Annotated in this window: 847 protein-coding genes, 15 tRNA genes, 1 other RNA gene, 2 pseudogenes and 3 riboswitches (1 of these 868 cut by a window edge); of the genes and pseudogenes, 443 read left to right on the top strand and 422 right to left on the bottom strand. The window is 72.1% G+C overall.

The genetic code is table 11. The annotated features are described in order from the left end of the window. The first annotated feature begins 97 nt into the window (after positions 1-97). On the top strand, positions 98-1,489 hold the full coding sequence (locus P0Y31_RS05375; protein WP_275867040.1) for an MFS transporter: 1,392 nt from the start codon (positions 98-100) through the stop codon (positions 1,487-1,489). Here P0Y31_RS05375 and P0Y31_RS05370 read toward each other — a convergent pair. Together P0Y31_RS05370 and P0Y31_RS05365 are read right to left on the bottom strand one after the other, a co-directional pair. After that, on the bottom strand, positions 1,457-2,395 hold the full coding sequence (locus tag P0Y31_RS05370; RefSeq protein WP_275867038.1) for an aldose 1-epimerase family protein: 939 nt from the start codon (positions 2,393-2,395) through the stop codon (positions 1,457-1,459). The two genes, P0Y31_RS05375 and P0Y31_RS05370, sit on opposite strands and share 33 nt — an antisense overlap. A 46-nt stretch (positions 2,396-2,441) precedes the next feature. Then, complete coding sequence (locus P0Y31_RS05365; RefSeq protein ID WP_275867036.1) at positions 2,442-3,116, bottom strand: hypothetical protein; 675 nt, start codon at positions 3,114-3,116, stop codon at positions 2,442-2,444. Positions 3,117-3,241: 125 nt separating this feature from the next. Between P0Y31_RS05365 and P0Y31_RS05360 the strand changes: the two genes are divergently transcribed. Next, positions 3,242-5,560: a helicase-associated domain-containing protein gene (locus P0Y31_RS05360; RefSeq protein ID WP_275867035.1), complete on the top strand. Its 2,319-nt coding sequence runs from the start codon at positions 3,242-3,244 to the stop codon at positions 5,558-5,560. A gap of 6 nt (positions 5,561-5,566) precedes the next feature. Here the strand turns inward: P0Y31_RS05360 and P0Y31_RS05355 are convergent, their stop codons facing one another. Continuing rightward, positions 5,567-6,505 carry a hydroxymethylglutaryl-CoA lyase gene (locus P0Y31_RS05355; protein ID WP_275807403.1) on the bottom strand — a complete coding sequence of 313 codons (939 nt, stop codon included), beginning with the start codon at positions 6,503-6,505 and terminating at the stop codon, positions 5,567-5,569. A gap of 141 nt (positions 6,506-6,646) precedes the next feature. On the opposite strand from P0Y31_RS05355, the gene P0Y31_RS05350 reads away from it, so the two are divergent. Together P0Y31_RS05350 and P0Y31_RS05345 are read left to right on the top strand one after the other, a co-directional pair. Then, a complete protein-coding gene (locus tag P0Y31_RS05350; protein WP_275867033.1) occupies positions 6,647-7,450 on the top strand; it encodes a hypothetical protein in 804 nt (267 codons plus the stop codon). A 5-nt stretch (positions 7,451-7,455) separates the two neighbouring features. Next, complete coding sequence (locus P0Y31_RS05345) at positions 7,456-9,093, top strand: DNA repair helicase XPB (protein WP_275867031.1); 1,638 nt, start codon at positions 7,456-7,458, stop codon at positions 9,091-9,093. Between the two features lie 69 nt (positions 9,094-9,162). Here the strand turns inward: P0Y31_RS05345 and P0Y31_RS05340 are convergent, their stop codons facing one another. Further along, complete coding sequence (locus P0Y31_RS05340; RefSeq protein WP_275806977.1) at positions 9,163-9,423, bottom strand: metal-sensitive transcriptional regulator; 261 nt, start codon at positions 9,421-9,423, stop codon at positions 9,163-9,165. Positions 9,424-9,583: 160 nt separating this feature from the next. On the opposite strand from P0Y31_RS05340, the gene P0Y31_RS05335 reads away from it, so the two are divergent. From P0Y31_RS05335 to P0Y31_RS05315, 5 genes are all read left to right on the top strand, one after another. Next, on the top strand, positions 9,584-10,288 hold the full coding sequence (locus P0Y31_RS05335; RefSeq protein ID WP_275867029.1) for a response regulator transcription factor: 705 nt from the start codon (positions 9,584-9,586) through the stop codon (positions 10,286-10,288). Further along, a complete protein-coding gene (locus tag P0Y31_RS05330) occupies positions 10,288-11,802 on the top strand; it encodes a HAMP domain-containing sensor histidine kinase (RefSeq protein WP_275867027.1) in 1,515 nt (504 codons plus the stop codon). Before P0Y31_RS05335 ends, P0Y31_RS05330 begins: the two co-directional genes overlap by 1 nt. Before the next feature lie 47 nt (positions 11,803-11,849). Further along, the gene (locus tag P0Y31_RS05325) at positions 11,850-13,331 is read left to right on the top strand and encodes a trypsin-like peptidase domain-containing protein (protein WP_275867026.1); all 1,482 of its coding nucleotides are present in this window, start codon (positions 11,850-11,852) and stop codon (positions 13,329-13,331) included. A gap of 126 nt (positions 13,332-13,457) precedes the next feature. Beyond that, positions 13,458-15,482 carry an AAA family ATPase gene (locus tag P0Y31_RS05320; protein ID WP_275867024.1) on the top strand — a complete coding sequence of 675 codons (2,025 nt, stop codon included), beginning with the start codon at positions 13,458-13,460 and terminating at the stop codon, positions 15,480-15,482. Positions 15,483-15,494: 12 nt separating this feature from the next. Continuing rightward, positions 15,495-16,148, top strand: a complete 654-nt coding sequence (locus tag P0Y31_RS05315; protein ID WP_275867022.1) for a hypothetical protein — start codon at positions 15,495-15,497, stop codon at positions 16,146-16,148. A gap of 3 nt (positions 16,149-16,151) precedes the next feature. On the opposite strand, the gene P0Y31_RS05310 is transcribed toward P0Y31_RS05315, so the two are convergent. Both P0Y31_RS05310 and P0Y31_RS05305 read right to left on the bottom strand, forming a co-directional pair. Beyond that, on the bottom strand, positions 16,152-16,661 hold the full coding sequence (locus P0Y31_RS05310; protein WP_275867020.1) for an NUDIX hydrolase: 510 nt from the start codon (positions 16,659-16,661) through the stop codon (positions 16,152-16,154). A gap of 5 nt (positions 16,662-16,666) precedes the next feature. Next, positions 16,667-17,431 (bottom strand): DUF4031 domain-containing protein, encoded by a 765-nt coding sequence (locus tag P0Y31_RS05305; protein WP_275867018.1) that lies wholly within the window; start codon positions 17,429-17,431, stop codon positions 16,667-16,669. Between the two features lie 119 nt (positions 17,432-17,550). Here P0Y31_RS05305 and P0Y31_RS05300 point away from each other — a divergent pair, with 119 nt between their 5' ends. Beyond that, on the top strand, positions 17,551-17,841 hold the full coding sequence (locus P0Y31_RS05300; protein ID WP_275806953.1) for a WXG100 family type VII secretion target: 291 nt from the start codon (positions 17,551-17,553) through the stop codon (positions 17,839-17,841). Between the two features lie 79 nt (positions 17,842-17,920). Here P0Y31_RS05300 and P0Y31_RS05295 read toward each other — a convergent pair whose 3' ends face one another. From P0Y31_RS05295 to groL, 4 genes are all read right to left on the bottom strand, one after another. Next, entirely contained in the window at positions 17,921-20,464 is a 2,544-nt protein-coding gene (locus P0Y31_RS05295) for an ABC transporter permease (RefSeq protein ID WP_275867017.1), read from the bottom strand. Between the two features lies 1 nt (position 20,465). After that, positions 20,466-21,332 (bottom strand): ABC transporter ATP-binding protein, encoded by an 867-nt coding sequence (locus tag P0Y31_RS05290; protein ID WP_275867121.1) that lies wholly within the window; start codon positions 21,330-21,332, stop codon positions 20,466-20,468. A 160-nt stretch (positions 21,333-21,492) separates the two neighbouring features. Beyond that, positions 21,493-23,175, bottom strand: a complete 1,683-nt coding sequence (locus P0Y31_RS05285) for an alkaline phosphatase D family protein (protein WP_275867016.1) — start codon at positions 23,173-23,175, stop codon at positions 21,493-21,495. Between the two features lie 122 nt (positions 23,176-23,297). Beyond that, positions 23,298-24,923 carry a chaperonin GroEL gene (groL, locus tag P0Y31_RS05280; protein ID WP_275867014.1) on the bottom strand — a complete coding sequence of 542 codons (1,626 nt, stop codon included), beginning with the start codon at positions 24,921-24,923 and terminating at the stop codon, positions 23,298-23,300. A gap of 383 nt (positions 24,924-25,306) precedes the next feature. On the opposite strand from groL, the gene P0Y31_RS05275 reads away from it, so the two are divergent. Continuing rightward, the gene (locus tag P0Y31_RS05275; RefSeq protein WP_275867012.1) at positions 25,307-26,194 is read left to right on the top strand and encodes a DUF559 domain-containing protein; all 888 of its coding nucleotides are present in this window, start codon (positions 25,307-25,309) and stop codon (positions 26,192-26,194) included. A 75-nt stretch (positions 26,195-26,269) separates the two neighbouring features. On the opposite strand, the gene P0Y31_RS05270 is transcribed toward P0Y31_RS05275, so the two are convergent. The 18 genes from P0Y31_RS05270 to P0Y31_RS05185 form a co-directional block, all read right to left on the bottom strand. Further along, positions 26,270-29,281, bottom strand: coding sequence for a glycoside hydrolase family 38 C-terminal domain-containing protein (locus P0Y31_RS05270; RefSeq protein ID WP_275867009.1), 3,012 nt, complete (start codon positions 29,279-29,281; stop codon positions 26,270-26,272). Between the two features lie 76 nt (positions 29,282-29,357). Further along, positions 29,358-30,560, bottom strand: a complete 1,203-nt coding sequence (locus P0Y31_RS05265; RefSeq protein ID WP_275867007.1) for a CehA/McbA family metallohydrolase — start codon at positions 30,558-30,560, stop codon at positions 29,358-29,360. Further along, the gene (locus tag P0Y31_RS05260; RefSeq protein ID WP_275867005.1) at positions 30,557-31,633 is read right to left on the bottom strand and encodes an ABC transporter ATP-binding protein; all 1,077 of its coding nucleotides are present in this window, start codon (positions 31,631-31,633) and stop codon (positions 30,557-30,559) included. The genes P0Y31_RS05265 and P0Y31_RS05260 overlap by 4 nt, the downstream gene beginning before the upstream one ends. Beyond that, a complete protein-coding gene (locus P0Y31_RS05255; RefSeq protein WP_275867003.1) occupies positions 31,633-32,487 on the bottom strand; it encodes a carbohydrate ABC transporter permease in 855 nt (284 codons plus the stop codon). Before P0Y31_RS05255 ends, P0Y31_RS05260 begins: the two co-directional genes overlap by 1 nt. Continuing rightward, positions 32,484-33,467, bottom strand: a complete 984-nt coding sequence (locus P0Y31_RS05250) for a sugar ABC transporter permease (RefSeq protein WP_275867001.1) — start codon at positions 33,465-33,467, stop codon at positions 32,484-32,486. Before P0Y31_RS05250 ends, P0Y31_RS05255 begins: the two co-directional genes overlap by 4 nt. Further along, positions 33,442-34,869: an extracellular solute-binding protein gene (locus tag P0Y31_RS05245; protein WP_275866998.1), complete on the bottom strand. Its 1,428-nt coding sequence runs from the start codon at positions 34,867-34,869 to the stop codon at positions 33,442-33,444. Before P0Y31_RS05245 ends, P0Y31_RS05250 begins: the two co-directional genes overlap by 26 nt. A 151-nt stretch (positions 34,870-35,020) precedes the next feature. Beyond that, positions 35,021-35,464 (bottom strand): hypothetical protein, encoded by a 444-nt coding sequence (locus tag P0Y31_RS05240; RefSeq protein ID WP_275866996.1) that lies wholly within the window; start codon positions 35,462-35,464, stop codon positions 35,021-35,023. A 68-nt stretch (positions 35,465-35,532) separates the two neighbouring features. Beyond that, on the bottom strand, positions 35,533-36,201 hold the full coding sequence (locus P0Y31_RS05235; protein ID WP_275866994.1) for a hypothetical protein: 669 nt from the start codon (positions 36,199-36,201) through the stop codon (positions 35,533-35,535). Positions 36,202-36,320: 119 nt separating this feature from the next. Next, positions 36,321-36,644: a hypothetical protein gene (locus P0Y31_RS05230; protein ID WP_345803612.1), complete on the bottom strand. Its 324-nt coding sequence runs from the start codon at positions 36,642-36,644 to the stop codon at positions 36,321-36,323. A 1,225-nt stretch (positions 36,645-37,869) separates the two neighbouring features. Further along, positions 37,870-38,910, bottom strand: a complete 1,041-nt coding sequence (locus tag P0Y31_RS05225) for a P1 family peptidase (protein ID WP_275867118.1) — start codon at positions 38,908-38,910, stop codon at positions 37,870-37,872. Between the two features lie 6 nt (positions 38,911-38,916). Continuing rightward, positions 38,917-39,309 (bottom strand): VOC family protein, encoded by a 393-nt coding sequence (locus P0Y31_RS05220; RefSeq protein WP_275866990.1) that lies wholly within the window; start codon positions 39,307-39,309, stop codon positions 38,917-38,919. Further along, positions 39,306-39,794 (bottom strand): GNAT family N-acetyltransferase, encoded by a 489-nt coding sequence (locus P0Y31_RS05215; protein WP_275866988.1) that lies wholly within the window; start codon positions 39,792-39,794, stop codon positions 39,306-39,308. Before P0Y31_RS05215 ends, P0Y31_RS05220 begins: the two co-directional genes overlap by 4 nt. Positions 39,795-39,944: 150 nt before the next feature. Next, positions 39,945-40,235, bottom strand: a complete 291-nt coding sequence (locus P0Y31_RS05210) for a DUF3263 domain-containing protein (protein ID WP_275806909.1) — start codon at positions 40,233-40,235, stop codon at positions 39,945-39,947. 161 nt (positions 40,236-40,396) lie between these two features. After that, positions 40,397-41,767, bottom strand: coding sequence for a pyridoxal-dependent decarboxylase (locus P0Y31_RS05205; protein ID WP_275806906.1), 1,371 nt, complete (start codon positions 41,765-41,767; stop codon positions 40,397-40,399). Between the two features lie 10 nt (positions 41,768-41,777). Next, positions 41,778-42,089 (bottom strand): SHOCT domain-containing protein, encoded by a 312-nt coding sequence (locus P0Y31_RS05200; RefSeq protein WP_275866986.1) that lies wholly within the window; start codon positions 42,087-42,089, stop codon positions 41,778-41,780. Between the two features lie 10 nt (positions 42,090-42,099). Then, complete coding sequence (locus P0Y31_RS05195; protein WP_275866984.1) at positions 42,100-42,570, bottom strand: DUF6325 family protein; 471 nt, start codon at positions 42,568-42,570, stop codon at positions 42,100-42,102. A gap of 37 nt (positions 42,571-42,607) precedes the next feature. Further along, positions 42,608-43,057 (bottom strand): hypothetical protein, encoded by a 450-nt coding sequence (locus tag P0Y31_RS05190; protein WP_275866982.1) that lies wholly within the window; start codon positions 43,055-43,057, stop codon positions 42,608-42,610. A 111-nt stretch (positions 43,058-43,168) separates the two neighbouring features. Next, on the bottom strand, positions 43,169-44,617 hold the full coding sequence (locus P0Y31_RS05185; RefSeq protein WP_275866980.1) for a hypothetical protein: 1,449 nt from the start codon (positions 44,615-44,617) through the stop codon (positions 43,169-43,171). Positions 44,618-44,736: 119 nt separating this feature from the next. On the opposite strand from P0Y31_RS05185, the gene P0Y31_RS05180 reads away from it, so the two are divergent. From P0Y31_RS05180 to P0Y31_RS05155, 6 genes and pseudogenes are all read left to right on the top strand, one after another. Next, entirely contained in the window at positions 44,737-45,147 is a 411-nt protein-coding gene (locus tag P0Y31_RS05180) for a hypothetical protein (RefSeq protein WP_275866978.1), read from the top strand. 134 nt (positions 45,148-45,281) lie between these two features. Next, positions 45,282-45,659 (top strand): SHOCT domain-containing protein, encoded by a 378-nt coding sequence (locus P0Y31_RS05175; RefSeq protein WP_275866976.1) that lies wholly within the window; start codon positions 45,282-45,284, stop codon positions 45,657-45,659. A 304-nt stretch (positions 45,660-45,963) separates the two neighbouring features. Beyond that, positions 45,964-48,711: a LuxR C-terminal-related transcriptional regulator gene (locus P0Y31_RS05170; RefSeq protein WP_275866974.1), complete on the top strand. Its 2,748-nt coding sequence runs from the start codon at positions 45,964-45,966 to the stop codon at positions 48,709-48,711. A gap of 125 nt (positions 48,712-48,836) precedes the next feature. Beyond that, on the top strand, positions 48,837-49,097 hold the full coding sequence (locus P0Y31_RS05165; protein WP_275866972.1) for a hypothetical protein: 261 nt from the start codon (positions 48,837-48,839) through the stop codon (positions 49,095-49,097). Beyond that, positions 49,094-49,447 carry a hypothetical protein gene (locus tag P0Y31_RS05160; protein WP_275866970.1) on the top strand — a complete coding sequence of 118 codons (354 nt, stop codon included), beginning with the start codon at positions 49,094-49,096 and terminating at the stop codon, positions 49,445-49,447. The genes P0Y31_RS05165 and P0Y31_RS05160 overlap by 4 nt, the downstream gene beginning before the upstream one ends. An 86-nt stretch (positions 49,448-49,533) precedes the next feature. Further along, a pseudogene (locus P0Y31_RS05155) lies at positions 49,534-50,214 on the top strand (YhjD/YihY/BrkB family envelope integrity protein); the annotation flags it as partial. Positions 50,215-50,241: 27 nt separating this feature from the next. Here the strand turns inward: P0Y31_RS05155 and P0Y31_RS05150 are convergent. Next, complete coding sequence (locus P0Y31_RS05150) at positions 50,242-51,936, bottom strand: MFS transporter (protein ID WP_275866968.1); 1,695 nt, start codon at positions 51,934-51,936, stop codon at positions 50,242-50,244. A 34-nt stretch (positions 51,937-51,970) separates the two neighbouring features. Beyond that, the gene (locus tag P0Y31_RS05145; protein WP_275866966.1) at positions 51,971-52,645 is read right to left on the bottom strand and encodes an HAD-IA family hydrolase; all 675 of its coding nucleotides are present in this window, start codon (positions 52,643-52,645) and stop codon (positions 51,971-51,973) included. Between the two features lie 56 nt (positions 52,646-52,701). On the opposite strand from P0Y31_RS05145, the gene P0Y31_RS05140 reads away from it, so the two are divergent. The 9 genes from P0Y31_RS05140 to P0Y31_RS05100 all read left to right on the top strand — a co-directional run bounded on the left by P0Y31_RS05140 (position 52,702) and on the right by P0Y31_RS05100 (position 59,824). Continuing rightward, complete coding sequence (locus tag P0Y31_RS05140) at positions 52,702-53,016, top strand: metalloregulator ArsR/SmtB family transcription factor (protein WP_275866964.1); 315 nt, start codon at positions 52,702-52,704, stop codon at positions 53,014-53,016. A gap of 98 nt (positions 53,017-53,114) precedes the next feature. After that, complete coding sequence (locus P0Y31_RS05135) at positions 53,115-53,792, top strand: uracil-DNA glycosylase (RefSeq protein WP_275866963.1); 678 nt, start codon at positions 53,115-53,117, stop codon at positions 53,790-53,792. Positions 53,793-53,860: 68 nt separating this feature from the next. Beyond that, positions 53,861-54,661, top strand: a complete 801-nt coding sequence (locus tag P0Y31_RS05130; RefSeq protein ID WP_275867116.1) for an SGNH/GDSL hydrolase family protein — start codon at positions 53,861-53,863, stop codon at positions 54,659-54,661. 54 nt (positions 54,662-54,715) lie between these two features. Beyond that, complete coding sequence (locus tag P0Y31_RS05125) at positions 54,716-55,111, top strand: TOBE domain-containing protein (RefSeq protein ID WP_275866962.1); 396 nt, start codon at positions 54,716-54,718, stop codon at positions 55,109-55,111. Then, complete coding sequence (modA, locus tag P0Y31_RS05120; protein ID WP_275866961.1) at positions 55,108-55,938, top strand: molybdate ABC transporter substrate-binding protein; 831 nt, start codon at positions 55,108-55,110, stop codon at positions 55,936-55,938. Before P0Y31_RS05125 ends, modA begins: the two co-directional genes overlap by 4 nt. Continuing rightward, on the top strand, positions 55,935-56,783 hold the full coding sequence (locus P0Y31_RS05115) for an ABC transporter permease (protein ID WP_275866960.1): 849 nt from the start codon (positions 55,935-55,937) through the stop codon (positions 56,781-56,783). The genes modA and P0Y31_RS05115 overlap by 4 nt, the downstream gene beginning before the upstream one ends. Then, entirely contained in the window at positions 56,780-57,829 is a 1,050-nt protein-coding gene (locus tag P0Y31_RS05110; RefSeq protein WP_275866959.1) for an ABC transporter ATP-binding protein, read from the top strand. Before P0Y31_RS05115 ends, P0Y31_RS05110 begins: the two co-directional genes overlap by 4 nt. A gap of 54 nt (positions 57,830-57,883) precedes the next feature. Continuing rightward, on the top strand, positions 57,884-59,053 hold the full coding sequence (locus tag P0Y31_RS05105; protein ID WP_275866958.1) for an acyl-CoA dehydrogenase family protein: 1,170 nt from the start codon (positions 57,884-57,886) through the stop codon (positions 59,051-59,053). Between the two features lie 6 nt (positions 59,054-59,059). Then, positions 59,060-59,824, top strand: coding sequence for an SDR family NAD(P)-dependent oxidoreductase (locus tag P0Y31_RS05100; protein WP_275866957.1), 765 nt, complete (start codon positions 59,060-59,062; stop codon positions 59,822-59,824). Between the two features lie 38 nt (positions 59,825-59,862). On the opposite strand, the gene P0Y31_RS05095 is transcribed toward P0Y31_RS05100, so the two are convergent. From P0Y31_RS05095 to P0Y31_RS05085, 3 genes are all read right to left on the bottom strand, one after another. After that, the gene (locus P0Y31_RS05095; protein ID WP_275866956.1) at positions 59,863-60,660 is read right to left on the bottom strand and encodes an SDR family NAD(P)-dependent oxidoreductase; all 798 of its coding nucleotides are present in this window, start codon (positions 60,658-60,660) and stop codon (positions 59,863-59,865) included. Between the two features lie 5 nt (positions 60,661-60,665). Further along, the gene (gene gabT / locus P0Y31_RS05090) at positions 60,666-61,997 is read right to left on the bottom strand and encodes a 4-aminobutyrate--2-oxoglutarate transaminase (protein WP_275866955.1); all 1,332 of its coding nucleotides are present in this window, start codon (positions 61,995-61,997) and stop codon (positions 60,666-60,668) included. A gap of 154 nt (positions 61,998-62,151) precedes the next feature. Further along, positions 62,152-63,039, bottom strand: a complete 888-nt coding sequence (locus P0Y31_RS05085; protein WP_275866954.1) for a glycerophosphodiester phosphodiesterase family protein — start codon at positions 63,037-63,039, stop codon at positions 62,152-62,154. 251 nt (positions 63,040-63,290) lie between these two features. Between P0Y31_RS05085 and ligD the strand changes: the two genes are divergently transcribed. Further along, on the top strand, positions 63,291-64,286 hold the full coding sequence (gene ligD / locus P0Y31_RS05080; protein ID WP_275866953.1) for a non-homologous end-joining DNA ligase: 996 nt from the start codon (positions 63,291-63,293) through the stop codon (positions 64,284-64,286). Between the two features lie 88 nt (positions 64,287-64,374). On the opposite strand, the gene P0Y31_RS05075 is transcribed toward ligD, so the two are convergent. The 3 genes from P0Y31_RS05075 to P0Y31_RS05065 all read right to left on the bottom strand — a co-directional run bounded on the left by P0Y31_RS05075 (position 64,375) and on the right by P0Y31_RS05065 (position 67,667). Beyond that, positions 64,375-65,688, bottom strand: a complete 1,314-nt coding sequence (locus P0Y31_RS05075) for an HNH endonuclease signature motif containing protein (RefSeq protein ID WP_275866952.1) — start codon at positions 65,686-65,688, stop codon at positions 64,375-64,377. 149 nt (positions 65,689-65,837) lie between these two features. Then, complete coding sequence (locus P0Y31_RS05070) at positions 65,838-67,133, bottom strand: RNA polymerase sigma factor (protein WP_275866951.1); 1,296 nt, start codon at positions 67,131-67,133, stop codon at positions 65,838-65,840. Positions 67,134-67,247: 114 nt separating this feature from the next. Further along, entirely contained in the window at positions 67,248-67,667 is a 420-nt protein-coding gene (locus tag P0Y31_RS05065) for a YciI family protein (RefSeq protein WP_275866950.1), read from the bottom strand. Positions 67,668-67,863: 196 nt separating this feature from the next. Here P0Y31_RS05065 and P0Y31_RS05060 point away from each other — a divergent pair, with 196 nt between their 5' ends. Next, the gene (locus tag P0Y31_RS05060) at positions 67,864-68,406 is read left to right on the top strand and encodes a DinB family protein (RefSeq protein WP_275866949.1); all 543 of its coding nucleotides are present in this window, start codon (positions 67,864-67,866) and stop codon (positions 68,404-68,406) included. Between the two features lie 68 nt (positions 68,407-68,474). Here P0Y31_RS05060 and P0Y31_RS05055 read toward each other — a convergent pair whose 3' ends face one another. Both P0Y31_RS05055 and P0Y31_RS05050 read right to left on the bottom strand, forming a co-directional pair. Next, positions 68,475-69,890, bottom strand: a complete 1,416-nt coding sequence (locus tag P0Y31_RS05055) for an FAD-binding oxidoreductase (RefSeq protein ID WP_275866948.1) — start codon at positions 69,888-69,890, stop codon at positions 68,475-68,477. Between the two features lie 38 nt (positions 69,891-69,928). Beyond that, a complete protein-coding gene (locus P0Y31_RS05050; protein WP_275866947.1) occupies positions 69,929-70,348 on the bottom strand; it encodes a Rid family hydrolase in 420 nt (139 codons plus the stop codon). 138 nt (positions 70,349-70,486) lie between these two features. Here P0Y31_RS05050 and P0Y31_RS05045 point away from each other — a divergent pair, with 138 nt between their 5' ends. From P0Y31_RS05045 to P0Y31_RS05035, 3 genes are all read left to right on the top strand, one after another. Continuing rightward, positions 70,487-71,620, top strand: a complete 1,134-nt coding sequence (locus P0Y31_RS05045; protein ID WP_275866946.1) for a helix-turn-helix transcriptional regulator — start codon at positions 70,487-70,489, stop codon at positions 71,618-71,620. Between the two features lie 217 nt (positions 71,621-71,837). After that, entirely contained in the window at positions 71,838-73,292 is a 1,455-nt protein-coding gene (locus tag P0Y31_RS05040; protein WP_275866945.1) for an MATE family efflux transporter, read from the top strand. Between the two features lie 26 nt (positions 73,293-73,318). Next, positions 73,319-73,738, top strand: a complete 420-nt coding sequence (locus P0Y31_RS05035; RefSeq protein ID WP_275866944.1) for a GNAT family N-acetyltransferase — start codon at positions 73,319-73,321, stop codon at positions 73,736-73,738. Between the two features lie 7 nt (positions 73,739-73,745). On the opposite strand, the gene P0Y31_RS05030 is transcribed toward P0Y31_RS05035, so the two are convergent. The 3 genes from P0Y31_RS05030 to P0Y31_RS05020 form a co-directional block, all read right to left on the bottom strand. Further along, positions 73,746-74,762: an FUSC family protein gene (locus tag P0Y31_RS05030; RefSeq protein WP_275866943.1), complete on the bottom strand. Its 1,017-nt coding sequence runs from the start codon at positions 74,760-74,762 to the stop codon at positions 73,746-73,748. A gap of 64 nt (positions 74,763-74,826) precedes the next feature. Then, positions 74,827-75,957, bottom strand: coding sequence for a CapA family protein (locus tag P0Y31_RS05025; RefSeq protein WP_275866942.1), 1,131 nt, complete (start codon positions 75,955-75,957; stop codon positions 74,827-74,829). A gap of 53 nt (positions 75,958-76,010) precedes the next feature. Further along, on the bottom strand, positions 76,011-76,244 hold the full coding sequence (locus tag P0Y31_RS05020) for a hypothetical protein (protein ID WP_275866941.1): 234 nt from the start codon (positions 76,242-76,244) through the stop codon (positions 76,011-76,013). 157 nt (positions 76,245-76,401) lie between these two features. Between P0Y31_RS05020 and P0Y31_RS05015 the strand changes: the two genes are divergently transcribed. From P0Y31_RS05015 to P0Y31_RS05000, 4 genes are all read left to right on the top strand, one after another. After that, positions 76,402-76,665 (top strand): hypothetical protein, encoded by a 264-nt coding sequence (locus P0Y31_RS05015; protein ID WP_275866940.1) that lies wholly within the window; start codon positions 76,402-76,404, stop codon positions 76,663-76,665. Positions 76,666-76,933: 268 nt separating this feature from the next. Continuing rightward, a complete protein-coding gene (locus tag P0Y31_RS05010) occupies positions 76,934-77,335 on the top strand; it encodes a hypothetical protein (RefSeq protein WP_275866939.1) in 402 nt (133 codons plus the stop codon). A gap of 8 nt (positions 77,336-77,343) precedes the next feature. After that, positions 77,344-77,547: a hypothetical protein gene (locus tag P0Y31_RS05005; RefSeq protein ID WP_275866938.1), complete on the top strand. Its 204-nt coding sequence runs from the start codon at positions 77,344-77,346 to the stop codon at positions 77,545-77,547. Positions 77,548-77,642: 95 nt separating this feature from the next. Beyond that, positions 77,643-78,350, top strand: coding sequence for a GAF and ANTAR domain-containing protein (locus tag P0Y31_RS05000; RefSeq protein WP_275866937.1), 708 nt, complete (start codon positions 77,643-77,645; stop codon positions 78,348-78,350). A gap of 119 nt (positions 78,351-78,469) precedes the next feature. Here the strand turns inward: P0Y31_RS05000 and P0Y31_RS04995 are convergent. The 5 genes from P0Y31_RS04995 to P0Y31_RS04975 form a co-directional block, all read right to left on the bottom strand. After that, positions 78,470-78,542 (bottom strand) — tRNA-Thr (locus P0Y31_RS04995). Between the two features lie 161 nt (positions 78,543-78,703). Further along, entirely contained in the window at positions 78,704-79,429 is a 726-nt protein-coding gene (locus tag P0Y31_RS04990) for a transglycosylase family protein (protein WP_275866936.1), read from the bottom strand. A 9-nt stretch (positions 79,430-79,438) separates the two neighbouring features. Further along, positions 79,439-79,618: riboswitch (cyclic di-AMP (ydaO/yuaA leader) on the bottom strand. A gap of 202 nt (positions 79,619-79,820) precedes the next feature. Continuing rightward, complete coding sequence (locus P0Y31_RS04985; protein ID WP_275866935.1) at positions 79,821-81,329, bottom strand: threonine/serine exporter family protein; 1,509 nt, start codon at positions 81,327-81,329, stop codon at positions 79,821-79,823. 10 nt (positions 81,330-81,339) lie between these two features. Further along, positions 81,340-83,028 (bottom strand): serine/threonine-protein kinase, encoded by a 1,689-nt coding sequence (locus P0Y31_RS04980; RefSeq protein WP_275866934.1) that lies wholly within the window; start codon positions 83,026-83,028, stop codon positions 81,340-81,342. 43 nt (positions 83,029-83,071) lie between these two features. Further along, entirely contained in the window at positions 83,072-83,500 is a 429-nt protein-coding gene (locus tag P0Y31_RS04975; protein WP_275866933.1) for a CBS domain-containing protein, read from the bottom strand. A gap of 194 nt (positions 83,501-83,694) precedes the next feature. Here P0Y31_RS04975 and P0Y31_RS04970 point away from each other — a divergent pair, with 194 nt between their 5' ends. After that, on the top strand, positions 83,695-85,218 hold the full coding sequence (locus P0Y31_RS04970) for a trehalose-6-phosphate synthase (protein WP_275866932.1): 1,524 nt from the start codon (positions 83,695-83,697) through the stop codon (positions 85,216-85,218). Beyond that, positions 85,218-85,997: a trehalose-phosphatase gene (gene otsB, locus P0Y31_RS04965; protein ID WP_275866931.1), complete on the top strand. Its 780-nt coding sequence runs from the start codon at positions 85,218-85,220 to the stop codon at positions 85,995-85,997. Before P0Y31_RS04970 ends, otsB begins: the two co-directional genes overlap by 1 nt. 3 nt (positions 85,998-86,000) lie before the next feature. Here otsB and P0Y31_RS04960 read toward each other — a convergent pair whose 3' ends face one another. The 5 genes from P0Y31_RS04960 to P0Y31_RS04940 all read right to left on the bottom strand — a co-directional run bounded on the left by P0Y31_RS04960 (position 86,001) and on the right by P0Y31_RS04940 (position 92,898). Continuing rightward, on the bottom strand, positions 86,001-87,017 hold the full coding sequence (locus tag P0Y31_RS04960; RefSeq protein ID WP_275866930.1) for a LacI family DNA-binding transcriptional regulator: 1,017 nt from the start codon (positions 87,015-87,017) through the stop codon (positions 86,001-86,003). Beyond that, positions 87,014-88,882 carry a glycoside hydrolase family 13 protein gene (locus P0Y31_RS04955; protein WP_275866929.1) on the bottom strand — a complete coding sequence of 623 codons (1,869 nt, stop codon included), beginning with the start codon at positions 88,880-88,882 and terminating at the stop codon, positions 87,014-87,016. Before P0Y31_RS04955 ends, P0Y31_RS04960 begins: the two co-directional genes overlap by 4 nt. Then, entirely contained in the window at positions 88,879-89,811 is a 933-nt protein-coding gene (locus P0Y31_RS04950) for a sugar ABC transporter permease (RefSeq protein WP_275866928.1), read from the bottom strand. Before P0Y31_RS04950 ends, P0Y31_RS04955 begins: the two co-directional genes overlap by 4 nt. Position 89,812: 1 nt before the next feature. Next, complete coding sequence (locus P0Y31_RS04945; RefSeq protein ID WP_275866927.1) at positions 89,813-91,396, bottom strand: ABC transporter permease subunit; 1,584 nt, start codon at positions 91,394-91,396, stop codon at positions 89,813-89,815. 182 nt (positions 91,397-91,578) lie between these two features. Then, positions 91,579-92,898 carry a maltose ABC transporter substrate-binding protein gene (locus P0Y31_RS04940; protein WP_275866925.1) on the bottom strand — a complete coding sequence of 440 codons (1,320 nt, stop codon included), beginning with the start codon at positions 92,896-92,898 and terminating at the stop codon, positions 91,579-91,581. A gap of 303 nt (positions 92,899-93,201) precedes the next feature. Here P0Y31_RS04940 and ugpC point away from each other — a divergent pair, with 303 nt between their 5' ends. Together ugpC and P0Y31_RS04930 are read left to right on the top strand one after the other, a co-directional pair. After that, complete coding sequence (gene ugpC / locus P0Y31_RS04935; RefSeq protein WP_275806763.1) at positions 93,202-94,320, top strand: sn-glycerol-3-phosphate ABC transporter ATP-binding protein UgpC; 1,119 nt, start codon at positions 93,202-93,204, stop codon at positions 94,318-94,320. A 115-nt stretch (positions 94,321-94,435) separates the two neighbouring features. Further along, complete coding sequence (locus P0Y31_RS04930; protein WP_275866924.1) at positions 94,436-95,698, top strand: DUF4032 domain-containing protein; 1,263 nt, start codon at positions 94,436-94,438, stop codon at positions 95,696-95,698. 25 nt (positions 95,699-95,723) lie between these two features. Here the strand turns inward: P0Y31_RS04930 and P0Y31_RS04925 are convergent, their stop codons facing one another. The 6 genes from P0Y31_RS04925 to P0Y31_RS04900 form a co-directional block, all read right to left on the bottom strand. Continuing rightward, the gene (locus P0Y31_RS04925; protein ID WP_275866923.1) at positions 95,724-96,347 is read right to left on the bottom strand and encodes a hypothetical protein; all 624 of its coding nucleotides are present in this window, start codon (positions 96,345-96,347) and stop codon (positions 95,724-95,726) included. A 140-nt stretch (positions 96,348-96,487) separates the two neighbouring features. Then, on the bottom strand, positions 96,488-96,883 hold the full coding sequence (locus P0Y31_RS04920; protein ID WP_275806754.1) for a hypothetical protein: 396 nt from the start codon (positions 96,881-96,883) through the stop codon (positions 96,488-96,490). Between the two features lie 66 nt (positions 96,884-96,949). Continuing rightward, on the bottom strand, positions 96,950-97,930 hold the full coding sequence (gene rlmB / locus P0Y31_RS04915; RefSeq protein ID WP_275866922.1) for a 23S rRNA (guanosine(2251)-2'-O)-methyltransferase RlmB: 981 nt from the start codon (positions 97,928-97,930) through the stop codon (positions 96,950-96,952). A gap of 9 nt (positions 97,931-97,939) precedes the next feature. Next, a complete protein-coding gene (gene cysS, locus P0Y31_RS04910; RefSeq protein WP_275866921.1) occupies positions 97,940-99,382 on the bottom strand; it encodes a cysteine--tRNA ligase in 1,443 nt (480 codons plus the stop codon). A gap of 176 nt (positions 99,383-99,558) precedes the next feature. Further along, a complete protein-coding gene (locus P0Y31_RS04905) occupies positions 99,559-100,212 on the bottom strand; it encodes an MBL fold metallo-hydrolase (RefSeq protein ID WP_275867113.1) in 654 nt (217 codons plus the stop codon). 14 nt (positions 100,213-100,226) lie between these two features. Continuing rightward, positions 100,227-101,312 (bottom strand): S-(hydroxymethyl)mycothiol dehydrogenase, encoded by a 1,086-nt coding sequence (locus P0Y31_RS04900; RefSeq protein ID WP_275866920.1) that lies wholly within the window; start codon positions 101,310-101,312, stop codon positions 100,227-100,229. Between the two features lie 219 nt (positions 101,313-101,531). Here P0Y31_RS04900 and P0Y31_RS04895 point away from each other — a divergent pair, with 219 nt between their 5' ends. Beyond that, complete coding sequence (locus tag P0Y31_RS04895; RefSeq protein ID WP_275866919.1) at positions 101,532-101,909, top strand: hypothetical protein; 378 nt, start codon at positions 101,532-101,534, stop codon at positions 101,907-101,909. A gap of 70 nt (positions 101,910-101,979) precedes the next feature. Here the strand turns inward: P0Y31_RS04895 and ispF are convergent, their stop codons facing one another. After that, complete coding sequence (gene ispF / locus P0Y31_RS04890) at positions 101,980-102,474, bottom strand: 2-C-methyl-D-erythritol 2,4-cyclodiphosphate synthase (protein ID WP_275866918.1); 495 nt, start codon at positions 102,472-102,474, stop codon at positions 101,980-101,982. A 24-nt stretch (positions 102,475-102,498) separates the two neighbouring features. Next, the gene (locus P0Y31_RS04885; protein WP_275866917.1) at positions 102,499-103,119 is read right to left on the bottom strand and encodes a hypothetical protein; all 621 of its coding nucleotides are present in this window, start codon (positions 103,117-103,119) and stop codon (positions 102,499-102,501) included. A gap of 102 nt (positions 103,120-103,221) precedes the next feature. Here P0Y31_RS04885 and P0Y31_RS04880 point away from each other — a divergent pair, with 102 nt between their 5' ends. Next, positions 103,222-103,839 carry a GNAT family N-acetyltransferase gene (locus P0Y31_RS04880; protein ID WP_275866916.1) on the top strand — a complete coding sequence of 206 codons (618 nt, stop codon included), beginning with the start codon at positions 103,222-103,224 and terminating at the stop codon, positions 103,837-103,839. Here P0Y31_RS04880 and ispD read toward each other — a convergent pair. Together ispD and P0Y31_RS04870 are read right to left on the bottom strand one after the other, a co-directional pair. After that, entirely contained in the window at positions 103,836-104,519 is a 684-nt protein-coding gene (gene ispD, locus P0Y31_RS04875) for a 2-C-methyl-D-erythritol 4-phosphate cytidylyltransferase (protein WP_275867111.1), read from the bottom strand. The two genes, P0Y31_RS04880 and ispD, sit on opposite strands and share 4 nt — an antisense overlap. Further along, complete coding sequence (locus P0Y31_RS04870) at positions 104,516-104,998, bottom strand: CarD family transcriptional regulator (RefSeq protein ID WP_091758412.1); 483 nt, start codon at positions 104,996-104,998, stop codon at positions 104,516-104,518. The genes ispD and P0Y31_RS04870 overlap by 4 nt, the downstream gene beginning before the upstream one ends. Positions 104,999-105,194: 196 nt before the next feature. On the opposite strand from P0Y31_RS04870, the gene P0Y31_RS04865 reads away from it, so the two are divergent. Then, positions 105,195-105,671 (top strand): hypothetical protein, encoded by a 477-nt coding sequence (locus tag P0Y31_RS04865; RefSeq protein ID WP_275866915.1) that lies wholly within the window; start codon positions 105,195-105,197, stop codon positions 105,669-105,671. A gap of 31 nt (positions 105,672-105,702) precedes the next feature. Here P0Y31_RS04865 and P0Y31_RS04860 read toward each other — a convergent pair whose 3' ends face one another. Both P0Y31_RS04860 and P0Y31_RS04855 read right to left on the bottom strand, forming a co-directional pair. Then, a complete protein-coding gene (locus P0Y31_RS04860; RefSeq protein WP_275866914.1) occupies positions 105,703-106,386 on the bottom strand; it encodes a response regulator transcription factor in 684 nt (227 codons plus the stop codon). Beyond that, a complete protein-coding gene (locus P0Y31_RS04855; RefSeq protein WP_275866913.1) occupies positions 106,383-107,561 on the bottom strand; it encodes an ATP-binding protein in 1,179 nt (392 codons plus the stop codon). The genes P0Y31_RS04860 and P0Y31_RS04855 overlap by 4 nt, the downstream gene beginning before the upstream one ends. 183 nt (positions 107,562-107,744) lie before the next feature. On the opposite strand from P0Y31_RS04855, the gene phoU reads away from it, so the two are divergent. The 3 genes from phoU (at position 107,745) to P0Y31_RS04840 (ending at position 110,539) form a co-directional block, all read left to right on the top strand. Then, on the top strand, positions 107,745-108,437 hold the full coding sequence (gene phoU / locus P0Y31_RS04850; protein ID WP_275806717.1) for a phosphate signaling complex protein PhoU: 693 nt from the start codon (positions 107,745-107,747) through the stop codon (positions 108,435-108,437). Between the two features lie 168 nt (positions 108,438-108,605). After that, positions 108,606-109,127, top strand: coding sequence for a SigE family RNA polymerase sigma factor (locus tag P0Y31_RS04845; RefSeq protein ID WP_275866912.1), 522 nt, complete (start codon positions 108,606-108,608; stop codon positions 109,125-109,127). Continuing rightward, the gene (locus P0Y31_RS04840) at positions 109,124-110,539 is read left to right on the top strand and encodes a hypothetical protein (protein ID WP_275866911.1); all 1,416 of its coding nucleotides are present in this window, start codon (positions 109,124-109,126) and stop codon (positions 110,537-110,539) included. Before P0Y31_RS04845 ends, P0Y31_RS04840 begins: the two co-directional genes overlap by 4 nt. A 97-nt stretch (positions 110,540-110,636) precedes the next feature. Here the strand turns inward: P0Y31_RS04840 and P0Y31_RS04835 are convergent, their stop codons facing one another. The 4 genes from P0Y31_RS04835 to P0Y31_RS04820 all read right to left on the bottom strand — a co-directional run bounded on the left by P0Y31_RS04835 (position 110,637) and on the right by P0Y31_RS04820 (position 114,065). Then, positions 110,637-111,380, bottom strand: a complete 744-nt coding sequence (locus P0Y31_RS04835) for a phosphoglyceromutase (protein WP_275866910.1) — start codon at positions 111,378-111,380, stop codon at positions 110,637-110,639. 23 nt (positions 111,381-111,403) lie between these two features. After that, positions 111,404-111,898, bottom strand: coding sequence for a YbjN domain-containing protein (locus P0Y31_RS04830; RefSeq protein WP_275866909.1), 495 nt, complete (start codon positions 111,896-111,898; stop codon positions 111,404-111,406). Then, on the bottom strand, positions 111,895-113,202 hold the full coding sequence (gene mshA / locus P0Y31_RS04825) for a D-inositol-3-phosphate glycosyltransferase (RefSeq protein ID WP_275866908.1): 1,308 nt from the start codon (positions 113,200-113,202) through the stop codon (positions 111,895-111,897). Before mshA ends, P0Y31_RS04830 begins: the two co-directional genes overlap by 4 nt. Positions 113,203-113,291: 89 nt before the next feature. Beyond that, positions 113,292-114,065 (bottom strand): hypothetical protein, encoded by a 774-nt coding sequence (locus P0Y31_RS04820; protein ID WP_275866907.1) that lies wholly within the window; start codon positions 114,063-114,065, stop codon positions 113,292-113,294. A 56-nt stretch (positions 114,066-114,121) separates the two neighbouring features. On the opposite strand from P0Y31_RS04820, the gene P0Y31_RS04815 reads away from it, so the two are divergent. Beyond that, positions 114,122-114,928 carry a class I SAM-dependent methyltransferase gene (locus tag P0Y31_RS04815; RefSeq protein ID WP_275866906.1) on the top strand — a complete coding sequence of 269 codons (807 nt, stop codon included), beginning with the start codon at positions 114,122-114,124 and terminating at the stop codon, positions 114,926-114,928. Here the strand turns inward: P0Y31_RS04815 and P0Y31_RS04810 are convergent. From P0Y31_RS04810 to P0Y31_RS04780, 7 genes are all read right to left on the bottom strand, one after another. Continuing rightward, positions 114,916-115,281, bottom strand: a complete 366-nt coding sequence (locus tag P0Y31_RS04810) for a phosphomannose isomerase type II C-terminal cupin domain (protein ID WP_275806692.1) — start codon at positions 115,279-115,281, stop codon at positions 114,916-114,918. The two genes, P0Y31_RS04815 and P0Y31_RS04810, sit on opposite strands and share 13 nt — an antisense overlap. A 62-nt stretch (positions 115,282-115,343) precedes the next feature. Next, a complete protein-coding gene (locus tag P0Y31_RS04805) occupies positions 115,344-115,670 on the bottom strand; it encodes a DUF2516 family protein (RefSeq protein WP_275866905.1) in 327 nt (108 codons plus the stop codon). Between the two features lie 29 nt (positions 115,671-115,699). After that, complete coding sequence (gene dtd / locus P0Y31_RS04800; protein ID WP_275866904.1) at positions 115,700-116,125, bottom strand: D-aminoacyl-tRNA deacylase; 426 nt, start codon at positions 116,123-116,125, stop codon at positions 115,700-115,702. Positions 116,126-116,134: 9 nt separating this feature from the next. After that, positions 116,135-117,133 carry an asparaginase gene (locus tag P0Y31_RS04795; protein WP_275866903.1) on the bottom strand — a complete coding sequence of 333 codons (999 nt, stop codon included), beginning with the start codon at positions 117,131-117,133 and terminating at the stop codon, positions 116,135-116,137. Between the two features lie 160 nt (positions 117,134-117,293). Further along, positions 117,294-117,980 carry a hypothetical protein gene (locus tag P0Y31_RS04790; protein ID WP_275866902.1) on the bottom strand — a complete coding sequence of 229 codons (687 nt, stop codon included), beginning with the start codon at positions 117,978-117,980 and terminating at the stop codon, positions 117,294-117,296. A gap of 10 nt (positions 117,981-117,990) precedes the next feature. After that, positions 117,991-118,542, bottom strand: coding sequence for a helix-turn-helix transcriptional regulator (locus P0Y31_RS04785; RefSeq protein WP_275866901.1), 552 nt, complete (start codon positions 118,540-118,542; stop codon positions 117,991-117,993). Positions 118,543-118,734: 192 nt separating this feature from the next. Next, complete coding sequence (locus P0Y31_RS04780; protein WP_275866900.1) at positions 118,735-119,586, bottom strand: 3-keto-5-aminohexanoate cleavage protein; 852 nt, start codon at positions 119,584-119,586, stop codon at positions 118,735-118,737. 127 nt (positions 119,587-119,713) lie between these two features. On the opposite strand from P0Y31_RS04780, the gene P0Y31_RS04775 reads away from it, so the two are divergent. Next, entirely contained in the window at positions 119,714-121,132 is a 1,419-nt protein-coding gene (locus P0Y31_RS04775; protein WP_275866899.1) for a polysaccharide biosynthesis tyrosine autokinase, read from the top strand. Positions 121,133-121,163: 31 nt separating this feature from the next. Here the strand turns inward: P0Y31_RS04775 and P0Y31_RS04770 are convergent, their stop codons facing one another. From P0Y31_RS04770 to P0Y31_RS04750, 5 genes are read right to left on the bottom strand one after another with little or no spacing between them, the layout of a single operon-like run. Beyond that, positions 121,164-122,225 carry a glycine cleavage T C-terminal barrel domain-containing protein gene (locus P0Y31_RS04770; RefSeq protein WP_275866898.1) on the bottom strand — a complete coding sequence of 354 codons (1,062 nt, stop codon included), beginning with the start codon at positions 122,223-122,225 and terminating at the stop codon, positions 121,164-121,166. Further along, positions 122,207-122,629: a Fur family transcriptional regulator gene (locus P0Y31_RS04765; RefSeq protein WP_275866897.1), complete on the bottom strand. Its 423-nt coding sequence runs from the start codon at positions 122,627-122,629 to the stop codon at positions 122,207-122,209. Before P0Y31_RS04765 ends, P0Y31_RS04770 begins: the two co-directional genes overlap by 19 nt. A 45-nt stretch (positions 122,630-122,674) precedes the next feature. Then, complete coding sequence (locus P0Y31_RS04760) at positions 122,675-123,649, bottom strand: hypothetical protein (protein ID WP_275866896.1); 975 nt, start codon at positions 123,647-123,649, stop codon at positions 122,675-122,677. Continuing rightward, positions 123,649-124,227, bottom strand: coding sequence for a low molecular weight phosphatase family protein (locus P0Y31_RS04755; RefSeq protein ID WP_275866895.1), 579 nt, complete (start codon positions 124,225-124,227; stop codon positions 123,649-123,651). Before P0Y31_RS04755 ends, P0Y31_RS04760 begins: the two co-directional genes overlap by 1 nt. Positions 124,228-124,247: 20 nt before the next feature. Further along, a complete protein-coding gene (locus P0Y31_RS04750; protein ID WP_275806658.1) occupies positions 124,248-124,748 on the bottom strand; it encodes an FABP family protein in 501 nt (166 codons plus the stop codon). Positions 124,749-124,873: 125 nt separating this feature from the next. Between P0Y31_RS04750 and P0Y31_RS04745 the strand changes: the two genes are divergently transcribed. Continuing rightward, positions 124,874-125,245, top strand: coding sequence for a DsrE family protein (locus P0Y31_RS04745; RefSeq protein WP_275866894.1), 372 nt, complete (start codon positions 124,874-124,876; stop codon positions 125,243-125,245). 29 nt (positions 125,246-125,274) lie between these two features. On the opposite strand, the gene P0Y31_RS04740 is transcribed toward P0Y31_RS04745, so the two are convergent. Both P0Y31_RS04740 and P0Y31_RS04735 read right to left on the bottom strand, forming a co-directional pair. Beyond that, a complete protein-coding gene (locus tag P0Y31_RS04740) occupies positions 125,275-126,168 on the bottom strand; it encodes a hypothetical protein (RefSeq protein WP_275866893.1) in 894 nt (297 codons plus the stop codon). Between the two features lie 16 nt (positions 126,169-126,184). Beyond that, positions 126,185-126,445: a MoaD/ThiS family protein gene (locus P0Y31_RS04735; RefSeq protein WP_275866892.1), complete on the bottom strand. Its 261-nt coding sequence runs from the start codon at positions 126,443-126,445 to the stop codon at positions 126,185-126,187. 87 nt (positions 126,446-126,532) lie between these two features. Here P0Y31_RS04735 and P0Y31_RS04730 point away from each other — a divergent pair, with 87 nt between their 5' ends. Beyond that, complete coding sequence (locus P0Y31_RS04730) at positions 126,533-127,237, top strand: response regulator transcription factor (protein ID WP_275866891.1); 705 nt, start codon at positions 126,533-126,535, stop codon at positions 127,235-127,237. Positions 127,238-127,319: 82 nt separating this feature from the next. Here the strand turns inward: P0Y31_RS04730 and P0Y31_RS04725 are convergent, their stop codons facing one another. Next, complete coding sequence (locus P0Y31_RS04725) at positions 127,320-129,134, bottom strand: bifunctional metallophosphatase/5'-nucleotidase (protein WP_275866890.1); 1,815 nt, start codon at positions 129,132-129,134, stop codon at positions 127,320-127,322. A gap of 105 nt (positions 129,135-129,239) precedes the next feature. Here P0Y31_RS04725 and mshD point away from each other — a divergent pair, with 105 nt between their 5' ends. The 8 genes from mshD (at position 129,240) to P0Y31_RS04685 (ending at position 138,736) form a co-directional block, all read left to right on the top strand. Further along, positions 129,240-130,202: a mycothiol synthase gene (mshD, locus tag P0Y31_RS04720; RefSeq protein ID WP_275866889.1), complete on the top strand. Its 963-nt coding sequence runs from the start codon at positions 129,240-129,242 to the stop codon at positions 130,200-130,202. Positions 130,203-130,205: 3 nt separating this feature from the next. Next, positions 130,206-132,479, top strand: a complete 2,274-nt coding sequence (locus P0Y31_RS04715) for an RNA degradosome polyphosphate kinase (protein ID WP_275866888.1) — start codon at positions 130,206-130,208, stop codon at positions 132,477-132,479. A gap of 28 nt (positions 132,480-132,507) precedes the next feature. Further along, on the top strand, positions 132,508-133,458 hold the full coding sequence (locus tag P0Y31_RS04710) for an NUDIX hydrolase (RefSeq protein ID WP_275866887.1): 951 nt from the start codon (positions 132,508-132,510) through the stop codon (positions 133,456-133,458). Between the two features lie 203 nt (positions 133,459-133,661). Further along, positions 133,662-134,783, top strand: coding sequence for a phosphate ABC transporter substrate-binding protein PstS (pstS, locus tag P0Y31_RS04705; protein WP_275866886.1), 1,122 nt, complete (start codon positions 133,662-133,664; stop codon positions 134,781-134,783). Positions 134,784-134,869: 86 nt separating this feature from the next. Next, on the top strand, positions 134,870-135,877 hold the full coding sequence (gene pstC / locus P0Y31_RS04700; protein ID WP_275866885.1) for a phosphate ABC transporter permease subunit PstC: 1,008 nt from the start codon (positions 134,870-134,872) through the stop codon (positions 135,875-135,877). After that, on the top strand, positions 135,874-136,794 hold the full coding sequence (gene pstA / locus P0Y31_RS04695) for a phosphate ABC transporter permease PstA (RefSeq protein ID WP_275866884.1): 921 nt from the start codon (positions 135,874-135,876) through the stop codon (positions 136,792-136,794). The genes pstC and pstA overlap by 4 nt, the downstream gene beginning before the upstream one ends. Before the next feature lie 43 nt (positions 136,795-136,837). After that, positions 136,838-137,614 (top strand): phosphate ABC transporter ATP-binding protein PstB, encoded by a 777-nt coding sequence (pstB, locus tag P0Y31_RS04690; protein ID WP_275866883.1) that lies wholly within the window; start codon positions 136,838-136,840, stop codon positions 137,612-137,614. Positions 137,615-137,779: 165 nt separating this feature from the next. Further along, a complete protein-coding gene (locus P0Y31_RS04685) occupies positions 137,780-138,736 on the top strand; it encodes a type IV toxin-antitoxin system AbiEi family antitoxin domain-containing protein (RefSeq protein ID WP_275866882.1) in 957 nt (318 codons plus the stop codon). Between the two features lie 171 nt (positions 138,737-138,907). Here P0Y31_RS04685 and P0Y31_RS04680 read toward each other — a convergent pair whose 3' ends face one another. The 3 genes from P0Y31_RS04680 to P0Y31_RS04670 all read right to left on the bottom strand — a co-directional run bounded on the left by P0Y31_RS04680 (position 138,908) and on the right by P0Y31_RS04670 (position 140,911). Then, positions 138,908-139,906, bottom strand: coding sequence for an inorganic phosphate transporter (locus P0Y31_RS04680; RefSeq protein ID WP_275866881.1), 999 nt, complete (start codon positions 139,904-139,906; stop codon positions 138,908-138,910). A gap of 4 nt (positions 139,907-139,910) precedes the next feature. Continuing rightward, the gene (locus P0Y31_RS04675; protein WP_275866880.1) at positions 139,911-140,543 is read right to left on the bottom strand and encodes a DUF47 family protein; all 633 of its coding nucleotides are present in this window, start codon (positions 140,541-140,543) and stop codon (positions 139,911-139,913) included. A 155-nt stretch (positions 140,544-140,698) separates the two neighbouring features. Further along, a complete protein-coding gene (locus P0Y31_RS04670; protein WP_275866879.1) occupies positions 140,699-140,911 on the bottom strand; it encodes a hypothetical protein in 213 nt (70 codons plus the stop codon). Between the two features lie 141 nt (positions 140,912-141,052). Here P0Y31_RS04670 and P0Y31_RS04665 point away from each other — a divergent pair, with 141 nt between their 5' ends. Next, positions 141,053-141,241 carry a hypothetical protein gene (locus tag P0Y31_RS04665; RefSeq protein WP_275866878.1) on the top strand — a complete coding sequence of 63 codons (189 nt, stop codon included), beginning with the start codon at positions 141,053-141,055 and terminating at the stop codon, positions 141,239-141,241. A 223-nt stretch (positions 141,242-141,464) separates the two neighbouring features. Here P0Y31_RS04665 and P0Y31_RS04660 read toward each other — a convergent pair whose 3' ends face one another. Both P0Y31_RS04660 and P0Y31_RS04655 read right to left on the bottom strand, forming a co-directional pair. Further along, on the bottom strand, positions 141,465-142,049 hold the full coding sequence (locus P0Y31_RS04660) for a hypothetical protein (protein ID WP_275867108.1): 585 nt from the start codon (positions 142,047-142,049) through the stop codon (positions 141,465-141,467). Between the two features lie 144 nt (positions 142,050-142,193). Further along, the gene (locus P0Y31_RS04655) at positions 142,194-142,490 is read right to left on the bottom strand and encodes a zf-TFIIB domain-containing protein (protein ID WP_275866877.1); all 297 of its coding nucleotides are present in this window, start codon (positions 142,488-142,490) and stop codon (positions 142,194-142,196) included. Positions 142,491-142,560: 70 nt separating this feature from the next. Here P0Y31_RS04655 and P0Y31_RS04650 point away from each other — a divergent pair, with 70 nt between their 5' ends. Further along, the gene (locus P0Y31_RS04650; protein ID WP_275866876.1) at positions 142,561-142,953 is read left to right on the top strand and encodes a hypothetical protein; all 393 of its coding nucleotides are present in this window, start codon (positions 142,561-142,563) and stop codon (positions 142,951-142,953) included. A 104-nt stretch (positions 142,954-143,057) separates the two neighbouring features. On the opposite strand, the gene P0Y31_RS04645 is transcribed toward P0Y31_RS04650, so the two are convergent. The 3 genes from P0Y31_RS04645 to P0Y31_RS04635 form a co-directional block, all read right to left on the bottom strand. Continuing rightward, positions 143,058-144,590, bottom strand: a complete 1,533-nt coding sequence (locus tag P0Y31_RS04645; RefSeq protein ID WP_275866875.1) for a DUF4389 domain-containing protein — start codon at positions 144,588-144,590, stop codon at positions 143,058-143,060. A 14-nt stretch (positions 144,591-144,604) separates the two neighbouring features. Next, positions 144,605-145,156 (bottom strand): flavodoxin domain-containing protein, encoded by a 552-nt coding sequence (locus P0Y31_RS04640; RefSeq protein ID WP_275866874.1) that lies wholly within the window; start codon positions 145,154-145,156, stop codon positions 144,605-144,607. Between the two features lie 80 nt (positions 145,157-145,236). Next, entirely contained in the window at positions 145,237-145,668 is a 432-nt protein-coding gene (locus P0Y31_RS04635; RefSeq protein ID WP_275866873.1) for an SRPBCC family protein, read from the bottom strand. Between the two features lie 131 nt (positions 145,669-145,799). On the opposite strand from P0Y31_RS04635, the gene P0Y31_RS04630 reads away from it, so the two are divergent. Both P0Y31_RS04630 and P0Y31_RS04625 read left to right on the top strand, forming a co-directional pair. Next, complete coding sequence (locus tag P0Y31_RS04630) at positions 145,800-147,290, top strand: wax ester/triacylglycerol synthase family O-acyltransferase (protein ID WP_275866872.1); 1,491 nt, start codon at positions 145,800-145,802, stop codon at positions 147,288-147,290. Next, the gene (locus P0Y31_RS04625; protein ID WP_275866871.1) at positions 147,199-147,633 is read left to right on the top strand and encodes an SRPBCC family protein; all 435 of its coding nucleotides are present in this window, start codon (positions 147,199-147,201) and stop codon (positions 147,631-147,633) included. The genes P0Y31_RS04630 and P0Y31_RS04625 overlap by 92 nt, the downstream gene beginning before the upstream one ends. 25 nt (positions 147,634-147,658) lie before the next feature. On the opposite strand, the gene P0Y31_RS04620 is transcribed toward P0Y31_RS04625, so the two are convergent. Next, positions 147,659-150,322, bottom strand: a complete 2,664-nt coding sequence (locus P0Y31_RS04620; protein ID WP_275866870.1) for a SpoIIE family protein phosphatase — start codon at positions 150,320-150,322, stop codon at positions 147,659-147,661. A 385-nt stretch (positions 150,323-150,707) separates the two neighbouring features. Here P0Y31_RS04620 and P0Y31_RS04615 point away from each other — a divergent pair, with 385 nt between their 5' ends. Continuing rightward, positions 150,708-151,058: a metalloregulator ArsR/SmtB family transcription factor gene (locus P0Y31_RS04615; RefSeq protein WP_275866869.1), complete on the top strand. Its 351-nt coding sequence runs from the start codon at positions 150,708-150,710 to the stop codon at positions 151,056-151,058. Beyond that, on the top strand, positions 151,055-151,561 hold the full coding sequence (locus tag P0Y31_RS04610; protein WP_275866868.1) for an SRPBCC domain-containing protein: 507 nt from the start codon (positions 151,055-151,057) through the stop codon (positions 151,559-151,561). The genes P0Y31_RS04615 and P0Y31_RS04610 overlap by 4 nt, the downstream gene beginning before the upstream one ends. Positions 151,562-151,756: 195 nt before the next feature. Here P0Y31_RS04610 and P0Y31_RS04605 read toward each other — a convergent pair whose 3' ends face one another. The 3 genes from P0Y31_RS04605 to P0Y31_RS04595 all read right to left on the bottom strand — a co-directional run bounded on the left by P0Y31_RS04605 (position 151,757) and on the right by P0Y31_RS04595 (position 154,345). Beyond that, complete coding sequence (locus P0Y31_RS04605; RefSeq protein ID WP_275866867.1) at positions 151,757-152,140, bottom strand: cupin domain-containing protein; 384 nt, start codon at positions 152,138-152,140, stop codon at positions 151,757-151,759. A 297-nt stretch (positions 152,141-152,437) separates the two neighbouring features. Next, on the bottom strand, positions 152,438-153,166 hold the full coding sequence (locus P0Y31_RS04600; protein WP_275866866.1) for a class I SAM-dependent methyltransferase: 729 nt from the start codon (positions 153,164-153,166) through the stop codon (positions 152,438-152,440). A 204-nt stretch (positions 153,167-153,370) separates the two neighbouring features. Further along, positions 153,371-154,345 carry a YafY family protein gene (locus P0Y31_RS04595; RefSeq protein WP_345803610.1) on the bottom strand — a complete coding sequence of 325 codons (975 nt, stop codon included), beginning with the start codon at positions 154,343-154,345 and terminating at the stop codon, positions 153,371-153,373. Between the two features lie 111 nt (positions 154,346-154,456). Between P0Y31_RS04595 and P0Y31_RS04590 the strand changes: the two genes are divergently transcribed. The 4 genes and pseudogenes from P0Y31_RS04590 to P0Y31_RS04575 all read left to right on the top strand — a co-directional run bounded on the left by P0Y31_RS04590 (position 154,457) and on the right by P0Y31_RS04575 (position 157,024). Beyond that, entirely contained in the window at positions 154,457-155,197 is a 741-nt protein-coding gene (locus P0Y31_RS04590) for an alpha/beta hydrolase (protein WP_275866865.1), read from the top strand. Positions 155,198-155,375: 178 nt separating this feature from the next. Then, positions 155,376-155,591, top strand: a pseudogene (locus P0Y31_RS04585) (IS30 family transposase); the annotation flags it as partial. Between the two features lie 345 nt (positions 155,592-155,936). Beyond that, a complete protein-coding gene (locus P0Y31_RS04580) occupies positions 155,937-156,311 on the top strand; it encodes a hypothetical protein (RefSeq protein ID WP_275866864.1) in 375 nt (124 codons plus the stop codon). 335 nt (positions 156,312-156,646) lie between these two features. Continuing rightward, positions 156,647-157,024, top strand: a complete 378-nt coding sequence (locus tag P0Y31_RS04575) for a hypothetical protein (protein ID WP_275866863.1) — start codon at positions 156,647-156,649, stop codon at positions 157,022-157,024. A gap of 100 nt (positions 157,025-157,124) precedes the next feature. On the opposite strand, the gene P0Y31_RS04570 is transcribed toward P0Y31_RS04575, so the two are convergent. Next, entirely contained in the window at positions 157,125-158,879 is a 1,755-nt protein-coding gene (locus P0Y31_RS04570) for a SpoIIE family protein phosphatase (RefSeq protein WP_275866862.1), read from the bottom strand. Between the two features lie 569 nt (positions 158,880-159,448). Between P0Y31_RS04570 and P0Y31_RS04565 the strand changes: the two genes are divergently transcribed. Next, a tRNA-Lys gene (locus P0Y31_RS04565) sits at positions 159,449-159,521 on the top strand. 53 nt (positions 159,522-159,574) lie between these two features. Next, positions 159,575-160,252 (top strand): DUF4304 domain-containing protein, encoded by a 678-nt coding sequence (locus P0Y31_RS04560; RefSeq protein WP_275866861.1) that lies wholly within the window; start codon positions 159,575-159,577, stop codon positions 160,250-160,252. 135 nt (positions 160,253-160,387) lie between these two features. Here P0Y31_RS04560 and P0Y31_RS04555 read toward each other — a convergent pair whose 3' ends face one another. Both P0Y31_RS04555 and P0Y31_RS04550 read right to left on the bottom strand, forming a co-directional pair. Then, a complete protein-coding gene (locus tag P0Y31_RS04555; protein ID WP_275866860.1) occupies positions 160,388-160,708 on the bottom strand; it encodes a GYD domain-containing protein in 321 nt (106 codons plus the stop codon). Positions 160,709-160,907: 199 nt separating this feature from the next. Further along, positions 160,908-161,666 (bottom strand): class I SAM-dependent methyltransferase, encoded by a 759-nt coding sequence (locus P0Y31_RS04550; RefSeq protein WP_275866859.1) that lies wholly within the window; start codon positions 161,664-161,666, stop codon positions 160,908-160,910. Positions 161,667-161,766: 100 nt separating this feature from the next. After that, positions 161,767-161,876: riboswitch (SAM riboswitch) on the top strand. 39 nt (positions 161,877-161,915) lie between these two features. Between P0Y31_RS04550 and P0Y31_RS04545 the strand changes: the two genes are divergently transcribed. Then, entirely contained in the window at positions 161,916-162,335 is a 420-nt protein-coding gene (locus P0Y31_RS04545; protein WP_275866858.1) for a cyclic-phosphate processing receiver domain-containing protein, read from the top strand. Here P0Y31_RS04545 and P0Y31_RS04540 read toward each other — a convergent pair. Beyond that, the gene (locus P0Y31_RS04540) at positions 162,304-163,095 is read right to left on the bottom strand and encodes an alpha/beta fold hydrolase (protein ID WP_275866857.1); all 792 of its coding nucleotides are present in this window, start codon (positions 163,093-163,095) and stop codon (positions 162,304-162,306) included. The two genes, P0Y31_RS04545 and P0Y31_RS04540, sit on opposite strands and share 32 nt — an antisense overlap. Positions 163,096-163,183: 88 nt before the next feature. On the opposite strand from P0Y31_RS04540, the gene P0Y31_RS04535 reads away from it, so the two are divergent. Then, positions 163,184-164,098 (top strand): hypothetical protein, encoded by a 915-nt coding sequence (locus P0Y31_RS04535; RefSeq protein WP_275866856.1) that lies wholly within the window; start codon positions 163,184-163,186, stop codon positions 164,096-164,098. A gap of 13 nt (positions 164,099-164,111) precedes the next feature. Here the strand turns inward: P0Y31_RS04535 and P0Y31_RS04530 are convergent, their stop codons facing one another. Both P0Y31_RS04530 and P0Y31_RS04525 read right to left on the bottom strand, forming a co-directional pair. After that, positions 164,112-164,768 carry a response regulator transcription factor gene (locus P0Y31_RS04530; protein WP_275866855.1) on the bottom strand — a complete coding sequence of 219 codons (657 nt, stop codon included), beginning with the start codon at positions 164,766-164,768 and terminating at the stop codon, positions 164,112-164,114. Further along, positions 164,761-166,923 (bottom strand): sensor histidine kinase, encoded by a 2,163-nt coding sequence (locus P0Y31_RS04525; protein ID WP_275866854.1) that lies wholly within the window; start codon positions 166,921-166,923, stop codon positions 164,761-164,763. Before P0Y31_RS04525 ends, P0Y31_RS04530 begins: the two co-directional genes overlap by 8 nt. Before the next feature lie 177 nt (positions 166,924-167,100). Here P0Y31_RS04525 and P0Y31_RS04520 point away from each other — a divergent pair, with 177 nt between their 5' ends. Beyond that, on the top strand, positions 167,101-167,754 hold the full coding sequence (locus P0Y31_RS04520; RefSeq protein WP_275866853.1) for a hypothetical protein: 654 nt from the start codon (positions 167,101-167,103) through the stop codon (positions 167,752-167,754). A 41-nt stretch (positions 167,755-167,795) separates the two neighbouring features. Here the strand turns inward: P0Y31_RS04520 and P0Y31_RS04515 are convergent, their stop codons facing one another. Then, positions 167,796-168,551 (bottom strand): phosphodiesterase, encoded by a 756-nt coding sequence (locus P0Y31_RS04515; protein WP_275866852.1) that lies wholly within the window; start codon positions 168,549-168,551, stop codon positions 167,796-167,798. An 86-nt stretch (positions 168,552-168,637) separates the two neighbouring features. Between P0Y31_RS04515 and P0Y31_RS04510 the strand changes: the two genes are divergently transcribed. The 9 genes from P0Y31_RS04510 to P0Y31_RS04470 all read left to right on the top strand — a co-directional run bounded on the left by P0Y31_RS04510 (position 168,638) and on the right by P0Y31_RS04470 (position 175,714). Continuing rightward, positions 168,638-169,978 carry a pirin family protein gene (locus tag P0Y31_RS04510; protein ID WP_345803609.1) on the top strand — a complete coding sequence of 447 codons (1,341 nt, stop codon included), beginning with the start codon at positions 168,638-168,640 and terminating at the stop codon, positions 169,976-169,978. Continuing rightward, a complete protein-coding gene (locus P0Y31_RS04505) occupies positions 169,927-170,877 on the top strand; it encodes a hypothetical protein (protein ID WP_275866851.1) in 951 nt (316 codons plus the stop codon). Before P0Y31_RS04510 ends, P0Y31_RS04505 begins: the two co-directional genes overlap by 52 nt. Before the next feature lie 12 nt (positions 170,878-170,889). Further along, entirely contained in the window at positions 170,890-172,098 is a 1,209-nt protein-coding gene (locus P0Y31_RS04500) for a cysteine desulfurase-like protein (RefSeq protein WP_275866850.1), read from the top strand. Between the two features lie 150 nt (positions 172,099-172,248). Next, positions 172,249-173,073 (top strand): SRPBCC family protein, encoded by an 825-nt coding sequence (locus P0Y31_RS04495; protein ID WP_275866849.1) that lies wholly within the window; start codon positions 172,249-172,251, stop codon positions 173,071-173,073. A 72-nt stretch (positions 173,074-173,145) separates the two neighbouring features. Beyond that, on the top strand, positions 173,146-173,991 hold the full coding sequence (locus tag P0Y31_RS04490) for an oxidoreductase (RefSeq protein ID WP_275866848.1): 846 nt from the start codon (positions 173,146-173,148) through the stop codon (positions 173,989-173,991). Between the two features lie 10 nt (positions 173,992-174,001). After that, a complete protein-coding gene (locus P0Y31_RS04485) occupies positions 174,002-175,060 on the top strand; it encodes a PHP domain-containing protein (protein ID WP_275866847.1) in 1,059 nt (352 codons plus the stop codon). Beyond that, the gene (locus P0Y31_RS04480; RefSeq protein ID WP_275866846.1) at positions 175,057-175,440 is read left to right on the top strand and encodes a GntR family transcriptional regulator; all 384 of its coding nucleotides are present in this window, start codon (positions 175,057-175,059) and stop codon (positions 175,438-175,440) included. Before P0Y31_RS04485 ends, P0Y31_RS04480 begins: the two co-directional genes overlap by 4 nt. 105 nt (positions 175,441-175,545) lie before the next feature. Next, positions 175,546-175,618: transfer RNA gene (locus P0Y31_RS04475), tRNA-Glu, on the top strand. Between the two features lie 22 nt (positions 175,619-175,640). Next, positions 175,641-175,714 (top strand) — tRNA-Asp (locus P0Y31_RS04470). A gap of 140 nt (positions 175,715-175,854) precedes the next feature. Here the strand turns inward: P0Y31_RS04470 and P0Y31_RS04465 are convergent. From P0Y31_RS04465 to P0Y31_RS04455, 3 genes are all read right to left on the bottom strand, one after another. Next, positions 175,855-176,778 (bottom strand): NADP-dependent oxidoreductase, encoded by a 924-nt coding sequence (locus tag P0Y31_RS04465; RefSeq protein ID WP_275866845.1) that lies wholly within the window; start codon positions 176,776-176,778, stop codon positions 175,855-175,857. Between the two features lie 191 nt (positions 176,779-176,969). Beyond that, a complete protein-coding gene (locus tag P0Y31_RS04460; protein WP_275866844.1) occupies positions 176,970-177,770 on the bottom strand; it encodes an enoyl-CoA hydratase-related protein in 801 nt (266 codons plus the stop codon). Between the two features lie 50 nt (positions 177,771-177,820). Next, on the bottom strand, positions 177,821-179,002 hold the full coding sequence (locus tag P0Y31_RS04455; protein ID WP_275866843.1) for a thiolase family protein: 1,182 nt from the start codon (positions 179,000-179,002) through the stop codon (positions 177,821-177,823). A gap of 48 nt (positions 179,003-179,050) precedes the next feature. Between P0Y31_RS04455 and P0Y31_RS04450 the strand changes: the two genes are divergently transcribed. The 8 genes from P0Y31_RS04450 to P0Y31_RS04415 all read left to right on the top strand — a co-directional run bounded on the left by P0Y31_RS04450 (position 179,051) and on the right by P0Y31_RS04415 (position 185,771). Beyond that, complete coding sequence (locus tag P0Y31_RS04450; RefSeq protein WP_275866842.1) at positions 179,051-179,818, top strand: SDR family NAD(P)-dependent oxidoreductase; 768 nt, start codon at positions 179,051-179,053, stop codon at positions 179,816-179,818. Positions 179,819-179,921: 103 nt separating this feature from the next. Further along, positions 179,922-180,317 (top strand): RidA family protein, encoded by a 396-nt coding sequence (locus tag P0Y31_RS04445; RefSeq protein ID WP_275866841.1) that lies wholly within the window; start codon positions 179,922-179,924, stop codon positions 180,315-180,317. A 133-nt stretch (positions 180,318-180,450) separates the two neighbouring features. Further along, on the top strand, positions 180,451-181,632 hold the full coding sequence (locus tag P0Y31_RS04440; RefSeq protein WP_275866840.1) for an ABC transporter substrate-binding protein: 1,182 nt from the start codon (positions 180,451-180,453) through the stop codon (positions 181,630-181,632). Positions 181,633-181,700: 68 nt separating this feature from the next. Beyond that, positions 181,701-182,579: a branched-chain amino acid ABC transporter permease gene (locus P0Y31_RS04435; protein WP_275866839.1), complete on the top strand. Its 879-nt coding sequence runs from the start codon at positions 181,701-181,703 to the stop codon at positions 182,577-182,579. Further along, on the top strand, positions 182,576-183,529 hold the full coding sequence (locus P0Y31_RS04430; protein ID WP_275866838.1) for a branched-chain amino acid ABC transporter permease: 954 nt from the start codon (positions 182,576-182,578) through the stop codon (positions 183,527-183,529). Before P0Y31_RS04435 ends, P0Y31_RS04430 begins: the two co-directional genes overlap by 4 nt. Next, the gene (locus P0Y31_RS04425) at positions 183,526-184,308 is read left to right on the top strand and encodes an ABC transporter ATP-binding protein (RefSeq protein WP_275866837.1); all 783 of its coding nucleotides are present in this window, start codon (positions 183,526-183,528) and stop codon (positions 184,306-184,308) included. The genes P0Y31_RS04430 and P0Y31_RS04425 overlap by 4 nt, the downstream gene beginning before the upstream one ends. Beyond that, entirely contained in the window at positions 184,305-185,009 is a 705-nt protein-coding gene (locus P0Y31_RS04420; protein WP_275866836.1) for an ABC transporter ATP-binding protein, read from the top strand. The genes P0Y31_RS04425 and P0Y31_RS04420 overlap by 4 nt, the downstream gene beginning before the upstream one ends. 213 nt (positions 185,010-185,222) lie before the next feature. Continuing rightward, positions 185,223-185,771: a hypothetical protein gene (locus P0Y31_RS04415; protein ID WP_275866835.1), complete on the top strand. Its 549-nt coding sequence runs from the start codon at positions 185,223-185,225 to the stop codon at positions 185,769-185,771. A 139-nt stretch (positions 185,772-185,910) separates the two neighbouring features. Here P0Y31_RS04415 and P0Y31_RS04410 read toward each other — a convergent pair whose 3' ends face one another. Then, on the bottom strand, positions 185,911-186,765 hold the full coding sequence (locus P0Y31_RS04410) for a PaaX family transcriptional regulator C-terminal domain-containing protein (RefSeq protein WP_275866834.1): 855 nt from the start codon (positions 186,763-186,765) through the stop codon (positions 185,911-185,913). Between the two features lie 147 nt (positions 186,766-186,912). On the opposite strand from P0Y31_RS04410, the gene P0Y31_RS04405 reads away from it, so the two are divergent. Both P0Y31_RS04405 and P0Y31_RS04400 read left to right on the top strand, forming a co-directional pair. Beyond that, complete coding sequence (locus P0Y31_RS04405; protein ID WP_275866833.1) at positions 186,913-188,574, top strand: AMP-binding protein; 1,662 nt, start codon at positions 186,913-186,915, stop codon at positions 188,572-188,574. Next, positions 188,571-188,996, top strand: coding sequence for a thioesterase family protein (locus tag P0Y31_RS04400; protein WP_275866832.1), 426 nt, complete (start codon positions 188,571-188,573; stop codon positions 188,994-188,996). Before P0Y31_RS04405 ends, P0Y31_RS04400 begins: the two co-directional genes overlap by 4 nt. Here the strand turns inward: P0Y31_RS04400 and P0Y31_RS04395 are convergent. Beyond that, positions 188,983-189,795: an SDR family NAD(P)-dependent oxidoreductase gene (locus tag P0Y31_RS04395; protein WP_275866831.1), complete on the bottom strand. Its 813-nt coding sequence runs from the start codon at positions 189,793-189,795 to the stop codon at positions 188,983-188,985. The two genes, P0Y31_RS04400 and P0Y31_RS04395, sit on opposite strands and share 14 nt — an antisense overlap. 76 nt (positions 189,796-189,871) lie before the next feature. On the opposite strand from P0Y31_RS04395, the gene P0Y31_RS04390 reads away from it, so the two are divergent. Genes P0Y31_RS04390 through P0Y31_RS04375 form a run of 4 tightly spaced genes read left to right on the top strand, consistent with a single transcriptional unit; the run spans position 189,872 to position 197,457 of the window. Then, positions 189,872-192,232: a bifunctional salicylyl-CoA 5-hydroxylase/oxidoreductase gene (locus P0Y31_RS04390; RefSeq protein WP_275866830.1), complete on the top strand. Its 2,361-nt coding sequence runs from the start codon at positions 189,872-189,874 to the stop codon at positions 192,230-192,232. Beyond that, positions 192,222-194,354, top strand: coding sequence for an acetate--CoA ligase family protein (locus P0Y31_RS04385; protein ID WP_275866829.1), 2,133 nt, complete (start codon positions 192,222-192,224; stop codon positions 194,352-194,354). Before P0Y31_RS04390 ends, P0Y31_RS04385 begins: the two co-directional genes overlap by 11 nt. Before the next feature lie 5 nt (positions 194,355-194,359). Further along, the gene (locus tag P0Y31_RS04380; protein ID WP_275866828.1) at positions 194,360-195,925 is read left to right on the top strand and encodes an AMP-binding protein; all 1,566 of its coding nucleotides are present in this window, start codon (positions 194,360-194,362) and stop codon (positions 195,923-195,925) included. After that, positions 195,922-197,457, top strand: coding sequence for a methylmalonyl-CoA mutase family protein (locus tag P0Y31_RS04375; RefSeq protein WP_275866827.1), 1,536 nt, complete (start codon positions 195,922-195,924; stop codon positions 197,455-197,457). The genes P0Y31_RS04380 and P0Y31_RS04375 overlap by 4 nt, the downstream gene beginning before the upstream one ends. A 44-nt stretch (positions 197,458-197,501) precedes the next feature. Here P0Y31_RS04375 and P0Y31_RS04370 read toward each other — a convergent pair whose 3' ends face one another. Further along, complete coding sequence (locus P0Y31_RS04370) at positions 197,502-198,170, bottom strand: FHA domain-containing protein (protein WP_275866826.1); 669 nt, start codon at positions 198,168-198,170, stop codon at positions 197,502-197,504. A gap of 50 nt (positions 198,171-198,220) precedes the next feature. After that, the gene (locus P0Y31_RS04365) at positions 198,221-199,024 is read right to left on the bottom strand and encodes a glycerophosphodiester phosphodiesterase (protein WP_275866825.1); all 804 of its coding nucleotides are present in this window, start codon (positions 199,022-199,024) and stop codon (positions 198,221-198,223) included. A 274-nt stretch (positions 199,025-199,298) separates the two neighbouring features. Between P0Y31_RS04365 and P0Y31_RS04360 the strand changes: the two genes are divergently transcribed. The 3 genes from P0Y31_RS04360 to P0Y31_RS04350 are packed head-to-tail and all read left to right on the top strand — an operon-like array spanning position 199,299 to position 202,452. Continuing rightward, positions 199,299-200,255 (top strand): hypothetical protein, encoded by a 957-nt coding sequence (locus P0Y31_RS04360; RefSeq protein ID WP_275867103.1) that lies wholly within the window; start codon positions 199,299-199,301, stop codon positions 200,253-200,255. Continuing rightward, complete coding sequence (locus tag P0Y31_RS04355; protein WP_275866824.1) at positions 200,252-201,088, top strand: ATP-grasp domain-containing protein; 837 nt, start codon at positions 200,252-200,254, stop codon at positions 201,086-201,088. The genes P0Y31_RS04360 and P0Y31_RS04355 overlap by 4 nt, the downstream gene beginning before the upstream one ends. Beyond that, on the top strand, positions 201,085-202,452 hold the full coding sequence (locus P0Y31_RS04350; RefSeq protein WP_275866823.1) for a phosphotransferase: 1,368 nt from the start codon (positions 201,085-201,087) through the stop codon (positions 202,450-202,452). Before P0Y31_RS04355 ends, P0Y31_RS04350 begins: the two co-directional genes overlap by 4 nt. Here the strand turns inward: P0Y31_RS04350 and P0Y31_RS04345 are convergent, their stop codons facing one another. The 6 genes from P0Y31_RS04345 to P0Y31_RS04320 all read right to left on the bottom strand — a co-directional run bounded on the left by P0Y31_RS04345 (position 202,453) and on the right by P0Y31_RS04320 (position 214,068). Further along, the gene (locus P0Y31_RS04345; protein ID WP_275866822.1) at positions 202,453-204,456 is read right to left on the bottom strand and encodes a protein kinase; all 2,004 of its coding nucleotides are present in this window, start codon (positions 204,454-204,456) and stop codon (positions 202,453-202,455) included. Between the two features lie 17 nt (positions 204,457-204,473). Continuing rightward, the gene (locus P0Y31_RS04340; RefSeq protein WP_275866821.1) at positions 204,474-206,270 is read right to left on the bottom strand and encodes a trypsin-like peptidase domain-containing protein; all 1,797 of its coding nucleotides are present in this window, start codon (positions 206,268-206,270) and stop codon (positions 204,474-204,476) included. Positions 206,271-206,431: 161 nt separating this feature from the next. Beyond that, a complete protein-coding gene (locus P0Y31_RS04335) occupies positions 206,432-210,049 on the bottom strand; it encodes an ABC transporter transmembrane domain-containing protein (protein WP_275866820.1) in 3,618 nt (1,205 codons plus the stop codon). Continuing rightward, complete coding sequence (locus P0Y31_RS04330) at positions 210,046-210,852, bottom strand: protein kinase (RefSeq protein ID WP_275866819.1); 807 nt, start codon at positions 210,850-210,852, stop codon at positions 210,046-210,048. Before P0Y31_RS04330 ends, P0Y31_RS04335 begins: the two co-directional genes overlap by 4 nt. Beyond that, positions 210,836-212,245: an FHA domain-containing protein gene (locus tag P0Y31_RS04325; protein WP_275866818.1), complete on the bottom strand. Its 1,410-nt coding sequence runs from the start codon at positions 212,243-212,245 to the stop codon at positions 210,836-210,838. The genes P0Y31_RS04330 and P0Y31_RS04325 overlap by 17 nt, the downstream gene beginning before the upstream one ends. After that, a complete protein-coding gene (locus tag P0Y31_RS04320; RefSeq protein ID WP_275866817.1) occupies positions 212,242-214,068 on the bottom strand; it encodes a glycoside hydrolase family 15 protein in 1,827 nt (608 codons plus the stop codon). The genes P0Y31_RS04325 and P0Y31_RS04320 overlap by 4 nt, the downstream gene beginning before the upstream one ends. A gap of 214 nt (positions 214,069-214,282) precedes the next feature. On the opposite strand from P0Y31_RS04320, the gene P0Y31_RS04315 reads away from it, so the two are divergent. Then, positions 214,283-214,359, top strand: a tRNA-Phe gene (locus tag P0Y31_RS04315). Between the two features lie 123 nt (positions 214,360-214,482). After that, a complete protein-coding gene (locus P0Y31_RS04310) occupies positions 214,483-214,821 on the top strand; it encodes a transcription initiation protein (RefSeq protein WP_275866816.1) in 339 nt (112 codons plus the stop codon). 39 nt (positions 214,822-214,860) lie between these two features. Here P0Y31_RS04310 and P0Y31_RS04305 read toward each other — a convergent pair whose 3' ends face one another. Then, positions 214,861-215,874, bottom strand: coding sequence for a serine/threonine-protein kinase (locus P0Y31_RS04305; protein ID WP_275866815.1), 1,014 nt, complete (start codon positions 215,872-215,874; stop codon positions 214,861-214,863). 231 nt (positions 215,875-216,105) lie between these two features. Between P0Y31_RS04305 and P0Y31_RS04300 the strand changes: the two genes are divergently transcribed. From P0Y31_RS04300 to P0Y31_RS04285, 4 genes are all read left to right on the top strand, one after another. After that, positions 216,106-216,762, top strand: a complete 657-nt coding sequence (locus tag P0Y31_RS04300) for an RNA polymerase sigma factor (protein ID WP_275866814.1) — start codon at positions 216,106-216,108, stop codon at positions 216,760-216,762. After that, entirely contained in the window at positions 216,755-217,540 is a 786-nt protein-coding gene (locus P0Y31_RS04295; RefSeq protein WP_275866813.1) for a hypothetical protein, read from the top strand. Before P0Y31_RS04300 ends, P0Y31_RS04295 begins: the two co-directional genes overlap by 8 nt. 156 nt (positions 217,541-217,696) lie before the next feature. After that, on the top strand, positions 217,697-218,125 hold the full coding sequence (locus tag P0Y31_RS04290; protein WP_275866812.1) for an OsmC family protein: 429 nt from the start codon (positions 217,697-217,699) through the stop codon (positions 218,123-218,125). A 91-nt stretch (positions 218,126-218,216) separates the two neighbouring features. Beyond that, complete coding sequence (locus P0Y31_RS04285) at positions 218,217-218,786, top strand: 1-acyl-sn-glycerol-3-phosphate acyltransferase (protein ID WP_275866811.1); 570 nt, start codon at positions 218,217-218,219, stop codon at positions 218,784-218,786. A gap of 4 nt (positions 218,787-218,790) precedes the next feature. Here the strand turns inward: P0Y31_RS04285 and P0Y31_RS04280 are convergent, their stop codons facing one another. Continuing rightward, the gene (locus tag P0Y31_RS04280) at positions 218,791-219,183 is read right to left on the bottom strand and encodes a hypothetical protein (RefSeq protein ID WP_275806455.1); all 393 of its coding nucleotides are present in this window, start codon (positions 219,181-219,183) and stop codon (positions 218,791-218,793) included. A gap of 485 nt (positions 219,184-219,668) precedes the next feature. On the opposite strand from P0Y31_RS04280, the gene P0Y31_RS04275 reads away from it, so the two are divergent. The 3 genes from P0Y31_RS04275 (at position 219,669) to P0Y31_RS04265 (ending at position 222,570) form a co-directional block, all read left to right on the top strand. Continuing rightward, a complete protein-coding gene (locus tag P0Y31_RS04275; RefSeq protein WP_275866810.1) occupies positions 219,669-221,351 on the top strand; it encodes an AarF/UbiB family protein in 1,683 nt (560 codons plus the stop codon). 48 nt (positions 221,352-221,399) lie between these two features. After that, on the top strand, positions 221,400-221,813 hold the full coding sequence (locus P0Y31_RS04270; RefSeq protein WP_275866809.1) for a hypothetical protein: 414 nt from the start codon (positions 221,400-221,402) through the stop codon (positions 221,811-221,813). A gap of 82 nt (positions 221,814-221,895) precedes the next feature. Continuing rightward, entirely contained in the window at positions 221,896-222,570 is a 675-nt protein-coding gene (locus P0Y31_RS04265; RefSeq protein WP_275866808.1) for a DUF6766 family protein, read from the top strand. 114 nt (positions 222,571-222,684) lie between these two features. Here P0Y31_RS04265 and P0Y31_RS04260 read toward each other — a convergent pair whose 3' ends face one another. Next, complete coding sequence (locus P0Y31_RS04260; protein ID WP_091758593.1) at positions 222,685-222,873, bottom strand: BldC family transcriptional regulator; 189 nt, start codon at positions 222,871-222,873, stop codon at positions 222,685-222,687. 192 nt (positions 222,874-223,065) lie between these two features. Between P0Y31_RS04260 and P0Y31_RS04255 the strand changes: the two genes are divergently transcribed. Further along, on the top strand, positions 223,066-224,181 hold the full coding sequence (locus tag P0Y31_RS04255) for a Glu/Leu/Phe/Val dehydrogenase dimerization domain-containing protein (protein ID WP_275866807.1): 1,116 nt from the start codon (positions 223,066-223,068) through the stop codon (positions 224,179-224,181). Between the two features lie 203 nt (positions 224,182-224,384). Continuing rightward, positions 224,385-224,582, top strand: coding sequence for a DUF3073 domain-containing protein (locus tag P0Y31_RS04250; RefSeq protein ID WP_275806442.1), 198 nt, complete (start codon positions 224,385-224,387; stop codon positions 224,580-224,582). A 179-nt stretch (positions 224,583-224,761) separates the two neighbouring features. Here P0Y31_RS04250 and P0Y31_RS04245 read toward each other — a convergent pair whose 3' ends face one another. The 3 genes from P0Y31_RS04245 to purM form a co-directional block, all read right to left on the bottom strand. Further along, positions 224,762-225,127 carry a hypothetical protein gene (locus tag P0Y31_RS04245; protein WP_275866806.1) on the bottom strand — a complete coding sequence of 122 codons (366 nt, stop codon included), beginning with the start codon at positions 225,125-225,127 and terminating at the stop codon, positions 224,762-224,764. A gap of 104 nt (positions 225,128-225,231) precedes the next feature. Continuing rightward, on the bottom strand, positions 225,232-225,633 hold the full coding sequence (locus P0Y31_RS04240) for a hypothetical protein (protein WP_275866805.1): 402 nt from the start codon (positions 225,631-225,633) through the stop codon (positions 225,232-225,234). 13 nt (positions 225,634-225,646) lie between these two features. After that, a complete protein-coding gene (gene purM / locus P0Y31_RS04235; protein WP_275866804.1) occupies positions 225,647-226,762 on the bottom strand; it encodes a phosphoribosylformylglycinamidine cyclo-ligase in 1,116 nt (371 codons plus the stop codon). Positions 226,763-226,898: 136 nt separating this feature from the next. Here purM and P0Y31_RS04230 point away from each other — a divergent pair, with 136 nt between their 5' ends. Further along, a complete protein-coding gene (locus tag P0Y31_RS04230; protein ID WP_275866803.1) occupies positions 226,899-227,822 on the top strand; it encodes a hypothetical protein in 924 nt (307 codons plus the stop codon). Here P0Y31_RS04230 and purF read toward each other — a convergent pair. Continuing rightward, entirely contained in the window at positions 227,809-229,347 is a 1,539-nt protein-coding gene (purF, locus tag P0Y31_RS04225; protein WP_275806432.1) for an amidophosphoribosyltransferase, read from the bottom strand. The genes P0Y31_RS04230 and purF overlap by 14 nt on opposite strands. A 29-nt stretch (positions 229,348-229,376) precedes the next feature. Next, positions 229,377-229,589 carry a hypothetical protein gene (locus P0Y31_RS04220; RefSeq protein WP_275806430.1) on the bottom strand — a complete coding sequence of 71 codons (213 nt, stop codon included), beginning with the start codon at positions 229,587-229,589 and terminating at the stop codon, positions 229,377-229,379. 84 nt (positions 229,590-229,673) lie between these two features. Here P0Y31_RS04220 and P0Y31_RS04215 point away from each other — a divergent pair, with 84 nt between their 5' ends. The 4 genes from P0Y31_RS04215 to P0Y31_RS04200 all read left to right on the top strand — a co-directional run bounded on the left by P0Y31_RS04215 (position 229,674) and on the right by P0Y31_RS04200 (position 233,398). Continuing rightward, entirely contained in the window at positions 229,674-231,269 is a 1,596-nt protein-coding gene (locus P0Y31_RS04215; RefSeq protein WP_275866802.1) for a molybdopterin-dependent oxidoreductase, read from the top strand. Positions 231,270-231,383: 114 nt separating this feature from the next. Then, positions 231,384-232,022: a fasciclin domain-containing protein gene (locus tag P0Y31_RS04210; protein WP_275866801.1), complete on the top strand. Its 639-nt coding sequence runs from the start codon at positions 231,384-231,386 to the stop codon at positions 232,020-232,022. A gap of 27 nt (positions 232,023-232,049) precedes the next feature. After that, on the top strand, positions 232,050-232,649 hold the full coding sequence (gene sigK / locus P0Y31_RS04205; protein ID WP_275866800.1) for an ECF RNA polymerase sigma factor SigK: 600 nt from the start codon (positions 232,050-232,052) through the stop codon (positions 232,647-232,649). Continuing rightward, positions 232,646-233,398: an anti-sigma factor gene (locus P0Y31_RS04200; protein WP_275866799.1), complete on the top strand. Its 753-nt coding sequence runs from the start codon at positions 232,646-232,648 to the stop codon at positions 233,396-233,398. Before sigK ends, P0Y31_RS04200 begins: the two co-directional genes overlap by 4 nt. Here P0Y31_RS04200 and P0Y31_RS04195 read toward each other — a convergent pair. Then, positions 233,395-234,270, bottom strand: coding sequence for an LLM class flavin-dependent oxidoreductase (locus P0Y31_RS04195; RefSeq protein WP_275866798.1), 876 nt, complete (start codon positions 234,268-234,270; stop codon positions 233,395-233,397). The genes P0Y31_RS04200 and P0Y31_RS04195 overlap by 4 nt on opposite strands. Positions 234,271-234,323: 53 nt before the next feature. Between P0Y31_RS04195 and P0Y31_RS04190 the strand changes: the two genes are divergently transcribed. From P0Y31_RS04190 to P0Y31_RS04180, 3 genes are all read left to right on the top strand, one after another. Then, entirely contained in the window at positions 234,324-235,370 is a 1,047-nt protein-coding gene (locus P0Y31_RS04190) for a zinc-dependent alcohol dehydrogenase family protein (protein ID WP_275866797.1), read from the top strand. A 74-nt stretch (positions 235,371-235,444) separates the two neighbouring features. Next, on the top strand, positions 235,445-236,200 hold the full coding sequence (locus P0Y31_RS04185; protein ID WP_275866796.1) for a fused MFS/spermidine synthase: 756 nt from the start codon (positions 235,445-235,447) through the stop codon (positions 236,198-236,200). Positions 236,201-236,247: 47 nt separating this feature from the next. Then, a complete protein-coding gene (locus tag P0Y31_RS04180; protein WP_345803608.1) occupies positions 236,248-237,279 on the top strand; it encodes a Gfo/Idh/MocA family oxidoreductase in 1,032 nt (343 codons plus the stop codon). A 56-nt stretch (positions 237,280-237,335) separates the two neighbouring features. Here the strand turns inward: P0Y31_RS04180 and P0Y31_RS04175 are convergent, their stop codons facing one another. Genes P0Y31_RS04175 through purS form a run of 4 tightly spaced genes read right to left on the bottom strand, consistent with a single transcriptional unit; the run spans position 237,336 to position 240,961 of the window. Then, entirely contained in the window at positions 237,336-237,698 is a 363-nt protein-coding gene (locus P0Y31_RS04175) for a sterol carrier family protein (RefSeq protein WP_275806412.1), read from the bottom strand. A 13-nt stretch (positions 237,699-237,711) separates the two neighbouring features. Beyond that, entirely contained in the window at positions 237,712-240,018 is a 2,307-nt protein-coding gene (gene purL / locus P0Y31_RS04170) for a phosphoribosylformylglycinamidine synthase subunit PurL (protein WP_275866794.1), read from the bottom strand. Continuing rightward, a complete protein-coding gene (gene purQ, locus P0Y31_RS04165; protein WP_275866793.1) occupies positions 240,015-240,698 on the bottom strand; it encodes a phosphoribosylformylglycinamidine synthase subunit PurQ in 684 nt (227 codons plus the stop codon). The genes purL and purQ overlap by 4 nt, the downstream gene beginning before the upstream one ends. Then, the gene (gene purS / locus P0Y31_RS04160; RefSeq protein ID WP_275866792.1) at positions 240,695-240,961 is read right to left on the bottom strand and encodes a phosphoribosylformylglycinamidine synthase subunit PurS; all 267 of its coding nucleotides are present in this window, start codon (positions 240,959-240,961) and stop codon (positions 240,695-240,697) included. The genes purQ and purS overlap by 4 nt, the downstream gene beginning before the upstream one ends. Positions 240,962-241,078: 117 nt before the next feature. On the opposite strand from purS, the gene P0Y31_RS04155 reads away from it, so the two are divergent. The 3 genes from P0Y31_RS04155 (at position 241,079) to P0Y31_RS04145 (ending at position 243,644) form a co-directional block, all read left to right on the top strand. Beyond that, a complete protein-coding gene (locus P0Y31_RS04155; protein WP_275866791.1) occupies positions 241,079-241,849 on the top strand; it encodes a histidine phosphatase family protein in 771 nt (256 codons plus the stop codon). A 28-nt stretch (positions 241,850-241,877) separates the two neighbouring features. Further along, positions 241,878-242,768 carry an NAD(P)H-hydrate dehydratase gene (locus tag P0Y31_RS04150; RefSeq protein ID WP_275866790.1) on the top strand — a complete coding sequence of 297 codons (891 nt, stop codon included), beginning with the start codon at positions 241,878-241,880 and terminating at the stop codon, positions 242,766-242,768. A 123-nt stretch (positions 242,769-242,891) separates the two neighbouring features. After that, entirely contained in the window at positions 242,892-243,644 is a 753-nt protein-coding gene (locus P0Y31_RS04145; RefSeq protein ID WP_275866789.1) for a hypothetical protein, read from the top strand. A 2-nt stretch (positions 243,645-243,646) separates the two neighbouring features. On the opposite strand, the gene P0Y31_RS04140 is transcribed toward P0Y31_RS04145, so the two are convergent. Together P0Y31_RS04140 and P0Y31_RS04135 are read right to left on the bottom strand one after the other, a co-directional pair. Further along, positions 243,647-244,546 (bottom strand): phosphoribosylaminoimidazolesuccinocarboxamide synthase, encoded by a 900-nt coding sequence (locus P0Y31_RS04140; RefSeq protein ID WP_275866788.1) that lies wholly within the window; start codon positions 244,544-244,546, stop codon positions 243,647-243,649. Between the two features lie 67 nt (positions 244,547-244,613). Continuing rightward, positions 244,614-244,964 carry a hypothetical protein gene (locus tag P0Y31_RS04135; protein ID WP_275866787.1) on the bottom strand — a complete coding sequence of 117 codons (351 nt, stop codon included), beginning with the start codon at positions 244,962-244,964 and terminating at the stop codon, positions 244,614-244,616. 276 nt (positions 244,965-245,240) lie between these two features. On the opposite strand from P0Y31_RS04135, the gene P0Y31_RS04130 reads away from it, so the two are divergent. Both P0Y31_RS04130 and P0Y31_RS04125 read left to right on the top strand, forming a co-directional pair. Then, positions 245,241-246,638: an MFS transporter gene (locus P0Y31_RS04130; RefSeq protein WP_275866786.1), complete on the top strand. Its 1,398-nt coding sequence runs from the start codon at positions 245,241-245,243 to the stop codon at positions 246,636-246,638. Between the two features lie 175 nt (positions 246,639-246,813). After that, positions 246,814-248,121, top strand: a complete 1,308-nt coding sequence (locus P0Y31_RS04125; protein WP_275866785.1) for an HNH endonuclease signature motif containing protein — start codon at positions 246,814-246,816, stop codon at positions 248,119-248,121. 57 nt (positions 248,122-248,178) lie between these two features. On the opposite strand, the gene purD is transcribed toward P0Y31_RS04125, so the two are convergent. Beyond that, positions 248,179-249,462: a phosphoribosylamine--glycine ligase gene (gene purD, locus P0Y31_RS04120; protein WP_275866784.1), complete on the bottom strand. Its 1,284-nt coding sequence runs from the start codon at positions 249,460-249,462 to the stop codon at positions 248,179-248,181. Positions 249,463-249,754: 292 nt separating this feature from the next. On the opposite strand from purD, the gene P0Y31_RS04115 reads away from it, so the two are divergent. The 3 genes from P0Y31_RS04115 (at position 249,755) to P0Y31_RS04105 (ending at position 258,107) form a co-directional block, all read left to right on the top strand. Continuing rightward, positions 249,755-250,786 (top strand): LuxR C-terminal-related transcriptional regulator, encoded by a 1,032-nt coding sequence (locus P0Y31_RS04115; protein ID WP_275866783.1) that lies wholly within the window; start codon positions 249,755-249,757, stop codon positions 250,784-250,786. A 163-nt stretch (positions 250,787-250,949) separates the two neighbouring features. After that, positions 250,950-253,157 carry an AAA family ATPase gene (locus P0Y31_RS04110; protein ID WP_275867100.1) on the top strand — a complete coding sequence of 736 codons (2,208 nt, stop codon included), beginning with the start codon at positions 250,950-250,952 and terminating at the stop codon, positions 253,155-253,157. A 282-nt stretch (positions 253,158-253,439) separates the two neighbouring features. Next, entirely contained in the window at positions 253,440-258,107 is a 4,668-nt protein-coding gene (locus tag P0Y31_RS04105) for a SpaA isopeptide-forming pilin-related protein (RefSeq protein WP_275866782.1), read from the top strand. Positions 258,108-258,258: 151 nt separating this feature from the next. Here the strand turns inward: P0Y31_RS04105 and P0Y31_RS04100 are convergent, their stop codons facing one another. The 6 genes from P0Y31_RS04100 to P0Y31_RS04075 form a co-directional block, all read right to left on the bottom strand. Further along, complete coding sequence (locus P0Y31_RS04100) at positions 258,259-258,843, bottom strand: DUF402 domain-containing protein (protein ID WP_275866781.1); 585 nt, start codon at positions 258,841-258,843, stop codon at positions 258,259-258,261. A 9-nt stretch (positions 258,844-258,852) separates the two neighbouring features. After that, a complete protein-coding gene (locus tag P0Y31_RS04095; RefSeq protein ID WP_275866780.1) occupies positions 258,853-260,142 on the bottom strand; it encodes an adenylosuccinate synthase in 1,290 nt (429 codons plus the stop codon). Positions 260,143-260,274: 132 nt separating this feature from the next. Further along, positions 260,275-261,126, bottom strand: a complete 852-nt coding sequence (locus P0Y31_RS04090) for a helix-turn-helix transcriptional regulator (RefSeq protein WP_275866779.1) — start codon at positions 261,124-261,126, stop codon at positions 260,275-260,277. Positions 261,127-261,404: 278 nt separating this feature from the next. Next, positions 261,405-261,815 carry a DUF3151 domain-containing protein gene (locus tag P0Y31_RS04085; protein WP_275866778.1) on the bottom strand — a complete coding sequence of 137 codons (411 nt, stop codon included), beginning with the start codon at positions 261,813-261,815 and terminating at the stop codon, positions 261,405-261,407. Positions 261,816-261,824: 9 nt separating this feature from the next. After that, complete coding sequence (gene fbaA, locus P0Y31_RS04080; protein WP_275866777.1) at positions 261,825-262,856, bottom strand: class II fructose-bisphosphate aldolase; 1,032 nt, start codon at positions 262,854-262,856, stop codon at positions 261,825-261,827. Positions 262,857-262,951: 95 nt separating this feature from the next. Next, on the bottom strand, positions 262,952-263,785 hold the full coding sequence (locus P0Y31_RS04075) for a GNAT family N-acetyltransferase (RefSeq protein ID WP_275866776.1): 834 nt from the start codon (positions 263,783-263,785) through the stop codon (positions 262,952-262,954). Between the two features lie 139 nt (positions 263,786-263,924). Here P0Y31_RS04075 and P0Y31_RS04070 point away from each other — a divergent pair, with 139 nt between their 5' ends. Together P0Y31_RS04070 and P0Y31_RS04065 are read left to right on the top strand one after the other, a co-directional pair. After that, complete coding sequence (locus tag P0Y31_RS04070) at positions 263,925-264,467, top strand: SigE family RNA polymerase sigma factor (protein ID WP_275866775.1); 543 nt, start codon at positions 263,925-263,927, stop codon at positions 264,465-264,467. Further along, positions 264,464-265,897, top strand: a complete 1,434-nt coding sequence (locus tag P0Y31_RS04065) for a hypothetical protein (RefSeq protein WP_275866774.1) — start codon at positions 264,464-264,466, stop codon at positions 265,895-265,897. The genes P0Y31_RS04070 and P0Y31_RS04065 overlap by 4 nt, the downstream gene beginning before the upstream one ends. Here P0Y31_RS04065 and P0Y31_RS04060 read toward each other — a convergent pair. After that, the gene (locus tag P0Y31_RS04060) at positions 265,872-266,519 is read right to left on the bottom strand and encodes a TrmH family RNA methyltransferase (protein ID WP_275866773.1); all 648 of its coding nucleotides are present in this window, start codon (positions 266,517-266,519) and stop codon (positions 265,872-265,874) included. The two genes, P0Y31_RS04065 and P0Y31_RS04060, sit on opposite strands and share 26 nt — an antisense overlap. 19 nt (positions 266,520-266,538) lie before the next feature. Here P0Y31_RS04060 and P0Y31_RS04055 point away from each other — a divergent pair, with 19 nt between their 5' ends. Further along, positions 266,539-267,093: a DinB family protein gene (locus tag P0Y31_RS04055; protein WP_345803607.1), complete on the top strand. Its 555-nt coding sequence runs from the start codon at positions 266,539-266,541 to the stop codon at positions 267,091-267,093. A gap of 3 nt (positions 267,094-267,096) precedes the next feature. On the opposite strand, the gene P0Y31_RS04050 is transcribed toward P0Y31_RS04055, so the two are convergent. Next, positions 267,097-267,513: a VOC family protein gene (locus P0Y31_RS04050; RefSeq protein WP_275866771.1), complete on the bottom strand. Its 417-nt coding sequence runs from the start codon at positions 267,511-267,513 to the stop codon at positions 267,097-267,099. Between the two features lie 67 nt (positions 267,514-267,580). Continuing rightward, positions 267,581-267,931 carry an STAS/SEC14 domain-containing protein gene (locus tag P0Y31_RS04045; protein WP_275866770.1) on the bottom strand — a complete coding sequence of 117 codons (351 nt, stop codon included), beginning with the start codon at positions 267,929-267,931 and terminating at the stop codon, positions 267,581-267,583. Between the two features lie 163 nt (positions 267,932-268,094). Here P0Y31_RS04045 and P0Y31_RS04040 point away from each other — a divergent pair, with 163 nt between their 5' ends. Next, positions 268,095-268,772 carry a VTT domain-containing protein gene (locus tag P0Y31_RS04040; RefSeq protein WP_275867098.1) on the top strand — a complete coding sequence of 226 codons (678 nt, stop codon included), beginning with the start codon at positions 268,095-268,097 and terminating at the stop codon, positions 268,770-268,772. Between the two features lie 179 nt (positions 268,773-268,951). Beyond that, complete coding sequence (locus P0Y31_RS04035) at positions 268,952-270,589, top strand: alpha/beta hydrolase (RefSeq protein ID WP_275866769.1); 1,638 nt, start codon at positions 268,952-268,954, stop codon at positions 270,587-270,589. 34 nt (positions 270,590-270,623) lie between these two features. Here P0Y31_RS04035 and P0Y31_RS04030 read toward each other — a convergent pair whose 3' ends face one another. The 5 genes from P0Y31_RS04030 to P0Y31_RS04010 form a co-directional block, all read right to left on the bottom strand. Next, positions 270,624-271,271, bottom strand: a complete 648-nt coding sequence (locus P0Y31_RS04030) for a response regulator transcription factor (RefSeq protein ID WP_275866768.1) — start codon at positions 271,269-271,271, stop codon at positions 270,624-270,626. Then, positions 271,268-272,464: a sensor histidine kinase gene (locus tag P0Y31_RS04025; RefSeq protein ID WP_275866767.1), complete on the bottom strand. Its 1,197-nt coding sequence runs from the start codon at positions 272,462-272,464 to the stop codon at positions 271,268-271,270. Before P0Y31_RS04025 ends, P0Y31_RS04030 begins: the two co-directional genes overlap by 4 nt. Continuing rightward, entirely contained in the window at positions 272,464-273,264 is an 801-nt protein-coding gene (locus tag P0Y31_RS04020; RefSeq protein WP_275866766.1) for an ABC transporter permease, read from the bottom strand. The genes P0Y31_RS04025 and P0Y31_RS04020 overlap by 1 nt, the downstream gene beginning before the upstream one ends. Continuing rightward, positions 273,261-274,169 carry an ABC transporter ATP-binding protein gene (locus tag P0Y31_RS04015; RefSeq protein WP_275866765.1) on the bottom strand — a complete coding sequence of 303 codons (909 nt, stop codon included), beginning with the start codon at positions 274,167-274,169 and terminating at the stop codon, positions 273,261-273,263. Before P0Y31_RS04015 ends, P0Y31_RS04020 begins: the two co-directional genes overlap by 4 nt. Positions 274,170-274,267: 98 nt before the next feature. Continuing rightward, complete coding sequence (locus P0Y31_RS04010) at positions 274,268-274,942, bottom strand: LemA family protein (RefSeq protein ID WP_275866764.1); 675 nt, start codon at positions 274,940-274,942, stop codon at positions 274,268-274,270. A gap of 107 nt (positions 274,943-275,049) precedes the next feature. On the opposite strand from P0Y31_RS04010, the gene P0Y31_RS04005 reads away from it, so the two are divergent. Then, positions 275,050-275,922 carry an SDR family oxidoreductase gene (locus tag P0Y31_RS04005; protein ID WP_275866763.1) on the top strand — a complete coding sequence of 291 codons (873 nt, stop codon included), beginning with the start codon at positions 275,050-275,052 and terminating at the stop codon, positions 275,920-275,922. Positions 275,923-276,017: 95 nt separating this feature from the next. Here P0Y31_RS04005 and pyrE read toward each other — a convergent pair whose 3' ends face one another. Together pyrE and P0Y31_RS03995 are read right to left on the bottom strand one after the other, a co-directional pair. Further along, positions 276,018-276,578: an orotate phosphoribosyltransferase gene (gene pyrE / locus P0Y31_RS04000; RefSeq protein ID WP_275866762.1), complete on the bottom strand. Its 561-nt coding sequence runs from the start codon at positions 276,576-276,578 to the stop codon at positions 276,018-276,020. Positions 276,579-276,589: 11 nt separating this feature from the next. Next, positions 276,590-277,366 (bottom strand): SDR family oxidoreductase, encoded by a 777-nt coding sequence (locus P0Y31_RS03995; RefSeq protein ID WP_275866761.1) that lies wholly within the window; start codon positions 277,364-277,366, stop codon positions 276,590-276,592. A gap of 36 nt (positions 277,367-277,402) precedes the next feature. On the opposite strand from P0Y31_RS03995, the gene P0Y31_RS03990 reads away from it, so the two are divergent. After that, entirely contained in the window at positions 277,403-278,194 is a 792-nt protein-coding gene (locus tag P0Y31_RS03990; RefSeq protein WP_275866760.1) for an exodeoxyribonuclease III, read from the top strand. 61 nt (positions 278,195-278,255) lie between these two features. Here P0Y31_RS03990 and P0Y31_RS03985 read toward each other — a convergent pair whose 3' ends face one another. The 7 genes from P0Y31_RS03985 to P0Y31_RS03955 all read right to left on the bottom strand — a co-directional run bounded on the left by P0Y31_RS03985 (position 278,256) and on the right by P0Y31_RS03955 (position 288,110). Beyond that, the gene (locus P0Y31_RS03985) at positions 278,256-279,890 is read right to left on the bottom strand and encodes an MFS transporter (protein WP_275866759.1); all 1,635 of its coding nucleotides are present in this window, start codon (positions 279,888-279,890) and stop codon (positions 278,256-278,258) included. Further along, positions 279,871-280,599 carry an LppX_LprAFG lipoprotein gene (locus tag P0Y31_RS03980; protein ID WP_275866758.1) on the bottom strand — a complete coding sequence of 243 codons (729 nt, stop codon included), beginning with the start codon at positions 280,597-280,599 and terminating at the stop codon, positions 279,871-279,873. Before P0Y31_RS03980 ends, P0Y31_RS03985 begins: the two co-directional genes overlap by 20 nt. Positions 280,600-280,687: 88 nt before the next feature. Beyond that, positions 280,688-282,376, bottom strand: coding sequence for an alpha-amylase family protein (locus P0Y31_RS03975; RefSeq protein ID WP_275866757.1), 1,689 nt, complete (start codon positions 282,374-282,376; stop codon positions 280,688-280,690). A gap of 3 nt (positions 282,377-282,379) precedes the next feature. Continuing rightward, a complete protein-coding gene (locus P0Y31_RS03970) occupies positions 282,380-283,342 on the bottom strand; it encodes a TIGR03885 family FMN-dependent LLM class oxidoreductase (protein WP_275866756.1) in 963 nt (320 codons plus the stop codon). Next, entirely contained in the window at positions 283,339-283,788 is a 450-nt protein-coding gene (locus P0Y31_RS03965) for a hypothetical protein (protein WP_275866755.1), read from the bottom strand. Before P0Y31_RS03965 ends, P0Y31_RS03970 begins: the two co-directional genes overlap by 4 nt. Positions 283,789-283,909: 121 nt before the next feature. Continuing rightward, on the bottom strand, positions 283,910-286,495 hold the full coding sequence (clpB, locus tag P0Y31_RS03960; RefSeq protein WP_275866754.1) for an ATP-dependent chaperone ClpB: 2,586 nt from the start codon (positions 286,493-286,495) through the stop codon (positions 283,910-283,912). 121 nt (positions 286,496-286,616) lie between these two features. Next, complete coding sequence (locus P0Y31_RS03955) at positions 286,617-288,110, bottom strand: hypothetical protein (RefSeq protein ID WP_275866753.1); 1,494 nt, start codon at positions 288,108-288,110, stop codon at positions 286,617-286,619. Positions 288,111-288,363: 253 nt separating this feature from the next. Here P0Y31_RS03955 and P0Y31_RS03950 point away from each other — a divergent pair, with 253 nt between their 5' ends. The 3 genes from P0Y31_RS03950 (at position 288,364) to P0Y31_RS03940 (ending at position 291,117) form a co-directional block, all read left to right on the top strand. Then, positions 288,364-289,815: a M20/M25/M40 family metallo-hydrolase gene (locus tag P0Y31_RS03950; RefSeq protein ID WP_275866752.1), complete on the top strand. Its 1,452-nt coding sequence runs from the start codon at positions 288,364-288,366 to the stop codon at positions 289,813-289,815. 71 nt (positions 289,816-289,886) lie between these two features. Then, complete coding sequence (locus tag P0Y31_RS03945; RefSeq protein WP_275866751.1) at positions 289,887-290,294, top strand: nitroreductase family deazaflavin-dependent oxidoreductase; 408 nt, start codon at positions 289,887-289,889, stop codon at positions 290,292-290,294. 10 nt (positions 290,295-290,304) lie between these two features. Further along, complete coding sequence (locus P0Y31_RS03940; RefSeq protein ID WP_275866750.1) at positions 290,305-291,117, top strand: tryptophan-rich sensory protein; 813 nt, start codon at positions 290,305-290,307, stop codon at positions 291,115-291,117. A 5-nt stretch (positions 291,118-291,122) separates the two neighbouring features. On the opposite strand, the gene P0Y31_RS03935 is transcribed toward P0Y31_RS03940, so the two are convergent. The 8 genes from P0Y31_RS03935 to P0Y31_RS03900 form a co-directional block, all read right to left on the bottom strand. Beyond that, positions 291,123-291,725 (bottom strand): gluconokinase, GntK/IdnK-type, encoded by a 603-nt coding sequence (locus P0Y31_RS03935; protein ID WP_275866749.1) that lies wholly within the window; start codon positions 291,723-291,725, stop codon positions 291,123-291,125. Further along, complete coding sequence (gene manD, locus P0Y31_RS03930; RefSeq protein WP_275866748.1) at positions 291,715-292,944, bottom strand: D-mannonate dehydratase ManD; 1,230 nt, start codon at positions 292,942-292,944, stop codon at positions 291,715-291,717. Before manD ends, P0Y31_RS03935 begins: the two co-directional genes overlap by 11 nt. A 47-nt stretch (positions 292,945-292,991) precedes the next feature. Next, the gene (locus P0Y31_RS03925; RefSeq protein WP_275866747.1) at positions 292,992-293,945 is read right to left on the bottom strand and encodes a sugar kinase; all 954 of its coding nucleotides are present in this window, start codon (positions 293,943-293,945) and stop codon (positions 292,992-292,994) included. Further along, positions 293,942-294,601 (bottom strand): bifunctional 4-hydroxy-2-oxoglutarate aldolase/2-dehydro-3-deoxy-phosphogluconate aldolase, encoded by a 660-nt coding sequence (locus P0Y31_RS03920; RefSeq protein WP_275866746.1) that lies wholly within the window; start codon positions 294,599-294,601, stop codon positions 293,942-293,944. Before P0Y31_RS03920 ends, P0Y31_RS03925 begins: the two co-directional genes overlap by 4 nt. Further along, complete coding sequence (gene dgoD, locus P0Y31_RS03915) at positions 294,598-295,749, bottom strand: galactonate dehydratase (RefSeq protein WP_275866745.1); 1,152 nt, start codon at positions 295,747-295,749, stop codon at positions 294,598-294,600. The genes P0Y31_RS03920 and dgoD overlap by 4 nt, the downstream gene beginning before the upstream one ends. Before the next feature lie 14 nt (positions 295,750-295,763). Beyond that, on the bottom strand, positions 295,764-296,579 hold the full coding sequence (locus tag P0Y31_RS03910) for a carbohydrate ABC transporter permease (protein ID WP_275806311.1): 816 nt from the start codon (positions 296,577-296,579) through the stop codon (positions 295,764-295,766). Next, on the bottom strand, positions 296,579-297,529 hold the full coding sequence (locus P0Y31_RS03905; protein WP_275866744.1) for a sugar ABC transporter permease: 951 nt from the start codon (positions 297,527-297,529) through the stop codon (positions 296,579-296,581). The genes P0Y31_RS03910 and P0Y31_RS03905 overlap by 1 nt, the downstream gene beginning before the upstream one ends. 118 nt (positions 297,530-297,647) lie before the next feature. Then, a complete protein-coding gene (locus tag P0Y31_RS03900) occupies positions 297,648-298,901 on the bottom strand; it encodes a sugar ABC transporter substrate-binding protein (RefSeq protein ID WP_275866743.1) in 1,254 nt (417 codons plus the stop codon). Positions 298,902-299,077: 176 nt separating this feature from the next. On the opposite strand from P0Y31_RS03900, the gene P0Y31_RS03895 reads away from it, so the two are divergent. Further along, positions 299,078-299,890, top strand: coding sequence for an FCD domain-containing protein (locus tag P0Y31_RS03895; protein WP_275866742.1), 813 nt, complete (start codon positions 299,078-299,080; stop codon positions 299,888-299,890). Here the strand turns inward: P0Y31_RS03895 and P0Y31_RS03890 are convergent. The 5 genes from P0Y31_RS03890 to dnaK all read right to left on the bottom strand — a co-directional run bounded on the left by P0Y31_RS03890 (position 299,887) and on the right by dnaK (position 305,727). Then, positions 299,887-301,593, bottom strand: a complete 1,707-nt coding sequence (locus P0Y31_RS03890; RefSeq protein ID WP_275866741.1) for a formate--tetrahydrofolate ligase — start codon at positions 301,591-301,593, stop codon at positions 299,887-299,889. The two genes, P0Y31_RS03895 and P0Y31_RS03890, sit on opposite strands and share 4 nt — an antisense overlap. 102 nt (positions 301,594-301,695) lie before the next feature. Continuing rightward, a complete protein-coding gene (locus P0Y31_RS03885) occupies positions 301,696-302,145 on the bottom strand; it encodes a helix-turn-helix transcriptional regulator (protein WP_275866740.1) in 450 nt (149 codons plus the stop codon). A 6-nt stretch (positions 302,146-302,151) separates the two neighbouring features. Further along, the gene (locus P0Y31_RS03880) at positions 302,152-303,156 is read right to left on the bottom strand and encodes a DnaJ C-terminal domain-containing protein (RefSeq protein WP_275866739.1); all 1,005 of its coding nucleotides are present in this window, start codon (positions 303,154-303,156) and stop codon (positions 302,152-302,154) included. 31 nt (positions 303,157-303,187) lie between these two features. Further along, a complete protein-coding gene (grpE, locus tag P0Y31_RS03875) occupies positions 303,188-303,838 on the bottom strand; it encodes a nucleotide exchange factor GrpE (protein WP_275866738.1) in 651 nt (216 codons plus the stop codon). Next, positions 303,835-305,727, bottom strand: coding sequence for a molecular chaperone DnaK (dnaK, locus tag P0Y31_RS03870; RefSeq protein WP_275866737.1), 1,893 nt, complete (start codon positions 305,725-305,727; stop codon positions 303,835-303,837). The genes grpE and dnaK overlap by 4 nt, the downstream gene beginning before the upstream one ends. A gap of 297 nt (positions 305,728-306,024) precedes the next feature. On the opposite strand from dnaK, the gene P0Y31_RS03865 reads away from it, so the two are divergent. Continuing rightward, positions 306,025-306,327, top strand: a complete 303-nt coding sequence (locus tag P0Y31_RS03865) for a 2TM domain-containing protein (protein ID WP_275867095.1) — start codon at positions 306,025-306,027, stop codon at positions 306,325-306,327. Between the two features lie 101 nt (positions 306,328-306,428). Here P0Y31_RS03865 and P0Y31_RS03860 read toward each other — a convergent pair whose 3' ends face one another. Both P0Y31_RS03860 and P0Y31_RS03855 read right to left on the bottom strand, forming a co-directional pair. Then, positions 306,429-308,528 carry an elongation factor G-like protein EF-G2 gene (locus P0Y31_RS03860; protein ID WP_275866736.1) on the bottom strand — a complete coding sequence of 700 codons (2,100 nt, stop codon included), beginning with the start codon at positions 308,526-308,528 and terminating at the stop codon, positions 306,429-306,431. Between the two features lie 49 nt (positions 308,529-308,577). Beyond that, positions 308,578-309,108 carry a 2'-5' RNA ligase family protein gene (locus P0Y31_RS03855; RefSeq protein ID WP_275866735.1) on the bottom strand — a complete coding sequence of 177 codons (531 nt, stop codon included), beginning with the start codon at positions 309,106-309,108 and terminating at the stop codon, positions 308,578-308,580. A gap of 98 nt (positions 309,109-309,206) precedes the next feature. Between P0Y31_RS03855 and P0Y31_RS03850 the strand changes: the two genes are divergently transcribed. Continuing rightward, positions 309,207-309,728: a hypothetical protein gene (locus P0Y31_RS03850; protein WP_275866734.1), complete on the top strand. Its 522-nt coding sequence runs from the start codon at positions 309,207-309,209 to the stop codon at positions 309,726-309,728. Between the two features lie 4 nt (positions 309,729-309,732). Here P0Y31_RS03850 and P0Y31_RS03845 read toward each other — a convergent pair whose 3' ends face one another. Beyond that, positions 309,733-312,024 (bottom strand): ATP-binding cassette domain-containing protein, encoded by a 2,292-nt coding sequence (locus tag P0Y31_RS03845; RefSeq protein ID WP_275866733.1) that lies wholly within the window; start codon positions 312,022-312,024, stop codon positions 309,733-309,735. Positions 312,025-312,031: 7 nt separating this feature from the next. Continuing rightward, entirely contained in the window at positions 312,032-312,679 is a 648-nt protein-coding gene (locus P0Y31_RS03840) for an ECF transporter S component (RefSeq protein ID WP_275866732.1), read from the bottom strand. A gap of 85 nt (positions 312,680-312,764) precedes the next feature. Beyond that, positions 312,765-312,867, bottom strand: a riboswitch (TPP riboswitch). Between the two features lie 65 nt (positions 312,868-312,932). Here P0Y31_RS03840 and P0Y31_RS03835 point away from each other — a divergent pair. After that, the gene (locus P0Y31_RS03835; RefSeq protein ID WP_275866731.1) at positions 312,933-313,211 is read left to right on the top strand and encodes a DUF4235 domain-containing protein; all 279 of its coding nucleotides are present in this window, start codon (positions 312,933-312,935) and stop codon (positions 313,209-313,211) included. Here P0Y31_RS03835 and hutI read toward each other — a convergent pair. The 4 genes from hutI to P0Y31_RS03815 all read right to left on the bottom strand — a co-directional run bounded on the left by hutI (position 313,208) and on the right by P0Y31_RS03815 (position 318,262). Then, positions 313,208-314,410: an imidazolonepropionase gene (gene hutI / locus P0Y31_RS03830; RefSeq protein WP_275866730.1), complete on the bottom strand. Its 1,203-nt coding sequence runs from the start codon at positions 314,408-314,410 to the stop codon at positions 313,208-313,210. The genes P0Y31_RS03835 and hutI overlap by 4 nt on opposite strands. Continuing rightward, positions 314,407-315,732 (bottom strand): formimidoylglutamate deiminase, encoded by a 1,326-nt coding sequence (locus P0Y31_RS03825; protein ID WP_275866729.1) that lies wholly within the window; start codon positions 315,730-315,732, stop codon positions 314,407-314,409. The genes hutI and P0Y31_RS03825 overlap by 4 nt, the downstream gene beginning before the upstream one ends. Then, positions 315,729-317,021, bottom strand: coding sequence for an allantoate amidohydrolase (locus P0Y31_RS03820; protein WP_275866728.1), 1,293 nt, complete (start codon positions 317,019-317,021; stop codon positions 315,729-315,731). The genes P0Y31_RS03825 and P0Y31_RS03820 overlap by 4 nt, the downstream gene beginning before the upstream one ends. A gap of 128 nt (positions 317,022-317,149) precedes the next feature. Then, positions 317,150-318,262 (bottom strand): hypothetical protein, encoded by a 1,113-nt coding sequence (locus P0Y31_RS03815; RefSeq protein WP_275866727.1) that lies wholly within the window; start codon positions 318,260-318,262, stop codon positions 317,150-317,152. 245 nt (positions 318,263-318,507) lie between these two features. Between P0Y31_RS03815 and P0Y31_RS03810 the strand changes: the two genes are divergently transcribed. Further along, positions 318,508-318,996, top strand: coding sequence for a YbaK/EbsC family protein (locus P0Y31_RS03810; RefSeq protein ID WP_275866726.1), 489 nt, complete (start codon positions 318,508-318,510; stop codon positions 318,994-318,996). Here P0Y31_RS03810 and P0Y31_RS03805 read toward each other — a convergent pair. The 8 genes from P0Y31_RS03805 to P0Y31_RS03770 form a co-directional block, all read right to left on the bottom strand. Then, positions 318,993-319,454, bottom strand: a complete 462-nt coding sequence (locus P0Y31_RS03805) for a pyrimidine dimer DNA glycosylase/endonuclease V (protein ID WP_275866725.1) — start codon at positions 319,452-319,454, stop codon at positions 318,993-318,995. The two genes, P0Y31_RS03810 and P0Y31_RS03805, sit on opposite strands and share 4 nt — an antisense overlap. Positions 319,455-319,537: 83 nt before the next feature. After that, positions 319,538-321,193, bottom strand: coding sequence for a urocanate hydratase (gene hutU / locus P0Y31_RS03800; RefSeq protein WP_275866724.1), 1,656 nt, complete (start codon positions 321,191-321,193; stop codon positions 319,538-319,540). Between the two features lie 61 nt (positions 321,194-321,254). Continuing rightward, the gene (hutH, locus tag P0Y31_RS03795) at positions 321,255-322,826 is read right to left on the bottom strand and encodes a histidine ammonia-lyase (RefSeq protein ID WP_275866723.1); all 1,572 of its coding nucleotides are present in this window, start codon (positions 322,824-322,826) and stop codon (positions 321,255-321,257) included. Positions 322,827-322,948: 122 nt separating this feature from the next. Beyond that, entirely contained in the window at positions 322,949-324,397 is a 1,449-nt protein-coding gene (locus P0Y31_RS03790) for a D-alanyl-D-alanine carboxypeptidase (protein ID WP_275866722.1), read from the bottom strand. Positions 324,398-324,488: 91 nt separating this feature from the next. Further along, on the bottom strand, positions 324,489-324,881 hold the full coding sequence (locus P0Y31_RS03785; RefSeq protein WP_275866721.1) for a universal stress protein: 393 nt from the start codon (positions 324,879-324,881) through the stop codon (positions 324,489-324,491). 28 nt (positions 324,882-324,909) lie between these two features. Next, positions 324,910-326,460, bottom strand: a complete 1,551-nt coding sequence (locus P0Y31_RS03780) for a tripartite tricarboxylate transporter permease (RefSeq protein WP_275866720.1) — start codon at positions 326,458-326,460, stop codon at positions 324,910-324,912. Continuing rightward, the gene (locus P0Y31_RS03775; RefSeq protein ID WP_275866719.1) at positions 326,460-326,969 is read right to left on the bottom strand and encodes a tripartite tricarboxylate transporter TctB family protein; all 510 of its coding nucleotides are present in this window, start codon (positions 326,967-326,969) and stop codon (positions 326,460-326,462) included. The genes P0Y31_RS03780 and P0Y31_RS03775 overlap by 1 nt, the downstream gene beginning before the upstream one ends. Next, positions 326,966-327,976, bottom strand: a complete 1,011-nt coding sequence (locus P0Y31_RS03770; RefSeq protein ID WP_275806270.1) for a tripartite tricarboxylate transporter substrate binding protein — start codon at positions 327,974-327,976, stop codon at positions 326,966-326,968. Before P0Y31_RS03770 ends, P0Y31_RS03775 begins: the two co-directional genes overlap by 4 nt. A 107-nt stretch (positions 327,977-328,083) precedes the next feature. Between P0Y31_RS03770 and P0Y31_RS03765 the strand changes: the two genes are divergently transcribed. The 4 genes from P0Y31_RS03765 to P0Y31_RS03750 are packed head-to-tail and all read left to right on the top strand — an operon-like array spanning position 328,084 to position 331,903. Further along, positions 328,084-329,694, top strand: a complete 1,611-nt coding sequence (locus P0Y31_RS03765; protein ID WP_275806268.1) for an ATP-binding protein — start codon at positions 328,084-328,086, stop codon at positions 329,692-329,694. Then, positions 329,691-330,365 (top strand): response regulator, encoded by a 675-nt coding sequence (locus tag P0Y31_RS03760; protein ID WP_275866718.1) that lies wholly within the window; start codon positions 329,691-329,693, stop codon positions 330,363-330,365. The genes P0Y31_RS03765 and P0Y31_RS03760 overlap by 4 nt, the downstream gene beginning before the upstream one ends. A 21-nt stretch (positions 330,366-330,386) precedes the next feature. Continuing rightward, on the top strand, positions 330,387-331,148 hold the full coding sequence (locus P0Y31_RS03755) for an IclR family transcriptional regulator (RefSeq protein ID WP_275866717.1): 762 nt from the start codon (positions 330,387-330,389) through the stop codon (positions 331,146-331,148). Positions 331,149-331,195: 47 nt separating this feature from the next. Next, positions 331,196-331,903, top strand: a complete 708-nt coding sequence (locus tag P0Y31_RS03750) for a D-alanyl-D-alanine carboxypeptidase family protein (RefSeq protein WP_275866716.1) — start codon at positions 331,196-331,198, stop codon at positions 331,901-331,903. A 19-nt stretch (positions 331,904-331,922) separates the two neighbouring features. Here the strand turns inward: P0Y31_RS03750 and P0Y31_RS03745 are convergent, their stop codons facing one another. Beyond that, entirely contained in the window at positions 331,923-333,386 is a 1,464-nt protein-coding gene (locus P0Y31_RS03745) for an alkaline phosphatase PhoX (RefSeq protein ID WP_275866715.1), read from the bottom strand. Positions 333,387-333,498: 112 nt separating this feature from the next. Between P0Y31_RS03745 and P0Y31_RS03740 the strand changes: the two genes are divergently transcribed. The 8 genes from P0Y31_RS03740 (at position 333,499) to P0Y31_RS03705 (ending at position 343,251) form a co-directional block, all read left to right on the top strand. Continuing rightward, positions 333,499-334,080, top strand: coding sequence for a molybdenum cofactor guanylyltransferase (locus P0Y31_RS03740; RefSeq protein WP_275866714.1), 582 nt, complete (start codon positions 333,499-333,501; stop codon positions 334,078-334,080). Beyond that, positions 334,077-335,054: an NAD(P)H-quinone oxidoreductase gene (locus tag P0Y31_RS03735; protein WP_275866713.1), complete on the top strand. Its 978-nt coding sequence runs from the start codon at positions 334,077-334,079 to the stop codon at positions 335,052-335,054. The genes P0Y31_RS03740 and P0Y31_RS03735 overlap by 4 nt, the downstream gene beginning before the upstream one ends. Positions 335,055-335,150: 96 nt before the next feature. Beyond that, positions 335,151-336,464, top strand: a complete 1,314-nt coding sequence (locus P0Y31_RS03730) for an aspartate aminotransferase family protein (RefSeq protein WP_275866712.1) — start codon at positions 335,151-335,153, stop codon at positions 336,462-336,464. Positions 336,465-336,600: 136 nt separating this feature from the next. After that, positions 336,601-337,893 carry an MFS transporter gene (locus tag P0Y31_RS03725; protein WP_275866711.1) on the top strand — a complete coding sequence of 431 codons (1,293 nt, stop codon included), beginning with the start codon at positions 336,601-336,603 and terminating at the stop codon, positions 337,891-337,893. Between the two features lie 84 nt (positions 337,894-337,977). Then, on the top strand, positions 337,978-338,574 hold the full coding sequence (locus P0Y31_RS03720; RefSeq protein ID WP_275866710.1) for a PadR family transcriptional regulator: 597 nt from the start codon (positions 337,978-337,980) through the stop codon (positions 338,572-338,574). 10 nt (positions 338,575-338,584) lie between these two features. Further along, complete coding sequence (locus P0Y31_RS03715; RefSeq protein WP_275866709.1) at positions 338,585-339,310, top strand: ABC transporter ATP-binding protein; 726 nt, start codon at positions 338,585-338,587, stop codon at positions 339,308-339,310. Between the two features lie 9 nt (positions 339,311-339,319). Beyond that, a complete protein-coding gene (locus P0Y31_RS03710) occupies positions 339,320-342,139 on the top strand; it encodes an ABC transporter permease (protein ID WP_275866708.1) in 2,820 nt (939 codons plus the stop codon). Between the two features lie 173 nt (positions 342,140-342,312). Further along, positions 342,313-343,251: an acyl-ACP desaturase gene (locus P0Y31_RS03705; RefSeq protein WP_275866707.1), complete on the top strand. Its 939-nt coding sequence runs from the start codon at positions 342,313-342,315 to the stop codon at positions 343,249-343,251. Between the two features lie 24 nt (positions 343,252-343,275). Here P0Y31_RS03705 and P0Y31_RS03700 read toward each other — a convergent pair whose 3' ends face one another. Together P0Y31_RS03700 and P0Y31_RS03695 are read right to left on the bottom strand one after the other, a co-directional pair. Beyond that, the gene (locus tag P0Y31_RS03700; protein WP_275866706.1) at positions 343,276-344,019 is read right to left on the bottom strand and encodes a cache domain-containing protein; all 744 of its coding nucleotides are present in this window, start codon (positions 344,017-344,019) and stop codon (positions 343,276-343,278) included. After that, entirely contained in the window at positions 344,016-344,789 is a 774-nt protein-coding gene (locus tag P0Y31_RS03695; protein ID WP_275866705.1) for an FCD domain-containing protein, read from the bottom strand. The genes P0Y31_RS03700 and P0Y31_RS03695 overlap by 4 nt, the downstream gene beginning before the upstream one ends. A gap of 118 nt (positions 344,790-344,907) precedes the next feature. On the opposite strand from P0Y31_RS03695, the gene P0Y31_RS03690 reads away from it, so the two are divergent. The 6 genes from P0Y31_RS03690 to P0Y31_RS03665 are packed head-to-tail and all read left to right on the top strand — an operon-like array spanning position 344,908 to position 350,173. Then, on the top strand, positions 344,908-346,011 hold the full coding sequence (locus P0Y31_RS03690; protein ID WP_275866704.1) for an ABC transporter ATP-binding protein: 1,104 nt from the start codon (positions 344,908-344,910) through the stop codon (positions 346,009-346,011). Positions 346,012-346,025: 14 nt separating this feature from the next. Continuing rightward, positions 346,026-347,249, top strand: coding sequence for an ABC transporter substrate-binding protein (locus tag P0Y31_RS03685; protein ID WP_275866703.1), 1,224 nt, complete (start codon positions 346,026-346,028; stop codon positions 347,247-347,249). Between the two features lie 48 nt (positions 347,250-347,297). Continuing rightward, the gene (locus tag P0Y31_RS03680; RefSeq protein WP_275866702.1) at positions 347,298-348,110 is read left to right on the top strand and encodes an ABC transporter permease; all 813 of its coding nucleotides are present in this window, start codon (positions 347,298-347,300) and stop codon (positions 348,108-348,110) included. 52 nt (positions 348,111-348,162) lie between these two features. After that, complete coding sequence (locus P0Y31_RS03675) at positions 348,163-348,981, top strand: ABC transporter permease (RefSeq protein WP_275866701.1); 819 nt, start codon at positions 348,163-348,165, stop codon at positions 348,979-348,981. A gap of 45 nt (positions 348,982-349,026) precedes the next feature. Continuing rightward, complete coding sequence (locus P0Y31_RS03670; protein WP_275866700.1) at positions 349,027-349,548, top strand: nitroreductase family deazaflavin-dependent oxidoreductase; 522 nt, start codon at positions 349,027-349,029, stop codon at positions 349,546-349,548. A 34-nt stretch (positions 349,549-349,582) separates the two neighbouring features. Further along, on the top strand, positions 349,583-350,173 hold the full coding sequence (locus tag P0Y31_RS03665) for a bacterial proteasome activator family protein (protein ID WP_275866699.1): 591 nt from the start codon (positions 349,583-349,585) through the stop codon (positions 350,171-350,173). A gap of 11 nt (positions 350,174-350,184) precedes the next feature. On the opposite strand, the gene P0Y31_RS03660 is transcribed toward P0Y31_RS03665, so the two are convergent. The 3 genes from P0Y31_RS03660 to P0Y31_RS03650 all read right to left on the bottom strand — a co-directional run bounded on the left by P0Y31_RS03660 (position 350,185) and on the right by P0Y31_RS03650 (position 353,311). Next, positions 350,185-350,922, bottom strand: coding sequence for a DUF6498-containing protein (locus tag P0Y31_RS03660; RefSeq protein WP_275866698.1), 738 nt, complete (start codon positions 350,920-350,922; stop codon positions 350,185-350,187). Further along, positions 350,919-351,788 carry a DUF6498-containing protein gene (locus P0Y31_RS03655; protein ID WP_275866697.1) on the bottom strand — a complete coding sequence of 290 codons (870 nt, stop codon included), beginning with the start codon at positions 351,786-351,788 and terminating at the stop codon, positions 350,919-350,921. Before P0Y31_RS03655 ends, P0Y31_RS03660 begins: the two co-directional genes overlap by 4 nt. A gap of 68 nt (positions 351,789-351,856) precedes the next feature. Continuing rightward, positions 351,857-353,311 (bottom strand): hypothetical protein, encoded by a 1,455-nt coding sequence (locus tag P0Y31_RS03650; protein ID WP_275866696.1) that lies wholly within the window; start codon positions 353,309-353,311, stop codon positions 351,857-351,859. 247 nt (positions 353,312-353,558) lie between these two features. Between P0Y31_RS03650 and P0Y31_RS03645 the strand changes: the two genes are divergently transcribed. Next, positions 353,559-355,235 carry a DUF885 domain-containing protein gene (locus P0Y31_RS03645; RefSeq protein ID WP_275866695.1) on the top strand — a complete coding sequence of 559 codons (1,677 nt, stop codon included), beginning with the start codon at positions 353,559-353,561 and terminating at the stop codon, positions 355,233-355,235. A 115-nt stretch (positions 355,236-355,350) separates the two neighbouring features. Here P0Y31_RS03645 and P0Y31_RS03640 read toward each other — a convergent pair whose 3' ends face one another. The 5 genes from P0Y31_RS03640 to P0Y31_RS03620 form a co-directional block, all read right to left on the bottom strand. Then, positions 355,351-357,000, bottom strand: coding sequence for an FAD-binding dehydrogenase (locus tag P0Y31_RS03640; protein ID WP_275866694.1), 1,650 nt, complete (start codon positions 356,998-357,000; stop codon positions 355,351-355,353). A 92-nt stretch (positions 357,001-357,092) separates the two neighbouring features. Further along, the gene (locus tag P0Y31_RS03635; protein ID WP_275866693.1) at positions 357,093-357,899 is read right to left on the bottom strand and encodes an amino acid ABC transporter ATP-binding protein; all 807 of its coding nucleotides are present in this window, start codon (positions 357,897-357,899) and stop codon (positions 357,093-357,095) included. Then, a complete protein-coding gene (locus P0Y31_RS03630) occupies positions 357,896-358,564 on the bottom strand; it encodes an amino acid ABC transporter permease (RefSeq protein ID WP_275866692.1) in 669 nt (222 codons plus the stop codon). The genes P0Y31_RS03635 and P0Y31_RS03630 overlap by 4 nt, the downstream gene beginning before the upstream one ends. A gap of 3 nt (positions 358,565-358,567) precedes the next feature. After that, positions 358,568-359,362 (bottom strand): amino acid ABC transporter substrate-binding protein, encoded by a 795-nt coding sequence (locus P0Y31_RS03625; protein ID WP_275866691.1) that lies wholly within the window; start codon positions 359,360-359,362, stop codon positions 358,568-358,570. 170 nt (positions 359,363-359,532) lie between these two features. Next, positions 359,533-360,201 carry an HAD-IA family hydrolase gene (locus P0Y31_RS03620; protein ID WP_275866690.1) on the bottom strand — a complete coding sequence of 223 codons (669 nt, stop codon included), beginning with the start codon at positions 360,199-360,201 and terminating at the stop codon, positions 359,533-359,535. Between the two features lie 43 nt (positions 360,202-360,244). Between P0Y31_RS03620 and P0Y31_RS03615 the strand changes: the two genes are divergently transcribed. Continuing rightward, positions 360,245-361,879, top strand: a complete 1,635-nt coding sequence (locus tag P0Y31_RS03615) for a metallophosphoesterase (RefSeq protein WP_275866689.1) — start codon at positions 360,245-360,247, stop codon at positions 361,877-361,879. On the opposite strand, the gene P0Y31_RS03610 is transcribed toward P0Y31_RS03615, so the two are convergent. Next, entirely contained in the window at positions 361,876-362,517 is a 642-nt protein-coding gene (locus P0Y31_RS03610) for a PAS and ANTAR domain-containing protein (RefSeq protein WP_275866688.1), read from the bottom strand. The two genes, P0Y31_RS03615 and P0Y31_RS03610, sit on opposite strands and share 4 nt — an antisense overlap. Before the next feature lie 220 nt (positions 362,518-362,737). Between P0Y31_RS03610 and P0Y31_RS03605 the strand changes: the two genes are divergently transcribed. Together P0Y31_RS03605 and P0Y31_RS03600 are read left to right on the top strand one after the other, a co-directional pair. Further along, positions 362,738-363,073: a LuxR family transcriptional regulator gene (locus P0Y31_RS03605; protein ID WP_275866687.1), complete on the top strand. Its 336-nt coding sequence runs from the start codon at positions 362,738-362,740 to the stop codon at positions 363,071-363,073. Positions 363,074-363,089: 16 nt separating this feature from the next. Then, complete coding sequence (locus P0Y31_RS03600; protein ID WP_275866686.1) at positions 363,090-363,527, top strand: DUF2177 family protein; 438 nt, start codon at positions 363,090-363,092, stop codon at positions 363,525-363,527. Here P0Y31_RS03600 and P0Y31_RS03595 read toward each other — a convergent pair. The 3 genes from P0Y31_RS03595 to P0Y31_RS03585 are packed head-to-tail and all read right to left on the bottom strand — an operon-like array spanning position 363,496 to position 365,884. Continuing rightward, positions 363,496-364,389, bottom strand: coding sequence for a sucrase ferredoxin (locus P0Y31_RS03595; RefSeq protein WP_275866685.1), 894 nt, complete (start codon positions 364,387-364,389; stop codon positions 363,496-363,498). The genes P0Y31_RS03600 and P0Y31_RS03595 overlap by 32 nt on opposite strands. Positions 364,390-364,405: 16 nt before the next feature. Next, a complete protein-coding gene (locus tag P0Y31_RS03590; protein ID WP_275866684.1) occupies positions 364,406-365,644 on the bottom strand; it encodes a cupin domain-containing protein in 1,239 nt (412 codons plus the stop codon). Continuing rightward, positions 365,645-365,884: a hypothetical protein gene (locus tag P0Y31_RS03585; RefSeq protein WP_275866683.1), complete on the bottom strand. Its 240-nt coding sequence runs from the start codon at positions 365,882-365,884 to the stop codon at positions 365,645-365,647. A gap of 207 nt (positions 365,885-366,091) precedes the next feature. On the opposite strand from P0Y31_RS03585, the gene P0Y31_RS03580 reads away from it, so the two are divergent. Beyond that, a complete protein-coding gene (locus P0Y31_RS03580; RefSeq protein ID WP_275866682.1) occupies positions 366,092-367,141 on the top strand; it encodes an SGNH/GDSL hydrolase family protein in 1,050 nt (349 codons plus the stop codon). A gap of 14 nt (positions 367,142-367,155) precedes the next feature. Here the strand turns inward: P0Y31_RS03580 and P0Y31_RS03575 are convergent, their stop codons facing one another. Continuing rightward, positions 367,156-368,388, bottom strand: coding sequence for a sugar phosphate nucleotidyltransferase (locus P0Y31_RS03575; protein ID WP_275866681.1), 1,233 nt, complete (start codon positions 368,386-368,388; stop codon positions 367,156-367,158). Between the two features lie 113 nt (positions 368,389-368,501). Between P0Y31_RS03575 and P0Y31_RS03570 the strand changes: the two genes are divergently transcribed. The 4 genes from P0Y31_RS03570 to P0Y31_RS03555 are packed head-to-tail and all read left to right on the top strand — an operon-like array spanning position 368,502 to position 373,575. Next, complete coding sequence (locus tag P0Y31_RS03570) at positions 368,502-370,001, top strand: mannitol dehydrogenase family protein (RefSeq protein WP_275866680.1); 1,500 nt, start codon at positions 368,502-368,504, stop codon at positions 369,999-370,001. A gap of 37 nt (positions 370,002-370,038) precedes the next feature. After that, entirely contained in the window at positions 370,039-371,061 is a 1,023-nt protein-coding gene (locus P0Y31_RS03565) for an NAD(P)-dependent alcohol dehydrogenase (RefSeq protein WP_275866679.1), read from the top strand. Between the two features lie 60 nt (positions 371,062-371,121). Next, the gene (locus tag P0Y31_RS03560; protein WP_275867092.1) at positions 371,122-372,162 is read left to right on the top strand and encodes a zinc-binding dehydrogenase; all 1,041 of its coding nucleotides are present in this window, start codon (positions 371,122-371,124) and stop codon (positions 372,160-372,162) included. A gap of 3 nt (positions 372,163-372,165) precedes the next feature. Beyond that, positions 372,166-373,575: an FGGY family carbohydrate kinase gene (locus tag P0Y31_RS03555; RefSeq protein WP_275866678.1), complete on the top strand. Its 1,410-nt coding sequence runs from the start codon at positions 372,166-372,168 to the stop codon at positions 373,573-373,575. Positions 373,576-373,661: 86 nt separating this feature from the next. Here the strand turns inward: P0Y31_RS03555 and P0Y31_RS03550 are convergent, their stop codons facing one another. The 11 genes from P0Y31_RS03550 to P0Y31_RS03500 form a co-directional block, all read right to left on the bottom strand. Next, on the bottom strand, positions 373,662-374,948 hold the full coding sequence (locus P0Y31_RS03550) for a sugar ABC transporter permease (RefSeq protein WP_275866677.1): 1,287 nt from the start codon (positions 374,946-374,948) through the stop codon (positions 373,662-373,664). Further along, positions 374,945-375,748, bottom strand: a complete 804-nt coding sequence (locus tag P0Y31_RS03545; protein WP_275806204.1) for an ATP-binding cassette domain-containing protein — start codon at positions 375,746-375,748, stop codon at positions 374,945-374,947. Before P0Y31_RS03545 ends, P0Y31_RS03550 begins: the two co-directional genes overlap by 4 nt. An 83-nt stretch (positions 375,749-375,831) precedes the next feature. Beyond that, positions 375,832-376,920: a sugar ABC transporter substrate-binding protein gene (locus P0Y31_RS03540; RefSeq protein WP_275866676.1), complete on the bottom strand. Its 1,089-nt coding sequence runs from the start codon at positions 376,918-376,920 to the stop codon at positions 375,832-375,834. Positions 376,921-377,082: 162 nt separating this feature from the next. After that, complete coding sequence (locus P0Y31_RS03535) at positions 377,083-378,270, bottom strand: ROK family transcriptional regulator (protein ID WP_275866675.1); 1,188 nt, start codon at positions 378,268-378,270, stop codon at positions 377,083-377,085. A 234-nt stretch (positions 378,271-378,504) separates the two neighbouring features. After that, on the bottom strand, positions 378,505-380,349 hold the full coding sequence (locus tag P0Y31_RS03530) for a glycoside hydrolase family 3 N-terminal domain-containing protein (protein WP_275866674.1): 1,845 nt from the start codon (positions 380,347-380,349) through the stop codon (positions 378,505-378,507). Continuing rightward, positions 380,349-381,962 carry a glucoamylase family protein gene (locus P0Y31_RS03525; RefSeq protein ID WP_275866673.1) on the bottom strand — a complete coding sequence of 538 codons (1,614 nt, stop codon included), beginning with the start codon at positions 381,960-381,962 and terminating at the stop codon, positions 380,349-380,351. The genes P0Y31_RS03530 and P0Y31_RS03525 overlap by 1 nt, the downstream gene beginning before the upstream one ends. A 66-nt stretch (positions 381,963-382,028) precedes the next feature. Continuing rightward, on the bottom strand, positions 382,029-382,853 hold the full coding sequence (locus P0Y31_RS03520) for a carbohydrate ABC transporter permease (protein WP_275866672.1): 825 nt from the start codon (positions 382,851-382,853) through the stop codon (positions 382,029-382,031). 9 nt (positions 382,854-382,862) lie between these two features. Continuing rightward, positions 382,863-383,801: a sugar ABC transporter permease gene (locus P0Y31_RS03515; protein ID WP_275866671.1), complete on the bottom strand. Its 939-nt coding sequence runs from the start codon at positions 383,799-383,801 to the stop codon at positions 382,863-382,865. 2 nt (positions 383,802-383,803) lie between these two features. Continuing rightward, positions 383,804-385,084, bottom strand: coding sequence for a sugar ABC transporter substrate-binding protein (locus P0Y31_RS03510; RefSeq protein ID WP_275866670.1), 1,281 nt, complete (start codon positions 385,082-385,084; stop codon positions 383,804-383,806). A gap of 96 nt (positions 385,085-385,180) precedes the next feature. Continuing rightward, positions 385,181-386,197 carry a LacI family DNA-binding transcriptional regulator gene (locus tag P0Y31_RS03505; protein WP_275866669.1) on the bottom strand — a complete coding sequence of 339 codons (1,017 nt, stop codon included), beginning with the start codon at positions 386,195-386,197 and terminating at the stop codon, positions 385,181-385,183. A gap of 144 nt (positions 386,198-386,341) precedes the next feature. Next, entirely contained in the window at positions 386,342-387,892 is a 1,551-nt protein-coding gene (locus P0Y31_RS03500; RefSeq protein WP_275866668.1) for a helix-turn-helix domain-containing protein, read from the bottom strand. Positions 387,893-387,997: 105 nt separating this feature from the next. Between P0Y31_RS03500 and P0Y31_RS03495 the strand changes: the two genes are divergently transcribed. Further along, a complete protein-coding gene (locus P0Y31_RS03495; protein ID WP_275866667.1) occupies positions 387,998-389,272 on the top strand; it encodes an FAD-dependent oxidoreductase in 1,275 nt (424 codons plus the stop codon). Between the two features lie 96 nt (positions 389,273-389,368). Beyond that, complete coding sequence (locus tag P0Y31_RS03490) at positions 389,369-389,737, top strand: hypothetical protein (RefSeq protein ID WP_275866666.1); 369 nt, start codon at positions 389,369-389,371, stop codon at positions 389,735-389,737. A gap of 95 nt (positions 389,738-389,832) precedes the next feature. On the opposite strand, the gene P0Y31_RS03485 is transcribed toward P0Y31_RS03490, so the two are convergent. Continuing rightward, complete coding sequence (locus P0Y31_RS03485; protein WP_275806192.1) at positions 389,833-390,003, bottom strand: hypothetical protein; 171 nt, start codon at positions 390,001-390,003, stop codon at positions 389,833-389,835. 147 nt (positions 390,004-390,150) lie between these two features. Between P0Y31_RS03485 and P0Y31_RS03480 the strand changes: the two genes are divergently transcribed. From P0Y31_RS03480 to P0Y31_RS03460, 5 genes are all read left to right on the top strand, one after another. Continuing rightward, positions 390,151-390,471: a rhodanese-like domain-containing protein gene (locus P0Y31_RS03480; protein WP_275866665.1), complete on the top strand. Its 321-nt coding sequence runs from the start codon at positions 390,151-390,153 to the stop codon at positions 390,469-390,471. Positions 390,472-390,555: 84 nt separating this feature from the next. After that, entirely contained in the window at positions 390,556-391,914 is a 1,359-nt protein-coding gene (locus tag P0Y31_RS03475) for an MBL fold metallo-hydrolase (RefSeq protein WP_275866664.1), read from the top strand. An 88-nt stretch (positions 391,915-392,002) separates the two neighbouring features. Beyond that, positions 392,003-392,581, top strand: coding sequence for a rhodanese-like domain-containing protein (locus P0Y31_RS03470; protein ID WP_275866663.1), 579 nt, complete (start codon positions 392,003-392,005; stop codon positions 392,579-392,581). Positions 392,582-392,685: 104 nt separating this feature from the next. Continuing rightward, complete coding sequence (gene trxA, locus P0Y31_RS03465) at positions 392,686-393,051, top strand: thioredoxin (protein WP_275866662.1); 366 nt, start codon at positions 392,686-392,688, stop codon at positions 393,049-393,051. A gap of 102 nt (positions 393,052-393,153) precedes the next feature. Continuing rightward, positions 393,154-393,420 (top strand): metal-sensitive transcriptional regulator, encoded by a 267-nt coding sequence (locus P0Y31_RS03460; protein ID WP_275866661.1) that lies wholly within the window; start codon positions 393,154-393,156, stop codon positions 393,418-393,420. A 74-nt stretch (positions 393,421-393,494) separates the two neighbouring features. Here the strand turns inward: P0Y31_RS03460 and P0Y31_RS03455 are convergent, their stop codons facing one another. The 5 genes from P0Y31_RS03455 to P0Y31_RS03435 form a co-directional block, all read right to left on the bottom strand. Beyond that, complete coding sequence (locus P0Y31_RS03455; protein WP_275866660.1) at positions 393,495-394,559, bottom strand: lysylphosphatidylglycerol synthase domain-containing protein; 1,065 nt, start codon at positions 394,557-394,559, stop codon at positions 393,495-393,497. 79 nt (positions 394,560-394,638) lie between these two features. Further along, entirely contained in the window at positions 394,639-395,724 is a 1,086-nt protein-coding gene (locus P0Y31_RS03450; protein ID WP_275866659.1) for a lysylphosphatidylglycerol synthase domain-containing protein, read from the bottom strand. A gap of 164 nt (positions 395,725-395,888) precedes the next feature. Then, positions 395,889-396,863 carry a hypothetical protein gene (locus tag P0Y31_RS03445; protein ID WP_275866658.1) on the bottom strand — a complete coding sequence of 325 codons (975 nt, stop codon included), beginning with the start codon at positions 396,861-396,863 and terminating at the stop codon, positions 395,889-395,891. 1 nt (position 396,864) lies between these two features. Then, a complete protein-coding gene (locus tag P0Y31_RS03440) occupies positions 396,865-397,734 on the bottom strand; it encodes an SMP-30/gluconolactonase/LRE family protein (RefSeq protein WP_275866657.1) in 870 nt (289 codons plus the stop codon). After that, positions 397,734-398,780 carry a GNAT family N-acetyltransferase gene (locus tag P0Y31_RS03435; protein ID WP_275866656.1) on the bottom strand — a complete coding sequence of 349 codons (1,047 nt, stop codon included), beginning with the start codon at positions 398,778-398,780 and terminating at the stop codon, positions 397,734-397,736. Before P0Y31_RS03435 ends, P0Y31_RS03440 begins: the two co-directional genes overlap by 1 nt. A 145-nt stretch (positions 398,781-398,925) precedes the next feature. Here P0Y31_RS03435 and P0Y31_RS03430 point away from each other — a divergent pair, with 145 nt between their 5' ends. Beyond that, entirely contained in the window at positions 398,926-399,399 is a 474-nt protein-coding gene (locus P0Y31_RS03430) for a VOC family protein (protein WP_275866655.1), read from the top strand. A 44-nt stretch (positions 399,400-399,443) separates the two neighbouring features. Here P0Y31_RS03430 and P0Y31_RS03425 read toward each other — a convergent pair whose 3' ends face one another. After that, positions 399,444-399,953: a hypothetical protein gene (locus P0Y31_RS03425; RefSeq protein WP_275866654.1), complete on the bottom strand. Its 510-nt coding sequence runs from the start codon at positions 399,951-399,953 to the stop codon at positions 399,444-399,446. Positions 399,954-400,113: 160 nt separating this feature from the next. Between P0Y31_RS03425 and P0Y31_RS03420 the strand changes: the two genes are divergently transcribed. Next, entirely contained in the window at positions 400,114-401,505 is a 1,392-nt protein-coding gene (locus tag P0Y31_RS03420; protein ID WP_275866653.1) for a sigma 54-interacting transcriptional regulator, read from the top strand. A gap of 9 nt (positions 401,506-401,514) precedes the next feature. Continuing rightward, positions 401,515-403,554, top strand: coding sequence for a hypothetical protein (locus P0Y31_RS03415; RefSeq protein WP_275866652.1), 2,040 nt, complete (start codon positions 401,515-401,517; stop codon positions 403,552-403,554). A gap of 63 nt (positions 403,555-403,617) precedes the next feature. On the opposite strand, the gene P0Y31_RS03410 is transcribed toward P0Y31_RS03415, so the two are convergent. Continuing rightward, positions 403,618-404,127, bottom strand: coding sequence for a 2'-5' RNA ligase family protein (locus P0Y31_RS03410; RefSeq protein WP_275866651.1), 510 nt, complete (start codon positions 404,125-404,127; stop codon positions 403,618-403,620). Positions 404,128-404,163: 36 nt separating this feature from the next. Between P0Y31_RS03410 and P0Y31_RS03405 the strand changes: the two genes are divergently transcribed. Continuing rightward, positions 404,164-404,607 carry a hypothetical protein gene (locus tag P0Y31_RS03405; RefSeq protein ID WP_275866650.1) on the top strand — a complete coding sequence of 148 codons (444 nt, stop codon included), beginning with the start codon at positions 404,164-404,166 and terminating at the stop codon, positions 404,605-404,607. A gap of 159 nt (positions 404,608-404,766) precedes the next feature. On the opposite strand, the gene P0Y31_RS03400 is transcribed toward P0Y31_RS03405, so the two are convergent. The 3 genes from P0Y31_RS03400 to P0Y31_RS03390 form a co-directional block, all read right to left on the bottom strand. Then, complete coding sequence (locus P0Y31_RS03400) at positions 404,767-405,153, bottom strand: VOC family protein (protein ID WP_275866649.1); 387 nt, start codon at positions 405,151-405,153, stop codon at positions 404,767-404,769. Positions 405,154-405,257: 104 nt separating this feature from the next. Beyond that, entirely contained in the window at positions 405,258-405,569 is a 312-nt protein-coding gene (locus P0Y31_RS03395) for a DUF1905 domain-containing protein (RefSeq protein ID WP_275866648.1), read from the bottom strand. Beyond that, positions 405,569-405,937, bottom strand: a complete 369-nt coding sequence (locus P0Y31_RS03390; protein ID WP_275866647.1) for a hypothetical protein — start codon at positions 405,935-405,937, stop codon at positions 405,569-405,571. Before P0Y31_RS03390 ends, P0Y31_RS03395 begins: the two co-directional genes overlap by 1 nt. A 316-nt stretch (positions 405,938-406,253) precedes the next feature. On the opposite strand from P0Y31_RS03390, the gene P0Y31_RS03385 reads away from it, so the two are divergent. Further along, positions 406,254-406,976 carry a transporter substrate-binding domain-containing protein gene (locus P0Y31_RS03385; protein ID WP_275866646.1) on the top strand — a complete coding sequence of 241 codons (723 nt, stop codon included), beginning with the start codon at positions 406,254-406,256 and terminating at the stop codon, positions 406,974-406,976. A gap of 55 nt (positions 406,977-407,031) precedes the next feature. Here P0Y31_RS03385 and dnaB read toward each other — a convergent pair whose 3' ends face one another. After that, entirely contained in the window at positions 407,032-408,390 is a 1,359-nt protein-coding gene (gene dnaB / locus P0Y31_RS03380; protein ID WP_275867090.1) for a replicative DNA helicase, read from the bottom strand. Positions 408,391-408,835: 445 nt separating this feature from the next. On the opposite strand from dnaB, the gene P0Y31_RS03375 reads away from it, so the two are divergent. Next, entirely contained in the window at positions 408,836-409,108 is a 273-nt protein-coding gene (locus P0Y31_RS03375; RefSeq protein WP_275866645.1) for a DUF2277 domain-containing protein, read from the top strand. Between the two features lie 34 nt (positions 409,109-409,142). Here P0Y31_RS03375 and P0Y31_RS03370 read toward each other — a convergent pair whose 3' ends face one another. Both P0Y31_RS03370 and P0Y31_RS03365 read right to left on the bottom strand, forming a co-directional pair. Beyond that, positions 409,143-410,480, bottom strand: a complete 1,338-nt coding sequence (locus P0Y31_RS03370; protein WP_275866644.1) for an acyl-CoA desaturase — start codon at positions 410,478-410,480, stop codon at positions 409,143-409,145. Positions 410,481-410,488: 8 nt separating this feature from the next. Further along, complete coding sequence (locus P0Y31_RS03365) at positions 410,489-411,577, bottom strand: ferredoxin reductase (RefSeq protein WP_275866643.1); 1,089 nt, start codon at positions 411,575-411,577, stop codon at positions 410,489-410,491. A gap of 84 nt (positions 411,578-411,661) precedes the next feature. Between P0Y31_RS03365 and P0Y31_RS03360 the strand changes: the two genes are divergently transcribed. Then, positions 411,662-412,879, top strand: coding sequence for a helix-turn-helix domain-containing protein (locus tag P0Y31_RS03360; protein ID WP_275866642.1), 1,218 nt, complete (start codon positions 411,662-411,664; stop codon positions 412,877-412,879). Between the two features lie 6 nt (positions 412,880-412,885). Here P0Y31_RS03360 and P0Y31_RS03355 read toward each other — a convergent pair whose 3' ends face one another. After that, positions 412,886-413,200 (bottom strand): hypothetical protein, encoded by a 315-nt coding sequence (locus tag P0Y31_RS03355; protein ID WP_275866641.1) that lies wholly within the window; start codon positions 413,198-413,200, stop codon positions 412,886-412,888. Positions 413,201-413,285: 85 nt separating this feature from the next. On the opposite strand from P0Y31_RS03355, the gene P0Y31_RS03350 reads away from it, so the two are divergent. Both P0Y31_RS03350 and P0Y31_RS03345 read left to right on the top strand, forming a co-directional pair. Beyond that, entirely contained in the window at positions 413,286-413,978 is a 693-nt protein-coding gene (locus P0Y31_RS03350; RefSeq protein ID WP_275866640.1) for a DNA alkylation repair protein, read from the top strand. Between the two features lie 40 nt (positions 413,979-414,018). Further along, positions 414,019-414,693 carry a B12-binding domain-containing protein gene (locus tag P0Y31_RS03345; RefSeq protein WP_275866639.1) on the top strand — a complete coding sequence of 225 codons (675 nt, stop codon included), beginning with the start codon at positions 414,019-414,021 and terminating at the stop codon, positions 414,691-414,693. On the opposite strand, the gene P0Y31_RS03340 is transcribed toward P0Y31_RS03345, so the two are convergent. After that, positions 414,670-415,467, bottom strand: a complete 798-nt coding sequence (locus P0Y31_RS03340) for a PIG-L family deacetylase (protein WP_275866638.1) — start codon at positions 415,465-415,467, stop codon at positions 414,670-414,672. The two genes, P0Y31_RS03345 and P0Y31_RS03340, sit on opposite strands and share 24 nt — an antisense overlap. 145 nt (positions 415,468-415,612) lie before the next feature. Here P0Y31_RS03340 and P0Y31_RS03335 point away from each other — a divergent pair, with 145 nt between their 5' ends. The 3 genes from P0Y31_RS03335 (at position 415,613) to P0Y31_RS03325 (ending at position 420,269) form a co-directional block, all read left to right on the top strand. Next, complete coding sequence (locus tag P0Y31_RS03335) at positions 415,613-418,093, top strand: glycoside hydrolase family 3 C-terminal domain-containing protein (RefSeq protein ID WP_275866637.1); 2,481 nt, start codon at positions 415,613-415,615, stop codon at positions 418,091-418,093. Positions 418,094-418,149: 56 nt separating this feature from the next. After that, a complete protein-coding gene (locus tag P0Y31_RS03330) occupies positions 418,150-418,827 on the top strand; it encodes a TetR/AcrR family transcriptional regulator (protein WP_275866636.1) in 678 nt (225 codons plus the stop codon). 83 nt (positions 418,828-418,910) lie between these two features. After that, the gene (locus P0Y31_RS03325; RefSeq protein ID WP_275866635.1) at positions 418,911-420,269 is read left to right on the top strand and encodes an MATE family efflux transporter; all 1,359 of its coding nucleotides are present in this window, start codon (positions 418,911-418,913) and stop codon (positions 420,267-420,269) included. On the opposite strand, the gene P0Y31_RS03320 is transcribed toward P0Y31_RS03325, so the two are convergent. From P0Y31_RS03320 to P0Y31_RS03305, 4 genes are all read right to left on the bottom strand, one after another. Beyond that, the gene (locus P0Y31_RS03320; protein ID WP_275866634.1) at positions 420,250-420,636 is read right to left on the bottom strand and encodes a DUF2784 domain-containing protein; all 387 of its coding nucleotides are present in this window, start codon (positions 420,634-420,636) and stop codon (positions 420,250-420,252) included. The genes P0Y31_RS03325 and P0Y31_RS03320 overlap by 20 nt on opposite strands. 18 nt (positions 420,637-420,654) lie before the next feature. Continuing rightward, positions 420,655-422,181, bottom strand: coding sequence for a gamma-glutamyltransferase (locus tag P0Y31_RS03315; protein ID WP_275866633.1), 1,527 nt, complete (start codon positions 422,179-422,181; stop codon positions 420,655-420,657). 57 nt (positions 422,182-422,238) lie between these two features. Further along, positions 422,239-423,705: a DUF3352 domain-containing protein gene (locus P0Y31_RS03310; RefSeq protein ID WP_275866632.1), complete on the bottom strand. Its 1,467-nt coding sequence runs from the start codon at positions 423,703-423,705 to the stop codon at positions 422,239-422,241. Between the two features lie 150 nt (positions 423,706-423,855). Beyond that, positions 423,856-424,488: a MerR family transcriptional regulator gene (locus P0Y31_RS03305; RefSeq protein WP_275866631.1), complete on the bottom strand. Its 633-nt coding sequence runs from the start codon at positions 424,486-424,488 to the stop codon at positions 423,856-423,858. Between the two features lie 81 nt (positions 424,489-424,569). On the opposite strand from P0Y31_RS03305, the gene P0Y31_RS03300 reads away from it, so the two are divergent. The 7 genes from P0Y31_RS03300 to P0Y31_RS03270 all read left to right on the top strand — a co-directional run bounded on the left by P0Y31_RS03300 (position 424,570) and on the right by P0Y31_RS03270 (position 431,699). After that, positions 424,570-424,974, top strand: a complete 405-nt coding sequence (locus P0Y31_RS03300) for a hypothetical protein (RefSeq protein ID WP_275866630.1) — start codon at positions 424,570-424,572, stop codon at positions 424,972-424,974. A 116-nt stretch (positions 424,975-425,090) separates the two neighbouring features. Further along, positions 425,091-425,825 (top strand): sulfite exporter TauE/SafE family protein, encoded by a 735-nt coding sequence (locus P0Y31_RS03295; protein WP_275866629.1) that lies wholly within the window; start codon positions 425,091-425,093, stop codon positions 425,823-425,825. A 154-nt stretch (positions 425,826-425,979) separates the two neighbouring features. After that, positions 425,980-427,263, top strand: coding sequence for an ABC transporter substrate-binding protein (locus tag P0Y31_RS03290; protein WP_275866628.1), 1,284 nt, complete (start codon positions 425,980-425,982; stop codon positions 427,261-427,263). A 92-nt stretch (positions 427,264-427,355) separates the two neighbouring features. Beyond that, positions 427,356-428,312 carry a sugar ABC transporter permease gene (locus P0Y31_RS03285; RefSeq protein WP_275866627.1) on the top strand — a complete coding sequence of 319 codons (957 nt, stop codon included), beginning with the start codon at positions 427,356-427,358 and terminating at the stop codon, positions 428,310-428,312. 107 nt (positions 428,313-428,419) lie between these two features. Further along, a complete protein-coding gene (locus tag P0Y31_RS03280) occupies positions 428,420-429,217 on the top strand; it encodes a carbohydrate ABC transporter permease (RefSeq protein ID WP_345803611.1) in 798 nt (265 codons plus the stop codon). After that, entirely contained in the window at positions 429,214-430,668 is a 1,455-nt protein-coding gene (locus P0Y31_RS03275) for a GH1 family beta-glucosidase (RefSeq protein ID WP_275866625.1), read from the top strand. The genes P0Y31_RS03280 and P0Y31_RS03275 overlap by 4 nt, the downstream gene beginning before the upstream one ends. Beyond that, positions 430,665-431,699, top strand: coding sequence for a LacI family DNA-binding transcriptional regulator (locus tag P0Y31_RS03270; protein WP_275866624.1), 1,035 nt, complete (start codon positions 430,665-430,667; stop codon positions 431,697-431,699). The genes P0Y31_RS03275 and P0Y31_RS03270 overlap by 4 nt, the downstream gene beginning before the upstream one ends. A 103-nt stretch (positions 431,700-431,802) precedes the next feature. On the opposite strand, the gene P0Y31_RS03265 is transcribed toward P0Y31_RS03270, so the two are convergent. The 8 genes from P0Y31_RS03265 to P0Y31_RS03230 form a co-directional block, all read right to left on the bottom strand. Next, positions 431,803-433,302: a CoA-acylating methylmalonate-semialdehyde dehydrogenase gene (locus P0Y31_RS03265; RefSeq protein ID WP_275866623.1), complete on the bottom strand. Its 1,500-nt coding sequence runs from the start codon at positions 433,300-433,302 to the stop codon at positions 431,803-431,805. Between the two features lie 74 nt (positions 433,303-433,376). Next, a complete protein-coding gene (locus tag P0Y31_RS03260) occupies positions 433,377-434,435 on the bottom strand; it encodes a Gfo/Idh/MocA family oxidoreductase (RefSeq protein WP_275866622.1) in 1,059 nt (352 codons plus the stop codon). Next, positions 434,432-436,399, bottom strand: coding sequence for a 3D-(3,5/4)-trihydroxycyclohexane-1,2-dione acylhydrolase (decyclizing) (iolD, locus tag P0Y31_RS03255; protein WP_275866621.1), 1,968 nt, complete (start codon positions 436,397-436,399; stop codon positions 434,432-434,434). The genes P0Y31_RS03260 and iolD overlap by 4 nt, the downstream gene beginning before the upstream one ends. Further along, positions 436,399-437,301, bottom strand: coding sequence for a 5-deoxy-glucuronate isomerase (gene iolB, locus P0Y31_RS03250; RefSeq protein WP_275866620.1), 903 nt, complete (start codon positions 437,299-437,301; stop codon positions 436,399-436,401). Before iolB ends, iolD begins: the two co-directional genes overlap by 1 nt. Further along, positions 437,298-438,194, bottom strand: coding sequence for a deoxyribose-phosphate aldolase (locus P0Y31_RS03245; RefSeq protein ID WP_275806145.1), 897 nt, complete (start codon positions 438,192-438,194; stop codon positions 437,298-437,300). The genes iolB and P0Y31_RS03245 overlap by 4 nt, the downstream gene beginning before the upstream one ends. Further along, entirely contained in the window at positions 438,194-439,189 is a 996-nt protein-coding gene (gene iolC / locus P0Y31_RS03240) for a 5-dehydro-2-deoxygluconokinase (protein WP_275866619.1), read from the bottom strand. The genes P0Y31_RS03245 and iolC overlap by 1 nt, the downstream gene beginning before the upstream one ends. A gap of 2 nt (positions 439,190-439,191) precedes the next feature. Next, positions 439,192-440,100 (bottom strand): TIM barrel protein, encoded by a 909-nt coding sequence (locus P0Y31_RS03235; RefSeq protein ID WP_275866618.1) that lies wholly within the window; start codon positions 440,098-440,100, stop codon positions 439,192-439,194. After that, complete coding sequence (locus tag P0Y31_RS03230; protein ID WP_275866617.1) at positions 440,097-441,101, bottom strand: Gfo/Idh/MocA family oxidoreductase; 1,005 nt, start codon at positions 441,099-441,101, stop codon at positions 440,097-440,099. Before P0Y31_RS03230 ends, P0Y31_RS03235 begins: the two co-directional genes overlap by 4 nt. A 186-nt stretch (positions 441,102-441,287) precedes the next feature. Here P0Y31_RS03230 and P0Y31_RS03225 point away from each other — a divergent pair, with 186 nt between their 5' ends. Next, the gene (locus tag P0Y31_RS03225) at positions 441,288-442,028 is read left to right on the top strand and encodes a GntR family transcriptional regulator (protein WP_275866616.1); all 741 of its coding nucleotides are present in this window, start codon (positions 441,288-441,290) and stop codon (positions 442,026-442,028) included. A 171-nt stretch (positions 442,029-442,199) separates the two neighbouring features. Then, complete coding sequence (locus P0Y31_RS03220) at positions 442,200-443,030, top strand: M57 family metalloprotease (protein WP_275866615.1); 831 nt, start codon at positions 442,200-442,202, stop codon at positions 443,028-443,030. Positions 443,031-443,130: 100 nt separating this feature from the next. Here the strand turns inward: P0Y31_RS03220 and rplI are convergent, their stop codons facing one another. The 6 genes from rplI to P0Y31_RS03190 all read right to left on the bottom strand — a co-directional run bounded on the left by rplI (position 443,131) and on the right by P0Y31_RS03190 (position 448,693). Next, on the bottom strand, positions 443,131-443,577 hold the full coding sequence (gene rplI / locus P0Y31_RS03215; protein ID WP_275866614.1) for a 50S ribosomal protein L9: 447 nt from the start codon (positions 443,575-443,577) through the stop codon (positions 443,131-443,133). A gap of 23 nt (positions 443,578-443,600) precedes the next feature. Next, the gene (gene rpsR, locus P0Y31_RS03210; protein ID WP_056884210.1) at positions 443,601-443,837 is read right to left on the bottom strand and encodes a 30S ribosomal protein S18; all 237 of its coding nucleotides are present in this window, start codon (positions 443,835-443,837) and stop codon (positions 443,601-443,603) included. A 135-nt stretch (positions 443,838-443,972) separates the two neighbouring features. Beyond that, positions 443,973-444,533, bottom strand: coding sequence for a single-stranded DNA-binding protein (locus P0Y31_RS03205; RefSeq protein WP_275866613.1), 561 nt, complete (start codon positions 444,531-444,533; stop codon positions 443,973-443,975). A 49-nt stretch (positions 444,534-444,582) separates the two neighbouring features. Then, positions 444,583-444,870, bottom strand: coding sequence for a 30S ribosomal protein S6 (gene rpsF / locus P0Y31_RS03200; RefSeq protein ID WP_275866612.1), 288 nt, complete (start codon positions 444,868-444,870; stop codon positions 444,583-444,585). A gap of 212 nt (positions 444,871-445,082) precedes the next feature. Further along, positions 445,083-446,465, bottom strand: coding sequence for a glycosyltransferase 87 family protein (locus P0Y31_RS03195; protein ID WP_275866611.1), 1,383 nt, complete (start codon positions 446,463-446,465; stop codon positions 445,083-445,085). Continuing rightward, complete coding sequence (locus P0Y31_RS03190; protein ID WP_275866610.1) at positions 446,462-448,693, bottom strand: transglycosylase domain-containing protein; 2,232 nt, start codon at positions 448,691-448,693, stop codon at positions 446,462-446,464. Before P0Y31_RS03190 ends, P0Y31_RS03195 begins: the two co-directional genes overlap by 4 nt. Positions 448,694-449,048: 355 nt before the next feature. Here P0Y31_RS03190 and P0Y31_RS03185 point away from each other — a divergent pair, with 355 nt between their 5' ends. The 3 genes from P0Y31_RS03185 to P0Y31_RS03175 all read left to right on the top strand — a co-directional run bounded on the left by P0Y31_RS03185 (position 449,049) and on the right by P0Y31_RS03175 (position 451,654). Next, complete coding sequence (locus tag P0Y31_RS03185) at positions 449,049-449,651, top strand: PadR family transcriptional regulator (protein ID WP_275866609.1); 603 nt, start codon at positions 449,049-449,051, stop codon at positions 449,649-449,651. Positions 449,652-449,671: 20 nt separating this feature from the next. Further along, a complete protein-coding gene (locus P0Y31_RS03180; protein ID WP_275866608.1) occupies positions 449,672-450,763 on the top strand; it encodes an inositol-3-phosphate synthase in 1,092 nt (363 codons plus the stop codon). Positions 450,764-450,961: 198 nt separating this feature from the next. Further along, positions 450,962-451,654: a DsbA family oxidoreductase gene (locus tag P0Y31_RS03175; protein ID WP_275866607.1), complete on the top strand. Its 693-nt coding sequence runs from the start codon at positions 450,962-450,964 to the stop codon at positions 451,652-451,654. A 9-nt stretch (positions 451,655-451,663) separates the two neighbouring features. Here P0Y31_RS03175 and P0Y31_RS03170 read toward each other — a convergent pair whose 3' ends face one another. The 15 genes from P0Y31_RS03170 to P0Y31_RS03100 form a co-directional block, all read right to left on the bottom strand. Further along, on the bottom strand, positions 451,664-452,140 hold the full coding sequence (locus P0Y31_RS03170; RefSeq protein ID WP_275866606.1) for a hypothetical protein: 477 nt from the start codon (positions 452,138-452,140) through the stop codon (positions 451,664-451,666). 48 nt (positions 452,141-452,188) lie between these two features. Next, a complete protein-coding gene (locus P0Y31_RS03165; RefSeq protein ID WP_275866605.1) occupies positions 452,189-453,355 on the bottom strand; it encodes a hypothetical protein in 1,167 nt (388 codons plus the stop codon). 100 nt (positions 453,356-453,455) lie between these two features. Then, positions 453,456-453,761, bottom strand: coding sequence for a WXG100 family type VII secretion target (locus P0Y31_RS03160; RefSeq protein ID WP_275806129.1), 306 nt, complete (start codon positions 453,759-453,761; stop codon positions 453,456-453,458). Between the two features lie 72 nt (positions 453,762-453,833). After that, the gene (locus P0Y31_RS03155) at positions 453,834-454,100 is read right to left on the bottom strand and encodes a WXG100 family type VII secretion target (RefSeq protein WP_275806128.1); all 267 of its coding nucleotides are present in this window, start codon (positions 454,098-454,100) and stop codon (positions 453,834-453,836) included. 111 nt (positions 454,101-454,211) lie between these two features. Beyond that, positions 454,212-458,723 carry an FtsK/SpoIIIE domain-containing protein gene (locus P0Y31_RS03150; protein ID WP_275866604.1) on the bottom strand — a complete coding sequence of 1,504 codons (4,512 nt, stop codon included), beginning with the start codon at positions 458,721-458,723 and terminating at the stop codon, positions 454,212-454,214. Continuing rightward, complete coding sequence (locus P0Y31_RS03145; RefSeq protein ID WP_275866603.1) at positions 458,720-461,176, bottom strand: transglutaminase domain-containing protein; 2,457 nt, start codon at positions 461,174-461,176, stop codon at positions 458,720-458,722. The genes P0Y31_RS03150 and P0Y31_RS03145 overlap by 4 nt, the downstream gene beginning before the upstream one ends. Beyond that, entirely contained in the window at positions 461,173-462,651 is a 1,479-nt protein-coding gene (locus P0Y31_RS03140; protein WP_275866602.1) for a DUF58 domain-containing protein, read from the bottom strand. The genes P0Y31_RS03145 and P0Y31_RS03140 overlap by 4 nt, the downstream gene beginning before the upstream one ends. Before the next feature lie 2 nt (positions 462,652-462,653). Further along, positions 462,654-463,622, bottom strand: a complete 969-nt coding sequence (locus tag P0Y31_RS03135) for a MoxR family ATPase (protein WP_275866601.1) — start codon at positions 463,620-463,622, stop codon at positions 462,654-462,656. 50 nt (positions 463,623-463,672) lie between these two features. Beyond that, positions 463,673-470,020, bottom strand: coding sequence for a fibronectin type III domain-containing protein (locus P0Y31_RS03130; RefSeq protein ID WP_275866600.1), 6,348 nt, complete (start codon positions 470,018-470,020; stop codon positions 463,673-463,675). Continuing rightward, positions 470,017-470,757 (bottom strand): hypothetical protein, encoded by a 741-nt coding sequence (locus P0Y31_RS03125; protein ID WP_275866599.1) that lies wholly within the window; start codon positions 470,755-470,757, stop codon positions 470,017-470,019. Before P0Y31_RS03125 ends, P0Y31_RS03130 begins: the two co-directional genes overlap by 4 nt. A gap of 2 nt (positions 470,758-470,759) precedes the next feature. Beyond that, entirely contained in the window at positions 470,760-472,400 is a 1,641-nt protein-coding gene (locus P0Y31_RS03120) for a serine/threonine-protein kinase (RefSeq protein ID WP_275866598.1), read from the bottom strand. After that, positions 472,397-474,067 carry an FHA domain-containing protein gene (locus P0Y31_RS03115; protein WP_275866597.1) on the bottom strand — a complete coding sequence of 557 codons (1,671 nt, stop codon included), beginning with the start codon at positions 474,065-474,067 and terminating at the stop codon, positions 472,397-472,399. Before P0Y31_RS03115 ends, P0Y31_RS03120 begins: the two co-directional genes overlap by 4 nt. Further along, on the bottom strand, positions 474,064-474,855 hold the full coding sequence (locus P0Y31_RS03110; RefSeq protein ID WP_275866596.1) for a PP2C family serine/threonine-protein phosphatase: 792 nt from the start codon (positions 474,853-474,855) through the stop codon (positions 474,064-474,066). The genes P0Y31_RS03115 and P0Y31_RS03110 overlap by 4 nt, the downstream gene beginning before the upstream one ends. Further along, complete coding sequence (locus P0Y31_RS03105; protein WP_275866595.1) at positions 474,855-475,370, bottom strand: hypothetical protein; 516 nt, start codon at positions 475,368-475,370, stop codon at positions 474,855-474,857. The genes P0Y31_RS03110 and P0Y31_RS03105 overlap by 1 nt, the downstream gene beginning before the upstream one ends. Before the next feature lie 218 nt (positions 475,371-475,588). Continuing rightward, the gene (locus P0Y31_RS03100; protein ID WP_275866594.1) at positions 475,589-477,067 is read right to left on the bottom strand and encodes a CCA tRNA nucleotidyltransferase; all 1,479 of its coding nucleotides are present in this window, start codon (positions 477,065-477,067) and stop codon (positions 475,589-475,591) included. A gap of 109 nt (positions 477,068-477,176) precedes the next feature. Between P0Y31_RS03100 and P0Y31_RS03095 the strand changes: the two genes are divergently transcribed. The 9 genes from P0Y31_RS03095 to P0Y31_RS03055 all read left to right on the top strand — a co-directional run bounded on the left by P0Y31_RS03095 (position 477,177) and on the right by P0Y31_RS03055 (position 487,798). Then, positions 477,177-477,662, top strand: coding sequence for an NUDIX hydrolase (locus P0Y31_RS03095; protein WP_275806117.1), 486 nt, complete (start codon positions 477,177-477,179; stop codon positions 477,660-477,662). Further along, positions 477,635-479,782 (top strand): DUF6049 family protein, encoded by a 2,148-nt coding sequence (locus P0Y31_RS03090; RefSeq protein ID WP_275866593.1) that lies wholly within the window; start codon positions 477,635-477,637, stop codon positions 479,780-479,782. Before P0Y31_RS03095 ends, P0Y31_RS03090 begins: the two co-directional genes overlap by 28 nt. After that, entirely contained in the window at positions 479,779-481,428 is a 1,650-nt protein-coding gene (gene murJ / locus P0Y31_RS03085) for a murein biosynthesis integral membrane protein MurJ (protein ID WP_275866592.1), read from the top strand. Before P0Y31_RS03090 ends, murJ begins: the two co-directional genes overlap by 4 nt. 126 nt (positions 481,429-481,554) lie before the next feature. Next, the gene (locus P0Y31_RS03080; protein WP_275866591.1) at positions 481,555-483,465 is read left to right on the top strand and encodes a hypothetical protein; all 1,911 of its coding nucleotides are present in this window, start codon (positions 481,555-481,557) and stop codon (positions 483,463-483,465) included. 21 nt (positions 483,466-483,486) lie between these two features. Beyond that, positions 483,487-484,059: an RNA polymerase sigma factor SigM gene (sigM, locus tag P0Y31_RS03075; protein WP_275866590.1), complete on the top strand. Its 573-nt coding sequence runs from the start codon at positions 483,487-483,489 to the stop codon at positions 484,057-484,059. A gap of 85 nt (positions 484,060-484,144) precedes the next feature. After that, the gene (locus tag P0Y31_RS03070; RefSeq protein ID WP_275866589.1) at positions 484,145-484,888 is read left to right on the top strand and encodes a hypothetical protein; all 744 of its coding nucleotides are present in this window, start codon (positions 484,145-484,147) and stop codon (positions 484,886-484,888) included. A gap of 142 nt (positions 484,889-485,030) precedes the next feature. Further along, a complete protein-coding gene (gene trxB, locus P0Y31_RS03065) occupies positions 485,031-486,050 on the top strand; it encodes a thioredoxin-disulfide reductase (RefSeq protein ID WP_275866588.1) in 1,020 nt (339 codons plus the stop codon). 76 nt (positions 486,051-486,126) lie between these two features. Further along, a complete protein-coding gene (trxA, locus tag P0Y31_RS03060) occupies positions 486,127-486,453 on the top strand; it encodes a thioredoxin (RefSeq protein WP_091759046.1) in 327 nt (108 codons plus the stop codon). A 160-nt stretch (positions 486,454-486,613) separates the two neighbouring features. Next, positions 486,614-487,798, top strand: a complete 1,185-nt coding sequence (locus tag P0Y31_RS03055; RefSeq protein ID WP_275866587.1) for an N-acetylmuramoyl-L-alanine amidase — start codon at positions 486,614-486,616, stop codon at positions 487,796-487,798. 135 nt (positions 487,799-487,933) lie between these two features. Here P0Y31_RS03055 and P0Y31_RS03050 read toward each other — a convergent pair whose 3' ends face one another. The 8 genes from P0Y31_RS03050 to rpmH form a co-directional block, all read right to left on the bottom strand. Further along, positions 487,934-489,136 (bottom strand): ParB/RepB/Spo0J family partition protein, encoded by a 1,203-nt coding sequence (locus tag P0Y31_RS03050; protein WP_275866586.1) that lies wholly within the window; start codon positions 489,134-489,136, stop codon positions 487,934-487,936. A 50-nt stretch (positions 489,137-489,186) separates the two neighbouring features. Next, positions 489,187-490,053, bottom strand: a complete 867-nt coding sequence (locus tag P0Y31_RS03045) for a ParA family protein (RefSeq protein ID WP_275866585.1) — start codon at positions 490,051-490,053, stop codon at positions 489,187-489,189. A 654-nt stretch (positions 490,054-490,707) separates the two neighbouring features. Then, entirely contained in the window at positions 490,708-491,496 is a 789-nt protein-coding gene (gene rsmG, locus P0Y31_RS03040; RefSeq protein ID WP_275866584.1) for a 16S rRNA (guanine(527)-N(7))-methyltransferase RsmG, read from the bottom strand. Between the two features lie 19 nt (positions 491,497-491,515). Further along, entirely contained in the window at positions 491,516-492,187 is a 672-nt protein-coding gene (locus P0Y31_RS03035) for a R3H domain-containing nucleic acid-binding protein (protein WP_275866583.1), read from the bottom strand. 95 nt (positions 492,188-492,282) lie between these two features. After that, entirely contained in the window at positions 492,283-493,317 is a 1,035-nt protein-coding gene (gene yidC, locus P0Y31_RS03030) for a membrane protein insertase YidC (RefSeq protein ID WP_275866582.1), read from the bottom strand. 94 nt (positions 493,318-493,411) lie between these two features. Continuing rightward, a complete protein-coding gene (gene yidD, locus P0Y31_RS03025) occupies positions 493,412-493,669 on the bottom strand; it encodes a membrane protein insertion efficiency factor YidD (protein WP_275866581.1) in 258 nt (85 codons plus the stop codon). Then, a complete protein-coding gene (gene rnpA / locus P0Y31_RS03020; RefSeq protein ID WP_275866580.1) occupies positions 493,666-494,049 on the bottom strand; it encodes a ribonuclease P protein component in 384 nt (127 codons plus the stop codon). Before rnpA ends, yidD begins: the two co-directional genes overlap by 4 nt. A 10-nt stretch (positions 494,050-494,059) precedes the next feature. Continuing rightward, the gene (rpmH, locus tag P0Y31_RS03015) at positions 494,060-494,197 is read right to left on the bottom strand and encodes a 50S ribosomal protein L34 (RefSeq protein WP_013885212.1); all 138 of its coding nucleotides are present in this window, start codon (positions 494,195-494,197) and stop codon (positions 494,060-494,062) included. A 439-nt stretch (positions 494,198-494,636) separates the two neighbouring features. Here rpmH and dnaA point away from each other — a divergent pair, with 439 nt between their 5' ends. Further along, a complete protein-coding gene (gene dnaA, locus P0Y31_RS03010; RefSeq protein ID WP_275866579.1) occupies positions 494,637-496,115 on the top strand; it encodes a chromosomal replication initiator protein DnaA in 1,479 nt (492 codons plus the stop codon). Here the strand turns inward: dnaA and P0Y31_RS03005 are convergent. Then, positions 496,096-497,040 (bottom strand): NAD-dependent epimerase/dehydratase family protein, encoded by a 945-nt coding sequence (locus P0Y31_RS03005; RefSeq protein ID WP_275866578.1) that lies wholly within the window; start codon positions 497,038-497,040, stop codon positions 496,096-496,098. The genes dnaA and P0Y31_RS03005 overlap by 20 nt on opposite strands. Before the next feature lie 111 nt (positions 497,041-497,151). On the opposite strand from P0Y31_RS03005, the gene P0Y31_RS03000 reads away from it, so the two are divergent. The 6 genes from P0Y31_RS03000 (at position 497,152) to P0Y31_RS02975 (ending at position 503,152) form a co-directional block, all read left to right on the top strand. After that, the gene (locus P0Y31_RS03000; RefSeq protein ID WP_275866577.1) at positions 497,152-497,889 is read left to right on the top strand and encodes a TetR/AcrR family transcriptional regulator; all 738 of its coding nucleotides are present in this window, start codon (positions 497,152-497,154) and stop codon (positions 497,887-497,889) included. Positions 497,890-498,528: 639 nt separating this feature from the next. Beyond that, complete coding sequence (gene dnaN / locus P0Y31_RS02995; RefSeq protein ID WP_275866576.1) at positions 498,529-499,662, top strand: DNA polymerase III subunit beta; 1,134 nt, start codon at positions 498,529-498,531, stop codon at positions 499,660-499,662. Between the two features lie 104 nt (positions 499,663-499,766). Further along, entirely contained in the window at positions 499,767-500,813 is a 1,047-nt protein-coding gene (gene gnd, locus P0Y31_RS02990) for a phosphogluconate dehydrogenase (NAD(+)-dependent, decarboxylating) (protein WP_275866575.1), read from the top strand. A gap of 55 nt (positions 500,814-500,868) precedes the next feature. Continuing rightward, on the top strand, positions 500,869-502,065 hold the full coding sequence (gene recF, locus P0Y31_RS02985) for a DNA replication/repair protein RecF (RefSeq protein WP_275866574.1): 1,197 nt from the start codon (positions 500,869-500,871) through the stop codon (positions 502,063-502,065). Positions 502,066-502,069: 4 nt separating this feature from the next. Beyond that, complete coding sequence (locus tag P0Y31_RS02980; protein ID WP_275867087.1) at positions 502,070-502,606, top strand: DciA family protein; 537 nt, start codon at positions 502,070-502,072, stop codon at positions 502,604-502,606. Between the two features lie 9 nt (positions 502,607-502,615). Then, entirely contained in the window at positions 502,616-503,152 is a 537-nt protein-coding gene (locus tag P0Y31_RS02975) for an NUDIX hydrolase (protein ID WP_275866573.1), read from the top strand. Positions 503,153-503,164: 12 nt separating this feature from the next. Here the strand turns inward: P0Y31_RS02975 and P0Y31_RS02970 are convergent, their stop codons facing one another. Further along, positions 503,165-503,911 carry a metallophosphoesterase family protein gene (locus P0Y31_RS02970; protein ID WP_275866572.1) on the bottom strand — a complete coding sequence of 249 codons (747 nt, stop codon included), beginning with the start codon at positions 503,909-503,911 and terminating at the stop codon, positions 503,165-503,167. 87 nt (positions 503,912-503,998) lie between these two features. Between P0Y31_RS02970 and P0Y31_RS02965 the strand changes: the two genes are divergently transcribed. Continuing rightward, positions 503,999-505,432 carry a protealysin inhibitor emfourin gene (locus P0Y31_RS02965; protein ID WP_275866571.1) on the top strand — a complete coding sequence of 478 codons (1,434 nt, stop codon included), beginning with the start codon at positions 503,999-504,001 and terminating at the stop codon, positions 505,430-505,432. A 5-nt stretch (positions 505,433-505,437) separates the two neighbouring features. Here the strand turns inward: P0Y31_RS02965 and P0Y31_RS02960 are convergent, their stop codons facing one another. Next, the gene (locus tag P0Y31_RS02960; RefSeq protein ID WP_275866570.1) at positions 505,438-506,232 is read right to left on the bottom strand and encodes a hypothetical protein; all 795 of its coding nucleotides are present in this window, start codon (positions 506,230-506,232) and stop codon (positions 505,438-505,440) included. Positions 506,233-506,550: 318 nt separating this feature from the next. Between P0Y31_RS02960 and gyrB the strand changes: the two genes are divergently transcribed. From gyrB to P0Y31_RS02920, 8 genes are all read left to right on the top strand, one after another. Beyond that, positions 506,551-508,719, top strand: a complete 2,169-nt coding sequence (gene gyrB, locus P0Y31_RS02955; protein WP_275866569.1) for a DNA topoisomerase (ATP-hydrolyzing) subunit B — start codon at positions 506,551-506,553, stop codon at positions 508,717-508,719. Positions 508,720-508,846: 127 nt separating this feature from the next. Next, the gene (gyrA, locus tag P0Y31_RS02950; protein ID WP_275867084.1) at positions 508,847-511,489 is read left to right on the top strand and encodes a DNA gyrase subunit A; all 2,643 of its coding nucleotides are present in this window, start codon (positions 508,847-508,849) and stop codon (positions 511,487-511,489) included. Continuing rightward, a complete protein-coding gene (locus P0Y31_RS02945; RefSeq protein WP_275866568.1) occupies positions 511,486-511,992 on the top strand; it encodes a DUF3566 domain-containing protein in 507 nt (168 codons plus the stop codon). The genes gyrA and P0Y31_RS02945 overlap by 4 nt, the downstream gene beginning before the upstream one ends. A gap of 149 nt (positions 511,993-512,141) precedes the next feature. Continuing rightward, a tRNA-Ile gene (locus tag P0Y31_RS02940) sits at positions 512,142-512,218 on the top strand. Positions 512,219-512,263: 45 nt separating this feature from the next. After that, positions 512,264-512,389 carry a DLW-39 family protein gene (locus P0Y31_RS02935; protein WP_275866567.1) on the top strand — a complete coding sequence of 42 codons (126 nt, stop codon included), beginning with the start codon at positions 512,264-512,266 and terminating at the stop codon, positions 512,387-512,389. 47 nt (positions 512,390-512,436) lie between these two features. Next, a tRNA-Ala gene (locus P0Y31_RS02930) sits at positions 512,437-512,512 on the top strand. Positions 512,513-512,681: 169 nt separating this feature from the next. Continuing rightward, positions 512,682-513,146, top strand: coding sequence for a DUF4395 domain-containing protein (locus P0Y31_RS02925; RefSeq protein WP_275866566.1), 465 nt, complete (start codon positions 512,682-512,684; stop codon positions 513,144-513,146). Positions 513,147-513,332: 186 nt separating this feature from the next. Further along, the gene (locus tag P0Y31_RS02920; protein WP_275866565.1) at positions 513,333-513,746 is read left to right on the top strand and encodes a hypothetical protein; all 414 of its coding nucleotides are present in this window, start codon (positions 513,333-513,335) and stop codon (positions 513,744-513,746) included. A gap of 22 nt (positions 513,747-513,768) precedes the next feature. On the opposite strand, the gene P0Y31_RS02915 is transcribed toward P0Y31_RS02920, so the two are convergent. The 11 genes from P0Y31_RS02915 to P0Y31_RS02865 form a co-directional block, all read right to left on the bottom strand. Then, entirely contained in the window at positions 513,769-514,173 is a 405-nt protein-coding gene (locus P0Y31_RS02915; RefSeq protein ID WP_275866564.1) for a DUF1622 domain-containing protein, read from the bottom strand. Positions 514,174-514,195: 22 nt separating this feature from the next. Beyond that, positions 514,196-514,705 (bottom strand): hypothetical protein, encoded by a 510-nt coding sequence (locus tag P0Y31_RS02910; RefSeq protein WP_275866563.1) that lies wholly within the window; start codon positions 514,703-514,705, stop codon positions 514,196-514,198. Between the two features lie 83 nt (positions 514,706-514,788). Continuing rightward, positions 514,789-515,076, bottom strand: coding sequence for a hypothetical protein (locus P0Y31_RS02905; protein WP_275866562.1), 288 nt, complete (start codon positions 515,074-515,076; stop codon positions 514,789-514,791). Positions 515,077-515,265: 189 nt separating this feature from the next. Further along, positions 515,266-515,577, bottom strand: coding sequence for a hypothetical protein (locus P0Y31_RS02900; RefSeq protein WP_275866561.1), 312 nt, complete (start codon positions 515,575-515,577; stop codon positions 515,266-515,268). 60 nt (positions 515,578-515,637) lie between these two features. Then, a complete protein-coding gene (locus tag P0Y31_RS02895) occupies positions 515,638-516,057 on the bottom strand; it encodes a four-helix bundle copper-binding protein (protein WP_275866560.1) in 420 nt (139 codons plus the stop codon). Positions 516,058-516,247: 190 nt separating this feature from the next. Beyond that, a complete protein-coding gene (locus tag P0Y31_RS02890) occupies positions 516,248-517,981 on the bottom strand; it encodes a hypothetical protein (RefSeq protein WP_275866559.1) in 1,734 nt (577 codons plus the stop codon). After that, the gene (locus P0Y31_RS02885; RefSeq protein ID WP_275866558.1) at positions 517,978-518,523 is read right to left on the bottom strand and encodes a hypothetical protein; all 546 of its coding nucleotides are present in this window, start codon (positions 518,521-518,523) and stop codon (positions 517,978-517,980) included. Before P0Y31_RS02885 ends, P0Y31_RS02890 begins: the two co-directional genes overlap by 4 nt. After that, positions 518,523-519,122 (bottom strand): sulfite exporter TauE/SafE family protein, encoded by a 600-nt coding sequence (locus tag P0Y31_RS02880; RefSeq protein ID WP_275866557.1) that lies wholly within the window; start codon positions 519,120-519,122, stop codon positions 518,523-518,525. Before P0Y31_RS02880 ends, P0Y31_RS02885 begins: the two co-directional genes overlap by 1 nt. Before the next feature lie 102 nt (positions 519,123-519,224). Then, a complete protein-coding gene (locus P0Y31_RS02875) occupies positions 519,225-520,070 on the bottom strand; it encodes a hypothetical protein (RefSeq protein ID WP_275866556.1) in 846 nt (281 codons plus the stop codon). A gap of 7 nt (positions 520,071-520,077) precedes the next feature. Continuing rightward, positions 520,078-520,632 carry a MauE/DoxX family redox-associated membrane protein gene (locus tag P0Y31_RS02870; RefSeq protein ID WP_275866555.1) on the bottom strand — a complete coding sequence of 185 codons (555 nt, stop codon included), beginning with the start codon at positions 520,630-520,632 and terminating at the stop codon, positions 520,078-520,080. A 93-nt stretch (positions 520,633-520,725) separates the two neighbouring features. Then, positions 520,726-521,604 carry a hypothetical protein gene (locus tag P0Y31_RS02865; protein ID WP_275866554.1) on the bottom strand — a complete coding sequence of 293 codons (879 nt, stop codon included), beginning with the start codon at positions 521,602-521,604 and terminating at the stop codon, positions 520,726-520,728. A gap of 135 nt (positions 521,605-521,739) precedes the next feature. Here P0Y31_RS02865 and P0Y31_RS02860 point away from each other — a divergent pair, with 135 nt between their 5' ends. Then, positions 521,740-522,258 carry a peptidylprolyl isomerase gene (locus tag P0Y31_RS02860; protein WP_275866553.1) on the top strand — a complete coding sequence of 173 codons (519 nt, stop codon included), beginning with the start codon at positions 521,740-521,742 and terminating at the stop codon, positions 522,256-522,258. A 51-nt stretch (positions 522,259-522,309) separates the two neighbouring features. After that, on the top strand, positions 522,310-523,215 hold the full coding sequence (locus tag P0Y31_RS02855) for a rhomboid family intramembrane serine protease (protein ID WP_275866552.1): 906 nt from the start codon (positions 522,310-522,312) through the stop codon (positions 523,213-523,215). Positions 523,216-523,527: 312 nt separating this feature from the next. Here P0Y31_RS02855 and P0Y31_RS02850 read toward each other — a convergent pair whose 3' ends face one another. Beyond that, a complete protein-coding gene (locus tag P0Y31_RS02850) occupies positions 523,528-523,776 on the bottom strand; it encodes a cell division protein CrgA (RefSeq protein ID WP_275806058.1) in 249 nt (82 codons plus the stop codon). Positions 523,777-523,833: 57 nt separating this feature from the next. Between P0Y31_RS02850 and P0Y31_RS02845 the strand changes: the two genes are divergently transcribed. Genes P0Y31_RS02845 through P0Y31_RS02830 form a run of 4 tightly spaced genes read left to right on the top strand, consistent with a single transcriptional unit; the run spans position 523,834 to position 526,158 of the window. Then, positions 523,834-524,586 carry a DUF881 domain-containing protein gene (locus P0Y31_RS02845; RefSeq protein WP_275866551.1) on the top strand — a complete coding sequence of 251 codons (753 nt, stop codon included), beginning with the start codon at positions 523,834-523,836 and terminating at the stop codon, positions 524,584-524,586. Beyond that, positions 524,583-525,284, top strand: coding sequence for a class E sortase (locus tag P0Y31_RS02840; protein WP_275866550.1), 702 nt, complete (start codon positions 524,583-524,585; stop codon positions 525,282-525,284). The genes P0Y31_RS02845 and P0Y31_RS02840 overlap by 4 nt, the downstream gene beginning before the upstream one ends. Beyond that, positions 525,284-525,505, top strand: a complete 222-nt coding sequence (locus tag P0Y31_RS02835; RefSeq protein WP_275866549.1) for a hypothetical protein — start codon at positions 525,284-525,286, stop codon at positions 525,503-525,505. Before P0Y31_RS02840 ends, P0Y31_RS02835 begins: the two co-directional genes overlap by 1 nt. Beyond that, positions 525,502-526,158: an aminodeoxychorismate/anthranilate synthase component II gene (locus P0Y31_RS02830; protein ID WP_275866548.1), complete on the top strand. Its 657-nt coding sequence runs from the start codon at positions 525,502-525,504 to the stop codon at positions 526,156-526,158. The genes P0Y31_RS02835 and P0Y31_RS02830 overlap by 4 nt, the downstream gene beginning before the upstream one ends. Positions 526,159-526,236: 78 nt before the next feature. Here the strand turns inward: P0Y31_RS02830 and pknB are convergent, their stop codons facing one another. Genes pknB through P0Y31_RS02795 form a run of 7 tightly spaced genes read right to left on the bottom strand, consistent with a single transcriptional unit; the run spans position 526,237 to position 534,851 of the window. Continuing rightward, positions 526,237-528,156 (bottom strand): Stk1 family PASTA domain-containing Ser/Thr kinase, encoded by a 1,920-nt coding sequence (gene pknB / locus P0Y31_RS02825; protein WP_275866547.1) that lies wholly within the window; start codon positions 528,154-528,156, stop codon positions 526,237-526,239. Next, positions 528,153-529,355, bottom strand: coding sequence for a serine/threonine-protein kinase (locus P0Y31_RS02820; RefSeq protein WP_275866546.1), 1,203 nt, complete (start codon positions 529,353-529,355; stop codon positions 528,153-528,155). The genes pknB and P0Y31_RS02820 overlap by 4 nt, the downstream gene beginning before the upstream one ends. Then, entirely contained in the window at positions 529,352-530,809 is a 1,458-nt protein-coding gene (locus P0Y31_RS02815) for a penicillin-binding transpeptidase domain-containing protein (RefSeq protein WP_275866545.1), read from the bottom strand. The genes P0Y31_RS02820 and P0Y31_RS02815 overlap by 4 nt, the downstream gene beginning before the upstream one ends. Next, complete coding sequence (locus tag P0Y31_RS02810; protein ID WP_275866544.1) at positions 530,806-532,191, bottom strand: FtsW/RodA/SpoVE family cell cycle protein; 1,386 nt, start codon at positions 532,189-532,191, stop codon at positions 530,806-530,808. Before P0Y31_RS02810 ends, P0Y31_RS02815 begins: the two co-directional genes overlap by 4 nt. After that, entirely contained in the window at positions 532,188-533,519 is a 1,332-nt protein-coding gene (locus P0Y31_RS02805; RefSeq protein WP_275866543.1) for a Stp1/IreP family PP2C-type Ser/Thr phosphatase, read from the bottom strand. Before P0Y31_RS02805 ends, P0Y31_RS02810 begins: the two co-directional genes overlap by 4 nt. Before the next feature lie 12 nt (positions 533,520-533,531). Continuing rightward, a complete protein-coding gene (locus tag P0Y31_RS02800; protein ID WP_275866542.1) occupies positions 533,532-534,029 on the bottom strand; it encodes an FHA domain-containing protein in 498 nt (165 codons plus the stop codon). Between the two features lie 9 nt (positions 534,030-534,038). Continuing rightward, on the bottom strand, positions 534,039-534,851 hold the full coding sequence (locus P0Y31_RS02795) for a DUF3662 and FHA domain-containing protein (RefSeq protein WP_275866541.1): 813 nt from the start codon (positions 534,849-534,851) through the stop codon (positions 534,039-534,041). 164 nt (positions 534,852-535,015) lie between these two features. Between P0Y31_RS02795 and P0Y31_RS02790 the strand changes: the two genes are divergently transcribed. Next, positions 535,016-535,098, top strand: a tRNA-Leu gene (locus tag P0Y31_RS02790). 265 nt (positions 535,099-535,363) lie between these two features. Continuing rightward, positions 535,364-536,356 carry a LacI family DNA-binding transcriptional regulator gene (locus P0Y31_RS02785; RefSeq protein WP_275866540.1) on the top strand — a complete coding sequence of 331 codons (993 nt, stop codon included), beginning with the start codon at positions 535,364-535,366 and terminating at the stop codon, positions 536,354-536,356. 60 nt (positions 536,357-536,416) lie between these two features. On the opposite strand, the gene P0Y31_RS02780 is transcribed toward P0Y31_RS02785, so the two are convergent. Both P0Y31_RS02780 and P0Y31_RS02775 read right to left on the bottom strand, forming a co-directional pair. After that, positions 536,417-538,366, bottom strand: a complete 1,950-nt coding sequence (locus tag P0Y31_RS02780; RefSeq protein ID WP_275866539.1) for an adenylyl cyclase — start codon at positions 538,364-538,366, stop codon at positions 536,417-536,419. 98 nt (positions 538,367-538,464) lie between these two features. After that, positions 538,465-539,271: a DeoR/GlpR family DNA-binding transcription regulator gene (locus P0Y31_RS02775; RefSeq protein ID WP_275866538.1), complete on the bottom strand. Its 807-nt coding sequence runs from the start codon at positions 539,269-539,271 to the stop codon at positions 538,465-538,467. A 153-nt stretch (positions 539,272-539,424) separates the two neighbouring features. Between P0Y31_RS02775 and P0Y31_RS02770 the strand changes: the two genes are divergently transcribed. The 14 genes from P0Y31_RS02770 (at position 539,425) to P0Y31_RS02705 (ending at position 555,178) form a co-directional block, all read left to right on the top strand. Then, the gene (locus P0Y31_RS02770; RefSeq protein WP_275866537.1) at positions 539,425-540,327 is read left to right on the top strand and encodes a PfkB family carbohydrate kinase; all 903 of its coding nucleotides are present in this window, start codon (positions 539,425-539,427) and stop codon (positions 540,325-540,327) included. Positions 540,328-540,355: 28 nt separating this feature from the next. Beyond that, complete coding sequence (locus tag P0Y31_RS02765; protein WP_275866536.1) at positions 540,356-541,246, top strand: aldolase; 891 nt, start codon at positions 540,356-540,358, stop codon at positions 541,244-541,246. After that, positions 541,243-542,658 carry a hypothetical protein gene (locus tag P0Y31_RS02760; RefSeq protein WP_275866535.1) on the top strand — a complete coding sequence of 472 codons (1,416 nt, stop codon included), beginning with the start codon at positions 541,243-541,245 and terminating at the stop codon, positions 542,656-542,658. Before P0Y31_RS02765 ends, P0Y31_RS02760 begins: the two co-directional genes overlap by 4 nt. A 42-nt stretch (positions 542,659-542,700) precedes the next feature. Further along, positions 542,701-544,032, top strand: a complete 1,332-nt coding sequence (locus P0Y31_RS02755; RefSeq protein WP_275866534.1) for an extracellular solute-binding protein — start codon at positions 542,701-542,703, stop codon at positions 544,030-544,032. Then, positions 544,029-545,006 (top strand): sugar ABC transporter permease, encoded by a 978-nt coding sequence (locus tag P0Y31_RS02750; protein WP_275866533.1) that lies wholly within the window; start codon positions 544,029-544,031, stop codon positions 545,004-545,006. The genes P0Y31_RS02755 and P0Y31_RS02750 overlap by 4 nt, the downstream gene beginning before the upstream one ends. A 10-nt stretch (positions 545,007-545,016) precedes the next feature. After that, on the top strand, positions 545,017-545,832 hold the full coding sequence (locus tag P0Y31_RS02745) for a carbohydrate ABC transporter permease (protein WP_275806038.1): 816 nt from the start codon (positions 545,017-545,019) through the stop codon (positions 545,830-545,832). A gap of 5 nt (positions 545,833-545,837) precedes the next feature. Further along, positions 545,838-548,147 (top strand): glycoside hydrolase family 31 protein, encoded by a 2,310-nt coding sequence (locus tag P0Y31_RS02740; protein ID WP_275866532.1) that lies wholly within the window; start codon positions 545,838-545,840, stop codon positions 548,145-548,147. Continuing rightward, positions 548,140-549,249, top strand: a complete 1,110-nt coding sequence (locus P0Y31_RS02735; protein ID WP_275866531.1) for a M24 family metallopeptidase — start codon at positions 548,140-548,142, stop codon at positions 549,247-549,249. Before P0Y31_RS02740 ends, P0Y31_RS02735 begins: the two co-directional genes overlap by 8 nt. A gap of 32 nt (positions 549,250-549,281) precedes the next feature. After that, positions 549,282-550,709, top strand: coding sequence for an NAD-dependent succinate-semialdehyde dehydrogenase (locus tag P0Y31_RS02730; RefSeq protein WP_275866530.1), 1,428 nt, complete (start codon positions 549,282-549,284; stop codon positions 550,707-550,709). A 19-nt stretch (positions 550,710-550,728) separates the two neighbouring features. Next, positions 550,729-551,451 carry a TSUP family transporter gene (locus P0Y31_RS02725; RefSeq protein ID WP_275866529.1) on the top strand — a complete coding sequence of 241 codons (723 nt, stop codon included), beginning with the start codon at positions 550,729-550,731 and terminating at the stop codon, positions 551,449-551,451. Positions 551,452-551,618: 167 nt separating this feature from the next. Then, on the top strand, positions 551,619-553,382 hold the full coding sequence (locus P0Y31_RS02720; RefSeq protein WP_275867082.1) for an Ig-like domain-containing protein: 1,764 nt from the start codon (positions 551,619-551,621) through the stop codon (positions 553,380-553,382). 55 nt (positions 553,383-553,437) lie between these two features. Further along, positions 553,438-553,842 (top strand): secondary thiamine-phosphate synthase enzyme YjbQ, encoded by a 405-nt coding sequence (locus tag P0Y31_RS02715; protein ID WP_275866528.1) that lies wholly within the window; start codon positions 553,438-553,440, stop codon positions 553,840-553,842. Positions 553,843-553,943: 101 nt separating this feature from the next. Continuing rightward, the gene (locus P0Y31_RS02710) at positions 553,944-554,831 is read left to right on the top strand and encodes a phosphatidylinositol-specific phospholipase C/glycerophosphodiester phosphodiesterase family protein (protein ID WP_345803606.1); all 888 of its coding nucleotides are present in this window, start codon (positions 553,944-553,946) and stop codon (positions 554,829-554,831) included. Between the two features lie 101 nt (positions 554,832-554,932). After that, positions 554,933-555,178 (top strand): DUF6458 family protein, encoded by a 246-nt coding sequence (locus tag P0Y31_RS02705; protein ID WP_275806026.1) that lies wholly within the window; start codon positions 554,933-554,935, stop codon positions 555,176-555,178. A gap of 112 nt (positions 555,179-555,290) precedes the next feature. Here P0Y31_RS02705 and P0Y31_RS02700 read toward each other — a convergent pair whose 3' ends face one another. The 4 genes from P0Y31_RS02700 to malQ all read right to left on the bottom strand — a co-directional run bounded on the left by P0Y31_RS02700 (position 555,291) and on the right by malQ (position 560,367). Beyond that, on the bottom strand, positions 555,291-555,812 hold the full coding sequence (locus P0Y31_RS02700; protein ID WP_345803605.1) for a rhodanese-like domain-containing protein: 522 nt from the start codon (positions 555,810-555,812) through the stop codon (positions 555,291-555,293). Further along, positions 555,809-556,294 carry a cysteine dioxygenase family protein gene (locus tag P0Y31_RS02695; protein ID WP_275866527.1) on the bottom strand — a complete coding sequence of 162 codons (486 nt, stop codon included), beginning with the start codon at positions 556,292-556,294 and terminating at the stop codon, positions 555,809-555,811. The genes P0Y31_RS02700 and P0Y31_RS02695 overlap by 4 nt, the downstream gene beginning before the upstream one ends. A gap of 346 nt (positions 556,295-556,640) precedes the next feature. Then, on the bottom strand, positions 556,641-558,074 hold the full coding sequence (locus P0Y31_RS02690; protein ID WP_275866526.1) for an ATP-binding protein: 1,434 nt from the start codon (positions 558,072-558,074) through the stop codon (positions 556,641-556,643). A 139-nt stretch (positions 558,075-558,213) separates the two neighbouring features. After that, complete coding sequence (malQ, locus tag P0Y31_RS02685) at positions 558,214-560,367, bottom strand: 4-alpha-glucanotransferase (protein ID WP_275866525.1); 2,154 nt, start codon at positions 560,365-560,367, stop codon at positions 558,214-558,216. A 107-nt stretch (positions 560,368-560,474) separates the two neighbouring features. Here malQ and P0Y31_RS02680 point away from each other — a divergent pair, with 107 nt between their 5' ends. From P0Y31_RS02680 to P0Y31_RS02665, 4 genes are all read left to right on the top strand, one after another. After that, positions 560,475-561,041, top strand: coding sequence for an NYN domain-containing protein (locus tag P0Y31_RS02680; protein WP_275866524.1), 567 nt, complete (start codon positions 560,475-560,477; stop codon positions 561,039-561,041). A gap of 99 nt (positions 561,042-561,140) precedes the next feature. Beyond that, positions 561,141-561,794: an LON peptidase substrate-binding domain-containing protein gene (locus P0Y31_RS02675; protein WP_275866523.1), complete on the top strand. Its 654-nt coding sequence runs from the start codon at positions 561,141-561,143 to the stop codon at positions 561,792-561,794. 66 nt (positions 561,795-561,860) lie between these two features. After that, positions 561,861-562,928, top strand: a complete 1,068-nt coding sequence (locus tag P0Y31_RS02670; RefSeq protein WP_275866522.1) for an NAD(P)H-binding protein — start codon at positions 561,861-561,863, stop codon at positions 562,926-562,928. 164 nt (positions 562,929-563,092) lie between these two features. Next, entirely contained in the window at positions 563,093-563,812 is a 720-nt protein-coding gene (locus tag P0Y31_RS02665; protein WP_275866521.1) for a hypothetical protein, read from the top strand. A 44-nt stretch (positions 563,813-563,856) separates the two neighbouring features. Here the strand turns inward: P0Y31_RS02665 and P0Y31_RS02660 are convergent, their stop codons facing one another. After that, on the bottom strand, positions 563,857-564,036 hold the full coding sequence (locus tag P0Y31_RS02660; RefSeq protein ID WP_275866520.1) for a hypothetical protein: 180 nt from the start codon (positions 564,034-564,036) through the stop codon (positions 563,857-563,859). A gap of 16 nt (positions 564,037-564,052) precedes the next feature. Between P0Y31_RS02660 and P0Y31_RS02655 the strand changes: the two genes are divergently transcribed. The 3 genes from P0Y31_RS02655 (at position 564,053) to P0Y31_RS02645 (ending at position 565,901) form a co-directional block, all read left to right on the top strand. Then, positions 564,053-564,694, top strand: a complete 642-nt coding sequence (locus tag P0Y31_RS02655; protein WP_275866519.1) for a hypothetical protein — start codon at positions 564,053-564,055, stop codon at positions 564,692-564,694. A 102-nt stretch (positions 564,695-564,796) separates the two neighbouring features. Continuing rightward, positions 564,797-565,204, top strand: a complete 408-nt coding sequence (locus P0Y31_RS02650; RefSeq protein ID WP_275866518.1) for a hypothetical protein — start codon at positions 564,797-564,799, stop codon at positions 565,202-565,204. Positions 565,205-565,247: 43 nt separating this feature from the next. Continuing rightward, positions 565,248-565,901 carry a vWA domain-containing protein gene (locus tag P0Y31_RS02645; protein ID WP_275866517.1) on the top strand — a complete coding sequence of 218 codons (654 nt, stop codon included), beginning with the start codon at positions 565,248-565,250 and terminating at the stop codon, positions 565,899-565,901. Between the two features lie 16 nt (positions 565,902-565,917). Here the strand turns inward: P0Y31_RS02645 and P0Y31_RS02640 are convergent, their stop codons facing one another. Both P0Y31_RS02640 and soxR read right to left on the bottom strand, forming a co-directional pair. After that, the gene (locus tag P0Y31_RS02640) at positions 565,918-567,003 is read right to left on the bottom strand and encodes a serine hydrolase domain-containing protein (RefSeq protein ID WP_275866516.1); all 1,086 of its coding nucleotides are present in this window, start codon (positions 567,001-567,003) and stop codon (positions 565,918-565,920) included. Next, a complete protein-coding gene (soxR, locus tag P0Y31_RS02635; protein ID WP_275866515.1) occupies positions 567,000-567,491 on the bottom strand; it encodes a redox-sensitive transcriptional activator SoxR in 492 nt (163 codons plus the stop codon). The genes P0Y31_RS02640 and soxR overlap by 4 nt, the downstream gene beginning before the upstream one ends. An 89-nt stretch (positions 567,492-567,580) precedes the next feature. On the opposite strand from soxR, the gene P0Y31_RS02630 reads away from it, so the two are divergent. Beyond that, a complete protein-coding gene (locus tag P0Y31_RS02630; RefSeq protein ID WP_275866514.1) occupies positions 567,581-568,105 on the top strand; it encodes a DUF664 domain-containing protein in 525 nt (174 codons plus the stop codon). 28 nt (positions 568,106-568,133) lie between these two features. Here the strand turns inward: P0Y31_RS02630 and P0Y31_RS02625 are convergent, their stop codons facing one another. Both P0Y31_RS02625 and P0Y31_RS02620 read right to left on the bottom strand, forming a co-directional pair. Then, positions 568,134-568,916, bottom strand: coding sequence for a fructosamine kinase family protein (locus P0Y31_RS02625; RefSeq protein ID WP_275866513.1), 783 nt, complete (start codon positions 568,914-568,916; stop codon positions 568,134-568,136). Next, complete coding sequence (locus P0Y31_RS02620) at positions 568,909-569,823, bottom strand: PfkB family carbohydrate kinase (protein ID WP_275866512.1); 915 nt, start codon at positions 569,821-569,823, stop codon at positions 568,909-568,911. Before P0Y31_RS02620 ends, P0Y31_RS02625 begins: the two co-directional genes overlap by 8 nt. Positions 569,824-570,189: 366 nt before the next feature. On the opposite strand from P0Y31_RS02620, the gene P0Y31_RS02615 reads away from it, so the two are divergent. The 9 genes from P0Y31_RS02615 (at position 570,190) to P0Y31_RS02575 (ending at position 577,751) form a co-directional block, all read left to right on the top strand. After that, positions 570,190-570,942, top strand: coding sequence for a GAF and ANTAR domain-containing protein (locus P0Y31_RS02615; protein WP_275866511.1), 753 nt, complete (start codon positions 570,190-570,192; stop codon positions 570,940-570,942). 123 nt (positions 570,943-571,065) lie between these two features. Then, entirely contained in the window at positions 571,066-571,899 is an 834-nt protein-coding gene (locus P0Y31_RS02610; RefSeq protein WP_275866510.1) for a DsbA family protein, read from the top strand. Positions 571,900-571,909: 10 nt separating this feature from the next. After that, positions 571,910-572,968, top strand: a complete 1,059-nt coding sequence (locus P0Y31_RS02605; protein WP_275866509.1) for a phosphatase domain-containing protein — start codon at positions 571,910-571,912, stop codon at positions 572,966-572,968. A gap of 37 nt (positions 572,969-573,005) precedes the next feature. Then, positions 573,006-573,866: a DNA-formamidopyrimidine glycosylase family protein gene (locus tag P0Y31_RS02600; RefSeq protein WP_275866508.1), complete on the top strand. Its 861-nt coding sequence runs from the start codon at positions 573,006-573,008 to the stop codon at positions 573,864-573,866. After that, complete coding sequence (locus P0Y31_RS02595; protein ID WP_275866507.1) at positions 573,863-574,420, top strand: DUF2199 domain-containing protein; 558 nt, start codon at positions 573,863-573,865, stop codon at positions 574,418-574,420. The genes P0Y31_RS02600 and P0Y31_RS02595 overlap by 4 nt, the downstream gene beginning before the upstream one ends. A 36-nt stretch (positions 574,421-574,456) precedes the next feature. Beyond that, positions 574,457-574,786 carry a rhodanese-like domain-containing protein gene (locus P0Y31_RS02590; protein WP_275866506.1) on the top strand — a complete coding sequence of 110 codons (330 nt, stop codon included), beginning with the start codon at positions 574,457-574,459 and terminating at the stop codon, positions 574,784-574,786. 39 nt (positions 574,787-574,825) lie between these two features. Next, the gene (locus tag P0Y31_RS02585; protein ID WP_275866505.1) at positions 574,826-575,341 is read left to right on the top strand and encodes a hypothetical protein; all 516 of its coding nucleotides are present in this window, start codon (positions 574,826-574,828) and stop codon (positions 575,339-575,341) included. 119 nt (positions 575,342-575,460) lie between these two features. After that, positions 575,461-576,675, top strand: a complete 1,215-nt coding sequence (locus P0Y31_RS02580) for an ATP-binding protein (protein WP_275866504.1) — start codon at positions 575,461-575,463, stop codon at positions 576,673-576,675. Between the two features lie 128 nt (positions 576,676-576,803). Further along, on the top strand, positions 576,804-577,751 hold the full coding sequence (locus P0Y31_RS02575; protein ID WP_275866503.1) for a DUF808 domain-containing protein: 948 nt from the start codon (positions 576,804-576,806) through the stop codon (positions 577,749-577,751). Positions 577,752-577,770: 19 nt separating this feature from the next. Here the strand turns inward: P0Y31_RS02575 and P0Y31_RS02570 are convergent, their stop codons facing one another. Further along, complete coding sequence (locus P0Y31_RS02570) at positions 577,771-579,024, bottom strand: acyltransferase (RefSeq protein ID WP_275866502.1); 1,254 nt, start codon at positions 579,022-579,024, stop codon at positions 577,771-577,773. 58 nt (positions 579,025-579,082) lie between these two features. Continuing rightward, the gene (locus P0Y31_RS02565; RefSeq protein WP_275866501.1) at positions 579,083-579,517 is read right to left on the bottom strand and encodes an Lrp/AsnC family transcriptional regulator; all 435 of its coding nucleotides are present in this window, start codon (positions 579,515-579,517) and stop codon (positions 579,083-579,085) included. Positions 579,518-579,638: 121 nt separating this feature from the next. On the opposite strand from P0Y31_RS02565, the gene P0Y31_RS02560 reads away from it, so the two are divergent. Both P0Y31_RS02560 and P0Y31_RS02555 read left to right on the top strand, forming a co-directional pair. After that, positions 579,639-581,024, top strand: a complete 1,386-nt coding sequence (locus tag P0Y31_RS02560) for a tryptophanase (protein ID WP_275866500.1) — start codon at positions 579,639-579,641, stop codon at positions 581,022-581,024. Positions 581,025-581,075: 51 nt separating this feature from the next. Then, positions 581,076-581,789, top strand: coding sequence for a GNAT family N-acetyltransferase (locus P0Y31_RS02555; protein WP_275866499.1), 714 nt, complete (start codon positions 581,076-581,078; stop codon positions 581,787-581,789). Positions 581,790-581,872: 83 nt separating this feature from the next. Here the strand turns inward: P0Y31_RS02555 and P0Y31_RS02550 are convergent, their stop codons facing one another. Both P0Y31_RS02550 and P0Y31_RS02545 read right to left on the bottom strand, forming a co-directional pair. After that, positions 581,873-582,493: a methylated-DNA--[protein]-cysteine S-methyltransferase gene (locus tag P0Y31_RS02550; protein ID WP_275866498.1), complete on the bottom strand. Its 621-nt coding sequence runs from the start codon at positions 582,491-582,493 to the stop codon at positions 581,873-581,875. Beyond that, positions 582,490-582,975, bottom strand: coding sequence for a sigma-70 family RNA polymerase sigma factor (locus P0Y31_RS02545; RefSeq protein ID WP_275866497.1), 486 nt, complete (start codon positions 582,973-582,975; stop codon positions 582,490-582,492). The genes P0Y31_RS02550 and P0Y31_RS02545 overlap by 4 nt, the downstream gene beginning before the upstream one ends. A gap of 251 nt (positions 582,976-583,226) precedes the next feature. On the opposite strand from P0Y31_RS02545, the gene P0Y31_RS02540 reads away from it, so the two are divergent. The 5 genes from P0Y31_RS02540 to P0Y31_RS02520 all read left to right on the top strand — a co-directional run bounded on the left by P0Y31_RS02540 (position 583,227) and on the right by P0Y31_RS02520 (position 587,817). Next, positions 583,227-584,042: a glycerophosphodiester phosphodiesterase family protein gene (locus P0Y31_RS02540; protein WP_275866496.1), complete on the top strand. Its 816-nt coding sequence runs from the start codon at positions 583,227-583,229 to the stop codon at positions 584,040-584,042. A 38-nt stretch (positions 584,043-584,080) separates the two neighbouring features. Further along, entirely contained in the window at positions 584,081-584,569 is a 489-nt protein-coding gene (locus P0Y31_RS02535; RefSeq protein WP_345803604.1) for an ATP-binding protein, read from the top strand. A 36-nt stretch (positions 584,570-584,605) separates the two neighbouring features. Then, the gene (locus tag P0Y31_RS02530; protein ID WP_275866495.1) at positions 584,606-585,505 is read left to right on the top strand and encodes a DUF5926 family protein; all 900 of its coding nucleotides are present in this window, start codon (positions 584,606-584,608) and stop codon (positions 585,503-585,505) included. A gap of 48 nt (positions 585,506-585,553) precedes the next feature. Further along, positions 585,554-586,288 carry a glycosyltransferase gene (locus tag P0Y31_RS02525; protein WP_275866494.1) on the top strand — a complete coding sequence of 245 codons (735 nt, stop codon included), beginning with the start codon at positions 585,554-585,556 and terminating at the stop codon, positions 586,286-586,288. A gap of 122 nt (positions 586,289-586,410) precedes the next feature. Next, the gene (locus tag P0Y31_RS02520) at positions 586,411-587,817 is read left to right on the top strand and encodes a glycosyltransferase 87 family protein (protein ID WP_275866493.1); all 1,407 of its coding nucleotides are present in this window, start codon (positions 586,411-586,413) and stop codon (positions 587,815-587,817) included. On the opposite strand, the gene P0Y31_RS02515 is transcribed toward P0Y31_RS02520, so the two are convergent. Then, positions 587,744-589,936, bottom strand: coding sequence for a hypothetical protein (locus P0Y31_RS02515; protein ID WP_275866492.1), 2,193 nt, complete (start codon positions 589,934-589,936; stop codon positions 587,744-587,746). The genes P0Y31_RS02520 and P0Y31_RS02515 overlap by 74 nt on opposite strands. Positions 589,937-589,978: 42 nt before the next feature. Here P0Y31_RS02515 and P0Y31_RS02510 point away from each other — a divergent pair, with 42 nt between their 5' ends. Then, the gene (locus tag P0Y31_RS02510; protein WP_275866491.1) at positions 589,979-591,304 is read left to right on the top strand and encodes a glycosyltransferase 87 family protein; all 1,326 of its coding nucleotides are present in this window, start codon (positions 589,979-589,981) and stop codon (positions 591,302-591,304) included. Here P0Y31_RS02510 and P0Y31_RS02505 read toward each other — a convergent pair. Beyond that, on the bottom strand, positions 591,291-591,911 hold the full coding sequence (locus tag P0Y31_RS02505; protein ID WP_275866490.1) for a TMEM165/GDT1 family protein: 621 nt from the start codon (positions 591,909-591,911) through the stop codon (positions 591,291-591,293). The two genes, P0Y31_RS02510 and P0Y31_RS02505, sit on opposite strands and share 14 nt — an antisense overlap. Positions 591,912-591,954: 43 nt before the next feature. On the opposite strand from P0Y31_RS02505, the gene P0Y31_RS02500 reads away from it, so the two are divergent. The 5 genes from P0Y31_RS02500 to efeB all read left to right on the top strand — a co-directional run bounded on the left by P0Y31_RS02500 (position 591,955) and on the right by efeB (position 596,732). Further along, a complete protein-coding gene (locus P0Y31_RS02500) occupies positions 591,955-592,383 on the top strand; it encodes a DUF4446 family protein (RefSeq protein WP_275866489.1) in 429 nt (142 codons plus the stop codon). Between the two features lie 6 nt (positions 592,384-592,389). Next, a complete protein-coding gene (pheA, locus tag P0Y31_RS02495; protein WP_275866488.1) occupies positions 592,390-593,328 on the top strand; it encodes a prephenate dehydratase in 939 nt (312 codons plus the stop codon). 74 nt (positions 593,329-593,402) lie between these two features. Beyond that, the gene (efeU, locus tag P0Y31_RS02490) at positions 593,403-594,254 is read left to right on the top strand and encodes an iron uptake transporter permease EfeU (protein WP_275866487.1); all 852 of its coding nucleotides are present in this window, start codon (positions 593,403-593,405) and stop codon (positions 594,252-594,254) included. Positions 594,255-594,312: 58 nt separating this feature from the next. Then, positions 594,313-595,446, top strand: coding sequence for an iron uptake system protein EfeO (gene efeO, locus P0Y31_RS02485; RefSeq protein WP_275866486.1), 1,134 nt, complete (start codon positions 594,313-594,315; stop codon positions 595,444-595,446). After that, complete coding sequence (gene efeB / locus P0Y31_RS02480) at positions 595,443-596,732, top strand: iron uptake transporter deferrochelatase/peroxidase subunit (RefSeq protein WP_275866485.1); 1,290 nt, start codon at positions 595,443-595,445, stop codon at positions 596,730-596,732. The genes efeO and efeB overlap by 4 nt, the downstream gene beginning before the upstream one ends. Here the strand turns inward: efeB and P0Y31_RS02475 are convergent. The 4 genes from P0Y31_RS02475 to P0Y31_RS02460 all read right to left on the bottom strand — a co-directional run bounded on the left by P0Y31_RS02475 (position 596,725) and on the right by P0Y31_RS02460 (position 599,810). Continuing rightward, complete coding sequence (locus tag P0Y31_RS02475; RefSeq protein WP_275866484.1) at positions 596,725-597,426, bottom strand: phosphatase PAP2 family protein; 702 nt, start codon at positions 597,424-597,426, stop codon at positions 596,725-596,727. The two genes, efeB and P0Y31_RS02475, sit on opposite strands and share 8 nt — an antisense overlap. Beyond that, positions 597,363-598,094: a phosphatase PAP2 family protein gene (locus P0Y31_RS02470; protein ID WP_275866483.1), complete on the bottom strand. Its 732-nt coding sequence runs from the start codon at positions 598,092-598,094 to the stop codon at positions 597,363-597,365. Before P0Y31_RS02470 ends, P0Y31_RS02475 begins: the two co-directional genes overlap by 64 nt. Continuing rightward, on the bottom strand, positions 598,091-599,209 hold the full coding sequence (locus tag P0Y31_RS02465; RefSeq protein ID WP_275866482.1) for a diacylglycerol kinase family protein: 1,119 nt from the start codon (positions 599,207-599,209) through the stop codon (positions 598,091-598,093). The genes P0Y31_RS02470 and P0Y31_RS02465 overlap by 4 nt, the downstream gene beginning before the upstream one ends. Positions 599,210-599,303: 94 nt before the next feature. After that, positions 599,304-599,810, bottom strand: coding sequence for a GNAT family N-acetyltransferase (locus P0Y31_RS02460; protein WP_275866481.1), 507 nt, complete (start codon positions 599,808-599,810; stop codon positions 599,304-599,306). 59 nt (positions 599,811-599,869) lie between these two features. Between P0Y31_RS02460 and P0Y31_RS02455 the strand changes: the two genes are divergently transcribed. After that, entirely contained in the window at positions 599,870-601,180 is a 1,311-nt protein-coding gene (locus tag P0Y31_RS02455; RefSeq protein WP_275866480.1) for a cation:proton antiporter, read from the top strand. 10 nt (positions 601,181-601,190) lie between these two features. Continuing rightward, on the top strand, positions 601,191-601,739 hold the full coding sequence (locus P0Y31_RS02450) for a DinB family protein (protein ID WP_275866479.1): 549 nt from the start codon (positions 601,191-601,193) through the stop codon (positions 601,737-601,739). Positions 601,740-601,777: 38 nt separating this feature from the next. Here P0Y31_RS02450 and P0Y31_RS02445 read toward each other — a convergent pair whose 3' ends face one another. Beyond that, a complete protein-coding gene (locus tag P0Y31_RS02445) occupies positions 601,778-602,872 on the bottom strand; it encodes a hypothetical protein (RefSeq protein ID WP_275866478.1) in 1,095 nt (364 codons plus the stop codon). A gap of 27 nt (positions 602,873-602,899) precedes the next feature. Further along, the gene (locus P0Y31_RS02440; RefSeq protein WP_275866477.1) at positions 602,900-603,535 is read right to left on the bottom strand and encodes a LysE family translocator; all 636 of its coding nucleotides are present in this window, start codon (positions 603,533-603,535) and stop codon (positions 602,900-602,902) included. A 102-nt stretch (positions 603,536-603,637) separates the two neighbouring features. Between P0Y31_RS02440 and serS the strand changes: the two genes are divergently transcribed. Beyond that, a complete protein-coding gene (serS, locus tag P0Y31_RS02435) occupies positions 603,638-604,894 on the top strand; it encodes a serine--tRNA ligase (protein WP_275866476.1) in 1,257 nt (418 codons plus the stop codon). Between the two features lie 14 nt (positions 604,895-604,908). Here serS and P0Y31_RS02430 read toward each other — a convergent pair whose 3' ends face one another. After that, positions 604,909-605,433: a pyridoxamine 5'-phosphate oxidase family protein gene (locus P0Y31_RS02430; RefSeq protein ID WP_275805920.1), complete on the bottom strand. Its 525-nt coding sequence runs from the start codon at positions 605,431-605,433 to the stop codon at positions 604,909-604,911. Positions 605,434-605,639: 206 nt separating this feature from the next. Between P0Y31_RS02430 and P0Y31_RS02425 the strand changes: the two genes are divergently transcribed. The 3 genes from P0Y31_RS02425 (at position 605,640) to P0Y31_RS02415 (ending at position 609,184) form a co-directional block, all read left to right on the top strand. Beyond that, the gene (locus tag P0Y31_RS02425) at positions 605,640-606,434 is read left to right on the top strand and encodes an HAD hydrolase family protein (protein WP_275866475.1); all 795 of its coding nucleotides are present in this window, start codon (positions 605,640-605,642) and stop codon (positions 606,432-606,434) included. A gap of 174 nt (positions 606,435-606,608) precedes the next feature. After that, positions 606,609-608,066, top strand: coding sequence for a polysaccharide pyruvyl transferase family protein (locus P0Y31_RS02420; RefSeq protein ID WP_275866474.1), 1,458 nt, complete (start codon positions 606,609-606,611; stop codon positions 608,064-608,066). Further along, positions 608,063-609,184 (top strand): glycosyltransferase, encoded by a 1,122-nt coding sequence (locus P0Y31_RS02415; RefSeq protein ID WP_275866473.1) that lies wholly within the window; start codon positions 608,063-608,065, stop codon positions 609,182-609,184. Before P0Y31_RS02420 ends, P0Y31_RS02415 begins: the two co-directional genes overlap by 4 nt. Here the strand turns inward: P0Y31_RS02415 and P0Y31_RS02410 are convergent. From P0Y31_RS02410 to P0Y31_RS02380, 7 genes are all read right to left on the bottom strand, one after another. Then, positions 609,181-610,536, bottom strand: coding sequence for a glycoside hydrolase family 55 protein (locus P0Y31_RS02410; RefSeq protein WP_275867071.1), 1,356 nt, complete (start codon positions 610,534-610,536; stop codon positions 609,181-609,183). The two genes, P0Y31_RS02415 and P0Y31_RS02410, sit on opposite strands and share 4 nt — an antisense overlap. Positions 610,537-610,582: 46 nt before the next feature. Then, the gene (locus P0Y31_RS02405; protein ID WP_275866472.1) at positions 610,583-611,911 is read right to left on the bottom strand and encodes a Wzz/FepE/Etk N-terminal domain-containing protein; all 1,329 of its coding nucleotides are present in this window, start codon (positions 611,909-611,911) and stop codon (positions 610,583-610,585) included. Positions 611,912-611,914: 3 nt separating this feature from the next. Further along, a complete protein-coding gene (locus P0Y31_RS02400; protein WP_275866471.1) occupies positions 611,915-613,294 on the bottom strand; it encodes a hypothetical protein in 1,380 nt (459 codons plus the stop codon). A 93-nt stretch (positions 613,295-613,387) separates the two neighbouring features. Beyond that, positions 613,388-614,392, bottom strand: a complete 1,005-nt coding sequence (locus tag P0Y31_RS02395) for a glycosyltransferase (RefSeq protein ID WP_275866470.1) — start codon at positions 614,390-614,392, stop codon at positions 613,388-613,390. Beyond that, a complete protein-coding gene (locus tag P0Y31_RS02390) occupies positions 614,389-615,642 on the bottom strand; it encodes an oligosaccharide flippase family protein (RefSeq protein WP_275866469.1) in 1,254 nt (417 codons plus the stop codon). The genes P0Y31_RS02395 and P0Y31_RS02390 overlap by 4 nt, the downstream gene beginning before the upstream one ends. Before the next feature lie 4 nt (positions 615,643-615,646). Then, the gene (locus tag P0Y31_RS02385; RefSeq protein WP_275866468.1) at positions 615,647-616,813 is read right to left on the bottom strand and encodes a glycosyltransferase family 4 protein; all 1,167 of its coding nucleotides are present in this window, start codon (positions 616,811-616,813) and stop codon (positions 615,647-615,649) included. Continuing rightward, positions 616,810-617,931, bottom strand: coding sequence for a glycosyltransferase family 4 protein (locus P0Y31_RS02380; RefSeq protein WP_275866467.1), 1,122 nt, complete (start codon positions 617,929-617,931; stop codon positions 616,810-616,812). The genes P0Y31_RS02385 and P0Y31_RS02380 overlap by 4 nt, the downstream gene beginning before the upstream one ends. Before the next feature lie 348 nt (positions 617,932-618,279). On the opposite strand from P0Y31_RS02380, the gene P0Y31_RS02375 reads away from it, so the two are divergent. Then, the gene (locus P0Y31_RS02375) at positions 618,280-619,161 is read left to right on the top strand and encodes a glycosyltransferase (RefSeq protein ID WP_275866466.1); all 882 of its coding nucleotides are present in this window, start codon (positions 618,280-618,282) and stop codon (positions 619,159-619,161) included. Here P0Y31_RS02375 and P0Y31_RS02370 read toward each other — a convergent pair. After that, a complete protein-coding gene (locus tag P0Y31_RS02370) occupies positions 619,158-619,766 on the bottom strand; it encodes a hypothetical protein (RefSeq protein ID WP_275866465.1) in 609 nt (202 codons plus the stop codon). The genes P0Y31_RS02375 and P0Y31_RS02370 overlap by 4 nt on opposite strands. Positions 619,767-619,809: 43 nt before the next feature. Between P0Y31_RS02370 and P0Y31_RS02365 the strand changes: the two genes are divergently transcribed. The 3 genes from P0Y31_RS02365 to P0Y31_RS02355 all read left to right on the top strand — a co-directional run bounded on the left by P0Y31_RS02365 (position 619,810) and on the right by P0Y31_RS02355 (position 622,324). Then, positions 619,810-620,793, top strand: a complete 984-nt coding sequence (locus tag P0Y31_RS02365; RefSeq protein WP_275866464.1) for a DUF2332 domain-containing protein — start codon at positions 619,810-619,812, stop codon at positions 620,791-620,793. 15 nt (positions 620,794-620,808) lie between these two features. Continuing rightward, entirely contained in the window at positions 620,809-621,618 is an 810-nt protein-coding gene (locus tag P0Y31_RS02360; protein WP_275866463.1) for an RNA methyltransferase, read from the top strand. 73 nt (positions 621,619-621,691) lie between these two features. Beyond that, positions 621,692-622,324, top strand: coding sequence for a VOC family protein (locus P0Y31_RS02355; protein WP_275866462.1), 633 nt, complete (start codon positions 621,692-621,694; stop codon positions 622,322-622,324). Positions 622,325-622,343: 19 nt separating this feature from the next. Here P0Y31_RS02355 and P0Y31_RS02350 read toward each other — a convergent pair whose 3' ends face one another. Further along, entirely contained in the window at positions 622,344-622,754 is a 411-nt protein-coding gene (locus P0Y31_RS02350; RefSeq protein ID WP_275866461.1) for a hypothetical protein, read from the bottom strand. Positions 622,755-622,861: 107 nt separating this feature from the next. Here P0Y31_RS02350 and P0Y31_RS02345 point away from each other — a divergent pair, with 107 nt between their 5' ends. Next, positions 622,862-624,577 (top strand): FAD-dependent oxidoreductase, encoded by a 1,716-nt coding sequence (locus P0Y31_RS02345; protein ID WP_275866460.1) that lies wholly within the window; start codon positions 622,862-622,864, stop codon positions 624,575-624,577. Positions 624,578-624,594: 17 nt separating this feature from the next. Further along, on the top strand, positions 624,595-625,974 hold the full coding sequence (locus tag P0Y31_RS02340) for an adenylate/guanylate cyclase domain-containing protein (protein ID WP_275866459.1): 1,380 nt from the start codon (positions 624,595-624,597) through the stop codon (positions 625,972-625,974). Between the two features lie 106 nt (positions 625,975-626,080). Here the strand turns inward: P0Y31_RS02340 and purB are convergent, their stop codons facing one another. The 12 genes from purB to P0Y31_RS02280 form a co-directional block, all read right to left on the bottom strand. After that, positions 626,081-627,490 carry an adenylosuccinate lyase gene (gene purB, locus P0Y31_RS02335; protein WP_275866458.1) on the bottom strand — a complete coding sequence of 470 codons (1,410 nt, stop codon included), beginning with the start codon at positions 627,488-627,490 and terminating at the stop codon, positions 626,081-626,083. 75 nt (positions 627,491-627,565) lie between these two features. Then, complete coding sequence (locus tag P0Y31_RS02330) at positions 627,566-628,126, bottom strand: low molecular weight protein-tyrosine-phosphatase (protein WP_275866457.1); 561 nt, start codon at positions 628,124-628,126, stop codon at positions 627,566-627,568. Further along, positions 628,123-628,953 (bottom strand): M56 family metallopeptidase, encoded by an 831-nt coding sequence (locus P0Y31_RS02325; RefSeq protein ID WP_275866456.1) that lies wholly within the window; start codon positions 628,951-628,953, stop codon positions 628,123-628,125. Before P0Y31_RS02325 ends, P0Y31_RS02330 begins: the two co-directional genes overlap by 4 nt. A gap of 41 nt (positions 628,954-628,994) precedes the next feature. Continuing rightward, the gene (locus tag P0Y31_RS02320) at positions 628,995-629,417 is read right to left on the bottom strand and encodes a BlaI/MecI/CopY family transcriptional regulator (protein WP_275866455.1); all 423 of its coding nucleotides are present in this window, start codon (positions 629,415-629,417) and stop codon (positions 628,995-628,997) included. 5 nt (positions 629,418-629,422) lie between these two features. Then, entirely contained in the window at positions 629,423-631,060 is a 1,638-nt protein-coding gene (gene cydC, locus P0Y31_RS02315) for a thiol reductant ABC exporter subunit CydC (protein WP_275866454.1), read from the bottom strand. Further along, complete coding sequence (gene cydD / locus P0Y31_RS02310; protein WP_275866453.1) at positions 631,057-632,682, bottom strand: thiol reductant ABC exporter subunit CydD; 1,626 nt, start codon at positions 632,680-632,682, stop codon at positions 631,057-631,059. The genes cydC and cydD overlap by 4 nt, the downstream gene beginning before the upstream one ends. After that, positions 632,682-633,722 carry a cytochrome d ubiquinol oxidase subunit II gene (gene cydB, locus P0Y31_RS02305; RefSeq protein WP_275866452.1) on the bottom strand — a complete coding sequence of 347 codons (1,041 nt, stop codon included), beginning with the start codon at positions 633,720-633,722 and terminating at the stop codon, positions 632,682-632,684. Before cydB ends, cydD begins: the two co-directional genes overlap by 1 nt. A 51-nt stretch (positions 633,723-633,773) precedes the next feature. Next, the gene (locus P0Y31_RS02300) at positions 633,774-635,222 is read right to left on the bottom strand and encodes a cytochrome ubiquinol oxidase subunit I (RefSeq protein WP_275866451.1); all 1,449 of its coding nucleotides are present in this window, start codon (positions 635,220-635,222) and stop codon (positions 633,774-633,776) included. 146 nt (positions 635,223-635,368) lie between these two features. After that, a complete protein-coding gene (gene galE / locus P0Y31_RS02295) occupies positions 635,369-636,385 on the bottom strand; it encodes a UDP-glucose 4-epimerase GalE (RefSeq protein WP_275866450.1) in 1,017 nt (338 codons plus the stop codon). 57 nt (positions 636,386-636,442) lie between these two features. Continuing rightward, a complete protein-coding gene (locus P0Y31_RS02290; RefSeq protein WP_275866449.1) occupies positions 636,443-638,110 on the bottom strand; it encodes a substrate-binding domain-containing protein in 1,668 nt (555 codons plus the stop codon). A gap of 106 nt (positions 638,111-638,216) precedes the next feature. After that, positions 638,217-638,618, bottom strand: a complete 402-nt coding sequence (gene paaI / locus P0Y31_RS02285; protein WP_275866448.1) for a hydroxyphenylacetyl-CoA thioesterase PaaI — start codon at positions 638,616-638,618, stop codon at positions 638,217-638,219. Further along, on the bottom strand, positions 638,615-639,820 hold the full coding sequence (locus tag P0Y31_RS02280) for a 3-hydroxyacyl-CoA dehydrogenase NAD-binding domain-containing protein (RefSeq protein ID WP_275866447.1): 1,206 nt from the start codon (positions 639,818-639,820) through the stop codon (positions 638,615-638,617). The genes paaI and P0Y31_RS02280 overlap by 4 nt, the downstream gene beginning before the upstream one ends. Positions 639,821-639,938: 118 nt before the next feature. Here P0Y31_RS02280 and paaN point away from each other — a divergent pair, with 118 nt between their 5' ends. From paaN to P0Y31_RS02255, 5 genes are all read left to right on the top strand, one after another. Beyond that, a complete protein-coding gene (gene paaN, locus P0Y31_RS02275) occupies positions 639,939-641,663 on the top strand; it encodes a phenylacetic acid degradation protein PaaN (RefSeq protein WP_275866446.1) in 1,725 nt (574 codons plus the stop codon). 27 nt (positions 641,664-641,690) lie between these two features. Further along, on the top strand, positions 641,691-642,071 hold the full coding sequence (locus P0Y31_RS02270; protein WP_275866445.1) for a phage holin family protein: 381 nt from the start codon (positions 641,691-641,693) through the stop codon (positions 642,069-642,071). A gap of 142 nt (positions 642,072-642,213) precedes the next feature. Beyond that, a complete protein-coding gene (locus P0Y31_RS02265) occupies positions 642,214-642,735 on the top strand; it encodes a helix-turn-helix transcriptional regulator (RefSeq protein ID WP_275866444.1) in 522 nt (173 codons plus the stop codon). 17 nt (positions 642,736-642,752) lie between these two features. After that, positions 642,753-643,844, top strand: coding sequence for a histidinol-phosphate transaminase (gene hisC / locus P0Y31_RS02260; RefSeq protein ID WP_275866443.1), 1,092 nt, complete (start codon positions 642,753-642,755; stop codon positions 643,842-643,844). 161 nt (positions 643,845-644,005) lie between these two features. After that, positions 644,006-647,293 (top strand): S8 family serine peptidase, encoded by a 3,288-nt coding sequence (locus P0Y31_RS02255; RefSeq protein ID WP_275866442.1) that lies wholly within the window; start codon positions 644,006-644,008, stop codon positions 647,291-647,293. Between the two features lie 88 nt (positions 647,294-647,381). Here P0Y31_RS02255 and P0Y31_RS02250 read toward each other — a convergent pair whose 3' ends face one another. Beyond that, on the bottom strand, positions 647,382-647,774 hold the full coding sequence (locus P0Y31_RS02250) for a hypothetical protein (protein ID WP_275866441.1): 393 nt from the start codon (positions 647,772-647,774) through the stop codon (positions 647,382-647,384). Between the two features lie 61 nt (positions 647,775-647,835). Between P0Y31_RS02250 and mgrA the strand changes: the two genes are divergently transcribed. The 6 genes from mgrA to P0Y31_RS02220 all read left to right on the top strand — a co-directional run bounded on the left by mgrA (position 647,836) and on the right by P0Y31_RS02220 (position 655,483). After that, complete coding sequence (gene mgrA / locus P0Y31_RS02245) at positions 647,836-648,882, top strand: L-glyceraldehyde 3-phosphate reductase (RefSeq protein ID WP_275866440.1); 1,047 nt, start codon at positions 647,836-647,838, stop codon at positions 648,880-648,882. A 325-nt stretch (positions 648,883-649,207) separates the two neighbouring features. Beyond that, on the top strand, positions 649,208-650,302 hold the full coding sequence (gene pdhA, locus P0Y31_RS02240) for a pyruvate dehydrogenase (acetyl-transferring) E1 component subunit alpha (protein WP_275867070.1): 1,095 nt from the start codon (positions 649,208-649,210) through the stop codon (positions 650,300-650,302). Beyond that, positions 650,302-651,276 carry an alpha-ketoacid dehydrogenase subunit beta gene (locus P0Y31_RS02235; RefSeq protein WP_275866439.1) on the top strand — a complete coding sequence of 325 codons (975 nt, stop codon included), beginning with the start codon at positions 650,302-650,304 and terminating at the stop codon, positions 651,274-651,276. Before pdhA ends, P0Y31_RS02235 begins: the two co-directional genes overlap by 1 nt. A gap of 17 nt (positions 651,277-651,293) precedes the next feature. Then, positions 651,294-652,838, top strand: a complete 1,545-nt coding sequence (locus P0Y31_RS02230; protein WP_275866438.1) for a dihydrolipoamide acetyltransferase family protein — start codon at positions 651,294-651,296, stop codon at positions 652,836-652,838. Between the two features lie 120 nt (positions 652,839-652,958). Then, positions 652,959-654,185 (top strand): acetylornithine deacetylase, encoded by a 1,227-nt coding sequence (gene argE / locus P0Y31_RS02225; protein WP_275866437.1) that lies wholly within the window; start codon positions 652,959-652,961, stop codon positions 654,183-654,185. Next, positions 654,182-655,483 carry an MFS transporter gene (locus P0Y31_RS02220; RefSeq protein ID WP_275866436.1) on the top strand — a complete coding sequence of 434 codons (1,302 nt, stop codon included), beginning with the start codon at positions 654,182-654,184 and terminating at the stop codon, positions 655,481-655,483. Before argE ends, P0Y31_RS02220 begins: the two co-directional genes overlap by 4 nt. A 125-nt stretch (positions 655,484-655,608) precedes the next feature. Here P0Y31_RS02220 and P0Y31_RS02215 read toward each other — a convergent pair whose 3' ends face one another. From P0Y31_RS02215 to P0Y31_RS02205, 3 genes are all read right to left on the bottom strand, one after another. Beyond that, a complete protein-coding gene (locus P0Y31_RS02215; RefSeq protein WP_275866435.1) occupies positions 655,609-657,291 on the bottom strand; it encodes an MDR family MFS transporter in 1,683 nt (560 codons plus the stop codon). Next, positions 657,291-657,791, bottom strand: a complete 501-nt coding sequence (locus P0Y31_RS02210) for a MarR family transcriptional regulator (protein ID WP_275866434.1) — start codon at positions 657,789-657,791, stop codon at positions 657,291-657,293. Before P0Y31_RS02210 ends, P0Y31_RS02215 begins: the two co-directional genes overlap by 1 nt. Positions 657,792-657,896: 105 nt before the next feature. Then, positions 657,897-658,751: a maleylpyruvate isomerase family mycothiol-dependent enzyme gene (locus tag P0Y31_RS02205; protein ID WP_275866433.1), complete on the bottom strand. Its 855-nt coding sequence runs from the start codon at positions 658,749-658,751 to the stop codon at positions 657,897-657,899. A 27-nt stretch (positions 658,752-658,778) separates the two neighbouring features. Here P0Y31_RS02205 and P0Y31_RS02200 point away from each other — a divergent pair, with 27 nt between their 5' ends. The 5 genes from P0Y31_RS02200 (at position 658,779) to P0Y31_RS02180 (ending at position 664,883) form a co-directional block, all read left to right on the top strand. Beyond that, entirely contained in the window at positions 658,779-660,800 is a 2,022-nt protein-coding gene (locus tag P0Y31_RS02200) for a cytochrome c oxidase assembly protein (RefSeq protein ID WP_275866432.1), read from the top strand. After that, positions 660,797-661,597: a carbon-nitrogen family hydrolase gene (locus tag P0Y31_RS02195; protein ID WP_275866431.1), complete on the top strand. Its 801-nt coding sequence runs from the start codon at positions 660,797-660,799 to the stop codon at positions 661,595-661,597. Before P0Y31_RS02200 ends, P0Y31_RS02195 begins: the two co-directional genes overlap by 4 nt. A 91-nt stretch (positions 661,598-661,688) precedes the next feature. Next, positions 661,689-662,696, top strand: coding sequence for a GTP pyrophosphokinase (locus tag P0Y31_RS02190; protein WP_275866430.1), 1,008 nt, complete (start codon positions 661,689-661,691; stop codon positions 662,694-662,696). A gap of 60 nt (positions 662,697-662,756) precedes the next feature. Further along, on the top strand, positions 662,757-664,601 hold the full coding sequence (locus tag P0Y31_RS02185) for an NHL domain-containing thioredoxin family protein (protein ID WP_275866429.1): 1,845 nt from the start codon (positions 662,757-662,759) through the stop codon (positions 664,599-664,601). Between the two features lie 96 nt (positions 664,602-664,697). After that, the gene (locus P0Y31_RS02180; RefSeq protein ID WP_275866428.1) at positions 664,698-664,883 is read left to right on the top strand and encodes a hypothetical protein; all 186 of its coding nucleotides are present in this window, start codon (positions 664,698-664,700) and stop codon (positions 664,881-664,883) included. A gap of 98 nt (positions 664,884-664,981) precedes the next feature. Here the strand turns inward: P0Y31_RS02180 and P0Y31_RS02175 are convergent, their stop codons facing one another. After that, positions 664,982-666,295: an HNH endonuclease signature motif containing protein gene (locus tag P0Y31_RS02175; protein ID WP_275866427.1), complete on the bottom strand. Its 1,314-nt coding sequence runs from the start codon at positions 666,293-666,295 to the stop codon at positions 664,982-664,984. Between the two features lie 212 nt (positions 666,296-666,507). Further along, positions 666,508-666,903, bottom strand: coding sequence for a VOC family protein (locus P0Y31_RS02170; RefSeq protein WP_275805834.1), 396 nt, complete (start codon positions 666,901-666,903; stop codon positions 666,508-666,510). 238 nt (positions 666,904-667,141) lie between these two features. On the opposite strand from P0Y31_RS02170, the gene P0Y31_RS02165 reads away from it, so the two are divergent. Together P0Y31_RS02165 and P0Y31_RS02160 are read left to right on the top strand one after the other, a co-directional pair. Next, positions 667,142-667,393, top strand: a complete 252-nt coding sequence (locus P0Y31_RS02165) for a DUF6458 family protein (protein ID WP_275866426.1) — start codon at positions 667,142-667,144, stop codon at positions 667,391-667,393. 181 nt (positions 667,394-667,574) lie between these two features. Beyond that, entirely contained in the window at positions 667,575-668,360 is a 786-nt protein-coding gene (locus tag P0Y31_RS02160) for a CHAP domain-containing protein (protein ID WP_275866425.1), read from the top strand. A gap of 87 nt (positions 668,361-668,447) precedes the next feature. On the opposite strand, the gene P0Y31_RS02155 is transcribed toward P0Y31_RS02160, so the two are convergent. Together P0Y31_RS02155 and rfbC are read right to left on the bottom strand one after the other, a co-directional pair. Further along, a complete protein-coding gene (locus P0Y31_RS02155; protein WP_275866424.1) occupies positions 668,448-670,322 on the bottom strand; it encodes an acyl-CoA dehydrogenase in 1,875 nt (624 codons plus the stop codon). A gap of 148 nt (positions 670,323-670,470) precedes the next feature. Then, entirely contained in the window at positions 670,471-671,040 is a 570-nt protein-coding gene (gene rfbC / locus P0Y31_RS02150; protein ID WP_275866423.1) for a dTDP-4-dehydrorhamnose 3,5-epimerase, read from the bottom strand. Between the two features lie 394 nt (positions 671,041-671,434). Between rfbC and P0Y31_RS02145 the strand changes: the two genes are divergently transcribed. From P0Y31_RS02145 to P0Y31_RS02125, 5 genes are read left to right on the top strand one after another with little or no spacing between them, the layout of a single operon-like run. Next, the gene (locus tag P0Y31_RS02145; RefSeq protein WP_275866422.1) at positions 671,435-672,472 is read left to right on the top strand and encodes an SDR family oxidoreductase; all 1,038 of its coding nucleotides are present in this window, start codon (positions 671,435-671,437) and stop codon (positions 672,470-672,472) included. Then, positions 672,469-673,698: a class I SAM-dependent methyltransferase gene (locus P0Y31_RS02140; protein ID WP_275866421.1), complete on the top strand. Its 1,230-nt coding sequence runs from the start codon at positions 672,469-672,471 to the stop codon at positions 673,696-673,698. The genes P0Y31_RS02145 and P0Y31_RS02140 overlap by 4 nt, the downstream gene beginning before the upstream one ends. Positions 673,699-673,749: 51 nt before the next feature. After that, entirely contained in the window at positions 673,750-674,598 is an 849-nt protein-coding gene (locus P0Y31_RS02135; RefSeq protein WP_275866420.1) for a glucose-1-phosphate cytidylyltransferase, read from the top strand. After that, a complete protein-coding gene (locus P0Y31_RS02130) occupies positions 674,595-675,923 on the top strand; it encodes a glutamate-1-semialdehyde 2,1-aminomutase (protein ID WP_275866419.1) in 1,329 nt (442 codons plus the stop codon). The genes P0Y31_RS02135 and P0Y31_RS02130 overlap by 4 nt, the downstream gene beginning before the upstream one ends. 23 nt (positions 675,924-675,946) lie before the next feature. Then, positions 675,947-676,573 (top strand): PIG-L deacetylase family protein, encoded by a 627-nt coding sequence (locus P0Y31_RS02125; RefSeq protein ID WP_275866418.1) that lies wholly within the window; start codon positions 675,947-675,949, stop codon positions 676,571-676,573. 65 nt (positions 676,574-676,638) lie between these two features. Here the strand turns inward: P0Y31_RS02125 and P0Y31_RS02120 are convergent, their stop codons facing one another. After that, a complete protein-coding gene (locus P0Y31_RS02120; protein WP_275866417.1) occupies positions 676,639-677,784 on the bottom strand; it encodes a methyltransferase C-terminal domain-containing protein in 1,146 nt (381 codons plus the stop codon). A 100-nt stretch (positions 677,785-677,884) separates the two neighbouring features. Then, positions 677,885-678,424: a DUF1269 domain-containing protein gene (locus P0Y31_RS02115; RefSeq protein ID WP_275866416.1), complete on the bottom strand. Its 540-nt coding sequence runs from the start codon at positions 678,422-678,424 to the stop codon at positions 677,885-677,887. 140 nt (positions 678,425-678,564) lie between these two features. Here P0Y31_RS02115 and P0Y31_RS02110 point away from each other — a divergent pair, with 140 nt between their 5' ends. The 7 genes from P0Y31_RS02110 to P0Y31_RS02080 all read left to right on the top strand — a co-directional run bounded on the left by P0Y31_RS02110 (position 678,565) and on the right by P0Y31_RS02080 (position 682,834). Next, a complete protein-coding gene (locus P0Y31_RS02110; RefSeq protein ID WP_275866415.1) occupies positions 678,565-679,122 on the top strand; it encodes a DUF6584 family protein in 558 nt (185 codons plus the stop codon). Beyond that, positions 679,119-679,349 carry a hypothetical protein gene (locus tag P0Y31_RS02105; RefSeq protein WP_275866414.1) on the top strand — a complete coding sequence of 77 codons (231 nt, stop codon included), beginning with the start codon at positions 679,119-679,121 and terminating at the stop codon, positions 679,347-679,349. Before P0Y31_RS02110 ends, P0Y31_RS02105 begins: the two co-directional genes overlap by 4 nt. A gap of 69 nt (positions 679,350-679,418) precedes the next feature. Then, entirely contained in the window at positions 679,419-679,805 is a 387-nt protein-coding gene (locus P0Y31_RS02100; RefSeq protein WP_275866413.1) for a hypothetical protein, read from the top strand. Further along, the gene (locus tag P0Y31_RS02095) at positions 679,802-680,530 is read left to right on the top strand and encodes a PIG-L family deacetylase (RefSeq protein ID WP_275866412.1); all 729 of its coding nucleotides are present in this window, start codon (positions 679,802-679,804) and stop codon (positions 680,528-680,530) included. The genes P0Y31_RS02100 and P0Y31_RS02095 overlap by 4 nt, the downstream gene beginning before the upstream one ends. Then, complete coding sequence (locus tag P0Y31_RS02090; RefSeq protein WP_275866411.1) at positions 680,530-681,105, top strand: class I SAM-dependent methyltransferase; 576 nt, start codon at positions 680,530-680,532, stop codon at positions 681,103-681,105. Before P0Y31_RS02095 ends, P0Y31_RS02090 begins: the two co-directional genes overlap by 1 nt. Next, positions 681,102-682,094 carry an acyl-CoA dehydrogenase family protein gene (locus P0Y31_RS02085; RefSeq protein ID WP_275866410.1) on the top strand — a complete coding sequence of 331 codons (993 nt, stop codon included), beginning with the start codon at positions 681,102-681,104 and terminating at the stop codon, positions 682,092-682,094. The genes P0Y31_RS02090 and P0Y31_RS02085 overlap by 4 nt, the downstream gene beginning before the upstream one ends. Next, a complete protein-coding gene (locus tag P0Y31_RS02080) occupies positions 682,091-682,834 on the top strand; it encodes a glycosyltransferase family 2 protein (RefSeq protein WP_275866409.1) in 744 nt (247 codons plus the stop codon). Before P0Y31_RS02085 ends, P0Y31_RS02080 begins: the two co-directional genes overlap by 4 nt. A 28-nt stretch (positions 682,835-682,862) precedes the next feature. Here P0Y31_RS02080 and P0Y31_RS02075 read toward each other — a convergent pair whose 3' ends face one another. After that, the gene (locus P0Y31_RS02075; RefSeq protein WP_275866408.1) at positions 682,863-683,120 is read right to left on the bottom strand and encodes a hypothetical protein; all 258 of its coding nucleotides are present in this window, start codon (positions 683,118-683,120) and stop codon (positions 682,863-682,865) included. Continuing rightward, entirely contained in the window at positions 683,113-684,441 is a 1,329-nt protein-coding gene (locus P0Y31_RS02070) for a PP2C family protein-serine/threonine phosphatase (RefSeq protein WP_275866407.1), read from the bottom strand. Before P0Y31_RS02070 ends, P0Y31_RS02075 begins: the two co-directional genes overlap by 8 nt. Positions 684,442-684,586: 145 nt before the next feature. Between P0Y31_RS02070 and P0Y31_RS02065 the strand changes: the two genes are divergently transcribed. Then, the gene (locus P0Y31_RS02065) at positions 684,587-685,363 is read left to right on the top strand and encodes a VOC family protein (RefSeq protein ID WP_345803603.1); all 777 of its coding nucleotides are present in this window, start codon (positions 684,587-684,589) and stop codon (positions 685,361-685,363) included. Between the two features lie 113 nt (positions 685,364-685,476). Here the strand turns inward: P0Y31_RS02065 and P0Y31_RS02060 are convergent, their stop codons facing one another. Next, positions 685,477-685,647, bottom strand: a complete 171-nt coding sequence (locus P0Y31_RS02060) for a hypothetical protein (RefSeq protein ID WP_275805804.1) — start codon at positions 685,645-685,647, stop codon at positions 685,477-685,479. Between the two features lie 167 nt (positions 685,648-685,814). On the opposite strand from P0Y31_RS02060, the gene P0Y31_RS02055 reads away from it, so the two are divergent. From P0Y31_RS02055 to P0Y31_RS02025, 7 genes are read left to right on the top strand one after another with little or no spacing between them, the layout of a single operon-like run. Beyond that, on the top strand, positions 685,815-687,368 hold the full coding sequence (locus tag P0Y31_RS02055; protein ID WP_275866406.1) for an ABC transporter substrate-binding protein: 1,554 nt from the start codon (positions 685,815-685,817) through the stop codon (positions 687,366-687,368). A 20-nt stretch (positions 687,369-687,388) separates the two neighbouring features. Then, on the top strand, positions 687,389-688,366 hold the full coding sequence (locus P0Y31_RS02050; RefSeq protein ID WP_275866405.1) for an ABC transporter permease: 978 nt from the start codon (positions 687,389-687,391) through the stop codon (positions 688,364-688,366). Further along, positions 688,363-689,247 carry an ABC transporter permease gene (locus tag P0Y31_RS02045; RefSeq protein WP_275866404.1) on the top strand — a complete coding sequence of 295 codons (885 nt, stop codon included), beginning with the start codon at positions 688,363-688,365 and terminating at the stop codon, positions 689,245-689,247. The genes P0Y31_RS02050 and P0Y31_RS02045 overlap by 4 nt, the downstream gene beginning before the upstream one ends. Continuing rightward, positions 689,247-690,446 (top strand): anhydro-N-acetylmuramic acid kinase, encoded by a 1,200-nt coding sequence (locus P0Y31_RS02040; protein ID WP_275866403.1) that lies wholly within the window; start codon positions 689,247-689,249, stop codon positions 690,444-690,446. The genes P0Y31_RS02045 and P0Y31_RS02040 overlap by 1 nt, the downstream gene beginning before the upstream one ends. After that, positions 690,443-691,642 (top strand): serine hydrolase domain-containing protein, encoded by a 1,200-nt coding sequence (locus P0Y31_RS02035; RefSeq protein ID WP_275866402.1) that lies wholly within the window; start codon positions 690,443-690,445, stop codon positions 691,640-691,642. The genes P0Y31_RS02040 and P0Y31_RS02035 overlap by 4 nt, the downstream gene beginning before the upstream one ends. Beyond that, the gene (locus P0Y31_RS02030; RefSeq protein ID WP_275866401.1) at positions 691,639-693,291 is read left to right on the top strand and encodes an ABC transporter ATP-binding protein; all 1,653 of its coding nucleotides are present in this window, start codon (positions 691,639-691,641) and stop codon (positions 693,289-693,291) included. The genes P0Y31_RS02035 and P0Y31_RS02030 overlap by 4 nt, the downstream gene beginning before the upstream one ends. Then, a complete protein-coding gene (locus tag P0Y31_RS02025; RefSeq protein WP_275866400.1) occupies positions 693,288-694,073 on the top strand; it encodes a type 1 glutamine amidotransferase in 786 nt (261 codons plus the stop codon). The genes P0Y31_RS02030 and P0Y31_RS02025 overlap by 4 nt, the downstream gene beginning before the upstream one ends. Here the strand turns inward: P0Y31_RS02025 and P0Y31_RS02020 are convergent. Then, positions 694,049-694,489: an SRPBCC family protein gene (locus P0Y31_RS02020; RefSeq protein ID WP_275866399.1), complete on the bottom strand. Its 441-nt coding sequence runs from the start codon at positions 694,487-694,489 to the stop codon at positions 694,049-694,051. The two genes, P0Y31_RS02025 and P0Y31_RS02020, sit on opposite strands and share 25 nt — an antisense overlap. Before the next feature lie 85 nt (positions 694,490-694,574). Beyond that, positions 694,575-695,666 carry a crosslink repair DNA glycosylase YcaQ family protein gene (locus P0Y31_RS02015; protein ID WP_275866398.1) on the bottom strand — a complete coding sequence of 364 codons (1,092 nt, stop codon included), beginning with the start codon at positions 695,664-695,666 and terminating at the stop codon, positions 694,575-694,577. A 237-nt stretch (positions 695,667-695,903) separates the two neighbouring features. Between P0Y31_RS02015 and P0Y31_RS02010 the strand changes: the two genes are divergently transcribed. The 4 genes from P0Y31_RS02010 to P0Y31_RS01995 all read left to right on the top strand — a co-directional run bounded on the left by P0Y31_RS02010 (position 695,904) and on the right by P0Y31_RS01995 (position 699,950). Further along, positions 695,904-697,217: a diacylglycerol kinase family protein gene (locus P0Y31_RS02010; protein ID WP_275866397.1), complete on the top strand. Its 1,314-nt coding sequence runs from the start codon at positions 695,904-695,906 to the stop codon at positions 697,215-697,217. Beyond that, complete coding sequence (locus tag P0Y31_RS02005; protein WP_275866396.1) at positions 697,208-697,426, top strand: amphi-Trp domain-containing protein; 219 nt, start codon at positions 697,208-697,210, stop codon at positions 697,424-697,426. Before P0Y31_RS02010 ends, P0Y31_RS02005 begins: the two co-directional genes overlap by 10 nt. After that, positions 697,398-698,012: a phosphatase PAP2 family protein gene (locus tag P0Y31_RS02000; protein WP_275866395.1), complete on the top strand. Its 615-nt coding sequence runs from the start codon at positions 697,398-697,400 to the stop codon at positions 698,010-698,012. Before P0Y31_RS02005 ends, P0Y31_RS02000 begins: the two co-directional genes overlap by 29 nt. A gap of 255 nt (positions 698,013-698,267) precedes the next feature. Then, positions 698,268-699,950, top strand: coding sequence for an alpha/beta-hydrolase family protein (locus tag P0Y31_RS01995; protein WP_275866394.1), 1,683 nt, complete (start codon positions 698,268-698,270; stop codon positions 699,948-699,950). A 33-nt stretch (positions 699,951-699,983) separates the two neighbouring features. Here P0Y31_RS01995 and P0Y31_RS01990 read toward each other — a convergent pair whose 3' ends face one another. Continuing rightward, the gene (locus tag P0Y31_RS01990) at positions 699,984-700,724 is read right to left on the bottom strand and encodes a CPBP family intramembrane glutamic endopeptidase (protein WP_275866393.1); all 741 of its coding nucleotides are present in this window, start codon (positions 700,722-700,724) and stop codon (positions 699,984-699,986) included. Between the two features lie 150 nt (positions 700,725-700,874). Continuing rightward, on the bottom strand, positions 700,875-701,588 hold the full coding sequence (locus tag P0Y31_RS01985) for a VOC family protein (protein WP_275866392.1): 714 nt from the start codon (positions 701,586-701,588) through the stop codon (positions 700,875-700,877). 212 nt (positions 701,589-701,800) lie between these two features. Here P0Y31_RS01985 and P0Y31_RS01980 point away from each other — a divergent pair, with 212 nt between their 5' ends. From P0Y31_RS01980 to P0Y31_RS01960, 5 genes are all read left to right on the top strand, one after another. Further along, complete coding sequence (locus tag P0Y31_RS01980) at positions 701,801-702,061, top strand: hypothetical protein (protein ID WP_275866391.1); 261 nt, start codon at positions 701,801-701,803, stop codon at positions 702,059-702,061. A gap of 386 nt (positions 702,062-702,447) precedes the next feature. Further along, positions 702,448-702,876: a hypothetical protein gene (locus tag P0Y31_RS01975; RefSeq protein WP_275866390.1), complete on the top strand. Its 429-nt coding sequence runs from the start codon at positions 702,448-702,450 to the stop codon at positions 702,874-702,876. Positions 702,877-702,973: 97 nt separating this feature from the next. Further along, a complete protein-coding gene (locus P0Y31_RS01970; protein ID WP_275866389.1) occupies positions 702,974-703,486 on the top strand; it encodes a SigE family RNA polymerase sigma factor in 513 nt (170 codons plus the stop codon). A 32-nt stretch (positions 703,487-703,518) separates the two neighbouring features. Next, positions 703,519-704,019 (top strand): hypothetical protein, encoded by a 501-nt coding sequence (locus P0Y31_RS01965; RefSeq protein WP_275866388.1) that lies wholly within the window; start codon positions 703,519-703,521, stop codon positions 704,017-704,019. A gap of 1,262 nt (positions 704,020-705,281) precedes the next feature. Beyond that, positions 705,282-706,235 carry a hypothetical protein gene (locus P0Y31_RS01960; protein ID WP_275866387.1) on the top strand — a complete coding sequence of 318 codons (954 nt, stop codon included), beginning with the start codon at positions 705,282-705,284 and terminating at the stop codon, positions 706,233-706,235. A gap of 38 nt (positions 706,236-706,273) precedes the next feature. Here the strand turns inward: P0Y31_RS01960 and P0Y31_RS01955 are convergent, their stop codons facing one another. Beyond that, entirely contained in the window at positions 706,274-706,714 is a 441-nt protein-coding gene (locus tag P0Y31_RS01955; protein ID WP_275866386.1) for an NUDIX domain-containing protein, read from the bottom strand. A gap of 65 nt (positions 706,715-706,779) precedes the next feature. On the opposite strand from P0Y31_RS01955, the gene P0Y31_RS01950 reads away from it, so the two are divergent. The 7 genes from P0Y31_RS01950 to P0Y31_RS01920 all read left to right on the top strand — a co-directional run bounded on the left by P0Y31_RS01950 (position 706,780) and on the right by P0Y31_RS01920 (position 712,867). Then, a complete protein-coding gene (locus tag P0Y31_RS01950) occupies positions 706,780-707,547 on the top strand; it encodes a GntR family transcriptional regulator (protein ID WP_275866385.1) in 768 nt (255 codons plus the stop codon). A gap of 85 nt (positions 707,548-707,632) precedes the next feature. Further along, positions 707,633-708,025: a hypothetical protein gene (locus tag P0Y31_RS01945; protein ID WP_275866384.1), complete on the top strand. Its 393-nt coding sequence runs from the start codon at positions 707,633-707,635 to the stop codon at positions 708,023-708,025. Positions 708,026-708,028: 3 nt separating this feature from the next. Continuing rightward, positions 708,029-708,277: a hypothetical protein gene (locus tag P0Y31_RS01940; protein ID WP_275866383.1), complete on the top strand. Its 249-nt coding sequence runs from the start codon at positions 708,029-708,031 to the stop codon at positions 708,275-708,277. A 3-nt stretch (positions 708,278-708,280) separates the two neighbouring features. Further along, positions 708,281-709,918: an FtsK/SpoIIIE domain-containing protein gene (locus P0Y31_RS01935; RefSeq protein WP_275866382.1), complete on the top strand. Its 1,638-nt coding sequence runs from the start codon at positions 708,281-708,283 to the stop codon at positions 709,916-709,918. After that, entirely contained in the window at positions 709,918-711,498 is a 1,581-nt protein-coding gene (locus P0Y31_RS01930; protein WP_275866381.1) for a replication initiator, read from the top strand. Before P0Y31_RS01935 ends, P0Y31_RS01930 begins: the two co-directional genes overlap by 1 nt. A gap of 11 nt (positions 711,499-711,509) precedes the next feature. Then, positions 711,510-711,716, top strand: coding sequence for a helix-turn-helix domain-containing protein (locus P0Y31_RS01925; RefSeq protein ID WP_275866380.1), 207 nt, complete (start codon positions 711,510-711,512; stop codon positions 711,714-711,716). A 26-nt stretch (positions 711,717-711,742) separates the two neighbouring features. Beyond that, entirely contained in the window at positions 711,743-712,867 is a 1,125-nt protein-coding gene (locus P0Y31_RS01920) for a site-specific integrase (protein ID WP_275866379.1), read from the top strand. Between the two features lie 92 nt (positions 712,868-712,959). On the opposite strand, the gene P0Y31_RS01915 is transcribed toward P0Y31_RS01920, so the two are convergent. Further along, a tRNA-Gly gene (locus P0Y31_RS01915) sits at positions 712,960-713,033 on the bottom strand. Between the two features lie 136 nt (positions 713,034-713,169). On the opposite strand from P0Y31_RS01915, the gene P0Y31_RS01910 reads away from it, so the two are divergent. The 4 genes from P0Y31_RS01910 to P0Y31_RS01895 are packed head-to-tail and all read left to right on the top strand — an operon-like array spanning position 713,170 to position 716,053. After that, the gene (locus tag P0Y31_RS01910; protein WP_275866378.1) at positions 713,170-714,438 is read left to right on the top strand and encodes a low temperature requirement protein A; all 1,269 of its coding nucleotides are present in this window, start codon (positions 713,170-713,172) and stop codon (positions 714,436-714,438) included. A 9-nt stretch (positions 714,439-714,447) separates the two neighbouring features. Next, positions 714,448-715,023, top strand: a complete 576-nt coding sequence (gene dcd, locus P0Y31_RS01905) for a dCTP deaminase (RefSeq protein WP_275866377.1) — start codon at positions 714,448-714,450, stop codon at positions 715,021-715,023. Positions 715,024-715,056: 33 nt separating this feature from the next. Continuing rightward, on the top strand, positions 715,057-715,404 hold the full coding sequence (gene cutA / locus P0Y31_RS01900) for a divalent-cation tolerance protein CutA (RefSeq protein ID WP_275866376.1): 348 nt from the start codon (positions 715,057-715,059) through the stop codon (positions 715,402-715,404). Between the two features lie 16 nt (positions 715,405-715,420). Further along, positions 715,421-716,053 carry an alpha/beta fold hydrolase gene (locus P0Y31_RS01895; RefSeq protein ID WP_275866375.1) on the top strand — a complete coding sequence of 211 codons (633 nt, stop codon included), beginning with the start codon at positions 715,421-715,423 and terminating at the stop codon, positions 716,051-716,053. On the opposite strand, the gene P0Y31_RS01890 is transcribed toward P0Y31_RS01895, so the two are convergent. Continuing rightward, the gene (locus P0Y31_RS01890) at positions 716,050-717,522 is read right to left on the bottom strand and encodes an MFS transporter (RefSeq protein WP_275866374.1); all 1,473 of its coding nucleotides are present in this window, start codon (positions 717,520-717,522) and stop codon (positions 716,050-716,052) included. The two genes, P0Y31_RS01895 and P0Y31_RS01890, sit on opposite strands and share 4 nt — an antisense overlap. Before the next feature lie 76 nt (positions 717,523-717,598). Here P0Y31_RS01890 and P0Y31_RS01885 point away from each other — a divergent pair, with 76 nt between their 5' ends. From P0Y31_RS01885 to P0Y31_RS01865, 5 genes are all read left to right on the top strand, one after another. Further along, the gene (locus tag P0Y31_RS01885; RefSeq protein ID WP_275866373.1) at positions 717,599-718,717 is read left to right on the top strand and encodes an ABC transporter ATP-binding protein; all 1,119 of its coding nucleotides are present in this window, start codon (positions 717,599-717,601) and stop codon (positions 718,715-718,717) included. Positions 718,718-718,727: 10 nt separating this feature from the next. Further along, a complete protein-coding gene (locus P0Y31_RS01880; protein ID WP_275866372.1) occupies positions 718,728-719,372 on the top strand; it encodes an ABC transporter permease subunit in 645 nt (214 codons plus the stop codon). Further along, positions 719,369-720,145 carry an ABC transporter permease gene (locus tag P0Y31_RS01875; RefSeq protein ID WP_275866371.1) on the top strand — a complete coding sequence of 259 codons (777 nt, stop codon included), beginning with the start codon at positions 719,369-719,371 and terminating at the stop codon, positions 720,143-720,145. Before P0Y31_RS01880 ends, P0Y31_RS01875 begins: the two co-directional genes overlap by 4 nt. A gap of 29 nt (positions 720,146-720,174) precedes the next feature. Next, positions 720,175-721,113, top strand: coding sequence for an ABC transporter substrate-binding protein (locus tag P0Y31_RS01870; protein ID WP_275866370.1), 939 nt, complete (start codon positions 720,175-720,177; stop codon positions 721,111-721,113). Positions 721,114-721,354: 241 nt separating this feature from the next. Next, positions 721,355-723,790 (top strand): LuxR C-terminal-related transcriptional regulator, encoded by a 2,436-nt coding sequence (locus P0Y31_RS01865; protein WP_275866369.1) that lies wholly within the window; start codon positions 721,355-721,357, stop codon positions 723,788-723,790. A 71-nt stretch (positions 723,791-723,861) separates the two neighbouring features. Here P0Y31_RS01865 and P0Y31_RS01860 read toward each other — a convergent pair whose 3' ends face one another. Beyond that, positions 723,862-726,195, bottom strand: coding sequence for a (Fe-S)-binding protein (locus P0Y31_RS01860; protein WP_275866368.1), 2,334 nt, complete (start codon positions 726,193-726,195; stop codon positions 723,862-723,864). Positions 726,196-726,428: 233 nt separating this feature from the next. Here P0Y31_RS01860 and cysK point away from each other — a divergent pair, with 233 nt between their 5' ends. Together cysK and cysE are read left to right on the top strand one after the other, a co-directional pair. Then, positions 726,429-727,355, top strand: a complete 927-nt coding sequence (gene cysK, locus P0Y31_RS01855; RefSeq protein WP_275805747.1) for a cysteine synthase A — start codon at positions 726,429-726,431, stop codon at positions 727,353-727,355. 23 nt (positions 727,356-727,378) lie between these two features. Continuing rightward, the gene (gene cysE, locus P0Y31_RS01850) at positions 727,379-727,966 is read left to right on the top strand and encodes a serine O-acetyltransferase (protein WP_275805746.1); all 588 of its coding nucleotides are present in this window, start codon (positions 727,379-727,381) and stop codon (positions 727,964-727,966) included. Positions 727,967-728,033: 67 nt separating this feature from the next. On the opposite strand, the gene P0Y31_RS01845 is transcribed toward cysE, so the two are convergent. From P0Y31_RS01845 to P0Y31_RS01830, 4 genes are all read right to left on the bottom strand, one after another. Continuing rightward, positions 728,034-728,366, bottom strand: a complete 333-nt coding sequence (locus P0Y31_RS01845) for a hypothetical protein (protein ID WP_275866367.1) — start codon at positions 728,364-728,366, stop codon at positions 728,034-728,036. 93 nt (positions 728,367-728,459) lie between these two features. Further along, positions 728,460-728,945, bottom strand: coding sequence for a DUF6328 family protein (locus P0Y31_RS01840; protein ID WP_275866366.1), 486 nt, complete (start codon positions 728,943-728,945; stop codon positions 728,460-728,462). A 59-nt stretch (positions 728,946-729,004) separates the two neighbouring features. Beyond that, a complete protein-coding gene (locus P0Y31_RS01835) occupies positions 729,005-729,667 on the bottom strand; it encodes a hypothetical protein (RefSeq protein WP_275866365.1) in 663 nt (220 codons plus the stop codon). Positions 729,668-729,870: 203 nt separating this feature from the next. After that, a complete protein-coding gene (locus P0Y31_RS01830) occupies positions 729,871-731,472 on the bottom strand; it encodes an MFS transporter (protein WP_275866364.1) in 1,602 nt (533 codons plus the stop codon). A 165-nt stretch (positions 731,473-731,637) separates the two neighbouring features. Here P0Y31_RS01830 and P0Y31_RS01825 point away from each other — a divergent pair. Next, positions 731,638-731,724: transfer RNA gene (locus P0Y31_RS01825), tRNA-Ser, on the top strand. Between the two features lie 199 nt (positions 731,725-731,923). After that, positions 731,924-732,196, top strand: a complete 273-nt coding sequence (locus P0Y31_RS01820) for a hypothetical protein (protein ID WP_275866363.1) — start codon at positions 731,924-731,926, stop codon at positions 732,194-732,196. A gap of 33 nt (positions 732,197-732,229) precedes the next feature. On the opposite strand, the gene P0Y31_RS01815 is transcribed toward P0Y31_RS01820, so the two are convergent. The 3 genes from P0Y31_RS01815 to P0Y31_RS01800 all read right to left on the bottom strand — a co-directional run bounded on the left by P0Y31_RS01815 (position 732,230) and on the right by P0Y31_RS01800 (position 735,773). After that, positions 732,230-733,474 carry an alpha/beta hydrolase gene (locus P0Y31_RS01815; RefSeq protein ID WP_275866362.1) on the bottom strand — a complete coding sequence of 415 codons (1,245 nt, stop codon included), beginning with the start codon at positions 733,472-733,474 and terminating at the stop codon, positions 732,230-732,232. Positions 733,475-733,590: 116 nt separating this feature from the next. Further along, on the bottom strand, positions 733,591-734,091 hold the full coding sequence (locus tag P0Y31_RS18575; RefSeq protein WP_345803602.1) for a DUF1918 domain-containing protein: 501 nt from the start codon (positions 734,089-734,091) through the stop codon (positions 733,591-733,593). Positions 734,092-734,423: 332 nt separating this feature from the next. Next, a complete protein-coding gene (locus P0Y31_RS01800; RefSeq protein WP_275866361.1) occupies positions 734,424-735,773 on the bottom strand; it encodes an aminotransferase class I/II-fold pyridoxal phosphate-dependent enzyme in 1,350 nt (449 codons plus the stop codon). 60 nt (positions 735,774-735,833) lie between these two features. Here P0Y31_RS01800 and P0Y31_RS01795 point away from each other — a divergent pair, with 60 nt between their 5' ends. The 5 genes from P0Y31_RS01795 (at position 735,834) to P0Y31_RS01775 (ending at position 741,771) form a co-directional block, all read left to right on the top strand. Continuing rightward, positions 735,834-737,333 carry a CoA-acylating methylmalonate-semialdehyde dehydrogenase gene (locus P0Y31_RS01795; RefSeq protein ID WP_275866360.1) on the top strand — a complete coding sequence of 500 codons (1,500 nt, stop codon included), beginning with the start codon at positions 735,834-735,836 and terminating at the stop codon, positions 737,331-737,333. A gap of 23 nt (positions 737,334-737,356) precedes the next feature. Next, positions 737,357-738,727 carry an aspartate aminotransferase family protein gene (locus P0Y31_RS01790; RefSeq protein WP_275866359.1) on the top strand — a complete coding sequence of 457 codons (1,371 nt, stop codon included), beginning with the start codon at positions 737,357-737,359 and terminating at the stop codon, positions 738,725-738,727. A 1-nt stretch (position 738,728) separates the two neighbouring features. Next, entirely contained in the window at positions 738,729-740,123 is a 1,395-nt protein-coding gene (locus tag P0Y31_RS01785) for an FAD-dependent oxidoreductase (protein WP_275866358.1), read from the top strand. Between the two features lie 54 nt (positions 740,124-740,177). Then, on the top strand, positions 740,178-741,095 hold the full coding sequence (gene folP, locus P0Y31_RS01780) for a dihydropteroate synthase (RefSeq protein ID WP_275866357.1): 918 nt from the start codon (positions 740,178-740,180) through the stop codon (positions 741,093-741,095). A 472-nt stretch (positions 741,096-741,567) separates the two neighbouring features. After that, positions 741,568-741,771, top strand: coding sequence for a cold-shock protein (locus P0Y31_RS01775; RefSeq protein ID WP_056915917.1), 204 nt, complete (start codon positions 741,568-741,570; stop codon positions 741,769-741,771). 213 nt (positions 741,772-741,984) lie between these two features. Here the strand turns inward: P0Y31_RS01775 and P0Y31_RS01770 are convergent, their stop codons facing one another. Next, a complete protein-coding gene (locus tag P0Y31_RS01770; RefSeq protein WP_275866356.1) occupies positions 741,985-743,901 on the bottom strand; it encodes a penicillin-binding transpeptidase domain-containing protein in 1,917 nt (638 codons plus the stop codon). A gap of 193 nt (positions 743,902-744,094) precedes the next feature. Here P0Y31_RS01770 and P0Y31_RS01765 point away from each other — a divergent pair, with 193 nt between their 5' ends. After that, positions 744,095-745,666 carry an LCP family protein gene (locus tag P0Y31_RS01765; RefSeq protein ID WP_275866355.1) on the top strand — a complete coding sequence of 524 codons (1,572 nt, stop codon included), beginning with the start codon at positions 744,095-744,097 and terminating at the stop codon, positions 745,664-745,666. 134 nt (positions 745,667-745,800) lie between these two features. Beyond that, positions 745,801-745,893, top strand: a tRNA-Ser gene (locus P0Y31_RS01760). Between the two features lie 112 nt (positions 745,894-746,005). Here the strand turns inward: P0Y31_RS01760 and P0Y31_RS01755 are convergent. Continuing rightward, positions 746,006-746,923, bottom strand: a complete 918-nt coding sequence (locus P0Y31_RS01755) for an LLM class flavin-dependent oxidoreductase (protein ID WP_275866354.1) — start codon at positions 746,921-746,923, stop codon at positions 746,006-746,008. Positions 746,924-747,089: 166 nt separating this feature from the next. Here P0Y31_RS01755 and P0Y31_RS01750 point away from each other — a divergent pair, with 166 nt between their 5' ends. Continuing rightward, positions 747,090-748,085: a UDP-glucuronic acid decarboxylase family protein gene (locus tag P0Y31_RS01750; protein ID WP_275866353.1), complete on the top strand. Its 996-nt coding sequence runs from the start codon at positions 747,090-747,092 to the stop codon at positions 748,083-748,085. Here the strand turns inward: P0Y31_RS01750 and P0Y31_RS01745 are convergent. The 4 genes from P0Y31_RS01745 to P0Y31_RS01730 form a co-directional block, all read right to left on the bottom strand. After that, complete coding sequence (locus tag P0Y31_RS01745; protein WP_275866352.1) at positions 748,063-749,208, bottom strand: hypothetical protein; 1,146 nt, start codon at positions 749,206-749,208, stop codon at positions 748,063-748,065. The genes P0Y31_RS01750 and P0Y31_RS01745 overlap by 23 nt on opposite strands. After that, complete coding sequence (locus P0Y31_RS01740; RefSeq protein WP_275866351.1) at positions 749,205-750,269, bottom strand: aminoglycoside phosphotransferase family protein; 1,065 nt, start codon at positions 750,267-750,269, stop codon at positions 749,205-749,207. Before P0Y31_RS01740 ends, P0Y31_RS01745 begins: the two co-directional genes overlap by 4 nt. Then, positions 750,266-751,963 (bottom strand): ABC transporter ATP-binding protein, encoded by a 1,698-nt coding sequence (locus tag P0Y31_RS01735; RefSeq protein ID WP_275866350.1) that lies wholly within the window; start codon positions 751,961-751,963, stop codon positions 750,266-750,268. The genes P0Y31_RS01740 and P0Y31_RS01735 overlap by 4 nt, the downstream gene beginning before the upstream one ends. 95 nt (positions 751,964-752,058) lie before the next feature. Then, a complete protein-coding gene (locus P0Y31_RS01730; protein ID WP_275866349.1) occupies positions 752,059-754,446 on the bottom strand; it encodes a glycosyltransferase family 2 protein in 2,388 nt (795 codons plus the stop codon). Positions 754,447-754,744: 298 nt separating this feature from the next. Between P0Y31_RS01730 and P0Y31_RS01725 the strand changes: the two genes are divergently transcribed. Further along, positions 754,745-755,470, top strand: coding sequence for a hypothetical protein (locus tag P0Y31_RS01725; protein WP_275866348.1), 726 nt, complete (start codon positions 754,745-754,747; stop codon positions 755,468-755,470). Here P0Y31_RS01725 and P0Y31_RS01720 read toward each other — a convergent pair. From P0Y31_RS01720 to P0Y31_RS01710, 3 genes are all read right to left on the bottom strand, one after another. Next, the gene (locus P0Y31_RS01720; RefSeq protein ID WP_345803601.1) at positions 755,420-756,871 is read right to left on the bottom strand and encodes a HAMP domain-containing sensor histidine kinase; all 1,452 of its coding nucleotides are present in this window, start codon (positions 756,869-756,871) and stop codon (positions 755,420-755,422) included. The genes P0Y31_RS01725 and P0Y31_RS01720 overlap by 51 nt on opposite strands. Further along, the gene (locus P0Y31_RS01715) at positions 756,868-757,608 is read right to left on the bottom strand and encodes a response regulator transcription factor (protein WP_275866347.1); all 741 of its coding nucleotides are present in this window, start codon (positions 757,606-757,608) and stop codon (positions 756,868-756,870) included. Before P0Y31_RS01715 ends, P0Y31_RS01720 begins: the two co-directional genes overlap by 4 nt. 135 nt (positions 757,609-757,743) lie before the next feature. After that, positions 757,744-758,787: a LacI family DNA-binding transcriptional regulator gene (locus tag P0Y31_RS01710; RefSeq protein WP_275866346.1), complete on the bottom strand. Its 1,044-nt coding sequence runs from the start codon at positions 758,785-758,787 to the stop codon at positions 757,744-757,746. A gap of 119 nt (positions 758,788-758,906) precedes the next feature. Between P0Y31_RS01710 and P0Y31_RS01705 the strand changes: the two genes are divergently transcribed. The 5 genes from P0Y31_RS01705 to P0Y31_RS01685 all read left to right on the top strand — a co-directional run bounded on the left by P0Y31_RS01705 (position 758,907) and on the right by P0Y31_RS01685 (position 762,944). Then, positions 758,907-760,019 carry a substrate-binding domain-containing protein gene (locus P0Y31_RS01705; RefSeq protein WP_275866345.1) on the top strand — a complete coding sequence of 371 codons (1,113 nt, stop codon included), beginning with the start codon at positions 758,907-758,909 and terminating at the stop codon, positions 760,017-760,019. Positions 760,020-760,024: 5 nt separating this feature from the next. Then, positions 760,025-761,050 (top strand): ABC transporter permease, encoded by a 1,026-nt coding sequence (locus P0Y31_RS01700; protein WP_275866344.1) that lies wholly within the window; start codon positions 760,025-760,027, stop codon positions 761,048-761,050. Continuing rightward, on the top strand, positions 761,047-761,886 hold the full coding sequence (locus tag P0Y31_RS01695; RefSeq protein ID WP_275866343.1) for an ATP-binding cassette domain-containing protein: 840 nt from the start codon (positions 761,047-761,049) through the stop codon (positions 761,884-761,886). The genes P0Y31_RS01700 and P0Y31_RS01695 overlap by 4 nt, the downstream gene beginning before the upstream one ends. Then, positions 761,883-762,290: a universal stress protein gene (locus P0Y31_RS01690; protein ID WP_275866342.1), complete on the top strand. Its 408-nt coding sequence runs from the start codon at positions 761,883-761,885 to the stop codon at positions 762,288-762,290. Before P0Y31_RS01695 ends, P0Y31_RS01690 begins: the two co-directional genes overlap by 4 nt. A gap of 180 nt (positions 762,291-762,470) precedes the next feature. After that, positions 762,471-762,944, top strand: a complete 474-nt coding sequence (locus tag P0Y31_RS01685; RefSeq protein WP_275866341.1) for a DUF4333 domain-containing protein — start codon at positions 762,471-762,473, stop codon at positions 762,942-762,944. Positions 762,945-762,965: 21 nt separating this feature from the next. Here the strand turns inward: P0Y31_RS01685 and P0Y31_RS01680 are convergent, their stop codons facing one another. Further along, positions 762,966-764,432, bottom strand: a complete 1,467-nt coding sequence (locus P0Y31_RS01680; RefSeq protein WP_275866340.1) for a hypothetical protein — start codon at positions 764,430-764,432, stop codon at positions 762,966-762,968. A gap of 146 nt (positions 764,433-764,578) precedes the next feature. Continuing rightward, on the bottom strand, positions 764,579-766,435 hold the full coding sequence (locus P0Y31_RS01675) for a phosphoenolpyruvate carboxykinase (GTP) (RefSeq protein ID WP_275866339.1): 1,857 nt from the start codon (positions 766,433-766,435) through the stop codon (positions 764,579-764,581). Between the two features lie 463 nt (positions 766,436-766,898). Between P0Y31_RS01675 and P0Y31_RS01670 the strand changes: the two genes are divergently transcribed. Then, positions 766,899-766,971 (top strand) — tRNA-Arg (locus tag P0Y31_RS01670). A 107-nt stretch (positions 766,972-767,078) separates the two neighbouring features. Here P0Y31_RS01670 and P0Y31_RS01665 read toward each other — a convergent pair. Then, positions 767,079-768,239, bottom strand: a complete 1,161-nt coding sequence (locus P0Y31_RS01665) for a PQQ-binding-like beta-propeller repeat protein (protein ID WP_275866338.1) — start codon at positions 768,237-768,239, stop codon at positions 767,079-767,081. Between the two features lie 289 nt (positions 768,240-768,528). On the opposite strand from P0Y31_RS01665, the gene P0Y31_RS01660 reads away from it, so the two are divergent. Both P0Y31_RS01660 and P0Y31_RS01655 read left to right on the top strand, forming a co-directional pair. Further along, positions 768,529-768,690 (top strand): hypothetical protein, encoded by a 162-nt coding sequence (locus tag P0Y31_RS01660; RefSeq protein ID WP_275867124.1) that lies wholly within the window; start codon positions 768,529-768,531, stop codon positions 768,688-768,690. A gap of 61 nt (positions 768,691-768,751) precedes the next feature. Next, positions 768,752-769,270, top strand: a complete 519-nt coding sequence (locus tag P0Y31_RS01655; RefSeq protein WP_275866337.1) for a GNAT family N-acetyltransferase — start codon at positions 768,752-768,754, stop codon at positions 769,268-769,270. 29 nt (positions 769,271-769,299) lie between these two features. Here P0Y31_RS01655 and P0Y31_RS01650 read toward each other — a convergent pair whose 3' ends face one another. From P0Y31_RS01650 to P0Y31_RS01620, 7 genes are all read right to left on the bottom strand, one after another. Beyond that, positions 769,300-769,758, bottom strand: coding sequence for a VOC family protein (locus tag P0Y31_RS01650; protein ID WP_275866336.1), 459 nt, complete (start codon positions 769,756-769,758; stop codon positions 769,300-769,302). Positions 769,759-769,803: 45 nt separating this feature from the next. Beyond that, positions 769,804-770,166 carry a CrcB family protein gene (locus P0Y31_RS01645; protein WP_275866335.1) on the bottom strand — a complete coding sequence of 121 codons (363 nt, stop codon included), beginning with the start codon at positions 770,164-770,166 and terminating at the stop codon, positions 769,804-769,806. After that, on the bottom strand, positions 770,163-770,570 hold the full coding sequence (crcB, locus tag P0Y31_RS01640; RefSeq protein WP_275866334.1) for a fluoride efflux transporter CrcB: 408 nt from the start codon (positions 770,568-770,570) through the stop codon (positions 770,163-770,165). Before crcB ends, P0Y31_RS01645 begins: the two co-directional genes overlap by 4 nt. After that, positions 770,570-771,784: a pyridoxal phosphate-dependent aminotransferase gene (locus P0Y31_RS01635; protein ID WP_275866333.1), complete on the bottom strand. Its 1,215-nt coding sequence runs from the start codon at positions 771,782-771,784 to the stop codon at positions 770,570-770,572. The genes crcB and P0Y31_RS01635 overlap by 1 nt, the downstream gene beginning before the upstream one ends. 101 nt (positions 771,785-771,885) lie before the next feature. Then, positions 771,886-772,506 carry a hypothetical protein gene (locus P0Y31_RS01630; RefSeq protein WP_275866332.1) on the bottom strand — a complete coding sequence of 207 codons (621 nt, stop codon included), beginning with the start codon at positions 772,504-772,506 and terminating at the stop codon, positions 771,886-771,888. Between the two features lie 9 nt (positions 772,507-772,515). After that, positions 772,516-773,913 carry a HAMP domain-containing sensor histidine kinase gene (locus tag P0Y31_RS01625; protein ID WP_275866331.1) on the bottom strand — a complete coding sequence of 466 codons (1,398 nt, stop codon included), beginning with the start codon at positions 773,911-773,913 and terminating at the stop codon, positions 772,516-772,518. After that, the gene (locus P0Y31_RS01620) at positions 773,910-774,566 is read right to left on the bottom strand and encodes a response regulator transcription factor (RefSeq protein WP_275866330.1); all 657 of its coding nucleotides are present in this window, start codon (positions 774,564-774,566) and stop codon (positions 773,910-773,912) included. Before P0Y31_RS01620 ends, P0Y31_RS01625 begins: the two co-directional genes overlap by 4 nt. A 71-nt stretch (positions 774,567-774,637) precedes the next feature. Here P0Y31_RS01620 and P0Y31_RS01615 point away from each other — a divergent pair, with 71 nt between their 5' ends. From P0Y31_RS01615 to P0Y31_RS01605, 3 genes are read left to right on the top strand one after another with little or no spacing between them, the layout of a single operon-like run. Continuing rightward, positions 774,638-775,750 carry a hypothetical protein gene (locus P0Y31_RS01615; protein WP_275866329.1) on the top strand — a complete coding sequence of 371 codons (1,113 nt, stop codon included), beginning with the start codon at positions 774,638-774,640 and terminating at the stop codon, positions 775,748-775,750. Positions 775,751-775,786: 36 nt separating this feature from the next. Further along, positions 775,787-776,764 (top strand): ATP-binding cassette domain-containing protein, encoded by a 978-nt coding sequence (locus P0Y31_RS01610; RefSeq protein ID WP_275866328.1) that lies wholly within the window; start codon positions 775,787-775,789, stop codon positions 776,762-776,764. Then, positions 776,751-777,623, top strand: coding sequence for an ABC transporter permease (locus tag P0Y31_RS01605; RefSeq protein ID WP_275866327.1), 873 nt, complete (start codon positions 776,751-776,753; stop codon positions 777,621-777,623). The genes P0Y31_RS01610 and P0Y31_RS01605 overlap by 14 nt, the downstream gene beginning before the upstream one ends. A 9-nt stretch (positions 777,624-777,632) precedes the next feature. Here the strand turns inward: P0Y31_RS01605 and P0Y31_RS01600 are convergent, their stop codons facing one another. Next, positions 777,633-778,103, bottom strand: coding sequence for a hypothetical protein (locus P0Y31_RS01600; protein WP_275866326.1), 471 nt, complete (start codon positions 778,101-778,103; stop codon positions 777,633-777,635). Positions 778,104-778,341: 238 nt separating this feature from the next. Between P0Y31_RS01600 and P0Y31_RS01595 the strand changes: the two genes are divergently transcribed. The 8 genes from P0Y31_RS01595 (at position 778,342) to pntB (ending at position 786,280) form a co-directional block, all read left to right on the top strand. Beyond that, complete coding sequence (locus tag P0Y31_RS01595; RefSeq protein ID WP_275866325.1) at positions 778,342-779,169, top strand: NAD(P)-dependent oxidoreductase; 828 nt, start codon at positions 778,342-778,344, stop codon at positions 779,167-779,169. A gap of 88 nt (positions 779,170-779,257) precedes the next feature. Beyond that, a complete protein-coding gene (locus tag P0Y31_RS01590; protein WP_275866324.1) occupies positions 779,258-780,886 on the top strand; it encodes an AMP-binding protein in 1,629 nt (542 codons plus the stop codon). 130 nt (positions 780,887-781,016) lie between these two features. Beyond that, on the top strand, positions 781,017-781,475 hold the full coding sequence (locus P0Y31_RS01585) for a hypothetical protein (protein WP_275866323.1): 459 nt from the start codon (positions 781,017-781,019) through the stop codon (positions 781,473-781,475). Then, a complete protein-coding gene (locus tag P0Y31_RS01580; RefSeq protein ID WP_275866322.1) occupies positions 781,475-781,681 on the top strand; it encodes a hypothetical protein in 207 nt (68 codons plus the stop codon). Before P0Y31_RS01585 ends, P0Y31_RS01580 begins: the two co-directional genes overlap by 1 nt. A gap of 186 nt (positions 781,682-781,867) precedes the next feature. Continuing rightward, positions 781,868-782,857, top strand: coding sequence for a pirin family protein (locus tag P0Y31_RS01575; protein WP_275866321.1), 990 nt, complete (start codon positions 781,868-781,870; stop codon positions 782,855-782,857). An 81-nt stretch (positions 782,858-782,938) separates the two neighbouring features. Then, positions 782,939-783,136, top strand: coding sequence for a hypothetical protein (locus P0Y31_RS01570; RefSeq protein ID WP_275866320.1), 198 nt, complete (start codon positions 782,939-782,941; stop codon positions 783,134-783,136). 212 nt (positions 783,137-783,348) lie between these two features. Continuing rightward, positions 783,349-784,884, top strand: a complete 1,536-nt coding sequence (locus P0Y31_RS01565) for a Re/Si-specific NAD(P)(+) transhydrogenase subunit alpha (protein ID WP_275866319.1) — start codon at positions 783,349-783,351, stop codon at positions 784,882-784,884. Positions 784,885-784,891: 7 nt separating this feature from the next. After that, entirely contained in the window at positions 784,892-786,280 is a 1,389-nt protein-coding gene (gene pntB / locus P0Y31_RS01560; protein ID WP_275866318.1) for a Re/Si-specific NAD(P)(+) transhydrogenase subunit beta, read from the top strand. 44 nt (positions 786,281-786,324) lie between these two features. Here the strand turns inward: pntB and P0Y31_RS01555 are convergent, their stop codons facing one another. The 6 genes from P0Y31_RS01555 to upp all read right to left on the bottom strand — a co-directional run bounded on the left by P0Y31_RS01555 (position 786,325) and on the right by upp (position 790,700). After that, positions 786,325-786,711 (bottom strand): VOC family protein, encoded by a 387-nt coding sequence (locus tag P0Y31_RS01555; protein ID WP_275866317.1) that lies wholly within the window; start codon positions 786,709-786,711, stop codon positions 786,325-786,327. 118 nt (positions 786,712-786,829) lie between these two features. Continuing rightward, a complete protein-coding gene (locus P0Y31_RS01550; protein ID WP_275866316.1) occupies positions 786,830-787,270 on the bottom strand; it encodes an SRPBCC family protein in 441 nt (146 codons plus the stop codon). Between the two features lie 122 nt (positions 787,271-787,392). Beyond that, a complete protein-coding gene (locus P0Y31_RS01545) occupies positions 787,393-788,880 on the bottom strand; it encodes an amino acid permease (protein WP_275866315.1) in 1,488 nt (495 codons plus the stop codon). Between the two features lie 97 nt (positions 788,881-788,977). Beyond that, the gene (locus P0Y31_RS01540) at positions 788,978-789,757 is read right to left on the bottom strand and encodes a PH domain-containing protein (protein ID WP_275866314.1); all 780 of its coding nucleotides are present in this window, start codon (positions 789,755-789,757) and stop codon (positions 788,978-788,980) included. Positions 789,758-789,767: 10 nt separating this feature from the next. Beyond that, positions 789,768-789,932 (bottom strand): hypothetical protein, encoded by a 165-nt coding sequence (locus P0Y31_RS01535; protein ID WP_275866313.1) that lies wholly within the window; start codon positions 789,930-789,932, stop codon positions 789,768-789,770. Between the two features lie 129 nt (positions 789,933-790,061). Then, positions 790,062-790,700 (bottom strand): uracil phosphoribosyltransferase, encoded by a 639-nt coding sequence (gene upp, locus P0Y31_RS01530; protein WP_275805635.1) that lies wholly within the window; start codon positions 790,698-790,700, stop codon positions 790,062-790,064. A 64-nt stretch (positions 790,701-790,764) separates the two neighbouring features. On the opposite strand from upp, the gene P0Y31_RS01525 reads away from it, so the two are divergent. After that, complete coding sequence (locus P0Y31_RS01525; protein ID WP_275867063.1) at positions 790,765-791,199, top strand: nucleoside deaminase; 435 nt, start codon at positions 790,765-790,767, stop codon at positions 791,197-791,199. Between the two features lie 9 nt (positions 791,200-791,208). On the opposite strand, the gene P0Y31_RS01520 is transcribed toward P0Y31_RS01525, so the two are convergent. Continuing rightward, the gene (locus P0Y31_RS01520; protein WP_275866312.1) at positions 791,209-792,669 is read right to left on the bottom strand and encodes an MFS transporter; all 1,461 of its coding nucleotides are present in this window, start codon (positions 792,667-792,669) and stop codon (positions 791,209-791,211) included. A 208-nt stretch (positions 792,670-792,877) separates the two neighbouring features. Here P0Y31_RS01520 and P0Y31_RS01515 point away from each other — a divergent pair. From P0Y31_RS01515 to P0Y31_RS01495, 5 genes are all read left to right on the top strand, one after another. Beyond that, positions 792,878-792,967 (top strand) — tRNA-Ser (locus tag P0Y31_RS01515). Between the two features lie 394 nt (positions 792,968-793,361). Further along, a complete protein-coding gene (locus P0Y31_RS01510) occupies positions 793,362-793,502 on the top strand; it encodes a hypothetical protein (protein ID WP_275866311.1) in 141 nt (46 codons plus the stop codon). Positions 793,503-793,580: 78 nt separating this feature from the next. Further along, the gene (locus P0Y31_RS01505; RefSeq protein WP_275866310.1) at positions 793,581-794,681 is read left to right on the top strand and encodes an ABC transporter permease; all 1,101 of its coding nucleotides are present in this window, start codon (positions 793,581-793,583) and stop codon (positions 794,679-794,681) included. Continuing rightward, positions 794,681-795,826 carry an ABC transporter permease gene (locus P0Y31_RS01500; RefSeq protein ID WP_275866309.1) on the top strand — a complete coding sequence of 382 codons (1,146 nt, stop codon included), beginning with the start codon at positions 794,681-794,683 and terminating at the stop codon, positions 795,824-795,826. The genes P0Y31_RS01505 and P0Y31_RS01500 overlap by 1 nt, the downstream gene beginning before the upstream one ends. Then, positions 795,823-796,743 carry an ATP-binding cassette domain-containing protein gene (locus P0Y31_RS01495; RefSeq protein ID WP_275866308.1) on the top strand — a complete coding sequence of 307 codons (921 nt, stop codon included), beginning with the start codon at positions 795,823-795,825 and terminating at the stop codon, positions 796,741-796,743. The genes P0Y31_RS01500 and P0Y31_RS01495 overlap by 4 nt, the downstream gene beginning before the upstream one ends. A 452-nt stretch (positions 796,744-797,195) precedes the next feature. Here the strand turns inward: P0Y31_RS01495 and P0Y31_RS01490 are convergent, their stop codons facing one another. From P0Y31_RS01490 to P0Y31_RS01480, 3 genes are read right to left on the bottom strand one after another with little or no spacing between them, the layout of a single operon-like run. After that, complete coding sequence (locus P0Y31_RS01490) at positions 797,196-798,572, bottom strand: glutamate decarboxylase (protein ID WP_275866307.1); 1,377 nt, start codon at positions 798,570-798,572, stop codon at positions 797,196-797,198. 9 nt (positions 798,573-798,581) lie between these two features. Next, positions 798,582-799,292: a hypothetical protein gene (locus P0Y31_RS01485; protein ID WP_275866306.1), complete on the bottom strand. Its 711-nt coding sequence runs from the start codon at positions 799,290-799,292 to the stop codon at positions 798,582-798,584. A 60-nt stretch (positions 799,293-799,352) separates the two neighbouring features. Then, entirely contained in the window at positions 799,353-800,729 is a 1,377-nt protein-coding gene (locus tag P0Y31_RS01480; protein ID WP_275866305.1) for a chloride channel protein, read from the bottom strand. Between the two features lie 138 nt (positions 800,730-800,867). On the opposite strand from P0Y31_RS01480, the gene P0Y31_RS01475 reads away from it, so the two are divergent. Genes P0Y31_RS01475 through P0Y31_RS01465 form a run of 3 tightly spaced genes read left to right on the top strand, consistent with a single transcriptional unit; the run spans position 800,868 to position 803,326 of the window. Next, the gene (locus P0Y31_RS01475) at positions 800,868-801,902 is read left to right on the top strand and encodes a thiamine pyrophosphate-dependent dehydrogenase E1 component subunit alpha (protein WP_275866304.1); all 1,035 of its coding nucleotides are present in this window, start codon (positions 800,868-800,870) and stop codon (positions 801,900-801,902) included. Continuing rightward, positions 801,895-802,926, top strand: coding sequence for a transketolase C-terminal domain-containing protein (locus tag P0Y31_RS01470; RefSeq protein ID WP_275866303.1), 1,032 nt, complete (start codon positions 801,895-801,897; stop codon positions 802,924-802,926). Before P0Y31_RS01475 ends, P0Y31_RS01470 begins: the two co-directional genes overlap by 8 nt. Before the next feature lies 1 nt (position 802,927). Then, a complete protein-coding gene (locus P0Y31_RS01465) occupies positions 802,928-803,326 on the top strand; it encodes a hypothetical protein (protein WP_275866302.1) in 399 nt (132 codons plus the stop codon). Here P0Y31_RS01465 and P0Y31_RS01460 read toward each other — a convergent pair. Continuing rightward, positions 803,302-804,192, bottom strand: a complete 891-nt coding sequence (locus tag P0Y31_RS01460; protein WP_275866301.1) for an SDR family oxidoreductase — start codon at positions 804,190-804,192, stop codon at positions 803,302-803,304. The two genes, P0Y31_RS01465 and P0Y31_RS01460, sit on opposite strands and share 25 nt — an antisense overlap. A 231-nt stretch (positions 804,193-804,423) precedes the next feature. Here P0Y31_RS01460 and P0Y31_RS01455 point away from each other — a divergent pair, with 231 nt between their 5' ends. Further along, entirely contained in the window at positions 804,424-805,563 is a 1,140-nt protein-coding gene (locus P0Y31_RS01455) for a hypothetical protein (RefSeq protein WP_275866300.1), read from the top strand. A gap of 44 nt (positions 805,564-805,607) precedes the next feature. On the opposite strand, the gene P0Y31_RS01450 is transcribed toward P0Y31_RS01455, so the two are convergent. Both P0Y31_RS01450 and P0Y31_RS01445 read right to left on the bottom strand, forming a co-directional pair. Further along, positions 805,608-806,876, bottom strand: coding sequence for an AGE family epimerase/isomerase (locus P0Y31_RS01450; protein WP_275866299.1), 1,269 nt, complete (start codon positions 806,874-806,876; stop codon positions 805,608-805,610). After that, on the bottom strand, positions 806,857-808,026 hold the full coding sequence (locus P0Y31_RS01445) for an ROK family protein (protein ID WP_275866298.1): 1,170 nt from the start codon (positions 808,024-808,026) through the stop codon (positions 806,857-806,859). Before P0Y31_RS01445 ends, P0Y31_RS01450 begins: the two co-directional genes overlap by 20 nt. Positions 808,027-808,153: 127 nt before the next feature. Here P0Y31_RS01445 and P0Y31_RS01440 point away from each other — a divergent pair, with 127 nt between their 5' ends. The 7 genes from P0Y31_RS01440 to P0Y31_RS01410 are packed head-to-tail and all read left to right on the top strand — an operon-like array spanning position 808,154 to position 816,171. After that, positions 808,154-809,479 (top strand): ABC transporter substrate-binding protein, encoded by a 1,326-nt coding sequence (locus P0Y31_RS01440; protein ID WP_275866297.1) that lies wholly within the window; start codon positions 808,154-808,156, stop codon positions 809,477-809,479. Position 809,480: 1 nt separating this feature from the next. After that, on the top strand, positions 809,481-810,353 hold the full coding sequence (locus P0Y31_RS01435; protein WP_275866296.1) for a sugar ABC transporter permease: 873 nt from the start codon (positions 809,481-809,483) through the stop codon (positions 810,351-810,353). Then, positions 810,350-811,231, top strand: coding sequence for a carbohydrate ABC transporter permease (locus P0Y31_RS01430; RefSeq protein ID WP_275866295.1), 882 nt, complete (start codon positions 810,350-810,352; stop codon positions 811,229-811,231). The genes P0Y31_RS01435 and P0Y31_RS01430 overlap by 4 nt, the downstream gene beginning before the upstream one ends. A 39-nt stretch (positions 811,232-811,270) precedes the next feature. Next, positions 811,271-812,350, top strand: a complete 1,080-nt coding sequence (locus tag P0Y31_RS01425) for an ABC transporter ATP-binding protein (RefSeq protein WP_275866294.1) — start codon at positions 811,271-811,273, stop codon at positions 812,348-812,350. Beyond that, positions 812,347-813,687, top strand: a complete 1,341-nt coding sequence (locus P0Y31_RS01420; protein ID WP_275866293.1) for a glycogen debranching protein — start codon at positions 812,347-812,349, stop codon at positions 813,685-813,687. The genes P0Y31_RS01425 and P0Y31_RS01420 overlap by 4 nt, the downstream gene beginning before the upstream one ends. After that, a complete protein-coding gene (locus P0Y31_RS01415; protein WP_275866292.1) occupies positions 813,684-815,000 on the top strand; it encodes a Gfo/Idh/MocA family oxidoreductase in 1,317 nt (438 codons plus the stop codon). The genes P0Y31_RS01420 and P0Y31_RS01415 overlap by 4 nt, the downstream gene beginning before the upstream one ends. 7 nt (positions 815,001-815,007) lie before the next feature. Next, positions 815,008-816,171, top strand: coding sequence for a glycerate kinase (locus P0Y31_RS01410; RefSeq protein WP_275866291.1), 1,164 nt, complete (start codon positions 815,008-815,010; stop codon positions 816,169-816,171). 3 nt (positions 816,172-816,174) lie between these two features. On the opposite strand, the gene P0Y31_RS01405 is transcribed toward P0Y31_RS01410, so the two are convergent. Beyond that, complete coding sequence (locus tag P0Y31_RS01405; RefSeq protein ID WP_275866290.1) at positions 816,175-816,624, bottom strand: pyridoxamine 5'-phosphate oxidase family protein; 450 nt, start codon at positions 816,622-816,624, stop codon at positions 816,175-816,177. Positions 816,625-816,871: 247 nt separating this feature from the next. On the opposite strand from P0Y31_RS01405, the gene P0Y31_RS01400 reads away from it, so the two are divergent. Both P0Y31_RS01400 and P0Y31_RS01395 read left to right on the top strand, forming a co-directional pair. Then, entirely contained in the window at positions 816,872-817,444 is a 573-nt protein-coding gene (locus P0Y31_RS01400) for a hypothetical protein (RefSeq protein WP_275866289.1), read from the top strand. Between the two features lie 76 nt (positions 817,445-817,520). Beyond that, complete coding sequence (locus P0Y31_RS01395; protein WP_275866288.1) at positions 817,521-818,447, top strand: universal stress protein; 927 nt, start codon at positions 817,521-817,523, stop codon at positions 818,445-818,447. Positions 818,448-818,481: 34 nt separating this feature from the next. Here the strand turns inward: P0Y31_RS01395 and P0Y31_RS01390 are convergent, their stop codons facing one another. Then, on the bottom strand, positions 818,482-819,717 hold the full coding sequence (locus tag P0Y31_RS01390) for an acetyl-CoA hydrolase/transferase C-terminal domain-containing protein (RefSeq protein WP_345803600.1): 1,236 nt from the start codon (positions 819,715-819,717) through the stop codon (positions 818,482-818,484). A gap of 254 nt (positions 819,718-819,971) precedes the next feature. On the opposite strand from P0Y31_RS01390, the gene P0Y31_RS01385 reads away from it, so the two are divergent. Next, positions 819,972-820,328 carry an SPW repeat protein gene (locus tag P0Y31_RS01385; RefSeq protein WP_275866287.1) on the top strand — a complete coding sequence of 119 codons (357 nt, stop codon included), beginning with the start codon at positions 819,972-819,974 and terminating at the stop codon, positions 820,326-820,328. A 21-nt stretch (positions 820,329-820,349) separates the two neighbouring features. Here P0Y31_RS01385 and P0Y31_RS01380 read toward each other — a convergent pair whose 3' ends face one another. From P0Y31_RS01380 to P0Y31_RS01365, 4 genes are all read right to left on the bottom strand, one after another. Further along, positions 820,350-820,742: a hypothetical protein gene (locus P0Y31_RS01380; protein WP_275866286.1), complete on the bottom strand. Its 393-nt coding sequence runs from the start codon at positions 820,740-820,742 to the stop codon at positions 820,350-820,352. A 62-nt stretch (positions 820,743-820,804) separates the two neighbouring features. Further along, positions 820,805-821,008 carry a hypothetical protein gene (locus P0Y31_RS01375; protein ID WP_275866285.1) on the bottom strand — a complete coding sequence of 68 codons (204 nt, stop codon included), beginning with the start codon at positions 821,006-821,008 and terminating at the stop codon, positions 820,805-820,807. A 2-nt stretch (positions 821,009-821,010) separates the two neighbouring features. Then, positions 821,011-821,547, bottom strand: coding sequence for a LytR C-terminal domain-containing protein (locus tag P0Y31_RS01370; RefSeq protein ID WP_275866284.1), 537 nt, complete (start codon positions 821,545-821,547; stop codon positions 821,011-821,013). A 42-nt stretch (positions 821,548-821,589) separates the two neighbouring features. Next, the gene (locus P0Y31_RS01365; protein WP_275805584.1) at positions 821,590-821,886 is read right to left on the bottom strand and encodes a type II toxin-antitoxin system VapB family antitoxin; all 297 of its coding nucleotides are present in this window, start codon (positions 821,884-821,886) and stop codon (positions 821,590-821,592) included. A 92-nt stretch (positions 821,887-821,978) separates the two neighbouring features. Between P0Y31_RS01365 and P0Y31_RS01360 the strand changes: the two genes are divergently transcribed. Together P0Y31_RS01360 and P0Y31_RS01355 are read left to right on the top strand one after the other, a co-directional pair. Beyond that, positions 821,979-823,583: a helicase HerA-like domain-containing protein gene (locus tag P0Y31_RS01360; RefSeq protein WP_275866283.1), complete on the top strand. Its 1,605-nt coding sequence runs from the start codon at positions 821,979-821,981 to the stop codon at positions 823,581-823,583. A gap of 101 nt (positions 823,584-823,684) precedes the next feature. Then, entirely contained in the window at positions 823,685-824,698 is a 1,014-nt protein-coding gene (locus P0Y31_RS01355) for an NAD-dependent epimerase/dehydratase family protein (RefSeq protein WP_275867060.1), read from the top strand. Positions 824,699-824,701: 3 nt separating this feature from the next. Here P0Y31_RS01355 and P0Y31_RS01350 read toward each other — a convergent pair whose 3' ends face one another. The 3 genes from P0Y31_RS01350 to P0Y31_RS01340 are packed head-to-tail and all read right to left on the bottom strand — an operon-like array spanning position 824,702 to position 827,228. Next, positions 824,702-825,625: an AEC family transporter gene (locus P0Y31_RS01350; protein ID WP_275866282.1), complete on the bottom strand. Its 924-nt coding sequence runs from the start codon at positions 825,623-825,625 to the stop codon at positions 824,702-824,704. Then, positions 825,622-826,224 carry a TIGR03086 family metal-binding protein gene (locus tag P0Y31_RS01345; protein ID WP_275866281.1) on the bottom strand — a complete coding sequence of 201 codons (603 nt, stop codon included), beginning with the start codon at positions 826,222-826,224 and terminating at the stop codon, positions 825,622-825,624. Before P0Y31_RS01345 ends, P0Y31_RS01350 begins: the two co-directional genes overlap by 4 nt. Then, positions 826,221-827,228, bottom strand: coding sequence for a sigma-70 family RNA polymerase sigma factor (locus P0Y31_RS01340; RefSeq protein WP_275866280.1), 1,008 nt, complete (start codon positions 827,226-827,228; stop codon positions 826,221-826,223). Before P0Y31_RS01340 ends, P0Y31_RS01345 begins: the two co-directional genes overlap by 4 nt. Positions 827,229-827,430: 202 nt before the next feature. Here P0Y31_RS01340 and P0Y31_RS01335 point away from each other — a divergent pair, with 202 nt between their 5' ends. Continuing rightward, positions 827,431-827,826, top strand: a complete 396-nt coding sequence (locus P0Y31_RS01335) for a VOC family protein (protein WP_275867058.1) — start codon at positions 827,431-827,433, stop codon at positions 827,824-827,826. Here the strand turns inward: P0Y31_RS01335 and P0Y31_RS01330 are convergent. Then, positions 827,817-829,724 carry a propionyl-CoA synthetase gene (locus tag P0Y31_RS01330; RefSeq protein WP_275866279.1) on the bottom strand — a complete coding sequence of 636 codons (1,908 nt, stop codon included), beginning with the start codon at positions 829,722-829,724 and terminating at the stop codon, positions 827,817-827,819. The two genes, P0Y31_RS01335 and P0Y31_RS01330, sit on opposite strands and share 10 nt — an antisense overlap. Before the next feature lie 107 nt (positions 829,725-829,831). Here P0Y31_RS01330 and P0Y31_RS01325 point away from each other — a divergent pair, with 107 nt between their 5' ends. The 10 genes from P0Y31_RS01325 to P0Y31_RS01280 all read left to right on the top strand — a co-directional run bounded on the left by P0Y31_RS01325 (position 829,832) and on the right by P0Y31_RS01280 (position 841,300). Then, positions 829,832-830,095, top strand: a complete 264-nt coding sequence (locus P0Y31_RS01325) for a hypothetical protein (protein WP_275866278.1) — start codon at positions 829,832-829,834, stop codon at positions 830,093-830,095. A 130-nt stretch (positions 830,096-830,225) separates the two neighbouring features. Next, positions 830,226-832,025, top strand: coding sequence for a glycoside hydrolase family 3 protein (locus P0Y31_RS01320; protein WP_275866277.1), 1,800 nt, complete (start codon positions 830,226-830,228; stop codon positions 832,023-832,025). 95 nt (positions 832,026-832,120) lie between these two features. Then, positions 832,121-833,449: a DUF1343 domain-containing protein gene (locus tag P0Y31_RS01315; protein WP_275866276.1), complete on the top strand. Its 1,329-nt coding sequence runs from the start codon at positions 832,121-832,123 to the stop codon at positions 833,447-833,449. A gap of 77 nt (positions 833,450-833,526) precedes the next feature. Further along, on the top strand, positions 833,527-835,200 hold the full coding sequence (locus tag P0Y31_RS01310) for a serine hydrolase (protein ID WP_275866275.1): 1,674 nt from the start codon (positions 833,527-833,529) through the stop codon (positions 835,198-835,200). Between the two features lie 4 nt (positions 835,201-835,204). Further along, positions 835,205-836,098: a MurR/RpiR family transcriptional regulator gene (locus tag P0Y31_RS01305; RefSeq protein ID WP_275866274.1), complete on the top strand. Its 894-nt coding sequence runs from the start codon at positions 835,205-835,207 to the stop codon at positions 836,096-836,098. A gap of 100 nt (positions 836,099-836,198) precedes the next feature. After that, on the top strand, positions 836,199-837,194 hold the full coding sequence (locus tag P0Y31_RS01300) for an N-acetylmuramic acid 6-phosphate etherase (protein WP_275866273.1): 996 nt from the start codon (positions 836,199-836,201) through the stop codon (positions 837,192-837,194). Then, complete coding sequence (locus P0Y31_RS01295; RefSeq protein ID WP_275866272.1) at positions 837,191-838,483, top strand: extracellular solute-binding protein; 1,293 nt, start codon at positions 837,191-837,193, stop codon at positions 838,481-838,483. The genes P0Y31_RS01300 and P0Y31_RS01295 overlap by 4 nt, the downstream gene beginning before the upstream one ends. 40 nt (positions 838,484-838,523) lie before the next feature. Continuing rightward, positions 838,524-839,423, top strand: coding sequence for a sugar ABC transporter permease (locus P0Y31_RS01290; RefSeq protein WP_275866271.1), 900 nt, complete (start codon positions 838,524-838,526; stop codon positions 839,421-839,423). Further along, positions 839,420-840,307 carry a carbohydrate ABC transporter permease gene (locus tag P0Y31_RS01285; RefSeq protein ID WP_275866270.1) on the top strand — a complete coding sequence of 296 codons (888 nt, stop codon included), beginning with the start codon at positions 839,420-839,422 and terminating at the stop codon, positions 840,305-840,307. The genes P0Y31_RS01290 and P0Y31_RS01285 overlap by 4 nt, the downstream gene beginning before the upstream one ends. A gap of 69 nt (positions 840,308-840,376) precedes the next feature. Then, positions 840,377-841,300: a BadF/BadG/BcrA/BcrD ATPase family protein gene (locus tag P0Y31_RS01280; protein ID WP_275866269.1), complete on the top strand. Its 924-nt coding sequence runs from the start codon at positions 840,377-840,379 to the stop codon at positions 841,298-841,300. Positions 841,301-841,469: 169 nt separating this feature from the next. Here P0Y31_RS01280 and P0Y31_RS01275 read toward each other — a convergent pair. Next, positions 841,470-841,557, bottom strand: a tRNA-Ser gene (locus tag P0Y31_RS01275). Between the two features lie 100 nt (positions 841,558-841,657). Here P0Y31_RS01275 and ffs point away from each other — a divergent pair. The 3 genes from ffs to P0Y31_RS01260 all read left to right on the top strand — a co-directional run bounded on the left by ffs (position 841,658) and on the right by P0Y31_RS01260 (position 844,992). Further along, an RNA gene (gene ffs, locus P0Y31_RS01270) (signal recognition particle sRNA small type) lies at positions 841,658-841,756 on the top strand. A 198-nt stretch (positions 841,757-841,954) separates the two neighbouring features. Beyond that, positions 841,955-842,635, top strand: a complete 681-nt coding sequence (locus P0Y31_RS01265; RefSeq protein WP_275866268.1) for a hypothetical protein — start codon at positions 841,955-841,957, stop codon at positions 842,633-842,635. A gap of 65 nt (positions 842,636-842,700) precedes the next feature. Beyond that, complete coding sequence (locus P0Y31_RS01260; protein WP_275866267.1) at positions 842,701-844,992, top strand: DNA polymerase III subunit gamma and tau; 2,292 nt, start codon at positions 842,701-842,703, stop codon at positions 844,990-844,992. 47 nt (positions 844,993-845,039) lie between these two features. Here the strand turns inward: P0Y31_RS01260 and P0Y31_RS01255 are convergent, their stop codons facing one another. Next, entirely contained in the window at positions 845,040-845,408 is a 369-nt protein-coding gene (locus P0Y31_RS01255; protein WP_275866266.1) for a hypothetical protein, read from the bottom strand. A 64-nt stretch (positions 845,409-845,472) separates the two neighbouring features. On the opposite strand from P0Y31_RS01255, the gene recR reads away from it, so the two are divergent. Then, positions 845,473-846,072, top strand: a complete 600-nt coding sequence (gene recR, locus P0Y31_RS01250; RefSeq protein WP_275805546.1) for a recombination mediator RecR — start codon at positions 845,473-845,475, stop codon at positions 846,070-846,072. Beyond that, positions 846,065-846,634 carry a DUF5063 domain-containing protein gene (locus P0Y31_RS01245; RefSeq protein ID WP_275866265.1) on the top strand — a complete coding sequence of 190 codons (570 nt, stop codon included), beginning with the start codon at positions 846,065-846,067 and terminating at the stop codon, positions 846,632-846,634. Before recR ends, P0Y31_RS01245 begins: the two co-directional genes overlap by 8 nt. Positions 846,635-846,661: 27 nt before the next feature. On the opposite strand, the gene P0Y31_RS01240 is transcribed toward P0Y31_RS01245, so the two are convergent. Together P0Y31_RS01240 and P0Y31_RS01235 are read right to left on the bottom strand one after the other, a co-directional pair. Next, positions 846,662-847,771 (bottom strand): ABC transporter permease subunit, encoded by a 1,110-nt coding sequence (locus P0Y31_RS01240; RefSeq protein ID WP_275866264.1) that lies wholly within the window; start codon positions 847,769-847,771, stop codon positions 846,662-846,664. Then, the gene (locus P0Y31_RS01235) at positions 847,768-848,706 is read right to left on the bottom strand and encodes an ABC transporter ATP-binding protein (protein ID WP_275866263.1); all 939 of its coding nucleotides are present in this window, start codon (positions 848,704-848,706) and stop codon (positions 847,768-847,770) included. Before P0Y31_RS01235 ends, P0Y31_RS01240 begins: the two co-directional genes overlap by 4 nt. A gap of 228 nt (positions 848,707-848,934) precedes the next feature. Here P0Y31_RS01235 and P0Y31_RS01230 point away from each other — a divergent pair, with 228 nt between their 5' ends. The 8 genes from P0Y31_RS01230 (at position 848,935) to P0Y31_RS01195 (ending at position 857,559) form a co-directional block, all read left to right on the top strand. Further along, a complete protein-coding gene (locus tag P0Y31_RS01230; protein WP_275866262.1) occupies positions 848,935-850,206 on the top strand; it encodes an aspartate kinase in 1,272 nt (423 codons plus the stop codon). Positions 850,207-850,247: 41 nt separating this feature from the next. Continuing rightward, positions 850,248-851,294 (top strand): aspartate-semialdehyde dehydrogenase, encoded by a 1,047-nt coding sequence (locus P0Y31_RS01225; RefSeq protein WP_345803599.1) that lies wholly within the window; start codon positions 850,248-850,250, stop codon positions 851,292-851,294. Position 851,295: 1 nt separating this feature from the next. Then, positions 851,296-851,625 carry a MazG nucleotide pyrophosphohydrolase domain-containing protein gene (locus P0Y31_RS01220; protein ID WP_275866260.1) on the top strand — a complete coding sequence of 110 codons (330 nt, stop codon included), beginning with the start codon at positions 851,296-851,298 and terminating at the stop codon, positions 851,623-851,625. A gap of 245 nt (positions 851,626-851,870) precedes the next feature. Next, positions 851,871-852,746 (top strand): LytR C-terminal domain-containing protein, encoded by an 876-nt coding sequence (locus P0Y31_RS01215; protein ID WP_275866259.1) that lies wholly within the window; start codon positions 851,871-851,873, stop codon positions 852,744-852,746. A 46-nt stretch (positions 852,747-852,792) separates the two neighbouring features. Then, on the top strand, positions 852,793-853,740 hold the full coding sequence (locus P0Y31_RS01210; protein ID WP_275866258.1) for a M15 family metallopeptidase: 948 nt from the start codon (positions 852,793-852,795) through the stop codon (positions 853,738-853,740). Then, complete coding sequence (locus P0Y31_RS01205; RefSeq protein ID WP_275866257.1) at positions 853,737-854,609, top strand: hypothetical protein; 873 nt, start codon at positions 853,737-853,739, stop codon at positions 854,607-854,609. Before P0Y31_RS01210 ends, P0Y31_RS01205 begins: the two co-directional genes overlap by 4 nt. A gap of 41 nt (positions 854,610-854,650) precedes the next feature. Continuing rightward, on the top strand, positions 854,651-855,850 hold the full coding sequence (locus P0Y31_RS01200) for a pyrophosphate--fructose-6-phosphate 1-phosphotransferase (protein ID WP_275866256.1): 1,200 nt from the start codon (positions 854,651-854,653) through the stop codon (positions 855,848-855,850). An 8-nt stretch (positions 855,851-855,858) separates the two neighbouring features. Continuing rightward, complete coding sequence (locus P0Y31_RS01195; protein ID WP_275866255.1) at positions 855,859-857,559, top strand: AMP-binding protein; 1,701 nt, start codon at positions 855,859-855,861, stop codon at positions 857,557-857,559. A 78-nt stretch (positions 857,560-857,637) separates the two neighbouring features. Here P0Y31_RS01195 and P0Y31_RS01190 read toward each other — a convergent pair whose 3' ends face one another. Further along, positions 857,638-858,852: a hypothetical protein gene (locus P0Y31_RS01190; RefSeq protein ID WP_275866254.1), complete on the bottom strand. Its 1,215-nt coding sequence runs from the start codon at positions 858,850-858,852 to the stop codon at positions 857,638-857,640. Between the two features lie 349 nt (positions 858,853-859,201). Between P0Y31_RS01190 and P0Y31_RS01185 the strand changes: the two genes are divergently transcribed. After that, on the top strand, positions 859,202-859,426 hold the full coding sequence (locus tag P0Y31_RS01185) for a hypothetical protein (RefSeq protein WP_275866253.1): 225 nt from the start codon (positions 859,202-859,204) through the stop codon (positions 859,424-859,426). A gap of 516 nt (positions 859,427-859,942) precedes the next feature. On the opposite strand, the gene P0Y31_RS01180 is transcribed toward P0Y31_RS01185, so the two are convergent. The 3 genes from P0Y31_RS01180 to P0Y31_RS01170 form a co-directional block, all read right to left on the bottom strand. Next, a complete protein-coding gene (locus P0Y31_RS01180) occupies positions 859,943-860,620 on the bottom strand; it encodes a hypothetical protein (RefSeq protein ID WP_275866252.1) in 678 nt (225 codons plus the stop codon). Positions 860,621-860,808: 188 nt separating this feature from the next. Next, positions 860,809-860,885: transfer RNA gene (locus tag P0Y31_RS01175), tRNA-Pro, on the bottom strand. A 119-nt stretch (positions 860,886-861,004) separates the two neighbouring features. Continuing rightward, positions 861,005-861,934, bottom strand: a complete 930-nt coding sequence (locus P0Y31_RS01170; protein ID WP_275866251.1) for a metallophosphoesterase — start codon at positions 861,932-861,934, stop codon at positions 861,005-861,007. A 50-nt stretch (positions 861,935-861,984) separates the two neighbouring features. Here P0Y31_RS01170 and P0Y31_RS01165 point away from each other — a divergent pair, with 50 nt between their 5' ends. Then, positions 861,985-862,449: a GatB/YqeY domain-containing protein gene (locus tag P0Y31_RS01165; protein ID WP_275866250.1), complete on the top strand. Its 465-nt coding sequence runs from the start codon at positions 861,985-861,987 to the stop codon at positions 862,447-862,449. 81 nt (positions 862,450-862,530) lie between these two features. Here the strand turns inward: P0Y31_RS01165 and P0Y31_RS01160 are convergent, their stop codons facing one another. After that, on the bottom strand, positions 862,531-864,939 hold the full coding sequence (locus tag P0Y31_RS01160; RefSeq protein WP_275866249.1) for a transglycosylase domain-containing protein: 2,409 nt from the start codon (positions 864,937-864,939) through the stop codon (positions 862,531-862,533). 321 nt (positions 864,940-865,260) lie between these two features. Between P0Y31_RS01160 and P0Y31_RS01155 the strand changes: the two genes are divergently transcribed. Beyond that, positions 865,261-865,605: a WhiB family transcriptional regulator gene (locus P0Y31_RS01155; RefSeq protein WP_275805505.1), complete on the top strand. Its 345-nt coding sequence runs from the start codon at positions 865,261-865,263 to the stop codon at positions 865,603-865,605. 9 nt (positions 865,606-865,614) lie between these two features. Here the strand turns inward: P0Y31_RS01155 and P0Y31_RS01150 are convergent, their stop codons facing one another. Genes P0Y31_RS01150 through P0Y31_RS01140 form a run of 3 tightly spaced genes read right to left on the bottom strand, consistent with a single transcriptional unit; the run spans position 865,615 to position 868,616 of the window. Then, the gene (locus P0Y31_RS01150; RefSeq protein ID WP_275866248.1) at positions 865,615-866,802 is read right to left on the bottom strand and encodes an ArsA family ATPase; all 1,188 of its coding nucleotides are present in this window, start codon (positions 866,800-866,802) and stop codon (positions 865,615-865,617) included. After that, a complete protein-coding gene (locus tag P0Y31_RS01145; RefSeq protein ID WP_275866247.1) occupies positions 866,802-867,809 on the bottom strand; it encodes an ArsA-related P-loop ATPase in 1,008 nt (335 codons plus the stop codon). The genes P0Y31_RS01150 and P0Y31_RS01145 overlap by 1 nt, the downstream gene beginning before the upstream one ends. Before the next feature lie 9 nt (positions 867,810-867,818). After that, entirely contained in the window at positions 867,819-868,616 is a 798-nt protein-coding gene (locus P0Y31_RS01140; RefSeq protein ID WP_275866246.1) for an alpha/beta hydrolase, read from the bottom strand. Between the two features lie 34 nt (positions 868,617-868,650). Here P0Y31_RS01140 and P0Y31_RS01135 point away from each other — a divergent pair, with 34 nt between their 5' ends. From P0Y31_RS01135 to P0Y31_RS01120, 4 genes are read left to right on the top strand one after another with little or no spacing between them, the layout of a single operon-like run. After that, entirely contained in the window at positions 868,651-868,806 is a 156-nt protein-coding gene (locus P0Y31_RS01135) for a DUF4177 domain-containing protein (RefSeq protein ID WP_275805497.1), read from the top strand. Positions 868,807-868,808: 2 nt separating this feature from the next. Then, a complete protein-coding gene (locus P0Y31_RS01130) occupies positions 868,809-869,285 on the top strand; it encodes a RidA family protein (RefSeq protein WP_275866245.1) in 477 nt (158 codons plus the stop codon). A 10-nt stretch (positions 869,286-869,295) separates the two neighbouring features. Continuing rightward, positions 869,296-870,117, top strand: a complete 822-nt coding sequence (locus tag P0Y31_RS01125; protein ID WP_275866244.1) for an NUDIX domain-containing protein — start codon at positions 869,296-869,298, stop codon at positions 870,115-870,117. 11 nt (positions 870,118-870,128) lie between these two features. After that, a complete protein-coding gene (locus P0Y31_RS01120; RefSeq protein ID WP_275866243.1) occupies positions 870,129-870,923 on the top strand; it encodes an MBL fold metallo-hydrolase in 795 nt (264 codons plus the stop codon). On the opposite strand, the gene P0Y31_RS01115 is transcribed toward P0Y31_RS01120, so the two are convergent. Continuing rightward, positions 870,904-871,581 carry a Crp/Fnr family transcriptional regulator gene (locus P0Y31_RS01115; RefSeq protein ID WP_275866242.1) on the bottom strand — a complete coding sequence of 226 codons (678 nt, stop codon included), beginning with the start codon at positions 871,579-871,581 and terminating at the stop codon, positions 870,904-870,906. The two genes, P0Y31_RS01120 and P0Y31_RS01115, sit on opposite strands and share 20 nt — an antisense overlap. A gap of 120 nt (positions 871,582-871,701) precedes the next feature. Here P0Y31_RS01115 and nth point away from each other — a divergent pair, with 120 nt between their 5' ends. From nth to P0Y31_RS01100, 3 genes are read left to right on the top strand one after another with little or no spacing between them, the layout of a single operon-like run. Then, a complete protein-coding gene (gene nth / locus P0Y31_RS01110) occupies positions 871,702-872,403 on the top strand; it encodes an endonuclease III (protein ID WP_275867057.1) in 702 nt (233 codons plus the stop codon). Beyond that, complete coding sequence (locus P0Y31_RS01105) at positions 872,400-873,065, top strand: CoA pyrophosphatase (RefSeq protein ID WP_275866241.1); 666 nt, start codon at positions 872,400-872,402, stop codon at positions 873,063-873,065. Before nth ends, P0Y31_RS01105 begins: the two co-directional genes overlap by 4 nt. Beyond that, complete coding sequence (locus tag P0Y31_RS01100; RefSeq protein WP_275866240.1) at positions 873,065-874,276, top strand: MarP family serine protease; 1,212 nt, start codon at positions 873,065-873,067, stop codon at positions 874,274-874,276. Before P0Y31_RS01105 ends, P0Y31_RS01100 begins: the two co-directional genes overlap by 1 nt. Before the next feature lie 29 nt (positions 874,277-874,305). Here the strand turns inward: P0Y31_RS01100 and P0Y31_RS01095 are convergent, their stop codons facing one another. From P0Y31_RS01095 to P0Y31_RS01075, 5 genes are all read right to left on the bottom strand, one after another. Beyond that, positions 874,306-875,229 carry an alpha/beta hydrolase gene (locus P0Y31_RS01095; protein WP_275866239.1) on the bottom strand — a complete coding sequence of 308 codons (924 nt, stop codon included), beginning with the start codon at positions 875,227-875,229 and terminating at the stop codon, positions 874,306-874,308. Between the two features lie 57 nt (positions 875,230-875,286). Then, complete coding sequence (locus P0Y31_RS01090) at positions 875,287-875,703, bottom strand: phage holin family protein (protein ID WP_275866238.1); 417 nt, start codon at positions 875,701-875,703, stop codon at positions 875,287-875,289. Between the two features lie 49 nt (positions 875,704-875,752). Further along, entirely contained in the window at positions 875,753-877,090 is a 1,338-nt protein-coding gene (nhaA, locus tag P0Y31_RS01085) for a Na+/H+ antiporter NhaA (protein ID WP_275866237.1), read from the bottom strand. A 241-nt stretch (positions 877,091-877,331) separates the two neighbouring features. Further along, positions 877,332-877,844 (bottom strand): hypothetical protein, encoded by a 513-nt coding sequence (locus tag P0Y31_RS01080; RefSeq protein ID WP_275866236.1) that lies wholly within the window; start codon positions 877,842-877,844, stop codon positions 877,332-877,334. Positions 877,845-877,948: 104 nt separating this feature from the next. After that, positions 877,949-878,497, bottom strand: coding sequence for an NAD(P)H-dependent oxidoreductase (locus tag P0Y31_RS01075; protein WP_275866235.1), 549 nt, complete (start codon positions 878,495-878,497; stop codon positions 877,949-877,951). A 104-nt stretch (positions 878,498-878,601) separates the two neighbouring features. On the opposite strand from P0Y31_RS01075, the gene P0Y31_RS01070 reads away from it, so the two are divergent. The 5 genes from P0Y31_RS01070 to uraD all read left to right on the top strand — a co-directional run. Beyond that, a complete protein-coding gene (locus P0Y31_RS01070; RefSeq protein ID WP_275866234.1) occupies positions 878,602-879,882 on the top strand; it encodes an aldolase in 1,281 nt (426 codons plus the stop codon). A 21-nt stretch (positions 879,883-879,903) separates the two neighbouring features. After that, positions 879,904-880,149 carry a thiamine-binding protein gene (locus tag P0Y31_RS01065; RefSeq protein WP_275866233.1) on the top strand — a complete coding sequence of 82 codons (246 nt, stop codon included), beginning with the start codon at positions 879,904-879,906 and terminating at the stop codon, positions 880,147-880,149. Further along, positions 880,139-880,606 carry a helix-turn-helix domain-containing protein gene (locus P0Y31_RS01060; RefSeq protein WP_275866232.1) on the top strand — a complete coding sequence of 156 codons (468 nt, stop codon included), beginning with the start codon at positions 880,139-880,141 and terminating at the stop codon, positions 880,604-880,606. Before P0Y31_RS01065 ends, P0Y31_RS01060 begins: the two co-directional genes overlap by 11 nt. Positions 880,607-880,872: 266 nt before the next feature. Beyond that, positions 880,873-881,778: a factor-independent urate hydroxylase gene (gene pucL, locus P0Y31_RS01055; RefSeq protein WP_275867055.1), complete on the top strand. Its 906-nt coding sequence runs from the start codon at positions 880,873-880,875 to the stop codon at positions 881,776-881,778. A 91-nt stretch (positions 881,779-881,869) separates the two neighbouring features. Then, a protein-coding gene (gene uraD, locus P0Y31_RS01050; RefSeq protein WP_275866231.1) for a 2-oxo-4-hydroxy-4-carboxy-5-ureidoimidazoline decarboxylase crosses the window boundary here: on the top strand, positions 881,870-883,589 show its 5' portion. The gene runs 215 nt beyond the window's last position; the window shows 1,720 of its 1,935 coding nt (coding positions 1-1,720); its start codon is at positions 881,870-881,872; its stop codon lies beyond the right edge, outside the window.

Raw genomic sequence — 883,589 nt, 5'->3', positions numbered from 1 at the left:
CTTCCTAAGACCGCTTGGCCTCCGACTTGTCGCCGCGTGCAGCGTGCCCGGAAATCCGGTTGAGGGGGTGTCGGTGCCGTGCGGGACGATGGTGACCATGAGCGCGCACGGGGGCATCCGGGAGTTCTGGTCGCACCTGCCGACCGAGGGTCGGTGGCTGCTCTCGACGGTCGCCGTCCAGACCCTCGGCCGCGGCCTGACCCTGCCGTTCACGGTGATCTACCTCCACGAGGTCCGCGGCATCGAGCTCGGCCTCTCCGGCCTGCTCATGGCACTGATCGCCGTCTTCGCGCTGGCCGTCACCGCCCCCGGCGGCTCCCTGACCGACCGGCTCGGCGCCCGCGTGATGCTGCTGCTCGCGACGACCGCCCAGCTGGTGGGCTGCGTCATCCTGGCCTTCGCGACCACCCCGCTGACGGTCGCGCTGGCGTTCCTCTTCATCGGGTTCAACTTCGGCATCTCGTGGCCGGCCTTCAACGCGCTGATCGCGGCGGTCGTCGACGGCCCGGCCCGGCAGCAGTACTTCGGCATCAACTTCGCGCTGGTCAACCTCGGCATCGGCCTCGGCGGCGTGGTCGGCGGCATCGTGGTCGACGTCGAGCGCCCGGCCACCTTCACCGCGATCTTCCTCGCCGACGCCGCGTCGATGCTCGTGCCGATCGCGCTGCTGCTCGGCCCGCTGCGGCACGTGCACGGCCGCGCCGAGGCACCCGAGCACGCGTCGGACGAGCCCGGCTCCTACGCCGCCATCCTGCGCCAGCCGTCCGTGCTGTGGCTGACCCTGCTGACCTTCGTGGCCACCTTCGTGGGCTACGGCCAGATCGAGGCCGGTATGCCGGCGTTCGCCCGGGGCGTCGCCGAGGTCTCCACCGAGGTGATCGGCTTCGCGTTCGCCGTGAACACGGCCGTCATCGTGGGCCTGCAGTTCTTCGTACTCGGACGCATCAGCGGCAAGCGCCGCACCCGTGTCTTCATGGTCATGTCGCTGCTGTGGGCCATCTCGTGGCTCGTGCTCGGCCTCGCCGGCCTGGTCCCCGGGTCCATGGCGGCGAGCGCGGCCGTGCTCGCCTTCATGGGGCTCTTCGCCCTCGGCGAGACCATGCTGCAGCCCACCGTCCCCGCCATCACCAACGACCTCGCACCAGACCACCTGCGGGGGCGCTACAACGCGATCAGCGCGGGCGCCTTCCAGGCGGGCACCATCCTGGGCCCCGTCGTGGCCGGCGTGCTCCTCCAGCACCAGCTCGCCGAGGCCTACATCGCCCTGCTGGTGGGCGGCTGCGTCGCCATGGTGTGGCTGGCCCGGCTGCTCGAGCAGCGCATCACGCCCGCGGCCAACGGGCTGCAGGCGGCGGTGGCCGCCGAGGCGCAGCCCGAGGTGGCGGCCGAGGGGCAGCCCCAGCTCGCCGCCGAGGCGCAGCCCGAGGTGGCGGCCGAGGCGCCGGCGGCGCCGCTTTCAGGCGTGAACCGTCACGCCCCACTGACCTGACCACCGCGCGCCCGGGTCGAGCACGACGACGCCCTGCCCCGAGTTGAACGCGTCGGCGGGACAGGTGAGCGGCTCCACCGCGATGCCGCGCACGCCGTCGACCCCCTCGTCCTCGCCCTTGTCGGTGAAGACCTGCACCCAGCCGAAGGCCCCGTCGCCCCAGACGGAGACGTCCGGCCGGTCGGTGAGGCCGGCCAACCGCACCCGCCAGCGGCCGTCGGCGTCGCGGCCGAGACCGGTGAACGCGGTGTCCAGCCGGGTGTCGCCCAGCGGCCGCGGGGTGCGGAAGTCGCGGTCGCCCTGCTCGACAGGCGCGGTGCCGGTGGGCAGCTTGCGCTCGTCGTCGACCAGCACCTGCTCGGCGGCCGGCACCGTGAGCACGACGTCGGACAGGCGGGTGTCACCGAGAGCGACGTACGGGTGGGCGCCGAAGCCGAAGGGCACCCTGGTGTCCCCCACGTTGGTCGCATCGGCCGTCACCGACAGGCCATCACCGGACAGCTCGTAGCGGGCGGTGAGGTCGAGGCAGCCCGGCCACCCGGGCTGGGGGTGCAGGCGGTAGCCGACCGTGAGGGAGGCGGCCGTGCGCTCGAGCAGCGACCACAGCGCCCAGCGCACCAGCCCGTGGCTCGCGTTGCCACGGGCGGGCTCGGTGAGGGCCAGCTGCTGCTCCCGGCCGTCGAAGCGGTAGCGGCCGTCCCGCAGCCGGTTCGGCCACGGCATCAGGAGCTGGCCGCGCCCGGAGGAGGCCATCTCGCCCAACCCGTACCCGGCCAGGACGTCCACCCCGCCGGCCGTGAAGGTCCGCAGCCCGCCGCCGACCTCGACGACCGTGGCCTGCAGGTCACCGTGGCCAATGGTCCACTGCTCGCCGCTGGGGGGCTCGTGCCGCGCTGCCTCGCTCATGGCGGCAACCTACTGGCACGGCACCGCACCGGCAGGCCGACGGCGGTCAGCGGTTCAGGGCCCGGACCTGCACCGCGACCCGGTCGTCCTTGCGGGCCAGCACCAGCACCTGGTCGCCCTTCTCCAGCGCTGCCGCGGAGCCGCCGGTGACCCGGGTGGCCGTGTTCACGGCATACGTCTTGGAGAACCCGTCGGCACTGCGCACCGAGACGGAGGTCGCGCTCGCCGCGGTCACGGCGCCGCGCTGCACCGTCATCACCAAGGCCTTCCCGTCGCTGCCGGTGACGGTGAGCTCGCCGTGCTGCACGTTCCCGAGGCGCCCGAGCAGGCCGCCGCCGATCCCCTGGCCGTCGCGCAGGTCGCTGCCGCCCCCCTGCCCCATCCGCGGCCCCATCCCGCGGCCCCGCTCGCCGAACCCCTCGTCACCGCGCTGCGCCACCCGCTCACGGCGCTCGTCGCCGAAGTCGGCCACCCGCGCGATGGCAAACAGGCCGACGGCCATGACACCGAGGAGCATGAGCCCCGTGAGGCCGAGCGCCACGCCGGTGGCGATCTTGCCGCCTGTGGTCGACGTCGCCTGGCGCCACAGCCCGGGGCGGCGGCCCCCTGGCTCGCCGGGTGGCTGGCCGGGGCCCTGCCACCCACCGGAGGGCGGCGGACCGGGCGGACCGGCGGGTGGGTGTGGTTGGGCCGGCGGCATCGGCGGGGTCTGGTCCGACATGGCGACTCCTCTCGTCGTCGCCAGCGTGACGCCTCAGCCTGTGAGATCGATGAGAGCCCGCTGGGAGTCGGCCACCAAACCACGTGGCGGGTGCCTGCTGCGGGGGCACGACTACCGTGGGTCGGGTGCCGACCCCGTCCGCCCCGCGTGTGCAGCCCCCGCACGGCGCCTCGGCCCCACCGGCGTCCGCAGCCCGGTCGCTGGCCGACGACATCCGCGCCCGCACGGACGAGGAGCTGCGCGGGCTGCTCCAGCGCCGCCCCGACCTCGCCCGGCCCGCCCCCGCCGACCTGACGTCGCTGGCCGCCCGGGCGAGCACCCGCGCCAGCGTGCAGCGCGCGCTCGACTCCCTGGACCGGGCCCACCTGCAGGTGCTGGAGGCGGCCAGCCTCCAGCAGGGACCCCTCGACGAGCACCTGCTGGGCGAGCATCTCCGGGCCGGCGCGGACCTCGGGCCTCTGCTGCACAGCCTGTGGGCCAGCGCCCTGTTGTGGCGTGGCGGCGACGGCCTGCACGTGACCCGGATGGTCGCCGAGGCGCTCGGCCCGCACGTGGCGGGGCTGGGCCCCTGGGCGGCCGAGGTGCGGGGGACCACCCCCGCGGTGCTGGCCGACCCGGCCCGCATCGACGCCCTGGTCGAGGCGGCACCCGAGCCGGCCCGCGCCATCCTCGAGCGGCTGGCCTGGGGTCCGCCGCTGGCGGTGCCACCGGCGCAGGGAGCGCCCGGGCGGGTGGCCGAGGGAGCGCGCTGGCTGCTCGCCGAGGGCCTGGTGCTGGCGACGTCGGCCGACCAGGTCGTGCTGCCGCGCGAGGTGGGGCTGCGGCTGCGGGGCGGCCGCGTGCACCGAGAGCTGCTGCTCGACCCGCCGCGGCTCGGCGGCCGCGAGCACGACCCGTCGGCCGTGGACGCCGCGGCCGGCCAGCAGGTCAGCGACCTGCTGGTGCTGGTGGACGAGCTCGCCGCCGAGTGGGGTCCGCGACCGCCGCGGGTGCTCCGGGCAGGGGGCCTGGCCGTGCGCGACCTGCGACGCCTCGCGCAGGTGCTCGACGTGCCGCAGGGCCGGGCCGCGTTCGTCGCCGAGCTGGCCCTGGCCGCGGGGCTGGTGGGCGACGACGGCTCCCTCGAGCCGGTCTGGGCGCCGACCCCCCAGTACGACGAGTGGCAGCAGCTGCCCGGCGCGGCGCGCTGGGCAGCCCTCGCCCAGGCCTGGCTGGCGTCGACCCGCGCACCCCACCTGGTCGGTGGCACGCACCCCGGCGCCACGGGCACCGTCAACGCCCTCGGGCCTGACGTGTCGTGGCCGCCGGCCCGAGGGCTGCGCCGCGACGTGCTGACCGAGCTCGAGCGGCTGCCCGAGGGGACGGCCCCCGAGCCGTCCGCGATCGTGGAAGCCCTCCGCTGGCGCCGTCCCCGGCGGCTGCCGCAGACCATCGACGCGGTCGTGGCCGCCACCGTGCAGGAGGCCGAGTGGCTCGGCGTGACCGGTCGCGGTGCGCTCTCGCGGGGCGGCCGCGCGCTGCTCGCCGAGACCGACCCCGCGCTGCTGGCCGAGGCGATGCACCCACACCTGCCCACGCCGGTCGAGCACGTGCTGCTCCAGGCCGACCTGACCGCCATCGCCCCCGGCCCCCTCGAAGGCGGCCTGGCCCAGTTCATGCGCCTCGTCGCCGATGTCGAGTCCCGCGGCGGCGCGACGGTCTACCGCTTCACCCCCGACTCGGTGCGACGGTGCCTCGACGCGGGATGGTCGGTCGACCAGGTGCTGTCAGCCCTCACCGACGCCAGCCACACACCGGTCCCCCAGCCGCTGGACTACCTCGTGCGCGACGTCGCCCGCAGGCACGGGCAGACCCGCGTCGGCTCGGTCGGCTCGTACGTGCGCTGCGACGACGAGGCCACGCTCGGAGCCATGCTCGCCGACCGGGCCCTCAGCGCCCTGCAGCTGCGCCGCATCGCGCCGACGGTGCTCGTCTCCCCCGTGGGCGCTCCGATCGTCCTCGACATGCTGCGCGACGCCGGCTACGCGCCGGCGGCGGAGTCGGCCGAGGGCGGCCTGCTGGTCCCCTCGGCGGGCCACCACCGCACACCGCCTCGGCGCAGCACGCCCGGTCCGACGATCCACACCGTCGACGACGACCTCGCCCGCACCCTCATCGGGGCGTTGCGCGCGGGCGAGGAGGCCGCGGCATACCAGCGCGCGGAGCGGGCCTCCCGACCCGGGCCCACGCTGCCGGCCACCGACCCCACCACGACGCTGGCCGTGCTGCGGGAGGCTGCGGCCGACCGCCAGGGCGTCTGGATCGGCTACTCCGACGCGGCCGGCGGCGTGCAGCGACTGCTGTTCTACCCCGACCGCGTCGAGGGCGGCCGCGTGCACGGCACGGCCGACGGCACCGCCCGCACCCTGTCGATCCACCGGGTGACGGGCGCGTCGGCGACCTAGCGGGTCCTACTCGGGTGTGCCCGCGAGCGCACGGACCACGCGCGAGGGAGAGGGACGGCCGAGCTGGCCGGCCATCCAGACGCTGGTCTCCACCAGGGCCTCGAGGTCGACGCCGGTCTCGACACCGGCGCCGTGCAGCGCCCACACGAGGTCCTCGGTGGCGAGGTTGCCGGTGGCGCTCTTGGCGTAGGGGCAGCCGCCGAGACCCCCGGTGGAGGCGTCGACCACGGTGACGCCGTGCCGCAGGGCGGCCAGGGTGTTGGCCAGCGCCTGGCCGTAGGTGTCGTGGAAGTGCACCCCGACCCGGTCGGCGCGGATGCCCCCCGCCTGCAGCGCGTCGAGCAGCCGGTCGACGTGACCCGTGGTGCCGACGCCGATGGTGTCGCCGAGCGAGAGCTGGTCGCACCCGAGGTCCATGAGCCGCCGTGAGACGTCGACGACCTGCTCCACCGGCACCGGCCCCTCCCAGGGGTCGCCGAAGCACATGGAGACGTAGGCCCGCACCCAGAGCCCGGCCTCGCGGGCCCGCGCCACGACGGGGGCGAACATGTCGACCGACTCGGCAACCGTGCGGTTGAGGTTCTTGCGGGCGAAGGTCTCGGTGGCGCTGCCGAAGATCGCGACGGCGCCGACGCCCGCCTCGAGGGCCCGGTCGAGCCCGCGCTCGTTCGGCACCAGCACCGGCCGGCGCGGCCCGAGCCCGTCGGCGCCGAGCAGGCCGAGCACCTCCGAGGCGTCTGCCAGCTGGGGCACCCAGGCCGGGGGCACGAAGGAGGTCGTCTCGATCGTCTCGAGCCCGGCGGCGGCCAGGCGGCGGATGAAGTCGGCCTTCACCGCGGCGGGCACGACCGTCTTCTCGTTCTGCAGCCCGTCGCGCGGGCCCACCTCGTAGATCGTGACGCGGGGCGGCAGGTCCTCGGCCGGCTCACGCTGCGGGGCTCTCATGCTCACGGTGCCGATCCTGCCACCACCGGGCGCGGGTCCCCGGCCACGGGGCGGAGTTATACATTGGCAGCAGGACTGGAGCAGGGCCGGTCCACGCCCCGCCGGGGCGGCGACGACCGCGACCAGGGGAAGGACCACACCATGAGCGACACGCCCAAGGACCCGGGTGCAGGCTCGGGCGAGACCCCCGAGTACCGCGACCCGACCGCTCCGGTCTGGAACCCCGGGGAGGAGCGGCCCGAGGACACCGAGGGCACCGGGGAGGTCACGTGGAGCACCGGTGACGAGACCCGGCCCGTGCCCGCCGAGAGCACCCAGCAGCTGCCTGCCACGGAACCGGCCCCCGCGCAGCCCACCGAGCCGCCGGCCGCGGAGTCCCCAGGTCTCCAGCCCCCGACCGGGCAGGGCGTCCCCACCCCGTACGGCCAGGCGCCCTACCCGTCGCAGGGCCCGTACGGGCAGGCGCCTAACCCCTACGGCCAGGCGCAGAACCCCTATGCCGCAGGAGCACCCGGCGGCTATCCCACCTCCCGCCCGGGTCCGCCGCCGGTGCCCGGTGCGCCCGGCACGGCCGGCGCCGGCTTCCCGCCGGGGCCTCCGCATGCCTACGGGCAGCCCGGCTACAGCCCGCCCGCTCCCTACGGCCAGGGCCCCGGCTACGCACCCTCCCCCTACTCGCGTCCCGGGCACCAGCAGACCAACACCTCCGCCATCGCCCTGACGGTGGTGTCCGGCCTGTCGACCCTCGTCGGCTGCATCTTCGCCATCCCGGCGCTCATCCTCGGCATCATGGCGCTGGTCAAGCAGGGCGCGTCCCCCAGCGACGCTGCCCGGCTCACCCGCTGGGGCTGGATCGCCTACGGCGTCGCGCTGGCCTTCGTGGTGATCGGCGGCATCATCGCCATCACCGTCTTCGCCACCACCAGCACCAGCACGGGGTACTGACCCGCGTGCCCGACGGACCCCTGATCGTCCAGAGCGACAAGACGCTCCTCCTCGAGGTCGACCACCCCCGCGCCGAGGAGGCGCGGCGCGCGATCGCCCCCTTTGCCGAGCTCGAGCGCGCTCCGGAGCACATGCACACCTACCGGGTGACCCCGCTCGGGCTGTGGAACGCGCGCGCCGCCGGCCACGACGCCGAGCAGGTGGTCAACGCCCTCATCACCCACAGCCGATATGCCGTCCCCCACGCGCTGCTCGTCGACGTCGCCGACACGATGGACCGGTACGGCCGGCTCACGCTCGAGAAGGACGACGAGCACGGCCTGGTGCTGCGCACCACCGACCGGCCCGTGCTCGAGGAGGTGCTGCGGCACAAGAAGATCAAGCCGCTGGTGGGCGCGCGCATCGACGACGACCGGGTGGTGGTGCACCCCTCGGAGCGCGGCCACCTCAAGCAGGAGCTGCTCAAGGTCGGGTGGCCGGCCGAGGACGAGGCCGGCTACGTCGACGGCGAGGCGCACCCCATCGACCTCGCCCAGGACGGCTGGTCGCTGCGGCCCTACCAGCAGCAGGCCGTCGACGGCTTCTGGCACGGCGGCTCCGGCGTCGTCGTGCTGCCCTGTGGCGCCGGCAAGACGCTGGTCGGCGCCGGCGCCATGGCCCAGGCCAAGGCGACCACCCTCATCCTCGTCACCAACACCGTCTCGGCCCGGCAGTGGCGCGACGAGCTGGTCCGGCGCACGTCGCTGACCGAGGACGAGATCGGCGAGTACTCCGGCGCCCGCAAGGAGATCCGGCCGGTCACCATCGCGACCTACCAGGTGCTCACGACGAAGCGGAAGGGCGCCTACACCCACCTCGACCTGCTCGACGCCCGCGACTGGGGCCTGGTCGTCTACGACGAGGTGCACCTGCTCCCCGCGCCGATCTTCCGAATGACGGCCGACCTGCAGGCCCGGCGCCGCCTCGGGCTGACCGCCACGCTGGTGCGCGAGGACGGCCGCGAGGCCGACGTCTTCTCGCTCATCGGGCCCAAGCGGTTCGACGCCCCGTGGAAGGACATCGAGGCGCAGGGCTACATCGCCCCGGCCGACTGCGTCGAGGTGCGGGTCACCCTGCCCGACGGCGAGCGGCTGGCCTACGCGACCGCCGAGCCCGAGGACCGCTACCGGCTGGCGTCGTGCACCCCGGCCAAGAACCCGGTGATCGAGCGGATCGTCAAGAGCCACCGGGGCGAGCCGACCTTGGTGATCGGCCAGTACCTCGACCAGCTCGACGAGCTCGCCAGCCGGCTCGGGGCGGAGGTCATCACCGGGCAGACCAGCGTGGCCGAGCGGCAGAAACTGTTCCAGGCGTTCCGCACCGGCGAGATCGACCTGCTGGTCGTCTCCAAGGTCGCGAACTTCTCCATCGACCTGCCCGAGGCGTCGGTCGCGATCCAGGTGTCGGGCACCTTCGGGTCACGGCAGGAGGAGGCCCAGCGCCTCGGCCGGGTGCTGCGGCCCAAGGGCGACGGCCGCACGGCGCACTTCTACACCGTGGTCTCGCGCGACACCGTCGACGCCGAGTTCGCGGCGCACCGGCAGCGCTTCCTCGCCGAGCAGGGCTACGCCTACCGGATCGTCGACGCCGACGACCTCACCTAGCGCGCCCGGGGGCCGCCGCGCGGCATACGCCGCCTGCGACGTGCCCGAGATGGACCCCCGGCGGCGGGCTCAGGCCAGGGAGAGGAAGAGCTTCTCCAGCTTCTCCTTGTCGAGCGCAGCCTCGTCGCCGGCGACGAGGCACTGCTGGAGGTTGGTGGCGATGATCGCGAAGCCGGCCTTGTCCAGCGCCCGCGAGACGGCCGCGAGCTGGGTGACCACGTCGGTGCACTCGCGGCCCTCCTCGATCATCCGGATCACCCCGCCGAGCTGCCCCTGGGCGCGGCGGAGCCGGTTCAGGGCGGCGGTGAGGGTGTCGGGATCGACGTTCATGGGCTCTCCTTCGTGGTGCAGGCGACAACGATTAAACCCCGGCAGGGCGCTCGCGCATTCCACCCGGGCTGCCGCGGCACCGTTTCGCACCGCCCGGGCCGCGCCAGCCCTCCCAGCGTGCTGTCAGGAAACTCCCAGTCTTCGGCGAGACACTGGGCCGGTGAACACCACCCCTGAGGCGCGCCTGCTCGTCGTCGAGGACGAGCCGAACATCCGCGAGCTGCTGGCGACCTCGCTGCGCTTCGCCGGGTTCGACGTCCAGGTCGCGGGGGACGGCGGCACGGCGATCCGCCTGGCCGCGGAGCGAGCCCCCGACCTCGTCGTGCTCGACGTCATGCTGCCCGACATGGACGGTTTCACCGTCACGCGCAGGTTGCGCGAGGCCGGCCGGCAGCTGCCGATCGTCTTCGTCACCGCACGCGACTCCCTCGACGACAAGATCACCGGGCTCACCGTCGGGGGCGACGACTACGTCACCAAGCCGTTCAGCCTCGAGGAGGTCGTCGCCCGCATCCGGGCGGTGCTCCGCCGCACCCGCGGCGAGGCCGAGGAGAGCGCCGCGCTGCGGTTCGAGGACGTCGAGCTCGACGAGGACAGCCACGAGGTCCGCCGCGGCGGCCGGGTGATCGACGTCTCGCCCACCGAGTTCAAGCTGCTGCGCTACCTCATGCTCAACCCCAACCGGGTGCTGTCCAAGGCCCAGATCCTCGACCACGTCTGGGACTACGACTTCCGCGGCGAGTCCGGCATCGTCGAGTCCTACATCTCCTACCTGCGCCGCAAGATCGACGTCGAGGGCGTTCCCCCACTGATCCACACCAAGCGGGGGGTGGGCTACGTGCTGCGCCGGATGCCGGAGGCCTGATGTCGCCGGACGCGGTGGCGGCCCCAGCCCTCCCGATTGCCGAGCAGCGGCCGGCGACGCTGCCCACGCGGGTCACCCGACGCCTGGAGGCACTGCCCCTGCGCGTGCGGCTGGTCGCGATCCTGATGGTGCTCCTCGTGCTGGCGCTGCTGCTGACCGCCTCGGCGACGGCGGTGCTCATGCGCCGCGACCTCATCGGCCGCGTCGACCAGGACCTGCGGCGTGCCAAGATCCCGGTGGCGCAGCAGGCCGTGGAGTCCCTGGTGCGCGAGGGCAGCCGGGGCCTGCCCAACACCTACGCCGTGGTGTTCCTGCCCACGGGAGGGGGCGAGGCGATCGGCCTCTACCCCACCAACGAGCCGCTGCACCCCGCCATTCCGCCGCTCCCGCTGGACGACCGCCGGGTCCGCACGGGTGAGCCGTTCACGGTGGGGTCCACGGACGGCGCGATGTCGTGGCGGGTCGTCGCGGGGCGGGTGCGTGGCGACGCCGCCACCTTCGCGGTGGCCACTCCGCTGCGCTCGGTCGACCGCACCGTGCGCCGGCTGGTGCTCGTCGAGCTGATGATCGGCCTCGCCGTGACCGTCGCCTGCGGCATCCTCGGCTGGTATGCCGTGCGGCGGGCCTTCCGCCCGCTCGCCCAGATCGAGGACACTGCCGCCGCCATCGCCGCCGGCGACCTCGGTCGTCGCATCCCGACTCGCGCCGCCAAGGACGAGGTCACCTCCCTGTCCCGCTCGCTGAACTCGATGCTGTCGCAGATCGAGCAGTCCTTCGCGGTGCGGGAGGCCTCCGAGGAGCGGATGCGCCAGTTCGTCGCCGACGCCTCCCACGAGCTGCGCACCCCGCTCGCGACGGTGCAGGGCTACGCCGAGCTCTACCGCCAGGGCGCCGTGAGCAGGCCGGAGGACGTCGCGAGCGCGATGGGCCGCATCGAGGGCGAGGCCGGCCGGATGAGCGGCCTGGTCGAGGACCTGCTCATGCTCGCGCGGCTCGACGACCACCGCCCGATGGAGTTCACCGACGTCGACCTCACGGTGCTGGCTGGCGACGCCGCCCAGGACGCCCGGGCGCTCGACCCCTCGCGCCGGGTGACGCTGACGGGGCTCGGTGGGCAGCTGCAGCCGACGGTGGTGCCGGGGGACGAGGCGAAGCTGCGCCAGGTGCTGAGCAACCTGCTGGGCAACGCGCTCACCCACACCCCCGCCGGCACCCCGGTCGAGATGGCCGTCGGGGTGCGGCCGGGCACCGATCGTGCTGTCCTTGAGGTGAGGGACCACGGCCCGGGCGTCGACCCGGCCTCGGCACGCAGGGTGTTCGAGCGCTTCTACCGTGCCGACCCCTCGCGGACCCGCGGATCAGGGGGCGGCAATGGCCTGGGGCTGGCGATCGTGGCAGCCATCGTGGGCGCGCACGACGGCAAGGTGGGCGTCGCGCAGACGCCCGGCGGCGGTGCCACCTTCGTCGTGGAGCTGCCCACAGGAAACTCCCAGCAAGCGCCCAGAGCCCTCTGACGTTCCCCGGCTTCACTGGTAGCAGTCGATCAAGGAGTGCAGACCAGATGAGCCAGACCCACCACGACCAGCAGGCCGGCGCCCCCACGGAGCAGCCCGCTGACGCGGACCGCACCGCCGAGATCCGCCGTGACGCCCACGACACCCAGCCCGTCTGGTACGGCCCGCCGGGCGGCGCCGCCGCCCCCCGCCAGGCCCCCGCGCAGGACGCCGGCCGGCAGGGCTGGGCCGCCCCGTCCGGGTCCCCCACCGGATACCCGACCACCCACCCCGGGAGCCCCTCCCCCTACGGCGCCGAGCCGGCACACGCTGCCTTCGGCGCCCCACAGTCCCCGGCTGGACCGCCCCCGCCCGCCTCACCGCGGGAAGGGGCAGAGCACGCCCAGCCGGCCAAGCCCCGCCGTTGGGCGGAACTGACCGCCGTCGCAGCGCTGGCCGCCGTGCTGGCGAGCGGCGGCACCTATGCCGCGACCCAGCTGGACGGAGGCGCGCAGACGTCCTCCACTGCGAGCTCCTCGTCCAGCCTGGGTCGCGGCACGGACCAGGCCCCCGTGCAGCAGGCCGACGCCGCCAACCCGAACTGGACCGCCACCGCTGCGGCGGTGTCCCCGAGCGTCGTGGCCATCGCGGTGCAGGCCCAGGGTGGCAGCGGCCAGGGCTCGGGTGTCGTCATCGACCGCGAGGGCCACGTCCTCACCAACAACCACGTGGTGACCGGCGGGGGCCAGGGCGCGCGGATCACCGTCACCCTGAGCGACGGGCGCACCTACCGGGCCACCAGCGCGGGCACGGACCCGAGCACCGACCTCGCCGTGCTCACCCTGCAGGACCCGCCGGACAACCTCGAGCCCGTCGCGCTCGGCGACTCCGACGCCCTCAAGGTGGGCGACCCGGTCATGGCGGTCGGCAACCCGCTGGGCCTGGCCGGCACCGTCACGACCGGCATCGTGAGCGCGCTGGACCGGCCCGTGACGACCAGCGGGGAGGACAGCATGAGCGGCCAGTCCGAGCCGGTCGTGACCAACGCCATCCAGACCTCCGCGGCCATCAACCCGGGCAACAGCGGCGGCGCGCTGGTCAACGCCGGCGGCCAGCTGGTCGGCATCAACAGCTCCATCGCCACGCTGGGGGCCTCGCAGGGCTCGCAGGGCGGCAGCATCGGCATCGGCTTCGCGATCCCCGTCAACGAGGCGAAGACCATCGCCACCCAGCTGATCGAGAAGGGCTCGGCGCAGCACGCCCTGCTCGGCGTGACCTCGCGCGACGGCTCGGCCTCCGACGGCAGCGCCGAGCGCGCCGGGGCGACCATCGCCGAGGTGCAGCCGGGCACGCCGGCGGCCGAGGCGGGCCTGCGCAGCGGCGACACCGTCGTCGCCGTGAACGGCGAGCGGGTCGACTCCTCGCTCTCGCTCGTGGCCCAGATCCGCGAGCGGACCGTGGGCGACAAGGTCACCCTCAAGGTCCTCCGGGACGGCAAGGAGCTCGAGCTCACCGCGACCCTGACGGCCAAGAGCGACAGCAGCACCTAGCCATCCGACACGCGGTGCGGCCCCGCACCCCTCACCCCCCGGGGCCGCACCGCGCTCGCCTGCACGGGGGCACGCCGCGCGCAGCGGCTCGCGCGACGAGCCCGTGTCGTGGCAGGGTTGATCCTCGTGTCTGTCGCGCCGGAGCTGAGGAGAGAGCAGGAACACCTGGCCACCGCGAGGGAGGCGCTGCGGCGGATGCGCGAGCAGACCCTCTCGCTCCAGGTGCAGGCCCACGACCCGATCTCGGCGGAGCACCTCGCCCGCACCCTGCACCTGCGGGCGGCGTCCCTCGCCGACGACCCGGGCACCACCCTCTTCTTCGGCCGCATCGACACCGACGAGGACGAGCGCTGGTACATCGGCCGGCGCCACGTCTCGGACGCCGCGGGGGACCCGCTGGTCATCGACTGGCGTGCCGAGATGTCGACCGCGTTCTACCGGGCCTCGCGAGCCGAGCCGATGCACGTCACCCTGCGGCGGCGGTTCGGCCTCGACCGGGGCGCCATCACGGCGTACGAGGACGAGCACCTCCAGGACCGCGCCGAGCACGAGGTGCGCAGCCAGATCCTCGCCGAGGAGATCGAACGGCCCCGCGTCGGCCCGATGCGCGACATCGTCGCGACGATCCAGCCCGAGCAGGACGAGATCGTGCGGGCAGGGGCCGAACAGACCATCTGCATCCAGGGGGCGCCCGGCACCGGCAAGACGGCCGTGGGCCTGCACCGCGCCGCCTGGCTGCTCTACGCCTTCCGCGACCGGCTGGTGCGCTCGGGCGTCCTGGTCATCGGTCCGAACCGTGCCTTCCTCGAGCACATCGGTGCCGTGCTGCCGGCCCTCGGCGAGGTCGCGGTCGGCCACACGACCATCGAGGAGCTCGTCGCCAGCGTGCCGGTACGCGGCGCCGACAGCACGGAAACCGCTGTGCTGAAAGGTGACCCGCGCCTGGCAGAGGTGCTGCGGCGCGCCGTGTGGTCGAGGGTCGGCACCGCCACCGAGGCCCTCGTGGTGCCGCGCGGGTCGCGCAAGTGGCGCGTGCCGGCATACGAGGTCAGCGAGATCCTGGCCGAGCTGGCCTCGCGCGGCGTGCGCTACGACGCCGCCCGGCAGATGCTGCCGCAGCGGCTCGCCCACGCGGTGCTGCTGCAGATGGAGCGCGCCGGCGACAGCCCCGACGACCGCGTGCAGGACAGTGTCGCGCGATCGAGCGTCGTCAAGCGCTACGCGCAGTCGCTCTGGCCGGCGCTCGACCCTCGCGCGGTGCTCTTCGAGCTCTTCACCGACGCGGACTCGCTGGCGTCGCACGCGGACGGCCTCCTGAGTCCGCAGGAGCAGTCGCTCCTGTTGTGGGACAAGGCTCCTCGCGGCAAGGGGGCAGCGCGGTGGTCGATGGCGGACGCCGTGCTCCTCGACGAGCTCGGTGACCACCTCGAGCGGACGCCGAGCCTGGGACACGTGGTGCTCGACGAGGCCCAGGACCTCTCGCCCATGCAGCTGCGCGCCGTCGGACGCCGGTGCACGACCGGGGCCGCGACCGTGCTCGGCGACATCGCGCAGGGCACCACGCCGTGGGCGACGGCCTCGTGGAACGAGTCGTTGGAGCACCTGGGCAAGCCGGGCAGCCATGTCGAGATCCTCGACCGCGGCTTCCGAGTGCCGTCCAGCGTCATCGAGTATGCCGCGCGCCTGCTCCCCCACATGGCCGCCGGGCTCGGGGCACCGGTCTCGGTGCGCGAGAACCCCGGACGGCTCGCGGTCGAGGGCACCGCGCCGGGCGCCGTTCTCTCCCGCGTCGTGGAGGTGGTGGCGACCGAGACTGCGGCGCCGGGCTCGGTCGGGGTCATCGCCCCCGACACGATGGTCGACGCGGTGTCGAAGGCCCTGCGGGACAAGGGAGTCGAGCACGGCGTGCTCGGCAGTGACCACGGCGACGTCGAGCACCAGGTGGACGTGGTGCCGGCGAGCGTGGCCAAGGGCCTGGAGTTCGACCGGGTGCTCGTCGTCGAGCCGGCGGCGATCGCGGCGGCCGAGCCCGACGAGCGGACGGGGCTGCGCCGGCTCTACGTCGTGCTGACCCGAGCGGTCTCGGCCCTCACCGTCGTGCACAGCGAACCCCTGCCGGTCGCTCTCGGCCCACAGGCACCGTCGGTCTGAGAGACTCCGGGCGTGCCCGCACTCCTCACGTGGTGGAAGCTCGACCTCGCCCGGCTGGCGCCTGACGCGCACTCCGACGCCGTCGAGGCGATCGGGCTCGACCTGCTGCGCCGGCTCCAGGAGCCGCACCGCAGCTACCACACGGCGCGCCACGTCGTGGAGATGTACACCGCCCTGGAGGAGCTCGAGCGGGAGGGCGTGCTGACCGAGCGCGAGGCCGCGCTGGCAGGGGTGGCGGCCTGCTTCCACGACGCCGTCCACGACCCCGTCGCCCCTGCCGGGGCCAACGAGGCCGACAGCGCCGAGCTCGCCGTGCGCTCCCTGCGGACGCTCGGCGTCGCGGCCGAGGACGTCGAGACCGTGCGGCGGCTGGTGCTCGCGACAGAGGAACACCAGGCCCCGCAGCAGGAGGGGCTCGACGCGGCCTTCCACGACGCCGACCTGTGGATCCTGGGCGCGCCCGAGGACCGCTTCGACGAGTACTGCGCGCAGGTGCGCGAGGAGTATGCCGCGGTGCCGGACGACGCGTATGCCGCCGGCCGGTCAGGCGTGCTGGAGCCGCTCCTGCGGCGTGACACCCTGTACGCGACGCGACACGGCCGCAGGGTGTGGGACCGGCGCGCCCGCCTCAACGTCGCCCGCGAGCTGGCGCGCCTGAACGGCTGAGGCTCACCGACCGAACAGCGCCGCGGCCATCGGCCACCAGAACGCCGTCCCGCACAGCTCCTCGAACTCGGGGAAGGTCACCCAGCGCGCGGCCACCACGTCGTCGGCGGCCCCCTCCAGGGGTGGGGCCACCGCGTCGAGCCGGGCGCGAAAGACCTGCAGGCAGCCGCCGCCGGAGGGCAAGCGGCCCGGTGTGATCGGCGCGAACCGCTCGTAGCCGCACGGCTCCAGGGCGGCCCCGTCGAGGGTCAGGCCCGTCTCCTCGAGCACCTCGCGGACCACGGTCTGGCGGGCCGACTCCCCCGGCTCCCGGCCGCCGCCGGGCGAGGCCCACTCGGCCCGGCGCGGGCTGTACACCACCGCGAAGCGGCCTGCCCCGTCCTGCAGGAAGGCCAGCGCTGCGAACACCTGGTCGTCAGGAACCGGTGTGGCCGACAGCACCAACTCGACCGCGGCGCGGCTGCCGTCCGCGAAGAGCACCTCGGGCACGGCGGCGACGACCTGCTCGCTCATGTCCTTCACCCGTGCCGTCCCGGGTGGCTGAAGTACTCGGGCAGCAACGGCCACCAGTGCCGCTGTGCCAGGTGGTCGGCGGCCTCGTTCAGGCTCAGCCAGTGTCCCCGGCCGAAGGGCACCCCGGAGTCGAGCTCCCGGTGGAAGACGGCGAAGCAGGCGCGCGGGGCGGGCCAGGGGTAGTCGGGCAGCGGCGCCGGCACGGTGTTGCGCACGTAGCCGACCAGCGTCACCTCCCCTGCCTCGCCCACGGCGTCGGCCTGGACCTCGCTGACGGCCGCTCCGACGGCAGCCGAGGTGCCGGCCGCCGGCGCCGCGGCCACCCGACGGCTCGGCAGGTCGAGCCCGCCGTCGGGCCGCGGGACGACCAGGACCGACCCCTGGGCGTGCGCGAGGAGCCGCACCACCACGGTGTCAGCCGGCGGCAGCTGCTGGCGCGAGGCGATCACGTCGGCCCGGCTCCCCGGCGGCAGCCAGGGAGGCTCGCCGTGGCTCAGGAGCACCCGCTCGTGCCGCCGCTTGGGGATCCGCAGCCCGCTGGCGTGCAGGATGCGGACCAGCTCCCGGCCCTCCACCGGACGGGCACCCGCGGCGACGAGCGCGGCATACCGCTCCTCGGGCACGTCGTAGTGGTCGCCCTCGAACCCCCTTCGCGGCAGGCCGGCCGCCGCGGCGAACCGGTGCAGCTCCTCGAACGAGGTGTCGCTGACGAGGTGCGACCACAGGCGCCCGTGGGCGGGCCAGGCGGGCGGGTCGATCCAGATGGTCACGCTGCGACGGTAGCCGCTCGCCCGGTCCCTGTGGAGAACTCCGCGGCGCTCCGGCCCCGTCCGCCTACCGTCGGGAGCAGCCGGCCTGACCCGTGGGCCGCATCAGCAGGAGGGCACTCATGGCGACGCAGTTCCAGGTCGACACCGACCGCATCCAGGCCGCCTCGGCCGACATCAGCCGCATCTCGGCGGAGATCGACGGACAGGTCTCGGCGATGATGGCCCGGCTCGTGGGGCTCCAGGACGCCTGGACCGGCACGGCGTCAGCGCGGTTCCAGGGCGTGGTGGCCGAGTGGCAGGGCACCCAGCGGCAGGTCCGGGCCTCGCTCGACAGCATCGGGTCGGTGCTCTCGGCCGCCGGGGCGCAGTACGCCGAGACCGAGGCCGCAGCGGTGCGCATGTTCACCTAGCCGGCGGCACCCAGACACCCGTGCCCGGCACCGCGATCGCACGCGGTGCCGGGCACTGGAGGTCGGCTCGACCAGTCGGCTACTCGGTCGTGATGGCCTGCAGCACGTCGAGCCGCGCGGCCCGGCGCCCCGGCCAGAGTGCCGCCAGCACGCCGACCAGCCCGGCCGTCACCACGAACACGGCCAGCTGGGTGCCCGGCACGGCCAGGACGTCGATGCCGTCGTCGGCCAGGGCCCGCTGGAGCGCCCAGCCCGCGCCGAGCCCGAGCACCACGCCCAGCACCGCCCCCAGCAGGGCGATCGCCACGGACTCGAGCCGGAGCATCGTCCGCAGCTGCCGCCGGCTCAGGCCGACAGCCCGCAGCAGGCCGATCTCGCGGGTCCGCTCGATCACCGACAGCGCCAGGGTGTTGACGATGCCGAGCACCGCGATCACGACCGCCAGTCCGAGCAGCGCGTAGATCATGTAGAGCAGCTGGTCGACCGGCCGGCGCTGCTCGGCGGCGAAGGCGTCCTGGTCCTTGAGGGTCACCGTGGGCAGGTCGGCGATGACTTGGTCGATGCCGGCCTGCACCGCAGCCGGGTCGGCACCCGGCTCGCGCACCACGAACACCATGCTGTCCTGCGCCGGCAACCCGGCTGCGGTGGCGGCGTCGAGGGAGACCAGCACCGGGAGCGAGAGGGCGTCCATCGACCGGTAGATGCCCGCCACCCGGTAGGTCCCCTCCTGGCCGGCGATGGTGGCCCGGACCGACGAGCCGACCACGAGGTCCTCGGCGGCGGCCTTGTCCTCCTCGAGCAGGACGGTGTTTCGGGTGAGCCCCGAGAGCGAGCCCTCGACGAAGTCCAGCGGCACGGCCGTCCCGAAGGTGGCGGGGTCGACCGCGGCCGAGTACGTGCCGCCGTCACCGATGTCGATGCTGGCGAACCGCATCGGGCTCACCGTCTCCACTCCCGGAACGGCCGCGACGTCACGGGTGACGGCCGTCGAGAACGGCTGGGAGATCGCGTTGGACACGACGTAGTCGGCGACGAAGTTCTCGTCGATCGCCTTGTCGATGCTCGCCTTGGCCGAGGCGCCGAAGACCGACATCATCGACACCAGCGTCAGGCCGATCATGAGCGCGGAGGCGGTAGCGGCCGTCCGGCGAGGGTTGCGCACGGCGTTCTGCTCCGCCATCAGTCCCACGGCCCCGAAGGCCCGCCGGTAGACCAGCCCGGTGGCCGCGATGACCGGACGACCGATCACCGGGCTCGTGAGCGAGAACCCGAGCACGAGGGCGAACACCCCGGCACCGACCCAGACGGCCCGCTGGCCGACCCAGTCCATCGCACCGGCGGTGCAGGCCGCCAGGCCGCCGGCGATGAGCACCGTGCCGACGATGACGCGCCAGTGCAGCGCGGCCTCGGGCATGGCCACGTCGTCGCGCATGGCGGCCACCGGCGCCATCCGTCCCGCCCGGCGGGCCGGCAGGTAGGCGGCGACCGTCGTCACGGCCAGCCCCACGGCATACGCGGCCAGGGCGGTGGAGGACTCGAAGACCAGGGGCGAGCCGCTCAGGTCGAGGCCGAACTGGCCGAACAGCGCCCGGATGCCCACGGCCAGCACGAAGCCGAGCCCGAGTCCCGCGGTCGCACCGACCAGGCCGACCACGAACGCCTCGAAGAGCACGGACCGCGTGACCTGCCTGCGGGTGGCGCCGAGGGCACGGAGCATCGCGAGCTCGCGGCTGCGCTGGGCGACGAGGATGGAGAAGGTGTTGACGATGAGGAACGACCCGACGAACAGGGCGATCCCGGCGAAGACCAGCAGGAAGGTGCTGATGAACGACAGCGCCTCGTTGATGCCGTCTGCGCTCTCCTTGGCCGCGGCGTCACCGGTGACGGCCTCGTACCCGCTGGGCAGCTTCTTCTGGAGCGCAGCGGCCAGCTCCTCCTGGCTGGTGCCCTCCTCGGCCGTCACCCAGACGTCGGTGAACTCGTCGCGGCCGCCGAAGTAGAGAGCCTGCGCAGTCCTGGTGTCGAAGAAGGCGAGGCTGGCGCCGACGGTTCCGCCCGAGCTGAACTCGGCGATGCCGACCAGGGTGGCCTCGACCTTCGGCTGGGCACCGCTGGTGACCAGCGTGACGGTGTCGCCGACCCGGTAGCCCGCCCGCTCGGCGGTGCCCTTGTCGAGCGCCACCTCGCCGGTCCGCAGGGGCCAGCGGCCGGTGGTGATCGACGCGGGCTGCTCGCCCGACGCGGTCGGGGCGTCGTTGTGGCTCAGGCCCAGACCCGGGGCGCCCTGGCCGCCGATGAGCTTGCCCTCCTTGGAGACCACGAAGGTGGTGGGGTCACCGACGTTGCCGTCGGCGCGCGCGGCGCCCGGCGTGGCGGCGAGCTCGCGGACCAGCGAGCCCGGCACGGTCTTGGAGCTCGGGGGCTGCTCGATGTCACCGCTCACGGCCTCGGGCCGCACGACCACGTCGCCGACGGTGTCGACGATGCCGTCGAAGGCCTTGCCCAGGGTGTCGGTGAAGATCAGCGAGCCCGAGACGAACGAGACGCCGAGGACGATCGCGAACGCGCTCATGAACAGTCGCAGCTTGCGACCGAGGAGGCTCTTCCAGCTGGCGTGCAGCACCTCAGGCCCCCGTCTCGCCGTGGCTGTGCCCGGTGGCCGTTGCCACGCGTGCCTCGTGCGCGGCCCGTGCGTCGTGCGCGGCCCGTGCCGCCGCGCTGCCGGGGACGTGGCCCTTCTCGAAGCCCTTCATCCGCTCCAGCACCCGCTCGGCCGTGGGGTCGCGCATCTCGTCGACCACCCGTCCGTCGGCGAGGAAGACCACCCGGTCGGTGTGGCTGGCCGCGCCCGGGTCGTGGGTCACCATGACGATGGTCTGCCCGAACTCGTCGACGCTGCGCCGCAGGAAGCCGAGCACCTCGGCGCCGGACTGCGAGTCGAGGTTGCCGGTGGGCTCGTCGGCGAAGATGATCTCCGGCCGGCTCATGAGGGCGCGGGCGCAGGCGACCCGCTGCTGCTGCCCGCCGGACAGCTCGCTGGGCCGGTGCGACAGGCGGTCGCCGAGCCCGACGGTGTCGATGACGGTGGCGAACCACTCGGGGTCGGGCCTGCGCCCGGCGATGGCCAGCGGCAGGACGATGTTCTCCTGCGCCGTCAGGGTCGGCACGAGGTTGAAGGACTGGAAGACGAAGCCGATCCGGTCACGGCGCAGCGTGGTGAGCGCCTTGTCCTTCAGGGTGCCCAGCGAGATGTCGCCGATGAACACCTCGCCGTCCGAGGGCGCGTCGAGGCCCGCCGCGCAGTGCATCAGGGTCGACTTGCCGGAGCCCGAGGGCCCCATGATCGCGGTGAACTCCCCGCGCGCGATGTCGAGGCTGACGCGGTCGAGGGCCACGACCTCGGTCTCGCCCCGACCGTAGACCTTGGTGAGGCCCACGGTGCGGGCTGCCGGCGCAGTGGTGGTGTGCCGCGTCACGGCGGCAGGGTTCATGGTCGTCATGTGGGAGCTCCCGGCTCAGTGGTCGATGGTCAACAAGGGCAACGGTATGGAGGCCGTCGCTCGCCTGCCTTCAGGTTTGACCCTGAGCGCACCCTGAGTGCACCCCTAGGCGGTGTACGGCCCGTCCACCGGTCGACGGACGGGCGACGCGCTACTGGATGACGACGCGCGACACCCGGCGCAGCTCGGGCGCGTCGAACGCCTCGCCCCTGACCACGCCGGTGTCCCAGCGCAGGACCAGCCCCCGGCCCCGCACCTCGAGGGTGGCCAGGCTGTTGTCGAACCAGGGCCCCTCGGTGATCGTCCAGTTGAACGGCGCGGTGGGCACGCGGTCGGTGCGGGAGACGAGGAACTGCAACGGGCGGTTGAGGCCCCTGGCGAGCAGCGCCTGCGCCAGTCGCACCTTGCGGGGCAGCGGGTTGCGGATCGGGGAGCACACGGCCTGCACCACCCGGCTGGCGCCGGCACCGAGCTCCTCGTGGTCGATCTCGGTGACGTAGGAGTTGTGCACGTCGCCGGAGAGGAAGGTGATGGTGCCGGGCGGACGGCCCCGCTTGCCCCGGGCCACCTCGACCACCATGTCCAGCACCTTGGCGAACCCCTCCTGGAACGCGGCCCAGTGCTCGAGGTCGAGCGCCCGGCGGATGCGCTCCCCGTAGGGCTCGACCCGCTTGCCGAAGGCCCCCTCGGACATGGCCTCGTTGATCGCCTCGAGGTCGTGGATCCCCTGCGCGAGCAGGAACGGCAGCGACGTGCCGATGAAGAGGTGGTCGACATCGCCGTGCAGCTCCTTGTCGAGCCAGGCCATCTCGGCGTCGTCGAGGATCGAGCGGCGGTCGGGGTCGAGCACCCGCGCGGCCCGCGAGTCGACGACCACCAGCCGCGACTCGCCGAGGTTGCGGGAATAGCTCCAGCGGTAGGTGTCGGGGTGCTTGTCCACGCGCTCGGCCAAGGCGTCGAGCGTCTCGGTCAGGTCGAGCTCGTCCCCGCTCCCGGACTCGCGGTGCGCCACGACGAGCTGCCAGACCTCGTCCTCGGCCAGCGCCTCCGGGGAGAGGTTGCCGGCGTGCTGGTAGACCCAGTAGGACGCCAGGCCGCCGACGATGCGCTGGTGCCACCAGGGTTTGGCGTTCATCTCGAAGTGCCACTGCCGCGAGGTGTTCCAGTCGTCGCGGATGTCGTGGTCGTCGAAGATCATCGCGCTCGGCAGCGTCGAGAGCAGCCACCGGTTGAGCGGGTCGCTCCACGCCAGCCGGTAGAGGTGGGCGTACTCGTCGTAGTCCTTGAGCTCCTCGTGGGGTGGCTCCTCGAGGCTGCGCCGGGAGGCGATGAACTCGCGCATCTCCTCGGAGGTCTCGTCCGCGTAGACCTGGTCGCCGAGGAAGCAGACGAGGTGGGGCCACTCCGTCGGGCTGGTCCGGCTCAGGTGGTAGGCGTAGGCGCGCAGGGCGTCGACGCCGTTGCTGGCGTTGCCCTCCGCGTCGTGGGGCACGCTCGTGCGGCACGAACCGAACGCCATCCTCGTCGGGCGCGCCTTCACCAGGCAGTGGATGCGGCTCGGCGGCAGGCCGGGGAAGCGCGGCTCGGGCTCGGGCCAGACGACCTCGCCGTCGATGGCCACCTGGTACTCGCTGGACGAGCCGGGCTCGAGGCCGTCGAGCACCAGCAGCGCGTAGTGGTGCCCGTGCACCCCGAAGGTGGGCGCCGACCACTGGCGGCCGAAGGCCGACAGGGTCACGGTGGCGGCGGCGCGGGTCTGGACCCAGACCGTCGCACTCTCCTCACCGGCATACCGCAGCAGGGGGCCCAGCACGAGGGGTCCGGTGTCGTCCACCCGACAGTTCTACACGCACGGCCTGTGCAGGTGGGGACAAACGCCGAAGGGCGGCTCCCCGAGTGGGGAACCGCCCTCCGAGCGTGGTGCGTATGCCGTGTGGCTGGCTTGCGAGGCTAACCTCAGAAGCCCATGCCGCCCATCTCGTCGCCACCTGGCGCCATCGGAGCAGCCTTCTCGGGCTTGTCCGCGATGACGGCCTCGGTGGTGAGGAAGAGCGCCGCGATGGACGCCGCGTTCTGCAGCGCCGAGCGGGTGACCTTGGCCGGGTCGATGATGCCGGCGGCGATCAGGTCGACGTACTCGCCGGTCGCCGCGTTCAGGCCCCAACCCGCGTCGAGGTGCGTGACCTTCTCCGCCACGACGCCGCCCTCGAGGCCGGCGTTGACGGCGATCTGCTTGAGCGGGGCCTCGGCCGCGACACGAACGATGTTCGCCCCGGTGGCCTCGTCACCCTCGAGCTCGAGCTTCTCGAACGCAGCCTTGGTGGCCTGCAGCAGGGCCACGCCACCACCGGCGACGATGCCCTCCTCGACGGCCGCCTTGGCGTTGCGCACGGCGTCCTCGATGCGGTGCTTGCGCTCCTTGAGCTCGACCTCGGTCGCGGCGCCGGCCTTGATGACCGCAACACCGCCGGCCAGCTTGGCCAGGCGCTCCTGCAGCTTCTCGCGGTCGTAGTCGCTGTCCGACTTCTCGATCTCGGCGCGGATCTGGTTGACCCGGCCCTGGATCTGGTCCTGGTCGCCAGCGCCCTCGACGATCGTGGTCTCGTCCTTGGTGACGACGACCTTGCGGGCGCGGCCGAGCAGGTCGAGCTCGGCGGTGTCGAGCTTGAGGCCGACCTCCTCGGAGATGACCTGGCCACCGGTGAGGATGGCGATGTCGCCCAGCATGGCCTTGCGGCGGTCACCGAAGCCCGGGGCCTTGACGGCGACGGACTTGAAGGTGCCGCGGATCTTGTTGACCACGAGGGTGGACAGGGCCTCGCCCTCGACGTCCTCGGCGATGATCAGCAGCGGCTTGCCGGACTGCATGACCTTCTCGAGCAGCGGGAGCAGGTCCTTGATGCCGGAGATCTTCGAGTTGACCACGAGGACGTAGGGCTCCTCGAGGACAGCCTCCATGCGCTCGGTGTCGGTGACGAAGTAGTGGCTGATGTAGCCCTTGTCGAAGCGCATGCCCTCGGTGAGCTCGAGCTCGAGGCCGAAGGTGTTGGACTCCTCGACGGTGATGACGCCTTCCTTGCCGACCTTGTCCATGGCCTCGGCGATCATCTCGCCGATCTGGGGGTCAGCGGCGGAGATCGAGGCGGTGGAGGCGATCTGCTCCTTGGTCTCGACGTCCTTGGCCATCTCGAGGAGCTGGCTGGAGACGGCCTCGGTGGCCTTCTCGATGCCGCGCTTGAGGGCCATCGGGTTCGCGCCGGCCGCGACGTTGCGCAGGCCCTCGCGGACCAGCGCCTGGGCCAGCACGGTGGCGGTGGTGGTGCCGTCGCCCGCGACGTCATCCGTCTTCTTGGCGACCTCCTTCACCAGCTCGGCACCGATCTTCTCGTACGGCTCCTCGAGCTCGATCTCCTTGGCGATGGAGACACCGTCGTTGGTGATCGTGGGGGCGCCCCACTTCTTCTCCAGGACGACGTTGCGGCCCTTCGGGCCGAGGGTGACCTTGACGGCGTCGGCGAGGGTGTTCATGCCCCGCTCGAGACCGCGGCGAGCCTCTTCATCAAAAGCGATGATCTTGGCCATTCGGGTGGTTCCTCCCACGCGAATCGTGTGTGGCGACCTCGCCGTGCCCGCGACGGACGACCCGGTTCGCGCGGCTCACGTCGCACACGTTCCCCGAGCCTCACTTTGAGGCCATGAATTGTCACTCTCATACCGAGAGTGCTAACGCCCATTATTGGCACTCGCCCCGGGAGAGTGCAAACGCCTCCGCAAGCCTTCCCCGTATGCCGCCCGCACGCCCTTCGCGCGCGGCCCCAGCGCCCCTCCCGGGGCCGCGCCGCGAGATCCCACCTCTCGCACCTTGGGCCCCTCCAACGCGTGAGATCTGGGATCTCACCTGACGGGCCAGGGCTCCCTGTGGATGACGGCTGCAGGGCTCGTCGCCCATCGGACACGCTCAACCCGTGCCCAAGCGTCTCCCACCCCTGCCGCCGGTCCTCCAGAACCGAGCCTTCACCGTCGCCGAGGCCAGGCAGGCAGCGGTCAAGCGGCGCAGGCTCGACGGTCCCGACCTGCTGCGTCCCGCCTGGGGCCTGCGTTGCGCCAGCCTTCCCCACGACATCGACGGGCAGTGCCGGCTGATGTCTCTGGTCATTCCGGGGTCCTTCGCGTTCTCCCACCTGACGGCGGCCCGGCTGTGGCGCCTTCCCCTGCCGACTGACTGGCGGCTCGAGGAGCCGCTGCACGTCATGCGTGACGGCACCCCGGTGCGCCGGGCCGGCGTCATCGGGCACCGCGGACTGACCTCTCGTGACCACGAGGTGCTCAGGGGCCTGGCCGTCACCTCGCCCGTCGACACCTGGGCCGACCTCGCCGCGGTTCCGGGCCTGGGCGTCGACGACCTGGTCATCGCAGGTGACGCCTTCACCACTCGCGACGCCGATCTGCTCGCGCCCATGGTGCAGGTGTCGCAGCGGGTCGGACGGCGCGGCGGCCGCGCGCTCCGCGAGGCCGGAGCCCTGCTGCGCGTGGGAAGCGGCTCCCCCATGGAGACCCGCGCCCGACTGGCCTTCCGCCGGGCAGGTCTTCCCGAGCCCGAGCTCAATGCCGAGGTCTTCGCCGAGGACGGGCACTTCATCGCACGGGTCGACTTCCTCTGGCGCGAGGCGCGGGTCATCGTCGAGTACGAGGGCGACCACCACCGCACGGACCGGCGGCAGTGGCAGAGCGACATCCAGCGGGTGCGGCTCCTCGAGTCCCTGGGCTGGCGGGTCGTCCGCATCACCAGCGCCGACCTCCGCGGCACTGGGCTGACGCGCTTGACCGCCGAGCTCCGGCGCCTCGTGGCGTGACGCGAGATCCCACCTCTCACGCGAAGGCACGGCCCACGACGCGAGAGGTGGGATCTTCGCGGGTGAGGTCGCAGGTCAGGTTCGGGGGAACCGGAGGGTGACGACCTGGAACGGGCGCAGCGCGAGCGCGACGCCGCGCTCGCCCTCGTCCACCACCCCGGGCGTCTCCAGGGCACGCTCGAGCAGGTCCACGGCATACGCGCCGTCGTGCGGGAAGCCGACCCACACCCGCGCGGCGCAGCGCCGGCCCAGCCCCTCGTAGAGCCGCACGACCACGTCGCCGGACGCGTCGTCGGCGAGCTTCACCGCCTCGACGTACACGCCCTCGCCCTCGACGCCCACGAGCGGCTCGACCGGCTCGCCCGACCCGCGGACCGTCCGGACCGGCAGGTTGACCCGGTAGCCCTCACGGACCGCGTCACCGATCGACGCACCCGGCACGAGGCCGTAGCGCAGCCGGTGCACCCCGAGGTCGGCGACCGGGTCGGGGCTCTGCGGGGCGCGCAGCAGCGACAGGCGCACCTGCGTCGTGGTGCCGCCGCCCTCGCGGTCGCGCCGGGTGACGTCGTGGCCGTAGGTCGAGTCGTTGACCACGGCCGCGCCGAACCCTGGCTCGCCGACGTGCACCCAGCGGTGGGCGCAGATCTCGAACTTCGCGGCGTCCCAGCTGGTGTTGGTGTGCGTCGGGCGGTGCACGTGGCCGAACTGCACCTCCGCGGTGGAGCGGTCCGCGGCCACGTCCAGGTCGAAGCCTGCCTTGAGGATCTGCTCCCGCTCGCGCCAGTCGATCTCGGTGTCGACGTCGACCCGGGCCTCGCCCACCGGCAGCGTCACGAGCTGGGTGACCACCGACTGCCCGACCCGGCGCACCACCCGCACGCCGCCCTCGACCGCCTCGACCGTCTCGGCATCGGTGAGGTCGCGCACGACGTTGCGGTAGTAGGCGTCGACGTCCCAGGCGTCGAAGCGCACCGGGGTGTCGGGGTGGAGCTGCAGCAGGTTGCCCACCGACCCGGGGGCGAGCGCCTCACGACCGCTCGCCCGGTCGACGACCGACGTGAGCAGGCCCCGGGCGTCGACCCGTGCGGTCACCAGGCCGTTGTCGAGCACGAACCCGTCGCCCTCGGCCCGCACCTCCACCGGGTCGGCCCGGAGGACCGGCCCGGCGCCGAGCGCGGCCACACCGGCGCGCTCGTGGGGGCTCGCGTTGAAGGCCACGTCCACGTCGCCCGCCCCGGCGAGCGCCCGCTGCGCCTCGCCGATGAGCGCCTCGAGCTCCTCCGCGAGCGCGGCATACATCTGCACCGCCTCGCGGTGCACCCACCCGATCGAGGAGCCGGGGAGGATGTCGTGGAACTGGTTGAGCAGCACGGCCTTCCAGATCCGGTCGAGGTCCGCAGACGGGTATGCCGCGCCCGTCCGGACCGCGGCGGTGCTCGCCCACAGCTCGGCCTCGCGGAGCAGGTGCTCGCTGCGCCGGTTGCCCTGCTTGGTCTTCGCCTGCGAGGTGTAGGTGCCGCGGTGCATCTCTAGGTACAGCTCGCCCACCCAGACCGGGGCGTCGGGGTACTCCGCCTCGGCCTTCTCGAAGAACGCGTCGGGACGCTCGACCTCGACCCGGGCCGACCCGTCGAGGTCGCGCAGGCGAGCGGCCCGGGCCAGCATCTCGCGGGTGGGGCCTCCCCCGCCGTCGCCCCAGCCGAAGGGCAGCAGCGAACGGGTCGCCGCCCCCTTGTCGGAGAAGTTGCGGGACGCGTGCGCGACCTCGGCGCCGGAGACCTCCGAGCCGTAGGTGTCGGCCGGCGGGAAGTGGGTGAAGATGCGGGTGCCGTCGAGGCCCTCCCACCGGAACGAGTGGTGCGGGAAGCGGTTGGTCGTGTTCCACGAGATCTTCTGGGTGAGGAACCACCGCGACCCCGAGAGGGCGACGAGCTGCGGCAGGGCGGCGGTGTAGCCGAACGAGTCGGGCAGCCACACCTCGCGGGTCTCGATGCCCAGCTCGTCGAGGAAGAACCGCTTGCCGTGGTTCAGCTGCCGGGCCAGCGCCTCGCCGCCGGGCATGTTGGTGTCGGACTCGACCCACATGCCGCCGACCGGGACGAAGCGGCCCTGGCGCACGCGGTCGACCACGCCGGCCCAGACCTCGGGTCGGTGCTCCTTGAGCCACGCGAACTGCTGCGCCGACGACATCGCGTAGACGAGCTCGGGGTGGCTGTCCATGAGGGAGACGACGTTGGAGCAGGTGCGCGCCACCTTGCGCACGGTCTCGCGCACCGGCCACAGCCACGCGGAGTCGATGTGGGCGTGGCCGACCGCGGAGATGCGGTGGGCGCTGGCGCGGGCCGGGTCGGCGAGCACCCCCTTGAGCTCCGCGCGCGCCTCGGCCGCGGTGCCGGCGAGGTCGCCGACGTCGAGGCGGTCGAGCGCCCGGTCGAGGCTGCGGAGCACCTGCCACCGGCGCGCGTCCTCCAGCGGCAGCTCGGCCGCCAGCTGGCCCAGCACCTCGAGGTCCTGCTGCAGCTCCCACACCTCGGCCTCGAAGACGGCGAGCTCGGCGCGCTCGACGCGGTAGCGGGGCTCGCGGCCTGCGGTATCGGGGTCGCCGAGGGGCGAGGGGCGGAAGTCGAACCCGCCACCGCCGAGCAGCAGGGGGTTCGACGCCGCCTCGACGTACAGCTCGACCTCCTCGCCGCCGACGGCCTCGTCGGCGACCCGCACCCACTGGTTGCGCGGGTTCAGCCCCTTCACCGGCGAGCCGTCGGCCCGGTAGACCAGGCCCTCGACGTGGAACCCGGTGCGGTCGGGGTCGAAGCCGAGGTCGAGGCGCAGGTCCACCGGCCGCCCGGCGTGCGAGCGGGGCACCTGGGCGCGCACGCGGAACCACGTCGTGCCCCACGGCGCCCCCCAGCGCTGGCCGACGTGCGCCGGTTCGTATGCCGCGGCGAGGCCCTCCGCCACCGGCACCGGTTCGCCGGGGGCCTCCCAGCTGGCGAGGGCGACGTCCACCGGCGCCGACCACACGGCGTCCTCGACGCGCTGGAGCGTGCGGGCCAGACGTCCTTCGATGAGCTGGCGGTCGTCGTGCATGGGGTCTCCTTCGGGTCGGAGCGGGCGGAGTTCGGGGGCCAGGTGGAGGGCGGGTTCGGGTGGAGGGCAGGTGGGGTCAGGCGGCGACGGACACGATGCGGCGGTCGCTGCGCTCGAGCAGGTGCGGGCCGTCGTGGCCGGTGAAGGCGTGGCACTCCCCGCGCACGGGCGACCGTCGCCCGTCCGGGCACACCAGCATGGCGCCGTCGGCCTCGACCGCCACCCACTCGTCACCCACGTGCAGCAGCACCGGTGCGTCCGGGCCGGCCGAGATGGCGGTGCGCCCGGCCGCCATCCCGCCGAGCACGTCGCCGTCGGCACAGGCCACCCAGGTCGTGGGCGAGCCGGGCGCGGCGCCGTGGGCGGGGCGGTGCCAGTCACTGCCCCCCACGGGTGTCGGGCGACCGGCCGCAGCCCACCAGGCCAGCGGACCACCGTCGGCGAGGTCGGTCCAGGGCCAGTGCCAGACCTCGGCGAGCGCGGGCGGCTCCGCCAGGGGGTGGCGCCACGCGCAGTCGCCGGAGACCGGGTGGTTGACCGACAGCAGGCCGTCGCGATCCTGCACCACCGCGACCCACTCGTCCGCCGGCCGGCGGAAGTCGACCCAGCCGATGTCGCCGAACGCGTTGGCGTGCCCGTCAGCGGTGGTGACCTCCTGCCCGGGGAGGAGGGCGACGCCGTGCCGCAGGCCGGCGTCGGCCAGCAGGGGGTGGTGGCTGGTGGTGTTGTGGTCGGTGACCCAGAGGAAGTCCAGCCCCGCACCGGCGGCGAGGCGGGCCAGCGCGTCGACCGAGAGCGAACCGTCGGAGTGGTGGGTGTGCGCGTGGCAGTCCCCGGCCAGCCAGGTGAGGCCGTCGGCCGCCGGGAGCGCCCGGCGCGGCCGGCGGTGAGATGGTGGCACCGGGGCCGGGGCGGTGGCCGCGGGGGTGCCCCCGACGTCGACCTGGTCGACCTCGAGCGACCACTCCAGCCCGGTGTCGGGCAGGCGGTGCAGCCCGAGCACGACCTGCCAGTGGCCCGGCGGCAGGCCCCGGTCGAGGTAGCCGGGGGTCGACCACGACGGACCGACCTCGACCACGCTGCGCGCGCCACCGGACCAGCCGCGCCAGCCCTGCGGGTCGACGAGCCCGAGGTCGAGCACCCCCGACGAGCCGTGGGACCGGTCGTAGTCGAGCGTCAGGCGCAGCCCCCGGCACCGGTGGGGCACCTCGAAGGAGACGTACTGCCACACCGACTCGGCCCGGTGGTCCGGGGTCCACCGGCCGGTGAAGCGAGTCACGACCCGATCAGCTCGCCGTCGCCGTCGGCCCGGTAGAGCAGCACCCGCCCGGGCGAGGGCGCGAGGTGGGCGGAGTCACCGATCTCGGGCTCGTCGGACTCGGGGACGACCGCCCGGATGGACTGCTCGCCCGCCTCGACGGTGACGAGGACGCTGACGCCGAGGTTCTCGACGGCGCTCACCTCGCCGAGCACGGCCCCGTCCTGCGGTCCGCCGACCACCCGCACGTACTCCGGGCGCACCCCGTAGACGACCTTGTCGCCCTCGGCCACTTTCCGGGCGCCGTCGGGCACCGGGAGCCGGAAGCCACCGAAGTCGAGCTCGCCGCCGACGACCTGGGCGTCGAGCAGGTTCATCGGGGTGGCGCCGATGAAGTTCGCGACGAAGGTGTTCGCAGGCCGCTGGAAGACCTCGCGCGGCGTGCCGACCTGACGGATCCGGCCGCCCTCCATGACCGCCATCCGGTCGGCCATGGCGAGCGCCTCAGCCTGGTCGTGGGTGACGAAGACCGTCGTGACGCCGAGGGCCTTCTGCAGCTGCTTGAGGAAGGTGCGCGCCTCCAGGCGGAGGCGGGCGTCGAGGTTCGACAGCGGCTCGTCGAAGAGGAACACCTGCGGGTGGCAGGCGATGGCCCGGGCCAGGGCGACCCGCTGCTGCTGCCCGCCCGACAGCTGCGCCGGTCGGCGCTCCATCAGTGCCGCGAGGCTCAGCCCGTCGGCGGTCTCGAGCGCCCGGGCGCCCCGCTCCTCGCGCCCCATCTTCCGGATCCGCAGCGGGTAGGCGATGTTGTCGGTCACCGTCATGTGCGGGAACAGGGCGTAGTCCTGGAAGACCATGGCCACGTCACGCTCGCCCGGCTCGATGGTGGTCACGTCGCGGTCGCCGATGTGGATGCCGCCCTCCGTGGCGGCCTCGAGGCCCGCGAGGGTGCGCAGCAGCGTCGTCTTCCCACAGCCCGAGGGCCCGAGCAGGGCGAAGAACTCGCCGTCGGCGATCTCGAGGTCGACCCCGTCGACGCCGCGGACGCCGTTGGGGTACTCCTTGACCAGCCCGGTCATCGTCACGGATGCCATCAGCCCTTGATTCCTCCCTGGAAGGCGAAGCCGTACCGGCGGTTGACGAACAGGTAGAGCGCCACCACCGGCACGGAGTAGACGAGCGCGAAGGTGGAGATCAGCGCGAAGTTGGGCTGCCCACCGGCGTCGTAGAACGTGTACATGACCACGGCCGCCGGCTGCTTCGACGGGTTCGACAGCAGCACGTAGGGGACGAGGAAGTTGCCCCACACCTGCACGAGCGCCCACACCCCGACGGTCGCCATGCCGGGCCGGATGACGGGCAGCACGACGTGCCGCAGGATCTGGCTCGGCGAGGCCCCGAAGACGCGGGCCGACTCCTCGTAGGACCGGGGGATCGAGTCGACGAAGTCCTTGAGCATGAAGACCGCTGCCGGCAGCAGGCCGCCGCTCAGCACCAGCACCACCCCGACCTGCCGGTCGATGAGGCCGAGCTGGAAGAGCATGAGGAAGATCGGCACCATCGCCGCCGTGCCGGTGACGATCGAGCTCAGCAGCAGCAGCGCGTAGAGGAGCTGGTCGCGGCCCGGGATCCGGACCCGGCTGAGGGCGTAGGCCGCCAGCGCGGACAGCGCGATGACCAGCACCGCCGAGCCGACTGCGAGCACGAGCGAGTTGCGGATCGAGGGCCAGGTCTGCGGGTTGGCCAGCAGGTCCTCGAAGTTGGCGAGCGTGAAGCCCGACAGGCTCGCCCGGTAGGACGGCGCGGGGGAGAACGGCGTGAGCACCAGCCACAGCAGCGGGAGCGCGAAGAAGACGACGAGCAGGCACAGCGCGGCATACGTCACCGCCTTCCCGGCGACGAGCCACACCGCTGCCCGGGCGGCGCCGGGACTGGTCGCGGCGCTCATGCCGCCTCCTTCTCACGGGTGCGCAGCAGGCGGATGTAGGCCACCGCGATGACGAGGTTGGCCAGGAGCAGCAGCAGCGAGATGGCCGAGCCGTAGCCGAGCTGGCCGCCGATGATGGCCTCCTTGTAGATGTAGACGGGCAGGATCTCCGACTCCCGGTTCGGCCCTCCCCCGGTCAGCAGGTAGGGCGAGAAGTCGTTGAAGGTCCACAGGGTGATCAGCAGCGTGTTCGTGAGCACGTGCCGCTTGACGGTCGGGAGCACCACGTCGCGCAGCTGCTGCCACCGGCTGGCGCCGGCCATCCGGGCCACCTCGAGGTGCGAGCGCGGCACGGTGGCGAGCGCGGCGGTGTAGAGCAGCATCGAGAACGCCGTGCCGCGCCAGATGTTGAAGATGATGATGACCGCCATCGGGTGGTCGAGCGCCCACGCCATGTCGGTGGTGCCGAGCAGCGCGTTGAGGGTGCCGTTGCGGCGGTCGAGCAGCGCCTGCCAGAGGAAGGCCACGACCGAACCGGGCAGGATCCACGCCAGCAGGACGAGCACGGTGACGGTGCCGCGCACCGCTCGGCGGGCACCGCTGAGGAACCACGCCAGGGCGAAGCCGAGGACGTTCTGCCCCAGCACCGCCGAGCCGCCGACGAACAGCAGGGTCAGCCAGAGCGACTTCAGGAACGCCGGGTCGGACAGGGCGCTGGTGTAGTTGCCGAGCCCGACGAAGACGGGGGCCTGCGCACCGGCGCCGGTGAGGCTGTACTCGAGGAGGCCGAGGTAGAGCGTCCAGGCTGCGGGGAAGACCAGGAACACCCCGACCAGAACCAGCGCCGGCGCGACGAACGCCATCGCGCGGCCCCGGCCGAGGCCGACGACGTCGCTGTCCTGCCGGGCGCGGCGCCGGCGGGTCGTCGAGGACCCGCCGGGCGGCCCCGGAGTGGTCTCCGGGGCCGGCCGGAGGTCAGCTGTTTGCGACGCGGTCTGCACCAACGGCCTTCTCCAGGGATGACGCGAAGGTCTTCGCGGCCTCGTCGGGGCTCTTGCCCGAGACCACGTCGGCCGTGGCCTGCTGGATGGCGAGCGAGACCTCGTTGTACTTCTCGTCGGACGGCCGGTAGGTCGTCAGCGGCAGGACCTCGGAGGAGATGAAGCTCAGCAGCGGGTCGTTCTTGAGGGTCTCGGCGTTGACGTCCGCGCGCGCCGAGATGCGGATCTGCGCCTTCGACAGCTCGGTCTGCATCTCCTTCGACGCCATGAACGCCATCAGCTCCCACGCCTGCTGCGGGTACTTCGTCTTCGGGTTGAGCATCCAGCCGGCACCGCCGGAGCCGCTGACGAAGTCCTGGCCGTTCACGCCCGCACCGGGCTGCTTCGCCGGGATCTTGGCCCAGCCGACGACCTCGTTGCGGTCGGGCATCGACGTGGTCGCGCAGTTCTCCTTGTCGGGGCAGATGACCGAGCGCCAGAAGTAGTCGCCCTCGGCGAGGATGCCGATCTTGCCCTTGCTGAACTCGGCGAAGGACTGGTCGCGCCCTGCCTTGTCCTGCTGCATGCGGGGGTCGCCGAGGCCGGTGCCGTAGAGCTTCTCGTAGAAGCCGAGGACGTCCTTGACCCCCTGCGTGCTGCCCTGCCACTTGCCGCTGGAGTCGTCGTAGAGGGGCTTGCCGGTGCCGGCCAGCAGCGGCAGGAAGCCCTGGGCCGTGGTGGCCTCGCCCATGGGGACGCCGGCATTGATCTGGATGGGGGTGACGCCCTTGACCTTCTTGAGGGCCACACCGGCGGCGAAGATCTCGTCCCACGAGGTCGGCTGCCAGTCGGTGGGCAGGCCCGCCTGGGCGAAGAGCTTCTTGTTGAAGTACAGGACGCGACCGTCGGTGCCGTTCGGGATGCCGTAGAGCTGGTCCTTGTAGGTGAGGTTCTGCTGCACGGCCTCGGAGATCTGCGACCAGCCGTCCCAGCTCTTGGCCTTCTCGCCCACGACGTCGTCGAGCGGCTTCACGTAGCCGGCGCTGGCCAGCTCCCCGAGCCAGATGCCGTCTGCGGCAAAGACATCCGAGCCGCTGCCGGTCTTGAGGTTGAGCTCGAGCTTGGTCTTGTACTGCTCGTCCTCGACGCCGGCGCCGTTGAAGGTGACCTTGGCGGTCACGCCCTTGGCCTTCTGGGCCTCGACGAACGCGGGGATGACCTTCTCGGAGATCCAGCTCGCCTCGGCCGAGTTCTTGCCGCCCACGACTCCGTTGGAGCTGATGACGAGCGTGACCTCCTTGGCGTCTGCGTTGGCATTGGGATCGCTGGCGTCCTCGGCGCTCTTGGCGCCGACGCACCCCGAGAGGGCGACGGCGGCGGCCAGGCCGGAGACGACAAGGGTGGAGCGGGACGGTAGACGCATCGAGCAGACCTCCGCAGGCAGGTGTCGCCGGCGCCGGGACGCCGACCGCGGATCCCCCTTGACCCGCGGCCACGACCCTGCCACAGAGTTTTCTCGCGGTCTACGGTGACTTACTGTCAGTTTGTCACCCCGCGGGTGGGCGGAGCGGTGCTCAGAGCAGGGCGCGCAGGGCGGCATCGGCCTCGGAGGTCACGGGGTCGTCGAGGTCGGCGACATAGACCGCGTATGCCGTGCGGGCCGGGTTCGAGCGCAGCTCGGCGAGGACGTGGCGCCAGGCCGCGAGGTTCGGGTGGTCGACCGTCGTGCACGCCTCGGCGGGCTGGAGGGCCTCGGCCGCCACCTCGAGCTGGGCGCCGGTGAGCTCGAGGGTCGCCGTGGAGCCGTCGTGGCCGAGCACCTTCGCCAGCACCACGGCCGGGAGGTTGTGAGCGCCCCCGGGGCGGTTGACGTGAGGGAAGTCCGGCTCGGGCGAGCTCGACGCGGAGCTGATGCCGACGGCATACGCAGTGGGGGCCTGCCAGCCGGGGATCGTGGCGGCGACCTGCTCCTTGATCGCCTTCAGGCCCTCGGGTGTGCTCCAGTCCGGTGCGCTCATGCCCCCATCCTGCCCCGGACCGACCACCGGGGCGCGAGCCGACAAGGCCCGCGCCCCGGCGCGTGAGGTCAGGGGTTGACCGAGGTGGAGGCGGTCTTGAAGGTGCCGAAGTAGCCGTAGGCCCGGTCGTCGGCGTCGTCGTCGAAGCCCATCGCGCCGATGGTGCCCGACAGGGCGCCCTCGCGTGCGGTCTCGGTGCGCCGCGTGGTGAAGCGGTTGCCCTGGTCGTCGGTGTACTTGTCGTAGACGGTGCTGGTGAAGGTGCTGCCGAAGCCGGTCCAGGTGATGTTGGCCATCGGCTGGGCCGTGGTGCCGCCGTCGTGGTTGGCCACCTCGAGCGGGCCGGTGAGCGTGGCCTTGCTGAGCTTGCGGTCGACGGTGAGCGTGGCCGGCCCGGCGCTGTAGAGGTAGCGCTGCGACTCCACGGCGCACTCGCTCTCCGGGGGCTCCTCGCCGTGGCCACCGCCGAACATCGGGGGCAGCACACCCTCGGGGCACGTCCAGTCGGTGATTTCACCGAAGACCATCGGGTTCCTGTCCCCCTCGACCCGCAGCCAGCCCACGTGCGCGTTGCCGCCGACCCCCGGAAGCTCGCCCATCTCGAGCCAGGTGGTCTCGGCGAACGAGCCGCTCGAGCGCTCGGTCCAGCGGGTGCCTGCCTGGGCCGGGGCCGCGGCGAGCGCCAGCGGCACCGCAGCGACAACTGCCGCTGCAGCAATCTTGGTGGTGAGCGACATTCGCGTTCCTTTCATCGTGCCCAGCGATCGTCGGGCAGTGGGCTCCGCCGGGGCGGCGGAGGGTTCTCGGGTGCTGTGGCGCAGGCGTGTCGGGTCACCGGGGCGCCCGCCACGCGCACTCACTTCCGGGTGCGCAGGCGGGCCAGGACGAGGGCGCCGACCTGGTCGCCCTGGGCCTTGCCGTTCTCGATGCCCATCGGGAAGTGGATTCCGCCGTAGAGCCGCGACTGGGCGGCCTCGTTCGCGGCGTGGTGGAAGGAGTCGAACGAGCGGGCGGGCAGGCCCCGGTCACGGTGGCTGTCGTCGATGTAGGCGTTGGTGCCCAACAGCTCGGTCAGGACCGTGGAGGCAGCCCGCGAGGCGACCGAGTGGCCCGAGGTGTACTCCGGGAACTGGGGGCTGTTGACGAAGGTGACCCACTCGGGGTCGATGTGACGCCGCACGTAGGTGCTGGGCCGCAGCAGGTTGAAGCGGTACTTCCAGGTCCAGCAGTTGAGGAAGGCGTCGTGGAGGGTGACGCCGAGACGCGCGTAGGCCTCGAGCGGGGTCGGCCAGCGACAGGCCACGGGCCCGGGCGACCTGGGCGACCGTGAGCATCCAGTGGCCGGACGGCAGGCCCGACAGCAGCGGGTTGTCGGTCCAGAACCGTGCGATGGCGCGCTGCTCGTCGGTGAGCGTCTTCGAGGTCTGGTAGACCGCGTTGGCCTGCTGCCAGAACGCCGACCCCGGCTCGGTGGAGAAGGGGACGTGGGCGACGGGGCGCACCTCGTCGGCGCTGCGCAGCACCATCGGGCGGACCTGTGACCAGTAGGGCTCGACGGCCGGACGGAAGTTGGGGTGCGTCGGCTCCCACAGCGACTCGCCGACCGGCGGGGTGTAGGCGCGGCCCGCGATGGCGGCGCTGCCGTCGTCGGCCAGCCACCGCGCGATGGCCCCGCCGACCGCCTGCCCGTGGCGGAGGGAGTTGGCAACGGTGCCGCGGTGCACCCCGCCCGCCCGGCGCTGGGCCACCTGCGCGGCGTGCAGGGCGTCGAGGGTGTCACGGTTGGCCTGCGCGGCGGTGGCGTAGACGGCCCGGGCGACGGCGAGCGCCGAGGCCGAGAGCGCGACGGGCCAGTCGATGGCTCCACTCGGTCGAGGAAGCGGGCCGAGCGCGGTCAGCTGGCCGCCGAGGGAGCGGTGCCGCGGCATCCCGCCGACACAGGCCTCGTACATCGCCAGGGCGAGGTAGTGGTAGCAGCGCGCCGCCTGGGTGGGCGAGGGACCCTCGCGCCAGGTCAGGTCGTAGCAGGTCTGGACCCACGCGCTCGCCCACTCCGGCGAGAGCCGCTCCACCGCCGCCTGCGGACCAGCCGCGGCGTCGGCCGCCGCCGGAGCGGCGCCCCAGGTCGCGGCGCCGAGTACCGTGGCACCCAGTGCGGCCCCGCCGGCGATGAAGACCCGGCGCGACGGATGCCCCGCACCAGCGCATGACTGACCTGCACGACCCATGTCGCGTTCCCCCTGCTTCCCCCTCGGATGCGGATGGCACCGTTGCCCCCGCCACCCGTTGAGACGCGAGTATGGGGCCGAAGGTTGCCTGCGCGCCGGAGAAATGGCGATTCGTTCACCCGGTGCCGCCGCCCGTCCCGGCCATCCGCGAGCCGAAGCCGGCTCGAAGGACCCGAATCAAGCTGTGGCAGAGGGGAATGCGTCGCGCCAGGAGCGGATCTCACCACCGGGGGTGACGACGGACGTGGCCGCGAGCATGGCGTGCCCGACGGCCCGGGTCACGCAGTCCCCGGCGGCCGCCATGAGGTCGAAGAGCCCGGGAAGGTCGGGAGTGGGGCGCGCCCCCGTCGCCAGCGTGAAGAGGGTGTCGCCGTCGAGCAGCGTGTGCACGGGGTTGACGGCCCGCGCCAGGCCGTCGTGACCGAGACCGCTGACCTTCTGGCACTCGGCCTTGGTCAGCGTGGCATCGGTCGCGATGACGCCGATGGTCGTGGCCATGCCCGGCGCCAGCGGCGCGCGGTGCGCCTCCTCGGCCGCCCGGGCCCTCGCCGCCTCGACCTCCGCGAGCGCCGGCACCCCGATGCCCGCGAATTCACCGGGCAGCCCGTGGCGCACCGCGAGCAGCTCGCCGGTGTCGGGGTGCACCGGCAGGCCCCAGGCGTTGACCGCGACCAGCGCAGCCACGCTGGTCCCGTCGTCGAGCACCGCGCTGGCCGAGCCGATGCCGCCCTTGAGCCCGCCCGCCCGCGCCCCGGTGCCGGCCCCGACGCAGCCCTGCCGCACCGGACCGGCGTCGGCGTCCTGGCAGGCGGCGCGCCCCTCCTCGACCCCGGGGTGGTTGCCGAACTCGCCGCCCCGGCCGAGGTCGAAGAGCACGGCTGCCGGCACGATCGGGACCACCTCCCCCGGCTCGCCCATCGGCCAGCCCGTGCCCGCGGCGTACAGGTGCTGGCAGACGCCGTCGGCGGCGGCGAGGCCGAAGGCGCTGCCGCCGGTGAGCACGATCGCGTGCACGCGGTCGACGAGGTTGCGCGGGTCGAGCAGGTCGGTCTCGCGGGTGCCGGGGCCACCGCCGCGCACGTCGACCCCCGCCACCGCGCCCTCCGGGCCGGGGAGCACCACGGTGGTGCCGGTGAGCCAGCCGTCGCCGGTGCGGGTGGCGTGACCGACCCGTATGCCGCCGACGTCGGTGAGCGTGTTGGTGGGGCCGGGACGCACGGGCACTCAGCCGTCCAGGTCGGGACTCGCGTCGATGACGCAGAAGCGGTTGCCGTCGGGGTCCTCGAGCACGACGTAGTCGTACGGCTCGTCGGGGTAGGGCCAGTCCTCCACGCGGCGGGCCCCCAGCCCGACCAGCCGCTCGACCTCGGCCGCCTGGTCGTCGGCGTAGAGGTCGAGGTGGACGTGCGGCACCTCGGCCGGGCGGGTCTCGCCGAGGTTCAGCGAGAGGTTCGGGCCGCCGTCGTCGCGTGGCTGGAGGATCACCCAGTCGGGCTCGGGCTCGTAGAGGGGCTCGTAGCCCAGGGCCTGCGACCAGAACGCCGTCGCGGCAGGCACGTCGCTGACGTTGACCACCACCGAGCCGATCCGCAGCCCGGCCCTGCGGCCCACCGTCACGGCCGCTCCCCAAGCCGCAGTTCCATCAGGTCGCCGGTGTCGGACAGTCCCACCCGCTCGCACAGTGACCTCGTGTGCCGTCCGGGGCGCATCTGCAGCGCCGCCAGCCCCTCCGCGCGGGCCCAGTCGCGCGCCGCCGTCAGGAGGAGCTCGCCGATCGCCAGGCCGCGGAACTGCGGGCGCACGAAGAACTGCTCGACCATGAGGCTGCCGCCGCTGCCGCGGTCACCCGGCCAGGGCAGCGGCCGGTGGCGGGTGGTCAGGAGGTAGCCGGCGTGCTCCCCGCTGCACTCGGCAACCCAGACGGGGTGGTCGGCCGCGGCCGCGAGCCAGGCGGAGGCGAACCGGTCGAGGAACCCCGGCTCGGCGGGGGCACCGCGGTGCCGGGCGCACTGCAGCGTCAGCGCAGCGACGACGAGGGCGTCGTCCGGCGCGGCCCGGCGCACCGACGGCTGCGGCGCCTGCTCGGCCACCTGCTCGCTCACCCCCGAAGTCAAGCACGCGGGGCGCAGCCGTGCCCGGCATACGGGCTCGGGCCAGCCGCGTCACCGCCGCGGACGGACAGCACGACGCCCGTACAGTCGATCCTGCACGGGCGTGGTGGTCCGGGGGCTGCGCGGCGCCGCAGCGGAGGGCTACAGCTGGATGCCGAGGCGGCGGGCCGAGCGGGCCCGCTGGCGCGAGGCACGCAGCCGGCGCAGGCGCTTGATCAGCATCGGGTCGGCCTCGAGGGCCGCGGGGTTGTCGATGAGGGTGTTGAGCACCTGGTAGTAGCGGGTGGCGCTCATGTCGAACAGCTCGCGGATGGCCTGCTCCTTCGCGCCGGCGTACTTCCACCACTGGCGCTCGAAGGCGATGATCTCGCGGTCGCGCTCGCTCAGCTCCGCGGCGGCGCTGCTGGTGCCCTGCTCGTGTGCGGCGTTCACTCTCGACCCTCGACCCTGTCGTTTTCCCCGGCGTTGCGCGGGCAACTATACGGAGGGAATCACACGCTTGTCATTCCGCTCTCGAAGACTCGCAGGCGGGGTTCCGGGCGGGAAACCTCCCCCGTCACACCAGTCCCAGAGGTGTCTTGCGACCCCTCCGGTCAGGCCATGGTGTCGAGGATGGCGGTGATGTCGTCCTCGGAGGTGTTGGGGTTGACGACGGCGAACCGGGTCAGCGTCTCCCCGTCGTGGGACGTCGGCACCACGAAGGCGAACTCCTCGGCCAGCAATCGGTCGGACCACTCCTGGTACTGCTGCGGCGTCCAGCCCAGCCGGCGGAAGACGACGACGGAGAGGTCGGGCTCGCGCACCACCTCGAGGTAGTCGCGGCGGCGGATCTCCTCGGTGGCGAACCGGGTCACCGCGAGCGTCCGCTCGATGGCCTCGGTGTAGGCGCGCGTGCCGTGAGTGGCCAGGGAGAACCAGAACGGCAGGCCGCGGGCCCGGCGGGTCAGGCCCACGGCGTAGTCGGTGGGGTTCCACTCCGGGGCCTCGGTGAGCACGTCGAGGTAGGACGCCTTCTGGGTGTGTGCGGCCCGGGCCCACGCCGGCTCGCGGTAGATCAGGGCGCAGCAGTCGAACGGCGCGAACAGCCACTTGTGCGGGTCGACGATGAACGAGTCGGCCAGCTCGATGCCGCGGTAGCGCTCGCGCACCGACGGCGCCGCGAGCCCCGCTCCCCCGTAGGCGCCGTCGACGTGGAACCAGATGCCGAACTCGTGGCACACCTCGGCGACCGAGGCGAGGTCGTCGATGATGCCGAAGTTGGTCGTGCCACAGGTGGCCACGACCGCGAAGAACGTCTCGGGCCCGTGGGCGAGGAGCACCTCGCGCAGCCGGTCGCCGGTCAGCCGCCACTGGTCGTCGACGTGGACGCCGACCATCTCGGCGTCCATGACCTGGCACGCCGAGTCGATCGAGGAGTGGGCGGCCAGCGTCGCCGCCACGCGCCACGGCCGGGCGCCCGCGCCGCTGCGCCCCTCGAGCCTGGCGCGCGCCCGGGCCTTCTCCCGCGCGGTGACGAGGGCCGAGAGGTTGCCGATGGTGCCACCGGGGGTGAACACCCCGCCTGCCCCCTCCGGGAACCCCGCGAGGTCGGCGAGCCACCGCAGGGCCTGGTTCTCGGCGTAGACCGCACCGGCGCCCTCGAGCCACGAACCCCCGTAGATGGAGGAGGCGCCGACGACGAGGTCGAACATCGCCGCCGCCTCGGTCGGGGCGCACGGGATGAAGCTGAGGTAGCGCGGGTGGTCGGTGGAGATGCAGGCCGGCGCGAGGTCCTCCTCGAACAGCTTCAGCGCCGCCAGGCCCCCGATGCCGTCAGGGGTGATGGTCTGACCGGCGATGCGGTCGAGCTCCTCCTCGCTGCGCGGGCCGTCGAGCGGCACCGGGTCGAGCTTCAGGCGGTCCTCTGCGTACTTGAGGACCGCCTGGCCGAGGGCGTGGAGTGACTCATCGTGGAACCCGTGCACGCCGTGGAGTCTAGGCCCCCAGGAGCTTCGCCTTCTGGGCGGCGAACTCCTCCTCGGTGAGGATGCCCTGCGTCTTGAGCTCGGCGAGCTCCTTCAGCTGGGCGATGGTGTCGCCGCTGCTCGCCGGCGCCGCGGCAGGCGCTGGAGGTGGCGGGGCGGCCGCGGCCTGCTGGTCGGCGTAGGCCTGCTCCCGCTGGGCGTAGATGTTGGCGTCGCGTGTGGCGTACTTCTCCGCCTGGCGGCGCTGCACGCGTCCGCTGACCGCCGTCGCCGTTCCGGCGACGACCGCCGTGCGGGCGACTCCTCGCAACAGTCCTGGCATCGCGTCCTCCTCAGGCGCTCTCGGCACTCTCGGTGCCCTCGATGGCCTCCAGGGCCTCCATGACGACCGGCGCGGGGATGCGCGCGCTCGCGATGAGCTCGCCGCCGCTGTTGCGCGCAGCGGCGACGAAGGGGATGGCCCAGCTGTTCTCGTAGACGATGAGGGCGGCCACCGTGCCCGGCCGCATGGCCGACGACGCCTCGTCCACGTCGTCGTCGCCGAGGAGCCCGCTGCGGGCGCCGGAGAAGTACGCGAAGCCGTCGACCCCGGAGGGGTCGCCGAGCTCGAGGACCTCCACCGAGCCGTCCTCGTTCTTGCTGATCACCAGCAGGTCGTAGAGGCGGATGGTGCCGCGCTCCACCAGGTCGAGCAACGCCTGGCTCGCCTCCCCCGTGAGCTGGTCACGGGGGAACTCGAGGAGGACGAAGTCGATGGGCCCGTGGACGTCGGACGACGCGGTCGTGGGTGCGGTCGAGGTCACGGTGGACTTCCTTTCCGTCAGATGTGGTGAGGACCCGCTACTTCCCGGCCGGCATCTCGCCCGCCTGGAGGATGTCGCGGCCGTGCATGGTCACGGCCCAGATGACGAACACGTTGAAGGCGATGACCGTCAGGCTCCAGATGGGGTAGTACGGCATCCAGAGGAAGTTGGCGATGATGCTCAGCGACGCCACGATGACGGCGACGGTGCGCGCCCACGTGGCGCCCTGGAACAGGAAGAAGCCCGCGGTGGCGACGACCGCGCCGAGCACCAGGTGCGCCCAGCCCCATCCGGTCATGTCGAAGGTGAAGACATACTCTTTGCCCACGACGAAGAACTCGTCGTTGACCAGGGCGACGATGCCCTGGATGGCGTGGAAGACGCCGCTCATGATCATGAGGATTCCGGCGAAGACGGTCACGCCCACGGCGCCCGCGCTGTATTCGCGGGTGCTGGCCGTGGCCCGACCCGGAGTGGTGGTAGCCATGGTGGCCTCCGTCCGATGCGCGCGCCTTGGGCGCGCTGGGTTTCACTGACACTGCCGTTGTATGCCGCGTGGCCACCGGCCGCCTCACCCCTGTGGGGTGAACTGGGCTCGTCAGGGCTGCGGCTGGGACTTGTCGCTGAGCTGCAGCTGCCGCTCCTGCGCCGACTCCGGCTCGCCGGCACCGGGCTGGACGGCCGCGCCCGCGTCGGCCGACCCGGCCCCGGCGGCAGCACCCTCACCGGTGCCGGCGCCGCCCTCGGGGGCCGGCGGCGTCGCAAGGAACTCGATGAGCGCGAGCGCGACGGCGACCACGACCGCCGTCACCACGACGACCGTCACGGTGGGCCGGGTCCAGAACAGCAGGACCAGGCCGGCGACGATGAAGGTGCCCAGGCGCAGGGCCCTCTTCCGGCTCCAGGCCCAGACCCCGAAGCGGCCGGTGTGCCACCCGGCTGCCTCTGCGCCGGTGCGGGCCGAGCCGATCCCGTGGGTCAGCGTCGAGCGGGTCCGGGAGGCCGCGGTCGACGGGCCCAGGAGGAAGGCCGCCAGGGCGGCGAGGAGCCCGGCCACGGCCAGGGCACGGGCGCCGGTCCGCAGGAAGCGCACCAGGGTGTCGAAGACGTTGCCGGCAGCCTGCTCGTCGAGCACACCGCCCGGCAGGGCGTTCACGTAGGCAGCCCGGGCCAGGGCCAGGCCCACCCCGAAGAGAAGCAGGGCGCCGACGACCCCCAGCGAGCCCCTCAGCACGGCGCGCCGGCGGTCCCGCGCGAGGAACACACCCGCGGCGAACATCGCGAGGGCGATGACGGGCAGCCAGACGCCCAGGGTGTTGAGGAGCCGGTAGGCGCCCTGGGCGTTGGTGACCGTCTCGGACTGGACCAGGACGAACGACCGGTCGACCGTGGGCACCCGCTCGGCGAGGGTGAATCCCTCGCTGACGAGGCGCTGCTTCACCTGGTCGATGATCGGTGCGAGGTTGAGGGTCACGGTGTCGCCCTGGGCGCTCACCGCACCGCCCTCGTTGCCCTCGAGCAGGTTCACCAGCTGCTCGTGGGCCACGGTGTTCACCCGCTCCCACAGCTGCGCGAACTGCGGGCTCTGGACGAGCCGGGTGATCTGCGTCCGCGTGAAGCTCTCGACACCGTTGGTGATGGGCACCGCCAGGCCGGGCAGCACCGCGGCCACGCGAGGTGGCACGTTCTCCTGCTGGGCCAGCGTCTCCAGCGTCTCGCGGGTGAAGGTCTCGATGTCGAGACCCTCGAGCACCGCCCGGGTGACCTCGTCGGCCACTGCAGCCTGCACGGCCGGGTCCTCCGCCAGCGGCGCCACGGTCTGCACGTACTGCTCGGTGTCGGAGACCTGCGTGCTCGCCCAGACCGCCGTCACCGACAGCGGCGCCAGCACGCAGGCGAATACGAGGAGCATCGCGGATCCCACGGCATACCAGGCGGAGCGCTTGTGGTCCCTCGCCAGGTGGGCCGACCCCCTGGCGGTGGTGAGCTCACCCTCGAGCTCGGCGACGCGCGCGCGCAGGCGCTCGACCTCTGTGGTGTCGTCCATGGCACAGCCTTCTTCCAACGCGTCGGTCTGGTGCCACTCCACCGTCACCCCGCGGTCCTGCCCGGACATCACCCTGCCGGGGTGATGCCCGGCACCGACCACCGCCCGACGCTGGGGACATGAGAAGGACCAGAACCTTTGCCGGCGCCGTCGTCTGGCTCGCGCTGGTGCCCGCGGGACTCGCGAGCTGCGGGGGCGCCGAACCGCCCGCCTTCTGCCAGGACCTCGACGCGCTCGCAGCGTCGATGAACGCCCTGCGCGAGACCGACGTCAGCGCCGAGAACGCGGACGAGGTCAAGACCAAGCTCCAGGCCATCGGCGACGACCTCAACCAGCTGTCGGACACGGCCAAGCAGGAGTTCGAGCCGCAGATCAGCGAGGTGAAGAAGCAGGCCGCGGAGCTCCAGACGAGCTTCGGCGCCGCCACGGCGGCCCCGTCCGAGGACTCGGTCGCGGCGGCGCGCAGGGACGTCGGCGAGCTGAAGAACGCCTTCCTCGACCTCGAGGCGGCCCTGCAGGCCAGCTGCTGATCGGTGCGGCACGACGGCGTGCACGCCCTCGAAGTCACCCCTCGCAGATGAGGTGAGACCAGCGGCGCGAGATCAGACTTTGAGGTGAGAGAGCCCTCTCTCCGAGGCCCGCATTTCACAGATAGGAGCCTGGAATGGATTTCTGGGACGTTGTGTGGTTCATCATCATCAGCTTCGCGTTCGTGGCCTACCTGATGGTCATGTTCTCGATCCTCACGGACCTGTTCCGGGACCGCGAGACCGGGGGCTTCGCCAAGGCTGTGTGGGTCATCGCCCTGATCTTCCTGCCGTTCCTCACCGCCCTGATCTACCTCGTGGCCCGTGGCCGCGGAATGGCGGATCGGTCCATGAAGGAGGCCAAGTCGCTGCAGCAGCAGCAGGAGGCCTACATCAAGGACGTGGCCGGCAAGGCCAGCCCGGTCGACCAGGTCGCGCAGGCCCGGCGGATGCTCGACGCAGGGGAGATCTCCCAGGCGGAGTACGAACGCCTCAAGGAGAAGGCCCTGGCCTGATCCGGGTCCTCAGGCTCCCAGCGAGGCTCCCGCGCCCCGGTGCGCGCGGGAGCCTTCGTCTGCGGGCTCGCGGTGACTGCGCACCTCGATACCGGCCCCACCCGTGCCCGCCGCCCACGCGCTCCCACCGATGACGTAGCGGCTCTCCCCCATGAGGACCATGGACATCCATGACCTAGGGCCCGGCGCTCCCCTCCCTAGTGCTCATGGCCCACCCCGCCCGCCGCTGCCTAGCCTGAAGTCGCAGGCGCCGACCAGGCGTCCCATCCACTCGAGCAGGCGGGGGAGAAGGGCCCATGGTGTGATGCCGTCGAGGCCGAAGCAGCCGGGACCGAGCTCGCGGACCGCCACGCTGTCACTGCTCTCGGCAGCCCGGTACGGCATACCCGAGCTGCCCTCACCGCACGTCGCCCGACCGCGCCTGCTGTCCGCCATGGCCGCCTCGGAACACACCCCGCTGACACTCGTCAGCGCACCGGCGGGAACCGGCAAGACCACCCTCGTGGCGGACTGGGCGCGCCAGCGGCTGCTTCGGTCGCCGACGGGCTGGGTGACCTTCGACGACGGTGACGACTCGCTGTGGCCCGACCTCGTGCTGTGCCTGGGACGACTGGGCGTGCCCGTGCCCCCAGTGCACACAGGCAGCACCGGTACGACTCGACTCTCCCGGTCGCAGCTCACCGCCCTCGCAGAGGGCATCGCATCCGCACCCCGGCGCCTGACGGTCGTGCTCGACGGATACGACCTGGTGCGACCCGACGAGGCGCGGGAGCTGCACTACCTCCTCGAGCACGCCACTGGCCGGCTGGGGCTGGTCCTGGTGACGCGGGTCGACCCGGTGCTGCCGCTGTACCGGTACCGGCTGGACGACGCCCTGGTCGAGCTGCGCGTGGCGGACCTGGCGTTCGACGACAGTGAGGCCTCCGCCCTGCTCCGCGGTGCCGGGGTGGCGCTCGATGCGGAAGTGCTCCACGCCGTCAACACGAGGGTCCGCGGCTGGGTGGCGGGCCTGCGGTTCGCGGCGCGCGCCCTGGCCGGCCAGGACGACGTCGACAGGTCGGCGGCCTCGGCCGTCACCTCGGCCGTCGACATCAACGAGTACCTGGTGGGCGAGGTCCTGGACGTGCAGACCCCGGAGGTGCGCGACTTCCTGCTCGAGACCGCGGTGGCCGACGTGCTCTCACCAGCCCTGGTCACCGAGCTGCGCGGACCGGAGGCCGGCCACGTCCTCGCGGGGCTGGGCCACCCCAGCACCTTCGTCGAGCCGGTGCCGGGGCAGCCCGGCTGCTTCCGCTACTACCCCTTCTTCAAGGAGCTGCTCCAGGCCCAGCTCGCCTACGAGCGACCGCAGCGCTGGGCCGAGCTGCACCGCACCACAGCCACCTGGTGCGAGCGGGAGGGCCTGCCGGACCGCGCCCTGTCCCACCTCGCGGCCATCCACGCGTGGCATGAGGTCGCCGCCCTGATCGTCGCCGCCGACCGCGTTGCGGTGCTGCTCTCGGAGGGAGACCTCGCCGGACCCCTGTGGTCTGCGGCGACCCGGCTGCCCCGCGAGCTCGAGGCGCCGGAGGCCTGTGCCGTCCGAGCCGCCGTGGCGCTCGCGCTGGGTGACGCCCACACCTGCGCCAGGGAGCTGGCCACGGCCAGGGCGGTGGTGCGCACCGCGCCGGCCGAGGCGGCCCACTCCGCGGCTCCCTCCGTGGTGATGGCCACCCTCGCCGTCATCGACGTCGCCCGGGCGACCATGGACGGGAGCGCGGACGAGGCGGCGGTGCTGGGTGAGGTGGCGGCGGAGGCGCTCGAGCACGCCCACCTCACGTCTCTGGGTGTCGGCAGCCCCGGACTGGCCGCCCTGCTGGCGCGGTGCCGGGGCGTCACCGCCATGCGGCGCGGCGACGCCCGCCGCGCACGCGCCGTCCTGCACGAGGCGGCGGCCTCGGCCGGTGAGGGCAGCGGTATGCCGTCCGGCATACGCGCGGACGTCCTCGGGCACCTCGCCGTCGTGGACGCCTTCGAAGGCCACCTGGCGCGGGCGGCGCGGACCGCGGAGGAGTCCCTGGCCCTCTCCGACGGCAAGCGGTCGGCAGCGGTCTGCCACGGTGAGGCCGCCGCCCACATAGCGCTGGGCACCGTCGCCCTCGAGCGTTGTCACGCCAAGCAGGCCCGACACCACGTCTCCGTGGCCTTCACCTCCCCCGCCCTCTGCGGGCACCCCCTGTGCCGGGCCCTGGCCGAGATCGTGCTCGCCGGCGTCGAGCGCGCTGCCGGGAGCGCGCAGGCGGCCCTGACCCGGCTCGAGGCCGCCGCCGACGCCGCAGGGAAGACCGACCCGTGGCTGGCCGACCGGCTGCGGGTGGAGGCCGCGCGGCTGTGCCTCGCCGGCGGCCGGACGGAGCTGGCGCTGGACTCCCTCGACGCGGTCGAACACCAGGGCATGCCGCAGGCGGCCACCGTGGCCGCCGCGGCCTTCGCCGAGCTGGGGCGCTTCACGGCCGTCGAGGACAGGCTCGCGCACCTGCGGCGCAACGCCACGAACCCGCAGACCGAGGTCATCTCGCTCCTGGCCGAGGGCGCGCGCGACCTGCACCAGCACGCGCCGGTCCGGGCGCACGCCGCGTTGGACCGCGCGCTGCGCCTCGCAGCACCCGAGGGCATGAGACGGCCCTTCCGCGAGGGCGGAGCCATGGTGCAGCGGCTCCTGGCGTCGGACCCGGTCGCCCTGCGCGAGCACGCCTGGCTCACCCAGGGCACGGTCGGCGACAGCCCGGCAGCGGCGGCCACCCACGCCTCCTCGCACGCCCAGCCCCGGGTGACCGAGCCTCTGGTGGAGGAGCTCACGGCGAAGGAGCTGGAGGTGCTGGCGCACCTCGCCGAGCTGCTCACCACGGAGGAGATCGCCGGGCGCATGTTCATCTCGGTCAACACGGTGCGCACGCACGTGCGGAACATCCTGCGCAAGCTCGCGGTCAACCGCCGCAACGCCGCCATCCGCCGTGCTCGTGAGCTGGGTTTGCTGGGCGACCCGGACTCCACCGCCGCCAGCGCCTCCTGACCGCAGGCAGAGTGTGGGCCCCGGGCACCCGTGACCCGATTCATCCTTCCCGGGTGATGCCGCTCCCTCCCCGCACAGGTGTGCTGGAGCAGTACGCAAAAGACGGGCGGGATGTGACGACGGCGATGACGGAACGGTCGTACGAGGTGCGGGTGGCAGGGCTGGTGCCCACCCAGGACCTGCTCGACGAGCTCGGCGACGTGGAGGTCGCCGAGCACGAGTTCCGCACGGTCCTCACCGGCCACTTCACCGACCAGGCTGCCCTGCACGCCTTCCTGCACCGGCTGCGCGCCTTCGGGCTCGAGGTGGTCGAGGTGCGTCGCCTCCCCGGCACCGAGTCGCCGGCCGAAGGGCCGGCTGCCAACGGGACGGCTGACGCGCCATGACCCTGGGCAGCGACCTCACACGCGAGCTGACGTCCGGCACCTACGAGATCACCGTCGCAGGGACGCTCGGCCCGGTGCTGCGGGCTGCCCTGCAACCGCTCGTCTCCACCGCCTCCGGGCCGTGCACCACCCTGCGCACCGCCCTGCAGCGGAGGGGCGACATCGCCGACCTCGTGGCGCTGCTCGACGCCAAGGGGCTCGAGGTCACCCAGATCTCGGTGAGCGGCCCCTCCGCCGGCCGGGTGGCCGTGCACCGGACCTCGCTGCCGGTCACCACTCACCAAGACCGGGTGACGCGCGCCAGGGGCTCGAGGCGTGCACTGAAGAGGTGGCAGGCCACCGGTCGCTGACCGCAGTGCGCCAGCGGGTGCTTCGAGTGCTTGACCTCTTCCCCCCGCTGCGACGCTTGCTGTCCGAGCTGTCGCGGATCGAGCTGATGGACCGCTCGCTCGCGCTGGGGGCGCAGGCCCTGCTCGCCCTCATCCCCATGCTCATGGTGTTGGGCGCTTTCATGCCCGACGTGTGGGTGCAGGGCGTGATGCAGCAGATCCGTGACTTCGTCGGGCTGCGTGACGACGTCATGGAGCCGCTGCGGCAGGTTGCGCTGACGGAGCAGGAGTACCAGGCCGAGACGGGGATCGCCGGACTCGTCGTCTCGCTCCTCTCGGCGTCCAGCTTCTCCCGGGCGCTGCAGCGGATGTACGCCCGGGCCTGGGAGCTGCCGAGCGACCGCGGGGTGCGGGCGCTCCGCAGCAGCCTGCTGTGGATCCTCGGGTGGCTGGTCATGCTCCAGGTGACTGCGCTGCTGCTGCGGTCGATGACGGGCGTACCCAGCACGGGGCTCCTGCGGGGCGTGGTGCAGCTGGCGGCCAACACCCTGCTGTGGTGGTGGACGTCGCGGCTGCTCCTCGGCGCACGGGTGCCGTGGCGCAACCTGCTGCCCGGTGCGGTGCTCACCGCCGCGTTGATGGTCGCCCTCACCAGCCTGTCGGGGGTCTTCATGCCGGCCTTCACGCGCAGCAACCTCGAGCAGTTCGGCCCGCTCGGCGTCGTGTTCGCGATCGGGTCCTGGCTGGTCGTCTTCGGCGGCGTCCTCGTGGTCGCGACCGTGGTCGGGCGGCTGCTCAGCCAGTGGTGGCTGCCGTCAGCGGACGAGGCCGGCCGAACCGTCGTCGGCAGGCGGGGCGGGCGTGGTGGCCCCGCCGCCGGTGCTGACACCCTCGATGCCCGGCTGCCGGGTCGGGATCCCACCCGTGAGGAAGAGGGCCGACAGGGCGATCAGGGACAGGGCGAACAGCGCGGCCCGAAGGCCGGCTAGTCGAGCCGCCGCGTTGTCCTCCATGACCGCCTGCGACGTCTGCGCGTCGACTCCGGCATCCTCGAGAGCGCTCTCGAGCTGGGCGTCGGAGACGAACGGCACACCGGCCGACAACTCGACCTGCGCTCGGGACGACAGGTCGTCAGGGATCGCGGGGTTGCCCTGGATGTCGTTGAAGAACGAGGTCGTCAGCGCCGAGATGAGCACGGCGCCGGCCAGCGCCGTGCCGATGGAGGCGCCGAGGTTGGTCACGGTGTTCTGCAGGCCACCGATCTCGGCGCTCTGCTCGTCGGGCACCGAGGAGACGGTGACACTGCCGAGCTGGGACGCGAGCGCCCCGATCCCCAGCCCAGCGAGCAGCAGCGGCGCGGTGACGACCTCGGGACCTGCCCCCAGCTCCAGGGCGGCCACGAGCGAGACGATCCCGGCGAAGAGCAGGAGGAAGCCGCTGCGGACCACCCGGCGGGGCGAGGCGTTGGGGAAGAACCTCGGGATGCCCACTGCGGAAGCCAGCAGCGCGACCGAGAGGGGAAGGATCCGCACCCCCGTCGCGACGGCGGACAGGCCCAGGGCCACCGAGAGGAAGAGCGGCACGCAGAAGAACAGCCCTGCCTGCAGCAGGTACTGGAAAAAGAAGGAGGTGAGTCCTCCCCGCAGCAGGCGGTTGCGGAGCATGTCCGGGTCGATCAGCGCGGCCCGCCCGGCCGCCAGCCGCCGCCTCTCCCAGGCCAGGAAGAACCACAGCACCAGCCCGCCGCCCAGGACGAGCCAGACCACCGGGGAGGTGCCCAGCCACACGGGCGCGCCGGGCTTGGGCCTGACCACGCCCCACGACCCCGAGCGAAGGATGCCGTAGACCACGAGGCCGAGACCCGTCGCGGACAGCGCCGTGCCCATGAGGTCGAGCCGCACCTCCGGGGCCGGCGGCACGTCCGCCATGCGGCGGGTGAGCAGGAGAATGACGAGCACGATGAGGACCTCGCCGGCGAAGACCCACCGCCAGGACGCGTAGGTCGTCATGAGCCCGCCGATGAGGGGTCCGGCCGCCACCGCGATGGCACCGGACGCCGCGACCAGGCCGTAGGCCCGCGGGCGCTCGGAACGTCCGAAGTTGGTCGCCACGAGCGCGACGATCGCCGGCATGATGAGCGCTGCACCCATGCCTTCCAGCAGCGACCACCCGATGATCAGCACGGTCAGGCTGGGCGCGAGGGAGGTCGTGAGGGACCCGACGCCGTAGATGACACAGCCGATCGCGAACGCCCTCTTGCGGCCGAGGATCTCGCCGATCTTGCCGCCCGTGACCATCAGTGAGGCCATGACCAGCGTGTACAGGGTGATGGCGGTCTGGATGCCGGTCACTGTCGTGTCCACGTCCTCGGCCACGGTGGAGATGGACACGTTCATGACCGAGCTGTCGAGGGTCATGAGGAACTGCGCCGACGACAGGGTGAGCAGCACCGTTCCCGCGGCGGCGGCCGTCGCGGAGCGAGCCGGTGGAGGCGCACTCGCAGAACTCACCCCACCACGGTGCGGACCTGTCCGGCCCCGGGAATCACCCCCGCGGGATGAGCGCGGAGGCCGGCAGTCCCACCACCTCGCGCAGCTCCTCCACCGTGTCGACCACGGCATCGGCTCCGGCGGCCTCCAGCACCGCCGCGTCGACCGCTCCCCACGAGACCCCGATGGCCGCCGTGCCGGCTGCCCGGGCGGCTGCCACGTCCACGGCGGCGTCGCCGACGTAGACGCACTCCGCCGGCTCGGCCCCGAGCGCACGCATCCCGTGCAGCAGCGGGTCCGGCAGCGGCTTGTGCCGCTCGGTGTCCTCGAGGGTCGCCAGCAGGGGTGCAAGGCCCTCGATACCCACGCCGCGCATCGCCAGCAGGGCCGTCTCGCGGCGCTTCGACGTCACCACACCGGTGCGCGCGCCGGCGTCATCGAGGTCGGTGAGCAGGGCAGTCACCCCGGGGTAGGCCCGCAGGAGCCGCTCGGTGTTGGCGATGTTCCACTCACGGTAGACCCGGTCGAGCTCCTCGGCGTGCTCCGGCGCGACGGCGGCGAAGCTCTCGAGCAGCGGGCGCCCGATCCACGAGCGGATCTCCGCCTCGTCGCGCTCGGTGCCCATCACGGTGCGGAACGCGTGGTTGTAGGACGCGACGATGAGGCCGATGGTGTCGGCGAGGGTGCCGTCGAGGTCGAAGAGGACGACCGGCCAGCGCAGGGAGGTCACGCCGTGCACCCTAGATCGACGCACCCTGCCACCGCTCATCGACTAGCCTCGATGCAATGGCCACCACCTCCGTCGACCACCCCCTCGACCACCCGTTGCAGCGGGCGGAGGCCGAGGCGACGGCTGCCCTGCTCAAGGCCGTCGCCGACCCGGTGCGCCTGCAGCTGCTGAGCATCATCCGCAGCGCCGAGGGCAGCGAGGCGTGCGTCTGTGACCTGACCGCCGCAGTCGGGCTCTCGCAGCCCACGGTCAGCCACCACCTGAGAGTCCTCACCGACGCGGGGCTGCTCCACCGCGAGCGCCGCGGCACCTGGGCCTGGTTCCGCCTGGTGCCCGCGCGCCTCGACGACGTGGCCGCGATCTTCCGCTGACCCGCCCCTGCCCGCCCCCGAACTGGCGGTATGCCGCGTGGCCGGCCACGCGGCATACCGCCCGGTGGCAGCGCACACGGTCGGTCTAACTTGGTGCCATGCCCACCCGCCCCCTGGCCGACACCGTGCACCCGAGCTGGGCAGCCGCCCTGGAGCCGGTGGCCCAGACCATCGCCGGGCTGGGGGCGTTCCTGCGCGAGGAGCTCGCCGCGGGACGCAGCTACCTCCCGGCGGGAGGACATGTGCTGCGCGCGTTCGAGAGGCCGCTCGACGACGTGCGGGTGCTCATCGTGGGCCAGGACCCCTACCCCACCCCGGGGCACGCGGTCGGGCTGTCGTTCTCGGTCGCGCCTGACGTGCGCCCACTCCCCCGCAGCCTTCAGAACATCTACACCGAGCTGTCCACCGACCTCGGCGTCGCCCAGCCGACGACCGGTGACCTCTCGCCCTGGGCGGACCGCGGCGTGCTGCTGCTCAACCGGGTCCTGACCGTGCGCCCCGGCGCGCCCGCCAGCCACCGCGGCAGGGGCTGGGAGTCGGTGACCGCGCGGGCGATCTCGGCCCTGGTGGAGCGGGGCGGCCCCATGGTCGCCATCCTGTGGGGACGCGACGCCCGCAGCCTGGTGCCCCACCTCGGTGGGATCCCGTGCATCGAGAGCCCCCACCCGTCGCCGCTGTCGGCGCGCTCGGGCTTCTTCGGCTCCCGGCCCTTCAGCCGGGCCAACGAGCTGCTGCGACGACAAGGGGCCGACCCGATCGACTGGAGCCTGCCGTGACCGACCTGACCGACGCACGCCGCGACGAGCCGGCCGGCACCGGCACCGAGCTGCCCGAGGCCACCCACCTGCCCGAGGCCGGGCGGACGTGGCGGCGCTACGTCGCGATCGGTGACTCGTTCACCGAGGGGATGTCCGACCCGAACCCTGCTGAGGAGGGTCGCTACATCGGCTGGGCCGACCGGCTCGCCGAGCACCTGGCCCTGCTGGCCCGGGAGGCCGGGCACGACTTCGCCTACGCCAACCTCGCCGTCCGGGGACGGCTGCTCGCCGACGTGACCGGGCCCCAGCTCGACGCCGCCCTCGCGCTCGGCCCGGACCTGGTCTCGATGGTCGGCGGGGGCAACGACATCCTGCGCCCGAGGGCCGACCTCGACGCCATCGCAGCACGGCTCGAGGACGCCGTAGTGCGCCTCCAGGAGGCCGGTGCGGACGTGCTGCTGGCGACGCCGGTCGACCCCGCCGACGCGCCCCTGATCCGGCACCTGCGCGGACGGCACGCCATCCACACGGCCAACATCTTCAGCATCGCCCAGCGGCGCGGGTGCTACGTCGTCAACCAGTGGGGGATGCACGCGCTGCGCGACTGGCGGATGTGGGCCGAGGACCGGATCCACATGACCAGCGAGGGCCACCGCCGGGTCGCCCTGAGCGCGCTGTCGGCACTGGGACACCGCACCGACCGGGCCGACTGGACGACGCCGCTGCCCGACGCGCCGGTGCTGAGCCGCCGAGAGTGGGCCGCCGCGAACGCCGCCTGGGCGCGACAGCACCTCGCACCCTGGGTGCAGCGCCGGCTGAGGGGCGAGTCGTCGGGCGACGCGGTGGTGGCCAAGCGCCCCCGGCTGGAGCCGGTCCAGCCCCGCTGACTGCGATCCGCGGCGACCGCAGTTTGACGCATCTGCGGTGACTATGATCGATCCATGACGCATCTGCGGATCTCCGATGCCGCCGCCCTGCTGGGCGTCTCAGACGACACCGTGCGCCGCATGGTCGACTCCGGCCGCCTCGCCGCGCAGCGCGACCTCTCGGGCCGCCTGGTCGTCGAGGGGGCCGCGCTCGCCGCGGTGGCGCAGGAGGTCGCCACCCCGGCGCCGGTGGGGAGCGTCGCCGACGAGTCGGCCCGCAACCGGATGCGCGGCATCGTCACGCGCGTCGTCAAGGACCGGGTGATGGCGCAGGTGGAGCTGCAGGCCGGGCCGTTCCGGATCGTGTCGCTCATGTCCGCCGAGGCCGTCGACGAGCTCGGCCTCGAGGTGGGCTCCGTCGCGGTGGCCAGCATCAAGTCGACCCATGTCATCGTCGGGGTGCCGGCGTGACGCGTCGCGGCAGCACCCCGGGAGGCGCCGTCACTCCGGCCGCTGCCCGGTCGGTCGTGCTGGCGACCCTGCTGACGACGCTGCTGGCCACCGCCGGGTGCGGCACCGGCGGCAGGTCAGCCGCCGACGGCTCGGGCGTCAGCGCCGCCGGCAACCGTGAGACCGCGACCGTCACGGTGCTCGCGGCGGCCTCGCTGACCGAGCCCCTCACCGCACTGGCGCGGGAGTACGAGCGGCGGCACGACGGCGTGCACGTGGCGTTGAGCTTCGGCTCGAGCACGACGCTCGCCCAGCAGGTGGCCGAGGGCGCCCCGGCCGACGCGGTCGCCTTCGCCGGGACCACCGCCCTGAAGCTGCTACCCCAGGAAATGATCCGGGACGGCGGCACCGCGACGATCGCCCGCAACACGATGGAGGTCGCCACCCCGCCCGACAACCCCGTGAAGGTCCGCAGCCTCGCCGACCTGGGCCGACCGGGACTCGACGTCGTGCTCTGCGCCTCGACGGTCCCGTGCGGCGCGGCCGCCGACGAGGTGCTCGAGCGCGCAGGCATCACGCCCCACGTCGTTTCCCGCGAGGTCGACGTGAAGGCGACCCTGGCCAAGGTGCGGCTCGGTGAGGCCGACGCCGCGGTGGTCTACCACTCCGACGTCGTGTCCGCGAAGGGATCCGTCCACGGCGTCCCGATTCCGGAGGCCCAGAACACCACGCTCGACTACCCGCTGGTGTGGCTCGACGCAGATCCGCACACGACCGGTTTCGTCGAGCTGGCCCGCGGCCCCGCCGGCCGCGAGGCCCTGACCGCGGCCGGCTTCCTCGCGCCATGAGCGGTGCGACGACGGAGACGCCGGGGACGGGAACCGCCGGGGCCGGAACCCATGCCCGTCGGCGAGCGACGTCCGGCACCACGCGCATCGGCCTGCTGGTGCCGGCCGGCATCGGGGTCGCGCTGGTGGCCGTACCGCTCCTCGCCCTGCTGCTGCGGGCCGACTGGGCGAAGGTGCTCCACCACCTCGCTGACCCAGCGGTGCTGCCCGCCATCCGGCTGTCCCTGCTCACCACCACAGCCACGGTGGTGCTGGCCGTGGTGCTCGGCACCCCGCTGGCCTGGCTCCTGGCCCGTGCCCGCGGCCGTGCTGCGGCCTGGTTCCGCGCCGTGCTCACCGTGCCACTGGTGCTGCCGCCCGTGGTCGGCGGTGTCGCGCTGCTCCTGGCCTGGGGCCGACGAGGGGTGGTCGGGGCCCCGCTCTACGAGGCCTTCGGGCTCCGAGTGCCGTTCACGCCGGTCGCCGTCGTGCTGGCCGAGCTCTTCGTCGCCATGCCCTTCTACGTCATCGCCGTCGAAGGTGCGATGCGCAGCGTCGACCCCCGGCTGGAGCACGTGGCCGCGACGCTGGGCGCGTCACCGTGGCGGTCGTTCACGCGGGTCGCCCTGCCCCTGGCCCTGCCGGGCATGGCAGCCGGCGCCGCTCTGGCCTGGGCGCGGGCGCTGGGCGAGTTCGGCGCGACCATCACCTTCGCGGGCAACTTCGCGGGCCGCACCCAGACGGCCCCGCTCGCGGTCTATGTCGCCCTCGAGCGTGACCCGCAGGCCGCCATCTCGCTGAGCCTGGCCATGCTGCTGGTGTCGGTCGTCGTGCTCGCCCTGCTGCGGGGACGGTGGGTCCGGTGACCCTCGACGCCACCCTTCGCGTCGACCGCCCCGGGTTCACGCTCGACGCACCGCTCTCGGCGGCCTCCGGCGAGGTGGTCGCCGTCCTCGGACCAAACGGCGCCGGCAAGACGACGGCGCTGCACGCGCTGGCCGGGCTGGCGCCGCTGACCTCCGGCCACGTGCGCGTCGGCGGACGGCTCTGGGAGGGCGACGGCACACACCTGGCGCCACAGGTGCGCGGCACCGGGCTCGTCGCCGCCGACCACCTGCTCTTCCCCCACCTCAGTGCGCTGGACAACGTCGCCTTCGGCCCTCGCAGCCGCGGCGCGTCGCGGTCGGCCGCCCACGCCCGCGCCCGTGCCGAGCTCGACAGCGTGGGCATCGGCGACCTCGCCGACCGCCGACCGCCCTCCCTATCGCACGGCCAGGCCCAACGGGTCGCCCTCGCCCGAGCCCTCGCGACCGACCCCGAGCTCCTGCTCCTCGACGAGCCGCTGTCGGCGCTCGACCCGGTCAGCCGGCCTGCCGTGCGAGCCACGCTCGCCCACCGGCTCAAGGCCTTCGGAGGGGTCACCGTGCTCGTGACGCACGACCCCCTCGACGCCCTCACGCTGGCCAGCCGGCTCGTCTTCATCGAGGGCGGGCGGGTCGTGCAGGAGGGCACGCCCCACGAGGTGGTGGCCCGCCCGCGCGACCGCTACGTCGCCGACGTCGTCGGCCTCAACCTGTATGCCGGCGAGGCCGCAGACGGCCAGAGCGTCGAGACCGAATTCGGTCCCGTGGTCACCGCCGGTTACGAGCACCGTGGCCCCTCGTGGGCCGCCTTCTCGCCTGCCGCCGTCGCGCTGTACCTGTCCCGGCCGGACGGGTCGCCCCGCAACACCTGGCCCGTGACCGTCTCCGCGGTCGAGCTGGCCGGGCAGACCGCCCGGGTCCTCTGCACGGGGGCCCTCGAGGTGAAGGCGGAGGTGACGGCGGCGTCCGTCGCCTCCCTGCGGCTCCAGCCGGGGCTGCAGGCGTGGGCCACCGTAAAGGCGTCCGAGGTGCGGGCCTACCCAGCCTGAGCCCCCCACCTCAGCGATTGAGGTGCTTGGACGTCCTACTACTACCCTGACGCCATGCCAGCCACACGGATCATGCCCACCGAGGACGGCCAGGACCTCATCGACCTGACCCGGGAGATCTGTGACAAGGAGCTCCGGCCACGGGTCGACGAGGCCGAGCGCGCGGCAGCCACCACGCCCGCGCTGCCGACGGAGGTGTTCCGCACCCTCGGCCGGGCCGGCCTGCTCTCGCTCCCCTACCCCGAGGAGCTCGGCGGCGGCGACCAGCCCTACGAGATCTACCTGCAGGTCGTGGAGGAGATCGCCTCCGCCTGGATGAGCGTGGCCGTCGGCGTCTCGGTGCACAGCCTCACCTGCTACCCGGTCGCCACCTTCGGCACAGACGAGCAGAAGGCGGCCCTGCTGCCGGGCATGCTCTCCGGCGAGCAGCTCGGCGCCTACTGCCTCTCCGAGCGCGCGGCCGGCTCCGACGTCGCGGCGATGACCACCCGGGCGACGCCGGACGATGAGGCCAGTCCCACGGCATACCGGATCAAGGGCACCAAGTCCTGGATCTCGCACGCCGGCCACGCGGACTTCTACACCTCCTTCGTGCGGACGTCGGACGAAGGCGGGCGCGGGCTGTCCTGCTTCGTGGTCCCCGGCGACGCGCAGGGCCTGGCCTTCGGCACGCCGGAACGGAAGATGGGCCTGCACTGCGACACGGTGAGCGAGGTGCACTTCGACGGCGTCACCGTCGGGGCCGACCGGCTCGTCGGACAGCGCGGGCAGGGCATGGCCATCGCCCTCTCCGCGCTCGACTCCGGGCGGCTCGGAATCGCCGCTGCCGCAACGGGTCTCGCACAGTCAGCGCTCGATGCAGCAGCCATCTACGCCAACGAACGCGAGCAGTTCGGCAAGCCCATCGGCCAGCACCAGGGGCTGGCGTTCCTGCTGGCCGACATGGAGGCCGCCGTCACCTCGGCTCGGGCGACCTACCTGCACGCAGCGCGGCTGCGCGACGCCGGACGCGCCTTCTCCAAGGAGGCGGCCGTCGCGAAGCTCATCTGCACCGACGCGGCCATGAAGGTGACCACCGACGCGGTCCAGGTGCTCGGAGGCTACGGCTACACCCAGGACTTCCCCCTCGAGCGATACATGCGCGAGGCGAAGGTCACCCAGATCTTCGAGGGCACCAACCAGATCCAGCGGCTCGTCATCAGTCGCCAGCTCCTGAAAGGCTGAATCTCCTTGCAGATCAACGAAAACACCGTCGCGCTCGTCACCGGCGGAGCCTCCGGCCTGGGCGGCGCGACCACCCGCCGCCTCCACGCCGCGGGCGCCTCGGTCGTCATCCTCGACCTCCCCTCCTCGCCCGGCAAGGACCTTGCCGACGACCTCGGCGACAGGGTGCGGTTCGCGCCCGCCGACGTGCGCGACGAGGCACCGGTGCAGGAGGCCATCGACGCGGCCCGCGAGATGGGCACCCTGCGGATCGCCGTGAACTGCGCGGGCGTCGGCACCCCCGGCCGGGTCGTCGGCAAGCGCGGCCCGCTGCCGCTCGAGGACTTCAAGACCGTCATCGACATCAACCTGGTCGGCACCTTCAACGTGCTGCGCCTCGCGGCCGCCGCCATGCTCGACAACGAGCCGGTCGACGGCGACCGCGGAGTCGTCGTGATGACCGCCTCCATCGCCGCCTACGACGGCCAGATCGGCCAGGCTGCGTATGCCGCGAGCAAGGGTGGCGTCGTCGGCCTCACCCTCAGTGCTGCTCGCGATTTGGCGGACAAGGCGATTCGCGTCATGACCGTGGCGCCGGGCACCTTCGAGACGCCGATGCTCTCGGGCCTGCCGGGCGACGTGAAGGCCATCCTCGAGGCGCAGGTGCCGCACCCGTCGCGCCTCGGCTCGCCCGACGAGTACGCCAGCCTCGTGGCGCACATCGTCGACAACCCCATGCTCAACGGTGAGGTCATCCGCCTCGACGGCGCGCTGCGGATGCCGCCGCGCTGACCGCCCGTCTCTTCCTCGACGACGCGCCCTGTCCCGCCTCAGCGGGGCAGGGCGCGCTCTTCTGCCACCGAGTTGCCGCCGTCGACGACGATCACCTGGCCGTTGACGTAGGCGGCGCCCGGGGTGGCCAGCCACGCGATGGCAGAGGCGACCTCGTCGGCCGTGCCAGAGCGACCGCTGGGTGTCATCAGCCCCTCGGCCACCTCGTGCTCGGTCTGCGAGCCTGTCGAGATCCAGCCCGGCGCAACGGCGTTCGCCGTGATGCCATGCCGCGCCTCGTCCACGGCGAGCGCCCTGGTGAGCCCGGCCAGCGCCGCCTTGGCCGCGGCATACGCCACCTCACCCCGCATGGCCATCACCGCGCCGGTGACGCTGGCGACCGTGATGACGCGGCCCTGGCCGCTCTCGCGCAGGTGGGGCAGGGCCGCACGGGTGACGAGGTAGGCGGTGTCGAGGTTGCGCCGCAGCGACTCCGACCAGCGCTGCGGGGTCGTGGCGAGCAGGTCGCCCTCGAGGTAGTCGGGGTCCGTGGTCGAGACCATGCCCGCGCTGTTGACCATGACGTCGACGCGTCCGTGGGCCTCGTGGGCCTGTCGCACCGACCGCTCGGCGGTCGCGGGGTCGGTCAGGTCACCGACGAAGCCCTGCGCCGCGATGCCCTCGGCCACCAGCTCTGCCGCTCGCTCGTGGGCGCGCTCCGTCGTGGCGCCGATCACAACGGTGGCGCCGAGGAGGCCGAGGTGGCGCGCCGCGGCATGCCCGATGCCGGTGGGGCTGCCCGCGCCGGTGACGATCGCGACGCGGCCGGTGAGGTCGAACGACGCGGGCAGCAACACCTTGGTCAGACGCAGTTCGCGAAGGCGTCCTCGAGGATGTCGAGGCCCTCGGAGAGCAGCTCGTCGGAGGCCGCGAGAGGGGGCAGGAAGCGGAAGACGTTGCCGAAGGTGCCGCAGGTCAGGGTCACCAGGCCCTCACCGTGGCAGTACTTGTTGATCCGCGCGGTGAGGTCGGCGTCCGGCGTCTTCTTCTCCCGGTCGCTGACCAGCTCGACCGCGAGCATCGCGCCACGGCCACGGATGTCGCCGATGACGCCGTACTTCTCGGCGAGGGCCTGCAGGCGTGGCACGAAGAGCGCCTCGACCGCCTTGGCCCGGCCGCACAGGTCGTCGGCCTTCATCGTCTCGATCGCCGCGAGCGCCGAGGCGCAGGCCACCGGGTTGCCGCCGTAGGTGCCGCCCAGGCCGCCGGTGTGGATGGCGTCCATGACGTCCGCGCGCCCCGTGAGCGCCGCGAGCGGCATACCGCCGGCAATGCCCTTGGCGGTGGTGATGAGGTCGGGCACGACGTCCTCGTGCTCGGAGGCGAACCAGTCGCCGGTGCGGCAGAAGCCGGTCTGCACCTCGTCGGCGATGAAGAGGATGCCGTGCTCGCGGCACCAGTCGGCGACCTTCTTGACGAAGCCGGGAGCCGGCACGATGAAGCCGCCCTCACCCTGGATCGGCTCGAGGATCACGGCCGCGGTGTTGTCCTCGCCGACCTGGGCGTGCACGTCGGAGACGAACGTCTCGAACGCCTCGTCGGCGCAGCGCTCCGCGCCGGTGGGCCAGCGGTAGGGGTAGGCCATCTGCACGCGGTAGACCTCGTTGGCGAACGGCCCGAAGCGGTGCTTGTAGGGCATGTTCTTCGCGGTCAGCGCCATGGTGAGGTTGGTGCGCCCGTGGTAGGCGTGGTCGAACGCGACCACAGCCTGGCGGCCGGTGAAGTGACGGGCCACCTTGACGGCGTTCTCGACGGCCTCGGACCCGGAGTTGAACAGCGCCGAGCGCTTGGCGTGGTCGCCGGGGGTCAGCTCGGCGAGCGCCTCCGCCACGAGGACGTACTCCTCGTAGGGCGTGACCATGAAGCAGGTGTGCGTGAAGTCCTGGATCTGGCGCTGCACCGCCTCGACGACCCGCGGGTTGCCGTTGCCCACCGTGGTGACGGCGATGCCCGACCCGAAGTCGATGAGCTGGTTGCCGTCCGCGTCGACGAGGATGCCGCCGGCGGCCTTCTCGATGTACACCGGGAGCCCGGTGCCGACACCCGCGGAGACCGCGGCGAGCTTGCGCTCGTGCAGGGCCTGCGACTTGGGGCCGGGGATGGCGGTGGTGAGGACACGCTTCTGCTCGATCACCGCTCGATCATAGGCGGCAGCAGGACACGCCCGACAGGGCGGCAGGAACGTCACTGCCGCCCGGTCGGGCGTTGCTGGCGAGGCGTGTCCGCGATGTCCGGGAATCGCCTGCCTGCGGGGAAGCGCCGGCGCGGGGTCAGGCGTGGTCGGACGGTCAGGCGGTGCTGGCCAGCCGGTCGCGCAGCACGTCCTCGAGGACGCTCGGACGGTTCGTGATGACGCCGTCCACGCCGCGGTCGACGACTGCCCCCATGTCGGCCTCCCCGTCGACGGTCCAGGTGAGCACGTCCATGCCCAGCTGGTGCACCCGTGCGACGTAGGCGGCGTCGAAGCTGCGGAAGTTGGGGTTGATCTGGTCTGCCCAGAGCGCGAGCTCGGGCAGCTGTGCCGGGCTCGGGGTACCGAGCAGCCCCACGGGCACCTCCGGCTGCTCCTGCTTGTAGCGCCGCATCGACTCCCAGTCGAAGCTCTGCACCACGAGCCGGTCGGCCGCCGTGGCCGAGGCGACGTAGCCGGGGAACCGGTCGAACTCGTCCGCCACCTCGGCCTCGATGCCGGGGTAGAGGTGCGGCGCCTTGATCTCCATGAGGACGCCGGAGCGGCTCGGGCGCACCACCTCGACCATCTCGGCCAGGGTCGGCACCGGCTCACCGGCGAACTGCGGCGACTTCCACGAGCCGGCGTCGAGCTGCTTGATCTCGGCCAGGGTGAAGTCGCTGACCCGCCACGGCGAACGGTCGGGGAAGACCTGCTCGACGTCGGTCGTTCGGGTCAGCGTGGTGTCGTGCATCAGCACGAGGGCGCCGTCCTTGGAGCGCTGGACGTCGCTCTCGATGAGGTCGCTGCCCTGCTCGATGCCGAGACGGAAGGCGGCGAGCGTGTTCTCCGGGGCCTCGGCGCTGGAGCCGCGGTGGGCGACGTTGACGACACGGACCATGTCGGGCTCCTCCGACATCGAAGCCGCCGACGCGGGAGCGGCGGACACGGCGAGGGTGACGACGGCGGCGGTGGTTGCAAGGACGTGCAGGCGCGGATGGCGCACGGTCGGGTCTCCTGAAGGTGAGGGCGATTCGGTTGGTCCTGCACCTCGCACGCTGCCGCGCGCACCTTGCGCCGAGGTGACCACGGGGTGACGCAGCGGCAGGGGGTCGGCGACCAGTCGGGACGAGGGTTCGGGATCCGGTCGATGCGACCGTTCGCCACCGGGCCCGCGCGGTGCTCGCCCGGCTCGATGCACCCGTGCCCAGGAGCGATCGGGTGCCGGCACGGCATCCGCGGTCTAGGTTGGGGCGCATGGCGCCCTCCAAGGCTTCGTCGCCTGCCATCGAGATCGAGGTCGGCCACCGCGACGTGCGCATCTCGAACCCCGACCGCGTCTACTTCCCGGCCCGTGGCGAGACGAAGCTCGACCTCGTCAACTACTACCTGTCGGTCGGCGACGGCATCGTCAACGCGCTGCGCGAGCGGCCGTGCATGCTCCACCGGTTCCCGGAGGGGATCGCCGGCGAGAAGGTGCACCAGAAGCGCGTGCCGCACGGCGCTCCCCCGTGGCTGGAGACGGTGCGGGTGCACTTCCCGCGGTACGACCGCACCGCTGACGAGCTCTGCGTCACCGAGCTGGCGCACGTGATCTGGGCGGTGCAGATGTCGACGGTGGAGTTCCACCCGTGGAACAGCCGGCGTGCCGACACCGAGAAACCCGACGAGTGGCGCATCGACCTCGACCCGATGCCGGAGGCGCCCTTCGACCGCGTGCGCCGGGTCGCCCACGTCGCCCACGAGGTGCTCGACGAGCTCGGTGCCACCGGCTGGCCGAAGACGTCGGGCGGCAACGGCCTGCACGTCTACGTGCGGATCAGGCCCGAGTGGGGCTTCAAGGACGTGCGACGCGCGGCGCTGGCGTTCGCCCGGGAGGTCGAGCGCCGCGCCCCGGACGACGTCACCACCACCTGGTGGCGCAAGGACCGCGACCCGTCGCTGGTGTTCGTCGACTACAACCAGAACGCCCGCGACCACACGATCGCCAGCGCCTACTCCGTGCGCGGCAACCCCGAGGGCACGGTCTCGACGCCCATCCGGTGGGACGAGGTCGACGACGCCGACCCGCGCGACCTCACCATCGCGACGGTGCCCGAGCGGTATGCCGCCCTCGGCGACCTCCACGCCGGGATCGACGAGGCCGTCTTCGACATCAGGCCGCTGCTGGAGTGGGCCGACCGCGACGAGCGGGAGGGCGTCGAGGACCCCGGCGGCCCGAACGAGGCCGGCAACGACTCAGCGAAGCGCTGAGGACCGGCTCGCGCGCACCGGCCCGTCGCCAGCATGCCGTTGGACATGCCTGTGGCCCCGCCGGCGGTTGGCGGGGTGTGGGGCGGGGTCACGCTGGCTCCTGGGCGGCGCGTCTCGCGAGGAGCTCGTCGTAGGAGCCACGGACCAGGTCCCACTCGACCCGCTCCCCGTGCGCGTCGCGGACGACGCGACCGGCGTAGCGGCGGTTGTGCACGATGGTGTGGTGCCGCTCGCACAGCAGGGCCGCGTTCGACAGGTTCGAGAGGCCGAGGTCTGCCCAGTGCACGAGGTGATGAGCGTCCGCCCACTGCGGCGGGGCGTCGCAGCCCGGGTAGGTACAACCCCCGTCGCGCAGCCACAGCCGTTTGGTCTGGGCGTCGGTGAAGTACCGCTTCTCCAGGCCCCAGTCCACGACCTCACCCCGGCCGTTCAGGACGATCGGGATGACGGAGCCGTCGCAGCACAGCCGGCGCACGGTCTCGGGGGCGAGGTGGGTGTCGGCGTCCAACCCACCCAGGGTGGTGGCCGCCCCGAGGCCGGCCTTGAGGTCGTCGTAGCTCATGGTCAGCAGCAGGGTCGTCTTGTTCGTCTTGCCCACCTCGTCCCCGGCGGCCACCGCCCGCCGCACCAGGGTGAGCAGCGCGTCGCCGCGCCTGCGGTCGCTGGAGCGCAGGTCGCGCTCGCCGTCGACCGGCTTCGGCGCCGACAGCGGCCCGAGCGCGGCCTCCAACACCGCCTTGCCCTCGACGTCGAGGGTCAGCCGATACTCGAACGTGCCGGCCCCGGTGTCCCGCGGCTGGGATAGCGAGATGAACGCCTTGCCCAGGTTCTGCTGGTCCTGCAGGACGTCGGTCAGCCCGTAGCGGGCCAGCATCGCCGGGCGCAGCTGCCGGCAGGCCCGCGGGCCCTGTTCGGCGGCCAGACCGATCAGCCCCTGAAGGACGTGGGGTTCGGCGCCCTCGGCCAGCAGCGGCCGCAGCTTGTCCGCCTCCGAGATCACTGCCGCCGCGGACGTCACCGGCAGACGCCCGGCCTCGACCGCCTCCTTGACGGGGGCGTTGACCTGCTTCTGGAAGGCCTGCGCGACGCTGACGATGGTCCCCGCCCCACCGGCCCTCGTCGACGGGGCGTAAGCCCGCACCCACTGGGTCACCGACATCGCCGCCGGACCACCGGAGGTCTCACCTCGCTGCATCGCCTCATGGACCACCGCCACCCGGCCCGCGTCGCAGGCCATCCCGAGCGCGTCGACCTCAGACAGCAGGCCCGCCAGGCCGTCCGGACCACCACCCGACGGCGTCTGCCACAACACCGAGCCCAAGGCGGACACGGAAGAGCGAGCAGCCGAGATCCGTTCGCGGTGCTCAGCCACGCGCAGCACCTGGCCCGGGCGTCCCTCCATGACGACAACAGTAGAAGGGACCACCGACAGCCCAACTGAGCGCGACGTCAACGGAAGCCATTGCCGCGCAACGTATTTCGACGGCATCCGGCATCCGACTTCGATGGGCGCAACCGCAGACCGACGACCTGTGGACGACGGGACGTCCGTCAGCGACCTGTGGACAAGGCCTCCGCCCGCCTCAGGTACACCTGCCGCTCCACCTCGTTCTGTGTCAGCCCGGCCGCCCGCTCGAACTCGAGTCGCGCCTCCCCCGAACGCCCCAGCCGCGCAAGGAGGTCGCCCCGCACCCCGGGCACCAGGTGGTACCCCTCGAGGGACACCTCACCCGACAACCCCTCCAGGACAGCCAAACCCGCTTCCGGACCCGACGCCATCGACACGGCAACAGCCCGGTTCAGCTCCACGACAGGCGACTTCGTCATCTGGGCCAGCAGCCCGTAGAGAGCTGCGATGCGCGCCCAGTCCGTCTCCTCGGCCGTGCGGGCGCGTCCGTGGCAGGCTGCGATGGCGGCCTGGATGCCATACGGCCCGAGGGAGTCCGTGAGCGGCTCCGCCTTCTCCAGAGCCGCCAACCCACGCCCGACAGCTGCCCAGTCCCACCTGCCCCGGTCCTGGTCCATCAGCAGCACCGGTGCGCCGTCCCGACCCAACCGGGCGCGCGACCGCGAGGCCTGGATCTCCATGAGCGCCAGAAGTCCCCACACCTCGGACTCGCGCGGGAGCAGTCCGGTCAGCACCCGACCGAGCCGCAAGGCGTCGTGGCACAGCTCCGGCCGCAGCCAGTCCGACCCAGCCGTCGCCGAGTACCCCTCGTTGAAGATGAGGTAGACCACCTCCAGCACGGACCCCAGGCGCTCGGCGAACTCCGACGGCAGCGGCGCCGAGAACCCCACCCCGGCCGAGCTCAGCTTCTTCTTCGCCCGCACGATCCGTTGTGCCACAGTCGGTTCCGGCACGAGGTAGGCCCGCGCGATCTCCGCCGTGGTGAGCCCGCCGAGCAGCCGCAGCGTCAGCGCCACCCGCGCCTCGGGTGCCAGCACCGGGTGACAGGTCGTGAACACGAGCCGCAGCAGGTCGTCCTCGATGTCCTCCTCGACAGCCTCGAAGTCGGCCAGCCCCGACAGCTCACCCGACGCGATCGACAGCGCGAGCACCCTGCCGAGCTCGACCTCCTTGCGCGCCAAGGTTTCCTGTCGCCGGAACCAGTCCACCGCCCTTCGCCTGCCCACCGACAGCAGCCACGCCCCCGGGTTGTCGGGCACACCCTCCGCAGGCCACTGCTCCATCGCCGCCACGAGTGCGTCCTGCGCGAAGTCCTCGGCGAGCCCGACGTCGCGGGTGACCCGGGCCAGGCCTGCCACCACCCGCGGCGACTCGATGCGCCACACCGCCTCCACCCGGCGGTGGACGTCACGGGGCTCCACGTCGCCGGGCTCTTCCACTCCCCCAACCAACCAGCCCCGAGCCCCCCGCGGCAACCGACCGGCGATGCCAGGGAACAAGGGTGCCGGCGGGCCGCCCACGACAGGCGACCCACCGGCATACCAGAGGTGGTGTCAGGACTGGCGAGCCTCCTGCCGGGCCCGCTCCTGCGCCTCCCACTCCTTGATGTGCTCGGGCAGCGCGTCGCCGAAGTCCTCGGCCTCGAAGACCCGGCGGATCTCGAGCTCACCCTCCTGCATCGGCGCGCGGCGCACCCACTCGACCGCCTCCTCCTTCGACTTCACGTCGAAGATCCAGAAGCCGGCAATGAGCTCCTTGGTCTCGGCGAACGGGCCGTCGACCACGGTGCGGTCCTTGCCGTCGAAGCGCACCCTTGCGCCCTCCGACGAAGGGTGCAGCCCCTCCCCCGCCACCAGCACGCCCGCCTTGGCGAGCTCCTGGTTGTAGGTGTTCATCGCCTCGAAGATCTCCTCCGAGGGCATGCCGCCCGACTCGGACTCGGGAGTCGCCTTCACCAGAACCATGTAGCGCATGTCATCCGTTCCTCTCCTTGGTGGCCGGTGCCCGTCTGGCCCAGCCTCTACCCTCACGTCGAACGGCGCAGCCGCGAATCGACAGCCCGACCCAAAGACTTTCTCAGAACTCTCTCCGGCACCCGGCCGCAGACTGGAGACGAGCCCGGAAGACGAGCCCGGGACACGCGACCGAACACGCCGAGGGAGGTGGCCGATGCAGTCCGTTCCCGCAGTCGACCGGGTCGGCCTGCACGCCGAGATGCAGTGGGCGCGCGACGACTTGGCACGCCTTCTCGCGGCCGCCTCGAGCGCAGACCTGGAGCGAGGCTCGGCCGGCACGAGGTGGACCAACGAGCAGCTGCTCTTCCACATGGTCTTCGGCTACATGGTGGTGCGCGCGCTGCTGCCGCTGGTGCGGGTGGTGACCCGCCTGCCGCGGCCCGTCGGCACCGGCTTCTCCGCGGTCCTCGACGCGGCCGCTCGCCCCTTCCACGTCGTCAACTACCTCGGCACCTGTGCGGCCGCGCTGGTCTTCAACCGGCGGCGCATGCAGGCCCAGCTCGACCGCACGCTCGCCTCGCTCCACCGCTCGATCGACGCCCTGCCGGAGACGACGCTGCACCGCGGGATGCCCTTCCCCCCTCGCTGGGACCCGTTCTTCACGTCGTCGATGACGGTCGCGGACGTCTTCCACTACCCGACCCAGCACTACACGTTCCACCGGGCGCAGCTGTCGTTCGCGACTCCCAGCGCCTGAGACCACGACAGCCGCGACAGCGAGGTGGCCGGGACGCGCCCCCGCGCGCCCCGGCCGTCCCCACCCCGTCAGCGACCCCCGCGGGCGGCCGGGATCTGGTGGTTGGCCACGAACACGCCGTCGGGGTCGACCTTCGCCCGCACGTTGCCGAGGCGCACCCAGACGTCGTGGTCGAAGGCCGTGCTCGTGTCGACCCGCCCCTCGCTGAAGTTGAGGAACGACCGCCCGCGCGACCAGGGCGCCAGGACCCCTTCGAGCCGCTTGGCGTCGAGGAGCCCCTGAGCCGCCATCTCGGGCGTGGCGGCGATGGCCACGAAGAACCCGGCGTATGCCGCGTCGAGTCGCGGCAGCGCGCCCGCACCGTGGTGGGCGCGGCCCAGGGCTCCGCCGAGCTGGCGCAGCTCGGCGGCGAGCAGCGTGGACGTCGAACCCGGGCCGACCTCGGCGAGGAACGCGTCGATGGCCTCGTCGGGGAGCCCGTCGAGCATGATCGACCCCGAGACGGCCGGGGTCGGGCCCTCCGGGTCCATGTGCAGCCGCGACAGGGCCGCGGCCGGCACCCGGGCGAAGGTGTCCATCTCCGGAGCCAGGGCCCGCAGGGGCGCGAGCAGCTCCTCGGCGGCGCCGTCGTCGGAGAGCACCGCACCGTCGATGACGACCAGCTGCCGGCCGCGGATGAACTCCGGGAGCTCCGGCATGGGCGGGAAGCTCATCACCCGCAGCGAGGTGGTCACCTCGTCGGGGGCCGAGGCCGACCAGCGCGCCCACTCGCGGACGACCACGTCGGCGTGCCGGCGGTCCCACAGGAGCATGCCGGCGTAGGCGTCGGCGATGGGGTACAGCCGCAGCTCGAGCGCGGTGACGAGGCCGAAGTTGCCACCGCCCCCGCGGACGGCCCAGAAGAGGTCGTGGTCGCTGTCGTGGTCGACCCGGCGGACCTGCCCGTCAGCCGTGACGATCTCCACGGCCAGGATGCTGTTGGTGGCGAGGCCGAGCTTGCGGGCGTACCAGCCGATGCCGCCGCCGAGCGCGTAGCCGGCCACCGCCACGTCCGGCGAGCTGCCGTGCAGCGCGGCGAGCCCGTGCGGTGCGGCCGCCTCCACGACCTGCTGCCACAGGACACCGCCGCCCACCCGGACCGTCTGTGCCGAGGGGTCGACGGTCACCTCCGTCATCTCGGAGGTGCGCACGATGACGACGTCCTCGAGCGAGCCCTCGGCGAGCGGGCCGGCCGCGTGGCCGGTGCTCTGGGGGGCCACCCGCAGGCCGGCTCGTGCGGCGCAGACCACGAGCTCGGCCGCCTCGGTCGCGCTGCGCGGGAAGGCGACGGCAGCCGGCCGCTGGTCGACGGCGACGTTCCACGGCATACGGGCCATCTCGTAGCCGGGGTCGCCGGGCAGGTGGACCGCCCCGCCGCAGAGGCCGCGCAGGGCCTCGGCTCGCAGGGAGGGTGCAGGGTGATCGAGGGTCGTCTCGATGCTCATCGTGCTTCCTTCTGTGGTGGTGTCGTGTTGCCTGGTGGTCAGCGGATGGCGACGGCCTCGATCGAGACCGTCATGCCGGGCACCGGCAGTGCGCAGACCCCCACGAGGGTGGTGGGCGGGCTCGCCCCCACCTCCGCGAGTCGCTCGGCGAGGGTGTCCCAGACGTCGAGCGTGGCGTCCATGTCGGTGGTGTAGACCCGCAGCAGCGCCAGGTCGCCCGGCGCCATGCCTCCAGCCGCGAGCACGGCCTCGAGGTTGGCCAGGGCCAGGGCCAGCTGCGCGGCAGGGTCGCCGTCGTGGACCAGGCGGCCCACGGAGTCCAACGGCCCCTGCGCTGCCACCGTGAGGACTGCCCGCGGGGCAGCGCGCAGCTGCCCCTGGTCGTAGCCGAGCGCCCGGGACCACGCGGTCCAGGTGCTCGGCGTGACGGGCGTCATCGCGGTGGTCGGGCTGTTCACGCCCACCACGGTCGCGGCTCGGCGTCCCGCCCGGCCATCCCTTTTCCGGGGGGACTTCCCCTCCCCCGGCATCTGGGATCGCGGATCCCCCACTTTTGTGGGATTCCCGCGACGGGGACGATCCGTCAGACTCGCGCCATGCGCCGCGCACTGACCGCTGAGCGCGTGCGGCGCGACGTCGAAGTGGTCGCCCGCGCGGGCCTCGACCTCGACACCTTCCTCTCCGAGGCCGTGGAGTCCCTCCACCGCGCCGTGCCCCACGTGGCTGCGTGCCTCGCGACGGTCGACCCGAGCACCGAGCTGCTCACCGGCACGCGGAAGTTCGGCGACCTGCAGGGCCGCGACAGCCACGACCACGAGTGGGGCCTGATCGAGTACGGCTCCGTCGAGGAGACGACCTTCACCGAGCTCTCGCGCGCCGGCACCCGGGCGGTCGGGGTGCACGCGGCCACTGGTGGCGACGTGAGCCGGTCGCAGCGCATGCGCGAGTTCATGCAGCCGAACTTCGGCTACACCGACGAGCTGCGCGTCGTCTTCCGCGACGGCGGCTCGGTCTGGGGCGGCGCCGCGCTGTTCCGCGACCCCGGCAGCGACCCCTTCAGCCAGGACGAGGTCGACTTCGCCGGTTCGCTCTCGGCGGCCTTCGCCGCCGGTGTGCGCACCGGTCTGCTCGCCCGGCTCGCCACCGCCGGCCCGCCGCCGGCCTCGGCCGGCCCCGCCGTGCTCATCATCGGCGCCGACGACCAGGTGCGGCAGACCAGCCTCGGCGCCGAGGAGCGGCTCGTCGAGCTCGAGAGCCCGACCCACAACGCCAGGTGGACCGGCATCATCACCTCGCTCGTGGCCGCGGCCCGGCGCTACGCCCGCGGCGAGACCAGAGTGCCCCCGCGCAGCCGGGTCCGCTCGCGCAGCGGCATGTGGCTGGTGCTCCACGCGACGCCGCTCATGGGCCCTGACGGCGTGAGCGGCGACGTGGTCGTCACGATCGAGGAGGCCAGGCCGCCGGAGATCGTGCCGCTGGTGGTCTCCGCCTTCGACCTCACCCAGCGCGAGCGCGACGTGACCCAGCTGGTGCTGCAGGGCGTCGACACCAAGGAGATCGCCGCGACGATGCACGTGTCGACCTACACCGTGCAGGACCACCTGAAGTCCGTCTTCGACAAGGCCGACGTGCGCAGCCGCCGCGAGCTCATCGCCCGCATCTACTTCGACCAGTACGTCCCGCGCATGGGCGCCGACCTTGGCCCCTCCGGGTGGTTCTGCGGCGGCTGACCCGCAGGGACGCACACCACCACCCACGACCGGTATGCCGTGTGCGCGCCGTGCCCCCGCGGCATACCGCTGCCGTTGCCCACCGCGGCCCGACCCTGCCCCCAACAGAAAAGCGGTGTCGGGCCGTCGGTGACGGGTCGTAACATCTCTCCTGCCCGCGGCGCCAACGGCGGCGTCCGTCCCGGGCCTCTCCCCCTTCTCGCTGAAAGGCACTGCCATGCCCCGCCCCACCCTGCCCGCGCGCCGCTCCCCGGCCGTGGTCACGCCGCGGCGGGAGATCGCGCAGATTGCGGTGCCGGTGAGCGCGGAGTTCGTGCTGATGCTGGTGCTGAACTTCGTCAACCAGGTCGTGGTCGGCACCCTTGGCGCCACCGCGATCGCGGCGGTCGGCTTCGCGAACAGCCTGTCCTTCATCCTCATCATCACCCTGGGGTGCCTGGGGACGTCGGTGAGCATCCTGGTGGCGCGGGCCTTCGGCGCCGGGCGCCGCACCGAGGTGAACCACACCGTCACCGCCGCCGTGCTCGTCGCCGGCGCCCTCGGCCTGGCCGCCTCCGTGCTGCCGTTCCTGTGGGCCGACCACCTGCTCACGCTGACCGGCGCGTCGCCGACGGTGGCCGCAGCGGGCACCGACTACTTCCGGCTCATCGCCCTCGCGACCCTGCCGACCATGCTGAGCGCCATCCTCAGCGGCGTCCTGCGCTCGGTGGGGCGGCCGGCCAGCCCGATGGTCGCCACGACGGTCACGGTGCTGGCCAACTCGGCTCTCGCCTGGACGCTCGTCACCGGTGCCGGGCCGGCTCCGGCCCTCGGTGCCGCCGGCGCCGGGTGGGCCACGCTGGTGACCGCCACGGCCAAGGCCGGCATCCTCGTGTCGATGGCCTACGGCTCACGCGGGGTCGTGTCGTGGCGCCTGCCGGTCGACCGTGCCGAGTGGCGTCGGGTGGTCGCGCCCCTGTTCGTGCTCGCCCTGCCGCTCGGGGTGACCGAGCTGTTCTGGACCGGCGGCACGTTCCTCTACAACGTGGTGTTCCAGCAGCTCGGTGACGAGGCCCTGGCCGCCGCGCAGATCGTGCACACGCTCGAGGGGGTCTTCATCGTCGGCAGCATCGGGCTGATGAGTGCCACCACGACCCTGGTCGGCCGAGCGGTCGGCCAGGGCGACGCCGCCGGGGCGGCCCGGTGGGTGAACCGGCTGACCCGCGCGGGAATCGGCACCGGAGCCCTCTTCGGCGTGCTCTTCGGTGCCAGCGTGCTCCTGCTCGAGCCGCTGTTCCGCGACGCCGGAGACGACGTGCGCGCGATGGCCATGCTCGGCATCGCCGTCAACGCGGCGTTCCAGGTCGTCAAGGTGCGCAACATGATCCTCGGCGCCGGCGTGCTGCCCAGCGGCAACGACGTGCGCGGGGTGATCATCGGCGACGTGGTCGGCGCCTTCGTGGTCGGCCTGCCCCTCGCGGTGCTGCTCGGGCTGCACACCCCGCTCGGCGTGCTCGGCGTGTTCGTCGCCCGGGTCGTCGAGGAGATCGCCAAGCTGGCCGTCTTCACGTGGCGGGCCCGCCGTCTGCGCTGGGACGTGCTCGCCCGCACCGGTCACGACGAGGACAGCGTGGCCGCACCAGCCGAGGGCGTCGTCCCGACGCCGCCGGCCGAGATGCCCGCGGGCGTCTGAGACCGCCTGACGTCCAAGGAGGAGACATGGGCTACCGCTTCGTCGACGCCGTGCCCACGGTGGAGGAGCACGGCGCGCTCGCGATCGCCGTGGGCTGGCACGACGACTTCCACTGGGAGTCGGTGCCGGCGTCCCTGGCTGGCTCGGTGTGCGGCGTGGTCGCCTACGACCCCGACGGCCGTCCCGTCGCGATGGGCCGGGTCGTCGGCGACGGCGCCTTCTACTTCTACATCCAGGACGTAGCCGTGCACCCCGACCACCAGCGCCGGGGCCTCGGGCGGCAGGTCGTCGCCCGGCTGCGCGACCAGGTGATGCAGATCGCCGGCGCCGACTGCTTCGTCGGCCTCTTCGCCACCCCCGACGGCCAGGGCCTCTACGCCAGCGAAGGGTTCGTCGCGGAGAACACCGTCGGGATGTGGCAGGTGCTGCGCCCGGGCCGGGGCTGAGCCGGCCTCACCTGCCCGCGGTGCCGCGGCGCCGTCGGCGGAGGTGAAGGGCCAGGACGAGGGCCAGGCCCACGGCGCTGCCGATCACGGTCTCAACCCCGCGGTCGAACAGGAGCTGGTCGACGGGCTGCTCCTCGGCTGCCTGCCCCATCAGGAGGGCGAGCGGGGTGATGGCCAGCATCGCCACCCCGTAGTTGCGGCCCACGAGCAGCTCGGCCCCCACCTGGAGCGCCGCGATGACCGCGAGCAGCGCCGTCCCCGACAGGTGCAGGCTCAGCAGGACCGCGCTCGTGACGAGCCCGAGGAGGGTGCCCACCACCCGCTGGATCCCCCTGGCCAGCTGCCCCCGCAGGCCCCGCGCCGACAGCGGAGCCACGGCAGCGACCGTGGCCCAGTAGGGGTGGCCGATCCCCGAGCCGGTGGCGAGGGCACCGGCGACCCCTGCGGCCACGGCGTCCTGCAGCGGCAGCCACGACCGGTGCAGCCGCACGCGCGACGGCAGCGCGCGGTCACCGCGGGCGAGTCCCCCGACCGCCCCGACGGCGAGGGCGAAGAGGGCGGAGAGCCCCGACACCAGCAGGGCGGGCCGCAGGTCGGCCGACGTGTGGGGCACCGAGGCGCATCCCCCGAAGGCGAACACCACGAAGAGCGAGCCCGGCGGGTGCCAGTCCTGGGCCCGAGCGAGCACCGAGGCGAGCGCGGCCACCGCTGCCGCGACCGGCACGGCCACCCACGCCGCGTTGGGCAGGGTTCCCACGGCCACCCCGAGCACCACGGCGCCCACCAGCACCGCTCCGGCCGACGCCTGCATCGCAGCGCGCGACAGGTGGACGTGGTTGCGCCCGTAAAGCGACGTGAAGGCGCCGAACGCGGCGTACATCGACCACTCCGGGCGCCCCAGCAGTGCCACGGTGAGGAGCGGGACGAAGACGCAGATGCCGGCCCGCAGGGCCACCCGGTGCGAGCCGGCGTGCGGGCGGAAGTGGAGCAGGTCGAGGCCCGCGAGCTGACCTGTGCGCGGCACGGCATTCCTCCCTGTGGGGGCAGCTCAAGGTTCGCACAGGTGTCCAGAGGCAGTCGGGCCTCGGTCACCAGCGCAGGTCCAGGACCGGCCCGTCCGCCTCCTCGGTCACGTCGAGGGCAGTCCCCACGGAGCGCCCGGCCCGGCTGAGGGTGTCGCCGAGCCAGCGCGCGTCGTCGAGGGACGCCCGCTCGAGCCGGAACCGCCGCACGACCAGGGGCACCAGCCTCAGCCCGAGCAGCCCTGCGGTGCCCACGTCGAGGCGCGCCAGGTAGAGCGCCCGCAGGTCGTCGCGGTAGGCCTCGTAGCCGCCGATGCCCTCGTAGTCGTTGACCAGGTCACCGCACCCGTAGAGCACCAGCCCTCCCCGGTAGACCTCGATGGGCCGCGGGTGGTGCGAGGAGTGCCCGTGGACGACGTGCACCCCGGCGTCCACCAGGGCGTGGGCGAAACGACGGTGCTCGTGCGGGACCTCGTAGCCCCAGTTGCCTCCCCAGTGGATCGACACGACGCGCAGGTCACCGGGGCGGCCGACCTCGAGCAGCCGCTCGGCCACCCGGTGAGCCGTCCCCCGGCCGAGGTCGGGCAGCAGCGCCACACCCGGCCGTCCCGGCCCGGCGGCCCACTGCGGGGGCACGCCGCTGGAGGTGTCGCCGACCGAGACCACGACCACCCGCCGGCCTCCGCCGCACTCGACGACGGCCGGCCGCCAGGCGTCGTGCTCGTTCTGCCCGGCACCGGCCGTGCGCAGGCCTGCGCCGGCCAGGACGCGCAGCGTCTCGAGCAGGCCGGACCGGCCGTAGTCCAGCACGTGGTTGTTGGCCAGCGCCCACACGTCCGCGCGGGCCACGGCGACGACGTCGAGGTTGGCCGGGCTCATCCGGTAGGTGACGGCCTTGCCGCGGGCCCAGTCCGCGCTCTCGGTGACGCTGGTCTCGAGGTTCAGGACCCGCACCGCCGGGCCGAAACCGTCCATGGCCACCACGGCCTCACCCCAGGGCCAGGTGGGCTCGACGACCCGCGGGATCGCTCCGTTGACCCGCTCGGCCAGCGCGACGTAGGTGCGGGCATCGTGCACGTAGTCCTCGTGCAGCTCGGGCGGCACGGGGTGGGGCAGCACCTGGTCGATCCCCCGGCCCGTCATGACGTCGCCGGCCAGGACGAGTCGGAGCTCCGGCGCCATGCCTCCTGCCGCCATGCCTCCTGACTACGTGCTCCCCGCGGGCCTGCGCAGGGCCAGAGGTCATGCGGCTAGCGGGTGCCCCTGCCCGGTCGGTCCGGGGCAGCCCCGGACCCGCCGAGACGCTCAGGTCGCGCGGGGCTCTCGCTGCCGTGCGCGACCCCGTCGAAGCGGTCGAGGCGCCCCAGCCCCGGGTCGTCCATCAGCGGCGCGTGCCGGCCGAGCCAGTGCGACCACCAACCGGCCAGACGGTCGTGGAGTCGGGAGCGGCGCTGGGGAGCGGCTCCCGCGGCTGCCTCCGCCATGACGACCTCCCCTGTTCTGCGCGCTTCGGCCTAGTACTCCTCGACCGAACGGGCCATGCGCCCGCAGGACCAAGGGTAGACCCGCTCGCCTCGCGGCGACAGTGGCTGCGCATTTTGCTGGATCCGCGCAGGAGGTGGTGCGGAGCAGTCTGCTGTGGTGTCCCCGATGAAGCACACCGACGACGACGGCGAGCTCAGCGTGTTCGTCAGCGGGGACCGCGTGCTCTTCGCCTGCGACAGGGGTCACGCGTGGACCGCGCCGGTCTCCATCGAGCCCGGCGTGGGTCCGACGCGGCACGTGGACACCGACGTGGGTGAGACCGAGGACGAGCTCGAGGAGCTGTCCGTGGAGCACGAGCGCTATGCCGAGCTGGTCCGCCGCTTCGGCCCGGACCTGCCGAGGGCGCTGGGCTTCGACTGACGCACGTCCTGACGCACGGTCCCGGGGCACCCCGCCTTCTCCTCGAGGGGCTGCGTGTATGCCGCGCTGCGCACCTGTGCCGCACCGCGCACCGCGTCTCCGCGCGACCGCGACCACCGGACGGATTCTCGACACAAGAGCCGTCAAAAGGACAGGAAGAAACTCAAACGAAGGCACTGATACCAAAAATTGACCGTCTCTCATTCATTTGCATGAGTTACGGCCTACGGAAGTAGGTGCAGCCTTGGCGTGCAACCAGGGGGGTGCCATGGAAAGAACAGCGATGTACATCAGGGCGATGATCACGGGAATCCTCTTCGTCATCACCGCCTACTGGCTCCTGGCCGTCGCAGGCCAGATCTCGTCGGTCCCCACGTGGGACGGCCAAGGGCACGTGCTCGACACCTACCAGCGGGCCAAGGACGTCCTGCTGGTCGTGCTGCCGCTGCTCACCACCGCGCTCGGCTACTGGTTCGGGGCCGCCGGTCGCGAGCATGCCGAGGCCAAGGCCGCCCAAGCCATGACCGAGGTCAAGCGGACCCAGCAGAAGCTCGAGGGCGTGCTGAGCACCAGCCGCGAGCAGGACCTGCTGAGCAAGGCCCAGGCGTTGTACCCGGACGCGTTCGGGTTGTCGCGCTCCCACGGCGCACACGCCGCGGCCGCGCCATGACCACGCGGATGAAGCACACGGACGACGATGGCGACCTGAGCATCTTCGTCAGCGGCGGAGAGGTGCTGTTCGCCTGCAACCACGGTCACGTGTGGACCGCTCAGGTGTCCATCGAGGCCCATGCCGAGAAGCCGTGCCACGTGCACGACGACAGCGGCCCGACGGACCCCTGCGGAGTAGCCGCGGTCGCGCCCCGGCCAGGGGCTGCCTAGTGCCTGCCCCCTTGGACCCGGGCCGTCCTCGACGGTCCGGGTCCAAGGGAGTGGTTCCGCGCAGTTCGACCGTGCTGGACGGAGATACTGGACGCATGCAGGAGCCCATCCCCCGCGAGTCCACGGAGGCGTTCGCCTCCCTCGCCGAGCTCGTCTACACCGGATCCAGCTCCCAAGAGGTCCTGGACGCGATCTGCCGCGCAGCGCTCGACATCGTGCCGGGAGCCGATCACGCCTGCATCTCCACCCTGGACAAGGGCATGCGGCTGCGCACGCTCGCGGCCAGTGATGACGTGGCGCGCCTCATGGACCGCCTGGAGAGCGAGGCACAGGAGGGGCCGTGCCTCGACAGCATCGTCGAGGAATCCGTCCAGCGCGACGAGGACATCGCCTCGTCAGCGACGTGGCCCGTCCTCGCCGAGCTCACCCTGAGCAGGACGCCGATCCGCGGCATGCTCGGGTTCCGGCTCCAGCAGGGGGCCGGCGGACGCTCAGCCCTGAACATCTTCTCCGACACCCCGGGAGCCCTGACCGAGGAGTCGGTCGGCGTCGGCGCCATGCTGGCGGTCTTCACCTCGGTCGCGCTCGCGGCCGCCGAGCACCTGGCCAGTGTCGATAGCCTGCGCCGGGGTCTGGACAGCAACCGTGAGATCGGGAAGGCGGTCGGGCTGTTGATGGCCGCCCACTCGGTCGATGACGAGGAGGCCTTCGCCATCCTGCGCAGCGCCTCGAGCCGGACCAACACCAAGCTCGCGGCCCTCGCCGAGAGGATCAACGCCGCCCACCGGGACCAGCTCGGCTGAGCCTCGTCGCCGGTCGGTGCTGCACACCAGCAGCCGGGGGGGAGCCCCGTGGTGGGCCGGGTCCCACGCGGGAACGGGGATCACCTCGTCGCTGGCCACAGGGCCGATGTAGGACACAGAGCCGACGAGGGGACTCGAACCCCTAACCACCTGTTTACAAGACAGGTGCGCTGCCAATTGCGCCACGCCGGCGAGCCCGCACCGATGCCGCGGGATCGCCGAAATCGTACCCGGCACACCCGCCGGTGCCCGCAACCCACAGGGTTGGCGCACGGCATACGCACCGGGGCACACGAACGGGGCCCTGCCCACCATCAGGTGGGCAGGGCCCCGTTCGGCCAGCGCGCGAGGTGTCAGCGAGCGTTCAGGTAGCGCTGCAGGGCGCGGACGGTGTCGCGGTCGAGGTAGCGGGCGCCGTTGCGTGGTGCGCCGATCGTGGTCTGCAGGGCGCGCACCGTCTTGGGGCCGATGATGCCGTCGGGAGCCGAGCCGACCCGGCGCTGCAGGCGCTGGATGTCGGTGCGCGAGAGGCTGCCGTTGACCGAGCCGCCGACCCAGCGCTCGATGGCGGCGTTGGTGAGCGGGCCGCGGATGCCGTCGACGGCCAGCGTCCCCGCCGAGCTGGTGGCGCGGGCCGGGACCGCGGTGCGTGCGCTCGACCGCGAGGCAGCCACGGTCGAGCCCGCGTTGACGGCACCGCCGTTGGTGCGGGTGAGGCCCGCGACGACGCTGCAGTGCGGCCAGGCGCCGGGGCCCTGCACCTGGAGGACCTTCTGGGCGACCAGGATCTGCTGGGCCTTGCTCGCGCGGTCGGCGGTGTAGGCGTAGCGCTGGCCGCCGAACGCCTTCCACGTGCTGTACGAGAACTGCAGGCCGCCGTAGTAGCCGTTGCCGGTGTTGATGTTCCACCGGCCGCCGCTCTCGCAGCTGGCGAGGCGGTCCCAGACGGTGCCGGCCTGGGCGCCGGAGGCGGTGGCGAGGCCGGCGCCGACGGTGGCGACTCCGGCAACAGCGACGCCGGCCATGCGCCGGCGGACGGGACTCTGCTTCCGAGCGGAGTGCTTCGGGGCATAGAACATGCGCGGGGATCCTCTCCTGACGTGCGCCGAAGAGGTGAGCTGTCGGGTTCGGGCTGTCAGGCGCCCGGCCGGCGGACCGGCTTCACCCCAAGGCCCGCCGGAGCGGGCCGAGTTGGTTCCCCCACCCTCGTCCTGCCCGGGGATCTCCCGGCGAAACACCCGCCGGACGAGGTTAGGCGCTGCGGGTGTGCGTGCTTGGGTGTGCTGTGTGAAGTTGTGAGACCCGGGAGAAACGCGCTGAACCCGGCGGCAATCGGTGCCAAGCGACGACGGTACCGGGGGTTGTCGAATCGCGACAAGCAGTTCGCCGTAATCCGTTCGTGATCTTTTCGCGGCCCGCCTCGGCGGGTTTTGACCGGGTATGCCGCTGGCGCGGTGTCGCGCCGCGACGTCACCGCCGTCGGGCTCGGCGTTTCTGGACCATCCGGTGGTCGAACGGCGCGCCGAGGAGCTCCCCGAGCGTGGTCCCGGTGGCGATCGCCAGCAGGACCGCAAACGCCCCCAGCAGCGTCGTGATGCCGCCCTGCAGGGAGAGGCTGCCGGCGTCCGCCGACGCGTGCGTCACCATCTCGTAGAGGCCGCGGAAGATGGCAAGACCCGGCAGGAGGCCGTAGGACGCGGGCACGACGAGCACCATGGCCGGTGCCCCCATCCGCAGCGCCACCAGCCGCCCGGCGAACCCGAGGGCGATGCTGGCCAGGCCCGCTGCCGTCAACGCCCCGAGACCGGGCACGAGGCTCACGACCAGCGACAGGCCGACCCCTGCCCCGCAGAGGAGGCCCGTCGGCAGGACCAGCTCGCGCCGCGAGCGCAGCGAGACGGCGCCCGCCAGGCCCACGACGATGGCCCCGAGCACACCGAGCACCACCGGCGCATCGGTCGCCCTCAGCTCGAGGATGCTGGGCGAGGCCAGCGACAGGTCGAGGGCAGCCGTCAGCTTCAGCGTCATCGACAGCGCGGCTGCGACACCCAGGATGATGCCCGCCGTGGTGAGAAGCACGCCGAACATGCGGCCGGCTCCCGTCACCGAGTAGCCCGAGATGACGTCCTCGAACGCCGAGGCGACCGTCCGCCCGGGGAGGAGCACCACGATGCCGCCTGCCACGATGTAGGCGAAGTCGGCCGAGCTCACCGGCAGCGCGCCGGCCGCCCCCACGGAGAACGCGCCCCACGCGATGGCCGTGGCGATGAACCCGCCGATCGCGCACTGGTAGAACTCGGGGAGGCCCCGCGCCCCCAGCCTGCGGGCGGTGCTGTCGACGAAGACGGCCGAGACGCCTGCGACGAGCGAGGCGAACAGCGAGGCACCGAGCATGATCGCGACCGCGGCGGACAGCACCCCCATCGAGCCGTGCACCACCCAGCGCGGCCAGAACCGCGGCATCCGCCGGATCTCCCGCAACCGCGCCGCGGCCGCCTCACGGTCGTAGCTGCCGGCCACGAGGTTCTCGACGAACTCGTGCACGGCGACGAGCCGGGCGAAGTCGCGCGTCGCCGAACGCACGACGCGCAGCATGGTGATCTGGCCGCCCGAGCTGGTCGTGCACTGGACGAGCAGCGACTGCAGGGTGATGTCGACCTCGAGGTTGTCGAGGCCGGCCGCGGCGGCGACCGCGGTGACGCTCGACTCCACCTGCGGCGCGCCCGCCCCACAGCGCAGCATCAGCTCGCCCACCCGCAGCGCCAGGTCGAGCGAGGCCCGGGCCTCCCGCTCCTCCGCGGCGGCGGCGAGCACGCGGGGGTTGCGGTAGGGCGTCAGGCGCAGGGAGTCGGCGATCGGCAGGGTCTCGGTGAGCTCCTCGCCGCGCCACAGGCCACGCGGCACCCGCGGCCGGCGCGGCAGGGCCCGCCGCTCCGGCAGGCTCGACTGACCGGCAGGGCCCTCGGCAAGATCCGTCATCGGCGGCTCGTCATCGGCGTGGGCCCACCCCTGCCCAGATCTCCGAGGGCGCCTGCCACGGCCACCACAAGGGCGCGCCGGCGCGCTGGTAGGACCACAGGGCGAGCCCGGCCGCCACCACCAGGCCCAGCACCACCGCCACCTTTGCGCCCCGGGCGCCGGGGGCGAGGCCGCGCACGACGCTGCGGGTGCCACGACGCAGGGCGGCTCCCCCCGGTCCCCACCACGCCACGAGGGCAGCGAGCAGGCCACCCACGGCGATGGGCACGGCGGTGTTGGGCTCCGGCGAGCCCCCGGTCACGGCGACGGTCGCGAGCGCGGTGCTGAAGACCGCCGAGACCCCGACCAGGAGCGGCAGCAGGAGCCCGCCGAGCGTTCCCAGGGCCCCCACGACCACGTGCCAGGGGCTGGCCGCCACGGCCAGCGGCACGTCGCTGCGGCGCCGGCCCCGGTGGTGGCGCCGCATCACCAGCGACGTCACCGAGCGCTCCGCCGTGCGGGCGGTCCAGCACCAGAGCACGACCAGGACGGCGCCGACGGCGGGCCAGGTGGCCGTGACCGCGACGACGGCGACCAGCAGCGCGAGCAGCGTGCCGCTGCGCTGCGGGCGCCCGATGCGCGGGTCGGGCTCGCTGGGGTCGGCGTCCCACGCCGCCTGCCAGTCGGAGACCTCGTCGGACTGCGCCTGCGGTGGGTCCCAGTGGGCGAGCACGCTGCGGTCGTCCACCGGCGCCTGCCGCTCGTAGGGCTCGTGGTCGACGGGCAGGGACAGCGGGCCCAGTGCGGGCGGCTCCTCCCACGCCCGGGTCGCCCGCTGGTCGATGACCTGGGTGTGCCGCGCGGGCAGCGCCTCCGTGGCCGGCTTGCCGGCGGCGTAGCGCTCCAGCCCCTCGACGACCTCGTCGGCGTCGGGCCGCCGGCGCGGGTCCGGGGACAGCGCGGCATACAGCAGCGGCGAAAGCCGCGGGTCGACGCCGGAGAGGTCGGCCTCCCCGCGGCTCACCCGGCTCAGCACGACGTCCATGGGGCCGCGCCCGAACGGTGGCGTGCCCGAGGCTGCGAAGGCGAGGGTGGCCGCCCAGCCCCACCAGTCCGTGGCCTCGGTGACCTGCGCACCCTCGACCACCTCGGGGCTGAGGTAGCCCGGCGTGCCCATGACCAGGCCGGTCATGGTGAGGCGCACGTCGTCGGCGATGTGGGCGATGCCGAAGTCGATGACGACGGGGTCGCCGTCGAGCAGCAGGACGTTGGCCGGCTTGAGGTCGCGGTGCACGACGCCCGCGGCGTGGATGGCGTCGAGCGCCGCCGCGAGCCCCCGGCCCAGGCGCAGAAGGTCCTGGCCGGCGAGCGGTCCCTGCTCCTTGACCACCTCGTCGAGCGAGGGCCCCGGCACGTAGCGGGTCACGACGTACGGCCGGTCGCCGTCGAGGTCGGCGTCGATGACCGCTGCCACCCGCGGGTCCTGCACGCGGCCCAGCACCTCCACCTCACGCGCCAGCCTGGACCGCGCGTCGGAGTCGTGGGCGATGTGCGGACGCAGCAGCTTCAGCGCGACGGCGCGGCCGCTGCGGTCGAGCGCGAGGTGCACGACGCCCATGCCGCCCTCGCCCAGCTGCTGCACGAGGCGGTAGGGGCCCACGCGCCCGCTCCCGGGCAGGCCGACAGAGCCGTCGCCGCCGCCGATCGCCTCCGTCGTCATGGCGCCTACGTTAGGCCGACTCCCTGTCAGCCGTCAGAGCGGCTCACTGCTGGATGTAGCCGACCAGCTGGTCGCGCTCGGCCTGGAGCTCGTCGATGCGGTTCTTGACGATGTCACCGATGCTGACGATGGCGCGCAGCTTGCCGTCGACCACCACGGGCACGTGCCGGATGCGCATCTCGGTCATGGTGAGGGCGAGGTCCTCGAGGTGGTCTTCGAAGTCGCAGGTCTTGACGTCGGTGGTCATGATGTCGCTGACCGTCGCCTCCAGGATGCTGGCGCCGTCGGACGCCAGCCGCCAGACGACGTCCCGCTCGCTGACGATGCCGGCGACGTGCTCGCCGTCCTCGCTGACCACCAGCGCACCGATGCGATGCTCGCCGAGCAGCGCGAGCAGCTGCTGGACCGTGTCGTCGGGTCGCACCGTGACCACCGTGTCGCCCTTGCGGCGCACCACATCCGAGATCTTCATGGTCCGACGGTAGACCGCCCCGGGGGACGGCGCTAGGGAAACTGTGGCAGGACGGGAGGCAGCACGCGGGGGACGGCTAGGACATCTGTCGTTGGTGCAGGTCAGGAAGGCTCGGCATAGGGTTGAGGAAACCTCCGCACGTGCCTGGGGACCTCAGCGCGTGCCCGCACCCGCAGCACCTTGGAGATGATCCTGTGTCCGGCAGCACCCGCACCTTCGACCTGGTCGTCGCCGCCAACCGCCTGCCCGTCGACCGCGTGGTCCTGCCCGACGGCGGCATCGAGTGGCGCCGCAGCCCGGGGGGTCTCGTGACCGCCATGGAGTCGGTCATGCGCGGCCGCGACGGCGCCTGGGTGGGCTGGGCCGGGGAGTCCGGCGACGCCCCCGAGCCGTTCGACGAGGACGGCATGTACCTGCGGCCGGTGCCCCTGTCCGAGGAGGAGGTGGCCGACTACTACGAGGGCTTCAGCAACGACACCCTGTGGCCGATCTACCACGACGTGATCGTGCCGGCCAGCTTCCACCGCTACTGGTGGCACGCCTACGAGCGGGTCAACCGGCGCTTCGCCGAGGCCGTCTGCGAGGTCGCCGCCGAGAACGCCACCGTGTGGGTCCACGACTATCAGCTGCAGCTCGTCCCCTCGATGGTCCGCGAGATGCGGCCGGACGTGAAGATCGGCTGGTTCAACCACATCCCCTTCCCGCCGGTCGAGCTGTTCGCCCAGCTGCCGTGGCGTCGCCGGCTCGTCGAGGGGCTGCTGGGGGCGGACTTCCTCGGCTTCCAGCGGGTGGCTGACGCGCACAACTTCCTGCGCGCCTGCCGCCAGCTGCTGGGGCTGAACACCAGGGGCGACACCGTCACCGCGACCTTCGACGACGGTGAGACCCGTGTCGTGCGGGCCAGCGCCATCCCCATCTCGGTCGACTTCCGCGGCCTCGAGGAGCTGGCGCGCACCCCCGAGGTCGTCCAGCGGGCCAAGGAGATCCGCGAGTCGCTCGGCAACCCCGAGACGATCTTCCTCGGCGTCGACCGGCTCGACTACACCAAGGGCATCCGGCACCGGCTCAAGGCCTACGCCGAGCTGCTCGAGGACGGCGCCGTCGCGCCCCCCGACCAGGTCTTCGTGCAGGTGGCCACCCCCAGCCGCGAGCGGGTCGACGCCTACCGCGAGTTGCGCGAGGAGGTCGAGAAGGAGGTCGGCCGGGTCAACGGCGAGTTCGGCGACATCGGCTCCGCCGCGGTCCACTACCTGCACCACTCCTATCCCCGCGACGAGATGGCGGCGATGTTCCTCGCCGCCGACGTCCTGCTGGTCACACCCCTGCGCGACGGGATGAACCTCGTGGCCAAGGAGTACGTGGCCTGCCGTCACGACGGGGGCGGCGCGCTGGTGCTCTCGGAGTTCACCGGTGCGTGGCACGAGCTGCACCAGGCCTACGTCTGCAACCCGCACGACATCGCCGGGCTCAAGCAGACGATCATGACCGCCCTGACCGCCCCGGAGTCGGAGCGCCGCCGCCGCATGAAGGCCATGCGTCGCCGCGTCGCCGACCACGACGTGCAGCGCTGGGCTGCCCGGTTCCTCGAGGCCCTCGAGTACGCCCCGGCCAGGCCGGCACGCACGACCCGCGAGCAGCGGGCCGACGACGCGCACGCCGCCGCCGACAGCGTGGCCGAGCAGCGGCACCACGCCGCGCACGCAGGGGTCTCCCGCTGATGTCGGTGCCCGCCGAGCTGAGCGCAGCCCTCCAGGCCTTCGCCCGGCTTCCGGAGGTGCTGGTCGCCACCGACTTCGACGGCGTGCTCGCGCCCTTCGTGCAGAACCCGATGGACGCCCGCCCGCTCCCGGGCACCATCGACGACCTCGTCGCCCTCGCGGGCCTCCCCCACACCCACACCGCCGTGGTGTCCGGGCGCGACCTCGACGCGCTGACCGAGCTGACCGGCCTGGAGGACGGCAGCCCCGTCACGCGCATCGGGAGCCACGGCGCCCAGAGCAGCCACGACGACGACCCGCACGACCTCACGACCGACCAGCGGCAGCTCCTCGAGCGGCTGACCGGCGACCTGCACGGCGTGGTCGAGGAGCACCCCGGGGTGCGGCTCGAGCACAAGCCTGCGGCCACCGTCCTGCACACCCGCGGCGAGGAGGAGGCCGTCGCCGAAGCGGCGGTGCGTTCCGCGTTGGAGGTGGCCGGGCGGCATACCGGAGTGAAGGTGCTCCAGGGGAAGAACGTCGTGGAGATGTCGGTCGTCACGGCCGACAAGGGCACCGCGCTGCTGGCGCTGCAGGAGAAGGTGGGCGCCGAGGCCGTCCTCTACTTCGGGGACGACGTCACCGACGAGCACGCCTTCGAGGTCATGCGCAGGCCCGACGTGAGCGTCAAGGTCGGTGGGGGCGACACGGCGGCGCGCCACCGGGTCGAGACCTCCGAGCAGGTCGCCGAGGCCCTGCGCCTGCTGCTCGCGCTCCGTCGCGAGGCCACGTCGAGCTGAGCGTCAGGAGCGGGGGCGGGCGGCGCCGGTCGAGCCGCGGACCACCAGCTCGGGACGGAAGATGTACTCCGCGCGCGGGGCCGGCTCCCCGGCGATCTCGTCGAGCAGGGCCCGCACCGCGGCCTCGCTCATGGCCTGCACGCTCTGGCGGATCGTCGTCAGCGGCGGGTCGGTGAAGGCGATGAGCGGCGAGTCGTCGTAGCCGACGACCGAGAAGTCGTCGGGCACCTCGAGGCCCATCCGCCGCGCTGCCCTGATGGCGCCGAGCGCCATCAGGTCGGAGCCGCACACCACTGCGGTGCAGCCCTTCTCGATCAGGCGGGTGGCCGCCGTGTCACCGCCCTCGACCGAGAACATCGTCTTCTCGATGAGGGGCTCGACGTCGTCGCGACCGAGCAGTGACTTCATCGAGTTGCGGTAGCCGGTGATCTTGCGGATGACGGGCACGTAGCGGTCGGGGCCGATGGCCAGGCCGATCTCCTTGTGCCCCAACGCCACCAGATGGGTGAGGGCCAGCTCCATCGAGGCCACGTCGTCGTTCGAGATGAACGGCGCGTCGATTCCCTCGTGGTAGCCGTTGACGAGCACGATGGGCAACCCGCGCTCACGGAGCTTCTCGTAGCGCTCGGGATCCGTTGTGGTGTCGGCGTGCTGGCCGCTGACGTAGATGATCCCGGCGACTCCGCGGTCGAGCAGCATCTGCACGTACTCGTCCTCGTGCACCCCGCCCGGTGTCTGCGTGCAGAGCACCGGCGTGAACCGCAGCCGGGCCAGCGCCGTCTCGATGATCTGGGCGAACATCGGGAAGATCGGGTTGGTCAGCTCGGGCACGATGAGCCCGACGAGCCCCGCACTCTTGCGCCGCAGGCGGGAGGGCCGGTCGTAGCCCAGGACGTCGAGCGCGGTCAGCACGGCCTGCCGGGTCGACTCCGCCACGCCGGGCTTGCCGTTGAGCACACGGCTGACGGTCGCCTCGCTGACGTCCGCGTGGGCGGCGATGTCGGCCAACCGTGCCTTCACTCGCTCACCGTCCATGTCCACACCGAGACCTGCGGGCCGTCTGCCTGCAGGCTCATTCTGCCCTCATCGAAAACCGGGGCGTCACCGTATCTGGCAACTCCGGCCTCGATGCCCGGCAGGCGAGACGTGGCGACCTGGACAGCGTCGTGCGCATGACGGGCGCAGTGCACCAGCGCCACCTCGGTGGGCGACTCGCGCAGGAAGACGAGGGCGTCGTCGTCGGCGTGCACCCAGCGGATGCCACCCTCGCGCAGGGCCACCGACCCGTTGCGGGCGGCGATGAGGCCGCGGTAGGCATCCAGCAGCGCGGTGTCCCAACGCTGCTCGTCCCACGGCATGGGGCGACGGCCGTCCTCGCCGAACTCCCCCTCCATGCCGATCTCGTCGCCGTAGGTGAACATCGGGATGCCCGGCAGGGTGAAGAGCAGCCCCGCGGCCACCTCGACGTGGCGGACGTCGTCGACCAGGGTGCGGATGCGGGTGGTGTCGTGCGAGCCGACGAGGTTGAAGCTGTGCCGCACCGTGCTCCACGGCACCATCGCCGTGAACTCGCGCATCGTCTCCATCACCGAGTGGCCGCCGAGCCGCGGCACCATCAGCGGGGAGCCGAGGAACTTCGGCGCGTGGCCGCGCGCGCGGAGCCAGGTCCAGATCGGCCGGGTGAAGCCGGCGTAGTTCATCACGCCGTGCCAGCCGTCGCCCTGGGCGTCCTGCGTGTAGTCGTGGCAGTGCTCGCCGACGAGCAGAGCGTCGGGGGCGGCCTCCTCCATGGCGAGGCGCATCTGCCGGGCGATCTCGGCGTTGCGGTCCTGCCCGCGGTAGCGGCCGGTCATGTTGGCCACGTCGACCCGCCAGCCGTCGAGCGGGCTGTCCCCGGTGAGCCAGCGGCGCACCACCCCTGCCTCGTCCTCGAAGACACGGTGGCGCAGGTCGTCGCTGTCGTAGTTGAGCTTCGGCAGCGACTTCACCCCGAGCCAGGCGACGTAGTCGCCGTCCTCCCAGAAGTAGTACCCGTGCTCCTCGCTCTCGGGGTCCTGCTGGGCGGTGACGAACCACTCGTGCGCGTCGCCGGTGTGGTTGGTCGTGAAGTCACCGAGCACGCGCATGCCGCGCGTGTGGCAGGCGTCGACGAGCCGGGCGAGCGCCTGGTCGCCACCGAGCACCGGGTCGACGTGGTCGAAGCTCGACGCGTCGTAGCGGTGGTTGGAGCGTGCCGGGAAGAACGGCGTCAGATAGACGACGTTGACGCCGAGCCGCTCGAGGTGGTCGAGGTGCTCGACGATGCCGTCGAGGTCGCCCCCGTAGAGCTGGGTCGCGATGACGTCCTGCTCGAGCAGCACCGGCTCGTCCCAGCCGCGCGGCACGGCCCAGTCGGGCACCTCGCGCTCGTCCTGGCCGGCCGAGCGGCCGAACCGGTCGGGGAAGATCTGGTAGACGACGGCTCCGCTCGCCCAGGCGGGCGGGGCGCCGAAGGCGGTGAGGCGGAAGTCCGCGGCGTCCGGCACGTCGCGGTGGTGCACCCCCGTGCCGTTCAACCACTGGTATGCCGTGGGGCCGCCCTCGAGGATGAACCGGTAGTTGGTGACGGGGTTGTGCACGACGATGTCGGCCGCCCACCAGGTGTCGCTCGCGGTCTCGCGCTCGACGACGGCGTCGACGAAGAACGGCTCGGCGTCGGGCGTGAGGCGGACGTGGACGGCCGTGACGTCCGCCGCCTTCGGCACGCGGACACGCACGGTGACGGTCTCCCCCAGCGCCGGGTGGGGGTTGGAGACGTAGAGCGACGAGCCGTCGTGGTGCGGTTGGGCGAGCAGGTCGTGGTGTGGGTCGAAGCGGGGGTCGAGGGCTGCGTCGGAGGGGCTCACTTCACCGAGCCCTGGGTGAGGCCGCCGACGAGGTAGCGCTGCGCCCCGAGGTAGAGCAGCACGACCGGCAGCGAGGCCAGCAGCGCGCCGGTGGCGAACTGGCCGAAGAGACGGTTGCGCTCGTTGCCGACCGTCATGCTGTAGAGGCCCACGCTGAGGGTCTGGCTGTCGACGTCGCGCAGGAAGATGCTCGCGAGGATGAACTCGCTGTAGAGGCCGACGAACCCGAGCATGAAGACGGTGACGAGGATCGGCATGACCAGGCGCAGCGTCATGGTGAAGAAGATGCGCGCGTGGCTGGCACCGTCGACCTTGGCGGCCTCGTCGAGCTCGCGCGGCACGGTGTCGAAGTAGCCCTTGAGGAGCCACACGTTGGCGCCCATGGCTCCACCCATGTAGACGAGCAGCAGACCCCAGACGGTGTTGAGGCCGAGGGCCGGGATGATGTCGCCGATGGCCGCGAAGGTGATGTAGAGCGCCACGAAGGCGAGGAACGCCGGGAACAGCTGGAGCAGCAGCAGGGCCAGCAGGCCGGGGCGGCGGCCGGTGAACCGCATCCGCGAGAAGGCATACGCGGCACAGGCGCCGATGAAGGTCTGGGCGAGCGCCCCGACGAGGCCGATGACCAGCGAGTTGCGGTACCACGTCGCGTAGGGACGCGACGCGTCGTTGAACAGCGTCTCCAGGTTGGTCAGCGAGAACTCCGTCGGGATGAGCGAGCTCGTCGACAGCGTGCCGGCCGGGTTCAGCGCGGCGGAGATGAGGAACATGACGGGGAACAGCGCCCACACCAGGACGACGGCCACGAGCACGTAGCGCCACCACATGCTGCCACCCCCGACGGTGCGGGTACCGGTACCGGACCGCTGCGGACGGCGCCGGGCCTCCGGCGTGACGGTCGGGACGGTGGTCTGCACTCCGGTCGACATGTCAGTTGACCTCTTCCAGGGACTTGGTGCGGCGGAATCCGGCGTAGCTCATGACGCCGACGATCAGGAAGATGAAGATCGAGATCGCCGACGCCAGGCCGTAGTTGGGGTTGACGCCGCTGAAGGCGATGCGGAAGGCGTAGGTGATCAGCAGGTCGGTGGACCCGATGCTGGTGTCGCCGGAGGTGAAGGGGCCACCCTCGGTCATGAGGAAGATCAGCGTGAAGTTGTTGAAGTTGTAGGCGAACGACGCGATCAGCAGCGGGCCGACCGCCACGAGCAGCAGCGGCATGATGATCGACGTGACCGTGCGCACGGGGCCGGCGCCGTCGATGCGGGCCGCCTCGCGGACATCGCCCGGGATCGACTGCAGCGCGCCGGTGCACACGAGGAACATGTAGGGGAAGCCGAGCCAGAGGTTGGCGATGAGGATCGCCGCCTTGGCCGCCCACGGGTTGCCCAGCCAGTCGACGTTGAGCCCGGTGACGTTGTTGATGAGCCCGTAGTCCTGGTTGAACATCGACATCCACAGCAGCGCCGTGACGAAGCCGGGGATCGCGTAGGGCAGGATCAGGATCGAGCGGTAGAGGCTCTTGCCCCGCAGCCGCTCGTCGTTGAACAGCAGCGCGAGCAGCATGCCCATCATGAACGTCGACAGCACCGAGATCAGCGCGAAGGCGACGTTCCAGGCGAAGATCTTCACGAAGCCGGCGCGGATGGTCTCGTTGGTCACGAGGGTCTTGAAGTTCTCCCAGCCGACGTTCTCCTTCCAGCCCTGCGGGAAGGCCTCGCCCTGGCCGTCCTCGGGCACCCAGGAGGCGTCGCGCGGCACGTAGGTCTTGCCGGTCGCGGTGTCGGTGAGCTTGTCGGCGGACTCGTCGTAGGTGACGGTCGCGCGGCCCTCGAAGGCCTCGCTGAGGCCGATGGCCTTGATGCCCCCGTCGCCCTTCGGCACGGCGAACTCGCCGAGGTCCTTGCCGCGTTTGTTGACCTGCTTGGCGTCGAGGATGGTGAACCCGGGGGCGGCGGTGATCTTGCCGGTGGTGGTGGCCTCGACCCCGTCGGCGGGCAGGTCCTCGAGACCTTCCGCGGTCCCCTCCAGGTACTTCCCGTCCGGGTCGGTGAGCAGGAACGTCAGGTCGCCGGTGGCGGGGTCCTGGCCCTCGGGGACCGCGATGCTCAGCCGGTAGCGCGGCGAGCCCGGGACCTCCTGCACCGAGTTCGCGACGATGTTGGCCGTCGCGTCCTCCTTGCTGAGGAGGTGGCCATCGCCGTAGTTGGTGAAAGCGGTGGCCGCGGTGTAGGCGATCGGCCAGATCTGGAACGCGACGAGCAGGAGCATGCCCGGCAGCAGGTACTTCAGGGGCACCGCTCGGCGGGTGGCGTAGACGGCGACGACCGCCATCACCACGAACGCGATGAGCACGACGAAGAGCGCGTGCCCCTGTTCGACGAGCCGCCACGAGACGAGCGTCCCGAACGCGACGACGAGGGCGATGGCCGCCCACTTGACGACGACGACCCACGCCGGCGCCGGGCCGGAGCGGGCGGAGGGGTCTCCGCGGAACGTGGTGTCAGCAGCCATGGGCGCTCTCCTGGGACGGCTGCCGCTGCTCCGGTGGCGGCCAGCGGCGTTGGTGGCGGACGGGCGCGTGGCCCGAGGTGGTGCGGTGGTGCGGTTGGTGCGGTGGTGCAGCGGTATGCCGGGTGGTCACCACGGGCGGTGACCACCCGGCATACGTCACGCGGGAACTGCTCGGGAGAACATCAGCCCTTGGCGATGTTCGCCACGATCTCCTTCTGGGCCGCGTCGAAGCGGGCCTTGGCGTCCTTGCCGGAGATGACGTCGGCAGCAGCCTGGCCGAGCGGGCCCCAGACCGAGTTCATGGCGGGGATGTTCGGCATGGGCTTGCCGTCCTTGCCGGCCTCGAACCACGCCTTGACGTCCGCGTCCTTGGCGGAGACCTCGTCGTAGGCCTCCTTCAGGGCCGGCGGGCGGCCACCCTGCTCGAAGAGCGCGAGCTGGACGTCCTTGCGCGGGACGTAGTTGGTGACGAACTCCTGTGCGAGCACGGCGTTCTTGGCCTTGGCCGAGACGTAGAACATCTGGACACCGAGGAACGGCTGCATCTGGCCACCGCCGGCCAGCGAGGGCAGGCTGGTGATCTCGTACTTGATGCCGGCCTTCTTGGCGTTCGGCACCGACCAGGGGCCGGTGATGAAGAACGGCGCCTTGCCGCTGGTGAACAGGCCCTCGGCGTTGTCGTCGCCGACGTTGGTCGACAGGATCTTCTTCTTGCCGAGGTCGGCGAGGACCTGGGCGCCCTTGACGGAGCCCGCGCTGTTGACGATCACCTTGTTGGCGTCGTAGTCGCCGTTGGCCTTGGTGGCGAAGATGCCACCGTCGAAGGCGCTCAGGTAGGGGTAGCTGTAGTAGGCGTTGCCGGTCTTGCCGACGGCCTGGATGAGCACGTTGGTGACCTTGCCGCCCGACTTGGCCTTGGCGTCGGTGCCCATCTTGACGAGCTCGTCCATCGTCTTCGGAGCGGTGGGGGCCAGCTCGGTGTTGCGCATGAGGCCGATGTTCTCCACGGCGTAGGGCACGCCGTAGGTCTGGCCGTTGAACTTGGTCGCGGCGATGGAGTTCTCGGAGAACTTGCCCGCGACGTCGGCGGAGAGCTGGATCGGGGCGACGGCACCGTTCTGCACGAGCTCGCCGAGCCAGTCGTGGGCGCCGACGATGACGTCCGGGCCCTTGCCGACCTTGGTCGCGTCCTTGAACTGCTCACGGGTGTCGACCGAGATCTGCACGGCGACCTTGACGCCGTTCTCCTTGCCGAACTCCTCGGCGTACTTCGTGAGGATCGGCGCACGGTCGGCGTCGCTCCAGATCACGAGGTCGGCCGCAGCGTCACGGACGGGGGCCTCGGTGCCGGTCGGGGTGGGCGCCGGGGCAGAGGTGGTCGTCTCGGAGGCCGAGCTGGTCGAGGCCGAGGGGGAGGCGGCCTCGCCGCCACCGCCGCAGGCGCTCATGAGCAGCGCAGCGACACCCGTCACGGCCGCTGCGCCGAAGGCACGCTTGTGCATGAATTCTCCTTGGTGTGCGCAGGGCGCGTCCTTGCGGCCCTGACGGTGGCAGGAAGATAGCAAGAACTTTCAGCAAGACTGGCGCTAGCGCTGCAAGTTCTTGCACACGATTCGGTAACTCCTGCGCGCCGCAGCAGCCGCCGACCCGTACCCCGGCTCCGCCGCCCCATGGTGGACCGGTTGTGGCCAAATGTCGCGTCGTAGGACAGACTGACGCCACCGCGGGCACCGACGCCCGCAGGTTTTCACCTTTACAACGGATCGTCCGGCACGTTCCTGCCGGTGAAGGAAGGCAACGACGCCATGGCCACAGTCAAGTTCGACGAAGCGACCCGGATCTACCCGGGCAACGACACCCCCTCGGTCGACAAGCTCAACATCGACATCGAGGACGGGGAGTTCCTCGTCCTGGTCGGCCCCTCCGGGTGCGGCAAGTCGACGTCCCTGCGCATGCTCGCCGGCCTCGAAGAGGTCAACGAAGGCAAGATCTGGATCGGTGACCGCGACGTCACCAACCTCTCCCCCAAGGACCGTGACGTCGCCATGGTCTTCCAGAACTACGCGCTCTACCCGCACATGTCCGTCGCCGACAACATGGGCTTCGCCCTGAAGATCGCCGGCGTCGACAAGAGCGAGATCAACAAGCGCGTGCAGGAGGCGGCGAAGATCCTCGACCTCGAGCCCTACCTCGAGCGCAAGCCGAAGGCCCTCTCCGGTGGCCAGCGCCAGCGCGTCGCCATGGGCCGGGCCATCGTGCGCCAGCCGCAGGTGTTCCTCATGGATGAGCCGCTGTCGAACCTCGACGCCAAGCTCCGCGTGCAGACCCGCACCCAGATCGCCTCGCTGCAGCGCCGCCTCGGCGTCACCACGGTCTACGTCACCCACGACCAGATCGAGGCCATGACCATGGGCGACCGCGTCGCGGTGCTCAAGGACGGCATCCTCCAGCAGTGCGACACCCCGCGCCGCATGTACGACCACCCGAACAACGTCTTCGTGGCCGGCTTCATCGGCTCCCCCGCCATGAACCTGCTCGACGTGCCGGTGGTCGACGGTGGCGTGAAGCTCGGCACGGGCACCTACCCGGTGGCGCGCGAGCACCTCAAGGAGGCCCACGGCCAGAGCGTCACCATGGGTGTGCGGCCCGAGGACCTCAACCTCACCACCGAGGGCCAGGGCATCCCGGTCGTCGTCGACGTGGTGGAGGAGCTCGGCGCTGACGCCTACATCTACGGCACCGCCCACGAGGCCAAGCAGCACCAGGACTACGACGAGTCCGGCGCCGACCTGCCGCAGCGGCCGTTCATCGCCCGCGTCGACGGCCGTCGCCCCCCGCAGAAGGGTGAGACCGTCTACCTCGCCCCCAAGGAGGGCCACGTCCACATGTTCGACGTGGAGAACGGCAACCGCCTCGGCGACTGACACGACGGCTCGGTGCTCGGTCGCCGTCGCAACCGGCGACTGACCACCGACCGCATCGTGGGAGGGCGGCACCCGTGAGGGGTGCCGCCCTCCTCGCATCTGCCACGATGGCTGCGTGGCACTCGAGATCACCGCAGCCCGACCGGACCCGGCCCTGCTCGACCTGCCGTGGCACCTGCCGCTCGAGACCTGGCCGGAGGAGCACCTCGCCGCCCTGCCGCGCGGCATCTCACGGCACGTGGTGCGCTTCGTCCGGCTGTCGCACCGGGTGCTGGCGGTCAAGGAGATCAAGACCGACATCGCCTTCCGCGAGTACCACCTGCTCCGGGCACTGGGCCGCCTCGACCTGCCCTGCGTGGAGCCGTTCGGCATCGTGAGCGGCCGCGAGCAGGAGGACGGCACGGCCCTCGACGGCTGCCTCATCACCCGCCACCTGCAGTTCTCCCTCCCCTACCGCGCGCTGTTCAGCCAGACCCTGCGCCCGGACACCGCCAAGCGCCTCATCGACGCCCTCGCCGTGCTGCTCGTGCGCCTACACCTCGAGGGGTTCTGGTGGGGAGACGTCTCCCTCTCCAACACCCTCTTCCGGCGCGACGCCGGCGCGTTCGCGGCATACCTCGTCGACGCCGAGACGGGCGAGCTGCACCCGAGCCTGACCGCCGGGCAGCGCGCGCACGACCTCGAGATCGCCCGGGTCAACATCGCCGGCGAGCTGATGGACCTCGAGGCCGGCGGGCTGCTCCACGAGGCCGCCGACCCGATCGAGACGTCCAACCGGATCGTGACGCGCTACACCGACCTGTGGGAGGAGCTCACCGGCCTCGAGCGCTTCGAGAAGGGTGACCGCTGGCGCGTCGACGAACGGATCCGCCGGCTCAACGAGCTCGGCTTCGACGTCGACGAGCTGGCGATCTCGACCGACATCGGCGGCACCACGATCCAGATCCAGCCCAAGGTCGTCGACGCCGGCCACCACTCCCGCCGCCTGCTGCGCCTCACCGGCCTCGACGTCGAGGAGAACCAGGCCCGGCGGCTGCTCAACGACCTCGACTCCTTCCGTGCCTCGCAGGACCGCCAGGGTGAGGACGAGGAGATCGTCGCGCACGACTGGCTGGCCAAGATCTACGAGCCGGTCACCCGCACGGTCCCGCGCGAGTACACCGCCAAGCTGGAGCCGGCCGAGATCTTCCACGAGGTGCTCGAGCACCGCTGGTACATGTCGGAGAAGGCCAACCACGACGTGCCCATCGAGGACGCGATCAAGGACTACGTCGCGACGGTGCTGCCGGGCAAGCCCGACGAGAAGTCGGTGCTCGGCGTCGACACCGTCGAGATGCCGGTCGTGGCCATGCTCGGCGACGAGATCGGGGAGAGCTGAGCCGCCTGCGCGCTCCGGCCGCCCCTCAGTAGCGCGGCATCGACTGGGCCTCGAACCAGTCGCTCGAGTCCTTGCGCCACAGGAAGTAGACCGCCAGCGCCCCCACGAGGGTCGTCAGCGCGGACACCGCGAAGGCCAGTGGCATGGCACCCACCTGGGGCAGACTGGCGAGCAGGAAGACCGCGTTGAGGGCGAACAGCACCGTCGCCACGATGCGCGCCCAGCTGCGGCCCGTCCCGTTGGCCCATGCCATGAACAGCCACAGAGCCAGGGCGATGATGCCGAAGACGATGCCCATCGCCACACCGAGCGTGACGAACCCGTCGATCTGTTGGGGCGTGAGGCTTTCCGGCTGCCCGGCCATGGCGTCCTCGATGGACCGCCGCATGACGTCGTCGCTTGCCGGCGTCAGGAGCAGGCTGACGACGCTGAGGCCCGCCCCGGCCCACATCAGCCGCACGGCGTTGGTGGCCGACTGCGGCCGCGCGAGGTTCGCCTGGCCGGCCGGCAGTGGCGGGGTCGGCATGGGCCCGGACGCGGGCGGCATACCGGGGTAGCCCCCGGGCGACGGCGTTCCGGGGTAGCCGCTCGACGGCGGCATGCCGGGGTGGCCCTGGGACTCGGGGGGCGGCGGGTACGGACTGCTCATGACTCTCCTTGGTCGATGTCGGTGGCGAGGACGTCAGGCCCCGGGACACGAGCGCGCCCCGCGTGACCGCCTCGTGAGGCGGGCGCGGGGCGCGATCCGACGCTGCCGCACGGGCAACAGCCATCGGGCTGAGCCGGGCGTCAGGCGTTGGAGTTGGCCGTCATCGCGCCGGTGGCGATGAGGATGACCCACGTGATGAGGCCGAGCACCAGGAAGATGGTGCCGATGATGCCGCAGATCCGGCCCGCGTTGACCGTGCCACGGTTGGAGTAGGCACCGGGGTTGGCGTCGATCTCGCGGATCGCGTTGTTGCCCATGATCCACGCGACCGGGCCGAGCAGCTGGACGCAGACGATCGACAGGATGCCGAGGATGAGGATCAGGGTGCCCTTGGGGTGCTCGCGCGGACCCATCGGGCCGGACCCCTCGACGTAGCCCGGGGCGGGCGGCGGTGCGGAGTAGCCGCCGCCACCGGGAGGCGGCGGGTAACCCCCGCCACCGGGCGGCGGAGGCGGCGTGGAGCCGGAGTCGGACATGCGGTTCCCTTTCGCTGGCGCTCCCCCTTGGGCGCGACTGCAGCGAACGCTAGCGGAATCCTCCCCTTATGAGCGGGTTGCCCCGGCCGCGCGTCGCCGGGCGATCTCGTAGAGGGTCACGCCCGTCGCGATGCCCGCGTTGAGCGACTCCACGGCCGACGACATGGGGATCGAGACGATCTGGTCACACGTCTCGCCGACCAGACGGGACAGACCCTTGCCCTCCGAGCCCACCACGACCACGAGCGGCTCGGTGGCGAGCGCCAGCTCCGGCAGGGCGACGTCGCCGTCCATGTCGAGGCCGAGGATGAAGAAGCCGGCCTTGCGGAAGTCCTCGAGGCTGCGGGTGAGGTTGGAGGCCAGGGCCACCGGCACCCGGGCGGCGGCACCGGCCGAGGTCTTCCAGGCACTGGCGGTCATGCCCACCGACCGCCGCTCGGGGACGACGACCCCGTGACCGCCGAAGGCCGCCACCGACCGGATGATCGCGCCGAGGTTGCGCGGGTCGGTGATGCCGTCGAGGGCCACGACCAGCGGGATGCCCGGCGCCTCGGGGTCGATGAAGTCGGACGGGTGCGCGTACTCGTAGGGCGGCACCTGCAGCGCCAGGCCCTGGTGGACCGCGCCGTCGGTGAGCCGGTCGAGCTCCCCGCGCGGGGTCTCCAGGATCGCGATGCCGCGCTCGGTGGCGATCTTGAGCGCCTCGCGCACGCGGTCGTCGGCGTCGATGCGGCCGGCGACGTACATCGTCGCCACCGGCACGTCGGCACGCAGCGCCTCCACGACGGAGTTGCGGCCGGCCACCATCTCGCTCGAGGCCTTGGATCGCCGTCCTCCCGAACGGCCCTGGCCGGGGCGGGACGCGCCGGTCCGCTTGTCAGCGGCCTTGGCCATCTTGTGTGCCTTGTGGTGCGGCCGTTCGGTGGCCTTGGGCGTCGGGCCCTTGCCCTCGAGTCCGCGGCGACGCTGACCGCCCGACCCGACGGTGGCGCCCTTCTTGGAGGCGCCCTTGCGGATCGCCCCTCGGCGCTGGGAGTTGCCTGCCATGTGTGCCTCTCAGCCTTCGGTGCGCCGGGCGAGCGACCAGGTCGCACCCGAGGCGGTGTCTTCGATGTGGATGCCGACCGCGTTCAGCTGGTCGCGGATGGCGTCGGCCGTCGCGAAGTCGCGGGCCGCCCGGGCGGCAGCGCGCGCCTCGAGCTGCGCCCCGACAAGGGCGTCAAGGGCCAGCTGGGCCTCGTTGCCGCCGTTGGAGGCGCCACCGTCCCAGCGCGGGTCGAGCGGGTTGACGCCGAGCAGGTCGGTCATCGCCACGACCTGGGCGAAGGCCTCCGCCACGCCCTCGTCGTCACCGTCGTCGAGCGCCGTGTTGCCCGCGCGCACCGTCTCGTGCACCACCGCGAGCGCACCCGAGACGTTGAGGTCGTCGTCCATCGCCTCCGCGAAGGCCTCCGGGACGCGGCTGTGGTCGGGGGTGTTGTCGGCGGTGCCGTTCAGCGAGCGCATCGCCCGGCGCAGGAAGCCGTCGATGCGCTCGACGGCGGTGTCGGCCTCCTGGAGGGAGCCCTCGTGGTACTCGATCGTCGAGCGGTAGTGCGCCGCCGTGAGGTAGTAGCGGACCGCCAGCGGGCGGGCGACCTTCGTGACCTCGCTGACGACGAGCGAGTTGCCGAGCGACTTGCTCATCTTCTCGCCGGCGACGGTGACCCAGGCGTTGTGGAGCCAGAAGTTCGCGAAGTCCAGCCCCGCGGCGCGCGACTGGGCCTGCTCGTTCTCGTGGTGGGGGAAGCGCAGGTCGACGCCGCCGCCGTGGATGTCGAAGGCGTCGCCGAGGTACTTGCGGGCCATCGCCGAGCACTCGAGGTGCCAGCCCGGTCGTCCCACACCGAAGGGGGTGGGCCAGGAGGCGCTCACCGGCTCGGTCTCCTTGCGGCCCTTCCACAGCGCGAAGTCGCGGGGGTCGCGCTTGCCACGCGGGTCGGCGTCCTCGGCCGCCGCCATGTCCTCGATCTTCTGGTGGGTCAGCGAGCCGTACTCCGGGAAGCTGCGCACGTCGAAGTAGACGTCACCGCTGCCGTCGGGAGCCGGGTAGGCGTGGCCCTTCTCGATGAGCACCTGCATGAGCTCGACCATCTCGGGCACGTGGCCGGTGGCGCGGGGCTCGTAGGTCGGGGGCAGCACGCCGAGCAGGTCGAGCGCCCTGGCCGTCTCGATCTCGTTGCGGTACGACAGCGCGAACCACGGCTCGCCAGCCTCCGCCGACTTGGCCAGGATCTTGTCGTCGATGTCGGTGACGTTGCGCACCAGGGTGACCTGGTAGCCGTGACGGCCCTCGAGCCACCGACGCAGCACGTCGAAGGCGACGGCGAAGCGGACGTGACCGATGTGCGGGGCGCTCTGGGTCGTGAGCCCACAGATGTAGATCCCCACCTGACCGGGCACCAGGGGGGTGAAGTCGCGCAGCTGGCGCGCGGCGGTGTCGAACAGGCGGAGGCTCACGCGCGCAAGGTTACCCGCGGGTGCGTCCCCCGGACTAAACGAGCAGCAGGCTCACCCGGCCCCAAGCCCATCGCTCGGCGCTGGCTCAGCAGAGGTTGCTGCCGCAGGGGCATGCAGCAACGTGGGTGCCCGGCAGCAACTCGTGCTAGCAGAGGTTGCTGCAGGAAGGCTCGGGCTCAGTGGCCGCGGTCGACCCACTCCTGCAGGTGGGGCGCCTCCGCCGCGATCACCGTCGAGTCGCCGTGACCGGTCAGCACCACCGTCTCGTCGGGCAGGCTCAGCAGCTTGTCGCGGATCGAGTCGATGATCGTGGGGAAGTCGCTGTAGGAACGCCCCGTCGCGCCGGGTCCGCCGTTGAACAGGGTGTCCCCGCTGAAGAGCACGCCCAGCTCCGGGGCGTAGAAGCAGCAGGCGCCCGGCGAGTGCCCCGGGGTGTGGATGACGTGCAGGTCGACGTCGCCGACGGTGATGACGTCGCCGTCCTTCAGCTCACGGTCGGGGGTCACCGGGTAGAGCTGGTCCCACAGCACCCGGTCCTCCGGGTGCAGGTATGCCGGCGCACGGGTCGCGTCGCACACCTCGCCGACCCCGTTGATGTGGTCGTTGTGCGCGTGGGTGCACAGCACGCCCACCACCTTCCGCTCGCGCGGGATCGACTTCACGATCCGGCGGGCGTCGTGCGCCGGGTCGATGACCACGCACTCCTTGTCGTCGCCCACGATCCAGACGTTGTTGTCGACCTCCCACGAGCCGCCGTCGAGCTCGAAGGTGCCCGAGGTGACCAGCCGCTCGACCCGCACGCCGCCCTTGGACGGTGCGAGGTCCGGCATACCGGCGGTGTCGCTCACAGGACCACCACCGAGCGGAGCACCTCGCCGCGCTCCATCTTCTCGAACGCCTTCTCGACGTCGCCGAGGCCGATGCGCTCGGTGACGAAGGCGTCGAGGTCGAAGCGGCCCTGGCGGTAGAGGTCGACCAGCATGGGGAAGTCGCGGCTCGGCAGGCAGTCGCCGTACCAGCTCGACTTCAGCGCACCGCCGCGGCCGAAGATCTCGATCATCGGCAGGGTCACCTGCTTCTCGGGCGTCGGGACGCCGACCAGCACCACGGTGCCGGCGAGGTCGCGGGCGTAGAACGCCTGCTCGTAGGTCTCGGGCCGGCCGACCGCCTCGACCACGACGTCGGCGCCGAACCCGCCGGTCGCCTCCTTGATGGCCTCCACCGGGTCGGTCTTGGTGCTGTTCACGGTGTGGGTGGCGCCGAAACGCCTTGCGGCGTCGAGCTTCTCGTCGTCGATGTCGACGGCCACGATGGTCGTCGCGCCGGCGAGCTGGGCCCCCGCGATGGCCGCGTTGCCCACGCCGCCGCAGCCGATGACGGCGACCGAGTCGCCCATGCCCACGCCGCCGGTGTTGACAGCCGCGCCGAAGCCGGCCATCACGCCGCAGCCGAGCAGGCCGACCGCGGCGGCGTCGGCCTCGGGGTCGACCTTGGTGCACTGGCCCGCGGCGACGAGGGTCTTCTCGATGAACGCCCCGATCCCCAGCGCCGGGCTCAGCTCGGTGCCGTCGGTGAGGGTCATCTTCTGCTTGGCGTTGTGCGTGGCGAAGCAGTACCACGGCTTGCCCTTCTGGCAGGCGCGGCACTGGCCGCAGACCGCTCGCCAGTTGAGGATGACGAAGTCGCCGGGTGCCACGTCGGTCACGCCCTCGCCGACCGCCTCGACGATGCCGGCCGCCTCGTGGCCGAGCAGGAAGGGGAACTCGTCGTTGATACCGCCCTGCTTGTAGTGCAGGTCGGTGTGGCACACCCCGCAGGTGTGCACCTTGACGACGGCCTCACCCGGTCCCGGGTCGGGCACCACGACGTCGACCACCTCGACGTCGGCGTCCTTGCTGCGGGCGATGACTCCCTTGACGGTCTGGGGCATGCGGTCCTCCTCGGGTGGGCCAGGGGTCGGTATGCCGCCACCCTACGGCCCGTGCCGAGCCCCGGCGCGGGCGCAGCTGGGCCGAGGCAGACCGCTTCTCGGGGCTGGGAACACCTGCTCCACCCGCGGAACCACCACACCGCCCGGAGAGGGGCCCTTCGGCTCTCCCCGGCGGCACGGGGTGGGCGCAGCCTGAGGCCGTTGGAAGGAGGTGTACTGATGAAGCTGACATTCCGGGACGCCATCGCCTCCCTGCTCATCGTGGCCATCGCGGTGCCGTACGTCGGCTACCTGGTGTACGACGAGATGCCCTTCATCGAGGACGCGCGCGGCATGTCCGCGGTCGGCCTCGTGCTGGGAGCCATCGCCTTCCTGGTGCTCCAGAGCGGCAACGCCGACGACCGCGTCGGCGCCGGTGAGGGTGTGGCAGCGATCGTGTCGATGAGCCTGGGCCTGGCCGCGCTGCTGCTGGCCGAGACGGCCGCCGCCGAGGTCCTCCTCGCGGTCTTCATGGGCTCGATCCTGCTGGTCTACGCCTTCGAGGTCGCCGACCACGCGGGGCTGGTCCACGCCCACGCCGGGCCCCACGCCCACTGAGGCCCAGGCGACGCGGCCCTGCGCAACGAGGGGCCGGTGCACCGCACCGGCCCCCTCTCCCTGCCGGTCGTCACCCGACCGGGTGGACCAGGGCGGTCGCGATCGCCGCGGCTCCCTCACCACGGCCGGTGAGGCCGAGCCCGTCGGTGGTGGTGCCACTGACCGACACCGGCGCGCCGCACGCCGCCTCGAGGGCGGCCTGGGCCTCCTCGCGGCGCGTGCCGATCTTGGGGCGGTTGCCGACGACCTGAACCGCGACGTTCCCGATCTCGAAGCCGGCCTCACGGACCAGGCGAGCCGCCTCCGCGAGCAGCGCGACACCCGACGCCCCGGCCAGCTCCGGCCGCGAGGTCCCGAAGTGTGCGCCGAGGTCACCGATGCCGGCGGCCGAGAACAGTGCGTCACAGGCGGCGTGCGCGGCCACGTCGGCGTCCGAGTGGCCCTCGAGCCCGCGCTCCCCCGGCCAGAGCAGCCCGGCCAACCACAGCTCGCGCGCGCTGCCCTCTGGTGCGAAGGCGTGCACGTCGACGCCCACGCCCACCCGCGGCATACCGGTCTGCCTCATGGGCGCCATCCAACCACCAGCCGATCAGTCGGCTGCGTAGTCGTACGTGACCGAGGTCAGCAGGGTGTGCCGCCGCAGCTCCGGAGCCGACTCCGAGGGGCCTTCCGAGCGGGCGTACGCCCAGAACAGGTGGCGCTGGCGACCCGGCGCGCCGGGCACGGCGGCATACGCACTGGCGCCCGAGCCAACGATGCGCAGGTCGTTGTCCACGGGTGCCTGCGGCACGCCCTCGAGGCAGGACTGCTCGACCTCGCGGGGCGCGACGGCCAGGCCGAAGCGGGTCTGGGCCTGCTCGGCCCAGGCCCGCACCTCGGCACAGGCCCGAGGGAGCCCCCCAGCCGGCACCGTTCGGCGCCACGCGACCGTCGCCGAGGTGGGGTCCTTCGCCGGGTCGAGGTGCACGACGGCACGACCCAGCCGCAGGACGCTGGGGGGCGGCCCCTCGCCAGAAGACGGGGCCAGCAGTGACTGCGGGGCGCTGGGGTCCTCCACGACCCACGACGCGGAGGGCGCCCCGAGGGCGGCGAGCGCCGCAGCGCCCTTCTCGACGGGCGAAGGCCCGTCGGTGCACCCGGTGAGGGAGGAAAGGGTCGCCAGGGCGAGGGCGAACCACACCCGCCTGGTCAGGCCCCCGGCTGCGCGCACAGAGCACAGCATGGCGGCTGGCGACCGGGCCGGCCACGTTTCCGGCAGACGGCCGGAAACGTGGTCGCACCACCCAGCGCCACGCCGATAGCCTGCAGCCGCATGAGCGAGCCCCTGGCGATCCCCGTCCTCACCGGCCCCACCGTGACCCTGCGCCCGCACGTGGACGCCGACCTCGGGCCGATCGTCGAGCGCTGCGCCGACCCCGACAGCATCCGGTGGACGACCGTGCCCACGCCCTACACCGAGGACATGGGTCGGGAGTACCTCGCCGAGATCATGCAGCAGTCCGAGAAGCAGATCTCCTGGGCCATCGAGCGCGAGGGTGCCTACGCGGGCACCATCGACCTGCGGGCGTGGAGCCGCGAGCCGGGACACAGCAGCGGCAACATCGGGTTCGTCACCCACCCCCGCGTGCGCGGACTCGGCGTGATGTCGGAGGCCGTGGGGCTGGTCCTCGACCACGCCTTCACCGACCTCGGGTGGGAGCTGGTGGCCTGGCAGGCCAACGTGGGCAACTACGCCAGCTACAAGGCCGCCTGGCGCAACGGCTTCCCGGTGCCGCAGCTCGTCCCGGCCCTGCTCGACCACAAGGGCCGCATGCTCGACGGCTGGCACTCGGTGCTCGAGCCCGACCTGCCTCGCGACCCCGTGGCCCCGTGGGACGAGGTGTGCGCCGTGCTGAAGGAGCACGAGCGCACGGCCCGCCGCCCCGGTTAGCCCTGGCGCTCCTCGCGCAGGTAGACCGCCGCGACCGCCAGGTCGTGGGGCGTGGTCACCTTCATGGCGCGGGAGTCGCCGGGCACGACGACGACGGGCTCGCCGAGACGTTCGACCAGCCCGGCGTCGTCGCTGGCCGACGCGCCGCCGGCGTGCGCCCGCTGGAGCAGCGTGCGCGTGAAACCCTGGGGCGTCTGCACCGCCCGGAGATGGTCACGATCGGGCGTTCCCCGCACGCGGCCGTCGCCGTCGACCGTCTTGACGGTGTCGGCGACCGGGAGTCCTGGCACCACGGCCGGGTTGCCCGCCTCGACCGCGGCGATGACCGACTCGAAGAGCTCGGCCGGCGCGAGAGCCCGGGCCGCGTCGTGCACGAGGACGACGTCGTCGTCAGGGCGCAACGCCGCCAGACCCGCGGCGACCGAGGCCGTGCGCTCGGCGCCCCCGGCCACGACGTCGACGACCTCGGGCCGGGCCGTGGCGTCGGCGACCGCCCGGGCCGCGTCGAGGTGGGTCTGCGGCGCGACCACCACCACGTGGCCGACAGCACGAACGGCGAGCGCGCGGCTCAGGGCATGCCCGAGCAGCGGCTCGCCGTTCAGTGTCACAAATGCCTTTGGCTCAGCAGCGCCGAGCCGAGTGCCCTGTCCTCCTGCAACGAGGACGACAGCGACGCTCAGGAGGCGAGGACCTCGTCGAGGATGGCCTCGGCCTTGTCCTCGTTGGTCTTCTCCGCCAGGGCCAGCTCGGAGACGAGGATCTGGCGGGCCTTGGCCAGCATGCGCTTCTCACCGGCGGACAGGCCGCGGTCCTTGTCGCGGCGCCACAGGTCGCGGACGACCTCGGCCACCTTGATGACATCGCCGGAAGCCAGCTTCTCGAGGTTCGCCTTGTAGCGGCGCGACCAGTTGGTGGGCTCCTCGGTGTGCGGAGCCCGGAGAACCTCGAAGACCTTGTCGAGCCCGTCCTGGCCGACGACGTCGCGGACGCCCACGAGATCGCAGTTCTCGGCAGGGACCTCGATGGTCAGATCACCCTGAGCCACCTTGAGCTTCAGGTAGAGCTTGTCCTCGCCCTTGATCGTGCGGGTGTTGATTTCTTCGATCAGTGCAGCCCCGTGGTGCGGGTACACGACCGTTTCGCCGACCTTGAAAACCATGTGCTGTTTTCCCCTTTCGCGACCTCCAGAATAACACGACGCGCCCTCCAGAGGAACTTGAGCCTTCGACGTTTCCGCAGGTCAGAGCCTCTTTTCGCCGGAAATTCCTCCGTGGGACGCTCTTGACAGACGCGGCTGTGTCGTGCAACGCGCACGGGTGCGCGTTGCGAATGCGGTCCCCGGTACGCTGTCACCCGTGATGCGCCGAACCCTTTCTCCTGCCCGTGTCGCCCGCCGTCTCGTGCCCTTGGCAGCTGCCGCGGCCGCGCTCGGGCTGGCCGGGTGCCAGGTGACCAACCCGATCCAGACCGACGAGCCGTACATCCCCGGCGACGGCGTGCCGGTCGACCTCGAGCAGGTGCAGATCCGCAACCTCGTGGTCGTCTCGGAGACCGAGGGCGGCGCGGGCACGCTCTCGGGTCATGTGGTCAACCGTGCCGGCGAGCCGGTGACCGTCACCTTCGCCGGCGAGGGGGGCGCGAACGCGAGCATCCAGGTGCCGGCCTACGCCGACGAGTCCCTGTCCACACAGACCCCGGTCACGCTGACCCCCGTGACGGCCAAGCCGGGTGCGGTGGCCACGCTGCAGGTGAGCACCCAGGCCGCCGGCAGCAACATCGTGGAGGTGCCGGTGGTCACGCCCGAGGGCTACTACGAGACCCTCGCCCCCTGACCGTCCCCTCCCCAGCCCGGTCGGCCTCGGTTCAGTCGGACTCGAACTTGTAGCCCAGACCGCGCACGGTCACGATGTGGCGCGGGTTCCCGGGGTCCGGCTCGATCTTGGCCCGCAGCCGCTTCACGTGGACGTCGAGGGTCTTGGTGTCGCCGACGTAGTCGCTGCCCCAGACCCGGTCGATGAGCTGCATCCGGGTCAGCACCCGGCCGGTGTTGCGCAGCAGCATCTCCAGCAGCTCGAACTCCTTCAGCGGCATGGAGGCCTGCTCGCCGTTGACCGTCACCACGTGGCGCTCGACGTCCATCCGCACCGGCCCGGCCTCCAGCGTCGCCGGCAGCAGCTCCTCGGGCTCGGCACGCCGGCGCAGGACCGCCTTGATCCGGGCCAGCAGCTCGCGGGACGAGTACGGCTTGGTGACGTAGTCGTCGGCGCCGATCTCCAGGCCGACGACCTTGTCGATCTCGCTGTCCTTCGCGGTGAGCATGATGACCGGCACGCTCGAGCGCTGTCGAAGCGCACGGCACACGTCCGTGCCGCTGAGCCCCGGGAGCATCAGGTCGAGCAGCACCAGGTCCGCGCCGGCGCGGTCGAACTCCTCGAGCGCCTCCGTGCCGGTCTCTGCGACCGAGACCTCGTAGCCCTCCTTCTTCAGCAGGTAGGACAGCGGGTCGGAGTACGAGACCTCGTCCTCCACCACCAGGATGCGGGTCATTCGGCGGCCTCTCGTTGCGGGTCGTGGGTCGAGCCGTTCTCCCCGGAGCGGTCGGCTGCCGCGGGGAGGCGGATGGTGAAGGTGGAGCCGCGGCCCTCCCGGCTCCAGACGGTGACGTCACCGCCGTGGTTGGCGCAGATGTGCTTGACGATCGCCAGGCCGAGCCCGGTGCCACCGGTCGTCCGCGACCGTGCCGCGTCCACGCGGTAGAAACGCTCGAAGATCCGGCCCTGCTCGCTCTCGGGGATGCCGTGCCCGCGGTCGGCCACGCTGATCTCGACGGCGTCCCCGGCCCGGCGGACCCCCACCGCCACCCGGGTCCCCTCGTCGGAGTAGGCGATGGCGTTGCCGATCAGGTTGCGCACCGCGGTGACCAGCAGCTCCTCGTCGCCGAAGACCTTCAGGTCGGGCTCGGCGGCCTCGGCCAGCTCGATCTGACGGGCGTCGGCCTCCACCCGCGAGCGCTCGAGCGCCTCGTGCACGGCGGAGCTGATGTCGACCAGGCGGGGCTCGTGCAGCACGTCGGCGACCTGCAGGCGCGAGAGGTCGACGATCTCCTTGACCAGGTGGCTCAGCCGGGCCGCCTCGACCTGCATGCGCCGCGCGAACCGCTCCACCGCCTCGGGGTCGTCCTTGGCATCGGCCACCGCCTCGGCCAGCAGCCCGATCCCGCCCACGGGGGTCTTCAGCTCGTGGCTGACGTTGACCACGAAGTCACGCCTGACCTCCTCGAGGCGGTGCGCCTCGCTGCGGTCGTCGAGCAGCAGGAGCACCTGGCTGCTGCCCAGCGGCGCCACCCGAGCCTGCATGAAGACGCGCCCGCGGCCGAGCGGCCCGCGCGACAGCTCGAGCTCGGCCTCGCGGATCACCCCGTCACGGCGCACCTGCCTGGCCAGCTCCCGCAGCTCGGCGTGCGCGAGCTCCTGCCCGCGGACCAGCCCGTAGGACACCGCGGCCGGCGAGGTGGTGATCACGGCGTCGGAGGAGTCGACGACGATGGCGCTCGAGCGGAGCACCGCGAGCACGTCGCCGACGCCTGCGGGCAGTGCCGGCGGCTGTTCCGGCTCGGGCACCTCGTGCATCTGCCGCTCGGAGTAGCGCACGGCGAGCACGGCGAACACCCCGATGACGAGTCCGGCGAAGCCGGACAGCACGGCGGCGGTTCCCACGTCCACGAGACTCAATGTACGCACAGAAAACGGCATCAATGAGCACGGCGGGCTGTCCCCCGCTCCGGGGTTCCCTTATGTTCATCTCGGGGCCCCCACACGTTCACAGCCCCGTGCCACCCTCGCACCGACGAACCCCGGCTGCCACCACCTGGCGACGACCCTGCGACCCAAGGACGACAAGCACCCATGCGCCACGCGTTCCACGAGGACCTCGACAAGATCTCCGACCAGCTCGTCGAGATGACCAGGCTGGTCGGCTCCGCCATGTCGCGCGCCACCACCGCTCTGCTGGATGCCGACATCCAGCTGGCCCAGACGGTCATCGACGGCGACAAGGCCGTCGACGCGATGCGCGAGGCGATCGACGAGCTCGCCATCGACCTGCTCGCCCGGCAGAACCCCGTCGCCACCGACCTGCGCATCATCGTCACGGGCATGCGGATGAGCTCCGACCTCGAGCGCATGGGCGACCTGGCCCGCCACATCGCCAAGGTGGCGCGCCTGCGCTACCCGGACACGGCCGTGCCCGCGGAGGTGCGCTCCGAGATCGTGCAGATGGGCAACGTCGCCGGCGAGATCGTCGCCAAGGCCGGCTCGGTGATCGCGTCGAAGGACGTCAAGGCCGCTGCGGAGCTCGACCGCGACGACGACGCCATGGACGACCTGCACCGCGAGCTGCTGAACCGGCTCATGGAGGGTCCGTGGAAGTACGGCGTGCAGTCCGCCGTCGACCTCGCCCTGATCAGCCGCTACTACGAGCGCTTCGCCGACTGGGCGGTCACTGTCAGCCACCGCGTCATCTACCTCGTCACCGGCGAGTGGGACGAGGGGATCACGAGCATGGACCACGAGGAGCAGGAGGACGACGCGACCGACTGACCCGGTCGCCCTTCGCCACCTCGCAGAGGTGGACAGGCCCGGTATGCCGTGTGCACGGCATACCGGGCCTGTCGCGTGTTCCGGGAAAGGCGCGGCGCGCTCTCAACCTCCGCCATGCTTGCCGGCGTCTCTCCAGTCACAGGGACCACACCGGCGGGAAGGCAGCGGATGGATGCGGGAGCGGAAGAGGAGTTCCGCCGGTTCGTGCAGGCGCGGTGGCCCGCGCTGGTGCGGACCGCCTACCTCCTCACGGGTGACCGCGGTCGCGCCGAGGACCTGGTGCAGCAGACGCTGGTGAAGGTGCACCGGCGCTGGCCGCACATCGCGAGCGCGGAGTCTCCCTACGCGTACACCCGGGCGGCGCTCGTCAACGAGTCCACCTCGTGGTGGCGGCGGCGCCGGGTCGCGGAGACCCTGGGCGAGATCCCGGCCCACGTCGACCGCGCCCCGTCCGACGGGTTCGGGGCTGTGGACACGCGGGACGAGCTCGCCCGGGCCGTGCTCCAGCTCCCGCCGCGGATGCGGGCCGTGATCGTGCTGCGCTACTTCGACGACCTGTCCGAGGCCGAGACGGCGTCGGCCCTCGGCATGTCGGCCGGCTCCGTGAAGAGCCAGGCCTCGCGTGGCCTGGCCCGGCTGCGCACGGTGCTCACCGAGACCCGCAGCCTGGGCGAGAGGAGCCTGTCATGAGCATCGAGAGCCAGCTGCGCGAGGCCCTCGCGGCCCGCGCCGACGAGGTCGCGGTGGGCGCCGACGACCCCTACGAGCGGGTGGCCGGAGCCATCGCGGCCAGCCGGCGCCGTCGCCGCGGCGTCGCTGCTGGTGCCGTGGCCGTGGTGGCGGCCGTCGCGGTGGCCGTGCCGCTGCTCGGTCAGGGGCAGGACCGCACGGCGCCCCCGGCGAGGGACAACCAGACCGTCGCCGCGGTCCCGACGGACCCGGCACTCTGGAAGTCTATGCGGACGTGGCCGACGCGCGGCGGACTCGCCCGCGACACCGCCTTCGTGGAGGCGGCCTCGAAAGCGGTCGCACCGGAGGGCAACGCGCTCTACGCCGAGGACCTGACGCGCAACCGCGTCGTCGTCTTCTGGGTGCCGACGGCGGACCCGGGCATGCCCGCAGGCATGCTCAGGGTCGCCTCCGGCCCGCGCGGCGCCTCGGCCGACCAGCTCGCGACGCAGCACGAGGCGCCCGCAGCATCGGCGGACGCCGTCGTCTTCCGCGAGGGGGCGGACGGGGGCGGCCGGCTCGTCCTGCTGACCCGGCCCAGCGAGCGCGAGGCGCAGCTGTCCGACGGGGTGGAGATCAGCCCCGACGGCACCGTCTCGCGGACCTGGCAGCCACTGCGCCTGACCGGCGGCCTGGGCACGGCCCAGCCCCGGGCACCCCTGTCGCTCAACCGCGTGCAGGTGGCGGGGTACGACGGCCCGGTCACCCTCGCGGCGGGCACCGTGCCCACGGGGCAGCCGCTGCCCGAGGGGGCGGGGATCTGCATGGACTGCGCTGGCGAGGTGTTCCGGCAGCGCGCTGAGCAGGGGGTGAGCGAGTCGGTGGCCCAGCGCCTCGGGCTGGCCGCCGACCAGGTGGCCACGACCACGCGCTACTCGGGCCCGGTCGACGCCGCGGCGGCGGGGGCGTCGGGAGTCACCGACGCCACGGCGGCCGGCGCGAGCCACACCCTCTACGTCGGCGACACCACCGTTCCCGGCGGCGGCATCCTGCGCTCGGTGATCCTGGTGTCGTCGTTCGCCGGCGGCTCCGGCTCCGCGACCGAGCTCGCCAGCGCCGTGCCGATCGACGCCTCCACGGCAGCGAACCGGCCGGTGGTCGTCGGAGGCCTCCGCGCCCCGGGCTCCGGCGCGGTGCTCGAGATCTTCGCCCCGGGTGCGGGTTCGGTGGCGCTGGTGTCGTCGGCACCCAGCCTGTGGCCGGACGCCGGCGCGGTGCTCAGCGCGGGCCGGGCGCGGGTCGACCTCGCCGACGCGGAGTTCAGGCAGCACTACTCCGTCGAGCCCTTCGACGCGTCGGGCCGGTCGCAGGGCACGTTCCCGATCGAGCTGCCGAACGCCGGCGACCCGTTCGACGTCCAGCCCGGCGGGTAGCCGCCGGACCCCCGGACCCCCGCCGCGGGAAGACGAGCAGGCCCGGTGTGCCGCGTGGGCGGCATACCGGGCCTGTCCCGTTGTGGGGGTGGGCGCCTCAGCGGCGCTGGCCCTGGGCGGCCACCGCGGCGGCGGCCTCGGCGGCGGCCTCAGGGTCGAGGTACTCGCCGGGCTTGGTCGGCATGAAGTCCTCGCCGAGGGTGTAGACCAGCGGCTGGCCGGTCGGGATGTTCAGCGCCGCGATGTCCTCGTCGCTGATGCCGTCGAGGTGCTTGACCAGGCCGCGCAGGCTGTTTCCGTGGGCGACGACGAGCACGGTCTGGCCGGTGCGCAGGTCGTCCTGCAGCGGGCCCTCCCAGTAGGGCATGAACCGGGCGATGACGTCCTTGAGGCACTCGGTGCGCGGCACCTCGATGCCGGCGTAGCGCGGGTCGCCGGACTGGTCGTACTCGGCGCCGACCTCGATGGGCGGCGGCGGGGTGTCGAACGAGCGGCGCCACAGCATGAACTGCTCGTCGCCGTACTTCTCGCGCGTCGCCGCCTTGTCGAGGCCCTGTAGCGCGCCGTAGTGCCGCTCGTTGAGACGCCAGTCGCGGCGCACCGGGATCCAGTGGCGGTCACAGGCGTCGAGGGCGAGGTTGGCCGTGTTGATGGCCCGGCGCAGCACCGACGTGTGCACGATGTCCGGCAGGACGCCCTTCTCCTTGAGCAGCTCGCCGCCGCGGACCGCCTCGGCGCGGCCCTGGTCGTTGAGGTCGACGTCGACCCAGCCGGTGAACAGGTTCTTGGCGTTCCAGTCGGAGTGCCCGTGGCGCAGCAGGACGAGGGTGTATGCCGTCATGGCGCCAAGGCTAGCGGGGCCCCTCAGTCCTCGAGCAGGTGCCGGAAGGCCTCGAGGTTGCGGGTGGACTCGCCGCGCGAGACGCGCCAGGCCCACTCCTTCTTCATGGAGCTGAGGAAGCCGATGGCGAGCAGCTCGTTGAAGTGCGCGTCGGCGGCCTGCAGCAGGGCGCCGAGCAGCTGGTCGAGGTAGTGGGCGTCGACACCGGCGGCCGGGACGCGCCCGGTGACGTAGACGTCGCCGGACGTGTCGATGGCGTAGGCAAGGCCGGGCAGCCGCAGGTTCTTGCGGAGCAGGTAGCGGTAGAACTCCTCGTGGTTCTCGTCCGGGTTGCGGATGACGAACGCCGAGACCGAGAGCGTCGACTCGGTGACGACCAGCGAGGCCACGGTCTTGAGCTTCTTCTCGCCGGGGAGGGTCACCACGAACTCGCCCTCGCGCGCGCCCTGCTCCCACGGGATGTCCGACTCGGCGAGGTGGTCCTCGACGACCTGCGCCAGGGAGGCTGCGGTGGTCACGGGACCACCGCCGCGGGGATGCCGTGCAGGGCGGCGGCGTCACCGATGGGCGACGGCGTCCGTTCCCGGCAGGCCTGGTGGTAGACGTCGAGGAGGCGGTCGGTGGTGCGCTCCCAGCCGAACTGCCCGGCGTGGCGCACGGCCCGCTCGGAGAGCTCGGCGCGCCGACCCGGGTCGAGCAGCAGGGCCTCGAGGTTGTCCGCCCAGCGCCGCGGGTCGTGGCCGTCGACGAGCACCCCCGCGTCGCCGACAGCCGTCGGCAGGCCACCCACGTCGGCCGCGACGACCGGCGTGCCGCACGCCTGCGCCTCGACGGCGACGAGGCCGAACGACTCGCTGTGCGAGGGCACCGCGACGAGGTCGGCGGCGCGGTACCACCGGGCCAGCTCGGCTCGCGGCACGGGCTTGACGAACCGCACGTCGGCGGCGATCCCCAGGTCGCGGGCGAGGTCCTCGAGTGAGTGCGGGTGGGCCAGGCCGGAGCCGCTCGGGCCGCCCAGGACGGCCACGACGAGCTGGCCGCGCCACTGCGGGTGGCGTGCGAGCAGCTCGGCTGCCGCCTTGACGAGCACCTCGGGCGCCTTCAGCGGCTGGATGCGCCCGACGAACAGGAGAACCTTGGCGTCCTGGGGCAGGCCCACCCGGGCCCGTGCCTCGCGCTGGTCGCCGGGGGTGAAGAGCGACAGGTCCACCCCGGGCGGGACGACGACGACCTTGTCGGGGTCGGCGCCGTAGAGGCCGACCAGCTCGTCGGCCTCCTTGTCGGTGTTCGCGATGAGGCGGTCGGCGGCCTCGACCACCTGTGCCTCCCCGATCTCGCGCCCCGGCGGCTCGGGGCTGTCTCCCTCGGCGAGGTGGGCGTTCTTGACCCGCGCCATGGTGTGCATGGTGTGCACGAGCGGCACGTGCCAGCGGTCGTGCGCGAGCCACCCCACCTGGCCGGAGAGCCAGTAGTGGGAGTGCACCAGGTCGTAGTAGCCCTCGGGGGCGTGGGCAGCCGTGCGCATGACACCGGCGGCGAAGGCGCAGAGCTGGCCGGGCAGGTCCTCCTTGCCCAGGCCCTCGTAGGGGCCCGCGGGGACGTGCCGCACCAGCACCCCGGGAGTCAGCTCCACCACGGGGTCGAGCTCTGCGGTGGTGGTGCGGGTGAAGACCTCCACCTCGACGCCGCGGCGGGCGAGCTGGCGGGCGACCTCGACGACGTAGACGTTCAGTCCCCCGGCGTCGCCGGTGCCCGGCTGCTCGAGGGGCGAGGTGTGCACGCTGAGCATGGCGACCCGGCCGAGGGTGTCACACAGGGGCATCTCCCGATTGTCCCACGGGAGCGGGGGCCGGCCTGCCGCCTGCGCCTGCGTCATGGGTCACTGCGGGCATGGGTGGCTGCGGGCATGAGTCACTGTGGGCGCGGGTCGGGACGCGACGACACCGTCAGGACCGCGGCCTGCGACCAGACGTGCACGTCGAGGCGACCGGTCGATCGCTGGTCCACCCCACGGACCACACCCGCCGGCCCGATCGCGACGTCCGTGCCCAGCACCGTGGTGAAGGCGGGGTCGCTGCGGCCGGTGTCCGCCGGGAGCCAGTAGGCGTTGCGGCGCAGGTTGCGGAACGGCAGCACAGGCGGCAGGCCGGTCGTCGCGGGCTTGTGGGCGAGGTGGACCACGACACCACTTGCCTGCGGCACGCTCACGCCGACGCGCACCACCGGCCCGGCGAGCTCGATGCGCAGCTCCATCGGCAGGCTCACCTCCCCGTCGGAGACCTCGCCGAGGTAGGTCGCCCGACCGGGGAGGAAGCGCAGGTCGGTGATGCGCACGTGGTTGTACTCGCGCTCGATCTTCTCCGTCGTGTCGTTGCCGCTGCCCTCGACGGTCCCGACGACGGCGGAGACGAGCGACCCGCGCAGCACCGTCTCGCTGAGGATGTCGTCGCCGTGGCTGAGCCGCAGCCCCGAGTCGTAGAGCGAGGCGGTGACGCCGCCGCCCAGCGTCGCGATGCCGCGGGCCTGCTCGTCGATCTGCAGCATCCCGGGCTCGACATCGGCCATGCCGCTGTCGCGGCCGAGCCAGCCGGGAACCCACGAGCTGAGGCCGAGGGCCGCGAGCGCGCTCAGGGACAGCACGAGCGCGAGCATGCTCTTGCTGACGTCACGCTTGGGCCGGGCCACGGTCCAACCCTAGGACCGGGACCCGCCATCAGCAGGGCGCCCCGTACCCTGCGGGCGTGGCGAGGCAGCGGCCGGTGGGCACCATCACCCGCGGCACCACCAACCCCAACCGCCTGCGCCGGGTCGACCGGTGGCTCGCGGGGCCGCAGGCCTGGCGGCTGCGCCGGCACCGGCACGCCCCGGTGGTCGTCGACCTCGGCTACGGCGCCTCACCGGTGACCGCCGTCGAGCTCCACGACCGGCTGCGCCGGGTGAGACCCGACGTGCAGGTCGTCGGCATCGAGATCGACCCCGAGCGGGTGGCGGCTGCGCGGCCACTCACGCGACCGGGGCTCCGCTTCGGGCTCGGCGGCTTCGAGGTGCCTCTCGAGGCGGGCGCCCGGCCCACGGTGGTGCGCGCCTTCAACGTGCTGCGGCAGTACGACGAGGCTGACGTGCACGCCGCCTGGGCCCAGGTGCAGGCGCGGCTGGCCGACGACGGGCTCCTCGTCGACGGCACCTGTGACGAGCTGGGGCGCCGCAGCACGTGGGTCGCGGTCGACCGCTCAGGCCCGCGCTCGCTGACCCTCTCGTGGCGGCTGCGCGGCCTCGAAGCGCCGTCCGAGATAGCCGAGCGGCTGCCGAAGGCGCTGATCCACCGCAACGTCGAGGGCGAGGGCGTGCACGGCTACCTGGCCGCGCTCGACCGGGCCTGGGCCCACAGCGCTCACCACGGCTCGTTCGGGGTGCGGCAGCGCTTCCTCGCCATGGCGAACGTGCTGCGCGAGGAGGGCTGGCCGCTGCTCGACGGCCCGAGCCGCTGGCGGCTCGGGGAGCTCACCGTCGCCTGGGACGCGGTCGAGCCCGGGGGTCAGCGGGCGTAGTCGTCCTCGAGGCGCACGATGTCCGCCTCGTCGAAGTCGCCGAAGGCGATCTCGAGCAGCCGGCCGGGCTGGTCGCTCTTGTTGGCCATGCGGTGCACGGTGTGCGCCGGGACCCAGACCGTCTCGCCGGGCTCGGCCGCCCAGGTGCGCTCCCCCACGGTGACCTCGATCGGCACGTCGAGGACCTGCCACATCTCGCCGCGGTGCTCGTGCGTCTGCAGCGACAGGCGGTGCCCCGGCTCGACGGTGATGACCTTGACGGTCACCGGCTCGTTCGAGACGAACTGCTGGAACTGCCCCCACGGGCGCTCGACGGTGAAGATCTCCCCGCGCGGGTCCTGACGGTCAGACATGACTCCCCTTGATGGCCGGTGCGGCAACGGCCGCTGATTGTGCCCGATGTCCCCGCCGGGCCTCACCACGGGCCGTAGGGGCCCTGGGACGAGCCACGCCCGCGGCCGCTCACCTGCTGCAGCGCCGGGCGCACGTCGGCGAGGTAGATGCCGGCGCCGACGACTGCGAGGATGCCGAAGAGGTTGAGCGGTGAGAAGAAGGTGACGAAGCCCACCAGCGCGCTGACCCCGGTGACGATCAGCCAGAACTGCTTGGTGCGCTTGCCCGCAGCGACATAGGCGTCCGGGCGGTGGCGCAGGGCGTCGACGAACGCGAACACCTCGAGGGCCAGGGCGGCGAGGCCGAGGAGGAGCGCCACGGTGCTCTGCGCGGAGCCGATGAAGTTCATACGGCAAAGCCTACGGTGTCAGCACGTGCTCAGACGTCCACCACGAGCGTGACCGGCCCGTCGTTGACGAGGCTGACCTCCATCATCGCCCCGAAGCTGCCGGTGGCGACCTCGACGCCCCGCTCGCGCAGGGCCGCGACGACGGCGTCCACCACCGGTTCGGCGACGTCACCCGGCGCCGCGCCGTTCCACGACGGCCGGCGCCCCTTCTTCGTGTCGGCGTAGAGGGTGAACTGGCTGACCACGAGCACCGGGGCGCCCTCGTCGAGCACCGACCGCTCGTCGCGCAGGATGCGCAGCTCGCTGATCTTGCGGGCCATGGCCGCGACCTGCTCGGGCCCGTCGTCGTGGGTCACCCCGACCAGCGCCACCAGCCCGGGCCGCTCGATCGCGCCGACGGTCTCGCCGTCGACGGTCACCGACGCACGGGTGACCCGCTGGAGCACTGCCCTCACCGGACGGCCCTACGGCCCGACCGCGACGACGGCGCCCACCGGCTCGCCGTGCCCGAGCACCGGGGCGTTCTCGAGCGCGTCGAGGGCCGGTGACTCGACACCGAGCCGGCGCAGGGCTGCGGCGAGGATGACCGGGCGGGCGCGCTGCCCGCCGTCGGCGACCTTGAGCGCGATGCCGCGCCCGTCGGCCAGCCCCACGGCATACACGGCCTCGGCCCCGTCCTTGGCGATGAGGCCGGGCGTGCCCGCGACGAGGGCACTGACGTCCCGGCGGGTGCCGCCGAGGTATGCCGGGTGGCTGCGGATCGCGTCGGCGACCGTGCGCTCGTGGGTGCCCGGGTCCGCCGAGGCGAGGCGGCCGAACGCGCGTGCGAGCCCGGCCAGGCTCACCGCCATGACGGGGGCGCCACAGCCGTCGACCGCCATCGCCGCCACCGGCTCACCGCTGAGGTCGGCCAGGGCGTGCTCCATGGCCTGCTGGAGCGGGTGCGCCGGGTCGCGGTAGGTGGCGGTGTCCCAGCCGTTGACGACGCAGGTGGCCAGCATGGCGGCGTGCTTGCCGGAGCAGTTCTGGGCGAGGGAGCTCTTCTCGCGGCCCTCGCGACGCCAGCGGTCCTGCTCCTGCGCGTCGTAGGGCAGGTCCGGGGTGTTCTGCAGGTCGGCCTCGGTGAGGCCCGCGCCGGCGAGGATGCGGCGCACGCCCTCGAGGTGGAAGTCCTCGCCGGAGTGGCTGGAGCACGCGAGCGCGAGCAGCTCGGGGTCGAGCCGCAGCCCGCTGCGCACCATGGCGAGCGCCTGCACCGGCTTGTTGGACGACCGCGGGAAGACCGGGTCGTCGACACCTCCGAGCGCGAGGGTGGTCGAACCGTCCGCGTCGACGGCCGCGAGGCTGGCGCGGTGGGCCGACTCGACGAACCCGCCGCGCACCACGTGGGCCAGGACGGGCGCGTCGGCCAGGGCGGCCGGCGTGGGGAGCTGCGTGGCGGCGAGGGGGGTCTGCGAGGTCACGGCGCCACCCTAACGAGCCGCCGACACGGCGAAGGGCCCGCCCACGGGGTCTGGGTGGGCGGGCCCTTCCGGGGCCGGAGGGGTCCGGCCCGGCCGGCGCCGCCAGGAGGGGGTGGGCGGCGCCGGCCCTGTGACCCGGTCTCCCGGGCGGCTGCTCAGGTCAGTCGCCGACCTTCTTGGCGGCGGCCTCGCCGGCCTTCTTCGCGGCCGAGGCGGTCTTGCGGGCGCTGGTGGTGGTGCGCTTCGCGGAGGACCGGGTGGCCGACGCGCTCTTCTTCGCGGTGGTGGCGGTCCGCTTGGCGGCGGTGCGGGTGCGCTTGGCCGACGCGGTCGCGGCGGTCGAGACCTCGCGGGCCTCCTCGGCGGCGGCGTCGACGGCGACCTCGGCCACGGAGGCAGCCTGGTGGCGGCCGGTGGTCAGCGTGGCCTTGGCCGAGCGCTCGATGTCGCCGGCGGCCTTGCGGACGGTGGTGACGGCGCCCTTGCCGAGCGCGATGGTGGTCTCGGCCTGCGCGACCAGGTCCTTGGTGGCCTTCTGGTTGCGAACGCGCTTGACCAGGCCCTCGCCGCGGGCGGCCAGCGACTCGTAGCCGTCGACGGCCTTGCTGGCGAGCTCGAGGCTGCGGTTCAGGGCGAGCACCGGCACGTGCTGCGCCTGCTCGGTCACCTCGGTGGCGCGCTTGGTGACCCGGGCCGAGATCTTGTCGGCCGTGAGCTCGGCGCGGGCTGCGGCGGCGCGGACGCGGGCGTCGCGCACCTTCTCCACGGCGAGGTCGGTGGCACCGACGGCGGCGTAGACGGGGGTGGACTCGGTGACGGTCCTGGTGATGTCGGCCACGAGTGTCATGGCGATCTCCTCATTCCTTTTCGTTCGAGGTCGGGGTGCGCTTGGTGGTGCTGTCTGTGGTGGTGGACTTGCGGGCGGTGGTGACCGCGGCCTTGCGGGTCGTCCTGGCGGTGCCCGGCTTGGCGGTCGCGGATCTCGCGCCCTTGCCCGTCGCGCCGGAGCGCGAGCCGCGCCGGCGGGTCGTGTCGCCCGCGGCCTTCCCCTGCGCCACCTCGGCACCGACGAACGAGTCGTAGATGTCGAGCAGCGCGGCCTTCTGCCGCTCGGTCAGCCGGGGATCGGCCTGGATGACGCTGCGGGTGTCGGTCGCCGGCGGCTCGGCCTGGGGCCGTTCATCGAGGATGCCGGCGCGCACGTAGAGCGACTCGGCGGAGACCTGGAGGCCCTTGGCGAGCTGCTGGAGGATCTCTGCGCTCGGCTTCTTGAGCCCGCGCTCGATCTGCGACAGGTAGGGGTTGGAGATACCGGCCAGGTCGGCGAGCTGGCGCAGCGACAGCCGGGCCGACTGCCTCTGCTCGCGCAGGTAGTCACCCAGGTGGTTGCCCAGGGGTAGCTGCCTCATGCCCCCATCATGCTTGCTGGAGTTAGCAGAATGCAAACCGAAGACAGCGTGAGCCCCCTCACACCTGCCGCCCGTTCATCGGGTCACCCGGTAAACGTGCGCTCCACCCGAGGTGGCACCCGGGGTGAAGTGTCCCTGTGTCGGGTCACCCGATAAAGGGACAGCGCCGGCGCGGTGTGGCCGGGTGGCCGCCTACCGGGTGCGGCGGTCCTTCACCCCGAGCAGGGTACGGGCGTCGTCGGTGCCCATCGCCGGACGCTGCATCAGCTCGGCCAGGTGTGCCGCGCGCTCCACGAGCTCGCGGTTGTGCTGCACCTGCCGACCCCGCGCGAAGACGACGTTGTCCTCCATCCCGACCCGCAGGTGCCCGCCCGCAGCCAGCGCGGCCGCCATGACGGGCAGGTGCGCCCGCCCGATCCCGGTGGCCGACCAGCTCGTCACCTCCGCGGGCAGCATCTGCACCGCCGCCATCAGCGCGGCCGGGCTGCCCGGCATACCGCCCGGCACGTTGGTCACGAAGTCGACGTGCACCCTGCCCCCGAAGGGCAGCCCGTGGGTGTCGATGAGTCGGCGCAGGGCGTGCACGTGCCCGAGGTCGAACAGCTCGAACTCCGGGACGACCTCGCGCTCCTGGGCCTGGACGTAGAGGTCGGACATGAAGCCCCAGGGGTTGAGGAAGACGTCGTCGCCGAAGTTGGTGGTGCCGCAGGTGAGGCTGCACGAGTCGGGCTCGGCGTCGAGCACGGTGAGGCGCTGCTCGAGCGGGTCGTGCACGCTGCCGCCGGTGGACAGCTGGATCACCAGCGAGGTCTGCTCGCGCAGCGCGTCGACCGCCGCCTTGAGGTGGCCGTGGTCGAGGGTCGGCCGGTGCTCGGCGTCGCGGATGTGCAGGTGGATCATGGCGGCGCCCGCCGCCTCGCACGACCGGGCCGTCTCGACCAGCTCCTCGAGCGTCGTCGGCAGCTGGGGGAAGTCCTGCTTGGCCAGCTCGGCCCCGGTGGGCGCGACGGTGATGAGAGTGCTCGTGGCGGCAGCGGTCGGCATGGGCCCATCATGGCAGTCGGCTGGTGGGCGACTTGTCCCATCTGTGGGACACTGGGCCGAGTTTGTGCGGGGGGATCACGAGGGCTTTCCCGCCACACGCGCGAGACGCACGAAAGAAAGTGGGACTGTGGACCTTCACGACTACCTGCGGGTCGTCCGGAAGCGCTGGCGCACCATCGTGGCCGTCACCCTCGCCCTGGTGGCCGTCGCGGCGCTGGTGACCCTGTGGAGCCCGAAGGTCTACCAGGCCCACACCCAGCTGTTCGTCTCGACCTCCGCCGGCGACGACTCGAGCCAGCTCCTCCAGGGCAGCAGCTTCACCCAGCAGAGGGTGAAGTCCTACTCCGACGTCATCACCACGCCGACCGTGCTCAACCCGGTCATCGACGAGCTCGACCTCGAGACCGACGCCGACCGCCTGGGCCGGCAGATCTCGGCCAGCGTCCCGCTCGACACCGTGCTCATCGACGTCATGGTCAACGACGCCGACCCGCAGCAGGCCGCGCGGATCGCCGACGCCGTGGGCAAGCAGTTCTCCCAGACGGTGGCCGAGCTCGAGCGTGTCTCGGACCGGTCGGCCAGCCCCGTGAAGGTCTCGGTGGTCCGGCCGCCGTCGACCCCCTCCACGCCGGTCAGCCCGAAGCCGGCCCGCAACGTCGCCCTCGGCGTGGTGCTCGGCCTGATGCTCGGCCTCGGCGCCGCCCTGCTGCGCGACCTGCTCGACACCTCGATCCGCACCGAGCGCGACGTCAAGGACGTCACCGAGGAGACGGTCATCGGCGGTGTCCTCTTCGACGCCGACAGCTCCAAGCGTCCGCTCATCGTGCAGGCCGACCCGCACGGCCCGCGCGCCGAGGCGTTCCGCGCGCTGCGCACCAACCTGCAGTTCATCGACGCGGCCACCCACCCCCGCTCGATGACCTTCACCTCCTCGCTGCCCGGCGAGGGCAAGACCACCACCACGGTCAACCTGGCCATCTCGATGGCCGCCGCCGGCTCGCGCGTCTGCCTCGTCGAGGGCGACCTGCGCCGCCCGCGGATGCTGAAGTACATGGGCCTGGAGAACTCGGTCGGCCTCACCAACGTCCTCATCGGTCAGGCCGACCTCGACGACGTGCTCCAGCCGTTCGGCAACTCCCACATCCAGGTGCTGGGCGCCGGGCAGATCCCGCCCAACCCCAGCGAGCTGCTCGGCTCCGAGGCGATGTCACGCACCGTGCGCGAGCTCGAGGCGAAGTTCGACTACGTCATCATCGACGCTCCGCCGCTGCTGCCGGTGACCGACGCCGCCGTGCTGAGCACGATCACCGGCGGCACCGTCGTCATCGTCGGCTGCGACATCGTGCACAAGGAGCAGCTGACCCGCGGGCTCGAGGCCCTGCGGGCCGTGGGCGGCAACGTGCTCGGCATGGTCGTCAACCGCATCCCCACCAAGGGCGCCGACGCCGAGTCCTACTACTACCGCGAGGGCTACGCGCCCCAGCTCCCGGCGCAGTCGCGCAAGGAGCGCTCGAAGGACCGCCGCGGGGAGCACGCCGGGGTCTGAGCGCGCCACCACGTCCCGCACGGCGTTGGGGCTAGGGGGTGACGATGACCTCCTGGCCGGCACTCACTCCCCCGGCCACCAGTTCGGCCGCCGGGTCGGTGCTGCGCTTGACCAGGGCGAGGGCGATCGGGCCGTCCTCGTAGTGGCGCGCGACGGAGGTCAGGTGCCCCACGGCACGCTCGCCCCCGGCATACACCGCCTCACCTCGCTCGGGGAGCGTGTGCCCCGACCCGTCGAGGTGCAGGAACACCACGCGACGCGGCGGCCGGCCGAGGTTGTGCACCCGGGCGATGGTCTCCTGCCCGCGGTAGCAGCCCTTGTGCAGGTGCACGGCCGTGCGTAGCCAGTCGACCTCGTGGGCGATGGTGCGGTGGTCGGTCTCGAAGCCCAGCCGGGGGCGCCAGGCGGCCACGCGCAGCGCCTCCGAGGCCCACGTCCCCGCGAGCGGCCGGTCGCCCACGGCCGCGGACAGCTCGGCGCGAGGCACGAGCACCTCGCGCCAGGCGCGAGCGGTGCCCGGGTGCCCCTCGGTGAGGCCGTATGCCGCGGTGTCACCGACGAGGTCCGGCCACGGGTCACGCCAGGCCACCGGCTCACCGGGGAGCGACTCGGCGCTCGACGGCTCACCCAGCACCGCCCAGTCGGCGGTGGCGTCGGCCACCTCCACCCGCAGCATGAACCGCATGGAGTCCAGCCACGCCGCCAGGGGCGCGGCGGTGCCGGGCTCGGTGGTGATCCAGGTGGTCCCGCCGTCGTCGACGAGGTGCAGGTCGTGCTCGATGTGGCCCTTGGGGCTGAGCACCAGCGACTCGCGGGACCGCCTCGGCTCCAGCCCGGTGAGCATCTGCGTGGTGATGGAGTGCAGCCAGCTCAGCCGGTCGGGCCCGGTCACCGTGACGACGCCGCGGTGCGAGAGGTCGACGACGGCCAGGCCTTCGGCGAGCAGGCGCTGCTCGCGCATCGGGTCGCCGTAGTGGGCTGCCACACCGGCGTCGGGGCCCTCGCCCTCGACGGCGCCGGCGCGTGCGAGCAACGGCGAGCGCACGGCGTCCGAGGTCTGGTCGGGGGCGGTGGTCACCGCTGTCTCGCGCATTCGCTGCACCATCCGTGGATTGCCATGTGGGTCACGTCAGCCACAAAGCCCGTCGAGCGCAGAACATTCCCCACGAAGGCCTCGGCGGTCTCTCGCCTGCACTGGTCGACCTTGCCGCACCCCCGGCACACCAGGTGCACGTGGTCGGCGTGGTCGGCGAGGTGGTAGGTGGGGGCACGGTGGTCGAGGTGGGTGTGGCCCACCGCCCCGAGCGACTCCAGGGCGTCGAGCGCCCGGTAGACCGTCGACGGGGCCAGCCTGGGCCCGCCGGCGGCCGCGACCGCGGCCACCACGTCGTCGGGCGTGGCGTGACCGAGTGAGGCCACAGCGTCGAGCACGCGCTGGCGCTGGGGGGTCATGCGACGCCCCTGCGCCCGCAGCTTCTCACCGATGTCGTGCACCACAGCGCCACTCTACGGCGATCCCGCGGTCGGGCCGTCGGCAGCCGGTCAGCCCTGCTGGTCGCCGCCGGTCCACTCGGCGAGGTCGCCGGACGAGCGCAGCGTCGCCCCTCCGGCTGCCACCCACACGGCGTCGCCCGTGCCGGCGATGGCCACCTGGCCGGCCTCGACCCCGGCGAGGTCCAGCGGTGCGCACCCGAGGTCCGTCTGCGGGTCGGCGACGTCGACCACGGCCAGGCCGTCGCAGCCCTGCCGGGCGAGCAGCGCCAGCGTGCGGTCGCCCGCCAGGGCGACCGCCAGGGCACCCTCCACCGACCCCTCGTCCGACCACTGCTTGCCGGTGCTGCTCGAGCGCAGCTGCCCGTCACCGCACAGGGCCAGCGCCGACGTCTCCCCCACCGCGAGGTCGACCACCGCGGTGGCGTCACACGGCTCCGCGCGGGTTCCGGCCTCCGTGCCGACCACGGCGGCGTCATCGAGGTCGCGGTACCACGCGCCCGGCACCCCGGTCGGCCGGTCCCACGTCTGGGCCGCGTCCCGGCTCTGCCGGAACTGCGCCCGGCAGTCGCCGTCGCCGCCGATGGCGAAGGCGCTGCCGTCGGCACGCACGCGCACCCGCACCGTCGCGTCGAAGGGCGCGACCCGCGGCTGCCAGGTCTGGGCACCGTCGTCACTGGTCGCGAGGGTGGACCCACCGACCTCGCACGAGCCCACGGTGAAGCGCCACGCCTCGTCCTCGCCCACCGCGACCAGGCCGAGGGTGAGGGGAGCCGGCTGCAGGGCATCGGACCCGTCGGTGCCGACCGGAGCGCTGTCGGAGGTGCCGGAGGCCGGGGAGCCCGTTGCCGCACCGCCGGCGGAGACCCCGCTCTCCGCCGCGGGCCTCGCCGTGCTGCTGGTGGGCCCGGCGGGCTCCGGCTCGGCGGCGGTGCTGCGCAGCGCGAGCCCCACCAGCGCGACGTCGACGACGAGGAAGGCGCCGAGCGCCACCAGGCCGAGCGGCCCCGAGAGCCGTTGCGCCATCAGCGGGCCCCGAGCGCTGCGGCGACCTGCGGCAGCGCGGACATCACCTGGGCGGACATGGTGTCGAACACTACGGCCTCGCGGCGGTAGGGATCGACGATATCGGCGTCTTCGTCGGAGAGCGGAGGACGCATGCCACGTCGGGCGGCCGCCGCCTGCACCAGGGCGCGCACGTGGTCTCCCGCGTCCGGCGCGGCATACGCCTCGCGGGGCAGGTCCGACACGAGGTCGGCGAACTCGCGCAGCGTGAAGGTGCACCGCAACGCGCGGGGGTGCAGCTGGGCAACCTGGCCGCGGTGGCGTCGGGTCGCGGTGAGCACCAGGTCCGACGCGGCGACGAGCTGCGGGCTGAGGGCCCGGGCGACGAAGCCGTCGGCCGAGTAGCCAGCCGCCTCGAGCACCCGGAGGGCGGGCGGGTTCATGGCCTCGCCGACCAGCGCGCCGGTGCCGGCGCTGCGCACCTCGACCACACCCGGCCCCCAGGACCGGTCGAGCTCGGCCTGCAGGGCACGCTCCATGAACGGCGACCGGCAGATGTTGCCGGTGCAGACCGTCAGGATTCGCGCGCCCCCCGTCATGCGACCTCGATGCCTCTGGGTCAGCCGACGCGCTTCAGCTCGGCGGAGACGTGGCTCTGCAGGGGTTGGCCCACGGCCGCCATGTCCATGACCCACATCAGGTTGGAGTTGACCAGGCCGTACATGCGCGCCGCCGCGTTGTACTCCTTGGCGTGGGGGCTGCGGATCACGCTGTCGGTGCGCAGCTCGATCTTCGCCGGGGAGGTGGTGCCGTGGTACATCTCCACGATCCCGGTCGGGTGGGTCAGCAGGAGCTCGACCTCGTTGTTCTCCAGCGGCCGCCAGAACCCGAGCTCGCGGGCCAGCGGGCGCACCTTGTTGCCCTCCTCGTCGAGGAGCCAGGTGCGGCTCTGCCACTCCAGGAAGGGCCGGCCGTCGTGGGTCACGCTGATCTCCTGCCCGAAGTGGGCAGACTCGATCGTGGGGTAGCCGACGACACCCGCGCCCTCCCACTCGCCGATCAGCCAGGCGAGCGGGGCGAGGGCAGGAGGAAGGTCCGTGTCGAGGGTGAACGTCCCCATCGTCAGCGCGGCGTCTTCAGCAGTCGGTAGACGACGTAGCCGGCGAACCAGGTGACCACGATGACCGTGAGGACCAGCAGGGAGATGTAGAAGGCTTCCACGAGGGTGATCGTAGCCTGAGCCCCATGCCGACCACTCCCCAGCGTCTTGTCGTGAAGGTCACCTGCGGTGCCGAGGCCCTCGAACGGCTCAACCAGGGCCTGACCGTCGCGGCGACGGCAGCCGCGAGCGGGGTGGAGGTGAGCCTCTGGCTGACCGGCGAGGCGTCGTGGGTGGCGGTGCCCGGACGGGCGGAGCAGCTCTCGCTCCCCCACGCCGCTGCGCTGTCCGACCTGCGCGACGCCGTGCTCGCCGTCGGCAGCCTGACCGTGTGTGGCCAGTGCGCCGCGCGGCGAGACCTCACCGACGCCGACCTGGTGCCCGGGGCGCAGATCCGCGGAGCCGCCGCGTTCGTCGAGGAGGTCATGGCCCCGCAGGCGCGGGCCCTCGTCTACTGATCACGACTTTTTTATGCCGCGGGAGCGGGTCAGGCGACGAGGAGGCGCCCGAGGGTGTAGGCCACCACCCCGCAGAGCAGCACCGACGCGGCGCCCGAGACGAGCTGCGAGCGCGCGGACACCATCGAGGGCAGCACGGCGAGCACCCGACGGGTGGCGTGCGAGGTCCCCGCGACCAGCACGCCGATGAGGGCGCCGGTGGCCGGCTGGGGCCGACCGGCCGGGAGCGTGGCGAGCAGGCCCGCCAGCCCGCCGAGCACCATGGCGAGGGGAAGCGCCCAGGCCCGCAGCCGGGCCGTGGGCACCGCGAGGTCGGCCAGTGCGGCCAGCCCCAGGCCGGCCATGGCGGCCGCCAGGGTCTGGGGCCCGCCGAGCGTGTGGGGCAGGGGGATGTAGGAGGCCCCGCTGGCGATGACGGCCAGCCCGGCTCCCGAGGCGGCCACCGACTCGGTCAGGCGCGGCCGCCCGTCGCGGCGCAGCAGCTGGTGCAGGAACGCGGCGATGAGGCTGACGGCGAGCGCGGCGGGCACCCAGCGCAGGAACGGCTCGTCCGGTGACAGCGCAGCGGCCAGGGTGCAGCTGAGCGCCCCGATGACCAGCACCACCGTCGTGCCGAACCGGCTGGGCAGGCCCAGCAGGGCCGGCCAGCCCCAGGCCATGACGAGACCCGCGAGGGCCACCGCCAGGGCCACGAGGACGGGGTGGGCGTAGCCGGTGAGGGCGATGAGGGCACTGAACGCGATCGTCGACGCCACGGCCAGCGGCCGCCTCGACGTGATGGGCGGCAGCACCAGGGTCTGGGTCGCCCGGGCTGCCTGGGCGGCCTGGGCGCGCCGCTGGGCCCGGGTCATCGGGACCGCGTCCGACGCCCCTGCAGGGCTCACCGTTCCAGCCGCGCGGGAGGTCTCGGGTTCGTCAGGCACGCGGGCCATCCTCCCATCACCCACCGGCGAAGGGAGGCAGCACCTCGACGACGGCGCCCGCCGGGAGCACGGCGTCGCGGCCGGCGGGCACACCCTCGAGCAGCAGAGAGCTGACCGCCGTGACCGGCTCCAGCGCCGGCCGCAGCCGGGTCACCGCGGCCACGGCGTCGCCGACGGTGGCGCAGCCGGAGACGGTGTCGCTGTCGACGCCCGCGGCGGCGCGGGCGCCCGCCCAGTAGCGGACGGTGACGGTCGCGGCGTCGGCCTGAGGCGGCATACCGGCTCCCTCCTTGGGTCTGGGACGAGGTCTCACGATGTGTGTGGCGCCCATTGTGGGCCCTGCCACCACCTATCCTGCCTTGGTATGGCCCACCTGCTGCTGCTGACCAACGCCCTGGCGCCCAGCGCCGAGGTGCTGCCAGCGCTGGGCCTGCTGGCCCACCAGGTGCGCATCCTCCCGGCCGAGCCCACCGCGCTCGTCGACGCCCCGCCGGCTGACGCGGTGCTGGTCGACGCCAGGCGGGAGCTGGCGGTGGCCAAGTCCCTGTGCCGGGTGCTGCGCGCGACCGGCATGTCCGTCCCCCTGATGGCCGTCCTCACCGAGGGCGGCCTCGCTGCTCTCTCGGCCGAGTGGGGCGTCGACGACGTGCTGCTCGACTCGGCCGGGCCGGCCGAGGTCGAGGCCCGGCTCCGGCTCGCGCTCGGCCGCCTGCAGGACGGCGAGGACACCAGCGAGGTGACCATCACCTCCGGCGACCTCAGCATCGACGAGGCCACCTACTCGGCCCGGTGCCGCGGCCGCCTGCTCGACCTCACCTACAAGGAGTTCGAGCTGCTCAAGTACCTCGCGCAGCACCCCGGCCGGGTCTTCACCCGCGCCCAGCTGCTGCAGGAGGTGTGGGGCTACGACTACTACGGCGGCACGCGCACCGTCGACGTCCACGTGCGGCGCCTGCGGGCCAAGCTCGGCCCCGAGCACGAGGTGCTCATCGGCACCGTGCGCAACGTCGGCTACCGGTTCGTGCCCGGCGCGCTCGAGCAGGACACCGACGAGCTCGCGCAGGCCTGACCGCCTACCCCCCCCGGACGACGCAAGGGTCGCCCCCCGCTGGTGCGGGAGGCGACCCTTGTCGTGCGTGCCGGGTGCTCGGCTACTGCTTGGTGATGCGGGTGAGCGCGCCGGGGGTGTACGGGCTGTTGGCCTCGAGGTAGTTCGCGAAGGCATCGATGTCGAGCCCACCGAAGTACTTGTTCTGGCCGGCCTTGAAGGTCGGGAACCCGTCGCCGCCGTCGGAGAGGAAGTTGTTCGTCACGATCCGGTAGGTCGTGCCGTCCGCCACCGCGGCCCCGTCCAGCATCACGTTGCTGATGGTGCCGTCGGCCGACCACGTGTACGAGAAGCCCTCCGAGACCTGCAGGATCTTGCTGGAGGCCGCGTTGGCGCCGGTCACCTGCTCCTTGAGCAGCTGCTTGACCTGCGCCCCCGTGAGGTCCATCGAGACGAGGTAGTTGTTGAACGGCTGGACCGTGAACGCCTCCTCGTAGGTGACCTCCCCCGCGCTGAGGTCGGCGCGGATGCCGCCGGGGTTCATGAAGGCGATCACCGGTTCCTGCCCGCCCGTGACGACCGAGGGGTCGGCCAGCTGGGCGTCGGCGATGAGGTCACCGAGCTGTGACTCGCCCGCCGCGTTCGTGGTGCGGGTCACGTCGGTGGCCACGTTGCCGATCACCCGGTTCGCGATCGGGGCCACCAGCGTCTTGTAGCGGTTGATGATCTCGGTCTGCGCGGCGTCGCGGGCGCGGTCACGGGTCACCATCACGTTCGAGCCCTCGACCGAGCTGCGCACGATGTCCTGGGTGCGGCGGTCGTAGGTCAGCGTGGTCTCGGTGACGAGGCGGCCGAAGGAGGACGCCGACGTCACCATGCGCTGCTGGCCGGCCGGGTCGGGGATGTTGCACACGTACGGGCTGTGCGTGTGGCCCGAGATGACCATGTCGATGGCCGGGCTCAGGTTCTTGGAGATGTCGACGATGGGGCCGCTGACGGAGCCGCCGTTGTCGCAGGTGTAGTCGTACTCGGCGTTGACCGACCAGGTCTTGCCGTTGCGGTCGGTCCAGCTCTGCTTGCTGGTGGGGAACCCTCCCTCGTGGACCAGCACGACGATGGCGTTGACGCCCTGCTCCTTGAGGATCGGCACCAGCGCGTTGGCCGTCTCGACCTCGTCCTTGAACTCGAGGCCCTCGACTCCGGCCTGGGTGACGATGTCGGGGGTGGCCTCCAGCGTCATGCCGATAAAGCCGATCTTGGCCCCCTTGAAGCTCTTCACGTAGTAGGGCGGGAGGATCGTCTCGTCGGTGCCGGCGTAGGTGACGTTGGCCGCGAGGAACGGGAAGTTCGCGCCGGCGAAGCTCTTGCCGCCCGGGCAGGAGTCCTGGTTGGCGGCGCCGTCGCCGTCGTCGAGGCACCCGCCGGCGTCGAGGCGCTGGAGCTCCTTGTAGCCCTCGTCGAACTCGTGGTTGCCCACCGAGGTGACGTCCAGGCCGAGGGCGTTCATGGCCTCGATGGTCGGCTCGTCGTGGAACGCGGCGGACAGCAGCGGGCTCGCGCCCACGATGTCCCCGGCGGCCACGGTGGCGGTGTAGGGACGGCCGGCGCGGAGCTCCTCGAGGTGCGTGGCGAGGTACTCCACACCACCGACGTTCGTGGTGACGTCGATCGGCTCGTTGGTGACACCGTCCCGGTCGACGTCGCCGTCGTCGAGGGCGTGGCCCGTGACGAGGCGACCGCTCGAGCCCGACGGGGGCTCGAGGTTGCCGTGGAAGTCGTTGAACGACAGGAGCTGGATGTCGATCATGGGGCCGTTCTGCACGGCCGAGACGGACGGCGACGCCAATGCGAGACCAGTGGCCGACAATGCGGCCACGGCGAGCACCCCCGTGAGGCGCCGGCTTCGAGCTGAGGTCATGGATCGTTCCCTTGTGAAGAAGTGACGACGACCGGGCGGTTACCGGCCGGAACGCACGGTAACGGCGCCAACCGACAAAGGGAACAGTCGTGGTGAAATGCTTCCGTGTCGTCGTCTGCGCGCCCCGCCCCGTCCACCCTCGCGATGCTCTCGCCGCAGCAGGCCGACGAGGTCCGCGCCCTCGCGGCCCGGGCCGCCGAGGGCGACGGCGTGGCCGCGCTCTCGGAGCAGACCCTGCTGTCGCTGACGGCGCCGGAGGGCACGGTCGAGCACGTGCTCGCGTATGCCGCGGGCCGGCTGACCGGGTACGCCCAGGCCGCGGGCGGCGAGGACGCCTCGGTCGAGCTCGTGGTGGACCCGGCGGCACGCCGGCACGGGGTCGGGTCGGCCCTCTGGGCGGAGGTGGCGAGGCGCCACCCGCGGGCGAGGGTGTGGGCACACGGTGACCTCGGCTCCGCGCGGCGGTTCGCGGCCGCGCTGGGGCTCGAGCCGGTCCGCGAGCTGCACAAGATGTCGCGACCCCTGACCGCCGACGACGCCACGGGCCCCGTCGCCGAGGCGGCGACCGCCCTGCCGCCCGGCTTCACCGCGCGGGCGTTCGTGCCGGGCCGGGACGAGCAGGCGTGGCTCGAGACCAACGCGGCCGCCTTCGCCGACCACCCCGAGCAGGGACGCCTGACCCACGACGACCTGCGCGAGCGGATGGCGCAGCCGTGGTTCGACCCGGCCGGCTTCATCATCGTCGAGGCCGAGGGCGAGCCGGGGCGCGTCGCCGCGTTCCACTGGACCAAGGTCGACCCGGAGCAGCGCTCGGCCCTCGACCCGGCCGCCACGGCCGGTGAGGTGTACGTGGTCGGGGTGCACCCGGCATACCAGGGTCGCGGGCTCGCCCGGCCGCTCACCGCCCTGGGCCTGGCCCACCTCGCCGGCCTGGGCCTGCCGGAGGTGGTGCTCTACGTGGACGGCGACAACGCCGGGGCCCTTCGGACCTACACCAGCATCGGGTTCCGCAGCACCATGGTGGACGTGATGTATTCGCACACCGTCGACGCCCGAGTGTCAGGATGAGGTATGACCGCGAGCACGAGCACCGCAGGCGCCGAGGAGACCGGGGCCGCTGAGCCCGAGGTCTCGATCGCGAGCGCGAGCCCGCTCGACAACACCCGCTTCCAGCCGCGGGCGGCCAACGGGCGGTTCATGCGCGCGGTGCAGGGGGCCGGCACCCTCGAGGAGGGCGAGCTCCCGGCCGACCGCTTCCTGGACCGCGAGATCTCGTGGCTGCAGTTCAACGAGCGCGTCCTGCAGCTCGCCGCCGACGAGTCGGTGCCGCTGCTCGAGCGGGCGCGGTTCCTGGCGATCTTCACCTCGAACCTCGACGAGTTCTTCATGGTGCGCGTCGCCGGGCTCAAGCGCCGCATCGCCACCGGGCTGGCCGTGCGGTCGGCCTCGGGGCTGGAGCCGCGCGAGGTGCTGGAGCAGATCTCCCTCGTCGCGCACGAGCTGCACGCGATGCAGTCGGCGATCTACCGCGACCGCGTGCGGCCCGCCCTGGAGGACGAGGGCATCTCCATCGTCCGCTGGGACGAGCTCACGGAGGAGGAGCGGGAGAACCTGACCTGGATGTTCACCGACCAGGTCTTCCCGGTGCTCACCCCGCTGGCGGTCGACCCGGCGCACCCGTTCCCCTACATCTCCGGGCTGTCGCTCAACCTGGCCATCACCCTGACCAACCCCAAGACGGGCAAGGAGCACTTCGCGCGGGTCAAGGTGCCCCCGCTGCTGCCGCGTCTGCTGCACATCGACCCGCCGGGCGGCGAGTCGGCGCTGGCCGACCACGTGCACACCCGGTTCGTGCCGCTCGAGGAGGTCATCGCGGCCCACCTCGACATGCTGTTCCCCGGCATGGAGGTCCGCGAGCACTTCACCTTCCGGGTCACCCGCAACGAGGACCTCGAGGTCGAGGAGGACGACGCCGAGAACCTCCTGGCCGCACTGGAGAAGGAGCTCACGCGGCGGCGGTTCGGTCCGCCGGTGCGCCTCGAGGTGGTCGACGACATGGACGGCCACGTGCTCGACATGCTCATCCGTGAGCTCGGCGTCGCCCAGCAGGACGTCTACCGGCTGCCCAAGCCGCTCGACCTGCGCGGCCTCAACGTCGTGGCCGACCTCGAGCGCTCGGACCTGAGGTACCCACCGTTCCGGCCGCAGACCCACGCCGACCTCGCGCCGGCTGAGACGGCCAAGGCCAGCGACGTGCTCTCGGTCGTCCGCGACAAGGACGTGCTGCTCCAGCACCCCTACGACTCCTTCTCGACCTCGGTGCAGGCGTTCATCGAGCAGGCCGCCGCCGACCCCAAGGTGCTGGCGATCAAGCAGACGCTCTACCGCACCAGCGGCGACTCCCCCATCGTCGACGCCCTCATCGACGCAGCCGAGGCCGGCAAGCAGGTGCTGGCGGTCGTCGAGATCAAGGCCCGCTTCGACGAGCAGGCCAACATCAAGTGGGCCCGCAAGCTCGAGCACTCCGGCGTGCACGTCGTCTACGGCATCGTCGGGCTCAAGACCCACTGCAAGCTCTCGCTCGTGGTGCGGCAGGAGGCCGACGGGCTGGTGCGCTACTGCCACGTCGGCACCGGCAACTACAACCCCAAGACGGCCCGCCTCTACGAGGACTTCGGCCTGCTGACCTCAGACCCGCAGGTCGGCGAGGACCTCACCCGGCTGTTCAACCAGCTGTCCGGCATCGCCCCGCGCAGCAAGTTCAAGCGGCTCCTGGTGGCCCCCCGGTCGATCCGTTCCGGCCTCATCGAGCGGATCGAGGGCGAGATCGACCACCTGGCGGCGGGCAACGGCGGCCTGGTGCAGATCAAGGTCAACTCGATCGTCGACGAGCAGGTCATCGACGCCCTCTACAGGGCCAGCCAGGCGGGCGTGAAGGTCGACATCTGGGTGCGCGGCATCTGCGCGCTCCGACCCGGCGTGGAGGGGCTCTCGGACAACATCCGGGTGCACTCCTACCTCGGCCGCTTCCTCGAGCACTCCCGCGTCTTCATCTTCGGCGGCGGCGGCGAGCCCGAGGTCTACCTCGGCAGCGCGGACATGATGCACCGCAACCTCGACCGCCGCGTCGAGGCGCTGGTGCGCATCACCGACCCGCGCCACCTCGAGGAGCTCTGCTCGCTGGTCACGCGCGGCATGAGCGGCGAGTACAGCCACTGGGAGCTGACCGGCGACGGGCGCTGGATCCGCCGCACCACCGACGCCGAGGGTGGCCAGCTGCCCGACCTGCACTCGGCCCTGATCGAGATGCACTCCAAGCGCCGTCGCAAGGCCCGCCGGCGTTGACCCGGGCCAGGAGCACCCGGAGGCCGTCATGGGGGTGATCCCTGCTGCCGGCACGGTGCCGTGGCGCCGCCGCCGCGGCCAGCTCCAGGTGGCGCTGGTGCACCGCCCGAAGTACGACGACTGGGCGTGGGCCAAGGGCAAGCTCGACCCCGGCGAGGACTGGGCGGTGGCAGCCGTACGGGAAACGCACGAGGAGACCGCGCTGGAGGTCCGCCTGGGCCGCCCGCTGCCGTGCGCGGCCTACACGGTCCTCGACCGCGACGGCGAGCCGGCGACCAAGGAGGTGCGCTACTGGGCGGCCGAGGTCGTGGGCGGCGACGGCCGGCTGGCCAACGAGGTCGACGAGGTGCGCTGGCTGGAGGTGGCGGCCGCGCACGACCTGCTCGACTACGCCCGCGACCGCGACCAGCTGCGGGCGCTGGTGCGGGCCGACGCCGCTGGCGCGCTGGCCACCTGGCCGTTGGCCCTCGCGCGGCACGCCAAGGCCCTCCCCCGCTCGCAGTGGAAGGACCCGGACGACCAGCTCCGCCCGCTCGACCGCCAGGGGCGCTGGCGCGCTGAGGCGATCGCGCCGCTGCTCGCCGCCTACGGCGTGCGGCGACTGGTCAGCTCGCCGTCGGTGCGGTGCGCCGACACCATCGCACCGTATGCCGCTCGGCTCGGCCGGCCGCTGCGCCTCAGGGAGGGCCTGTCCGAGGAGGGCTACGAGGAGGACCCCTCGCGGGCCGGCCGCCACCTGCGGCGCCTGCTCGAGCGCGGCACCCCGGCGGTGCTGTGCAGCCACGGCCCGGTGCTCCCGGAGCTGCTCGACCGCCTCGGCCACCTCGTCGACGAGGACAGCGACGACGGCCCCGACGCCCTCAAGCAGCTCGAGGAGGCCGCCGAGGCCAAGATGGTCAAGGGCGAGGTGCTCGTGGCCCACCTCGTCGGCAGGGGGCGCGGCGCCCGGGTCGTGGCGGTCGAGCGCCACCTGCCCTGATCGCCCCGAGGGGCCCTTGACCGGATCCTGACGGGCTGTTCAACTGGGGCTCAGGTGGCGTCTGCGCACGCGTGGGGCAAAGTCCCGGGTCTGTTCACCCTCCGTTCACCCGGCACCGCCCAGCGCGTCACTCACCGCTCCTACCTTCACAAGCGTCGGGCACCCGCCCGCCCCTGATTTCTCTTGTGGAGAGGTTTTCATCCGTGAAGATTCAGCGTTTCGGCCAGCTGGCCGGCATCACTCTGGCTGGGTCGCTTGCCCTTGCTGCCTGCGGGTCGGACAACAACGCCACGGGCTCGGGCGCCGAAGGCACCGCCTCCGGCTCGGCCGCCTCCGTCGAGTGCGCGAAGGGCACCCTGAACGCCGAGGGCTCCTCCGCCCAGAAGAACGCCATCGAGGAGGCCATCGCCACGTTCCAGGACGCCTGTGAGGGCGCCACGGTCAACTACAACCCGACCGGCTCGGGTGCGGGCATCAAGCAGTTCCTCGCCGGCCAGGTCGACTTCGCCGGCTCCGACTCCGCCCTGAAGACGGAGGAGAAGGACGGCAAGGTGGAGACCGCCGAGGCCGAGAAGTTCTGCGGCTCGCCCGCCTGGAACCTGCCCATGGTGACCGGCCCCGTGGCCGTCTCCTACAACCTGCCGGGTGTCGACAAGCTCGTCCTCACCCCCGAGGTCATCGCCAACATCTTCAACGGCAAGATCACGACCTGGAACGACCCGGCGATCGCCAAGGTCAACCCGGACGCCAAGCTGCCGAGCACCCCGGTCAAGGTGTTCTTCCGCTCCGACGAGTCGGGCACCACCGAGAACTTCACCAAGTACCTCGCCGCCGCTGCGCCCAAGGCGTGGACCGCCGAGCCCGGCAAGAGCTGGACCGGCAAGGGCGAGGGCAAGGAGAAGTCCTCCGGTGTGGCGAGCGCCGTGCAGTCCACCGAGGGCGGCATCACCTACGCCGAGTGGTCCTACGCCAAGGACAACAAGCTGGGCATCGCCCAGATCGACAACGGCGCAGGCCCGGTCGAGCTGACCGGCGAGACCGTCGGCAAGGCGATCGCCACGGCCAAGCACGAGGGCGAGGGCAACGACCTCCGCCTCAAGCTCGACTACGCGACCAAGGAGCCGGGTGCCTACCCGATCAACCTGGTCACCTACGAGATCGTCTGCTCCAAGAGCAAGGACCCGGCCAAGGCCGAGCTGACCAAGGCGTTCCTGAAGCACTTCTCCTCCGAGGAGACCCAGGCCGCCCTCGAGGAGATCGGCTACGCTCCGCTCCCCGACGAGGTCCGGACGCAGGTCGCCACCGCGATCGACGCCCTGTCCTGACATCCGGTATGCCGCGCGGAGGGCACATCGCCCTTCGCGCGGCATACTGGCGTCGGCACTGAAGTCCCCCCAACGTTAGGCAACACGTGTCCTCTGTCACCGGTGTCTCCGCCGTCGACGAGACCCCCAGGGCCCCCGGCCGCGGACCGCTCGCCGGCGACGCCGCCGGGACCGGCCGCCTCGGCGACCGAGTCTTCGGTGGCCTCGCCAAGGGCGCCGGCGTCCTGGTCGTCGCCCTCGTCACGCTGATCGGCGTGTTCCTGCTGTGGCAGGCCATCCCGTCGCTGGCCAACAACGAGGCCAACTTCCTCACTTCCCGCGAGTGGGTCGTAGCCGGCGAGAACCCCCGGTTCGGCATCGTCGAGCTGTTCTGGACCACGGTGGCCTCCTCGCTCATCGCCATGACCATCGCGGTGCCGGTCGGGGTGGGGGTGGCGCTCTTCATCACGCAGTACGCCCCGCGCTGGCTCAGCCGCCCCGCCGCCAGCCTCGTGGACCTGCTGGCCGCCGTCCCCTCGATCGTCTACGGCCTGTGGGGCGTGCTGACCTTCCGCGGCGCGGTCCAGCCGATCGAGACCTTCCTGCAGGAGAAGCTGGGCTGGTTCCCGCTCTTCGCCAAGACCGGCATCTCCGGCGGGACCATCTTCTTCATCGGCATCGTCCTGGCGATCATGGTGCTGCCGATCGTGACCGCCCTCTCCCGCGAGGTCTTCGCGCAGACGCCGGTGGCCCACAAGGAGGGTGCCCTCGCGCTCGGCGCCACGCGTTGGGAGATGATCCGCACGGCCGTGCTGCCGTTCGGCCGTCCCGGCGTGATCAGCGCGGCGATGCTCGCCCTCGGGCGTGCGCTCGGCGAGACCATTGCCGTGACGTTCATCGTCTCCACGCTCGCGCGCGGCTCCGACTGGACCTGGTCGCTGTTCAACGGCGGCGAGACCTTCGCCTCCCGGATCGCCAACAACGCGGCCGAGTTCGACTCGCCGCAGAAGACCGGCGCCTTCATCGCCGCAGGCCTGGTGCTGTTCGTCCTCACGTTCATCGTGAACGCGATCGCGCGCATCGTGATCGAGCGCAGGAAGGCCTTCACCGAATGACGACCACCGACGCCCGACTCGGCTCGCCGGGGCAGAACAGCATCCGACCGGCCCTGGGCCACCCCTCCCGCTCGCGGACGGTTCGCGACCACCTCGCCCGCGTGGTGATGTGGCTCGCGTTCGTGCTGGCGGTCATCCCGCTCGTGTGGATCCTCTGGACCGTCATCAGCCAGGGCGCCCAGCTGCTGATGGAGTCGCAGTGGTGGACCAACTCCCAGCGCGGGATCACCTCGCGCCGCGCCGGCGGTGGCGCCGTGCACGCCATCCAGGGCACCCTCATCCAGGCCGCCGTGACAGCGCTCATGGCCGTGCCGATCGCCGTGATGACCGCGATCTACCTGGTGGAGTACGGGCGCGGGCGCTTCGCCAAGGCCGTCTCCTTCATGGTCGACATCCTCACCGGCATCCCGTCGATCGTCGCCGCGCTGTTCATCTACGCGGTCTGGGTGACGACCTTCGGCTTCCAGCGCGTCGGCTTCGCCGTCTCGCTGGCCCTGGTGCTGCTCATGATCCCCGTCGTGGTGCGCTCCACCGAGGAGATGCTCAAGCTCGTCCCCAACGAGCTGCGTGAGGCCTCCTACGCCCTCGGCGTCCCGAAGTGGAAGACGATCGCCAAGGTCGTGCTACCCACGGCCTTCTCCGGCATCGTCACCGGCGTGCTCCTCGGCCTGGCCCGCGTCATGGGCGAGACGGCGCCGCTGCTGATCCTCGGCCCCTACACCAAGTCGATCGCGACCAACCTGTTCAGCGGCTACATGCCCACGCTGCCGACGATGATCAACCAGGACCGCACCGAGCTCGGCCAGGCCGCGGCCGTCGAGCGGATGTGGGGAGCGGCCCTGACGCTGATCCTCCTCGTCCTCCTCCTCAACATCGCCGGCCGCCTGGTGGCGCGCTTCGGCTCCGTGAAGAAGTAAGACCGGACACCCCGGCATACCCATCGAAAGACGGAAAGCACAGATGGCAAAGCGCATCGACGTCAGCGACCTGAACGTCTACTACGGCTCCTTCAAGGCCGTGGAGGGCGTCACCATGACGGTCGAGCCCCGCTCCGTGACCGCCTTCATCGGGCCCTCCGGCTGCGGCAAGTCGACCTTCCTGCGGACCCTGAACCGCATGCACGAGGTGATCCCCGGCGGTCGTGTCGAGGGCAAGGTCATGCTCGACGACCAGGACCTCTACGCCCCCGGGGTCGACCCCGTCGCGGTGCGGCGCACCGTCGGCATGGTCTTCCAGCGACCCAACCCCTTCCCCACGATGTCGATCTACGACAACGTGGCGGCCGGCCTGAAGCTCAACGGCGTCAAGGGCAGGAAGAAGCTCGACGAGGTCGTCGAGAAGTCCCTGCGCGGCGCGAACCTGTGGACCGAGGTCAAGGACCGCCTGAACAAGCCCGGCGCCGGCCTCTCCGGCGGCCAGCAGCAGCGCCTGTGCATCGCGCGGGCCATCGCCGTCGAGCCGCAGGTGCTGCTGATGGACGAGCCCTGCTCGGCGCTCGACCCGATCTCCACCCTCGCGATCGAGGACCTCATCAACGAGCTGAAGTCGCAGTACACGATCGTCATCGTCACCCACAACATGCAGCAGGCCGCGCGCGTCTCGGACCGCACCGCGTTCTTCAACCTCGCGGCGACCGGCAAGCCCGGCAAGCTCATCGAGATCGACGACACGCACCGCATCTTCAACAACCCCAGCGTGAAGGCGACCGAGGACTACATCTCCGGCCGCTTCGGCTAACCTCCGACTTTGTATGCAGCAGGAGCGGCCGCGGGCGCCTGAGGGCCCCGCGGCCGCTCCTGCTGCATACGAGGTCGGTTCCACAGGTCGGGGGTTCGAGTCCCATCGTCCACAGGACGGCGCTGACCGACCTCGCCGCAGCGGCTCACCGTGCACGGTGCGCGTATGCCGTGGCCCCAGGACGCGCTCCCCGTCGCCTTCACGACAGGCGAGGCCGAGGCCGCGGGGATCTCACGCCACCGCTTGAACCGGGCACAGCGCTCTGGCCGGCTCTGGCGACCCACCCCCGGGGTCTACGTCGAACGGGCCCGCTTCACGACCCAGTCCTGGCCGGACCGGCACCGGGCCCTCGCGCGGGTCGCACCCCTCCACGTGCAGAACAGCGTCGTCAGCCATGTCAGTGCGGCGCTCCTGAGCGGGCTGCCGCACCCGCCGGCCGCACAGGGCCAGGTACGGCTGACCGTCGAGCGCACACCTCGCGTCAACCGGCCCAGCGACTGGGTCCACCTCCACCGTGCCGGCCTGCCGTCGGACCACGTGACAACGCTGGACGGCATCCCTGTCACCACGGCGGCACGCATGGTGCTCGACTGCTGCCGCGAACTGCGGACGCAAGACGCGGTGGCCATCGCGGACGCGGCGGTGCGGGAGGGCTCCGTGACCGAGGGTGAGCTCATCTCGATGTTCGCCTTCCAGCACCGGTGGCCCGGCGCCTCTGGGAGCAGGCGCGTGCTACCGCTGGTCGACCCTCGACGCGAGAACTGGTTCGAGTCGGCCTCGGCCGCGCTGCTGCACAGTGACGGCGTGCCTCTCGGGACACCGCAGGTCGAGGTCTTCGGGGCTGCCGGCGAATTCCTCGCCCGTGTGGACTTCCTGTGGGCGGAGTCCGGTGTCATCGGGGAGGCCGACGGCGCCGGAAAGCTGCTCGGGGAGTTCGACGAGCAGGAGCAGGCCAGCTCGCCCGAAACGAGTGGCCAGGCGGGTCATCGCGCTGGGCGAGCGCTCCACCCGGCTGCAGGAAGCGGGTTTCGAGGTGTTCCACTGGACCCCCGGAGAACTGTTGCGCGACAGCTGGGCGGTCGCCCGTCGCTACTTCGAGGCGGCCCGGCGGGCGCGACCTGAGCGCGTGAACGCGGTCTGGCGTTGCGCCTGTTGCCAGCGGGATCTCGCCTCATGCCGCTGGGCCACCCGCATCACCCTTCGTCCACCACGGACCTTGTATGCGGCAGGAGCGGAATAGCCGTGACATCGCCCCGAAAGCCGCTCCTGCGGCATACAAAGTCCGGAAGGGGGTTAGAGGAAGAGGTTGCCGACCCAGAAGGCGAGGGCGGCCGCGAGGCCGGCCCCGGGGAAGGTCAGCACCCAGGCGCCGACGATGTTGCCCGCCACACCCCACCGGACGGCCGAGAGGCGCTTGGTCGAGCCGACACCCATGATCGCCGAGGTGATGGTGTGCGTCGTCGAGATCGGGGCCCCGAAGCCCATGCCGGCGACGTAGAGGATGCCGGCGGCGGTCGTCTCCGCGGCGAACCCCTGCGGCGGGTCGAGGTGGATGATGCGACGGCCGAGGGTGCGCATGATCCGCCACCCGCCGGCATACGTGCCGAGGGAGATCACCACGGCGCTCATGACGAGCACCCACAGCGGGATGGACTCGTCGCCCACGGCCTGGTAGCCGCCCACGGTGAGCGCCAGCACGACGACGCCGGCGGTCTTGGAGGCGTCCTGGAGGCCGTGGCCGAACGCCATCGCCGCAGCAGAGGCCGTCTGGGCGTAGCGGAACCCGCGCGAGACACGTCCCGGGTGGGCCCTGCGGAACAGCCACAGGATCGCCGCCATCACGAGGTAGCCGACCATGATACCCACGATCGGCGAGGCGACCATCGGGATGATGATCTTGGTCAGCACGCTGTCCCAGTACACGCTCGCGCTGGCCGCGATCGCCGCCCCGCCCAGGCCGCCGATGAGGGCGTGCGAGGACGACGAGGGCAGGCCGTACCACCAGGTGAGCATGTTCCACCCGATGGCGCCGACGAGGCCGGCGCCGCAGATGAGCAGGCCGACGCTGCCCTGGGGGGCGTCGATGACGCCGGAGCCGATGGTCTTGGCGACCTTGGTGCCGAAGAACGCGCCTACGAGGTTCGCGACGGCGGCCATGGCCAGCGCCACCCGCGGGGTCAGCGCCCGGGTGGAGACCGACGTGGCGATCGCGTTGGCCGCGTCATGGAAGCCGTTGGTGTAGTTGAAGCCCATCGCCAGGGTGACGACGACGGCTACGGGAAGCCATTCCACGAGGTCAGGACTCCTTGACCGCGATGCCCTCGACCTTGTGGGCCACCTGCTCGAACGCGTCCGCGGCGGCCTCGAGCTCGTCGATGACCTCCTTGTGCTTCATGATCGTGATCGCGTCGAGGGGGCCACTGCCGTTGCCATTGAACAGCTCGGCCAGCAGGCGGCGGTAGCACTGGTCGGCCTGGTTCTCGAGGCGGTTGATCTCGATCCAGTACTCCGTCAGGTCCTTCATCGAGCGCAGGCGCGGCATGGCCTCGGCGGTCAGCTCGGACATGCGGGAGAGCACCTCGACCTGCTCGGCGACGCCGGCCGGCAGCTCCCCGATCCGGTAGAGCACGACGAGGTCGACCGCGGCGTCCATCATGTCCATGCAGTCGTCGAGGGCCGCGGCCAGGCCGTGGATGTCCTCGCGGTCGAAGGGCGTGATGAACGAGCTGTTCACCTTGCGGATGATCTCGTGCGTCGCCATGTCGGCGTTGTGCTCGAGCTCGCGCATGCGGGCCGCGATGGCCTCACGCTCGGAGGGGGCGGCACCGAGGATGGTGGTGAGCTCGCGTGCGCCGTCCACCAGGTAGGACGCGGACTTGGCGAACAGGTCGTAGAAGCTGTCTTCCTGCGGGGTGAGGCGAAAGCCCACGATCAGTCTCCGGTCAAGCGGGGAAATGGCCGGGGACGATGCTACGACCTAGTAGACACAGAACTGCAATCCGGAGTTCACCCAGTCGACGGGCTGCGTTCACCTCGTGACGCCCGAGGCGGGGTCGCGCGACCCGGGGCGTGGGCGGGCTGGCCCTAGGCGTGCTGGGGCTTGCGCGCCGCGCCGGCCTTCGAGAGGTCCTCGGCCGCTGACTGGGCGCGGATGACGCCGAGCACCTCGTCGATCTCCGCCTCCGTCAGCGGCCGCTCGCTCGAGGAGGCTGCAACGACCAGGTCACCGACGAGCTCGATCTCGTCCTGGAGGGCGCCGTCCGTGAGGTCGGCGCCGACGATCGGGTCTGCTGCCATAGCGCAACGCTAGCCCAGCCCGCAGAAAACGCCGAGAGTTCTTTGCCATGTCTTGACTGCGTGGCGCAGAGATGACTCGACCGGATCATGCGGCTGCACCCCGCCCTAGTCACGGCGGACCACGGCGTTCATGATGGTCCGGTGCAGGCGCCGGAGGAGGAGTCAGACGTCGCCGCCGACGACCCCGCAGCCGCCGCCCTGCTCGAGGAGCGCGGCTCCTTCACCCATGCGGTGTGCCGCGTGTGCGGCTGGTCGGGGCCGGGGCGCCGCTCGCGCGAACGGGCCCGCAAGGATGTCGTCGGCCATCGCGCCCAGGACTGCCCCCGCTAGCGCCTCACAGCACCCCGGAGGGCACGGGCAGCGGGTCCGCAGACCTCGCGGGATGTGTGCGCCGGGCTGGGAGCGCCTCACGGCGCGTGGCCGCTCGTAGCGGCTTCAGTTGGGACCCGGGGCTACCGCAGCCCGGCGCACGTCTGACTGTAACCGGAGCCCAGCCCCGAATGTTCCAGCGGCGGGCACTTCGGTGGATATCCGCAGGTCAGGGGCAGGGGGCTCAGAGCAGCTCGTCGGCTCGCCACAACCGGGCGCAGGCATCGAGGTCCTCGGCGGTCGACAGCAGCGAGGAGGCCCGGCGGGTCTGCCGCGCCCCCTCCTCGGCGTCGCGCACGTCGGTGGTGTGCGCCCGGTCGGCGCGACCCGAGGAGACCACCCGGCAGAAGGCGCCGGCCCGTTCGAGGGCGACGGCGAGGTCGCCCTCGAAGACCCCCCGCAGGATGGCGTCGGCCAGGCTGCGGATCTCCTGCGGACCCGGGGGCTCCGCGACACCGGCGACCACGTGGTTCACCGCGGCGAAGCGCACACCCGCGGTGTAGTCGGCGCTCGCCTCCTCGGGGTTGCGCTGCACCCACTCGTGCAGGGCGTACAGCCGCCAGAGAGCGCCGGGAAGGCTGCGGGCAGGCCTGTCGGCCCAGAGCTCGGCCAGCGTGGAGAGCCCGAGCTCGTCGACGAGCGCCACGAGGCGCGCGGTGACCTCGGGGTCCTCGGCGGCCCGACCCGCCCCCACGAGCACGGCTGCGGTCGCGTGCGCGACCTCGGTGACCTCCGCGGGGTCGGGCACGGTGCCGCCCTGCGACTCCATCGCGGCCGGGCTGAAGAACGCAGGCCGGCGGGGGGCGCCGCGGCCGCTCGGTTCGTTCCTCACCGCGTCAGTCTCCCACCGGGGGCCTCGCCACGCGCGCGGCTCGCGGGTGTGGGCGGCGGGCCGCCCGCGGCATACGGGTGGTCAGTCGTCGAAGAGGTCGGAGAGGAAGGACCGCCGCTTCTTGTGCGGCTTGCCGTAGCCGTGCCCGTAGGGCTGGCCGTGCTGCTGCGGGTACGGCGAGTACTGCTGCCGCGGCGCCTGCTGGGCCCGCTGCACGGGCGGCTGGTGCCACTCGTTCTCGGCGGCGACCAGCCGCTCGAGCTCACCGCGGTCGAGGAAGAGCCCGCCGCAGCCGGTGCACTGGTCGACGAGGACGCGGTTGCGCTCGTACTGGCGCATGTCCGAGCCGCACTTGGGACAGGTCAGCGTGGTCGTCATGCCTGGGCAACGCGCCCGGCCGGGTGGCGGTTCCCCCGGCAGCCGGGGCTGGGTGGGGCACGATGGACTGGTGGGGCAGGTGGCACAGCAGCGGGCCCGGGCCTTCCGCGTGGCCGGGACGGTGGTCCTCTCGCTGCTCTCGGGGGCCTCCCTCGCCGCCGCGGTGGGCCTGGCCCTGGCGGCCCGGTTCGTCATGTGCGGCATCTCCGGCTGCTCCGGCGGCGGCTTCGGCCGGGTCACCGACCCGCCGCTGACGCTCACGCTCATCGTGGCAGCGGGGGTCGCCCTCGCCCTGCCGGTCGTGCTGTATGCCGTGTGGCGGCGACGCGCCCGCCTCGCCCTGGCCGCCGTGCCGGCGGCCGCGCTGGGCACCATCCTCGTGGGTCTGGTCATCGGCGCCGACTGGAACGGCTGCCCGCGCACCATCTCCACCGCGACGTGCCAGGAGGAGCGGGGCCACTGAGCCGGTGCCCGCCGCACGGCCTCAGGTGGGCGGGAGCAGACGCCGAGCCGCGACGCCGCCGGCTGCCGCTGTTTGCGGCAGCCGGCCGTGCGCCGCCTCAGGCGCTAGACCCGACGCGAGGCCCGCGCCACCGCGAAGGCCACCAGAGTGATGGCGCCACCCAGGAAGAGGAGGCTGACGATGAGCAGCCCGGCGCCGGCCTCGTCCAGCCAGGGCACCTCGGCACCGAACCGCATCGAGGCCGAGACGCCTCGGGAGCCGTCCGCGTTCATCACCACGGCGGACCAGTTCCCGGCCTCCGGCGTCCACACGACCGTCTGGGCGCCGTCACCACTGGCCTGCGCCACCCAGATGTCGAGGTTGGTCGGCGCCGCGACGGGCGACCCGCCCGGCTGTTCCTGCCCGTCGCCGCCGGCTTCGTTGCGGTCCGACCGGGCGACACCGGCGAGGTAGGCCGCGACGTCGCTCTGCCGGCCGATGCCGACGAACACCGGCACGCCGGCTGTGGTCGACGTGGCCTCGATCCGCAGGTCGCCGAAGAACCGTCCGGGCAGGCCCCGGTCGGCTCCCGGCGACTCGAGGAGCATGTCTCCGACCACGGCGTGACCGGCCGAACGCCAGGTCTCCGCCGGTGTCGTCACGAAGCCGTCCTGGCGCCAGACGCGGTCGGCCATGATCATGGCGCCGCCCCCGGCCACCCCACCGAGGGAGAACAGCCCGACCAGGATGCCGACGACCGCGGCAATGGTCCGTCCGGCCGTCCACCCCGAGCGCGCTGGCACCCCCGGTGCACCGGGAGGCGGCGGTGCCGCCCCTCCCCCGCCGGCATACGGCTGCTCGGGGGCACCCTGGTAGGGCTGGGCACCCTGGTAGGGCTGGGCACCCTGGTAGGGCTGGACGTCCGACGGCGACTGGGAGGCGGGTGGCTGGGTCCCCGCCTGGCTGGTCAGCACGAGGGCGTGGTCAGGCTCGTGCGGACCCATGTCGAGGCGGAACGGCGGGTACTGGTCGGTCATGAGGCCGACATACGCGGCCACGCGCAGCACCCAGCGGTTGAGCCCGAGCAACAGGTCGTAGATGGGACGCGGGTACGAGCCCGTGAAGGCGAGCACGACGGCAGCGATGAAGGCGAGCAACCCGACGAGGCCGCCGCTGCTGACGTACTGCCACCGCTGGTCCTCGAAGACCCAGCGACCGCCGCCGATGAGGATGGCCAGCACCAGGTAGTGCGGGATGGCCAGGAGCCACCACTTGACGAGCACGAGGCCGCGCGAGAGGTGTTCGGGGTAGTCGATTTCGAGGTGTGTCGGGTAGTCGGGCACCTCCGCGAGGGAGAACGGCGGGTAACGGTCGGTCGCGAGCGCGCCGTAGGCGTAGTAGGCCACCCGCCAGGACCACCGCAGGACGCCGACGTTGAACTCGAAGATGGCGCGCGGGTAGTGGCCGGTGAACAGGATGGCGAAGAAGGCGACGACGCTGAGGACGACGAAGGCCACCCACAGGAACGCCAGGACGATGTAGTGCGGCACCGCCAGCAGCCACTTGACCAGCCAGAGCCAGCGCGAGGCGGCCGGCTCGGTGGCGGCGTCAAGGTGAACGGGGTAGCTGGGCCGCGGAGGGGCTGTTGCAGTGGTCATTGCTGCGTCATTCCTCAATCGGCCCCACGGTCCGGCTCGCCTGCGTGACGGACCTCGGGGCCGCTGTCGGTGCTGGTCTGCGTGGCGATCTGGCTCGCGAGCTCCGCTGCCCAGCAACGGATCTGGTACCAGTCGCGGTAGTCGCCGTCACCGGCGTGGAGTCGCCGGGCGGCCAGGCGCTCGCCGCGCGAGAGGGCGGCCAGGTCGAGTCGCCCGGCGAAAACGCGGTGGTCGCGGGCATGGGTCGAGCGGGCGGCTCTGTCGGCGTCGGCGACCGCCCCGAGGGGCCGGGCGGGTTCACCCACCGGTCCGCTGGAGAAGAGCCAGACGGGCCGGCCCCCGAGCCGCTGCTCGAGGCGGGCGGCGAGGTTGCGGGCCTCGGGCATCCAGCGGCCGTGGTAGACGGCGCTGCCGAGCACCACGGCGTCGACCCCGTCGAGGGTGTCGACCTCCACGGGGTCGAGCACGCGGGCAATGTGCCCGGCGGACCGCAGCTGACGGGCGACCTCGTGCGAGATCGCCTGGGTGGCGCCGTGACGGCTCGCGGCAGTGACGAGGACTGTCATCAGAACCTCCTGTCCTCGCGGCCAGTCTCCGACCGGGGCAGGGCAGGGCACAGGGCCGGATGGCCCTACGTGGAGGCGGCTCAGGACGCCGGTACGCCCTCCTCGGAGCGGCGCTTCAGACCGACCGCCTCGAGGTTCAGGTAGCGCTCGGTGAGACCGGCCATCCAGCGGCCGACGAGCTCACCGACGAGGCCGCGCTGGTCGATCTCGAGCGTCACCCGTGACCCGGTGCGCCGACGCTCCACGACGTGCCTCGCCGTGCTGCGGAACCCGGGCAGGCCGGTGACCCAGGTGAAGGACTTCCCCGACTCGAGGCCGTCGACGGTCCAGACCGCCACGGGCAGCCGCGGCTGTCGGATCCGCACCCGCGAGCCGACGTCGAAGCGACCGGTGTCGAGGCGCTCGACCTCGGTGACCGACGCCGTCCACTGCGGCCACGCCTCGACGTTGGCCATGACGGCCCAGACACGCTCGGGAGGGGCGTCGATGTCGATGGTGACGCTGGCGTGCACGGCGGCTCCTGGAGGTGTGGGGGACCATCGCCCCTACCTGCCAGCCTAGGCGCGGACCACGCTGTGCGCAGAGGCCCGGGCGGCATCCGGCTGCATCCTGCGGCGGCGCCCCGGAGGGAGGGTACGTGTCCATGACCGGAAGGCGTCGCATCGGGCCCGTGGACGCCCTCTGGCTCAACATGGACCGGCCCAACAACCTCATGGTGATCACGAGCTTGGTGTTCCTCGAGTCGGTGCCCGACTGGGACGAGGTCCGGTGCATCGCCCAGGAGCGCTTCATCGACCGCTACCCGGTCTTCAGCCAGCGGCCGGTCGCCCCCCCGCTGCCGATCGGGCTGCCGTCGTGGGAGTACGACCCCGACTTCGACCTCGAACGCCACCTCGTGCGCGAGACGCTCGCGGAGCCGGGCGACGACGCAGCCCTCCAGGCCCACGTCGAGGACCACCTCCACCGGCCCTTCGACCGCCGGCACCCGCTGTGGGAGGTGCACCTCATCGAGGGCTACGGCACCGGGGCGGTCGTCTTCTTCCGCATCCACCACGCTCTGGCCGACGGCATCGCCCTGACCCGGGTGCTCATGTCGCTGACCGACAACGGGGCTTCGGTCGACACCAAACCGCTACACGGAGATCCGGCCGGCCCCGCGGCCTCGTCGGCGGTGTCGACGCGGGTGTCGACGAGGGCGTCGACGGGAGTGTCCCTCGCCCGCAGCGCGGTGGAGCAGGCGGCTCGGTTGGCCCACCCCTCCGCCCTGGCGAGGTCGGTCGGCACCGGCGCACGGACCGGCCAGGTGGTGCGCGACCTGCTCTTCCTCGGCAACCCGCCCAACGTCGTCGCCGGGACGCCCGGCCTGCACAAGCGGGTCGTGTGGACCCAGCCGGTGCCGCTCGCCCCGCTCAAGCAGGTCGGCCACCTGGCGGGCGCCACGCTCAACGACGTGCTCATGAGCGCGGTCGCCGGCGCCCTGCACCGCTACCAGGTCGAGCACGACGCCACGCCGGTCGACCTCGTCACGATGGTGCCGGTCAACCTCCGCCCGCTCGACAGGCCGCTCCCCCGAGAGCTCGGCAACCAGTTCGCCCTCGTCTTCTTCACCTTCCCGAGCTCGAGCGCCGGGCTGCTGGAGCGCCTGGCCGAGACCAAGCGGCGGATGGACTGGCTCAAGAGCTCCCCCGAGTCCGTGCTGACCTTCGGGCTCATCACCGCCATCGGTTTCAGCACCCCCGCGCTGGAGCGCCCGGTGGTGGACTTCTTCGCCGACAAGGCGATCGGTGTCACCACCAACGTGATGGGCCCGCGCGAGCCGCGCACCTTCGCAGGGGTGCCGGTCACCGGCGTGCTGGGCTGGGTGCCCGGCTCCGGCGCCCAGACGGTGGGGGTGTGCATCTTCACGTATGCCGGGAGCGTCCGGGTCGGGTTCATGGTGGACGCCGGCGTCGTCCCCGAGCCCCAGACCCTGCTCGCGGCGTTCGAGGACGAGGTGGAGGCGCTGGTGCGCCTCGGCCGTGATGGAGAGGAAGGGAGCCGGCATGCCCACCGACACCGCAACCCAGTCCGTCGAGGTACCAGCCACCCAGGCCGACGTGCTGGCGCTGCTGCGCGACGTCGCAAGCCAGCCTGAGTGGATCCCCGAGATCCTGGAGGCCGAGGTGCTGACGTCGGACGGGCACGGACGGCCGCTGACCGCCAGGTTCGCCGCCTCCAGCAGCGTGGGCACCGACCGCTACATCCTCGCCTACGAGCACTCGCCGCACGGCCTGCGCTGGTCGATGGTCAAGGGCCGGCTTCAGACGGGGCAGGAGGGTGTCTACACGCTGGAGTCAGCCGGACGGGGCCGCACGAGGGTGACCTACCAGCTGACGATCCACCACAACCTGCCGCTGCCCGGGTTCCTCCGCTCGCGGGTCATCAAGGGCCTCGTCTCGGACACCCTCACCGGGCTGCAGGGCCGCTTCGGCGGCTGACCGGGCCACCCGGCATACCCGCTGGTCAGCGGTCGAGCTCGAACCAGACCGTCTTGCCGGCGCCGCCGGGCCGCGGCGCCGTGCCCCACCGCGAGCTGAGGGCGCCGACGATCAGCAGGCCGCGGCCGTCCTCGGCGTCGAGGTCGAGGTCGCTGGGCTCCGGGCGGTGGGGGTTCGCGTCACTGACCTCCACCCGCACCACGTCCGGCCCGGGCCACAGTCGCACGCTGACGTCGCCGTGGGCGTGCCGGACGGCGTTGGTGACCAGCTCCGTGGCCAGGAGCACGGTGTCCTCGCGCAGGGCCCGGTCGAGGCCGTGCGAGCCCTGGCGGATCCACCGGCGCACCTCGGCAGCCGTGTGGGGGCTCTGCGGGAACGTCGACTCGTAGGGAGCGAGGCTGTGCGACGGCACCCGGCCGACATGCACCGCTCCGGCGCCGGTGTGAGCGGACTCGGGGGGCGCGAGCGCCACCGCAGGCACGGGCTGGGGCCCCTGCGGCTGGGCCAGCGGCTCACGGCCCGCCACCCCGGAGGCGGCAAGGGCACCGGCCCGGCGCAGGGCCGGCTCGGCGGCACTCTCCTCGCCTCCACCCGTGGGCACGCTCGGCAGCCGGGCGACGAGCAGGGCGATGTCGTCCTGCCGCTGGTTGGCGGAGGTGACCACGAGGAGCTCGGTGGCGAGGGCCTCGACGTCGGGGCCCTTGCGGCGGACCGTCTCGCCGACGAGGTCGACGAAGGCCTCGAGGCCGTCGAGGCCGCTGGCTCGGTCCTCGACGATGCCGTCCGTGTAGAGCGCCAGCACGCTGCCGGGCGGCACCCTCACCTCGGCCTCGACCCGCTGCGGCCCGGGCGTGCCGAGCGGCGGTGACCCACCCTCCTCGAGGAGGGTGGCCCGGCCCTCGCGGTCGACGAGGATCGGCGGGAGGTGGCCCGCCCGGGCCACGCGCGCGACCCCCGACTCCGCGTCGAGGAGCACGTAGGCGACAGTGGCGATCTCGTCGACGTCGAGCATGGAGCGCAGGCGGTCGAGCCCCGAGAGCACGGCGGCCGGCGAGGGGTCGGCGCTGGCGAGTGAGCGGACGGCGGTGCGCATCTGCCCCATCACGGCCGCGGCACGCAGCCCCTTGCCCATGACGTCGCCGACGACGAGGGCGACCTTGTGGCCGTCGACCGGCACACAGTCGTACCAGTCGCCGCCGACTCGCAGGCCGGCCTCACCCGGGACGTAGCGGGCCGCCATGGCCAAGTCGTCACGGGCCGGGAGCGTCGGGGAGAGCAGCGACCGCTGGAGCGTGGAGGCCGCATTGGCCTCGCTCTCGAACGCGAGCGCCCGCCGCAGGGCCTGACCGCCCTGGCTGGCCTGTCCGGTCAGGACCTCCCGCTGGTTCTGCTCGAGGGTCCGGGGCTCGGTGTCCCACACGAGCAGGGTGCCCAGCCGCTGGCCGGCGACGCGGATGGGCAGCACCACCAGCACGGAAGCCTCCTCCAGCGGTGACCCGACAGCCACTGGGACCCTGGCGCGCACGGCCTCGGTCGACTCGAGGAACAGCGGCTCTCTCGCCAGTGGTGCGAAGGTCGAGGCGTACGGGGCGTCCCAGCCGCTCCCCGCGAGCTCGTCACCCGGCCGGGAGCCATAGCCCGCGTGGCCGATGACGGCGGTCGGCTCGCCCTCCCTGCTGACGAGGACGACGGCACGGCGCAGGCCGCTGGCACCCACGGCGTCGCGGCACAGGGCCTCGGCCACCTCGGCCGGGGTGACGGCCTTGGCCAGGTCCTGGGCGCAGCCGAGGAGCTGGCTGGTCAGGCCGAGCGAGGTGCGCAGCTCGCCCTCGCGCCGGTCGAGCTCGCTCTGGGTGTAGGACTCGGTCTCGGAGAGGCGGATCAGGACGCTGGCCACGGCCCCGATGGCGAGCACGGAGTAGGTCGCCACGCGCATGGACAGACTCGCCCACCACACCGCACTGAACCGCTCGGCGGCGAAGGCGTTGAACAGCAGGTCGTAGACCGCGAGCGACAGGGCGACCCCGACCCAGCCCCGGAGGGTGGTGGCGTCACGTCCGGAGCGCCTGATCCACGTCACCGCGACAATCGCAGTGAACACCGCCATGCCGTACTCGACGCTCAGGAGTGGAGGGGTGAACGAAGTGTCCGGCCGCAGCAGGGTGGGAAGCGGGATCGCGTTCACGGCGAGGAGCACCGTGAAGCCGATGCCGAGCGCCGCCGCGGGCAGACGCCAGACCACGGGCACCCTCAGCGCTCCGGCGAGCGCGCCCGCGGGGAGGGCCAGGTGGAACATCAGGTAGAGCGCGGCGCTGCTCTGGTCGTTCGTGCCGAGGGGGCCCCCGCCGGGGTTGACCGTCGGGAACGAGATGAGCTGCAGGACCATCGCCAGCCACCCGACCGCCAGGCCGGCGCTCACCCAGCTCAGGGCCGGGTCGCGCTCGGCCCGCCAGCGCGCCGCCAGCACCACGAGCGCGAAGGCAGCGCTGATCGGCGCCGCCGCGAAGAACACGACCGAGAGGCCGCGGGGCGGCACGGCGTCGAGCATCAGGGCCACCAGGTAGGCCACCGAGGCCAGGGCGGCCACCGCCACGGCGGCGTAGAGGTCGAGCCTGCGCTCCGGCCGCGGGCGGCGCGGGTCGACCTCCCAGGTGGCCGGCCGAATGAGGGCTGCGTCGCGAACGCTCATGCTGGATCGTCCGCCGGGTCGGAAGCGGGGCGAGCGGTCATCGGCACTCCTCTGCGACGTGCGCCCACCGGGACCGGCGCACCCGGGTGTGCGCCTGCGGGGGGCGACCTGACGCTGGGCGGACTCATCACCCCGGTTGGGTGATCGGGGGCATCCGCCCGTCCAGTCGATGTCGCGATCTGCCTCCTCAGTGTGTGGGCGCGGCAGGGGCGTCCGCTAGGCCGTTGGGCCCCCTTTGATACCCCGGGTGGTGTGTGTCATGTCCCATACCGGCCCAGACCGGGAGATAGCGACCTGCGCCCCTCCGGGCGCCCGGTGTCGGGTCCCATCGCCCCCGGTCGGGGCCTTGCGCATCGCGACGAGCCGGAGGAGTATTTACAACCTGATGGTTGTAGATCAGTTCACCGATGACGAGATCGACCGGCTCTTCCACGCGCTGGCCGACCGCACGCGCCGCGACATCGTGAGGCGGGTGCTCGTGGGCGAGCACTCGGTCTCAGCCCTCGCGCGCAACTACCCCGTCAGCGTGACGGCGGTTCAGAAGCATGTGGCCGTCCTGGAGGAGGCGGGGCTCGTGGTCAAGCACCGGCACGGACGGGAGCAGCGGGTCACCGGCCAGCCGGACGCCATCCGACGGGCCCAGGAGCTGCTTGCCGCCTACGAGGAGCTGTGGCGCGGCCGGTTCGAGCGCATGGCCGACCTGTTGGACGAGGACAAGCAAGGAGAGAACGCATGAGCATCACCAGCATCAGCAAGGACACCGACCAGCTCACGATGACCGTGACCTCGGACTACGACGTGTCCGCGGACCGGGCCTGGCAGCTGTGGGCCGACCCCCGCCAGCTCGAGCGCTGGTGGGGACCGCCGACCTACCCCGCCACCGTGGAGCAGCACGACCTCCGCGAGGGCGGGCACGTGGGCTACTACATGACCGGGCCCGAGGGCGACCGGCACCGCGGGTGGTGGAATGTGCGCGAGGTCGAGGCGCCGCGCCTGCTGGTGGTCGAGGACGGCTTCGCCGACGAGTCCGGGGCACCCGACCCGGGCATGCCGACCATGGTCATGCGGGTGGAGATCACCGACCGGCCGGGCGGGGTCACCGTGACCATCTCGTCACGGTTCCCCTCGCTCGAGGCGATGGAGCAGCTGCTCCAGATGGGCATGGAGGAGGGCCTCACGCAGGCCATGGGCCAGATCGACGCGATCCTCGCCGGTGAGCCCGCCCGGGCCCGTTCCTAGCGGCCACCCCAGGTCCGCCCCGGGGGCGCCACAACGCCCCCGGGGGGTGGGGGCCTGCCACGGCGCGGGACGCACCACCGTCGCCCCCCGCTTCAACAGAGTCGGTACGCCGCGATGGGGCGCCCGCGGCTCCCGCACCACGTGACGTGGGCTTGGGGCGGAGACGATCCCTCCGCCTCCGCGCCGTATCCCGCGTCAGGCCTCGTCGGGTCCGTCGACGTTGACCACTACCTCCCCGCCCCCTGCTCTGACGACGATCACCGCGGCCTCTACCGATGCCGGGTTCCCCTCGCGATGCACGGTGTGCGGCGGCACGAAGACAAAGTCACCGGGTTGCGCGTCAATCACGTCCTGTCCGCCAGGTCCGGACTCCATGCGCAACAGCCCCGAGAGGACGTAGATGTGACTCTCGTAGTCTCCGTGGTGGTGCCACCCGGACACCATCCCAGCCTCGGTCGTGACGTGGCCGGCCCAGCTGCGATCCGTGCTGGCGGCCTGCTCCCGGCGCATGCCCGATGTCACCTGGCCCTCTGAGCGATCTGCCGGTCGGATCAGTTTCACTCGCTTGTCGTCGCCCATGGCGCGCTCCCCTTTGCCCGCGACTTGCGCACCTTCGACGCTGCTCTCGAGCGCAACGGAATGTCAAGGCGCCTGTGACCGAGTCGGCCTGATGCACGCACCCCATGCAGGAGACGGGCTGGCGGGAGACCTTCCAGTGCAGCAACACCAGCCGCAGTCTCCGAGCGAGCGAGACGCCGGGCTCTCGGTGGAGACGCGACCGTCCCCCTTTGCCGCGATCCGCGCGGTCTTGCCGACGAGCGCGCGCGACGGTGGTGGTGACACCGCACCCCTGTGCGTCAGGAACACATCCGGTGCCTACTCCTTCGTCGCCACCACCACGTACCCCTCAGCCTCCGGGTCGAACGTGCTCTTCTCGACCCGTAGTCCCACGCTGTGCAACTCAGATTCGAGTTCGCCGTATTGATACGGCCAGCACGACAACAGTTCCGAGCGGACCAAGACCGACCCATTTCCCTCGACTTGCACGACAGCGATCTCAATGCGGTGCTCCTGCTCCCACTGCGGCGCGATTTCCCAGCGATAGATGACGAGGCCATCGCGGCCATTCCGGCGGACCATTCGGTCACTGATGTCCAGCCGGGAGCCCCTGGCCCTCACGAGTTCCCAATTGCGGGAGGTGAGTACCAACCACCCTCCACGGCGCAGAAGTCGTGACATCGACTCCAGCGCAGCAACCCTGCCTCTCGCCCCCTTGGCATGGTGCAGCGAGTTGCCAACGCAGAACACCATGTCGAAGGTGGCGTCCCCGAAATGGTCGGTCAGTTCCTCCCAGTCGGCACGCACCGTCAAGAACGATGCACCGGTTTCGTCAGCCAACATCTCAGTCCGACGAACCATCGCTGCACTGGCGTCGGTCGCAACAACCTGCATGCCGAGACCGGCGAGGCCAACCGCCAGTTGCCCGGTACCGCATGAGCAATCGAGCACTTGAGCCTTCGACGGAAGGAGACAAGTGAAGTCAGCGAACGCCGCGGCGAACTCGGCGGGCGTCAACTTCGCGTCCGAGATAAGCCACTCATACACCTCGGGCAAGCACGTCATAGCCCGTCACGACGACCACCTCCGTCAACTCGGCAGACCCCAGGTGGCGCACCAGTACATCAGTGGGGCAGGTCAGTCACCACAGGTTTCCCGTGGAGTGACCGCCGGCTCATGCCGCGATCCACTCGTGCCGATCTCCGGACGGGGTCGTCGACGAGCTGGGGATGTGCGGCCGGGTGGTGTCGCTCACGGACTCCGCAGACCAGCCGTTGTGCCGGCGACGGCGCCGCGCACCGCGCTGACTCGGAGTCGGTCGGACAGGGCAAGGACCTCGTCGCGCAGGGCGTCGGGGGTGATCACCTCGAAGTCCCAGCCGAGCCCGGCCAGCATGCAGGCCATGCCGTCGAGGTGCTCGACGCGCGTCTCGAGGAGCACGCCGTCAAGGTGCTCGGTCAGCCGTCCCACGCTCGGGGGCAGTCGCTCGCCCGCTTCCGCGAGGGTGGTCCGCAGCACGACGGCGACCTCGTGCGACCACCCAACCGCCGCGATGCCGGACACGACCTGTGTCGTCGCATCGAAGTCAGCGGGCACGACGTAGGAGCCGTCGCCCTGCCTGACTGAGCCGATGCGGTCCAAACGGAATGTCCGCACGTCATCACGGGCGTGATCGTGTCCGGTGGCGTACCACCGGCCGGAGTGGAAGACGAGGCCGTAGACGTCGAGCTCACGCTGCGACTCCTGTCCGTCCCAGGCGGTGTAGGCGATCACGACGGTGCGCCGCGCTTGCGCTGCCCAGGCGAGATCAAGCAGCGTGTCGGCGCCGGCGGGAGCGCTGGCGTGCGCCGGGGTCGTGAAGCGCGCGGTCGACAGCAGGCTGTCGAGCCGCTGGCCCAGGGCCCGCGGCAGCACGCGCGACACCTTGGCGAGCGCGCTCGCCGTCGCCGCGTGGTCGGTGGTGGCGAGACCCGCACGTTCCGCGGCCCGCAGGCCCAGGACGACGGCGACGGCCTCGTCGTCGGTGAGCATCAGCGGCGGCAGTTTGTAGCCCGGTGAGAGCCGGTAGCCGCCGTACCTGCCTCGCTGCGCCTCTACTGGGATCCCGAGGTCGGCAAGATGCTCGGCGTAGCGCCGGACGGTCCGCTCGTCGACCCCGAGCCGCGCCGCGAGATCGCCGACGGTGCGCTGCCCGCCCGCCTGAAGCAGCTCCAGCATCGCCAGCACGCGTGCGGTGGGGCGGGTCACGGCTCTCCCCGGAGCTGCCCAGAAAGAACTGCGATGCGCACTCTGAATACCGGGCGGAAACTGTCCACAAACCACTCTAACGTCGTGGTCATGAACACCACCACCTACGTCCTCGTCCCCGGCTTCTGGCTCGGCGCCTCGGCCTGGCGCCCCGTCGCAGACTCGCTGAGCGAGCGCGGCCACGTCGTACACGCCGTCGACCTCTCCGGCATGGGCGAGCGCGCGCACCTCGCCTCGCCGGAGACCGACCTGACGACCCACATCGACGACGTCGTGCATCTGCTCGAGCCGCACGACCTGCACGACGTCGTGCTCGTCGGCCACAGCTACGGCGCCCTCGTGACGACCGGTGCGGCAGACCGCGCGCCTGAGCGGGTGGCCCGCCTGGTCTACATCGACTCAGGTCCCCTGCCGGACGGCATGGCGCAGGCCGACTTCGAAGGACCCGACGCGCGGGCGGCCAACCAAGAGCTGGTCATGACACACGGCGAGGGCTGGAAGCTCCCGCCGCCGACCTGGGCCGTGCTCGCCGCCGAGGCGCCCGATGTCGACGACGACGCCGTGGCCGCGCTGGTCGAAGGCTCGCAGCCGCAGCCTTGGGGCACCGCCACCCAGCCGGTCGTGCTCACCGGAGCCTGGGAGCGCCTGCCGCGGACGGGCGTGCTGTGCAGCTTCAGCCTTGAGCAACTGCGGCAGATGGCGCCGTACGCACCGACGTTCGCGCACATGGTCGACGGCGACTGGACGTACATCGAGCTGCCGACGTGGCACTGGCCGATGGTGAGCCGACCGGTGGAACTTGCCAAGGTGCTGGAGTCGGTCAGCTGCTAGGCGCTCGGGCCCCGTTGCTTCGCGCGCAAGACGCGCGCTGATGGCGCGGATAGGGAAGTCGCTGATGGGCCGCTGTCCGCGCTTTCGCGGCATAGGGTTCCGGCATGGCACGGGTGCTGCTGACCGGAATGTCAGGCGCAGGCCAGAGCACCGTGCTCGCCGCAGTTGCCCGCCGCGCGTACAGGTCTACTTCTGCGACCCCAAATCGCCCTGGCAGCGCGGCAGCAACGAGAACACCAACGGGCTGCTGCGTCAGTACCTGCCTAGAAGGCTGGACTTCCGCACCCTGACCCAGGCCGACCTCGACGCCATCGCCCAAGAGCTCAACGAACGACCTCGACAGACCCTGAAGTTCAAGACACCATCACAAGCACTGGCAGAGGTGTTGCGATGACCGCCTGAACCGGCACAGATGAGCGGGCGTGGTGTCGCTGGTTGAGATCGGAACTCGTAAACTCTGGGTTGGGTGGTCAGGAAGTTTTTCCGGCTTGGGATGTTTCAGCCTTTTCGGCGCAGTTCCAGCTATGGGACATGGGTCTTGAGAACGTCCGGCTGCCATGGAGCTCGACGGTCCGAGGCCAGGAGGCGGGATGACTCCGTGGCGGGGTTGTTCCGCACCAGTAACGCATCGCTGCTGCGTTTGGCCGACTGCCTGCGTCGCGGTCCTCGACTCAAGGACTTAGGCTGCACGTAAGACTGCTCGGGTTCATGAGTCGAGCGCGATCGAGGCGGGTGATGGATGAGCATCGATCCGAAGACCGCATTCAGCCTCTATTCCCAGGCATGGGATGGCAAACTCGACGCGGCTGCGCGAGCAGAACTTCTCTCCCAAGCGTGGGCCGAGGACGGAGAGCTCTTTGACCCAGACACTCCCGACGGGCTCATCGGGCGCGTCGCGCTCGGTGCGTACATCCAAGAGCAGCACGAGGCTTCACCTGGCATGGTGGTCAGTGCGACCGCCGAGCCGGAGCTGCTCGGGGATCGTCTGCGGGGAAGGTGGGCCCAGTATGAGAGCGGAGTTCTGACGCTTTCGGGAGCCGACTTCGTGGAGTTCGCTGGCGACGGACGCATCAAGCGGCTCACGATGTTCTTCGACTCGGGTCCCGAGTCCTAGGCTCCGGGCGTGACCTTCGTCGCCGTCACCCCCTCGAGCTTCACCTAGAGGGGTGGACGACGGCAGCGAGGAAGCTGTCAGACCCTTGCCCGCGTTGCCCGAGGACCGCGACCCCTGGGATCCGCCGAACCCCCCTTCTGACCCTGTGGGTCCGAGCAAGTAGGACACGCCAAGGACTCATTCCCGTGACAAGCGGCGGCCGTCACACGTAGCCCTGTGCCGTATCCCGTTGGCGCGAAACGCACTCTCATGCCGCTGATTGCACGTACCAACGTGCCGGTGGGCGGATGATCGGTGGCCGGTCCACCCGATTCCCGAACCGCTACGGTCTCGCTGTGAACCGAAGTCAGGCGCGGCGGTACAAGCTGCACGGCACCAACCCCAGGATCATCCGTGGCCCAAGCCGCGATGAGGTGCTCGGGCGCTTGGAGACGTTGCCTCGCGGAGACGGCGTGCTGATCCTGGAGAACCTCGACCATCCGGGTCGCTATGTCCAAGTTCTGCACCAAAGCGACGGTTTGCTGCGGCTTGAGGTGCGCGACGACGACCCCCCGCGACACCTGATGACGCGCACCCTGTCGCGGGACCGAGTGGCCGATGCGTTCGAGGGCTGGACCTCCGAACTCCATGAGTCAGCTCACGACGAGTGGCGCGCTGCCTTCCGCTGGGAGGACATCAGCGAGGAGCTGCTTGATCCGCGTGCTATCGACTGACCCGCGTTGCCAGAGAGTTCATGGACCGTAGTCAGCGGCGCCGTCCGCCGCTGCGGCATCCGGATCTGCCGATGAGCGCGTGGTTGTCCGGGGAGGGCCGTCACCGCAGTCGCGCGGCCATTACGGTCACGTCATCGTGCAGGGAGGTGTCGGCGAGTGCGGCGATTCCTTGGACCAGTTCCTTCACCGGAGCGTCGCGGAGGTCGGCGGCCCGGTCGCAGAGGAGCCTGATCCCGTGGTCGATGTCGTGGCGTCGGGACTCGACGACTCCGTCCGTCACCATGATCAGCAGCGAGTCGGGCTGCAGGTGATGGGTGACCACTGATCGGTGTGAGTCCCCCAGCACGCCCAAGGGCGGGCCCTCCTGGCCGCGCAGCACTTCGATACGGCCGTCGGGGCCGACCACCACCGGAGGGATGTGCCCGGCGTTGCACAAGGACATCTCTCCTGTCACCGGGTCGACCAGGAGTGCCGCGGCGGTCACGAACTGCTCGGGTGCGTCTCGGGCGACCATCTCGTCGGCAGCGGTGAGCACGGCGTCGGGCCCCGGATTCACGGTAAGCAAGCCGCGGATGCCGGCTCGCACCCGGATCATCGTGGTTGCCGCGCTCACCCCTCGGCCCATCACGTCGCCCACCACGAGGGCCAGCCGCCCGTTCGATGTGGCGACGGCGTCGTACCAGTCCCCGCCGACGTGCTCGATCTCGTCGCCTCCGGGGGCGTAGTGCACCGCGAGGTCGAGGTGCTCCACCGTCGGCAAGGGGCTGGCGGCGAGGCTGAACTGGAGCTGCTCGGCGATGTCGACCGTGCGGGCCAGAGCCTGGGCCCGCTGAGCGGTGATGGCGCACTGGGACGCGAGGATGTCGAGCACCTGGTTGTCCTCGACGGGCAGAGGGGTGTCAGCGCTCGTCACGAACGAGGTTCCCTCGGTGATGCTCGTCAGGTCGTCGGGGACCTTGAGCTCGACAGTCGCGGGCAGGATCTCCGCCAGCTGCTCCAAGCTGTGGGCGAGCACCGCCTCCACCTGGTCGAGCGTCGAGGCGCGGACGAAGCCTGCGGTGACTTCCTGCAGAAGGCGGGCACGGGCCGCAGCCGCGGCCTCCCGCTGCTGCGCCTCGATCCGCTCGGTGACGTCGCGTACACAGCCGATGGTCCCGGTGGGGTTGCCGTGCTGGTCGCTGGTGACCTTGCCGTGCGCCTCGATCCAGCGCAGCGTCCCGTCGGGCCACCGGATCCGATTCCGCAGCACGTAGGTCGAGCGGGCCTCCCACGCCGCCTGGACAGCCGCGAGAACCTGGTCACGATCCTCGGGAAGGACCGTTTCCAGCCATGCCTCGTAGCTGCGGCCGAAGGTGCCCGGCGCCATGCCGTAGATCGCCTCGAGCTGCTCGTCCCACACCACCTCGCCCGTGGCCAGGTTCCAGTGCCAGCTCCCCAGCTGCGCCGCCTCGTGGGCAACCCGGAGGCGCGCTTCGCTGGAGGCCGCGGCCGCCTCGGCGGAGCGGATCTCGCTCATGTCCTCCGCGACCACCACGATCCCGGTGATCTGGCCGGTTGGGTCGCGGACCGGTGTGCCGGACACGGCTGCGACGAAGGTGTCACCGCGAGGGCGCCGCAGGGTCAGGTCGCCCCGCCAGGTATCACCCGCGATCACCGCGTCGAGGTCCAGCGGACCGTCGCTGGCGCCGGGCGCGATCAGGTCGTGCACCTGGTGACCGACCAGCTCGGCGTCGACGGTGGCGAAGACCTCGGTCGCGGCCCGGTTGACGAAGGTGATGGTCCCCGCCGCATCGGTGGCAAGCACCGCCAGCCGGATCGCCTGCAGCAGACGTAACTCGTCGATGTAGCGGTGCATTCCGCGCACCTCCTAACCGACACGCTACCCGCCCTGCCCCGATGAGCACGATTAGCTCTGGTCGGTATCGGCCGCCTTGCTCATCGTCGGGCCGCTGCGGCCTCTTGGGCGATCTCCTTCACCGTGGTCCGCTGCAGGGCGGCGGCGCCGTGCCCCTCGTCCCGGGAGGCAGCAAGCGGCCCGTGAGCGCTCCTGCCGTGTCCACCGGCGGCTCCCGTAAGTGCACTCATCTGCCGCGATCCGGTCGTGCCTACGGTGTGGACGCCCCTAGCACGCATGCGCTGCGGAGGTCCGCCACAAGGGCGGCCGGTCCACCGGCGCATGGCAAACGGTGAGCTCGTCACTGGAGGGCAGCGGTGGGCAAGGCCAGCGGCCGGGTCTCCCCGGCACCGCAGTTGATTGCGCGGCAGCAAGGTTTGCGCACCGTCGGCGGCAAGGGGCAGCGGAGGCCACGCAACAGGCGCGCCGGCCGATCACCGCGCCACAACCGGTATGGTCTTCTCGCGGTCAGCGGTGCGAACTACACGGGAGTTATCCCGAGGGTTCTCCCGACTAAACCCTGACCCCCCGGGCCTCTAGCTCAATTGGCAGAGCTGCGGACTTTTAATCCGTAGGTTGTGGGTTCGAGCCCCACGGGGCCCACGAACACGCAGGTCAGAAATCCGCCGGAGAGCTTCCATGCCAGACTGCCTCCCGTGTTGGCCAAGGAGGCGCTGAAGGGGGCACTGAGAACAGAGTTCGGCCCCCTCCTCCGCAGCCTTGGCTTTCGAGGCGCATTTCCGACGTGGCGGCTTCAGCAGGGCGACGACGTGGCGGTAGTCGACATCCAGCCAGGCCGGTACAACGAAGGTGACTTCGGCGACTTCTACGTCAACCTGGCCATCGTTCCGGCCGCCTGGTGGGCATGGACTCATGAGTGCGCTGGTGACACCCCGTGGGGCAGCGACAGCCCGAAGGGCAGGGCTCGCGAGTGGGATGGCTTGTACCGGGCCCGTTCAGCACCCGATGACGGCCAAGGCAGATCCGACGCCGGTTGGCCCCTTGATGGAGTCGAGGAGGCGGCGACGGTTGCGGCTCGGATGACCTCGGCCCTCCCTGGCGCACTCGATCCTCTGCTGGAGCTCCTTCGGCCTGGCCGGCTCCTCGATGCCATGCACTCAGGACTCATTGATGACCAGACGCCCCTCAACGACCGCCCTGGCATGAGAGACATCGTGCGCGCGGTGCTCCTGACGGAGGTCGGCGGAACGGAGCTGCAGGAGGCGTGCCAGCGCTTGGACAGCTGGGCAGGTCATGACTTCGCTGAGCTGCCGTTGGCGACCGCTTCGTGGGCACGCCGCCGGGGCGCTTCGCTCGGCGGTTCTGCACCCTGATCACTCAGCGGGCCCAACCAAGGTCGCACCCCAGCCTCCCCTTCGCGGCAGGTCGCCGCTTCGGACCGTCGAACCGGCCCCTTTTATCGACACTGCAGCCGGCCGCGGCTGCTCCTTGTCGCCCGGGCTCCCAGGTCACTGGCCCGGGGGCGTGTAGTCGACCCTCTGCTCGGTCGCCTCGTCAACCTCCTCAGGAGTCATCAGGACGACGGTCCGGACATGGGCCAGCCCGCTGGAGTTCACGGCCAGGGCGACAGCAGCCGCGGCCTTGTTGTCGGGCAGCTCGCAGAGGGTGAACACGTCGTCCTCCCCGAAGGCGAAGTCGAAGGTCACCATGCGTCCGCCCAGGTCAGAGGCGAGCTTCTGCACGACGGCCGCCCGGGCACTGCCGCCCTTGGCCAGGACTCCCTTGGCTCCAGCACTGTCGTACCGCGCGATGATCATGTAGCGGCTCATGTGGTCCTCCTCCAGGTCGCCACGGATGGGAGCCACGCTTCAGCCAGCACACCTGCGCAACAACCCCCATCGTGGTGAGCGCCGGGTGAACCGGGACCACGCGAAAGCGAGCGTGTCGAGCACGCGGATAGGACGGCCCGATGACAGGAGATGCCGCCGGTCGCCACGACCGCGCCCGGGCATGCAGGCGGCGCACCCGTCAGGAAGACGTAGAAGGACGCCGAAAGAGCGCCACCTGCAGGAAGCCGTGCGAGAAGGTCGGCTCGTCGTGGGTGTGGCCGGGCGGCATGAGCCGGGCGTCCACCAGTTCCAGCCAGGAGAACATCTCCGCCAGCTCATCCAGCGTGTACCCGACCCCGCCCTCGAGGTGCCCCTGGAGCAGCAGGTCCTTGTCCGACGCCGTGCTCCCCATCTCCCCGGCCATGAACGTGCAGATGCCGTACACGCCGTCCGGCGCCAGGGCGGCAGACAGAGCCTCCATGTAGGAGATCCGCCGGTGCGGTGCAAGGTGGTGGAAGCAGCCCGAGTCGTAGACGAAGTCGAAGGGCCCGCCAGCCACCGGCTCGCGCACGAAGTCCACGCGCCGGTAGTCGGGCCCCGACCCCAAAGCCACCGAACCGGCGGCACCCGACCTCTCCATCCGCGACCGAGCCGTCTCCACGGCATACGGGGAGATGTCGATGCCGGTGACGGTGAACCCCTGAGCTGCCAGCCACGTGCTGTTGCGCCCCAAGCCGCACCCGACGTCCAGGGCGGATGCCCCATGTCCACCCGGCAGCAGGGCCTCCGCCTGCCAGGCAGGCAGCGCGGCGTCGGGAAGCTCGGAGGTGAGCGGGTGCCCCTCTCGCTGGAACAGCCCGTCCCAGAACGCCGCAGCCGCGTCGCTGGTCCGCTCGGCGCCGTCGGCATAGAGACTGTCGAGCAGCTCCATCAGCTGGCCGTAGGTGGTCACGCGCACCGGGGTTCCTCCTGCCTCAGACGACTCGCAGAGTCTGACACGCGGTGGCCCGGCCCCGACGAAAAAAGCCCTCTCGGCGCTCTCTCCTACAGTGGAAGCAGCTCAGGAGAGGCAACGAAAGGCACCTGGCTTGTTGCCCGGCAACCTCCACCGCGGAGGTGCCCCAGGGGAAGAGCAGACCGTGCCGAACCCGGCCGGTAACAGGGGATTCCGCCGCGAGCCAAGGGATCCCCGTCACCAGGAGGTCCTGTGCCATCCAGCCACGCATCCGCCCAGCCGTCCGGCGACCACCCCGGCGGCCGCCGACGGCCGCTGACCGTGCTCGTCGACGACACGCGCGACTTCAAGGACGGCCGGCCGGCGCTGAAGGCTCGCACCTCCGAGGAGGCGCTCGCCCTCCTCCGCCGGCTCGCCGACACCCCCATCGACGACCTCTGGATCGACTACGACCTCAGCCTCGGCGACACGGCCCAACCCGTTGTAGACCACCTCGTCGAGCTGGCCGCAGCGGGCAGCCCCCAACCGGTCGCCACCATCCGCGTGCACAGCTCCAACATCCGCCACGGGCACCGGATCTGCGCCGAGCTCGTCGCCGCGGGCTATCCCGCGAGGCGCAGTTACGCCGCGAACATGTGGATCAGGGTGCGGTGGCAGGCGCCGCCGCGCTGACCACGGCGGCGACCTCCTCGGGGTGGGTGAAGAGGTTGTTGTGCGAACCCGGCAGCACCTCCACCCGTGCCGACGGACTCCCCGCGGCCGCAGCGACATCGGCCATCCACTGTTGTGGAGCAAAGGAATCCGCCTCACCGGCGGTCAGCACGAGCGGCACCTCGAGGTCGCGCACCCGCAGCTCCGGGCGGTCGCGCCTCCCCGACTCCACCATGCGGAAGACGTCGGTGCGCACCGTGGCGATGTTCTTCGCCACGACCAGCTCGGCGGGGCTGTCCTTGCGGTATGCCGTGGCCGCGCCTCGCAGCAGCCCCGGCCACGAGCGGTGCTCGGGCCGGAAGGTCAGCCCCGCCAGCACCAGGGACAGGTCGGGGCGGTCGAGCTGGAGGCGCAGGGCTGCACCGAGGGCGACCTGGGCGCCGGTCGAGTGCCCCACCACGACAAGGGGACAGGCGAGATCGGCCTCCCTGATCCAGCGCGCTGCGGCCTCGCCCATCGGCCCGACCACCGGTGGCACCCTCAGCCGGGGACGCCGCCACGCCAGCAGGTCGAGCACGACACAGCGCAGCCCGCGCCGGGCCATCACCTCGACGGTCGGCCGGGTGTAGCGCGGCAGCCCCAGGCCGGGCAGGAGCACCACCGTCGCGCGCGGCGCCGTCACCGGGGCGACCTCGATCGCCTGCACCCAGGCCGCGCCCACCCGGCTCCAGGTCTCCCGCTTCCGGGTCTCGCCCTCGGGGGGCGCGGTCGCTTCACTCATTGCCGGCCAGCGTAGGTGTGACCAGCGCCGTCCACCTCTTCAGCGCGGGTCGACGGAACTCCTGTAGTGCGCCCGACGTCCAACCGGCATGCCGCGCCGGACCACCGTGTTCACCGCCGTCGCCCTCCTCGCGGTGAGCCTCGCCACCGCGTGCGGCTCCAGCAACGGGGATGGCGCTCCGGCAGGCGATGCCTCCGCCCTCTTCGACCGGCGCGCCCGAGAGGTGGCGGCCGTCTGGACGGAGGGTGACCTCCTCGAGCGGTGGCGCACCAGCATCGTCCCCGCACAGGGCCTCACCATCGAGCCCGACTGGACCCCGCGTGAGACCCTCAAGGCCGCGTTCTACGGGGGCTGGGTGCGCACCGCCACCGCCCTGCCCACCACGCCGGGCACCGGGCAGGTGCGCGACCCGGACGGCTCGACCGTCGAGGTCGACACCCTCGACGCGCAGGCAACCTACGACGCGATGCTGAACCCCCGCTCGGGCCCCTGCCCCACCCCGGCATCCGGCACCGGCTGCGACTGGGTCACCATCACCGGCGCGCGAGCCGTCAGGACCACCCTCGCCACGGCCAGGGGCCCGGCGCAGGTGCCGGCGTGGGCATTCACCGTGCAGGGCCTGTCCGATCCGGTGGTGAGGGTCGCAATCGAGGATGTAGCCGAGCCGGGCGACTTCGAGCCGGGCAACCTCTCCGAGACCCCCACCGACGGCAGGCGCCGCCTGCTCTACGGACAGGACGTCGTCTCGCACACCGCCGACTCCCTCACGGTGACGCTCGGCAGCGGCGACTGCGACACCGAGCGAAGAGAACACGTGCTCGAGACCGACGAGGTCGTCGTGGTCGGCGGGACGGCCCTCGCCCCACCGCCGGACCAGGCCTGCAACGCGATGCTGCGCCTCGAGGAGGTCACCGTGCCGCTGAGGACCGAACTGGGCGACCGTCCGGTGCTCGACGCCGCCTCAGGTCGGCCACTCCTTCCCAAGGTCCTGCCGGACCGGTGACGCGGCGGGACCTCTAGAGGCCCAGGCCCGCCTCCCTCGCACGCACGATCGCCTCGGCCCGGTCGGCCACGTGCAGCTTCGCGAAGATGTTGGAGACGTTGTTGCGCACCGTCTTCGGCGACAGGAACAGCGTCGAGGCGATCTGGGCGTTGGGCCTCCCGGCGGCGACCAGCTCGAGGATCTCCCGCTCCCGTGCCGTCAGCTGCGGGAAGGCCTGCTCGGCAGCGGATCCCACCGCCGGCCCCGCGGCGAAGAAGTCGGCGATGCGACGGGCGACGGCCGGGCCGAAGATCGCCTCGCCTCCCGCCACGGCGGTCACGGCGCGCGTGATCTCGGCCTGGTTGGCGCCCTTGAGCAGGTAGCCCCTGGCCCCGGCCTGCATGGCGGAGAACAGGGTGGCGTCCTCCTCGGCCATCGTCAGCATGACCACGCCGATGTGCGGGCTTGCGGCAGTGAGCCGGCGGGTCGCCTCGATGCCGTCGAGCCCGGGCATCTGCACGTCCATGACGACGACGTCGGGCTGGAGCTCGGTGGCCAGCGCCACGGCGGCGGCTCCGTCCTCGGCCGTGGCCACGACCTCGAGGCCGTCGACCGAGGCGAGCAGGGCGGCCAGCCCGTCGCGGTAGACGGGGTGGTCGTCGGCCAGCAGCACCCGGATCGGCTCAGGCATCAGCAGTGGCTCCTGTCGTCTGCGGCGCTCCGGCGCCGGGAATCACGGTGCAGGGCAGGACCGCCCGTACGACGGTCCCGCCAGGTGCCGGGCACTCCACCGAGACGGTCCCGCCCAGCTCGGCGGCCCGCTCCCGGAGGGACAGCATCCCGACCCCCGCGGCGACATCACCAGGTATGCCGTGGCCGTCGTCGCGCACCTCGACCACGAGTGCGTTGCCCAGGTGCCCAGCACCGCCCTCCGGCCCCGCCCCGTGGAGGCCGAGGCGCACCGCGCAGCGCCGGGCGCCCGAGTGGCGCACGGCGTTGTTGACCGCCTCGGAGGCAATCCGGAACGCCGCCACCTCGACAGCCGCCGGCAGGGACGCGCCGTCCACCCCGTCGTCCTCGACGGTGATCGACAGGTCCGGCGGTTCGAGCCGTCGGACCAGCTGCGTGATCGCCCGCACCAGGCCCAGCTCGTCGAGGGCGGGCGGCCGCAGGTCGTGGACCAGCCGGCGCACGTCGGCCAGCACCGCGGCGACGTCCGCCGTCGCCTGCTCGAGGAGGCGGTCGGCCTCGGCGGCGTTGCGGGAGGCGAGGTTTCGCGCCGTCTCGATCCGCAGCGTGACGGCCCCCAGGCTGGGACCGAGGCTGTCGTGCAGGTCGCGCCGCAGCCGGCGGCGCTCCTCCTCACGCGCCGTGACGAGCTGTTCGCGGATGGCCTGCAGGTTCGCGCTCAGCTCGCTGGCCCGCGCCGCCGCGGCGGCCTGGCGAACCACGTCGCCGAGCAGCCGCTGGTCGTGCTCCGACAGCTCGGTGCTGCCGGCAGGGCAGAGCGTCAGCAGGCCGACCCGCTCGCCGCGGTAGACCACCGGCAGCTCCACCGACCGGCCTGCGGGACGTCCGTGCTCGACCACCTGCTTCTCGCCCGACGGGCCGTCGATCTCCACCCTGACGTAGGGCGAGCGGAACGCCTCACCGACCGCGCGGGCGACCGCCACGAGCTGCTGGTCGGGCGACGCCGACACCTCGAGCTGCTCGGCGAGCGCCGACACCACGGCATACGGGTCCTCCCGCGAGCCGCGGCGCAGGCGACGCACGACCGCGGCCAACCGGTCGCGCAGCGGCGCGTACAGACCAGCCACCACGGCGATGGCCACCAGAGCCGAGTCCCGTTGGCCCAGAACGGCCCCCGCAAGGGCGAAGACCAGCACGTCGATGACCACCACGGCCGCAGCGAGCAGCGCGTAGAGGAGCGTCGCGGAGATCAGGCGGTCCACGGCATACAGGCTGTGGCGGGTGACGGCGACGACGATCGCTGCCGACGTGACACCCACGCCGACCCCGAGGAGGATCCCGGACACGGGGTCGGCAGCCAGCATCCCGAGCACGATGACGAGCAGGTTGACGACCGCCGCCCAGACCAGCCACCGCATCTGGGCGCGGCCCACCGCGTCGGCGGCGCGGTGGCGCCGCACCACCACCATCAGCGGCACGACGAGGCTGAGGAAGATGCCGGCGTAGGCGACCGTGAGCAGCACCTGCCAGACCCCGTAGGGCAGCGGGATGCTGAACGGGTCGAGGTTCAAGGCGTCCAGAGCCGGGTCCAGAGACTCGCCTGCGAACCGCTCGGCCGTCTCCGCCGGCACCACCGCGAGCAGCACCGGCAGCAGGGCGGTGAGCCCGATGCTCGCCAGCGACAGGCGCCGCCAGAGCGGCTCCCGGGGCAGCCGGCCGTGCGGGAAGACGAGCAGGATGAGCGGGAGTCCGAGCAGCAGCCCGGCGCCGAGCCGCTGGTAGAAGTAGAAGGACGCCGACGCGCCGGGCAGCCCCGGCTCGGTGTAGACGGCGTAGGCGGTCCAGCTGCTGCAGAACGAGTCGACCACCCAGAAGAGGCCCGAGCCGACGAGCAACCAGGCCACCGGGTGTCGGGGCAGCTGGCGCAGCAGCAGGGCCCCCGGGACCACCTGGGCCAGCCCGGTCAGGCAGCCGACCCATCCGGGCTCGAGCTCAGCCACCTCGGGGATGCCGGTGCGGGCGTTGGCGATGTCGAGCGCCACGGTCGCCAGCGTGAGCAGAACCGCGACGGCGGCCAGCGCCGCTCCGGCCCGGCTGCCGCGGGCCGTGGCAGCCGCCGCCTCGGCGGGGGCGCTGCTGGTGGTCTGCGTGGTCACAGGCGACATGGTCGCAAGCGTGGAGTCCCGCTGTCCCGGGATCGCAGTCCCGGGTCGCCCGGGACAACTCAGGGGACTCGATTGCGGACTCCGGCACCTGTGGGCCCGGGACGCCCGACCCCGACTGTGGTGCGAGGCGGTGCAAGGGGCACCGCGACGAGACGCAAAGGAATGACCATGAGCGACACCCTCACCACCCAGCCGGCCCTCGCCCGCACCGACACCCACCGGCCGCAGTCCTCCGCCGCACCCGCGGTCGACCAGCGGACCATCCGCCGGCTGGGCCTGACCCTGATGACGGGCACTCTGCTGTGGGCCGCCAGCACCTTCGTGTTCGGCCCGAACGGCGAGGGCATCGGCTCCCGGGTCGGCGACATCACCGGCTTCTTCTTCCAGGTCGGCGTCTTCGCGCTGCTGACCGCGATGCTCAGGACGGGCGCCACCGGAGTCACGAGGAAGGCCCGCGCGATGATCCGCGTCGAGTACGTGCTCCTGGGCCTGGCCTCGCTGTGGTCCCTGATCCACGGGCTGACGCCGGCCAGCATCGGCGACAGCACGCCGGTGATGGTCCTCGACGTGTTCTGGCCCCTGTCGATGCTCGGCATGTTCGTCATCGGCATCAAGGTGGCCGTTGCCGGTCGCTGGCAGGGCGCCCTGCGCTTCTGGCCGATGGTGGCCGAGACCTGGGCCGTCGTCACCGTGCCGACGTTCCTCCTCTTCGGTGACGGCGTGGCCCGCTGGGTCGGCGGCGCCCACCTCGTGATCGGGTATGCCGCGCTGGGCCTCCTGCTCACCCGTCGCCCCGAGCTGACCGGCGCCTCCGAGGAGTGAGGCGGTCACCCTCGGGGACCGCTCCCTCGCCGTTCGGGGTGTTATCGAGTGCTGTGGCGCTCGGTGACACCCCGAACCCGTGTCTGCCCACCCTCGACCTGCTGGTGCCGGGCCGCGGCGTAGGCCGGCTCGCGCAGCGCCCGCACCACCGGGTACTGCGACGTCCCGGGCAGCTCGTGCACCACCGGGTCGTGGCGGCGCGGGTCGCCCTCTCCCTCGACCGCCTCGCCCAGCGCCACCTCGCCAACGGCGACCCAGGGACCGGTGCCCACGGCATACGACAGGGACAGCCTCTCGGGCACGCGCAGGCTGGGTCCGACCTCGCGCTCGGGCGCCCCGGGCACCGCCGCCAGGCGGAGCAGCAGCGGCCCCGCCGGCGACCTGACCGGGAGGAGCGTGGTCAGGGGGCCGTCGGTGAGCTGGGAGTGGACCAACAGCGCGAAGCGGCCCAGCCCCGAGTCGCCGGTTGACGCGAAGAGCACGTCTGCCGGACCCCCGTCGCCGCCGGACGGCCGCGGAAGCCGCAGCGCGAGGCCGTAGACGTCAGGCAGCCACGCCGGCAGGCCCGTCGCCCGCGACGCCCGCACAGTGACCTCGCACGCGCCCGCGTCGTCGAGCAGTGGCACACCGCTCCTGCCGGAGCCGTCGCACCGCAGGCCCGCCCGCAGCGTCACCCCCTGGGGGTGCAGGGGACGACCCCGGCGCAGCGCCGCCACCGCGCCGAAGACCGCACCGAGTCCGAGACCCGCCGCCAGGCCCGCGGTGCGTCCGGCCGTGCCCACGAGTGCGTGCACCATCGGCTCCTCCTCCGTGTCGCGCCCCGGCCACCCACCATGCCAAGGATCGGCCGGTCCCGCTTGCGGCCGGTGCGAGACTGGGCGCCATGAGCAACCTCGAGACCCGGCCGGTGGAGACCGAGTGCGAGCACGAACCGGCGCCGGAGGCCGGCGGGCGGCCGGTCGTCGAGGTGCTCGAGGCACGCGAGGTGCCCCTCGGTGGGCCCCGCGCCATGACCGTGCGCCGCACCATCCCGCAGCGGCAGCGCTCGCTCATCGGGGCCTGGTGCTTCGCCGACCACTACGGACCGGACGACGTCAGCAGCTCGGGCGGGATGGACGTCCCGCCGCACCCGCACACCGGCCTGCAGACGGTGAGCTGGCTCTTCTCCGGCGAGATCGAGCACCGCGACAGCGGGGGCCACCACGCCATGGTCCGGCCCGGCGAGGTGAACCTGATGACCGGCGGCCACGGCATCGCGCACTCGGAGGTCTCCACCCCCGGCACGCGCGTCCTGCACGGCGTGCAGCTCTGGGTGGCGCTGCCCGACGACGCCCGCGACGAGCCTCGGATGTTCCAGCACCACGTGCCCCCGGCGGTGCACGTCCGGGGCGCCACCGTGCGGGTCTTCCTGGGCACGCTGCTCGGGCAGTCCTCTCCCGTGCGCACGTTCACGCCACTCCTCGGGGCGGAGGTCGTGCTCGACCCGGGCGCGCACCTCACCGTCGGCGTCGACCCCACCTTCGAGCACGGGGTGCTGGCCGATACCGAGGGAATCGGCCTCGAGGGAGTGCCCGTCCCCCGGGCAGCGCTGGGCTTCATCGGCAGCGGTCTGCGGTCCCTGACGCTGCGCAACGACTCGGCCGAGCCCGGCCGGCTCGTGCTGCTCGGCGGCACACCCTTCGAGGAGGACATCCTCATGTGGTGGAACTTCGTCGGGCGCTCCCACGAGGAGATCGAGCGGTTCCGGCAGGAGTGGCAGGACGGCAGTGACCGGTTCGGCGAGGTGGTCGGCTACGAGGGCCGGACGGCCCGGCTCCCCGCGCCGGAGCTGCCGCCGGTGAGGATCCGTCCGCGCCAGAACCCGCCCCGCCCACCGCATGAGGGGTTCGCGTGCAGCCCTGGCCCCTGCGGCCACCGGATCCGCGTTCGTCGCTGTCGGCGTCCTGCTGCCCGTGTCCGCGGCATACGTCGTGGGCGTGCTGCTCGTCGGCGGCGCCCTCGCCGTGGCACTGCGTGGCCGCGTGCCGGCCTGGGCGGCGGTCACCGCCGGCCTGGGCGGCGGTCACCGCCGCCCTGGTGGCCGCCGGCCTCGCGATCGGCGGGCCCCTGCTCACCCTCCCCCGCACGACCGGACTGGCCGGCGAGTGGGCCGCGCGGGCGATCGACGGTGAGATGCTCGCCGCGCGGGCCCTGGTCAGCCGGGAGAACGCCTCGATCGACCTGACCACCGGGAAGACCGTGCGTCTGGGCTCGGTCACCGGCGGCTCACGGTGGGTCGCCGACGACCGCATGGTCGTCGTGCGCGACGACCGGGTCGACTCGGTGCGGCTCGACGCCTCTGCCCGCTGGACCTGGCGACCGCACGAGGCCGCCACGATCCAGCCCCTGGCGGCCGCCGGAGACGGCACGGTGCTGCGCGTCTGCCCGGCCTCCGGCAACGGCCAGCAGTGCGAGTTGGTCGGTGTGGACGGCCGCGGTCGCCGGGCGTGGACCACCGACGCACCAGGCCAGACAGCCCGAACGACGGCGCTGACCAGCCCCGCCGGGTCGTTGCCACGCATCGCCGTGCTGCACGTGCAGGGCAGCGGCGGGTTCTACCTCGTCGACCCGGCCACCGGTCGACGCGCCCTCGTCGCCGGCGCCGCCGTGCTGCCCGTGGCCGACGGGCCCGTCGTCGTCGCCCACGCCAGCGGCGGCCGCTGCGTGACGACCCTGTATGCCGGCACGTCGCCGGCGTGGACCAGCGTCACCGAGGGCGTCTGCGCCGATGCGGTCCCCTCCCGCTGGTTCACCGCCTCGGAGCACCTCTGGGTGGAACGTGGCGGCGCGTGGGAGCGCTACGCGCTCGACCGCGGTGCGCGCACCTCCGTGCCCCGGTCGGAGGTCCCCGAACCCCACCAGACGAGCCGCCTCAGCGCGGCCGAGGAGCAGGACTCGTTGCGCCTCAACCCGTTTCGTTCCACGGGTCGGGTGAGCGTGCTGGCCCTGCGCGACGACTCGTCCGGCCAGGTCGTCGCGCGACTCGTGACCGAGCACCCCGCCGACCTGCTGCTCGCAGAGGACGGGGCTGTGGTCGTGCGCCAGGACGACCAGGTCACGAGGTACACCGTCGAGGCTTCCTGACAGGATCAGGACATGAGCCTCGACGTCGCCGCGCTCCGTGCCCGTTTCCCGGCCCTCGCCGAGGGCGCCGCCCACTTCGACGGCCCCGGCGGGTCCCAGGTGCCCGACGTCGTCGCCGCCGCGGTGGCCGAGACCCTGACGTCCGCCATCGCCAACCGCGGCACCGTGACGCGCGCCGAGCGCCGCGCCGAGCAGGTCGTGCAGGACGCCCGCGGCGCCATGGGAGACCTGCTGGGAGCCGACCCGCGCGGCATCATCTTCGGGCGCAGCATGACCGCCCTGACCTACGACATGGCCCGCACCCTGTCTCAGACCTGGGCAGAGGGCGACGAGGTGGTCGTGACCCGCCTCGACCACGACGCCAACATCCGGCCCTGGGTGCAGGCGGCCGAGCGGGTCGGCGCGGTCGTGCGCTGTGCCGACTTCGACCCGGCCACCGGGGAGCTCGCGCCTGACGCGGTCGGGGACCTGCTGTCGGAGCGCACCCGTCTCGTGGCGGTCACGGCCGCCTCGAACCTCATCGGCACCCGACCCGACCTGCCGGCCATTGCCGACCTGGTGCACGGCACGCGGGCGCTGCTCTACGTCGACGGTGTGCACTACACGCCGCACGTCGGGGTCGACGTCCGAGCCCTTGGCGCCGACCTGTTCGCGTGCTCGCCCTACAAGTTCATGGGCCCGCACTGCGGCGTGCTGGCGGCGAGCCCCGAGCTGCTCGAGACCCTGCACCCCGACAAGCTGCTGCCGTCGTCGAACGCCGTCCCCGAGCGGTTCGAGCTCGGCACGCTGCCCTACGAGCTGCTCGCCGGCACCACCGCTGCCGTCGACTTCATCGCCGCTCTCTCGCCGCTCGGCCGGGCCGGCGACCGGCGCAACCGGGTGCTCAGCGCGATGCAGGGCCTGGAGGAGCACGAGGACCGCCTGCGTGCGCGGATCGAGCAGGGCATCGCCGCCCTGCCGGGGGCCGTGCTCTACTCGCGCGCGGCCCGTCGCACCCCCACGCTGCTGGTGCGCTTCGAGGGCCACGACTCCCAAGCCGTGCGGGTGGCCCTGGCCGAGCGGAACATCAACGCCCCGGCCGCGTGCTTCTACGCCATCGAGGCCTCCCGCGTGCTCGGGCTCGGCGACAGCGGTGCCCTGCGGATCGGACTGGCTCCCTACAACGACGACAGCGACGCCGACCGGCTGGTCGACGCCCTCACCGAGATCGTCGGAGCCTGACGCCGCCCCTTTGCCGGGTCGGGGTATCTGCGCGTGCCATGCCGCGCGGCAATTCCCCGACCCGACAAAGGGAGTCCGGCTGGGGACCTTCGACCCGACCGCGCCAACCCCTCACGGCTGCAGGCTGGAGGCTGGCCTGAGGAGGAAGCCATGCACGAACAGCGCCCGGCGCAGCCCGACCAGACCCAGCAGGGTGACCAGCCCACCCCCACCCGCCTCGACCTGAGGAAGGGCTTGCGCATCGCCCGCGCGATGGCAGTGACCTCCGGCGGGCCGGTGACCCTGGCCGCCGCGAGCGCCCTCGCGCCCGTGGCAGCCCTGCGCCGCTGGCCGTCCAGGCTCGAGGCGCCACTCGCCCGGCGGACCGCCTGGGCCGCGACCGGCGCCGCGCTGGTGCTGACGCCGCTCTACCTGTCCGTGGTGCGCCCCTGGCTGATGACCTGGGGGTCGACAGCCTCCGAGCGGGCGCGCACCTACCCCGGTGACGACCCGGCAGGGCCCGCGCCCGCGCTGCGCATCACCCGTGCGGTGACGGTCGACGCCCCGCCCGAGAGGGTCTGGCCATGGGTGGCACAGATCGGCCAGGACCGTGGCGGCTTCTACAGCTACGACTGGCTGGAGAACCTCGCCGGCTGCCAGATCCACAGCGCCGACCGCGTCCACCCCGAGTGGCAGGACGTCCAGCCCGGCGACCCCATCGGCATGACGCCGGACTTCGGCACCGAGGTCGAGGCGGTCGACCCCGGGCATGCGCTGGTCGTCAAGGACTGGGGCGCCTACGTCGTCGAGCCCGCCGGCGAGGGGCGCAGCCGTCTCGTCGCGCGGGCCCACGTCGACCGAGGGCTGCCGTCGTTGGTCTACGCCCTGACCATCGAGGTGCCGCACGCGATCATGGAGCGCCGCATGCTGCTGGGCATCAAGCAGCGCGCGGAAGCCGCCACCTCCGCCGGGTCGGGCTACCCGCGCGCCGCGTAGGTCAGCCGCACCGCCCCGAGAACGCCGGCCGCGACGCGCGCGACCGGAGTCGGCATGCGCGAGACTGACGCCATGCCCGAGACCTCGCTCGACCCCGTCCTGATCACCGGCTGCTCCTCCGGCATCGGCCGCGCCGCCGCCGACCTCCTCGTGAAGGCCGGCCACACGGTCTACGCCACGGCTCGCCGCCTCGAGACGCTGGAGGACCTCGAGGCCGCCGGGGCCCGCGTGCTGGCGCTCGACGTCACCTCCGAGGAGTCGATGACGGAGGCCGTGCGCCACGTCGAAGCAGAGCACGGCCGGGTGGGGACCCTCGTCAACAACGCCGGCTACGGCGAGTACGGCACCATCGAGGAGGCCGACCTCGCCAAGGTGCGCACCATGTTCGAGACCAACGTCTTCGGCCTCGCCCGGATGACCCAGCTCGTGCTGCCCGGCATGCGTCGCGCCCGCCGCGGCCGCATCGTCAACATCGGGTCGATGGGCGGCCGGATGACCTTCCCGGTGGGCGGCTACTACCACGCGACGAAGTACGCGGTGGAGGCCATCAGCGACGCCCTGCGCAACGAGGTCCGCCCGTTCGGCATCGACGTGGTGCTCATCGAGCCCGGCATCACCCGCACCGGGTTCGAGGAGAACGTCCACGCCTCCGTCGCCAGCGGCGCTGGCGCCCAAGCGGATTCACCGTATGCCGGCCTGCTGGCGAGTAACGCCGCGAACACCTCCGGGAGCTACTCCAACCCCGTCGTGGGCACCGGACCGGAGAGCGTCGCCCGCACCATCCTCAAGGCGGTCGAGGCGGAGCGGCCACGGAGCCGCTACCTGCTCACCCCCGCGGCCCGCGCGATGGTCGCCGCTCGCCAGCTCGGCGGCGACCGGGTGTGGGACGCCATCGTCAAGCAGCAGTTCAGGCACTGAGGCGCCGCCCGTGGTCACTGGCATCACACCGGTCGGCGCCCCCGTCGAGCCGGTCGACGCCCTGCGGCGCATCGCCTTCCTCCTCGAGCGCGAGCGCGCCGGCACCTACCGCGTCGAGGCGTTCCGGCGGGCCGTCGGCGTGGTGCGGGCCACGGACCCGGACGAGCTCGCGTCCCGCGCGGAGGCTGGGACCCTCCAGGAGCTCAACGGCATCGGGAAGTCCACCGCCGGGGTGATCGAGGAGGCGCTGGGAGGGGACCTCCCGGCATACCTGAAAACGTTGCAGGACAAGGCACCCGACTCGCTGGCCGACGGCGGTGACGGCCTCCGGGAGGCGCTGAGGGGTGACTGCCACCTGCACTCGGACTGGTCCGACGGCGGCAGCCCGATCGACGAGATGGTGCTGACCGGGGTCGAGCTCGGCCACGACTACCTCGTGCTGACCGACCACTCGCCCCGCCTGAAGGTGGCCAACGGCCTCTCGGCCGAGCGGCTCACGCGGCAGCTGGGCGTGGTCGACCAGGTCAACGCGTCGCTGGGCGGGCAGTTCCGGCTGCTCAAGGGCATCGAGGTCGACATCCTCGACGACGGCAGCCTCGACCAGACCGCGCAGATGCTCGACCGGCTCGACCTCGTGGTCGCCAGCGTCCACTCCAAGCTGCGCATGAACGCCGCCCCGATGACCCGCCGCATGGTCGCCGCCGTGCAGAACCCGCGCGTCAACGTGCTCGGCCACGTCACCGGCCGGCTGGTCACCGGATCGCGCGGGCAGCGACCCCAGTCGGAGTTCGACGCCCACGCCGTCTTCGAGGCCTGCGCGGAGCACGACGTCGCGGTCGAGATCAACAGCCGCCCCGAGCGCTGCGACCCGCCCGACGAGCTCATCACGCTGGCCCTCGAGCTCGGCTGCCTCTTCTCGATCGACTCCGACGCCCACGCGCCGGGCCAGCTCGACTTCAAGGCGCTGGGGTGCGCACGGGCCGAGCGGCTCGGCGTGCCGGCGGAGCGGGTCGTCAACACATGGGACGCCGACCGCCTCGTCGAGTGGGCTCGGAGGAGACGGCCATGACCCCACCGCGCCTGCCGCCCGTCACGGTGAAGCCGGACTCCCCCGTGGCACCCTTCGAGCAGATCCGCAGCCAGCTCGCCGGCCTGATCGACTCCGGCGCCCTGGCCGAGGGCGAGCGCCTGCCCACGGTCCGCAGCCTGGCCGCCGACCTCGGGGTCGCCGTCAACACGGTGGCCCGCGCCTACCGCGAGCTCGAGGCGGACGGCCTCGTCGTCACCGCCAGCCGGGCCGGCACCGTGGTGGCCCCCGGCGCACAGCGCGACGAGGTGGCCCTGCGCCGGGCCGCGGCCGCGTTCGCCGAGCGCGCGACGCTCTCGCAGGTGCCCGAGGAAGAGGCCGTCGCCGTGCTGCGCGAGGCCTTCCGGAGGCTCCGCAGATAGCCCCGACGTGCCCGTTTTGGCGTATGGCCATCCGACCCGTATGCTTTCCGAGTCCTCGACGGATCCGAGCCCTGCTGGCTGGGCGCGGGGGTTCGGCGAGAGCCGGTCCCCATCGTCTAGCGGCCTAGGACCCCGCCCTTTCACGGCGGTAGCACGGGTTCGAATCCCGTTGGGGATACGCAAGAAAAGGTCTACACCAAGGCCCCGTAGCGCAGTTGGTTAGCGCGCCGCCCTGTCACGGCGGAGGTCGCGGGTTCGAGTCCCGTCGGGGTCGCTTCACATGAGAGGCGCCGCTCGAGAGAGCGGCGCCTTTCGCGTTTCCCAGGGGCGTCCGTCACCCCCGACTGAGCCCGGGCGGCCGGCGGGCGGGAGCGGTATGCCGGGTGCACCGGTGTGCACCCGGCATACCGGCTCCTAGCGGCTCACCTCGATGGCGATCTTGCCGCGGACGTGCCCGCCCTGGCTGAGCCGGAAGGCCTCGGCTGCTTCCTCGAGCGGGAACACCTGCGCGACCGGCACGGTGAGCAGGCCCCGGTCGGCGAGGTCCGCGAGCTCCTGGAGGTCGGCGGCGTTGGGGCGCACCCAGGCGTAGAGGCCGCCCTTCTCCGCCACCTCGGCCTCGACGATCGACCCGTGCCGACCGTCCTCCTTGAGCACGGCGAGGGTGGCGTCCAGCACACCGCCCACGAAGTCGACGACGACGTCGACACCGTCGGGAGCCAGCTCGCGGACCCGCTCGGCGAGGCCGTCGCCGTAGGCCACCGGCTCGGCGCCGAGGTCGCGGAGCACCTCGTGGTTGGCCTCGGAGGCGGTGCCGAGGACGCGGGCGCCGGTGGCCTTGGCGATCTGGACCGCGAGCGACCCCACCCCGCCGGCGGCCGCGTGGACCAGCACGGTGTCGTCGCGGGACAGGCCGAGGCGGCTGAGCAGCTGGTAGGCGGACAGCCCGGCCAGCGGCAGGCCCGCGGCCTGGTGCCAGTCGAGGGCCTTGGGCTTGCGGGCGACCGCGCGCACCGGCACGGTCACGAGCTCGGCGAAGGTGCCGCCGTGCACCCAGTCCTTGCGGGCGTAGGCGATGACCTCGTCGCCCGGCTTGAACTCCGGGGTGTCGAGGCCGACCCGCTCGACGACGCCGGAGACGTCCCAGCCCGGGATGACGGGAAAGGTGACGTTCATCAGCGCGTCGAGCCCGCCCGCCGCGACCTTCCAGTCGACGGGGTTGACCGCGGCGCTGCGCACGCGGATGAGCACCTCCGCCGGGCCGACCTTCGGCTCGGGGAGGTCGGAGAGGGTCAGGTTGTCGGGGTCGCCGTAGTGGTCGTAGGAGATGGCACGCATGGTGGGGCCAACCCGCGCCGGCGGGCTCACTATTCCGCGCCGCACACCGGCGCGGGTTGGCCCCACCGCCGGCGCACCGCTGGCCGGGCCGCTGGCCGTGCCGCCCCACTCAGCAGAAGTTGCTGCCGCAGGGGCATGGAGCAACCTGGGCCCCCGGCAGCAACCGCTGCTAGCAGAGGTTGCTGCAGTGATCAGCGGTAGGGGGAGAAGTCGGGCTTGCGCTTCTCCGCGAAGGCGGTCGCCCCCTCCATGCCCTCGTCCGACTTCACGAAGAAGTCGAGGCCGTCGAAGGCGACGTTGCCGATGCCGTTGATGTGGTCGGTGTCGGCGTTGAACGAGTGCTTGAGGAAGCGCAGGGCCGTCGGCGAGTACGACGCGATCTTGCGGGCGTACTCGCGGGCCTTGTCGATGAGCTGCTCGGGCGGCACGACGTCGTTGACGAGGTTCCAGCGCTCGGCGGTGTGGGCGTCGTAGAGGTCGAGCAGGAACCAGATCTGGCGGGCCCGCTTCTCCCCCACCACCCGGGCGAGGTAGGTGGAGCCGAAGCCGGCGTCGAACGACCCGACCCGCGGGCCGGCCTGGCCGAACCGGGCGGTCTCCGAGGCGATCGACAGGTCGCAGATGACGTGCAGCACGTGGCCGCCGCCGACCGCGACGCCGTTGACCGCGGCGATGACCGGCTTGGGGATCTCACGCATGATCCGGTGCAGGCCCTGGATGTCGAACATCCCCCACTCGGTCTCGCCGTAGCTGCCCGTCTCGGCCCGCTCCTTGACGTCACCGCCCGCGCAGAACGCCTTCTCACCGGCGCCGGTGAGGATCACCGCCGCCACCCGCTTGTCGGCCCAGGCGTGCTTGAACGCCGAGATGAGCTCGTCGACGGTGCGCCCGCGGAAGGAGTTCATCCGGTCGGGCCGGTTGATCGTGATGACCGCGAACGCGTCCTCCTCCACGGCATACGTGACGTCGGTGTAGTCCTCCGGGCGGATCATGCACGGCTCCTTGGTGGATGGGTGGGGGGTTCGGGCGATCGGGGTGGCTATCAGTCGACGCGAACGACGACGGCCTGGCCGAGGCCGACGCCGATGCACGCAGCCGCCACGCCGACACCGCCGCCGCGACGGCGCAGCTCACGGCACAGGTCGACGAGCACGCGGGGCGCCGAGGCGCCGAGGGGGTGGCCGATGGCTATGGCGCCGCCGTTGACGTTGACGATCTCGCGGTCGACCTGCGGCAGGCGGTGCAGCGTGGAGAGCACCATGGCGGCGAAGGCCTCGTTGATCTCCCAGAGGTCGACGTCCTCGACCGCCAGCCCGGCGCGCTGCAGGGCCTGCTCGATGGCCGGCACGGGGGCGACGCTGAACCGGTCGGGCTCGACCGCCACGGTGCGCGAGGCGACGATGCGGCCGAGCGGCTGCACGCCGAGGCGCTCGGCCACCGCGGCGGTGCCGACGAGCGCCGCGAGGGCGCCGTCGTTGACCGGGCTCGAGTTGGCGGCGGTCACGGTGCCGTCGCGGGTGAAGGCAGGCTTGAGGGCGGCCAGCGACTCCAGGGTCGACTCCGGCCGCAGCGACTCGTCGCGCTCGACCCCCTCGACCTCCATGACGAAGCCGTCGTGCTTGCCGGCGTCGTAGGCCGCGGCGACCCGCTGGTGGGAGCGCACCGCCCAGGCGTCCTGCTCCTCGCGGCCGATGCCGAGCTCGGTGGCGACCCGCTCGGCGCAGGCCCCGAGGGAGTCGGTCCAGTGCGCGGGGAACTTCGGGTTGGTCAGGCGCCAACCCACGGTGGTCTGGTGCAGCTGCATCGAGCGCGGCAGTCCCTCGTCGGGCTTGGGCAGCACGTAGGGCGCCCTGCTCATGCCCTCCACGCCGCCGGCGATGACGAGGTCGGCGTCACCGGTCGCGATCGCGCGGCTGGCCTGGACCACGGCCTCGCCGCCGGAGGCGCAGAGCCGGTTGACGGTGACGCCCGGGACGCTCACCGGCAGTCCGGCGAGCAGGGCGGCCATCCGGGCGACGTTGCGGTTCTCCTCGCCGGCACCGTTGGTGTTGCCGTAGTAGACGTCCTCGACCTCGGCGGGGTCGAGGCCCGGGTGCCGCGCCACCAGCTCGGCGATGGGCAGGGCGGCGAGGTCGTCGGTGCGGATGTGCGACAGCCCGCCGCGGTTGCGACCGAACGGGGTGCGGACGGCATCGATGACGTAGGCCTCGCGTAGCTCGCTCATATGTCGCAATCTTGACGGTCGTAACAGACAAATGGCAAGGTCGCGCCCGTGAGCACCCCTGAGAGCATGCCGGTCGCCCTGGTCACCGGGGCCGGACGCGGCATCGGCCGCGCCGTGGCGGTGGCGCTCAGCGAGGCAGGACACCGGGTGGCGCTCACCTCCCGCAGCCGGGACGAGCTCGAGGCCACGGCCGCGGCCTGCGGGGGCCCCACCCTGGTGCACCCGTGCGACATCACCGACGGCGCCGCCGTCGAGGAGCTGTATGCCGCGGTCGAGGCCGCGTGGGGACCGGTCGAGGTGCTGGTGGCCAACGCCGGCGCCGGCGTCTCGGCACCGGTGGCGAAGACCACCGACGAGCAGTGGCAGCGCATGCTCGACGTCAACCTCACGGCACCGTTCCGCTGCCTGCGCCGGGCGGTCCCCTCGATGGTCGAGCGAGGCAGCGGTCGCGTCGTCGTGCTCGCCTCCGTGGCCTCGAAGATGGGCGAGCCCTACATCTCGGCCTACACCGCGAGCAAGCACGGCGTGCTCGGCCTCGTGCGCTCGGCCGCGGCCGAGCTGGCCCGCACCGGCGTCACCGTCAACGCGGTCTGCCCCGGTTACGTCGACACCCCGATGACGGACGCGACCGTCGAGGGCATCGTCGCCAAGACCGGCCGCAGCACGGAGGAAGCGCGGGCGATCCTCGAGGCCAAGCAGCCGATCGGCCGGCTCATCACGCCCGAGGAGGTCGCGGAGGCGGTGATGGCCTGCGTCCGCAACGGCGGCATCACCGGCCAGGGCATCAACGTCGACGGCGGCGCCCTGCAGTCCTGAGCGGCAGCGCGGGGGTCGCCCGCGACGCCCGCGACGCCCGCGACGCCCGCCACACGGCATACCGTCGGCAACTGTCGGTCACCCACCCACGAGAGGACCCACGATGGCCCTGCAGCGCGTCAACCCCCCGGAGCTCGGCCGCCCGAGCGGCTTCAGCCACGCGGTCGTGGGCGAGGGCCGCACGGTCTTCCTCGCCGGGCAGACCGCCCTCGACGCCTCGGGCGCCATCGTGGGCGAGGGGGTCGTGGCGCAGTTCGAGCAGGCGCTGGGCAACCTCCTGGCGGCGCTTCGAGCCGCGGGGGGCGAACCGGGGCACCTCGCCAGCCTGACCGTCTACATCGTCGACATGGACGACTACCGCACCCACGCAGCCGAGATCGGCCGGGTGTGGAAGCGCCTGGTGGGTCGCGACTACCCCGCGATGGCGGGCATCGGCGTCTCGCGCCTCTGGGACGCCGAGGCGCTCGTCGAGGTGCAGGGCTTCGCGATCCTCCCCTGACCACCCTCCCTGCCGCACGGCACCACGGACCGTTCGCATTTCGTTGTGTCGTTCTCTAGACGAACGACACAAAGACGCCATATGGTCTGGGGCCACTGAGCGGCCGACGGCCGCGCCCAAGGGAGGGATGGCCATGACGCCGCGACGCACCACTCGACTCACGCTCGCACTCGCTCTCGGCTCCACGCTCGGTGTTGCCGCCTGCGGTGGCGGGACGCTCGGAACCTCGTCGTCGGAGGAGGCCACCGGCCCGGTGAAGATCGGCCTGCTGGTGCCGCAGTCCGGCGTCTACAAGTCGCTCGGCGACGACATGAAGGCCGGCTTCGAGGTCTACCTCAAGGAGAAGGGCAACAAGCTCGGCGGCAAGGAGGTGCAGGTCGTCACGGCCGACGAGGGCGAGACCGCCGACACCGGCAAGGCCGCCGCCGACAAGCTCGTCAAGCAGGACAAGGCCACGGTCGTCACCGGCGTCGTCAGCTCGGCGACCATGAACGGCATCGTCGACCTCTTCGAGACCTCCCAGATCCCGCTCGTCGGCTCCAACGCCTCGCCGACCACCCTGACCGGCAAGAAGTTCGTCTGGCGCACCTCCTACGTCAACGACGAGCCCGGCAAGGCGCTCGGCGCCTACGTCGCCAAGCAGGAGAAGGGCCCGGTCTACCTGCTCGCCGCCGACTACCAGGCCGGCAAGGACGAGACCGGTGGCTTCAAGGAGACCTTCGAGCCCGCCGGCGGCAAGGTCGCCGCCGAGGTCTACACGCCGTTCCCCGGCACCAAGAACTTCCAGCCGTTCCTCGCCAACCTCCAGAAGTCCGGCGCCAAGTCGGTCTTCACCTTCTACGCCGGTGGCGCGGCCGTGGACTTCGTGAAGCAGTACGACCAGTTCGGCCTCGCCGGCAAGGTCACGCACTACTCGGCCGGCTTCCTCACCGAGGGCGGCGTCCTGACCGCCCAGGGCAAGGCCGCCCTCGGCACGAAGACGGCGATGAACTACTCGGCCGACCTCGACAACGAGGTCAACAAGAAGTTCGTCGAGGCCTACGTCGCCGCCACCGGCAAGCAGCCGACGACCTACGCGATGGCCTCCTACGACGCCGCCCGCGTCATCGACATGGCCATCGAGAAGGCCGGCAAGACCGACTCGAAGTCGATCAACAACGCGATCGGCCAGCTCGGTGACATCGAGAGCCCGCGCGGCACCTGGTCGTTCAACGACAACGGCACCCCGAAGCAGATGTGGTACCTGCGCGAGGTCAAGGAGCAGGACGGCAAGCTCGCCAACGTCGTCATCGAGGAGCTCGGCGAGCTCGGCTGAGGCCGGTCCCCCGAGCAACAGACAACCGCACCACCAGACATCCGCACCAACAGACAAGGGCTGGACCTGTGCTCGACTGGTTCGACACCAACCTCGTCAGCATGGTCGACGGAGTGGCCTACGGCTTGCTGCTGTTCACGCTCGCCGTGGGCCTCTCCCTCGTCTTCGGGATGATGGACGTCCTCAACCTCGCGCACGGGTCGCTCTACCTCGTCGGGGCGTTCGCGGCCTACGCGCTCTCCGACGGCAGCTGGATGGGCTTCGCGCTCGCCATCGCCGTCGGCGTCACGGCGGGGGTGCTCGGCGGCGCGCTGCTCGCGGCGATGACGGCACCGCTGTCGACCCGCGGGCACCTCGACCAGGCGGCGCTCACCCTCGGCGTCTCGCTCATCGCCGCCGAGGTGATGGTGATGATCTTCGGCGCCGAGGTCGTCCCCACCCAGCCGCCGGACGCCCTCGCCGGCTCGGCCACGATCCTCGGCCACCGCTACCCCGTCTACCGGCTCGTCTTCATCGCCGTCGCCGGGCTGCTGGCCACGGCGGTCTACCTCGCCTTCGAGCGGTCCTCGCTCGGCGCGCTGGTGCGGGCCACGGTCGCCGACCGCGACATGGTGCGGGCGATGGGCATCGACACCCGGCTCGTGCTCTTCGGCGTCTTCGCCTTCGGGGCCGCGCTCGCCGCCCTCGGAGGCACCTTGGGCGCACCGATCCTGGCGCCGGGTCCGGGCGTCGACGAGAACGTGCTCGTCCTGTCCCTGGTCGTGATCGTCATCGGCGGGCTCGGCTCGGTGAAGGGCGCGTTGCTCGGGGCGCTGGTCATCGGGCAGGTGCAGACCCTCGGCGTCGCCCTGCTCCCGACCTACGCGCCGTTCCTGCTCTTCGGCGCCATGCTCGTCGTGCTCGCCTGGCGCCCGCAGGGCCTCGTCTCGCTGGTGGGCCGCTCATGAGGGCGCGGCTCGGTTACGTGGCGGTCCTGCTCGCGCTGCTCGCCGTGCCGTGGGTGATGGGCCCGTATGCCGTGGCGACCGTGTCGAAGATCCTCGTCTTCGCCGTGCTCGCCATGAGCGTCAACCTCCTGACGGGGGTGACCGGCCTGCCGACCCTGGGCCAGTCCGCATACTTCGGCGTGGGCGCGTATGCCGGTGCGTTGACGGCGATCCACCTCACCGACCTCGGGCCGGTCCAGGTCGTCGTGGCCGTGCTGGCGGGTGCGGCCGCAGCGCTGCTGACCGGCCCCGTCGCCGTGCGGGCCCGGGGCGTGCCGTTCCTCATGATCACGCTCGCGATCGGTGAGATCGCCTACAGCGCAGCCGGCCGGCTCGACTCGGTGACGCACGGCACCGACGGCCTGTCCGGCATACCTCCCCTGGTCGCGGCGCCGGGTCTGGCCCCGACCGTGAACGAGGGCCTCGTCTTCTACTACGTGCTCGCGGTGTTCCTGCTGCTCTACGGCGCGATCGCCCTGCTGCTGCGCTCCCCGTTCGGGCTCACGCTGCGGGGTCTGCGCGACAACGAGGCGCGTCTCAAGGCGGTCGGCTACCACTCGACCGGTCACGCGCTGACGGCCTACGTCATCGCGGGCGGCGTCGCCGGCGCAGCCGGATCGCTGTGGGCCTCCGCGCAGCGGTTCGTCGCGCCGGGCGACCTCGGCTTCGAGGTGGCCGCGCTCGCGCTGCTGGCCGTGATCGTCGGCGGGGTCGGCTCGATGTGGGGCGCCTGCCTCGGCGCGGCGGTCGTGATCGTCGCGCGCGACTACATCGGCGGCAACCTCGACGGCCACGGACCGCTGCTGCTCGGCGCGCTCTTCGTCATCGCGGTCTACCTGCTGCCGCGCGGCATCTCCGGCGGGGTGCGCCAGTTCAAGCGGCCGGCGCGGGAGCAGGAGGTGGCGGCATGAGCACGGCGGCGGCCCTCGAGCTCGACGGGATCACGAAGCACTACGGCAGCCTGCGAGCCGTCGAGGGCGTGAGCCTGGCGGTGCAGCGCGGCACCCGCCACGCGGTGATCGGGCCCAACGGCGCGGGCAAGTCGACCCTCTTCGCCCTCATCGCCGGCACCCTGCCCGCCACCGCGGGTCGCGTGGTGCTGCACGGCGAGGACGTGACGTCGATGTCGGAGCACCGGCGAGCCATGGCTGGCCTGGTGCGCACCTTCCAGCACTCCTCCCTCTTCCTCAAGTGCACCGCGCTCGAGAACGTCGCCATGGCGGTGCAGCGGCAGCAGGGCGCGCACTGGTCGATGCTGCGGCCGCTGCGACGACGGTCGGCGGTGCTCGACCGGTCGCACGAGCTGCTCTCCTCCATCGGGCTCGACGACCGCAGCGGCGCCCCGGCCGGTTCGCTGTCGCACGGCGAGCGCCGCCAGCTGGAGGTGGCCGTGGCGCTCGGGGCAGAGCCGTCGGTGCTGCTGCTCGACGAACCCGCCGCAGGCATGTCGGCGGCGGAGACCGCGCGGTTCAAGCAGATGGTGCTCGACCTGCCGCGCGACATCACCGTGATGCTCGTCGAGCACGACCTCGACCTGGTCTTCGGCCTCGCCGAGACCGTCACCGTCATGCACCTCGGGCAGCACCTCCTCACCGGATCGCCTGCCGAGGTGAGGGCGAGCGAGGAGGTCCAGCGGGCCTACCTCGGCGCCGAGGACACCAGCGACCTGTTCCCCCAGGAGGCACGATGACCGCCATGCTGCAGGTCCGCGGCCTGGAGTCCGGCTACGACGGCAGCCGGGTGCTCGCCGGTGTCGACCTCGACGTCGCCCACGGCCAGGTGGTCGCACTGCTCGGCCGCAACGGGGTGGGCAAGTCGACCCTGGTCAACACGGTGATGGGGCTCGTGCGCGCATCCCGCGGGTCGGTCGTCATCGACGGGCACGAGATGGCAGCCAGGCGTCCTGACGCGATCGCCCGGCTCGGCGTGGGGTTCGTGCCGCAGGGCCGCCGGGTGTTCGCCCCGCTCACCGTCGCCGAGCACCTGGCGGTGGCCGAGAAAGCCGGCCGGAAGGGCGACTGGGACCGCGCGCGGGTCCTGGACCTGCTCCCCCGGCTCGGGGAGCGCCTCGGCAACCGCGGCGACCAGCTCTCGGGTGGCGAGCAGCAGATGCTCGCCATCGCCCGGGCCCTGCTCATCAACCCGCGGCTGATGCTCCTCGACGAGCCCTCTGACGGTCTCGCACCGGCAGTCGTGCACCAGGTGGGCGAGGTCGTGCACGAGCTCTGCCGGACCGGCATGTCGGTGCTGCTGGTCGAGCAGGACCTGCGGCTTGCCTTCTCGGTGGCCGACCGGGTCGTCGTGCTCGAGAAGGGCTCGGTGCGGCTCGACACGACCCTCGAGGACTTCCGGTCCGACCCGGCTCGGGCGCGCAGCCTCCTCGGCGTCTAGCCCCCGACCCCTCCCCGGTTCGGGGTATGGCCGCGAGTCATAGCACGCGGCAACACCCCGAACCAGCGATGCACAGGCTGGCTTCACTGGCCCTGCTGTCCACAGCCGTATGCCGCCCGCTCGCGCCGGCGGCCACGTGCGCCTGACGGTCTGGGCATGCCTCGCTATCCGCGACCGCCGAGCCCACCGCGCCGACCGCCCTAGACTCCCGACATGCCCCCTGAGGCGTATGCCGCCCCACAGGTCGTCATCAGCAGAGTTGGCCGTCGGCAGCTGATCCCAAACCTCACATCACTTGTCGTGCATGTCAGCGCCGCCCGGGCAACCGCGGAAGCTCAGATCCTCGGCCGACTGGATGACATGCCGTCGAACCGCGCCGCGATCGAGGCAGAACGGCTTGCAATAGTGCTTCCGCCGCAGGAGGAGATCTTTTCCGGTTGGCTGACGGGGGTCGAGACGCGGGTACTACCCGCCATCGGTCACGCAACTGCCCTGTTCTCCGCTGGCACGGGCCCCCTTGGTTCGTCACGCCCGAGCGTGCCCCTACGGTTTGGGGCGGAGGTCGAGTCCGGTTCCGTGCGCCGCCGAGCACAGGGCCTGACCGCTCAGTGCACTACCAGTGCTCGCGGGTTGCTTTTGGGCAGCCGAATTGACTTGACCACGTTTGACCCGGAGTTCGATGGAACGTTTGAGGTCGTCGACATCTGGTACCGATTCGATGCGACGGACGGCCTCAGGGTCGAGTTCAAAGCGAACGGATGAGCTGGGAGGCGGGTAGCCCGCCAGCGGCCCAGCGCCCGGCCTTCATGGACCAGGTGTGCCGCACCCATCGCGACCGCTCCCGCCGTTCGGGGTACTCGCGCGCGCTATAGCGCGCGGGAATACCCCGAACCGGCGAAGGTCAGGCCGTGCGGACGGCCTCGACGAAGCGGTGCGCGGGCGTCTCGAGACGGCGCTGCAGCGCGAAGAACAGGTCGGCGGCCGTCGCGCCCGACCACTGGCGCGGCAGCAGCTCCGGCGCCAGGCCCGGGTCGAGGTAGGGCAGCCGCCGCCAGGCGGTGAGCACCCGCACGTAGTCGGCGAACGCCTCGCCCTCGTCGTCGCGGTTGCGCCTCGCCTTCCACCCGGCCAGCACCGGCTCGAAGACGTCGAGGAACTCCCGGTAGAGCGCGTCGAGGCTCTCGAGGTCCCACCACTTGGCGACCTCGTCCTCCACACCGCCGAACCCGAGGTAGTCGGCGCGGAACAGGTCGACGTAGTCGGCCAGTCCCTGCCGTTCCAGCACGTCACGCGTCTCGGCCTCGAGGTGACCGGGGGCCACCCACACACCGGGGCCGACGGTGCCGAAGCCCAGCCAGGTCAGCCGCGAGCGCAGCATGTGGCGCTTCTGCCGCTCCGACTCCGGCACGCTGAACACCGCCAGCACCCAGCCGTCACGCAGGCTGGCGCGGGCGCGGTCGAAGATCCGCCGGTCACCTTCGTCGAGGATCTCGCGCGCCCGTGACGACAGCGCGTAACCCGCCCTGCCGTCGACCCGCTCGGCCTCGAGGATGCCCCGGCGCTTGAGCCGCGAGATCGACGAGCGCACCGCCGGCTCGTCGACGCCGAGGCGGTCGAGCAGCCGGATGAGGGCGCTGATGCTCAGCCAGCCGCCCATCTCGCGCGCGTAGAGGCCGTAGATCGTCACGATGAGCGCCCGTGGACGCGTCTCGGCGGGCGCCGTGGTGAGGTCCTCGGCGAGGTCGGAGTCGGGCACGGCAGGACACTACCCGCCCGCACGGAGGCCCGGAGGTCCGCCGGCGATTTATGCAGCACTCTTGACTGTCGTAACTGTTGGAACATACTTGGGCACCGGAGGTAGCGCCGACAAGGACGTCGCGCGCTCGACAGTGAGAGGCCCTGGATGCGACTCAGCCCGTCCGCCCACGTCGACACGTTCTGCCGCGACAACCTGCCGCCGCAGGAGCAGTGGCCGGTGCTGCGCTTCGACGTGCCGGAGGTGCAGTACCCCGAGCGCCTCAACTGCGCCGTCGAGCTGCTCGACGCCATGGTCGAGCGCCTCGGCCCCGACCGCCCCTGCCTCCTCGCCCCGGACGGGACTCGCTGGACCTACGGCGACCTGCTCGAGCGGGCCAACCGCATCGCCCACGTCCTCGCCGAGGACCTCGGCCTGGTGCCGGGCAACCGCGTGCTGCTGCGCGGCCCCAACAACCCGGGCCTGGTCGCCAGCTGGTTCGGGGTGCTCAAGGCCGGCGGGGTGGTCGTTCCCACCATGCCGATGCTGCGAGCCGGCGAGCTCTCCACCATCGGCTCGATCGGGCAGTTCCAGCTCGCCCTCTGCGACAGCCGCTTCACCGAGGACCTCCAGGCAGCCCACATCCCCGACCTGCGCACCGTGACCTACGGCGCCACCGGTGAGGGCGGCGAGCTCGACGCCCTCGCCGCAGACAAGCCGAGCGACTTCACCAACGTCGACACCGCTGCCGACGACGTCTCCATGCTGGCGTTCACCTCGGGCACCACCGGCCGCCCCAAGGCGACCATGCACTTCCACCGCGACGTGCTCGCCAACGCCGACACCTTCTCCCACCACGTGCTCCGCCCTGAGGCCGACGACGTCTTCACCGGAACCCCGCCGATCGCGTTCACCTTCGGCCTCGGCGGGCTGGTCGTCTTCCCGATGCGGGTCGGCGCCGCCACCCTGCTGGTCGAGCGCGCCACCCCCGACCAGCTCGCCGAGCTGATCGAGCAGCACGGCGTGACGGTCTGCTTCACCGCCCCCACGGCATACAAGGCCATGATCGCCAGCGGCAACGCGAGCCGGCTGGCCTCCCTGCGCCGCGCCGTCTCGGCCGGCGAGCACCTCCCCCGCGCCACCTGGGAGGCGTTCCGCGAGGCCACGGGCGTCAGGCTCATCGACGGCATCGGCTCCACCGAGATGCTGCACATCTTCATCTCCGCCGCCGACGACGACATCCGCCCCGGCGCCACCGGCAAGCCGGTGCCCGGCTACGTCGCGAAGGTCGTCGACCTCGACGGCAACGAGGTGCCCGACGGCGAGCCCGGTCGCCTGGCCGTGCAGGGCCCGACGGGCTGCCGCTACCTCGCCGACGACCGCCAGCTCGTCTACGTCCAGGACGGCTGGAACGTCACCGGCGACACCTTCGTCCGCGACGAGGACGGCTACTTCTGGTACCAGGCCCGCAGCGACGACATGATCATCTCCTCCGGCTACAACATCTCGGCGCCCGAGGTCGAGGAGGCGCTGATGTCGCGCGACGACGTCCTGGAGTGCGCGGTGGTCGCCTCACCCGACGAGGCGCGCGGCCACGTCGTCAAGGCCTTCGTCGTGCCTGCAGGAGGGCTGGACACGCTCCCCGACGAGGCCTCGCGGGCCGCCCGCGCCAAGGAGCTGCAGGACCACGTGAAGTCGGTGATCGCGCCCTACAAGTACCCGCGCGTCATCGAGTTCGTCGACACCCTGCCGCGCACCTCCTCGGGCAAGCTGCAGCGGTTCAAGCTGCGCCAGCTCGAGCACCAGAAGGCGGGCGAGCCGGCGCTGTGACGCCACCTGCGACCCAGCCGTCGATCCGCGTCGAGCGGACGGTGGAGTGGCCGGACACCGACGCCGCCGGCCACTACCACCACTCCAGCGTCATCCGCTGGGTCGAGGCCGCCGAGTCCGAGCTGCACCTCGCCCTCGGCCTGCCCGAGCTGTTCGGCCACGTGCCGCGCGTGCACTACGAGGTCGACTACCTCGAGCGCCTGTGGTTCCGCGACCAGGTGGTGGTGGAGCTGCGCATCGCCGAGGTCGGGCGCACCTCGCTCACCTACGACTTCGAGGTATGCCGCGGCGAGACGCCCGCTGCCCGCGGACGCCTCGTGTGCGTGCGGTCCGACCCGGCCGGCGAGGGCGCCCAGCCGTGGCCGGACAAGGTGGCCGCCATCCTGCGCGGCGAGGCGCCAGCCGTCGTCAGAGGGGCATGAACCGCCCGCCGTTGACGTCGAGCACGACGCCGGTGATGTAGGACGCCTCGTCGGAGGCCAGGAAGAGCGTGGGGTCGACGATCTCGCGCAGCTCGGGGAACCGGCTGAGGGGAATGGCGCTGAGCACCTCGTCGCGCTCGGCCGCGGGCATCTCGTCGTACATCTTCTGCAGCCTGCCGGTGAGGAACAGCCCGGGCGCCACGGCGTTGACCCGGATGCCGCGCGGGCCGACCTCGCGGGCCAGCCGGCGGGTGAGGCCGAGCACGGCGGCCTTCGACGCGGCATACGGCACCCCCGTCACCGGCGAGGGCTGGCGGCCACCGATCGAGGAGACGGTGACGACCGCGCCGCGCTCGCCCATCTGCGCGACGGCCGCCTGGGCGCAGTAGAAGGTGCCCTTGACGTTGACGTCGACGACCAGGTCGACGTCCTCGGGGGCGATGTCCTCCACCGCCTTGGGCGTGCCCAGCGACCCGCCGGCCAGGGTCACCAGCACGTCGAGGCCACCGAGGTCGTCGCGGACCTGCGCCATGAGGTCGGCGACGGCGCGCTGGTCGCGCACGTCCACGGCATACCCCTTGGCGCCGGCGCCCCCGGCGCCCCCGGCTCCGGAGGTGCCGGTCGACAGGGCGGCGGCGGTCGCGTCGCAGGCGGCCTGGTCGAGGTCGACCACGGCCACCGCGGCCCCCTGAGCGGCGAAACCCTCGCAGACCGCCCGGCCGATGCCGCCGGAGCCGCCCGTGACGACGGCGACCCGCCCAGCAAAACGGTCCGCGAAGCGGTCCTGGAGCTGGCTCATCTTCATACCGTTCTGTTGACGATCGTTTCCAGCGCAACATACTCTGGCGGTCGACCACTGGACAACAGGAGTGCCTGTGAAGATCGCTGTGATCGGCGGCGGCCCGGGGGGCCTGTACTTCTCCGCCCTCGCCAAGCAGCTCGGCCCGCACCACGAGATCACCGTCTGGGAGCGCAACGCGCCCGACGACACGTTCGGCTTCGGCGTGGTGTTCTCCGACGAGACCCTCGGCGGCATCGAGCACGCCGACCCGGCGGTCTACGCCGCGATGCAGCGCGAGTTCGCCCGCTGGGACGACATCGACGTCCACTTCCGCGGCGAGGTGTTCACCAGCGGCGGGCACGGGTTCGCCGCGATGAGCCGCAAGCGGCTGCTCGAGATCCTCCAGGAGCGCTGCCGCGACCTCGGGGTGACGATGCACTTCCTCACCGAGGCGCCCGACGTCGAGGAGCTCTCGCGCACCCACGACCTGGTGCTCGCCTCCGACGGCCTCAACTCGGCGGTCCGCCGCCGCTACGAGGAGACCTTCCGCCCCACGCTCGACGTGCGGAAGTGCAAGTACATGTGGCTCGGCACCTCGAAGGTGTTCGACGCCTTCACGTTCCACATCCTCGACACCCCGCACGGCGTCATGCAGGTGCACGGCTACCCCTTCGACGACAAGGGCTCGACCTTCATCCTCGAGATGCACGAGGACGTCTGGCGCGCCGCGGGGTTCGACGCCTTCGCCGACCGCGAGTGGCGCCCCGGCGACTCCGACGAGAAGTCGATCGAGAAGGTCAAGGACCTCTGCGGCGACATCCTCGGGGGCCACGACGTGATGGCCAACAACTCGCGCTGGATCTCCTTCACCACCATCCGCAACGAGAGCTGGCGGCACGACAACGTCGTCATCCTCGGCGACGCAGCCCACACCGCGCACTTCTCCATCGGGTCGGGCACCAAGCTCGCCATGGAGGACGCCCTGGCCCTCGCCGCCTGCCTGCACGAGCACGACACCCTCGACGAGGCACTGACCGCCTACGAGGCGGAGCGCAAGCCGGTGGTCCAGTCCACCCAGCGCGCGGCCCAGGCCAGCCTCGAGTGGTTCGAGAACCTCGGGCAGTACACCCACCAGGAGCCGGCCCAGTTCGCGTTCAACATCATGACGCGCAGCCGCCGGGTCACCCACGACAACCTCAAGGTGCGTGACCCCGAGTTCGTCGCGGGCATCGACGACTGGTTCGCCGGGCAGGTCGAGGGCGGACGGGCCGACGCGCCCCCGATGTTCCAGCCTTTCCGGCTCGGTGGCCTCGAGCTCGCCAACCGGGTCGTCGTCTCCCCCATGGACATGTACGTCGCGAAGGGCGACGGCATGCCCACCGACTTCCACTTCGCCCACCTCGGCGGCAAGGCGCTCGGCGGCGCGGGCCTCGTCATGACCGAGATGGTCTGCGTCTCGGAACAGGGACGGATCACCCCTGGCTGCACCGGCATGTGGGACGACGCGCAGGAGCAGGCCTGGGCGCGCATCGTCGACTTCGTGCACCGCGACACCCCCGCCAAGATCGGCCTGCAGCTCGGCCACTCGGGCCGCAAGGGGTCGACCAAGCTCATGTGGGAGGGCATGGACCAGCCCCTCGAGGAGGGCAACTGGGAGGTCATCTCCTGCTCGCCGCTGGCCTACCAGCCGGGCGTCAACCAGGTGCCGCGGGAGATGACCCACGCCGACATGGCCGAGGTCAAGGCGCAGTTCGTCGACGCCGCGCGTCGTGGGGCCGACGCCGGCTTCGACCTGCTCGAGCTGCACTGCGCCCACGGCTACCTGCTGTCGTCGTTCATCTCGCCGCTGACCAACCAGCGCGACGACGAGTACGGCGGCAGCCTCGAGAACCGGCTCCGCTACCCGCTCGAGGTCTTCCGGGCCATACGCGCGGCGTGGCCGGCCGAGCGACCCATGACGGCCCGCATCTCCGCCACCGACTGGGTCGAGGGCGGCATCGACGTCGACGACGCCGTGCAGATCGCCCAGGCGTTCAAGGACGCCGGCGCCGCGGCCATCGACGTCTCCACCGGCCAGGTCACGCCCGACGAGGCGCCCGCGTTCGGCCGGTCGTACCAGACGCCCTTCGCCGACGCGATCCGCAACCGGGTCGGCATTCCCACGATCGCGGTCGGCATCATCTCGTCGTGGGACGACGTCAACTCGATCGTGCTGGCGGGCCGGGCCGACCTGTGTGCCGTGGGCCGGGCCCACCTCTACGACCCGAGCTGGACCCTCCACGCCGCGGTCGAGCAGGACTACGACGGCCCGGGCGCGCAGTGGCCGATGCCCTGGCGCGCCGGCCGCCGCAAGCCGCAGGCCGGCCGCACCGACGGTCCCAAGCCGCGCCTGCAGCTGGTCCGCGAGGGCGCGACCGGCACCCGGCACGCCAGGTGGCGCCCGCATGACGCCTGAGCACGACGCCCCCGCCACGGGCCGTGACCCCCTCGCCGCCCTGTGGTCCGCCCGCAGCGTCGCCGTCATCGGCGCCAGCGACAAGGCCGGCTCCCTGGGACGGCTGCCGGTCGAGTTCCTCCAGCGCTACGGGTATGCCGGTCGCATCCTCCCGGTGCGCCCGGACGGCGCTCCCGTGGCCGGGCTGCGGTCGTACGCCTCGCTGCGCGAGTGCGTCGAGGAGCAGGGCCCGGTCGACCTCGCCATGGTCATGGTGGCCGCGTCGCGGGTGCTCGCGGCCGTGCAGGACTGCGCGGCCGCCGGAGTTCCGGTCGCGGTGATCTGCACGAGCGGCTTCGCCGAGACCGGCGAGCAGGGAGCGGCCCTGCAGGACGAGGTGGTGCGCGCAGCGCGCGACGGCGGGGTGCGCCTGGTGGGGCCCAACTGCATCGGCAGCGTGGGGGTCGCCACGGGTCAGGTCACCTCCTTCTCGCCGCTGTTCTCCGGTGAGCACACCGAGCTCGTGCCCGGCGACATCGGCTTCGTGAGCCAGAGCGGTGCCCTCGGCTACGGAGCCGTCTCGCTGGCCTTCGAGCGCGGGCTTGGCCTCGGCTGGGTGGTCAACACGGGCAACGAGGCCGACGTCTCGGCGGTCGAGGTCATGCGGTCCCTGACTGTCGAGCCGGGCTGCCGGGGGCTGCTCGCCTACCTGGAGACGGTCGCGGACTTCGAGGGCCTGCGGGCCGTCGCGGCCACCGGCACCCCCGTCGCGGTGCTCAAGGCGGGCCGTTCCGACGCGGGCGCCCGCGCGGCAGCCTCGCACACCGGGGCCCTCGCGGCGGGTGACCGGGTCGTCGACGCCGCCCTGCGACAGCTCGGCATCGTGCGTGTGGACGACGTCGACGAGCTGCTCGACGTGGGTGACGCCATGACGGCCCGGCAGCGCCCGAAGGGTCGACGCCTCGCGGTGGTCACGACGTCCGGCGGCTCCGGCATCCTCGCCGCCGACGCCATCGAGGCCCATGGTCTGCAGATGGCCGAGCTGTCACCGCAGACCCTGCGCGTGCTCGACGAGATCGTCCCGGCGTTCGGCTCGACGGCCAACCCGGTCGATGTCACCGCCTCGGTGATGAGCAACGCCAGCCTCTTCGACCGCACCCTCGACGTCATCGCCGACGACCCGGGCGTCGACCTCATCGTCGCGTGCTTCTGCGTGCTCACCGGCAAGGACGTCGACGACGTCGTGGCGAGCCTGGCCCGCGTGGCCGAGCGGTCCGGCATACCGGTGATCGCCGTCCGCACTGGTGCGGACCACCTCGCGCCCCGGGCAGGCGCGCAGATGCGCGCGGCCGGGATTCCCTGCTACCCCACGCCTGCCCGGGCGGTCCGCGCGGCGGCGGCCCTGGTCCAGCTCTCGGCCGAGCGTCCGTCCGCGCCTGCCCCGGCTCGCCTGTCCGGCGGGTCTGCCGGGTCTGCCGCCGAGGCGGTGCCGAGCGCCGGTGCCAGCGAGCAGGAGATGAAGGAGCTGCTGGCAGCCGCCGGCATCCCCGTGCCGGGCGGCCGGGTCGCCACCTCGGCGGAGGATGCCCGCGAAGCCGTCGCAGAGGTCGGCGGCCACGCGGTGCTCAAGGCCGTCGTGCCCGGCCTGCTGCACAAGAGCGACGCCGGAGGCGTCATCGTCGGCGTGACCGCCCAGGACGCGGGCGCCGCTTGGGAGAAGGTGGCGGCGCTCGGCGGAGAGGTGCTCGTCGAGGAGCTCGTGCCCGGCGGCGTCGAGGCCCTCGTCGGTGTCTCGCCCTCACCGCTGGGTCCGGTGCTGGCCGTCGGTGTCGGTGGCGTGCTCACCGAGGTGCTCCACGACGTCGCCCTCCGGGTGCTGCCGGTGGGGCGCGACGGCGTGGAGGCGATGGTCGACGAGACCCGGCTCGGCGCCCTGCTCTCCGGGGTGCGCGGAGCCGCTCCGGCCGACCGTGAGGCCCTGGTCGAGGCCGTGCTGCGGGTCAGCGACCTGGTCGCAGCATGGCCCGCCGGCTTCGAGCTCGACCTCAACCCCGTGACGGTGCTCGCAGCCGGCCGCGGCGTGCGCGTGCTCGATGCGGCCTACATCGCCCCGACCGGCCCCACCGCCCGCCAGGAGGCCTGACAGACATGGACATCGGCACACTCGTCACGCGCGCGGCGCAGCGCTTCGGCGACCGGGTCGCGGTGGAGGGCCCTGACGCCGACCGCACCTTCGCCGAGCTCGGCGACCGGGTCACCCGCATTGCCAACGGCCTTCTCGCGCAGGGCCTCCGCCCCGGCGACCGGGTGCTCGACCTGCAACGCAACTCCACGGCATACCTCGAGACCGACCTCGCCATCCGCGCGGCCGGGCTGGTCCGCGCCGCCCTCAACCACCGCCTGCACCCCAGCGACTGGGAGCGCATCGCCGCCGACTCCGGGGCCCGCGGGCTCATCTACGACCCGGCCTCCGAGGAGCAGACCGCGGCCCTCCGCGACGACATCGACGTCGTCGTGTGCACCGGCGACGGCCCTGGGCTGACGCTCGAGAGGCTCATCGCCGAGGCGTCGTCGGGCCGCATCCCCGCGCGGGAGCCGGACGCCCTGTGCGGCCTGCACTACTCCTCCGGCACGACCGGGCATCCCAAGGGCGCGCAGCGCACCCACCGCAACTGGATGGCCTCGGTGGTCAACATGACCCACGACGTGCTCGGCGGACCGCCCGGCGTCGACGACTGCTACGTGCACGCCGGCCCGATCACCCACACCTCGGGGCTCTTCGTGCTGCCGTTCCTCGTGGCGGGTGCGCGGCAGGTCATCCAGCCGGCCTGGGACCCGGAGGAGTTCGTCGCCGCGGTCCGCGAGCGGGGGGCCACGCACACGGCCGTCGTGCCGACGATGGTGGCGCGGCTGCTCGCCTCCGGCGCGGACCGCGACGCCCTGCGGGGCCTGAAGATGCTCGGGTATGCCGGTGCCCCGATGCCGCCGGAGCAGATGCGGCAGGCGCACGAGCGCCTCACCCCCCACCTGGTGCAGTACTACGGCCTCGTCGAGGCCATTCCGCCGGTCACCGTGCTCGACGCCGCCGACCACGCGCGTGGGCTCGCGGGCGAGACCGAGCTGCTGACCTCCGCCGGCCGCCCCGCGCTCGGTGTCGAGATCGCCGTCGTCGACGAGGACGGCCGCGAGGTGCCACCCGGCGAGACCGGCGAGGTCGTCACCCGCGGTGACCACGTCATGGCCGGCTACTGGAACGCCGAGCAGCGCACCGACCTGTCGAAGTCGGTCGTCGACGGCTGGCTCCACACGGGCGACCTCGGCCGGATGAGCGCTGACGGCCACCTCTGGCTCATCGACCGCAAGGGCGACATGATCATCAGCGGCGGCTACAACATCTACCCCCGCGAGGTCGAGGAGGTCATCGCCGAGGTGCCCGCCGTGGCGGAGGTCGCCGTCGTCGGCGTGGCCGACCAGGACTGGGGCCAGCGCGTCGTCGCCGTGGTGACCGCCCGTCCCGGCTCGTCGGTCGACCCCGATGCCGTGCTGGCGCACTGCCGCGAGCGGATGGCGTCCTACAAGAAGCCCAAGGAGGTGCGGGTGGTGGCCGAGTTCCCGCTCAACTCCACCGGCAAGATCGCCAAGAAGGTGCTGCGCGAGCAGCTCGACGCGGAGCGCGCGGCGGACGGCCACAGCACCGTGGAGGTGGCGCGATGAGGGGCGAGGACCCGCGCCTGCGAGCCGACTACGCCCCTGAGGACGCCGAGCACCCGGGCGAGTTCCCCTACACCCGAGGGGTTTCCGCCGAGCCCAAGCCGTGGATCATGGGGCAGTACGCCGGTTTCGGCACTCCCCGGGAGTCCAACGAGAGGTTCCGCCGTCTGCTGGATGCCGGGGTGACCGGCTTCTCCGTGGCGATGGACCTGCCGACCCAGATGGGCATCGACAGCGACGACCCGCGCGCGGGCGGCGAGGTGGGACGGGTGGGCGTGGCCATCGACAGCCTCGCCGACATCGAGGTCCTCATGGACGGCATCCCCCTCGAGAAGATCAGCCAGGTCCGCACCACCGCCAACTCCATCGGATACGTCTGGGCGGCGCTCTTCATCGCCCTGGCCGAGAAGCGCGACGTCTCCCCCAACGAGTTCGGGCTGTTCATCCAGAACGACGTGCTCAAGGAGTTCATCGCCCGGGGCACGCAGATCTTCCCGCCGGAGCCGTCGCTGCGCCTGGCCGTCGACTGCATCGAGTACTGCGCCGAGCACGTCCCCAACTGGACGCCCCTGGCCATGAGCGGCTACCACATCCGCGAGTCGGGGGCCTCGGCCACGCAGGAGATCGCGTTCACCTTCGCCAACGCCCGCGCCTACCTCGACGAGTGCGTGCGTCGCGGGGTCTCCGTCGACGCCGTGGCGCCGACGCTGTTCACCTTCCTCGCGATCACCACCGACGTGCTGCAGGAGGTCGCCAAGTTCCGCGCGGCCCGGCGCGTGTGGGCCCGGCTGATGCGCGACCACTACGACGCCCAGGACCCCCGCAGCCACCAGCTGCGGATCTTCGCCTTCACCGCCGGCTCGTCGCTCACGGCGCAGCAGCCGCTCAACAACGTCGTGCGTGCCTCGGTGGAGGCGACCGCCGCCGCCCTGGCCGGCGTGCAGACGATGCACGTCTCCGCCTACGACGAGGCGCTCGGCGTGCCCACCGAGTCGGCCGCCACGCTGGCGCTGCGCACCCAGCAGGTGGTCGCCTTCGAGACCGGCCTCACCACGACCGTGGACCCCCTTGCCGGCTCGTATGCCGTGGAGCAGCTCACCGACGAGCTCGAGTCCTCGATCTGGCAGCTCCTCGAGCACATCGAGGAGCGCGGCGGCGCCCTGGCGTGCATCGAGTCCGGCGAGTTCGCCCGCGAGCTGAGCGACGCGGCATACCGGCACACCCTCGCGGTCGAGTCCGGCGAGCGGGTGGTCGTCGGCGTGAACCGCTTCCCGGCCCAGGCCGAGCCCCTCGAGGTGTTCCGCATCGACCCGGCGTCGGAGGCCGAGCAGGTGAAGGCGGTGCAGGAGGTGCGGGCGCGTCGCGACGGCGCCGCGGTGGACGCGGCTCTCGGGCGGCTGCGCGCGGACGTGGCCGAGGGCCGCTCGGTCATGCCCGCCACCGTCGAGGCGGTCAAGGCGTACGCCACCATCGGCGAGATCGTCGACGTGCTGCGCGAGGCCCACGGGCCCTGGGTGCCGAGCTCCGCCTTCTGAGACGGGCACGGACGAGCGCAGGGACGAACCCCGGGACGAGCGGCCTACAGGTCGCGGCGCGACACCAGCCCGAGCGCGAAGGCCCGTTCGACGAGCTTGGCCCGCTTCTGGTTCTGCGGCAGGTCCTCGATGTGGAACTTCTGGAACAGCGTGCGCAGGTGGGTCTTGACGGCGTCGACGCTGAGGAACACCTCGGCGGCGATCTGCAGGTTGGAGGCGGGGGTCGCGTACGGGGTCTCCTGCTTGTAGGGGCGGCAGAGTGCGACCAGGATCTGGCGCTGCGTCGGCGACAGCGACGACACCGTCATCACCTCGTCCTGCACCGTGGTCAGCTGCGAGGTCCTGCCCCGCACGTCCCGGAAGCTGATCGACGTCTCGCCCAGCACCAGGGTGTCACCGTCGTGCAGGCGCCGGCGGCCGCTGACCCGCTCGCCGTTGAGGAAGGTGCCGTTGCGCGACAGCCCGTCGTCGACGACCGTCCAGCTCGTCCCGACCCGGTCGAGCTGGGCGTGCAGGCGGGAGACCCTCTCGTCCCACGGGAGCCGCAGGTCGCACCCTGACCCCCTCCCGATCGTGACCGTCGTCAGGGACTCCAGCGCGACCACGTGCAGCGAGCCCTCGCCGTCGCGGTAGAAGAGCGAGGAGCCCCGCGCCCACGCATCGGCGGGCGCCGCGCCGTCTCCGGGCACGGCGCGTGGTTCCGGACCGGTCATCGCCGACCACGCTCCATCCCCCAACGATACGGCGTGGTCCACGCCCCGGGTCACGATGCGACCACTTCGAGCGGGGCGCTGTCCGCGGCACGCAGAGCGCTCCGGGCCAGGGCGACGTCGTCGGTGATGACGGCGTCGACCCCCCGGGTCGCGGCCCAGTGCAGGTCCTCGCGGCCGTTCACCGTCCAGGCCGTCACCGCGACACCGAGCCGGCGGGCGAGCCGCACGACGTCGGGGGCCATCCGGATCGCGGCCAGGCTCAGGTGCACCTCCTGGTGTCCGGCGTCGAGCGCGTGGCGCAGGGCCGTGAGGGCAGGAGCACGGGAACCCCCCAGCACCGCGGTGCGCATCGCGTCGTCCGAGCCGCGAAGCATGGCGAGCAGACGCCAGTCGAAGGACGAGACGGTGACCCCGACGCCCGCCGGGGCCTCTGCCAGGGCAGCCTGCAGCGCCCGCACCGTCGAGCGTGCCGAGGCGTGGTCGACAGCGGGCTTGGCCTCCACCACCACCTGGCAGGGACCTCGCCGCCCGGCGGCAGCGAGCACCTGCTCGAGGTTGGCCAGCCGGTCACCGGCCCTGGACGCGGCCCGGTGCAGCTCGCCCCAGGTGTGCGCCGCCACCTGCAGGCGCTTCCCGGCACCGGCCTGCAGCACGGAGTCGTGCGCGCACACGAGCACGCCGTCGGCGCTCAACCGCACGTCGACCTCGACACCGTCGGCGCCGCGGGACAGCGAGGTCTCGACGGCCTTCACGGAGTTCTCGGCGCGCTGCGGACCCGCGGACCCGCGGTGGCCGAACACGAGGACCCGCCGTCGGCGCGGCACGGACAGCGTGACCGTGGTGCGTGTGCTCATGGCAGGGACCCCTTCTGTGGCGGGAGGCTGCGGCCTCGTCCCACCGACGTTCCCGGACCGCCCCCGCCACCGGTAGCCACCGCAGGGGTGGGCTGCCCCCCTCGCAGGTGGCACCGACCACCCCCCTTGGTGGTGGTGCCACCAAGGTGTCGAAGCGACACACCCTCGGCGCACCCGGGCCAGCCCTGGGGTGCCTACCTCGGGCCACTGCGCCGGAGCACTCTCGAACCAGTCGGCAGGTCGCCGGCGGCGCAACGAGGAACAGGTGAGTCGGATGTCAGGTCCCGGCAGGCACGGCACGAGGACGCGGAGCTCGATCTCCACGGTGATGCAGACCGTTGCCGGTCCGGCGCTCACGCGCCCGACCCGGCTGTGCTTCATCGTCGAGGAGAAGTACGAGAACGACCGCATGCCGGCGGTGGTGGCCGACGCGCTCAGCGCGTGGGGCCACGAGGTGGACATCCTCCGTCCACACTCGACCCTCACCGACATCTCCGCCCTCGTCGGGAAGTCGTACGACGCGTACGTCCTGAAGACGGTGTCCTCCGGCCCCGGCCTCAGCATCCTCGAGTCTGTGGGCGCTGCAGGACTGGCCACCGTGAACGACTACCGGGCGATCCGCCTGGCACGCGACAAGGCCGTCGCCGCGAGCCGAGCCCAGGCGGCGGGAATCCCGTTCCCCACCACGTTCTTCGCCTCGCGCGCCAGCGTGCTGGCCCAGGTGCCGCGCGAGCAGTACCCGCTGGTCGTCAAGCCCAACAACGGCAGCTCCTGCGAGCAGATCCACCGCGTGGACAGCCCCGAGGAGCTCGAGCGCCTCGACCTCGACGACACCGGCTTCCTGCTGGCGCAGCCGTACCTGCCCAACCCCGGCTACGACGTGAAGCTCTACAGCACCGGTGACGAGGTCTTCGCCGCGGTGAAGCGCTCACCGCTGCACCCGGGCGAGGACGTGCTCGAGCAGCTGATCCCGGTGACGCCGGAGCTGCGCTCCATCGCCACGGCCGTCGGCCGCGTCTTCGGCCTCGACATCTTCGGGGTCGACGTGGTCGAGACCCCTCGGGGCTGGGTCGTGCTCGACGTCAACGACTTCCCCAGCTTCGGCGGGGTCCCCGACGTCGCCCGCCGCCTGGCTCGGACCGTGCTGCGGCTCGCCCACCGCGCGGCTGCCGCCGCCACCGCCTCCCTTCCCACCACCCGCTCCACGTTCGCCCTGGAGGTCTCAGCATGAAGATCTGCCTGCTCGCCGACGCCCGCCCGAACCCGGTGCTGGCGTCGGTCATGGACACCCTTGCCGAGCACCACGACGTGAGCGTGTGGAACCCGGCCGGCACAGCCGCCGACCAGCGCCGGGAGCCCTGGCCCTCGGGCGGCCCCGCCGACGTCTACCTCCTGAAGTCCCGCTCGCCGCAGGCGCGGGCCATCGGCTACAGCGCGCAGTGGTCCGGGGCGGTCGTGCTCAACAGCCCGGGAGCCACCTCCGCCGCCCTCGACCGCTGGGCCATGGCGACGATGCTGGACCTGGCCGAGGTGCCAGCCCCTCGGACCTGGTCGTTCCCCACCCTGTCGCTGATGGCCAGGGACGCCCTGACCCGGCAGTTCCTGCCCTGGCCGCTGGTGGTCAAGAGCCGCACCAGCTCGCGCGGCGACCTGGTGACGCTGGTGCACGACCTGCGCGGCCTGCTCGAGCTCGTGCCCGAGTGGGGCGACGAGCCCGTCATCGCCCAGCAGTTCGTCGAGAACGACGGCTTCGACATCAAAGTCTGGGTCATCGGCGACGACCTCTCGGCCGCGCGGCGCCCGGGCGCCCTCGAGGTGTGCGACAAGACCTCCGACGTCGCCCTGGCCGCCGACGAGATCCCGGACGAGTGGAGGCGGGTCGCCATGGCCGCCGGTGCGGCCCTCGGGCTGAGCCTCTTCGGCGTCGACCTGCTGATCACCGCCACGGGCCCCGTGGTCATCGACGTCAACGCCTTCCCCGGCTTCCGCGGCGCCCACGACCCGGCGCTCTCCCTGCTCCGCCTGCTCGAGACCCACACCACCGAAGGACTGGTGACCCGATGACCACCCTCGACCCGACCACCTGGCCGAGCCCCACGGGCCTGGCCGCCGTGCTCGACGACGCCCTGCGCACCTCCGACGGCCCCGCGGCCCGGCCCCCGCTGACCTACCTGAGGCGCAAGCCGCAGCGAGGGATGGTGGCCGTCTACGGCTCGCCCGGACGGGGGCGGGAGATGTACACCGTGTCGGTCGACGAGACCGCGATGGGCGCCGTGCCGACCGGGACCGTGGACCTCGGCGCGGGTCGCTGGGCGGGCGTTGAGGGCGGGGACGCCGACCTCTACGAGGTGCCGGCACTCGGGGTGACCATCGAGCGGTTCCCGCACGACGGCAAGCTGCACCACCTGGCGCTCGCCATGACCCCGACCGAGGGCGGGGCCCTGTGGCGAGCGCTGCAGGCGGCCTGCACCGGCACCCTGCGCTCGGTCGAGGCGTCCGCGCTGCGCTACAAGCCGGGAGACCGGTGCGTCATCCGCTACGACCTCCACTCCGACGGCACCGGCGCGGGGAGGGCGCAGACGTCAGTGGTCGGCAAGCTCTACGGTGACGCGGAGCAGGCCAGGGAGGCCCACGAGCTGATGGTGCGGCTGTGGGACCTGCAGGGCGAGCAGCCCTGGGCACCACGACCGCTCGGCGTCGCCGAGCCCCTGCCCCTCGTGCTGGCCGAGGACCTCGGCGATGCCCGGGACAGCACCCCCACCCTGGCGGGCACCGAGGTCATCCGGTTCGGCCGGCGCCAGCCCGTGGAGGCCCTCGAGCGCGCCGCCCGCGCGCTCGCCGAGCTGCACACGAGCTCGGCGGCCCTGCCACCTGCCCCCGCCCGCACCGGCGCCCAGGAGGCCGGCAAGGCCGCCAAGCGAGCTGCGACGCTGGGTCGCCACGTGCCCGAGCTCGCCGAACAGGCAGCGCTCGTGGCCCGCGCCCTGGGCGAGGCCCTGGAGCCGGAGCCGTGCGAGCAGCTCGTCCCCTGCCACGGGTCCTACAAGCCGAGCCAGCTGCTGTTCCGCGAGGGCGCCGTCTTCGTCGTGGACTTCGACCAGTTCTGCCACGCCGACGCCGCTTTGGACGTGGGCTACTTCCTTGCCTACCTGAGGCCGCCGAGCCTCTGGTACCACCGGGAGGGCACCCGCCGGTGGTTCGAGGAGGCGGCAGCCACCTTCCTCCGGGCGTACGACGCCCACCTCGCCGAGCGCGGGGTCGAGGCGGGGGTTCGCGCCGGCATCGAGCGCCGCTCCCACCTCTACGAGGCGGCCCTGCTCCTGAAGGTCGCCGCCCGTCGCGCGAACCGTCTGCACAGCCCGCGCCCGGGTGAGGTGCGGGCCCTGCTCGACGAGATGCGCCGGTGCGTCGCCGCCGCCGGACACTGATCAGCCGTCGAAGGTGACGCTGTCGCGGATCGTGGTGAAGAGGTCGCTGCGGGAGTCGAAGTCGTCGGGGGCGGTGAAGAAGGTCAGCAGCACCAGCCCACCGGTCTCGGGCAGGACGACGTCGAACCGCGCGGACAGCCGGGTGCCCGTCGCCTGCGGATCGGAGACGACCCCCTCGAACTCGTGCCCGTCCTGTCCCCCCACGCGCAGCTGGCGGTGCGTGGCCGCGAAGTCGACCTTGACGTCCTGCCCGAGCAGCGCCTGGATGGTGTTCTTCAGCCCGTCGATCGAGGTGTCCGACCCCGAGGCCTGGGTGTAGGCGTACACGCCCGTCGCGTCCCCCGGTGAGGTCGCGAGGAGCTCGCGGGGAGCAGCCCACCGGTCGGTCGTCTCGAGGAAGGCGTCGCCGGCCTCGTCCGGCCGCGGCGACAGCACGACGTCGGCGGCCGCGCCGGCGCGGGGGGTCCAGCTCTCGGGGCGGTTCAGGCTGAACGGAATGATCGCGTCGCGGTTGGCGAAGCGGACGAGGGACTCCTCCCTGCCGAGCCACAGGAACCCTCCCACGGCCAGCAGGGTCACGACCGCCAGTGCCACCCCCACCACGACCAGCTTCCGCCGTCGGCCCCCACCGGCCGGTGCAGCCGCCGGGCCGGCCTCGGCGTCCTCGCCCTCCTGCCGGTCCCCGCCCGGTTCGCCCTCGTAGTCCTCGGCGCCGTACTCCTGGTCCTCGGGCCCGTACTCCTGGCCCTCGTCACCCTGGTCCTCGTACCCCGCGGCTTCGTACTCCTCGGGCGGGTACCCGGCGGCTTCCTCGGCCTGGTCCTCCTCGACCCGCTCGCCGGCCACCCCGTATGCCGCTGCCAGCACGTCCTCGTCCCCCTCACCTTCGGTGGGCGCACCCCCGCCCCACCGGGGCGGCGCGATGGCCCCGGGGGGCAGCGACGGGTGGGACACCCACCGCACCGTCTCGCCGGACTCCTCCGGGGCCTGGGCCGGCTGGGCACCGGGCAGGGCAGGCGGTGCCCCCTCCGGGCCGGCGCCCGTCGGGTCGCCGGCGGCAGGTCGGTCCTCGAGCGGGTAGACCGAGCGGCCGTGCCGGGCGCCCTGTCGGCCCCCGGCGTGGCTCGCCGCAGGCAGGTCCATGCTGGGGCCCAGGGCGTACTCGAGGTCGCGGACGAGGTCCCGACAGGAGTCGTACCGGTCCTCCGGGGCCTTGGCCACCGCCTTCGCGACGACCTCGTCGACCGCCGCGGGAAGCTCCGGGCGCACCGCTGACACCGGTGGCGGCATCTCCACCAGGTGGGCCCACAGCACCGCCGCGTCGTCGTCGCGGCTGAACGGCAGCCGTCCGGTGAGGCACTCGTAGAGCACGCAGCCCAGCGCGTAGATGTCCGTGCTCGGTCCCACAGGCGCCCCCTGGATCTGCTCCGGGGAGACGTAGTCGACCGTGCCGAGGAAGTGCCCGGTGCCGGTCAGCGAGCCCGACAACGAGGTGGTCCGCTTGGTCAGCCCGAAGTCGGTGAGGTAGACGTGGTCGGGGTGGGCGTGTCCGGAGCGCTCGGCGACCGAGGTGATGAGGATGTTCCCCGGCTTGACGTCGCGGTGGACCAGGCCTAGCACGTGGGCGGCGTCGAGCGCGTCACCGATCTGGACGAACAGGCGCAGGATCCGTGCCGGGGGGAGCGCGCCCTCCCGGTTGAGAAGGGCCTTGAGGTCACTGCCCGGCACGTACCGCATGGCGATGAACAGGTGGCCGTCGGACTCGCCCGCCTCGTAGATCGGCACGATGTTGGGGTGGTCCAGCGAGGCCGCCAGACGGGACTCCCGGATGAACCGCTGCTGGAACTGCTCGTTCTCGGCGAGCGCCGGCGTGAGCAGCTTCAGGGCGACCTTGCGACCCAGCCGGGTGTCCTCCGCCCGGTACACGACCGCCATGCCACCGCGGCCGATCACGGACTCGATGCGGTAGCCGGCGATCTCAGTGCCGGGATCGATCTCCGCCACGGTGCCCCCTCTCCTGGTCAGCTGACCGGCTCACCACACCACCCGCAGAACTGGTGCTGGGACGCCAGGCGGCCGCCGCAGGAGGTGCAGAACCGCTGGCCGCTGACGGTGCTCGGGGAGGCGGACGCCTGGCCGGCCGGGGCCGGTGTACCCGCGGCGGCTGCCGAAACCTGGGGCGGCCTGGGTGCCACGGAGGCCTGCGGCCCCCTGTCGACGGGTCGGCTCGGCTGGGCAGGGCCGGAGCGGGCGGCAGCCGCAGGCACACCCTGGTGGTCGGGCTGGGACGCGGCGGCCTCGGCCCGACGCTGACCCGTCGCGGGGCCGGCTCCCGGGTGCACCGACGCCTCGCGTCCGCCACCGGTTCTCGGGCCCGGCGTGGCCGGCCGGGCCGCGGCGGAACCGGGTCTGGCCGGCGCGGCACCCGCGCGCGAAGGCGCCGCGGGGGCGGGCCCGGCCCGCGACGAGGTGGCCGCTGACGGGCCCCGTGAGGACGGGGCGTGCGCGACACCCACTGCCACCGGGTTGCGGGAGGCGGTCGGTGCGGCCGCAGCCGCTTCGTTCCTGCTGGCCCGGGAACGACGACGGCGTGCCAGCAGCAGCGCGACCGCGGCGAGGACGAGGGTGGCGAGCGCGACACCTGCGACCAGCAGCCAGGGGAAGGTGTCCGCCGCCGTGGGGTCGTCCGCCACGGTGCCGGACCCCGAAGCGCCCTGCCCACCGCCGACCTTCAGGTACTGCTCGGAGATCGCGAGGTTGGCACGAGCCCCGTAGTGCCCGGGGAACGCCTCGAGGGTCTCCCTGAAGAAGGGGATGGCCCGCGAGTACTCGCTGTTCTTGAAGAAGTGCATCGCCTTCTCGTACGTGGTGTCCACCGTGCCGGCGGCGTGCGGGGACACCCCTGCCGCCTTCATCACGGGGAGGATCGCGCTGACCCCGACGAGGTCCGGGGCGGCCGCGCCGGCCCGGGGCGGCCCGGTCAGCAGGCCCACCACCTGACCGCTCTCGGCCACCACCGGCCCGCCTGCGAGGCCTTCGCCCAGGGCCTGCTTGAGGGTCGCGGCATCCTTGACGTCGTCAGCCGTCAGCTCCTCGGTCTTCAGCTCCGCCGCCCCGGGCTTGGCCAGGTGCTGGTTGATCTCCCGCAGGGGGTACTTCGCGCTCGGCACCCCGGTGAAGCCGAGCACACCGAGGGCGTTCGCACCTGCTGCGGACTGGGCCACCCGCACGGTCGGCCAGCCGTTGGCCCCGCGCACCCGCAGGACGGCGACGTCCTTGCTCCCGCTCAGCACCTCGGCGCGCAGGTTCCCATACCGCTGCTGCGAGCTCACGTAGGGGTAGACGACCATGTCGAGGGTGGCCTTGACGATGCAGCCGCCCGCGTCGTTGATCCGGTGCGGCGGGTAGCACCCCTGGAGCCGCTGCTGGTTGCGGTCGCTGGCCGGCCCGATGTCGTGGCGCGCGAAGGGGTCGGCTGCCAGCGACTGCTGGCCGTAGTGCTTCGAGAACGCCTGGTTGACCGCGTAGACCTTGGCCCGCTCCAGGTCCGGCTTGACGACCGCCCCGGTCGTGACGATGGCCCCGTTGGGGTCCACCACGAAACCGCTGGCCGTGGCGAGCACCGGGTTCCACGTGGTCTGGGCGACGCCGATGTGGACCCCCGCCGCATCGGGGCTCGTGCGGTGCTCGATCAGGGCCACCTCGACCTTGGCGCGCGCCTCCACGAAGACCACGGCTGGCGCTGCACGCTCGATCGGGGTCGGGTGGGTGTGCGCCACACCGGCCGAGGCGCTGCCCACGAGGACCGCCAACGTCACGGCTGCGGCTAGCGGAAGACTGCGACTTCTCCGGTGAACAGACATTGCTCGCTCCGCACGGCCAAGTGGCGGGGCCTGCTCAGGCGCCACCCCGTCCACCCTCCATGGAAGAACCGTCGAGTCGAGCGTGTCAACGGTTGCAGGGCGTGCACCTTCGACCCCTAGGTGTACGCCCGATGACGGACTCCCTGCGACCTCTCGAGCAGCGACATCGCCACCGCCAGCCGCTCCGGTCTCAGCTGGTGCCAGCTGCGCACGGCGACCTCGAGCAGCGCGAGGACCCGGTAGGCCGCGACTCTGTCCAGCACCGCGTCCGGGTCGAGGTCCGGGCGCAGGCGCAGGTACTCGCTGAGGAACAGGCGCTGCAGGACCGCGCCGCGGGCGGGCTGGGGCTGGGCGGTGCCGGCGGACGCCCTGGCGACCACGAGCGCGAGGTGGGCGGCGAAGTGGCCAAGGTCGAGGGCCGGCTCCGCCGCGGTCGCGCCGTCCAGGTCGAAGACTGCGCTGATGGGCCCGTCGAGGAGGACCTCCTTGGGGGTGAAGTCGCCGTGGGCGACGAGCAGCGGCAGGGGCTCGCGCTCCGCCGCCTGTGCCACGGGGTCCAACCGGTCGCGCAGGGCGGCCGCCAGGTCCGGCGTGTAGCGGCTGAGCGACTCGACCGAGGCGCGCACCCGCTCGGCCTCGGACCCCAGCGTGCGCGCCCGCCCGCCGGAGGGCGCCGACCCCGGGAGCACGAGGGAGTCCTGGACCGGCAGGTGCAGGCTGGCGGCGATCCCGGCACAGGTGCCGAGCGCCCCCTCGGCGGTCACCTGGCCCCGCACGGCGCCTTCCTCGCTCCGGCCCCCGCCGGCCACCCAGGCACGGACCAGGTCCTGCACCTGGGGCGTGCCCGGAAGCGCCTCCGTGACGACCAGCCGGAGCTGGGGCAGGTAGGTCAGGAAACGCGGCAGCAGGAAGGTCGCCGGGGAGGCGGCCCGGCCCCGGAGTCGCTCGAGCAGGAAGGCCAGGGTCGACCCGAGGTGCTCGCCACGGTCGTCGGGGAAGACCTTCCCGTAGACCACCTGGCGCACGGTCCGACGGCTGGGCGAGACCCGCCACAGCAGCTCGTACCGCACGACGGCGTGGTCGCCCACGGCGTACTTCACGACCTCCGGCCGGCAGGCCTCGAGCTCGAGCCCGCGCAGCGCGCTCGGCAGCACCGGCTCGAGCAGGGCACCCATCCGCGCCGGGTCGACCGCCTCGGCCAGTCCCGGCAGGTTCGGGTCCAGCGGGAAGGCGTGCAGCACCAGGTGCAGGCCCTCGACGGTGTGCACCGGTGCGGCGAACACCCGCTCACCCGTTCCGGGGCGGGCGACGGCGGCCAGCCCCGCGGCATACCGCTCTGCCCGGTCGGTGTCCGGGAAGAGGCGGCCGGCGACGAAGTGCTCGGCGACCTCCCCGCTGTGCCGGTCCCGCAGGTGCAGGCGGTACCGGAGCCTGGTGCCCTCCTCGACGGCGATGAGCACCTTGTCGACGTGGCAGGCCTCGAGGTCCCACTCAGGATCGAGCATGCGCTGGAGGTGGTCGGCCACCGCCGTCGGGGCGAGCGCGTCGCCCAGCCCGGGAAGGGCGCGGGCGAGCTCGGGAGACCGGCCGGCATCGAGGTCTGCGCGGGCGGGCCCCGGCCCCTCGCCTGCCGCGACCCAGCCGCGGAGCCGGCGGAACTCCTGCGCTGACGCCGGCAGCGGGAGGGCGTCGTGGAGCACGGTCTCGAACGTCGTCTCCGCCGCGACCTTGCCGTCAGCGGCGTCGTCACCCGCGGGCCAGGCCTCCAGGCCCGTGCCGCGCGGGGCCGACGCCCGCTCCAGGACCAGGTCGGGCTCGAGCGCCTCCTCCGCACGGGGGCCTGCGGGCTGGAGGGCGGAGCGCAGGTACTGGTTCTGGGCGGGCTCGGGCTCCCCGCCGGCCCCGGCCGCCTCCGCCACGGCCTCGCCGAACTGGCTGGCGTACAGCTCGGCGTACAGACCGCCGCGCTCGAGCAGGTCGGCCGGGGTGCCCTCCTCGAGGATCCGCCCGCCCGAGAGGATCAGCACCCGGTCGACGTTGCGGATCAGGTTGAGGTCGTGCGAGACGATCACTGCGGAGCGGCCCTCCAGGAGCGACTGCAGGGCGCCGGCCACCGACGCGGAGGCCACCGCGTCGAGGCCGGTCGTCGGCTCGTCGAGGACGAGGATCGGGGCGTCCCGGATGAAGGCCCTCGCGATCGCCAGCCGCTGCCGCTGCCCGCCGGAGAGGGTGGCTGCCCGTTCGCCGAGCACGGTGTCGTAGCCCTGGGGCAGCCCGGTGATGAAGTCGTGGGCGTGCGCGCGGCGCGCGGCATGCTCCACCTCCTCATATGTGGCGCCCTCCCGTCCGTACGCGATGTTCTCGAACACGGTGCCGCGCAACAGGATCGTCTCCTGCAGCACCATGCTGATCTGGGCGCGCAGCGAGTCGACGGTGAAGGTGCGGATGTCGTGCCCGTCGATGAGCACGGCTCCGGACTGCGGGTCGTACAGCCGGGGCACCAGCTGCGCGATCGTGCTCTTGCCGGCACCGCTGTGCCCCACCAGCGCCACGACCTCGCCGGCCTCGAGGGTGAAGCTGACCGACTGCAGCGTGAGGCGCTGAGGCTCGCCGTCGAGGTCGCCGGCGCCCTGCGGCTGGTAGGCGAAGCTGACGTCGCGGAACTCGATCGCACCTGACAGGGGTGGCGCCTCGCGGGCGTCGGGCGCGTCCTGGACCCCCGGCTCCCGGGCGAGCAGCTCGTCGATCCGCTCGACGCTCGCATAGACCTTGGCAACCCTGTTCCACTGCTTGATGATGCGGCGGGTCGGCTTGAACATGTTCTGGATCAGCATGACGAAGGCGACGAGCACCCCGGCCGGCAGCCGGTCCGACTCGACGAGGCCCCCACCGACGAGCACGAGGAGGGCGATGATCGTCGCCTCCAGCACGCTCACGGTGAGCCCGAACAGCGCCTCGAGCCGGGCCGTCCGCAGGATGGCGCCCATCGCCGAACGGCTCTCCCGGTCGAACTTCTCCTGCTCGTGGCCGGCCCGACCGTAGGTCTGGACCACGCTGATGGTGGTGAGCATCTCCTGGGCCGTCGTGGCCAGGTCGCCCTCACGGGCGCGCATCTCCTTCGACGAGGCCTTGATGCGTCGGGCGAAGAAGGCGGAGACGCTGGAGAGCAGCGGCACGATCACCATGGCCAGCAGGGCGATGCGCGGCGACTTGTAGAAGAGGTAGGCCAGGGTGCCGGCGAGCAGCATCACGCTGCCCACGAGGTCCTTGAACGAGTCGGTGACGAACTCCTCCACCGCCTGCACGTCGCCGGTGATGCGGGTGAGGACGTCACCCGTGCTCCGGCGCAGGTGGAAGGCGAGCGAGAGCTTCTGCAGGTGCGAGAAGAGGGCCCGGCGCAGGTGGTATCCCAGGGTGCGCCCGGCCTCGGCGAGCCTGATCTCGGAGGCGGCGTCCGAGAGGCTGTTCAGCGCCGTGAAGGCGATGAGTGACCCCGCGAAGACGGGGATGGCGATGTCCTTCGGCACCTCCAGGTTCAAGGGCCTCCACAGGGTGCCCTTCTCGAGGTAGGTGAAGAAGGCCCCGATGACGACCGGCACGAGGATCGCCGTGCCCGCCTCGACCGCCATGAGCAGGACGGAGGGCAGGAACCCCGCCCGGCGGCCGCCGGAGTACTGGCGGAACATCGCCAGCGTGCGCCTGGCGTCGCCCCGCCGCTTCGTGCTCGGGCTCATGCGGCCACCCGCTCGATGTCGGCGGCCATCTCCGCCGCCGTCTGGTAGCGGTCCGCGGGCTGGGGCTGCAGCGCCCTGACCACGATGGCGCGCTCACCGTCGGTGAGGTCCGCGTCCGGCTCGGGCTGGCTGCGCAGGTACATCCGCACCGCGACCATGGGGTCGGCCGACATCAGCGCCGGGTACAGGCCGCCCCCCGTGAGCACGACGTGCAGCGTGACCCCCAGGGACCAGACGTCGCTCGCCCGGCCGGGCTCGCCGCCCTGCATCAGCCGCGGGTCGAGGAGCTCGAGGTCGCGCTGGTCCCCCCGGGTCCCGAGCCCGGTCAGCGGCTGGCCACGCGAGAGCAGGTGAGCCAGCGCGGGCTCGGCCAGCACCGCACCCGCTCGGCCCAACAGGATGTTGGCGGGTTTCACGGCCCGGTGGACGATGCCCGCCTCGTGCAGGGCGTGGACGGCACGGGCAGCCTGCGCCACCGCGAGCAGCAGCTCGATGCGCGGCCTGGTGGTCGCCGCGGCGGCGAGCGAGCCCTGCGGTTCGTACCGCATGGCGTAGAAGACGCTCCCGGCGTCCATGGCCAGCTCGTGGACCTCGAGCAGGCCGGGCGAGCCCACGTCGGTGTACGCGCTCAGCTCCTCGGCCACCGCCGTGAACCCGCTGTCGCTCCCCGGGATTGACAGGACCTTGAGCGCCACCTGCCCGTCGTCGAGACCCAGCCTGGTCGGGGGCCGGGCCAGGAAGACCCGACCGTGCACGCCCGAGCCGACCTCCCGCAACAGGACGTAGTCACCGACGCGGTCCACCGGAGCCCCCTCCGGCGCCCCGCCCGAGGCCCTGGCCGGCCTGGCCTGCGGGCTGGCCTGCGGACGGCGCGGGCACCCTGGCCGGCGCGAGCTGGACGCGGTCGAACAGCAGCTGCCGCTTGCCCAGCCGCACCCGGTCCCCCGGGTGCAGCGGCGTCCCCGGCTCCCGGTACACCGACTCCCACGGCCCCGCCGGCCCGCCCCGGCTGACCTGGGTGCCGTTGGCCGAGCCGCTGTCGGCGACGAGGACGTCCCAGCCGGACAGGTGCAGCCGGGCGTGCACCCGCGACGTGCTGTGCTCCGCGTCGCGCAGCACGAGCGGCCTGGCCCGCCCCGCCCTGACGTCGGGGGCCTGCTCCGGCTCCCGTCCGATCACGTAGTCGGTGCCGACGGTGTAGACGGCGCCCTCGTCCGTGACCAGGACGCCCAGCGCAGGCCGTGGCCGCGTCACCCGCGGGCTGCCGGCCTCGATCGCGCCCCCACACTGCCCGCACGACGCGGCCCGCGGCTCGTTGAGGTGGCCGGAGGCGCAGAGCACCCCCTCCACGAGCACGGGGGTCTCGACCGCGACGGTCGGTGTCTCGTCCTCGGCGGCCGCGAGCGGCAGCGGGCCGCGTCGGACCGACGGCCGCACTCGGTCGGGCCCGGAGAGCCGCACCCTCCTGACCTGCACCGTCTGGCGGAGGACGGTGCGGCCCTGCGAGTCCTCCGGCGGTGGCGCCGGGTGGTCCGCCGGGGCTGGGGCGGGCACCTTCGTGCCCGGCGCACGCAGGTATGCCGGCCGCTCCAGCACGCGGGCGGCCTCCTGGGCGTCCCGCCCGGCTTCGCGAGCGACCGCTGCGCTCGCGGTGTCCGCGCCGCTTGCCGACTCCACGCTTCCCGCTGCGCCGCCCCCGCCGGCAGTGCCGGCGGCACCTGCAGTGCGGTGCAGCGTCCCCGCGCCACCGGGAACCGTGCCGGCGAGCAGGTCCAGGGGGAGGCCGGGCGGCAGGTCGCGCGTCGGGCCCCGGGCGCCGTGGACGGCGAGGGAGTCGAAGTCGAGCGGCACCACGCGCTCGACCCAGGCGAGCGACCGCTCGGCCCCGAACGAGAACCCCTGCGGGCCGGTGACCGACACGGTTGCCTCGCCGTGCACGAGCACGGTCAGGTGGTCGCCGGTCTCGAGCAGCAGGGCGAAGCCGGGCAGGTCCTCCGGCTCGGCCTCGGTGAGCAGACGGGCGACCCCGCGGACCCTCTGCCGCCCCGTCGGGTCGGGCACCTGCGCGCACAGGGCGAGGAGCCGGCTGGTGGCCGGCGCGGTCTGCACGGTGACCTCGGGCACCACGAGCAGCACGTCGGGTCCCCGGTGCACCAGGCCGCTGCCCCCGTGCACCTCGAGCCGGCCCCAGCTCATGGCCGCAGCCCCGTGTCGAGCGCCAGGTCGAGGTTGACCGCCGCACTGATCAGCGCGAGGTGGGTGAAGGCCTGCGGGAAGTTCCCGAGGGCCTCGCCGGAGGGGCCGATCTCCTCGGCGTAGAGCCCCACGTGGTTGGCGTAGGTGAGCATCTTCTCGAACGTGTGGCGCGCCTGTTCGACGCGACCGGCCCGGGTGAGCGCCTCGACGTACCAGAAGGAGCAGAGGTTGAAGGTGCCCTCCGACTCGGTGAAGCCGTCGGACCCGTCGGTGCGGTACCGGTGCACCAGGCTGTCGGTCACGAGCTCGCGCTCGATCCGCTCGAGCGTGCTGACGAAGCGGGGGTCCTTCGGCCCCGTGAACTTCACGAGCGGCATCACGAGGGCGGCCGCGTCCAGGGTGGAGCTGCCGGGGTACTGCACGTAGGCCCGGAGCTCGGCGTTCCAGCCACCCTGCTGCACGTGCAGGTAGGCGCGGTCAGCGGTCCTGCGCCACCGGGCGAGCGGGGCCGGCAGGCCCCGCTGCTGGGCGATGCGGGCTCCTCGCTCGAAGGCCACCCACGTCATGACGGTGGAGTACGTGAACCGCTGCATTGGCCCGCGGACCTCCCAGACGCCGTGGTCCGCCTTCTCCCAGTGCTCCTCGAGCCAGTCGAGCTGGCGCCCCAGCGCCTCCCACAGCTGGTAGGAGATCGGTTCGGCGTGGCGGTCGTAGAGGTAGACCGAGTCCATCAGCTCGCCGTAGATGTCGAGCTGGAGCTGGTCGGCCGCGCCGTTGCCGACGCGCACGGGCCGCGAGTCGCGGTACCCGCGCAGGTGGTCGAGGGAGTGCTCGGCCGGCACCGGGCTGCCGTCGAGGCAGTAGAGGATCTGCAGGCCCCGACCCGGCGGCGCCTGCGTGCACCGGGCCTCCAGCCAGTCCATGAAGGCTGCCGCCTCCTCCGAGAAGCCCAGCCGCATGAGGGCGTAGACCGTGAAGGCGGCGTCGCGGACCCACGTGAACCGGTAGTCCCAGTTGCGGGTGCCACCGACCGACTCGGGCAGGGAGGTCGTCGGGGCGGCGACGAGGGCACCCGTCGGCTGGTGCACCAGGAGCTTCAGGGCCAGGGCCGAGCGCTCCACCATCTCCCGGTAGCGGCCGCGGTACCGGGAGCGTCGCAGCCACTGCTGCCAGTAGGCCAGGGTCGTGCTGAGGAGCTGCTCGGCCTCGGCGACGTCGAGCGGCCGGGTCGAGCCCTGGCGCGACAACGAGAGCGCCAGCGCCTCGCCCTCGTCCAGGACCGGTCGCCCCACCGCGGCACCCTCCTCGGCCTCCAGCGGCACCGTGGACCGCAGCACCAGCTGCCCGGCCGACGACGAGAAGAAGGCTCCCGAGCCCTCGACGATGTCGACGTCGGTCGGGGCTCTGCCGTAGTCGAAGGCCGGGGCGCAGCGGATGTCGATCTCCACCCGCCCTCGCACCGCACGCACGATGCGCACCAGCTGCAGGGGACCTCGGCCGCCGCGCTCCCGCGGCACCATGAAGTCGACCACCTCGCCGACCGAGCTCTCGCCGAGGAACCGGGTCAGCAGGATGTTGGAGTCCGGCAGGTACATCTGCTTGGTGCGGCTCGCGCCGGGGCACCGGACGCTGAACCGGCCACCGCGGTCCCCGTCCAGCAGCGCGGCGAACACCGACGGCGAGTCGAAGCGCGGCAGGCACAGCCAGTCGATGTCACCCGTCACCGACACCAGGGCAGCGGTGTGCAGGTCGCCGATGATCCCGTGGTCCTCGATCGGGACGTGGCTGGCCGCCGTCCCAGCGCCTCGCCCACGTGCAGCCATGCCGCGCCGCCTTCGCCTGCGACCCCGAACCCGCTACTGCCGCGATGGTAACGCCGGATGCGAGCGCCGAGAACGGCCATGTTCCGCAGGGCGACCGCCTCCCGGACCGGCGGACCGGCACGGGTGCGGCGGCATCCCACCGATGGGCTATGATCCTTCCGTCGCGACAGACCGACCCGGACCCCCGGCAAGGCCCGTCGCGAGTGCATGTCACGGCCAGGTAGCTCAGTTGGTACGAGCGTCCGACTGAAAATCGGAAGGTCGGCGGTTCGACCCCGCCCCTGGCCACCACACAAACCGCAGGTCGTTCAGGGGACGACCTGCGGTTTCGTGTTTCTGGGCACTTCCCGTACTCACGCGCGGTGCCCGCTTGATCCATTGCCGCGAAGCCCGGCAACTGGGCACGATCCAGACATGACCAAATACCTCATCTCCTTCCCCAGCGACGCGATGGTGCTGACGCGCGAGGAGTTCCCGATCGTCGCCGCCGAAGCCCACGCCGTCATCGAGGAGGCCAAGGCCGCCGGCGTCTACGTGTTCGGCGGCGGAATCGAGGAAGAGGTGAGTCCGGTGCTGGTCGCCGCCGACGGGACGGTCAGCACCGAGACCTACCCAGGCGTCGACATCAAGGGCGGGTTCACCATCCTCGAGCTGCCCTACCGCGCGGCAGCCGAGGAATGGGCTCGGAAGATCGCCGTCGCGTGCCGCTGCGCGCAGGAGCTGAGGGAGTTCCAGTACGACCCGCAGAGCTAGGGACACCCACACAGGCGCGGCGCCCCCGCACCTCTGCGGCTACGGGGCGGGCGCCTCCAGGGCTGCCGCCGCCTCCAGGGCCGACGTCGCCTCCAGGGCCGACGTGACCGCCATGGCTGCAGTGGCCGCCGCGTCAGCCCCGCCCTCCGCAGACGGCACCGGGGAGACCGCCGGCGCCGCCTCGTTGACGTACCACGCCAACCCCAGGCCGAGGCCCATGATCTCGTGGTCGCCGAGGCCTAGGCGGAGCGCCACGGCCCGCGCGTTGGGCGGCCGCTGGCCGGGGTCCTTGGCGAGGCAGTCCTCCACCACGAGGGCGATGTCCTCGGGGACGTCGTCCGGCAGGGCCGGAGGGGTCTCGCGGATGTGGCTCAGGGCCGTGGCGATGGGCGTCCCGCGGTCGAACGGTCGGCGGCCGCAGAGCATCTCGTGCGCCACCACCCCGAGGGCGTACAGGTCGCTGGCGCCGGTGGCCGGCTCACCCATGGCCTGCTCCGGGCTGATGTAGTTCGGCGTCCCGAGCATCTCCCCGGCCCGGGTGTGTCCCGATGCGTCCAGGGCGCGGGCGATGCCGAAGTCGGTCAGCTTCACGACACCGTCCGGGCGGATCAGGATGTTGGGGGGCTTGACGTCGCGGTGCACCACCTTGGCCTCGTGGGCGACGCCCAGTGCCAGGGCCGCCTGTCCCATGATGGAGCGGACCTCCGCGTGCGGCAGGGCACCCCGGTCGCGAAGGACCGCCGACAGGGGACGGCCCTGCACCAGTTCCATGACGAGGAAGGCCAGGTGGCCCTCCTCGCCGTAGTCGAAGATGGTGGCGATGTTCGCGTGGAGCAGGCGGGCCGAGTTGACGGCCTCGTCGCGGAACCGGATCGCGAACAGCTCTTCATGACCGGGGTCCGGGCGCATCACCTTGACGGCGACCTGGCGGCGCAGCACCTCGTCGGTCGCCGCCCACACGTCGGCCATGCCCCCCGACGCCACGCGCTCGGCCAAACGGTACCGGCGGCCGAGCAAGAACCCGGCGTGCAGTCTCTCCACGATGCCCCTCATTTCGGGCGCGGCATCGGGTGACGCCAGAAAGCCCCGAGGGGAGTTTACGGTGTAAAGCAAGCCTCCGCGCGCCATCCGGACGCTGCGTCCGCGGAGCGCCCCTTTCCTGCCGCAGCTGACGGATTCCGGGCCCCAAACGTCAGCAAACAGTCAAGAACGGCCCCGATCACACCCATTCCTGCCACCCTCGGCGTTGCCCCGTCGTGAGGGCCAGGGAGGAGGGTCTTTCGGATGCATGGCGCTGACAGCGCGGCCGGCGACGGGCTCGACGCCCTGGTGCAGGCCGCCGCGCGGGGCGACGGCGAGGCCTTCGGCCGGCTCTGGGCCGCCCTCTCGCCCGCCGTGGCCGCCTACTTCCGGGCCCACGCCGTCCACGACGCCGACGACCTGACCAGCGAGGTGTTCCTCGCCGCCTTCCGCGCGGTGGGCACCGTGAGCGGCGGCGCCGAGCAGTTCCGGGGCCTGCTGTTCCGCATCGCGCACCGCCGCTACGTCGACTGGGTGCGGCGACGGGTGTGCCGTGGACCACACCTGTCGTACGAGCCGGACCTCGACGCCCGCACCAGCGCGTCGGCGGAGGACTGCGCCGAGGACCGGCTGGGCACCAGGCGTGCCCTTGCCCTGCTGGACCTGCTCACGCCCGACCAGCGACAGGTCGTCTCGCTGCGGGTGCTCGGCGACCTCTCGCTCCAGCAGACGGCCGAGGTGCTCGGCAGGGACGTCGGCACCGTGAAGTCGCTCCAGCACCGCGGCCTGGCCCGGCTCCGCCGGGGCGTCGAACAGGAGCGCACCGGTCCTGGGCCGCAGGACCTGCGCCCCGCGGAAGAGGGTGCGAGCCACCCGTATCCCGAGCGGGTGCCCGTGCGATGGAAGCCACGTCATGTCTGAGAACCGCGAAGCGCCCGGAACCGGGTCGAACCTGCAGCCCGAACTGCCGTCCGGGCTGCACCACCACGACCCGGCGGCCGAGGCGCTGCAAGAGCTGGGCAGCCTGCTCCGGGCCGGCCCACCCGCACCCAGCGCCGCCCTGGCGGCCTTCATCGCAGGTCCTGAGACGACCGACTCCTCCCCCCACCACGAGCAGACAAGGAACTCCCTCATGAAGGTGATCCACCTCAAGGCCTCCCGGGTCCGCCGGGCCGCCGCAGCCGCCGGCACCGCCCTGGCCCTGGCCACCGTCGGCGCCGCAGCGATGGCCGCGACCGGCAGCCCGACGGCCCCCGCCGTCGTCCAGGCCGACCCGAGCGAGACCACGAGCACGACCACCGAGGCCACCGAGACCGCGACGGCGGAGCCCACCGAGACCGAGGAGCCCACCGAGACCTCCGAGCCCACGGAGACCGAGGAGCCCACCGAGACCGCCGAGCCCACGGAGACCGAGGACACCGAGGAGTCCGAGGAGTCGGAGGAGTCCGAGGAGTCCGAGGAGTCCACGAAGACGCCGAACCCGCGGGCCTACGCCAACCACCACGACGGACGTGGGGCGGACGACGAGCATGCCGACGTGCGCGGCGGCGGCGAGGTCGACCACCGGGCCGGCGAGAAGGCAGGCGACAACGACGAGGAGGACGCCGAGGAGTCGGACGACGAGTCCGGCGACGAGGCGGGTGACGACGCCGGCTCGCGCAGCGGCGACAAGGGCGGCAAGGGCAAGGGACGCCGCTGACGCCAGGCGGCCACCGGCCGCTGCGGCCCCACCGGGCCCCCGTCCACCTGCGGATGGGGGCCCTGTGGCGTCCCCCGGGTTGCCAACCCGCTGCGGCGGGGCAAGGCTGGGGAGGCCGCCCGCGGCATACGTCTGGTCGAGCTGAAGGAGCACAGGATGGCAACCACCCGCACCGCGTCAGCCCACTGGGAGGGTTCCCTCAGGGAGGGCGCCGGCAAGGTCACGATGGAGTCCTCGGGGGTTGGCGCCTTCGACGTGACGTGGGCCTCGCGGGCCGAGGACCCAAACGGGCGCACCAGCCCCGAGGAGCTCATCGCCGCGGCGCACTCGTCGTGCTTCAACATGGCGCTCTCGGGCGCCCTCGCCAAGGCGGGCAACCCGCCCACCTCGCTCGACACCACCGCCGAGGTGACCTTCCAGCCCGGCACCGGCATCACGGGCGTCGTCCTGAAGGTGACCGGGGCCGTGCCCGGCCTGACGGCCGAGCAGTTCCAGGAGGCCGCCGAGGGCGCCAAGGTCGGCTGCCCCGTCAGCCAGGCCCTGAAGGCCGTGCCGATCACGCTCGAGGCGCAGCTCGCCGAGTAGGCCCGGACCACAGGCACCCTGACCAGGTCGCGGGCGGTCGCTGTCTCCGCGTGGACAGCAGCGACCGCCCCGTAGCCCCAGGAGTCGCTGAATGAGAAGTCGCCTCGCCTCGCTGGTGCTGCGCGCCGCCCGCTGGACGCCCGTCGGTGAGGTGCCACGGACCGGAGTCCTGGTGGGCGCCCCGCACACCTCGAACTGGGACTTCGTCATGATGCTGCTCGTCATGTGGCGCGGCGGGGTGACGCCTCGGGTGCTCATCAAGAAGGAGCTGTTCCGAGGGCCGTTGGGGTGGTTGCTGCACCGGCTCGGCGGCGTGCCCCTCGACCGGGCCAACCCCAGCAGCGTCGTGCGCGAGCTGGTGCGCGAGGCCCGCAGCGGGGAGCCGTTCCTGCTCGTCATCGCCGCCGAGGGAACCCGCCGGAAGGGCGAGTACTGGAAGTCAGGGTTCTGGCGGCTGGCCCGGGCCGCCAAGCTGCCGATCGCCCTCGGCTTCATCGACGGACCGACGCGCACGCTCGGGTTCGGCCCGACCATCACCGCGACGTCCGACGTCGTGGCTGACATGGACAAGATCCGCGAGTTCTACCGCGACAAGCACGGCATCCACCCCGAGCTGCGCACCGAACCGCAGCTCCGGGAGGAGCTGCGGGCCGAGCGCTGAGCGGTCAGCCGACCTCGGTGCGCGGGGCCACGAGCGAGAGCCAGGGGCTCGACGCGGTGGACAGGTAGTTGCCCGCGCTGGCGCCGAGGGCGAGCCGCCGTCGCAGCTCGCGCATCAGCTCCTCGTTGGTGGCGTCCGCCAGACCAGCGCCGGCGGCCTCCTCCTCGACGGACAGGCCGCACGCCTCGGCGGCGCGCAGCACGAGCTCACGCGCGGGCACGTGCAACGCGCGGGCGAGGGCGTCGATGACCTGGGAGCTCGGCCAGTCGGCGAGCCAGTCCTTGCTGAGCACCGGCATGAGGTCGCTCTCGTCGAGGCCGGTGCCCCTGGTGAGGTCGGTCAGCGTCCAGTTCCGCCACGCCATCTCAGCCCGGACGTAGGCCCCGAGTCGGTTCATCGAACTCCCCTGTCTCGTCATTCGCCGCCCTGCGGCGGGAGGTGCTCCAGCCCTGTGCCCCATCCGGGCTCCGGGGGACTGTCGCACGTAGTGGCATTCAACGGAGGCAAACGGACCCTTGAGTGGTTCTTTACCTTCTCTTGACTGCGCAGTGACGGTCCCTTTGCTGCTGCTCAGCCGTACGGGTGAGCGGTCTCCCCGCCGAACGGAGTCGCGCCCCGGCCGTGGGGAGGGCGTCGCGGGGCGGCGTTGGGTGGGGGTGGGCGCCGCCCCGCGACAGCTGTGAATCGCAGGGCCTGGACGAGCGACGCGAGAGAGCGCCTGCTCGTCCAGGCCCACCCCCGCCTCGCCGCCCCAGCGGCTGCACCACCGACGATCCTCGCGCCACCGCCCAAGGGCCAGCCTTTTGGAGGTTTCTTGACGATTCCGTCGACCAGACATGACCGAGTCCCCGGCCCGCGGCCGCGACACGCCATGATGCGTCCATGACTCTGCCGCTCAACCCGGCCCTCGCCGGGCGGTATGCCGCCCTGGCCCGCCTGCTCGTGCGTCACGGCCGCTCCGACGTGGTCTCCGGCGCCGGCTTCGACGAGTTCCTCGTCGAGGAGGAGCGTCCGGCCGGCCGCTCGGACCTCGCCGAGGAGCTCGCCGACGACCTCGAGCGCATGGGGCCCACCTACATCAAGCTCGGCCAGCTGCTCTCAACCAGGGTGGACCTGCTTCCCCCTGCCTACACCGAGGCCCTCACCCGCCTCCAGGACCGGGTCGAGCCCTTCCCCTTCGAGGACGTCCGGGCCATCGTCGAGGAGGAGCTCGGCGTCTCGATCGGCAACGCCTTCGCCGAGTTCGACGAGAAACCCCTGGCCGCGGCGTCGCTGGGCCAGGTGCACCGCGCCACCCTGCGCAGCGGCCGCGAGGTGGTGGTGAAGGTGCAGCGTCCCGGCATCCGCGAGACCGTCCGCGACGACATGCAGGCCCTGGCGAAGCTGGCCGAGTTCGCCGACGCCCACACGGACGTGGGGCGCCGCTACGGCTTCGGCCACCTGCTCGCGCAGTTCCGGCGCTCGATCGCCGGGGAGCTCGACTACCAGCGCGAGGCCGCGAACCTGAGGCGCCTGCGCGCGCTGACCAGCGACTACCAGCACCTCCTGGTGCCCGAGCCTGTCACCGACTACACCAGCAGCCGGGTGCTCACGATGGAGTTCGTACCCGGCCGCAAGGTCACCGACGTGGGCCCGCTCGGCCTGCTCGACGTGGACGGCGAGCCGCTCGTGCGCGACCTGTTCCACGCCTACCTGCACATGATCCTCGTCGACGGGTTCCTCCACGCCGACCCGCACCCGGGCAACGTGCTGCTCACCCCCGACGGCCGGCTGGCGCTCATCGACCTCGGCATGGTGGCCACCGTCCCGCCCCGGGTCCAGGACAGCCTCGTCAAGCTGCTGCTGGCCATCAGCGACGCCGACGGCGAGGAGGCCGCGACCGTCCTGGCGGCCATGGGCTCGCCCCTCGACGGCTACGACGCCGGCCGGTTCCGGGAGGACGTCTCAGCCCTCGTCACGCGGGCGGTGTCCCTGGGCGGCGAGGTGCAGGCCGGCGCGGTCCTGGTCGAGCTGAGCCGCCTGTCGGGCACCCACGGCCTGCGCCCTCCGGCCGAGATGGCGATGGTCGGCAAGGCGCTGCTCAACCTCGACCAGGTCACGCAGCACCTCGACCCCGGCTTCGCCCCCGCCGAGGCCATCCGCGACAGCGTCGCCGACATCATGGGCTCCGGGCTGCGGGTCTCCCCCAGCGGGATCGTGGCCGCGGCCATCGACGCCAAGGAGTTCACCGCGAACTTCCCGCGCCGTGCCAACAAGGTCATGCAGAACCTCGCCGAAGGCACCTTCTCGGTGCGGGTCGACGCCGTCGACGAGGCGCGCCTGCTCCACGTGATGCAGCGCCTGGCCAACCGGCTCACCACCGGCATCGTCCTCGCTGCCCTGGTGGTCGGCGCCGCGCTGATGATGCAGGTCCCCACCGACTCGACGATCCTGGGCTACCCCTCGATCGCCATGGTGTTCTTCCTGCTGGCGGCCATCGGCGGCGCCGCGCTGGTCGTCTCGATCGTCGTGACCGACCGCAAGATCGCCCGCCAGGAGGGACGGGCCCGCGACCCGCGGCTGTGAGGCGGTGGCGACGCGACCGCCGGGTCGGCCGGCGCTAGGGTCACCGCCGTGAGCACGACCAAGAGCCGGTATGCCGCGTGGCCGGCCGCGTGCGCCCTCCTCGCCATGGCGGGGTGCGCCGGTCAGGGGTCCGTGGAGGACGAGCCGGCGGCGCAGACCGCGCAGCGCTTCGCCCGTGCCGTCACCAGCGACCCGGCCGCCGCCTGCGGCCTGCTGGCCCCGCAGACCCGCGTCGAGCTCGAGGGCGAGGGCGGCTCCTGTGCAGGGGCACTTCCCCAGCGCGACCTCCCCGAGGACGCCGGGTCGGTGCGCGAGGTCAAGGTCTACGGCAAGGACGCGGTGGCCTACCTCGAGCGCGACACCGTGTTCCTGGCCCGCTTCGACGACGGCTGGCGCGTTACCGCGGCCGGCTGCACCCCCAACGGCGACCGTCCCTACGACTGCGACGTGGAGGGGAGCTGACGATGCGGACCATGTTCACGGCATACCTGCTCTTCATCTTCGCCGGGCTCGCGTACTGCATCGCCATGGGGATGGCAGGACGGTGAGGCAGCGGCTGCGCGACAACGGTCTCAGCCTCGTCTTCGGCGCGCTCCTGCTGGTCGCGCTCGTGGGGCAGGCCTTCACGGGCCAGGCGTCCTACAACGAGCAGGCCTCCGATGCGGGCCTGCCGACGGTCAGCCTGCTCGAGTACGTCACCTCCTCGCACTTCACCGTCGACGTCGCCGAGAACTGGCAGTCCGAGTACCTGCAGTTCCTGCTGTTCATCCTGCTCACGATCTTCCTCTTCCAGAAGGGCTCGACGGAGTCCAAGCCCTTGGACAGGGGAGGCCGCGAGTCCGACAGGGACCAGAAGGTGGCCGAGTACGCGCAGGCGGAATCACCGGCCTGGGCGAAGGTGCGGGGCTGGCGACTCACCCTCTTCTCGCACTCCCTCGGCCTGACGATGGGCCTGGTCTTCGTGCTCTCCTGGGTGGCGCAGCTCGTCGCCGGCCACGCGGCCCACAACTCCGAGCAGATCCAGCAGCGCAGCGACCCGCTCGGCTGGTGGGACTACCTGCTGGCACCCGACTTCTGGAACCGGACCCTGCAGAACTGGCAGTCCGAGTTCCTCGCGGTCGGCAGCATGGTGGTGCTGAGCATCTACCTGCGCGAGCGCGGGTCGCCGGAGTCCAAGCCCGTCGGCGAGCCGCACGAGTCGACCGGCAGCGAGGGCTGAGACGCCCTCGGCGTGCCCCGGGGCGTGCCCTCCGTCCTTCTGGCGGCACACCCGGCCCGGGGCTGGCGCTGGTCCCCTGCGTTCAGCAGCCAGCCGAGCCCGGGCGGTCGGACGTCAGAGGACGTCGGACAGAAGGGCGCGGACCTCGGCCTCGCGGTAACGGCGGTGTCCACCCAGGGTGCGGATCGAGTTGAGCTTGCCGGCCTTGGCCCAGCGGGTCACCGTCTTCGGGTCGACGCGGAAAAGCGAGGCCACCTCGGCAGGGGTGAGCAGCTTCTCGGCCTCAGTGGGGCGAGCGACCATGATTTCTCCTAAAGGTTGAGCAGGCCTCAATAATCGGACAACCGCCGCACATACGGAACAATCCATACGGGTGGTCGTTAATAGCCCAAAGGGACTAGTCCGACGAAGGCCCCGGAGTCGGGAATACGCTGTGACCAGCGCGCGATCCGCGCCCCGTCCACTGCGCAACACCGAGCCCTAGGAGTCACCACCGTGACCGTGTCCTCGTCGCCGTCCCCCACCTCGCCGTCGCCCGCCAGGTCCGCCCTGTCCCAGCACGAGCAGGTCGTCTTCTGCCACGACAAGACCACCGGCCTGCGAGCCATCATCGGCATCTACAGCACTGCGCTCGGGCCGGCTCTCGGTGGGACACGGTTCTACCCGTACGCGTCGGAGCAGGCCGCCCTCGACGACGTGCTGCGACTGTCGAAGGGCATGGCCTACAAGAACGCGGTGGCCGGGCTCGAGCTCGGCGGCGGCAAGGCCGTCATCATCGGCGACCCCCACACCGACAAGACCCCCGAGCTCCTGCGCGCCTACGGCCGGTTCGTCGAGAGCCTGAACGGCCGCTACGTCACCGCCTGCGACGTGGGCACCTACGTGGCCGACATGGACGTCGTCAGCGAGACCACCCGGTGGGCCACGGGCCGCTCCGAGGCCAACGGGGGCGCCGGCGACAGCTCCGTGCTCACGGCATACGGCGTCTTCCAGGGGCAGCGTGCCTGCGCGCAGCACCTGTGGGGCGAGCCGACCCTGAAGAATCGCACCGTCGGCATCGCCGGCGTCGGCAAGGTCGGCCGGCTGCTCACCGGGCACCTGGTCGAGGACGGCGCCAACGTCGTCGTGACCGACGTCAACGAGCGGGCCCTGGCCGACCTCAAGGCGAAGTACCCGCAGGTCGAGGTCGTGGCCGACACCGCCGCGCTCATCCGCGCCGACATCGACGTCTACGCCCCGTGCGCCCTCGGTGGCGCGCTCGACGACGCCACGGTGGAGGCGCTCACCGCCACCGTGGTCTGCGGCGGCGCCAACAACCAGCTCGTCGAGGAGGGCGAGGGGGGCACGGCAGACCGGCTCCGCGCCCGGGGCATCACCTACGCCCCCGACTTCCTCGTCAACGCCGGCGGGGTCATCCAGGTCAGCGACGAGCTCCACGGCTTCGACTTCGAGCGGGCCAAGAAGGGCGCGACCGCGATCTTCGACCACACCCTCGAGGTGCTGCGGACCGCCGACGAGCGCGGCACCACGCCTGCTGCGGCCGCCGACCACGTCGCCGAGGAGCGGATGGCCGCTGCGGGCCGCGGCGGCATCTGGCTGCCCGCCCGCTGAGACGTGCGTCCTGCCTGGTGGGCGACAGGGCCGAGAAACGCCGGCCCGCCAGGCAGGACCAGCGACGCGAAACTTGCGTCGCTGATGTAGCGTTGTCCCCACGACAAATACACGATTCCCGGGACCGCTCCGTGGAGTCGAAGGGCCCACGGGCCCTCCGACTGAGCGATGCCGTCCCGGCAGACGCATGAGGGGGTCACGCCATGGGGCGCGGCCGGGCCAAAGCCAAGCAGACGAAGGTCGCTCGGGAGCTGAAGTACTTCTCCCCGAACACCGATCTCAGCGCGCTTGAGCGAGAACTACACGGCGGTTCGTACAAGCAGCCGGAGCAGGCCTCCGACGAGTACGACGAGACCGACGACTACGACGACTACGGGAAGTGGGCGTCCAGCCAGGGTTGACCTGGCGTCGCCACTGATCGTCACCTCATGCGCGGGCCCCGTGCCCGTGTCAGCTCTTCGAGCGCTGCGGGGCACCTCGAGTGCGCCGCAGCGCTCGTTGAGGAGGGCCACCGCAGGGCACCGAGCACTGTGTGACGCCCTCGGGCGGTCTGCTCGCGGCACGGTTGTCGCGCGCGGCGTCAGGCGCTGAGCGCGAGCCAGCCCACGCCGATCCCGACGGCCCAGCCAAGCACGCCCGACAGGCTGCCCACCAGCCACGGTGGAGCGTGTGAGCCGGGCGTGGTCGCCAGGACCCACGCGGAGCCGAGTGCGGTCAGCAGGCAGGTGGCCATGGCCGTGAGCGCCACGGTCAGCACCCACCCGGACAGGTCAGCGCCCCTTGCATCCGGGACGAAGACCGACCCGAAGGCCAGGATGAGCTCGAACGCCATGTCGAGCACGAGGGCCGCGGGCACGGCAGCCAGCGCCCCCAGCCAGGCGACACCGGCGGCCCACAGCATCGCGTCCGCACGTCGGCGCCCTTCGGCGGCAGCAGTCGTCTCCACATCGTCAGTGTGGGCGGCAGGTCGGCCGCGCCGCGTGAGCCCGACTACTCAGCTCAGGGCGCCCGCCCCCACCATGGCCCGCAGGGTTGGCGCTGAGGCCCTTCTCAGTCGTCGCCGATGATCCACGGCAGGTCGTCCCAGCCCGGCAGGCGCGAGATGGCGACGCTGCGGAGGTAGTCGACGAAACCGAGTGCCCCCAGACGCGCCTCGGCGGCATGGGCATACACGTTGCCCTCGTACCCCGAGAGCGCCCGCAGCACGCGTACGGGCTCGATGGGCAGGGCGGAAGCCTCGTAGCGGTACCCCGGGTAGGCCTCGCCGTCCGCCGCCCACTCGTAGTTGGCCCGCCACAGGAGGTCACCCACGGCGGTCGCCGTATCCGGCGTGACCACGAGGTTCACGCCTTCGGGGCCGGCGAAGTCGAACGGCCCCCACGGGCGTGGCCAGGCAAGGGCCACTGTGACGAGGTAGTCGATGTGGACCTTGGGCAGGAGCACCTCCTCCACAGGGCTTCCTCCCTCAGGCGAGCGGGTGCTCGCCGACGACCTGCACCGCGCCACCCTCGACGCCCTTCGCGCCGTGCACGACCTCGACGCCTTCGGCGATCCGCGCCCCCTCGAGGGCGGTGACCTCGCCCAGCACCCACGACGGTATGCCGCGGCCCTCCAAGGTGCGGATCGCCAGGTCGGCCTGCGCCTGCGGCAGCAGGGCGACGAAACCGATGCCCATGTTGAGGGTGCGTTCGAGGTCGGCCCGGGGGACCCTGCCGAGCTCCCCGACCGTGGTGAACACAGGTGGCGGCGTCCAGGTGGCGCGGTCGAGCCGGGCGAAGACACCCCGGGGCAGCACCCGGGCGAGGTTGGCCGCCAGGCCGCCGCCGGTGACGTGCGAGAGGGCGTGCAGGTCGACGCCGTCGGTGCGGATGAGGTGGAGCAGGTCGGCGGAGTAGACGCGCGTCGGGGTCAGCAGCTCCTCGCCGAGGGTGCCGCCGAACTCGGGCACCTCCCGGTCGAGCGCCCAGCCGGCGGCCTCGACCACGCGGCGCACCAGCGAGTAGCCGTTGGAGTGCAGGCCCGACGACCCCAGGGCCAGCACCACGTCACCGGGCACGACCCGCTGCGGGCCCAGCACGTCGGCGTACTCGACGACCCCGGTGGCGGCACCGGCCACGTCGTACTCGTCGGGGGCCAGCAACCCCGGGTGCTCGGCCGTCTCGCCGCCGACCAGCGCGACGCCGGCCTGCTCACAGGCGGCCGCGATGCCCGAGACGATCGCGGCGATGCGCTCGGGCACGACCTTGCCTGTGGCGATGTAGTCGGTCATGAAGAGCGGCTCGGCCCCGCAGACCACGATGTCGTCGACGACCATGCCGACGAGGTCGAAGCCGATGGTGTCGTGCCTGTCGAGGGCCTGCGCGATCGCCACCTTGGTGCCCACCCCGTCGGTGGAGGTGGCGAGCACCGGCCGCGTCATGCCGGTGAGGGCGGAGGCGTCGAACATCCCCGCGAAGCCGCCGAGGCCCCCGAGCACCTCGGGCCTGGTGGCGCGGCGCACCGAGGCCTTCATCAGCTCGACGGCCCGGTCACCCGCCTCGACGTCGACTCCGGCGGCGGCATACGTGATCGGCTCGCTCACCCCATCAGCCTAGTGGGCGCCGGCACCCTCCCCCGGTCGAGGTGGAACCGCCGGGGATTGCCGGCGCGTTTACCTCGACCGGCGAAGGCGCTATACCTGCGGTATCAGGCGTTGGCCTGCGTTTGAGGGGGATGGCATGGCGACACGGCACGAAGGCAGCGTCCTCAACACCTACCGGTACCTCCGGGTGGCCATGGTGCTGCTCGTCCTGCTGCTGACCGCATCGGTGGCGCTCCAGGTCTTCGGGTCCGACCCCGAGTGCTGGCAGCGGTCGGTCAGCGCCTACTACTACACGCCGGCCAGGGCGGTCTTCGTCGCGAGCCTGTGCGCGATCGGGGCCTGCCTGGTCGTCTACCGCGGCAACACCGACGCCGAGGACGTCGCCCTCAACGCCTCCGGGTTGCTGGCGTTCGTCGTGGCCTTCGTGCCGACCCAGGTCGACGACGCCTGCCCGGCGAGCAACGTCCCGTCGCCGGCCGAGCTCGATGCGGCCGTCACCAACAACGTCTGGGCGCTGTACGCGGCGGGCGTGGCCCTCACGGCCGTTGCCTGGTTCCTGCGCACCCTGACCGCCCCCGACGAGCGGGGCGGCAGCCTGTCGCTGTGGCCGCTGGTCTTCTCGGGGGTGGCGGTCGTGGTGTTCCCGTTCGTCTTCGTCACCTGGCACGACGCCGTGCGCGACCACGGCCACGACGTCGCCGCGATCGCCCTCTTCGCAGGCATCGTGGTCGTCGTGGGGATGAACGCCCTCGGCCTGGCCGCCCAGTCCGACGGCGGCAGGCCGCTCGCCCGGCGGGCAGCCAACCGCTACACGGTCGTGGGCCTGGCGATGGTGGCCACGTTCGTGGGTGTGCTGGTGGCGCACTGGGCGGTGCCCGGCTTCCTGCAGTGGCTGTTCTGGCTCGAGGCCCTCCTGCTGGCCGAGTTCGCCGTCTACTGGGTGCTGCAGACCGTCGAGCTGTGGAACGTCGTCGAGCGCGCCGAGGCGCCGGAGCCCTCGCCCGGCCTCACGACCCCGGCCCCGCCGCCGGTCCTCCTGGTCGGGCCTAGGGACGCGTGAGCGCGTCGTCGGCGCCGCCCTGCACCCCGGTCGGCACGCCTTCGACGTCGAGCGGCAGCGGCTCGAACAGGTTCTTGCCGAGCTGGCTGTCGTCCGGCAGCGGGATCGGGTAGTCGCCCGTGAAGCAGGCGGTGCACAGTGCCGTGCGGGGCTGCTCGGTCGCGGCGACCATGCCCTCCTCGCTGATGTAGCCGAGGCTGTCGGCGCCGATGCTGTTGCGCACCTCCTCGACCCCGATGCCGGTGGCGATGAGCTCGGCCCGGGTGGCGAAGTCGATCCCGTAGAAGCAGGGCCAGCGCACCGGTGGTGACGAGATGCGCACGTGCACCTCGGCGGCCCCGGCCTCGCGCAGCATCCGCACGAGGGCCCGCTGCGTGTTGCCGCGCACGATCGAGTCGTCGACCACGACCAGGCGCTTGCCGCGGATGACCTCGCGGAGAGGGTTGAGCTTGAGCCGGATGCCGAGCTGGCGGATGGTCTGCGACGGGGCGATGAAGGTGCGACCCACGTAGGAGTTCTTCACCAGGCCCTGCCCGTAGGGGATGCCCGACTCCTGCGCGTAGCCGATGGCGGCAGGCGTCCCCGACTCCGGCGTCGGCATGACCATGTCGGCCTCGACGGGGTGCTCGCGGGCCAGTGTGCGCCCCATCTCGACCCGGGCCTCGTGCACGCCGCGGCCGTTGATGGTGGTGTCGGGACGGGCGAGGTAGACGTACTCGAAGACACAGCCCTTGCGCTGGGTCTCGGCGAAGCGCTGCGAGCGCAGGCCGGCCTCGTCGATGGCGATCAGCTCGCCCGGCTCGACCTCGCGGATCACCGAGGCGCCGACGATGTCGAGGGCGGCGGTCTCGGACGCCACCACCCAGCCGCGCTCGAGCCGACCGAGGACGAGGGGGCGGATCCCCTGGGGGTCGCGCGCGGCATACAGCGTCTGCTCGTCCATGAACACGAAGGAGAAGGCGCCGCGCAGCCGCGGGAGCACGTCGAGCGCCGCGGCCTCGACGGACCGGTCGGGGTCGTCGGCGAGCAGGGCGGTCACGAGGGCGGTGTCGGTGGTGTTGCCGCGCCGCAGCTCACCCTTGGCGACCTCGTAGCCGGACTCGGCGCGAAGGGCCACCAGCTCGCGGAGCTCGGCGGAGTTGATGAGGTTGCCGTTGTGGGCCAGCGCCACCGTGCTCTGCTCGTGGCCGCCGAGCGTGGGCTGGGCGTTCTCCCAGGTGGAGCCGCCGGTGGTCGAGTAGCGGCAGTGGCCGACGGCCAGGTGCCCCCTCAGCGAGTTCAGCGAGCGCTCGTCGAAGACCTGCGAGACCAGGCCCATGTCCTTGTAGACGAGGATGCTGCGCCCGTCGGACGTCGCGATGCCGGCCGACTCCTGCCCACGGTGCTGCAGGGCGTAGAGGCCGTAGTAGGCGAGCTTCGAGACATCCTCGCCGGGCGCCCAGACGCCGAAGACGCCGCAGGCGTCCTGCGGGCCCCTCTCGCCCGGAAGGAGGTCGTGGGTGAGCCGTCCGTCTCCGCGTGCCACGCCGGCCAGTCTCCCACAGGCGGCGGCGGTCAGCCCCGTCGGTCGAGGAGCACGGCCAGCACAGCCGCGAGCATCGCTCCGATCGCTGCCGCGAAGAGTCCGATGTAGGCGACCGCCGCCCCCTCGCCGTAACCGGGGGCCGGGTCGCCGAGCACCGCCAGGCCGCCGCCGACGACGAAGCCCACGACCGCCCCCGCCGCGATGAACCGCGTGAAGTTGGGCGAGGGGCGAGGTGCGTTCACGCGGCCCACCGTACCCGCGCCGCCGCGATGAACCGTGCCGTGGGGGGTGCCCATCCGGGACGAACCGGGCTACGAATGACTGACATGAGCAGCAGCAGCGCGCCGCGCTGGCCGTATGCCGTGTCCGGCGCCCTCGCCGCGGCCGCCGGCGCCGCGGCCGGCCACCTCGTCGCTGCCCTGGTCAACCCCGACGCCTCCCCCGTGGTGGCCGTGGGTGCGGCGGTGGTCGACGCCACCCCCACCCCGGTCAAGGAGTGGGCGGTCGCCACCCTCGGCACCGCCGACAAGCCGGTGCTGCTCGGCTCGGTGGCTGTCGTCGCCCTGCTGGCAGCAGCGGGCATCGGCGTGCTGGCCCGCAGTCGGCGCACCCTCGCCCTCGTGCTGCTCGGGGCGGTGACCGTGCTGCCGGCCCTGGCCGCGCTCACCCGACCCACCAGCACCCCCGTCGACGTGTTCCCCGCCCTCGCGACCGCCCTGGTCGGCGTCGTGGCCCTCCACTGGCTCGCGGGTCGCGCGGACCGGCTGCGGCCCGGCGGCCGGACCGCCGCGACGGCCATCCCAGCCGTGCGCAGCCCCCTGGACGGCACGGCACACGAGGCAGGCGCGCCGCCCACCGCTGCACGGCGCTCGTTCCTCCTCGGCGCGGCGGGCGTTGCCGCCGCGGCGGCTGCCGGAGCGGCCCTCGGGCAGAAGGTCGGCACCAACCCCACCCTGCCGACCGCGGCCGACCTGCCCCGGCCCGGCGCGCCGCTGCCCGCGCTGCCGGCGGGGCTGGAGCAGCGGGTCCGCGGGATCAGCCCCTTCCGCACCCCGGTGCGCTCGTTCTACCGCGTGGACACCTCGCTCATCGTTCCGCGCATCGACCCCGCCGACTGGGCGCTGGAGATCGACGGCGACGTGGCCAACCCCTTCCGCCTCACCTACGCCGAGCTGCTCGACCTGCCCATGATCGAACGCGACATCACCCTGACGTGCGTCAGCAACGAGGTGGGGGGCGGCTACGTCAGCTCGGCCCGCTGGCTCGGCGTCAGGGTGCGCGACCTGCTCGACCGGGCACAGGTGGGCCGCGGCGCCGACCAGGTCCTCAGCACCTCCACGAGCGGGTTCACCATCTCGACCCCGCTGCAGGCGCTCGTGGACGACCGCGACGCCCTGGTGGCGGTTGCCATGAACGGCGATCCGCTGCCCCCGCGGCACGGCTTCCCTGCCCGGCTCGTCACCCCTGGCCTGTACGGGTTCGTCGGGTCCACGAAGTGGCTGGCTCGGCTCACGGCCACGACCTATGCGAGGGACAAGGCCTACTGGACCGAGCGCGGCTGGGCAACCGAAGCCCCGGTGCTCACCCAGTCGCGCATCGACACACCCAAGGGCCTGTCGACCGTTCGCGCCGGGGAGAGCGTGCCGATCGGCGGCGTCGCCTGGGCGCAGGGACGCGGCATACGGTCCGTCGAGGTGCGGGTCGACGACGGGGAGTGGAGGCCCGCGACGCTGGGGCCGGAGGCAGGCATCGACTACTGGCGGCAGTGGTACCTGCCCTGGGAGGTTCCACCCGGTTCGGGACGCCACACGCTGACGGTCCGCGCGACCGACAACGACGGCCAGGTGCAGACCGATGCGAAGGCCGAGCCGTTCCCCAGGGGAGCGACCGGCTGGCACTCCGTCGTGGTGTTCGTCTCATGACCATCGACAGGCCACGGCCCCAGGTCGCGGAATCTGTTGCAGGACAAGGCAATCCAGCAGGCCAGCCGCTCCGAATAACTGGCGTCAGACCACCCAGATGCAAGGAGTCCACCCATGAACCGCACCAGGCGCAGCGCCATCGCCGCCCTCGCTCTCTCCATCCCGCTCGGCCTCGCGGCCTGTGGCGGGGATGCGGAGTCGAGCGGAACCACAGCGATGGACAGCAGCTCGAGCTCGTCGTCGAGCAGCAGCACGACCGAGGCCATGGGCGACATGGCGGGCGAGACCTTCGGTGCCGGCTGCTCCGCCGTGCCGGCCGACGGCAAGGGCTCGTTCGCCGGCATGGCCACCGACCCGGTGGCGACCGCTGCCAGCAACAACCCCCTGTTGTCCACCCTGGTCTCGGCCGTCGGCGAGGCCGGCTTGGCGGAGACGCTCAACACGACGCAGGACATCACCGTCTTCGCCCCGACGAACGACGCCTTCGCGGCCGTGCCCAAGGCGACCCTCGATGCCGCGATGGCCGACCCGAAGGGCCTGCTCACCAAGGTGCTCACCAACCACGTCGTCCAGGGCAAGCTCAGCCCCGAACAGGTGGCCGGCGACCACAAGACGCTCGCGGGCACCACGATCACGGTGGAGGGCTCCGGTGAGGACTTCACGGTGGGCGAGGCGAAGGTCGTCTGCGGCAACGTCCAGACCGCCAACGCCACTGTCTACATCATCGACGGTGTCCTGCTCCCTGCGCAGTGAGGCGCAGGTTCAGCCATCATGGTCCTCATGTCAGCGTTCTCCCCGGGAGGCCCAGCCCCTGGGGGGAGCGCTGCCCCCGGGCAGCCGGACCTCGCCGAGCTGCTCCGGGCCTCGGCCCGTGGTGACGAGCAGGCGTTCGCCGAGCTCTACGACGTCACGTCCCGCCGCCTCTACGGCCTGGTCCTGCGCGTCGTGCGCGACCCTGCCCAGGCCGAAGAGGTGGCTCAGGAGGCCTTCCTCGAGATCTGGCGCACCAGCGCGCGCTTCGACTCGGCCAAGGGCAGTGCGATGAGCTGGATGATGACCATCGCCCACCGCAAGGCCGTAGACCGGGTCCGCTCCGCCGAGGCCTCGAGCCGGCGCGACGAGACCTACGAGGCGACCACCCAGGACCGCGCCTACGACATCACCGCCGAGGAGGTCGAGCGCAGCCTCGACAGCCAGCGGGTCCGTCAGGCGCTCGCCTCGCTGACCGAGACCCAGCGCGGCGCGGTGCAGCTCGCCTACTTCGGGGGCTACACCCACAACGAGGTCGCCGCCCTCCTGGGTATCCCCCTCGGCACGGCAAAGACCAGAATCAGGGACGGACTCATCCGTCTTCGCGACACCTTGGGAATGCAGTCATGAACGCCGACATCCACGGGCTCAGCGGCGCCTACGCCGTCGACGCGCTCGACGACGTCGAGCGCGCTGAGTTCGAGCGCCACCTCGGGCAGTGCCCGGAGTGCCAGGACGAGGTCGCGAGCCTGCGGGCCGCGGCAGTCGAGCTGACCCACGCCAGCGCGGCAACCCCACCTGCGTCACTGCGCGAGTCGGTGCTGAGCCAGATCTCCACCGTGCGCCCCATGCCCCCGGTGACCGGGGACACCGGCACGGCCGCGCCCGCACCCGCCGGCGTCACCACCCTCGAGAGTCGGCGCCGCCGGGCCAACCCGATGACCTGGCTGGTCGCGGCTGCCGCCGCGGCGGTGCTCGTGATCGGCGGCATCGTCTGGAGCCCCTGGGAGAGCGAGACGCCCCAGCGCCCGCTGACGGCCACCGAGCAGGTCATCCAGGCCAAGGACGCCCAGCGCTACGAGAAGGTGATCGACGGGGCCCGGGCGACCATCGTGCGCAGCGTCTCGCTCGGCAAGGCCGTCATCATCGCCGAGGACATGCCGGCTGCCCCCGAGGGCAAGGATTTCCAGATCTGGTTCCAGAACCCGGAGGGCGCCATGGTCAGTGCCGGGGTCATGCCGCACGAGGCCAAGCCGAGCGTCACCATGGAGCTCGACGGCGACGCCTCGAAGTTCACCGGCGTCGGCATCACCGTGGAGCCCGCCGGCGGTTCACCGGCCCCGACGAGCGACCCGATCGCCCTGATCGAGTTCAGCTAGGCGCCCGCCCGCGGCTCGACGACGCGCGAGGCCGCCTCCTCCAGCACACGCACGTCCCCGGCATACACACCCTCCGGTCGTGGCCAGTGGGTGATGACGTCGGTGAAGCCGAGGTCGCCGGCGCGGCCGGCCATCTCCTCGAAGAGGTCGGCGCTCTCCAGCGAGAACACCGGCGAGCTGTCGAGCAGCAGGTAGCGGTCGCACGACGCCCGGTCTCGCCCGGCCCCGGCCAGCGCCTCGTCGAAGCGCTCGGCGAGGCGTGCGACACCCGCCCACCACTCCTCCAGCGTCTGCGCCCGGCCGCCGGTCGTCACCCAGCCCTGCCCGAGGCGGGCGGCGAGCCGCAGCGAGCGCGGGCCGTTGGCGGCGACGACGAACGGGATGCGCGGCTGCTGCACCGGTCCGGGCAGGGTGCGGGCGTCGACCGCCCGGTAGTGCTCGCCGTCGTGGTCGACATGGTCCTCGCGCAGCAGCCGGTCCAGCAGCTCGGTGAACTCGTGGAACCGGTCGACCCGCTCGCGCACCGAGTGCTCCTCCCCCAGCAGCCGCGAGTCGAGGTCGCCGCCGGTGCCGAGGCCGCACAGCAGCCGGCCGCCGGAGACGTCGTCGAGTGCCAGCAGGTCGCGCAGGAAGGTGACGGGGTGGCGGTAGTTGGGTGACGACACGAGCGTGCCGAGGCGGATCCGCTCGGTGACCATCGCTGCGGCGGTCAGCGTCGGCGTGGTCCCGAACCACGGGGCGTCCGGCAGCCCGGCCCACACGAGGTGGTCATAGGTCCAGGCGTGGTCGAAGCCGAGCTCCTCGGCGCCGCGCCACAGCGGCGCGGCGTCGGCCCAGCGGTGCTCGGGGAGGATGGTGATGCCGAACCTCATGGTCACAGACTGTATGCCGCGTTCCCGGCGGCCCCGTGACAGGCTTGGGTCCCATGAAGGCCACGATCCTGCACGGCACCCGCGACGTCCGCGTCGAAGAGGTCGACGACCCCACGATCCAGCGACCGACCGACGCGCTGGTCCGCGTCACCGCCGCCTGCGTGTGCGGCAGCGACCTGTGGCCCTACCGCGGCATCAACGAGGTCAGGCGACCCCGGCGGATCGGGCACGAGTTCGTCGGCATCGTCGAGGAGGTGGGGTCGGAGGTCCGCAGCCTGCGGCCCGGCGACTTCGTCATCGCGCCGTTCCTGTACTCCGACAACACCTGCGCGCACTGCTTGGTGGGCATGCAGAGCGCCTGCCAGAACGGCGGCGGCTACGGAGGGCGCGACAGCGACGGGCTCGTGGTCGACGGCGGTCAGGGTGAGTACGTCCGCGTGCCCCTCGCCGACGGGACTCTGGTCTCCACCCGCGAGGTGCCCGACGACTCGCTCGTTCCCTCCCTGCTGACCCTGTCGGACGTCATGGGCACGGGGTGGCACGCGGCCGTCGCCGCCGGCGTCCGCGAGGGCGACACCGTCGTGGTCGTGGGCGACGGAGCCGTGGGGCTGTGCGGGGTGCTCGCCGCGGCCCGCATGGGCGCCGAGCGGGTCGTGGCGATGTCGCGGCACGAGTCGCGACAGCGCCTGGCGCGGCACTTCGGTGCGACCGACATCATCGCCGAGCGGGGCGGTGAGGGCGAGGCCGCGGTGCTGGACCTCACCGACGGCGTCGGCGCCGACGCCGTGCTGGAGTGCGTGGGCACTGGCGAGTCCATGAACACCGCCATCACCGTCGCCCGCCCCGGCGCCACCGTCGGCTACGTCGGCGTTCCCCATGGCGTCGACCTGCCCATCGGCGAGATGTTCAGCCGCAACATCGGCGTGGCCGGGGGCGTCGCGCCGGTGCGCCAGTACCTCCCGCGGCTGCGCGACGACGTGCTCGCCGGCGCGATCGACCCCGGGCTCGTCTTCGACCTCGAGCTGCCGCTCGACGAGGTGGCCGAGGCCTACGCCGCCATGGACGAGCGCCGCGCCATCAAGTCGCTGGTGCGGCCCTGAGCCCCATCGAGCGCAGGGAGCGGAGCGAGCCGGCGGCGGCTGAGTTCGTCCCGGACGGGTACGGCGGCGTCATCGTGGTGGTCGACGACCAGCCGCAGTCGCACGTCGACCTCGCCGATCCCACCCACCTCCTCTTCGAGTACGTCCTGCACTTCGCTCTGGTGCTCGACACCCTCCCCGAGGGCCCCCTCGCCGTCACGCACATCGGCGGCGCCGGGCTGACGCTGCCCCGCTACGTGCAGCACACCCGCCCCGGCTCGCCGCAGGTCGTGCTGGAGCCGGACGTGCCGCTCACCGAGGCCGTCCGCCGCGAGCTCCCCCTGCCCCGCGGGCACCGGATCAGGGTCCGGCCGGTCGACGGCCGCACCGGCCTGGCGGCGCTGCGTGAGGCGAGCGCCGACGTCCTGGTGCTCGACGCCTACGCAGGTGGCCGGATGCCCGCCGAGCTGTCGACGGTGGAGTTCCTCACCGACGCACGTCGCGTGCTGAAGCCCGGTGGAGTCTTCCTCGCCAACGTCAGCGACGAACCGGCCCGCGACCACCTGCGCCGGTGGCACGCCGGGTTGGCCGAGGTGTTCCCGCAGACCCTGGGGATCGCGCTGGCCGAGGTCTGGAAGCGCCGGCGGTTCGGCAACTACGTCCTGGCCGGCTCCTCGGTCGAGCTCGACGTGCCCCGGCTGACCCGGGCGGTGGCCGGGTGCCCGTTCCCCAGCTCGCTGCGCACCCGCCCGGAGTTCGAACGGCTGCTCGGCGGGGGACGGCCCTACACCGACGCCGACACGAGCGAGTCACCGCAACCGCCGCCCAAGGACGGCTGGCGCCTCCGCTGACCGGTCAGCCACTGCGCCCACCCGCGGTCCGGGGCAGGATGGTCGGCATGCCCGCGCAGACCCTGCCCGCTCCCCGCACACCCGACCCCATGCAGGCACCCCCGGTGAGGTGGGGGATCCTCGGCCCCGGCAACATCGCCCGCTCCTTCGCCACCGCCCTGCGCGAAGGCACCCGCCAGCAGGTCGTCGCGGTGGGGTCCCGCAGCGCCGACCGTGCCCGCGACTTCGCCGACGAGTTCGGGCTGCCGGCGGCCCACGGCTCCTACGAGGACCTCGTCGCCGACGACGCGGTCGACGTCGTCTACGTCGCCTCGCCGCACTCCGAGCACCGCGACCACGCGCTGCTGGCCCTCGAGGCGGGCAAGCCCGTGCTGGTGGAGAAGGCGTTCACCCGCAACGCCGCCGAGGCCCGCGAGGTGCTCGACGCGGCCCGCGACCGGGGCCTGTTCGCCATGGAGGCGATGTGGACCCGTTTCCTCCCGCACATCGACGTCGTCCGCCAGGCGGTCGAGGCCGGGCTGCTCGGTGACGTGCTCACGGTCATGGCCGACCACGGGCAGACGCTGCACCCCGACGGCCCCGAGCGGCTCTCCTCGCCGCACCTGGCCGGCGGCTCGCTGCTCGACCTGGGCGTCTACCCGCTGTCGTTCACGTCCATGGTGCTCGGCCCGTTCGACTCCGTCACGGCGGTGGGCCACCTGACCGACGAGGGCGTCGACGCCCAGCTGTCGGTGACGGTCACCGGGGCGGAGCAGGTGCTCGGGCTGGTCGGCTCGTCCATGGTCACGAAGACGCCGACCTCGGCCGCCGTCGTGGGGCGGGACGCGCGGCTCGAGATCCCGGGAGACTTCTTCGTGCCCCAGCCGGTGCGCCTGCTCACGCCGCTGGGCGAGGAGCTCGACCGCTACGAGCCCGACGTCCGCGAGCACGGCTTCCGCTACGAGGCGGCCGAGGTCGCCCGCTGCCTGCACGACGGCGCCCTCCAGTCGCCGCTGATGACCCACGCCGAGACGCTGCGGGTCATGGAGGCGATGGACGAGGTCCGCCGCCAGGTGGGGGTGCGCTACCCCGGGGAGTGACGCAGCCGGTCGCCCAGCGGCGGCCGGCGCGTCAGACGCGCGGCTCGTCGTGGCGGTCAGACCAGCGGCAGGTAGGGCTCGAGGTCGGCCCGGTGGCCGCTGACCCGCAGCGTGCCCGCCTCCCAGGCCTGCTCCCAGCCGAGCTGACCCACCGCCAGCGCCAGCCAGGTGACGGCGTCGGTCTCGACCACGTTGGGCGGGGTGCCGCGCGTGTGCGTCTGGCCCTCGATGCACTGCACCGCGCCGAAGGGCGGCACGCGCACCTCGACGCTGCGCCCCGGCGCCCGCTGCGCGAGCTCCTCGAGGGCGTAGCGCACGGCGGTGGCCAGCGTCTCCCGGTCGGTGATGTCGGGGTCGTCGCGCCAGGCGAGCAGCGCGGCGGTCCCCGCGGCGACGGGGACCCGGCGACGCGGCGGCATACCGCTCAACCCCTCATTCGCCGAAGACGGCCGGCAGGGTCCGCGTGTGGGCCTCGCGCAGCTCGGCCAGCGTCACGCTGAACTGGCCCTGCACGTCGAGGCCGTCGGTCTCGTCGTCGACGACGCCGATGCGCGCGTGGGCCTGGCCGCGGGCGGTGCACATGTCGGTGAACCGCACCTCCTCCGAGCGCGGCACCGCCACGACCGCGCGTGCCGTCGACTCGCTGAACAGGGCCGTGAACGCGTCGATCCCGTCGCGCTCGCAGACCTCCTCGAGCCAGATGCGCGCCCCGACACCGTTGCGCAGCGTCGCCTCGGCCAGCGCGACGGCGAGACCGCCGTCGGACAGGTCGTGGGCGGCGTCGACGAGGCCGTCGCGGCTGGCGTTGACGAGGATGTTGCCGAGCAGCTTCTCGGCCGCGAGGTCGACCTTCGGCGGGTGCCCGCCGAGGTGGCCGTGGCGCACGTGCGCCCACTCGCCGCCGTCGAGCTCCTCGGCGGTGGTGCCGAGCAGGTAGATCACCTGGCCCGGCGACTTCCACCCGCTCGGGGTGCGCCGTGCGACGTCGTCCATGACGCCGAGGACGCCGATGACCGGCGTCGGGTGGATCGCGGTGTCACCGGTCTGGTTGTAGAACGAGACGTTTCCGCCGGTCACGGGGACGCCGAGCTCGCGGCACCCCTCGGCGATGCCCTTGACCGCCTCGGCGAACTGCCACATCACGCCGGGGTCCTCGGGCGAGCCGAAGTTGAGGCAGTCGGTGATCGCCAGCGGGGTCGCACCCACGGTGGCGACGTTGCGGTAGGCCTCGGCGAGCGCGAGCTGCGCGCCGGCATACGGGTCGAGCTTGGCGAACCGGCCGTTGCAGTCGGTGCTGACGGCGACCCCGCGGCCGGTCTCCTCGTCGACACGCACGACACCGGAGTCGTCAGGCATCGCCAACGCGGTGTTGCCGAGCACGTAGCGGTCGTACTGGTCGGTGACCCAGGACTTGTCGCACAGGTTCGGCGAGGCGAGCAGGGCGAGCAGGTCGGCCTTGACCTCGTCACCCGCGGCGGGCTTGGGCAGGAAGTGGGTTCCGTTCTCCTGCAACGCATCGAGGTATGCCGGCCGCTCCATCGGGCGGTGGTAGACCGGGCCGTCGTGGGCCACGGAACGCGGCGGCACGTCGACGATCACCTCGCCGTGCCAGGTGATGACGAGGTGGTCACCGTCGGTGACCTCGCCGATGACGGTCGCCTCGACGTCCCAGCGGCGGCAGATGGCCATGAACTCGTCGAGCTTGGCCGGCTCGACGATCGCCATCATGCGCTCCTGGCTCTCCGACATGAGGATCTCCTCAGGGCGGAGGCTCGCGTCGCGCAGCGGCACGAGGTCGAGCTCGACCTGCATGCCGCCGTCGCCGTTGGACGCGAGCTCGCTGGTGGCACAGGAGAGCCCGGCGCCACCGAGGTCCTGGATGCCGTCGACGACACCCGCCTTGTAGAGGTCGAGACAGCACTCGATGAGCACCTTCTCGGCGAACGGGTCGCCGACCTGGACGGCGGGGCGCTTGGCCGGACCGCCCTCCTCGAACGCCTCGCTCGCGAGGACGGAGACGCCGCCGATGCCGTCGCCGCCGGTCTTGGCGCCGAACAGGATCACCTTGTTGCCGGCGCCCGAGGCCTTGGCGAGGTGGATGTCCTCGCGGCGCATGGCCCCGACGCACAGCGCGTTGACGAGCGGGTTGCCCTGGTAGCAGTCGTCGAAGACGACCTCGCCGCCGACGTTCGGCAGGCCGAGGCAGTTGCCGTAGCCGCCGACACCCGCGACCACGCCGGGCAGGACGCGCGCGGTGTCGGGGTGGTTGAGGTTGCCGAACCGTAGGGGGTCCATGACCGCGATCGGCCTGGCGCCCATCGACATGATGTCGCGCACGATGCCGCCGACGCCGGTGGCCGCACCCTGGTAGGGCTCGACGTAGGAGGGGTGGTTGTGGGACTCGACCTTGAAGGTCACCGCCCAGCCGTCGCCGATGTCGACGACGCCGGCGTTCTCACCGATGCCGACGAGGAGCTTCTCGCGCATCTCGTCGGTGGTGTTGTCGGCGAAGTGCTTGAAGTGCACCTTGCTCGACTTGTACGAGCAGTGCTCGGACCACATGACGGAGTACATCGCGAGCTCGGCGCTCGTGGGCCGGCGGTCGAGGATGTCGCGGATCCGCTGGTACTCGTCCTCCTTGAGGCCGAGCTCGAGCCAGGGCTGCTCGTGGTCGGGGGTCGACCCGGCGTTGCCGACGGTGTCGACGTGGGGGGCGTGCGTCTGCGACGTGGTGCTCATGCGCTGACAACCTGCTTGAGGATCGAGGTGAAGAACGGGAGGCCGTCGAGGCTGGGGCCGTAGCCGGTCTCGACGCAGTGCTCGGGGTGCGGCATGAGGCCGACCACGTTGCCGCGCTCGTTGGTGATGCCAGCGATGTCGCGGTAGGAGCCGTTGGGGTTGCGCCCGCCCTCGGGCACGACGTACCGGAACACGACGCGGCCCTCGCCCTCGAGCTCGTCGAGGGTGCGCTCGTCGGCGACGAAGCCGCCCTCGCCGTTCTTGAGGACGATGGTGATCTCCTGGCCCTGCTCGAAGTCGGAGGTCCAGGCGGTCTGCGCGTTCTCGACCCGCAGCGTCGTGTCGACGCAGTTGAACTTGCGGTGGTCGTTGCGGATCAGCGCGCCGGGCAGCAGGTGCGACTCGGTGAGCACCTGGAAGCCGTTGCAGATGCCGAGCACCGGCAGCCCACCCCTGGCCGCGGGCACCAGCTGGTCCATCACGGGGGCGAAGCGGGCGATGGCGCCGCAGCGCAGGTAGTCGCCGTAGGAGAACCCACCGGGGAGGATGACCGCGTCGACGCCCCTGAGGTCGGCGTCGCCGTGCCACAGGCTGACCGGCTCGCCACCGACGGCGCGCACCGCCCGGGCCGCGTCACGGTCGTCGAGCGACCCCGGAAACGTGACGACCCCGACCTTCACCGGTCGGGGTCCTTCTCATCCTGTGCCCGGACGGACACCACGTCCTCGATCACGGGGTTCGACAGCAGCGTCTCGGCGGCCTTGCGGGCGGCCTCGAGCACCTCGTCGGTGACCTCACCGTCCACCGTGAGGACGAAGCGCTTGCCCTGCCTCACGTCGGTGAACTGGTCGAAGCCGAGCCGGGGCAGTGCCCCGTTCACGGCCTGTCCCTGGGGGTCGAGGATCTCTGGCTTCAGCATCACGTCAATCACGACGTTGCCCATGCGGGGTCTCCTGGGAGGCAATCGGGAGGGAGCGCGGCCAGTCTATCCGCCGCCCGACGAGGGGTATGCCGCGCGGTCACCCTGCGGGACCGCGCGGTTTGCGTGAGCATGGGTCGCATGCCCCGAGGGAACCTCATCGTGTCGGACCGGTGGCCCAGCGAACTCGTGCTCGTGCGCCACGGGCAGAGTGTCGGCAACATCGCGGCGACCGAGGCGGGACGCAGCGGCGCCGAGCGCCTCGACCTCGACTACCGCGACGCCGACACCCCGTTGTCGGACACCGGCCTCGAGCAGGCGCGGGCCGTCGGCACCCACCTCGGCCGCCGGGCGCATGACGCCTGCCCCGACCTCATCGTCAGCTCCCCCTACCGTCGCGCGGCGGAGACGGCGCGCACGGCCGTGAAGGCGTGGGGCTGCGACCACGAGATCGTGCTGGACGAGCGCCTCCGCGAGCGTGACCTCGGGGTCTTCGACGGACTGACCTCGGCCGGCATCAAGGCGCAGTACGCCTCGGAGGCCGAGCGCCGCCACCGGATCGGCAAGTTCTACTACACGCCGCCATCGGGCGAGAGCTGGTGCGACGTCACCCTGCGGGTGCGCTCCCTGCTCGCGGACCTGCGCGACGGCTACGAGGGGAAACGGGTGTGGCTGTTCACCCACCAGGCGGTGATCATGAGCTTCCGCTACGTGCTGGAGCACCTGACCGAGCAGGAGCTGCTCGAGATCGACAGCACGCTCGACCTGCCCAACTGCTCGGTGACGTCGTACCGGTCGGAGCAGGGCGGAGTCGCGCTCGTCGACTTCGCCGACACCACGGCGGTCGAGGAGTCGCAGGCGCCGACCACCGCTGAGCCCTCGAGGTCGCGCGAGGCCAACAATGCCCGCTGACCGGACGGCCGCCTCGACGGACGCGCCCGTGACCGAGCCAACAGACGTCGCGGTGGACGTCACGGCCGGCCTGTTGCACCGGTGGCCGCTGCCCGAGCCGGGCCAGGACAAGGAGGCACGCGGCCGCGTGCTGGTGCTCGGCGGCACGGCGAGCACCCCCGGGGCGGTGCTCCTCGCCGGCGAGGCGGCGCTGCGGGCGGGAGGGGGCAAGCTCCAGATCGCGACGGCGGAGCCGGTGGCCGCGACCCTGGCGGTCGCGGTGCCCGAGGCGCTGGTGGCGCCGCTGCCCACCGACCGCGACGGCAACATCGACCCGAGCGCGGTGGAGGAGGTGCTCTCGTTGGCCGACGGCTGCGACGCCCTGCTCGTCGGGCCGGGCTTCTCCGACGTGGACGCCTCGGTGCACCTGTTGGAGCACCTGCTGCCGCAGGTGACCTGCCCGGTCGTGGTCGACGCCCTCGGCTCTGCCTACGTCACCGCGCACCGCGACGGGCTCGCCCACCTCGACGGGTGGGCGGTGCTGACCCTCAACCCCGACGAGCTCGCCCAGACCCTCGGCGTCGACACCGGCGAGGTGGAGGACGACCCGGCGGCAGCGGCCCGGCGCCTGGCCCGTGAGGCCACCGCAGTCGTGGTGTGCGGCGGACGGGGCAAGACCGTCGCCTCCCCGGACGGGCGGCTGTGGTCGAGCCACAGCGGCAACCCCGGCCTGGGCGTCTCGGGTTCGGGGGACGTGCAGGCCGGCATCGTCGCCGGGCTGCTCAGCCGCGGCGCCCAGCCGGAGCAGGCCGCGGTCTGGGGCGGGCACCTGCACGGCTCCGCGGGTGACCGCCTTGCCAGGGAGGTCGGCACCCTGGGCTTCCTGGCGCGGGAGATCGCCGGCTGCGTGCCACGGCTGCTCGACGAGCTCTCTCCCTGAGGCGGAGGAACCTGGGCGGTCGAGAGCGCTTGGCGGCTGTCGAGGTGCTTGCGATCCGGACCTTCGGCCCTGTCTCGGCTCCATGTGCTGCCTCAGCGTGGAGCAGTCAGGGAAGGCGGAGCCATGGACTCCAGGGCCAAGCGACACCGGCTGGCCGGTGCCGCAGCAGTCGTCGCGGTGGGTGGTTACGTCGCCTGGCGTCCGCGCATGCTGACCTGGGGAGCCACCCCGACGGAGGTCACCGAGGTTCTGCCCGGTGACGACCAGGCACCCGGGGCGCGCAGTCAATGGACCCGGGCGGTCACCATCGAGGCGACACCCGAGCAGGTGTGGCCGTGGCTCGTGCAGATGGGCATCCGCCGCGCTGGGTTCTACACCCACGACCGCGTGGAGCGGCTGCTGTTCCGGGCTCGGTATGTCGAGGGACGACACTCGGCCACCCGGATCCACCCCGAGCTGCAGGACGTGAAACCGGGCGACTGGATCTACATGGGCGGTGGCGCCTACGCCCCGGTGACCGAGGTGGAACCGAACCGGCACCTGGTCACCTTCGAGACCTTCGTGCTGCGACCGCTGCCCGGGAACCGGACCCGATTGATCGTCCGCTACAGGGGCAACGGGTTTCTCCAGCCGGCTGTGCACGCGATCGCCCCGGACGCCTCGCCGCCCGTGCGGCTGATCGGTTTCGTCGTCCGCCACCTGCCGGGCGGGGACCTGCTGGCGCGCGGCTTCGACTTCTTCATCGCCGATCCGCTGCACCACTACATGGACATCGGGATGCTCGAGGGCATCCGGAAACGAGCCGAACGAGCGGCGCTCCAGGCCCACACCGGGGTCACGACCACCACCCCACCCAGCACGTCGCTGCAGGCGTGAGGTCAGCCGAATCGGCGTCCCGTGAGCCGCTCGTAGGCCTCGACGTACTTCGCCCGGGTGCGCTCGACGACCTCGTCCGGCAGGGGCGGCGGCGGCTGCTCCGAGGAGCGGTCCCACCCGCTGGCCGGGGAGGTCAGCCACTCACGCACGAACTCCTTGTCGAAGGAGGGCCGGGGATGCCCCGGCTCCCACTGGTCGGCCGGCCAGAAGCGGGAGGAGTCCGGGGTCAGCACCTCGTCCGCGAGCACCAGCGTGTCGTCCTCGAGGCCGAACTCGACCTTCGTGTCGGCGATGAGGATCCCCCGGTCGGCGGCAATCTCGTTGCCCCGCTTGAGGATTGCCACGGTCAGCTCCCTCGCCCGGGCGGCGAGGTCAGCTCCGAGCACACGCTCCACGTCGGCATACGGCATCGGCTGGTCGTGCTCGCCCACCGGCGCCTTGGTCGAGGGCGTGAACACCGGCTCCGGGAGCCGCGACCCGTCCACGAGGCCCTCGGGCAGCAGCACGCCGCTGACGTGACGGTTCGCGGTGTACTCGCGCAGGCCACCACCGGTGAGGTAGGCGCGGGCGACGCACTCGACGGGCAGCATCTCCAGCCGCTTCACCAGGACCCCGCGCCCGGCCACCTCGGCGGGCACGTCGGTGGACACCACGTGGTTGGGCACGAGGTCCTCGAGCTGCTCGAACCACCACAGCGACATCTGGGTCAGCACGGCGCCCTTGTCGGGGATCGGGCTGTCGAGGATGAAGTCGAAGGCCGAGATGCGGTCGCTGGCGACCAGCAGCAGCTGGTCGCCGCGCGGCTCGCCGGTTGCGGCGTCGAGCGGCGCGTAGAGGTCGCGCACCTTGCCGGAGTAGACGTGGGCGTAGCCGGGCAGCACCAGCGGCGCGGAGGTCGTCATGGCCGACATCCTCCCAGCCGCCCGGGCCGGGCTGTCGAGGCGCCCGGCGCGTCGAGCAGCCGCCCGCCTACCGGAAGTCCTCGATGAGGTCGATGACCTCGGCGTCCCACAGGCGCTCCACGGGGGTCCAGGGACGGGAGAGGCCCTCGGGTTCCCCTGTGCCCTCCTTGAGCAGCACCCGCATCTCCCCCCGGCCCGGTGCCGCCGGCACGACCCACATCTCGCGATAGGCGTCCGCGCCCCGGACGTCCCAGGTGTAGACCGACGCCTCGCCGCCCGAGGGCAGTGCCACCGAGCGCGGCGACCGCGGTTCGAGCGTGGCGTCGCCGTAGAGCCCGCCGAAGCGCCCGACCCCCTTGCCGAAGCTCACCGCGATGGTGGCCTGGCGGCTCTCCTCACCGTAGGCACCCAGGAGCACCTCTCCGAGGTACCTGGCCTCGGCGCCCCAGCGTCGCCTGCACCAGGTCGTCAGCCCGGTGCGGGTCGCGGCAGGAGGCGTGCGCCAGCCGCCGCAGCCGCGGCATCGCCGCCGCCGCGAACTCGCGGAAATCCTCCTGCAGGTGTGCCCTCACCGCGCCCGTCCTCTCTCCACCACGGACAACGCGGTGACGGGGCACGGCGGTTGGGTGCGAGGCGAGAAATTCTCACGCGAGGTGTTGACTTGAAGTGAACTTCACCTTTCACGATGGCTCGCATGACCGCCACCGCCGGGGCCACCTGCGCCTCCTCGCCGCCTTCGCTGCTCCAGCGCGAACACCTCCCGTTCGCCGCCGGGGCGGTCGCCCTCGTCACCCTCGGGGCGTTCGAGAACCGGGCCGTCATGACAGTGCTCCCGACGGTGGCCGAGCGGCTCGGCGGCCTGTGGCTGTTCGGTGCGGCGTCGGCGGCGCCGATGATCTCGTTCGTCCTCGCCACCGCGGTCGCCGGCACGTGGGCGGACCGCCGCGGTCCGCTGGAGCCCATGTATGCCGGCCTGGGCCTGTTCGTGCTGGCCCAGGCCACGATGGGCCTGGCGCCGTCGATGGCCGTCTTCGCGGCGGCCCGGCTCGGGGGCGGGCTCGCCGAGGGCCTGATCGACGTCGGCCTCGTGGTGCTCATGGCCCGGGCGCTGCCGGAGGAGCTGCGCGCGAAGGTGTTCGCCGCCTTGGCCGCGGCCTGGGTGCTGCCGTCGGTGATCGGTCCGGCACTCGCCGGTGCAGTGGCCGAGCACCTCGGCTGGCGCACCGTTTTCCTCATGGCCATCGTCCTGGTGGTGCCGGCCAAGGCGATGCTGCGGCCGGCGATGGCACGGGCACGTGCCTCGGCATCGGCACCCACCCCCTGGACCTCCGACGAGCGCAGGATGATCGCCGCCGCAGCGCTGGTCGCCGCAGCACTGGCACTGCTCACCGCAGGTGGCTCGCTGCTCACGCGCGAGGGCTCGCTCGCCCTCCTCGGCGCGACGGCCTCGCTGGTGGGCCTGTTCGTCCTCGTGCCGTCCGTCCGTGCGGTGCTGCCGCCGGGGGTGCTGACCCTCGACCGCGGCATACCCACCGTCATCGCCCTGCGAGGCGTCCTTGCCGCAGCCTTCGGACTGGTGGGCGCCTTCATCCCGCTGATGCTCACGGCAGTCCACGACTTCACACCCACGACGGCGGGCGTGAGCCTGACCGTCACCGGGCTCTTCTGGTCCGCCGGCTCGCAGGTCCACGGGCTGGGGTGGGTGCAGCGCACGGTCCCGCCCGTGCAGCGCCTGCGCATCGGCTTCGGGCTCATCGCCGCGGGAGTGGCGGGACCGGCCCTGCTGAGCCTGGGCCTCCTCCCGGCGTGGGCCGGCCTGGCGCTCTGGGCGGTGGCCGGCGTCGGCATGGGCCTGTCGTCGCCCACCCTCTCGACGCACCTGCTCAGCCTCTCGCCGGCGGCGTCGCAGGGCCGCCACACCGCGGCGAGCAACCTCGCCGGGTCGGTGTCGCAGTCGCTGGCACTCGGGGCGGCCGGGGCGCTCATCGCCTGGCAGTCGCCAGCGCTGCCGGGCTGGATCTTCGCCGCCGTCATGGCCGCCGGGGGGGCCATCGCGCTCGGCGGCGCAGCGGTCTCCGGTCGTGCAAGCTAGGTGACCTCGGCACGGCTGTCCACAGGCGCCGTCGCGTCGTCACACCGTCCACAGGGTGCCTATTTCCTGTTGCGTGCCACAGGCACGTGTGCCGCCGCATCTGCCTGTGCTGCAATGGTTTTCGTCGGCATCGAGCCGAACTGGGTTGTCGGTGGTCGGCTCTACTGTTGTCGGCATGGAGGGGAAGCAGCAGCTGAGCATGGCCGAGTGCCGCGAGCGGTTCGTGGCTGCCCGGACGGCGATGGCTGCCCTCGGCGACGTGCTGTGGCAGGCGCCCTCTGGTGGCGGGCAGGACGGGCTGGCTGGGTTGTTGAGCGAGGTGGACGCCCTCGGCATGGCGTGCGACGCGGGCCGGGTGGCGGTGGTCGGTGAGGCCATGGAACGGGGCGAGACCTCCGGGGGTCCGGCGGCGATGACGACGGTGCAGTGGGTCAGGCATCACGCGCCGTCGACGAGGGCCGGTGGGGCGGGCACCATCGTCGCGGTGGCGCAGGCGTTCCAGAAGCGGGTCAACGCCCCGGTGAAGGAGGCGGTGGACGCCGGGCGGCTGCCGGTGACCTCCGCTGCCGCGGTCGTGTCCGAGCTCGAGAAGCTGCGGCCGCTGCTGGCCGAGGGCGCCGAACCGCACGTGCTCGAGGGGCTGGTCGGCCTGGCCGCCGAACAGGGCCCGCGGGCCTGCCGGCAGCTGCGCCCGGCGATGCTGGCCCGCTACGGGCTGACCGATGTCCTGCAGGACCAGCAGAACCTGGGCAAGTCCTTCATCGCGCTGTCCCAGCCGAGGGACACCGGGGCCGACACGTTCGAGTACCGGCTCACCCTCGACGTCGAGGGCAAGGCGGTCCTGGAGGCCGCGCTGGGCCCGCTGTCGGCGCCGAAGCCGGTCGACGGGGAACGCGACCTGCGCTCCAGCGACCGCAGGCGCGGCGACGCCCTGGTGACCTTGCTGCGGCGCGCGGTGGCGGCCGGTGACGAGGTCGGCAAGACGAACAAGACGACCCTGCTGCTGACCATGAGCTACGACGACCTCAAGGCCGGGCTCGGCGCGGCCACCACCCTGGGCGGGTTGGACGCCGGCACCCACCTCGCCCCGGAGACCGTGCGGCGGCTGTGCTGCGACGGCTCCGTCATCCCGATCGTCCTCCACGGCAAGGGCGAGGTCGTGGACTGGGGCCTGGAGAAGCGGTACTTCACCGACGCCCAGACCAAACGGCTCTGGATCCGCGACGGCGGCTGCACCTACCCCGGCTGTGACGCCCCGCCGCAGTGGACCGACGCCCACCATCTTGTGCACTGGGCAGACCTCGGCCTCTCGAACCTGGGCAACGCCGCCCTGCTGTGCGAGCGGCACCACACCATCGTGCACAACCGCCGCTACGCCGGCCGGGTCGTCAAGGACACCGACGGGGAACGGGTCGAGTGGGACCTCACCCGGGGTTCCTACGACGAGCTCCTCGCGAGACGCGCCGCGCAGGAGCCAGCGTGACCCCGCCCCACACCCCGCCGACGCCGGCGGGGCCTGAGGCATGCCCGACGCTGGACGTCAGCCGACGTGCAGCTCGCGGCGCTCGGCGGCGAGCGCGATGTCGGTGCGGTGGTGGGAGCCTTCGAGCTCGATCTTGTCGACCGCCTCGTAGACGCGCTCCCGCGCCTGCGACAGGCTGTCGCCGAGCGCCACGACCGAGAGCACCCGCCCGCCGGCCGACACCAGCGTGCCGTCCGGGCCGAGCGCCGTGCCGGCGTGCATGACGTAGGCCGTGGGCACCTCCGCCACGTCGTCCAGGCCGAGGACGGGGTCGCCGGTGCGGGGGGTCCCGGGGTAGTTGTGCGCCGCGACCACGACCGTCACCGCGTGCTGCTCGGACCAGCGCAGCGCGCCGACGCTGTCGAGCCGGCCTGTCGCCGCGGCCTGGAGCAGGCCACCGAGCGGGGTCTCGAGCCGGGCGAGCACGACCTGGGTCTCGGGGTCGCCGAAGCGGGCGTTGAACTCGATCACCCGCGGGCCCTTCGACGTCAGCGCGAGGCCGACGTAGAGGACGCCCGCGAAGGGGGTGCCGCGGCGACGCATCTCGTCGACGGTCGGCTGGGCCACCCGGGTGACGACCTCGTCCACCAGCGACGACGGCGCCCAGTCCAGGGGCGAGTAGGCGCCCATGCCCCCGGTGTTGGGGCCCTGGTCGCCATCGCCGACCCGCTTGAAGTCCTGGGCCAGGCTGAGCGGCACCACGGTGCTGCCGTCACAGATGCAGAAGAGGGACGCCTCCGGGCCGTCGAGGTACTCCTCGACGACCACGCGGCCACCCTCCTTGGCGAGGCAGGCCCGGGCGTGCTCGAGCGCGTCGGCACGGTCGGTCGTGACGACGACGCCCTTGCCGGCGGCCAGGCCGTCGTCCTTGACCACGTGCGGGGAGCCGAGCGCATCGAGGGCAGCCCCGACCTCCTCGATCGAGGTGCAGACGTGGGCCATCGCCGTCGGCACCTCGGCGGCCGCCATGACCTCCTTGGCGAAGGCCTTGCTCCCCTCGAGCTGCGCGGCCCGCGCCGAGGGGCCGAAGCAGGGGATGCCCGCCGCGCGCACGGCGTCGGCGACGCCGGCCACCAGAGGGGCCTCCGGCCCGACGACGACGAGGTCGACGCCCCGCGCCTGCGCCAGGGCCGCGATGCCCTCGCCGTCGAGCAGGCCGCCCGGCAGCGGCTCGCACAGGGCGGACGCATCCATGCCGGGGTTGCCCGGGGCCGCGATCACGGCGTCCACCGCGGGGTCGGCGGCCAGGGCGCGGACGAGGGCGTGCTCACGGGCACCGGTGCCGATGACGAGAACCTTCACACGCACACCCTAGAGAACGACCCGGGACAATGAAGTGCGCGGCGTCCCGGGGAGGCAGGGGGGACATCTCCCGGGGACGCCGCGCATCCGACGTGCGGTCGCCTGGCGGGGGAACCTGCAACCTGGCACGTGGGTCGACGGGGTCGACTAGGACAACTGTGGCAAACGACGGGGCCCGAGGTAAAGGGCTGATGCGGCGGAGTTCCGTCATTGACGGATAGTCGCCAAGGCCTGACGATGTGATTCGACGGGGCCACGCGGGGGCCCCTTGCCAGACCGGAAGAGGCGCTGCATGGACCTTGGCGACGAGCAGCCCACAGTGGCCCCCGGCCTCGTGGGGGAGGTGCCGATCGCGTACCCGGACCCCGACACCGAGTCGGCGGTCACCCGCGTCTACCTCGCCGTGCTGCAGCACCCGCAGCCCTCCCGCTCACTGCTCATCGCCCACGGGATCCGCGAGGACCTTGTCGACGCGAGCCTGCGCATCCTCGACGCCCAGGGCCTCATCCGACTCCACGAGGGGGGCCACCTCGAGGTCGTACCACCCGACATCGCCCTGCCCAACGTCGCCGCCGAGCTCGAGCACCGGGCCCGGCAGACCCGCTCCGCCGCGCACGAGCTGGCGCAGGTCTACTTCCAGGCCAGGGCCAACACGATCCGTCCCGACCCGGCCAGCCTGCGCGTGCTGCAGTCGATGGACGAGCTCGCGGCCGCCACGGCCGACATCATCAGCACCGGCACCGAGCGCATCCGCTGCTTCCGGTCGATGTCGCCGCGCACCCGGGAGCTCTTCGCCGCCCCCCTGCACAGCCATGAGGCGCGCAGCACCGGCGTCGGGGGTGTCCCGCTCGACATGGCGACGACCTACACCGCCGAGGTCCTCGACCTCGACAACGCCCTGCAGGTGCTCGAGGCCCGCGAGCGCGGTGGAGAGCGGTTCCGCTTCGTGAACTCCGTGCCGTTCTCCGCGCTGGTCGTCGACGAGACGGCCGCGGTCGTCGACACCACCTTGTTCGAGGAGAACGGCGCCGGCTCCGTGCTCGTGCGCAGCCGACCGATGGTGCGGGCGCTGGCGGCCCTGGCCGACCTGTTCTGGGACCTCGGCTCCCCGCTGCCCCGCACTGCAGGCGCCCGGACCGCCGAGGCGCGGGACCGGGCCATCCTGGCCCTGCTGGCGGCCGGGGCACCCGACGCCACAATCGCCCGGCAGACCGGCGTCTCCCAGCGAACCGTGGAGCGGCGGGTCCGCGCCCTGATGGACCAGCTCGGCGCCGGCACCCGGTTCCAGGCGGGCGTGCAGGCCGCACGGCGCGGTCTCCTCTGACGGCCCGCTCGCCCGACCACGTCCCCTCCTCCCACCAGGTGGGCCGAGTCGGGCGCCGAGTGCGCCCACGCCGTGGCTAGACTCGTGCGTTCGCACACCAGGGGAAGAGCAGACAACCGTGACGCGTCCGGACCACCTCAGCACCGAGGCCGCCACCGACCACGTGGCCGACCGATCCGAGCACGGATCCGAGCACGAGGTCGCCCACGAGATCGCTGTCGAGCAGGCCTACGTCGACCGGGTCTACGCCGAGCTGGCCAAGGCCGCGACGCGAGCGGGCCTGGTCGAGGCCGACGGCCTCGCGCGCGGTCGCACCGACCGCACCGGCGACGTCCGCGACGAGGAGCTCACCGGCCTGTTCGAGCGCGACGCCCTGGTCTTCAACGCCGTGCGGCGGCGCACCACCCTCGAGAGCCAGTACGAGGGCCTGGTCTTCGGACGCCTCGACCTCGACCAGCCCGGCCCGGCCGGTGAGCCGCGGGAGGCGCGGTACATCGGAAGGCTCGGCGTGCGCGACGACGACTACGAGCCGCTGGTCATCGACTGGCGCGCTCCCGCGGCCGCCCCGTTCTACCGGGCCACCCCCGTCGAGCCGATGGGCGTCGTGCGCCGCCGGGTTCTGCGCTGCAAGGGCTCGGAGGTCATCGGGGTCGAGGACGACCTCATGGTGGCCGAGGCGCCCGACGACATGGTGGTGGTGGGCGACGGCGCCCTGCTGGCTGCGCTCACCCGCAGCCGCGGCACCCAGATGCGGGACATCGTCGCGACGATCCAGCGCCACCAGGACGAGGCCATCCGCGCGCAGGCTCGCGGGGTCACCGAGATCACCGGTGGACCGGGCACCGGCAAGACGGTGGTCGCGCTGCACCGCGCCGCCTACCTGCTCTACTCGGACCGGCGCCGGTTCGAGTCCGGCGGCATCCTCGTGGTCGGCCCCTCCGCGGCCTACACGGCCTACATCGAGCGGGTGCTCCCCTCGCTCGGCGAGGAGTCGGTGACCATGCGCTCCCTCGGTGACGTCGTCGAGGGCGTCACCGCGGCGCGTCTCGACACCCCGGCGGCCGCAGCCGTGAAGGGGTCGCTGCGCATGCGCCGCGTCCTCTCGCGCGCCTGCCACGACGCCGTGCCGGACGCGCCCACCCAGTTCCGCGCCTTCGTGGCCGGGCGCGCCATCCGGCTCGAGGCCCCGGTGCTGGACCGCATCCGCGCGCAGGTCCTGCGCAACCACCACCGCAACCTCGCCGTTCCCGCCGTCACCAGGGCTCTCGCGGAGGCGGCGTGGGCCTCCCACCGCGAGGGCGACCGCGACGAGTTCCTCGACCACTTCGAGGACCACCTCGAGGTAGAGGCGTTCCTCAAGCAGTGGTGGCCGCAGGTCGACGCCCGCGAGGTGCTGCTCTGGATGACCGACAGCGCCCGGGTGCGTCGCTACGGCCAGGGCGTCCTCGCCCCGGGTGAGGCCGAGCTGCTCGCCGACTCCTTCGCCACGGCCCTCGAGACCGGCGAGTGGTCGGTGGCCGACGTCGCCCTCATCGACGACCTGGCCAGCCGCCTCGGCACGATCCAGGACGAGCCGGCCGAGGAGCGGGGCTTCTACGAGATCGAGGAGCTCGACGACCTGGCGCAGTACGGAGTCGCGGAGGTGCGCGCCACCCGCCAGGGCGCCGCCCCGGCCGCGGTCGGCCACGTGCAGCGGGCGCACGACCCCCGTACGCGCCTGATGCACGGCCGCATCGGCGGACCGGAGGAGTACGCGCACGTTCTCGTCGACGAGGCGCAGGACCTCTCACCCATGCAGTGGCGGATGCTCGGGCGCCGCGGGCGCTACTCGTCGTGGACGGTCGTCGGCGACGCCGCCCAGGCGTCCTGGCCCGACGCAGCCGAGGCGGCCAGGGCCCGCGCCGAGGCGTTCGGCTCCCAGGAGCGGCGCCTCTTCCACATGGACACCAACTACCGCAACGCCCGGGAGATCTTCGACTACGCCGCCGAGGTGGTCCGTGCCGCGGTGCCCGACGCCGACATCCCGGCCGCGGTGCGCGAGACCGGCGTCCAGCCGGTGGAGGCAGCTGTCGCCGCCGACTCCGTGCTGCGGGCCGCCCGGGCCGAGGTGGACCGCTGGCTCGACGAGGTCGAGGGGTCGATCGCAGTGGTCACTCCTGCATTGCATGCCGCCGGGCTCGCCTCACTGGCCGGAGCGGGGTCGGGCCGGGTGCAGGTCATCGACCCCATGTCGACCAAGGGCCTGGAGTACGACGCCACCGTGATCGTGGACCCCGAGGAGATCACCGCCGAGTCGCCCGGCGGGGTGCGCGTGCTCTACGTCGCCCTGACCCGCGCGGCCCACCGGATGTCCGTGGTCCGGGTGCACTGACCCCGAATCTCTGACCCCGGGTCCGGGCCCGGGCCTCGGTCCTGCCTCCCTGTCGGGGAGGGCCCGGCGGCGGCCGCCTGATCGACCCCGCCTGTGACTGGTGGGACGGGACGTGACCCGCGTCGCCTTGTGCTCGAAATGTTCGGCCGAACGGACTACGTCATCGTCATGAGTTCTCTCCTGCCTTTACGTTTTCTTTACTAATACTTTGCCTCTAACAGACACGCACTAGACCGGATCGAGGGGGATCGGAACGGTCGCGGGTCACGGAGGGGAAGTGTCATGGGAACGTTCTCGGGACTCACCGCACGACGTCGAGGCGGGGCCGCCCTGGTCGCCGCCGTCGTGGCGGCCATGGTGCTCACGCCGGTGCAGTCCGTGTGGGCCGCCGACCTCGGCGGCTTCGAGATCGACGGCAACCTGACCCCGGCGGCCGGCGGCCCCACCGACTGGTCCGGCCTCGGCAGCACGGCCTGCGTCGTGGACGGGGTCGCCGACGCCACCGGCTACAAGGGCGCAGAGAGCTCGGACGTCGACTCGTGGGCAGGTGAGTCCGTGGCCACCGGCAAGACCGACATCGCCGCGATCCAGACCTTCTCCCAGGTGGACCAGACCGGGCACCAGTGGACCTACGTCGCGGTCCAGCGCGCCACCACCGAGGGATCGACCTACTTCACCTTCGAGTACAACCAGAAGCCCAACCACCAGAGCCGCCCGGGCGGCAACGGCAAGCCGGCCTCGGTGCCCACCCGCACGACCGGTGACCTGCGCCTGATGTTCCAGCAGCAGGGCAACGCCCAGAGCGAGGTCCTCGGCAAGATCGTCGTCGACGGCATGGACCGCTGGGTCGGCGGCCAGTGGGTCGCCCAGACCATCACACCGAGCGCCATCGCCGGCCTGTCCAACACCGCCGCCGTCGCCGGCCTGTGCGGCTCGGCCCAGGCCGCGCCCGGCGCCTTCATGGAGGTCGCGCTCGACCTCACCGTGCTCGGCATGGAGCCCGGCTGCGAGAGCGCCGGCTTCGGCACCTTCAACGTCCGCAGCCGCCAGTCGCCGTCGATCAGCTCCGAGATGTCCGACGTCGCCACGGGCACCACCCACGTGCTGCCGAACTGCGGCCGCGCCACCATCACCAAGCGCGGACCTTCCGGCCAGGTGGTCGGCGACGCCGGCCTGCGCTTCGAGATCTCACCGGACCCCCGCGACGGGGTCGGCACGGCATACGTCAACGACAACGTGGCCACCGACCTCGCCGGCAACGAGGTCGCTGACGCGGACGACCGCGCCGGTTACGTCGCCTTCACCACCTCGCGCTTCGGCGTCTACACGGTCACGGAGGTCGCTCCCCCGGCCGGCTACCTGCTGCCGGGCGACACGTCCACCACCGTCACCATCGCGCGCTACAGCGACGTGCCCGTCGAGGTCGTCGACCCGCTCGGCACCGGCACGGTGCTCAAGGTCGACGCGACCACCGGCGACCCGCTCGGCGGGGCGGAGTTCACCTTCACCAAGACGCAGGACCCCTACAAGGACACCGCCATCACGGTGCGCGACAACGGTGAGGGCGACCTCGACCCGCGCGCCGGCTACGTCAAGGCGGGCGGGCTCTACACCGGCGACTGGCGGGTCGTCGAGACCGACGCCCCGGCCGGCTACCTGCTCGACGGCGACGCGCAGACCCTGACGGTGTCGCACGAGACACCCGACCCCGTGTTGGCCCGCGCCTTCGAGAACCGGCAGAACGGCCAGCTCGTCTGGGCCAAGGTCGGCGAGGACGAGCAGACCCGTCTGGCCGGCGCACGCTTCCGGCTCGACCGCCTGGAGGGGGTCCAGGTGGTCGAGTCGGTGACCGTGACCGACAACGCCGGTCGCGACACCGATCCCGACACCGGCGAGTTCCGGGTCAGCGGGCTGGTCTTCGGCACGTGGCGCGTCACCGAGACCGAGGCACCCGAGGGCTACCTCGCGGCGCCGGCGAGGACCCTGGAGCTGTCGGCGCAGAGCCACACCGTCACGTTCTCGTTCGTCAACACCGAGAACGGCCAGGTCACCTGGCGCAAGGTCGACGAGTTCGGCACCGTGCTCGACGGCGCCGCCTTCACGCTCTCGCGCACCGGGCAGTCGGTGGTCGTCACCGACAACACCGGCGCCGCCGGCTACACCGGCCGCGACACCAACCCCGAGCCCGGCCACTTCGCCGTCACGGGTCTCGACTTCGGCACCTGGACGCTCACCGAGACCACCGTGCCCCAGGGGTATGCCGGGGGCGCACCCGAGCAGGTCACCGTCACCGCCGGCGCGGCCACCGTCGACGTCGGCGACGTCGTGAACACCCAGGACGGCCGGGTCAGCTGGACCAAGGTCGGCGAGGACGGCGCCCCGCTCGCGGGTGCCGAGTTCACCGTGGCCACCGGCGCCGGGGCGAAGACCCAGACCATCCACGTCACCGACAACACCGGCCAGAGCGGCTACGACGGGGCCGACGCAGACGCCCGCGCCGGCCGGTTCGCGCTGGAGGGCCTCGACTTCGGCGACTGGACGCTGACCGAGACCGTGGCCCCGCTGGGCTGGACCGGCCTCGCAACGCCCATCCCGTTCACGGTCTCCGCCGACGACCAGACCGTCGGCCTCGGATCGATCCGCAACACGATGAACGGGCGCCTGGCCTGGTCGAAGGTCGGCGAGGACGGGGCCCCGCTCGCGGGCGCCACGTTCACCCTGACCCTGGGCGGCCAGACCGTCAGCGTGCCCGACTTCACCGGCCAGGCCGGCTACCAGGGGGCCGACACCAACCCGGCCGTGGGCGTCTTCGCCGTCGCGGGCCTCGACTTCGGCACCTGGACCCTCACCGAGACCGTGGTGCCCACCGGCCACAAGGGCATCGAGCCGCGCACCGTCGAGGTCGTCGCGTCGGCGACCCCGATCCTGCTCGGAGCCATCGAGAACACCGAGGACGGGCGGGTCACCTGGAGCAAGGTCGGCGAGCACGATGAGCTGCTCGGCGGCGCGGTCTTCACGCTGACCTCGTCGGACCGGACCGGCGCCCAGAGCCTCGTCGTGGTCGACAACACCGGCCAGGGTGGCTACCAGGGCGCCGACACCGACCCCGCCGCCGGCCGGTTCGCCGTGGCCGGGCTCGACTTCGGCACCTGGACGCTCACCGAGACCACCGCCCCCTCGGGGTACGCCGGTGGCGCAGCGGTGCAGTTCACCGTCACCGCAGAGGACAGCTCTCACGCGGTGGGCGCGGTCCGCAACACCGAGGACGGGCGCATCGTCTGGCGCAAGGTCGACGAGCACGACGCGCCCCTCGCCGGCGCCGGCTTCACCCTCACCCTCGAGGTGCCGGGCACCCGGGCGGGGCAGGTCGTCGCCGTCCCCGACAACGCCGGCCGGCCGGGCTACGAGGGCGCCGACACCGACGAGCGCGCCGGGTGGTTCTCGGTCGCCGGGCTCGACTTCGGCACCTGGACCCTGTCGGAGACCACGGTGCCGTCCGGCTACGCGAAGGCGGCCGACCGGCAGGTGACGATCACCGCGCAGGACAGCCGGCACGAGGTCACGATCGTCAACAGCACCAACGGCATCCTCACCTGGACCAAGGTCGGCGAGGGCGGTGAGCCCCTCACGGGCGCGCTGTTCGAGCTCTCCATGGGCGAGCAGCTGCTGGAGGTCGAGGACAACACCGGTCAGACCGGCTACGACGGCTGGGACCGCGACCCGGCCCCCGCGGCCTACAAGGTCGTCGGCCTGGACTTCGGTCCCTGGACGCTGACCGAGACCCGGGCGCCCACGGGCTACACCGCCGGTGCGCCGCGGACCGTCACCGTCGACGCGGGCACCCCCGTCGCCACCTTCGGCGCCGTGCAGAACACCGAGGACGGACGCCTGGCCTGGAGCAAGGTGGGGGAGGACGGCACGCCGCTGGCCGGCGCCGGCTTCACCCTGACCATGCCCGGCCAGAGCGTCGTCGTCGACGACTTCACCGGCCAGGCCGGCCACGAGGGCCGCGACCGCGACCCCGACGCCGGCGAGTTCCTGGTCGACGGGCTCGACTTCGGCACCTGGACGCTGACGGAGACGACGGTGCCCTCCGGGTATGCCGCGGGGCCGGCCGTGACCGTGCACCTGCCCCGATCGGTCAGCATCCTGCGCCTTGCGGACATCGAGAACACCGAGAACGGCCTGGCGTCGTGGACCAAGGTCGGCGAGGACGGGCGGCCCCTCGCGGGAGCCGGCTTCACCCTCACACAGGACGAGCAGCGCATCGTGGTCGACGACTTCGCGGGACAGGCTGGGTACGCCGGTCCGGACACCGACCCCGACGCCGGCGAGTTCGCGGTGCACGGCCTGGACTTCGGCACCTGGACACTGACCGAGACCACCGTGCCGGTGGGCTACGCGGGGGCGGCGGCGCTGACCTTCACGGTCGACGGCGACGACAGCAGCGCCCAGATCGGGTCGGTCGTCAACAACGAGGACGGACGCCTCGGCTGGAGCAAGGTCGACGGGAACGGTGCGGCGCTCGGCGGGGCGGTGTTCCGGCTGAGCCTGGGTGACCAGCACCTCGAGGTGGCCGACAACCTTGGCCAGAGCGGCTACACCGGCCGCGACGAGGACCCCGCCGCAGGCGAGTTCGCCGTCTCCGGTCTGGACTTCGGCACCTGGACGCTGGTCGAGACGCGGGCTCCGGCGGGCTACCTCCTCGACGAGGAGAGCCGCCAGGTCGAGGTCGGGGCCAGCGCCGCAGCCGCAGACGCGGGGGTGTTCGTCAACGTCGCGGTCCGAGGCCCCGTGCCCCAGGCCCCGGCTCTGCCGGCCACGCCGAGCGGTTCGCCGTCACTCGCCTACACCGGCGTCGACGGGCTGCCGCAGCTGATGGGTGCGGCTGCGCTGCTCCTGGTGCTCGGCACCGGGCTGTGGCGGGTCGCCGGGCGCCGGGAGGTCTGAGCAGCAGAGGCCGTGGGCCCGGCCTCCTCCGGTGGTGACCGGAGCCGACTGGGTCAGCAGGGGTCGCCCCCTGGGGGTGGGAGGCGAGGCGCCGGGGGCGCCGACCACCAGGTCGGCGCCCCCGGTGCTGTTCGCGGTCGCAGGGTCGGGCTCAGGACGGCTTGGACCGACTCGGACCGGCTGCGGCCAGCTCGGACAGCCGGGACCGCCAGTGGGCGGCCACGGTCTCGGAGAAGTGGGCGGCGCCGTCCCTCAGCTCACGGAGCAGCCGGTCGCGCTCGGCCTCCGCCGCCGCGACGACCTCGCCCGGGTACCCGAGGGCCACCCGGTGCAGCGCGAACTCGTCCTCGTCATCGACGAAGACCCCTCCGTCGAACCGCTCGATGACGTCGAGGTCGAGGTCGATGGCGCTCAGTTCCGAGTCCTGCAGGGCCGGGGTGGTCGCGACGTCGACGTAGAGCCGCCAGGCGTAGTCAGCCACCGGCTCGTAGAACGTCGCGGCGAAGCCGCGGTCGCGCGGGAAGAGGCCGACCTGGCGGCCGTGGGACACGAACTCCGTGCCGGGACGGGTCCAGCGGGTGCCGGGAAGCCAGCCGGTCCACCAGCCGTGTTCGTCCTCCCCCAGCCAGACCACGTCCGCCGACCAGTGGTCAGCGCCGCCCCACTTGCGGAAGCGGACCCGCACCGGATCGCCCGGCGCCAGCGCGTCGGGACCGGAGACGATCCGGTCGCTCACCAGTCCCGGTCAGTCACCGAGGAGGGAGTGACGGCTGATGATCTGGTCACGGCCGGGGCCGACGCCGATCGCCGAGACCCGGGTCCCGATGAGCTCCTCGACGCGCAGGACGTACTGCTGGGCGTTCTTGGGCAGCTCCTCGAAGCTGCGGCAGTCGGAGATGTCCTCCTGCCAGCCGTCGAGCTCCTCGTAGACCGGCACCGCGTGGTGGAAGTCGGTCTGGTTCACCGGCATCTCGTCGTGACGGACGCCGTCGACGTCGTAGGCCACGCAGACCGGGACCTTCTCCAGGCCGGTCAGCACGTCGAGCTTGGTGATGACGAAGTCGGTGACGCCGTTGATCCGCGTGGCGTAACGGCCCACGACGGTGTCGACCCAGCCGCAGCGACGCGGGCGACCGGTGGTCGTGCCGTACTCGGCGCCGGTCTTGCGCAGGAACTCGCCCTGGTCGTCGTGCAGCTCGGTCGGGAACGGGCCCTCGCCCACGCGGGTCGAGTAGGCCTTGAGGATCGCGATGACACGGTCGATGCGGGTCGGCGGGATGCCCGAGCCCGTGCAGGCACCGCCCGAGGTCGCGTTCGAGGAGGTGACGAACGGGTAGGTGCCGTGATCGACGTCGAGCAGGGTTGCCTGACCGGCCTCCATGAGCACGGTCCTGCCCTCGTTCAGCGCCTGCTCGAGCACCAGGGAGGTGTCGGCGACCATGGGACGCAGCCGCGCGGCATACCCGAGCAGCTCCTCGAGCACCTCGTCGACCTCGATGGCGCGGCGGTTGTAGATCTTGGCGAGGACCTGGTTCTTGAATTCCAGGGCTGCCTCGACCTTCTGGCGCAGGATCTTCTCGTCGAAGAGGTCCTGCACCCGGATGCCGGTGCGCGACATCTTGTCGGCGTAGGTGGGGCCGATGCCGCGGCCGGTGGTGCCGATCTTCCGCGAGCCGAGGAAGCGCTCGTTGACCTTGTCGAGCACCCGGTTGTAGGGCGCGATGATGTGGGCGTTGGCGCTGACGAGCAGGCGCGAGGTGTCGACTCCACGGGCCTCGAGGCCGTCGATCTCCTCGAACAGCACGGCGAGGTCGATGACGACGCCGTTGCCGATGACCGGGGTGCAGGTCGGGGTGAGGATGCCGGACGGCAGCAGGTGCAGGGCGTACTTCTCACCCTCGATGACGATGGTGTGTCCGGCGTTGTTGCCGCCGTTGAACTTCACGACGTAGTCGACGGCACTGCCCAGCAGGTCGGTCGCCTTGCCCTTGCCCTCGTCGCCCCACTGGGCTCCCACCAGCACGATTGCCGGCATGGCTACACCTTCTCCTCAGGTCGCGGCTGCGGTCACAGCACAGGCCCCAGTCGTGCGTGTGCACGGGGGCCCGTACCTCGGAAGGCTACCGGTCGGGCGCTGCACGGCCCAAGCCGTCTCGCGCGGCGGGCGTCAACGCGTGCGTGGCTTGGGCACGCGCGCGGGCCGGAGCAGGCCACTGTCCGCGACGGCGAGGCCGAGCTGGAACCGGGTCTCGGCGTCGTGCCGCGCCATGAGCACAGCGATCCTCCTGCGCACGGTGCGCAGGCTGCACCCGAGGTGGCGGGCGATGGCCTCGTCCTTGAGCCCGGCGCCGAGCAGCCTGAGCATCTCGAGGTCGACGTCGCTGCCCATGCCGCCGCCGTCAGGCACGGGCAGCGCCTGCTCGAAGACCCGCTCGAACAGGGCGGTGAACGCCTGCACCAGCATGGGGTCGCGGATGAGCACGTAGTTGGAGCCGGCGTCCCCCCACTCCGCCACCGCCATGACCGCCGTGTCGCCGAAGACCGCGAAGTCGGTGGGCGGCTGGAGGCAGATCCGCTGCACCTCGCCCGCCCGCGCCCAGGCGTCGATGCGGCTGCGGGTCTCGGGTCGGTGATAGGCGCTCATCGGGTAGATGCCGCGCTGCACCCTCCCCTGGGCGAGCCGCCGGGTGGCGGCCTCGACGATCTCCGGTTCGAGCCCCGGCCCCACGTCGAGGTCGACGACGCAGTGGCGCAGGGGACCGTCGGTGCCCGCGACCAGGCGCTCGACGATCGTGGGGGCGAGGTCGGCGGCCACGGGCTCCCACACCGGGGCGGCCCGCTCGGAGGCCGGCTGCTCGTGCAGCTTGCTGAGCTTCAGCAGGGCGTTCCCGATCTCGGCGAGCTCGAGCCGCCGGCGCTCGGCCCGCCGCACCTCCCGCTCGAGCACCTGGTGAAGGGTCTGGAGGGGGTCGGTCACGAGGAACTCGGGATCGGGCGCGGGGGTGTAGTCGTCCTCCACCGGTCAGCCTCTTTCGCCAGCACTCCCACAGACGGTCCACAGGATTCATGACATGTTATGGCCAATGGCACTTTCGTGACCGCCTGCAAGCGCTTGCAGTGTGCATCATGGGCGGTGTCGCGCGGTCACGGGGACGACGAGGTCGCGGCACAGAGCGGGCACATGGGGGCCGCTCGACCGCAGGGGGCGAAGCCGGGGGGCCTGGATCGTAAAGGTCCGGCCCCCCGGCTTCACCATGTGTTGTGACAGCGCCTGCCTGAGCCTGCAGGCTCAGGCCTTCACAGACCGAGCTCGTCGGCGGCCTCCGGCGAGGAGTCGCGCAGGAACTGCCGGCACCGCTGCTCCTCGTCGACCTCGCCGATCGCGCCGGCAGCCTTGGACAGCGCCGCGAGCGCACGGAGGAACCCGCGGTTCGGCTCGTGCGACCACGGCACCGGCCCCTGGCCGCGCCACCCCGAGCGCCGCAGCGCGTCCAGGGCGCGGTGGTAGCCGGTGCGCGCGTAGGCGTAGCCCTCGACGGTGCGCCCGTCCTCGAGCGCATCCTCGGCCAGGGTGGCCCACGCCAGCGACGAGGTGGGGTATGCCGCGGCCACCTGGTCCGGGGCCACGCCCTGTTCCAGCCGGTCGGCTGCCGGGTCCTCGGGCAGGCGGGTGGGCGGGATGCCGAGCAGGTTCTCCGACGGGGTCACGAACGCCGCCTACTTGCCGGAGGTGCCGGCGCTGCGGAGGTTCTGGCAGGCCTCGACGACGCGCTGGGCCATGGCCGCCTCGGCCTCCTTGCCCCAGGCGCGCGGGTCGTACTGCTTCTTGTTGCCGACCTCGCCGTCGATCTTGAGCACGCCGTCGTAGTTCTTGAACATGTAGCCGGCCACCGGGCGGGTGAACGCGTACTGGGTGTCGGTGTCGATGTTCATCTTCACCACGCCGTAGTCGACCGCCGCACCGATCTCCTCCGCGGTCGAGCCCGAACCGCCGTGGAAGACGAGGTCGAACGGGCGCTCACCCTCGCCGAGGCCCTTGGCCTTGACCACGGCCTCCTGGGCGGCCTTGAGGATCTCCGGGCGGAGCTTGACGTTGCCGGGCTTGTAGACGCCGTGGACGTTGCCGAAGGTCAGCGCGGTCATGTAGCGGCCGTTGTCGCCGAGGCCGAGGGCCTCGACCGTGGCGATGGCGTCCTCGGGGGTCGAGTAGAGCTTCTCGTCGATGGCGCCGACGATGCCGTCCTCCTCGCCACCCACGACGCCGACCTCGATCTCGAGGATCACGTTTGCAGCCTTGCAGGCGTCGAGCAGGTCACGGGCGATCTCGAGGTTCTCCTCGAGCGGCACGGCCGAGCCGTCCCACATGTGCGACTGGAACCACGGGGTGCCGCCGGCCTTGACGCGCTCGGTGGACGCGGCGAGCAGCGGACGGACGAAGCCGTCGAGCTTGTCCTTGGGACAGTGGTCGGTGTGGAGCGCGATGTTGACGTCGTAGTTCTTGGCGACCTCGTGGGCGAAGGCGGCGAACGCCAGAGAGCCCGTCACCATGTCCTTGACCGTGGGGCCGCTGAGGTACTCGGCGCCGCCCGTCGAGACCTGGATGATGCCGTCGCTGCCGGCCTCGGCGAACCCGCGGATGGCCGCGTTCAGGGTCTGGCTGGAGGTGACGTTGATGGCCGGGTACGCGAAGGAGCCCTTCTTCGCGCGATCCAGCATGTCGGCATACACCTCTGGGGTGGCGATGGGCATGGGTCTCTCCTCTTTGAGATCGGAAGGTCGCGGTGCGCAGCTTCGGCCCCGATCTTTCCATGCCTCGCCGGGGCGCGCGTAGGGGCCGTCCGGCTCTACGCGTGGTCGGTCGCGGCCTCGGCGTCGGCGGTCGCCGGGTCGAGCACGTAGGGCGTCGTGGTGGAGACCTGGTGCAGGCCGGCGCGCTCGAGGATCGGCCGCGAGTGCGGCGAGGCGTCGACGCGCAGGAACCGGTGGCCGTGGTCGAGCGCGAGCCGGGCGCGGTGGGCCACGGTGGCGCGGTAGAGGCCGCGGCGCCGCCAGTCCGGGTGGGTGGCGCCGCCCCACAGGCCGGCGAAGTCGCTGTCCTCGACCATCCGCAGCCACGACGCGCAGAGCACCGGGCCGTCGGGCGACTCCTCGACGAGGCAGCCGTGCACGAGGTCGGGGCGGGCCCGCATCTCCTCACCGAACCGCAGCGTGATCCAGCGGGTCCCGGGCCAGACGAGGTCGTGGAGGTCGGCGATCCGCTCGAGGTCGCGCTCGAGGTCGGGGCCCACCTCGACCGCCCGCACCCGCACCCCGGGCGGCAGCTCGACGTCGACGGCGACCACCTCGGCGTCACCGAGGATGAGCGCCTCGAGCTCCTCCGGCACGAACCCGGCCGCCGCCAGCCGGTTGCCGAGGTCGGCAGGCGAGTCGTACCCGTACGTCTTCCACTCCACCCGCTGCCCGCGGTCGCGGAAGAAGTCGCGCTGGCGGGCGATCACGGCATCCGGGTCGTCGCCGAGCCCTTCGGGGGTCTCGATCATCGCGCCGGGCGTGGTGGGGTCGGCCGGGTAGTTGCGATGCACCAGGCCATCGCGCTCGACGACGTTGCCCTCCTCGGCGTCGCGGTCGCGCAGGCGGATCTGCTGGTGGAAGGCATCGAGCAGCTCGTCAGAGGTCACGCGGGCCATCCCATCGCAGCAGCCTGACCTCGGCCAGCATTTCTGTTCGGCTGGCACTTTCTGTTCGGCCAGCACGGTTGTCCGGCATTCTTTCCCCCGTCGTACACCCGCCGGGCGGGTTCGGGACGTCAAGAGGGGCATGGAGGGGACGGTGGAGGACTTCGAGCGCTTCGTGCAGGCGCGCTCGGTCGGGCTGCTCCGCACGGCCTACCTGCTGACGGGAGACCGGCACCTCGCGGAGGACCTCCTGCAGGACTGCCTGAGCCGTCTCGCCCAGCACTGGGAGTCGGTGCAGCGGCAGGGCAACCCCGAGGCCTACGCCCGGCGGGCGCTCTACCACCGTGCCGTGGACGGCTGGCGGGCTCGCCGCCGACGCCCCACCCTCGTGGCTCCGGCGGCCGAGGACACCGTCCACCGCGCAGACACCGCGGACCAGTTCGCCGACAGCGACCAACGCCTGCTGTTGAAGGACGCGCTTGCCCGGCTGACCCCCAAGCAGCGCGCTGTGCTGGTGCTGCGTTTCTACGAGGACCGCACCGAGACCGAGACGGCAGCGATCCTGGGCTGGTCGGTCAGCACGGTGAAGACCTCCACCCGGGGGGCCCTGGCTCGACTGCGCGCCACCGCTCCTGAGCTGGCCGACCTCTGGGTCGGCACCCACGCAAAGGTGGCGGCGCGATGAGCAGGACACTGACAGAGGCCTTCGACGAGCTCGCCGAGGAGGTCCAGCCCACGGACGTCGGACGCGACCTGGCCGGCGTGGCCTGGCGGCAGGGACGGCGTCGACGCCTCCGCTCGCGCGCTGGCCGCACGGCTGCGGTGGCGGCCGCGGCGGCCGCGGCGGCCGCCGTGGTCGCCGTAGTGGTCCTGGGAGCGCCCAGCGCTCTGCAGCAACCAGTGCCACCCGCTGGTGATGGCGCGACGGTCGGTCACCCGCAGCGCATCGGCCGGCCCCTGGTTCCCCAGCTGGTCCGCCAGCTCCCCGAGCGTGGCAGCGCGCTGGCCGGTGTGGCCTTCGCCGCGCACGAGCTCGGCGTGGGCCTCCGGGGCGCCTGGTATGCCGTGGGCCAGGAGGGCGAGCTGTGGGACCTGCCGATCCAGCGCTTCTTCCTGGCAGCGACGGTTCCCGCGATCTCCCCTGACGGACGTCGCATCGCCTACTCCGACGAGCCGTCCGGGCGCTACGTCATCCGTGACGTCGTCACGGGACAGCTCACGCGGTTCCCCACCGTGGGAGCCATGCAGCTGTCCGGAGCCGACGAGGCCGGGGAGCCAGCTGCTCCGCCATACCGCACCGCCTTCCAGACCCCTGCGTACTTCTCCCCCGACGGCACCCGGGTGGCGGTGCGTGCCTACGCCGGGAAGGCGGCGGCTCCCCTGCTCCTGGTGCTGGGTGATGACGGCTCGCTGCGTGAGGTGCCCCTGGCCGAGGAGCTCACCCTCGCCGGGTGGCTCGACGACGACGAGATCCTCGTCCTGCGCCCCCTAGGGCTCGCCGTCAGCGGTGGCGCCGAGGCGCTCGTGCCCGAGCGCCTGACCCTCGACGGACGGCGGACTCCCCTGGCACGGCTGAGCGGGGAGGGTGCGGCCGTCGCCGCGGCGTCCCTCGACCAGTGGAGCCCGTCGCTCTCACCGGACCGGCGGGCGTTGCTGCTGGCAGTCGATCCCACCGGCGCAGATGCAGTGGGGCCGGAGGGTCCCGGGCGCCGCATCATCACCTTCGACCTCGCGAGCGGGGCCCAGCAGACGAACACCTGGACCCCTGCCGACCAAGCCGACAAGCCCTATGCGGTCGGGACACCGGTCGAGTGGCAGGACGGCACCTGGGTGCTCCCCCGCCTCGAGGCCGAGGGGCTGAGGCTCGGCCCCGAGGGTGTCGCCGACCCGTCCCGCGCGCTGGTGGTCACCGACCCACGGCTCCACCTCACCCGGCTCGACCTCGCTGACGACGCACTCTCCGGACCGACCCACACCAGCATCTGGGGCACGTCCGTCTCGACGCTGTCGTGGCGGTGGCCCGAGGCCGGCCTCGTCGCCGGCGGCGTCGGACTGGTCGTCCTGCTGTGGCTGCGTCGACGGCACCGCGTCAGGTCTCGCACACAGGCTGGTTGAAGACGTGGCGGCGCACCCAGGCGTGCATCGCGACGGCAGCGGCCGCCCCGGCGTTGATGGAGCGCGTCGAACCGAACTGCGCGATGTCGAGCACGGCGACGCACACCTCACGCATCGCCGGTGACAGCCCGGGCCCCTCCTGACCGAAGACGAGCACGCACTCGCGCGGCAGGTCGAAGGTCTCCAGCGGCACCGAGCCGGGCAGGTTGTCGATGCCGATGAGCGGTATGCCGCGTCCGTCGCCTCCCGCCGCGGCCGCCCAGGCCACCAGGTCGGCCACCTCGGGGTGGTGGTGCTCGTGCTGGTAACGGTCGGTGACCATGGCGCCCCGCCGGTTCCAGCGTCGCTTGCCGACGATGTGGAAAGCCTTGGCGTTGAAGGCGTTTGCCGTGCGGATCACCGACCCGATGTTGAAGTCGTGGCCCCAGTTCTCCACGGCGACGTGGAAGTCGTGGCGGTGGGTGTCGAGGTCGGCAACGATCGCCCCGAGCCTCCAGTACCGGTACCGGTCGACGACGTTGCGACTGTCGCCGTTGCGCAGCAGGTCGGGGTCGTAGCGCTCGTCGTCCGGCCAGGGACCCGGCCACGGGCCGACTCCAACTCGGTTGTCCTCATCGGTCACGACCACCACGATGGCAGGCATGCCCGAGACACCGCGGAAGCACCCTGACATGTGGGTCGAGCCGGACGCCGACCCACGCCATCCCTTCGAGAACGTGCCCAAGGACGAGCGCGGCACCTACGCCGACTACCTGCGGCACTACCGCCTCACCCTCGAGATGAAGTGCGAGGGGCTGAGCCCGGAGCAGATGGCCACGCGATCCGTGCCGCCGTCGACGATGTCCCTCCTGGGGCTGGTGCGGCACATGGCGGAGGTCGAGCGCTCGTGGTTCCGCCGGGTGCTGTCCCAGGAGGACGCCCCCCGGCTCTGGGGCCCGCGGCGCTCCGACGCCGACTGGGACGGCGCGGTCGGCGACGCCGAGTGTGTCGAGGAGGCGTGGAAGACGTGGCGTGAGGAGGTCGCGTTCGCCGAGCAGTGGGTGCGCGGCAACCCCGACATGGCGCTGGAAGTCACCCACCACGGGGACACGGTCAGCGCGCGCGACGTGCTGGTCCACATGGTCGAGGAGTACGCGCGACACTGCGGGCACGCCGACCTGCTCCGCGAGTGCATCGACGGACGCACCGGCCAGTAGGGCTCAGCCGCCGAGCTCCTCGAAGAGGGTGAGCTGGATGCCGCCGGGCGTCTCGAGGCGCGAGTTGAGCGAGTTCCACGGCGTCAGGGTGGGCTCGGCGACCAGCTCGGCACCGGACTCCACCGCGCGGGTCGTCGTGCCGGCGGCGTCGGTGACCTCGAGGGCGAGGCGGAACTTCGGGCTGACCCGCCGACCGACCTCCAGCTGGTCGATGAGCTCCACCTGGGCGGTGTTGCACAGCTCGAGCGTGGCCCGGCCGGCGTCGAGGATCATCACCTCGGCCCCGCCCTCGCTCTCGACGCGCAGCTCGACCGGCAGGCCGAGGGTGTCGCGGTAGAAGGCCACCGCCTGCTCGTAGTCCTCGGCATGCACGGTGAGCCGCAGCTGCCGGACCCCGTCGGGCGAGGGTGCCTGTCCCATGCGCAGGCCAACCGCCGTGCAGGCGCACACATTCCTTCAGGGCATGGTGGGGAGTCCGAGATCCGCGTCAGCCGGCGTCCTCGGCCGCCCAGCGCTTGGCGGACTCCAGCTCTGAGAGGCGAAACGCGCGAGCCTGCCCTGGCCACACGACGCTGAAGGCCTTGACCGCAGGTCCTGCCCACCCCGCATCGGTGACGATCGCCATCCGCTCGAACGACGCCGGGTGCCGCGCGCCCAGCTTCAGGTCCTCCCAGACCGCGTCCCCCTCGTAGTCGTCGAACTTCGGTCCGAGGACATAGACCAGGCGAACCTTGCCGTGCTCGTGGATGGCCTTCTCGACTGCGGGCACGATGACCTTCTGGTAGTCCTCCTTCTCGACATCGTCGACCGCCTCGAGCCCGAGGACCCCGGCGGGCATGTCATGGAGAATGCGGATCACGTCTCCCACTGTCCTCAGGCTCGGGGGACGGTGTCAATGGCAAGCGGAACGGTCACAGCGTGGCCGATGACATGGCTACCGTCGGCCGCTGAGGGCGAGGATTCCCGCGGTCGCGGCCCGGCGGCATACCCTTGGGCACGTGATGCACTCTCTCGGCCCGGACTGGATGGACCCCCAATGGCTGCTCAAGGAGTTCGGCGACCAGTTCTTCTGGGTGAGCGCGGCGATCGTCTTCATCGAGTGCGGGCTGCTGTTCCCCATCCTCCCCGGTGACTCGCTGCTCTTCGCCGTCGGCCTGTTCATCGCCGAGGGCTCGATCGACGTCAACATCGGGGTCGCCTGCGCGATCCTGACCGCGGCGGCCTTCCTGGGGAACATCACCGGCTACGAGATCGGCCGTGCCATCGGGGCGCCGCTCTACGAGCGTGAGGGCCGCTTCATCAAGAAGAAGTACTTCGACGACACCCACGCCTTCTTCGAGAAGCACGGTGCGAAGGCCCTGATCATCGGCCGCTTCGTGCCGATCGTGCGGACCTTCATCACAGTGGTGGCCGGCGTCAGCCGCATGGACCGCCGCCACTTCTTCGTCTGGAGCGGCGTCGGCGCGCTGCTCTGGGCCACCGGCATCACCCTGCTCGGATACTTCCTCGGCAACGCGTTCCCGGCGCTCAAGGAGCACCTCGAGCTCGCGATCCTCGCCATCGTCGCCGTGTCGGTCGTGCCGATGATCTTCGAGTTCGTCCGGGCCAAGAGCGCTGCCCGGGTGGCGATCGAGGAGACCGAGGAGGTCGTCGAGGACCTCATGGAGGGCCGCGACTGACCCGTCGTCCCACCCCATCGCACCCCGTCCCGAGCGGCGCACCGGCACAGCGGACTACTGCAAACGACGCCCCCGTGTGCCGTCCCTGACTAGCCCGCGTGGCGGTCCCCGGGCGCCCGCGCGGCGAGAAGAGTGGTGCGACCGGCACATCGCCGTGCCACTCACGGGGGAGGACAACGATGAGGAGACTGCTCGCCGCGGCCGCCGCGGGGATCACCATCGGCGCCTTGGCCGTCGCTGCGCCGGCCCAGGGCGTCACCGCCACCACCACGACCGCCCCCGCGGCGACCGGCTACGTCCCGCCGGCGCCCACCTGGGGCGACTGCGTCGACCAGCTCCTGAAGGACTTCGGAGCCGAGTGCGCCATGGTCAGCGTGCCGCTCGACTACGACCGCCCCAAGGGCGAGAAGATCCAGCTGGCCGTCTCCCGCATGCGCCACACGTCACCGGCCTCGGAGTACCAGGGCGTCATGCTGGTCAACCCCGGTGGTCCGGGCGGCTCGGGGCTCATCTACTCGGTGCTCCAGCGGATCGTCCCCGACGGCGCGGGCCTGACCTACGACTGGATCGGCTTCGACCCCCGCGGCGTCGGGGCGAGCAGGCCCTCGCTCACCTGCGACGGCAGCTACTTCGACGACACACCGCCCTCGTACGTCCCGCGGACCAAGAGCATCGAGCAGGCCTGGCTGACCAAGACCGAGAACTACGCCGAGGACTGCGAGGCCGCCGGCGGACGCCTGCTCGACCACCTGAAGACGACCGACACCATCGCGGACATGGAGAGCATCCGCGCCGCCCTCGGCGCCAAGAAGATCAACTTCTACGGCTTCTCCTACGGCACCTACCTCGGCGAGGTCTACGCCACCTTGCACCCCGACCGCGTGCGGCGGATGGTGTTCGACGGCGTCATCAACCCCGACCGGGTCTGGTGGCACGCGAACCTCGACCAGGACTTCGCGTTCGAGAAGACGCTCGGGATCTACTTCGACTGGATCGCCAAGCACGACGACGTCTACGGGCTCGGGACGAGCGGTGACGACGTCGAGGACGCCTACTACGAGGTCCTCAAGGCGCTGACCAGCTCGCCCCAGGCGGGTGGCCAGTTCGGGGCGACCGAGTGGAACGACGTCTTCGTGGTGGCCGGCTACGGGGTCTTCGCCTGGCACGAGATCGCCACGGCCTTCGCCGCCGCGGTCAACGACGGGAACTACGCCCCCGTCAAGGCCCTCGCGGACGCCTTCCAGGGTCCCTCGGGACCGGGGGCCGACAACGGCTACGCCATGTACCTCGCGGTGATCTGCACGGACGCACCGTGGCCGCACGACTGGGACACCTGGCGTGAGGTCAACTGGCGCATCCACGAGAAAGCGCCGTTCCTCACCTGGAGCAACGCCTGGTTCAACGCCCCCTGCCGCACCTGGGCCGGTGACGTGGGCGAGCCCGTCGAGGTCGACGGCTCGGACGCACCGCCTATCCTGCTCGTCTCCGAGACCCACGACGCGGCGACGCCGTTCTCCGGCGCGCTCGCAACGCGCCGGCTGTTCCCGGAGTCGCGCCTCATCGAGGGCGTGGGCGGCACCACCCACTCCGCCTCCCTCTCCGGCATGGACTGCACGGACGGGGCCATCGCGGCCTACCTCGCCACCGGCGAGCTGCCCGACCGCCGCTCCGGCAACCGCGCCGACCTTCGATGCGACCCGCTGCCCCCGCCCGACCCGTCGAGCGCCTCGGCCGCCTCGGGAATGAGCCGTTCAGGGGCCGTCCTGTCACCGCACCAGCTGGCGCTGCGCCAGCACCTGCTGGGCATGACCCGCTGAGCACCACGCTCCGGCTGGGGCTGCTGGGCTCGCGTCAGAGCTCCAGCAGCCCCAGCCGGTATGCCGCGGTGACCGCCGCCGTGCGGTCGGTCACCCCGAGCTTCTCGAAGGTTCGCAGCAGGTGGGTCTTGACCGTGGCCTCGCCGATGAACAGCGCGCGCCCCACCTCGGCGTTGGACATGCCGCGGGCGACGCAGCCGAGCACCTCGACCTCGCGAGGGGTCAGCTGCGGCGCGCTCGAGCCAGCCTGCGCGGAGGCGGCGTCGGCCCGCAGCCGGCCGGCGAGACGGGCGACCACCGGCGGGGCGAGCACGGTCTCGCCCCGGGCTGCGGCGCGCACGGCCTGCGCCAGCACCGCCCTGGGTGCGTCCTTCAGCAGGTAGCCCGTGGCGCCGGCCGCGACCGCCCGGACGATGTCGGCGTCGGTGTCGTAGGTGGTCAGCACGAGCACGGGCGGTCCGCCGTTCTCCCGCAGGCGCGCGGTCGCCTCGGCGCCGTCGAGCACGGGCATGCGCAGGTCCATCAGCACGACGTCGGGCGCGAGCTCACCGACCCGGACCACGGCCTCCGCCCCGTCCGCCGCCTCGCCGACGACCTCGAAGTCGGGCTCCTCACCCAGCATGGCCACGAGCCCGGCGCGCACGACGGGGTGGTCGTCGACGACCACCAGCCGCAGCGTCATCGGGGCACGCTCACGCGCAGCGTGGTGCCCGACCCCGGGGAGGTGTCGACGACGAGCTCGGACCCGAGGTCGGCTGCCCGTGACCGGGCGCCCACGAGCCCGAAGCCCGACCGCACGCGGCCGGGGTCGAAGCCCTGGCCGTCGTCGGTGACCTCGAGGCCGACCCGGGCGGGGTCTGAGTAGTCGAGGCGGACCGAGAACGAGGAGGCGCCCGAGTGCCTGCGGATGTTGGCGATCGCCTCCTGCGCCGTGCGGAGGAGGACCACCTCGGAGTTGGCGGCCGCCGTCGCGGGCGAGCCCACCAGGGTGAGGGTGCCGTCGATGCCCGACTCGGCCGACGCGGTGTCGACCACGCGCTGGAGCGCCTCGGCGAGGGTGCCCTGCTGGAGGTGCCCGGGCGTCAGCGCGGCGACGATCAGCCGGGCCTCGGCAAGGTTCTCCGCCGCCGTCGACTCGAGCAGCGCCAGCCGCTCCCGCACCGTCTCGAGGTCGCCCCGGTCGAGCGCGGCATCGGCCGCCCGGGCCAGCGTCACCACGGAGGTGAACCCCTGCGCGAGGGTGTCGTGGATCTCGCGGGAGAGCCGCTCCCGCTCGGCGAAGACGCCCTGGGCGCGCTCGGCGGCGGCGAGGTCGACCTGGGTGCGGTGGAGCTCCTCGATCGTGTCGGCGCGGCGCTCCATCTCGTCGGTCAGCACGTGGATGAGCAGGCCCATGCCGAGCGAGAGGCCCAGCGTGATCGCCGATGACACCACGATCGTCATCAGCGCGCCGGTGGTCTGGGGCAGCGTGAGCAGGCGCACGACGCTCAGCCCGACGACCACCGCCACGGTGACCCACACGGCGGCGCGGCGCGAGAGCAGCGCCCACGTCTGCGGGAAGAGCGCGAAGGAGACGAAGTAGTAGTCGCCCTCCGGGTTCATCGCGATGAGCAGGAGGAACAGCGGCCAGGCCACCGCGAGGTAGGTCGTCCCGAGCCGGCGGTCCTGGAGCTGCAGGCCCCGAGCCCCCCACACGGCATACGCAATGCCGATGCCGGCGACGCAGGCCGCGCCGGCCAGGCGCTGGCCCCGGTCGTCCATCGCAGTGAGGTAGAGCGTGACCACGAAGAGCACGCCGAAGGTCGCGTGCCAGAACACCAGCTGGCGGCGCCAGACGAGGTCGCGGTCGTGCGCGGCTGCGGTCGCGGCCTCCATCACAACGAGCCCCGCTTGAACCAGGTGAAGGTGCGGGTGCACAGGACGAGGCCGGCGACCAGCCAGAGGGTGAGGACGAGGGCGACCATCGGGTGCTCCCAGGCGCTGGCCACCTCCTGCGTCTCCATGGCCGCAGGGTAGAAGACCGACCGCATGCCCTGGGCCACCCACTTGAGCGGGAAGAGGGCTGCCACCTGCTGCATCCACGAGGGGATGTCGCCGTAGGCGAAGTAGACGCCGGAGATGAACTGCAGCACGAGCAGCGGCCCGATGACCACGGCTCCGGCGGACCTCGCCGAGCCGGCCAGCGTGGAGTAGGCGATGCCCAGCACGGTGCCCGAGGCGACGCCGAGGAGGAACACCCAGGCGAACGTGGCCCACGCCGAGGGGGCCGAGGGCATCGGGACGTCGAACACGACGCGCGCCACGAGCAGCAGCAGGGCCAGCTGGGCGACGGACGTCACCGCGACCAGACCGACCTTGCCGAGGAAGTAGGCGACCGGCGGCATGGGTGTGCTGCGCAGCCGCTTGAGGGTGCCGTCGTCGCGCTCCATGGCCACGCCCAGCGCCAGCGTCTGGAAGCTGGTGAGCATCACGCCGCCGGCAACCATGCCCGGAAGGAAGAACTGCGCGGCCCCGACGGGGCTCCCACCCGACTCGAAGCTGTCGCCGAAGACGGAGGCGAACAGCGACAGCATCACGACGGGGAACAGGAAGGAGAACACGACCGAGTCGCGCTCGCGGAAGTACATCTTCAGCTCCAGGACCGTGCGGTCGAGGGCGACGGCGGAGGTGCTCATCGCACTACCCCTTCCCCGGCCGCCACGACCGGCGCCGGGAGGTCGGGAGCAGCCTCCTCGGCGGTCGCGAACGGGGCGATCAGCCGCAGGTAGGTGTCCTCGAGCGTCGGCCGCTGCACGACGAGCTCGGGCACCTCGCCGCCGAAGCGGCTGGCCAGTCGGGCCACCTCGGCGGTCGGCTCGGCGGTGGCGACGGTGCGCACCACCCCGTCCTCCCGCCACGAGACGGTGGCCCGCTGCTGGGCCCGCCCGCCGAGCTCGGCAGGGGTGTCTACCGTGACCATGCGTCCCCCGGCGATGATCCCCACCCGGTCGGCGAGCTGCTCGGCCTCCTCGAGGTAGTGGGTCGTCAGCACGATCGTGGTGCCGTCCCCGGCGAGCCCGGCGATGAGCGACCAGAAGTCCCGCCGGGCCTGCGGGTCGAACCCGGTGGTGGGTTCGTCGAGGAAGAGCAGCTCGGGGCGGCCGACGATGCCGAGCGCCACGTCGAGGCGGCGGCGCTGCCCGCCGGAGAGCTTGGCCGTGCGGCTGTCACGCTTCTCTGCGAGGCCGACGGCCGCGATGACCTCGTCGACGTCGCGCGGCCGGCGGTAGACCTTCGCGGTGCTGGCGACGACCTCGCGCACCGTCAGCAGGTCGAGGCCCTGGGAGCTCTGCAGCACGATGCCGAGCCGCTGCCGCCAGTCGAGCCCGGCGCTCGAGGGGTCCTCCCCCAGCACGCTGACCCGACCGGCGTCGCGGTGGCGGAAACCCTCGAGGATCTCGACGGTGGTGGTCTTGCCGGCGCCGTTGGGTCCGAGCAGGGCGAACACCTCGCCCGTCCGGACCTGCAGGTCGATGCCGTCGACGGCGGGCTGCCCGGCATACGCCTTGCTCAGGCCCTCGACCTCGATGGGTGCGCTCATGCCCCAAGTCTGTCCAGTTCGGGCCGGCCGCGAGGAGCATCGACCGGATGAACCGCCGTCCACCGGTCGGTGGACGGCGGTTCATCCCGGGGGGACCTCTACCCGGCCGGTGGCACGGTCCCCCGCGGCGGGTCGGCCGGACCCTCCGACCCGGGCTCCGCACCCGCCGGCGTGCCCCCCGCATACCCGCTGGGGGGCGGGATGGTGGCGTCGCGCTGGCCGAAGTCGACCTTCACCACGTCGCGCTCGGCGCCCTCTGCCTCGAAGTACTCGGCTCGGCCGATGCCGAACATGCCGGCCACGATGTTGCTCGGCACCGTCTCGACCCTGGTGTTCAGCTCGCGCACGTTGGCGTTGTAGTAGCGCCGGGCCGAGGCGATCCGGTCCTCCGTGGAGGTCAGCTCCTCCTGCAGCGCCAGGAAGTTCTGGTTGGCCTTCAGGTCCGGGTAGGCCTCCGCGACGGCGAAGAGGCGGCCGAGCGCGGCGCTGAGGGCACCCTCGGCCTGTGCCTGCGCCGCGGGGCCCTGGCCCCCGGTCATGGCCGCCGACCGGGCCTTCATGACGTCCTCGAGGGTCCCCCGCTCGTGGGCCGCGTAGCCCTTGACCGTCTCAACGAGGTTGCCGATGAGGTCGTGCCGCCGCTTGAGCTCGACGTCGATCTGGCGCCACGCCTCCTGCACCCGGTTGCGCAGCGTGACGAGCCCGTTGTAGATGCCCACCGCCGCGAGCGCGAGCAGCACCACGACGATGCCGATGATGATCCAGACCCACATGGTGAACTCCCCTGTCCTCGGTGCCGCCGATCCTAGTGGGCGGACCCCTCGGCGCACCGGGCTCTGCACCGGTTGCGAGGCCTGGTGGCCGCACCGAAAGTGGGGGCATGCCTGAGCCGACCTCTGACCAGACCCTTGCGAACATCCCCGCCCAGCAGCAGCAGTGGCCCGGCCACACCGCCGAGATGACCCCCACCCCCGACCACGGGGAGCAGTCGTGGACCGGCCGCGACCGGCTCACCGGCAAGCGGGCCCTCATCACCGGCGGCGACTCCGGCATCGGCCGCGCCACGGCGATCGCCTTTGCCAAGGAGGGCGCCGACGTCGCCATCGCGTTCCTGCCGGAGGAGGCCGAGGACGCCGAGCAGGTGCGCGCCGAGGTGGAGAAGGCGGGCCGCAGATGCGTGCTCATCCCGGCCGACATCCGCACCGAGGAGGCGGCCCGCGACGTCGCCGAACGCGCCCGGAGCGGGCTCGGCGGCATCGACGTGCTCGTCTGCAACGCCGCCTTCCAGATGGCCCAGCCCGACCTCGAGGAGTTCCCACCCGGGCAGCTCGAGCGCACCTTCGAGACCAACGTCTTCGCGACCTTCTGGCTGACCCAGGCCGTGGCCCCGACGATGGCCGCGGGCTCCTCGGTGCTCATCACCACCTCGATCCAGGCCTTCTCGCCGTCGGAGCCGCTGCTCGACTACGCCGCCACCAAGGCCGCCCTCAACAACCTCATGGTCAACCTCGCGGCGATGCTGGGCCCCAAGGGGATTCGCGTCAACGCCGTGGCGCCCGGCCCGATCTGGACGCCGCTGATCCCGGCCACGTTCGGCGAGGACAAGGTCGAGGGCTTCGGCGCCGACACCCCGCTCGGCCGCGCCGGCCAGCCGATCGAGGTCGCCAGTGCGTTCGTCTACCTCGCCTCCGACGAGGCGAGCTACGTCTCCGGCACCGTGCTCGGCGTCACCGGCGGCAAGCCGGTCTTCTGACCGGGAACGGCACCGGGCTCCCACGACACAGAGGCGGTATGCCGCGCGGCCGGGACCGCGCGGCATACCGCCTCTTCGTGCGGGGGTGGAGGGCCTCAGGCGAGCCCGAGCTCCTCCAGGCCGTAGACGAAGCGGTACTCCAGCCCCGCCTCGGCGAACTTCTCGCCGGCGCCGGTGGCGCGGTCGGCGATGGTGGCCACGCCGACCACCTCGGCGCCGGCCTCACGGGCGGCGGTGGCGGCCTCGAGCGGGGAGGCGCCGGTGGTCGAGGTGTCCTCGACGACGAGCACCCGGCGGCCCTCGATCGACGGGCCCTCGATGCGCTGCTGCAGGCCGTGGGCCTTGCCCGCCTTGCGCACGACGAAGGCGTCCAGGCGTCTCCCGGCCGCGGCGCTGGCGTGCAGCATCGACGTGGCGACGGGGTCGGCGCCGAGGGTGAGGCCGCCGACGGCGTCGAAGTCGAGGTCCTTGACGAGCTCGAGCATCACGCGGCCCACGAGGGGCGAGGCCTCGCCGTCGAGGGTGATGCGGCGCAGGTCGACGTAGTAGTCGGCCTCCTTGCCGGAGGAGAGGGTCACCCGGCCGTGCACGATGGCCTTGGCCTTGACGATCTCGAGGAGGCGAGCGCGGTCTGTGGTCACAGCGGTGTCGGTCACAGGCCGCCAGCCTAGCCCCGGTCGGCCTTCGGCCGGTGCACCGTCCGCGCCTGGCTGCGCACGACCGAGCGCGGCAGGAACCTGAGGCCGGCCACGATCGCCTTGTAGTGCGTCCCGGGCACGGAGACCACCCGTCCCCTGGCCACGTCGTCGAGGCAGTCGGCGACGAGGCGGTCGGCGTCGAGCCACATGAACTTCGGCAGCCGCGACATGTTGAGCTTCGCCCGCTGGTGGAACTCGGTGCGGGTGAAGCCCGGCAGCAGGGCAGTCGCGGTCACACCGGTGCCGGCGAGCTCGGCCGACAGGCCCTCGGTGAAGACCGTGACGAAGGACTTGACGGCCGAGTAGGTCCCTGAGGTGATCTGGCCAGCGACCGACGAGACGTTGACGATGGCGCCGTGGCCGCGTTCGCGCATGGCGCGGGCCGCGGCGTGGGAGAGCACCAGGACCGCCCGGCCGAGCACGTCGAAGACCGCCTCCTCCTCGGTGACGTCGTTGTCGAGGAAGCGCTTCTTCAGCGCGTAGCCGGCGTTGTTGACCAGCAGGTCCACGGGCTTGGCCCGGTCGGCCAGGCGCTCGGCCACCTTGCCGGTCTCGGCGCGGTCGGAGAGGTCGGCCACGAGGATCTCCGTGCTGACGCCGTACTTGGCGCGCAGCTCGTCGGAGACGTTCTCGAGCCGCACCCGGTCGCGGGCGACCAGCACGACGTCGTGCCCGCGCTCGGCGAGCTGGTGGGCGAAGGACAGGCCGATACCGGATGTGGCGCCGGTCACCAGGGCGGTGCTCATGTGCCCCACTCTAGGCGGGCCACCTAGGGTGGCTGCGTGCGTATTGCCACCTGGAACGTCAACTCGATCCGCTCCCGCATCGACCGCCTCGAGGCCTGGCTGCAGCGCAGCGACGTCGACGTGCTCGCGATCCAGGAGACCAAGTGCCGTGACGACCAGTTCCCTCATCACCGGCTCAAGGGCCTCGGCTACGAGGTCGCCCACTACGGCCTCAACCACTGGAACGGTGTCGCCCTGCTCTCCCGCGTCGGGCTCGAGGACGTGCAGCTCGGCTTCACCGACGTGCCCGGCTGGGGTGACCCGGTGGCCCCGGAGGCCCGGGCCATCGGTGCGGTGTGCGGCGGCGTGCGGGCCTGGTCGCTCTACGTTCCCAACGGGCGCACCCTCGACGACCCGCACATGCCCTACAAGCTGGAGTGGCTCGCCACGCTGAAGCGCAACGCCCAGCAGTGGCTCGCCGACGACCCGCGGGCGCAGGTGGCCCTCATGGGCGACTGGAACATCGCCCCGCGGGACGACGACGTGTGGGACATGGCGTACTTCTCGGGCCGCACCCACGTCTCCCCCGGCGAGCGCGCGGCCTTCCAGGGCTTCCTCGACGCCGGGTTCGTCGACGTCGTGCGCCCGCACGCGCCCGGCCCCGGCGTCTACACCTACTGGGACTACACCCAGCTGCGCTTCGCCAAGCGGCAGGGCATGCGCATCGACTTCGTGCTCGGCTCCCCCGCCCTGGCCGACCGCGTCGTGGGCGCCGTCATCGACCGCGAGGAGCGCAAGGGAAAGGGCGCCTCCGACCACGCCCCGGTCGTCGTCGAGCTCGAGGACTGACCTGCCGGCCTCGGCGGCACCCTCGCGGGCCGGCTCAGCACGGACTTCCGGACTCCTGCTCTCACACCTGGACGCGGCGCAGTCCCAGGCCGGCTGACAGCCCGGCGCCGGCCAGCGCCGCCAGGGCCGCACCCGCGAAGACCGTCTGCACCTGCACCAGCCCGGCCCCGACCAGGGCCGCCGTGTCGGTCTGGTCGGGCAGGGCGGCGACCGTCTCGTAGTAGCGGTGCAGCCCGACCGCGGTGAGCAGCGCGAGCCCGACGACCATGCCGACCATGCGCGCCACCACCACGAGGGCACTGGCCACGCCGTGCGCGTCGTGCGGAGCGCTGGCCAGGGCTGCGTTGTTCACCGGCGCCAACGCGAGGCCGATCCCCACGCCCACGGCCGCAAGCACCACCGTGGTGCTGCCCCGGTCGAGCGAGCCCTCGCCCCACCGGCTCATCTGCCACAGGCCCGCGGCTGCCAGCAGCAGGCCGACGCCGGCGACCGCCCCGTCACCGAGACGGCGCAGCAGCCAGCCACCGGCGAGCGCTCCCACCGGCACGGCCACGAGGAACCGCACCAGCACCAGTGCGGCGGTGGTCTGCGAGTCGGTCAGCGTCAGGCGCGCCAGCACCGGCACGTCGACGACGACGGCCACGAGGGCGACCCCGACGAGCAGGCTGACCGCGAGCGCCGGTCGGGCCCGACCCCGCACCACCCCGCGCGCGACGAGCGGTTCCGCCGCACGCCGGTGCCGCCACAGGTAGAGCACGGCGGCGACGACGCCGACGGGCAGCAGGGCGAACCCCAGCGGGCCGACCACCTCCCGCTCGGGGTCGGAGGCGGCGAAGGTGAGCACGACCGTGCCGAGGGCCAGGCCGAGCAGTGCCGCGCCCGGCAGGTCGGCCCGGCGCAGCACGGGCCACCAGCGCGGGGCGGTGACGGCCAGCCAGACCACACCGAGCCCGAGGGCGGCCAGACCGATCGGGGTGGCGACCCGCGAGCCCGACTCGGGGTCGAAGGGCACGAACGGCACGCCGAGTTCGACGTCGGTCACCAGGGCGGTGGGCGCCGCCAGCGCGAGTGCGCCGCAGCCCAGGGCCAGCGTCCCCACCACCACCGGTATGCCGCGTGGCCGGGCCGGGCGGTGCCGCCCGGTGAGCAGCACCGCGCCGGCGAGGAGCAGGCCGAGCACGACGTTGAGCCAGAAGATGGCGCGCCAGTCGGCGACGGCCAGCACGGCAGCGCCGAGCACCGGCCCCAGCACGCTGCCCAGCTCCTGCACGGCCCCCACCACCCCGAGCGGTGTGCCCCGCCTGCCCACCGGCCAGAGGTCGGCGACAAGGGCGAGGGTGGCCGGCACGAGCCCCCCACCACCGATGCCCTGCACGACCCGGCCGGTCACCAGCACGGGCAGCTCGACGGCGAGCGCGGTGACGGCCGAGCCCAGCACGAACACCGCGAGGCACCCGAGCAGGACCTGCTGGCGGGAGACCAGGTCGGCCAGCCGCCCGATGAGCGGCAGCACGGCGATGTAGCCGAGCAGGAACCCCGAGATGATCGGGGTGGCCTTCTGCAGCGCGTCGATGCCGATGCCGACACCGGTCATCATGTCGGTCAGCGCCAGCACGACGACGTAGGTGTCGGCCGCCGCCAGCGCCACGGCGACCGAGGCCGTGGCGAGCAGCGCCCTAGGGGCGGGTGATCTCAACGGGCTGGTCGAGCCGCTTGAGCCGCAGCGTGTAGGTGGAGGTGGCGCCCTCGTAGAACGGCCCGGTCAGCACGACCGTGCGCAGCTCGTGGCTGCGGTCGGTGACGCCGTAGGTGACCTCGAACGTGCCTGCGCGGTCGCCGACCACGAGCAGGTCGGCGACGGCCGCACCGGGCAGCGTGCCCTTCAGGGTGGCCAGGACGTCGGCGCCGTCGCGCACGGTGGCGTCCTTGCGCAGCCCCTCCGTCGTGTCGACGAGGCTCGTGACGCCCGTCGTGGTGTCGAACAGCTGGGCCGGGTTGGGCGCGCCGTAGTCGGCCGGGTCGATGCGGTTGTAGTCGGGCGTGAAGAACTTCATGTAGACGTCCTGCTCCACCGCGATGACGTCCACAGTGCCCGTCACCCCGTTGACCGACGCGTTCAGGGTGCCGGTGAAGGAGGGCGGGGTGAACCGGCCCGTGCCCTTGGCCCCCGAGATGCCGACCGCCTTGCCCGGCAGGCCCTGCGACTCCAGGGTGAAGCTGACGCTCGGGCTCTTCTCCAGGTTCGCGCGCGCCGAGGCCAGCAGCTCGGACGGGGTCTGGCCCCTGGCCTCGCCGGCCTTCTCGTCGTCGGTGCACGCACCGGCCGCCAGCACCACCGACAGCACCGCCGCCGTCACGGCGGCACCCCTCGCACGCCGGCACACCCGGGCGCCCGTCAGCCTCATGGCGCCACGGTAGTCGCCCCGCCGGCCCGGTCCCCCGCCGCCGCGCCCACCCGGCATACCGGGTGTGCGCGGGGCCGGGCTCCGTCGGTCAGGGTCGGGGCAGGTCGTCCCTGCGGACGCGGAACCAGCGGTGGCCGTAGCCGTCGAGCGGCAGCTCGACGGTGCCACCCCGGTCGGGCTCGAGGGAGCCGCGCTCCAGCAGGTCCTCGAGCCAGATGGGGCCCTCGCCCTCCGTGTCGCGCGGGTGGAGCGTGAAGGAGGCGGTGACGGGGTCGGCCGAGAGGTTGTGCACGGCCACGACCGAGGACCCCGCCCAGTGGCAGCGGTGCGCGAAGACCTGGCGCAGCGGCTGCTGGAGCACGGTGAAGTCGCCCCAGCCGAGCTCCGGGCACTCCCGGTAGGTCTGGATCACGTTGCGCATGAAGTTCCAGAGCGAGTCGGGGTCGCGCTTCTGGTCGGCGACGTTGACGTGCTCGGGACCGAAGCCGTCGGGCACGGGCCGCTGCACCAGCTTGCGGGGCGGGGCGGTGGAGAACCCGCCGTTGTGCACCGGCTCCCACTGCATCGGGGTGCGGACCGCCATCCGGCCCTCGGCCGCGAGGTCCTCGCCCATGCCGATCTCCTCGCCGTAGTAGAGCGTCGGCGTGCCCGGCAGGGAGAACAGCAGGCTGTAGACCATGCGCACCCGGCGCGGGTCGCCGCCCATCATCGGGGGCAGCCGCCGCTTCAGCCCGCGCGCGTATAGCTGCATCTCCGGCTCGGGGCCGAAGGCGGCGAAGACCTCCTGCCGCTCCTTCTCGCTCAGCTTGTCGAGGGTGAGCTCGTCGTGGTTGCGCACGAAGGTCGCCCACTGGCAGTCCTCGTGGATCGGCGGCCGAGACTTGAGCGCCTTCGCGAGCGGGCGGGCGTCCTCGCGGGCCAGCGAGAGGTACATCGCCTGCATGGTGATGAAGTCGAACATCATGTTCAGCTCGTCACCGGCGTTGCCTCCGAAGTACTGCTTCTGCTCCTTGTGCGGCAGGTTGACCTCGCCGAGCAGGATGCCGTCGCCGCGCCGGCGCCCGAGGAAGGCCCGCAGCGCCTTGAGGTACTCGTGGGGGTCGCCCGGCACGTCGTCGCCGGCCGTGTCGACGTCGGCGATGAGGAACGGCACGGCGTCGACACGGAAGCCGGCGATGCCCACCTGGAGCCAGAACCCGATCGACTTGGCGATCTCGTCACGCACCGCCGGGTTGGCGAAGTTGAGGTCGGGCTGGTGCTTGTAGAAGTGGTGGAGATACCACTCGCCGGTCTTCTCGTCGAGCTCCCAGATGCCGTCCTCCTTGTCGGGGAAGACGACCTTGTCCTTCGTGTCGGGCGGCGGGTCGGAGCGCCAGACGTAGTAGTCGCGGTAGGGGTTGTCCTTGCTCCGGCGGGCCGCCTTGAACCACGGGTGCTGGTTCGAGGTGTGGTTGACCACGAGGTCGGCGATCACCCGGATGCCGCGGTCGTTGGCGGTGCGGATCAGCTCGACGAGGTCTCCATGGGTGCCCAGCCGGCTGTCGACGCCGAACAGGTCGGTGACGTCGTAGCCGTCGTCGCGGTCTGGGGTCGGGTAGAACGGCATGAGCCACAGGCAGGTGACTCCGAGCTCGGCGAGGTAGTCGATCCGCTGGGTCATGCCGGTGATGTCACCGATGCCGTCGCCGTCGGAGTCGAAGTAGGTCTCGATGTCGACGCAGTAGATGACGGCGTTCTTCCACCACAGGTCGCTGGTGTTGGACAGGCGCGTGGTCATGGCTCAGCCCTTCCGCAGTTCCGGCAGCACCGTCGAGCCGAAGGCGTCGATGAAGGCCTGCTGTTCCTGGCCCACGTGGTGCAGGTAGATCTCGTCGAAACCGAGCTCGTCGTACTCCGCCAGCCAGTCGCGGTGCCGGCCGAGGTCGTTCGAGACCAAGACCGGGCCGCGCACCTCCTCCGGCTGGACCTTCTGCCACAGCACGTCGAAGGCCTCGGCGGTCTCGATGTCCCACGAGATCGGCGGGCCGAAGACGTTGCCGCCCCACTGCTCGTGCGCGATCGCCAGGGCCTCCTCGTCGGTCGGCGCGAACGACAGGTGCACCTGCAGCGCCATCGGCCCCCTGCCCCCGGCGCCGCGGTAGGCGTCGACGATCTCCCGCAGCGTCTCGACCGGCTGGTTGACCGTGACCAGCCCGTCGGCCCAGGCCGCCACCCGGGCGGCGCTCTCGACCGAGACGGCCGGGCCGATGAGCGGCGGCACGGGATCGGGCAGGTCCCACACCCGCGCCCGGTCGACGGTCACCAGCCCGTCGTGGCTGACCTCCTCGCCGGCGAGCATCCGGCGGATGACGTCGACGCACTCCTCGAGCCGCCGGGTGCGGATCTCCTTGCGCGGCCAGCCGTCGCCGGTGATGTGCTCGTTGCTGGCCTCGCCACTGCCGAGCGCCACCCAGAACCGCCCGGGGAACATCTGCCCGAGCGTGGCGATCTTCTGGGCGTGCACCGCGGGGTGGTAGCGCTGCCCGGGTGCGCTGACGCAGCCGAGGCGCAGCGAGGTGGTGGCGAGCGCCGCCCCGAGCCAGGCCCAGGTGTAGCCCGAGTGGCCCTGCTTCTCGCTCCACGGGGAGAAGTGGTCGGAGCACATGGCCATGTCGAAGCCGGCCTGCTCGGCGTGCTGGACGTCGGCGAGCAGCTGCCGCGGGCTGATCTGCTCGTGCGAGGCGTGGAAGCCGTAACGGGTCATGACAGCTCCTCCGCCGGCAGGTCGTCCTGCGAGGCCTCGTGACCGGGCCGGCCCTGGGTGCGCTCGCGGGTCTTCATCTCGGCCTCGTAGACGTGCCGCTGGCCGCCCATCAGCTCGTCGCGCACGAGCTTCTCGATGCGCTGGAAATCGGCGTAGTAGCCGGAGTCGAAGGCCTCGACGATCTGGAACGTCCACATGCCGGGGAGCACGTTGCGGCCGACCATGTCACGGTCGACGGTGTCGGCGACCTCGTGGTGGCCGGCCTTGCGCAGCAGCTCGACGGCCTCGCCGAGGGCGAGGTCGGCCGTGCCGACGAGGCGGTGCAGGCCGTAGAGCCGGCCGCGGACCTCCTCGATGGCCTCGAAGGCCTCGCTCACCTTGCCCACGGCCTCGACCGTGGCGTCGCTGGCGCCCGCTGGGCGCTTGTGCAGGGGCTCGTCGGTCATGCGCTCCAGTGTGGTGCCGGCCCGCCGAGTCCGCATGGGAAGCCGCCGGCCCGCGAACGCGCCGAGGGGGTATGCGGTGTGCTCACGGCATACCCCCTCGGCTCCTCTCGCCGTGCCCGGGTCAGGCCACGGCGTGGTCCACTCCGCGCACGACGAGCCCGTCGAGGGCGTCGTCGCGGTCGACCCGCACGGTGTCACCGTCACGCACCTCGCCGGCGAGCAGCGCCTTGGCCAGTCGGTCGCCGATCTCCTTCTGCACCAGGCGTCGCAGCGGCCGGGCGCCGTAGGCGGGGTCGTAGCCGGTGAGGGCCAGCCACTCGCGGGCCGCGTCGGTGACCTCGAGGGTGATCCGGCGCTCGGCCAGGCGGGTGGCCAGCTGGCGCACCTGCAGGTCGACGATGTGGCCGAGCTCCTCGGTGCTGAGCGGGTCGAAGACGACGACCTCGTCGAGCCGGTTGAGGAACTCGGGCTTGAACGCGGCCCGCACCGCCGACATGACGGCCTCCTTCTTGTCCTCGGCCGACATCACCGGGTCGATGAGGAACTGCGAGCCGAGGTTGGAGGTCATCACGAGGATGACGTTGCGGAAGTCGACCGTGCGGCCCTGGCCGTCGGTGAGGCGACCGTCGTCGAGCACCTGCAGCAGGATGTCGAAGGTCTCCGGGTGGGCCTTCTCCACCTCGTCGAGGAGCACGACCGAGTAGGGCCGGCGGCGGACCGCCTCGGTGAGCTGGCCGCCCTCCTCGTAGCCGACGTAGCCGGGCGGGGCGCCGATGAGGCGGGCCACGGCGTGCCGCTCGCTGTACTCGCTCATGTCGATGCGGACCATGGCCCGCTCGTCGTCGAACAGGAAGTCGGCGAGGCTCTTGGCGAGCTCTGTCTTGCCGACGCCGGTCGGGCCGAGGAAGAGGAAGCTGCCGGTCGGACGGTCGGGGTCGGCGAGGCCCGCGCGGCTGCGCCGGACGGCGTCGCTGACGGCGCGCACCGCCGTCTCCTGGCCGATCAGCCGGGCGCCGATGATCGACTCCATGCTGAGCAGCTTCTCGGTCTCGCCCTGCAGCAGCCGGCCGGCCGGGATGCCGGTCCAGGCGCTGATGACCTCGGCGATGTCGTCGGCACCGACCCGCTCCTTGACCATGGTGTCCACGCGCACGGTGCCCTCGGCCTCGAGCGCGGCGTCGAGGTCGCGCTGCAGCGCCGGGATCTGGCCGTAGAGGATCGCGGACGCCTCGCCCAGCTGGCCCTCGCGCTGCAGGCGCTCGGCCTGGCTGCGGGCCTCGTCGAGGCGTGCCTTGAGCTCGCCGACCCGGTTGAGGCCGGACTTCTCCTGCTCCCAGCGGGCGTTGAGCGCGGCGAGCTGCTCGCTCTTGTCGGCGAGGGTCTTGCGCAGCGCCTCGAGCCGCTCCCGGGAGGCCTCGTCGGTCTCGCTCTGCAGGTGCAGCTCCTCCATCTTCAGCCGGTCGACGGCGCGGCGGAGCTCGTCGATCTCGACCGGGCTGGAGTCGATCTCCATGCGCAGCCGCGACGCCGCCTCGTCGACGAGGTCGATGGCCTTGTCGGGCAGCTGGCGGCCGGTGATGTAGCGGTCCGACAGGCTCGCGGCGGCGACGAGGGCGCTGTCCTCGATCTCGACCTTGTGGTGCGCCTCGTAGCGCTCCTTGAGGCCGCGGAGGATCGCGATGGTGTCCTCGACACTGGGCTCGCCCACGAAGACCTGCTGGAACCGGCGCTCGAGGGCGGCGTCCTTCTCGATGTGCTCGCGGTACTCGTCGAGCGTGGTGGCGCCGACCAGGCGCAGCTCGCCGCGGGCCAGCAGCGGCTTGAGCATGTTGCCCGCGTCCATCGCGCCCTCACCGGTGGCGCCGGCGCCGACGACGGTGTGCAGCTCGTCGATGAAGGTGATGATCTGGCCGTTGCTGTCCTTGATCTCCTCGAGCACGGCCTTGAGCCGCTCCTCGAACTCACCGCGGTACTTCGCGCCCGCCACCATCGCGCCGAGGTCGAGGCTGATGAGCCGCTTGTCGCGCAGCGACTCGGGCACGTCGCCGTCGACGACGCGCTGGGCGAGGCCCTCGACGACGGCGGTCTTGCCGACGCCGGGCTCACCGATGAGCACCGGGTTGTTCTTGGTGCGCCGCGAGAGCACCTGCACGACGCGGCGGATCTCGGCGTCGCGGCCGATGACCGGGTCGAGCCGGCCGTCGCGCGCCATCTGGGTCAGGTCGGTGCCGTACTTCTCGAGGGCCTCCCCGGCCTCCGCAGGCGTCTCACTGGTGACCTTTCGGCCGCCTCGCAGGGCGTCGACCTTGGCCTCCATGTCCTTGGCACCGCGCTTCTGCACGGCGGCGAGGTGGCCGGTCTCCGCGAGCGCGAGCAGGAGCAGGTCGAGCGCGAGGTAGGTGTCGCCCTTGGCCCGCATGAGGGTGTCCGCCTGCTGGAGGACCGCCGCGGCCTCCCGCCCCAGACCCGGTGGCTGGGCGGCACCCGAGGTGGTGGGCAGCGCGCGGAGCCGCGCGTCGGCCTGCCCCAGCACGTGCGCCGCACCGGTGCCGGCGGCCTGCAGCAAGGCGTCCGCCTGCGCGGTGTCGAGCTGGATGAGGGCACTGGTGAGGTGGTCGGGGGTGATCTCGGGGTGGCCGCTGGACTGGGCGGAGCGCTGGGCGATGGCCAGGGCCTCAGCCACCTTCGCGGTCGGCTTCAACTCCATGGGTGGTGTCTCCTGTGAGTACGTCGGTGAGGTGCGTGGGCTCACGCGGTTCAACCCGCTCAAAGTTGAGTGTATTCCGCTCAACTTCGTGCTGCAGCCGGGCCTCGCGGACGGTGGCGCCTCAGGGTGATGACGGCGAAGAGGGGGCGGGCGCCACGAGGACCCGCCAGCCCTTCGGCAGCTCCGCGCTCGGCACCGCCCGCCATCCGCGGGTGTAGGCCGGACGCTCCTCGCCGGAGCGGAGCACGACGGCCACGGACTGCCGGGCGAGCGCGCCCCGCAGGTCGGCGAGGGTGAACGGCTCGTCTCCCGGGTAGCGCTTGACGACCACTGCGTCGCACTTGGCGAGGTAGGCCACCGGCGCCGACTCCCGGCCGAGCAGGACGCAGGGAGGACGGACCTCGTGTCGCTCGAGCACCTCGGCGACGCGCAGCCAGCGGTCCCGGCCGTTCTGGCTGCCCCCCATGATGCTGCCGAGGATGCTCACCTGCACCGTGCCGTGCGCGAGCAGGGCGACCGCCACGCCGGTGGCCACGACCGCCCGCCAGGGCCCGGCGACGGCGTTCACGAGGTGGCGCAGCGCCTGCGCCACCGGAAGGGCCAGCAGCGCGTAGGCCGGCAGCAGGAACCGTGGCGCGGCATACCCGACGAGCAGCAGGTAGGGCAGCGCCAGCACCGCCCCGGTCCACGCCGGCAGCAGGGTCACCTCCCGGGTCCCCCCGGCAGGCGTCCGGCGCAGCGCGACCCACACGGCCAGCACCACCAGCGCGAGACCGGCCGCCCACAGCACCACGCCGGACGGCGGGATCGGCTGCTGCTCGCGGATGCAGGGCCGGCAGAGCAGCGGCCCGTCGAAGGCCCGCAGCTGGTAGTCGGGCACGAAGCGCTCGTCCGTGCCCTGGGTGCTCAGCGCCCGCCGCACCCTGGGCCAGATGCCGTCGTAGCGCAGCTGCGCCTCCACCAGCCACGGCACCGCACCGACGGCCGCGCCGGCCACGAGGGGGGCGAGGAGGCGCACCACCCGGCGTCGCCACTGCGGATGGGCGATCACCGCGAGGCCGAGTGCCCCGAGCAGCGGCACCGCGTCGCCCGGCCGGATCAGCGTCGCCGCCGCCACGGCGGCCCCACCTGCCCAGGGCAGCCAGGCCGGGGCCCGCCCGAGCGCGGCGCACAGGAGGGTGCCCGTGGCGAGGACGCCCGCGAGCGCGATGAGGACGTTGGGCATCAGGCTCGGCCCGTAGAACACGCTCGTCCAGAGCGACCCGAACACCAGGGCGGCCAGCGCGACCGAGCCGTCGGGGCGCACCCTCAGCCACACGGCATACGCGGCGTAGAGGGCGAGGCTCGACAGCGCAGCGAGGTAGACCCGCAGGGCGATCGAGGAGCCGGTCAGCGCCTGCAGAGGGGCTGCCAGCCACGGCATCCCGCGGGCACGCGGCGCCGTGAACGACAGTGCCGGCCTGCGGGGGTCGTTCTGGCTGGCGTAGATGGCCTCGTCCCAGCCGAGGGGGAAGTCGGCCACGAGGAGCACCTGGACGGCGCCGAAGGCGACCGCGACACCTGCCAGCCAGGTGTGCGGCGTGATCCGATCCCCCACTCGGGCAACCCGGCCCATGGGCCGCAGTCTGCCCGCGCCGGCCGCTGCCGACGACCTTCCCACGCCGCGCGAGAGCCCCGGATTTCCTTGCCAACTCTTTACGGTCGTCACCGACTCGCGATGACGGGGCCGACCTAGGGTCGCGGGTGCCGTCGCCTTCGAGGGGCCGACAGGCTCGGGCGGCGGCGCTCACCGACACCAGGAGGAATGAGTGCGAGTACAACGACGTACTGCGACAGCAGCGGCTGCCCTTGCCGCTGCGGGGCTGGCCGTGACCACCGTCGCCGCCGGACCGGCTTTCGCTGACAACCCGAACAACTCCCAGGAGATGCGCGCCGCCGTCACCGTCGACGGCGTGATGCGGCACCTCGAGGCGTTCCAGGAGATCGCCGACGAGAACGACGGCAACCGTGGCGCGGGCACCGCCGGCTACGACGCCTCTGGCGAGTACGTCGAGAAGGTGCTGCGGTCGGCGGGGTACGAGACCGAGCGCCAGTACTTCGACTTCGTCTACGACGAGGTCGTCTCCACCTCGCTCGAGGAGGTCTCCCCCGACCAGCGTTCCATCGAGCACAACCCGATGAGCTACAGCCCCTCGACCCCGGCGGGCGGCGTCACCGCTGCCCTCGCCGCACCGACCGGCGCGGCGACCGGCTGCGAGACCTCTGACTGGGCCGGCTTCCCCGCGGGCAGCATCGCCCTGGTCAGCCGCGGAGTCTGCGCGTTCGCCGTGAAGTCGCAGATGGCCAAGGCGGCCGGCGCCCCGGCAGCGATCGTCTACAACAACGGCGACGGCGCCCTCAACGGCACCCTGGGCGGGCCCGCCGACAACTACGCGCCGATCACCGGCGTCACCAAGGCCGAGGGTGCGACGCTGCTGGGCAAGATCGCGGCCGGTGGGGTCACCGTGAAGTTCGACCTGCAGAAGATCGTCGAGGACCGTCGGACGTTCAACCTCATCGCCGAGACGACGACGGGCCGCGACGACAACGTCGTCATGCTCGGCGCGCACCTCGACTCCGTGCACGACGGCGCCGGCATCAACGACAACGGCAGCGGCTCGGCCGGCATCCTCGAGACCGCGGTGCAGCTGGCCAAGGTCAACAAGCTCAACAACAAGGTGCGGTTCGCCTGGTGGGGTGCGGAGGAGCTCGGCCTGCTCGGCTCGGAGCACTACGTCGGCGACCTCGCGGAGAACAACGAGGACGAGCTCGACCGGATCGCCACCTACCTCAACTTCGACATGATCGCCTCGCCCAACTTCAAGATCGGGGTCTACGACGCCGACCAGTCGACCTACAAGGCACCGGTCACGGTGCCCAAGGGATCGATCGAGACCGAGGACGTCCTCACGAGCTACTTCGACGGCATCGCCCAGCCCTGGGTCGACACCGAGTTCTCCGGCCGCTCGGACTACCAGGCCTTCATCGAGCACGGCGTCCCCGCCTCGGGCCTGTTCACCGGCGGCGACGGCGTGAAGACGGCCAAGGAGGTCGAGATGTTCGGCGGCACGGCCGGCATCACCTACGACCCGAACTACCACAGCCCCGCGGACGACATCACCAACGTCAACAGCACCGCGCTCGACATCATGAGCGACGCGATCGCGCACGCGACCATCACGCTGGCGCAGAGCACCGAGTCCATCAACGGGGCGCGCAGTGCCGGCAGGTCCGGCAACCCGCACCCGGTGGAGGACGACCTGCACGAGGACGTCGCCTGACGGCGCGTCCGCACCGCTGAACGTATGCCGCGCGGCAGCGCACGCGTCGCCGCGCGGCATACGGTGTGGTCGTGCCGATCCCGATGCGGGTGGCGCGGTTCAACCGCCTCGTCACCAACCGCGTTGCCACCCCGCTGTTGCGCCGGCTCCCCGGCTTCGCGGTCGTGCACCACGTGGGCCGACGCTCCGGCCGCCACTACCGGACGCCGGTCAACCTCTTCCCCGCCGAGGGTGGCTACGTCATCGCCCTCACCTACGGGCCCGACGTCGACTGGCTGAGGAACGTGCTCGTCGCGGGCGGCTGCGAGCTGGAGGTGCGCGGGCGGCGGGTCCGCTGCACCTCACCCGTGGTCTTCCACGACCCGTCGGCCGCACGGATCCGCCTGCCGGAGCGCCCGATCCTGAGGCTGCTCAAGGTCGCCGACTTCGTGTCACTGACGGCCGCCGATGGCAGCGCGCCCACGGCCGTGCCCGGTTAGCCTGCCGGACATGGCCTCCTCAGCGCCGACCCGGGCCGACCGCGCACGCCAGCTGGGCGTGACCGTCAGCGAGGTGCTCTGCGTACTGGGCACCCTCGTCGGGGTGGGCGTCATCGGTGGCACGGAGGTGCCCGAGTCCTCCGGCGGCGCCCTTGCCGCGGACGCCACGCTGCTCGCCCCGGCAAGCCCCGCGTTCTCGATCTGGTCGGTGGTCTACGCCGGCCTGGCCGCCTACACCGTGTGGCAGTGGCTCCCCGACCAGGCGACCGACGAGCGGCACCGGCGCACCGGCTGGCTGGCGGCGGCCTCCATGCTGCTCAACGCCACCTGGCTGCTGGTGACCCGGCAGGGGTGGATCTGGCTGAGCGTGGTGGTGATCGCGGCCCTCGTCGTGGTGCTGGGGGTGCTGGTGCAGCGGCTGACCGAGCGACCCTCGTTCGGGTTCGTCGAGGCGGTGGTCGTCGACGGCACGTTCGGCGCCTACCTCGGCTGGGTCTGCGTGGCCACCTGCGCCAACGTCACGGCCGCCCTCGTCGCCAGCGGGGTCGACCCGGGCCCGCCTGCGAGCGAGGCGTGGGCGGTGGCGGTGCTCGCCCTCGTGGCCGGCGTCGGCGTGCTGCTCGCCCGCCGCCTCGAGGGCCGGTATGCCGTGGCCCTCGCCATCGCGTGGGGGCTGCTCTGGATCGCGGTCGGCCGGGTCGGCGACGAGCCGCAGTCGACGGTCACCGCGTGGGCCGCCGTGGCGGCCGCCGTGGTCGTGGTGGTGGCGACGGCCCGGCAGAGGGCGCGGGTGCGCGGGCCGGTGGACGACACCACCACCTGACCCGGCTAGGTGGCCGGCTGGGCCTGCGGGAGGCCCAGCCCCCGGACGGCCTGGGCGACCAGCTCCTCGGGCGGCAGCGAGACGTCGAGCTCGATGCCCGACTCGTCGGGCATCAGCGGCTCGAGCGTGGCCACCTGAGAGTCGAGCAGGCTGGCGGGCATGTAGTGCCCCGAGCGGGAGGAGATCCGGTCGCGGATCACCTCCACGTGCCCGTCGAGGTGCACGAAGTCGAGCGTGGGCGGCCCGGCTGCCAGCACGTCGCGGTAGGTGCGACGCAGTGCCGAGCAGGCGATGACGGTCGAGCGGCCCTCGGCCGCACGCTCGGCCATCCAGGCCGCCAGGTCGCCCAGCCACGGCCAGCGGTCCTCGTCCTCGAGGGGGATGCCGGCGCGCATCTTCTCCACGCTGGCGCGCGAGTGGAAGTCGTCGGCCTCGGCGAAGAGCAGCCCGGTCGCAGCGGCGATGCCGTGCGCGACCGTGGTCTTGCCCGAGCCGGACACGCCCATCACGACGACGTGCCGGGTGCCCGACCTGAGGTCGAGCGGCGTGCCACCAGCAGGGGCCTCGGGGGCGGTATCGCCGGTCACGGCCTGCGGGTCACCAGTCATGGACGGTGCCGTCCTTGAGGCGGTTGAACGGCAGGTAGGCCGGCTGGTACGGGTGCTTCGCGGCCGCGTCCTCGTCGAGCTCGACGCCCAGGCCCGGCTCGTTGCCGGGGTGCAGGTAGCCGTCCTCGAAGGTGAAGGACTGCCGGAACACCTCGTTCGTCAACGGCCCGTGCTGCATGTACTCCTGGATCCCGAAGTTGTGGATCGCCAGGTCGAGGTGCAGCGCCGCCGCCATCCCGACCGGGGAGATGTCGGTCGGGCCGTGGATGCCGGACTTGATCTGGTACTGCGCCGCGAAGTCCAGCAGCTTGCGCATCGCCGTGATCCCACCGGTGTGGGTCACCGCCGAGCGCACGTAGTCGATGAGCTGCTCGCGGATCAGGGTCTGGTAGTCCCAGACGGTGTTGAAGATCTCCCCGATCGCCAGCGGGGTCGTGGTGTGCTGGCGCACCAGCCGCAGCGCCTCCTGGTTCTCCGCCGGGGTGCAGTCCTCGAGCCAGAACAGGTCGTAGGGCTCGAGTGCCTTGCCCAGCTTGGCGGCCTGGATGGGGGTCATGCGGTGGTGCCCGTCGTGCAGCAGCGGCAGCTCGGGGCCGAACTCGCCCCGCACCGCCTCGAAGACGGTCGGGATGTGCCGCAGGTAGGCCCGGGTGTCCCAGTCCTCCTCCGCCGGCAGCGGCGCCCGCTGGGCCGGCTCGTAGTCGTAGCGCCTGCCCTCGCTGCTCGGCTGCGCGGCCACCCCGTACACCGCGTTGATCCCCGGCACCGAGGTCTGCACCCGGATCGAGCGGTACCCCAGCTCCAGGTGCTTGCGGATCGAGTCGAACAGCTCCTGCGTGTCGCGGCCGGAGGCGTGGCCGTAGGCCATGATCCCGGTGCGCGAGGCGCCGCCGAGGAGCTGGTAGAGCGGCATCCCCGCCGCCTTGGCCTTGATGTCCCACAACGCCACGTCCACCGCCGCGATGGCGGCCATGGTCACCGGACCGCGACGCCAGTAGGCCGACCGGTAGAGGAACTGCCAGGCGTCCTCGATGTTGTGCGCGTCCCGACCGAGCAGCAGCGGCACCACGTGGTCCTTCAGGTAGGACGCCACCGCGAGCTCGCGGCCGTTGAGGGTTCCGTCGCCCAGGCCGGTCAGGCCGTCCTCGGTCGTGACCTTCAACGTCACGAAGTTGCGGTCGGGGCTGGAGACGATCACGTCGGCGGCGACGATCTTCACGGGTGGGCCTCTCGGTTCTGGGCTCTGGGCAGGGGTGCTGGCTGTCGTCAGCGCACGGTGGCGCCGGGCGTGTGTCGTTGCAGGAGGGTGAGGTCTGCGCGGGTGGGAGCGCCCTCCCAGTCGCCGCGGGTGGAGACGGCGAAGGCGCCGGTGGTGGCCCCCCGGGCGAGGCAGTCCGCGGGCTCGAGGCCGTCGACGACCCCGGACAGGAAGCCGGCGGTGAAGGCGTCGCCGGCGCCGATCGGGTCGACCGCCGTCACCGCGAGGGCCGGCGCGTCCACACGGCCCTCGCGGGAGTGCAGCGTGGCGCCGCGCGGACCCCGCTTCACCGCGACCTGCCGCACGCCCTTGCCGAGCAGGTCGGCGACGGCCTCGTCCTCGCGGCCCTCCGCCACGAGGTCGAGCTCGTCGTCGGAGGCGATGACCAGCGTGGCCCGTCGGGCCAGCGGCGCGAGCACCTCGCGGGCTCGCTCACGGCTCCACAGGCGGCCGCGGAAGTTCACGTCGAAGGAGACCAGGACGCCTGCGGCGCATGCCGACTCGACCGCCCAGGACACGGCCTCCGCTGCACCGGCGGACAGCGCCGGGGTGATGCCGGTGACGTGCAGGACCCGCGGTGGAGCCTCCAGCGCGGCGGCCACGTCATCCTTGCCCACGGCCGACCCGGCCGAGCCCGCTCGGCGGTACTCGACGCTGGTCAGGTCCGCGGTGCGCTGCTCCACGAACATCAGGCCGGTGGGCCGGTCACTGTCCACAACGGCATACCCCGTGTCCACACCCTCGGCCCGAAGCTGACGCAGCACCAGCCGGCCGAACGAGTCGTCGCCCACCCGGCCGGCCCACGCGACCGTGTGCCCGAGCCGCGAGAGGCCGATCGCCACGTTGGACTCGGCTCCCGCGAGCCGGGTGGTCTGCAGACCACCCTGGACCAGCGGGCCGTCGGCCCGGAAGGAGACCATCGACTCACCGAAGGTGAGCACCTCGACAGCTGCGGGCGTCATTGCGTATGCCGTTCTGCTGCAGCGGTGTAGGCGCGGGCGCGGGTGCGCAGCGCCTCGAGGTCACCGCCCGAGGCGGCATCGCCGACGAGCGGGCTGCCGACGCCGACGGCGACCGCCCCGACCGCGAGGTAGCTCCTCAGCTCGTCGAGGCCCACTCCCCCGACGGCGAGGAACGGGATGTGGGGGAAGGGGTCGCGGACGGCCTTGAGGTAGGCGGGGCCGCCGACCGAGGCGGGGAACAGCTTCACGGCGCTCGCCCCCTGCTGCACGGCGGCGAAGGCCTCGGTGGGGGTGAGGGCGCCGGCAGCGACCGGCAGGCCGCGCGCAGCCGCCACCGCGACGGACGGCGTCACGGCGGGGGTGACGACGAACTGGGCCCCGGCGGACTCCACGTCGGCGACGTCGCCGGCCGTCAGCACGGTGCCCGCACCGATCTGGGCCCCCTCCGGCAGCTGGGCACGCACCTGCTCGATGGCCTCACGCGCTCCGGGGGTCGTCAGCGAGATCTCGACGAACCGCACCCCTTCGTCGAACAGCGCGAGTGCCGTCGCCACGGCCGCCTGCGTGTCGGTCCCGCGGATGATGGCCATGACCCGTGCACGGGACAGGGCGGCGACGAACGCGCCCGACGGCATACCGGTCACCACGGCGCTCACCACTCCGCGAAGGAGCCGTCGGCGTGCCGCCACACCGGCCCGCGCCAGGCGTGCCCGCGCTTGTCGGCGGCACGCACCGCCTGCTCGTCGACCTCGACGCCGAGGCCGGGTGCGGTCAGCCGCTCGATGTGGCCGTCGACGAACTTCAGCGGCTCGGGGTCGACGACGTAGTCGAGGACCTCGGCACCCTGGTTGTAGTGGATGCCGATGCTCTGCTCCTGGATGAGGTAGTTCGGCGTCGCGAAGCCGACCTGCAGGCAGGCGGCCAGCGCCAGCGGCCCCAGCGGGCAGTGCGGAGCCAGCTGCACGTCGTAGACCTCGGCCAGCGCGGCGATCTTGCGCACCTCGGTGATGCCGCCGGCGTGCGAGAGGTCCGGCTGCGCCACGGCGATGCCGGCCTGCAGCACCGGGAGGAACTCCTGCCGGCTGTAGAGCCGCTCCCCCGTCGAGACGGGCGTGGTGGTCGAGCGGACGAACTCGCCGATGAGGTGGGAGTTCTCGGGGACGACCGGCTCCTCGAGGAAGAACGGCCGGAAGGGCTCGAGCAGCGGGGCGACGCGGCGGGCGTTGGCGAGGGTGAACCGGCCGTGGAAGTCGACGGCGACGTCGCCGTGGTGGCCCAGCACCTCGCGGGCCGCCGCCACGCGCTCGACGACGCCGTCGATCTCGGCGACGGTGGCGACCGGGCTCATCCGGCCCGAGGCGTTCATCTTGACCGCGGTGAGGCCGGCCTCGACCTGCTCGGCGATGTGGTCGGCCACCTCGGCCGGCTCGTCGCCGCCGACCCAGCCGTAGACGCGGATCCGGTCGCGGACCGGGCCGCCGAGCAGCTGGTGCACGGGAGCGCCGAAGTGCTTGCCGGCGATGTCCCACAGCGCCTGGTCGATGCCGGAGACGGCGCTGGCCAGGATGGGCCCCCCGCGGTAGAAGGACCCCTTGGTCATCACCTGCCAGTGGTCCTCGATGCGCAGGGCATCCCTGCCGAGCACCATCTCGCCGAGCTGGTCGACGGCGGTGCGCACCGTCTCGGAGCGTCCCTCGCAGGTGGCCTCGCCCCAGCCGACGACGCCGCCGTCGGTCTCGATGCGGACGAAGAGCCAGCGCGGGGCGACGAGGAAGGTCTCGACGCTGCGGATGGTCGTGGTCATGGCGGACATCCGGCTCAGCCCTTCGTCGCGCCCGCGGTCAGGCCCGAGACGACGTACTTCTGGGCGAAGAGCGCGATGAGCATGATCGGCAGGGTCACGACGGTGGAGGCCGCCATCAGGCCGCCCCAGTCGATGCTGGCGTAGCCGACGAAGTCGAAGATCGCGACGGGCAGCGTCTTGGTGTCGGCGCTCGAGAGCACCAGGGCGAACATGAAGTTGTTCCAGGAGAAGATGAACGACAGGATCCCGGCGGTCGCGATGCCGGGCGTCGACAGTGGAAGGGTGATCCGGCGGAACGCCCCGATCGGCGTGAGGCCGTCGACCATCGCCGACTCCTCGAGCTCGATCGGCAGGCCGTCGAAGTAGCCCATCATGATGTAGACGATCAGCGGCAGGGACACGAACATGTGGCTCAGGATCAGCACGGTGAAGCCGCCGACCATCTTGAGGTTCGAGAAGACGTAGTACCAGGGCACCAGCAGCGACACCGCCGGGATGACGCGGGCCATCAGCACGACCAGCGCCGAGCGCCGCATCGAGAACCGGCTCATCGAGTAGGCGGCCGGCACCCCGAGCAGGATCGACAGCGCGGTCGCGGCGAAGGCGACCCAGAGGCTGTTGACGATGAACTGCACGTAGTTCGCCTGCTGGAGGACCTTGTCGTAGTTGTCCCAGGTGGGAGTGAAGACGATCGCCTTGTCGGGGTTGTAGATGTCGACGTTGGTCTTGAGGGAGGCGGCGACCATCCAGGCCAGCGGGGCCAGCAGCGCCAGCACGACGACGACCAGCGCCGCGACGCGGAAGACCTTGTACGGGGTGCGGGCGCGCATCAGGCGGCGTCCTTCCGGCGAGTCGTGACGGCCAACATCGAGCCGATGATGATGAGGAAGAAGAGGATGAGCACCGCCGAGGAGACGCCGTACTCGTTGTAGTCGAAGCTCAGGCCGTAGGCGTAGACGTTGAGCGTCTCGACCTCGTGGAACGAGCCGCCGCCCTTGCCCTTGGTGGCGTAGAGGATGTCGAAGGTCTTCAGCGCGTCGATGCCGCGCAGCAGCACGGCCACGACGACGGTCGGCATGAGGAGCGGCAGGGTGACGTGGCGGAAGCGCTGCCAGGCGTTCGCCCCGTCGATCAGGGCCGCCTCCTGCGGCTCGTCGGACAGCGACGTCAGGCCGGCCAGGAGGATGAGCACGATCATCGGCGTCCACTGCCAGATGTCGATGAACATCGTCGTCGGCAGCGCGGTCTTCTCACCCGCGAGCCAGGGCCAGGGGCCGAGGCCGAACCACGCGAGGAAGCGGTTGGCCAGGCCGATGTTGGGGTCGAAGATCAGGCGCCACATCATGCCCACGGCCACGGGGGTGGCGACCAGCGGCAGCAGGATGGCGACGCGCACCCACTTCTCGCCCTTGAAGGGCCGCCACAGCAGCAGGGCGATGGCCATGCCGAGCACCACCTCGACGAGCAGCACCCCACCGGTGAAGACGACGGTGCGCAGGACCGCCGGCCAGAAGCGTTCGGTGTCGCCGAGCACCTCGAGGTAGTTGGCGAAGCCGATGAACTCCGACTCGGCGCGCACCGAGCCCTCGGCGTCGGTGAGGCTGAGGTAGACCGTCCACGCCACCGGGAAGACGATGAGGACGGCGACGAACACCATCGCCGGTGCGGCAAACAGCCACTTGCGGTGGTGGTTGGCCCAGCGCGCCCAGGCCGGCGTGCTCGCCGAGGTGGTGAGGCTGGTCTCCCTCGCCGTGCTGGGAGTGGTGGTCGTGGCAGCCATGCGTGTGCTCCAGGTCGCGGTGGTGTCGCGGGTCGTGAGGTGCTGGGGCTGGTGGGTACCTGCCCCAGCGGGCCGGGTGGCCGGGTGCCCGAGAGGGGTCGGGCACCCGGCCGTCGGGCTACTTGTTCTCGTCGTCCAGGAACTTCTGGAACGCCTCGTTGGCCGCGTCGGCCGAGGCGGCCGGGTCCTTGCCGGTGATGGCGTCGACGATCGGCTGGCCGACGATCTCGCGGGCCTCGGCGACCTTGACCACGAGCGGGCGGTCGTGGCCGACACCGTTCTTGGACATCGCGGCGTTCGCCTCGACGAGGTCCTTGGGGTAGGTCGCGGTCGCGGCCGGGTCGGACGAGACCGAGGTGCGGCCGCCGGGGACTCCGGCCTTCTCGTTCTCGAGGGTCTGGGCCTTGCTGGTGGCCCACTCGATGAACTTCCAGGCGTTCTCCTGGTTCTCCGAGGACTCGTTCACGCCGAGCGCCCACGAGGGGATGTCGTAGGGCTTGGAGCCGGCCGGGCCCTCGGGGAAGGCGGCGAAGCCGACGGTGTCGCTGACCTTGGACTTGGCGGGGTCGGTGGCGTTCTTGTAGAGCGAGTTCGCCTCGGTGTAGAAGGCCGCCTTGCCCTGGGTGAAGATCGCCATCGCCTCGGGCCAGCCCATGTCGGTGCTGACGTTGGCCGGGCCGAGGTCCTTGATCAGGCCGCCGTAGAAGGCGTAGGCCTGCTTGGCCTCGGGGCTGTTGACCGCAGCCTTGCCGCTCTCGTCGACGAAGTCACCGCCGAAGGAGTAGAGGAAGCTGGAGAACTGCGTGACGGCCGGGGACTTGCCGGTGCGGGCGACGAAGCCGGCCACGCCGGGGTTGTCCGCCTTGATCTTGGCGGCCATCGACTTGAGCTCGTCGAGGGTCTTCGGCGGGTTGGTGAAGCCGGACTTCTCGAGCAGGTCCTTGCGGTAGTAGAGGACCTCCTGCTCGGTGATGAGCGGGACGCCGACGACCTTGTCCTCGTAGGTGGTGGCCTGCACCGGGCCCTGCTTGAAGTCGCTCCAGCCCCACTCCTTGTTCGCCTGGACCTTCTCCGTCAGGTCGGCGAGGTACTTGTTCTTCGCGAAGAGCTTCCCCTCCTGCAGGGGGCGGTACATCATCACGTCGAGGTCGCTCGAACCGGCGTTGAGCTTGACGTTGTACTGGTCGGACAGCTGGTCCTCACCGAGCTGGGTGATCTCGACCTTCAGGCCGGACTCCTTCTCGAACTCCGGCAGAGCCTTCTTGATGTTCTCGGTCCACACGTGGTTCGCGAGGGTGACGCGGACGGTCTTGCTGCCCGAGCCCTCCGCGTCGCCGCCACCGCATGCCGAGAGGCCGACGGCTGCCGCCACGGCCAGAGAAGTACCGATAACTGACTGACGCAACACGTCGGTCTCCGTTCCTGTCGTGGCGTCCCGCCATTGGGCCGCCGCCTGCTCGGATGCGCTACATCCGCCTAATCACCGGATGCTAGATGTCTAAATCAGATTTATGCAAGAGGTTCGACGACATGCGTATGCTTTAAACCATGACCGAGCCAGCACCGGCGCTGCCCGGGGGCATCCCCGCCTCCGCCGTCCCCGCCGCCACCGACCCGGCCGACGGCAACGGCTCCTCGGGCCTGACCGGCCTGCACGCCCAGGTGCTCGACCAGATCGGGCTGTCCATCTGCGGCGGCGAGCTCCGCCCCGGGGCGGTGCTCTACATCGACGACCTGGTCGAGAAGCACGCCGTCTCGCGCTCCGTCGTCCGCGAGGTGCTGCGGGTGCTGTCCTCGATGGGGATGGTCGCCTCGCGGCGCCGCATCGGGACGATCATCCAGCCGTCCTCCGCCTGGAACGTCTACGACCCCCAGGTCATCCGCTGGCGTCTGGCCTCGGAGGGACGGCTGGGCCAGCTGCGCTCGATCACCGAGCTGCGCGGTGCCGTGGAGCCCGAGGCGGCCCGCCTCGCGGCCGAACGGGCCACCCCCGGCGACGCCAGCACCCTGGTGGGGCTGGCGGCCCGCATGTGGGCCGCCGGCCAGGGTGAGGACGAGGAGGAGTTCCTCGCCCTCGACATCGAGTTCCACCGCCTGGTGCTCGCCAGCTCCGGCAACGAGATGTTCCTCAAGCTGCACGAGCTGGTCGCCGAGGTGCTGACCGGCCGCCACCACTACGGCCTCATGCCGCACCACCCCCACGAGGAGGCGCTGCAGCTGCACGCCGACGTCGCCTCGGCCATCCAGCGCCACGACGGCGACCGCGCCCGCGCCGCCATGCTGCGGATCATGGAGCAGGCGATGGACGAGATGAAGACCCTGTGGGCGCAGGCCGACGAGCAGCCGCCGGCTGACGCCTAGAACAGGCCGACGACCTCGCCGTCGTCGTCGAGGTCGATGCTCGCCGCCGCCGGGTTCCGCGGCAGGCCGGGCATGGTGCGCATCTCGCCGCTGATGGCGTAGACGTATCCGGCGCCGGCAGCGGCCCGCACCTCACGCACCGGAAGCCGCCAGCCCGTCGGTGCACCCCGGAGGGTGGGGTCGGACGAGATCGACAGGTGGGTCTTGGCGATCACGACCGGGAAGCCGCCGTAGCCCAGCACCTCGAAGCGCTCGAGGTCCTTGGCCGCCGTGGGTGAGAAGTCCACCCCGTCGGCCCCGTAGACGGTGGTCGCGACGGCCTCGATCTTCTCGCGCAGGGTGTCGTCGAGCTCGTAGGTGTGCCGGAACTCGTGCGGCTCGCCGCAGGCGGCCACCACGGCCTCGGCGAGGTCGCGGGCCCCCTTGCCGCCGTCGGACACGTGCGTGGAGACGGCCACGTGGGCGCCCTCGGCCTCGGCCACCTCGCGGATGACCGCGTGCTCGGACTCGAAGTCGGAGGGGAACGCGTTGACCGCCACCACGGGCGAGACCCCGAACGAGCGCACGATCTCGATGTGCCGGCGCAGGTTGTCGGCCCCGGCCCGCACCGCCCGCGGGCTCTCGTGCAGCATCTCGGGCGGCAGCGGCTTGCCCGCGACGACGGTGTAGTTGCCCGAGTGGGCCTTCAGCGAGCGCACGGTGGCGACCAGCACCGCGGCGTCGGGACTCAGGCCCGAGACCCGGCACTTGAGGTTGAAGAAGCGCTCGGCGCCCATGTCGGAGCCGAAGCCCGCCTCCGTCAGGAGGTAGTCGCCGGCGTGGATGCCGATCTGGTCGGCCACCACCGAGGAGTTGCCGGTGGCGATGTTGCCGAACGGGCCGGTGTGCACGAGCACCGGTGTGTTCTCGGTGGTCTGGAGCAGGTTGGGCTTGAGGGCGTCCTTGAGCATGACGGCCATGGCCCCCGCAGCACGGAGGTCGTCGGCGGTCACCGGCCGACCGGCATACGTGAAGCCCACGACGATGCGACCGAGCCGCGCCCGCAGGTCGCGCAGCGACGTCGACAGGCCGAGGATCACCATCACCTCGCTGGCCGCGGTGATGTCGAACCCGCTCTGCCGCGGGACGCCGTCGATGCGGGCGCCGAGGCCCTCGACGATGTTGCGCAGGGCCCGGTCGTTGACGTCGAGCACGCGGCGCCAGGCGACGCTGCGCGGGTCGAGCCCGAGGTCGTTGCCGTGGTGGAGGTGGTTGTCGACCATGGCCGCGAGCAGGTTGTGGGCGGCGGTCACGGCGTGGAAGTCGCCGGTGAGGTGGAGGTTGAGCTGCTCCATCGGCAGCACCTGGCTGTAGCCGGCACCGGCCGCGCCGCCCTTGATGCCGAACGTCGGGCCCATCGACGGCTGCCGCAGGGCGAGCGTCGCGCGGTGCCCCAGCACCGAGAGGCCCTGGGCCAGTCCGACGGCCGTCGTGGTCTTGCCCTCCCCCAGCGGCGTCGGCGTGATCGCCGTGATGACGACGTACTTCGCGGTGGGGCGGTCGGCCAGGTCGTCGACGGCCGCCAGGTCGACCTTGGCGACGTGGCGGCCATAGGGCTCGAGGCGCTCCTCCGGTATGCCGGCCGCGCGCGCCACGGCCGCGATGGGCTCGAGGTGCGCGGCCCGCGCGATGGCGAGGTCCGAGGGCAGTGACGGCGTTGGCACGTGGCCAGTGTGGCCCTCACCCGGTGGTGCGACGAGGGCTTTGACCCGAGACGGGACTTTCAGGGGACGTTGGTCCCGGTATCCCGTGGCCGCGGGCTCGCGTCAGAAGTGCGGTCGCCAGACGACGAGGGCCTGCGAGCGGTTGGGCCGCGGCCGCTGGCCGGCGCGCATGGCGATGATCTCGCCGGCGGGACCGACCGCGAAGACGCGTGACCCCGGCTGTGCCGCAGCACTCCTGGCCCGCTCGAGCTCCTCGGACAGCTCGAGCACGCGGGCCTGCAGGGCGTCGACCTGGTGCTCGAGCTCGAGGATGCGCTGGATGCCGGCGAGGCTGATGCCGTCCTCCTGCGACAGTCGCTGCACCTCGCGCAGCGTGGCGATGTCGCGGGCGGAGTAGCGCCGCCCCCCGCCACGGGTGCGCGACGGGGAGACGAGGCCGAGCCGGTCGTACTGCCGCAGCGTCTGGGCGTGCATGCCGGCCAGCTCCGCCGCCACGGAGATCACGAAGACCGGGGTGTCGTCGTCAGGGGCGAAACCGCGCAGCGTGGACACCGGTCGTCACTCCTGCCGGGCCCGCGCGAACAGCTCACCGCGCGGGTCCTCGCCCTGCTCCTGGGCCTGGAGGGCCTCGACCGCCTTGCGGGCCTCGTCCGTGAGCCGTTGCGGCACCACGATGTTCACCTTCGCGAGCAGGTCGCCGTGGTGGTCCTTGCGCGGCACCCCGCGCCCCTTGACGCGCAGCACGCGGCCACTCGGCGTGCCCGGTGCGATGCGCACCTTCACCGGCTCGCCCGAGAGAGTCGGCACCGACACCGTGGCCCCGAGCGCGGCCTCGGCGAACGTCACGGGCAGGTCGACGGTGAGGTTGTCGCCCTCCCGCCCGAACACCGGGTGCTTCTCCACCTCGACCGTGAGGATCAGGTCGCCGGCGGGAGCGCCCTGGTCGCCGGGCTCCCCCTTGCCGGCCAGACGGATCTTCTGCCCGTCGCGCACGCCTGCGGGGATCCGCGTGGTGATGCGCCCGTTCCCGGTGCTGAGGGTGACGGTCGCACCCTCCACCGCGTCGCGGAACGGCAGCGTCGTGCGCGCGGTGAGGTTGGCGCCGCGGCGCGGGCCGGCCGGGGCGCCGAAGCCCCCGTAGGCCGGCCCGCCGCCACCGAACATGCCACCGAGGATGTCCTCGAGGTTGGGCTGCGCGCCGCCTCCCCCGGTGCTGAAGCGCACCCCCGGGCCGGCACCGCCGCCGCCGAACATCGAGGAGAACACGTCCTCGAACCCGGCGCCGCCGCCCGGACCGCCCGCGCCCGCACGGAAGCGGGCGCCCCCGTGCGTCATGGACCGGATGGCGTCGTACTGCTGGCGCTGCTCGGGGTCGGAGAGCACGGCATACGCCTCACCGATGTCCTTGAAGCGCTGCTCGGCCTGGGCGTCCCCGGGGTTCTGGTCGGGGTGCTCCTTGCGGGCGAGCTTGCGGTAGGCCTTCTTGATGGCTGCGGCGTCGGCGTCCTGGGGGACGCCGAGGATCGCGTAGAAGTCCTTGTCGAACCAGTCCTGGCTGGCCATGGCGTCCTCCTCTCGAACGCTCTGCGGGTGGTTACTGCGGGTCGGCCACGGCGACGCGTGCCGGGCGGATCACCTGGTCGCCGGCACGGTAGCCGGGCTGGAGCACCGTGACGACCGTCGTCTCGGTGGCGCCCTCCGGCAGCTCGGCCTGGGTGTGCATCAGGGCCTCGTGCCGCATGGGGTCGAACGTCTCGCCCGCCTCGCCGAACCGGGTCAGCCCGAACCTCGTCAGGGTCTGCTCGAGCTTCTCGGCGATCGAGGCGAAGGGGCCGCTCTGCAGGTCGCCGTGCTCACGCGCGGCGTGGATGTCGTCGAGCACCGGCAGCAGCGTCTCGAGCACGTCCTGCACGGCGCGCTCCTGCACCATCGCGCGGTCGCGGTCGACGCGGCGCTTGTAGTTGACGTACTCCGCCTGCAACCGCTGCAGGTCGAGCAGCCGCTCGGCCGCGAGCGCGGTGTCCGGGTGGGGCTGCTCGCCCCCGGCGGCCCCACCAGCGCCCGGCGCGGCCTGCCCACCGTGGTGGGCCTGGTGGGCGACGGCGTCCTGCTCGTCCTCGAGCTCGGCCTCGAACTCCTCGAGGCTCTCGGCCGCCGGGGCGGCGGTGGGCGCCGAAGGCTCTGCAGCCTCCGCGCCCACCACCTCCTCGGCCTGCGTGTCGCGGGGGTCGACGTGCTCCGTCACTTCTTGTCCTCGTCGTCGTCCACGACCTCGGCGTCGACGACGTCCTCGTCAGCGCCGCCGCCGCCCTGCGCGCCGCCCTGGGCGCCGGCACCGGCACCGGCGCCGCCGGCCTCGGACTCGGACGTCGCGGCATACATCGCGGTGCCCAGCTTCTGCGACTCCTCGGAGAGCTTGGACGTCTTGGCCGAGATGTCCTCGGCGGTCGCGCCCGACTCCGGCTTGAGGGCCGCCTTGAGGTCCTCGAGCGCGGCGTCGACCGGGCCGCGGCCGTCGGCAGGCAGCTTGTCGGCGTTGTCCGTGAGGAACTTCTCGGTGGAGTAGACCAGCTGCTCGGCGGTGTTGCGGGCCTCGGTCTCCTCCCGCCGCTTGCGGTCCTCCTCGGCGTGCGCCTCGGCCTCCTTGACCATCCGCTCGATGTCCTCCTTGGCCAGCGCGGAGCCACCGGAGATGGTGATCTTCTGCTCCTTGCCGGTGCCGCGGTCCTTCGCGGAGACGTTGACGATGCCGTTGGCGTCGATGTCGAAGGTGACCTCGATCTGCGGCACGCCACGCGGGGCCGGGGCGATGCCGGAGAGCTCGAAGGTGCCCAGCGGCTTGTTGTGCTGCGCGATCTCGCGCTCGCCCTGGAAGACCTGGATCAGCACGCTCGGCTGGTTGTCCTCGGCGGTGGAGAACACCTCGGAGCGCTTGGTCGGGATGGCCGTGTTGCGCTCGATGAGCTTGGTGAACAGGCCGCCCTTGGTCTCGATGCCGAGCGAGAGCGGGGTGACGTCGATGAGCAGGACGTCCTTGCGCTCACCCTTGAGGACACCGGCCTGCAGGGACGCGCCCACGGCGACGACCTCGTCGGGGTTGACGCCCTTGTTGGGCTCCTTGCCTCCGGTGAGCTCCTTGACGACGTTGCTCACGGCCGGCATGCGGGTCGAGCCACCGACGAGCACGACGTGGTCGATGTCGGACAGCGAGATGCCGGCATCCTTGATGACGTTGTGGAACGGCTGCTTGGTGCGCTCGAGCAGGTCCTTGGTCATCTGCTCGAACTGCGCCCGCGTGATCGTCTCGTCGAGGTGGATCGGGCCGTTCTCGGACATCGAGAGGTACTGCAGCGACACGTTGGTGCTGGTCGCGGTCGACAGCTCCTTCTTGGCCTGCTCGGCCGCGTCGCGCAGGCGCTGCATGGCGATCTTGTCCTTGGACAGGTCGACGCCGCTGGTGTTCTTCACGACGGTGAGCAGGTGGTTGACGACCCGCTCGTCCCAGTCGTCGCCACCGAGCTGGTTGTCACCGCTGGTCGCGCGGACCTGGATGGTGGAGAAGCCGTCCTCCGGGTCCTTGCCCACCTCGAGGAGCGAGACGTCGAAGGTGCCGCCACCGAGGTCGAAGACGAGGATGAGCTCGTCCTCCTTGCCCTTGTCGAGGCCGTAGGCCAGGGCAGCAGCGGTGGGCTCGTTGATGATGCGCAGGACGTTCAGGCCAGCGATCTCGCCGGCCTCCTTGGTGGCCTGGCGCTCGTGGTCGTCGAAGTACGCCGGCACGGTGATGACCGCGTCGGTGACGTCCTCGCCGAGGTAGGCCTCCGCGTCGCGCTTGAGCTTCTGGAGGATGCGGGCGCTGATCTCCTGGGCGGTGTAGACCTTGCCGTCGATCTCGGGCGACTTCCAGTCGGTGCCCATGTGGCGCTTGACGGAGCGGATGGTCCGCTCGACGTTGGTGACGGCCTGGCGCTTGGCGATCTCGCCGACCAGGACCTCACCGCCCTTGGAGAACGCGACGACCGACGGCGTGGTGCGGCCGCCCTCCGCGTTGGCGATGATGGTGGGCTCGCCGCCCTCGAGGACGGCGACAGCCGAGTTGGTGGTGCCGAGGTCGATGCCGACCGCACGTGCCATGGTGACTCTCCTGCTGGGTTGGGTCAGGTGGTGGTTCTTGAGTTGCCTGCACTCAAGTTAGGAGCCCGCCGGCTGCCTGCGCAAATCCGGAGCCGAAAACTTGAGTCTGATCGGCTCAACCTTGGGTTCGCCCTGGTTGTTCCCACCTCGGAGGCGCCCTGCAGAGCCGGTATGCCGCGGGCCCTCCCCCCTCCCCACCGGCCCAGCAGGCGCGGTAACGGGGGGCGGTCAGGGCCGGAAGTCCCTTCCACCGCTCCGCCGCCGTGCGTTCGCTGGAGGTGAAAGCAGGTGACCACCATGACCGACTACAACGTGCCTCCCACCACGAGTCCCGAGCAGGAGCGGGAGCTGCGCGAGCGGGCTCTGAAGCACCTCAAGGACAAGCGCGACCTCAAGGCCCACCTCCTGGCCTACGTCACCGTGAACCTGCTGCTCGTGGCGATCTGGTTCGCCGCGGGTGGAGGGTTCTTCTGGCCGATCTTCCCCATCTTCGGCTGGGGCATCGGCATCGCCTTCCACATCTGGGACGTCGTCTCGCCCGAGCCCGGGCCGCGGGAGATCGAGGCCGAGATGCAGCGCATGAGGGCGCGCCACTCGTGACGCGTACTCGTGACGCGTTGAGCCGGGCCGGTTTCCCGGCCTGAAGGTCGGACCCGCTCCGCCTCCCCCCTCGGGGCGGGTCCGGCTGCCCGGCCGCGGCCTCAGTCCTGCGAGACCAGATCCCGTGCCAGCGCGGCCGGCATGTAGTCGTAGCGGACGAAGGACCGGGTGAAGGTGCCCGTGCCGTGCGAAACCGAGCGCAGGTCGATCGGGTAGCGCGACAGCTCGTGCGCCGGGATCTCGGCGTGGACGACGGTGTAGCCGGCGAGCTCGGCGGGTTCGGTCCCGTGCACCTGGCCGCGCCGCCCGCGCAGGTCGGCGAGCACCGAGCCGAGGGCCTCGTCGGCGACCGTGATGTCGACCGCGTCGATGGGCTCGAGCAGCGCCACCGTCGACTCGTTGGCCGCCTCCCGCAGGGCCTGGGCCGCGGCGGTCTGGAACGCCATGTCCGAGGAGTCGACCGAGTGGGCCTTGCCGTCGACGAGGGTGACCCGTACGTCGACGCAGGGGTAGCCGGCCAGCACCCCCTTCTCGAGCTGGCCCCGCGCGCCCTTCTCCACCGAGGGGATGAACTGGCGCGGCACCGCCCCGCCCACCACCTTGTCGACGAACTCGAACCCGGCACCCCGTTCGAGGGGCTCGACCTGGATCTTGCACACGGCATACTGCCCGTGCCCGCCCGACTGCTTGACCAGACGGCCCTGGACCTCCACCTGACGGACGAAGGTCTCGCGCAGCGAGGTCCGCAGCGGCTCGACCTCCACCTCGACGTGGAAGCGGTCGCGCAGGCTCGCGATCAGCTGGTCGACGTGCGAGGGCCCCATGGCCCACAGCACCACCTGGTGGGTCTCCGCGTTGTGCTCGAGGCGCATGGTGACGTCCTCGGCGACGATGCGCTGCAGGGCGGTGCCGAGCTTGTCCTCGTCGCCCTTGGACTTGGCGTGGATGGCCACCGGCAGCAGCGGCTCGGGCAGCACCCACGGCTCGACGAGGGCCGGCTTGTCCTTGCCCGAGAGGGTGTCGGAGGTCTCTGCGCCGCTGATCTTGGCGACCAGCGCGATGTCGCCGGCTACGGCCGACGACTTGGGCCGCATCTCGTCACCGACCGGCGCGGACAGCGGTCCCACCCGCTCGTCGTCGCTGTCGTGGTCACCATGGCCCTCGAGCGTGCGCCCGACGAACTGGCTCAGGTGTCCCGAGACGTGCACCGGGTCGTCCGGGCGCAGCGTCCCCGAGAACACCCGCACCAGCGACAGGCGCCCCACGTACGGGTCGGTGGTCGTCCGCACGACCTCGGCGACGAGCGGGCCGTCGGGGTCGCACGTCACCTCGCCGAAGTCGGCGCCCACCGGGGTGTAGACGGCGGGGATCCGCGAGGCCGCCGGCGACGGGAAGCCCCGCTCGACCAGGTCGAGCACGTCCTCGACGCCGACCCCCGTCGGCGCATGCGTCGGAAGCACCGGGAAGAAGCGCGCGGTCGCGATCGCGGTGCGCAGGTCGGCCACGACCGCCTCGAGGTCGATGTCCTCGCCGCCGAGGTAGCGCTCGAGCAGCGACTCGTCCTCGGACTCCTCGATGACCGACTCGATGAGCGCGCCGCGCTGGTCCTCGATGAGGTCGGCCTCGGCACCGTCGGGGTCGCGCAGCACCGGGTCGTCGCCGGAGTGGTCGCGCACCGTGCGTCGCAGCAGGTTCAAGGTCCCCAGCACGGACCCGCCGCTCACCACCGGCACCTGGAGCGGCTGGGCGTCGCCGAAGGTGCGCTGGCACATCGCCACCGTGCTCTCGAAGTCTCCCCTCGCGCCCTCGAGCCGCGTCACCAGGACGGCCCGCGGCATACCGAGCGTCTCGCACTCGCGCCACAGCAGCCGGGTGGCCTCGTCGAGCCCGTCCACGGCCGAGACAACGAAAAGGGCCGCGTCAGCGGCCCGCAGCCCGGCCCGTACCTCGCCGACGAAGTCGGGGTGGCCGGGGGTGTCCAGGAGGTTGACGGCGACGCCGTTGCGCTCGACCGACGCCACCGTCAGCGCGAGCGAGGGGTCGTGGGTGTCGCGTGGTCGGCGACCCGGCACTGTGGCCGCGACGATGCGGTCGAACAGCGCCGTCTTGCCCGCACCGGTCGGCCCGACGAGGACGACGTTGCGGATCTGGTCAGGGGAGACGGGGTCCCGCACCTCGCGGGCATCGGCTGCGCGGTTCATGCCGGACACCTTGCTCCTCCTCGACCACCCGTGACAAGGGACGTTCTGCCTAGCGCCCCGAGCCGGCGAGCGGGTAGCGGCGCAGGGTTCGCGTGCCGTGCTCGGCGTACCGGACCAGCCGGACCTCCTCCGCGGACGCGCGCACCGGGAGGACGTCGGCCAGCTCCTCCCGCACCAGCGGGACGTCACGCCCCGGCGCCAGCGCGCACAGGCTCAGGTGGGGCACGGGGTCGAACTCACCGGCATACGGCGAGTGCTCGGGGTAGCGCCCCGCGACGGCGGCGGTCAGCCGCGTGAACGGCTCCGCCGGCTCCGGTCGCAGGTGGACCAGGCCGGTGGGGAAGACCCGGATCTCCCGCAGGGTGAAGGCGAACGCCGGCACGCCACCGATCAGCGCAGCGAGGTCGGCGTCGCGCTCGGGCGTCAGGTCCGCCTCGGGGACGAACGGCCCCAGCACGGTGACGTGGGCGTGGACGTGGTCGTCCTCGGGCGACAGCCACTCGGGGCCCTCGTGCTGGTGCCGCCAGCGGATGTAGGGCTCGAGCTGGGGGACGGGGACGTAGAGGACGGTGTGCGCCACGGCAGGCATCCTCCCGCGCCGGGACGGCACGTGCCGTTGGACCCTGTGCCGCCCCCGGGGGCGACCGGACTCTGGGATGAGGGCCCGAGGAGGTGACGGTGTCGAACCTGCTGCGCCTAGGCGCTTTCGTCCTCACGGCCGTGTTCTCCGCGCTGCTCGTGCTGTTCACCGTGGCGCAGCTCGTGGAGGACCTGGGACGGTGGTGGGGCACCGCCGCCGCCGTCACGCTCCTCCTCGGCGCGGCCATGGTGAGCTACCGGGCCGTCGTCCGGCCGCGAACCACCGCCCGCTGGCTGGCGCTGGGAGTGGCGGTGCTGGCCGTCTACGTCGTCGTGGAGTCGGTCCACACCGGCGACACCGACCTCTCGGGGGTGCCGGTCGGCACGGCGGTGCTGGCCGTCCCCCTCACCGCGCTCGGCCTGCGCAGGACGAAGGAGGCAGGAGCCCTGCTGCTCGCCGACGGACTGCTGCCGATGCTGAGCCTCGTGGTGCTCACGGTGCTGAGCATCGAGCGCACCGGGTCGAGCCTGTCGTCGTCGTCGGAGTTCGTCGGCATCCCGGTCTTCGTCGGGGGGCTCCTGTTCCTGCTGGCCTGGCTCGTCCGGCCACGCCGCCGCTGATCGGCTACGGCGCGGAACCGGCGAGCAACGTTGCACCGGCGAGCAGCGCGACCGCCAGCGGCAACAGCGAGAGCAGCACCAGCACGGTGTCGGCGAGGCGCCACGGCGCGGGCGCCCACCACGTACGCCGGTGGGCCGTGGAGAACCCCCGCGAGTCCATCGCGACCGCCAGCGTCGCCGCCGCCTGGAGCGAGCGGACGAGCATGCCGATGGTCAGGGCGGACAGCTCCCGGAGCACCGCTGCGGGCGAGCGCAGCCGGGCGCCGATGCCGCGCACCCGGCGAGCCCGGGCGATCTCGGCCCAGATGTCACCGAAGGTGTGCACCCGTTGCAGCGCCGCTGCCGTGGCGACGACGGGCCTGGCCGGGAGCCGCAGCCGCTGGGCGAGGTGGTCGCCCAGGGCATCGGGGTCGATGAAGCGGATGAGCACCGCCGAGGGGAAGACGATGACCAGGACCCTCACCGCGGCACCCGCCGCGACCTCGAGGTCGTTGCCCCCGAACAGCCAGGTCGACCAGCCCACCGACAGGGCCCCGATCGCACCGGGGAGGCAGCGCACGAGGACGGCGCGCACGCGGCCCCGTGGCGCCGGCCCCTCGCCCGGCGCGAGGAGCCCGACGACGGCGAGCACCACCTGGAGCGCGAGCACGGCCAGCCCGACCGACCAGTGCTGCGCCACCACCCCGGCCGGGATCGATAGGGCGCTGCCCAGCAGCAGGGACAGCGGGCCACAGCGGGCCAGCAGCGGGCGGCGCGGCACCTGGGGGGGCGGAGGCTGCGGCGGGCGGGCGAGCACGACGGTGCGGTCGGCGCGGGTCACGACGGCCTCGTCGTGGGTGGTGAGGACGACCGCCGACCCCGCGTCCCGGACGCCCTCCACCACGCCCATGACAGCGGCCCAGGTGAGGCGGTCGTGCCCCACGGTGGCCTCGTCGGCGAGCAGGAGCGCGGGCTGGTGCACGACGGCGGCCGCCATCGCGAGCCGGCGCTGCTCGCCACCGCTGAGGTGACGGGGGTCGGCGTGCACGAGGTGGTCGATCCTGAGGAGGGCCAGCAGGGCACGGGCGCGCGCCTCGGCCTCCGCCTCGACCATGCCGACCGCCCGGGGCGTGGTCATCACCTCGTCGAGCACCGTGGTGGCCACGATCGCCGAGGAGGACCACTGGGGCACCCAGGCCACGGCCCGCGCGAGGTCGACGGTGTCCCAGTCCCGCGGGTTCCTCGACCCCGCTGCCGCCAGCGAGCGGTGGGCCCGCACGAGGCCGTCGTCGACCTCGACCAGTCCGGCGAGCGCCAGCATCAGCGTCGACTTCCCCGACCCGCTCGGACCCACGAGGGCCAGGGTCTGGCCGGCCCGCGCCTGCACCCACTGGCGGTCCACGGCGAGGGTGCTCCGCGTGGCCCCGTCGAGGGTGCGGACCGTGCGGCGGACGGTGACCTCGGCGGCGTCGAGCGCCACCTCGTTGGCGCCGAGCGGCCCCTGCCCGAAGAGCCCGTGCGGTATGCCGGCCGGCTCCGGGTCGGGGACGCCCGGCACCCAGATCCCCTCGGCCGCGAGGGCCTCGCCGCGCTCGGCCAGGACCTCCCGCGGGTCGCCGTCCGCGACGAGCCTGCCCGCACGGTCGAGGACCAGCAGGCGGTCTGCGAAGTCGACCCACGGACCCAGCCGGTGCTCGACGACCACGGTGGTCAGCCGACCGGCGGCCACCACCTCGTCCACGCAGGCGCGGACCACGGCCGCGGTCTCGGGGTCGAGCATGGCGGTCGGCTCGTCGAGCAGGAGCAGCGCGGGCTCGAGGGCCAGCGCCCCGGCGAGCGCGAGACGCTGCTGCTCACCCCCGGACAGCGCGTGCGTGGGGGTGTCCTGCGGCATGTCCAGGCGCACCGACGCCAGGGCGCGCTCGACGCTGGAAGGCATCTGCTCGCGCGGCACGGCGGTGTTCTCGAGCCCGAAGGCGACGTCGCGTCCGATGGTGGCGGCGACGACGCCCGACCCGGGCTCCTGCAGCACGAGGCCGACGGCGCCGGGCCGGGCGTGGGGGCTGACGCCGTCGATCTCGACCGTCCCCTCGAGGTCGCCGGAGTCGGCGACCTGGAGCACTCCGGCCAGCGCCCGCAGCAGGGTGGACTTGCCCGAACCGCTGGGGCCCACGAGCAGCACCCGCTGCCCGGCCGGGATGGCGAGGTCGAGGTCGTGCAGGACCGGCTCGCGCCGGCCGAAGGGGCGCCACGTCAGGCCGGACACCTCGACCCGCCCGGCGCCGAGCCGGGGCAGGGTGGCGGACGCCTCGGACACCGGCACCTCAGACGGCGCGGTGCTCCCGCGCCTCCTGCCCGGGAGGGAACGCGTTCAGCGCCCCCGCGCCCGCGAGCGCCCGGGTCAGCGCCCAGCCGCCCAGTCCCGCGACCACGGCGCCGGAGAAGGCGAGCACACCGGCATACGCCAGCTTCCAGCCCAGCGACCAGTCCTGGATCCAGTTGGTCGACTCGTAGGCAGCGGCAAAGGGCCCGGCCATCGCCCCGGCGAGCACCGCTGCCAGGAGGCCGAAGAAGCGGTAGCCGAAGAGGGCGAAGACCAGCTCGGCGCCCAGGCCCTGGACGATGCCCGAGACGAGGACCGTCGCGCCCCACTCGGTGCCCGGGAGCATGGAGACCAGGGCGGCGATCACCTCGCACAGCAGCGCCGCGCCCGGTCGGCGGACGACCAGGCCACCGACCACACCGGCGATGAACCAGGTGCCGGCGAACAGGCCGCCGAGGGGGGCGAAGGCGAACTGGAGGGCGGAGAGGGGCCCGTTGTAGAGGATCCCCCAGCCCCAGTAGGCGACCCCGAACGCGGCGCCGAGGAAGGCCACGCTCAGCAGGTCGACGGTGCGCCAGCCCATCAGGGGGCGGGAGGCGCGGATGGAGGCGCCGCGCGCTGCGGCGGTGTGGAGCTTCGTGGTGCTCATGCTGGTCCTTCTTCCCGTGGGATCCGGTGGATACCTCGGGGGAAGCACCGCGACGGCACACGGCGTCGCCGCGGGCCGACACGGGTGCTCGAGATTCCCGACTCCCTTCGCCGGTGCTAACCGGAGCAGGTTCGAGGGTCTGCGGCGAACCGCACTCTCAGCGCTTGCGCGCTCCCCTGTCGTTACACGAGGAACATTACCCGAGCCTGTGCAAGGGTGGGGAGAGTCAGGAAGCCGATGTGAAGGAGCAGCAGTGGGAACTCTCGTGTGGCGTGTCGTCGGCACCGGGTCGGCACTCCTCGCCGGCGTCGCGGCCAACAAGGTCGTCCAGACGGTCTGGAAGAAGGCGGGACGCGACGAGGTCCTCGACCCGCGTGACCCCCGCACCCCGTGGAAGGACGCCGTCCTGTTCGCCGCCCTCACCGGCCTGGCAGTCGGCGCCGCCAGGGTCGTGGTGACCCGCAAGGCCGCGCAGTACTACCAGAAGTCCACCGGGCACATGCCGCCGCCGATGCAGGAGGGCGAGGCCTAGCCCCGGTCGGTCGCCAGCGCCGCGGACCCGTCGCCGGGCAGGTCCATCGCCCGGGCGATCGGGACCCCCGGCCGGTAGGCGAGGTGGAGGTGGGAGGGCGCGTCGAGCACCGCGAGGTCGGCCCGCGCCCCCACCTCGAGCCTCCCCACGTCGCTGCGGCGCAGCGACAGCGCCGACCCGGCGGTCGCGGCATACACCGCCTCACCCGGCGTCAGCCCCATCTCGCGCACCGCGAGCGCGATGACGAACGGCATCGACGAGGAGTAGCAGGTGCCGGGGTTGCAGTCGGTGGCGAGCGCGACCGAGCAGCCCGCGTCGAGCAGGGCCCGCGCGTCCGGGTAGGGCGAGCGGGTGGAGAACTCCACCCCCGGCAGCAACGTCGCCACGGTGGTGCCCGCCGCGCTGGCCAGCGCCTCGACGTCGGCTCGCGACAGGTGGGTGCAGTGGTCGACGCTGGCCGCCCCCAGCTCGACGGCGAGCTGCACGCCGGGTCCGGGGCCGAGCTGGTTGCCGTGCACCCTCAGGCCCAGTCCGGCGTCCCGGCCCGCCACCAGGACGGCCCGCGCCTCCTCGCCGGTGAAGGCGTGCGCGGAGTGCGGCTCGCAGAAGACGTCGACCCAGCGCGCGTACGGCGCCGCCGCCTCCAGCATCGGCCCGGTGACGAGGTCGAGGTATGCCGCCCGGTCGCCGGCGTGCTCCGGCGGGACCACGTGGGCGCCGAGGTAGGTGGTCTCGGCGGTGAACTCGCCCGCGATGCGCAGGGCGCGCGCCTCGTCCTCCACCGTCAGCCCGTAGCCGCTCTTGACCTCCACCGTCGTCGTGCCCTGCGCGCGCATCTCGGCGACCCGGCCCTGCACCAGGCTGCGCAGCTCGTCGTCCGTCGCGGCCCGGGTGGCCGCGACGGAGACGCCGATCCCGCCGCCGTCGTAGCGCTGCCCGGCCATGCGGGCGGCGAACTCCTCGGCGCGGTCGCCGGCGAAGACGAGGTGCGAGTGCGAGTCCACGAAGCCCGGGAGCACGGCGCGGCCGCCGACGTCGACCCGCTGGTCCGCCTCGGGAGCGGCGGCGGCCGACCCGACCCAGGCGATGCGGCCGTCCTCGGCCACCAGGGCGGCGTCGCGGCGGATGCCGAGCCGGTCAGGGGTCGTCCCGTCACAGGTGACCAGCTCGCCGATGCCGGTGACGAGGACGCTGCTCATGCGTGGCCGCGCACGAGGTCGAGCGCCTCCACCAGCAGCCGCCCGACGTTGCCGATGCGGTGGTGGCCCTGGCGCACGATCTCCTCGCCGCCGACGACGACGTGCTCGATGTCGGACCGGTCGGCGCAGTAGATGACCTGGCCCGCCCGGGCGCCCGCCGTGTTGACGCTGTCGGTGCGCACGACGACGAAGTCGGCCAGGGCGCCGTCCGCGATCCGGCCCCCGTCGTGCCACCCCAGGCTGCGGTAGCCGGCGGGGGAGGCGGCCTCGACGAGCTCGTGCGGGGTGAACCGGCCCCGCTCGCCGCTGGCCAGCCGCTCGTGCATCTCGAGGCCGCGGAGCTCCTCGAAGGGGTCGATCAGGACGTGCTGGTCGGATCCCAGCGCGATCGGGCTGCCCGCGTCGAAGAGCGCCCTGGCGGGCCCGATCCCGTCGGCGAGGTCGCGCTCGGTCGTGGGGCAGAAGCACGCCGTCGTGCGCGAGGCCCCGAGCAGCTTGATGTCGCGGTCGGCCATGTGCGTGGCGTGCACGGCCGTGGTGTGCGGCCCGAGCAGGCCCGCCTCGTCCAGCAGCTCGGTCGGGCTGCGGCCGTAGAACATCTGGGCGGCGTGGTTCTCGGCCGGCTGCTCGCTGAGGTGGACGTGCAGCGGCCTGCCGGCGGCGGCCTGCCCCACCGGTGCCAGCTGCTCGCGGGGCACCGCCCGCACGGAGTGCACCGCGGCGCCGATGCGCGTGTTGTCGTCCTCCTCCAGCCCGGCCAGGCGCGCGGCCCACCCCTCCACGTCCCCGTCGGTGAACCGGCGCTGCACGTCGTCGAGCGGCAGGTGCCCGTCACCGCTGAGGCCGCCCGAGAGGTAGCAGGTGTCCAGCAGGGTGATCCGGATCCCGGCCTCCCGGGCCGCGCGTACCAGGGCGCGGCCCATCACGTTGGGGTCGGAGTAGGGGTTGCCGGCCTCGTCGTGGTGCACGTAGTGGAACTCCCCGACGACCGTGACGCCGGCCAGCGCCATCTCGCAGAACACCGCGCGCGCCAGCGCGAGGTAGGTCTCGGGGTTGAGGCGGCGCGTCACGGCATACATCTGCTCGCGCCACGTCCAGAAGTTGCCGCCGTTGGCGTGGGTGCGCCCGCGCAGGGCGCGGTGGAACGCGTGGCTGTGGGTGTTGGCGAAGCCGGGGAGGGTGACACCGGGCAGCCGCACGTCACCGTCCACCGGCCTGGTCCTGGCCTGCACCCCCGCGAAACGCCCGTCCACCACGGAGAACCTCACACCGGCCGCCGGTCCGGCGGGCAGCCAGGCGTTCTCAGCCCAGTAGGTCGTCATGCACCCTCCCCTGCCAGGTCCCGGAGCACCGCCGCCAGGGCACTGACCCCGGCTCGACAATCATCGGGCTCAGCCCACTCCCGAGGCGAGTGGGAGACACCGGTGGGATTGCGGACGAACAGCATCGCCGCGGAGACGCCGGCGTTCGCCAGGATGCCGGCGTCGTGCCCGGCGCCCGTGCCGAGCACGGGTATGCCGTCGGGCCGGTCCTTCGGGCCCGCCGCGCCGAGGGTGCCCCGGAGCCGTCGCACGAGGTCGGCGTCGAAGGCCGTCGTCGGGGTCCACGACTCCTCGGTGACCGTGGCACCCGCCCGCAGGGCCTCGTCACGGACCCGGTCGACGGTCGCGCGCACGGCGGCCTCGTCGGCCCCGCGGGCGTCCAGCCAGCCGGTGACGGCGCTGGGGATGGCGTTGACGCCGCCGGGCTGCACGGCGACCTTGCCGATGGTGGCGAGGCACCCGTGCCGCTCGGCGGCCGCTCGGGCGGTCAGCACGGCCGCCGCGTACCCGAGCATCGCGTCGTGGCGGTCCGCGAGCCGCGTGGTGCCGGCGTGGTTGGCCTCACCGGGGAAGTCGAGGCGCCAGCGGCCGTGGGGCCAGATGCCCGTGCCCACGGCGACCGGGTGGTCGAGGTCTGCGAGCGCACGGCCCTGCTCGACGTGGAGCTCCACGAAGCAGCCCACCCGCCGCAGCGCCTGCGGGTCCGGGCCCAGCGCGTGCGGGTCGCGACCGGCACGACGCAGGGCCTCGGCGAGGGAGGTGCCGTCGGCATCGGTGAGCGCGAGGGCCTTCGGGGCGGCGAGGGCGCCGGTGATGAGCCGCGACCCGGCGCAGGCGACGCCGAAGCGCGCGCCCTCCTCGTCGGCGAAGTTCACCACCCCGATGGGGCGGGCGGGCTGCCAGCCCTCGCGGGCCGCCGCCGCCCGGAGCAGGTCGATGGCCGCCAGGGCGCTGACGACCCCGAGCGGGCCGTCGAAGGCCCCCCCGTCCGGGACGCTGTCGAGGTGGGACCCGGTGACGACGCCGCCCAGGCCCCGCTCCGCGGCGGCGTCGGGGTCACCCCACCAGGCCCACTGGTTGCCGGCGCGGTCCTCGACGAGGTCCAGGCCACGGGCGGCGGCCTCCGCGGCGAACCACTCCCGCAGCGTGTGGTCCTCGCGGGTCCACGCGAACCGGCGGTACCCGCCCGTGCGGGGGTCACGGCCGACCGGCTCGAGGGCCGACCAGAGCGGGTCGAAGACGTCGGCCACTCCTCGGGGGGAGTCCACCGTGCCAGGCCTGTGCGCCACGCCTGCCGTCCTTTCTCGCGGTGCGCTTCTCTGCTGGCCAGTGCACACCACGGCCGGCCCCCCGGGGCCGCGCGCACCCGGGTTTTCGTCTCGGGTGCGAGACGAAAATCCGGGTCGTGCGAGGCGGCTCAGATGGCGAAGCGAGCGATCCGCGGCACGTTGGCGCCGTTGACCTTGGTGAAGACGCCCAGCGCGTAGAGGTTGCCCGACGCCTCGGTGAAGTCCCAGACCCCCAGGGCGCTGTTGAACCGGGCCCAGGCCGAGGCGTTCGGCGCCGTGCCACCGGCGTCCGCCGTGAGCGCCTTCTTCGCCGCCGTCCTGCTCCCGCACCCGTTGATGGTGGTGCCGCACATGTAGTTGAAGTGGCCTGCCGCGTAGACCGTGTCACCGACCACCTCGACGGACTGCATGTTGCCGTCGGTCGTGACGCGCCAGACCTCGGCGCCGTCCGTGGTGGTCTTGATGAGCGCGTTGCCGTTGCTGGTGCCGCCACCGACGGCCAGGAAGACCCCGGCAGCGTCCTCGACGAGGTCGTACACCGGCGCGGTGAGCGCGGCGCGGTAGCCGAGCAGCTGCCCCGAGGCCGACAGGGCCGCCACCCGCGGCCGCGAGGTGCCCGCCACCCTGGCGAAGTCGCCCCCCACGTAGACCTTCGAACCACTGGTCCTCACCGTGTGGACCACGCCGTCGGCCGACGGGAAGCCCCGGTCGACCGCACCGGTGCCTGCATCGGCGGCGGCGAGGTTGGTCGTCGCCACCCCGCCCGCCGTGGTGAAGCCGCCGCCGAAGACGACCTTGCCGTTGATGTGGTCCAGCGACCGGATCTTGCCGTTGGGTGCCGGGTTGAAGGAGGTCACCGTCCCCGTCGACACGTTGATCGCCGCGACGTTGTTGCGCCGGACCCCGCCGACGTTGTTGAACTTGCCGCCGATGAACAGCATGTTCTGGCCGTCCGTGGCCAGGGCCTCGATCGTGCCGTCGACATCCACGCGGAACGACGTCAGCGACCCCGTGGCGGCGTCGAGGGCGGCGAGGCGGCCCCGCGCCTGGCCGTCGACCCGGGTGAAGCTGCCGCCGATGAAGAGGCGGCCACCGATCCTGACGGAGTTGTAGACCGTCCCGTCGTCGGCGTGTGACGACGGCTCCGGCGTCCTGTTGATCACTGCCGCGGACGCCGTCCCGGCTGTCGCGAGTACGACCGCGGCGCTCGTCGCCATGGTCAGGATCCAGCGTGCGTGCATGGTGCCCCTCATTCCCCTGATGACGTGTTCGTCGACCTTCCCAGCGCGAGGGTCGACGTCCCCTGCCGACCTCATGCGCAGCTGCCGCCCGGACTGCTTCAGGCGCTGTGTCCAGTCAAGGTAAACGGACGCAACCGCGACCACCGACGAATGGCGTAGTCCCCCACGCCTGCAGCACGAGGCCCGGTGGCGGTGGCGCCCCCCATTCGCACGAGTCCTCCGCCGACGCGGCCTAGAGTCGACGCATGACGACGGACGGCGAGGCACGCGCGGCACGGGCCCTGGCTGCCTCAGGCATCGAGCACACCGTGACCCGCCACGGCCGGGTCGGCTCCCTCGAGGAGGCGGCCGCTGCCCGTGGCGTCGCACCGCGCGACATCATCAAGACCCTCGTGGTCCGCAGGACCGACGACGACTACCTGTTCGTGTTGGTGCCGGGCGACCGCGAGATCTCCTGGCCCAAGCTGCGGGGGCTGCTCGGGGTCAGCCGGCTCTCGATGCCGGACGCCGGCACGGCCAAGGACGTCACCGGCTACGAGCGCGGCACCATCACGCCGTTCGGCTCCCTGAGGCCCTGGCCCGTCATCGCCGACGCCACCGTCTCCGGCCGCACCGTCTCCATCGGTGCCGGCGCCCACGGGGTGGCAGTCACGGCGCAGGCGGACGACGTGGTCCGGGCGCTGCAGGCACAGGTCGCCGACGTGACCGACCCCGTCGCGCCCGAGGCGCGCTAGACGATCTCCCAGTCGGCCACCGGCCCCTCGACCAACCGGAAGAGGGGGTGCGGCTCGGGCCTCCCGCGGCCCTCCGGTGCCGCCGCGGACCTCATCGCCGCCAGCCAGTCCGCGCTGCGCAGGGTGAGCTTGGCGACCAGGTGCCCCCACTCGTGCTCGAGCTGCCCGGTGGTGACCTCGAGCCGCCCCACCCAACGCGCAGGATCAGCCGGGCACTCGATGATGCGCGAGCGGTCGTAGCGGTACCCCCGACGAGAGGCCTCGTCGGCCACCTGCTCGAGGTAGGCACCCACCGTGGCGACCGGTTCCACCGTGGCCGAGAAACGCCGCAGCTGAGGGTGTTTCGTGTACCCCTTCGTCCGTCCGGCGAGCACCGCCTGCGCCAGCAGCGCCTCGCGCCAGGTCGCCGTGAGCCCCTGCCGGTCGAGGTACCTCGGGTGCAGCGACCACAGCCTCATGGGCGCCGATCCTGCCCCAGCGCATCGGTGAGGTGTGCCGCGGCCCCTCCCCCGCGGCATACGTCACCGCTGCGCCGAGACGGTCAGGACTCGCGCATCGGCACCCGCACCCCGCGCTCGGCCGCGACCCGCTCGGCGACGTCGTAGCCGGCGTCGACGTGCCGGATGACACCCATGCCCGGGTCGTTGGTGAGCACCCGCTCGAGCTTCTGCGCCGCGAGGTCGGTGCCGTCGGCGAGCGAGACCTGGCCGGCGTGCAGCGAGCGGCCGATGCCGACCCCGCCACCGTGGTGGATCGAGACCCACGAGGCACCCGACGAGGTGTTGACCAGCGCGTTGAGCAGCGGCCAGTCGGCAATCGCGTCGGAGCCGTCGAGCATGGCCTCGGTCTCGCGGTAGGGGCTGGCGACCGAGCCTGCGTCGAGGTGGTCGCGGCCGATGACGATCGGCGCGCTGACCTCACCGGAGCGGACCAGCTCGTTGAACGCGAGCCCGGCCTTGTCGCGCTCTCCGTAGCCGAGCCAGCAGATGCGGGCGGGCAGGCCCTGGAACGCGATCCGCTCCTGCGCGCCGCGGATCCACTTGTGCAGGCGGTCGTTGTCGGGGAACAGGTCGAGCACCGCCCGGTCGGTGGCCGCGATGTCCTTGGGGTCACCCGACAGCGCCGCCCAGCGGAACGGGCCCTTGCCCTCGCAGAACAGCGGGCGGATGTAGGCCGGCACGAAGCCGGGGAACTCGAAGGCGCGGTCGTAGCCGCCCAGCCGGGCCTCGTCGCGGATCGAGTTGCCGTAGTCGAACACCTCGGCGCCGGCGTCCTGGAACTCGACCATGGCCTGCACGTGCTGGGCCATGGAGGCGCGGGCCCGGTCGGTGAACTCCTCCGGCTTGGCCTCGGCGTAGTCGTGCCAGTCCTCGACCGAGACGCCCTCGGGCAGGTAGGACAACGGGTCGTGGGCCGAGGTCTGGTCGGTGACGATGTCGATCGCGACACCCCGGCGGAGCAGCTCGGGGAAGACCGTGGCCGCGTTGCCGACGACACCGATCGACCAGGCGCGCTTCTCCTCCTTGGCCTTGAGCGCCTTCTCGACCGCGTCGTCGAGCGAGGAGGCGACCTCGTCGAGGTAGCGGTGCTCCACGCGCCGGTGCAGTCGGGCTGGGTCGACGTCGACGATGAGGCACACGCCGCCGTTGAGCGTGACCGCCAGCGGCTGCGCGCCGCCCATCCCGCCACAGCCACCGGTCAGGGTCAGCGTGCCGGACAGCGTTCCGTTGAACCGCTTCTCGGCCACGGCGGCGAACGTCTCGTACGTGCCCTGCACGATGCCCTGGGTGCCGATGTAGATCCACGAACCGGCGGTCATCTGGCCGTACATCGTCAGGCCGAGGTGCTCGAGCCGGCGGAACTCGGGCCAGGTCGCCCAGTCCCCCACCAGGTTGGAGTTGGCGATGAGCACGCGCGGGGCCCACTCGTGCGTCTGCATCACACCGACCGGCCGGCCCGACTGCACGAGCATCGTCTCGTCCGGCTTGAGCGTGGTCAGCGTGCGGACCATCGCGTCGAAGGACTTCCAGTCGCGGGCCGCGCGACCGGTGCCGCCGTAGACGACGAGGTCGTCGGGCCGCTCGGCCACCTCGGGGTCGAGGTTGTTCATGAGCATCCGCAGCGGGGCCTCGGCCCCCCAGTGCGAGGCGGTGAGCTTGCTGCCGCGAGGGGCGCGGACGGGACGGGCGCCTTCCATGTCGTTCTCCTTAGGGCGCTGGTGGTTCAGGACGGGTTCAAGACGGGGTATGCCGGTTGGTTCAGTTGAGCGGGCCGGTGACGCTCTCCGCGGCCGCGACGGCAGCGCCGCTGGCGACGAGCTGCACTGCGGTCTCGATCTCGGGGGCGAGGAAGCGGTCGGTGCCCGGGCCGGGCGCACCGGCCGCGCGGAGCGCTCGCACCACGGCACCGGTGGCGGGGCTCGGCTGCTCGGGCGCCCGCAGCTCGATGGCCCTGGCTGCCGTCAGCAGCTCGACCGCCAGCACGCGGGTGAGGCCGTCGACGGAACGGCGGAGCTTGCGGGCGGCGGACCAGCCCATCGACACGTGGTCCTCCTGCATCGCCGAGCTCGGGATCGAGTCGACCGACGCCGGCGCGGCCAGGCGCTTCATCTCCGAGACGATCGCCGCCTGGGTGTACTGCGCGATCATGTGGCCCGAGTCGACGCCGGGGTCGTCGGCGAGGAACGCGTTCAGCCCGTGGCTGCGCGCGGTGTCGAGGAAACGGTCGGTGCGGCGCTCCGAGATGGAGGCCAGGTCGGCGGCGACGATGGCCAGGAAGTCGAGCACGTAGGCGACCGGGGCGCCGTGGAAGTTGCCGTTCGACTCCACCCGGCCGTCCTTCGTCACGACGGGGTTGTCCACGGCAGAGGCGAGCTCGAACCCGGCGACCTGCGCGGCATACGCCACCGTGTCACGGACGGCACCGGCCACCTGCGGCGAGCAGCGCAGCGAGTAGGCGTCCTGCACGCGGGTGCAGGCCTCGGTGCGGTGGCTCTCGCGGATCCCGCTGCCCTGCATCAGCTTTCGAAGGTTGTCGGCCGACAGCGCCTGGCCCGGCTGCGGACGCAGCTCGTGCAGGTCGGCCGCGAAGACGTCGTCGGTGCCGAGCTGGCCCTCCACGCTCATGGCCGCGGTGATGTCGGCGACGGTGAGCAGGTGGCGCAGATCCGTGATGGCCAGCACGAGCTGCCCGAGCATCCCGTCGGTGCCGTTGATGAGGGCCAGGCCCTCCTTCTCGCGCAGCTCGACGGGCGTGATCCCGACGGCGGCGAAGGCCTCGGCGGTCGGCAGCCGCTCGCCCGCCGCGTCGCGGACGACGCCCTCGCCCATCAGCGCCAGTGCGCAGTGCGCCAGGGGGGCGAGGTCGCCCGAGCAGCCCAGCGAGCCGTACTCGTGCACGACCGGGGTGATGCCGGCGTTCAGCATGGCGACGTAGGTCTGCAGCGTCTCCTCCCGGATGCCGGTGCGGCCCGTCGCCAGGGTCGAGATGCGCAGCAGCATCAGCGCGCGCACGACCTCGCGCTCGACCTCGGCGCCGGAGCCGGCGGCATGCGAGCGCACCAGCGAGCGCTGGAGCTGGGCCCGAAGCTCGACGGGGATGTGCCGGGTCGCCAGGGCGCCGAAACCGGTGGAGACCCCGTAGTGCGGCTGGGCGTCGTCAGCCAGGGACTCGATGACGCCGCGCGTCCGCCGCACCTCGGCAAGGGCGTCCTCGTCGACGGTCACCCTGGCGTCGTGGCGGGCGACGGCGACCACGTCCTCGAAGGAGAGCGGGCCGAGGCCCACGGTCACCTGCGCGGTCGCGAGGCGGGGGGAGGCAGTGCTGGTCATGCCTCCCATTGCAGCGGAGGGCCGCCGCGCGCGGATGGCGCGCACACGGCATACCGTCTCGCATGCGAGACGGTGAGGTCCGGCCGTCGCCAGCCGTCGTCGGCGGCCCGCCGTCAGCTCCCCTAGTAGCAGCCCGTCGCCGTCGCTGCCAGGGCGTCGACGGCGGCCCGTGCCGAGGTCGTCGCGGTGTTGTAGTTGACCAGCAGCGAGAAGAGCCGCTCCCTGCCGTCCTCGCCGGGGGCGATGCCGCTGAGGGTCACCACGTCGTCGAGCGAGCCCGTCTTGGCGCGGACGACGCCCTTGGCGCAGATCGTCGGCGACGTGGTGAACCGGGTCTTGAGCGTTCCCGACACTCCGGCGGTCGGCATGCCCGGCGCCGCGAAGACGACCGTGTCGACGTCCGCCTGGAGGCGCATCCGCTTGAGGAGGTAGAGGGCGGTGGTCACGGTCATCCGGTCGGAGCGCGAGAGGCCCGACCCGTCGTAGAAGGACAACCCGGTGACGTGGACACCGTAGCGACGCAGCACGTCGAGGGCGTTGGCCTTGGCGCCGGACCACGTCGCGGGGTAGCCGCGGCGCAGGGCCGCGAGCCGGTAGAGCGCCTCGGCGTAGTCGTTGTGGCTGGCGCTCAGCATGACCTGCACCATCGAGCCGATCGACGGCGACGTCGTCGTGGCCAGGGTGCTCGCCCCCGCCTCGACCACGGCGCGCCGGACGGCCTTGACCGTGAGGCCCTGCGACCGCAGCTGGTTGGCGAAGACGTAGCCGGCGTTCAGCGACGTGTCAGCGACGTTGGCCTGGTCGACCACGAGGGCGCGGACCGGCGCGACCTCCTCGGGCACCCACTCGGCCTTCCACCCGGTCGCGTTCGTCGGCGCGGGGAACAGCGAGTCGTCGACGAAGACGTTGACGGTGCCGATGCCCTGGGCCTTGAGCCGGCTCGCCGTCGTGGACGCCATGGCGTTCAGGCGTGCCGAGGTGAGGGTCGGGTCCCCCACGCCCTTGACGTAGATCGAGCTGCGGTAGGTCCTGCCCTGCATCACCGGCGTCGTGAGCGTGGCCGGGCCGCCGAGCGACTTCATCGCCACGTAGGCCGTGACGAGCTTCTGGTTGGACGCCGGGAGCCGGGCCGTGGTGGTGCTCCGGGACCAGAGCGCCTTTCCCGTCGCGAGGTCCACCACCTGGCCGCTGAAGGCGGAGCCGAGCCGGGTGTCCCGGCCACGGGTCGCGAGGTTGCCCGCGATGCTGGTCGTGAGGTCGGCCGAGAGCTCCGACGCGGTGGTCGGCGCCGGCGGCGCGGGCTCGGTGGCCGCGCTCGGCTCGGGGATGCCGGTGGCCCACTCGCCGAGGTCGTCGTCGCCCGTCACGGGCACCGGCGCAGGGGTGGCCGGCCCCGAGGCGGAGCTGGGGGCAGGGGCTGCCGAACCGGCTGGGTGGAGCGGAGTGGCCGCGGCGGTCGCACCACCGGCCACCAGGCCGGCCACGAGCCACGGGGCGACGACGACAGCGGCGGCGGCGGACAGCGGGCGGGGGCTCAGGGCACGGGGCCTCGAGGCGCGGCGAGATGGCATGGCGGCTCCTTGGGTCGCCGCGAGGGTACCCCCCACCGGTGTCCATTTGTGGCCGAAACGGACACATCCGCGGACGCCGTCACCGACGCGGTCAGGAGGGCTTGACCGCCAGTACCGGGCAGGGGGCGTCGAGCAGCACCCGCTGCGCCACCGAGCCGAGGAGCAGCTTGCCCACCGGCGAGCGGTGCCGCAGCCCGATGACCAGCACGGAGACCTTCTCCTCCTCGGCGACCCTCAGCAGGGCCTCGGCCGCGTCGTTGCCCTCCTCGATCTGGCGGACCTCGAAGGCCGTGCCCAGCTCGGCGAGGTCGCGCCCCACCCGGGCGAGCTGGTCCTCTCCCGCGCGCCTGGCGTCGACGAGCACGTCGTCGCGCGACATGTTGACGACGAGGAGCCGCTCGCCGCGGCGGCGCGACTCCTCCACCGCCGCGGTGAGCGCCGTCTCGCCGAACGAGTTGGGCACGTAGCCCACGAGCACCGTCATGATCTGTCTCCTCTCGACTGCAAGCCGGTCACACAGAGCTCGGCACGTTGCCGCCCCGGCCGAACTGGGGGTTCGGGTGGTCGTCGCCACCGTCGTCTCGGCTGCGGCCGATGAGCTTGGCGATCAGCGGCCAGAGCAGCACGACCGCGATGATGGCGTAGCAGACCCACGCCACCGGCCCGCCGATGAGCCCGGAGGGGTCGCCCCCGGTCAGCTGCAGCGAGCGCCGCGCCTGCTTCTCGGCGAGCGGCCCCAGGATGACGCCGACGATCAGCGGCAGCACGGGCAGGCCGAACCGCCGCATCGCGAACCCGAGCAGCCCGAGGCCCAGCAGCAGGAACAGGTCGAACGGCTGGGAGTTGACCGCGTAGGCACCCATCGACGCGAAGAAGAGGATTCCGGCATACAGGTAGGGCCGCGGGATCTGCAGCAGCTTGGCCCAGGCCGGCGCCAGCGGCAGGTTGAGCACCAGCAGCATCGTGTTGCCGATGAAGAGGCTGGCGACGAGCGCCCACACCAGGCCCGGCTGCTTCTCGAGCAGCAGCGGGCCCGGCTCCATGCCGTAGCCCTGCAGCGCGGCCAGCATGATCGCCGCCGTCGCGTTGGTGGGCAGGCCCAGGGCCAGCATCGGCACGAGCGTGCCTGCGGCCGAGGCGTTGTTGGCCGCCTCGGGCCCGGCGACGCCCTCGATGGCTCCGTTGCCGAACTCCTCAGGGTGCTTCGACAGCTTCCTCTCCGTCATGTAGGAGAGGAAGGTCGGCATCTCGGCGCCACCGGCGGGGATGGCGCCGAACGGGAACCCGTATGCCGTGCCGCGCAGCCACGGCTTCCACGACCGCTTCCAGTCCTCCCGGCCCATCCACGGCCGTCCGACCGGGATGACCTCCGCGGCCTTGCGGCGCAGGTGGGCGGCGACCCAGAGAGCCTCGCCCACGGCGAAGATGCCGACGGCGACCACGACGACGTCGATGCCGTCGGCCAACTGCGGCACCCCCAGGGTCAGCCGTTGCTGGCCGGTGACGAAGTCGATGCCGATGAGGCCGATCGTCAGGCCGACGAGCAGCGAGGCCAGCCCGCGCACCCGCGACGAGCCCAGCACCGCGCTGACACCGACGAAGGCGACGAGGATGATCGCGAGGTACTCCGGGGCGCCGAGGCTGATCGCGAACTCGACGACCTGCGGCATCACGAAGACCAGCGCCAGCGTGGCGATGGTGCCCGCGATGAACGAGCCGATGGCCGCGGTGGCGAGCGCCTGCGCGGCCCGCCCGGCCTTGGCCATCTTGTTGCCCTCGATGGCCGTGACCACCGACGCGGACTCACCCGGGGTGTTGAGCAGGATCGAGGTCGTCGAGCCGCCGTACATGCCGCCGTAGAAGATCGCGGCGAAGAGGATCAGCGCCTGGGTCGGCTCCATGCCGTAGGTGATCGGCAGCAGCAGCGCGACGGTCATGGCCGGGCCGATGCCGGGGAGCACGCCCACGGCCGTGCCGACGGTGACGCCGAGCAGCGCGATGAGCAGGCTCATCGGCGTCAGGACGGCGCCGAACCCTTCGATCAGGGCGTTCAGGTTGTCCATCACAGGATCCCTTGCAGGATGCCGGCCGGGAGGTTCACGCCCAGGCCGATCGCGAAGGCGTAGAACGTGACCAGTGCCAGGGCGACCCCGATGACCAGGCCCCTGAGGTGGTGACGGTTGCCGAGGGCGAAGGCCGCGCCCCAGAACAGGAGCGACCCGCTGATGACCCAGCCGAGCGGCTCGATGAGCACCGCGTTGGCGATGAAGGCACCGATGAGCAGGGCGACGGTGCGGGTGTCGATGCGGGTCGTGAGGTCGACGTCCTCGCCTGCCTCCGCCTCGCCGACGCCGCCGCGGGCGACGTCGATCGCGTAGAACACCGCGACCACGACGAGCAGGACGCCGAGGATGATCGGCACGGGCTTGGGGCCGATCGGGTCGTTGCTGCTGGACGCCGCCCCGATCCGGCTGGCGTCGAAGAGCACGAACACGCCGAGCAGGGCGAGGGCCGCGCACACGGCGTACTGCGCGCGGTCCCCGCCCTTGCCCGTGAGGGACTGCTGGCTCACGCCAGGCCCAGCTGCTTGAGGATCTCGGCGACCTCGGTGTCCTGCTCCTTGAGGAAGGTGCCGAACTCGTCACCGGTCTGGAAGGCGTCGGTCCAGCCGCGCTTGGCCATCTCGTCCTTCCAGCCCTTGGAGTCGTGCATCGCGGTCAGCGCCTTGATCCACGTCTGCTTGTCCTCCTCCGAGATGCCGGGAGGGGCGACGATGCCGCGCCAGTTGGTGAACACGAGGTCGATGCCGCTGCTCTTGAGCGTCGGCACGTCCTTCAGTGCCTCGATCGGCTCCTCGCTGGTCACCGCCAGCACGCGGACGTCGCCGGCCTCGACCTGGTCGAGGAACTCGCCGAACCCGCTGGCACCGAAGGCGATCTTGTTGCCGAGCAGCGCGGGGAGCAGCTCGCCGCCACCGTCGTAGGACACGTAGGAGACGTCCTTGGGCTCGATGCCGACGGCCTTGGCCAGCTGCATCGGCAGCAGGTGGTCGGGACCGCCCGGCGAGGAGCCACCGCCCACGGCCAGCTTCTTCGGGTCCTTCTTCCAGGCATCGACGAGCTGGTTGATGTCCTTGTAGGGCGAGTCCTTGGGCACGACGATGGCGCCGGCCTCCTCGATGAGCTTGGCGATCGGCGTCGTGTCGTTGAGCGTCGCCTTGGACTTCTGCGTGTAGGCCGCGCCCACGACGCCGAGGCCCATCTGCATGGCGAGCTTGCCGTTCTCCTTCTCGTTCACGGTCCGCTGCAGGCCGACCGTGCCGCCGGCACCGGGGAGGTTGAACACCTGCACCGGGCCGGTGATCTTCTCGGCCTCCATGACCTTCGCCGCGACGCGGGCGGTCGTGTCGTACCCGCCGCCGGGCGAGTTGGGCACCATCAGCTGCAGGTTGGTGGCCGGCTTGCCGCCGTCGGCGGAGGCGGAGCCGGACGAGTCCTTGGCAGCGGTGGCACCACAGGCGCTGAGCGCGAGCGCTGCGACGGCTGCGGCGCCGACCAGGGCGGTGGGACGAGCTCGCATCGTTGAGACCTCTTTCGTTTTCCTTCTGGGGGGCGCGATGATCGTGCTGCCTGATGGGATGGTTCGTCCCTCTTGTGTCACCAGAGAAGGTTGAGTTCATAGTGGTCATGCGTGCGCTGCGCCGGTCGACCCTCGCGGGTCAGTTGCTGGCGTTCCAGCTGGCGCTGGTCACGGTGGTGCTGGTCGCGGTGGGAGCACTCTCCCTCGCCCAGTCCGAGGCCACCTTCACCAGGGTCGAGGGCCGCCGGGTGTCGGCCCTCGCCGAGCAGGTGGCGGCCAACCCGCTGGTGCGCGGAAACCTCGCCGTGCCCGAGCAGCGCACCGGCCTGGCCACGCTCGCGCAGCAGGTCGTCGTCCAGTCGCGGGTGACCGCGGTGACCATCGCCGACGCCGACGAGCACGTGCGCGTATCGAGCGACCCCGACCTCGAGGACGCCGGTCTCCCGCTCGGTGACCCGGACGTCGCGAACGGCACCAGCTGGTCGGGGACCATGGAGCTCGAGGGTGACCGCCAGCTCGTCTCCCAGGTGCCCGTCCTCAGCGTCCAGACCGGCCACGTGGGCGAGACCCTGGGCACGGTCATGGTCGCCGTCGACTTCCCCTCGGTGTGGGAGCGGCTGCGCGGCGCCTCCTCCTACCTGCTCACCTACCTCGGCACCGCCCTGGTGCTGGGCGTGCTCGGGTCGTGGCTGCTGGCCCGGCGCATCAAGCGCCAGACCCTGGGCCTGGAGCCCCGCGAGATCGCGGGCCTCGCCGAGCACCGTGAGGCCCTGCTCTACGGCATCGCCGAGGGGGTCATCGCCCTCGACCCGCAGAACCGCATCACCCTCGTCAACGACGTCGCCCGACGCCTGCTCGACCTCCCCGAGCACGCGGCCGGTGTCAGCCTGGCGGACCTGCGCATCGAGGGGAGGCTGCGCGACGTGCTCTCGGGCGAGGGCGACGCCCGCGACGAGGTGGTGATCCGGCGCGGGCGCGTGCTCGTGATGAACCGCATGGCGGTCGACAAGGACGGCCGGCACCTGGGTACCGTCACCACGCTGCGCGACCGCACCGAGCTCGCCCAGCTCGAGCGCGAGATCGGCTCGTTCCGCAGCTCCACCCAGCTGCTTCGGGCCCAGGCGCACGAGTTCGCCAACCAGCTGCACACCATCTCCGGCCTGATCCAGATCGGCGAGTTCGACGAGGTCGTCCGCTACGTCGACGCCGTGAGCCGGCACCGTGAGTCGCTCGACCTCACCGTCAACCGGCGCGTGCACGACAGCGCGGTCGCAGCCCTGCTCATGGCCAAGTCGTCGCTGGCCGCCGAGCGGCGCGTGGAGCTGCGGGTCAGCGGCGACACCTCCCTCGACCGGCTCGAGCCCGCCGACTCGGCCGACGTGGCGACCGTCGTCGGCAACCTCGTCGACAACGCCATCGACGCCGCCTCCGGCTCGCCGGAGGCCTGGGTGGAGGTCTCGCTGCGCAACGACGCGACGAGCGTCGAGGTGGTCGTGCGCGACTCCGGCCCCGGTGTGGCTCCGGAGCTCGCCCAGGAGGTCTTCACCCACGGCTTCACCACCAAGGCTGCCCGGTCCGGCGAGCGGGGCATCGGCCTGGCGCTGACCCAGCTGGTGTGCCAGCGCCGGGGCGGCGAGGTCGTGCTCTCCAACACCGAGGACGGAGCCATGTTCCGGGCCCAGCTCACCGTCACCACCGTCCCGGAGGCCGTCTCGTGATCAGGGTCCTCGTCGTCGACGACGACTTCATGGTGGCGCGGATCCACACCGGCTTCGTCCAGCGCGTGCCCGGCTTCGAGGTGGTCGGCGCCCGGCACACCGGCACCGACGCCCTCGCCGCCGTGGGCGAGCTCCAGCCCGACCTGGTGCTGCTCGACCTCTACCTGCCCGACCTCTTCGGGCTCGACGTGCTGGCCAAGCTCCGCGGGGCCGGCGAGAGCTGCGACGTGATGGTCATCAGCGCCGCGAAGGAGCTCGACGCCGTCCGCCAGGCCGGCCGCCAGGGCGTGGTCGACTACCTGCTCAAGCCCTTCGGCTTCGACGACCTCCGCGACAGGCTGGAACGGTATGCCGCGCGGCGGGCGGCGCTCGACGCTGCGGTCGTGGAGGGCCAGGGCGACATCGACCGGCTGCTCGGCGGCCGCACCGCAGGGGGACCGCCGGGGCCGCTGCCCAAGGGCATGAGCGTCGAGACCGCCCAGGTGGTCGAGCGCGTGCTGAAGGAGACGGAGGGGACCCTCTCGGCCACCGAGTGCGCGGAGCAGGCGGGCCTGTCCCGCGTGAGCGCCCGCCGCTACCTCGAGCACTTCTGCAGCACCGGTCAGGCCGAGGTGCGGCTGCGCTACGGCACGACCGGCCGGCCGGAACGCCGCTACCGCTGGGCCACCTGAGCGGTCTGCCACACTCTCGCCGTGGGCAACGCACCGGCCGCGGCACAGGCACTCGAGGTGCTCTCGCTCCTGGCCCGGCACACCGAGCCCCTGCCGGCCGGGTCGATCGCGCGCGAGCTCGGCATCCCCCGGTCGAGCACCTACCACCTGCTCGCCGTGCTCCGCGACCACGGCTTCGTCACGCACCTGCCGGAGGAACGTCGCTACGGCCTCGGCGTCGCCGCCTACGAGCTGGGCTCGGCCTACCAGCGGCAGGCCCCCCTGCAACGCCTCGCCCGGCCCCTCCTGGGCCGTCTCGTGGACGAGACCACGCACAACGCGCACCTCGCGGTGCTCCACGGCCGCGACGTGCTCTACGTCATCGAGGAGCGGGCGCCAGGCCGGCCGCTGCTCGTCACCGACGTCGGCGTGCGGCTCCCCGCGCCGCTCACCGCCAGCGGCCTGGCCATGCTCGCGGCCCTGCCCCCGGCGCAGGTGCGGGCGCTCTTCCCCCACCGCGACAGCCTCGTCCAGCGCGACGGGCACGGACCCACCTCGGTGTCCCAGCTGCGCCGGGAGCTCACCGAGGTGCGCAACCGGGGGTACGCCGTGGAGGAGGGCTCGGTCAGCGAGGGCCTGTCCTCGGTCGCCCGGGCCGTGCTCGACCACACGGGTCACCCGGTCGCCGGTGTGGCCGTCACCTTCCCGACCGACAAGGTCGCGGACTCCGAGCGGGCCCGGATCGTCGCCGCGGTGAGCCGGGTGGCCGCGACGCTGTCTGCCCGCCTCGGCGGGGTGCGTTGATCGGCGGGGCCTGAAGCGTCCACACTCACCCGGGGGAGGAGGGGCCGGTGCAGGAGTTCATCGCCACGTTCGTCTCGGCGGGCCGCCGACGTCGACGCCGCCTGCGGTTCGTCCTGACGACGCTCATGGTGCTCGTGGTGGCCACGGGCGCGCTGGGGTATGCCGTCCACCGCGGCGGTGACGACCCATCCCCTGCCGCAGTCGGCTCCGGTGAGCAGGCAGGAGCCGCCGGTGGCCGGTCCACGCCCGACGCCGGTCGACCACCCGAGGAGAGCCCGCCCGCACCCGCGGACCCGCCGGCCGGCGGACGTGGCGCGCTGGCGCCCGTCGTCACGGACCGCATCCCCGCACCGACCACGAGCATCGCCCTCTCCGACCCCGTGCCCGGCACGACCAACATGCAGGCACCGGCGGCCGCCGCGGTGAGGTCGGCCTTGGCCGCCGCCCGCCGAGCCGGCGAGCAACCGGGCATCAAGTCGGCCTGGCGCAGCGCCGAGTGGCAGCAGGTCCTGTTCGACCGAGCGCTCGTGAAGTACGGCTCGCGCTCCGAGGCGACGAAGTGGGTTCTGCCGCCGCAGGAGTCGGCGCACGTCAAGGGCTACGCGGTGGACGTCTCGCCGCTCGCGGCCGCGCAGTGGCTGGAGGCCCACGGCGCGGCCTACGGGCTCTGCCGCACCTATGACAACGAGTGGTGGCACTTCGAGTACCTCGCCACGACCAGCTGCCCGCCGCGGAAGCCGACGGCGGGCAGCTGACGGGGTGCGTCTGAGCCCGTCAGACGCCGATCTCGTGCCAGGGCCCCCAGATGGCGAAGGTCAGGCCGGCACTGGCCTGGATGTTGACGAACAGGGTCCTGCCGTCCGGGCTGAAGGTTGACCCGGCGAACTCGTCGCCGCGGCGGTCGGTCCCGCTGGCGCTCGTCATCCGGTTGAGCGCGATGTCCCACAGCTGCCCGCCGCGGGAGAGGCCGCGGACGTAGTTGTCGCCCGAGCTGTCCTCGCACAGGACGAGGCTGCCGCGCTCGCTCACCGTGATGTTGTCGGGGAAGTCGAGCGTCTCCTTGCCCGGCGACTGGTAGACGAGGAACAGCGTCTCCGACCGGGTGTCGTAGCCCCACACCTGGCCGAAGCCCTTGCCGTAGCCGTTGCGGCTGTCCGGCCCGGTCATCGCCTCACCGCCACCCTGGGTGGAGGTGAAGTAGACGACGCCGTTGTCGTAGATCTGGCCCTCGAGGCGGGAGAAGTGCGCGGCGCCCTGGGCGCGACCCTGGTCGCCGACGTAGGTGAGCGCCTCGTCGTTGGTGGTGGGAGCGGCCTGGCCCGGCGTGTACGTGAAGGTCGGGTCCGGGTCGTCGATGTCGACCCACTCCACGGCATACCGGGCGCCCTTGGCCTGCTCGGCCTCGAGGTGCGCGTCGTCGACCCCCTTGACCTTGAGCATCTGCAGGGTGCCCTCGTTGTCGATGTGGCCGACCTCCATCGGGTGCCGCTTCGGCCTGTAGCGGTAGTAGCCCGACGGGAACGCGAAGTTGTCCTCGGTGAGGTAGAGGTAGCCGTCGACCGGGTCGAGCGCGACCGCCTCGTGGGCGAAGCGGCCGGCCCTGGTGATCGGCTCGCCGGAGGCGCGGCCCGTGGTCGGCACCTCGAAGACGTAGCCGTGCGGCTTGGTCAGCGGGATGTTCGACGTGCCGGTGAAGTCGGGGCCCACGTCGGGGCCGTTGACGGTCTCCTCGCAGGTGATCCACGCGCCCCAGGGCATCTGGCCGCCGCTGCAGTTCATCATCGTGCCGTTGAGGCCGGTCCAGGCGCTGGTGACCTCGCCCTCGGGTGAGACGTTGACGACCGTGCAGCCGCCCTTGGCCTGCGGGTCGTAGGTGTGCTCACCGACCGGGCCGAAGGCGGGGCCGGGGTTGTTGACCTCGTGGTTGCGCACCAGCGTGACGAGGCCGTCCTCGCCCTCGAACGCACCCATGCCGTCGTGGCGGCCGGGCAGCGTGGTGCCGTCGTCGAGCACCACCTTCTGCTCGGTGTCGTGGAACGACCGGTAGGAGAACCCCTCGGGCAGGTGCAGCCGCACCTTGCCGTCGCGCAGGTCCTCCGTCGGCCGCAGCGCCCGGAACGGTGCGGCGCCCAGCGCGCCGGCCGGACCGGCGACGAGGCCCTGGAACGGGCCGGCCAGCAGGACGCCGCCGGTGACCGCGGCACTGCCCTTGAGGAACGTACGTCTCTCGACTGCCATGCATCTCCCCTTCGAGACTGCGAGTTCGCCCGGGGTCGTCCGGGCAACGAGTCGCCACGGTAGTGCGGCCCACCCCTCCCCGGAAGGTCTTGGACGTGAAAACCTGTCGCTCGTGACCAGCAACCCGACGGTTCCCACCACCGCGGTGGTGCTGTGTGGCGGTGAGAGCCGGCGCTTCGGCTCGGACAAGACGCGGGCCGACCTCGGCGGCGTCTCCGTGCTCGACGCCGTCCTGTCGTCGCTGCCCGAGCACTGGGACGTGCTGTGCGTCGGGCCGGAGCGGCCCATCGTGCGACGGGGTGTGCGCTGGACCCGCGAGGACCCACCGGGCGGCGGCCCCGTCGCCGGGCTCGCCGCAGCGCTGGGCGAGGTGGAGGCACCGGTCACCGTTCTGCTCGGGGGCGACATGCCAGGTGCCGGGCCCGTGGCCGTCGAGCTCGCCGCAGCCCTTGCCGGGGTTCCCGACGCGGACGTCGTCGCGGGCGTCGATGGCGACGGGCGCGTGCAGCCGCTCCTCGCGGCATACCGGACCGCGGCGCTGCGCGCCGCGCTGCCCGACCGGCCGGCCGGGACGCCCCTGCGCAGGGTGCTCGACGGGCTGCGCGTGCACCGGGTCGAGGTGCCCGAACGGGCCAGCCGCGACATCGACACCCCCGAGGACCTCGACGCGGCCCGCCATAGGCTCGCGCCATGAAGGCCATCACGATCCCCACGCCCGGAGACGCCGACGCCCTCGTGCTCGCCGAGGTGCCGGACCCCGAGCCGGCCGCCGGCGAGGTGCGCATCCGGGTGGCCGCCGCTGGTGTGAACCGGGCCGACGTCATGCAGCGGCGCGGCTTCTACAACCCGCCGCCCGGCTCCTCCCCCTACCCGGGCCTGGAGGTCAGCGGCACGGTCGACGCCGTCGGCGAGGGCGTCATCGACTGGTCGGTGGGCGACGAGGTCTGCGCGCTGCTCGTGGGCGGCGGCTACGCCGAGCAGGTGTGCGTGCCGCAGGCCCAGGTGCTGCCGGTGCCCGGCGGCGTCGCGCTCGAGGACGCCGCCGCGCTGCCCGAGGTCGTGTGCACCGTGTGGTCCAACGTCTTCATGACCGCCAACCTGCTGCCGGGGCAGTTCCTCCTCGTGCACGGCGGGTCGTCGGGCATCGGCACGATGGCCATCCAGCTGGCCCGCGAGGTCGGCGCCCACGTGGCCGTCACGGCGGGGTCGGCCGAGAAGCTCGAGGCCTGCCGGTCACTCGGCGCCGAGGTGCTGGTCAACTACCGCGAGCAGGACTTCGTCGAGGAGGTGCGCCGGGCCACGGGCGGCACCGGGGCCGACGTCATCCTCGACAACATGGGCGCGAAGTACCTCTCCCGCAACGTCGACGCCCTCGCCGTGAACGGCCGCCTCGTCGTCATCGGGCTGCAGGGCGGCACGAAGGCCGAGATCGACCTGAACGCGTTGCTGCGCAAGCGCGCTGCCGTCATCGCGACCTCGCTGCGGGCCCGGCCGGTCGAGGAGAAGGCCACCATCGTCGCCGCCGTGCGCGAGCACGTCTGGCCGCTGGTGGAGGCTGGGCGGGTCCGGCCCGTCGTGCACTCCCGGCACCCGCTCGCCGCCGCGGCCCAGGCACACCGCGAGATGGAGGAGAGCGGGCACATCGGCAAGATCCTGCTGACTCCCTGAACCGACGACGGAGAACCCGCGACCGAGCCCACGACCGCAGAGACCGGCTGATGACGCCGGTCGGCTCGGCCCCCACAATGGACGTGGAGGCATGTGATGGATCTCGACGAGCTGGTCTTCCATCCGTGGGTCGCGCAAGGGCCTCGAGAGGTCCCGACCTTCGTCGGCGGCTCCGGCAGCCACCTCGTCGATGCGGCCGGCCGGCGCTACCTCGACTTCAGCTCGCAGCTGGTCTTCACCAACCTCGGCCACCAGCACCCGCGCATCGTCGAGGCCATCAAGCAGCAGGCCGACCGGCTGTGCGCGCTTGCGCCCGCCCACGCGTCCGACATCCGTGGCGAGGCCGCCCGGGCGATCGTCGAGGTGGCCCCGGACGGGCTGGGGCACGTGCTGTTCACGACCGGTGGCACCGAGGCCGTCGAGCACGCGGTGCGGATGGCCCGCCTGCACAACGGCCGGCCGAAGGTGCTCGCCGCCTACCGCTCCTACCACGGCTCGACGACGACCTCGATCCACCTCACCGGCGACCCCCGGCGCTGGGCCAGCGACACCGGCTCGGCGGGAGCGGTGCACTTCTTCGGCCCGTTCCTGTACCGCTCGGTGTTCGGGTCGAGGACGTCCGCGGAGGAGTGCGAGCGGGCGCTCGCCCACCTCGAGCAGGTGATCCTCCTCGAGGGGCCGTCGACGATCTCCGCCCTGGTCCTGGAGTCAGTGGTCGGCAGCTCGGGGGTGATCGTGCCGCCCGCCGGCTACCTGCGCGGTGTCCGCGAGCTGTGCACCCGTCACGGCATCGTGTACATCGCCGACGAGGTGCTGGTCGGTTTCGGTCGCACCGGAGCCTGGTTCGGCGTCGACCACGAGGGTGTGAGCCCCGACCTGCTGGTCTTCGCGAAGGGCGTCAACTCGGGCTACGTGCCGCTCGGGGGCGTGCTGGTCGGCGAGGCGGTCTACGAGACGTTCACCCGACGCCCCTACCCGGCGGGCCTGACCTACAGCGGGCACCCGCTCGCCTGCGCGGCCGCCGTGGGCGCCCTGGGCGCCATGCACGACGAGGGCACCGTGGCGGCGGCCGCCCACCTCGGCTCGGAGGTCCTCGGACCCGGCCTGGGCGGGCTGGCGGAGCAACACCCCTGTGTGGGTGATGTCCGTGGCATCGGGGGCCTGTGGACCCTCGAGCTCGTCCGCGACCGGCAGAGCCGGGAGCCGCTCGTGCCGGTGGGCGCCACCGGCGAGGCGAACGCGCCGATGACGGCGTTCGTGAGGGCCTGCCTCGACCGCGAGCTGGTCCCGCTGGTCCTGGGCAACCGCGTCCATGTCGCACCGCCGCTCAACATCAGCGACGCCGACGCTGCCACGGGCCTGGCCATCGTGGGCGAGGCCCTGGCTGCGGCCGATGCCTACGTGACCTAGGCACCGCACAGCGGTCGGGAGCGGGCCTTCGGTCCGATATCCTTGGTGCTGCAAAGGGTTACTGTGCGTCCTTGGAGGCGGGTTCGGCGCACGCCCGCTGTGCCGTACCCCGGCACCTGCACAGAATCGAACCCGCGTGTCACCGATCGCCTCCTACCGGCGGCTCTTCGCCCTGGCCGGTCCCCTCTACGTCGTCACCGCCTTCCTCGGCAGGCTGCCCCTGGCCATGAGCCAGATGGGCGCCCTGCTCCTCGTGTCCTCAGCGACCGGTTCGTATGCCGCGGGCGGCCTCGCCGCGGGCACGCTCGCCGTCGCGAACGCCGTGTGCTCCCCTGTCGCGGGTGCGCTCGCCGACCGACTCGGGCAGCGCCCCGTCGTGCTCGTGCAGTCCGTGGTCGGCGGCCTCGGGCTCGCCGCGCTGGTCGGCCTCGCGGCCGCCGACGCCGAGACGACGCTGCTCGTGGCCGCGGCCGGACTGGCCGGCGCCTTCGCCCCGCAGATCGGTCCGCTCGCGCGGGCCCGGTGGCGTCCGATCACCCACGGGAGCGGCCCCCACCAGCCGCGGCTGGTCGAGGCGGCCTTCTCCTATGAGGGCGCTGCGGACGAGGCGTCCTTCGTGCTCGGGCCCGCCCTGCTCGGCACGCTCGTCGCGGTGGCCGCGCCCGGCGCCGGGCTGCTGACCGCCGCCGCCCTCCTGCTCGTCTTCGGAGTGTGGTTCGCCCTGCACCCGACGGCTCGGCTGACCCACGCGGCCCGCCACGACGGCCACGCCGCCGGCCGGCTGGTGACGCCGGTCTTCGCCGTGCTGCTGCTCGCCCAGCTGCTGATCGGCGTCGTCTTCGGCTCGGTGCAGACCGGCACGACGGTGCTCGCCACCGCCGCCGGCCAGGCCGGCACGGCCGGGCTCGTGCACGCCGTGCTCGGCATCGGCAGCGTCGCCGCCGGACTGGCCATCGCCGCCCTCCCCGAGCGCGTCGGCTACGCGACCCGGGTGCTGGTCACGGCCGCCGGCCTGTTCGTCCTCGCCGTGCCGCTGCTGTGGACCGACTCGCTGCGCTCGCTGGTGCTCGTCGTGCTGGTGCTCGGCTTCGTGGTGGCGCCCTACATGATCAGCAACTTCACCCTGGGTGAGCGGGCCGCCCCGGTCGCCCGGGTCGGCGCGGCCATGACGCTGCTCGCGGCCGCCACGGGCCTTGGGTACGCGCTCGGCTCGGCGACCGCCGGACGACTCGCCGACGCCTCCGGCCACACCGCCGCCTTCGGGGTCACCGTGGCCGCGGGTGCGGCGGCCCTGCTGCTCGCCGCTGTCGCGCAGCCGCTGCTCCGTCGCGTTGTGCGGCGGCCGGCCCCCTCACCTGGGGGGAGCGCCGATGCGGGCGACGAGGCCTCCACGCCAGCCGTCGGCGCGGCGCTTGACGCCGCCTCCTGATACTCGGTATACCTTCCCCACCAGCGGGAATACCGGGTATGCATCCGGCCCGATGGCGTGAAGGGGACGACGAGAGGGGACGGCATGTCGGTGCGGCTGGGTTTGTTGGCGCTGCTCGCCGAGGAGCCGACGTATGGCGCCCGGCTGCGGGCGGAGTTCGAGGCCAGGACCGGGGGGACCTGGCCGCTCAACGTCGGGCAGGTCTACACGACCCTCGCCCGGCTGGAGCGCGACGGACTGGTCGAGGCGGTGGGTGAGGACGCCGAGGGGCGCATCTCTTACCGCCTCACCAGCGCCGGTCGCGCCGAGGTCACCCAGTGGTGGGTCGCACCGGTCGACCGCGACTCGACCCCCCGCGACGAGCTCGTCATCAAGCTCGCCCTCGCCGTGACGGTGGAGGGCGTCGACGTGCACCGGGTGGTGCAGACCCAGCGCACCGCGACCCTGAAGCACCTGCAGGACCTCACCCGCCTCAAGCACCGCGCCACCGCAGGCGACACCGACACCGACCTCTCCTGGCTGCTGGTGCTCGAGAACCTCGTCTTCGCCGCGGAGGCGGAGGTCCGCTGGCTCGACCACGTCGAGACCCGGCTCGCCCGGGAGGCGACCCGACCGCGCAGGCGGGCCCACGGCACACCCACACCGCAGACCACCAAGGACCACAGCAGAACTTCCGCCTGAGGGGGCACAGATGGGCACGACACCGATCCTGCGGCTGGCCGAGGTCAGCCGCGTGCACGGCAGCGACGCCACCGCCGTGCAGGCGCTGGCCGGGGTGAGCATGGAGGTGCACGCCGGGGAGCTGGTGGCCGTCATGGGCCCGAGCGGCTCGGGCAAGTCCACGCTGCTCAACCTCGCCGGGGGACTCGACGCCCCGACCAGCGGCCAGGTCTTCATCGAGGACGAGGCCATCGGCAGCCTGAAGGGCGACGGGCTCGCCCGCCTGCGCCGTCGCCGGGTCGGGTTCGTCTTCCAGGACTTCAACCTCATCCCGTCGCTGACCGCGGCCGAGAACGTCGCGCTGCCCCTCGAGCTCGACGGCCAGCGCGTGCGCCGGGCCCGCCGCCACGCGCTCGCCGCGCTCGACCTCGTCGGTGTCCGCGAGCTCGCCGACCGCTACCCCGACCAGATGTCCGGCGGGCAGCAGCAGCGGGTGGCCATCGCCCGCGCCCTCGTCGGTGACCGCAAGCTCGTACTGGCCGACGAACCCACCGGCGCGCTCGACTCGCACACCGGCGAGGAGGTGCTGCGCGTGCTCCGCGAGCGCTGCGACGACGGCGCCGCAGGGCTGCTCGTCACCCACGAGGCACGGCACGCCGCGTGGGCCGACCGGGTCGTGTTCCTGCGGGACGGCCTCGTCGTCGACAGCACCGGGCGGCCTTCGACGGCCGACTCGCTGCTCGGCAGCGCCGTCTGAGGCCGCGGCATGACCACCCTCGCCCCGGGGCAGCCTGCCGCCCCGGACCTCCCTGAGACCTCTCCGCAGCCCGAGCGCCCTCACCGGGCGACCCGCCTCCAGCGGTGGCGGGCCAGCTGGCGGGTCGCCCTGCGCATGGCGCGACGCGACGTCCGGCGGCACCGTGGCCGCAGCATCCTCGTCCTCGTCATGGTGTCCCTGCCCGTGGCCCTGCTCGTGGCGGCCGCCTGCTGGGCCGACACCGGCACGCTCAGCGGGGCCGACCGCATCCCGCTGATGATGGGCAGCGGCCAGGCCCTGGTGCAGTCACCCCAGGAACAGCGGATCGCCCAGTTCCCCGAGCCCGACTCGTATTCCAGCGACGGCACACCGGCCAAGGCGGTGCCGGGGTTCGTGGCCGGGGCGGACAACACGGCCGCGATGGAGCGCCTCCTCGGGGGCGAGCTCGTTCCCGTCACCGAGACCGACGCGCGGTTCCTCTCCGGAGACCGCCGCATCCGCATCCACGGGCTGGTCGTCGACGGTCGCCGCGACATCGGGCCGAAGGCCGAGCTCACTTCCGGCCGGTGGCCGACCGACAACACCGAGGTCGTCGTGACGCCGGCTGGGGTCGACAAGGGCCTGCCGACGAGTGGGCCCGCGCGATTCTCCGTCGCGGGCGAACCGCGCGATGTGGAGGTCGTCGGCACCGCCACGGCTCTCAGCGCCTGGGGCGGCCAGCCCGACTTCGTCGTCCCGACGGTCTTCGACATCGCCGACATGTACGGCGCGACGTGGATCCTCCAGCGTGAGCGGCGGGTCCCCTGGTCCGAGGTCCGCTCCCTCAACGAGTACGGCATCGTCGTGACCAGCGCTGCCGCCCTGGAGAACCCGCCAGCCGACCACGAGCTCGACCCGAGCATCCGGGGCCAGGCCGGCTACGAGGCCGACCGCGCCGCGACCACCGCCCTCGTCGGTGGCGTCATGCTCTTCATCGTCACCACCCTGCTGGTCGGCCCGGCCTTCGCGGTGAGCGCGGCACGCCAGCGACGAACCCTGGCCATCGCTGCGAGCAACGGCGCCGAGACCCGCCAGCTGCGCCGGTCGGTGCTGGCCCAGGCGCTCGTGCTCGGTGCCGCCGCTGCCGTCGGGGGAGCTTTCGTCGGCGCCCTCGGGCTGCGGGCTGCCGTGGCCGTGTGGCGGGCCACGCACCCCGGCACCCTCATCGGCAGCTTCAGCCTGCCGTGGGTGGCGCTGGCCATCATCGTGCCCTGCGCCGTCGTCAGCGCGGTCACCGCCGCCCTGATCCCGTCGCTCCGGCTCGGCCGGCTCGACATCGTCGGCGTCATGCGCGGCCAGAGCGTCTCGCCGCCCGCGAACCGGGTCCTCCCCGTGGTGGGAGCCCTCATGGTGGTCGGCGGCGGGCTCTTCCTCGTGGCCAGCGTCAAGAACGGTGCTCGCGAGGTCGCGATGGCCGGTGGCGCTGTCGTGCTGGTGCTCGGCGCCCTGTTGACGGTGCCGGCCCTGCTCGTCGTCGCCGGCGCCCTCGCCTCCCGGCTGCCGGTCGCTCCCCGCATGGCCACCCGCGACGCCGCCCGGCACCGCACGCGGTCGACGCCGACGGTGGCGGCCATCCTCGCCGGCGTGGCTGCGCTGACCGCGTTCAGCATCGGCGTGGCGAGTGACACCGAGCAGCGCCAACGGGAGTACCGCCCCCAGGCAGCGATGGGCCAGGGGTTCGTGCAGGTCGGCGAGCCCGACGCCCGGATCTCGGTGACGCAGGCCCTCCGCTCCGACGCACCCGAGGTGGTGGCCACTCCGTACGCCCTGGTGTCTGTTCCGGAGACCACCCCTGCCTCGACGCACCTCTCCCTGGTCGCTGTGGTCCCGCCCGGGTGCACGCCGAAGCAGGCGCTGGGCGTGGGGGTCCAGGACGACCCCGGGTCCACGGTCGTCCAGCGCTGCATGAAGGTGGGGACCCTGGCCTACAACCAGGGCCAGGTCATGGTCCTCCCTGCCTCCGAGCTGGGCGCACGACTCGGCCTGACCCCGGACCAGCAGCAGATGATGGCCGAGGGCGGACTCGCCGCCGCGCACCCGGGTCTGGCCAGGAACGGTGCTGCCGAAGTGGTGTTCGGGGCGGCCGGCATCGACCAGCAGACGGGCGGTCTGACCGACCTCTCGGGTCTGCAGACCCGTCGGATGCCCGTCGTGGAGCTGCCGCAAGAGGCCATCGCCGACGGCCGCCTCGGCTTCGGGACCGGGGCCGCAGTGACCACCGAGACCGCCGAGCGGCTCGGTTGGCCGACGACCCAGCAGGGATGGCTCCTGCGCGACCCCGAGGGTGCGATCAGCGCCGAGACCCAGAAGCGGCTCGACGAGAGCATCGCCGACGAGGGGTGGCTCTACGTCGAGCGCGGCTTCCAGCGCGACGACATCGCCGTCCTGCGGGTCATGTTCGGCTTGGCAGCCGCCCTGCTGCTCGCCGTGACGCTGATCTCCACGGCGCTGTCGCTGGCGGAGCAGCAGGCCGACATGGGCACCTTCGCCGCAGTGGGTGCCACCCGGCGCACCCGACGGGCCCTCGCCGGTTCGCAGGCCATGGTCGTGGGACTCATCGGCGCGGTGCTCGGGGTCGTCGTTGGGCTGTTCCCGGGGGTCGCCATCACCCACCCGCTGACCGCCACGTCGTGGGACGACGTCACCGGTCAGGAGGTGCAGGCCGATCCGACGCTCGTCATCCCCTGGCTGCCCCTGCTGCTCGTCGTCGTGGGGGTGCCCCTCCTCGCAGGCCTGCTCTCGGCGGCCGCAATCCGGGCGGCACCGGCGGTGGCACGGCGGGCGGAGTGAAGCAGCGGCGAGACGCAGGCCCGGCCCACGCCGCAGAGCCCAGGCTGCCCGCGGCATACGCCCGTTGGACCCACCGGTAGCACTGGCGGGTAACTAGCCCCTCCACCTACGCCCCCGTAGGTTGGACGGAGGTCGAGACCCCCATCGGCCACCCCCATCGGAGGACGAGCGCCATGACCGCGACGACCTGGAGCCAGACCGACCTGCTGCGTGAGCTGAACCAGGTGGTGGAGGAGAACCTCAACCGCCACCTGAAGGTCGCCAAGGAGTGGTTCCCGCACGAGTTCATCCCGTGGTCCGACGGGCGCAACTTCGACGGACTCATGGGCGGGGAGCCGTGGAGCCCGAGCGACGCACCGCTGAGCGACGTCGCCCGCTCGGCGCTGATCGTCAACCTGCTCACCGAGGACAACCTGCCGAGCTACCACCACGAGATCGCGATCATCTTCGGCCGCGACGACGCCTGGGGCGAGTGGGTGCACCGCTGGACCGCCGAGGAGGGCCGCCACGGCATCGCCATGCGCGACTACATGCTGGTCAAGCGGATGGTCGATCCCGTTGCGCTCGAACGGTTCCGGATGACCCACATGTCGCAGGGCTACGAGTCGGCGCACTCCGGCGAGCTGCTGCACTCGCTGGCCTACGTCAGCTTCCAGGAGCTGGCGACCCGCGTCTCGCACCGCAACACCGGCCGGTTCACCGACGACCCGATGTGCGACCAGCTGCTGGCGCGCGTCGCGGCGGACGAGAACCTGCACATGATCTTCTACCGCAACCTGCTGCAGGGGGCCCTCGAGATCGCCCCCGACCAGACCGTCATGGCCGTCCGCGACGTGGTCAAGGGCTTCCAGATGCCGGGCACCGACATCCCCGGCTTCCAGCGCAAGGCCGTCGAGATGGCGGTCGCCGGCATCTACGACCTGCGGCTGCACCGTGACGAGGTCGTCGCCCCGGTGCTGCGGTTCTGGAAGCTCTTCGACATCCAGGGCCTCGGCGCGGAGGGTGAGCAGGCCCGCCTCGAGCTCGATGCCTTCATGGAGGACCTCGACAAGCAGGCCGCCCGCTTCGAGGACAAGCGCGACACCCTCAAGGCGCGCATGAACATCCCCTGAGCCGGCCCGCGGGGAGTCAACCGGTCAGCGGGAGGTGATCACCCCGAGCGGGAGACCGGGGCACGGCCAGAACTCCCAGGCGTCGTGCTGCACCGCCTCACCGGCCCACCACCGCTGGACCGGCAGCCCGCGGATGAGGTCGCCGGTGACCCACTGCAGGTCCGACGACGTGACCACCCGACCGGCGGTGTTGACCACCGCGCACGACCCCTCGACCCGCTCCAACGGCCCGAACATCCGCTCCTCGAAGGTCCGCACGAGCAGGTCGAAGCCCACGACGCCGGCAAAGGCACCATGACGCCACACGGGCCGGGTGAAGGTGAGCGTCTGCTGGTCGGTGCAGAGGTAGTCGACGTACGGGCCGGTGATGTGGGCCGCCCCGGTGGCGAGCGGCACGGCATACCAGGGCAGGTGGGTGTAGTCGCGGAACCCGACCGCGCGGGGGTCGGTCTCGGCGGCCAGCCGGCGCGGCACGGGCGGCGAGGCGTCCGGGTTGGCGGTCCACCACTCCAGCCAGTAGGCCGCGTCCGCGAGCACGTCGGGCGCGAGCACCAGGCCGGCGCCGGCCACCTTGCGCCCGGGGTCGGTGAGCAGCCGGTGGCACGTCTCCTCGATGGCGAGGTCGCCGCGGCGCGGGGCCTCGACCGCCAGCTGCTGCTCCACCTGTGCCGCCACCTCGTCGAGGTCGGCGAACAGGGCGGCACACCACTGCACGACGAGGTCGGCGACGTCCGCGCCGACCAGCCGGCTTCCCGCTGTCGAGGTCATCGCACCCTCCCGGTCCACACCTGCCGGTGCAACGTCCGCACCGCCAGGAACATCTCTGCCACATGGCTTTCCGCCGCGCGGCGGGCCCCGTCGGCATCGCCGGTGGCGATGCAGTCGACGAGCTCGGTATGCCGGTCGGCCGGCTCCGCGCCCAGGCGCGCGTTCCCCGTGCCCGCCTGCGCGTGGGAGAGCCAGAGCAGCATCCCGACCTCGCTCTGCAGCGCCATCTCCTCGCGGGTGAGGCGGGCCGACTGGGCCGCCGCGGCGAGCTCGAGGTGGAAGTTGCCCTCGGCGCGCCACCGTCCTGCACCGTTCCCGGACTCCCGCCCTGCCGCGACGTGGCCCCGCAGGCGCTCGACGTCGTCGGGGTCGGCACGGAGCGCGGCGAGCTCGGCGCACATCGCAGCGATCGCGGTGTAGTGGTCGGCCAGGTCACGCAGCTCGCCCAGGCCCATGCGGCGCAGCCGCGCGACGAGTGCCTGCTGCCCGCCGTCGGCCGGGGTGACCACGAAGGACCCTCCCCCACGGCCGCGACGGGTGCGGATGAGGTTGTCCTCGCGCAGCTCCGCGAGCGCCTCGCGCACGGTCACCGTGGCGACACCGAACCGGTCGGCCAGGTCGCTCTCGGACGGCAACGGGCTCCCGTCGGGCAGCAGCCCGAGCGTGATGGCCTCGCCGAGACGGCGGGCCACGGCCTCGGCCCGCCCCTCCGCCTCCAGCGGGGCGAACACCGCGGCGTAGGCGCCCAGGGCCAGCGACGAGTCGGCCACGCGAGCGCCTCCTTCCCCAGACGGTGAGCACGACGGAGCGGTCGTGTCGGGCCACTTGTCTACCGCATTTCCGGCAGGGTCTTGCCCTGAAAACCTATGGAGCCATATGTTTCATTGTATGTCGACACCGCAGTCGCAGCGAGACGAGCCGCGCACCGACCCGACCACGCGGCCGGCGATCGTGCTGAGGGGCCTGCGCAAGGAGTTCTCCGGCAACCCGCCGGTGGTCGCCGTGGACGGCGCCGACCTGCAGATCGCCGACGGCGAGTTCTTCTCGATGCTCGGGCCCTCGGGCTCGGGCAAGACCACGGTGCTGCGCATGATCGCGGGGTTCGAGACCCCCACGGCGGGGCGCATCGAGCTCGGCGGGCACGACGTCACCTCGGCCCAGCCCTACGACCGCGACGTCAACACCGTCTTCCAGGACTACGCCCTCTTCCCCCACATGAACGTGCTGGAGAACATCGAGTACGGCCTGCGCGTCAAGAAGGTCGACAAGGCAGAGCGACGCCGCCGCGCCCTGGAGGCCCTCGAGCAGGTCCGGCTCGCGGACTTCACCGCGCGCCGACCGGGGGCGCTCTCCGGCGGCCAGCGGCAGCGCGTGGCCCTGGCCCGCGCCCTGGTGAACCGGCCCAAGGTCCTCCTGCTCGACGAGCCCCTCGGCGCCCTCGACCTCAAGCTCCGGGAGCAGATGCAGGTCGAGCTCAAGGCCATCCAGCGTGACGTCGGCATCACCTTCCTCTTCGTCACCCACGACCAGGAGGAGGCGCTGACGCTCTCGGACCGCATCGCGGTCTTCAACTCCGGTCGCATCGAGCAGGTGGGCACCGCGCGCGAGGTCTACGAGCAGCCGGCCTCCGGCTTCGTGGCCGGCTTCGTCGGCACCTCCAACCTGTTGACCGGAGCGGTCGCCGAGGCCCTCCTCGGACGCACCGGCTCGTTCAGCATCCGCCCGGAGAAGCTGTCGGTGGCGACGCGCGACAGCCACGCCGCGCGTGACGGCCTCATCCGCGCCCCGGGCACCGTGACCGAGGTCGTGTACGCCGGTCCCGTCACCCGCTACGTCGTACGCCTCGACGCAGCCGGACAGGGGACCAACCTGATCGCCCTGCAGCAGAACGGTTCTGCCGCAGTCGCGGAGGCCTTCGAGCGGGGCACCGCCGTCGACCTCCTCTGGCACCCCGAGCACGTCATCACCGTGCCGGCCCGCACCGCACCCTAGAGAAGGAGCTCACCGTGCGAAGGACTTCCCCCACCAGGCTCGGCGCCCTCGCCGCCGTGGCCGCACTCGCACTCGCGGGCTGCGGCGACTCCGACACCGGAGGCACGGCAGGCGGAGGCGGCACCGAGGGCGGCAGCAGCTTCAAGGTGCCCGACCTCAAGCCCCTCGACAAGCTCGGCGAACCGGAGGGTCAGGTCAGCGTCCTCGCGTGGCCCGGCTACGTCGAGGACGGCAGCAACGACCCGAAGGTCGACTGGGTCAGCGAGTTCGAGAAGAGCAGCGGCTGCCAGGTGACCGTCAAGACGTTCGGCACGTCCGACGAGGCCGTGCAGCTCATGCGCACCGGCCAGTACGACGTCGTGTCGGCCTCGGGTGACGCGACGCTGCGCCTGATCGCCGCCGGGGACGTCGAGCCGATGAACACCTCGCTCATCAGCAACTACCCCGACATCTTCGAGGCGCTGAAGAACAAGCCGTGGAACTCCGTCAACGACGTCCCCTACGGCATCCCCCACGGCCGCGGCGCCAACCTGCTCATGTACCGGACCGACCTGGTGAAGCCGGCGCCCGACTCCTGGGCGGCCGTCTTCGACAAGGGGTCGGAGCAGAAGGGCAAGGTCACGGCCTACGACTCCCCCATCTACATCGCCGACGCCGCGCTGTACCTCATGGCCACCAAGCCCGACCTGGGCATCAAGGACCCCTACGCCCTCGACAAGGACCAGCTGGCTGCGGCGGTCGACCTCCTGAAGAAGCAGAAGGAGAACGTCGGGGAGTACTGGTCCGACTACCTCAAGGAGATCCAGGCCTTCAAGAACGGCTCCTCCACGGTGGGCACGACCTGGCAGGTGATCGCCAACGTCGCCAAGGGGGAGAAGGCCCCGGTCGAGGTGGTCCTGCCCAAGGAGGGCGCGACGGGCTGGTCCGACACGTGGATGGTGGGCGCCAAGTCGCAGCACAAGACCTGCTCCTACAAGTTCATCGACCACATCGTCTCCCCGAAGGCCAACGCCGCGGTCGCCGAGTACTTCGGTGAGGCCCCGGCCAACAAGAAGGCCTGCGCCGAGACGACGGACCCCAAGCACTGCGACACCTTCCACGCCGAGGACGAGGAGTACTTCTCCCAGGTCCGTTACTGGAACACCCCCATCTCGGCCTGCCTGGACGGACGCACCGACGTGAAGTGCACCGACTACGCCGAGTGGACCAAGGCGTGGACCGAGGTCCGGAACAGCTGAGCAACCGCAACAGCTGAGCAACCGACGCGACGACTGGGGTAGGCGACGATGAGTTCGAAGAAGGCACTGGCCGGGCTGCTGGCCCCACCACTGCTGTGGCTCCTCGTCGCCTACCTCGGCGCCCTCGCCGCGATCTTCGCGACGGCGTTCTGGACGACCGACCCGTTCACGAACCAGGTGGTGCGGGACTTCACGACCGAGAACATCCGGGCCCTGTTCGAGCCCACCTACCTGCGCATCATCGGACGGACCCTGTTCATCGCCGTCACCGTCACCGTGCTCTGCATCGTCATCGCCGTCCCGTTCGCCTTCTTCATGGCGCGGGTGGCCCCGGCGAGAACACGCGCGTTCCTGGTGGCGGCGGTGCTCGTCCCCCTCTGGGCGTCCTACCTCGTCAAGGCCTACGCCTGGCGCACAATGGTCCAGCCGGGCGGAGTGCTCGAGAACGCCTTCGGCAGCACGCCCGGCTACGGCTTCAGTGCCGTGGTGCTGACGCTGACCTACCTGTGGCTGCCCTACATGATCCTTCCGGTGTATGCCGGCTTCGAACGGCTGCCGGGCTCGCACCTCGAGGCGTCGGCGGACCTCGGCGCCCACCCCCTGACGACCTTCCGGCGGGTGGTGCTGCCGTCGCTGCTGCCCTCGATCGCGGCGGGCTCGATCTTCACGTTCTCGCTCAGCCTCGGCGACTACATCGCGGTGCAGATCGTCGGGGGCAAGCTGCAGGTGCTCGGCACGGCGGTGCTGCAGAACATCACGCTCGACCTGCCGTTCGCGGCCGCCCTCGGCACGGCATCGGTCGTGATCATGGTCCTGTACCTGCTGGCGGTCCGCCGGACCGGCGCCCTGGAGAACCTGTGACCGGCATGACGACCTGCGCGACGTCCTGTCCTTCTGACCCACGAGGAGCACGATGAGACTCGGCCGCGGGAGCCGGATCGGCTTCACCGTCTTCGCCGTGGTGGTGCTGGCGTTCGTCTACGTGCCGATCGGCGTCGTCACCCTCAACTCGTTCAACAGCGACCGCACCTTCGGGTGGCCGCCTCCCGGCCTGACCACCCAGTGGTGGTCGCTGGCGTGGGAGGCCCAGGGCCCCCGCGACGCGATCATGACCTCGGTGAAGGCCGGGCTCGGCGCGACGGCGATCGCCCTGGTGCTGGGCTCGCTGCTCTCGCTGGCCCTGACGCGTTACGACTTCTTCGGCAAGCACGCCATCTCGATCCTGGTCGTGCTGCCGATCGCCCTGCCCGGCATCGTCACCGGCATCGCCCTGCAGTCGGTGATCTCCAACATCCTGAACCCGGTCTTCGGCATCAACGCGGGCCTGTTCACGATCATCGTCGGCCACGCCACCTTCTGCATCGTCGTGGTGTTCAACAACGTCACCGCCCGGATGCGCCGGATGGGCGGCTCCCTCGAGGCGGCCTCCGCCGACCTCGGGGCCCGGCCGTTCACGACGTTCCGCCTCGTCACCTTCCCGCTGCTGCGCTCGGCGGTCGTCGCCGGGGCGCTGCTGGCCTTCGCCCTGAGCTTCGACGAGATCGTCGTGACGACCTTCACCGCGGGTCCCGGCACGCCGACCCTGCCCATCTGGATCTTCAACAACCTGTTCCGCCCCAACCAGGCCCCGGTGGTCAACGTCGTCGCCGTGGTGCTCATCGCCGTGTCGATCCTGCCGGTCTGGCTGGCCCAGCGGCTCGGCGGTTCGGACGCCGCGGAGAGCCGCTTGTAGAAATCTCCCGGGATAACAGTGCGGTAACGACTAGAGTCGACAGCCATGGGACTGTGGGACGAGCTCGAGTGCGAGATCGCCCGTCCCAACGTCTTCCAGCGCGCCGTCCAGGCGGCCGCCGCCCAGCGGCCGGTGAGCCGAATGCTGAGCCGGATCCACCAGCCCCTCGACCGGGCCGTGGCCGGCCTCTCCGGAGGGCGCGCCAGCGCCACCCGCCCCTTGGCCGGCCTGCCCTGCATCACCCTGGTGACCGTGGGCGCGCGCACCGGCGAGCGCCGGCACACCCCGCTGGTGGCCTTCCCCCTCGACGGCAACATCGCCGTCATCGGGTCCAACTACGGCAGCGACCGGACGCCCGGCTGGGTGCACAACCTGCGGGCCACCCCCGAAGTCGAGGTCGAGCACCGCGGGCGCACCGTGGCGGCCACCGCGCGGCGGCTCGGCCGCGAGGCCGCCGAGTCGGTCTGGTCGCTGGCCGAGGGCTCGTATGCCGGGTACGCCCAGTACCGCAGCTGGGCCCGGGGCCGGGAGATCACCGTCTGGCTGCTGAGCCCCCGAGACGCCTGAGCCGGGCCCACGACCCGTAGGGCAGGATGGGCCCATGACGGAGCAGCCCCAGCAGCCCCAGCAGAGCAGCGACGACGAGCAGCAGCAGCGCGTCGTGGTCGTCACGCAGGACGGCATGGGCGTGGCGCCGCACCCGGACGACGAGGAGGCGCCGACCAACCCGGCCGACCTCGTGGAGCAGCCCGCCAAGGTGATGCGCATCGGGTCGATGATCAAGCAGCTGCTCGAGGAGGTCCGCAACGCGCCGCTCGACCAGGCGGGCCGCGTGCGCCTCGCCGAGATCCACCGCCGGTCCATCGAGGAGCTCAAGGACGGGCTCGCCCCCGAGCTGATCGAGGAGCTAGAGCGGATCGCCCTCCCGTTCGGCGTGGACGCCCCCACCGACGCCGAGCTCCGCATCGCCCAGGCGCAGCTGGTGGGCTGGCTCGAGGGCCTCTTCCACGGCATCCAGACCGCGCTCTTCGCCCAGCAGATGGCCGCCCAGGCGCAGCTGGCCGAGATGCGCCGGGCCCTGCCGCCCGGCCACGGCCCCGCCCACCCCGGCGCCGGTCACGCCCCGGGCATGCCGGGCCACGCCCACGGCCCCGCCCACGAGGGCGAGCGGCCCACAGGTCAGTACCTGTAGGGAAGACGAGGTCAGGCCGCGCGACCTCGCGCCGAGCCCCAGGAGAGCGGCGGCCGAACGACCGCGTAGAGCTCGAGGGCGACCCGGACGAAGACCAGGATCAGGCCGGGCACCAGGAGCAGCCAGGCGCTGCTGCGGGCGGTCTCGGGGTCCAGGCCTGCCCGGGTCGACCACGTCCAGCCCGCCGCCAGCGTCAGCGCGATGTGCAGGATGACGATCCGCTTGAGGGGGTCGGAGGCCAGGTCCGTCTCGCGGTGGCGGCCGCCGAGGGCGAACCAGCCGAGCGCGACGTCGAGGCCGTGGCAGGCGAAGAACCCCGCCGCCATGAGGGCGAGCGCGCCCGGGCCACCGCGCAGACCTGCACTGTCGGCGATCCGCAGCGCCAGGGTCGTCTGCACGATGGTGAAGGCCGCGAGCACTCCGACGACCGTCCAGGTCATGCTGACGAGCTCCTCGCGCGTCATCGCCCTCGCCGGGCCGCCGTTCGTGCTCACCGTGCCGCCGCGCAGGAGCGGACCCGGCGCGGTGGCGACGCGGACCGCGGTCCAGAAGAGCACGGCATACAGCTCGAAGAGGTAGGCGAGCAGCACGTCGCCGCTCGCCCACTCGCCGCGCAGCAGCGCGACGAGAGGGGTGGCGCAGGCGGCGAGGACGAGCCCGAGCGAGACCACCCGGGCGGCGCGAGGAGAGACCCGCTGCAGGGCGCTGTAGGCCAGCTGCACCCCGAGGGCGCGCAGCAGCGGGCTCACCGCACCGCCTCGGGCACCGCTGCCGGCACCGGTCCGGTGCCGTGGTGCTGGTGCAGGTGGCCGGCCACGTCGGCGACCACCTTGATCGCGATGAGAAGCAGACCGGGTCCGAGCACGGCCAGCCCCGGCCACAGCAGGGACAGGTCGGCCCCGCCACCGACGAGGAACCACCCGGCGCCGATGACCGAGAGGTGCATGACCAGGACCCGGGAGTAGACGCCGACCATCGCCCGTTGCGGGCCGACCTGGTGCCGCTCGCCACGGGCGAACCACCAGATCGCGGTCGACAGGCCGTGGCTGCCCACCAGCACCAGCAGCAGGAGCAGGTAGCCGCCGACCGACCCGGTGGTCCCGGCGTCGCGCGCCAGCGTGAAGGTGAAGATTCCGTGCACCAGCGTGAACCCGCCGTAGTGGACCGCGAAGAACCCGACGAGGAAGAGGCGCACGACGAGGCCGACCACCCGTGCGGTCTCCGGGTTCCCGGGGTGTGCGGCGCGCACCGCGGTGGTCCACGCGTCGAACGGCTGCGGCCCTCGCCCCCGGCTGAGGTCGGCGTCCGGGACCTGGCTCGAGGCCGTGGCGATCCGCACCGCCGTCCAGAGGCCGATGGCGACGTTCTCCAGCCAGAAGGCGATGAGGACGTCACCGGCAGCCCACCGCCCGCTGAGCAGCGCCAGCAGGGGCATGGCGTTCGCGGTGAGCAGCAGCATCAGGGAGGCGGCGCGAGCTGCCCGTGGGGAGAAGGTCTGCAGCACGGCATACGCGGCCTGCAACCCCAGCGCACGCAGCACGACCGTCATGGGCTCCCCCTGCTCGAAGACCTCCCGGTCGCTGGTGGCGACCGGCGTGCGGTGAGCGTAGGTCACCGCACGCCGCGGTCTCCGGAGCGCCCGGAACCTCCGGCCGTTCGGCCGATGCCGTCAGGACGGAGCCGTCAGGCGAGCTGCCCGGCGTCGACCGCGGGCAGCCCGCCGGCCGGCTCGAGCACCGCGCCGGCGTCGCCCGGCAGGTCGACGGTGTAGACGTCCAGGCCCCGCACGAGGTCGACCGAGTAGGCGATGTTGGTGCGCTGGTCCGTCATCGACCCCTTGCGGTTGTAGACGGGGACCCAGTAGGAGTCCCAGACCTCGGAGGCACCCCACACGGCGTGGCCGTAGGGCTTGAGGTCTCGGGGATCGCGGGCGTCGACGAGCTGGGTGCCGCCGCCGTAGTAGCCGACCGTGACGATGCCGGAGGGGTGGTGGTCGAACCAGTGCGCCGAGCAGAACGACCCCACCGGCACCGGGTAGCTGCCGAGGTCGGACAGCTCCACCTTGTCGAGCGGCACGATCGCGTCGGGGGTGCCGTCGAGCCGCTTGACCCACCAGGTCTGGAACGAGCCGGCCGTCGAGCAGTTGACGTCCTCGTAGTCCTCCTCCGTCACGAGCAGCACGTTGCCGTTGGCGAAGGACGGCGGGGCGTCGGGACGGAACGCCGCGGCGTTGGGTCGCGAGGAGTTGTGGTGGATGAAGTCGTTGTAACCGTTCTTCGTGCCGTCGGCGTTCAGGCCGCGTCCCGCTGCGCCGGTCGTGGTCACGAGCCGGGGACGGGCGGGGTCGCGCACGTCGAAGATCGACGAGCCGTTGTAGCCGGTGTGGGTGCCGTAGCCGGCGGCGTCGAAGTTCCACTTGTGACCGCCCGAGGGTGAGGCGAAGGGCTGGACGCCGTCGGTCGCCGGGTCGCCGTCGACCTCGTAGGGCTTGTCGAGGTCGTCGAGGTTCACCATCGAGAAGGTGGTGCGCTCACCCGCCGAGTAGGCGTAGCGGCAGTCCGTCTCGGCGACACATGCCACGGTGTGGGTGCTCGAGGTCGTCGGCGCGCTCGAGCGGATCCGCGGGTTGGCCGGGTCGGTCACGTCCACCACGATGAGGCGGTTGCCGCCCGTCGAGGAGGCCGTGTGGTCGATGTCGGAGGACGCGTCGTAGAGGTCGACGCCGATGAGGGCGAACCGCTCGGTGCCGTTCTTCGTCTTGCGCTCGCCGCAGTTGATCGCCTCGTTCTCGAAGACGAGGTTCGGCAGCGTGCCGACGAGCTCGGGGGCCACCGGGTTGCTGACGTCGAAGACGCTGAGCGAGTCCAGGCTCGACATGACGAACAGCGGTGCGCTCTTCAGGAAGCACCCCGAGATGCCCGCCGTCTCCGGGAAGCTCGCCGCCAGCCGCACGTTGGGGCTGTTGACCAGCGGCACGTTCGTGCCGTCGGTGTAGGCGTCGCGGAGCCGCTCGGCCCGCTCGGCGTCCTTGCCGTGGTCGCTGTGCGCAAGGGCCGATGGCGACGCGGCGAACGACAGCGCAGCCACGGCGGTGGCCGCGATGATCGCGCGGGCGGTGGACGTGCGGGGTGTGCGCATGGGTGCCTCCCGGGGGCCGGGCCCGCGTCGTCGCGGGTCTGTGCTTTCTCAACGCTGTGCTGCTCAACGAGGCGAGGTTCCGGAGGTCACGCCAGACCGGACCCCGACGCGTCGTGACAGCCTGTCGATGGTAGGTCAATACTGCGAGACCCGACATCTGGTGCGAAAGCCACTTTCCCGCCATTCTCGTCGCGCCTACCGAAGAGCGCCGCCGCGCCGTCGGGGCGCCCGGGTAGCGTTCGCGTCCATGAGCGACGAGGTGGGGACCCGCATGGGTGACGACGTGAGGCAGCTGGCCGAGGACTTCCACGAGCACACCATGGCGGTGAACCCGTCGTGGGCCCACATGCTCGGCGACTACCGCTTCGCCGACCGCTACGAGGACGCGAGCCGGGCCGCCGAGGACGCGGAGATCGCGCGGTCGCGCGAGTTCGCGGCCCGTGCCGCCGCCATCAGTGACGACGACCTCTCGCTGCAGGACCGCGTCACCCGGGCCGTCGTCGAGTTCCAGGCGAGCAGCGGGGCCGGCCTCGGCGAGTGCCGGTTCGGCGAGTTCGCCGTCAACCCGGTCTTCGGCATCCAGGTCGATGCGCCCATCACGGTGTCGAACCTCGGGATGCCGACCGTCGAGGTGGCCGAGGCCATGGTGGCCAAGTTCCACGGCATCGGGCAGCACCTGCGTGACATCGCCCAGCGACACCGCGAGGGCGTGGCCTCGGGTCGCACACCGGCAGCCTTCGCGGTGGCCGCGACCGTGCCGCAGCTCGACGCGTGGCTGGCCAAGCCGATCAGCGACGACCCGCTGCTGCAGACCTCGCCCCCGCCCGAGGGCCTCGACGCCGACGCGTGGCGGCAGCGGCTCCAGGACGCGATCGCGACCTCGGTGCGCCCCGGGCTGCAGGAGTTCCGCGACGTGCTCGCCGACGAGGTGGCCCCCCACGTGCGCCCCGACGAGCGTTGCGGCCTGGTGTGGCTCCCCGACGGCGAGCAGGCCTACGCGACCGCGCTCGTCGCCAACACGACCACCACCTTGACGGCCGAGCAGATCCACGAGCTCGGGCTCGAGCAGGTCGCGAAGCTCGAGGAGGAGTACCGCCGGCTCGGGAAGGAGCTGTTCGGCACCGACGACCTCCAGTCCCTCTACGACCGGCTGCGCACCGACCCCGCCCTGCGCCATGACGACGCCGCCGAGATCCTGTCCGCCTGCGAGACGGCCTTCGCGCGGGCCCGGGAGGTGATGCCGCAGTGGTTCGACCGGCTCCCCCAGGCGGACTGCGCGATCAGGACCACCGACCAGGGGGCGCTCGGCTTCTACTACCCGCCTGCGGAGGACGGCTCCCGCGGCGGAGTCTTCTACGTCAACACGTCCGACCCGAGCGCCTGGGGACGGTTCGAGATCGAGGCCCTCAGCTACCACGAGGGCATCCCGGGCCACCACCTCCAGCTCGCCATCGCCTCCGAGCTCACCGACCTGCCGGCCCTGCGCCGCCACACGGTCTTCAACGCCTACGCCGAGGGATGGGGGCTCTACACCGAGCGCCTCGCCGACGAGATGGGCCTCTACTCCACCCCGCTCGACCGGCTTGGCATGCTCACCATGGACTCCATGCGGGCCTGCCGCCTCGTCGTCGACACCGGCCTGCACGCCCTCGGCTGGAGCCGCCAGCGCGCCATCGACTACCTGGTGGCCAACAGCCCGCTGTCGCTGGCGAGCGTGACGGCCGAGGTCAACCGGTATGCCGTGCTGCCGGGCCAGGCGTGCGGCTACATGGTCGGGCGCCTCGAGATCCTGCGGATCCGGCGGGAGGCGCAGCAGCGCCAGGGTGCCGCGTTCGACGTGGCGCAGTTCCACAACGCGGTGCTCGACTCGGGCAGCGTGCCGCTCGCCGTCCTCGACGACATCGTCAAGGCCCGCCTGCCCTGACCCCCGTGACCTGCACCTTTATCGGGTGACCCGATAAAGGTGCGCTTCCCCCCGAGGTGGCACGTCGGGGGGAAGGGTCTCTTTGTCGGGCGAAGCCCGTCCGACCCCGTCGTGGTCAGGCAGTCGCGGCGGCCAGGGCTCGCCCGGCGGTGCGTCCGGAGAAGATGCAGCCGCCGAGGAAGGTGCCCTCGAGCGAGCGGTAGCCGTGCAGCCCACCGCCGCCGAACCCGGCAGCCTCGCCCGCGGCATACAGGCCCCGCACGGGCTGGCCGTCGTGGCCGAGCACCCGGCCGGTGAGGTCGGTCTCGAGGCCGCCGAGGGTCTTGCGGGTCAGCACGGAGAGGCGCACGGCGATGAGCGGTCCGGCCTTGGGGTCGAGGATGCGGTGCGGGCTTGCCGTGCGGATGAGCTTGTCGCCGCGGTAGGCCCGGGCGCCGCGGATGGCCGTCACCTGCGCGTCCTTGCCGAACGCGTTGTCGAGCTGGCGGTCGCGCTCGACGACCTGGCGCTCGACGTGCGCGGCGTCGAGCAGCGGCTCGTGGGTGAGGGCGTTCATCTTGTCGACCAGCTCGCCGATCGTGTCGGCCTGGACGAAGTCCTGGCCCTTGTCGAGGAACGCGCGCACCGGCGCCGGCATGTCGGAGGTCGCACGGCCGAGCACGTCGCGCACCGACTTGCCCGTCAAGTCGGGGTTCTGCTCGGAGCCGGAGAGCGCGAACTCCTTGCCGATGATCGTGTGGGTGAGGATGAACCACGAGTGGTCGTGACCGGTCCTTCTCAGGTGGGCCAGCGTGCCGAGGGTGTCGAAGCCGGGGAACAGCGGTGGCGGCAGCCGGTTGCCCAGCGCGTCGAACCACAGCGAGCTCGGTCCGGGGAGGATGCGGATGGCGTGCTGCGGCCAGACCGGGTCCCAGTTGTGGATGCCCTCGACGTAGTGCCACATGCGGTCGGGGTTGATGACCCTGCCGCCCGCGTCCTGGGCGGCCCAGATCATGCGGCCGTCGACGTAGGCCGGGACACCGGTGATCATCCGGTCCGGCGGGGTCCCGAGCCGTTCCGGCCAGTTGGCCCGCACGAGGTCGTGGTTGCCGCCGATGCCGCCGGAGCTGACCAGCACCGCCTGGGCCGTGAGCTCGAAGGAGGACGTCACGTCGCGGTTCGTCGGCCGGCCGCGCGGGGCGTCGTCCCGGGCGAGGACCGCTCCCCGCACACCGGTGACGCCGCCACCCTCGACCACGAGCTCGTCGACCCGGTGGCGGAAGCGCAGCTCGAGGCGCCCTGCCGCCTGGGCCGCCTGCACCCGGCGCAGGAAAGGCTCGAGCACCCCGGGGCCGGTGCCCCAGGCGATGTGGAAGCGCGGCACCGAGTTGCCGTGTCCGCTCGCGCTGCCGTCGCCGCGCTCGGCCCAGCCGACGACCGGGAAGAACCGCATGCCCTGCGCGTGCAGCCACGGCCGCTTCTCCCCCGCTGCGAAGTCGACGTAGGCCTCGGCCCACTGCCGGGGCCAGTGGTCCTCCGGCCGGTCGAACCCGGCGCTGCCCATCCAGTCCTGGAGGGCGAGGTCGACCGAGTCGTGGATGCCCATCCGCCGCTGCTCGGGGCTGTCGACGACGAAGAGCCCACCGAACGACCAGTGCGCCTGGCCGCCGAGGTTGGCCGGGCTCTCCTGGTCGAGCACCACCACCCGTCGGCCGGCCTCCGCGATCTCGGCGGCGGCCACCAGACCGGCCAGGCCGGCTCCCACGACGATGACATCAGCGTCCATGTGCCGACCCTAGGGCCCCCACCCCTCCCCGGTTCGGGGTATTGCCGCGCGCTGTCGAGCGCGGGAATACCCCGACCCGGCGGAGGACGGGGTCAGAGCGGGTCGAGGATGCGGTGCAGGAACTGCTTCGCGCGGTCGGTGCGCGGCCGGGTCAGCACCTCCGCCGGTGCGCCGCGCTCGACGATGACGCCGCCGTCCATGAACAGCACCTGGTCGGCCACCTGCTGGGCGAACCGGATCTCGTGGGTCACCACGACCATGGTCCAGCCCTGCGAGGCGAGGTCCTTCATGACGTGCAGCACCTCGCCGACCAGCTCGGGGTCGAGGGCCGAGGTCGGCTCGTCGAAGAGCATCAGCTTGGGCCGCAGCGCCAGCGCCCGGGCGATGCCGACGCGCTGCTGCTGGCCGCCGGAGAGCTGGTAGGGGTACTGCTCGGCCTTCTCGGCGAGCCCGACCACCTCGAGCAGGCGCCGGGCCTCGGCCACGGCTTCGGCCCGGGGTCGTCGCTGGACGACCGTCGGGCCCTCGATGACGTTCTGCAGCACGGTCATGTGCGGGAACAGGTTGTGCGCCTGGAACACCATGCCGCTCTGGGCCCGCAGCGCGGCCAGCTCCTTCTTGCCGACGGGCTTGCCGTGCGAGCCGGAGAAGTCGACCTCGACGTCGTCGATGCGCACCGTGCCGCGATCGGGGGTCTCCAACGTGTTGAGCGAGCGCAGCACCGTGGTCTTGCCCGACCCCGACGGACCGATGAGCACGGTCACCGAACCGGCGTGCACCTCGAAGTCGATCGAGGTGAGCACCTGGTGGTCGCCGAAGGACTTCGCCAGGCCCTGCACCGACAGCAGCGGGTGGCCGGGCGTCTCGTGCACCGGGGCGGGGTGGGTGGGGTGGGTCATCGCGCCACGTACCTGTTCTGTCGTTCCTCGAGGCGGGACTGCAGGGCGGAGAGGCCGAGGCAGATCACCCAGTAGTAGACCGCGGCCACGCTGTACATCGCGAAGAACTGGTAGGTCGGGGCCGCCTGCTCCTGGGCCACCCGCAGCAGCTCGGTCACCTGGATGGTCGAGGCCAGCGAGGTGTCCTTCACGAGGGAGATGAGGGTGTTCGACAGCGGCGGGATCGCGGTGCGGGTCGCCTGCGGCAGCACCACCCGGCGCAAGGTGGTCACGTAGTTCATGCCCACCGTCGACGCCGCCTCCCACTGCCCCTTCGGCACGGCGAGGATCGCGGACCGGATGACCTCCGCGGCATACCCGCCGACGTTGAGGGTGAAGGCGATCACCGCTGCCGGGAACGGGTCGAAGCGGACCCCCAGCGCCGGGAGGCCGTAGTAGATGATGAACAGCTGCAGCAGAAGGGGCGTGCCGCGGATGAGCGAGATGTAGGCCCGCGCCGCCCCCGAGACGGCCCGCACCGGCGAGAGCCGCATGAGGGCCACCACGAGGGCGACGCCGAGCCCGAGCACGAAGCTGATCGCCGTCAGAGGGATCGTCCCGGTGACGGTGCCCTTGAGCAACGGCCACAGGCTGTCGAGGACCAGCTCGACGGTCTGCTCGTCCACGGGTTACTGCTTCACGGAGACGTCAGCCTGGAAGTACTTCTCCGAGATGGTCTTCAGGGTGCCGTCGGCCTTGAGGTCGGCGAGCGCCTTGTTGATGGCGGCGACGAGGTCGGAGTCCTTGCGGGTCGCGACGACCTGCTCGGAGACGTCACCGGTCTTGGCTGCGATCTTCACGGAGGTGTCGCCGGTGGACTTCTGGTAGTCGAGCACGGCCAGGTTGTCGTTGACGGTGGCCTCGACGCGCTTCTGCTTGAGCAGGGTGATGGCCTGGGTGAAGCCCTCGACGGACTCGACGTCGGCGCCGGCCTCCTTGGCCACCTGTGCCCAGTTGCTGGTCAGGCTCTGCGCCGACTTCTTGCCCTTGATGTCGGCCAGCGAGGTGATCGAGGAGTCATCGGCGCGGGTGGCCACGACGCCCTCGGAGACCGTGTAGGTGTCGGAGAGCCCGTAGAGGCCCTCGCGCTCGGGGTTGCGCGTGACCTGGTTGGCCACCACGTCGAACCGCTGCGACGTCAGGCCCGCGAAGATCGCATCCCAGGGCGTCTCGACGTACTCGACCTTCACGCCGAGCTCCTTGGCGACTGCGGCGATGACCTCGACGTCGTAGCCGACGAGGTCGTTGGTCTTGGGGTCGTGGTAGCTGAAGGGGGCGTAGGTGCCCTCGGTGCCGACCTTGAGCACCCCGGCCTCCTTGACCCGCGCCAGGTCCGACGACTCCTCCGAGCCACCTCCCCCGCAGGCCGTCAACAGCACCGCCAGTGCCGTGACCAGTGCTGCCAGCGTGAACCTCGTGCGCATGGTGGTGTTCCCCTCGACCTTCCGTCGTCGTCGGCGCGCGGTCGCACGCCGCGACGAATCATAAGCATTGGTTAGGTGGGCGATAACACGCAGGTATGCCGCGGCATTCCGTTCGACGTGAAAACGCCGGACATCACCGACGTTTTCACCTCGACCCAGGGGCGGGTAGCTCAGGCAGGCGAGACGAGGACGCCGACGGCGGAGCGCGTGAAGGCCACGTGGCTCAGGTCGGTGACCACCGCGTCGGCAGCGCCCACCAGCTCGTCACGCGCCGTGGTGGTGACGACCGCGAGCGTGGCGCACCCGGCGGAGCGGGCCGCCGCCAGACCGCCCGGAGCGTCCTCGACCACGAGGCACTGCGCCGGGTCGACGCCCAGGCGCTGCGCCGCGAGCAGGAACGGGTCGGGATGGGGCTTGCCGCGCTCGACGTCGTCGGCCGTCACCATTACCCGCGGGGCCACCAGCCCGCTCGCCTCGATGCGGGCAGCCGCCAGCGGGGCGGTGCACGACGTGGCGATGGCCGAGTGGTCGGGAGCCAGCGCCGCGAGCGCCTCGGCGGCCCCGGGCAACACCTCGATCCCGTCGGTGTCGGCCAGCTCGAGCTCGGTGATGCGTGCCACCGCGGCGTCGTGCCGGTGACGCGGCAGCAGCTCGGCGACGATGGCGGCGGCCGGCACCCCGTGGAAGCCCCGCAGGCGGCGCGGGTCGACGTCGTGCTCCTGCGCCCAGCGAACCCAGCTGCGCACGACCACGGATGTCGAGTCGATGAGCGTGCCGTCCATGTCGAAGACGACGGCGGCGAAGGAGCGCCCGTCCAGCGGGCCCAGCGGTGACGGCATACCGAGAAGGGTAGGCACGGGCACTTGTCGCTACGGTGGTCGGGTGAGCACGCAGGGCAGCTCCGGGCGCCGTCGGCGACCACCCCGGTGGATCGGCGCGGTGCTCGCTGCCCTGGCACTGGTCGCGGCCTGCGTGGCCGGCGGCGTCGCCGCCACCACCCTGTTCCCCTCGACGGTCGAGACGATCAACTACCGCGCGCAGCTGCGGCTGTCGGTGAACCCCGAGGACGTCTCCCGCCTGCACACCCCGACGGTCTTCGGCGACATCAACCTCGACTTCGACGGCCCGGTCATGGCCCCGGGGGTGCTCGCGGGGGTGCAGGTGAAGCCGAACATCACCGACCTGCTGGCGCAGCCCAAGGTCTCGATCAAGGCCCTGCAGCCGGGCCCGCTCGAGCTCACCAACGCCGCCAGGGACGCCGGCATCGCCATGGGCAGCCGGTTTGCTGCAGGCTCCCTCTTCGTGGCGGTCCTCGCCGTCGGCGGGTATGCCGTGTGGCGGCGGCGGCGTCCGTCGGGACGCTTCCTGGGCGTGGCCGGCGCCTGCTGGGTGCTCGCCTGCGGCCTCACGGGCGTGAGCATCTGGCAGACCTACCAGCCGGACCGCCTCGACGCGTTCCGCACGACCGGCATCCTCGGCGCGGTGCAGCGCAACGCGGACCTGCTGGACGGTGTGGAGACCCGGGCACAGCAGACCACGCCCTACCTGAAGAACCTGCTCGCACTGTCTGCGGCGCTGCAGGACAAGTACGCGCCGCAGTCGCTGAACGAGCCGGTCGCCGCGCGGATCCTGCTGGTGTCCGACATCCACGGCGCGCAGCAGTACCCCCTGATGAAGGCCATCGTCGAGGAGGAGCAGGTCGACGCCGTCGTCGACGCCGGCGACCTGCTCAACTTCGGCAGCGTGACCGAGGGGGAGACGGTGGGGCTGTTCAAGGGCATCGAGTCGCTCGGGGTCCCCTACGTCTTCGTGCGGGGCAACCACGACGCCAACACCGCCAGCGACGAAGCGCTGCTCGAGCGCCTGGCCCGGGTGCCGAACGTCGTGCTGCTCCAACCCGACCGCGACACCTACACCGAGCTGACGGTGGGCGGCGTGCGCATCGCCGGGTTCAACGACCCCCGCTGGTTCGGCGACGACAACCGCAACAACGCCGCCAAGCAGGTGCCGGCACGCGAGGCGTTCGAGGCGTCCTTCGCCGACCGGCCGCAGCCGGACCTGGTCGTCTCCCACGAGCCGGGAGCCGTCAAGGACGTGGAGCGGGCCGACATCCTGGTGCACGGGCACATGCACAGCGACTCCCTGGAGGACAACGTCATCGGGGTCGGCACCTTCACCGGGGGCGGGCCGTTCAGCCACTTCCTCGAGGGCACGGAGGGCGAGGAGCTGACGGGGCAGCCGTCCGCCTTCGACATCGCGATCTTCGGCCAGGACTGCCAGCTGACCTCGCTCACGCGGTACCAGTTCCGCAACGTCATCGAGGGTCGCCCGGCCTACGACGACGTCACCCTGGTCAACGGCGCGCGCGTCGAGCGCGTCGCAGCCCCGGCGACCGACCAGCAGTCCGGCGAGGCCGGCGAGGCCGCCGAGCCGCCGCGCACGTGCTCCTCGCTGTCGGGGACCTCCCGCGAGCAGGTGCCTGCCGCTCCGAGGGCCCAGGCCCAGGGCGCGGGCTAGGCGATCGTCTGCTCCTCCAGCGGGCCCTGCCGAGCGACGCTGCGCTCGAGCAGGTCGATGATGGCCTCGGCGACCTCGGGTCCGGTCACCGGCACTGACGCCAGCCCGTCGACGATGTCGGCGGCGAGGCCGTGCACCGGCAGACCCGCCCGCGTCGCGTAGCCGCTCAGCAGCCGCCTGGCGAGGTCGGCCTCGACGCCGAAGGCGAGCATGAGGGCGCCGGTCGCCTGGTCGACCACCGCCCCCATCGGGAGCGCGGCCGCCACGGCCGAGCGGGCCGTCTGGTCGAGTGGCGCAGTGAGGTCGACGACGAACCCTCGCAGGGAGGTCAGGCTCTGCCCGTCGTGCACCGGGGTCCCGACGTTGACGACGGGGTGCACGAGACCCGCGCTGTCGACCAGGCGGTACATGCACGAGTAGGGCGTGCGGTCCCGGAGCAGCGAGAGGAACTGGCCGAGGGTGGACTCGCGGTCGTCCGGGTGCACGAACGCCAAGAGCTGCTCGGTCGTCAGGGGCCGGCCGTCCGGGGAGTACTGCAGGACGGCGACCGGTGACGACCACGACCACGCGTCCTCGGCGGCGTCGTACTCGTAGGTGGTGACGGCATGGAGGGGAAGGATGGGTGCGAGGTCGGTCATGGTCGTGCTCCTCCTCGGCGGGACGACCGCCGCCTCGGGACGCGGGATGTGGTCTGGGGTGGCTCCCCCGGTCCCGTGCTGGCCAGGTCGCCACCATAACCGCAGGTCAGCCGGTCACGGCAGGCAAGCCTCCACCCACTTTGCTTGAATGCCCTTGACCCACCAGGGTCCGCTGCCCGCCGCTCAGACCAGCAGCGCCAACCAGCCACGGGAGGCTGTCGTGACGACACCCCAGGTGACCGACCTGCACGAGGTCGCGGGACGACTGCTGGGCGAGGCGCAACGGGCCGCCTCCGGCCGGGCCGCCGAGACCATCGTGTCCGGGTCGGTCCAGCGCTCCACCGTCATCGCGCTGACCACCGACGCCGAGATGGGCGAGCACGACTCGCCCCCTGCCGCGCTGCTCCACGTCATCACCGGGCGGGTCCGCCTCAAGACCTCCGACGAGGAGTGGGTGCTGGGGGCCGGACAGGTCGTGGCGGTGCCGCCCCGTCGCCACGGACTCGACGCGCTCGAGGACTCGGCCGTGCTGCTGACCGTGGCCCTCCACGGCTGAGCCGGGACCTGCCCCCATGCGAACAGCCGGCCGGCGCTGGCTCGGGATGCTGGGTGTCGCGGCCGCGCTGTTCGTCGTCCTCGACCTGGTCTGGCTCACCGTCGTGGCGACATCCCTCTACGACCGGCTCCTGGGCGACCTGCTGGCCGAGGAACCGAACACAGCCGCGGCCGTCGGCTTCTACGTCCTCTTCCTGCTCGGGCTCACCCACTTCGTCATCCGGCCGGCCGTGGAGCGCGACTCGCTCGCGCTGGCCGGTCGCGACGGCGCCTTCTTCGGCCTGGTGACCTACGCGACCTGGGACCTGACGAGCCTGGCCGTGCTCGAGGGGTTCCCTGCCGCACTGGTGCCGGTCGACCTGGCCTGGGGGGCGTTCCTGGCCGCCGCCGTCAGCGCGGGCACGGTCGCGGTGTGGCGCGGCATCACCCGTCGCCGGGCACCCGCAGGTCGCTGACCGCATAGGCGTATGCCGCGGCCTCAGCGACCGCCCGGCAGGTCAGCTTCGCGGGCGGGCGACGGTGACGTGTGACGGTCGCCTCCACGACGGCGGGCATCGGGCCGTGCCCGGCCAGGCGCACCCGCCACGCATCGGGACCGGTGGCCGTGACGGTGTCACCCACCAGGTCGCGGGCTCCGCCCGGCCCGAGCTCGGCGTGCGCCGCCACGATCGCCGCCTGCACCACCGGTGGCTCGGTGCTGAGCCCGCGCAGGTGCCCGGCGCTGACGGTCCCCGACAGGTGCGCCTCCGCGACCGGGACGGCCGAGGCAGCGGACAGGTTGCCGTAGCAGGCCCCGTCGGGCAGGACGACCAGGTTGGCGGCGAAACGGTCGCCTCCGACGTGCGAGCACTCCCAGGTGGCCTGCGGCCACCGGTCGGCCAGCGCTGCGGCGACCGGGCGGCCGCGCACCGCGCAGCAGGTGTCGTGGAGGCCGTGGGCACACACGAGCAGCAGCGGCTCCTGCGGTCCGGTCGCGACGACCTCCCCGGCGAAGACGTCGGCAGCCGGCGCGAGGTCATCGCCCGTCTCCCAGGTGCCCCACTGCTGGCCCGCGTCGTGGTCGACGACCGCCCACGCCTTCGGCCCGTCGAGCCGGCGGCGGCCGTGCCGTCGGACGAGGAGCACGCGCGCTCCCCGGGAGCGGGCCAGGGCCTCGAGCCGGGCACCGAGGGGCGGTGGGATGAGCCGGCTCTGCAGCGCATGGGTGGCCCAGGGCGCGGTGTACTCGATGAGCAGCCAGCGCCGCGCCGGGGCGGCCGTGCCGACCATGGGGTCACCGCGCTCCCGGGCGGCGGTCGCGCAGTGCGCCGGGTTCATCGGGTCGCGGTCGCGCTCATGCCGGGACCGCGACGCCCTGCAGCAGGAGCTGGCGAGCCAGGCCCTCCCCCAGGTCGGACACCAGGGCGCTCCCCTCGTCGAGGAACCGTCGCACTCGCTCCACGTCCGCCTCGGCGACCCTGGCCTCGCCCGCGCGACTGGCCAGCACGGCATACCCCTTCCGCACCGGGCCCAGCCGGGCAGCGAGGTGGGGGCGCACGCGCAGCTGCCCGTCGGGCGTCAGCGTCTCGGCGGCGCGCAGCTGGGCGAGCGGTCGCACCGGGCCGGGGCGCTGGGCGTCGCGGACCCGTCGCGCGAGCGCGCCGGACAGCTCGGAGGCGTCGATCTCGCCGACCGCCCGCAGCACGGCCGCGCGCACCAGCTCGAGGTCGCCGGCCCACTCGCCGGGGTCGGAGGCGTCCACACCCAGCGGCAGGGAGCGGCGCAGCGCGGCGTCCTCGGCGACCCGGGCGAGGGCGACCCTCAGCACCTCGTCGGCGAGGTGGTGCCGGGTCCACGGGTGGACGCCGATGGTCAGGTGGGTGCTGACGGCACCGAGGGCGGTGGCCGAGTGCAGGAAGCCTCGCGGCAGGTAGAGGCAGTCGCCGGGCTCGAGGGTGGCGTCGACCAGCGGCTCGCGGGTGGCGGCCCGCTCGACGTCGGCTCGCCGGTCGGTCCACGGCTGGTCGCGCAGCGGGAGGGGGTGCACCGGCGGGCGGATGCGCCAGTGCTTGCGGCCCTCGACCTGGAGCACGAAGACGTCGTGCACGTCGTAGTGGTCGCTGAAGCCGGTGTTCTGCGCCGGTGTGACGTAGGCGTTGACCTGCACCGGGTGCCCCAGGTCGGCCGCCAGGTCCTGCGAGAAGGCCACGACCGGCTGCCAGGTGCGGTGCAGGCCCTGCAGCACCATCGTGGCGCCGTCGGCGAACTGGCGCAGCAGGCGGTCGTCGCTCAGCTGGTCGGCGATGCCGGCACCGATGCCCCCGCCGCTGGTGAAGGAGCGCTCCGGCAGGGTGCTGCCGTCCTTGGCCATCCGCAGGAACGGGGTGCGCAGCCCGCGCTCGGACACCAGCTCGTCGACGGCATCGTTCGAGAAGAGATCGGTGAAGGGCGCCGGCAGGTCACCGGCCCGGGACAGCAGCGGCTCGCTGCCCCAGTAGCTCTCGGCGAACTCCTCGGTCGTGCAGGAGACCAGGCGCGACAGCGCAGGGTGCCCGTGCTGCACGGGCACCCTGCGCGGCTCGGTGGCGGTCACCTAGGCGCCGGAGTCGGCACCGCCGTCAGCACCACCATCGGCACCGCCGTTCGCGCCACCGTCCGCGCCACCATCGGCGCCACCGTCCGCGCCACCATCGGCGCCACCGTCCGCGCCACCATCGGCGCCACCGTCCGCACCACCATCGGCACCGCCATCAGCGCCGCCGTCGTGGCCCATCGGGTTCGCGCCGCCGTCGGCCACGCCCTCGCCCATCTCGTCCATGGGGGTCTCGCTCATCGTCGTTCTCCCATCTGCACCGGGGCGCCTCACTGCGCCGCGCTCCCTCTTCCTACGCCAGGTCAACGGGCCCCGCCACCGGAACAGCAACGGACGTCGGCAGCCCGGCGCCCCTTAAGGAGTTGGCAAGGGTTTGCCGCCAAACCCCCTGTCGCCGCCCCACGCCCCTACAGTCCAGCCACCGCACACACGACGCAGGGGGAACCAATGGGGATCGACCGCGCACTCACCGCTGCCGCCGCAACGGCCGCAGCTGTCGCACTCGTGGCGAGCGCAGCACCGGCACAGGCAGCGAACTCGTATGTGGCGCTGGGGGACTCGTACTCGTCGGGCACAGGCACCCGCAGCTACATCGATGACGGCACGTCGTGCCAGCGCTCCGTCTACGCGTACCCGTCGCTGCTCGCGTCGAGCAAGGGCCTGACCCTGAACTTCCGCGCCTGCTCCGGCGCCACGGTGGCCGACGTGACCAACACCCAGCTCGGGGCGCTCGGCTCGGGCACCACGCACGTCACCATCTCGGTGGGCGGCAACGACGCCGGGTTCGCCGACGTGCTCACCGAGTGCGCCCAGCCCGGGTGGATGAGCGACTGCAACGGCGCCATCGACGACGCGCAGCACATCATCAACAACGTGCTGCCGGGCCGGCTCTCGACGCTCTACTCCTCGATCCGCGCCAAGGCCCCGAACGCCAAGGTCACCGTGGTCGGCTACCCGCGCATCTTCAACGGCGAGGACTGCAACGCGGCAACCTGGTTCTCCCCCACCGAGGAGTCCCGCCTCAACGCCACAGCCGACCTGCTCAACAGCCGCACCTCGACGCAGGCCTCGAACAAGGGGTTCGCATTCGCCAACCCGACGTCGGTCTTCGTCGGCCACGCCGTCTGCGACGACCCGGAGTGGATCAACGGTCTGTCGAGCCCGGTCAGCGAGTCCTACCACGCCAACCGCCCCGGCCACGCCAGCGGCTACGCCGTCGTGGTCAGCCCCAAGCTCGTGGGCACCTCGTACACCGGCGGTAGCGCCGCGCTGGCCAAGGCTGTGTCCAGCGCCGACTCGCTTGCGGCCCAACAGCGCTCGTATGCCGCGCTGGATGCTTCAGTCACGCCGAAGGAGTTCGTGGCGCCCGACCTCACCAGCCCGCGCGCCAAGGCCGCGGCGAGGGCCGCCGGGGTCGACCTCACCAACCGCGCCAGCATCGACGCGGCCGACCGTGCGTGGTCGCAGCGCCAGGCGCAGGAGTGGGCGAGCCGGTGAGCTGAGGGGGAACGTCAGGCGCGGGTGCCCGGCTCGAGCCGGGCACCCGCCTCGACCACGGCGTTGCGGGCGATCCTGCTGTCACGGGCGATGAGCGTGATGTCCTTGTCCCGCGGGCGGTTCGAGGGCGCGACGGCCCCGACCCGGGCTCCCCGGCCGATGAGCACGTTGTCGTCCACGATGCACGTGCGCACCTCGGCGCCGGCCTCGACCACCACGTCGCCGAAGAGCACGCTGTCCTCGACGACGGCACCGGCCTGGACGACGGCGCCCGGACCGAGCACCGACCGCACGACGCGGCCGCGCACGTCGCAGCCCACACCCACGACGCTGTCCTCCACTTCGGCTCCCGCACGCACGACACCGGGCGCCCGGTCGGGTGAGCGGGTCATCACCGGGTGCTCGAGGTCGTCGAGGGCGTCGATGCGCCCGGCGATGAGGTCGCGGTGGGCGGCGAGGTAGGCCTCCGGGCGGCCCACGTCCTTCCAGTAACGACCGATCGGGAAGGCGCGCACGTCGCCCTTCTCGACCAGCCGGGGGAGCAGGTGCTTCCCGAAGTCGCCGAGACCGCTGTCGTCACCGGCCGCCTCGCCCGCCAGCTCGCGGCGCAGGCTGTCGAGGGCGTCGACGAGGGCCGCAGTCCGGTAGACGAAGATCTCCGTCGCCACCGTGGTGCTCGACGGTGAGGAGGGCTTGACGTCGAGGCCGGTGACCCGGCCGTCGGCAGCGGTGTGGACCACGACGTTGTGCCGGGCCTCGGTCCTGCTCGTCTCGGCGGTGACCGCCGTGCAGTCGGCCCCTGACTCCCGGTGGGCCTGCACGACCTCGGCGAGGTCGAGGGCGAAGACGTGGTCGGCGCTCAGCACCACCACCACGTCGGCGCCGGAGCGCTCGATCTCGTCCCGCATCCTCAGCAGGTCGTCGGCGTTGCCCTGCGAGAACCCGCTCTCGACGCCGCTGCCGGCCCCCTCCTCGGGCACCACGCGCCGGAAGCCGCCGCGGGTGCGGTCGAGGTCCCAGGGCCGCCCGCCCGCGATGTGCGGGTCGAGCGAGGCGGCCTGGTACTGCACCGACAGCCAGACGTCGGCGATCCCACTGTTGCTCAGGCTCGACAACGCGAAGTCGACCAGGCGGTAGGCACCGGCGAACGGCAGTGCCGGCTTGGCCCGCTCACGGGTGAGGACGTCCATGCGGCTGCCCTGCCCGCCGGCCTGGACGATGGCGATGACGGACGGACGCGCTCCCATGGGCAAACCCTAAGCGCAGAGCGCTCCGCGCACCCTGCCTGCGCAACGGTCCGACCGGGCGATGGCAGGACCCGCCCGCTCCGCGGTCGACGGCGATGGAAGGGGAGGCCACGATGGACGCCATGCCCCTCTCCAACTCGACGCTCGGTGACCTGGATGCGCGCGTCGCGCGGCCGGCATACGACCGCTCGCAGGTCACTGCGTCGATCGTCCACTTCGGGGTGGGCGGCTTCCACCGGGCCCACAAGGCGATGTACCTCGACCACCTGATGAACGACGGCAAGGCCCTCGAGTGGGGCATCTGCGGCGTCGGCGCGCTGCCGCACGACCGCCGGATCATCGACACCCTCCGCTCCCAGGACGGCCTGTACACGCTGGTCGTCAAGCACCCCGACGGCCGGCGCGAGCCACGCGTGATCGGCTCGGTCGTCGAGACCCTGTTCGCCCCGGACGACCCCGCGGCCGTGATTGCACGACTGGCCGACCCGGTCACGCGGATCGTGTCACTCACCATCACCGAGGGCGGCTACCTCGTCAACCAGGTGACGGGCGAGTTCGACGCCTCCGACCCGTCCATCCAGGCCGACCTCGCCGAGCACGCCACCCCCTCAACGGTGTTCGGATACATCACTGCCGCCCTCGCCCGACGGCGTGACCGGGGGGAGGCGCCGTTCACGGTGATGTCGTGCGACAACCTGCCCGACAACGGCGACGTCGCCAAGCGCATGATCTGCGCCTTCGCCCGTCTCAAGGACCCGGGCCTCGCCGACTGGATGGAGGCCGAGGTCGCCTTCCCCAACTGCATGGTCGACCGCATCACGCCGGTGACGTCGCCGGAGGACATCGACCGGCTCGCCGAGGAGTCCGGCGTCGAGGACGGCTGGCCCGTGGTGTGCGAGCCGTTCGCCCAGTGGGTGCTTGAGGACCACTTCGGCCAGGGCCGACCGCCCTTCGAGGACGCCGGCGTGCAGATGGTGGGCGACGTCGTCCCCTACGAGCTGATGAAGCTGCGGCTGCTCAACGCCAGCCACCAGGCGCTGTGCTACCTCGGCCACCTGTCGGGCTACCGCTACGCCCACGAGGTCTGTCAGGACCCGCTCTTCGCCGACTTCCTCCTCGCCTACATGGAGCGGGAAGGGTCCCCGACGCTGCCCGCGGTGCCGGGGGTCGACCTCGACGGCTACCGCCGCGAGCTCATCGACCGCTTCGCGAACCCCGAGGTGCGCGACACCCTCGCGAGGCTCTGCGCCGAGAGCTCGGACCGCATCCCCAAGTGGCTCGTGCCCGTGATCCGCGAGAACCTCCGCACCGGAGGCGAGATCGAGCGGTCGGCGCTCGTCGTGGCCTCCTGGGCCCGCTACGCCGAGGGCGTCGACGAGAAGGGCGAGCCCATCGAGGTCGTCGACCGCCTCAAGGAACGGGTCATGGCGGCGGCGGCGCGGCAGAAGGACGACCCGCTCGCCTTCCTCCGCGACCGCGACCTGTTCGGCGGGCTGGCCGACGACGAGCGCTTCACGGCCGCCTACACCGCTGCCCTCGACGCGTTGCACACCCGGGGCGCCCGGGCCACGCTGGAGTCCCGGGTCAGCCTCGACCGGCCGGCCACCGCGTGACCGACCACTGCACCGGACCGACCGAGAAGGAGTGCCCGTGCGCGCTGCCGTCCTGAACAGCCCCGGAGAGGTCGAGGTCGTGGAGCGGCCGACCCCCACCCCGGGCCGTAACGAGGTCCTCGTCCGGATCCGCGCCGTGGGCGTGTGCGGCTCCGACACGCACTACTACGACCACGGCCGCATCGGCCGGTTCGTGGTGGAGCAGCCGATGGTGCTGGGCCACGAGTCGGCCGGCGTCATCGAGGGGGTCGGCTCCGAGGTCGACCCGGCCCGGGTGGGCCAGCGGGTCTCTATCGAGCCCGGTGTGCCCTGCTTCACCTGCCACGAGTGCCTGGCCGGCCGCTACAACCTGTGCCCCGACATGGTCTTCTACGCCACGCCACCGGTCGACGGCTCGCTCGCTGAGCTCGCCGTCATCCACGAGGCGTTCGCCCACCCGGTGCCCGACTCGGTGTCCGACGAGGCGGCCGCGCTGCTCGAGCCGCTGTCCGTCGGCGTCTGGTCCTGCCTCAAGGGCGGGGTGGGCCTCGGCACCTCGGTTCTGGTGACCGGAGCCGGCCCCATCGGCCTCGTCGCCGTGCAGGTCGCCCGCGCCTGCGGCGCGGCACAGGTCGTGGTCGCCGACGTGAACCCCCACCGCCTCGTCGTGGCCGCCACCCTCGGAGCCACCGGCACCGTCGATGTCCGGGAGACCAGCCTGGTGGAGGCGTATGCCGGGCGGCCGGGCCCCGATGTGCTCCTCGAGTGCTCCGGACATGCGGGGGTCACCGGCGACGGCATCAGGGCCCTGGCCCGCAACGGCACCGCGGTGCTCGTGGGTATGGGGGGTGACGAGCTACCCCTCCCCCTGTCGGTCGTCCAGGAGCGCGAGCTCACCGTGACGGGGACGTTCCGCTACGCCAACACGTGGCCCACGGCGATCTCCCTGGTCGCGAGCGGGCAGGTGGACCTCGACTCCCTGGTCACGCGGCGTTACCCCCTCGCCGAGACCGCCCGGGCCCTGACCGCGGGCCGTGACGACCCGGAGGCCATCAAGGCCGTGATGCTCCCCCAGGCCTGACGGCAGCAACTGACTGGCACAACTGACGAGCACGACTGACAAGGAGGCCGCGTGGCCACGATGCAGGGGGTCCGCCTCCCCGGGAACAGCACGGTCGAGCACGTCACCGCCGAGGTCCCCGAGCCGGGTCCGGGGCAGGTGCTGCTGCGGATGCGCGCGTCGTCCATCTGCGGCAGCGACATCCGGGCGATCTACCGCGAGCACCTCGGGCAGGGCGCCGAGGCCTACCAGGGCGTGATCGCCGGCCACGAGCCCTGCGGCGAGGTCGTCGAGGTCGGACCGGGCGCGCGCCGCCTGGGCGTGGGCGACCGCGTCGTCGTCTACCACATCGCCGGCTGCGGGATGTGCGACGAGTGCCGTCGCGGGTATGCCGTGGGGTGCCACTCCCCCTTCCGCGCCGCACACGGGTGGCAGCGCGACGGAGGCCATGCCGACTACCTCCTCGCTGAGGAGGCATCCTGCCTCCTGCTCCCGGAGCCGCTCACGTTCGTCGACGGTGCCCTCGTCTCCTGCGGCTTCGGCACCGCCTACGAGGGGCTGCTGCGGGCGGAGGTGAGCGGCCTCGACCGGCTGCTCGTCACGGGTCTGGGCCCGGTGGGGCTCGCCGCGGCGATGCTCGGACGGGCCATGGGTGCTACCTCCGTCATCGGCCTCGACCCGTCGGTGGAGCGCGTGCGCCTCGCAGAGCACCTGGGCCTGGTCGACGTCGGTGTGAGCGATCCGGACACCCTGGCCGACGCTGTCACCGAGTCGACCGGCGGTCTCGGCTGCGAGGTCACCGTCGACTGCTCGGGCAACGCAGCGGCACGGGAGGCCGCGCTGCGGCACACGCGTGCCTGGGGACGCTGTGTCTACGTGGGTGAAGGCGGCACGGTCACGTTCTCCGTGTCAGACCTGTTGATCCACAAGCAGATCCGCCTGCACGGGTCGTGGGTGACCTCCCTGCTGCACATGGAGGAGCTCCTCGATCACCTCGTGCGCTGGGACCTGCACCCGGAGGCGATCGTGACGCACCGCTACCGGCTCGACCAGGCCGACGAGGCCTACCGTGTGGCCGACGCCGGCGTGTCCGGCAAGGTCTGCATCGTCTGGGAGGGCTGACAGGTGAGCAGGACACTGGTGGCCGGGGTGGACTCCTCGACCCAGTCGACCAAGGTCGTGGTGTGCGACGCCGACACCGGCGAGGTGCTGCGCACCGGCCGGGCGCCGCACCCCGAGGGCACGGAGACCCACCCGGACCGCTGGTGGGACGCCTACCGCTCCGCGACCGACGACGGGTTGCTAGACGGCGTCTCGGCGATCGCCGTCGGTGGGCAGCAGCACGGGATGTGCGCCCTCGACGAGCACGGCGCCGTCGTGCGGGACGCGTTGCTGTGGAACGACACCCGCTCCGCCGGAGCCGCAGCCGAGCTGGTGGCCGAGCTCGGCGGCCCCGCCGCGTGGGTGGAGGCGGTCGGGCTGGTGCCGGTGGCCAGCTTCACCGTCACGAAGCTGCGGTGGCTGGCCGAGCACGAGCCGGACAACGCGGCCAGGGTCCACGACGTGGTGCTGCCTCACGACTGGTTGACCGGGCAGATCCTCAAGCAGGGCAGCGGTTTCCGCGGGTGGACCACCGACCGTGGTGACGCCTCGGGCACCGGGTACTGGTCGCCCATCACCGGTGAGTACCGGCCGGACCTGCTCGAGCGGGCATTCGGGCGGGCCGTGGGCACACCCCGGGTGGCTGAGCCGGCCGAGGCCGTCGGCGAGACCGACTCGGGCATGCTCGTCGCCGCGGGCACGGGCGACAACATGGCGGCAGCGCTGGGTCTGGGCATCCTGCCCGGCGACGTCGTCGTGTCACTGGGCACGAGCGGGGCCGTCTTCGGTGAGCACTCCACCCCGGTCTTCGACACCGGCGGCGACGTCGCGAGCTTCGCCAGCGCGGCGGGCGACCACCTGCCGCTCATGTGCACGCTCAACGCGGCGCGGGTGCTGACCGCCGCGGCCCAGATGATCGGCACCGACCTCGCGGGTCTCGACGCGCTCGCCCTGGCGGCCGCGCCCGGAGCGGGCGGGCTGACCCTGCTCCCCTACCTCGACGGCGAGCGCACCCCCAACCTGCCCGACGCCACCGGCACCCTCGGCGGGCTGACCCGGACCAACGCGACGCCGGAGAACCTCGCGCGAGCCGCGGTGGAGGGCATGCTGTGCAACCTCGTCGCGGGGGTGGGCTCGCTCACCGGCCTCGGGGTCCGCGCGGAGCGGGTGCTGCTCATCGGCGGCGCCTCGGCGTCGGCTGCGGTGCGCGGCCTCGCCCCCATGCTGTTCGGCGTCCCGGTCGTGGTGCCGAGCCCCGGCGAGTACGTCGCCGTGGGCGCCGCGCGCCAGGCCGCGTGGGCCCTGCGCGGCGGGGAAAACCCTCCCTTCTGGGAGGTGGGGACCGAGTCCGAGCTCGACCCGCACCCCGGCCCCGAGGGCTCGAAGATCACGGGCCGGTATGCCGCGCTGCTGCGGACCGTGCACGGCCGCTGACCGCACCACCCGACACCCCCACTGGTTCGGGGTGTTGCCGAGCGCAATAGCGTTGGGCAACACCCCGAACCGGGAGAGGGATGTGGTCAGGCGCGGCCGTGGGCGGCGCGGCTGCGGCGACTCAGGGAGTCGACGATGACCGCGAGCAGCAGGACGGCGCCGGTGATCATGTAGCGCTCCGGGGAGCCGAGGTTGATCAGGCTGAGGCCGTTGGAGATCGACTGGATGACGATGATGCCGAGCAGCGCCGAGTAGGCCGAGCCACGGCCGCCGAAGAGGCTGGTGCCGCCGATGACCGCCGCCGCGATCGCGTTGAGGTTGGTGTCGGTGCCGCCACTGCTCTGGTTGGCCGCCGCGAGGCGCGCCGAGGCGAGCAGGCCACCCACGGCCGCCAGCGAGGAGCAGAGCACGAAGACGGTGATGTAGATCCGCTTGACGTTGATGCCCGCGCGGCGGGCCGCCTCGACGTTGCCGCCGACGGCCATGACCGAGCGACCCCAGCGCGTCTTGCGGATCGCGTAGTCCATGATCACGACGAGGGCGACGAACAGCAGGAACATCACCGGCACGCCACGGTCCTGGTTGAGCACGGCGACGGGGATGACCAGCACGAGCAGCAGGAACGCCGAGCGCACGGCGATGTTGACGACCGGCGACGTGGACAGGCCGGCAGCCGCGCGACGGCTGTTGGACCGCAGTCGCAGGAGGAGGTAGGCCACGACGACGGCGACGGCGACGGCATACGCCACGGCGTCGGGGAGGAAGGTCCGCTGCGCGAACGCCACCACCCCAGACTCGAACGGGATGTTGATCGAACCCTCGGCGCCGAGCACCTTGAGCTGGAGCCCGAGGAAGCCCAACAGGCCGGCGAGGGTGATGACGAAGCTGGGGACGCCGAACCGCGTGAAGAGGGCGCCGTAGGAGAGGCCGATGACGGCGCCGGCGAGCACCGCCGCGGCGATCGCGACGAGGGCGGGCCAGCCGTTGCTCACCATGCCCACCGCGAGGATGGCCGACGCCAGGCCGCTCACCGACCCGACCGACAGGTCGATCTCGCCCAGCAGCAGCACGAGCACGATGCCCAGGGCGATGGTGCCGGTGGCCGCGCTCTGCAGGGCGAGGTTGACGAGGTTGCGGCTGGACAGGAACGCGTCGTTCTGGCTCTGGAAGACCGCCCAGATGACGATGAGCCCGATGACCACGGGCAGGGAGCCGAGGTCGCCGGTGCGCAGTCGGGAGAGGAAGACCTTCACCCAGCCACCGACCCCCTGCGAGGCGATGAGCCGCTCGTCCTGGAGGTCACTGGGCAGCGCAGCGGTGGTGTCGACGGCCTCGGAGGCGGGGGCGGCCTTCGGCTCGGTCGGGATGCTCATGACTGCTCTTCCTTCGTGGCGCGGCGGTGGGCCCGCTCGGAGACGGCGTTGGTCGTGGCCCCGGTGATGGCCGCGATGATGTCCTGGCTGGTGGTCTCGCTGACGTTGAACGTGCCGTTGTTGCGGCCGAGCCGCAGCACGGTCACGCGGTCGGCGACGGCCATCACGTCGGACATGTTGTGGCTGATGAGGATGACCCCGTGGCCGTTCTCGCGCAGCCGCTCCACGAGGTTGAGGACCTCCGCCGTCTGGGCGACGCCGAGGGCGGCGGTCGGCTCGTCGAGCATGACCACCTTGGGGTCGCCGAGCAGTGAGCGGGCGATGGCGACCGTCTGCCGCTGGCCTCCGGACAGGCTGGCGACAGGGATGCGCACCGACGGGATCTTGGCGCTGAGCTGGCGCAGCAGCCGCCAGGACTCCTTCTCCATGGTCACCTCGTCGAGGGCGCGGCCGTGGTAGAGCTCGCGCCCGAGGAAGAGGTTGGCGACGACGTCGAGGTTGTCGCAGAGGGCGAGGTCCTGGAAGACGGTGGCGATGCCGAGCTGCTGGGCCTCCGCGGGTGAGTTCACGGTGGCCGGCTTGCCGTCGAAGTACATGGTGCCCTCGTCGGGGGTGTAGACCCCGGCGATGGCCTTGACGAGGGTGGACTTGCCGGCGCCGTTGTCTCCGACCAGCGCCACCACCTCGCCGGATCGGACGTCGAAGTCGATGTCCTTGAGCGCTTGGACGGCGCCGAAGCGCTTTGAGACACCCTGCATCGACAGCACGGCGGTGGTCGCCGGGGCAGTGGTCGTGGTCATGTCAGTCCTCTGGGTGGGATCCGGTGTGCCGGGGCCCCGGCGGGTGGGGGGTCTCCCACCCGCCGGGGCATCGGTGTCAGCTGTCAGCTCAAGCCTGCAGCGGCGCACGCCTCAGCGAAAGTGGGAGTGCAGATGTCTTCCACCTTGTAGATGCCGTCCTTGACGACGGTGTCCTTGACGTTCTCCTTGGTCACCGCGATGGGGTCGAGGATCGTCGAGGGAACGCCCTTGAAGTCGGTGGTGGACTCCGGCTTCTGCTTGTTCGCGAGGGCGAGGGCGGCCTTGGCTGCAGCCTCGGCCTCCGGCTTGATCGGCTTGTAGATCGTCATGGCCTGGTCGCCGGCGAGGATGCGCTGGATCGCGGCGAGCTCGGCGTCCTGGCCGGTCACCGGCGGGAGCGGGGTGACGCCGCCACCCTTGAGGGCCGCGATGGCGCCACCGCCCGTGCCGTCGTTGGCGGCGTAGACGCCGACGAGGTTGCCCTTGACCGCCGAGATCTGGCCCTCCATCCACGACTGGGCCTTGTCCGGGCTCCAGTCGGGGGTGTCGTACTCGGCCGCGATCTTGTACCCGCTGCCGTCGAGGACGCTGTGGGCGCCCTTCTTGAAGTCGGCGGCGTTGGGGTCGGTCGGCGAGCCGTTGATCATCACGATGTCGCCGGAGGTCTTGCCGTTCTTCTTGAGGATGTCGACGAGCGTCTGGGCCTGGGTCTTGCCGACGGTCTCGTTGTCGAACGAGACGTAGTAGTCGACACCGGCGATGAAGCGGTCGTAGGCGACGACCGGCACGCCCTGCGCCTTGGCGCTGTTGGCGACGGCGGCAGCGGCCTTGCCGTCGACCGGGTCGAGGACGAGCACGTTGGCGCCCTGGGTCAGAGCGGCCTCGGCCTGCTGCTGCTGCTTGGCAGGGTCCTGGTCGGCGTTGCTGTAGATGATCGTGCAGTCCGCGCAGTCGGCCTTGATGGCCTCCTCGAACAGCGGCCGGTCGAAGGTCTCGTAGCGGGTGGTCTTGGACTCCGGCAGCAGGAGGGCGATCTTCTTGGCGCCCCCGCCGTTGCCGTCGCCCGTGCCGCCCGTGCCCGAGCCCCCGTCGTCTCCACAGGCGGCGAGGCTGGCCATGCCGAGACCGGCCACGAGCGCGGCGCCGGCGAGACGGGTGAAACGAGTGTTCATGCTGAGCTCCCTCAGTGTCTTCGCCGGCAACCCCGTTGGTGCGGCTTTGCTGAGTGTGACCCCAGTGAACTCTTGGCGTCAAGAGTTGAATTCAAGGAGTTGACACAATCGGGACGTTCCCGGCGCGTCCGGGACGCTCCGGGACGCTCTGGTCGTCGCGTCCTACCCAACGGCGGCGATGAGGCCCTCCGCGGCCGCGTGCCGCTCCTCGGCGACGGCGAGGGCCCCCACCACGTCGGCGTCGGTGTCGAGCTGGGCCTCGCGCAGGCTCACCGAGGCCGCCGCACTGGGGATCGCACAGCGCTCGAGGGAGGCCAGCATCGGACCGGTGATCAGGTCACCCACCCGCGAGAGGAGGCCCCCCAGCACGAGCACCTCGGGGTTGACGAGGTTCACCAGCCCGGCCACCGCCACGCCGAGGTGGCGCCCTGCGTCGCCGAGCACGCGCCGACAGCCGGGGTCGTCGTCGAGCGCCCGCGCCACGACCTCCCGCAGGCTGAGGCTGCCGTGGGTCGGGGCGAGCGCGTCGAGCAGGGCACGGGAGCCGACGAAGGTCTCGAGGCAGCCCCGGTTGCCGCAGCGGCACACCGGGCCGTTCTCGTCGATGGTGAGGTGGCCGACCTCACCGGCCGTGCCCGCACTGCCGCGGAACAGCTCGCCCCCCAGGATCAGGCCGGCACCGACGCCGTAGGACATCTTGATGTAGACACCGTGCTGGACCCCTTGCAGCGCACCGCACTTGAGCTCGCCGAGCGCAGCCAGGTTGGCCGTGTTGTCGAGCACGACGGGTGCCTTGAGGTGTCCCTCCATCTCGCTGGCGACGGCCACGCCACGCCAGCCGGGCAGGATGCCCTCCGACCCCACCTGCCCCGAGACGCTGTCGACGGGGGCGGGCAGGCCGACACAGACCGCCTTGACGTCCGGCATGGTCTTCCCGGCCTTCTCGACGAGGTCGTGCACCAGGCGGGCCGCTCGTTCCATCCCCTCGTCGGCGGGGTGGTCGGCCGGCAGCGGCATGCGCTGGCTGCCCAGGATGTCGCGCGGTCCGGTGCCGATCGCGACGCGCACGTCCCGGTCGCCGAACGCGATCCCGGCCAGCAGCGTGTTGCCCGTGGCGAGCGAGACGAGCACCGCGCGCCGGCCGTTGCGGATGCTCGGAGAGAGCTCCACGGCACCGGCCGCGTCGAGCTCCTTGACCATGTTGCTGACGGTCGCGGGACTGAGCCCGGTCTGACCGGCGATCTCGACCTGGGTCATCGCCCCCTGGAGTCGCAGGGCATCGATCACCCGCAGGCGGTTCGACTCGCGCAGCGACGCCTGCGACCCCGGCGCCGGCTGCCCTGAGTTCACGGCCTAAAGATAAGGGTTCGGGCCACGGATGGATAGGAGTCGGCCCGACCGGATTCGATCCGCCCGGGCCGACTCCTTTGCCGTCGTCAGCGGGCCGCACCCACCGGCGCCTGGTGAACCGCCTCGCGCTGGAAGCACCCTCCCGACACCAGGCCCCGGCGAGCAGGGGGAATCAACCGGGGCCTGGTGGATCGGGGGGCACACACCCAGGGGTATGCGCGCGTGCTGGTCACATCATGAGGGGTGCAGGCCCTGTCCGTCACCACAGCGGAACAGCGGGTCGTCGTAGCCGGGCACGTCCTCGCCGTGCCGGCGCACCTGCTCCATCGACCGCGGCAGGTCGAAGGGGAGCCGTCCGCGGGGCTCGACCACACCGGTGAGGGCGTCGACGAGGGCGTCGTCGCAGGTGCCGTAGCTGCCCACGACGGCCGAGGCGATGGGCAGCAGCGGGGTGAGCACCGCCGGGCGGTCGAGCACCACGTCGACGACCAGCGGGCAGCAGGCCGCGATCCGGCCGAGCCGCGCGACCAGCCCGGGCGGGAAGTCCAGCGACCCCTGGTGGAACCACGACTCCAGGAACAGGTCGGACCGCGGGTCGAACGGCGCCATCAGCCGCACCAGCGCCACGTCCGCGTCCTCGGGGCGGTCGACCGGCGTCCCGAGCCGGGCCAGCGCCTCGGGCGAGACGTTCTCTGCGTAGACCTTCCGACCGCGCTGGAGGGGCAGCACCGGAAGGTGATCGCCACCGTTCTGCAGGACGGTCACGGAGGCCGCCTGGGCGGCATACCCCTCGTCGCGGAAGTCCTGTCGCCCCACGGTCTCGGCCGCGAGGTCCTCGTCGACGTAGGGGTTGTCGAACAGCCCCAGCCGGAACTTCACGGCGAGGATGCGCCGGGCCGAGGCGTCGAGGCGGTCCTCGGTGACCCGGCCCTGCGCGACCAGGTCGAGCAGGATGTCGACGCACTCCTCGCCGCCGAACTGGTCGGCGCCGGCGTGCAGGATGAGCTCCATGCGGCCGTGCGGGTCGAGGTGCTCGACGCCCCAGGCACGGGCCGGCAGCACCTGGTCGCCGACGTGGTTGTCGTTGACGAGCTCCCAGTCGGTGACGACCACGCCGTCGTAGCCGAGCTTCTCGCGCAGCAGGCCGGTGACGACCTGGCGGTTGTAGCCGAAGCCGACCTCCTCGATCTTCTCGCCGTCGATCTCGAGCCCGACCGGCATGCCGTAGTAGGGCATGATCCCCGCCGTGCCCGCCTCGATGATGGGCGGGAACGGCTTGAGGTGGTCGCCGAACCGTCCGCCGGGGTAGACCTGCTCGCGGCCGTAGGGGAAGTGCGCGTCCTCGCCGTCCTTCTGCGGGCCGCCGCCGGGGAAGTGCTTGCTGGTGCAGGCCACGCTGTCCGGGCCGAGCTCACCCTTCTGGAACCCCTTGAGGTAGGCGACGCCCAGCTCGGTGACCACGTCGGGGTCCTGGCCGAAGGTCTGCGCCTGCCGCGCCCAGCGGGGCTCGGTCGCGAGGTCGAGGGTCGGGTGCAGCGCAGCGCGGATGCCGACCGCGGTGTACTCCTGGCGGGCGACGTCGGCGAACCGGTGCACCAGCTCGGTGTCGCGCAGGGCGGCCAGTCCGAGCGGCTCCGGCCACTGCGAGAACGCGCGCGCGGCGAAGGACGCCCCGGCGTTCTCCATGAAGGCGTGGCGCGGGTCAGTCGAGATCGTGACCGGTATGCCGTGCGGCGCCTGCTCGGCGAGCGCCTGGAGGGTGTTGTGCCACCGGGCGGCCATGCGCGGGTCGTCGAGGGCGTGGACGTTGAAGTGCGTCAGGTGCTTGTCGAGCACCACCACCGAGGTGGGCGACTTGCTGATCCTGCCCGGGTGCTCGAGCACCGTGCCGTCCTCACCCGCCTCGATGACGGTCTGGAACATCAGGCCGGCCTTCTCCGGCAGGGACAGCCGCGAGAGCAGGTCGTCGACGCGCTCCTCCACGGGCAGGCGCGGGTCCTCGTAGGGGTCCATCCGGCCGTTCTTGTTGAGGTCGCGGAACTCCACGCCCTCGGGGCTGGTGAGCTTGACCGGCTCCATCAGGCGATCCCCGCCCCGAACTCCTCCATGCCGATCACCGGGCGGAGCCTCCGCTCGACGGCAGGGGTGGCGAAGGCGCGGCGGATCACGCTGTCTCCCAACACGTTTCCGATCGCGCCCATGATCATGGCCTGGTCGAGCGAGAGGTAGCGGCGGGCCACCGTGCCGGACTTCACAGCGACGGCGTCGAAGAAACCGCCCTTGCTGTAGGAGTCGAAGTCGGCCTGGAGGTTCGCCAGGTTGGTGTAGGCCTGCTGCGGCTCGTACATCATCGCCAGGAAGGCGGCGTGCGGGGTGACGACGCCGTCACCGTAGCGGGGGTCGGGGTTGGTGCCCTCACGGCAGTCGCCGAACCCGGCGTCGTAGTTGGTCTTCTCCTGGTCGGAGAAGTAGCCCTCGGGGTTGAGGCCGAGCGCGTCGACGCCGTACTCGCGGTAGCCGCCGGCGGGGTTGCTCGACGGCGAGAAGCCCCAGTAGCCGTAAGCCGCCTCGTCGAGGCCGTGCTCACGCTGGGCGCGCACGTGCAGTGGGTGGTTGACGCCCCACGAGCGGGGCGCCCAGCTGGCCTCGGGCACGAAGACGTCGGGCATGAGCTCCTCGAACATCGAGCCGCCCCAGCCGGGCACGATGTGCATGCCGCGGTAGGTGTAGGCGCCCTCGAAGACCTCGATGCCGAGGTAGGTGCGGGTCTCGCCGACCGGCTGCATCTCGTGCCACGACCAGTCGCAGGCGGTCGGGAAGGTGCGCCACATCGCGAAGTAGTGCTTGGCCGGCACCTGGCCGGTGATGATGCCGAGGTAGGTCGTGATGCGGGTCTCCGACACGGTGGTGTCGTAGTGGTGGTTGGTGAGCCACACGTCGGGCGCGTCGATGTGGCTGCCGCGGTAGACGCCGCCGGGGCGGTCGTGCTCCCAGGGGAAGAAGCCGCCGTGCATCAGCCCGCCGGGACGGACGCTGGGGTGGCCCTCCTGGCCGCCGGGGTTGTAGAAGGCGTCCCACCGCATCCGGGTGAAGATCCGCTCCGCCAGTGCGGCGCAGCCGGGCACCGCGCTCTGCACGACCCGCAGGGCCGCGCCCAGCCAGCCGTTGTCCACGCTCGACATGAACGGAGCGATCGGGTCGCCGGAGCCCGGGAACGTGCGGAGCATCGCCCCCGTCCCCTCGTCGTACCAGTTGGCGAACATCCCGCTCGGCTCGTGGTGCTCCATCGTGAGCAGGGTGCGCAGGGTCTGCTGCACCCGGCGCTGGCACTCCTGGGGCGAGATGAGGCCCAGCTCGCGGGCCACGACGGCCGACCACAGGTACCCGCCGATGTTGGTGGGAGAGGTGTAGCCGCTGCGCGTGGCCAGGTCGCCCGAGATGTTGTCGGCCGGCAGGCCGGTCTCCTCGTCGGTCATCCGCACCAGCGAGTGCCACGTGTCGGCGGCCCACTGGCGCACCCGGGTGGCGTCGACGGCATACGGGGCGGTGCTGGAGCGCACGAGGGCGGGCGCCTTCCGGGTGAGGGGCTGCGCGGTGGCGCCCGGCGCGGTCAGGAGGGTGGCGGCGGCGCCGGCGGCACCACCGAGGAGGAGCTGGCGACGGGAGGGGACGAGCAGGGTGTCGCTGGCCATGAACAGGCTCCGTTCGAGAGAGGAAGAGGTCAGTGAGTGGGCGGACCGGGTCGCACGGCCCGCGGACTACTTGATGCCCGTGGTGGCGATGCCCTCGATGACGCGGCGCTGGAAGCCGAGGAAGACCGCGAGGACCGGCAGCAGCACGACCGTCGCCCCAGCGAGGAGCAGGCCGTAGTTCGTGCTGTTCTGGCCCTTGGAGTAGAGCGCCAGGGCGACGGGCAGGGTGTAGGTGTCCTCGGTCTGCGCCACCACCAGCGGCCACAGGAAGTTGTTCCAGCTGCCGAGGAAGGTCAGGATCCCCAGGGTCGCCAGGGCCGGACCGCACAGCGGCAGGATGATGCGGGCGAAGATGCGCAGCTCGCCGGCGCCGTCGACCCGGCCCGCGTCGAGCAGGTCCTTGGGCAGGCCGAGGATGAACTGCCGCATGAGGAACACCCCGAACGGCGTCACCAGGAACGGCAGGATGAGGCCGGGCAGGCTGTTGATGAGCCCGACGTTGGCCACCAGCACGAACAGCGGCACGAACGTGACGACACCGGGGATCATCAGCGTCGCCATGACGACGACGAACAGCGCTCTCTTGCCGGGGAACTCGAGCATCGCCAAGGCGTACCCGAGCATCGAGCAGAAGAGCAGGTTGCCGGCCGTCACGACCACAGCGACGACGAGCGAGTTGGTGAAGTAGGTGCCGAAGTCGAGGCGGGAGAACAGCTGGGTGTAGTTGTCGAGCGTCGTGGTCTCGGGCCACCAGGTCGGGGGCGACTGCCGCAGCTCGCCCTCGGTCTTGAAGCTGCCGAGCACCATCCAGACGAAGGGCGCGATGACCGCGACGAGACAGACGCTGAGCACGGCGTAGAGCCACGGGCGTCCAGTGCTTTTCGTGAGCATGACTGTCCCTCAGTCCTTTTCGCGGAGGATGCGGAACTGGATCGCGGTGACGACCACGATCACGACGAAGATGATGTAGCTGATGGCAGCGGCATAGCCGTAGTTGCCGAACCCGAACTGGCGGTAGGTGTACATCGACAGCGAGAGCGTGCTGTTGAGCGGCCCGCCGTTGGTCATGATGAACGGCTCCTCGAAGAACTGGAGGTAGCCGATGGCGGTGGTCACCGACACGAACAGGATCGTGGGGCGCAGGAGGGGCAGGGTCACGTAGCGGAACCGCTTCCAGGCGCCGGCACCGTCGATGGCGGCAGCCTCGTGCAGGCTCCACGGCACCGACTGCAGGCCGGCGAGGAAGATGATCATCGCCGTGCCGAAGTTGCGCCAGGCCGCCATGAGGATGATCGACGGCATCGACCAGGTGGGGTCACCGAGCCAGTTGGGGCCGTCGATGCCGACCCAGCCGAGCACGGTGTTGATCAGGCCGCTCTCGCGCTCGAGCAGGAACCGCCAGACCACGGCCACCGCCACGATCGAGGTGATCACCGGGAGGTAGAAGCCCAGGCGGAACGCGGAGCGGAACCTGGTGATGCCGCGGTCGAGGGCGACCGCCGCGAGCAGCGCCAGCCCCATGGTCAGCGGCACGCCGACCAGCACGAAGTAGGCGGTGTTGCGGGCCGCCTGGAGGAAGAGCGGGTCCGAGAGGGCCTTGGTGAAGTTCTCCAGCCCGACGACGTTGACGGCGAAGGGGGTGCGCAGGTCACGGGAGCGGGTGTCCGTGAAGCTCATGAAGAGCGACTGCACCACCGGCCAGACCGTGAAGGTCAGGAAGAGCAGGCAGAACGGAAGCGCGAGGATCCAGGCCGCCCGCCCCTCCCGCCGGCGCGACCCGTGGGCCGGCCGGCGGGAGGCAGCGCGCTCTGCCGCGGCGCGCTCGGTCGTGGCGGTCATCGCTACTGCCCGGTCCCGATGGACTCGGCCTGCTGCTGCACCGTCTTCAGCGCGGCGCCCGGGTCGGCACCCTGCTTGGTCACCTTCTCGAGCTCGGTGTCGAGCGCGGTGATGACCTGCTCCCAGGTCGGGAACGACGGCGGGGCCTGGGCGGTCTTCAGCTGCTCACCGAAGGTCGCCAGCTTCTTGTCGGAGGCGATGGCCGGGTCCTCCCAGGCCGACTGCACCGACGGCAGGTCGGTCGACTGCTGGTACCACTTGGCCTGCGTCTTGGGGTCGGCGAGGAACTGGACGAACTTCCACGCGGTGTCCCGCTGCTTGGAGTTCTTGAAGACCACGAAGTCCGAGCCGCCGACGAAGGAGGAGGAGGTCTTCTTCTCGGGCATCTTGGCCACGGAGTACTTGTCCTTGAAGCCCTCGCCGCCGACCTTCTCGACCGCCGACATCATCCACGGGCCGGAGATGAACATCGGCACCTTGCCGCTGGCGAAGTCGGGCTCGGTCGTCGGGGTGGCGGGGGCCGCCTTGTCGGAGATGCCCTCGGTGAAGAAGCTCTGGTAGTACTCCATGGCCTCCTTCACCTCAGGGGTGTCGAAGTTGTAGGCCTTGCCGCCGTCCTTGGTCAGCTCGGCGCCGTTGCTCCACGCGAACGGCATGAGGGTCTGCCAGGAGCCCTGCCCGCCGGCCTGGAGGCCGATGCCCCACTTCGCGCCGGCCTTGTCCTGCATGCCCTTGGCCATCGCCTTGAGCTCCTCCCACGTCTTGGGGGGCTCGGTGAAGCCGGCCTTCTTCGCCAGGTCGGTGCGGTAGTAGAGCAGGCGGGTCTCGACGTACCAGGGGATGCCGTAGGTGGTCCCGCCCACCTCGGTGGTCTTCTGCGCCCCGGGGAAGAACGTCGAGGTGTCGATCGAGGACGGGAGCGGGTCGAGGGCGCCCTGGCCGGCGAACTCGCCCATCCAGGTGGTGCCGACCATCGCGGCGTCGGGGGTCTTGCCCGCCGTGATGGCGGTGGCGAACTTGTCGTGGGCGGAGTCCCACGGGATCGCCGTGACGTTCACCTTCGCGCCGGGGTTGGCCGCCTCGAAGTCCTTGGCCAGCGCCGGGAGCTTCTCACCCTCGGCGCCCATCGCCCAGACGGTGATGGTGCCGGTGGCCTTGCCCTCGCTGACGGCCTTGCCCTGGCTCTCGCCGGAGGCCGGGGTGCCGCTGTCGCGCCCGCAGGCGGACAGGGCCAGGGCGGTGGTGGCCACGGTGGCGACCACGATCGCGGAGGTGCGTCTCATGACGGGTTCTCACTCTCTTTCGGAAGGGACGGGCCTTGCAGGGGTCGGGGGACGGTGCGGGGAGGTCGGTGGCGGGGGTGTCCAGGGGCGGAGGGGCTAGGTTGCGGGGCACCCGCAGGAGGACCGCAGGACGACCTGCGTCGGCAGCACCACGCGCTCCGCGCGGGCGGGGAGGCCGGTGATGCGCTCGTGCAGGCGCTCGGCGACGAGGGCGCCGAGCTCGCGGACCGGCTGGCGCACGGTGGTCAGGCCGGGGCGGACGTAGCGGGCCGTCATCACGTCGTCCCAGCCGACGACCGCGATGTCACCCGGCACGTCCATGCCGCCGTCCTGGAGGGTGTGCATGACCGAGAGCGCGAGCTCGTCGTTGGCGCAGAACAGGGCGTCGGCGTCGACCGAGCCGGCGAGCACGCGCTCGGCGAAGGCCGCACCGTCCTCCTCACGGAAGGCGGTGCGCACGGGCTCGGCCGCCGTGCGTCGCTTGGCGCGGTGCGCGGCGACGAAACCGCGGTAGCGGTCGCGCACGTCGGGCGCGGTGTCGGGGTCGCCCACGAAGAGCAGCCGCCTGCGGCCGTGGCCGAACAGGTGGGTGGTCAGCTCCCGGGCACTCTGCTCGTTCTCGGCGCCGACCGCCTCGACGTCGGGCTGGGCGTCACCCGCGATGAGGATCAGCGGTTTCGACCCGTGCAGGGCGCGGACCAGGCGCTCGGGCAGGGCATCGGCACCGAGCACCGCGATGCCGTCCACCCGGGTGGCGAGCTGGCGCACGGTTCGGGCGAGGTCGCGCTTGCCCTCGGTGAGCACGAGCACCACGCTCTGCCCCAGCTCGGCCGCGCGGGTCTCGAACCCGAGGAGCAGCTCGGCGTAGTAGGGACCGGTGAGCTCGGGCAGCACCAGGCCGTGGGCCTCGTGGTGCCTCACGGCCAGGCTGCGCGCCGCCCCGAGCGGCACGTAGTTGAGCTCGTCGACCGCCGCGAGCACCTTGGCCCGGGTGGCGTCGGAGACCGCCGTCGAGCCCTGGAGCACGCGCGAGACGGAGGCGATGGAGACGCCGGCGAGCTCGGCGACGGAGTAGATCGTCGCCCCCTGCCCAGCGCGGTGCGTGGAACCCATCGGTCCGCCTTCCTCGTTGAAAGCGCTTACAAGTCGTGCTCGTCGAGTGTGCCCCCATCTGTCCGAAATACGCAAGCCCCCCGTGCCGACTTTTTCTCGAAACCGCCGACACGCCCGCCCGCGCTGTGCTAGCGCCCGGAGGTGTCAGCGGGCCTGCGGCGCCGACGGTGGCAGGGAGGCGAGCTGCAGGCGCAGGGCCAGCCGGGTGTGCGGGTCAGCCAGGTCGACGCCGCCCAGCTCCGGAAGGGAGGCCAGCCGGCCCATCCGGTAGCGCAGCGTGTTGGGGTGCACGTGCAGCGACCGCGCGGCGAGCGCCGGCTCGCCCGGGTGGTCCAGCCACGCGGTCAGGGTGCCCAGGTAGTCGGTGCCGCGGTCGGCGTCGTGGCGGCGCAGCGCCTCGACCGGACCCGGGAGGGGCGCCTCCCGCAACGCGACGGCGGCCCGTTCCACCGTCACCGCCGCCCAGACCTGCTCGATACCCACCACCGCCTGGTGTCCGCGGCAGCGCTCCGCCTCCGCCGCCTCGGCCCGCGCCCTCCCCAGCTCACCTGCCCCGTATGCCGGGTGGCCGGCCGCCGCCGTCAGCGCCAGGTCCTCGGTGGCCGTGGCCTCCACCACCGCGCGCAGCCACCCCCAGGTGCCGGGCACGGCACCGTCGGCGCCCAGCACGGCATACACGCGTCCGTCGAGGGTCGCGAGCAGCGGCTGGTGCCACGAGTGGCGCCGGCACACCGACTCCCACAGGTCGAGCAGGTTCTCGGGCGACGCGTCGGACGGGCCCCCGAGGCAGGCGACCCGCCACGGGCCGTCGGGGAGCCACTCCTCGGCGCCGGTGGTGGTGCCGCCGAGGGCCATGCGCACCCGGTCGGCGGCAAGCCGACGGCCGAGGTCGGCGTGCGCCCGCAGCCGCAGCAGGTGGAGGGCGACGACCGAGGCGGTGTGGCTGACCTCGCGCACCACCTCCGGCTCGGGCCGCTCCTCCACGAGCGCCCAGATGGAGCCCAGCCACTCCCCTCCCGCACGCACCGGCACCACGAGGCGCGGCAGGGTGCCGCTGGGGTCGGCGGGCACGAAGACCGGCTCCGCCGAGCGGGCCAGGCGCCGGAAGACGCCGCGCGCCCGCAGGCTGGCCAGCACCTCCTCCGGCACCCGGCGCCCCACGATGGTGGACACCCGGGCCGGGTCGGTGACGTCCTGCCGCGAGGAGTAGGCCAGCACGCGGGAGTGCGGGTCCTCGATGGTCACGGGGGCGTCGACGACGGCGGCGATGGCGTCGGCGAGCGCGAAGAGGTCGTCGTGCACCGGCGCCTCGACCCGGCCGGGCGCACCCGCCGTCGCGGCCCGGTCCAGCACTCCGCGCAGCAGCCACACCGTGTGGGCCCAGGAGGCGTGGTCGGCGAGCTCGACGAGCGCGACCTGCCGGCGCCGCGCGAGGTCGCGCAGCGTCCTCCGGCGTGCCAGCCCCCGCCGCAGCACCACGCCGCCGGCTCCGGCCTCCGCCGCCCGACGGAGCAGGTCGGAGGCACCCTCGACGCGGTCGACGCCCACCCCGAGGACGAGGTCACCCGGCTGCCCGACCACCCCCTGCCCGGGCTCGGCGAGGGTGAGGTCGTCGACCTCGGCTCCTGGCACGTCGACGGCCAGCGAGAGCAGTCCGCCGCCGAGCGAGGCGGCGAGGTCGGCCACGGTGATCACACCGCCATGGTGCACCACGGGTTGTGCTCCACGCACAGCTGATGGAGAGAACCTTGGCCTGGCGCGACAACGGCGCTCCTGTCGCGTCGCCCCACCATGGGACGCATGGCCTCCGCACCCGTCGCCCCATCCGGTCTGCCCGTCCCCCGCCGTGTCGCCGTCGTCGGCGCCGGCATGGTGGGCCTGTCCACCGCCTGGTTCCTGCAGGAGCACGGCGTCGAGGTCACCGTCCTCGACCGCGAGGGCGTCGCCGCAGGGTCGTCGTGGGGCAACGCGGGGTGGCTCACCCCCGGCATCGCCACACCACTGCCCGAGCCCGCGGTGCTGAAGTACGGCATCCGCGCGGTGCTGAGCCCGTCCTCGCCGGTCTACGTCCCGCCGAGCGCCAACCCCGACTTCCTGCGCTTTGTCACCGGCTTCACGCGGCACAGCACGATGAAGGCCTGGAAGAAGGCCATGGGCGCACTCGTGCCGGTCAACGACCTCTCGCTCGAGAGCTTCGACCTGCTCCGCGACGGCGGCGTGCGCGCCGAGACAAAGGAGACCGACTCCTTCCTCGCCGCCTACCGGACCGAGGCCGAGCGCCGCACGCTGCTCGAGGAGATCGAGCACATCCACTCGGCCGGTCAGTCGATCGAGTTCGACGTGCTCACCGGGGCGCAGGCCCGTGAGATCGAGCCGACCCTCTCCGAGGAGATCGGCGCCGCGATCCGGCTGCGCGACCAGCGCTTCATCGACCCGGGCGCCTACGTCCACGCCCTCGCCGACTCGGTGCGCGACCGCGGCGGCAAGATCCTCTCCGGCGCCACCGTCGTCGACCTGGTGGAGACCGGTGCGGGCATCGACGTCGTCACCGCCGAGGGCAGCCGCGAGTCCTTCGACTCCGTCGTGCTGGCCACCGGTGCCTGGCTGGGCCGGCTCGCCCGGCGCTTCGGCGTCCGGCGGGTCGTGCAGGCCGGGCGCGGCTACAGCTTCAGCGTGGCCGTCGACCACCTGCCCGAGGGCCCGGTCTACTTCCCCGCCCAGCGGGTGGCCTGCACGCCGATCGGCGACCGGCTCCGCGTCGCGGGGATGATGGAGTTCCGCCGGCCCGAGGCCGCCCTGGACCCGCGCCGCATCCGCGCCATCGCCGAGGCCGCTCGCCCGCTGCTGCGCGGCGCGGACCTCGACCAGCGCCAGGACGAGTGGGTCGGGTCGCGGCCCTGCACCGTCGACGGGCTCCCGCTCATCGGCGCCACGAGCTCGAGCCGGGTCTTCGCCGCCGGCGGCCACGGGATGTGGGGCATCACCCTCGGGCCGGTCACCGGCCGCCTGCTCGCCGAGCAGATGGTGACCGGGAGGAGCATCCCGCAGCTCGCGCCGTTCGACCCGCTGCGCTGAAGCCACGCCCCGGCGCGCCCCTGCAGAGGCTGATGCCGGACGTCTACCGCGTCACACCGCCCCGGGTCCGCAGCGGCCCGGGCGTACGCTGGAGACATGTTCACGGAGCGCCGCTCCGGCCACCGCGACGACCTCAAGGCTCGTCGCAGTGCCGCTGCGCAGCGCTGGGCGTCGGCCACGGGAGGCGCCGCCCCGTGCGCGGTGGACCGCGCCGGTGGCCAGCGGGACCCGGCCAAGTACCACGAGGGTGAGGTGGCCGCGCTCACCGAGGCGATGCGCATCGTGGCCTCGTCCGGACCCGTCGACGCCCTGCCCCTCGTGGAGGAGGCACTGGCGGACTGGACCCACCGCGCCAACAGCCTGTCCGCGTCGCCGACGTCGGCCTGGCGCGCCTACCACGAGGGCGGGCGGGACGCCCTGGAGGCGTTCCTCGACGCCGAGCAGCGTGATGCCCAGGCCCGCTGAGCCACACCGGACCACCGGAGGACCCAGGAGACTGACGACGGAGCCCCCGCACCCCTGTCAGGGTGCGGGGGCTCCGTCGCGCGAAGGGGTGGTCGTCAGCGACCGGTCAGGCTCTGCCAGAAGGAGCGGCCGGACGACGCCTTCTGCTCCGGGGCGCAGGTGCACTGCTGCTGGCGCGGCACGCCGGCCATGACCTGGTCGACGTGCTGGCCGCAGCCGGCCCAGGTGGTCTTGCCGCAGGCGCGGCAGGTGGCGGGACGACACATGGTCTGCTCTCCTCGGGACGGGGACCTCTTGACGTCACCTTAATACCCCCTAGGGTATTTTGCAAGCCCTCACTTCCAATTTGAAATACCGGAGGGGGTATGCGATGTTCGGAGAGACATCAGCCCGCGAGCCGGACAAGGAGAGCCATGCAGGAGATCACCCTCGAGCAGTTCGCTGCCGCCCAGCAGGACGACGAGGCCTTCATCCTCGACGTCCGCGAGGGGATGGAGTACGTCCAGGGCCACGTGCCGGGAGCCGTTCTCATCCCCATGTCGCAGCTGGCCTCCCGCGTCGCCGAGGTTCCGCGCGACCGCCCGGTGCACGTGATCTGCCGCAGCGGCAACCGCAGCGCGTCGATGACCTCGTTCCTCGAGCGAGCCGGCGTCGACGCCTGGAACGTCGCCGGCGGCACCGCCGCCTGGGCCAGCTCGGGCCGGCCGCTCGTGACCGGCCGCGACCCCCGCTGACGCCCCCACACCTGACTCGCCCCGCACCCGACTCGCCCCGCACCTGACTCGCCCCAGACGTACAGTTCCAGGAAAGGAACCCCCATGGCCGTGACCATCCTCCCCGTCGAGACGCCCTCGCTGGGCGACCGCAGCTACCTCGTCCATGACGGCGAGGTGGCCTTCGTGGTCGACCCGCAGCGCGACATCGACCGCATGCTCGACCTGGCGAAGAGCTGCGGCGTGCGCATCACCCACGTCTTCGAGACGCACATCCACAACGACTACGTCACCGGTGGCTTCGCCCTCGCGAAGGAGACCGGCGCGGCATACCACGTCAACGCCGACGACAAGGTCTCCTTCGAGCACGACCCGGTGCGCGACGGCGACGTCGTCGAGGTGAGCGACAGCCTGAAGGTGCGCGTCATCCACACCCCCGGCCACACCTTCACCCACCTGTCCTACGCGCTGGAGGGCCCGACCCCGGCCATCTTCTCCGGTGGCTCGCTGCTCTTCGGCTCCACCGGCCGCCCCGACCTGCTCGGGCCGGACCACACCGACGCCCTGGCCCGCCACCAGCACGCCTCCGCCCACAAGCTGGCCGACCAGCTGCCGGACGACACCCAGGTCATGCCGACCCACGGGTTCGGCTCGTTCTGCTCGGCCACCCAGTCAGACTCGACCTCGTCGACCATCGGCCAGGAGCGCAGGAGCAACCCCGCCCTGACCAAGGACGAGGAGGCCTACGTCGCCGAGATCCTCGATGGACTCGACGCCTACCCCGCCTACTACGCGCACATGGGCCCGGCCAACGCCCAGGGCCCGTCGGGAGCCGACCTGTCGGCACCCGAGCTCGCCGACAAGGAGGAGCTGCGCAAGCGCCTCGAGGCCGGCGAGTGGCTCGTCGACCTGCGCAACCGCACCGCTTTCGCCGCCGGCCACGCGCCCGGCACGCTGAACTTCGGCATCGACGGCCAGTTCGCGACCTACCTCGGCTGGCTCATCCCCTGGGGCACGCCGGTGACCCTGCTCGGTGAGAGCGCCGAGCAGGTGGCCGAGGCGCAGCGTGAGATGGTGCGCATCGGCATCGACCACCCCGCTGCCGCTGCCACCGGAAAGCCCGAGGAGTGGACCGACGAGTCGCTGAGCAGCTTCGAGCGCGCGAGCTTCGCCGACCTCGCCCAGGTGCGCCACCACCGCCCGGTCCAGATCCTCGACGTGCGCCGCGGCCCGGAGTTCGAGGAGTCGCACATCGAGGGAGCGGTCAACGTGCCGATCCACGAGATCCTGAACCGCCTCGACGAGGTCCCCTCCGGCGAGGTCTGGGTGCACTGCGCCGGCGGCTACCGCGCCTCCGTCGTCGCCAGCATCCTCGCGGCCAACGGCCACCGGGTCGTCGCGGTCGACGACTCCTTCGACGAGCACGCCGCCTCCTCCGGCCTGCCGCTGGTCAAGGCCGCCTGACCCAGCCGACCTCCGCCCGCCCGGTGCGGACCCGACATCCCCTGAACAAGCCCCACCGTGCCGCCCCGCGGCACAGCGAAAGGACAGCATGACCACTGCAACCACCATGCCCGCACGCCTCGACGTCGCGACCCTGAGGGAGTGGCTCGGCCGCAGCGACTCACCTCGCCTGCTCGACGTCCGCACCCCGGCCGAGTTCGGCACCGCGCACATCCCCGGCTCCTACAACGTGCCCCTCGACCTGCTCAAGGAGCACCGCGACGAGCTGCGCCAGCACCTCGAGGAGGACGTGGTCCTCGTATGCCGTTCCGGCAACCGGGCGGGCCAGGCCGAGGCGCTGCTCGCGGCGGCCGGGCTGCCGAACCTGCACGTCCTCGACGGCGGGGTCATGGCGTGGGAGAAGGCCGGTGCACCGCTGCGCCGGGGCTCGGAGAAGTGGGACCTCGAGCGCCAGGTGCGCCTCGTGGCCGGCAGCCTCGTGCTCACCGGGATCGTCGCCAGCATCTTCTTCCCGAAGGCCAAGTGGCTCTCCGGGGCCATCGGCGGAGGCCTCGTCGGCGCCGCGGCGACCAACTCGTGCCTCATGGGCCAGCTGCTGTCGAAGCTGCCCTACAACCAGAACGCCAGCTGCGACCTGCAGTCGGTGCTCCGCGAGCTGCAGGACTGACCCAGTAGGCAACCGAATACCCTGCGGGAATATACCCCGCAGGGTATTCTGTTGCCACAGGTGACGCGCCTCGCAGCGCACCACCGACCGAAAGGACCGAACCCATGGCCACGCATGCCCTCACCAAGGACACCTTCACCAGCACCGTGCAGGGCGACGGCATCGTGCTCGTCGACTTCTGGGCGGCCTGGTGCGGTCCCTGCCGCATGTTCGCCCCCGTCTTCGAGAAGGCCTCCGAGGAGCACGGCGACGTCGTGTTCGGGAAGGTCGACACCGAGGCCGAGCCCGAGCTCGCCGGCGCGCTCCAGATCACCTCGATCCCGACGCTCATGGCGTTCCGTGACGGAATCCTCGTCTTCGCCCAGCCCGGCGCCCTCCCGGCCGCCGCACTGGCCGACGTGATCCGCCAGGTGCGCGCTCTCGACATGGACGAGGTCCGCAAGCAGGTCGCTGCCGCCCAGGCCAGCTGACCCCTGAACGTGCGGCGCGGCCCGCTGTCCCCCCTCGCGGGCCGCGCTGCACACCACCCGAGCCCGACCAGCCCACCGCAGACCCCGACCCGAGGAGGCCCCATGGACACCGTCAGCACTGCAGAGATGCATGCGGTGGTCAACCGGCTCAAGCGCGCCCAGGGCCAGCTCGGCGGGATCGTGCGGATGATCGAGGAGGGCCGCGACTGCTCCGATGTCGTCACCCAGCTCTCCGCCGTCCACCGGGCCCTCGGACGCGCCGGCTTCGACGTCATCGCGCTCAACATGCGCGAGTGCCTCGCCGAGCCGGACCCGGAGCGCCGGCTCGACCTCGACGAGCTGCGGCGGCTGTTCATGTCGCTCGCCTGAGCCACCGCTCCAGACCAACCGGAGGTCCGGCCGCCCCGTGCAGCCGGACCTCCGGCCTGTGCCCGCCGTCGGTGTCAGGAAGAGCGTGCCCCCACCGCAGCACCGACCACCGGCACCTCCGCCGGACGAGGGGCCTGCCGGCGCACCGTCCACCACCACGCCAGGCCCAACCCGCCGACGGGGACCTCCAGGCCGACCGTGATGGCCCGGTAGACGATCACCCCTGCGGCGGCGGTCACGGGCTCGGCCCCCAGCCCCACCAGCAGGCCGGTCATGCCCACCTCCACGATGCCGGTGGCCCCGGGGGTGATCACCACCATGGACAGGATGCGCTCGAGGGCGAAGGCGGCGAAGACGACCGCGAGCCCGGGCGGGGTGCCCAGCGAGGCAAGGCACAGCCACAGCAGCGCCGCCTGCAGGAGCGCGTAGGACGCCTTGCCGACGGTCAGCCTGCCCCAGGCCGCGGCGATGAGGTCGGCACTGTCGCGGCGCAGGTGAACCGCCCACGCGGCATACCCGCCGGGGATCGGGTTGGCACGCCCCACCGCACCCGCCACACGGTCGGCGAGCGCCCCCAGCACCTGCGCGCCCCGGTCGCCGGCACTCAGTCCGCGGACCACGAGCAGGGCCACCACGAGCAGGGCGGCACCGACCGCCGCGGCCTGGCCGAGCGCGCCCCCCGTGTCCACGCCGGCCACGGCCAGCCAGCACAGCGCCACCCCCGGCAGCACCAGCTTGGCCAGGGTGTCCCAGATGTTGGTGACCAGGGCCCACCGGGCGAACGTGCTCGGGCTGAAACCCCACGCGCGGCTCATCGTGTAGTTCGCGAGCGTGCCGGCTGCGCCACCGAGCGGCAGCACGTTGGACACCGCACTGCCCGTGAGGTTGAGGAACAGCGCCCGGCGGGAGCTCAGGCCCGGCATCGCGGCCGTCAGCGCCAGGGTGTGCGCCCACAGCCCGGCCAGCCAGACCGCGGCGAGCAGCCCCACCTCGGTCAGGCTGAGGGCGCTGACCGCCTGCCCGATCTCACTCCAGCCCACCCCGCCTGCGCGGGGGACGGCCCACCCGACGATGACAGCCGCGAGACCGAGGGAGAGGGCGCCCTTCGAGAGGCGGCTCAGGCGGGCGGCGACGACCATGGCCCCGAGTGTGCGCAACCGGGCCCAGCGCGACATCGGGACTTGTACCTAGATCGACCCCGGCCTCCTGACGGATCCCTCAGGGATGTCTCAGGGACGCCTCAGGGGTCCGGCCGGCTCGACGCGCGCGCCGACCGCGGATCAGCCACCACAACAGCGCAGTGCCTCCGACGGGGATCTCGAGGCCGATGATGAACGCCCGGTAGAGCAGCACACTGGCCGCCGCCGTGGCCGGCTCGACGCCGAACAGGACCAGCATCCCCGTCACCCCGACCTCCACCACGCCCGTCCCCCCCGGGGTGATCACGGCCAGCGACAGCACGCGCTCGGCGGCGAAGGCGGCGAACACCACGGCCGCCGACGCCTCACCCCCGAGCCAGGTGACGCACAGCCACAGCAGCAGCGCCTGGCTCACCGCATAGGCCGTCTTGCCGACCGTCAGGCGAACCCAGGCGCGCGACACCAGGCCTGCGACGTCGCGGCGGAACACGACCGCCAGGTCGGCGAAGCGCTGCTTGCGCAGCCGCCTGACCCGCAGCCAGCGCACCACCACGTCGAACAGCCGCCCCACGGCCCGGGCGCCGGCGTCCCGGTGCAGCATGAACCACGTGAAGGCCACGAGCAGGCCCATCCCGACGACGCCCGCGATGGCCGCGCTCACCAGCGCCTGTGGCGAGGTGGTGCCCGCGAGCACCAGCCACAGCACCGCCACCACGGGCACGACCAGCTTGCCGAGCGTGTCCCAGATGTTGGTGACCAGGGCCCACCGCAGGAAGCTGGCCGTGCCGAAGCCCCACACCCGGCAGGTCGAGTAGTTCAGGGCCGTCCCGGCCGCGCCGCCCAGCGGGAGGATGTTGGAGACCGCGCTGCCCGTCTGGTTGAGGAACCAGGCTCGCGGGCTGCTCAGCCCGGGCATCGCGGCGCACAGGGCGATCGTGTGCACCCAGAGCCCCAGCTGCCACACCCCGCCCAGCGCGAGCACCTGCCACGTGCTCAGCTCGGCGAGCACCGCAGCGATGTCGGACCAGTCGGCCCCCGCCACAACGGGAAGCCCCCACACGAGCAGCGCCACGCCGAGGGTCGCCGAGGCGATGGCCTCGGCAACCCGCCAAGGGTCCCAGTGCGGTGGGCGGGGCGCCCGGCTCTCCAGACGTGCCTGTTCCACCGGCCGCGACCCCGGGGGAACCCCAGACCCGCGCTCCCCCGCGGCACCCGGCAGCGGCGGCTCGCTCGGCCTGAGCGGGGGGGCCATACCTGAAGTGTCCCGCGCGGGCACCCGGGTCGGAGCGGGCCGTTCGGCCCCTTCGTCACCGTCCACCCACCGCAGGATCAGGACGGGGAGTCCGCCTCCGCAGCCCGCAGCGCGCGCTCGGCCGCCGCGAGCGCCACCACCGCGGCCCGCCGGCTCCTGGCCGCAGCCGTGGCCGACTGCTCGGCGTCCCGGTGCTCCTGACGGGCCCGGCGCAGCTGCTCCTCGAGCTCCTCCACCCGCCACCGGACCTCGTCGGCCCGGTCACGTGCCGAGGCGACGGCGAGGGCGGCCTCCTCGGCAGCCGCGGCCGCTGCCGCCTGGGCCTCGGCGGCCCGGGCCAGCCGACGCGCCCGCTCCTCCCGCTCGGCCTGCCGGTGTGCGGCCTCCGGGTGCTCGGTGGCCGCCTCGGAGGTGGCCGCCTCGGAGGTGGCCGCCTTGGAGGCGGTCGCCTCGGAGGTCGCGGCCTTCGGAGCCCGCTCCCCCTCCACGCCGTCGACCACGGTGAGGACGGCGCCGGAGGAGGTGCGGACCACTGCTTCGGAGAGGTCGACCTCGCCGAAGCCCGAGTAGCCGAGCGCCCGCGTGAGGTGACCCGAGACGGCGGCCTCGGTGGCCTCACCGCTCGCCAGCGCGGCGATGACGGTGCCCCGCACCTCCTCGAGGGCGGCGGGAGCCAACGGGCGGCCGGCGCCGGCGGCCACCTCGGCCGCTGCCTCCGCCCACGCGGCGAGCAGGCCGTCCCGCTCCGAGCGGAGGTCGCGCATCGCCGACGCGTCGAGCCCGGCCTGCGCCGCTCGCAGCCGGCCGCCGACGTCGTGCAGCCGCCCGACCAGGGACGGCCGTCGGCGCACCACCTGGTTCACGGCCCACGCCGCGACGGTGGGCCGCCTCAGCCGTCCAACCTCCTTGGCGAGCGCGGCGTCGCCACGCGCCTTCGCGTCCTGGACCAGCGCGGTCCTGGTGCCGACGAAACCTTCGGGCGCCACGGCATACAGCTCGGAGAGGGCGGCCAGGAGGCCCGCGTCGCCGGTCGTGTCGCCGCGCCCCGGCACCTCAGCCCCTGAACGGCAGGGTGGGGAGCCCGGCCACGCCCGGGGTGCAGGAGAAGAGGGCACCCGCCAGCGGCTCGTCCTCGCGGCTCAGCCCCTCGGCCGACGTCGTGATGAACAGCTCGCGCAGCCCCGGACCGCCGAAGGTGCAGGCCGTCACCTGGCTCACCGGCAGCTCGACCACCTCCGCCAGGCGGCCGTCGATCGTGTAGTGCCGCACGGCCGAGCCGCCGAACAGGGCCACCCACACCCCGCCCTCGGCGTCGACGCAGAGCCCGTCGGGGGAGCCGGCGCCCGCGTCCTCGTCGCGCAGCGAGACGAAGTCGCGACGGTTCCGCAGCTCGCCGTCCTCGTAGTCGAACACGCTGACCGTGCGGGTCGGGGTGTCGTTGTAGTACGCCAGCCGGCCGTCAGGGCTGAAGCCCAGCCCGTTGCTGATGGTGACGTCGCCCCAGACGCGCTGCGCGGCATACGGTTCCGCCGACTCGAGGCGGTACATCGTGCCGACGCCGGGGGTCTCGTCATAGGCCATCGTGCCGCACCAGAAGCGACCGTCGGGGTCGCAGCCGCCGTCGTTGAACCGGATCGCCGGGTCGTCCCACACCTCGGGCAGCGCGCGCAGGTCGGAGAGGTCGTCCCTGTCCGCGACCGCGAACGCACGCTCGGTGGCGACGACGGCACCTCCACCGGCTCGTGGTCGCAGCGCCGCCGCGACGGTGCCGACCCGGGTGCGGCCCACCGAGCCGTCGTCGCGCAGCTGGAGGACGTCGCCGGCCAGCATGTCGACGTAGCGCAGCCCTCCCCAGGCCTCCCACCAGACCGGTCCCTCGCCGTGGTGGGCGACGGGGTCGGTGCGCTGCTCCGCTCGGGGCATCAGGCGTCGTCCTCCACGGTCACGTCGCGGTGCCACGACTCGGTCTCGTACTTCGTCTCCCACCCCATCGACCGGTAGAGCCCGTCGGCCCCGGTCGGGCTGTCGGCGTCGACCTCGAGGCCCACCCGGTTGCGGCCCCGGCGGGCCGCGTCGGCGATGACCGTGTGGAGCAGGGCCTTGGCGACGCCGCGCCCCCGCGACCGGCGGTGCACGCCGATGTAGTCGACGTAGCTGCCCTCGACCCCGGCCTCGTCCGGCGCGAGGACGGAGCTGACGAGCGCACCGCCGGGCACCTGCTCGCCCCCCTCGTCGAGGGTGGCGATCCACCAGTGGTCCCAGCGGTGCCCCGGGTCCTCGCGCAGCCGCTGGACGAACTCGGGAAAGCTCTCCCGGTAGGAGTTGAAGTGGTCCGCGAAGGACTCCTCCAGCATCTGGTGCACCGTCTGCAGGTCCGCGGCGACGGGCAGCCCGTCGTCGTGCTTGGCGACCCGGCGCACCACCACCCCCTCGCGCGGTCCCGGCAACGCACCCGGCTCACCCTCGGCTGCCGCCACCGGGCGGCTCATCTGCAGCCACGTGCGGGTGTGCCGGTACCCCGCCCCGGTGAGCCAGCCCCGCTGCCGCTCGTCGGCGGCATACGCGCTGGCGTCGAGCTGGGTGCCGGGCAGCGCGCGCTGGCGCGCCACCTCCAGCGCCGTGGACTCCGCCCACCGGAAGAGGGCGGTGGCCAGCTCCTCGGCCTCCGCCGCCCCGGGTGCCACCGTGAGCTCGACGACGCTGCGCCCGGCGGCGCGGTCGTGCACGCTCACCCAGGCGACGACAGCCCCCGCGGCATCCTCGACGAGGAGCTGCCGGCGCGTCCACGAGGCGGTGCCGGTCGCCGCGGAGGCAACCGCCTCGGGGTCGACCGAGCTGGAGCCGCGCACCGAGCTCTGGTGTGCCGCAAGGAGGTCGACCAGGGCCGCGTGGTCGGTCAGCGTGGGCGTGCGGGCTGTCCAACCCGCCGGCAGGTCCGGCAGGGTCGGCAGGGGGCTCGTGTCAGTCACGGGTCCAGTCTCGCAGCGTCGCGCCGACCTCGCCGGAGCGACGACTTCGCCGACGCCGAGGCGTCTGTCGTGGTGTGGCCCTTCACTGGAAGAAGGTGCCCGCCACAACACCCGCCCCACACGCCCGTCGACGAAGGAGCCAGCCATGCCGAAGACCACGCCGTGCCTGTGGTTCGACACCCAGGGGGAGGAGGCCGCCACGTTCTACTGCTCGGTCTTCCCCAACTCGAGGATCACCAACGTCACCCGCTACGGCAAGGCGGGCATGCGGCCGGAGGGAGAGACGATGACGGTCGAGTTCGTGCTCGACGGCCAGCCCTACGTGGCCCTCAACGGTGGGCCCCAGTTCACCTTCAGCGAGGCCATCTCGTTCCAGATCCACTGCGCCGACCAGGAGGAGGTCGACCACTACTGGTACTCGCTCTCCAAGGGCGGCGAGGAGGGGCCGTGTGGGTGGCTCAAGGACCAGTTCGGGCTCTCCTGGCAGGTCGTGCCGAACCGCCTCGGCGCCCTCCTGTCCGACCCCGACCCCGACCGGGCGGCACGGGCGACGGAGGCGATGCTGAGGATGCAGCGGTTCGACATCGCCGAGCTCGAGCGCGCCGCCGACGGCTCCTGACCAGTTCGCTGGGCCGGTCGGGCGTCAGGCGTCAGGCTCAGGCGTCAGGCTCGGGCCAGCCCCGCGCGGAAGCCGGCCTCCCCCACGGTGGCCCGCACCGTGCCGCCCGCGGGCAGCGAGACGTCGTCGCACCCGCCGGTCAGGCGCTTGCCGGTGCGGGTCGCCTCCACGCGGCAGAGCAGGTGGGGTCCGGTCGCCTCGAGGGTGAAGCGACCCTTGTCGTCGACCTCGGCGAGCACCGCCCCCCACTTCCGCGCGGTCTTCTGGTCGAGGACGAAGCCGGAGTAGGGCAGGTCGCGGGACGTGAAGCCCTTGCGCCCCTTCCGGGCCAGGGTGACCACGTCCTCGATGTGCTCGGCGGGAATGGCGACGATCCAGCCCCCGCCGGCCGGGGAGTCGGGCAGGCCGGTGTCGTCGGTGCTGACGATGGTGCCGGCCACGCCGTTCGCCGGGGGCTGGGGGGCCCGGAGGCCGCAGCCGCCGCTCGCGGTCACGAGCACCGCCAGCACCGCGGCCACCACGCCGACGCGCCGGCCTGCCGTTGCTGCCCGCACCCTTCCCCCTGACCTCGATCGGTGTCAGGCATGGTGGCAGGGCGGGTCCTCCAGTGCCGGGCGTTTGGTGAAGACCTGACCCACCCGCGCCGCGCCGGGCGCGGCCACCTGCTGGACACCGTTGGTGGTGCCGCCGCGACACCGGACGTAGCGTGGGCCAATGAGCGACCGACCCTCGGCGACCACCCTCGGCGCGCTGGTGGCACAGGGCCACCAGCGCCGGACGGTGAAGCAGGAGATCCGCGACAACCTGCTGGCCCGACTGCGGTCCGGCGAGACCGCCTTCCCCGGCATCGTCGGCTTCGACGACACGGTGCTGCCCGAGCTCGAGAGCGCGCTGCTGGCCGGGCACGACCTCGTCATGCTCGGCGAGCGCGGGCAGGGCAAGACCCGGCTGATGCGCACGATCGGCGGGCTGCTCGACGAGTGGAGCCCCGCCGTGCAGGGCTGCGAAGTCAACGACGACCCGCTCGAGCCGGTGTGCGGGCGCTGCCTGCGGCTGCGCGACGAGCTGGGCGACGACCTGCCCGTCCGGTGGCGTCACCGCAACGAGCGGTATGCCGAGAAGCTCGCCACCCCGGACACGAGCGTGGGCGACCTCGTCGGTGACGTCGACCCCGTGAAGGTGGCCCAGGGCCGCACGCTCGGCGACCCCGAGACGGTGCACTACGGCCTGGTGCCCCGCTCGAACCGCGGGGTCTTCGGCCTCAACGAGCTGCCCGACCTGGCCGAACGGATCCAGGTGGCGCTGTTCAACGTGCTCGAGGAGCGCGACATCCAGATCCGGGGCTACTCCCTGCGGCTGCCGCTCGACCTGCTGCTCGTCGCCACCGCCAACCCGGAGGACTACACCAACCGCGGTCGCATCATCACGCCGCTGAAGGACCGGTTCGGGGCGGAGATCCGCACCCACTACCCCTTCGAGGTCTCCGACGAGGTGGCGCTGATCTCGCAGGAGGCGGACCTCGTCGCCGAGGTGCCCGAGCACCTCGTCGAGGTGGTGGCCCGCTTCACGCGCGGCCTGCGCGAGTCGGCCGCCGTGGACCACCGCTCCGGTGTCTCGGCGCGCTTCGCGATCGCCGGGGCCGAGAGCGTCGCCGCCTCAGCGTTGCGTCGCGCGGCTCGCTCGGGCGAGGCCGACGCGGTCGCGCGGGTCTGCGACGTGCCGACCGCGGTGCCGACCCTGCTGGGCAAGGTCGAGTTCGAGATGGGCGAGGAGGGCCGCGAGCGCGAGGTGCTCGACCACCTGCTGCGGGTGGCGGTCGCCGAGACCTTCCGCGACCGGCTCGTCGGCCTCGACCTCTCGGGCTTCACCGACCTGTTCGCCGACGGCGCCGTCGTCGAGACCGGTGAGCTCGTGCCGGCAGCCGACCTCCTCGGGCAGATCGGCACCGTGCCCGGGCTGTCGAAGGTGCTCGACCGGCTCGGCCACGGCGACGACGCCTCGCCCGGGGAGGTCGCTGCGGCCGTCGAGTTCGTGCTCGAGGGCCTGCACCTGACCCGCCGCATCGACAAGGACACGGTGGCCGGGCGCACCGTGTACGGGGCCTAGGAGCACCCGGTGCCCGGCTCGTCCGGCTCCTCGTCCGGCTTCCCCGGCCGCCCGGACCCGGCCCACCACGGCCGCTTCCGCTACGGGCCGTGGCGCGGCGGCCCAGACCCGCTCGCGCCGCCCTACGACGTGCGGGCCGCGCTCGACGAGGTGGGGCGGGAGGTGCTCGCCGGTGGCAGCGCCCGCGAGGCGCTGCAGGACCTGCTTCGCCGAGGGCTGGACGGCCGGGGCGGGCTCGACCAGCTGGCCGACCGGATTCGCCGGATGCGCGAGGCGACCCGACGCCGTGGCGACCTCGGCGGCACCCTCGACCAGGTGCGGGCGATGCTCGACCAGGCGCTGGCTGCCGAGCGCGACGCCCTCGCCGCCGAGCAGACCGACGCGGCCCGCCTCGCCGAGATGGACCTCGCGACGCTCCCCGACGACGTGGCCGGCGCCGTGCGGGCGCTGGCCGACCACGAGTGGCACTCCCCCGAGGCCAGGGAGATCTACCACCAGATCCAGCAGATGCTCCGGCGCGAGGTGCTCGACAGCCAGTTCGCCGGGCTCAAGCAGGCGCTGTCGGGGCAGGACCCGGAGGCGATGCAGGCGGTCAAGGACATGCTGGCCGACCTCAACGCCCTGCTCGCCGCGCACGCCCGTGGCGAGGACACCACCGACCGGTTCCGCGAGTTCATGGACCGTCACGGCGACCTGTTCCCCGAGCAGCCGAAGGACGTCGACGAGCTCATCGACGCCCTGGCCCGCCGGCAGGCCGCCGCGGCCCGGATGATGGCTTCGCTCAGCCCTGAGCAGCGCGCCCAGCTCTCGCAGCTGGTGGCCGACGCGCTGGGCGACCCCGACCTGGCCGCGCAGATGGCGCAGCTGTCGGACAACCTGCGCGCCCTGCGCCCGGGCCTCGACCGTGGGAGCCCGGTGCGCCTGCAGGGCGGGGAGCCGCTCGGCTACGGCGACGCGGTGGAGGTTGTGGCCGAGCTCGCCGACCTCGAGGCGCTCTCGGACCAGCTCGCCCAGGGGTACGCCGGGGCCAGCCTCGACGACGTCGACGTGGAGCGGCTCGGGCAACGCCTCGGCCCTGCCGCCGCCCGCGACTTCGAGGCACTACGGCAGCTCGAGCGCGAGCTGGAGCGGCAGGGCTACCTGTCGCGAGGGGACGACGGCGTGCGGCTCACCCCCCGCGCGGTGCGCCGGCTCGGCGAGACGGCCCTGCGGCGGGTCTTCGACCACCTGTCCGCCACGGGCCGCGGCGACCACGACGACCGCCAGCCGGGCCAGGCCGACGAGCCCACGGGCCTGAGTCGGGCCTGGGAGTTCGGTGACGAGCTGCCGCTCGACACGGTGCGCACGGTCTCGAACGCGTTGCGCCGCAACGCTTCCAGCGGTATGCCGCGTGGCACAGCCACCGAGGACGGGGCACCTTCCGGGGTCAGCCTGCTCGTCGAGGACTTCGAAGTCGTCGAGACGGAGCGGCGCACGACGGCCGCGGTCGCCCTGTGCGTCGATATGTCGTTCTCGATGCTCCAGGAGGGTCGCTGGGGGCCGATGAAGCAGACTGCGCTGGCGCTGTCGCACCTGGTGCAGACCCGGTTCCGCCACGACGCGCTGCAGATCATCGGCTTCAACATCGCCGCGCGACGGCTCACCCCCGTGCAGCTGGCCGAGGCGGAGCCGGAGTGGGTGCAGGGCACCAACCTCCAGCACGCGCTCATGCTTGCGGGCCGGCACCTGCGCCGGCACCCGGACGCCGAGCCGGTGGTGCTGGTCGTGACCGACGGCGAGCCGACGGCCCACCTCGGCGCGGACGGCGAGCCGGAGTTCAGGTGGCCGCCCACGTCCGCGACGGTGCGCGCGACAGTCGCGCAGGTCGACGAGCTGCGGCGCAGCGGGGCCGCACTCAACATCTTCATGCTCGGGGACGACCCGGGGCTGGCCCGGTTCGTCGACGCGGTCGCCCGCCGGGCCGGCGGGCGGGTCTTCACCCCGTCGGTGGACCGGTTGGGCGAGTACGTCGTCGCCGACTACCTGCGGGCCCGCCGCGGCCGGCGGTAGCCGGGCGACCTCCGGGCGCCGCGTCGCCGCGCCTGAGGCGTCGCCGCGGCCTGGCTCGTGGCCTCACAGGAGCCAGGCCCGGCGTCGCTCGCTGTCCCAGCGGCGCATCCGCTCGATCCTGCCGGCGAGGCCGTCCACCTGGCCCAGCGTCTCGAGGGCGGTGCCCACCTGGGCGGGGCTGAGTCCGCGGGCGAGGGTGACGTGGGGCGTCCAGTGCCCAGCCGTGAGGTAGTGCGGGACACCGGGACACTCTCGCACCGCGGCGGCGGTCGCCGCGTGGAGGCCGAGGAGGTCGGGCTGCGCAACGACCAGCCGGGCGAGGGCGAGCCGTCGGCTGCCGAAGACGACGAGGGCGCCGAGCTCAACCGGCACCGGCAGGTGGCGCACCAACAGGGCGACGCCCTGCTCCACTTCAGCGGGGATGGCGCGGGCGACGGCCAGGGTGATGTGGGGGGCGTTCGTGCTGCCGGTGTGGAGCGCCTGGCTGGGCAGCCCGACGTCGGCGAGCCGCTGCCACTCGGTCCTCACGGCCTGGTCGGTGGCCTCGTCGAGGAGCAGCTCGACCGTCTGCACGCGCGCTCCTCTCCGTCGGTCCCTAGCCTGCCCAGCATGACCGGCTCGGACGCGGCCCTCGTCGCCCTCCTGGTGGCGAGCGCCCTGCACCTGGGGTTCCAGCTGACGGTGACCATGGTCGTCTACCCGGCCCTCGCGCGGGTGGACGACGCGGGCTGGAAACTCGCGCACACCCGGCACAGCCTGGGCATCACACCGCTCGTGGTGCTGACCTACGGCGCCCTCGTGCTCTCCGGAGCGTGGGCTCTGCTCACGGTGCAGACCGGGCGCGGTGGCGCCTGGGTGATCGTGTCGGTCACCGGTGCCCTCGTCGCGGGGCTGACCACCGCGAGCGCGGCCGCTCCCCTGCACAAGCGCCTGGCTCACGGACGCGACCAGTCCCTGGTGGTGCGGCTGCTGCGGGCCGACCGGCTGCGGGCTCTCGGCGCAGTCGTGGCGTTCGCCGGCGCGGCACTGGCCGTCGTCACGGCACTGGGCTGACCGGCATACGGGCTTGGCGTTTCGACGGCTGCGCGGCCGCGGGATCCGCTCGACATGGCGCACCCCTTCACGCACACGCGGAGTCCCGTCGGGTGCGACAGCAGCAGCGTCTTGACGATCTGGCGCGTCGGGGAACTGACCCGCTCAGCGGCAAGGCCGTCAGGTGGACTGCGCGATCTCCCAGATGTGGCCGCCCGGGTCGCGGAAGCTCGCGGTGCGCAGACCCCACGGCCGGTCCATCGGGCCGTTGTGCAGCTCGACGCCGCGCTCCCGGAGCAGCTCACAGGTGGCGTCGACGTCCGCGACCTCGAGGGTGTACTGGCAGCGGACCCCGGCCCCCGGCGTCGCCACCGGGGCGGGGTCGACGAGCTCGTCGGCCGCACCAGTGCTCAGGAGGTTGACGAGCGTCTCGCCGAAGCGGAAGACGGCCGAGTTGTCGTCCTCGGAGTGCACCGACAGGTCGAAGACCCTGGCGTAGAAGGCCTTCGCCTCCGGCAGGTCCTCGACGAACAGCGTGATGGCGCCGACTCCGGTCGGTGATGACATGCGGCTCTCCCTCCGTGACGGTGGCCGGCAGCGTAGCGACGGGTGGGCGGGTGCGCTCGCCCGCTCGTCTCAGACGGAGGTGCGCGTGCGCTCGCCCGATGGGCTCAGTCGGCGTCGAGCGTCAGCCGGATGGTGACGTCGTCACCGACGTCGAGCTTCTCGGCACGACGGACGAGCACCTTGAGCGGCACGAGGAACCGACCGTCCCTGGGGATGAGCGAGGTCTCGAAGTCGGTGCGGCCGACCCGGCCGCGCACCGGGATGCAGCCCCACCCGTAGCTGAGGTGGCTGAACTCCCTGACGACCTGGGACTCCTCGTCCGGGACGGTGACGAAGTGGTGCGGGGACGGACCGCGCCAGTAGAAGACCGGGCCGGAGAACTCCAGCTCGATCACGGCGCGCCCAGGGCGTCGCATCACGACACCGTCGCTGACCGGGGCGTGTCCCAGGGAGCTCCTGGCTCGAACATCCCGCCGTCGTAGGTCCACCAGCCGTTCGGACTCGGGCCCCGGGTGGCCAGCGACTCCTCGAGATGGACGCTCATCAGGCGGGCGAGGGCTTCGCTGGCGGGCATCGCCTCACCCCACACCTCCACGCCGAGGTCGCCCGAGGTCGACAGGGCCTTGAGCAGCACCGACTCGTCGAGGTGGAGGCTGACCCGCGTCGGTGGCTCCCGGAGGTCATCGGACGGGAGGTCGAGCACCACGGCGCCGTGGTCGGGTTTGGACAACACCTCGATGACCTCTCCCTGGTCGCGCACCTTCTCGGCGAAGAGAAGCACCAAGGCCCCCGCGTAAGGCTGCACCTGGTCCCTCCGGCTCCCGTCCTGCGTCCTCAGCCTTCGACCGTGTCCGCTGGGTGCTGAGCCAGCCATTCAGTGCGGTGAGACCGCTGCCGATGACGGCTCCCACCCAGAACGAGGGCATCTCCCAGCCTGCTCGCTCGACGAGAACGAAGGTCGCGCCCGTGAGGAGCCCAGCCAGCACCACGCCGACCGCGATCACCACGGCTGGCAGGTCTCCACCAGCTGCGTCACGTCGGGTCACGACCTCGATCCTTGCAGGGAGACCCCCGTCCCTGGGCTGGTTACGCTCCAGCCCATGACGACCGCGACGAGCGCAATTGCCCGTGACCTTGCCCCGACGGGTGTCCTGCGCGCCTCGATCAACCTCGGCAACCCGGTGCTGGCGCACGGCACCCCGGAGGAGCCTGGCGGCGTCACCGTCGACCTCGCGCGCGAGGTCGGCTCACGCTTGGACCTTCCGGTGGAGCTCCTCTGCTTCGACGCGGCGCGCAAGTCGCTCGAGGCGCTGACGCAGAGGCGGGCAGACATCTGCTTCCTCGCCGTCGAGCCCGCCCGCGAGGCTGAGGTGGCCTTCACGGCACCGTACGTCGTGATCGAGGGCGTGTTCGCCGTGCCCAAGAACTCGCCGACCGTCACGCCTGCCGACGTCGACCGGCCCGGTGTGCGCATCGGCGTCAAGCAGGGGTCGGCCTACGACCTCTTCCTGTCCCGCACGCTCCGGCACGCCACCGTGGTCCGGGGCGAGGAGGGCATCGACGTGTTCGTCGACGAGGGGCTGGACGTGGCGGCAGGGATTCGCCAACCCATGACGGCCTTCGTCAACATGCACCCCGACCTGCGCCTGGTCGACGAGCGCTTCATGCAGATCCAGCAGGCCGTGGGCACCACGAAGACCCGCCGGCCCGAGACCATCGAGTTTCTCCGCGAGGTCGTCGAGGACCTCAAGGCCAGCGGATTCGTCTCCGACTCCCTGCGCCGTGCAGGCCAGGCCGACGCCACGGTTGCTCCGCCCGCCTAGGAGATCGTCGACTGGTCGTGGTCAGGAACGAGCAGCCTCGGCAGGCCGACAGGAATCAGCCGAAGTCGTTCGCCATGTTCGCGAAGCGGCTGTAGTGGCCCTGGAACGCCAGCACGATGTCCTTGGTGGGGCCGTTACGGTGCTTGGCCACGATGACGTCGGCCTCGCCCTCGCGTGAGGGATCCGACTTGTCGCGGTGCAGCAGGATCACCATGTCGGCATCTTGCTCGATGCTGCCACTTTCACGAAGGTCGGACATCTGCGGACGCTTGTCGGTTCGCTGCTCAGGACCACGGTTCAGCTGCGAGATCGCGATGACCGGCACCTCGAGCTCCTTGGCAAGCAGCTTGAGGGCTCGAGAGAACTCCGAGACCTCCTGCTGGCGCGACTCGACCTTCTTGCCGGAGGACATCAGCTGGAGGTAGTCGATCACGACGAGCTTGAGGTTGTGCTGCTGCTTCAGGCGACGGCACTTGGCCCGGATCTCCATCAGCGACATGTTCGGCGAGTCGTCGATGAAGAGGGGCGACTCCGAGATCTGGCCCATGATGCGCGCGAGCTTCTGCCAGCCGGCATCTCCCAAGGTGCCCTTGCGGAGGTCCTGCAGCTGGATCTGGGCCTCAGCCGAGAGGACTCGCATGGTGATCTCGGTGCGGCTCATCTCCAGGGAGAAGATGGCGGTCGCCTGCTTGTGGCGGATCGCTGCGGCCCGCGCGATGTCCATTCCGATCGTGCTCTTGCCGACGGCCGGTCTCGCCGCGATGACGATCATCTGGCCGGGGTGCAGGCCGTGGGTCAGCTCGTCGAGCTCGATGAAGCCCGTCGGCACACCGATCATCTCGTCGGTGCGACCGGAGGCGACCTCGATCTCGTTGAGGGTCTGCTCGAGCACGTCACCGAGCGCCGCGTAGTCCTCGCCACCGCGCTTGTCGGCGACCGCGTAGACCTCGGCCTGCGCGGCGTTGACGATCTCCTCGACGTCGCCGCCACCCTGCTGGTAGCCGAGCTGCACGATCCGCGTGCCGGCCTCCACGAGGCGGCGGAGCACCGCGCGCTCGGCGACGATCTGGGCGTAGTAGCCGGCGTTGGCCGCGGTGGGGACCGCCTGGATGAGCTGGTGCAGGTAGGCCTGCCCGCCGATCCGCTGCAGGTCGCCGCGCTTGCTCAGCTCGTCGGAGACGGTGATCGCGTCAGCCGGTTCGCCGCGTCCGTAGAGGTCGAGGATCGCGTCGTAGATCAGCTCGTGGGCGGGACGGTAGAAGTCGGCACCCTTGAGCGACTCGACGCAGTCGGCGATGGCGTCCTTCGACAGCAGCATGCCGCCGAGCACGGACTGCTCGGCGTGGAGGTCCTGCGGGGGCACCCGCTCGTCGGGCGGGCCGTTGTGGGCCGACCCGAAGGCGCTGGTGCTCAACTCCGCGATGGACACTGGTGAATCCCCTACATACCTGGTCGAACGGTCACGTGCAGTCAGTGAACCACTGGCCGCTGACAGGCCCGAGACAGCCCCGACGCACCTGGTGATCGCGTCACGGTACGGCCCTGCGGGGGGCGCGCCCAAACACGTCCTGTGGACATCCGGTGGACAACCTGTGCACCACGCCGACGCCGCTTGTGCACAGCCTCGGGAAAGTCCTGTGGATTTCTGGGGGGAGGATCGGATCCACCCGCTCTGACCTGCGCAAACGCCGTCCACGGGCTGTGGACCAAAAGAAGTTGGTCAGCCGCCCGGGCGGGGTTGTCCACAAGTCTCGTTCTTCGGCGGGGTTTGGCCGAACTACGTCTTTTGCATGAGCTCGATCGGTTAGCATCCACAGTTTCCCGCCAGGCCGTCGACCGCTGCGGCGTAGCCTGACGGCATGTGCCGCAACATCCGCCAGCTCCACAACTTCGAGCCGCCGGCCACCGATGACGAGGTGCGGGCCGCAGCCCTGCAGTACGTCCGGAAGGTGAGCGGGAGCACGCGGCCGTCGCAGGCCAACCAGGCGGCCTTCGACGAGGCCGTCGATGCGGTCGCCCACGCGACCCAGCACCTGCTCGAGCACCTCACGACGGCGGCCCCGCCCAAGAACCGCGAGGACGAGGCCGCCAAGGCGCGCGCCCGAGCCCGGGAGCGCTACGGCGTGGCCTGACCCCCCTGGATCCGGGCCCGCCTGGCACGGAGGGTCAGCCGCGGGCCTCCCGGTGGCCACGCGGCATACCGGTCACGCCGGCCGTCACGCCGCGCAGGCGGCGCCGCACCCGCTTGCCCACCGCCTCGGCGGCGATGCCGACCCGCGTGCGGCCCGGCTGCGGGTTGGGCAGCGACAGAACGACGACCTGCTTCCACGCCGAGGCGACCTGGCGGGGCAGCGAGCCGGTCGTGTAGCTGATGCCGTAGCGCTCGCTGATCTCGCGGATCCTCGGCGCGATCTCGCCGTAGCGGTTGCTCGGAAGGTCGGGGAAGAGGTGGTGCTCGATCTGGTGCGACAGGTTGCCGGTCATGACGTGCATGGCCTTGGAGCCGCTGATGTTGGCCGAGCCGAGCATCTGCCGCAGGTACCACTCGCCACGGGTCTCGCCCTCGATCGAGGCCTTGGCGAAGGTCTCGACGCCCTCGGGGAAGTGGCCGCACATGATCACCGAGTGGGTCCACACGTTGCGCACCAGGTTGGCCACCGCGTTGGCGGCGATCGTGTGCAGGAACGACGGCCCCGACAGCAGCGGGTGGAGGACGTAGTCGCGCCGGGCCTGCCGACCGATCTTGCGCAGCACCTTCTGGGCGTCGCGGCGGAAGGTCTCCCTGTCCTTGCCGCGCCCCTTGACGTAGGCGCCGAGCTCGAGGTCGTAGGCGGCGATGCCGTACTCGAACACGAGCATGTTGAGGAAGTTGTAGAGCGGCTGCCCGAGGTAGGCCGGCACCCACTTCTGGTCCTCGTCGACGCGCATGATGCCGTAGCCGAGGTCGTTGTCGCGGCCGATGACGTTGGTGTAGGTGTGGTGCAGCTCGTTGTGGCTGTGCTTCCAGAACTCCGACGGGGAGGCGTTGTCCCACTCCCACGCCGTCGAGTGGATCTTCGGGTCACGCATCCAGTCCCACTGGCCGTGCATGACGTTGTGCCCGATCTCCATGTTCTCGAGGATCTTGGCGACCGAGAGGCCGGCAGTGCCCACCAGCCAGGCCGGCGGGAAGATCGAGAACAGCAGCACCCCGCGGCTGCCCATCTCGAGCCAGCGCTGTGTCTTGATGACCTTGCGGATGTATGCCGCGTCGCTGGCTCCGCGCGAACCGAGCACCTCCTGGCGGAGGGCGTCGAGCTCGCGGCCGAGCTCCTCGATGTCCTCGGCGCTCAGGTGGGCGACCGGGTCGGGCTTGCCCGAGGGCTTGGGCGCGTAGCGGCGCTCGGTGGTGACGACCGAGAGGCGGCTGTTGGTCCTGCGGGGCGTGGTCGACGCGGGCGCCTGGGGCGTGCCGGCGGCGGAGCCGTCGATGGTGAGGTCGTAGGTCTCAGCGGTGGCGGTCATGTCTCTCCTCAGAGCTCGATCTCGCAGGGGCCGGCCGCGGCCGACACGCAGGTCTGGATGGGGACAGGGGTCTCTGGAGTGGCCGTGGTGAGCTCGCCGTTGCGCAGGTCGCGCACGGCGCCGTCGCGCAGCGGGACGACGCAGCCGAAGCAGATGCCCATGCGGCAGCCCGACGGCATGAGCACGCCGGCTTCCTCGCCCGCGTCGAGGATCGGGGTGGCGCCGTCGGCCTCGACGACGTGGCCCTGCTGGGCGAAGGCGACCGTGCCGCCCTCGCCGGCGGCCACGACGGTGGGGCGGAAGCGCTCCGTGTGCAGCCGGTCCGCGACGCCCGCGGCGGCCCACTGCTCCTCGGCGGCGTCGAGCATGCCGGTGGGACCACAGGCCCAGGTGTGCCGGTCGGTCCAGTCCGGGACTCGGCTCGCCAGTTCGGCGAGGTCGAGGAGGCCGTCGGCGTCGGTGTGCTGCTCGATGAGCGTGATCCGCCCCTGGGCGGCCAGCTCGCGCAGCTCGGCGCCGAACACGACGTCGGCCGGGGTGGGCGCGGAGTGCAGGACGACGACGTCGGCGAGCTCGTCGAGGTGGTTGCGCAGCATGCCCATCACGGGGGTGATGCCGCTGCCCGCGGTGAGGAAGAGGACGCGCTCGGGACGGGTGTCCGGCAGCACGAAGTCGCCCTTGGCCTGGTCGAGCATGATCATCGTGCCGGGCTGCGTGCGGCGGACGAGGTGGTTGCTGACCTTCCCGTCGGGGATCGCCTTGACCGTGACGGAGATCAGGCCGTCGGGGGCGGAGGCCGGGCAGGTCAGCGAGTAGGCGCGCCACTGGCGCACACCGTCGACGTCGACGCCGATGCGGATGTACTGACCCGGGACGTGCCCGTGCCAGCCACGGCCGGGGCGGATCACCAGGGTGACCGCGTCGGCCGTCTCGCGGCGGACGGCGACGATGCGACCGCGCAGGTCGGCGCCGGCGCGCAGCGGGTTGATGAGGTCGAGGTAGTCGGCGGGCAGCAGCGGGGTCGTCACCATCTCGGCGACCCGCAGGGCCCGAGAGGCGAGGGTCGCTCGCTGGGGGGCTGCGGTGGGAGTACTCACCCCACCTACTATCCGCTCGTCCAGCGCTAGAATCCTGACCACACGATGTGAATCTGCGCGTCTTTCTTGTTCGGAGAGTGTGAAATGAGCGACGCCGCCGACCGAGTGGTGGGGCAGGCCGCCCTGCTCGACCTCGACGACGCGACCCGCCTGCAGCTCACTGCAGCAGTGGCCGCGGCCGCCGACGAGGCCGTCGAGACGATCATGGTGGAGGTGCCCAGCTACGCCGGCGCCCTCACCGGCACCATGGGCCAGACCATCCGTCGAGCGGTACAGCTGGCCCTGGCCAACTTCCTCAGCATGGCGGCCCGCGGGGACGTCACGGACCCGGCGGTGCCCATCGCCAAGAGCACGGCCGCCGCCTACGACCTCGGGCGCGGCGAGGCCCGCAGCGGCCGGTCCGTCGACGCGCTGCTGGCCGCCTACCGGATCGGCGCCCGGGTCTCGTGGCGGCACTTCTCGGAGGTCGCGGTCGCCTGCGACGTGCCGGCGGCCACCCTGGGCCGCTTCGCCGAGCTGGTGTTCGCCTACATCGACGAGCTCTCGGCCGCCAGCGTCGCCGGGCACGGCGACGAGACCGCCACGACCGGCAGGGTCCGCGAGCGCTACCTCGAGCGCCTGGCCACCATGCTCCTGCAGGGCGAGGACGAGCCCACCCTCGAGGCCGCCGCCGAGCAGGCCGCGTGGCAGCCGCCCGAGTCGCTCACCGCGGTGCTGCTGCCCCAGCGGCACGCCGCCGCGGTGCTCAGCCACCTCGGGCCCCACACCCTCCACGTGTCGACCGACCTCCCCGGCATGGAGGAGGACGACCTCAGCGTGCTGCTGGTGCCCGCCGGCGCAGGGCCCGACCGGGTGCGGCTCTCGCGGCTGCTCGACCAGCGGGAGGCCGTGCTCGGCCCGGCCCGGCCGTGGGCACACGCCCGGCTGTCCTACGACCGCGCCGTGCGCGCGCGGCGGCTGCCGCACACCGCCGACGTCCTCGACACCGAGGCACGCCTGTCCGAGCTCGTCCTCACCGCCGACCCCCAGTCCCTGGCCGACCTGCGTGCGGCCGCGCTGCGCCCCCTCGACGGGTTGAAGCCCGGCCCCCGTGCCCGCCTGGAGGAGACGCTGCGCTCGTGGCTGCTGCACCACGGCCGGCGCGACCAGGTCGCGGCCCGCCTGCACGTGCACCCGCAGACGGTGCGCTACCGCATGGGTCAGGTGCGCGACGCGTTCGGCGACACCCTCGACGACCCGGCCACCGTGCTCGACCTGACCATCGCCCTGGCCCTCGAACCCGACACGGCCACGGTCGAGTAGCCCTGCCTACTGCTGCAGCCCCTCGCGGCAGGCGGTCCAGCCCCCCGAAGTCTCCACCACCGCGTAGGGGTCGACCCCCTGCTTCTCCGCCAGCGCGCCCAGCAGCCGGCACATGTCGCGCACGTCCTCCTTGGTGGCCGCGTCGGACTCGAACGACGACGCAGCACCCGCACCGCCGCAGGACGCGAGCAGGATCAGCACGAGCACCACGTTGACCCACGTGGGCAGCCGCACGATGGGGCCCGGCGGCCGGTCCGGGCCGAACACGCGCTCGGTCATCGGCGTCGACCCACTCGCGCCCGGGCTCACCGGTTCGGCCACGTCGGTCCCCTCCCCGCTCGGCCCGCCTCGTGCGGGCGCCGGGGCCCAGTGTGGCCGACAACAACCGCTGCGCGATGCTGTTGCGGTGGTCCGACACGATCTCGTCACCGAGATCCGCCAAGTGCTCGCCGCGGTGGGCGACCCCGAGCGCGCCCGGGCCCAGCAGGCCTACATGAAGTCCTCGATGCCCTTCCACGGCATCGGCTCCCCCGCCCTCAAGGCGCTGCTGCGCCCGATCCTGGCCGACCCGGCACACCGCATGGCCAGCCGGGAGGAGTGGGAGGCGACCGTGCGCGAGCTCTGGGACGACGCCGCGCACCGCGAGGAGCGATATGCCGCGCTCGCGCTGACGGGGCACCGGGCCTACCGCGGCTGGCAGGACGCGGGCGCCCTGCCGCTCTACGAGCACCTCGTCACGACCGGTGCGTGGTGGGACCTCGTGGACCCCGTGGCCTCCGACCGGGTGGGTCCGATCCTGCTGCGCGACCCCGCTGCCGTGGCGTCCGTGGTGCGCAGCTGGGCCGTCTCCGACGACGTGTGGCTGAGGCGTGCCGCGGTGATCTGCCAGCTCAAGGCCCGCGGGCGCACCGACACCGTCCTGCTGCGCGAGTGCATCGAGCCCAACCTCGACGACCCGAGCTTCTGGATCCGCAAGGCGATCGGCTGGGCGCTGCGGCAGTACGCCCGCACGGACCCGGTCTGGGTCCGTTCCGAGGCCGATCGCTGGGGGCCACGTCTGTCGGGCCTGTCGCGGCGGGAGGCCCTCAAGCACCTCTGAGCCTCGGCCCCATGAGGCGGGCGACACGTATGCTGCGCCAATGGGGACTCTCGCCACGCCCTCGCCGGGGGCACCGGCCGACGTGCTCGGCCTGCGCCACGAGCTCGCCACCGCCTTCCGCGACCTCGACGAGGAGCGGGCCGAGGAGGTGCTCGACCGGTGCTTCGCCGGTCTCGCCCTCGAGGACGCCCTGCGCGACGTGGTCGTCCCGCTCATGCACGGCGTCGGTGAGGACTGGGCCAGCGGCGCCCTCAGCGTCGCGCAGGAGCACTTCGCCACCCAGGTCGTGCGGGGCCGCCTGACGGTGCTCAGCCGCGGCTGGAGCCGAGGCGAGGGCCCGGTGGCGTGGCTGGCCTGCCCGCCCGGTGAGCTGCACGACCTGCCGCTGTTCGCGTTCGGCATCGTGCTGCACCGGCGCGGCTGGCGGATCCGCTTCTTCGGGGCGCACACCCCGGTGCACGACCTCATCGCGGTCGCCCGGGTGTCCCCGCCGGAGCTCGTGGTGCTGGCTGCCACCACGCCCCACCGCTTCGCCTCACGCCGCTGGGAGCTGACCAGGCTCGCTCAGGCCGCGCCCCTCGCGGTCGCCGGCGAGGGCGCCACCTGGCACTTCGCCGAGGCCGTCGGGGCCGAGCTGCTCGCCGGCGACCCCGTCACGGCGGCCCAGCACGTGGCGCTGCACCGCGGCGGGTCAGCCGTCGAGGAACCAGCCTGAGCGCAGGCCCGGCTCGCGGCCGGGCTCGATGTAGTGCTCCGTGCCGAACATGAGCACGAACGCCTCCTCGGGCATGCCCAGCATCCAGCCCACGTCGGTCGCCTGGCTCGCATGGGCGGCCAACGCGGCCCTGCGGTGCTGCAGGTACTCGCTGACGTCGACCTGCCAGTGGATCTCCGCCTCCGGGGTGCCGAACGGGTTGCCGTCGTCCATGGGTGCGTCCGGGTCCCACGCCTCGTCCGCGGCTCCGGACCCCTTCGCTGCCACGAACATCCGGCGCAGCACGTCGCGGTTCATCGTCGACTCGAGCACCCGCGGCCGCACCGCCGCCAGCTCGGCTCCCCGGTGCACGACGTGGTGCACCTTGACGTGGTCCGGGTGGCCGTAGCCGCCGTGCCAGTCGTAGCCGACCACGACGTCGGCGGCCTCCTCGTCCAGCAGGGCGGCGAGGCGACCGGCGGCCTCGTCGAGGTCGGCGAGGAAGAAGGAGCCGTCGTGGTGGTTCTGCTCCCAGCCGGTCATCCCGGAGTCGGCGTAGCCGAGCCAGGCGACGCGGTGGAGGCCCAGCACCTCCGCCGAGGCGGCCGCCTCCCGGCGCCGGCGGTCGACGACGGTCTCACCGTCAGCCAGGTCGTCCGGCACCTCGCCGTGGTCGCCGTGGGTGGCGAAGACGACCACGACCCGGTGCCCCTCGGCCACCGCCCGGGCCATCGAGCCGGACGTCTGCGACGCCTCGTCGTCGGGGTGGGCGTGGACGAAGACGATGGTCGACACCCCGCCATGATGCACCGCCACCCCACGGGCGCTGATCCGGTCAGGTCGCGAGGCACTAAATAGTTAATAGTGCCTATTTGTAAATCGGATGGTGGATGGTGTCCTGTAGTCCAGACACCGCGCCCCCACCAGAAGGTGACCTGACATGACCACCGACAACCCGTATGCCGCGCTGCTGGCGAAGCTCGACCTGCGCACCAAGGTGCGCCTGCTCACCGGCGAGACCGCGTTCACGCTCTGGGGCGAGGAGGGCATCGGCCTGGCGCCCATGGCCTTCTCCGACGGCCCCACCGGCGTCCGCGGCCTGAAGTTCACCGGCGGCGAGAAGGTCGCGCTCTTCCCCAACGCCACGGTGCTCGCCTCGGCCTGGAACGAGCAGGCCGCCCGCGAGGTCGGCGAGATGCTCGCCGAGGAGGCCGAGCGCCAGCGCATCCACGTCGTGCTCGGCCCGACCATCAACCTGCACCGCTCGCCACTTGGGGGCCGGCTCTTCGAGCAGTACTCCGAGGACCCGCTGCTGACGGGCAGGCTCGCCGCCGCCTACGTGAAGGGCCTGCAGGACAAGGGGATCGGGGCCTGCCTGAAGCACCTGGTGGCCAACGAGTCCGAGACGCTGCGCAACTACATGAACTCGGTCGTCTCGGAGGAGGCGCTGCGCGAGGTCTACCTCCTCCCGTTCGAGATCGCCGTCGAGGAGTCGAACCCCTGGTCGATCATGGCGGCCTACAACGACGTCAACGGTGTGGCGGCCACCGAGCAGGACCACGTCAACAACGAGGTGGTCAAGGACGAGTGGGGCTGGGACGGCCTGCTCATGAGCGACTGGTTCGCCACCAAGACCTCCGCCCCCGCGGCGCTGGGCGGCCTCGACCTGGTCATGCCCGGACCGGACGGCCCGTGGGGCGAGGCGTTGGCGCGCGACGTCGAGTCCGGTGCGGTGCCCGAGTCGGTCGTCGACGAGCACGTCACCCGGCTGCTGCGGCTGGCGGAGCGGGTCGGGGCGCTCGGGGGACCTGAGCGCCACCGCCGCTGGCCCACGCAGTCGACCGCCCCGGACGCCCCGGAGCGCAGGGCCCAGCTGCGCCGGCTGGCCACCGACGGCATGGTCGTCCTCCAGAACAGCGGCGTGCTGCCCCTCGACCCCGCGGGCACGGGCACCCTCGCCCTCGTCGGCCGGCACGGGGTCGAGACCGTCTGCATGGGGGGCGGCTCGGCCCAGGTCAACCCGCCCTACCAGGTCTCCATCGCCGAGGGGCTCCGCGCCGCGATCGGCGACCGCCTCACCGTCGTCGACGGGGTCGAGGTGCGCGAGCGTCCCGTCGTCGCCGACCCCCGGTGGCTGCGCGACCCGGAGACCGGCGAGACCGGCGTGCGGGTGCGTCACTACGACGCCGACGGCGCCCTGCTCGGCGACGCGCACAGCGACATCGCGAGCGTCAGTGTCGGCTGGGACGACTCGTTCCCCCGGCCCGTCGAGACCGTGACCATCGCGGCCCGGGTCAGCCAGGGCGGCCGCGCCCAGCTCGGCGCGCTCGGCGTCGGCGCCTGGACCCTGAAGGTCGACGGCGCCGACCTCGCCGGCACCACCCTCGTCGCCGAGGGCTACGACCCCGGCGAGTCGATGCTCAAGCCGCCCGCCTGGACGCACGAGGCCGACCTCGCCGAGGGTGCCCTCGTCGAGGCCACCGTGACCCTGGTGCGCTCGGAGCCCCAGCCGGCTCCCACCGGCGAGGTCAACCAGCTCTCCCACATCATCGCCTCGGGCATGGGCCTGAAGTCGCTGGTGGCCCGCCCGGTGCCGGCGGCTGCCGAGGAGACCATCGCCGCAGCCGTCGAGGCGGCCCGAGCCGCCGACGTGGCGGTCGTGGTGGTCGGGCTCACCGAGGAGCAGGAGACCGAGGCGCTCGACAAGCACACCCTCGCCCTGCCCGGCGAGCAGGACGCGCTCGTGGCGGCCGTGGCCGAGGTCGCCAGCCGCACGGTCGTGGTGGTCAACGCCGCCACCCCCGTGCTCATGCCGTGGGCCGCCGCCGTCGACGCCGTCGTCGTGGTCGGCCTGCCCGGCCAGGAGGGCGGCCACGCGGTGGCCGACGCCCTGCTGGGCGTGCGCGAGCCGGCCGGGCGGCTGGTCACGAGCTACCCGGCGGCCGACGGGGACGCGCCGGCATGGGACGTCGTGCCGACGGACCTGCGGCTCGAGTACACCGACGGCACGTTCGTCGGCTACCGCGGCTTCGCCGCCGGCCACGCCAAGGCACCCGCCTGGTGGTTCGGGCACGGCCTCGGCTACGGCTCCTGGGACTACCTGTCCGCGCAGCTGTCCCGCACGACCGCCGCCGGTGCCCCCCGGCTCGAGGTGACCGTGCACAACAACTCCGAGCGGGACTCGCGCGAGGTCGTGCAGGTCTACCTGCAGCCGGCCGAGACCGACCAGCCGGTGCGCCTCGTCGGCTGGTCGGCAGCCGAGGTGGCCGCCGGCGGCACGAGCACGGTGACCGTCGACTGCGACGCCCGGCTCTGGCGCCGCTGGGACAGCGAGGCCGACCGGTGGTCGGTCCTGGCCGACGGCGGTGAGCTGCTGGTCGCCCGCGGCCTGGGCGACGTCCGTCAGCGGCTGGCGCTCTGAACACCGGCAGAGGGACGCGGGAGGACGGCGTGGGCACGCGGCATACAGTCACCACCATGACGACGGCGAGCGCCCCCGGCGCCCCTCGCCGCCGGCCCGGCCGGCCGCGCGGCGGCGACGGTGCCGACACCCGCGAACGGATCCTCGGCGCCGCGGCGAGGGTGTTCGCCGACCGCGGGTACCGGGCCACCTCGATGGTCGCGGTCGCCGAGTCCGCCGGGCTGAGCCAGACCGGGCTGCTGCACCACTTCCCGTCCAAGGAGCTGCTGCTCGCCGGCGTGCTGCAACGGCGCGACGAGCAGGACATGGCCGCGCTCGACCTCGGCGCCGAGGCGCGCGGCTGGGACGCGCTCGAGCGGATCGCCGCTCTGGTCGAGCACAACACCCACCGCGAGCCGTTCGTGCGGCTGTTCACCGCCATGGCCGGGGAGGCCATCGACGCGGAGCACCCGGGGCACGACTGGCTGCGCGAGCACCACCGCAGCGCGGTCGACCTGATCACCACGGGGCTGCGGCAGGCGCAGGCCGACGGCACCTGCGACCCGCAGGCCCCCGTCGAGCACATCGCCCGGCTGACCGTTGCCGCGATGGACGGCCTGCAGATCCAGTGGCTGATGGACCCCGATGGGGTCGACATGGCCGGCGACTTCACCGCCTTCGTGCGCACGGTGCGCGAGCGATGGGGCACCCCGGGGGATGACACCGCGCGGAACCGGGCGCCGAACCGGGCGTAGGCCCATCCGAAGGGGGACCGAGGCACGGTGCGGCGTCCGGTCCCCACCGTCGCGGGGACCCACGCCGCGGCTACGGTGGGCCGGTGCTGAGGTGGCGGGCCGGTGACCAGAGCCGCGAGATCATCCGGCTCGCCGTGCCGGCCTTCCTGGCCCTCGTCGCCGAGCCGCTCTTCCTGCTCGCCGACTCGGCGATCATCGGCCACCTCGGCACCGGACAGCTGGCCGGCCTGGGCGTCGCCAGCGCCACCCTGCTCACCGCGGCCAACCTGTTCGTGTTCCTGGCCTACGGCACGACCTCGATCGTCGCGCGCCGGGTCGGGGCGGGGTCGCAGCGCGAGGCGGTAGAGGCCGGCATCGACGGCACCTGGCTGGCGGTGCTGCTCGGCGGCGTCGTGGCAGTGGCCGTCGCGCTCGCGGCCGAGCCCCTGTGCCGGCTCTTCGGCGCCTCGCCCGCGGCCCTCGGCTACGCCACGACCTACCTGCGGGTCTCGGCGGCGGGCATTCCCGCCATGCTCGTCGCCCTCGCAGCGACCGGGGTGCTGCGCGGCCTGCAGGACACCCGCACGCCGCTGGTGGCGTCCGTGGCTGGTTTCACGTCGAACATCGTCCTCAACGTCGTCCTGGTCTACGGCCTCGGCTGGGGCATCGCGGGCTCCGCCTGGGGAACGGTGATCGCCCAGACCGGCATGGCGGCCGGGCTGGTCGCGGTGCTGGTGCACCATGCCCGGAGAGCCGACGCGCACCTGCACCCGCACCCCGGGCGTGTGCTGCGAGCGGCCGTGACCGGCATACCGCTGCTCGTGCGCACCCTCGCGCTGCGCACCATCCTGCTCGTCACCACCTGGGTGGCCGCCGGACTCGGTGACGTGCCGCTGGCCGCGCACCAGGTGGCGGCGACGGTGTGGTCCTTCCTCGTCTTCGCGCTCGACGCCCTCGCCATCGCGGCCCAGGCGCTGACCGGCAAGGCCCTGGGCGCGGGTGACGTGCCCGCCGCGCGCTCGGCCACCGAGACCATGGTGCGGTGGGGCACCTGGGGCGGGGCGGTGCTCGGCGCCGGCCTGCTGGCCGTGCACACGCTCGTGCCCGCGCTGTTCACCGACGACGAGGCGGTGCGCTCGGTGCTCGCCGCCGCGCTGGTCGTGGTGGCCCTCGGGCAACCGCTGTCGGGCTACGTGTTCGTCGTCGACGGGGTGCTCATCGGCGCCGGGGACGGCCGCTGGCTGGCCAAGGCCATGGTCGCCACGCTGCTGCTGTACCTGCCCCTGGTCCTCGCGGTGCACGCCGGCGCGAGCGTCCTGCTGGGTGACGGGGACGTGGAGGGCCAGGCCCGTGCGCTGGCGGCGCTGTGGGTGGCCTTCACCGGGTTCATGGCGATCCGGGGGGTGCTGTTCTGGTGGCGGGTGCGCAGCGACGAGTGGGCGGTCACCGGGGCGGCTCGCTAGCGCGAAGCCGCGCCCGCCGTCGGCGCCGAACGGCGAGGCCGGCCCACGAGAAGAGCACGACCGCGGCGGCCACCGCCTGGATCGCGCGGGTGTAGCGCTGCGGGTAGACGACGTTCTCGAGGTAGTGGTCGATGAACCCGGTGCCCGACAGCGGTTCACGGCCCCCACGCTCGCGGGCCCAGTCCTCGACGTCGGTGAGCGGGCAGCGAATCGAGAAGGCGATCGTCGAGAAGCCCCACAACGCCAGCGTGACGTGCGGCCAGATGACCCAGGGCCACCGCCACGCCAGCAGGCCGCCTCCCACCACGAAGGCGAGGAAGGTGAAGTGGACGAGCATCACCGCGTCCGCGAGAAGCCGGTAGCCCATCGAGACCTCCCACCACCGCTACCCGACCCCGGTGGCTGCCTCACGTCGCGGGTCGGCTGCGGCGCTGAGCGCACCTCCGGGGGCGCGGTGCGCCGCACCCACGCCGCCGAAGAACATCGAGTGCCTGGGGTGCCGCACCGTCTCCATCCCGGACCGGGCCGCGGCGTCGGTCATCACGGGGTCGTCCTCGTGCTCGAGCCGGTGCGAGCCGTCCTCGAGCACCCTCACGTGCAGCCGGGGCCGGTCGACGGCCTCCTGCAGCCCGATGCCCATGAGGCAGTATCGCGCGAGGACCTGCATGAGGGCAGTGGTGATGCGGTCGGCGCCCGGTGTGCCGATGGCCAGCGTGCCGCCGTCGGTGCTGCGGCCCACGGAGGGCGCCATGTTCGAGGCCAGCCGGGTGCCGGGAGCCAGCGCGTGCAGGCCGAGCCGGTTGAGCTCCGGCTCGCCGAGGCAGTTGTTGAGCATCAGGCCCGTGCCGGGCACCGTCGCCCCGGCCCCGTAGCCGCTCGACGCCGTGATGGCGCAGGCCCGCCCGTCGCTGTCGACAGCCGAGACGTGGGCCGTCGACGACGAGGTCGGCAGCCCTGGCAGGCCGTGGCGCTGCACGGTCTCGAGGAGGGCGTAGCCGTCCTCCTCGAGGTCCTCGGAGAGGTCGTGCACGTGGTGCCGGTACGACAGCACGTGACGCTGGATCTCGATGACGTCGCGCCAGTCCCTCCCCGCGCGACCGGCGAGCTCGCCGAGCATGACCGCGAGCAGGGGGCCGCCGATGGAGGGCGGCGGGTTCGTGGCCACCTCCCAGTCGCCGAGCCGCAGGGTCACCGGTTCCCGCACGAGGGCCCGGTATGCCGCGAGGTCGGCTGCGGTGAGCAGCCCACCGCGGGCGACGGAGTCCGCCGCGATCCGGGCGGCCAGCTCACCGGTGTAGACGGTCTGGGCGCCCTGCTCGCCGATGAGGTCGAGCGTGTCGGCCAGGTCGGGTGAGCGCACGAGGTCGCCCCCGCGCAGCGCCGACCCGTCAGCCCTGGTGACCAGCGGGCGCGTGTGCTCGTCCCAGCCGAAGACGCTGTCGGCCGTGATGTCGAGGTAGCTCGCGGCCGCGGCGCCGATGTGGAAGCCCTCGCGCAGGGCGGCCGACGTCGGCGCCAGCACGTCACGCCAGGCAGCCGCCCCGTGACGCTCGTGCGCGAGTCCGAGGGCGGCGAAGGCGCCGGGCGTGGCGACCGAGCCGTGGCCGGCATACAGCGTGATGCCGCCGCCGTAGGCGACGTCGAACTCGCGCAGGCCCTGGCCGAAGCGCTCGGCCGGCTGCCCGCGACCGGGCATCTCGACGTTGCCGTCGATCACCTCGGGCTCGCCGTCAGCCGGCCAGATGGTGACGAACGCGCCGCCGAGCGCGCTCACGATGCCCGGCTCGGTGCTCATGGCGGCGACCATGGAGGCGATCGCGGCGTCCACCGCGTTGCCCCCGGCCCGCGCCGCCGCGAGCCCCGCCTGCACGGCCACGGGACCGGTCGCCGCCACCGCCACCTGTCTGGTCACGACAGCATCCTGCCCTGCCTCCCCCCACGAGACCCGGGATCGGTGGTGGCGGGTGCGTCAGCGGGTGGTCAGGCGCACCGTGAACTCGGCGGCCTTGTCCTGGCCGCGGGTGCTGACCCCGAGGGCCGAGAACGGCTGGAGGTTCTCGCGCAGCTCGGCGCCGACCACGTCGCCGTGCTCCTTGAGCAGGCTCGCGATGTCGAGGTAGAGCACGGCGCGGGCGTCCTTGGCGCCGGGAACCGCGTCGCGGAAGGACTGCTGCTCGCCGAGCCCGCTGCCGCTGGCAACCTGCCCGGCGTATCCCTCGGTGGTGGCGACGACCGGGTCACCGTCGGCACTGCCCTGGTGGAGGCGGAAGGTGCCCATGGTGTCGCCGTTCATGCCGGTGACGAAGCGGCCCACCGCGGCGGGGTCGCCCGCCGTGCGCAGGGCGACGTTGACGGTGCCGCCCTCCATACCGCCGTAGGCCAGGGTCGCCCGGTCGCCCAGAGCCGCCGTGAGGTCCTCCGGCAGGGACACGCCGAGATCGCGCTCGGCACTCTCGAGGTCCTCGGCGAAGTCCTTGCTGCTGAGCAAGCTCGAGGTGACCTGCTCACCGGCACTGTCGAGGCCGAAGGCCGCCAGGGTGCCCGACGGCAGGTCGGCGACGCCGTTGCCGCCGCCCCGCTCGGCCGGCCACGCCAGCGGCATGTCGGTGACCCGTCCGGCGAGCTCGAGGTGGGGGCCGGCGAAGCGCAGGGCGACCGCCAGGCGTCCGCCTTGGGGCACGTCACCCAGCGGAAGGCCGGGCAGGCCGAGAGCGCCTCGGGTCTCGCTCGCCTCGTCACCGACCTTCTTCAGGTCGACCCAGGCGGCGGCCACGCCGTCCTCGCCGAGGGCCTCCATGTCGGAGGCGAACTGCCGCGGGGCGAGGCTGGTGGACTGCTCGGCCTCGGTCAGCACCGTGACGGTGGTCTTGTCTTCGCTGCAGATCGCGAAACCGTCGCGCACGCCGCACGCGGTGTCGGACTTCCCGGTCAGCTGGGGCAGCGACGCTCTGGCCTTGTCCTCGTCGGTGACGGCGAGCACGATCACCGTGATGGGCTCCTCCTTCGCGCCGGCCCCGGGCAGCACTCCGACCGCGAACCGCTCGCCCAGCCAGGGCGCCACATCGGTGGCGTAGTCGAGGTCCTTGAACTCGCCGTCCTCCTGGAGCTTCTCGAAGGCGACCTTGCGCAGGTCGGAGCTCTCGGTCACCTTCCCCTTGGCCTCGGGGAACCGCAGCGCGAACCGCACCGCCGCCACCTTCTGGCTGCCCGACGGGTTCATGTCGACCTTGAGGAAGGCCACGGTGTCGGCAGGCAGGACGCTCTCCGGCTGGGGCCCACCGCCGTTCAGCCTGCTGAACGCGAGCCAGCCCCCTCCGGCGACTGCCGTGCCGCCCACGATGGCGACGAGTCCCCCCACGAGCGCCAGCGTCTTGACCCTGCTCGCCGGCTTCTGCCCGGGCGTCTCGACGACGCCGGGCACGACCATCTGCTCCATTGCTCCCCCTGCTCCCCCTGCGTGAACTGCCGGGGACAGTAGCCGCCGCCGGGTCCGGCTGACTCGCGAACCCGGCAAGGTCCACCGGTTCGGGTGAGGCCGGGACGGCGGAGGACCCACCCGTGCCCCCTCGGGCGGGAGCGCTGTGGTTCAGCCGCGAGAAGGGCTGCGGCGGCCGAGGTTGCGGCGGGCGAGGTCCTCCTGGGCCATCCGGCGCAGCGAGGTGATCACCGGCTCGGTGAGCAACGTGCCGAGGACGGCGAACGTCGTCGCCTCCTCCCGGCCCAGGCCGCGCAGCCCACCGAGGTCGGCGCGGGCGATGTCCGAAGCCGCGCCCACGTAGGTCTCGAGCACCTCCTCGCCCAGGGGCTGGCCGGCAGCGTCCATGGCGTCGAGCGCGGCGGCGAGGGCGCGGGCGTGGCGCCCGTCGGGCTCCACCCGCCAGCGCCGGCTCCGGATGAGGCGCGCCACCCGCTGCGTCGACCCGGCCGACGGCTCGACCGACGGCTCCGGGGAGAGCGCGGTGTGGGCGCTGCCGATGGCCGCGTCGAGCGGGCGGGTCTCGTCGTCGACGGCCTCGAGCACCTCTCGCACCCGGGCCAGGCTCATGCCGGCCACGGTGACCAGCGCCCGGATGAGCCGCAGGCGCTCCACGTGCCGCTCCTCGTAGCGCGCCCGGGTCGCGCCGGTCGCCTCGCCCGGCGGCAGCAGGCCCTCGCGCAGGTAGAACTTCACCGTCGCCACCGGCACGCCGCTGCGCTCGGAGAGCTCGGACATCCACATGGGCCGATCTTGACACATTGGATAGTTGGTTATCCAATATTGGTGAGTTCACTATCCAATTCCGCATCCCAGGGAGACGCCATGCTGTCCGACGAGAGCCGCATCCTGGCCGGGATCCTCCTGCTGTCCCTCGTGACGGTCGAGACCGGCGGCCTCTACCTGCTCAGCATCGTGCGCGGCCGGGCCGAGGTGACGCCCTTCCAGGAGAAGTTCGCCCGCGCCGGCCACGCCCACGCGGGGGTGCTGCTCCTGCTCGCCTTGGCCTGCCAGCCCTTCGTCGACGCGAGCGGGCTCGACGGCGCCCTCGGCTGGCTGGCGCGCTCCGGGGTGGCAGTGGCCGCCCTGCTCATGCCGGGCGGCTTCTTCTTCTCCTCCATGGGCGCCGGGCGCACCAGACCCAACCGGCTGATCGCCCTGGTCTTCGCCGGCGCGGCCGTGCTCGCAGTGAGCCTGACGACCCTGGGCCTCGGCCTCCTCGTGGCCTGACCGGCGCCCAGAGGACCCCTCGTTAGACTCGCCCCCGTGACGACCCCGCAGGTCACCAGAGAGCTCGTCGAGGCGGCCGAGCCGGTGGCGCCGAGGAGCACCGCGGGACCGTCGCGATGACGTTGACGGCCGCCCTGCTGCTGGGCGTGGCGGCCCTGCTGATCGGCTACGCCAAGACCGCGATCGGCGGCCTGGCCAGCATCTCGATCGCGATCTTTGCCAGCGTCATGCCCGCGCGGGAGTCGACCGCGGCGATCCTCCTGCTGCTCATCGTGGGCGACCTCGTGGCCGTCTGGCACTACCGACACGACGCCGACCGGGGGCTGCTGCGCCGGCTGATCCCCGCGGTCCTCCCCGGCCTCGTGCTCGGCGCCGCCTTCCTCGCCGTCGTCGACGACACGGTGCTGCGCCGCTCCATCGGCGTGCTGCTGCTGGTCATGGCCGGCTTGCAGCTCCTCGTGCGGCGCAGACCGCCCGACAGCGACACCATCGGGTCCTCGCGCACGGCGGCCGTCGGCACCGGCCTCGGCGCCGGATTCGCCACGATGACCGCCAACGCCGCCGGTGCGGTCATGACGCTCTACCTCGTCGCCCAGGGCGTGGAGAAGCGGCGTTTCCTCGGCACCGGAGCCCTGTTCTTCTTCGGGGTCAACCTCTGCAAGGTGCCCTTCAGCGCCGGGCTCGGGCTCTTCTCGAGCCAGACGCTCCTGCGCACCCTGGCGCTCGCGCCGATGGTGCTGCTGGGAGCCTGGGCGGGTCTGCACACCGCGCGCCGGTTGAGCCAGGCCCGGTTCGACCAGGCCGTGCTGGCCGCGACGGTGGTCTCCGCGCTGGCCCTCGTCGTGCGCTGATCTCATCCGGTGGGATCGCGGCGCACCGCCGCACACCGGATCCAGCAGGCGCCCTTGACGGGACCACCCCCCAGGCCTCACTCTGTGCGTCGTGAGAGCGCTCTCACACATGAGAGCGCTCCCAAGACTGCTGAACCAGGACAAAGGAGTTCTCATGCCCAACCGTCGAATCGCCCCGCTGGCCGCCGTGACGGCTGTCGGCCTGCTGGCCGCGCTCACCGCGTGCGGCACGGAGGACTCCTCCGCCGAGGCCCAGACCGGCACCAAGAAGGTCACCCTGACCGTGGCCACCTTCAACCAGTTCGGCTACGAGGACCTCCTCACCGAGTACCAGAAGCTGAACCCCAACGTCACCATCAAGCACAAGAAGGCGGCCACGACCAACGAGGCCCGCGACAACCTCAACACCCGCCTCGCCGCGGGCAGCGGGCTGAGCGACATCGAGGCCGTCGAGGTCGACTGGCTGCCCGAGCTCATGCAGTACTCCTCGAAGTTCAAGGACCTCAAGTCCGACGACGTTCAGGGTCGCTGGCTCGACTGGAAGACCGCCGCCGCCACCGACGCCAAGGGCCGCCTCATCGGCTACGGCACCGACAGCGGCCCGGAGGCGATCTGCTACCGGTCGGACCTCTTCGCCAAGGCCGGGCTCCCCAGCGACCGCGAGGCCGTCGCCCAGCTGCTCGGCAACTCGTGGGAGAGCTACTTCGCCGCCGGCCGCCAGTTCAAGGCCAAGACCGACGTGCCGTGGTTCGACTCCATGGGCGCGACCTACCAGGGCATGATCAACCAGGTCGAGTCGACCTACGAGAACAAGGACGACGGCTCGATCATCGCCACGACCAACCCCGAGGTCCGCAAGACCTTCGACGCCGTCGTCAGGGCCGGCAAGGACGAGGGCCTCTCGGCCGGCCTGCAGCAGTGGAGCGACGACTGGGTGGCCAGCTTCCAGAAGGACGGCTTCGCCACGATGCTGTGCCCGGGCTGGATGCTCGGCGTCATCGAGGGCAACGCCAAGGGCGTCAAGGGCTGGGACGTCGCCAACACCTTCCCCGGTGGCGGCGGCAACTGGGGCGGCTCCTACCTGACCGTGCCGACCCAGAGCAAGAACCAGGCCGAGGCGCAGAAGCTGGCGGCCTGGCTCACCGCGCCGGAGCAGCAGATCAAGGCCTTCGTCAAGGTCGGCGCCTTCCCGAGCCAGACCAAGGCGCTCGAGAGCGCTGACCTCACGAACGTCAAGAACGCGTTCTTCAACAACGCACCGACCGGTCAGCTGTTCGCCGAGCGCGCCAAGGCCGTGACCGTGACTCCATACAAGGGGGCGAAGTACTTCCCCATCAACGACGCGATGCAGCAGGCGCTCACGCGCGTCGAGGACGGCTCGATGACGCCGGCCCAGTCGTGGGACCGCTTCGTGGCCGACGTCAAGGCCCTCGGCTGAGCGGTCGGCTCCGGCTGACCTGCTGAGTCGGCTGGCAGCCCCGGGCGGCCGGTGAGACACCGGCCGCCCGGGCGCCACCGAAGGAGACCCCCGTGACAGACCACGCACTGCCCCTCGCGACGCGGAGGCGGTCGGCCGCGCGCCAGCGCCTGAGCCGCTGGGACGCGCGCGTCGCCCCCTACCTCTACATCTCCCCGTTCTTCGTCCTCTTCGCCCTCGTCGGGCTGTTCCCGCTGCTCTACACCGCCTACGTCTCGCTGCACGACTGGAACCTCATCGGCGGCAGGGGCGAGTTCGTCGGGGTCGAGAACTACGCCACCGTGCTCCAGCAGGAGTACTTCTGGCGCAGCCTGCGCAACACCCTGAGCATCTTCCTGCTCTCGAGCGTGCCGCAGGTCGTCCTCGCCATCCTCATCGCTGCCGCCCTCGACACCAGCCTGCGGGGCCGCACGTTCTGGCGGATGGGCGTGCTGCTGCCCTACGTCGTCGCCCCCGTGGCCGTCGCCCTGATCTTCAACGACCTCTTCGGTGACCGGTTCGGCCTCATCAACCAGGCCCTCGGGCTGGTGGGCATCGACCCCGTCCGCTGGCACGTCGACGTCATCCCCAGCCACCTGGCCATCGCCACGATGGTCAACTTCCGCTGGACCGGCTACAACGCCCTGATCTTCCTCGCGGCGATGCAGGCGATCCCCCGCGACTACTACGAGGCGGCCCTCATCGACGGGGCCGGGCGGGTGCGCACGTTCTTCTCGCTCACCGTGCCGCTGTTGCGCAACACGATCATCTTCGTCGTCATCACCTCGACGATCGGCGGCCTGCAGATCTTCGACGAGGCGCGCATGTTCGACCAGGCGGGCCAGGGCGGCGCGGACCGGCAGTGGCAGACCCTCACGCTCTTCCTCTGGCAGACCGGGTGGGGCCAGCAGAACTTCGGGCGGGCCGCGGCCGTCGCCTGGCTGCTCTTCCTGCTGATCGTGCTGATCAGCCTCGTGAACTTCCTCATCACCCGCCGCATCGCGGCAACAGAGTCAGGAGGCCGGCGGTGAGCGCTCCCCCCATCGTCCCCCAGAGCGCCCTCGCGAATCGCCAGGTCCGGGGCCCCGGGCCGAGGGCACGCCGAGGGCACCAGCAGGGCACCAGCAGGGCGACCCCCATGGTCTACGCCTTCCTCGTCGTCGTATTGCTCGCCTCGGTGTTCCCGCTGTGGTGGTCCTTCCTCATCGGCAGCAAGGACGCCTCCGCCATCAACGCCGGGCAGGTGCCGCTGCTCCCCGGCGGCAACTTCTTCGCCAACGCGAAGACGGTGCTCGACACGGTGCCGTTCTGGACCGCCTTCCGGAACAGCGTCATCGTCTCGGGAGTCGTCTCGCTCTCGGTCGTGGCCTTCTCGACGCTCGCCGGCTTCGCGTTCGCCAAGCTGCGGTTCCGCGGCCAGAAGGGCCTGCTCGCCTTCGTGGTCGCCACGATGGCCGTGCCGACCCAGCTCGGCGTCGTGCCGCTGTTCATCCTCATGGCCAAGCTCGGCTGGATCGGCAGCCTCGGCGCGGTGATCGTCCCTGCCATGGTCAACGCGTTCGGCGTGTTCTGGATGACGCAGTACCTGCGCGAGTCGCTGCCCGACGAGCTGGTCGAGGCCGCCCGGGTAGACGGCTGCTCCATGATCCGCACCTTCTGGCACGTCGCCCTGCCGGCGAGCCGGCCCGGCGCCGCGATGCTCGGCCTGTTCACCTTCATCGCGACGTGGACCAACTTCTTCTGGCCCTTCATCGTCCTCGAGCCCGGCAACCCGACGCTCCCCGTCGCGCTGCAGCAGCTCCAGGCCGCCTACTACGTCGACTACTCGCTCGTCCTGGCCGGCGTCGTGCTGGCCGCCCTCCCCCTCATCGCCCTCTTCGTCGTCGCGGGCCGTCAGCTCGTGGCCGGCATCATGCAAGGAGCCGTCAAAGGATGACCACCACAGCCCCCGCACCCGCCACCAGCACGACCAACAGGGCGCTGCCCGCCGGCTTCGTGCTGGGAGCCGCCACCGCGGCATACCAGATCGAAGGCGCCGCCTTCGAGGACGGACGCACCGCCTCGATCTGGGACACCTTCAGCCGTGTCCCCGGCGCGGTCCTCGGCGCCGACAACGGCGACGTGGCCTGCGACCACTACCACCGCTACCGCGAGGACGTCGCGCTCATGGCGCGGCTGGGCCTGGACTCCTACCGGTTCTCCACGAGCTGGGCCCGGGTCTGCCCGGACGGCGGACCGGTCAACGCCCGCGGCCTCGACTTCTACGAGCGCCTCGTCGACGAGCTGCTCGCGCAGGGCATCGCGCCCTGGCTGACCCTCTACCACTGGGACCTGCCGCAGGCCCTGGAGGACCGCGGCGGCTGGACCAGCCGCGAGACGGCCGGGCGCTTCGTCGACTACGCCCTCGCCGTGCACGACCGCCTCGGAGACCGGGTCACGACGTGGACCACGCTGAACGAGCCGTGGTGCTCCTCCTTCCTGAGCTACACCGCAGGCGTCCACGCCCCCGGACACACGGACGTGCGGGCCGGCCTGGCTGCGGCGCACCACCTCATGCTCGCCCACGGCCTGGCCACCCGGGCGCTGCGCGAGCGCGACCCGCAGCTGAGCCTCGGCCTCACGCTCAACCACACCGTGCCCGACCCGCTCGACCCCCAGGACCCCGGCGACGTCGATGCCGCGCGGAGACTCGACGCGCAGATGAACCGGGTCTTCCTCGACCCCATCTTCCGCGGCGCCTACCCGAAGGACCTGCTCGACGACGTGGCCGGCATGGGCCTCGAGGACGTCGTGCAGGAGGGCGACCTCGAGGTGATCTCGACCCCGATCGACGTCCTGGGGGTCAACTACTACCAGGGCGAGCTCGTCAGCTGCCGTCCGCCGGAGCAGGCCGTGGCCACCGAGGCCGACACCGGCCGCCCGACCCGCTCGCCCTTCCCTGCCGCCGACGACGTGCACCGCCACCCCCGCCCGCTGGCGAACACCGCCATGGGCTGGGAGGTCCAGCCCGAGGGCCTCACCCGCCTGCTCGTGCGGCTGCACGAGGAGTATGCCGGGCCGGCCGGTACCGACCTCTACGTCACCGAGAACGGCGCCGCCTTCGACGACGTGGTGTCGCCGGACGGGGCCGTCCACGACCACGCGCGGGCTGCCTACCTGCGCGACCACCTCGGCGCCGTGCTCGACGCGGTCGACCGGGGCGTGCCGGTCAAGGGCTACTTCTACTGGTCGCTCATGGACAACTACGAGTGGTCCTGGGGCTACTCCCAGCGGTTCGGTATCGTCCGAGTCGACTACCAGACCCAGGAGCGGACCATCAAGGACAGCGGCCACCTGTACGCCCGCGTCATCGCCGCGCGGGCCCTCGACCTGCCCGGGGAAGGGTGAGCCGCGCCGAGGCCACCGTGCCGGCCCGGCCGACCCTCGAGGAGGTCGCGACCGCGGCGGGGGTCTCCCGCGCCACCGTCTCCCGCGTCGTCAACGGCTCGCCGAAGGTCAGCCCGCAGGTGCTCGCCGCTGTCAACGAGGCCATCGAGCGGTTGGGCTACGTGCCCAACCGGGCGGCCCGCTCGCTGGCGGCACGGCACACCATGGCGATCGCCCTGGTGGTCCCCGAGGACGCGCACCGCGTCTTCGGGGACCCCTACTTCGCCGACGTCGTGCAGGGGATCAGCGACCGGCTCGACGACAGCGAGTACGTGCTCAACCTCCAGCTGACGCACCCCTCCTCGCCGTCGGAGAAGACTCGCAACTACCTGCGGGGCGGCAACGTCGACGGCGCCATCGTCGTCTCGCACCACACCGGCGACCACTTTCTCACCGGCCTCGACCCCGACCTGCCGGTGGTCTTCGGCGGTCGGCCCATGCTCGGCGACGGGTCGGCCCAGCTGGCGCCCTACTACATCGACGCCGACAACCTCGGCGGGGCGCGGACGGCCACCCAGCACCTCGTCGACCTGGGGCGCACGCGCATCGCCACGATCACCGGCCCGGAGGACATGCCGGCCGCCATCGACCGCGAGACCGGGTGGCGCCAGGTCCTGGCCGAGGCCGGGCTCCCCGACGACCGCCTCGCACGCGGCGACTTCACCATCGCGGGGGGCCTGCGCGCCGGGCTGCAGATCGTGCGCGAGCACCCCGACCTCGACGCCATCTTCGTCGCCTCCGACTTCATGGCCCGGGGTGCCCTGCTGGCCTTCGAGCAGGCCGGGCTGCGCGTGCCGCAGGACGTCGCGGTGGTCGGTTTCGACAACAGCCTCTACGCCACCCGCGGCGAGATCGGCCTGACGACGGTCGACCAGCACACGGTGCAGATGGGCCAGGCCATGGCCGACAAGCTGCTGCGGCTGCTGGCCGGCGAGCCGGTCGAGCACGCGACCGTGCTGCCCACGACCCTGGTGGTGCGCGAGTCGGCCTGACGGCCAGCCGCTCCGCCCCTCGGTGGGCCGGTCACCCACCCGCCTCCGGCGTGCGTGGCTCGGGCAGGCGCACCGGCAGCGCCATGGTGAGCGCCGCTGCCGCTCAGGCGTTCTGGGGGAAGCCGAGGTTGATGCCGCCGTGGCTGGGGTCGAGCCAGCGGGAGGTGACGACCTTGCCGCGGGTGAAGAAGTGCACGCCCTCCATGCCGTGGGCGTGGCTGTCGCCGAAGAGGCTGTTCTTCCACCCGCCGAAGGAGTAGTAGGAGACCGGCACCGGGATCGGCACGTTCACGCCGACCATGCCGACCTCCACCTGGCGCTGGAACTTGCGGGCCGCACCACCGTCGTTGGTGAAGATCGCGGTGCCGTTGCCGTAGGGGTTGTCGTTGATGAGCTTCAGCCCCTCCTCGTAGGAGCGCACGCGGACGACCGACAGCACGGGACCGAAGATCTCGTCGTCGTAGATGCTCATCCCGGGCTTGACGTCGTCGAAGAGGGTCGGCGCCAGGAAGTAGCCGTCCTCGCCCCCGTCGAAGTCGCCGTCGCGGCCGTCGACGACCAGGGTCGCGCCGTCGCGCACGCCGGAGTCGAGGTAGGAGGCGACCTTGTCGCGGTGCTGCTTGGTCACCAGCGGGCCCATGTCGCAGCCCTTGGTGCCGTCACCGGTGCGCAGCTTGCCCATCCGGTCCTTGATCTTCTCGACCAGCTCGTCGGCGATCGGCTCGACGGCGACCAGCGCCGAGATCGCCATGCAGCGTTCGCCCGCAGACCCGAAGCCGGCGTTGACCGCGGCGTCGGCGGCGAGGTCGAGGTCGGCGTCGGGCAGCACCAGCATGTGGTTCTTCGCGCCGCCGAGGGCCTGGACGCGCTTGCCGTGGGCCGTGCCCGTCTCGTAGACGTGGCGGGCGATCGGCGTCGAGCCCACGAAGGAGACCGACTTGATGTCGGGGTGGGTCAACAGTGCGTCGACCGCCTCCTTGTCGCCGTTGACGACGTTCATGACGCCGTCGGGCAGGCCGGCCTCCTTCCACAGCTTCGCGATGGCGATCGCGGCCGACGGGTCCTTCTCGCTCGGCTTCAGGACGACCGCGTTGCCGCAGGCGATGGCGATGGGGATGAACCACATCGGCACCATGGCCGGGAAGTTGAACGGCGAGATGACCGCGACGACGCCGAGCGGCTGGCGGATCGAGTAGACGTCGACGTTCGACGAGGCGTTCTCGCTGAAGCCCCCCTTGAGCAGGTGGGGGATGCCGCAGGCGAACTCGGCGACCTCGAGGCCGCGGGTCACCTCGCCGAGCGCGTCGTCGAGCACCTTGCCGTGCTCGGCCGTGATGAGCGCCGCGATGTCCTTCTTGCGCTCGTCGAGCAGGTTGCGGAAGGCGAACAGCACCTGCGTGCGCCGGGTGAGCGAGGTGTCGGCCCAGCCCTCCCAGGCGGCCCTGGCGGTCGAGACGACCTCACCGACGAGCTCGGCGGAGGCGAGGTCGAGGACGCCCGTCTGCTCGCCGGTCGCGGGGTTGTGCACGGGGCTGGTGCGCTCAGCCGTGCCGGTCCACGACTGTCCGCCGATCAGGTGGGTGATGCGGGTGGGAGTGCTCATGGCGTGTCCTTCGGTGCTGGTCCTGGAGTGTGGTACTGGGTGTGGCGTCGGGGTGTGGTGCCCATGACCGGCGCTCAGGCCGTCGTGGGGAGGGCCGCTCGGTCTGCGAGGTCGACCGTGACGGGCCGGCCGGTGGTGAGCGACTCCATGCCGGCGGTGCAGACCGCCGTGGCGGCATACCCGTCCCAGCTGGTCGGGCCGACCACCTCGCCGCGCCGGCTGGCGTCGACCCAGGCCTGCACCTCCCGGTCGTAGGCCACGGCGAAACGCTCCCGGTAGTCGCCGGGGACCGTGCCGCCCCAGGTGCCGGGCTCTGTGCTGGGCCCAGTGCCGCCCGCGCCTGCCCATGTCAGGTGGAGGCTCGAGAGGTTCTGGCCGACCGTCACGGTGCCCCGCTCGGCGACTGCCTCGCAGCGCACCTCGTAGCCGACCTGCGCGTTGACGAAGACCTCCGAGGTGACCATGCCTCCGCCCTCCATGCGGAAGAGGGCGACCTGCGGGTCACGCACCCCCTCCTGCGCGGCGCTGGTCGGCGTCGGCGACAGCACGGTGATCTCGGTGACCTCCTCCCCGAAGAGGAACCGGGCCACGTCGACCTCGTGCACGAGCGAGTCACGCACGATCATCTCGCTGCGAAACGAGGGGTCGGGCACGGACTTGTTCCGGTGGATGTTGTGCAGCAGCAGGGTCCGGCCGAGCTGCCCGCTGTCGAGCACCTGCTTCATCTGGGCGTACTCGGGGTCGAACCGGCGCATGAAGCCGACCTGCACGAGCGGCCGGCCACCCTTCGCCTCCGCCTCGACCACCCGCAGCGACGACTCGCTGTCCATGGTCAACGGCTTCTCGCAGAGCACGTACCTGCCGTGCTCGAGGCAGGCGAGCACCTGCTCCTCGTGGACGAAGCCGGGTGAGGCGATGATGACGGCATCGACCTCGTCGTCGGCGACGAGGTCGAGCGGGTCGGCGATGGTGCGGACTCCCTCGAAGCCGGCGGCGAGGCGGGCGGCCCGTGCCCCGTCGGGGTCGGAGACCGCCACCAGACGGGCACCAGCGACGCGGCGGGCCACGCGCTCGGCGTGGTCGGCTCCCATCAGGCCCACACCGATGATGCCGACCCTGAGCGGTGGTGTCATGGCGTGGTGCTCCTCGGGCTGGTGCGGGCCGGCGCGACCAACGGGCGCTGGCGGGCCTTGTGGTCGATGTAGTCGGCGTAGGCGGTGCGGGTGGTCTCGAGCTCGGCGACCTCGCTGACCGGCACGTCCCACCACGACTCGTTGTCGGGCGCGTAGACGGTCGGGTCGGTCTCGACGTGGATGACGACCGGCCCCCCGTCGGCCGGCCAGGCCTTGGCCTCCTTGACGGCCTGGGCCAGCTCGTCGGCCGAATGGACCTCGATGACGTGGGCGCCGAGACTGCGCGCGTTGGCGGCGAGGTCGACCGGGAGCTTCTCGCCCTCGAGCCGGCGCGAGGTCGCGTCGCGGAAGCGGTACCTCGTGCCGAACCGCTGGGAGCCGAGCGACTCCGACAGCGAGCCGATCGAGTGGAACCCGTGGTTCTGCACCAGCACCACGACGACCTTGACGCGCTCCTGCACGGCCGTGACGAGCTCGGTCGGCATCATGAGCCAGCCGCCGTCGCCGACCATCGCGAACACGTCGCGGTCGGGCTCGGCCAGCCGGATGCCGATCGAGGCCGGCACCTCGTAGCCCATGCAGGAGTAGCCGTACTCCACGTGGTAGGCCTTGCGGTCGCGCACCCGCCACAGCTTGTGCAGGTCGCCGGGCATCGAGCCGGCCGCGCAGAGCACGACGTCGCGCGGGTCGGTGAGCTCGTTGACCGCACCCAGCACCTGGGCTTGGGTGAGCAGGCCGGGGGCGAGGGCGTCGGTCACCTCGGCCGGCGGGTGGTAGGCCGCCTCCACCTGCGCGTCCCACTCGGCCCACAGCTGCGCCTGCCGCTCCCGGTAACCGGGCTCCACGGCATACCCCTCCAGGGCCTGCGTGAGCGCGCTGAGGGCCTCGCGGGCGTCGGCGACCACGGACAGGCCGGCGTGCTTGCCGGCGTCGAACCGGGCGATGTTGATGTTGACGAAGCGGACGTCCTTGTCCTGGAAGGCTGTCCGTGAGGCGGTGGTGAAGTCGCTCCACCGCGTGCCGACGCCGATCACCAGGTCGGCCTCGGCGGCGAGCGCGTTGGCAGCGGTGGTGCCCGTGGAGCCGATGGCCCCCATCTCCTGGGCGTGCGCGTGCGGCAGCGACCCCTTGCCGGCCTGGGTCTCACCCACCGGTATGCCGGTCTGCTCGCACAGCGCGCGCAGCGCCTCCTCGGCGCCGGAGTAGTGGACGCCGCCCCCAGCCACGATGAACGGCCGCTTCGCGGCGCGCACCAGCGCGGCGGTGTCGTCGATGTCGACCTGCTCCGCCGGTGGGCGGGCGATGCGCCAGACCCGCTCGGCGAACAGCTCGACGGGCCAGTCGAAGGCCTCGGCCTGCACGTCCTGCGGCAGGGCGATGGTCGCCGCGCCGGTCTCGACCGGGTCGGTCAGCACCCGCATGGCCCCCAGCAGGGCGGCCGGCAGCTGCTCGGGCCGGTTGACCCGGTCGAAGAACTTCGACAGCGGGCGGAAGGCGTCGTTGACGGTGACGTCGGGGGCAGCGGGCTGCTCGAGCTCCTGCAGCACCGGCCCGGAGACCCGGGTGGCGAAGGTCCCGGACGGCAGCAGCAGCACCGGGATCCGGTTGATCGTCGCGAGCGCCGCACCGGTGAGCATGTTGGTCGAGCCGGGGCCGACCGAGGCGGTGCACGCCCAGGTCTGCAGCCGGTCCTTCTGGCGGGCGTAGGCCACCGAGGTGTGCACCATGGCCTGCTCGTTGCGGGCCAGCACGTAGGGCAGCGGGTTCTCCTCCTCACGGCCCTCGTGCTCCAGCTCGTTCTGCAGCAACGCCTGGCCCAGCCCCGCGACGTTGCCGTGGCCGAAGATGCCGAAGCACCCGGCGAAGAGCCGCTGCCGCTGTCCGTCGCGCTCGCTCCACTGGTTGGCCAGGAAGCGCACCACGGCCTGCGCCACGGTGAGCCGGACGGTCTGGGTGTCGGTCATCACTGCCCTCCGAGCGGGAGTCGCGGGTCGACGTCCTGGGACGTCCAGGTCTGGCGCACCCAGCCGTGCGCGGGGTCGTCGCAGATCAGCCAGGCGCGCTCGGCACCGGGACCTGCCATGACGTTGAGGTAGTAGAGGTCGTAGCCGGGCGGGGCCATCGCCGGCCCGTGCCAGCCGTGGGGCACCAGCACGACGTCGCCGGTGCGCACCTCCGCCAGGACGTCGATCGGGCGGTCGTCGGTGCCGTAGACCCGCTGGTAGCCAACGGGATCGGCACCCTCGGGCGCCGGGGCGCCGCCCTCGACCTGGGTCTCGAAGTAGTAGATCTCCTCGAGCTCGGTCTCGACGCCCTCGCGCTCCTCGTCGTGCTTGTGCGGCGGGTAGGAGCTCCAGTTGCCGCCCGGGGTGATGACCTCGCAGGCGATGATCGAGTCGGCCCCGAGCACCCCGGGGATGCCGAAGTTGCGCACCTCGCGGCTGGCGATGCCGGCGCCGCGCAGCTCGACGGGCACCTCGCCCGCCTCGACGTGGCGGAACGCGGGGGTGTGCCGGGCGGACGCCCGCGCCCCGCAGACCGCCAGCCGGGCGGGGCCGCCGGTGGCGGTCACGGTCAGGGCCGTGTCGCGGGCGACGTAGGCGACGTCGGTCGGGCCGGCGAACACCGACGGGCGGCCGGCGAGGGCGGCCTTGCCCTCCTCGCACTCCACGGTCACCGACCCCGCGAGCGGCACGACGACGTGCTCCCACTCCCCTGCCGGGACCTCGCGGCTCTCGCCCTCGGCCAGCCGTCCGGCATACAGGCTGGTGTGCTGCCAGCCCTCGACACCGGCGTCGATGACGACGTCCCAGCCGTCTCGAGCGGCGGAGCCGAGGGGGCGCACCCAGCGGTCGTTGTCGCTCATCGGGCTCCTCCGTGCACCAGCTCGGCAGCGATGTCGACGGCGGCGGCGACGTCACCATCGGGCGGGAAGAGCAGGGCCCGTCCGACGACCAGGCCACGGACTGCCGGCAGGTCGAGGGCCCTGCCCCACGACGCGTAGGTGTCCTGCGGGTCGCCCTGCGGGTCACCGCCGAGCAGCAGGGTCGGCAGCGTGGTGGCGTCCATCACCCGGGGCAGGTCGTCGACCACCGGCAGCTTCAGCCAGGTGTGGGCGCTGGTGGCGCCGAGGCCGGAGGCGATGTGGATCGACCTGATGGTCGAGTCGGGGTCGAGCAGGTTGGTCACGCGGCCGTCGCGGCGGGTCGACAGGAACGGCTCGACCATCGCCATCAGCCCGTGCTCCGCCAGCTCCGTGATGGCTGTGGCGCTGGCCTCCAGCGTGGAGACCGTGCCAGGGTCGTCGAGGTCGATGCGGGTGAGCATCTTGCCGCCGTCGAGGCCGCCGGCGGCGATGTCGCGGGCCCGGTAGGCGGTGAAGCGGTCGTCGAGCTCGAAGGTGGAGCCCTGCAGGCCGCCGCGGTTCATCGAGCCGATGACGACCTTGCCCTCGAGCGCACCGAGCAGCAGCAGGTCGTCCAGGATGTCGGGCGTGCCGAGCACGCCGTCGACCCCGGGGCGCGACACCGCGGTGGCGAGGCGACCCAGCAGCTCGCTGCGGCTGGCCATCGCACTCCTGTCGTCGCGGACGCCGAGCGCCCCTCGGGCCGGGTGGTCGGCGGCCACGATGAGCAGGCGGCCGTCGGGCCCGACGAGGTCGCGCCGGCGGCGGTCGGCCCACGACTGCGTGATGCGGTGCGGGTCGCGCACCCGGATCTCGGTCAGGTCGGCGACCGACACGGTCGGGCTGGTCGACATCACGCCTCCTCTGCGGCGGCGTGTGCCGCGATGGGCTCGCGAGAGGCCAGGTGCTCCTCGACCTCGGCCTCGGTGGGCATGGCGGTGGAGCACTCCAGCCGCGAGGCGACGATGGCTCCCGCGACGTTGGCGAACGTCAGGATGCGGCGCAGGTCCCAGCCGTTCAGCAGGCCGTGGCACAGGGCGCCGCCGAAGGCGTCACCCGCGCCGAGGCCGTTGACCACCTCGACCGGGAACGGCGGCACCTCCACCCGCTCGTCGCTGGTGGCGGCGAGCACCCCTTTGGGTCCCTGCTTGACGATGGCCAGCTCGACACCGCGCTCGAGCAGGGCGTCGGCGGCGCGCTGGGGGTCGGTCTCCCCCACCGCCACCTCGCACTCCTCGCGGTTGCCCACCGCCACGGTCACGTGCTCGAGCGCCGCGGCGACCTGGGCGCTGGCCTCCTCGGGGTGCGGCCAGAACATCGGCCGGTAGTCGAGGTCGAGCACCGTGTGGCGGCGTCGGCCCCGGGCCTCCCAGGCTGCGAAGTGCGCGGTGCGACTCGGCTCCTGCGACAGACCGGTCACCGTGGCCCAGAAGATCTGCGCCTGCCTGATGGCCTCGAGCGGCAGCTCGTCGGCCTCGATCATCAGGTCGGGGGCGATCGGGTAGCGGTAGAAGTACAGCGGGAAGTGGTCCGGCGGGAAGATCTCGCAGAAGGTGACGGGGGTCGGAGGGCCGTCCACCTCGGTGATGAAGGTCGGGTCGACCCCCAGGCGGGCGGCCTCGGCGCGCACGTAGCGGCCGAAGGCGTCGCGGCCGGTGCGGGTGATGAGGGCTGCGCGGCGACCGTAGCGGGCAGCCGCCACCGCGACGTTGGTGGCACTGCCGCCGAGGAACTTCTGGAAGGTCTGCACGTCTTCGAGGCCCACCCCGCTCTGCAGCGGGTAGATGTCGGCGCTGATGCGCCCCATCGCCACCAGGTCGTATGCCGTGCCGTCACCGTTCGCCGTCATGGTCAGATCCCCACACCGGAGCGCTGTGCCGCCAGCCCCAGCAGGTAGTAGAGGCTGGTGCGGACATCGTCCACGGGTCCGCCCCCGTCCGGCTCAGCCGCCAGGATGGTGTCCTGCTCGAGGACGTACCACCCGGCATACCCGTGGTCCTCCAGCGCCGTGACGATCGCGGCGACGTCGACGTCGCCCTGGCCCAGCGGCACGTACATGCCGCCGGACACCGCCTCGGTGTAGGTGGCCTCACCGGACCGGACCTTGCGGGCCCAGTCGAGGCGGACGTCCTTGAGGTGCACGTGGGCGATGCGGTCGGGGTGCTGCCGGGCGACCCGCACCGGGTCACCGCCGCCGATGAGCAGGTGCCCGGTGTCGAGGCACAGGCCGATGCTGCTGCCGGCGAGCACGCGCTCGGTCTCCTCGCCGCTCTCGACCATCGTGCCGACGTGCGGGTGCAGGGTGGCCACCAGGCCGCGGGCGGCGGCCGCCTCGCGGATGCGGTCGAGGTTGTCCAGGAGGGTCGTCCAGCCGGTGTCGTCGAGCACGGGCCGGGTGTCGTAGCCCTCCTGACCGGTGGCCGCGGCGAGCACGACGGTCGAGGCGCGGGCGACCACGAGAGCCTCCATGGCCCGCTCCACCTCCGGCAGCGGGTCGTGGTCCGGGTCGTGCAGCACGACGGGCACGAACTGTCCCACCGCCCTCAGGCCCTTGGTGGCCAGCAGGTCGGCCTTGGCGTCGGGGTCGGCGGGCAGGAAGTCGTCGGGCCCGAACTCGGTGGCGGCCAGGCCGACGTCGCTCATCTCGTCGAGCACGGTGGCCGAGTCGTACTGCCAGCCCCAGCCCGGGACCTCGCAGACACCCCACGAGATGGGGGCGCCGGCGACGCGCTCCTCCAGCGGCAGGATCGTGGTGCTCACAGGGTCTCGATCTCCTCCAGGCGCACGGGGCGCCCCTCGTGGCGGGACAGCTCACAGGCCTCGGCGATGCGGAACGCCTGGAGGGCGTCCTCGACGGTGCACGGCGTGGGGCGGTCGCCCCTGACGACCTCGGCAAAGGCGGCCAGCTCGGCGCGGTAGGCCGGCAGGAAGCGCTCCATGAAGGACCAGTGCTGGGGGCCGTGGGGGAAGTCGACGCCCTCCTCGGCGGAGCGGAAGGCCAGCGATTCGTCGAGTCCGACCGCCATGGCGCCCTTGCTGCCGTGGGCCTCCATGCGCACGTCGTGGCCACCGCCGTTGTAGCGGGTGGAGGAGACCAGGGCGAGGGTGTCGTCGTCGAGGGTGAGCAGGGCGGCGGCGGTGTCGACGTCGCCGGCCTCGCTGAAGAAGGGCTCCCCCTTGTTGGCGCCGGTGGCGTAGACCGTGACCACCTCGCAGCCGGTCACGAACCGCAGGATGTCGAAGTCGTGCACGTTGCAGTCGCGGAAGATGCCACCGCTGGTCGGGATGTAGGCGGCGTGGGGCGGGGACTGGTCGTGGGTCGCGGCCCGGATGGAGTGCACGAAGCCGAGCTCCCCGCCCCGCACGGCCTGCGCGAGGCGCTGGTAGCCGCGGTCGAACCGGCGCTGGAAGCCGACGTGCACCGGCACGTCGCTGCTCGCAGCCAGCTTGGCGAGGTCGAGGGTCTCGGCGAGGGTCGACGCCACCGGCTTCTCGCAGAAGGTCGGCACCCCCGCCTCGACCCCCTGGCGCAGCAGCGGGGCGTGGGCCGGGGTGGCGGCCGCGATGACGAACCCGTCGACCCGCGACGCCAGCAGGGCCTCGACGTCCGGGGCGAAGGTGGTACCCAGCGCGGCGGCGACCTCCCGCGCGGCGTCGGCGTTCTCGTCGGTCACCACCAGCTCGTCGACGAAATCCAGACCGAGGAGGGTCTCGGCGTGGAAGGCGCCGATCCGTCCCACACCTGCGAGCCCGATCCTCATTGACCAACTCCATCCACGTCGTCGCGTCGTGTCGTCGTTCTCCCCGCCTCCGCTGCCGGAGGCCCGGCCGGACGCGGGGCCGGGTGCTGTGGTTCAGCGTGGCGCCGCTCCGCAGGCGTGTCAACTCCATGTCCTGACATTCTCACGTGCTGTCTAACGGACGTCAGTAACCGCTACTCTGCGCCCATGGCCAAGCAGCTCGACCTCCGCATCGACCGCGGGTCACCGGTGCCGCTGTACCACCAGCTCGCCGAGCAGCTGGGCCAGGCGATCGCGACCGGCGCCCTGCAGCCCGGCGACCCCTTCGAGAACGAGATCGCCCTCGCCGATCGCCTCGGCCTCTCGCGCCCGACGGTCCGCCGGGCGATCCAGGAGCTCGTGGGCCAGGGGCTGCTGCTGCGCAGGCGCGGGCTCGGCACCACCGTCGCGAACCGGCAGATCCACCGGCGGGCCGAGCTCACCAGCCTGTTCGACGACCTCAAGCGCTCAGGCGACGCCGAGCCCAGCACCCGGGTGCTCGAGCACGAGATCGTGCACGACGAGCGGGCCGCCGCTGCGATGGGCCTGCCGCCGGAGACGCCGCTGCTGTCGGTCGTGCGGCTGCGCCGGGCCGGCGACCTGCCCCTGGCGGTGATGCACAACTGGCTGCCCCCGCAGTACAGCGACATCACCCGCGAGGAGCTCGAGAAGGACGGCCTGTACGCCGTGCTCCGCGACCGCGGCGTCCGTCCGGTGGTGGCCCACCAGCGGATCGGGGCTCGCACACCGACCCCCGCCGAGCGCCGGCACCTCGACCTGCGGCCCTCCCAGCCGGTGCTCACCATGACGCGCAGCGCCTTCGACGCGGTGGGAAACCCGGTCGAGTACGGCGACCACTGCTACCGGGCTCAGGACTACACGATCGAGGTCATGATCGACCAGCGCTGACGTGCTGTTGACCAACATGGCCTGCGCTTGACCAACCGTGCCCGAACCCGGGCTCATTCCAGACATTCTCGGCGCAGACCTCAGCGCTCCCCGCTTCTTAGTGTGGTCGGCATTTCCGCGCCTGGCGCGGACCTGTTGGGACAGCCGTCCCGCCGCAACCCAAGGAGTGTCATGAAGCGCGTCTCTGCCCGCCTCGCCCTCGCCGCCTCCGGCGTCGCCGCCGTCACCTGCGCCAGCCTGGGGGTCGCCGCCGCGGCCCCGGCCGGGTCCACCACCGGCGAGGTCCCCTCCTTCCAAGAGTTCCTCGACAGCAGCTACCGCGATGTCGACGACCAGTACATCGTCAACGGCGACGAGCCCGAGATGAGCACGGGCGGCATGCGGATCTTCTACGACCGCATGGTCGACCCGAAGGAGCCGCACACCGACGAGGACTCGCTCATCGTCAACACCGTCGGCGGCCAGGACGACAGGTGGAGCACCGCCCAGGTCGGGAACCTGACCTACTGCGTCAGCACCAAGTTCGGTGCCGACCACTCCCGCATCGTCTCGGCGATGGCGAGCGGCGCCGGGCTGTGGGAGGCGGCGTCGTCGAAGGTCAACTTCGCCTACGTGCCGACCCAGGACGGCAACTGCAACACCCGCAACAACAACGTGGTGTTCTCGGTGGAGCCCGTCGCGACGACCCAGTACATCGCCCGCGCGTTCTTCCCCAGCAGCCCCAAGCGCTCGCGCAACGTGCTCGTCGACGACTCGATCTGGACCTCCGGCTCGTGGACGCCCACCAACATCCTCGGCCACGAGCTCGGCCACACCCTCGGCTTCCGCCACGAGCACACCCGCCCCGAGGCGGGCACCTGCTTCGAGGACAACAACTGGCGCCCGCTGACCCCCTACGACAGCGCGTCGATCATGCACTACCCGCAGTGCAACGGGACGTCCGACGACCTGAGCTTCACCAGCAGCGACGGCGCCGGCGTGCGCGCGCTCTACGGCAGCTGACCAGCTGTCACCGGAGCGCCGGGGACCGCCGGCTCCGGTGCACGACGAAGGCCCGGCCCCTCGCGGGGACCGGGCCTTCGGCTGTGCAGCGCTTGCTGGGTCAGCCGGCGACGACGTCCAGCTTGACCGTGGCCTGCACCTCTGGGTGCAGGCGCACGAGCGCCTCGTGGGCGCCGACGGCCTTGATCGGGTTCTTGATCTCGATCTTGCGGCGGTCGAGCTCCGGGCCACCAGCAGCCTTGACGGCGGCGGCGACGTCGGCACTCGAGACGGCGCCGAAGAGGCGGCCGGACTGACCGGCGTGGGCCTCGACCTTCACCGGCTTCGCCTCGAGGTTGCCCTTGATGGACTTGGCCTCCTCGAGGGTCTTCACGGAGCGGACCTCGCGGCCCTTGGCGATCGCCTCGACCTGCTTCTGCCCGCCCTTGGTCCACGCGGTGGCCAGGCCACGGCGGAACAGGAAGTTGCGGGCGTAGCCGTCCTTGACGTCGACGACGTCGCCGGCGGTGCCGAGGTTGGACACGTCGTGGGTGAGAATGACCTTCATTTCAGTTCCTCCTCGAACCCGGGTCAGCGAGAGCTGCTGGAGTAGGGCAGCAGCGCCATCTCGCGGGCGTTCTTGACCGCGGTGGCGATGAGCCGCTGCTCCTGGACGGACACACCGGTCACCCGGCGAGCGCGGATCTTGCCGCGGTCGGAGATGAACTTGCGCAGCAGCGCGGTGTCCTTGTAGTCGATGTTCTCGACCTTCGCCGCCTTCAGCGGGTTGGCCTTCTTCTTGGGCTTGCGCACAACGGGCTTGGCCATCGTGGTGCTCTCCTTCTGCTGAGCAACTCAGCGGATGAGCCCTGGTGTCCCAGGGATGGTGTTCTTACGTCTTGCTGGTGGCATGGCCGCCCGCTCGCGCACGCGGCATACCGAAAGGTCCTGAACCGGAGCGGATCAGAAGGGGGGCTCGTCGTAGGACGGCGCGCCGCCGCCCCAACCGCCACCCTGCTGGCCGCCCTGCTGCGGGGCACCCTGCTGGCCACCGGAGGGACCGGTCGCCCACGGGTCTTCCTGCTGGCCGCCGCCCTGCGGGCCGCCCCAGCCGCCGCCCTGCTGGCCGCCGCCGAAGCCACCGCCGCCACCGCCACCGCGCTGGGTCTTGTTGACCTTGGCGGTCGCGTAGCGCAGCGACGGGCCGACCTCGTCGACCTCCATCTCGATGACCGTGCGCTTCTCGCCCTCCTTGGTCTCGTAGGAACGAGACTTCAGGCGACCGGACACGATCACGCGGGTGCCGCGCTGCAGGGACTCGGCGACGTTCTCGGCTGCGTCGCGCCACACGGAGCAGCGCATGAACAGCGTCTCGCCGTCCTTCCACTCATTGCTCTGCCGGTCGAACGCCCGCGGCGTGGAGGCCACGGTGAAGTTCGCGACGGCAGCACCGGAGGGGGTGAAGCGCAGCTCCGGGTCCCCGGTGATGTTGCCGATGATGGTGATGACGGTGTCGCCAGCCATGAAGCAGATCCCCCTGTCGGGTGGTGGTTCAGGTGTGTGTCGTGGGCTGTCAGGCGCCGGGGCGCAGCAGCTTGGTGCGCATGACCGACTCGTTGAGGTTGAGCTGGCGGTCCAGCTCCTTGGCCGTGGCCGGCTCAGCGGTCATGTTGACGACGGCGTAGATGCCCTCGGACTTCTTCTTGATCTCGTACGCGAGACGACGACGACCCCAGATGTCGACGTTGTCCACGGTGCCGCCGTCCTTGGTGACGACGGTGAGGAACTTGTCGAGCGACGGAGCGACCGTCCGGTCGTCGAGCTCCGGGTCGAGGATGACCATGAGTTCGTACTGACGCATGCTTGTAACCCGCCTCCTTTGGTCTTTAGCGGTCACGGTCTCTCCGTGACAGGAGGGTTGCAGTGCGATCCCCCGTCAGGCACCGCTTGTGCGTATGCCGCGGGGGAACCTGACAAGGGTACCCGCAGCGGGCGACTGGACGTAATCGGTCATCCACAGCCCCGCGCTCCCCTGCAGCAACCTCTGCTGGGTCAAGCGGCACCACGGGCCGGTCAGCCGATGCGGACGATGAGATGGTCGCGGGCACCGGCGAAGGCGCCGGCGAGCTCGTCCTCGGCGGCTTCGTCCACCACCGGCTCCTCGGCGGGCTCCTCGGCGGGCTCCTCGGCGGGCTCCTCGGCGGGCTCCTCGGCCGGGCGCCCGGAGGCGGTGCGCCAGACGCGCCAGACGAGGTACAGCACGGCCGCCACGCGCAGGGCCAGGAACACGGCATACCAGGGGGCCGGCAGGCCCCGGTCGGCCTTGCTCATGCCCCCGATGTAGAGCCACACCATGGCGAAGTGCATCGCCTCGGCCCCTGCCCAGATCAGGTGGTCGCGCCAGCGCAGGCCGCACAGCGCCAGCAGGGGCAGCAGCCACAGCGACGCCTGCACCGGGAAGCTCTTGCCGGTGACCAGGGCGACGCCCACGAGCACCACAGAGACCTCCGCGACCGACGGTCGCCGGTTCGCACCGAGGGCGAGCAGGGCGCCCGCGAGCACCGCGGCGACCACACCGATGACGGCGAGGGCGGTGACCAGCCCCTCCGGGAGGGGGTGCTCGAGGAGCTGGGGGATGATCCACGGCGACCCCAGGCCCGCGCCGCCCCCGGCCCAGGCCTTGAACGGGGCCGTGATGGCGTCGGGGTTCGAGACCAGGAACGGCAGCAGCACCACGGCGGCCGCGGCGCCCGCCCCCGCGAGCGCCCGGCCCACGACCGGCAGGCGGCCGCTGCGCAGGCCCAGCAGGAGCAGCGCGAGCAGCACCAGCAGGGGGTAGGTGCGGGCGGTGGCCGCCAGGCCGAGCAGCGCGCCCGCCAGCACCGGCCAGCGCCGCGACCACGCCCACAGCCCCGCCGCCACCAGCGCGACGCCGAACACGTCGGCGGAGACCAGGGGCGCGATGACCAGCAGCGGGCTCGCCGCCACCACCACGGCGTCGGCCGCGTGCCGCGGACGCGCCGCCGCGGTGAGGTAGACCGTGGCGGCGACGAGCGCAGCCGCGAGCACCGCCCACAGCAGGAAGTACCAGCGGGTCTGCTCGAGCACACCGCCGTCGGGGACCAGTCCCCCCACCAGGGCCATGAGGCTGCCGGTCAGCACCGGGTGGTCGAGGGTGGCCGAGCCCGTCAGGTAGCCGCCGAGGCCGGCGTCGAGGTTGCCCAGCCGGTAGAGCGCCGGCAGGTCCGAGAAGCAGGCCCGCCAGAACTGGTCGGTGCCGTTCCACCCGTTGGCGACGCAGTGACCGCGCTGGGCGACCCCGAGACCGACCATCGCCGTCGAGAGCACCAGCAGGGGCGTGACGGTGGCCAGCCAGGACCGGGCCCGGGCGGAGGCATGGCGTCCCAGCGGGCCCCCGACCACCGCGAGCGCGCCGTCACCCCCCTGACCGGTCACGGCGCAGTGGTCTGGCCGCCGCCAGGGAGGATCGTTTCGCTGGGAGTCGGTTCGACGGTGGTCAGCGTCGGCTTGGGCGGCCTGTTGGTCTTCGTCGGCTTCGGCGTTTCCGTCTTGGTCGTGGGCCGGGTGGTCGTCGTCGTGGTCGTCGTGGTCGTGGTGGTGGTGGTCGAGGACGGGGTGCGCGTCGGCGTCGGGGTCGGCACCTTCTCGTCACCCACCCCGGCGCGCTCGGGGAACTCGAGCACCTTCTCGCCCTTCAGGGCGCCCTCCATGAAGTCGGTCCAGATGCGCACCGGGACGGTGCCACCGGTGAGCTCGCCCGAGGTGCCCGGGCCGAAGAGGCCGGGGACCTCGTTCATCGGCTGCGGGGTGCCGTCCTTGTCCTTGTAGATCCCCACGGCGGTGGCCAGCTGCGGGGTGAACCCGTCGAACCAGGCGGCGTAGTTGCCGCTGGTGGTGCCGGTCTTGCCGGCGGCGGGCCGGCCCAGCCTGCTGGCGAAGGTGCCCGTGCCGTCCTCGACGACCTCGGTCATGGCGTCGATGGTGTCGGCCATCACGTCCTTGTCGAAGACCGCCTTCTTGCTGACCTTCGCCTTGTAGTCGAGGTCGCCGGGGCCGCCCTTGACCGACGCGATGAGGTACGGCGTCGCCCGGACGCCGTTCGCGGCGATGGTCGCGTAGGCGTTGGCCATGTCGATGACCCGCACGTCGTCGGTGCCGAACACGTTGGCGTAGTTCTCGCCGAGCTTGGGCTGCTTGCGGGCGGCGGCCGTCTTGTCGTCGGGCAGGCCGGCCGAGATCGCCGCGGCCTTGGTCTTCTTCGGGGTCACCTCCACGTTGAGCGGGAAGTAGACCGTGTTGACCGAGTGCGCGGTCGCGAAGCGAAGGTCGATCCGGCCGAAGGTCTCGTCACTGAAGTTGACGACCTCGCCCTCGGGGTTCTCCTCGCTCTTGAACTCCTCGAAGAACTGCGGGCTCTCGCCGGGGTACTTCGTCTTGGTGCTGATCTCCTCCTGGAGGGCGGCGATCAGGGTGAACACCTTGAACGTCGAGCCGGCCTGCATGGTGGCGTCGACCGCGGCGTTGAACTGCACCTTCTGGTAGTTCTCGCCGCCGTACATCGCCTTGATCGCGCCGTTGCCCGGCTGGATCGCGACGAGACCGGCACGCAGGCCCTCGGTGCCCTTGCCCTTGGGCATCCGCTTCTCGACCGCGGCGACCGCCGCCTTCTGGTCGTTCTTGTCGATGGTCGTGACGATCTTGTAGCCGCCACGGTCGATGTCGGCGTCGGTGAGCTTGAGCTTGGTGCGCAGCTCCTTCTTCACCTCGTTGGTGAGGTAGCCGCTCGGGCCGCTGGCGCCCTGGCGTGCCTTGTACGACACGACCTTGGGGAAGCTCATCTTCGCGCGCTGCCCCTGGTCGAGCCAGCCCTCGCCGACCATGCCGTCGAGGACGTAGTCGACCCGCGACTCGGCGTTCTTCTTCTGCTCGGCGCCCAGGCCCGGGTCGTAGTACGACGGGCCGCGGATCACGGAGGCGAGCAGGGCGCCCTCGGCTGCGTTGAGCTTGGAGACGTCCTTGTTGAAGTAGGCCTTGGCGGCGGTCTGGATGCCGTAGGCGCCGCGGCCGTAGTAGATGGTGTTGAGGTAGTCCTCGAGGATCTGGTCCTTGGACTTCTGCTTGGCGATCTTGATCGAGATCAGGATCTCCTTGCCCTTGCGGCTCAGCGTCTGGTCCTGGGTCAGGAAGTAGTTCTTGACGTACTGCTGGGTGATGGTGGAGCCACCCTGGGTGGCCCCGCCGCGCAGCCCCACCCACACCGCGCGCGCGATGCCGGTCGGGGAGATGCCGGAGTTCTCGTAGAAGTTGCGGTCCTCGGCGGCGAGGTGCGCCTGCTGCACGGGCTTCGGGATCTTCGACAGCTCGACCGACTCTCGGTTGACCTCGCTGATCCGGTCGATCTCGGTCTTGCCGTCCGAGTAGTAGATGACCGAGGCCTGGGCGTCGGCCAGGTCGTTCGGCTCCGGGATGTCGGTCGACGCGTAGGCGACGAAGAAGCCGATGACGCCGAGCAGGGCGGCGCCGAGCGCGGCGAGGCCGAGGCGCTTCCCCCACAGTCGGCCGTCGAAGCCCTGCTTCTGCTGCTTGGCCTTGGACTGGCGGGCCTTGGCCTGGGCTCGCGTCTTCGGCGCCTGGGCACGCGTCTTGGGACGTGGAGTGCTCATCAAACCTTCTCGATCGACACACGGGCGGACCGTCGATGCCGACGGTCCGTCCCTCAGTATGACCATGATTTCTGGAAATGGTCATTCTGCGGGTGGACCACAGGCCCCCTGACCTGCACAATCACGCCACCGAGCGGCACGGAGCCCCGCGACGGACCCGCCACCCCAGAGCGCGATCGCGCCGTCGGGCGGCACGGGGACACCGGGTGGGTGAACGGCCATCCGGACGGGTGAGTTCCCGGATGACCCGCGCGGGCTATATCGCTCCGATATATCTGATGCTAGGTTGCACCTGACATACCTCGAGTTTGTCACTTCGAACCACCCCCCCCTGCCCTGCACGGAAGGAGACCTCATGCCCCGACGCGCCGACCTGCTGGCCTTCGCGGTGCTCGGCCTCCTCCACGAGAGCCCGATGCACGGCTACGAGCTGCGCAAGCGGCTCAACGCCGCGCTCGGCGCCTTCCGGGCCCTGTCCTACGGGACGCTCTACCCCTGCCTGCGCACCCTCCTCGAACGCGGCTGGATCACCGACGCCCCCGCGGGCACGACCCCCGGCACCGCCGGGAGCCGACGCGCGCGGATCGTCTACGAGCTCACGGCCGAGGGCAAGGAGCACTTCCAGGCGCTCGTGCGCGACTCGGGGCCGGCCGCGTGGGAGGACGACACCTTCGACGTCCACTTCGCGTTCTTCGCCCGCACCGAGGCGGAGGTGCGACTGCGCATCCTCGAGGGGCGTCGCAGCCGCCTCGAGGAGCGGCTGGCCAACATCCGCGCCGCGGCCGCCAAGAACCGCGAGCGGCTCGACGCCTACACCGCCGAGCTCCAGCGCCACGGCCTCGACTCCGCCGAGCGCGAGGTGCGCTGGCTGACCGAGCTGATCACCGCAGAGCGCAGCCAGCCGGGCCTGCGCACGCAGGACGGCCCGGCCCCCCAAGACCCGTCAAACACCCCTTGATGAGAACCAAAGGAGATTCCATGGGAACCGTGCGCGTCGCCATCGTCGGCGTCGGCAACTGCGCCAGCTCGCTGGTGCAGGGAGTCGAGTACTACAAGGACGCTGACCCGTCGGGCACCGTCCCCGGGCTCATGCACGTCCAGTTCGGCGACTACCACGTCAAGGACGTCGAGTTCGTCGCTGCGTTCGACGTCGATGACAAGAAGGTCGGCAAGGACCTCGCCGAGGCGATCAACGCCTCCGAGAACAACACCATCAAGATCGCGGACGTCCCGACCACCGGCGTCACCGTGCAGCGCGGCCACACCCTCGACGGCATCGGCAAGTACTACGCCCTGACCATCGAGGAGTCCGCGGCCGAGCCGGTCGACGTCGTCAAGGTGCTCAAGGACAACCAGGTCGACGTCCTCGTCTCCTACCTGCCGGTGGGTTCGGAGGAGGCCGACAAGTTCTACGCCCAGTGCGCCATCGACGCCGGCGTGGCCTTCGTCAACGCCCTCCCCGTGTTCATCGCCTCCGACCCGGAGTGGGCGGCGAAGTTCGAGGCCGCCGGTGTGCCGGTCATCGGTGACGACATCAAGAGCCAGGTCGGTGCCACCATCACCCACCGCGTCATGGCCAAGCTGTTCGAGGACCGCGGCGTCACGCTCGACCGCACCTACCAGCTGAACGTCGGCGGCAACATGGACTTCAAGAACATGCTCGAGCGCGAGCGCCTCGAGTCCAAGAAGGTCTCCAAGACCCAGGCCGTCACCTCGAACCTCAACGGCCCGCTGGCCGGCAAGATCGAGGACAAGAACGTCCACATCGGGCCGTCCGACTACGTCGCGTGGCTCGACGACCGCAAGTGGGCCTACGTGCGCCTCGAGGGCCGCGCGTTCGGCGACGTGCCGCTGAACCTCGAGTACAAGCTCGAGGTCTGGGACTCCCCGAACTCGGCCGGCATCATCATCGACGCCATCCGTGCGGCGAAGATCGCCAAGGACCGTGGCATCGGCGGCGCCCTGATCTCCGCCTCGTCCTACCTGATGAAGTCCCCGCCCGTGCAGCGCGAGGACACCGAGGGCCGCACCAGGCTCGAGGCCTTCATCGCCGGCACCGAGGAGCGCTGACCAGCGCCTCCCCGCACCACCCGGTATGCCGCCCGCTCACCTGAGCGGGCGGCATACCGCTTTCTGCACCCCGACTTCTGGCCACCCACTCGGCTTGGTGGCGCAATTCCACGTCCGTATGCCGTGTCAGTGGCCAGAAGTCGGAGGTGTACGGGCGGGAATGGGGTGGGCGGGGAGGTAGTTGACCGTTCCATGAAGGTGGACATCTGGTCAGACGTCGTGTGCCCGTTCTGCTACGTCGGCAAGCGCCGGCTCGAGGAGGCCCTCGCGTCGTTCGCGCACCGCGACGAGGTCGAGGTCGTGTGGCACAGCTTCCAACTCGACCCGGGCGCCACGGCCATCGCCGAGGGACGTACCGTCGACAAGCTCGCCGCGAAGTACGGCATGACGCTGGAGCAGGCCGTCGCCGCCCAGGAGTCGCTCGCCGCCAACGCGGCCATGGTCGGGCTCGAGTTCAACTGGCGGGAGACCAAGTCGGGCAACACCTTCGACGCCCACCGGCTCATCCACTTCGCCGCGAGCCAGGGCCGTGCGGACGCCATGAAGGAGCGGCTGCTGCGGGCCTTCTTCACCGAGGGCGAGCAGATCGGCGACCGCGAGGTGCTGGTGCGCCTCGCCGGTGACGCGGGTCTCGACGAGCAGCAGGCCCGCGGGGTGCTCGAGTCGGGTGCTCACGCCGAGGACGTGCGCGCCGACATCACCCAGGCCCAGGCCTACGGCATCCGCGGCGTGCCGTTCTTCGTCATCGACGGGAAGTACGGCATCTCCGGCGCGCAGCCGACCGAGCTCTTCAGCCAGGCCCTGGAGCAGGCGTGGAGCGAGGCCCACCCGCTGCAGATGGTCACCACCGAGGGCGACGCCACCTGCGAGGGCGACAGCTGCGCGGTCTGACGCGGGGCCCTACCGACTGACGCGCACCGACTCGAGCACCTTGAGCACGACGGCCTCGTCGCCGTCGGCCTCGGGCCCGCCGACCGAGCCGGTGAGGTGCACGAAGTCCTGCAAACCGTCCTCGCGCGGCAGGCCGGTGAAGAGGTGGTGCTGGCGGACGGCGATGCCGCGCGGGTCGGTCCAGGCGACATCGACCCGCACGAACGGCAGGCCGCCGAGCTCGACGTGCTGCATCTCGCCGACGGTGGCGTCCTGGCGCCCCTGCACCGCGCCCGCGAGCTCCATGAGGGCGTCGGCCGGCTGGTCGAGGCCGGGCCGGGTGCCGAGCCGCACGATGACGTTGGCGGTGAACGCCTGCTGCCCGCCGCTCTGCCTGGCAGCGAGCACAACGGCGGGCACCGACACCGGCTCCCAGTCGTCGGGGATGTCGAGGCTCACCGACGGCGGGGCCGGGAAGCGGTCGCTCGGGTAGCTCAGGGTGGTCATCTCAGGCCTTCCGTGGGAGTACGGTCCGGGGGCAGGTGGTCACGCGGCTCACCACGGCGGGTCGAAGCCGAGGTCGATCTCGATACCGCCGCCGATGCCGAGGGTGGCGCCGATGTCGACCGAGACGCCCACGCGGTCGGCGGAGAACTCGCCGTCAGCCTCGGCGTGGGCCCCGAGTCCGTAGGAGATCTCGCCACCGACGCCGGCGTCGACCGGGCCGAAGTCCTGGTTGATGTTGGCCTCCGCCTTGCCGCCGACGAAGGCGTCGAAGCCGGCGTTGGCCCTCACCCCGTCCAGGCCCAGCGAGAGCCCGGCCTTGGCGTTCGCCTCGCCGCCGACGTAGGCGGAGCCGCTCGCGCTTGTGCCGTGCGTGTTGGACCAGGCGCCACTGGTCTTGGCGAGGTAGCCCCCAGCCGTCAGCGCCCCGGCCGTGGTCAGGCCGTCACGGTCGATCGACCAGGTGCCCTCGGACTTGCCCTCGGTGGAGAGCAGGTCGACCGTGGCGTGGGTGCCGTTCTCGTCGCCCCAGGTCGTGTCGTAGACCGAGGCGTCCCACAGCTCCTTCTCGACGCCGCCGAGCTCCAGGCTCACGTCGACGCGCGGGTCGGCCTTGTGCTGGGGGTTGTTGTCGACCCACTCCTTCTCCCAGGTCTTGTTCCATCCCGTCGGGTCCTGGGGAGGAGAGTCCGGGTCGCGGAGGTCGGGCGTGCCGTCGCCGTCGGTGTCGACCTCTTCGCCCGTCGTGTCGTCGTAGCCGTCGCCGTCGGCGTCCCTGGGCACGTCGGCGTCGACGTTGACGGTGGGGTGGTCCGGGTCCCGCGAGTCGGGAGTGCCGTCGTTGTCGTCGTCGGTGTCGCGCGTGTCGGGCGTGCCGTCGCCGTCACGGTCGCGGTCGCGCCGGTTCGGGATGCCGTCGCCGTCGGAGTCGCCGTTGCCACCGACGCCGGAGGCCCGCTCCTGCTCCTCGGCCTGCTGGCGGAGCCGGCGCACGAGGGTCTCGAGGTCGCTCGCCTGGTCGTCGAGCGTCTGGCGCAGCACCGGCCACCGCCGGGCGAAGGTCTGGGCGTCCTCGCCCTGCCAGGCCTCGCGCAGCTGGCGCGCGGCGTCGTCGGCCCGGGTCGACACCCCGGCCAGGTCGCGCTGGGCGGCGGCGAGCCGGTCGGCGATGCTGCGGACGCGGCCCAGGTCCATGCCGTGCGTGTAGCGCTCTGCCATGGCTCCTCCCCCTTGTGTTCAGGCCGTCTGGCGGTGGTTGTGGTGGCGGTGCCGCCCTGCCGGGCACGGCCTTCGTGGCGCGTGCCCGGCCGGCGTGGCCTCAGGCCTTGGATGCCTGGCGCTGCTCCTGGACGTCCTTGCGGGCGGCCTTCTCCATGCGGTCGAGTGACTGCACCGCGTTCTCGATCTGGCTCGAGTGCTTGGGCCACTGGGCCTGGAACGCCGAGGCGTCCGGGCCGCCCCAGTTCGAGCCGAGCTTGCGCACGGCGGCGTCGGCCTTGCTCTGCACCTCGGTGAGGTTCTGCCGAGCCTTGGCGAGGCGGGTGAGGATGTCCTCGACCCGCGCGACGTCCATGCCGTGGGTGAACTGGGTGCTGCCTCCGGCGTTGCCCTCTGCTGTCGCCATGGTCTTCTCCTTGCGCTGCTGAAGTACGGGTGTGGGTGGTGGAGCCGACCCGGTGCGGGCCGGCGCTCCGGGTCAGTGGCCCGAGGCCGCTTCCTGCTGCTTGATGTTCTGGCGCACGTCCTGCACGACCTTCTGCAGCTGCGAGTGCACCTTGGTCAGCTCGGGCTTGTGCGTGCCCTCCCACTGCGAGGCGAACTGCTTGGAGTCCGGCCCCCACCAGTGCTGCTTCAGCTCCTCGACCAGGCTGTCGACGTTGGCCCTGATCGTCTTGATCTTCTGCGCCTGGTTCTCCAGGACCTCGGCCTGCGCGCGGCAGACCGGCGGGTTCAATCCAGCCATCGGTTCCCCTCGTTCCTTCCCTGCGAGGCGCCTGTGTGCCTCGGTGTCCTTGATGTGGTCAAACCTAGGGGCGGCTCTCCGTGACAACAATGGGGAGCACTCCCCACCCCGCTACCCCGTGTGCTGCGGCACGCGGGTTCCGTCGAGGTCGCCTGCGATTCCGTTGCGTCCCAACGGAATCGGCAGGGCGATCTGGACGAGCTCTGGCGTTCCGCGAGTGACGAGGTAGCCCCGTCCCTCCAGCACCTGGTCGCCGCTGACCCCTCGGTAGTCGACCGAGAACGCCTGCGAGTCGTCGCCGTTGGGCTGGAGCGAGATGCCCGAGCGCCCGCCCCGGAACCCGCCGGCCAGGCCGTAGCTGGAGTTGAAGAACGACGAGTCCGCCTCGGCGATGACGACCTGCTCGGCCCCGAGCATCTCGCGCACGAGGTCGGCGATCGCGTCCTCGCAGCCGCTGTTGTCGAGGTCCTGGGCCCGCTCGACGACGACGAGCATCGAGGCACCGTCGTCGCCGGCGTCGACCACCTGGGCCCGCAGCCGCTCGGCGGCGCTCTCGCAGGCGTCGGCCCCGACCGCGACACCGGCCCACAGGCCCTCGGCCCGGGTCAGCGCGGACTTGCGCGGGCTGAACAGCCACGCCTGCAGGCCGGGGCGCGCCCGCCGGGCCGCCTGCACCATCGTCAGCACGGTGGTGGTCCGCCCGCTGCCGGAGGGACCGAGCACCATGTGCGGGCCCCTCAGCACGTAGCCGACCGGCCGCAGCGTCGTCGAGGAGAGCCCCACGACGGCGCGGCCCTCGGCGTCGAGCGCCGGCAGCTCGGCGAGCTCGACGCGCTCCGGCAGCGACCGGATCGGCGCTGCCTCCGACCCACCGGCCCGGCGCACGGCCTCGCCGAAGGCCTTGATGGCGCGGGCCTGGGCGGTGCTCTCGGCGGAACCGCCCAGCACGGCGACCTGCACCTCCCGCCCGTGCACGATCGCCCGGCCGGGTGGCGAGGCGAGCGAGAGCACGTCGGAGGGCACGTCGAGGCTGAGGTAGTCGTCGACCGAGGCCATGCGCAGCACGACGCGCTGCTGGACGGCCGAGGAGAGGGTGCCCCACATGCCGCTGCGCTGGTCGACCGTCACGACGAGGTGCACGCCGACCGGCCGGCCGTCGGCCGCGATCGAGGTCAGCTCGTCGACCCACTTCTGGCCGGGGCCGTTGTCGTAGGCCTGCGCGAAGGCGGCCAGTCCGTCGACCAGCACGAGGATGCGCGGCTCGTCCTGGGCCCCCGAGAGCTGGCGGTACTCGGTGATGGTGGCCGCGCTCATCTGCGAGTAGCGCACCGCGCGTTCGTCGATGGTCTCGCGCAGCATGGTCAGCAGCCGCACCAGGCGCTCGTGGTCGCCGCCGTAGATGACGCTGCCGACGTGCGGCAGGCCCTCGAGCATGGCCAGGCCCCGGTTGCCGAAGTCGAGCCCGTAGACGTGACAGGGCCCGCCGCGCACCGTGAAGCCGGCCGCCACGGCGATCGAGCGGAGGAACGCGCTCTTGCCCGAGCCGCTGGCGCCGTAGACGGCGAGGTTGCCCTCGACGTCGGGGCGGAAGGCGATGACCGGCTGCGACTGGCTCTCCGGCTCGTCGCTGACGCCGAAGACGAACTCGTCGTCGCGGCGCGCGGTGGGCAGGGCGGCCAGGTCGTAGACCGGCGCGAGCTCCGGCAGCCACGGCTTGCGGGGCGCAGGGATCTGGGCCTCCTGCGACGCCGTGCCGATCTGCGTGACGATCCGCTGGATGTCGGTGGGGCCGAGGTCCGCGGCCGCGGCGCCGTGCTCCTCGGCGACCGGGCGCTCCCACGGGACGCCGGAGCCGAAACCGAGCGTCTCGACGGTCACCTCGGCCCGGGGCGGCTCGTCGGAGGTCCACCCGCCGGCATACCCGGTCTGGAACGGCGTGAGCCGTCCCGGGCCCGACTTGGACACCGCGCGCCCCGGCAGGGCCGGGTCGAAGTAGGCCGCGGCGGTGGTGCCGAGCACGTCCTCGCTGTCGGCCTCGTCGGCCATCCGCAGGGCGAGCCGCAGGTTGGTGTTGGCGCGCAGGTTGTCCTTGATGACGCCGGCCGGGCGCTGGGTCGCGAGGATGAGGTGCAGGCCCAGCGAGCGCCCGCGCTGGGCGACGTTGACCACGCCGTCGACGAACTCGGGCACCTCCTGCACGAGGGCGGCGAACTCGTCGACCACGATGACCAGGCTCGGCGGGGCGGCCACCTCGCCACGTCGCTCGAGCTCGACGAGGTCCTTGGCCTTGTGCTGGGCGAGGATGTGCTCGCGGTGGCGGAGCTCGGCCGACAGCGAGGCGAGCGCCCGGCGCACCAGGTGGGGCGAGAGGTCGGTGACCAGGCCCACCGTGTGGGGCAGGTTGACGCAGTCGCGGAAGGCCGAGCCGCCCTTGTAGTCGACGAGCAGGAAGGTCAGCCGCTGGGGCGAGTGGGCCGCGGCCATGCCGAGGATCCACGCCTGCAGCAGCTCGGACTTGCCCGCACCGGTGGTGCCGCCGACGAGGGCGTGCGGGCCGTCGGCACGCAGGTCGATGGAGAAGGTGCCCTGGGTGGACTGCCCGACGACGGCGCGCAGGTTGCCGGCCTTGGCGCGCGCGTCCGCGGGCGCGGCATACGGGCCGGTGAGGATCGAGCGGCTCTCGCCCCAGCGCTCGATGACGGCGCCGGGAGCCTCGGCCAGCTCGGGGCCGACCAGGCTGAGGAAGGAGACCGAGCGCGGCAGGTCGCTGTCGTCGTCGACCGGCACGCCGGAGTCGACCACGGGGGCCATGAGCCGGGCGGCGCGCTCGACGTCGGCGGCGGCCACGGTGTCGGTGGTGACCGGGGTGCGCACGACCGCCTCGCCGACGAAGCCGACGGTGTCGGTGCTGCCGTCGGCCGAGGTCTCGACGAAGGTGCGGCAGGCGGCGGGCAGCAGCGGCGTGGTGGGCGCGACCCACACGACGACGACGCCGTGACGCCAGCCGTTCTCGGCGAGCTGCACGAGCCGGCTGCGCTCGACCGGTGCGTCGTCCTCCACCAGCACGACGACCGCGGGCCGGTCTGCGGGCAGGGCCGGCGGGGTGAAGCCCTGCGGGTCCTCGACGGGAGCGGGCGCGGGTGCCGCGCCGTCGTCACCGTCGGCTGCGACGAGCTCCTCGAGCTCGGTCAGCAGCCCGGCGCAGGCGGGTCCGCTGCTCGCGAGGTGGCGCGGGCCGAGCGGGCTGTGCGGCGACGCCGTGTGGGGCACCCACTTGAGCCAGTCCCAGTCGCGTGCGGTGGCGGGTGAGGCGAAGGCGGCCACGACCACGTCGGCCGGGGAGTGCAGGCCGACCACCTGGGCGAGCAGCGCCCGGGCCGCCTCGAGCGACCGGGCCCGGGGACCCGCGACCCCGAGCGCACCGGTGTGCAGCGGCAGCCCGGCCACGGGCACGTCCGACACGGCACCGAGCCCCTCGACGGCCTGGGAGGTCTCGAGCCACGCCTCTGCGCGGGCGCGGCCGAGCTGCGGCAGCTCCATGGGGTTGCGGCTGGGCAGGGTGCCCAGGCCGAGGCGCAGCTCGAGGAACCCGGGGTCGGCGCGCCGGCGGGTCCACAGCAGCGGGCTGCGCTCCACGACGGCCTCGACCGCCTCGGCGGCCGCCGGGTGCTCCGCCTGCCGCCCGGCGACCTCGCGCTCCTGCTCCTCGCGCAGCGCGCCGACCATCGCGTCGAGGTCCTCGCGGAAGTGCGTCATCGCCTCCGCGTAGTCCTGCCTGGCGTGCCGCCGGGACTCCACGAAGTGGGCGAAGATCATGATCGGGCTGAGCAGCACGAACAGCAGGAAGAACAGGTTCTGCAGCGCCACCGCGAGCACCACGCCGAACAGGGCGGGCGCGAAGGCGCTCAGCCACGGGATCCGCTCAGGCTTGGGCCTCTCCGGCAGCTCCGGGATCGGCCACTGCCGGCCGCGGTAGAGCGGGGCGATGCGCGGCGAGCGCGAGAAGGGCATCGACACCCCGCGTGCGGCGACGACCCCGGTGGCGCCGGCGAGCATGCGCAGCTCGATCTCGGTCTCGCCCAGCCGGAAGCGGTCGCCGGTGCGCAGCACGGCGCGGTCGACCTGGTCGCCGCCGATGACCACGCCGTTGGAGGAGCCGAGGTCGACGACCTCGGCGACGTCGGTGACGAGCAGCTTGGCGTGCCGGCGCGACACCGACGGGTCGGCCACGCGCACCTCGCAGCCGCGCCCGCGGCCGATGTATGCCGTTCCCGGCGCCAGCGGGACCTCGCGCCCCTGGTCGGGGCCGGCGGTGACGACCGCCGTGGCGACGGCGCGGGCACCGTCGGCATACCCGTCGCGGGCCCGGCTGACCGCGACGTGGACGCCGGACCGCAGGCCGCTCTCGGCGAGGGTGGCACGGTGGTCGAGGGCGCGGTAGTCCTCGTCGACGAGGGCGAGGGTGAACTGCCCGGTCGCGTCCTGCGCCGGCGCGCCGCCGCGGGACGGGTCAGCCACCACGAGGTACTCGGCGAGCTGGCCGATCGTCGTGGTGGCGTCGACCGTGGCGACGAGGTCGGTGTCGACCTCGCCGGCGGAGCGGAGCGTGAACTTCAGCTTCACGAGGCGGTGGCCCTTCGGGTCGGCCGCGGACGGCGGGTCGGGCTGCTGGGGGTCGGGCTGCTGGGGGTCGAGCCGGTGCGGCGGGTGCCGTGGGCCGGCCCACGGGCGAAGAGCGGCCGCAGGTCGAGGTCGGCCTGCAGCCGTCGCCGGCGGCTGGCCGCGGAGCGCAGCTGGCCGCGGGCGGCGTTGGTCAGCTGCCAGTAGGCGTGCGCCTCCTCGGGACCGGGGTCGTCCGGGCCGAAGACGTGCGCGTTGGCCGCCGATGCCAGGGCGTGGGTGTCGGCACGGCCCCCGAGTGCCGCGGCCTGCTCGAGTCGGGTGGCGCGCCCCGGCAGGGGGTGCCCGTAGGAGCGGGCGGTGGCCATGAGGTCGTTCCAGGCCCACGCGATGCGGGCCGTCGCCGGGCCCCGGGTGGCGTGGCGACGGCGCCGCCAGGCCTTCAGCCCGCGGATCGCGCCGTAGAGGGCGAGGAGGGTCAGCGCCGGCAGCACCACCCAGAAGATGAGGAGGCGCAGCCACCACGGCCAGGACGCAGGATCGAGGAGCTTCTTCGGCGGCTTCTTGAGGTTGACGGCGTTCTGCGCCTGGTCCGGTCCCTGCAGCACGCTCGGCGGGTTCACCCCGGCCGGAGGTGGCACCTGGGCGCCGACCCTCTGCTGCTCGGTCTTGGACTGCAACTGATTGGGCTTCTGGTTCCGGTCGGGCAGGAACGTCCTGGACAGCAACGGGATCCACTGCCCGGTCTGGTTCTGCACCTCGACCCACGCGTGCACGTCGCGGCCGCGGACGACGCCCCCCTCGGGCAGCTCGGCACCCATGACGACCCGGGTCGGGATGGACAGCCGGTTGGCTGCCAGCGCGAGCGTGGCGGCGTACTGCTCGTCGTTGCCGGCCAGCTGGGTGGCGCCGACGAACCGGGTGAGCCGACCGCGTGAGTGGCCTGCGAGGTAGTAGCTCTCGACCGAGTTCTTGGCGCCGCCATCGGTGTAGGCACCGTCTGACCGCATCGCCGCGGCGATCGCCCTGAACTGCGCCCACGGGCCGTCCGCGTTCCCCGTCCAGCCGTCGATGCGGGTGTCGAGGAAGCCGAGCTCCTGGTTCTGGACGAGGTCGCCCGAGGCTGGGGTGAGGTTGTCGGGCAGCTTGTCGGCGGCCACCTGGGTCGGCAGCAGCACCTGCATCGTGTATCGGTCACCGGCGCGCAGCCGGTCCGGGACGATGGCGGTGCTCGTGTCGATGTTGAGCCACAACCGGGAGGAGAGCAGCTCGCGACGGGTGCCGCCGAACTGCACGCCGGTCACCTGGCCGATGGTGGGGAGCCACACGTCGGTGTACCCGCCCTCGGGCACGGTCACCTGCACCGTGGCGGGCTTCCCCTCGCCGCGGGCCGCGACCCGTGAGCCCACCTGCTGGAAGGCGGTGCCGGGGTCGGCAGAGTTCTCGCTCGCCCGCTCGCCGGCTCCCCAGACGGTGCCGTCGTAGGCGTCGAGCGTGGCGAACCGCAGCGGCGTCCCGGCCGGCGCACCCTTCACGGTCAGCAGCGGGCGGTCCCACAACGCGGCGTCGTTCGGCTCGGTGTACTTACGGTAACCGGCCAGCGGGCTGGCGAACTGGGCGATGTCGAACGGCGGCACCACCTCGGTGCGGGCCACCCGCCGCAGCTCGGACTCGGTGCCGGGCAGCGCGGGCCCGGCGACCAGCCCGACCACGCCAGCCAGGACCAGCAGCCCGGTGCCGATCCCCACGCGGGCTCCGCGACCGGCGCCGTTGTGCAGCGGGGCCCGGGTGCGGGTGCTCTGCACGACGAGCCAGCCGATGAGGCCGAGAGCGAAGGCGGCGCCCTGCGCGATGAGGGACGCCGGCTCGAGGGTGCCGAGCACGATGACCAGGCCGAGCACCACGAGCGGTGCCAGCACCACGGCATACGGCCGACTGGAGCGGCGGGCGACGCCGTAGGTGACCGCCGCGCCGATCAGGCCGACGAGGAGCGGGATCGCGAGCAGGTCCACCGTGGAGTCGACCGGGGGAAGCAGGGTCAGCAGCCGCTTCCAACCGTGGACCGCCGTGCTCGCGAGGTCGCGGAGCGTGCGGCCCGTGGGGAAGACACCCAGCGCCAGGTGCTCGCGCAGGGCGAGCGGGCCGCCGAAGACGAAGTACCCGACGGCCAGGCCGACGAGCGTGACCACCGCCGGCAGCTTGTATGCCGTGACGACGTGGGTGACGAGCAGGCCGAGCATGACGCCGCCGATGGCTGCGACGACCCATTCCCAGCCGAAGAAGACGGTGCGGAACCCGACCAGGCCGAGCCCGACGAGGAGCACGGTGAACGCGATGTCGACCAGGTCGTCGCGGGTCGGCAGCAGCGCCACACGGTGCTCGGCCACGCGGTCGGCTCGAGTGCGCTCCTGGGGCAGCATCGAGGCGCGCGGTGCCTGCAGCGGGTTTGCGGTCATGCCGCCATCACTCCCGCCAGCACCGCGCGCAGGTCGGTGAGTCCGTGGATGTTCATCAAGATGATGCCCCCGACGTTCTTGACCCCGATCCGTTCCCGGTCGTCGATGGTGAGCGCCACCTTGAGGACCTCGCTCTCGAACCTGCCCAGCGCCCGCTGCACCTCGAGGAAGGGGGTGCTGGTGCCGGTCACGAGGACAGCCATCGACGTGTCCGGCGCAAGCGCGAGACCATCTCCGGCGAGGGCGTAGATGTCGCTGGGGCCGAGCTCGACCCGGGCGAGCTCGTCGAGCGCCAGGGATGCGCTGGTGCGTGACGCGCTGGCACCACGGCTCAGCACGGTGAAGTCCTGCTCGTCCAGGTGTGCCCGGATCGCGAGCGACGCGGCGACCGAGATGGCGGTCTCGGCGTCGACCTCGCCGCCGCGGTACTTCGCGGGGTCGGCGTCCACGAGCATGGTCAGGTGGGACCGGCGCGTGTCGAGGAACTGCCGCACCAGCAGCCGGCCTGCCTTCGCGGAGGACCGCCAGTGGATGTAGCGGCGGTCGTCACCTGGCTGGTACTCACGCAGCGCGTGGAACGCGAGGTCCGACATCGACATCTCCTGCGTGGTCTCGCCCTCGAGGTCACGCAGGAGCCCGGACCCCAGGCTCTCCAGGGAGATCGTCCGCGGGTGGACGTAGAGCTCGGTCACGTCGGTCCACCGCAACGTCCGGCGGACCAGGCCGAGCGGGTCGCCCTGCACGGTCGACGCGGGGCCCACGGGGATGACCCCGCGGCGCTCGGTCGGCACCACGAACAGCTCCTCGTGCGCCTTGCCGGAGCCCAGGGCCGGCAGCGTGAACCGTGCGGCGGTCACCCCCACCGGCAGCTCGACGAGCAGCGGCAGCATGCCGCGGCGCGACTCGTTGGTGACCGCGATCCGGCCTGAGGCGGGCTCTCCCACGGTGACCCGCAACGGGTCCACCTCGGTGTCGACCCGCACGCGGGTCCGCCCGACCGCGAGCAGGACGCAGAGGACGAGCAGGGCGATCGCGGCGAGCCCGATCATCGCCCATTCGTCCCAGTCGGCGACTGCGGCGACGACCCAGCAGAGCAGGCCGAGCGCCAGCACGCTCCACCCCAGTGGCGATACCCACCTTAGGAACTCCGCCACCGGCTGCCACACCGGGCGAGTTGCCTCACGCAGCGGTCCCGTGCGCTCGGCCACCGCACCGCCGACACGCTCCCCCGCCTGGGTCACCACGACTGGGAGCTTCGGCGACGTGACCGTGATGGTCGGGAGGCTGGGGAGGCGGCGCGGGCGGGTGGCGCTGCTGCCCCCTGAACCCGGCGACGCGGCAGCATCCGGTGGCGGGTTCAGGGGGGACGCCGCGGGCGCGCCGGCACGCCGGGGGCCCCGACCCCTCTTGAGGTCGGCGCGCCGGGTGGTGTGCTCCGCCGGCTGCCCGGCGTCGGACGCGTCCTGCTGGCTCATGCTCAGGCGACTCGCTCCGCGGGCGGTGCGACCTCGGCGAGGATCTGGGTGATCACCTGGTCGACCGTGATGTTGGCGAACTGCGCCTCGGCGGTGAGCAGCAGCCGGTGGCAGAGCACGGGGTGGGCCAGCAGCTTGATGTCGTCGGGGATGACGTGGGTGCGACCCTGGCTGGCAGCCCACGTCTTGGCGCAACGCACGAAGGCGAGACAGCCTCGGACGGACAGGCCGAGCTTGATGCTCACGTGACGCCGCGACTCCTCGGCGATCCGCGAGACGTAGGCGAGGATCGCCGGGTCGACGTGGACCTCGTCGGCAAGCTTGGCCATCTCGACCACGACGTTGCTCGTGACGACGGCCTCGAGTGCCTTGGTGCGGTCGCGCGTCTTGGCGTCCGCGAGGACGGCGACCGTCGCCTCGTGGTCGGGGTAGCCGAGGCTGGTCTTCATGAGGAACCGGTCGAGCTGAGCCTCGGGAAGCCGGTAGGTCCCGGCCTGCTCGATCGGGTTCTGGGTCGCGATGACCATGAACGGCTCACCCACGGGGTGCGGGGTGCCGTCGACGGTGACCCGGCCTTCCTCCATCACCTCGAGCAGGGCGGACTGGGTCTTTGGCGAGGCCCGGTTGATCTCGTCGGCCAGCACGATGTTGGCGAAGATCGGGCCCGGGTGGAAGTCGAAGGTCTGCTTGCTCGGGTCGAAGATCGTCACGCCGGTGACGTCGCTGGGCAGCAGGTCCGGCGTGAACTGGATGCGGCTGTTGGCGCCCTGCACCGTGCTCGCCATGGCGCGCGCCAGCTGGGTCTTGCCCGTTCCCGGGAAGTCCTCGAGCAGCAGGTGCCCCTCGGACAGCATGCAGGTGAGCGCCAGGCGGATCACGTGATGCTTGCCGAGGACGGCGCGGTCGCAGTTGTCCACCATCTGGGTGAAGGCCTGCGCGAACCACTGGGCCTGGTCGTTGGTGACGGTCATGTCTGTCGCTTTCCGTTGTCGTGCTTGACGATTCGTGAGTGGCCCGAGCGCTACCAGGGTGCGGAGTCGGAGGCGGGGCCCACCGTGACCGTGACCGTGCCACCGTTCTTGTTGAACAGGCAGGACCCGTACCACGTGTAGCCGTTGCCGCTGCCGTTGGTCCGGAGCTTCTCGCTTGAGGTGAACGTGCCGTTCTTGGTGTGCGAGCACACGACCGAGTAGGAGCGGTTCGGCGGGTAGTTGGCGATCCTGAGTCCGACCTTCTCGCACGAGATGCGACACGAGTCGGTGCCGCCGGGGTCGCTGCCGTAGCCGTCCTGGAACACGGTCAGGGTCGGCTTCGGGTCCGGGATGGACTCCCTCGCCGGCCCGGCGATGGGGCTGGTCCACCAGTTCGGCGAGCCTGCGTCACCGCTGCGCCGGTTGGCGATCGTGCGCACTCGCAGCCCGTAGGTGTTGCCGGCGCTGCCGTTGATGCTGTGGGACTCCTTGGCCCCACCGAAGCTCTGCCAGCCACCGCCGTTGATCGAGATCTGGACCGTCTCGATGTTGCGACCGTCGGTGCGGTTGTTCCAGGTCCACGTGATGTCGTTGCCGTTGCGGCTCGAGGACAAGTTGCCCGGCGCGGGCGTCGCGTGGTACGTCCGATACTGGTTGCTGTCGGCGGACCAGTTCGACCAGTTCCGGCCGTTGTAGGCCCGGACCTGGACATTGTGGTCGATGGCGGTGCCGACATCGAGGATCGTGAACTGCTTGGTCGAGCCCTCGGCACAACCGCACGACACGTTGCCGGTGCTCCCGGCCGTGCGCCACTGCAGCTGGGTGAAGCCGGTGGACCGTGAGTCGCCCACCGACACCCGCACGACGACGTCGCCGTTGGGTTGCGGCGTGGTGGCGCTCGGGCGCCCCGGCACCTCGGGGATGCCCACCGACGAGAAGGCCGTCGGGTTGGACTGGGGTCCTTCCTTGTTCGCCCCGTTCGTGGCGGTCACGACGTACCGGTAGCTCGACCCGTCGTAGACCGTCGTGTGACCCAGGGTGCGCGTGTCCGGTGACGTCGCCCCGATCGACCGCCAGGCCCCGCCGTTCCTGCTCTCGTAGACCGTGTAGTGGGTCAGCGGTGGACCGTTGGGGCGGACCGCCTGCCACGAGATGGTCAGGCGCGACGAGCCGTCGGCAGGCCCGTCGCCGGCGTTGGTGACGGTGGGAGCAGGAACGGCAGGAGGGGTGCCGGCCGACTGCATCTTCACGGCGCTGCCGAACGGGCCCCAGCCCAGCTTGTTCTTGGCCCGCACCTGCACGCTCTGCTGGTGGTCGTTGACCATCCCCGAGATCGCCGCCTGGAGGGTGGGGGCCGCGACCTCCTGGCTGCGCGCCGAGCCGGACGTGGTGTCGGTGACCCTCACCTGGTAGGTCGTGACGTCGCTGCCCTTCTTCTCCGGGGCGGTCCAGGCAACCGTCAGCGAGCCGTCACCGCGGCCGGCCATGCGCACCCCGTTGACCGGGTTGGGCAGGCTGTCCGGGACGACCGCCCCACTGGGGCCGCCCTCCTTGCTCGCGCCGATCGCGTTCACGGCCGTGACGGTGAAGGTGTACGACTCGCCGTTGTCGAGGCCCTGGATGGTGCACGGCGACGCGGTGCAGCTCTGTTTCGTCCCGCCCGGACCGTGGGTGGTCACCACGTAGTGGGTGATGGGGCTTCCGCCGTCGACGGCCGGGGGCGCCCAGCGCACGCGGGCGAACCCACCACTCACCCGGTCCGCCTCGGCGGCGACGCCCGTGGGTGGGTCGGGTATGCCGAGGATGGTCACCGTGCCGCGACCGGTGGCGCTGCGCCCGGGCGGTCCGTCGGTGGCGGCCACCGTGACGGTGGCGTTGCCGCGTGCCTCTGGGGCGGCACGGACCGTCAGGGTGCAGCCGGAGAACGACGTGCTCAACCCCGACCCCGACGACGGTGCTGCGGACGAGATCGCACAGCCCGGGCTCTCCAATGGCGAGTCGAGGTAGCCGCGCAGGTCGACAGTCGCCGACGAACCGGCCTCGAGCCCGGTCACGGTGAAGGGTCGCAACCGAGGTGGTCCGAGGGTCGGGAGCGGGTTGCCGTTCGCGTCCACGGCACCGCCGTCGATACCGAGGACGGACACCGCGATGAGCGATTCGGGGCCTCCTCGCGCCTTGACGGCCAGGCGGCCGTCAATGCTGCTCGGCGCGCGGTCGTCCGCCTCGAGCTCGACCGTCCGGTCACCCGTGCCGGACCGGGTCAGGCTGACGCCCTTGGACGCGGTCTTCCACGAGCTCTCGAAGACGACGTCGTCGAGGTTCATCCCGACGGGGACCCAGGCGTGGCACAGGGTGGGGATGTCGAGACTGCGCGCCAGCCCACCGGCATTCAGGCGGACCGAGTAGTTGGGACACCGCAGCAACGGGATCTTCGGCCCGACCTGCACCGGGATGGAGACGTAGGTGGTCTTGAAGTCGGTCTGCTCGACCGTCTCCTGGTCGCTCACCTCGAGCATGACCGAGCCCGGCCCGACGTAACCGCCCGACGAGGTGAGGGTGAGGCCGGAGCGGCCGTCTGCCTCGGCCCTGAGCCGGTCGGCCGGGGAGGCACTGACGTTGTCACCGGTGGTGATGCTCACGACCCGGGCGCGCGGAGACTTGACGTAGTCGGCCAGGTCGACCTTCTTGGTCGCGTCCTTGTCCATCTCGATCAGGGCACCGGAGACGACGAACGGGAGACCGGACTCGCCGGTCGGCACGTAGATCAGCGCCATCCCGGTGAGGCCGTCCTCGTCGGTGATGACGTAGGGAACGGTGTACGGGTAGGGCTTCACCGTGACCTGCACCTTGGTGCCGTCCTCGACGATGGTGCCGTCGGGCGAGAGCACGGCCGAGACCTTGAGCGACTCGCGGGACCCGTCGACGTCGCGGTCGTTGGCCAGGACGTCGACGACCGTGCTGGACTCGCCCTCCTTGGGCTTGGCCGTGTCGTCCACAGCGATCGGCGGGTTCTTCGCGGAGGGGTCCGGGATGACCGTGATGGTGGACTTGGACGGGTCGAACAGTCCGTTCGAGATCCCGTAGTTGATCACCTGCACGCCGGCCTTGGCGTCGGGGACCTTGGTGCGGAAGTAGGTGTTGGCCTCGTCCACCTTCCACTTGGACAGCTCGGCCTCGGGGTTGTGCGGCGCCTTGTAGAGCAGCTCGACGCTGTCGCCGCGGGCGATGAGGTCGTTCTGGGTGGCGTCGACGGTGACGGACTTGCCAGGCTTGGCCCGCACCTCGTCCTCGACGGCCACCGGTGGCTGTGGGTCGCCCGGCTGCACCACGCCGATCCGCACGAAGCCGGTACTCGTGGACCCGAACCGGTCGCGGACGACGTAGTTGAGGACCTCGGTCCCGGCCGCGGTCGGGTACGCCTCGTACTTGATGGTCGACGGGCCGAAGCCGGTGACCCGGCCGTACTTGAGGTCGACGGCGCCACCCTCGACACCCGCGAGCCCGTCCACCGTCACGCTGTCGCCGTCCGGGTCAACGCCGGAGCTCGGGACCGTGATCGTGAGCGGGTCTCCCGCCACGACACTGGTGGAGAAGCTGCGAGCGACGGGCGGCTGGTTCGGCGTGGCCTGGGTCGGCAACGGCATGACCATGATGCTGACCCGGCCCGTGGTCGCCTTCTCCTTGGCGCCGATCGGGTACACGGCATACTCCACCGTGACCGGCTCAGCGGTGGCCGGATTCCGGTTCTTCGGCACGAACCGCACGACGTTGCCCGAGGCGAACGCCGAGCCGGCGCCGGTGAGCACCTTGACGCTGGCCGGGTCGAGGACGAGGGGTATGCCGTCGGCCATGCTGTCGTTGTCCATCACCGGGATGGTCACCGAGTCCTGTGCGCGCACCACGGCGACGTCGTCCTGCACCACCGGGGTGGACCGGTCGTCGGCGGGGAGCTGGGTGACCGCGACCTCGCCGGTGGTCGTCTTGGCGCCGTCGCTGATCGTGTAGCTCACCGTGCCGGTGCGTGGCTTCCCACCGGTCGCGGCCGGGTCGAGAGCCTCGATCCGGACCCATCGGCCCTGGTAGATGGACGGTCGCAGCCAGCCGTTCTCCGACGACACGGTGACGGATCGCGTCACCAGCACGTCGGCGCGCGGACTGTAGTCGTTGGCCAGCACGTCGGTCAGCACCGGCGTCTGGTCGCGCAGCGTTGCCGAGTCAGGGACCGCGACCGGCGGGGCGTTCGGGTCGGGATCGGCGATGAGGTCGATGCGGATCCGGCCGGCGTCGATGCCGCCGCCGACCTGGGCGCCGTAGCTGAGCTCAAAGGTGCCCGCGGACGAGCCGGTCACCGTCACGACGCCGGTGTCGAGGTTGGTGTCGACGGCCAGCGCGCTGGAGGACTGGAGCTCGCGGGAGAGCCGCAGCCTGGCATCCGGCTCGGTGGGGTCGGCGCCGGGGACGTCGTTGCCGAGCGGCTCGAGCTGGAGTGGCTTGCCGACCACGCCACGGACCACGTCGGGTTGGCTCTGGGGCTTGACGAGAGGCTCGTCGGGGTCGAGGACCTTGACCGACACCGTGCCCTTGCTGCTGTCACGGCCGTCCCCCACGGCATACTCCACGCCCTGGGTTCCAGCCTTGATCGGAGCGAGCACGTTCAGCCGGCCCAGGCCGTCCACGGACGAACCGGCGGCCGACGCCTGCAGGGTGAGCGGGTCGCTCTCCGGGTCGCGCCAGTCCCCGATGACCTGCACCGGGAGCACCTTGCCCGCGTTGACGGGGTACACCTTCCGCGACAGGTTGGCCGTCCCCGGACGCAGCACCGGCGGGCTGTTCACCTCGTCGCCGACGAGCGTCACGGTCACCCGGCCCTCGTCCTTCTGCGGCGACTTGCCGTTGTTGATCTTGTAGGTGAAGGAGAACGACCGCCGCTCCGGGTTGCCTGGGACGGAGACGTCGATGCTCTGCCCGTCTGCGGCGACGCTCGCGGTCACGCCCGTCACGTCCACCCGGGAGACATCGCCGGGGTCGATGGCCAGGACCGAGCCGGCGGCATCGGTGTCGTTGTCGAGGACGTGCAGCTTGGACACCCGCCCCGGGCGGGCCTTGAGGTTGTCGTCCTCGGCCTTGGGGGGCTGGGCCACCGACGTCTCGTCGATGATGTTGTCCTTCTTCTTGTTCTGGTCCTCCTTCTGCGGCGGCGGGATGAGAGAGTCCCACTCGTCGAGCTTCTTGGGCTTGCCGTCGAGGTCCCAGACCTCACCGCCGTCGAGGTCGTTGAGGACGACCAGGCCGTGGTTGGTGCGCAGGGCGACGCCGTTCTTCACGCCCTCGGTCGTCTGGCGCTGGATGGAGACCGCCGGCTGCGGCTGCTCCGACCCGCAGTCCTTGCCGTAGTAGTTGACGGTCGTGCTCGCCCAGGCGGCGTGGATGCAGGCCCCCGTCCGCAGCGGACGCGACACCATGGGCGGCGTCTCGTTGTCGCCCAAGGTGACTTCGACCCCGCCGGTGCCGCCCTCGCCAACAATCCGGATGAGCCGCAGCGTGGTCGAGTCCTGGAGCCCCACAGAGTCCGCGTCGGGGCCGGGCTGCTGCAGCGCGGCGTACGCGGGCTGGCCCTCGGTGCGGGTGGTCCCGGCGTCGACCGCCTCTCCGGTGCCCTTCGCCCACAGCTTGTCGTCGCCGGCGCTGTAGACGACCCAGCGACTCCCGACCGCGGTGATGTCGACGACCTTCGCCGACTCCAGCTTGATCGACTCGGTGACCGGCTTGCCGAAACCGGTCGGTGTGCGCGGGATGGAGACCACCTTGCCGGTCGCGCCGGACACGGCGTGGATGCCGCCCATCACGTCGACCGCGACGGCCGCGGTCGCCCCCACGGTGGCCAGGGGCTTGGCCCCGGCGGTCAGCCCTTCGAGCGTCGAGAGGCCCGTGTCGGGGGAGTAGGGCTGGCCCCACACCTTGCCGGTCCTGGGGTCGACAGTGGCGATCGTTCCCCCGCGCAGGTCCACGGTGCGCGGCACGAACACCTGCTGGTTGGTGCCGGACTGGGGGGCCGGGACCGAGACCCCGGACCCCTCGGCAACCCGGTTGGCCCTGGTGTCGATGGGGGTCAGCGACCCCGAGCCGAGGACCAGCCCGGCTACCGCGTTGTCGTCCTGGAGGATGTCGAGCGGGTCACCGGAACCGCCCGACGTGGCGATGCCCCCGTCGAACTGACCGACCGCCTTGTTGACCCTCGCGAACCGGGCGTCCTTGGAGGACGAGACCCACACGCTGCCGTCGTCGAGGTCGGTCTCGTGGACGGTCTCCCCTTTGGACGACACCGCGGCGTACGTCAGGACCCCGGCCGTGAGAGCGACGACCAGGCTGGACGCGACCCCCACCTTCCGATGCGTCATCGGACCCACGACTGCTGCTCCCCCTCGTGACTTCTCCCGGCAGCCTGCTCGTCGTCGAGCAGCACCAGATCTGCCTCCGTCACCAGCCTCGTGGAGAGCGCGTGCTCCACGAGCCGCGCCTTACGGTTGCTGGCGAGCTTGCCCGGCCCCCCGTGCAGCCCACGTGTACCGGCATCCGCGAGCTTTTGGCACACATTGTCCAGCTTTCGGTTGAACTTGGTCACCTTCCAGCCCAGCCGGCGGGCCGCCTCGGCAGAGGACGGAATCTGCGTCGCACCGCCCTGCCCCCGGCGCAGGAACGGCTCCGCCAGCGCGACGATGAGCAGTTTCTGGTCTGGTGTGAACGACACCCGGCCGACGGTCGTCTCGCCGGTGCGGTCGTCCTCGACCGGGTCGGGCGCCACGGACGTGAAGGCAGGGCTGTCGACGATGAGGTCGAAGTCGTAGGTGGTGGGGCCGGCCGTGAACCACACGGTGAACCGCTCCAGGGCCAACGGGATCCGTGCGCCAGGGCTGAGCCAGGCCTGGAACAGCCCCTTCTGGTCGGCGACAGTCGCGGTGAGCGTCGAGCCGACGTTGGCCAGCCACCACAGGCCGCCCTCCTCGACGACCTGGAGGAAGGTGCGGTGCAGGTACGGGTTGTCGTCGATCTCGATGTCGCCCGTCCGCCCGATGGTCAGCGGCTCCGCCGGGTCGGCCACGAACAGTTCACCGCAGAAGTCGACCGTCACACCCATGGCTACCCCGCCCTCTCGCACTGCGGCTCCGACCAGTTCGTCTGCTGGCCTCCCCTGATGACCCGCGCCTGGCCGCACACCTTCTTGCCCTTGGCCACCTTGACCACCGTGTTCGAGGAGGCCAGCGGTGGGCCGAACTTCGCCTCCTCGAGCCGGCCGACCTCGCTCGCCCACCGGAAGCGGAAGGTGTCGCCCTTCTGGGCTCCGGAGTAGGTCCACGAGAAGGCGACTCCGCCGGTCGTGCCCCGGGCCGCGATCTCGGGGACCTGGGGTACGTCGAACGGGTCGTCCTCCACCGGCCTGGCCACCGTGGTCTGGGACGGCCCGGGTGTCGGCATGTCGCCGCCGCGGGTGACCGCCCACACGGTGACGGCCACCAGCACGGCGACCACGGCGCCGACGACCCCGAGCAGCACGCTTGGCCGGATCTCGTGCTGCTGCTGCTCGCCGAGCGTCGCATCGGGCATGACCTGCTCGTCCGTCGCCGCTCGGGCCCGGTTGCGGTCAACCCGCACGGTGCCCTCGTCGGCGAGGTCGTGTGGCAGGTCGTGCCGCGGCGCCGCGGTGCTGCCGGTGTGGGCGGTGACCCGGTCGGCCGCCGGGATCGTGGTGGCTCCCGAGAGCGGGGCCGCGTATGCCGGGGGGCTGTGCCGTGTGGGGGCCGGCGCCTGCGCCTGCACCAACTTGGGAGCACGGACGCGGGTGCGGTCGTCGTCGCCGTCGTCGGGTCGCGGGCCGCTGTGGTCGGCGAGGGTGGTCTGCCCCTGCTCGTCGAGCACGACGATGGCGGTGCGGTGGAAGCGCTGCTCCTGCTCGATCTCCTGCAGTGCCCGGGCGAGCTGCAGGGCGCTGGCCGGACGGGCCGCAGGGTCCTTGGCCATCGCGAGGGCGAGCAGGCGCTCGAGGGAGACCGGCACGTCGGCGCGCCCGGTCGCCGGCACCGGGGTGGAGCGGATCCGGGGCATGAGCGCGTAGGCGGTGTTGTCACCACCGGGCACCTCGAAGGGAGAGCGCCCCACGAGCAGCTGCCACAGGGTGGCCGCGAGGGAGTAGACGTCGGCGCGCGCGTCGCCGTTGCTCTGGCCGAAGAGCACCTCCGGCGGCGCCCAGGGCACCGAGACGCCGACGTCGTCGCCGTCGTCGTCGGACCCACCGCGGTGACCGAGCTGGCCAGCGATGCCGAAGTCCGTCAGGCCCGGGGCGCCGTACTGGCTGACCAGCACGTTGGCCGGCTTGATGTCGCGGTGGATGATGCCGGCCCGGTGGGCGGTCTCGACCGCGCTGGCGAGCTGGATGCCGGTGCGCAGCACCTCCTCGACGGTGAAGCGCTCCCGCCGAGCCCGCACCGCGAGGTTGGGCGGGGGGTAGTACTTCATGACGAGGTAGGGCCGGCCGTCGGCGGCGGTGTCGGCGCGGAACACCTGCACGATGTAGGGGTGGTCGCCGAGCTGGGCCATGGTGTCGGCCTCGTCGGTGAACTGCTGGCGGATCGCCGGGGTCAGGCCCTCGCCCTTGAGCACCTTCACCGCCACCGGCATGCGCGGCATCTGCTGCTCGTAGAGGAACACGTCGGCGTAGCCGCCCGAGCCCACCGGCTGGACGTAGACCAGGCCCGGGATGTCCGGGGGGACCGCCGCGCTCACGGGCCCACCTCGAAGGTGAGGCTGACCTCGTCGGCCATCGTGAGGATGGTGCCGGGCTCGATGACCTGCTGGTCGCCCGGACGCAGCCGCACCGGCACCTGCCCGGGCAGCGCCACGGTGGTGCCGTTGGTGGAGCCGAGGTCGCGCACCAGCACGTGCCAGCCCTCGAGCACGACCTCGAGGTGGTTGCGCGAGATGTCGTTCTCCGGGCTGGGCACCCGCACCAGGTGCGGCCGCTCCGCCGCAGGGAGGCCGGCGTTGACCTTGGGCGAGCGGCCGAGCAGCACCCCGCGGTCGAGGGCGACCACGTCGCCGGTGGCCAGCCGCAGCACGCCCAGTGGCGGACGCGCAGTCTGGAACGGCTGCTGCACGGGGATCTCGCGCCCGCATGACCGGCAGGTGCCCGCGTGCGGGGGGCTGGGGTGCCCCGCCGGGCAGAGGACGGCGGCGACCAGGGGTCCGGACTCGGCCTGGGCGGCCGCGAGCAGGGCGCTGCGGTCGACGGTGGCCTCGGCGTCGTCGAGGTCGTCGGGGTCGCTCAGGGGCACCCCCGCGGGAGTGGGCGGCGCGGGCGCGACAGCGGGAGCGGGCGCCGCAGCGGGCGTGGGCGGTGCTGCAGGCGCCGCTGCTGGCGCGGGCGGGGCCTCCGGGGGGGACGGCGGCGGGCCCATCGGGCGCAGGGTGGGGGCCGGCGCAGGGGTGTGCACCCCGGCCGGGCGCACGGGTGCCGGACTGGCCGCCGGCTCCGTGGCCGCGGGCTCCTGTCGCGCCGGCTCCGGCGGGGCGACGTTGCTCCCGCCGCTGCGCCAGGGCACGGAGTCGATCAGGGCACCCGGCGTCGGGGTCGGCGCCGCAGGGGCCGCGGGCCCGGCCGAGGTGGGCGCGGTCGGCGCGGCTGGGGGCGCCGGCGGCGGGGGCACGGCCGGCCGCAGCGCAGCGGGACGGGCGCGCTCGGTGTCGTCGGGCGGCGGCAGGGTCTGGTCGGCCTGCGGCACCGGGGGGCTGAACCCCCCGGCCGCGGCGACCGGCGCCTGGCCGATGCCCGGCTCGGTGAGGCTGTCGGTGTCGTGGGCCTCGATGTAGTGCGGGACCGCGGGGTCGGGTCTTTCGTGCTGGGTGGCGCCGAAGAGGTGGTCGTAGCTGGGCAGCTCCTCCACCTCGTCGGCCGCTGCCGCAGCGGGTGCTGCCGGCTCGCCGTCGGCGGCACGGCCGCGACCGAGTCTGCTGGGCAGCCGCCACCCGGAGGGCGCCGGCGCCTGCTCCACCGGCTGCTGGACGGGCTGTTCGACGGGCTGGGGCTCCGGCTCCCCCGTGCGCAGCCCGATGCTCCGGGCACCGTGCGGCGCGTCCTCGTCGGCCCAGGGCCCGCGCCCCCCGGCGCGCACCGCGACCTCGCCCGTGGGGCCGGACACCACGGCATACGCGCTGCCCCGCGCGACGATGCGGGCCGGGACGCCGTCCTGCACGGCCACGAAGTCGGGCGCCCGGCGGACGCCTGCGGTGGTCAGGGCGTCGAGGACCTCTTCGAGGTCGCCCTCGGAGACGGCTCGGCGCAGGCGCTCGAGGCCGGGGGCCGCGGCGTCCCACCTGACGAGGACATGAAGCCCCGCAGCGGCGAGGACGGTCCAGCCCCGCTGCTCCTGGACGGTCACGTCCACGCTGCTCACGCCGACGACCCCACTCCGTTCCGCGGGGCGGTGTCGACGTCGAAGCCCTCGTCCTCACCCGCGTCGAGCGCCACCACGATGGCCGTCACGTTGTCTCGACCGCCGGCGTCGACCGCCGCGCGCACCAGCGCCTCGGCCGCCTGCTGCGGGTCGTCGTGCTGGGTGAGCACCTGCTGGATCTGCTGGCGGTCGAGCTCGTTGGACAGGCCGTCGGAGCAGATCACGAAGCGCTCCCCGGGGTGGGGCGGGAAGACCCAGATGTCCGGCGTCGGCATCGCCTCGGTGCCCAGCGAACGGGTGACCACGTTGCGCAGCGGGTGGCGGGCGGCCTCCTGCTCCGTGATCAGCCCGGCGTCGACCATCTCCTGCACCTCGGAGTGGTCGACGGTCACGAGGCTGAGCTCGCCGTCGATGAGGCGGTAGACCCGTGAATCGCCCACGTTGAACACGGCCCAGTGGTCGCTGCCGCCCGCCGTGACGACGGCCAGGCCGGTGGCCGTGGTGCCCATGCCGGTCCGCTCGGGGTGGCGGGCCACGGAGTGCAGGATCGCGCGGTTGGACTCGGCGAGCGCTGCCACGACGTCCTCGGGCCGCAGACGGTCCCGGCCGACCAGGCCGGCCATCGTCTCCACGACGATGCCGCTGGCCACCTCACCGGCGGCATGCCCGCCCATGCCATCGGCGACGACGAACAACGAGCCCTCGGCGAGGAGGCTGTCCTCGTTGTGCTGCCGCACCCGGCCGACATCGGTCGCGGCTCCGGCCCGCAGCGCCATGCTCGGGGCCATCAGCGTCTCACTCGCACGGTCTGCATCACCTGTTGGATCTCGGGGTACTCGGCCTCGGCGTCCGGGCCACCCACCGACCCGGTCACCTGGAGGAGGTCCACCACCTGTCCGCGGCGAGCGCCGGCGAAGAGGTGGGCCTGGACGACGTCACCGATGGTGTCGTCGGTCCAGGAGACGTTGACACCGACGAAGGGCACCCGGGCGAACTCCACCTCGAAGGGGGACTCCACCTCGCCGTCCTGCTGGCGGGCCACGTAGGCCTGGAGCTCACCGAGGGCGCGTCCGATGGTGAACTGGCTGGAGCGCGTGAAGCCGCGGACCACGACGTTGGGGGCGAAGGCGCCGGCGGACGACGTGCGCCGGGCCGCGAGCAGGGTGCCGGCCACGCGCACGGGCGACCAGTCGCCGGGGATGTCGATCGACACGGTCGGCGGGCCGGGGAACTGGGTGCTGGGATACGCCAGCGTCTGCACGCCGGACGCGTCGGCCCGGGTGCCCGCGACGGCTGCGCTCATGGCGGTGTTCCTCCCTCGCACCTGGTGGTCTGCGGCCCACGTCGTCCTGCCGTTCGTGGCCCGCCCAAGGGTATGGACGTCTCCCCCGCCCCCGACATGGGGAGCACTCCCCATCGGGCCTGCCGGGGCCACAGCCTTCCACATCGGGTCAATAGGGAGAAAGTCCCGCACACGTGACACGGTCCCGGTGGCGCGGGGCAGGCCTTGCGGCGTGCGGGTCAGCCCACGCTGCCGGCGCGCGACTCCGGCTGGTCGGCCCACCACTGCAGCAGCCGCTCGCGGGCCGCGTCCTCCCCGATCGGCCCCTCGTCGAGGCGCACGGACAGCAGGTACTTGTAGGCGCGTCCCAGCAGCGGGCCGGGCTCGATGCCGAGCGCCTCGGAGATCTGGTTGCCGTCGAGCTCGGGGCGCACCCTGCCGAGCTCCTCCTGCTCCTGCAGCCGGGCGATCCGGGCCTCGAGCTCGTCGTACGTGCGGGACAGCCGCTGGGCCTTGCGCTGGTTGCGGGTCGTCGAGTCCGAGCGGGTCAGCCGGTGCAGGCGCTGCAGCAGGGGCCCGGCGTCGGTCACGTAGCGGCGCACCGCCGAGTCGGTCCACTGCCCCTCGCCGTACCCGTGGAAGCGCAGGTGCAGCTCCACCAGCCGGGCCACGGCCTTGACGGTCTCCTTGTCGTAGCGCAGCGCCTTGAGCCGCTTGGCGGTCATCTTCGCCCCGACCACCTCGTGGTGGTGGAAGCTCACGCCGCCGCCCTGCTCGAAGCGACGCGTCGGCGGCTTGCCGATGTCGTGCAGGAGCGCGGCGAGCCGGAGCACCAGGTCGGGACCGGGCACGGAGTCCTCGGGTCCGTCGGGCGGACCCTCGAGCGCGATGGCCTGTTCCAGCACGGTGAGCGAGTGCTCGTAGACGTCCTTGTGGCGGTGGTGCTCGTCGACCTCGAGCTTCAGGGCCGGCAGCTCCGGCAGCATCTGCGCCGCCAGGCCGGTGTCGACGAGGACCTCGAGGCCCTCGCGGGGCTGGGGGGCGAGGACCAGCTTGGTGAGCTCGTCGCGGATCCGCTCGGCCGAGACGATGGCCAGGGTCTGCGCGCGCTCCCGCATGGCCTTCTCGACGCCGGGGTCGAGGCTGGCGCCGAACTGGGCCGCGAAGCGGGCCGCCCGCATCATGCGCAGCGGGTCGTCGGCGAAGCTCACCTCGGGCGGGCCGGGGGTGCGCAGCACCCTCCGCGCGAGGTCGACCAGACCGGCATACGGATCGACGAACTCCAGCGAGGGCAGTCGCAGCGCCATCGCGTTCATCGTGAAGTCGCGCCGGACCAGGTCGTCCTCGAGGTTGTCGCCGAAGGCGACGACCGGCTTGCGGGTCTGGCGGTCGTAGGCGTCGGCCCGGTAGGTGGTGACCTCGACGGTGACCCCGCCCCGGCGCGCGCCGATGGTGCCGAACTCCTTGCCGATGTCCCAGTGGGTCTCGCCCCAGGCCGCGAGCAGGGCCTGGGTCTGCTCCGGGCTGGCACTGGTGGTGAAGTCCAGGTCCGGGGACCGGCGCCCGAGGAAGGCGTCACGGACGGGGCCTCCGACCAGCGCGATCTCGTGGCCGGCGGAGGTGAAGAGCTCGCCCAGCTCCTTCAGCAGCGGCACCACGGGCGCCAGGTGGGCGACCGCCTGCTGGAGCAGCGCGGTGGGGGGCTTGGGCGACGACACGAGAGACAAGGGTAGGTGACGGGTCCGGCGCTCCGGGACGCCACCGGCCGGCCTGCGGGGCCCGCGCCGCAGAGGTGACTGTCGAGGAACGCTGGTTAGAGTGACCGCCATGACCTCCCCCGCGCGCGACCCCGAGCGGATCACCCGCCGGCTGCCCGCGGTGGAGGAGCGCTCGGCCGGCGGGATCATCGTCGACGTCTTCGAGGGCACCGCCCGGATCGCCGTGATCGCCCGCCGCAACCGCGCCGGCCGCATCGAGTGGTGCCTGCCCAAGGGCCACATGGAGGACGGCGAGACCCTCGCCGAGGCCGCCGCCCGCGAGGTCGCCGAGGAGACCGGCATCGAGGGCCGGGTGCTCACCGAGCTCGGCACCATCGACTACTGGTTCGCCACCAGCGACAAGCGGGTCCACAAGTACGTGCACCACTACCTGCTCGAGGCCACCGGAGGCTTCCTCACCATCGAGAACGACCCCGACCAGGAGGCCATCGACGTGGCCTGGCTGCCGCTCGCGGAGGCGCACCGGCACCTGACGTTCCCCAACGAGCGGCGCATCGCCCGACAGGCATGGCAGCGACTGTCCGGGAGCGAGTGATGCGGGGGCTCGGGGTATGCCGGGCGCTCACCGTGGTCACTCTGCTTCTCCCTGCGCTCGGGCTGGCCGCCGTGCCGGCGGCCGCTGCTCCGGCGGCCACCGGCCTGCCGGGCGCGCCGGCCGCCGACTCGCGGCTGCAGATCAGCCTCACCTCCGTCTCGCCGACGATCGCCGGCCCCGGCCAGGCGGTGACCGTGCGCGGCACCGTGAGCAACCGGGGCACCTCGGCGGTCCCGCGACCGGTGGCCCGGGTCGTGCTCGGCGAGCAGCCCCTGCCCACCCGCGAGGCCGTCGACAGCTGGGCTGCGGCCCAGGGCCCTGCCCAGGGCCGGGAGGTCGGGCGGACGCCGCTGGGGTCCTCCCTCCCTGCCGGGGGCACCGCCGACTTCGTGGTGAACGTCAAGGGCGCCGCGGGCCTCGGACAGGCCACCTACGGCGCGCTCCCGCTGTCGGTCGAGGTGGCCGGCACCAGCCTGCGCACCTTCGCCGGCTACCAGCGCCAGAAGCAGTACCAGCCGCTGCGGCTCGGCTGGGTCGTGCCGCTCACCCTCGACGCCGACCCGGAGCTCTTCGGCCCCGAGGGCCCGGCCCGCGACGCCGCGTGGGAGAAGGCGCTGGGGTCCGGCTCCCGGCTCGGACGCGTCGTCGAGTCCACCGAGTCGGCGCCGGTCACGTGGGCGCTCGACCCCACCCTGGTGCCGAGCCTGCTGCCCGCCGACACGGGTGAACCCCTGTCGTCGGGACCGGACAGCGACACCGACGAGGCAGCCCTGCGGTCCGCCGTCGAGGAGCGGATCCGCGGCGCAGCCGCCCAGCACTCCCCCTGGGTGCTGCCCGACACCGACGCCGACGTCGCCGCCGTCGCCGATGCCGGGGCGACGTCCGGGCTGATGGCCGACCTGATCGGCCGCTCGTCGGGGGTGGCCCGGGCGCTCGACGGGCGCGCCGACGTGGCCTGGCCCGCCGACGGGCGCTACACCGCCGCCCGGGAGGACGCCCTGCGACGGCTCTTCTCCTCGCAGCCCCGCCTGGGCGCGCAGCTGGCCGCCCAGTCGACGCTGCCGCTGGGGGGCAACACCCAGGACGCCCACCGCCGCAGTGCCGACGGCCTCCCGGTGCTCGGCTACGACGACGACCTCAGTGCCCTGTTCGCGCAGACCAGCTCCCCGGCCGGCGCCGCCCTCGGCCTGCAGCACTTCATCGCCGACACCGTCGCCCTCCTCGACGAGCGGCCCGGCACCTCGGGGAGGTCGGTGCTCGTGGCGGCCCCCCGGTCCTTCGACCCCGACCCCACGGCCGCCGCCGCGTTCCTCCAGGCCGTGGACGGCATCCCCTGGCTGGAGCCGGTGACCACGAACACCCTGCTGGCCGACGCCAAGCGGGCGGTGCCGATGCCCAAGCAGGTCGGCACCCGCCCCACGCCCCAGGGCACGCCGACCGCGTCCGCCGACCCGTACGCCACGAAGCGGCCGACGCTCACACCCCGTCGGCTGCGCGAGCTCGAGGAGAGCGAGCAGATCGTGCGCGGGGTGGGGCTGATCCGGGACGACGGCGACGCCTTCACCCGCACCTGGGGCAGGGCCGCCGAGCAGCTCGCCTCCAGCCGCTGGCGTGCCTTCCCGGCCGGGTGGACGAAGCTCAACGCGCAGATCACCGCCGCCACCCGCGAGACGACCACGAGCATCGAGGTGTCGCGGCGCAACATCAACTTCCTCGCCGAGACCGGCCGCCTCCAGATCACGGTGACCAACGACCTCGACGTGGCGGTGGAGAACGTCAAGCTGACCCTGGAGCCGGCGAACCCGCGGCTGCGCATCGACAGCCAGCCGCCCGTCATGCGCATCGGCGCGAACAGCCGGGCCACCGCCGTCGTGAGCGTGACGACCCTCGCGGCCGGACCGGTGCCGATCCGCACGACGCTGACCACGCCCGACGGCACGGTCATCGGCCAGGGAGCGGACGTGCTCGTCCAGGTCACACCCACCGGTGACTGGGTCTACTGGACCCTCGGCGGCTTCGCGGGGATCATCCTCCTGCTCGGCATCTGGCGCTCGGTGCGCCGCAAGCCCGAACCGGTCAACGCGGCCGAGCCCCTCCCGACCTCGCAAGGAACTGCATGAGCAACGCAAGCCTGGCCCGCAGCAGCGCCGTCATGGCGGCCGGGACGGTCGTCTCCCGCCTGCTGGGCTTCCTCAGGGCTGCGGTGCTCGGGGGTGTCGTGGGCATCGGCGTGGCTGCCGACACGTTCCAGGTGGCCAACACCCTGCCCAACCAGTTCTACCTGCTCCTGGCCGGTGGCGTGCTCAACGCCGTGCTGGTGCCCCAGATCACCAAGGCCGCGCTCCGGGACGACGACGGCGGGCACGAGTTCGTCAACCGCCTGCTGACCATCTCGTTCGCCGTCATCGTGGCGGCCACCGTGGTGGTCACCGCGGCTGCCCCCCTCCTCGTGCGGCTGTTCTCGCAGAACTGGAGCCCCGAGGCGCTCGGCCTGGCGGCGGCCTTCGCCGCGATCTGCCTCCCGCAGATCCTCTTCTACGGGCTCTACACCCTGCTCGGCCAGGTCCTCAACGCGCGCGGCCGGTTCGCGGCATACATGTGGGCCCCCGCCCTGGCCAACCTCGTCGCGATCGCCGGCCTCCTCTGGTTCAGGGCGAACTACCCGAGCGAGGCACCGGTCAGCGACTGGACGCCCGAGATGGTCTGGGTGCTCGCAGGCACGGCCACCCTCGGCGTTGCGGCCCAGGCGCTGGTCCTGGTCATTCCGCTGCGGCGCATCGGCTTCCGCTACCGGCCCACGTGGGGACTTCGTGACTCCGGCCTCGGCACCGCGTCCCGGGTGGCGGTGTGGACCTTCGCGGCCGTGGCCGTCAGCCAGCTCGGCTTCATCGTCACCTCGAAGGTGATGACCCGGGCCGGCGACCTCATCGAGGAGCGGGGCCAGACGGGTGCCGGCATCTTCGCCTACGGCCTGGCCTTCCTCCTCTTCATGCTGCCCCACTCGCTGGTCACGGTCTCCCTCGTGACCGCCCTGTTCACCAGGCTGTCGCAGGCGGCGCACCGCGGGGACGACCAGGAGGTGGTCGCCGACCTCGGCCGCGGGCTGCGCATGCCGGCGGCGGTCCTCGTCCCGGCGACCGTCGGCGTCGCCCTGCTCGGACAGCAGCTGGTCCGCGTGGCGTTCTACGACAACTCCCCCGAGGCGGCAGAGGCGATCTCCGAGGTGATGGTCGCGATGATGCTCGGGATCGTCCCGTTCGGGTGGCTCTACCTCATCCAGCGCGTCTACTACGCGTTCGAGGATGCCAAGACGCCCTTCTACCTGCAGATCATCGTCACGCTGCTGGCGACCGTGGTGAACCTCGTGGCCGCCTTCGTCGACCCGCTGCGCACGGGGATCGTGGTCGGCCTGGGCCAGACCGTCAGCAACCTGGCCGCCGCCCTGGTGGGCTTCCTCCTGCTCCGGCGCCGGTTCGGCTCCCTGGGGCTTCGCCCCACCGTGCAGGCCTACGTCCGCCTCGCGACCGCCGCCGTTGCGGCCGGCGTCGTCGGCTGGCTGGTGCTGGTGGTGCTGGACCGGGCCGGCGTCGACACCGCCACCTGGACCGGGGCCCTGCTCGAGCTCCTGGTCGGCGGCGGGGTCTTCGCGCTCACGGCCCTCTGGCTGGCCCACCGGCTGCGCGTCGACGAGGTCGGACTGCTGCTCGACCCGGTGCTGCGCCGGGTCCGCGCGCGCCGTGGTCGCGACGCCGGCGGCACACCCTAGGATGAGCGGGCACCGGGCGCCGCGCCCAGACCCCACGCCGGCCCGGAGACCCACCAGGGCTGGCCTGGACCTCGACCCAGACCACCCGACCGACGCGAACCGACCCGGCCCCAGCGAGGAGGCAGCGTGCACGGCGTAGGACCATCGACGGTGCTGGGAGGGCGGTATGCCGTCCAGCGCCGCCTCGAGCAGCAGCCGCGCGCCGAGCGCTGGTCCGCGCACGACACCACGCTGGAGCGCGACGTCGTCGTGGTGGTCTTCGCCGCCGACGACCCCAATGCCGATGCCGCCATGGACGCGGCCCGCCGAGCCGCCGGGGTAGACAACGACCGCCTGGTCCGCATCCTCGACGTCGGGCGGTCCGAGGACGTCGCCTTCTTCGTCGAGGAGGCCCTCCACGAGGCGCACACGCTGACCCACCTCCTCGAACAGGGCGGCCTGCCCTCGGAGGAGGCCCGCCGCATCGCGGGCGAGACGGCTGCCGGGCTCGAGGCCGCCCGCGGCCGGGGGCTGCACCACCTCCAGCTCACCCCCTCCTCGGTGTGGCGCACCGGTGACGGAGCCGTCAAGGTGTCCGGGCTGGCCACCGCCGCCGCCCTGGCCGGCGTCGACGACCAGGGCTCCACCGAGGCCTCGCGCACCGACGCCGTGGGCGTCGTCGCCATTGCGTATGCCGCGCTGACCAGCAGGTGGCCGCTCCCGGGCCGGGTGCCGGGCCTGGAGGCCGCCCCCCACCTTGTCGGCGGCGTGCCGGCGCCCTCGGAGATCGCTGCCGGGGTGCCCGGCGACCTCGACGCGCTGTGCCGCCTGACCCTCAACGATGACGAGGGACCGCTCACCCCCGGCGACTTCGCGACCCAGATCGCGCCGTGGTCCCGGGCCATGATCAGCGGCCTCGGCGGCACCACCACCGCGCCCATCGCCGTCGCCGACCTCGCCACCACCAGCGGCGGCGTGGACAAGACCCTGGCCCTCCCCCTGCCGGGCCGGGGCGGCTCCGGGGCCAGCGCCGCGGCTCCGCCAGCGCCCCAGCCCGGGCCTGCCGTGCAGCCCGACAGCGACCATTACCCGGACGCGGACGCCGACTCCGCGGCGGGCGGCCGCGAGCCCGGGCCCCAGCACACCGCAGCCGCGGCGGCCACCGCCGTCGCCGGGGCGCTCGGCACCGCCGGGCAGGCCGCGGGCCAGGCAGCCGGCACAGCGGCCGGCAAGGTCGGCAGCTTCGCCCGGGCCGCAGCCGACAAGGCTGCCGAGAAGCGGGCCGCCCGCGTCGAGGCCAACGAGCGTGCCGAGCGCAACCGGGTCTCCCTGGAGGACGCCCTGCTCGCCGGGGACGACGACGTGGAGCCCCCGCTGCCGATGCTTCCCCCGGAGACGGCCGCGGCACCGACGCGCGACCAGTCCAAGATGGCCCTGGCGATCATCGCGGGGTTCGTCGTCGTGGCGACCCTCATCGGCTTCTGGGGCGTCTCGCAGTTCGGCTCCAACACGGGTATCGACCTCTCGGGCAGCACGCCTCGCCCCACCGTCACGGTGACCGGGCCGGCCCAGACCGTGACGCCCAGCGACACCCCGACCCAGGAGCCGTCGACCGACTCGGCGGGCGAGCCGCTCGCGATCCTCAAGGCCACCGGCTTCGACCCCGAGGGCGACGGCAGCGAGCGCAACAGCGAGGCGCCGCGCGTCTACGACGGTGACACCTCCACGTTCTGGAGCTCCGAGGGCTACGCCACGAGCAACCTCGGTGGCCTCAAGCCCGGCGTGGGCGTCATCGTCGACCTCGGCCAGCCGGCCAAGGTCAAGGAGGTCACCCTCGAGCTGCCGCACGCCGCCGACGTCACGGTCTACGTCGGCGAGGACAACGACCGCGAGGGCGCCACCGAGCTCGGCACCTCCACGGGCAAGAAGGGCAAGGTCACCATCGCGGCGAAGGACGCCGAGGTGGCGGGCAAGTACGTCATGGTGTGGTTCACCGAGGTCAGCAAGGTCGACGGCGGTCGCTTCCGCGCCACCCTCGCCGAGATCACGGTGCGGTAGGAAGGTCCCGGGACGGCCGCCATGGGCGAGGAGCTCCCCCTGAGGGAGCGGACCGACCGGGACCTCATGGCGCAGCACTGCGCCGGCGACCCAGAGGCCTTCGGCGAGCTCTTCCGCCGGCACCGCGACCGCATGTGGGCGGTCGCCCTGCGCACCACGAGCAACCGCGAGCTGGCCGCCGACTGCCTGCAGGATGCCTTCATCGCCGCGTTCCGGCGAGCGGAGTCCTACCGGGGCGACGCGGCCGTGACGACCTGGCTGCACCGCATCGTCGTCAACGCCTGCCTCGACCGACTGCGGCGCGAGCGTCCCCTCACCGCCCTCCCCGAGCACGACCTCCCCGACCGCCGCGACGCCACCGGTCAGGCCGAGACCCGCATCGACGTGCGCGAGGCGCTGGCACGCCTGCCGGAGGGCCAGCGGCTGGCGCTCGTCCTCGTGGACATGCACGGGCTGCCGGTCGCCGAGGCCGCCGCGGTGCTGGAGGTCGCCGAGGGCACGGTGAAGTCCCGCTGTGCCCGCGGCCGTGCCGCCCTCGCCGCGATGCTGGGGCCCTCGGTCACGGACGTCGCGGAACCTTCGGGGGCGCCGTGACGTCGTACACATGTCAGTACTGCCGTCGACAGGCGGCTCTCCCGGTCCCGTCGGGGGCCGGACAGCGCTCTCCCAGGAGGTCGTCGTGGTGACCCTGCGTCATACGCCGCCTGGGCCACCCGACCCCGATGACGACCCCACGGGCATGCGCGCCCTGCTGTCCTCGCTGCCGGACCCCGGTCCGATGCCCGACGACCTGGTCGCGCGGATCACCGCCAGCCTGGCCGCCGAGCAGCAGCGGGGGCCGGCCGCCCGGCCGCTGCACGCAGCCGGCTCCTCCCGGCGCACGCCGGTGTGGCGCACCGCGGGCCTGGCTGCCGCGGCGGCCGCCGTCATCGGGCTGGGCGCCGGTTCGCTGCTCACCGGCACCGCACCCAACGACGTGGGCGCCCTGTTCGGCGGATCCACCTCGGAGGCGGTCTCCGGCGACGCGGCCGGCCGCGCCCCGGCGGGCGGTAGTGCCGACAGCGGGGCGCAGTCGGCCACCTCGGTGGTGAGCATCCACCACACCAACACCGCCTACACCTCCTCCGCCTTCGCCGACCAGGCCCGGACCCTGCTCGACGACCCGGGAGTCACGCTGCCGCCGCTGGGGGCGGAGTCCCCCGCCATCGGCCCGATCGGCACCGAGACCGGCCTGCGCTCCTGCCTCTCGGCCCTCACCACCGGGCACTTCACGGCAGCCCTGGCCGACCTCGGCAGCTTCGACGGCCACCCTGCGGTGGTGGTGGTCCTGACCACCGAGAGCGGCCGCGCGGCATACGCGGTGCAGCGCACCTGCACCACCGGGCGCCCCGCCCCGCTCGCCGGCCCGGTGCCGGTCCCCTGAACCAGCCGTGTCGCCCACCTGACCCGGCCGTGTCCCGGCCTGCCGCGTGCCTGCACGGAACAAACAGGCCCTACGATTCTGTTCAGCCAGCAGCACCGCATCTTGCGGTCCGCACCCACCCAGACCACAAGGGGCAGTACCTGTGAGCAGCGACGTGTCCGACGTCCGGAACGTGATCATCATCGGCTCCGGCCCGGCCGGCTACACCGCCGCGGTCTACGCCGCCCGGGCGAACCTCAAGCCGCTGGTGTTCGAAGGGGCCGTCACCGCCGGTGGCGCGCTGATGAACACCACCGAGGTGGAGAACTTCCCCGGTTTCCGCGACGGCATCATGGGCCCCGAGCTCATGGAGAACATGCGCGCCCAGGCCGAGCGCTTCGGTGCCGAGCTGGTCACCGACGACGTCACTGCGGTCGACCTGCAGGGCGAGGTCAAGACGGTCACCGACTCCGAGGGCAACACCTACCGCGCCCACGCGGTCGTCCTCGCCATGGGCTCGGCCTACCGCGAGCTGGGCCTGCCCGACGAGAAGCGCCTGTCCGGACACGGGGTCTCGTGGTGTGCCACGTGCGACGGCTTCTTCTTCCGCGACCAGGACATCGTGGTCGTCGGTGGCGGCGACTCCGCGGTCGAGGAGGCCACCTTCCTCACCAAGTTCGCCAGGTCGGTGACCATCGTGCACCGCCGTGACGAGCTGCGGGCCTCCAAGATCATGGCCCAGCGCGCCCTGGCCAACGACAAGATCAGGTTCGCGTGGAACAGCGCGGTCACCGCGATCCACGGCGATGCCAAGGTCACCGGCGTCACCCTCACCGACACCGTCACGGGCGAGACCCGCGAGCTGCCGGTCACCGGCGTCTTCGTCGCCATCGGCCACGACCCGCGCAACGAGCTGGTCAAGGGCGTCGTCGACCTCGACGACGCCGGCTACGTCCAGGTGCAGGGCCGCACCACCCTCACCAACGTCGAGGGCGTCTTCGCCTGCGGCGACCTGGTCGACCACACCTACCGCCAGGCCATCACCGCTGCCGGCTCCGGCTGCGCGGCGGCGCTGGACGCCGAGCGCTACCTCGCCGCCCGCGAGGAGGCCGGCGAGCCCGCCACCGACGCCGCCCTCATCGAGTCCGAGAACCCCCTCGAGGGCGCTGTCAGCAGCCGCTGACACACTCGCCCCGGGCCCTGGGCCACCCCTTTCACCTTCCGAACCGACGCCACACCGAATGAGAGGAGCCCCCACCGTGGGAGCCACCAAGGAGACCACCGACAAGACGTTCGACCAGGACGTCCTGATGAACGACAAGCCCGTGCTGGTGGACTTCTGGGCACCCTGGTGCGGCCCCTGCCGCGCGGTCGCCCCGGTGCTGGAGGAGCTCGCCAACGAGCACGCCGGCAAGATCGAGGTCGTCAAGCTCAACACCGACGAGAACCCCGAGATCACCGGCCGCTACGGCATCACCGGCATCCCGACCCTGAACGTCTACGTCAAGGGCGAGGTCGTCAAGACCCTGGTCGGTGCTCTCCCCAAGCCGAAGCTGGTGCGCGAGCTGGCCGACTACCTCGGCTGAGCACCGCCGCACCCACGTATGCCGGCCGCCCCACCCGGGGCGGCCGGCATCGTCGTGCCAGGTGGGTTTCGCGTGGTTGGCCCGCCCGCCCGCCCTCGCCTAGGCTCTTCCCGTTTCCGTCGCCCACCGTTCGTGGGGCGCCCCTTGTCCAGGAGGCTTCGTGTCCAGCAGCAACAACGGTCTGCTCCGTCGTGGCAGCCGTGGGCCTGCCGTGGCCGACGTGCGCCGCCGCCTCGTGGCGTTGTCGCAGACCCACGTGGCCGACAGGTCCAGCCTCGACGGGCCCGAGGTCGACCACGAGCTGTACGACGAGGCACTCGAGCGGGCCGTGCGCGACTTCCAGCAGCGCCAGGGCCTGATCGTCGACGGCATCGTCGGTCCGGAGACGTTCTCGGCCATCGACGGCGCGCGGTGGACCCTGGGCGACCGGATCCTGCTGCACACCCCCGGCCACCTGCAGCACGGTGAGGACGTCGCCGCCCTGCAGGAGCGCCTCAACACGCTCGGCTTCGCCGCCGGGAGGGTCGACGGGCGGTTCGGCCAGACCACGGAGCAGGCGGTCCGCGCCTTCCAGCGCGCCTACGGCCTGCCCGCCGACGGGTCCGTGGGGCCCGACACCCTCCGCGCCTTCGCCGACCTGCGCCGCAGCGTCTCGGGCGGGTCGGCCACCGTGCTGCGCGAGCAGGAACGCGTCCGCCGCTCCGGGCACAGCCTCAGTGGGCGGACCGTGGTGCTCGACCCCGGGCACGGCGGCGACGACCCCGGCGCCACCCGCAACGGGCTCCGCGAGGCCGACCTCGTGCTCGACCTCGCCCGGCGCATCGAGGGGCGACTGACGGCCATCGGCGTCTCCGTGGTCTACACCCGCACCGAGAGCACCTGCCCGAGCGACGAGGAGCGGGCCGCCCTCGCCAACCGCGCCGAGGCCGACGTGCTGCTCTCGCTGCACTGCGACTCCCACGACCACGTGGACGCCAGTGGTGTCGCGAGCTTCTTCTTCGGACGCGACCGCCGCACCGCGTGGTCCGCCGTGGGTGAGCATCTCGCCGACCTCCTCCAGCGGGAGATCGTGGCCCGCACCGGGCTGGCCAACTGCCGCTCGCACGGGCGGTCGTGGCGCCTCCTGCAGCAGACCATCATGCCCGCCGTCCGGCTCGAGGCCGGCTACCTCTCGCACCCGGAGGATGCCGCGCGCCTCGCCGACCCGGCGTTCCGCGACACCCTTGCCGAGGCAGTCCTCGTCAGCCTGCAGCGCATGTACCTCGGCGAGGACGACACCAACGCGACGGGTGTGCTGCGACTCGGTGACCTGCGGGCCTACCTGGCCTCGGGCGGGGGTGCCTGAGCGGAGCATCTCCACGGCTCCTCGGAGAACACCAGAGGGCCCTTGCATCTCAGTCATGAGATGCAAGGGCCCTCTTCTTGGGCTCATCGCCGCACTTTAGTCCACAATTTGTGGGACTTCATGCTTTTCGTGCTATCAGGCTGCGCCGCGAGGGTCGATGCCCAGGAGGTCGACGATCCGGTTCAGGTCCTCGACGGAGGCGAACTCCACGGTGAGCTTTCCCTTGCGCTGGCCGAGGGCGATGTTGACCCGGGTGTCGAACCGGTCGGACAGGCGAGCGGCGAGGTCGTCGAGCTGGGGGTGACGGCTGCCCGCACGCGGACGCCGCGGCTTGGCCCGCTCCTGGTCGCCCCCGAGCGCGACGATCTCCTCGACGCTGCGCACCGAGAGGCCCTCGGCCACGATCCGCTGTGCCAGTCGCTCCATCGCCGCCGCGTCCTCGAGGGCCAGCAGGGCGCGGGCGTGCCCGGCGCTCAGCACCCCGGCCGCGACCCGGCGGGCCACCAGCGGGGGGAGCTTGAGCAGCCGGAGGGTGTTGGAGATCTGCGGCCGGGAGCGGCCGATCCGACCGGCCAGCTCGTCGTGGGTGCAGCCGAAGTCCTCGAGCAGCTGCGAGTAGGCCGCGGCCTCCTCGAGCGCGTTCAGCTGGCTGCGGTGGAGGTTCTCGAGCAGGGCGTCGCGCAGGAGGTCGTCGTCCTCGGTCTCCTTGACGATCGCGGGGACCGTCTCCAGACCGGCCTCCTGGGTGGCCCGCCATCGGCGCTCACCCATGATGAGCTCGAAGCGGACCCCGTCCTCGCCATCGCTGACCGGGCGCACCACGATCGGCTGCAGAACCCCGATCTCGCGGATGCTGTGCACGAGCTCGCCCATGTCGTCCTCGTCGAAGACGCTGCGCGGCTGCTTGGGGTTGGGCCGGATGGCAGTGACCGGCACCTCGGCGTAGGTCGCGCCCGGCACCGGTGCCAGGCCTTCACCATCGGTGGACGCATCGCTCGAGGGCTCGCCCAGGGCGGACCCGGAGCCTTCGCCGTTCAGGGATCCCCCGTCGGACCGCTCCGAGCCGGCTCCCTGACCGGAGGACGCGCGCGTGTCAGCGCCATCGACCTCGCTCGACTGTCCCGGCGTGCCCCGGAGCTCCGTGGTGACCAGGTGGTCTGCCACCTGGGGCGGCTCCGTCCCCTCGGCCGGCGGGGCCAGCACGGTCGAGCGCGCCTGCACCGCAGCGCTGTTGTCCTTGAAGAACACGTCGACCGGCCGCGCAGCCCCCTCTCCTGCCGGGGTGGAGGGGATCAGGGCGCCGAGCCCGCGCCCGAGGGCGCGACGCTTCTCGCTCATCTGCTGGCCTTTCTTGTCCTGTGCCGGGGGCGTGCTGGAGGTGCTGGTGCTCATGAGGCTCGCGCGCTCACGCCGCGGTCCGCGAGTTCGCTTGCGGCCTCGAGGTAGGAGAGGGCGCCGCTGCTGTTGGGGTCGTACGTCATGACCGTCTGGCCATGGCTGGGCGCCTCGGAGATACGGACCGAGCGCGGCACGGAGGTGCGCAGCACCTGCTGGGGGAAGTGCGCCCGCACCTCCTCCGCCACCTGCGCCGAGAGGCGGGTGCGACCGTCGTACATCGTCAGCAGGATCGTCGAGACGTGCAGCGTGGGGTTCAGGTGGTTCTTGATCAGCTCGATGTTCTTGAGCAGCTGCGAGAGGCCCTCGAGCGCGTAGTACTCACACTGGATGGGGATGAACACCTCGTCCGCCGCCACGAAGGCGTTCACCGTGAGCAGGCCCAGGCTCGGGGGGCAGTCGACGAACACGTAGTCCGGAACCGCGTGGCCCAGCTCGTCGGCCGACGCGATGTACGCAGCGATCGCCTTCTGCAGGCGCGTCTCGCGGGCCACCATCGACACGAGCTCGATCTCGGCGCCGGCGAGGTCGATCGTGGCCGGCGCACAGAACAGGCCCGAGACGTCCGGGCACTCCTGCACGACCTCAGAGATCGGGGTCCCGTCGACGAGCACGTCGTAGATGCTCGGCACCTCGGCGTGGTGCTCGATACCCAGCGCCGTGCTGGCGTTGCCCTGCGGGTCGATGTCGATGACCAGCACGGTGAGCCCGGCCTGGGCCAGCGCCGCGGCGACGTTGACCGTGGTGGTCGTCTTGCCCACGCCGCCCTTCTGGTTCGCCACCGTCATGACCCGGGTCATGGTCGGCTTGGGGAAGACTCGCCCACTCAGGGCGATCCGCTTGCGGGCGTCCTCCGCCACCGCTTGGGCCAACGGAGTGTCAGCACCGGCCGCGGGAAGGGCTGAGGCGAGCTCGGTGCGCTCATCCGTTTCACGTGAAACGACTGCAGCCAGTGCCTCTTCCGCGGCCAGTGCGTCCCCCTGGTGGTGGATGTCAGGAGTGGCGACAGCCGTGGTCTCCCTGTCGTGCACGTGAGTGCCAGCTCCGTCGCTGCCAGCAATCTCCGCGTCAGCGTCGGTTTCACGTGAAACCGTGGCCAGCGGCTCCATGGCCGCTGCGGGCGCTGCGAGCGCGGTGACCCCTCCCGGCTCTACGGCCCCTCCGGCCTCCGCGGCCGGTGCGGGCTCCGCCTGATCGGGTTCCGCGGCCTGGGGCTCCCGGGACTGTGCGGTTGCGGCGGATGCCGTCGCTTCGAGGTGCATCGCGTCTCCCCTCTCACGGTCACCCTCAATGCCCTCGGCATGGGGCCCGTTGTGACTCACCGGGGCCGACACGAAGACGGTTTCACGTGAAACACGGTCTTCCTCGGGCCAGCCCAGGGGGGCGGTAGTGGAGCCGACGAGTCCGGGCCAACCGAGGCCTCGTTCGAGCTGCCGCGCTTCTGTCACTCCGTCACCTCGTCGCACATGGGGTTCATCCAACCGTACGAGGGACCGGGCTCCAAACCGGGGAGGTCAGCTCTCGGTGTGCCGTGTCCGACGGGTCTCGCGGACCGCGTCTCCTGCCTTCTTCGAGCGGGCCGAGGGTCGCTTCTTTGCCTTCCTCGGGCCACGCGACGCCCCGTGGGTGTTCGCGCCCACCGTGAGCTCCATGGTCACGGTCGGCACCTCGAGGAGCCCGGCCCCATAGGTACGAATGTCGGCGTGCACCATCCCCAGCTTGGTCAGCACCTCCCGCTCCTCCGCGAGCTCCTGAGCGGCCTGGTCTCCCTTGAGGGCGACGAGGACCCCGCCGGGCTCCAGCAGCGGGAAAGTCCAGCGGGCGAGCTTGTCGATCCGCGCGACCGCCCGGGCCGTCGCGTAGGGAGAGCTGAGGCGGCCGCGAAACTCCTCCGCCCGACCACGGTGCACCGTGCAGTTTTCGAGACCGAGGGTTTCGACCGTCGCACTGAGCCAGTTCGTGCGGCGCAGCATCGGCTCAACGAGGTGAATCTGCAGATCTGGACGGGCCACCGCAAGAGCCAGCCCGGGGAGCCCGGCGCCGGAGCCCACGTCGATCACCGTCGTCGACTGCGGGAACGCCTCGTGGGCGACGGCGCAGTTCAGGATGTGACGGTCCCACAGGCGCGGCACCTCCCGCGGCCCGATCAGGCCGTGACTGACCCCGGTGTCGGCGAGCACGGCGGCGAAGCGCTCGGCCAGCGGGAGCCGGTTGCCGAAGATGGGGGCGGCAGCAGCAGGAGCCGCCGGCAGACCTGCCGACGGCTCCTCCTGCTCGCGCTCGGTGGCGGAACGGTGCGTCATGCGCGTTTCACGTGAAACGTCAGGCCGGGAGGACCACGACGCGCCGGTGCGGCTCGGTGCCCTCGGACTCCGAGGCGAGACCGGCCGCGAGGACCTCGTCGTGCACCACCTTGCGCTCGAAGGCGCTCATCGGCGACAGGGACTTCTTCTCCCCGGAGGCGCGCACCTCGGCGACCGCCTCACGGGCGATGCCGACCAGCTCGGCCCGACGCTCGGCGCGGTGACCGGCGACGTCGAGCATCAGTCGGCTCCGCTCACCGGTCGCGGACTGCACCGCCAGGCGGGTCAGCTCCTGCAGCGCCTCGAGGACCTTGCCGTCGGGGCCGACGAGCCGGCGGGGCACGCGTCCCTCCACCGAGTCCACGATGGCGACAGCAGCGCGGTCGCCGTCCACGTCGACGTCGATGTCGCCGTCGAGGTCCGCGATGTCGAGCAGCGTCTCGAGGAAGTCGGCCGCGACCTCACCCTCGCGCTCGAGGTCCGCGACCTTGCGACGGCCGCCGCGTGCCTGGGCCGCCCCAGCCTCGCTGGCGGACTCGGTCGACTGCACGGACTCCAGCGAGTCGGCAACGTCTGCCACCGAACTCGCCGGGACCGATCCGTGCGAGTCTGCGGTGCCCTCGAGCGTGGGGGCCTGCCCGTCCTGCTCCGTGCGCGGTTCCTGGGTCTGGGGCTCGGTCTGGTCGCTCATGTTCATCTCCTGTGCAAAAGCCTGTGGAAAAGCCGGGTCTGCTGGACTGGCCGCGGGCAGCACCCGCTGCGCGCCGCGGCCGGACCTACGTCTGGTTACTTCTCGGGACTCGGTGCCGGCTTGGCCGGCGACCCGCCGCCCTGGCTCGGCCGACTCTGGCCGCCACCAGCCTTGCGCTTCTTGGACCGCTTCGGCTGCTGGCGCTGGCCGGAGGTCTTCTGCGGGGCTGTCTCGTCCGCCGGCGCCGACGTGTCCTCGAGCCCCTTGACGGTCAGCTCCTGCACCGGCTTGCCGCGCTTGGCGCGACGCTCGTGCAGCGCCTTCTCCGCCGGCGAGCCCGGCGCCGGCATACGGCGGATCACGTAGAACTGCTGGACCATCGACCAGATGTTGGTCACCGTCCAGTAGATGAGGACACCGATCGGGAAGTTGATGCCGGAGATCGCGAAGAAGATCGGCATCAGGTAGAGCAGCACCTTCTGCTGCTTGGCGAAGGGGTTGTCGAGCGCCGACGCGGGCATGTTCTTGCGCATCAGCTGGTGCTGGGTGGTGAACGTGGTCGCCGACATCAGGAGGATGAGCAGCACGGTGACGATGTAGGTGGCCGTGCTGTCGGCGCTCATGAACGTGTCGGACAGCTGTGCGCCCAGGAAGGTCGACTGCTCCGCCTGCGCGGCGACGTCCTGGGTGATCGGGCCGATCGGCTCCGTCTTCCCGGTGGCGATCGACTCCAGGCCGTTGAGCACCCGGAAGAGCCCGAAGAAGAACGGCGACTGGATGAGGATCGGCATGCACGACGAGAAGGGGTTGGTGCCGGTCCTCTTGTAGAGGTCCATGGTCTCCTGCGTCATGGCCTGACGGGAGTCCGGGTCGGTCTTGCCCTTGTACTTCGCCTGGATCTTCTGCATCTCCGGCTGGATGAGCTGCATCCGGCGCGAGGCGTGGATCTGGCGGACGAACAGCGGGATCATCGCGGCGCGCATGACCACCACGAGACCGATGATGGAGAGCACCCAGGCGGCACCCGATGCCGGGTCGAGGCCGATCGCGTCGAAGAACGAGTGCCACCCGTAGAGGATCCAGGCCACGAGCCACTCGAACGGGTAGATCAACTTGGTGAAGAAGTCCATGCTGTCCTCTGTGTGGAGGTGAGCGGTCGGCTCACCAGTGGTGCCGGGCCAGAGGCGGTATGCCGCGTGGCCGGCGAGACGTCGGGGGCTGCCGTCAGCGGGCGGCCGGGGCGGGCGGGGCGGGCGGGACGTGGTCGACGCCACCCGGTGTCCAGGGGTGGCACCTCAGCAACCTCCTGACGGCCAGCCAGGTTCCCTTCAGGGGACCGAACCGCCGGATGGCAGTGAGGGCGTACTGGGAGCACGACGGGTAGTACCGGCACGTGGGCGGGGTCATCGGCGAGATGACCCGCTGGTAGAAGAGGATGAGCCCGACCAGCGGCGCCGCGAGCACCTTCTGGAGGGTCCTCATGCCGCCCCACCTGTCGGGGAGGCGGCCGTGAGCCGCTTCAGCACTCGAGCCAGGAGCAGGTCGAGGTCACCCGCCAGTTGCTGCGAATCCGCTTGTGCCGCAGGGGGATTCGCGCGTATGACGAGGTCTGTGCCGGTGGGGACGCGGTCCAGGCGCTGGTGCACCAGGGCGCGCAGGCGGCGCTTGGTGCGGTTGCGGACCACGGCCGGACCGACCGCCTTGGAGACAACAAAACCGACCCGCGGCGGGAGACCCGCACGCGCGTCGGTCTGGTTGGCGTGAACCACGATGAGGCGGGAGCCCGATCGTGCTCCCCCTGATGCTCGGACCGCTGCCGCGAAGTCGGCGCTGTGACGCAGCCGGTGCTGCGCGGGCAGCACGTCCGGGGCCTCAGGCGGAGAGCTCGGAGCGGCCCTTGCGACGACGGGCGGCCAGGATGGCGCGACCAGCGCGGGTGCGCATGCGCAGGCGGAAACCGTGGGTCTTGGCCCGGCGGCGGTTGTTCGGCTGGAAAGTACGCTTGCTCACGTTGATCTCCGTAACTGGTCGGACCCCGGTGGTCCGCGAGTGCTTTGGCGGGGGCGGCGGCCGACGCCGGCCGCAATCGGAAGCCCGCGAAGCGAGTCACGGGCATGCGAAAACGGCCGACAAGGCCTCGCCTACGGTACGCGAGCGCCGGTGACAGGGTCAAACCAGCACCTCTCGTTCCACCAGCGCGGGCGAATACCAGCGGAAAGCGACGAAACGCCCGAGGACACGCCGGCCCACTGCAAAATTTCCGTGCTCAACCGGATCCAATTTGGGCGATGAGGTTGCTCGTCTCGCTCCCGGGTTGTTAGCGTCCCCGTCGGCGCCCCGACTGACGTCACCCACAGATTGTGGAAAAGCATGTGGACAGCCCACAATGGCGAGTCAGTGGCCAGACCGAGACCGCGAGACCGACCAGAGCTTCCCAGGGGTGTAACCAGTGGCTGACGCCGATCTGAACTACGGTCAGGTCTGGCAGAACACCCTCTCGGCGCTCGATGCGGACGGCATCCCCGCCCAGCAGCGCGCCTTCCTCAGCCTCGCCCGCCTGGTGGGTCTGCTCGACGGCACCGCCCTGCTGGCCGTGCCCAACGAGTTCACCAAGGACGTCGTCGAGACCCGGGTCCGCGAGCAGGTCACCCGGGCCCTGTCCTCCCAGCTCGGCAGCGACGTGCGCCTCGCGGTGACCGTGGACTCCTCGCTGGACCTCGACCACGTCGAGCCGACGACCGGCCTGGTGCCGCAGCCGTTGACGATCGGGCAGGACCCGGTGGCCGCACCGCACCAGGCCGTGCAGTCCCTGCCCCCGAGCACGATGCCGGACCCGGAGAACCTTGCGGCCCGCCGGCCCCGGCCCGAGGACAGCATCTCGGTCACCGAGGCCGAGGCGACCCGGCTGAACCCGAAGTACACCTTCGACACCTTCGTCATCGGGGCCAGCAACCGGTTCGCCCACGCGGCGGCGGTGGCCGTGGCCGAGGCGCCGGCCAAGGCCTACAACCCGCTGTTCGTCTACGGCGAGTCCGGTCTGGGCAAGACCCACCTGCTGCACGCCATCGGCCACTACGCGCGCAACCTCTACCCCCACGTCAAGGTGCGCTACGTGAACTCCGAGGAGTTCACCAACGACTTCATCAACAGCATCCGCGATGACAAGGCGAGCAACTTCCAGCGCCGCTACCGCGACGTCGACGTGCTGCTCATCGACGACATCCAGTTCCTCCAGGGCAAGGTCCAGACCCAGGAGGAGTTCTTCCACACCTTCAACACGCTGCACAACGCCAACAAGCAGGTGGTCATCACCAGCGACCTGCCCCCGAAGCTGCTCTCCGGCTTCGAGGAGCGCATGCGCAGCCGCTTCGAGTGGGGCCTGCTCACCGACGTCCAGCCCCCCGACCTCGAGACCCGCATCGCGATCCTGCGCAAGAAGGCGATCCAGGAGCGGATGAGCGCGCCGGACGAGGTGCTCGAGTTCATCGCCTCGCGCATCTCGACCAACATCCGCGAGCTCGAGGGCGCCCTCATCCGGGTGACCGCCTTCGCCAGCCTCAACCGCCAGAGCGTCGACATGGGCCTGGCCGAGATCGTGCTCAAGGACCTCATCCCCAACGAGCAGGGCAGCCAGATCACCAGCGCGACGATCATGGCGCAGACCGCGGCCTACTTCGGCCTCAGCATCGACGACCTGTGCGGCTCCTCCCGCTCCCGCGTGCTGGTCACCGCCCGGCAGATCGCGATGTACCTCTGCCGCGAGCTGACCGACCTGTCGCTGCCGAAGATCGGCCAGCAGTTCGGCGGCCGCGACCACACCACGGTGATGCACGCCGACCGCAAGATCCGCGAGCTCATGGGCGAGCGGCGCGCGATCTACAACCAGGTCACCGAGCTGACCAACCGCATCAAGCAGCAGTCCCGCTGAGGTAGGCGACCGTCTCCTTGAGGGTCTGCTCCCACGGCGTGGGCTGCAGGCCGAACACCGCCGAGGTGTGCGACGCATCGAGCACGAACGGCCGCTCGAACTGGTGCCGGGTCTCGTGCAGCTCGCGCAGGAACGGCACCACGGCGCCGAGCCCCGTGACCACACCGCGCGGTATGCCGTGCACGGACACCCGATCCCGGCCCACCAGCGCCGCCACCTCGGTGGCGACCTGGCGCATGCTCCGCGCCGGAGCGCTTGGCACGTGCCACGCCTCTCCCCACGAGCGGTCGTCTGTGGCCAACGGCGCCGCCAGGCGGGCGGTGTCCCGCACGTCGGTCCAGGTGTGGGGCGCATCGGGCCGCCCGACGAGCAACCACGCCGGCCGCCCCCGCAGGACGGGCCGGACCACCAGCTCGTGCAGCATGCTCATCCGGGCGCCGATGCCCGGGCCGGTGTAGTCGGAGGCGCGCAGCTCGGTGACCCGCACGCGTCCGGACTGGTGCGCCTCGAGGGCCTCCTGCCACATGCGCGCCCGCAGCTCGCCCTTGCGACCGTTGGGCCGGAGCGGGGTCGTCTCGGTCATCGGCCCGTCGACCACGCCGTGGCCGTAGAGGTTGCTGACCGTGACCAGCCCGGCGCCGGTGCGCTCGGCGGCGCCGAGGGCGGCCGCGGCCAGCGGCGGCCAGTCCTTCTCCCAGGTCGTGTACTTCGGGGGGTTCAGCGCGTTCACGATGGCCGAGGCGCCGGTGGCCAGGGCGGTCAGGCGGTCGACGTCGCCCGCGTCGGCGGCGACGGCGATGACGCCCGCCACCTGCGGGCCGCGCCCCGACCTAGACACGACCTGCACCTCGTGACCGGCGCCGGCGAGCTCGCGCGCCGTCCCCTGCCCGACTGCCCCTGCCCCCAGAACCACGAACCGACCCATGACATCCTCCAAATGTGAACACTGTTCTCTCTTTTCCCAGTGAACCGCACTCGGCCAGAAAAAGCAAGAACACTGTTCGCACTTTGGCACTGGGTCTGGCATTCTGAGGCGATGGCACGAGTCGACGGCATACGGGCGCGGAACCGGGCTGCGACCGAGGAGGAGATCCTGCGGGTCGCCCGGGTTGAGCTGCGCCGGCACGGCGCGGCGGCCCTGTCCGTGCGCGCCGTGGCTCGCGAGATGGGGATGGCCCCTTCCGCCCTCTACCGCTACATCAAGGACCGCGACGACCTGCTCACCCTGCTCATCGTCGCTGCGTACACCTCGCTGGGCGCCGAGGTGCAGGCGGCCCACGACGCCGTGGAGCCCGCCGACCTCGACGGCAGGTGGCGGGCGGTCGGCCACGGCCTGCGCGACTGGGCCAGGGCGCACCCGCACGAGTACGCCCTGGTCTACGGCTCACCGGTGCCGGACTACCGGGCCCCGGCCGAGCAGACCAACGAGCCCGGCACCCGGGTCCAGGCGCTCCTCGTGAGGCTGCTGGCCGACGCGCGGCGCGAGGGCCGGCTCAGCGACGCGGCCGCGACCTTCGCCCCGGGGTCGGGGCAGCTCGCCGACGCGGCCGCCGGGCACCTGCTCGACGACCCGTTCTTCGCCGGAGTGGACCTCGACGGCAGGGCGCTGATGGCCGGGTTGGCCGCCTGGACGCTGCTCCTGGGAACGGTGACGACCGAGCTCTTCGAGCAGATGGGCGACACGATCGCCGATCCGGACGCCTATTTCGCCTACATGCTCGACGTCGCCGGCCGGCTGGTCCTCAGCCCCGCACCGACGACTGTCCACAGCTGAGCTCTCCACAGGGTTGTCCACACATGTGGGCAGCGCGTGACCTGGCCGTGATCCGCGCAAGGGTGCAGGTGGACGTCCCAAAGGTGTCATTCGCCCCGGTTTGGCCGGTGGTCCACACTTGGGGAAAACCCTGTGGAGAGATGTGGCTGACCACAGGGAGACCCCCAGCTTGTCCACAGGCGGAGGGGTCGCTGACGGGGCTGTGCACAGCGCGTGGACGGGACGTGGACGCCGGGAGGCCAGGCTGGGGACGACTGCCCACACCGTGTGGATGCCCTGTGGACAACCAGATTCCGTCCACAGCCTCGGTGCCGCCGTGTGCAGCCCGGTCCACGAGCGGTGCACATGGCCATCGCCGCGCTGGCCTGCGCAAACGCGGCTTCTCCACAGGATCCACACCGCCTATGGAGAAGATGAGATCCATCCATCACTCATCCCGCCCCGAGTACCTGGGTGCGACCGACCCGTGCTGCCGAGGCATGGGAAGAACCGGACGAACCACAAGAAGCCGGCTTCCCCGAACCGGGTTTGCAGCCACCCCCGGGGGCACTAGGGTCAGTGCCCCCACCACAATGTGCTTCCGACGAACAGTGGTGTGGTCACACGCGTGTCTGCAGTCCTGAAGGGCGGGTTTCCAAGGTGAAGTTCCGGGTCGAACGTGAGGTCCTCGCCGATGCCGTGACCTGGGTGGCTCGGGGCCTGCCTGCCCGCCCGCCCGTGCCCGTGCTGGCTGGCGTGCTCATCGAGGCCAACGAGGAGGGCAGCCTCACCCTGTCGGCGTTCGACTACGAGGTCTCGGCCAAGGTCACCGTGCCCGCCGAGGTGTCCGAGCCCGGCCGGGTGCTCGTGCTCGGACGCCTCCTGGCCGAGATCTCGCGCAACCTGCCCAACCGCCCCATCGACGTCACCACCGAGGGCAACAAGGTCGCCGTCACCTGTGGCTCGTCGCGGTTCAGCCTGCTCATGATGCCGTCGGAGGACTACCCCACCCTGCCGACCTCGCCCGCCCCGACCGGCACCATCGCCGGCGACGTCTTCACCAAGGCGGTCGCCCAGGTCTCCATCGCGGCCGACCGCGGTGACACCCTGCCCATCCTCACCGGCGTCCGGGTCGAGATCGACGGCGAGAAGATGACACTGCTCGCCACCGACCGCTACCGCCTGGCGATGCGCGAGCTCACCTGGAACCCCGAGGCCACCGACGCCAACCACGTCGCGCTGATCCCGGCCCGCACCCTCTCCGAGACCGCCAAGGCCCTCGGGGCGGCGGGCTCCATCGAGGTGGCGCTCGGCGGCTCGGCCGGCGGCGACGGGCTGGTGGGCTTCGAGGCCGGGCAGCGCCGCACCACCACCCGGCTGCTCGACGGCGAGTACCCCAAGGTCACCTCCATCTTCCCGACCAGTGTCGACACCGAGGCCGTCGTCAGGACCGCCGAGCTCGTCGAGGCGGTCAAGCGTGTCTCCCTCGTGGCCGAGCGCAACACCCCGGTGCGGCTGCGGTTCACCGAGGGCCAGGTCGCCATCGAGGCGGGTACCGGTGACGACGCCCAGGCGTCCGAGGCGGTCGAGGCGACGCTGACCGGTCCCGAGATCGAGATCGCGTTCAACCCCCAGTTCCTGCTCGACGGCCTCGGGGTCGTGGGCACCGAGTTCTCGCGGCTGTCCTTCACCCAGTCGTCCCGCCCGGCGGTCCTCTCCGGCCAGGCCGAGCTCGAGGGCGAGGCCGACACCTCGTACCGCTACGTGCTCATGCCCGTGCGCTTCGCGAGCTGACCCGCCCCGGGCGTAGCCTTGAGCGCCACGCGCCCGCGGCGACGGTATGCCGTGCGGCGCGCACGCGGCACACCGCACCACCAACGACGAAGGGCTTCCTCACCATGCAGCTGGGTCTGATCGGTCTGGGCAAGATGGGTGGCAACATGCGCGAGCGGCTGCGCCGCGCCGGCCACGAGGTCATCGGCTTCGACCGCAACCCCGACGTCTCGGACGTTCGGAGCATGGCGGCCATGGTCAAGAAGCTCGAGGCGCCCCGTGTCGTCTGGGTGATGGTGCCCTCGGGTGACCCCACCCGCGAGACGGTGGCCAAGCTCGCCGACCTGCTCGACACGGGCGACCTCGTGATCGACGGCGGCAACAGCCGGTTCACCGACGACTTCGAGAACGAGAAGCTGCTCAAGGCCAAGGGCATCGGCTACCTCGACTGTGGCGTCTCCGGTGGCATCTGGGGCCTGGAGAACGGCTACGGCCTCATGGTCGGCGGCACCGCGGCCAACGTGCGGCGGGCCATGCCGATCTTCGACGCCCTGCGCCCCGAGGGCCCCCGGGAGGAGGGCTTCGTCCACGCCGGCAAGGTGGGTGCCGGCCACTACTGCAAGATGGTGCACAACGGCATCGAGTACGGGCTGATGGCCGCCTACGCCGAGGGCTACGAGCTGCTCGAGGCCAAGGACATCGTCACCGACGTGCCAGGTGCCTTCAAGGCCTGGACCCGGGGCACCGTCGTGCGCTCCTGGCTGCTCGACCTGCTGGTCAAGGCCCTGGAGGAGGACGCCCACCTCGAGGACGTCTCCGGCTACACCGCAGACTCCGGCGAGGGCCGCTGGACCGTCGAGGAGGCCATCGCCAACTCGGTGCCGATGCCGGTCATCTCCGCCTCCCTGTTCGCGCGGTTCGCCTCGCGCCAGGACGAGTCGCCCACCATGAAGGCCGTCGCCGCGCTGCGCGGCCAGTTCGGCGGGCACGAGGTCATGGGCGTCGAGGAGGGCAAGGCCCTGCGTCGGGGCGAGGCGCCCAAGGGCGTCAAGGAGACCCGCACCAAGACGCGCAAGGCCGAGCAGCCCACCAAGAGCGCGAAGAAGGCGGCCGCCAAGGGCCGAGCTGCCGCCAAGGCCGGGCCCTCGTCGGGCACCGGCGAGACCTCCTGAGCCCGGCCGCCACCGTGCCGCCGCTCCCGCCGTGCGCCTGACCGCCGCCTGACCCGTGTACGTCCGCCACCTGTCCGTCTCGAACTTCCGCAGCTACGAGACCGCCGAGCTGCCGCTCGAGCCCGGCGTGACCACGCTGGTCGGCCTCAACGGGCAGGGCAAGACCAACCTGGTCGAGGCCATCGGCTACCTCGCGACGCTCTCGAGCCACCGGGTGGCGACCGACGCACCGCTGGTGCGGTTCGGCGCCGACCAGGCGGTGATCCGCGGGGTCGTGGTCCGCGACGGCCGCGAGACGCTCATCGAGCTCGAGCTCAACCCCGGCCGGGCCAACCGGGCACGCCTCGGGCGGTCGCCGATGCAGCGTCCCCGCGAGGCGCTCGGCACGCTGCGCACGGTGCTCTTCGCCCCCGAGGACCTCGCGCTCGTCAAGGGCGACCCCTCGGAGCGCCGGAAGTTCCTCGACGAGCTGCTCGTCGCCCGCCAGCCCCGCTGGGCCGGGGTGCGCTCGGACTACGACAAGGTGCTCAAGCAGCGCAACGCCCTGCTGAAGTCGGCGGCGCCCGTGCTGCGCAAGGGATCCCGCCACCGGCCCCGTCCCGGGGAGGAGCCGGCCGACGAGGCGCGCGCCTCGGCACTGCACACCCTCGACATCTGGAACGAGCACCTCGCGAGCGTTGGCTCGCAGCTGCTCTACGCCCGGCTGCGGCTGCTGCGCGACCTCGGGCCCTACCTCACCAAGGCCTACGACGAGGTCAGCGCCGGCCAGTCCGACGCCAAGGTCTCCTACCGCTCGAGCCTGCGCGAGGAGGTCGCCGCCGCGATCGCCGTCGGCGACGTGCCCGAGATCGAGCAGCTGCGCACCGAGATGCTCGCCGCCCTCGACGAGGCGCGGCCGCGCGAGGTCGAGCGCGGCGTCTCCCTCGTCGGCCCGCACCGCGACGACGTCCTGCTCACCCTGGGCCAGCTGCCCGCCAAGGGCTATGCCAGCCACGGCGAGTCGTGGTCGTTCGCGCTGGGACTCAAGCTCGCGGCATACCAGCTGCTGCGCCACGACCTCGGGGAGGACCCGGTGCTGGTGCTCGACGACGTCTTCGCCGAGCTCGACACCGGCCGGCGCGAGCGGCTCGCCGCGATGATCGGCGACTGCGAGCAGGTGCTCATCACCGCGGCGGTGGCCGCGGACGTGCCCGCCTCGCTCAGCGGGCAGACGTATGCCGTGAGCCTGGGCGAGGTGAGCCCGCGTGAGTGACGAGCTGCTCCAGCCCGAGACCGAGCCCCCCGCGCCCCACCACGAGGACGAGCGGGTCGACGACGCGGCGGCCGCGGCGCTCGCTCGGGCACGGGCGGCCGCGAAGGCCAAAGGTCTGCGGCCGGGGCTGAAGCCGATGCGCCGGCGCCGTCCGGGGGTGCCGGTGAGCCCGCGGTCGCGCGACGGCCGCGACCCGCTGCTGCTCGGCGACCAGATGGACCGCCTGCTGGTCGACCGCGGCTGGCGGGTCGATGTCGCCGTCGGCTCGGTGATGGGCCGCTGGCCGCAGATCGTCGGCCCGGAGGTGGCCCAGCACTGCGCACCGGTGACCTTTGAGGACGGCGTGCTGACCGTGCGGGCCGACTCCACCGCGTGGGCCACCCAGATCCGGCTGCTGACTTCGTCGATCCTCGGCCGCCTCGAGGGCGAGGTCGGCAAGGGGACGGTGGCCGAGCTCAAGGTCGTCGGCCCCAGCGCGCCCTCGTGGTCGAAGGGACCGCGTCGGTCGCAGGGCCCTGGCCCCCGCGACACCTACGGGTAGGAGGCAGTCGTGGCGTGGGAGACGACGCACTCGCAGGGCGTCTATGAGAACCCGTGGATCCGGGTCCGGGAGGACCAGGTCGTCCGACCCGACGGCACCGATGGCGTCTACGGGGTCGTCGAGGTCCGGCAGCCGGCCGTCTTCGTGGTGGCGCTGACCGACGCCGACGAGGTCGTGCTCGTCACGGTCGACCGCCACACCACGGGCCGCTCGGTCGAGGTGCCGGCCGGGGGCACCGACGGTGAGGAACCGCTCGTCGCGGCGCGGCGTGAGCTGCTCGAGGAGACCGGCTACGGCGCGTCGGAGTGGGTGCACGTCGGGTCGATGCAGGCGCTGAACGGCATCTGCGAGGCGCCCGAGCACGTCTTCCTCGCCCGCGGCCTGAGCCTGTCCGACGCCACCGGTCACCACGAGGAGGGCATCAGCGACGTGCGCGCCGTGCCTTTCGCCGAGGTGCTCGCCATGGTGGCCCGCGGCGAGATCACCGACAGTGAGACCGTGGCCGCCCTGATGTATGCCGCCATCCACCTCGGCCGGGTGCGCTGACTCGACTGTGGCTCAGCGGCCGTCGCGAGGGGCGAAGACGGTCAGGGCCACGGCGTCGCTGTGCCGGGAGCGGACGTACTCGTCGGCCCAGTCGCGTCTGTCGGGGTAGGTCGACTCGGCGACGATGCGGGCGCAGACGGCGTCGACGTCGATGGGCGCGTGGCGCAGGCTGACCTGGCCGCCGCGCAGCAGCGCCCAGGCACCGCCGGGGCGGCCGTAGGGCATGCCGACGCTGCCGGGGTTGACCACCAGTCGGCGGTCGACGAGCCGCGCGAAGGGCATGTGGGTGTGACCGCAGACGACGGTTTGTACCGGCTCGGGGAGGTCGGCGAACACCTCGGCCCAGCGCTCGAGGCGGGTGTCGACCAGCACCACCTCGTCGTCGTCGCGCGGGCTCCCGTGGCAGAACAGCACCGGCCCGAACCCGTCGACGTCGAGGGTGACTGGGTGGGGCAGCGCGTCGAGGAGGGCAACGTGGTCGGGGCGAAGCTGGTCGGCCGCCCAGACCGACTCGGGGTGTTCGCACGACTCGCCGCGGGTGATGCCCACCAGCTCACGGTCGGCGTTGCCGCGCACGAGCACGCACCGCTCCCCCAGTGAGGTGAGCAGGTCGAGCGTCTCGACGGGCATGGGACCTGCCGCATGGTCACCGGTGACGACGACGAGGTCGGCGCCGGCCACGTCGGGTTCGGCGAGCACCGCTTCGAGCACGGGCAGCACGCCGTGGACGTCGGACAGCACAGCGACGGTGGCAGCCATGCCCGAAGGCTAGGGCGCGGGTCAAAGGGAGGTCATGCCTTTTCCTGCCCGGCTGGCGCTGTCGGTGTCGCGGCGGAGACTGGCTCCATGAGGGGAACACCAGCATCGAAGCCGAGCCGACCAGACCGTCACCAGCGCTGCTCGATCATCCCGCCCTACGTGCTCGAGGCGATCGCCGAGTCCAGTGACCCGGTGGCCGCAGCCCGGGCCGCCGAGGCACTGCAGCGTGACGCCGTCCTGCGGGCCCGCCGGCAGGGTCGGCCCGGGGTGGCGCCGGCACCCGGCCTGCCGCCGGAGGTGGCACCACCGCCGAGTGGTCCCGAGTCGCCGCAGCGGGTGGTCTCCGACGCCGCCAACGGCGAACGGCTCCCGGGCACGGTGCTGCGCCGCGAGGGTGAGCCGAAGACCGGGGACGTCGCGGCCGACGAGGCCTACGACGGACTCGGCGCGACCTGGGAGCTGTTCGCCGCGGCCTACGGGCACAACTCCCTCGACGGGCTGGGGACGCCGATGCTGGCCACCGTCCACTACGGCCGCGACTACGCGAACGCCTTCTGGGACGGCACGCAGATGGTGTTCGGTGACGGCGACGGCCGCTACTTCCGCCGCTTCACCGCCAGCCTCGACGTCATCGGCCACGAGCTCGCGCACGGGGTCACCGAGCTGACGGCCGGCCTGACCTACCGCGGACAGCCCGGAGCACTCAACGAGAGCGTCTCCGACGTGTTCGGGTCCCTCGTGCGCCAGCGGCTGCTCGGCCAGCGCGCCGACGAGGCCGACTGGCTCATCGGCGCCGACCTGTTCACCGACGCCGTGCAGGGCGTGGCGCTGCGGTCGATGGCCGCGCCCGGCACCGCCTACGACGACCCCGTGCTCGGCCGCGACCCCCAGCCCGCCCACATGGACGACTTCGTCGTCACCCGCGACGACAACGGCGGGGTGCACATCAACTCAGGCATCCCCAACCGCGCCTTCCACCTCGCGGCCACCGCGGTGGGCGGCTACGCCTGGGAGACCGTGGGCCGCACCTGGTATGCCGTGCTGACCGGACCCGGGATCCGCGCGGACTGCGACTTCGCCACCTTCGCCACCCTGACGGTGCAGGCGGCTCGCGCCGAGCACGGCACCGAGTCGGCGCTCGCGCGGGCCGTCGAGTCCGCCTGGGAGCGGGTCGGCGTGCTCGGAGGCGCCACCGGCTCACCCGAGGGCGCTCCCGGTGGGGAGGTCGCCCCCGTGGAAGGCACCGAGGTGCTGGTGCGCCGCACGGGCGGGTTCGCCGGCCTCACCCGGGAGCGGGCCGTGCGCCTCGCCGAGCTGCCGCGCGACGACGCCGACCAGTGGGCCCACCTGCTCGCGGACCGCCGGCTGTCGGCCTTCGCCAACGGGCCGGCCCGGCCCGACGCGTACTGCTACGAGGTGCGCTGCGACGCGCCCCCGACGCAGGTGAGCCTGCCCGAGCCCCGCCTGCCCGAGGAGGTGCGGGGGCTGTTGGAACGGACCCTCGCCGGCACTGACGGCTGATGCGTCTACTCGATGGGGCGCAGCGTCTTCACGACCCGCGTGCCCAGGCGCTTGGCCTCGGACGCCGAGAAGGAGGTCACGTTGATCGACACCACGGTCTCGGGAGTCTCGAGGTAGAAGGCCTCGCCGTGCTGGTTCGCCCAGGTCGACCCGAGCCGGTAGACGGCGTGCACCGCTGGGCCGGCTGGGGTCTCGATGCGCCTGACCCTGCTGACCGTGCCGCCGAGCAGGTCGGCAGTGTCGCGACGGATGAGCGACGCCGAGGGCAGCTCCCCCAGCGGCGTGCGGGTCACCACGATGCTCGCCGGCATCCCGTCGTCGCCGGCCCCCACCACCATGCGGTCGAGCTGGTTGAGCATGCCGTTGCGCAGCTGGGCGGGGGTCAGGCCCATCTGGCCGGCGAGCTCGTCGAGGGCGGCAGACCCCTCGAGGTAGTCCTCGGGGTCGATCTCGCGGAACAGGGTCGGGGCCGCCAGGCCTATGCCGAGGCTGTCGACCACGACCAGCCGCTCGGTCGACTCCAGCGGGGACGGGTCGGGCCACCCCGACCGGTCCGGCGCGGCGGAGGGAGTCGCGCCGGCCGACGCGTCCGGCGTCACGGTGGCCACGGGCGTCGCAGCCCCGGAGGCACCGTCCACCGGCGCCGTGGGCGTGACGGCGTCAGGCGCCGATGGCAGCTCGGTGATGGTCGGCGTCGCCATGACCCGCTCGACCACCCCGCACCCCGCGAGCCCCGTCAACGCCACCCCGGTGACGGCGACCGCCACGGCAGACCTGATGCCCCCTGCACTCCCCCGCATGGGCCAGAACGATAGGGGCCGCGTCCTGCGGGAACGCCGCGATTCGGTGAGTTCGGGCGATATGGGCCCCTTGGTGGTCCGCCAAACAGCGCCGAAATGGGGCGCTGAGGGGCCGGGGTGCGATCCCCGACATGGATCTGCCCCCAAATTTGCCTAGAAAGTGGGTTCTCGGGCCTCCTGAAGCCGTCTTCCGGCGCTCCGACCGGTAAACTCGGGGGCGATCCCGCGACCACCGTGGTCTCCACGTTGGTCGCGTGCCATGAGCGGCACCAGCGCAGGCTGCCCGCCCGCTGTCGTGCCATCTGAAGAAGGAGCACCGTGTCTGAGGCTGCCAACACGCCCATGCCCAGAGAGTCCGGTTCCGAGAGCCTGAGCGCCGCCGAGGCGGAGCAGGCCCGGGCTGCAGCGGAAGCAGAGCTCGCTGGAGCCCCCCAGGGGTCGGACTACGACGCCAGCGCCATCACCGTCCTCGAGGGCCTCGAGGCCGTGCGCAAGCGGCCCGGCATGTACATCGGCTCCACGGGCGAACGCGGCCTGCACCACCTGGTGTGGGAGATCGTCGACAACTCGGTGGACGAGGCCTTGGCCGGCTACGCCGACACCATCGACGTGACGCTGCTGGCCGACGGTGGTGTGCGCGTCTCCGACAACGGTCGTGGCATCCCCACCGGCCTGAACGAGCAGTACGGCGTGTCCACCGTCGAGCTCGTGCTCACCCAGCTCCATGCCGGCGGCAAGTTCGGTGGCGGCGGCTACAAGGTCTCCGGCGGCCTGCACGGCGTGGGCTCCTCGGTGGTCAACGCGCTCTCGACGCGACTCGACGCCGAGGTCCGTCAGCTGGGCCACGCCTGGCGCATGTCGTTCGACCACGGTGTGCCGGTCGCGCCGCTGGCCAAGGAGGAGGAGTCGGACCGCAGCGGGACGACAATCACCTTCTGGGCCAACCCCGAGATCTTCGAGACCGTCACCTACGACTTCGAGACGATCCGCGCCCGGTTCCAGCAGATGGCCTTCCTCAACAAGGGCCTGACGATCAACCTGACCGACGAGCGCGTCGCCCAGGACGCGCTGGGCAAGGACGACATCGACCTCGACAACCTCGAGGCGGAGACGGACGAGGAGACCGTCGAGGTCGACTCCGCCACCGCCGAGGCCGAGGGCGGCGCCCCGAAGAAGCAGAAGGCCAAGAAGGTCACCTACCGCTACGACAACGGCCTGGTCGACTACGTGACGCACCTGGTCGGCTCTAAGAAGTCCGAGCCGGTGCACCCCGAGATCATCTCGATCGAGTCCGAGGACACCGAGCGCCAGCTCTCCCTCGAGCTGGCCATGCAGTGGACGACCGCCTACTCCGAGTCGGTCCACACCTACGCCAACACCATCAACACCCACGAGGGCGGCACCCACGAGGAGGGCTTCCGCGCGGCGATGACCAAGCTGGTCAACGACTTCGCCCGCAAGCAGAACCTGCTCAAGGACAAGGACGAGAACCTCACCGGCGACGACATCCGCGAGGGCCTGACCGCCGTGGTGTCCGTCAAGCTCGGCGAGCCGCAGTTCGAGGGCCAGACCAAGACCAAGCTCGGCAACTCCGAGGTCAAGGGCTTCGTCCAGCGCGCGATGACCGACGAGTTCGGCCACTGGCTCGAGACCCACCCCAACGAGGGCAAGGACATCGTCCGCAAGTCGGTGCAGGCGGCGGCGGCCAGGATGGCGGCCCGCAAGGCACGTGAGGCCACCCGGCGCAAGGGCCTGCTCGAGTCCGGCGGCCTGCCGGGCAAGCTGCGTGACTGCCAGAGCAAGGACCCGAGCCTGTCCGAGGTCTTCATCGTCGAGGGTGACTCGGCAGGCGGCTCCGCCGTCCGCGGTCGAAACCCCAGCACCCAGGCGATCCTCCCGATCCGAGGCAAGATCCTCAACGTCGAGAAGGCCCGCATCGACAAGGTCCTCTCCAACAACGAGGTCCAGGCGCTCATCTCGGCGTTCGGCACCGGCATCGGCGAGGACTTCGACCTCGAGAAGGCGCGCTACCACAAGATCGTGCTCATGGCCGACGCCGACGTCGACGGCCTGCACATCCGCACGCTGCTGCTGACGCTGCTGTTCCGCTTCATGCGCCCGCTGATCGAGGCCGGCTACGTCTACCTCGCCCAGCCGCCGCTCTACCGCCTCAAGTGGAGCAACCACGCGCACGAGTTCGCCTACTCCGACCGTGAGCGCGACGCCATGGTCGCGGCCGGCCAGAGCCAGGGCTGGCGCCTGCCCAAGGACGCCGGCATCCAGCGCTACAAGGGTCTGGGCGAGATGGACTACCAGGAGCTGTGGGAGACCACCATGGACCCCGACCACCGGGTGCTGCTCCAGGTCACGCTCGACGACGCGGCGGCGGCCGACGAGATCTTCGCCATCCTCATGGGCGAGGACGTCGAGTCGCGGCGCGGCTTCATCCAGCGCAACGCCCGCGACGTGCGGTTCCTCGACATCTAGCAGAGGCCACCCCGTATGCCGGGCAGCCGGGTTCCACGTGAAACCGCGCCAGCGCGCAGAGCGCGCGCACGGCATACCCCAGCTCTTTGAAATCCGTTGAAAGACAAGGGAAATCGTGACTGACGGAATGCCCCCGATCGAGACCGACCGCACCGAGGCGGTCGACCTCAACACCGAGATGCAGCGCAGCTACATCGACTACGCGATGACGGTCATCGTCAGTCGTGCGCTGCCGGACGTGCGGGACGGCCTCAAGCCGGTGCACCGCCGCGTCGTCTACGCCATGTACGACGGGGGCTACCGCCCCGACCGCGGGTACAACAAGTGCTCGCGCGTCGTCGGCGAGGTCATGGGTCAGTACCACCCCCACGGTGACGCCTCGATCTACGACGCCCTCGTGCGCCTGGTGCAGGACTGGTCGATGCGCTACCCGCTCGTCGACGGGCAGGGCAACTTCGGCTCGCCCGGTGACGACCCGGCCGCCGCGCCGCGGTACACCGAGTGCCGGATGGCGCCGCTGGCCATGGAGATGGTCCGCGACATCCACGAGGAGACCGTCGACTTCCGCGACAACTACGACGGCAAGACCCAGGAGCCCACGGTCCTGCCGAGCCGGTTCCCGAACCTGCTCGTCAACGGCTCCTCGGGCATCGCCGTCGGCATGGCCACCAACATCCCGCCGCACAACCTGCGCGAGGTGGCATCCGGCGCGCAGTGGTACCTGCAGAACCCCGAGGCTCCCCGCGAGGAGCTGCTCGAGGCGCTGATGAAGCGCATCCAGGGCCCGGACTTCCCGACCGGCGCGCTCATCCTGGGCCGCAAGGGCATCGAGGACGCCTACCGCACCGGCCGCGGCTCGATCATCATGCGCGCGGTCGTCGAGGTGGAGGAGATCCACAACCGGCAGTGCCTCGTCGTCACCGAGCTGCCCTACCAGGTCAACCCCGACACCCTCGCGCAGAAGATCGCCGAGCTGGTCAAGGAGGGTCGCCTGCAGGGCATCGCCGACATCCGTGACGAGACCTCCGGCCGCACCGGCCAGCGCCTGGTGATCGTGCTCAAGCGCGACGCGGTGGCCAAGGTCGTGCTCAACAACCTCTACAAGCACACCCAGCTGCAGACCAACTTCGGCGCCAACATGCTGGCGCTGGTCGACGGGGTGCCGCGCACGCTGCCGATCGACGCGTTCATCCGCCACTGGGTGGAGCACCAGATCGAAGTCATCGTCCGGCGCACGGCCTTCCGCCTGCGCAAGGCCGAGGCCGACATCCACATCCTGCGTGGTCTGCTCAAGGCCCTCGACGCGCTCGACGAGGTCATCGCGCTCATCCGCCGCTCCCCGACGGTCGAGGAGGCCCGCGACGGCCTGATCCAGCTGCTCGAGATCGACGAGATCCAGGCCGGCGCGATCCTCAACATGCAGCTGCGCCGCCTGGCCGCCCTGGAGCGCCAGAAGATCATCGACGAGCATGACCGGCTCGAGGCGCTGATCAGGGACTACCAGGACATCCTCGCCAAGCCCGAGCGGCAGCGGACGATCGTCTCCGACGAGCTCGCCGAGATCACCGAGAAGTACGGCGACGACCGACGCTCGAAGATCGAGTTCCACGACGGCGACATGTCGATGGAGGACCTGATCCCCGAGGAGGACGTGGTCGTCACCATCACCCGCGGGGGCTACGCCAAGCGCACCCGGGTCGACGCCTACCGCAGCCAGGGTCGCGGCGGGAAGGGCGTGCGCGGCACCCAGCTGCGCGGCGACGACATGGTCGAGCACTTCTTCACGACCACCTCGCACCACTGGCTGTTGTTCTTCACCAACCTCGGCCGCGTCTACCGGGCCAAGACCTACGAGCTGCCCGATGCCGGCCGTGACGCCAAGGGCCAGCACGTCGCCAATCTCCTGGCCTTCCAGCCGGACGAGCACATCGCCCAGGTGCTCGACGTTCGCGACTACGACCAGGCGCCCTACCTGGTGCTGGCCACCCGCAACGGCCTGGTGAAGAAGACCCGCCTGGCCGACTACGACTCACCACGCAGCGGTGGGCTCATCGCGGTCAACCTCCGCGACGGCGACGAGCTGGTAGCCGCCGACCTGGCCTCCTCCAGCGACGACCTGCTGCTCGTCTCGCGCAACGGCCAGTCGGCGCGCTTCCACGCCGACGACGAGACGCTGCGCCCGATGGGCCGGGCCACCAGCGGCGTCACGGGCATGCGGTTCCGCGACTCAGACGCCCTGCTGTCGCTCAGCGTCATCGAGGACGGCACCGACCCCGACGTCTTCGTGGTCTTCGAGAACGGCCTGGCCAAACGCACGGCCGTCTCGGAGTGGAGCGTCAAGGGCCGCGGCATCTACGGCGTCGCGGTCGCCAAGATCACCGAGAAGAACGGCCAGGTGGTCGGCGCCCTGACGGTCGACGAGGAGGACGAGGTCCTGGCCATCATGGGCAAGGGCAACATCGTTCGCTCGGGCGTCTGGGAGGTCACCCGTCGCGGACGCAACACCCAGGGCATGCGCTTCGTGACCCCGCCCAGGGGTGACGTCGTCGTGGCGGTCGCCCGCAGCGTCGAGCGCGAGGCGGACGAGGAGGCCATGGGCCAGGTGGCCGAGGCCACGCCCGACGAGCCCACCTCCACGGTGGAGCGTGACGGCGGTGTCCAGAACGGCGGTGCCGATGAGGCGAGCCGGGCCGATGATGCCGTACCGTCGGAGACGACCGACCAGCCGGCCGAGGCCGGCGAGCACGACGCCGCTGGAGGTAACGAGTGAGCACGGCAGGCCCGACGAGCACGTCGGCGCGCCCGCAGGGCCCGGGTTCCCGCCCGGGGCAGGGCGCCCAGCAGGCGGCACCGACCCGACCCAACCCCACCCAGCCCCGGCCCGGCGGCGCTCCGGCGCCCTCGGCCCGCAGCCGGCGCGTCAAGCTCACCGTCTCGCGGATCGACCCGTGGTCGGCCATGAAGATGTCGTTCCTCATCTCCGTGGCGCTCGGCATCGCCGGGGTCGTCATGGTGGCGGTGCTGTGGATGATCCTCTCCGGGATGGGTGTCTTCTCGGAGGTCAACCGCCTGGTCGGCACCGTGCTCCAGGACAGCGAGAACCCGTTCAACCTGATGGACTTCCTCGGCTTCGGCCGGGTGCTGTCCCTCTCGATCGTCATCGGGGTCATCGACGTCATCCTGCTGACCGCGCTGTCCACCCTCGGGGCGTTCCTCTACAACATCTGCTCCTCGCTCGTCGGCGGTCTGCAGCTCACGCTGACCGACGACTGAGATCCGGCCACGCGGCATACCGCGCGTCTGTGACCGCCCCCTCGCCCACCCGGGCGAGGGGGCGGCCGCCGTTTTGGAGTCCGGTATACCGGTGAGGTAACCTCATGCGTCGCAGGCCCCCTCACGGTCCTGCGGCGGAGATTGGTCACGGGCCTATAGCTCAGACGGTTAGAGCGCTTCCCTGATAAGGAAGAGGCCACAGGTTCAAGTCCTGTTAGGCCCACCAATCCCGAACTCGCAGTTCCTCGCCCGCGACCGGACGGAGAGCCTCATGGGGAAGAAGCTCCTGCTGCTGATCGCGACGGCCATCGGGGCCGCCGCCCTCCAGAAGAAGCTCAAGGACCAGCAGGCCGAGCGCGACCTCTGGCACGAGGCGACGGACAAGCCGACCAACTGAATCGACTCCCCCAGGACAGCCGCCGGCGCCTGGAAGTCACCCTCCCGGGGGCCATGGCGCAATTGGTAGCGCACCTGCTTTGCAAGCAGGGGGTTAGGGGTTCGAGTCCCCTTGGCTCCACCACAGGTCGACAGGCCCTTTCCGCACGACGGAGAGGGCCTTTCCTGTGTCCGGCGAGGGCTCTGCGGCGAGCACCCCTCGACGGTCTGCGCCCACCGACGCGCTCGTGCTCAACATTGGAGACCGCATACTCTGGATCGGAGTGGTTGGCCTACTTTCCGGAGAGACCCTCATGCCCGGCACCAGACTCGGCGCGTGCCCGCTCCGCGGCCAGGTCGATCCGCGCCTCCTGCGATTCAGCGCCGGGGCAACCGCCAGCGTTCTCGCCGTTGTACTGCTGATCGTTGACGTTGCCCGACCATTGGGCCTCGGCCTGCTCGCCTCCCAGGTCGCCGTGTTTGCTTTCACCGCGTTCGTCAGTTTTCAGTGGTCGCTGTGGGCGCAGATCTATGCCCGTCTCATCTGGACGCGGATCGGAGCACCGACCACATTGGAGGATGCGCGGCCGCCGAGATTCGCCCAGTTCTTCGGCTTCGTGGTCACTGCCTCGGCCCTGGCCTTCTTCGCGTTTGGCGTCGACGTCGCTGGCTACGGCCTGACGGCACTCGCCTTCGGCATGGCAGCCCTCAACGCCTCCACTGGTCTGTGTGTGGGCTGCAAGGCCTACCTGCTGTTCCGCCAACTGCCATCGTCCTGAACCCTGCGTCAGACCCGGGCCGGCAGAGTCCGGCCGTGCTCGGACGATGTCGATGCCTGCCCGGCAGGTCGCTTCGGACGGGTGACCTTGGCCTCTTCGGCGTTGAAGCAGAGCGACGGAGCGTGGAAGCGAGGGGGCGGCCGACGGGCGAACCCGTCGCAAGCCCAGCACGCGAAGGAGAAGACGATGCCCAAGCTGTCGAAGTCCACCGCTGCATCCCACATGGTCGTTCCCGGCTACGCCGACACGTACGAGCAGGAGGTCGGTGACTGGACCGTCACCATGTCAAACATGTTCGTCGACCTCGACGAGACGCCATTCTTCAAGGGCGCCCCGAATGACCAGTGCCAGGCGCACCACGTGGGCCTCGTGGTCAAGGGCAAGTTCGGGATTCGCAAGGCCGACGGGTCGGAGGAGATCTACGAGACCGGCGACGCGTTCGTCATCGAACCGGGACACATCCCGCTGAACTTCGCTGACAGTGAGTACGTCGCCTTCACGCCCACCGCCGAGGCGAAGGAACTCTCGGCGGTGGTCATGCCCAACATGGTCAAGTACGCCCAGGAGCACGGCGTCGAACTGCCGGCGGAGCTGCTCTAGCACCGTCGACGCCACCCGCGTCTCAACGCTGGTCGCCCGCCTCCTTGGCGTGCGTCGCCGCACGCCCGAGGAGGCCGGCGCCGCTGGCGGTCGCCCGGCGCCAGGGCGGCACACCCTCGATCTCGATCTGCAGGGAGAAGCTCAGGAAGGTGCGGATCAGCACGATCAGCCCGAGGACGAGCACGTTCTCCAGCGACGGCTCCACGGCCACGGTGCGGATGAGGTCGGCCGCGACGAGGATCTCCAGGCCGAGGAGGAGCACCCCGCCGAAGGACTCGCGCAGCACGGCGTAGGCCTGTCGACCCTCCGTGCGACGCCACACACCCGCGGCGAGCACCACCGACCAGAGCAGGCCGAAGACCAGCACCCCCACGCCGATCGCCTCGAAGGCCTTGCCGGCATACTCCATCAGCTCGACGAAGGTCATCGCTCCTCCCCTCCTGCCGGGCTCAGTTGCTCAGCAGCTCGGCGGGAACGGCGCAGTCGAGGCCGACGTCGTTCATGCGGGTGACGATCGACTGCCCCTCCTCGTCGACGGGGACCTTCAGCGACAGGGCGCCCGACCTCCCCTTGGCCAGCGCGGCGGCATACGTCTCGCGCGCCCGGACCAGCGCCTCCCAGTCCTCCAACCACCCGGGCATGGGCCGGTCGTTGTTGACCAGGTCGGGACCCAGCCCGCGGATCTGCCCGACCATGAGCCCGACGGCCTCGTTCTGGGCACGAATGGCCTTGACCCGTTGGGTAATCGACGCCTCCGACGGTGGCGCCAGCCGGTGCACGCTCTGCCGCATCATGAGGCAGGCGGCGTTGCTGGTGCGCACGATGAGTGGCTGGTCGACCACCTCGATACGGTCGTGGGTGGCGTAGCGCCACAGGCCGAGCAGCGTGACGGCCACCAGCGCCAGCCCGCCGAGGACCGAGGCCACGGCGACCCAGTGCCGCCAGCGCTGCTCCGCCATGGGGTCATGGTGCGACGCCGGGCCGGCGGCGCCCAGCGCAGCGTGCAGGACGCTCGCCTACGTCACAGGGGTGAGATCGTGCGTCAGAGGTGGAGAAGTCGGTCGATGAGCGACGGCCCGACCATGAGCACGAGGATCAGGGTGTTGAGCACGAGGGCGGCCTTGCCCGCCCGGCCGGCACCGGTGCGCACGGCCTTGACGCCGAGCACCACCCCGGCGACGAGCGGCAGCACCCACAGCAGGCTGGCCGCGAGCCACGGCAGCCACGCCTCGATGTAGGCGACCTCGCCGCCCTCGACCTCCGCGCCGAGCCACTCGCCGACGACGCCGGAGAGCCCGATGAACGCAGCCGTCCACACGGCGAAAGCCACCAGCATCCCGAACGACCATCGGGCCAGGCGCAATGCCTGGTGTTGTACCGGCGTCCTGTGGTGGTTCTGGCGATGACCCCTCGTCTGCACGGTCATGGTGCTCGCCTCCTCTGGGCAGCACCATCGTGATGGTCTCGCGCAAGGCGCGGCAGAGGACAAGGTCCCCGAAGGAGGACGGGTGCAGGACGCTCAGCCGGGCAGGTCGCGACTCGCGCGCAGCGACGGCAGGTCCGGCAACGGCCGCCGGGGCTCGCGCACCCCGGCCGACCCTCCCGGGGCGGCCTCGCCGAAGACCCCGATCAGGCGAGGACCACGGACCCGGCGGTGGCGGTACACGGCATACAGGTGCTCGTGGTCATCGCGGCCCAGCGGCCCGGTCACCGCGAAGGCCCGACGGGCGCGCATGACCGCCTCCCCGGGACTGGCTGCACTGATCTCGAGCGCCCGGCCGGGCTGCTGCTGGGGACCCCGCCCGTGCTCCACCACGTCGTAGATGGCCATGCACTCCAGCATGGCCCGGTGCAGGCGCGAGCGACAGTCCCCGGGGCGGGACGGATCAGGTCAGGTGACCGGCTCGAGGGCGGAGAGCAGCTCGTCGCAGGCCTCGACGCAGCGGCGGCAGGTCTTGGCGCACACCTCGCAGTGCAGGTGCATGTCGCCGTGCTTCTCGCACTCGACGGCGCAGGCGTGGCACATGGCGCGGCACGTCTGCAGGAGCGAGATGAGGAGCTCGTTAGAGGTGGCGCCCGGGTGCCGCGAGAGCACCTTGGCCGTCGCGTCGCACACGTCGGCGCAGTCGAGGTTCTTCTGGATGCAGTCGCGCAGGTCGGCGACCATCTCCTCGGACAGGCAGGCGTCGGCGCAGGCCGTGCACGAGTACACGCACTCCAGGCACGCGAGGATGCAGTTCTTCAGCACGGCCTCGTCGAGCTCGCCGACTCCCTTGGGGTGGGTCCTGAGCATCTCGCTCACAACGGTCATGGTTCCTCCGTCCGGATCGGGGTGGTCCTATTCGGGCACAGATCCGGGATGCTCGCCACCGGAGATTGGCGTATCGCGCCGATGTCGGGAACTCGTCTGCGCCGGCCGTGGCGAGCCGTCCCCCCACCTGCTGCCGGCGACCGGTCCCCCACCTGCTCTGGCGGCCCTGACCCCACGGCCAGCGCGACTTTCAGGCCGTGATGGTGCCGCCCTCGAACTGGCAGGTCAGCCGGCTCCCGTCGGAGACCGTGTCGCTGACCGGGTAGCCGTACCGGCCGCTCGCCCCTCCGGCTGCCTTCCACTCCCGCAGCACGTCGCCGTGCACGAGCCGCGCGGCGCCGCTGCCCAGCGCCCAGAGCTCCCCGCCCTGGAAGACCTGGTGCGACCCGCGCGAGTCCGAGGCCGCGTTGCCGGTGGGGTAGCCCAGGACACCGCCCTCACGTCCGTTGGCCTGCCAGCTGGTGTTCATGACCCCGGCGACGGCGACGGTGGGGGTGTCGGCACTGCCGCAGATCCGACCGGTCTGGAAGTCCTGGAGCCACCCCTGACGCGCCAGCCCCGAGGTGCGGTTGCTGCGCGGGTAGCCCAGGCTGCCGCCCTCGCGGCCGGTGGCCGCCCACACCGAGTAGGCCTCGCCGTAGATGGACTTGGTGCCGGTGGAGGCGCTGTCGAGGATGACGCCGCGCTGGAAGTCCTGGCGCCAGCCGCTGTCGCGCAGGCCGGAGATGCGGTTGCTGCGCGGGTACCCGAGCAGCCCGCCCTCGCGCCCGGTGCCGTCCCACTGGGCATAGGCCTCGCCGTAGACGGACTTGGTGCCGGTGGAGGCGCTGTCGAGGATGACGCCGTACTGGAAGTCCTGGCGCCAGCCGCTGTCGCGCAAGCCGGAGATGCGGTTGCCGCGCGGGTAGCCCAGCACCCCGCCCTCGCGCCCGGTGCCATTCCACTGGGTCCAGGCAGCCCCGTAGACCACCTTGGCGGCGGTCTGCGGGCTGTCGGCGATGGCGCCGTGCTCGAAGAGCTGCACCCAGCCGCCGGAGCGCAGCCCGGTCAGCAGGTCGCTGGTGGGGTAGCCCAGGACGCCCTTGGGTCCGCCCACCTGGGCCCAGAGGTTCTTCACCGTGTTGGGCACCGCACGCGTGCCGGTCTGGGTCGTCCGGTAGATCGAGCCGCCCTGGTAGACGACGTAGGTCCCCCGGCCGTCCCCGACGGAGGCGATCGGACCGGTGGACGCCTTGAGGAAGGAGCCCTGCTCGCCCATCGCCTTGTACTTGGCCGCGATGTAGCCCCACTGGGGAAGGCTCGGGGCGCTGTGCTCGGCGGTGCGGTCGTCGCGCAGAGAGGTCGTCGTGCAGTTGGCCCACTGGTACGGCGGCACGCAGCTCACCACCCGGCAGTGCACGCCGCCGCTGCACTTCACGTGCGTGTTGCACTGGCCGTAGCGGAAGGCGTTGCAGCAGATGCGGCGCTGGTCGCAGCTGGCCGTCGACCCGGTGCCGCAGCTGCAGTTCCAGCAGCCCTTGTCGCAGATGTGGTCGCCGCTGCAGCCCGTCGAGCACTTCGAGCACGAGGCGTTGCAGTCGACGATGTAGCGGTAGCCGCCGCCGCACCAGGACGAGTCGGCCGCCTTCCACCACCCTGCGGCGAAGCTGCCGGGCGGGCACGAGTTCACGCCCTTGTTGATGGTGCTGCAGAAGACCGTCCACCCGCTCGAGGCGGTGTTTCCCGGTCCGCAGATGGTGCTGTATGCCGTGATCGGCCGCAGCGCGTACGCCCTGGGGTTGGTGGCCAGCGCCGACCCGGCGACTGCCGCCCCGACGAAGAAGCCGCGCCGCCCGACGTTGCCGAACCGCTCGGAGACCCGGCTCACCAGCCCGACCAGGCCGCGCCGCTCCCCGCCGGTGATCTGCTCCAGGGTGCTGGTCATGACATCTCCCCTCGTCGGACCATCGTGGCCCTGTCGGTGACCTGCAGGCCGCGCACCACCTCGGCGGCGCGGGGCACGGTGGCCATCCGGCGCGAGTGGCTCCCGATGACGGTGAAGAGGCAGAACGCCCGGCCGCCGACGCTGAAGAAGTGCTGCGAGGCGCTGCGCCCCGGCAGCGGCCGCTGGAGGCGGTTTGGCCCGAACTGCGAGGGGGCCAGCCGGGGCATGCCCTGGTCGGCGAAGAGTCCCTGGTCGGCGACATCGGAGCCGTACTCGACGAGGGAGATGAAGACGTCCTCGGAGCTGAGCAGGTCGACGACCCCGCTGCCGAAGTCGCCGCGCCCGGTGGGCAGGTCGATGGTGCTGGCGTGCAGGATCGGCCGCATCACCTCACCGTTGGGCTCGACGGCCTCGGCCGCCATCCCGCGCAGGCCCGGCGACACCCCGTTGGGCACGCTCTGGGCCGGCGTCGCCCGGCGCTCGATCGCGAGGCGCCAGCCCTGCGGAGGTGCGCACCTCAGTCCGTACTTCTCCACTGCCATCAACTCCCCAATGCAGCGGCGCCCAGTGCCACCGCTCCTGCCGCCAGTGCCACCCTAGCGAGGGCATCCGCCGGTTTTGTCCACTTTTCGACCGTGCTGAAGATTCTGTGCAAGGAGGCTCGGTCCCGCACCCCGGCCATCGCCACCGAGGGCAGCGCCCGCACCAGCCCGAAGACGCCCCCGATGAGCAGGCCCGCCGCCGGCGAGCCGGACAGCAGCGCCAGCACCACCACGGCATACGTCGTGGAGCTCGTGACGATGGTGACCAGCCCGAACCCCAGCTGGGCGCCGAAGCCGACCCCGTAGACCCAGCCGCGGTAGCGGGTCAGCCACTGCTCGTCGACCTGGCGGCGCCACGACGGCAGCTCGCGCCCGCCGACCCGCAGGTCGAGCGCGAGTCCGGCCAGCAGCAGCAGGGCGGCCAGGCCCAGCGCCCACGGTGAGGACCGCCAGGCCGCGGGGAGCACCGAGCCGAGCAGGCCGAAGAGGCCACCGAGGGTGAGGCCCCCGACCAGGGACCCGATGACGTATGCCGTGGTGGTCACCCACCAGCGGGAGGCGCGGGCCCGCTCACCGAGCGGGCTGATGCTCGAGAGCATCGACTCGCCTCAAGGCGACCACGTGGCCCGGACAGCAGCCACGGCGGCCATCGGCAGGCCGATGACGAGGGCGAGGCGGGTGGGGTCCATGTCGGGTGGGGCTCAGTGCCCGTGCTGGTGGGCGTGCGTGTGCTGCTCGTGCGGGTGGTCGTGCACCTCGCCGGGTTCCGCGTCCGGCGACTCGTAGAGGCTGGGGTGCCCGGGGTGGATGCCCGAGTCGAGCAGCTCCCGGTCCATCCGCGGCAGGTTGTCGTGCTCGCCCCGCTCGGAGACCTCGCCCCCGCCGAGGGTGCCGGGGCCGGTGCGCCCGGCGGCGGCGCGGGCGTCGGCGGAGTCGGCCACGGCCTGGCGCATGAGGTCGCGCACCTGCGGCCACGTGGTCGAGGAGCCCTCACCGGTGATGACCCCGTCCTCGACGAAGACGAAGTAGGGCGAGCCGGGGATGCCGTAGTCGGTCCAACCCGCGGACGACTGCACCACCTCGAGGCGGTCACCGGCGAGCTGGCGCAGCGTGGTGACGCTCTCCTCCGCGGGGCCCTTGGCCACCACGACGAGCCGGGCGTCGCCGGGCACGTCGACCGGGCCGTGGCGGAACTCCTCCCAGAAGGTCTGGCAGACGCTGCAGCCGCTGGAGAGGAAGGCCAGCAGGGTGCGCTGCCCCTGCCCCGTCACCGTGACGGTGCGCTCCTGCCGGTCGAGCGTGGTCCCAATGACGTCGGCGGCTCGGCTCGACTCGGGGCGGGCGTTGGCCACCACGCCGCTCTCGAGGTCGACGCTCACCGGGCCGGGGCCGCCCGACGCGCCGGGGCCGGCCTCCTTCTCGAGCTCGAGCCCGGCGCCGAGCTCGTGCAGGGCCTTCAGGATGAGCGCGTGGCTGCGCAGCAGCCCGAGGACGAGCACCCCGAGAAGGGCGATCGCCACCCCCTCGGCGATCACGATGGCAAGCATGGGGTCATCACCTTCTGTTGGTGGACGCGGTCTCGAGGGCCGCGCCCGTGCTGCGGACGGCGGCCGGGGTCACGGTCGGCAGGACGGCCAGGGCCTGCCACACGAGGAAGGTGATCAGCGCCGCGAGGGCCAGCGTGCCCACGAGCGTGGCAGGGTCGGTCGACCACCCGGCGCGCTCCGGTGCGACCGCCACGACGCCGCCGAGGACGGCGAGCCCCGCCGTGACCGCGAGGTGGCTGCGGGTGGGCGGGGTGTCGGCCTTGCCGAAGCAGCCGCACGAGCCCAGCACCCCACCGCGCCGCAGCGCCAGCGACACGAAGCCGGTGAAGAGCAGGTATGCCGCGCAGACCAGGGCCGCGTTCAGCGCACCCGGGCGGGCGATGGCCCACAGGCCCAGGGCGACCTCCGTCGCGGCGATGCCGCGGACCAGCGACCGCCCGGCGGGCAGACCCGCGGAGCGAAGGGCCCGCACCAGGGGCATGGGGTCGCCGATCTTGGGCACCCCCGCACCGACGAGGAGCGCGGAGGCGGCCAGGAACGGCGCGGCGAGCTCACCCGACATGGGCCATGACCCTACCCCCAGTGACGGCGGGAGGGGAGACGCGACAGGGCCGGGCGCCGTTCGGCGCCCGGCCCTGTTCGACCATGGGGTGGGTCAGCTCGAGGAGCCCTTCCCGCCGTTGCCCTTCGCCGTGCCGCCGGCGTCGGTGCCCGTGGTGCCCTCGGGGGTGGACTCGAACGGCGTGTCGGTCGCAGCACCCGTCGGCATGCCGGTCACGTCGTCGACCGGCGTGACCACCGTGGTGTCCTCGTCCTTCTTGCCGGCCTTCTCCTTGGCCGCGTCGGCGACCTCGGAGGCCCTCTCCTTGGCCGTCTCCGCAGCAGCGGTGGCCTTCTCCTTGGCGGTCTCGGCCAGGGAGGTCACCTTGTCCTTCGCGGCGGCCGTGGCCGACCCGCTCGCGCCGCCCACACCGGTGCCCGCCGTCCCGGGGGCGGTGTAGGTGTCGCCCAGCGGCGTGGCCCACGGGTCCTCGCGCGGCGCGGACTTCTTGAAGAACGCCGCCGCCGCGGCAGCCACCGCCGCGAGGATGCCCAGCGTCAGCAGGACCTTGCCCTTGCGGTGCCGGGGCTTGGCGACCGCCTCTCCCTTGAGCACCGAGAGCGCGTCGCCGCTGCGGTCGGTCAGGTCGACGGCGTTGGCGCGCGCGGCCGCCGAGGCCGCGGCGACCGCTGCGATGGCCTCGGCCACCTTCGGCAGCAGGTCGTCGACGATCTTGTCCCGGGCGGTGTCGACCTTGGGGGCGAGCCCCTCGACGGCCCGCTCCAGCTTCGGGGCAGCCACCTCGATGCCGTGCTCGACGCGGGGCATCGCCCAGTCCTTGGCCTGCACGGCGCGCTCGCGGGCGACCTCCGCCGCGGCCTCCGCGGCCGGAACAACGCGCTCCTTGAGCTGAGTCATCTGGGCGGCCGCCTGCTGGGCCTGTGCCTGCGCCTGCTCTTGTACCTGCTCGGACTTGCTCTTGGTGCGGAACACCATGCCTCCTTGGGTGAGCTCGTTGCGTCTGACGCCCATCCTGCCGTGTTTCACCCGCTGGGCAACCCCGAAGCCCGCATCGGGGCCACAGGGTGAGCAGGGCCACGGTGGTCCCCACGTGGAAGGATGCCCACCATGAACGTCACCCTCCACACGAACCACGGCGACATCAACCTGACCCTCTTCCCGGACCACGCGCCCAAGACGGTCGAGAACTTCGTCGGCCTGGCCACCGGGCAGAAGGAGTACAAGGACGACGCCGGGCGGACCAGCCCCACGCCCTTCTACGACGGCCTGAAGTTCCACCGCGTCATCCCCGGCTTCATGATCCAGGGCGGCTGCCCGCTGGGCCAGGGCATGGGCGGGCCGGGCTACGCCTTCGACGACGAGATCAGCCCCGACAAGGACTTCACCAAGCCCTACATGCTGGCGATGGCCAACGCCGGCAAGCGCATGGGCAAGGGCACCAACGGGTCGCAGTTCTTCATCACCGTCGGCCAGACCACCTGGCTGCAGGGCAAGCACACCATCTTCGGCGAGGTCGCCGACGGCCCGAGCCGCGAGGTCGTCGACGCGATCGCCGGCGTCCAGACCGGTGCGAACGACAAGCCGGTGCAGGACGTTGTCATCGAGAGCGTGACCGTCGGCGAGTAGGGCCGGCAGCACCGACCCGGCAGCGAGCGAGACCACAGGTGAGATGGATCGATGAGTGAGCCCACGGCATACCAACAGCAGGCCCCGCCTGTCTGCCCCCGGCACCCCGACCGTGTCTCCTACGTCCGCTGCCAGCGCTGCGGCCGCCCGACCTGTCCCGAGTGCCAGCGGGCGGCCGCCGTCGGGGTGCAGTGCGTCGACTGCGTGAAGGCCCAGGCGGCCACCGTGCGCTCGGCGACCACCGTCTTCGGCGGCCGGGTCACCGACCGCCCCGTGGTCACCATCACCATCGTCGCCCTGTGCGTGCTCGTGTGGATCGCCCAGCAGGCCGACGCCAGGGTGACCGCGCAGATCTGGTTCATCCCCGCCCTCGGTGAGGAGGAGCCGTACCGCTTCCTCTCCTCCGCGTTCGCGCACGCACCCCGCCAGATCATGCACATCGTGTTCAACATGCTGGCGCTGTGGCTGGTGGGTGGGCAGTACCTCGAGCCGCTCCTCGGCCGCCTGCGCTACGCCGCGCTGTACTTCCTCAGCGCGATCGGCGGGTCGGTCATGCTGCTGCTGCTCGCGCAGCCGCCGTCCGGCCCGGTGGTGCGGTGGGAGGACCTCGGCTCGTGGGGAACCCCGGCGGTCGGCGCCTCGGGTGCGGTCTTCGGCCTGTTCGGCGCCCTGCTCGTGCTGAACCGCAAGCTGGGCCGGTCGTCCTCGGGCATGTACGCCACCCTCGTGATCAACGCGGTCCTCGGCTTCGTCATCCCCAGCGTCGCCTGGCAGGCGCACCTCGGCGGCTTCCTCACCGGTATCGCGGTGGCCGCCGTGTTCGCCGCCACGCAGGAGCGCACCAAGCGCCGCTGGCAGTGGCCGGGCGTCGCCCTGGTCGGCGTGGTGGTCGTGGTGGCGGCGCTCGCCAAGTACGCCCTGGCCCCCGACCTCGGCGTCACCTTCGCGCTCGGCTGAGCCCCGCACCGAGCGCCACCCCGGCTCGCACCCCTCTCGACCACAGGCCCCGGCACCACGCCGGGGCCTACGTCTTTCTCCGTTCCTTTGTGGACGGGCCCCTCGTCCTTTTGCTGTATTACACGCCTGTCATTTGTCCCCAGCTGGGGACAAGCCTGTGGACAAGCCCCAGATCTGTGCACACGGCATACCCATCTGTGGATAACCGGGGGACAACGCTGCCGCAGGCGGGAGAAGCCGAAGGGGCCCTGCGCGGCCGCCGCTCGGGAAGAGCGGCGCCCTCGCAGGGCCCCTTGCAGGCGGAGCGAGCGGTCAGCGCCAGCGGGTCGTCATGGCGAAACCGGCCATCATGAGGCCGAACCCGGCGGCGAGGTTCCAACGGCCCCACGCCTCGACCGGGTACTGCTGGCTCGAGATGTAGAAGGTCACGACCCAGATCAGGCCCAGGACCATCAGGCCCAGCATGACCGGCACGAACCATGGTGGGTTGCCGACCTTGGCCTTGGCGGGCTTGGCGGGCGGGGTGTAGGCGCGCTTCTCGCGGCCCTTGGACTCCGGCACCGGACACTCCTCGTACTCGTGAACAGCGGGGGGATGCGTTTGGCATAGCGTAGTGCCATGCCCAGCCAGCGCCTGACGTGGTTGACGCGGCGCCCGACCTTCTGGTCCGCCGCGGTGCCCCTCGTTGCCCTGGGCGCCGGCGTGCTGTTCGCCACCAGCGCGTCGACGGCTGCCGGCACCGACCTGCGCTCGAGCGCGTCGGGGCTGCCGGACGTCATCCGCGAGCAGGCGCGCCGGAACGCCGAGACCGCGGCCCAGGTGCGCAGCCTGCAGGCGGAGGTCGACCGGCTCTCCTCCGACGAGGCCCCGGGCGACGTGCGGGTGACCCAGCTGACCGAGCAGGCCGAGGCGCTCACCGCGTCCGCCGGCACCCGAGAGGTGCGCGGGCCCACCGTCTCGGTCGAGCTGCGGGACGCCCAGATCCCCTCCGACCAGCTGCCGGAGGGGTTCACCGTCGACGACATCGTCGTGCACCAGCAGGACGTCCAGGGCGTGGTCAACGCGCTGTGGGCCGGGGGCGCCGAGGCGATGATGATCATGGACCAGCGGATCATCAACACCAGCGCGGTCCGGTGCGTCGGCAACACCCTCATCCTGCAGGGCAGGGTCTACTCCCCACCGTTCGTCATCACCGGCATGGGCAACCCGCAGGCCATGCTCAAGGCGCTCGACGACAGCCCCGCGGTCGACATCTACCGGCAGTACGTGGACGCCATCGGGCTGGGGTATGAGGTCAGAACCAGCCCAGAGCGGACATTCCCCGCCTACGCTGGCTCCGTGAACCTCGAGTACGCCTCGGTGCCCCGTTGAACCGCGCTGTCCGCTGGGTGGTCGGGGGCCTCGGCGACATCCTGGTGACGGCTGGCCTCGTGCTCCTGCTCTTCGTCGCGTGGCAGCTGTGGTGGACCGACGTCGAGGCGAACCGCGCGCAGGATGGCACGGTGCAGGCGCTGGCCCGCGACTTCGGCGGCAAGGGGGGCACCGCGCCGACGGCCGTGCCCAACGAGAAGCCCGCGCCGGTGAAGTTCGGGGAGGCCTTCGCGATCGTGCGGATCCCGCGGCTCGGCGCGGACTACGCCCGGCCGCTGCTCGAGGGCACGGACTACGAGACCCTCAAGGAGGGCCTCGGGCGCTACGAGGGTGCTGCTGAACCGGGTGCCATGGGCAACCTGGCCATCGCGGGGCACCGCACGACCTACGGCCGGCCGCTGCACGACATCGACCGCCTGCGCAAGGGCGACAAGGTCATCGTCGAGACCAGGACCGGTTACTCCGTGTATGCCGTGGACAGCCACGAGATCGTGCCGCCCACCGCGGTGGAGGTGCTCGCGCCGGTGCCGAACAAGCCCGGCGCCGCGCCGAACGGCGCATGGCTGACCATGACCGCCTGCCACCCGAAGTACAGCGCGGCCGAGCGCTACATCCTGTTCGCCAAGCTGGTGCGGACCTACCCCCGCGAGCAGGGACTGCCGCCCGGCACCCTCGCCGTCCCCGGAAAGAGCTCCTGATGATCTACAGCGCCCTCTGGCGGGCCCTGCCCGGGCCGACGGTGCTCAAGGCGGTGCAGGCCCTCGTCCTCGTCGCCCTGGCGGTGGCGGTCCTCTTCCTGTGGGTCTTCCCTCGCATCGCGCCGTCGATGCCGTTCAACGAGAACACGGTCGGAACCGCGCTGCCGGCCGGCTCCCCCTTCGGCGCCCACGGCGTCGAGACCGCACGGGGTGGGGCATGACCCGGGTGCTCGTCGTCGACAACTACGACAGCTTCGTCTTCACGATCGTCGGCTACCTGGAGCAGATGGGCGCCGACTGCACCGTCGTGCGCAACGACGCCGTCACCCCCGACGAGGCCGCCTCCTTCCACGGCGTGCTGGTCTCGCCCGGCCCGGGCACCCCGGCGGAGGCGGGGGTGTCGATGGCCATGATCGAGGCCTGCGCCGAGCGCTCGCAGCCGATGCTCGGGGTCTGCCTGGGCCACCAGGCCCTCGGCGCGGTCTTCGGCGCCGACGTGGTGCGCGCCCCCGAGCTGCTGCACGGCAAGACCTCGCAGGTGTTCCACGACGGCACGGGTGTGCTCGAGGGCCTCCCGTCACCGTTCACCGCCACCCGCTACCACTCGCTGACCATCGACCCGCCGACCCTGCCTGACGAGCTCGTGGCCACCGGCCACACCGAGTCGGGCGTGATCATGGCGGTGCGCCACGCGACCCTGCCGCTGCACGGCGTGCAGTTCCACCCCGAGAGCGTGCTCACCGAGGGCGGCCACCGCATGCTGGCCAACTGGCTCGCGGTGTGCGGCATGGCCGACGCGCTGCAGCGGGCCGACGGCCTCAGCCCGTTGGTGCGCGACGCCGAGGGAGTGGCCAGGATGGTCGCCGCCGGCTGACCCTCTCGCGTCGACACGCTGGGGAACAGCCCTTCGTCACCGACGCCAGGGCCGTTTCCCAGCGTGTCGACGGCACCGTCAGGGGGTCGTCGTCGCCGGCGCGCTGGGGGTCTCGGGCAGCGGCAACGTCGTGGTCGTCGGTTCCGGCTCCGTCGTCGGCGGCTCCGTCGTCGGTGTCTCCGTGGGGGTCGGAGGTGCCGGCCGGGCCACGGTCAGCGTGATCTGGCTGCCGTAGTCGGCCAGCTTGCCGTCGGGGACGCTCTGCTTGAGCACCGTGTCCTCCGGCTTGTCGCTCTCGACGTAGGTCGTCTTGTTCTTGAACCCGAGGTCGCTGAGGACGCTGGCCGCCTCGTCACGGGTCATGCCGACCACGTCGGGCACCTCGACCTTCCCGCTCGAGACCTTGAGCGTGACCGCCGAGCCGACCTCGACGCTCGCGCCCGCAGACGGCTCGGTCTCGATGACGTTGCCGCGCTCCACGCGGGTGTTGTTGACCGCCTCGGTGCCGGCGAGGGTGAGCCCCACGTTCTTCAGGGCCTGCTCGGCCTCCGCCACCGTGAAGCCGGTGAGGTCGGGCACCTCGGTCGTGGTCGGGCCGGCCGAGACGCTGAGGGTGACCTTGGAGTTGCGCTGCACCTGCTCGCCGCCCTGCGGGTTCTGCTCGACGACCGTGCCCTCCTCCTTGGTGGAGGGCACCGGCTGCACCTCGGGCACCAGCTCGGCAGCGCGGATCTTCGCCTCGGCGGTCGCCACGGGCAGGTTGACCACCGACGGCACGGTCACGGTGCCCCCGCCGGTCGGGGGGTTGTCGAACAGCGAGCGGCCGGCGATGGCCATGAGGGCGACGGCGCCGAGCACGGCCACGACCAGCAGCACGTAGCCGAGCCCGCGCCGCCTGCGCGGCTCCTCCTCGTCGGGGTCGTGGCCGATGGCCGGCAGCGTCGCGGTGTTGCCGTGGGCACCCGTGGGGCTGCCCGGTGCACCCGCACCGGCGCCGGCCGCGGCGGCTGCCGCGCCCGCCCCTAGCACGGTGGTGCGGTCGCCGGCGAGGCTGTCGAGGGCGACGGTCTGGTCGGCCACGGCGAGGCCCGCCGCACCGGCGGCCCCGGCAGCGGTGCCGAGCGCAGCAGCGCTGATCGGGCGCCCGAGACGGGCCGCCTGGAGGTCGGAGCGGAACGAGGCCGCGTCCTGGTAGCGGGCCTCGCGGTCCTTCACCAGGGCGTGCAGGACGACTGCGTCGAGTGAGCGGTCGACGTCGGCGTTGAACGTCGACGGTCGAGGCGGCGCCTCGCCGACGTGCTGGTAGGCGATCGCCACCGGCGAGTCGCCCTTGAACGGTGGGCGACCGGTGAGCAGCTCGAAGAGCAGGCACCCGGTCGAGTACAGGTCTGATCGGGCGTCGACCTGCAGTCCCTGCGCCTGCTCCGGGGAGAGGTACTGGGCGGTGCCGATGACGGCCTGGGTCTGGGTCATCGTCGCGTTGGTGTCGGCGACCGCCCGCGCGATGCCGAAGTCCATCACCTTGATCTCGCCGTGCTTGCCGATCATCACGTTGGCCGGCTTGATGTCGCGGTGCACGATGCCCATGCGGTGGCTGTAGGCGAGGGCGTCGAGGACGCCTTCGGTGATCCGCGCCGCCTCAGCCGGCTCCAGCGGAGACCGGTCGTTGAGCAGCTCGCGCAGGGTCTGGCCCTCCACGTACTCCATGACGATGTAGGGAATGGACAGTCGCGATCCACCGGACTCGATGACGTGGTCCTCGCCCGAGTCGTAGACCGCCACGATCGAGGCGTGGTTCAGGCCGGCAGCGGACTGCGCCTCCCGGCGGAAGCGCACCAGGAACGAGGTGTCGCGGGCGAGGTCGCTCCGCAGCATCTTGATGGCCACCGGGCGAGAGAGCCGAGTGTCATGGCCGAGGTGCACCTCGGCCATGCCGCCACGCCCGAGCAGCTCGCCCACCTCATAGCGGCCACCCAGAACCTGCGGTGTCGCGGTCACTGCCTGTTGCCTCCGTCATCGCCGCCGCCCGCGGCGGCGGGGGTCGTGCTGGTCATGGTGCTGGGGGTCACAGGGAGGTCCTGGTCCGCCGCCACCGTGGTGCGCAGCTGCACGAGGGGGGTGAGGGCGCCCTCCTGCCCCGACGACGAGATCGCCATGACCACGATCGCGACCAGGGCCACCAGGACCGCAGCACCGGGCAGCAGCCAGCGGCGCACGGGGCCCACCTGGGGAGGAGCCAGCACGCTCGCCGGGGCCGGAGGCGTCTGCGGCGACAGCGTCATGGCGCCCGTGGGCACGGACGGGTCCGGCGTGAGCAGGCCGGCGCCGGAGACCACCGGTGCGACGGCCGACTCGGCGCCCTCGACGAGCTCCTCCGGCACGGTGCCGACGGGCAGGTGGAGGGCCTCGGCCATCGCCTCCCCGCTCGCCGGCCTGCGGGCCGGGTCCTTGGCCAGCCCGGCCATGACCGTCGTGCGCAGCGGGTCGGGCACGTCTCCGGGCAGCTGCGGGGCGGGCTGGCTGACGTGTGCCAGGGCCGTGGTGATCATCGAGTCACCGGCGAACGGCCGGTTGCCGGTGATCAGCTCGTAGCCGACGACCGCGAGGGCGTAGAGGTCGCTGGCAGGGCCGGCGGGCTGGCCCTGGGCCTGCTCGGGAGCGAGGTAGTGCGGCGTGCCGAGCACCTCCCCGGTCTGGGTCAGCTGGGCGCCCGCGATCGCGCGCGAGATGCCGAAGTCGGTCAGCCTGGCGTAGCCCTCGTCGTCGACCACGATGTTGGCCGGCTTGACGTCACGGTGGACCACCCCCGCCTGGTGGGCGGCGTTCAGGGCCAGCGCCGCCTGGTACAGGATCTCGGTGACCTCCTCCGCCGGCAGCGGGGCCCGCTCCTTGATGATCTCCGACAGCGGCTTGCCCTCGATCAGCTCCATGACGAGGTATGCCGAGTGGGCGCCTTCGCCGAAGTCGTGCACCGTCGCGATGTTGGGGTGCTGCAGGGCGGCGCTGTGCTTGGCCTCCGCGCGGAACCGCTCGAGGAAGCCCTCCTCGCTGGCGGTGTCCGGGCGCAGCACCTTGACGGCCACCGGGCGCTCGAGCGTCTCGTCGACGGCCCGCCAGACCTGCCCCATCCCGCCGGTCGCGATGACCTCTTCGAGCCGGTAGCGCTCGGCCACCAACAGTCCGGGCTCGTAGTTCACTTCTGGATCACCGCTTCCATGACGGCCTTGGCGATGGGTGCTGCGACCCGGCCGCCGGCGGCCTCGTTTCCGGCGTTGCCGCCGTCTTCCACCACCACGGCGACCGCGACCTGCGGGTCGTCTGCCGGGGCGAATCCGGTGAACCACGCATGGGGCGCCTTCCCGGTCGCGTGCTGCGCGGTGCCGGTCTTGCCGGCCACGCTCACGCCGCCGATCTGGGCCGCCTGGCCCGATCCGCTCTTCACAACTGCCTCCATCATCCGGGTGAGCGCACTGGCGTCGTCGGCCGACACGGCCTGGGACAGTTGCGAGGGCGTCGCCTCTTCGATCGTGTCGAGGTCAGAGCTGAGGACGCTCTTGACCAGATAGGGCTTCATCACGATGCCGCGGTTGGCGACCCCGGACGAGATCATGGCGACCTGCAGCGGCGTCACGCGCACGTCGTACTGGCCGATCGCCGCCTGCGCCAGCTGGGGGTCGTTGAGCTCCGCGGGAATGCTGCTCGGGGCCACCCGCATGGGGATCTTGAGGCTGTCCCCCACGCCGAACTTGGCGGCTTGCGAGCGGAAGTCGTCGGCGCCGAGCTCCATGCCGAGCCACCCGAAGGCGGTGTTGCAGGAGACCTCCAGTGCGCGTTTGAGCGTGGTCTCGTCGTTCGGGCCACACGCCTGCTTGTTGCTGTTGGGCAGGTCCGCGCTGGTCTGGGGGAGATCGAGGACGGCCGGGCCCGGGACCTTGCTCTCCTCCGTCCACTTGCCCGAGGAGAGGGCTGCAGCCGCGGTGACGATCTTGAACGTCGAGCCCGGGGGGTAGAGGTTGCCGCCGATGGCGCGGTTGACCAGGGGGCGTGCCGGGTCGGCGTTGAGCTTCTTCCACGAAGCCACGACCTGCTTGGTGTCGTGGGCCGTGAGTGAGCCGGGGTCGTAGTCGGGGTTGCTGACCATGGCCAGGATCGCCCCGGTCCGGGGGTCGAGTGCGACCACGGCGCCCCTCTGGTCGCCGAGGGCCTTGTCGGCGGCCTCCTGCGCCTTCGGGTTGATGGTCAGCTCGAGGCTCGCCCCGGCCGCCTTGCGGCCCGTCAGCATGTCCGAGACGCGGCGGTAGAACAGTTTGTCGGACTGGCCGGACAGCAGGGCGTTCTCGGTCGCCTCGAGCCCCCCGCCGGGGCCGTAGACGAACGAGTAGTACCCGGTCACGTGGGCGTAGCGGCGGGCCTGAGGATAGGTGCGCAGCCACTTCAGCTCGTCGTTGCTGGGCTTCGACAGGGCCGCCGGGCTGCCGTCCACCAGGATCTGCCCGCGCTCGCGGGCGTACGTCGCGAGCAGGGTCCGGCGGTTGTCCGGGCGCTCCTGGAGCTCCTTGGCCTCGACGAACTGGATCCAGGTCGAGGAGACCAGCAGGACCATGAAGAGCGCCGCGACGACGACCGACAGGCGGCGGATGGGGGCGTTCACCGCACCTTCACCACCTCGGTGGCCTCGGCCTCGCGGGCCGGGCCGGGCATCTCCGCCTCGGGCAGCGGGCGGCGGGCGTGGTCGCTGATGCGCAGCAGGAGCGCCACGAGCGACCAGTTGGCCAGCAGCGAGGAGCCGCCGTAGGAGAGGAACGGCATGGTCAGGCCCGTCAGCGGGATGACGCGGGTGACGCCGCCGACCACGACGAAGCACTGCAGGGCGACCGAGAACGACAGGCCGGCGGCGAGCAGCTTGCCGAAGCCGTCGCGCACGCCGAGGGCGGTGCGCATGCCGCGCTCGACCAGCAGCAGGTAGAGCATGAACAGCGCGAAGACCCCGAACAGGCCGATCTCCTCGCCGAAGCTGGCGACGATGAAGTCCGACTCCGCGAAGTAGGTCAGGTCGGGCCGGCCGCGGCCGAACCCGGTGCCGAGCAGGCCGCCGTTGGCCATCCCCATGAGGCCTCGGGCCAGCTGGTCGGAGACGGCCAGCGCCTCCGCCGAGAAGGTGTCGAGCCAGAGCAGCACGCGCTGCTGCACGTGGCCGAAGAGCAGGTAGGCGACGTAGGCGCCGCCACTGAAGAGGAGCAGGCCGATGGCGATCCACGATGTGCGCTCGGTGGCGACGTAGAGCATGGCCACGAAGAGGCCGAAGAACAGCAGCGAGGAGCCGAGGTCCTTCTCGAAGATGAGCACGCCGAGGCTGGCGGCCCAGGCGACGAGGATCGGGCCGAGGTCGCGGGCCCGGGGCAGGGTGAAGCCGAGGATCTTGCGGCCGGCGAGGGAGAGCACGTCGCGGGTCTGCACGAGGTAGCCCGCGAAGAACACGGCCAGCACGATCTTGGCGACCTCCCCCGGCTGGAAGGAGAACGGGCCGAGGCCGATCCAGATGCGTGACCCGTAGACCTGGCGGCCCAGGCCCGGCACCAGCGGGAGGATGAGGAGGCCGAAGCCGACCGCTGCCGCGGTGAAGGTGTAGCGCCGCAGCGTCCGGTGGTCCTTGAGGAAGAACAGCACCGCGGCGGCGATGGCGACGGCGAGGGCGCTCCAGGTCAGCTGCTTGAGGGCCAGTCCCTCGGCGATGTCCTTGCCGGCGGCGATGTCGAGCCGGTGGATCATCACCAGGCCGAGGCCGTTGAGCAGGGTCACGATGGGCAGCAGCAGCGGGTCGGCGTAGGACGCCCGCCACCGCAGCAGCAGGTGGAAGCCCAAGGTGATGACGAGCAGGCCGGTGCCGTGGGCGAGCAGTCCGGGCGGGAAGCTGCCGGAGGTGGCCAGGCCGACGTTGAGGTAGGCCAGCACGACGATGCCGACGGCGAGCAGCAGCAGGGCGAGCTCGACGTTTCGGCCCTTGCGCGGAGGTAGCGAGGAGACGGTGGTCATGGCGTCGCCGTGGTGGTGCTCGTGGGGCCGGTCGGGGCGGTCGTGGTGGTGGTCGAGGATGCCGCGGAGGTGCCACCGCAGCTCCCGCCGGCCGCCTTGCGCGAGACGCAGCGGACGGCCTCCTCGCGCAGCCGGTTCACCCGCTCCTCGGCGTCGGCGAGGGTGCTCGTGGTGATCGTGTTCTGCACCTGGGTGCGGTAGAAGTCCGGGAGGTCGGCGGTCGAGATGGACGAGCGCTGCTCGACCTTGCTCAGCCGGATGGGCCCGAGGTCCTGCGAGACGCCGCGGAAGATGGCCACCTGGCCGTCCTCGACGCCCACGTAGAACTGGCGCTGCACCCAGTACCACCCGGCATACGCGCCGCCACCGAGGACGACCAGCACGAGCAGGAGGGCCAGCCCGCGGCGCAGCCACCGGCCGGGACCGTTGCTGGGGGTCTCCTCGGCGAGGGTGACCCCGTCGTCGTCGGCGGCACCCGTGGCCTCCCGGGACAGGGCGGCGGCCTTGGCGGCCGGGGTGAGGGGCACCGGGCGCGTGCCGCCCTTGGTGCGCTGTGCAGCAGCACCGACGACCTGCGGGACGGTGGAGGGGGCCGACCCGCTGTCGAGGTCGACCACGTCGGCGACGACGACGGTGACGTTGTCGGGGGCGCCGGCCTTCATCGCCAGCTCGACGAGGCGGTCGGCAGTCGGGCCCACGGGCTGGCCGGCCGACAGCACCTCCTCGATCGTGTCGCGCGCGACGAAGCCGGAGAGGCCGTCGGAGCACAGCAGGAAGCGGTCGCCCGGGCGCACCTCGCGGACCATGAGGTCGGGCTCGTCGTCGTGCGCGCCGGTGAGCACGCGGGTGACGAGGGAGCGCTGCGGGTGGCTGTCGGCCTCCTCCTCGGTGATGCGGCCGTCGTCGACGAGGGACTGCACGAAGGAGTGGTCGTGGGTGATCTGCGAGAACGTGCCGCCGCGCAGCAGGTAGGCGCGCGAGTCGCCGATGTGGGCGAGGGCGACCTTGTTGCCGGCACGCAGCAGCGCGGTGACCGTGGTGCCCATGCCCTGGAGCTCGGGCGTGTGCTCGATCTGGGACTGGATCTCGGCGTTGGCCGACGCCAGCGTGTGCACCAGGTGGTCGGTGACGTCGTCGCCGCCGTGGCTCTCGCCGTCGAGGGAGACCATCCGGCCGATGGCGATCGAGCTGGCGATGTCGCCGCCGGCGTGGCCGCCCATGCCGTCGGCGACCACGAGGAGGTGCGGGCCGGCATACCCGGAGTCCTGGTTCTCCGAGCGCACCAGCCCCACGTCGGAGCGGGCCGCGTAGTCGAGCGCGATCTTCATGGCTCCGACCCGTCAGTTCCGCAGCTCGACGACGGTCCTGCCGACACGCAGCACGCTGCCGACCGCGACCGGAGCCGGCTCGCTCAGTCGCTGGGTGCCCAGGAAGGTGCCATTGGTGGAGCCGAGGTCCTCGACGAACCACTGGCCGTCGCGCTCGAAGATGCGGGCGTGCCGGCCAGAGGCGAAGTCGTCGTCGAGCACGAGGGCGCACTCGGGGTTGCGGCCGATGAGTGTGCCCGACTCGCGCAGGCGCAGGCTGGTGCCGGCCAGCGGGCCCTCGGTCACGGTCAGCGAGTGCGGCACCCGGCTGCCGCGGCGCGGCTTCTTCTGGGGCGCGGCCTTCGGCTTCGCGGGCTTGGCGGCGCGGTCACCGGAGCGGCGGCCCGGCAGTCGGCTGACGACGCGGGTGCCGTAGAGGTCGCCGCGGAGCACGCCGACGACGCTGAAGACGAAGACCCACAGGAGGATGAGCAGACCCAGGCGGATGATCGTGAGGGTGAGTTCACTCATACGGTGCAATCACCGCCGACCGGCGCGGTAGGTGACAGTGGTCCGCCCGACGGTGATCCGGTCCCCGTCCGCCAGGCGGTGGCTGCTGATGCGCTCGCTGTTGACGAACGTGCCGTTCGTCGAGTTGAGGTCGCGGATGCTCGCGACCAGGTGCGGTCCGTCCGTGGTGACCCGGATCTCGCTGTGGCGGCGCGAGATCCCCGGGTCGTCGAGCACGATGTCGGCGCTGTCGTCACGGCCGAGCACGGTCATGGCGCCCATGAGCGGGTAGCGCTCGCCGTCGACGTCGAGCCAGGGACGGTCGGCGGGGTTGACCCGCTGTGGGGCCTGCGGCGGCGCCACGGGGGCCTGGCGCTGCGTGGCCTCGAGCCCGTCATCGTCGACGGGGGTCTGCCGGGGGTCCGGCTGCGGCGCCGGAGGGGCCGGCCGGTGCGTGCCGGTGTTCCCGGTGTGGCGGGCGGTCGAGGTGCGCAGGCGGAAGACGCCCGTCTCGAGGTCGTCGGCCGGGGAGAACATCACCTGCAGCGGACCGCCCGGCTGGTAGCGCTGCGACTCGGCGTGCTCCTGGGCCGCCGCGATGAGCTCGCGCTCGAGCTCCTCGTCGTAGGCGGAGAGCCGCTCGTAGTCGGTCTCGCTCAGCTCGACGGTGAACAGGTTGGGCACGAAGGTCCGGCCGTGGCCCACCACGGCGGCGCGGTCGTCCATGGCCCGGCGGATCGCGCTCGCGATCTCGACCGGCTGCACCTCGGACTTGAACGCGCGCGCGAAGGCACCATTGACGGCACGCTCGAGGCGTTGCTCGACGCGGTCGAACAGACCCACTGCCCGGCCTCCCTTCGCTGATGGACTGACCGATGGTAACGGCCAGAACTGGGGATTGTGCTATCGGCGAGCCCGGGCCGGATCCGTGCTGGTCGTCGGGCCGGTCCGGGCGCTTGGTCCCGGTTTGGTGATCCGGGGCCCTGTGGCCATAATGGGGCGTCCACGCGCAAGTGGCGGAACGGCAGACGCGCTGTCTTCAGGTGGCAGTGTCCTTACGGGCGTGGGGGTTCAAATCCCCCCTTGCGCACGCGAAGACGAAGGGCCCCGGACCTCACGGTCCGGGGCCCTTCGTGCGTTCGGTGGGCGGGGCCCATCGCCTTCGCGTCTACAACGCCAGGTGGGATTTTGGGAGGAGTGAGGTCGCTCAGCGACCGAGCGACGGTTCCCCCTTGCGCACGCGAAGGGAAGACGTCCGCGCGCCTCCACGCGGCATACCCGGAAACAGGGCCGGGCCCCGATCGCCTCAGTACGCTGCCCGGAGAAGTAGTCCTTCAGCGTCTCGAGGAGATCGGTTGCGCAACGTCACCAGCGCCGACGTCGCGCGTGACAGCGGTGTCTCACGGACGACCGTCAGCTACGTCCTCAACGACACCCCCGGCGCGGCGATCTCGGAGGAGACCCGAGCCCGCGTGCGCGCCTCGGCCGAGCGCCTGGGCTACACGCCGTCAGCGGCGGCGCGCACCCTGCGCACCGGACGCAGCGACCTGGTGCTCTACGTCCTGCCCGACTGGCCATTGGGACCGGCGGTCGACACCCTGCTCGACCACCTCGCCGGCGAGCTGGCCGAGCGTGGGCTCTCCCTGCTCGTGCACCACGTGCGAGGCGGCCGACCCCTCAGCGAACTGTGGCGCGCGGTGACCCCGCGTGCCGTGGTCGGCTTCACCGCGTTCACACGGGCGGACCGCGAAGCCATGCAACGCGCCGGCATCCAGGTGCTGGGCACGCTGCTCGACGACGAACCCGGCGCGGCCGGGGCCTTCTCGGCGTCGCAGCGGGCCATCGGTCGCCTCCAGGCCAGGCACCTCCACCATTCGGGTCACCCTGTGATCGGCTATGCCGCCGCCACCGACCCGCGGGTCCGGGAGTTCGTCGAGCTGCGCCTTGCGGGCGTGCGAGAGGCGTGCGCCGATGCCGGGCTTCCCGAGCCCGTCGTGGAGCCGGTGGACCTCACCGTGGACTCGGCCGTGGGTGCCGTCCGCGGCTGGCGACGGCACAGCCCACAGGTCAGCGCCGTCGCCGCCTACAACGACGACGTGGCCATCGCGGTGCTCTCCGGTCTGCGGGCAGACGGCCTTCGCGTACCCGACGACGTGGCGGTGATCGGGGTCGACGACGTCCCGGCCGCCCAGTTCACCGTCCCGCCGCTCACCACCGTCTCGCAGTCCCTGGAGCTCCAGGCCCGCCACCTCGCCGCGGTCGTCGTCGCCGGGCTCGAGGGTGGGGACGCCGCGCCACCACCCCTGCTGGGCGACCTGCTCGACGTCGTCGTCCGCGAGTCCGCCTGACCGTCGAAACGCGAAGGTGGGCCGGGTCGCGCCCGGCGACCCGACCCACCTCCTCGGCGGCTACGGCGCGGGGTAGTCCTCGACGTAGACCGGCACACCCACCCGCGTCGTGTCGGCCGGGCCGCCCACGCCGTTCACCACGTGGTCGATGGTGCCCGCGGTCAGGTTGACAGTGAGGATGTGGTGCAGGGCGACCCCCGGGGTCTGCGGCACCTCGAAGCCGTTCTCGGTGTGGATCGACGGGTTGTTCTGGTTGAACACGTAGACGCCGCCGGCGTACAGGCGGTGGTGCTCGACGTCGTCCGCGACCTTGTATGCCGCCCAGCCGAGCTTGTCGCCGTCCATCCAGTCCGCCTGGGTCGGCGGGTCGTAGGGCAGCTCGTTCTGGAAGAAGACGGTGGTGCCCCGCTCGCCGTTCCAGATGACGTTGTGCTGCTGGAAGTGCTCGACGAAGAGACCGGTGGCCGTCACGTCGTCACCGTTGACCACCACGCCGGTGCGCCCGATGTTGGTGCGCCAGCGGTCGGTGTCGCCGTTGACCCCCTCGGTGAAGCCCTCCGTGCCGTGGTCGGCCCGCCACACCCAGGTGTGGTCGATCAGGACGTCGTCGCTGTTGACCTCGAGGGCGAGGTCCGTCTTGCCGACGTGCGGTCCGCCGACGCGGAAGTAGACGTCGGAGAGGGTGGTCGGGTTCGAGGCAGCGTCCTTCGACGCGCCGTCGTTGCCGTTCTTGGAGCCGACGCGCAGCAGGGCGGGTGACTCCACCGTGCCCGCGTCGACCGTGACACCGGCGACGACGACGCCCGGCACGTCCTTGATCTCGAGCGGCACCGCGCCGCCGACCGCCGTGAGCGTCGCGTGGCCCAGGCCGAGCACGACGGTGTCGGGACGCTTCACCTCGATGGTGCGGTCGATGTCGTAGATCCCGGGTGTGAGCAGCAGGTGCCGGCCCTGGGCGAGGTGGTTGTTGATCTCCTGCACAGGCGTGCCGGGGCGGGCGACGAAGAACTCGCTCAGGGGGATCGTGCGTCCCGCCGTCAGGCCGTCGGCCCACGTGACGCCCCGGCTGTTGCGCTGCGCGGCGGGCACGCGCACGGCATACCGGTCCTGGTCGTCCACGAAGAGGAACGGCTTCTCCCGGCTCACGGGGGTCTGGTCCAGCGTGGTGTAGGCGGGGTCGGGGAAGCCGGCCTCGGACGGCGCGCCGACGACGCCGGAGAAGGTGGCGTTCCACACCGCGTTGCTCCACCCGGTGATCTCGCTGTTGCGGGTCAGCCACTGCTGCTGCGAGCCGTTGATGACGAAGGGCATCCGCGAGTCGGCGATGAAGCCGCCGCTGGCGTACTGCGGGCCGGCGGTGCAGTAGTCCATCAGGGACAGGTTCGCCCCGCTGATGTCGAGCCGGCGCATGGAGACGGCCTGGGAGACGGCCCAGAACTCGGCCGAGGCGCGGCACCCGTCCTGGCCGGCGCTGTTGACGCGCAGAAACAGGTTCGACAGGGTCCGCCAGAAGTTGTTGAGCGCGATGCAGTTGCTGGTGCCGCCGTCGGCGAGGCAGCGGTTGTAGACCTCGACCTTGCCGTTGATCGTGACGTCGGTCGGGGACGCCCCCAGGCCGGCGATCTCGGTGTAGTAGCCGACCTTGACCTGCAACGGGTTCGCCTCGGTGCCGTAGGTGCCGGGCTTGAAGAGGAACGCGTAGCGGGCGCTGCCCATCTCGTTGTCGACCTGCTTGGCCCAGGCCTTGTCGAGCTCGGCCTGGATCTGTGCCACCGGCATGCTCGGGTCGAAGACGGTCACCGAGGTGCCGAGGTCCGGAGTGTCGAGGCTGGGCGTCGACGACGGCACGGCGGTGGCCGCGCCGGTCGTCAGCGTGGCCGTGGCCGTCGCGATCACCGCGACGAGGGCGAGCCCCCGCGCGCGAAAGGGGCCGCGTCCGCGCACGGCGCCCCGGTCGGACGGACGCCGTGGAACCAGGGCGCGCAGGAGTCGCTGGACGTGCTGAGGCATGGAGGCCCCTCCCCGTTGAGGTGATTGGTGACACGTGTCACCTCGGAGCATGGTTGGGGCTTTGGTGACTCGTGTCAAGAGGGCTCGGCCCCGTGGGGCTACGCGTTGCGGCGCTGGCGGTCCCCGGCCACCACGACCTCGGTGCCCGTCTTCTCCAGGTGCCGGCTGATCACGCTCGGCGGGGCGACGTCGGTGACGAGGGTGTCGACCCGCTCGTGCGAGCACAGCAGCACCGGTGCCGAGCTGGCGAACTTCCCGTGGTCGGCCAGGAGCACCACCTCGTCGGCGATGTCCATGAGCGCCAGCTTGGTCGGGCGCTCGGTGTCAGTGGCCACGTAGACCCCTCGGGTGTCCACCGCGGCCGCCCCGAGGAAGAGCGTGCGGACTCGCAGTCCGGACGCGGCCTCGACGGTCATCTGCCCCGCGAACGCCTGGCTCTCCACCAGGAGCTCCCCGCCGAGGCCCACCACCCGGCCGAGCCCGCGGTTGAGCATGAGCTGGATGACGGGGATGGAGTGGGTGACGACGGTGCCTCGGAAGTCCTCGGGGATCGCCTGGGCCAGCGCGTATGCCGTGGTGCCGGCGTCGACCGCGATGGTGTCGGTCGGGCCGATGAGGGCCTTGGCGGTCTCGGCGATCGCCTTCTTCGCCTCGGCGTCGATGTTCGCCCGGCTCACGAAGGCGGGGTTCTGCAGGGGGCCGTGCAGGGCGCTGACGCCACCGTGCACCACCCGGACCTCGCCGTGCTGCTCGAGCTTGCGCAGGTCTCGGCGGATCGTCATGTCCGAGACGCCGAGCCGATGGGTCAGGTCGGTGACCGAGATGAACCCGGCCTCGCGCAGGGCCTCCATGATCATGCGCCGCCGTGCCGGTGCGCTGTCGTAGCGCATCGCTTCCTGTCCCACGCCTGCTCCTTTGCCCCTGCTGCACCAGGGCCGCTCTGTTGCCGCCTCTGTCATCGTGCCTTGTCGAAGGATAGTTCACATCAAGTGTTGACTTTCCAACATCCGTCGTTAGTGTGGTCACAACCACTCAGCGGGACGTCGAAGGAGATGTCAATGGGCCACGGCCAGCCGAAGGTGCTCTTCGTCGGAGCGGCGACCGTCGACTCCATCGCCCTCGTGCCGTCCTTCCCCCACCCCGACGAGCGGGTCGTCGCCGACGAGCTGGTGTTCGCCGGTGGCGGGCCCGCCGCGACGGCCGCGGTCGCGGCAGCCCGCCTCGGCGTTCCGGCCGCTTTCGTCGGCACCGTGGGCGACGACCCCGACGGCCGGCGGATCGTCGAGGGGCTCGAGGAGGAGGGGGTCGACGTCTCCGGGGTGACGGTGGGGCGCGGCACCCGTTCGGGCGCCAGCGTCATCGTCGTCGACCACGGTCGCGGCACCCGGGCCATCTGCGCCCGCCCCGGCCCGGCGCTCGACCCGGTCGCCGTTGCGGCCGCTGTGGACGGCGCCGACTGGGTCCACACCGACCACGTCGGCTGGGGTCCGGTGCGTGCCGCGGTGCCCGCCGGCTCGGGCCCGCGCCTCTCGGTCGACCTGGGCTACCCCGTCGAGGGGTTCACCCCCGCCGGTGTCGACCTCTTCGCTCCCTCCCTCGAGGCGCTCCGCACGGTCCACGGGCCGCTGGAGCCCGCGGCGCTGCTCTCGGCGGCGCTGGACGAGGGGGCCCAGCGGGTCGTGGCCACCGACGGCAGCCGCGGCTCCTACGGCGCCGACGCCTCCGGTGAGCGGGCCCACGCCCCAGGGGTCGCCGTCGACGTGGTGAGCACGTTGGGAGCCGGAGACGTCTTCCACGGCGCACTGCTCGCCGCCCACGTCCGCGGACTCGGCCTCGAGGCCGCTCTCCACTACGCCAACACGACCGCCGCCCTGTCCTGCCAGGGGCTCGACGGCCGGTCGGCCATCCCCACCCACGAACGCGTCGAGGCCCTCATGGGCACGCCGGCGCCCCTGACCTGACGACTCCCGCCAAGCCAAGGAGACCACCGTGAACAGCAGCACCCCCGCGCCCGCCACGACCGGACTGGCGCAACTGGCAAGACCGAGCGGCGGCTTCGCCATGCTCGCCGTCGACCAGCGCGAGGCCATGCGGGCCATGTTCGCCGAGCACCAGGACACGCCGGTGACCGACGAGCAGCTGCGCCACTTCAAGGTGGCCGCCACCCGCATCCTCAGCCCGTACGCGTCTGCCGTCCTCGTCGACAAGCAGTTCGCCTTCGACGCCGTGGTCGAGGCCGCCGCGGTCGCCCCCTCCTGTGGGCTCATCGCCGCCGCCGACGACTTCATCGCGGGCAACGGTGAGTTCGTGACCGACGTCGTCATCGACGAATCGGTCGACCCCGCACAGGTGCGCGCGCAGGGGGCTGTCGCGATGAAGCTGCTCGTCATCCACCGTCCCGACGGCGACCCGGCCGTGCGGGTGGACATGGTGCGCCGGTTCGTGGCGCGCTGCCGTGAGGCCGGCCTGGTGAGCATCATCGAACCGGTCGCCAAGGCCCCGCGTGACGGCCGCTACTGGGACTGGGACGCCTGCGTCATCGAGGCGGCCCGTGAGCTCGGCGACCTCGGCGCCGACCTGTACAAGGCGGAGGTTCCCCTGAAGGGGCAGGGCGACGAGGCAGAGATCCGCCGCGGCTGCGCCCAGATCACCGACGCGGTGTCGTCGCCGTGGGTCGTGCTGTCCTCCGGCGTGCCGGCGGAGCTCTTCCCCCGTGCCGTTGAGCTCGCCTGCGCCGAGGGCGCCTCGGGCTTCCTCGCCGGCCGGGCCGTGTGGGCCTCGGTCATCGGCAGCGACGACGTGGAGCGGGACCTCCGCGAGGTCTCCGTCCCCCGGCTCCAGCGCCTGGCCGAGCTCGTCGACGCAGGGGTGACCCGATGACCGCCCGTCGTCCCAAGGTGGTGCTCGTCCCCACCGCCCGACCGACCTTCGCCGTCGACGTCGCCCGTGAGCGGGCCGCCGAGGCGCGCGCGCTCCTCGAGGAACTCGGCGCCGAGGTGACCGGGCCGGCCGACCTCGTCATGACGCCGGAGGACCTCGAGGCAGCGGCTGCGCTGCCGTTGGCCGAGGCCGACCTGGTGGTCAACGTGTGCGCCTCCTTCTCCGACGCCAGCCCGGCGCTGCGCCTCTACGGCGACCTCGACCAGCCCGTGCTGCTGTGGTCCTTCCGCGAACCGGGCCCTGTCGGCGACCGGCTGTGGCTCAACAGCATGTGCGGAGCCAACCTGTTCGGGCACGCCCTGGTGGTGCACGCTGGGCGCACGCCGCGGCTCGTCCACGGCGACCCCGGTGAGCCGGCGGTCCGCGAGGCCCTTGCTCGGGCCCTGGCAGGCGACCTCCCCGTGGTCCCCGCCCTGCCCGCCGAGCAGCGCGACCGCGGCGAGCTCGAGCCCGTGCAGGCCGCCCTGGCCACGCTCCAGGGGCGCCGCCTCGGCCTCGTCGGCGAGGCACCCCCCGGTTTCACCCCCAGCCACTACGACGGCGCCCTGCTCGAGAAGCTCCTCGGCATCGAGGTCGAGCAGATCTCGGTCGACGACATGTTCGGCAAGGTCGCCTCCGTGCCCGAGGCCGCGCGCGACTCCGAGCGCGCGTCGGCCCTGGCCGCGCAGCCGAGCCTGGCCGACGTCGACGACGAGCAGGTGGAGCTGTCGGCCTCCGTGACCTCCGCGATGCGCTCCTGGCGCGACGACGCAGACCTGTCCGGCATGGCGATCCGCTGCTGGCCCGAGTTCCCCACCTCGCTCGGCGTGTGCCCCTGCTCCTCGCTCTCGCGACTGGCCGACGTCGGCACGCCGACCGCGTGTGAACGAGACGTCTACGGCGCCGTCACGATGATGCTCCTCGAAGCCCTCGGTGCCGGGACGACCTACCTCGTGGACACCGTGGACCTCGACAGCGAGGCCAACCTCGTGCGCCTGTGGCACTGTGGCGCCGCGGCCACCGGTCTCGCGGCCGACCCCGCCGAGGCGACCCAGTCCGTGCACTGCAACCGCAAGATCGGCGTCGCGGGCAACTTCCCCCTCAAGACCGGACCGGTCGTGATGGCCCGGCTCACCGAGGAGCCCGGCACGGGCGGCCTGCGGCTGCTCATCGCCTCGGGCGAGTCCGTCCCGGAGCCCAACCGGTTCCAGGGCAACACCGCCGCCGTCCGCCTCGACACCGACGCCGCGGCGTTCGTGCAGGGGCTGGTCACCGGCGGTTTCCCCCACCACACCGTCCTCGCCTGGACGGACGTCCGGCCGGCACTTCGCACCGCCGCCGACCAGCTCGGCATACCCGTCGTCGAGTGGTGACCTGCCCCCTCCCGGCAGGTTCGTGACGCAAAGGAGCGCACCATGACACCAGAGCAGAGCAGAGCAGTCTTCGGCCGGCGGCAGATCCTGCGCGGGGCCGCCATCCTGAGCGCGGGAGCGGCGGCGGCAGCCTGCGCGGGTCCCGGCACGGTGAGGGGCGGGTCGCGTGGGCCGGCCAGTCAGGCCACGGCGCCGGCACCCATCGGCACGGCGAAGGTCTCCGGCGACCTGTCGTTCGCGCACTGGCGGGCCGAGGACAAGGCCGTCTTCGACAAGATCATCGCCGGCTTCTCGAAGGCCAACCCCGGCACGACCGTCCGCCAGGACATCTCGCCCTCGAACGACTACCAGAGCACCGCGCTGCAGAAGATCAAGGGCGGCGCCATCGGTGACGCCTTCACGGCCTTCCGGGGTGCGCAGTTCGTCGACATGACCAAGGCGGGCCTCTTCCTCGACCTGAGCGCCCAGACCTTCGCCGACAGCTACCTGCCCAAGATGGCGAGGGGTGGCAAGGACGCCAACGGGCGCCAGCTCGGCCTGCCCTACCAGCTCGTGTTCAACATGCCGATCTTCAACGTCGACCTCTTCGAGAAGGCCGGCGCCAGCGAGATCCCGCAGGACTGGGACGGCTTCCTCGCCCTCTGCGAGCAGCTCAAGGGCCGAGGCGTCGTCCCACTGGCCTGGCCGGGCGGCGAACCCGCCAACGCCGGCCAGCTCTTCAACTCGATGGTCATGAACAACCAGCCGAACGACACCAGCTGCGCCGACATCGAGGCGGGCAGGGCCAAGGTCACCGACGACTGGTTCATCACCACCTTGAAGCAGTACGCCGAGCTGCGGCCCTTCGTCGAGCCGAAGGCCACCGGCACCTCTTCGGAACCGCTGCAGCAGATGTTCGCCACCGGCAAGGCGGCGATGCTGGCCACCGGCTCGTTCCACATGGCTCCGGTGCGCAAGCTGGGGGCGAAGTTCCCCATCGACCTCATCGCACCCATCACCGTGTCGAAGGACAAGGTGAAGTACGTCGGCATCCACAACGCGACGTTCATCCTCGGCGTCAACGCCGCCTCGAAGAAGCAGGAGGCGGCCCTGAAGTTCCTCGAGTACCTCTCGAGGCCCGAGGTCGCGTCGGACTACGCCAACGGCACCGGCCAGCACCTCACCCTCACGGGAGTGGAGTACACCAGCCCGGACCTCAAGGCCACCGAGCCCTGGCTGACCAGGAACACCCTGCTCGCGCCGCGGTTCCAGTTCAACGACCTCGACCTGCGCGCGGCCGTCGAGAACGCCTGCACCGAGGTGCTCGGCGGCAAGGACCCGGAGCAGGCAGCGGAGGCCGCGCAGCGGGTCGTCGACCAGCGGAGGCGGTCATGACCCTCACGTCGGAGCGAAGCCGCACGCCGGACCGGTCCGCCACGTCGGCCCGGCCGCCGCGGACCCGCATCGGGTTCGCGCCTCGTCGCCAGTCCCGGGTGGACCGTCCCCACCCGGCGCTGTTCCTCTTCCCCCTGCCGGCGCTGGCGCTCTACGTCGTGTTCTTCGCGATCCCCACCGTCGAGGCGGTGCGCTACGCCGTCACGGACTGGGACGGCTTCAGCGCGGACTTCAACGACGTAGGGGTCTCGAACTTCACCACCATCGCCACCGCCGACAGCCTCTTCCACAACGCCCTGTTCAACAACATCAAGTTCATGCTCGTGGTGGTGGTCTTCCAGACCCTGCTGTCGCTGATGCTGGCCGTCTTCCTCGTGAAGAACACCAGGTCGTCGGTCTTCCTCCGCTCGGTCTACTTCTTCCCCACGATCCTCAGCTCGGTGTCGGTGGCCTTCATCTGGAAGTTCGTCTACGACCCGAACTACGGCCTGGCCAACGGCGTGCTGGGCGCGGTCGGCCTCGACGGCCTCAAGAGCTCCTACCTCGGCGACGACAACAAGGCCATCTACTTCGTCGCAGCCACGCAGGTGTGGTTCCACGTCGGCCAGATGATGGTCATCTACGTCGCCGGCCTCCAGCAGATCCCCGCCGAGCTCTACGAGTCGGCCGAGGTCGACGGCGCGTCCCGGTGGCAGCTCTTCCGGCACGTCACCTGGCCGATGGTCGCTCCGGCGACCGCGATCGTCATCGCCTACACGACGGTGCAGAGCTTCAAGGCCTTCGACCTCATCCTCGGGCTCGGCGGCAACCCGCCCAAGCCCTCCCTCGACATCCTCTCCACCCGCATCTACGCCGGCTTCGCCAACTCGGAGTTCGGCTACGCAGCGGCGGAGTCGATCGTCTTCATGCTCGTGATCGCCCTCGTCACCTGGCTCCAGCGACGGGCAGTGCGCCTGTCGCAGGGCGCGGCCTAGGAGGACCGCCATGACCTACTCCCTCACACGCCGCACCGTGCTCCTCGTCTACGCCCTGCTGGTGCTCGTCCCGCTGGTCGTCGTGGTGGCCGGCAGCTTCAAGACGACGCAGGAGCTGTTCGCCTCGCCGTTCGGCCCGCCGTCCTCGCTCGACACCGCCAACTACCGCGCCGTCCTCGGTGAGGCAGGCCTCGGGGTGGCGTTCCGCAACAGCGCCATCGTCACCGCCTGCTCGGTGCCGCTGACGCTCTTCGTCGGCAGCCTGGCCGCCTACGGCATCGCGCGGATCCCCGGGTGGAAGGGGGGCCTGGTCTACGGCTTCCTCATCCTCGGGATGGCGGTGCCGGCCCAGGCGAACATGATCCCGCAGTACGTGCTCTTCGACCTGCTCGGCCTGACCAACAGCCTCGTCGGGCTCGTGCTCGTCAACATCGTCGTGACCCTGCCGATCGCGGTGTTCATCATGACCGGGTTCCTCAAGACCCTGCCGCGGGAGATGTTCGAGGCCACGGCGATCGACGGGTCGGGGCCGTGGCGCACCTACCGCTCGATCGTGCTGCCGCTGTCGGTGCCCTCGCTCGCGGCGACCGCGATCTTCCTGTTCGTCATGCACTGGAACGACCTGCTGTACCCGCTGCTGTTCATCCAGGAGCCGTCGAAGCAGACCCTCCCCGTGGCGCTGCTGTCGTTCCAGGGCGAGTTCCTGACCGACTTCCCGCTGCTGTTCACCGGCGTGGTCGTGGCCTCGGCGCCGATCGTGCTCGCCTACGTGTTCCTGCAGCGCTACTTCGTGGCCGGCATCACCGCCGGCTCGGTGAAGGGATAGCCGCCGTGTCCGACACCCTCCTGCTGCGCCGCGTCGCGAGTGTGCGCAGCGAGACCGATGCCGCCGTCCTCACGGTCGACGCGCTGCCCGGGGTGCAGCTCGGCGTCATGCCGGGCTGGCTGACCGGCGAGCCGCTGCTCGAGCAGGGTGTCGAGGTCGAGATGCCGAACCTGCCCGACCTCGAGCTGCCCCCGACCGACGTGACCGCCTACGAGCTGCGGGTCACCGCACCGGCACCGGCCGTCCTGCGCGTCACCCTCGCACCCGCCGGGCACAGCGTGCTCGGTGACGACGGCACCTGGCTGGGCATCGTCACCGACCCCGCCCCGGCACCTGCGGCGCTCGCCGTGGAGGAGGGCGTCGAGGAGGTCGTCGTGCGCAGCGGCTCGCTGCGGCTGCGTGTCGGGCGGGCTCCCTTCACGCTGACGCTCGAGGACGACGCGACCGGCGCGGTGCTGCTGCGCTCAGCCCACCGGCTCCGGCAGGTCGCCGGCCTGATGATGGCCCCCACGGCACTCGCCGACGCCGACGGCCTCGCGCTGAACCTCGAGCTCGGCACTGAGGAGGACGTGCTCGGGTTCGGTGAGCAGTTCTCCCGCCTGGTCAAGAACGGGCAGCGCCTCACCCTGCGCAGCGAGGACGCCTGTGGCACCGGCACGGGCCTGTCCTACAAGCCGGTCCCGGTGTGGCACTCGACCACCGGGTACACCGGGTTCCTCAACACCGGTGCGGTCGTCACGGCCGACGTCGGCCACACGCGTCCGTCGGTGCTCGGCCTGACGGTCGCGGACGAGGCCGTCGACCTCTACCTCATCGGCGGTGGCGCACCCAAGGAGCGGCTCACGGCATACACCGCCCTCACCGGGCGGCCGGAGGTGCCGCCCCTGTGGGCGTTCGGCTACTGGATGGGGCGCTGCCGCTACCACTCCCGTGAGGAGATGCTCGAGGTCGCGCGGATGATGCACGAGCACGGCGTGCCCGTCGACGTGCTGCACTGCGACCCCGACTGGCTCGTGGTGGACCGGCTCAACTGCGACTTCATCTGGAACGAGTCCCGTTTCGGCGACCGCCGCGAGTTCGTCGAGGCCCTCGCGGCCGAAGGCGTGCGGCTGTCCGTCTGGGAGCTGCCCTACCTCGACCCGGCCAGCCCGCGCTTCGCCGAGGCCGAGGAGAAGGGCTTCCTGGTGCGCCGCTCCGACGGCAGCCTCGCCGGCATCCAGAAGACACCCACGCCGGACGGGCGGATGCGCGCGCTGGTCGACTTCACCAACCCCGACGCGGTGGCCTGGTGGCAGGGGATGCACGAGGCCTTCCTTGACGACGGTGTCGCCGTCTTCAAGACCGACTTCGGCGAGGCGCTGCCCGACGACGTGGCGCTCTTCGACGGCACCCCGGCCAACCACGCCCACAACACCTACCCCCTGCGCTACAACGGCGCAGTCAGCGAGGCGATCCGCCGCCACACCGGGCGCGCGCCGCTCGTGTGGGGCCGCAGCGGCTGGGCGGGCTCCCAGCGCTACCCCGGCCAGTGGGGTGGCGACGCGGAGTCGACCGTGGCGGGCATGCAGGCGACCGTCCGTGGTGGCCTGTCGTATGCCGTGAGCGCACCGGGCTTCTGGAGCCACGACATCGGCGGCTTCTTCGGACCCGAGCTCACCCCCGGGCTGTACGTCCGCTGGACGCAGATGGGCGCCCTCTCCCCGCTGATGCGCGCCCACGGGTTGCGCCCCCGTGAGCCCTGGGCCTTCGGCGACGAGGCGCTCGCGGCGGCCCGGCGCTGGGTCCGCCTGCGCTACGAGCTGCTGCCGACCCTCTGGCAGGTGGCGCACCAGTCCGCCGGCGCCGGCTGGCCGGTGATGCGGCCGCTGGGCCTCGAGTTCCCCGACGACCGCGTGGCGCAGTCGGTCGACGACGCGTTCCTTGTCGGCTCCGACCTGCTCGTGGTGCCCGTCTTCGACGACGGCACCGCCCCGGTCCGCCGGCGCTTCTACGTGCCCGAGGGCCGGTGGCACGACCTCCTCGACGGCACCCTGTACGAGGGACCCGGCTACCGCGAGGCCGTCGCTGGCCTGGACACGATGCCGGTGCTCGTCCGCGACGGGGCCGTCATCCCCCGCGTCGACGTCGACGACTCGGTCGGGCGCACCGACGACCTGGTCGGCCGGCCGTGGACCCTGCACGTCTACGGCGGTCCCGACGACCTCGCCGTCACCGTGACCGGTTTCGACGGCTCCGAGACCAAGGTCCGGATCAGCGGCGACGAGGTCGCTGCCGAGGGGACCCAGCCGGTGGCGGGCGTGGTGCGGCATGGCTGACGCAGCCGTGGCCGACACCCGCGAGGCGGCACTGGCTCGCCGGCTCACCGCCCTCACCGGCGTGGCGCGCGACGCCGGCGTGGACCGACTCTTGCTGCGCGAGCCCGCCACCCTCGCGTGGCTGCTCGAGGCCCGGGTGCACGTGCCGCAGACCCTGGAGAGCGCCTGCCTCGACGTGGTGGTCGACCTCGGTGGTGACGAACCGGCCCTGCGCGTGGTGTGCAACGCCATCGAGGCGCCTCGCCTGCGCGACACCGAGCTCGCGGACCTGCCGGTCGAGTGGGACGTCGTCCCGTGGTGGACCCCGCGCGACGAGCGGCTGCCGTCCGGGCCGGGTGTGGGCGCCGACCGGCAGACCGGTGGGTCGGTGGACGTCTCCGCGGCGGTCACCGCCCTCCGGCGCGTCCTCGACGACCGCCAGCAGGGCCTGCTCGCCGAGGTGAGCCGCGACGCTGCCGCTGCGGCCACCCGTGCCGCGCTCCGGCTCACGCCCCGGGTGAGCGAGTATGCCGCGGCGGGCACCTTCGCGGCTGAGCTGCTCGCCGCGGGCCTTGACCCGGTCGTGCTCATGGTCGGCGGCGGTGAGCGCCCCGGCGTGCACCGCCACCCGCTCCCGACGGACGCCCCGCTCGGGGAGCGGGCGATGCTCGTCTGCTGCGCCCGTCGGCACGGGCTCATCGCCAGCGTGACCCGCGTCGTCGCCTTCGGCCGCCTCGACGCCGAGCGGCACGACAGCTACCGCCGCCTCCTCGAGGTCGAGCGCGCGTTTCTCGACGCCAGCCGACCCGGCACCCGGCTCGGCGAGGCGTTCTCCGCCGGCACCGCGGCATACGCGGACCACGGCTTCGCCGCGGACGAGTGGCACCACCACCACCAGGGCGGGCTGTCCGGCTTCACGCCGCGCGACTTCCCCGCCCACGCCGGGTCGGACGACGAGCTCGCCACCGGGTCGGTCGTGGCCTGGAACCCGAGCGCCGACGGACTCAAGGTCGAGGACACCGCTGTCGTGCGGGCCGACGGCCCCGAGGTGCTCGTGCACGACCCCGACTGGCCGTCCCTGCAGGTCGGCGGCCGCAGCCGGCCGGACGTCCTCGTCCGCTGACCTGCCCCACTCGCACACGAAGGAGATCGACGATGAGCACGCTCGCCGCACACCTGGTCGACGGCCGCTGGGAGAGCCCTGGCGAGACCATCGAGGTCGTCAACCCCGCCGACGGCTCGGTGGCCGGCCACTGCGCATGGGGGACGCCCGAGGACGCAGTGCGCGCAGCAGACGCAGCTGCCCGCGCCCAGGAGGGCTGGGCCGCGCTGCCGGCCCGCACCCGCGGTGACCTGCTGCGGGCGGCCGCCGACCTGCTCACCGAACGCGCGGACGAGATCGCCCGACTGCTCGCCGTCGAGGCCGGCAAGCGACTGCCCGAGGCCCAGGGTGAGGTGGCGTTCTCCGCGGAGTACTTCCGCTGGTTCGCCGAGCAGGCGCGCCGCCCCGAGGGAGAGGTGATCCCGCCGGAGGCCGCTGGCCGCCGCCACCTGACGATCCGGCGACCCGTCGGGGTCGTCGCCTCGCTGACGCCATGGAACTTCCCGTGCTCGATCCAGGCACGCAAGCTCGCTCCTGCGCTCGCCGCTGGCTGCGCCGTCGTCGCGCGCGTCTCGGAGAAGGCACCGCTCGCGGTCACGGAGATGTTCCGCTGCCTCGTTGACGCCGGGGTGCCGGCCGGCGTGCTCAACCTGGTGCACGGACCGGCCCGTGAGGTGACCCAGTCCCTGCTGGGGCACGCGTCGGTGCGGGCCGTCAGCTTCACCGGGTCGACCGAGGTGGGCCGGGAGATCATGGCGACGGCATCGCGGCGGGTGGTCCGCCCGCTGCTCGAGCTCGGCGGTGACGCCGCATTCATCGTCTTCGAGGACGCCGACCTCGACGCCGCCGTGGAGGGGGCACTGCTCGCGAAGTTCCGCAACACCGGCCAGTCGTGCATCGCCGCCAACCGGTTCGTCGTGCACGAGTCCGTCTTCGAGGAGTTCACCGGGCGCCTGGTCAAGGCCGTGGACGCGATGACGGTCGGCAACGGGCTCGCCGACGCCTGCCCCGACCTCGGTCCGGTCATCGACCGATCCCGGGTCGACGCGGTCACGACGATGGTCGACGAGGCCCTGGCGGGTGGCGCGACCCGCCTGACGCGCACCTTCGAGCTGCCCTCGGCGGGCACGTATGCCGCGCCGACCCTTCTCACGGACGTGCCCGACACCGCGGCGCTGGCGACCCAGGAGGTGTTCGGCCCCGCCGCCGCAGTCTTCCCCTTCCGCACCGAGGACGAGGCGGTTGCCCGGGCCAACGCCACCGAGATGGGGCTGGCCGGATACTTCTGGTCGCGCGACGCGAGCCGGCTCTGGCGGGTGGCGGAGCGGCTCGAGGTCGGGATCGTCGGCGCGAACAACGCGCTGCCGTCGGTGGCCTTCGCCCCCATGGGCGGCGTCAAGCAGTCCGGCCTCGGGCGCGAGGGCGCGGCGGCCGGGCTCGAGGAGTTCCAGGACGTCCGCTACCTCGCTGTCGGGGTGTGACGGCCCTGAGGCGGTACCCGTGACGGGCGAGCTGCTCCTGCTGCCCCTCGGCGTCGCCGCGGGGGCGGTCACCCAACGGGTCACGGGCATCGGCTTCGCCCTGGTCAGCGCACCGCTGCTCGTGCTCGTCGCCGGGCCCTTCGACGGCATCATCTTGTCGAACATCCTCGGACTCGTGGTCAGCGTGGTCGTCCTCGCCAGCACCTGGCGCGACGTCGAGTGGCGGCGGGGGCTGATGCTGGCCGTGCCCGCGTTGCTGGCCATCCCGGTGGGAGCGTTCGTCGCCCGCTCAGTGCCGGGACCCTTGCTGCTCCTGCTGATCGGCTCCCTCGTGCTCGTCGCCCTGGCGCTGGTGCAGCTGAGCCCCCGAGCCCGGGTGCTGAGGGGACGAGGAGGTGCCGCCACCGCGGGCGCGGCGAGCGGGTTCATGAACGTCACGGCCGGGGTCGGTGGTCCGGCGATGGTGCTGTACGCGGTCAGCACCGCCTGGGAGCACCGGCGGTTCGTGGCGACCTTCCAGTTCTACTCGGTGATCGTCAACCTGGCCTCGTTGCTCTCGAAGGGCGCGCCCGACCTGCCGGGACCCGCGCTGGCGGTCTCGCTCGCAGCCCTGGCCCTCGGGCTCGCCGGGGGTGAGCTGCTCTCCCGCCGGGTCCCGGCCGAGCGCGCCAGCCGGGCCGTCATGGTCCTCGCGCTCGGCGGAGCGGCAGCCACGGTCGTGAAGGGGCTCGCGACGCTCTGACCGAGGTCCGCAACGGCGCGTCGACTCTGCTGAGGTAACCCCTTCGGGCGCACTTCTCGGCGAAAGCGTCCCCGCGGCATACCGCTGTGGCTAGCCTGTGCCCCGCATTGCCGCACCATCCGGCATCCCGCCGGGTCGCGGCGCAGGGGGAGCAGGGGGAGCTCGTGATGCGTGCACGTTCGCTGTGGGGTCGCGTGGTGGCGGGTGCGGTGCTGGTGGCGCCGCTGACCGGGGTCGCGCTGTCGGCGCCGGCCCAGGCGCTGGCGGAGACCGAGACGTACTTCTCGTACGCCAGCCAGGCCGGCGACTACATCGGCCAGGGCGGCAGCGGCACGCTGACCGGGCCGACGGCGTTCGGGATCAGTGGGACGGCGGGTTCGGTGAGCTTCAGCGCCGACACCGGTTCGCAGTGGTGGGGCGTCACCCTGGCCGCGCCGCGCGGACAGCAGCTCAGGACCGGCGTCTACCAGAACGCTGCACGCGCACCGTTCAACGACCTGCAGCCAGGCCTCTCGGTCAGCTCGACCGGCCGCGGGTGCAACACAGTGACCGGCAGCTTCACCATCTACGCGATCAGCGCCGACACCGCGGGTCGCATCACGTCGCTCGACGCCGAGTTCACCCAGCACTGTGAGGGCGACAGCGCGGCCCTGACGGGCGTGGTGAAGTATGCCGCCCCCTACGTCGTGCCGATCGTGCTCACCTCGTCGAACCCCAGCACCGTCGCGAACCAGCCGGTCACCCTGACCGCGCGGGTCAGCCCCGGCACGGGACCGGTGACGTTCCTCGACGGAGACCAGGTCATCGGCCAGGCCAGCCCCGACGCCGCCAGCCTGGCCCGGTTCACGACCGACCGCCTCGCCCCCGGCGCCCACTGGCTCTACGCCAAGCAGGGCACGGCCATCTCCGCTCGCCTCTCGCAGACCGTCTCGAGCGGGGACACCTCACTGTGGTTCAAGAGCCAGAACGGTGACCACATCGGGCAGGGGGCCACGGCCAGCTACGTCCCACCGACCGCCTCGATCACGGCCCGCGGCGACGCCGAGTACGCATCCATCAGCGTCGACGACCCCGCCACCGGGGACTGGTGGACGGCCGACTTCGCGGCCGCGCCCGGCGAGACGCTGCAGCCGGGGACGTACAACAACGCCGTGCGGGCGCCGTTCCGTGGGACCGGCCAGCCGGGGCTCAGCGTCTCTGGCAGCGGCCGGGGCTGCAACACCCTGCTGGGGGAGTTCACGGTGCACTCGATCGGCACGGCGCCGGACGGCACCATCGCCAGCCTCGACGTGAGCTTCATCCAACACTGTGAGAGCCACCCGGAGGCCCTCACCGGGCGGGCCCGGTTCCGAGCCGGCCCGGCGAGCTCGGCGGTCGCCTCGACCACCTCGCTGGCCGCCACGACCACCAGTGGAGGGCAGGTGACACTGAGCGCCACCGTCACCGGTGGGGCGGGGACCGCGACGGGGCAGGTCGTGTTCACGCAGGGCACCAAGTCCCTCGGCACGGTGAGCCTCGACAGCAGCGGACGCGCCGTCCTGGTCGCGACCCTGCCGATCGGCACCCACCCCGTGGCCGCGGACTACAGCGGCAGCCCCGCCTACCTCACGAGCCGCGCCACCAGCTCGGTCACGGTGGAGGGGTATGCGACGACCACCACCCTGTCGGTGCCGAAGACGGTGGTGAAGGCAGGCAAGCCGCTGTCGGTCAGCGTCGCCGTGAGCTCGACCGGCACCAGCGTGCCGACGGGCCTGGCGCGCCTCTACGACGGCGTGGAGCCCGTCGGCACCGCCGCCACCCTAAGCAACGGGAACGCGACCATCGTGTGGACGCCCGTCGCCAAGGGCCAGCGCAGCCTCACGGTCAGGTATGCCGGCGACTCCCAGCACGCGGGTTCCCAGTCCGCTGCGGTGGTCGTCAGGGTCAACTGATCCGGGATCGGTCACCGCGCGGGCGACGTCGCGGCGGTCGGTGGAGCATGTGCTCATGCACACCGAGACCACGAGCTACCGGACCGGCACCGAGGACGTCGTCCTCGACATCACCGACGACTGCGGGCGCTTCGTCGCCGGGCGCGGCGACGGCCTGCTCCATGTCTTCGTGCCGCACGCCACCGCGGGGCTCGCGATCCTGGAGACCGGGGCGGGCAGCGACGACGACCTGCTGACCGCCCTCCAGGACCTGCTGCCGGCCGACGACCGGTGGCGGCACCGGCACGGCAGCCGGGGGCACGGCCGCTCCCACGTGCTGCCGGCCCTGGTGCCGCCCTACGCCACCCTCCCCGTGGTGGACGGCCGGCTCGCGCTGGGCACGTGGCAGAGCATCTGCCTGGTCGACATCAACGTCGACAACACACGGCGGGACGTCCGGATGAGCTTCCTTCCCGGGTGACGCCGCGAGACCTCCCGTTCACCGACTCATCACCGGGGCAGCACCAAGTCCTTACCAGCCGCAGGTGGTTGGCGCCCTCTCGCACGAGCAGGCTGAGATTCATGCGAACCATGACATTTCACCGCATCCAGGGCGTGATCGTTGCCGTGGTGCTGGCACTCGTCGCCGTCGTCGCGCTGCCCGGTATGGCCCCCGCGACGGCGAGCGGGCCCGCTCGGCACACTGTCCAGCCCCTCGAACGCGCCCATGCCCACAACGACTACGAGCACGACCGTCCGTTGCTCGATGCGCTCGACCACGGGTTCACGTCGGTCGAGGCCGATGTCTGGCTCGTGGACGGGCAGCTCTTCATCGGCCACGACGGCCCGGACCCGTCGAGGACCCTTGCGAGCACCTACCTCGAGCCGCTGCGGCAGCGGTTCCGCGACAACGGTGGCGCGATTCACCCGGGCTGGCGCGATTCGCTCCGCCTGCTGATCGACGTCAAGAGCGAGGCCACCTCGACCTGGCCGGTGATCGAGCGGGAGCTGGCCCGATACCCGGAGCTGTTCACCGCTGCCCGGGGAGGCCGCGTCCACGAGCGGGCCGTGACGGCGGTGATCTCGGGCAACCGCGACCTCGTGGCGATGCAGGCTGCGGCGGGGCGCCGCTCGTTCTACGACGGTCGGCTCTCCGACCTCGAGTCCGGGCTGCCGTCGGACGTCATGCCGCTCGTGAGCGACAACTGGACCAAGCACTTCACGTGGCTCGGTGTCGGCCCGATGCCTGAGGCGGAGCGCGCCAAGCTCCACCAGATCGTGCAGCGCGCCCACGCAGCCGGCTACGACGTCCGCTTCTGGGCCACCCCCGACCTGGCTGGTCCCGCGAGGGACGCGGTGTGGTCCGAGCTCGTCGCCGCCGACGTCGATGCCCTCAACACCGACGACCTGGCGGGCCTGCAGTCCTTCCTGCTGGCCAACGACCCGGAGGAGGCCGCACGCGCGGCATGACGGGACGGACGCTGGTCGCGACTCGCTCCCGTGTCGGTTTCGCCCGCTTTGCGTAGACTCGAAGGAGTCCGGGTGTCGTCGATGACGAGGAGGCGGGTCTCGTGGGAGCGGGTGTGCTCATGGCCGTGTTCGGCGCCATCCTGACCTTCGCGGTGCGGGTCGACGCGCCCGGGGTCGACCTGCAGGTGGTCGGCCTGATCCTCATGGTGGCCGGCGGTGCGGTGATCGCCCACTCCCGGCGCACCATCGAGCGAGAGCACGTCGTCACCGAGGTGGAGACGCCCACGGACCCCACGGCTGCGCAGCACACCGTGCACCGGGTCGTCCGCGACACCGAGAACGACTAGTTCGCCGCGCCTCCAACCCGAGGCTCGCACCGGCTGACTGGTGCCCCAGCGAGCGGGGCACCGGTCAGCCGCCGTGTGAGCGCCCGGGTCGCTCGGTCAGCCAGCGCGCAGGTCAGCCCCGATCGCGGTCCCCCACCGGGAGACCAGCCGAGCGCCAGGCGGCGAAGCCACCCACCACGTCGGTCGCCCGCGCGACGCCCAACCGCACCAGGGCGTCGGCGGCCAGCGACGACGTGTAGCCCTCCTGGCACAGCAGGATCACCCGCGCGTCGAAGCCGGCCTGTGGCAGCCTGGCCTCGTGCCGCGGGTCGAACCGCCACTCCAGCACGTTGCGCTCGACCACGAGCGGCGCCAGCGACTCGGCCACCTCTCCCTCGACCGCACGTTGGGCCGCCGGCCGGATGTCGACCAGGACGGCCCGCCTGTGGAGCACCTCCTGGAAGGCAGCCCTGGCGCTCACGCGGTCGAGCCGGGTGCGGGCGTCGGCCAGCTGGTCGTCGATGCCGTCGTAGGCCGGCGCGTCCCAGCCCCGTCCGCGAGCAGACCCGCCCGGCGCGACGGGTCCGGCGCTGAACAGCGTCGTCTCCCAGTGCGTAACGGGCGTGCGGACTGCGGCCGAGTTCGTGGTGCTCACCAGTCCTCCCCCGCCCGCTCCACTCCGGTGTGCTCGAGGCGGTCGTCCACGACGGCATACCGGGTCATGCGCGTCAGCGCAGGTGAGTAGACGTGCACCGACAGGGCCGGCAGCGACCCGAGGTTCGACACCTCGTGGACGTGACGGGCGCCGAAGGAGCGGCCCTCGCCGGCGGTGAGCTCACGGTCGTGGAAGGCGCCGCCGGACCGCGCGGTCTCGGTGAGCGTCCCGCGGACGGTGAGGAACGCGCCCTCGGAGACGTCGTGGTCGTGCCACCCGGTGGTCGTGCGGCCCGGCCACGCGATGAGCCAGATCTCGAGGTGGTCGGTGGCGTCGAGCCGTCGCCACTGGCGCTGCGGGGACTCGAGGTCGACGAGGCGGTGCAGGTCGGGGTCAGTGGCGAAGAGCCGTGCGGTGCGCAGCAGCTGGCTGCGGGTGAAGCGGTTGACGCCGGGGGTTCCGGCGGTGGTGATGACGGACATGACTGCTCCTGGGGTCAGCGAAGGGAAGGTCGGGCGGCTGCGGGGTGCGCATTCGCCGACACAGGTCGCTGTCGGTCAGGTGCAGGTCGATGTGGAGGCGGCGGTATGCCGTGAGGCTGGCTTCCATGGATGTCTTCCGGTTCGGGGGCGCCGACGGGGAGGTGTCGGGCGCCGGGCTGGTGCGGTCTGGTTCAGGCGCAGCAGCAACACCGCATGGCACGGCGGCACATGGGGGTCATGTGCGCGCGGCCGGCCGCGGTGGTCGAAGACATGGCAGAAGTGGAGCACGGCGGACCGGTGACGGTCCAGCAGAAGGGCGCCGGGGTCTCACGGTCCGGACGCCGCGTCAGTCCGGCCCTGCCGGGACGGCCACGTCGCTGCCGCCCTCCATGGTCAGCCGTGCCCCCATGCGGGCGAACATCGGTGCCGGCACGAAGCCCCCGGCGAACAGCGCCTCGCCCTGGACGAAGAACGGCGACGTGCGCAGCATCTGCTCGGGGGCGAAGCCGAAGAGGGCCGCGAGCTCGGCGAGGTCACCGGGCGAGTTCATCCGCATCAGCATGAGGTTGTCGCACTGGCTGAGCACCTGCGGGTGCACCTTCGACGGCCGCTGCGTCGACAGCAGCAGCCACAGGCCGTACTTGCGTCCCTCCGCCGCGATGTGGACGAGGCGCTCGGTCACCGCCGCCTGCACCGGCCCACGAGGTTCGGCGGCACACAGGTTGTGAGCCTCGTCGACGACGATGAGGGTCGGGGTCCGGTTCTCCCGTTGCGCCCACAGCGACTCGACGACGTCGAGGGCGACGGCCAGCGGCTCGACGGGGTCGCGGAAGCCACCGAGGTCCATCACCGTGGCATGGGTGCCGGCGGTCACCATGTCGGCCGCGGACGCCTTCTCGCCGGCCCAGGCCTCCCACTCGAGGAGGCCGAGGTTCTCGAGGCGCTCGGCCAGGGCGCGTTCGTCGGCCTCGCCTGCGCGCAGCCGGCTGACCATCGCACCGAGCCCTTCACGGTAGTAGCGCTCATCGAGGTGGAGGAACAGGTTGTACTCCGCGCGGTCGACCAACGGGTCGAGCCGCAGGATGGCCGCCTGGGCGGCGCGCGGCATGGTCCTGTAGCGCAGCCGAAGCGGCTCGCCGCCGCCCGCGTCGGGGCGCAGCACCCGGATGTCGGTCGCCGCGAGGCGCTCGGCGATGTCGGCAGGGGCCTCGGGCAGCACCTGCCCCAACCGGGTGAAGTCCCCGTTGGGGTCGAGCACGACCATGCGCAGGCCCGTGTGCAGCAGCAGCTGCTCGAGCACGACACCGAGGGCGTAGGTCTTGCCCGACCCGCTCTGTCCGCACAGGAAGGTGTGTCGGTTGAAACCGTCCGTACGCAGGCGCGCCGGCACCGTGACGGCCCCCGACCGCCACGTGCCGACCTCGAGCCCGGCGCCGCGCACGCGCTGCAGCGCCTCGAGGACCTCGGTCGAAGCGGGCCGCACCGAGGCGGAGGCGAACGGATGGGCCCGCTCCGTGGTCAGCTCATCCGCCTCGCCGAGCACCCCGAGCACCACTCCCGAGCCCGTCATGGCGGGCTCGGCGCCCGGCCCGACTGCCGGCGCGCTGCCCCGCACCTGCCCGAGCAGCCGCTGCCCCGGAGCCGTCTCGAGCACGACGACGTCGCCGGGTGCCGGCGCCCGGTCCAGCGACGTGGTGCAGGTGAAGGTCCGGCCGTCGGCCGACCAGGTGGAAGGCGCCCGGGTCGCGGGTTCGGTGCTGAGGGAGAGGTCGGTGGCCATGGGCCCTCCAGGAGACGAACGGCGCCGGCGGCCCTCGCGGCCGTGGGCTGCACGCGGCATACGGTCGTGCGCCTCTCCACGCTAGGAACCGACCGGGCGAAGGCGCCTCACTCGCCCGGGGTGAACCGGCCCCGGGCCGCTACGACCGCCGGCTGACCGCCTCGGCCAGCCTGACGGCCCACGGCGAGGCCATGACCTCCTCGAGCCCGACCGGTTTGCCGTCCGGGCCGGCCAGTGGCAGCCGCCAGTTCGGGTACTCGTCCTGGGTGCCCGGCTGGTTGATGCTGCGGAGGTCTCCGACGAGGTCGGTGACCGCGACGCCGAGCATCCGCGAGGGAGTCTGACCCAGCAGCCGGTGGAGGGCCTCGACGGTCTCGGGCGCGCCGGCACCCTCCGGCAGCAGCCCGCGCCGGGCGAGCAGCGCCCGCACGTTGCCGATGGACTCCTCCTCGACGGCCCGCTCCTCCTCGACCGGCCGGGTCAGCAGGCCCAGCCGGTCGCGTAGGGCGACGTGCTCGAGCCCGAGGTAGCCGGCCGTCGGGGGCAGGTCGTGGGTGGTGACGGTGGACAGGCACAGGTCGCGGTACTGCTCCGGCGGCAGCGGGAGGCCCTCGGCGTCCCACTCGAACCACAGGATGGAGGTGCCGAGGATGCCGCGCTCGCGCATGTAGTCGCGCGCCCATGGCTCGACCACGCCGAGGTCCTCGCCCACGACGACGGCGCCGGCGCGCTGCGCCTCGAGCACCAGGATGCCGATGAGGGCCTCGTGGTCGTAGCGGACGTAGGTGCCCTCGCTCGCGGGGTGGCCCTGCGGCACCCACCAGAGCCGGAAGAGGCCGATGATGTGGTCGACCCGGATGCCGCCGGAGTCCCTCAGCACGGTGCGCAGCATGTCGCGGTAGGGCGCGTAGCCGAGCTCGGCGAGGCGGTCCGGCCGCCACGGCGGCTGGTCCCAGTCCTGGCCGAGCTGGTTGAACTGGTCCGGCGGGGCGCCGACGGTGACTCCGCGGGCCAGCGCGTCGGCAAGACCCCAGGCGTCGGCCCCGTGCGGGTTCACCCCGACGGCAAGGTCGTGCACGACGCCGAGCGACATCCCGGCGCCCCTGGCGTCGCGCTGCACCGCGGCCAGCGCTCCGTCGAGCACCCACTGCAGCCAGCGGTGGAAGTCGACCTCGTCGCGGTGGCTCTCGCGGAAGTCCGCGACCGCCTGCGACGTCGGGTCCTGCAGGTCCGCGGGCCAGGACGTCCACGGCAGGCCGTGCTCCTCGGCGAGGGCGCACCAGGTGGCGAAGGTGAGCAGGCCCTCTCCCTCGGTGCGGCAGTAGCGGGCGAAGTCGCGGGCCCGCCGGCCGCTCAGCCCCAGCCGGTAGACCTCGTGCAGGGCCACCCTCTTGGCCGCCCACACCGCGTCGCGGTCGATGGTGTCCTGCGCGTTGAGCGCGCGGGCCGACTCGGCGGCGTCGCGCGCCCTCCGCAGGGCCGCCCCGGACAGGCCGGCGGACTCCGGGATCTCCTCGACCCGCAGGTAGACGGGGTTGACGAAGCGGCGGGTGGTCGGCAGGTAGGGCGAGGGCTCCATGGGCGCCACCGGCTCCGCCGCGTGCAGGGGGTTGACCAGCACGAAGTCCGCCCCGAGGTCCTCCCCCGCCCAGGCGGCGAGCTCGGCGAGGTCGGACAGGTCCCCGATGCCCCAGGAGTCCTTCGAGCGCACCTGGTACACCTGCTCCATCAGGCCCCACACCCGTCCGTCGCGCAGGGCGTCGGGCAGGGCAAGGGAGCCCGGGGTCACGACGAGCGTGGCCTCGGCGGTCCACCCGGTGGCCGGGCCGTCCCCCTCCGCGGGGCCGGTCACGTGGGCGCGCAGCCGGTGCCAGCCCAGGGGCAGGTCGCCCGGCAGCTCGAAGGTCGCCTCCCCCATCTCGGCGCCGTCGACCCCGCGCGGGTCGACCCAGTGGTCGACCTGGCGCACGGGCCGGGCGCCGCCGTTCTCGAGCTCCACCTCGAGCCGCACGCTCGAGCCGTGCGGCACGTGCACCGGCACCCACGGCGTCCAGCCCTCTCGGCACACGACGGTGGGTGGCAGGGTGCGGCGCCAGTGGCGCTCGTCCACGGCCGCCAGCGACCGTGCGGCATCCTCGTCGGTGCCGGCCTCGACGCCGAGGGCGCCGAGCACGGCGCGGATCGTCCCGTCCGGCACGGTGACGTGCCCGCCCTGCCAGTCCCAGTACTCGGTGGCCACCCCGAAGGCGTTCGCGAGGTTGACGAGAGTCGCGCGCGGAGCGGCGGCGTCCATGGCGGTCACTCCTTCATGCGGTCGGGCGTCGACGGTCCGGGCGCTCGCAGTCTGCCACGCGGGCCATCCCCGCGCCGGGTACCCGCCTGCTCCCCTATGGTCGGGCCATGGCCGAGCAGAGCTCCCGCACCACCTACGTCCTCGTCGACGGCGAGAACGTCGACGCCACGCTCGGCACGTCGATCCTGTCGCGGCGCCCCCAGCCCGACGAGCGGCCCCGCTGGGACCGGCTCCTGCAGTTCGCCGAGGAGGAGTGGAGCCAGCCCGCGCGCGGCCTGTTCTTCCTCGCCGCCGGCAGCGGGGAGCTCCCCATGCCGTTCATCCAGGCCCTGCTGGCCATGGGCTACCGGCCGATCCCGCTCTCGGGCGGCCCACACCAGAAGGTCGTCGACCTCGCCATCCAGCGCACCATGGTCGAGCTCCAGCGGCGCGAGGCCGACCTCATGCTCGTCAGCCACGACGGCGACTTCCTCCCCCAGCTCGAGGGCCTCATCGACGGCCGCCGCGTCGGGGTCGTGGCCTTCGAGGAGTTCGCCAACGCCGGGTTCCTGCGCCTCGAGGAGCGCGGCCTGGAGTTCTTCGACCTCGAGTACGACGTGCGGGCCTTCCGCTCCCCGCTGCCCCGCGTGCGGGTCATCCCGATCGACGAGTTCGACCCCACCGACTTCCTGTGAGCGGCGGCCTCCGAGGAGGCGGGCCCGGCTCGGAGGCGGTGGGCCCGGCTCGGAGGCGGTGGGCCCGGCTCGGGCCGGGCAGCGGACGTACGCTGGGTCATGGCCGTGCTGCCGCTGTTCCCCCTCGGCACGGTGCTCATGCCGGGCGCCCAGCTCCCCCTGCAGGTCTTCGAACCGAGGTACCTGCAGCTGTTGCACGACCTCATCGAGAACCAGGACCGGCAGGTGCCGGTCTTCGGCGTGGTCGCCATCCGTGAGGGCCACGAGGTCGGCGCCGACGGCGTCAAGGCGCTGCACGCCGTCGGGTGCGCGGCCCAGCTGACCCAGGCCGCCGCCCTGGGCGACAACCGCTTCCTCGTCATCTCCACGGGCATCTCGCGCTTCCGGCTCGAGGGAGTCGACGAGGCCGCCGGCACGGTCTACCCCACCGGGGTCGTCAGCTGGCTGAGCGAGCCCCTCGGCGACCGCGACGCGGTAGCCGCCCTCGCCCCACGCCTGCGCAGCGAGCTCCTGCGCTACCGGGCCGACGTCGGTGCCGATCCCCTCGAGCCGCCGGTCGACCCGTGGGAGCTGTCCTACTGGGTCCCCCGGGCCCTCATCCTCGACATCGGCGACCGCCAGCTGCTGCTGGCGAGCAGTGACACCGAGGCCCGGCTGCGGCTCGGGCTGCAGCTGGTGCGCCGCGAGCAGGCGGTGCACGCCGCGCTCGGTGCGGTGGGCCGTCCCCCCGAGCCCCCGGTCAACCTCAACTAGACCCCTGCCCACCGGCCGGTATGCCGTGGCGTTGCCGACCCGGTCGGCCTCTGTTTCCATCGAGCGGTGAGAGTGCTCGTGACCGGGGCCAGCGGCTACGTGGGGCGGCGGCTGGTGCCCCTGCTCCTCGAGCGGGGCCATGAGGTGACAGCCACGTTCTCGAAGGTGGAGACCGCGGACCGTTTCCCGTGGCGCGCGGACGTGACCACCGTCGGCATGGACGTGCACGAGCCCAGCCAGGTGATGACGGCCGTCGAGGGCGCCGAGGCGGTCTACTACCTCGTGCACGCGATGGGTGGCCGTGACTTCGTCAACCGTGACCGGCAGGCTGCGCACCACCTCGCCCACGCGGCGATCGAGCACGACGTGGGCCGGCTCGTCTACCTCTCCGGCCTCGTGCCGCCGGTGCCGCCCGAGCGACTCTCGGCGCACCTGCGCTCGCGCCACGAGGTCGAGCAGATCCTCGCCGCCTCGGGCGTGCCGACGCTCACCCTGCGCGCGGCGATCGTCGTGGGAAGCGGCTCCACGTCCTTCGAGATCCTGCGCCAGCTCTCCGAGCGGCTTCCGGTGCGCACCATCCCCGCCTGGATGAGCTCGGACGTCCAGCCGATGGCCGTGGGCGACACCCTCGAGGTGCTCGTCCGCTGCCTCGACGTGGAGCCGGTCACCCGTGCCTACGACATCGGCGGCGACGAGCGGATCTCCTACCGGCGGCTGCTCGACCTCTACGCCGAGGTCGCCGGCCTGGTGCGCCCGGAGGTGACCCTGCCGGTGGCGCCCACGGGGCTGGTCGGGTGGCTGGCCGGGCAGCTCACCGACGTGCCGTCCGCCACCGTCGAGGCGCTCGTGGAGAGCCTGCACCATGACATGGTCTGCCGTGAGGAGGACTTCCGGGCCGAGCTGCTGCCGGTCGGCTACAGGCTCACGCCCCTGCGCGAGGCCCTCGGGCGCGCCCTGGCCCGACCCGGCTCCGGCGAGGAGCCGCCCGACCCGCTCGGCCCGGTGCCGGGCGACCCGCAGTGGGCCGGTGGCGAGATCCACGTCGAGGACGGCACCGCGGTGCGCAGCCCGCGCAGCCCGGCGGCCTCGCTGCTGCTGGGCCTCCCGCGCATCGACTGGGACGCCGAGCGCTGACCCTGCCGGGCACGCTGCGCGCGCCGACCCGGCGCGGTCGGGACTGCCGAACGCGTCGTCACCGGTGCCACGGGAAATGGCCCGGCAGAACGGTGGCGTGGCGGCCCGGGCAGGCGCAGACTGATCAGGGGTCCACCTCCTTTCACCGACCCGTGGGAGTCACCATGTCGCGACGCGTCGCTCTTTCGCCGGACATCGTCCCTGTGCTCTCGACCGGACGTCACCGCTCACCCCGCAAGGGCGCCTGCTTCATGGAGATGGCGTCCTACCTCGCGGGCGAGCGGTGGAGCGACCATCCGAAGTGCACGCACCCGCTGCTGGCCGGACTGGCCCGCCAGATCAACGACACGGTGCCCGACTCCGTGCGCTCCCGGCTCGCGCCGATGATCCCCTCCGTGATCGGGCTGACCGGCGACGACCTCCACGTCGACGCGAGGCTGGCGCTTCACTGCGCCACCACCGCCCTGCCGATCGCCTCCGCGACGCGGCAGAACGTGCTCGCCCTGGGGATCCTCTCGTGTGAGCGGATGCTCGCCGAGCTGGACGGCCGGCCGCGCGACAGCCTGACACCGGAGTCACGCGACGCGCTCGACCAGGTGCCCGCGGCCGAGCAGTGGGCACGCGAGTTCCGGGCCGACCTGCCGCTGACGGCCCGGGCGTTCCGGCGCCAGACCGCGCCGCACCTGGTGGCACTCGCGGTCGAGGGCATGTCGGAGGCCTGTGTCGACGACCCGTACGACCGGCTCGTCGACCTGCTCTCGGAGTGCATCGCGATGACCGCCGAGATGGTGGAGGAGCGCACCGTCACCGGTACACCGGTCACCTGGGCTGCCGACGCGGTCGCGGAGCACCGACCTGCGTCACCGGCTCCGGCCGAGGGCTGACACCTGCCGCCGCGCCGGTCCTTGCCGAGAGGGCCGGCGCGACGTCATGCCTGCCGTGGCGGGGAGGGGGTGGTGGACTCCGCCTGCTCCAGCCGCTCCTGCAGCCGGCTGCGGATCTCGTCGGGCTCGAGCTGCACGCGCCGACGCTGGTCACGGGCCATGATGGCCCCGGTGGCGGCGACGCCGGCGAGGCCGGCGATCCCGAGGACTTTCCAGAGCTTCACGACAGGAGACCCTTCCGTGGACGAGGCAGTGCTGAGCCTAGACGCGGCCGTCGACCTGACGCGCACCGGCGACGTGTGGCTCTTCCGCGGCAGGTCCGCGGCTGACCACGCGATCAGGGCCGTCACGAACGCGCCGGTCAACCACGTGGGCATGGCCGTGGTGCTCGACGACCTGCCGCCCCTGATGTGGCACGCCGAGCTCGGGCACGGCCTGCTCGACGTCTGGACCGGCACCCACCACCGCGGCGTGCAGCTGCACGACCTCAGGGATGCGGTCGTGCAGTGGTGCGACCGTTACGAGCAGCGCGCCTGGTTGCGCCAGCTCCAGACACCCGTGACGCGGGAGATGGAGGACGCCGTGCTGCGCACCATCGCCCGGCTCGACGGCACGCCCTTCCCCGCGACCGCGGCGCTCGCCGGCCGGTGGCTGCGGGGCCGCCTGCGCCGCCACGCGGCCCTCGAGACCACGTACTGCGCGGAGGTGGTGGCGGCGACCTACCAGGCGATGGGTCTGCTCGACGGCCAGCGGCCGACGAACTTCTACGACCCCGGCATGTTCTGGTCCGGCGACGGCCTGCAGCTGCTCGACGGCGCCCGCCTCGGCGAGGAGATCCGCGTCCAGGTCCCGAAGGAGGTCGGCGCGCCGGCCCAGAGGTAGCTCCAGTTGCCCCGCCCGGCCCCTGGCCTCGGCACCTACTCCGCACAAGGTTCAGAGCCGCACCTGTTGAGTATCCGCAGTTAGTGCGGTACCGTGGGTGTCATGAAGCGCAAGGAGACCAACGCCGTCGCCGAGGCCGTCGCTGCCGCCGAGGCGGAGCTGGCCCAGGTCGACCCCGAGCAGCCCGACGAGGCGCTGCCCCACCTGCGGGCAGCGCAGGAGCACCTGACCGCGGCGGTCGACGAGGCCATGGCCGCGGTCATCGTCGAGTCGGGCAGCAGCATCCGCAGCGCGGGAATGCTCGCCGGGCTGTCCGAGAACGCCGTCGGGCCGCGCCTGGCGCGCACGAGTCTCCTCGCGGCCTACGGCAGCGAGAGCGGGCGGGTGACGGCCTCGGGCGTCGAGCGTGCCCGCTACGACCTCGAGCAGGGCCGGCACCGGACCGCGGACCCCGCCGAGGGCGACCCGGCGACCAGACCCATGCGCTTCCGGGCGCGACGCACGACCTGACCGACGCCACCCGGCGCCGCAGGACCACCTCGAAGGGGGACGCATGACCGACACCAACCTCACCCACCTGTACTTCCTGCTCGACCGCTCGGGCTCGATGCAGTCGATCAAGCAGGACACCCAGGGCGGGTTCGACGCCTTCATCGAGGAGCAGCGCCGCCAGCCGGGCGAGTGCCGCGTCACCCTGGCGCAGTTCGACAACGAGTACGAGCAGGTCTTCGCGGACCGCCCGATCGCCGACGTGCCGCCGCTGCGGCTCGAGCCGCGGGGCACCACCGCGCTGCTCGACTCCATCGGCCGCCTGGTCACCAGCGCCGGCGAGCGCATCTCGCGGCTGCCGGCCGCCGAGCGTCCGGGCAGCGTCGTCATCGGCATCATGACCGACGGCCACGAGAACGCCTCCACCGAGTACACCCACGGGCAGGTCAAGGCGCTGATCGAGCGGCAGACCCGCGACCACGACTGGCAGTTCCTCTACATGGGAGCCGACCAGGACGCCATCGAGGTGGGCGCCAGCATCGGCGTCGACGCAGCGCACGCCGTGACCTACAGCCGCGACAGCGTGCACGCCGTGATGGGCGCGACCTCGGCCAACGTCAGCCGCTACCGCACCGCCCGGTCCCAGGGGATGGTGGGCCGCGAGGCGTCGCTGATGCTGGACTACACCGACGACCAGCGCGAGGCGGCCTCCGACTGAGCCCTTCCGCGGTGTGTCACAGGGGTGGGACGCCGACGACGGAGCGGAGGGCGTTCTCCACCGCGTCGGACCGGTCGTGGCTGCCCATGCTGCCGGTCACGAAGCCGTAGGCGTAGCCGCCGCGGGTACACGCCCAGCCCACGCTGCCACCGGTGCCGCCCATGCCCCAGCCGTCGTCGTCGACCGCGAAGCCGAGGCCCCACGACCGCGGCTCCCCGCCCATCACGCGGTCCACGCCCGACGCCTGGGCGTGCGCTGCCTCGTCCCGCAGTGCTGGCGACAGGAGCTGTCCCTGCAGCAGTGCGGCATACAGGCCGGCCACGGCGCGCGCGGTGCCGTGCCCGTTGATGGCCGGCACCTCGGCCCGTCGGAAGCGCTCGCTGTTGACCAGAGCAGAGGTGAAGGCGCCCGGCGGGTTGAACAGGGCGCGGCGCAGCGGCTCGGGCCGGCCGGGGGCGTCGGGCGACCACTGCGGTGCATCCAGGCCGGTGAGGTGGGCCGCTCGTGCGACCTCGCCGTCGCGCAGCCCGATGGTGAAGTCGAGGCCGAGCGGACCGCAGACCTCGTCGCGGAGGAAGTCGCCGGGGGTCCTGCCGTCGACCCGACGGACGAGCTCGCCCACGAGGTGGCCGTAGAAGAGGGCGCTCTCACCGATCGCGGTGCCCGACTCCCACAGCGGCTGCTCGGAGGCCAGCCGGGCGCACATCGCGTCCCAGTCGTGCCACAGCGACTCGGGTGCCGGGTCGGCCAGCGCGACGAGCCCGGTCTGGTGCGAGAGCACCTGACGCACCGTGGCGGTGGCGCGCAGCTCGGGCCAGTACCGCTGGGCGGGGGCGTCGAGGTCGAGCCGACCGCGGTCGACGAGCACGAGGGCCGTGAGTGCCGCGAACGGCTTGGTGACCGAGTAGGGCATGACGATGGTGTCGCGTCGCCACGGCTTCGTGCGCGCAGAGTCGGCGTGGCCACCCCAGAGATCGACCACCCACCGGCCGTCGTGCCAGGCGGCGACCGCCGCGCCGGTGCCGGGTTGGGCGTCGACCACCTCCGTGAAGGCGTCACGCACCTCCTCGAACCCCGGGGCGACCTCCCCCTCCACGCTCATGCGTCAGCCCCGAGGCCGTCGACAGGGCGAGGACGCCGCAGCAGCGGTGGCAGCTTTGTGGCCCCGGGCGCCTCGGGGGAGGTGGCCGCCTCGTCCCGGGGGTTGGAGATGCCGCACTGCTTCAGGCTCAGGCAGCCGCAGCCGATGCACGAGTCGAGCCGGTCGCGCAGCGCCTCGAGGGCGGCCACCTGCTCGTCGAGCCGGTGCCGCCAGTGGGCCGAGATGCGGGTCCAGTCGGCCTTGGTGGGGGTCCGGTTCTCGGGGAGACGGGCGAGCTCGGCCCGCACCTCCTCCAGCGAGAGCCCCACGTTGGTCGCGGCCCGGATGAACGCGAGCCGGCGCAGCACCGGCCGGGTGTAACGGCGCTGCCCGCCCGCCGTGCGCGAGGCCTGGATGAGCCCCTCCCGCTCGTAGTAGCGCAGCGCCGAGGGGGCGAAGCCGCTGCGGCGAGCGACCTCGGCGACGGTCAGGACGTCGTGCGCGTCCACGGGCCTCCCTGCATGGGTCGACGGGCTCGGCAGCATTCTCCCCCGATCGTCGGGTGCCGCGGGCGCACTCCGTGCCTAGCATCGAGGGCATGACGCTGGGTGAGCTGCTGGTCGACTCCTTCAACCGCATCAGGGAGGGGGTGCACGAGGCCGTTGAGGGACTCGCCGCCGAGGAGCTGGCCGAGCGGCCCGGCCCCGAGGCGAACTCGATCGCCTGGCTGGTCTGGCACCTGGCGCGCATCCAGGACGACCACGTGGCCGACCTCGCCGGGGTTGAGCAGGTCTGGACCGCCCAGGGGTGGGCGAGGCGGTTCGGCCTGCCGTTCGACGACGCCGACACCGGCTATGGCCACTCGCCCACCGAGGTGGACGCCGTGCGCGTCGCCCCGGAGCTGCTGACCGGCTACCTCGACGCGGTGCACGAGCAGAGCGTCGCCTTCGTCTCGGGCCTGGGCCTGGAAGACCTCGACCGCATCGTCGACGAGCGCTGGGACCCGCCCGTCAGCCTCGGGGTGCGGCTGGTCAGCGTCATCAACGACGACCAGCAGCACGTCGGGCAGGCCGCCTACGTGCGCGGGCTCATCGAGGCGGGTCGCGCCGAGCTGGTGGGCTGAGCTGGTGGGCTGAGCCGCACGGGCCGCGTCAGCGGTAGCGGCGGGCGTGCTCGAGGCTCTGCCGGACGTACCCGCCCCCGAACAGCACGGCGTGCACCATGAGCGGGTGCAGCTGGTGCAGGGCGACGCGCTCGGGCCACTGGGCGTCGAGCCGGTGCTGGGTGAGGTAGCCGGAGACGACGAACTCCAGGTGCGGGCACCCGAAGAGGGCCAGCATGGCCAGGTCGCTCTCGCGGTGGCCTCCGTGCGCGGCCGGGTCGATGAGCACGGCGCCGCCTCGGGTCCACAGCAGGTTGCCGGACCAGAGGTCGCCGTGGATGCGGGCGGGCGGCGCCCCGTCGTCGAACTCGCCCCGCGCCACCCGAGCCGCGATTGCCTCGACTAGGGCGATATCGGATCTGCGGTAGACACCCCTATCGACGGCAAGCGCCAGGGTGCGCAGGAGCTGGGCCGCGTGGAACTCGCCCCAGGAGTCGCTCTCCCGCAGGGCCAGCGGCAGCGGCTCCGAGAGCGGCCCGAGGAACCCGTCGCCGACCCAGCCGTCCGGTGGCGAGCCGAAGGCCGGTGCACCGGCGTCGTGGGTGCGGGCCAGGGCCGCGCCGAAGGCCTCCGCCGCCACGGGGTCGGGGTTGACGAAGGTCAGGCGCCGCAGGTCGAGGTGGTGGTCTGCGACCTCGAGCACCTCGGCGACGGCCGCCCCGCCCGACGCGGACCCCAGCCACGCGAGACCGGCCGCCTCCCACCGGAAGTAGCCCTCGGGCGCACTGGCGCTGCCCTTGCGGAAGACCTCGTCCGGCCTCGACTCAGGCACGGGCAGCCACCTGGCGCTCGAGCCACTGCTCGTCGAGGTCGGGGTCGGCGAGGTGCGGGCTCGCGACGCACCCCGCCGCGACGGCGGCCCCGGCACGCAGGGCCCGTGGCCAGTCCCAGCCGCGGCTGTGCCCGTAGGCGACCCCGGCGCAGAACGCGTCACCGGCACCGTTGGGGTCGACCGCGTCCACCTCGACCGGTGGCACGTACAGCGGTTCGTGGCCCGGCAGCAGCGCCGTCGCACCCCGGCTCCCGTGGGTCACCACCACGAGCTCCCGGCTGCGCGCCAGGTGGGCGGCGAGGCCCACGGCGTCGTCCAGCGCCTCGTCGGAGAGGAAGAGGTAGCGGGCCGCGGCGACGAAGTCGCGGTGGAAGTCCTGCTCCCCGTCCCAGTCGTGCACGTCCACCCAGACGGGGGTGCCGGCGGCGGCCAGGGCGGTCAGCACCCTCCGGGCGTAGTTGGCCAGGTTGACCCACACGTAGTCGGCCCCGACCGTGAAGGCCGCCAGATCATCGGCCGAGACCATGGCGTCGTCCGGGTCGTGCGTGCCGCCGTTGACGTAGACGCTCGCCCGCCGGCCTTCGGGGTCCATGAGGTTGACGTGCCGCTCGGTGCCGGCGGGGTCGGTCACCCGGGTCAGGTCCACCCCCGCGTCGGCCAGCTCCGCAGCCGCACGGTCCCCCTCGGGGTCGTCGCCGACCAGGGCGTGCAGCCGGGTGGCGAATCCCAGCCGGGCCAGGTTCAGGGCCTTGCCCGAGCCGGTCGCACCGATGCCTTCCCGTGCCGCGGTGGCGAAGAGGGTCTCCGTGCGACCCTGCGGCAGCCGCGGCACGTCGATGACCTGGTTCCAGCTCACGCCGCCGACCACCGCCGCGCTCGGCCGGCGCGACGCGCCAAGGGCACCCATGCGGCCATCCTGCCCCACGGCATACCGGATCTTTGTCAATCCCTGACCGGGCCTTCCCCTGCTGTATGCCGTGCGGCTGGGAGGTTGCCTGCCATGCAGCTCGCCGTGCGTGCGCGCCCGAGACCGACCGTGCCGGCTGCCGTCCTCCTGGTGGCGGCCGGCACGGTCCTCGCGCACCCGGAGTGGGTCGCCCCGATCTGGCCGTAGGCACCACCGCCTGACCGGCCGCAGGGACCCAGCGTGCCACCGTCGACTCCTCCACGGCGGTGGCACGCTGGCGCTCGTTAGCGGGCAGGGCGCGGGGCTCCTCATCGCGGGTGTTTCCGGATTACGGTTGGACCACCCGACCCCCGAGAGGAGTGCCCCATGAGCCACCAGTCGAGCGCGGTCCCGGCGACGCCCACCGAGCGCCTCATGGCCGCCCTGTCCGGGGTGCTGGGGTCGATGGAAGAGCTGGGGTCCTACCTCGACGGCCTCGTCTTCGCGGTGCGCGACAACGTCGAGCACTGCGACGCCGTCGGGGTCACGATCGTCCTCGAGGACCGTCCGCGCACGGCGTCCTACACGACGGCGCGCACCCTGGAGATCGACGCGGTGCAGTATGCCGTCGACGACGGCCCGTGCCTGGACGCCTACCGCAACCGGCGGGAGAACCTCGTCGAACTGCCCGACGCGCACGAGCGGTGGCCGATGTTCACCTCCGCGGTCGACACCGCCGACGTGCAGTCGCTGCTGGCCATGCCGCTGCTCTCGGGCGGGCGCTGCTTCGGCGCCCTCAACCTCTACGGCAGGACGCGGCACGCCTTCGACGACACCGACCGTGCGCTCGTGCGCATGGCCGCCTCCCGCGCGGCCGACGCGGTCGGTGCCGTCCTCGAGCTCGAGGGGGCCCGCGAGCTGGCCGCGCAGATGGAGCAGGCGATGGCCAGCCGGGCGGTGATCGAGCAGGCCAAGGGGGTCCTCATGGGTCGTCACGCCATCGACGAGACGCAGGCCTTCGAGGCGCTCCGCCGCCACTCCCAGAACCGCAACGTCAAGCTCCGCGCCCTGGCCGCCGAGATCGTCGGCGAGGTCGTCGGCCGGGTGGAGCGCGTGGCGGGCGACGAGCTGCCGGCCTGACAGCTGGTGGACGGAGCCCCTGCACGGCGGGGGCCATGGGTTAGTGTCGACATCACCTGAAGCAACCGGGTGCAGCCGCAAGGGCTGGCCGGTTGCTTTTCTTGTCTCCTGGAGGAGGTGCGCGTGCCCGCATCCTGCCGACACCCATCCCACCGAACCGTTTCCCCCCGACACCCGTCCCGACACGTCTCCGACCGACACCACCGGGGCTCCTCCGCCCTCGGCCTGAGCTCGTGGTGCGCCCACGCGAGCCGCTCGCTCGACCACGGGCCGGGATCCACCGAGCAGTGGCGGATCCGCCTCGGCTCGGCCTTCCGAACCACCGGCCCGGCGCCCCGCGACGTCGAGCGCCCGCTGCTGGTCTACCTGCACGACCCCTACTGCCCCTGGTCCTACGGCTACCTGCCCGCCCTCAGCCAGCTGCTCCGCGAGGTCGACGGCGAGGCAGACCTCGAGGTCGTCAGCATCGGCCTCTTCCACGGGGAGTCCATCGCCGCCACGACCTCGCCGCTGCAGGCCGTGCGGCGGGCCACCGGCGCACGCTTCGGCCCCGGCTACGAGCTGGCGCTTGCCGACGGCGTCATGCCGCTCGACTCCCGGGCGGCAGCGGCTGCGGTGATCAGCCTCACGGCAGCAGCCCCGGGCCGGGTGCTGGAGGGCCTGTGGGCTGCGCAGCGGGCCTTCTTCTGGGAGGGCCGGAGCCTCGCGGACCCGGCGACCGTCAAGGACGTCGCCGACGGCCTCGGGCTGGACGGCGACGCCGTGGCCCTGTTCGCGGGGTCGAGCCGAGCCGCGGAGCTCGCCGAGGAGGACTTCCTCCTCGCCCACGACCTCGAGGCCCGCCGGGGCCCCACGTTGCTGCTCAGCCACGGGAGGCGCCTGAGCGAGCTCGAGGGCCCCGGAACCAGCGGTGACCAGCTCGTCGAGCAGTTCAGGAGCGTGCTCGCCAGGCCATAGGGTTCTGGCCATGGCCCGCCCCCACGCCGCCGCGATCGTCGAGGACGCCTGGCACCGTCAGGTCAACGCCCTGCTGCGGGGACGGGGGTGGAAGAACCGGGTCGTCAGCCACACCGGGTACGGCTCGGAGGACTTCGTCCGCGTGCTGGGCCGGGTGCTGCTGACCCGTCGACCGGAGGAACACCCCGGCGCCGATGCCGAGGCCTCGGTGTCGGAGCTGCGTGCCGCCGAGGAGGAGCAGCGGGGGTGGCGCGCCTTCATCACCGCGCCCTCGATGAACGTGCCGGTGACCATCACCGTCGGCCGGCGCACCGTCCACGCCCGCTCCGACCGCAGCGGCTACATCGACGTCACGGTCAAGGACCACGGGCTCGACCCCGGCTGGCACGAGGTCGTGATCGAGGCGCACGACGCCGAGAGCGTGCGGGCCGCGGTCTGCGTCGTCTCGCCCGAGGCCACCTTCGGGATCATCAGCGACATCGACGACACCGTGATCAGCACCTCCCTGCCCCGTCCTCTGATCGCCGCCTGGAACACCTTCGTGCGCACCGAGAGCGCCCGCCACGTCGTGCCCGGCATGGCGACGCTCTACCGGGAGCTGCTCGCCGAGCACCCCGACGCCCCGATCGTCTACGTCTCCACCGGGGCGTGGAACACCTCGCCGCACCTCAACCGGTTCCTCAAGAGGCACGGCTACCCCCTCGGCCCCCTGCTGCTCACCGACTGGGGCCCCACCAACACCGGCTGGTTCCGCTCGGGTCAGGAGCACAAGCGCTCGTGCCTGCACCGCCTCGCCAACGAGCTGCCCCACATCCGGTGGGTGCTCGTCGGCGACGACGGCCAGCACGACCCCAGGATCTACGGCGACTTCGCCGAGGAGCGCCCCGACCGGGTGCAGGCCATCGCGATCCGCGAGCTGACGCCCACCGAGCAGGTGCTGTCCCACGGCATACCGGTCTCCAACGAGGAGCTGGCCCCCCGCCACCGGCACCACAGGGACGTCCCGGTGTGCCGCGCCGGTGACGGGTGGGGGCTGCTGCGGCTGCTGCGGGTGGCCCTGGCCCGCTGAGCCCGCACACCGCCGCGGCTGCGGGCATGATGGGCCCATGCCCGAGCTACCCGAGGTGCAGGCGCTGGTCGACTTCCTCTCCGCGCGCACGGACGGCCTGGCGGTGACCGGCGTCGAGCTGGGGTCCATCTCGGTGCTCAAGACGTTCAACCCACCGCCGCAGGCTCTCGAGGGGCTGCCCGTCGACGCGGTCGCCCGGCACGGGAAGTTCATCGACCTCGACTGCTCCGGCACGCACCTCGTCTTCCACCTCGCGCGGGCCGGCTGGCTGCGGTGGAGCGACGCGATCTCACCCACGACGCTGCGGCCCGGCAAGTCGCCGATCGCCCTGCGGGCGCGCTTCTCCGACGGCTCCGGGTTCGACCTGACGGAGGCCGGCACGAAGAAGCGGCTCGCGGCCTACGTCGTGAACGACCCCGCCGAGGTGCCCGGCATCGCCACGCTCGGCCCCGACCCCCTGGCGCCGGAGTTCACCCGGGAGGTCTTCGGCGGGCTGCTGCACAGCCGCCGCGCACAGGTCAAGGGTGTGCTGCGCGACCAGTCGGTCATCGCCGGTGTCGGCAACGCCTACTCGGACGAGGTCCTGCACGTCGCGAAGATGTCGCCGTTCGCGATCGCGGCGACGCTCGACGAGGCGTCGGTGGACCGGTTGTATGCCGCGCTGCGGGAGACGCTGTCGGCTGCGGTGCTCGCGGCCTCCGGCAAGCCGGCGGCCGAGCTCAAGGACGCGAAGCGCGCAGGCATGCGGGTGCACGGCCGCACCGGGGAGACGTGCCCGGAGTGCGGCGACACGGTGCGTGAGGTCTCGTTCGCGGACTCGTCGCTGCAGTACTGCGCGACCTGCCAGACCGGGGGCAAGCCGCTCGCCGACCGCCGGATGTCGAGGCTGCTCAAGTGACCGAGGCTGCGGGTCCCGCCGCCGGGCCCTGCCCGACCTGCGGGGCGCTGCACCTCGACCTCGCCACCGCGATGGGGTCGGGGTCGCCGCACGCCTGGGACGTCGCGACCGCCGCCCAGCGCGACGCAGGCGAGCTCACCGAGGACCTCTGCTTCCTGCCCGAGGCCGGCCCCGAGGGTGGGACGTCGTACTTCCTGCGCGGAGAGCTGGCGCTGCCCCTGCTCGACGGCGTGGACCGGTCGTCGTTCTCGTGGTCGGTGTGGGTGCTGGTGAGCGGCGAGAGCCTCGAGGTGCTCTTCGAGCACTGGGACGAGCCCGACCGGGCCGAGCGGGTGCCCCCGGTCTACGGGCTGCTGGCGAGCGAGCTGCCCTACGAGCCGTCGACGCTCGACGTGCGGGCCGTGGTGCACACCCGAGCCCCCGGCCTGGTGCCGCGGATCGAGGTCGAGCAGGCGCACGACTCGGAGCACCGGCTCGCCCGCGAGCAGGCCGAGGGCATCAGCTGGCACCGGGTGGCCGAGCTCAACGCCGCGGTCTACGGCGAGCTGCACTGAGCGCAGCCGCTCACCCTCCGTGTCAGGATGACCGGTATGAGTGAGATCCCCCAGATTGCACACACCGAGGTGCCTGACCACGCCGTCATCCTCGACGTCCGCGAGCAGGACGAGTGGGACGCCGGCCATGCCCCGGGAGCCGTGCACATCCCGCTCGGCGAGCTGCCCTCGCGCCTGCACGAGCTGCCGGACAGCGACGACGGCACGCTGGCCGTGACCTGCCGCGGCGGTGGCCGGTCGTCGCGCGCGGTGGCGTGGCTGAGCCAGCAGGGGTTCGACGTCGCCAACCTCGAGGGCGGCATGAAGGGCTGGCACGCGGCGGGCAAGCCGGTCGTCTCCACCTCCGGGCAGCCGCAGGTCATCTGAGCCCGAGCCGTTCGCGCCGGTCGTCACTACGCTGAGGTGATGGCGTGGTTCAGGCGAGGTGCACGCTCGACGGCGACCGAGGCGCCACGAGCCGGGTCGGGCAGCCCGTCGTCGGGTGCGGGTCTCGGTCTCGGTGACGACGTCCCCCTGACGCCGGTGGTCGAGAGCGTGCCCGAGCAGGAGCAGGCGCGTATCGCGACGGCCCTCGTCGAGCTCGAGGCGGTTGGAGTCGACGTCGACGACCTCGCCTCGATCGGGGCGGGCCTCGACGCCGCCTTCGTCGCGTGGGAGTCGTCGCCGGAGCCGGAGCGCGAGCCGCACGACCGGATCGTCGAGCGCTTCGCCCTCGGCATCGGCGAGCACCTGCACCGCCACACCGACCTGCGCTGGCAGCTGGTGACCGACGCGTTCGGGACCGACCTCGCGGTGGCCGACGGCATGCGCGGCGGCTTCGTCGTGGTGCCCATGAACCTCGTCGCCGTCCGCTGGCTGCGCCGCGAACAGGGCTGGGTGCCGGGCGTCGTCGGCCACCTGGTGCGCCTGCGCACCCGCTGACCTCGCGCCCGGCCGTGCAAGGCAGGCGCACGGCATACGGCTCGTCGGCGCGCGGCGACACGATGGCGGCGTATCGCGAAATCTCAGGGATCCGCTAGAGACCCCCATAGCCTGCGATCGTGGACCCGATCCGTAACCCCTACGCCCCCGGCGCCGGCCAGCGCCCGCCCGAGCTCGCCGGCCGCGACGAGCAGCTGCAGGCGTTCGACGTCGTGCTGGAGCGCATCTCGCGCGGCCGGCCCGAGCGGTCGATCGTGCTGACCGGGCTGCGCGGCGTCGGCAAGACGGTGCTGCTCAACGCGCTGCGCTCGTCGGCCGTGCGGGCGCACTGGGGCACCGGCAAGCTGGAGGCGCGCCCCGAGCAGCGCCTGCGCCGGCCCCTGTCGGCCGCGCTCCACGTGGCGGTCCGCGAGCTCGGGCACCCGCAGGGTGACGACGTCGACCACGTGCTCGGCGTCATCAAGGCCTTCGCCCAGCGGGACTCGGCTCCGAACGCCAAGCTGCGCGAGCGGTGGAACCCCGGCATCGACGCACCCGCAGTGACGGGCCGGGCCGACTCGGGCGACATCGAGATCGACCTCGTCGAGCTGCTGACCGACGTGGGTGGCCTCGCCGCCGACGTCGGCAAGGGCGTCGCGATCTTCATCGACGAGATGCAGGACCTCGGGGCCGAGGACGTCTCGGCCATCTGCGCGGCCTGCCACGAGATCAGCCAGTCCGGCCTGCCGGTCATCGTCGTCGGGGCCGGCCTCCCGCACCTGCCCGCGGTGCTGTCGGCGAGCAAGTCCTACAGCGAGCGGCTGTTCAAGTACCAGCGCATCGACCGCCTCGACCGCGAGGCGGCCGACCGGGCCCTCTCCGCGCCGGCCAAGGAGGAGGACGCCGAGTTCACGCCGGAGGCGCTCGAGGCCCTGTATGCCGCGACCGCCGGCTACCCGTTCTTCGTCCAGGCCTACGGCAAGGTGGCCTGGGACGTTGCCCCCCAGACCCCGATCACGGCCGACGACGTGAAGGTGGCCGCGCCCGAGGCCGAGGCCGAGCTGGCGGTGGGCTTCTTCGGCTCGCGCTACGAGCGAGCCACCCCGGCGGAGCGGGAGTACCTGCGGGCCATGGCCGACGCCGCGCTGCAGCTCGCCGAGTCGGGTGAGGAGCCGCTCGACGAGACCGAGTCGGTGCCGACCGCGTCGGTGGCGGCGGTGCTCGACCGCAAGCCGCAGTCGCTGTCACCCGCCCGCGACGCGCTGCTGAAGAAGGGCCTCATCTACTCGGGCGAGCGGGGCCGCATCGCCTTCACCGTCCCGCACTTCGGCCGGTACCTGCGCGCGAACGGCTGACCCGGGCGTGGTGGGCAGTGGCGCGGGAGCGCGGGTAGCCTTCCGCGTGTGCTGACGCCTCCGTTCCGGGTGCCCGCTGGGCGCCGCTCACCCGCCACCGACACCGTCCCGACAGGGGTGGGTCGCTGATGGCGGGCGGACTCGTCGCGCTGCTCGACGACATCGCCGCGCTGGCCAAGCTCGCGGCCGCCTCGGTCGACGACGTCGGTGCCGCCGCAGGCCGGGCCAGCGCCAAGGCTGCCGGTGTCGTCGTCGACGACACGGCCGTGACCCCGCGCTACGTGCACGGTTTCGAGCCCCAGCGCGAGCTGCCGATCATCAAGCGCATCGCCATCGGCTCGCTCAGGAACAAGCTGCTCATCATCCTGCCGGTGGCCCTGCTGCTCAGCCAGTTCATTCCGTGGCTGCTGACGCCCATCCTCATGGTGGGTGGCACCTACCTCTGCTACGAGGGCGCCGAGAAGATCTGGGAGAAGGTCAGCGGCCACCACGAGGAGCACGAGGGCGAGCCGGCTGCCACGGTGGGACCGGAGCAGGAGAAGGCGATGGTCTCGGGGGCCATCCGCACCGACTTCATCCTGTCGGCGGAGATCATGGTCATCGCGCTCAACGAGGTCGCCGACGAGCCGTTCGTCTCCCGGGCCGTCATCCTCGCCGTGGTCGCCGTCGGCATCACGCTGCTCGTCTACGGCGTGGTCGGCCTGATCGTGAAGATGGACGACATCGGCCTGCACCTCGCGGAGCGCGACTCGGGTGCCGCCCAGGCCGTCGGCCGGTTCCTCGTCCGCGGCATGCCGAAGCTGCTGGCCGTGCTGTCCACCGTCGGCATCGTCGCCATGCTGTGGGTGGGCGGTCACATCCTGCTCGTCGGCGTCGACGAGCTCGGCTGGCACGCTCCCTACGAGCTGGTGCACCACCTCGAGGAGGCCGTGCACGGGGTGGGCGGACTCGGTGGCTTCCTGGCGTGGCTGGTCAACACGCTGGCGTCCGCCCTCATCGGGCTCGTCGTCGGTGCCGTCGTCGTCGCCGTGATGCACGTCGTCCCGCGTCGCAAGAAGGCCGCTGCCGCGCACTGAGCCCGTCCGGCACCCGCGGCTACAGGACCTTCGACATCCCCGGGACGCGGCTGACGAGCAGCCAGGACAGGCCGAAGGAGCCGGCCACCGATCCCGCCGCGACCAGCAGGGCCTTGAGCTCGGCAGGCACCGGCACGGGTCGCAGGGCCACCGCCAGTCCGATGAGCAACAGGCCCTGGAGGACGAACGCTCCGTAGGCGCTGCGGCTGGCAGCCGGCCGCACCCACCGCAACGGACGGCCGAGGTGCCGCTGTGCCTCGGCCAGGAGCCAGACCGGCTCGAACACCGCCAGCGCGCTGCCACCCACGGCGAAGACGAAGGACGCCCACTGCCAGCCGCCCTCCCAGGACGACTGGTCGAGCGTGCCCCCGATGCCCGCAGCCCCCAGGGCGCCGACGAAGGCCGCCGCCGAGACCAGCGTCGCCGCGCGGCACCGGCGCCGCAGCCGATCCGGTATGCCGGTCAGCCAGCTCCTGCGGGCTGCCACCACCCCCAGCGCGAAGAGTGCGATGCACTCCGGCCACTGGTAGAGGTTGAGGTCGACGAACCTCTGGCTGTCGAACGGGAAGACGAACCGCACGGCGAAGGTCGTCGTCGCGACCACCGCCGCGAGGGCGAGGAGGTGGGTGAACCGGATCTCGGTGGACGGTGTCGGGCGGTGCGGGTTCGGGGCCGCTCCCCCCGCTGGAGCTGCGGGTGCCCTGCGGCGCATGGCCGCCCACGCGGCATACACGAGGGAGAACAGGAGCAGGTCGCCGACGAACCAGAGGTAGCCGGTGTCCAACGCCTCCTCCGGAGTGCCAACAAGCTCGCGCCAGTAGGAGCCGGGGGCGTTTCCGAGCGGCCGGTAGAGCGCGTAGAGGAGCGCGGGCCAGAGGAGGAACGAGTAGATCGCGAACGGGAGGCCGAGCCGCCACAGGCGCTCGCGCGCGAACGCGCCGGGTCCCTTGCGGTCGAGGGAGCGGGGGGTCAGGAGGCCGGCGATGAGGAAGAGCGCCGGGATCATGAACAGCCCCACGGGGGCGATGGCGGCGATGAGCGCGGCCTCCGTGGCCGGCGCGAGGGTGGTCTCGCGCACATCGGCGTAGGCGAACATCTCCGTGCTGGTGTAGCTGCCGAAGGCATGGCCGACGATGATCGCGGCGACGAGCACCACCTTGACGTTGTCGACCCACTGCGAGCGGCGCGCCACCCAGGCGTCGGTTTCGGTGCCGGTGACGTCGACGGAACGGGTGGCCGGGAACTGCCCCGGACCTGGCCCGGTGCCTGCCATGGACCCAGCGTCAGCCGAGCCCCGGCCACCCGTCAGGGACCAACGTCCCGTTGGGCGCTCAGGCGGGCCCGACCGGCTTCCACGGCAGGAGGTCGGAGAGCACCATGCTGCTGCTGGGCCGGCCGTACCTCGCCAGGCGGTCGATGAGCTCTTCGAAGTCGGCCATCGCCGGCACGGCGACCATGAGCACCGAGCAGCCCTGCCCGGTCACCCGGTAGAACGCCCGGATCTCCGGCCAGCTGGCGACCTCGGGGTCGCGCAGCAGGCAGGTCGGGCCGTAGCAGTCCATCACCACCACTGCCTGCACCGGTCGGCCGGCCCGGGCCAGGTCGACGGTGGCGTGGTAGCCGCTGATGACGCCGGAGTCCTGCAGGCGCCGCACCCGGTCGGCGACCGCCGGGGGCGAGAGCCTGACCCGCCGCGACAGCTCGTTGAAGGACAGTCGGGCGTCGGCCTGGAGCTCCTCGAGGATGTGCCAGTCGACCCGGTCCATCGCGCCCACCTTTCGTTCGCAAGCCCGTCGGGCTGATCGCAGTATGAACCGAAGGCAGCGAGGCTCGTCGGGGTTTCGACGCCCCTTCACGATCACGCTCCTCGCTGGCGATCCTGTGGGCATGGATGAGCCGCAGTTCAGCACGATCTTCGAACCCTTCCGCATCCACTCGGTGGAGCCGCTGCGGATGACCACCCGGGCCGAGCGCTGCGAGCACCTGCGCGCCGCCTCCTGGAACCTCTTCCAGCTCAGGGCCGAGCACGTGCTCATCGACCTGCTGACCGACTCCGGGACCGGGGCGATGAGCCGCGACCAGTGGGCGGCGCTGCAGCACGGCGACGAGTCGTATGCCGGCTCGCCCTCCTACTACCTCTTCGTCGACGCGGTGCGCGAGCTGTTCCCCTTCCGGCACGTCATCCCCGTGCACCAGGGGCGGGCGGCGGAGAAGATCCTCTTCTCCGCCCTCGGGGGTGCAGGGAAGGTCGTGCCCAACAACACCCACTTCGACACCACCAGGGCCAACGTCGAGGCCACCGGGGCTGCCGCGGTGGACCTCGTGATCGCCGAGGGTCGGGACCCCGCCTCGGACCACCCGTTCAAGGGCAACATGGACCTCGCGGCCCTCGAGCACCTGCTGGAGACCGCGGGTGGCGACGTGCCCTGCGTCTTCGTCACCATCACCAACAACAGCGGCGGGGGCCAGCCGGTCTCGCTCGCCAACCTGCGCGGCGTCCGGTCGCTGTGCGACCGCTTCGGCAAGCCGCTGTTCCTCGACGCCTGCCGGTTCGCCGAGAACGCGTGGTTCATCCGGGAGCGCGAGGAGGGCCAGGGCGACCGCGAGGTGGCCGACATCGTCCGCGAGATCTCCTCCCTGGCCGACGGCATGACCATGAGCGCCAAGAAGGACCCGATGGGCAACATCGGCGGCTGGCTCGCGATGAACGACGACGACCTCGCCCAGGAGTGCCGCAACACCCTCATCCTGACCGAGGGGTTCCCGACCTATGGCGGGCTGGCCGGCCGCGACCTCGAAGCCCTCGCCCAGGGCCTGACGGAGGTCGTGCAGCACGACTACCTGCGCTACCGGATCAGGTCGACGGCCTACCTCGGCGAGGCTCTCCAGAAGCGCGGCATCCCGGTGCTCAGCCCCTTCGGGGGACACGCCGTCTACCTCGACGCCCGAGCCCTGGCCGACCACCTCGACCCCTTGGAGTACCCGGGTCAGGCGGTGGCCGTCGCGCTCTACGAGGTCGGCGGCATCCGCACCTGCGAGATCGGCACCGTGATGTTCGGTCGCCAGCCCGACGGCTCGGAGGTGCCGGCGGCGATGGACCTCGTCCGGCTCGCGATCCCCCGGCGCACCTACACGCAGAGCCACATCGACTACGTGATCGAGGTCTGCGAGCAGGTTGCGGCCCGGGCACACGAGCTGCCCGGGTACCGGATCGTCGAGGAGCCGAAGGCGTTGCGGCACTTCACCTCGCGGTTCGAGCCGATCACGAGCTGACCCCGTCGGCTGTCTTGCGCTGGCTGAACCCCCGCCAGCCTGAGCGCGGGTGTGCGACCGTGGGGTGTGGCCGAGTCGGTGGCGCCGTCTCCGGATGAGCACCTGACGACGGGCTGGGAGCCGGACCTGCCCGCAGACGACACCCTCGTGCGCCAGGCCGTCCTCGTGCACTCCTCGTGGCCCCTCCGCCTGGCGGAGGCCGCAGGGCGCCCGCACCGGCACACCCCGCGGTGGGCGGGCGCCTGGCTCAACGACCGCGGGGCGCTCTCCAACCCGGTGGCGCCCGCTAGGGTCGCCGCCGTGCTCTCCGACGACAACCGCGTGTCCCACGGCGGCGCCAGAACCACCCTGCAGCTCCTGGTCGGCGAGGCGGACGCCGACCTCGACGCGCGGCTGAGCGACGAGCTCGACGCCTTCAACAGCGCCGCGTCCGGCGTCTCCGACCAGCGCGAGCTGACCGTGCGGGTCACCGACGTCGACGGCGGGCTGGTCGCGGGTCTGAGCGGGTGGACCTGGGGGACCTGCGCCGGCGTGGCGATGGTCTGGGTGCGGGAGGACTGCCGTCAGCAGGGGTTGGGTGGCCGGATGATGGCGGCCGCCGAGGAGGAGGCGGGGTCGCGCGGGTGCCGCCAGCTCCTGGTCTCGTCGTTCACCTTCCAGGCGCCGGGCTTCTACGAGCGGCACGGCTACACCGAGATCGGGCGCTCCCCGGACCTGCCGGTCGAGGGTGCGGCTGACGTCCACTTCATCAAGTACCTGACCTGAACGGGGAATCGACCAGCCCGCCCCGCCGCCCCAGCCTCCGTCGAGTGCTCGCTACGGCACTCTTGCCGGTTTCCTAGACAGCCCTAGCGGTCTGCATCGACCGGGTCGTCCGCCCGCCCGGCCCTGCTCTCCCTCCTCTCGAGGTCCAGGAGGTAGCGCTTGGCAGCCAGCCCACCGGCATACCCGGTCAGGGCGCCGGAGGCGGCAACCACGCGGTGGCACGGGAGCACGACGCACAGGGGGTTCGCGCCCAGGGCGGCGCCGACGGCACGTGAGGCCGACGGCCGCTCCACGGCGCGCGCGAGCGAGCCGTACGTCGCCGTCTGTCCGTAGCCCACCGTCGCGGCGAGGCGGGGCAGCACCACCCGCTGGAACGGGCTTGCCAGTGCGAGACCGGTCCGCACCGTGAAGCGGTGGCGGCGCCCGGCGAGGAAGGCATCGAGCTCACGGCGTACCTCGTCGAGCTCGCGGGGCTGGCGCAGCACCCGCGGTGAGATGACCCGGCTCAGCCTGTCGAGCAGCGCCGACTCCGAGAGCTCGTCGGGCACGAACGTGCTGGCCACCAGGGCTCCGGACGCATCGGCCGCCAGCAGCATCCGGCCGATCGCGGTGTCCTCGACGACGTACGACACGTCGCTCGCCGGCAGTGTCGGGGGCCGCACCTCCGGAGCGAACGCGGCCAGCTGGTCCTCGGGTTCCCTCACGGCAGATCCCTCCTCAGGGCGGCCAGGCCGTCGCTGACCAGCCGCCGGCTCATCGTCGGTGTCGTCTCCAGGGCCTGCGCGATCGCGGGGTGGTCGAGGTCGGCGACGTACTTCAGCACCACCGCCTGCCGCTGCCGTTCCGGCAGGTCGGCCACGCGCTTCCACAGGCCGGTGTCGGGAAGGCCGGTCTCCGGCCCGGCGACCAGGCCGCCCCCGCCCAGCGCGGCCACGTCGTCGCTCGGCACCGCCCGGCGCCCCCGGGCACGGTGGGCGTCCATGGCGCAGCGGTGCGTGATGGTCAGCAGCCAGCTGCGCAGGTTCCGGCTCGACTGCAGCCGGGGGTAGGCCGCCAGCGCCTGCAGCCACGCCTGCTGCGCGACGTCGTCACCGTCGACGGGCCCGGCCAGGGCGTGCGCGAGACGGGCGACGTCGCGCCAGTGGGCGTCCACGAGCGTCTGGAAGGCAGGCAGCGTCACAGGCATGGAACGACCCGGCCGGCCACCGTGTGAGTGCCCGGGCACGTCGTGGTGCCGGGGAGTGCTGCCGTGTGTCGCACGCGGACACTCTGCCGCACCGCGTCACCGCGGGGGCCGACCCCTCCACCCGCCGGCCCCACGATCCACGACGGGAGGGCGACGATCTGGTGACTTCCCATCGTCCGTCCGGGGGAGATCGGTACAAAGTTCCCCCGGAGATGCGGCGTTCGGCCGCCGGGGGTGGCACGATATCGGCCGTGCCCAATGATGGAGCCACGCGGCATCGGCCCCTCGTGATCGCCCACCGGGGATCGAGCAGCGCCGAACCCGAGCACACGCTGTCCGCCTACCTGCGGGCCATCGACGAGGGCGCCGACGCCCTCGAGTGCGACGTCCGGCTCACCGCCGACTCCCACCTGGTCTGCGTGCACGACCGACGAGTGAACCGCACCTCCAACGGCCGCGGCATCGTCTCGACGCTGGAGCTCGCCGAGCTCGAGGGCCTGGACTGGGGCTCGTGGAAGGCGCAGCACGCCGGCGACAGCGAGATGCCCGACCACCACCGCAACCGGCTGCTCACCCTGCGCCGGCTGCTGAGCGCGGTCACGGCCTCCGAGCGCCCCCTCGGCCTGACGATCGAGACCAAGCACCCGACCCGGTACGCCGGGCTCGTCGAGCGGCAGCTCGCCCGGATGCTGGCCGAGTTCGGGCTCGACACGCCTCGGCAGCCGGGGGACCACTGGGTACGGATGATGTCGTTCTCGCAGCTCGCCGTGCAGCGGATGCGCCAGCTGTGCCCGCACGTCCCCACGGTCTACCTCATGCACGAGGTGGTGCCCCTGCGCTTCCGCGACGGGTCCCTCCCCCGAGGCATCCACACGGCTGGGCTGGACATCAAGATCGTGCGCCGGTGGCCCCAGACGGTCGAGCGCCAGCACGCCCGAGGCCACGAGGTCTACGTGTGGACCGTGGACGAGCCCGAGGACGTGCGCCTCTGCCTGGAGCTCGGTGTCGACGCAATTATCAGCAATCGTCCCAATCTGGTGGTCGACGCCCTGCAGACCACTCGGTAGGCTCATCCCCAGAACCGCACGGCGCTAGGGGGTACGAGGTGACCAACCAGGGGAGGACCGCTTCGTCGGTGACCCCTGCTCCGGCGCCGGGTCTCGCCTCGCAGCCGGGCGCCTCTGGGGACGCCTCCCGCACCATCCGGGTCCCGTGGAGCGCCTCGTCGGTCTCCCTCGTGCGCCGCACGGTCGTCAACGACCTGCGCGAGCGCGGCATCGCCACCGTCACGATCGACGAGTCCGAGATCGTCGTCTCCGAGCTGGTCTCCAACGCGATCCGCCACGCCCGCCCACTGGGCGACGGCAGCCTGCGGGTCCACTGGAAGGTCAAGGCCGGGGTCGTCGAGGTCGAGGTGACCGACGGGGGCGGAGACACCGTGCCCCACCCGGCACCGCGCACCGTGTGGGCGCCCTCCGGCCGCGGCCTGCGCATCGTGCGCAGCCTCGCGCACGAGTGGGGCGTCGCGGAGGACCGCTACGGCAGCACCGTGTGGGCCTCTCTCGGCGGCCCGTCGCGCCGCCGCAGCCGCTGACCGGCGCCTCTCCACGCGCCCACTAGGGTTTGCCCCATGGGTAAGGCATCTCGCCGCCGCAAGCACGGCGTCACCGCAGACCAGTCCAGCCGCAAGACCCGGGTCGAGCCGGCGCCGTTCGTGGCGCGCCCGTTCGCGGGCCTGCCGAACGAGACCGACTGGGTTGCCATGCGCGAGATCCTGCCCGCAGCCACCGCGACCGTCCGCTTCGCCGAGGGCAGGGCGCCCGAGGGTGCTCCCGCCGAGGCGACCGTCGCGACGGTGCTGCCGCTGGCCTGGCCCGGCCTGCACCGCGCCGACGGCACCGTGTTCATCGGCACCCAGTCGGGCTCGGCCTCCGGTGACGCCTCCCGCGACCTCGCTGCGTCGCTGCTGGCAGCCGCCGCCGCCGAGCAGGGCACCCCGGTCACGGCCGTCCCGCAGGCCACTGCCGAGACCCCGCGCCTGCAGGACCTGCTCGACGCGGAGACCGACTTCGACGTGACCGTGCACGAGGGCTTCGAGTTCTGGGTCGGCGACAGCGAGCTCGACGCCGAGGGACAGGCCTCGCTGGAGCGGGCCAACGAGTCGATCGTGCCGACGACGCGGATGTCGTCGGCGCCCTCGGCCTACTGGGTGCGCATCGGGGAGCGCACCCACATCCGGCTCGTGCTGCCGGAGGACGAGGACGTCGCCACCGATGCCCTGGCCCGCCTGCACGCGGCCGGTGAGAGCGGGCTCGGTGAGGGGACCCGCCTGCTCGGCGCGTTCCGCGCCTGCGGCCTGCTCGTGCCGGTCTGGGACCTCGACCCCGAGAAGGAGGCCGCCGACTACGAGGACGAGCTCGCAGCCTTCGCCGGCCGGTATGCCGCGGCCGTGGGTTCGAAGGACTCCCTCACCGCCGAGGAGCGCCGGGCCCGCTCGGGGCTGCTCAGCCGGCAGGTGACGCTGCGCTGACGGCGCGTCGCGCCGTCGGCCGAGCCCGCGTCCCGAGAGGCTGAGGACATGAGCGCCCCTCCCGTCGCAGCCGTCATCCCCGCCAAGGACGAGGCCGCCCGGATCGCCGCCACCGTCCGTGCCGTCCGCGGCATCGAGGGTGTCGACCTCGTGGTGGTCGTCGACGACGGCAGCTCGGACGCCACCGCCGCGCTCGCCCGCGAGGCGGGGGCCGAGGTCGTGCGCCACGCCCGCAACCGCGGCAAGGCGGCGGCGATGACGACCGGGGCGGGCCACGTCACCCGGTACGAGGAGCGGGAGGGCCGGGTGGGCGACCCGGCTGCCCGTCGGCCGCTGCTCTTCGTCGACGGCGACCTCGAGGCCTCGGCCGCCAACCTCGGCGTGCTGGTGCCGCCGGTCACCGAGGGACGGGCGGACATGACCATCGCCACGCTGCCCCCACAGAAGTCGCCCGGGGGTGGCCGTGGCTTCGTGGTGCGCCTGGCCCGGCGCGGCATCGAGCACCTCACCGGGTTCCGGGCGGTGCAGCCCCTCTCGGGCATGCGGTGCCTCTCGCGGGAGGCCTTCGACGCGGCCAGCCCGCTGGCCCGGGGCTGGGGCGTGGAGGTCGGCCTGACCGTCGACGTGCTCCTGGCCGGGATGCGCGTGCTCGAGGTGCCCTGCGAGCTGCACCACCGGGTGAGCGGCTCCGACTGGCGCGGCCAGCTGCACCGCGCCCGGCAGTACCGCGACGTCGCCCTGGCCCTTGCCCGGCGCAGGCTCCGCCGTCGCGTCGGACGCTGATGGAGACTGCGGGGGCCCCCACCCCACCCGGGTCGAGGTATCCACGCCGGGGAACCTCGGGCGGTAATACCTCGAACCGTGGGTGGGGCAACGCGGCGGCGCTGACCGGGCGTGTCGCGCTCGTGACCTCGTTCGCCCTCCTCCTCGCGGTGGGACTCTTCGGCCCCAGCGCCGCCAAACCACCTCTCGGGCCGCGCGGCTGGGCGCCCGGTGAGCTGGCCTGGGCGCCGTCCTCGGCCGTGGTCACCGCCCTGCTGTGGGCGGCATACCTGCTCGGCGCCGTGGGCGTCGCGCTCGCGCTGTGGCGCCCGCCCGCCCGGGCCCGGTCGTGGCGCTGGCCCCTCGTGCTGGCCGCCGGCGCCCTGCTGACCGGGCCGTTCGGCTCGGCCGACCACACCAACTACGCGGCCTACGGGCGGATCGCGGCGCAGGGCGGCGACCCCTACCTCGTGCCGCCCGAGGCGTGGGCCGGGGGCGCCGACCCGGTCACCGGCGCGGTCGAGCCGCCGTGGACGGAGACGGTGAGCGTCTACGGTCCCTTCGCGACCCTGCTGCAGCTGCTGACCTCGCTGGTCGGTGGCGAGAGCATGCGCCAGACCGTGTGGGTCTGGCAGGTCGTCACCGTCGTGGCCTGGCTCGCCGTGCGCTGGTTGCTGCTCCGGGCGGCCGTCGACCCCCGCCGAGCCGACACCCTGTGGATCGCCAACCCGCTCGTCTTCGGCGTGGGGGTGCTCGGGGCGCACCTCGACGTCGTCGCCGCGGCCCTGGCCCTGGCCGCGCTGGTGACGGCGGCCCGCAGCCCCTGGGCCGCTGGCGCCCTCAGCGGCCTCGCCGTGAGCACGAAGATCACCTACGGCGTCGTCGGCCTGGCCGTGGTGCTCGCCTGGGTGCAGCACCAGCGCGACGGGCTCGTGCGGCGGGTGGCCGCGTATGCCGCGGCCGCCCTCGCCGTGGCCGTGCCCCTGCACCTGTGGGCTGGCCCGCACGTCTTCGACCAGCTCGGGCGGGCTCGCCGCTCGGTGTCGCTGGCCACGCCCTGGCGGCTCGTCGTCGAGCTCCTCACGGGTCCGCTGCCGTCCTCGACCGTGCGCAGCCTGGTCTTCGCGCTGGCCACGGTGCTCTTCGCCGCGTTCGTGCTGCTGCTGTGGCGGCTCACCGTCGACGCGGCCCCGGCGACGGTGACCGGGGCGGGGGCCCGCTGGGCGTTCGTGCTCTCCACTGCCTACGCGCTGAGCGCGCCGTACTCGCTGCCCTGGTACGACCAGCTGACGTGGGCGACGCTGCCGGTGCTCGCCGCCGGGGTGCTCGACTACGTGCTGCTCGCGCGCCTGGCGGTCATGGCGGTCGCCTACGTGCCGGGCCGGGTGGTGGCCATGACCCCCACGGTCGAGGACGTGACCCTCACCGTGCGTCGGCGGGTGGCGCCGTATGCCGTGCTGGGGCTGTGGGTTGCCCTCACCGTCGCCTGGCGGCGCGCGTCGCGCCGGTCATCCGAGCCTCGTCCAGCAGCGTCCCCACCGCCACGGTGATGATCAGGGGCACGGCGATCAGCGCCCCGTTGGCGGGGATCGCGACGCCGGAGTCGTTGATGAGGAACCCGATGGTCAGTGTGACGAGCAGGGCGATCAGGCCCGGCCGCAGGGTCGGCGCGCTGTCGAAGGACCGCTGCAGCGCCCGCGAGCCCCACGAGGTCGGCCGCGCCAGCACGTAGATGACGAACACCAGGGCGACCGGCACGAGCAGGGCCAGCTTGTAGTTGCCGAAGAGGATCGACAGGTTCTGCTGGCCCTTCCTCACGATGATGTCGAGGGCGCCGCCGTTGATGATCGAGTCGAAGAACCGCCCGAGGTGCGACTGGCTGTCCGGCGCGCGCAGGCTGTCGAGGAACGCGACGAGCAGGAACAGCCCGGCGGTGACGCCGCCGATGATCGCCCCGCGCCGCCAGGTCATGCGCACTCCGAGGATCGCCAGCACGAGGTAGGCGAGCCCGGGCAGCAGGGCTGGCGGCCCGCCGCCGTCGGCCCCCCAGAACGGCGCACCGTCGACGAAGACCGCACCGAGCCCGACGGTCGCCACGGCGACGGCTGCCAGCACCGTCTGGCCCCTCCGGACGAAGTGGTCGGAGACGGCGATGCAGAGCAGGATCGTCGCGGTGCCGAAGAGGGCGAAGGTCGTGTTGCCCATGCCGTAGTAGCGCCCGCCCACGACCGGCTGCAGGCCCATGAGCGACGACAGCTGCAGGCGCGACCCGGTCATGACGTCGAGGGCGAGCACGGCCATGGTGGCGGCCGACACCGCGGCCATCGGCCCCAGCAGCGACCGGCCCCACGGTCCGAGCAGGGCGATGGTCGAGATCGCCGTGACGAAGAGGGCGACGCTCGCCACCACGGCCAGCATCGGCACCGGGAAGCGCCACCACGGCAGCAGGTTGGCCAGGAACGTCGCGGCCGGCACCGCTGCCGCCGCCACGCCGACCACGCGCACGGTGCGCAGCAGCCGCGTGCGGGTCTCGGCCGAGCCGAAGTCGCGCTTCCAGACCACCAGCACCAGGGCGTAGATCGCGAGCTGGCTGTAGACAACGGCGTTGAAGAACGGTGGCACGAGGGAGTGGACCTCGTGCGAGGCCTGGTCGTAGTCGACGAGGGCGCGCAGCCGCTCCTGCGCGAGGCTCTCGGCGTTGCTGTCGGCAGGTACCCGGTGCAGCGGCTTGCCGCCGAGCTCGCGGGGGACCTCGACGCCGGCTGCCGAGATCAGCGTGACCGTCAGGTCGGCGGCCTGCACGAGACCGGTCTGGCGGGTGGAGGCCGACTTCAGCGTCCCGCTGCCGTAGTGCGGCCCCTTGGCGGCCACCAGGCGGAGCCGTTCCTGGGCGCCGGCGTCCGAGAGGCTGGCCACGACGATGTCGGCCCCGCCGGGGGCCGCCTCGAGCACCTGCTGGATGCGGGCGTCGACGGCCTTGACCTGCTCGGCCCGGCTGGTGGCCGGCGCCTTCTCGCCCTCGGCCACCTCCTCCGGGTCACGGACGGAGCCCACGTCGACGAGCGTGACCGGGCAGCTCGCGAGGGCGCCGGTCAGCGACTCCGGCGCGAACGCGGCATACCGGGGGACCGCGCCACTGGTGAGCGCCGCCCCCACGCCGCCACCGGGGCCGACCGCCTGCACGCACGTGCCGTTGCTGGCCAGGTGCTCGCCGAACAGGCCCGGCCGCGAGTCGAACTTCTTGGCGGCGGCCGCACGCACGTAGTCGTTCCAGCCGGGGACGAAGCCGCTCTCGACGGCCGGGATGGGCGGGCACGGGTCGGTCTTGCTGCGCTCGGGCGACCCGCCCGGACCCGGAGCGGCGGCGCGCTGTCCTGCTGACAGCGACAGCCAGCCGTCGACCGGGCAGGTGTTGGTGTTGACCGAGCGCACCGACAGGGCCGCGCTCGAGCCGTCCCGCAGGAACGACCACAGCGCCGGGGTCTGCTCCGGCGAGACGTCGGTCCAGGTGATGCCGCCGGTCCCGATGAGGACGACCGGGCTGGCGTCCGCCGCCGCGGCCGGGACCTGCGCCGACGCGACTCGACCCACCGGTGCTGCCGACGCCGGTGCGGCCACACCGAGGAGGACGAGGAGGCCGGCGAGCAGGAGGAGGGCACGGCGGATCACGGGGTACAGGCTACGACCACGGCCACACGCAACAATGGGCGCGTGACCTCCGTCCCCCGCAGCCTTGCCCCTGCCTGGCGTGCAGTGTGCCGCTGGCCCGCCGGCGGCCGCTGGGGACTCGCCGCCGCGCTCGTGCTGCTCGCCGCGCTGCCGGTGGTCCTGCGCTACCTCGTCTTCTGGCCCATCGACCAGTGGCAGGTCGACGTCGAGGTCTACCGCGAGGCCGGGGTGTCGGTGCTCACGGGGCGCCCGGTCTACTCGGCGATGACCGAGGCCCCCCAGCTGCTGCCGTTCACCTACCCGCCGTTCGCCGCCGTCATCGCGATCCCCCTGGCGTTCCTGCCCTTCGGCGCCGTCGGCTGGCTGTGGACCGCCGCCCAGGTCGCGGCCACCGCCGCGATCGTCTGGTATGCCGGCTGGCGCCTGATCCACCGCACCGGCACCGGGGTGCCGATCGCCCTGGCCCTGCTGGCGGCGCCGATGCTGTGGCTGCACCCGGTGGCCGACGGCATCCGGTTCGGCCAGGTCAACGCCTTCATGGTGCTGGCCTGCCTCATGGACCTGCGCCGCCCGCGGCCCGGCGTGCTGCGCCGCGTGCCGCCGGGCGTGCTCGTCGGGCTCGCCATGTCGATCAAGCTGACCCCGGGTGTCTTCGTCGTGCACTACCTGGTCAACCGCCGCTGGCGCGAAGCCGCCACCGCCGTCGGCACCGCCGTGGCCGTCACGCTGGGAACCTGGGTGGTGCTGCCCGAGGCGTCGTTCGCCTTCTGGGGCGGTGCCCTCCAGGACCCCAACCGGCTCGGGCCCAACATGGGCACGTCCAACCAGAGCCTGCGCGGGTTCCTGCTGCGGGTCGGCCCCGACGGCACGGCCGGCACCGTGCTCTGGCTGGCCTGCGTGGCCGTGGTCGGGGTCATCGGCTTCCACCTCGCCCGCCGCGCCTGGCTCGCCGGCGACTCGATCAGCGAGGTCGCCATCGTGGGCCTGATGGCGGTGCTGCTCTCACCGGTGGCGTGGATCCACCACCTCCACTGGATGGTCGTCGTCATCTTCGCCGTGCTCGGGTCCGACCCGCTGCGCGACCGCAGGCGGCTGCTGGCTGCGGCGGTGCTGACCGGCTGGTTCCTCTGCCGGATGCCGTGGTGGGGCATCAGCTGGCTCAACCAGCCGACCTGGCCGGAGTTCCCCGGCCGGGTGCTGCAGAACGCCGACACCTTCGGGTCGCTGCTCGCCCTCGCCCTCGTGGGGTGGTCGCTCAGCCGCACCATCCCGCTGCGCACGCACGGTCACCCGCACCACCCCCAAGGCCACGAACACGGCCACCGCCCCCACGGGCGGCCGGGCGCGGTGCCGGTCAGCCGCCGATGACGCCGAGGACCTCGAGGATGCTGACCGCGGCGATGACGAGGCAGACGGTGCCGCCGATGCGCCGGATGGTCGACAGGTGCACCTTGGCCAGCAGCGCCCGCCCGAGCAGGGCGGCCAGTGCCGACACGGCGGCCAGCGCGCCGAAGGCGCCGACGAAGACCGACAGCGGGTCCTCGTAGCGCAGCACCATCGAGGCGGTGAAGAGCTGCGACAGGTCGCCCCACTCGGCGAGGAACAGCACGACGAAGCTGGTGGCCACGGCCTTGAGCCCGGTCGCCGTGGCGGCGCCCTTGTGGGAGAACTCCTCCTCGGTCTCGGCCTCCTCCTCGTCGGCCCTGCCCGCCCCGCGGAGCAGGAGGATGCCGCCGACGAGGAACATCAGCGCCGCGACGACCTGCACGGGGGTGCGTGGCAGCTGCGCGAGCAGGCCGCCCACGAGGACCGCGACGAGGGTCTGGAGGAGGAACGCCGCCGTGACGCCGAGCCACACCAGCAGCGGCCGGAACCGGGTGGAGAGCACCAGGGTGGCGATGAAGGTCTTGTCGGGCAGCTCGACGACGAAGATGGTGCCGAAGACGATCGCTGCCACTGCGAGGTCGAGTTCCATGTCGCCGCGACCCTATCGAGCGCTCGTTGCATAGGCTGCACGCGTGCACCTGTCGGACACCGCCACGACCCTGCTGGGACTCGCCGCAGGTGTGCTGGTGGTGTTCCTCGTGGCCGGGCTCGCCCTGGCGCTGCGCCGCGTCAACCGGCTGGGCGAGGAGGTGCGCAGGCTGAGCCACGCCCGTCCCGTGGGCGCCGGCGACCTCGCGGCGCTGCGCTCGGACCTCGAGCAGGCGCTGCGCCACGTCGCGGTCGTGCGCTACGACGCGTTCGGCGACATGGGCGGCCGGCTGTCCTTCAGTGCCGCGGTGGTCGACGACCACGGCGACGGCCTCGTCTTCAGCTCGATCCACGCCCGGGGCGAGTCGCGCACCTATGCCAAGGGCGTGGTCGGCGGCGGCAGCGACGCCACCTTGACCCCCGAGGAGCAGCAGGCGCTGGCCGCTGCCCGCACCGGCTCGCGAAAGGCCTGACCGTCCGTGCCGCCTGCTGAGACGCCCACCCGCTACGGCTACCTCGGGCCCGAGGGCACCTTCACCCAGATGGCGCTGCACGCCTGGGCGCCCGCCCGGGGTGGGCAGCAGCTGCCCTTCGGGTCGGTGGACGCGGCCCTGGGCGCCCTGCGCTCCGGCGACATCGACGCCGCGATGGTGCCCATCGAGAACTCGGTCGAGGGCGGGGTCAGCGCAACCCTCGACGCGCTGGCCAGCGGCGAGCCGCTCGTGGTCACCGGCGAGGTGCTCGTGCCGATCACCTTCGTCCTCGCGACCCGACCCGGGGTGCCGCTCGCGGACGTCCGCGGCGTCGGCACCCACAGCCACGCCTGGGCCCAGGTGCGTGGCTGGATGGCGGCCCACCTCCCCGACGCGGCCTACGTGCCGACCCTGTCCACGGCAGCGGCCGCCGCCGGGCTGCGCGCCGGGGAGTCCCCGGCATACGACGCCGCCGTCTGTGCGCCGGTCGCGGCGGCCAACCACGGGCTCGAGGTGCTCGCCGAGGACATCGGCGACACGGCCTCGGCGGTCACCCGGTTCGTGCTCGTCGCCAGGCCGGGGCGGCTGCCCGACCGCACCGGGGCCGACAAGACGACCCTCGTGCTCTACCAGCGCGACGACCACCCCGGCGGCCTGCTCGAGCTGCTCGAGCAGTTCGCCGTGCGCGGCATCAACATGTCGCGCCTGGAGTCGCGGCCGACGAAGGAGTCGATGGGGCGCTACTGCTTCTCGATCGACATCGAGGGCCACGTCCTCGACGAGCGGGTCGGCGAGGCGCTGATGGGGCTCAGGCGCGTGTGCGCCGAGGTGCGGTTCCTGGGGTCCTACCCGCGGGCCGACGGCGCCGCGGTGCAGGTCTCCGAGGCGACGCGGGACGAGGCGTTCACCGACGCCCGTGCCTGGCTGCGCAGCCTGCGCGGCTGACCGCCGGCCGACTCCGGCGAGCTGGGAGGGGACCCGGTTGACGCGATGGGTTAGGTAAGGCTTACCTTAATCCCATGTTCGTCAGCAACGCCCTCATCGGCCTCCGTGAAGGCCTCGAGGCCGCCCTCGTCGTCGTCATCCTCATCGCGTTCCTCGTCAAGACCGACCGCCGCTGGGCGCTGCGGTGGGTCTGGTCGGGGGTGGGCGTCGCCGTCGGCCTGTCCGTCGTGCTGGGCGCGTTGCTGACCTACGGCACCCGACGGTTGTCCTTCGAGGCCCAGGAGCTCGTCGGCGGCAGTGCCTCGATCATCGCCGTCGCCTTCGTCACGGGAATGGTGTTCTGGATGCGCTCGGCCGCCCGCACCATCTCTGGCGAGCTGAAGGGCAGGCTCGACAGGGCGCTCGACGTCGGCCCCTGGGCCGTGGCGCTGGTCGGCTTCCTCGGCGTGGGCCGCGAGGGCCTGGAGACCGCGATCTTCTTCTACGCCACCGCCCAGGCCGCGGGCGCAGGCACCGTGCAGCCGCTCCTCGGCTGGGTCGTCGGGCTCGGCGCAGCCATCGGCCTCGGCGTGGCGATCTACCAGGGCGCCGTGCGCATCGACCTCGCGCGGTTCTTCCGCTGGACCGGCGTGCTGCTGGTCCTCGTCGCCGGCGGGATCCTGTCCTACGGCCTCCACGACCTCCAGGAGGCGGCCCTCCTCCCCGGGCTGCACACCCTGGCCTTCGACCTCTCGAGCACCATCGACCCGGGGTCCTGGCACGCCACCCTCCTCAAGGGCATCTTCAACTTCACCCCGGCCACCACGGTGCTGCACGCGGTCGCGTGGCTGCTCTACGTCGGAACCGTGCTGACCCTTTTCCTGCGGCCCCAGGGCCCGCGCCCCTCGGCCCGGCCTTCGGAGCCGGCCGCAGCCCAGGCTGCCTGACGCCTGACCCGCTTCTCCCCCTCCCGCCCACGCGGCTGACACCTTCCCAGGAGCCCAGATGCGCATCACCCCCGTCCACGCTGCCCTCGGCGCGGCCCTCCTGCTCGGCACGGCCGCGTGCGGCACTGACTCGACCGGCGAGCCGGCCGGCGGCAAGGGGCCCATCGCCGTCGAGGCGACAGACACCGAGTGCTCCGTCGGCCGGACCACCGCGCCCGCCGGGACCATCGAGTTCGCGGTCGGCAACACGGGCAGCAAGGTCAACGAGTTCTACCTGCTCGGCGAGGGTGACCAGGTGCTCGGTGAGGTGGAGAACATCACGCCTGGCCTCACGCGGACCTTCCACGTCGAGGTGGCCGAGCCGGGCACCTACACGACCGCCTGCAAGCCGGGCATGAAGGGCGAGGGCCTCCGAGGCGAGTTCACCGTCACCGGTGCCACCGCCGCCGCCCAGGACACCGATGCGAAGCTGGCCGAGGCGGTGGAACGCTACGAGACGTACGTGGGCGCCCAGGCCGACGAGCTGCTCACGCGCACCACCGCGTTCGTCACTGCGGTCAAGGCGGGCAGGGTCGAGGAGGCCAAGAGGCTCTACCCCGTGGCCCGCGGCCCGTGGGAGCGCATCGAGCCGGTGGCCGAGTCGTTCGGCGACCTCGACCCGATGATCGACGGCCGCGAGGACGTCGTCGAGGAGGGCCTGGCGTTCACCGGCTACCACCGCCTCGAGAAGGACCTGTGGGTCGACGGCCTGCAGCCCGACAGCGGGGCCGTCGCCGACAAGCTGCTCACCGACGTCAGGGCCGTCGCGGCCAGGGCCAGGGCGGTCGAGCTCAACCCGCTGCAGCTCGCCAACGGCTCCAAGGCCCTGCTCGACGAGGTCGCCACCGGCAAGATCACCGGCGAGGAGGACCGCTACAGCCACACCGACCTCTACGACTTCGACGAGAACTACCGCGGCTGCAAGGACGCCATCGACGCGCTGCGCCCCGCCCTGGAGGAGCGCGACCCCGAGCTGCTGGCGACGATCGACGCGCGGTTCAGGGAGCTCGACGCGGCCCTCGACGAGCACCGCACCGACCGCGGCTTCCGGCTCTACACCGAGCTGTCGAAGGACGAGGTCAAGAACCTGACCGTCAGGCTCGACGCGGTCAGCGAGCAGGTCGCCAAGGTGGCCGGGGTGGTGGCTGCGTGAACGAGCAGCACGGCGTCACCCGCAGGGGCCTGCTCGGGGTCGGTGCCGGAGCGGCCCTCGCCGGCGCCGTCACCGGGGTGGCCGGCACGTATGCCGCGCAGCGGGCCCACGCCGTGCCCTCGCCGGCCGCGGCCGGCGGCGCCGCGCACGACCCGTCGGCCCCGGTGCCCTTCCACGGCATCCACCAGGCCGGCATCACCACGCCGGCGCAGGACCGCCTCCACTTCGTGGCCCTCGACGTCACGACCGACGACCGCGAGCAGCTCGTCGAGACGCTCAGGGCCTGGACCCGGGCCGCGGAGCGGATGACCGCGGGTGCAGAGGCAGCCCCGGGCGGGGTGGTCGGCGGCGGGCCCTACGGCGTGCCGGAGGACACCGGCGAGGCCTACGACCTCGAGGCCTCGGGCCTGACCATCACCATCGGCTTCGGCCCGTCCCTCTTCGACGGCCGGTTCGGGCTCGCCGACCGCCTGCCCGAGGGCTTCGCGGACCTACCCGCCTTCCGCGGCGACGACCTCGACCCGGCCCGCTGCGGAGGGGACATCGGCATACAGGCCTGTGCGAACGACCCCCAGGTGGCGGTGCACGCGATCCGCAACCTCGTGCGGATCGGCTTCGGCACCGTCTCGGTGCGGTGGAGCCAGCTCGGCTTCGGCCGGACCTCCTCGACCAGCACCAGCCAGGTGACGGCCCGCAACCTGTTCGGCTTCAAGGACGGCACCAACAACCTCAAGGCCGAGGGCCCCGGGGCGCTGGCCGAGCACGTGTGGGTGCAGCCGGAGGACGTGCCCGGGGCTACCTCGTGGATGGTCGGGGGCTCCTACCTCGTGGCCCGGCGGATCCGGATGCACGTCGAGGTCTGGGACCGCACCAACCTGCAGGAGCAGGAGCAGGTCATCGGGCGCACCAAGGGCGTCGGCGCACCGCTCGGCCAGAGGCAGGAGTTCGACACAGTCGACCTGGCGGCCAAGGGCGCCGACGGCCAGCCCGCCATCCCCGAGACGGCGCACATCCGGCTCGCCTCGCCCGAGACCCTCGACGGCGTCCGGCTGCTGCGCCGCGGCTACAACTTCACCGACGGCAGCGACGGCGTCGGCCACCTCGACGCGGGCCTGTTCTTCATCGCCTTCTGCCGTGACGCCGGCAGGCAGTTCGTGCCGATGCAGCGGGCGCTGGCCGGCACGGACGCGCTCAACGAGTACATCGAGCACAACGGCTCGGCCGTCTTCGCCTGCCCGCCCGGCGTGGAGCCCGGCGGCTGGTGGGGGGAGACGCTCTTCAGCTGACGCTGGCGGTCTCGGCCTGCGGCGTGCGGGTGCCCGCCTCGCGGACCCGGTGCCGGTACCAGCCGTAGGCGAGCAGGGCGCAGAGCACCCCGTTGAGGATGCCGACCAGGACGTCGCTCAGGTGGTGGGCGCCGCGGTAGAGCCGCGAGTAGCTCACCAGCAGCGGCACGAGCAGGCACAGCCCGATGACGAGCCGGCGCAGCCACGGCCGCTCGATCCGCTCGGCGGCGAGGAGGGCGAACGAGGTGTAGAGCGCGGTGGAGGCCCCGACGTGCCCGCTGGGGAAGCTCGAGGTCGGCGGCGACGGGTCCTCCGGGAGCACCGGGGGACGGACCCGACCCACCGTGTGCGCCGCCAGCACGAAGATGGTGGCCTGCAGCGAGATGGCGATCGCCGGGACGGCGCTGAACCGCCAGTCACGGGTGCGCCACAGCAGCACCGCGGTGACCACCACGCAGGTCGCGATGATGATCTCGGTGTTCCCCAGCCTCGACCAGATGTCGGTGATGGTGTCCCACAGCGGCGTGCGCGCGCGGTTGAAGTCGGCAGCGAGGCTGTCCTCCCACCGGTCGAGCGCGGCGAGGGGGCCGGTGACGAGCAACCCGAGGCCGACCACCACGCCCCAGAGGGCTACGCCGGGGCCGACGGCCCGGGTGAGGAGGTCACGGCCGTCTTCCCGATGAACCCGATCCATGAGGAGAAGGTAATGCCAAGTCCGAGCAGAATGCCTGCCAGGACGTCACTGGGGAAGTGCGCGCCGAGGAACATGCGGTCGAAGCCGACGACGACGACCGTCACCGCAGCCAACCCGACAGCCACCCGGCGGGCGGTCTGCGACAGCAGGGGCCACAGCAGGAAGACGAGCACCGAGCACCACACGGTGATGTTGAGCGCGTGCCCGGACGGGAACGAGTAGCCCGACGCGTGCGAGACCGGGTCGTCGACCACGGGGCGGGCCCGCTGCACCAGCAGCTTCGACGCCCACCCGACGAACCACCCGACCATCAGCGTCGAGAACGCCCACAGCGCGCGGTTGCGCAGGTCCTTGGCCAGCCAGGCCCACAGGCAGACGAGCGTGCCGACCAGGTGCAGCCACTTGGGCTGCGTCACCTCCTGCACCACGACGAAGAAGCCGACGAGGTCGTTGGAGCGGGTGAAGTCGGTGGTGCGACGGATGACGCCCTCGTCGAAGCTGATCAGCGGGTTGAACTGCTCGCGGACCAGCAGGGCGAGCAGGGTGACCGGCACTGCCGCAGCCAGGGCAAGGGCCACGGCCCGGAGGGCGCGCACGCCCCGGGAGGGCCGGCCCGTGGCGGGGGGCTGCGCCGACTTCGCGGTCGACGCCGACCCGGAGGCGGTCACGACTCGACCGCTCCGACCCGCACGATCAGCGAGCGGGGCAGCACCTCCGCACTGATCGCCCGGGCCTCGCCGATCGGGTCGCCGTCGAGCTGGACCTCCTGGGGCCGGTCGGCTCGGACCTGCACCTCGGTGGTGGTGTAGTGGTCGACCCGGGGGTGCCCCCGGCGGCGGCGGGAGGCGAGCCGGGCGGCGACGGCCGCCCACCCGACGATGCCCTGCGGCGAGAGCGCCACGAGGTCGATCCGGCCGTCGTCGACCTCCGCCTCGGGCATGAGCACCAGGCCGCCGAGCAGCTTGCCGCAGTTGCCGATCACGACGGTGCGGGTGCGACGGCTGAACTCGTCGCCTTCGGCCGTCTTGACGCGCACCTTGAACTGCGGGCCGCGCAGGTTGCGGAAGCCGGACACCACGTACGCGGGCCAGCCGACCTTGGCCTTCAGCTTCTCGGGGGCGCCGGCCATGATCGCGGCGTCGAAGCCGAGACCGGCCATGACGAGGAAGATGTGGCACTCGGGGCGCTCGTGCTCGCCGGACACGTCGACGGTCAGGCGGCCCACGTCGACCCGCTTGTTCTGGCCGGTGAGGGCGACCCGCACCGCGTCCTCGAGCGAGTCGACGGGCAGGTCGAGGTTGCGGGCCAGCAGGTTGCCGGTGCCGCCGGGCAGCAGCCCCATCGGCGTCTCACTGCCGACCAGTGCCTCGGCCACCGCGCGCACGGTGCCGTCACCGCCGAGGGCGCAGACGACCGTGGCGCCCTGCTCGAGGGCCTCCTTGGCCTGCCCGGTCCCCGGGTCCTTCTTGGTGGTCTCGATGAACCGCGGCTCGTCCCACCCGAGGTCGCGGCAGACCTCGCCGATGCGGCGACGGACCGCCGGCAGGTCCTCGAACTTCGTGGGGTTGACGACGATCGCGGCCTGGCGGCGCGACGTGTCGCCCTCGGCGTGGCCCTCTGGCCGGAACTCGTTGCGGTGGGGCCTGCGACGCCAGCTGCGGCGTCCGCGTTGCACCCCGCCGGGGGCCGACCCCGATGACGAGGCGGCCGCGACCAGCCAGGCCAGCGCGAGCACCAGCGCGATGGCGCCGATCGCGATCCACCCAGCGTTCTCCTGAAGCACAGCGTGACGCTACCCCACGGTAGCCGGGTGCGCGCCGCCACGGCTCGCCGCTGCCTGCCGCCCGTGCTCCGGGCCCCGGCGTGGGCGCGCTCGCTCACACCCTCCGGCGGTAGGCCAGCAGGCTGACGCCGGGCACCGGCTCCCAGTCGCGCTCGGGATCCCGGGTGAAGCCGAGCCGCTCGTAGACCCGGTGGGCCTGCGCCATCGAGGGCTGGGTCGACATGGCCAGGCCGCCGAGCCCGAGCTCCCGCGCCCGGTCGATGCACCGGCGCACCAGGGCCTCGCCGACTCCTTGGCCGCGGGCCTCGTGGGCCACGGCGAGCATCCGGAACTCGCCCTCGTCGGGTCCGGCCAGCTCGGAGTAGGAGCTGTCGGGGTCGGCGAAGGTCACGGAGCCGAGCACCCTCCCGGACCCGTCCTCCGCGGCCACCCACAGCTCGGCCTCGCGTGCCCGGCTCTCGGCATCGGCGAGGACCTCGGCGTAGGCGAGCCCCGGCGGGAGGTGCCCGTCCTCGACGTAGGCGCGGACGGTGATCTCGCCGACCGCCGCGTAGTCGGCGGGGGTGGCTGGGCGCACGGTGAAGGCCAGGGCGTCGGACATGCCGCCATTGTGCTCGGGCCAGCCGCGCGGCGGGGGGAGCGCGGTGAGAGGGTGGGCGCATGTCGGCAGACCTCGTCTACCTGGTGGGCGGCGTCTCCCTGCTGCTGGCTGTGGTGCTCCCGTCCGCGCTGCAGCGGGCCGCGCTCTCCGCCCCGCTGGTGCTCGTCGGGGTGGGTGCCCTCATCGGACTGCTGCCGATCGTCGAGGGCGAGCCCTTCGACCCGGCCGACCACCGCGCCGTCATCGAGCACGTCACGGAGGTCACCATCCTCATCGCCCTCATGGGGGTGGGGCTGGCGCTCGACCGCCCGCTGTCGTTCCGCGACCGCGCGGGCTGGCGCCGGTGGTCCTCGACCTGGAAGCTCCTCGGCATCGCGATGCCCCTGACCATCGGTGGGGTCGCCCTCCTCGGCTGGTGGGGCCTCGGCATCGCCCCGGCTGCCGCCCTCCTGCTCGGAGCCGTCCTCGCCCCGACCGACCCGGTGCTGGCCTCGGACGTGCAGGTCGAGGGCCCGAACGTCGACGAGTCGCCCGACAAGGTCGACGAGGAGGACGAGGTCCGCTTCGCCCTGACCTCGGAGGCCGGGCTCAACGACGGGCTCGCCTTCCCCTTCGTGTATGCCGCGGTGTTCCTCGCGGCCGAGGGCGCGGTGAGCGGGTGGGGGCTGCAGTGGCTGGCCTGGGAGCTGGTCGGGAAGACGCTGCTGGGCGTGCTCGTGGGCGTGGGCGTCGGCTGGGTCCTCGGCAACGTCGCCTTCCGTTCCCGGGCCCGCTCGCTGCGGGTGGCGGAGACGGGTGAGCCGCTCATGGCCCTGGCGGCCGTGCTGCTGGCCTACGGCGCCAGCGAGGTGGTGGGGGGCTACGGCTTCCTCGCGGTGTTCGCGTGCGCCATGACGGTGCGCTCGGCCGAGCGGAGCCACGACTACCACGCGCTGATGCACCAGGTCATCGAGCGGCTCGAGCGGCTGTTCACGCTGCTCGTCCTGCTGTTCCTCGGCATCGGGCTCACCCACGGCCTGCTCGCCCACCTCGACTGGCGCGGGGCGCTGCTGGGCATCGCCCTGGTGTTCGTCATCCGCCCGCTGTCGGGGTGGCTGGCGCTGTCGGTGGGCACCCGGGGGGTGGGCGACCGTCGCAAGGACCGGCTCGAGCGTCGCGAGCGGCTCGTCACCGCGTTCTTCGGTGTCCGGGGGGTCGGCACCGTCTACTACCTGGCCTACGCCTTCGGGCAGACGACCTTCCCCGAGCAGCGCTGGCTCTGGTCGACGGCGACCTTCACCATCGTCCTCAGCGTCGTGGTGCACGGCATCGCGGTGACCCCCGTCATGCGGGCCCTCGAACGGCACCGCTCGTCGGTCGGCCGGGCGTAGCGTGGCCGACATGACCCGTGACGTCGACGTCCCCGAGCCGGTGCCCGTCGAGCCGGACACCAAGGACTGGACCTGGACGCTGCGCGAGACCTGCCCCGAGTGCGGCTTCACGGCCAGCGAGGTCGAGGGCCCGGAGGTCGCCGACCGCATCGCGGCCCTGACCGACCCGTGGCAGGAGGTCCTGGACCGGCCGGACGCGACCACGCGGCCGGAGCCGGCCACCTGGTCGCCCCTGGAGTACGCGTGCCACGTCCGCGACGTGTGCCGGGTCTTCACCGAGCGTGTCGACTGGATGCTGCGCCAGGACGGACCGGCCTTCCCCGACTGGGACCAGGACAGCGCCGCCGTGACGGGTCGCTACCACCTGCAGGACCCGGCCACCGTCGCCCGTGAGCTCCGCGAGGCGGCCGAGGACGTGCGTGCGGCCTTCGCGAGCGTCGAGCCCGACCAGTGGCAGCGAGCCGGCCGGCGGAGCAACGGCTCGACGTTCACCATCGAGAGCCTCGGGCAGTACATGCTGCACGACCTCGCCCACCACCTGGTCGACGTGAGCGCCTGACGCGCGCACGCGGCATACCCACCGTGTGTGCCGTGCGCTCAGGCAGCGCTCGCCGCGGCCGGCGCGCCGGCCGCGCGGACCTCGTGCACCGGCCAGAAGTGGTCGTGCAGCGTGGTGATGAGGCTCAGCAGCACGACGAAGAAGAAGGCGGCGCCGGCGTCGAGGCGGTCACCGACACCGCCCAGCAGCCAGTCGGCGAGGACGACGAGCCCGATGTTGACCGCCACCCGGGCCGCGAAGGCGCCCGCGAGCGACTCGACCGAGCGTGCGGCCCGCGCCGCCCACAGGGCGATGGCGGCGTTGACGACCACGAAGGCGGTCAGGCCGAGGAACAACCGGAACCCGCTCACGTCGGTGCTGGGCAGCACCAGCGCGAAGATGACGCTGATGAGCCCGACCAGCACCACCTTCTCCAGGGTCGGCACCGACAGCAGGCGGTAGTGGGCGGCCACCCAGGCCGCCCGCTCGGCCGGCTCGTCCATCTGCGTCGGCAGCGGCTCGGCGCGCACGCGCCACGGCCAGTCGGCCGGGCGCAGGCGCGGGCGGACCCCGAACCAGAAGCCGGCCAGCAGGCCGAGCACGCCGAGGACGACGAGCGGGCCGAACCAGGGGACCTCGGCCACCGTGTCGGTGAAGTCGAGCTGCGCGATGTGGATCCACCACTCCTGGGGCAGCTTGACCACGACCCAGATGAGCCCGGCCGTCCACAGCCAGGCGCGCAGCCCCAGGCGCCTGGGGTCCCATCGCAGCCGGATGACCTCGTAGGCGATGAAGTAGTACTCGAAGGTGTTGGGGAAGACGAGCAGCAGCGGCCGCCACTGGGTGACCTCGAAGAGCAGCACCCCGACGAGCCGGTAGAAGTAGAGGAACCGCCCCACCTCGAAGGCGGGCGAGGACGTCCAGTTCCGCAGCATCGACAGGTAGGCGACGCACAGGTAGAAGACGTCCATCGCCTTGTCGTAGCCCTGGTAGCCGGGCGGGTCGTAGCCGAAGGCCTGGAAGATGCTCTGGTCGATGCCGTCGAGCACGAGGCAGGCGATGAGCGCGGGTAGCGGGAAGCGCGGGATCAGCAGTGGCAGCAGGAACCGGCCGCCCACGACGGCGAGGAAGACGAGCTGGGTCCCGGTGTCCATGACCGTGCCGCCGACCTCGCCGGGCCGTCAGGCCCGCTGGGGCCCGCCGGTGAGCAGGGCGGCGCCGCCCAGCGCCAGGTAGACCGTGCCGCTGACCCAGTGGCTGCGCCGCATCACCCTCGGCCGTCGCGAGAGCCAGGCGCCGATCGCCCCGGAGGTGAGGGCGTAGAGGGAGTCGAAGGTGACGCCGATGACGACGAACACCCCGCCCAGCACGAGGGCCTGGCCGGCCACCGAACCGGCCCCCGGGTGGATGAACTGCGGGAAGAAGGCGAGGAAGAACAGCGCCACCTTGGGGTTGGTGATGCCCACGAGGAAGGCGTCGCCGAAGGCCCGGCGGCCGCTGACCGGCGGGGGCGTCTCGAGGCTGAAGCGGCCGCGCGAGCGCAGCTCGCGCACCGCGAGGAAGACGAGGTAGGCCACCCCGGCGTACTTCACCACCGTGAACGCCACCGCCGAGGACGCGATCACCGCGGTGAGGCCGAGGGCGGTGAGCACCACGAAGACGGCGGTGGCCGTGGCGACGCCGAGCGTCGAGGCCAGGGCCGAGCGGCGGCCCTGGGAGATGCCGCGGCTGATGATGTAGAGCAGGTTCGGCCCCGGCACCAGCACGAGGGCGGCCGCAGCCGCGGAGAAGGTCAGCAGGGTCGTCGCTGAAGGCATGGTGGCTCCGGGGGCAGGCGCGGTGGTGCTCCTCGCAGGATGGCACCCGAGCGGGCCGGCTGCCACGAGTTTCGCCCCTCGAGCGGCCGATAGGCTTGCCCGGTGATCGACATCAAGCTCCTGCGCGAGGACCCCGACCGGGTCCGCGCCTCCCAGCGTGCCCGTGGCGAGGACGAGGGGGTCGTCGACCAGATCCTCTCGGCGGACGAGCGACGCCGGTCGTCCCTGACCGAGTTCGAGCGGCTGCGGGCCGAGCAGAAGTCGATGGGCAAGCAGGTCGCGCAGGCGCAGGGTGAGGCCAAGCAGGCGCTGCTGGCCCAGACCAAGGAGATGGCGGCGAAGGTCAAGGAGCTGCAGGCCGCCGCGTCCGAGGCCGAGGAGCTGCTCGACACCCTCGTGCGCCGCATCGGCAACGTCATCGAGCCCGGTGTGCCCGTCGGCGGCGAGGACGACTACGTCGTGCTCGAGACCGTCGGTGAGCCGCGCACCTTCGACTTCGAGCCCCGCGACCACCTCGCGCTCGGCGAGGCCCTCGACGCCATCGACATGGAGCGGGGCGCCCGGGTCGGCGGCTCGCGGTTCTACTTCCTCAAGGGCGTCGGAGCCCGGCTCGAGATCGCGATGATGAACCTCGCGCTCGCCCAGGCCGTCGAGCACGGGTTCGTCCCCATGATCACCCCGACGCTGGTCACCCCGCAGGTCATGGGCGGCGCCGGCTTCCTCGACGCCCACGCCGAGGAGGTCTACCGCCTCGAGGCCGACGACCTCTACCTCACCGGCACCTCCGAGGTGGCGCTCGCGGGCTACCACACCGACGAGATCCTCGACCTCTCCGACGGAGCCAAGCGGTATGCCGGGTGGTCGACCTGCTACCGCCGCGAGGCCGGGTCCTACGGCAAGGACACCCGCGGGATCATCCGCGTCCACCAGTTCAACAAGCTCGAGATGTTCGTCTACTGCCGTCCCGAGGACGCCGTGGCCGAGCACCAGCGGCTGCTGGACATGGAGAAGGACATGCTCGCCAAGATCGAGGTGCCCTACCGCATCATCGACACGGCGGCGGGTGACCTCGGTGGCCCGGCCGCCCGCAAGTACGACTGCGAGGCGTGGGTGCCGACCCAGGGCAAGTACCGCGAGCTGACCTCGACGTCGAACTGCACGACCTACCAGGCGCGCCGGTTGAACACGCGGTACCGCACCGAGAAGGGCACGCAGACGGCGGCGACCCTCAACGGGACGCTGGCGACGACGCGGTGGCTGGTGGCGATCCTCGAGAACCACCAGCAGGCCGACGGGTCGGTGGTGGTGCCGCAGGCGCTGCAGCCCTACCTCGGCCTCGAGGTGCTCAAGCCGGTCTAGCCGGTTCGCCGGGTCTAGCCGGTGACGTCGGTGCGGAACCGGTAGCAGGTCTGCGCGTGGGGCGCCTTGGCGAACGAGAGCACCTTCGCCGGTCGCACGGAGAAGACCTCGGCGGGGTTGTTGCCGGGCTCGAAGACGGCGTCGTCGGAGTCGAAGTCCCAGTCCGAGCCGTACTTGTCGCGGAAGGCGTCGGCGACCGCCCTCAACCGGTCGGCGCCGAGCACTCGTTCGGCGGACCCCTCGACCACCACGTCCAGGCCCTGGGCCCAGGTGTTGCGCCCCGTGGTCACGGCGACGTGGGCGTTCCCGGCGAGGTTGTGCGCCTTCTGCTCCCCGAACCCGGTGCAGAAGGCGAAGGCGCCCTCGTGCCACACGCCGACCAGGGGGGTGACGTGGGGCCGGCCGTCCTGGCGCACCGTGGTGATCCAGTAGAGCTCGGCCTGCTGCAGCGCCGCCTCGGTCATCGCCCAGGGGGTCTCGGTGGCCTCCGGCTCGCTGAAGCGGGTGTCGATGTGCGCGGTGGGCGCGGTGGTGGTCATCAGAGCCTCCTCGGGGGCGGTCGGGACCTCGGGCCACCTCCAGTGAACTGCGGCTCGCGCTGCCTGCGCACCTGCGTTTCGGGCTAGTCCGGCCACCGGCCGTCCCCGCGGATCGACCTGCTTGTGCCCGCACGAGCCACGCGACTGACGTAGATTCAGCGGTCCGGACCCTTCACACCGGTCCCATCACCGATGCAGGGAAGGCCATGCCGCAGCGACTCATTGCCCTCGACCTCGACGGCACCACCATCACGCACGCGGGCGAGCTGCGCCCGGCCGTCTTCGAGGCCGTGCGCGCGGTCGCCGACGCCGGGCACCACATCGTGGTGGCGACGGGACGCTCGATCGTGGCCACCACCCCCATTCTCGACATGCTCAAGCTCACGAGCGGGTATGCCGTGTGCTCCAACGGCGCGGTCACGCTCAAGCTCGACCCTGACGAGCCGCAGGGCTACCAGATCATCGACACGGTCACCTTCGACCCCGCCCCGGCCCTGGAGCTGCTGCGCGACTCGTGGCCGGACGCGGTGATCGCCGTCGAGGAGCTCGGGGTGGGGTTCAAGCTCAGCGCGCCCTTCCCCGACGGCGAGCTGCAGGGCGAGCTGCGCGTCGTGCCGTGGGAGGAGCTCGTCGCCGACCCGGTCACCCGTGTGACGTTCCGCAGCCCCACCGGGACGAGTGAGGACTTCGAGGCGCTCGCCGAGCGCATCGGCCTGCACGAGGTCAACTACAACGTCGGCTTCACCGCCTGGATGGACATCAACCCCGAAGGGGTCTCCAAGGGCTCGGCCCTCGAGCTGCTGCGCCGCACGCTCGAGGTCGAGCCGATGCACACGGTCGCCGTGGGAGACCAGCGCAACGACATCGAGATGCTCAGGTGGGCGGCCTGGGGCGTCGCGATGGCCAACGCGCCCGAGGAGGTGCAGGCCGTGGCCGACGACGTCACCGGCCACGTCGACGAGGACGGCCTCGTGCCGGTGCTCCTCTCGGTCCTGCAGTAACGGGACAACCCGTATCTGTCGCATCTCGTGCCGCATTTTCGGACGAGGTGCCGGCGCAGGGCGCTGGGTTAGGGTCGCCGGGACACGTGCGGACGCCGCACCCCCGGAACGACCGACCGGAGCCACCCGGGCCGGTCGACCTCCCGGCAACCGCGTGCTTCCCGAAGGGGCGCTATGGGGAATGGCAACCGTCCTGAGCCGGCTTCAGGGCCGACTTCAGGGCCGGTCTCAGGACCGGAGCAGGGCACCGGCGGACCAGAGCTCCGGGTCCTGCTGGAGAACGGCGAGTACTGGCTCAACAACAAGGGCGACCTGGCGATCCTCGACATCAGCGTTCGCCGGGTCGCCGAGCGGCTGCCGCAGGCCCGGGTCGGGGTGCTCACCTCCGCCCCGGCCCTGCTGAGGGCCTACCAACCCGACGTCGACCCGATCTGCTTCCAGCGGGCCGGCCGCTGGCCACGGCGCCGCCGCGCAGGCACGCCGCTCAGGCTCGCCGGGCCCGAGCTCAGCGGCCCGGTGATGAACGGCTGGGACGCGGTGACCGCGCTGCCGGCCCGACTCGCCCGGCGGGTGTGGGGCCAGCCGGCGCCGCGCAACCCGGCCCGTGGCCCGGCCCTGGCCCGCGACGGTGGGACCGTGCCCGACGCCGTGGCCACGGCGTCGGTGGTCGTCGCCATCGGCGGGGGCTACCTGACCGACATCGACCGGTTCCAGACCAGTCGCACCCTGGCGCTCCTCGAGCTCGCCACCGACCGCGGCATCCCCACGGCGATGACCGGGCAGGGCATCGGGCCGCTGCGCGACCCCTACCTGCTCGAGCACGCCGCGCGGGTCCTGCCCCGGGTCGACCTGATCGCGTTGCGCGAGGGGGTTCGCGGCCCGGGCCTGCTGCGGTCCCTGGGCGTGTCCGACGACCGTGTCGTGGTGACCGGCGACGACGCCGTGGAGCTCGGGTGGTCCACCCGGCGAGACGCTCTCGGCCACGACATCGGCCTGTGCCTGAGGGTTGCCGAGTACTCCCCGGTCGCCGCCGCGCGCCAGGCTGCGGTGGGTCGCGTCGTGCGGGAGGTGGGCGCCGAGACACGGGCCGGGCTGGTGCCGCTCGTCGTGTCCGAGCACGAGTCGGAGGACCGGCGCGCCACCCTGCCCCTGCTGGAGGGCTACCCGGGCGCGGCGCCGCCGCTGGGGCGGTTCGCCAGCGCACGGTCGCTGTCGACCCGGGTCAGCCGGTGCCGGGTCGTCGTCACAGGCGCCTACCACGTGGCCGTGTTCGCGCTGTCGCAGGGGATTGCGGTCGTGGGGCTCTCGACCTCCCGCTACTACGACGACAAGTTCGACGGTCTCGCCGCCATGTTCGGGACCGGCGTCGAGCTGGTGCGGCTCGACGATGACGGGCTCGAGGACCGGCTCCGGGACGCGGTGCGACGGCAGTGGGCCGCTGCGCCGCAGTCGAGGGCGGCGCTGCTGGACCGCGCGGTGGCCCAGATCGACGCCAGCCACGCCGTCTTCGACCGCATCCGCGACCTGGCGCAGGGCAGGGAGCGCAGCCCCTCCACCCCGGCTCATCCGGGTGCGGGGCTGCGGACGCCCCCCACTCCGCCGGGAGGTGCTGGGAAGTCGGAGGGGCCGTGAGCAGGCCCCGTGCGGCCCTGGTCCACGAGCGGTTCACCGAGGTCGCCGGATCCGAGCACGTGGTCGAGCAGCTGTCGGCGCAGTGGCCCGACGCGCGGGTGCACGTCCCGATCGCGCGGCCGAGCGGCATACCCTCCTCCCTGCGCGCGGTGACGCGGACGACGTGGCTCGACCACCTGTACCGAGCGGCCGGCCAGCGCTCGCACGCCCCCCTGATGCCGCTGATGCCTCGTGCGTTCCGGGGCATGGACCTCGACGGCTCCGCGGTGGTCGTCATCAGCCACCACGCCTTCGCCATGCAGGCGGTGTTCGCCACCAGCGCTCCCACGGTCGTCTACGTGCACAGTCCCGCGCGGTGGGCATGGGACGACTCGTTGCGCGAGGGGGAAGGAGGCGGCCGGGTCGGCGGCACGGCACTGGCCCTGCTGGCGGCGTCCGCCCGTCGCGCCGAGCTCGCGGCGGCCCCCCGTGTCGACCGCATCGTGGCCAACTCGACGGCGGTGGCCGGGCGCGTTCGACGCTGGTGGCAGCGTGACGCGGTCGTGGTGCACCCGCCCGTCGACACCGAGGCGTTCACCCCCGAGGTCGGCCTGCGTCGCGAGGACTTCTTCCTCCTGGCCGGACGCCTGGTGCCCTACAAGCGGCCGGACCTGGCGATCCGGGCCGCGAATGCCGCCCGGGTCCGCCTCGTCGTCATCGGTGACGGCCGGAGCCTGGCGCACTGCCGCAGCATCGCCGGACCCACGGTGAGCTTCCTCGGCCGGGTGCCCCACCACCAGCTCGTCGACGCCTACCGGCGCGCGCGGGCGGTGCTGATGCCGGGCGTGGAGGACTTCGGCATCGTGCCGGTGGAGGCCATGGCCTGCGGCACGCCGGTGATCGCCCTCGGCGACGGCGGCGCCCTCGACAGCGTGAGGGACGACGTGACCGGACGGCTGGTCCCACCGGGCGCCGACGAAGACTTGGTGGCCCGGTTCGCCGACGCGATGGTCCGCTTCGACGCCGGGACCTACGACCCGTCCGTGATCCGCACCCACGCGGAGACGTTCTCGCGCGCACGGTTCCGCACGGAGATGCAGCAGGTGGTCGACGAGGTCGTGTCCGGTCGGTGGCGCTAGGCCCGCGGGCGCAGGTCGCCCAGTGACTCGGTCTTCAGCTCGCCATCCGTGGAGACGGTCACCCTCCAGTAGATGCCGTTCTCGTCCCTGAGGATCGGGCCCGTGTCGGCTCGCTCCGCCAGCCAGGCGCCGCTCGGGAGGATCGCCGACAGCACCCTGCCGTCCGGGCCCTGGGCCTGCAGGAGGTCCTCGCCCTCGGTCGCCCGGGCGACGACACGGCCGGTGAGCTCCGGCCCTGACATACGGCTCCTGCCCATCACGTTCCAGCGGTGAGGGAACGTCGCGGGGTCGACCTCGAAGGCGGCGCTCGAGACGAGGTTGACCGCAGTGCCCTCGGGGCAGCCCTCGGGGTCGATGCGCAGCTCGATGGGGTAGGGGTCCGTGTCGGGGTCGAAGCGCACGTTGGCCAGGTAGGGCTGCCGGCAGTGCACGAGGTCGAGGCACAGCCGGCGCGCCGCTATCTTGCAGTTGACCAGGCCGAGCTGTGACGGCCCACCATGGTCGCGGCGACCGATCGTCAAGGCGGTGTCGGCGCCCTCGAACCACACGTTGGTGAGCCACCAGTCGTTGGCGGCGCCATCGATGTAGATGTGTCTCTGCGTCGTCCTCGGGTCCCGGTCGGACACGAACTCGACGTTCGTCAGGGACAGCCCCGCGTTGTAGTCGTTCCCGGTTCCCAGCACCCCGGTGTGGTTGTTCGTGAGCTTGGAGGACGTCACGAAGTTCTGGATGCAGGACGTGACGATGCCGATGCCGAAGTTGTTGATGTCGCAGTTGAGGAACGCGGTGCCCCCCGTGTTGCGCTCCAGCACGACCCCCCGCTGTCCGGTGAACCGGGGGTGGTTGTCGCTGAGGTGGTTGCCGCGGAGGACGACCGAGTCGAAGGAGCACCGGAAGGACCCCGACAGCCGGACGGCCGTCGCCCCGGGGCCCGTGACGTAGATCCCCAGGCGGGCGAGGGCGACCCGCTGGCGGTCGCGGAGGGAGATCAGCGTCCCGTCACCCTCGTAGACGATCGTGGACACGTCACCGCCGTCGCCGGTGACCGTGGAGAAGTCGGGCAGCTCCGGCCACTGCGTGACGAGGTAGGTGCCGGCGGGGAGGTACAGCACGACGGGACCCTCGCCGGCCCGGCACGCCCGGGCGATGGCCTCGGTGTCGTCGGCTCTGCCGTCCCCCACGGCGCCGAAGTCACGGACGTTGCGGGCCGCGGAGACATCCGACCGTGCGGCCTCGGACGCCCCGGTGCGGGCGCGGTTCATCGGTGGCGAGGACGCCACGAGCGGCAGCGTCGCCGCGGCGCCGAGGGAGGCGGCCAGCAGCCGTCGACGGTTCACCCACTCGTCGGGCATGGTCACACCTCCAGCGTCATCGGGGGCTGCGGGACGTGTCATCGGGCTAGGGGATGTGCACGAGGCCGACCTCGGCCTCCACCGCACCCGGTCGCCGGAGGCGCATCGGAAGGAACCGGCGGGTGAAGGGCGTGACCCCCACCACGCCGACCAGCCCCTGCCCCGCGTCGCTGTACCACTGCCAGGCGTCGCGGACCGTGGTCGAGCTCGTGCCGAGCTCGACCACGGCGACGGTGGCGTCACAGTGGGTGGACAGCACCAGGGCCGTGCCATCGGCCAGGACAGGCGACGCGTCGACCACGATGCAGTCGAAGCTGGTCTCGAGGCGGGCCAGGAGGCCCAGGAAGGACTCGGATGCCAGGAGGTGGGGTGTGGCGGCGTCGACAGCGCCGAGCGGGAGGAGGGTGAAGCCGGCGTCGACCCAGGGCAGGTCGTCGAGGGGCGTGTACTCCTCGCGCAGCCACTCCGCGACACCGGGGGAGGAGCCGGTGTCCAGGCGCTGGGAGAGCCCTCCACCGGAGATGTCGGCGTCCACCAGCACCACGCGCCTGCCGCTGTGAGCCAGTGCCTTCGCCACCAGCACGGCCGCACAGGGAGCGGAGCGCTCGGAGAAGCTGGTGAACAGCAGGGCCATCCGGTCCCCTCCGCCGTGGGCGGCGAGGAGGCGTGCACGCAGGATCGACACGTGGCGGCCGCGATCGCGGCTGCCCTCCGAGATCGTCGCCAGGACGGGCACGGGCAGGGCCCTGGCGAGCTGCTGCGACGTCCTGATCGTGCGGTCGAGCCGGTCACGGAACAGTGCGGCCAGGCAGCCCGCGCCGAAGCCGACGAGGAGGCCGACCGCGAGCAGCCGGGTCCTGCCGGGGCCGTTCGGCTCGGTGGGGGTCCGGGCCGGGTCGACCACCGTCGCCTCGGCGAGAGGAGCCGCGTTCGCCGTCGTGCTCTCCATCTCACCCACCAGCCGGCTGAACTGCACCGCCGCCGCCTCGGCGACCCGTCGCGCCTGTTCGGGCGTCGAGTCGGTGGCCGAGATGTCGAGCAGCATCGTGGCCGGGGGGAAGGTCGCCTCCAACCGGTCCTGGAGCTCCCTGGCCGAAAGGGGCAGGCGGAGCTCGTCGACGACCCGCTGGGCGACGGTCGAACCGGTGGCGACCTGGGCGTAGGAGGCGATGCGCTGCTGGGCGGCCAGGGCGCCCTGGAGGGAGTCGTTGACCGAGGTGCCGGTGGCCATCGAGACGTAGAGCCGCGTCGTCGAGGTGTAGGTCACCGACCGGGAGGACGTGTACGCCCAGGCCAGGCCGAAGCCAGCCAGCGTCAGCAGCGCGACGACCAGCCACCGACGACGCAGGGTCCTGAAGAGCTCGCTCAGCGCCATGGGTCAGCCTTTCGCCGTTGCGGCTGTGACAGTGCGGTTCCCGGACGGGGCCGACCCGGTGGCGGGTGCCCTCTCGAGGGGTCTGCGGTACTCCCGGACCACCATGTCGATGACCCAGATGACCACCGCGAGCTGGAGGGCCTTCCCGCTGACCTCCATGCTCCCGAGGATGCCTCTCTCGAAGAGCGCGGGAGGTGCGCTCAGCGCCAGGCCGAGCGACAGGAAGAAGATGTGCCTGGCCTGCAGCGCCCTCACCACGAGGAGGAGGAGGACGAAGGTGAACAGGACTCCCACCGCGACCCCGGCGTAGCCCCCGAGGACGTACCCCTCGTTGATGTTGCCCTCGGCCAGCGAGACCGACACCGACGTCATGTCGAGCGATGACCCGCGGACCTCGCGGGCCCAGGCGCTGCCCGACTGCAGCTTCTCCGCACCGGTGAGCTGCTCGGGCACCAGGCTCAGCACGCTGTGCCGCAGGACCTCCGTCGGCGCGAGCCAGGTGCGGCCGCTCATGTAGTAGCTGTCCGTCGCGGCCTCGAGCAGGTCGAACCGGCGCAGGAGGCTGAGGTAGGGCTGGACCAGCTGCGGGTAGTTCGCGTTGGCGACCAGGGCCGAGGACCGCTCCTGGTCGGTCTGCTTGATGCCCTGCAGCCATCCGAACCCGACGATCGCCAGGCAGGAGATCGCCAGGATGGCGACGACCCGCAGGCGCGTCCACCCGAGGATGGCGAAGCGGATCCCGATCGCGAGCGCGGCGCTCATGACCGGCGTCTTGGACTCGACCGCCACGGTCCACAGCAGCTCGACGGTCAACAGGGCGCCGATGACCGCGACGGTGACACCGCGCCGAGCCGGGCGCAGGAAGATGATCAGCCCGAGGGCGCCGACGGAGGCGAGCTGCGCCACGAAGCTCAGGATGGCGTTGGGGCTGTCCAGGTCACCCGCCGAGCCCGCGGCGCCGGTGGCGTACGTGACGACGCGTCCCACCAGGCCCACCGCATAGACGGTCCACAGGGTGGGGACGAGGTCGATCGCGGTGTCCTGCCGGCGGTGCGCCCCCCGCGGGTGTCGCCGCCCCCAGGCCGCGAAGGCGACCACGGCGGCCGCGTAGACCCACAGCCCGAAGGCGACCGGCTGCAGGACCACGGCGATGCCGTGGTCGTAGCCCAGGACCGCGAGCCGCGGGTCGGCGACGTTGTCGGCGTACTGGGGGCGCGGCTGGACCCACAGGAGGAGGGCCGGCCGGGCCAGGTAGGACAGGCTCCAGTAGGCCGCCTGGGCGATGAGGAACACCCTGGCGATGCCCTGGACGTGCACCGCGGCGATGGTGATGGTGACGAGCGCGGCGGCCACGAGGGCCAGCTCGAGCCCACCAGCGCTCACGGTGGGCCACCCTGCTCGCGTGAGGGCAGCCGGCACCCGCGCGCAGTCCGAAGACCGGTGCCCTTCGAGTCCACCTCGACCCCCCAAGCTGCCCTACTCAAGCGCTGCGGCGATCTCGCGCGCCCTGTCCACGTAGCGATGGTTGCCCCCGACGATGCGCTGGTGGCCCGACCGCGCTATCGCCATCGCCCGGTCGGGGTTGTCCCTGCACCATTGCAGGACCTGGTGCAGTTCGTCCTCATGCGAAAAGAGCAGGCATTCCGTTCCCTCGGTCAGCAGTGCTGCGTGCTCGTCGGTCCGCTCGCCCACGAACAGGCCCCCCGCCGCCGGCACCTCGAGGGAGCGGCACGTGTGGGTGTCACGGTTGTCCGAGTTGAGGAGGACGAGGTTGGCCGTCACGGAGGCCACGACGGTGGAGAAGTGCTCGCCGTACACGGGTCCCCCCACGGTGGCCCGGGTGAGGCGCAGCTGCGGGACGCGCCACCACCCCGGCCCTCGCACGACGAGCTGTTCACCGAAGCGGCGCGCCAGGGTGAGCACCTCGTCCCGGCGGTCGGGCCGGCACGTCCCGATGAAGCCGACCAGGTACCGGCGCGTCGAGCGGTGCGCCGACAGGTGGTGCCAGGCCGGGTCGTAGGCGCTGTGCACGAACGTGACCGCCTGCGCGCCGCGGGCGAGGAGCTCGTCGACGTTGTGTCGCTTGGTGGTCACGAGGAGGTCCCACTCGTGCTCCCAAGCCAGGTAGTCGGGCGAGGTGTTGTACGGGTTCGAGGCGTCGTCAGGGCTGTAGTGGACGCGCCACCGGGCCGGGGTGTCGAGAAGGCGCCGCTGGTCGAGGTGGATGGTCTTGAAGCAGAACAGCAGGTCCGGCCGCAGGTCCGCGGCAACGCGTTCGATGCGCCGGTGCACCGCCTCGACCTCCCAGGGTGCGCGCCTCCCCCGGGCCTTGGCGTACATCCACGGCGGGGACAGCCGCGGGGGGAGGGAGACGCCGGTGGAGTCCACGACGACGACCTCATGACCGGCCTGACGGAAGCCGTCGGCGAGCGAGCGGGCGTTGCTCCCCACCCAGTCGTCGCCGACGTAGAGGATCCTCATGCGCGGGCCACCCCTGCGAGTCGCACCGCTCGCTCCTCCCGCGCCAGCCGTCGCATCCTGATGATGAACCAGAGCGCGACGGCGAACTCGCAGACCACGGTGCCTCCGACGAGGGTCCACACCGAGTGGGTGTGGAAGGTGAGGAACAGGGTCGCTGCGGCGACGCAGGTGCCGAGGACCGACCCGATCAGCACTCCGGCGGTGTCGCCTCGAACGGGCAGGACCGCAGTGGTGACGAACGAGCTGAGCGCGGCGGCAGGCAGGAGCAGCGCCTCGAGCCGCAGCAGCGGGATGGCCTCGGTGAACTCGCTGCCGAAGACGAGGTTCACCAGCAGCGGGGCGGTGACCCACAGCGCCGCGGCAGCCAGGACGCCGACGCCGGTGCAGGCGAGCAGGGCGGTCGTGGTCCGTCGCCAGAAGCGCTCGTCGGCAGCGCCGTTCGCCATCCGGGGGAGCATGGCGAAGCCGATGGGGTCCAGCAGCGACTGGACGGCACGCACGAGCCGGTCGCCGGCCGAGAAGACGCCCAGCGTCGCCGCGTTGAGGACGGAGGAGTAGATCGCCGCAGAGCCCTGGCCGTAGCTCATCACCAGCAGTCGAGAGGTGAACAGCGGGACGGCCAGGCGCACGGTCGCCCGGACGTGCCGTGGCGGTGAGGGGCGGCCGAAGCTGCGAAGGGAGTCGCGCCAGGTCAGCACCACGGGGAGGGCGGAGGACACGAGCAGGCACAGGAGCGCTGCGGAGGCGGTCGGGAACCGTCGCAGAGCCAGCAGCAGCAGCACCAGGTAGGCGACGCGTCCCACGGCCTGGTAGGCCGTCGACGCGCCGAACCTGCCCTGGCCGATCAGCACCCAGTCCTCGGAGGTCGAGGCGAACCCGCCGGTGAAGAGCCCCAGCAGGATCATGTGGACGTGGGCCTCGACGTCGGCCGCGAGACCGATGGCGAGGGCTGCCCCGAGAGCCGCGAGGACGGCCACGCGGATGGCGAGGTAGTCCCCCCGGAGCTGGTTGACGTCCGCCGTGGGCATCTTCGCGGCCAGGAACTGGGTGATGCCGAGGTCGACGAGCAGGGAGCCGACGAAGAAGGCGGACATCCCGATGGAGAGCAGCCCCAACCCCTCGGTGCCGAGCGTGCGGGCCAGCAGGGGCAGCGTCACGGCGGTGACGACGTACTGTCCGTACTTCCCGAAGCTGACGTAGCCGATGTCGCGCACGATCGCGGCCAGCCGGTGGGTGGTTCCGCTGCTCACGCCCTCACCCCTCGGACCGGACGGTGGGTGCGGAGCGGGAGGGTGTCGACATCGACTCCAGGAAGGCCGCGGTCCTGCACGCCGACTCCTCGAGGTCGAAGGCCTCCGCACGCCGCCGGCCCTGCGCGGAGAGCCGCTCGCGCAGGGCGCGATCCCCGATCACGATGTCGAGGGCGGCCGTGAGCTGCTCCTGGCTCCCGGCGTCGACCAGCAGTCCGCTCACGCCGGGCTCGACGATCTCCGCCGGCCCGCCCGGCCGTGAGGCGATCACCGCGCACCCGGCCTGCAGGCCCTCGAGGACGACCTGCCCGAACGGTTCGGCGATCACCGAGCAGTGCACGAGGATGTCGGCTTGGCACATGTAGGACTGCGGGTCGTCCACGTGCCCGGTGAAGGTGACCGGGAGGTCGAGCGCGCGGGCGAGGTGCTCGAGCTCGTCGCGGAACGCGTCCTCGTCGAAGAGGGTCCCCCCGACCAGGTAGATGCGGGCGGGTCGAACCCGCGCCTGCGCCACCGCCCGGAGGAAGACGTCCTGCCCCTTCCAGCGCGTGAGCCTGCCGACGACGGCGATGACCGTCTCCGGGGGATCTCGCTGGGCCTCCCGCTCCTGCGTGGCGGCCACCTCGATGCCCGGGTAGACGACGACCGCCGGCCGGCCCCTCAGGAACAGCGTGTCCATCGTCGACCGGCTGTTCGCGATGTAGCCGCGGCTCACCAGCCACCCCAGGCCCCGGATGAAGGTCGACATGGCCCAGCCGAAGTACTCCCGCGTGACGCGGTCGTGGACGTGCCAGACCAGCGGCAGTCCCGCGCGGCGGGCCGCGACGGCGCCGATCACCAGCGCCTTGGTGCTGTGGGCGACCACGACCGACGTCTCCGACCCCGCCGCCGTGTCGCCCAGCTCGCGCCCGAGGCGCACCAGCCGGGCAAGCCCGACCAGGAGGTGCTGCGGCCGCCAGTCGCCGATGGTCATCGCCCGGCTGTCGAAGGTGCTGCTCAGCACGGCGGTCCGCACGCCGTCGCGGCGCAGCTGCTCCACCATCGGCCCGTCCTGCGCGAACGTGACCGCCACGTCGACCCCGCGGCGCCGCAGGGCGAGGGCGAGCCGGCCCATGCACAGCTCCGCCCCCGAGGGCGCGGCCGTGTGGGTGACGAAGAGCGGTCTGGTCATGAGACCAGCTCGCGGTACATCGCAACGTGCCGCGAGGCGGCTGCCTCCCACGAGAACGACTCCGCGTGCGCGCGGCACGCCCGTGTCCCCGGCACCTGGCCCTCCAGGGCGCGGACGATGCGGTCGCCGAGGGCCTCGGCATCACCCGCCGGGACGACGAGGGAGGCGTCGAGGTGCTGCACCGAGTCCGGCAGCCCCCCGCAGTCCGTCACCACTGGTGCCCGGCCGGCCGCGAGCGACTCGAGGGCCGCCAGCCCGAACCCCTCGAGTGAGACCGACGGCACGACGGTCAGGGCCGCCTGCGCGTACAGCTCGGCCAGCTCGTCGTCGTCGACCTCGCCTGCGAACGTGATCCGGTCGCCGACGCCCGACGCGGCCGCCTGGGCTCGCAGGTCAGCCGCCTGGGTGCCGGTTCCGACGACCACGAGCCGGGCCTCGGGGTGGTCGGCGGTCACGGCGCGCCACGCCTGGATCAGGACGTCGACGCCCATCCGGCGCTCGAGGCGTCGAACGCACAGGACCATGGGTGTGGGTCGTGGGGGGTCCGTGGCGTGGAACCGGGTCAGGTCGACGCCGGGAGGGATGACCCGGACCAGCCCGGAGGGCACGTGGTACTGCTCGCTGAGCAGCTCCGCGAAGTGCCGCGAGAGCACGACGAAGCGGTCGGCGCCGGCGTACCGCGCTCGCTCGAGCCAGTACTTGGCGGCTGCGGTGAGGTCGCCCGCGCCCGCGACACGGCTCTCCGCAGCCCACGGTCCGTGGAAGTGCACCACCAGGGGGTGCCTGCCGCGGCGGCTCGTGCGGGCGCGCCCGTAGAGGCTGAAGTGGCGGTCGATGACCGCGGTCGAGGGCAGCGAGGCGTCATCGCGCAGCGACGCGCAGGCGCGCCGCAAGGTGGAGCCGTCCGGTGCGCCCCAGGTCTGGCCGCCACGTGCGGGACGGCCGAAGGCGACGGCGGAGACTTCCGCGTCGGGTCGGGACCGCAGCGCGGTGTAGAGGTCCGTGAAGTAGCGGTTCAGGCCGCCGGGGGCCGTGCCGAACCACGCCGAACCGGTCATGTGGACTCGCACGGGCTCGGCAGCCCGCGGGGCCTCGGGACCGGGGGTCGTGGGGTTCATGGGCGCCACCCTGGGATGTCGGGTCAGGTCCACCCGGCATGGCTCGGGCACCGGAGGCTGTCGAGGCTGCGGGTGTCGCAGAGTCGGAGGGGTCCGATCGGCAGCCACGCTACGCGGCGCCGTGGGGGCCGGGATCGTGCGAAAGGCGGGCCCGGGCTGGCCCCCCGTCACGAGGGCGGACCGCCCCAAAAGGCCGAGGCAGGGCACCGGGCGAACCCGTCGATCGTCTGTGTCCGCCCGATGCCGGCGCGACGTACGGTCGAGTCGTCTCGACAAGGGGGCCCTCACGACCGGTCGCCCGCGGCTGCCCGCTGCGGCGCCACCGCCCGTTAGTCAGGAGAAGCTGTGGTGAGTCCGTCGGTGTCCATCTGCGTCCCCGCCTTCAACGCTGCGCGCACCCTCGAGGAGACCCTGCGTTCCATCCTGGGCCAGGACGTGGACGCCGAGGTCCTCGTGCTCGACAACGCCAGCGACGACGACACCGGGGCCATTGCGCGCTCCTTCGGCGACCCGCGCGTGCGCACCGCCCGGAACGATGCGGTCCTGGGCATCGGCGACAACTGGAACAAGGCGGTGGCCCTCACCACCGGGGACCTCGTGAAGGTCGTGTGTGCCGACGACCTGCTGATGCCGGGCTCGATCCAGGCCCAGGCGGACGTCCTGGGCGACCCGCGGATCGCGCTCACCTCGGCACGGTTCGAGGTCATCGACGAGGTGGGCGAGCTCCTGGAGACGGGGCTCGGCATACCGGGGCTCGAGGGTGTGCAGACACCTCGCACGCTGGTGCGGGCCATCGTGCGGCGCGGCCCGGCCGACTTCGGGCCCACGGCGGGCACCATGTTCCGGCGCGAGCACTTCGACCGGGTCGGTGGCTTCCGCGGCGACCTGGTGTTCCCGATGGATGTGGACCTCTTCGCACGGGTGTGCGCCTTCGGCCTGTTCTACGGGATGCCCGAGCTGGCGGCCGCGTGGCGGGACTCGGCGTTCAACCTGTGCAGCCGGACGTCGTCGTGGAGCAAGCTGACCGACATGCTGCGCTTCCACCACCGCATCGCCAAGGACTTCCCCGAGCTGGTGTCGGTCGGCGACGTGGTGGCGGGCGACGCCCGGCTGGTCCGCGCCGGTCTGGAGCGCCTGTCCGTGCGGTCCCGGGCGGTGGTGGCCCGCGCCGGCGTGCCTCGCCGTGGGGGGCCACCCCGCCCCGAGCCCGGGCTGCCCGGCCAGCTCTAGCGGGACTGCAGGGCGTCGAGGGCGACGGCCATCGCCAGGGCCATCCGCCAGTCGAGCTGCCACCCGTTGCTCGCCACCGGCACGTGCACGTCGTAGCGGTCCCGCAGGGACCGGCGGCGCTCCGAGCTGAGCACGAGGGTGCCGTCGGCCGCGGTGAAGTCGAAGTGGAAGACGAACGGGCTCGGCAGGTCGCTGAGGATGGGCAGCATCTCCCAGGCCCGGCGGGCCAGGGCGACGTTCTGGTTGCGCTCGGTGCCGGTGGCCTCGAGGCCGTCGGGGGTGCCGAGCTGCCACGTCGAGCGCAGCAGCGAGGTGCCGAAGTCCTTGCGGAACCAGCCGATCGGCACACCCGTGCCGTCGAGCACGTCGTAGGTGGCACCGAGGTCGAGGCGCTTGCGGGCCTTGAAGGAGAAGACCGGCGTGGTGCGCGCCTCGTCGGAGTAGAAGGTGACCTCCTCCTTGAGGGCGACGCGCTTCTGCTGGGCGACCGCGAGCACCGGACCCTCACCGCCGGAGCCGTCGGAGGTCGTCACCTCGTACCGGTTCACCATGAGGGTGACCTTCTGGCGCAGGTGGAAGTGCTCGGTCGTGGCGGGCAGCGTCATGGGGGCATTGTGTCCCAAACCGGGCATGACAGGCTCTGTTCCCATGAACCCCGCCAGGCCCAGCACCGCGGAGGAGTACCAGCGGTTCGCCGAGGTGCAGGCGCGCGGCAGCTCGCCGGCGTACGAGCGGCTGGCCGGGGCGGTCGCGCGGAGCGGGCCGGTGCTCGACCTGCTCGCGAGCCTTCCCGAGCCCAAGCGCCAGCCGAACCTGCTCTTCGCGGTGGGTCGCCTCCTCGGCGGACCCGTCACCGAGCCCGACGCCTTCACGCAGTGGCTGGTCGAGCACTGGCACGAGGTGCGCCCTGAGGTGCTCGCCCGGAGCACCCAGACCAACGAGGCGGCACGGTGCGCCACCCTGCTGCCGGTGCTCGGCGGCATACCGGGGCCACTCGCCCTCCTCGAGGTGGGCGCCTCGGCGGGGCTGTGCCTGTATGCCGACCGGTACCGGTACGACTACCGCCACGGGCGGGGCGGTGGCGTCACCACCGTGGGCGGTGACCACGGGGTGGCGCTGGAGTGCCTGCTGGAGAACGACGTGCCGCTGCCCACGGTGGTGCCCGAGGTGGTCTGGCGCGCCGGTCTCGACCTCAACCCGCTGGACCTGACCTCCGGAAGCGACCTGGCCTGGCTCGAGGCGCTGGTGTGGCCGGAGCACGAGGAGAGGCGACGCCGGCTCGGTGCGGCCGCCGACCTGCTGCGCGCCGACCCGCCCCTGCTGGTGGCCGGCGACCTCGTGGAGGACCTGCCCGCGCTCGCGGCGCAGGCCCCCTCGGACGCGACCCTCGTGGTGTTCCACAGCGCGGTGCTGGCCTACGTGGCCTCGGAACGCCGTCGGCGGTTCGCCGACGTGGTGGCGGACCTCCCGGGCCACTGGGTCGCGAACGAGGCGCCCGCCGTGCTGGAGGGCCTGGTGGCGCCGCCGGCCGTCGACGCCCCCGGCGCCGGCCGGTTCCTCCTGGCCCTCGACGGGGTGCCCGTGGCCTGGGCCGGTCCGCACGGGCAGAGCCTCTTCCGGATCGATCAGTGACATGCTTGGCCCGCCATGTCTGACCTGATCATCACCTCGCCGTCCAACCAGCGCCTGAAGTCGCTCACGGCCCTGCGGCGGCGCCGTGTGCGCGAGGAGTCGGGCCTGACCCTCATCGAGGGCTTCGAGGAGCTGACCCTCGCCCTCGAGGCAGGCGTCCTGCCGCAGGCCGTCTACTACTGCCCCGAGCTCATGCTCGACCCGACGAGCCAGCTCGCGGTGGTCTCCGACGTCGCAGCCAGAGGTGTCGACACCGTGCAGCTCGGTCGCGCCGCGTTCGAGAAGGTGGCCTACCGGGAGGGCCCCGACGGTTTCCTCGCCGCCGTCGCCTCGGTGGCACGGGCCTGCGCCGACCTCGCCGTCGGCGCCGACGCGCTGACCCTGCTCTGCCAGGGCGTCGAGAAGCCCGGCAACCTCGGCGCCATGCTGCGCACCGCCGACGCGGCCGGGGTGCAGGCGGTCATCGCCGCGGACCCCGTCACCGACTGGGGCAACCCCAACCTGGTGCGGGCCAGCAAGGGCACCGTCTTCTCCGTGCCGGTCTGCAGCGACAGCACCGCCGCGACGATCGGGTGGCTCGAGGAGCGCGGCATCGCCCTCGTCGCCACCACTCCCGACACCGACCTCGACTACACCGACGTCGACTACACCGGGCCCGTGGCGATCGCGGTCGGGGCGGAGAAGTACGGCCTGACCGACGAGGTCCTGGCCGCGGCGGCATACCGGGTGCGCATCCCCATGGTGGGCCGGGCCAACTCCCTGAACGTCGCCACCTCCGCCGCCATCGTCATCTACGAGGCGGTCCGGCAGCGCCGGTCACGCTGATCCTGACGGGCGGGTAAGGGGTGGCCCACCCCCGTGTCAAGAGCACCCCAAATCGTGTGTCACGATGTTCTGCATGCGAGTTGACCACGTTTCCTACGCCGCCGAGCACGACGGCCTGAAGGCGACGGCTGAGCGTCTGGCAAAGCTGATCGGCGTCGAGCCGGTCGATGGGGGAGTCCACCCGCGGTTCGGCACCCGGAACGTGATCTTCCCGCTGGCGCACGACCGCTACGTCGAGGTCGTCGAGGTGCTCGACCACCCCGCGTCCGACAAGGCGCCGTTCGGCCAGGCGGTCCGCGCCCGCTCCGAGGCCGGCGGTGGCTGGCTCGGCTGGGTCGTCGCCGTCGACGACATCAAGCCCTTCGAGGAGCGCCTCGGCCGCGAGTCCGCCGACGGCTACCGCCACCGCCCCGACGGCACCGAGCTGAAGTGGCGCCAGCTGGGCGTCAAGGGCCTGATCTCCGACCCGCAGCTCCCGTTCTTCGTCGAGTGGCAGACCCCGGAGTGCCACCCCTCGGTCGACGCGCACACCGACGTCACCATCAAGGGCCTGCAGATCGCCGGCGACCCCGAGCGCGTGCGTGACTGGCTGAACTGGCCCGCCCACGAGCCGACCACCATCGACTTCACCTTCGTGGCGCCGCACGGCACGCCGGGCCTGCTCTCGGTCACCTTCGAGACGCCCAGCGGCGAGGTCACCGTCTGACCGACGGCCGAGCTGTGTTTCAGGGGAGCCTGGCCTGCAGCATCTCCCGCACCGACCGCCGGGGCGCCCGCGCCAGCCACGCGTCGGCGACGACCTCCTCGAGCTCCTGGGCGCTGACCTGTCCGATGTCCCGTTCGCGCAGGAGCACCGCCCGGTAGCCGTCCCAGTGCGGGGTCGTGAAGAACGGGCCGTCCGCAGCCACCATGGCCTCCTTGTCGCCGAGGTCGGGCACGTAGAAGACGAGCACGTCCTCCATCCGCTCACCCGTCTCGGGGTCGACCGCGTCGGGCCGGGGCTCGCGGGAGAAGACGAACTTCCTGCCGGCGACCGCGTAGGAGTGGCGGCCGCTCTCGGAGGTGCTGCGCTCGACGTCCGGCAGCCGCATGGCGAAGACGTCGATGTCGCCAAGCCGGGCGGGCCGCTCGCTCACGTGTCCACGGTAGGACCAGGGCGGGGGCCTACGCCATCGGCGGGATCTGTCGTCGCCGGTCCCGCCCTAGCCTGAGCGGGAAGCCACTGCCCCCGGCTGGAGTCGCCATGCCCCGTCCCCTCCTGCTCGCCGTGGACGCCGACCCGGAGGCGCTCTCACGGATCGAGGCCCACCTCCAGCGCCGTTTCGGCGCCGACTTCCGCGTGCGCGGAGAGCAGACGGCCGCGGCGGCGCTCGCCCAGCTCGAGGCCGCGCGCGAGCGCGGGGACCCCGTGGCCACCGTGCTCGCCGACCAGTGGCTGCCGGACCTGCCCGGTGCCGAGCTGCTCGGGCGCGTGCGCACGATGCACCCGGACGCCAGACGCGCCCTGCTGGTGCCGTGGGGGGCCTGGTCCGACCGCCCCACGGCCGAGGCGATCCTGCGCGCCATGGCGATGGGCGACATCAACTACTACGTGCTCAAGCCGTGGTCCGAGCAGGACGAGCTGTTCAACCGCACCGTCGGCGAGTTCGTGCACGAGTGGTCGCGCACGGTCGTCAGCGCCCTGCGGGAGGTCATCGTCGTGGCGGAGCGCCGCGCGGCGCGCGCCCACGGCATACGAAACCTGTTGACCCGCAACGGCATCCCGCACGCGTTCCTGGAGCGTGGCACGGCTGCGGCGAACGCCGCGCTGGCGCGGATCGGCATGCGCCACCCCGAGGGCCCGAGCGGACCGGTGGTGGTCTGGATGCCGGCCCTGGGCGGCAAGGTGCTGCTCGACCCGACCGACGCCGAGATCTGCGAGGCGTGGGGCATCCGCACCGAGCTGCCCGACGACGAGCGGGATTTCGACGTGCTCGTCGTGGGGGCGGGACCGGCGGGGCTGGCGGCCTCGGTCTACGCCTCGTCCGAGGGGCTGCGCGTCCTCACCGTCGAGCGCGAGGCCCTGGGCGGCCAGGCCGGCTCGAGCTCGCTGATCCGCAACTACCTGGGCTTCTCGCGCGGGCTCAGCGGCGCCGAGCTCGCGCAGCGCGGCTACCAGCAGGCCTGGGTCTTCGGCGCCCACTTCCTGCTGACCCGCGAGGTGACGCACGCGCACCGCCGGGAGGGCACGTTCGTGGCCCACATCTCCGACGTCGGCGAGGTGACCGCCTCCACGGTCGTGCTGGCCACCGGGGTCGCCTACCGGCGGCTCGGCATCCCCGAGCTCGAGCGGCTCAGCGGGGCAGGGGTCTACTACGGCGCCAGCGTCTCCGAGGCCCAGGCCCTTACGGGCCTGCAGGTCGTCGTGCTCGGCGGCGGCAACTCGGCCGCCCAGGCGGTGCTGCACCTGCAGCGGTATGCCGCGGGCGTGCGCCTCGTCGTGTGGTCCAAGGCCCTGAACGAGGGCATGTCGCAGTACCTCGTCGACGAGATCGAGGCCAACCCCGGCATCACCGTCGAGCTCGACACCGAGGTGGTCGGCGGGGGCGGCGAGGGATGGCTGCAGGAGCTGGTGCTGCGGCGACGCTCCACCGGTGAGGAGCGCACCGTGCCCGCCGACGCGCTGTTCGTCATGATCGGGGCCGAGCCGCACACCGGGTGGCTGCCCGAGGAGGTCGCCAGGGACGAGCGAGGGTTCGTGCTCGCCGGCTCGGACGTCGTCGCCAGCGGGCGGTGGCCGCTGGAGCGGGCGCCCTTCCCCTACGAGACGTCGCTTCCGGGGTTCTTCGCGGTCGGCGACGTGCGGCACTCGTCGGTGAAACGGGTCGCCTCTGCGGTGGGGGAGGGCTCGGTGGTGGTGTCGCAGCTGCACCAGTACCTCGCCGCCCAGCGGGCGAAGGCCCCTGCTGGCGGGCCCTGATGGCCTCGGGTGCGGCAGTGCCCGCACCGGCAGCCGAGCGCCACCCACCGCGCCCCGTGCCCGTCGTCGCAGCGGCCGTGGCCCTCCTGCTGCCCGTGGCCGGCCTCGCCCTGCTGCTGGGGTGGCCCCACCTCGACCTGCTGTGGAGCCACCAGCCGGCCCACTTCTGGCTGGTGCTCGGTGCCGCCGTGCTCAGTGCCATCGTCGCCTACGGCACGGGGGTGGCGGCGGAGCGCCGCGGCGACGCCCGGGTGCTCTTCGTCTCGCTCGCCTTCCTGTCGGCGGCCGGCTTCCTGGGGCTGCACGCGCTGGCCACGCCCAAGGTGCTGCTCGAGACGCCCAACGCCGGCTTCACGATCGCGACGCCGATCGGCATCGCGATCGGCTCCGGCTTCGCGGTGGCCTCGGCCGGCCGCTTCGACGGCGACGCCGGGGTGCGCGCGATGCGGCGTGGCAGGCTGCTGCGCCGGGCGCTGCTCGGGCTCATGGGGCTGTGGGCGGTCTTCTCCGTCGCGGAGCTGCCGCCGATGGACCAGCGCACCGCGCCCGAGCAGGCCTCCGGGCCGATGGTGGTCATGGCCGTGGCAGCGGTCGGGCTGTACCTGTGGAGCGCCTGGCGCTACGTCGCGCTGTGGCGCCACCGCGGGGGCCTGATGCCCGTGGCCGTGGCGGGGGCGTTCGTCCTGCTCGCCGAGGCCATGGTCGTCCTGGTGTTCGGGCGTCCCTGGCACCTCAGCTGGTGGGAGTGGCACGTGCTCATGCTGCTGGCGTTCGGCCTCGTCGCGTGGGGTGCGCAGCAGCAGTGGCACGAGGAGCGGTTCGCCGACCTCTACCTCGACCAGACCGTCTCGGGCAGCCGCGACATGAGCATCCTGTTCGCCGACCTCCAGGGCTTCACGAGCTGGTCGGAGGCGCACGACCCGCAGGAGGTGACGGCGATGCTCAACACCTACTTCGAGGTCGCCATCCCACCCGTGGTCAAGGCACACGGCGGCGACATCGACCGGCTGATCGGTGACGCGATCATGGCCACCTTCAATCGGCGCGGCGACCAGCCAGACCACGCCCGCCGTGCCGCGGCCGCCGCCCTCGAGCTGCAGCGCACCACCGCGCGGGTGGCGCAGGAGCACCCGGACTGGCCACGCTTCCGGGTGGGGGTCAACAGCGGCGAGGTGTCGCTGAGCCTGTTGGGTGCAGGGGGTGGGCGCACCCACACCGTCATCGGCGACACCGTCAACGTGGCGTCGCGGCTGGAGGCCAAGGCCCCGGTCGGTGGGGTGGCCATCGGGGAACAGACCTTGGCCCGCCTTCCCGGCGCGGTGACCGAGCCGCTCGGCGCGCTCGAGCTCAAGGGCAGGGCCGAGCCGGTCGAGGCCCACGTGCTGCACTCCCTGTGAGGACCCGACTCGACCCCTCTCCTGCAGCAACTTCTGCTAGCAGGTGTTGCTGCCGACGACCCACGTTGCTGCACACCCCCGCGGCAGCAACCTGTGCTGAGTCGCGTCAGTCCAGGTAGTCGACGAGCTGCGGTGCGGCCCCGATGTAGGTGGCCGGCGTCATCGCGGACAGGCGAGCGGCGACGTCGTCGGGCAGGCCGAGGCCGGCGATGAACGCGCGCAGGTCGTCGCCGGTGATGCGGCGGCCGCGGGTCAGCTCCTTGAGCCGCTCGTAGGGCTCGTCCATCCCGGGCACGCCCTGAGCGCCGAGCGCGCGCATGGCCGACTGCACCGGCTCGCCCAGCACCTCCCAGTTGGCGTCGAGGTCGGCCGCCATCGCCGCAGGCACCGCGTCGAGCCCGGCGAGGCCGCGGGTGACGTTGTCGAGCGCGAGCAGCGAGTGGCCGAAGGCGGTGCCGATGTTGCGCTGCATCGAGGAGTCGGTGAGGTCGCGCTGCAGCCGCGAGGTCACCAGCGTCGACCCCAGCACGTCGAGCAGGGCGTTGGAGACCTCGAGGTTGGCCTCGGCGTTCTCGAACCGGATGGGGTTGACCTTGTGCGGCATCGTCGACGAGCCGACCGTCCCCTGGCCGCGCACCTGGGCGAAGTAGCCCATCGAGATGTAGGTCCACACGTCGGTGCAGAGGTTGTGCAGCACCCGGTTGAAGCGAGCGACGTCGGCGTAGAGCTCGGCCTGCCAGTCGTGGCTCTCGATCTGGGTGGTGAGCGGGTTCCAGGCCAGGCCGAGACCCTCGACGAAGGACTGGCTGATCGAGGGCCAGTCGGCCTCGGGCACGGCCGCCAGGTGGGCACCGAACGTGCCGGTCGCGCCGTTGAGCTTGCCGAGGTACTCCGCCGCCTCGATGCGCCGCAGCTGGCGCTGGAGCCGGTGGGCCAGCACCGCCAGCTCCTTGCCCATCGTCGTCGGGGTGGCCGGCTGGCCGTGGGTGTGCGCCAGCAGCGGCACCTCGCGCAGGTCGGACGCCATGGTGGCGACCGCCTCGACGAGCGCCTGCGCCTTGGGCAGCCAGACCTGCTCGACCGCGCCCTTGACCATCAGGGCGTAGGAGAGGTTGTTGATGTCCTCGGACGTGCAGCAGAAGTGGATCAGCTCGGCCAGGCCCTCGTCCTCGGGCGCCGGGGCGATCTCGGTGAGCCGGCGCTTGAGGAAGTACTCGACCGCCTTCACGTCGTGCTGGGTGACCCGCTCGATCTCGCCCATCTCGGCGACCTGCTCGGGGCCGAACTCCTCGACGACCGCACGCAGGGCCTTCTGCTCCTCGTCGGTGAGGGCCCGCACGCCCGGCACGACCTGGTGCGTCGTGAGGTGGATCAGCCACTCGACCTCGACCCGCACGCGCTCGCGGTTGAGCGCCGGCTCGGAGAGGTGGTCGACGAGCGGGGCGACGGCGCTGCGGTAGCGACCGTCGAGGGCGCCGAGGGCGAAGGGGGGAGTCGCGTCAGCAAGCGAGGCCATGGCCCTCATCCTCCCAGACCCCTCGGGCGCGCCGGTCACGCGTCCGTCGAGGAGCGGGTATGCCGCGCGGCCACCTCAGCTCCTCAGCGCGCCACTGCGCGCGGCCAGCTCGGCTCGGACGTGCTCGACCACCCCGGCCGCGGCGGCGGTGACCTCGGCGTAGGTCTGGTCGAAGGCGGCGCCGTCGCCGTACCAGGGGTCGTCCATGTCGAGCTCTCCGGTCGCCACCGCCTCGGGGTCGAACCCGCGGAACAGCCGGATGCGGGAGCGCAGCTCCTCGGTTCGGGCCATCCGTCGCAGGTCGTCGAGGTGGCCCGAGTCGGCGGCGAGGATGAGGTCGCGTCCGTCGATCCACGAGTGCTCGAACTGCCGAGCCACGTGGTCGCCGCCGCCGACGTCGGGGTGGCCGTTGCGCCGCAGCACCTCGAGGGTGCGGCGGTCGGCGGGGTTGCCGACCTCCCAGGCGGAGGTGCCGGCCGAGTCGACCTCCACCCGGTCGCCGAGCCCGGCCTCCTCGAACAGCTCGCGAAGGATGAACTCGCCCATGGGCGAACGGCAGATGTTGCCGGTGCAGACCACGATGACCCGGTAGGGCTCGTGACGCTCGTGGTGGGCAGGGCTCGAACCGGTGCTCATGCCCCCATTGAACCGAGCGCGAGCCCCACCAGCGCGAGCGGGGCGGCCAGCACCCCGGCGGCGAACGCGTAGACGACCGGCGCCAGCCACCGCGGCGCGTCGTCCTGGGCCAGCAGCGCCATCCGGGTCCTGGTCGCGCCGACGTCGGCGGTGGCGGCCAGGGCCGTGTCGGGGTGCGACGCCCCGGCGAGGGCCACCAGGGCTCGGGCCAGCGGAACCGGCCCGGCAGCGCGCCTCGCCGCGCGGTCGGCGAGCACCTCCACCAGCAGCCGCACCTCGCGCAACGCCTCGGGCGCCTGCAGGCGGGCGGGTGCCGACTGGTGCAGCACCGTGAAGAACTCCAGCACGAGGTCGTGCCGCTCGCGCAGGTGGGCCCGCTCGTGGGCGAGCACCGCGTCGAGCTGGTCGGCGGGCAGGGTGCGCAGCGTCCCCTCGGTCAGCACCACCCGTCGGCGCAGGCCGGGCAGGCAGTATGCCGTCGGCGTGGGGTGCGCGAGGACGCGCACCTCCTCGTCGACCGCCTCACCCAGGGCGTCGACGAGGAGCCGGTGCTCACGGCGGGCAGCCCGCAGCCGGGTGCCGACGAGGTGGCCCGACCACAGCAGCCGGCCGAGCACGAGCCCGCTGAGGACCAGGGCGGGCACGGCAGCCCACCGAGCCCAGCCGGACCCCTCGAGGACGAGCACGTGAACGGCCAGCGGCGCGGCGCTCACCGCAGCGATGAGGGCCGCCAGCGACACGGACTGCCAGCCGAGCAGTGCGGCTCGCGGCGCCCGGCGGAACACCTCCTGCCGCGCCATCACCCGAGGGGCCACGGCGGTCAGCACCACGGCGAGGGCGGCCAGCGCGACCGCCGCGACGGCTGGGCTCAGCGCCGCCCCCCACCGCTGGTCCGGCTGTGCCGCTGCTCGACCTCGGCCAGCGCGGCCTTGAGGTCGGCGATCTCCTCGGGGGTGGCGTCGCCGAGGAAGTGCAGCATGGCGGCTCGGCGGTCGGCCGACGGCAGGCCCTGCAGCTGGCCCAGCATGCTGCTGGCGGTGAGCTCCTCGCGGGTGCCCGCCGCGGCATACAGGAAGGCCCGGCCGGCCCGCTTCTTGACGAGCAGGCCGGCGTCGGCCAGCCGCGTCATCACCGTCATCACCGTCGTGTAGGCGAGGTCGCGGCTGCGCAGCAGGGCGTCGTGCACCTCGCGCACCGATACCGACGGCTCGCCGGCCTCGCCGAGCGCCCAGACCTGGTCCATGACCGCGCGCTCGAGGTCGCCGAGCTTGTTGATCGACTTCGTGGGCACCGCGCTCACCTGCCTTCCGCAGCAAGTGTCGCAGCGCCGAGGTCGAGCGTGCGCGCCGCCCCGTCGAGGCCGTCGGGACGGTGGCTGACCACCACGACGGTGCGGCCGGCGCTCGCGGCGAAGAGGTCGTGCAGCACGGCCTCGGCGGTGGGGTGGTCGAGGTGCGCCACCGGCTCGTCGAGCAGCAGCACCGGCCGACCCGAGAGCAGGGCCCGCGCGATGCCCAGCCGGGCGCGCTCCCCACCGCTCACGCCGGTGCCGCCGGCACCGAGGCGGGTGTCGAGGCCGTCGGCCAGCGCGTGGCGCCAGGCGCGAAGACCCGCCGCGTCGAGCGCGGCCTCGACGTCGGCGTCCGTGGCGTCAGGCCGGGCCAGCCTCAGGTTCTCGCGGACGGTGCTGGCGAACAGGTGGGGCTCGTCGTCGACCACGGCGAACAAGGCCCGCAGCGCGTCGAGGTCGAGCTCGCGCACCTCGACGCCGTCCACCTCGTAGCGACCCGAGGCCGGGTCGAGGTGGCGGGCCAGCACCGCCAGCAAGGTCGACTTGCCGCAGCCGTTGGCCCCGGTGACCGCCACGGTGGTGCCGGGCGGCAGGTCGAGCGTCAGCGGGGCGACGGCGGTGCGGTGCCCGTCCCACGACGCGGTGACGTCGGTGAGGCGCAGGTGAGGGGCCCGTCCCGGGGCCCGGGAAGGCAGGCGGTCGCCGGTGGGTCCAGTGGCCGGCGCCTGGTCGAGCAGGTCGTGCAGCCGCGCGTCGCTGGCCTGCGCCCGGGCGAGGGCCCGCATCGCGTCGGAGAGCGGGGAGAGCACGTCGGCCAGGGCGAAGGGTGCGAGCACGAGCAGCGCGGCGACCGGCGCACCGACTGCGGCCGGGTCGACCCCGACCGCCGCGACGACCGTCGCCACCGCAGTCGCGAGGGGCAGCAGGGCAGCCGCCAGGGCGCGGCCGCGGCTCTGGCGACGGGTGGCCGCCTCGACCGCGGTGTGGGCGTCACGCACCCAGCCCAGCGCGGTGTCCTCGGCCCCGATGGCCTGCAGGTCGCCGGCGTGCTGGGCGACCAGCTCGCTGACCCGCGACACCTCGGCCCGCGCGGCGAGCAGCTCGGCCTGCGAACGGGCCTCGAGCCGCCAGGCGAGCCACGCGGTCAGGGCCGCCACCGCGAGAAGGCCGGTGACCGCCAACCCGACGCGGGGGTCGACCAGCGCGGTCAGCGCAGCGGTGAGCGCACCGGTGACCGTCGTGGCGATCACCGGCACGGTGACCCGCACCTGCGCGTCGACCACGTCCTCGAGGTCGTCGACCACCCCGGCCAGCACGTCGGCCCGGCCGCGCGTGCCGAGGCGGGCCGGCGTCAGGGGGATGAGGCGCTCGTAGACGCCGGTGCGGCGCACGGCCAGGTCGTCGAGGGCGGCGTCGTGGGAGCGCAGCCGCTCCCAGTAGCGGAAGACCGGACGGGCCAGGCCGAAGGTGCGCACCGCCACGATCGCGGTGAGCAGGGTCAGGATGATCGGACGCTCGCTGGCCCGCACGATGAGCCAGCCCGAGGTGGCGGTGAGGGCGACCCCAGCGGAGAGGGCGGCCGCCCCGAGCAGGCCCGCGACGGCGGTACGGGCGGTGGGGCGCAGGAGGTGGGCGCGGCTCACGGCTGGGTCTCCCTGGTGCTGGGCGACGACACCGTCCGGCCGTGCTCGAGGTGCACGTGCGCGTCGGCGGCAGCCACCAGCTCGGGCCGGTGGCTCACGGCGATGACGCAGCGCAGGGAGCCCAGGGTGCGGATGGCCTCGTGCGCCACCTCGGCCGACTCCGGGTCGAGATGGGCAGTCGGCTCGTCGAGCAGCACGACCGTGGCGTCGGAGAGCGTGGCACGGGCGAGCACGAGCCGGGCCCGCTGCCCGGCGGAGAGGCCGAAGCCGTCGTCACCGATCCGGGTGTCCAGCCCGTGCGGCATCGCGGCCACGGCGCCCTCGAGCCCGAGGTCGCGCAGCGCCTGCCACAGGGCGTCCTGGCCGGCGCCGGTGCCGAGCGAGAGGTTGGCCCGCACGGTGTCGGCGGTGAGGAACGGGCGCTGGCTGACCAGGTGGGCCCGGGGCACGCTCAGGCTCCCGGCCTGCGGCGTGCGGGTGCCGGCGAGCAGCTCGAGCAGCGTCGTCTTGCCGGTGCCGGAGGGCCCGGTGAGCACGGTCAGGCCCGGGCCGGCGGTGAGCGAGACGTCCTCGAGCACCGCGGTGCTCGTGCCGGGGTAGGTGTACGAGAGACCGGACGCGACCACGGTCGCGGACCGCGCCGGACCGTCGGCCCCGCTCGACGGGGCGGCGCCGTGACCGCCGGAGCTGGGTGCCAGGTGCCCCTGGATGTCGGCCAGCGCCTCGGCGCCGTCGGCGGCGGCGTGGAACTCGGCGCCGACCCGGCGGATCGGCCAGTACGCCTCCGGAGCCAGCAGGATCGCGACCAGGCCGGTGCCCAGCGCGACCGAGCCGTGCGAGAGGCGGATGCCGACGGTGACCGCCACCATCGCGACCGAGATGGTCGCCAGCAGCTCGAGGGCGGCCGAGCTGAGGAACGCCAGCCGCAGCGTCTCCATGGTGGTGCGGCGGTGCCGCTGGCTCACCGACGAGATGGTCTCGACCTGGCGTCCCGCCCTGCCGTAGCTGACCAGGGTCGGCAGGCCGCGCATGACGTCGAGGAAGTGGCCCGAGAGGGCCGACAGGGCGCGCCACCGGCGCTGCGTCGCGTCGCGGGTGCTGGCGCCGATGAGCGCCGCGAAGACCGGCAGCAGCGGCACGGTCAGCGCCACGATGAGGGCGCTGGGCCAGTCGACGACCGCCAGCGTGGCGATCGCCAGGGGCGGCACCACGGCGGCGGTGACGAGGGCCGGCAGGTAGCGGGCGACGTAGGGCTCGACGCTCCCGGCACCCTGGGCGGCGAGCGACACCGCGTGCGCCGGGTCGGGCCGTCGGTCGGCGTCGGCCCGCACCCACGCGCCGAGCAGCTGCTCCCGCAGGGCGGCACTCACCCGGGCTCCCGCCCAGGCGGACACCCGCTCGGAGGTCCACGACAGGCCGGCCCGCACCACGAAGAGACCCGCCAGCCACGCACCCGGGCGAGCGACCGGCATCCCCTCCACCACCGCGACGACGACGGCGGTGAGCGCGAAGGCCGTCGCGATCGTGGCCACGCCCTGCAGCACCCCGACCACGGCCAGGGCGACCACGGGCCTGCGCGCGGCCGGGGCCGCGCGCAGGAGCTGGGGGTCGAAGGGCCGCATCAGTGGGACAGCGCGACCGGCTCGGAGGCGGCCGGGATGTGCTGGGTGCCGATGCGCTTGCGGAAGACCCAGTAGGTCCACGACTGGTAGAGCAGCACGATCGGCGTGAACACCAGCGCCACCACGGTCATGATCTTCAGGGTGTAGTCGGTGCTGGAGGCGTTGTCGACCGTGAGCGACCAGGCCTCGTTGAGCGTGCTCGGCATGACGTTGGGGAAGAGCAGCAGGAAGTAGGTCGCCACCGCCATCGCGATCGTGACGAACGTGCCGATGAAGGCCCAGCCCTCACGCCCGCGCAGGTTGGCCGCCAGCGCCGCCAGCAGCGACCCGGCCGCGACCACGGTCGTCAGCCACGACCAGGCACCGCCGTGCTGCACGCCCAGCACGAGCAGCAGGGTCACGGCGAGCAGTGCGGTCACCACGCCGACCTTGGTCGCCACGTCACGGGCGTCCTCACGGATCTGGCCTGTGGTCTTCAGGGCGGTGAAGATCGCGCCGTGGGTGAGGAACAGGCCGAGCGTGACGAGGCCGCCCAGCAGCGAGACCGGGTTGAGCAGCGTGAACAGGTTGCCGGTGAACTCCTTGTCGGCGTCGATCGGCAGGCCGTTCACGAGGTTGGTCAGCGCCACGCCCCAGAGCAGGGCGGGCACGAATGAGCCGACGATGATCGCCTTGTCCCAGTTGGCCCGCCACCGGTCGTCGTCGCGCTTGCCGCGGTAGTCGAAGCCGAGGTTGCGCACGATCAGCGCCACGAGGATGAGCAGTAGCGGCAGGTAGAAAGCGCTGAACATCGTGGCGTACCAGTGGGGGAAGGCCGCGAAGGTGGCGCCACCGGCGGTCAGCACCCACACCTCGTTGCCGTCCCAGACCGGGCCGATGGTGTTGATGAGCACCCGGCGCCGCTTCTCGGTGTCGGCGGCGTCGGTGCCGCGGCCGAGCACCGGCAGCAGCATGCCGACGCCGAAGTCGAAGCCCTCGAGGACGAAGTAGCCCGTCCAGAGCACGCCGATGATGATGAACCAGATCGTGGGGAAGTCCATTGACTTTCAGTCCTTTTCGGTATGCCGCGTGGTCGCGTCGTGCTCGTCGGCTCAGTACGCGAACGCCAGCTCGGCGTCCTCGTCCTTCTCGCTGGGGGTCGTCGGCTCCTCGTACGGCGGGGCGCCGGCGCGCATGTAGTGGAGGAAGAGCTTGACCTCGACCACGGCGAGCACTCCGTAGAGCAGGGTGTAGACGACCATCGAGGTGACGACCTCCCAGGCCGACACCGACGGGGAGACGCCGGTGTGGGTGGCCATGAGGCCGAAGACGATCCACGGCTGGCGGCCGACCTCGGTGAAGATCCAGCCGAAGCTGTTGCCGAAGACGGGGAGCAGCGGGGTGGCGACGATGAGCCAGGTCCACCAGCGCGCGGTGGGCACGTGGTCGCGACGGGTGGCCCACAGCACGGCAGCGGCGGCCGCCATGGCGACGAAGCCGACACCCATCATGAGGCGGAACGACCAGTAGGACAGGGGGATGTTGGGCACGTACGTCGTGCTCTGGGTGAGGGGGTTGTCGGCGTACTTCTCGGCGTACTCGGCCTTGAGGTCGTTGATGCCCTGCACCTGCCCGTCGAAGCTGCCGGTGGCGAGGAAGGACAGCAGGCCGGGCACGGTGACCGAGAACTTCTCCTCGGAACCGTCGAGCGAGCCCACGGTGAAGATCGAGAAGGGGGCGTTGCTGTCGGATGACTCGTAGAGCGCCTCGGCCGCGGCCATCTTCATGGGCTGGACCTCGGTCATGATCTTGCCCTGCACGTCACCGGTGACGGCCACGGCCAGGCCGGCCACCAGCGTGACCACGGCGCCGAGGCGGGTCGCCTTGCGCCACATGCCGACCTCGGTGCGCACCGTCTGGTCGGCCGCGGCGTTGACCCTCCGCATGTGCCACAGGCCGACGCCCATGACCATGGCGCCGCCGACCATGTAGGCGGCGAAGACGACGTGGGGGAAGGTGACGAGCTGCACCTTGTTGGTCAGCACGGCGGCGAAGTCGGTGAGCTCGGCGCGGCCGCTCTCGGGGTTGTAGCGGTAGCCGACCGGGTTCTGCATGAACGAGTTCGCGGCCAGGATGAAGTAGGCCGACAGCAGGGTGCCGATGTGCACGGCCCACATGCAGCCCGCGTGCAGCTTCTCGGGGATCCGGCCCCAGCCGAAGATCCACAGGCCGAGGAAGGTCGACTCGAGGAAGAACGCGAGCAGCGCCTCGATGGCCAGCGGGGCCCCGAAGATGTCACCCACGAACCGGCTGTAGTCCGACCAGTTCATGCCGAACTGGAACTCCTGCACGATGCCGGTCACCAGTCCGAGGGCGAAGTTGATCGTGAAGAGCTTGCCGTAGAACTTCGTCAGCCGGAGCATCTCGGGGTTGCGCTTGCGGACCCACGCGGTGTGGAAGACCGCCACCAGGGCGGAGAGCCCGATCGTGATGGGGACGAACAGGAAGTGGTAGACGGTCGTGATGGCGAACTGCCACCGCGCGAGGTCGAGCGCGTCCATGCGAAGGGGCTCCTGGGCAGGCGTGATGAACTACTACAGGTCGTAGTGGATACTACGTTATGTAGTAGTTCGTCCGCATGGGCCGTTGGTCCCGCCCGGCAGGGGCGAGGGTCACCTCATGGCGCCGCGCAGGGGCGCGGAAGGCCTCAGTCCGGGTAGCCGAGCGGGTTGTTGCGCTGCCAGTTCCACTGGTCGGCGCACATGTCGTCGATGGTCCGGGTCGCCCGCCAGCCGAGCTCCGCCTCGGCCAGGGACGGGTCGGCGTACGACGCGGCGATGTCGCCGGCCCGGCGCTCCACGACCTCGTAGGGCAGCTCGTGCCCGCAGGCCCGCTCGAACGCGTGGAGGACCTCCAGCACGCTGCTCGGCTGTCCCGTGCCGAGGTTCCAGGTCGACACCGTCCGGTCGGTGGCGGCGAGCCGGTTCAGGGCCGCCAGGTGGCCCGCGGCGAGGTCCTCCACGTGGATGTAGTCGCGCAGCGCCGTGCCGTCGGGGGTGTCGTAGTCGCCGCCGAAGACCCGCAGCCTGTCGAGCTTGCCCACGGCGACCTGGGCGATGAACGGCATGAGGTTGTTGGGGATGCCCTGCGGGTCCTCGCCGATGGTGCCCGAGGCGTGCGCACCCACGGGGTTGAAGTAGCGCAGCAGGGCGATGCGCCACTGGTCGTCGGTGCGCGCCACGTCGCGCAGCACCTGCTCGATCATCACCTTGGTCCAGCCGTAGGGGTTGGTCGCCGACGTGGGGAAGTCCTCGCGCATCGGCACCGGCGCGTTCTCGCCGTACACGGTGGCCGACGACGAGAACACGAGCTTGTGCACGCCGTGCCGCTTCATCGCCCGCACCAGCGCGAAGGTGGAGTCGAGGTTGTTCTGGTAGTACTCCAGCGGCACCTCGACGCTCTCGCCCACGGCCTTGAGGCCGGCGAAGTGGATGACGGCGTCGATCTTGCGGTCGGCGAAGAGCGCCTCGGTCTTGTCGCGGTCGGTCAGGTCGAAGGCGTGCACCTCGAGGTGCCGCCCCGTCAGCGCCTCCAGCCGGCCGACGACGGTCGGCTTGGAGTTGGCGAAGCTGTCGACGATGACGACCTCGTGGCCGGCCGCCACGAGCTGGACGACCGTGTGGGAACCGATGTAGCCGGCTCCGCCGGTGACGAGAACTCGCATGGCCCCAACCGTAGGGCCTCGGCGTGGAGCGATGCAGGTTCGGGGCGTGGGTGCGGGTCAGCCGCGGGTCATCAGGGCCTGGATGAAGACCGTCGTGATGTCCTGCGGGTCCTCGGCGACGAAGCTCGCTCCGCCCGCGGTGCGCGCGATCGACGCCAGGGTCCTGGCGTCGGTCTGGTCGCCGAGGCCCACGAGGACCACCCGCACGGGCCGCTCGGGGTCCCGCTCGCTGCGGAGCGCGTCCAGGAGCTGCTCCAGGGAGATGCCCTGCGCGTCCTCGTTGACCCCGTCGGTGAGCAGCACGACCGAGTTCACGTACCCGGGCTCGTAGCTCTTCTTCACCGACCGGTAGGCGGCCAGCAGCGAGTCGTAGAGGCCGGTGTCGCCGGCCACGGTGCGCGGCAGCTTCGCGAGCTCGCGACCCAGGGTGTCCTTGTGGGTGCCACCCGCGACCCGGTCGGTGAGGGTGCGGATCGGCACCAGCTCGCGGTGGTCGGTGCCCGGCCCTCCCCGGTCGGTGGAGAACTCCCAGAGCCCGACCTGGGAGCTCTGCGGGAAGGTGTTGAGCGCGGTGACCGCGGCGTCGCGCGCCAGCTCGATACGGCTGCGGTCGCCTGCCCTGGCCTTCATCGACCCGGACACGTCCATCACGGCGAGCATGCGCATGTCGGTGCGGACGGCGGTCCACAGCTCCAGCGCCGAGGCGCGTTCCTCGGCCGTCGCCGCCTTGACGAGCTTCACCGGTCCGCTCGGGATGCCGGCCACCCGCGGTGAGCCGGAGCCGCCTGCCGCTCGGAAGCCGGCCGCGGCCACGTCGGCCGCGCCCTTCTCGGAGCGGACCTCGGCGAGTAGCCGGTCGGTCAGTGCCCGCTTGGCCGGGGCCAGCCCGTCAGCGGTCGACCAGGGGTAGTCGAGCGTCGCGGTGCCCTCGGCGGGGATCACCGCCGCCAGCGTGGCCGCGGGGTGCTTGCGGTTGAAGTCGGCGACGGCCTGCTCGGACGCCGGGAAGGCAGGCGAGCTCTCCGGCTCCTGGGCGTAGGCGTCGAAGAGCTCGGACTCGGAGCCTGCCGCGGTGCGCGAGAGGCGGATCATGCTCGCGCCGGAGATCCTGCGGGCCGCCTCCGAGCTGCCGAGGGCGGAGCGCACGGTGAAGAGCGCGAGGCGGCCGGTGGCATCGGCCTCCGGGTCGGCCATCCGCACAGGGGTCGCGCCGGTGAGCAGGGTGCGCCACTGCGGGCGGGCCGAGCCGACCTTGGCGGCGAGGTGGGTGGGCATGGCGAGCACGATGGGGCTGCTGGCGACGGACGCGGCCACCCGCCACGGGTTCGCCGGCTCGGTGGCGGCGAGCTGCTCGACCCACAGGGAGGAGTCGGACACCCAGGCGTCGGGGCTGTCGCCGGCTGCGATGGCGGCGGCGACGGCCGCGGGGGCGGCGGCCTGCACCGAGTAGCTCGCGCAGACCCCGGCTGCGGTCGCCCGCTTGGCGGCGGCCTGCACCACGGGTGCGATCTGCTGTGCGACGGCGACGGAGACGACCGGCCGCTGCGGGCAGCCCGCCCCGCCTGCAGGGGCGGTCGCGTCCCCGCCGCGGTCGAGCCAGAGCAGGGTGGTGGGCACCGCCACGGCGGCGGTCAGGGCGGCGGCGAGCGCGGCGGAGGCGCCGGTGCCGAGACGACGTGGGGGCCGAGCGTGGCGGCGAGTCCTGGGCGCGGTGTGCCGTCCCATGGGTCTCCCTGGGGGTGGTGCGGACAACAGCAGGCCGGGGTGGTCCCCCGGCCGCCGGACAGTATGCGTGGAATGTCCGCCTCGGGAAAAGCCCCCTGTGCGTCGTCTACGCCCGCACGGCGCGCGACCGACCGCGGAACTCGGCGATCACCGCACCGTCGTCCTCCCGGGTGACGGTCACGTCGGTGATGCCGTTGCGGCCGTATGCCGTGCGCACCCGCGCCTCGGCCACGAGGACGTCGCCGCGCCTCGCCGCGGCGATGAAGGTGATGTCCGCCCCCGCAGCGACCGTGGTCTGGCCGCGGCTGTTGCACGCCAGCGCGAACGCCGAGTCGGCCAGCGTGAAGATGTAGCCGCCGTGGGCGATGTCGTGCCCGTTGACCATGGCGTCGGTGACGGTCATGCGCACCTCGGCGTGGTCGACCTCGATCACGACGGCGTCCATGCCGAGTGCCCGGGAGGCCTCGTCGTCCTGCCACATGCGTTCGACGTGCTGGAGGTCGGTCATCGGGCGCCGCCTCCCGCCAGGGCGGGGCTCGGTCGGTACCGTCCGCCCGGGAACGCGCGGTCGAGGGTCGCGAGCTGGTCCGCCACCACGGCATACCCGATCTCGCGGCCCCACTCGATGGGGCCCGTGGGGTAGTTGGTGCCGAGGGTCATGGCGGTGTCGACGTCCTCAGGGCTCGCCTCGCCGCGGTGGACGAGGTCCACCGCCTCGTTGACCAGCATCGCCAGGGTGCGCGCGACCGGGTTGGTCTCGACGGGACCGGCGAGCAGCTCGGCGACCCGGGCCTGGTCGGCGGCGGGCTCCAGGGGGCGGCCGTCACTGCCGTAGCTGTAGACACCCCGACCCGTCTTGCGGCCGAGGTGGCCGGCGGCGACGAGGTCCTGCTGCAGGGCGGTCGGGGCGTAGCGCGGGTCGCGTCCGGTCTGCTCCCAGACGCTGGTGCCGACCGCGAGGTTGACGTCCTGGCCGATCAGGTCTGTCAGCTCGAGGGGCCCCATGCGGAAGCCGGCCGAGCGCAGGGCGGCGTCGAGGGTGGCGGCGTCGGCGACGCCGTCCATGAGCATGCGCTGCGCCTCGCCGTAGAACGGCCGGGCCACCCGGTTGACGATGAAGCCCGGCGTGGAGGCGCAGACCACCGGCGTCTTGCCCCAGGCCCGCATGAGGTCGGCCGCCGTCTCGACGACCGAGGCGGCCGACTCCCGGCCGCGCACCACCTCGACGAGCCGCATCGCCGGCGGCGGGTTGAAGAAGTGCAGGCCGATCACCCGGCCGGGTTCCGGAAGGCCCTCGGCGATGGCGCCGATGTCGAGGCTGGAGGTGTTGCTGGCCAGCACGGTGTCGGGCCGCTGGCGCTCGGCGAGCTGCGCGAACAGGGCGCGCTTGGTGGCGAGGTCCTCGCGGACGGCCTCGATGACGAGGGCGCTCTGCGGCAGCTGGGACAGCGAGTCGACCGGCGTGATGCGCTCGACCGTCTCCTCGAGCTGGGCGGAGCTGATCCGGCCCTGGGCCTCCTGGCGCTGGAGGCTGGCGATGATGCCGGCCACGGCCTTCTCGACCACGCCGCTGACGGCGTCGACGAGGGTGACGGGGTGGCCTGCCGATGCGGCCACCTGCGCGATGCCCGCGCCCATGGCCCCTGCGCCGACGACCGAGACGGGTTGGTGGGCAGGGTGTGGGGGAGCTGCCTCCGACGGCGGTGTCATGGCGTCATGTTCGCACCCGTCGGTCCGCCGCGCCGCGACCCGTGGACGCCCGGCGTGTGACACCCAGCCTGCGTTCCGACGGTCCCGGCGTCACATCGCGCCGACTACAGTGGTGGTCATGACGACGGCAACGACGCCCGCCACCCACCCGCTCGTCGAGCAGCACAGCGCCGAGCTCGACGAGGCGGCAGCAGCGCTGGCCGCCCGCACCTACTTCTCGCGCTACCCGGAGTCCCCTTCGCCCCGGGTGTACGGCGAGGGGGCCGCAGAGCAGGGGAAGGCGGCCTACGAGGCCCACCTCGGCAAGCCGTTCGCGGCGCTGGCCGACCAGCCCACCGACGGCACCACCGTCGGCGACGAGGTGTCGCCCTACGGCCCGGCCCTCGGCGTCGCCTACCCGCACCTCGACCTCGACGCGGCCGTCGCCGCCGCGGAGGCCGCCCTCCCCGCCTGGCGCGACGCAGGGGCGAGGGTCCGCGCGGCCGTCTGCCTCGAGATCGTCGACGCCATCAACAAGCGGTCGTTCGAGATGGCCAACGCCGTGATGCACACGACCGGCCAGCCGTTCGTGATGGCCTTCCAGGCGGCCGGGCCGCACGCCCAGGACCGGGCGCTGGAGTCGATCGTCGCCGGGATGGTCGAGCAGGAGCGGGTGCCCGCCTCCGTCGAGTGGGTCAAGCCCGGCCGGGCCAAGGACGGCAGCGACGCCTCGATCCGGATGCGGAAGGACTACCGGGTGGTGCCACGCGGCATCGCCCTGGTGATCGGCTGCAACACGTTCCCCACCTGGAACGGCTACCCCGGCCTCTTCGCCTCGCTCGTCACGGGCAACCCGGTGATCGTCAAGCCGCACCCGCGCGCCGTGCTGCCGCTCGCGATCTCGGTCGAGGCCGCCCGCACCGTGCTGCGCGACGCCGGCTTCGACCCCGCCCTCGTCCAGCTGGCCGCCGAGGCCGACGGCGAGGGCCTGGCCAAGGTCCTGGCCGAGCGCGACGAGGTCAAGGTCATCGACTACACGGGTGGGCCCGGGTTCGGCACCTGGCTCGAGGAGAACGGCGCCGCCCGCGGCCAGCTGGTCTACACCGAGAAGGCCGGCGTCAACACGGTCGTCGTCGACTCGACCGACAACCTGCGCGGCGTGCTCGGCAACCTCGCCTTCTCGCTGACGCTCTACTCCGGTCAGATGTGCACCACCCCGCAGAACGTCTACGTGCCCCGCGACGGCATCGACACCGACGAGGGCCACCTGTCCTTCGAGGAAATCGGCCAGCGGCTCGGCGCGGCGATCAGCAGGCTCACCGGCGACGACGCCAAGGCGGTCGAGCTGCTCGGCGCCACCGTCAACGAGGGGGTGCGCGCCAACGCCGGTGGCATCGCCGACCTCGCGGAGGAGGCGGGCGGCTCGGTGGTGCTGGACTCGCGCGAGGTGAGCCACCCGGCATACCCGGACGCGGTCGTCCGCGCCCCCGGGCTCGTCGCCATCGACGCCAGCCGCGAGGACGTCTACACCCGCGAGTGCTTCGGGCCGGTCACGTTCCTCATCGGCACGGCGTCGACGGAGCAGTCACTGGCGCAGTTCCGCGACACCGTCCGCGAGCACGGCGCCATGACGGCCGCGGTGTACTCGACCTCCGAGGAGGTCCTGGAGCACGCTCGCGAGGCGGCCGCCGACGCAGGCGTGGCGCTCTCCGAGAACCTCACCGGGCAGGTGTTCGTCAACCAGACGGCCGCGTTCTCCGACTACCACGGCACCGGCGCCAACCCGGCGGCCAACGCGGCCTACGTCGACGCGGCCTTCGTGGCGAGCCGGTTCCGGGTGGTGACGGCCCGTCGCCACGTCTGACGGCTGCCGGTCTGGCACGATCACGCCATGATGTCCTTCCTCATCAAGGTCGGGATCAACGGTGTCGCCCTCTGGGTCGCTGCATGGATCGTCGACGGCGTCGGCTTCGGAGAAGGACAGTTCGGGTCCAAGTTCGCCACGGTCGTGCTCGTCGCGCTGTTGTTCGGGCTGGTCAACGCGGTGCTCAAGCCCATCGCGACGTTCTTCTCGTTCCCGCTGATCATCCTGACGCTCGGGCTGTTCACCGTGCTGGTCAACGCCTTCATGCTGCAGGTCACCGAGTGGATCGCCGACCCGCTGGGCCTGAGCTTCGTCATCGACGAGTTCTGGTGGGACGCCATCTGGGGTGCGCTCATCATCAGCGTCGTCTCGATGGTGCTCGACTGGGTGCTTCCGGATGGCGACTGAGCCGGGTTGCCGGCACCAGGACATGGCCGTCGGCTGACTGCGTCACTGACCCACTGGCTGGATCAGTGACGCACGCTCCCAGCGGCATACATCCAGCGCCGCTGGGTGCCGCGGTGTCGGCGCTGGCCGCGAGGATGGCCGCATGGGGGACGACAGGCGGGACGGGCAGGGCCTCGACACCGGCGGTCATGTGGCCAGGGTGCGGCGCATCGCAGACCTCAGCCAGCGTGAGCTCGCGGAGGAGGCAGGCGTGGGCCAGTCGACCATCGCACGCTGGGAGTCCGGTGGGCCGTCGATAACGGTGGCGATGCTGGACCGGATCCTCCGCATGGCGGGCCTGCGGCTCGAGGTGGTGGACGGGGAGGGCCGCCCAGTGCGTCCCATGGATCCGGACGGGGTTCGCGACAACGCCGGGCGGCGGTTTCCCGCCCACCTCGACGTGCTCCCGTCGGACCTGCGGCCGTCCAACCGGGGAGCGGGCCCCCGTTACGACCGGCCGGAGGCGCAGGGCTGGTATGCCCTGCGACCGACGCGGGACCGCGCGGCTGCCGCAGGAGCTGAACGCCCTGCCGAGCACCCCACCGTGCACGAGCTGGCCGAGCGCCGCAGCACCCGGCGCGCGCAGGCCAGGGCTCGGTGGCAGTCGCGGACCGGAGGCCCGTAGCCCCTTAGAGTGACGCCATGACCGAGCACAGCGACGTCCGCCTGCGCAGCGCCCTCACCCAGGTGCCTGCCTACGTCCCCGGCAAGCCGGCGGCCCCCCGCGAGGGCGTCACCGCCTACAAGGTCTCGTCCAACGAGAACCCGTACCCGCCGCTGCCGAGCGTGCTCACGGTGGTCCAGGAGGCCGCCACCCAGATCAACCGCTACCCCGACATGGCCGTCACCGAGCTGTCCAACGCGCTCGCCGACCACCTCGGTGTGCCGGTGGAGCACATCGCCACGGGCACGGGAAGTGTCGGCGTGCTCGGCCAGATCATCCAGGCGACCTGCGACCCCGGTGACGAGGTCGTCTTCGCGTGGCGCTCGTTCGAGGCCTACCCGATCGTCACCGCGCTCGCAGGAGCCTCGGCCGTCAAGGTCGGCCTCGACGAGCACTGCCGCCACCGGCTCGACGCGATGCTCGCCGCGATCACCGAGCGCACCAAGGTCGTGCTGGTCTGCACGCCCAACAACCCGACCGGGCCGATCGTCCACCACGACGAGCTCGAGCGGTTCCTCGACGCCGTGCCGTCCCGGGTGCTCGTGGTCATCGACGAGGCCTACCTCGAGTTCGTCCAGGACCCGCAGGCGCCCGATGCCCTCGCCCTCTACCGCGACCGGCCCAACGTGGTGGTGCTGCGCACCTTCTCCAAGGCCTACGGCCTGGCCGGCCTGCGGGTCGGGTATGCCGTGGCACACGAGCCCATCGCCGGTGCCCTCCGCAAGACGGCGGTGCCGTTCGGGGTCAACTCCCTGGCCCAGGCGGCAGCGGTCGCGTCGCTGGGCGCGTTCGACGAGCTCAAGGAGCGGGTCGACGCCATCGTCGCCGAGCGCACCCGGGTGGTGGAGGCGCTGCGCATGCAGGGCTGGTTCATCCCCGAGACACAGGCCAACTTCGTGTGGTTCCCCCTCGGTGAGCGCAGCACGGCCTTCACCCAGGCGGCCCAGGAGGCCGGCCTCACGCTGCGCCAGTACGGCGACGACGGGGTGCGCGCCACGATCGGCGAGCGCGAGGCCAACGACGTGCTCATCCGTGTGGCCGGCGAGTTCCTCGAGGCCGTCAGCACCTGACCTGCGCGTGGCGGGTTGACCCTGCGTCGGGTGACCTTGCCAAGAATTTACCTTTCCCTCGGCGGCAGGGTGGTTGCCGCGGGTGACACTTCCGCCTGTGTGCCCGGCAACCCCGGGCCCACGGCCGGGCGCAGGGCCCGGCATGGAGGAGAGGACACCACGTGACCGTTCGACGCACCCCGCGACGCGGCCTCACGACGGTTGCCGGGATCGCAGCGGCCGGCCTGGTCGCAGCAGCCACCGCCCAGACGGCGGCGGCTGAACCCGGAGGACAGTCAGGCATCGACAGGGCGCCCCAGGCGCAGTCGGAAAAGGGCAAGCTCAAGAAACCGCAGCCCAAGGACAAGCTGGGCCAGCACGACCGCGAGCTCCTGGCCCGCGCCATCGACGACGGGGCCAAGCGGGTCACCGTGATCCTCGCGACGGAGAAGGGCTCCACGGCCTCTGTCGTGAAGGGCATCGAGGCCGCCGGCGGATGGATCTCACTGTCCAGCGACCGGCTCGGCTACGTCAGCGCCAGTGTGCCGACCGGCAAGGTCGACAGCCTCGCCAAGTCCGCCGCCATCCTCGCCGTCGACCTCAACGAGTCGATCCCGCTGCCGAAGCCCGAGGCTGACAGCGCCGGCACCGCGTCGACCGCAGCCGTCGCCGGCCCGGGAGCGGGTACGGCCGACGACAACCCCTTCATGCCGACCCGGGACACCGGCTCGGTGGCGTTCAAGGACGCCCACAGCGCCTGGGACGGCCGCGGCGTCACCATCGGCATCATCGACTCGGGTGTCGACCTCGACCACCCGGCCCTGCAGAAGACCACCACCGGCGAGCGCAAGATCGTCGACTGGGTCACCGGCACCCACCCGCTGCTCGAGGGTGACGGCTCCTGGCGGGCGATGCTCACGTCCGTGAGTGGCCCGACGTTCACCTACGCGGGCGCGACCTGGACGGCCCCCGAGGGGTCCTACAAGGTCAACCGCGTCTCCGAGAGCATCTCGACGAACAGCGACGCCGCCGGGGACTTCAACCGCGACGGCGACAAGACCGACGTCTGGGGGGTGCTCTACGACGAGACGACCCACGACATCTGGGTCGACGCCAACCAGGACCGCACCTTCTCCGACGACGAGAAGATGGCGCCCTACAAGGAGAAGTTCGACGTCGGGCACTTCGGCACCGACAACCCGGACACCGCCATCGCGGAATCCATGCCGTTCGTCGTCGAGTACCGCGAGGACGTCGACCTCAAGCCTGCCGGCATCAACGGCACGGCCGACTTCGTCAACATCGGTCTGGTGGAGTCCGCGCACGGCACGCACGTCGCGGGAATCGCGGCCGGCCACAGCCTGTTCGGCGGCGAGATGGACGGCCAGGCGCCCGGCGCGAAGATCGTCTCCACCCGGGCCTGCTCGTGGGGCGGCGGCTGCACGGCCGTGGCCCTCACCGACGGCATGGTCGACCTCGTCGTCAACCGCGGCGTCGACGTGGTCAACATGTCGATCGGCGGCCTGCCCGCCCTGAACGACGGCAACAACGCCCGGGCCCGCCTCTACGACCGCCTCATCAACGACGAGGGCGTCCAGCTCGTCATCTCGGCGGGCAACAGCGGCCCCGGCATCAACACGATCGGCGACCCGTCGGTCGCCACCGACGTCGTGAGCGTGGCCTCCTCCATCACCAAGGAGACCTGGCTGTCGAACTACGGCTCGGAGGTCACCACGCCGCTGACGCTGCACAACTACTCCTCGCGCGGCCCGCGCGAGGACGGCGGCTTCAAGCCCAACGTGATGGCGCCCGGGTCGGCGATCTCCTCGATCCCCACCTGGCAGCCGGGTGGTCCGGTCCCCGAGGCCGGCTACTCGCTCCCGCCGGGCTACGCCATGTTCAACGGCACCTCGATGGCCTCGCCCCAGACCGCGGGCGGCGTGGCCCTCCTGCTGTCGGCGGCCAAGGCCAGCGGCCTGGACGTCACCCCCCGCCAGCTGCGCGACTCGCTGTACACCTCGGCGGACTTCGTCGACGGGGTCGAGGCGATCGGCCAGGGGGCTGGCCAGGTCGACGTCCCCGGCGCCTGGGAGCTCCTCAAGGCCTCCCCGACGTCACAGGACTACAGCGTGGCGGCCCCGGTCTGCACGGCCATCTCGGACTTCCTGGCCACTCCTGACCAGGGCACGGGTGTCTACAACCGCTGTGACGCGGCGAACGGCGGCCAGGTCGCCGGTGAGTCCAGGACCTACGTCGTGAAGGTGACCAGGACGTCGGGCGCGGGTGGCCGGGTGGCCCACAACCTGCGCCTCGTCGGCAACGACGGCACCTTCTCGCTGCCCGCCACGAGCCGGCCGATGCCGCGCGGTGGCACGGTGGACGTCCCGGTCAAGGCCCTCACCAGCACGCCGGGTGCCCACTCCGCGATCCTGGAGATCGACGACCCGGCCACGGCTGTCGTCGACCACCGGGTGCTGTTGACGGTGGTGCTGGCCAAGGACCTTCTCGCCCCGTCGTTCGCCCAGACCCAGTCGGGCACGGTCGAGCGCAACCTCACGAAGAAGATGTTCGTGTCGGTTCCCCAGGGCGCCAAGGCGCTCCAGGTGAACCTCAGCGGGGTCGGCGCGGGCAGCCAGGTCCGGTGGATCGCCTACAACCCCTACGGCGTCCCGGTGGAGTCGACCTCGTCGCTGGCCTGCTTCACCAACTTCAGCGCTCCGTCCTGCAACAGCACCTCACGCGCCTACGCCAACCCGCTGCCGGGCATCTGGGAGCTCCAGGTCGAGGCGCGCCGGACGTCGCCGCAGCTGGTCAACTCCTTCGCCCTCCAGGCAGCGGCCCAGGGCGTGACGGTGGACCCGGCGAGCCAGACGGTGGCCTCGGCGACCGCCGGCCAGCCGGCCCCCGTGTCGTGGACGGTGACCAACGACTTCGGCGCCGTGAGCGTGACGCCGAAGGGCGGCTCGCTGGGCAGCGCGGTGTCCGAGCGCAGGACGATCGCCAACCACGAGGTGCGGGACTTCACCGTCACCGTTCCCGCGGGTGCCGAGCGCCTGACGGCGACGATCGGCTCGCCCTCCGACCCGGGTGCCGACCTCGACCTGTTCGTCCTGAACGCGGCAGGCACGCGGGTCGGGCAGTCGGCCGACGGTGACTCCGAGGAGTCGGTGACCCTGGTCAACCCGGCAGCAGGCACCTACACCATCCGGGTGGACGGGTACTCCGTCCCGGCAGGCACCACGGAGTACTCCTACCTCGACGTGTTCTTCTCCTCGGCCCTCGGCTCGCTCACGGTCCCCGCGACCTCGGTCGCGCTGGCGCCGGGCGCCTCCACGCCCGTCAGTGGGGAGATCACGGCGAACACGGCTCCGGCAGCCGGGCGGCAGCTCTTCGGTGAGATGCGGGTCGTCTCGTCCGAGAACGCCGTGCTCGGCACCGGCTCGGTGGTGGTCGGCTCGGTCACCCCGTAGCAGCAACACGTACGGCAGGTCGCCGGACACGGTCCGGCCGACCGGCGAGGGACCCCGCGGGCACGACGCCCGCGGGGTCCTTCGTCCGTCAGCGCCCGAGCACCGACTCCACCCGGAAGGGAGTCCCCTGCTGGCAGGTGGTCATGACCTCCGGGGCGGGGGTGCCCCGGAGGGTGACGGTCTGGCCGGCCTCGAGCCCCGCCGTGTTGCCGACCAGGACCCAGGAGCCGTCCGTGGTGGCGCTCTCCGGGGTGAAGACCAGGCAGCCGGCCTCGACGCCCTCGGTGATGGTGCCCCGCACGTCGATGGCCTTGTCGGGACCGGGCGAGGTCGGGGTGAGGTCCTCCACGGGGGTCGAGGTCGGGCTCTCGGCGGGGGACGGGCTGCCAGGTCGGGCGGCGGGACCCTCCGCGCTGCCGCAGGCGGTGAGCCCGGTCAGCACGACCAGGACCCCGACGGCGAGCAGTCGGTGGGTGGTCACCGACCCATCCTCACCGCTCCCGCCCTCGCCCGCCAGCGCCCCCAGCCCTAGGGTGGCGACCATGGTCGACACCTGGCTCCCGGCATACCAGCCCAACCCCGACCGCTACGGCCCGATGCCCTACCGCAAGGTGGGCCAGAGCGGCCTGCGGCTCCCCGCGATCTCCCTCGGGCTGTGGCACAACTTCGGCGACGACAAGCCCTTCGACGTCCAGCGCGCCATCCTGCGCCGCGCCTTCGACATCGGCATCACCCACTTCGACCTCGCCAACAACTACGGCCCGCCCTACGGCAGCGCCGAGACCAACTTCGGCCGGCACTTCCGGGACGATTTCAGGCGCTACCGCGACGAGCTGGTCATCAGCTCCAAGGCGGGCTGGGACATGTGGCCGGGCCCCTACGGCGACGGCGGCTCCCGCAAGTACCTCATCGCCAGCCTCGACCAGACCCTGCAGCGCACCGGGCTCGACTACGTCGACATCTTCTACAGCCACCGCCCCGACCCCGACACCCCGCTCGAGGAGACGATGGGCGCGCTGGCGAGCATCGTCCACCAGGGCAAGGCGCTGTATGCCGGCATCTCCAGCTACGGCCCCGAGCTCACCGTCCGCGCGGCGGACCTGCTGGCCGACATGGGTGTGCCGCTGCTGATCCACCAGCCGAGCTACTCGATGCTGAACCGCTGGGTCGAGGGCGGCCTGCTCGACACCCTCGGCGAGCGGGGCATCGGCTGCATCGCGTTCAGCCCGCTCGCGCAGGGCATGCTGACCAACAAGTACCTCGGCGGCATCCCCGAGGGGTCGCGCGCCGCCCAGGGCAAGTCGCTCTCGCCCGACCTGCTGACCGACGAGTCGCTCACCCACGTGCGCCGCCTCAACGACATCGCCCAGGAGCGCGGCCAGTCGCTGGCGCAGATGGCGCTGGCCTGGGCCCTGCGCGACGAGCGGGTCACCTCGGTGCTCATCGGCGCCTCCAGCGTGGAGCAGCTCGAGGACAGCGCCTCGGCGGTCTCGAACCTGCGGTTCTCCGACGCCGAGCTGCAGCAGATCGACCAGCACGCCGTCGACGCCGGTATCGACCTCTGGCGCACCCAGTCCGACCTCAGCTGAGGGGCGGTCGCTGGCCCCCATCCCGGATTCTGAGATTTTCCGGGCGGCCGGTACATTCGGCGGTGCAAGGCCTTTGTGAGCGCCACCACACCTCGGTGGCCTGAACCACCCTTGCCGCAGTGACCAGCAGCGGTGACCCCGCGGGGCCGCCGCGGCCCGAGCCGAGGGGCGCCGGACACCCCGGTGACCCGAGGGAACAGGAGTGCCTGTGAGCGACAACGCCGTCGCCAGCCCGAGCGAGACCGCCGACCCGAGTGCGACCGAGCACGAGGCGCTGGCCGAGCTGACCGCGCCGGTCCCCGAGGTGGGAGACGGCGGGCCCGAGATGGTGCAGCTGCTGACCCCCGAGGGCCAGCGCGTCGAGAGCACCGAGTACGACCACGACGTCGCGGACCTGACCGACGAGGACCTGCGCGGTTTCTACCGCGACCTGGTCCTGATCCGCCGGGTCGACGCCGAGGCCACCGCGCTCCAGCGCCAGGGTGAGCTGGGCATCTGGGCCAGCCTGCTCGGCCAGGAGGCCGCCCAGGTCGGCTCCGGCCGCGCGCTGCGCCCGCAGGACTATGCCTTCCCGACCTACCGTGAGCACGGCGTCGCCTGGTGCCGCGGGGTCAACCCGCTCAACCTGCTCGGCCTCTTCCGCGGGGTCAACCACGGCGGCTGGGACCCCAACGAGAAGAACTTCCACCTCTACACGATCGTCATCGGCGCCCAGACGCTGCACGCCACCGGCTACGCGATGGGCATCCAGCGCGACGGGGACGTGGGCACGGGTGACGAGGCCCGCGACGCCGCCGTGATCGCCTACTTCGGCGACGGCGCCTCGGCCCAGGGTGACGTCAACGAGGCGTTCGTCTACGCCGCGGTCAACAACGCCCCGGTCGTGTTCTTCTGCCAGAACAACCAGTGGGCCATCTCCGAGCCCAACGAGCGCCAGACCCGCATCCCGCTCTACCAGCGCGCCCGCGGCTTCGGCTTCCCCGGCGTCCGGGTCGACGGCAACGACGTGCTCGCGGTGTATGCCGTGACCCAGCAGGCGCTCAACGCCGCCCGCAGCGGCAACGGCCCCACGTTCATCGAGGCCTACACCTACCGGATGGGCGCCCACACCACCTCGGACGACCCGACCAAGTACCGCGTCTCCGCCGAGGTCGAGGTGTGGAAGCACCGCGACCCGATCGAGCGCCTGAAGTCCTACCTCGTGCACGAGAAGAAGGCCGACCAGGACTTCTTCGACGCGATCGACCGCGAGGCCGACGAGCTGGCCGCCACGGTCCGCGAGGGCTGCCTGACCATGCCCGACCCGACCCCCGAGTCGATGTTCGAGCACGTCTACGTCGAGCCGCACCCTCTCGTGGAGCAGGAGCGCCGCGAGTTCGTCGACTACCACGCCGGCTTCGCGGCGGAGGGGGGCCACTGATGAGCACCATGACGATCGCCAAGGGCATCAACAACGGCCTGCGCGTGGCCATGGAGAAGGACTCGCGCGTCGTCCTCATGGGCGAGGACATCGGCAAGCTCGGCGGTGTCTTCCGCGTCACCGACGGCCTGCAGAAGGACTTCGGCGAGGACCGCGTCATCGACACCCCGCTCGCCGAGGCCGGCATCGTCGGCACCGCGATCGGCATGGCGCTGCGCGGCTACCGCCCCGTCGTCGAGATCCAGTTCGACGGGTTCATCTACCCGGCGTTCGACCACATCGTCAGCCAGGTCGCCAAGATGCGGGCCCGCTCGCTCGGCAAGGTCAAGCTGCCGATGGTCATCCGCATCCCCGTCGGCGGCGGCATCGGCGCGGTCGAGCACCACTCCGAGTCCAACGAGGCCTACTTCGCCCACACCGCGGGCCTGAAGGTCGTCTGCTGCTCCAACGCCGAGGACGCCTACTGGATGATCCAGCAGGCCATCGAGACCGACGACCCGGTGCTCTTCTACGAGCCCAAGCGCCGTTACTGGGACAAGGGCGAGGTCGACGAGACCGCCGCTCCCCGCGAGCTGTTCAAGGCCCAGGTGTGCCGCGAGGGCACCGACGCGACGCTGGTCGCCTACGGCCCCATGGTCAAGACCTGCCTGCAGGCCGCCGAGGCGGCCGAGGCCGAGGGCAAGAGCCTCGAGGTCATCGACCTGCGCTCGCTGAGCCCGCTCGACATGGACGTGCTCACCACGTCGGTCAAGAAGACCGGTCGCATGGTGGTCGTGCACGAGGCGTCGACGTTCCTCGGCCTCGGCGCCGAGGTCGCCGCGTCGATCACGCAGCAGTGCTTCTACCACCTCGAGGCCCCGGTGCTCCGGGTCGGCGGCTACAACCTGCCCTACCCGCCGAGCAAGCTCGAGGAGGAGTTCCTCCCCGACCTCGACCGGGTGCTCGACGCCGTCGACCGCTCGCTGGCCTACTGAGAGGGACGCGAAGACCCATGGCAGTCAAGGAGTTCAACCTCCCCGACCCGGGTGAGGGCCTGACCGAGGCCGAGATCGTCACCTGGAAGGTCAAGGCCGGCGACACCGTCAAGGTCAACGACATCGTCGTCGAGATCGAGACCGCCAAGTCCCTCGTCGAGCTGCCGGTGCCCTTCGCCGGCACCGTGACGTCGCTCCTCGTCGAGGAGGGTCAGACGGTCGAGGTCGGCACGCCGATCATCGCCGTCGACACCGCCGGCGGCGCGGGTGCGGGCGCGCCGACCACGGTGCAGGAGGCCCCGGCCGCTGGTGCGGTCGAGCCCGGCATCGAGGGCAGCCCGGCCCCGAAGATGGCTGCTGCCGCGGCTGCGGCAGAGGCCGAGGAGGAGATCGAGGAGGGCAAGATCGGCGGCACCACGTCGACCGGTCGCACCGCCGTCCTCGTCGGCTACGGCGTGAAGCAGACCGAGGCCAAGCGTCGCCCCCGCAAGCAGGGTGGCGCCCCGGCGGGTGGCGTCGCTGCCCGCTCGCAGTCGCCGTTCCCCGCCGAGCAGACGGTCGCCCCGGCCGCCCCGTCCCAGCCGGCAGCCCCGGCCGCCCGTGAGGGTGACGCCCGCGCGCTGGCCAAGCCGCCGGTCCGCAAGTACGCCAAGGACCTCGGTATCGACCTCGCCAGCGTCCGCGGCTCGGGCGAGGGCGGCATCATCACCCGCGCCGACGTCGAGGCCCACGCGGCCGGTGGTGCGGCCGGCGCCCAGGCAGTGCAGGCGCCCGCAGCGGCCGGCGCCCCGGCAGCGGCCGGTGAGGCCGCGGCATACACGGCACCGGTCTTCGCCCGCTCGGGCGAGCGTGAGCAACGCCTCCCGATCAAGGGCGTGCGCAAGATGATGGCCCAGGCCATGGTCGACTCCGCGTTCACGGCGCCGCACGTCACCGAGTGGATCACCGTCGACGCCACGGCGACGATGGAGCTCGTCGAGCGGCTGAAGAAGGACCGCGAGTTCAAGGACGTCAAGGTCACGCCGCTGCTGGTGCTGGCCAAGGCGATGTGCGTGGCGATCCGGCGCAACCCCGAGATCAACGCGACCTGGGACGAGGCCGCCGGCGAGATCGTGGTGAAGAACTACGTGAACCTCGGCATCGCCGCGGCCACCCGGCGCGGGCTGATCGTGCCCAACGTCAAGGACGCCGACCAGATGTCGATGCGCCAGCTCGCCGAGGCCATCGGTGCGCTGACCTCGACCGCGCGCGAGGGTCGCACGCAGCCGGCGGACATGTCGGGCGGGACGATCACGATCACCAACGTCGGCGTCTTCGGTGTCGACCTGGGCACGCCGATCATCAACCCGGGCGAGTCGGCGATCATGGCGTTCGGCGCCATCCGCCGCGAGCCGTGGGTGGTCACCGCAGCCGACGGCACCGAGTCGATCGAGCCCCGCTGGGTGACCCGCCTGGCGCTGAGCTTCGACCACCGGCTCATCGACGGCGAGCTCGGCAGCAAGTTCCTCGCCGACGTCGCGAAGGTCATGGAGGACCCGGCCCGCGGCCTCGTCTGGGGCTGATTTCTCGCTGGTTCGAGGTATACGCGCCGGTCATCACCGGCGCGTATACCTCGAACCGTTTCAGGGGTCGGTGTGTGAGACCGGGTTGCGGTACCTCCCGGTAGCGCAGAACGTGGGGGAATGTCTGAATCGCCCCGTTCGTCCCTCGAGTGGACCACCCACCTGGTCGGCCTGGACACCACGAGCCGCGACTCGAACCTCGGCCTCATCGAGGTGGTCGAGGCCGAGCTGAAGCGGCTCGGCATCGGCTCGACCCGCCTGCCGAACGCTGACGGCAGCAAGGCCAACCTGGTCGCCACCATCCCCGCCCGCGACGGGAGCACCTCCGGCGGCATCGTGCTGTCGGGTCACACCGACGTGGTGCCGGTCGACGGGCAGGACTGGAGCTCAAAGCCGTTCGCGCCCGAGGTGCGTGACGGCCGGCTCTACGGCCGCGGGACGGCCGACATGAAGAGCTTCATCGGCGTGGTGCTGGCGATGCTGCCGCAGCTCGCCGAGGCGGAGCTGGGCGAGCCGGTGCACCTCGCGCTCAGCTACGACGAGGAGGTCGGCTGCATCGGCGCGGTCGACATCGCCGAGCACTTCCGGGCCCGAGCCGAGACCGAGGGTGGCGCGCTGCCCCGGGCCTGCATCGTCGGTGAGCCGACCAGCATGCGGGTGATCGCGGCCCACAAGTCGATCAACCTCGTCGACCTCGTCTTCCACGGCAAGGCCGCGCACTCCTCGCTGACACCCCAGGGCGTCAACGCCGTCGAGTACGCCGCCCGCGCGATCTCCTTCATCCGGGGCATCGCCGACCAGCGCCGGGCGGAGGGCCCCTTCGACGAGGCCTTCGTCGTGCCGCACACCACCGCCAGCGTCAACGTCGTCCAGGGCGGGATCGCCGGCAACACGGTGGCCGACCGGTGCCACGTGCAGTTCGAGTTCCGCACCGTCGGCGCCGACGACCCGGCCGAGATCCTGTCCAGGATCGAGCGCCACGTCCGCGAGCTCGAGGAGGAGATGCAGGCCGAGGATCCCGCCGCCCGCGTCGACCTGACGCCGGTCGCCCTGGTGCCCGGGCTCGACACCCCCGCCGACTCACCCGCCGTCGCGCTGGCCGCCGAGCTGGGCGGCGTGCCTTCGACCGACAAGGTCACCTACGGCACCGAGGCCGGACTGTTCCACGCCGTCGGCATCCCCACCGTCGTCTGCGGCCCGGGCGACATCGCGCAGGCCCACTCGCCCGACGAGTACGTCGAGATCGCGCAGGTCGAGGCCTGCGAGCAGTTCCTGACCACCCTGCTGAAGCACCTCACCACGCAGCACCTCACCAACCAGCACCTCACCAACCAGGAGAACCGATGAGCGCCCCGGACACCACCCGCACCCAGGCGGCACCAGCCGCCACCACCGACGAGCAACGCCGGGCCGCGACGAAGGCGGTGGTGGCCGCCTCGATCGGCAACGCGCTCGAGTGGTTCGACATCATCGTCTACGCGTCCTTCGCGGTGGTCATCAGCAAGCTCTTCTTCCCCGAGACCACGGGCGTGACCGCGCTGCTCTACACCTTCGGCGCCTTCGGGGTGTCCTACCTCGTGCGGCCGCTCGGTGCGATGGTGCTCGGCTCCTACGGCGACCGGGCCGGTCGAAAGGCGGCCCTCACCATGACCATCGGCATCATGATGGTCGGCACCGCGATCATGGCCTTCGCCCCGACCGCGGCGACCATCGGCAGCGCGGCCGGTCTGCTCATCCTGCTCTCGCGGCTGCTCCAAGGGTTCTCCGCCGGCGGCGAGTTCGGCACCGCCACGGCGTTCCTCATCGAGCACGCGCCCGACCGCAAGGCGTTCTACGCCTCGTGGCAGGTCGCGACCCAGGGCGCCTCGATGTTCCTCGCGTCGCTGTTCGGCTACGGCCTCAACACCTGGCTGACCACCGAGCAGCTGGAGTCGTGGGGCTGGCGGGTGCCGTTCATCTTCGGCATGCTCATCGGCCCGGTGGGGCTCTACATCCGCTCGCGCATGAGCGAGACCCCCGAGTTCGCCGAGACCGAGACGGTGAAGTCGCCGCTGTGGTCGACCATCGGACACAACACCTCGCGGGTGCTCACCGGCGCCGCGTGTGTCGGGCTGGCGACCATCTCGGTCTACCTGATCCTCTACATGCCGACGTTCGCGGTGAAGAGCCTCGAGCTGCCGGCCTACGCGGGTTACCTCGGCGGCATCATCAGCGGCCTCGTCACCCTCTGCGGCGTCCCCTACGTGGGCGCGCTGGCCGACCGGGTCGGCCCCGTCGTCATCATGCGGGCGGCCAGCATCGCGGCCGTCGTGCTGGCCTGGCCGATGTTCGCCCTTCTCGTCGCCAACCCGACCGTCTGGGGCCTGACGGTGGTCGAGGTCGTCCTCGGCGTCATCATGGCGCTCTACTTCGGCCCGCTGCCTGCGCTGCTGTCGGAGCTGTTCCCGACCGCCATCCGCACCACCGGCCTGTCGGTCTCCTACAACCTCGGCGTCACCCTGTTCGGCGGCTTCGCCCCGCTCGTGCTGACGTGGCTCATCGACAAGACCGGGTCGCTCCTGTCGCCGAGCGTGTACTACATCGCGATCGCGTTGCTGTCGCTGGGCGGCCTGTTCGTGGCCCGTTCGCGCTTCGTCACGCGCTGACGGCTCACCGGTTCGACGGCGACACGCCGGGATTCCCCGGCGCGTTTACCTCGAACCGGGAGACACAGGAGGGGTATGCCGCGTGGTGACCACGCGGCATACCCCTCGTCCGTGTGCGGGTCGGGTCAGTGGCCGACCGCCGGTGGGGCTGCAGCGGCCGCCTCCGCGTCGGTCCTGCCGCGCTCGGAGTAGGCCGAGCCCGACCGCAGCTCGACGTGCGGCAGCAGGAGCAGCACGAGGAACCCGAACACCATGACCCCCGACCCGACGAGGAAGACGAGGTCCATGGAGTCGGAGAAGCCCTCGAGGAAGGGCTGGGCCAGCCGCTCGTCGAGGTCGTTGAGGAACGAGCTGTCCTTGAGCACCCCGCTGGCCGAGGCGGCCTCGCCGCTCTGCTGGGCCTGGGCGAACTGCTGGGCGAACTCGCCGTTGGCCGGGTCGCGCAGCGCCGCCTGGAACTGCGGCGTGGGCGCGGCCTCCTCGAGGGCGGTGCTGATGTTGCCCGGCACGGTGGAGAAGAGGATCGACAGGAAGACGGCCGTGCCGATGGTGCCGCCGATCTGGCGGGTGAAGGTGGCCGTCGACGTGGCCACGCCGATCTGCTGGGGCTTGACGGCGTTCTGCACGGCGAGGGTCAGCGGCTGGAAGTTGAAGCCGAGGCCGATGCCGAAGAAGACCATCACGATCATCGTCTGCCACAGCGGGGTGTCGGCCCCGACGTAGTGGAAGACGAACAGTGCCACCGTGAGCAGCGCGGCACCGGTCACCGGGAAGTGGCGGTAGTGGCCGGTCCTGGAGATGGCCACACCGGAGCCGATCGAGCCCGCCATGATGCCGAGCGTCATCGGCAGCAGGAGCAGGCCCGCCTCGGTGGGACTCGCGCCCTTGACGATCTGCAGGTAGAGCGGCAGCGACGCGAGGCCGCCGAACATCGCGACGCCGATCAGCACCGAGGCCACCGACGAGACGCCCACGGTCCTGTTGCGGAAGAGGGCCAGCGGGAGGATGGCCTCCTCACCCATCGCCCGCTCGATGACGAAGAACGCGACGGCAGCCGCGAAGCCGATGCCGAAGCAGGTCAGCGAGGCCGGCGAGGTCCACCCCCACTCGCGGCCCTGCTCGAGCACGAGCAGCAGCGGCACGAGCGCGGCCGACAGCGTGGCGGCCCCCCACCAGTCGATGCGGTGGTCCAGCCGGGTGTGGCGCAGGTGCAGGGTCTTGGTGACCACCAGCAGCGCGACGAGGCCGATCGGCACGTTGACGAGGAAGACCCAGCGCCAGCCGTCGATGCCCATGATGGTCTCGGTGCCGGCGAAGAAGCCGCCGATGACCGGGCCGAGCACGCTGGAGGTGCCGAAGACGGCCAGGAAGTAGCCCTGGTACTTCGCCCGCTCCCGCGGCGGCACGATGTCGCCGATGATCGCCAGCGCCAGCGAGAACAGGCCGCCGGCGCCGAGGCCCTGCACCGCGCGGTAGGCCGCGAGCTGGGCCATGGAGTCGGCGAGGGTGCACAGCACCGACCCGATGACGAAGATCGTGATGGCGGTGATGAAGAACGGCTTGCGGCCGTAGATGTCGGAGAGCTTGCCGTAGAGCGGGGTGACGATGGTCGAGGTGATCAGGTAGGCGGTGGTCGCCCACGCCTGCTCGTCGAGGCCCTTGAGGTCGTCGGCGATGGTGCGGATCGCCGTGGCGACGATGGTCTGGTCGAGGGCGGCGAGGAACATCCCCGTCATCAGCCCGATGAGGATGGTCACGATCTGCTTGTGGGTGAGCGGCTCAACGGGCCGGTCGACGGCGGCAGCCATCAGCTCTCCTGGGAGGGGTCGGTGGTGGGGGCGGTGCCCTGGGCACGGGCGGACGCCCGGGTGCGGGAGGCCTCGAGGGCGTCACCGAAGCGGTCGAGGTATGCCGTGAACTCGGCGACCTCCTCGGAGGTCCAGTCCGCGAGGAGGGACTGGAACCAGCGGGAGCGCTCGGCCTTGATGGTCTCGAGGAGCGACTCGCCCTCGGGGGTGATCGTGATGACCTGCGCGCGGCCGTCGTCGGGGTCGGTCACCTTCCTGGCCACGCCGAGGCCGACGAGGCTGCTGGCCTGCCGGCTGACCGTGGAGACGTCGGAGTGCACGCAGTCGGCGAGCTCCGAGACCCGGCGCGGGCCGGAGGCGATGGTGAAGAGCAGCGGGTAGGCGCTCGCGTCCAGGCCCGGGTGGTGGCTGGGGGCGTTGTGGCGCATGGACTTGATGAGCTTGATGACCCGCACCATGGTCACGCTGAACGTGGAGGCGGCATCGATGGTGATCGCCACGGGGTCCTCCGTCGAGGGAAACGATTGCTTGCGGCATACAAGTATCACGCGATCCTTGCGCCGCGCAAACAGTGTTCCGGAAGGGGCGGGGCCGATGCCCCCGGCTCAGTGGGTGATGGCCAGGGCCTGGAGCACCCGCCGCGCGACGTCCTCGTCGCCCTGCACCGTGTAGTGGATGTCGGCGAGGGAGCCGCGACCCGCGGCCCGGCGGGTGATCGCGTCGGTCGAGAGCGTGATGCTGGTGACCTGCATGTCCTCGGGGTGCTCGTGCACGGTGCCGGTGAACAGGGCCGTCCCGAGCGGGGCGCCGTCGTCTGCGACCTCGACGCGCACGCCCGAGCGCCCCACCACCGGGCCGGTGACGTCGAAGATCACGACGTTGCCGGGCTCGATGCCGGCGTCCCGGGCCACCAGGCGCGGCAGCTCCTCGCACAGGGTGTCCATGAACACGGCCGCACCGGGGGCGTCGAGGTCGCCGGGGCGGCCGAGGGCCTGGCGGATGTCCTGCTCGTGCGTCCAGATGTCGAGGATCCGCTCGCGCAGCACGTCCGTCACCGGTGCCGGGCCTGCCGTCCCCTTGGTGACGGACTCCGGGGCCAGGTCGGGGTCGGCGAGCTGGGCCATGCGCGTGGCGAGCACTCCCTCGAGCTCGTCGACGACCTTCGCGCCGATCATCCGACGCCGCAGCTCGACCATGGACTCCCTCGTGCGGTCGGTCTCGGTGCGCAGGTGACGGTAGTCGGGCACGGGCACCCGCGGCAGGGGGGAGCCGCTCAGCCACTGCTCGACCCCGACGACGTGCGAGATCTGGTCCTTGACCGTCCAGCCGTCGTAGATGGTCGGCTTGTCGAAGTCGCGGTCGGAGCAGGACCGTCCGAGGTCGATGACCGCCTGGACCGTCTGGCTGTAGGCCTGGACGAGCCCGGGGAGGTCCTGGGGTGCTGCCGGGTGCAGGGGCATGGCCCCACCCTACTTAGGCTGGTGGTCATGTCCTCCCGCAGCAGCATGCCCGCACCGTCGAGGGTCCCCGCCGCGGTGCTGGCCGGCGCCGGGCTGGCGGCCGTGCTCGTCGCCGCCGTCATCGGGGGCGCCGCCGCTGCCCCGCCCATCGGCGACCCGGGCGCGTTCGTGCGCTGGGGAACGCTGCTGGTGAGGGTCGTGCACGACCTCGCCGCGGCGAGCACCGTGGGCCTGCTGCTGCTGGCAGCGTTCCTCGCCCCTGAGACCACGCAGACCAACCGGCGGGTCACCGCCACGCGGGCGGCCGCCGTGAGCGCAGCGGTGTGGGCCCTGGCGGGGCTGGTCGGGGTGCTCCTCACCTTCGCCACGCTGGCCGGCATCCCCCTCCTCGGCCAGGGCTACGCCACGCAGCTGACGACCTTCGTGCTCGACCTGGAGGTGACCCGGGTGGCGGTCATCAGTGCCACGGTGGCCGCCGCGGTGGCAGCCGGGGCGGCGGTGGCCACCTCGCGGGCCGCCATGGCCTGGCTCTCGCTGGCGGCCGTGCTCGGGCTGCTGCCGCTGGCCCTCGCCGGACACGCGGCCGGCGCCGCCAACCACGACGTCGCGGTCAACGCGCTCGCCCTGCACCTGGTCGGCGTCGCCGTCTGGGTGGGCGGTCTGGTGGCGCTCGCGGTCATGCGTCCCCAGCTCGGCTCCGACCTCGGCGTCACGGTCCAGCGCTACTCGACGCTGGCCCTGGGGGCGTTCGTCGCCGTGGCCCTCTCGGGTGTCCAGAGCGCCTGGCTGCGGCTGGGGGGCCTCGACGGACTGGCCTCCGCCTACGGGCTGCTGGTGGCCGTCAAGGTGGCCGCCCTGGCGGCCCTCGGGTATGCCGGGTGGCGCCAGCGCCGCGCGATGGCGCGCCGCCTGCGCGCCGAGGCCACCGATGGCGCGGCCTTCCTCCGGCTGGTCTTCGGTGAGCTCGTGGTCATGGGCGTCGCCGTGGGGGTGGCCGTCGCGCTGTCCCGCACGGCCCCGCCGGTGCCGGACACCCCGGTCGTCGACCCCAGTCCCGCCGAGGTCCTGACCGGCTACCCGGCGCCCGGTCCGTTGACCGCAACGGCCTGGTTCTCCACCTGGCGGGTCGACTGGCTCTGGCTGACCCTCGCGCTGGTCATGTCCGGGCTCTACGTGGCCGGCTGGCTGAGGCTGCGCCGCCGGGGGGACTCCTGGCCGGTCCACCGGGTCGTGCTGTGGCTGCTCGGCTGGGCCTTCTTCGTCTTCGCCACCTCCGGCGGCCCGGGCGTCTACGGGCGGGTGCTGTTCTCGGCCCACATGGTCATGCACATGGTCGTCGCGATGATCGTGCCGCTGCTGCTCGTGCCGGCAGCGCCGATCACGCTCGCCCTGCGCGCCCTGCCCTCGCGGCCCGACAAGACGTGGGGCCCGCGCGAGGTCATCCTGCAGCTGGTGCACTCGCGCTACCTCGGGCTGCTGGCCAACCCGGTCGTGGCGGCGGCGCTCTTCTTCTTCAGCCTGGCGATCTTCTACTACTCGCCGCTCTTCGAGCTCGCGCTGCGCACGCACACCGGGCACGTCGCGATGATGGTGCACTTCCTGCTCTCCGGTTACCTGTTCGTCTGGGTGCTCGTGGGCATCGACCCCGGGCCCCGGCGGTGGTCACCGCTGCTCCTCATCGTCATCCTCTTCGCCACCATGGCCTTCCACGCGTTCTTCGGCGTGGTCATGACGGGCGGTACCGAGCTGCTGGCCGCCGACTTCTTCCCACGGCTCGACCTGCCGTGGGGGCCCGACCCCCTCGCCGACCAGCAGCAGGCCGGCGCCATCGCCTGGGGGGTGGGCGAGGCCCCGACGCTGGTCCTGGCGCTCATGGTGGCCGCCGCCTGGGTGCGCACCGACCGGGCCGAGGCCAGGCGCCGCGACCGGCAGGCCGACCGCGACGGTGATGCCGAGCTGGCGGCCTACAACGCACAATTGGCCCAGCTGGCCGAGCGCCACCGCCGTTCCGCGGAGGGGGCGCGCGAGAAGACGAGGGAGAAGCCATGAGGGTCGCCGTCATCCAGGTCGCCTACGGCGACACCGAGCCGGTCGCGGAGCGCGTCGAGCGGGTGGCCGCCCTCGTCCGCGAGCAGCGCGGCCACGACCTCGTCGTGCTGCCGGAGCTCTGGGCGCCGGGTGGCTTCGCCTACCGCGAGTGGGACGAGCGGGCCGAGGCCGTCGACGGGCCCACCGCCCAGGCGATGGCGGCCGCCGCCCGCGACGCCGGGGTGATGCTCCACGCGGGGTCGATCGTCGAGCGGCCGGCCACAGGCGAGAAGGGCCCCGAGGGTCGTGGGCTGTGGAACACCTCGCTGGTCTTCTCGCCACACGGTGAGCTGGTGGCGACCTACCGCAAGATCCACCGGTTCGGGTTCGGCGCCGGGGAGCCCAGGCTCATGGACGCCGGCGAGGACATCGTGCTGGTCGACCTCCCCGGCGGCCAGGGCCGGGCGGGACTGTCCACCTGCTACGACCTGCGCTTCCCCGAGCTCTACCGGCGCCAGCTCGACGCCGGCGCCACCGCGTTCGTCATCCCCGCGGCCTGGCCGATGGCGCGGGTTCGGCACTGGACCCTGCTCGCGCACGCCCGCGCCATCGAGGACCAGTGCGTCGTCATTGCGTGCAACACCGCCGGCACCCACGCGGACACCGAGATGGGCGGCCACTCGCAGGTCATCCTGCCCACGGGCGAGGCGCTGGCCATGGCCGGCTCGGACGAGCAGGTGCTCAGCGTCGACGTCGACCTGTCGGTGGTCGCGGACTACCGCGCGTCGTTCCCCGTGCTGGCCGACCGCCGCCTCTGAGTCGCGGCGCCAGTCGCCCCCGTCCTCCGACGCGCGGCGCGTGGCCGCTAGGCCCACGGCTGCGGGCGGCTGGGCAATAGCCTGTCGTCCCGTGGGTGTCGAACAGGAGCGTGCCGAGGCCGTGCAGCGGTATGCCGCGATGCAGCCGGAGCTGCGGGTGGCCGCCGACCAGTTCGTCGCCCTGCTGACGGCCCTGCTCGACGACGCCGGCATCAACTACGTCAGCGTGACCGGCCGGGCCAAGAGCGTGGCGTCCTTCGCCGGCAAGGCCGAGCGCATGGTCGACGGTGAGCCGCTCTACAGCGACCCGCTCACCCAGATCACCGACCAGATCGGGGCCCGGGTCGTCACCTACCTGCACGAGGACGTCACGGCCGTCGCCGGTCTCCTCGCCGAGCAGTTCAGCGTGCTCGACGACCGCGACATGGGCCAGGAGACCGCCGAGCAGGGGCGCTTCGGCTACGCGAGCCGCCACCTGCTCGTGGCGGTGGACCCCGTCAAGGGGGTGCCCCCGGCATACGAGACCCTGCGCGGGCGCAGCGCGTCGGTGCAGGTGCGCACGATCCTCCAGCACGCCTGGGCCGAGTTCGAGCACGACGTGCGCTACAAGGGCACCATCCCCGAGGAGCACGTGCCCGACCTCGACCGCCGTTTCACGCTCGCCGCCGGGCTCCTCGAGCTCGCCGACCGCGAGTTCTCCGCCATCCGCGACCGGCTGCAGGCGACCATGGGCCACCAGCGGCTCGTGGCCGATGCCGACGACCCCCGCATCAGCGCCTCCGACCTCGCGACGTTCCTCTCCGGCGAGTTCCAGGACGCCGGCTGGTCGCGCACCGACCACTACGCGTGGATCTCCGGGCTGCTGCTCGAGCTCGGCATCACCTCGCTCGAGGAGCTCAAGGGGCTGCTGTCCTCGATCGACACCCCCGGCATCAACGCGCGGATGGCCTACCGCTACCCGGCCGGCGCCGTCCGCCGGCTCGACGACGCGCTGCTGGCGGTCTTCGGCAGCCGGTACCTCGCCCTGCACGGCAACGCCCATCGCGAGGCCGCCCTGCGCACCCGACTCGAGAAGCTGCGCGGCACGCCGTCGGGTTGAGGCCGCCACGCGCTGGTCCCCCTGGGGAAGAGCAGCGCACCCGGCCGTGTTGGCACCCTCGTGACTGCCTCGCCCCGCTCCGTCTCCCGCCTGCGCGCCCCCGAGCTCACTGGCCGGGGCTGGCTCAACACCGGTGGCCGTGCACTCTCCCTCGAGGAGCTGCGCGGCCGCATCGTGGTGCTCGACTTCTGGACCTTCTGCTGCGTCAACTGCCTCCACGTGCTCGACGAGCTGCGGCCGCTGGAGGAGAAGTACGCCGACTCGCTCGTGCTCATCGGCGTCCACTCGCCGAAGTTCGAGCACGAGGCCGACGCCGACGCCCTGGCCGCCGCCGTGGAGCGGTATGCCGTGCACCACCCCGTGCTCGACGACCCCGAGCTCGCGACGTGGCAGGCCTACACCGCCCGGGCCTGGCCGACGCTGGTCGTCATCGACCCCGAGGGCTACATCGTCGCGTCGATGTCGGGCGAGGGCCACGCGCACGGGCTCTCGGTGCTCATCGAGGAGCTGATCGCCGAGCACACCGTGAAGGGCACACTGAGACAAGGCGACTCACCGTATGCCGCGCCGCCGCCTCCCGAGACCGCGCTCCGCTTCCCGGGCAAGGCAGCCGCCCTGTCGGACGGCTCGTTCCTCGTCTCGGACACGACCCACCACGAGGTCGTCCAGCTCGAGGCCGACCTCGTCACCGAGCGCACTCGGTACGGCGGGCCCGGGGTGCTCAACGAGCCGCAGGGAGTGCTCGTCCTCCCGGCCGAGGCCGCCGCGCGCGTCGGCTACGACGTGGTCGTCGCCGACTCGGTCAACCACCAGGTCAAGGGGCTCCGGCTCGCAGACGGATCCTTCACCGTGCTCGCCGGCACCGGCCGACAGCTGCGCGAGCGGTCGGGCAGCGGGCCGGCCCTGAAGCAGGAGCTGTCGACGCCGTGGGACGTCGCGTGGTTCATCGACCGCGTCGTCGTCGCGATGGCCGGCACCCACCAGCTGTGGGCGCTGCACCTGGCAGCCGACCCCGCCGACAACACCGTCGCCGTCCTCGGCGGCACCTCCTCGGAGGGCATCCGCGACGGAGCCGCCGACGAGGCGTGGTTCGCCCAGCCGTCCGGGCTCGCGGTCTCCGCCGACGGCCGACGCCTGTGGGTGGCCGACTCCGAGACGTCGGCCCTGCGCTCGCTCGACCTCACCGACGAGGGCTTCTTCGTGGAGACCCATGTCGGGCAGGGGCTCTTCGACTTCGGCCACCGCGACGGCGCCGCCGAGCAGGCCCTCATGCAGCACCCCCTGGGCGTGACCGTGCTGCCCGACGGCTCGGTCGCCGTGAGCGACACCTACAACGGCGCCATCCGCCGGTTCGACCCGGTCGCCCGTGAGGTCTCGACCCTGGCCACGGGCCTGCGCGAGCCGAGCGACGCCGTCGTCGAGACCGACGAGGGTGGGACCAGGCTGGTCGTCGTGGAGTCGGCTGCCCACCAGCTCGTGCGAGTTCCGTTGCCGGAGAAGGCCCAGCGCGTCGACGGCCTCGCCCGTCAGACCCAGCGCCCGCGTCAGGAGATCGCAGCCGGCTCGGTCAGCCTGCGCGTGAACTTCACGCCGCCGACCGGCCAGAAGCTCGACCACCGCTGGGGCGACCCGACCCGACTGGTGGTCTCGGCGACGCCTGCAGCGCTGCTGGCCGCGGGGGATGGCAGCGACGAGGGCCTGACCCGCGAGCTGGTGCTCGACCCGACTGTCGGCGACGGAGTGCTCCACGTGTCGGTGCAGGCAGCCGCGTGCGACGGCGACCCCGAGACCGGCGAGGTGCCCGAGCACGCCGCCTGCCACCTCTACCAGCAGGACTGGGGCATCCCCGTCGTGCTCGTCGACGGCGCACCCGCGGAGCTCAGCCTCGACCTCCGCGGACTCTGAGAAGTCGTCTGCTCCGGGAGTCCCCGTTGAGGTGACCGGACGGCATACGCTCTGGCCAGAGGCCACCGCACGGAGGCCGGGCGAGAGGGTGTGGTGATGGGGATTCTCGAGGTGATCCTGCCGATCCTGGCCGGTGTCGGGGTGGTCGTGGCGATCGCGGTCTTCGTCGACCGTCGGCGCCGGACGCCGGGCGACAGCGAGGGCTACGACCGGCTCACCGACTCCCCCCGGCCGGCCGCGTCGCACCGGCTGCCTCCTCAGAGCGACGAGTACCGCCGCTGACGTCACGATCTCGGCCGGACGTCCCGCGCTCGGGCGTCCTGCTTTCGGCATCGAGCATGGGGATGGCCCCGCCGGCGTCGGCGGGGTGTGGGGCGGGGTCACGCTGGCTCCTGCGAGGCCCGGCGGGCGAGCAGCTCGTCGTAGGAACCCGGGGTGAGGTCCCACTCGACCCGTTCCCCGTGCGCATCCTTGACGACCCGCCCGGCCAGGCGCCTGCTGTGCACGGTGTTGTGGTGCCGCCCGCAGAGCAGGGCCCCGTTCTCCAGGTTCGAGACGCCGAAGTCTGCCCAGTGGACCACATGATGTCCGTCGGTCCACTGCGGCGGCGCTGAGCAACCGGGGTAGGTGCAGCCCCCGTCGCGCAGCCACATCCGCTTGGTCTGCGCGTCCGTGAAGTACCGCTCCTCGCGGCGCTGGTCCAGCACCTCCCCGTTCGAGCCCAGCACGATCGGGATGATGGACCCGTCGCAGCACAACCGGCGCACCGTCTCCGGGGCGAGATGGGTTCCCGCATCGACACCGCCGAGCGTGGTCGCGGCGCCGAGCCGATCACGCAGGTCCTCGTAGCTCATGGTCAGCACCAGGGTCCTCTTGTTGTTCTTGCCCCGTTCCTCACCGGCCGCGACCGCACGCCGGACGATCTCGACGAAGGCGTCCCCGCGGCGCCGGTCCGAGCTGCGCAGGTCCCGCTCCCCGTCGACAGGCTGGGGCGCGGACAGCGGACCCAGCGACGCTTCCAGGATGCTCTTGCCCTCGACGTCGAGGGTGAGCCGGTACTCGAACGTGTTCGCGCCGGTGTCGGCCGGTTGGGACAGGCTGATGAAGGACTTGCCCATGGTCTGCTGGTCCTGAAGGACGCCCTCGGCGCCGTACTTGGCCACCAGCGCGTCACGCAGCATCCGGCAGCCGGACGGGCCGTGCTGCTCAGCCATGGCGACCAGCCCTTCGAGGACGTGGGGTTCGGCGCCCTCGGCGAGCAGCGGCCGCAGCCTGTCGGCCTCGGACACCACCGCGGCAGCCGATCTCACCGGTATCCGCCCGGAGGCCACCGCCTCCTTGACGGGCTGGTTGGCGACCTTCCCGAACGCGGTTGCGACCGACACGATCGCCGCGGCCCCGCCGGCCCTGGTCGACGGGGCGTGGAACCGCACCCACTGCGCGGTCGTCCTCGCCGCCGGGCCGCCGGAGGTCTCGCCCCGGTCCATCGCCTCCCGCAGCACCGCGACCCGGCCGGCCTCGCCGGCCGTGACCAGCGCGTCCACCTCGCCCATGAGCCCCGACAGGCCGTCGGAGCCGCCGCCGGAGGGTGCCTGCCACAGGACGGATCCGAGGGCAGCCAGCGACGAGCGGGCGGCCGCGAGACGTTCGCGGTGCTCCGCCAGGCTCAGATCCTTCGCTGGGCTTTCCTCCATGACACAACACCAGGAGAGACCACCGACAACCGGTCTGGGTCTGTTGGTGACGAAACCCATTGGCACGCAACGAAATCCGCGACACATTCGCACCGGCAGGTCAAGCTGTCCTCCGCCGCCTGTGGACGGTGTGACGGCCTGCCGGGTGCCTGTGCACAACGGGCCACTGGGGCCGCCTCTGTCAGAAGCGGCGCGTCAGCTGCTGGCGTGGGTCAGCCCTGGTATCCGATGAGCCACCGGACGCCGAACCGGTCCGTGACCTGCCCGTCGTGGTCGCCCCACGGCCTGCGCTGCAGGGGATCGATGTCGACGCCGCCGTCGCTCAGCCCTGCGAACCATGTCTCGAGCGTGGCCGGATCGGAAGTGCCCAGCAGGGAGAACACCACGCCTTCGAGGCGCACACTCGGCGCGCCTGCGGCAGCGTCGGAGGCGAACAGCTCCACCGGACCCTGCAGCATCCCGTGCGCGATCGCGTCGGCCGGGCCGTCCTCGCGTCCGAAGTCGCCGAGGGTGTTGAGCACGAGCTCGCCACCGAACACCTCCTGGTAGAAGGTGAGTGCCTGTCGGGCCGTGCCGGGGAACGAGAGGTAGGGCGTCAGCCGGGTCATGGGCGTCCTGTCCTGTGTGAGGTTGTCGGAGAGCGGGTTCGCTCTTCTGGAGGGTGGACCCGCAAGGGGGGCGCTTCTCATCGGTCCACCGCACCCTGTCAGAAGTCGACCACCGCGTTGCGCCACCACGCCACCACTGACAGCCACGCCGGACGACTCGCTGTCCGCGCCATTTGGGGCATCCCGCACTACCTTTGCCGAAACGGGTTCGACCGGACCCGCGAGCACAGGAGTGAGCATGTACATCGGACTTGGAATCTTCCTCATTGTCGTTGGCGCCATCCTGACCTTCGCCCTCAACGCCTCCGTCGACGCCGTCAACCTCGGCATGATCGGCTGGATCTGCATGGCGGCCGGCGCGCTGGCCATCCTGCTCTCCCTCGTCGTGACCCGCCGCGCGACGGCTGGGTACTCGGCTCGTCGCGTGAGCCACACCGACCCGGCCACGGGCACCCAGGTCGACGAGGTCGACGTCGACCCCGGTCGCTGACCACGACCCAGCAACACCGACGACGGGGCCGGGAGGAGACTCCCGGCCCCGCCGTCATGTCTGCCCAGGCTCCACGGCGGGGAGTGCTCCCCATCGACGGGCCTGCACTCCGCTCGTAGTTTTCCCTGCCAGACAGGGCCGTTCGAGAGGCGGGCGGCCGCGAACGCAGGGGAGACACGTCATGGGCCGACTCGCAGCCCTCAACACCAACCGGGTCACCCGGGCGGGCATGGCCACCGTCCTCGGTCTCGGGTCGGTCGCCGGTCTCGGCCTGGCCGCCGACGCCGCAACCGGCCGGGTGCGCACCGGCGGTGACAACCTCGTCGTCCGCTCCGGGCCGGGCACCAGCTACGCCAAGGTCGGTCGCATCTCGTCCGGCACGAGGATCGACATCATCTGCCAGACCCGGGGCACCACGGTCAAGGGCAGGTACGGCACCTCGAGCTGGTGGAACAAGATCGGCCAGAACCGCTACGTCTCCGACGCCTTCGTCTACACCGGCTCCGACGGCCGTGTCGCCCCACTGTGCACGAGCGGTTCGACGAACCCGGCACCGGCCAGCGCGGTCAAGGACGACTACCCCTACCGAGGCGCCACCTCGGGCGTCGACCGGTGGAACTTCTACAAGGGCCAGTGCACCTCGTTCGCCGCGTGGCGGGTCAACCACAACCTCGGCATCGGCTTCCACAACCACTACAGGGGAGTCCGCTGGTCGAACGCCCAGAACTGGGACAACGCCGCCCGGGCAGTCGGCATCCCCGTGCACGGCACCCCGCGGGTCGGCGACATCGCGGTGCGTGACTCCGGCACCTGGGGCCACGTCGCGTACGTCGCCAAGGTCAACACCGACGGCAGCTTCATGGTGGAGGAGTACAACTGGGCCCGCCCCGACACCTACAGCTACCGCAAGGCCACCCGGGGCGAGGGCTCCGGCCAGTTCAGCTCGTTCATCCGCTTCACGCGCTGACAGCCCTGGGATCCAGGGCCCAGACGCACGTATGCCGGGTGGGCACCTCATCGGTGCCCACCCGGCATACGTCGTGGTGAGGTCCTGTCAGAATGCGGACTCGGGCACGTCCATCAGCGCGTTGTCGGTGGCCTCGGCGATCTGCCGCTCGGCCGCGATCTTCGGGAGGACGTTGCGGGCGAAGAACTTCGCGGCGGCGACCTTGCCCTCGTAGAAGTCACGGTCCTTCTCGGAGGTGCCGGCGTCGAGCGCGGCCTGGGCGACCTCGGCCTGGCGCAGCAGGAGCCAGCCGATGACCAGGTCGCCGGCAGCCATCAGCAGGCGCGAGGTGTTCTGGCCGACCTTGTAGAGGTTGCGGACGTCGGACCCCTCCTGGCGGGGGTCGGACTTCATCAGCTCGCCGACCATGTAGCCGAGGATGCCCTGCACGTCCTCGAGGCCCTTGCCGAGCAGCTCGCGCTCGGTGTCGAGGGTGCCCCCGGTCGCCCCGAGGTTCTTGGCGAACTCCTGGATCTGCATGGCCACGTGCGAGAGGGCCTGGGCCTTGTCGCGAATGATCTTGCGGAAGAAGAAGTCCTGGCCCTGGATCGCGGTGGTGCCCTCGTAGAGCGTGTCGATCTTCGCGTCGCGGATGTACTGCTCGATCGGGTACTCCTGCAGGAAGCCGGAGCCGCCGAGCGTCTGCAGGGACTCGGTGCCCAGCAGCACCCACGCGCGCTCGGACCCGACGCCCTTGACGATCGGCAGGAGCAGGTCGTTGACCCGGTTGGCCATGTCGGCCGGGCTGTCCTTCTCGAGGGACTCGGAGCCGGTCTCGAGCTGGGCCTGGTCGACGATGTCCTGCTGCGTGGCGGTGTAGAGCACCAGGGCGCGCAGGCCCTCGGCGTAGGCCTTCTGCGTCAGGAGCGAGCGGCGCACGTCGGGGTGGTGGGTGATCGTGACACGCGGGGCGCTCTTGTCGGTCATCTGGGTCAGGTCGGCGCCCTGGACGCGCTGCTTGGCGTAGTCGAGCGCGTTGAGGTAGGCCGTCGACAGGGTCGAGATGGCCTTGGTGCCCACCAGCATCCGCGCGTGCTCGATGACCCGGAACATCTGCGCGATGCCGTCGTGGGTGTCGCCGAGCAGGGTGCCGACCGCCGGCTCCTTGTCGCCGAAGGTGACCTCGCAGGTGGTCGAGACCTTCAGGCCCATCTTGTGCTCGACGTTCGTGACGTAGGCGCCGTTGCGCTCGCCGAGCTCACCGGTCTCGAGGTCGACGTGGAACTTCGGCACGATGAAGAGCGAGAGGCCCTTGGTGCCGGGGCCGGCGCCCTCGGGGCGGGCCAGCACGAAGTGGACCACGTTGTCGGTCATGTCGGACTCGGCCGAGGTGATGAACCGCTTGACCCCGGTGATGTTCCAGGTGCCGTCGTCGTTCTGTGCGGCCTTGGTGCGACCGGCGCCGACGTCGGAGCCCGCGTCGGGCTCGGTGAGCACCATGGTGCAGTGCCAGCCCTTCTCGATGATCCAGCGGGCCATCTTCTTCTGCTCGTCGTTGCCGAGGATGTAGAGCAGCTTCCCGAAGGAGTAGCTCGCGGCGAACATCGCGATGGCCGGGTTGGCGCCGAGCACCATCTCGTTCATGGCCCACTTCAGCGACGGAGGGGCCACCGTGCCGTCGAGCTCGCCGGGGACGTCGACGCTCCAGAACCCCGAGTCGATGTAGGCCCGGTAGGACTTCGTGAACGCCTCGGGCATGGTCACCGAGGAGGTCTTCGGGTCGTAGACCGGAGGGTTGCGGTCGGCCTCGGCGAAGGACGCGGCGAGCTCGTTCTCGGAGAGGCGGGCCACCTCCTTGAGCATCTCTCGCGCGGTGTCGGCGTCGACCTCCGAGTAGGGCCCGTGGCCCAGCACGTCCTGCCGGCCGAGGACCTCGAAGAGGTTGAACTCGAGGTCGCGCAGGTTGCTCTTGTAGTGGCCCATGGCCGGATCCTCCACGTGTTCTGACAGCAGTGTCGGCCGACCGTACCGGCCGGTAACTTCCATGGTGATACCCGCGAGTAACAAAAGCAAGCCCTGGTCGCCTGCGAGGTGACGCGGTCGCGCTCCGAGCGGTCGAGACGTGCTCGGCCTAGGAGCCGGGCCGCCCAGCCGCCCCGGGGATGGCGATGCCGAGGGCCGCCAGGGTCGGTGCAGACCGGTCGTGGGCCGACATCTGCGTGACGGGCAGCGGCCAGGCGATCGCGAGGTCCGGGTCGCTGAAGAGGATGGTGACGTCCTGCGTCGGGTCGTGCTCGCGGTCGATGCGGTAGGAGGTGTCCGCCGGGTCGGTCAGGGCCTGGAAGCCGTGGGCGCAGCCGGCGGGTATGTAGACGGACCTCTGCGACTCCCCGTCGAGGTCGAAGGCCTCCCACCGGCCGAAGGACGGCGAGTCGGCCCGCAGGTCGACCACGACGTCGAAGACGGCTCCCGACGAGCAGCGCACGAGCTTGGACTCGCCCGCCCCGCCCCGGAGGTGGAGCCCGCGAAGGACCCCCTTGCGTGAACGCGAGAGGCTGTCCTGGACGAAGGCGTCGGGGTCGATGCCCGCCGAGCGGGCCACGGCTGCGTCGAAGGTGCGGCTGAAGAACCCCCGGCTGTCGACGTGCGGCGTCGGGCTGAAGACGAGGCACCCCGCGATGGACGTGCTGGCAACGTGCATACCTGACTCCCCTGGTCCTGCCCCGAGCGTAGGCGAGGGCCCGCCCGCGCGCGGGGTTCTTCTCCTGGTTGCCCACCACAGCCCGCAAATCGTCACTGCGGCAGCACAACCGCCACGAGGTGCCTACGTCCAGGCCATGTCGCGGCGCTCGGTCAAAAAGGTGAGCCCGCCTCGCCGTTGGTCGCGGGCAAAGTTCGTCCTTCTTGGGGACGTTCCGCGGCTCCGCGCGAATCAGGCTGTCTGCGAAGGCAGGAGTCCATCAGGACCTGAGCAGGTCCACGGGCCTGCATCCCAAGGGGGGAGTCATGGCGAGCTCATCAGCGCAGCACACCGTCGGCGGACCGAGCCGCCGTGAGCGGACCCATGCCGGCGCGGCTGCCGGCGGGTGCCGCTGATGCGCTGCCTGGTCACCGGCGACCGCGGCTACATCGGAGCGGTCCTCGTGCCGATGCTCCAGTCAGCCGGGCACTCCGTCGTCGGGTTGGACAGCAACTGGTACGAGGGGTGCGACTTCGGGCCACAGGTCGATGGCTACGAGCAGCGCGTGGGGGACATCCGCGACGCCGTGACGGCCGACCTGCGGGACATCGACGCGGTCATCCACCTTGCCGCGATCTCGAACGACCCTGTGGGGCACCTGAACCCCCGGGCCACCTACTCGGTGAACGCCGAGGGTGCGGTGCACATGGCCGCCGTGGCCAAGGAGGCCGGGGTGACGCGGTTCCTCTTCTCCTCGTCGTGCTCGCTCTACGGTGCGGCAGGGTCGGCGCCGGTCGACGAGAGCGCCTCCTTCAACCCGGTCACGCCCTACGGCGAGAGCAAGGTGTTGGCCGAGAAGGGCATCGGGCTCCTCGCCGACGACGACTTCACGCCCTCCTACCTGCGCAACGCCACGGCCTACGGTTCGTCGCCACGGCTGCGGGCCGACGTCGTCGTCAACAACCTGACCGGCTGTGCGTACACCAGGCGAGAGGTGCGGCTGCAGTCCGACGGCAGCCCGTGGCGGCCCCTGGTGCACGTGGAGGACATCTCCCGGGCCTTCCTGGCGGTGCTCGAGGCGCCGCGGGAGCTCGTCCACGACGAGGCGTTCAACGTCGGTTCCGACTCCGGGGTGATGCAGGTGCGGGAGATCGCCGTGCAGGTTGCCGAGCGCATGGGCGTGCCCGTGACCTTCGCCGAGGGCGCCGGACCCGACGCCCGGGACTACCGAGTGGACTTCACGAAGATCCACGAGGTGCTCCCCGCCTTCTCCACCACCTGGGACGTGCCCGCCGGGATCGAACAGCTCGCGACCGACATGGCCGCGAATGCGCTCACCGCGGAGCAGTTCGAGGGACCCCGGTTCGTGCGCCTGGCTCGGATCATGGAGCTGCTGGACGCCGGCCGGCTGGACCCCGAGCTCCGGCTGCAGGCGGACGGCGTGCCGTCATGAGCCTGCCCCTCTGCCGCCTGTGCCTGGCCCCCCTCCACGAGACCTTCGTCGACCTGGGCATGTCACCACCGTGCGAGAGCTACCTCTCGGCCGACCAGCTCGACTCCAGCGAGGTCTTCCACCCCCTGCACGTCCGCATCTGCGCCCAGTGCCTGCTGGTCCAGCTGCCGGCGTACATCCCGGCCGAGGACATCTTCACTGACTACGCCTACTTCTCCTCCTTCAGCGACTCCTGGGTGGCGCACGCCGAGCGCTTCGTCGCGCAGGCCGTCGAGAGGCTGGACCTGGGGCCGCAGTCCTTCGTCGTCGAGGTCGCCAGCAACGACGGGTACCTCCTCCAGCACACGCTCGCCCGCGGCATCCGCTCCCTCGGCATCGAGCCGGCGAGGAACATCGCCGAGGTGGCCGTCGCCAACGGCATACCGACCGAGGTCATGTTCCTCGGGGAGCGGGTGGGGGAGAAGGTGGCCGCCGAGCACGGCAGGGCCGACCTCGTCGTGGCCAACAACGTGTTCGCCCACGTGCCGGACATCGTCGACTTCGCCAAGGGGCTGCGTGCGCTCGTGGCCGATGACGGGTACGTGAGCATCGAGATCCCGCACCTCCTGCGGCTCATGGAGGGCAACCAGTACGACACGATCTACCACGAGCACTACTCGTACCTGAGCCTGTTGACGACACAGCGCGTGCTGGCGGCAGCAGGCCTGAGGGTCGTCGACGTCGAGGAGCTGTCCAGCCACGGTGGCTCCCTGCGCACCTGGTCGACACCGGCCGAGGCGGCGACCACCGAGAGCCGCGCCGTGGCCCGGGTCCTCGAGGACGAGCGGCGGGCGGGCCTGGACACCCTCGAGGGGCACCAGGGGTTCGCCACCAAGGTGGCCGCCGTGCGGAACGACCTGATGAGCTTCCTGATCGAGCGTTCTCGCGCCGGCGAGCGCGTGGTCGCCTACGGCGCGCCCGGCAAGGGCAACACCCTGCTCAACCACTGCGGCATCCGCTCCGACCTCGTGAGCTTCGCCGTGGACCGGAACCACCACAAGCACGGCCGCTACCTGCCCGGAACGCACATCCCCATCCGGCCGGTGGAGGAGCTGGAGGCGGCGCGCCCGGACTACGTGCTCGTCCTGCCGTGGAACCTGCGCCGCGAGATCGCCGGGCAGCTCGAGCACGTGCGCGACTGGGGTGGGCGGCTCGTCGTGCCCCTGCCTCGCCTGGAGGTGTTCTAGGCAGGAGCGACCGAGCGGGGGACAGGACGCCAGACAAAGGAGGTGGAGAGGATGAAGGTCGTCCTCTTCTGCGGTGGGCTCGGGATGCGAATGAGCTCGGGTCCGGACTCGTTGCCCAAGCCCATGATGCCGATCGGCAACCGGCCCGTGCTGTGGCACGTCATGCGGTACTACGCGCACTTCGGGCACACCGACTTCATCCTGTGCCTCGGCTTCGGTGCCAAGGCGGTGAAGGACTACTTCCTGAGCTACCGGGAGACCGAGTCCAACGACTTCGTGCTGACCAAGGGCGGCTCCGAGGTCGAGATGCTGGGCAGTGACATCAGTGAGTGGCGGATCTCCTTCGTGGACACCGGGATCCGCACCCCCATCGGTGAGCGGCTGCGGCGGGTGCGTCCGCTCCTCGAGGACGACGAGGTCTTCCTGGCCAACTACGGCGACGTCCTCACCGACGCCCCGATGAACTCCATCATCGACGACTTCCTCAAGACCGACGCCGTGGGCACCCTGCTCGCCGTCAAGCCCCAGGACTCCTTCCACGTGGTGCGGATCGCCGACGGCGACAAGGTGACCGCCCTCGAGCCGGTGGCGGACATGGCCATGCGCATCAACGGCGGCTACTTCGTGCTGCGGCAGGGGATCTTCGACTACCTGGACGAGGACGAGGACCTGGTCATGGACGCCTGCGTTCGGGCGGCTGCCGACCGGCGGATGCTCGCGGTCTCCTACGACGGTTTCTGGGCGCCGATGGACACGCTCAAGGAGCGGACGGTGCTGGAGAACCTCTACCACTCCGGCCGCAGTCCGTGGGCCGTCTGGCGCCCGCCCTCGGCCCCTGGCCCCCGGGTCGCGGCGCTTGAGGTGCCCGAGGTCATGCTCAGCGACACGGCACGCCGGTGACCACGGACAGTCCGCCCCGCACCATGCGCGAGTCCCTCAAGGCGGCCGAGCGTCTGGAGGAGCTCGTGCCCGGCGGCGCACACACCTATGCCAAGGGACCCGACCAGTACCCGGCCGACATGGCACCCGTGATCGACCGGGGCGAGGGGGCCCACGTCTGGGACGTCGACGGCAACGAGTACGTCGAGTACGGCTCCGGACTGCGGTCGGTCGTCCTCGGGCACGCCCATCCGGCGGTGGTGGAGGCCGTGAGCCGTCAGCTGCACCGGGGGGCGAACTTCGCCCGGCCGTCCCGGATCGAGCTCGAGGCAGCCGAGCGGTTCCTAGAGACCGTGCCCACGGGCGAGATGGTCAAGTTCGCCAAGAACGGCTCGGACGTCACGACGGCTGCGGTGCGGCTGGCCCGTGCGCACACCTCGCGGGATCTCGTGGCCGTGTGCCGGGACCACCCGTTCTTCTCCACCGACGACTGGTTCATCGGGTCGACCGCCATGAGCGCGGGCATCCCCGAGCCGGTGCGCCGGCTCACCCTGACCTTCCCGCTCGACGACCTGGAGCGCACGCGGGAGCTGTTCGAGCAGCACGAGAACCGGATCGCAGCACTGGTGCTCGAGCCCGAGGGCATGCCCGACCCACCCGCCTACCTGAGGGCCCTCATCGACCTGGCGCACTCGCACGGAACTTTGGTGGTGTTCGACGAGATGATCACCGGGTTCCGGTGGTCGAGAGGAGGAGCCCAGGGGCTCTACGGCGTGGTGCCGGACCTGTCCACCTTCGGCAAGGCGCTCGGGAACGGGTTCGCCGTGTCGGCCCTCACCGGCCGCCGGGACGTCATGTCCCGTGGCGGCCTGCAGCACCCGCACGAGCGAGTCTTCCTCCTGTCCACGACGCACGGGGCCGAGACCCACGCGCTCGCGGCCGCCATGGCGGTCATGGACGTCTACGCCCGCGAGGACGTCGTCGCCAGGCTCGAGGACAGGGGCAGGCGACTCACGGAAGGCGTCACCGCCGTCGTGCAGCAGGCGGGGCTCGGCGGCCACATCCTGCTCAGGGGCAGGGCGTCCAACCTCGTGTTCGCGACCCTGGACGAGTCGGGCGAGTCCTCCCAGGCCTACCGGACGCTGTTCATGCGGCACCTGCTGAGGGCCGGGGTGCTCGCCCCGTCGTTCGTCGTCAGCGCGGCCCTGACCGACGACGACATCGAGCGGACGGTGGCGGCGGTCGCCGAGGCTGCCGCGGTCTACGCCCAGGCTCTCGACCACGGGGATCCGGCGCCGTGGCTCGGTGGCCGGCCGGTCAAGCCGGTGTTCAGGACCTTCGCATGACGGCACCGGTCTGAGGAGGTCAGATGCTCGGCCTGTCCCTGCCCGGACGAATCCGCGTCCTCTGCCTGGGTGCCCACCCGGACGACATCGAGATCGGCTGCGGCGGAACGCTCCTGCGGCTGAAGGACAGCCACGACGTCGAGGTGACCAATGTCGTCCTGACGGGATCGTCCGACCGCGCCGAGGAGGCGGTGGAGGCTGCCAGCCTGTTCGCGCAGGCCGAGGTGGTGATGTTCGACTTCCCCGACGGCCGGCTTCCCGCCCACTGGGGCGACGTGAAGGAGGCCCTGGAGGAGGTTGCCCGCGGGCCCGTCCCCGACCTGCTCCTCGCACCGAGCCGGGACGATGCCCACCAGGACCACCGGCTGCTGGCGCAGCTCGTGACCACGGTGTGGCGCGACGTCCTGGTGCTCAGCTACGAGGTGCCGAAGTGGGACGGGGACTTCCTGTCGCCGACGCACTACGTGCCGCTCAGTGCGGAGGTGGCGCAGCGCAAGGTGCAGCTGCTCAACAAGGCGTACCCCTCCCAGCACGGCCGCGACTGGTGGGATGACGACCTGTTCCTCGGCGTCATGCGCCTGAGGGGCATGGAGTGCCGGGCGAGGTATGCCGAGGCCTTCACCGTGAGCAAGGCCATCCTGTCCGTGTGAGCCGGTGAGCCGGTGAGCCGGCGAGCCGGTGCGCCCGTGAGCCGGCCGTCCTTTTGCGGCGCTGCTCACCCGGTGGGGAGCGCCAGGGTCCGGGGCTCGGGCAGCGGGACGTACAGGCGCGGGGACCAGCCGCTGCCGGCGCTGCTCCGCCCGAGATGGCCGGCCACCTCCTCGGCGATGTCCCAGGTCAGGACGACGACGTCGTCGGGCCGCTCGGTGAGCAGCCGCTCCACGGGGTGGATGGGGATGCCGGTGCCCGGGACCCTGAGCCCGTGCTTCTGCGGTGCCAGGTCGACCGTGAAGGGCAGCAGGTCGACGTCCACCTCGGCGAGGGCGAGGAGGACGGGCGCCTTCGACGGCGCCCCGTAGCCCGCCACCGTCCGGCCCGCCGCGGCAAGTCCCTCCAGGTGTCGCCGGAGTGCCGTCGTGACCTCGCGTCCGCGTGACCCCAGCTCGAGGAGGGCGTCCAGGCCGTCGACGCCGAGCGAGGACTCGGCCCGCTTGATCTCGGCCACGCGCGGGTGGGCCTGCTGTGCGCTGGCCGCGTGCCGGATGGTCGCACGGACGCTCCCGCCGTAGACGTCGACCGGCACGGCGTCCACCAGCGCCAGCGAGTGGCGGGCGAGCAGCCGTTCCAACGCGATGACCGAGAGGTAGGCGAAGTGGCCGTGGCGGATCGTGTCGATCAGGCAGTGCTCCACCAGCGGTCGGACGTGGAAGAACTCGCAGACCAGGTGGCCGGAGGGGCTCATCCGCCGGGCGTGGGCGGCCATGACCTCGTTGAGGTCCTCCGCGTGCATCAGGTGGTGCACGTCGACGACGAGGTCGGCGACGGCATCCTCGGCGAGGGGGACCAGTCCCGCCTCGACGAACGACGGCAGCCACGAGGCGCCGTGCGCGCTGTCGAGCTCGATGACCGTCTGTCCGGGGGAGAGGCCGAGCTGTTCGACGACGGTCGCGACGGACGCCCGGGCATGCCGTCTGGCCGTCTGCGAGTCCACCGCGCGGGACTCCTCCGGTCCCGGTGGGTCCTCGAGGGGACCGAGCTGCACGAGCGAACAGTCCCCACACGCATACAGGGTCAGCGGGAAGCGGCGGTCCTCCCGCGGGTCACCCGCCTCGGCGAACGTGTCCGCAGCCGGCACCATCCCGAGGTCGAGGACCAGTGTGGTGTTGGCGGATGTGCATGCCCGGCAGTCGAACTCAGCCATGTCGCCACCGCTCCCCGCAACCCGTGTGCTCACCCCCGCACCATGGCCAGCCTAGGGGGTGCTGGTTGCCCTGTCCGGTGATCCGCCGGGTCGGCGCTGCTCAGCCGGAGGCCTTCTCGGCAGCCTTCATCTCTGCTGCGAGCTCGTCCGCCGCCATGTCCGTGGCCTTGGAGATGAGCCGGTTCGCCGCCTTGATGTTGGCGGCGACCTGGTCGGCCAGGTTCGTCTCGTAGACCACGATGAGGCCGGCCTCGCCCTCGTCGAGGGTCTCGCCGAGCTCCTTGAGGTCGCCGCGGGACATGCCGTCGCTCGCGTGTCCCGCCACCGCACCGATCGCGGCACCTCCCGCGCCCGCGGTGGCCAGGCCGATGCCGACCGGCGGGAACAGTGCCGCCGTCACCCCCACCGCGAGCCCCCAGCCGAGCCCGACTGCCGCGCCGTGACGGGTGGGCTGCTCGTGCTTCTTCACGATGCGGACCTTGCCGTCCTCGTCCTTGGCCACGACGGCGGCGTCGAAGTCGTGGGAGGTCTTGACCTCCCGGTAGAGCGCCTTGACCGCCTCGTAGTCGGCGACCGCGGAGTCGACGTCGTCGTAGGCCCCGGCGATCACGTAGAGGGTGTCCTTCTCCTGCTTGGCCATGCCGTGTCTCCCGTCGTCAGCCGGCCGGGGGCCATCCCGAGCCGGCGCTGAGCGGCCAGTGTCGGTCGGCGGTCTCCGGCGGGGCATCACCCGAGGGGGATGAGCGGCCGCGGTGGCGCGCACGCGGCATACTCACGGCTGTGAGCGACGACAGCCAGCAGACCCCGTCCCCGGCCGAGCGCGACACGACCAGCTCCGACCTCGAGCACCACAGTGGCGCGGTCGAGCGCGCCCGGGCGGACCTTGCCGCCGGGCGTGCCTGGAAGGCGCGTGACCGCCTTGCCGGGCACCTCGCCGACAACCTCGACCCCGAGGCCCTCGAGCTGCTCGGTGAGGTGCACTACGCGATGGGTGACATGCCTGCCGCCGGCGCCGCGTGGTTCGGCACCGGCCGGCGCGGCAAGGATGTCGACGAGGCCGTCGAGGCGTGGCGGGAACGGCACGCCGACCACTTCGACCAGATGTGGCGCAGCCTGCCGCGCACCGTCCGCGACAACCCCGGCAACCCGCGCGTCGAGGCCCTGCGCCGCCGCGCGGGCGCCGACCGCGCGGCAGCAGGCACCGTGTCGAGCGCGCCCGTGCAGACCGGGGGCGGTGTCGACGCCGCCGTCGTCATCACGGTCGTGCTCGCCATCCTCTTCGTGGTCTGTGCCGTCGTGGGAGCTGTGACGCTGCTGCGCTGGATCGTCCCCGGGTGAGTCCGGGCCGTCCCGGCAGCGCCCAGCGGCGCGACCTGCTCGCGCACGTGGCCGCCCAGGTGCCCGACGGGCCGGGCACGTCGTGCACCCGGGTGGGGGTGGACGGCCCCGACGGGTCGGGCAAGACCGTCTTCGCCGCCGAGCTGGCCGAGGCCCTGCGGGAAGGCGGGCGCGACGTCGTGCAGGTGTCCCTCGACGACTTCCACCACGTCCGGGAGGTGCGCTAACCCCTCGGGCGGACCTCCCCCGAGGGGTTCTGGCTGGACTCGTTCGACTACCCGCGCTTCGCGGACGAGGTGCTGCGGCCGCTGGGGCCGGGGGGCTCCGGGTGCTACCGACCCCGTGGTCACGACGTCGCCACCGACGAGGTGCTCGACGGGCCGTTGCTGCGGGCGCCCGCGGGCGCGGCGCTGGTCGTCGACGGGCTCTTCCTGCACCGCCGTGAGCTCGAGGGCCTGTGGGACTTCACCGTCTACCTCGACGTGCCCTTCGAGGTGACTGCGGCACGGATGGCCGTGCGGGACGGCAGCCACCCCGACCCGGAACACCCCTCGATGGCCCGTTACGTGCAGGCGCAGCGCCGGTACTTCGCCGAGCGGGCACCGTGGGAACGGGCCGACCTGGTGGTCGACAACAGCGACGTCGAGCGTCCCGTCGTCACCGCGCCTAGGCTCACCACATGACCGTGACGGTGACGCCTGACGGGCTGCCCGTCGAGGTGTGGCACGGCGCCGTCGCCGCCGCCCCCAGGCGTCCGATCGACGACCTGGTGCCTCCGAGCAGCACCCGCCTCGTGGTCGTCGGGGCCCACCCCGATGACGAGGCGGTCGGGGCCGGTCGCCTGGTCGCGCAGTGGGCCCGCACCCGCGGCCCGGTGCTCGCGATCACGCTCACGGCGGGGGAGGCGTGCCTCGACGACCTCGGCATCGAGGAGCCGGGGCTGGCCGACCGGAGGCTGCAGGAGTGGCACACGGCCCTCGCCGACCTCGGGGCCCACGCGGGTGCGCACCGGCTCTGCCCGGACGGCGCCGTCGCCTCGCACACCGACGCCATGGCCGCCGCGATCGCCGACGAGCTGGGCCCCGGTGACGTCGTGCTCGCGCCGTGGCGCCATGACCCCCACCCCGACCACGAGGCAGCCGGCCGCGCAGCGGCCCTCGCCGCGCGCGCCCGGGGGGCGACGCTGCTCGAGTACCCCGTCTGGATGGCCTACTGGATGACGCCGGAGGCCGTGGCCGCCACCGGCCACCGTTGGTCGGTCGTGCCGACGGGCGCCGAGGCCGAGCAGGCGCGCCTGCTCGCGCTTGCGGCCTACGCCTCGCAGCGCGAGCCGCTGCAGCCGGGCCTGGGCCCGGTCGTGCCACCGCTGCTGCTCGAGCACCACCACGCCCAGCTGGTGGTCGGCTGATGGTGCGGCCGCCGGACTTCGAGGCGCTGTATGCCGCCGACCCGGACCCGTGGCACGTCCGGGACAGCTGGTACGAGCGGCGCAAGGAGGCGGTGGTGCTGGCGCTCCTGGCCCGCGAGCGGTACGACCACGCCTGGGACGCCGCCTGCGGGACCGGTGCCCTGGCGCTGGCCCTGGCGCGCCGCTGCGGGCACGTCACCGCCAGCGACGCCTCCCCCACGGCGGTGGCCCTCACGGAAGGGCTCCTGCAGGCCTGCCCAAACGCGACCTCACAGGTCAGCGCCCTTCCCGCGGTGCCCCCACTGACCACCCTCCCGGACCTCGTCGTGCTCGCCGAGGTGCTGTACTACCTCCCGGCGCAGGCCCGCTCGCAGGCGCTCGAGGGCGTGGCGGCTGCCGCCCGGGCGGAGGCGGAGGTCGGGGTGGTGCACTGGCGGCACCACCCCGACGACGCACACCTCCCGGGGGCTGACGCGACCGAGGAGGCCGACACGCTCCTGCAGCAGGCGGGGTGGCGGCGGCACAGCTGGCACGACGACCCCGACTTCGTCGCGGCGTCCTGGGTGCGGCCGTGAGCGGGCTGACCGCGCTGGTGCCGCTTCCCGAACCGCTCGAGCTGCCGCCGGGTCACGACCGCGAGGCGGACCGGCCGGAGGCGATCGCCGCGGCAGTGCGCCACCTGGCCGCCCAGCACGACTGGACCTCGCTGTCGTGGCCGGGTCTGGTGACGGCGCTCGAGGCCTTGGGGCGCACCGACATCCCGTTGTCGCGGCTCACCGAGGGACACGTCGACGCGCTGCGGGTCCACGCCGAGGCCGGCACCCGCCCGCTGGACGGTTGCCTCTACGGGGTGTGGGCCTCCCGCTCCCGCGGGACGGGGATCAGGGCCGGCCGCACCGACGAGGGCTGGCACCTCGAGGGGACCCTGCGCTTCGCCTCCGGCGCAGGGGTGCTCGACCGGGCGCTCGTGCCGGTCTGGCTCGACGACGAGACGAGTGTGCTGCTCGACGTCGCCGTGGACGCCTGGCCGGTCGACGAGACCGCCTGGCAGACCTCGGCGATGCGGTTGTCGCACTCGCACACCGTCCAGCTCGCCCACGACGTGCCCGACCGGGAGGCGCGCCAGCTCGGTGGGGCGGGGTTCTACCTCGGCCGTCCGGGGTTCTTCCCCGGCGGCGTCGGAGTCGCCGCCGTCTGGGTCGGCGGGGCGGCGCGTGTCGTCGACCTGGTGCGCCGGCACGTGGGCGCCGGCCCCGTCTCACCCGCCGTGCAGCTGCGGCTCGGGCACCTGCGCACCGAGCTCGTCACCGCTGCCAGCGCGGCCGAGGCTGCAGCGGCCCGGCTGGCGGGTGGCGAGGTGGCGTCGCCGCAGGTGCTGGCCACCGAGGCCCGGTCCGTGGTCGGGGCGGCCGTGCGACGCCTGCTCGAGCAGGCCAGGGCGGTCGCGGGCCCGGCCGGGCTGGCGTTCGACGGGCCCCTCACCCGGGCGGTCGACGACCTCGACCTCTACGTGCGCCAGCAGAGCACCGACGGCGACGCGCTGTTCCTCGGCAGCCAGCCATGACCGACGTGCTGGTGGCGATCCCCGCCCGGGACGAGGAGCACCGGGTGACCCGGTGCCTCGACAGCGTCGCCGACGCCCTGCGTCACGCCCGCCGCTCCGCAGGCGTCCAGCGGGCTGCGCTCGCCGTCGCCGTGCACCGCAGCACCGACCAGACGGCAGCCCTGGTCGATCACGCGCTCGCGGCCCTGCCCGACCTCGAGGTCTACCGGCACACCGACGCCGACTCCGGCACGGTCGGCGAGGTGCGCCGGCGGCTGGTCTCGGCAGCCGGCGCCGCCCTGGGGCTGGCGTCGTCGCCGAAGGCCTGGGTGTTCAGCACCGACGCCGACTCGGTCGTCCCGACGCACTGGGTGTCCGCCCTGCTCGCCCACGCCAGGGCAGCCGAGGCGCACTGCATCGCGGGCCTGGTCGACCTCGAGGGCTGGCGCGCGCACCCGGCCGCGGCCGCGGCATACGGGCAGATCGTCCGGGATGGGATGGCGGCGGTGGGGCACCGCCACGTCTACGGCGCCAACCTCGCGGTCCGCATGGACGCGTATGCCGCGGTCGGCGGCTTCCCGGCAGTGGCCCACGGGGAGGACCACGACCTGGTCCGGAGCCTGCGGGCCGGGGGCCACCGGGTGCTCGCCGTGCGGGAGCCTGCCGTGCTGACCTCGGGGCGCATGCCCGGCCGGGCCCGGCACGGGCTCGGTGACCTGCTGGACCGGCTGGTGTCCGACTGCTCCTGCTGCGCCGGATAGCGACGTCGTGCCGAGGTCCGGCTGCTCGTCAGGCGGGGGTCGTGCCCGTGCCGGCGTCGGTCGGCCGGCCGGTCGCGGGGTCGGCCGGAGTCGCCGGGGCGGTGTCCTCCTCGTCGGGCGTCTGCGTCGACGCGCGCCGGGTCTCGTCCGGGTGCTCGGTGCGCTCCGCCGACTCGGCGAGGATCGCCTCGGCCTGCGCCTCGGGGTCGGCGCTGCCGGCAGCCTGCTCCTCCGGCAGCAGCTCAGCCCGGTGGTCGGCCCTCGTCTCGTCCGCTGGCTCAGTCATGGCTCGACGGTACGGGACCACTGGCGATGTGGGGCTCGGAGCCCCCGGAGGTGCGGCGCTCCCGCCCGTGACCGCCGTGCCAGTCGAGCACGAGCAGGGTTGCGTCGTCGGACAGGGAGCCTCCTGCGACCGCGACCACCCTGCGGGTCAGGTGCCGGGTCACCTCGCGCGGATGCAGGTCCCTGGTGGCGAGGATCTCGTCCCGCAGGTCGAGCTCGGCGGCGTTTCGCTCGAGCATCCCGTCGGTGACCAGCAGGAGGCGATCGCCCGGCTCGAGAGCCAGGTCGGTGCTGCGGTAGACGGAGTCGGGGAACAGCCCGAACGGCAGGTCCACCGGGAGCGGAATGGTGGAGACGGCGCCGGACCGGAACAGGTAGGGGAGCACGTGCCCAGCATTGACCAGGGCCAGCCTGCCCCTCTGCAGGTCGAGTCGACCGAGCAGGCCCGTCGCGAAGCCGTCGGAGCCCGTCTCGGCAGCGTGCTCGCACATCTTGACGTTGGCCGCAGCCGCCTGCTCGAGCAGGGACGTCCCGGAGCGACGCGCGTTGCGCAGGCTGCCCACGCACAGGGTGGCGTTGAGTGCGCTGGCCACCCCGTGGCCCATGGCGTCGGTCAAGGACAGGTGGAGCACATCGCGGGCCAGGGAGTAGTCGAAGGAGTCCCCTCCGATGGAGGCGGCCGGTTCGAGCCAGGCCGAGAGGGTGAACGCCCCCGCCTCGCAGGTGAACGCGGCCGGCAGCAGCCGGCGCTGGATCTCCGCGGGGAGCGTGAAGGGAGTGGTGCGCTGTCCCCACTCGAACAGGTCGGTGTGCCGCCGGTTCGCGATGATCACGAACGAGAGCACGTGCCCGATCCGCGTGATGTCGACGAGCGTGGGTGGGTCCGGCTCGGTCGGGAGGGTCAGCTCGAGCAGCCCGAGGACCTCGCCCCGCTCGGTGACCGGCGCGAACACGGTCCACGGCCCCGTCGACGGGTCGTCGCCGGCGGGGGGCACAACCTGGACCGTCTGGGAGCGCACGGCGACCTCTGCGGGACCGCCGTCGAAAGGCAGCACCACAGCCTGTTCGGCGGCATCGAAGCGCACTGTGGCGTTCTCCTCGCCCATCCGGGCGACGAAGGCACCCTCGGCGTCGCCGCCGGGGGCGCTCGACAGTCGGATGAGCCCACGGCCGGAGAGGTCCTCGATGAGGAAGAAGGCCGCACCCGCGTCAAGCGTGGCGGCCAGGGTGCGGGTGACCGCCTCGACGGCGTCGAGGGGTGAGGCGTTCTCGGCCGCGTCCAGGACCCGGCTGAGGGCCTCTGTCCGACCGAGTTCCCCCATCTCTGGAGGATAGGCCCCGGGGGCAGGGCTGCGCCGGGTCGCGCCGGGAGGGCGTTGTGGTCACGATGAGTCTGGCGGGGGCCGGCGATCGGTCCCAACGTCAGGACCCGCTCGTCCTGTGCCCACCGACGTGAAGGAGACAGCCGTGCCCGCGCGAATCCCGATGACCGGAGCCCCCTGCTGGGTCGACCTGTTCACCTCCGACACCGCTCGCGCCGAACAGTTCTACGGCGAGCTGTTCGGCTGGACCTCCGAGCACGGCGACGAGGAGAAGTACGGCGGCTACATCATGTTCCGCAAGGACGGGAAGATGGTGGGTGGCTGCATGCGCAACGAGGGCAGCAGCGGCGCACCCGACATGTGGTCGGTCTACCTCGCCTCCGATGACGCACGTCGCACCGTCGAGCGGGCCGCCGAGCTGGGCGGCAGCGTGATCGTGCCGGCGATGGCCGTGCCCGAGCAGGGCGTGATGGCGATGGTGACCGACCCCTCCGGTGCAGCGGTCGGGGTGTGGCAGGGCTCCCAGAGCCCCGGCATCGAGGTCGTGGCCGAACCCGGGACGCCCAACTGGTTCGAGCTTCACACCCGCGACTACGACCGCACGCTGAGCTTCTACGAGGACGTCTTCGGCTGGGACACCCACGTCATGAGCGACACCGACGACTTCCGCTACACCACGCTCGGCGAGGGGGACTCCCAACAGGCCGGCGTCATGGACGCGGCGGCCATGCTGCCCGAGAACGTGCCCGGGCTGTGGGGCATCTACTGGGGCGTCAAGGACCCGGACGCCTTCGTCGAGAAGGCGCAGGCGCTCGGGGCCACGGTGCTGCACCCGGCCGAGGACACGCCATACGGCCGCATGGCGACGCTGGCCGACCCGACCGGCGCGATGTTCCGGATCATCCGCCCGCCGCAGGGCTGACCCGGCGCCACGGTGCCTCGTCGGCGGACTGCGCCAGTGATCCGGTGCGTGGATCACTGACGCAGTCCCCGCGGCCCTCTCCCGTGGGAGGCGGGCGAGGTCAGCACCCCCTGTCAGCCGAGCGGTGCGCCCTCGCAGCACGGGACGATGTGGCCACAGGAGTCGCACCGCTGGTGCGAGGTCTCCCAGCGCATCGGCGCCCCGCAGTTGTCGCAGGGGGCCAGGCCGCCGATGGTGGGCTGGCAGGCGGCCGATGTGCCGGTCTGGGTCTGGGCGTCGCTCACGGCCGTCACCGTACCCGCGAGCCGCTGGTCAGGGCTCGGATAACGATGTGAAACAACTTCACGCACAGGTACCCAACTGCGGAACAAAGTGCCATATTGGGCGGCGAAACCCCCGTGCGGTCGGCAGGGACGTGCCCGGAGCCGACGCCCAGCCCAAGGAGAGCCCCATGCAGAAGTTCCGCCCTGCCATGCCGGTGCGGCCGGTCGTCCTCGGAGCGGCCGTCGTCACCTCCCTCGCCCTGGCCGGCTGCTCGGGTGGCAGCAGCGGCGCCTCGGGCGGCAAGGCGGACGGCCCCCTGGTGTTCGGCATCAGCGCCGACCCGACCCAGACCGTCCCGTGGCTGTCGACCTCGACGCAGTCGATCCAGGTGCTCGGCCAGATCTACAGCACGCTGCTGAACACCGACGCCAACCTCCAGCCGGTGGCGGGTCTGGCCGACCTGCCGAAGATCTCCGACGACGGCCTGACCTACACCTTCACGCTGAAGAAGGACCTGAAGTTCGGCAACGGCTCCGCGCTGGACTCCGAGGACGTGAAGTACACGTTCGACACGATCATGGACCCGGCCACGAAGGCGACCTCGGCGTCCTACTTCGCCTCGGTCAAGGGCATCGAGGCCCCCGACCCGCAGACGGTGGTCGTCACCCTCAAGGCGCCCGACGCCTCATTCGTCTCGGCCCTGTCGAACGTCAACACCTCGATCGTCCCCTCCGACGTGCCGGTCGACAGCCTCACGACCAAGCCGGTCGGCTCCGGGCCCTACCTCTTCGAGAGCCGCACCCCCAACCAGTCGATCACCCTGAAGGCCAACCCGGGCTACTACCAGGGCAAGCCGGGCCTGACCGGCGTGCAGTTCCGCATCATCGCCGACGAGAAGGCGATGGTCTCGGCCCTGCGCTCGGGGGCGGTCGACATGGCTGTCTTCGACAACTCGGTCACCGCCAAGACGGCCACCGCCACCAACGTCAAGGTCTCCACCGTCGACCAGCTGAGCTACCACGTCCTCCAGCTGCGGGCCGACGCGCCGGCGCTGAAGGACGTCAACGTGCGCCTGGCCATCTCCTGCGCGATCGACCGCAAGCAGGTGCTCGACACCGCCGCCCTCGGCGCGGGGAAGGTCACCGGCCCGGTGACGTCGCCGGCATACCGCTCCGACCCCGACAGCCGGCCTTGCCCGCAGCGCGACCTGGACAAGGCCCGTGAGCACCTCGGCAAGGCAGGCAAGTCCGGCGGCCTGTCGATCAACATGATCACCTCCCAGGGCCTTTACTCCACCGCGGTCAACGAGGCGCAGAACATCCAGGCGCAGCTGAAGGAGATCGGCATCGAGGTCAAGCTCGAGACGCTCGACTCCAACGCCTACGTGCAGCGCTGGCTCGCCGGCGACTTCGACACGGCCATCGCGCTGAACGGCGGCAGCACCGACCCCAACACGATGTACGCCCGCTACTTCACCTCGACCGGCTCGTTCACCAAGGTGGCCGGCTACCGGTCGGCGACGCTCGACAAGCTCTTCGCCGAGGGCAAGGCGACGACCGACGCCAACGAGCGCAAGGCCATCTACGCCAAGGTCTCGCAGGAGCTGGAGGACAACGCCGCCTGGGTGTGGACCTACACGGGCAACCTCTACATCGCCGCCAGCACCGCGGTGAAGGGCTTCGAGCCGCGCACCAACGGCGACCTGAGCACCCTGTGGAAGGCCACGAAGTCCGCCTCGTGACGCGGACGTCCACCACTCCCATGTCTTTGCTCTCCGCCCTGACCCGCCATCCCGTGCTGCGGCGCGTGCTCGAGGCGCTGCTCACCCTCGTCGGTGTCTCCGTGCTGACCTTCGTGCTGCTGAGGGTGCTGCCCGGCGACCAGATCACCGCGAGCTACGGCATCGAGGCCGGCGCACTCAGCCCTGAGCAGCTGGCCGACCTGCGCGCCTACTACGGGCTCGACCAGCCGCTGGTGGGGCAGTACGCGAACTGGCTGGGCGGGGTGCTGAGCGGCAACCTCGGCGTGTCCACCACGTCGCGGCAGAGCGTGCTCGACATGACGGCCTCGGCGCTGCCGACCACCGTCGAGCTCGCCGTGCTGTCGATCGTCATCGGCCTGGCGCTCGGCGTCCCGGGCGGCCTCCTCGCGGCCAGCCGCCCGGGCGCCACCCGTGACAGCGGCACGCAGCTCGCCAGCCTCCTGGCCCTGTCGCTGCCGACCTTCCTCGTCGCCACGGTGGTCTCGACCTGGCTGGCCAACGCCTTCGGCTGGAACCCCAACGGCGAGGAGTTCGCCACCCTCGCCGAGAACCCGGCGCTCAACCTCCAGCAGATGCTGCTGCCTGCGCTCGTCCTCGGCGTGAGCATCGCCTCGCCCGTGTTCCAGACCGCCCGGGCGTCGGTGCTGGCGATCCGCGACGAGGACTACGTCCGCACCGCGCGGGCCAAGGGCGTGCCGTCCCGGCGGCTGCAGTGGCGCCACGTGCTGCGCAACGCGCTCATCCCGATCGTCACGATCGGCGGGCTGCAGTTCGGCTTCCTGCTCGGGGGCACGCTCGTGATCGAGCAGATCTTCTCCATCCCGGGCATCGGCCGGCAGGTGCTGCTCGGCCTGAACCAGAAGGAGTATGCCGTGGTGCAGAGCACCGTCCTCGTCATCGCGGTGATGTTCGTGCTGGTCAACCTGGCGACCGACCTGCTCTACCGGGTCGTCGACCCGAAGGTGCGCGCGGAGTGAGCGCCACGACGACGGTCCCGGCCCGGGTGGTCCGCACCTCCCGCCGCTCGCAGCTGCTCACCGCGATGCGCCAGCCGTCCGCCGTGGTGGGCGTCGGGCTCACCGCACTGGTGGTGCTCCTCGCGCTGGCAGGTCTGCTCGGCCTGACGCCCTACGACCCGGCGCGCCAGGACGTCACGGTGGCGCTGCAGGGCCCATCGTCCTCGCACTGGTTCGGCACCGACCAGTTCGGCCGCGACGTCTTCTCCCGCGTGGCCGCGGGGCTGGCGAACTCGCTGCGCATCGCGGTCGTCTCCGTCGGCGCCGCCGGCCTCGTCGGCGTCCTCCTCGGCGTGCTGGCCGGCTACTTCGGGGGCCTGCTCGACCGCGTCGTCGGAGTGGTCACCAACGTGCTGTTCGCGTTCCCGTCGCTGCTGCTCGCCCTGGCGCTCGCCGCGACCCTGGAGCGCAGCTGGGTGACGGTCAGCCTGGCGATCGCCACGGTCTACATGCCGATCTTCGCGCGAGTGGCCCGCGGACCGGTGCTCACCCTGCGCACGGTCGACTACGTGACGGCATCGACGGCCATCGGACGGTCGCGGATGTCGACGCTGTTCGCCCACGTGGTGCCCAACATGCGCGGCATCCTCGTCGTCCAGACCACGCTGTCGCTGTCGTGGGCCATCCTCACCGAGGCCTCGCTGAGCTTCCTCGGCTTCGGCACGCCTCCTCCGGCGGCCTCGCTCGGTGGCATGGTCTACGACGCGCAGACCCTCTCCACGGTCGCGCCGTGGATGCTCGCGTTCCCGGGCGCGGCCCTGGTCGTCTTCGTCGTCGGGCTCAACCTGCTGGGCGACAGCCTGCGGTCGGCCCTCGACCCGCGCTCGCGGGGGTCGCGCTGATGCGGGTGCTGGGGATGATCTCCGGGACGTCGCACGACGGCATCGACGTCGCCGTCTGCGACTTCTCGCGCCGCGGCGACGAGCTGGTGGGGCGGGTCGAGCTGGTCGACTCCGTGCCCTACGACGACAACCTGCGGGCCCTCCTTGTGGCAGCCCTGCCTCCGGCGGGCACGAGCCTCGCAGAGGTGACCCGGCTCGACACGCTCATCGGCAGGGCCTTCGGTGAGGCCGCGCACCAGGCGCTGGCGACCCACGCGGCTGCCGGGGGTGGCCAGGTGGACGCGGTCTGCTCGCACGGGCAGACCGTCTTCCACTGGGTCGAGGACGGCGCGGCGCTCGGGACGCTGCAGCTCGGCCAGCCGGCGTGGATCGCCGAGCGGACGCGGCTGCCCGTCGTGGGCGACGTTCGCATCGCCGACATCGTCGCCGGCGGCCAGGGCGCCCCGCTGGTGCCGCTGCTCGACACCCTCGTCCTGGAGCCGCTGCGGGCCGACGGTGTCACGGCAGCGGCGCTGAACCTGGGCGGCATCTCCAACGTCACCGTGTGCGCCCCCGGCACCGATCCGGTGGCCTGGGACATCGGCCCGGCCAACGCGCTGGTGGACGCTGTCCTGGCGGCCGACCCCTCCGCGCCGCTGGCGTTCGACCGCGACGGCGAGGTGAGCGCCGCGGGGCGGGTGCTGCCCGACCTGCTCGAGGTCCTGCTCGCCGAGCCCTACTACCGCGACCCCGCGCCCAAGAGCACCGGCAAGGAGCTGTTCCACGCGCGCTACGTCGACGACGCCCTCGCCAGCTGGGGTGGCACGGCGTCACTGCCCGACCTCGTCGCGACCCTCGTGGAGCTCACCGCCCGCACCGTCGCCGACGCGCTGGTCGCGGCGGGCGTCGACCGGGTCTTCGTCTCGGGTGGGGGAGCCCGCAACCCCACGCTGATGGGGGCGCTCGCCGCGGCCGCCCCCGAGGTGCGCTTCGCCACGACCGTGGAGCTCGGGCTCGACCCCGACGCCAAGGAGGCCATCGCCTTCGCCCTCATCGGCTGGGCCACCCTGCACGGCATACCGGGCAACGTCCCCAGTTGCACCGGGGCGCGGGAGGCGCGGGTGCTCGGCACGGTCACTCCCGGCCCCGACGGTGGCGCCCTGCCGGTGGCCGGAGGCACCGTACCCACCCGCCTCACCCTCGAGGACGGGACACCGTGACCCTCGACCTCGACCCCGTCGTCGAGGCCCTCCTTGGGCTCGGCGGCCCGGGCACGCACCCCGCGGGTGCGGTGGTGGGCGTGCTGACCGGGGCGGAGCTGTCGGTGGCGGCAGGTGGGTATGCCGTGCTGGCCGGTCCGGAGCAGCCGGCCCGCCCGATGACGGCGGACACCCGCCTCGACCTCGCCTCGGTCACCAAGGTCGCCTCGACGACGGCGCTCGCGATGCGCCTCGTCGCACACGGGACCCTCGACCTCGAGGCGCCGGTCACGGCATACCTGCCGGAGGCCGGTGGTGACCGCGCGCAGGTGCGCGTGCGGCACCTGCTCGAGCACACGTCCGGCCTGCCCGCGTGGCTGCCGCTCTACTGCGGCACCACGGTGCGCGACGAGGCGCTGGCCCGGGCGACCACCACCACGCCCCTGGTCTGCGAGCCGGGCACGCGCTGGGTCTACTCCGACCTCGGGATGATCACCCTCGGTGCGGTGCTCGAGGCCGTCACCGGACGGCGGCAGGACGAGGCGTTCGACGAGCTGGTCGCCCGGCCGCTGGGCCTGCGCCGCACCGGCTACGGGCCAATCCCGGCCGAAGAGGCCGCGGCATCCGGCGACAGCGACGTGGTCGAGCACCACATGGTCGCGCACAGCGACCCCTACCCCGTCGACGCCCGGGTCGAGGACTTCGACGGCTGGCGCACCCGGCCGCCCGTGGGGGTGGTCAACGACGGCAACGCCGCCCACGCCCTCGATGGGGTCGCCGGGCACGCGGGACTCTTCGCGACGGTGCCCGAGCTGCTCCGGCTCGGTCGGTCGCTGGTCGACGCGGCTGTGGTCCCCCCCGAGGTGGTCACCGCGTTCACCCGTCCCCTGGCCGTCGCGCCCGACCGCGCGCTGGGCGTCCGGCTGGCGACAGCGACGGTGGCGGGAGACGCCGTGCCGCTCGCCGTGCACGGCGGGTTCACGGGCACGTTCCTCGCCGTCGCGCTCGACCGCGAGCTCGTCGTGGCCGTCGCCGCCACGCGGCTGCACGGCACGACCGGCACCCCCGACCGGCCCCTCGCCCCACGGGCCTCGCTGGTCCCGACCGACGAGATCGCGGCCACGGCGCTCGCCGGCGTCGCCACCTCCCTCGAGGCTCAGGGCGCGCTGCCGCCCCGCACGTCCGACCGCCAACGGCTGGAGACAGGAGCACCATGACCACGACCACCGCGGCCACGCCGACCGAGGACCTCCGTGATGCCCCCCTGCTGGCGGTCCGCAACCTCACGGTCTCCTTCGAGACACCGCACGGCCCGGTGGCCGCGGTGCGCGACGTCAGCCTCGACATCGGGCGGGGCGAGACGGTCGCCGTCGTGGGCGAGTCGGGCTCGGGCAAGTCGACGCTGGCTGCCTCGATCAACCGGCTGCTGGCCTCGAACGGGCGGATCAGCGACGGCAGCATCCGCCTCGACGGCGCCGAGCTGACCGGGCTCGGCGAGAAGGCCATGACGGCGATCCGCGGCAACCGGATCGGCATGGTGCCGCAGGACCCGATGACCAACCTCAACCCCGTGTTGAAGGTCGGGGCCCAGATCGTCGAGGCCCTCGAGGTGCACGGCCGGGCCTCGGGGCGGGAGGCGCGCGAGCAGGCGGCGGCGCTGCTCGAGAAGGCCGGGATCACCGATGCGTCCGCGCGGTTCGACCAGTACCCGCACGAGTTCTCCGGGGGCATGCGGCAGCGGGTGCTCATCGCGATGGCGCTGGCCTGCCGGCCGGAGCTGCTCATCGCCGACGAGCCAACCTCGGCGCTCGACGTGACGGTGCAGCGCCTGGTGCTCGACCAGATGGAGGAGCTGGCCGACGAGCTCGGCGCCGCCGTCATGCTCATCACCCACGACCTCGCGCTCGCCGCCGAGCGGGCCGACCGGGTCGTCGTCATGTACGGCGGTGAGGTGGTCGAGCAGGGGCCGTCGGCCGAGGTCATCGACGCGCCGCAGCACGAGTACACCCGGCGGCTCCTCGCTGCGGCGCCGAGCATGGCCACGCCCAAGATCTCCACTGCCGCCGAGGTCCCGGCCGGCCGCGAGGTGCTGCTCTCCCTGCGCGGGGTCGAGCGGCGCTACCGCCTGCGCGGCCGCCGCGAGCCGCTCGTCGCCGTCGGCGGCCTCGACCTCGACGTCCGCAAGGGCCAGACCGTGGCGATCGTCGGCGAGTCCGGCTCGGGGAAGTCGACGACCGCCCGCCTCGCCCTCAAGCTCGAGGACTGCGACGCCGGCACCGCCACCTTCCGCGGCACCGACCTGGCGACGCTGCGGCGGTCGGCGCTCAAGGAGTTCCGGCGGAGCGTCCAGCCCGTCTTCCAGAACCCCTACGCCTCGCTCGACCCGCGCTACTCAGTGGCCGAGGTCGTCGCAGAACCGTTGCGGGTGCACCAGATCGGCGACGCGCGGTCCCGGCAGGCGACGGTGACCGAGCTCCTCGACAAGGTCGCCCTGCCAGGCGCCCTCGCCGACCGCTACCCGCACGAGCTCTCCGGCGGTCAGCGCCAGCGGGTCGCCATCGCGCGGGCCCTGGCGCTCGAGCCCGAGCTGGTCGTCATGGACGAGGCGGTCAGCGCCCTCGACGTGCTGGTCCAGGAGCAGATCCTCGACCTCATGGTGCAGCTGCAGCGCGACCTCGACCTCGCCTACCTCTTCATCAGCCACGACCTCGCCGTCGTGCGGCTGGTCGCCCACGAGGTCTACGTCATGCAGCAGGGCCGGGTCGTCGAGCACGGCGACCCCGAGGAGATCTTCGGCAACCCGAGGGAGGAGTACACCCAGCGCCTGGTCGCCGCCATCCCGGGCCGGCGCGAGGCCGTGCGGTGAGTCTTCACCCGCCGCCGGCCTCGCGTCCACCGGCCCCCCGACCGGGGACCTCGCGACCGCGGGTCGTCGCCGTCCGCAACAGCCCCGGCAGCCCCCTGAACCGGCTCGCGGACTGGTTCCACGAGGACGGTCTCGACGTCACGGACGTCGCCGGTGAGCACCTGCACGCGAACGACCTCGACGGCGCCCACGGCTTGGTGCTGCTCGGCGGGGGCTACCTGCCCGACGACGACGCCACCGCACCCTGGCTCCCTCGTGAACGCGACCTCGCGGCACGGGCCCTCGCACACGGCATACCACTGCTCGGCATCTGCCTCGGTGCGCAGCTGCTCGCCCACGTCGCCGGTGGCCGCGTGGTGCGCGACCACGGCGTGCCGGAACGCGGTTCGTGTCTCGTCGCGCTCACACCCGACGCGACCCCCGACCCGCTGTTCGGTGGCCTGCCCGTGGCGTTCCCGGCCATCCAGAACCACCGCGACCAGGTCGTCGACCTCCCGCCGAACGCCGTGCTGCTGGCGACCTCGGAGGTATGCCGCGTGCAGGCCTTCCGGGTCGGCACGGCCGCGTGGGGCGTGCAGTTCCACCCCGAGGCCGCTGCCTCGCGCCTCGAGTCCTGGGACGAGGCCGCCCTGGCGGGCGACGGTGTCGACCTGGCGGCGCTGCGGCGAGCGGCCGAGGTGGCCGAGCCCCGGTCTGTCGAGGCGGCCCGTGAGCTGGCGCGGCGCTTCGCGGCGGAGGTCATCCGCCGTCACCGGGTTCAGCCGCCGCGCGACTCCAGGTAGTGCTTGAGGTCGACCCAGTTGCGGCGCTCCCACCGGGGCCCGATTATCGCCAGCACCGGCGAGAGCACGCGCATCGGCCCGACCAGGCCCATGTCCCAGTCCCACCGCAGCCTCGTCCCTCCGTCGACCTCGTCGAACGTCAGCGTGCCGTCGACCTGCAGGTAGGAAGACTGCACGACGTTGTGGAGACGGTGCGGCCGGTCGTAGTCGAGGATCTCGAGGGTCATCTCACCCCTGCTGCCCATGCCCTTGGGTTCGGCGACGAAGCGGGCACCCCTGCCGACCGGCCCGTCGCTCACCTTCTCGGCGCGGACGATGCGGGAGTTGTACCTCGGCTCGTTGCGCTCGTCGGCGACCAGGTCGAACACCTCCTCGACCGGCGCCTCGATCGTGACCTCACCCGTGATGCGAGCCATCGCCGTCCTCCTCCCAGACCGTGCCTCCAGCTCGACCGTCACAGGCCCGAGGCGCGGGCAACAGGGCTGTTGGTCGCGCCTTCGCTCAGCCCCGGGCGATGGTGACCGACAGGTCGAGCCAGGCGGCCAGGTCCTCGACCTCCTCGCGGACCGCGGCGGTCATGGCCTTGGTGAAGCGGACGTCCTCGTGGACCGCGTTGACGACCAGCGTTCCGGCCTTGCGGTCGGCGGTCGCGTCGAGCTTGCCGACCAGCCGGTCGCCGTGCAGGACCGGCAGGGCGAAGTAGCCCCAACGACGCTTGTCCTTGGGCTTGTACATCTCGAGGAAGTACTCGAAGTCGAACAGCTGCTCGGCGCGCACCCGGTCGTGGATGAGCCGGTCGAAAGGTGAGAGGAGCGCGGTGCGCCCGCTGAACGACATACCGAGGTATGCCGCGTGGACGCGCCAGGTGCCCGGCACGCCATCGACGACGGCCTCCTCGCCGGCGTCGCCGACGTAGGGGGTCTCGCCCGGGATCTGCGGACCGGAGGAGCGGGCGATGCCGAGGGCGGCGAGCCGGCGCTCGTTGCGGTGTCGCACGGCAGCCTCGAGGTCCACCGTGGGCAGGTCGGTCGGATAGACCCGCTCGGGCAGGTCCCAGTAGCGCTGCCGCCCCTTGCGTCCGGCGATGGCGATGTGTCCGCGCAGGGCGAGCGCCTCGAGCATCCGGGTGACGTTGCGGTTGTTGGTCCACCCCGACGACGGCCAGGGCACGACGCTCGTGTCGGGGATGTCGCGGGAGAGCAGCGGGCCCTCCTTCTCCAGGAGGGCGAGGATGTCGCGGCGGAACGGCTCGTTGGCCTCGAGCCAGGCCGCCAGGGACGGCCAGGGCTCGGCGTCGCGCACCTCGGCGATGACGGCCGGGACGTCGCGCTGAGACCGGATGTAGGCGACGGTCTCGACGAGGGTGCGGTCGACCTCGACGGACCTGGTCAGGTCGGCAGGGTCGTAGGCCGAGCCGAGCCGGCTCCAGAGGACGAGGTCGGCGCTCGGCGCGATGGCCGCGGTGGGGTCGATCTGCAGCACCGTCAGGCGGTCGACGACCGCGACGAGGTCGGTGGGGCGCGGCGCGTCGAGCAGCTGCGCCTGGACCGCGATGCGGCGGGCCTCATCCTTCGTCAGGTGGTGGACGGCCATGCCTGCCGACACTAGTGGCCGCCCCCGACATCGAGTCGGAGTCAGCAGGCCGCCCGGGCTTGGGAACGGTGCGCAGGTGGAGCCGCCCGCGGCGGGGAATCATCCGTGCTGCGTGATGCCCGTCCACGTGCCGGCCTTCTACGGTCCGAGGATGTCAGCAAGAGCGCCCGGTCTCCCGCGGCGGCCGCAGCACCGCCGTCCTGGGAGGGGCGTCGTCGTCCTCGAGGGCCCGATCCGATGAGGCGGCGATGGCTGGCGGCCCTCGCCCTGCTTCTGGGAGCGGCCACGGCCGTGCTCGCCCTCGTCGTCGCCGTGATCGAGTTCCCACGCGGCCTGGTCCTGGCCCTCCTCGTGCTCCTCGCCGGAGCCTCGGCCTGGTACGGGGTGGTCCGGCGCGGTGCCGCGCGGGTGGCCGGACTGGTCGTCGCGGCTCTCGCGCTCGCGGGCGCGGTGGTGCTGGTCCTGACCCGTGGGTCGCCCTTTGTGGACCTGTTGGTCCTGGCCGGGCTCGTGGCGAGCGTCGCTGCGGCCCGTTCGGCCCTCCACGTCCACGTCGACCTGCCGAGTGCACCGCCGCCGCGTCATCCGGTGCTCTTCTTCAACCCGCGCTCTGGCGGCGGGAAGGCTGAACGCTTCGCGCTCGCCAAGGAGGCGGCGGACCGCGGGATCGAAGCCATCGAGCTGAAGAGGGGCGACGACCTCGAGACGCTGGTCCTGGAGGCGGTCGAACGCGGTGCTGACGGACTGGCGATGGCGGGCGGGGACGGCTCGCAGGCGGTCGTGGCCGCCATCGCCGCCGAGCATGGGCTGCCGTACGCGTGCGTGCCCGCCGGTACGCGCAACCATTTCGCGCTGGACCTCGGTGTCGACCGCGACGACGTCGTCGGCGCCCTCGACGCCTTCGTCGACGGCGGTGAACGACGAGTCGACCTCGCCGAGGTCAACGGGCGTGTCTTCGTCAACAACGTCTCGCTCGGCCTCTACGCCGAGGCCGTCCAGCGCACCGGCTACCGAGACGCCAAGCTCCGCACCCTGCTCGACACGGCGCCCGACGTCCTCGGCCCCGACGGTGGTGAACCGGACATGCGGTGGCGTGGCCCCGGCGGGCACGAGCACCGTGGCGGCGCCGCGGTCCTCGTCTCCAACAACCGCTACCGGCTCGGCCGCGCTGTCGGCTCGGGCACGCGGCCCCGCATCGACGACGGCCTGCTCGGGATCACCGTGGTCGCCGCACCCACCGCCGGCGGGGCGGAGGACCGCTCGTCGCAGCGGCCGTGGCGCGAGTGGTCGGCGCCGACCTTCGAGGTCGAGGCTGACAACCCCCTTCCCGCCGGCATCGACGGCGAGACGGTGGTCCTCGACGCGCCGCTGCACTTTCGCATCAGACCCGGGGTCCTGCGGGTGCGCGTCGCGCGCCAGCACCCCGGCGCATCACCGTCGGCGATGGTCCCCGAACGGATGCGCGACGGCGTGGCCGAGCTCGCGCGTATCGCCCTCGGCAGAGAGCAGACACCCGCAGGGCCAACACAAAGGAGGCAGGAATGGACCTGATCGAGATTGCCGAGAGCGAACGGCTCAGCCGGGAGGACGCCGCAGCTCGCCTGAGGGCGCTGGCCGACGCGCTCGCCAGCAACAACGAGGTCGAGTTCGAACGCGGCGGCATGCGCATCACGGTGCACGTTCCCGACGAGGTGAACCTCAAGCTCGAGATCGAGGTTGGAGACGAGGAGAGTGAACTCGAGATCGAGCTCACCTGGTGACGTCGGCGCGGGTGCCTGGTCGAGCTGGGGAGCGGTGTCGCTGCGGCGCCGCCTCGCCCGCTGCGACCGGGCCCTGTACCGGTACGTGGCGCAGCTGCAGACGCCCCTGTTCGACCAGCCGCTGAGAAGGCTGTCCGACTTCGCCGACTTCTCGAAGCCGTGGTTCCTCGTGGCCGGCACCCTCGCGCTGCGCGGCGGACCTCCCGGCCGGCGCGCCGCGCTCACTGGCCTCGCGGCGGTCGGGACGACGTCCCTGGTGGTGAACCAGCCGATGAAGATGGCCGGGGCGCGCCGTCGCCCCGACCGGGTCGGTCTGGGTGTGCCCCCGCACCGATGGGTGCGTATGCCGTCGTCGACGTCGTTCCCCTCCGGCCACTCCGCGTCTGCTGTCGCCTTCGCCGTCGCGGTCGGGGACGTCCTGCCGGCTCTGAGGTGGCCGCTGCGGGCGGCTGCGTCGGTCGTGGCCTTCTCCCGCGTGTACACCGGCGTGCACTACCCCAGTGACGTCCTGGTCGGGGTGGCGACCGGCGCCCTGCTGGGCCGGTTGGTGTCGCGGGCCGCGCGCCGCCTTCCCCTGACCCGTTGACGCAGGGGGCGGTCGGCCGCTCCGGCCCCGTTCCGGTCACGTGGCCCCGGGCCGTCTCACTCAGGCGGGACGATGCCAGCGCCGCGCAGCGGGGGTGTCATGGACGAAGGACGAGACGAGTCCCAGGTGCGGACGAAGGGCACTGCGGTGGTTGAGTCGACATCGGACATTCCCCGAACCGAGGCGGTCACGGTGCGCCAGATCAGTGACGACGCACCTCTCGTGGAACCCGACGCGCCTCCTGGCGCGCGTGACATGTCCATGCCGGCAGCGGCCAGCGGTCAGGCGAGCCCCCAAGGACCCGGAAGGCTCCGAAGGCTGCTCCACTTCACCCTGCCGGGGTGCTGGGGGGCGGTGGTCTTCGCGGCCCTGTCGTTCACCCCGTCACTGCTCCCGCGTGGCGGTCTCATCCAGGGCATCGTCTGTGGCATCAGCGCGGCCATCGGCTACGGGCTGGGAGTCCTCGCGGCCTGGATCTGGCGGGCTTACGCCGATCGGGAGGCCCGGCTCCCGAAGCGCTCGGCGTGGCGCCTCTTCCTCATCGCCGCCGCCGTCCTGTTGAGTGTGTCCTTCGGCCTGGGGCAGTACTGGCAGCACGAGATCCGCGCGCTCATGGGAGTCACGGACCACAACCTTGCCCTGGTCATCGCCTCACCCGTCATCGCGGGGGTCTTCTTCCTCCTGTTCGTGCTCGTCGGCCGGGCGATCCGGCGCCTGTACCGCTGGCTGGCCTCGTTGCTGGGTCGCTGGGTCGGAAAGCGGGCGGCGGCTGCCACCGGCTGGATCCTGGCGTTCACCACCGTGTGGCTGCTTGTCACCGGCGTCCTGCTCGACGGCCTGGTGACCGCCATGGACCAGGCCTTCTCGGTGCGCGACACCTCCACCAAGGAGAGCACGGTCACGCCCACCACTGCCCTGCGCTCGGGTGGGCCGGGATCCCTGGTGGCGTGGGACTCCCTCGGCCGCGAGGGCCGCGCCTTCACCGGCGAGGGTCCGGCCGCGCGTGACATCGAGGCCCTCGTGGACCGTCCTGCGCAAGAACCGGTCCGCGCCTATGCGGGCCTGGCGGCGGCCGATGACACCGAGTCCCGGGCCGCGTTGGCGGTCGACGACCTCGAGCGGGCCGGCGGCTTCGACCGGGCCAACCTGCTGGTGATCACGACGACGGGCAGTGGCTGGGTCGACCCGGCCCTGGTCGACAGCTTCGAGTACCTCAGCAGTGGGGACGCGGCCTCCGTGGCCATCCAGTACTCCTACCTTCCCTCCTGGCTCTCCTACCTGGTCGACCAGGAGAAGGCGCGCGAGGCGGGCCGGGCGCTCTACGACGCCGTCTACGACCGCTGGTCGAAGCTGCCCCAGGACCGGCGACCCCAGCTGTTCGTCGCCGGCGAGAGCCTGGGGTCCTTCGGTGGTGAGACGGCCTTCAGCGGGGAGTACGACCTGCGCAACCGCACGGCTGGAACCGTCTTCGCCGGTCCCCCCAACTTCAACACGCTGTTCCGTGAGTTCAGTGACAACCGCGACCCCGGCACCCCGGAGATCCAGCCGGTCTACAAGGGAGGTCGCACGGTGCGTTTCACGGCCGATGCCAGCAGCGCGATCCCGCCTGATGACCGGGGGTGGGACGGCACCCGCGTCCTGTACCTCATGCATGCGTCCGACCCGATCGTCTGGTGGAGCCCCCGTCTGCTCCTCAACGAGCCCGACTGGATCAGCGAAGCTCCCGGCAAGGACGTGCTCGAGGGCATGGTCTGGATGCCTTTCGTGACCTTCTGGCAGGTCACCGCCGACCTTCCCTTCGCCACGGAGGTCCCCGGCGGGCACGGGCACAAGTACACGACGGAGTACGTCGACGGCTGGTATGCCGCGATGCGGCCCCCAGGGCTCACTGACGAGAACCTCGAGGCGGTCAAGCAGGCGGTCGCCTCTGTGCCGTAGGCGCCGGGCGAGGGCAGCAGCCGGCCTGCTCGCTCACCTGTCGAGCAGTGTCTGTTGAAGCGTGACCCAGGCGACCACCAGGGCCAGTCCGTTGGTGGCGACATGCGCGATGAGGGGCGCCACGAGGCTGCGCGACCGCAGCCTGAGCCAGCAGAACGCAAGACCGGAGACGAAGGTCACCGCGATCGCGCCGAGCACCACCAGCACCTGCCCGCCGAGGCTCGTGGAGGCTCCCCCGACCGCAGTGTTGCCGGACATGGTCTCCAGGGTGGGCTCGATGTGCCACAGGCCGAACAGCGCCGAGCTGACGACCGTCGCACGCCTTGAGCCCCACAGACTCTGCGCCGAACCCAGCAGGACGCCGCGAAAGGCCAGCTCCTCGGGAATCGCCGTCAGCAGCACGATCGTCACACCGAGCTCGTGGGCGAGCTGCCCCCCGTCGATCTCGGCTCGTGCGTCAGAGAGGAAGGGGCGAGTCCAAGGGATCGCTGCGGCGATGACCAGCGCGACCAACACGAGCAGGAAAGCGGCGGCCCCGTACCGCAGTCCCGCACCCACGTGGTTGCGGTCCAGGCCGACGTCGTCCAGCGTGGCACCGGCCCGCCAGGCGATCAGGATCATCCCCAGCGTGAGGACGGTGGCCGACACCACCGGTGGGCCCAGCAGGCCCAGGGCCCGGGCGAGAGCGAACAGGACCAGGAAACCCACCGCCTGCGCCAGGCATCGGCGGGCGTTCCGGCTCGGCCGTCGTGGGTCAGCCAGAGCACCGGCCATGTCGGGGAGCCTACCGACCGGCGGGTGACTACCACCTTCGCGTGAGGGGCCCGTATCGGCCAGCTCTGCTAGGGCCGAGAGCCGGTCCGGCCGCGGGCGTTCCCGTCGGGTCCGGCCGGGGCCCGCGTGCACAGCGTTCGGCCGTGGGTGTCATCGAGGGGTCAGCACGCAGAACTCGTTGCCGTCGGGATCGGCCATCACCACCCGGCCGCCAGCGCCCTGATCGACGCCGATTCGCTTCGCCCCCAACGCGACGAGGCGGTCGACCTCGGCCTGCTGATCGCCGTGGGTCGGAGGAGCGAGGTCGAAGTGCAGCCGGTTCCTCCCGGTCTTCGGCGCCACCGGTGGACCGCCCCAGGCGACCTTCGTCCCGCCGCCCGGCGACTGGATCGCGGTCTCCTGGTCCTGGTCCCAGACCAACGGCCAGCCCAGCGCCGCGCTCCAGAAGTGCCCGACCTCCTGCGAACCGTCGCAGGCCAGCTCTCCGAGGAACCCGCAGCCGGCGAGGAAGGTGTTCCCCGGCTCGATCACGCAGAACTCGTTGCCCTCGGGGTCGGCGAGCACCACGTGCTCGTCCTCCGGATCCTGGCCGATGTCGAGGTGGCGGCCGCCGAGCTCGAGCACCCGAGCCACCGTCGACCGCTGGTCGTCGAGGGAGGTGCTCGTCAGGTGGAGGTGCATCTGGTTCGGGCCGGTCTTCTGCTCGTGGGTCGGACGGAACTGGAGGTTGAACCCGGTGGCATCACCCGGCGGCAGCGTCAGGCCGTCGTGGGCGATCTCCCGATCCAGCACGCCAGCCCAGAAGCGTGCGAGGCGATGGGCGTCGTTCGCGTCGAAACAGAGCGCGAAGAGGCGAGAAGTCATCGAGCATCTCCCATCTTCTGGCCCCAACGCCGGCGACAGGGAGCATCCTCCGAGCCGACGAGGAAAGCAACGCCAGGCCGCTCGGGCAGCCCGCCGCTTGCTCCTCCAGACAATGGGTCTGCCGGATGCTGCCCCGTCGGGTGGGCTTGCTCTGAAGTGCGTTGAGTGATTCTCAGCGCTGGAGCTCATGTGCCCACTTACCCTTTGGACTCATGCAGTGGCCAAGGCTGGTGGACGAGAGCGGACGACCGCGCCTGCTCGAGCATGGCCGGCCACCCGGCGAGTCAGCACCAGGTCCGGTCACCGCGAGCTTCGCGGCGCTCATCGGTGTCGGCACTGTCGTGATGTTCGGGCTGCTGGTGGCAGATCCGTCGGAGACGATGCTCACGCGAATGGGCGCTCTGGCTGGTGCCATCCTCGTGGGGACGGGGGCCATGGACGAGCCGGTGCCCGATCACGACCCGATCCGCTGATGCCGGCTCGTGGTCTCGAGCGGCGCTTCCCGGACGCCGCCGCGTGACTGACCTCGCCTCACCTGCAGATCACCACGCTCGCCGCTGCGGTTGAACCCCCGCTCGTTCCTCGCATGCGGGCGTCCTTCGCATCTGAACTGAGCCGGTGACGGGAATCGAACCCGCGTGTCCAGCTTGGGAAGTGGGCCCACCTAGGCACATTCGTGCTCAGAGACAGTGCGCGGGAGTGACCCGGAATGCACCTGTTGAGCCGCACATTGGGCACGGTTAGGGCACGAGAAGGTGGCCCCGAACCGCACGACGCTCTTAGCTCCATCGCGAGCTGGAGTCGTCCTCTCATACCGACGAGCGGATGATTGCTGTCGCCGGCTGTAACACTGCCGTGTATGGGCGAGCTTCAGATCGTGCAGGTCGATGAACGCGATTCCGGGTGGGAGAACTCTCGTCCCCGATTCAGGGTCTATCTGCACGGCAGTGGCCAAACGTCCACGCATGGGTGGACTGACACCTACGACGTGACCGGGGCTGATGTTCTCCAGGTCATCGACTGGGCACAGCGGCAGGCCGGCGATTCGCTCACATACGCGGTGGCCCTGGTCGACGACCGGGCAGGAGATCAGATCGATCCAGGATCTGGCCGAGGCTTAGTCTGGCTGGTTGGCATGGACGGCAACACCAATCCAATCGATGCTGAAGAAGCAGAGACTCTCGACCGCATGCTTGCACGTCGTCGTGAGGCGGTGGGTGTGCCCTTGGCTGACCGCATCCCTGCCGGTGCTCCGGACCCGTACAACGACGGCACCCGGCGCCGCTGACCCATCCGGAACTGCCGCAGTCCGCGCGTCACAACCTTTGGGCGGCTGACGGCGTATATGACGGTAACGAAGGAAAATGGGAGGGGGTGCGTGCATCGTGACGACCGCAGACGAGGGCTTCACCGATTTCTCGAGGTCAGCTGGTACGGGGTTGCTGCGGAGAGCGCTGCTCTTGACTGGTGACCAAGAGCTGGCCAAGGACCTCGTGCAAGAGACCCTGGCCAAGCTGTACGTCGCTTGGCCGCGGCTGACCGACGACGGGGCCGCGGTGTACGCCTACGCCCGCACCACGATGACGCGAACCCTCATCTCTTGGCGCCGCCGCCGTCGTTACGCGGCGGAGGTCCTCTTGGAGTCACTGCCAGAACCGGCCAGTGTGACTGACGCTTCGTTTGAAGATCGCGACCTCTTGCTGCGAGCGATGCGCGGTCTAGCTCCTCGGGAGCGTAGCGCCGTGGTGCTGCGGTACTTCGAGGATCTGACAGAAGCACAGACGGCGGAAGTCATGGGCTGCTCCGTCGGCGCGGTGAAGGGGTACACGAGTCGAGGTCTGGCCAAGTTGAGGTCGGGGCTCGCTGAGCATGTCGAGATCACGGGGAGGGTCAAATGAGTGCAGGTCTAGATGCTCATGAACTAAAGGACATGCTGCATGCCGCGACATCGCAGACTTTCGCCGACGAGTCGTTGATCGATGCGGGCATCAAGCAGGGGCGGTCGATCCGTAGACGCCGTCGCGCGATCACCTCGGCCGGCCTGGGTGTAACGGCGGCGGGGTGCTTGTTCGGTGGGTTGCTCTGGAGCGACGTGGTGTCCAGCTCCGACCAGGATGCGTCGCCGGCGGGTCCGTCCAGCTCAGCGCTGGGTCAAGTCACCTGCACCAATCCCAGGCATGAGGCCCACACGCCTGAGGGATTGGTGGGAGCCGACGCGGGCTCAACATCAGTCAGGGATCAGACCTGGGCCTTCGCCGAGGCTCGCGGGCTAACTGACCGGTTCCCTGGTCTGTCGACGTCGTGGGAGACCGGCACCACTACTGCTTGGTCGCGCATCTTTGACGATGAGTATCGAATCAAGGCGGTCCTCCAGTTCGAGTCCGACGCGGCAGGCGGGAACTGGGTCCTGGCGACAGCTGAGTACTGCTGACACGTCGCGTGGCGGTTTTGAGCCTAACGATCAGGGAGAGGCGCCGATCCGGTAGCGGAGCAATGCAGGCAGGTCGGAGAGACTGTCCAGCCCTCACGTGCCATGAATGGCGATGCGGCGGCACACGGAGTGTGCACCAGGACCAGGCTGGGTCTGAGGGCTTGACCGGCTCGGAGTCCTGCCGGATGCTGCCGCGTCGGGTCGGCGGCTCGGAGGTGTGTGTGCTCTCGGCATGATCGCCTCCAGGCCGGGGTGCGGTGGGGTGCGCGTGGCGCGAAGCGCCTAAGCGCGGGGCCCCATCGCGGGGCCCCGGCCCAGCGGCGCGGAGCGCCGCCTTGATTTCTAAGAGGTCAATTCAGCAGCAGGCTCGGCACCGAAGCCGTGGCTCTGTGTCGCAACCGGGGCCGTCGGCCTTTGCATGAGCCTCGGCGCACTCAGCCTGCTCCCAACCCCAGCCGCTCCTGGACGTCCCGCGGGTTTAGGACTGAGCCTGCTGGCGCGTACGCGGCTCCAGGCCGGGGCTTCACCTCGACCCCCATCACATGAATCGTCAATGGGCGGCCCCCGGGCACGCTCGCGGCTTGTGCCCTCCATTTGCCCAGGTGATCCTGCAGATAATCTGGTTCATCACTAACCAAGTCGGCCAAGCAGATCGACTGGGTTACCGGATCGTGGGAGAACCACTTGGTGGCCCCGCTGGCGTAGACGGCCAGCACCGCCGCACTGCGCGGAGGAACTCGTCCTTCAGGCCACGTCCTGCTGTCCACCCGCCAACAGGTCGCGTGAATGTCCGCGTAATGGCTGAGCAGTTGGTCGGCCCCTGTCATAGCGTCCAGGACGAAGTCCGCTGAGACGCCGTTTGCGGGCAGTTCGTCAAGGAGTTTCCGCCACCATTGCATGCCCTCCAAGAAGGCGATGGGGACCAGTTGGAAATCGGGACCTAAGCGATGAGTCACCTCATCGCCCTTCGTCCTGCGGGTGCCCATGAGCGAGCCGGAGCTACCGTGCATGACACCGGAAAGGATGCGATACGCCTCGTAGTCGGGTTCAAGCCCATGCCTTTTGGCCAAGTCCAGGAGAGAGACCCCCGCAGTCCAGCCTGACCTGAACCGACCTCCGTACTTGGCAACTGCAGCATTCCTTCTTTCGCCAGAGCTGCGCGCCAATTTTTTCAGTCGCTCTCGTTCCCGTCGGGCAGCAGTCCCCCTAAGCAGGCGCAAGCCGATCTTGCGCTCCGCGATCTGCATAGCAGTCACGTGTTGATGAGCTTCGTACTGTTCGGCGCGGTCAGGCTGGCCAGCGATCTCTTTGTAATGGACCAAATGCTCGAACATGACCCGCGCCGTTCGGGCTGCCGTGCGACCATCCCCTGCCCGGACGCTGTTGAGAAGAATCAGCAAGTCGTTGGTCGCATGGTTCACGATCATCCCGGCGGCCCCAACCATGTGCATGTGCCAAAGACGCACAGCCTCCCCTACCAGGAATGGATAGAGGTCGAGCGCCTCCAGCGCTTCATCTGGAAGATCGGACAACAGGCCCGTGTGCTCCGTCCAAGGAGCCTGAAACTCGTCCGCTCGGGCCTCCACCCCGTCATGGCGAAAGACGGTGTTGGTGGTGCGAATCTCTCCGAACGTGCCACTCTCGCTAGCCATGGCCGGAAGATAGCTGTCGATTCGACACTTGGGGGCGATATGCCGGATGCATCCGATGATTACTACTACGTGCTTGGTCGCATGATCTGCCGTGCTGCGGAGGCGGAGGTGATCTTGGAGTCACTGGCTGATGAGCTGCTGCCAGAAAGAGGTGGGGGGTGGTTCTCAGCAGCGAACGCCGATGCCGTGGCCAAGGCGATACGCGGTTCCGCCAGTCGCTGGCCAAGCCAAGCGGATGAGATCTGCCGGGTTGTTGACGTCATGCGGGAGAGCGCAGAAGTACGCAATTGGCTCGTGCATGCGTGGGTTCTGTCGCCAGTCGAAGGGGACTGGGTCGAACTGCAGAAGCCAATCAAACGCTCGACCACATGGGGTCAGCGTCGCATCCACCTGGATGAGGTTGACCTGCTGACCGGACGTTTTAGCTGGGTTGTCCAGGCCGTGACCCGGATCGTGAATCAGCATGATTGGGAGATTCAAGGGGTCGTCGACAGGTTCGGCGATGGCCTACCCGAGCCTCCGCCGTTGCCACCCTTCGTGGAACGAAGTGACGTGCATCGATGAGTGCGTCTTGGCCGCGCTGGCGGGCTTAACGATCACCTTCAACTGGTGAGGATCTCCACGCCGTCATGAGCCCGAATGGCCGCGGGGCCAAGAGTGAGCGCATCGCGCACCCGCACGGCGTAAGCAGGCGGCATGAGGCTGTCAAGCTGATCCACGGGCTGCCAGGCGACTGCTACGGCCTCTTCTGCTTCGTTCAGCGGCTCGCTAGTTGCCATACAGCGGAAGACCAGGGCAACTATGCCGTGAGTCATGTTCTTGTAGACGCCGCTAAGTCCCTCGACGTCGACCTCAACGCCGGTCTCCTCGCGCACTTCTCGGCGCAACCCGGCCTCGATGGACTCACCAAGTTCCAGCACGCCGCCGGGAGGTTCCCAGCGACCGTTGTCGCGGCGCTTGACGAGGAGCACATGTGATCCGTCAGCGTCGAGGATTACTCCTGCGACGCTGACTGAGTGGCGCGGGCTGCGGGTCGGCTCCATCTGTCAGAGTGTAGGTACTACGGATGACTGGAGGAGTTGTGACAAGCGCAGAAGGTGCACCGCGAGTGACGCCCGTCGACAAGTCGAGCGACCGGCCTGCCTTCAAGCAGATCGCAGATGACCTTCGGCGTCAGATCGCCTCCGGTGGACTTACGGCTGGTGATCGAGTGCCATCGGAGGCGCAGCTGATGGCTGCCTATGGTGTCGCCCGGATGACTGTGCGTCAGGCGCTGGCTGTCCTGAAGGCGGAAGGGCTGCTGCTGGCGGAGCATGGCCGAGGAGTCTTCGTGCGCAGCAAGCCAGTCGTGCGACGGGTGGCGTCCGATCGATTCGCCCGCCGCCAGCGTGAAAATGGCCAAGCGGCTTTCATCGCCGAAGCCGAGGGGGTAGGTGCCCCAGGTGTCGACCAGTTGGAAGTGGGGTACGAAAAGCCAGCGGCCGAAGTCCGTGAGGTGCTGCGCCTGACCGGTCGGGACAGGGTCTTGGCCCGCCGGCGCCGCTACTTGCTTGACGGTCAGCCGGTGGAGATTGCCGCGTCGTATATCCCAGCGGTACTGGCCAAGGGCACGCCCATCGAGGAGCGGCATACAGGCCCTGGCGGCATCTACGCACGCCTTGAAGAAGGCGGCCACGTGCTGGCGGAGTTCACGGAGGAAGTCGCCGCGCGGATGCCGACTCCTGAAGAGCGTCAACGCCTGTTGCTGCCTGAGGGCACGCCTGTCCTCACGGTGCGCCGGGTCGCGATTGACACCGATGGGGTGCCCGTGGAGATGACCGACACGGTGAAGGCCGCTCCGAGCTACGTGCTGGAGTACCGCTTCCCCGCGAATTGACCGGGAGTTACTTGTTGCATCTTGTCTAGAGGAGTGCTTGACTCATGCTGTTCGATCAACTGCTCTAGACGAATAGGTGAGATGAATGACGAGCTACGCGGTGGACAGCAAGCGGCAGGCGATGAGGGCGACCGGGATCGTCGACGAGGTCAAGGAGTGGGAAGAGCGGGACGGTAAGCGTCGTCCGTCCGAGATCCAGGCCCGGGACGAGGACACCGGCATGCCGCTGTGGTCGGTGGAGGTGATCTACAAGCAGACCTCGTGGGGCCGGGAGTCCAGCACCACCGGCCGGGTCATCGTCGGGATGCCTCAGCGCCCGGTGCTGGAGGAGTACGCCCGGGTCGAGTTCGTCGACCTCCGCGCCGAGGTGCGGGTCAATCAGGCTGGTGGGCTGGTGGAGTCCTGGTCGGCGGATCGGGTCGCGGACGGCAAGCCCGCCACCGCGCCGGCATCCTCGGGCGCTGGGAAGGCGGCGTAAGCGATGCGGATCCAGGAAGCCCTCGCGTGGGGTGACTCGCTCGGTGTCGACCCGGCCGACCTTCCGGGCGCCCTCACCGGAGAGCTGCGCCGGTTGGAGGACCTGCGCGGCGAGCTCGTCGCGGCTCAGCGCCGGCTCGGCGACGTCCCGGACGCTGAGGTGTCCCGGTCGCTGTGGCGGGCCGCCTCCGCCCTCGGAGCGGCTGAGGCTCGTGTCCACGACGCGGCGGTCGCGGTCCGACGGAGTGCCTGAGCCATGAGCGGACAGAGCAGGGGAGCGCTGTTCGACTCCGATGACATCGTGCCGGTGCTCATCGAGGGCGTGCTGCGCTTGGCCTGGTGGGCGGTTCGGACCGCGGTCGCCCTGGTGGTGTTCGCGGTCCGCGTCCCCCTCCTCGCCGTCCCGGCCGCCGTCCTCGTCGCGGTCGGTGTCACCTACGGGCGGGCCGTCGCCCTCTGGACGACCGCGGCCCTGATGGTCGGGCTCATCGCGTTGGGGCTTCTCTGGCCGGTGACGTTCGGCCGCTGGGTGCGACCCCAGCTGGCGGCGGCGTGGAAGACGGTCGTGTACGAGGTGGCTTGGCGGCGCATCGCCCCACGGGTCGGACTGGTGGTACACGACCACGGCTCGCGCCGCCGCCGTGCAGGTGAGGTGGCCGGGTTGGCGTGGGTGAAGGTCACCCCGGCCGGGGTCGAGCGCCTCGGCATCGGCCTGCCCGCCGGGCTGACCCCGGATGATGTCGCCGCCAAGACGGACGCAATTGCCCACGCCTTCCGCGCCCGGGAGGCTCGCATCGCCCCCTCTGGTCCGGGTGGCGTGGTGATCGAGCTGCACCGCAAGGACGTCCTCGCCACCACCATCCGCCCGCTACCGGCCCAGGAGGCCGAACGGGTGAACCTCGCCGGGATACCGATCGGTCGGCACGAGGATGGCGGCCCGTGGTGCTTCAGCCTGTGGCAGACCCACGTCCTGATTGCCGGGGCCACCGGGGCCGGGAAGGGCTCCATCCTCTGGTCCCTGCTGCACGGGCTGTCCCCGGCCATCAACGCCGGGTGGGTGCAGGTGTGGGCCATCGACCCCAAGGGCGGCATGGAACTGCGCCCCGGCGCCCGGCTGTTCTCCCGGTTCGAGGACGGCACGCCCGAGACGATGTGCGACCTCCTCGAGGACCTCGTCGCCGTCATGGACGCCCGCGCCAAGCGCCTCGCTGCCCAGGGCATCCGCAAGCACCAGCCGTCCCCGGACTCACCACACGTCCTCGCAGTGATCGACGAGCTGGCGACCCTGACCGCGTTCGCGGAGCGCTCGGTGGTGCGCCGGATCGAGCAGGCGCTGGGCCTGCTGCTGACCAAGGGGCGCGCGGTCGGCATCACCGTGCTGGCCGCAGTGCAGGATCCCGGCAAGGACGTCGTCGGCTGGCGCGACCTGTTCCCCACGCGGGTCGCGATGCGCCTGGACAACCCGATCCAGGTCGACATGGTCCTCGGCGACGGGGCCCGCGACCTCGGCGCGACCGCCGACCACATCAACGAGACCACGCCCGGTGTCGCCTTCGTCCGCGTCGAGGGGACTCGGGCGATCCGCAGGGTGCGGGCTAGCTACCTCACCGACGACGACATCGCTGCTCTGGCGAGCCAAGTGACAGCGTCGCCGGCCCTGAGCGCGCCACGACGTGCCCCGGTCCCCGCGTCCCTGTTCGATGCTCCGGCCCCGGCGCGTTCCGACGAGCCCAGCGCACCGGACGCGCCTGAGCCGCCCCGGTCAGAGGCCCAGCGCCCGCCGTCGTCGACTGCGCCACAGCGCAAGCCGCGCAAGCCCCGCAAGGCTCGGACCACCTCGACCACCCCCAGCCCGGCAGGTGTCGAGGACCCGGTGGATCGGGGTGTGGCCTGATGCTCGCCCCCGATGGTGCCCCGGTCGACGTCGACCTCGCCTACACCCTTGCCGCGAACGAGGGCGTTTGCGTGCGCCCTTTGCTGCGCAAGGTCACCGACCGGGCCACCGGCGACGTACGCACGGTGCCGATCCGGTGCGGGTCTACCCGGGAGTCGGCGTGCCCGCCGTGTGCGACGAAGGCCCGCCGGGTGCGGATGCAGCAGTGCCGGGAGGGCTGGCACCTGACCGAGGACCCGCCCCTGCCCGAGCGGGGTTTGGACGAGGAGCCGGGTGGGCATGAGGACGGTGAGGACCCGGGGGAGGTCGAGCAATCTCAGTCTGAGCGGCGCGTTAGGTCAACTCGCAGAAGGCAGGACGCGCCGGGCCTTCCCCGGGTCCCGATGGAGGACCGCACCACCGGGCAGGCGTTCACCGCCCCGGACGGCACCTGCTATCGGCCGTCGATGTTCATCACCTGGACCCTGCCCTCGTACGGCAAGGTCATCCCCGGCACCGGCATCCCCGCCGACCCGGCCCGGTACGACTACCGCCGCGCCGCCTTGGACGCGCTGCACTTCCCCAAGCTGGTCGACCGGCTCTGGCAGAACCTGCGCCGCTGCGCCGGGTTCAAGGTCCAGTACTTCTCCGCTGTCGAGGCCCAGCGCCGTCTCGCCCCGCACCTGCACGCCGCCATCAGGGGAGCGATCCCGCGCAAGACGATCCGGCAGGTCACCAAGGCCACCTACTTCCAGCTGTGGTGGCCCGTCTTCGACGAGGTCCGCTACCAGGGTGACCGCTTGCCGGTGTGGGACCGGGAGGCCGGCGGGTACTGCGACCCTCACACCGGCCGCGCGCTGCGCACGTTCCGGGACGCCCTCGACGAGCTCGACGACGACCCCGACGCCAAGCCCGCCCACGTCGTCCGGTTCGGGCAGCAGACCGACGTCAAGGGACTGCTCGCCGGGTCCAAGGACTCCGAGCGGGCGGTGGGGTACCTGTGCAAGTACCTGACCAAGTCCGTCGCCGACACCTACGCCGACCCAGCCAAGTCCGGCCTCACCGAGGACCAGCACACCGCCTACGAGGCCCACATCGACCGCCTGCATGAGCAGGTGCTGTGGCTGCCATGCTCCCCGGAGTGCGCGAACTGGCTGCGCTACGGCATCCAGCCTGACGCCGCCGGCCCCGGCCTGACGCCCGGCAGGTGCCCGTCCCCGCACCACGACCGGGAGAACCTGGGCATCGGCGGCCGCCGCGTCCTGGTCTCCCGGCAGTGGTCCGGCAAGACGCTCACCGAGCACCACGCCGACCGGGCCGCAGTCGTCCGGCAAGCCCTCGAAGCCGCCGGTATCGAAGCCCCGGAGGCCGACCGGTGCGCCTCTGACGTGCTCGATGACGACGGGCTGCCCCGCTTCGTGTGGGAGGACGTGCCCGTCGACCAGCGCGACTACCCGGCCGTGATCCTCGCCTCCGTCCGAGAACACCGGGCGTGGAAGGCGCAGTACGAGCGGGCCAAGAGCATCCGCGATGGCACCGGACCGCCTGTGGATGACCGTTCGGCAACGAAGCAACCAGCCGTCATGGGGGCGGCCCGATGAAGGGGAGAAGCGTGGAGAAGCTGCTGACAGTCAAAGAGGCCGGCCTCGTCCTGGGGACGTCGGACCGTTTCCCGCGCCGCCTCATCTCGGAGCGACGGATCCGGTTCGTGCGCGTAGGCAGGCACGTGCGTATCCCCGAGTCCGCCCTCGCCGACTTCATCGCGGCAGGTGTCGTCGAGCCTGCCGCTGCGCCGACCGGGTGGGGGAGCGTCGCGTAATGGCTCGGCGTCGATCGCGAGGAAGCGTGCGGCGTCTGCCGTCCGGGCGGTGGCAGATCCGGTACACGGGCCCTGACGGGCTGCGTCGGTCTGCGCGCAACACCTATCCGACCAAGGCTGACGCGAACCGCGCTCTCTCGCTGATCGATGCGGAGATCATCCGTGGCACATGGGTCGACCCGAGCCGTGACCGGCACGCGCTGGCGGACTACGCCGCTCGCTGGGTGCAGGAGCGTCCTGGCCTCTCGCCTCGGACGGTCGAGCTGTACGAAGGGCTGCTGCGCCTTCACATCGTGCCGCGGCTCGGTCGCCATGACCTTCGCTCGATCACTCCTGGTGTTGTGCGCGCGTGGCGTCAGGGGTTGCTCGACGGTGGCGTTGGCCCCACGACTGTCGCCAAGGCGTACCGGTTGATGCGGGCTGTTCTGTCCACGGCTGTCGACGACGAGCTGATCCAGCGAAACCCGTGCCGCATCAAGGGCGCCAGTGTCGAGCGGACTCCGGAGCGGCCGGTCCTGACGCTGCACGAGTCGTTGGCTCTCGCCGATGCCATCGACCCGCGCTACCGCGCCTTGGTGCTGCTGGCGGTGTTCGGCTCGTTGCGCTGGGGCGAGCTGATGGGGCTGACGCGGCTCGACCTGGACTTAGTGGGTGCCACGGTGCATGTGCGGCGGTCAGTGGCAGAGGTGGCGTCGAAGCTGGTGATCAAGGAGCCGAAATCCCAGGCGGGCATCCGCTCGGTCGCTCTCCCGCAGTGGCTGATCCCGGAGCTGCTGACGCACCTCGAGCAGTACGCCGAAGCCGGCCCAGCTGGCCGGGTATTCGTGGGAGCGAAGGGATGCACGCCGAGGCGAGGACACTGGACGAAGATCTGGCGAGCTGCGAAGGCCAAGGCCGGCGTCGACGAAGCGGTGCACTTCCACGACCTGCGGCACACGGGCAACCACCTGGCGGCGGCGTCGGGTGCAAGCACCCGTGAGCTGATGGGTCGGATGGGTCACAGCAGCATGCGGGCAGCCCTGATCTACCAGCACCGGACAGCGGACCGGGACCGCCTCATCGCCGACGCCCTGGACAGCCTCATCGACGCTTCCCAGAAGGCTCGATCGCTCGGCGCGAACGGGCACGAGGGCGAAGGAACGCGCTCCTGATTGGGCACGTAGTGGGCACGCGGCGGGATCGACGGCCTAAGCGCACGAAAGCCGCAGGCGGGGAGTGAGTCCCTGACCTGCGGCTTTGGTGTTGGAGCCGGTGACGGGAATCGAACCCGCGTGTCCAGCTTGGGAAGCTGGCGCTCTACCATTGAGCTACACCGGCAGGCACCGCCCCGAGAGGCGGTGCGCGTGCAGTGTAACGGAACCGCGGCCGGCGCCGGCGACCCCCTCGGACGGGCCCGGCGGCATACCAAGCTCGTTCCCTCCCGCGCCGCGGTTCGCGACCTTAGAGTCGTGACGTGAGCAGCGTGACTGTCGTCCCCTGGTCCCGGCGGATGGGGCCGCGCGATCCCCACGAGTCGCACCGGGTCGCCACCCCCTTGGAGCTGTTCTTCGACCTGGTGTTCGTCGTCGCGATCGCCAGCGCCGCGGCAGAGCTGCACCACGGCCTGAGTGCCGGCCACCTCGAGACGGCGGTGGGCTACACCATGGTGTTCTTCGCCATCTGGTGGGCGTGGATGAACTACACGTGGTTCGCCTCGGCCTACGACTCCGACGATGTCGTCTTCCGACTGCTGACGTTCACGATCATGACCGGGTCGCTGATGCTCGCGGCGGGCGTGCCCGACCTCTTCGACGACGGCCAGTCCGGCCTCGTCGTCGCCGGGTATGCCGTGATGCGGCTGGGCATGGTGGCGCTGTGGCTGCGCGCCGCCCGGGCCCACCCCGAGGGCCGGCGCACGGCCCTCACCTACGCGGTGGGCATCACCGTGGTGCAGGCGCTGTGGATCGCCCGGCTCCTGGTGGACGGCGAAGGAGTGCTGATGAGCACGTTCTTCCTGCTCGTCCTCGCCGAGCTCGCGGTGCCGATCCTCGCCGAACGGGTGGGCGGCCCGACGCCCTTCCACCCCCACCACATCGCCGAGCGGTTCGCCCTGTTCACCATCATCGTGCTCGGCGAGGTGATCCTGGCCAGCGTCCAGGCACTGCAGGGCGCGCTCGCCGCCCCGCCCGACGCGGCCTCCGCCGGCCACGCGGTCGAGCCCGGCGCCGCCGCGGAGCCCGGCGCGACTGGTGGCATGAGCGGATCGCTCGCCATGCTGATCGCGGGCGGCCTGCTCCTGCTGTTCTCGCTGTGGTGGCTCTACTTCAAGCGCGAGCACGTCGACCTCATCGGCCAGGGGCGGGCCCTCACCTGGGCCTTCAGCTACGCCCACATCGTCGTCTTCGCCTCGGTCGCGGCGGTCGGCGCCGCGCTCGCCGCCGCCGTCGACGTCGTCCAGGGCGTCGCCGAGGCCAGCCCACGGATGGTCGCCCTGGCCCTCGCCACCGCGCTCTCGCTCTACGCCCTGACCCTCTCGAGCCTGCACGCGATCGCCGACCGCAAGCCGGCCGTGGTCGGCGCTGCCGCGACCCTCGCGGCCGTCGCCGTCGTGGTGGCCCTGCTCGACCTCGACATGGGGCTGCGGGTGCTCCTCATGGGCCTGGCCGCCGCGGGCTCGGTGGCCCAGCACGTGTGGGCCACACATCGGCCCGCCGCCCCGACCGGAGCACAGGCCGCGCGATAGCCTCTCCCCGTGCTGCTGAGCGACCGCGACATCAAGGCCGAGATCGACTCCGACCGGGTGCGGCTCGAGCCCTACGACCCGGGGATGATCCAGCCGTCGTCGATCGACGTGCGGCTCGACAAGTTCTTCCGCCTGTTCGACAACCACAAGTACCCGGTCATCGACCCCTCGCAGGACCAGCCCGACCTCACCCGGCTCGTCGAGGTCGAGCCCAACGACGGCTTCGTGCTCCACCCCGGCGAGTTCGTCCTCGGCTCCACGCTCGAGACGGTCACCCTGCCCGACGACCTCGCCGCCCGCGTCGAGGGCAAGTCGTCGCTCGGCCGGCTCGGCCTGATGACCCATGCGACCGCCGGCTTCGTCGACCCCGGCTTCTCGGGCCACGTCACCCTCGAGCTGAGCAACGTCGCGACCCTGCCGATCATCCTCTGGCCCGGCATGAAGATCGGCCAGCTCTGCTTCTTCCGCCTGTCCTCGCCGGCCGAGAACCCTTACGGCAGCGCGAAGTACGGCTCGCACTACCAGGGCCAGCGCGGCCCCACGGCCAGCCGCTCGTTCCAGAGCTTTCACCGCACCGAGCTCTAGGCGAGCGAGGCGAGCGCGGCGAGCGAGGACGTCATGACCGGCGGCGCCGACCCGAGCGACCTCATCGAGGTGCGCGTGGCCGCGCCCGACGCCGCGACGGCGCAGGCCCTGGCCCGCTCGCTCGTCGAGGCCCGGCTGGCGGCGTGCGCCCAGGTGCTCGGCCCCATGACCTCCACCTACTGGTGGGAGGGCGAGGTCGAGACCGCGCAGGAGCACCTGCTGGTGCTCAAGACGACGGCGGAGCTGTTCGACCCCATCTGCGAACGCGTCCGCGCCGAACACCCCTACGACAACCCTGAGGTGCTGGCCGTCCCCGTAGCCGGGGCGGCACCGCCGTATGCCGCGTGGCTGCGGGAGTCGGTGACGCCCAGGAAGCCGTGACGAGGCAGGGGAGGACATGAGCGCACCCGAGCTGAGGTGGACCCACGAGGCCAAGGAGCCTCGCGGGGTCGTGCTGCTCCTCCACGGCGGCAAGAGCTCGAGCCACATGCCCACCAGCTGGTGGAACCTGCCGGTGCTGCGCATGAAGCCGTTCGCGTGGACCATCGCCGCCGAGAGCCGTGGCGAGCTGTCCGTGGCGGTCCTCCGGTATGCCGTGCGCGGCTGGAACGGATCGGCTGCCAGTCCCGTGGTGGACGCCCAGGAGGCCCTCGACACGATCGCCGCGCGTCATCCCGGGGTCCCCCTCGGCCTGCTCGGCCACTCGATGGGCGGACGTGTCGCGTTCCGCCTCGCCGGCGACCGGCGGGTGGCGGCCCTCGTCGCGCTCGCGCCGTGGGTGGAGCGCAGCGACCTCGCCAGGGGCCACCCGGGGCTGCGGGCCCTGGTCATGCACGGCACCCGCGACCGGATCACCTCCCCCCGCAACGCCAAGGCGATGGCTGACGCGATGGCCGCACTCGGCGTCGACGTGACCTGGCGGGCCGTCGAGGGGGAGACCCACAGCATGCTGCGGCAGGCGGGCGCCTGGCACCGCGAGTCGGCGCAGTTCCTGACCGAGAGCCTGCACGCCGGGCTGCAGCGGCCCTAGGACCGACCGCCCACCTCGCCACCAGAACCATCGCCGACGCCCGCCGGCCCCTCCGCCTGGGCGGTCTCGCGCCCGTGAGTCCCACGCAGGCCGACCCAGCTCACCAAGCCGCCGGCCGTGAGCAGCACGGCGCACACCAGCTGGGCCGTCCGGTAGCCCGCGGTCAGCGCGTCGGGCTGCGTGTAGTCCGAGCCGGACAGGCCGACGAGCGGCGGCAGCGCCGCGACCGCGAGGAGCGAGCCGGCGCGGGCGACGGCGTTGTTCACACCACTGGCCACGCCGGCATACCGGTTGGGTGCCGCGGCGAGCACCGTCGCGGTGAGGGGAGCCACCAGGATGGCCAGGCCGAGCGCGAACACCGTCATCCCTGGCATGACGCCGCTCCAGAACTCGGTGCCCACGCCGACCGGCACGAGCAGCAGCACCCCGGCCGCGCAGACGATCGGCCCGACGGTCATGGGCAGCCGCGGGCCGATGCGGCTGGAGAGGTCGGCGAGCCGTGACGACAGGAGCAGCAGCGCCACCGTGATCGGCACGCTGGCAAGGCCCGAGAGCAGCGGCGAGAAGCCGGAGACGACCTGCAGCTGGATCACGAGGAAGAACAGCACCGCCGCCAGCGCGCCGTAGACGAGGAACGTCATGCCGTTGGCGGCGGAGAACACCCTCGACCGGAAGAGGCCGAGCGGCACGAGCGGCGAGGCGGTGCGGGCCTGGCGCACCACGAACGCCGCCAGCAGCCCCACCGCCGCCCCACCGGTGAGCCAGGTCGCGGCGCCGGCCTGCTCGCCGCTGGCGGTCAGCGCGTAGGTGAGGGCGCTGAGGCCGGCCGCTCCGAGGGCGGCGCCCCAGACGTCGAACGGCCCGATCGCCTGCTCGTCGCGGCTCTCGGGGACGTAGCGTCGGCACAGCCACAGCACCAGGGCGCAGAGCGGCAGGTTGACGGCGAAGATGCCACGCCAGCCGCCGTGGTCGAGCAGCCAGCCGCCCACGAACGGCCCGGCCGCGGCGGCGATGCCCGACAGGCCCGCCCACGTGCCGATGGCGCTGGCACGGTCCTCCTCGCGGAAGCTGCCCTGGATCAGGGCGAGGCCACCGGGCGTCAGCAGGGCGGCCCCGACGCCCTGGAGCACACGGGCCCAGATGAGCTGCGAGGGTGACTGCGCGGCGGCGCACAGCAGCGACGCCAGGGCGAACCACGCCACCCCCACGAGGTAGACCCTGCGACGCCCGGCCCGGTCGCCCAGCGCCCCACCGACGAGGATCAGCCCGGTCAGGCTCAGCATGTAGCCGTTGACGACCCACTGCAGCTGGGCCAGCGACGCGTCGAGCTCCCGGCCGATGGTCGGCAGGGCGATCGAGACCACCGTGCCGTCGAGGATCGCCACCCCCGAGCCGATGGTCACCGCGGCGAGCGCGCCCCGGCCCTGGCCGGTGCCACGGCTGAGGAGCTGCTCCGGGGCCAGGCTCACCCCGCCATTGTCGACCCGCTGCCCATGGTCCGCGAGAGCCATGCGGGCGTCAGCAGACTCGGTTAGGTTCAGGCCCATGATCGTCTTCGACGGCGTCACCAAGAGGTACCCCGACGGGACCGTGGCCGTCGACAACCTCAGCCTGGTGGCTCCGACCGGCAAGATCACGGTGCTCGTGGGTCCCTCCGGCTGCGGCAAGACGACGTCGCTGCGCATGGTCAACCGGATGATCACCCCCACCTCCGGCACCATCACCCTCGAGGGCCGCGACACCTCCCGGATGAAGGAGTCCGAGCTGCGCCGCGGCATGGGCTACGTCATCCAGCACGCCGGACTCTTCCCGCACCGCACCGTGATCGAGAACATCGGCACGGTCCCGCGGCTGCTCGGCTGGGACAGGAAGAAGACCCAAGCCCGGGCCAGGGAGCTCATGGAGCGGGTCGGCCTGCCCGAGGCCTTCGCCGGCCGCTACCCCTCCCAGCTCTCCGGCGGACAGCAGCAACGGGTCGGCGTGGCCCGGGCGCTGGCCGCAGACCCGCCGGTGCTGCTCATGGACGAGCCGTTCAGCGCCGTCGACCCGGTGGTGCGCGAGCAGCTGCAGGACGAGTTCCTGCGACTGCAGGGCGAGATCGGCAAGACGATCCTCTTCGTCACCCACGACATCGACGAGGCCATCAAGCTCGGCGACCAGATCGCGGTGCTGCGCGTGGGTGGGGTGCTCGCGCAGCTGGCCGACCCGGCATACCTGCTGAACCACCCGGTCGACGACTTCGTCGCGGACTTCGTCGGCCGCGACCGCGGCTACCGGGCCCTGTCGTTCCAGCCCACGCCGCGGCTGCCACTGCGTCCGGAGCGCACCCTGGTGCTCGGCGAGCGGGCCGACGGGGTCGAGCAGCAGTGGGCGCTCGTGGTGGACGACGAGAACCGCCCGCTGGGGTGGATCGAGCCGCGACGGGTGGACGGCGAGATCCGGTCCGAGATGCTGCACCGTGGCGGCACGGTCGCCCAGGCCGGCGGCCCGTTGCGCGGGGCCCTCGACGCGGCGCTCTCTTCTCCGAGCCGGCGCGGGGTCATCGTCGACGACTCCGGCTCGCTGGTCGGCACGGTGCGCGCGCACGAGGTGCTCACCGCGATCGAGGAGTCCGAGCGTCCCGAGGTCGAGGACCACCTGAACCCCGGCGCCCCGGCGCGATGACGGGCCCGTCATGACCTGGTTCCTCGACCACGTAGACGACGTGCTGACCCTCGCCCGGGAGCACGTCTACCTCGCCGGGGTGCCGCTCCTGCTGGGCCTGCTCATCGCGCTGCCGCTCGGCTGGCTGGCCCGGCGCTTCCGCGCGCTCTACACGCCGTTCACCGCCGGGTTCGGCCTGCTCTACACGATCCCGAGCCTGGCGCTCTTCATCCTGCTGCCGGGGGTCCTGGGCACCAAGATCCTCGACCGCAACAACGTCCTCGTGGCGATGACGATCTACACCGTCGCCCTGCTGGTCCGCACGGTCGCCGACGCCCTCGCGGCCGTGCCCGACGACGTCACGCAAGCCGCGACCGCGATGGGGTACACGCGGTTCCGCCGCTTCTTCGCGGTCGAGCTGCCGCTGGCCGTGCCGGTCATCGCCGCTGGGATGCGGGTCGCCGCGGTCAGCAACGTCAGCATCGTCAGCGTCGCCGCCGTCATCGGCATCCCCCAGCTGGGCTTCCTGTTCACCGACGGTTGGGCGCGCACCTTCTACGACCCCATCGTCGTCGGCCTCGCCGCCTGCGTCGTGCTGGCCCTGGCGTTCGACCTCGTGATCCTCGCTGTCGCACGGGTGCTCACGCCGTGGCATCGGGCGGGAGGTGTCGCATGATCAACGACACCCTGGCCTGGCTGCTCGACCCCGCCCACTGGACCGGCCCCGACGGTGTCCCCGTCCGCACCTGGGAGCACGTCTGGTACTCAGGCCTTTCCCTGCTCCTTGCCTCGCTCATCGCCGTCCCGGCCGGCCTCGTCATCGGCCACACCGGGCGGGGTCGCGTCTTCGTGGTCAACCTCGCCGGCGCCGCCCGGGCCATCCCGAGCCTGGGGCTCCTCTTCATCATGGTGCTGCTGCTCGGCCCCCGCCTCACCGGTGACGCGGCGTCCCTCTGGCCGAGCCTCATCGTGCTCGTCGTGCTCGCCATCCCACCGATCCTCTCCGGTGCCTACGCGGGGGTGGAGGGGGTCGACCCGGCCGCCCGCGACGCCGCGCGCGGCATGGGCATGACCGGCTGGGAGGTGCTCAGCCGCGTCGAGGTGCCCTGCGCGCTGCCGCTCATCTTCTCCGGCCTGCGGTCGGCCGCCCTGCAGGTGGTCGCCACAGCCACCATCGCCGCCATCGTCGGCATCGGCGGGCTCGGTCGCTTCCTCATCGACGGGCAGGCCACCCGCGACTTCCCGCAGATGGCGTCGGGCGCCCTGCTCGTGGCGGTGCTCGCCCTGCTCGTCGACCTCACCTTCGCCGCGGTGCAGCGGTATGCCGTGTCTCCCGGCCTCACGGGCCGTGGCCTCGGCCGCAACGCCCGCGACCGCACCCCCTCTCGCGAGATGGAGGTCGCGGTTCAGCGCGCGGCAGGTGAGACTGAACTCCAGCACAACAGTTGACCGGTCAAGGAACCGCAAGGAGAAGGCCAGTGAGAACTCCCAGGATCGCCGTCAGCCTCGGCGCCGCCATCGCCCTCATGTCCCTGGCCGCCTGCGGTGGCAGCGACGAGAGCGACCCCTTCGCCACCGGCACCGGCTCGGGCACGACCTCCGCCGGAGGCGGCTCGAGCATCACGGTCGGGTCGGCCAACTTCCCGGAGAGCCAGCTGCTCGCCGAGATCTACGCCGGCGCGCTCGAGGCCAAGGGCGTCACCGTCACCAAGAAGCTCAACATCGGCAGCCGCGAGGCCTACATCCCCGCGCTCCAGGACGGCTCGATCGACCTGATCCCCGAGTACACCGGGGTGCTGGCCCAGTACTTCAACAAGGACGCCAAGGCCACCGACCCCGAGGGCGTCTACACCGAGCTGCAGGCCGCGCTGCCCGACACCCTCACCGTCCTGGAGAAGGCGGCGGCAGAGGACAAGGACTCCGTCGTCGTGACCAAGGCGACCGCCGACAAGCTCGGCCTGAAGTCGATCGCCGACCTCGAGGGCAAGTCGCAGGACCTCGTGCTCGGTGGCCCGCCGGAGTGGAAGACCCGCGAGACCGGCGTGCCCGGGCTCAAGAAGGTCTACAACCTCGAGTTCAAGTCCTTCCGGCCGCTCGACGCCGGCGGCCCGCTGTCCGTGCAGGCGCTGAAGAACGGCCAGGTCGACGCGGCCAACATCTTCACCACCGACCCGAGCATCCCGGCCAACGACTTCGTGGTGCTCGAGGACCCCAAGAGCCTCTTCGCGGCCCAGAACATCGTCCCGCTGGCGACCAAGGCCAAGGTCAACGACACCGTCTCGGGCGCCCTCAACGCGGTGTCGGCCAAGCTCGACACCCCGACGCTGACCGACCTGCTCGCCCAGGTCGTCACCGACAAGAAGGACGCCGACGCCGTCGCCCAGGAGTGGCTCAAGGCCAACGGGCTCGGCGGCTGACGCAGGTCGACACGTCGGTCAGACACACAGAAGTGCCGGATGTGGCTCCCCCGAACCACATCCGGCTTCTGTTGCGGATCCCCCGAACCGCCTCGCGACCCGGTCCGGCCCGCGGGAGGCGCCCCTCCTCGTCTCCCGCCTGCCGGACCCGGCGTGCTGTGATCAAGGGTGCCGGGGGGAGGGGCCGGGGGCATCGGTGAAACTACGGATATCCGGGACAAGGTGCCGATAATCTGCGGTGGTGCTGACTCCGTGTGTAGGGCGTGAGGACGCCCTCGACCGGGTCCGCAGCCTCCTCGTCGACAGCCGGTGGGTGACCGTGACGGGCGCCCCCGGGTGCGGGAAGACCCTGCTCGCGCGCCATGCCGCGGCAGCCAACCCGCGTGCCATCTGGGTCTCGGGTCGCTCCCTGCCCGAGGCCGACGCCATCGTCACCGCCACCCTCGACGCCCTCGGGACCGACGTCGCACCGGGCGACTCGCCGTTCATGGCGCTGAAGCGGGCCCTCGACGGCCAGGACGTGCTGCTCGTGCTCGACGGCGTCGACAGCGTGGACGGTCTCGGCGCCCTCTGTGACGAGCTGGTCGAGTCGACCGCGACCTTCCGGCTGCTGTGCACGGCCTCGACCGTGGCGGGGCGCCCGCACGAGCGGGTGGTGCGGCTCGGGCCGTTGCCGCTCCCGGCCCGCGGCGAGGTGCTCGAGGGGCCCGCGGTGGAGCTGTTCCTCGCTCGCATCGCCGCGGCCGGGGGACACCCGGTCGACCTGCGCCGGGACGAGCGGACCGTGCGCCGCCTGCTGAGGGCCAGTGGCGGCCTGCCGCTGCTCATCGAGCACCTCGGGGTGCAGATCGCCCTGGTGGGGGTCTCCGACGTGACCCCCACGGCGTCGATCGACCAGGCCGTCCACGCGTCCTACGAGCTGCTCGACGACGACCAGCGGCGCTGCTTCCGCCGGCTCGCACTCATGGAGCACCCGGTCAGCCTCGACGTCCTCGCCGACCTCAGCGGGGTCAGCCGGGCCGAGGGAGCCCAGCTCGCCTCGGCGCTCGCACGGCGCAGCCTGGTGGAGGTGCACCCCGACGGCCGCTTCGACATGCTCGTACCGATCCGTCGCCACGGGGTCGTCCTCACCGAGGGCACCGACGACCGGGAGGAGGCGGTGGCCGGTCTCCTGCGGTGGGCCGAGCGGGTGACACCCTCCGACGGCATGAGCGGCGCGGCCGACGAGACGTGGCTGCGCGAGATGGGCGTCATGCGCCAGGCGATCACCGCGGCCTCGGCCGACGCCCGCACGCGCCCGCTGGCGTACCGCCTGGCCAACAACATCTTCTCCTCGCTCTACACCGCGATGCGGGCGCGCGAGGCCGTCGAGATCCTCGAGGCGGTGCTCGCCAGCGGCGACGGCCCGGCCGACATCGGCGCCCAGGTGGCCCGCCGCGCCGGCATCTGCGCCTCGGAGGTGCGGGGCACCTACGAGGGGATGCCGTTGCTCGACCGGGCCGAGCAGCACGCCGTGACCGACCCGCACCCCGAGCGGCAGCGGGCCCGCAACGCCTCCATCCGCGCGGAGATGCACCTCGACGCCGGTGCCCTCGACGCCGCCCACGCGGAGGTCGAGACCGGCCTGCGCCTCGCCGTGGGTGACGACTACGTGCTCCGGCAGCTGCGCCGCACCCTGGTCGACATCCACGTCTGCCGGGGGGAGTTCGCCGAGGCGGAGGCCCTCGCCGAGGTGGTCATGACCGACGCGCCCGCCGAGGAGCAGTGGATGGCGCTCTCGGCGCGCATCCTCATGGGGGTCGTCGCCGCCGAGCAGGGGCGCACCGTCGAGGCAGCCGCCATCGCCCGGGCTGCCCGCGACCACGCCATCGAGCTGGCCGAGGACCGCATCGCCCTGTTGGCCGACACCCTGTTCAGGGCCGTCTCCGACACACCCCGGCCCCACAGCGTCGACCACGAGTCGCTTCCCTGGGGGGTGCGGCTCGGGGTGCAGCTGCAGGACGCCCGCGACCTCCTCGCGGTCCAGAACTGCCGGCGCGCCGCCGGTCTGGCCGCCGACATCATCGTGCTCGCCGACAGCATCCGCCTCGGCCGTGACGGCATCGAGGCCCGACTGCTGCTCGGGGACGCGCTCCTCGCCTGCGGCGAGGGGGTGCAGGCGGTCGCGGCATACCTCGGTGCGCTGCGGCGCGCCACGGAGGGTGGCTTCCCGCTGCGGGCGGCCGACGCCCTCGACGGCCTCGACCGGGCGCTGCTCGCCGACGGTGCCGCGGCGGCGGGCCGGTGCTCGGCCGCGGCCCGAGCGCTGCGCGCCCCACGACGTGCCGTGGCCCGGCAGCGGCCCGGGCAGCAGGTGCCCACCGGTGCCCCGCAGCGCAGCTGTCCCACCGACTGGGTGGTCGACGCCCGGTTCACCGAGGCCGGCGTCGCCGCGGTGACCGCGCTGTTCGACACCGAGGGCGGCGGGGCGGAGGCCGCCGACACGCCTCTGTCGCTCCTCACCCGCACCGAGCGCACGGTGGCCAGCCTGGTCGCCCAGGGCCTGACGAACCGCCAGATCGCCGAGCAGCTCTTCGTCTCCCCGCGCACCGTCGACGCCCACCTCGCGCACATCTTCCGCAAGCTCGACATCAGCTCACGGGCGCGGCTGGCCGCCCTCATGGTCGACCACGCCTGAGCTCCCCGGAACGGGAGAGGGCCGGTATGCCGCCCACGCGGCATACCGGCCCTCCCCACGCCTGCACCGGGTCAGGGCGCCGGCGCGGGCTCCGGGTCGGGGGTGGGCTCGCCCACCTCGGCGGTGGTGCCCTCGCCACCCTCCTGGCCGCGGCGGACCGCGGCGAGGAGCATCTGGGCGACGTCGACCACCTCGACGTCCTCGCCCTGGCCCTCGGACTGCTTGGCGGTCAGGCCGTCGGAGATCATCACGCGACAGAACGGGCAGCCGATGGCGATGCGCTCGGCGCCGGTGGCCAGCGCCTCCTCGGTGCGGTTCATGTTGATGCGGGTGCCGAGCTTCTCCTCCATCCACATGCGGGCGCCGCCTGCGCCGCAGCAGAACGACTTCTCGCCGGAGCGCTCCATCTCCTTGAGCTCGACGCCGGGCAGGGCGCCGATGAGCTCACGCGGCGGGGTGTAGACGCCGTTGTGGCGGCCGAGATAGCACGGGTCGTGGTAGGTGACCGTCTCGGCGGTGGAGGCGACGTCCTTGTTGCTCGACATGCCGGGCCGCTCGGCCGGACGGGCCACCGGCACCAGCTTCTTGTCCCGCACCAGGCGGTTGAGCAGCTGGGTGTGGTGGACGACCTCGTACTTGCCGCCGAGCTGGGGGTACTCGTTCTTGATCGTGTTGAAGCAGTGCGCGCAGGTGACGACGATCTTGGTCGCGCCGACCTCGTTGAGCACCTCGACGTTCTGCTGGGCGAGCATCTGGAAGAGGAACTCGTTGCCGGCGCGACGGGCGGAGTCGCCGGTGCAGGTTTCGCCGTCGCCGAGGATGGCGAACGAGACGCCCGCGGTGTCGAGCAGCTCGGCGACCGCCCGGGTGGTCTTCTTGGCCCGGTCCTCGTAGGCGCCGGCGCAGCCGACCCAGAACAGGTAGTCGACGTCGTCGGCGGACTCGACGTCCTGGCCGAGGATCTTGACCTGGAACGGCAGGTCCTTGGCCCAGTCGAGGCGGGCCCGGGCGGCCATGCCCCACGGGTTGCCCTTGTTCTCCATGTTCTTGAACAGGCCGCCGAGCTCGTTGGGGAACGCCGACTCGATGAGGTTCTGGTAGCGGCGCATGTCGACGATCGCGTCGACGTGCTCGATGTCGACCGGGCACTGCTCGACGCAGGCACCGCAGGTGGTGCACGACCACAGCACGTCGGCGTCGATGACGGCGTCGGGGCCGTGCGGGTTGTAGGCGGTCAGCGGGTGGTCGAGGTCGTAGCCGGTCTCACCGACCAGGGACAACTCCGGGAGGGCGGCCAGCTCGGGCTTGTCGTTGCCCAGGGCCTCGCGCTCCTCCTCGGTGGCCAGCAGCCACGGGGCCTTGGCGTGCGCGTGGTCGCGCAGCGTCATGACCAGCAGCTTCGGCGAGAGCGGCTTGTCGGTGTTCCACGCCGGGCACTGGCTCTGGCAGCGGCCGCACTCGGTGCAGGTGGTGAAGTCGAGCAGGCCCTTCCAGGTGAAGTCCTCGACCTTGCCCACGCCGAGCGCGGCATCCTCGTCGAGCTCCTCGATGTTCTCGAAGTCGACCGGCTCGCCCTTGACCATCAGCGGCTGCAGCTCGCCGAGCGAGGTGCGGCCGTCGGCGTGCCGCTTGAACCAGATGTTGGGGAACGCCAGGAACCGGTGCCAGGCCACACCCATGGTCGGCTGCAGGGCGATGGTGATCATCCAGGCGAAGGAGATGAGGATCTTGACCGCCGCGATGACCACGATGAGGTTCTCGATGGTGCCCACGCTCAGGCCGGTGAAGAAGTTGCCGATCCAGCCGGTCAGCGGGAAGTGCAGGGCGGTGTCCATGCCCGTGCCGAGCTTGCGTGCCAGGGTCCACTCCAGGGCCCGCAGCAGGCCGATGCAGATGGTGACGCCCAGGATGGTGAGCTCGACGTAGTAGGCCTGCCACCACGTGGAGCCGAAGAAGCGCGACCGGCGGCCGTCGACGCCGGCGGCGCTGCGCGGGTGGTTCTTCTGGCGGATCGCCATCAGCGCCAGGATCGCGAAGAAACCGCCGAAGGCGAACAGGTCGGTGACCCACTCGTAGAGGAAGAAGTGCCCGATCACCGGCAGCACGAACTCCGGGTCGACGAGCTGGCCGAACGCATTGAGCAGGGTGAAGAACAGCACCCCGAAGCTGATCATCGTCACCCAGTGCGCCACCGCCACCACCGGCAGGCGCGACATCCGCGTGTGGCCGAGGAACTCGCGCAGCAGCGTCCTGGTCCGCTCGCCGGGGTTGTCGCGTCGGGTCGCGTCGGGCTGGCCGAGGCGGAAGGTCGCCAGGAAGTGGCGCACCGTCCGCGCCAGCAGCGCGATGGCCGCCGCCGTGACGGAGAGACAGACGACGAGCGCGACGATCTGCAGGGGAGACATGGGCGGGAGTCTACTGACAGGTAAGCGCCCGCATACCTGCGTGTGAGCAGCGTCAAGTCGGGTGAGGTCCCACCTCTCGCACCATCACGGCTCGGGAAGCGTGAGAGGTGGGATCTCCCGCGGACGTGGGTTGCGCGGGGATAACTTTTCGTTGGAACATTCATAAGACAGTGTTTGTTGAACCCAAAAGTGTTCGTGCCCGGACCCGACATCAGACAAAGGCGGATTGCGCAGTGCCCATCTACGACGACGTCACGAAGCTCATCGGCAACACCCCGCTGGTGCGGATCAACCGCCTGATCGACAGCGACGCCACCGTGGCGGCCAAGCTGGAGTTCTACAACCCGGCCTCCTCGGTCAAGGACCGCATCGGCGTCTCGATCGTCGACGCCGCGGAGCGCTCCGGCGAACTCAAGCCGGGCGGCACGATCGTCGAGGCCACCTCGGGCAACACCGGCATCGCGCTGGCCATGGTCGGCGCCGCCCGCGGCTACCAGGTCGTGCTCACCATGCCCGAGACGATGTCCAAGGAGCGCCGGGCACTGCTGCGCGCCTACGGCGCCGAGCTCGTCCTCACCGAAGGGGCGCTGGGCATGAAGGGCGCCGTCGAGAAGGCCAACGAGATCGCGGCCGAGCGCGGTGGCGTCCTCGCCCGCCAGTTCGCCAACGAGGCCAACCCCGCGATCCACCGAGAGACGACTGCCGAGGAGATCTGGAAGGACACCGACGGCCAGGTCGACATCGTCGTGGCGGGCATCGGCACCGGGGGCACCATCACCGGCGTCGGCCAGGTGCTCAAGGAGCGCAAGCCCGGGGTGCAGATCGTCGCCGTCGAGCCCGAGGAGTCGGCCATCCTCACCGGCGGCCAGCCGGGCCCGCACAAGATCCAGGGCATCGGCGCCAACTTCATCCCCGAGATCCTCGACCGTGACGTCTACGACGAGGTCATCGACATCAACGCCGACACCGCGGTCGAGTGGGCCCGCCGGGCGGCCAAGGAGGAGGGTCTGCTCGTGGGCATCTCCTCGGGTGCCGCCCTCGCCGCCGCCAACCAGGTGGCCACGCGGCCCGAGAACGCCGGGAAGACGATCGTCGTGGTGATCCCCTCGTTCGGCGAGCGCTACCTGTCGACCATCCTCTTCTCCGACCTGCTCGACTGACCGACAACCGGACGGACCCCACCGTGACGCTGCTCCGCAGCCTGCTCGCCACCGCGCGCGAGGACCTCGACGCGGCCCTCGACCGCGACCCCGCCACCACGTCCCGCCTCGAGATGGCGCTGGCCTCGCCCGGCCTGCACGCCATCTGGGCGCACCGGCTCGCGCACCAGCTCTGGCAGCGCCCGGGCCTGAAGGTCGTCGCCCGGCTGATGTCGCAGCTGTCGCGGTCGCTGACCGGTGTCGAGATCCACCCGGGTGCGGTCATCGGCCGCCGGTTCTTCATCGACCACGGCATGGGTGTCGTGATCGGCGAGACGGCCGAGGTGGGCGACGACGTGATGATCTACCACGGCGTGACCCTCGGCGGCCGCTCGTTGCGCCGCGAGAAGCGCCACCCCACGGTCGGCAGCCGCGTGACGATCGGAGCCGGCGCCCGCATCCTGGGCCCGGTCTACATCGGCGACGACGTGCAGATCGGCGCGAACTCGGTGGTGGTCAAGGACATCCCCGCGGGCGCCATCGCGACCGGAGTGCCGGCCGTCGTGCGCTTCCCGAAGGGGAAGGAAGACCCCTACGAGGCGCTGTTCAAGGACCCGGCCATCTGGATCTGAGCGGACCCGCACGACGCGAGGCGCGGCATACCGCTGGGTATGCCGCGCCTCGCGTCGTGGGGGAGGGTCAGGGCAGCTTGCCCGGGCCCGGGCCGAAGCCGGTGGTGTCGGCGTGCAGGTGGCCGTCGGTGCCCCGGTGCAGGGTGGGGGGCAGGTCCTCGCCGCTCACCTTCTCCTTCACCGCAGACGTGGCGCTCCTGGCCACCCCGCCGATCTTGTCGGCCACCACGGGGGCCTGGTCCATCACGGTCTGCCTAGCTGTCTCGACCTTGGCCTGGACCGAGTCGCTGGACCACAGCTCGGTGGCCCGACCCTTGATCTGGTCGTAGCGCTTCTGCCCGGCCTTCGCGCCGAGGATGTAGCCGGCGGCGGCGCCGAGGACGAAGGACACCTTTCCCATCATGGCGAATCAACTCCCTGTCGTTGGTGCTCCTCCCTCCATCACAACAGAGGGCGCGGCAGATCGCGCGTCCAGTGACCGGCGCCCGCGCCCTCAGTCGCGGTCGGGCACGCGCATGGCCAGCGGAAGCACGAGCCAGGCAAGGGTGAAGATGGTCAGGGTCCCGAGGCCGACCCAGATGCCGACCGACTCCGTGAAGACGAGGCTGAAGACGAAGGCGGCGACGGTGGCGCTCGCGAGCGCCAGGGTGACCAGACCCGCCTTGGCGACCCAGCTGCCCGCCTCGACGAGTGACTCCTTGCGGCGCTTGCGGAACAGCACCCGGTGCATGCTGACCGGGGCGACGAGGAGCCCAGTGGCCAGGATGCTCAGGCTGATGGCCGCCACGTAGAGGTTGCGCTCGAGGGTGCTGATGTCGGCGAAGGTCGGCTGCAGCGGCAGCGTGAGCAGGAAGCCGGTGAGCACCTGCACCCCGGTCTGCGACACGCGCAGCTCCTGGAGCAGCTCGTTCCAGTTGCGGTCGAGCTTCTCCGCCTCGCTCTCGTGCTCGCGGGTGTAGTCGTCCACTGCTGCCTCCACGGCGACTCGTCGGGGCTGAATTCAACCGCGCGCGAGAGACGGCGTCGAGCGGACGCGCGCTACCGAGAGAGCGCCGCGGCGATCAGGGTGTTGCGGGCCGCGCGGCCGGCCGGGAGGGTGTGTATGCCGTCGCTGAGGTAGCGGCGCGGGTCGGCCTCCGCGGTGGTCCACCAGTCGACCACGGCGAGGTTGGTGTGGCGCCGGTCGGCCTGCGCCAGCGTGGCGTTCACCGCCGCGGCCGTGTGCCTGTCGCGATCGGCCCCGGTGACCAGCCAGCGCTGCTTCCAGACGTTCACCCAGTAGACGCGGGTGCTGCTGGGCACGGCGTCCATCACCCGGGCGACCTGGGCGCCGATGAGCCGGGCGTCGCTGTCGTTGGTGCCCAGCGCCATGACGAGCCGGGCGGGCGGGCGGGAGTGGTGGAGCCGCTCGACGAGCCGGTCCACGGCCGGCTCGGTGGGGATGCCGGGTGTTGCGTCCCACGCGAGCACCAGGCTGCGGGCGCGCAACAGCCCCGCCAGCTCGGGGGCGTCGGAGGCGGTGATGGAGTCGCCGTACATCCACACCCCCCGGCCGCGGGCGGTCTGCCAGGTGCGGTCGGGTGAGACCGTGCGGACGTTGTCCTGCCAGGCGGCGTGGGTCGGCGCAGGCAGGCCGAGCGCACCGGCACCGGTGAGCACCGCCGCGACGACGACGGTGAGGAGCCCTCTGCGGCGCTGCACGTCTTTCCCCCTGGTTGTGCCTGCCGGGTCGAGCCGGCGGCGTCAGGGTAGGGGCGGGGGCGGTGCGGGCGTGCCGCTTTCGCCTGACAACAGGGCCACTCTGCCGATGGTCGCCCTCGGCCGGTCGGCCGGTCAGCCGTTGGCCGCAGGGCGAGGTGCCGCGGGACGGTGTCGAGGAGTGCCGCGGCCCGCGGAGCCGGCGCTCACCCGAGGTCCACCCCCTCGATGGGGGCCGCCGGCTTCAGGTCGGGCAGGCGCATCATGCGGAACGAGTTGGCAAGCCCGAGCAGGCCGGCGAGCAGGGGCACGGCAAGGGCGACCTGGAGCGAGAGGTTCCGCGCGTCGTCGTTGATCGCCAGCACCTCCTCCTCCACCGGCGGTGGCTGCCCGGTGATCCGCTGGTCGAGCGCGGTGTTGCTCATCACCTGGGCGTTCTCGTCGAGCGCGGCGGCGATCTGCGCCTGTTGCGTCGGCGGGATGACCGAGCTGCTCTCGGTCATGGCGGTGAAGCTGAGCGACAGCGCGGCGAGCATCAGCCCGCCGGCCATGGCGAGACCGAAGGAGAGCCCGAAGGACCCGGCGGCCGAGTTCACCCCCGCGGCCTCGCTGACCCGCTCCTCCGCCACCGGGGCCAGCGTGTAGTTGTTGAGCTGGGACACCAGCAGGCCCAGGCCGCAGCCGGCGACCATCAACGGGATCACCAGCCACCAGCCGCTGTCCACCCGTGGGACCAGCGGGATGATGAGCAGCACCCCCACGCTCACCAGGAGGAAGCCGGCCCGGATGACCGCGGCAGGGCGCCTGTCGCCCGCCTTGCGGCCGGCCACCAACGCCGCTGCGAACATCGTCAGCGACAGGGGCGCCAGCGAGAGCCCGGCCAGCATCGCGCTGTACTCCAGCGTCATCTGGAAGAAGAGCGGCAGCGCGATCATGGCGCCGCCGAGGGCGACCTGCTGGAGCAGCTGGCCGGAGATCCCCGCGGTGAAGTTCGCGTGCCGGAACAGGTCGGGGTCGAGCAGCGTGACCTTGTGGGCGCGCTTTCGACGGATGAGCCAGCGGGCGAGCACGGCCAGCGCCACGGCGCCCACGGCCATCAGCAGCCCGACGAACTCGCCGCCCTCCTGCCAGACGAGGATGCCGAGCACCACCCCGCCCATGCCGACGACCGACAGCAGGGCGCCCACCACGTCGATCTTGCGGGGGCCGGTGTAGGCGACGTCGCGGACCAACCGGATCTGGCTCAGGACGAGCAGGATGATGACGACCTCGAGCGCGAACCCCACCCGCCACGACAGGTAGGTCGTCACGAAGCCGCCGAGCAGGGGGCCGAACGCGGCGGCGATCGCTGCCGACGCACCGACGAGGGCGTACGCCTTCTTCTGTGCCGGACCGCTGAAGTTGCCGTGGATGAGCGACTGCATGGCCGGGAGCAGCAGCGACGCGCCGAGTCCGCCGATGACCGCCCAGAAGACGATGATGGCGGTCAGGCCCTGCGCGAGGGTCATGGCGAGCGCGCCGACGGCGTAAGCGAGCAGCCCCAGCACGTAGGCCCGCTTCCGGCCCATCAGGTCGGACAGCTTGCTGCTGATGAGGATGAAGGCCGCGGAGACCAGCGCCTCGAGCGCGATGGCGGACTGGACCCCGCTCGCGGTGGTGTCCAGGTCCTCGATGACCGCGGAGATCGACACGTTCATCAGCGACGTGTCGACGACGAGGACGAACATCGCCATGGCCAGCAGCAGGCTCAGTCGGCCGCTGCCCGCGCCCTCCTGCGCTGCGGTACCCGTGGCTGGCTCGGTGCTCATGGGGCCCCCTGGAGTGGCGGCGCTGGGACGCTCTGCCTGTGAACCTAGGTGAGTCCGCGCAGGCGCGGATCACCCTTGACGGATGATCGGGGCGCGCCGTCGTCGCCATGAGCACGAGGCCGACGCGGCTGTCCGCGACACATGGGGCACAATGGCCGCCATCCAGGAGGGCTCGCATAGTGGCCTAGTGCGGCGGTCTTGAAAACCGCTATGGCGGCAACGTCATCGTGGGTTCGAATCCCACGCCCTCCGCGTGCGCGGTTCGGACGCCCCGAGGAACGAGGGGCGTGCGGTCCGCGCGCATGAGCATGCGGGATCTCGGGAGGAGCGACGAAGGAGCGACGGCTCCCACGCCCTCCGCTCGCCGGCACCGCGACCCGGACGGAAATGCGCGTTCCCGTCGAGGTCGCCCCCGGTAGTCTCGGCGGGCATTCGTGAACGAGGGGGAGACGTGGACTCTGGCATTGCCGCCATCGGTGGGCTGTTCATCCTGGCCGGCTTCATCGTGGCGCTGGCGCTGACGGCGTTCACCGTCTGGGCCTTCGTCGACGCGCTCCGCCGGCCGCGGCAGCAGTGGGACATCGCCGACCAGCAGCAGGTCGTGTGGGTGTTCGTGGTGGGCTTCGCGGCACTGCTCGGGCTCGGCGCCGTCGCCGCGCTGCTCTACGTCCTGATCCCGTTGCCGCGACTGCGCGCCGCCAGACGAGCCACCCAGCCCGCCTGAGGGACATGAGGCAGGCGGGCGGCTCGGCTCACGTCAGCTGCCCGGCTTCGGGGTCGCCAGCGTGAGGTACTTGCGGACCACGGAGGCGTAGCGTTTCGCATCCGCGTTCCACGACTCGAGGTGCTGCGCGCCCGGGAAGACCTCGAGGCTCACCAGCTGCGGCTTGGCCCCGTGCAGCCGCTGCGCGAGCGACAGGGGCACGACGGGGTCGTCGGCGCCCTGGATGACGAGGGTGCGGATGCGCAGCCAGTCGGTGTCGTCGAGGTAGTCGACGGCCTTCCAGTCGAGGTCGTAGCTCCGCGCGGCGATCTGCTGGGCCGTCCAGAGCACCGAGGTGGGGACGGCCCGACCGCCGGGAAGGGCGTCCTGCGCCCCGTGTTCGACGACCGACCCCAGCGACAGCATCGGTGCCTCGAGGATGATGCCCGAGACGACGTGGCGCCGCGTGGACCGCTCCAGGAAGGACGCCACGATGGCCCCGCCCATCGACTGCCCGACCAGCACGACGTGCCGGGCACCCTGCTGCAGGGCCCAGTCGACGGCGGACTCGAGGTCGCGCCACTCCGTGCGGCCGTGCTGGAGACGCCCCGAGGGGTCCCTGGGTGCGCCGAGGTCGTTCCGGTAGGTGATCGCGAGCACCGGGGTTCCGGCGGGAACGGCTGCGCTGGCGAACCGCAGCGCGTCGTTGCGGGTGCCGTTCTGGCCGTGCACGAAGATGGCGACCGTGCCGACCGCGCCGGGTCCGGCCGGGAAGTACCAGGCGGGCAGGCCCGCCACGGAGACGTCCATCTTCGCCAGGGGGAAGGCCTGTGGTGGGTCGCCCATCCACACGGCCCGGTCGAGGGCGGCACCCTGACGGGGGAAGGGCGCGGTGCCCTGCAGCACCTTCAGTGGGCGCGTCACCGTGCCGTCGGGGTTGCGCGTCGCAGGGCCGACCGTGCCGGTGCCGCCCTCCCAGGCCAGGCCGTAGGTGGCCGGGGCGTCGAAGCTCGGACCGGCGTCGGCACCCTTGCGGAGCTGGACCCTCGAGCCGCTCACCGTGACCACCCGCACGTCGTCGAACGCGGGCATCGGTCGACCAGGATCCGAGGCCAGCGCGCCGGCCTCGATGCGAGTGGCGAAGTACAGGCCGCCGCCGACGTGGACCGCGGCGACGAGCACGACGGACAGCGCCACCAGCCAGAGCGCCCACCGCACCGGTCGGTACCCACGGCGGCGGGGCCGGTGGGCGCCGTGGGAGGAGGCCCGACGCTCCTCCGGCGCCTGCAGCGTTGTCATCGATCCCCCTGTCCGCGCCGGTCCCCGTGCCTGCCGCCCGTGCGCTGCGCGTTCGTCTGCTCGCCGCGGCGGCAGGGAGCGCGGGAGGCTCCCGGCCGCCGGTTTGGGACGGTGCGCTACCGCGGCCGCACGAAGACGTCGGTCTCGCCGGTCGCGGCCTCGATGTCGTGGGTGGCCGTGTCCAGCAGCTCGTCGGCCAGGTGCCGCAGGGCCCGGGCCACGGCCACCTCGTCGCCGATCCGGGTGGCCGGCGTGTCTTCCTCGCTGCGGTGGCTCTCGCCGCTCGCGGTCAGCGTCTCAGGCGAGTCCGCGACCAGCACGACCTTGGCGGTGGTGTCGTCGGCGGACTCGAAGATCGACACGCGGACCTGCCACTCCTTCACGGGCTTGTGTGGGGCCTCGGGGGCCGGGGCCTGCTCGCCCTCGCCGTGGCCCGCGCCGATCCGCAGCACGGATCCGGGACCGGGGTAGAGCAGCCCGGTGTGCCCGTCGCTCCACCGCACGAGGTAGGGCGGCGCTCCGTCCTTTCCGCGTACCTCGAGGATCTCGCCGTCACGGGTTGGCCGGTCCACCTGCTCGCCCGCGAGAACGATGCGATCACCCTTCTGCGCCTTCATGGTCAACACCTCCGTCAGGGGCCACAACTGCCACTCCTCAGTGAAGGGCGCTGTCCCGCAGCGGGGGAGGGCCAGAGGTCCTAGGACAACAGGCCCTCTCCTGCCACGGTCCTACGCTCAGGTCCCGGCTGGTGCGCTCCGGCCGGGCTCCCTGACAGCGTGGCACGAGGCGGCGGGCTGAGTACGCGCTTTGCCCGATCCCCCCTCCAGCCGGGACCGCGTACCGTCGGCGGGGATAACCAGAAGCGTCCGCCTCACGGCGGCGGTACGAAGGCCGGGGCACCCCCTGCTCTCCGGCCTTCGTGCTGTCCGGGGTCGTTCCGGCGCCGTCCCTAGCGGGCGTTCGGGCGCCAGCCGGAGGTGCGGGCGGCGGCCGCGATGGCCTCGGCAATCTCGTCGTGGCCGTCGGCCACCAGCCCCACCGTCACGCGGACGTGGTCGCCGTCACCGGGCAGCAACGTGAAGGGCGACCCGGGTGTCACCCCGATCCCGGCGCTCGCCAGCCGCACCACCGCCGCGGTCTCGTCGTGCACGGGCACCCAGATGTTGATGCCCTCGGTGCCCCCGACCTCCACGCCGTGCCGTGCCAGTGCGGCGACGACCAGGGCCCGCCGCCGGGCGTACTCGTCGGCGGCGCGCTCCACCTCCTCGAGGGCGGCCGCGTCGGTGAGCAGGCTCAGCAGGATGCGCTGCAGCAGGCGGCTGCTCCAGCCCTGGCCCACCTGCCGGCGCGCCTCCAGCGCGCGCAGGAGGTCGGGGGGCGCGCTGAGCGCCGCGAGCCGCAGGTCCGGGCCGTGGGACTTGGAGAACGACCTGATGTATGCCGTGTGGCCCGGTCGCCAGCGACCGAGGCTCACGGTGTCGCCGCTGACCGTCGCGCCGGCCGAGTCGTCCTCGACCACCAGGGCGCTCGTGCCGTCGAGTAGGTCGACCAGCTCGCGGGCTCGCCGCTCGGTCATCGTCACGCCGGTCGGGTTCTGCGCCCGGGGCTGGAGGAAGACCGCGGCCACCGGCGAGGCGAGGGCCTCGCGCAGCCCGTCGGACGAGAGGCCCTCGTCGTCGACGGGCACGGGCACGAGCTGGACGCCGACCGACTCCAGCAGGTCGACAAGCGGCGGGAAGCAGGGGTGCTCGACCACGACGCGGTCACCGAACCGCAACGCGGTGCGGGCCACCAGCTCCAGGCCGTCCATGGCGCCGTCGACGACGGCGAGGCGCTCCACGGCATACGGCCACTGGGCCATGAGCACCTCGGCGAGCTCGGGCAGCACCGGTTCGTCGAGGTAGCTTCCCGGCGTGCCCGCGGTCGTGAGCGAGGCGAGCGCGCGCGTGAGGCTGGGCAGCAGGTCTGCGTCGGGCACCCCGGTGGAGAGGTCACGGGCGAAGGCGGCCGGGCGTTCGAGGGCCTGCTGGTAGCGGCTGGCCCCCGGGGCGGTGTGGTCGGCGACCGTGGTGCCGCGCCGGCCGTCGGTGCGCACGGCCCCGGCGCGGGCGAGCCGGCTCCAGGCCGAGCTGACGGTGGTCGGCGACAGCGCGAGCTCGGACGCCACCGTGCGGATCGGGGGGAGCCGGTCGCCCGGCTGGAGGGCACCCTCGCGGATCAAGGTGGCGACCGCCTGCGCGAGACCTCGGGCGCTGGGCTCGTCGAGGTGCTGCTCGATGGCGGAGAGGACAGCCTTCACGCTTTGTAACATAGCAAAAGACATATTGTGCCACCAGCGGTTGGGACGTACGGTCGGTGCATGACTGGCACGACCACCCGCATCTCCCACTGGATCGACGGCACCGAGAGCGCCGGCACCTCCGGCCGCACCGCCCCCGTCTTCAACCCCGCCACCGGTCAGCAGACCGCCGAGGTCGACCTCGCGAGCGCTGCCGAGGTCGACGCGGTCGTCGCGAAGGCCGCGGCGGCCGCGCGTGAGTGGCGCACCTCGTCGCTGTCGAGGCGCTCGGCCGTGCTCTTCGCCTTCCGCGAGCTGCTCAACAGCCGCTCAGACGAGCTGGCCGCGATCATCACCGCCGAGCACGGCAAGGTGCTCTCCGACGCCGCCGGGGAGATCGCCCGAGGCCTGGAGAACGTCGAGTTCGCCACCGGCGTCCCCCAGCTGCTCAAGGGCGGGTTCTCCGAGCAGGCCGCCACCGGGGTGGACGTCTACAACATCCGCCAGCCGCTCGGCGTGGTCGCCGGCATCACCCCCTTCAACTTTCCCGCGATGGTGCCGCTGTGGATGTGCGCCAACGCCATCGCCTGCGGCAACGCCTTCATCCTCAAGCCCAGCGAGAAGGACCCCTCGGCGTCGCTCTTCCTCGCCCGCCTCTGGAAGGAGGCCGGCCTGCCCGACGGCGTCTTCACCGTGCTCCAGGGCGACAAGGAGGCGGTCGACGCGATCCTGACGCACCCGGGCATCTCCGCGGTGAGCTTCGTCGGCTCGACCCCGATCGCCAAGTACATCTACGAAACCGGCACCGCCCACGGCAAGCGGGTGCAGGCGCTCGGTGGTGCGAAGAACCACGCGCTGGTGCTGCCCGACGCCGACGTCGACATGGCTGCCGACGCCGTGGTCTCCGCCGCCTACGGCGCGGCCGGCGAGCGCTGCATGGCCCTCTCCGTCGCGGTCGCCGTCGGGGACGTCGCCGACCCGCTCGTCGACGCCATCGCGGTGCGGCTGCCGAAGCTGACCATCGGCGACGGCGCGCAGCCCGGCACCGACATGGGACCACTCATCACCCGGGAGCACCGCGACAAGGTGGCCGGCTACATCGGCGCCGGGGAGCAGGCGGGTGCCACCGTCGTCGTGGACGGCCGCGAGACCGACGTGCCGAAGGGCGGCTTCTTCCTGGGCACCACGCTGCTCGACAACGTGACCCCCGAGATGACCGTCTACACCGACGAGATCTTCGGCCCCGTGCTCGGCGTCGTCCGCGTCGACACCTACGAGGAGGGCGTCGCGCTCATCAACGCCAACCGGTACGCCAACGGCACCGCGATCTTCACCCGCGACGGTGGCGCAGCCCGGCAGTTCCAGTTCGACGTGGAGGTCGGCATGGTCGGCATCAACGTGCCGATCCCCGTGCCCGTGGCCTACTACTCCTTCGGTGGCTGGAAGGACTCCCTCTTCGGCGACACGCACATGTACGGCCCGGAGGGCATCAACTTCTACACCCGCGGCAAGGTCGTCACCTCGCGCTGGCCCGACCCGGCCACCTCGTCGGTCGACCTCGGCTTCCCGCGCACGCGCTAGGGCGGGGGAGCACAATGGCGAGCATGACCGACACCCTCACCGGGCTGGCCGGAGCGTCGGAGGAGCAGGTCCGCCGCGACGACCGCGCCCACGTCTTCCACTCCTGGTCGGCCCAAGGCCTGATCGACCCGCTGCCCATCGCCTCGGCCGAGGGGTCCTGGTTCACCGACTACTCGGGCAGGCGCTACCTCGACTTCTCGAGCCAGCTCGTCAACGTCAACATCGGCTACCAGCACCCCAAGCTGGTGGCCGCGATCCAGGAGCAGGCGGGGCGGCTGACGACCATCAGCCCGGCCTTCGCCAACGACGCCCGCTCCGAGGCGGCCCGGCTCATCGCCGAGATCGCCCCGGGCGACCTCAACATGGTGTTCTTCACCAACGGCGGCGCCGAGGCCACCGAGAACGCCCTGCGCATGGCCCGCCTGCACACCGGCCGCCACAAGGTCATGGCTGCCTACCGCAGCTACCACGGCGCGACGGCCGGCGCGATCGCGATGACCGGAGACCCGCGGCGCTGGGCCTCCGAGCCCGGTATGCCGGGTGTGGTGCGTTACTGGGGCCCCTACCCCTACCGCTCGGCCTTCCACGCCGAGAACGAGGCGCAGGAGTCCGAGCGCGCGCTGCAGCACCTGCGCGACACCATCGCGGTCGAGGGCCCCCAGACCATCGCCGCGATCATTCTCGAGACCGTCGTCGGCACCAACGGCATCCTCGTGCCACCACCCGGCTACCTCGCGGGCGTGCGGGCCATCTGCGACGAGTTCGGCATCATGATGATCGCCGACGAGGTCATGGCCGGCTTCGGCCGCTGCGGCGAGTGGTTCGCCGTCGACCACTGGGGTGTGGCACCCGACCTCATCACCTTTGCCAAGGGCGTCAACTCCGGCTACGTGCCGCTCGGCGGCGTCATCATGTCCGACCGGATCGCGGCCACCTTCGCGGAGCGGCCCTACCCCGGCGGCCTGACCTACTCGGGCCACCCGCTGGCCTGCGCCTCCGCCGTCGCCTCCATCAACATCTTCCGCGAGGAGGGGATCATCGAGCACGCCCGCGCCCTCGGCGAGGAGGTCATCGGCCCCGAGCTGCGGGCGCTGGCCGAGCGGCATCCCTCGGTGGGCGAGGTGCGTGGGCTCGGTGTCTTCTGGGCCCTCGAGCTGGTGCGCGACCGGCGCACCCGCGAGCCGCTCGTGCCGTTCAACGCCGCCGGCGCGGACGCCGCCCCGATGAACGAGTTCGCCGCCGCATGCAAGGAGCGGGGGCTGTGGCCGTTCACCCACTTCAACCGCACCCACGTCGTGCCACCGTGCACCACGACCGCCGAGGAGGTTCGCGAGGGCATCGCGATCCTCGACGAGGCGCTCGCGGTCGCCGACCGCCACACCACCGAGAGCTGAGGTGGCCTCCAGCCACCCCGGCCACCCGGCGCTCGCCGACGCGGAACCGGGCGTCTTCTGGCTCGAGCAGCCAGGGCGCCCGGCTCCGCGTGCGGCGCTGGAGACCTCGACCACGGCGGACCTCGTGGTCGTGGGCGGCGGCTACTCCGGCCTGTGGACGGCGCTGCTGGCCAAGGAGCGCAACCCCGACCGCGACGTGCTGCTCCTCGAGGGCGGCCGCGTCGGGTGGGCCGCCTCCGGGCGCAACGGCGGGTTCTGCTCGGCCAGCCTGACCCACGGCGAGGCCAACGGGCGTGCCCGCTGGCCGCAGGAGTACGAGACCCTCGACCGGCTCGGCCGCGAGAACCTCGACGCCATCGAGCAGGCCGTCGCGCGTCACCGCATCGACTGCGACTTCCGGCGCACGGGAGAGCTCACGGTGGCCACGGCCCCGCACGAGGTGGAGTGGCTGCGGGAGGCGGCGGCCGAGGGCAGCGGGGAGCTCCTCGACCGCGACGCGGTGCGGGCCGAGCTCGACTCTCCCACCTACCTCGCCGGCTTGCGCGACCCCGACGGCACCGCGCTCGTCGACCCGGCCCGGCTCGCCTGGGGACTGGCCGAGGCGGCCGAGTCCCTCGGGGTGCGCATCGCGGAGGGCACCCGGGTGACCGACCTGTCCCGGGACGGCGCGGGTGTGCGACTCGTGACGCACACCGGAGCCGTCGTCTCGGCCGCAGCGGCCGTGCTGGGCACCAACGCCTTCCCCTCCCTCCTGCGCCGGGTCAGCCTCCACACGGTGCCGGTCTACGACTACGTGCTCATGACCGAGCCGCTCAGCGACGAGCAGCTGGACTCCATCGGGTGGCGAAGCCGGGCCGGCGTCGGCGACAGCGCCAACCAGTTCCACTACTACCGGCTCACCGCCGACAACCGGATCCTCTGGGGCGGCTACGACGCCGTCTACCACTACGGCCGTCGCGTCGACCCGCGGCACGACCAGCGCCCCGAGACCTTCGACACGCTGGCCGGCCACTTCTTCGACACCTTCCCCCAGCTCGAGGGGCTGAGGTTCACCCACCGCTGGGGCGGGGCGATCGACACGTGCACCCGGTTCAGCGCGTTCTTCGGCACGGCGCTGGGCGGCCGGGTCGCCTACGCGCTCGGCTACACCGGCCTGGGCGTCGGGGCCACCCGCTTCGGGGCCGACGTCATGCTCGACCTGCTCGAGGGGGCCCGGACCGAGCGCACGCGTCTGGAGATGGTCAGGCGCCGGCCGCTGCCCTTCCCGCCGGAGCCGCTGGCCTGGGCGGGGATCCAGCTCACTCGCTGGTCGCTCGCCCGGGCCGACGAGAACGCCGGACGCCGCAACGTGTGGCTGCGCACCCTCGACCGGGTCGGGCTCGGCTTCGACTCGTAGCGCCCACGCGCCAGCCCACGCGCCGGCGCGCGGCGCCGGTGCGAGGATGGCCGCGTGGACCTGCCCGAGCCGCGCGCCCTCGACCTCCCGCGCACACCGCCCCTGCGCCTGCGCGGCCAGGTCTTCGACGCCTCGCGGCCGGCCGTCATGGCGATCGTCAACCGCACCAGCGACTCGTTCTTCGCCCTCAACCGGCACGCCGACCTCGACTCCGCGAAGGCTGCCCTGGCCCGGGCCGTCGACGACGGTGCCGACATCGTCGACGTCGGCGGGGTCCGGGCGGGACAGGAGGGCGAGCACGTCAGCGCCGAGCAGGAGATGGACCGCGTCCTTCCCTTCCTCGAGCACGCCCGCACCGAGTACCCCGAGCTCGTCCTCAGCCTGGACACGTGGCGCTCGGAGGTCGCCCGTGAGGCCGGGCGGCTCGGTCTCGACCTGGTCAACGACACCTGGGCGGGACACGACCCCGAGCTCGTCACCGTCGCCGCGGAGATCGGTGCGGGAGTGGTGTGCTCGCACACCGGCGGCCTGCCGCCGCGCACCGACCCGCAGGGCGTGACCTACCCGCCCGAGCCACGGGGTGTCGTCACGGACGTGGTCCGCACCCTTGCCGAGGGGGCGCGCCGTGCCGAGCGCGCCGGCATACCGGCCGACCGCATCCTCGTCGACCCGACCCTGGACTTCGGCAAGACCACGGCCCACTCGCTCGAGGTGCTGCGGCACACCGCCGACCTCGCCCGGCTGGGCTACCCGATCCTGCAGGCGCTGTCGCGCAAGGACTTCGTCGGGGAGTCGCTGGGTCTGCCGCCCGACGAACGGCTCGAGGGCACCCTCGCGGCGACCGCCATCGCAGCATGGCTGGGCGCCACCGTCTTCCGCGCGCACGACGTGCGGGCCACGCGGCGGGTGCTCGACATGGTGGCCGTCATCCGGGGCGACCGGGCGCCCCGGCTCGCCGTGCGTGGCACCTGACGCCGAGACTCGCACGGAGGCCGGGGCCTCCTGGGCCCCAGCCCCCGCTCGTCTGCGCTTCCCCCGAGGCGCAGAGCCCACGGCGCCTGCCCAGGACGGGCGGCGACGTCACGAGGCCCACCGTGTCATGGGTGCTGACCTGCGGCGATCCGGCGAGCGGGGTTCTGGATGAAGGTCCGAGACGGACTCACCCGTTCGGACCAGCCACCCCGCACGAGGTGCACCGAAGGACCTGAACAGTCCTTTACCCTCTTCGCCGCGACTCAACCGGCGATCGGGCGGGCATGCGTGCTAGCGTCTGTCGCGGTTGCAGTAGCAGTTCCTCGCAGGTCGAAGAAGTGCCCGCCCCAGCACCACCGGAGCGGGCTGTTTTCATCTGAGGCGGGCATGTCCCGCTGGTGGGGTCAGTGCGGCAGCCGGGAGCCCCACGAGGTGTGGGACTTCATTGGCTACAGAAGGAAAGAGTTACCCCATGGCACAGGGAACCGTTAAGTGGTTCAACGCTGAGAAGGGCTTTGGCTTCATCGCGCAGGACGGCGGCGGCCCGGACGTGTTCGTCCACTACTCCGCCATCGACTCCTCGGGCTACCGCTCGCTGGACGAGGCTCAGCGCGTGGAGTTCGAGGTCACCCAGGGTCCGAAGGGCCCGCAGGCTGACGCCGTTCGCCCGATCTGATTCAGGACTGCCAACCAACAGTCTTTGAGCGAGGCCCCCACCGGATTCCCTTCCGGTGGGGGCCTCGTCGTGTGCCGCCGGTATGCCGTGCACCCAGCCCCCGCCCGCCCGCCCGCCCGCGGGACCCCTGCAGCAACTTCTGCTAGCAGCGGTTGCTGCCGCAGACCCACGTTGCTGCATACCCATGCGGCAGCAGCCTCTGCTGAGTCGGGGTCAGCGTCCTGCCAAGCGGGTGAGGAAGTCCTTGGCGATGGGGGCAGCGGCGGTGCCACCGCTCTTGCCCTTCTCGACGAGCACCGCGAACGCGACGTCGCCCTGGTAGCCGACGAACCAGGCGTGGGTCTCCGGCGGGTTCTTCGTGCCGTACTCGGCCGTGCCGGTCTTGCCGCGAACGGCTCCGCCCGGTGCGTCCTTGAGCACCTCCGCGGAGCCCTCGGTCACGACCCGGCGCATGAGCGCCTGCAGCTGGCTCGTCACCTGCGGGTCGAGCGGCTTCGGGTCGCGGGAGGCATCGGCAGGGGCCGGCTCGGTGACGAGGGCCGGGGGCACGAAGGACCGCCGGGCCACGGACCCGGCCATGACCGCGAGGGACAGCGGTGAGGTGAGGTTGCGGCCCTGCCCGATCGTCGCGGCCGCCTTGTCGGTCGCGCCGGTGTTCTCCGGGATCTTGCCGGAGAAGGCACCGCCGACGCCCAGGGTCTTCTCCCAGCCCGCGCCGATGCCGAGCGCCTTTGCCGCGGTGGCGAGGTCACCGTTGCCGAGCTTGGCCGCGAGCTGGACGAACGCCGTGTTGCAGGAGTTCGCGAAGTCCTCACCGAAGGTCGGTTTGCTGAGGGCGCCGCCCTCGTAGTTGCGGATCGTGAGACCGTCGACCACGAAGGTCTTGGGGCAGCTCACCGGGGTCGTCGGCGTCACGACCCCTTGGGAGAGCAGGGCGTAGGTGCTGGCAACCTTGAAGGTCGAGCCCGGCGGGTACTGCCCGGTGATGGCGCGGTCGAAGCCGGCCGCGGGGGAGTTCGCCGAGGCGAGGACGTCACCCGTCTGCACGTCGACGGCGACGAGGGCCGACGGTACCGAGCCGGTGCCCTCGAGCGCGCCCTCGGCCGCGGCCTGCACCTCGGGGTCGAGCGTCAGCTGGACGTCCTTGCCGTCAGTGGTGGCCTTCTCGAACAGCGGTTGGCCGGGGTTGGCGCTGGAGGTGACGGTGACACCGGGGGTGCCCGCGAGCACCGAGTCGTACTGCCCCTGCAGGCCGCTGAGCCCGGCGTAGTCGCCCGCGGCATACCGGCCGTTGCTCTTCTGCACGACCTCGGCGCTGACCGGACCGTAGGAGCCGAGCAGCGGCTGGCCGAAGCCGCGGGTGCGGGCGAGCGGCTGCTCGCGCACGGGGTAGATGACCCCGGTGAGGGCGTCGAGCTCGGCCCGCCGGTCGTCGAAGTCGCTCTGGCGGTAGGTGATCACCGCGATGGGTGCCTTGCTGCCGGCCTGCTTCGCGGCCTCGAGCTTCTTCACCAGCGACCCCTTCGGCTCGCCGACCAGCTCCTCGAGCGCCGCGGCGGTGGCCGAGGTCGCCCGCGCCGGGTCCAGCTGCACCGGGTAGACCTTGCCCAGCGGCATGAGCGGCTCGCCGGCCGCGTCGAGCAGGTCGCCGCGCTCGCCCTGGGTCCGGGTCGCGGTCAGCTTGTCACCGGCCTTCAGTTGCGGGTGCCACCACGAGCCGGTTGCCGCGGGCTGCACCGCCCAGCCGTCGGCCGTCTCCCCGACGCTGACGGGGGTGCGGTAGGCCCACGGGACCGAGCCGGGGAGGGTCCAGGTGACCTCCAGCATCGCGTCGGCCGTCTTCCCGTCGCGGTCGACGCCGGCCACGGTGACCTTGACCGGACCGGAGCCGAGCCCGGAGGTCGCCGTTGTGAAGTCCTCGTCCACCTCCGCAGGGGTGGTGCCCGCGAAGCGCAGGGGGGCCGTGTCGAAGGCGCGGCCCTGCCAGGCGGCGGCGAATGCCTGTGCGGCGGCCCGGGCCTCCTCGTCGCGCTGCTGTTCCTGCGCGGTGTGGCGCCACCACAGCCCGCCCGCCGCGGCGGCGACCACCAGAGCCCCCACGAGGACCGTCGTTATCGTGCGTTTCCCCATGGAGACATACAACAACATCGGGTCGGGAAGCCGGCCCGGCACCCTGTCGCCGCAGCGGCAACCCGGGACCCTCCCCGGGCGTCTTCGACATGGGACGATGTGAAATCGGCCATGCCTAGGCTGGCCGTCTACACTCCCGTGGGCGCGGTGCGACCCGCGCTGTACGGCACTGTTGGATGAGAGAGGTTCCCCTGTGAGCGAGGCCACGCCCGGCTCAGAGCCCAGCACGCCGGGGAACGGTGGCGCCGCCGAGGAGACCCCGCAGGTCAGGCGCCGCTCCGACCGCCACAAGGACCGTCGGCACCCGTGGCTGCGTCGGGGCGGGATCGCCGTGGCCGCCGGCCTTGCCGTCGCGCTCGTCCTGAGCGTCGTCGCCTACGTGAAGCTCACCGGCAACATCAACCGCCTGGACCTCGGGGACGCGCTGGGCACGCGGCCCGAGAAGCAGGCGACCACGGACTCCCGGACCAAGCTCGGCCCGATGAACATCCTGGTGATGGGCTCCGACACCCGTGCCGGCACCGGCAACTCCAAGTACGGCAGCAACAACGCGGAGTACGGCGTCGCGGGCGCCCGCTCCGACACCAACCTCGTCGTCCACCTATCGGCCGACCGGAAGTCGGCCACCGTGGTCTCCATCCCCCGGGACTCCATGACCAGGGCGCCGCAGAGCTGTGCGGACAAGGAGTGGTCGCCCGAGACCGGTGTCGTGCGTCAGTGGAACAACAACTTCACCCAGGGCGGCCCGGGCTGCGTCATCAAGACGTTCGAGGGGCTGACCGGCATCTACCTCGACCACTTCGTCGTCATCGACTTCCGCGGCTTCGAGCGGATGGTCGACGCCCTCGGGGGCGTCACCGTGTGCACCCCGGAGCCGATCAACGACCGCGACAGCCTCCTGACCCTGCCCGCCGGCAAGACCAAGGTCAACGGCAAGCAGGCCCTCGGCTACGTCCGTGTCCGCAAGACCGTCGGCGACGGGTCGGACATCGGGCGCATCAACCGGCAGCAGGCGTTCCTGTCCTCGGTGGTGCAGGAGGCGACCAGCTCCTCGCTCCTGCTGCGGCCCGACCGTCTCTTCCGGTTCCTCGACGCGGCGACCCAGTCCATGACGACGGACAAGGGCCTCGGGGTCGGCAAGATGCGTGACGTCGCAGAGAGCGTGGCACGCATCGGCATGGACCAGATCCGCTTCGTGACCGTCCCGATCGAGGACTTCCCGGAGGACCCCAACCGGGTCCAGTGGGCGGAGTCGGCGGACCTGCTGTGGGAGTCGCTGCGCGAGGACAAGCCGCTGCCCGGCCAGAAGCCGCCGCCCGGCAGCACGCCCAGTCCGAGCCCGACCACGTCCGTTCCGCTGACAGTGGCCCCCAACCTGATCCGGGTGCGCGTCACCAACGACTCGGGTGTGCCCGGGCTGGCGCGGCAGGCAGCCGGGGCCCTTGAGGTGCAGGGCTTCCGGATCGACGGGTTCGTCAACGGCACCGGCACGCTGGGCAGGGGCACGGTGATCCGCCACGGCAAGGGCATGGAGGAGTCGGCCCGCACGGTGGCCGCGGCCTTCCCTGGCTCGAAGATCCGCAGCGACGACCAGCTCGGCTCGACCATCGAGGTCAGCGTGGGGCAGGGTTCGAAGAACGTCGTCGAGGTGCCGAACCGCATCGGCAGCACGCCCATCCCGTCGCCGACGGTGACGGCCACCGCGCCGCCGTCCTCGACCGCCACGATCAAGGCCCGCACCGCCGACCAGGACATCTGCAGCTGACCGCTTCGGTATGCCGCGGGGCGCGGTTCGCGTGCCGGGTCGCCGTGGCGGCGGGACGGGTTTGTTCAGGCGCACGGGGTGCGGATACCCTGTGCGGGCTCGGTCCTGAGTCCCTGCGACGATGGGGCGGGCGTGGAGGCGTCGCCTAGTCCGGTCTATGGCGCCGCACTGCTAATGCGGTTTGGGCTAACCGCCCATCGAGGGTTCAAATCCCTCCGCCTCCGCCAGACGAACGACGACCCCGACACGCTTTTCGTCGGGGTCGTTGTTCGTCGAGAGGTGGGGGCCCTCGGAGGGCGACCTCGACGGCCGCGTCGGCACGAGCCTGCAGGCCCCGCGTCAGCTCCGGTCGAGGAGCCGCAGCGCCTCGCCGACGACCTCGATCGAGCCCTCGGTGATCGGGTCGAGCACCAGCTGGAGGTGGGTCGCGCCGGCTGCGGCCATCGCCCGCACGTGGTCGGCGATCGCCTCAGGCGTCCCCTGCACCGGCTCCACCGCGGCGTTGTACGTCTCTCCCATCAGGCGACCGCCACCGCCGGGGAACTGCACGAACACGGCGGCAGTGGCCGCCACCTCATCGGCCTTGCGGCCCGCTGCTGCCGCAGCCTGCTCGACCCGGCTGCGCAGGCTGGCGAAGCCGTCGGCGGAGTTGCCGTAGTCGCTCCACCACACGTTCCACGCGTCGACGTGCGGAAGGCCGATCCGCATCATCCGCTCGCCGACGGAGCCCAGCACGAGGGGTGGCCCACCGGTCCGGACCGGACGCGGGTCGAGGACGCAGTCCTCGACGGCGTAGTAGGTGCCCCGGTAGTCGATGCGGCCTTCCCGGAGCAGCGTGCGGATGATCGTGAAGGCCTCCTCGAAGCGCGACACCCGGTGGTCGTAGGGGAAGCCGAAGGCGCGGTACTCGCGCTCGTTCCAGCCCGCGCCGAGACCCAGGATGAGCCGGCCCCCGGAGATGCCGTCGACGGTCGCGGCCTGCTTGGCCAGCATCGCCGGTTCGTGGAACCCGGCCGAGGCGACGAGGGGGCCGAGCTCGATGCGCTCGGTGACGGCGGCGATCGCCGCGAGCGAGGTCCACACCTCCCAGGGCCCACGAGTGATGCCGCCGGGCAGGTCGTACAGCAGGTGGTCGCCGAGCCACACCGAGTCCAGGCCGACCGCCTCGGCCGTTCGCGCCATCGAGAAGAGCTCCGGCCAGCCGACCGGGCGCTCGACCTCGGGCAGCTGGACACCGACACGGCAGGGGCGTGACACCTGTCCCACCGTAGTCCGGTCCCGTGGTCGGTGTCTGCAGCCGGTCACCCGGCGGGGTGATGGTCACGGCATGGCCCGGGTGGGCCGGGTGAACGGCACGGCTGGGCCATGGCCCCCGGGTCGCCACCTCCGCTGAAATGGGTGAGCAGGGGAAGCTGGGGGAGACGTGCGACGAAAGCGTGCCGTGGTCACCGGCGGAGCAGGCTTCGTGGGTTCACACGTGTGCGAACGCCTGCTCGAAGCCGGCTGGTGGGTGCTGTGCCTCGACAACTTCCTCACCGGGGTGCCTGCCAACGTCCGCGACCTGCTGGCGCAGCAGCGGTTCCGCCTCCGAGAGGCGGACGTGACCGAGCCCTTCCACGTGCCCGGGCCCATCGACGCGGTCCTCCACCTCGCGTCACCGGCCTCTCCGGTGGACTACCTCCGCTTCCCGGTCCAGACCCTGCAGGCCGGATCCGCCGGGACCCTCAACGCCCTCGAACTGGCCGCCGAGAAGGGTGCCCGCTTCGTGCTGGCGTCGACCTCGGAGACCTACGGCGACCCGCTGGTGCACCCCCAGCCCGAGACCTACTGGGGCAACGTCAACCCGGTCGGCCCGAGGGCGGTCTACGACGAGGCCAAGCGCTTCGCCGAGGCGATGACCGGCGCCTACCGCGGCAGCCGTGGAGTGAACACGGGCATCGTCCGGATCTTCAACACGTACGGGCCGCGGATGCGACCCCATGACGGCAGGGCAGTCCCCACCTTCATCGACCAGGCGCTGCGCGGGCTCCCGTTGACTGTGAGCGGCGACGGCTCCCAGACCCGCTCACTGTGCTACGTCGACGACCTCATCGAGGGCATCGTCCGGATGCTGCACTCCGGCCACGCCGGTCCGGTCAACATCGGAAACCCCCATGAGCTGACGATGCTCGAGCTGGCCGTGACCGTCAGGGAGCTCACCGACTCACGGTCGGTCATCACGTTCGTGCCCCGTCCGGTCGACGACCCGGCGGTCCGGCGGCCCGACATCACGGTGGCTCGACAACTGCTGGGCTGGGAGCCCAGGGTGAGCCTCGCGGAAGGGCTGCTGCGCACGATCGACTGGTTCAGGAAGCCCCTCCAGCGCTCCCCGTCACCGGAAGAATCCCCCGAGGACCTCACCCTCGAAGAGCCTGGTTGAGCATCCGGGTGACGACCTCCCGTGCCGAGAAGCAGTGCTCCGCCAGTTCCCTGGCCGCCCGGCAGTGCCGTTCGTAGTGGGCGTCGACCTCGGCAAGCCCCGCGGCGGCCTCCTCGGGGTTCGTGAACCTGATCAGGCCCAGACCGTCCGGGAGGTAGTCGCTGGGGCCGGTGTACTGAACCACCGCGGGCTTGCCAGACGCGAGGTAGCAGGCCGTGCGGTCGCTGAACCAGCCGTTCCCCAGCATCACGTAGGCCGGCTTGGCGCACCCGAACTCCGCCCGGGACCCCTGGATGTAGGCCTGGTACGCCTGCGGGTCCCCGGCGACGCCGACCGCCTCGCGCACCACCCAGCCGTTGTCCTGCAACAGCCGAAGGTCGTCCTCCTCGTCCGCACCGAGAGCCGTGGCGATCTCCATCGATCGGGTGACCCGGCGCGGGAGGTCGAGGAAGTCCAGGTAGGCAACCCGCTTGTTGGTGTCGAGGAGTGAGCCGTTGACCAGCACGTAGCTGCGGCTCTGCCACGACGAGATGCTGGTGACCGCACTGCAGTCGGGGTCGTAGCGGAAGGGCCACAGGTCGAGCGAGACGGCCGGCCTGGTGTGCACCCACTGCGCGCCCGGGTCGCCCGGGACAGGGCCGATCTTCTCGCCGATGCTGAAGTACACGTCGTGACGCTGGACCCGGAGCAGGTTGCTGGTCCACCACAGCTGGAGCAGCCCGGGGTCGATGTCGACCAGGGCTGTGCGGCGGAACCGGGCGAGCATGCCGGGTGCCATCTCGTAGTGGAAGCTGAGCAGCAGGTCACTGTGTCGCAGCAGGCGCTCGGCTCGCTCGGCGGGCATGGTCATGTACGTCGCTTTGTCACCTGCTCCGGCTGCGCCGGCCGGCGCCTCGTAGACGATGGCTCGGTCCGCCAGCCCGAACGGGCGCAGCCGCTCGAGCAGCGTGGCCACCCGCGGATCGCTCGGTCGAGGCTGCGGGGAACGGGGGAGCTCCTCGAGCCACCACACGTCGCAGCCGAGGCGGCGCAGGGCATCGGCGTACTGCACGTACACCCAGAAGTGCCCAGCGGCGCGGGCGTAGTGCGCGACCTTGAAGGGTGCCAGGACGACGCGGGTCACGTCCCCGCCATCCCTGCCGGCGCGGTTCCGTCACCGTCAACGACAGCAGCCAGGGCGTCCCTCCAAGCGGCCAGCCCGCGGAAGGTCCAGCCGTTGCCCTCCAGGATGCCCTGGGCCACCCAGATGATCTGGTTGGCCAGGCGTCCCGCCTCGAACGTCGCCACCAGAAGGTCCCAGTCGAGGTCATCGGCGAACGGAAAACCCCTGTCGGCCATCGCCTGCGTGTAACGACTGAGGACGAGGCGGCGCTGGGCAGGAGGGTAGTAGGCGAGGTGCGTGGAGATGTCGAAGCCGGCCGGGCCGACCCCCACGTGGTCCCAGTCGATGAGCCGGACGTGGAGGCCCTCGGGACCGGGCAGGACGAAGACGTTGGCCCGGGTGAGGTCACCGTGGACGAGCGTCTCGGGACCCGACTGCTCCTGCAGGAGACGGAGGCGTCGGGGCTCGTCCCGGAGCAGGTCGGACAGGTGGGCCTGGACGGCATCTCGCACCGACGCGTCCTCAGCGGACACCCGGACCGCGGACCGGCGCAGCAGGTCCACGCAGCGCGCGGCGTCCCGCACGCTGTTGGCGTAGAAGTACGCCCCCAGGTCACCGGCCGCGAACCTCGGCTCGGGCAGCAGGCCGTGCCCGGCGAACGAGGCGTGGAGCTCTGCGAGCGTGTCCATGGCCGCCTCCAGGCACGAGGAGTCCACGTCGTCGCGGTCGAGGCCACGGACGCCAAGGTCGTCGTACACGTGCCACACGTGCCGCCCATCGGCCTCACCGATCGTCGCGAGCCTGGGTGGCCCCAGTGACCCCATCCCCACCGCCGGCAGCCACCGGCCCGTCACGCGTCGTTCCAGCTGGGCTCTCCGGGCGCGAAGCCGCTTCACGACGACGCTGGAGCGGGTCGCCCCCACCAGCTGGAGTCGGTGCACGCCCTCCCGCAGACACGTGGCGGAGGTGACCACCACGTCGCCGACCCCGTCGGCGGCGAGGGTCCGGAGCGGTTCCGACAGCAACGCCAGCTGGTCCGCGCGCAGGACCTCGACGCCGCTCGGCTCCACGTCGGTGCTCATGGGGTGCCCCCCAGTCGCTCGTAGCCCGTCGGGTGGGGACGGCCCACCTCGACCAGCCGGCCACCCCGCAGCTCGAGCCACAGGTCACACCTCGAGAGCGTCGAGGCCCGGTGCGCGATCAGGAACGTCGTCCGGCCGCGGGACAGTCGTTCCATCGCCGCGAGGATCTTGGCCTCCGTCGCGACGTCGACGGAGCTCGTCGGCTCGTCCAGGACCAGGACCCGGCCGTCCTTGAGGAAGGCGCGCGCGAGGGAGATCCGTTGGCGTTCCCCGCCCGAGAGCCGCATTCCCCGCTCGCCCACCAGGGTGTCGTAGCCGTCAGGAAGGTCCGTGATGAACAGGTGCGCGTCCGCCTGCTCCGCGGCGGCGACGACGTCCTCGAGCGAGGCGTCCGGCCGCGCGTAACGGATGTTCTCGGCGATGCTCGTCGAGAACAGCACCGGGTCCTGGAGGACGAACGCCACCTGCCGGCGCAGGTCGTCCAGCCGGTACTCGCGCACGTCGATGCCGTCCAGCAGCACCGCCCCGGCGGTCGGGTCGTAGAAGCGGACCAGGAGGCTGACCAGCGTCGTCTTCCCGGCCCCGGTGGTGCCGAAGATGCCGACCGTCGTGTCCCTCTCCACACGGAAGGACAGGTCGTGCAGCACCTCGGGGCCACGGCCGTAGCGCATCGACACGTGACGGAACTCCACGTCCCCGAGGGCGCGGACGAGCGGGACGGCATCCGGCCGCTGCGGGACGTCATGGGGCTCGTCCAGGAACTCGAAGACGCGTTCCGCGCTGGCCAGCGAGGACTGCAGGGTGGCTGCCTTCTTGCTGATGGTCTTGAGCGGGCCGTAGAGCTGGGAGAGGTAGGCGATGACCATGAGAAGCTCGCCGAGGGTCAGCACGCCCTGCTGGACATGGCGGACGCCGATGAACAGCACCGTCGCGGTGCCCACCGCGGTCACGACGTTCACCAGCAGCCCGAAGACCCCCTCCGCGACCGCGAGCCGGACCCGCGCGTGGACCCCGGTGCTCGAGCGCTGGCTGAAGCGGTCTCGCTCGCCGTCCTCCTGGCCGAACGCCTTGACCACCCGCAGGGCGCCGAGTGCCTCCTGGACGACCCGCATGGCGCCCGTCTCGATCCCCTTGACGTCGCGATACCGCGGGCGCACCTGGAGGCGGTACCGCCGGGTGAAGAGGACGAGCAGCGGCGAGACGAGGAGGCTCACGACCGCCAGCTGCCAGTCCAGCCGCGCTATCACGACGACCGTGGTGCACAGGGCGATCGCGGCCGTCGCCGTGGTCAGGAGTCCGTCGACCGTCACCTTCTGCAGCTCGGCCGCGTCGTTCTGGATCCGGTACACCGAGTCGGTGGAGCCACGGGCGTCGTGCCGCCGGAGGGAGAGCCGCTGCGCATGGGCGAACAGCCGTTCCCGCAGGTCCAGGGTCATCCGCTCGCCGGTCCTGACCCGCAGGACGTAGCTGCCCATCTGCTGCAGCTGGGCCAGCGCCACGACCACCACCTGCATGACCGCTGCCGTCAGCAGGAGCCGGGTGCCCGTCTCGGCGACCGCGTCGGGCAGCAGCGCGTCGAGGTAGGGCGGCAGCGGCTTGCCGCCGAGCACGCTGTCGACGGCGATCATCATGGGCACCGGGGCGAGCAGCATCAGCGGCGTGGCGAGCAGGTCGACCACGAAGATGACCAGCACCGAACCCCTGTAGGGCCGGAGCTCGGACGTCAGGCGCCAGAAGAGCCGGCTCCGTCGATCGGAGACCCTGGCGTCGTCTGACCCACGGCGGCCGCTCATCCGGTGTCCCGCACCGCTCGCGTGGTGCGTGCGACCGCACCGCTCGACAGGCGTGTGAGGACCATCGCCTCGAGCGCCGTCGACACCAGCACCGCGCCGACGGCCACGGCTCCAACCAGCGGAGACGACGTGGTCAGCGCCAGCGCCGCCACGAGCAGGCCCACCCCGAGCCGGCTGACCGACCAGGTCCGGCGCGTGACCGGGTCCCACTCCCACAGGACCGCCAGGTTGAGGCGGCAGCGCAGGATGGGGCCCACGCCGATCTCGATGTCCCAGCTGGCCCGCGGCGAGCCTCGCCGGACCCCGCACCAGTGGGCCGACAGGTCCTGGTCGAGGGCGGCCAGCCACCTCTCCCGGCTGCCGGACCACGGCCGGCTCGGACCCACTCGTGACGGCAGCGGGCGTCCGGTGAGCCGGCCCCACGTGCGCGCCAGTGGCTGGAGGACGTGCAGGGCGCCGACAAGCACCCGCAACCGCCACGGCCCGCTTTCACCGGGTGTGGCCGGGGTGGCTGCAGCAACGACCACGAGGTATGCCGCGAGGGCCAGGCCCACCCCGGCCGGCACCAAGAGCGCCGCCGGCACGACCACCGCGAAGGGCAGGGCGAGGACGGCGAGGAGGACGAGGAGCGGGATCACCGCACTGGCCCACATGACCACGGGCGCGGCCCGGTCGCGGACCTCGGTCTGGTAGGGCGCCAGCCCCATGGGCCCGTGGTAGACGACGGGTTTGAGGATGCGCGGCAGGATCCGCGGCCCGCCGTACACGAATCCGGACCACCTGGCTGCGCCCCACCTGTTGAAGCGGTGCCGGTGCTGCCCGGCGAGCATTCGCTCCGCCCGGCCGTAGCCTCGTTGCTGCCGCAGGTAGCCGCGCACGGTGTCTCGTCGGTGGTGGCGCACCTGGGCGGCAGGGCTGAAGGCCGCCTGCCCGCCGAGGTCGAGTAGTCGCCAGCACACGTCGACGTCATCTCCTGCCGTGGTGTAGGCAGGGTCGAACCCGCCGATCTCCTGCAGTGCCGACCGCCGCACGGCCAGGTTGCAGCCGGGGACGTGCTCGGCGCGGTCGTCCCCGATCAGCACCTCGACCGGGCCGCCCGGGGACTGCGCCACAGCCCGCTCCACGAGTCCGCTCTCGCGGAAGGGGAGGTTCGGCCCGCCCGCCACAACGACACGTGGGTCCTCGAAGGCCAGGGCGAGGTGGTACGGCCATTCCGGATGACAGGCGGCATCCGCATCGAGGTAGGCCACGATGTCGCCGGTCGCGGCGGCAAGGCCCGCGTTCCTCGCTGCGCTCAGCCCGCCGTGCGGCAGGGCGAGCACCTCGAACGGGCTTCGCCTGGCAAGCTCGAGCGTCCTGTCGGTCGACCCGTCGTCGCACACGACGACCTGCAGCGCCGGGTAGTCCACCCCTGACAGCGAGTCCAAGCAGCCGCCGATGCGCCGCTCCTCGTTGTAGGCGCACACGACGGCGGTGACGGATGGCCAGGACGGGCGCAGGTCGCGGACCGTCCGGCCGGCCCACTGGGAGGCCACCGCAAGCGCGGGCCGCGGACTGCGGTCCGCGCGCGTGAGGCCGAAGCCCCAGCCCTCAACGGGGCCGGCAGAGGTGGCCCACTCGTCGGTCCACGAGAAGATCGTGGCGCCGGCGCACCCGCACTCGTCGACGAGCCCGAGCTGCATTGCCAGGGACCGGGCCTGCTCATCCTCCCCGTGCAGCTCAGCCGCCAGCCCCACCTCGGTGAGCACGAGGGGGCGGTCGGCCGTGACGCGCTGAAGGTGGCGCAGGTACGGAGCGAGCTGGTCGGCCCGCTCGAGGAACACGTTGAAGGTCACCAGGTCCTGGCCCTCGACCCGGAGGAACTCGGCGGTGGGATACCCCGTGTACGTCGCAAGCATCTCCGGGTCGCCCTCGTGCACGAGCGCGACCAGCTCCGAGAGGATGTCCTCGATGGCTGCGCGGCCGTAGAGGCGCGTGACGTCCGAGGGCACCTCGTTCCCGACCGAGATGGCGAGCACCTCCGGGCGACCGGCCAGTGCTGCCAGCGCCTCGTCGACGCAGGCTCGCCCTGCCGCACGAACCAGGCGGTGGACGCGCGCGGAGCCGCCGGCGTGCATGCGCCAGTCGGGGTAGCCCAGGCCGACCAGGACGCGCATCCCCAGCGCCCGCGCGCCGTCCAGCAGCTCCGGCGGTGGCACGTCGTACACGCGCACCGTGGTGAACCCGCACTCGGCCATCGCGATGAGGTCACGTTCGATCTGTGGCTGCTCGGGGAAGCGGAGGCCGTCGCCGCGCGGCAGGAACGTCCCGTACGTGGTGCCCTTGACCCGGAAGGGCGAGGTGCCGACCCGCAGGAACTTCCCGTCCGTTGCCACCCGCTCCATCGCCGCACCCCCTACCGCGGTGCGGCGCCGCGCCACTCGCGGACCACCCCTCGATGCCGTCGCGACCATATGGACGGCCGCCCCGACCGCTGTCCGTCGTCATCATTGGAGCACCGGGCGTGACCACCGGGAATGGCACATGCGGGTGGTGTTTCGGCAGCGCACGGCCTACGTCATGGCCATCGTGGCACGCCCGAGGTGCGCCGATGACCTCCTGTCGAAGCGTCCGGTCATGCAGGTGGCGGAGTCGCGGCCGGCCCTCCCGGGCTACCGTCCGGGCAGAGGGGGAGGAGCGGGGATGAGCCAGACACGGTGGCCCCGGTATGCCGCCCGGCTGGGGGCGGTGCTGGTGGTGGCCGCCGGTGCGGCGTGGCTGTGGGCGGCCGTGCAGCGCTGGTGGCCCGAGTGCAGGCTTGACCGGTACGAGTCGATGGCCTGCATCCGGCGGCAGGACCACGAGGTCGACTACCTGTGGCCCACGGAGCCGTGGGTCCCCATCGGGTCCACCGCCCTCGTGGCGGGGCTGGGTTGCCTGCTGGCCGCGCTTGGGCTGCTGCTGGTGGTGCCCTCGCTGACCAGTCGATCTGTGCGGGGCGTGGTGGCGGTGGCGTTGGTGCTCCAAGCAGGCGTCCTTGTCCCCGTGGGGGCTGCGACCTACCTCTCGGGTCGCGCTGGGCGACCGGTCGAGGACGTCCCTGCGCTGGTGCCGGCGGGGCTGCTGTGGGCGCTCCTGCTGCCGGCCGTCCTTGCCTTCACGGTGCCGCTCGTCATCGGCAGGGCCGCCAGCCGCCGGCAGCTGACCAGTCTGGTGGCGCTCGTCGTGGCCCTGCTTCTGACGTCCCCGCTCCTGGACTACGTCCTCATGTCGATGACCTACACCTCGCACGACACTCCACCGTGGTCGGGCCTGTTCTCCGGTGCAGCTCTCGTGGTGGCGGGCGTCGCAGCCTGGTGGGTGCCCGAGCCGGCCCCGTCAGGTGGGGAGCGTGACCGCGAAGGTCGTGTCGCCGGGGTGGCTGTCTAGCTCGACCCGGCCGCCGTGGGCCTGCGTGACGGCCGCGACGATGCTCAGGCCCAGACCGGTGCTGCCGCTGCCGTGCCTGCTGCCGTTCGTGCCCCGGTACCGCGAGTCGTCGCCGCGGGTGAAGCGCTCGAACACGTTGGCCTGCAGTGGTGCCGGCACGCCGGGGCCGTCGTCGTGGACGGCGATCTGCACGTGGCCGTCATGGCGACGGACCGTGGTCGTGACGGTGGTGCCGACCGGGGTGTGGGTGCGAGCGTTCGCCAGCAGGTTGGCGACGACCTGGTGCAGCCGGTGGGCGTCACCGGTCACCTCGACAGGTTCCTCGGGCAGGTCCAGGCGCCAGTGGCGCTCGGGCGCAGCGGCCCTCGCGTCGGAGACGGCGTCGACGGCCAGCATGGTGAGGTCCACCGGCTCGCGCTCCAGCGGGCGACCGGCATCCAGCCGCGCCAGCAGGAGCAGGTCTTCCACGAGCGCCGACATCCGCACAGCCTCGGACTCGACCCGACCGAGGGCGTGCGTGACCGACGGCGGAACCGGCTGCGGCTCGCGACGGGGCAGCTCGGCATACCCCCTGATCGAGGCGAGCGGCGTGCGCAGCTCGTGGGAGGCGTCGGCCACGAACTGGCGCACCCGCATCTCGCTCTCGTGGCGGGCCTGCAGGGCGCTGCCGACGTTGTCGAGCATCTGGTTCAGGGCCAACCCGACCTGGCCCACCTCGGTGCGGGGATCGGTGTCGGCCTCGGGCACCCGCTCGGCGAGGGCGACGTCGCCGGAGTCGAGTTTGAGGCGGGAGACCTGCGTCGCCGTGTGGGCGACGCGCTGCAGCGGGGCGAGGTTGCGCCGCACCAGCCAGACACCCCCCGCTCCCACGGCCACCAGGCCGATGACGGTGCCGCCGACGACGACCGTCACCAGCAGGGCCACCGTGTCGGTGACCTCGGACAGGGGCTGGCCGGTCACGACGGTGAGCCCATCCCTGCCGCGGGAGGCCACCAGGCGGTAGTCGCCGAGGTCTCCACGCAGGTCGACCGTCTCAGGGCTCGGGCCCAGCTGGGCTTGCTGGACCCGCTGCACCTGGGCGTCCGTCAGCGTCGTGACCTCGCTGCGCTGCGCCACGTAGTTGTCCCAGACCTGGTCACCGTCGAGCACGAGTGTCAGGAACGACTCCCCACCGCCGAGCCTGCGCTCCGGGTGCTCGCCGCCGCGAGAGGGTCGGCCCTCGACCCGCATGGCCGAGGCCCTGACGTCCTCGTCGAGCTGCGACATCAGGAAGTGCTGCAGGAGCACGACGGTCAGGCTGGCGGTGGCGAGGGTGACGGCGACGAACAGCGCCACCATGGAGGCGACCAACTTGCTGCTGAGCCGCCACCGCGAGGGGTGCACGAGCCCGGGGAGTCTCACGGTGCCGGCTTGAGGACGTAGCCGACTCCCCGCACGGTGTGGATCATCGGGGCCCGCCCGGCGTCGATCTTCTTGCGCAGGTAGGAGATGTAGAGCTCGACCACGTTGGCCTGGCCACCGAAGTCGTAGTTCCAGACGCGGTCGAGGATCTGCGCCTTGGAGAGCACCCGCCTGGGGTTGCGCATGAGGTAGCGAAGGAGCTCGAACTCCGTCGCCGTCAGCTGGACCTGCTCACCCCCGCGGGTCACCTCGTGGCTGTCCTCGTCGAGGGTCAGGTCGCCGACCACGAGCACCGACGACGACTCCTGGGCGATGACGGCGGTGCGCCTCATGAGCGCGCGCAGCCGGGCCACGACCTCCTCGAGGCTGAACGGCTTGGTGACGTAGTCGTCGCCCCCTGCAGTCAGCCCGGCGACCCGGTCCTCGACGGCGTCCTTCGCCGTCAGGAAGAGGACGGGGACGTCGGGGTTGTTGGCCCGCATGCGGCGCAGCACCTCGAGGCCGTCGAAGTCGGGCAGCATCATGTCGAGCGCCACCGCGTCGGGCCCGAACTCGCGGGCGGCCCGCACGGCAGCGACGCCGGTGCCAGCGGTCCGGACCTCCCAGCCCTCGTAGCGCAGCGCCATGGCGAGGAGCTCGGTGAGGTTGTCCTCGTCGTCGACGACGAGGACCCGGACGGGTGACCCGTCAGGGCGCTGGAGGCGGGCGGGGGCGGCCGCGGGCTGCTGCGTGCTCATGGGAACAGAGAACCCCGGCCGTCTGGGAGGGCAGGGTGATTTCCCTGTGCGAATCCTGTGAGCGGCCTGTGGTGGCCCCAACGGTGACCGGCACCCTGCGGCCGCCGGCCCGGCAGTGCCTCCTCACCCACAGGGTCAGGGCCTGATCTCGCCCGATCCGCGCACGACCAGCGTCGGTTCGACGACCACGTGACGCGGTGGCTGCTGGTCACCGTCGAGGCGGCTGAACAGCATCTCCGCCACCTCCGTGCCGATGCGGCGGACGTTCTGGCGGACCACCGTCAGGCCGGGCTCGAGGAGGTCGGCCAGCGGGAAGTCGTCGAAGCCCACGAGCGCCACCGAGCGGGTCAGCCCGCGCGAGCGCAGTGCGGTGACCGCGCCGATGGCGAGCGAGTTGCGGGCGGCGAAGATGGCGGTGGGCGGCTCCTCGAGGTCGAGCAGCCTCAGCGCCGCCTCGTAGGCCGCTTCGGAGGAGCGCAGGTCGGAGACCGTGAGCCGGGGGTCGAGCGCGATCCCCGCGTCGGCAAGGGCCTTGGCATAGCCCTCGCGACGGGCGACCGCTGTCTCGATGCGCGACAGGTCGCCGAGGAAGCCGATGCGGCGGTGGCCGTGCCGGATGAGGTGCTCCGTCGCGGCCACGGCGCCGGCACGGTTGTCCACGGTGACCGAGTCGGCGTCGACTCCGCGGGGCGCGCGGTCGACGAACACCACCGGGAGGCCGCTGCGCAGCTCGTCGGCCAGGTAGTCCTGCCGTTCGGTGGCCGGCATGACGACCAGGCCGTCCACGCGTCGGCGCACCAGGCTGGCCACCAGCATGCGCTCGCGGTCAGGCTCCTCGTCGAGGCTCGCGGCCAGCACAGCGACGTCCCGCCCACGGGCGGTGTCCTCCAACGCCCGCAGCAGGCTGGCCGAGAAGCTGTTGCTCACGTCCTGCAGCAGGATGCCGACGGTGCCGGTGCGGGCGTTGCTGCGGCGCAGGTTGCTGGCGGCCAGGTTGTGCCGGTAGCCCAGCTGGCTGATCGCCCGTTCGACGCGGGTGCGCACCTCCGCCGAGACGCCGCCCTCCTCGTTGACCACCCGCGACACCGTCTTCAGGCTGACCCCTGCGAGGGCGGCCACGTCGCGCATGGTGGCCCGGGGGCGCCGGGTCTGCCCCGATGACAACGATGTCAGCTTCACGTCTCGATTTGTACAGGAGTCTTGACGTGGTGCCAAGAGGGTTCTATACAAGAGATCTGACAACGTTGTCACCAATCGGCAGAGAAGCCGCGAAAGGGGAGCCTGCGATGTTCCACCGAGTGACCACCTCCAGTGCCCGTCGAGCCGGGCGACCCTCCCTGCGGTCCGGGGTCGCGGTGTTCACCGCGACCGCCGCGGCGTTCTCGCTGGCCTCCTGCAACCGGGGATCGTCCACCGACACCGGCGGCGGGGGCGAGGCCGCGGTCGGCGTCGTCCTCATCACGAAGGACTCGACCAACCCGTTCTTCGTCGCCATGCAGGAGGGCGCCAAGGCCGACGCGGCGAAGAACAACGTCAAGCTGACCGTCGCCTCCGGCAAGCAGGAGGGCGACGACCAGGGCCAGATCACGGCGATCGAGGACGCCATCGCCCGCGGCGACAAGGGCATCCTCATCACCCCGATGAGCACCGGCGTCAACGCCGCCATCAAGAAGGCGCGCGAGGCCGGCCTCTACGTCATCGCCCTCGACACGCCGCCGGACCCGGCCAACACCGTCGACATCACCTTCGCCACCGACAACCGCGAGGCGGGCAAGCTCGACGGCCAGTGGGCGGCCGCCACCCTCGACGGCAAGCCGGCCGTCATCGCCCTGCTCGACCTCTTCAACGACAAGATCGTCTCGGTCGACTACAACCGCGACCAGGGCTTCCTCGAGGGCATGGGCATCCCGGTGAACGACCCCAAGAAGAACGGCGACGAGGCCAAGACCGGCAAGTACACCGGCGGCAAGGGCGGCGACTACACCATCGTCTGCAACGAGGCCGGCAACGGCGCCGAGGACGGGGGCCGCACCGCGATGGAGAAGTGCCTCGCCAAGAACCCGAACATCAACCTCGTCTACACGATCAACGAGCCGACCGCCGTCGGCGCCAACGCGGCGCTCAAGGCAGCGGGCACGACCGCCACGATCGTGTCGGTCGACGGCGGCTGCGCCGGTGTCGCCCAGGTGAAGAACGGGGTGATCGGTGCCACCGCGCAGCAGTACCCGCTGAAGATGGCCACCATGGGCATGGAGGCGATCGCGAAGGTCGCCCGCGGCGGTGAGAAGCCGACGCCCGACCCCGGCCTGGACTTCAAGAACACGGGTGTCGCGCTGGTGACCGACAAGCCGGTCGAGGGTGTGGAGAGCATCGACTCGGCCAAGGGCGCCGAGATCTGCTGGGGCAAGTGAGTCCGATGACCACCACAACCACCTCCTCCGCGGCTGCCGAGTTCGCTCGGCGGCAGCACTCGCCGCTGGAGCGGGTGCAGCACCAGCTGCACGGCAAGCCGTGGCTGAGCCCGCTCTTCCTACTCCTCGGCACCTTCGTGGCGTTCTTCATCGCGACCCCGACGTTCCTCACCGCCAACTCGATGGGCATCCTGCTCCAGCAGACGGCGGTCGTCGCGGCCCTCGCGGTGGGCCAGACGCTCGTCATCCTCACGGCGGGCATCGACCTGTCGGTCGGGGCGATCATGGTGCTGTCGATGATGGTGATGGCCACCCTCGCCCGCGACGACGGCATGCCGGGCGTGCTCGCGCTCCTCATCGGCGTGGCGCTGGCCACCGGCGCAGGCCTGCTCAACGGCCTGCTGGTCACCCGCATCAACCTGCCGCCCTTCATCGTCACCCTGGGCACGCTGAGCATCTTCACGGCGATCGCCCTGCTCTACTCGGGTGGCTCGAGCATCCAGGCCGACCGGCTGCCGGACATCCTGAACCTGCTCGGTGAGGGCTTCTCGATAGGCGGGGTCCGGTTGACCTGGGGCATCGTCGTCGTGGGGGTGATGTATGCCGTGGTGGGGTTCGTGCTCTCGCAGACGGCGTGGGGGCGCTACGTGTACGCAGTCGGCGACGACGTCGAGTCGGCCCGCCTCTCGGGCGTGCCGAGCAAGCGCGTGCTGCTGGCGGTCTACACCCTCGCCGGCCTCACCTACGGCCTCGCCGCATGGGTCCTCATCGGCCGGGCGGGCGCGGCGACGCCCAACGCGGCGCCCGACGCCAACCTGGCCAGCATCACCGCCGTGGTCATCGGTGGCACCAGCCTCTTCGGTGGCCGCGGACGGCTCATCGGCACCCTCATCGGTGCGCTGATCGTGCAGACCTTCGCGTTCGGCCTGTCGCAGCTCGGCGTCAACCAGCAGTGGCGGGTCCTGGCCACCGGCATCCTCGTCATCGTGGCCGTCGCCATCGACCAGTGGATCAGGAAGGTGAGGTCATGAGCACCCCCACGCTCGAGGTCGCCCACGGTGGTGTCCCCGCAGGCAAGGAGAGCATCTACAGCCAGGAGCCGGTGCTCTCGGCGCGCAAGCTGGTCATCACCTTCGGCCGTGTCGTCGGGCTCGACGGCGTCGACCTCGACCTCTACCCGGGCGAGGTGCTCGCGGTCATCGGCGACAACGGGGCGGGCAAGTCGACCCTCATCAAGTGCCTGACCGGCGCCTACACGCCCGACTCCGGTGAGATCACGCTGAACGGGAGGCAGGTCCACTTCAAGCGGCCCCAGGACTCCCGCGAGGCCGGCATCGAGACCGTCTACCAGCAGCTGGCGGTGATCCCGGCCCTCGACATCGCCAGTAACCTCTACCTCGCCCGCGAGGAGCGTCGCAAGGGTGTCCTCGGCTCGGTGTTCCGCATGCTCGACAAGAAGGGCATGGAGAAGCGTGCCGGTCAGTCGGTGCAGGACCTCGGCATCCAGACCATCCAGAACATGGGTCAGGCCGTCGAGACGCTCTCCGGTGGTCAGCGCCAGGCCGTCGCGGTCGCCCGGGCCGCGGCGTTCGGCAGCAAGGTCGTCATCCTCGACGAGCCCACCGCCGCCCTCGGTGTGAAGGAGTCGGGCATGGTGCTCGACATGATCAAGCAGCTGCGCGACAAGGGGCTGTCGATCATCCTCATCAGCCACAACATGCCCCACGTCTGGGAGGTCGCCGACCGCATCCACATCCAGCGGCTCGGAGGGCGCGCGGGCGTCATCACCCCGCAGAGCCATGACATGGGCGAGGGCGTCGCGATCATGACGGGCGCCAAGCGGCTCGCCCCGGAGGAGGCAGGATGAGCCGGGCCATCGTCGTCGGCTACATCCCCTCCCCCGAGGGGATCGCCGCCTTCGAACGCGCCAAGGACGAGGCGGTGCTGCGCGGCGAGGCCCTGGTCGTCGTCAACACCGGCGAGGCCGGCAACTTCGCCAAGCCGAGCTTCGCCAAGCCAAAGGACCTCGACGCGATCCGCAAGGAGCTCACCGAGGCCGGGCTGGAGCACGAGGTGCTGCAACCGACGACGGGCGGGACCGCCGCGGAGGAGATCCTGCGCGTCGTCGCCGAACGCGACGCCGACCTGCTGGTCATCGGGCTGCGGCGCCGTTCGCCGGTCGGGAAGCTGTTCCTGGGCAGCACCGCCCAGCACCTCCTGCTCGACGCGCCCTGCTCGGTGCTCGCCGTGAAGGTGGCGCAGGATGGCTGAGCGGCACTGGCGCTGACGCGTCCACCCCCAGACGCCCGGCCAGCCGGCGGTACGTCACCCCCGGCTGGCCGGAGCCCGGGGGTGACGTGGCGTGCGCGCGGTTTGGGCCTGTTTGCCCCACCTCTGCCTCCGTGCTCTGTCACAGTGGGCGGCAGCGCCAGACCCAGGGAGCCGACGACCGTGTCCACAGCCTTCACCCCGCCCGGCGGGACCACCCCGCCCTACCCGCCGTACGCGGTCGGCCACGCCGCCCACCCGTCGGGGCCTCCGTCCTGGCCCGCACAGCCGATGTACCAGCCGGCGCAGCGCAACGGGTTGGCCGTGGCAGCGGTCGTCATGGCGGGGCTGTCACTGCTCGGCGTGCTCGGCCTTGTGCTGGCCATGGTGCTGGGCCCCGAGCTGGGTCCGTCCTGGGTGCTCCAGGGCGAGGTCCTGCCGGTCAACAGCCAGACCTCGGGTGAGGCCCTCGAACGTGAGCTCACGTCGCTGATGGAGGACGACGGCAGCGCCGTGCAGGAGGTCACCTGCCCGGAGTCGGCTCCTGTCGCCCAGGGCGAGGTGACGGTCTGCCACGGCAGCGTGGACGACTGGGACTGGACCGGGGTCGTCCACTTCGAGGACGACGCGGGGACCTTCACGCTGCTCCAGTTCTGAAGGGGCCCCGAGGCCCGGAGCTCAGGTGCGCGCGGCGCCGAGTCCGAGCACCACGGCCAGGCCCAGCGCGCTGCGCGGGTCGTATGCCGTGCGCCAGAGCCCGCCGTGCACGGCGGCATACGCCTCCTCCCGCCAGGGGGTCGGGTCGGGCGTGCGGCCGGAGCGGAGGTCGTGCACCAGCAGGGCGGCCATGAGCGTGTTGCTCGTGGCCGGCTCGAACACCTCGATGCCGAACCGGTGGGCTCCCGCGTAGGCCGCGGCGAGGGCCCGGTTCTTGACCACGGACCGGGTGCGGGTCGGAGGGGCGACGCGCAGGGAGACCCCGACGCCGTCCTGCCGGGCCACGGTGGCGCGCCAGCGCTGGAGCCGCTTGGCCAGCGCGTAGTTCGGCCCCTGTTGGGGGACCAGGCTGTCGTTGAGGCCGGGGTCCGAGCCGGGGGCGTAGTTGCGCCGCAGCAGCCGACCCCCGCTGAGGGTGCGCAGGGCAGGGCGAGCGAGCCGCATCGCGGGCGAGGGCCTCCGGTAGCCCCGGACCGACTGCTCCACCGCCTCGGCCGGGACGGCGAAGACGTCGGTCGGGGTGGCGAGGAACGCCAGTCCCACCTCGGTGCGCCGCTGCAGCAGCTCCCGGGTCAGGGCGTCTACGGCGACGGACACCCGCACGTTGGTGGCGCCGTCGGCATACACGTAGTTGCCCAGCACGATCGGCCCCTCCAGGCCGGAGAGCCAGTCGGCGATCGCGGGCAGGTCGTGCACGAGGTCGGCCCCCGCTCGCTCGTCGAGCCGTTCGTCGCCCACCCCGGTGCCGAAGTGCACGGGCACGTGCAGGGTGCCGGCCGAGTCGCGGGCCACCTGCAGCACGGAGCGCCACAGCTCGGGTCGCGGCAGGTCGACGCCCACCACGGCGGCGCCCCATGACAGCAGCGCCCGCAGGGGCCCCATCTCGGCGCCGGCCCCGAGCACCACGACCCGCTGGTCGGCCAGCTCGAGCCAGACGGGGTTGGCGAGCACCTCGCGCACCGCCTCCGCGGCAGAGGGCTCCATCACCCCCGTGACGGTCCAGACGTCGAGCTGGCGCTGGAGGGCGTCACCGCGCAGTCGCTCACCGTGGAACGGCACACTCAGCTCGCGGGAGCGGGGGGCCTTCCCCTGCACGGTCACGGTCTCGAGGGGGCGGTCGACCGGGGCCTGGGCGAAGACCTCGCCGACGGAAACCTCCCCATCGGCCGTGGTGGCGCGCATCCGCTGGTGCAGGGAGTCCAGCCCCGCCCGGGCGATGGTGACCGCCGCGTCCTCCGAGATGAGCCCGGCCTCGACGAGGCGGCGGAAGTGGTGCAGGTAGTCCTGGCGCCAGTTGGTCTCACGGGCGGCGGCCTGCGCGCCGACGGCGTCGACAGGCTCGAGGGCGTCGTGCACGACGGCTCGGCCGAGTGCCGAGGTGCTGCGCTTGCCGCCTGTCTCCGGGAAGACCACTCCGCTGCTCGCCATGGAGGGAAGTATCGCCGAGATGGACCTGGGCCACGCGACACGCTGGCGCTGGCTGGGGCTGGGCCCCATCTGGGCGGGAACGCGAAGCGGCCCGGAACCAGGGGTTCCGGGCCGCTCCAAAGGTGTGCCGCCACGCGGCATACACGTCAGTCCACGCCGAGGCGGGCCTTCAGGCCGTCGAGCTCGACCCGCAGCTGGGTCGGCAGGTTGTCGCCGAACTTGGCGAACCACTCCTCGATCTGCGGGATCTCGGCCTTCCACTCCTCGACGTCGACGTGCAGCGCCTTGGCGAGCTCGTCGGGGTCCATGTCGAGGCCGTCGGTGTCGAGCGCCTCCGGGGTCGGCACGTGGCCGATCGGGGTCTCGACGGCGGCAGCCTTGCCCTCGATGCGCTCGATGGCCCACTTCAGCACGCGGCTGTTCTCGCCGAAGCCCGGCCACACGAAGTTGCCCTCGGGGTCGCGGCGGAACCAGTTCACGTAGAAGATCTTCGGCAGCTTGTGGGCGTCGGCGTCCTTGCCCACGTTGATCCAGTGCTGGAAGTAGTCACCGGCGTTGTAGCCGATGAAGGGCAGCATGGCCATCGGGTCGCGGCGGACGACGCCGACCTGGCCGGTCGCGGCGGCGGTGGTCTCCGAGGAGAGCGTCGCGCCCATGAAGGTGCCGTGCACCCAGTCGCGCGACTCGGTGACCAGCGGGATCGTCGAGGCGCGGCGGCCACCGAAGAAGATCGCCGAGATCGGCACACCCTGCGGGTCGTTGTACTCCGGCGCCAAGATCGGGCACTGCTCGATCGGGGTGCAGTAGCGGCTGTTCGGGTGGCTGGAGAGCTCGTCCGAGTCGGGGGTCCAGTCCTGGCCCTTCCAGCTGGTGGCGTGGGCCGGGGTGCCCTCCATGCCCTCCCACCAGATGTCGCCGTCGTCGGTCAGCGCCACGTTGGTGAAGACCGAGTTGCCCTTGGCGATGGTCTCCATCGCGTAGGGGTTGGTCTTCTCGTTGGTGCCCGGGGCGACGCCGAAGAACCCGAACTCGGGGTTCACGGCATACAGCCGGCCGTCCTCACCGAAGCGCATCCAGGCGATGTCGTCGCCGAGGGTCTCGACCTTCCAACCGGGGATGGTCGGCTTGAGCATGGCCAGGTTGGTCTTGCCGCAGGCGCTCGGGAAGGCTGCCGCGACGTAGTAGACCTGCTGCTCCGGGGACGTGAGCTTGAGGATGAGCATGTGCTCGGCCAGCCAGCCCTCGTCGCGCGCCATGACCGAGGCGATGCGCAGCGAGTAGCACTTCTTCCCCAGGAGCGCGTTGCCGCCGTAGCCCGAGCCGTAGGACCAGATGGTGCGCTCTTCGGGGAACTGCACGATGTACTTGGTGTCGCTGCACGGCCACTTCACGTCCTGCTGGCCGGGCTCGAGTGGGGCGCCCAGGGAGTGCAGCGCCGGCACGTAGTTGGCCGCCTCGCCGAGCTCCTCGATGCGGCGCAGCACGTTGACGCCGCAGCGGGCCATCACGCGCATGGAGACGACGACGTACTCGGAGTCGGTGATCTCGACGCCGAACATCGGGTTCTCGGCGTTGAGGTGGCCCATGACGAACGGGATGATGTACATCGTCCGGCCCTTCATGCACCCCTTGTAGAGGTCGCGCATGATGGCCTTCATCTCGTTCGGGTCCATCCAGTTGTTGGTGGGCCCGGCGTCCTTCTCGTCGACGGAGCAGATGTAGGTGCGGTCCTCGACCCGGGCCACGTCGGTCGGGTCGGAAGCGGCGTAGAAGGAGTTCGGCTTCTTCTCCTCGTTGAGGCGCACGAAGGTGCCGGCCTCGACGAGCTTGTCGGTCAGTCGCGTCCACTCGGCGTCGGAGCCGGTGACCCACTCGATGCGGTCGGGGGTGGTCAGGGCGGCCACCTCGTCCACCCACTGCTGGAGGCGGGCGTGCGTGGTGCCACCCGCCCTCTCGGTGTTGGGGTTGTCCGCCTTCGCGGGTTCCGTCGACTCGATCGTCATTGCTCGGCCGTCCCTTTCGCCCGGTGCCTGTTGCTCGGCTCGTCACCGGATCAGTGAGGTTGTGCTCCCCCAAGCGGCACCCAAGGGTGTCCACATGGTGGGCGCGCTGATTCAGCCACGGTAGACCCGGTCCGAGGGGCCGCGAAACCGGAGAGTGTTCCAGCGCTCGTGAATCTCCTCACAACCCGTCAGTACAGGTCAGAGGCTTGTCGGGTTCTTTCAGATGGCTGCAAGAAACCGACGAGAATCGCTTGCTGTCGGGCCTGATCGGCCCCGCCTCAGGACGAGGCCACCGGCGTCGGGACGGTCGCCGTCCCGCCCGCCGGCCAAGCTCCGCGGGCCGCCCGCGGGGGCGGCCTGCCGGATGCCCGCCGGAGCTCCGCGGAGCCCCGATTTCGTGGCTCGGGTGCCGACCCGGTAGTCTTTCCCACCGTTGCGCCGGGTGATCCTCGGTGCGACAACTGCGCCCGTAGCTCAACGGATAGAGCATCTGACTACGGATCAGAAGGTTAGGGGTTCGAATCCCTTCGGGCGCGCTTCGGTTGCAGCAGCGACCAAGAGATGTGGTTGCGACAGCGACCAGCCAGATCTGTGTTGAGACAGAGTGAAGAGCCCCGGCCGGTGATCCGGCCGGGGCTCTTGGTCAAGGCGTTCCCGCGAAGCGGGCGAACCCCTTCAGCTTCGTTCCGTTGACGGTGATGAAGCCGCCCCCCACCAGAAGGTGGCTGGCTGCCGTCTCGATGGCCCAGACACCCTTGTTGCGACCGTCCATGACGGGGTTCCACGAGGTGACCGAGCCGTCCGCGGGGTGGAGCGAGGCGATGAGGTTGCGCTTGGCGTTGTCGCTCGTCTGGATCAGCGAGAAGTGGCCGCCGATGTAGATCTCGGTGGGTGACACCGCGATCGCCTGGGTGTTGCCACTGGTCTTGACGGCCCACGCGGGCGTCGCCGAGGTGACGTCGTAGGCGAAGAGGGTGTTGTTCTCGGTGGAGAAGAAGAACCGGTCGCCTGCCGGACTCAGGCCGACCGTGACGACCTTGCCACCGCCCTGGCTGGGGTTGAAGCTCGTCGCGTCACCGGTGCTGGCCAGCATCTCGGCCGCGCCGTGGAGCCGCACCTGCCCACCGATCTCCGTGAAGGAGCCCCCGGCGTAGACCTTGGCGGCGTCCGGGGAGACCCGCACGGCCTTCACGACGCCGTTCGGAGCCGGGCGGAAGGAGGTGACGACCTCGCCCGAGGTGGTGTCGAGCGCCGCCAGCCGACGCCGCTGGCTGCCGTCGATCCCGCTGTAGCGTCCGCCGACGTACAGCCGTGACCCCGCGACGGCAAGGCCGTACACCTCCGGGCCGTCGCCGACCGTGTCGGCCTGCCAGCCCGACACCGCGACGCCGGTGTCGGAGTCCACCGCAGCCAGGTTGGCCCGGGCCGCCCCGCCGGCACTGCTGAAAAGGCCCCCGATGAAGACCCGGGTGCCGTCCGCCGAGGTGGCCAGCGCGCGGACCGTGCCGTTGACCTCGGGCCTGAAGTCCGGGTCGAGCGTGCCGTCCGGGCGCAGCGCGGCGACGTTCAGCCGTGGGACGCGGCCGACCTTCGTGAAGCTGCCGCCGATGACCGTGAGGTCGCCGACCTGCGTGATCGCGTACACCGGACCGTTGACGTTGGGCGTGGCGTCGGCGCTGCTCGAGACACTCGCAACCGCCGCCTGCGGTGCCGCCACGAGCGCGACCGCGGCTGCCATCACCACGGCCGTGTGCCGCGCGCCCCTGCGCAGGCTCCAGCGTCTCTGTGCACTTGCGTTCTCCATGTGCTGGCCCCCTGCCTCGGTAGTACGACCTGCGTACGGTCACTGGCACGAGCGTAGGAAGGGTTGCGCATCGCCACCTCGTCTCGACGACGTAGCCCTCGAGGGCCGGCCGCACGCCTTTTGGGGGAGGAAGGCCGGGCCCGAGCGCCTGCCACGGCCACGGTGCCGGACGCCATGCCTCGAGGTGACTAGTCCACGTGGCTCCAACGGGTCATCTTGCGGGCCAATTGCCCGCGACACTCCGTGAAGTGGCCAAAGGGGGTCCGTCGATCGACGTACGGTCCTCCGCGTGATGAAGGCCTACCCCCGCGAACTGACCGACACCGCCCTCTACGAGGAGATCGAGCTCGTCGCCGACCTGGTGGTGGCTGCCTCTGCCTGCGGGGGTCGCCTCAGTGAGGCGCAGATCGACGAGGCCCTGGGCCTCTCGGCCTGCCGGCTGGGCGCCTGAACCGTCAGTCTGGACGGGGCCCCCGCCCCGGTCCCGATCTGCCGACTGACAGGGTGTGCGGGTGCAGATCGTGCTCATCGAAGACATCTCCCCCTCCCTTCTGGACGGGCTGGCGGAGGTGCTCGCCGACTGCGTCGACGGCGGCGCGAGCGTCGGCTTCCTCGCTCCCTTCGACGCCGAGGCCGCTCGCGCATGGTGGGGGCAGGCCCTGCAGGCCCTGGACACCCTGACGTGGGTGGCCTTGGACGACGCCGCAGCGGTGCGCGGCTGCGTCCGGCTCGAGCTCGGGGCGCCGGCCAACGGACAGCACCGGGCGGAGATCTCCAAGCTGCTGGTGCACCGCAGCGCCCGGGGCGCCGGCGTCGCCACCGCCTTGATGGATGCGGCTGAGGCCGAGGCCGCCCGGCGCGGCCGCTCGCTGCTCCTGCTCGACACCCAGAGCGGCAGCCCGGCAGAACGCCTCTACGAGGGGCAGGGGTGGTCCGTCGTGGGTGTGGTCGACGACTACGCCGTCCTGCCCGATGGACGGCTCGCGGGCACCACGATCATGGCCAAGCGCCTGCCGGCGACCCACCGCTGACCGGCGGCGGCGCCAGGCTTTCCGCCGCCTCAGACCACGCAGAACTCGTTGCCCTCGGGGTCGAGCAGGGTCACCGCGTAGTAGTTGGCCCCCTCGGGTGCGTTGAGGTACGCGACGGAGGCGCCGAGGGCGACGAGGCGCTCGACCGCGGCGTCGACGGCCGCCCGGCGCCGCTCGAGCTCGGGCACCTCCCGCGGGCCACCGGTGATCTTGAGGTCGAGGTGGAGGCGGTTCTTGCCCGCCTTGCCCTCCGGGACCGGCTGGAACCAGATCCGGGGGTGACGCCCGGCCGGGTCGACGATGGCGCCGCTGCCGTTCTCGGCCCCCTCGAGGTCGTCCTCGGGTATCCCGAGGGAGAGCCAGTACGCCAGCCAGCTGTCCCAGCCCTCCGGGGCGGGCTCCGGGACGTAGCCCAGCGCCTCGCACCAGAACGCGACGAGGCGCTCGGGGTCGGCACAGTCGACGGTGAGCTGCCACGTGGTCGCCATGGTCCGAGTGTGGCACCCGACGCAGACGGTGACCCGTGGCCGAGGTCAGGAGGCGGCCGACCCGAGGGCGTGGCCCAGCACGACCGCCACCCCTCCGAGCCCCAGGCTGAGCAGCAGGTTGGCCGCGAACGGCCGCCACGCCCGCTCCTCGAAGAGCACCCAGGTCTCGAGGGTGAGGGTCGAGAACGTGGTGAGCGCGCCGCAGAAGCCCATGCCCAGCAGCGGCATCACCCAGGCCGGCCGCGTCGACCAGCCGGACAGGGCCCCGAGCACGAAGGACCCGCCGACGTTGACGACGAGTGTCCCGAGCACGGTGCCGGCCGAGAAGTGCGCCCGGGCCCACCGGTCGACCAGGAAGCGCACGGGAGCCCCCACCGAGGCCCCCAGCACGACGAGCAGGAACCTCACCGGCGCCGCCCGAGGGCGCGCTCGCCGAGGCTGACCCCGGCGCCCACGGCCGCAAGCCCCAGCGCGAGGGACCCCAGCACGTACAACAGGGCGGTGAGGCCGTGGCCGGAGGCCACGAGCGCCCTCGACTCCAGGGCGTAGGTGGAGAAGGTCGTCCAGCCACCCAGCACCCCGACGCCGAGGAACGGGCGCAGCCACGGGTGCGGCCGGTCCAGGGTCAGCACCCAGACGAACAGCACCCCCATGGCCAGGGAGCCGGAGACGTTGACGAGGAAGGTGGCGGTCGGGAAGGCGCCCGGTTCGTCCGGCAGGGCGCGGGCGACGCCGTACCGGCCGAGGCTGCCGATCGCGCCGCCGACGGCGATGGCGGCAAGGAGCCCGGGCCCCACGTCGTCGCGGGCCATCAGCGGCGCTTGGTCTCCAGGAAGCCCGCGATCCGGTCGATGGCGTACTCGAGGTCCTCGACGCTGGGCAGGGTGACCACCCGGACGTGGTCGGGGGTGGGCCAGTTGAAGCCCGTGCCGTTGGTGATGAGGATGTGCGTCGCCCGCAGCATCTCGATGACGAAGGCCTGGTCGTCCTCGATGGGGTAGACCTCGGGGTCGAGCCGCGGGAAGAGGTAGAGCGCGCCCCTGGGCTTGACGCACGAGACGCCGGGGATGTCGTTGAGGAGCTTGTGCGCGACGTCGCGCTGCGCGAGCAGCCGGCCGCCGGGCAGGACCAGGTCGTTGATGCTCTGGTAGCCGCCGAGCGCGGTCTGGATCGCGTGCTGGGCCGGCACGTTGGCGCACATCCGCATGTTGGCCAGCAGGGTGAGGCCCTCGAGGAAGTTCGCGGCCCGGTCCCGCGCGCCGGTGACGACGACCCACCCGCTGCGGAAGCCCGCGACCCGGTACGCCTTCGAGAGCCCGCTGTAGGTCAGGCACAGGATGTCGTGGGCGTAGGTCGCCGCGTGCACGTGCCGGGCGCCGTCGTAGAGGATCTTCTCGTAGATCTCGTCGGCCATGAGGACGAGGTCGTGCTTGCGGGCGATCTCGACGAACCCCTTGACGACGGCCTCCGAGTAGACGGCACCGGTCGGGTTGTTGGGGTTGATGAGCACGATCCCCTTGGTGCGCTCGGTGATCCTGCTCTCGATGTCCGCCAGGTCGGGGTTCCAGTCGTTGTCCTCGTCGCAGAGGTAGTGCACGGCCTTGCCGCCGGAGAGGGTTACCGCCGCCGTCCACAGCGGGTAGTCCGGTGCGGGCACGAGGATCTCGTCGCCGTTGTCGACCAACGCCTGGAGCGTCATCGAGATCATCTCGGAGACGCCGTTGCCGATGAACACGTCGTCGACGGTGACGTCGCGCAGCCCCTCGGACTGGTAGAAGTTCGCGACCGCCGTGCGGGCGGAGTAGATGCCGCGGGAGTCGCTGTAGCCCTGTGACTCCGGCAGGTTGTGGATCATGTCGACGAGGATCGACTCGGGAGCCTCGAAGCCGAACGGCGCGGGGTTGCCGATGTTGAGCTTCATGACCTTGTGCCCCTCGGCCTCGAGCCGGTGGGCCTCCTCGAGGATCGGCCCGCGCACGTCGTAGCGGACGTCTTGGAGCTTGGTGGACTGCAGGATCGGGCGCACGCGCCCATCCTCGCACCGGGGTGGCGCCCCTGCCGGGGAGGTGTGGCCGGGGACATGCCCGTGTGCTGCGTGCTCCCGCATGCTGAGAAGGCGCGGCCTCCCTAGGGGGCGAGGTCCTCCACCGTGGTCACCACCGTGGTCACCGAGGGCTGCCGCGGGGTCGAGGAGAAGCCGAACCGCGTCGGTGGGTCGACTGGGGCCAGCACCCCCAGCGGCTCGCGGCCGAGGGTTCCGCGGATCGAGCCGACGGCGTGCAGGTCGGTGGCGCCGTACCACTCGCGCCGGCCGGACCTCGCCTGGCCGCGGGTGCGCACGCCGCGCAGCACGCGGCGGGCGACCGGGTCGACGAGCGAGGCCCACCCGGTGCTCTCGGCGAGGGGACGGGGCACGGCATGCAGGACCCAGCCGAGCGGCAGCCTCGGCCCGGTCGTGAGCTCCAGGAGCAGGTCGTCGGCGGCCACCCGCCAGCGGCCGTGGGCGACCTCGACCGTCACGGGCACGGTGCGGACCTCGTCGAAGACGTAGGTGTCGGCGATGAACTCGGCCACCTCGCGGGAGGGCGCGTAGAGGACCCGGTGGCCGTCCGGTCGCTCCAGCATGACGTCGGCGAAGGCTCCGAGGGGGGAGTCGGTCCACCGTCCCACCACGACCCGGTTGCCGCTGGCGCTGCCCAGCCCCGCGATCTGTCCGTGGAACCTGTGACGATGTCGGTCGCCGCGCATGGCCCGAGACTAGGGCGCGCCGTCGGCGCCGGCTCGTGGGAGCCGCACCACGGCTCGCACGCCGGGACCGGCGTCCTCCAGCCGCACGGTGCCACCGGCGCGGCGCACCAGCTCGCGCGTGATGGCCAGCCCCAGGCCGGTGCCCCCGGAGTCGCGGTCGCGGGCCTCCTCCAGGCGGGCGAACCGGTCGAAGACCCGCTCCCGCTCGCGCTCCGGTATGCCGTGCCCGTCGTCGGCGACGACCAGCTCGACGGCGGAGCCGCACGCCGTGGCGCTCACGTGCACGGCCGTGGCGGCGTGGCGGACCGCGTTGTCGACGAGGTTGGCGACGGCGCGGAAGAGCTCGTCGCGTGCCCCCCGCACGACCAGGGGCCCCGCCGCCCCGGGCACGTGGGCGGGGGAGACATGCACGGGAACCCGTGCCGCGGCATACCGGCCGGCGACCTCGTCGAGCAGCAGGCGCACCTCGACGTCCTCCGCGGGCCTCGCCGTGCCCCGGTCGCCGGCCCGGGCCAGGACGAGCAGGTCCTCGACCAGAGCGCCCAGCCGCTGCACCTCCGGCAGCAGGTCACCCGGCAGGTCGCCGCCGTCGCCCAGCCGCTCGGCCACCTCCAGCTGGGTGCGCATCGAGGCCAGCGGGCTGCGCAGCTCGTGCGCGGCGTCGGCGACGAAGGCCCGCTGCCGTTCCTGTGCCCCGGCCAACCGCTCGAGCATGCCGTTGAGGGTGGTTGCGAGGGCCGCGACCTCGTCGCGGGTCGGGGGCACCGCCAGCCGTTCGGCGGGCCCGTCCGCCCCCGCCCCACCGGCCCCGATGCGCTCGGCGCCCTCGCGGAGCTCCTCGACCGGTCGCAGGGCGGAGCCGGACACCCGCCACACGATCGCGGCCAGCGCGGCGAGCAGCAGGGGGAAGAAGACGAGCAGCAGCCGGCGGAGCAGGCGCTGGCTGGTGTCGAGGTCGGCAGTCGGCAGGGCGGCCACGACGGTGACGCGCTCGGCGGCCGGCCCCGCCTCGACCGCTGCGACCTGCAGCTCGCCGGACAGGCCGGTGCGACGGCCCGGCACGGTGAGCGACCGGCCGTCCGCGAGCCGGTCGAGCTCCTCGGCGCTGACGAGCGGCGTCAGGCGGTCCGCCAGGGGTGAGCCGGCCACGACGCGGTACTGGTCGTCGAGCACCTGCACCACCTGGGAACCCGTCACCGGCAGGGACTCGGGCAGGCGTCCCGCATCGACCAGCGCCGCCACCTCGCGGGCCGTGCCCCGAGCCTCGCCCTCGACGGCACGGTTCAGGGCGGCGGTCATCACGGCATACAGCAGCACCCCGCCGGCGAGCAGGGCCACGGCCACCGCGGCAACGCTCACCACGAGCAGCCGCGGGCGCAGTCCCAGACGGGACCAGCGGCCGGTCACGGCGCCAGCCGGTAGCCGACGCCGCGGACCGTCTCGATCCGCTCGCGGCCGAGCTTGCGGCGCAGGTAGCCGACGTAGACCTCGACGATGTTGGGGTCGGCCTCCTCGGGCGCGCCCCAGACGGCGTCGAGCACCGACTCCTTGCTCGCCACCGCCGGGTGCGCCCGCATCAGGTGCTCGAGCACCAGGAACTCGCGCCGCGACAGGGCCACCACCTCGCCGTCCAGCTCCACCCGGTGCGCCGCCGGGTCGAGGCTCACGGGGCCCACGCTCAGCTGCGACGGCCGCCGGGTCGGCTCGCGGCGCAGCAGCGCCCGCAACCGCGCGAGCAGCACGACGAAGGAGAACGGCTTGGTGAGGTAGTCGTCGGCGCCGTAGTCGAGCCCGTCGGCCTCGTCGTACTCGCCGTCCTTGGCGGTCAGCATGAGGACCGGCACCCAGTTCTCCTCGGCCCGCAGGGTGCGCACCACGGTGTAGCCGGACATGCCGGGGAGCATCACGTCGAGCACCACCGCGTCGTAGGAGCCGAACCTCGCGGCCTCCAGCCCGGCCGGACCGTCGGGGGCGACGTCGACCACGAAGCCCTCGGCCTCCAGCCCCCGGGCGAGGGCAGCCGCCATCCGGGCCTCGTCCTCCACCACGAGCAGTCGCACGTGCACACCATGACACGGGGGGCGCGCCTGCTCTCAGGGTTGTCTCAGGGCCCACCCGCCACGATGACCCCATGAGCCTGTTCACCGACCACCCGCGCGTCCGCTGGGCCGCTCCCGTCGCCGCGGTCGCGGCGGTGGCAGCGGGAACGCTCGTCACCAACCTCACCGCGAGCGCCGACCCCAGCCTCCCGCCGCGCACCGCGGCCCAGCTGCTCGCCGACGTGCAGCGGGCGCAGCTGGCCTACGTGTCGGGCACCGTCGTGCAGTCCGCCGACCTCGGCCTGCCGGACCTCTCTGCCCTCGGCGGGTCGGGCGGGAGCTCGGCGTCCCTGGAGTCCGTGGTCACGGGCACGCACACCTGGCGGGTCTGGTACGGCGGCGAGAAGCAGCAGCGGCTCGCACTGGTCGGCAGCCTCGGCGAGTCCGACATCATCCGCAACGGCCGCGACCTGTGGCTGTGGTCGAGCGACGAGAAGACGGCCGTGCACTACACGCTGCCCGAGCACGGGGATGAGGACGGCGGCAAGGCCGCGCCCACCCCTGACGCGACCGACCTGCCCAAGACGCCGGAGGAGGCCGCCGAGCGGGCACTCGCCGCGCTCGACCCGACCACCGAGGTGACCACCTCCGGGTCGGCTGTGGTCGCCGGCCGGGACGCCTACGAGCTCGTGCTCAAGCCGCGCAACCCCGCCTCGCTCGTCGCCTCGGTGCGCATCTCCGTCGACGCCGAGCGGCACATCCCGCTGCGCGTGCAGGCCTACTCGACCAAGCTCGCCAACCCGGCCTTCGAGGTCGGCTTCACGAGCATCGACTTCGGCCGACCCGACGCGCGGCAGTTCGCCTTCAACCCGCCCCCGGGAACGACGGTCACCGAGAAGGACGCCCCCGCCAAGGCCGACCGTGACACGTCCGTGCGGCCGGGTGCCGCCGCGGCGCCGAAGGTCGTCGGCACCGGGTGGGGTGCGGTGGCCGTGGGCTCGCTGCCCCCGGGGGCGCTGGCCTCCGGTGAGGGCGGCCAGCAGGCGCAGACGATGCTGCAGTCGCTCCCGCGCGTCTCCGGCGACTGGGGCAGCGGTCGGCTGCTCGGTGGCACGCTGTTCTCGGCGGTGCTCACCGACGACGGGCGCTACGCAGTCGGCGCGGTGAAGCCCGAGAGCCTGTATGCCGCGCTCGCGGCGAAGTGACCACGGTCCGGCTGACGACGACGTGCGGGGGGTGTTATGACGGGGGACGTGGTTGCCTCCCGGCCGGCGGTGGACGCCGGGCCTGACGAGCTGGCGGTCCACACCCACGGGCTGACCAAGCGGTTCGGCCACCAGCTGGCGGTGGACGGCATCGGGCTGGCGGTGCCGCGGGGCGCCGTCTACGGGTTCCTCGGCCCCAACGGGTCGGGCAAGACCACCACCATCCGGATGCTGCTGGGGCTGGTCGAGCCCACGGCCGGCCACCGCAGCCTGCTCGGGCTGCCGCTGCCCCACCGGGCGGGCGAGGCCCTGCCCAGGGTCGGCTCCCTCGTGGAAGGCCCGGCCTTCCACCCCTACCTGTCGGGACGTTCGAACCTGGCCCGCCTCGACGCGGCCGACGCGATGGCCGACCCGCGCACCGCCGCCCGCCGGATCGACGCGGCGCTCGACCGGGTGGGGCTGCTCGCCGCGGCGAGGAAGCGCTACCGGGCGTACTCGCTCGGCATGCGGCAACGGCTGGCCATCGCGGCCGCCCTGCTCGCGCCCCGCGACCTGCTCGTCCTCGACGAGCCCACCAACGGCCTCGACCCGCAGGGCACCCGTGAGGTGCGCTCCCTGATCGGGTCGCTGGCCTCCGACGGCACCACGGTGCTCGTGTCGAGCCACCTGCTGGCCGAGGTCGAGCAGATCTGCTCGCACCTCGGCGTGATGCGTGAGGGCCGGCTGGTCGCACAGGGCACCGTCTCCGAGGTGCGCGGCGCCGGCCCGACCCTCGTGCGGGTGCAGACCCGCCAGCCTGATGCGGCGGCCGCCGTGCTGCGCGAGCTCGGGGTGGAGCAGGTGGGCACGTCGGGTGGCGAGGTGCACGGCACGCCCGGTGCCCTGGAGCCGGAGAAGATCGTCGCCGCGCTGGTGCACGCCGGCGTCGGCGTGCAGGGGTTCTCGGTGGCGGTCACGAGCCTGGAGGACCTGTTCGTCGCCCTGACGGGGGAGGGCTTCGATGTCAGCGGCTGAGCTGGGGGCCGGCGCCCCTGCGGTCGCGACGGCGAGGGTGCGGCGGCGCTGGTCGACGCGGTTCCTGCGCTCGGAGCTGCGGCTCATCGCGGGTCGGCGGCGCAACCAGATGGGCCTGCTTGTGCTGGCGGCAGTGCCGATCATCATGGCCATCGCCGTGAAGGTCTCGCAGCCCGAGCCGGGCCGCGGCCCGGACTTCCTGTCGTCGATCACCTCCAACGGGCTCTTCGTGCCGCTGGCCGCCCTCGGCGTCGAGATCGGCATGTTCCTGCCGTTGGCCATCGCCATGCTGTCCGGCGATGCCGTGGCCGGCGAGGCCAACCTCGGCACGCTGCGCTACCTGCTCACGGTGCCGGTGAACCGCACCCGGCTGCTGGCCGTGAAGTACCTGTCGCTCTGCATCGGGGCGCTGTGGGGGGTGACCGCGGTGGCGGTGCCCGGTGCCGTCATCGGCATCGCGCTGTTCGGCACCGGCGACCTCACCACGCTGTCCGGGTCGCAGATCTCCTTCGGGTCGGCGGTCTGGCGGCTCGTGCTCGTCATGCTCTACCTCTCCGCTGGCCTGGCCGGGCTGGCGGCCGTGGGGCTGTTCATCTCGACCCTGACCGAGCAGCCGATCGCCGCCTCGATCGCCCTGCTGATCTTCACGATCCTCTCGTGGATCCTCGACGCCGTGCCCCAGCTCGGGTGGCTTCACCCGTGGCTGATCGTGCACGAGTGGCTCGCGTTCGGTGACCTGCTGCGCGACCCGATCGCCTGGGAGAACGTGCTGCGCGGCCTGTTCGTCGATGGCCTGTATGCCGTGGTGTTCTGGCTGGCGGCCTGGGCCCGGTTCTCGTCCAAGGACATCACCAGCTGAGGCGGCGACCTAGGGGGTGTCGCCGTCGTATGTGAATCCCGAGATCTCGGTGCCCGGAGGCAGGTCCTTCACCTGCTCGTGCAGCTGGCCCGACAGGTGAAGTGCAACGGTCATGTCCATGACCTGGATGTTCGACACGTCGACGGGTGCTCCGAGCACGGGTGGCAGCCGGAACTCGTAGAGCTCGGTCGGCCCGGGGACGAGTCCCGTCTCGTGCGCGGCAACGGCGAGACCGAGGAGCAGGTACCGGTCCTGCCCCTCAGGGGTGTTCAGCACGCCCTGCAGCTCCTCGGTGCTCGCCCACTCCCGGGTCAGGGCGCCCTCCAGCCGGTCGAGGAACCAGACCCCGTCGCTGCCCTGGAGGAACACGTCCCCGAAGGGCGAGGTGAACAGCGGCGTCTTTCCCTCCAGCCCGACCCAGGCCCAGGACTCGAGGGCGGTGCGCAGCGTGTCGCCGTCGAAGCGACGGATGGCCTCCATGGGTGGGAGTCAACCACGGAGCCGGCGACGACTCGGGTAATCGCCTTCCGCCGGCTAACTTCCGCCTGCTAACCGGTGCCCCGCTAACCGGTGCCCCGCTGGCCGGGGCAACGGATAGCCGGAGGTGTGCCATCCGCGGGCCGGCTCACAGACCCGGTGTCGGGCAAGGGCAGGTGGTGACCGGCGACACGACAGCAGGCGGTTCCCTCGGCTACCCCTCGGTAACTAAGGTGCCCGCATGACGACGCTGAGCGGGAAGACGATCCTCATGTCCGGCGGCAGCCGCGGCATCGGCCTGGCCATCGCGCTGAGGGCGGCGGCCGATGGGGCCAACGTCGCCCTCATCGCCAAGACCGACCGGCCCGACCCGCGCCTGCAGGGCACCATCCACACCGCGGCGGCGGAGATCGAGGCAGCCGGCGGCCAGGCGCTGCCCATCGTGGGCGACGTCCGCGACGACGCCACCATCGAGCGGGCGGTGGAGGAGACGGTCGAGCGGTTCCACGGCATCGACATCGTCGTCAACAACGCCAGCGTGCTGAACCTGTCGGGCACCTCGGCCCTCGAGCCGAAGCGCTACGACCTCATGCAGGACGTCAACGTGCGCGGCACGTTCATGCTGACCCGGGCCGCCATCCCCCACCTGGTGCAGGCCGAGGACCCCAAGGTGCTCACCCTGAGCCCGCCGATCAACCTCGACCCCCGGTGGTTCGGCACCCACCCGGCCTACACCATGGCCAAGTACGGCATGACGATGGCGGCGCTCGGGTTCGCCCACGAGCTCGCCGACCTCGGCATCTCCTCGACCGCGCTCTGGCCGGCCACCCTCATCGCCACCGACGCGATCGGCAACCTGCCCGGTGGTGAGCAGATGATCGCCGTCTCCCGCAAGCCCGACATCGTGGCCGACGCGGCCTACGAGGTCCTCACCACGGCCGGCCAGGAGCTCAACGGCAAGACGCTCATCGACGAGCACCTGCTGCGCGAGCGCGGCGTGAGCGACTTCGCGCCCTACTCCATGACGGGCAGGGACGAGGGCCTGGCGCCCGACATCTTCCTCGGCTGACGGGGCTGCCTGACCGCTCGCCGCTCCTGGTCCGCCGCTCGCGGACAGGGGCTTGTCGGGCTCGGGGCCACGCGGTGGGATGGGCCCCATGACTGCGCCGCCCTCGCACACCACCGGCAGGACCGACCTCCCGCTGCTCGAGGAGACCATCCCGGACAACCTCGACGCCACGGTCGCGCGGTTCGCCGACCGGGAGGCGCTGGTCGACGTGCAGGAGGGCGTGCGCTGGACCTACCGCGAGTTCTCCGACCGCACGGTCGAGCTCGCCCGCGCCCTTCTGGCGGTCGGTGTCCGCAAGGGCGACCGGGTCGGCATCTGGGCGCCGAACTGCGCCGAGTGGACGCTGACGCAGTACGCCACAGCCCGGATCGGCGCGATCCTGGTCAACATCAACCCGAGCTACCGCACCCACGAGCTCGAGTTCGTGCTGAAGCAGGCGGGCATCTCGCTCCTGGTGTCGGCGGCCGAGTTCAAGTCCTCGAACTACGCCCAGATGGTCGAGGAGGTCCGCGACGACTGCCCGGACCTGCGCGAGGTGGTGCTCATCGGCACCGACTCGTGGGAGGCGCTGCTGGCGCGGGCGGCGGAGGTCCCGGCCGAGGAGGTCGCCCGCGTGCAGGCCGGGCTCGACCGGCACGACCCGATCAACATCCAGTACACGTCGGGCACCACGGGCTTCCCCAAGGGCGCGACCCTCAGCCACCGCAACATCCTCAACAACGGCTTCTTCGTCGGCGAGCTGTGCCGCTACACCGAGGGGGACCGCATCTGCATCCCGGTGCCCTTCTACCACTGCTTCGGCATGGTGATGGGCAACCTCGCGGCCACCACCCACGGCGCGTGCATGGTCATCCCCGCCCCAGGTTTCGACCCGGCAGCGACCCTGAAGGCCACTCAGGACGAGCGGTGCACCTCCCTCTACGGGGTGCCGACGATGTTCATCGCCGAGTGGGCCCTCCCTGCCTTCGACAGCTACGACCTGTCCACCGTGCGCACGGGCATCATGGCGGGCTCTCCCTGCCCGGCCGAGATGATGAAGAAGCTCATCGCAGCAGGGATCGAGGAGATGACCATCTGCTACGGCATGACCGAGACCTCGCCGGTGTCGACCCAGACGCGCACCGACGACACCTTCGAGCGCAAGGTCGGCACGGTCGGCGCGGTCGGCCCGCACCTCGAGATCAAGGTGGTCGACCCGCTCACCGGCGAGACGCTGCCGCGGGGGCAGGCCGGTGAGTTCTGCACCAAGGGCTACTCGGTGATGCTCGGCTACTGGAACCAGCCCGACAAGACCGACGAGGTCCTGCAGGACGGCTGGATGCACACCGGCGACCTCGCCGTGATGGACGAGCACGGCTACGTGCAGATCACCGGCCGGATCAAGGACATGGTCATCCGGGGTGGCGAGAACATCTACCCGCGCGAGATCGAGGAGTTCCTCTACACCCACCCCGACATCCTCGACGCGCAGGTCATCGGGGTGCCGGACGCGAAGTACGGCGAGGAGCTGTGCGCCTGGATCCGGATGAAGGAGGGCGCCGAGCCGCTGACGGCCGAGAGGGTGCGCGAGTTCGCCACCGGCAAGCTGGCGCACTACAAGATCCCGCGCTACGTCCAGATCGTCGACGAGTTCCCCATGACGGTCACGGGGAAGGTGCGCAAGGTCGAGATGCGCGAGAAGTCGGTGGCCGCGCTGGGCCTGTCGGGACGGGGCTGAGGCGGAGCCAGCCCGAGGCCCGCGCGGGTGCTGACCTGCGCGGATGCCGCCCACGAGTCGCGCTTCGCGCCGGGCGGGCCTACGTTGGCAGTGCCGGTGACCCCGGTGCCGACGACCCCAGGAGGGCTCAATGGAAGGCAGCAACATTCTCTGGATCGTGCTGGTGGTGGTGGTCGTCATCGTCGCCGCTGCGCTGCTCATGCAGACGTCGAGCAAGCGTCGGGCCGAGGTGCACCGTGACCAGGCCGAGCAGATCCGCCGGGAGGCGCAGGAGCACGACCGCGAGGTGCGTGAGCGCCAGGCGCGTGCCGAGGAGGCGGAGGCCCAGGCCCGCAAGGCCCGCGCCGAGGCCGAGCAGCGGGCGGCCGAGGCCAAGCGGCTCGAGGCCGAGGCGGAGCGCCGTGGTGAGCACGCCGACGCCATCCGGGCCGAGCGTGACGAGCAGCTGCGCAAGGCGGACGCGCGCGACCCCGACGTTCGCACCGACAAGGAGGGCTACCGGGTCGACGACGACGGCAACCGCCTCGACGAGCAGGGCAGCGGGCTCGACGAGTCCGGCAACCAGGTCCACCCACGAGACCGTGCCTGATGGGCGGCAACGCGATCTGGTGGGTCATCGGCGGGCTGCTCGTCCTGGCGCTGCTGTGGTTCCTCTTCAGCCGACTGGCCACGAGCGACCGTGGCGCCGGGCGTCCGCCGGGTGAGCAGAGCGGGCCGGCCGGGGCTGCCTGGCCCCAGCAGCACCCGAACGCCGGCGAGGACGTCGATGAGGGGGGAACCCCGCCCCGCACCTGACCCGGGTCAGTGGGCGACCACGTGGTTCGACGTATGCCGGGAGCGCACGGGAGGCCGGATACTGGCCTTCTGGTGCGCTTTCGGCATCCGTGCTCCCACCACCTCGGGTGGTCGGGAATGGTGGTGGGCGGAAGCGCGTTGGGATGGGTAGTTGAAACATGAACTACCATGTGCCGAGGAGCCGAGATGCCTGCTGTGACCGTCCCTGACCTGACCGTGCTGCCCCGCGTGCCGGCCGTCGCGCCCGTTGCCCGCCAGCGGGCCGTGCGGTCGATCACGACTGCCCCCGGCGGCCTCGAGGGCGAGGGCTTCCCGGTCAAGCGCGCCTTCGCCGGCGTCGACCTGCGCGACCTCGACCCGTTCATCCACATGGACGAGATGGGTGAGGTGGAGTACGCCCCCGGTGAGCCGAAGGGCACGCCGTGGCACCCCCACCGCGGCTTCGAGACCGTCACCTACATCATCGACGGCATCTTCGACCACCACGACTCCTTCGGTGGGGGCGGCACCATCACCAACGGCGACACCCAGTGGATGACTGCCGGCGCCGGCATCCTCCACATCGAGGCGCCGCCGGAGCACCTGGTCGTCTCCGGCGGCCTGTTCCACGGCTTCCAGCTCTGGGTGAACCTGCCGCGCGCCGACAAGCTCAAGCCCCCGGCCTACCAGGACCTGCGCTCGAGCGAGGTCGGCCTGCTGACCTCCGCCGACGGTGGCTCCCTGCTGCGCGTCATCGCCGGCGAGGTGGGCGGCGTCGCCGGGCCGGGCTCCACCCACACGCCGATGGCCATGGTCCACGCGACCATCGCCCCTGGCGGCTCCCTCGAGCTGCCCTGGCGGCCCGACTTCAACGCGCTGGTCTACGCCATAAGTGGCGACGGCTTCGTGGGTCCGACCCAGTCGCCCCTCGGCACCGGTCAGCTCGCGGTGCTCGGCCCCGGTGACGCGCTGCGGCTCTCGGCCGCGCAGCACCAGCAGGCCCGCTACTCGGACGGGCTCGACGTCGTGATCCTCGGCGGGCGCCCGATCCGGGAACCCGTGGCGTGGGCCGGCCCGTTCGTCATGAACACCAGGGCAGAGGTCGTCCAGGCCTTCGAGGACTACCAGGCGGGACGCCTCGGTCAGCCCGGCCACGCGATCCCGCACGGCACCCAGGGCGGCGTCCTAGACGCCTGAGACGAGCGTCTCACCCGCTCGAGTTGGGCGGTCGTGAACGAATCGCTACGCTGCGTAGCGTTATCGAGAGGAGTAGAGACCGTGACCCGGAACCTGACCCGCACCCGCACCCGCACCCGTGCCAGGGCGATCGCCCTCGAGCCCGGCCGCTACCCGAACGACTACCTGCACTCCGACCGCCCGTACGAGCAGACCCAGGGCGACATCGGCGGCAGCCTGTTCCTCGGCGCGATCACGCTCGTCGCGCTCATGGCCCTCATCGTCACCGGCCTGGTCTGAGCACCCGGTCGAGGCAGGCGCACGCCAGCGCCCCCGTCTGCTCCGGCCCGTCCAGCGCCTGACGCCGGACGTCGCCATCCGGGACCATGGTCCTGAACCCGGCGACGCGCGGCGCGACCGTCGTCACAATTCAGGCACCGGGACGGCGGCTACCCCCTAGGTTGGCGTCCGCAAGGGCTTTCCTGCTGTGACGTCTCGTGACGGGAGCAACCGTGCGCATTGGTGTGCCGAAGGAGTCCAGGCCCGGGGAGACCCGGGTCGCCGCCACGCCCAAGACCGTGGGCCAGCTCATCGGCCTCGGCTACGAGGTGGTCGTCGAGGCCGGGGCGGGCCAGCGCTCGAGCTTCAGCGACGCGGCCTTCCAAGAGGCCGGCGCCGCCGTGGGCGGGCACGACGAGGCGTGGGACAGCGACGTCGTCATCAAGGTCAACGCGCCCACCGACGAGGAGATCGCGCGGCTGCGTCCGGGCGCGGTGCTCGCCAGCCTTCTCGCCCCCGCACTGAACCCCGAGCTCGTCGACCGGCTCGCCGCACAGGGCGTCACCGCCCTGGCCATGGACGCCGTGCCCCGAATCTCCCGCGCGCAGGCCCTCGACGTGCTCAGCTCGATGGCCAACATCGGCGGCTACCGCGCGGTCGTCGAGGCGGCCCACGAGTTCGGCAGCCTCTTCACCGGCCAGGTGACCGCCGCCGGCAAGGTGCCGCCCGCCAAGGTGCTCGTCATCGGTGCCGGCGTCGCCGGGCTCGCCGCGATCGGCACCGCCAACAGCCTCGGCGCCATCGTGCGGGCCTTCGACGCCCGCCCCGAGGTGGCCGAGCAGGTCGAGTCGATGGGGGCCGAGTTCCTGCGCATCGAGGGCCTCGAGCAGGAGGGCCCGAGCGCCACCGGCTACGCCAAGGAGATGGGCGAGGACTTCAACCGCCGGGCGGCCGAGCTCTACGCCGAGCAGGCCGGGGACGTCGACATCATCATCACCACCGCCCTCATCCCCGGAAAGCCCGCGCCGCGCCTCATCACCAAGGAGATGGTCGCCTCGATGCGCCCGGGGTCGGTCATCGTCGACATGGCGGCGGCCAACGGGGGCAACGTCGAGGGCACCGTCGCCGACCAGCTCGTGGTCACGGACAACCAGGTGCGCATCATCGGCTACACCGACCTGCCCGGACGCCTGCCCACCCAGGCCTCGCAGCTCTACGGCACCAACCTGGTCAACCTGCTCAAGCTGCTGACGCCGGAGAAGGACGGCAAGGCGGTCGTCGACTTCGACGACGTGGTGCAGCGGGGCATGACCGTATGCCGTGACGGCCAGTCGACGTGGCCCCCGCCTCCGGTGGCGGTCAGCGCCGCGCCCGCGGCAGCCCCCGTCGCCGAGAAGTCGGCGCCACCCCCGCCGAAGGTGCGGGACCCGCGGCGGAGGTACGCGCTCATGGGCCTGGCCGCGGTCATCTTCGGGCTCGTCGCGGCCTGGTCGCCGGCGACGTTCCTCGGCCACTTCACGGTGTTCGCGCTCGCCGTGATCGTCGGGTTCTACGTCATCAGCAATGTCGCCCACGCGCTGCACACCCCGCTGATGTCGGAGACCAACGCGATCAGCGGCATCATCCTCGTCGGCGCCCTGCTGCAGATCGGCAGCGAGGACCCGGTGGTGCGCACGCTGGCGTTCGTCGCCACCGTCATCGCCAGCATCAACATCTTCGGCGGGTTCGCGGTGACCAACCGCATGCTCCAGATGTTCCGGAAGGACTGAGGCGCCGATGACCACCAATCTCGTGCAGGCGGCATACATCGTCTCCGCCGTGCTCTTCGTGCTCTCCCTCGCCGGGCTCTCCAAGCACGAGAAGGCCAAGGAGGGCAACGCGTTCGGCGTCGCCGGCATGGTGATCGCCCTCGTGGCCACCATCTGGCTGGCGGTCGACCAGGCCGAGAACGGCCCGCTGACGCTGATGCTCATCGCGGTGGCCATGGCCATCGGTGCCGCGATCGGGCTGTGGCGGGCCCGGGTCGTCGAGATGACGCAGATGCCCGAGCTGGTCGCGATCCTGCACAGCTTCGTCGGCGCCGCGGCGGTGCTCGTCGGCTTCAACTCCTACCTGAGCGAGGAGGGGCTGGAGGGCTCGCTCGCGACGATCCACAACGTAGAGGTCTTCCTCGGCGTCTTCATCGGCGCGATCACCTTCACCGGCTCGGTCGTCGCCTTCCTCAAGCTGAGCGCGCGCATCAAGTCGTCACCGCTGATGCTGCCGGCCCGGCACTGGCTCAACCTGGCAGCGGTCGTCGTCTCGGTGGGCCTGTTGGCGTGGTTCGTGGCGTCGCACTCGGTCGTGCCGCTGGCGGTCATGACCGTGATCGCGCTGGCGTTCGGGTGGCACCTGGTCGCCTCGATCGGCGGCGGTGACATGCCCGTCGTGGTGTCGATGCTCAACAGCTACTCGGGGTGGGCGGCGGCCGCCGCCGGCTTCATGCTCGGCAACGACCTGCTCATCGTCACCGGCGCCCTCGTCGGCTCCTCCGGTGCGATCCTCAGCTGGATCATGTGCCGGGCCATGAACCGCTCGTTCATCTCGGTGATCGCCGGCGGCTTCGGGCAGGAGGTCTCGGTCGGGGAGGCCAAGGACTACGGCGAGCACCGCGAGATGCTGGCCGACGAGGTGGCCGAGATGCTGCGGGACGCCCACTCGGTCGTGATCACCCCGGGCTACGGCATGGCGGTGGCCCAGGCGCAGTACCCCGTGGCCGAGCTCACCTCGCAGCTGCGCAAGAAGGGCGTCAACGTGCGCTTCGGCATCCACCCCGTCGCAGGTCGGCTGCCGGGCCACATGAACGTGCTGCTCGCCGAGGCGAAGGTGCCCTACGACATCGTCCTGGAGATGGACGAGATCAACGACGACCTGTCCGACACCGACGTCGTGCTCGTCATCGGCGCCAACGACACGGTCAACCCCGCCGCCGAGGAGGACCCGACCAGCCCGATCGCGGGGATGCCGGTGCTCGAGGTCTGGAAGGCGCGCAACGTCGTGGTCTTCAAGCGCTCCATGGCGACGGGCTACGCCGGCGTGCAGAACCCGCTGTTCTTCAAGGAGAACGCCGCCATGCTCTTCGGGGACGCCAAGGACCGGGTCGAGGACATCATCAAGGCCCTCTGACCCTGCGGGACCTTTATCGGGTGACCCGAGAAAGTTGGGGCGGGTCAGGGGAGGGGGTGGCCCGCGTCGGCGACGATGTCGAACTCGTTGCCCTCGGGGTCGGCCATCACCTGCCACCAGATGCCGAGCTCGTCGTAGAGCTCGAGCACCGGGTGCCCCACCCGCCGGCCCCCGCGTGACTCGAGCTCGTCGATGAGGGACTCGACGCCGCGCTCGAGCGGTGGGTGGATGTCGAGGTGGCTGCGGTTCTTGCCCACCTTCGGCTCGGCCACCTGCTGGAGGATGAACACCGGCCCGGGCGGCTCGCCCTCGCGCGGCGCGAGCACCTCGAAGTCCTCGAGGGACCCGGCCGGCTCGTAGCCCAGGGCCGCGCACCAGAACGGCACCAGCGTCTTCGGGTCGAGGCAGTCGAGGACGACGGAGACTCTCATGGGGCCACGGTGGCAGAGGAGCGCCGCCGGGCGCAGGAGATCGTGCCGCAACAGCAGGAGGAGGGGTATGTCGCGTGGTGGCCACCCGGCATACCCCCGGCCCCTTGGCCAAGGGTCGCTAGCGGGCGGCGGCCTCGATGCGCTCCTTCACCCTGGGTACGAAGGACGCAGTCATGCGGGCGGTCACGAGGTCCCCCACGTAGGCCAGGGGGGGAAGTCGCCAGAACGACCGCGGGTGGCGCTCCATGGTCACCTTGGTGCCCGTGCCCTCGGGCTCGAAGGTGTAGTCCCAGGTGCCCATCACGGCTTGGGAGGACTTCTCGGTGATGTGCTGGTTCGGCACGACGTCGGTGTAGACCTCAAAGCCCTCGAACGGGATGCCGGCGATCTTGGAGTGCCAGCTGAAGTAGGTGCCGGTGCCCTCCTTGGTCTCCTTCACCTCGTCGTACTCGATGTCCAGCGTGGTGAGGTCTGCCAGGGCCATCGGGTCCTTGAAGTAGCCGAAGACGGTCTCGACCGGCGCCTCGATGTGCATGGTCATGGCTGTCATGGTGCTCATCTCCTTGCTCGTCCGTCGTCGCCGAGTGCCTGCAGGGGCCGACCCGGCGATCCCCCTTGCCACTTTCACGCTAGGTCGGCACGAGGGGCACGGCAGAGGCCAAGGACCCCGGTGTCGACCTGTCAGGTGCCGGTCATGCTGGGCAGCCGGCCCTCCTTCGCGCGCCCGTGCAGGCGGCTGCTGCGGTAGGAGTAGGCGAAGTAGATGACGATGCCGATGGCCATCCAGATGATGAAGCGCAGCCAGGTCTCCACGCTGAGGTTGAGCATCAGGTAGAAGCAGATCAGCGCCGAGACGATCGGCAGCACCGGCACCAGCGGCACGCGGAAGGCGCGCTTGAGGTCGGGCCGCCGGCGCCGCAGGATGACGACGGCGATCGACACCAGCGTGAAGGCCGCGAGGGTGCCGATGTTGACCATCTCCTCGAGCTTGCCGATGGGGGTCAGCGACGCCACGAGGGCGATGAACGCGCCGAGGGTCAGGGTGATCCGCAGCGGGGTGCCGGTCTTGACGTTGGTCTTGCCGAGGGCCGGCGGCAGCAGCCAGTCGCGGCTCATCGCGAACACGACGCGGGTGGCGCCGATGAGCAGCGTCATGATGACCGTGGTCAGGCCCGCGACGGCACCGGCGGCGATGAGGGTGGCGTAGCCGTCCTTGCCCACCGACTCGAAGGCCGAGGCCAGCGCCGCCTTGGGGTCGATCTGGTCGTAGGGGACCATGCCGGTGATGACGGCGGCGACGCCCATGTAGAGCAGGGTGCAGATGACCAGCGAGGCGATGATGCCGATCGGCAGGTCGCGCTGGGGGTTCTTGGCCTCCTCGGCGGTGGTGGCGACGACGTCGAAGCCGATGTAGGCGAAGAAGACGATCGAGGCGCCGGTGATGATGCCGAGCGTGCCGAAGGTCGACGGCTCGATGCCGAACAGCACCTGGATGAGCGGTGCGGTCAGGCCCTCCTCGGCGGCCGTGGGCTGCGACGGCGGGATGAACGGGCTGTAGTTGGCCCGGTTGACGAAGCCGATGCCCGCGATGATCACGAACAGCACGATGAAGACCTTGATCGCCACGAGCACCAGATTGACCCGCATCGACTCCTTGATGCCGGCCGAGACGAGCAGCGTGATCAGCGCGACGAGGCTGAAGGCCAGCAGGTCGAAGCTCGAGCCGGGTCCGACCGCCGCGGGCCAGGTGAAGCCGAGCTGGCTGAGGAACAGCTCGGCGTACTGCGACCAGCCCTGGGCCACGACGCTTGCGCCGAGCATGAGCTCGAGCAGCAGGTCCCAGCCGATGATCCACGCGACCAGCTCGCCCAGCGTGGCGTAGGAGAACGTGTACGCCGACCCCGACACCGGGACGGTGGAGGCGAACTCGGCGTAGCACAGGGCCGCCAGGCCGCAGCAGATCGCGCCGACGACGAACGAGATGATGATCGACGGCCCGGCGTACTCCTGCGCGGCGCGGCCGGTCACGGTGAAGATGCCGGCGCCGATGATGACACCGACGCCGAAGACGGTCAGGTCCGTCGCGGAGAGCCGCTTCTTCAGCTGGTACTCCGGCTCGTCGGTCTCCCTGATGGACTGCTCGACGGACTTCGTGCGCATCAGGCTCACGGCGGGCCACCTCCCGGGAAAAGGAAAGTCGCCCCCCGGGGGGCGACCCGGACGGACCTACGCTAGCGCCGATCCCGGCGACCCGCCCAGCGCGAGCTCAGCGGCGCTCGTCGTCCCAGCGGTCGCGCGGCGGGAGGTGGGGGATGGGGCCGGTGTCGGCGTCGCGGTCGACGCGCCCACCCCCACGCCGGTCGGGGCTGCGGTAGAGCGACTCGCCGGTGCCATCCCGCGGGGTCTCCACGCGGATGGCGGTGGAGTGGCGCTCGTCGTCCCACCCGGCATACGGGGAGGGCAGCGAGGAGGCGGGGGCTGCGGGGTCGGGCACGGCCCCGGCCCTGGCCTCGTGGCGTGGTGCATCCTGGAAGCGGCGGTCGGCCAGCCGGAAGATCTCGGTGCAGATCGCCCGGTAGTTGGTGTCCGGGCTGGGCACCCAGTTGACCTCGCGGAGGGCCTGGTCCTGCCCCGCGCTCTCCATGACGAACCGGCCGTAGCCGAACAGCCGGCCGGGGACCGACCGGGTGTAGGACATGTCGGTGACCTTGGACAGCGGCATCATCGACACCTTGCGGGTGATGAAGCCGTAGAAGAGCAGCAACCGCTTGTCGGTGGCGACGAACCAGTCGTGGCGCCACTCGGCGACCCGGTAGGCCGTGCGGCCGACGACCGCGAACCAGGCCCACCACAGGAGCGTGCTCACCAGCCCGAACCGGGCCGGGATGGTGGCGTCCACCCACAGGACGAGGGCGCCGGACACCAGGGCGGTGGCCACCGGCTCGGCGACCTTGCCCCAGTGCTGGTGCACCGCCGTGACGAGCCGCTCGCCGTCGAGCAGGTAGCGGTCCAGCTCGCGGTTCGGGCTCGTCAGGCTGCGGGCCACGGGTCGGGTCCTAGCTGAGCAGGGCGTCGAAGAACGCGCCGATGTTCCTGACGCCGTCGACGAGGATGTCGCCCGCGGTCTTGACGATGTCGGCGGCGCGGTCGGGCGAGGTGAAGATCGCGTAGACGCCGAACGCGACGAGGACCCAGAGCAGGATCTTCTTCACGCGCTGCATGTCATCTCCTTGATCGGTGGGGACGGGGGAGAGGCGCCGGCTCGGGGGTGCCGGCAGGGGGCATCACAGCATCGTCACAGATGCGGCAAATCGGACGGGTCAGGCGCGCCGAGCGGGGGGCCTCCCGCCTCAGACCAGGCCGTACAGACGGTCGCCGGCGTCGCCGAGGCCCGGGACGATGTAGCCGTGCTCGTTGAGGCGCTCGTCGACGGCGCCGGTGACCAGCTGCACCGGCACGTTGAGGTCGGCGATCTCGTCCTCGAGGTGCTTGATGCCCTCGGGAGCCGCGAGCAGGGTGACCGCGGTGATGTCGTCGGCGCCGCGCTCGACGAGGTAGCGGATCGTCATCGCCAAGGTGCCGCCGGTGGCGAGCATCGGGTCGAGCACGTAGCACTGCCGACCCTTGAGGTCGTCGGGCAGGCGGTTGGCGTAGGTGATGGCCTCGAGGGTCTCCTCGTTGCGCTGCATCCCGAGGAACCCGACCTCGGCGCTCGGCAGCAGCCGGACCATGCCCTCGAGCATGCCCAGGCCCGCCCTCAGGATCGGCACGACCAGCGGCTTCGGGGTGCTGAGCTTGATGCCGGTCGTCGGGGCCACGGGGGTCTCGATCTCGAACGGCTCCACGCGCACCTCGCGCGTGGCCTCGTAGGCCAGCAGGGTCACCAGCTCCTCGGCCAGGCGGCGGAAGGTCGGGGAGTCCGTCCGCTTGTCGCGCAGGTAGGTCAGCTTGTGGGCGATGAGCGGGTGGTCGGCGACGTGGACACGCATAGGCGAAACTTAGCGCGTGCCCGACCACCGACGTCCAATGCCCGACCCCCGGTATGCCGCGTGGATGGGTCGTGCGCTCGAGCTCGCCACCGCGGCCGCCGCCTCCGGCGACGTGCCGGTGGGGGCCGTGGTGGTCTCCCCGGCGGGGGAGGTCATCGGCGAGGGCAGCAACCTGCGCGAGGCCGACGGCGACCCCACTGCGCACGCGGAGGTGGTGGCGCTGCGGGCGGCCGCGCGGCATACCGGCGAGTGGCGCCTGGAGGACTGCACGCTGGTGGTGACCCTCGAGCCCTGCCCCATGTGCGCCGGAGCCCTGCTCCTCTCACGCATCTCGACCCTGGTGCTCGGCGCCTGGGACCCCAAGATGGGGGCCTGCGGCTCGGTGTGGGACATCGTGCGCGACCGGCGGGCGACCCACCGCGTCGAGGTCGTCGGCGGGGTCCGGGAGGCCGAGTGCTCGCAGGTGCTGCTCGACTTCTTCGCCGACCACCGCGTCTGAGGCGTCGGCTCAGGCGACCTCGACGTCCTCCGTGGGGCGCTCGCCCGCCGGCTCGACCTCGTGGGCGCTGACGCGGGGCATCAGCACTCCGGCCACGACCGTGAGCAGGGCGGCGACGAAGACGGCGAGGAAGACCGCCGCGCCCGCGTCGGTGGCGGTGCCGGGGTCGGTCTCGGGTCGGCCCGACGCGGCGATGACCGCGTTGGCCACCGCGCCGAAGACCGCGGCACCGACCGCGCTGCCGATGGAGCGGGCGAACATGTTGGTGCCCGTGGCCACGCCACGCTCGTTCCACGCGACGCTGGCCTGGGCGGCGATGAGCGACGGGGTGGCGACCAGGCCCATGCCCATGCCGGCGACGAAGCAGGTCACGGCGACCACCGCCACCGACGGCGACTGGGCGAGCAGGGCCAGGCTGCCCGAGCCCAGCACGACGAGCCCGAGGCCGACCAGCACGGTGGGGCGGAAGCCGTGGCGGAGGTAGAGCAGGCGCCCCGAGAACGTCGCGGCCAGCGGCCAGCCCAGCGTGAGCGCAGCCAGCGCGAGGCCGCCGACCAGGGGGCTGACGCCGAGGGAGTTCTCGAGGTAGGTCGGCACGAATGAGGTGAGCCCGATGAGGATCACGCCGATGCCGAGGGCGAGGAAGGTCGTGGTCGCCAGGAGCCGGCGGCTCAGCACCCACAGGGGCAGCACCGGCTCGGCGGCCCGGCGCTCGACGGGCACGAACAGCGCCAGCAGCAGGCCGCCGACACCGAAGACCGCCAGGCTGACCGGCGAGCCCCACGCCCAGGCCTGGCCGCCCTCGAGCACACCGAGGATGACCAGGGTCATGCCCACCGTGAGCAGCCCGGCGCCGAGGTAGTCGATCCTGTGCCGGCGCCGGGTGACGCTCTCGTCGAAGTTGCGCACGATCAGGGCCCCGGCGAGCAGGCAGAGCGGCACGTTGACGAAGAAGATCCAGCGCCAGATGCCGAGCTGCGAGAACACGCCGCCGAGCGTCGGGCCGACGACCGACGACATGGCCCAGACGCTCGCGATGTAGCCCTGCGCCTTGGCCCGCTCGGCCACGGTGTAGATGTCGCCGGCGATGGTGATGGCCATCGGCTGCACCGCACCGGCCCCCAGGCCCTGCAGCGCCCGGAAGGCGATCAGCGCCGGCATGCTCCAGGCGAGGCCACAGAGCACCGAGCCGATCAGGAACAGGCCGATGCCGAGCAGCATGATCGGCTTGCGCCCGAGGGTGTCGGCGAGCTTGGCGTAGAGCGGCACCGAGACGGCCTGCGCCAGCAGGTAGACCGAGAACAGCCAGGGGAACTGCGAGAAGCCGCCGAGGTCGCGCACGATCGACGGCACGGCCGTGGCCAGGATGGTGGCGTCGATCGCGATCAGTCCGGTCGAGACCATCAGGGCGAGCAGGATCGGCCCCCGCTCGGACCGCAGTCCGACGGCGTCTGCTGTGGCTGGGGTCACGTCAGGGGACAAGGCGTCCGCCAGTCGATCCATTCCCTCGCATCCGGTGGCTGGTCGGGCCGAGGCCTGCCGGCGGACTACAGACCACTGCCCTTCCGAGGTATGCCGTGGGCTCACCGCCTGCTCGCCGCGCCGCGGTGGACAGTCGGCCGGTCGCTGCCCGGGCCCGATTTCTTCGGCGGTCCGCTGCTCTAGTACCCTGCTCGGCGGTGGCGTGTCCGAGCGGCCTAAGGAGCACGCCTCGAAAGCGTGTGAGGGGGCAACTCCTCCGTGGGTTCAAATCCCACCGCCACCGCCATGTGATCTCTGAAGAGATCCGCGACAGCCGGACCCATCGTGTGGGTTCGGCTGTCGTTCATTTCGGGGGCCGTGCGAGGTTCTGCGGCTGGTAGTCCCGGCGCGGCTCGATGGTCTGCTCGCGCAGGAGCTCGGCGGTGAGGGCGGGCCCGAAGCGGGTGTCCCGGTCGCATGGCTGACATCGAATCTTCACACGACCGACCGGCCGTCTTCAGGTGCCAGTCGGACGCTCGAGGCATGGGCGGACAGAGCCGACACCCGCCCCGGAAAGACGATCCCCCGTGAGCGCACAGCAGCCGCACCCTGGCAGCCAGCACGTGCCAGCCCCGCTGACCGCCCCAGAGCCGGCTTCCGCGCGGGGCCACGGCCACGGCCACATGTTCACGATGCTTCTCATGTGTGTCCCGATGCTGCTGTTCGTCGGGGGGCTGGTCCTGACCGGCCGAGGCACCGGCGGTTCCATCCTCGGGGCTCTCCTGTGCGTCGGGATGATGGCGGCCATGATGGGAGTGCACGGCGGGCACGACCGGCGCTAGGCACTTGCTCGGCCCACCGGACGGCGGTCGCGGGAGGTGACGCCAATGGCAGCCACAACACGAGGACGGCGCCGCAGGGTGCCTCTGACGAGGCGGCTGCTGGCCGCCCGTCCGGTGCGCACAGCCGCAGGCGCCGTCGGTGTGGGGCTGGCCCTGATGCTCATGCTCCTGCTCAGCGGGCTCTGGGAAGGGGTCCAGCAACGGATCACCGTCTACGAGGATCACCTGGGCGCCGACCTCGTCGTGGTCCCGCCCGGCACCGAGAGCTTGTTCGCCGACCCGGGTGGCCTGCCGGTCGACGCGCTGGCCACTGTCCGCGGCATACCCGGGGTGGCCGCCGCCGACCCCATCCGCACGCTGTACCTGATCCTCGAGCTGCCCCACGGCAAGGCCGCGGTGGCCGCTGCCGCCAGCACCCCCGGCCGTCCTGGCGGCCCCTGGGCACTGGCCGCAGGCCACCCCCCGGGTGCGGATGACGAGGTCGCACTCGACGCCGTCTTCGCAGCGGAGCATGGCCTCGCCATCGGGGACCAGCTGCCCGTCCTCGGCCACACCATGAGGGTGGTCGCGCTGACCGACGACACCACCATGTTCATGACACCACTGCTCTTCACGACCACGGACGCGATGACCGGCATGCTGCGCGCCACCGGCACCACTGGGAGCGTCTTGGTGAGCCTGAGCCCGCACGCCGACCCGGTAGCGATCACCGGGCAGCTGACCCGGTCCGGGCTGACCGTGCGCACCCCGGCCCAGCTGCACGAGGCCGCGCTCACCCTCGCCACCCGGATCTACGGGTCCCCCGTGCGGCTCATGGTCGCCGTGGCCTTCGTCGCCGGGACGCTCATCGTCGCGCTCGTCGCGCACACGCGCGTCACCGAGCAACAGCGGGACCTCGGCATCCTCAAAGCGATGGGCGCCTCGCCGGGACGGCTGCGTCGCATCGCCGTCGGCGAGACCGCCGCCCTGACCGGGCTCGGGGCCTTGGCGGCAGTGTTGCTAATGGCCGTCGCTCGGCAGGTGATCTCCTGGTGGTGGCCCGCGTTCCCGGTGGCCGTCACCATGCCGACGGTGGTCGCCACCGCCGCCGCCGCTGTCGTGATGGCCCTGCTCGCTGCCTGGCTGCCCGCCCGCCGCCTGGCCCGCCTCGACCCGGCCACCGCCTTCCGGAGTCGGTGATGGGCGCCGCGACCCGCGACCCGCTCCGCCTCGGGACCGTCCCGGTGGGGCGCCGGTTCCTGTTCGCCGAGCGGCGCCGGGCCGCGCTGACGGTGCTCGGGGTTGCCGCATCTCTGCTGCTCGTCCTGCTGCTGGGTGGGATCTTCGCCGGCGCCATCGAGCGGGTCACCTTCTACATCCGCACCTCTCCGGCCTCGGTGTTCGTCTCGCAGGCCGGGGTGAAGACGATGCACATGAGCGCCTCCACCCTGCCAGCCGACACCGCTGACCGGCTCCGGTCGGTCCCCGGCGTCGCGTGGGTGTCCTCGATCGGGCTCGCCTCCGGCTCGGTCGCCGGGCCTCGTGGCCGACAGTTGACGTACCTGATCGGCTACGACCCCACGAGCGGGCGCGGTGGACCCGCCGTCCTCACGGCCGGCCGGACGCCCCGGACCGGCGAGGCCGTGCTGGACGAGCAGGCCGCGGACACGCTCGGCGTCGGCCTCGGCGACACGGTCACCGTGCTCGGCTCGCGGCTTCGGGTGGCGGGGCTCAGCACCGGCGGCTCCAGCATCACCAACACCACGGTGTTCACCACGGCCGAAGACTTCGCCGGCGTCCGCGGCAGTGCCCCAACCTCCTACGTCTTGCTCGGCGCGGAGCGTGGGCTCGAGCCGGACGTGCTGGCCGCCCGGGTCCGGGCCGCGCTGCCGCACGACACGGTGCAGACCAGGGAGCAGTTCGCCGCCTCGGAAGCGCGCATCGTGACCGACATGAGCGCCAACCTCCTCCGGTTGATGTCGACCATCGGACTGCTCATCGCGCTCGCGGTCATCGCGCTCGGCCTGATGACCGCCACCCTCAGCCGACTGCGCGACTTCGCGGTCCTCAAAGCCCTCGGGGCCAGCACCCTGCGGCTCGCCGGCGCGGTTGCCGTGCAAGTGTTGTGGACCGTCGCTCTCGCCGCCGTGGCCGCGGTCGTCCTCGGCCGCCTCCTCGCCTGGGCCCTTCCCCTCGTAGCGCCTGCCATCCAGATCCGCATCACCGCCGCCGCTGCCGTCCAGCTCGCTGCCGGCGCCCTCGTGGTCGGGCTCCTCGCCGCCCTGTGGCCGCTGCGCCGCATCGCCACGCTCGACGCCGCCACCGCCTTCCGGGAGTCCAGATGACCGCCACCACCGACCCCAGCCCAGCTGGAGCGAGCACCGGTCTCGCGCGCAACACCTTGCGGGTGCGCGGCCTGACCAAGACGTACGGGCACGGTTCCACCCAGGTCGCGGCCGTTCGCGACGTCGGCCTGGACGTGGCTGCGGGTGAGGTCCTCCTCGTCATGGGACCCAGCGGGTCGGGAAAGACCACATTGCTGCTCATGCTGGGGGCGCTGCTGCGGCCCACGGCCGGCTCGATCACGGTGACCAAGCGCGACGGCACTACCGTCGACGTGGCCGCCGAGCCCGAGAAGGCGCTGCCCGCCCTGCGGGCGCGCACGTTCGGGTTCATCTTCCAGGACTACGCGCTCCTCGACGCGCTCACCGCCACCGAGAACATCGCCGTCGCCACCAACCTGGCCGGCGCCACCGGAGCGGCTGCCACCGACCGCGCCCGCGCCCTGCTCGAGCGCGTCGGCCTCGCCCACCGGGCCGGGGCCCGGCCACTTCAACTGTCCGGTGGCGAGCAGCAACGCGTCGCCGTCGCCCGTGCCCTGGCCAACGACCCGCCCGTGCTGCTCGCCGACGAGCCCACCGCCAACCTCGACGCCTCCCGCGGCCGCGACCTCGCGCGGCTGCTGCGCCAGCTCGCCGACGACGACCAGCGCTGCGTCGTCATCGTCAGCCACGACGACCGCCTGCGAGTGGTCGCCGACCGCGTCCTGTGGCTGGAGGACGGACGGTTCAAGGCCATCACCACCCTGCCCCTCGACCCGGTGTGCCGGATGCCGGTCGAACCCACCGGTCCGCACCTGGACTGGGCCGACCGCACCTGGTGGTTCTGCTCCTCGGGCTGCCGGACCGAGTTCGCCGAGGACCCCGCGCGGTTCGTCACGGCACCACCCGACGACCCCGCAGCTGAGCAAGCGCAGCGATGACGACCGACCCCCACCGCACCATGATCCGGCCCACTCTCGGGTCCGCTGCCAGATGATCACCCGCATGGTCGACGGCAAGACGGCATCCAGCGGCTCACCCACGGCGCGCCGTCGAGGTCGGTGACAGGTCGGACGTGGGGTGGCTGCGCGGACGTGGTGCAGCGGATCCTGGCGACGGGACGCTTCCGGCCGACCCTGCGGTGCTCGAGGGGGGCGTCCTGCTGCTGGAGACCTCAGAGGAGCTCAGCCCGGCGCGCGAGTTCGGCTGGATCCTGCGGTCCCTCGGCGAGCGGGGGATGCTGGCCGCCGTGGACGCGGTGCTGGCCGCCCGCCCTCCCACACCCGCCCGCAGTGGATCCTTCCCCAGGGGGCACCGTGACCGTCGACTGCACGGGGCAGCGGGTCTGGGCCGACCACTCCTCAGTCCACGGCCAACGGCCATCTCTGGCAGGTCAGTGTCCTGGGCCGGTGACGACCTTCCTGCGCTCGGACTCGTGGGCTCCGCCTTTGCGCGCGAGAGTTGCGCAGGCCTCCTCGATGTCACGAGCGAGGGTGTCGACGTGCTCGCGGCTGAGGGTCTGCTTGACCAGGGCGCGCATGATCGTCACGTCCTGCGCGTTGGGGGGAAGGGTGTAGGCCGGGACCATCCAGCCGCGCTCGGCGGACAGCTGCCAGGCGATGTCGAACTCGTCGTAGCCGTGGTCGCGGGAGAGCTGGAACGCCACGAGCGGGAGCTGTTCCTCGTCTCGGCCGATCAGCTCGAACCGGCCCATGGCGGCCAGCTTGTCGGCCAGCAGGTGGGCGTTCGCCTGCATGTTGCGCATGATGTAGCTGTAGCCGGCGCGCCCGTAGCGGACGAGGTTGTAGTACTGCGCGAGCACCATCGCGGAACCGGTGGAGAAGTTCAGGGTGAAGGTGGCGTCGGTCTTGCCCAGGTAGTTCTCCTCGAAGACCAGGTCGGGGGCGAGGTCGGACTTCTCCCGGAAGACCAGCCAGCCGATGCCGGGGTAGACGAGGCCGAACTTGTGCCCTGAGACGTTGATGGAGTGCACCTGCTCGAGGCGGAAGTCCCAGGCCGAGTCGGGGTAGAGGAAGGGCCAGACGAAGCCACCGCTCGCCCCGTCGACGTGCAGGGGGATGTCGAGGCCACGCTCCTGCTTGACCTGCACCAGCAGGTCGTTGATCCCGACGATGTCGTCCTTGTGCCCGGTGAAGGTGGTCCCGAGGACAGCCGCGACCCCGATGGTGTTCTCGTCGACGTGAGGTCTGACGTCGTCGGGGCCGATGGTGTACTTGCCAGGCTGGAGCGGGACGACGCGGGGCTCCACGTCGAAGTAGCGGCAGAACTTCTCCCACACGACGTGGACGTCCCCGCCGAAGACGAGGTTGGGACTCGTCGTGGAGGCGCCGGACGCCTCGCGCCGCTTGCGCCAGTTCCACTTCAAGGAGAGCGCCCCGAGCATGATGGCCTCGGACGAACCCTGGGTGCGTGCTCCGGTGGTCTCGCCGGGTGCGTGGAAGAGGTCGGCCAGCATCCGTATGCAGCGCTGCTCGATCTCAGCGGTGCGGGGGTACTCGGCGTGGTCGATGAAGTTGCGGTGCTGGTTGGCGGCGATGACCCGCTGAGCTTCCGGCTCCATCCACGTCGTCACGAACGTGGCGAGGTTGCGCGCCGGGTCGCCTTCCAGCGCGAGGTCCTCGGCGACCATCCGCATCGCGTCGACCGCTGTCATGCCCGTGTCGGGGAACTCGTGGCTCGGCACCTCCCGGGTGGCGAAGCTGTTGCCGAAGAGGGCGGCAGCGGCGTTGAAGTCCAGATCGGTGGTCATGTGCGTGTCCTAGGGGTGTTGGGGGTGCAGCGGTGGCTGCGTGCGCACGAGCGCCTGTCGCCAGGCGGGGAACATCAGCGCGGCGCCGGCCAGGAAGCACACTGCGCCGAGGAGAGTGCCCGCCACGGCTACCCGCGTGCTCACCAGCTCGTCCGTGCTCGGGATGACGTAGCTGGCCAGTGCAGAGGCCATGAAGAGGACGGAGCCGACCATGTTCAGCCACGCGATGCGCCACGGCAGCGAGCGCGGGCGGGGGCTGAGGAGGCGGTCCGAGACGGCGAGCACGCCGAACGCGCTCGCAACGAGGAACAGCGTCGAACCGAACAGGTCCGGGCGCCAGACATACCGGTTCTCCTCCGCCGCGCTCGCGTTGTGGGTGAGGGCGGCGAGTGTGCTGATGTTGAAGAACACCGTTCCGGGGAACTGCGTGATCGCGGCGAGCCACGCGCGGTCATGGGGCAGCCAGTTCCAGAGCCTGACCGGTGCCCGCGACTCCTGGCCGGCCTCGTCGACGCCGGTCAACGCTGGGCTCTGGGCCTGCAGGAGCTGGGCGAGCGAAGCCGCCGTGAAGAAGATCGAACCCACGAAGTACGTGATCCCGTCCACGGGACCGCCGACGGCGTTGGCGTATGCCGGGACCGACCCGACGACGAAGCACGAGGACCCCACGACGAACAACCAGGCGATCAGCGCGTTGAGCAGGGCCGGCCGCACGGACATGCTGGCTCCTCTCGACGGCTCGACAGGCACCACCCTCCGACGCAGGCCGCTGCCAGCGGCTCATCCCTCGCGGGTGAGACGGCCCGCACCGGGCAGGACGCTGGTGAGGACGAACGCGACTGCCACGGCGACCACGACCTGCGGTGTCACCGCCACGCCGTCGACGCCGAGCAGCAGGGTCGCCAACAGCGTCGAGGTCAGGGGCAGCCGCAGCATGGCGCAGCACATGGCGCCGATGCCCATGCCGATCGCCGGCGCCAGGTCGAGGCCGGGCAGACCGCTCGCCGCAATGCCCAGCACAGCACCGATGAACATGGCGGGGAAGACCGGGCCGCCGCGGAACGCGCTCAGTGAAAGCCCGTAGGCCAGCATCTTGCACCCGGCGAGCAGGATCAGCGCGCCGACCGAGTAGCTGGAGGCCTGCGCGACCAGGTCGGGCAGTGCGTCCTGTCCGGAGAACAGCACCTCGCTGAAGCTGTTTCCCGAGATGAGCTGGTAGGTCATCGCCGTGAGACCGATGAGGAGGCCGAGGGCCGCGGTCGCCAGGACCCGGCTGGCGTGCACGATCGGGCGCAGGGAGAGCCCGACCCGGCGGATCACCCAGCCGAGCAGCGCTCCGGCTGCGCCTACCGGCACCGCCCACGCGAGGCTCGCCAGCGTCGGAGCCGTTGCCGGTGGCACGGTCGTGAGGGCCAACGAGAACGTGCCCAACCCGGTCCAGCTGTCCAGACCGACGAAGACCAGGGCGCCGATGCCGGAGGCGAGGAGGCCCGGCAGCGCGACGAGGGTGAGCGTCGCACCGGCGATCCCGGCAGCCTCCATGATCAGGAAGGCGCCCAGCAGCGGAGAGCCGAGCAGCGTGCTGATCGCAGCGAAGCTGCCCGCCGAGGCCATGATCGTCAGCGCCATCGGGGGCGCGTCCTTCCTCGCCAGGCGGACGGTGAGCGCTGCAAGGCCGCCGCCGACAGCGATCAGCGGAGCCTCGGGTCCGAGCACGGCTCCAAGGCTGAGCGTGGCGAAGGCGGCGAGGACGATGCCGGGCAGCTCTCTGTCTGCTGGTGGGCCCCCACCGGCGTGGAAGCCGAGGGCGGGCGAGTGGCCGCCGTTGCCGGGCAGGTGGCGGATGGTCAAGCCGGTCAGCAGTCCGCACAGCGCCAGCCAGGGCACCGGCCACCAGGCGGGCGTGCCCTCAGTGAAGACGTTGTTCGGCAGGTCCGTGAACAGGTACGTCTGGACTGCGGCCACCAGCGCCAGGAAGCCGTAGGCGGCGACGGAGATCGGGATGCCCAGGACGGCGGCGAGCAACAGCGCCGACAGGTACGGCTTGGAGCGCACGACGGCAGCGGGGTCCATGACCGGCTGCCCCGCCGGCGGTGACGGCACAGGGCCGCCCGGGCCCGGTGCCGCGGCATCGTGGGAGGCGTTGGGGTCGGTCACCGGATGTGCCTCCTCGCAGCAGAGCCCTCATCGACAACGTAGCGCCGTCTCTTGACGGCTGGGTCCGCTCGGTGACCTAGGGCCCTAGCGGCCGCCTCGCACGCCAGCCACGGTGGACTCCAGCGGGAGGGAGGGACCATGCCGACCAGCCGGGGCGAGCGGCTGCAGGGGCTCTACCTGCAGATGTGTCGGATCCGGTGGACCGAACAGGCGCTCGCCATACTGTGGCGCGACGGCCTGGTGTCGGGGGAGATGCACCTCGGCATCGGCGAGGAGGCCGTGGTGGCCGGCGTGGTGGCGAACCTCGACGAACGCGACGCCCTGGCTCTCGACTACCGGTCCACCCCAGCACTCGTCGCGCGCGGCGTGGACCTCACCGCGCTGCTCCTGGAGGTGCTGGGTTCCCCCGACGGCCTCTGCGGCGGCCGCGCCGGCCACATGCACCTGATGTCGCGCGCGCACCTGGCTGCGGCCTCGGGCATCGTCGGCGCATCCGGCCCGCTGGCGTGCGGGTTCGGCTTCGCCGAGCGCGCGAAGGGCGAGGGCGGCGTCGCGGTGGCCTTCTTCGGCGACGGCGCGGTCAACGAGGGGATGCTCATGGAGTCGCTCAACCTCGCCTCCGCCTGGCGCCTGCCCGTGGTCTTCGTGTGCAAGGACAACCGCTGGGCGGTGACCACGAGGTCCAGCGCCCTCACCGGTGGTGGGCTGCGGGGCCGCCTGGCGGCCTTCGGTATGCCGGTGGAGCGGGTGGACGGCCGCGACGTCGAGGCGGTGGCCCGAGCCGCCTCGAGCGCGGTGTTCCGGGCGCGGCGCGGCAGGGGGCCCGCGACGCTGCTGGCGACCTGCCCACGGCCCGAGGGGCACTTCCTCGGCGACCCGCTGGTGCGCCTTACCTCCGCCGTGAGTGAGCTCGCGACCGAGGTCGGCCCGCTGCTCGGCGAGCTGCGGACCCAGCCGGGAGCTCCCCTGCTGCACCGACTGGCCGCCCTCACCTCGATGGGCTCGAAGGCGGTTTCCGTGGCGGTGAGGCGTCCGGGCGACGCCAGCGACCCGGTGCGCCGGGCGGGCCGCAAGCTGCCCGCTGCCGCGGCGACCGAGCTGGCCGGCCAGGCCCGTCTCGAGGTGGAGACGGCGTTGCGTGAGGCGCTGGCCAGGGCGGTGCGCGATGGCTGACACGTCGTTCTCGGAGGCCGTCGAGCGGGCGCTCGCCCTGGCGATGGCCCGCGACCCACGGGTGGTGGTGATCGGTGAGGACGTGCGGATGCTGCGGCGCAACGCCTTCGTCCGCTTCGGCGGCGAGCGGGTGGTCGACAGCCCCATCAGCGAGTCGGCCCTGCTGGGAACGGCGCTCGGCGCCTCGATGGCGGGACTGCGCCCGGTCGTCGAGGTCATGTTCGTCGACTTCATCGGCGTCGCGCTCGACCAGCTGCTCAACCACGCCGCCAAGCTGGAGGCCTTCAGTGGCGGCCGCTGGCAGGCGCCCCTGGTGGTCCGTGCCGCCTGCGGCGGTGGCTACGGGGATGCCGGCCAGCACGAGCAGGCGTTGTGGGGACTGCTCGCGGGCATCCCGGGCCTGTCGGTGGTCGTCCCGTCAACACCCGCGGACGCCGCGGGCCTGCTCCTGTCGGCGCTCGCGGCCCCCGGCCCGGTCGTGTTCCTGGAGCACAAGCTCCTGTCGGAGCAGTGGCTGGACTACGTCGGCGGCGCCAGCAGGGCGGGCGTCGAGTTCGACGTGCCCGCCGCCGGCGTTCACGGCGAGGTTGCCCGCGAGCCCGCGCCCGTGCCGCTGGGAGTGGCTGCCCTGCGGCGACGAGGCACCGATCTGGTGATGGTGTCGCTGGGGGTGGGGGTGCATCGCTGCGTCGAGGCGGCGGACCGCCTTGCAGCCGAGGGGCTCTCGGCGGCCGTCCTCGACCTGCGCAGCGTGGCGCCTCTGGACTCGGAGGCGGTGCTCGACCTCGCAGCCCGCACGCGGCGGGTCCTCGTCGTCGACGAGGACTACACGCGCGGTGGGCTGTCGGGGGAGGTCGCGGCCCTGCTCGGCGAGCACGGCGTGCAGTCCGCCTACGCCCGGGTCACCACCGAGGAGACGATCCCCTACGCGCGCGACCTGGAGGACGCCGTGCTGCCCAACGTCGACCGCATCATGGCCGCGGCCCACTTCCTGCTGGCAAGCCGTCCGGGGAGAGGGGGTTGACGTGGACACCGTCCTCGCCGTGCTGCTCGTTGTGAACGGCGTCGGCATCGTGGCCTACTGGCTGGACTTCTTCCTGCGGGGCACGGTCCAGACGGTGCCAGACGAGTGGTACCTGCGCTTCGAGCGAGCCTTTCCCGTGGCAGACGGATGGAATGCCGCGTGCTCACTCGTCACCGCCGTCGGGTTGTTCAGCGGCGCCGCCTACGCCACCGTCTTCGGGCTCCTTACGGCGGGCGCGCTGGTCTTCCTCGGGTTGATGGACCTCACGTTCAACCTGCAGAACGGGTTGTTCCGGTTGCTGCCCGGCTCGGGCCAGATGTGGGTCGAGGTCGTCATCATCGCCTGGTGTCTCGTCCTGGGGGGTGTCCTCGCGGTCTACTTCGGCTCCCGCGTGGTGTGAGCGCCTCCGCTCGTGCGGTGTGACGTCCGGACCCGCGCGTCGAAGTACGCGAACCATGCCTCCCGCGCCAGGCCGGTCGTGCGCGCGACCACCTGGCCCTGCCAGTCGGGCGTGATGAGGAAGCGACCCCGCTCCATGCCGTGGACGATGCTGGCCGCCACGCGCTCGGGCGTGAAGGGCTTGATGGCGCCCGAGATGGCGAACGTCTCCGGTGGCTTGAACAGGTTCTCGTACGCCAGCTGCGGCGTGTCGGTGTCCGGCGGGCAGACGCAGCCGACGTGGATTCCCTTGGGGCGCAGCTCGACCCGCAGCACCTCGAGCAGGCCGCGCACGGCGAACTTGGGCGGCGAGTAGGCCGAGTAGCCGAACACCCCGACCAGCCCGGCCGTCGACGAGATGCCGACGACGCTGCCACGCCCGTGCTCGACCATCGCGGGCACCACTGCCCGCACGGCATACAGGGTGCCGAAGTAGTCGATCTCCATGGTGCGCCGGAAGATGCTGTCGTCGAGCTGCTCGAAGTAGCCGGGGTGGGCGATGCCGGCGCAGGTCAGCAGCACGTCGCACGGCCCCAGGGCCCCGGTGGCGCGGGCGACCGCCGATGCCACGGAGCCCTCGTCGGCCACGTCGGTGGGGAGCGCGACGTGCCCGACGCCGAGTGAGGCCAACTCGTCCGCCGTCGCGGCGAGGTCGCCGTCGTCGAGGGCCAGCACCGAGACGGTGGACCCGAGGCGGGCGACCTGGCGGACGAACGCCCGCCCGATGCCGCTCGACCCTCCCGTCACCAGGACGTGCGCATCGCGCCAGCGCTCGACCCGCGGTGCCTTGCCGCGCGGGAACGGGTCGCCACGCCGATTCCGGGTCACTCCTGCACGCTAGGCGCGCCGGGCAGGTGGGCGCAGGGGGCCAAGGTCCCGGTGACTGCCGGGCCGTCGAAGGACGGCGAGGGCTCCGCAAGCAGGGGAGCCCGACGGTCGTTTTGTCCGGATTGCCCAGAACTTGCGCAACTTCTGCGGCAGATGCGTAACTTCCGCGTCAGTCCCCCGTTGAGGTGGTCACCGAACTTGACCAGTTCCTGACCAAGGGGAGACCAGACCATGACCAGCACGCCCGACACGCACCGCACCTCCACCAGCACCGGCGCCGCCCTCCTCGCCGCGACCCGGCCGCTCGGGCGGATCGCGCTCAGCTGCGGCCTCGCCGGCACCCTGGGTGTGGGGGTGGCGTCCGCGGCCGTCGCCGGCGGGCAGCCCGACAAGCCCGGCCACGCCTCGACCAGCGGCAAGCCTGCTGCCCGCGGCGGCGACGCCGAGCGAGGCGCCCCGCAGCCGGCCGCCGAGCGGAGCGCGGAGCAGTCCACCGCCCAGCGGCCCGAGTCGCAGCAGGCCACCGAGCGTCCCTCCTCGCGGCCCGCAGCCGAGCGCGGGTCGACCCAGCGGGCCCAGGACCCCGCCGGCAACAACGGCACCATCAAGGTCGACGGCGCCGCGTGGGACGCCCGCGTCGACAACGAGCCGCACCCCTCGTGCGCCTTCCGGGTGACCTTCTTCGGCTTCGACGAGGGGCAGACCGCCGACATCACCGTGACCGGCATCGCGCCCACCGGGGGTGGCGCGCTGCTGCACGAGACGGCCGTCCCCACCAGCGACGACCCGGCAGGCGGAGCCGCGCAGGACTTCGACGGTGCGACCCGCGTCTACACGGCGGAGGACCTCGGTCTCGACGCGGTCGCCCCGCACCCCCAGCAGGGCTACCACCTCAAGGTCGCCGTCGACTCCCTCGAGGCACCCGGCGGTGCCAAGCAGAAGGTGCTCTGGCTCGAGCCCTGCGAGGACCAGGCTCCCGTCACCCAGCCCGAAAGCCAGCCCGAGCCCCAGCCCGAGACCGGCGAGTTCCGGGAGGGTGGCGCGAGGCCGTCCGTCCCGGCTACCGGTTCGCAGCCCGAGGTGCCCGAGCAGCCCGAGGAGGCGGCCACCTCGCCGGAGGCGCGCACCTCCGAGGTGAGTCCCGCTGCCCCGGCCGTGGCGGCCTACCGCGAGGCGTCCGCGCCGGCCGCGGACCGCGCCTCCTCGGCAATGCCTCTGCGTCCGACCCAGCAGGCCAGCGCCCTGCCGGTTGGCCTGGCCTTCACCGGTGCCGGTGGTCTGGGCCTGATGGCCCTCCTCGGTGCCGGTGCCACGGCGGCCGGTGCCGGACTCCAGGTGGCTCGTCGCCGCGCCGGCTCCCACGCTGGCTGAGCGGGCTCAGCCTCGACGACACCGGGCGCGGCGCCGTCTCGGCGTCACCCCCGGTGTCGTCCCAGGGCTCCGGCGAAGGACGAGATGGAGCCCAGCGAGGGCAGGAGAGCAGCCTGGTACGCGTGGTAGACGTCCGGCCTGCCCTGCCACACCGAGGCGGACGGCCGGTTGTGCTGGTCGAGCTCGTGGCGCCAGGACCCGCCTTCGAGGTCGATGAGGTGTCGGTTCGCGTAGTCCCACCACGTGGCGTACCAGCGCCGGTAGGCCTCCTCTCCGGTGGTGTCCCAGAGCGTGTATGCCGCGGCGATGGCCTCGGTGACGACCCAGTGCAGCCGGATGCGCACCACCGGTGAGCCGGCGAAGTCGGTCGTGTAGACGAAGCCCGCGGCGCCGTCGACGTCCCAGCCGACGTCCACCGCGGTGGCGAACAGCGCTCGAGCGGCCTCGAGCATCCATGACGGCGCCTGTGGCCCCAGCGCGTGGCGCAGGTGCAGGGTGAGCCGAGCCCACTCCAGGAGGTGGCCCACCGTGGCGCCGAACGGCCGGAAGGGGTGGGCCGGCTCGGCCCGGTTGAAGTCCAGCACGGGCTCCCAGCTCGGGGTGTAGTGCTCCGGGAGCAGCCAGCCGTGGCTGCGCGCCTGCTCGTGCACGAGGCGCTCGGTGACACGGGAGGCCCGATCGAGCCAGGTGCGGTCGCCGGTGACGTCGTGCACGGCGAGCATCGCCTCGACACCGTGCATGTTGGCGTTGGCCCCCCGGTAGGGCTCGAGCCGGTCCCACCCGCGGGACCAGACGTCGACCGCCATCCCCTCCTCGTCCGACCAGAAGTGGGTGTCGAACACCTCCCGGGCACGGTCCAGCAGCCGCTCACCGCGGGGGTGTCCCGCCGCCACGGCACCGGCCGCGGCCAGCAGCACGAAGGCGTGCTCGTAGGCGCGCTTCTCGTCGGTGACGGCCTCGCCCGGCCCCACCGCGGCATACCAGCCGTCGTGCTCGGTGTCGTGCAGCGTGGTCTCGAGCGTGCGCACGCCGTGGTCGAGGACGGGCTCCGCGGCGTCCCGCCCCGTCAGCACCTCGAGCGCGGCGACGTGCGTCATGCGGCAGGAGATCCAGGCCTCCACGGGGCGCGTCGGGTCGACGTGGCCGGTGTCGTCGAGCCACCCGAAGCCGCCGTCCGGCAGCACCGCCGCCGCCCCGAAGCGCCACAGCCGGTCGCGCTCGGCGGCAAGCCACTCCTGGTGCTCGGTGCTTGGGGGCTCCGAGAACCGGCCCTCGCCGCGGGGGGTGGTGTCGTCAGGAGGCGAGTAGGGCATTGACCTGCTCCGGGTCGTAGACGTGCGAGAGGACGAGGCGGCAGAGGCCCACGGTCGCGGCCTCCTCACCAAGGGTGCCCACGCTGACCGTGACCTCGTCGGCGATTCGGGCGATGGTGTGTCGGTGGATCTGCTGGGAGACCTGCTGGGCCACCAGGGGATGGCGTCCGAGGATGCCGCCCAGCACGACCCGGCTGGGGTTGACGAACTGCACCGTGTTGCTCAGGGTCCGGCCCAGCAGGGCCGCCGCCTCACGGACCGCCTTCGTCACCTCGCGATCGCCGTGGTCGAGCCGGAGGACGATGTCGTCGAGGGTGCGAACGCCGGTGCCGCGCAGGTCACGCAGCAGCGCGCGGCCGGAGACGTGCGCGGCCAGGCAGCCGCGTCGCCCGCACCGACAGCGGGGCCCGTTGCTGGTGATGCGGATGTGCCCGATGTCGCCAGCGGCACCGGAGGAGCCACGGAGCGCATGGCCGTCGACCACCACGCCCGCACCGATGCCCGAGGCGTACTTGACCCCGAGGAGGATGTCGGAGCCCTCCGAGTCCTCTCCCGGGACGTACTCGCCCAGGGTGATCGCCCGCGCGTCGTTCTCCACGAGGATCGGCGCGCGCCACCTCCGGGTGAACTGGTCGGCCAGGGGGTAGGTCTCCCACCCCGGCATGGTGGTCGTCGGCCAGCGCGTGCCGGTGCCCGTCTGCACCGGGGCGGGCAGCCCCATGCCGACGCCCACCACGCCCCGCCCCGGAAAGCGTTGCAGGAGAACGCGACTGCGCTCGATCAGCTCGGGCACCAGCTCGTCCGGTCGCCGGGTCACGTCGACGGGGAACGTCTCGTGGGCGAGCGTCTCGGCGCCGAGGGAGCAGACCGACAGCCGGCAGTGGGTCTGCCCGACGTCGAGGATGAGCAGCACCCGGGTGCGGTCGTCGAACCGCAGCACCTGGGCCGGTCGTCCGCCGGTCGACGAGAGCTGGCCGGCTTCGTAGACCAGGCCGGCCCGGGCCAGCTGGTCCAGCCGCTCCACCAGCGTCGTGCGCGACATCCCGGTGAGCTCCAGCAGCTGGGCCCTCGTGGTGCCGTCGAGCGCCCTGATCAGGCGCAGCAGGTGGCCGGGCGACGTGCCGGCCGTCGGCGTCTCGGACACACTCACGCAGAACCTCCCCTATGACTCAGCCCTTGACACTACCGGCATCGCTGCCATTATGTTCATCAACCGCACAAAAGTCCTCCAATGTGGATGCAATCCCCCCAAGGCAGCCGTCGCAGGAGACCCCATCATGTCGGATTCCCTTTTCGCGCAACCATTCTCGCGTCGCACGGCACTGCAGCTGGGATTGGGCGCGGCCGCTCTCCCCTTCCTCGCCTCGTGCTCCGGAGCCAGCACCTCCGGCGGGGGTGACTTCACCTTCCTGTCCACCCAGTTCACGCCGGTGGAGGAGAAGCAGCGGTTCGAGAAGATCCTCGCCGACCACGTCAAGGACGTGAAGGTCTCCTACAACTCGATGGCCGTCGGCGACTTCACCACCCAGGTGAAGACGCAGGTGTCCGCCGGGAAGGTCGGCATCGGCATGGTCGGAGGGCTCCACGGCGACCTCGCGCCGCTCGCCGACAACCTCGAGGACGTCAGCGACCTGGCGGGCGAGATGTCGGGGGCGGGCATCCCGGACGAGCTCTGGGACCTCAGCAAGCTCGGTGGCGGTCAGAACAAGTACATCCCCTGGATGCAGGCGACCTACGTCGTCGGGGTGAACAAGGCGGCACTGGAGCACCTGCCGTCCGGCGCCGACGTCAACACCCTGACCTACGACCAGTACCTCGACTGGGCGATCGCCGGCCGGAAGGCGACCGGCAAGCCGATCGTCGGTTTCCCGGCCGGCTCCAAGGGGCTCTACCACCGGTGGTTCCAGGGCTTCCTCCTCCCGAGCTTCACGGGCGGACTCATCACGACCTTCACCTCGCCCGAGGCCGTCGACGCCTGGAAGTACATGGCCGAGCTGTGGAAGAACATGAACCCCGCCTCGACCAACTACGACAACCTCCAGGAGCCCATGGCGCGTGGTGAGGTGCTCGTCGGGTGGGACCACGTCGCTCGGCTCGTGGACGCCCCGAAGGACAAGCCTGACGACTGGGTCATGGTGCCCTCGCCGACTGGACCCAAGGGGCTCGGCTACATGCTGGTGGTCGCCGGCTACGGCGTCCCCAAGGGCGCCGACAAGGAGAAGGCCGCGACCGTCATCAAGGCCCTCAGCAAGCCGGAGACCCAGCTCGAGGTCCTGCGGCAGAACGCCTTCTTCCCCGTCGTGGAGGCCACCGTGCCCGACGACCTGCCACCGGCCGTCAAGCTCGAGTCCACGGCCGTCAAGGGGACGCAAGAGTCGCCCAAGGCCATCATCTCCCTGCCGCCCGTGGGCCTCGGCGCCAAGGACGGCGAGGTCTCGCAGGTCTTCAAGGACTGCTTCACCCAGATCTGCAAGGAGGGCGCGGACCCGGCCAAGGTGCTGCCCGCCCAGGCCAAGACGCTCCAGGGCATCCTCGACGAGGCCAAGGTGCCCTGCTGGGCGCCGGACCCGGTGACGGCGGGCGAGACCTGCAAGGTGGTCTGAGGTGTCCGCCCCCGCCACTCGCGCGAGGCGCACGGGAAGGGTCCCCCCGGCATACCTGCTGATCGCGCCGTCGGTGGTCTTCATGGCGCTGCTGTTCGGGTGGCCCATGGTCGCCGGCATCCAGCAGGCGTTCGTCGGCCCCGACGGACCGACCACCGCCTACGTGCAGCGGATGACGGCCGACCCGGCGTTCTGGTCGGCCGTGCGCAACACCCTGCTTCTCATCGTCGTGCTGCTGCCGCTGCAGTTCCTCCTGGCCCTGGTGATGGCGTTCCTGCTGCAGGCCAGGCCGCGGGGCCACGCGTTCTACTTCTACCTGTGGGCGATCCCACTGGCGGTCTCGGACCTCGCCGCCGGCCTGGTGTGGCTCTCGATCTTCACCGACCGCGGCTACCTCAACTCGCTGCTCGACACGCTCGGCCTCGGCACCGTCTCCTGGCTGTCGTACGAGAACTACGGGTCGATGTTCGTGGCGATCCTCGTGGCCGAGCTGTGGCGCGCGACGTCCCTGGTGCTCGTGATCGTGATCTCCGGGATGCAGGGCATCCCCAAGGACTACGACGAGGCCGCCAACGTCTTCGGCGCCTCGTACCTCCAACGCCTCCGGCACGTCTGGCTGCCACTGCTCAAGCCCAGCCTGCAGGTGGCCCTCATCCTGCGGACGATCCTGGCGTTCCAGACCTTCGCCGTGGCCCAGGCGCTGACCGGCCAGGACTTCCCGGTGCTGGTGGGGGAGACGTACCGGTGGTACACCGCCCTGCAGAACCCCAACGTCGCCTCCGCCATCGCGATGGTCGTCATGGCCGTGTCGATGGTCACCGCCGTCATCTACCTCAAGACCCTGAAGGACAGCTCGGCCGGGGGGCGGTCATGAGCCAGCGAGAAGCCCCGGCCCGTCCGCAGGCCTCACGCCCCGCCCTCGCGGTCGACACGGCACCGCTGCGTGCGCTGCGTCGGCGGAGGGTCCTCGTCCAGGTCGCGTGCCTGGCGGTGACGGCCTTCATGACCATCCCGGTCTACCTCATCGCGCTCGCGGCGTTCTCGTCGCGGTCGGCCCTCAACGAGTTCCCGCTGAGGTTCCTGCCGACGGCCTTCTCCACCGAGACGATGAGCACGTTCCTCAGCTCCACCGGCGTGCTGGCAGGCCTCATCAACTCGATCATGGTGGGCCTGCTGACCCTGGTGGTGTCGTTCCTCATCGGGGTGCCGGCCGGCTACGCCATCGCGAGGTTCGCCTTCCGCGGCCGCGACAACTACCAGCTCTTCCTGCTGTTCACCCGGGCGCTGCCGATCGTCGTGCTGTCGGTGCCCCTGGCCCAGCTCTTCCTCAGCACCGGGGTCTACGACACACCGCTGGCGGTGACCCTGCTGCACAGCGCCCTGGCCCTTCCGACGACGATCCTGCTGACCTCGGCGGTGTTCCTCGCCGTCCCCGTCGACGCGGAGGAGGCCGCCCGCATCTTCGGCTGCACCCCGGTCGGGGCCTTCACCCGCGTCGTGCTCCCGCTGGCCCTGCCCGGCATCGCGGCCGCCTCGATCTTCACGTTCGTCATGAGCTGGAACGAGGTGCTCGGCGCGACCATCCTGACGCTGAACCAGCGCACGCTGCCGGCGCAGGTGCTGTCCTCCCTGTCCGACTCGCCGCTGGCCTACCGGTTCGCGGGCGGCTTCTTCCTCATCATCCCGGCGATCGTCTTCATCGCGGTCATGCGCCGGTACCTGCTCAACATGTGGGGCACGACGATCCGATGACCACGCCGAATCCGCACCGGACGAAAGCGAGCCACCGCCATGGCTGAGATCACCATCCAGAACCTGGCCAAGACCTACCCGGGCTCGACCGAGCGAGCCACCGACGACGTGTCGCTGCACGTCGACGACGGCGAGTTCATGGTGCTGCTGGGGCCCTCCGGCTGCGGCAAGACCACCCTGCTGCGCATGGTCGCCGGCCTGGAGCTCCCCGACGAGGGGTCCATCCACATCGGGGGACGGGACGTCACCTACCTCCCGCCCAACAAGCGCAACCTGTCGATGGTGTTCCAGTCGTATGCCGTCTTCCCCCACCGCCGCGTCCGCAACAACATCGCCTTCGGGCTGGCGATGGCCAAGATGCCCAAGGCCGAGATCGAGAAGAAGGTGGCGTGGGCGGCGGACCTGCTGCAGCTCGGCCCCTACCTCGACCGCTTCCCGGCCCAGCTCTCCGGCGGGCAGCGCCAGCGCGTGGCGGTCGCCCGGGCCATCGTGATGGATGCCGACGTGCTGCTGATGGACGAGCCGCTGTCGAACCTCGATGCCCTGCTGCGGCTGAGCTTCCGCGCCGAGCTGAAGCGGATCGTCGAGCAGATCGGCACCACCACGCTCTACGTCACCCACGACCAGGTGGAGGCGCTCTCGCTCGGCGACCGGATCGCCGTGATGAGGACCGGCCAGATCGCCCAGCTCGGCAAGCCGATCGAGGTCTACGACCACCCGGCGGACACGTTCGTCGGCGGGTTCATCGGCTCGCCCCCGATGAACTTCCTCGACGCGAGATCAGACGCCGGCGTCGACGGCGGCACCCTCACGGTGGGCGACACCAAGGTCCCGGGGCCCGCGGGCCTGCCCGACGGGCCGGTTCGTCTCGGGATCCGCGCCGAGGCGATCTCGGTGGTGGACCCGCAGACCGAGGGTGCCGTTCCGGCACGGATCGACGTGGTCGAGCCGCTCGGCGCGGCAACCCTGCTGACGGTCCACGTCGGTGAGCAGGAGATCAAGGTGCAGGTGCCACCGGAGGTGGAGGTGGCGCACGGCCAGACCGTCAACCTCTCCTTCGCCCCGCGGTCGATGCGGTTCTACGACCCCGAGACCGGGATGGGGCTGGACCTGCGATGACCGACCGGCGCGCTGACCTGCACGTCGACGAGCTCGACCGGACCGCACGACGGGTGCTGGCTCAGAACGACCTGGGGACGATGGTCGCCGCCGCTCCCAGGCTCTACCCGCACCAGTGGTCCTGGGACGCCGCCTTCATCTCGGTCGGTCTGGCGAGGGTCTCCGTCTCCCGGGCCGTCACCGAGCTGCGCAGCCTGCTGGCCGCACAGTGGAGCACCGGGATGATCCCCCACATCGTCTTCTCGCCCGGGACGACCTACTTCCCCGGTCCGGATGTGTGGGGCACCGACCGGGCCCCGGCCAAGCCCGCGGGCGTGCAGACCAGCGGGATCTGCCAGCCACCGGTCCACGCCATCGCGCTCGCCCGCATCCTGCAGATCGCGACCGACGAGGGTGGGCCGGCGCAGGAGGAGGCGCGGGCCTTCGCTGCGGAGGCCGTGCCCCGGCTGGCCGCCTGGCACCGCTGGCTGTCGACCGCCCGGGACCCCGACGGGCAGGGGTTGGTGCAGATCCACCACGGGTGGGAGTCGGGCATGGACAACTCCCCGCGCTGGGACTCCGCCTACGCAGCGATCACGGTCGCCCAGGAGCAGGAGCTGCGGCGCCACGACACCGCGCTCGTCGCCGACGTCTCCGAGCGGCCGTCGGATGCCGAGTACCAGCGCTACCTCCACCTCGTCGCCCAGATGCGGTCCGTCGACTACGACGACAGCCGCATCGCGGAGGTCATCGACTTCCGGGTGGGCGACGTCTTCATGACGGCGATCCTCGCCGTCGCTGCAGAAGAGCTCACCACTGTCGGGCGCGACCTCGGAATGGAGGAGGAGGTGGCCGACCAGATGGACATCGCTGCACGAGCCCGGGCAGCGGTGCTCGCCAGCGTCGCGCCCGACAGTGGTCTCTGCCGTGACTGGGACGCCCGCGCGGGCTCCTGGACGGACGCGGAGTCGCTCGCCTCGTTCTCCGTGTTGCTCTGTGGTGGCGACGACGAGGTCCGGGCCCGGCAGCGCGAGACCATCACCGGCCCGCGCTGGGCCGGCCACCCCCGGCTGCGGTTCGCCCTGCCGCCGACGCTGTCACCCGACGACCCCGGCTTCAGGCCCCGCACCTACTGGCGGGGCCCGATCTGGCCGGTCATGAACTGGCTCTTCTGGTGGGCCCTCGAACGCCACGGGGACACGGAGCTCGCCGAGCGGTGGCGGTCGGAGGGGCTGGCCCAGCTCGCCGACCTCACCTGCGCGGAGTACTACGAGCCCCTGACGGGCGACCCCCTGGGCAGCCACGACCAGTCGTGGACCGCGGCCGCCGCCTTGGACTGGCTCGCCGCGGGCCGATGAGCCGCACCGCCGCCACACCGGTGGACACTCCCGTCAACCTCCGAGACCACCCCGGCACCAGCGTGCCCCGCCCCCTGCGTTTCGCCATCGCCGGCGCCGGCGCCCGGGGCATGGCCTACGCCCGCCACCTCCAGGCGTCGGCGGGTCGCGCCGTGGTCACTGCCGTGGCCGAGCCGCGACCAGAGGTCCGGGCCGCCATCGCGGCGGAGCACGGCATCGAGGACGCCCAGCAGTTCGCATGCTGGGAGGAGCTCGCCGCCGCCCCCCGGACCTGTGACGCGGTCGTCATCTCCGTGCAGGACCGCGACCACCGCGCCGCGGCGACCGCCTTCGCCGAGGCGGGTTACGACATCCTCCTCGAGAAGCCCATGGCCCCGACCGAGGCCGAGTGCTGGCAGATCGTCGAGGCCTGCGAGAAGGCAGGTGTCTTCCTCGGCGTGTGCCACGTGCTCCGGTACACCCCCTACACCCAGCTCATCCGGCGCCTGATCGACGCCGGCACCATCGGCGACATCGTCAACGTGCAGCACCTCGAGCCGATCGGTTCGTGGCACTTCGCGCACTCCTACGTGAGGGGCAGCTGGCGCAGCACACAGGTCGCGGCTCCGGTGCTGCTGACGAAGTCCTCGCACGACATCGACTGGCTGAGCTACGTCATCGACCGCCCGGCGCGGCGCGTGGTGTCGTTCGGCTCGCTCAACCACTTCCGCCCGGACCAGGCGCCGGAGGGTGCCGCGGAGCGGTGCGTCGACTGCCCCGTCGAGCCCTCCTGCCCCTACTCCGCCGTGCGGATCTACCGCAGGGGGCTCGACCCGGCAGCCCGCGAGAGCTACTTCACCGCGGTCGTCGCGCCGGAGATGACCGCCGAGGCACTCGACCGGGCACTGCGGCAGGGACCGTACGGGCGGTGCGTGTACGCGGGCGACAACGACGTCTGCGACCACCAGATCGTCGGCATCGACTACGAGGACGGGTTGACGGCCGGCTTCTCGCTGTCGGCGTTCACCCCTGTCGAGAACCGGCACACCCGGATCTTCGGCACCCGGGGCCAGATCACCACCAACGGCAACAGCGTCTGGGTCCACGACTTCCTGACCCAGGAGACGACCGAGCACCCGGTGGCCGTGGCCGGTGCGTCCGCGGGGGAGGGGCACGCCGGTGGTGACGCCGCGATGATCGCGGCCTTCGTCCGCGCGCTCGCCGATGGCGACCCCTCGGCCTTCAGCTCCGACGGCAGGACCAGCCTGATGACCCACTCGATCGTCTTCGCGGCGGAGCGTTCGCGGGTCAGTGGCGCGGTCGTGGACGTCTGAGCCCGTCATGGCCGCACCGGTTGCCGCGCCGGCCCGCATCGTGGTGGCGCCGGACTCGTTCAAGGGCTCGGTCACCGCGGCGCAGGCGGCTGCCGCGATCGCCCGCGGCGTGCGGAGCGTCCTGCCCGACGTCCCTGTCGTCGAGCACCCCATCGCCGACGGCGGCGAGGGGACCGTGGACGCCGTCGTCCGCGCAGGCCTGCGTCGTGTGGAGACGACGGTGACCGCTCCTCTGGGTGACCGCGTCCGGGCTTCGTACGCGGTGGGCGACGAGGGCGCCGTGGTGGAGCTGGCAGCCGCGGCGGGGCTGGGGTGCCTGCCGGTGCCCGGACCGACCCGGCACACGGCCCGATCCGCCACGACCCGCGGTGTGGGAGAGCTCGTCCGGCACGCCCTCGACGGCGGGGTGCGGCACGTGACGGTCGCCATCGGTGGCAGCGCCACGACCGACGGCGGGGCGGGGCTGCTCGCCGGACTGGGTGCCCGTGTGACGTCCGCCGATGGCACGGACCTGACCCCGGGAGGGGCGGCCCTGCTCGACGTGGCCTCTCTCGGGCTCGGCGGGCTCGACCCCCGCCTGCGCGAGACCGAGGTGGTGGTGGCCTGCGACGTGGACAACCCGTTGCTGGGTCCCCATGGTGCGGCCGCGGTCTACGCCCCGCAGAAGGGAGCCTCGCCGGAGGACGTCGAGCTGCTGGAGCGAGCGCTGCGGCGGTGGGCGGAGGTGGTCTCCGCGGCGACGGGCTGCGACCTGCGCGACCTCCCCGGTGCCGGGGCAGCCGGTGGCGTCGGGTTCGCCCTGGCAGCCGTCCTGGGTGCCGACCTGCGCCCCGGAACGCCGATCCTCCTGCACGCCACCGGTTTCCGTCAGCACCTCGGTCCCGGCGTGCTCGTCGTCGTCGGTGAGGGCTCGCTCGACGAGCAGAGCCTGCGGGGCAAGGGACCGGTGGCGACGGCACGCATCGCTCGGGACGCCGGGGCGCGGGCGGTGGCTGTGGCGGGCCGGGCGGCCGTGACCCCCGCGCAGGCCGCCACCGCCGGCATCGAGGCCGTGTGGACCCTGATGGACCTCGAGCCCGATCCGGCCCGGTGCATGGCTGAGGCGCCACGGCTGCTCGAGGAGACCGGGCGCCGCCTGGCGCTGTGGTGGCGGTCGTCCGTCCCGACCTGAGAGCTACTCCTCGCCGGCGTGGGGAGCCGGCGGCCGCGCCGGCGTCAGCGTCACCGTGAACCGCCGGCCGTGGACCTCCTCCGGCTCGATGCGCACCACCCTCGGCTTCGGCCCGCGGTGCCAGGGTTGGAGGGGCAGGTCCAGCGCCTCGAGGGACTCGTGCAGCCGCGCCACCTCACGGGCCCGGCCCTTGATGACGACGCTCCACGCGACCGCGCCCTCCTGCCCGATGCCGTCGACCTCGTAGGCGACGTCGTGCCCCACCGCCCCCGCGAGCTTGGTGCCCTCGGCCGTGCGGAAGACGAGCGTCCCCTGGTCGACCACGTGGTTCAGCGGGAAGATCTCCGGCTTGCCGTCGACCACCACCGCGAGCCGGCCCACCGGCACCGAGCGCACCAGGGACCACGACTCCGACACCGTCAGGTGCTCCATCGGGGCAAGCGACTCGTCCATGGCTACCTCCCAGCGGGGCGCGACACCGCGCCCACACGCCAAGTCTGCCCACGGCATGCGTGAGCCGGCAGGGGCCAACGGCCCGTATGCCGCCGCCGCGCCGGCGCGCGCCCCGGTCCGCGGTCGTCCGGGGTGGTCAGGGGGTCCTTGGTCCCCCCGGCTGGTGCCCTAGTCCCCTGAACCGTGCCGGCGCCGCGGGGGAACCTGAGAGTGCTGAAGTGGCAAGAACACCTAGGAGGGACAAGCCATGAGCACCAAGCACCGGAGCCAATCGGGTACCCGACTACCGGACCCCAACTTCGTCCACCCTGAGGTCATCGCACCCGAGACCGCTTCCGGCAAGGCGCTGCGCTACGTGAACGCAGCCATCCGCCTGAGCATCGGCTGGGTGTTCGCGTGGGCCTTCATCGACAAGCTGTTCGGCCTCGGCTTCGCGACGCCGACCGAGCGTGCCTGGATCAACGGCGGCAGCCCCACGACCGGCTTCCTGAAGGGCGCCGAGGGCACCTTCAAGGACTTCTTCAACGGCATGGCCGGACAGGCGTGGGCCGACTGGCTGTTCATGGCCGGCCTGGCAGGCATCGGCCTGGCCCTCCTCCTCGGCATCGGGATGCGGATCGCGGCCGCCACCGGCTCGCTGCTCCTCGTCCTCATGTGGGCCGCGGAGCTACCGCTGGCCAACAACCCCTTCATGGACGACCACCTCGTCTACGCGATGGTGCTCGTGGCCCTCGCCCTCGCCGGCGCAGGCCGCACACTGGGACTGGGCGCCAAGTGGGAGCAGCTGTCCTTCGTGCAGAAGAACGGCTGGCTGAAGTAGCGACATACATGACCAACCCGGGGTGGCCGGGGCCGCGAGGGCCCGACCACCCCATCGCCCTGCGGAGGAGGACGAGATGAGCAGCAACTTCGCCGGCGTCGTGGTGGGCTTCGACGGCTCGGCGACCTCGACCGCGGCCCTGGACTGGGCGGCGGCGGAGGCGGCACGGCGTGGGGTTCCGCTCAAGGTCGTCCTCGCCGTGGAGCTCGGCGCCGCCCTCCCCATGCCCATGGACTCCGGAGCCCCGTGGGCCCTGGCGAAGATCGAGGGGGCGGCCCGCGAGGTGCTTGCCGACGCGGTCGAGCGGGCCCGCAAGACCGACCCCGGCCTCGTGGTCGAGTCGAGCCTGGTCATCGATACTGCCGCGGCGGCCCTCGTCGCCGCCTCCCGCAGCGCGGTCCTCGTCGTCGTGGGCAACCGGGGCCACGGTGACCTCGTGGGCACCCTGCTCGGCTCCGTGGCGTTCGGCGTCACGGCGCACTCGCAGTGCCCTGTGGCCGTGGTGCGTGGCGCGTCCACCCGGGTGCCGGGACCCGGCGCCCCCGTGGTGGTCGGTGTCGACGGCTCGCCCGCCTCGAACGCCGCGGTCGACGAGGCCTCCGAGCTCGCCGAGCGTGCCGGTGCCGCCCTGCACGTGGTCGCCGCCTACCAGGTGCCCGTCACGGGGTGGGTGGGCGTGACGCCGTGGCTGGACGTCTACCCGGAGGAGGAGCTCGCCGATGCCGCCGCGGGCACCGCCAAGGCCGTCCTCGCCCAGGCGCGCGAGCGCATCCGGCGCAACCATCCCGCACTCGACGTCGAGTACACCGCGGTGCGCGACCGGCCGGCATACGCGCTCGCGGAGCGCTCGAAGACCGCCGGGGTGGTGGTCGTGGGGTCACGCGGACGGGGAGGCTTCCGCAGCCTGATCCTCGGGTCGGTCAGCCGCGGCCTGGTGCACATCGCGGAGAGCCCCGTGCTGGTCGTGCACGCGCCGGACGAGGCGTACGAGGCCGACGTCTGATCCTCGAGCCGGCCGGCGCCCCACCGGGCGCCGGTCAGAGCAGGCCCAGGGCCCGGGCCTCCTCGCGCAGCTCGTCGCGCACGGCCGGGTGGGCGGCGTGCTCGATGAGGTTGCGAGCCTGCGTGCGCTCGTCGAGGCCGGCGATGCGCGCCACGCCCTGCTCGGTCACGACGGCCGTGTGCTGGAAGGACGTCACGGGCTCGTCGACGAGCGGCACGATCGTCGAGCAGTCGGCCTTGGGGTGCCACGAGCGCAGTGCCATGAAGGCCTGGCCGCCGGGGGACTGCAGGGCGCCCACGGTGAAGTCCGTCTGGCCCCCGAAGCCCGAGTAGATCCGGGCGTTGATCCGCGACGCGTTCGCCTGGCCGAACAGGTCGATCTGGAGCGCAGTGTTGACCGAGGTCATCATCCGCTGCTCGGCGATACGGGCCGGGGAGTTGGTGACCTCGGTGCGGCGCAGCATGACGCGCTCGTTGCCGTCGAGCCACTCGTAGAGCTCGGCCGACCCGAACACGAACGAGGTGTTGATGGGCACCTCCGGGTCGAGGGCCCCCGCCTGCTCGAGCGCGAGGATCCCGTCGCTGAACATCTCGGTCCACACCCGCAGCCCGCGCCGGTCGATGAGTCCGGCCACGGTGGCGTCGGGCACCGCGCCGATGCCCGCCTGGATGGTCGCGCCGTCGCCGATCGCCGCCGCGACCTGGGCGCCGATGTGCGCGGAGGTGTGGTCGGGCGGGGACGGGGTGTGCACGGCCAGCGGCTGCTCCACCTCGACGCCGGCGTCGATCTGGTCGACGGGCACGAGGGCATCGCCGAAGGTCCAGGGCATGAGCGGGTTCAGCTGCGCGAGCACCAGGCCGCCCCGGGCGCGGACCGCCTCGATCGCCGCGGGCAGGACGTTGACCTCCGTGCCCAGCGAGACCATCCCGTCGCGCGGCAGGGTCGTGTGGATGAGGACGATGTCCGGCGGGAGCGTGGCGGAGAACAGGCGGGGTGCCAGCGAGAGACGGCTCGGCACGTAGGCCAGCCGCGGGTGCCCACGGAAGCCCGGTCCCACGAACATCGTCTCGGGCACGACGCCGTCGTGCAGGGGCAGGCCGCGCTGGGGGTTCAGCAGGTGCAGCCGGAAGGCCGGCAGCTGCGCGGCGATCGCCTCCAGCAGCGGCAGTGGCGTCGCGAAGTTGCCGCTGGTGACCACTCGCGGCTCGGCGCCCACGGCCTGCACCGCCTCGGCGAGGCGAACCGCCTCCTCCAGCTCGACCACCCTCACGTCAGGTCCTTCCCCTCGAATCGGAACACCACCGCGGCGGGGGAGCTGGGGCACCCTGGGCCGCCACCCGGCACACCCCGATCCTGCCAGTGAATGACGGCTGGGCCGCGGTCAACGCGTCCGTGGGGCCCGATTGGGGTCGAAGGTCCCGGGCGTCGCCGGCGGCTCATTGACCGGGCGTTCGCAGCGGCTGAGAATTGTGGTGTTGGCCCGCCTCGGATCGACGGACCCCGGTGCACGAAAGGGGTTTTCCCGTGAAGCAGAAGATCCACCCGCAGGACTTCATCGTCCTCATCGCCGGCGCCTATGCGCTGTTGTCCCCCATCTGGACCACGACGGAGGACCGGGCGACGACGACCATGATCGTCCTCGGTGCAGCCACCGTGGTGCTCTCCGTCATCGAGCTGGTGCGGCCCGACATGCTGTCGGTCGAGGGCCTCACGGCGCTGATGGGCGCGCTGTTCATCATCTCGCCGTGGGTCATGGGGTTCGCCGACACCACGGCCATGGCCTGGACGGCATGGATCGTCGGTGCGATCACGCTCGTCGTCGGTGCCCTGGACCTGCAGGTCACCCGTACGCACCAGCGGCACGCGGGCGCCACTCCCTAGCCGGGCACGACTCCCCAGCAGTCAGGCGAGGCTGAGGAGAGCCAGGGCATAGGCACACTCGACGTCGGGGTGGGCGAACTCGACCACCCCGACGCCGTCGTGCACGCCCACCACCCAGCCGGCACCGTTCCGGCTCAGTCGCGCGAACCGGCTGCCGAGCAGCGACCTGAGCTGGTCCTCGCGGGGCAGCCACAACGCGATGTCGAGCGGCACCGAGTCGAGCGCCCACTCGGTGGTGCCGTTGAACCCCAGCACCGACTGGTCCTGGTAGTGGTGCAGCTCGATCGTGAGCTCGCTGATCCAGAACAGGTCGCCGAGCAGGTCGGGCTCGTCGATCGTGAACCGGTCGCCAGGCTCCGGCTGCCACATCACCCCGGCCGACGACAGCTGCCGGGCCAGGTCCACCGAGATCATGCGTCCACGCTACGTCAGGCTCTGTGCGCGCAGGCCCCCCGTCGGTCGGGGCCGAGCGGCGGCTACCGCTCGAGCCAGCCGGTCTCCTCGGTGACGAGTCCAGTCACCACGTCGTCGGGTGCGTCGGTCTCGAGGGCCCACGGGTGGTCGAGCTCGTCGTCCTCGCCGTGGAAGCGCTCCTTGCGCAACCACGCGGCATACCCCTTGGCGTGCAGCGCGTCGGCCGCCGTCGACGCGTCGTCCCGCTCGTAGAACACGGCGCGCATGGTCAGCAGGCAGGGGCCGACGGCTCGGCCGCCGGGGCCGCGGGCCGCTTCACCAGGGCCGTGAACTTCTCGCCCAGCACGAGGTCGACTGAGCCGTCGACCCTGCCGTCACGCACCGGCTTGGCGCCCTTGACCAGGCCGAGGACCACCTTGGCCTTCGCGGTGCCCGACTTCCCGTAGCGGACCTCCGCCGGCCCGGTGACCGTGCGCCGCAGCGGGTCGTTCGTGATGGTTGCGACGTCGAAGCCGCGCTCGCGGACCTCGGCGGCGGTCTTCGCCGCCAGGCCGGCGCGGTCCGTGGCGTTGTAGACGTTCACGGTGATGTCGGCGGGCCGGGGCGCTGCGCCGGCCTTGGCCGGAGCCGTCGTGGCGCACGTGGGCGCCGGGGCGGCGGTCGGCTCCGACGACGTGCGGTAGTACGAGTAGGCGTACCAGAAGGCGAAGAACAGCATGAGCGCCACGACGGCCAGGGTGATGAGGGCGCGGCGGCGGCGGCTCCGGCGGGAGCTCGAAGCCCCCGACTCGACGATGTAGCTCACCCGCCACCTCCGTGTGGCGCGCCCCCTCGGCGCGGTCAGCGCCTAGTCAAGCACGAGGACGCGCGCGTGCAGGGTAGGACGCTGCTGCAGTGCCGCCCGCAGCGCGCGGTGCAGCCCGTCCTCGAGGTAGAGGTTGCCCTGCCACTCGACGACGTGCGCGAACAGGTCGCCGTAGAACGTCGAGTCCTCCGCCAGCAGCTGGCCGAGGTCGAGGGTCCGCTTCGTGGTGATGAGCTCCTCGAGGCGCACCATGCGCGGGGGCACGTCTGCCCAGTCCCGGACGGCGTCCTTGCCGTGGTCGGGGTAGGGGCGGGTGTCACCGACAGCCTTGAAGATCACGCGGACACGATAGGCGGTATGCCGCGGGCTCGCCTTCGCGGCTCCCGTCGTGGACCGGGCGGGCGGGAAGGGCCCGCACTAGAGTGCCGAGCGTGACGGACAAGGCGACCGACAGTCCCGCGACCACCCCGGCAGGCAGCGACCAGCTGGACGCGATCCGAGCCGGTTACGCGTCCGAGGGCGCTGCGCTTCACCTCGGCGCCGCCGTCGTCGACGGACACGCGCACGCCGACGCACCCGTGCGCCTCCCGCTGTCGTCGCTCAACCGGCACGGCCTCGTGGCGGGGGCGACCGGCACCGGCAAGACCAAGACCCTCCAGCTGATCGCCGAGCAGCTGTCGGCGCAGGGGGTGCCGGTCTTCCTCGCCGACATCAAGGGCGACCTGTCCGGGATGGCCAGTCCCGGGGTCTCCAACGAGAAGCTGGCCGCCCGCTCCGCCGACGTGGGGCAGCAGTGGGCGCCCACGGCATACCCGACCGAGTTCCTGTCGCTCGGGGGCCTCGGCACGGGCATCCCCGTGCGCGCGACCATCACCTCGTTCGGGCCGACCCTGCTTGCGAAGGTCCTCGGGCTCAACGACACCCAGGAGTCGAGCCTGGGGCTGGTGTTCCACTACGCCGACAAGAACGGCCTGGCCCTGCTGGACCTCAAGGACCTGCGCGCCGTCATCTCGCACCTCACCTCCGACGAGGGCAAGGCCGAGCTCAAGGCGCTCGGCGGGCTGTCCTCGGCGACGGCAGGGGTGATCCTGCGCGAGCTCATCACCTTCTCCGACCAGGGCGCCGACGTCTTCTTCGGCGAACCGGAGTTCGACACGGCCGACCTGCTGCGCACCGCCGGCGACGGACGGGGGATGGTCACGTGCCTCGAGCTGCCCGCCGTGCAGGACCGCCCGCAGCTGTTCTCGACCTTCCTCATGTGGCTGCTCGCCGACCTGTTCCACGACCTGCCCGAGGTCGGTGACCTCGACAAGCCCAAGCTGGTCTTCTTCTTCGACGAGGCACACCTGCTCTTCGACGAGGCCAGCAAGGCCTTCCAGGACGCCATCGAGCAGACCGTCCGGCTCATCCGGTCCAAGGGCGTAGGCGTCTTCTTCGTCACCCAGAGCCCGAAGGACGTGCCCTCCGACGTGCTCGCCCAGCTGGGCAACCGCGTCCAGCACGCCCTGCGTGCCTTCACTCCCGACGATGCCAAGGCGCTCAAGGCCGCCGTCTCCACCTACCCGCACACCGACTACGACCTCTCCGAGCTGCTCACCACGCTGGGCACCGGCGAGGCCGTCGTGACGGTGCTCTCGGAGAAGGGCGCGCCCACCCCCGTCGCGTGGACCCGGATGGTCGCGCCCCAGTCGCTCATGGCCCCCTCGGACGAGGCGGTGGTCGCGCAGGCCGTCGCCTCCTCGCCGCTGGCGCGGACGTATGCCGCGGTGGCCGACCGTGAGTCCGCCTACGAGAAGCTGCAGGCCCGCCTGGCCGCCGCGCCCACCCCTGAGGAGGAGCCGGCCCCGGCCCCGGCGCGGGCTCCTCGCCGCGAGGAGTCCGGGGCTCCCGCCCGCCGCCAGCCCAAGGAGGAGCCGGGCATGGTCGAGCAGGTGGTGCAGTCGAGCGCCTTCCGCTCGATGCTCCGCTCGGCGGGCACGGTGATCGGCCGGGAGATCACCCGCTCGATCTTCGGCACCGCCCGACGTCGCCGCTGACGGCACCGCCCAGGGGCCGCCCCTGACAGCCCCGCAGGGCCTACGCCAAACGCCGATGGCGCAGGGCGGCCGGCCACGGCACCCTCGGACGCGTGCGGGTGATGGTCACCGGCGGCACCGGCTTCGTCGGGTCGCACACGGTCGCGGCGCTGCACCGCGCCGGCCACGACATCCGGCTGCTGGTGCGCCGGCCCGAGCAGGTGCCCCTGACCTTCGCGCCGCACGGATGGGCACCCGACGACCTGGTGCTCGGCGACGTGCGGGACCACTTCGCCGTGGCACGCGCCCTCCAGGGAGTCGATGCCGTGGTGCACGCCGCCGCCGTCTTCTCCCTCGACACCCGCCGTGCCGACGAGGTGGCGCGCACCAACGAGGCGGCGACGGCCACCGTCCTGACCGCTGCCGTGGAACGGGGGCTGGCGCCGGTGGTGCACATGTCGTCGGTCGTCGCGCTCATCGGAGGTCGCGGGGGTGGGCCCGACCTGGCCCTGGGAGAGCTCGACCTGCCCTATGCCACCTCCAAGCGCCGCTCCGAGCAGCTGGCCCGGGGGTTGCAGGACGCCGGGGCGCCCGTGGTGTGCATCTACCCCGGCGCCTGCATCGGGCCCCACGACCCCTACCTCGGGGAGCAGATGAACCGGCTCCGCTGGCTGCTGCGCGGTCTGTTCCCGATCTGGGCGGAAGGCGAGCTGCACCACACCGACGTGCGGACCGTGGCCGAGGTCGTGGCCGCCGTCCTCGGCAGTGGCCGCCGTCAGGGCAGGTACGTCGTGCCCGGGCACCCGCTCGGCGGGCCGGAGCTGTTCGAGACCCTGTCGAGGCTCACCGGCCGGCGCCTTCCCCACGTCGACCTGCCCGCACGCGTCGTGCTTCCGTTCACGCGGGCGCTCGACGGCGCCCAGCGGCACCTGCCCCCGGCCTGGCGCTTTCCCGCCGACCACGAGGCCACCGCCACCCTGGTGGCCGACGCCCACTTCGACGACTCGACGGCGCGGGCCGAGCTCGGGGTGCAGGCCCCGCCGCTGGAGGAGACGCTGCGCGACTGCGTGGTCTGGCTGGCCGAGGCGGGCCACATCTCGCGCCGGCAGGCTGGTCGCGTCCTATCGGCCCGGTGACCCTCAGCCGAGCAGGGCGGCGACCAGCAGGATGACCGGCACCGAGCCCACCGTCGTCACCAGGATGGTGTCGCGGGCCAGCACCGTGCCGCGGTCGTAGCGCGTGGCGTGCACGAAGATGTTCTGCGCGGTGGGAAGGGCCGAGGTGACGACGATCGCCAGCAGGGCGTGGCCGTCGACGCCGAGCAGGAAGTGCGCCACGAGGTAGGCCGTCAGCGGCTGGGCGACCAGCTTGAGCGCCGACGTCACAGCCACCTCGCCGGCCGACCCGCCCGCCCCCAGGCCCGGACCCAGTCGCAGGGCGATCCCGTAGGCGATGAGCATCGCGGGAACGGCCATGCCCGCCACGAGCTCGAGCGGGTCCTGCACCGCGCCGGGCAGGGTCCACCCAGTCACGGCGAGGGCCAGCCCGATGAGTGAGCCGACGGTCAGCGGGTTGGTGAACGGCCGGGTCAGCACCAGCCTCACCGGCACCCTCCCTCCGCGTGCGTCGGCGTCGAGCACGGCAAGGGCCAGGGGCTGCAGCACGAGCAGCTGGAGGAGCAGCGTCGGGGCCACGTAGGCCGCGTTGCCCAGCACGTAGGCGGCGATCGGGATGCCGAGGTTGCCCGCGTTGACGTAGCTGGCCGCGAGGGTGCCGATCACGGTGTGGCCCAGCGGCCGGTGCCACGCGAGGCGAGCCAGCACGGCATACGCGCCACCCGCCACCGCGACTCCCGCGACCGAGGCGACGAGGTTGCGCGAGAGCACCGCCGAGACGTCGGTGAAGGACAGGGTCACCACCATGAGCGCGGGGCTGGCGACGAAGAAGGCCAGCCTCGACAGCAGCACCTGGGCGGTGAGGTCGAGCACCTTGAGCTGGGCCAGCAGGGCACCGAGGGCGATGACCGCGCCGATGGTCGCGAACCCCTCGAAGACCCCTGTCACGCACCCCAGTCTGGCGCTCGACCGGTCAGCGCGAGCAGACGGTCACTGGGTGGACGCCCGGGCGGGAGCTGTACGGGGTCGGCGAAGCGGACGCCGCGGTCCTCCGCCCCGACCAGGGCGTCGACGTGCCGCAGCAGCTCGCGCGCCAGGCCCTCGGGAAGCGACCATGTCCGGCCGCAGGACCGGGCGACGTCCCACCCGTGCACCGCCACCTCGAGGGCGCCCACGACGGCGACCGTGCTGGCGGGGAGGGGCCTGCCCCCGACGGCGACCGGCTGGTCGTGCTCGAGCCGGGCCCACGCGCCGAGCAGGGCACAGCCGTGGTGCCGCAGCGAGGCGACCACGGCCGGCTCGTCGCCCGGTGCGCCGGGCGGCCACGGTGCCAGCGTGACGCTGCCCTCGGCGGCCGCGTCGTGCAGCGCCACGAGGGAGTCCTCCATGTGGCCGAGCAGGTCGCGCAGACGCCAGGCGGAGCACGGCGTCGGCCGTTCGAGGTGGTCGGGCGTGACGAGGGCGAGGGTGCCGCGGGTGAACGCCAGCGCCCGTTCGAGCAGCTCAGTGCCGGCAGTCACGGGCGTGGCTCCCGGCTGCAGGCTCATGGCGTCGGCGAGTACAGCGGGGTGTCGGCGTCGAGGAGGTCCGGCAGCCCGAAGAGCGCGAAGAGCGAGTGGTCGAAGAACGCGGAGACGTGGGCCACCTCGCCGCCGCGCAGCTCGAGAACGTGCAGCTGGAACGGGCGGTAGGTGCCGTCGTCGGTGAGGTAGTACATGCCGAAGGCGGCCTGGCCGTTCGCGGTCGTCGGCACCATGCGCAGCTGGCCCGGCCCCGCAGGGCAGTTGACGTCGATGAGCAGGCCGATGGTCTCTGCACCCTGGTACCACCCCACGAACGGGGGCATCTCCCAGACCGCCTCCTTCGAGCACAGGCTGACGATGGTGGCGATGTCCTTGAGCTCCATCGCGCGGGCGTAGCGGTCGAGCAGCTCGCGCTGGGCGGGGTCGGTGGGCTCGAGGAGGTCGGCCTCGGTCAGGGCTGCGGCGTCGAGGGTGGCGCGGGCGCGCTGGAGGGCGCTGTTGACCGACGCCGTGGTGGTCTCGAGCGCCTCGGCCACCTCCGCGGCCGACCAGCGCAGCACCTCCCGCAGGATGAGCACGGCTCGCTGGCGTGGGGGCAGGTGCTGCAGCGCCGCGATGAGGGCGAGCCGCACGCCGGCCTGGCCGTCGACGATGCTGGCCGGGTCCTGGGGGTCCGCCACGAAGGTGGTGGGCACCGGCTCCAGCCACAGCACCTCGGCCTGCTGCACGAGCGGTGCGTCACCGGGCAGCGCGGGGGCGCCGAGACCCGTTGGCATCGGCCGGCGGCTGCGGCCCTCGAGGGCCGACAGGCAGGCGTTGGTGGCGATGCGGTGCAGCCAGGTGCGCATCGACGACCGGCCCTCGAAGCCGTGGTAGGCCCGCCAGGCCCGCAGGTAGGTCTCCTGGACGAGGTCCTCGGCGTCGTGGGCGGAGCCCATCATGCGGTAGCAGTGCGCGAACAGCTCGCGCCGGTAGCCCTCGGCCTGGGCCAGGAAGTCCTCGTCGACCTGCGTCTGGGGCACGCTCATGACTGTACTGACCGACGCCGGCTGGGGAACTCATCGCGAGAACTCCCTGCCTTCCCGGTTCGGGGTGATGCCGAGCGCCATGGCGCGCGCAGATACCGCGAACGCCGATGAGTCCGGACCGCGGTGCCGGTCCACACGGCATACGACCACGCAGCGGCGGCCGACAGGGCCGCACCGTCCCGAGGAGGCCCACGTGTCCCGCATGATCTTCGTCAACCTGCCCGTCAAGGACCTGTCGGCCTCCCGCGGCTTCTTCGGGGCCCTCGGGTTCTCGATCAACGAGCAGTTCTCCGACGACAAGGCGGCCTGCGTCGTGCTGGCCGACAACATCTTCGTGATGCTGCTGCGCGAGGACTTCTTCCGGACCTTCGTCAACGGCGAGGTCGCCGACGCCTCGCTGGTGACCGAGGTGCTCAACTGCCTCAGCGCCGAGAGCCGTCAGGAGGTCGACGACCTGGTGCGCAGGGCGATCGAGGCCGGCGGGAAGCCGTGGAAGGACACCTTCTCCGACGGCCCGATGTACGGCGGCAGCTTCCAGGACCTCGACGGCCACGTCTGGGAGGTCATGCACATGGACCCCCCGGGGTCTCAGGACTGAGGTCGCAGCACCGGTCTCAGGGTGTCGAGCACCGACGCGTCCTCGATCGTGCCCGGCACGGTGGCCGGCTTGCCGTCGGCGATCTCGCGCATCGTCTTGCGCAGGATCTTGCCGGAGCGGGTCTTGGGCAGCGCAGGGACGATGTCGACCTGGTGCAGCGCCGCGACCGCACCGACCTCGTCGCGCACCCGCTTGACGAGCTCGGCGCGGATGCGGTCGCCGTCGCCGTCGCCGTCGACTCCCGCCTTGAGCACGACGAGGGCCCTGGGCAGCTGGCCCTTGAAGTCGTCGTGCACGCCGATCACGGCACACTCCGCCACCGCCTCGTGGCCGGCGAGCGCCGCCTCCATGGAGCCCGTCGACAGCCGGTGTCCGGCGACGTTGAGCACGTCGTCGGTGCGGCCCATCACGAACAGGTAGCGGTCCTCGTCCACCAGCCCGCCGTCGCCGGTGAGGTAGTAGCCGTCGAAGGCGCTGAGGTAGCCGGCCACGTAGCGCTCGTCGTCGTGCCACAGCGTGGGGAGGGTGCCGGGTGGGAGGGGCAGCCTGATGCAGATGGCGCCCTCGGTGCCCGCAGGCACGGGTGCGCCGCGCTCGTCGAGCACCTCCACGGCATACCCGGGCACGGGCACCGACGGCGACCCCGGCTTGACCGGCATCGGCTCGAGACCCCTGAGGTTGGCCGCGATGGGCCACCCGGTCTCGGTCTGCCACCAGTTGTCGATGACGGGCACCCCGAGCATCCTCGACGCCCACTCCCAGGTGTCGGGGTCGAGCCGCTCACCGGCCAGGAAGACGGTCCGCAGCGACGAGAGGTCGTGCCCCCGCATCAGCGCACCGTCCGGGTCCTCCCGCTTGATGGCCCGGTATGCCGTGGGCGCGGTGAACATGGCCTTCACGCGGTGGTCGGCGATCACCTTCCAGAACGCGCCGGCGTCGGGGGTGCCGACCGGTTTCCCTTCGTAGAGAACGGTGGTCGCACCGGTGAGCAGTGGGGCGTAGACGATGTAGGAGTGGCCGACGACCCAGCCGACGTCGCTGGCCGTGAACCAGACGTCGCCGGGACCGATGTCGTAGACGTTCTCCATCGACCAGCGCAGCGCCACCGCGTGGCCGCCGTTGTCGCGGACGATGCCCTTGGGTCGGCCGGTGGTGCCGGAGGTGTAGAGGACGTAGAGCGGGTCGGTGGCGGCGACCTCGACGCAGTCGACGGGCTCGGCGTCCCGCATGAGGTCGGCCCACTCCATCTCCTCCCAGTCGGTGTCGCGTTCACCGACCGCGGCCCTGGCCTGCTCGCGCTGGAGGACGATGACCGACTCGGGCTTGTGGCTGCTGCGGTCCAGTGCGGCGTCGAGCATCGGCTTGTACTCCACCACCCGCTTGGGCTCGATGCCGCACGAGGCCGTGACGACCACCTTGGGCTCGGCGTCCTCGATGCGCACCGACAGCTCGCCGGGCGCGAACCCTCCGAACACCACGGAGTGCACGGCGCCAATGCGGGCGCAGGCCAACATCGCGACGACCGCCTCGGGCACCATCGGCATGTAGATGACGACCCGGTCGCCCTTCTCGACGCCGAGCGAGTCGAGCACGCCGGCGAACCGCGAGACCTCGTCGAGCAGCCCGGCATACGTCAGGGTGCGACGCGTGCCGGTGACGGGGCTGTCGTAGATCACCGCCGCCTGGTCGCCGCGCCCCGCCGCCACGTGGCGGTCGAGCGCGTTGTGGCAGGTGTTGAGCGCACCGCCGGTGAACCACCGGTAGAAGGGCGGCCGGTCGTCGTCGAGCACGCGGGTCGGCGGGGTGATCCAGTCGATGGCCCCGGCGGCTCGGCCCCAGAACGCGTCCGGGTCGGTGAGGCTCTCGGCGTAGGCAGCGGCGTAGGCACCCTGGGTCATGGGGCCATCGTGCGGGAGACGCGTCGCGACGCGCCATGGGCCGGACGTCCCGTGCGGTGGGTGCGTTCTGCGCGTCGGTGAACGGTCGCTGTGCCACGATGCCCGGCATGGGACCTGACTGGCGCGTCGTGCTGCCGTGGGTGGGACTTGCGGCCATGGTCGCCGTGCTGCCGTTCTACATCGCCTCCGGCCTGGTCGCGCCGGGTTGGGCCGTGGTCGCGCTCCTGCTCTGCTGGGTGCTCTTCGTCTGGGTGGGTTGGCGCTGGCGCAAGACCCGGCCCTACTGGGTGCTGGCCCTGCCGGTGGTCGCCTTCGCCTGGTGGTGGGCCGCCCTGACCGCCGGCGAGGCGTGGCTGGGCTGGACCGCCTGAGCCCGTCCGCCCAGCGGCGTTTCTTGACCAAACCCTGAACCAAAAGGGCATTGTCCCCTGACCCAACGCGTGTCTAAGTTGCAGGCGGGCTGATCAGTCCGTGAATTGTTCACAGCATTGTGGAGGTTCCATGTCCCGGTTCTCACCGACCCGTCGCGCGTTCGTCGCCGGTGTGGCAGCAGCAGGGGCGCTCGCGTGCGCCGTGCCGGCAGCCTCGGCCCAGTCCGGCGATCCCGTCGTGCCGCCGCCCGCCGACAACGGCTGGGTCACCTCCACGATGGCGCGCATGACGCTGCAGGAGAAGGTCGGCCAGCTGTTCGTGCAGCAGGTCTACGGCTCCGACGCGACCACCCCGGACCCGCGCAACGTCCCGCTCTACGGCGTCGCCTCGCCCGCGGAGGTCGTGCAGAAGTACCACCTCGGCGGCGTCATCTACTTCGCCTGGACCGACAGCGTGAAGAACCCCGACCAGATCACCGCCCTCTCCAACGGCCTCCAGAAGGCCGCCCTGTCGCGCGACTCCAAGGTCGACGTGCCGCTGCAGATCGCCATCGACCAGGAGCAGGGCGTGGTGACCCGCATCGGCCCGCCGGCGACGCAGTTCCCGGGCTCGATGGCGCTCGGCGCGGGTCGCAGCACCGACGACGCCCGCACGGCCGCCGCCATCACGGGCGAGGAGCTGCGGGCCATGGGCGTCAACACCAACTTCGCGCCGGTCGCCGACACCAACGTCAACGCGCTCAACCCGGTGATCGGCACCCGGTCGTTCTCCTCCGACCCGGCGCTCGCCGCCTCGATGGTCGGCGCCCAGGTCAAGGGCTACCAGCAGGACGGTGGTGTCTCCGCGTCGGCCAAGCACTTCCCCGGCCACGGCGACACCGCCACCGACAGCCACGTGGCCTTCCCGGTCATCACGCACACCCGTGAGCAGTGGGAGCAGATGGACGCCCCGCCGTTCAAGGCGGCCATCGCCGAGGGCATCGACATGATCATGACCGCCCACCTGGCCTTCCCGGCGCTCGACAACTCCGGTGACCCGGCCACCCTGAGCAAGCCGATCCTCACCGGCCTGCTTCGTGAGGAGCTCGGCTTCGACGGCGTCATCGTCACGGATGCGCTGGAGATGAAAGGCGTTCGCGAGAAGTACGGCGACGCCGAGGTGGCCGTGCGGGCCCTCGAGGCGGGCGCCGACCAGCTCCTCATGACGCCCGCGATGGACGAGGCGTATGCCGCCGTGCTGGCGGCCGTGGAGTCCGGCCGGATCTCCGCTGCTGACCTCGACGCCAAGGTGCGTCGGGTCCTGGAGCTGAAGTACGAGCGGGGCGTCGTCGCCGACCCGTACGCCGACCCGTCTGCCGTGTCCTCCGTCGTCGGCACCCCCGCGCACCTGGCGGTCGCCGACGAGGTGACCGACCGCACCACCACCATGGTCAAGAACGACGACGCGACGCTGCCGCTGGCCGTCGGCGGCAAGAAGGTGCTCGTGGCCGGCTACGGCGTCACCGTGACCTCCACGCTCGCCAAGGCCTTCACGGCGAAGGGGGCCACGACCACGGTGAAGGAGTCCGGCACCGCACCGAGCGACGCGAAGATCGCCGACGCCGTGGCCGCAGCCCAGGACAGCGATGCGGTGGTCGTCACGACGATGAAGGCGTGGACCTCGCCGGCCCAGCAGAAGCTGGTGAAGTCCCTCCTGGCCACGGGCAAGCCGGTCGTCGTGGTCGCCACCCGCGACCCCTACGACATCGCCTACTTCACCGACGCGCCGACCTACCTGGCGACCTACTCGTACAGCCCGGTCGCCATCGACGCCGTCGCTCGCGTGATCACGGGACAGGTCAGCCCCACCGGGAAGCTGCCCGTCAGCATCCCGGTGGCCGGCGACCCGACCACGACGCTCTACCCCTTCGGCCACGGCCTGGGCTACTGACGCCACCTCACCCGTCGCGGTTCGGGGTATTGCCGCGGGCTACTGCGCTCGCCAATACCCCGAACCACGCAGAGACAGACTCGGAGAGCACTGACATGACCAGCCTCAACCGCCGACAGCTGCTGACCGCAGGCGCCCTCGGCGCCGCCGCTGTGCCCCTCGCCGCCACGGCGGCCCAGGCCGGTCCGCGCGCCGCTGCGCCGCCGCCCGCCAACGTCACCTACCCCTCCCGCCCGGTGACTCCGGGCGCCGACCGGGCCGCCGCGGACGGGTGGGCGGCCCTGTCCGGCCGCAAGGTCGGCATCATCACGAACCCGACCGGCATCCTCACGAACCTGCGCACCATCGTCGACGAGATGCACGAGGCCGGATCCGTCGACATCAGAGGCGTGTTCGGTCCCGAGCACGGCTTCCGCGGCACGGCACAGGCCGGTGGCTCGGAGGGCACCTTCACCGACGCCCGCACCGGACTGACCGTCTACGACTCCTACGGCGCGGGCACGGACAAGATGGCCTCGATGTTCCGGGCGGCCGGCGTCGACACCGTCGTCTTCGACATCCAGGACGCCGGGGCCCGCTTCTACACCTACATCTGGACGATGTACACGGCGATGAAGGCGGCCGTGCAGACCGGCGCCCGCTTCGTCGTGCTCGACCGGCCCAACCCCATCGGCGGCACGGCCCACGGGCCGATGATGACCACCGCCTACACCTCGGGCGTCGGCGCCAAGGAGATCGTCCAGGCCCACGGCATGACGGTCGGCGAGCTGGCCCGGTTCTTCGACGGCGAGTTCCTCGAGGCGGAGGTCGGCGCCCGGCTCACCGAGCTGCAGGTCGTCGAGATGAGCGGCTGGCGCCGCGACATGCCGTATGCCGCGACCGGGCTCCCGTGGGTCATGCCGAGCCCCAACATGCCCACGCCCGACACCGCGCTGGTCTACCCCGGCACCGGGATGTTCGAGGGCACCAGCCTCTCGGAGGGTCGCGGCACCACGCGACCGTTCGAGCTGGTCGGCGCGCCGTTCGTCGACTACCGCTGGGCCGAGCGACTCGCGGCCCTCGACCTGCCCGGCGCGGGCTTCCGTGAGGCGTACTTCAACCCGACGTTCAGCAAGCACCAGGGCAAGGTCTGCGGCGGCGTGCAGGTGCACATCACCGACCCGCGCACCTTCGACCCGATGCGCGTCGGCGTGGAGATGCTGGTCGCGGCCCGGGCGCTCTACACCGACTTCGCCTGGCGCAAGGACACGTGGGACGCTGCCCGGCCGTACTGGATCGACAAGCTCACCGGCTCCACCAGGCTGCGCGACCAGATCACGGCCGGCGCCTCGGCCGACGAGGTCGTGGGCGCGTGGCGCGAGGAGCTAGCCGAGTTCGACCGGCGCCGCCAGCAGTACCTCATCTACAGCGGCCCGGCCGCCTGACCGGGAAGAGCAGGGGAGAGCAGATGCGGGTGCGAGCCCTGGCTGCCGCCGTCGCGGTCGGTAGCGTCCTCACCACCATGACGACAGCCACCGGGGCGACGGCAGACGACTTCAGCATGCCGTTCCAGGGCTTCGCCCCCGCCAACACCGTGCTGCGCGACGCCACCCCGGAGGCGGTGGGCCTCGACCCCGCCCCCGTCAGGGACGCGGTCGCGCAGATACGCGGGCACGAGCAGGCGCCCGCGGGTGGGCGCCCCATGTATGCCGGCGCCGTGGCGCTCATGGGTCACGAGGGTGCCGTCGTGGCCCGCGACGCCAGCGGCTTCGCGCTCCGCTACGAGAACGCGACGACCGAGCTGCCCCGCGACCAGTGGGTGCCCATGCGCGACGACACGGTCTTCGACCTCGCCTCGGTCTCCAAGCTGTTCACCTCGATCGCCGCCGTGCAGCTCATCGAGGACGGGACCGTCGAGCTCGAGGCGCCGGTCGCGGCATACCTGCCCGAGTTCGCGGCGAACGGCAAGGAGTCGGTGACCGTCCGGCACCTCCTGACGCACACCTCCGGCTTCACTTCGTGGCTGCCGCTCTACAGCCGCTACCCCGACAGGACGTCGCGCATCCAGGCCGTCATGGACGCGCCGCTGAGGAACCCGGTCGGGTCGACCTACCTCTACAGCGACCTCAACCTCATCACCCTCGGCGTGCTCGTCGAGCGGCTGACCGGCGAGGGGCTCGACGAGGTGGTGCGCGAGCGGGTCACCGCCCCGCTCGGCATGGACGACACCGGCTACAACCCGGCCGACCGTTCCCGCACCGCGGCCACGGAGTACCAGTCGACACCGGCCCGGGGCATGGTCTGGGGCGAGGTGCACGACGAGAACGCCTGGTCGCTCGGCGGGGTCGCCGGGCACGCCGGGGTGTTCTCGACCGCCGACGACCTCGCGGTGCTGTGCCAGGCGCTGCTCAACGGCGGCACCTACGACGGTGCCCGGATCCTCAGCCGCAAGAGCGTCGCCCTGCTCATCACCAACTTCACCGAGGACTTCCCGGGCGACAGCCACGGGCTCGGCTTCGAGCTCGACCAGCGCTGGTACATGGACGCCCTGTCGGGTCCGCGGACCGCGGGGCACACCGGCTACACCGGCACCTCGATGGTCATCGACTTCGCCTCCCGCTCGTTCGCGATCCTGTTGACCAACCGGGTGCACCCCTCGCGCTCGTGGGGGAGCAACAACGTCGCCCGCCGCGAGTGGGCCCGCGGTCTCGCCCTGGCCATGGGCGTGCGCCCGACCCAGGGTGAGACCGCCTGGTGGTCGGGCGCTGCCGATGCCACCACCTCGACCCTGACGGTGCCGGTTGCGGTGCCGCGCAGCGGTGGCCGCCTCTCCTTCGACCTCTTCCTCGACACCGAGGAGACCGACCGGCTCGCCCTCGAGACGTCGACGGACGGCGGGATCACCTGGCAGGCGCTGCCGTTCGAGGTCCGCGACCGCGGCGAGCTGATGGAGAGCGACGGCACCGTCGCGGGCAGCGGAACCCGGCGCTGGATGCAGGCGCGGGCCGGCCTCGCCGCCGGCGAGCAGCTGGTCCGGTGGCGCTACACCACCGACGGTGCCTACCTCGGCCGCGGGGTCCTGGTCGATGACGTCTTCGCGCAGGGCGCCGGTGGGGTGCTGCTCGACGGGGAGCGGTCTTCCGAGCTGTTCTCGGCGGAAGGCTGGGCGGCGGTCAACCGGCAGGCCGTAGCGTAGGACCATGCCCCGAGCCGACAGTGCTGCTGCCGCGGTGACCGCCGCCCCCGCCCCGCTCCTCGTCCGCCTCAGGGGCCTGCGTCCGTCGCTCTCCCCGGCCGAGGACCGGGTCGCCGAGCAGGTGCTCGCGGATGCCCGCGCCGCCGCTGCCCTGACCATCAGCGAGCTGGCCGTCGCGGCGAAGACCTCCGAGACGACGGTGCTGCGGTTCTGCAAGCGCCTCGGGTTGCCCGGCTACCCGCAGCTGCGGTTGGCCCTGGCGGAGGAGTCCGCGCAGCCTCGGGTGAGCGCCGCCAAGACCTCGGACATCAGCGCCAAGGACAGCATCGACGACATCATCGCCAAGGTGTCCTTCGCCGACGCGAGCGCCGTCGAGGAGACCGCGCAGCAGCTCGACCGGCAGGCCCTCGCCGCTGCGGCGGCCGCGATCGCCGCCGCCAAGCGGGTGGACATCTACGGCATCGGCGCCAGCGCCATCGTCGGCATCGACCTGCAGCAGAAGCTCCACCGCATCGGCGCCATGGCCTTCGCGTGGAACGACCCGCACATCGCACTCACCAGCGCCACCCTGCTGGCCCGCAAGGACGTCGCGATCGGCATCTCGCACTCCGGCACGACCAAGGAGACCATCGAGTCGCTGGAGGCGGCAGGCAAGCGCGGCGCCACCACCATCGCGATCACCAACTTCCCCCTCTCCCGACTCGCCTCGACCGCCGACCTAGTCCTCACCACCGCAGCGCGGGAGACGAGTCTGCGCTCGGGGGCGACCGCCAGCCGGATCGCGGCACTCACGGTCGTCGACTGCCTCTACATCGCCGTCGCCCAGCGCCACCTCAAGCGCGCCCGCAAGGCCGTGGAGGAGACCCGTGACGCGGTCTCCGGGCACCGGCTCCTCTGACCTCCTTCGGTCACGCGTCCCTCAGTCACGGTCTCCGTGGCCGGAATGTTACTGGTTCACATCATTGACGTAGGGCCCGTAGGAAACTAACCTCGGCCGCGTGACAAGCGACGTCAGGGTGAGTGCGCCCACCGAGGACCGGCACCCCGGCACGACCGGCATCGACACCCTGTCGACGCTCGAGGTGCTGCAGGTCCTCAACAGCGAGGACGCCAAGGTGGCCCCGGCAGTGGCCGAGATCCTCCCGGCGCTCGCGGTCCTCGTCGACGTCACCGTCGACTCGCTGCGCGCCGGCGGGGCGGTCCACTACTTCGGCGCCGGCACCTCGGGCCGCCTCGCCGTGCTCGACGCCGCCGAGCTGCTGCCGACCTTCAACGCCCCTCCCGGCCTGTTCACCGCCCACCACGCCGGCGGTCCAGAGGCGCTGCTGCGCGCGGTGGAGAACGTCGAGGACGACGTCGACCTCGGCCGGGCGGAGGCGGGGGGCCTGCGGCCCGGTGACATCGCCATCGGCCTGACCGCCTCGGGGCGCACGCCCTTCGTCGGTGGCGCCCTGGAGGCGGCCCGCGAGCGTGGCGCGGTCACCGTCCTGGTGACGGCGAACCCCCACGCCGAGCTGGCCCCCCGCGCGGACCACCTGCTGGCCGTCAACACCGGGCCCGAGGCGGTCACCGGCTCCACCCGGCTCAAGGCGGGCACGGCCCAGAAGCTCGTCCTCAACACCTTCTCGACCGCCGTGATGATCCGGCTCGGCCGCACCTGGTCCAACCTGATGGTCGACGTCGTCGCGACCAACGCCAAGCTGCGCGGCCGGGTGCTGCGCATCCTGCAGGAGGCCAGCGGCGCGGGCGAGGAGGAGTCGCGCACCGCTCTCGAGCAGGCAGGCGGCGAGCTCAAGCCCGCGCTGCTCTCGATGCTCGCCGGCGTGGGCGCCGCGGAGGCGCGGGTCGCGATCGAGCGCCACGGCGGGTCGGTCGCCACTGCACTCAAAGCCCTCCAGGACCAGTCCGGCCCCTCGGCCGCGACCCCCGTCAGCACCACCTACGCAACCCCGACTGCCGTCCCGGCACACGTCTCGACAGGAGAACCCGCATGACCCGCCGATCCCCGTGGAAGTTCGTTGCGCTGGTAGCCCTCAGCAGCGGCGTCGCCCTCACCGCCTGTGCGCCGTCCAGCGGCGGGGACTCCGGTGGCGGCGACGGCGGCGCCACCACGCTGACGGTGTGGTCGTGGCGGGTCGAGGACGAGGCCGCCTACAACAAGATCTTCGACGTCTACGAGAAGTCCCACGAGGGCGTCACCATCAACTTCAAGCCGTTCAAGGCCACGGAGTACAACAAGATCCTGGCCACCGGCCTCGCCGGCTCAGACGGCCCCGACGTGCCGCAGGTCCGCTCCTACGGCCAGGTGCAGGCGACCATCGCCTCGAGTTCGCTGGTGCCGCTCGACGGCAAGGTCGACCTGTCCGGCTGGGACGAGAACGTGCTGGCCAGCGCCAAGGGCAAGGAGGACGGGAAGCTCTACTCCGTGCCGCTGGCCCGCCAGGCGACCGTGATGTTCTACAACAAGGGCCTGTTCGAGAAGAACGGCCTGAAGGCTCCCACCACGTGGGACGAGTTCATGGCCGCCAACGCCAAGCTCAAGGGCGCGGGCATCACGCCCATCGCCGTCGGCGCCAAGGACGACTGGACCCTGCCGATCGTGCACGAGGTGGTCGGCGGTGCGACGTTCGGCGGCGCCGAGTTCCAGAAGGCGGTGCAGTCCGGTGCCAGGGACTTCACCGACCCGCACTGGGTCGCCTCGGTCAAGCTGCTGAAGGACCTCGAGCCGTTCATGCCCAAGAGCGTCGCCGGTGTCGCCGTCACCGACGCCCAGACGCTGTTCACCGCGGAGAAGGCCGCCATGTTCCCCGGTGGCTCCTTCGACCTGGCGGTGCTGCAGAAGGCCAACCCGCAGATGCAGATCGGCGTCTTCGAGGTGCCGCCGGCCCCGGGTGCCGCCAGCGGCGCCCAGCCGACCACGGCCGGCTGGGCCGACGGCAACTTCGCGGTCTCCAAGAAGTCCAAGCACCAGGAGGAGGCCCTCGAGCTGGTCAAGTGGATGTCGACCAAGGAGTTCGGCCAGCTGGTGGCCGACGAGGTCAAGCAGATCTCGGCGGTCCCCGGTGTGCAGAACAAGGACGAGGTCCTCCAGCAGATCGGCGCCAACTACGACAAGAACGGCTCCCCGTACGTTCTGCTGACCGACTTCCGCTACGGCACTCCGTCCGGCACCGACCTGCTCGGCAAGGGCATCCAGGAGATGCTGCTCGGCAAGAAGGACGCCGCGACGGTGAGCAAGGACCTCGACACCGGCGTCAAGACCTGGTTCAAGCCCGGCGCCTGAGCCGGGGCCAGCCGCTCAGGACCAGTTAGCCTCTCCGACCATGCGTCGCCGCTCCGGCCTGCTCTTCGTCGCCCCCGCGCTCCTCCTCTTCGGGGTGTTCGTGCTCTACCCGATGGTGACGGCGTTCTCCTACGCCTTCTTCCACTGGCAGGGCACGACGCGCGGGGGCTTCGCGGGCCTCGAGCACTTCACCACCCTGTTCACCCGGGCGCCGTTCAAGACCGACATGCCCCAGGCACTGCTGCACAACGTGCTGTTCTTCCTGGGCACGATGGCCTTCCAGAACACGATCGGGCTCGCGGTGGCGCTGATGCTGCACCGCCGTCCGCGGACCCGCCGCACGCTCCAGACGCTGTACGCCATGCCGTACCTCGTCAGCCCGATCGTCATCGGCTACCTGTGGACGCTGCTGCTGTCGCCGACCTTCGGCCCGGTGAACCAGCTGCTGACCGCGGTGGGGCTCGAGGAATGGGCCCTGCCGTGGCTCGGCGACCCGGACACCGCCCTGTGGGTCGTCATCCTCGTCAGCGTGTGGCAGTGGATCGGCTTCCCCGTGCTGCTCTACGGCGCGGCGCTCGGCGGCGTCCCGGAGGAGCTGAACGAGGCGGCCCGCGTGGACGGGGCGTCGCACCGGCAGGCCTTCTTCAAGATCACCCTGCCCCTGCTCGTCCCGGCCATCGGCACGGTCAGCGTGCTGACCTTCATCTTCGCGATGGAGGCGTTCGCGCTGCCCTACGCCTTCGGCGGCTCCACCGGCAACCCCGCCGGAGCGACGGACTTCATCTCCCTGCTGTTCTACCGGACCGCGTTCGACTCCGGCGCCGCCAACGCCATCGGCACCTCCTCGGCGCTGGCCACGCTGCTCTTCGTGATCATCTTCGGCGGCGCGATCGCGGCGACGGCGGTGCTGCGGCGCCACGAGCGGAGGATCACCGGATGAGCGTCCTTCCCGGCCTGCGCACCCGCTGGGCGACCGCGGGCGAGCGCACGCGCCCCCGCACGGCGCAGCGTCCCGTCGGCGGCGTCACCGCGAGCCTGCTGCTCTGGGGCTACGCGGCCGTCGCCCTCGTGCCGCTCCTGGTGATGGTCAGCAGCTCGTTCCGGACCAACGCCGACCTCATCACCGACCCGCTCGGTGCCCCGTGGCCGCTGTCGGTGGCCAGCTACCGCGAGGCGTGGACGGTCGGCAGCTTCGCCACCTACTTCGCCAACTCCCTCATGGTGACCTGTGGCGCGGTGGCGCTGTCGACGGTGGTGGCGACCATGGCGGCATACGCCCTGGCCCGCTCCCGCTCGCGGATCTTCCGGGGGCTGGAGGCGCTCTTCCTCTCCGGCCTGATGCTGCCGATCCACCTGGCGATCCTGCCGATCTTCTACCTCTTCGACGGCGCAGGGCTGATCGACTCCCGGCTCGGCCTGGTGCTCATGTACGGCGCCTCCGGCGTGCCGTTCTCGATCTTCGTCCTCACGACGTTCTTCCGGCAGCTGCCGGTGGAGCTCGAGGAGGCCGCCCAGCTCGACGGAGCCAGCACGTGGCAGACCTTCGTGCGCATCATGGTGCCGCTCGTGCGCCCCGCCGTGGCCACGGTCGCGGTCTTCCGCTTCGTACCCATCTGGAACGACTTCCTCTTCCCGCTGGTCCTGCTGCGCAACGAGGCGAAGTACACCCTCCCCGTCGGCCTGACGACCTTCTTCGGCGAGAACGCCACCAACTACTCGGCCGTGTTCGCCGGACTGGTCATCACGACGGTGCCGCTGATCCTGCTCTTCCTCCTCGCCACCAAGCAGATCGTGGCCGGCCTGACGGCCGGGATGACGAAGTAGCCCGGTTGTCAGCGACTCCGGCGGCTGTCGGGTTGCCGAGGAGGGCTCAGCCATGATCGGCTCACCGCCGTGAGGGTGGTCGTGGGTGTCGACGTGGGCGGCTCCGGACTGCGGGTGCAGTGCCGGTATGCCGACGGGGTGGGTCCGGTGCTCGCCGGCACCGGCGCGCGGGTGGGCACCGCCGGGATCGACGTCGCCGCCCTCGCGGCCGACGCCCGAGCCCTGCTCGACGGCGCCGGTGCGACCGAGCCGGACGTGGTCGTCTGGGGCATGCGGGGCCTGCTCTTCCTCGCCGACCGCAGCGAGGTGCTGGCCCAGGTGCACGCGGTGCTCGGCGCCCGCCGGACGGTGGTGACGAGCGACGCCGTCACGAGCCTGGCCGGGGCCATCGGCGGCCTGCGCCCGGGGGCAGTGGTCGCGGCCGGCACCGGCGCCGTCGCCTTCGGCAGCGACTTCGGCGACCACTGGAACCGGGTCGACGGCTGGGGCCACGTGCTGGGGGACCGCGGTTCGGCGGCCTGGCTCGGGCTCGAGGGCCTCAGCGCCGCCCTGCGGGCGAGAGACGGTGTGCCGGGCGGCTCGGCCGCCCTGCTGGCGGCGGGGGAGGAGCTCTTCGGGCCGGTCGACGGGTGGCCGAGGCGGGTCATGACCACCGCCGACGCGCCCCACGCGCTGGCGTCCTTCGCGCCGGGCGTCACCGCGGCCGCGGCCACCGACCCGGTGGCCGCCGACCTGTGCGCCCGGGCCGGCAGGGCGTTGGCCGACTCGCTGCTCGCCGCCGCCGCGGGCCTCACGGCCCCGGTGCTGACGGGCACGGGTGGCCTGCTCGGTGCCGAGCCGGTCGCTGCGGCACTGGGGGAGCGGCTGGCCGAGGCGGGGCAGGTGCTCCAGCCGGGGCTCGGCGGCGCGCTCGACGGGGCGCTGACCATCGCCGAGCACGTGGCGACGACGGGCACGGCGCCGGAGCACCCGGCATACCTGCTGTCGTCGTAGGGCCCGCTCGCTGCCGCTTGTGCGGTGGCCGGATGCGCTGGCGCGCCATGTCGCTGCGCGACGGCGGAGGACGGGGGAACCTTCGCTCCTTCGTCGCTCCTCCCACATCCCGCATGCCCAAAAGGCGAAGAGACGGACCCCGGAAAAGCATGGGGTCCGTCTCTTCGTCTGGCGGAGGATGGGGGATTTGAACCCCCGAGGGTTTTATCCCAACACGATTTCCAATCGTGCGCACTAGGCCACTATGCGAATCCTCCGCCGAGGAGAGTACCGGAGGGTGGTGCGATCGACCCAATCCGGGCGGAGGGCCCTGACGGGCCTGCTTTGGCGATCGCGAACCGTGGCCCTAGACTCGGCGACGGCACCCCGCGTGGTGGTACCTCACCGAACTCCCCCAGGGCAGGAATGCAGCAAGGGTAGGCGAGCTCTTCCAGGTACGCGGGGTGTCCCTTTGCGTCTGGGGTGCGGTGCCTGGGGGCGCTCCGCGGTGTGGATTCGCCCGCGGGTTCTGGCGTCTCCGGGGACGTGGTTCTGCCACCATGCGGGGATGACGATCGTGGGGGTCGAGGGCGGCACGGGGGTGCAGTCCCCCACCCGGAGGCGGGTCGAGCGGGCGCGGCCGGTCCTGGGGTACTCGTCATCACGCTCTGGGTGGTGTGGGCGCTGCTGGCCTGGCGGGTCGAGCCGCGGTCGGTGGGTGTGGAACAGCTCCGGGACGACATCGCGTCCGGCCGGATCCTGCTCTACCGCGTCACGGGCACCGAGCGCTCCGAAGCGCCCTGGCCGCCGTCGGGAACGGCCGACGGTTGGGACACCCTCGCCCTGGACGAGACCACGGGACTGCCGAGCCGGGGGGTGAACCGGGTGCCCGCCACGGGGATCATCTACTGGGTCGACGCGCCGTTCGCTCAGACCCGCCACGTGGATGCGGTCCAGGCCTCTGTTCCCTGGGAGAACCTCGTGGGGGAGCTGCGGGCGGGCGGGGTGCCCCTCGAGGCACCTGGCATCGACGACCCGCAGCTGTATGACGACGTCGCGTTCTGGCCGGGATGGGCGGCCATCGTGCTCGGCCTGGGCAGCGTCCTGACGGTCTACCGCCCGACACGCGTGACGAGGTGGGGCTGGCTGTGGTTCACCGCGGTGGTGCCCTTGGGGCTCGGGTTGGTCGCGCTCGCCGTCGGTGAGCTGGTCCGGCCCGCGGGAGCGCCTGGGGAGGAGCACGAGCACCGGCTGCGCGGCGGGAGGGCGTTCCTGTTGGCCTGGGCCCTGAACGTCCTCGTCGTCGTCGCAGCGGGTCAGCTCTCGCGGTCGCTCGACGCGCTCTGGATGCCCTGAACCGGCTCGCTTCCTCCAGCCCACGGCATACCGCGGTGTCCCCGGCGGCGGTTAGGGTTCCCCACGTGAGCACCGCCCTGTACCGCCGCTACCGCCCCGAGACCTTCGCCGACGTCATCGGGCAGGAGCACGTGACGGAGCCGCTCATGCAGGCGCTGCGCACGGGCCGGGTCAACCACGCCTATCTCTTCTCCGGCCCGCGCGGCTGCGGCAAGACGACCAGCGCGCGCATCCTGGCCCGCTGCCTCAACTGCGAGCAGGGGCCCACCCCGGAGCCCTGCGGCACCTGCGACTCGTGCGTGGCGCTGGCCCGCGGTGGCTCGGGCACGGTCGACGTCATCGAGATCGACGCGGCCAGCCACGGTGGTGTCGACGACGCCCGCGACCTGCGCGAGCGCGCGTCCTACGGGCCGGCCCAGAGCCGCTACAAGATCTACATCATCGACGAGGCGCACATGGTGACGCCGCAGGGCTTCAACGCCCTGCTCAAGATCGTCGAGGAGCCGCCGGAGCACGTGAAGTTCGTCTTCGCGACGACCGAGCCCGAGAAGGTCATCGGCACCATCCGCTCCCGCACCCACCACTACCCGTTCCGCCTGGTGCCGCCGCAGCGGCTGCAGGACTACATGGAGCAGTTGTGCGCGTCCGAGGGCGTGAAGGTCGCGCCGGGCGTGCTGTCGTTCGTCGTCCGCGCCGGCGGCGGCTCCGTGCGGGACTCGCTGTCCGTGCTCGACCAGCTCATCGCCGGGTCGGGCGACGACGGGCTCACCTACGAGAGTGCGGCGGCCCTGCTCGGCTTCACCGACGGCGAGCTGCTCGACGCGATCATCGACGCCTTCGCCGCCGGTGACGGGGCCGGGGTGTTCACCCAGATCGACCGCGTCATCGAGACCGGGCTCGACCCGCGCCGCTTCGTCGAGGACCTGCTCGAGCGGCTGCGCGACCTCATCGTCGTCGCGGCCGTCCCCGACGGCGCCTCCTCGGTGCTGCGCGGCCTGCCCGAGGACCAGGTCGAGCGGATGCGCCAGCAGGCCGCCGCGTTCGGCCAGGGCACGCTGTCCCGAGCCGCCGACATCGTCAACGCCGGCCTCACCGAGATGACCGGAGCCACCGCGCCCCGGCTGCAGCTCGAGCTGATCTGTGCCCGCGTGCTGCTGCCCGCAGCCTCCGGCGAGAGCGGGTATGCCGCGCGGCTCGACCGCATCGAGCGTCGCCTCGAGGTCGGTGGCGTTCCGACGGCAGCTGCCCCGTCCGGCGCGGCCTCGCGCTCGCACGCCGCGCCGGCGCAGGCACCCGCGGCCACCGACCGTCCGCAGGCTCCCGCAGCGGCTGGCCGTCCGCAGGCACCCGCAGCGGCTGACCGCCCGCAGGCACCCGCAGCTGACGCGCCTCAGCCGCCGCCCGCAGAGCAGCCGGTGGCGCCCGCCGCCCCCGGCGGTGCTCGCGGCGGCGCCGCATCCGGTGCGGCGGCCGCCCGGGCCGCCGTTGCCGCGGCACGGGCCGGTGCGCAGTCCCCGGACCAGCCGTCCCCGTCGGAGGGGCCAGCCGCGCCCGCGCCCGTCGTTGCTGACGAGTCCCGCACGCCCGCTGCACCGGCAGCCGGCCCACCTGCCGCGGTGACTCCCGCGCCTGCCGCGGAGCCCACGGGTGCGACCGGGGGCATCGACACCGCGGCGATCCGCCGCGCGTGGCCGGATGTGCTCACCTGGCTGTCCCGCAACAAGCGCGTCACCTGGACCCTGGTCTCCGACCACGCCCACGTCCAGAGCTACGACGGCAAGCGGCTCGAGCTCGGCATCGCGCCGACCGCCCTGCTCGTGCGCTTCCGCCAGGGCCCGCACACCGAGCTGATCCGGCAGGCGCTCATCGACGTCCTGGGCGTCGACGCACGGGTGGAGTGCGTGCCCGTCCCGGAGGGGCAGACGCCCGCAGGTGGCGGGGCGACCGCGGCGCCGCCAGCCCAGCACGAGTCGGCCACCCCGTCGCCGGTGCCCGCCGCCGGTGCCGGTGCGTCGGCGGCAGGTGATCCGGGGCTGGCCGCCGCCGCCCGGCACATTCCGGAGTCGAGCGACGGCTGGGCGAGCGCGGCCTCCGCGCCGGGCAGCGCCCCCTCCTGGGCCAGTGAGCCGGTCAGTGCCGCGCCCGCCTTCTCCGACGCCGAACCCGCGCAGCAGATCTCGCACCTCAAGCGGGCCATGGCCGCCGTCGAGGCCGAGGGCCCAGCAGCCACCCCCGAGGCCCGGGTCGCCGACGACAGTGCGGCCAGTGACGACGACGAGGACATCGAGGGGCTGGGCGAGGTCGGTCCGCCGGTCATCGAGCGGATCCTCGGCGGCCGCGTCATCGAGGAGGGCTGAGCGGGAGGGCTGAACGGGAGGGCTGAGCCGGGCACGGCCCGCTCGGCTCAGCTCGCGGTGACCCGCAGCTCGGCCTCCCCGACACGGCCGCCTTCGGGCTCGCACGTCACGGCGTAGGTGCCGCTGGCGAGCTCGATCCCTGCCGGCGCCTCCTCGCCACCGGGAGCGGTGAGCACCACGGCGCCCCGCGGGTCCGTGACGGTGGCTCGACCCCTGCCGACCACCGCCAGGGTGTGGCCGCCGGCCGCCACGGACTCGCGGTTGAGCTGGCAGCCGTCGAGGACGACCTCAAGCGGGGCGGTGCTCGGATCCGGCTCGGGGTCTCCGGCACACCCGCCGAGCGCGGCCACGGCGGCGACCAGCGCGACCAGCGGGAAGCGGGCGGGTGGCGAGGGACGGCAGGGGGCGGCGGTCACGGTCCCAGTGAACCAGCCCCGCCGGGTGCGGCCGAGCGTCACCGCGAGGGCTTAGGCTCGTGGTGTGTACGAAGGCGTGGTCCAGGACCTCATAGACGAGCTCGGCCGGCTGCCCGGTGTCGGGCCCAAGAGCGCGCAGCGGATCGCGTTCCACCTGCTGCAGGCCGACCCCGCCGACGTGCGCCGCCTCGTCTCCGCGCTGGTCGAGGTCAAGGAGAAGGTGCGTTTCTGCGAGACGTGCGGCAACGTCGCGGAGGCCGAGCAGTGCCGCATCTGCGCCGACTCGCGCCGCGACGGCTCCGCGATCTGCGTGGTGGAGGAGCCCAAGGATGTCGTCGCCATCGAACGCACCCGCGAGTTCCGCGGCCGCTACCACGTGCTCGGCGGAGCGATCAGCCCCATCGAGGGTGTCGGCCCCGACGACCTGCGGATCAAGGAGCTCATGACGCGGCTGGCCTCGGGCGAGGTCACCGAGATCATCATCGCCACCGACCCCAACCTCGAGGGGGAGGCCACGGCCAGCTACCTGGCGCGCTTCCTTCGCCCCATGGGGTTGAAGGTCACCCGGCTCGCCTCGGGCCTGCCGGTGGGCGGCGACCTGGAGTATGCCGACGAGGTCACCCTGGGGCGGGCCTTCGAGGGAAGGAGGCTGCTCGATGCCTGAGCAGCAGATCACCGACGAGCTGTCACTGCTGGCCGACGAGTCCGCCCACGAGGCGCAGGCCTTCCTCGACACGATGACCGAGGTGGCCTCCGGCGCGGCCCCCGACGCCGCCCTCCCCATGACGCTGCTCGCGCTCTCGCAGGTCCTGCTCATGGGGGCCCGGCTCGGCGCCATCCAGGACGTCGTGCCGGCCGAGCGCTTCGAGCCGGACCCCGGGCCCGACGCGGACGTCGACCCGCTGCGCCAGGGCGTGGCCAACCTCTTCGAGGGCCTCGACGAGTACGGCCACGTGGTCGACCCGCTGCTCGACGTCCACGTCGTGCGTGGGTCGCTGTCGGGCGACCTCGCGGAGATCGCCTCCGCGCTCTCCCACGGTCTTCGCCACCACGCCGAGGGCCGCACCACGGAGGCGCTGTGGTGGTGGCAGTTCAGCTACGTGCAGTCCTGGGGCGACTCCGGCGCGCGGGCCCTGCGGGTGCTGCTGTCGCTGCTGGGCCACGTGCGCCTCGACGCCGACGAGGAGACCGTCGCCGACGCGGAGTTCAACGCGCTGCACCCCTGAGGGTCTGCGGCTGGGGGTCTACCGCCGTCAGGCGATCCGGGTGCCGTTGGGCAGGCGCCGGATCGGGGTGCGCAGCCGCCGCTCCGCCACCGTGGTGGCACCTCCGCCGGCCAGCAGCAGGAAGAGCAGGCCGAAGGGCCACACCGCCGCACCCTTGGCCGCCGCCTCCACGGGGTCGGTCGGTTCACCGGCGTCCATGTCGACCCAGCACTCCTGCCTGACCTCGCCGGTCTCGCCGACGCGGGCGGCTCGGGAGCCCTCGCTGATCCACCGCATCGGGGTGAAGCCCATGCCCATGTCCTGGTTGCGCGGCGGGTCCGACGGGGCCGCGTCCGCGACCACCACGAACGGGTTGAGCGGCAGGAGCCACCAGATGCGCTCGGTGTGGGTGACCTCCCGGGTCTGGTCGTGCTCCACGCAGTCGGCGCGGGTGGGCACGCGCTCGGTGCCGGGGACCGGGTTGCCGTACTCGTCGAGCGGCGGCGCCCCGATGTTGCTCTCGTGGAACTCCTCGGGGATGCCGTACACCCGGACCGTCTCCCGGTCGCTGACGAGGAACGCCGAGAGGCCGAAGCTGATCACGGTGCCGAAGACGAGGGCGCCGAGGGCCAGGTAGGTCAGCACGGCCGAGCCGACCGGTCGGGCCGTCAGGGTCGAGAACATCAGCCCGAGGGCGCACACGACGGCCAGCACGAGCATGAGCACCACGAGCGAGAGCAGGATGCGCCCGACGGGGACCCCGCCCTCGACCCACGCCCACACCAGGAACGGGAGTGCGGTCACGAGGAAGGCGCCGCAGATGACCCACGAGGCCAGGAGCTTGCCCAGCACCAGGTCGGCGGACGTCAGCAGCGTCGTCTGCAGCGTGGCCAGCACACCGTGCTCCCGGTCGCCGTTGATCGACGTGGCGGTCAGCGACGGCACCACGAGCATGCCCAGGCCGAGGACGAAGAAGATGACGACGTCGTACATCGCCGCACCAGACTGGGCGTCGGGGTCGTTGAGCGCGAGGTAGCTCAGCGTGCTCACCAGGCCGATGACCGCGAACCAGATCCCGAGCACGACGACCCACTTCGAGGCCCGGGTGCGCTGGCGCAGCTCCAGGCGGGCAACCGTGGTGACTCCGTGCCAGCTCACTGTCGGTCCTCCGTCGCTGCGAGGTAGGCGGACTCGAGCGCCCCGCGGGTCGGGGTGAAGGCCGTCACCCGCACGCCCGCGCCGATGAGGTCGGTCAGGAGGCGGGCGGCGCTCTCCTCGCCGGCGACCTCCACCTCGAGCATCCCGCCGTGGACGGGCTGGGCCGGCACGCGGCGCTGGCTCAGGAAGCCGGAGAGCAGCTCCGGGTCGAGCGAGTCGATGCGCCAGCCGGTCAGCGCGGCATTCACGGCCTCCCCGTCGAGGCGCTGGGTCTCCACGCTGCGGCCCCTCGCCACGATGACGGCGCGGTCGGCCACCTCCTGCAGCTCCGTCAGGATGTGGCTGGAGACCAGCACGGTGCGGCCCTCGGCGGCGAGCGAGCGGAGGACGTCACGCAGCTCGATGCGGCTGCGCGGGTCCAGGCCCGAGGCGGGCTCGTCGAGGAGCAGCACGGTGGGGTCGTTGACCAGGGCCCGGGCCAGGCCCAGGCGCTGCTTCTGCCCGCGGGAGAGCACCCGGGCGCGCCGGTCGGCGAGGTCGGCCAGGTGCACGGTGTGCAGCAGCTCCTCGACCCGGGCCCGCGCCTGCGGCGCCGGGATCCGGTATGCCGCGGCGATGGTCTCGAGCACCTCGCGCACTGTCAGCGAGTCCCAGGTGCCGAAGCCGTCGGGCATCCAGCCGACCCGTGCCCGGACCTCGGCCGGGGCGGTGACCGGGTCGTGCCCGTCGATGCGGATGCTGCCCCGGTCGGGCACGAGCAGCGTCGCCAGCATGAGCAGCAGCGTGGTCTTGCCGGCGCCGTTGGGCCCGATGAGCGCGGTCACCTCGCCCGGTCGGGCCGTGAGGCTGATGTCGTCGACGGCGAGGACGTCGCCGAAGGCGCGGCGCACGCCGTCGACCTCGATCCCCCTCGCAGGCTCCCCCTCGCGCAGCATCTGCGCAGGCTAGCGGCCCCCTCCACCTCGCCGAGATGGATCCGCGTCACAGGCTCCCTCGGCGTGTCGTGGGGCTGGGGTCCATCTCGGCGCAGGGGGGTGGGGCCGGACCAGCGCTGCGCCCCGCTGGGCTGGGAGCCGGCTGTCCGGCATACGGCAGGGGCGTCTCACGGCTCGGGCGGTCGTTAGACTGGCCGCTCCGCCACCCACCCGAACCGGAGCAGTCAGTTGAGCCTTGTCGTCCAGAAGTACGGCGGTTCGTCCCTGGCCGACGCCGAGAGCATCAAGCGCGTCGCCCGGCGGATCGTGGAGACCCGCAAGGCGGGCAACGACGTGTGCGTCGTCGTGTCGGCCATGGGTGACACCACCGACGAGCTGCTCGACCTCGCCCAGGAGGTCACCCCGCTGCCGCCCGCCCGCGAGATGGACATGCTCCTCACCGCAGGGGAGCGCATCTCGATGGCGCTGGTCGCGATGGCGATCGCGAACCTGGGCCACACCGCCCGCTCCTTCACCGGCTCACAGGCGGGCGTCATCACCGACGAGGTGCACGGCAAGGCCCGCATCATCGACGTCACCCCCGGGCGCATCACGAGTGCGCTCGGGGACGGCCACATCGTGATCGTCGCCGGTTTCCAGGGCGTCAGCCAGGACACCAAGGAGATCACCACCCTCGGCCGGGGCGGCTCGGACACCACCGCCGTCGCGCTCGCCGCCGCGCTCAAGGCCGATGTCTGCGAGATCTACAGCGACGTCGACGGCGTCTTCACGGCCGACCCGCGGATCGTGCCCACCGCGCGCAAGGTCGACCGGATCTCCACCGAGGAGATGCTCGAGCTCGCCGCCTCCGGCGCCAAGATCCTGCTGCACCGCTGCGTCGAGTACGCCCGCCGCTACGACATGCCCATCCACGTGCGCTCCTCCTTCTCCTACCGCGAGGGCACCTGGGTGATGCCGAACCTCTACGAAGGGAACGAGATGGAAGCGCCGATCATCGCCGGGGTCGCCCACGACCGCAGCGAGGCCAAGATCACCGTCGTCGGCGTGCCCGACCGCCCGGGCAAGGCCGCCGAGATCTTCCAGGCCGTCTCCGACGCCGAGATCAACATCGACATGATCGTGCAGAACGTCTCCGCCACCGAGACCGGTCTGACCGACATCTCCTTCACGCTGCCCAAGTCCGACGGGCAGGCCGGGGTGCAGGCGCTCAAGAAGGTCCAGGACCGGGTTGGGTTCGCCTCGCTGCAGTACGACGACCAGATCGGCAAGCTCTCGCTCGTCGGCGCGGGGATGCGCTCGCACCCGGGCGTCTCGGCGACGCTGTTCAAGGCGCTCGCCGACGCCGGGGTCAACATCGAGATGATCTCGACCTCGGAGATCCGCATCTCGGTGGTCACGCGCATCGACGTGCTCGACGACGCGGTCCGCGCCGTCCACACAGCGTTCGGCCTCGACACGGCCGAGGGCGAGGCCGTGGTCTATGGGGGCACCGGCCGGTGATGTCGCGTGTCCCACACCGCGTCAGGCCGACCCTGGCGGTGGTGGGAGCGACCGGAGCCGTCGGCTCGGTCATGCTCCGCGTGCTCAGCCACCGCGCCGACATCTGGGGCGAGATCAGGCTGGTCGCCTCCTCCCGCTCCGTGGGCCGCACGCTCACCGTCTGCGGTGAGGACGTCGTGGTCCAAGAGCTCAGCGACGACGTCTTCGACGGCGTGGACGTCGCGCTGTTCGACGTGCCGGAGGACGTGGCGGCGACCTGGGCGCCGGTGGCTGTCGCCCGGGGCGCCGTGGTCGTCGACAACAGCAGCGCCTTCCGCGCCGACCCCGAGGTGCCGCTGGTCGCGCCGGAGGTGAACCCGGCGCAGGTGCGCAACCGTCCCCGCGGCATCATCGCCAACCCCAACTGCGCCACCCTCGCCATGATCGACGCGCTGGGCGCCCTGCACAGCGGCTGGGAGCTCACCGAGCTGGTCGTCGCCACCTACCAGGCCGCCTCCGCGGTGGGGCAGGCCGGCATCGAGCGGCTGCACGACGAGCTCGAGGCGGTCGCCGGGCAGCGGGCACTCGGGCAGCAGGCGAGCGACCTCCGGGCGGCGCTCAGCGACCGCCTCGACGACGACTCGCCCTTCGTGGCGCCGCTCGCCCTCAACGTGGTGCCGTGGGTCGGCTGGCCGGTCGAGGAGGGCTGGACGTCGGAGGAGATGTGCGTGCGCCACGAGGCCCGCAGGATCCTCGGCCTCCCCGAGCTGAAGGTGTCGGCGACCTGCGTGCGGGTGCCCGTCGTGACCGGCCACTCGATGGCGGTGCACGCGACGTTCGCCCGGCCGATCAAGGTCGAGGCGGCGCGGCAGGCGCTCGTCGAGGCGCCCTCCGTGGTGGTGCTCGACGAGCCCGACCAGCGCGAGTTCCCGACCCCCGCCGACATCGTCGGCTCCGACCCCACCTTCGTCGGGCGGATGCGTCAGGCGATCGACTTCCCCAACACCATCGAGATGTTCATCTGCAGCGACAACCTGCGCAAGGGCGCCGCGCTCAACACGGTGCAGGTCGCCGAGCTGGTGGCTCGCGACCTAGCCCAGGTGCGCTGACGTGGACCTCGCCGGGTGGAGTGACGAGGTCGAGCAGATCTCGCAGCAGTATGCCGAGCGGTTCGGTGTCGAGCGCACCTCGCCGTGGTTCCTGCTCAAGCTGCAGGAGGAGGTCGGGGAGCTGACCCAGGCCTACCTGCAGGCCACCGGCCAGGGGCGCGACAAGGGCCGCACGCCGGAGCAGCTGCAGGACGACCTGCAGGCGGAGGTGGCCGATGTCCTCGCCATGCTGCTCCTGTTCGCCCGGCACCACGGCGTAGACGTCGACCGGGCGCTCGAGCGCAAGTGGGTCGCCTACCGAGCGGTGAACGCCACGCACCTTTCGGGGTAGGGGCAGGTCCGAAACGGTGATCGACGGCCTCCCCCGCGTCTACGTCCTTTGACGGAGTGCCCATGGGGCGAACGACTCTGCCGCGGGTCTGCACCGGTCCCTACCATGAGGTCCTGCGGGCCGTGATGTCACGCCGGCGGCACAGCTGAATGAAGACATGGTTACGACGATGATGTTTCGCATGTGACTGGTGTGACTGAAGTGCACAATTCAGGGGTCGACTTCAGCAGAGCCAGGGGGCACCGATGACCGAGCAGGACCTGACGCAGCAGCTCTCCCCGGAGGAGCGGTGGCGCAAGCACCGGCTGCGCCAGATGCTCATCTTCGTCACCCTCCCGGGCGTGCTGCTCGGCACAGCCACGGTCTCGACCGCCTACAGCCGGGGCTGGCTGACGCCCGAGCCCCCGAAGCCGGCCTGCACCCCGGAGGTCGTCCCGGCTCCCAAGCGCAGCTCGTTCGTCGTCAACGTCCTCAACGCCACGGGCAAGGACGGGATGGCCGCGACCGTCGCCAAGGGCCTGTCGCAGCGCAAGTTCTCCATCGGTGGCATCTCGAATGCCCCCGAGACCTGGTACGTCACGCAGCCCGCGGTCATCCACCACGGGCCGGGCTCGCTCGACCAGGCGCTGCTCGTGCAGCAGCAGATCCCCGGCTCGGAGCTCTTCGAGGACGAGGGCCGGGCCAGCAAGGGCGTCGACGTGGTCGTGGGGCTGGGCTACAAGGAGATGGTCCCGCTGCCGCCGCGGTTCGACCCGCTGCCGCGCGAGATCACGCTGAACGTCTACAACACGACCTTCCGCGAGGGTCTGGCCAGCACGGTCGCGAAGGAGCTCAAGCAGCGCGGTTTCAAGGTCAAGGACGTCACCAACGACCCCCTGAAGACGCTGCAGATGGGCACCGCCCTGATCCGCTACGGCGAGGAGGGGGACCTCGCCGCCAAGATCGTGGCGCAGCACCTGCCCGGGGCGACCCTGCTCAAGGACGCCCGCACCGGCACCAAGGTCGACGTGGTGCTCGGCAACAAGTACGAGGCGCTCGTCCCGGTGGCGCAGGTGCCGGCGCCGGCGCCGCGGCCGAAGCAGGCCACCCCCACGGTCGCCCGCCCCTGCACCGACGACTGACGCGCCTGTTTGGCCCCCTCGGGGGTCGAGGGCACGATGGTGCCCCATGACGTGCCGGAGCAGCGCAGCCCTGGTCGCCTCGGTGTCGGCGGTGACGGTGCTGCTGACCTCCTGCGGCGGCACGCCCGAGGTGGCAGGAGCCTCAGCGACGGCGAGCACGACCTCCTCGGCGGCGGCGCCGGCCTCCACGACGACCGCCGCCCAGTCGTCGGCGACCCGCGTCACCCCCACGCCGACCGCCACCGCCGCGGCCCCGACGAAGCCGGCCGCGCCGGCGGCGACCCCGACGCGGACCGGGGCCACCGCGGTCGGTGGGACGCAGGCGCTGGCACCGGTGCCCCGCGCAGGAGCCGAGCCAGCCGTGCGCTTCCCCCGGAACCCTCCCGCCGAGGGCCGTGGCGCCAACGCGGTGGTCACCCCGGTGCCTGACGCGCTGTGGAGCCGCATGACCGGCTACTCCTGGACGCTCGGCTGCCCGGTCGGCCGCAGCGGCCTGCGCCAGGTCAGCGTCAACTTCTGGGGTTTCGACGGCAAGCGGTCGAGAGGAGCCGTCGTGGTCAACGTGGCCATCGCGCAGCAGGCGGCGGCCGCCTTCACCCGGCTCTACGACCTGCGCTTCCGGATCCGGCAGATGCGGCCGATGGACTCCGGCTGGGGCCAGCACCCGAAGGGCCCGGGGGCCGACGACTACGCCTCCATGGACGCCGACAACACCTCCGCCTTCAACTGCCGCTACGTCGGCGGCGAGGAGGAGAAGGAGGTGTACTCCCGGCACGCCTACGGCATGGCCCTCGACGTGAACCCGTTCGAGAACCCCTACCTCGCCCCTGACGGGTCCGTCTACCCCGACGACCACTGGGCCCGCCGCCGCGGCCCCGCGCCCGGGGTCTTCTCCTCAGCCTCGAGCGCCCCGGTGCGCGCCTTCACCAGCCAGGGCCTCGGCTGGGGAGGCCTGTGGGCCAACCCCGACTACCAGCACTTCGACGCCCGATGACGTCAGCCCGCATGCCCCGGTATGCCGCGCGGCTGGCCCCCGTGGCCGGCCTCGCCGCCCTGCTCCTCGCGGCCTGCGGCGGAGCGGACGCCGCCGCCCCGGCGAGCACCGCCGTGTCCACGCCCAGCACCTCGACCACCACGACCCCCTCGAGCGCGCCGTCCGCCACCCCCAGCAGCACGACGACGGCCCGCCCGAGCGCGACCACGACCAAGCCCGAGGCCACCGCCGCCAAGCGCACTGCCACGCCGGCGGCGAGCCGCACCACCGCCAGCGTCACCACAGCCCCGAAGCCGGCCGCGCCGGCGAACCGGTGCCGGGTGCCCGCCGGGGTGAGTGCCCCGCAGGTGGTGCTGGTCGACTCGTCGGGCTCGAGCGCCACGCTCAGGGCCTGCCGACGCACCGCCAGCGGCTACACCACCGACCTCGGGCCCTACTACGGGCACGTGGGCCGCAACGGCGTGAGCGCGAACAAGCGCGAGGGCGACCTGCGCACGCCCGCCGGGGTCTTCCCGCTGCGCGGCGGGTTCGGCGCCTACGCCGACCCCGGCCTGCGCATCGGCAGCTGGCTGCGTGTCGACTCCCGTGACGTGTGGGTCGACGACCCGGGCTCGGCTCTCTACAACACCCACCAGCGCACGCCCGCCGACGGGCGGTGGGCGAGCGCCGAGAGGCTGCTGAACCAGCCGGCATACGACTATGCGCAGGTGATCGGCTACAACGAGGCGCGCGTGCCAGGCAAGGGCTCGGCCATCTTCCTGCACGTCGACAAGGGCGCCGGCACGGCGGGCTGCGTCTCCCTGCCCACCCGCGCGCTGCTCTCGGTGCTCCGCTGGGAGCGGTCGGGCGCGGTGATCGCGATCCGCTGACCGCTCTGGCAGCCCGCCGCCGGACCCGGCAGAGTAGGGCCATGACCGTGCGTACTGTCGCCATGCTCACCGCCGGCGGGCTCGCGCCCTGCCTCTCCTCGGCCGTTGGGGGACTGATCGAGCGCTACACCGAGGTCGCGCCGGACGTGCGCATCATCGCCTACCGCAACGGGTATGCCGGGCTGCTCACCGGGAACTCGGTGGAGGTCACCGACGACGTGCGCAAGAAGGCGCACCTGCTGCACCGCTTCGGCGGCAGCCCGATCGGCAACAGCCGGGTCAAGCTCACCAACGTCGAGGACTGCGTCAAGCGCGGCCTGGTGCAGCAGGGCCAGGACCCGCTGCACGTGGCCGCCGAGCAGCTCGAGCGCGACGGCGTCGACGTCCTCCACACGATCGGCGGCGACGACACCAACGGCACCGCCGCCGACCTCGCCGCCTACCTCCACGAGCACGGCTACGAGTTGACGGTCGTGGGGATGCCGAAGACGATCGACAACGACGTCGTGCCGATCCGCCAGTCCCTCGGCGCGTGGACCGCGGCCGAGCAGGGCGCCATCTTCGCCCGCAACATCATCGCCGAGCACTCCTCGAACCCGCGGATGCTCATCGTCCACGAGGTGATGGGCCGGCACTGCGGCTGGCTGGCCGCCGCCACGGCCAGGGAGCACCACGAGTGGGTCAAGCAGCAGGAGTTCGCCGGTTGGCTGGAGAACGATCCCCGCCGCTGGGACGTCCACGGGGTCTACGTGCCCGAGCGGCCGTTCGACATCGCCGCCGAGGCCGAGCGCCTGCGCGGACTCATGGACGACTACGACGGGGTCAACCTCTTCCTCTCCGAGGGCGCCGGCGTGCACGAGGTGGTTGAGGCCATGGAGGCCGCGGGGGAGGAGGTCACCCGCGACCCCTTCGGCCACGTGCAGATCGACAAGATCAACCCGGGCCAGTGGTTCGCCAAGCAGTTCGCCGCCCAGCTCGGCGCCGAGAAAGTGCTGGTGCAGAAGAGCGGATACTTCTCCCGCTCGGCCGCTGCGAACGAGCAGGACCTCGCGCTGATCCGGCGGTGCACCGACTACGCCGTGGACGCGGCCCTGCGGGGGGAGAGCGGCGTCGTCGGCGAGGACGAGGAGCGCGGCGACCAGCTGCGGGCGGTCGAGTTCGACCGGATCAAGGGCGGCAAGGCGTTCGACACTTCCACCCCCTGGTTCACCGAGCTGCTCGCCGACCTCGGGCAGGGGTAGCCCGCGCGATGGCAGGGCAGGCGAGCACGACGGCATACCGGCAGGCGCGGGACGCGCTCCTGGCGCTGCAGGGCCAGCACGACCGTGCGGTCGAGGAGTTCCGCTGGCCCGACGTGGGCGAGCAGTTCAACTGGGCCATCGACTGGTTCGACGCCATCGCCCGCGGCAACGCCGCCTGCGCGCTGTGGATCGTCGAGGAGGACGGCTCCGAGCAGCGCCTCAGCTTCGACGAGATGGCCCGGCGCTCCGACCAGGTCGCGGTGTGGCTGGCGTCGCTGGGGGTCGGCCGCGGCGACCACGTGCTGCTCATGCTCGGCAACCAGGTCGAGCTGTGGGAGACCATGCTCGGGGTCTTCAAGCTCGGCGCGGTCGTCATGCCCACCACGGCGGCCCTCGGGCCGGCCGACCTGCGCGACCGGGTGGAGCGCGGCGGCGCCAGGGCGGTCGTGGCCAACGCCGCCGACGCGCCGAAGTTCGCGGACGTGCCCGGCGCCTACCTGCGGATCGCGGTGGGTGGCGCCGACGGCTGGCACGACTACACCGATGCGTATGCCGTGGTGGGGCACCCCTTCGAGTCCGTCACCGCGGCGACGGACCCCCTGCTGCACTACTTCACCTCCGGCACCACCTCGAAGCCGAAGCTCGTCGAGCACACCCAGGTCTCCTACCCCGTCGGCCACCTCACGACGATGTACTGGATCGGCCTGCGGCCCGGTGACGTGCACCTCGCGATCAGCTCGCCGGGCTGGGCCAAGCACGCCTGGTCGTGCTTCTTCGCGCCGTGGATCGCCGAGGCCACGGTCTTCGTCCACAACTACGCGCGGTTCGACGCGGCGGCGCTGCTCGACCAGATCCGGCGTGCGGGCGTCACGACGTTCTGCGCGCCGCCGACCGTCTGGCGGATGCTCATCCAGACCGACCTCACGGGCGGCCCCGGGTCGCTGAGGGAGCTGCTGGGTGCGGGGGAGCCGCTCAACCCGGAGGTCATCGCCCAGGTGGAGCAGGCCTGGGGCCTGACGATCCGCGACGGCTACGGCCAGACCGAGACCACGCTGCAGATCGGCAACGTGGCGGGGGAGCGGCTCAAGCCCGGTTCGATGGGCCGGCCGATGCCCGGGGTCCCGGTCGCCCTGGTCGACCCGCTGTCCGGGGAGCCCGCAGAGGAGGGCGAGATCGTCCTCGACCTGTCACGGCACCCGGTCAACCTCATGACCGGCTACCTCGGCGACCCGGCGCGACAGGAGGAGGCCATGCACGGTGGGTACTACCACACCGGAGACGTGGCCCAGCGGGACGCCGACGGCTTCATCACCTACATCGGGCGCACCGACGACGTGTTCAAGGCGAGCGACTACAAGATCTCGCCCTTCGAGCTCGAGAGCGTGCTGATCGAGCACCCGGCCGTGGCGGAGGCGGCCGTCGTGCCGGCCCCCGACCCGACCCGGCTCGCGGTGCCGAAGGCCTACGTCGCGCTGGCGCCCGGGTGGGCGCCGTCGAGGGACACGGCCCGAGACATCCTCAGGTACGCGCGCGAGCACCTCGCCCCCTACCAGCGCGTGCGCCGCGTCGAGTTCCACGAGCTGCCCAAGACCATCTCGGGCAAGATCCGGCGGGTCGAGCTCCGCGAGCGGGAGAACCGGGCCTTCGACGGCGGGCAGAGCCCGTCCGAGGAGTTCCGCGACGAGGACTTCCCGGAGATCAGGGCCTGAGCCCCAGGAGGCCGACACGAGCTGCCCGCCCGGTCGAGCCGGTGCGGGCAGCGGGTTGACCAGCGCAGGCCGAGCGGTCTACGGGAGGTGGACCGTCAGGTTGCCGCTGGTCACGAGGTAGCTGTTCGTCGGCGTGAAGCCGCGAGCAAGCATGGAGCGGGCCGCAGCGAGCGACGGCGCGACCGAGAACCCGACCGCGTCGTGCCAGGCGCCAGGCGAGCCACGGTCGAGGACCTTCCAGACCACGATCGTGCCCTTGAGCGACCCGGACGGGATCACGTAGTCGAAGTAGGCCACGTGGGAGACCACCCGGACGTCGCGGACGTAGGCCCGGTAGGAGATGTCCTGGCTCGGGTTCCGGTACCACACGGTGCCCCGGTCAGGGGTCCACGCGTAGTCGTACACCTCGAAGGTCATCTTCTGGGCAGAGCCGCTCCGGCCGAACCACACGCTTCCGGTGGCGTGGCCGGTCAGGCGGTACAGCTGCACCACCGTGACGCTGCCGGCGGGGACGCTGTAGGTGTTCGTGGGCGTGAAGCCCCCGTTCACCATCGCCGCAGCCTGGGCGAGCGAGGCGGCGACCGAGAACCCGGCCGTGTCAGCAGACCGGTCGATCACCTTCCACGCCACGACCACGCCGCCGAGCGAGTCGGTGCCGGCCGGGATCGTGTACGCGAACCGAGCCTCGGGGCCGTAGACGCGCACGACAGTGGTCCGCGCCTCGTACCGGATCTGGGAGTCGAGGTTCGCGTAGAACGCCACCCCCCTGTCCATCGTCGGGCCGTAGTCGAGCACCACGAACGCGAGGTGCTGACGCGGCTGGGTCCCTGTCCCGAAGGCGCTGTTGCCCAAGGCGTAGCCCCGAAGTCCGTAGGTGGAGGCCAACGCCGTGTCCAGCCCACCGCGGTTCACGGTGTAGCTGTTCGACGGGGAGAAGCCGGTGTCCACCATGGCCCGGGCCTGGCTCTCGGTCGCGGCCACCGAGAAGGCGGCTGCGTCGTCCGAGCCGTCCGTGACCTGCCAGACGATGATGAGGCCGCGCACCGAGGACGGGCCGCTGTCCGGGACGCGGTAGGCGAAGCGTGCGCCACTGTTGGTGGCCTCGACGGCCATCACGGTCGCGTGGTACGCGACGTCCGCGTCCGGGTTGGTGTAGGTGACGCTGCCGCGGTCCACGCGGCCGCCGTCGACCATGGCAAACGTCAGGTGTTGCGCCGACGATCCAGCGCCGAGGAACGCATCACCTGCCGCGTAACCGATCGGCCCGGGAGCCGTGGGCTGGGCAGCTGCCATGGACGGAGCCATGAGAAGACTGCTCAGGCCGAGCAGCAGAGCCGAGAAAAAAGTCAGGACCTTCGCATCGTGAGTCCCTGCCAGTGGGAATGAGGGCTCACCCCTGCTGTGTCGGCTGGACTCACGTCCTGCCTCAGCAGGACCGCGGGCCCGCCTCGGTGTTTCCGAAGCTTGTTCATCCCCCGGCACCTTCAACCTACGTCGACGTGTGGGGCCGTCCACTGGCGAAGGTCCCGGCTTGGCGCCGACTTTCCCGGCTGGCGGGCAGTGGCGCCCGTCTGGCTGCGATGGGCTGGAGGTGTGGCTGAGTACGCGCGCCAGGGCCCGTCCCTGGTGGAGGATGGGGTGCATGACGTGGAGGCGATGGGAGTTCGCCGTCTGGTGTGGCTCCGGTGCCGCCCTCGTGACCGCCCTCGTCCTGTTCGTCCAGGGCCGCGAGGATCGTCTGGTCATGCTCTTCGTGGTCATCGGCCTGGGCCTGGGTGTCGTGCTCGAAGCGGCGAAGAAGCTTGCCGGGCGATCGCGGCAGGACGAACCGAACGGCTCCACCCAGGGGCGACCACCATTGCTGTGACCTGCGGTGTCAACCTCCCCGACCGTGCTGTCGCCCGAGGCGTCCAGCTGGTCGTGCGGCTGTGCAAGGACCTGCCGGCGCAAATCGGGCATAGGCGACACTGGACCTGGCAGGGCGTTGGTCTACCCTGTCCGGGGCCGCGGCGGAGCAGAGAGACTCCGGAGCGGCAGGAGCACGGAACGACAAGCCGAGCAGGAGTGCCTGATGAGCCGCATGGCGAGCCTGAAGGCAGAGACGGTCGTGGCTGTACACGTCTTTGGTATCGACCCGGATCTGCGCGTCCTTCTGGACCGCGACGCCGCGGCTGCGGATCCCGGGGAGGGTTGGTCGCTGCCGTCGGCCCTCCTGCGCACCGGTGAGGATCCCTCGTACCTCGCGCAGTACCTCATGCGTCGGGCCGGCGCCGTCCCGAGACGGACCGGGGTGGTCGACGTCGAGAGTGACTACCGGGACGGCGTCCACCGGTTCGACCTGCTGTTCGAGTGCCGGGCAGAGCCGGGGAGGGGACCTGGCCCGTCAGGCGGGTTGCTCTGGTGGTCGCTGGACGAGATCGCCTCGCTGACGCTCACCCCCGCCACCCGCAGGGCGATCATCGGCCGCTGGACCAGCATCTGGCCCCACATCTGACTTCCGTCGGAAGAGGGGTCTCGCTGGTTTGCCGTGCTGGACAATGGTCGTCGCGCCCCGCTCGGCTTCTAGGCCCTCTGTGCTGCCGAGGGCGTCGATCCCGTCGGCGTGAATGATCTCGCTGGCGGCCATCTCCACGTCCTGGACCCGGAGAGAGGCGTCTTCCTCAGTGTCATCCGGCCACGCCCTGAGGTATGCGGCACGCCCCGCAGCGATCACGGCAGCCTCGTCGAGGATGTCGAGGTCCCAACGCCGGAAGACGGACAACATGCGGCCCTCCGGGACCTCCTCTTCGTCCTCGTCGTCCAGCTCCAGGTCATCCTCGGCGCCGAGGCCGAGGGGGAAGGATCCGCACCAGTTGAACTCGGCGTCCTCGAAGGCGTGGGCGACGGTCACCAGGGTCTCGGCGGAGTCGACGTAGGGGCCGAGCTCCTTCTGTCGACCGGTTCGCCTGATGTTGGCGGCGACGTGGGTGCGTAGAGCCTCGATCAGTTCATCGGCGCACGCCACGTAGGCCTGCTTCGCCTCAGGCGTCCATTGGGTGTCGAATGCCTCGCCCTCGTCCACGGCCCAGAAGGTATCGGTGGTCGATGCAGTGCGGGCGAGATAGCCGTGGAAGTGCCGCCGCGGGTCTGCGCAGTGACCTCAAAGGCCTGGCCCTGGGCCACCCGGTGGCATGGCCACGACCGGGCTGGTCACACGCGAGAGGCCCTTCGCCTGTTGTGGTGAAGAGCCTCTGGCCTGCGGTTGTGCAGTGGTCGGGGTGACAGGATTTGAACCTGCGACCTCTTCGTCCCGAACGAAGCGCGCTACCAAGCTGCGCCACACCCCGTGGCAATCGCTGCCCAGCGAGCACGTGGAGCACCCGAGAGGCAGCGACAAGGAAGGATAGCCCACCACCTGCGCAGGCTCCCAATCGCCCCCGTCGGCTCGCGGCAGCGGGCGGCAGGGTCAGCGCGAGGTGAGCGTCAGCAGGGTCGCCTCGGGGCGGCAGGCGAAGCGCACCGGGGCATAGGGCGAGGTGCCCAGCCCGGCCGACACGTGCAGCCACGCGGCGTCGTCGGGTGCGAAGGGCGAGGGGGTGTGACCGGCCCCCGGCCACCAGCGCGACACGCCCTTGGCGCGGCTGGTGTCGAGGTCGCAGTTGGTGACGAGCGCACCGTGGAACGGCAGGGCGAGCTGCCCGCCGTGGGTGTGCCCGGCGAGCACGAGGCCGGCTCCGTCGGCGGTCATGGCGTCGAGCACCCGCTGGTAGGGCGCGTGGGTCACCCCCACGGTCAGCGCGACCGTGGGGTCTGCGGGCCCGGCCACGACGGCATACCGGTCGTAGTCGAGGTGGGCGTCGTCGACGCCGACGAACTCGAGGTCGTGGCCCCCGACGGTGAGGTAGGCCCGGCGGTTGGTCAGGTCCTCCCAACCCCCGGAGACCAGGCCCTTGACCAGGTCGTCGGTCGGCAGGCGCGGGGTGCGCCCGGTGCCGCGGCGGTACCACGGCGTCAGGTACAGGGCCGGGTTCTTGAACACGGGGGCGAAGTAGTCGTTGGACCCCAGCACGAAGACGCCCGGGTAGTCCATGAGCGGCTCCATCGCCTCGAGCAGCGCCGGCACCGAGTCGGGGTGGGCGATGTTGTCGCCGGTGTCGACCACCAGGTCGGGCTGGAGCGCGGCCAGGCCCCGGACCCACTCGACCTTGCGCCGCTGGCCCGGCATCAGGTGCAGGTCCGACAGGCAGAGGACCCGCAGCGGCGCCGAGCCGGCCGGCAGCACGGGCGCACTGAGCCGGCGCAGGGTGTAGGCGTTGCGCTCGATGAGGCTGGCGTAGCCGACACCGGCTGCGCCGACCGCGGCCAGGCCGCCCAGGGCTTTCAGGAAGGGCTTCATCGCGCCCATCCTCGCAAACGCCGGTGGGGGACGCCTGCCAGACTGGGGGCATGAGCGAGCAGACCCTCAAGGCCACCGTCCAGAACGACCTGCACGAGGCGATGCGCGCCCGCGACAAGGTCCGCTCCGGCACGCTGCGGATGGCCCTCACCTCGATCACCACCGAGGAGGTCGCCGGCAAGCAGGCGCGCGAGCTGAGCGACGACGAGGTGCTGAAGGTGCTCGCCAAGGAGGCCAAGAAGCGCAAGGAGGCCGCCACCGCCTACCGCGACGCGGGCCACCCGGAGCGCGCCGAGGCGGAGGAGGCCGAGCTCGCGGTCCTCGAGGCCTACCTGCCGGCCCAGCTCGGCGACGACGAGCTGCAGGCACTGGTCGCCCAGGCTGTCGCCGAGACCGGCGCCAGCGGCCCGCAGCAGATGGGGCAGGTCATGAAGGTCGCCCAGGGCCTGGTCGCCGGCCGTGCCGACGGCGGCCGGGTGGCCGCCGCGGTGAAGGCGGCGCTGACCGGGTCGTGAGCCGCGCCGCACTTCTACCGGCACGCGAAAGGGCCCCTCACCGACCGTGAGGGGCCCTTTCGTGTGTGGCCGTATGCCGCGTCAGCCGGACTTCTTCGTCGACGTCTTGGGCGGCGGGGTCGTCGTCTTCGTGTCCGGTTTCTTGGTCGTCGGCTTGGGCTTGGGCGTCGACTTCGGCTTCGGCGGAGCCGGCACGTAGCCGAGCGAGGTGTACAGGCCGATGGTCGAGCCGCGCACCGCCCGGCCGCTCGGGTCGGTGTAGACCACGGTGCCCTCGGACATGGGGCTGTACGTGCGACCGGCGACCTGGGCCTTGAAGCCGGCTTCCTCGAGGACCTTGGTCGCCTCGCCCACCGACATCCCACTCACGCTCGGGACGCTGATGATGTCACCGTTGAGCACCTTGCCGCTCGGCTCGTCGAAGTCGCGCATGGGCTTGTCGAGGATCTGCGAGGTGCGGTCCATGATCTGCTTCCAGATCGGCGCCGAGATGGTGCCACCGAAGACCTCCTGGTAGAAGTCGTCGCCGAGCCGGATGTTCTTCATGCGCTTCTGGCTGTAGGGCGTGCCGACCCAGACCGCGGTGGCGAGCTGCGGGGTGTAGCCCACGAACCACGACTCGACGTGGTTGTCGGTGGTGCCGGTCTTGCCGGCGGCCGGGCGACCTCCCTCGAGCTTGGCGCCGCGGCCGGTGCCCTTCTCGATGACGCCCTTGAGCAGGGCGGTGGCGCCGTTGGCGACGTCCTTGCTGATGACCTGCTTGCAGTTGTTGGCCGGCAGCTTGACCGGCTTCTTGTCGTTGGTGGTGATCGACAGGATCGGGCTCGGCGCGCAGTACCTGCCCTCCGCGGCCAGCGTCGCGTAGGAGGCTGCGAGGGTCAGGGGCGTGGTGTCGTTGGCGCCCAGCGTCACGGCGGCCGGGAAGCACTCGATCTCCTTGCCGGTGCCCTGGTGCAGCCCCATCTTGGCCATGGTGCGGTGCACCTTGTCGGTGCCCAGCTTGAGCACCAGCGAGGCGAAGGCCGTGTTGACCGAGCGGGCGGTGGCCAGGTCGAAGTCGAGCGGCTTGCCGCCGATCGACTCGTCGTTGCGCACCGGCCAGGCCGACCCGGCCCCGCACTTGCCCTTCATCTCGCTGGGCGTGTAGACGGCCGCCTGCTTGGTGGTGGCGAACTTCGAGGGGATCTTGCCGTTGACCGGGATGCCGCTCTCGAGCGCCGCCACGATGGCGTACATCTTCGCGGTGGAGCCGAACTGGGCGCCGCTGGTGCCGCCGTACCGCTGGTCGACGTTCCAGTTGACCTGGGTGTACTTCCTGCCCTTCTCGCCGCTCTTCGGGAACTGGGAGGCCTGCACCATGGCCAGCACCTTGCCGGTGCCCGGCTCGATGACGCTGGCGGCGGCTCCGATGCGGTCCTCGTTGCCGAGCGGCACCTTCTTGACGACCTGCTCCTGGGCCATCTTCTGGACCCGGGGGTCCAGCGTGGTCTGGATGGTCAGGCCGCCCTGGTTGATCTTCTTGATCCGCTCGGGGACGGACTTGCCCAGCGCGGGCAGCTGCTTGAGGTAGGCGAGGACGTACTCGCAGAAGTAGGGCTGGGTGGAGCGGCCGCAGGTGTTCTGGGCCGGCTTCACCTTGAGCATCTTCTTCACCGGGACGGCCTTGGCGGCCTTCCACTGCTTGTCGGTGACCATGCCCAGGTCGTGCATGCGGTCGAGCACGACGTTGCGGCGGACCTGCGCCCGCTCGGGGTTGTTGATCGGGTCGGTTTTGCTCGGCTGCTGCACGAGCCCGGCCAGGAGGGCCGACTGCGCCAGGTTGAGCTTGGCGGCCGTGGTGCTGAAGTAGTGCTGCGCGGCGGCCTCGACGCCATAGGCCTGGTCGCCGTAGTAGACGAGGTTGAGGTAGCCCTCGAGGATCTGGTCCTTGGTGAGCTGCTTCTCCAGGGTGATCGCGTACTTCAGCTCCTGGAGCTTGCGGGTGTACGTCTTGGCGACCGCCGCCTTCGCGGCCTCCTTGTCGTTGTTGCGCAGGGCGTTCTCCTGCAGCGTGATCTTGACGTACTGCTGGGTCAGCGTCGACGCGCCCTGGGTGTCGCCGCCCTGGAAGTTCGAGACCAGCGCCCGGGTGATGCCCTTGGGGTCCACGCCGCCGTGCTCACGGAAGCGGGCGTCCTCGATGGCGATCTGGGCGTTCTGCATCGTCTTGGAGATCGCCTTGAGCGGCACGATGATGCGGTTCTCGTCGTACGGGGTGGTGATCAGCCCGCCCCGGGCGTCGTAGATCTTCGACTGCTGCGCCAGGGGAGAGGTCGTGAACTCGCCCGGCAGCGAGTCGAACATCTCGACGCCGGACTTCGCCGCACTGCCGGTGGCGCCCACGGCCGGCATCACGAGTCCGGCGGCGAGCAGGCCCATCACCATGGCGGTGGCGACGAAGGCGCCCAGCAGGCTGAGCACGTTGGCGAGGTTGGAGGCGCGTCCTTGCATGGGGCAAGGGTAACCGGAGCACCCCCTTTGACCCGTTCTCGCGACCGCCGGCCGGGCCCAGCGGGTCGGCCTGCGCCTGTTGGGGGAGTTCTCGGCTCCGGCAGCCGGACGGCTCCGATGTGCTCATGGGAACCAGCCGCCATGGCCCGAACGGCCTGTGCCATGGCGTAGTCAGGTGTGACTAGTCCGTTCGGCCATCGGAGAACTACACGAATGGGCCATGTCTTCACACCTGTGAACTTTTCTATCGTCGGTCGTGCCCGAGTCGGACATAAGCAACCGATTGGGCACGGTTTGACCCGCTTTGACTGGAGGATCGCAATGACCATCGCGCCGTCACGCACCGCCCGTCCGGTGGCCTTCGGGGCTCACTGGGTCGAGGACTGGGCGCCGCTCGGCCGATGTGCCAAGTCCGACCCCGACGCCCTCTTCGTGCAGGGCGCGGCGCAGCAGACGGCCAAGATCGTGTGCCAGGGCTGCCCCGTCATCGCCGAGTGCCTCGCGGACGCGCTCGACAACCGCACCGAGTTCGGTGTCTGGGGCGGGATGACCGAGCGTGAGCGCCGGGCCCTGCTGAAGCGCCGTCCGAACATCGCCTCCTGGGCCGCGCTCTTCGCCCAGGCCCGCGCCGCCCAGGGCGGCGAGCAGGGCGCCGTCAGCGCCTGAGGCCGCTGGTCAGGGCGCCGTCAGCGCCCGGCCCACCTCCCGCAGGCCCTCCAGGTCGTGGATGTCCTGGGCCGCTGCGGGCACCTCGACCACCGGTATGCCGGGGTGGCCGGCGACGAACCGGCGCACCAGCGCGTCCTGCCGCTCCGCCGTCTCGGCCAGGTTGGCGTGCAGGCGCAGCAGGCCCTCCGTGAGCGCAACGGTCTGCGACGTCCGGTCCGCCTCCGCCAGCTGCTCCGCCGCGGCCAGGGCGCGTGACCCGCTCAGCGTGGGCGCGCCCAGGCGCTGCACCCGGTTGACCACGACGCCGGCGAGCGGCATCCCCTCCTCGTCGAGCCGGTCGACGAAAAACGACGCCTCGCGCAGGGCGTCGCGCTCCGGTGCGGCGACCACCACGAAGGCGGTCTCGGGGTTCCCCAGCAGGGCGTAGGTCTTGTCGGCCCGCTCGCGGAACCCGCCGAACATCGTGTCGAGGGCGGCGACGAAGGTCTGCACGTCCTGGAGCACCTGCCCGCCGAGGACCTTCGACATGACCGTGGTGGCCATGGTGACGCCGGAGCTGAACACCTTGAGGTAGGCCCGGCCGCCGGCCTTCGCCGGGGCCATGAGCAGGCGGATGAAGCGGCCGTCGAGGAACGAGCCGAGCCGCTTGGGGGCGTCGAGGAAGTCCAGCGCCGAGCGCGACGGCGGGGTGTCGACGACGATGAGGTCCCAGGTGCCCTCCTCGCTCGCCCGGGCGCGCAGCTGGCCGAGCTTCTCCATGGCCATGTACTCCTGCGTGCCGGCGAAGGAGCTCGAGACGGCCTCGTAGAAGGGGTTGGCCAGGATCTGGGCTGCCTTCTCCGGGGTGGCGTGCGCCTCGACGACCTCGTCGAAGGTCCGCTTCATGTCGAGCATCATCGCGTCGAGCGACCCGCCGGCCCCCGAGTCGAAGCCGGCCACCGGGCGGGGGGTGTTGTCGAGCTCGGTGAGGCCCAGCGACTGGGCCAGCCGCCGGGCCGGGTCGATGGTGAGCACGACGACGCGGCGACCGAACTCCGCGGCCCGCAGGCCCAGGGCAGCGGCCACGGTGGTCTTGCCGACCCCGCCCGCCCCGGTGCAGACGATGATGCGCGTGCTGCGGTCGTGGAGCAGCGCGTCGAGGTCGAGGTGCGTCTGCGCCTCGGGGCCCGTCGCGCCCTTCGCGGCTGCGGCCATCAGATCATCCCCTGCTCGGTGAGGGCGTCGGCGAGCACACGGATGCCCCCGGCTTCGGTGCCCTCGGGCAGCAGCGGGAGCCGGTAGACCTGGCGGCCCTGCGCCAGCAGGACGGCCTCCTGCTCCTGCTGCAGGGCGACCCGCTCCGAGTGCTCGCGCGCCTGCTCCAGCAGGCCGGCGACCATCGCGGCGCTCGTGCGGACCGACACCGACTTCAGGTCGGCGGTCACGGCGGGCGCCACGTCGTCGGGCCCCGTGGTCACCGACGCCAGCTCCTTCTCCTCCAGGAGTGGCTCGTGCACCTGGTTGATGACGATGGCGCCGAGCGGCAGGGAGGCGGCGCGCAGCTCGGCCAGGGCGTCGACCGTCTCCTGCACCGGCATCTCCTCGAGCAGCGAGACGACGTGCACCGCGGTGGTGTGGCTGCGCATCATCCGGGTGATCGAGTCGGCCTGGCTGCGGATGGGGCCGACCTTGGCCACGTCGGCGACCTCGGCGTTGACGTTGAGGAACCGCACCACTCGACCCGTGGGAGGCGCGTCGAGCACCACCGCGTCGTAGGCGAGGGCATCGCGGTGGCGCCCGCCCCGCCGCCGTCCCGCCGCCTCGTACACCTTGCCGATGAGCAGCACGTCCCGCAGCCCCGGGGCGATCGTCGTGGCGAAGTCGACGGCGCCGACCTTCTCGAGCACCGTGCCCGCGCGGCCGAGCTTGTAGAACTTCTGGAGGTACTCCATGAGCGACTCGCGGACGTCGACGCTCATCGCGTAGAGCTCGCCGCCGCCGCGCTCGTGCACGATGCGGGTCTCCTCGTGCCCGATCGGGGGCACGTCGAAGGTCTGCGAGATGCCCTGGCGCTCCTCGACCTCGGCGAGCAGGACGCGCTTGCCCTGGCGGGTCAGCGCCAGGGCCAGGGCCGCCGCGACGGTCGTCTTCCCGGTGCCGCCCTTGCCGGTCACGATGTGCAGGCGCACACCGGCATGGCTGGGGGTGGCGGGGGGAGGCATGGCGCCAGCCTAGGAGGCGAGGTCGGAGACCGCAGCCAGGACCTCGGCGAAGGCGGGGTGCTCGGGGTCGATGAGCCCGAAGTGCTCGCAGCCGCCGACCTCGCGCAGCGAGACCGGCACCTGAGCGCCCGGCGCCGCGTGCTCGGCGTAGGAGCGCGAGATCGCCGCCGGCACGACGTCGTCGTCCGCGCCGTGCACCAGGGCCACGGGCGCGAGGGGCACGTGCAGGCGCGGGTCCGCCGCGGCATACGCCTCGGGCAGCGTCCGCGGGGTGCCCCCCATGAAGGCCTCCACCGCCCCGTCGCCCAGCCCCTGCTCGAACGCCGCGGCCAGGTCGACCACCCCGGCCAGGCTCACGACGCCGCCGAGGTCGGCGCCCCACGGCTGGCTCGCCGCCCACGCGACGAGGTGGCCCCCGGCCGAGTGACCGACGAGCACGAGCCGGTCGGGCAGGTCGGGGTCGTCCCGCAGGGCCTGCACGGCTGCGACCACGTCCGCGCCGGTGCCCGGCCAGCCGCCGCCCGGCATGCCTGTGCGGCGGTACTCGACCACGGCCACGGGGTAGCCGGCGTCGGCGAAGGCCTGCGCCTGGCTCCCGGCGTGGGTGCGGTCGAAGCGCTCGCGCCAGAACCCGCCGTGCACCACGACGACACCCGTGTCCTTCGCCACGCCGTCCGGGAGCCGGACGTCGTAGACCTGGGCGGGGTCCGGGCCGTATGCCGTGGTGCGGGCAGGCGGGGGAGCGGTCCGGTCGAGGACGCCCCTGGGGTCGGGACCGGGCGCGGCGGCGGGCTGGGGGTCGGCCATGCCGCCATCCTGTCAGCGTCGCTACGCTGCGCCCATGAAGAAGTACGAGTACGCGACCGTGCCCCTCATCGTCCACGCGACGAAGCAGATCCTCGACCAGTGGGGCGAGGACGGCTGGGAGCTCGTCCAGGTCGTGACCGGACCCGATGGCGGCAACCTGGTCGCCTACCTCAAGCGAGAGAAGGCCTGAGCATGAGTGCAGTCGAGGACCGCCTGAAGGAGCTCGGCCTGAGCGTCCCCGAGGTCGCCAAGCCCGTTGCCGCCTACGTCCCGGCCCTGCTCGACGGCCGCCGCGTCTACACCTCCGGCCAGCTGCCGATGGTGAACGGCGAGCTCGCCGCGATCGGCAAGGTCGGCCACGGTGACGGCCTCGTCGCCCCGGAGAAGGCCGCCGAGCTCGCGCAGCTGTGCGCCCTCAACGCCATCGCCGCCGTGAAGTCGGTCGTCGGTGACCTCGACAAGGTCGCCCAGGTGGTCAAGGTCGTCGGCTTCGTCGCGAGCGACCCCTCGTTCACCGGCCAGCCCGGCGTCATCAACGGCGCCAGCGAGCTGCTCGGCAAGGCCTTCGGCGACGCGGGCGTGCACGCCCGCTCGGCCGTCGGCGTGGCCGTCCTGCCCCTCGACGCCCCCGTCGAGGTCGAGATCATCGTCGCGCTCGCCGACGACTGAGGCTGATGGCGTGATCCGGGAGTTCCCGGTGGCGCCGGTGCTGCGCGAGCACGCCGACGCCTGGCAGGCCGGTCAGGAGCCCGCGAGGCCCCGGCCGGCCGCCACCGTCATGTTCGTCCGGGACGGTGCCACCGGGCTCGAGGTCTTCATGCTGCGCCGCGCCGCCACCATGGCGTTCGCGCCGCGCACCATGGTCTTCCCCGGCGGCGGCGTCGACCCGCGCGACGCCGACCCGCGCCTGCCGTGGGCGGGTCCGACGCCAGCCGAGTGGGCCGAGCGGCTCCAGACCGACGAGGCCACCGCCCGCGAGCTCGTGGCCGCGGCGGTGCGCGAGGTCTTCGAGGAGTGCGGCGTGCTGCTGGCCGGGCCCTCGCCGGACAGCGTGGTGGCCGACGTGCGCAGCCCGCACTGGCACCAGCAGCGGCTGGGGCTGCTGGACCGGTCGCACTCGCTGGCGGAGGTGCTCATCGGGCACGACCTGGTGCTGCGCTCGGACCTGATGGCCTACCGGGCGCACTGGATCACCCCGGAGTTCGAGCCGCGGCGCTACGACACCCGGTTCTTCGCGGCGGCCGTGCCCGCCGGGCAGAGCGCCGACGACCAGAGCACGGAGGCCGACACGGCCGACTGGGTGGCTGCCGCCGAGCTGCTGGAGGCCCAGCGCCGGGGTGAGGCGATGATGCTGCCGCCCACGCTGGTCAGCGTGGAGGAGATCGCCGCAGCGTCCAGCGCGGCCGCCTTCATCGCCGAGCGGCCGCCGGTCGCCCCCGTGACGCCCCGACTCACGCAGACGCCCGACGGCCCGGTGATGCGGGCGGAGCTGCCCCGGTGACCGCGCCGCCCGTGGCAGAGCACTGGTCCGGCGGCCAGGTCACCGCGCGGGCCCACTGCGTGCTTGCCCCCAACCCCGGCCCGATGACCCTCGACGGCACCAACACCTGGGTGCTGGTCGAGCCGGGCGCGACCGAGGCGCTCGTCATCGACCCGGGTCCGCTGGACGAGGCCCACCTGCGACGGGTCCTCGACCACGTGGAGGGTCGTGGCGCCCGCGTGGTGCAGACCGTCCTCACGCACGGGCACCTCGACCACGCCGAGTCCGCGCAGCGGTTCGCCGAGCTGACCGGCGCCCCCACCCGCGCGGTGGGCCGCGGCCACGACGACCTCGGCGACGGCGACGTCCTGCGGGCGGGCGATCTCGAGCTGCGGGTGGTGGCCACGCCCGGGCACACCTCCGACTCGCTCTCCTTCGCGCTGCCGGCCGACCATGCGCTGCTCACGGGCGACACCGTCCTGGGCCGCGGCACCACGGTGGTCGCGCACCCGGACGGTGAGCTCGCGGCATACCTGGGATCGCTCGAGCGGATCGCGGCGCTCACCGGTGGCGGCGAGGTGACCACGATCCTCCCCGGCCACGGCCCGGTCGTGCCGGACGCCTCGGCGATGGTCGCCTTCTACCGGGTGCACCGGCGCGAGCGGCTGGAGCAGGTGCGCCAGGCACTGGCCGAGGGTGCGCAGGGGGTCGAGGACGTCGTCGAGCGCGTGTATGCCGACGTGCCGCGTGCGGTGTGGCCGGCGGCACGGCTCAGCGTGGCCGCCCAGCTGGAGTACCTGCGGGAGGTCAGCGGGCGCGGCGCTTGAGGCGCTCGACGTCCTGCAGCAGCACCGCACGCGCCTCGAGGCGCAGCCAGCCGCGGGAGGCGAAGTCGGCCAGCGCCTTGTTCACGGTCTCGCGGGAGGCACCGACGAGCTGGGCCAGCTCCTCCTGGGTGAGGTCGTGCGCCACGAGGATCCCGTCCTCGACGGGCCGCCCGAAGCGGTTGGCGAGGTCGAGCAGCGCCTTGGCGACGCGGCCCGGCACGTCGGTGAAGACGAGGTCCGCGAGGTTCTCGTTGGTGCGGCGAAGCCGCTTCGCCAGCGCCGCGAGCAGCACCTTGGCGACCTCGGGCCGGCCCGCGAGCAGGCCGGAGAGGTCCTCGTGGCCGATGCCCATGAGCTGCGTCTCGGCGACCGCGGTGGCGGTCATGGTGCGTGCGCCCGGGTCGAACAGGCTGAGCTCACCGAACATCTCGCCAGGGCCGAGGATCGCGACGAGGTTCTCGCGGCCGTCGCTGCTGCGCCGGCCCAGCTTGATCTTCCCCTCGCCGATCACGTAGAGACGGTCACCCTGGTCGCCCTCGTGGAAGAGCACGTCCCCGCGCTCGAGGTGGCGCTGGGTCATCGACTGCATGAGCCGGCCCGCGGCGTCGTCATCGAGGGCGGCGAACAGCGGGGCTTTTCTCACCACGTCCTGGTCCACGGGCGACAGTGTGCCACGTCGCCTGACCACAGAACTGTCGGCACCGACCCTTAGGCTGTGCAGGTGTCTGCTGTTGGTCGCGAGGAGTCGCCGGTCGCGCTGACCCGGCGCGCCCGCCGGATGTATCGCGCACTGGCCGAGCGCTACCCGTATGCCCACTGCGAGCTCGACTTCGAGAACCCGCTGCAGCTGCTCGTCGCCACCGTCCTCTCGGCCCAGACCACCGACGTCATGGTCAACAAGGTCACGCCCACGCTCTTCGCGAAGTACCCGACGGCCGCGGACCTCGCAGCCGCCGACCGCGAGGAGATGGAGGCGATTCTCAAGCCCACCGGCTTCTACCGCGCCAAGACCAACTCCGTGATGCGCCTCGCCGCCGACCTCGTCGAGCGCTTCGACGGCGACGTGCCGCCGCGCATGAAGGACCTCGTCACCCTCCCCGGGGTCGGGCGCAAGACCGCCAACGTCGTGCTGGGCAACGCGTTCGGCATCCCAGGCATCACGGTCGACACCCACTTCGGCCGCCTCGTGCGCCGCTTCGGCTGGACCGAGGAGGAGGACCCGGTCAAGGTCGAGGACATCGTGGGCAGGCTGATCCCCCGCAAGGAGTGGACGATGCTGTCCCACGTCGTGATCTTCCACGGCCGGCGCACCTGCCACGCCCGCAAGCCGGCCTGCGGTGCGTGCCCCGTGGCCCGCTGGTGCCCCTCCTACGGCACCGGCGAGACCGACCCCGACAAGGCGGCCAAGCTGCTCAAGTTCGAGCTCGCCCCGGCGGCGCTGGCCGCCGCGACCCCGGCAGAGGGAGCCCCGCAGGCATGAGCGCGCCCCGCCCCGCGTGGATGACCCGCCTGCAGAGCGCCCTCGCCTACCCCGACCCCGAGTACTTCGACCGGTTCCAGCCCCCGGACGAGGGCGGCCGGGAGTCGGCGGTGCTCATGCTCTTCGCGCCGTCCGAGCACGGCGGCGAGGACGTCGTGCTCACCGAGCGCGCCCACCACCTCAGGTCCCACCCCGGCCAGGTCTCCTTCCCGGGAGGGTCGCTCGAACCGGGTGAGCACGCGGTGCAGGCCGCCCTGCGCGAGGCGCACGAGGAGGTCGGCATCGCCCCGGAGTCGGTCGACGTGGTCGCCGAGCTGCCGCCGCTCTTCCTCAGCCCGAGCCAGCACGTCGTCACCCCGGTGCTCGCCTGGTGGCCCGTGCCGGCCGCCTTCGAACGGATCGATGCCGGCGAGGTCCACCGGGCCGAGCGGGTCCGCGTCGACCACCTGCTCGACGCCTCCATCCGCTTCACCACGGTGCACCCCCTGGGCTACGAGGGGCCGGCGTTCGAGGTCGACGGTCTCTACGTGTGGGGGTTCACCGCCATGCTGTTCAGCCGCGTCATGCAGCTCGCCGGGCTCGAGCGTCCGTGGGACGCCGACGTGCGCCGGCCGCTGCCCGAACGCTTCCACCCCCGCCCCCGACAGGAGGGGAGCACCTGATGGTCCTCGGACTGGGCATCCTCGACGTGCTGCTCATCCTGCTGCTCGTCGGCTACGCCGTCTCCGGCTACCGGCAGGGCCTGGTCGTGAGCGTGCTCTCGCTCGCCGGGTTCCTGGCCGGCGGCGCGCTCGCCATGTGGCTGCTCCCCATCGCCATCCACGAGTGGACCTCGTTGGAGGCCACCCCGGTGCTGCGCGCCGTGGTGCTGGTCGCCGGGGTGTTCGTCATCGCCTCCGTCGGCCAGGCCGTGGCCGTGGGCGTGGGCAGTCGCCTGCGCTCGCAGCTGCGGGTCCGCCCTGCCCGGGCGTTCGACTCCGTGCTGGGCGCCGTCGCGGTCGTCGCCGCCGTGTCGGTCATCGTCTGGTTCATCGCCGGCGCCGTGCGCGGTGGGGCGCCGGCCCCGCTGGCCAAGGCGATCGGCGAGTCACGGGTGCTCCGGGCCATCGACACGGTGGTCCCACCGCAGACCTCCCGCCTCTTCGCCGGCTTCCGCGAGGTGCTCGACCGCGAGGGCTTTCCCCGCGTGTTCGAGGGCCTGGAGGCCGAGCCCATCGCCCCGGTCGAGCCCCCGGACCCGAACGTCGCGCGCACCCCGGGCGTCGCGGCGGCCGGCGACTCGATCATCAAGATCACCGGGATCGCCGAGGCCTGCAACCGCGGTCAGGAGGGCAGCGGCTGGGTCGTCTCCCCGGGCCGCGTGGTCACCAACGCCCACGTCGTCGCCGGCATGCGCACGGTGACGTTGCGGGTCAAGGGCACCGGGCCCTCCTTCGAGGGACGCGTGGTGCTCTTCGACCCCGAGCGCGACCTCGCCGTGGTCGCCTCGCCCGACCTGCCCGCCGAGCCCCTCGACCTCGGGGCCGAGCTGGGCCGCGGTGAGGGCGGGGTCGTGGCCGGCTTCCCGCTCGACGGGCCCTACCGGCTCGACGCCGCCCGGGTGCGCGACGTCGTCCAGGCCCGCGGCTCGGACATCTACGGCACGCCGGGCACGAGCCGCGAGGTGTACTCCCTATTCGCCCGGGTGCGCCCGGGCAACTCCGGCGGCCCACTGCTGTCGACCTCCGGTGACGTGGTGGGCGTCATCTTCGCCAAGTCGCTCGACGACAACAGCACCGGCTACGCGCTGACCCTCGACGAGGCGCGTCCGGTGCTCGAGGCGGCCCCCTCCGCCAACCAGCCGGTGAGCACCGGCCCCTGCGTCGCGGGCTGACGCCCCTCGCCGGCCCAGCGTGAAGCGGCTCAGGCGGGGAGGTGCTCGAGCCAGGCCAGCAGGTGCCGGCTCACCGCCTCCGGGGCCTCCTCGGGCAGGAAGTGACCCGCGCGAGCCACCTCGTGCTCCTCGTAGGGCCCGGCGCAGTACTGCCGCGAGCCGGCCATGATCTCCGGCAGCACGACCGGGTCGTCCTCGCCGTGGACCTGCAGCACCGGGACCTCCACCGGCGCGCTCACGCGCTTGGCGAACCGCCACCCGTCGGGACGGGCCTGGCTGCGCACCACCCAGCGGTAGTACTCGGCGGCCGAGTGCGCCACGAAGGGCAGGGCCATGGCGTCCGAGTAGGTCCGCGCCTCCTCGAGGCTGGGCCAGATGCCCCGGGGGGAGGCCCACTCGCGCAGCAGCCGCTGGACGTAGCCGCCGTGCATGGTCATCTCGCGCTCGGGGACGAAGGGTCGCTGCAGCCCCGCCAGGTAGCCGTTGGCCCGTGCCTGGCGCGCGTTGGTGAAGGAGGCGTGCCGGAACACCAGCGGGTGCGGCATGCTGACCGAGGCGATGGCCGACGTCACGGCCGGTTGGAGGGAGGCCATGCTCCACGCGATCCAGCCGCCCCAGCCGTGCCCGACGACGCTGGCGCGGGACGCCCCCAGTGACCGGATCACGCTGGCCACGTCCGTGGCCGACGTGCGGGTGTCGTATCCGCGCGGCGGCTTGTCCGACGCGCCGTAGCCGCGCAGGTCCATGGCGCAGGCCCGGAAGCCGGCGTCGGCGAGCGCCTGCATCTGGTGGCGCCAGGCCCACCAGAACTGCGGGAAGCCGTGCAGGAGCAGGACCAGCGGGCCGTCGCCCTGCTCGGCCACGTGGAACCGGGCGCCGTTGGCGGCCACGAACCGGTGCTCCCAGGGGCCGTCGAAGAGCACCATCGCGGCGTCAGGGGCGTTGGGGGGCACGGACCGGTGTGGGGGGTGGGAGCGGGCGGACGTTGCGGGGTGCCGGGGGTGGCGGGCTCAGTCGCCGGACTTGAGCGCGTCGATGGTGTCCTGGGCGTTCTTGATCGTGCGCTCGGGCTTGGGCTGCACCTTGGTGACGTTGTTCCTGCCCACCAGGCCGAGGATGCCGGCGACCGCGAAGAGCAGGACGGTGGTGATCAGGTAGCCCGCCCACAGGGGCAGCCAGATGTCGAGGACGTTGGCCAGGGTGTGGAAGAGGAAGATGAGGCCGAGCAGTCCGACGAAGGCAGCCCCGGCCAGCAGGCCCGCGCCCTTGCCGGCGAGCTTCGCCTCGCCCGTGATCTCCGCCTTCGCCAAGGCGATCTCGTTGCGGACGATGGTGGAGATGTCGGCGGTCGCGTCGGCGACCAGCTGGCCGATCGTGCGCTCCTGGCCGAGGGTGTTGCGTTCCGGACCGGGCGTGCTGGTGGCCATCTGCAGGTCCCCTTCGTCTCGTCGGCGGCCCGCGCGGGCCGCCTCCACCCTAGCCGCGTCCGGGGGACTCCACATCTGAGCGCTCGAAGACGTCCGGGACGCCGTCCTGGTCGTGGTCCACCGTCTCCTCGAGGGCGATCCGGCGGTACACGCGGTTGCGGGTGCGCAGCACGACCGCGGCGAGCAGGGCGGAGACCAGGGAGCCCATGAGCACGGCCAGCTTCACGTGGTCGTCGCGCTCGTTGCCGGCGCCGAAGGCGAGCTCACCCACGAGCAGCGACACGGTGAAGCCGATGCCCGCGAGCAGGGAGAGGCCGAGGACGTCCCACCATGACAGCTCGTCGTCGAGCTCGGCCCGGGTGAAGTGGGTGAGGAGCCACGTGCCGCCGAGCACACCGACGAGCTTGCCGAGCACGAGCCCCACGACCACCCCACGCGCGGCGTCGTCGGCCAGTGCCTCGCCGAACCCGCCACCGACGACGGTCACCCCGGCCGCGAAGAAGGCGAAGACAGGCACCGCGACACCGGCCGACAGCGGACGCAGCCGGTGTTCGAACCGGTGCGCCACGTCGAGGTCGGCCGGAAGGGTGCTCAGCCGGGGAACGCTCTCGCGGGGACGGACCGGCACGGTCAGGCCCAGCAAGACGCCGGCCACCGTGGCGTGGATGCCGGAGGCGTGCACCAGCGCCCAGGTGGCGAAGGCCAGCGGGAGGAGGAGGTACCACTGCGTGATGCGGCGCTGCACCAGGAAGGCGAAGACCGCCAGCGGCACGAGCGCCAGCAGCAGCAGGAGCGGCTCCAGCGAGGACGTGTAGAAGATGGCGATGATCGTGATTGCGACGAGGTCGTCCACGACCGCGAGCGTGAGCAGGAACGAGCGCAGCGCAGCAGGCAGGTGGGTGCCGATCACCGCGAGCACGGCCAGGGCGAAGGCGATGTCGGTGGCCGTCGGGATGGCCCAGCCGCGCACGGCGTCCGGCGAGCCGCCGAGCAGCACGACGGCGGTGTAGAACACCGCGGGCACCGCAACACCGGCCATGGCCGCTCCGACCGGGACGGCAGCCTTGGCGGGAGAGCGCAGCTCGCCGACGAGGAACTCCCGCTTGAGCTCCAGCCCGGCGACGAAGAAGAAGATCGCCAGCAGGCCGTCACCGGCCCAGTGGCCCAGCGTCAGGTCGAGGTGCAGCGTCGGGGTGCCCACCACGGTGTCCCGCAGCGCGGCATAGCCCTCCCTCCATGGGGAGTTGGCCCAGATCATGGCCGCCAGGGCGGCCCCCAGCAGGAGGGCGCCACCCACCGTCTCGGTGCGCAGGGCCGCCGCCACGAACTGGGCCTCGGTCCAGCTCGGGCGCCGGAGGATGCGGGGGCGGGTGGAGGGGGAAGTCACAGGGGCCGTTCCTCGGGGTCGTCGGTGCGCGTGGACCCCCGCCACGAGGCGGGCGCCGCCGACCAGACTTCCCGGCACACCAAGCGCCAGTCTATCGGCCGGCAGCTGACGCTTTCGAGGACAGTCCCGTCTGTGACCGGTCTCGGGATGCCGGAGCCGCGGACGGGCGCAGAAGGACGCACCCCGGTGCGCCAGGCGCCGAGGTGCGTTCGTCAGGGTGCCCAGTGGCACCGCCTCCACATCACCTCGCAGGCTCGTAGCTGCGGACGGTCAGGAACACGTGCGAGATGACCTTGCCGTCGCGCACCCGGTAGAAGCCGGAGTAGGGAACCCCGCCCAGCTCCACCATGGTGGTGACGTACAGGTCGCCGTCGCCGTCGGTCAGCTCGGCGACCGGGCCGACCTGGGAGATGGCGTCCTCACCCGTCAGGCCCGACTCCGTCAGGCTGACCTGGATGTTGGCTCGCAGCTGCTCCCGGCTGATGGTCGAGGTTTCGCCGTCGAGGCCGAACTCGACCGTCGGGGCGTAGATCGCCTTCATGTCGTCGACATCACCGGTGCGCCACACCTGGACCACGCTGTCCGCCACGCGCTGTCCTTCGCTGGTCGAGAAGCCTCCGGCCAAGGCGTAGCCACCGATGGCCGCCAGCACCACCGCGATGACGGTGGCAACCACCGTCCAGACCGTGCGTGAGGTCCTTCGTGTGGGAGTGGCGGTCGTCGTGACCGTGCGGGGCTCGTAGGTCGTGACCATCTTCTCCTCTCCTCTCTCCCCAGTGTCGACGCTAGTGACGTCGGACCCCGACGGTCAGAGGCCAATGTCCCTGAACGGCAACGAGATCGGGACCCCAGCAAGCCCTACGAGCGCTGGCGAGTGGATCGTGCCGCGGCGTCCCGGAGCCCCTCGAAGGTCTTCGCGAGCTCGCCGACGAGCTCGGCATCGGCCACCACCCCACCATCGACCAGGGTGCTGCCGAACGCCAGGCCGGGTGCCTCGACCACGGTCATCTTCACGCGCTCCAGCGTCTGGCGCAGCGCCGCCTTCGCGTGGCGGGCGCCGTACCAGCCGTAGCCCACGCAGGCCACGGGCAACCCCTCCCACTCGGCGTAGAGGAAGTCGATGGCGTTCTTCAGGGCGGCGTTGTAGCCGCGGTTGTACTCCGGCATCACGATGAGCAGCGCCTCGGCGTCGCGGACCGCGGCCGACCAGCGCCGGGTGTGCTCGTGCGCGTAGTCGCCCTCCGACGGCTCACGCGGCTCGTCGAGGAACGGCAGCGCGAAGTCGGCGAGGTCGAGCACCTCGACGTCGAACCCGGTCGTGGGCACCTGCTCCAGTACCCACCGGGCCACGGTGGGGCCCAGCCGGCCGGGACGGGTGCTGGCGATGAGGATGCGGAGGGCGACCACGCCGCGAGCCAACCACACGGAGGCGGCGGCTGCGGAGCCTTGACTTCCGCCAGTCAGAAGATAATGTCCGCGCTCCAGAAAATGCCCCATCCATGAGGAGACGTATGCCGCCGTCGAGCGCCAATGCCCAGCCGCCCGGTTCTGTCTCCATCGCCGGGCTGGAGTCCCTCGCCGACGAGCTCGATGACCGCCTGGCCGGCGCCGACCGGGCCCTGCGCGAGGGTTACCCCGGGGAGCGCGCCGGCCGGCAGCCCGTGCACACGGTCTACGTGCCTGCCGACCGCTACTCCGAGGGCCTGGTGCCCCAGTGGGGGACCGCCGCTCTGGCCTCCCTCGACGCCGACCCGGAGGGCTTCCGGGCCGTGCTGGGACAGGGCGAGGACGGACTGCTGGAGCGCGTGCGTGCCAAGCTCGCGTCCGAGCCCATCGAGGACCTGCGGATCGACTTCGAGGACGGTTACGGCGACCGGCCCGATGGCGAGGAGGACGAGGCTGCGCGCTCGGCCGCGCGGTACCTGGCCGCTTCCCTCGTGCGCGACGAGGCGGCGCCGTTCAACGGCATACGGTTCAAGAGCTTCGAGGCCCCGACCCGGCGTCGGGGGCTGCGCACCCTGGCGCTGTTCCTCGAGGAGCTGGCCGGCGCAGGTCCTCTGCCCGAGGGCTTCGTCGTCACGCTGCCCAAGGTGACCTCCGTCGAACAGGTCGAGGCGATGGTGGTGGCGGCGTCCCGGCTCGAGGAGACCCTCGGCCTGGGCCCGGGGGCGCTGCGGTTCGAGATCCAGGTCGAGACCCCTCAAGCGATCCTCGGCCCGGACGGCACGGCTCTGGTGGCCCGCATGGTGCACGCGGCGGCCGCTCGCTGCACCGGGCTGCACTACGGCACCTACGACTACTCGGCGTCCTGCGGGATCGCCGCCCAGTTCCAGAGCATGGAGCACCCGGTCGCCGACTACGCGAAGGCCGTCATGCAGGTGGCGGCGGCCGGCACCGGCGTACGGCTCTCCGACGGCTCGACCAACGTGCTCCCCGTCGGCGGTCCCGAGGCCGTGCGCGCCGGCTGGGCCCTGCACCACCGCCTCGTCCGCCGCTCCCTGGAGCGCGGCTACTACCAGGGCTGGGACCTGCACCCGGCCCACCTGCCCACTCGCTACGCCGCGGTGTTCGCCTTCTACCGCGACGGCCTGCCCCAGGCCGCTGACCGGCTCCGCCGCTACGTCGAGCGCGCCGACTCGGGCTTCCTCGACGAGCCGGCGACTGCCCGGGCGCTCGCCGACTTCATCCTCCGCGGGGTCGACTGCGGGGCGGTCGGCGTCGCCGAGGCGCATGGGCGGTCGGGGGTCGACGCCGCGGGCCTGGCGGTGCTGGCGCGCCGCGTGGCCGGCTGAGCCGACGGCTACCGTGGTGCCATGGACCTGACGGCCGAGTTCACGACCGAGCCGTTCCACGGCGAGGGCGAGCCCCCGGAGCACGTCGGCGCCGCGGCCGGGGCGCTCGTCGAGGCGGGGCTGGCACCCGAGCTCGGCCCGTTCGGCACCTCGGTCACCGGCGGGGCCGAGCGCCTCCTGCCGGCACTGGAGCGGGCGATGGAGGCCGCCTTCGCCTCGGGCGCCACGCGGTTCACCCTCCAGGTGAGTCCTCGCGATGGTCGCTGACCCCGACCCGGGCACCCCGGCCCCGGAGGTGCGGGACCTGCTCGCGTCGGCCGTGGCGCCGCTGCTCGAGCGGGTCGGGGGGCGGCTCGTGGAGGTGACCGACGCGGAGCCCGGCGATGTGCCCCTCGTGTGGAACGACGTGGCCGTGGTCCTGGTGCGGCTTGGCTCACCGGTCCCTGGTCAGGACGCAGCGGCTGTCCAGAGTGCCGTCCAGGCTGCGGTCCCGTCCGCGGACCTGTCCGACGGCCTCGCCCGGCTCATCGCCGAGGTCGAGGCTGAGCTGGGCGGCGTGCTCTCATCGCTGGGCCGTTCCGAGAAGCAGCGGGCCGTCCGTCTGCTCGAGGAGCGCGGGGCCTTCGAGATGCGCCGGTCCGCCGAGACCGTGGCGGAGGCGCTGGGGGTCACCCGCTTCACCGTCTACAACTACCTCAACCGGGGACGCGAGCCGCGCGCCTGAGTGCCCGCTCCCGCTGCCTTCAACAAACTGTTGACGTGATGCTGGTCACGTCCTAGTGTCCCGGTAGCGCTGAAGCGCCTTTCCGCCCAGCGGAATATGTGTCTCGGTGCATGGAATCAACGGTGATTCTGCGACCTGTCGACACCGTCGGCTCGGGCGCTGTCGCCGCCGACCCCGCGGCATGCCCGGGCACCACCGCCGGCCACGCCGCTCCCGCAGCCCGTCCGGCCAGCTCGGGCGCCACGACCAGGGAGCACGACGGACACATGGGCATCGTTCTCGGACCAAACCAGTACGGCAAGGCGGAGAGCCGGGTCGTCCGGGTCTACCGCGACAGCCAGCGCCACGAGATCAGGGATCTCAACGTCTCCACCGCCCTGCGCGGGGACTTCGCAGCAGCCCACGTGGACGGCGACCAGAGCCGGGTTCTGCCCACTGACACGCAGAAGAACACCGCCTTCGCCTTTGCCAAGGAGAAGGGGGTGGCCTCCCCGGAGGAGTACGCCCTCGCGCTCGCGGAGCGGTTCCTCGAGGCTGCCGAGGCCGCCACAGGTGCCCGCATCTCGGTCGAGGAGTACGCCTGGGACCGCATCATCGTCGACGGGGCGGGCCACGACCACGCCTTCGTCCGCCGCGGCGGGGATGTCCGCACCACCGTGGTCACGCTCGACGACAGCGGCGACGAGCGCAGGGCATGGGTGGTCTCCGGGCTGGGCGACCTCGTCGTCCTGAAGTCGACCGGGTCGGAGTTCAAGGGCTTCCTCAAGGATCGCTACACGACCCTGGCCGAGACCGACGACCGAATCCTCGCGACCTCCCTCGTGGCCCGCTGGCGTTACGAGGGCACGGCAGTCGACTGGAACAAGGCCTTCGACGACATCCGCCAGGTCCTGCTCACGACCTTCGCGGTGACCTACAGCCGCGCCCTGCAGGAGACGCTCTACGCGATGGGCCGCGCCGTGCTCGAGGCGCACCCGGAGGTCGCGGAGATCAGGTTCTCGGCCCCCAACAAGCACCACTTCCTGGTCGACCTCTCGCCCTTCGGGCTCGAGAACAACGGCGAGGTCTTCCACGCCGCCGACCGCCCTTACGGCCTCATAGAGGCGAGCGTATGCCGGGAGGGAGCCTCCCCGGCCGGTGACGCCTGGCTGGCGGTCCCCGGCTTCTGCTGAGCGGCGCCGTGCCGCTGCACCACCCTGTTCGACCACCAACCGCTCTGAAACGACCTGAAGGCCAGGTCACCGCCAGGAAGAGGTGTCAGCCATGACCGCACAGCCTGCCGACCGGCGCGCGCCACAGCGCAGCGTGAGGCATCCCGTCGACGAGGTCCTGCCGGCGCCGAAGCTGGCCATCTACGGCTTCCAGCACGTGCTGGCCTTCTACGCCGGAGCGGTCATCGTGCCGATCCTGCTGGCGAACTCCATCGGCCTGAGCACCGAGGAGCTCATCCACCTGATCAACGCCGACCTGTTCACCTGCGGCATCGCCTCCATCATCCAGTCCGTCGGGTTCTGGAAGGTCGGTGTGAAGCTGCCCCTGCTGCAGGGCGTGACGTTCACGGCGGTGTCGCCGATGATCGCCATCGGCGCGGCCGCGGGCGGCGGCACCGACGGCCTCCTCGTCATCTACGGCGCCGTGATCGTGGCGGGCCTGTTCACCTTCCTCATCGCGCCGTACTTCAGCCGGCTCATCCGCTTCTTCCCGCCGGTCGTCACCGGGTCGGTCATCACCATCATCGGCATCGCGCTGCTGCCGGTGGCCGCGGCCGACGCCACGGGTGGTGCCGGGCCGACGTCCGACCCGACGAGCGGCAAGAACCTCGCCTACGCCCTGGGCACCCTGGCCCTCATCGTGCTGATCCAGCGCATCTTCAAGGGCTTCATGGCCACGATCGCCGTCCTCGCGGGCCTGGTCATCGGCACCCTCGTCGCCTGGGCACTCGGCGACGCGCACTTCGACGCCGTCGCCAGCTCTGGCTGGGTGGGTGTGACCACGCCGTTCCACTTCGGCTGGCCGAAGTTCTCCGTCGCCGCGATCATCTCGATGATCGTCGTCATGCTCATCACCGCCGTCGAGACCACCGGCGACGTGTTCGCCACCGGTGAGATCGTCGAGAAGCGGGTCGGCAAGGACGACATCGCCCGTGCCCTGCGCGCCGACGGCCTTGCCACCACCGTCGGTGGCGTCTTCAACTCCTTCCCCTACACCTGCTTCGCCGAGAACGTCGGCCTCGTGCGGCTCACCCAGGTCAAGAGCCGCTACGTCGTGGCCGCCGCCGGCGCGATCATGATCCTCATCGGCCTGATCCCCAAGGCGGGCGCGGTCGTCGCCGGCATACCCCACCCCGTCCTCGGCGGTGCCGCCCTGGCCATGTTCGCCACGGTCGCGGTGGTGGGCTTCCAGACCCTGTCGCGAGTCGACTTCCACGACCACCGCAACGTCGTCATCGTGGCGACCAGCATCGGCCTGGCCATGCTCGTCACCGCGCAGCCCGACGTGGCCAAGGCCGTGCCGGAATGGGCCCAGATCATCCTCGGCAGCGGCATCACCCTCGGCAGCATCACCGCCATCGGCCTCAACGCCCTGTTCCACCACGTCGGCAAGAGCTATGGGCCGGCGGTGGCCGGGCAGCCGGGCGACCTCGTGCGGCTCGACCAGGTCAACGGCATGGACCGCGACGAGTTCGTGCGCACCTTCTCCGGTCTGTTCCAGGGGCCGAACTGGGTGGTCGAAGAGGCCTACCGGCTGCGGCCCTTCGAGGACACCCACGACCTGCGACGGGCGTTCCAGGAGGCGCTCTTCTCCGGCAGCGACGCGGACCAGGAGAGGCTCATCGCGTCCTACCCCGACCTGGGCTCGCCCCGGGTGGCGCAGGGCGAGGAGGGCCCCGACTCGCTGCGGGACCAGTCCTCGCTCGGCCTGACCTACCTCGCCGAGAACGAGCACGCCGAGCTCGCCACGCTGACCGCTGCCTACCGCGAGC

Origin of the sequence: Knoellia sp. 3-2P3, assembly GCF_029223115.1 — a bacterium.
GTDB lineage: Bacteria > Actinomycetota > Actinomycetes > Actinomycetales > Dermatophilaceae > Pedococcus_A.
The sequence above is the reverse complement of the archived record's forward strand: the minus strand, read 5'-3'. Positions and strand labels throughout refer to the sequence as shown.

Excerpts from the sequence above, each read along its gene's own strand:
- P0Y31_RS02270 (WP_275866445.1), top strand. The coding sequence starts at position 641,691 with ATGATGTCCTTCCTCATCAAGGTCGGGATCAACGGTGTCGCCCTCTGG.
- P0Y31_RS01830 (WP_275866364.1), bottom strand. The coding sequence starts at position 731,472 with ATGAGCACCGAGCCAGCCACGGGTACCGCAGCGCAGGAGGGCGCGGGC.
- P0Y31_RS04130 (WP_275866786.1), top strand. The coding sequence starts at position 245,241 with ATGACCGCCACCGCCGGGGCCACCTGCGCCTCCTCGCCGCCTTCGCTG.
- P0Y31_RS03980 (WP_275866758.1), bottom strand. The coding sequence starts at position 280,599 with ATGAGGCTGACGGGCGCCCGGGTGTGCCGGCGTGCGAGGGGTGCCGCC.
- yidD (WP_275866581.1), bottom strand. The coding sequence starts at position 493,669 with ATGAGGACCCTCCAGAAGGTGCTCGCGGCGCCGCTGGTCGGGCTCATC.
- P0Y31_RS01395 (WP_275866288.1), top strand. The coding sequence starts at position 817,521 with ATGAGCAGCAACTTCGCCGGCGTCGTGGTGGGCTTCGACGGCTCGGCG.
- P0Y31_RS03330 (WP_275866636.1), top strand. The coding sequence starts at position 418,150 with ATGACGACGGCGAGCGCCCCCGGCGCCCCTCGCCGCCGGCCCGGCCGG.
- P0Y31_RS03645 (WP_275866695.1), top strand. The coding sequence starts at position 353,559 with ATGAGCGACGAGGTGGGGACCCGCATGGGTGACGACGTGAGGCAGCTG.
- P0Y31_RS02800 (WP_275866542.1), bottom strand. The coding sequence starts at position 534,029 with ATGAGTGAACTCACCCTCACGATCATCCGCCTGGGTCTGCTCATCCTC.
- otsB (WP_275866931.1), top strand. The coding sequence starts at position 85,218 with ATGTCGGTGCCCGCCGAGCTGAGCGCAGCCCTCCAGGCCTTCGCCCGG.
- P0Y31_RS01070 (WP_275866234.1), top strand. The coding sequence starts at position 878,602 with ATGCCGCCGTCGAGCGCCAATGCCCAGCCGCCCGGTTCTGTCTCCATC.
- P0Y31_RS02010 (WP_275866397.1), top strand. The coding sequence starts at position 695,904 with ATGAGGCGGCGATGGCTGGCGGCCCTCGCCCTGCTTCTGGGAGCGGCC.
- P0Y31_RS02880 (WP_275866557.1), bottom strand. The coding sequence starts at position 519,122 with ATGCTCTCGAGCATCAGCCCGCTCGGTGAGCGGGCCCGCGCCTCCCGC.
- P0Y31_RS02300 (WP_275866451.1), bottom strand. The coding sequence starts at position 635,222 with ATGGACGCGCTCGACCTCGCGCGGTGGCAGTTCGCCATCACGACCGTC.
- P0Y31_RS04145 (WP_275866789.1), top strand. The coding sequence starts at position 242,892 with ATGGACTCCAGGGCCAAGCGACACCGGCTGGCCGGTGCCGCAGCAGTC.
- P0Y31_RS02370 (WP_275866465.1), bottom strand. The coding sequence starts at position 619,766 with ATGACGCTGCCCGCCACGACCGAGCACTTCCACCTGCGCCAGAAGGTC.
- P0Y31_RS02605 (WP_275866509.1), top strand. The coding sequence starts at position 571,910 with ATGGCCCGCCCCCACGCCGCCGCGATCGTCGAGGACGCCTGGCACCGT.
- P0Y31_RS03335 (WP_275866637.1), top strand. The coding sequence starts at position 415,613 with ATGACCACCGACAACCCGTATGCCGCGCTGCTGGCGAAGCTCGACCTG.
- P0Y31_RS02410 (WP_275867071.1), bottom strand. The coding sequence starts at position 610,536 with ATGCCCGACGAGTGGGTGAACCGTCGACGGCTGCTGGCCGCCTCCCTC.
- P0Y31_RS02380 (WP_275866467.1), bottom strand. The coding sequence starts at position 617,931 with ATGAACCCCACGACCCCCGGTCCCGAGGCCCCGCGGGCTGCCGAGCCC.
- P0Y31_RS03510 (WP_275866670.1), bottom strand. The coding sequence starts at position 385,084 with ATGAGACGCACCTCCGCGATCGTGGTCGCCACCGTGGCCACCACCGCC.
- P0Y31_RS04025 (WP_275866767.1), bottom strand. The coding sequence starts at position 272,464 with ATGGAGGCCGCGACCGCAGCCGCGCACGACCGCGACCTCGTCTGGCGC.
- P0Y31_RS05065 (WP_275866950.1), bottom strand. The coding sequence starts at position 67,667 with ATGCGCTACATGGTTCTGGTGAAGGCGACTCCCGAGTCCGAGTCGGGC.
- P0Y31_RS03310 (WP_275866632.1), bottom strand. The coding sequence starts at position 423,705 with ATGGAGCAGATGGTCGTGCCCGGCGTCGTCGAGACGCCCGGGCAGAAG.
- P0Y31_RS03600 (WP_275866686.1), top strand. The coding sequence starts at position 363,090 with ATGCGAACAGCCGGCCGGCGCTGGCTCGGGATGCTGGGTGTCGCGGCC.
- P0Y31_RS04615 (WP_275866869.1), top strand. The coding sequence starts at position 150,708 with ATGGTTGTAGATCAGTTCACCGATGACGAGATCGACCGGCTCTTCCAC.
- argE (WP_275866437.1), top strand. The coding sequence starts at position 652,959 with ATGTCTGAATCGCCCCGTTCGTCCCTCGAGTGGACCACCCACCTGGTC.
- P0Y31_RS04495 (WP_275866849.1), top strand. The coding sequence starts at position 172,249 with ATGCACGAACAGCGCCCGGCGCAGCCCGACCAGACCCAGCAGGGTGAC.
- P0Y31_RS03730 (WP_275866712.1), top strand. The coding sequence starts at position 335,151 with ATGGATCTCGACGAGCTGGTCTTCCATCCGTGGGTCGCGCAAGGGCCT.
- P0Y31_RS01980 (WP_275866391.1), top strand. The coding sequence starts at position 701,801 with ATGCAGTGGCCAAGGCTGGTGGACGAGAGCGGACGACCGCGCCTGCTC.
- P0Y31_RS04530 (WP_275866855.1), bottom strand. The coding sequence starts at position 164,768 with ATGCCTGAGCCGATCCGGGTGCTGCTGGCCGACGACCACCCCGTCTAC.
- P0Y31_RS01995 (WP_275866394.1), top strand. The coding sequence starts at position 698,268 with ATGTCCATGCCGGCAGCGGCCAGCGGTCAGGCGAGCCCCCAAGGACCC.
- P0Y31_RS05290 (WP_275867121.1), bottom strand. The coding sequence starts at position 21,332 with ATGAACCCTGCCGCCGTGACGCGGCACACCACCACTGCGCCGGCAGCC.
- P0Y31_RS01700 (WP_275866344.1), top strand. The coding sequence starts at position 760,025 with ATGACCACCACAACCACCTCCTCCGCGGCTGCCGAGTTCGCTCGGCGG.
- clpB (WP_275866754.1), bottom strand. The coding sequence starts at position 286,495 with ATGGAGTTGAAGCCGACCGCGAAGGTGGCTGAGGCCCTGGCCATCGCC.
- P0Y31_RS01195 (WP_275866255.1), top strand. The coding sequence starts at position 855,859 with ATGGCAGGGCAGGCGAGCACGACGGCATACCGGCAGGCGCGGGACGCG.
- P0Y31_RS04115 (WP_275866783.1), top strand. The coding sequence starts at position 249,755 with ATGGACCTTGGCGACGAGCAGCCCACAGTGGCCCCCGGCCTCGTGGGG.
- P0Y31_RS03965 (WP_275866755.1), bottom strand. The coding sequence starts at position 283,788 with ATGACCGACGAGCCCCTGCACAAGCGCCCAGCGGGCGCCAGCGACGCC.
- P0Y31_RS05035 (WP_275866944.1), top strand. The coding sequence starts at position 73,319 with ATGGGCTACCGCTTCGTCGACGCCGTGCCCACGGTGGAGGAGCACGGC.
- P0Y31_RS01200 (WP_275866256.1), top strand. The coding sequence starts at position 854,651 with ATGACCGTGCGTACTGTCGCCATGCTCACCGCCGGCGGGCTCGCGCCC.
- P0Y31_RS03050 (WP_275866586.1), bottom strand. The coding sequence starts at position 489,136 with ATGAGCGAGAAGCGTCGCGCCCTCGGGCGCGGGCTCGGCGCCCTGATC.
- pstA (WP_275866884.1), top strand. The coding sequence starts at position 135,874 with ATGACGACCACCGACGCCCGACTCGGCTCGCCGGGGCAGAACAGCATC.
- P0Y31_RS04670 (WP_275866879.1), bottom strand. The coding sequence starts at position 140,911 with ATGGCAGCAGACCCGATCGTCGGCGCCGACCTCACGGACGGCGCCCTC.
- P0Y31_RS02425 (WP_275866475.1), top strand. The coding sequence starts at position 605,640 with ATGCCGCAGCGACTCATTGCCCTCGACCTCGACGGCACCACCATCACG.
- P0Y31_RS01610 (WP_275866328.1), top strand. The coding sequence starts at position 775,787 with ATGACGGGGGACGTGGTTGCCTCCCGGCCGGCGGTGGACGCCGGGCCT.
- P0Y31_RS05180 (WP_275866978.1), top strand. The coding sequence starts at position 44,737 with ATGAGAAGGACCAGAACCTTTGCCGGCGCCGTCGTCTGGCTCGCGCTG.
- ugpC (WP_275806763.1), top strand. The coding sequence starts at position 93,202 with ATGGCCACAGTCAAGTTCGACGAAGCGACCCGGATCTACCCGGGCAAC.
- P0Y31_RS04835 (WP_275866910.1), bottom strand. The coding sequence starts at position 111,380 with ATGACGGCATACACCCTCGTCCTGCTGCGCCACGGGCACTCCGACTGG.
- P0Y31_RS02070 (WP_275866407.1), bottom strand. The coding sequence starts at position 684,441 with ATGGGGGAACTCGGTCGGACAGAGGCCCTCAGCCGGGTCCTGGACGCG.
- P0Y31_RS04190 (WP_275866797.1), top strand. The coding sequence starts at position 234,324 with ATGAAGGCCACGATCCTGCACGGCACCCGCGACGTCCGCGTCGAAGAG.
- P0Y31_RS01550 (WP_275866316.1), bottom strand. The coding sequence starts at position 787,270 with ATGAGCACCATGACAGCCATGACCATGCACATCGAGGCGCCGGTCGAG.
- P0Y31_RS02530 (WP_275866495.1), top strand. The coding sequence starts at position 584,606 with ATGGGTAAGGCATCTCGCCGCCGCAAGCACGGCGTCACCGCAGACCAG.
- P0Y31_RS01940 (WP_275866383.1), top strand. The coding sequence starts at position 708,029 with ATGCGGATCCAGGAAGCCCTCGCGTGGGGTGACTCGCTCGGTGTCGAC.
- P0Y31_RS04880 (WP_275866916.1), top strand. The coding sequence starts at position 103,222 with ATGAGCGAGCCCCTGGCGATCCCCGTCCTCACCGGCCCCACCGTGACC.
- P0Y31_RS01815 (WP_275866362.1), bottom strand. The coding sequence starts at position 733,474 with ATGACAACGCTGCAGGCGCCGGAGGAGCGTCGGGCCTCCTCCCACGGC.
- P0Y31_RS04365 (WP_275866825.1), bottom strand. The coding sequence starts at position 199,024 with ATGAGCACACGCACCACGGTCACGCTGTCCGTGCCGCGCCGACGGCGG.
- P0Y31_RS02050 (WP_275866405.1), top strand. The coding sequence starts at position 687,389 with ATGTCTTTGCTCTCCGCCCTGACCCGCCATCCCGTGCTGCGGCGCGTG.
- rsmG (WP_275866584.1), bottom strand. The coding sequence starts at position 491,496 with ATGACGCACCGTTCCGCCACCGAGCGCGAGCAGGAGGAGCCGTCGGCA.
- P0Y31_RS03810 (WP_275866726.1), top strand. The coding sequence starts at position 318,508 with ATGACGACGGACGGCGAGGCACGCGCGGCACGGGCCCTGGCTGCCTCA.
- P0Y31_RS04180 (WP_345803608.1), top strand. The coding sequence starts at position 236,248 with ATGCCCGCGCAGACCCTGCCCGCTCCCCGCACACCCGACCCCATGCAG.
- P0Y31_RS02440 (WP_275866477.1), bottom strand. The coding sequence starts at position 603,535 with ATGCCTTCAGCGACGACCCTGCTGACCTTCTCCGCGGCTGCGGCCGCC.
- P0Y31_RS04395 (WP_275866831.1), bottom strand. The coding sequence starts at position 189,795 with ATGAGCCAGCTCCAGGACCGCTTCGCGGACCGTTTTGCTGGGCGGGTC.
- P0Y31_RS01580 (WP_275866322.1), top strand. The coding sequence starts at position 781,475 with ATGGGCGGCAACGCGATCTGGTGGGTCATCGGCGGGCTGCTCGTCCTG.
- P0Y31_RS01455 (WP_275866300.1), top strand. The coding sequence starts at position 804,424 with ATGACCAGCACGCCCGACACGCACCGCACCTCCACCAGCACCGGCGCC.
- P0Y31_RS02230 (WP_275866438.1), top strand. The coding sequence starts at position 651,294 with ATGGCAGTCAAGGAGTTCAACCTCCCCGACCCGGGTGAGGGCCTGACC.
- P0Y31_RS04625 (WP_275866871.1), top strand. The coding sequence starts at position 147,199 with ATGCCCACCGACACCGCAACCCAGTCCGTCGAGGTACCAGCCACCCAG.
- P0Y31_RS02570 (WP_275866502.1), bottom strand. The coding sequence starts at position 579,024 with ATGGCAGGCACCGGGCCAGGTCCGGGGCAGTTCCCGGCCACCCGTTCC.
- P0Y31_RS04370 (WP_275866826.1), bottom strand. The coding sequence starts at position 198,170 with ATGACCGGTCCGGAACCACGCGCCGTGCCCGGAGACGGCGCGGCGCCC.
- P0Y31_RS04510 (WP_345803609.1), top strand. The coding sequence starts at position 168,638 with ATGAGCAACCTCGAGACCCGGCCGGTGGAGACCGAGTGCGAGCACGAA.
- P0Y31_RS03640 (WP_275866694.1), bottom strand. The coding sequence starts at position 357,000 with ATGGACGCTGATGTCATCGTCGTGGGAGCCGGCCTGGCCGGTCTGGTG.
- P0Y31_RS01845 (WP_275866367.1), bottom strand. The coding sequence starts at position 728,366 with ATGGGAAAGGTGTCCTTCGTCCTCGGCGCCGCCGCCGGCTACATCCTC.
- P0Y31_RS03515 (WP_275866671.1), bottom strand. The coding sequence starts at position 383,801 with ATGACCGCCACGACCGAGCGCGCCGCGGCAGAGCGCGCTGCCTCCCGC.
- P0Y31_RS02910 (WP_275866563.1), bottom strand. The coding sequence starts at position 514,705 with ATGGCGGAGCAGCGCTGGCGGCACTGGGTCGCCGTGGCCTCGGTCCTC.
- P0Y31_RS01585 (WP_275866323.1), top strand. The coding sequence starts at position 781,017 with ATGGAAGGCAGCAACATTCTCTGGATCGTGCTGGTGGTGGTGGTCGTC.
- P0Y31_RS05000 (WP_275866937.1), top strand. The coding sequence starts at position 77,643 with ATGCAGGAGCCCATCCCCCGCGAGTCCACGGAGGCGTTCGCCTCCCTC.
- P0Y31_RS03440 (WP_275866657.1), bottom strand. The coding sequence starts at position 397,734 with ATGCCCCGAGCGGAGCAGCGCACCGACCCCGTCGCCCACCACGGCGAG.
- P0Y31_RS04580 (WP_275866864.1), top strand. The coding sequence starts at position 155,937 with ATGAGCATCGATCCGAAGACCGCATTCAGCCTCTATTCCCAGGCATGG.
- P0Y31_RS03180 (WP_275866608.1), top strand. The coding sequence starts at position 449,672 with ATGGGAACCGTGCGCGTCGCCATCGTCGGCGTCGGCAACTGCGCCAGC.
- P0Y31_RS01495 (WP_275866308.1), top strand. The coding sequence starts at position 795,823 with ATGACCGCCACCACCGACCCCAGCCCAGCTGGAGCGAGCACCGGTCTC.
- P0Y31_RS04640 (WP_275866874.1), bottom strand. The coding sequence starts at position 145,156 with ATGACAGTCCTCGTCACTGCCGCGAGCCGTCACGGCGCCACCCAGGCG.
- P0Y31_RS03530 (WP_275866674.1), bottom strand. The coding sequence starts at position 380,349 with ATGGAGCCGGTCAAGCTCACCAGCCCCGAGGGCGTGGAGTTCCGCGAC.
- P0Y31_RS02365 (WP_275866464.1), top strand. The coding sequence starts at position 619,810 with ATGAACCCCGCCAGGCCCAGCACCGCGGAGGAGTACCAGCGGTTCGCC.
- P0Y31_RS02450 (WP_275866479.1), top strand. The coding sequence starts at position 601,191 with ATGACCCGTGACGTCGACGTCCCCGAGCCGGTGCCCGTCGAGCCGGAC.
- P0Y31_RS02620 (WP_275866512.1), bottom strand. The coding sequence starts at position 569,823 with ATGGGTGCCCTTGGCGCGTCGCGCCGGCCGAGCGCGGCGGTGGTCGGC.
- phoU (WP_275806717.1), top strand. The coding sequence starts at position 107,745 with ATGCGCCACGCGTTCCACGAGGACCTCGACAAGATCTCCGACCAGCTC.
- hutU (WP_275866724.1), bottom strand. The coding sequence starts at position 321,193 with ATGGAAGGCGCCCGTCCCGTCCGCGCCCCTCGCGGCAGCAAGCTCACC.
- P0Y31_RS04605 (WP_275866867.1), bottom strand. The coding sequence starts at position 152,140 with ATGGGCGACGACAAGCGAGTGAAACTGATCCGACCGGCAGATCGCTCA.
- P0Y31_RS01535 (WP_275866313.1), bottom strand. The coding sequence starts at position 789,932 with ATGCAGCGCGTGAAGAAGATCCTGCTCTGGGTCCTCGTCGCGTTCGGC.
- P0Y31_RS02970 (WP_275866572.1), bottom strand. The coding sequence starts at position 503,911 with ATGGCTGCCACCGTCGCTGTGCTGTCCGACGTCCACGGCGTGCTGCCC.
- P0Y31_RS02145 (WP_275866422.1), top strand. The coding sequence starts at position 671,435 with ATGCGCTGCCTGGTCACCGGCGACCGCGGCTACATCGGAGCGGTCCTC.
- P0Y31_RS03580 (WP_275866682.1), top strand. The coding sequence starts at position 366,092 with ATGGGGATCGACCGCGCACTCACCGCTGCCGCCGCAACGGCCGCAGCT.
- P0Y31_RS05375 (WP_275867040.1), top strand. The coding sequence starts at position 98 with ATGAGCGCGCACGGGGGCATCCGGGAGTTCTGGTCGCACCTGCCGACC.
- P0Y31_RS01440 (WP_275866297.1), top strand. The coding sequence starts at position 808,154 with ATGTCGGATTCCCTTTTCGCGCAACCATTCTCGCGTCGCACGGCACTG.
- P0Y31_RS03785 (WP_275866721.1), bottom strand. The coding sequence starts at position 324,881 with ATGACGGTGCTCGTGGGCTACGTGCCCAACTCGTTCGGCGAGACGGCG.
- P0Y31_RS03105 (WP_275866595.1), bottom strand. The coding sequence starts at position 475,370 with ATGAGCGCAGCCGTCGCGGGCACCCGGGCCGACGCGTCCGGCGTGCAG.
- P0Y31_RS01295 (WP_275866272.1), top strand. The coding sequence starts at position 837,191 with ATGACCCGCCGATCCCCGTGGAAGTTCGTTGCGCTGGTAGCCCTCAGC.
- P0Y31_RS03155 (WP_275806128.1), bottom strand. The coding sequence starts at position 454,100 with ATGGCTGGATTGAACCCGCCGGTCTGCCGCGCGCAGGCCGAGGTCCTG.
- P0Y31_RS03625 (WP_275866691.1), bottom strand. The coding sequence starts at position 359,362 with ATGCGCACGAGGTTCACGCTGGCAGCACTGGTCACGGCACTGGCGGTG.
- P0Y31_RS01345 (WP_275866281.1), bottom strand. The coding sequence starts at position 826,224 with ATGAGCCTGCAGCCGGGAGCCACGCCCGTGACTGCCGGCACTGAGCTG.
- mgrA (WP_275866440.1), top strand. The coding sequence starts at position 647,836 with ATGGTCGACACCTGGCTCCCGGCATACCAGCCCAACCCCGACCGCTAC.
- malQ (WP_275866525.1), bottom strand. The coding sequence starts at position 560,367 with ATGGACGCCGCCGCTCCGCGCGCGACTCTCGTCAACCTCGCGAACGCC.
- P0Y31_RS02590 (WP_275866506.1), top strand. The coding sequence starts at position 574,457 with ATGAGTGAGATCCCCCAGATTGCACACACCGAGGTGCCTGACCACGCC.
- P0Y31_RS03405 (WP_275866650.1), top strand. The coding sequence starts at position 404,164 with ATGACCGGCTCGGACGCGGCCCTCGTCGCCCTCCTGGTGGCGAGCGCC.
- P0Y31_RS04250 (WP_275806442.1), top strand. The coding sequence starts at position 224,385 with ATGGGGCGCGGCCGGGCCAAAGCCAAGCAGACGAAGGTCGCTCGGGAG.
- P0Y31_RS02760 (WP_275866535.1), top strand. The coding sequence starts at position 541,243 with ATGACCGCCCGTCGTCCCAAGGTGGTGCTCGTCCCCACCGCCCGACCG.
- P0Y31_RS04040 (WP_275867098.1), top strand. The coding sequence starts at position 268,095 with ATGCACTCTCTCGGCCCGGACTGGATGGACCCCCAATGGCTGCTCAAG.
- P0Y31_RS01340 (WP_275866280.1), bottom strand. The coding sequence starts at position 827,228 with ATGAGCGTGCCCCAGACGCAGGTCGACGAGGACTTCCTGGCCCAGGCC.
- P0Y31_RS04175 (WP_275806412.1), bottom strand. The coding sequence starts at position 237,698 with ATGCCGCCGCGTCGCCGGGTCCCCGTCGCCGCGGGGACCGCCGCGCTG.
- P0Y31_RS04320 (WP_275866817.1), bottom strand. The coding sequence starts at position 214,068 with ATGGCTGCACGTGGGCGAGGCGCTGGGACGGCGGCCAGCCACGTCCCG.
- P0Y31_RS04405 (WP_275866833.1), top strand. The coding sequence starts at position 186,913 with ATGCGACTCAGCCCGTCCGCCCACGTCGACACGTTCTGCCGCGACAAC.
- P0Y31_RS03700 (WP_275866706.1), bottom strand. The coding sequence starts at position 344,019 with ATGACCTCGACAGCGGGAAGCCGGCTGGTCGGCGCGGACGTCGCCGAC.
- P0Y31_RS04870 (WP_091758412.1), bottom strand. The coding sequence starts at position 104,998 with ATGGTTTTCAAGGTCGGCGAAACGGTCGTGTACCCGCACCACGGGGCT.
- P0Y31_RS01065 (WP_275866233.1), top strand. The coding sequence starts at position 879,904 with ATGGACCTGACGGCCGAGTTCACGACCGAGCCGTTCCACGGCGAGGGC.
- P0Y31_RS03470 (WP_275866663.1), top strand. The coding sequence starts at position 392,003 with ATGACCACTGCAACCACCATGCCCGCACGCCTCGACGTCGCGACCCTG.
- P0Y31_RS04260 (WP_091758593.1), bottom strand. The coding sequence starts at position 222,873 with ATGGTCGCTCGCCCCACTGAGGCCGAGAAGCTGCTCACCCCTGCCGAG.
- P0Y31_RS05235 (WP_275866994.1), bottom strand. The coding sequence starts at position 36,201 with ATGTCGCTCACCACCAAGATTGCTGCAGCGGCAGTTGTCGCTGCGGTG.
- P0Y31_RS01135 (WP_275805497.1), top strand. The coding sequence starts at position 868,651 with ATGAAGAAGTACGAGTACGCGACCGTGCCCCTCATCGTCCACGCGACG.
- P0Y31_RS04785 (WP_275866901.1), bottom strand. The coding sequence starts at position 118,542 with ATGAGGCAGCTACCCCTGGGCAACCACCTGGGTGACTACCTGCGCGAG.
- P0Y31_RS04310 (WP_275866816.1), top strand. The coding sequence starts at position 214,483 with ATGACCAAATACCTCATCTCCTTCCCCAGCGACGCGATGGTGCTGACG.
- P0Y31_RS02640 (WP_275866516.1), bottom strand. The coding sequence starts at position 567,003 with ATGAGCGTGGAGGGGGAGGTCGCCCCGGGGTTCGAGGAGGTGCGTGAC.
- P0Y31_RS04325 (WP_275866818.1), bottom strand. The coding sequence starts at position 212,245 with ATGAGCTGGGGCCGGCTCGAGGTGCACGGGGGCAGCGGCCTGGTGCAC.
- P0Y31_RS03610 (WP_275866688.1), bottom strand. The coding sequence starts at position 362,517 with ATGACCGACCTCGCACCCATCCTTCCCCTCCATGCCGTCACCACCTAC.
- P0Y31_RS02895 (WP_275866560.1), bottom strand. The coding sequence starts at position 516,057 with ATGACCGTTGTGAGCGAGATGCTCAGGACCCACCCCAAGGGAGTCGGC.
- P0Y31_RS03005 (WP_275866578.1), bottom strand. The coding sequence starts at position 497,040 with ATGGGTCGGTTCGTGGTTCTGGGGGCAGGGGCAGTCGGGCAGGGGACG.
- P0Y31_RS01725 (WP_275866348.1), top strand. The coding sequence starts at position 754,745 with ATGAGCCAGACACGGTGGCCCCGGTATGCCGCCCGGCTGGGGGCGGTG.
- P0Y31_RS02645 (WP_275866517.1), top strand. The coding sequence starts at position 565,248 with ATGACCGACACCAACCTCACCCACCTGTACTTCCTGCTCGACCGCTCG.
- paaI (WP_275866448.1), bottom strand. The coding sequence starts at position 638,618 with ATGACCGACCTCCAGCACGTCGAACGCATGTGGCAGGACGACGAGGCC.
- P0Y31_RS01500 (WP_275866309.1), top strand. The coding sequence starts at position 794,681 with ATGGGCGCCGCGACCCGCGACCCGCTCCGCCTCGGGACCGTCCCGGTG.
- P0Y31_RS03675 (WP_275866701.1), top strand. The coding sequence starts at position 348,163 with ATGAGACTCGGCCGCGGGAGCCGGATCGGCTTCACCGTCTTCGCCGTG.
- P0Y31_RS05025 (WP_275866942.1), bottom strand. The coding sequence starts at position 75,957 with ATGGCGGCAGGAGGCATGGCGCCGGAGCTCCGACTCGTCCTGGCCGGC.
- P0Y31_RS03490 (WP_275866666.1), top strand. The coding sequence starts at position 389,369 with ATGTTCACGGAGCGCCGCTCCGGCCACCGCGACGACCTCAAGGCTCGT.
- purL (WP_275866794.1), bottom strand. The coding sequence starts at position 240,018 with ATGAGCACCACGTCGCAGACGCACGCCCCCCACGTCGACACCGTCGGC.
- P0Y31_RS01205 (WP_275866257.1), top strand. The coding sequence starts at position 853,737 with ATGACGTCAGCCCGCATGCCCCGGTATGCCGCGCGGCTGGCCCCCGTG.
- P0Y31_RS05240 (WP_275866996.1), bottom strand. The coding sequence starts at position 35,464 with ATGAGCGCACCGGACTGGAGCACACCCGAGGGCCTGAAGGCGATCAAG.
- P0Y31_RS02395 (WP_275866470.1), bottom strand. The coding sequence starts at position 614,392 with ATGAGGATCCTCTACGTCGGCGACGACTGGGTGGGGAGCAACGCCCGC.
- P0Y31_RS04125 (WP_275866785.1), top strand. The coding sequence starts at position 246,814 with ATGGAGGGGAAGCAGCAGCTGAGCATGGCCGAGTGCCGCGAGCGGTTC.
- P0Y31_RS03130 (WP_275866600.1), bottom strand. The coding sequence starts at position 470,020 with ATGACGCATCGGAAGGTGGGGGTCGCGTCCAGCCTGGTCGTCGCTCTC.
- P0Y31_RS03095 (WP_275806117.1), top strand. The coding sequence starts at position 477,177 with ATGACCTCCCCCGCGCGCGACCCCGAGCGGATCACCCGCCGGCTGCCC.
- P0Y31_RS05330 (WP_275867027.1), top strand. The coding sequence starts at position 10,288 with ATGTCGCCGGACGCGGTGGCGGCCCCAGCCCTCCCGATTGCCGAGCAG.
- P0Y31_RS03525 (WP_275866673.1), bottom strand. The coding sequence starts at position 381,962 with ATGGCCAGCGACACCCTGCTCGTCCCCTCCCGTCGCCAGCTCCTCCTC.
- sigK (WP_275866800.1), top strand. The coding sequence starts at position 232,050 with ATGTCAGCGTTCTCCCCGGGAGGCCCAGCCCCTGGGGGGAGCGCTGCC.
- P0Y31_RS02345 (WP_275866460.1), top strand. The coding sequence starts at position 622,862 with ATGCCCCGTCCCCTCCTGCTCGCCGTGGACGCCGACCCGGAGGCGCTC.
- P0Y31_RS05190 (WP_275866982.1), bottom strand. The coding sequence starts at position 43,057 with ATGGCTACCACCACTCCGGGTCGGGCCACGGCCAGCACCCGCGAATAC.
- P0Y31_RS03090 (WP_275866593.1), top strand. The coding sequence starts at position 477,635 with ATGGCAGCGACTGTCCGGGAGCGAGTGATGCGGGGGCTCGGGGTATGC.
- P0Y31_RS01730 (WP_275866349.1), bottom strand. The coding sequence starts at position 754,446 with ATGGAGCGGGTGGCAACGGACGGGAAGTTCCTGCGGGTCGGCACCTCG.
- P0Y31_RS01425 (WP_275866294.1), top strand. The coding sequence starts at position 811,271 with ATGGCTGAGATCACCATCCAGAACCTGGCCAAGACCTACCCGGGCTCG.
- P0Y31_RS03690 (WP_275866704.1), top strand. The coding sequence starts at position 344,908 with ATGTCGACACCGCAGTCGCAGCGAGACGAGCCGCGCACCGACCCGACC.
- P0Y31_RS01330 (WP_275866279.1), bottom strand. The coding sequence starts at position 829,724 with ATGACCCAGGGTGCCTACGCCGCTGCCTACGCCGAGAGCCTCACCGAC.
- P0Y31_RS05115 (WP_275866960.1), top strand. The coding sequence starts at position 55,935 with ATGAGCGGTGCGACGACGGAGACGCCGGGGACGGGAACCGCCGGGGCC.
- P0Y31_RS03635 (WP_275866693.1), bottom strand. The coding sequence starts at position 357,899 with ATGACCCACCCCACCCACCCCGCCCCGGTGCACGAGACGCCCGGCCAC.
- P0Y31_RS01375 (WP_275866285.1), bottom strand. The coding sequence starts at position 821,008 with ATGCGCGCCGTGTTCTACGAGCGGGACGACGCGTCGACGGCGGCCGAC.
- P0Y31_RS03895 (WP_275866742.1), top strand. The coding sequence starts at position 299,078 with ATGACCGAGCCAGCACCGGCGCTGCCCGGGGGCATCCCCGCCTCCGCC.
- P0Y31_RS02545 (WP_275866497.1), bottom strand. The coding sequence starts at position 582,975 with ATGCCTGTGACGCTGCCTGCCTTCCAGACGCTCGTGGACGCCCACTGG.
- P0Y31_RS01945 (WP_275866384.1), top strand. The coding sequence starts at position 707,633 with ATGACGAGCTACGCGGTGGACAGCAAGCGGCAGGCGATGAGGGCGACC.
- P0Y31_RS01490 (WP_275866307.1), bottom strand. The coding sequence starts at position 798,572 with ATGACCACCGATCTGGACTTCAACGCCGCTGCCGCCCTCTTCGGCAAC.
- P0Y31_RS02075 (WP_275866408.1), bottom strand. The coding sequence starts at position 683,120 with ATGACTGAGCCAGCGGACGAGACGAGGGCCGACCACCGGGCTGAGCTG.
- P0Y31_RS05010 (WP_275866939.1), top strand. The coding sequence starts at position 76,934 with ATGGAAAGAACAGCGATGTACATCAGGGCGATGATCACGGGAATCCTC.
- P0Y31_RS01955 (WP_275866386.1), bottom strand. The coding sequence starts at position 706,714 with ATGGAGCCGACCCGCAGCCCGCGCCACTCAGTCAGCGTCGCAGGAGTA.
- P0Y31_RS03540 (WP_275866676.1), bottom strand. The coding sequence starts at position 376,920 with ATGAACACTCGTTTCACCCGTCTCGCCGGCGCCGCGCTCGTGGCCGGT.
- P0Y31_RS02810 (WP_275866544.1), bottom strand. The coding sequence starts at position 532,191 with ATGACCACCGTCTCCTCGCTACCTCCGCGCAAGGGCCGAAACGTCGAG.
- P0Y31_RS02120 (WP_275866417.1), bottom strand. The coding sequence starts at position 677,784 with ATGGCTGAGTTCGACTGCCGGGCATGCACATCCGCCAACACCACACTG.
- P0Y31_RS04385 (WP_275866829.1), top strand. The coding sequence starts at position 192,222 with ATGACGCCTGAGCACGACGCCCCCGCCACGGGCCGTGACCCCCTCGCC.
- P0Y31_RS04420 (WP_275866836.1), top strand. The coding sequence starts at position 184,305 with ATGACCGCCATGCTGCAGGTCCGCGGCCTGGAGTCCGGCTACGACGGC.
- P0Y31_RS01430 (WP_275866295.1), top strand. The coding sequence starts at position 810,350 with ATGAGCCAGCGAGAAGCCCCGGCCCGTCCGCAGGCCTCACGCCCCGCC.
- P0Y31_RS01715 (WP_275866347.1), bottom strand. The coding sequence starts at position 757,608 with ATGAGCACGCAGCAGCCCGCGGCCGCCCCCGCCCGCCTCCAGCGCCCT.
- P0Y31_RS04305 (WP_275866815.1), bottom strand. The coding sequence starts at position 215,874 with ATGAGGGGCATCGTGGAGAGACTGCACGCCGGGTTCTTGCTCGGCCGC.
- P0Y31_RS03225 (WP_275866616.1), top strand. The coding sequence starts at position 441,288 with ATGGCCAAGCAGCTCGACCTCCGCATCGACCGCGGGTCACCGGTGCCG.
- P0Y31_RS03865 (WP_275867095.1), top strand. The coding sequence starts at position 306,025 with ATGACCGACTACAACGTGCCTCCCACCACGAGTCCCGAGCAGGAGCGG.
- P0Y31_RS01215 (WP_275866259.1), top strand. The coding sequence starts at position 851,871 with ATGACCGAGCAGGACCTGACGCAGCAGCTCTCCCCGGAGGAGCGGTGG.
- P0Y31_RS05185 (WP_275866980.1), bottom strand. The coding sequence starts at position 44,617 with ATGGACGACACCACAGAGGTCGAGCGCCTGCGCGCGCGCGTCGCCGAG.
- P0Y31_RS03495 (WP_275866667.1), top strand. The coding sequence starts at position 387,998 with ATGGCCTCCGCACCCGTCGCCCCATCCGGTCTGCCCGTCCCCCGCCGT.
- P0Y31_RS03295 (WP_275866629.1), top strand. The coding sequence starts at position 425,091 with ATGACGTTGACGGCCGCCCTGCTGCTGGGCGTGGCGGCCCTGCTGATC.
- P0Y31_RS03485 (WP_275806192.1), bottom strand. The coding sequence starts at position 390,003 with ATGTGTCGTCCCGCCACCTGCCGCGCCTGCGGCAAGACCACCTGGGCC.
- P0Y31_RS05170 (WP_275866974.1), top strand. The coding sequence starts at position 45,964 with ATGCCGTCGAGGCCGAAGCAGCCGGGACCGAGCTCGCGGACCGCCACG.
- P0Y31_RS01130 (WP_275866245.1), top strand. The coding sequence starts at position 868,809 with ATGAGTGCAGTCGAGGACCGCCTGAAGGAGCTCGGCCTGAGCGTCCCC.
- P0Y31_RS04480 (WP_275866846.1), top strand. The coding sequence starts at position 175,057 with ATGACCCCACCGCGCCTGCCGCCCGTCACGGTGAAGCCGGACTCCCCC.
- P0Y31_RS01860 (WP_275866368.1), bottom strand. The coding sequence starts at position 726,195 with ATGTCTCCCCTGCAGATCGTCGCGCTCGTCGTCTGTCTCTCCGTCACG.
- P0Y31_RS03275 (WP_275866625.1), top strand. The coding sequence starts at position 429,214 with ATGACCACCACAGCCCCCGCACCCGCCACCAGCACGACCAACAGGGCG.
- groL (WP_275867014.1), bottom strand. The coding sequence starts at position 24,923 with ATGGCCAAGATCATCGCTTTTGATGAAGAGGCTCGCCGCGGTCTCGAG.
- P0Y31_RS03475 (WP_275866664.1), top strand. The coding sequence starts at position 390,556 with ATGGCCGTGACCATCCTCCCCGTCGAGACGCCCTCGCTGGGCGACCGC.
- P0Y31_RS02965 (WP_275866571.1), top strand. The coding sequence starts at position 503,999 with ATGAGGGGAACACCAGCATCGAAGCCGAGCCGACCAGACCGTCACCAG.
- P0Y31_RS01420 (WP_275866293.1), top strand. The coding sequence starts at position 812,347 with ATGACCGACCGGCGCGCTGACCTGCACGTCGACGAGCTCGACCGGACC.
- P0Y31_RS03805 (WP_275866725.1), bottom strand. The coding sequence starts at position 319,454 with ATGAGGCTGTGGTCGCTGCACCCGAGGTACCTCGACCGGCAGGGGCTC.
- P0Y31_RS03280 (WP_345803611.1), top strand. The coding sequence starts at position 428,420 with ATGGTCTACGCCTTCCTCGTCGTCGTATTGCTCGCCTCGGTGTTCCCG.
- iolB (WP_275866620.1), bottom strand. The coding sequence starts at position 437,301 with ATGAGCGACAACGACCGCTGGGTGCGCCCCCTCGGCTCCGCCGCTCGA.
- P0Y31_RS05255 (WP_275867003.1), bottom strand. The coding sequence starts at position 32,487 with ATGAGCGCCGCGACCAGTCCCGGCGCCGCCCGGGCAGCGGTGTGGCTC.
- cydD (WP_275866453.1), bottom strand. The coding sequence starts at position 632,682 with ATGCGGCCCTTCGACCCCCAGCTCCTGCGCGCGGCCCCGGCCGCGCGC.
- P0Y31_RS01415 (WP_275866292.1), top strand. The coding sequence starts at position 813,684 with ATGAGCCGCACCGCCGCCACACCGGTGGACACTCCCGTCAACCTCCGA.
- P0Y31_RS03245 (WP_275806145.1), bottom strand. The coding sequence starts at position 438,194 with ATGTCGACCAGCCCGACCGTGTCGGTCGCCGACCTGACCGAGATCCGG.
- P0Y31_RS01930 (WP_275866381.1), top strand. The coding sequence starts at position 709,918 with ATGCTCGCCCCCGATGGTGCCCCGGTCGACGTCGACCTCGCCTACACC.
- P0Y31_RS04425 (WP_275866837.1), top strand. The coding sequence starts at position 183,526 with ATGAGCACGGCGGCGGCCCTCGAGCTCGACGGGATCACGAAGCACTAC.
- P0Y31_RS01290 (WP_275866271.1), top strand. The coding sequence starts at position 838,524 with ATGCGTCGCCGCTCCGGCCTGCTCTTCGTCGCCCCCGCGCTCCTCCTC.
- P0Y31_RS04735 (WP_275866892.1), bottom strand. The coding sequence starts at position 126,445 with ATGCCGCCTCAGGCCGACGCCGCGACCGTCACCGTCCGCTACTGGGCG.
- P0Y31_RS01160 (WP_275866249.1), bottom strand. The coding sequence starts at position 864,939 with ATGCAAGGACGCGCCTCCAACCTCGCCAACGTGCTCAGCCTGCTGGGC.
- P0Y31_RS01895 (WP_275866375.1), top strand. The coding sequence starts at position 715,421 with ATGAGCGCACCCGAGCTGAGGTGGACCCACGAGGCCAAGGAGCCTCGC.
- P0Y31_RS04540 (WP_275866857.1), bottom strand. The coding sequence starts at position 163,095 with ATGAGTGAAGCGACCGCGCCCCCCGAGGGCGAGACCCGGAAGCGGGAG.
- P0Y31_RS02710 (WP_345803606.1), top strand. The coding sequence starts at position 553,944 with ATGCGAACCATGACATTTCACCGCATCCAGGGCGTGATCGTTGCCGTG.
- P0Y31_RS04860 (WP_275866914.1), bottom strand. The coding sequence starts at position 106,386 with ATGACCCGCATCCTGGTGGTGGAGGACGAGGTCTCGTACTCCGACCCG.
- P0Y31_RS04780 (WP_275866900.1), bottom strand. The coding sequence starts at position 119,586 with ATGCCGACCGCTGCCGCCACGAGCACTCTCATCACCGTCGCGCCCACC.
- P0Y31_RS05020 (WP_275866941.1), bottom strand. The coding sequence starts at position 76,244 with ATGGCGGAGGCAGCCGCGGGAGCCGCTCCCCAGCGCCGCTCCCGACTC.
- P0Y31_RS03140 (WP_275866602.1), bottom strand. The coding sequence starts at position 462,651 with ATGAGCCAGCAGGACGCGTCCGACGCCGGGCAGCCGGCGGAGCACACC.
- P0Y31_RS01600 (WP_275866326.1), bottom strand. The coding sequence starts at position 778,103 with ATGGAGGCCATCCGTCGCTTCGACGGCGACACGCTGCGCACCGCCCTC.
- P0Y31_RS05060 (WP_275866949.1), top strand. The coding sequence starts at position 67,864 with ATGCAGTCCGTTCCCGCAGTCGACCGGGTCGGCCTGCACGCCGAGATG.
- P0Y31_RS02290 (WP_275866449.1), bottom strand. The coding sequence starts at position 638,110 with ATGGGACGGCACACCGCGCCCAGGACTCGCCGCCACGCTCGGCCCCCA.
- P0Y31_RS02925 (WP_275866566.1), top strand. The coding sequence starts at position 512,682 with ATGCCCGGCACCAGACTCGGCGCGTGCCCGCTCCGCGGCCAGGTCGAT.
- P0Y31_RS02090 (WP_275866411.1), top strand. The coding sequence starts at position 680,530 with ATGGTGCGGCCGCCGGACTTCGAGGCGCTGTATGCCGCCGACCCGGAC.
- P0Y31_RS02420 (WP_275866474.1), top strand. The coding sequence starts at position 606,609 with ATGGGGAATGGCAACCGTCCTGAGCCGGCTTCAGGGCCGACTTCAGGG.
- P0Y31_RS01450 (WP_275866299.1), bottom strand. The coding sequence starts at position 806,876 with ATGCCCTACTCGCCTCCTGACGACACCACCCCCCGCGGCGAGGGCCGG.
- iolD (WP_275866621.1), bottom strand. The coding sequence starts at position 436,399 with ATGACCGACACCCAGACCGTCCGGCTCACCGTGGCGCAGGCCGTGGTG.
- P0Y31_RS01355 (WP_275867060.1), top strand. The coding sequence starts at position 823,685 with ATGGTCACCGGCGGCACCGGCTTCGTCGGGTCGCACACGGTCGCGGCG.
- P0Y31_RS03480 (WP_275866665.1), top strand. The coding sequence starts at position 390,151 with ATGCAGGAGATCACCCTCGAGCAGTTCGCTGCCGCCCAGCAGGACGAC.
- P0Y31_RS02875 (WP_275866556.1), bottom strand. The coding sequence starts at position 520,070 with ATGCTTGCCATCGTGATCGCCGAGGGGGTGGCGATCGCCCTTCTCGGG.
- P0Y31_RS03780 (WP_275866720.1), bottom strand. The coding sequence starts at position 326,460 with ATGGACAACCTGAACGCCCTGATCGAAGGGTTCGGCGCCGTCCTGACG.
- P0Y31_RS02175 (WP_275866427.1), bottom strand. The coding sequence starts at position 666,295 with ATGGAGGAAAGCCCAGCGAAGGATCTGAGCCTGGCGGAGCACCGCGAA.
- P0Y31_RS03935 (WP_275866749.1), bottom strand. The coding sequence starts at position 291,725 with ATGACTGGTGACCCGCAGGCCGTGACCGGCGATACCGCCCCCGAGGCC.
- P0Y31_RS04350 (WP_275866823.1), top strand. The coding sequence starts at position 201,085 with ATGACCACCCTCGACCCGACCACCTGGCCGAGCCCCACGGGCCTGGCC.
- P0Y31_RS04300 (WP_275866814.1), top strand. The coding sequence starts at position 216,106 with ATGCATGGCGCTGACAGCGCGGCCGGCGACGGGCTCGACGCCCTGGTG.
- P0Y31_RS04900 (WP_275866920.1), bottom strand. The coding sequence starts at position 101,312 with ATGCCCCAGACCGTCAAGGGAGTCATCGCCCGCAGCAAGGACGCCGAC.
- P0Y31_RS04490 (WP_275866848.1), top strand. The coding sequence starts at position 173,146 with ATGCCCGAGACCTCGCTCGACCCCGTCCTGATCACCGGCTGCTCCTCC.
- P0Y31_RS04500 (WP_275866850.1), top strand. The coding sequence starts at position 170,890 with ATGAGCCTCGACGTCGCCGCGCTCCGTGCCCGTTTCCCGGCCCTCGCC.
- hutH (WP_275866723.1), bottom strand. The coding sequence starts at position 322,826 with ATGACCAGCACTGCCTCCCCCCGCCTCGCGACCGCGCAGGTGACCGTG.
- P0Y31_RS05160 (WP_275866970.1), top strand. The coding sequence starts at position 49,094 with ATGACCCTGGGCAGCGACCTCACACGCGAGCTGACGTCCGGCACCTAC.
- P0Y31_RS02830 (WP_275866548.1), top strand. The coding sequence starts at position 525,502 with ATGACCCGGGTGCTCGTCGTCGACAACTACGACAGCTTCGTCTTCACG.
- P0Y31_RS04620 (WP_275866870.1), bottom strand. The coding sequence starts at position 150,322 with ATGAGCGTTCGCGACGCAGCCCTCATTCGGCCGGCCACCTGGGAGGTC.
- P0Y31_RS04155 (WP_275866791.1), top strand. The coding sequence starts at position 241,079 with ATGCCCCGAGGGAACCTCATCGTGTCGGACCGGTGGCCCAGCGAACTC.
- P0Y31_RS02165 (WP_275866426.1), top strand. The coding sequence starts at position 667,142 with ATGTACATCGGACTTGGAATCTTCCTCATTGTCGTTGGCGCCATCCTG.
- P0Y31_RS01185 (WP_275866253.1), top strand. The coding sequence starts at position 859,202 with ATGACGTGGAGGCGATGGGAGTTCGCCGTCTGGTGTGGCTCCGGTGCC.
- P0Y31_RS05270 (WP_275867009.1), bottom strand. The coding sequence starts at position 29,281 with ATGCACGACGACCGCCAGCTCATCGAAGGACGTCTGGCCCGCACGCTC.
- P0Y31_RS01310 (WP_275866275.1), top strand. The coding sequence starts at position 833,527 with ATGACGACAGCCACCGGGGCGACGGCAGACGACTTCAGCATGCCGTTC.
- P0Y31_RS03395 (WP_275866648.1), bottom strand. The coding sequence starts at position 405,569 with ATGCGACGCCCTGGGCGCGCCGTGATCGAGCTGGAGTTCTCCGGCCCG.
- P0Y31_RS01590 (WP_275866324.1), top strand. The coding sequence starts at position 779,258 with ATGACTGCGCCGCCCTCGCACACCACCGGCAGGACCGACCTCCCGCTG.
- P0Y31_RS01235 (WP_275866263.1), bottom strand. The coding sequence starts at position 848,706 with ATGCTGCGCGAGGGGGAGCCTGCGAGGGGGATCGAGGTCGACGGCGTG.
- P0Y31_RS02770 (WP_275866537.1), top strand. The coding sequence starts at position 539,425 with ATGGGCCACGGCCAGCCGAAGGTGCTCTTCGTCGGAGCGGCGACCGTC.
- P0Y31_RS02915 (WP_275866564.1), bottom strand. The coding sequence starts at position 514,173 with ATGACCTTCGTCGAGCTGATGGAGTATGCCGGCAAGGCCTTCGAGGCG.
- P0Y31_RS01680 (WP_275866340.1), bottom strand. The coding sequence starts at position 764,432 with ATGGCGAGCAGCGGAGTGGTCTTCCCGGAGACAGGCGGCAAGCGCAGC.
- P0Y31_RS02860 (WP_275866553.1), top strand. The coding sequence starts at position 521,740 with ATGAACGTCACCCTCCACACGAACCACGGCGACATCAACCTGACCCTC.
- purS (WP_275866792.1), bottom strand. The coding sequence starts at position 240,961 with ATGGGCAACGTCGTGATTGACGTGATGCTGAAGCCAGAGATCCTCGAC.
- P0Y31_RS03670 (WP_275866700.1), top strand. The coding sequence starts at position 349,027 with ATGGGACTGTGGGACGAGCTCGAGTGCGAGATCGCCCGTCCCAACGTC.
- P0Y31_RS04975 (WP_275866933.1), bottom strand. The coding sequence starts at position 83,500 with ATGAAGATCTCGGATGTGGTGCGCCGCAAGGGCGACACGGTGGTCACG.
- P0Y31_RS02220 (WP_275866436.1), top strand. The coding sequence starts at position 654,182 with ATGAGCGCCCCGGACACCACCCGCACCCAGGCGGCACCAGCCGCCACC.
- P0Y31_RS04630 (WP_275866872.1), top strand. The coding sequence starts at position 145,800 with ATGACCGGAAGGCGTCGCATCGGGCCCGTGGACGCCCTCTGGCTCAAC.
- P0Y31_RS03545 (WP_275806204.1), bottom strand. The coding sequence starts at position 375,748 with ATGACCACGACCACTGCCCCGGCGACCACCGCCGTGCTGTCGATGCAG.
- rfbC (WP_275866423.1), bottom strand. The coding sequence starts at position 671,040 with ATGCACGTTGCCAGCACGTCCATCGCGGGGTGCCTCGTCTTCAGCCCG.
- P0Y31_RS04790 (WP_275866902.1), bottom strand. The coding sequence starts at position 117,980 with ATGACACTCGTGGCCGACATCACCAGGACCGTCACCGAGTCCACCCCC.
- paaN (WP_275866446.1), top strand. The coding sequence starts at position 639,939 with ATGACGACGGCAACGACGCCCGCCACCCACCCGCTCGTCGAGCAGCAC.
- P0Y31_RS01335 (WP_275867058.1), top strand. The coding sequence starts at position 827,431 with ATGATCTTCGTCAACCTGCCCGTCAAGGACCTGTCGGCCTCCCGCGGC.
- P0Y31_RS04570 (WP_275866862.1), bottom strand. The coding sequence starts at position 158,879 with ATGCACCGCTACATCGACGAGTTACGTCTGCTGCAGGCGATCCGGCTG.
- P0Y31_RS04715 (WP_275866888.1), top strand. The coding sequence starts at position 130,206 with ATGACCGCGAGCACGAGCACCGCAGGCGCCGAGGAGACCGGGGCCGCT.
- P0Y31_RS01170 (WP_275866251.1), bottom strand. The coding sequence starts at position 861,934 with ATGAAGCCCTTCCTGAAAGCCCTGGGCGGCCTGGCCGCGGTCGGCGCA.
- P0Y31_RS02135 (WP_275866420.1), top strand. The coding sequence starts at position 673,750 with ATGAAGGTCGTCCTCTTCTGCGGTGGGCTCGGGATGCGAATGAGCTCG.
- rpsR (WP_056884210.1), bottom strand. The coding sequence starts at position 443,837 with ATGGCCAAGCCCGTTGTGCGCAAGCCCAAGAAGAAGGCCAACCCGCTG.
- P0Y31_RS05045 (WP_275866946.1), top strand. The coding sequence starts at position 70,487 with ATGCGCCGCGCACTGACCGCTGAGCGCGTGCGGCGCGACGTCGAAGTG.
- P0Y31_RS04200 (WP_275866799.1), top strand. The coding sequence starts at position 232,646 with ATGAACGCCGACATCCACGGGCTCAGCGGCGCCTACGCCGTCGACGCG.
- P0Y31_RS04020 (WP_275866766.1), bottom strand. The coding sequence starts at position 273,264 with ATGAGCACCTCCGCCGTCGCCCTCGACCGCACGGTCCTGGAGCTGAAG.
- P0Y31_RS02030 (WP_275866401.1), top strand. The coding sequence starts at position 691,639 with ATGACCACGACCACCGCGGCCACGCCGACCGAGGACCTCCGTGATGCC.
- P0Y31_RS02330 (WP_275866457.1), bottom strand. The coding sequence starts at position 628,126 with ATGAGCACCGGTTCGAGCCCTGCCCACCACGAGCGTCACGAGCCCTAC.
- P0Y31_RS01555 (WP_275866317.1), bottom strand. The coding sequence starts at position 786,711 with ATGAGAGTCTCCGTCGTCCTCGACTGCCTCGACCCGAAGACGCTGGTG.
- galE (WP_275866450.1), bottom strand. The coding sequence starts at position 636,385 with ATGCGAGTTCTCGTCACCGGCGGAGCCGGCTACATCGGTTCCCACACG.
- P0Y31_RS02755 (WP_275866534.1), top strand. The coding sequence starts at position 542,701 with ATGACACCAGAGCAGAGCAGAGCAGTCTTCGGCCGGCGGCAGATCCTG.
- P0Y31_RS01935 (WP_275866382.1), top strand. The coding sequence starts at position 708,281 with ATGAGCGGACAGAGCAGGGGAGCGCTGTTCGACTCCGATGACATCGTG.
- P0Y31_RS05140 (WP_275866964.1), top strand. The coding sequence starts at position 52,702 with ATGGCCACCACCTCCGTCGACCACCCCCTCGACCACCCGTTGCAGCGG.
- P0Y31_RS01665 (WP_275866338.1), bottom strand. The coding sequence starts at position 768,239 with ATGGAGAACGCAAGTGCACAGAGACGCTGGAGCCTGCGCAGGGGCGCG.
- P0Y31_RS03585 (WP_275866683.1), bottom strand. The coding sequence starts at position 365,884 with ATGAGCGAGACCCCCATGGACGAGATGGGCGAGGGCGTGGCCGACGGC.
- P0Y31_RS02600 (WP_275866508.1), top strand. The coding sequence starts at position 573,006 with ATGCCCGAGCTACCCGAGGTGCAGGCGCTGGTCGACTTCCTCTCCGCG.
- P0Y31_RS02200 (WP_275866432.1), top strand. The coding sequence starts at position 658,779 with ATGTCCTCCCGCAGCAGCATGCCCGCACCGTCGAGGGTCCCCGCCGCG.
- P0Y31_RS03230 (WP_275866617.1), bottom strand. The coding sequence starts at position 441,101 with ATGAGGATCGGGCTCGCAGGTGTGGGACGGATCGGCGCCTTCCACGCC.
- P0Y31_RS04230 (WP_275866803.1), top strand. The coding sequence starts at position 226,899 with ATGGCGACACGGCACGAAGGCAGCGTCCTCAACACCTACCGGTACCTC.
- P0Y31_RS02385 (WP_275866468.1), bottom strand. The coding sequence starts at position 616,813 with ATGACCAGACCGCTCTTCGTCACCCACACGGCCGCGCCCTCGGGGGCG.
- P0Y31_RS01325 (WP_275866278.1), top strand. The coding sequence starts at position 829,832 with ATGGGACCTGACTGGCGCGTCGTGCTGCCGTGGGTGGGACTTGCGGCC.
- P0Y31_RS03840 (WP_275866732.1), bottom strand. The coding sequence starts at position 312,679 with ATGAGCACCACGAAGCTCCACACCGCCGCAGCGCGCGGCGCCTCCATC.
- iolC (WP_275866619.1), bottom strand. The coding sequence starts at position 439,189 with ATGACGGCGAACGGTGACGGCACGGCATACGACCTGGTGGCGATGGGG.
- P0Y31_RS04845 (WP_275866912.1), top strand. The coding sequence starts at position 108,606 with ATGGATGCGGGAGCGGAAGAGGAGTTCCGCCGGTTCGTGCAGGCGCGG.
- P0Y31_RS04065 (WP_275866774.1), top strand. The coding sequence starts at position 264,464 with ATGAGCAGGACACTGACAGAGGCCTTCGACGAGCTCGCCGAGGAGGTC.
- P0Y31_RS03550 (WP_275866677.1), bottom strand. The coding sequence starts at position 374,948 with ATGAGCATCCCGACCGAGCCGAAGGCCGCCCCCGCCTCCGAGGCCGTC.
- P0Y31_RS02960 (WP_275866570.1), bottom strand. The coding sequence starts at position 506,232 with ATGCGGGGGAGTGCAGGGGGCATCAGGTCTGCCGTGGCGGTCGCCGTC.
- P0Y31_RS03715 (WP_275866709.1), top strand. The coding sequence starts at position 338,585 with ATGGGCACGACACCGATCCTGCGGCTGGCCGAGGTCAGCCGCGTGCAC.
- P0Y31_RS03000 (WP_275866577.1), top strand. The coding sequence starts at position 497,152 with ATGGCACGAGTCGACGGCATACGGGCGCGGAACCGGGCTGCGACCGAG.
- P0Y31_RS01595 (WP_275866325.1), top strand. The coding sequence starts at position 778,342 with ATGACGACGCTGAGCGGGAAGACGATCCTCATGTCCGGCGGCAGCCGC.
- P0Y31_RS04990 (WP_275866936.1), bottom strand. The coding sequence starts at position 79,429 with ATGTTCTATGCCCCGAAGCACTCCGCTCGGAAGCAGAGTCCCGTCCGC.
- P0Y31_RS01880 (WP_275866372.1), top strand. The coding sequence starts at position 718,728 with ATGACCTGGTTCCTCGACCACGTAGACGACGTGCTGACCCTCGCCCGG.
- P0Y31_RS05055 (WP_275866948.1), bottom strand. The coding sequence starts at position 69,890 with ATGAGCATCGAGACGACCCTCGATCACCCTGCACCCTCCCTGCGAGCC.
- P0Y31_RS02890 (WP_275866559.1), bottom strand. The coding sequence starts at position 517,981 with ATGACCAGCACCCTGGAGCAGATCACCGGCGGGGAGCGGCGCGGCCTG.
- P0Y31_RS03420 (WP_275866653.1), top strand. The coding sequence starts at position 400,114 with ATGAGCGACCGACCCTCGGCGACCACCCTCGGCGCGCTGGTGGCACAG.
- P0Y31_RS02160 (WP_275866425.1), top strand. The coding sequence starts at position 667,575 with ATGGGCCGACTCGCAGCCCTCAACACCAACCGGGTCACCCGGGCGGGC.
- P0Y31_RS01965 (WP_275866388.1), top strand. The coding sequence starts at position 703,519 with ATGCTGCATGCCGCGACATCGCAGACTTTCGCCGACGAGTCGTTGATC.
- P0Y31_RS01305 (WP_275866274.1), top strand. The coding sequence starts at position 835,205 with ATGCCCCGAGCCGACAGTGCTGCTGCCGCGGTGACCGCCGCCCCCGCC.
- P0Y31_RS05355 (WP_275807403.1), bottom strand. The coding sequence starts at position 6,505 with ATGAGAGCCCCGCAGCGTGAGCCGGCCGAGGACCTGCCGCCCCGCGTC.
- P0Y31_RS04030 (WP_275866768.1), bottom strand. The coding sequence starts at position 271,271 with ATGACGCTGCGGCTGGTGGTCGTCGACGACCACCCCGTCGTGCGCGCC.
- P0Y31_RS03825 (WP_275866729.1), bottom strand. The coding sequence starts at position 315,732 with ATGACGACCTACTGGGCTGAGAACGCCTGGCTGCCCGCCGGACCGGCG.
- P0Y31_RS03665 (WP_275866699.1), top strand. The coding sequence starts at position 349,583 with ATGACGGAGCAGCCCCAGCAGCCCCAGCAGAGCAGCGACGACGAGCAG.
- P0Y31_RS03110 (WP_275866596.1), bottom strand. The coding sequence starts at position 474,855 with ATGGCCCCGAGCATGGCGCTGCGGGCCGGAGCCGCGACCGATGTCGGC.
- dgoD (WP_275866745.1), bottom strand. The coding sequence starts at position 295,749 with ATGACCACGACCATCCGCAGCGTCGAGACCTTCCTCGTCGCCCCGCGC.
- hisC (WP_275866443.1), top strand. The coding sequence starts at position 642,753 with ATGACCGAGCACAGCGACGTCCGCCTGCGCAGCGCCCTCACCCAGGTG.
- P0Y31_RS01405 (WP_275866290.1), bottom strand. The coding sequence starts at position 816,624 with ATGGACGAGTCGCTTGCCCCGATGGAGCACCTGACGGTGTCGGAGTCG.
- P0Y31_RS04770 (WP_275866898.1), bottom strand. The coding sequence starts at position 122,225 with ATGCGCGAGACAGCGGTGACCACCGCCCCCGACCAGACCTCGGACGCC.
- P0Y31_RS18575 (WP_345803602.1), bottom strand. The coding sequence starts at position 734,091 with ATGAAGGCGCAGAAGGGTGATCGCATCGTTCTCGCGGGCGAGCAGGTG.
- P0Y31_RS02170 (WP_275805834.1), bottom strand. The coding sequence starts at position 666,903 with ATGACCCGGCTGACGCCCTACCTCTCGTTCCCCGGCACGGCCCGACAG.
- P0Y31_RS05310 (WP_275867020.1), bottom strand. The coding sequence starts at position 16,661 with ATGAGCGAGCAGGTCGTCGCCGCCGTGCCCGAGGTGCTCTTCGCGGAC.
- P0Y31_RS03360 (WP_275866642.1), top strand. The coding sequence starts at position 411,662 with ATGAGCGACGCCGCCGACCGAGTGGTGGGGCAGGCCGCCCTGCTCGAC.
- P0Y31_RS03910 (WP_275806311.1), bottom strand. The coding sequence starts at position 296,579 with ATGCGCGCCCGCACCCCGTACAAGGTCTTCCGCGTCGCGGCGCTGGTC.
- P0Y31_RS02115 (WP_275866416.1), bottom strand. The coding sequence starts at position 678,424 with ATGGCCAAGCAGGAGAAGGACACCCTCTACGTGATCGCCGGGGCCTAC.
- P0Y31_RS02720 (WP_275867082.1), top strand. The coding sequence starts at position 551,619 with ATGCGTGCACGTTCGCTGTGGGGTCGCGTGGTGGCGGGTGCGGTGCTG.
- P0Y31_RS03385 (WP_275866646.1), top strand. The coding sequence starts at position 406,254 with ATGACGACCGCGACGAGCGCAATTGCCCGTGACCTTGCCCCGACGGGT.
- P0Y31_RS02280 (WP_275866447.1), bottom strand. The coding sequence starts at position 639,820 with ATGACACCGCCGTCGGAGGCAGCTCCCCCACACCCTGCCCACCAACCC.
- P0Y31_RS04755 (WP_275866895.1), bottom strand. The coding sequence starts at position 124,227 with ATGACGGGGGGCGCGCGAATCCTGACGGTCTGCACCGGCAACATCTGC.
- yidC (WP_275866582.1), bottom strand. The coding sequence starts at position 493,317 with ATGGACTTCTTCACCAAGTTGATCTACCCGTTCGAGTGGCTCGTGGCC.
- P0Y31_RS03620 (WP_275866690.1), bottom strand. The coding sequence starts at position 360,201 with ATGCCGTCACCGCTGGGCCCGCTGGACGGGCGCTCCTTCGCCGCCGTC.
- P0Y31_RS05325 (WP_275867026.1), top strand. The coding sequence starts at position 11,850 with ATGAGCCAGACCCACCACGACCAGCAGGCCGGCGCCCCCACGGAGCAG.
- P0Y31_RS04035 (WP_275866769.1), top strand. The coding sequence starts at position 268,952 with ATGAGGAGACTGCTCGCCGCGGCCGCCGCGGGGATCACCATCGGCGCC.
- P0Y31_RS02460 (WP_275866481.1), bottom strand. The coding sequence starts at position 599,810 with ATGTCCGACGCCCTGGCCTTCACCGTGCGCCCAGCCACCCCCGCCGAC.
- P0Y31_RS01875 (WP_275866371.1), top strand. The coding sequence starts at position 719,369 with ATGATCAACGACACCCTGGCCTGGCTGCTCGACCCCGCCCACTGGACC.
- P0Y31_RS03595 (WP_275866685.1), bottom strand. The coding sequence starts at position 364,389 with ATGAACCCGGCGCACTGCGCGACCGCCGCCCGGGAGCGCGGTGACCCC.
- P0Y31_RS01740 (WP_275866351.1), bottom strand. The coding sequence starts at position 750,269 with ATGAGCACCGACGTGGAGCCGAGCGGCGTCGAGGTCCTGCGCGCGGAC.
- P0Y31_RS04440 (WP_275866840.1), top strand. The coding sequence starts at position 180,451 with ATGACGCCGCGACGCACCACTCGACTCACGCTCGCACTCGCTCTCGGC.
- P0Y31_RS03145 (WP_275866603.1), bottom strand. The coding sequence starts at position 461,176 with ATGACCGCAAACCCGCTGCAGGCACCGCGCGCCTCGATGCTGCCCCAG.
- P0Y31_RS02630 (WP_275866514.1), top strand. The coding sequence starts at position 567,581 with ATGACGCTGGGTGAGCTGCTGGTCGACTCCTTCAACCGCATCAGGGAG.
- P0Y31_RS01410 (WP_275866291.1), top strand. The coding sequence starts at position 815,008 with ATGGCCGCACCGGTTGCCGCGCCGGCCCGCATCGTGGTGGCGCCGGAC.
- P0Y31_RS04980 (WP_275866934.1), bottom strand. The coding sequence starts at position 83,028 with ATGACGACGGAGGCGATCGGCGGCGGCGACGGCTCTGTCGGCCTGCCC.
- P0Y31_RS04840 (WP_275866911.1), top strand. The coding sequence starts at position 109,124 with ATGAGCATCGAGAGCCAGCTGCGCGAGGCCCTCGCGGCCCGCGCCGAC.
- nth (WP_275867057.1), top strand. The coding sequence starts at position 871,702 with ATGTATCGCGCACTGGCCGAGCGCTACCCGTATGCCCACTGCGAGCTC.
- P0Y31_RS03975 (WP_275866757.1), bottom strand. The coding sequence starts at position 282,376 with ATGACCACGCGCCTGTCCAACACCAGCGACCTGTGGTGGAAGAACGCC.
- P0Y31_RS05125 (WP_275866962.1), top strand. The coding sequence starts at position 54,716 with ATGACGCATCTGCGGATCTCCGATGCCGCCGCCCTGCTGGGCGTCTCA.
- P0Y31_RS02870 (WP_275866555.1), bottom strand. The coding sequence starts at position 520,632 with ATGTCGGGTGAGCTCGCCGCGCCGTTCCTGGCCGCCTCCGCGCTCCTC.
- P0Y31_RS02715 (WP_275866528.1), top strand. The coding sequence starts at position 553,438 with ATGCACACCGAGACCACGAGCTACCGGACCGGCACCGAGGACGTCGTC.
- P0Y31_RS04070 (WP_275866775.1), top strand. The coding sequence starts at position 263,925 with ATGGAGGGGACGGTGGAGGACTTCGAGCGCTTCGTGCAGGCGCGCTCG.
- hutI (WP_275866730.1), bottom strand. The coding sequence starts at position 314,410 with ATGAGCAGCGTCCTCGTCACCGGCATCGGCGAGCTGGTCACCTGTGAC.
- crcB (WP_275866334.1), bottom strand. The coding sequence starts at position 770,570 with ATGGCCCGCGACGACGTGGGGCCCGGGCTCCTTGCCGCCATCGCCGTC.
- P0Y31_RS02205 (WP_275866433.1), bottom strand. The coding sequence starts at position 658,751 with ATGCCCCTGCACCCGGCAGCACCCCAGGACCTCCCCGGGCTCGTCCAG.
- P0Y31_RS01150 (WP_275866248.1), bottom strand. The coding sequence starts at position 866,802 with ATGGCCGCAGCCGCGAAGGGCGCGACGGGCCCCGAGGCGCAGACGCAC.
- P0Y31_RS04660 (WP_275867108.1), bottom strand. The coding sequence starts at position 142,049 with ATGGAGTCGCAGGGCGGCACCGTGCCCGACCCCGCGGAGGTCACCGAG.
- purB (WP_275866458.1), bottom strand. The coding sequence starts at position 627,490 with ATGGCCTCGCTTGCTGACGCGACTCCCCCCTTCGCCCTCGGCGCCCTC.
- P0Y31_RS03455 (WP_275866660.1), bottom strand. The coding sequence starts at position 394,559 with ATGGTCGTCGCCGCCCGCCTGAGCCGCCTCTCGAAGGGCGCCCTCTCC.
- P0Y31_RS01695 (WP_275866343.1), top strand. The coding sequence starts at position 761,047 with ATGAGCACCCCCACGCTCGAGGTCGCCCACGGTGGTGTCCCCGCAGGC.
- ispF (WP_275866918.1), bottom strand. The coding sequence starts at position 102,474 with ATGAGGCAGACCGGTATGCCGCGGGTGGGCGTGGGCGTCGACGTGCAC.
- P0Y31_RS03160 (WP_275806129.1), bottom strand. The coding sequence starts at position 453,761 with ATGGCGACAGCAGAGGGCAACGCCGGAGGCAGCACCCAGTTCACCCAC.
- cydB (WP_275866452.1), bottom strand. The coding sequence starts at position 633,722 with ATGGACTTCCCCACGATCTGGTTCATCATCATCGGCGTGCTCTGGACG.
- murJ (WP_275866592.1), top strand. The coding sequence starts at position 479,779 with ATGAGCAACGCAAGCCTGGCCCGCAGCAGCGCCGTCATGGCGGCCGGG.
- P0Y31_RS04535 (WP_275866856.1), top strand. The coding sequence starts at position 163,184 with ATGCCGCGCCGGACCACCGTGTTCACCGCCGTCGCCCTCCTCGCGGTG.
- P0Y31_RS01990 (WP_275866393.1), bottom strand. The coding sequence starts at position 700,724 with ATGGCCGGTGCTCTGGCTGACCCACGACGGCCGAGCCGGAACGCCCGC.
- P0Y31_RS04745 (WP_275866894.1), top strand. The coding sequence starts at position 124,874 with ATGCCGACCACTCCCCAGCGTCTTGTCGTGAAGGTCACCTGCGGTGCC.
- P0Y31_RS01100 (WP_275866240.1), top strand. The coding sequence starts at position 873,065 with ATGGTCCTCGGACTGGGCATCCTCGACGTGCTGCTCATCCTGCTGCTC.
- P0Y31_RS04290 (WP_275866812.1), top strand. The coding sequence starts at position 217,697 with ATGGCAACCACCCGCACCGCGTCAGCCCACTGGGAGGGTTCCCTCAGG.
- P0Y31_RS03170 (WP_275866606.1), bottom strand. The coding sequence starts at position 452,140 with ATGACCACCCTGAGCTACCCGAGCGACCGCTTCCCGGCCCCGCCGTCG.
- P0Y31_RS04275 (WP_275866810.1), top strand. The coding sequence starts at position 219,669 with ATGACTCTGCCGCTCAACCCGGCCCTCGCCGGGCGGTATGCCGCCCTG.
- P0Y31_RS04360 (WP_275867103.1), top strand. The coding sequence starts at position 199,299 with ATGTCAGGTCCCGGCAGGCACGGCACGAGGACGCGGAGCTCGATCTCC.
- P0Y31_RS04655 (WP_275866877.1), bottom strand. The coding sequence starts at position 142,490 with ATGACGACCACGCTGACCTGTCCCAAGTGCGGCTCGGACATGCGCCAG.
- P0Y31_RS01285 (WP_275866270.1), top strand. The coding sequence starts at position 839,420 with ATGAGCGTCCTTCCCGGCCTGCGCACCCGCTGGGCGACCGCGGGCGAG.
- P0Y31_RS02675 (WP_275866523.1), top strand. The coding sequence starts at position 561,141 with ATGGCCGTGCTGCCGCTGTTCCCCCTCGGCACGGTGCTCATGCCGGGC.
- P0Y31_RS01795 (WP_275866360.1), top strand. The coding sequence starts at position 735,834 with ATGACTGGCACGACCACCCGCATCTCCCACTGGATCGACGGCACCGAG.
- P0Y31_RS03925 (WP_275866747.1), bottom strand. The coding sequence starts at position 293,945 with ATGACGCCCGCAGCTGTCGAGGTGCTCACCTTCGGTGAGTCGATGGTC.
- P0Y31_RS01400 (WP_275866289.1), top strand. The coding sequence starts at position 816,872 with ATGAGCACCAAGCACCGGAGCCAATCGGGTACCCGACTACCGGACCCC.
- P0Y31_RS01245 (WP_275866265.1), top strand. The coding sequence starts at position 846,065 with ATGCCTGAGCAGCAGATCACCGACGAGCTGTCACTGCTGGCCGACGAG.
- P0Y31_RS03970 (WP_275866756.1), bottom strand. The coding sequence starts at position 283,342 with ATGACCCGTTACGGCTTCCACGCCTCGCACGAGCAGATCAGCCCGCGG.
- P0Y31_RS04920 (WP_275806754.1), bottom strand. The coding sequence starts at position 96,883 with ATGTCCGACTCCGGCTCCACGCCGCCTCCGCCGCCCGGTGGCGGGGGT.
- P0Y31_RS02575 (WP_275866503.1), top strand. The coding sequence starts at position 576,804 with ATGGCGGGCGGACTCGTCGCGCTGCTCGACGACATCGCCGCGCTGGCC.
- P0Y31_RS04710 (WP_275866887.1), top strand. The coding sequence starts at position 132,508 with ATGGGGGTGATCCCTGCTGCCGGCACGGTGCCGTGGCGCCGCCGCCGC.
- P0Y31_RS02805 (WP_275866543.1), bottom strand. The coding sequence starts at position 533,519 with ATGAAGATCGCGCTCGACTACGCGGCCCGCTCCGACGTGGGGCTGGTG.
- P0Y31_RS01960 (WP_275866387.1), top strand. The coding sequence starts at position 705,282 with ATGAGCTTCGTACTGTTCGGCGCGGTCAGGCTGGCCAGCGATCTCTTT.
- P0Y31_RS02615 (WP_275866511.1), top strand. The coding sequence starts at position 570,190 with ATGAGCCACCAGTCGAGCGCGGTCCCGGCGACGCCCACCGAGCGCCTC.
- P0Y31_RS04750 (WP_275806658.1), bottom strand. The coding sequence starts at position 124,748 with ATGGGGACGTTCACCCTCGACACGGACCTTCCTCCTGCCCTCGCCCCG.
- cutA (WP_275866376.1), top strand. The coding sequence starts at position 715,057 with ATGACCGGCGGCGCCGACCCGAGCGACCTCATCGAGGTGCGCGTGGCC.
- P0Y31_RS03135 (WP_275866601.1), bottom strand. The coding sequence starts at position 463,622 with ATGACCGTCACCAACGACCAGGCCCAGTGGTTCGCGCAGGCCTTCACC.
- pstB (WP_275866883.1), top strand. The coding sequence starts at position 136,838 with ATGGCAAAGCGCATCGACGTCAGCGACCTGAACGTCTACTACGGCTCC.
- P0Y31_RS02505 (WP_275866490.1), bottom strand. The coding sequence starts at position 591,911 with ATGGAACTCGACCTCGCAGTGGCAGCGATCGTCTTCGGCACCATCTTC.
- P0Y31_RS05340 (WP_275806977.1), bottom strand. The coding sequence starts at position 9,423 with ATGAACGTCGATCCCGACACCCTCACCGCCGCCCTGAACCGGCTCCGC.
- P0Y31_RS03370 (WP_275866644.1), bottom strand. The coding sequence starts at position 410,480 with ATGACCGCCACCGCTGAGACCTACGACCTCACCATCGACGGCTCCGCC.
- P0Y31_RS03680 (WP_275866702.1), top strand. The coding sequence starts at position 347,298 with ATGAGTTCGAAGAAGGCACTGGCCGGGCTGCTGGCCCCACCACTGCTG.
- P0Y31_RS01105 (WP_275866241.1), top strand. The coding sequence starts at position 872,400 with ATGAGCGCGCCCCGCCCCGCGTGGATGACCCGCCTGCAGAGCGCCCTC.
- P0Y31_RS02650 (WP_275866518.1), top strand. The coding sequence starts at position 564,797 with ATGAAGCGCAAGGAGACCAACGCCGTCGCCGAGGCCGTCGCTGCCGCC.
- P0Y31_RS01975 (WP_275866390.1), top strand. The coding sequence starts at position 702,448 with ATGGGCGAGCTTCAGATCGTGCAGGTCGATGAACGCGATTCCGGGTGG.
- P0Y31_RS04465 (WP_275866845.1), bottom strand. The coding sequence starts at position 176,778 with ATGCGTGCCATCTCCTACGACCACTACGGCGACCCCGACAACCTGACC.
- P0Y31_RS01525 (WP_275867063.1), top strand. The coding sequence starts at position 790,765 with ATGGGTCGTGCGCTCGAGCTCGCCACCGCGGCCGCCGCCTCCGGCGAC.
- P0Y31_RS01315 (WP_275866276.1), top strand. The coding sequence starts at position 832,121 with ATGACCAGCCTCAACCGCCGACAGCTGCTGACCGCAGGCGCCCTCGGC.
- P0Y31_RS04940 (WP_275866925.1), bottom strand. The coding sequence starts at position 92,898 with ATGCACAAGCGTGCCTTCGGCGCAGCGGCCGTGACGGGTGTCGCTGCG.
- P0Y31_RS04335 (WP_275866820.1), bottom strand. The coding sequence starts at position 210,049 with ATGAGCCCGAGCACGAAGCGGCGGGGCGACGCCAGGCGCACGCTGGCG.
- P0Y31_RS03575 (WP_275866681.1), bottom strand. The coding sequence starts at position 368,388 with ATGGGAGCGCGTCCGTCCGTCATCGCCATCGTCCAGGCCGGCGGGCAG.
- P0Y31_RS03375 (WP_275866645.1), top strand. The coding sequence starts at position 408,836 with ATGTGCCGCAACATCCGCCAGCTCCACAACTTCGAGCCGCCGGCCACC.
- P0Y31_RS01575 (WP_275866321.1), top strand. The coding sequence starts at position 781,868 with ATGCCTGCTGTGACCGTCCCTGACCTGACCGTGCTGCCCCGCGTGCCG.
- P0Y31_RS03815 (WP_275866727.1), bottom strand. The coding sequence starts at position 318,262 with ATGCACGCACGCTGGATCCTGACCATGGCGACGAGCGCCGCGGTCGTA.
- P0Y31_RS04015 (WP_275866765.1), bottom strand. The coding sequence starts at position 274,169 with ATGAGCGCACCCATCGAGGTCGAGGGCCTGAGCAAGGCGTATGCCGGG.
- P0Y31_RS05260 (WP_275867005.1), bottom strand. The coding sequence starts at position 31,633 with ATGGCATCCGTGACGATGACCGGGCTGGTCAAGGAGTACCCCAACGGC.
- P0Y31_RS03400 (WP_275866649.1), bottom strand. The coding sequence starts at position 405,153 with ATGTCATCACCGACCGGAGTCGGCGCCATCACGCTGTTCGTCGAGGAC.
- P0Y31_RS01190 (WP_275866254.1), bottom strand. The coding sequence starts at position 858,852 with ATGGCAGCTGCCCAGCCCACGGCTCCCGGGCCGATCGGTTACGCGGCA.
- P0Y31_RS05245 (WP_275866998.1), bottom strand. The coding sequence starts at position 34,869 with ATGCGTCTACCGTCCCGCTCCACCCTTGTCGTCTCCGGCCTGGCCGCC.
- P0Y31_RS02935 (WP_275866567.1), top strand. The coding sequence starts at position 512,264 with ATGGGGAAGAAGCTCCTGCTGCTGATCGCGACGGCCATCGGGGCCGCC.
- P0Y31_RS03345 (WP_275866639.1), top strand. The coding sequence starts at position 414,019 with ATGGGGACTCTCGCCACGCCCTCGCCGGGGGCACCGGCCGACGTGCTC.
- P0Y31_RS02560 (WP_275866500.1), top strand. The coding sequence starts at position 579,639 with ATGGATGAGCCGCAGTTCAGCACGATCTTCGAACCCTTCCGCATCCAC.
- trxA (WP_275866662.1), top strand. The coding sequence starts at position 392,686 with ATGGCCACGCATGCCCTCACCAAGGACACCTTCACCAGCACCGTGCAG.
- P0Y31_RS04455 (WP_275866843.1), bottom strand. The coding sequence starts at position 179,002 with ATGAGCGAGCTACGCGAGGCCTACGTCATCGATGCCGTCCGCACCCCG.
- P0Y31_RS02680 (WP_275866524.1), top strand. The coding sequence starts at position 560,475 with ATGGCCGAGCAGAGCTCCCGCACCACCTACGTCCTCGTCGACGGCGAG.
- P0Y31_RS01165 (WP_275866250.1), top strand. The coding sequence starts at position 861,985 with ATGAGCGAGCAGACCCTCAAGGCCACCGTCCAGAACGACCTGCACGAG.
- P0Y31_RS04010 (WP_275866764.1), bottom strand. The coding sequence starts at position 274,942 with ATGTGGGTCTGGATCATCATCGGCATCGTCGTGGTGCTGCTCGCGCTC.
- P0Y31_RS01885 (WP_275866373.1), top strand. The coding sequence starts at position 717,599 with ATGATCGTCTTCGACGGCGTCACCAAGAGGTACCCCGACGGGACCGTG.
- P0Y31_RS03790 (WP_275866722.1), bottom strand. The coding sequence starts at position 324,397 with ATGCCATCTCGCCGCGCCTCGAGGCCCCGTGCCCTGAGCCCCCGCCCG.
- P0Y31_RS03995 (WP_275866761.1), bottom strand. The coding sequence starts at position 277,366 with ATGAGCACCGCCCTGGTGACCGGCGCCACATCCGGTATCGGCCTGTCC.
- gnd (WP_275866575.1), top strand. The coding sequence starts at position 499,767 with ATGCAGCTGGGTCTGATCGGTCTGGGCAAGATGGGTGGCAACATGCGC.
- P0Y31_RS03260 (WP_275866622.1), bottom strand. The coding sequence starts at position 434,435 with ATGACACCACCGCTCAGGGTCGGCATCATCGGTGTGGGCCTGATGGGA.
- P0Y31_RS03520 (WP_275866672.1), bottom strand. The coding sequence starts at position 382,853 with ATGCTCACGAAAAGCACTGGACGCCCGTGGCTCTACGCCGTGCTCAGC.
- P0Y31_RS02405 (WP_275866472.1), bottom strand. The coding sequence starts at position 611,911 with ATGGCGCTGAGCGAGCTCTTCAGGACCCTGCGTCGTCGGTGGCTGGTC.
- P0Y31_RS02750 (WP_275866533.1), top strand. The coding sequence starts at position 544,029 with ATGACCCTCACGTCGGAGCGAAGCCGCACGCCGGACCGGTCCGCCACG.
- P0Y31_RS03745 (WP_275866715.1), bottom strand. The coding sequence starts at position 333,386 with ATGGCAGTCGAGAGACGTACGTTCCTCAAGGGCAGTGCCGCGGTCACC.
- P0Y31_RS05300 (WP_275806953.1), top strand. The coding sequence starts at position 17,551 with ATGGCGACGCAGTTCCAGGTCGACACCGACCGCATCCAGGCCGCCTCG.
- P0Y31_RS04050 (WP_275866771.1), bottom strand. The coding sequence starts at position 267,513 with ATGGGACAGGCACCCTCGCCCGACGGGGTCCGGCAGCTGCGGCTCACC.
- rlmB (WP_275866922.1), bottom strand. The coding sequence starts at position 97,930 with ATGGCAGGCAACTCCCAGCGCCGAGGGGCGATCCGCAAGGGCGCCTCC.
- P0Y31_RS02430 (WP_275805920.1), bottom strand. The coding sequence starts at position 605,433 with ATGACCACCACCGCGCCCACCGCGCACATCGACACCCGCTTCAGCGAG.
- P0Y31_RS02020 (WP_275866399.1), bottom strand. The coding sequence starts at position 694,489 with ATGGCTCGCATCACGGGTGAGGTCACGATCGAGGCGCCGGTCGAGGAG.
- P0Y31_RS02095 (WP_275866412.1), top strand. The coding sequence starts at position 679,802 with ATGACCGTGACGGTGACGCCTGACGGGCTGCCCGTCGAGGTGTGGCAC.
- P0Y31_RS03125 (WP_275866599.1), bottom strand. The coding sequence starts at position 470,757 with ATGGGTGTGACGGTCGACTTCTGCGGTGAACTGTTCGTGGCCGACCCG.
- P0Y31_RS03940 (WP_275866750.1), top strand. The coding sequence starts at position 290,305 with ATGGCCTCCTCAGCGCCGACCCGGGCCGACCGCGCACGCCAGCTGGGC.
- P0Y31_RS04945 (WP_275866927.1), bottom strand. The coding sequence starts at position 91,396 with ATGGCTGCTGACACCACGTTCCGCGGAGACCCCTCCGCCCGCTCCGGC.
- P0Y31_RS04045 (WP_275866770.1), bottom strand. The coding sequence starts at position 267,931 with ATGCCCGCCGGGGTCCTCGGGCTCGAGGCGGTCGACGATGTCGAGAAG.
- P0Y31_RS01775 (WP_056915917.1), top strand. The coding sequence starts at position 741,568 with ATGGCACAGGGAACCGTTAAGTGGTTCAACGCTGAGAAGGGCTTTGGC.
- P0Y31_RS04805 (WP_275866905.1), bottom strand. The coding sequence starts at position 115,670 with ATGAACTTCATCGGCTCCGCGCAGAGCACCGTGGCGCTCCTCCTCGGC.
- P0Y31_RS02745 (WP_275806038.1), top strand. The coding sequence starts at position 545,017 with ATGACCTACTCCCTCACACGCCGCACCGTGCTCCTCGTCTACGCCCTG.
- P0Y31_RS02080 (WP_275866409.1), top strand. The coding sequence starts at position 682,091 with ATGACCGACGTGCTGGTGGCGATCCCCGCCCGGGACGAGGAGCACCGG.
- P0Y31_RS04355 (WP_275866824.1), top strand. The coding sequence starts at position 200,252 with ATGAAGATCTGCCTGCTCGCCGACGCCCGCCCGAACCCGGTGCTGGCG.
- P0Y31_RS02730 (WP_275866530.1), top strand. The coding sequence starts at position 549,282 with ATGAGCACGCTCGCCGCACACCTGGTCGACGGCCGCTGGGAGAGCCCT.
- P0Y31_RS03765 (WP_275806268.1), top strand. The coding sequence starts at position 328,084 with ATGCGTGCGCTGCGCCGGTCGACCCTCGCGGGTCAGTTGCTGGCGTTC.
- P0Y31_RS01090 (WP_275866238.1), bottom strand. The coding sequence starts at position 875,703 with ATGGCCACCAGCACGCCCGGTCCGGAACGCAACACCCTCGGCCAGGAG.
- P0Y31_RS04685 (WP_275866882.1), top strand. The coding sequence starts at position 137,780 with ATGCCGTGGCCCCAGGACGCGCTCCCCGTCGCCTTCACGACAGGCGAG.
- P0Y31_RS03880 (WP_275866739.1), bottom strand. The coding sequence starts at position 303,156 with ATGGCCAGCCAGGACTGGTTCGACAAGGACTTCTACGCGATCCTCGGC.
- P0Y31_RS03650 (WP_275866696.1), bottom strand. The coding sequence starts at position 353,311 with ATGCGCACACCCCGCACGTCCACCGCCCGCGCGATCATCGCGGCCACC.
- P0Y31_RS02920 (WP_275866565.1), top strand. The coding sequence starts at position 513,333 with ATGCCCAAGCTGTCGAAGTCCACCGCTGCATCCCACATGGTCGTTCCC.
- rpsF (WP_275866612.1), bottom strand. The coding sequence starts at position 444,870 with ATGCGTCAGTACGAACTCATGGTCATCCTCGACCCGGAGCTCGACGAC.
- P0Y31_RS01985 (WP_275866392.1), bottom strand. The coding sequence starts at position 701,588 with ATGACTTCTCGCCTCTTCGCGCTCTGTTTCGACGCGAACGACGCCCAT.
- P0Y31_RS02180 (WP_275866428.1), top strand. The coding sequence starts at position 664,698 with ATGGGGATTCTCGAGGTGATCCTGCCGATCCTGGCCGGTGTCGGGGTG.
- P0Y31_RS02525 (WP_275866494.1), top strand. The coding sequence starts at position 585,554 with ATGAGCGCCCCTCCCGTCGCAGCCGTCATCCCCGCCAAGGACGAGGCC.
- P0Y31_RS02690 (WP_275866526.1), bottom strand. The coding sequence starts at position 558,074 with ATGGCCACCGACCTCTCCCTCAGCACCGAACCCGCGACCCGGGCGCCT.
- P0Y31_RS03165 (WP_275866605.1), bottom strand. The coding sequence starts at position 453,355 with ATGGCAGAGCGCTACACGCACGGCATGGACCTGGGCCGCGTCCGCAGC.
- P0Y31_RS04195 (WP_275866798.1), bottom strand. The coding sequence starts at position 234,270 with ATGAGGTTCGGCATCACCATCCTCCCCGAGCACCGCTGGGCCGACGCC.
- P0Y31_RS02835 (WP_275866549.1), top strand. The coding sequence starts at position 525,284 with ATGATCTACAGCGCCCTCTGGCGGGCCCTGCCCGGGCCGACGGTGCTC.
- P0Y31_RS03220 (WP_275866615.1), top strand. The coding sequence starts at position 442,200 with ATGAAGCGCGTCTCTGCCCGCCTCGCCCTCGCCGCCTCCGGCGTCGCC.
- P0Y31_RS04925 (WP_275866923.1), bottom strand. The coding sequence starts at position 96,347 with ATGAGCAGTCCGTACCCGCCGCCCCCCGAGTCCCAGGGCCACCCCGGC.
- P0Y31_RS01615 (WP_275866329.1), top strand. The coding sequence starts at position 774,638 with ATGAGCCTGTTCACCGACCACCCGCGCGTCCGCTGGGCCGCTCCCGTC.
- P0Y31_RS03570 (WP_275866680.1), top strand. The coding sequence starts at position 368,502 with ATGGACGCCATGCCCCTCTCCAACTCGACGCTCGGTGACCTGGATGCG.
- P0Y31_RS03035 (WP_275866583.1), bottom strand. The coding sequence starts at position 492,187 with ATGAGCGACCAGACCGAGCCCCAGACCCAGGAACCGCGCACGGAGCAG.
- P0Y31_RS01510 (WP_275866311.1), top strand. The coding sequence starts at position 793,362 with ATGTGTGTCCCGATGCTGCTGTTCGTCGGGGGGCTGGTCCTGACCGGC.
- P0Y31_RS01650 (WP_275866336.1), bottom strand. The coding sequence starts at position 769,758 with ATGGCGACCACGTGGCAGCTCACCGTCGACTGTGCCGACCCCGAGCGC.
- P0Y31_RS02040 (WP_275866403.1), top strand. The coding sequence starts at position 689,247 with ATGCGGGTGCTGGGGATGATCTCCGGGACGTCGCACGACGGCATCGAC.
- P0Y31_RS01140 (WP_275866246.1), bottom strand. The coding sequence starts at position 868,616 with ATGGCCGACCCCCAGCCCGCCGCCGCGCCCGGTCCCGACCCCAGGGGC.
- P0Y31_RS04415 (WP_275866835.1), top strand. The coding sequence starts at position 185,223 with ATGCCCCCTGAGGCGTATGCCGCCCCACAGGTCGTCATCAGCAGAGTT.
- P0Y31_RS03955 (WP_275866753.1), bottom strand. The coding sequence starts at position 288,110 with ATGGGCCGGGTTGCCCGAGTGGGGGATCGGATCACGCCGCACACCTGG.
- fbaA (WP_275866777.1), bottom strand. The coding sequence starts at position 262,856 with ATGCCCATCGCCACCCCAGAGGTGTATGCCGACATGCTGGATCGCGCG.
- P0Y31_RS05135 (WP_275866963.1), top strand. The coding sequence starts at position 53,115 with ATGCCCACCCGCCCCCTGGCCGACACCGTGCACCCGAGCTGGGCAGCC.
- P0Y31_RS01485 (WP_275866306.1), bottom strand. The coding sequence starts at position 799,292 with ATGTCCGTGCGGCCGGCCCTGCTCAACGCGCTGATCGCCTGGTTGTTC.
- P0Y31_RS02475 (WP_275866484.1), bottom strand. The coding sequence starts at position 597,426 with ATGGATCGGGTTCATCGGGAAGACGGCCGTGACCTCCTCACCCGGGCC.
- P0Y31_RS03735 (WP_275866713.1), top strand. The coding sequence starts at position 334,077 with ATGAAGGCCATCACGATCCCCACGCCCGGAGACGCCGACGCCCTCGTG.
- P0Y31_RS03460 (WP_275866661.1), top strand. The coding sequence starts at position 393,154 with ATGGACACCGTCAGCACTGCAGAGATGCATGCGGTGGTCAACCGGCTC.
- P0Y31_RS04295 (WP_275866813.1), top strand. The coding sequence starts at position 216,755 with ATGTCTGAGAACCGCGAAGCGCCCGGAACCGGGTCGAACCTGCAGCCC.
- P0Y31_RS02900 (WP_275866561.1), bottom strand. The coding sequence starts at position 515,577 with ATGGCCATCTACGACGTGGTGGAGCACGGGCGGGGTCCCCAGCAGCAG.
- P0Y31_RS04005 (WP_275866763.1), top strand. The coding sequence starts at position 275,050 with ATGCCTGAGCCGACCTCTGACCAGACCCTTGCGAACATCCCCGCCCAG.
- P0Y31_RS01770 (WP_275866356.1), bottom strand. The coding sequence starts at position 743,901 with ATGGGGAAACGCACGATAACGACGGTCCTCGTGGGGGCTCTGGTGGTC.
- P0Y31_RS05040 (WP_275866945.1), top strand. The coding sequence starts at position 71,838 with ATGCCCCGCCCCACCCTGCCCGCGCGCCGCTCCCCGGCCGTGGTCACG.
- pdhA (WP_275867070.1), top strand. The coding sequence starts at position 649,208 with ATGGTGCAGCTGCTGACCCCCGAGGGCCAGCGCGTCGAGAGCACCGAG.
- P0Y31_RS03190 (WP_275866610.1), bottom strand. The coding sequence starts at position 448,693 with ATGAGCACTCCACGTCCCAAGACGCGTGCCCAGGCGCCGAAGACGCGA.
- P0Y31_RS01380 (WP_275866286.1), bottom strand. The coding sequence starts at position 820,742 with ATGATCTCGGTGGACCTGGCCCGGCAGCTGTCGTCGGCCGGGGTGATG.
- P0Y31_RS04285 (WP_275866811.1), top strand. The coding sequence starts at position 218,217 with ATGAGAAGTCGCCTCGCCTCGCTGGTGCTGCGCGCCGCCCGCTGGACG.
- P0Y31_RS01605 (WP_275866327.1), top strand. The coding sequence starts at position 776,751 with ATGTCAGCGGCTGAGCTGGGGGCCGGCGCCCCTGCGGTCGCGACGGCG.
- P0Y31_RS04645 (WP_275866875.1), bottom strand. The coding sequence starts at position 144,590 with ATGACCACTGCAACAGCCCCTCCGCGGCCCAGCTACCCCGTTCACCTT.
- mshA (WP_275866908.1), bottom strand. The coding sequence starts at position 113,202 with ATGCCCCTGTGTGACACCCTCGGCCGGGTCGCCATGCTCAGCGTGCAC.
- P0Y31_RS04280 (WP_275806455.1), bottom strand. The coding sequence starts at position 219,183 with ATGAACCGACTCGGGGCCTACGTCCGGGCTGAGATGGCGTGGCGGAAC.
- P0Y31_RS01675 (WP_275866339.1), bottom strand. The coding sequence starts at position 766,435 with ATGACGATCGAGTCGACGGAACCCGCGAAGGCGGACAACCCCAACACC.
- P0Y31_RS03320 (WP_275866634.1), bottom strand. The coding sequence starts at position 420,636 with ATGGGCTACCGGCTTCTCGCGGACGCGGTGATGCTCGTCCACTTCACC.
- P0Y31_RS02455 (WP_275866480.1), top strand. The coding sequence starts at position 599,870 with ATGTCGGCAGACCTCGTCTACCTGGTGGGCGGCGTCTCCCTGCTGCTG.
- P0Y31_RS01060 (WP_275866232.1), top strand. The coding sequence starts at position 880,139 with ATGGTCGCTGACCCCGACCCGGGCACCCCGGCCCCGGAGGTGCGGGAC.
- ligD (WP_275866953.1), top strand. The coding sequence starts at position 63,291 with ATGGCGCCCTCCAAGGCTTCGTCGCCTGCCATCGAGATCGAGGTCGGC.
- P0Y31_RS02005 (WP_275866396.1), top strand. The coding sequence starts at position 697,208 with ATGGACCTGATCGAGATTGCCGAGAGCGAACGGCTCAGCCGGGAGGAC.
- P0Y31_RS02355 (WP_275866462.1), top strand. The coding sequence starts at position 621,692 with ATGCGAGTTGACCACGTTTCCTACGCCGCCGAGCACGACGGCCTGAAG.
- upp (WP_275805635.1), bottom strand. The coding sequence starts at position 790,700 with ATGCGTGTCCACGTCGCCGACCACCCGCTCATCGCCCACAAGCTGACC.
- P0Y31_RS04555 (WP_275866860.1), bottom strand. The coding sequence starts at position 160,708 with ATGAGCCGCTACATGATCATCGCGCGGTACGACAGTGCTGGAGCCAAG.
- P0Y31_RS01790 (WP_275866359.1), top strand. The coding sequence starts at position 737,357 with ATGACCGACACCCTCACCGGGCTGGCCGGAGCGTCGGAGGAGCAGGTC.
- P0Y31_RS02855 (WP_275866552.1), top strand. The coding sequence starts at position 522,310 with ATGAGTGAGCCCACGGCATACCAACAGCAGGCCCCGCCTGTCTGCCCC.
- P0Y31_RS04210 (WP_275866801.1), top strand. The coding sequence starts at position 231,384 with ATGAACCGCACCAGGCGCAGCGCCATCGCCGCCCTCGCTCTCTCCATC.
- P0Y31_RS05005 (WP_275866938.1), top strand. The coding sequence starts at position 77,344 with ATGAAGCACACGGACGACGATGGCGACCTGAGCATCTTCGTCAGCGGC.
- P0Y31_RS04725 (WP_275866890.1), bottom strand. The coding sequence starts at position 129,134 with ATGACCTCAGCTCGAAGCCGGCGCCTCACGGGGGTGCTCGCCGTGGCC.
- P0Y31_RS03290 (WP_275866628.1), top strand. The coding sequence starts at position 425,980 with ATGCCCAACCGTCGAATCGCCCCGCTGGCCGCCGTGACGGCTGTCGGC.
- P0Y31_RS04515 (WP_275866852.1), bottom strand. The coding sequence starts at position 168,551 with ATGGTGCACGCACTCGTGGGCACGGCCGGACGCACCGCGGGCCTGGCG.
- P0Y31_RS04590 (WP_275866865.1), top strand. The coding sequence starts at position 154,457 with ATGAACACCACCACCTACGTCCTCGTCCCCGGCTTCTGGCTCGGCGCC.
- P0Y31_RS05165 (WP_275866972.1), top strand. The coding sequence starts at position 48,837 with ATGACGGAACGGTCGTACGAGGTGCGGGTGGCAGGGCTGGTGCCCACC.
- P0Y31_RS04985 (WP_275866935.1), bottom strand. The coding sequence starts at position 81,329 with ATGACGGATCTTGCCGAGGGCCCTGCCGGTCAGTCGAGCCTGCCGGAG.
- P0Y31_RS02015 (WP_275866398.1), bottom strand. The coding sequence starts at position 695,666 with ATGGCCGTCCACCACCTGACGAAGGATGAGGCCCGCCGCATCGCGGTC.
- P0Y31_RS03300 (WP_275866630.1), top strand. The coding sequence starts at position 424,570 with ATGCTGTCCGACGAGAGCCGCATCCTGGCCGGGATCCTCCTGCTGTCC.
- P0Y31_RS04950 (WP_275866928.1), bottom strand. The coding sequence starts at position 89,811 with ATGTCGACCGGAGTGCAGACCACCGTCCCGACCGTCACGCCGGAGGCC.
- P0Y31_RS05105 (WP_275866958.1), top strand. The coding sequence starts at position 57,884 with ATGCCAGCCACACGGATCATGCCCACCGAGGACGGCCAGGACCTCATC.
- P0Y31_RS03205 (WP_275866613.1), bottom strand. The coding sequence starts at position 444,533 with ATGGCTGGCGACACCGTCATCACCATCATCGGCAACATCACCGGGGAC.
- P0Y31_RS02235 (WP_275866439.1), top strand. The coding sequence starts at position 650,302 with ATGAGCACCATGACGATCGCCAAGGGCATCAACAACGGCCTGCGCGTG.
- P0Y31_RS01475 (WP_275866304.1), top strand. The coding sequence starts at position 800,868 with ATGCCGACCAGCCGGGGCGAGCGGCTGCAGGGGCTCTACCTGCAGATG.
- P0Y31_RS03705 (WP_275866707.1), top strand. The coding sequence starts at position 342,313 with ATGACCGCGACGACCTGGAGCCAGACCGACCTGCTGCGTGAGCTGAAC.
- P0Y31_RS04215 (WP_275866802.1), top strand. The coding sequence starts at position 229,674 with ATGAGCAGCAGCAGCGCGCCGCGCTGGCCGTATGCCGTGTCCGGCGCC.
- P0Y31_RS04895 (WP_275866919.1), top strand. The coding sequence starts at position 101,532 with ATGAAGCTGACATTCCGGGACGCCATCGCCTCCCTGCTCATCGTGGCC.
- P0Y31_RS04055 (WP_345803607.1), top strand. The coding sequence starts at position 266,539 with ATGCCCGAGACACCGCGGAAGCACCCTGACATGTGGGTCGAGCCGGAC.
- P0Y31_RS05175 (WP_275866976.1), top strand. The coding sequence starts at position 45,282 with ATGGATTTCTGGGACGTTGTGTGGTTCATCATCATCAGCTTCGCGTTC.
- P0Y31_RS04380 (WP_275866828.1), top strand. The coding sequence starts at position 194,360 with ATGGACATCGGCACACTCGTCACGCGCGCGGCGCAGCGCTTCGGCGAC.
- efeU (WP_275866487.1), top strand. The coding sequence starts at position 593,403 with ATGTTCGTCAGCAACGCCCTCATCGGCCTCCGTGAAGGCCTCGAGGCC.
- P0Y31_RS03770 (WP_275806270.1), bottom strand. The coding sequence starts at position 327,976 with ATGCGAGCTCGTCCCACCGCCCTGGTCGGCGCCGCAGCCGTCGCAGCG.
- P0Y31_RS01080 (WP_275866236.1), bottom strand. The coding sequence starts at position 877,844 with ATGGTCACGACCTACGAGCCCCGCACGGTCACGACGACCGCCACTCCC.
- P0Y31_RS02585 (WP_275866505.1), top strand. The coding sequence starts at position 574,826 with ATGGCGTGGTTCAGGCGAGGTGCACGCTCGACGGCGACCGAGGCGCCA.
- pucL (WP_275867055.1), top strand. The coding sequence starts at position 880,873 with ATGGGCATCGTTCTCGGACCAAACCAGTACGGCAAGGCGGAGAGCCGG.
- P0Y31_RS02885 (WP_275866558.1), bottom strand. The coding sequence starts at position 518,523 with ATGGCAGTGGAGAAGTACGGACTGAGGTGCGCACCTCCGCAGGGCTGG.
- P0Y31_RS02780 (WP_275866539.1), bottom strand. The coding sequence starts at position 538,366 with ATGCCTCAGCACGTCCAGCGACTCCTGCGCGCCCTGGTTCCACGGCGT.
- P0Y31_RS04810 (WP_275806692.1), bottom strand. The coding sequence starts at position 115,281 with ATGTCTGACCGTCAGGACCCGCGCGGGGAGATCTTCACCGTCGAGCGC.
- P0Y31_RS02195 (WP_275866431.1), top strand. The coding sequence starts at position 660,797 with ATGAGGGTCGCCGTCATCCAGGTCGCCTACGGCGACACCGAGCCGGTC.
- P0Y31_RS04730 (WP_275866891.1), top strand. The coding sequence starts at position 126,533 with ATGGCCCACCTGCTGCTGCTGACCAACGCCCTGGCGCCCAGCGCCGAG.
- P0Y31_RS02565 (WP_275866501.1), bottom strand. The coding sequence starts at position 579,517 with ATGGACCGGGTCGACTGGCACATCCTCGAGGAGCTCCAGGCCGACGCC.
- P0Y31_RS03560 (WP_275867092.1), top strand. The coding sequence starts at position 371,122 with ATGCAGGGGGTCCGCCTCCCCGGGAACAGCACGGTCGAGCACGTCACC.
- P0Y31_RS03860 (WP_275866736.1), bottom strand. The coding sequence starts at position 308,528 with ATGAACCGCGCAGCCGATGCCCGCGAGGTGCGGGACCCCGTCTCCCCT.
- sigM (WP_275866590.1), top strand. The coding sequence starts at position 483,487 with ATGGGCGAGGAGCTCCCCCTGAGGGAGCGGACCGACCGGGACCTCATG.
- P0Y31_RS03265 (WP_275866623.1), bottom strand. The coding sequence starts at position 433,302 with ATGAGCACTCCCACCCGCATCACCCACCTGATCGGCGGACAGTCGTGG.
- P0Y31_RS05075 (WP_275866952.1), bottom strand. The coding sequence starts at position 65,688 with ATGGAGGGACGCCCGGGCCAGGTGCTGCGCGTGGCTGAGCACCGCGAA.
- P0Y31_RS01470 (WP_275866303.1), top strand. The coding sequence starts at position 801,895 with ATGGCTGACACGTCGTTCTCGGAGGCCGTCGAGCGGGCGCTCGCCCTG.
- P0Y31_RS01155 (WP_275805505.1), top strand. The coding sequence starts at position 865,261 with ATGACCATCGCGCCGTCACGCACCGCCCGTCCGGTGGCCTTCGGGGCT.
- P0Y31_RS02215 (WP_275866435.1), bottom strand. The coding sequence starts at position 657,291 with ATGGCTGCCGCCGTCGACCGGCCCGTTGAGCCGCTCACCCACAAGCAG.
- P0Y31_RS01210 (WP_275866258.1), top strand. The coding sequence starts at position 852,793 with ATGACGTGCCGGAGCAGCGCAGCCCTGGTCGCCTCGGTGTCGGCGGTG.
- P0Y31_RS02140 (WP_275866421.1), top strand. The coding sequence starts at position 672,469 with ATGAGCCTGCCCCTCTGCCGCCTGTGCCTGGCCCCCCTCCACGAGACC.
- rplI (WP_275866614.1), bottom strand. The coding sequence starts at position 443,577 with ATGAAGGTCATTCTCACCCACGACGTGTCCAACCTCGGCACCGCCGGC.
- P0Y31_RS05200 (WP_275866986.1), bottom strand. The coding sequence starts at position 42,089 with ATGCCAGGACTGTTGCGAGGAGTCGCCCGCACGGCGGTCGTCGCCGGA.
- P0Y31_RS03505 (WP_275866669.1), bottom strand. The coding sequence starts at position 386,197 with ATGGGTTCCACGCACCGCGCTGGGCAGGGGGCGACGATCTACTCCGTC.
- P0Y31_RS02055 (WP_275866406.1), top strand. The coding sequence starts at position 685,815 with ATGCAGAAGTTCCGCCCTGCCATGCCGGTGCGGCCGGTCGTCCTCGGA.
- P0Y31_RS02360 (WP_275866463.1), top strand. The coding sequence starts at position 620,809 with ATGTCTGACCTGATCATCACCTCGCCGTCCAACCAGCGCCTGAAGTCG.
- efeO (WP_275866486.1), top strand. The coding sequence starts at position 594,313 with ATGCGCATCACCCCCGTCCACGCTGCCCTCGGCGCGGCCCTCCTGCTC.
- P0Y31_RS02155 (WP_275866424.1), bottom strand. The coding sequence starts at position 670,322 with ATGGGCCACTACAAGAGCAACCTGCGCGACCTCGAGTTCAACCTCTTC.
- P0Y31_RS01320 (WP_275866277.1), top strand. The coding sequence starts at position 830,226 with ATGTCCCGGTTCTCACCGACCCGTCGCGCGTTCGTCGCCGGTGTGGCA.
- P0Y31_RS04105 (WP_275866782.1), top strand. The coding sequence starts at position 253,440 with ATGGGAACGTTCTCGGGACTCACCGCACGACGTCGAGGCGGGGCCGCC.
- P0Y31_RS04520 (WP_275866853.1), top strand. The coding sequence starts at position 167,101 with ATGAGCGACACCCTCACCACCCAGCCGGCCCTCGCCCGCACCGACACC.
- P0Y31_RS01145 (WP_275866247.1), bottom strand. The coding sequence starts at position 867,809 with ATGCCTCCCCCCGCCACCCCCAGCCATGCCGGTGTGCGCCTGCACATC.
- P0Y31_RS05365 (WP_275867036.1), bottom strand. The coding sequence starts at position 3,116 with ATGTCGGACCAGACCCCGCCGATGCCGCCGGCCCAACCACACCCACCC.
- P0Y31_RS03710 (WP_275866708.1), top strand. The coding sequence starts at position 339,320 with ATGACCACCCTCGCCCCGGGGCAGCCTGCCGCCCCGGACCTCCCTGAG.
- P0Y31_RS03720 (WP_275866710.1), top strand. The coding sequence starts at position 337,978 with ATGTCGGTGCGGCTGGGTTTGTTGGCGCTGCTCGCCGAGGAGCCGACG.
- P0Y31_RS03305 (WP_275866631.1), bottom strand. The coding sequence starts at position 424,488 with ATGTGGATGTCCGAGCTCTCCGAGCGCAGCGGCGTGCCGGTGGCGACG.
- P0Y31_RS04610 (WP_275866868.1), top strand. The coding sequence starts at position 151,055 with ATGAGCATCACCAGCATCAGCAAGGACACCGACCAGCTCACGATGACC.
- P0Y31_RS04460 (WP_275866844.1), bottom strand. The coding sequence starts at position 177,770 with ATGATCCGCCCGGAGGACTACACCGACGTCACGTATGCCGTGGAGGAG.
- P0Y31_RS02695 (WP_275866527.1), bottom strand. The coding sequence starts at position 556,294 with ATGTCCGTCATCACCACCGCCGGAACCCCCGGCGTCAACCGCTTCACC.
- P0Y31_RS02845 (WP_275866551.1), top strand. The coding sequence starts at position 523,834 with ATGCCCAGCCAGCGCCTGACGTGGTTGACGCGGCGCCCGACCTTCTGG.
- P0Y31_RS04905 (WP_275867113.1), bottom strand. The coding sequence starts at position 100,212 with ATGCCGGACCTCGCACCGTCCAAGGGCGGCGTGCGGGTCGAGCGGCTG.
- P0Y31_RS02445 (WP_275866478.1), bottom strand. The coding sequence starts at position 602,872 with ATGGACACCGGGACCCAGCTCGTCTTCCTCGCCGTCGTGGGCGGCCGG.
- P0Y31_RS01690 (WP_275866342.1), top strand. The coding sequence starts at position 761,883 with ATGAGCCGGGCCATCGTCGTCGGCTACATCCCCTCCCCCGAGGGGATC.
- P0Y31_RS03905 (WP_275866744.1), bottom strand. The coding sequence starts at position 297,529 with ATGGCTGCCACGACCACCACTCCCAGCACGGCGAGGGAGACCAGCCTC.
- P0Y31_RS05350 (WP_275867033.1), top strand. The coding sequence starts at position 6,647 with ATGAGCGACACGCCCAAGGACCCGGGTGCAGGCTCGGGCGAGACCCCC.
- P0Y31_RS02665 (WP_275866521.1), top strand. The coding sequence starts at position 563,093 with ATGTCGCGACGCGTCGCTCTTTCGCCGGACATCGTCCCTGTGCTCTCG.
- P0Y31_RS04760 (WP_275866896.1), bottom strand. The coding sequence starts at position 123,649 with ATGGCGCAACGGCTCTCGGGGCCGCTCGGCCTGGTGGCGCTCGGCGCC.
- P0Y31_RS03430 (WP_275866655.1), top strand. The coding sequence starts at position 398,926 with ATGCCGAAGACCACGCCGTGCCTGTGGTTCGACACCCAGGGGGAGGAG.
- P0Y31_RS02735 (WP_275866531.1), top strand. The coding sequence starts at position 548,140 with ATGGCTGACGCAGCCGTGGCCGACACCCGCGAGGCGGCACTGGCTCGC.
- dnaK (WP_275866737.1), bottom strand. The coding sequence starts at position 305,727 with ATGGCACGTGCGGTCGGCATCGACCTCGGCACCACCAACTCGGCTGTC.
- P0Y31_RS04505 (WP_275866851.1), top strand. The coding sequence starts at position 169,927 with ATGCTCGCCGCGCGGGCCCTGGTCAGCCGGGAGAACGCCTCGATCGAC.
- P0Y31_RS04095 (WP_275866780.1), bottom strand. The coding sequence starts at position 260,142 with ATGCCGGCAATCGTGCTGGTGGGAGCCCAGTGGGGCGACGAGGGCAAG.
- P0Y31_RS03185 (WP_275866609.1), top strand. The coding sequence starts at position 449,049 with ATGCCCCGACGCGCCGACCTGCTGGCCTTCGCGGTGCTCGGCCTCCTC.
- gyrA (WP_275867084.1), top strand. The coding sequence starts at position 508,847 with ATGCCCCCGATCGAGACCGACCGCACCGAGGCGGTCGACCTCAACACC.
- P0Y31_RS04445 (WP_275866841.1), top strand. The coding sequence starts at position 179,922 with ATGGCCCTGCAGCGCGTCAACCCCCCGGAGCTCGGCCGCCCGAGCGGC.
- P0Y31_RS04430 (WP_275866838.1), top strand. The coding sequence starts at position 182,576 with ATGAGGGCGCGGCTCGGTTACGTGGCGGTCCTGCTCGCGCTGCTCGCC.
- P0Y31_RS01630 (WP_275866332.1), bottom strand. The coding sequence starts at position 772,506 with ATGCGCGGCGACCGACATCGTCACAGGTTCCACGGACAGATCGCGGGG.
- P0Y31_RS02265 (WP_275866444.1), top strand. The coding sequence starts at position 642,214 with ATGGGGGACGACAGGCGGGACGGGCAGGGCCTCGACACCGGCGGTCAT.
- pntB (WP_275866318.1), top strand. The coding sequence starts at position 784,892 with ATGACCACCAATCTCGTGCAGGCGGCATACATCGTCTCCGCCGTGCTC.
- P0Y31_RS02125 (WP_275866418.1), top strand. The coding sequence starts at position 675,947 with ATGCTCGGCCTGTCCCTGCCCGGACGAATCCGCGTCCTCTGCCTGGGT.
- P0Y31_RS04140 (WP_275866788.1), bottom strand. The coding sequence starts at position 244,546 with ATGACGACCTCCGCGCCGCTGGTGCTGCCCGGCTACGCCCACGTCTAC.
- P0Y31_RS04375 (WP_275866827.1), top strand. The coding sequence starts at position 195,922 with ATGAGGGGCGAGGACCCGCGCCTGCGAGCCGACTACGCCCCTGAGGAC.
- P0Y31_RS05370 (WP_275867038.1), bottom strand. The coding sequence starts at position 2,395 with ATGAGCGAGGCAGCGCGGCACGAGCCCCCCAGCGGCGAGCAGTGGACC.